The 914,985-nt window shown below is 72.8% G+C and carries 784 protein-coding genes, 10 tRNA genes, 1 other RNA gene, 12 pseudogenes and 3 riboswitches (2 of these 810 only partly in view); of the genes and pseudogenes, 430 read left to right on the top strand and 377 right to left on the bottom strand.

Annotated elements, in window-relative coordinates:
- The 3 genes from ACFZP7_RS13115 to ACFZP7_RS13105 all read right to left on the bottom strand — a co-directional run.
- On the bottom strand, positions 1 to 1,709 hold the 5' portion of the coding sequence (locus tag ACFZP7_RS13115; RefSeq protein ID WP_385634479.1) for an ArnT family glycosyltransferase. The gene continues 445 nt to the left of window position 1, outside the view; only the first 1,709 of its 2,154 coding nucleotides appear in the window; its start codon is at positions 1,707 to 1,709; the stop codon falls past the left edge of the window.
- Positions 1,710 to 1,802: 93 nt separating this feature from the next.
- Positions 1,803 to 2,030 carry a DUF397 domain-containing protein gene (locus tag ACFZP7_RS13110; RefSeq protein WP_125773019.1) on the bottom strand — a complete coding sequence of 76 codons (228 nt, stop codon included), beginning with the start codon at positions 2,028 to 2,030 and terminating at the stop codon, positions 1,803 to 1,805.
- Positions 2,023 to 2,817 carry a helix-turn-helix transcriptional regulator gene (locus tag ACFZP7_RS13105; protein WP_127434170.1) on the bottom strand — a complete coding sequence of 265 codons (795 nt, stop codon included), beginning with the start codon at positions 2,815 to 2,817 and terminating at the stop codon, positions 2,023 to 2,025. Before ACFZP7_RS13105 ends, ACFZP7_RS13110 begins: the two co-directional genes overlap by 8 nt.
- Before the next feature lie 162 nt (positions 2,818 to 2,979).
- Here ACFZP7_RS13105 and ACFZP7_RS13100 point away from each other — a divergent pair, with 162 nt between their 5' ends.
- Together ACFZP7_RS13100 and ACFZP7_RS13095 are read left to right on the top strand one after the other, a co-directional pair.
- Positions 2,980 to 3,129 (top strand): hypothetical protein, encoded by a 150-nt coding sequence (locus tag ACFZP7_RS13100; RefSeq protein WP_158913596.1) that lies wholly within the window; start codon positions 2,980 to 2,982, stop codon positions 3,127 to 3,129.
- On the top strand, positions 3,126 to 3,407 hold the full coding sequence (locus ACFZP7_RS13095) for a hypothetical protein (RefSeq protein ID WP_046248812.1): 282 nt from the start codon (positions 3,126 to 3,128) through the stop codon (positions 3,405 to 3,407). The genes ACFZP7_RS13100 and ACFZP7_RS13095 overlap by 4 nt, the downstream gene beginning before the upstream one ends.
- A gap of 9 nt (positions 3,408 to 3,416) precedes the next feature.
- Here the strand turns inward: ACFZP7_RS13095 and ACFZP7_RS13090 are convergent, their stop codons facing one another.
- Positions 3,417 to 3,788: a hypothetical protein gene (locus ACFZP7_RS13090; protein WP_031014329.1), complete on the bottom strand. Its 372-nt coding sequence runs from the start codon at positions 3,786 to 3,788 to the stop codon at positions 3,417 to 3,419.
- A 90-nt stretch (positions 3,789 to 3,878) separates the two neighbouring features.
- Here ACFZP7_RS13090 and ACFZP7_RS13085 point away from each other — a divergent pair, with 90 nt between their 5' ends.
- The 4 genes from ACFZP7_RS13085 to ACFZP7_RS13070 all read left to right on the top strand — a co-directional run bounded on the left by ACFZP7_RS13085 (position 3,879) and on the right by ACFZP7_RS13070 (position 10,766).
- The gene (locus ACFZP7_RS13085) at positions 3,879 to 4,886 is read left to right on the top strand and encodes an esterase-like activity of phytase family protein (protein WP_385634478.1); all 1,008 of its coding nucleotides are present in this window, start codon (positions 3,879 to 3,881) and stop codon (positions 4,884 to 4,886) included.
- Between the two features lie 96 nt (positions 4,887 to 4,982).
- Positions 4,983 to 8,726, top strand: coding sequence for an ABC transporter ATP-binding protein (locus ACFZP7_RS13080; RefSeq protein ID WP_385634477.1), 3,744 nt, complete (start codon positions 4,983 to 4,985; stop codon positions 8,724 to 8,726).
- A gap of 116 nt (positions 8,727 to 8,842) precedes the next feature.
- Positions 8,843 to 9,235 carry a hypothetical protein gene (locus ACFZP7_RS13075; RefSeq protein WP_030969550.1) on the top strand — a complete coding sequence of 131 codons (393 nt, stop codon included), beginning with the start codon at positions 8,843 to 8,845 and terminating at the stop codon, positions 9,233 to 9,235.
- 106 nt (positions 9,236 to 9,341) lie between these two features.
- Positions 9,342 to 10,766 carry a S28 family serine protease gene (locus tag ACFZP7_RS13070; RefSeq protein ID WP_199578124.1) on the top strand — a complete coding sequence of 475 codons (1,425 nt, stop codon included), beginning with the start codon at positions 9,342 to 9,344 and terminating at the stop codon, positions 10,764 to 10,766.
- A gap of 41 nt (positions 10,767 to 10,807) precedes the next feature.
- On the opposite strand, the gene ACFZP7_RS13065 is transcribed toward ACFZP7_RS13070, so the two are convergent.
- The 3 genes from ACFZP7_RS13065 to ACFZP7_RS13055 all read right to left on the bottom strand — a co-directional run bounded on the left by ACFZP7_RS13065 (position 10,808) and on the right by ACFZP7_RS13055 (position 14,823).
- Complete coding sequence (locus ACFZP7_RS13065; RefSeq protein WP_031014335.1) at positions 10,808 to 11,473, bottom strand: hypothetical protein; 666 nt, start codon at positions 11,471 to 11,473, stop codon at positions 10,808 to 10,810.
- A 142-nt stretch (positions 11,474 to 11,615) separates the two neighbouring features.
- Positions 11,616 to 13,463: a glycoside hydrolase family 3 protein gene (locus tag ACFZP7_RS13060; protein ID WP_385634476.1), complete on the bottom strand. Its 1,848-nt coding sequence runs from the start codon at positions 13,461 to 13,463 to the stop codon at positions 11,616 to 11,618.
- 418 nt (positions 13,464 to 13,881) lie between these two features.
- Entirely contained in the window at positions 13,882 to 14,823 is a 942-nt protein-coding gene (locus ACFZP7_RS13055) for a LysR family transcriptional regulator (protein ID WP_031014338.1), read from the bottom strand.
- A 145-nt stretch (positions 14,824 to 14,968) separates the two neighbouring features.
- Between ACFZP7_RS13055 and ACFZP7_RS13050 the strand changes: the two genes are divergently transcribed.
- The gene (locus tag ACFZP7_RS13050; protein WP_385634475.1) at positions 14,969 to 15,922 is read left to right on the top strand and encodes an EamA family transporter; all 954 of its coding nucleotides are present in this window, start codon (positions 14,969 to 14,971) and stop codon (positions 15,920 to 15,922) included.
- Between the two features lie 18 nt (positions 15,923 to 15,940).
- Complete coding sequence (gene abc-f / locus ACFZP7_RS13045) at positions 15,941 to 17,572, top strand: ribosomal protection-like ABC-F family protein (RefSeq protein WP_385634474.1); 1,632 nt, start codon at positions 15,941 to 15,943, stop codon at positions 17,570 to 17,572.
- A gap of 9 nt (positions 17,573 to 17,581) precedes the next feature.
- Here the strand turns inward: abc-f and ACFZP7_RS13040 are convergent, their stop codons facing one another.
- Both ACFZP7_RS13040 and ACFZP7_RS13035 read right to left on the bottom strand, forming a co-directional pair.
- Complete coding sequence (locus ACFZP7_RS13040) at positions 17,582 to 18,382, bottom strand: sugar phosphate isomerase/epimerase (protein WP_223780038.1); 801 nt, start codon at positions 18,380 to 18,382, stop codon at positions 17,582 to 17,584.
- A gap of 181 nt (positions 18,383 to 18,563) precedes the next feature.
- Entirely contained in the window at positions 18,564 to 19,610 is a 1,047-nt protein-coding gene (locus ACFZP7_RS13035; RefSeq protein ID WP_019325506.1) for a LacI family DNA-binding transcriptional regulator, read from the bottom strand.
- A 213-nt stretch (positions 19,611 to 19,823) separates the two neighbouring features.
- Between ACFZP7_RS13035 and ACFZP7_RS13030 the strand changes: the two genes are divergently transcribed.
- From ACFZP7_RS13030 to ACFZP7_RS13020, 3 genes are read left to right on the top strand one after another with little or no spacing between them, the layout of a single operon-like run.
- Entirely contained in the window at positions 19,824 to 20,975 is a 1,152-nt protein-coding gene (locus ACFZP7_RS13030; RefSeq protein ID WP_030978290.1) for a Gfo/Idh/MocA family protein, read from the top strand.
- Positions 20,972 to 22,129 carry a dihydrodipicolinate synthase family protein gene (locus tag ACFZP7_RS13025; protein WP_385634473.1) on the top strand — a complete coding sequence of 386 codons (1,158 nt, stop codon included), beginning with the start codon at positions 20,972 to 20,974 and terminating at the stop codon, positions 22,127 to 22,129. Before ACFZP7_RS13030 ends, ACFZP7_RS13025 begins: the two co-directional genes overlap by 4 nt.
- Positions 22,126 to 22,974: a sugar phosphate isomerase/epimerase gene (locus tag ACFZP7_RS13020; RefSeq protein ID WP_125536142.1), complete on the top strand. Its 849-nt coding sequence runs from the start codon at positions 22,126 to 22,128 to the stop codon at positions 22,972 to 22,974. Before ACFZP7_RS13025 ends, ACFZP7_RS13020 begins: the two co-directional genes overlap by 4 nt.
- Positions 22,975 to 23,144: 170 nt before the next feature.
- Here the strand turns inward: ACFZP7_RS13020 and rbsD are convergent, their stop codons facing one another.
- The 6 genes from rbsD to ACFZP7_RS12990 all read right to left on the bottom strand — a co-directional run bounded on the left by rbsD (position 23,145) and on the right by ACFZP7_RS12990 (position 29,809).
- The gene (gene rbsD, locus ACFZP7_RS13015; protein WP_019325502.1) at positions 23,145 to 23,534 is read right to left on the bottom strand and encodes a D-ribose pyranase; all 390 of its coding nucleotides are present in this window, start codon (positions 23,532 to 23,534) and stop codon (positions 23,145 to 23,147) included.
- Positions 23,535 to 23,547: 13 nt separating this feature from the next.
- Positions 23,548 to 24,450, bottom strand: coding sequence for a ribokinase (locus tag ACFZP7_RS13010; RefSeq protein WP_030978296.1), 903 nt, complete (start codon positions 24,448 to 24,450; stop codon positions 23,548 to 23,550).
- A gap of 67 nt (positions 24,451 to 24,517) precedes the next feature.
- Positions 24,518 to 26,476, bottom strand: coding sequence for a substrate-binding domain-containing protein (locus ACFZP7_RS13005; protein ID WP_019325500.1), 1,959 nt, complete (start codon positions 26,474 to 26,476; stop codon positions 24,518 to 24,520).
- Complete coding sequence (locus tag ACFZP7_RS13000) at positions 26,466 to 28,001, bottom strand: sugar ABC transporter ATP-binding protein (protein WP_030978300.1); 1,536 nt, start codon at positions 27,999 to 28,001, stop codon at positions 26,466 to 26,468. The genes ACFZP7_RS13005 and ACFZP7_RS13000 overlap by 11 nt, the downstream gene beginning before the upstream one ends.
- A complete protein-coding gene (locus tag ACFZP7_RS12995) occupies positions 27,998 to 29,044 on the bottom strand; it encodes a LacI family DNA-binding transcriptional regulator (protein ID WP_031014347.1) in 1,047 nt (348 codons plus the stop codon). The genes ACFZP7_RS13000 and ACFZP7_RS12995 overlap by 4 nt, the downstream gene beginning before the upstream one ends.
- 279 nt (positions 29,045 to 29,323) lie before the next feature.
- Positions 29,324 to 29,809: a carboxymuconolactone decarboxylase family protein gene (locus ACFZP7_RS12990; RefSeq protein ID WP_019325497.1), complete on the bottom strand. Its 486-nt coding sequence runs from the start codon at positions 29,807 to 29,809 to the stop codon at positions 29,324 to 29,326.
- A gap of 130 nt (positions 29,810 to 29,939) precedes the next feature.
- Between ACFZP7_RS12990 and ACFZP7_RS12985 the strand changes: the two genes are divergently transcribed.
- Positions 29,940 to 30,887: an RNA polymerase sigma-70 factor gene (locus ACFZP7_RS12985; protein ID WP_385634472.1), complete on the top strand. Its 948-nt coding sequence runs from the start codon at positions 29,940 to 29,942 to the stop codon at positions 30,885 to 30,887.
- A gap of 9 nt (positions 30,888 to 30,896) precedes the next feature.
- On the opposite strand, the gene ACFZP7_RS12980 is transcribed toward ACFZP7_RS12985, so the two are convergent.
- On the bottom strand, positions 30,897 to 31,691 hold the full coding sequence (locus ACFZP7_RS12980) for a metalloregulator ArsR/SmtB family transcription factor (protein ID WP_031014349.1): 795 nt from the start codon (positions 31,689 to 31,691) through the stop codon (positions 30,897 to 30,899).
- Between the two features lie 126 nt (positions 31,692 to 31,817).
- Here ACFZP7_RS12980 and ACFZP7_RS12975 point away from each other — a divergent pair, with 126 nt between their 5' ends.
- The 3 genes from ACFZP7_RS12975 (at position 31,818) to ACFZP7_RS12965 (ending at position 36,324) form a co-directional block, all read left to right on the top strand.
- Entirely contained in the window at positions 31,818 to 32,435 is a 618-nt protein-coding gene (locus ACFZP7_RS12975; RefSeq protein ID WP_385634471.1) for a TOPRIM nucleotidyl transferase/hydrolase domain-containing protein, read from the top strand.
- A 100-nt stretch (positions 32,436 to 32,535) separates the two neighbouring features.
- Positions 32,536 to 34,791: an ATP-dependent RecD-like DNA helicase gene (locus ACFZP7_RS12970; RefSeq protein WP_030978314.1), complete on the top strand. Its 2,256-nt coding sequence runs from the start codon at positions 32,536 to 32,538 to the stop codon at positions 34,789 to 34,791.
- Positions 34,792 to 35,034: 243 nt separating this feature from the next.
- Positions 35,035 to 36,324: a citrate synthase gene (locus ACFZP7_RS12965; RefSeq protein WP_019325492.1), complete on the top strand. Its 1,290-nt coding sequence runs from the start codon at positions 35,035 to 35,037 to the stop codon at positions 36,322 to 36,324.
- A 655-nt stretch (positions 36,325 to 36,979) separates the two neighbouring features.
- On the opposite strand, the gene ACFZP7_RS12960 is transcribed toward ACFZP7_RS12965, so the two are convergent.
- Positions 36,980 to 39,256, bottom strand: coding sequence for a heavy metal translocating P-type ATPase (locus ACFZP7_RS12960; RefSeq protein WP_385634470.1), 2,277 nt, complete (start codon positions 39,254 to 39,256; stop codon positions 36,980 to 36,982).
- A 92-nt stretch (positions 39,257 to 39,348) separates the two neighbouring features.
- Positions 39,349 to 39,588 (bottom strand): heavy-metal-associated domain-containing protein, encoded by a 240-nt coding sequence (locus tag ACFZP7_RS12955; RefSeq protein ID WP_019325490.1) that lies wholly within the window; start codon positions 39,586 to 39,588, stop codon positions 39,349 to 39,351.
- Positions 39,589 to 39,754: 166 nt separating this feature from the next.
- Here ACFZP7_RS12955 and ACFZP7_RS12950 point away from each other — a divergent pair, with 166 nt between their 5' ends.
- Positions 39,755 to 40,792, top strand: coding sequence for a zinc-dependent alcohol dehydrogenase family protein (locus ACFZP7_RS12950; RefSeq protein ID WP_019325489.1), 1,038 nt, complete (start codon positions 39,755 to 39,757; stop codon positions 40,790 to 40,792).
- On the opposite strand, the gene ACFZP7_RS12945 is transcribed toward ACFZP7_RS12950, so the two are convergent.
- Together ACFZP7_RS12945 and ACFZP7_RS12940 are read right to left on the bottom strand one after the other, a co-directional pair.
- Positions 40,779 to 41,381, bottom strand: a complete 603-nt coding sequence (locus ACFZP7_RS12945; protein WP_385634469.1) for a GNAT family N-acetyltransferase — start codon at positions 41,379 to 41,381, stop codon at positions 40,779 to 40,781. The genes ACFZP7_RS12950 and ACFZP7_RS12945 overlap by 14 nt on opposite strands.
- Positions 41,382 to 41,430: 49 nt before the next feature.
- A complete protein-coding gene (locus ACFZP7_RS12940; RefSeq protein WP_019325487.1) occupies positions 41,431 to 41,622 on the bottom strand; it encodes an AlpA family transcriptional regulator in 192 nt (63 codons plus the stop codon).
- Positions 41,623 to 42,416: 794 nt separating this feature from the next.
- Here ACFZP7_RS12940 and mmsA (ACFZP7_RS12935) point away from each other — a divergent pair.
- Positions 42,417 to 43,919: a CoA-acylating methylmalonate-semialdehyde dehydrogenase gene (mmsA, locus tag ACFZP7_RS12935; RefSeq protein WP_125772989.1), complete on the top strand. Its 1,503-nt coding sequence runs from the start codon at positions 42,417 to 42,419 to the stop codon at positions 43,917 to 43,919.
- Positions 43,920 to 44,001: 82 nt separating this feature from the next.
- On the opposite strand, the gene ACFZP7_RS12930 is transcribed toward mmsA (ACFZP7_RS12935), so the two are convergent.
- The gene (locus ACFZP7_RS12930; RefSeq protein WP_385634468.1) at positions 44,002 to 44,862 is read right to left on the bottom strand and encodes a hypothetical protein; all 861 of its coding nucleotides are present in this window, start codon (positions 44,860 to 44,862) and stop codon (positions 44,002 to 44,004) included.
- Between the two features lie 345 nt (positions 44,863 to 45,207).
- Between ACFZP7_RS12930 and ACFZP7_RS12925 the strand changes: the two genes are divergently transcribed.
- The 5 genes from ACFZP7_RS12925 (at position 45,208) to ACFZP7_RS12905 (ending at position 54,109) form a co-directional block, all read left to right on the top strand.
- Positions 45,208 to 46,629 (top strand): APC family permease, encoded by a 1,422-nt coding sequence (locus ACFZP7_RS12925; RefSeq protein ID WP_019325484.1) that lies wholly within the window; start codon positions 45,208 to 45,210, stop codon positions 46,627 to 46,629.
- A 158-nt stretch (positions 46,630 to 46,787) separates the two neighbouring features.
- Positions 46,788 to 49,439 (top strand): alpha/beta fold hydrolase, encoded by a 2,652-nt coding sequence (locus ACFZP7_RS12920; protein WP_385634467.1) that lies wholly within the window; start codon positions 46,788 to 46,790, stop codon positions 49,437 to 49,439.
- Positions 49,436 to 50,317 (top strand): ABC transporter permease, encoded by an 882-nt coding sequence (locus ACFZP7_RS12915; protein WP_019325482.1) that lies wholly within the window; start codon positions 49,436 to 49,438, stop codon positions 50,315 to 50,317. The genes ACFZP7_RS12920 and ACFZP7_RS12915 overlap by 4 nt, the downstream gene beginning before the upstream one ends.
- A 185-nt stretch (positions 50,318 to 50,502) precedes the next feature.
- Positions 50,503 to 52,071 (top strand): von Willebrand factor type A domain-containing protein, encoded by a 1,569-nt coding sequence (locus tag ACFZP7_RS12910; RefSeq protein ID WP_385634466.1) that lies wholly within the window; start codon positions 50,503 to 50,505, stop codon positions 52,069 to 52,071.
- Positions 52,072 to 52,171: 100 nt separating this feature from the next.
- Positions 52,172 to 54,109, top strand: a complete 1,938-nt coding sequence (locus ACFZP7_RS12905) for an AMP-dependent synthetase/ligase (protein WP_385634465.1) — start codon at positions 52,172 to 52,174, stop codon at positions 54,107 to 54,109.
- An 81-nt stretch (positions 54,110 to 54,190) separates the two neighbouring features.
- Here the strand turns inward: ACFZP7_RS12905 and rdlB are convergent, their stop codons facing one another.
- Complete coding sequence (gene rdlB / locus ACFZP7_RS12900; protein WP_109202934.1) at positions 54,191 to 54,595, bottom strand: rodlin RdlB; 405 nt, start codon at positions 54,593 to 54,595, stop codon at positions 54,191 to 54,193.
- Between the two features lie 261 nt (positions 54,596 to 54,856).
- Between rdlB and rdlA the strand changes: the two genes are divergently transcribed.
- From rdlA to ACFZP7_RS12885, 3 genes are all read left to right on the top strand, one after another.
- On the top strand, positions 54,857 to 55,249 hold the full coding sequence (rdlA, locus tag ACFZP7_RS12895) for a rodlin RdlA (RefSeq protein WP_031014367.1): 393 nt from the start codon (positions 54,857 to 54,859) through the stop codon (positions 55,247 to 55,249).
- Positions 55,250 to 55,537: 288 nt separating this feature from the next.
- Positions 55,538 to 55,765, top strand: a complete 228-nt coding sequence (gene chpD / locus ACFZP7_RS12890; RefSeq protein ID WP_019325477.1) for a chaplin ChpD — start codon at positions 55,538 to 55,540, stop codon at positions 55,763 to 55,765.
- A 136-nt stretch (positions 55,766 to 55,901) separates the two neighbouring features.
- On the top strand, positions 55,902 to 56,696 hold the full coding sequence (locus ACFZP7_RS12885) for a chaplin (protein WP_385634464.1): 795 nt from the start codon (positions 55,902 to 55,904) through the stop codon (positions 56,694 to 56,696).
- Positions 56,697 to 56,788: 92 nt separating this feature from the next.
- On the opposite strand, the gene ACFZP7_RS12880 is transcribed toward ACFZP7_RS12885, so the two are convergent.
- Positions 56,789 to 58,117, bottom strand: a complete 1,329-nt coding sequence (locus tag ACFZP7_RS12880) for an ATP-grasp domain-containing protein (RefSeq protein ID WP_385634463.1) — start codon at positions 58,115 to 58,117, stop codon at positions 56,789 to 56,791.
- A 188-nt stretch (positions 58,118 to 58,305) separates the two neighbouring features.
- Between ACFZP7_RS12880 and ACFZP7_RS12875 the strand changes: the two genes are divergently transcribed.
- On the top strand, positions 58,306 to 59,526 hold the full coding sequence (locus ACFZP7_RS12875) for a glycoside hydrolase family 26 protein (RefSeq protein ID WP_031014373.1): 1,221 nt from the start codon (positions 58,306 to 58,308) through the stop codon (positions 59,524 to 59,526).
- Positions 59,527 to 59,551: 25 nt separating this feature from the next.
- Here ACFZP7_RS12875 and ACFZP7_RS12870 read toward each other — a convergent pair whose 3' ends face one another.
- The 8 genes from ACFZP7_RS12870 to ACFZP7_RS12835 all read right to left on the bottom strand — a co-directional run bounded on the left by ACFZP7_RS12870 (position 59,552) and on the right by ACFZP7_RS12835 (position 69,493).
- The gene (locus tag ACFZP7_RS12870; RefSeq protein WP_385634462.1) at positions 59,552 to 60,676 is read right to left on the bottom strand and encodes a GNAT family N-acetyltransferase; all 1,125 of its coding nucleotides are present in this window, start codon (positions 60,674 to 60,676) and stop codon (positions 59,552 to 59,554) included.
- Between the two features lie 47 nt (positions 60,677 to 60,723).
- Complete coding sequence (locus ACFZP7_RS12865) at positions 60,724 to 61,446, bottom strand: lipopolysaccharide biosynthesis protein (RefSeq protein ID WP_385634461.1); 723 nt, start codon at positions 61,444 to 61,446, stop codon at positions 60,724 to 60,726.
- A complete protein-coding gene (locus ACFZP7_RS12860; RefSeq protein ID WP_385634460.1) occupies positions 61,443 to 62,603 on the bottom strand; it encodes a glycosyltransferase in 1,161 nt (386 codons plus the stop codon). Before ACFZP7_RS12860 ends, ACFZP7_RS12865 begins: the two co-directional genes overlap by 4 nt.
- A 1-nt stretch (position 62,604) precedes the next feature.
- A complete protein-coding gene (locus ACFZP7_RS12855; protein WP_046249191.1) occupies positions 62,605 to 63,294 on the bottom strand; it encodes a polysaccharide deacetylase family protein in 690 nt (229 codons plus the stop codon).
- Positions 63,295 to 63,361: 67 nt separating this feature from the next.
- The gene (locus ACFZP7_RS12850) at positions 63,362 to 65,359 is read right to left on the bottom strand and encodes a lipid II flippase MurJ (RefSeq protein ID WP_385634459.1); all 1,998 of its coding nucleotides are present in this window, start codon (positions 65,357 to 65,359) and stop codon (positions 63,362 to 63,364) included.
- Positions 65,356 to 66,720, bottom strand: coding sequence for an O-antigen ligase family protein (locus ACFZP7_RS12845; protein ID WP_385634458.1), 1,365 nt, complete (start codon positions 66,718 to 66,720; stop codon positions 65,356 to 65,358). The genes ACFZP7_RS12850 and ACFZP7_RS12845 overlap by 4 nt, the downstream gene beginning before the upstream one ends.
- Before the next feature lie 5 nt (positions 66,721 to 66,725).
- Positions 66,726 to 68,198, bottom strand: coding sequence for an exopolysaccharide biosynthesis polyprenyl glycosylphosphotransferase (locus ACFZP7_RS12840; RefSeq protein WP_385634457.1), 1,473 nt, complete (start codon positions 68,196 to 68,198; stop codon positions 66,726 to 66,728).
- Positions 68,195 to 69,493, bottom strand: a complete 1,299-nt coding sequence (locus tag ACFZP7_RS12835; RefSeq protein ID WP_385634456.1) for a glycosyltransferase — start codon at positions 69,491 to 69,493, stop codon at positions 68,195 to 68,197. The genes ACFZP7_RS12840 and ACFZP7_RS12835 overlap by 4 nt, the downstream gene beginning before the upstream one ends.
- 389 nt (positions 69,494 to 69,882) lie before the next feature.
- Between ACFZP7_RS12835 and chpG the strand changes: the two genes are divergently transcribed.
- The 6 genes from chpG (at position 69,883) to ACFZP7_RS12805 (ending at position 73,883) form a co-directional block, all read left to right on the top strand.
- Positions 69,883 to 70,122, top strand: a complete 240-nt coding sequence (chpG, locus tag ACFZP7_RS12830; protein WP_019325464.1) for a chaplin ChpG — start codon at positions 69,883 to 69,885, stop codon at positions 70,120 to 70,122.
- 275 nt (positions 70,123 to 70,397) lie between these two features.
- Positions 70,398 to 71,171: a hypothetical protein gene (locus tag ACFZP7_RS12825; RefSeq protein WP_127444417.1), complete on the top strand. Its 774-nt coding sequence runs from the start codon at positions 70,398 to 70,400 to the stop codon at positions 71,169 to 71,171.
- A gap of 265 nt (positions 71,172 to 71,436) precedes the next feature.
- Positions 71,437 to 71,718 (top strand): hypothetical protein, encoded by a 282-nt coding sequence (locus ACFZP7_RS12820; protein ID WP_019325462.1) that lies wholly within the window; start codon positions 71,437 to 71,439, stop codon positions 71,716 to 71,718.
- Positions 71,719 to 71,799: 81 nt separating this feature from the next.
- Complete coding sequence (locus tag ACFZP7_RS12815; RefSeq protein ID WP_385634455.1) at positions 71,800 to 72,315, top strand: hypothetical protein; 516 nt, start codon at positions 71,800 to 71,802, stop codon at positions 72,313 to 72,315.
- 109 nt (positions 72,316 to 72,424) lie between these two features.
- Complete coding sequence (locus tag ACFZP7_RS12810) at positions 72,425 to 73,033, top strand: tyrosinase family oxidase copper chaperone (protein WP_385634454.1); 609 nt, start codon at positions 72,425 to 72,427, stop codon at positions 73,031 to 73,033.
- Positions 73,017 to 73,883, top strand: a complete 867-nt coding sequence (locus ACFZP7_RS12805) for a tyrosinase family protein (RefSeq protein WP_046249454.1) — start codon at positions 73,017 to 73,019, stop codon at positions 73,881 to 73,883. Before ACFZP7_RS12810 ends, ACFZP7_RS12805 begins: the two co-directional genes overlap by 17 nt.
- Positions 73,884 to 73,959: 76 nt before the next feature.
- Here the strand turns inward: ACFZP7_RS12805 and ACFZP7_RS12800 are convergent, their stop codons facing one another.
- The gene (locus ACFZP7_RS12800) at positions 73,960 to 74,265 is read right to left on the bottom strand and encodes a chaplin (protein WP_019325458.1); all 306 of its coding nucleotides are present in this window, start codon (positions 74,263 to 74,265) and stop codon (positions 73,960 to 73,962) included.
- A gap of 324 nt (positions 74,266 to 74,589) precedes the next feature.
- Between ACFZP7_RS12800 and ACFZP7_RS12795 the strand changes: the two genes are divergently transcribed.
- Positions 74,590 to 75,168, top strand: coding sequence for a DUF2087 domain-containing protein (locus tag ACFZP7_RS12795; RefSeq protein WP_385634453.1), 579 nt, complete (start codon positions 74,590 to 74,592; stop codon positions 75,166 to 75,168).
- A 217-nt stretch (positions 75,169 to 75,385) separates the two neighbouring features.
- On the opposite strand, the gene ACFZP7_RS12790 is transcribed toward ACFZP7_RS12795, so the two are convergent.
- Both ACFZP7_RS12790 and ACFZP7_RS12785 read right to left on the bottom strand, forming a co-directional pair.
- Positions 75,386 to 76,357 (bottom strand): D-2-hydroxyacid dehydrogenase family protein, encoded by a 972-nt coding sequence (locus ACFZP7_RS12790; RefSeq protein ID WP_127434205.1) that lies wholly within the window; start codon positions 76,355 to 76,357, stop codon positions 75,386 to 75,388.
- 29 nt (positions 76,358 to 76,386) lie between these two features.
- Positions 76,387 to 76,462 (bottom strand) — tRNA-Arg (locus tag ACFZP7_RS12785).
- A gap of 330 nt (positions 76,463 to 76,792) precedes the next feature.
- On the opposite strand from ACFZP7_RS12785, the gene ACFZP7_RS12780 reads away from it, so the two are divergent.
- The 4 genes from ACFZP7_RS12780 to ACFZP7_RS12765 all read left to right on the top strand — a co-directional run bounded on the left by ACFZP7_RS12780 (position 76,793) and on the right by ACFZP7_RS12765 (position 83,326).
- A complete protein-coding gene (locus ACFZP7_RS12780) occupies positions 76,793 to 78,400 on the top strand; it encodes a dynamin family protein (protein ID WP_029393253.1) in 1,608 nt (535 codons plus the stop codon).
- A 387-nt stretch (positions 78,401 to 78,787) separates the two neighbouring features.
- The gene (locus ACFZP7_RS12775; protein ID WP_385634452.1) at positions 78,788 to 80,992 is read left to right on the top strand and encodes a YfjP family GTPase; all 2,205 of its coding nucleotides are present in this window, start codon (positions 78,788 to 78,790) and stop codon (positions 80,990 to 80,992) included.
- A gap of 182 nt (positions 80,993 to 81,174) precedes the next feature.
- Complete coding sequence (locus ACFZP7_RS12770) at positions 81,175 to 81,651, top strand: single-stranded DNA-binding protein (RefSeq protein ID WP_210952189.1); 477 nt, start codon at positions 81,175 to 81,177, stop codon at positions 81,649 to 81,651.
- A 262-nt stretch (positions 81,652 to 81,913) separates the two neighbouring features.
- The gene (locus ACFZP7_RS12765) at positions 81,914 to 83,326 is read left to right on the top strand and encodes a Cys-Gln thioester bond-forming surface protein (RefSeq protein WP_127440332.1); all 1,413 of its coding nucleotides are present in this window, start codon (positions 81,914 to 81,916) and stop codon (positions 83,324 to 83,326) included.
- A gap of 159 nt (positions 83,327 to 83,485) precedes the next feature.
- Here ACFZP7_RS12765 and ACFZP7_RS12760 read toward each other — a convergent pair whose 3' ends face one another.
- The gene (locus ACFZP7_RS12760) at positions 83,486 to 84,109 is read right to left on the bottom strand and encodes a hypothetical protein (protein ID WP_385634451.1); all 624 of its coding nucleotides are present in this window, start codon (positions 84,107 to 84,109) and stop codon (positions 83,486 to 83,488) included.
- A gap of 195 nt (positions 84,110 to 84,304) precedes the next feature.
- On the opposite strand from ACFZP7_RS12760, the pseudogene ACFZP7_RS12755 reads away from it, so the two are divergent.
- Positions 84,305 to 84,484: pseudogene (locus ACFZP7_RS12755) on the top strand (UTRA domain-containing protein); the annotation flags it as partial.
- Positions 84,485 to 84,754: 270 nt separating this feature from the next.
- On the opposite strand, the gene ACFZP7_RS12750 reads toward ACFZP7_RS12755, so the two are convergent.
- From ACFZP7_RS12750 to ACFZP7_RS12700, 11 genes are all read right to left on the bottom strand, one after another.
- Positions 84,755 to 85,270 (bottom strand): HAD domain-containing protein, encoded by a 516-nt coding sequence (locus ACFZP7_RS12750; protein WP_385634450.1) that lies wholly within the window; start codon positions 85,268 to 85,270, stop codon positions 84,755 to 84,757.
- 185 nt (positions 85,271 to 85,455) lie between these two features.
- Positions 85,456 to 86,784 (bottom strand): tyrosine-type recombinase/integrase, encoded by a 1,329-nt coding sequence (locus ACFZP7_RS12745; protein WP_385634449.1) that lies wholly within the window; start codon positions 86,782 to 86,784, stop codon positions 85,456 to 85,458.
- Positions 86,784 to 86,981 (bottom strand): helix-turn-helix domain-containing protein, encoded by a 198-nt coding sequence (locus tag ACFZP7_RS12740; RefSeq protein WP_362095023.1) that lies wholly within the window; start codon positions 86,979 to 86,981, stop codon positions 86,784 to 86,786. The genes ACFZP7_RS12745 and ACFZP7_RS12740 overlap by 1 nt, the downstream gene beginning before the upstream one ends.
- Positions 86,982 to 86,983: 2 nt before the next feature.
- A complete protein-coding gene (repSA, locus tag ACFZP7_RS12735) occupies positions 86,984 to 88,381 on the bottom strand; it encodes a replication initiator protein RepSA (RefSeq protein WP_385634448.1) in 1,398 nt (465 codons plus the stop codon).
- An 89-nt stretch (positions 88,382 to 88,470) separates the two neighbouring features.
- On the bottom strand, positions 88,471 to 88,788 hold the full coding sequence (locus tag ACFZP7_RS12730; protein ID WP_385634447.1) for a SpdD-like protein: 318 nt from the start codon (positions 88,786 to 88,788) through the stop codon (positions 88,471 to 88,473).
- Between the two features lie 23 nt (positions 88,789 to 88,811).
- On the bottom strand, positions 88,812 to 88,967 hold the full coding sequence (locus tag ACFZP7_RS12725; protein WP_003950175.1) for a hypothetical protein: 156 nt from the start codon (positions 88,965 to 88,967) through the stop codon (positions 88,812 to 88,814).
- A gap of 11 nt (positions 88,968 to 88,978) precedes the next feature.
- Entirely contained in the window at positions 88,979 to 89,170 is a 192-nt protein-coding gene (locus ACFZP7_RS12720) for a mobile element transfer protein (protein ID WP_216724658.1), read from the bottom strand.
- A 31-nt stretch (positions 89,171 to 89,201) separates the two neighbouring features.
- Positions 89,202 to 89,855, bottom strand: a complete 654-nt coding sequence (locus ACFZP7_RS12715; RefSeq protein ID WP_385634446.1) for a DUF2637 domain-containing protein — start codon at positions 89,853 to 89,855, stop codon at positions 89,202 to 89,204.
- 80 nt (positions 89,856 to 89,935) lie between these two features.
- Positions 89,936 to 91,291 (bottom strand): FtsK/SpoIIIE domain-containing protein, encoded by a 1,356-nt coding sequence (locus ACFZP7_RS12710; RefSeq protein WP_385634445.1) that lies wholly within the window; start codon positions 91,289 to 91,291, stop codon positions 89,936 to 89,938.
- A 3-nt stretch (positions 91,292 to 91,294) separates the two neighbouring features.
- A complete protein-coding gene (locus ACFZP7_RS12705) occupies positions 91,295 to 91,651 on the bottom strand; it encodes a hypothetical protein (protein WP_003950171.1) in 357 nt (118 codons plus the stop codon).
- Between the two features lie 140 nt (positions 91,652 to 91,791).
- Complete coding sequence (locus tag ACFZP7_RS12700) at positions 91,792 to 92,571, bottom strand: GntR family transcriptional regulator (RefSeq protein WP_007388785.1); 780 nt, start codon at positions 92,569 to 92,571, stop codon at positions 91,792 to 91,794.
- A gap of 18 nt (positions 92,572 to 92,589) precedes the next feature.
- On the opposite strand from ACFZP7_RS12700, the gene ACFZP7_RS12695 reads away from it, so the two are divergent.
- Positions 92,590 to 93,054 carry an NUDIX hydrolase gene (locus ACFZP7_RS12695; RefSeq protein WP_385634444.1) on the top strand — a complete coding sequence of 155 codons (465 nt, stop codon included), beginning with the start codon at positions 92,590 to 92,592 and terminating at the stop codon, positions 93,052 to 93,054.
- A gap of 1,140 nt (positions 93,055 to 94,194) precedes the next feature.
- Positions 94,195 to 95,118: a DUF5677 domain-containing protein gene (locus ACFZP7_RS12690; protein ID WP_385634443.1), complete on the top strand. Its 924-nt coding sequence runs from the start codon at positions 94,195 to 94,197 to the stop codon at positions 95,116 to 95,118.
- Between the two features lie 150 nt (positions 95,119 to 95,268).
- Here ACFZP7_RS12690 and ACFZP7_RS12685 read toward each other — a convergent pair whose 3' ends face one another.
- The 5 genes from ACFZP7_RS12685 to ACFZP7_RS12665 form a co-directional block, all read right to left on the bottom strand.
- Entirely contained in the window at positions 95,269 to 96,204 is a 936-nt protein-coding gene (locus ACFZP7_RS12685) for a hypothetical protein (RefSeq protein ID WP_385634442.1), read from the bottom strand.
- Positions 96,205 to 97,276: 1,072 nt separating this feature from the next.
- Positions 97,277 to 97,576, bottom strand: a complete 300-nt coding sequence (locus ACFZP7_RS12680; protein ID WP_385634441.1) for a hypothetical protein — start codon at positions 97,574 to 97,576, stop codon at positions 97,277 to 97,279.
- 23 nt (positions 97,577 to 97,599) lie between these two features.
- Entirely contained in the window at positions 97,600 to 98,304 is a 705-nt protein-coding gene (locus ACFZP7_RS12675) for a GntR family transcriptional regulator (RefSeq protein ID WP_385638425.1), read from the bottom strand.
- An 8-nt stretch (positions 98,305 to 98,312) separates the two neighbouring features.
- Entirely contained in the window at positions 98,313 to 98,537 is a 225-nt protein-coding gene (locus ACFZP7_RS12670; protein WP_385634440.1) for a hypothetical protein, read from the bottom strand.
- 529 nt (positions 98,538 to 99,066) lie between these two features.
- The gene (locus tag ACFZP7_RS12665) at positions 99,067 to 99,345 is read right to left on the bottom strand and encodes a hypothetical protein (protein ID WP_224310317.1); all 279 of its coding nucleotides are present in this window, start codon (positions 99,343 to 99,345) and stop codon (positions 99,067 to 99,069) included.
- Positions 99,346 to 99,424: 79 nt separating this feature from the next.
- Between ACFZP7_RS12665 and ACFZP7_RS12660 the strand changes: the two genes are divergently transcribed.
- Positions 99,425 to 100,180, top strand: a complete 756-nt coding sequence (locus ACFZP7_RS12660; RefSeq protein WP_385634439.1) for a GntR family transcriptional regulator — start codon at positions 99,425 to 99,427, stop codon at positions 100,178 to 100,180.
- Between the two features lie 273 nt (positions 100,181 to 100,453).
- Here ACFZP7_RS12660 and ACFZP7_RS12655 read toward each other — a convergent pair whose 3' ends face one another.
- Complete coding sequence (locus ACFZP7_RS12655; RefSeq protein ID WP_385634438.1) at positions 100,454 to 100,969, bottom strand: HAD domain-containing protein; 516 nt, start codon at positions 100,967 to 100,969, stop codon at positions 100,454 to 100,456.
- Positions 100,970 to 101,209: 240 nt separating this feature from the next.
- On the opposite strand from ACFZP7_RS12655, the gene ettA reads away from it, so the two are divergent.
- From ettA to ACFZP7_RS12640, 3 genes are read left to right on the top strand one after another with little or no spacing between them, the layout of a single operon-like run.
- On the top strand, positions 101,210 to 102,874 hold the full coding sequence (ettA, locus tag ACFZP7_RS12650) for an energy-dependent translational throttle protein EttA (RefSeq protein ID WP_030977696.1): 1,665 nt from the start codon (positions 101,210 to 101,212) through the stop codon (positions 102,872 to 102,874).
- Between the two features lie 6 nt (positions 102,875 to 102,880).
- Complete coding sequence (locus ACFZP7_RS12645; protein ID WP_019325447.1) at positions 102,881 to 103,291, top strand: thioesterase family protein; 411 nt, start codon at positions 102,881 to 102,883, stop codon at positions 103,289 to 103,291.
- A complete protein-coding gene (locus ACFZP7_RS12640; RefSeq protein WP_019325446.1) occupies positions 103,288 to 103,980 on the top strand; it encodes a hypothetical protein in 693 nt (230 codons plus the stop codon). The genes ACFZP7_RS12645 and ACFZP7_RS12640 overlap by 4 nt, the downstream gene beginning before the upstream one ends.
- Before the next feature lie 278 nt (positions 103,981 to 104,258).
- Here the strand turns inward: ACFZP7_RS12640 and ACFZP7_RS12635 are convergent, their stop codons facing one another.
- From ACFZP7_RS12635 to ACFZP7_RS12620, 4 genes are all read right to left on the bottom strand, one after another.
- Positions 104,259 to 105,284: an ABC transporter ATP-binding protein gene (locus ACFZP7_RS12635; protein ID WP_385634437.1), complete on the bottom strand. Its 1,026-nt coding sequence runs from the start codon at positions 105,282 to 105,284 to the stop codon at positions 104,259 to 104,261.
- A gap of 145 nt (positions 105,285 to 105,429) precedes the next feature.
- A complete protein-coding gene (locus ACFZP7_RS12630) occupies positions 105,430 to 108,150 on the bottom strand; it encodes an FtsX-like permease family protein (protein WP_385634436.1) in 2,721 nt (906 codons plus the stop codon).
- Positions 108,147 to 111,554: an FtsX-like permease family protein gene (locus tag ACFZP7_RS12625; protein WP_385634435.1), complete on the bottom strand. Its 3,408-nt coding sequence runs from the start codon at positions 111,552 to 111,554 to the stop codon at positions 108,147 to 108,149. Before ACFZP7_RS12625 ends, ACFZP7_RS12630 begins: the two co-directional genes overlap by 4 nt.
- A 159-nt stretch (positions 111,555 to 111,713) precedes the next feature.
- Positions 111,714 to 112,127 (bottom strand): globin, encoded by a 414-nt coding sequence (locus tag ACFZP7_RS12620; RefSeq protein ID WP_019325442.1) that lies wholly within the window; start codon positions 112,125 to 112,127, stop codon positions 111,714 to 111,716.
- A 52-nt stretch (positions 112,128 to 112,179) separates the two neighbouring features.
- Between ACFZP7_RS12620 and ACFZP7_RS12615 the strand changes: the two genes are divergently transcribed.
- Positions 112,180 to 113,157 (top strand): methyltransferase domain-containing protein, encoded by a 978-nt coding sequence (locus ACFZP7_RS12615; protein ID WP_385634434.1) that lies wholly within the window; start codon positions 112,180 to 112,182, stop codon positions 113,155 to 113,157.
- Between the two features lie 31 nt (positions 113,158 to 113,188).
- On the opposite strand, the gene ACFZP7_RS12610 is transcribed toward ACFZP7_RS12615, so the two are convergent.
- From ACFZP7_RS12610 to ACFZP7_RS12560, 11 genes are all read right to left on the bottom strand, one after another.
- Complete coding sequence (locus ACFZP7_RS12610) at positions 113,189 to 115,000, bottom strand: FHA domain-containing protein (RefSeq protein ID WP_385634433.1); 1,812 nt, start codon at positions 114,998 to 115,000, stop codon at positions 113,189 to 113,191.
- Positions 115,001 to 115,048: 48 nt separating this feature from the next.
- Positions 115,049 to 116,395: a VWA domain-containing protein gene (locus ACFZP7_RS12605; RefSeq protein WP_019325439.1), complete on the bottom strand. Its 1,347-nt coding sequence runs from the start codon at positions 116,393 to 116,395 to the stop codon at positions 115,049 to 115,051.
- Positions 116,396 to 116,508: 113 nt separating this feature from the next.
- Positions 116,509 to 118,047 (bottom strand): PP2C family serine/threonine-protein phosphatase, encoded by a 1,539-nt coding sequence (locus tag ACFZP7_RS12600; protein WP_385634432.1) that lies wholly within the window; start codon positions 118,045 to 118,047, stop codon positions 116,509 to 116,511.
- A gap of 3 nt (positions 118,048 to 118,050) precedes the next feature.
- Complete coding sequence (locus tag ACFZP7_RS12595; protein WP_385634431.1) at positions 118,051 to 120,795, bottom strand: tetratricopeptide repeat protein; 2,745 nt, start codon at positions 120,793 to 120,795, stop codon at positions 118,051 to 118,053.
- Between the two features lie 22 nt (positions 120,796 to 120,817).
- Positions 120,818 to 122,137 carry a hypothetical protein gene (locus ACFZP7_RS12590; RefSeq protein ID WP_031014424.1) on the bottom strand — a complete coding sequence of 440 codons (1,320 nt, stop codon included), beginning with the start codon at positions 122,135 to 122,137 and terminating at the stop codon, positions 120,818 to 120,820.
- Positions 122,138 to 122,219: 82 nt separating this feature from the next.
- On the bottom strand, positions 122,220 to 123,269 hold the full coding sequence (locus ACFZP7_RS12585; RefSeq protein WP_355514291.1) for a glutamate ABC transporter substrate-binding protein: 1,050 nt from the start codon (positions 123,267 to 123,269) through the stop codon (positions 122,220 to 122,222).
- Positions 123,270 to 123,328: 59 nt separating this feature from the next.
- Positions 123,329 to 124,786 carry a hypothetical protein gene (locus tag ACFZP7_RS12580; protein ID WP_371321355.1) on the bottom strand — a complete coding sequence of 486 codons (1,458 nt, stop codon included), beginning with the start codon at positions 124,784 to 124,786 and terminating at the stop codon, positions 123,329 to 123,331.
- Positions 124,787 to 124,999: 213 nt separating this feature from the next.
- Positions 125,000 to 125,971 carry an N-acetylglucosamine kinase gene (locus ACFZP7_RS12575; protein ID WP_385634430.1) on the bottom strand — a complete coding sequence of 324 codons (972 nt, stop codon included), beginning with the start codon at positions 125,969 to 125,971 and terminating at the stop codon, positions 125,000 to 125,002.
- Positions 125,962 to 127,227 carry a 6-phospho-beta-glucosidase gene (locus tag ACFZP7_RS12570; RefSeq protein ID WP_385634429.1) on the bottom strand — a complete coding sequence of 422 codons (1,266 nt, stop codon included), beginning with the start codon at positions 127,225 to 127,227 and terminating at the stop codon, positions 125,962 to 125,964. Before ACFZP7_RS12570 ends, ACFZP7_RS12575 begins: the two co-directional genes overlap by 10 nt.
- Positions 127,228 to 127,398: 171 nt before the next feature.
- Entirely contained in the window at positions 127,399 to 128,622 is a 1,224-nt protein-coding gene (locus tag ACFZP7_RS12565) for an ROK family transcriptional regulator (protein ID WP_385634428.1), read from the bottom strand.
- A gap of 217 nt (positions 128,623 to 128,839) precedes the next feature.
- Positions 128,840 to 129,940, bottom strand: a complete 1,101-nt coding sequence (locus tag ACFZP7_RS12560) for a mechanosensitive ion channel family protein (protein WP_086878401.1) — start codon at positions 129,938 to 129,940, stop codon at positions 128,840 to 128,842.
- 306 nt (positions 129,941 to 130,246) lie between these two features.
- On the opposite strand from ACFZP7_RS12560, the gene ACFZP7_RS12555 reads away from it, so the two are divergent.
- Positions 130,247 to 130,783, top strand: coding sequence for an HNH endonuclease (locus ACFZP7_RS12555; RefSeq protein WP_019325428.1), 537 nt, complete (start codon positions 130,247 to 130,249; stop codon positions 130,781 to 130,783).
- Between the two features lie 112 nt (positions 130,784 to 130,895).
- On the opposite strand, the pseudogene ACFZP7_RS12550 reads toward ACFZP7_RS12555, so the two are convergent.
- Positions 130,896 to 130,985: pseudogene (locus ACFZP7_RS12550) on the bottom strand (PadR family transcriptional regulator); the annotation flags it as partial.
- A 205-nt stretch (positions 130,986 to 131,190) separates the two neighbouring features.
- On the opposite strand from ACFZP7_RS12550, the gene ACFZP7_RS12545 reads away from it, so the two are divergent.
- From ACFZP7_RS12545 to ACFZP7_RS12535, 3 genes are all read left to right on the top strand, one after another.
- The gene (locus ACFZP7_RS12545) at positions 131,191 to 131,496 is read left to right on the top strand and encodes a hypothetical protein (protein WP_019325427.1); all 306 of its coding nucleotides are present in this window, start codon (positions 131,191 to 131,193) and stop codon (positions 131,494 to 131,496) included.
- Between the two features lie 9 nt (positions 131,497 to 131,505).
- Positions 131,506 to 133,686: a 4-alpha-glucanotransferase gene (gene malQ, locus ACFZP7_RS12540; protein ID WP_385634427.1), complete on the top strand. Its 2,181-nt coding sequence runs from the start codon at positions 131,506 to 131,508 to the stop codon at positions 133,684 to 133,686.
- An 82-nt stretch (positions 133,687 to 133,768) separates the two neighbouring features.
- Positions 133,769 to 134,050 carry a hypothetical protein gene (locus tag ACFZP7_RS12535; RefSeq protein ID WP_019325425.1) on the top strand — a complete coding sequence of 94 codons (282 nt, stop codon included), beginning with the start codon at positions 133,769 to 133,771 and terminating at the stop codon, positions 134,048 to 134,050.
- Between the two features lie 111 nt (positions 134,051 to 134,161).
- Here ACFZP7_RS12535 and ACFZP7_RS12530 read toward each other — a convergent pair whose 3' ends face one another.
- Positions 134,162 to 134,674, bottom strand: a complete 513-nt coding sequence (locus ACFZP7_RS12530) for a MarR family winged helix-turn-helix transcriptional regulator (protein WP_019325424.1) — start codon at positions 134,672 to 134,674, stop codon at positions 134,162 to 134,164.
- Positions 134,675 to 134,793: 119 nt separating this feature from the next.
- Between ACFZP7_RS12530 and ACFZP7_RS12525 the strand changes: the two genes are divergently transcribed.
- The 3 genes from ACFZP7_RS12525 to ACFZP7_RS12515 are packed head-to-tail and all read left to right on the top strand — an operon-like array spanning position 134,794 to position 137,656.
- The gene (locus ACFZP7_RS12525; protein ID WP_046251584.1) at positions 134,794 to 135,741 is read left to right on the top strand and encodes an EamA family transporter; all 948 of its coding nucleotides are present in this window, start codon (positions 134,794 to 134,796) and stop codon (positions 135,739 to 135,741) included.
- A 35-nt stretch (positions 135,742 to 135,776) separates the two neighbouring features.
- Complete coding sequence (locus ACFZP7_RS12520) at positions 135,777 to 136,697, top strand: DMT family transporter (RefSeq protein WP_385634426.1); 921 nt, start codon at positions 135,777 to 135,779, stop codon at positions 136,695 to 136,697.
- Between the two features lie 29 nt (positions 136,698 to 136,726).
- Positions 136,727 to 137,656, top strand: coding sequence for a LysR family transcriptional regulator (locus ACFZP7_RS12515; protein WP_385634425.1), 930 nt, complete (start codon positions 136,727 to 136,729; stop codon positions 137,654 to 137,656).
- Positions 137,657 to 137,870: 214 nt separating this feature from the next.
- Here the strand turns inward: ACFZP7_RS12515 and pepN (ACFZP7_RS12510) are convergent, their stop codons facing one another.
- Complete coding sequence (gene pepN, locus ACFZP7_RS12510; RefSeq protein ID WP_385634424.1) at positions 137,871 to 140,453, bottom strand: aminopeptidase N; 2,583 nt, start codon at positions 140,451 to 140,453, stop codon at positions 137,871 to 137,873.
- A gap of 112 nt (positions 140,454 to 140,565) precedes the next feature.
- On the opposite strand from pepN (ACFZP7_RS12510), the gene ACFZP7_RS12505 reads away from it, so the two are divergent.
- Positions 140,566 to 141,042 carry a DUF1203 domain-containing protein gene (locus ACFZP7_RS12505; RefSeq protein ID WP_385634423.1) on the top strand — a complete coding sequence of 159 codons (477 nt, stop codon included), beginning with the start codon at positions 140,566 to 140,568 and terminating at the stop codon, positions 141,040 to 141,042.
- On the opposite strand, the gene ACFZP7_RS12500 is transcribed toward ACFZP7_RS12505, so the two are convergent.
- Positions 141,043 to 142,059 (bottom strand): aspartate-semialdehyde dehydrogenase, encoded by a 1,017-nt coding sequence (locus ACFZP7_RS12500; protein WP_019325418.1) that lies wholly within the window; start codon positions 142,057 to 142,059, stop codon positions 141,043 to 141,045. It abuts the gene before it with no gap.
- Positions 142,060 to 142,409: 350 nt separating this feature from the next.
- Between ACFZP7_RS12500 and ACFZP7_RS12495 the strand changes: the two genes are divergently transcribed.
- Both ACFZP7_RS12495 and ACFZP7_RS12490 read left to right on the top strand, forming a co-directional pair.
- Positions 142,410 to 142,946: an RNA polymerase sigma factor gene (locus tag ACFZP7_RS12495; protein ID WP_019325417.1), complete on the top strand. Its 537-nt coding sequence runs from the start codon at positions 142,410 to 142,412 to the stop codon at positions 142,944 to 142,946.
- A 1-nt stretch (position 142,947) separates the two neighbouring features.
- Complete coding sequence (locus ACFZP7_RS12490; protein WP_385634422.1) at positions 142,948 to 143,766, top strand: hypothetical protein; 819 nt, start codon at positions 142,948 to 142,950, stop codon at positions 143,764 to 143,766.
- A gap of 138 nt (positions 143,767 to 143,904) precedes the next feature.
- Here the strand turns inward: ACFZP7_RS12490 and ACFZP7_RS12485 are convergent, their stop codons facing one another.
- Complete coding sequence (locus ACFZP7_RS12485) at positions 143,905 to 147,201, bottom strand: S8 family serine peptidase (RefSeq protein WP_385634421.1); 3,297 nt, start codon at positions 147,199 to 147,201, stop codon at positions 143,905 to 143,907.
- 268 nt (positions 147,202 to 147,469) lie between these two features.
- On the opposite strand from ACFZP7_RS12485, the gene ACFZP7_RS12480 reads away from it, so the two are divergent.
- Positions 147,470 to 147,970, top strand: coding sequence for an NUDIX hydrolase (locus ACFZP7_RS12480; RefSeq protein ID WP_385638422.1), 501 nt, complete (start codon positions 147,470 to 147,472; stop codon positions 147,968 to 147,970).
- Between the two features lie 69 nt (positions 147,971 to 148,039).
- Here ACFZP7_RS12480 and ACFZP7_RS12475 read toward each other — a convergent pair whose 3' ends face one another.
- Positions 148,040 to 149,104, bottom strand: coding sequence for a hypothetical protein (locus tag ACFZP7_RS12475; RefSeq protein WP_385634420.1), 1,065 nt, complete (start codon positions 149,102 to 149,104; stop codon positions 148,040 to 148,042).
- A 205-nt stretch (positions 149,105 to 149,309) separates the two neighbouring features.
- Positions 149,310 to 151,889, bottom strand: a complete 2,580-nt coding sequence (pepN, locus tag ACFZP7_RS12470) for an aminopeptidase N (protein ID WP_385634419.1) — start codon at positions 151,887 to 151,889, stop codon at positions 149,310 to 149,312.
- Between the two features lie 145 nt (positions 151,890 to 152,034).
- Here pepN (ACFZP7_RS12470) and ACFZP7_RS12465 point away from each other — a divergent pair, with 145 nt between their 5' ends.
- Both ACFZP7_RS12465 and ACFZP7_RS12460 read left to right on the top strand, forming a co-directional pair.
- The gene (locus tag ACFZP7_RS12465; RefSeq protein ID WP_019325411.1) at positions 152,035 to 152,673 is read left to right on the top strand and encodes a DsbA family protein; all 639 of its coding nucleotides are present in this window, start codon (positions 152,035 to 152,037) and stop codon (positions 152,671 to 152,673) included.
- Between the two features lie 151 nt (positions 152,674 to 152,824).
- Positions 152,825 to 153,610 (top strand): SAM-dependent methyltransferase, encoded by a 786-nt coding sequence (locus tag ACFZP7_RS12460; protein ID WP_046248171.1) that lies wholly within the window; start codon positions 152,825 to 152,827, stop codon positions 153,608 to 153,610.
- 128 nt (positions 153,611 to 153,738) lie between these two features.
- Here the strand turns inward: ACFZP7_RS12460 and ACFZP7_RS12455 are convergent, their stop codons facing one another.
- Both ACFZP7_RS12455 and ACFZP7_RS12450 read right to left on the bottom strand, forming a co-directional pair.
- Positions 153,739 to 154,380 (bottom strand): superoxide dismutase, encoded by a 642-nt coding sequence (locus ACFZP7_RS12455; RefSeq protein WP_019325409.1) that lies wholly within the window; start codon positions 154,378 to 154,380, stop codon positions 153,739 to 153,741.
- A gap of 187 nt (positions 154,381 to 154,567) precedes the next feature.
- Entirely contained in the window at positions 154,568 to 155,950 is a 1,383-nt protein-coding gene (locus tag ACFZP7_RS12450; RefSeq protein WP_385634418.1) for an amino acid permease, read from the bottom strand.
- A gap of 331 nt (positions 155,951 to 156,281) precedes the next feature.
- On the opposite strand from ACFZP7_RS12450, the gene ACFZP7_RS12445 reads away from it, so the two are divergent.
- Positions 156,282 to 156,863 (top strand): biotin transporter BioY, encoded by a 582-nt coding sequence (locus tag ACFZP7_RS12445; protein WP_109202963.1) that lies wholly within the window; start codon positions 156,282 to 156,284, stop codon positions 156,861 to 156,863.
- Between the two features lie 82 nt (positions 156,864 to 156,945).
- Here the strand turns inward: ACFZP7_RS12445 and ACFZP7_RS12440 are convergent, their stop codons facing one another.
- Positions 156,946 to 158,388 carry an amino acid permease gene (locus tag ACFZP7_RS12440; RefSeq protein WP_385634417.1) on the bottom strand — a complete coding sequence of 481 codons (1,443 nt, stop codon included), beginning with the start codon at positions 158,386 to 158,388 and terminating at the stop codon, positions 156,946 to 156,948.
- Positions 158,389 to 158,594: 206 nt separating this feature from the next.
- Between ACFZP7_RS12440 and ACFZP7_RS12435 the strand changes: the two genes are divergently transcribed.
- Together ACFZP7_RS12435 and ACFZP7_RS12430 are read left to right on the top strand one after the other, a co-directional pair.
- On the top strand, positions 158,595 to 159,080 hold the full coding sequence (locus ACFZP7_RS12435; protein ID WP_019325405.1) for a ribose-5-phosphate isomerase: 486 nt from the start codon (positions 158,595 to 158,597) through the stop codon (positions 159,078 to 159,080).
- A 127-nt stretch (positions 159,081 to 159,207) separates the two neighbouring features.
- Positions 159,208 to 160,044, top strand: coding sequence for an Fpg/Nei family DNA glycosylase (locus ACFZP7_RS12430; RefSeq protein WP_199577500.1), 837 nt, complete (start codon positions 159,208 to 159,210; stop codon positions 160,042 to 160,044).
- A gap of 202 nt (positions 160,045 to 160,246) precedes the next feature.
- Here the strand turns inward: ACFZP7_RS12430 and ACFZP7_RS12425 are convergent, their stop codons facing one another.
- Positions 160,247 to 161,497 carry a GNAT family N-acetyltransferase gene (locus tag ACFZP7_RS12425; RefSeq protein WP_385634416.1) on the bottom strand — a complete coding sequence of 417 codons (1,251 nt, stop codon included), beginning with the start codon at positions 161,495 to 161,497 and terminating at the stop codon, positions 160,247 to 160,249.
- A 162-nt stretch (positions 161,498 to 161,659) separates the two neighbouring features.
- Here ACFZP7_RS12425 and ACFZP7_RS12420 point away from each other — a divergent pair, with 162 nt between their 5' ends.
- Positions 161,660 to 162,907 carry a PP2C family protein-serine/threonine phosphatase gene (locus tag ACFZP7_RS12420; RefSeq protein WP_385634415.1) on the top strand — a complete coding sequence of 416 codons (1,248 nt, stop codon included), beginning with the start codon at positions 161,660 to 161,662 and terminating at the stop codon, positions 162,905 to 162,907.
- 13 nt (positions 162,908 to 162,920) lie between these two features.
- Positions 162,921 to 163,463, top strand: a complete 543-nt coding sequence (locus tag ACFZP7_RS12415; protein ID WP_175461424.1) for an HD domain-containing protein — start codon at positions 162,921 to 162,923, stop codon at positions 163,461 to 163,463.
- Here ACFZP7_RS12415 and ACFZP7_RS12410 read toward each other — a convergent pair.
- Complete coding sequence (locus ACFZP7_RS12410) at positions 163,460 to 164,629, bottom strand: acyltransferase family protein (RefSeq protein ID WP_385634414.1); 1,170 nt, start codon at positions 164,627 to 164,629, stop codon at positions 163,460 to 163,462. The genes ACFZP7_RS12415 and ACFZP7_RS12410 overlap by 4 nt on opposite strands.
- A gap of 666 nt (positions 164,630 to 165,295) precedes the next feature.
- On the opposite strand from ACFZP7_RS12410, the gene ACFZP7_RS12405 reads away from it, so the two are divergent.
- Positions 165,296 to 165,490, top strand: coding sequence for a hypothetical protein (locus ACFZP7_RS12405; RefSeq protein ID WP_029393243.1), 195 nt, complete (start codon positions 165,296 to 165,298; stop codon positions 165,488 to 165,490).
- A 117-nt stretch (positions 165,491 to 165,607) separates the two neighbouring features.
- Here the strand turns inward: ACFZP7_RS12405 and ACFZP7_RS12400 are convergent.
- Positions 165,608 to 165,681: transfer RNA gene (locus ACFZP7_RS12400), tRNA-Gly, on the bottom strand.
- A gap of 174 nt (positions 165,682 to 165,855) precedes the next feature.
- Between ACFZP7_RS12400 and ACFZP7_RS12395 the strand changes: the two genes are divergently transcribed.
- The 5 genes from ACFZP7_RS12395 to clpX all read left to right on the top strand — a co-directional run bounded on the left by ACFZP7_RS12395 (position 165,856) and on the right by clpX (position 170,641).
- Positions 165,856 to 165,932 (top strand) — tRNA-Pro (locus ACFZP7_RS12395).
- Positions 165,933 to 166,101: 169 nt separating this feature from the next.
- Positions 166,102 to 167,508: a trigger factor gene (gene tig / locus ACFZP7_RS12390; RefSeq protein WP_385634413.1), complete on the top strand. Its 1,407-nt coding sequence runs from the start codon at positions 166,102 to 166,104 to the stop codon at positions 167,506 to 167,508.
- A gap of 285 nt (positions 167,509 to 167,793) precedes the next feature.
- On the top strand, positions 167,794 to 168,399 hold the full coding sequence (locus ACFZP7_RS12385; RefSeq protein WP_029393242.1) for an ATP-dependent Clp protease proteolytic subunit: 606 nt from the start codon (positions 167,794 to 167,796) through the stop codon (positions 168,397 to 168,399).
- 83 nt (positions 168,400 to 168,482) lie between these two features.
- Positions 168,483 to 169,163, top strand: a complete 681-nt coding sequence (locus ACFZP7_RS12380) for an ATP-dependent Clp protease proteolytic subunit (protein WP_019325396.1) — start codon at positions 168,483 to 168,485, stop codon at positions 169,161 to 169,163.
- Positions 169,164 to 169,354: 191 nt separating this feature from the next.
- Entirely contained in the window at positions 169,355 to 170,641 is a 1,287-nt protein-coding gene (gene clpX, locus ACFZP7_RS12375; RefSeq protein WP_019325395.1) for an ATP-dependent Clp protease ATP-binding subunit ClpX, read from the top strand.
- 66 nt (positions 170,642 to 170,707) lie between these two features.
- Here the strand turns inward: clpX and ACFZP7_RS12370 are convergent, their stop codons facing one another.
- Complete coding sequence (locus ACFZP7_RS12370; protein WP_385634412.1) at positions 170,708 to 171,676, bottom strand: hypothetical protein; 969 nt, start codon at positions 171,674 to 171,676, stop codon at positions 170,708 to 170,710.
- A 138-nt stretch (positions 171,677 to 171,814) separates the two neighbouring features.
- On the opposite strand from ACFZP7_RS12370, the gene ACFZP7_RS12365 reads away from it, so the two are divergent.
- From ACFZP7_RS12365 to obgE, 17 genes and pseudogenes are all read left to right on the top strand, one after another.
- Positions 171,815 to 174,439, top strand: coding sequence for a valine--tRNA ligase (locus ACFZP7_RS12365; protein WP_030972618.1), 2,625 nt, complete (start codon positions 171,815 to 171,817; stop codon positions 174,437 to 174,439).
- 175 nt (positions 174,440 to 174,614) lie between these two features.
- The gene (locus ACFZP7_RS12360; protein WP_031014489.1) at positions 174,615 to 176,138 is read left to right on the top strand and encodes a folylpolyglutamate synthase/dihydrofolate synthase family protein; all 1,524 of its coding nucleotides are present in this window, start codon (positions 174,615 to 174,617) and stop codon (positions 176,136 to 176,138) included.
- Positions 176,139 to 176,146: 8 nt separating this feature from the next.
- On the top strand, positions 176,147 to 176,503 hold the full coding sequence (locus ACFZP7_RS12355; protein WP_029393241.1) for a DUF4233 domain-containing protein: 357 nt from the start codon (positions 176,147 to 176,149) through the stop codon (positions 176,501 to 176,503).
- A gap of 116 nt (positions 176,504 to 176,619) precedes the next feature.
- Positions 176,620 to 177,033: a nucleoside-diphosphate kinase gene (ndk, locus tag ACFZP7_RS12350; protein WP_019325390.1), complete on the top strand. Its 414-nt coding sequence runs from the start codon at positions 176,620 to 176,622 to the stop codon at positions 177,031 to 177,033.
- 338 nt (positions 177,034 to 177,371) lie between these two features.
- On the top strand, positions 177,372 to 178,391 hold the full coding sequence (locus ACFZP7_RS12345) for a rod shape-determining protein (RefSeq protein WP_019325389.1): 1,020 nt from the start codon (positions 177,372 to 177,374) through the stop codon (positions 178,389 to 178,391).
- 166 nt (positions 178,392 to 178,557) lie between these two features.
- A pseudogene (gene mreC / locus ACFZP7_RS12340) lies at positions 178,558 to 179,582 on the top strand (rod shape-determining protein MreC).
- A gap of 13 nt (positions 179,583 to 179,595) precedes the next feature.
- Positions 179,596 to 180,267 carry a rod shape-determining protein MreD gene (mreD, locus tag ACFZP7_RS12335; RefSeq protein WP_019325387.1) on the top strand — a complete coding sequence of 224 codons (672 nt, stop codon included), beginning with the start codon at positions 179,596 to 179,598 and terminating at the stop codon, positions 180,265 to 180,267.
- 107 nt (positions 180,268 to 180,374) lie between these two features.
- Entirely contained in the window at positions 180,375 to 182,666 is a 2,292-nt protein-coding gene (gene mrdA / locus ACFZP7_RS12330) for a penicillin-binding protein 2 (RefSeq protein WP_385634411.1), read from the top strand.
- Positions 182,663 to 183,862, top strand: coding sequence for a rod shape-determining protein RodA (rodA, locus tag ACFZP7_RS12325; RefSeq protein ID WP_210901745.1), 1,200 nt, complete (start codon positions 182,663 to 182,665; stop codon positions 183,860 to 183,862). Before mrdA ends, rodA begins: the two co-directional genes overlap by 4 nt.
- 105 nt (positions 183,863 to 183,967) lie before the next feature.
- Positions 183,968 to 185,911, top strand: a complete 1,944-nt coding sequence (locus ACFZP7_RS12320; RefSeq protein ID WP_185930713.1) for a TIGR03960 family B12-binding radical SAM protein — start codon at positions 183,968 to 183,970, stop codon at positions 185,909 to 185,911.
- Between the two features lie 58 nt (positions 185,912 to 185,969).
- The gene (locus ACFZP7_RS12315; RefSeq protein WP_385634410.1) at positions 185,970 to 187,055 is read left to right on the top strand and encodes a hypothetical protein; all 1,086 of its coding nucleotides are present in this window, start codon (positions 185,970 to 185,972) and stop codon (positions 187,053 to 187,055) included.
- Between the two features lie 48 nt (positions 187,056 to 187,103).
- Positions 187,104 to 187,880, top strand: coding sequence for a TIGR03936 family radical SAM-associated protein (locus ACFZP7_RS12310; RefSeq protein WP_031014496.1), 777 nt, complete (start codon positions 187,104 to 187,106; stop codon positions 187,878 to 187,880).
- A 273-nt stretch (positions 187,881 to 188,153) separates the two neighbouring features.
- Complete coding sequence (locus tag ACFZP7_RS12305) at positions 188,154 to 192,329, top strand: Rne/Rng family ribonuclease (protein WP_385634409.1); 4,176 nt, start codon at positions 188,154 to 188,156, stop codon at positions 192,327 to 192,329.
- 135 nt (positions 192,330 to 192,464) lie between these two features.
- On the top strand, positions 192,465 to 193,526 hold the full coding sequence (locus ACFZP7_RS12300) for an iron-containing alcohol dehydrogenase family protein (RefSeq protein ID WP_385634408.1): 1,062 nt from the start codon (positions 192,465 to 192,467) through the stop codon (positions 193,524 to 193,526).
- A 204-nt stretch (positions 193,527 to 193,730) separates the two neighbouring features.
- Positions 193,731 to 194,051: a 50S ribosomal protein L21 gene (rplU, locus tag ACFZP7_RS12295; protein WP_004931419.1), complete on the top strand. Its 321-nt coding sequence runs from the start codon at positions 193,731 to 193,733 to the stop codon at positions 194,049 to 194,051.
- 14 nt (positions 194,052 to 194,065) lie between these two features.
- Complete coding sequence (gene rpmA, locus ACFZP7_RS12290; protein WP_003976205.1) at positions 194,066 to 194,320, top strand: 50S ribosomal protein L27; 255 nt, start codon at positions 194,066 to 194,068, stop codon at positions 194,318 to 194,320.
- 137 nt (positions 194,321 to 194,457) lie between these two features.
- A complete protein-coding gene (obgE, locus tag ACFZP7_RS12285; RefSeq protein ID WP_385634407.1) occupies positions 194,458 to 195,894 on the top strand; it encodes a GTPase ObgE in 1,437 nt (478 codons plus the stop codon).
- A 101-nt stretch (positions 195,895 to 195,995) separates the two neighbouring features.
- On the opposite strand, the gene ACFZP7_RS12280 is transcribed toward obgE, so the two are convergent.
- From ACFZP7_RS12280 to ACFZP7_RS12265, 4 genes are all read right to left on the bottom strand, one after another.
- Positions 195,996 to 197,207, bottom strand: coding sequence for an acyltransferase (locus ACFZP7_RS12280; protein WP_031014500.1), 1,212 nt, complete (start codon positions 197,205 to 197,207; stop codon positions 195,996 to 195,998).
- A gap of 142 nt (positions 197,208 to 197,349) precedes the next feature.
- Positions 197,350 to 198,495: a glycosyltransferase family 4 protein gene (locus ACFZP7_RS12275; protein ID WP_019330997.1), complete on the bottom strand. Its 1,146-nt coding sequence runs from the start codon at positions 198,493 to 198,495 to the stop codon at positions 197,350 to 197,352.
- Positions 198,492 to 201,371, bottom strand: a complete 2,880-nt coding sequence (locus ACFZP7_RS12270; RefSeq protein WP_030972591.1) for a CDP-glycerol glycerophosphotransferase family protein — start codon at positions 201,369 to 201,371, stop codon at positions 198,492 to 198,494. Before ACFZP7_RS12270 ends, ACFZP7_RS12275 begins: the two co-directional genes overlap by 4 nt.
- Positions 201,372 to 201,390: 19 nt before the next feature.
- The gene (locus ACFZP7_RS12265; protein ID WP_385634406.1) at positions 201,391 to 203,637 is read right to left on the bottom strand and encodes a CDP-glycerol glycerophosphotransferase family protein; all 2,247 of its coding nucleotides are present in this window, start codon (positions 203,635 to 203,637) and stop codon (positions 201,391 to 201,393) included.
- Positions 203,638 to 203,902: 265 nt separating this feature from the next.
- Here ACFZP7_RS12265 and galE point away from each other — a divergent pair, with 265 nt between their 5' ends.
- Positions 203,903 to 204,874, top strand: coding sequence for a UDP-glucose 4-epimerase GalE (gene galE, locus ACFZP7_RS12260; protein WP_385634405.1), 972 nt, complete (start codon positions 203,903 to 203,905; stop codon positions 204,872 to 204,874).
- Between the two features lie 42 nt (positions 204,875 to 204,916).
- Here galE and ACFZP7_RS12255 read toward each other — a convergent pair whose 3' ends face one another.
- The gene (locus tag ACFZP7_RS12255) at positions 204,917 to 206,959 is read right to left on the bottom strand and encodes a hypothetical protein (protein ID WP_385634404.1); all 2,043 of its coding nucleotides are present in this window, start codon (positions 206,957 to 206,959) and stop codon (positions 204,917 to 204,919) included.
- Positions 206,960 to 207,406: 447 nt separating this feature from the next.
- Between ACFZP7_RS12255 and proB the strand changes: the two genes are divergently transcribed.
- The 5 genes from proB (at position 207,407) to ACFZP7_RS12230 (ending at position 212,538) form a co-directional block, all read left to right on the top strand.
- On the top strand, positions 207,407 to 208,513 hold the full coding sequence (proB, locus tag ACFZP7_RS12250) for a glutamate 5-kinase (RefSeq protein ID WP_385638421.1): 1,107 nt from the start codon (positions 207,407 to 207,409) through the stop codon (positions 208,511 to 208,513).
- 144 nt (positions 208,514 to 208,657) lie between these two features.
- Positions 208,658 to 209,134, top strand: coding sequence for a hypothetical protein (locus tag ACFZP7_RS12245; protein ID WP_029394642.1), 477 nt, complete (start codon positions 208,658 to 208,660; stop codon positions 209,132 to 209,134).
- Between the two features lie 254 nt (positions 209,135 to 209,388).
- Positions 209,389 to 210,675: a glutamate-5-semialdehyde dehydrogenase gene (locus ACFZP7_RS12240; protein WP_019331005.1), complete on the top strand. Its 1,287-nt coding sequence runs from the start codon at positions 209,389 to 209,391 to the stop codon at positions 210,673 to 210,675.
- A gap of 132 nt (positions 210,676 to 210,807) precedes the next feature.
- Positions 210,808 to 211,377, top strand: coding sequence for a hypothetical protein (locus tag ACFZP7_RS12235; RefSeq protein WP_019331006.1), 570 nt, complete (start codon positions 210,808 to 210,810; stop codon positions 211,375 to 211,377).
- Positions 211,378 to 211,464: 87 nt separating this feature from the next.
- Positions 211,465 to 212,538, top strand: coding sequence for a hypothetical protein (locus tag ACFZP7_RS12230; protein WP_125536099.1), 1,074 nt, complete (start codon positions 211,465 to 211,467; stop codon positions 212,536 to 212,538).
- 76 nt (positions 212,539 to 212,614) lie between these two features.
- Here ACFZP7_RS12230 and ACFZP7_RS12225 read toward each other — a convergent pair whose 3' ends face one another.
- Entirely contained in the window at positions 212,615 to 213,769 is a 1,155-nt protein-coding gene (locus ACFZP7_RS12225; RefSeq protein WP_062139276.1) for a M48 family metallopeptidase, read from the bottom strand.
- 111 nt (positions 213,770 to 213,880) lie between these two features.
- Between ACFZP7_RS12225 and ACFZP7_RS12220 the strand changes: the two genes are divergently transcribed.
- The 10 genes from ACFZP7_RS12220 (at position 213,881) to ACFZP7_RS12175 (ending at position 219,115) form a co-directional block, all read left to right on the top strand.
- Positions 213,881 to 214,042: a hypothetical protein gene (locus ACFZP7_RS12220; protein WP_019331009.1), complete on the top strand. Its 162-nt coding sequence runs from the start codon at positions 213,881 to 213,883 to the stop codon at positions 214,040 to 214,042.
- 121 nt (positions 214,043 to 214,163) lie between these two features.
- Positions 214,164 to 214,331: a hypothetical protein gene (locus tag ACFZP7_RS12215; RefSeq protein ID WP_019331010.1), complete on the top strand. Its 168-nt coding sequence runs from the start codon at positions 214,164 to 214,166 to the stop codon at positions 214,329 to 214,331.
- Between the two features lie 59 nt (positions 214,332 to 214,390).
- Positions 214,391 to 215,101, top strand: a complete 711-nt coding sequence (gene nadD, locus ACFZP7_RS12210; protein WP_019331011.1) for a nicotinate-nucleotide adenylyltransferase — start codon at positions 214,391 to 214,393, stop codon at positions 215,099 to 215,101.
- A gap of 16 nt (positions 215,102 to 215,117) precedes the next feature.
- Complete coding sequence (locus ACFZP7_RS12205) at positions 215,118 to 216,905, top strand: LCP family protein (RefSeq protein WP_385634403.1); 1,788 nt, start codon at positions 215,118 to 215,120, stop codon at positions 216,903 to 216,905.
- Between the two features lie 81 nt (positions 216,906 to 216,986).
- On the top strand, positions 216,987 to 217,433 hold the full coding sequence (gene rsfS / locus ACFZP7_RS12200; RefSeq protein ID WP_019331013.1) for a ribosome silencing factor: 447 nt from the start codon (positions 216,987 to 216,989) through the stop codon (positions 217,431 to 217,433).
- Entirely contained in the window at positions 217,430 to 218,101 is a 672-nt protein-coding gene (locus ACFZP7_RS12195) for a histidine phosphatase family protein (protein WP_193448924.1), read from the top strand. Before rsfS ends, ACFZP7_RS12195 begins: the two co-directional genes overlap by 4 nt.
- A gap of 132 nt (positions 218,102 to 218,233) precedes the next feature.
- Positions 218,234 to 218,306, top strand: a tRNA-Ala gene (locus ACFZP7_RS12190).
- A gap of 201 nt (positions 218,307 to 218,507) precedes the next feature.
- A complete protein-coding gene (locus ACFZP7_RS12185; RefSeq protein WP_019331233.1) occupies positions 218,508 to 218,681 on the top strand; it encodes a hypothetical protein in 174 nt (57 codons plus the stop codon).
- Between the two features lie 3 nt (positions 218,682 to 218,684).
- Complete coding sequence (locus ACFZP7_RS12180; protein ID WP_003976229.1) at positions 218,685 to 218,918, top strand: hypothetical protein; 234 nt, start codon at positions 218,685 to 218,687, stop codon at positions 218,916 to 218,918.
- 124 nt (positions 218,919 to 219,042) lie between these two features.
- A tRNA-Ala gene (locus ACFZP7_RS12175) sits at positions 219,043 to 219,115 on the top strand.
- 71 nt (positions 219,116 to 219,186) lie between these two features.
- On the opposite strand, the gene ACFZP7_RS12170 is transcribed toward ACFZP7_RS12175, so the two are convergent.
- Both ACFZP7_RS12170 and ACFZP7_RS12165 read right to left on the bottom strand, forming a co-directional pair.
- Positions 219,187 to 220,800, bottom strand: a complete 1,614-nt coding sequence (locus ACFZP7_RS12170) for an NADH-quinone oxidoreductase subunit NuoF family protein (protein ID WP_167546098.1) — start codon at positions 220,798 to 220,800, stop codon at positions 219,187 to 219,189.
- Positions 220,797 to 222,077, bottom strand: a complete 1,281-nt coding sequence (locus ACFZP7_RS12165) for a cytochrome b/b6 domain-containing protein (protein WP_385634402.1) — start codon at positions 222,075 to 222,077, stop codon at positions 220,797 to 220,799. The genes ACFZP7_RS12170 and ACFZP7_RS12165 overlap by 4 nt, the downstream gene beginning before the upstream one ends.
- A 525-nt stretch (positions 222,078 to 222,602) precedes the next feature.
- Between ACFZP7_RS12165 and leuS the strand changes: the two genes are divergently transcribed.
- The 9 genes from leuS to holA all read left to right on the top strand — a co-directional run bounded on the left by leuS (position 222,603) and on the right by holA (position 234,692).
- Positions 222,603 to 225,482 (top strand): leucine--tRNA ligase, encoded by a 2,880-nt coding sequence (leuS, locus tag ACFZP7_RS12160; protein ID WP_030972564.1) that lies wholly within the window; start codon positions 222,603 to 222,605, stop codon positions 225,480 to 225,482.
- A gap of 222 nt (positions 225,483 to 225,704) precedes the next feature.
- On the top strand, positions 225,705 to 226,439 hold the full coding sequence (locus tag ACFZP7_RS12155) for a hypothetical protein (protein ID WP_031014515.1): 735 nt from the start codon (positions 225,705 to 225,707) through the stop codon (positions 226,437 to 226,439).
- Between the two features lie 96 nt (positions 226,440 to 226,535).
- On the top strand, positions 226,536 to 227,381 hold the full coding sequence (locus tag ACFZP7_RS12150; protein WP_086878817.1) for a DegV family protein: 846 nt from the start codon (positions 226,536 to 226,538) through the stop codon (positions 227,379 to 227,381).
- A gap of 169 nt (positions 227,382 to 227,550) precedes the next feature.
- Entirely contained in the window at positions 227,551 to 228,678 is a 1,128-nt protein-coding gene (locus ACFZP7_RS12145) for a helix-hairpin-helix domain-containing protein (RefSeq protein ID WP_385634401.1), read from the top strand.
- A complete protein-coding gene (locus ACFZP7_RS12140; RefSeq protein ID WP_385634400.1) occupies positions 228,675 to 231,428 on the top strand; it encodes a ComEC/Rec2 family competence protein in 2,754 nt (917 codons plus the stop codon). Before ACFZP7_RS12145 ends, ACFZP7_RS12140 begins: the two co-directional genes overlap by 4 nt.
- Positions 231,429 to 231,432: 4 nt before the next feature.
- A complete protein-coding gene (locus ACFZP7_RS12135) occupies positions 231,433 to 232,260 on the top strand; it encodes an arylamine N-acetyltransferase (RefSeq protein ID WP_385634399.1) in 828 nt (275 codons plus the stop codon).
- A gap of 175 nt (positions 232,261 to 232,435) precedes the next feature.
- Positions 232,436 to 233,317 carry a YceI family protein gene (locus ACFZP7_RS12130; protein WP_127433687.1) on the top strand — a complete coding sequence of 294 codons (882 nt, stop codon included), beginning with the start codon at positions 232,436 to 232,438 and terminating at the stop codon, positions 233,315 to 233,317.
- Positions 233,318 to 233,369: 52 nt separating this feature from the next.
- Positions 233,370 to 233,615: a hypothetical protein gene (locus ACFZP7_RS12125; RefSeq protein ID WP_086024771.1), complete on the top strand. Its 246-nt coding sequence runs from the start codon at positions 233,370 to 233,372 to the stop codon at positions 233,613 to 233,615.
- A gap of 87 nt (positions 233,616 to 233,702) precedes the next feature.
- Positions 233,703 to 234,692 (top strand): DNA polymerase III subunit delta, encoded by a 990-nt coding sequence (holA, locus tag ACFZP7_RS12120; RefSeq protein ID WP_185908386.1) that lies wholly within the window; start codon positions 233,703 to 233,705, stop codon positions 234,690 to 234,692.
- A 313-nt stretch (positions 234,693 to 235,005) separates the two neighbouring features.
- Here the strand turns inward: holA and rpsT are convergent, their stop codons facing one another.
- Positions 235,006 to 235,272 (bottom strand): 30S ribosomal protein S20, encoded by a 267-nt coding sequence (gene rpsT, locus ACFZP7_RS12115; RefSeq protein WP_019326438.1) that lies wholly within the window; start codon positions 235,270 to 235,272, stop codon positions 235,006 to 235,008.
- 287 nt (positions 235,273 to 235,559) lie between these two features.
- Here rpsT and lepA point away from each other — a divergent pair, with 287 nt between their 5' ends.
- The 4 genes from lepA (at position 235,560) to hemW (ending at position 243,159) form a co-directional block, all read left to right on the top strand.
- Entirely contained in the window at positions 235,560 to 237,428 is a 1,869-nt protein-coding gene (gene lepA / locus ACFZP7_RS12110; protein ID WP_029393560.1) for a translation elongation factor 4, read from the top strand.
- A 295-nt stretch (positions 237,429 to 237,723) separates the two neighbouring features.
- A complete protein-coding gene (locus ACFZP7_RS12105; protein WP_046249912.1) occupies positions 237,724 to 239,601 on the top strand; it encodes a long-chain fatty acid--CoA ligase in 1,878 nt (625 codons plus the stop codon).
- Positions 239,602 to 239,796: 195 nt separating this feature from the next.
- The gene (locus tag ACFZP7_RS12100) at positions 239,797 to 241,866 is read left to right on the top strand and encodes a SpoIIE family protein phosphatase (RefSeq protein WP_385634398.1); all 2,070 of its coding nucleotides are present in this window, start codon (positions 239,797 to 239,799) and stop codon (positions 241,864 to 241,866) included.
- Between the two features lie 60 nt (positions 241,867 to 241,926).
- Positions 241,927 to 243,159, top strand: a complete 1,233-nt coding sequence (gene hemW / locus ACFZP7_RS12095) for a radical SAM family heme chaperone HemW (protein ID WP_385634397.1) — start codon at positions 241,927 to 241,929, stop codon at positions 243,157 to 243,159.
- 85 nt (positions 243,160 to 243,244) lie between these two features.
- Here hemW and ACFZP7_RS12090 read toward each other — a convergent pair whose 3' ends face one another.
- Together ACFZP7_RS12090 and ACFZP7_RS12085 are read right to left on the bottom strand one after the other, a co-directional pair.
- On the bottom strand, positions 243,245 to 244,048 hold the full coding sequence (locus ACFZP7_RS12090) for a DUF3097 domain-containing protein (protein ID WP_031014536.1): 804 nt from the start codon (positions 244,046 to 244,048) through the stop codon (positions 243,245 to 243,247).
- Between the two features lie 34 nt (positions 244,049 to 244,082).
- Complete coding sequence (locus tag ACFZP7_RS12085) at positions 244,083 to 244,817, bottom strand: MBL fold metallo-hydrolase (RefSeq protein WP_046250043.1); 735 nt, start codon at positions 244,815 to 244,817, stop codon at positions 244,083 to 244,085.
- Positions 244,818 to 245,004: 187 nt separating this feature from the next.
- On the opposite strand from ACFZP7_RS12085, the gene hrcA reads away from it, so the two are divergent.
- From hrcA to ACFZP7_RS12040, 9 genes are all read left to right on the top strand, one after another.
- Complete coding sequence (hrcA, locus tag ACFZP7_RS12080; protein ID WP_355514203.1) at positions 245,005 to 246,021, top strand: heat-inducible transcriptional repressor HrcA; 1,017 nt, start codon at positions 245,005 to 245,007, stop codon at positions 246,019 to 246,021.
- A complete protein-coding gene (dnaJ, locus tag ACFZP7_RS12075; RefSeq protein ID WP_019326429.1) occupies positions 246,022 to 247,161 on the top strand; it encodes a molecular chaperone DnaJ in 1,140 nt (379 codons plus the stop codon).
- Between the two features lie 123 nt (positions 247,162 to 247,284).
- Positions 247,285 to 248,370, top strand: coding sequence for a nitronate monooxygenase (locus ACFZP7_RS12070; protein ID WP_385634396.1), 1,086 nt, complete (start codon positions 247,285 to 247,287; stop codon positions 248,368 to 248,370).
- Positions 248,367 to 249,116 (top strand): 16S rRNA (uracil(1498)-N(3))-methyltransferase, encoded by a 750-nt coding sequence (locus ACFZP7_RS12065; protein ID WP_127437510.1) that lies wholly within the window; start codon positions 248,367 to 248,369, stop codon positions 249,114 to 249,116. Before ACFZP7_RS12070 ends, ACFZP7_RS12065 begins: the two co-directional genes overlap by 4 nt.
- Positions 249,117 to 249,273: 157 nt before the next feature.
- Entirely contained in the window at positions 249,274 to 249,789 is a 516-nt protein-coding gene (locus tag ACFZP7_RS12060) for a hypothetical protein (protein WP_385634395.1), read from the top strand.
- 72 nt (positions 249,790 to 249,861) lie between these two features.
- Positions 249,862 to 253,113: a S41 family peptidase gene (locus tag ACFZP7_RS12055; RefSeq protein ID WP_210901704.1), complete on the top strand. Its 3,252-nt coding sequence runs from the start codon at positions 249,862 to 249,864 to the stop codon at positions 253,111 to 253,113.
- Positions 253,114 to 253,197: 84 nt separating this feature from the next.
- Positions 253,198 to 253,551, top strand: coding sequence for a histidine triad nucleotide-binding protein (locus ACFZP7_RS12050; RefSeq protein ID WP_031014546.1), 354 nt, complete (start codon positions 253,198 to 253,200; stop codon positions 253,549 to 253,551).
- 15 nt (positions 253,552 to 253,566) lie between these two features.
- Positions 253,567 to 254,472, top strand: a complete 906-nt coding sequence (locus ACFZP7_RS12045) for a ribonuclease Z (protein WP_385634394.1) — start codon at positions 253,567 to 253,569, stop codon at positions 254,470 to 254,472.
- Positions 254,473 to 254,492: 20 nt separating this feature from the next.
- On the top strand, positions 254,493 to 255,491 hold the full coding sequence (locus ACFZP7_RS12040) for an adenosine deaminase (RefSeq protein WP_385634393.1): 999 nt from the start codon (positions 254,493 to 254,495) through the stop codon (positions 255,489 to 255,491).
- Between the two features lie 3 nt (positions 255,492 to 255,494).
- Here the strand turns inward: ACFZP7_RS12040 and ACFZP7_RS12035 are convergent, their stop codons facing one another.
- Together ACFZP7_RS12035 and ACFZP7_RS12030 are read right to left on the bottom strand one after the other, a co-directional pair.
- On the bottom strand, positions 255,495 to 256,844 hold the full coding sequence (locus ACFZP7_RS12035) for an MFS transporter (protein WP_385634392.1): 1,350 nt from the start codon (positions 256,842 to 256,844) through the stop codon (positions 255,495 to 255,497).
- A gap of 174 nt (positions 256,845 to 257,018) precedes the next feature.
- Entirely contained in the window at positions 257,019 to 257,813 is a 795-nt protein-coding gene (locus ACFZP7_RS12030; protein WP_109202986.1) for an IclR family transcriptional regulator, read from the bottom strand.
- A gap of 112 nt (positions 257,814 to 257,925) precedes the next feature.
- Here ACFZP7_RS12030 and ACFZP7_RS12025 point away from each other — a divergent pair, with 112 nt between their 5' ends.
- The 4 genes from ACFZP7_RS12025 to ACFZP7_RS12010 all read left to right on the top strand — a co-directional run bounded on the left by ACFZP7_RS12025 (position 257,926) and on the right by ACFZP7_RS12010 (position 262,955).
- Positions 257,926 to 258,900 carry a 5-dehydro-4-deoxyglucarate dehydratase gene (locus tag ACFZP7_RS12025; protein ID WP_385634391.1) on the top strand — a complete coding sequence of 325 codons (975 nt, stop codon included), beginning with the start codon at positions 257,926 to 257,928 and terminating at the stop codon, positions 258,898 to 258,900.
- The gene (locus ACFZP7_RS12020; protein WP_019326418.1) at positions 258,897 to 260,192 is read left to right on the top strand and encodes a glucarate dehydratase family protein; all 1,296 of its coding nucleotides are present in this window, start codon (positions 258,897 to 258,899) and stop codon (positions 260,190 to 260,192) included. Before ACFZP7_RS12025 ends, ACFZP7_RS12020 begins: the two co-directional genes overlap by 4 nt.
- Before the next feature lie 117 nt (positions 260,193 to 260,309).
- Positions 260,310 to 261,695, top strand: a complete 1,386-nt coding sequence (locus ACFZP7_RS12015) for an MFS transporter (protein WP_385638418.1) — start codon at positions 260,310 to 260,312, stop codon at positions 261,693 to 261,695.
- Between the two features lie 123 nt (positions 261,696 to 261,818).
- Entirely contained in the window at positions 261,819 to 262,955 is a 1,137-nt protein-coding gene (locus ACFZP7_RS12010; protein ID WP_046250001.1) for a carbohydrate kinase family protein, read from the top strand.
- Between the two features lie 22 nt (positions 262,956 to 262,977).
- On the opposite strand, the gene era is transcribed toward ACFZP7_RS12010, so the two are convergent.
- From era to ACFZP7_RS11995, 3 genes are all read right to left on the bottom strand, one after another.
- Positions 262,978 to 263,931, bottom strand: a complete 954-nt coding sequence (gene era / locus ACFZP7_RS12005) for a GTPase Era (RefSeq protein WP_019326415.1) — start codon at positions 263,929 to 263,931, stop codon at positions 262,978 to 262,980.
- Between the two features lie 65 nt (positions 263,932 to 263,996).
- Entirely contained in the window at positions 263,997 to 264,350 is a 354-nt protein-coding gene (locus ACFZP7_RS12000) for a cytidine deaminase (protein WP_019326411.1), read from the bottom strand.
- A 38-nt stretch (positions 264,351 to 264,388) separates the two neighbouring features.
- Positions 264,389 to 265,288: a helix-turn-helix transcriptional regulator gene (locus ACFZP7_RS11995; RefSeq protein WP_210901693.1), complete on the bottom strand. Its 900-nt coding sequence runs from the start codon at positions 265,286 to 265,288 to the stop codon at positions 264,389 to 264,391.
- Positions 265,289 to 265,395: 107 nt separating this feature from the next.
- Here ACFZP7_RS11995 and ACFZP7_RS11990 point away from each other — a divergent pair, with 107 nt between their 5' ends.
- Positions 265,396 to 266,871: an MFS transporter gene (locus ACFZP7_RS11990; RefSeq protein ID WP_385634390.1), complete on the top strand. Its 1,476-nt coding sequence runs from the start codon at positions 265,396 to 265,398 to the stop codon at positions 266,869 to 266,871.
- Here the strand turns inward: ACFZP7_RS11990 and ACFZP7_RS11985 are convergent.
- From ACFZP7_RS11985 to ACFZP7_RS11955, 7 genes are all read right to left on the bottom strand, one after another.
- Complete coding sequence (locus ACFZP7_RS11985; protein ID WP_220670311.1) at positions 266,851 to 267,222, bottom strand: MmcQ/YjbR family DNA-binding protein; 372 nt, start codon at positions 267,220 to 267,222, stop codon at positions 266,851 to 266,853. The two genes, ACFZP7_RS11990 and ACFZP7_RS11985, sit on opposite strands and share 21 nt — an antisense overlap.
- The gene (locus tag ACFZP7_RS11980; RefSeq protein ID WP_030972489.1) at positions 267,219 to 268,523 is read right to left on the bottom strand and encodes a hemolysin family protein; all 1,305 of its coding nucleotides are present in this window, start codon (positions 268,521 to 268,523) and stop codon (positions 267,219 to 267,221) included. Before ACFZP7_RS11980 ends, ACFZP7_RS11985 begins: the two co-directional genes overlap by 4 nt.
- Positions 268,520 to 269,017, bottom strand: a complete 498-nt coding sequence (gene ybeY, locus ACFZP7_RS11975) for an rRNA maturation RNase YbeY (RefSeq protein WP_019326406.1) — start codon at positions 269,015 to 269,017, stop codon at positions 268,520 to 268,522. The genes ACFZP7_RS11980 and ybeY overlap by 4 nt, the downstream gene beginning before the upstream one ends.
- A 12-nt stretch (positions 269,018 to 269,029) precedes the next feature.
- The gene (locus tag ACFZP7_RS11970) at positions 269,030 to 270,109 is read right to left on the bottom strand and encodes a PhoH family protein (protein WP_078494917.1); all 1,080 of its coding nucleotides are present in this window, start codon (positions 270,107 to 270,109) and stop codon (positions 269,030 to 269,032) included.
- A 106-nt stretch (positions 270,110 to 270,215) separates the two neighbouring features.
- Positions 270,216 to 271,556: a GH1 family beta-glucosidase gene (locus tag ACFZP7_RS11965; protein ID WP_385634389.1), complete on the bottom strand. Its 1,341-nt coding sequence runs from the start codon at positions 271,554 to 271,556 to the stop codon at positions 270,216 to 270,218.
- A gap of 57 nt (positions 271,557 to 271,613) precedes the next feature.
- Positions 271,614 to 271,880, bottom strand: a complete 267-nt coding sequence (locus ACFZP7_RS11960; RefSeq protein ID WP_029393551.1) for a protealysin inhibitor emfourin — start codon at positions 271,878 to 271,880, stop codon at positions 271,614 to 271,616.
- Between the two features lie 21 nt (positions 271,881 to 271,901).
- Positions 271,902 to 272,972, bottom strand: coding sequence for a M4 family metallopeptidase (locus tag ACFZP7_RS11955; protein ID WP_019326402.1), 1,071 nt, complete (start codon positions 272,970 to 272,972; stop codon positions 271,902 to 271,904).
- A gap of 334 nt (positions 272,973 to 273,306) precedes the next feature.
- Between ACFZP7_RS11955 and leuA the strand changes: the two genes are divergently transcribed.
- The 3 genes from leuA to ACFZP7_RS11940 all read left to right on the top strand — a co-directional run bounded on the left by leuA (position 273,307) and on the right by ACFZP7_RS11940 (position 276,986).
- On the top strand, positions 273,307 to 275,028 hold the full coding sequence (gene leuA, locus ACFZP7_RS11950; RefSeq protein WP_385634388.1) for a 2-isopropylmalate synthase: 1,722 nt from the start codon (positions 273,307 to 273,309) through the stop codon (positions 275,026 to 275,028).
- A gap of 184 nt (positions 275,029 to 275,212) precedes the next feature.
- Positions 275,213 to 275,908: a TerB family tellurite resistance protein gene (locus ACFZP7_RS11945; RefSeq protein ID WP_030972484.1), complete on the top strand. Its 696-nt coding sequence runs from the start codon at positions 275,213 to 275,215 to the stop codon at positions 275,906 to 275,908.
- Between the two features lie 115 nt (positions 275,909 to 276,023).
- Positions 276,024 to 276,986, top strand: a complete 963-nt coding sequence (locus tag ACFZP7_RS11940; RefSeq protein WP_385634387.1) for an FAD-dependent oxidoreductase — start codon at positions 276,024 to 276,026, stop codon at positions 276,984 to 276,986.
- Here ACFZP7_RS11940 and ACFZP7_RS11935 read toward each other — a convergent pair.
- The gene (locus ACFZP7_RS11935) at positions 276,979 to 278,193 is read right to left on the bottom strand and encodes a GNAT family N-acetyltransferase (RefSeq protein WP_385634386.1); all 1,215 of its coding nucleotides are present in this window, start codon (positions 278,191 to 278,193) and stop codon (positions 276,979 to 276,981) included. The genes ACFZP7_RS11940 and ACFZP7_RS11935 overlap by 8 nt on opposite strands.
- A gap of 285 nt (positions 278,194 to 278,478) precedes the next feature.
- Here ACFZP7_RS11935 and ACFZP7_RS11930 point away from each other — a divergent pair, with 285 nt between their 5' ends.
- The 3 genes from ACFZP7_RS11930 to ACFZP7_RS11920 all read left to right on the top strand — a co-directional run bounded on the left by ACFZP7_RS11930 (position 278,479) and on the right by ACFZP7_RS11920 (position 282,600).
- A complete protein-coding gene (locus ACFZP7_RS11930; protein WP_385634385.1) occupies positions 278,479 to 280,569 on the top strand; it encodes an MMPL family transporter in 2,091 nt (696 codons plus the stop codon).
- 67 nt (positions 280,570 to 280,636) lie between these two features.
- Positions 280,637 to 281,926 (top strand): sensor histidine kinase, encoded by a 1,290-nt coding sequence (locus tag ACFZP7_RS11925; RefSeq protein WP_385634384.1) that lies wholly within the window; start codon positions 280,637 to 280,639, stop codon positions 281,924 to 281,926.
- On the top strand, positions 281,923 to 282,600 hold the full coding sequence (locus ACFZP7_RS11920; RefSeq protein ID WP_385634383.1) for a response regulator: 678 nt from the start codon (positions 281,923 to 281,925) through the stop codon (positions 282,598 to 282,600). The genes ACFZP7_RS11925 and ACFZP7_RS11920 overlap by 4 nt, the downstream gene beginning before the upstream one ends.
- On the opposite strand, the gene ACFZP7_RS11915 is transcribed toward ACFZP7_RS11920, so the two are convergent.
- The 4 genes and pseudogenes from ACFZP7_RS11915 to ACFZP7_RS11900 form a co-directional block, all read right to left on the bottom strand.
- Positions 282,588 to 284,078, bottom strand: a complete 1,491-nt coding sequence (locus ACFZP7_RS11915) for an alpha/beta hydrolase (protein WP_385634382.1) — start codon at positions 284,076 to 284,078, stop codon at positions 282,588 to 282,590. The genes ACFZP7_RS11920 and ACFZP7_RS11915 overlap by 13 nt on opposite strands.
- A gap of 103 nt (positions 284,079 to 284,181) precedes the next feature.
- Positions 284,182 to 284,661: a cupin domain-containing protein gene (locus tag ACFZP7_RS11910; protein ID WP_030972470.1), complete on the bottom strand. Its 480-nt coding sequence runs from the start codon at positions 284,659 to 284,661 to the stop codon at positions 284,182 to 284,184.
- Between the two features lie 97 nt (positions 284,662 to 284,758).
- A pseudogene (locus tag ACFZP7_RS11905) lies at positions 284,759 to 284,938 on the bottom strand (DUF397 domain-containing protein); the annotation flags it as partial.
- Between the two features lie 5 nt (positions 284,939 to 284,943).
- Positions 284,944 to 285,774, bottom strand: coding sequence for a Scr1 family TA system antitoxin-like transcriptional regulator (locus ACFZP7_RS11900; RefSeq protein WP_385634381.1), 831 nt, complete (start codon positions 285,772 to 285,774; stop codon positions 284,944 to 284,946).
- Between the two features lie 115 nt (positions 285,775 to 285,889).
- Between ACFZP7_RS11900 and ACFZP7_RS11895 the strand changes: the two genes are divergently transcribed.
- The 4 genes from ACFZP7_RS11895 to ACFZP7_RS11880 are packed head-to-tail and all read left to right on the top strand — an operon-like array spanning position 285,890 to position 287,947.
- Entirely contained in the window at positions 285,890 to 286,096 is a 207-nt protein-coding gene (locus ACFZP7_RS11895) for a hypothetical protein (RefSeq protein ID WP_385634380.1), read from the top strand.
- A complete protein-coding gene (locus tag ACFZP7_RS11890) occupies positions 286,093 to 286,335 on the top strand; it encodes a hypothetical protein (protein ID WP_046249997.1) in 243 nt (80 codons plus the stop codon). The genes ACFZP7_RS11895 and ACFZP7_RS11890 overlap by 4 nt, the downstream gene beginning before the upstream one ends.
- 22 nt (positions 286,336 to 286,357) lie before the next feature.
- Complete coding sequence (gene recO / locus ACFZP7_RS11885; RefSeq protein WP_029393541.1) at positions 286,358 to 287,104, top strand: DNA repair protein RecO; 747 nt, start codon at positions 286,358 to 286,360, stop codon at positions 287,102 to 287,104.
- Positions 287,105 to 287,116: 12 nt separating this feature from the next.
- A complete protein-coding gene (locus ACFZP7_RS11880) occupies positions 287,117 to 287,947 on the top strand; it encodes an isoprenyl transferase (RefSeq protein WP_019326381.1) in 831 nt (276 codons plus the stop codon).
- 87 nt (positions 287,948 to 288,034) lie between these two features.
- Here the strand turns inward: ACFZP7_RS11880 and ACFZP7_RS11875 are convergent, their stop codons facing one another.
- The 4 genes from ACFZP7_RS11875 to ACFZP7_RS11860 form a co-directional block, all read right to left on the bottom strand.
- Positions 288,035 to 288,463 (bottom strand): Fur family transcriptional regulator, encoded by a 429-nt coding sequence (locus ACFZP7_RS11875; RefSeq protein ID WP_029393540.1) that lies wholly within the window; start codon positions 288,461 to 288,463, stop codon positions 288,035 to 288,037.
- 61 nt (positions 288,464 to 288,524) lie between these two features.
- Positions 288,525 to 289,427 carry a metal ABC transporter permease gene (locus ACFZP7_RS11870; protein ID WP_019326379.1) on the bottom strand — a complete coding sequence of 301 codons (903 nt, stop codon included), beginning with the start codon at positions 289,425 to 289,427 and terminating at the stop codon, positions 288,525 to 288,527.
- Positions 289,427 to 290,197 (bottom strand): metal ABC transporter ATP-binding protein, encoded by a 771-nt coding sequence (locus ACFZP7_RS11865; RefSeq protein WP_019326378.1) that lies wholly within the window; start codon positions 290,195 to 290,197, stop codon positions 289,427 to 289,429. Before ACFZP7_RS11865 ends, ACFZP7_RS11870 begins: the two co-directional genes overlap by 1 nt.
- Before the next feature lie 26 nt (positions 290,198 to 290,223).
- Entirely contained in the window at positions 290,224 to 291,237 is a 1,014-nt protein-coding gene (locus ACFZP7_RS11860) for a zinc ABC transporter substrate-binding protein (protein WP_385634379.1), read from the bottom strand.
- A 169-nt stretch (positions 291,238 to 291,406) separates the two neighbouring features.
- Here ACFZP7_RS11860 and ACFZP7_RS11855 point away from each other — a divergent pair, with 169 nt between their 5' ends.
- Positions 291,407 to 292,789, top strand: a complete 1,383-nt coding sequence (locus ACFZP7_RS11855; protein ID WP_019326376.1) for a glycine--tRNA ligase — start codon at positions 291,407 to 291,409, stop codon at positions 292,787 to 292,789.
- A 171-nt stretch (positions 292,790 to 292,960) separates the two neighbouring features.
- Here ACFZP7_RS11855 and ACFZP7_RS11850 read toward each other — a convergent pair whose 3' ends face one another.
- Complete coding sequence (locus tag ACFZP7_RS11850; RefSeq protein ID WP_019326374.1) at positions 292,961 to 294,040, bottom strand: chitinase; 1,080 nt, start codon at positions 294,038 to 294,040, stop codon at positions 292,961 to 292,963.
- 171 nt (positions 294,041 to 294,211) lie between these two features.
- Positions 294,212 to 295,642: an MFS transporter gene (locus ACFZP7_RS11845; RefSeq protein ID WP_385634378.1), complete on the bottom strand. Its 1,431-nt coding sequence runs from the start codon at positions 295,640 to 295,642 to the stop codon at positions 294,212 to 294,214.
- A 101-nt stretch (positions 295,643 to 295,743) separates the two neighbouring features.
- On the opposite strand from ACFZP7_RS11845, the gene ACFZP7_RS11840 reads away from it, so the two are divergent.
- The 3 genes from ACFZP7_RS11840 (at position 295,744) to ACFZP7_RS11830 (ending at position 301,903) form a co-directional block, all read left to right on the top strand.
- Complete coding sequence (locus ACFZP7_RS11840; RefSeq protein WP_030972457.1) at positions 295,744 to 296,646, top strand: helix-turn-helix domain-containing protein; 903 nt, start codon at positions 295,744 to 295,746, stop codon at positions 296,644 to 296,646.
- An 85-nt stretch (positions 296,647 to 296,731) separates the two neighbouring features.
- Positions 296,732 to 297,496 carry a hypothetical protein gene (locus tag ACFZP7_RS11835; RefSeq protein WP_385634377.1) on the top strand — a complete coding sequence of 255 codons (765 nt, stop codon included), beginning with the start codon at positions 296,732 to 296,734 and terminating at the stop codon, positions 297,494 to 297,496.
- 9 nt (positions 297,497 to 297,505) lie between these two features.
- Positions 297,506 to 301,903 (top strand): cation-translocating P-type ATPase, encoded by a 4,398-nt coding sequence (locus tag ACFZP7_RS11830; protein WP_355270357.1) that lies wholly within the window; start codon positions 297,506 to 297,508, stop codon positions 301,901 to 301,903.
- An 82-nt stretch (positions 301,904 to 301,985) separates the two neighbouring features.
- Here ACFZP7_RS11830 and ACFZP7_RS11825 read toward each other — a convergent pair whose 3' ends face one another.
- A complete protein-coding gene (locus ACFZP7_RS11825; protein WP_385634376.1) occupies positions 301,986 to 303,431 on the bottom strand; it encodes an MFS transporter in 1,446 nt (481 codons plus the stop codon).
- Positions 303,432 to 303,508: 77 nt separating this feature from the next.
- Between ACFZP7_RS11825 and dusB the strand changes: the two genes are divergently transcribed.
- Positions 303,509 to 304,642 (top strand): tRNA dihydrouridine synthase DusB, encoded by a 1,134-nt coding sequence (gene dusB / locus ACFZP7_RS11820; protein WP_385634375.1) that lies wholly within the window; start codon positions 303,509 to 303,511, stop codon positions 304,640 to 304,642.
- On the opposite strand, the gene ACFZP7_RS11815 is transcribed toward dusB, so the two are convergent.
- Positions 304,643 to 306,409: a CDP-alcohol phosphatidyltransferase gene (locus tag ACFZP7_RS11815; protein ID WP_385634374.1), complete on the bottom strand. Its 1,767-nt coding sequence runs from the start codon at positions 306,407 to 306,409 to the stop codon at positions 304,643 to 304,645. It abuts the gene before it with no gap.
- A gap of 482 nt (positions 306,410 to 306,891) precedes the next feature.
- Here ACFZP7_RS11815 and ppdK point away from each other — a divergent pair, with 482 nt between their 5' ends.
- Positions 306,892 to 309,621, top strand: coding sequence for a pyruvate, phosphate dikinase (ppdK, locus tag ACFZP7_RS11810; protein ID WP_019326365.1), 2,730 nt, complete (start codon positions 306,892 to 306,894; stop codon positions 309,619 to 309,621).
- A gap of 145 nt (positions 309,622 to 309,766) precedes the next feature.
- On the opposite strand, the gene ACFZP7_RS11805 is transcribed toward ppdK, so the two are convergent.
- The 5 genes from ACFZP7_RS11805 to ACFZP7_RS11785 all read right to left on the bottom strand — a co-directional run bounded on the left by ACFZP7_RS11805 (position 309,767) and on the right by ACFZP7_RS11785 (position 315,933).
- Positions 309,767 to 310,249, bottom strand: coding sequence for an LAETG motif-containing sortase-dependent surface protein (locus ACFZP7_RS11805; protein ID WP_385634373.1), 483 nt, complete (start codon positions 310,247 to 310,249; stop codon positions 309,767 to 309,769).
- A gap of 152 nt (positions 310,250 to 310,401) precedes the next feature.
- Positions 310,402 to 311,556 (bottom strand): alkaline phosphatase PhoX, encoded by a 1,155-nt coding sequence (locus ACFZP7_RS11800; RefSeq protein WP_030972437.1) that lies wholly within the window; start codon positions 311,554 to 311,556, stop codon positions 310,402 to 310,404.
- 188 nt (positions 311,557 to 311,744) lie between these two features.
- A complete protein-coding gene (gene nirD / locus ACFZP7_RS11795; RefSeq protein WP_030972435.1) occupies positions 311,745 to 312,095 on the bottom strand; it encodes a nitrite reductase small subunit NirD in 351 nt (116 codons plus the stop codon).
- Positions 312,092 to 314,713 carry a nitrite reductase large subunit NirB gene (gene nirB, locus ACFZP7_RS11790; protein WP_385634372.1) on the bottom strand — a complete coding sequence of 874 codons (2,622 nt, stop codon included), beginning with the start codon at positions 314,711 to 314,713 and terminating at the stop codon, positions 312,092 to 312,094. Before nirB ends, nirD begins: the two co-directional genes overlap by 4 nt.
- Positions 314,713 to 315,933 (bottom strand): NAD(P)/FAD-dependent oxidoreductase, encoded by a 1,221-nt coding sequence (locus ACFZP7_RS11785; protein ID WP_385634371.1) that lies wholly within the window; start codon positions 315,931 to 315,933, stop codon positions 314,713 to 314,715. Before ACFZP7_RS11785 ends, nirB begins: the two co-directional genes overlap by 1 nt.
- 208 nt (positions 315,934 to 316,141) lie before the next feature.
- On the opposite strand from ACFZP7_RS11785, the gene ACFZP7_RS11780 reads away from it, so the two are divergent.
- Entirely contained in the window at positions 316,142 to 316,924 is a 783-nt protein-coding gene (locus ACFZP7_RS11780; RefSeq protein WP_109203007.1) for a TSUP family transporter, read from the top strand.
- A gap of 6 nt (positions 316,925 to 316,930) precedes the next feature.
- On the opposite strand, the gene ACFZP7_RS11775 is transcribed toward ACFZP7_RS11780, so the two are convergent.
- The 3 genes from ACFZP7_RS11775 to ACFZP7_RS11765 all read right to left on the bottom strand — a co-directional run bounded on the left by ACFZP7_RS11775 (position 316,931) and on the right by ACFZP7_RS11765 (position 320,166).
- Complete coding sequence (locus ACFZP7_RS11775; protein WP_031014620.1) at positions 316,931 to 317,557, bottom strand: class F sortase; 627 nt, start codon at positions 317,555 to 317,557, stop codon at positions 316,931 to 316,933.
- Positions 317,558 to 317,681: 124 nt separating this feature from the next.
- On the bottom strand, positions 317,682 to 318,215 hold the full coding sequence (locus ACFZP7_RS11770) for a hypothetical protein (protein WP_355514122.1): 534 nt from the start codon (positions 318,213 to 318,215) through the stop codon (positions 317,682 to 317,684).
- Positions 318,216 to 318,519: 304 nt separating this feature from the next.
- Positions 318,520 to 320,166 (bottom strand): M4 family metallopeptidase, encoded by a 1,647-nt coding sequence (locus ACFZP7_RS11765; protein ID WP_385634370.1) that lies wholly within the window; start codon positions 320,164 to 320,166, stop codon positions 318,520 to 318,522.
- Positions 320,167 to 320,300: 134 nt separating this feature from the next.
- Here ACFZP7_RS11765 and ACFZP7_RS11760 point away from each other — a divergent pair, with 134 nt between their 5' ends.
- Entirely contained in the window at positions 320,301 to 320,525 is a 225-nt protein-coding gene (locus tag ACFZP7_RS11760; protein ID WP_385634369.1) for a hypothetical protein, read from the top strand.
- An 18-nt stretch (positions 320,526 to 320,543) separates the two neighbouring features.
- Here the strand turns inward: ACFZP7_RS11760 and ACFZP7_RS11755 are convergent, their stop codons facing one another.
- A complete protein-coding gene (locus tag ACFZP7_RS11755) occupies positions 320,544 to 322,664 on the bottom strand; it encodes a molybdopterin oxidoreductase family protein (RefSeq protein ID WP_385634368.1) in 2,121 nt (706 codons plus the stop codon).
- 110 nt (positions 322,665 to 322,774) lie between these two features.
- Positions 322,775 to 323,461 carry a vancomycin high temperature exclusion protein gene (locus ACFZP7_RS11750; RefSeq protein ID WP_127439736.1) on the bottom strand — a complete coding sequence of 229 codons (687 nt, stop codon included), beginning with the start codon at positions 323,459 to 323,461 and terminating at the stop codon, positions 322,775 to 322,777.
- A gap of 166 nt (positions 323,462 to 323,627) precedes the next feature.
- Here ACFZP7_RS11750 and ACFZP7_RS11745 point away from each other — a divergent pair, with 166 nt between their 5' ends.
- From ACFZP7_RS11745 to ACFZP7_RS11725, 5 genes and pseudogenes are all read left to right on the top strand, one after another.
- Positions 323,628 to 324,467, top strand: a complete 840-nt coding sequence (locus ACFZP7_RS11745) for a sirohydrochlorin chelatase (protein ID WP_385634367.1) — start codon at positions 323,628 to 323,630, stop codon at positions 324,465 to 324,467.
- A 39-nt stretch (positions 324,468 to 324,506) separates the two neighbouring features.
- Positions 324,507 to 325,781: a deoxyguanosinetriphosphate triphosphohydrolase gene (locus ACFZP7_RS11740; RefSeq protein ID WP_029393533.1), complete on the top strand. Its 1,275-nt coding sequence runs from the start codon at positions 324,507 to 324,509 to the stop codon at positions 325,779 to 325,781.
- A 144-nt stretch (positions 325,782 to 325,925) separates the two neighbouring features.
- Positions 325,926 to 327,191, top strand: a complete 1,266-nt coding sequence (locus tag ACFZP7_RS11735) for an NAD(P)/FAD-dependent oxidoreductase (RefSeq protein WP_031014633.1) — start codon at positions 325,926 to 325,928, stop codon at positions 327,189 to 327,191.
- 111 nt (positions 327,192 to 327,302) lie between these two features.
- Positions 327,303 to 329,234 carry a DNA primase gene (gene dnaG / locus ACFZP7_RS11730; protein WP_031014635.1) on the top strand — a complete coding sequence of 644 codons (1,932 nt, stop codon included), beginning with the start codon at positions 327,303 to 327,305 and terminating at the stop codon, positions 329,232 to 329,234.
- Positions 329,235 to 329,332: 98 nt separating this feature from the next.
- Positions 329,333 to 330,708 (top strand): annotated as a pseudogene (locus ACFZP7_RS11725) (sigma-70 family RNA polymerase sigma factor).
- 17 nt (positions 330,709 to 330,725) lie between these two features.
- Here the strand turns inward: ACFZP7_RS11725 and ACFZP7_RS11720 are convergent.
- From ACFZP7_RS11720 to ACFZP7_RS11700, 5 genes are all read right to left on the bottom strand, one after another.
- A complete protein-coding gene (locus tag ACFZP7_RS11720; RefSeq protein WP_031014639.1) occupies positions 330,726 to 330,959 on the bottom strand; it encodes a hypothetical protein in 234 nt (77 codons plus the stop codon).
- 88 nt (positions 330,960 to 331,047) lie between these two features.
- Positions 331,048 to 332,976: an ABC transporter ATP-binding protein gene (locus tag ACFZP7_RS11715; protein ID WP_385634366.1), complete on the bottom strand. Its 1,929-nt coding sequence runs from the start codon at positions 332,974 to 332,976 to the stop codon at positions 331,048 to 331,050.
- The gene (locus ACFZP7_RS11710) at positions 332,976 to 334,709 is read right to left on the bottom strand and encodes an ABC transporter ATP-binding protein (RefSeq protein WP_019326345.1); all 1,734 of its coding nucleotides are present in this window, start codon (positions 334,707 to 334,709) and stop codon (positions 332,976 to 332,978) included. Before ACFZP7_RS11710 ends, ACFZP7_RS11715 begins: the two co-directional genes overlap by 1 nt.
- A 140-nt stretch (positions 334,710 to 334,849) precedes the next feature.
- Positions 334,850 to 336,304, bottom strand: a complete 1,455-nt coding sequence (locus tag ACFZP7_RS11705; RefSeq protein ID WP_029393529.1) for an FGGY-family carbohydrate kinase — start codon at positions 336,302 to 336,304, stop codon at positions 334,850 to 334,852.
- 78 nt (positions 336,305 to 336,382) lie between these two features.
- Positions 336,383 to 336,682 (bottom strand): YtxH domain-containing protein, encoded by a 300-nt coding sequence (locus ACFZP7_RS11700; protein WP_019326343.1) that lies wholly within the window; start codon positions 336,680 to 336,682, stop codon positions 336,383 to 336,385.
- A 150-nt stretch (positions 336,683 to 336,832) separates the two neighbouring features.
- Between ACFZP7_RS11700 and ACFZP7_RS11695 the strand changes: the two genes are divergently transcribed.
- The 3 genes from ACFZP7_RS11695 to ACFZP7_RS11685 all read left to right on the top strand — a co-directional run bounded on the left by ACFZP7_RS11695 (position 336,833) and on the right by ACFZP7_RS11685 (position 337,245).
- Positions 336,833 to 336,905, top strand: a tRNA-Asn gene (locus ACFZP7_RS11695).
- A 5-nt stretch (positions 336,906 to 336,910) separates the two neighbouring features.
- Positions 336,911 to 336,983, top strand: a tRNA-Asn gene (locus ACFZP7_RS11690).
- 188 nt (positions 336,984 to 337,171) lie between these two features.
- Positions 337,172 to 337,245: transfer RNA gene (locus ACFZP7_RS11685), tRNA-Ile, on the top strand.
- A 52-nt stretch (positions 337,246 to 337,297) separates the two neighbouring features.
- Here the strand turns inward: ACFZP7_RS11685 and ACFZP7_RS11680 are convergent.
- The 8 genes from ACFZP7_RS11680 to ACFZP7_RS11645 all read right to left on the bottom strand — a co-directional run bounded on the left by ACFZP7_RS11680 (position 337,298) and on the right by ACFZP7_RS11645 (position 347,952).
- Positions 337,298 to 337,441, bottom strand: coding sequence for a hypothetical protein (locus tag ACFZP7_RS11680; RefSeq protein WP_019326342.1), 144 nt, complete (start codon positions 337,439 to 337,441; stop codon positions 337,298 to 337,300).
- Positions 337,442 to 337,519: 78 nt separating this feature from the next.
- Positions 337,520 to 338,194: an ANTAR domain-containing protein gene (locus tag ACFZP7_RS11675; protein ID WP_355514106.1), complete on the bottom strand. Its 675-nt coding sequence runs from the start codon at positions 338,192 to 338,194 to the stop codon at positions 337,520 to 337,522.
- A 200-nt stretch (positions 338,195 to 338,394) separates the two neighbouring features.
- Positions 338,395 to 339,798, bottom strand: coding sequence for a GAF domain-containing sensor histidine kinase (locus tag ACFZP7_RS11670; RefSeq protein WP_385634365.1), 1,404 nt, complete (start codon positions 339,796 to 339,798; stop codon positions 338,395 to 338,397).
- A gap of 58 nt (positions 339,799 to 339,856) precedes the next feature.
- Positions 339,857 to 340,906: a rod shape-determining protein gene (locus ACFZP7_RS11665; RefSeq protein ID WP_019326339.1), complete on the bottom strand. Its 1,050-nt coding sequence runs from the start codon at positions 340,904 to 340,906 to the stop codon at positions 339,857 to 339,859.
- A gap of 133 nt (positions 340,907 to 341,039) precedes the next feature.
- Positions 341,040 to 344,849 (bottom strand): SAV_2336 N-terminal domain-related protein, encoded by a 3,810-nt coding sequence (locus ACFZP7_RS11660; protein ID WP_385634364.1) that lies wholly within the window; start codon positions 344,847 to 344,849, stop codon positions 341,040 to 341,042.
- Positions 344,849 to 345,874, bottom strand: a complete 1,026-nt coding sequence (locus ACFZP7_RS11655; RefSeq protein ID WP_019326338.1) for a MoxR family ATPase — start codon at positions 345,872 to 345,874, stop codon at positions 344,849 to 344,851. Before ACFZP7_RS11655 ends, ACFZP7_RS11660 begins: the two co-directional genes overlap by 1 nt.
- Before the next feature lie 63 nt (positions 345,875 to 345,937).
- Positions 345,938 to 347,599, bottom strand: a complete 1,662-nt coding sequence (locus tag ACFZP7_RS11650) for a trypsin-like peptidase domain-containing protein (protein ID WP_385634363.1) — start codon at positions 347,597 to 347,599, stop codon at positions 345,938 to 345,940.
- The gene (locus ACFZP7_RS11645) at positions 347,596 to 347,952 is read right to left on the bottom strand and encodes a CU044_2847 family protein (protein WP_019326336.1); all 357 of its coding nucleotides are present in this window, start codon (positions 347,950 to 347,952) and stop codon (positions 347,596 to 347,598) included. The genes ACFZP7_RS11650 and ACFZP7_RS11645 overlap by 4 nt, the downstream gene beginning before the upstream one ends.
- A gap of 225 nt (positions 347,953 to 348,177) precedes the next feature.
- Between ACFZP7_RS11645 and ACFZP7_RS11640 the strand changes: the two genes are divergently transcribed.
- Entirely contained in the window at positions 348,178 to 351,822 is a 3,645-nt protein-coding gene (locus tag ACFZP7_RS11640; RefSeq protein ID WP_385634362.1) for a S8 family serine peptidase, read from the top strand.
- 266 nt (positions 351,823 to 352,088) lie between these two features.
- Here ACFZP7_RS11640 and ACFZP7_RS11635 read toward each other — a convergent pair whose 3' ends face one another.
- The 3 genes and pseudogenes from ACFZP7_RS11635 to ACFZP7_RS11625 all read right to left on the bottom strand — a co-directional run bounded on the left by ACFZP7_RS11635 (position 352,089) and on the right by ACFZP7_RS11625 (position 356,377).
- Positions 352,089 to 353,429 carry a carboxyl transferase domain-containing protein gene (locus tag ACFZP7_RS11635; protein ID WP_385634361.1) on the bottom strand — a complete coding sequence of 447 codons (1,341 nt, stop codon included), beginning with the start codon at positions 353,427 to 353,429 and terminating at the stop codon, positions 352,089 to 352,091.
- Positions 353,422 to 354,879: an acyl-CoA synthetase gene (locus tag ACFZP7_RS11630; RefSeq protein ID WP_385634360.1), complete on the bottom strand. Its 1,458-nt coding sequence runs from the start codon at positions 354,877 to 354,879 to the stop codon at positions 353,422 to 353,424. The genes ACFZP7_RS11635 and ACFZP7_RS11630 overlap by 8 nt, the downstream gene beginning before the upstream one ends.
- Positions 354,880 to 354,938: 59 nt before the next feature.
- Positions 354,939 to 356,377 (bottom strand): annotated as a pseudogene (locus tag ACFZP7_RS11625) (SLC13 family permease).
- 174 nt (positions 356,378 to 356,551) lie between these two features.
- Here ACFZP7_RS11625 and ACFZP7_RS11620 point away from each other — a divergent pair.
- The gene (locus tag ACFZP7_RS11620; protein ID WP_385634359.1) at positions 356,552 to 357,259 is read left to right on the top strand and encodes a FadR/GntR family transcriptional regulator; all 708 of its coding nucleotides are present in this window, start codon (positions 356,552 to 356,554) and stop codon (positions 357,257 to 357,259) included.
- A 4-nt stretch (positions 357,260 to 357,263) separates the two neighbouring features.
- Entirely contained in the window at positions 357,264 to 358,133 is an 870-nt protein-coding gene (locus ACFZP7_RS11615; protein WP_385634358.1) for a RimK family alpha-L-glutamate ligase, read from the top strand.
- On the opposite strand, the gene ACFZP7_RS11610 is transcribed toward ACFZP7_RS11615, so the two are convergent.
- On the bottom strand, positions 358,130 to 358,723 hold the full coding sequence (locus tag ACFZP7_RS11610; RefSeq protein ID WP_239099491.1) for a hypothetical protein: 594 nt from the start codon (positions 358,721 to 358,723) through the stop codon (positions 358,130 to 358,132). The two genes, ACFZP7_RS11615 and ACFZP7_RS11610, sit on opposite strands and share 4 nt — an antisense overlap.
- Positions 358,724 to 358,858: 135 nt before the next feature.
- Between ACFZP7_RS11610 and ACFZP7_RS11605 the strand changes: the two genes are divergently transcribed.
- Both ACFZP7_RS11605 and ACFZP7_RS11600 read left to right on the top strand, forming a co-directional pair.
- Positions 358,859 to 359,632, top strand: coding sequence for an IclR family transcriptional regulator (locus ACFZP7_RS11605; RefSeq protein ID WP_029393524.1), 774 nt, complete (start codon positions 358,859 to 358,861; stop codon positions 359,630 to 359,632).
- Positions 359,629 to 360,492 carry an SMP-30/gluconolactonase/LRE family protein gene (locus tag ACFZP7_RS11600; protein WP_385634357.1) on the top strand — a complete coding sequence of 288 codons (864 nt, stop codon included), beginning with the start codon at positions 359,629 to 359,631 and terminating at the stop codon, positions 360,490 to 360,492. Before ACFZP7_RS11605 ends, ACFZP7_RS11600 begins: the two co-directional genes overlap by 4 nt.
- 46 nt (positions 360,493 to 360,538) lie before the next feature.
- Here the strand turns inward: ACFZP7_RS11600 and ACFZP7_RS11595 are convergent, their stop codons facing one another.
- Genes ACFZP7_RS11595 through ACFZP7_RS11580 form a run of 4 tightly spaced genes read right to left on the bottom strand, consistent with a single transcriptional unit; the run spans position 360,539 to position 364,940 of the window.
- A complete protein-coding gene (locus ACFZP7_RS11595; RefSeq protein ID WP_385634356.1) occupies positions 360,539 to 361,948 on the bottom strand; it encodes an FAD-dependent oxidoreductase in 1,410 nt (469 codons plus the stop codon).
- Positions 361,938 to 363,149, bottom strand: coding sequence for an MAB_1171c family putative transporter (locus ACFZP7_RS11590; RefSeq protein WP_019326324.1), 1,212 nt, complete (start codon positions 363,147 to 363,149; stop codon positions 361,938 to 361,940). Before ACFZP7_RS11590 ends, ACFZP7_RS11595 begins: the two co-directional genes overlap by 11 nt.
- A 31-nt stretch (positions 363,150 to 363,180) precedes the next feature.
- Positions 363,181 to 364,422 (bottom strand): MAB_1171c family putative transporter, encoded by a 1,242-nt coding sequence (locus ACFZP7_RS11585; RefSeq protein WP_385634355.1) that lies wholly within the window; start codon positions 364,420 to 364,422, stop codon positions 363,181 to 363,183.
- Positions 364,419 to 364,940: a hypothetical protein gene (locus tag ACFZP7_RS11580; protein ID WP_031020278.1), complete on the bottom strand. Its 522-nt coding sequence runs from the start codon at positions 364,938 to 364,940 to the stop codon at positions 364,419 to 364,421. Before ACFZP7_RS11580 ends, ACFZP7_RS11585 begins: the two co-directional genes overlap by 4 nt.
- A gap of 210 nt (positions 364,941 to 365,150) precedes the next feature.
- On the opposite strand from ACFZP7_RS11580, the gene ACFZP7_RS11575 reads away from it, so the two are divergent.
- Genes ACFZP7_RS11575 through ACFZP7_RS11555 form a run of 5 tightly spaced genes read left to right on the top strand, consistent with a single transcriptional unit; the run spans position 365,151 to position 370,834 of the window.
- Entirely contained in the window at positions 365,151 to 366,509 is a 1,359-nt protein-coding gene (locus ACFZP7_RS11575; RefSeq protein WP_385634354.1) for an extracellular solute-binding protein, read from the top strand.
- A complete protein-coding gene (locus tag ACFZP7_RS11570; protein WP_030972354.1) occupies positions 366,506 to 367,447 on the top strand; it encodes a carbohydrate ABC transporter permease in 942 nt (313 codons plus the stop codon). The genes ACFZP7_RS11575 and ACFZP7_RS11570 overlap by 4 nt, the downstream gene beginning before the upstream one ends.
- On the top strand, positions 367,444 to 368,307 hold the full coding sequence (locus ACFZP7_RS11565) for a carbohydrate ABC transporter permease (RefSeq protein WP_355514066.1): 864 nt from the start codon (positions 367,444 to 367,446) through the stop codon (positions 368,305 to 368,307). Before ACFZP7_RS11570 ends, ACFZP7_RS11565 begins: the two co-directional genes overlap by 4 nt.
- Complete coding sequence (locus tag ACFZP7_RS11560; protein WP_385634353.1) at positions 368,304 to 369,278, top strand: arabinan endo-1,5-alpha-L-arabinosidase; 975 nt, start codon at positions 368,304 to 368,306, stop codon at positions 369,276 to 369,278. Before ACFZP7_RS11565 ends, ACFZP7_RS11560 begins: the two co-directional genes overlap by 4 nt.
- 50 nt (positions 369,279 to 369,328) lie before the next feature.
- Complete coding sequence (locus ACFZP7_RS11555; RefSeq protein WP_385634352.1) at positions 369,329 to 370,834, top strand: alpha-N-arabinofuranosidase; 1,506 nt, start codon at positions 369,329 to 369,331, stop codon at positions 370,832 to 370,834.
- Positions 370,835 to 370,849: 15 nt separating this feature from the next.
- Here ACFZP7_RS11555 and ACFZP7_RS11550 read toward each other — a convergent pair whose 3' ends face one another.
- Together ACFZP7_RS11550 and ACFZP7_RS11545 are read right to left on the bottom strand one after the other, a co-directional pair.
- Complete coding sequence (locus ACFZP7_RS11550) at positions 370,850 to 373,597, bottom strand: beta-galactosidase (protein ID WP_385634351.1); 2,748 nt, start codon at positions 373,595 to 373,597, stop codon at positions 370,850 to 370,852.
- A 262-nt stretch (positions 373,598 to 373,859) separates the two neighbouring features.
- Positions 373,860 to 375,422, bottom strand: coding sequence for a substrate-binding domain-containing protein (locus ACFZP7_RS11545; RefSeq protein ID WP_385634350.1), 1,563 nt, complete (start codon positions 375,420 to 375,422; stop codon positions 373,860 to 373,862).
- 245 nt (positions 375,423 to 375,667) lie between these two features.
- On the opposite strand from ACFZP7_RS11545, the gene ACFZP7_RS11540 reads away from it, so the two are divergent.
- Positions 375,668 to 376,636: an arabinan endo-1,5-alpha-L-arabinosidase gene (locus ACFZP7_RS11540; RefSeq protein WP_228898631.1), complete on the top strand. Its 969-nt coding sequence runs from the start codon at positions 375,668 to 375,670 to the stop codon at positions 376,634 to 376,636.
- Between the two features lie 17 nt (positions 376,637 to 376,653).
- Here the strand turns inward: ACFZP7_RS11540 and ACFZP7_RS11535 are convergent, their stop codons facing one another.
- From ACFZP7_RS11535 to ACFZP7_RS11500, 8 genes are all read right to left on the bottom strand, one after another.
- Positions 376,654 to 378,366 (bottom strand): pyridoxal phosphate-dependent aminotransferase, encoded by a 1,713-nt coding sequence (locus ACFZP7_RS11535; protein WP_385634349.1) that lies wholly within the window; start codon positions 378,364 to 378,366, stop codon positions 376,654 to 376,656.
- Positions 378,367 to 378,486: 120 nt separating this feature from the next.
- A complete protein-coding gene (locus ACFZP7_RS11530) occupies positions 378,487 to 379,635 on the bottom strand; it encodes an aldose epimerase family protein (RefSeq protein WP_031020262.1) in 1,149 nt (382 codons plus the stop codon).
- Positions 379,636 to 379,700: 65 nt separating this feature from the next.
- Positions 379,701 to 380,945: a multiple monosaccharide ABC transporter permease gene (gene mmsB, locus ACFZP7_RS11525; RefSeq protein WP_031020260.1), complete on the bottom strand. Its 1,245-nt coding sequence runs from the start codon at positions 380,943 to 380,945 to the stop codon at positions 379,701 to 379,703.
- Entirely contained in the window at positions 380,942 to 382,510 is a 1,569-nt protein-coding gene (gene mmsA / locus ACFZP7_RS11520; RefSeq protein ID WP_019326309.1) for a multiple monosaccharide ABC transporter ATP-binding protein, read from the bottom strand. The genes mmsB and mmsA (ACFZP7_RS11520) overlap by 4 nt, the downstream gene beginning before the upstream one ends.
- A 32-nt stretch (positions 382,511 to 382,542) precedes the next feature.
- Positions 382,543 to 383,652: a multiple monosaccharide ABC transporter substrate-binding protein gene (gene chvE / locus ACFZP7_RS11515; protein ID WP_306691896.1), complete on the bottom strand. Its 1,110-nt coding sequence runs from the start codon at positions 383,650 to 383,652 to the stop codon at positions 382,543 to 382,545.
- Between the two features lie 137 nt (positions 383,653 to 383,789).
- Positions 383,790 to 384,761, bottom strand: a complete 972-nt coding sequence (locus tag ACFZP7_RS11510) for a hypothetical protein (protein ID WP_019326307.1) — start codon at positions 384,759 to 384,761, stop codon at positions 383,790 to 383,792.
- 166 nt (positions 384,762 to 384,927) lie between these two features.
- Positions 384,928 to 385,932 carry a zinc-binding dehydrogenase gene (locus tag ACFZP7_RS11505; RefSeq protein WP_125773273.1) on the bottom strand — a complete coding sequence of 335 codons (1,005 nt, stop codon included), beginning with the start codon at positions 385,930 to 385,932 and terminating at the stop codon, positions 384,928 to 384,930.
- On the bottom strand, positions 385,929 to 387,095 hold the full coding sequence (locus ACFZP7_RS11500) for a mandelate racemase/muconate lactonizing enzyme family protein (RefSeq protein WP_019326305.1): 1,167 nt from the start codon (positions 387,093 to 387,095) through the stop codon (positions 385,929 to 385,931). The genes ACFZP7_RS11505 and ACFZP7_RS11500 overlap by 4 nt, the downstream gene beginning before the upstream one ends.
- A 214-nt stretch (positions 387,096 to 387,309) precedes the next feature.
- Here ACFZP7_RS11500 and ACFZP7_RS11495 point away from each other — a divergent pair, with 214 nt between their 5' ends.
- Positions 387,310 to 388,038 carry a hypothetical protein gene (locus ACFZP7_RS11495; RefSeq protein ID WP_385634348.1) on the top strand — a complete coding sequence of 243 codons (729 nt, stop codon included), beginning with the start codon at positions 387,310 to 387,312 and terminating at the stop codon, positions 388,036 to 388,038.
- Positions 388,039 to 388,158: 120 nt separating this feature from the next.
- Here ACFZP7_RS11495 and ACFZP7_RS11490 read toward each other — a convergent pair whose 3' ends face one another.
- Entirely contained in the window at positions 388,159 to 388,599 is a 441-nt protein-coding gene (locus ACFZP7_RS11490; protein ID WP_029393521.1) for a MarR family winged helix-turn-helix transcriptional regulator, read from the bottom strand.
- Between the two features lie 99 nt (positions 388,600 to 388,698).
- Here ACFZP7_RS11490 and ACFZP7_RS11485 point away from each other — a divergent pair, with 99 nt between their 5' ends.
- The 3 genes from ACFZP7_RS11485 (at position 388,699) to ACFZP7_RS11475 (ending at position 391,212) form a co-directional block, all read left to right on the top strand.
- Positions 388,699 to 389,721, top strand: coding sequence for an NADP-dependent oxidoreductase (locus ACFZP7_RS11485; RefSeq protein ID WP_019326302.1), 1,023 nt, complete (start codon positions 388,699 to 388,701; stop codon positions 389,719 to 389,721).
- Positions 389,722 to 389,848: 127 nt separating this feature from the next.
- Complete coding sequence (locus ACFZP7_RS11480; RefSeq protein WP_019326301.1) at positions 389,849 to 390,268, top strand: organic hydroperoxide resistance protein; 420 nt, start codon at positions 389,849 to 389,851, stop codon at positions 390,266 to 390,268.
- Between the two features lie 101 nt (positions 390,269 to 390,369).
- Positions 390,370 to 391,212 (top strand): EI24 domain-containing protein, encoded by an 843-nt coding sequence (locus tag ACFZP7_RS11475; protein WP_029393519.1) that lies wholly within the window; start codon positions 390,370 to 390,372, stop codon positions 391,210 to 391,212.
- Here the strand turns inward: ACFZP7_RS11475 and ACFZP7_RS11470 are convergent.
- Together ACFZP7_RS11470 and ACFZP7_RS11465 are read right to left on the bottom strand one after the other, a co-directional pair.
- Entirely contained in the window at positions 391,166 to 392,461 is a 1,296-nt protein-coding gene (locus ACFZP7_RS11470) for a pyroglutamyl peptidase (protein ID WP_385634347.1), read from the bottom strand. The genes ACFZP7_RS11475 and ACFZP7_RS11470 overlap by 47 nt on opposite strands.
- A 76-nt stretch (positions 392,462 to 392,537) precedes the next feature.
- On the bottom strand, positions 392,538 to 393,119 hold the full coding sequence (locus ACFZP7_RS11465) for a TetR/AcrR family transcriptional regulator (RefSeq protein WP_019326298.1): 582 nt from the start codon (positions 393,117 to 393,119) through the stop codon (positions 392,538 to 392,540).
- Between the two features lie 102 nt (positions 393,120 to 393,221).
- Here ACFZP7_RS11465 and ACFZP7_RS11460 point away from each other — a divergent pair, with 102 nt between their 5' ends.
- On the top strand, positions 393,222 to 395,678 hold the full coding sequence (locus ACFZP7_RS11460; protein WP_385634346.1) for a glycoside hydrolase family 3 protein: 2,457 nt from the start codon (positions 393,222 to 393,224) through the stop codon (positions 395,676 to 395,678).
- Positions 395,679 to 395,907: 229 nt separating this feature from the next.
- On the opposite strand, the gene ACFZP7_RS11455 is transcribed toward ACFZP7_RS11460, so the two are convergent.
- Entirely contained in the window at positions 395,908 to 396,885 is a 978-nt protein-coding gene (locus ACFZP7_RS11455; protein ID WP_385634345.1) for an aldose epimerase family protein, read from the bottom strand.
- A gap of 39 nt (positions 396,886 to 396,924) precedes the next feature.
- On the bottom strand, positions 396,925 to 397,854 hold the full coding sequence (locus ACFZP7_RS11450) for an SGNH/GDSL hydrolase family protein (RefSeq protein ID WP_385634344.1): 930 nt from the start codon (positions 397,852 to 397,854) through the stop codon (positions 396,925 to 396,927).
- Between the two features lie 264 nt (positions 397,855 to 398,118).
- Between ACFZP7_RS11450 and ACFZP7_RS11445 the strand changes: the two genes are divergently transcribed.
- Entirely contained in the window at positions 398,119 to 398,613 is a 495-nt protein-coding gene (locus tag ACFZP7_RS11445) for a DUF3145 domain-containing protein (protein WP_029393517.1), read from the top strand.
- Between the two features lie 79 nt (positions 398,614 to 398,692).
- Here ACFZP7_RS11445 and fabF read toward each other — a convergent pair whose 3' ends face one another.
- From fabF to fasR, 5 genes are all read right to left on the bottom strand, one after another.
- Positions 398,693 to 399,973, bottom strand: coding sequence for a beta-ketoacyl-ACP synthase II (gene fabF / locus ACFZP7_RS11440; RefSeq protein ID WP_019326293.1), 1,281 nt, complete (start codon positions 399,971 to 399,973; stop codon positions 398,693 to 398,695).
- Between the two features lie 87 nt (positions 399,974 to 400,060).
- Positions 400,061 to 400,309: an acyl carrier protein gene (locus ACFZP7_RS11435; RefSeq protein WP_019326292.1), complete on the bottom strand. Its 249-nt coding sequence runs from the start codon at positions 400,307 to 400,309 to the stop codon at positions 400,061 to 400,063.
- Between the two features lie 79 nt (positions 400,310 to 400,388).
- Positions 400,389 to 401,420 (bottom strand): ketoacyl-ACP synthase III, encoded by a 1,032-nt coding sequence (locus ACFZP7_RS11430; RefSeq protein WP_019326291.1) that lies wholly within the window; start codon positions 401,418 to 401,420, stop codon positions 400,389 to 400,391.
- 16 nt (positions 401,421 to 401,436) lie between these two features.
- Positions 401,437 to 402,366, bottom strand: a complete 930-nt coding sequence (locus tag ACFZP7_RS11425) for an ACP S-malonyltransferase (protein WP_019326290.1) — start codon at positions 402,364 to 402,366, stop codon at positions 401,437 to 401,439.
- Between the two features lie 89 nt (positions 402,367 to 402,455).
- Complete coding sequence (gene fasR / locus ACFZP7_RS11420; protein ID WP_019326289.1) at positions 402,456 to 403,661, bottom strand: fatty acid biosynthesis transcriptional regulator FasR; 1,206 nt, start codon at positions 403,659 to 403,661, stop codon at positions 402,456 to 402,458.
- 106 nt (positions 403,662 to 403,767) lie between these two features.
- On the opposite strand from fasR, the gene ACFZP7_RS11415 reads away from it, so the two are divergent.
- Entirely contained in the window at positions 403,768 to 404,424 is a 657-nt protein-coding gene (locus tag ACFZP7_RS11415; protein ID WP_385638417.1) for a pirin family protein, read from the top strand.
- An 81-nt stretch (positions 404,425 to 404,505) separates the two neighbouring features.
- Here ACFZP7_RS11415 and ACFZP7_RS11410 read toward each other — a convergent pair whose 3' ends face one another.
- A complete protein-coding gene (locus ACFZP7_RS11410; RefSeq protein ID WP_385634343.1) occupies positions 404,506 to 405,012 on the bottom strand; it encodes a hypothetical protein in 507 nt (168 codons plus the stop codon).
- A 414-nt stretch (positions 405,013 to 405,426) separates the two neighbouring features.
- Between ACFZP7_RS11410 and ACFZP7_RS11405 the strand changes: the two genes are divergently transcribed.
- Positions 405,427 to 405,630 carry a hypothetical protein gene (locus ACFZP7_RS11405; RefSeq protein ID WP_223779964.1) on the top strand — a complete coding sequence of 68 codons (204 nt, stop codon included), beginning with the start codon at positions 405,427 to 405,429 and terminating at the stop codon, positions 405,628 to 405,630.
- Positions 405,631 to 405,708: 78 nt separating this feature from the next.
- Here ACFZP7_RS11405 and ACFZP7_RS11400 read toward each other — a convergent pair whose 3' ends face one another.
- Together ACFZP7_RS11400 and ACFZP7_RS11395 are read right to left on the bottom strand one after the other, a co-directional pair.
- Complete coding sequence (locus ACFZP7_RS11400; RefSeq protein WP_127442026.1) at positions 405,709 to 406,530, bottom strand: serine hydrolase; 822 nt, start codon at positions 406,528 to 406,530, stop codon at positions 405,709 to 405,711.
- An 18-nt stretch (positions 406,531 to 406,548) separates the two neighbouring features.
- Complete coding sequence (locus tag ACFZP7_RS11395) at positions 406,549 to 407,019, bottom strand: GNAT family N-acetyltransferase (RefSeq protein WP_210901593.1); 471 nt, start codon at positions 407,017 to 407,019, stop codon at positions 406,549 to 406,551.
- Positions 407,020 to 407,148: 129 nt separating this feature from the next.
- Between ACFZP7_RS11395 and ACFZP7_RS11390 the strand changes: the two genes are divergently transcribed.
- Positions 407,149 to 407,634 (top strand): MerR family transcriptional regulator, encoded by a 486-nt coding sequence (locus ACFZP7_RS11390; RefSeq protein WP_030972307.1) that lies wholly within the window; start codon positions 407,149 to 407,151, stop codon positions 407,632 to 407,634.
- Positions 407,631 to 408,647, top strand: a complete 1,017-nt coding sequence (locus ACFZP7_RS11385) for an aldo/keto reductase (protein ID WP_355514034.1) — start codon at positions 407,631 to 407,633, stop codon at positions 408,645 to 408,647. The genes ACFZP7_RS11390 and ACFZP7_RS11385 overlap by 4 nt, the downstream gene beginning before the upstream one ends.
- Before the next feature lie 16 nt (positions 408,648 to 408,663).
- Here ACFZP7_RS11385 and ACFZP7_RS11380 read toward each other — a convergent pair whose 3' ends face one another.
- Complete coding sequence (locus ACFZP7_RS11380) at positions 408,664 to 409,533, bottom strand: DUF4429 domain-containing protein (protein WP_127439765.1); 870 nt, start codon at positions 409,531 to 409,533, stop codon at positions 408,664 to 408,666.
- Positions 409,534 to 409,608: 75 nt separating this feature from the next.
- Positions 409,609 to 410,817 carry an alpha/beta hydrolase gene (locus ACFZP7_RS11375; RefSeq protein WP_385634342.1) on the bottom strand — a complete coding sequence of 403 codons (1,209 nt, stop codon included), beginning with the start codon at positions 410,815 to 410,817 and terminating at the stop codon, positions 409,609 to 409,611.
- A gap of 221 nt (positions 410,818 to 411,038) precedes the next feature.
- On the opposite strand from ACFZP7_RS11375, the gene ACFZP7_RS11370 reads away from it, so the two are divergent.
- Complete coding sequence (locus ACFZP7_RS11370) at positions 411,039 to 412,655, top strand: MFS transporter (protein ID WP_046250113.1); 1,617 nt, start codon at positions 411,039 to 411,041, stop codon at positions 412,653 to 412,655.
- A 232-nt stretch (positions 412,656 to 412,887) separates the two neighbouring features.
- On the opposite strand, the gene aceE (ACFZP7_RS11365) is transcribed toward ACFZP7_RS11370, so the two are convergent.
- Complete coding sequence (gene aceE / locus ACFZP7_RS11365; RefSeq protein ID WP_046250112.1) at positions 412,888 to 415,644, bottom strand: pyruvate dehydrogenase (acetyl-transferring), homodimeric type; 2,757 nt, start codon at positions 415,642 to 415,644, stop codon at positions 412,888 to 412,890.
- Positions 415,645 to 416,042: 398 nt separating this feature from the next.
- Between aceE (ACFZP7_RS11365) and ACFZP7_RS11360 the strand changes: the two genes are divergently transcribed.
- The 6 genes from ACFZP7_RS11360 to ACFZP7_RS11335 all read left to right on the top strand — a co-directional run bounded on the left by ACFZP7_RS11360 (position 416,043) and on the right by ACFZP7_RS11335 (position 420,641).
- Entirely contained in the window at positions 416,043 to 416,480 is a 438-nt protein-coding gene (locus tag ACFZP7_RS11360) for a DUF3052 domain-containing protein (protein WP_019326279.1), read from the top strand.
- A gap of 157 nt (positions 416,481 to 416,637) precedes the next feature.
- Positions 416,638 to 417,096 (top strand): peroxiredoxin, encoded by a 459-nt coding sequence (locus ACFZP7_RS11355; RefSeq protein WP_385634341.1) that lies wholly within the window; start codon positions 416,638 to 416,640, stop codon positions 417,094 to 417,096.
- 183 nt (positions 417,097 to 417,279) lie between these two features.
- A complete protein-coding gene (locus ACFZP7_RS11350; RefSeq protein ID WP_019326277.1) occupies positions 417,280 to 417,855 on the top strand; it encodes a calcium homeostasis/redox stress adaptation protein in 576 nt (191 codons plus the stop codon).
- Positions 417,856 to 417,965: 110 nt separating this feature from the next.
- The gene (locus tag ACFZP7_RS11345) at positions 417,966 to 418,541 is read left to right on the top strand and encodes a TerD family protein (protein ID WP_019326276.1); all 576 of its coding nucleotides are present in this window, start codon (positions 417,966 to 417,968) and stop codon (positions 418,539 to 418,541) included.
- A gap of 49 nt (positions 418,542 to 418,590) precedes the next feature.
- Entirely contained in the window at positions 418,591 to 419,733 is a 1,143-nt protein-coding gene (locus ACFZP7_RS11340; RefSeq protein ID WP_216881399.1) for a DUF475 domain-containing protein, read from the top strand.
- Positions 419,734 to 419,903: 170 nt separating this feature from the next.
- Positions 419,904 to 420,641 carry a tellurium resistance protein TerA gene (locus ACFZP7_RS11335; protein WP_019326274.1) on the top strand — a complete coding sequence of 246 codons (738 nt, stop codon included), beginning with the start codon at positions 419,904 to 419,906 and terminating at the stop codon, positions 420,639 to 420,641.
- Between the two features lie 64 nt (positions 420,642 to 420,705).
- Here the strand turns inward: ACFZP7_RS11335 and ACFZP7_RS11330 are convergent, their stop codons facing one another.
- On the bottom strand, positions 420,706 to 421,677 hold the full coding sequence (locus ACFZP7_RS11330; RefSeq protein WP_385634340.1) for a TerD family protein: 972 nt from the start codon (positions 421,675 to 421,677) through the stop codon (positions 420,706 to 420,708).
- A 208-nt stretch (positions 421,678 to 421,885) separates the two neighbouring features.
- Here ACFZP7_RS11330 and ACFZP7_RS11325 point away from each other — a divergent pair, with 208 nt between their 5' ends.
- From ACFZP7_RS11325 to ACFZP7_RS11315, 3 genes are all read left to right on the top strand, one after another.
- The gene (locus tag ACFZP7_RS11325) at positions 421,886 to 423,052 is read left to right on the top strand and encodes an HpcH/HpaI aldolase/citrate lyase family protein (RefSeq protein ID WP_210901587.1); all 1,167 of its coding nucleotides are present in this window, start codon (positions 421,886 to 421,888) and stop codon (positions 423,050 to 423,052) included.
- A 79-nt stretch (positions 423,053 to 423,131) separates the two neighbouring features.
- The gene (locus ACFZP7_RS11320; protein ID WP_385638415.1) at positions 423,132 to 425,690 is read left to right on the top strand and encodes a phosphoribosyltransferase; all 2,559 of its coding nucleotides are present in this window, start codon (positions 423,132 to 423,134) and stop codon (positions 425,688 to 425,690) included.
- Entirely contained in the window at positions 425,690 to 426,502 is an 813-nt protein-coding gene (locus tag ACFZP7_RS11315; protein WP_385634339.1) for an HAD family hydrolase, read from the top strand. The genes ACFZP7_RS11320 and ACFZP7_RS11315 overlap by 1 nt, the downstream gene beginning before the upstream one ends.
- Here the strand turns inward: ACFZP7_RS11315 and ACFZP7_RS11310 are convergent.
- Positions 426,420 to 427,235, bottom strand: coding sequence for a DedA family protein (locus ACFZP7_RS11310; RefSeq protein WP_385634338.1), 816 nt, complete (start codon positions 427,233 to 427,235; stop codon positions 426,420 to 426,422). The genes ACFZP7_RS11315 and ACFZP7_RS11310 overlap by 83 nt on opposite strands.
- A 132-nt stretch (positions 427,236 to 427,367) precedes the next feature.
- On the opposite strand from ACFZP7_RS11310, the gene ACFZP7_RS11305 reads away from it, so the two are divergent.
- The gene (locus tag ACFZP7_RS11305; RefSeq protein WP_176603984.1) at positions 427,368 to 428,510 is read left to right on the top strand and encodes a histidine kinase; all 1,143 of its coding nucleotides are present in this window, start codon (positions 427,368 to 427,370) and stop codon (positions 428,508 to 428,510) included.
- Complete coding sequence (locus ACFZP7_RS11300) at positions 428,501 to 429,145, top strand: response regulator (RefSeq protein WP_385634337.1); 645 nt, start codon at positions 428,501 to 428,503, stop codon at positions 429,143 to 429,145. The genes ACFZP7_RS11305 and ACFZP7_RS11300 overlap by 10 nt, the downstream gene beginning before the upstream one ends.
- A 31-nt stretch (positions 429,146 to 429,176) precedes the next feature.
- Here ACFZP7_RS11300 and ACFZP7_RS11295 read toward each other — a convergent pair whose 3' ends face one another.
- The 3 genes from ACFZP7_RS11295 to ACFZP7_RS11285 form a co-directional block, all read right to left on the bottom strand.
- Entirely contained in the window at positions 429,177 to 429,401 is a 225-nt protein-coding gene (locus ACFZP7_RS11295; protein ID WP_029393509.1) for a zinc ribbon domain-containing protein, read from the bottom strand.
- A 98-nt stretch (positions 429,402 to 429,499) separates the two neighbouring features.
- Positions 429,500 to 430,906, bottom strand: coding sequence for a hypothetical protein (locus tag ACFZP7_RS11290; RefSeq protein ID WP_385634336.1), 1,407 nt, complete (start codon positions 430,904 to 430,906; stop codon positions 429,500 to 429,502).
- A gap of 71 nt (positions 430,907 to 430,977) precedes the next feature.
- Entirely contained in the window at positions 430,978 to 431,763 is a 786-nt protein-coding gene (locus ACFZP7_RS11285; protein ID WP_019326264.1) for a DUF4097 family beta strand repeat-containing protein, read from the bottom strand.
- A 215-nt stretch (positions 431,764 to 431,978) separates the two neighbouring features.
- On the opposite strand from ACFZP7_RS11285, the gene ACFZP7_RS11280 reads away from it, so the two are divergent.
- Positions 431,979 to 432,053: transfer RNA gene (locus tag ACFZP7_RS11280), tRNA-Val, on the top strand.
- A gap of 180 nt (positions 432,054 to 432,233) precedes the next feature.
- Here ACFZP7_RS11280 and ACFZP7_RS11275 read toward each other — a convergent pair.
- Positions 432,234 to 432,578: a hypothetical protein gene (locus ACFZP7_RS11275; protein ID WP_019326263.1), complete on the bottom strand. Its 345-nt coding sequence runs from the start codon at positions 432,576 to 432,578 to the stop codon at positions 432,234 to 432,236.
- Positions 432,579 to 432,741: 163 nt separating this feature from the next.
- On the opposite strand from ACFZP7_RS11275, the gene ACFZP7_RS11270 reads away from it, so the two are divergent.
- Both ACFZP7_RS11270 and ACFZP7_RS11265 read left to right on the top strand, forming a co-directional pair.
- The gene (locus ACFZP7_RS11270; RefSeq protein WP_030972266.1) at positions 432,742 to 433,275 is read left to right on the top strand and encodes a GNAT family N-acetyltransferase; all 534 of its coding nucleotides are present in this window, start codon (positions 432,742 to 432,744) and stop codon (positions 433,273 to 433,275) included.
- Positions 433,276 to 433,279: 4 nt separating this feature from the next.
- The gene (locus ACFZP7_RS11265) at positions 433,280 to 433,513 is read left to right on the top strand and encodes a DUF2277 domain-containing protein (protein ID WP_031020194.1); all 234 of its coding nucleotides are present in this window, start codon (positions 433,280 to 433,282) and stop codon (positions 433,511 to 433,513) included.
- A gap of 427 nt (positions 433,514 to 433,940) precedes the next feature.
- Here ACFZP7_RS11265 and ACFZP7_RS11260 read toward each other — a convergent pair whose 3' ends face one another.
- The 4 genes from ACFZP7_RS11260 to ACFZP7_RS11245 all read right to left on the bottom strand — a co-directional run bounded on the left by ACFZP7_RS11260 (position 433,941) and on the right by ACFZP7_RS11245 (position 437,897).
- The gene (locus tag ACFZP7_RS11260; protein ID WP_385634335.1) at positions 433,941 to 434,603 is read right to left on the bottom strand and encodes a DedA family protein; all 663 of its coding nucleotides are present in this window, start codon (positions 434,601 to 434,603) and stop codon (positions 433,941 to 433,943) included.
- 199 nt (positions 434,604 to 434,802) lie between these two features.
- The gene (locus tag ACFZP7_RS11255) at positions 434,803 to 435,258 is read right to left on the bottom strand and encodes a DoxX family protein (protein WP_125536045.1); all 456 of its coding nucleotides are present in this window, start codon (positions 435,256 to 435,258) and stop codon (positions 434,803 to 434,805) included.
- A gap of 271 nt (positions 435,259 to 435,529) precedes the next feature.
- Positions 435,530 to 437,164: an alkaline phosphatase D family protein gene (locus ACFZP7_RS11250; RefSeq protein WP_385634334.1), complete on the bottom strand. Its 1,635-nt coding sequence runs from the start codon at positions 437,162 to 437,164 to the stop codon at positions 435,530 to 435,532.
- 88 nt (positions 437,165 to 437,252) lie between these two features.
- The gene (locus tag ACFZP7_RS11245; RefSeq protein ID WP_019326257.1) at positions 437,253 to 437,897 is read right to left on the bottom strand and encodes an HNH endonuclease family protein; all 645 of its coding nucleotides are present in this window, start codon (positions 437,895 to 437,897) and stop codon (positions 437,253 to 437,255) included.
- 430 nt (positions 437,898 to 438,327) lie between these two features.
- Here ACFZP7_RS11245 and ACFZP7_RS11240 point away from each other — a divergent pair, with 430 nt between their 5' ends.
- Positions 438,328 to 438,909 carry a TMEM165/GDT1 family protein gene (locus ACFZP7_RS11240; protein WP_030972256.1) on the top strand — a complete coding sequence of 194 codons (582 nt, stop codon included), beginning with the start codon at positions 438,328 to 438,330 and terminating at the stop codon, positions 438,907 to 438,909.
- Positions 438,910 to 439,050: 141 nt separating this feature from the next.
- Complete coding sequence (locus tag ACFZP7_RS11235; RefSeq protein ID WP_019326254.1) at positions 439,051 to 439,716, top strand: HAD-IA family hydrolase; 666 nt, start codon at positions 439,051 to 439,053, stop codon at positions 439,714 to 439,716.
- 139 nt (positions 439,717 to 439,855) lie between these two features.
- Here ACFZP7_RS11235 and ACFZP7_RS11230 read toward each other — a convergent pair whose 3' ends face one another.
- Both ACFZP7_RS11230 and ACFZP7_RS11225 read right to left on the bottom strand, forming a co-directional pair.
- Entirely contained in the window at positions 439,856 to 441,100 is a 1,245-nt protein-coding gene (locus tag ACFZP7_RS11230; protein WP_385634333.1) for a peptidoglycan-binding protein, read from the bottom strand.
- 133 nt (positions 441,101 to 441,233) lie between these two features.
- Complete coding sequence (locus tag ACFZP7_RS11225; protein ID WP_062139067.1) at positions 441,234 to 441,725, bottom strand: GNAT family N-acetyltransferase; 492 nt, start codon at positions 441,723 to 441,725, stop codon at positions 441,234 to 441,236.
- 186 nt (positions 441,726 to 441,911) lie between these two features.
- Here ACFZP7_RS11225 and ACFZP7_RS11220 point away from each other — a divergent pair, with 186 nt between their 5' ends.
- Both ACFZP7_RS11220 and ACFZP7_RS11215 read left to right on the top strand, forming a co-directional pair.
- On the top strand, positions 441,912 to 442,601 hold the full coding sequence (locus ACFZP7_RS11220) for a hypothetical protein (RefSeq protein ID WP_385634332.1): 690 nt from the start codon (positions 441,912 to 441,914) through the stop codon (positions 442,599 to 442,601).
- A 5-nt stretch (positions 442,602 to 442,606) separates the two neighbouring features.
- Positions 442,607 to 443,185 carry a hypothetical protein gene (locus ACFZP7_RS11215; protein WP_385634331.1) on the top strand — a complete coding sequence of 193 codons (579 nt, stop codon included), beginning with the start codon at positions 442,607 to 442,609 and terminating at the stop codon, positions 443,183 to 443,185.
- A gap of 10 nt (positions 443,186 to 443,195) precedes the next feature.
- On the opposite strand, the gene ACFZP7_RS11210 is transcribed toward ACFZP7_RS11215, so the two are convergent.
- Positions 443,196 to 443,603 carry a DUF1992 domain-containing protein gene (locus ACFZP7_RS11210; protein ID WP_030972244.1) on the bottom strand — a complete coding sequence of 136 codons (408 nt, stop codon included), beginning with the start codon at positions 443,601 to 443,603 and terminating at the stop codon, positions 443,196 to 443,198.
- An 87-nt stretch (positions 443,604 to 443,690) separates the two neighbouring features.
- Here ACFZP7_RS11210 and ACFZP7_RS11205 point away from each other — a divergent pair, with 87 nt between their 5' ends.
- Positions 443,691 to 444,083 (top strand): FHA domain-containing protein, encoded by a 393-nt coding sequence (locus ACFZP7_RS11205; RefSeq protein WP_385634330.1) that lies wholly within the window; start codon positions 443,691 to 443,693, stop codon positions 444,081 to 444,083.
- 85 nt (positions 444,084 to 444,168) lie between these two features.
- On the opposite strand, the gene ACFZP7_RS11200 is transcribed toward ACFZP7_RS11205, so the two are convergent.
- A complete protein-coding gene (locus tag ACFZP7_RS11200; RefSeq protein WP_031020175.1) occupies positions 444,169 to 444,840 on the bottom strand; it encodes an O-methyltransferase in 672 nt (223 codons plus the stop codon).
- 185 nt (positions 444,841 to 445,025) lie between these two features.
- Positions 445,026 to 446,477 (bottom strand): glycine betaine/L-proline transporter ProP, encoded by a 1,452-nt coding sequence (gene proP / locus ACFZP7_RS11195; protein ID WP_210901570.1) that lies wholly within the window; start codon positions 446,475 to 446,477, stop codon positions 445,026 to 445,028.
- Positions 446,478 to 446,959: 482 nt separating this feature from the next.
- Here proP and ACFZP7_RS11190 point away from each other — a divergent pair, with 482 nt between their 5' ends.
- On the top strand, positions 446,960 to 449,158 hold the full coding sequence (locus tag ACFZP7_RS11190; protein ID WP_385634329.1) for a bifunctional glycosyltransferase 87/phosphatase PAP2 family protein: 2,199 nt from the start codon (positions 446,960 to 446,962) through the stop codon (positions 449,156 to 449,158).
- Here the strand turns inward: ACFZP7_RS11190 and ACFZP7_RS11185 are convergent.
- Both ACFZP7_RS11185 and ACFZP7_RS11180 read right to left on the bottom strand, forming a co-directional pair.
- Positions 449,112 to 450,749 (bottom strand): hypothetical protein, encoded by a 1,638-nt coding sequence (locus ACFZP7_RS11185; protein ID WP_385634328.1) that lies wholly within the window; start codon positions 450,747 to 450,749, stop codon positions 449,112 to 449,114. The two genes, ACFZP7_RS11190 and ACFZP7_RS11185, sit on opposite strands and share 47 nt — an antisense overlap.
- A 158-nt stretch (positions 450,750 to 450,907) precedes the next feature.
- Positions 450,908 to 451,498 (bottom strand): cysteine hydrolase family protein, encoded by a 591-nt coding sequence (locus ACFZP7_RS11180; RefSeq protein WP_030972232.1) that lies wholly within the window; start codon positions 451,496 to 451,498, stop codon positions 450,908 to 450,910.
- 146 nt (positions 451,499 to 451,644) lie between these two features.
- Here ACFZP7_RS11180 and ACFZP7_RS11175 point away from each other — a divergent pair, with 146 nt between their 5' ends.
- Positions 451,645 to 452,718, top strand: coding sequence for a GlxA family transcriptional regulator (locus tag ACFZP7_RS11175; protein WP_385634327.1), 1,074 nt, complete (start codon positions 451,645 to 451,647; stop codon positions 452,716 to 452,718).
- Positions 452,719 to 452,752: 34 nt separating this feature from the next.
- Here the strand turns inward: ACFZP7_RS11175 and ACFZP7_RS11170 are convergent, their stop codons facing one another.
- The 7 genes from ACFZP7_RS11170 to ACFZP7_RS11140 form a co-directional block, all read right to left on the bottom strand.
- Entirely contained in the window at positions 452,753 to 453,166 is a 414-nt protein-coding gene (locus ACFZP7_RS11170) for a transglycosylase SLT domain-containing protein (protein WP_019326239.1), read from the bottom strand.
- Between the two features lie 254 nt (positions 453,167 to 453,420).
- Entirely contained in the window at positions 453,421 to 454,272 is an 852-nt protein-coding gene (locus ACFZP7_RS11165) for an ECF transporter S component (protein WP_193448865.1), read from the bottom strand.
- Positions 454,269 to 455,957, bottom strand: coding sequence for an ABC transporter ATP-binding protein (locus tag ACFZP7_RS11160; RefSeq protein ID WP_385634326.1), 1,689 nt, complete (start codon positions 455,955 to 455,957; stop codon positions 454,269 to 454,271). Before ACFZP7_RS11160 ends, ACFZP7_RS11165 begins: the two co-directional genes overlap by 4 nt.
- Positions 455,954 to 457,156, bottom strand: coding sequence for an energy-coupling factor transporter transmembrane component T (locus ACFZP7_RS11155; RefSeq protein ID WP_385634325.1), 1,203 nt, complete (start codon positions 457,154 to 457,156; stop codon positions 455,954 to 455,956). The genes ACFZP7_RS11160 and ACFZP7_RS11155 overlap by 4 nt, the downstream gene beginning before the upstream one ends.
- A complete protein-coding gene (locus ACFZP7_RS11150; protein ID WP_385634324.1) occupies positions 457,143 to 457,799 on the bottom strand; it encodes an SCO2322 family protein in 657 nt (218 codons plus the stop codon). The genes ACFZP7_RS11155 and ACFZP7_RS11150 overlap by 14 nt, the downstream gene beginning before the upstream one ends.
- Positions 457,796 to 459,076 (bottom strand): prenyltransferase/squalene oxidase repeat-containing protein, encoded by a 1,281-nt coding sequence (locus ACFZP7_RS11145; RefSeq protein WP_046250771.1) that lies wholly within the window; start codon positions 459,074 to 459,076, stop codon positions 457,796 to 457,798. Before ACFZP7_RS11145 ends, ACFZP7_RS11150 begins: the two co-directional genes overlap by 4 nt.
- A gap of 107 nt (positions 459,077 to 459,183) precedes the next feature.
- A riboswitch (cobalamin riboswitch) is annotated at positions 459,184 to 459,334 on the bottom strand.
- Positions 459,325 to 460,029, bottom strand: coding sequence for a TetR family transcriptional regulator (locus ACFZP7_RS11140; RefSeq protein ID WP_078912078.1), 705 nt, complete (start codon positions 460,027 to 460,029; stop codon positions 459,325 to 459,327). Its footprint overlaps the riboswitch before it by 10 nt.
- Positions 460,030 to 460,223: 194 nt before the next feature.
- Here ACFZP7_RS11140 and ACFZP7_RS11135 point away from each other — a divergent pair, with 194 nt between their 5' ends.
- Genes ACFZP7_RS11135 through ACFZP7_RS11125 form a run of 3 tightly spaced genes read left to right on the top strand, consistent with a single transcriptional unit; the run spans position 460,224 to position 463,458 of the window.
- Positions 460,224 to 461,645: a glycosyltransferase family 4 protein gene (locus ACFZP7_RS11135; protein ID WP_031020155.1), complete on the top strand. Its 1,422-nt coding sequence runs from the start codon at positions 460,224 to 460,226 to the stop codon at positions 461,643 to 461,645.
- Positions 461,639 to 462,373: a class I SAM-dependent methyltransferase gene (locus ACFZP7_RS11130; protein WP_019326231.1), complete on the top strand. Its 735-nt coding sequence runs from the start codon at positions 461,639 to 461,641 to the stop codon at positions 462,371 to 462,373. The genes ACFZP7_RS11135 and ACFZP7_RS11130 overlap by 7 nt, the downstream gene beginning before the upstream one ends.
- A complete protein-coding gene (locus ACFZP7_RS11125) occupies positions 462,370 to 463,458 on the top strand; it encodes a prenyltransferase (RefSeq protein WP_385634323.1) in 1,089 nt (362 codons plus the stop codon). The genes ACFZP7_RS11130 and ACFZP7_RS11125 overlap by 4 nt, the downstream gene beginning before the upstream one ends.
- Before the next feature lie 20 nt (positions 463,459 to 463,478).
- On the opposite strand, the gene ACFZP7_RS11120 is transcribed toward ACFZP7_RS11125, so the two are convergent.
- The 5 genes from ACFZP7_RS11120 to ACFZP7_RS11100 all read right to left on the bottom strand — a co-directional run bounded on the left by ACFZP7_RS11120 (position 463,479) and on the right by ACFZP7_RS11100 (position 468,422).
- Entirely contained in the window at positions 463,479 to 463,769 is a 291-nt protein-coding gene (locus ACFZP7_RS11120) for a hypothetical protein (protein WP_029393500.1), read from the bottom strand.
- Positions 463,770 to 463,890: 121 nt separating this feature from the next.
- On the bottom strand, positions 463,891 to 464,748 hold the full coding sequence (locus ACFZP7_RS11115; protein ID WP_029393499.1) for a DUF5336 domain-containing protein: 858 nt from the start codon (positions 464,746 to 464,748) through the stop codon (positions 463,891 to 463,893).
- A 158-nt stretch (positions 464,749 to 464,906) separates the two neighbouring features.
- A complete protein-coding gene (locus ACFZP7_RS11110) occupies positions 464,907 to 465,902 on the bottom strand; it encodes an N-acetylmuramoyl-L-alanine amidase (RefSeq protein WP_385634322.1) in 996 nt (331 codons plus the stop codon).
- Between the two features lie 22 nt (positions 465,903 to 465,924).
- Positions 465,925 to 466,578: a class I SAM-dependent methyltransferase gene (locus ACFZP7_RS11105; RefSeq protein ID WP_046250767.1), complete on the bottom strand. Its 654-nt coding sequence runs from the start codon at positions 466,576 to 466,578 to the stop codon at positions 465,925 to 465,927.
- A 92-nt stretch (positions 466,579 to 466,670) separates the two neighbouring features.
- Positions 466,671 to 468,422, bottom strand: coding sequence for an MFS transporter (locus ACFZP7_RS11100; protein ID WP_019326225.1), 1,752 nt, complete (start codon positions 468,420 to 468,422; stop codon positions 466,671 to 466,673).
- A 289-nt stretch (positions 468,423 to 468,711) separates the two neighbouring features.
- On the opposite strand from ACFZP7_RS11100, the gene ACFZP7_RS11095 reads away from it, so the two are divergent.
- Complete coding sequence (locus ACFZP7_RS11095; RefSeq protein WP_385634321.1) at positions 468,712 to 470,166, top strand: MFS transporter; 1,455 nt, start codon at positions 468,712 to 468,714, stop codon at positions 470,164 to 470,166.
- A 14-nt stretch (positions 470,167 to 470,180) separates the two neighbouring features.
- On the opposite strand, the gene ACFZP7_RS11090 is transcribed toward ACFZP7_RS11095, so the two are convergent.
- From ACFZP7_RS11090 to ACFZP7_RS11075, 4 genes are all read right to left on the bottom strand, one after another.
- Positions 470,181 to 470,825, bottom strand: a complete 645-nt coding sequence (locus ACFZP7_RS11090; RefSeq protein WP_030972195.1) for a response regulator transcription factor — start codon at positions 470,823 to 470,825, stop codon at positions 470,181 to 470,183.
- 320 nt (positions 470,826 to 471,145) lie between these two features.
- The gene (locus tag ACFZP7_RS11085) at positions 471,146 to 472,318 is read right to left on the bottom strand and encodes a sensor histidine kinase (protein WP_385634320.1); all 1,173 of its coding nucleotides are present in this window, start codon (positions 472,316 to 472,318) and stop codon (positions 471,146 to 471,148) included.
- A gap of 36 nt (positions 472,319 to 472,354) precedes the next feature.
- On the bottom strand, positions 472,355 to 473,074 hold the full coding sequence (locus ACFZP7_RS11080) for an ABC transporter permease (RefSeq protein WP_030979021.1): 720 nt from the start codon (positions 473,072 to 473,074) through the stop codon (positions 472,355 to 472,357).
- The gene (locus ACFZP7_RS11075) at positions 473,071 to 473,994 is read right to left on the bottom strand and encodes an ABC transporter ATP-binding protein (protein ID WP_127437568.1); all 924 of its coding nucleotides are present in this window, start codon (positions 473,992 to 473,994) and stop codon (positions 473,071 to 473,073) included. The genes ACFZP7_RS11080 and ACFZP7_RS11075 overlap by 4 nt, the downstream gene beginning before the upstream one ends.
- Before the next feature lie 138 nt (positions 473,995 to 474,132).
- On the opposite strand from ACFZP7_RS11075, the gene ACFZP7_RS11070 reads away from it, so the two are divergent.
- Positions 474,133 to 475,008, top strand: a complete 876-nt coding sequence (locus tag ACFZP7_RS11070) for a MaoC/PaaZ C-terminal domain-containing protein (protein WP_127445567.1) — start codon at positions 474,133 to 474,135, stop codon at positions 475,006 to 475,008.
- A gap of 72 nt (positions 475,009 to 475,080) precedes the next feature.
- Here the strand turns inward: ACFZP7_RS11070 and ACFZP7_RS11065 are convergent, their stop codons facing one another.
- Together ACFZP7_RS11065 and ACFZP7_RS11060 are read right to left on the bottom strand one after the other, a co-directional pair.
- On the bottom strand, positions 475,081 to 475,248 hold the full coding sequence (locus ACFZP7_RS11065; RefSeq protein WP_019326218.1) for a hypothetical protein: 168 nt from the start codon (positions 475,246 to 475,248) through the stop codon (positions 475,081 to 475,083).
- Positions 475,249 to 475,345: 97 nt separating this feature from the next.
- Positions 475,346 to 476,560, bottom strand: a complete 1,215-nt coding sequence (locus ACFZP7_RS11060) for a hypothetical protein (protein ID WP_385634319.1) — start codon at positions 476,558 to 476,560, stop codon at positions 475,346 to 475,348.
- Positions 476,561 to 476,758: 198 nt separating this feature from the next.
- On the opposite strand from ACFZP7_RS11060, the gene ACFZP7_RS11055 reads away from it, so the two are divergent.
- From ACFZP7_RS11055 to ACFZP7_RS11045, 3 genes are read left to right on the top strand one after another with little or no spacing between them, the layout of a single operon-like run.
- Positions 476,759 to 477,616, top strand: coding sequence for a Nif3-like dinuclear metal center hexameric protein (locus tag ACFZP7_RS11055; protein WP_046250761.1), 858 nt, complete (start codon positions 476,759 to 476,761; stop codon positions 477,614 to 477,616).
- Positions 477,613 to 478,356 (top strand): zinc ribbon domain-containing protein, encoded by a 744-nt coding sequence (locus tag ACFZP7_RS11050; protein ID WP_029393495.1) that lies wholly within the window; start codon positions 477,613 to 477,615, stop codon positions 478,354 to 478,356. Before ACFZP7_RS11055 ends, ACFZP7_RS11050 begins: the two co-directional genes overlap by 4 nt.
- Before the next feature lie 36 nt (positions 478,357 to 478,392).
- Positions 478,393 to 480,072 (top strand): bifunctional RNase H/acid phosphatase, encoded by a 1,680-nt coding sequence (locus ACFZP7_RS11045; protein ID WP_385634318.1) that lies wholly within the window; start codon positions 478,393 to 478,395, stop codon positions 480,070 to 480,072.
- Here ACFZP7_RS11045 and eda read toward each other — a convergent pair.
- The 4 genes from eda to ACFZP7_RS11025 all read right to left on the bottom strand — a co-directional run bounded on the left by eda (position 480,047) and on the right by ACFZP7_RS11025 (position 483,000).
- Complete coding sequence (eda, locus tag ACFZP7_RS11040) at positions 480,047 to 480,691, bottom strand: bifunctional 4-hydroxy-2-oxoglutarate aldolase/2-dehydro-3-deoxy-phosphogluconate aldolase (RefSeq protein ID WP_029393494.1); 645 nt, start codon at positions 480,689 to 480,691, stop codon at positions 480,047 to 480,049. The two genes, ACFZP7_RS11045 and eda, sit on opposite strands and share 26 nt — an antisense overlap.
- A gap of 110 nt (positions 480,692 to 480,801) precedes the next feature.
- Entirely contained in the window at positions 480,802 to 481,584 is a 783-nt protein-coding gene (gene yaaA / locus ACFZP7_RS11035) for a peroxide stress protein YaaA (RefSeq protein WP_019326212.1), read from the bottom strand.
- Between the two features lie 10 nt (positions 481,585 to 481,594).
- Complete coding sequence (locus ACFZP7_RS11030; protein WP_371847088.1) at positions 481,595 to 482,242, bottom strand: hypothetical protein; 648 nt, start codon at positions 482,240 to 482,242, stop codon at positions 481,595 to 481,597.
- The gene (locus tag ACFZP7_RS11025) at positions 482,239 to 483,000 is read right to left on the bottom strand and encodes a MerR family transcriptional regulator (protein WP_030979006.1); all 762 of its coding nucleotides are present in this window, start codon (positions 482,998 to 483,000) and stop codon (positions 482,239 to 482,241) included. The genes ACFZP7_RS11030 and ACFZP7_RS11025 overlap by 4 nt, the downstream gene beginning before the upstream one ends.
- Positions 483,001 to 483,067: 67 nt before the next feature.
- Here ACFZP7_RS11025 and ACFZP7_RS11020 point away from each other — a divergent pair, with 67 nt between their 5' ends.
- The 5 genes and pseudogenes from ACFZP7_RS11020 to ACFZP7_RS11000 all read left to right on the top strand — a co-directional run bounded on the left by ACFZP7_RS11020 (position 483,068) and on the right by ACFZP7_RS11000 (position 489,053).
- Complete coding sequence (locus tag ACFZP7_RS11020) at positions 483,068 to 483,901, top strand: AraC family ligand binding domain-containing protein (protein WP_385634317.1); 834 nt, start codon at positions 483,068 to 483,070, stop codon at positions 483,899 to 483,901.
- Between the two features lie 19 nt (positions 483,902 to 483,920).
- Positions 483,921 to 484,748, top strand: a pseudogene (locus ACFZP7_RS11015) (DMT family transporter); the annotation flags it as partial.
- 67 nt (positions 484,749 to 484,815) lie between these two features.
- An RNA gene (gene rnpB, locus ACFZP7_RS11010) (RNase P RNA component class A) lies at positions 484,816 to 485,219 on the top strand.
- A gap of 385 nt (positions 485,220 to 485,604) precedes the next feature.
- Positions 485,605 to 486,900: a hypothetical protein gene (locus ACFZP7_RS11005; protein WP_385634316.1), complete on the top strand. Its 1,296-nt coding sequence runs from the start codon at positions 485,605 to 485,607 to the stop codon at positions 486,898 to 486,900.
- Between the two features lie 38 nt (positions 486,901 to 486,938).
- Positions 486,939 to 489,053 carry an AIPR family protein gene (locus ACFZP7_RS11000; RefSeq protein WP_385634315.1) on the top strand — a complete coding sequence of 705 codons (2,115 nt, stop codon included), beginning with the start codon at positions 486,939 to 486,941 and terminating at the stop codon, positions 489,051 to 489,053.
- Positions 489,054 to 489,556: 503 nt separating this feature from the next.
- On the opposite strand, the gene ACFZP7_RS10995 is transcribed toward ACFZP7_RS11000, so the two are convergent.
- The 3 genes from ACFZP7_RS10995 to ACFZP7_RS10985 form a co-directional block, all read right to left on the bottom strand.
- A complete protein-coding gene (locus tag ACFZP7_RS10995) occupies positions 489,557 to 489,838 on the bottom strand; it encodes a hypothetical protein (protein ID WP_385634314.1) in 282 nt (93 codons plus the stop codon).
- A 557-nt stretch (positions 489,839 to 490,395) separates the two neighbouring features.
- A complete protein-coding gene (locus tag ACFZP7_RS10990; protein WP_193448857.1) occupies positions 490,396 to 491,256 on the bottom strand; it encodes an RNA methyltransferase in 861 nt (286 codons plus the stop codon).
- Between the two features lie 65 nt (positions 491,257 to 491,321).
- Positions 491,322 to 492,371, bottom strand: coding sequence for an LLM class flavin-dependent oxidoreductase (locus ACFZP7_RS10985; protein ID WP_385634313.1), 1,050 nt, complete (start codon positions 492,369 to 492,371; stop codon positions 491,322 to 491,324).
- Between the two features lie 334 nt (positions 492,372 to 492,705).
- Between ACFZP7_RS10985 and ACFZP7_RS10980 the strand changes: the two genes are divergently transcribed.
- A complete protein-coding gene (locus tag ACFZP7_RS10980; protein ID WP_031020118.1) occupies positions 492,706 to 493,704 on the top strand; it encodes a glycoside hydrolase family 11 protein in 999 nt (332 codons plus the stop codon).
- A 34-nt stretch (positions 493,705 to 493,738) separates the two neighbouring features.
- On the top strand, positions 493,739 to 494,731 hold the full coding sequence (locus ACFZP7_RS10975; protein ID WP_385634312.1) for a polysaccharide deacetylase family protein: 993 nt from the start codon (positions 493,739 to 493,741) through the stop codon (positions 494,729 to 494,731).
- A gap of 51 nt (positions 494,732 to 494,782) precedes the next feature.
- Here the strand turns inward: ACFZP7_RS10975 and ACFZP7_RS10970 are convergent, their stop codons facing one another.
- Both ACFZP7_RS10970 and ACFZP7_RS10965 read right to left on the bottom strand, forming a co-directional pair.
- The gene (locus ACFZP7_RS10970; protein WP_019326204.1) at positions 494,783 to 495,145 is read right to left on the bottom strand and encodes a MazG-like family protein; all 363 of its coding nucleotides are present in this window, start codon (positions 495,143 to 495,145) and stop codon (positions 494,783 to 494,785) included.
- A gap of 38 nt (positions 495,146 to 495,183) precedes the next feature.
- Positions 495,184 to 495,741: a DoxX family protein gene (locus ACFZP7_RS10965; protein WP_031020111.1), complete on the bottom strand. Its 558-nt coding sequence runs from the start codon at positions 495,739 to 495,741 to the stop codon at positions 495,184 to 495,186.
- Positions 495,742 to 495,973: 232 nt separating this feature from the next.
- Between ACFZP7_RS10965 and ACFZP7_RS10960 the strand changes: the two genes are divergently transcribed.
- Positions 495,974 to 496,300: a nuclear transport factor 2 family protein gene (locus ACFZP7_RS10960; RefSeq protein WP_031020109.1), complete on the top strand. Its 327-nt coding sequence runs from the start codon at positions 495,974 to 495,976 to the stop codon at positions 496,298 to 496,300.
- A gap of 247 nt (positions 496,301 to 496,547) precedes the next feature.
- On the opposite strand, the gene ACFZP7_RS10955 is transcribed toward ACFZP7_RS10960, so the two are convergent.
- Positions 496,548 to 497,336, bottom strand: coding sequence for an SDR family oxidoreductase (locus tag ACFZP7_RS10955; protein WP_109203062.1), 789 nt, complete (start codon positions 497,334 to 497,336; stop codon positions 496,548 to 496,550).
- A gap of 132 nt (positions 497,337 to 497,468) precedes the next feature.
- Between ACFZP7_RS10955 and ACFZP7_RS10950 the strand changes: the two genes are divergently transcribed.
- Positions 497,469 to 499,133 (top strand): alkaline phosphatase, encoded by a 1,665-nt coding sequence (locus ACFZP7_RS10950; RefSeq protein ID WP_109203063.1) that lies wholly within the window; start codon positions 497,469 to 497,471, stop codon positions 499,131 to 499,133.
- Here ACFZP7_RS10950 and ACFZP7_RS10945 read toward each other — a convergent pair.
- Entirely contained in the window at positions 499,120 to 500,136 is a 1,017-nt protein-coding gene (locus ACFZP7_RS10945; RefSeq protein ID WP_164290382.1) for a Gfo/Idh/MocA family protein, read from the bottom strand. The genes ACFZP7_RS10950 and ACFZP7_RS10945 overlap by 14 nt on opposite strands.
- Before the next feature lie 109 nt (positions 500,137 to 500,245).
- Here ACFZP7_RS10945 and ACFZP7_RS10940 point away from each other — a divergent pair, with 109 nt between their 5' ends.
- From ACFZP7_RS10940 to ACFZP7_RS10920, 5 genes are all read left to right on the top strand, one after another.
- Positions 500,246 to 501,541, top strand: coding sequence for a multidrug effflux MFS transporter (locus ACFZP7_RS10940; protein ID WP_385634311.1), 1,296 nt, complete (start codon positions 500,246 to 500,248; stop codon positions 501,539 to 501,541).
- Positions 501,508 to 502,668, top strand: coding sequence for a serine hydrolase domain-containing protein (locus ACFZP7_RS10935; RefSeq protein WP_385634310.1), 1,161 nt, complete (start codon positions 501,508 to 501,510; stop codon positions 502,666 to 502,668). The genes ACFZP7_RS10940 and ACFZP7_RS10935 overlap by 34 nt, the downstream gene beginning before the upstream one ends.
- A gap of 63 nt (positions 502,669 to 502,731) precedes the next feature.
- Positions 502,732 to 503,724 carry a small ribosomal subunit Rsm22 family protein gene (locus ACFZP7_RS10930; protein ID WP_127440488.1) on the top strand — a complete coding sequence of 331 codons (993 nt, stop codon included), beginning with the start codon at positions 502,732 to 502,734 and terminating at the stop codon, positions 503,722 to 503,724.
- A 114-nt stretch (positions 503,725 to 503,838) separates the two neighbouring features.
- Positions 503,839 to 504,483 carry a TetR/AcrR family transcriptional regulator gene (locus ACFZP7_RS10925; protein WP_019326195.1) on the top strand — a complete coding sequence of 215 codons (645 nt, stop codon included), beginning with the start codon at positions 503,839 to 503,841 and terminating at the stop codon, positions 504,481 to 504,483.
- 119 nt (positions 504,484 to 504,602) lie between these two features.
- Positions 504,603 to 505,334 (top strand): bifunctional DNA primase/polymerase, encoded by a 732-nt coding sequence (locus tag ACFZP7_RS10920; RefSeq protein WP_019326194.1) that lies wholly within the window; start codon positions 504,603 to 504,605, stop codon positions 505,332 to 505,334.
- Between the two features lie 24 nt (positions 505,335 to 505,358).
- Here the strand turns inward: ACFZP7_RS10920 and ACFZP7_RS10915 are convergent, their stop codons facing one another.
- The 4 genes from ACFZP7_RS10915 to ACFZP7_RS10900 all read right to left on the bottom strand — a co-directional run bounded on the left by ACFZP7_RS10915 (position 505,359) and on the right by ACFZP7_RS10900 (position 509,446).
- Positions 505,359 to 506,348 carry a hypothetical protein gene (locus ACFZP7_RS10915; RefSeq protein WP_029393487.1) on the bottom strand — a complete coding sequence of 330 codons (990 nt, stop codon included), beginning with the start codon at positions 506,346 to 506,348 and terminating at the stop codon, positions 505,359 to 505,361.
- A 100-nt stretch (positions 506,349 to 506,448) separates the two neighbouring features.
- Positions 506,449 to 507,336, bottom strand: a complete 888-nt coding sequence (locus ACFZP7_RS10910; protein ID WP_385634309.1) for a heme ABC transporter ATP-binding protein — start codon at positions 507,334 to 507,336, stop codon at positions 506,449 to 506,451.
- Entirely contained in the window at positions 507,333 to 508,424 is a 1,092-nt protein-coding gene (locus tag ACFZP7_RS10905) for a FecCD family ABC transporter permease (RefSeq protein ID WP_385634308.1), read from the bottom strand. The genes ACFZP7_RS10910 and ACFZP7_RS10905 overlap by 4 nt, the downstream gene beginning before the upstream one ends.
- Positions 508,421 to 509,446, bottom strand: a complete 1,026-nt coding sequence (locus tag ACFZP7_RS10900) for a hemin ABC transporter substrate-binding protein (protein WP_385634307.1) — start codon at positions 509,444 to 509,446, stop codon at positions 508,421 to 508,423. Before ACFZP7_RS10900 ends, ACFZP7_RS10905 begins: the two co-directional genes overlap by 4 nt.
- Positions 509,447 to 509,547: 101 nt before the next feature.
- Between ACFZP7_RS10900 and ACFZP7_RS10895 the strand changes: the two genes are divergently transcribed.
- From ACFZP7_RS10895 to ACFZP7_RS10880, 4 genes are all read left to right on the top strand, one after another.
- On the top strand, positions 509,548 to 510,975 hold the full coding sequence (locus ACFZP7_RS10895; protein ID WP_385634306.1) for an HtaA domain-containing protein: 1,428 nt from the start codon (positions 509,548 to 509,550) through the stop codon (positions 510,973 to 510,975).
- Positions 510,976 to 511,026: 51 nt separating this feature from the next.
- A complete protein-coding gene (locus ACFZP7_RS10890) occupies positions 511,027 to 512,607 on the top strand; it encodes an HtaA domain-containing protein (RefSeq protein WP_385634305.1) in 1,581 nt (526 codons plus the stop codon).
- 84 nt (positions 512,608 to 512,691) lie between these two features.
- Positions 512,692 to 513,336: a PhzF family phenazine biosynthesis protein gene (locus ACFZP7_RS10885; RefSeq protein WP_019326187.1), complete on the top strand. Its 645-nt coding sequence runs from the start codon at positions 512,692 to 512,694 to the stop codon at positions 513,334 to 513,336.
- Positions 513,337 to 513,426: 90 nt separating this feature from the next.
- Positions 513,427 to 513,642 (top strand): hypothetical protein, encoded by a 216-nt coding sequence (locus ACFZP7_RS10880; protein ID WP_030978967.1) that lies wholly within the window; start codon positions 513,427 to 513,429, stop codon positions 513,640 to 513,642.
- Positions 513,643 to 513,705: 63 nt separating this feature from the next.
- Here the strand turns inward: ACFZP7_RS10880 and ACFZP7_RS10875 are convergent, their stop codons facing one another.
- Both ACFZP7_RS10875 and map read right to left on the bottom strand, forming a co-directional pair.
- A complete protein-coding gene (locus ACFZP7_RS10875) occupies positions 513,706 to 514,353 on the bottom strand; it encodes a heme oxygenase (biliverdin-producing) (RefSeq protein ID WP_031020087.1) in 648 nt (215 codons plus the stop codon).
- Positions 514,354 to 514,476: 123 nt separating this feature from the next.
- Positions 514,477 to 515,337 (bottom strand): type I methionyl aminopeptidase, encoded by an 861-nt coding sequence (gene map, locus ACFZP7_RS10870; protein WP_031020085.1) that lies wholly within the window; start codon positions 515,335 to 515,337, stop codon positions 514,477 to 514,479.
- 58 nt (positions 515,338 to 515,395) lie between these two features.
- Between map and ACFZP7_RS10865 the strand changes: the two genes are divergently transcribed.
- A complete protein-coding gene (locus ACFZP7_RS10865) occupies positions 515,396 to 515,626 on the top strand; it encodes a hypothetical protein (protein ID WP_031020083.1) in 231 nt (76 codons plus the stop codon).
- 33 nt (positions 515,627 to 515,659) lie between these two features.
- Here the strand turns inward: ACFZP7_RS10865 and ACFZP7_RS10860 are convergent, their stop codons facing one another.
- Positions 515,660 to 516,262, bottom strand: coding sequence for a hypothetical protein (locus tag ACFZP7_RS10860; protein ID WP_019326182.1), 603 nt, complete (start codon positions 516,260 to 516,262; stop codon positions 515,660 to 515,662).
- Positions 516,263 to 516,415: 153 nt separating this feature from the next.
- On the opposite strand from ACFZP7_RS10860, the gene npdG reads away from it, so the two are divergent.
- Together npdG and ACFZP7_RS10850 are read left to right on the top strand one after the other, a co-directional pair.
- On the top strand, positions 516,416 to 517,123 hold the full coding sequence (gene npdG, locus ACFZP7_RS10855) for an NADPH-dependent F420 reductase (protein WP_019326181.1): 708 nt from the start codon (positions 516,416 to 516,418) through the stop codon (positions 517,121 to 517,123).
- 76 nt (positions 517,124 to 517,199) lie between these two features.
- A complete protein-coding gene (locus tag ACFZP7_RS10850) occupies positions 517,200 to 517,391 on the top strand; it encodes a hypothetical protein (RefSeq protein ID WP_019326180.1) in 192 nt (63 codons plus the stop codon).
- Here the strand turns inward: ACFZP7_RS10850 and ACFZP7_RS10845 are convergent.
- Positions 517,381 to 518,178, bottom strand: coding sequence for a site-2 protease family protein (locus tag ACFZP7_RS10845; RefSeq protein WP_031020080.1), 798 nt, complete (start codon positions 518,176 to 518,178; stop codon positions 517,381 to 517,383). The genes ACFZP7_RS10850 and ACFZP7_RS10845 overlap by 11 nt on opposite strands.
- A 235-nt stretch (positions 518,179 to 518,413) precedes the next feature.
- On the opposite strand from ACFZP7_RS10845, the gene ACFZP7_RS10840 reads away from it, so the two are divergent.
- Entirely contained in the window at positions 518,414 to 522,508 is a 4,095-nt protein-coding gene (locus ACFZP7_RS10840) for a BTAD domain-containing putative transcriptional regulator (RefSeq protein ID WP_385634304.1), read from the top strand.
- Between the two features lie 47 nt (positions 522,509 to 522,555).
- On the opposite strand, the gene ACFZP7_RS10835 is transcribed toward ACFZP7_RS10840, so the two are convergent.
- The 3 genes from ACFZP7_RS10835 to panB form a co-directional block, all read right to left on the bottom strand.
- A complete protein-coding gene (locus ACFZP7_RS10835; protein ID WP_210902928.1) occupies positions 522,556 to 523,380 on the bottom strand; it encodes an ABC transporter permease in 825 nt (274 codons plus the stop codon).
- Positions 523,377 to 524,408, bottom strand: coding sequence for an ATP-binding cassette domain-containing protein (locus tag ACFZP7_RS10830; protein WP_031016837.1), 1,032 nt, complete (start codon positions 524,406 to 524,408; stop codon positions 523,377 to 523,379). Before ACFZP7_RS10830 ends, ACFZP7_RS10835 begins: the two co-directional genes overlap by 4 nt.
- 152 nt (positions 524,409 to 524,560) lie before the next feature.
- The gene (gene panB, locus ACFZP7_RS10825) at positions 524,561 to 525,436 is read right to left on the bottom strand and encodes a 3-methyl-2-oxobutanoate hydroxymethyltransferase (protein WP_019326175.1); all 876 of its coding nucleotides are present in this window, start codon (positions 525,434 to 525,436) and stop codon (positions 524,561 to 524,563) included.
- Between the two features lie 403 nt (positions 525,437 to 525,839).
- On the opposite strand from panB, the gene ACFZP7_RS10820 reads away from it, so the two are divergent.
- From ACFZP7_RS10820 to ACFZP7_RS10800, 5 genes are all read left to right on the top strand, one after another.
- Complete coding sequence (locus ACFZP7_RS10820) at positions 525,840 to 526,802, top strand: endonuclease/exonuclease/phosphatase family protein (RefSeq protein ID WP_063738610.1); 963 nt, start codon at positions 525,840 to 525,842, stop codon at positions 526,800 to 526,802.
- A gap of 112 nt (positions 526,803 to 526,914) precedes the next feature.
- On the top strand, positions 526,915 to 528,141 hold the full coding sequence (locus tag ACFZP7_RS10815) for an MFS transporter (RefSeq protein ID WP_062138928.1): 1,227 nt from the start codon (positions 526,915 to 526,917) through the stop codon (positions 528,139 to 528,141).
- A gap of 272 nt (positions 528,142 to 528,413) precedes the next feature.
- Positions 528,414 to 529,319 (top strand): alpha/beta fold hydrolase, encoded by a 906-nt coding sequence (locus tag ACFZP7_RS10810; protein WP_385634303.1) that lies wholly within the window; start codon positions 528,414 to 528,416, stop codon positions 529,317 to 529,319.
- Between the two features lie 55 nt (positions 529,320 to 529,374).
- Positions 529,375 to 530,229 carry a helix-turn-helix transcriptional regulator gene (locus tag ACFZP7_RS10805; protein ID WP_046248893.1) on the top strand — a complete coding sequence of 285 codons (855 nt, stop codon included), beginning with the start codon at positions 529,375 to 529,377 and terminating at the stop codon, positions 530,227 to 530,229.
- Positions 530,226 to 530,435, top strand: a complete 210-nt coding sequence (locus ACFZP7_RS10800; RefSeq protein WP_175463038.1) for a DUF397 domain-containing protein — start codon at positions 530,226 to 530,228, stop codon at positions 530,433 to 530,435. The genes ACFZP7_RS10805 and ACFZP7_RS10800 overlap by 4 nt, the downstream gene beginning before the upstream one ends.
- A 45-nt stretch (positions 530,436 to 530,480) precedes the next feature.
- Here ACFZP7_RS10800 and ACFZP7_RS10795 read toward each other — a convergent pair whose 3' ends face one another.
- Together ACFZP7_RS10795 and glnA (ACFZP7_RS10790) are read right to left on the bottom strand one after the other, a co-directional pair.
- Positions 530,481 to 530,717, bottom strand: coding sequence for a hypothetical protein (locus ACFZP7_RS10795; RefSeq protein WP_019326169.1), 237 nt, complete (start codon positions 530,715 to 530,717; stop codon positions 530,481 to 530,483).
- A gap of 406 nt (positions 530,718 to 531,123) precedes the next feature.
- A complete protein-coding gene (gene glnA, locus ACFZP7_RS10790; protein ID WP_029393480.1) occupies positions 531,124 to 532,485 on the bottom strand; it encodes a type I glutamate--ammonia ligase in 1,362 nt (453 codons plus the stop codon).
- A 287-nt stretch (positions 532,486 to 532,772) separates the two neighbouring features.
- Between glnA (ACFZP7_RS10790) and ACFZP7_RS10785 the strand changes: the two genes are divergently transcribed.
- The 3 genes from ACFZP7_RS10785 to ACFZP7_RS10775 all read left to right on the top strand — a co-directional run bounded on the left by ACFZP7_RS10785 (position 532,773) and on the right by ACFZP7_RS10775 (position 535,912).
- Positions 532,773 to 533,441 (top strand): DUF3105 domain-containing protein, encoded by a 669-nt coding sequence (locus tag ACFZP7_RS10785; protein ID WP_019326167.1) that lies wholly within the window; start codon positions 532,773 to 532,775, stop codon positions 533,439 to 533,441.
- Entirely contained in the window at positions 533,438 to 534,064 is a 627-nt protein-coding gene (locus ACFZP7_RS10780; protein ID WP_192341007.1) for a DUF305 domain-containing protein, read from the top strand. Before ACFZP7_RS10785 ends, ACFZP7_RS10780 begins: the two co-directional genes overlap by 4 nt.
- An 84-nt stretch (positions 534,065 to 534,148) precedes the next feature.
- Positions 534,149 to 535,912 (top strand): NAD+ synthase, encoded by a 1,764-nt coding sequence (locus ACFZP7_RS10775; protein WP_385634302.1) that lies wholly within the window; start codon positions 534,149 to 534,151, stop codon positions 535,910 to 535,912.
- Between the two features lie 26 nt (positions 535,913 to 535,938).
- Here ACFZP7_RS10775 and ACFZP7_RS10770 read toward each other — a convergent pair whose 3' ends face one another.
- Positions 535,939 to 536,910, bottom strand: coding sequence for an NAD(P)-dependent alcohol dehydrogenase (locus ACFZP7_RS10770; protein ID WP_385634301.1), 972 nt, complete (start codon positions 536,908 to 536,910; stop codon positions 535,939 to 535,941).
- Between the two features lie 59 nt (positions 536,911 to 536,969).
- On the opposite strand from ACFZP7_RS10770, the gene ACFZP7_RS10765 reads away from it, so the two are divergent.
- The gene (locus ACFZP7_RS10765) at positions 536,970 to 537,638 is read left to right on the top strand and encodes a TetR/AcrR family transcriptional regulator (RefSeq protein ID WP_029393478.1); all 669 of its coding nucleotides are present in this window, start codon (positions 536,970 to 536,972) and stop codon (positions 537,636 to 537,638) included.
- A gap of 20 nt (positions 537,639 to 537,658) precedes the next feature.
- On the opposite strand, the gene ACFZP7_RS10760 is transcribed toward ACFZP7_RS10765, so the two are convergent.
- The 3 genes from ACFZP7_RS10760 to ACFZP7_RS10750 are packed head-to-tail and all read right to left on the bottom strand — an operon-like array spanning position 537,659 to position 538,666.
- Positions 537,659 to 538,108 carry a VOC family protein gene (locus ACFZP7_RS10760; RefSeq protein ID WP_385634300.1) on the bottom strand — a complete coding sequence of 150 codons (450 nt, stop codon included), beginning with the start codon at positions 538,106 to 538,108 and terminating at the stop codon, positions 537,659 to 537,661.
- A gap of 43 nt (positions 538,109 to 538,151) precedes the next feature.
- Positions 538,152 to 538,406: a Txe/YoeB family addiction module toxin gene (locus tag ACFZP7_RS10755; protein ID WP_019326161.1), complete on the bottom strand. Its 255-nt coding sequence runs from the start codon at positions 538,404 to 538,406 to the stop codon at positions 538,152 to 538,154.
- Complete coding sequence (locus ACFZP7_RS10750) at positions 538,403 to 538,666, bottom strand: type II toxin-antitoxin system Phd/YefM family antitoxin (RefSeq protein ID WP_019326160.1); 264 nt, start codon at positions 538,664 to 538,666, stop codon at positions 538,403 to 538,405. Before ACFZP7_RS10750 ends, ACFZP7_RS10755 begins: the two co-directional genes overlap by 4 nt.
- A 177-nt stretch (positions 538,667 to 538,843) precedes the next feature.
- On the opposite strand from ACFZP7_RS10750, the gene ACFZP7_RS10745 reads away from it, so the two are divergent.
- Complete coding sequence (locus ACFZP7_RS10745) at positions 538,844 to 541,837, top strand: bifunctional [glutamine synthetase] adenylyltransferase/[glutamine synthetase]-adenylyl-L-tyrosine phosphorylase (protein ID WP_385634299.1); 2,994 nt, start codon at positions 538,844 to 538,846, stop codon at positions 541,835 to 541,837.
- 61 nt (positions 541,838 to 541,898) lie between these two features.
- Here the strand turns inward: ACFZP7_RS10745 and ACFZP7_RS10740 are convergent, their stop codons facing one another.
- Positions 541,899 to 542,759: a phosphatase PAP2 family protein gene (locus tag ACFZP7_RS10740; RefSeq protein ID WP_019326157.1), complete on the bottom strand. Its 861-nt coding sequence runs from the start codon at positions 542,757 to 542,759 to the stop codon at positions 541,899 to 541,901.
- 109 nt (positions 542,760 to 542,868) lie between these two features.
- Positions 542,869 to 543,901, bottom strand: a pseudogene (locus ACFZP7_RS10735) (LacI family DNA-binding transcriptional regulator).
- A 412-nt stretch (positions 543,902 to 544,313) separates the two neighbouring features.
- Between ACFZP7_RS10735 and ACFZP7_RS10730 the strand changes: the two are divergent.
- The 4 genes from ACFZP7_RS10730 to ACFZP7_RS10715 all read left to right on the top strand — a co-directional run bounded on the left by ACFZP7_RS10730 (position 544,314) and on the right by ACFZP7_RS10715 (position 549,444).
- On the top strand, positions 544,314 to 545,582 hold the full coding sequence (locus ACFZP7_RS10730; protein ID WP_019326155.1) for an extracellular solute-binding protein: 1,269 nt from the start codon (positions 544,314 to 544,316) through the stop codon (positions 545,580 to 545,582).
- 110 nt (positions 545,583 to 545,692) lie between these two features.
- Positions 545,693 to 546,697 carry a carbohydrate ABC transporter permease gene (locus tag ACFZP7_RS10725; protein ID WP_019326154.1) on the top strand — a complete coding sequence of 335 codons (1,005 nt, stop codon included), beginning with the start codon at positions 545,693 to 545,695 and terminating at the stop codon, positions 546,695 to 546,697.
- Positions 546,698 to 546,710: 13 nt separating this feature from the next.
- Positions 546,711 to 547,625 (top strand): sugar ABC transporter permease, encoded by a 915-nt coding sequence (locus tag ACFZP7_RS10720; protein ID WP_019326153.1) that lies wholly within the window; start codon positions 546,711 to 546,713, stop codon positions 547,623 to 547,625.
- 115 nt (positions 547,626 to 547,740) lie between these two features.
- Entirely contained in the window at positions 547,741 to 549,444 is a 1,704-nt protein-coding gene (locus ACFZP7_RS10715; RefSeq protein WP_030977103.1) for a glycoside hydrolase family 13 protein, read from the top strand.
- 61 nt (positions 549,445 to 549,505) lie between these two features.
- Here ACFZP7_RS10715 and ACFZP7_RS10710 read toward each other — a convergent pair whose 3' ends face one another.
- Positions 549,506 to 550,522 (bottom strand): hypothetical protein, encoded by a 1,017-nt coding sequence (locus ACFZP7_RS10710; RefSeq protein ID WP_385634298.1) that lies wholly within the window; start codon positions 550,520 to 550,522, stop codon positions 549,506 to 549,508.
- Between the two features lie 217 nt (positions 550,523 to 550,739).
- On the opposite strand from ACFZP7_RS10710, the gene ACFZP7_RS10705 reads away from it, so the two are divergent.
- From ACFZP7_RS10705 to ACFZP7_RS10695, 3 genes are all read left to right on the top strand, one after another.
- Complete coding sequence (locus tag ACFZP7_RS10705) at positions 550,740 to 552,113, top strand: alpha-amylase family protein (RefSeq protein ID WP_385634297.1); 1,374 nt, start codon at positions 550,740 to 550,742, stop codon at positions 552,111 to 552,113.
- A gap of 143 nt (positions 552,114 to 552,256) precedes the next feature.
- Positions 552,257 to 557,674: a pullulanase-type alpha-1,6-glucosidase gene (gene pulA / locus ACFZP7_RS10700; RefSeq protein ID WP_385634296.1), complete on the top strand. Its 5,418-nt coding sequence runs from the start codon at positions 552,257 to 552,259 to the stop codon at positions 557,672 to 557,674.
- Between the two features lie 55 nt (positions 557,675 to 557,729).
- The gene (locus ACFZP7_RS10695) at positions 557,730 to 558,086 is read left to right on the top strand and encodes a 5-carboxymethyl-2-hydroxymuconate Delta-isomerase (protein WP_019326148.1); all 357 of its coding nucleotides are present in this window, start codon (positions 557,730 to 557,732) and stop codon (positions 558,084 to 558,086) included.
- Positions 558,087 to 558,138: 52 nt separating this feature from the next.
- Here ACFZP7_RS10695 and ACFZP7_RS10690 read toward each other — a convergent pair whose 3' ends face one another.
- From ACFZP7_RS10690 to ACFZP7_RS10680, 3 genes are all read right to left on the bottom strand, one after another.
- Entirely contained in the window at positions 558,139 to 558,828 is a 690-nt protein-coding gene (locus ACFZP7_RS10690) for a TetR/AcrR family transcriptional regulator (protein WP_029393473.1), read from the bottom strand.
- Positions 558,829 to 558,909: 81 nt separating this feature from the next.
- Positions 558,910 to 560,841, bottom strand: a complete 1,932-nt coding sequence (locus ACFZP7_RS10685) for a hypothetical protein (RefSeq protein WP_385634295.1) — start codon at positions 560,839 to 560,841, stop codon at positions 558,910 to 558,912.
- Positions 560,842 to 560,901: 60 nt separating this feature from the next.
- Entirely contained in the window at positions 560,902 to 561,411 is a 510-nt protein-coding gene (locus ACFZP7_RS10680; protein WP_385634294.1) for a tetratricopeptide repeat protein, read from the bottom strand.
- A 170-nt stretch (positions 561,412 to 561,581) separates the two neighbouring features.
- Between ACFZP7_RS10680 and ACFZP7_RS10675 the strand changes: the two genes are divergently transcribed.
- Complete coding sequence (locus ACFZP7_RS10675) at positions 561,582 to 562,022, top strand: hypothetical protein (protein ID WP_019326144.1); 441 nt, start codon at positions 561,582 to 561,584, stop codon at positions 562,020 to 562,022.
- Between the two features lie 72 nt (positions 562,023 to 562,094).
- Here the strand turns inward: ACFZP7_RS10675 and ACFZP7_RS10670 are convergent, their stop codons facing one another.
- The 9 genes from ACFZP7_RS10670 to ACFZP7_RS10630 all read right to left on the bottom strand — a co-directional run bounded on the left by ACFZP7_RS10670 (position 562,095) and on the right by ACFZP7_RS10630 (position 571,398).
- Positions 562,095 to 563,615, bottom strand: coding sequence for a DUF1996 domain-containing protein (locus ACFZP7_RS10670; RefSeq protein WP_385634293.1), 1,521 nt, complete (start codon positions 563,613 to 563,615; stop codon positions 562,095 to 562,097).
- A gap of 132 nt (positions 563,616 to 563,747) precedes the next feature.
- A complete protein-coding gene (locus ACFZP7_RS10665) occupies positions 563,748 to 564,401 on the bottom strand; it encodes a response regulator transcription factor (RefSeq protein ID WP_031016862.1) in 654 nt (217 codons plus the stop codon).
- The gene (locus ACFZP7_RS10660) at positions 564,386 to 565,663 is read right to left on the bottom strand and encodes a sensor histidine kinase (protein WP_046248882.1); all 1,278 of its coding nucleotides are present in this window, start codon (positions 565,661 to 565,663) and stop codon (positions 564,386 to 564,388) included. Before ACFZP7_RS10660 ends, ACFZP7_RS10665 begins: the two co-directional genes overlap by 16 nt.
- A 140-nt stretch (positions 565,664 to 565,803) precedes the next feature.
- On the bottom strand, positions 565,804 to 566,811 hold the full coding sequence (locus ACFZP7_RS10655) for an SDR family oxidoreductase (protein WP_385634292.1): 1,008 nt from the start codon (positions 566,809 to 566,811) through the stop codon (positions 565,804 to 565,806).
- Between the two features lie 62 nt (positions 566,812 to 566,873).
- A complete protein-coding gene (locus tag ACFZP7_RS10650; RefSeq protein ID WP_223779933.1) occupies positions 566,874 to 567,503 on the bottom strand; it encodes a winged helix-turn-helix domain-containing protein in 630 nt (209 codons plus the stop codon).
- A gap of 340 nt (positions 567,504 to 567,843) precedes the next feature.
- Positions 567,844 to 568,773, bottom strand: coding sequence for a DUF6891 domain-containing protein (locus ACFZP7_RS10645; RefSeq protein ID WP_385634291.1), 930 nt, complete (start codon positions 568,771 to 568,773; stop codon positions 567,844 to 567,846).
- Between the two features lie 122 nt (positions 568,774 to 568,895).
- Positions 568,896 to 569,927, bottom strand: a complete 1,032-nt coding sequence (gene glnII, locus ACFZP7_RS10640; protein WP_019326137.1) for a glutamine synthetase — start codon at positions 569,925 to 569,927, stop codon at positions 568,896 to 568,898.
- Between the two features lie 222 nt (positions 569,928 to 570,149).
- Positions 570,150 to 570,899 carry a hypothetical protein gene (locus ACFZP7_RS10635; protein ID WP_385634290.1) on the bottom strand — a complete coding sequence of 250 codons (750 nt, stop codon included), beginning with the start codon at positions 570,897 to 570,899 and terminating at the stop codon, positions 570,150 to 570,152.
- Between the two features lie 139 nt (positions 570,900 to 571,038).
- Positions 571,039 to 571,398, bottom strand: coding sequence for an arsenate reductase family protein (locus ACFZP7_RS10630; RefSeq protein WP_019326135.1), 360 nt, complete (start codon positions 571,396 to 571,398; stop codon positions 571,039 to 571,041).
- A 175-nt stretch (positions 571,399 to 571,573) separates the two neighbouring features.
- Here ACFZP7_RS10630 and ACFZP7_RS10625 point away from each other — a divergent pair, with 175 nt between their 5' ends.
- On the top strand, positions 571,574 to 571,888 hold the full coding sequence (locus ACFZP7_RS10625) for a hypothetical protein (RefSeq protein WP_029393469.1): 315 nt from the start codon (positions 571,574 to 571,576) through the stop codon (positions 571,886 to 571,888).
- Between the two features lie 55 nt (positions 571,889 to 571,943).
- Here ACFZP7_RS10625 and ACFZP7_RS10620 read toward each other — a convergent pair whose 3' ends face one another.
- Together ACFZP7_RS10620 and glnA (ACFZP7_RS10615) are read right to left on the bottom strand one after the other, a co-directional pair.
- Complete coding sequence (locus tag ACFZP7_RS10620) at positions 571,944 to 572,204, bottom strand: hypothetical protein (RefSeq protein ID WP_019326133.1); 261 nt, start codon at positions 572,202 to 572,204, stop codon at positions 571,944 to 571,946.
- Positions 572,205 to 572,367: 163 nt separating this feature from the next.
- Positions 572,368 to 573,777, bottom strand: a complete 1,410-nt coding sequence (glnA, locus tag ACFZP7_RS10615) for a type I glutamate--ammonia ligase (protein ID WP_019326132.1) — start codon at positions 573,775 to 573,777, stop codon at positions 572,368 to 572,370.
- Between the two features lie 253 nt (positions 573,778 to 574,030).
- On the opposite strand from glnA (ACFZP7_RS10615), the gene ACFZP7_RS10610 reads away from it, so the two are divergent.
- The gene (locus tag ACFZP7_RS10610) at positions 574,031 to 574,498 is read left to right on the top strand and encodes an RDD family protein (RefSeq protein ID WP_019326131.1); all 468 of its coding nucleotides are present in this window, start codon (positions 574,031 to 574,033) and stop codon (positions 574,496 to 574,498) included.
- A 117-nt stretch (positions 574,499 to 574,615) separates the two neighbouring features.
- Here the strand turns inward: ACFZP7_RS10610 and ACFZP7_RS10605 are convergent, their stop codons facing one another.
- The 4 genes from ACFZP7_RS10605 to lipB form a co-directional block, all read right to left on the bottom strand.
- On the bottom strand, positions 574,616 to 575,320 hold the full coding sequence (locus ACFZP7_RS10605) for a DUF4191 domain-containing protein (RefSeq protein ID WP_029393468.1): 705 nt from the start codon (positions 575,318 to 575,320) through the stop codon (positions 574,616 to 574,618).
- A 93-nt stretch (positions 575,321 to 575,413) separates the two neighbouring features.
- Positions 575,414 to 575,629: a hypothetical protein gene (locus tag ACFZP7_RS10600; protein WP_385634289.1), complete on the bottom strand. Its 216-nt coding sequence runs from the start codon at positions 575,627 to 575,629 to the stop codon at positions 575,414 to 575,416.
- Between the two features lie 268 nt (positions 575,630 to 575,897).
- Entirely contained in the window at positions 575,898 to 576,851 is a 954-nt protein-coding gene (gene lipA, locus ACFZP7_RS10595) for a lipoyl synthase (RefSeq protein WP_019326128.1), read from the bottom strand.
- Positions 576,852 to 577,026: 175 nt separating this feature from the next.
- Positions 577,027 to 577,827, bottom strand: coding sequence for a lipoyl(octanoyl) transferase LipB (lipB, locus tag ACFZP7_RS10590; protein ID WP_029393466.1), 801 nt, complete (start codon positions 577,825 to 577,827; stop codon positions 577,027 to 577,029).
- A 235-nt stretch (positions 577,828 to 578,062) separates the two neighbouring features.
- Here lipB and ACFZP7_RS10585 point away from each other — a divergent pair, with 235 nt between their 5' ends.
- A complete protein-coding gene (locus ACFZP7_RS10585; RefSeq protein ID WP_019326126.1) occupies positions 578,063 to 579,529 on the top strand; it encodes a hypothetical protein in 1,467 nt (488 codons plus the stop codon).
- A gap of 83 nt (positions 579,530 to 579,612) precedes the next feature.
- Here ACFZP7_RS10585 and ACFZP7_RS10580 read toward each other — a convergent pair whose 3' ends face one another.
- Together ACFZP7_RS10580 and ACFZP7_RS10575 are read right to left on the bottom strand one after the other, a co-directional pair.
- Positions 579,613 to 581,019 carry an NAD(P)/FAD-dependent oxidoreductase gene (locus ACFZP7_RS10580; RefSeq protein ID WP_385634288.1) on the bottom strand — a complete coding sequence of 469 codons (1,407 nt, stop codon included), beginning with the start codon at positions 581,017 to 581,019 and terminating at the stop codon, positions 579,613 to 579,615.
- Positions 581,020 to 581,254: 235 nt separating this feature from the next.
- Positions 581,255 to 582,172, bottom strand: coding sequence for a TIGR01777 family oxidoreductase (locus tag ACFZP7_RS10575; RefSeq protein WP_109203086.1), 918 nt, complete (start codon positions 582,170 to 582,172; stop codon positions 581,255 to 581,257).
- 71 nt (positions 582,173 to 582,243) lie between these two features.
- On the opposite strand from ACFZP7_RS10575, the gene ACFZP7_RS10570 reads away from it, so the two are divergent.
- On the top strand, positions 582,244 to 582,738 hold the full coding sequence (locus ACFZP7_RS10570) for a GNAT family N-acetyltransferase (RefSeq protein ID WP_029393463.1): 495 nt from the start codon (positions 582,244 to 582,246) through the stop codon (positions 582,736 to 582,738).
- A gap of 37 nt (positions 582,739 to 582,775) precedes the next feature.
- Here the strand turns inward: ACFZP7_RS10570 and ACFZP7_RS10565 are convergent, their stop codons facing one another.
- Entirely contained in the window at positions 582,776 to 583,960 is a 1,185-nt protein-coding gene (locus tag ACFZP7_RS10565) for a MarP family serine protease (RefSeq protein WP_358896410.1), read from the bottom strand.
- Between the two features lie 394 nt (positions 583,961 to 584,354).
- Between ACFZP7_RS10565 and ACFZP7_RS10560 the strand changes: the two genes are divergently transcribed.
- Positions 584,355 to 585,086: a peptidoglycan recognition protein gene (locus ACFZP7_RS10560; RefSeq protein WP_385638413.1), complete on the top strand. Its 732-nt coding sequence runs from the start codon at positions 584,355 to 584,357 to the stop codon at positions 585,084 to 585,086.
- A gap of 116 nt (positions 585,087 to 585,202) precedes the next feature.
- A complete protein-coding gene (locus tag ACFZP7_RS10555) occupies positions 585,203 to 585,445 on the top strand; it encodes a hypothetical protein (RefSeq protein WP_385634287.1) in 243 nt (80 codons plus the stop codon).
- Between the two features lie 26 nt (positions 585,446 to 585,471).
- On the opposite strand, the gene ACFZP7_RS10550 is transcribed toward ACFZP7_RS10555, so the two are convergent.
- The 7 genes from ACFZP7_RS10550 to ACFZP7_RS10520 form a co-directional block, all read right to left on the bottom strand.
- The gene (locus tag ACFZP7_RS10550; protein ID WP_385638410.1) at positions 585,472 to 585,993 is read right to left on the bottom strand and encodes a DUF4240 domain-containing protein; all 522 of its coding nucleotides are present in this window, start codon (positions 585,991 to 585,993) and stop codon (positions 585,472 to 585,474) included.
- Positions 585,994 to 586,049: 56 nt separating this feature from the next.
- Positions 586,050 to 587,057, bottom strand: coding sequence for a helix-turn-helix transcriptional regulator (locus ACFZP7_RS10545; RefSeq protein ID WP_385634286.1), 1,008 nt, complete (start codon positions 587,055 to 587,057; stop codon positions 586,050 to 586,052).
- A gap of 89 nt (positions 587,058 to 587,146) precedes the next feature.
- Positions 587,147 to 589,849 (bottom strand): pyruvate dehydrogenase (acetyl-transferring), homodimeric type, encoded by a 2,703-nt coding sequence (gene aceE / locus ACFZP7_RS10540; RefSeq protein WP_019326116.1) that lies wholly within the window; start codon positions 589,847 to 589,849, stop codon positions 587,147 to 587,149.
- 385 nt (positions 589,850 to 590,234) lie between these two features.
- Positions 590,235 to 590,858 carry a GntR family transcriptional regulator gene (locus tag ACFZP7_RS10535; protein WP_019326115.1) on the bottom strand — a complete coding sequence of 208 codons (624 nt, stop codon included), beginning with the start codon at positions 590,856 to 590,858 and terminating at the stop codon, positions 590,235 to 590,237.
- 232 nt (positions 590,859 to 591,090) lie between these two features.
- The gene (gene sucB, locus ACFZP7_RS10530) at positions 591,091 to 592,881 is read right to left on the bottom strand and encodes a 2-oxoglutarate dehydrogenase, E2 component, dihydrolipoamide succinyltransferase (RefSeq protein WP_030977158.1); all 1,791 of its coding nucleotides are present in this window, start codon (positions 592,879 to 592,881) and stop codon (positions 591,091 to 591,093) included.
- Positions 592,882 to 592,945: 64 nt separating this feature from the next.
- The gene (gene lpdA / locus ACFZP7_RS10525) at positions 592,946 to 594,334 is read right to left on the bottom strand and encodes a dihydrolipoyl dehydrogenase (protein ID WP_019326113.1); all 1,389 of its coding nucleotides are present in this window, start codon (positions 594,332 to 594,334) and stop codon (positions 592,946 to 592,948) included.
- 285 nt (positions 594,335 to 594,619) lie between these two features.
- A complete protein-coding gene (locus tag ACFZP7_RS10520) occupies positions 594,620 to 596,146 on the bottom strand; it encodes a leucyl aminopeptidase (protein ID WP_127444140.1) in 1,527 nt (508 codons plus the stop codon).
- Between the two features lie 243 nt (positions 596,147 to 596,389).
- Between ACFZP7_RS10520 and ACFZP7_RS10515 the strand changes: the two genes are divergently transcribed.
- Positions 596,390 to 597,175, top strand: coding sequence for an endo alpha-1,4 polygalactosaminidase (locus ACFZP7_RS10515; protein ID WP_385634285.1), 786 nt, complete (start codon positions 596,390 to 596,392; stop codon positions 597,173 to 597,175).
- A gap of 2 nt (positions 597,176 to 597,177) precedes the next feature.
- Here ACFZP7_RS10515 and ACFZP7_RS10510 read toward each other — a convergent pair whose 3' ends face one another.
- On the bottom strand, positions 597,178 to 597,960 hold the full coding sequence (locus tag ACFZP7_RS10510; RefSeq protein ID WP_385634284.1) for an adenosylcobinamide-GDP ribazoletransferase: 783 nt from the start codon (positions 597,958 to 597,960) through the stop codon (positions 597,178 to 597,180).
- An 80-nt stretch (positions 597,961 to 598,040) separates the two neighbouring features.
- On the opposite strand from ACFZP7_RS10510, the gene ACFZP7_RS10505 reads away from it, so the two are divergent.
- Positions 598,041 to 598,778, top strand: a complete 738-nt coding sequence (locus ACFZP7_RS10505; RefSeq protein ID WP_385634283.1) for a hypothetical protein — start codon at positions 598,041 to 598,043, stop codon at positions 598,776 to 598,778.
- Positions 598,779 to 599,175: 397 nt separating this feature from the next.
- Here ACFZP7_RS10505 and cobT read toward each other — a convergent pair whose 3' ends face one another.
- Positions 599,176 to 600,249: a nicotinate-nucleotide--dimethylbenzimidazole phosphoribosyltransferase gene (gene cobT, locus ACFZP7_RS10500; RefSeq protein WP_046251278.1), complete on the bottom strand. Its 1,074-nt coding sequence runs from the start codon at positions 600,247 to 600,249 to the stop codon at positions 599,176 to 599,178.
- 150 nt (positions 600,250 to 600,399) lie between these two features.
- On the opposite strand from cobT, the gene ACFZP7_RS10495 reads away from it, so the two are divergent.
- Positions 600,400 to 601,140: a methyltransferase domain-containing protein gene (locus tag ACFZP7_RS10495; protein ID WP_385634282.1), complete on the top strand. Its 741-nt coding sequence runs from the start codon at positions 600,400 to 600,402 to the stop codon at positions 601,138 to 601,140.
- Here ACFZP7_RS10495 and ACFZP7_RS10490 read toward each other — a convergent pair.
- On the bottom strand, positions 601,129 to 602,328 hold the full coding sequence (locus ACFZP7_RS10490; protein WP_385634281.1) for a bifunctional adenosylcobinamide kinase/adenosylcobinamide-phosphate guanylyltransferase: 1,200 nt from the start codon (positions 602,326 to 602,328) through the stop codon (positions 601,129 to 601,131). The two genes, ACFZP7_RS10495 and ACFZP7_RS10490, sit on opposite strands and share 12 nt — an antisense overlap.
- Before the next feature lie 171 nt (positions 602,329 to 602,499).
- Here ACFZP7_RS10490 and ACFZP7_RS10485 point away from each other — a divergent pair, with 171 nt between their 5' ends.
- On the top strand, positions 602,500 to 602,730 hold the full coding sequence (locus ACFZP7_RS10485) for a hypothetical protein (protein WP_019327911.1): 231 nt from the start codon (positions 602,500 to 602,502) through the stop codon (positions 602,728 to 602,730).
- Positions 602,731 to 602,764: 34 nt separating this feature from the next.
- On the opposite strand, the gene ACFZP7_RS10480 is transcribed toward ACFZP7_RS10485, so the two are convergent.
- The 3 genes and pseudogenes from ACFZP7_RS10480 to ACFZP7_RS10470 all read right to left on the bottom strand — a co-directional run bounded on the left by ACFZP7_RS10480 (position 602,765) and on the right by ACFZP7_RS10470 (position 605,421).
- Positions 602,765 to 603,841 (bottom strand): S1C family serine protease, encoded by a 1,077-nt coding sequence (locus tag ACFZP7_RS10480; protein ID WP_125772286.1) that lies wholly within the window; start codon positions 603,839 to 603,841, stop codon positions 602,765 to 602,767.
- A gap of 73 nt (positions 603,842 to 603,914) precedes the next feature.
- Positions 603,915 to 604,615 (bottom strand): annotated as a pseudogene (locus tag ACFZP7_RS10475) (class I SAM-dependent methyltransferase).
- Between the two features lie 83 nt (positions 604,616 to 604,698).
- Positions 604,699 to 605,421 carry a DUF3043 domain-containing protein gene (locus tag ACFZP7_RS10470; RefSeq protein ID WP_078495035.1) on the bottom strand — a complete coding sequence of 241 codons (723 nt, stop codon included), beginning with the start codon at positions 605,419 to 605,421 and terminating at the stop codon, positions 604,699 to 604,701.
- Positions 605,422 to 605,609: 188 nt separating this feature from the next.
- Here ACFZP7_RS10470 and ACFZP7_RS10465 point away from each other — a divergent pair, with 188 nt between their 5' ends.
- From ACFZP7_RS10465 to ACFZP7_RS10445, 5 genes are all read left to right on the top strand, one after another.
- A complete protein-coding gene (locus tag ACFZP7_RS10465; RefSeq protein WP_261698842.1) occupies positions 605,610 to 606,401 on the top strand; it encodes a PspA/IM30 family protein in 792 nt (263 codons plus the stop codon).
- A 20-nt stretch (positions 606,402 to 606,421) separates the two neighbouring features.
- Positions 606,422 to 606,706, top strand: a complete 285-nt coding sequence (locus ACFZP7_RS10460; RefSeq protein ID WP_019327916.1) for a PspA-associated protein PspAA — start codon at positions 606,422 to 606,424, stop codon at positions 606,704 to 606,706.
- A gap of 85 nt (positions 606,707 to 606,791) precedes the next feature.
- A complete protein-coding gene (locus ACFZP7_RS10455) occupies positions 606,792 to 608,033 on the top strand; it encodes a sensor histidine kinase (protein WP_385634280.1) in 1,242 nt (413 codons plus the stop codon).
- Positions 608,030 to 608,716, top strand: a complete 687-nt coding sequence (locus ACFZP7_RS10450) for a response regulator transcription factor (RefSeq protein ID WP_019327918.1) — start codon at positions 608,030 to 608,032, stop codon at positions 608,714 to 608,716. Before ACFZP7_RS10455 ends, ACFZP7_RS10450 begins: the two co-directional genes overlap by 4 nt.
- A 155-nt stretch (positions 608,717 to 608,871) precedes the next feature.
- Positions 608,872 to 611,985: an efflux RND transporter permease subunit gene (locus tag ACFZP7_RS10445; protein ID WP_385634279.1), complete on the top strand. Its 3,114-nt coding sequence runs from the start codon at positions 608,872 to 608,874 to the stop codon at positions 611,983 to 611,985.
- Positions 611,986 to 612,087: 102 nt separating this feature from the next.
- Here ACFZP7_RS10445 and ACFZP7_RS10440 read toward each other — a convergent pair whose 3' ends face one another.
- Together ACFZP7_RS10440 and nadA are read right to left on the bottom strand one after the other, a co-directional pair.
- Positions 612,088 to 613,605 carry a DUF4246 domain-containing protein gene (locus ACFZP7_RS10440; protein ID WP_385634278.1) on the bottom strand — a complete coding sequence of 506 codons (1,518 nt, stop codon included), beginning with the start codon at positions 613,603 to 613,605 and terminating at the stop codon, positions 612,088 to 612,090.
- A gap of 100 nt (positions 613,606 to 613,705) precedes the next feature.
- On the bottom strand, positions 613,706 to 614,890 hold the full coding sequence (gene nadA / locus ACFZP7_RS10435) for a quinolinate synthase NadA (protein ID WP_029393864.1): 1,185 nt from the start codon (positions 614,888 to 614,890) through the stop codon (positions 613,706 to 613,708).
- Between the two features lie 252 nt (positions 614,891 to 615,142).
- Here nadA and ACFZP7_RS10430 point away from each other — a divergent pair, with 252 nt between their 5' ends.
- On the top strand, positions 615,143 to 615,499 hold the full coding sequence (locus tag ACFZP7_RS10430; protein WP_030405042.1) for an iron-sulfur cluster assembly accessory protein: 357 nt from the start codon (positions 615,143 to 615,145) through the stop codon (positions 615,497 to 615,499).
- Positions 615,500 to 615,626: 127 nt separating this feature from the next.
- On the opposite strand, the gene ACFZP7_RS10425 is transcribed toward ACFZP7_RS10430, so the two are convergent.
- Positions 615,627 to 617,159: a hypothetical protein gene (locus ACFZP7_RS10425; protein WP_385634277.1), complete on the bottom strand. Its 1,533-nt coding sequence runs from the start codon at positions 617,157 to 617,159 to the stop codon at positions 615,627 to 615,629.
- 73 nt (positions 617,160 to 617,232) lie between these two features.
- Positions 617,233 to 617,442 (bottom strand): hypothetical protein, encoded by a 210-nt coding sequence (locus ACFZP7_RS10420; RefSeq protein WP_019327924.1) that lies wholly within the window; start codon positions 617,440 to 617,442, stop codon positions 617,233 to 617,235.
- Positions 617,443 to 617,575: 133 nt separating this feature from the next.
- Here ACFZP7_RS10420 and ACFZP7_RS10415 point away from each other — a divergent pair, with 133 nt between their 5' ends.
- Positions 617,576 to 618,550: a carbohydrate kinase family protein gene (locus tag ACFZP7_RS10415; protein ID WP_019327925.1), complete on the top strand. Its 975-nt coding sequence runs from the start codon at positions 617,576 to 617,578 to the stop codon at positions 618,548 to 618,550.
- Positions 618,551 to 618,577: 27 nt separating this feature from the next.
- Here ACFZP7_RS10415 and ACFZP7_RS10410 read toward each other — a convergent pair whose 3' ends face one another.
- Positions 618,578 to 619,960 (bottom strand): cysteine desulfurase/sulfurtransferase TusA family protein, encoded by a 1,383-nt coding sequence (locus tag ACFZP7_RS10410; protein ID WP_385634276.1) that lies wholly within the window; start codon positions 619,958 to 619,960, stop codon positions 618,578 to 618,580.
- Positions 619,961 to 620,287: 327 nt separating this feature from the next.
- Here ACFZP7_RS10410 and coxB point away from each other — a divergent pair, with 327 nt between their 5' ends.
- The 4 genes from coxB to ACFZP7_RS10390 all read left to right on the top strand — a co-directional run bounded on the left by coxB (position 620,288) and on the right by ACFZP7_RS10390 (position 624,776).
- A complete protein-coding gene (gene coxB, locus ACFZP7_RS10405) occupies positions 620,288 to 621,247 on the top strand; it encodes a cytochrome c oxidase subunit II (RefSeq protein WP_019327927.1) in 960 nt (319 codons plus the stop codon).
- Entirely contained in the window at positions 621,244 to 622,977 is a 1,734-nt protein-coding gene (gene ctaD / locus ACFZP7_RS10400) for a cytochrome c oxidase subunit I (protein WP_019327928.1), read from the top strand. Before coxB ends, ctaD begins: the two co-directional genes overlap by 4 nt.
- Complete coding sequence (locus tag ACFZP7_RS10395) at positions 622,974 to 623,372, top strand: cytochrome c oxidase subunit 4 (RefSeq protein WP_019327929.1); 399 nt, start codon at positions 622,974 to 622,976, stop codon at positions 623,370 to 623,372. The genes ctaD and ACFZP7_RS10395 overlap by 4 nt, the downstream gene beginning before the upstream one ends.
- 129 nt (positions 623,373 to 623,501) lie before the next feature.
- Entirely contained in the window at positions 623,502 to 624,776 is a 1,275-nt protein-coding gene (locus ACFZP7_RS10390) for an Ig-like domain-containing protein (protein ID WP_019327930.1), read from the top strand.
- A 9-nt stretch (positions 624,777 to 624,785) separates the two neighbouring features.
- Here the strand turns inward: ACFZP7_RS10390 and ACFZP7_RS10385 are convergent, their stop codons facing one another.
- On the bottom strand, positions 624,786 to 625,187 hold the full coding sequence (locus tag ACFZP7_RS10385; RefSeq protein ID WP_019327931.1) for a hypothetical protein: 402 nt from the start codon (positions 625,185 to 625,187) through the stop codon (positions 624,786 to 624,788).
- A 188-nt stretch (positions 625,188 to 625,375) separates the two neighbouring features.
- On the opposite strand from ACFZP7_RS10385, the gene ACFZP7_RS10380 reads away from it, so the two are divergent.
- From ACFZP7_RS10380 to ACFZP7_RS10355, 6 genes and pseudogenes are all read left to right on the top strand, one after another.
- Positions 625,376 to 625,996 (top strand): heme-copper oxidase subunit III, encoded by a 621-nt coding sequence (locus ACFZP7_RS10380; RefSeq protein ID WP_029393865.1) that lies wholly within the window; start codon positions 625,376 to 625,378, stop codon positions 625,994 to 625,996.
- Between the two features lie 65 nt (positions 625,997 to 626,061).
- Entirely contained in the window at positions 626,062 to 626,871 is an 810-nt protein-coding gene (locus tag ACFZP7_RS10375) for a c-type cytochrome (protein WP_019327933.1), read from the top strand.
- Positions 626,868 to 627,923, top strand: a complete 1,056-nt coding sequence (locus ACFZP7_RS10370) for a ubiquinol-cytochrome c reductase iron-sulfur subunit (RefSeq protein ID WP_029393866.1) — start codon at positions 626,868 to 626,870, stop codon at positions 627,921 to 627,923. The genes ACFZP7_RS10375 and ACFZP7_RS10370 overlap by 4 nt, the downstream gene beginning before the upstream one ends.
- Positions 627,920 to 629,557: a cytochrome bc complex cytochrome b subunit gene (locus ACFZP7_RS10365; protein WP_019327935.1), complete on the top strand. Its 1,638-nt coding sequence runs from the start codon at positions 627,920 to 627,922 to the stop codon at positions 629,555 to 629,557. Before ACFZP7_RS10370 ends, ACFZP7_RS10365 begins: the two co-directional genes overlap by 4 nt.
- Before the next feature lie 131 nt (positions 629,558 to 629,688).
- Positions 629,689 to 630,752 (top strand): annotated as a pseudogene (gene trpD, locus ACFZP7_RS10360) (anthranilate phosphoribosyltransferase).
- 85 nt (positions 630,753 to 630,837) lie between these two features.
- Positions 630,838 to 630,954: riboswitch (SAM riboswitch) on the top strand.
- A gap of 151 nt (positions 630,955 to 631,105) precedes the next feature.
- Positions 631,106 to 632,491, top strand: a complete 1,386-nt coding sequence (locus ACFZP7_RS10355) for an aminotransferase class V-fold PLP-dependent enzyme (protein WP_031016928.1) — start codon at positions 631,106 to 631,108, stop codon at positions 632,489 to 632,491.
- Here ACFZP7_RS10355 and ACFZP7_RS10350 read toward each other — a convergent pair.
- From ACFZP7_RS10350 to ACFZP7_RS10320, 7 genes are all read right to left on the bottom strand, one after another.
- Complete coding sequence (locus tag ACFZP7_RS10350) at positions 632,413 to 633,684, bottom strand: glycerate kinase (protein ID WP_385634275.1); 1,272 nt, start codon at positions 633,682 to 633,684, stop codon at positions 632,413 to 632,415. The genes ACFZP7_RS10355 and ACFZP7_RS10350 overlap by 79 nt on opposite strands.
- Positions 633,685 to 633,695: 11 nt before the next feature.
- Positions 633,696 to 635,111 (bottom strand): SLC13 family permease, encoded by a 1,416-nt coding sequence (locus ACFZP7_RS10345; protein ID WP_385634274.1) that lies wholly within the window; start codon positions 635,109 to 635,111, stop codon positions 633,696 to 633,698.
- Between the two features lie 57 nt (positions 635,112 to 635,168).
- Entirely contained in the window at positions 635,169 to 635,834 is a 666-nt protein-coding gene (locus tag ACFZP7_RS10340; RefSeq protein ID WP_019327940.1) for a response regulator transcription factor, read from the bottom strand.
- Positions 635,835 to 635,853: 19 nt separating this feature from the next.
- Positions 635,854 to 637,353, bottom strand: a complete 1,500-nt coding sequence (locus ACFZP7_RS10335) for an ATP-binding protein (protein WP_385634273.1) — start codon at positions 637,351 to 637,353, stop codon at positions 635,854 to 635,856.
- Positions 637,271 to 637,588, bottom strand: coding sequence for a hypothetical protein (locus tag ACFZP7_RS10330; protein WP_019327942.1), 318 nt, complete (start codon positions 637,586 to 637,588; stop codon positions 637,271 to 637,273). Before ACFZP7_RS10330 ends, ACFZP7_RS10335 begins: the two co-directional genes overlap by 83 nt.
- Positions 637,589 to 637,675: 87 nt before the next feature.
- Positions 637,676 to 637,957 carry an Lrp/AsnC family transcriptional regulator gene (locus ACFZP7_RS10325; RefSeq protein ID WP_019327943.1) on the bottom strand — a complete coding sequence of 94 codons (282 nt, stop codon included), beginning with the start codon at positions 637,955 to 637,957 and terminating at the stop codon, positions 637,676 to 637,678.
- Positions 637,954 to 638,715: a rhomboid family intramembrane serine protease gene (locus tag ACFZP7_RS10320; RefSeq protein ID WP_019327944.1), complete on the bottom strand. Its 762-nt coding sequence runs from the start codon at positions 638,713 to 638,715 to the stop codon at positions 637,954 to 637,956. Before ACFZP7_RS10320 ends, ACFZP7_RS10325 begins: the two co-directional genes overlap by 4 nt.
- Positions 638,716 to 638,872: 157 nt before the next feature.
- Here ACFZP7_RS10320 and ACFZP7_RS10315 point away from each other — a divergent pair, with 157 nt between their 5' ends.
- The 5 genes from ACFZP7_RS10315 (at position 638,873) to ACFZP7_RS10295 (ending at position 644,360) form a co-directional block, all read left to right on the top strand.
- Positions 638,873 to 639,112, top strand: a complete 240-nt coding sequence (locus ACFZP7_RS10315) for a hypothetical protein (protein WP_019327945.1) — start codon at positions 638,873 to 638,875, stop codon at positions 639,110 to 639,112.
- A 65-nt stretch (positions 639,113 to 639,177) separates the two neighbouring features.
- Positions 639,178 to 640,521, top strand: coding sequence for an NYN domain-containing protein (locus tag ACFZP7_RS10310; protein ID WP_385634272.1), 1,344 nt, complete (start codon positions 639,178 to 639,180; stop codon positions 640,519 to 640,521).
- 231 nt (positions 640,522 to 640,752) lie between these two features.
- A complete protein-coding gene (locus ACFZP7_RS10305) occupies positions 640,753 to 641,793 on the top strand; it encodes a C40 family peptidase (protein WP_029393871.1) in 1,041 nt (346 codons plus the stop codon).
- A 211-nt stretch (positions 641,794 to 642,004) separates the two neighbouring features.
- Positions 642,005 to 643,018: an NlpC/P60 family protein gene (locus ACFZP7_RS10300; RefSeq protein WP_019327948.1), complete on the top strand. Its 1,014-nt coding sequence runs from the start codon at positions 642,005 to 642,007 to the stop codon at positions 643,016 to 643,018.
- A 148-nt stretch (positions 643,019 to 643,166) separates the two neighbouring features.
- Entirely contained in the window at positions 643,167 to 644,360 is a 1,194-nt protein-coding gene (locus tag ACFZP7_RS10295; protein WP_385634271.1) for a hypothetical protein, read from the top strand.
- Here the strand turns inward: ACFZP7_RS10295 and ACFZP7_RS10290 are convergent.
- A complete protein-coding gene (locus ACFZP7_RS10290; RefSeq protein ID WP_385634270.1) occupies positions 644,317 to 645,558 on the bottom strand; it encodes a glycosyltransferase 87 family protein in 1,242 nt (413 codons plus the stop codon). The two genes, ACFZP7_RS10295 and ACFZP7_RS10290, sit on opposite strands and share 44 nt — an antisense overlap.
- Before the next feature lie 124 nt (positions 645,559 to 645,682).
- Here ACFZP7_RS10290 and ACFZP7_RS10285 point away from each other — a divergent pair, with 124 nt between their 5' ends.
- Positions 645,683 to 646,825, top strand: coding sequence for a glycosyltransferase family 4 protein (locus tag ACFZP7_RS10285; RefSeq protein WP_137960871.1), 1,143 nt, complete (start codon positions 645,683 to 645,685; stop codon positions 646,823 to 646,825).
- Between the two features lie 121 nt (positions 646,826 to 646,946).
- Here ACFZP7_RS10285 and ACFZP7_RS10280 read toward each other — a convergent pair whose 3' ends face one another.
- Positions 646,947 to 648,743: an AMP-dependent synthetase/ligase gene (locus tag ACFZP7_RS10280; protein ID WP_385634269.1), complete on the bottom strand. Its 1,797-nt coding sequence runs from the start codon at positions 648,741 to 648,743 to the stop codon at positions 646,947 to 646,949.
- A gap of 310 nt (positions 648,744 to 649,053) precedes the next feature.
- On the opposite strand from ACFZP7_RS10280, the gene ACFZP7_RS10275 reads away from it, so the two are divergent.
- The 6 genes from ACFZP7_RS10275 (at position 649,054) to ACFZP7_RS10250 (ending at position 654,319) form a co-directional block, all read left to right on the top strand.
- Complete coding sequence (locus tag ACFZP7_RS10275) at positions 649,054 to 649,851, top strand: metallophosphoesterase (protein ID WP_078911908.1); 798 nt, start codon at positions 649,054 to 649,056, stop codon at positions 649,849 to 649,851.
- A gap of 138 nt (positions 649,852 to 649,989) precedes the next feature.
- Complete coding sequence (locus ACFZP7_RS10270; RefSeq protein WP_030971910.1) at positions 649,990 to 650,424, top strand: SRPBCC family protein; 435 nt, start codon at positions 649,990 to 649,992, stop codon at positions 650,422 to 650,424.
- A 209-nt stretch (positions 650,425 to 650,633) separates the two neighbouring features.
- Complete coding sequence (locus ACFZP7_RS10265; protein ID WP_385634268.1) at positions 650,634 to 651,809, top strand: ArsA family ATPase; 1,176 nt, start codon at positions 650,634 to 650,636, stop codon at positions 651,807 to 651,809.
- 57 nt (positions 651,810 to 651,866) lie between these two features.
- Positions 651,867 to 652,406, top strand: coding sequence for a DUF5304 domain-containing protein (locus ACFZP7_RS10260; protein WP_019327957.1), 540 nt, complete (start codon positions 651,867 to 651,869; stop codon positions 652,404 to 652,406).
- A gap of 54 nt (positions 652,407 to 652,460) precedes the next feature.
- A complete protein-coding gene (locus ACFZP7_RS10255; protein ID WP_019327958.1) occupies positions 652,461 to 653,414 on the top strand; it encodes an ROK family glucokinase in 954 nt (317 codons plus the stop codon).
- 149 nt (positions 653,415 to 653,563) lie between these two features.
- Positions 653,564 to 654,319 (top strand): endonuclease/exonuclease/phosphatase family protein, encoded by a 756-nt coding sequence (locus tag ACFZP7_RS10250; protein ID WP_385634267.1) that lies wholly within the window; start codon positions 653,564 to 653,566, stop codon positions 654,317 to 654,319.
- A 99-nt stretch (positions 654,320 to 654,418) separates the two neighbouring features.
- On the opposite strand, the gene ACFZP7_RS10245 is transcribed toward ACFZP7_RS10250, so the two are convergent.
- Positions 654,419 to 655,117 (bottom strand): hypothetical protein, encoded by a 699-nt coding sequence (locus ACFZP7_RS10245; protein WP_031016951.1) that lies wholly within the window; start codon positions 655,115 to 655,117, stop codon positions 654,419 to 654,421.
- Positions 655,110 to 655,913: a carboxylesterase gene (locus tag ACFZP7_RS10240; protein WP_031016952.1), complete on the bottom strand. Its 804-nt coding sequence runs from the start codon at positions 655,911 to 655,913 to the stop codon at positions 655,110 to 655,112. The genes ACFZP7_RS10245 and ACFZP7_RS10240 overlap by 8 nt, the downstream gene beginning before the upstream one ends.
- A gap of 177 nt (positions 655,914 to 656,090) precedes the next feature.
- Between ACFZP7_RS10240 and ACFZP7_RS10235 the strand changes: the two are divergent.
- From ACFZP7_RS10235 to ACFZP7_RS10215, 5 genes and pseudogenes are all read left to right on the top strand, one after another.
- Positions 656,091 to 656,902, top strand: a pseudogene (locus ACFZP7_RS10235) (lysophospholipid acyltransferase family protein).
- Positions 656,903 to 656,948: 46 nt separating this feature from the next.
- Positions 656,949 to 658,187, top strand: a complete 1,239-nt coding sequence (gene macS / locus ACFZP7_RS10230; RefSeq protein ID WP_029393874.1) for a MacS family sensor histidine kinase — start codon at positions 656,949 to 656,951, stop codon at positions 658,185 to 658,187.
- A complete protein-coding gene (locus ACFZP7_RS10225; protein WP_030971926.1) occupies positions 658,184 to 658,861 on the top strand; it encodes a response regulator transcription factor in 678 nt (225 codons plus the stop codon). Before macS ends, ACFZP7_RS10225 begins: the two co-directional genes overlap by 4 nt.
- 58 nt (positions 658,862 to 658,919) lie before the next feature.
- Positions 658,920 to 659,948: a 6-phosphofructokinase gene (locus tag ACFZP7_RS10220; protein ID WP_175461446.1), complete on the top strand. Its 1,029-nt coding sequence runs from the start codon at positions 658,920 to 658,922 to the stop codon at positions 659,946 to 659,948.
- A gap of 78 nt (positions 659,949 to 660,026) precedes the next feature.
- On the top strand, positions 660,027 to 661,022 hold the full coding sequence (locus ACFZP7_RS10215; RefSeq protein ID WP_385634266.1) for a 2-hydroxyacid dehydrogenase: 996 nt from the start codon (positions 660,027 to 660,029) through the stop codon (positions 661,020 to 661,022).
- On the opposite strand, the gene ACFZP7_RS10210 is transcribed toward ACFZP7_RS10215, so the two are convergent.
- Together ACFZP7_RS10210 and ACFZP7_RS10205 are read right to left on the bottom strand one after the other, a co-directional pair.
- Positions 660,974 to 662,857 (bottom strand): anthranilate synthase family protein, encoded by a 1,884-nt coding sequence (locus ACFZP7_RS10210; protein ID WP_385634265.1) that lies wholly within the window; start codon positions 662,855 to 662,857, stop codon positions 660,974 to 660,976. The two genes, ACFZP7_RS10215 and ACFZP7_RS10210, sit on opposite strands and share 49 nt — an antisense overlap.
- A gap of 117 nt (positions 662,858 to 662,974) precedes the next feature.
- Positions 662,975 to 663,031 (bottom strand): trp operon leader peptide, encoded by a 57-nt coding sequence (locus tag ACFZP7_RS10205; RefSeq protein ID WP_071528813.1) that lies wholly within the window; start codon positions 663,029 to 663,031, stop codon positions 662,975 to 662,977.
- Between the two features lie 105 nt (positions 663,032 to 663,136).
- Between ACFZP7_RS10205 and ACFZP7_RS10200 the strand changes: the two genes are divergently transcribed.
- Both ACFZP7_RS10200 and ACFZP7_RS10195 read left to right on the top strand, forming a co-directional pair.
- Entirely contained in the window at positions 663,137 to 664,489 is a 1,353-nt protein-coding gene (locus ACFZP7_RS10200; RefSeq protein ID WP_031016964.1) for a class II 3-deoxy-7-phosphoheptulonate synthase, read from the top strand.
- Between the two features lie 164 nt (positions 664,490 to 664,653).
- On the top strand, positions 664,654 to 664,887 hold the full coding sequence (locus ACFZP7_RS10195) for a bacterioferritin-associated ferredoxin (protein ID WP_030971935.1): 234 nt from the start codon (positions 664,654 to 664,656) through the stop codon (positions 664,885 to 664,887).
- On the opposite strand, the gene bfr is transcribed toward ACFZP7_RS10195, so the two are convergent.
- On the bottom strand, positions 664,888 to 665,391 hold the full coding sequence (gene bfr, locus ACFZP7_RS10190) for a bacterioferritin (RefSeq protein ID WP_019327969.1): 504 nt from the start codon (positions 665,389 to 665,391) through the stop codon (positions 664,888 to 664,890).
- A gap of 182 nt (positions 665,392 to 665,573) precedes the next feature.
- On the opposite strand from bfr, the gene ACFZP7_RS10185 reads away from it, so the two are divergent.
- Positions 665,574 to 666,221, top strand: coding sequence for a sulfite oxidase-like oxidoreductase (locus ACFZP7_RS10185; protein WP_030971937.1), 648 nt, complete (start codon positions 665,574 to 665,576; stop codon positions 666,219 to 666,221).
- Between the two features lie 19 nt (positions 666,222 to 666,240).
- Here the strand turns inward: ACFZP7_RS10185 and ACFZP7_RS10180 are convergent, their stop codons facing one another.
- The 5 genes from ACFZP7_RS10180 to thiO all read right to left on the bottom strand — a co-directional run bounded on the left by ACFZP7_RS10180 (position 666,241) and on the right by thiO (position 671,746).
- Positions 666,241 to 667,143, bottom strand: coding sequence for a deoxyribonuclease IV (locus tag ACFZP7_RS10180; protein ID WP_031016966.1), 903 nt, complete (start codon positions 667,141 to 667,143; stop codon positions 666,241 to 666,243).
- A gap of 58 nt (positions 667,144 to 667,201) precedes the next feature.
- Positions 667,202 to 669,157 carry a Stk1 family PASTA domain-containing Ser/Thr kinase gene (gene pknB, locus ACFZP7_RS10175; protein ID WP_385634264.1) on the bottom strand — a complete coding sequence of 652 codons (1,956 nt, stop codon included), beginning with the start codon at positions 669,155 to 669,157 and terminating at the stop codon, positions 667,202 to 667,204.
- 359 nt (positions 669,158 to 669,516) lie between these two features.
- Positions 669,517 to 670,314, bottom strand: coding sequence for a thiazole synthase (locus ACFZP7_RS10170; RefSeq protein WP_019327973.1), 798 nt, complete (start codon positions 670,312 to 670,314; stop codon positions 669,517 to 669,519).
- A gap of 2 nt (positions 670,315 to 670,316) precedes the next feature.
- Positions 670,317 to 670,517: a sulfur carrier protein ThiS gene (gene thiS / locus ACFZP7_RS10165; protein WP_019327974.1), complete on the bottom strand. Its 201-nt coding sequence runs from the start codon at positions 670,515 to 670,517 to the stop codon at positions 670,317 to 670,319.
- The gene (gene thiO / locus ACFZP7_RS10160) at positions 670,514 to 671,746 is read right to left on the bottom strand and encodes a glycine oxidase ThiO (protein WP_385634263.1); all 1,233 of its coding nucleotides are present in this window, start codon (positions 671,744 to 671,746) and stop codon (positions 670,514 to 670,516) included. The genes thiS and thiO overlap by 4 nt, the downstream gene beginning before the upstream one ends.
- Positions 671,744 to 671,855, bottom strand: a riboswitch (TPP riboswitch). It overlaps the preceding gene by 3 nt.
- Positions 671,856 to 671,907: 52 nt before the next feature.
- Between thiO and ACFZP7_RS10155 the strand changes: the two genes are divergently transcribed.
- From ACFZP7_RS10155 to ACFZP7_RS10130, 6 genes are all read left to right on the top strand, one after another.
- Positions 671,908 to 672,258, top strand: coding sequence for a hypothetical protein (locus tag ACFZP7_RS10155; protein WP_031016980.1), 351 nt, complete (start codon positions 671,908 to 671,910; stop codon positions 672,256 to 672,258).
- Between the two features lie 32 nt (positions 672,259 to 672,290).
- Positions 672,291 to 673,583: an NAD(P)/FAD-dependent oxidoreductase gene (locus ACFZP7_RS10150; RefSeq protein ID WP_385634262.1), complete on the top strand. Its 1,293-nt coding sequence runs from the start codon at positions 672,291 to 672,293 to the stop codon at positions 673,581 to 673,583.
- A 41-nt stretch (positions 673,584 to 673,624) separates the two neighbouring features.
- The gene (locus ACFZP7_RS10145; protein ID WP_029393876.1) at positions 673,625 to 673,990 is read left to right on the top strand and encodes an Rv2175c family DNA-binding protein; all 366 of its coding nucleotides are present in this window, start codon (positions 673,625 to 673,627) and stop codon (positions 673,988 to 673,990) included.
- Positions 673,991 to 674,208: 218 nt separating this feature from the next.
- Entirely contained in the window at positions 674,209 to 674,865 is a 657-nt protein-coding gene (gene thiE, locus ACFZP7_RS10140) for a thiamine phosphate synthase (protein ID WP_030971955.1), read from the top strand.
- Positions 674,866 to 675,014: 149 nt separating this feature from the next.
- The gene (gene metF / locus ACFZP7_RS10135) at positions 675,015 to 675,938 is read left to right on the top strand and encodes a methylenetetrahydrofolate reductase [NAD(P)H] (RefSeq protein WP_046250012.1); all 924 of its coding nucleotides are present in this window, start codon (positions 675,015 to 675,017) and stop codon (positions 675,936 to 675,938) included.
- 56 nt (positions 675,939 to 675,994) lie between these two features.
- Positions 675,995 to 676,945, top strand: a complete 951-nt coding sequence (locus ACFZP7_RS10130; RefSeq protein ID WP_385634261.1) for a hypothetical protein — start codon at positions 675,995 to 675,997, stop codon at positions 676,943 to 676,945.
- A 37-nt stretch (positions 676,946 to 676,982) separates the two neighbouring features.
- On the opposite strand, the gene ACFZP7_RS10125 is transcribed toward ACFZP7_RS10130, so the two are convergent.
- From ACFZP7_RS10125 to ACFZP7_RS10110, 4 genes are all read right to left on the bottom strand, one after another.
- Entirely contained in the window at positions 676,983 to 678,500 is a 1,518-nt protein-coding gene (locus ACFZP7_RS10125; RefSeq protein ID WP_216881238.1) for an NAD(P)/FAD-dependent oxidoreductase, read from the bottom strand.
- 489 nt (positions 678,501 to 678,989) lie between these two features.
- Complete coding sequence (locus tag ACFZP7_RS10120) at positions 678,990 to 679,619, bottom strand: TetR/AcrR family transcriptional regulator (protein ID WP_019327983.1); 630 nt, start codon at positions 679,617 to 679,619, stop codon at positions 678,990 to 678,992.
- Between the two features lie 55 nt (positions 679,620 to 679,674).
- Positions 679,675 to 681,759 (bottom strand): YhgE/Pip family protein, encoded by a 2,085-nt coding sequence (locus ACFZP7_RS10115; protein ID WP_385634260.1) that lies wholly within the window; start codon positions 681,757 to 681,759, stop codon positions 679,675 to 679,677.
- Positions 681,731 to 682,645: an ATP-binding cassette domain-containing protein gene (locus ACFZP7_RS10110; RefSeq protein WP_385634259.1), complete on the bottom strand. Its 915-nt coding sequence runs from the start codon at positions 682,643 to 682,645 to the stop codon at positions 681,731 to 681,733. The genes ACFZP7_RS10115 and ACFZP7_RS10110 overlap by 29 nt, the downstream gene beginning before the upstream one ends.
- Positions 682,646 to 682,814: 169 nt before the next feature.
- Here ACFZP7_RS10110 and ACFZP7_RS10105 point away from each other — a divergent pair, with 169 nt between their 5' ends.
- The 3 genes from ACFZP7_RS10105 (at position 682,815) to ACFZP7_RS10095 (ending at position 685,256) form a co-directional block, all read left to right on the top strand.
- Entirely contained in the window at positions 682,815 to 683,465 is a 651-nt protein-coding gene (locus ACFZP7_RS10105) for an SAV_6107 family HEPN domain-containing protein (protein ID WP_019327986.1), read from the top strand.
- A gap of 283 nt (positions 683,466 to 683,748) precedes the next feature.
- Positions 683,749 to 684,576 carry a methyltransferase gene (locus tag ACFZP7_RS10100; protein WP_210902965.1) on the top strand — a complete coding sequence of 276 codons (828 nt, stop codon included), beginning with the start codon at positions 683,749 to 683,751 and terminating at the stop codon, positions 684,574 to 684,576.
- A gap of 278 nt (positions 684,577 to 684,854) precedes the next feature.
- A complete protein-coding gene (locus ACFZP7_RS10095; RefSeq protein WP_019327988.1) occupies positions 684,855 to 685,256 on the top strand; it encodes a spore wall synthesis complex protein in 402 nt (133 codons plus the stop codon).
- A gap of 399 nt (positions 685,257 to 685,655) precedes the next feature.
- On the opposite strand, the gene ACFZP7_RS10090 is transcribed toward ACFZP7_RS10095, so the two are convergent.
- The 4 genes from ACFZP7_RS10090 to ACFZP7_RS10075 all read right to left on the bottom strand — a co-directional run bounded on the left by ACFZP7_RS10090 (position 685,656) and on the right by ACFZP7_RS10075 (position 691,258).
- The gene (locus ACFZP7_RS10090; protein WP_385634258.1) at positions 685,656 to 688,049 is read right to left on the bottom strand and encodes a DUF3488 and DUF4129 domain-containing transglutaminase family protein; all 2,394 of its coding nucleotides are present in this window, start codon (positions 688,047 to 688,049) and stop codon (positions 685,656 to 685,658) included.
- On the bottom strand, positions 688,046 to 689,410 hold the full coding sequence (locus ACFZP7_RS10085; RefSeq protein WP_031016993.1) for a DUF58 domain-containing protein: 1,365 nt from the start codon (positions 689,408 to 689,410) through the stop codon (positions 688,046 to 688,048). The genes ACFZP7_RS10090 and ACFZP7_RS10085 overlap by 4 nt, the downstream gene beginning before the upstream one ends.
- Complete coding sequence (locus ACFZP7_RS10080) at positions 689,410 to 690,447, bottom strand: MoxR family ATPase (protein ID WP_037822145.1); 1,038 nt, start codon at positions 690,445 to 690,447, stop codon at positions 689,410 to 689,412. Before ACFZP7_RS10080 ends, ACFZP7_RS10085 begins: the two co-directional genes overlap by 1 nt.
- A gap of 256 nt (positions 690,448 to 690,703) precedes the next feature.
- Complete coding sequence (locus ACFZP7_RS10075) at positions 690,704 to 691,258, bottom strand: carbonic anhydrase (protein WP_223779904.1); 555 nt, start codon at positions 691,256 to 691,258, stop codon at positions 690,704 to 690,706.
- Positions 691,259 to 691,680: 422 nt separating this feature from the next.
- Here ACFZP7_RS10075 and rsmH point away from each other — a divergent pair, with 422 nt between their 5' ends.
- From rsmH to divIVA, 16 genes are all read left to right on the top strand, one after another.
- A complete protein-coding gene (gene rsmH / locus ACFZP7_RS10070) occupies positions 691,681 to 692,637 on the top strand; it encodes a 16S rRNA (cytosine(1402)-N(4))-methyltransferase RsmH (protein ID WP_385634257.1) in 957 nt (318 codons plus the stop codon).
- A 16-nt stretch (positions 692,638 to 692,653) separates the two neighbouring features.
- Positions 692,654 to 693,178, top strand: a complete 525-nt coding sequence (locus ACFZP7_RS10065) for a septum formation initiator family protein (RefSeq protein ID WP_030971976.1) — start codon at positions 692,654 to 692,656, stop codon at positions 693,176 to 693,178.
- Positions 693,175 to 695,139, top strand: a complete 1,965-nt coding sequence (locus ACFZP7_RS10060; protein ID WP_385634256.1) for a peptidoglycan D,D-transpeptidase FtsI family protein — start codon at positions 693,175 to 693,177, stop codon at positions 695,137 to 695,139. Before ACFZP7_RS10065 ends, ACFZP7_RS10060 begins: the two co-directional genes overlap by 4 nt.
- A gap of 193 nt (positions 695,140 to 695,332) precedes the next feature.
- Complete coding sequence (locus tag ACFZP7_RS10055) at positions 695,333 to 696,853, top strand: UDP-N-acetylmuramoyl-L-alanyl-D-glutamate--2,6-diaminopimelate ligase (protein WP_385638407.1); 1,521 nt, start codon at positions 695,333 to 695,335, stop codon at positions 696,851 to 696,853.
- Between the two features lie 37 nt (positions 696,854 to 696,890).
- Positions 696,891 to 698,306 (top strand): UDP-N-acetylmuramoyl-tripeptide--D-alanyl-D-alanine ligase, encoded by a 1,416-nt coding sequence (gene murF, locus ACFZP7_RS10050; RefSeq protein ID WP_385634255.1) that lies wholly within the window; start codon positions 696,891 to 696,893, stop codon positions 698,304 to 698,306.
- Complete coding sequence (gene mraY, locus ACFZP7_RS10045; protein WP_019327998.1) at positions 698,306 to 699,397, top strand: phospho-N-acetylmuramoyl-pentapeptide-transferase; 1,092 nt, start codon at positions 698,306 to 698,308, stop codon at positions 699,395 to 699,397. The genes murF and mraY overlap by 1 nt, the downstream gene beginning before the upstream one ends.
- A gap of 11 nt (positions 699,398 to 699,408) precedes the next feature.
- Positions 699,409 to 700,815, top strand: a complete 1,407-nt coding sequence (gene murD, locus ACFZP7_RS10040) for a UDP-N-acetylmuramoyl-L-alanine--D-glutamate ligase (protein WP_385634254.1) — start codon at positions 699,409 to 699,411, stop codon at positions 700,813 to 700,815.
- 76 nt (positions 700,816 to 700,891) lie between these two features.
- On the top strand, positions 700,892 to 702,262 hold the full coding sequence (gene ftsW / locus ACFZP7_RS10035) for a putative lipid II flippase FtsW (protein ID WP_029393881.1): 1,371 nt from the start codon (positions 700,892 to 700,894) through the stop codon (positions 702,260 to 702,262).
- A gap of 6 nt (positions 702,263 to 702,268) precedes the next feature.
- Positions 702,269 to 703,363 (top strand): undecaprenyldiphospho-muramoylpentapeptide beta-N-acetylglucosaminyltransferase, encoded by a 1,095-nt coding sequence (gene murG / locus ACFZP7_RS10030; protein ID WP_019328001.1) that lies wholly within the window; start codon positions 702,269 to 702,271, stop codon positions 703,361 to 703,363.
- Positions 703,364 to 703,388: 25 nt separating this feature from the next.
- The gene (gene ftsQ / locus ACFZP7_RS10025; RefSeq protein ID WP_385634253.1) at positions 703,389 to 704,183 is read left to right on the top strand and encodes a cell division protein FtsQ; all 795 of its coding nucleotides are present in this window, start codon (positions 703,389 to 703,391) and stop codon (positions 704,181 to 704,183) included.
- A gap of 288 nt (positions 704,184 to 704,471) precedes the next feature.
- Positions 704,472 to 705,680 carry a cell division protein FtsZ gene (ftsZ, locus tag ACFZP7_RS10020; protein ID WP_019328003.1) on the top strand — a complete coding sequence of 403 codons (1,209 nt, stop codon included), beginning with the start codon at positions 704,472 to 704,474 and terminating at the stop codon, positions 705,678 to 705,680.
- Positions 705,677 to 706,405: a peptidoglycan editing factor PgeF gene (gene pgeF / locus ACFZP7_RS10015; protein ID WP_019328004.1), complete on the top strand. Its 729-nt coding sequence runs from the start codon at positions 705,677 to 705,679 to the stop codon at positions 706,403 to 706,405. The genes ftsZ and pgeF overlap by 4 nt, the downstream gene beginning before the upstream one ends.
- A gap of 6 nt (positions 706,406 to 706,411) precedes the next feature.
- The gene (locus tag ACFZP7_RS10010; RefSeq protein ID WP_385634252.1) at positions 706,412 to 707,131 is read left to right on the top strand and encodes a YggS family pyridoxal phosphate-dependent enzyme; all 720 of its coding nucleotides are present in this window, start codon (positions 706,412 to 706,414) and stop codon (positions 707,129 to 707,131) included.
- Between the two features lie 129 nt (positions 707,132 to 707,260).
- A complete protein-coding gene (locus ACFZP7_RS10005) occupies positions 707,261 to 707,902 on the top strand; it encodes a cell division protein SepF (protein ID WP_019328006.1) in 642 nt (213 codons plus the stop codon).
- Between the two features lie 81 nt (positions 707,903 to 707,983).
- Positions 707,984 to 708,268: a YggT family protein gene (locus tag ACFZP7_RS10000; RefSeq protein WP_019328007.1), complete on the top strand. Its 285-nt coding sequence runs from the start codon at positions 707,984 to 707,986 to the stop codon at positions 708,266 to 708,268.
- A 55-nt stretch (positions 708,269 to 708,323) separates the two neighbouring features.
- Positions 708,324 to 709,499: an apical growth/hyphal branching protein DivIVA gene (gene divIVA / locus ACFZP7_RS09995; protein ID WP_019328008.1), complete on the top strand. Its 1,176-nt coding sequence runs from the start codon at positions 708,324 to 708,326 to the stop codon at positions 709,497 to 709,499.
- Between the two features lie 216 nt (positions 709,500 to 709,715).
- Here the strand turns inward: divIVA and ileS are convergent, their stop codons facing one another.
- The gene (gene ileS / locus ACFZP7_RS09990) at positions 709,716 to 712,862 is read right to left on the bottom strand and encodes an isoleucine--tRNA ligase (protein ID WP_385634251.1); all 3,147 of its coding nucleotides are present in this window, start codon (positions 712,860 to 712,862) and stop codon (positions 709,716 to 709,718) included.
- A gap of 560 nt (positions 712,863 to 713,422) precedes the next feature.
- Between ileS and ACFZP7_RS09985 the strand changes: the two genes are divergently transcribed.
- The 5 genes from ACFZP7_RS09985 to ACFZP7_RS09965 all read left to right on the top strand — a co-directional run bounded on the left by ACFZP7_RS09985 (position 713,423) and on the right by ACFZP7_RS09965 (position 718,003).
- Entirely contained in the window at positions 713,423 to 714,163 is a 741-nt protein-coding gene (locus ACFZP7_RS09985) for a TraR/DksA family transcriptional regulator (RefSeq protein ID WP_046250546.1), read from the top strand.
- Between the two features lie 68 nt (positions 714,164 to 714,231).
- Positions 714,232 to 714,828 carry a signal peptidase II gene (lspA, locus tag ACFZP7_RS09980; protein WP_030971994.1) on the top strand — a complete coding sequence of 199 codons (597 nt, stop codon included), beginning with the start codon at positions 714,232 to 714,234 and terminating at the stop codon, positions 714,826 to 714,828.
- A gap of 76 nt (positions 714,829 to 714,904) precedes the next feature.
- Complete coding sequence (locus ACFZP7_RS09975) at positions 714,905 to 715,849, top strand: RluA family pseudouridine synthase (protein ID WP_031017009.1); 945 nt, start codon at positions 714,905 to 714,907, stop codon at positions 715,847 to 715,849.
- Between the two features lie 62 nt (positions 715,850 to 715,911).
- A complete protein-coding gene (locus ACFZP7_RS09970; RefSeq protein ID WP_046250550.1) occupies positions 715,912 to 716,328 on the top strand; it encodes a GNAT family N-acetyltransferase in 417 nt (138 codons plus the stop codon).
- An 88-nt stretch (positions 716,329 to 716,416) separates the two neighbouring features.
- Positions 716,417 to 718,003 (top strand): Na+/H+ antiporter, encoded by a 1,587-nt coding sequence (locus tag ACFZP7_RS09965; protein ID WP_029393882.1) that lies wholly within the window; start codon positions 716,417 to 716,419, stop codon positions 718,001 to 718,003.
- 636 nt (positions 718,004 to 718,639) lie between these two features.
- On the opposite strand, the gene ACFZP7_RS09960 is transcribed toward ACFZP7_RS09965, so the two are convergent.
- Positions 718,640 to 719,767: a mechanosensitive ion channel family protein gene (locus ACFZP7_RS09960; RefSeq protein WP_109203120.1), complete on the bottom strand. Its 1,128-nt coding sequence runs from the start codon at positions 719,765 to 719,767 to the stop codon at positions 718,640 to 718,642.
- Between the two features lie 60 nt (positions 719,768 to 719,827).
- Here ACFZP7_RS09960 and ACFZP7_RS09955 point away from each other — a divergent pair, with 60 nt between their 5' ends.
- A complete protein-coding gene (locus ACFZP7_RS09955) occupies positions 719,828 to 720,481 on the top strand; it encodes a dienelactone hydrolase family protein (protein WP_376194451.1) in 654 nt (217 codons plus the stop codon).
- Here the strand turns inward: ACFZP7_RS09955 and ACFZP7_RS09950 are convergent.
- From ACFZP7_RS09950 to ACFZP7_RS09935, 4 genes are all read right to left on the bottom strand, one after another.
- Positions 720,466 to 722,151, bottom strand: coding sequence for an alkaline phosphatase D family protein (locus ACFZP7_RS09950; RefSeq protein WP_385634250.1), 1,686 nt, complete (start codon positions 722,149 to 722,151; stop codon positions 720,466 to 720,468). The two genes, ACFZP7_RS09955 and ACFZP7_RS09950, sit on opposite strands and share 16 nt — an antisense overlap.
- A gap of 89 nt (positions 722,152 to 722,240) precedes the next feature.
- Entirely contained in the window at positions 722,241 to 723,041 is an 801-nt protein-coding gene (locus tag ACFZP7_RS09945) for a DsbA family protein (protein ID WP_029393884.1), read from the bottom strand.
- 95 nt (positions 723,042 to 723,136) lie between these two features.
- Positions 723,137 to 723,844: a hypothetical protein gene (locus ACFZP7_RS09940; RefSeq protein ID WP_019328021.1), complete on the bottom strand. Its 708-nt coding sequence runs from the start codon at positions 723,842 to 723,844 to the stop codon at positions 723,137 to 723,139.
- A gap of 86 nt (positions 723,845 to 723,930) precedes the next feature.
- Positions 723,931 to 725,271, bottom strand: a complete 1,341-nt coding sequence (locus tag ACFZP7_RS09935; RefSeq protein WP_385634249.1) for a DUF2252 domain-containing protein — start codon at positions 725,269 to 725,271, stop codon at positions 723,931 to 723,933.
- A gap of 235 nt (positions 725,272 to 725,506) precedes the next feature.
- Here ACFZP7_RS09935 and dnaE point away from each other — a divergent pair, with 235 nt between their 5' ends.
- Positions 725,507 to 729,046: a DNA polymerase III subunit alpha gene (gene dnaE / locus ACFZP7_RS09930; RefSeq protein WP_385634248.1), complete on the top strand. Its 3,540-nt coding sequence runs from the start codon at positions 725,507 to 725,509 to the stop codon at positions 729,044 to 729,046.
- A gap of 93 nt (positions 729,047 to 729,139) precedes the next feature.
- Here the strand turns inward: dnaE and ACFZP7_RS09925 are convergent, their stop codons facing one another.
- Positions 729,140 to 729,307 (bottom strand): hypothetical protein, encoded by a 168-nt coding sequence (locus ACFZP7_RS09925; RefSeq protein WP_078855098.1) that lies wholly within the window; start codon positions 729,305 to 729,307, stop codon positions 729,140 to 729,142.
- 236 nt (positions 729,308 to 729,543) lie between these two features.
- On the opposite strand from ACFZP7_RS09925, the gene ACFZP7_RS09920 reads away from it, so the two are divergent.
- The 4 genes from ACFZP7_RS09920 to ACFZP7_RS09905 all read left to right on the top strand — a co-directional run bounded on the left by ACFZP7_RS09920 (position 729,544) and on the right by ACFZP7_RS09905 (position 733,533).
- Positions 729,544 to 730,761: an NYN domain-containing protein gene (locus tag ACFZP7_RS09920; RefSeq protein ID WP_385634247.1), complete on the top strand. Its 1,218-nt coding sequence runs from the start codon at positions 729,544 to 729,546 to the stop codon at positions 730,759 to 730,761.
- A 142-nt stretch (positions 730,762 to 730,903) separates the two neighbouring features.
- Positions 730,904 to 731,878 carry an ABC transporter ATP-binding protein gene (locus ACFZP7_RS09915; protein ID WP_031017027.1) on the top strand — a complete coding sequence of 325 codons (975 nt, stop codon included), beginning with the start codon at positions 730,904 to 730,906 and terminating at the stop codon, positions 731,876 to 731,878.
- A 100-nt stretch (positions 731,879 to 731,978) separates the two neighbouring features.
- Positions 731,979 to 732,803 carry an ABC transporter permease gene (locus ACFZP7_RS09910; protein WP_031017028.1) on the top strand — a complete coding sequence of 275 codons (825 nt, stop codon included), beginning with the start codon at positions 731,979 to 731,981 and terminating at the stop codon, positions 732,801 to 732,803.
- Positions 732,804 to 732,837: 34 nt separating this feature from the next.
- The gene (locus tag ACFZP7_RS09905) at positions 732,838 to 733,533 is read left to right on the top strand and encodes a hypothetical protein (RefSeq protein ID WP_030972013.1); all 696 of its coding nucleotides are present in this window, start codon (positions 732,838 to 732,840) and stop codon (positions 733,531 to 733,533) included.
- 41 nt (positions 733,534 to 733,574) lie between these two features.
- Here ACFZP7_RS09905 and ybaK read toward each other — a convergent pair whose 3' ends face one another.
- The 4 genes from ybaK to ACFZP7_RS09885 form a co-directional block, all read right to left on the bottom strand.
- The gene (gene ybaK, locus ACFZP7_RS09900; protein WP_019328029.1) at positions 733,575 to 734,075 is read right to left on the bottom strand and encodes a Cys-tRNA(Pro) deacylase; all 501 of its coding nucleotides are present in this window, start codon (positions 734,073 to 734,075) and stop codon (positions 733,575 to 733,577) included.
- 14 nt (positions 734,076 to 734,089) lie between these two features.
- The gene (locus ACFZP7_RS09895; protein ID WP_031017029.1) at positions 734,090 to 734,830 is read right to left on the bottom strand and encodes an LON peptidase substrate-binding domain-containing protein; all 741 of its coding nucleotides are present in this window, start codon (positions 734,828 to 734,830) and stop codon (positions 734,090 to 734,092) included.
- A gap of 11 nt (positions 734,831 to 734,841) precedes the next feature.
- Positions 734,842 to 735,867, bottom strand: coding sequence for a hypothetical protein (locus ACFZP7_RS09890; RefSeq protein ID WP_385638405.1), 1,026 nt, complete (start codon positions 735,865 to 735,867; stop codon positions 734,842 to 734,844).
- 323 nt (positions 735,868 to 736,190) lie between these two features.
- Positions 736,191 to 737,768, bottom strand: a complete 1,578-nt coding sequence (locus ACFZP7_RS09885; protein WP_046248147.1) for a hypothetical protein — start codon at positions 737,766 to 737,768, stop codon at positions 736,191 to 736,193.
- Between the two features lie 200 nt (positions 737,769 to 737,968).
- Between ACFZP7_RS09885 and hisD the strand changes: the two genes are divergently transcribed.
- The 9 genes from hisD (at position 737,969) to ACFZP7_RS09840 (ending at position 745,071) form a co-directional block, all read left to right on the top strand.
- The gene (gene hisD, locus ACFZP7_RS09880; protein ID WP_019328033.1) at positions 737,969 to 739,294 is read left to right on the top strand and encodes a histidinol dehydrogenase; all 1,326 of its coding nucleotides are present in this window, start codon (positions 737,969 to 737,971) and stop codon (positions 739,292 to 739,294) included.
- Positions 739,291 to 740,400: a histidinol-phosphate transaminase gene (locus ACFZP7_RS09875; protein WP_127433927.1), complete on the top strand. Its 1,110-nt coding sequence runs from the start codon at positions 739,291 to 739,293 to the stop codon at positions 740,398 to 740,400. The genes hisD and ACFZP7_RS09875 overlap by 4 nt, the downstream gene beginning before the upstream one ends.
- Positions 740,397 to 740,990: an imidazoleglycerol-phosphate dehydratase HisB gene (gene hisB / locus ACFZP7_RS09870; RefSeq protein ID WP_019328035.1), complete on the top strand. Its 594-nt coding sequence runs from the start codon at positions 740,397 to 740,399 to the stop codon at positions 740,988 to 740,990. Before ACFZP7_RS09875 ends, hisB begins: the two co-directional genes overlap by 4 nt.
- A gap of 3 nt (positions 740,991 to 740,993) precedes the next feature.
- Positions 740,994 to 741,158, top strand: coding sequence for a hypothetical protein (locus tag ACFZP7_RS09865; protein ID WP_019328036.1), 165 nt, complete (start codon positions 740,994 to 740,996; stop codon positions 741,156 to 741,158).
- Entirely contained in the window at positions 741,149 to 741,802 is a 654-nt protein-coding gene (hisH, locus tag ACFZP7_RS09860) for an imidazole glycerol phosphate synthase subunit HisH (RefSeq protein WP_086024794.1), read from the top strand. Before ACFZP7_RS09865 ends, hisH begins: the two co-directional genes overlap by 10 nt.
- Positions 741,803 to 741,819: 17 nt before the next feature.
- Entirely contained in the window at positions 741,820 to 742,545 is a 726-nt protein-coding gene (gene priA / locus ACFZP7_RS09855; RefSeq protein WP_385638402.1) for a bifunctional 1-(5-phosphoribosyl)-5-((5-phosphoribosylamino)methylideneamino)imidazole-4-carboxamide isomerase/phosphoribosylanthranilate isomerase PriA, read from the top strand.
- Positions 742,542 to 742,937: a RidA family protein gene (locus tag ACFZP7_RS09850; RefSeq protein WP_019328039.1), complete on the top strand. Its 396-nt coding sequence runs from the start codon at positions 742,542 to 742,544 to the stop codon at positions 742,935 to 742,937. Before priA ends, ACFZP7_RS09850 begins: the two co-directional genes overlap by 4 nt.
- Positions 742,938 to 742,998: 61 nt before the next feature.
- A complete protein-coding gene (gene hisF / locus ACFZP7_RS09845) occupies positions 742,999 to 743,754 on the top strand; it encodes an imidazole glycerol phosphate synthase subunit HisF (RefSeq protein WP_019328040.1) in 756 nt (251 codons plus the stop codon).
- Between the two features lie 42 nt (positions 743,755 to 743,796).
- A complete protein-coding gene (locus ACFZP7_RS09840) occupies positions 743,797 to 745,071 on the top strand; it encodes an MFS transporter (RefSeq protein ID WP_385634246.1) in 1,275 nt (424 codons plus the stop codon).
- 354 nt (positions 745,072 to 745,425) lie between these two features.
- Here the strand turns inward: ACFZP7_RS09840 and ACFZP7_RS09835 are convergent, their stop codons facing one another.
- Positions 745,426 to 746,061 carry a TIGR03085 family metal-binding protein gene (locus ACFZP7_RS09835; protein WP_019328042.1) on the bottom strand — a complete coding sequence of 212 codons (636 nt, stop codon included), beginning with the start codon at positions 746,059 to 746,061 and terminating at the stop codon, positions 745,426 to 745,428.
- Between the two features lie 82 nt (positions 746,062 to 746,143).
- Here ACFZP7_RS09835 and hisI point away from each other — a divergent pair, with 82 nt between their 5' ends.
- The 11 genes from hisI (at position 746,144) to lgt (ending at position 755,126) form a co-directional block, all read left to right on the top strand.
- Complete coding sequence (gene hisI / locus ACFZP7_RS09830; RefSeq protein WP_385634245.1) at positions 746,144 to 746,581, top strand: phosphoribosyl-AMP cyclohydrolase; 438 nt, start codon at positions 746,144 to 746,146, stop codon at positions 746,579 to 746,581.
- Between the two features lie 26 nt (positions 746,582 to 746,607).
- Positions 746,608 to 748,107, top strand: a complete 1,500-nt coding sequence (locus tag ACFZP7_RS09825; protein WP_029393886.1) for an anthranilate synthase component I — start codon at positions 746,608 to 746,610, stop codon at positions 748,105 to 748,107.
- Positions 748,108 to 748,169: 62 nt separating this feature from the next.
- The gene (locus ACFZP7_RS09820; RefSeq protein WP_019328045.1) at positions 748,170 to 748,811 is read left to right on the top strand and encodes a TIGR02234 family membrane protein; all 642 of its coding nucleotides are present in this window, start codon (positions 748,170 to 748,172) and stop codon (positions 748,809 to 748,811) included.
- A gap of 155 nt (positions 748,812 to 748,966) precedes the next feature.
- Complete coding sequence (locus ACFZP7_RS09815; protein ID WP_019328046.1) at positions 748,967 to 749,218, top strand: HGxxPAAW family protein; 252 nt, start codon at positions 748,967 to 748,969, stop codon at positions 749,216 to 749,218.
- Between the two features lie 95 nt (positions 749,219 to 749,313).
- On the top strand, positions 749,314 to 749,793 hold the full coding sequence (locus ACFZP7_RS09810; protein ID WP_037822187.1) for a DUF2752 domain-containing protein: 480 nt from the start codon (positions 749,314 to 749,316) through the stop codon (positions 749,791 to 749,793).
- Positions 749,794 to 749,920: 127 nt separating this feature from the next.
- Positions 749,921 to 750,730 carry an indole-3-glycerol phosphate synthase TrpC gene (gene trpC, locus ACFZP7_RS09805; protein WP_029393888.1) on the top strand — a complete coding sequence of 270 codons (810 nt, stop codon included), beginning with the start codon at positions 749,921 to 749,923 and terminating at the stop codon, positions 750,728 to 750,730.
- Positions 750,731 to 750,751: 21 nt separating this feature from the next.
- Entirely contained in the window at positions 750,752 to 750,946 is a 195-nt protein-coding gene (gene trpM / locus ACFZP7_RS09800; protein WP_385634244.1) for a tryptophan biosynthesis modulator TrpM, read from the top strand.
- A gap of 113 nt (positions 750,947 to 751,059) precedes the next feature.
- Positions 751,060 to 752,340: a tryptophan synthase subunit beta gene (gene trpB / locus ACFZP7_RS09795; RefSeq protein ID WP_385634243.1), complete on the top strand. Its 1,281-nt coding sequence runs from the start codon at positions 751,060 to 751,062 to the stop codon at positions 752,338 to 752,340.
- Positions 752,337 to 753,152, top strand: a complete 816-nt coding sequence (trpA, locus tag ACFZP7_RS09790; protein ID WP_031017042.1) for a tryptophan synthase subunit alpha — start codon at positions 752,337 to 752,339, stop codon at positions 753,150 to 753,152. The genes trpB and trpA overlap by 4 nt, the downstream gene beginning before the upstream one ends.
- 86 nt (positions 753,153 to 753,238) lie before the next feature.
- Positions 753,239 to 754,009 carry a thioredoxin domain-containing protein gene (locus tag ACFZP7_RS09785; RefSeq protein WP_030972027.1) on the top strand — a complete coding sequence of 257 codons (771 nt, stop codon included), beginning with the start codon at positions 753,239 to 753,241 and terminating at the stop codon, positions 754,007 to 754,009.
- A 73-nt stretch (positions 754,010 to 754,082) separates the two neighbouring features.
- The gene (gene lgt, locus ACFZP7_RS09780; RefSeq protein WP_385634242.1) at positions 754,083 to 755,126 is read left to right on the top strand and encodes a prolipoprotein diacylglyceryl transferase; all 1,044 of its coding nucleotides are present in this window, start codon (positions 754,083 to 754,085) and stop codon (positions 755,124 to 755,126) included.
- A gap of 56 nt (positions 755,127 to 755,182) precedes the next feature.
- Here the strand turns inward: lgt and ACFZP7_RS09775 are convergent, their stop codons facing one another.
- The 6 genes and pseudogenes from ACFZP7_RS09775 to ACFZP7_RS09750 all read right to left on the bottom strand — a co-directional run.
- Positions 755,183 to 756,007 (bottom strand): HpcH/HpaI aldolase/citrate lyase family protein, encoded by an 825-nt coding sequence (locus ACFZP7_RS09775; RefSeq protein ID WP_385634241.1) that lies wholly within the window; start codon positions 756,005 to 756,007, stop codon positions 755,183 to 755,185.
- The gene (locus ACFZP7_RS09770; protein WP_282391393.1) at positions 756,004 to 757,230 is read right to left on the bottom strand and encodes a CaiB/BaiF CoA-transferase family protein; all 1,227 of its coding nucleotides are present in this window, start codon (positions 757,228 to 757,230) and stop codon (positions 756,004 to 756,006) included. The genes ACFZP7_RS09775 and ACFZP7_RS09770 overlap by 4 nt, the downstream gene beginning before the upstream one ends.
- The gene (locus tag ACFZP7_RS09765; RefSeq protein WP_385634240.1) at positions 757,212 to 758,591 is read right to left on the bottom strand and encodes an ADP-ribosylglycohydrolase family protein; all 1,380 of its coding nucleotides are present in this window, start codon (positions 758,589 to 758,591) and stop codon (positions 757,212 to 757,214) included. Before ACFZP7_RS09765 ends, ACFZP7_RS09770 begins: the two co-directional genes overlap by 19 nt.
- Positions 758,579 to 759,763, bottom strand: coding sequence for an ADP-ribosylglycohydrolase family protein (locus ACFZP7_RS09760; RefSeq protein WP_385634239.1), 1,185 nt, complete (start codon positions 759,761 to 759,763; stop codon positions 758,579 to 758,581). The genes ACFZP7_RS09765 and ACFZP7_RS09760 overlap by 13 nt, the downstream gene beginning before the upstream one ends.
- 8 nt (positions 759,764 to 759,771) lie before the next feature.
- Entirely contained in the window at positions 759,772 to 761,052 is a 1,281-nt protein-coding gene (locus ACFZP7_RS09755) for an ADP-ribosylglycohydrolase family protein (protein ID WP_385634238.1), read from the bottom strand.
- 761 nt (positions 761,053 to 761,813) lie between these two features.
- A pseudogene (locus ACFZP7_RS09750) lies at positions 761,814 to 762,797 on the bottom strand (ADP-ribosylglycohydrolase family protein); the annotation flags it as partial.
- A 246-nt stretch (positions 762,798 to 763,043) separates the two neighbouring features.
- Here ACFZP7_RS09750 and ACFZP7_RS09745 point away from each other — a divergent pair.
- From ACFZP7_RS09745 to ACFZP7_RS09735, 3 genes are all read left to right on the top strand, one after another.
- The gene (locus tag ACFZP7_RS09745; RefSeq protein WP_030972044.1) at positions 763,044 to 763,775 is read left to right on the top strand and encodes a VIT1/CCC1 transporter family protein; all 732 of its coding nucleotides are present in this window, start codon (positions 763,044 to 763,046) and stop codon (positions 763,773 to 763,775) included.
- A gap of 372 nt (positions 763,776 to 764,147) precedes the next feature.
- A complete protein-coding gene (gene gltB, locus ACFZP7_RS09740; RefSeq protein ID WP_385634237.1) occupies positions 764,148 to 768,743 on the top strand; it encodes a glutamate synthase large subunit in 4,596 nt (1,531 codons plus the stop codon).
- A complete protein-coding gene (locus ACFZP7_RS09735) occupies positions 768,736 to 770,199 on the top strand; it encodes a glutamate synthase subunit beta (protein ID WP_030972054.1) in 1,464 nt (487 codons plus the stop codon). Before gltB ends, ACFZP7_RS09735 begins: the two co-directional genes overlap by 8 nt.
- 115 nt (positions 770,200 to 770,314) lie before the next feature.
- Here ACFZP7_RS09735 and ACFZP7_RS09730 read toward each other — a convergent pair whose 3' ends face one another.
- Together ACFZP7_RS09730 and ACFZP7_RS09725 are read right to left on the bottom strand one after the other, a co-directional pair.
- The gene (locus tag ACFZP7_RS09730) at positions 770,315 to 771,217 is read right to left on the bottom strand and encodes a chitosanase (RefSeq protein ID WP_385634236.1); all 903 of its coding nucleotides are present in this window, start codon (positions 771,215 to 771,217) and stop codon (positions 770,315 to 770,317) included.
- A gap of 13 nt (positions 771,218 to 771,230) precedes the next feature.
- Positions 771,231 to 772,166 (bottom strand): rhomboid family intramembrane serine protease, encoded by a 936-nt coding sequence (locus tag ACFZP7_RS09725; RefSeq protein ID WP_385634235.1) that lies wholly within the window; start codon positions 772,164 to 772,166, stop codon positions 771,231 to 771,233.
- A 151-nt stretch (positions 772,167 to 772,317) separates the two neighbouring features.
- On the opposite strand from ACFZP7_RS09725, the gene ACFZP7_RS09720 reads away from it, so the two are divergent.
- Positions 772,318 to 773,040 (top strand): VWA domain-containing protein, encoded by a 723-nt coding sequence (locus ACFZP7_RS09720; RefSeq protein ID WP_046249664.1) that lies wholly within the window; start codon positions 772,318 to 772,320, stop codon positions 773,038 to 773,040.
- Positions 773,041 to 773,089: 49 nt separating this feature from the next.
- Here the strand turns inward: ACFZP7_RS09720 and ACFZP7_RS09715 are convergent, their stop codons facing one another.
- A complete protein-coding gene (locus ACFZP7_RS09715; protein WP_385634234.1) occupies positions 773,090 to 773,989 on the bottom strand; it encodes a hypothetical protein in 900 nt (299 codons plus the stop codon).
- 119 nt (positions 773,990 to 774,108) lie between these two features.
- Here ACFZP7_RS09715 and ACFZP7_RS09710 point away from each other — a divergent pair, with 119 nt between their 5' ends.
- From ACFZP7_RS09710 to ACFZP7_RS09690, 5 genes are all read left to right on the top strand, one after another.
- Entirely contained in the window at positions 774,109 to 774,582 is a 474-nt protein-coding gene (locus tag ACFZP7_RS09710; RefSeq protein ID WP_031017066.1) for a GNAT family N-acetyltransferase, read from the top strand.
- Between the two features lie 44 nt (positions 774,583 to 774,626).
- A complete protein-coding gene (locus ACFZP7_RS09705) occupies positions 774,627 to 774,965 on the top strand; it encodes a chorismate mutase (RefSeq protein ID WP_019328069.1) in 339 nt (112 codons plus the stop codon).
- Between the two features lie 130 nt (positions 774,966 to 775,095).
- On the top strand, positions 775,096 to 777,594 hold the full coding sequence (gene pepN / locus ACFZP7_RS09700) for an aminopeptidase N (RefSeq protein WP_385634233.1): 2,499 nt from the start codon (positions 775,096 to 775,098) through the stop codon (positions 777,592 to 777,594).
- 148 nt (positions 777,595 to 777,742) lie between these two features.
- Positions 777,743 to 779,113, top strand: a complete 1,371-nt coding sequence (locus tag ACFZP7_RS09695; RefSeq protein WP_385634232.1) for a pyridoxal phosphate-dependent decarboxylase family protein — start codon at positions 777,743 to 777,745, stop codon at positions 779,111 to 779,113.
- Positions 779,110 to 780,522, top strand: coding sequence for a lysine N(6)-hydroxylase/L-ornithine N(5)-oxygenase family protein (locus tag ACFZP7_RS09690; protein WP_031017072.1), 1,413 nt, complete (start codon positions 779,110 to 779,112; stop codon positions 780,520 to 780,522). The genes ACFZP7_RS09695 and ACFZP7_RS09690 overlap by 4 nt, the downstream gene beginning before the upstream one ends.
- 27 nt (positions 780,523 to 780,549) lie before the next feature.
- Here the strand turns inward: ACFZP7_RS09690 and ACFZP7_RS09685 are convergent, their stop codons facing one another.
- Complete coding sequence (locus tag ACFZP7_RS09685) at positions 780,550 to 782,355, bottom strand: bifunctional UDP-sugar hydrolase/5'-nucleotidase (protein WP_127436876.1); 1,806 nt, start codon at positions 782,353 to 782,355, stop codon at positions 780,550 to 780,552.
- A gap of 215 nt (positions 782,356 to 782,570) precedes the next feature.
- On the opposite strand from ACFZP7_RS09685, the gene pyk reads away from it, so the two are divergent.
- Positions 782,571 to 784,007 carry a pyruvate kinase gene (pyk, locus tag ACFZP7_RS09680; protein ID WP_385634231.1) on the top strand — a complete coding sequence of 479 codons (1,437 nt, stop codon included), beginning with the start codon at positions 782,571 to 782,573 and terminating at the stop codon, positions 784,005 to 784,007.
- Between the two features lie 2 nt (positions 784,008 to 784,009).
- On the opposite strand, the gene ACFZP7_RS09675 is transcribed toward pyk, so the two are convergent.
- Both ACFZP7_RS09675 and ACFZP7_RS09670 read right to left on the bottom strand, forming a co-directional pair.
- Positions 784,010 to 784,786 (bottom strand): transcriptional regulator, encoded by a 777-nt coding sequence (locus ACFZP7_RS09675; protein ID WP_385634230.1) that lies wholly within the window; start codon positions 784,784 to 784,786, stop codon positions 784,010 to 784,012.
- A gap of 107 nt (positions 784,787 to 784,893) precedes the next feature.
- Positions 784,894 to 784,968 (bottom strand) — tRNA-Leu (locus tag ACFZP7_RS09670).
- 101 nt (positions 784,969 to 785,069) lie between these two features.
- On the opposite strand from ACFZP7_RS09670, the gene ACFZP7_RS09665 reads away from it, so the two are divergent.
- Complete coding sequence (locus ACFZP7_RS09665; RefSeq protein ID WP_019328077.1) at positions 785,070 to 785,726, top strand: ANTAR domain-containing response regulator; 657 nt, start codon at positions 785,070 to 785,072, stop codon at positions 785,724 to 785,726.
- Positions 785,727 to 785,793: 67 nt separating this feature from the next.
- Here ACFZP7_RS09665 and ACFZP7_RS09660 read toward each other — a convergent pair whose 3' ends face one another.
- The 9 genes from ACFZP7_RS09660 to ACFZP7_RS09620 all read right to left on the bottom strand — a co-directional run bounded on the left by ACFZP7_RS09660 (position 785,794) and on the right by ACFZP7_RS09620 (position 795,859).
- Positions 785,794 to 786,510, bottom strand: coding sequence for an ABC transporter ATP-binding protein (locus ACFZP7_RS09660; RefSeq protein WP_019328078.1), 717 nt, complete (start codon positions 786,508 to 786,510; stop codon positions 785,794 to 785,796).
- The gene (locus ACFZP7_RS09655; protein WP_019328079.1) at positions 786,507 to 787,442 is read right to left on the bottom strand and encodes an ABC transporter ATP-binding protein; all 936 of its coding nucleotides are present in this window, start codon (positions 787,440 to 787,442) and stop codon (positions 786,507 to 786,509) included. The genes ACFZP7_RS09660 and ACFZP7_RS09655 overlap by 4 nt, the downstream gene beginning before the upstream one ends.
- Before the next feature lie 4 nt (positions 787,443 to 787,446).
- Positions 787,447 to 789,273: a branched-chain amino acid ABC transporter permease gene (locus ACFZP7_RS09650; RefSeq protein WP_385634229.1), complete on the bottom strand. Its 1,827-nt coding sequence runs from the start codon at positions 789,271 to 789,273 to the stop codon at positions 787,447 to 787,449.
- Positions 789,274 to 789,278: 5 nt separating this feature from the next.
- Entirely contained in the window at positions 789,279 to 790,211 is a 933-nt protein-coding gene (locus ACFZP7_RS09645) for a branched-chain amino acid ABC transporter permease (protein ID WP_019328081.1), read from the bottom strand.
- 117 nt (positions 790,212 to 790,328) lie between these two features.
- Positions 790,329 to 791,570, bottom strand: a complete 1,242-nt coding sequence (locus ACFZP7_RS09640) for a branched-chain amino acid ABC transporter substrate-binding protein (RefSeq protein WP_031017081.1) — start codon at positions 791,568 to 791,570, stop codon at positions 790,329 to 790,331.
- Between the two features lie 287 nt (positions 791,571 to 791,857).
- The gene (locus tag ACFZP7_RS09635) at positions 791,858 to 792,478 is read right to left on the bottom strand and encodes a Tat pathway signal sequence domain protein (RefSeq protein WP_385634228.1); all 621 of its coding nucleotides are present in this window, start codon (positions 792,476 to 792,478) and stop codon (positions 791,858 to 791,860) included.
- Positions 792,475 to 792,951: a hypothetical protein gene (locus ACFZP7_RS09630; RefSeq protein ID WP_385634227.1), complete on the bottom strand. Its 477-nt coding sequence runs from the start codon at positions 792,949 to 792,951 to the stop codon at positions 792,475 to 792,477. The genes ACFZP7_RS09635 and ACFZP7_RS09630 overlap by 4 nt, the downstream gene beginning before the upstream one ends.
- A gap of 57 nt (positions 792,952 to 793,008) precedes the next feature.
- On the bottom strand, positions 793,009 to 793,497 hold the full coding sequence (locus tag ACFZP7_RS09625) for a PaaI family thioesterase (protein ID WP_019328085.1): 489 nt from the start codon (positions 793,495 to 793,497) through the stop codon (positions 793,009 to 793,011).
- 82 nt (positions 793,498 to 793,579) lie between these two features.
- Positions 793,580 to 795,859, bottom strand: a complete 2,280-nt coding sequence (locus ACFZP7_RS09620) for an FdhF/YdeP family oxidoreductase (protein WP_031017088.1) — start codon at positions 795,857 to 795,859, stop codon at positions 793,580 to 793,582.
- A gap of 181 nt (positions 795,860 to 796,040) precedes the next feature.
- Here ACFZP7_RS09620 and polA point away from each other — a divergent pair, with 181 nt between their 5' ends.
- Entirely contained in the window at positions 796,041 to 798,767 is a 2,727-nt protein-coding gene (gene polA, locus ACFZP7_RS09615) for a DNA polymerase I (protein ID WP_031017090.1), read from the top strand.
- A 335-nt stretch (positions 798,768 to 799,102) separates the two neighbouring features.
- Positions 799,103 to 799,453: a hypothetical protein gene (locus tag ACFZP7_RS09610; RefSeq protein ID WP_029393895.1), complete on the top strand. Its 351-nt coding sequence runs from the start codon at positions 799,103 to 799,105 to the stop codon at positions 799,451 to 799,453.
- Here ACFZP7_RS09610 and ACFZP7_RS09605 read toward each other — a convergent pair.
- On the bottom strand, positions 799,371 to 800,228 hold the full coding sequence (locus ACFZP7_RS09605; RefSeq protein WP_385634226.1) for a DUF4184 family protein: 858 nt from the start codon (positions 800,226 to 800,228) through the stop codon (positions 799,371 to 799,373). The two genes, ACFZP7_RS09610 and ACFZP7_RS09605, sit on opposite strands and share 83 nt — an antisense overlap.
- A gap of 237 nt (positions 800,229 to 800,465) precedes the next feature.
- On the opposite strand from ACFZP7_RS09605, the gene ACFZP7_RS09600 reads away from it, so the two are divergent.
- The gene (locus tag ACFZP7_RS09600; protein ID WP_109203147.1) at positions 800,466 to 802,307 is read left to right on the top strand and encodes a lytic transglycosylase domain-containing protein; all 1,842 of its coding nucleotides are present in this window, start codon (positions 800,466 to 800,468) and stop codon (positions 802,305 to 802,307) included.
- Positions 802,308 to 802,382: 75 nt separating this feature from the next.
- Here the strand turns inward: ACFZP7_RS09600 and ACFZP7_RS09595 are convergent, their stop codons facing one another.
- Positions 802,383 to 805,415, bottom strand: coding sequence for an ATP-dependent helicase C-terminal domain-containing protein (locus ACFZP7_RS09595; RefSeq protein WP_385634225.1), 3,033 nt, complete (start codon positions 805,413 to 805,415; stop codon positions 802,383 to 802,385).
- A 90-nt stretch (positions 805,416 to 805,505) separates the two neighbouring features.
- Positions 805,506 to 806,399, bottom strand: coding sequence for a class I SAM-dependent methyltransferase (locus ACFZP7_RS09590; RefSeq protein WP_385634224.1), 894 nt, complete (start codon positions 806,397 to 806,399; stop codon positions 805,506 to 805,508).
- A 317-nt stretch (positions 806,400 to 806,716) separates the two neighbouring features.
- Here ACFZP7_RS09590 and rpsA point away from each other — a divergent pair, with 317 nt between their 5' ends.
- The 4 genes from rpsA (at position 806,717) to ACFZP7_RS09570 (ending at position 810,534) form a co-directional block, all read left to right on the top strand.
- On the top strand, positions 806,717 to 808,216 hold the full coding sequence (rpsA, locus tag ACFZP7_RS09585; RefSeq protein ID WP_019328092.1) for a 30S ribosomal protein S1: 1,500 nt from the start codon (positions 806,717 to 806,719) through the stop codon (positions 808,214 to 808,216).
- A 232-nt stretch (positions 808,217 to 808,448) separates the two neighbouring features.
- Positions 808,449 to 809,387: a PAC2 family protein gene (locus ACFZP7_RS09580; RefSeq protein ID WP_029393896.1), complete on the top strand. Its 939-nt coding sequence runs from the start codon at positions 808,449 to 808,451 to the stop codon at positions 809,385 to 809,387.
- Between the two features lie 90 nt (positions 809,388 to 809,477).
- A complete protein-coding gene (coaE, locus tag ACFZP7_RS09575) occupies positions 809,478 to 810,104 on the top strand; it encodes a dephospho-CoA kinase (protein WP_030972098.1) in 627 nt (208 codons plus the stop codon).
- Between the two features lie 49 nt (positions 810,105 to 810,153).
- Positions 810,154 to 810,534 carry a tetratricopeptide repeat protein gene (locus tag ACFZP7_RS09570; RefSeq protein ID WP_030972099.1) on the top strand — a complete coding sequence of 127 codons (381 nt, stop codon included), beginning with the start codon at positions 810,154 to 810,156 and terminating at the stop codon, positions 810,532 to 810,534.
- A gap of 17 nt (positions 810,535 to 810,551) precedes the next feature.
- On the opposite strand, the gene ACFZP7_RS09565 is transcribed toward ACFZP7_RS09570, so the two are convergent.
- Positions 810,552 to 810,809, bottom strand: coding sequence for a DUF6343 family protein (locus tag ACFZP7_RS09565; protein ID WP_109203149.1), 258 nt, complete (start codon positions 810,807 to 810,809; stop codon positions 810,552 to 810,554).
- A 180-nt stretch (positions 810,810 to 810,989) separates the two neighbouring features.
- On the opposite strand from ACFZP7_RS09565, the gene ACFZP7_RS09560 reads away from it, so the two are divergent.
- Positions 810,990 to 811,670, top strand: coding sequence for a class I SAM-dependent methyltransferase (locus ACFZP7_RS09560; RefSeq protein ID WP_385634223.1), 681 nt, complete (start codon positions 810,990 to 810,992; stop codon positions 811,668 to 811,670).
- A gap of 106 nt (positions 811,671 to 811,776) precedes the next feature.
- On the opposite strand, the gene ACFZP7_RS09555 is transcribed toward ACFZP7_RS09560, so the two are convergent.
- On the bottom strand, positions 811,777 to 812,361 hold the full coding sequence (locus tag ACFZP7_RS09555; protein ID WP_031017105.1) for an RNA-binding S4 domain-containing protein: 585 nt from the start codon (positions 812,359 to 812,361) through the stop codon (positions 811,777 to 811,779).
- Between the two features lie 254 nt (positions 812,362 to 812,615).
- On the opposite strand from ACFZP7_RS09555, the gene ACFZP7_RS09550 reads away from it, so the two are divergent.
- Both ACFZP7_RS09550 and pip read left to right on the top strand, forming a co-directional pair.
- Positions 812,616 to 813,335, top strand: coding sequence for a uracil-DNA glycosylase (locus tag ACFZP7_RS09550; protein ID WP_127436884.1), 720 nt, complete (start codon positions 812,616 to 812,618; stop codon positions 813,333 to 813,335).
- Positions 813,336 to 813,376: 41 nt separating this feature from the next.
- Entirely contained in the window at positions 813,377 to 814,411 is a 1,035-nt protein-coding gene (pip, locus tag ACFZP7_RS09545; protein ID WP_385634222.1) for a prolyl aminopeptidase, read from the top strand.
- Here pip and ACFZP7_RS09540 read toward each other — a convergent pair.
- Positions 814,371 to 814,784, bottom strand: coding sequence for a RidA family protein (locus ACFZP7_RS09540; protein WP_019328101.1), 414 nt, complete (start codon positions 814,782 to 814,784; stop codon positions 814,371 to 814,373). The two genes, pip and ACFZP7_RS09540, sit on opposite strands and share 41 nt — an antisense overlap.
- A 149-nt stretch (positions 814,785 to 814,933) precedes the next feature.
- Here ACFZP7_RS09540 and ACFZP7_RS09535 point away from each other — a divergent pair, with 149 nt between their 5' ends.
- From ACFZP7_RS09535 to ACFZP7_RS09515, 5 genes are all read left to right on the top strand, one after another.
- Entirely contained in the window at positions 814,934 to 815,704 is a 771-nt protein-coding gene (locus tag ACFZP7_RS09535) for a nucleotidyltransferase domain-containing protein (RefSeq protein WP_385634221.1), read from the top strand.
- A 413-nt stretch (positions 815,705 to 816,117) separates the two neighbouring features.
- A complete protein-coding gene (locus tag ACFZP7_RS09530) occupies positions 816,118 to 818,073 on the top strand; it encodes an FUSC family protein (RefSeq protein ID WP_385638398.1) in 1,956 nt (651 codons plus the stop codon).
- The gene (locus ACFZP7_RS09525; protein ID WP_223779887.1) at positions 818,073 to 819,473 is read left to right on the top strand and encodes an amidohydrolase; all 1,401 of its coding nucleotides are present in this window, start codon (positions 818,073 to 818,075) and stop codon (positions 819,471 to 819,473) included. The genes ACFZP7_RS09530 and ACFZP7_RS09525 overlap by 1 nt, the downstream gene beginning before the upstream one ends.
- Positions 819,474 to 819,595: 122 nt before the next feature.
- A complete protein-coding gene (locus ACFZP7_RS09520) occupies positions 819,596 to 820,285 on the top strand; it encodes a DUF899 domain-containing protein (RefSeq protein ID WP_031017115.1) in 690 nt (229 codons plus the stop codon).
- 158 nt (positions 820,286 to 820,443) lie between these two features.
- Positions 820,444 to 820,629, top strand: a complete 186-nt coding sequence (locus ACFZP7_RS09515; protein WP_385638395.1) for a hypothetical protein — start codon at positions 820,444 to 820,446, stop codon at positions 820,627 to 820,629.
- Between the two features lie 89 nt (positions 820,630 to 820,718).
- On the opposite strand, the gene ACFZP7_RS09510 is transcribed toward ACFZP7_RS09515, so the two are convergent.
- Positions 820,719 to 821,159: a hypothetical protein gene (locus ACFZP7_RS09510; protein ID WP_029393900.1), complete on the bottom strand. Its 441-nt coding sequence runs from the start codon at positions 821,157 to 821,159 to the stop codon at positions 820,719 to 820,721.
- Positions 821,150 to 821,788 carry an ATP-binding protein gene (locus ACFZP7_RS09505; RefSeq protein WP_031017119.1) on the bottom strand — a complete coding sequence of 213 codons (639 nt, stop codon included), beginning with the start codon at positions 821,786 to 821,788 and terminating at the stop codon, positions 821,150 to 821,152. The genes ACFZP7_RS09510 and ACFZP7_RS09505 overlap by 10 nt, the downstream gene beginning before the upstream one ends.
- A gap of 228 nt (positions 821,789 to 822,016) precedes the next feature.
- Between ACFZP7_RS09505 and ACFZP7_RS09500 the strand changes: the two genes are divergently transcribed.
- Together ACFZP7_RS09500 and ACFZP7_RS09495 are read left to right on the top strand one after the other, a co-directional pair.
- Entirely contained in the window at positions 822,017 to 822,877 is an 861-nt protein-coding gene (locus ACFZP7_RS09500; RefSeq protein WP_031017122.1) for a helix-turn-helix transcriptional regulator, read from the top strand.
- Entirely contained in the window at positions 822,878 to 823,153 is a 276-nt protein-coding gene (locus tag ACFZP7_RS09495) for a DUF397 domain-containing protein (RefSeq protein ID WP_019328110.1), read from the top strand.
- 142 nt (positions 823,154 to 823,295) lie between these two features.
- Here ACFZP7_RS09495 and ACFZP7_RS09490 read toward each other — a convergent pair whose 3' ends face one another.
- Both ACFZP7_RS09490 and ACFZP7_RS09485 read right to left on the bottom strand, forming a co-directional pair.
- Positions 823,296 to 824,786, bottom strand: coding sequence for a glutamate synthase subunit beta (locus ACFZP7_RS09490; RefSeq protein WP_031017124.1), 1,491 nt, complete (start codon positions 824,784 to 824,786; stop codon positions 823,296 to 823,298).
- Between the two features lie 145 nt (positions 824,787 to 824,931).
- The gene (locus tag ACFZP7_RS09485; protein ID WP_385634220.1) at positions 824,932 to 825,411 is read right to left on the bottom strand and encodes a DUF1772 domain-containing protein; all 480 of its coding nucleotides are present in this window, start codon (positions 825,409 to 825,411) and stop codon (positions 824,932 to 824,934) included.
- 163 nt (positions 825,412 to 825,574) lie between these two features.
- Here ACFZP7_RS09485 and ACFZP7_RS09480 point away from each other — a divergent pair, with 163 nt between their 5' ends.
- Entirely contained in the window at positions 825,575 to 826,207 is a 633-nt protein-coding gene (locus ACFZP7_RS09480) for a uridine kinase (RefSeq protein WP_385634219.1), read from the top strand.
- Positions 826,208 to 826,222: 15 nt separating this feature from the next.
- Here ACFZP7_RS09480 and ACFZP7_RS09475 read toward each other — a convergent pair whose 3' ends face one another.
- A complete protein-coding gene (locus ACFZP7_RS09475) occupies positions 826,223 to 827,350 on the bottom strand; it encodes a magnesium and cobalt transport protein CorA (protein WP_125535937.1) in 1,128 nt (375 codons plus the stop codon).
- A gap of 202 nt (positions 827,351 to 827,552) precedes the next feature.
- On the opposite strand from ACFZP7_RS09475, the gene ACFZP7_RS09470 reads away from it, so the two are divergent.
- Complete coding sequence (locus ACFZP7_RS09470; protein ID WP_031017131.1) at positions 827,553 to 828,356, top strand: methyltransferase; 804 nt, start codon at positions 827,553 to 827,555, stop codon at positions 828,354 to 828,356.
- Positions 828,357 to 828,399: 43 nt separating this feature from the next.
- Here the strand turns inward: ACFZP7_RS09470 and ACFZP7_RS09465 are convergent, their stop codons facing one another.
- Complete coding sequence (locus tag ACFZP7_RS09465; RefSeq protein WP_385634218.1) at positions 828,400 to 829,317, bottom strand: carbohydrate kinase family protein; 918 nt, start codon at positions 829,315 to 829,317, stop codon at positions 828,400 to 828,402.
- Positions 829,314 to 830,222, bottom strand: a complete 909-nt coding sequence (locus tag ACFZP7_RS09460) for a pseudouridine-5'-phosphate glycosidase (RefSeq protein WP_385634217.1) — start codon at positions 830,220 to 830,222, stop codon at positions 829,314 to 829,316. The genes ACFZP7_RS09465 and ACFZP7_RS09460 overlap by 4 nt, the downstream gene beginning before the upstream one ends.
- 119 nt (positions 830,223 to 830,341) lie before the next feature.
- Between ACFZP7_RS09460 and ACFZP7_RS09455 the strand changes: the two genes are divergently transcribed.
- On the top strand, positions 830,342 to 830,770 hold the full coding sequence (locus ACFZP7_RS09455) for a VOC family protein (RefSeq protein ID WP_385634216.1): 429 nt from the start codon (positions 830,342 to 830,344) through the stop codon (positions 830,768 to 830,770).
- A 77-nt stretch (positions 830,771 to 830,847) separates the two neighbouring features.
- Here the strand turns inward: ACFZP7_RS09455 and ACFZP7_RS09450 are convergent, their stop codons facing one another.
- Both ACFZP7_RS09450 and ACFZP7_RS09445 read right to left on the bottom strand, forming a co-directional pair.
- Complete coding sequence (locus ACFZP7_RS09450) at positions 830,848 to 831,402, bottom strand: methylated-DNA--[protein]-cysteine S-methyltransferase (protein ID WP_031017139.1); 555 nt, start codon at positions 831,400 to 831,402, stop codon at positions 830,848 to 830,850.
- Between the two features lie 33 nt (positions 831,403 to 831,435).
- Positions 831,436 to 832,368: a glycerophosphodiester phosphodiesterase gene (locus ACFZP7_RS09445; RefSeq protein ID WP_385634215.1), complete on the bottom strand. Its 933-nt coding sequence runs from the start codon at positions 832,366 to 832,368 to the stop codon at positions 831,436 to 831,438.
- 290 nt (positions 832,369 to 832,658) lie between these two features.
- Between ACFZP7_RS09445 and ACFZP7_RS09440 the strand changes: the two genes are divergently transcribed.
- The 6 genes from ACFZP7_RS09440 (at position 832,659) to ACFZP7_RS09415 (ending at position 841,152) form a co-directional block, all read left to right on the top strand.
- Positions 832,659 to 833,537 carry an MHYT domain-containing protein gene (locus tag ACFZP7_RS09440; RefSeq protein WP_019328121.1) on the top strand — a complete coding sequence of 293 codons (879 nt, stop codon included), beginning with the start codon at positions 832,659 to 832,661 and terminating at the stop codon, positions 833,535 to 833,537.
- Positions 833,538 to 833,577: 40 nt separating this feature from the next.
- Positions 833,578 to 835,722 (top strand): excinuclease ABC subunit UvrB, encoded by a 2,145-nt coding sequence (uvrB, locus tag ACFZP7_RS09435; RefSeq protein ID WP_030972136.1) that lies wholly within the window; start codon positions 833,578 to 833,580, stop codon positions 835,720 to 835,722.
- A 141-nt stretch (positions 835,723 to 835,863) separates the two neighbouring features.
- Complete coding sequence (locus tag ACFZP7_RS09430) at positions 835,864 to 836,442, top strand: TerD family protein (RefSeq protein ID WP_019328123.1); 579 nt, start codon at positions 835,864 to 835,866, stop codon at positions 836,440 to 836,442.
- A 150-nt stretch (positions 836,443 to 836,592) separates the two neighbouring features.
- Positions 836,593 to 838,605, top strand: a complete 2,013-nt coding sequence (locus tag ACFZP7_RS09425) for a TerD family protein (protein ID WP_385634214.1) — start codon at positions 836,593 to 836,595, stop codon at positions 838,603 to 838,605.
- 258 nt (positions 838,606 to 838,863) lie between these two features.
- Positions 838,864 to 839,865, top strand: coding sequence for a TerC family protein (locus ACFZP7_RS09420; RefSeq protein WP_031017146.1), 1,002 nt, complete (start codon positions 838,864 to 838,866; stop codon positions 839,863 to 839,865).
- A gap of 186 nt (positions 839,866 to 840,051) precedes the next feature.
- Positions 840,052 to 841,152: a calcium:proton antiporter gene (locus tag ACFZP7_RS09415; protein WP_019331064.1), complete on the top strand. Its 1,101-nt coding sequence runs from the start codon at positions 840,052 to 840,054 to the stop codon at positions 841,150 to 841,152.
- A gap of 18 nt (positions 841,153 to 841,170) precedes the next feature.
- On the opposite strand, the gene ACFZP7_RS09410 is transcribed toward ACFZP7_RS09415, so the two are convergent.
- Positions 841,171 to 842,217: a S66 peptidase family protein gene (locus tag ACFZP7_RS09410; protein ID WP_019331063.1), complete on the bottom strand. Its 1,047-nt coding sequence runs from the start codon at positions 842,215 to 842,217 to the stop codon at positions 841,171 to 841,173.
- Positions 842,218 to 842,322: 105 nt separating this feature from the next.
- Between ACFZP7_RS09410 and aroQ the strand changes: the two genes are divergently transcribed.
- Positions 842,323 to 842,796: a type II 3-dehydroquinate dehydratase gene (gene aroQ / locus ACFZP7_RS09405; protein ID WP_019331062.1), complete on the top strand. Its 474-nt coding sequence runs from the start codon at positions 842,323 to 842,325 to the stop codon at positions 842,794 to 842,796.
- A gap of 100 nt (positions 842,797 to 842,896) precedes the next feature.
- Here aroQ and ACFZP7_RS09400 read toward each other — a convergent pair whose 3' ends face one another.
- Together ACFZP7_RS09400 and ACFZP7_RS09395 are read right to left on the bottom strand one after the other, a co-directional pair.
- On the bottom strand, positions 842,897 to 843,553 hold the full coding sequence (locus tag ACFZP7_RS09400) for an MBL fold metallo-hydrolase (protein WP_019331061.1): 657 nt from the start codon (positions 843,551 to 843,553) through the stop codon (positions 842,897 to 842,899).
- 53 nt (positions 843,554 to 843,606) lie between these two features.
- Entirely contained in the window at positions 843,607 to 844,293 is a 687-nt protein-coding gene (locus ACFZP7_RS09395; RefSeq protein ID WP_261698785.1) for a maleylpyruvate isomerase family mycothiol-dependent enzyme, read from the bottom strand.
- A gap of 223 nt (positions 844,294 to 844,516) precedes the next feature.
- Here ACFZP7_RS09395 and uvrA point away from each other — a divergent pair, with 223 nt between their 5' ends.
- The gene (gene uvrA, locus ACFZP7_RS09390) at positions 844,517 to 847,513 is read left to right on the top strand and encodes an excinuclease ABC subunit UvrA (RefSeq protein ID WP_385634213.1); all 2,997 of its coding nucleotides are present in this window, start codon (positions 844,517 to 844,519) and stop codon (positions 847,511 to 847,513) included.
- Positions 847,514 to 847,723: 210 nt separating this feature from the next.
- Here the strand turns inward: uvrA and ACFZP7_RS09385 are convergent, their stop codons facing one another.
- Both ACFZP7_RS09385 and ACFZP7_RS09380 read right to left on the bottom strand, forming a co-directional pair.
- A complete protein-coding gene (locus ACFZP7_RS09385) occupies positions 847,724 to 848,632 on the bottom strand; it encodes a carbohydrate kinase (RefSeq protein ID WP_136235403.1) in 909 nt (302 codons plus the stop codon).
- Positions 848,633 to 848,664: 32 nt separating this feature from the next.
- Entirely contained in the window at positions 848,665 to 849,711 is a 1,047-nt protein-coding gene (locus tag ACFZP7_RS09380) for a LacI family DNA-binding transcriptional regulator (protein ID WP_385634212.1), read from the bottom strand.
- A gap of 251 nt (positions 849,712 to 849,962) precedes the next feature.
- Here ACFZP7_RS09380 and ACFZP7_RS09375 point away from each other — a divergent pair, with 251 nt between their 5' ends.
- Entirely contained in the window at positions 849,963 to 850,388 is a 426-nt protein-coding gene (locus ACFZP7_RS09375) for a Rieske (2Fe-2S) protein (RefSeq protein ID WP_385634211.1), read from the top strand.
- Positions 850,389 to 850,412: 24 nt separating this feature from the next.
- Here ACFZP7_RS09375 and ACFZP7_RS09370 read toward each other — a convergent pair whose 3' ends face one another.
- A complete protein-coding gene (locus tag ACFZP7_RS09370; protein WP_385634210.1) occupies positions 850,413 to 851,363 on the bottom strand; it encodes a hypothetical protein in 951 nt (316 codons plus the stop codon).
- Between the two features lie 312 nt (positions 851,364 to 851,675).
- Between ACFZP7_RS09370 and uvrC the strand changes: the two genes are divergently transcribed.
- From uvrC to pgi, 11 genes are all read left to right on the top strand, one after another.
- Positions 851,676 to 853,823 (top strand): excinuclease ABC subunit UvrC, encoded by a 2,148-nt coding sequence (uvrC, locus tag ACFZP7_RS09365; RefSeq protein WP_385634209.1) that lies wholly within the window; start codon positions 851,676 to 851,678, stop codon positions 853,821 to 853,823.
- Positions 853,820 to 854,836, top strand: a complete 1,017-nt coding sequence (gene rapZ, locus ACFZP7_RS09360; RefSeq protein WP_030972164.1) for an RNase adapter RapZ — start codon at positions 853,820 to 853,822, stop codon at positions 854,834 to 854,836. The genes uvrC and rapZ overlap by 4 nt, the downstream gene beginning before the upstream one ends.
- Entirely contained in the window at positions 854,833 to 855,924 is a 1,092-nt protein-coding gene (gene yvcK / locus ACFZP7_RS09355; protein ID WP_030972167.1) for a uridine diphosphate-N-acetylglucosamine-binding protein YvcK, read from the top strand. The genes rapZ and yvcK overlap by 4 nt, the downstream gene beginning before the upstream one ends.
- Entirely contained in the window at positions 855,915 to 856,904 is a 990-nt protein-coding gene (whiA, locus tag ACFZP7_RS09350) for a DNA-binding protein WhiA (protein WP_019331050.1), read from the top strand. The genes yvcK and whiA overlap by 10 nt, the downstream gene beginning before the upstream one ends.
- A gap of 808 nt (positions 856,905 to 857,712) precedes the next feature.
- A complete protein-coding gene (locus ACFZP7_RS09345; protein ID WP_385634208.1) occupies positions 857,713 to 860,667 on the top strand; it encodes a M14 family zinc carboxypeptidase in 2,955 nt (984 codons plus the stop codon).
- A gap of 227 nt (positions 860,668 to 860,894) precedes the next feature.
- Entirely contained in the window at positions 860,895 to 861,902 is a 1,008-nt protein-coding gene (gene gap / locus ACFZP7_RS09340) for a type I glyceraldehyde-3-phosphate dehydrogenase (protein ID WP_019331048.1), read from the top strand.
- 142 nt (positions 861,903 to 862,044) lie between these two features.
- Complete coding sequence (locus ACFZP7_RS09335; protein WP_030972171.1) at positions 862,045 to 863,256, top strand: phosphoglycerate kinase; 1,212 nt, start codon at positions 862,045 to 862,047, stop codon at positions 863,254 to 863,256.
- Positions 863,257 to 863,261: 5 nt separating this feature from the next.
- Positions 863,262 to 864,038, top strand: a complete 777-nt coding sequence (gene tpiA / locus ACFZP7_RS09330; protein ID WP_019331046.1) for a triose-phosphate isomerase — start codon at positions 863,262 to 863,264, stop codon at positions 864,036 to 864,038.
- Between the two features lie 130 nt (positions 864,039 to 864,168).
- The gene (gene secG / locus ACFZP7_RS09325) at positions 864,169 to 864,399 is read left to right on the top strand and encodes a preprotein translocase subunit SecG (RefSeq protein ID WP_019331045.1); all 231 of its coding nucleotides are present in this window, start codon (positions 864,169 to 864,171) and stop codon (positions 864,397 to 864,399) included.
- Positions 864,400 to 864,687: 288 nt separating this feature from the next.
- On the top strand, positions 864,688 to 864,975 hold the full coding sequence (locus ACFZP7_RS09320; RefSeq protein WP_004002138.1) for an RNA polymerase-binding protein RbpA: 288 nt from the start codon (positions 864,688 to 864,690) through the stop codon (positions 864,973 to 864,975).
- 141 nt (positions 864,976 to 865,116) lie between these two features.
- Positions 865,117 to 866,772, top strand: coding sequence for a glucose-6-phosphate isomerase (gene pgi, locus ACFZP7_RS09315; RefSeq protein WP_385634207.1), 1,656 nt, complete (start codon positions 865,117 to 865,119; stop codon positions 866,770 to 866,772).
- Between the two features lie 32 nt (positions 866,773 to 866,804).
- Here pgi and ACFZP7_RS09310 read toward each other — a convergent pair whose 3' ends face one another.
- The 3 genes from ACFZP7_RS09310 to ACFZP7_RS09300 are packed head-to-tail and all read right to left on the bottom strand — an operon-like array spanning position 866,805 to position 870,580.
- Positions 866,805 to 869,249 carry an FtsX-like permease family protein gene (locus tag ACFZP7_RS09310; RefSeq protein WP_385634206.1) on the bottom strand — a complete coding sequence of 815 codons (2,445 nt, stop codon included), beginning with the start codon at positions 869,247 to 869,249 and terminating at the stop codon, positions 866,805 to 866,807.
- A gap of 51 nt (positions 869,250 to 869,300) precedes the next feature.
- Entirely contained in the window at positions 869,301 to 870,068 is a 768-nt protein-coding gene (locus ACFZP7_RS09305; protein WP_030979193.1) for an ABC transporter ATP-binding protein, read from the bottom strand.
- Entirely contained in the window at positions 870,065 to 870,580 is a 516-nt protein-coding gene (locus ACFZP7_RS09300) for a PadR family transcriptional regulator (RefSeq protein ID WP_019331149.1), read from the bottom strand. The genes ACFZP7_RS09305 and ACFZP7_RS09300 overlap by 4 nt, the downstream gene beginning before the upstream one ends.
- A gap of 160 nt (positions 870,581 to 870,740) precedes the next feature.
- Here ACFZP7_RS09300 and ACFZP7_RS09295 point away from each other — a divergent pair, with 160 nt between their 5' ends.
- The 5 genes from ACFZP7_RS09295 to ACFZP7_RS09275 all read left to right on the top strand — a co-directional run bounded on the left by ACFZP7_RS09295 (position 870,741) and on the right by ACFZP7_RS09275 (position 877,430).
- Positions 870,741 to 872,006, top strand: a complete 1,266-nt coding sequence (locus ACFZP7_RS09295; protein ID WP_282391377.1) for an ABC transporter substrate-binding protein — start codon at positions 870,741 to 870,743, stop codon at positions 872,004 to 872,006.
- 169 nt (positions 872,007 to 872,175) lie between these two features.
- Complete coding sequence (locus ACFZP7_RS09290; RefSeq protein ID WP_385634205.1) at positions 872,176 to 873,801, top strand: glycoside hydrolase family 13 protein; 1,626 nt, start codon at positions 872,176 to 872,178, stop codon at positions 873,799 to 873,801.
- Positions 873,802 to 873,877: 76 nt separating this feature from the next.
- Entirely contained in the window at positions 873,878 to 875,206 is a 1,329-nt protein-coding gene (locus ACFZP7_RS09285) for an ABC transporter substrate-binding protein (protein WP_385634204.1), read from the top strand.
- A 6-nt stretch (positions 875,207 to 875,212) separates the two neighbouring features.
- Positions 875,213 to 876,580, top strand: a complete 1,368-nt coding sequence (locus ACFZP7_RS09280) for an ABC transporter permease subunit (protein ID WP_107472988.1) — start codon at positions 875,213 to 875,215, stop codon at positions 876,578 to 876,580.
- A 10-nt stretch (positions 876,581 to 876,590) separates the two neighbouring features.
- Positions 876,591 to 877,430: a carbohydrate ABC transporter permease gene (locus ACFZP7_RS09275; protein WP_019331144.1), complete on the top strand. Its 840-nt coding sequence runs from the start codon at positions 876,591 to 876,593 to the stop codon at positions 877,428 to 877,430.
- Positions 877,431 to 877,495: 65 nt separating this feature from the next.
- Here the strand turns inward: ACFZP7_RS09275 and eno are convergent, their stop codons facing one another.
- Positions 877,496 to 878,773 carry a phosphopyruvate hydratase gene (gene eno / locus ACFZP7_RS09270; protein ID WP_019331143.1) on the bottom strand — a complete coding sequence of 426 codons (1,278 nt, stop codon included), beginning with the start codon at positions 878,771 to 878,773 and terminating at the stop codon, positions 877,496 to 877,498.
- A 183-nt stretch (positions 878,774 to 878,956) separates the two neighbouring features.
- Between eno and ACFZP7_RS09265 the strand changes: the two genes are divergently transcribed.
- Positions 878,957 to 879,379 (top strand): MarR family winged helix-turn-helix transcriptional regulator, encoded by a 423-nt coding sequence (locus ACFZP7_RS09265; RefSeq protein WP_385634203.1) that lies wholly within the window; start codon positions 878,957 to 878,959, stop codon positions 879,377 to 879,379.
- A gap of 94 nt (positions 879,380 to 879,473) precedes the next feature.
- Here ACFZP7_RS09265 and pgl read toward each other — a convergent pair whose 3' ends face one another.
- The 5 genes from pgl to tkt are packed head-to-tail and all read right to left on the bottom strand — an operon-like array spanning position 879,474 to position 886,081.
- Positions 879,474 to 880,256: a 6-phosphogluconolactonase gene (pgl, locus tag ACFZP7_RS09260; protein WP_029394667.1), complete on the bottom strand. Its 783-nt coding sequence runs from the start codon at positions 880,254 to 880,256 to the stop codon at positions 879,474 to 879,476.
- Complete coding sequence (gene opcA, locus ACFZP7_RS09255) at positions 880,253 to 881,317, bottom strand: glucose-6-phosphate dehydrogenase assembly protein OpcA (RefSeq protein WP_019331140.1); 1,065 nt, start codon at positions 881,315 to 881,317, stop codon at positions 880,253 to 880,255. The genes pgl and opcA overlap by 4 nt, the downstream gene beginning before the upstream one ends.
- On the bottom strand, positions 881,314 to 882,837 hold the full coding sequence (gene zwf, locus ACFZP7_RS09250) for a glucose-6-phosphate dehydrogenase (protein WP_086875417.1): 1,524 nt from the start codon (positions 882,835 to 882,837) through the stop codon (positions 881,314 to 881,316). Before zwf ends, opcA begins: the two co-directional genes overlap by 4 nt.
- A 3-nt stretch (positions 882,838 to 882,840) precedes the next feature.
- Positions 882,841 to 883,959: a transaldolase gene (gene tal, locus ACFZP7_RS09245; protein ID WP_019331138.1), complete on the bottom strand. Its 1,119-nt coding sequence runs from the start codon at positions 883,957 to 883,959 to the stop codon at positions 882,841 to 882,843.
- A 34-nt stretch (positions 883,960 to 883,993) separates the two neighbouring features.
- On the bottom strand, positions 883,994 to 886,081 hold the full coding sequence (gene tkt, locus ACFZP7_RS09240; protein WP_125535926.1) for a transketolase: 2,088 nt from the start codon (positions 886,079 to 886,081) through the stop codon (positions 883,994 to 883,996).
- A 358-nt stretch (positions 886,082 to 886,439) separates the two neighbouring features.
- Here tkt and ACFZP7_RS09235 point away from each other — a divergent pair, with 358 nt between their 5' ends.
- The 3 genes from ACFZP7_RS09235 to ACFZP7_RS09225 all read left to right on the top strand — a co-directional run bounded on the left by ACFZP7_RS09235 (position 886,440) and on the right by ACFZP7_RS09225 (position 889,073).
- Positions 886,440 to 887,408 (top strand): heme o synthase, encoded by a 969-nt coding sequence (locus ACFZP7_RS09235; RefSeq protein ID WP_203613858.1) that lies wholly within the window; start codon positions 886,440 to 886,442, stop codon positions 887,406 to 887,408.
- A gap of 83 nt (positions 887,409 to 887,491) precedes the next feature.
- Entirely contained in the window at positions 887,492 to 887,836 is a 345-nt protein-coding gene (locus tag ACFZP7_RS09230; protein WP_029394171.1) for a hypothetical protein, read from the top strand.
- A 79-nt stretch (positions 887,837 to 887,915) separates the two neighbouring features.
- Positions 887,916 to 889,073 carry an amidohydrolase family protein gene (locus ACFZP7_RS09225; protein WP_030976819.1) on the top strand — a complete coding sequence of 386 codons (1,158 nt, stop codon included), beginning with the start codon at positions 887,916 to 887,918 and terminating at the stop codon, positions 889,071 to 889,073.
- A gap of 13 nt (positions 889,074 to 889,086) precedes the next feature.
- Here ACFZP7_RS09225 and ACFZP7_RS09220 read toward each other — a convergent pair whose 3' ends face one another.
- From ACFZP7_RS09220 to ACFZP7_RS09205, 4 genes are all read right to left on the bottom strand, one after another.
- Complete coding sequence (locus ACFZP7_RS09220; protein WP_029394172.1) at positions 889,087 to 890,094, bottom strand: heme A synthase; 1,008 nt, start codon at positions 890,092 to 890,094, stop codon at positions 889,087 to 889,089.
- A gap of 55 nt (positions 890,095 to 890,149) precedes the next feature.
- Positions 890,150 to 890,923, bottom strand: coding sequence for an ABC transporter permease (locus ACFZP7_RS09215; protein WP_019329244.1), 774 nt, complete (start codon positions 890,921 to 890,923; stop codon positions 890,150 to 890,152).
- Positions 890,920 to 891,843 (bottom strand): ABC transporter ATP-binding protein, encoded by a 924-nt coding sequence (locus tag ACFZP7_RS09210; RefSeq protein WP_031017190.1) that lies wholly within the window; start codon positions 891,841 to 891,843, stop codon positions 890,920 to 890,922. The genes ACFZP7_RS09215 and ACFZP7_RS09210 overlap by 4 nt, the downstream gene beginning before the upstream one ends.
- 84 nt (positions 891,844 to 891,927) lie before the next feature.
- Positions 891,928 to 892,716: an aminoglycoside N(3)-acetyltransferase gene (locus tag ACFZP7_RS09205; RefSeq protein ID WP_019329246.1), complete on the bottom strand. Its 789-nt coding sequence runs from the start codon at positions 892,714 to 892,716 to the stop codon at positions 891,928 to 891,930.
- 160 nt (positions 892,717 to 892,876) lie between these two features.
- On the opposite strand from ACFZP7_RS09205, the gene ACFZP7_RS09200 reads away from it, so the two are divergent.
- The 11 genes from ACFZP7_RS09200 to dapD all read left to right on the top strand — a co-directional run bounded on the left by ACFZP7_RS09200 (position 892,877) and on the right by dapD (position 901,644).
- Complete coding sequence (locus ACFZP7_RS09200) at positions 892,877 to 893,635, top strand: helix-turn-helix transcriptional regulator (RefSeq protein WP_385634202.1); 759 nt, start codon at positions 892,877 to 892,879, stop codon at positions 893,633 to 893,635.
- Positions 893,632 to 895,053, top strand: coding sequence for a Fe-S cluster assembly protein SufB (gene sufB, locus ACFZP7_RS09195; RefSeq protein ID WP_019329248.1), 1,422 nt, complete (start codon positions 893,632 to 893,634; stop codon positions 895,051 to 895,053). The genes ACFZP7_RS09200 and sufB overlap by 4 nt, the downstream gene beginning before the upstream one ends.
- 82 nt (positions 895,054 to 895,135) lie before the next feature.
- Positions 895,136 to 896,326 carry a Fe-S cluster assembly protein SufD gene (sufD, locus tag ACFZP7_RS09190; RefSeq protein WP_046248898.1) on the top strand — a complete coding sequence of 397 codons (1,191 nt, stop codon included), beginning with the start codon at positions 895,136 to 895,138 and terminating at the stop codon, positions 896,324 to 896,326.
- Complete coding sequence (locus ACFZP7_RS09185; RefSeq protein ID WP_019329250.1) at positions 896,323 to 896,640, top strand: non-heme iron oxygenase ferredoxin subunit; 318 nt, start codon at positions 896,323 to 896,325, stop codon at positions 896,638 to 896,640. The genes sufD and ACFZP7_RS09185 overlap by 4 nt, the downstream gene beginning before the upstream one ends.
- Positions 896,641 to 896,647: 7 nt before the next feature.
- Positions 896,648 to 897,412 (top strand): Fe-S cluster assembly ATPase SufC, encoded by a 765-nt coding sequence (gene sufC, locus ACFZP7_RS09180; protein ID WP_019329251.1) that lies wholly within the window; start codon positions 896,648 to 896,650, stop codon positions 897,410 to 897,412.
- Positions 897,409 to 898,665, top strand: coding sequence for a cysteine desulfurase (locus tag ACFZP7_RS09175; protein WP_031017194.1), 1,257 nt, complete (start codon positions 897,409 to 897,411; stop codon positions 898,663 to 898,665). Before sufC ends, ACFZP7_RS09175 begins: the two co-directional genes overlap by 4 nt.
- A 17-nt stretch (positions 898,666 to 898,682) precedes the next feature.
- On the top strand, positions 898,683 to 899,153 hold the full coding sequence (gene sufU, locus ACFZP7_RS09170) for a Fe-S cluster assembly sulfur transfer protein SufU (RefSeq protein ID WP_019329253.1): 471 nt from the start codon (positions 898,683 to 898,685) through the stop codon (positions 899,151 to 899,153).
- On the top strand, positions 899,150 to 899,482 hold the full coding sequence (locus tag ACFZP7_RS09165; protein WP_009187969.1) for a metal-sulfur cluster assembly factor: 333 nt from the start codon (positions 899,150 to 899,152) through the stop codon (positions 899,480 to 899,482). The genes sufU and ACFZP7_RS09165 overlap by 4 nt, the downstream gene beginning before the upstream one ends.
- An 85-nt stretch (positions 899,483 to 899,567) precedes the next feature.
- Positions 899,568 to 899,888, top strand: a complete 321-nt coding sequence (locus ACFZP7_RS09160; RefSeq protein WP_030976838.1) for a multidrug efflux SMR transporter — start codon at positions 899,568 to 899,570, stop codon at positions 899,886 to 899,888.
- Complete coding sequence (locus ACFZP7_RS09155) at positions 899,888 to 900,439, top strand: TetR/AcrR family transcriptional regulator (protein WP_385634201.1); 552 nt, start codon at positions 899,888 to 899,890, stop codon at positions 900,437 to 900,439. Before ACFZP7_RS09160 ends, ACFZP7_RS09155 begins: the two co-directional genes overlap by 1 nt.
- Before the next feature lie 215 nt (positions 900,440 to 900,654).
- Positions 900,655 to 901,644: a 2,3,4,5-tetrahydropyridine-2,6-dicarboxylate N-succinyltransferase gene (gene dapD / locus ACFZP7_RS09150; RefSeq protein WP_031017198.1), complete on the top strand. Its 990-nt coding sequence runs from the start codon at positions 900,655 to 900,657 to the stop codon at positions 901,642 to 901,644.
- Positions 901,645 to 901,741: 97 nt separating this feature from the next.
- On the opposite strand, the gene ACFZP7_RS09145 is transcribed toward dapD, so the two are convergent.
- Positions 901,742 to 901,930 carry a hypothetical protein gene (locus ACFZP7_RS09145; RefSeq protein ID WP_029394174.1) on the bottom strand — a complete coding sequence of 63 codons (189 nt, stop codon included), beginning with the start codon at positions 901,928 to 901,930 and terminating at the stop codon, positions 901,742 to 901,744.
- A gap of 171 nt (positions 901,931 to 902,101) precedes the next feature.
- On the opposite strand from ACFZP7_RS09145, the gene ACFZP7_RS09140 reads away from it, so the two are divergent.
- Complete coding sequence (locus ACFZP7_RS09140; RefSeq protein WP_019329258.1) at positions 902,102 to 902,332, top strand: hypothetical protein; 231 nt, start codon at positions 902,102 to 902,104, stop codon at positions 902,330 to 902,332.
- On the opposite strand, the gene dapA is transcribed toward ACFZP7_RS09140, so the two are convergent.
- Entirely contained in the window at positions 902,317 to 903,237 is a 921-nt protein-coding gene (dapA, locus tag ACFZP7_RS09135; RefSeq protein ID WP_385638394.1) for a 4-hydroxy-tetrahydrodipicolinate synthase, read from the bottom strand. The two genes, ACFZP7_RS09140 and dapA, sit on opposite strands and share 16 nt — an antisense overlap.
- A gap of 213 nt (positions 903,238 to 903,450) precedes the next feature.
- Between dapA and ACFZP7_RS09130 the strand changes: the two genes are divergently transcribed.
- From ACFZP7_RS09130 to ACFZP7_RS09120, 3 genes are all read left to right on the top strand, one after another.
- Entirely contained in the window at positions 903,451 to 903,870 is a 420-nt protein-coding gene (locus ACFZP7_RS09130; protein WP_019329261.1) for a phage holin family protein, read from the top strand.
- The gene (locus tag ACFZP7_RS09125; protein WP_030976846.1) at positions 903,867 to 904,358 is read left to right on the top strand and encodes a DUF3618 domain-containing protein; all 492 of its coding nucleotides are present in this window, start codon (positions 903,867 to 903,869) and stop codon (positions 904,356 to 904,358) included. Before ACFZP7_RS09130 ends, ACFZP7_RS09125 begins: the two co-directional genes overlap by 4 nt.
- Positions 904,359 to 904,492: 134 nt before the next feature.
- Complete coding sequence (locus ACFZP7_RS09120) at positions 904,493 to 905,200, top strand: antibiotic biosynthesis monooxygenase (protein ID WP_385634200.1); 708 nt, start codon at positions 904,493 to 904,495, stop codon at positions 905,198 to 905,200.
- Between the two features lie 21 nt (positions 905,201 to 905,221).
- Here the strand turns inward: ACFZP7_RS09120 and ACFZP7_RS09115 are convergent, their stop codons facing one another.
- Positions 905,222 to 907,048: an endonuclease/exonuclease/phosphatase family protein gene (locus ACFZP7_RS09115; RefSeq protein ID WP_385634199.1), complete on the bottom strand. Its 1,827-nt coding sequence runs from the start codon at positions 907,046 to 907,048 to the stop codon at positions 905,222 to 905,224.
- A 306-nt stretch (positions 907,049 to 907,354) separates the two neighbouring features.
- On the opposite strand from ACFZP7_RS09115, the gene ACFZP7_RS09110 reads away from it, so the two are divergent.
- The 6 genes from ACFZP7_RS09110 to ACFZP7_RS09085 all read left to right on the top strand — a co-directional run.
- Entirely contained in the window at positions 907,355 to 908,782 is a 1,428-nt protein-coding gene (locus tag ACFZP7_RS09110) for a hypothetical protein (RefSeq protein ID WP_019329265.1), read from the top strand.
- Positions 908,783 to 909,001: 219 nt separating this feature from the next.
- On the top strand, positions 909,002 to 910,465 hold the full coding sequence (locus tag ACFZP7_RS09105; protein WP_385634198.1) for an alkaline phosphatase PhoX: 1,464 nt from the start codon (positions 909,002 to 909,004) through the stop codon (positions 910,463 to 910,465).
- A 474-nt stretch (positions 910,466 to 910,939) separates the two neighbouring features.
- The gene (locus ACFZP7_RS09100; RefSeq protein ID WP_385634197.1) at positions 910,940 to 912,523 is read left to right on the top strand and encodes a TROVE domain-containing protein; all 1,584 of its coding nucleotides are present in this window, start codon (positions 910,940 to 910,942) and stop codon (positions 912,521 to 912,523) included.
- Positions 912,524 to 912,652: 129 nt separating this feature from the next.
- Complete coding sequence (locus ACFZP7_RS09095; protein WP_019329268.1) at positions 912,653 to 913,300, top strand: GntR family transcriptional regulator; 648 nt, start codon at positions 912,653 to 912,655, stop codon at positions 913,298 to 913,300.
- A gap of 23 nt (positions 913,301 to 913,323) precedes the next feature.
- Positions 913,324 to 914,340 (top strand): 1-aminocyclopropane-1-carboxylate deaminase, encoded by a 1,017-nt coding sequence (locus tag ACFZP7_RS09090; protein ID WP_355519966.1) that lies wholly within the window; start codon positions 913,324 to 913,326, stop codon positions 914,338 to 914,340.
- A gap of 87 nt (positions 914,341 to 914,427) precedes the next feature.
- Positions 914,428 to 914,985 carry the 5' portion of a TetR/AcrR family transcriptional regulator gene (locus tag ACFZP7_RS09085; RefSeq protein WP_385634196.1) on the top strand. 60 nt of this gene lie beyond the right edge of the window, so only the first 558 of its 618 coding nucleotides appear in the window; the start codon lies at positions 914,428 to 914,430; its stop codon lies off the right edge, out of view.

Raw genomic sequence — 914,985 nt, 5'->3', positions numbered from 1 at the left:
ATGCCACCGCCTCCGCCGAAGCCTCCGCCGAGGCCGCCCCCTCCGCCGAAACCGCCGGCACCACCGAGGTCGCCGCTCGGGGGTGTGCCGGTTGTCCCGTCCGCTCCGCCCGGAGCCGCTCGGCCGTCGTCGCCGCCGCTCGGAGGGGTGCCGGTGCCAGGGCCGCCGCGGTCGCCCTGCGGCGGCTGTCCGCCTCCGCCGCCCGGGCCGCCCATGCCGCCGCCCGTCGACGGTCCGGCGGTCGGGTTGGTACCGCCCATGCCGCCGCCCGAACCGGACGGCACCGACCAGGCGTACGCCGCCGGGCCCGCGACGCCGGCGACCACGGCCGCCGCCACGGACACCGCCAGCAGGCGAAGCCGCCGCCCCGAACGGAAGACGAGCAGGCCCGTGATCGCCAGCGCCATGACCACCGCGATCGTCGGCCATAGCCAGGAGTTCCAGCCGGAGGCGCGGCGCAGCAGCACGACCGCCCAGACGCCGGTGACACCGAGGGCGAGCGGCAGCACCCACACCCAGCGGCGGTCCGCCCGGAAGGCCCGCAGCAGCATCACGCCGCCGCCCCCGCACAGTGCCGCGATGCCCGGTGCGAGGGCGGTCGTGTAGTACGGGTGCATGGTGCCCTCGGCCATGCTGAAGGTCAGTTGGTGCAGCACCGTCCAGCCGCCCCACAGCACCAGCGCGGCGCGCGTGAGGTCGGTCCGGGGAGCGCGGCCGCGCAGCACCAGGCCGGCGACGAGTGCGATGCCCGCGAAGGGGAGCAGCCAGGAGATCTGGCCGCCGAGGACGTCGTTGAACATCCGCCCGATGCCGGCGGTGCCCGAGAAACCGCCCCCGCCGCCACCGCCTCCGCCCATGTTGCCGTCGCCGCCGAAGATCCGGCCGAGCCCGTTGTAGCCCATGATCAGATCCCAGGCGGTGCCGTCCGTCGAACCGCCGATGTACGGCCGCTCGGAAGCGGGCACCAAGGACACCGCCGCCGCCCACCAGAAGCTGGCGACCGCCAGGGCGACGGCGGCGAGCGCGAGGTTCCTGATGCGCTTGGCCCAGCCCAGGTCGGTCGCGTACAGGTACACGACGAAGACCGCCGGCAGGGCGATGTAGCCCTGGAGCATCTTGGTGTTGAACGCGAGCCCGAAGCAGACCGCCGAGCCGAGCAGGGGCGGCAGCCGCCCGTCGCGTACGGCGCGCAGACCGAGGGCCGCCCCGCCCACCATCAGGAAGACCAGCAGTGTGTCCGGGTTGTTGTCCCGGTTGATGGCGACGGTGATCGGCGTGAGCGCCAGCACCAGCGCCGCGAGCGCCGCCGCGCCGTGGCCCCACACCCGTTTCACGCAGGAGTGCAGCACCCAGATGGTCGCCAGCGCGGCGAGGATCAGCGGCAGCATCATCTGCCAGGTCCCGTAGCCGAGCAGCCGGCAGGACAGCCCCATGACCATCAGGGCGAAGGGCGGCTTGTCGACGGTCAGGAAGTTCCCCGCGTCGAGCGAGCCGAAGAACCACGCCTTCCAGCTCTCGGTGCCGCTGAGCACGGCGGCGCTGTAGTAGCTGTTGAGGCCGGCCCCGGACAGGTTCCAGGAGTACAGCCCCGCCGCCAGGACGAGGATCGCCAGCAGCGCCGGCGAAGACCAGCGTGGCGTGCCGGGCGCGGAAGTCGGCGCGGGCGGCGGCTCGGTGGCCGCTTGCAGGGGAGCGGTGGCAGATGTCACCACGCCACCGTGTCCATCGGCGTTGGGCGAGGGCTGTGCTCCGACTTGGGGAGAGCTGTGAATCCAGGTCACCGACGGCCGAGGGCGGCGTGCTCACGCTCGGGACGGAGCGACGTCTTCCTTGAGGGACGTGATGAACGACGTCCAGCCGGAAGCCGAGAGGAGCAGCGCCGGCCCGGCGGGAACCTTCGAATCCCGCACCGCGATCACCCCAGGACGAGCGTCCACCACCTCCAGGCAACTTCCACCCTGGTCATTGCTGTGCGAGGACCTTCGCCAGCCTCTCAGAGTCGCGGCGTTGCGTATGGTCCGGTCAGTCATCGCCTTCAAAGCCCCTTGCTGTCGCTTTGAGCAGAGCCAGCGTCTCCTCGAGTGGCAGGGCGTTGCCCAGAGCGAAATCGTAGCGATGCTGCAGTTCCTGGACCACGGACGGGGTGTCGTGGAGCATGCCCATGTGCAGGCCCTCGGCGTACGCCACGGGCGGCTGGTCCTCGAACCACATCAGGGTGAGCATGTTGCTCAGCAGAGGGTGGGTCCCCAGCGCGAACGGCAGGACGTGCACTTGGATCCGGCCGCCTTGGGCGAGACTCGCGAGGTGCCTCAGCTGCTCCGCCATGACGCGCCGCCCGCCGATCCGGCGGTGGAGCACTGCTTCGTCGAGCAGCGCCCACACTACGGGGGTGACGGGATCGTCCAGAACCTTCGCGCGCTCCAGGCGTGTGACAAGGCGCCTGTCACATTCTTCCTCACTGATGCGAGGGAACGCCGTCCTCAGAACCGCACGTGCGTACCCTTCCGTCTGAAGGATGCCCGGCACGAAGGACAGCGCGAACTCCCGAATCATCACCGCCTGCGACTCCAACTGCCGCGCCGCCTCGAAGTAGTCGGCGACCGCCGCGTCCTCCTCGGGGAGGAAGCTGCTCAGCACGTTCCCCGTGTTCAGGGCGCGGTCCAGCCGTCGCGCGTCCTCCTTCGACGGCACCCGGCGCCCCGCCTCGATGTGCGCGATGTGCGACCGCGTCATGATGGCCATGTCGGCCAGCTGCTGCTGCGTCAGGTCGGCCGCTTCGCGTTGCTGCTTGAGCCAGTCGCCGTAGATGTTGCTCATCCGTTCGACTCCCGTGTGACAAAGGCGCCGTCACATCCGCACCCCTGGCGAGCCTAGCTCCGCCCGTCTCACTCTGTACGCGCATCGCTACCGAAAGCGATGCCCCCGCGACCGTCGCACCGGTCCGGGGGCGTGGTCACCGATCTCCACGGAGCCGACGACATGCGTCACCGCCTCGCCCGCCTCGCCGGGCCGCCCCCGCTTCCGCCGCTCGCCCTCCTGCTGCCCGGCTCAGGGCGGCGCCGCCGGTTCGCGGTGCGCGGCGTCGACCTCGGGGCCCGGGCGCCGTACGGCGTGGAGGTGGCCCGGTGAAGCACGGCGCGCGCCCGGCCCGGCTGCTGCCCTGGACCGGCTCCGAGGGCAAACCCTGCTATCTGCTGACCGACGGCGACGGCCCGCTGTCCCGGCTCGCCGACGTCGTCGAGGCCACCCACCTCGACATGGCGGAGGAGCTGTCGGACCACGCCGCCGCCCTGCTCGCGGACGCCCGGGCGACGCCCGAACAGCTCCGCTTCATGGTGCACCGCATGCGCGAGGCACTCACCGCGGTGCGCCGCGTCGCGGAGAGCCGGGGCATGCGGTCGTCCTGAAGTGGGCCGTCACTCGACCAGTTCGGGAAAGGTCTCCTTGAACTCGGCGAGCTGAGCGCGGTAGCCGGCGTTGAATTCGGCCAGTCCGTGCACGCCGAGGTTCTTCTCGAAGGCGACGCTCTGCCGTGGCACCAGGGCGGGTATCGCGCGGAACACCTCGCCCGCCGCCTTCGCGTGCCGGCCCTTCTGGACGGTGGCCACCAGGTCCTTGAAGAGGTCCAGCTCCAGGGCCCGGATGCGTTCGCTCGGACTGTCCTGGCCCCTGAGTTCCTCATCGGCGACCGGCCTGGCGCCGGAGGGCTTGGTGAGGAACTTCAGTACCCGCATCGTCGCGTACAGCCGACCGGCCAGTCGATGGCCGCTCTCGTTCTGGTCTGGCATGGCTCATTACTTGCCACCGGTACCGTGCCGAACCCTGTCCTTCGGAAAGCGGTCAACTCTTGGCCATTCCTCCGGCCTAGGGTTTCGGCCATGCGCCCGAGAACGCTCCGCACCTCCCTCGCCACCCTCACCGCGAGCCTCGCGGCGGCCGGCTGCCTGGTGGCCGCCGGACCGGCCGTCGGACCGGCCGCCGCACAGGAACGTCCGCAGAGGAACGCCTGCTCGCCCGCCGTCTCCCTCGCCGAGTACTCCGACGCCCTCGACAAGACCACGTACGACGGCACCTACGTCGGCAACCTCTCCGCACTCGCCCGCGACGGGCGGGGCGCGGTCGCCGCCCTCTCGGACCGTTCCGCCCTCTTCCGGCTGGACGCCCGCACCCTGAAGCCGCGGCACGTGACCCCGCTCGCCGACGAGAACGGCGCCGCGCTCGACGCCGAGGGCCTGGTCGTCGACAGGGACGGCAGCTATCTCGTCTCCTCCGAGACCGAGCCGTCCGTCCGCCGCTACTCCCGCACCGGTGAGATCCTCGGCCGCCTCCCCGTGCCGGACGACCTGCGCACCGCCCCGGAGGGCGGCGCCCGGGCCAACGGCAGCTTCGAGGGGCTGACCCTCCTCCCCGGCGGCCGGACCCTGATCGCCTCCATGGAGTACCCGCTCGCCGGCGACCCCGCCGACACCGTCCGCCTCCAGAGCTGGCGGCGGACCGGGCACGGCGACTTCCGGCTCGGCACCCGGTACACCTACCGGACCGACCCCGGCCTCGGCGTCTCCGAGGTCACCGCGACCCCGTCCGGCCGCCTGCTCGTCCTGGAACGCGGCTTCACCTCCGGCGTCGGCAACACGGTCCGCCTGTACCTGACCGACCGGCCCGGCGGCGGCACCGCGCTCGGCAAGCGGCTCCTCGCCGACCTGGCCGACTGCCCGTCCCTCGGCGCCACCGCCGGGCAGCCGCAGCCCAGTCCGCTCCTCGACAACTACGAGGGCATGGCCGTCACCGGCCGGACCGAGGGCCGCCTGGACGTCCTGATCGTCAGCGACGACAACCAGAACGCCGTACAGACGACCCGCTTCCTGCGGCTGCGCGTGCGCGCCTGAATTGTTGCGGCGGGATGAAATCCCCGCTCGCCCGCGTTGGTGCCTTCCGGTAGATCAGGTGAGCAGGACGACCGACGGACGACCGGAGGGCACGGCGTGGACGCGCAACGGGGATGGGCACGACGACTGGCGGGCTATGCCTGGCGCCATCCCAAGGACGTCGTCCTCGCCCTCGGCGCCTCGCTGGGCGGCATGGCCGTCATGGCCCTGGTCCCGCTGATCACGAAGGTGATCATCGACGACGTGATCAGCGCCAAGACCAGGGACATGGCCCTGTGGGCCGGTCTGCTGATCGGCGCCGCGGTCGTCGTCTACGTCCTGACCTACATCCGGCGGTACTACGGCGGCCGGCTCGCCCTCGACGTCCAGCACGACCTGCGCACCGACATGTACGGGACGATCACCCGGCTCGACGGGCGGCGCCAGGACGAACTGTCCACGGGACAGGTGGTCGGACGGGCGACCAGCGACCTCCAGCTGATCCAGAGCCTGCTCTTCATGCTCCCGATGACCATCGGGAACGTCCTGCTCTTCCTGATCTCCCTGGTGATCATGGCGTGGCTGTCCCCGCCGCTCACCCTGGTCGCGCTCGCCGTGGCGCCCGCCCTGTGGTTCATCGCCCGCCGCAGCCGCACCCGGCTGCACCCCGCCACCTGGTACGCCCAGGCCCAGGCCGCCGCCGTCGCCGGTGTGGTCGACGGCTCGGTGAGCGGCGTCCGCGTGGTCAAGGGCTTCGGGCAGGAGGAGCAGGAGACCGGCAAGCTCAGGGAGGTCGGACGCCGGCTCTTCGCCGGGCGGCTGCGGACGATCAAGCTCAACGCCACGTACACCCCCGCCCTCCAGGCCGTGCCCGCCCTCGGCCAGGTCGCGATGCTCGCCCTCGGCGGCTGGCTGGCCGTGCGCGGCAACATCACCCTCGGCACCTTCGTCGCCTTCTCCACCTACCTGGCCCAGCTCGTCGGCCCGGTCCGCATGCTCGCCATGGTCCTCACCGTCGGCCAGCAGGCCCGCGCCGGCACCGAACGCGTGCTGGAGCTGATCGACACCGAGCCCGCGATCGAGGACGGCACCAAGGAGCTGCCCGCCGACGCGCCGGCCACCGTCGAGTTCGACGACGTGTCCTTCGCCTACGGGGACGGGGACGAGTCCGGCGACGGCTCGGGCACCCCCGTCCTCGACGGTCTGTCCTTCGAGATCCGGCCCGGCGAGACCCTCGCCGTCGTCGGCTCCTCCGGCTCCGGCAAGTCCACGGTCTCCCTGCTCCTGCCGCGCTTCTACGACGTGACGCGCGGCGCCGTCCTGGTCGGCGGCCACGACGTGCGCGAGCTGACCCTCGACTCGCTGCGGGCCGCCATCGCCCTGGTGCCCGAGGACTCCTTCCTCTTCTCGGACACCGTGCGCGCCAACATCGCCTACGGCCGCCCGGACGCCACCGACGAGGAGATCGAGGCCGCCGCCCGTGCCGCGCAGGCGCACGGGTTCATCAGCGAGCTGCCCGAGGGCTACGCCACCACCGTCGGCGAGCACGGCCTGACCCTCTCCGGCGGCCAGCGCCAGCGCGTCGCCCTCGCCCGCGCCATCCTCACCGACCCCCGGCTGCTGGTCCTCGACGACGCCACGTCCGCCGTGGACGCCCGCGTGGAGCACGAGATCCACGAGGCGCTGAAGGAGGTCATGCGGGGCCGCACGACGCTCCTGATCGCGCACCGCCGCTCCACCCTCGGGCTCGCCGACCGCATCGCCGTACTGGACCGGGGCCGCCTCGCCGACCTCGGCACCCACGAGGAGCTGCAGCGGCGCTCCGCCCTCTACCGGCGGCTGCTGACCGACCCCGACGAACTGGGCGGCGTCTCGCCCGGCCACGCGCGGCCCGCGGCACCGGCGGAGGACACCTCCGTCCGTGACGAGCTGGACGCCGAGTTCGACGCCGAGCGCGGCGTCACCCCACGCCTGTGGACCGGTGACCGCACGCCCAAGGACACCGCGCTCGCCGGCACCCCCGCCACCCCGGAGCTGCTCGCCCAGGTCGAGGCGCTGCCCCCGGCCGACGGGACCCCGGACGTGGACGAGGCACGGGCCGTCGAGCCGGAGGAGTCCTACGGGCTGCGCCGGCTGCTGCGCGGCTTCCGCACCCCGCTGCTGATCAGCCTCGCCCTGGTCGCCGTGGACGCCGGCATGGGGCTGCTGCTGCCGGTGCTGATCCGGCACGGCATCGACGAGGGCGTCACCCGGCTCGCCCTGGGCGCGGTCTGGGCGGCCTCCCTGCTCGGGCTGCTGGCCGTCCTCGCCCAGTGGACGGCGCAGAGCGGCGAGATCCGGATGACCGGCCGGACCGGCGAACGCATCCTGTACTCGCTCCGGCTGAAGATCTTCGCCCAGCTCCAGCGGCTCGGCCTCGACTACTACGAGCGTGAGCTGACCGGCCGGATCATGACCCGGATGACGACGGACGTCGACGCGCTGTCGACCTTCCTGCAGACGGGTCTGGTCACCGCGTTCGTCTCGGTCGTCACCTTCTTCGGCATCATGGTGGCCCTGCTCGTCATCGACGTGGAGCTGGCCCTGGTCGTCTTCGCGACGCTGCCGCCGCTGATCATCGCCACGTACTTCTTCCGCCGGGCCAGCGTGAAGGCGTACGAACTGGCCCGCGAGCGGGTGTCCACGGTCAACGCGGACCTCCAGGAGTCGGTGGCGGGACTGCGGATCGTGCAGGCGTTCCGGCGCGAGCGCGACGGCGGGCGGCGGTTCGCCGAGCGCAGCGACAGTTACCGGCAGGCCCGCATCCGGGGCCAGTGGCTGATCTCGGTCTACTTCCCGTTCGTGCAGCTGCTCTCCTCCGGGGCGGCCGCGGCCGTGCTGATCGTCGGCGGCGCGCGGATCGACGACGGGACGCTGACGACCGGTGCGCTGGTGGCGTACCTGCTCTACATCGACCTGTTCTTCGCGCCCGTCCAGCAGCTCTCCCAGGTCTTCGACGGCTACCAGCAGGCGTCCGTCTCCCTCGGCCGCATCCAGGAGCTGCTGCGGGAGCCGACCTCGACGCGGGCCGCCGAGAAGCCGTCCGAGGTCACGTCCCTGCGCGGCGAGATCGCCTTCGAGGACGTGCGCTTCGCGTACGGCGACGAGGAGGAGGCCCTGACCGGCATCGACCTGCGCATCCCCGCCGGGCAGACCGTCGCGTTCGTCGGCGAGACCGGCGCGGGCAAGTCGACGCTGGTGAAGCTGGTGGCCCGGTTCTACGACCCGACGGGCGGCCGGGTGACCGTCGACGGGCAGGACCTGCGCGACCTGGACCTCACCGCGTACCGGCACCGGCTCGGTGTCGTCCCGCAGGAGGCGTACCTCTTCCCCGGGACCGTCCGCGACGCCATCGCCTACGGCCGCCCCGACGCCACCGACGCCGAGGTGGAGGCGGCGGCTCGGGCGGTCGGCGCCCACGAGATGATCGCCCGGCTCACCGGCGGCTACCTCCACGAGGTCGCCGAGCGGGGCCGCAACCTCTCCGCCGGGCAGCGGCAGCTGATCGCGCTGGCCCGCGCCGAGCTGGTCGACCCGGACATCCTGCTCCTCGACGAGGCGACGGCGGCCCTGGACCTGGCCACGGAGGCGCAGGTCAACCAGGCCACCGACCGGGTCGCGGGCCGCCGCACCACGCTCGTCGTCGCCCACCGGCTGACCACGGCCGCCCGCGCGGACCGCGTCGTCGTCATGGACCACGGGCGGGTCGCCGAGGACGGCACGCACGAGGAGCTGCTGGCGCTCGACGGACGGTACGCGCGGCTGTGGCGGACCTTCGTCGGTGCCGCCGAACCGGAGGAGCCGGTCGGGGCCCTGCACTGACCGCCCGCCCGGCCACGCCCGCGTGATCGCGCCACCGCGCAACCGTGCGACCGGTGCGCTGCGTCCGTACACCCGTACGACGGTGGGCGTCGTGCGCAGGGACGAAAGGGACCGCGGTGGGACAGGCTGGTGCTCGCACACGCCGGAGGCTGGCGCTCGGCACGGCCGTGCTGACGGCGGCCGGGCTGCTCGCGGTCGCGGCGCCGCAGCAGGCACAGGCCGCGACGGGCTGCCCGGGCCGCAAGGTCAGGACCCTGACGTTCGCCACCGGTTCGGTCGTCGTCCACGAGCGCGGCGCTCACGTCTGCGCCGTCACCGTCCCGAAGAAGCCGGGCACCAAGCGGCAGATGTCGGTCAGCGTGCAGGCGCGCGGCGGCCGGCCGGTCGTGGACTCGGGACGGTTCGCCCACCGGGCGGGACCGGTGACCGTGTACGCCGGGAAGCGCTGCGTGTGGGTGCGGGGCGCGGTGTCCGGGCGTTCGGTCAGCTCCGGCTGGATCCTCTGCTGAGCCGGTCCCGGCGGCCGGCGCCGCCGGGCATTTCCTCATCTCCCCTGGTGTACGGGTGACTTGCTCCGATAGCTTCCGGCGCACATCTGTTTCACAGGGAGGGTGCATGCGCAAGGCGCTCAGATGGCTGCTGGCGCTCGTGGTGCTCATAGGCACCGCCGGCACGGCGGGCGCGGCCACCGCCGCCGAGCCGAAGGCCGTCGACATCAAGGACAGGCTGCTGTCCGTACCGGGCATGAGCCTGATCGAGGAGAAGCCGTACACCGGCTACCGCTTCTTCGTCCTCAACTACACCCAGCCGGTCGACCACCGGCGCCCGTCCGCGGGCACGTTCCAGCAGCGGATCACCGTGCTGCACAAGGACGTGAGCCGCCCGACGGTCTTCTACACCGGCGGCTACAACGTCTCCACCAACCCCAGCCGCCGCGAGCCGACCCAGATCGTGGACGGCAACCAGGTCTCCATGGAGTACCGCTACTTCACCCCGTCCCGGCCCCAGCCGGCCGACTGGTCGAAGCTGGACATCTGGCAGGCGGCCAGCGACCAGCACCGCATCTTCGAGGCGCTCAAGCCGATCTACTCGAAGAACTGGATCTCCACCGGCGGCTCCAAGGGCGGCATGACCGCCACCTACTACGAGCGCTTCTACCCGCGCGACATGGACGGCGTCGTCGCCTACGTCGCCCCCAACGACGTCGTCAACCGCGAGGACTCGGCCTACGACCGCTTCTTCGCCCGCGTCGGCACCGAGGAGTGCCGCGCCCGGCTCAACGGCGTGCAGCGCGAGGCGCTGGTGCGCCGGGCGCCGCTGAAGGAGAAGTACGAGGCGTACGCGGCCGAGAACGGGTACACCTTCGACACCATCGGCAGCCTGGACCGCGCCTACGAGGCCGTCGTCCTGGACTACGTCTGGGGCTTCTGGCAGTACAGCACCCTGAAGGACTGCGCCGGCATCCCGGCCGACGCGAAGAACGCGACCGACGACGAGATCTGGAACTCCGTCGACACGATCTCCGGCTTCTCCTTCTACACCGACCAGGGCCTCGCCCCGTACACGCCGTACTACTACCAGGCGGGCACCCAGCTGGGCGCGCCGACGATCCACTTCCCGCACATCGAGAGGAAGTACATCCGCTACGGCTACCAGCCGCCGCGCAACTTCGTGCCGCGTGACATCGACATGCGGTTCCAGCCGTGGGCGATGCGGGACGTCGACAACTGGGTGAAGCGCAACGCCCGGCAGATGCTCTTCGTGTACGGCGAGAACGACCCGTGGGGTGCCGAGCCCTTCCGTCTGGGTCACGGCGCGCGCGACTCCTACGTGCTGACCGCGCCCGGCATGAACCACGGAGCCAACGTCGCCGGCCTGGTGCCCGAGGAGAAGGCCCTCGCCACCGCCCGCATCCTCGACTGGGCGGGCGTCGCCCCCGCCGCGGTCCAGGAGAACCCGTCGGCGGCCAGGCCGCTGGCGACGTTCGACGCCAAGCTGGACAAGCGGGACGTGCAGCGGGAGCCGGCACTGCGCCCGTAGGACGGTGGCCGTGCCCGGCCGCACATGAGCCGCCGAGGCGCTCACAGCGGCCGGGCACAGCCCACCGGGCGTTCGCCGCCGAGGCGGACGTAGAGCCCGGTCGAGGCGGGGCAGTCCGCGCGGGCGGTCACCGCCTCGACCACCTCGAACTGCGGCTCCTTCTTCCCCGAGCCGTCGCAGGCGGTCTCGCGGACCTTGCCGCCGCCGGCGTCGTAGACGCAGTCGCCGACGATGGTGCGCGGGCCGCCCCCGCCACCGGGGTCACCGGGGTGCGGCGGCTGGAGCCTGCGCATGCAGGCGTAGCCCCGGGGCACGGCTCCGTCGCCGTCCTCGTCGGCCCAGGGGCGCTGCTCGCTGATGTGCAGGACGAAGTCGGTGGTGGCGGGGCACGGCGGCCCGTCGTCCGCACGGCCGTCCTCCCGGGCGACGACCCGCGCCGCCGCCCGCTCACTGGCGCACGGCACCTCGGTGAAGCTGACCGTCCCGAACGAACTGCACTCGCCGACCGCGAGGAACACCGCCCCGTACCCGGAGGGCCGCACGGCCGCCGGTCCGGGCGCGGTGGCCCCGCCGGCCGGCCCGGTGCCCCGCGAGACACCACCGCTCCCGTCGGCGCCGTCGCCCGCCGGGCTCTGGCACCCCGTCAGCAGCACGGCGCACCCTGCCGACAGGGCGCACAGCGCCCGCACAGCCGCTCTCCCACGCATCGCCATCCCCCCGGATCCCCCGTCCAGCGTGACCCGCCGGGGCGGGCCACGCCAGACGCGCGGGGCGCATTGCGCAGGGGTGACGGGGGCGCCCCCGGCGCGCGGCGTAGGCGCGCTACGGCCGGCGACCGGTCACCGCCGCCTACGACCGGTACGACAACCCGTGCCCGAGCGGGTACAGCACCGTGCCGGGATCGTCCGCCGCCACCACCGGGACCGGCAGCTTGCCGCGCGGCCGTACCCGCCCCGCGATCACCCGGGCGGCGGCGCGCACCTCGACGTCCGTCCAGGAGTAGGCGGCGAGGAAGGCGCGGACGTCCGGGAGGTGGGCCACGTCGTACGGGTTGCGGATCGCGACCGCCACGACCGGCTTGCCGGTCTCCAGCAGCCGCGCGACCAGCGTGCGCTGACTGCTGCCCGCCGTGACGTTGTACGTCGCGACCACGACCGCGTCGGCGTCCCGGGCCGCCGCGACCGCGCGGTCGACGACGGTCGCCGAGGGCGCCGTGCCGGTCGACAGGGCGGTGGCGGTGAAGCCCAGCTCGGTCAGCGCGCCCGCGAGGACACCGGTCGGCGGTCCGGTCGTGCCCGAGGGGGACGCCGGGTCGGCGCCCACGACGAGTACCCGGCGGTGCTCCCGGCGGGACAGCGGCAGCAGCCCGCCCTCGTTCACCAGCAGCGTGGTGGACCGTTCCGCGATCCGGTCCGCCGCCGCCAGGTGGCCGCGGGTGCCGACGGTGCGGTCGACGTCCCGGCGGCTGGTGTAGGCGTCCCGGAACAGACCCAGCTTCGCCTTCAGCCGCAGCACCCGCAGGATCGATTCGTCGAGCCGCGCCTCGGTGAGTTCGCCCTCCCGGACGGCCGTCAGGACCGCGTTCCAGGCGAGCGGCAGGTCCGGCGGGTTGAGCAGCTGGTCGACGCCGGCCTTCAGCGCCAGCACCGGCACCCGTTCGTCGCCGTACTTGGTCCGCACGCCCTGCATGCCGAGGGAGTCGGTGACCACCACCCCGTCGTAGCCCAGTTCCTCGCGCAGGATGCCGGTGAGGATGGGGCGGGAGAGGGTGGCGGGGTCGCCGGAGTCGTCGAGCGCCGGGACCATGAGGTGGGCGGTCATGATGGCGTCGATGCCGGCCTCGATCGCGGCGCGGAAGGGCGGCGCGTCCAGCTCCTCCCACTGCTCGCGGCTGTGCGTGATGACCGGGAAGCCGGTGTGGCTGTCGGTGGCGGTGTCGCCGTGCCCCGGGAAGTGCTTGGCGCACGCGGCGACCCCGGACCGCTGGTACCCGGTCACCTCGGCGGCCACCAGCTCCGCCACCGCCTCCGGGTCGGCGCCGAAGGACCGTACGCCGATCACGGGGTTGGCCGGGTTGACGTTCACGTCGGCGACGGGGGAGTAGTCCTGGCGGATGCCCATGGCGTGCAGCTCGGCGCCCGCGATCCGGCCGAGGGTGCGCGCGTCGGACCGGGACCCGCCCGCCCCGACGGCCATCGCGCCCGGGAAGAGGGTCGCCGGTTCGCCCACGCGGGCCACGATGCCGTGCTCCTGGTCGGTGGAGATGAGCACGGGCAGGCCGCGCGGCAGCTCCAGGGACGCCTTCTGGATGCCGTTCGACAGGTCGGCGATCTGGTGCGGGTCGCGGGTGTTGTGCGCCCAGGCGAAGTAGATGATGCCGCCGACCCGGTACCTGGCGATCAGCTCCGCCGCGGTGCGGACGCCGATCTCCTCGAGGTTGGCGTCGATGTCGGCCTGGTCGGGGTCGGTCGCGGAGTGGCCGTAGACGCGCATGACGAAGAGCTGGCCGACTTTCTCCTCCAGCGTCATGCGGGAGATGAGGGCGCGCAGCTTGTCGTCGTCGGGCCTGCGGGCGTCGGCGTGGGCGGTGCCGCCGCCGGCCGCCAGGGCCGCGCCGACGACCGCGGTGGCGGTGAGGACGGTACGTCTGGAGGGGTGTGCGGTGCTTCCCGTGCCGGCCGTGCTGCTGTGGTGCACGTGCGCTCCTTCCGGAGTGATCCGCTGGGAATCGCTGGAGAGCTGCTGAAGGAAACTTCCAAGGAGTCACCAATATCCGGGAAGTTTCTGCCAGTCAAGGGAGCGCACAGGCATCACCGGAAGCCGGGTCGACGGGCCGAAGGGGCCGCCGCCGGCGCCGGGAGGGGGCGCGCCGACGGCGGCGGGCTGCCGGCCGCGGTACGGCTGGAGAGGGTGGTCGGCGGTCGCAGCCGGCAGCGAGGCCGACACCGCACCACGGAGACTCGTCCGACAACGCGCGGGTTGGACGGACGGGACCGGCAGGGGGTTCCGCCCGGCGCCGACTTTCCGCGAAGTCGGTGCGCGTGGGGCCGAGGGGACGCGAGCGGCCCCGCCGCCCGCCGGAGGGCGTCTTCGGACGCCGGCCTCGCGGGAGGGGTCAGCCGGACCGGGGCCGGGCGGGTGGGCCGGCGGCGTGGGAGGCGACGTCCGGCCAGTGGGCCTTCAGGGTGCGCACCGTCTCCGCGATCGCCGGACGGCGGGCCGCGCCCGTGCGCCACAGCGCGTACAGGTGCCGTACCGGCATCGGGTCCAGCGCCACCTCCACCACCCCGGCGGGCAGCGGGCCGCGCCCCAGCCGGGGGATCAGGGCGACACCCAGCCCGGCCGCGACCAGCGCGACGATCGTGGGGTTCTCCTCGGCCTGGTGGACGACGTCCGGTTCGTGCCCCGCGCCCCGCAGGGTCCGCAGCAGCCAGTCGTGGCAGACCCGCCCCGGCGGCTGGCAGATCCACCGCTCGCCGCCCAACTCCTCCCGCCGCACCGCGGTCCGCCCCGCGAAGCGGTGCCCCGCGGGCACGAGCAGGTCGCACAGGTCGTCGCCGATCACCGCCTGCTCCACCCCGGCCGGTGCGGGCAGCGGCGCGATGTCCCAGTCGTGCGCCACCACCAGATCGACGGCGCCCTTCGCCACCAGGTCCACCGACAGATGCGGGTCGACCTCGGTGAGCCGCGTGTCGAGCGCCGGATGCCGCGCCGCGAGGTCGGCCAGCACCGGCGGCAGCAGACCGCGCGCCGCCGACGCGAACGCCGCCACGGTCAGCCGCCCGGCCGGCACCCCGCGCCGCTCCTCCAGCCGTGTCTCGGTCCGCTCCACGATGGCCAGCAGCTCCCGTGCGGCCGAGGCCAGTTGCCACGCCTCGTCCGTGAGCCGCACCCCGCGTCCCTCGCGTTCCAGGAGGACGGTCCTGGTCTCCCGCTCCAGTTTGGCGATCTGCTGGGACACGGCGGACGGCGTGAAGCCGAGCGCGGTGGCGGCGGCGCCGACGGAACCGTGCACGGAGACGGCGTGCAGGGCACGCAGACGCTGAAGGTCGAGCATGACGACTCCTGGAGCGACCGAAGAGGGCGGAGGGCGGGGGAGGGCGGCCGAGGGCGGCCGAGGGAAGAAGCATTAGGGACGCTACATCCAATCGTGCAGCAATCATCGCTGGTGCTTCACGGTCGCGGAAGGCGATCCTCGACGCATGCGACCTTCCCACCTCTTCCTGGGCGTGCTCGTCGCCGCCGTCTGGGGCGTGAACTTCACCGTCATCGAGATCGGCCTCGACCACTTCCCGCCCCTGCTCTTCTCCGCCCTGCGCTTCCTGGCGGCGGCGCTCCCCGCCGTCTTCCTGGTGGGCCGCCCCAAGGTGGCCTGGAAGTGGATCGTGGCGGTGGGCCTGGTGCTCGGCGTCGCCAAGTTCGGCCTCGTCTTCGCCGGCATGGACGCGGGCATGCCGGCCGGCCTGTCCTCCCTCGTCCTGCAGATCCAGGCGGTGTTCACCGCGGTGATCGCGGCGGCGGTGCTCGGCGAACGCCCTTCCCGGGTCCGGGTGTTGGGCATGCTGGTGGCGCTGGCCGGCATCGGCGTCGCCGCGGTCGACGAGGGCTCCTCCGGCCCGCTGGGCGCGTTCGCGATGGTGGTGGCGGCCGCGGCGGCCTGGGGCGTGTCCAACGTCCTGACCCGCAAGGCGTCCCCGCCCGACGCCCTCAACTTCATGGTGTGGGTCTCCACCGTCCCGGTGCTCCCGCTGCTGGGCCTGTCCCTCCTGACGGAGGGCGCCTCCCGGGACCTCGCGGCGCTGCGCGGCCTGGACTGGCAGGGCGCGGGCGCGCTGCTCTTCGTCGCCTGGGTGTCGACCGTGTTCGGCTTCGGCGCCTGGGGGTGGCTGCTGCGCCGCCACCCCGCCTCCACGGTGGCGCCGTTCTCCCTGCTGGTCCCGGTCTTCGGCATGTCGTCGGCGGCCCTCTTCCTCGGTGAGCCGGTGACCGGACTGCGGTGGTGCGCGGCGGTGCTGCTGGTGGGCGGTGTGGCGCTGGCGTCGCTGACGCCCCGTCGGCGCGCCATCCGACGAGACGCCGCGTCTTGCGTCCCGCCCGTGCGTGACGTAGAGTCTCCGGAGGAACGAGACGAGACGTCTCGTTTGCTTACCCCGTAGTCCACCGAAGGGCCCCACTTGTTCCGAACCGCCGCAGTACCCGCCGCCCGCCCCGCCGCCTCCCAGCTGACCGTCACCGACGTCACCAAGCGCTACACCCACCACGTGGTCCTGGACCGGGTGTCGTTCGCCGTCCGGCCCGGCGAGCGGGTCGCCGTCGTCGGGGACAACGGCTCCGGCAAGTCCACCCTGCTCCGGCTCCTGGCCGGCGCAGAGCGCCCCGACAACGGGGAGGTGACCGTCGTCGCCCCGGGCGGCGTCGGTCACCTGGCGCAGACCCTGGACCTGCCCGACTCGGCCACCGTCGGCGACGCCGTCGACCTCGCCCTGAGCGACCTGCGCGCCCTCGAACGCCGCATCCGCGAGGCGGGCGCCGCCCTGGACGGCGGCGGGCCGGCCGCCCGGGACCGGTACGCCGCGCTCGTCGCGGAGTTCGAGGCACGCGGCGGATACGACGCCGACCGCCGCGTCGAGGTGGCCCTGCGCCACCTCGGCGAACCGGCCGGCCTGGACCGCGCGCGGCGGCTCGGCACCCTCTCCGGCGGCCGGCGCTCCCGCCTCGCCCTGGCCGCGACCCTCGCCTCGGCGCCCGAGCTGCTGCTGCTCGACGAGCCCACCAACGACCTGGACGACGAGGCCGTGGCCTGGCTGGAGGGACGGCTGCGGGCGCACCGGGGCACCGTCGTCGCCGTCACCCACGACCGTGCCTTCCTCGACCGGGTCACCGACGTGGTCCTGGAGGTCGACGACCACACCCGCTCGGTACGCCGCTACGGCGACGGCTACGAGGGCTACCTCACGGCGAAGGCCGCCGAACGCGCCCGTACGGCCCGGGAGTACGAACAGTGGCGGTCCGAGGTGGCCCGCCGGGCCCGCCTCGCCGACTCCCACATCGGACGCCTCGAGGCGATCCCGCGCAAGGGCCCCTGGGCGTTCAGCGGCGCGGGCGCCTTCCGGGCCCGCTCACGGGCGCACGGCGCCATGGGCCGCGTCCGCAACGCGCGCGAGCGCCTGCACCGCCTCACCGAGAACCCGGCGCCCGCCCCGCCCGAACCCCTCCGGTTCACCGCCGCGCTGCGGGCCGCGGCGGACGACGGCGGCGTGGAGCTGGCCGACCTGCGCGTGCCCGGACGCCTCGCCCTGGACGCCCTGCGCGTCCCGGCAGGGGGCAGGCTGCTGGTCACCGGCCCCAACGGCGCCGGCAAGACCACGCTGCTGCGGGTCCTCGCCGGGGAGCTGGTGCCCGAGCCGGGCGCGACGGTACGGCGGCCCGTCCGGGCCGGGTTCCTGCGCCAGGTGGCCGCGCCCCTCGGCGCGCGGGAGGGACGCCGGTCCGTGCGCGCGGCCTTCGGGGAGGACCGCGCGCAGACACTGCTCGCCCTCGGCCTCTTCCGCGCCGCGGACCTGGACCGGCCCGTCGGCGATCTCTCCACCGGGCAGCGCCGCCGCCTCGAACTGGCCCGCCTGGTCGCCGAACCCCACGACCTGCTGCTGCTCGACGAGCCGACGAACCACCTCTCGCCCGCCCTGATGGAAGACCTCCAGGCCGCCCTGGCCGACTATCCGGGCACCCTCGTCGTCGTCTCCCACGACCGGCGCCTGCGGGCGTCCTTCGACGGGCCCGTCACCGCACTGGCGCCCGTCGGATGAGCCCGGCGCTCAGGCCGACTCGTTGAGCAGCCGCGCCAGGTGCGCGCGCCCCGCGTCCAGCAGACCGGGCAGCGGTTCGGCCGCCTCGTACCACCGCTTCTCGTACTCCCAGCACAGCCAGCCGTCCCAGCCCTCGCGCGAGAGCACCTCGACGCACTCGCCGAGCGGCAGCACCCCGGCGCCGAGCGGCAGCGGGGTGGTGTCGTCGGCGGAGGCGATGTCCTTGACCTGGACGTACCCGAGGTGCGGGGCGAGGGCCAGATAGCTCTCGGACGGCTCCTCACCGCCCAGCCAGGTGTGCATCACGTCCCACAGCGCGCCGACCTGCCGGTGGCCGACCAGACCCAGGACGCGCATCGCGTCGGCGCCCGTGCGGTGCGAGTCGTGGGTCTCCAGGAGGATGCGCACGCCGACCTCGGCGGCGTACTCGGCGGCCGTGCCCAGCCGCCGGGCGGCCGTCGCGTCCGCCTCCTCGGGGCTCTGCTCGTCGCCCCCGCCGGGGAAGACGCGGATGTACGGGGCGCCGAGGTCGCGGGCCAGCTGGAGCAGGCCGCGGACCTCGGCCAGCACGGCCTCGTCGTCGCCCGGCGCGGCGAGGCGGGCGTACCCCGCCACGCCCAGCGGCTCGATCCCGGACGCCCGCAACTCGGCGGCCACCGCCGCCCGTTCGTCGGGGGTCAGGCCCGGATGCACCGGTTCCTCCGGGTGGGCGCGCAGCTCGACGCCGTGGTATCCGTGCGCGGTGGCGAGACCGAGCACGTCGCGCAGGGGCAGGCCGGGGACACCGAGGGTGGAGAACGCCAGCTTCATGGTGACGGAGCGTACCCCCGCCGCCGAACGGCACTCCTCCTCACGGGCGAGGTGTCGCCGACCTCGGTGCCTTCGGCCCGTCGTGCGGCAGTTCGAGGCGAGGCCGTCCGGGCCGGGAGCGGGCGCCCGCGGGGCCCGGCGACACCGCACCGGTACGCGGCACCGCGACACCCGACGGCGCCTACGCCCGGGGCGCCCCGGAGGACCCCCGCACCATCAACTCCCCGCGCACCGTCGCGATCCCCCCGATCGGCGCCTCCTGACGGCCCATCGCGATCCGGCCCGCCCGCGCCCCCGCCTCCGCGAGCGGCAGCCGGACCGTCGTCAGCGCGGGCACCGCGTCGATGCTGAACGGCAGGTCGTCGAAGCCGGCCACCGACACGTCCCGCGGAATCCGCAGCCCCGAGTCCCGCAGCGCCGCGCACGCGCCCAGCGCGACGGTGTCGTTCGCGGCGACGACGGCGGTCAGCGAGGGGTCCCGGCGCAGCAGCTCCAGCGTCGCCTCGTAGCCGGACTGCCGGTCGTAGGGGCCGTGGACCGTCCAGCGGGCGTCCTCCTCGATGCCGTGCGCCGCGAGCGCCGCGCGGTGTCCCTCCAGCCGGTGCCGGGTGGTCGTCCGCTCCTCCGGCCCCGCGATGTAGCCGAGCCGCCGGTGACCGAGGCCGATCAGGTGCTCGGTCAGTTCCCGGCCGCCCCCGCGGTTGTCGAAGGTCAGCGCGATCGCCCCGGTCCCGGGCGCCGGCGGCCGCCCGCACAGCACCACCCGCGTCCCGGCCTCCGTGAGCTTGCGCAGCTTCGCCGCCACCGCCGCCTGGTGCCCCGCGTCCTCCATCGCCCCGCCGGTCAGCACCACGGCCGCCGCCCGCTGGCGCTGGAGCAGGGTGAGGTAGGTCAGCTCGCGTTCCGGGCTGCCGCCGGTGTTGCAGACCACGGCGAGTCTCTCGCCGCCCGCTCTGCCGCCCGGCCCCCCGATCTCGGACTGGACCGCGCCGGCCATGATGCCGAAGAAGGGGTCGGCGATGTCGTTGACCAGGATGCCCACCAGGTCCGAGGTGGCCGCCGCCAGCGCGCTCGCGGGGCCGTTGAGGACGTAGTCCAGCTCGTCGACCGCCTTGAGCACCCGCTCGCGCGTGGACGCGGCGACGGGATAGTTCCCGTTCAGCACGCGCGACACCGTCGCGGGGGAGACCTGGGCGCGGGCCGCCACGTCCGCCAGGGTCACCGTCATGTCCTCGTCCTCCGCCTCGCGCCTGTGCCGTACACCGTCGTCCCGTCCCGGGTGACCTTACGACCACGGCCCGCCGCTGTTCGCGCCCTCGAACAACTCGCCCGGGGTCCCGGTCTTGTCCAGACCACCGTCCACAGGTTAGCTTCGTAGCGCATAGAAAGCGCTTGCTGTATCGCACGACCTCCTCCTCCCCGCCCGTACGAAGGGAACGACGTGACACGCAAGACGGTGCGAATCGCCATGAACGGTGTGACCGGGCGCATGGGCTACCGCCAGCACCTCGTCCGCTCCATCCTGGCCCTCCGCGAACAGGGCGGCCTCGACCTCGGCGACGGCACCGTGCTGTGGCCGGAGCCGGTCCTGGTCGGCCGCCGCGAGCACGCCCTGAAGGCGCTCGCCGAACGGCACGGCCTGGAGCACGTCTCGACCGACCTGGACGCGGTCCTCGCCGACCCGTCCGTGGAGATCTACTTCGACGCCCAGGTCACCTCCGCCCGCGAGGAGGCGATCAAGAAGGCGATCGCCGCGGGCAAGCACGTCTACACCGAGAAGCCCACCGCCACCGGGCTGCAGGGCGCCCTGGAGCTGGCCCGCCTGGCGAACGCCGCCGGCATCAAGCACGGCGTGGTGCAGGACAAGCTCTTCCTCCCCGGCCTGCTCAAGCTCAAGCGCCTCATCGACGGCGGCTTCTTCGGCCGCATCCTGTCCGTGCGCGGCGAGTTCGGCTACTGGGTCTTCGAGGGCGACTGGCAGGAGGCGCAGCGCCCCTCCTGGAACTACCGCGCGGAGGACGGCGGCGGCATCGTCGTCGACATGTTCCCGCACTGGGAGTACGTCCTGCACGAGCTGTTCGGCCGGGTGAAGTCCGTGCACGCCCTGGCCACCACCCACATCCCGCAGCGCTGGGACGAGAACGGCAAGCCGTACGACGCCACCGCCGACGACGCCGCCTACGGCGTCTTCGAGCTGGACGGCGGCACGGTCGCCCAGATCAACTCCTCCTGGGCGGTGCGCGTCAACCGCGACGAACTGGTCGAGTTCCAGGTCGACGGCACCGAGGGCTCCGCCGTCGCGGGGCTGCGGGGCTGCCGCGTCCAGCACCGCTCCGCCACGCCCAAGCCGGTCTGGAACCCGGACATCCCCGCCACCGAGGCCTTCCGCGACCAGTGGCAGGAGGTCCCCGACAACCAGGACTTCGACAACGGCTTCAAGGCCCAGTGGGAGCTGTTCCTCAAGCACGTGTACGCCGACGCGCCCTACCACTGGGACCTGCTGGCCGGCGCCCGCGGCGTCCAGCTCGCCGAGCTGGGCCTGAAGTCCTCGGCCGAGGGCCGCCGCCTCGACGTACCGGAGATCGCGCTGTGACCCTCCACCTGCCCGACGCGCACGGCACCCTGCGCGCCTACGAGCCCCGCACCGACCCCCTGGCACTCGGCCCAGGAAGCGCTTTCACCTCGCGTACGGTCTTCTCCGCCGCGCACGTCGTCGCCGATCCGTACGCCGACATCACCCCCGACTCGCCGGCCGCCGTCGACTGGGACGCCACCCTCGCCTTCCGCCGCCACCTGTGGTCCCACGGCCTCGGGGTCGCCGAGGCCATGGACACCGCCCAGCGCGGCATGGGCCTGGACTGGGCCGGTGCCGCCGAGCTGATCCGCCGCTCCGCCGCCGAGGCGCGGGCGTGCGGCGGCCGCATCGCCTGCGGCGTCGGCACCGACCAGCTCACCGCCACCGCCACCACCCTCGTCGAGGTCCGGGCCGCCTACGAGGAACAGCTCGCCGTGGTCGAGGAGTCCGGCGCCCAGGCCATCCTGATGGCCTCCCGCGCCCTCGCCGCGACCGCGAAGGGCCCCGAGGACTACCTGGAGGTCTACGGCCACCTCCTGCGCCAGGCCGCCGAACCGGTGATCCTGCACTGGCTGGGCCCGATGTTCGACCCGGCCCTGGAGGGCTACTGGGGCTCGTCCGACCTCGACGCGGCGACCGGCACCTTCCTGGAGGTCATCGCCGCCCACCCCGACAAGGTCGACGGCATCAAGGTCTCCCTCCTGGACGCCCGGCGCGAGGTCGACCTGCGCCGCCGCCTCCCGCAGGGCGTGCGCTGCTACACCGGCGACGACTTCCACTACCCGGAGCTGATCGCCGGGGACGAACAGGGCTTCAGCCACGCCCTGCTCGGCATCTTCGACCCGCTGGGCCCGCTGGCCGCCGAGGCGGTCCGCGTCCTCGACACCGGGAACACGGAGGGCTTCCGCGCCCTCCTCGACCCCACCGTCGCACTCTCCCGCCACCTCTTCCGGGCGCCGACCCGCTACTACAAGACGGGCGTGGTGTTCCTGGCCTGGCTGGCGGGCCACCAGGACCACTTCTCCATGGTCGGCGGTCTGCAGTCGGCCCGCTCGCTGCCCCACCTCGCCCGCGCCTACGAACTCGCCGACGGCCTCGGCCTGTTCCCGGACCCGAAGAGGGCCGAGGAGCGGATGCGGACCCTGCTGTCGCTGTACGGAGTGGACCAGTGAGCGATCTCGCGCGTTTCAGTATCAACCAGATGACGGTCAAGCAGCTCTCGCTGCCCGAACTGACCGCCGCCTGCCGCGACCTGGGCGTCGGCAACGTCGGCCTGTGGCGCGAACCCGTCCAGGCGTACGGCGTCGAGGCCGCGGCGAAGCTGGTCCGCGACGCGGGCCTGACCGTCACCACCCTGTGCCGCGGCGGCTTCCTCACCGCGACCGACCCGGACGCACGCGCGCGGGCCCTGGCCGACAACCGCCGCGCCGTCGACGAGGCCGCGACCCTCGGCACCGACACCCTGGTTTTGGTCTCAGGGGGCCTCCCGCCGGGCGACAAGGACCTGCGCGCCGCCCGGGAACGCATCGCGGACGCGCTGGCCGAGCTGGGCCCCTACGCCGAGGAGCACGGCGTACGCCTCGCCATCGAGCCGCTGCACCCCATGTACGCCTCCGACCGCTGTGTGGTCTCCACCCTCACCCAGGCCCTGGACCTCGCCGAGCGCTTCCCGGCCCATCAGGTCGGCGTCACCGTCGACACGTACCACATCTGGTGGGACGACCGGGCTCCCGAGCAGATCGCCCGGGCCGGCGCGGGCGGCCGCATCCACACCTTCCAGCTCGCCGACTGGACCACGCCGCTGCCCGAGGGCGTGCTCAACGGCCGGGGTCAGATCGGCGACGGCGCGATCGACATGCGGGAGTGGCAGGGGTACGTGGAGGCCGCCGGATACACCGGCGCCATCGAGGTCGAGCTGTTCAACGAGGGCCTGTGGGCCCGGGACGGGCGCGAGGTGCTGGCCGAGACGGCACAGCGGTTCGCCGCGCACGTGGCCCCGGCGGGCACCGGAAAATAAAACCCGGCGATCCGTGCAACCGTTGCGCGGGTCCACGGGTCGTACTTGTCATCAGAACCCCGACGGGGGACCCGGGGGGGATCGAGGGGTTCTGAAGGGGAGGGAAACCCGAGGGGGCCCGGTCGACGACCGGGCCCCCTCGAAGTCTCCGGGCTCCGCGTCCCCGGCTCTCAGAAGAAGACCCCGCACCGCAGCAGCACGTTCGCGTACGGCCGGGCCTCCCCGGTCCGCACCACCAGCCTCGCCCCCGCCGACAGTTCCTTCAGCCGCTCGTGCGGGACGAGACCCAGGCCGGGGAAGTGCCCGTCGAGCAGCGCGGCGGCCTCCGCGTTGGCGCCGCGGACCTCCTCCGCCGCCGTCGCGCCCTCGACCACCAGCTCGTCGAGCAGCCCGTCCAGCACCTCGGCGAAGGAGGGCACGCCCGCGCGGAAGGCGAGGTCGACGACGCGCGGACCCGACGGGATCGGCATCCCCGCGTCGCACACCAGGACCCCGTCGCCGTGGCCGAGTTCGGCGAGGGCGCCCGCGAGGTGGCGGTTGAGTATCCCGGCCTTCTTCACCGCTTCGCCCCCCTCACAGCGCGTCGACCTCCGCCGCCGTCGGGTACGACGCCTGCGCGCCCGCCCTGGTCACCGCCGCCGCTCCCACCCGGGCCGCGTAGGCCGCGGCCTGGGCCAGCGAGGCGCCGGTGCCCAGCCGCCAGGCCAGCGCCGCCGTGAACGCGTCGCCCGCGCCCGTCGTGTCCACGGCGTCCACCTTCACGGACGGCACCCGGGACACCTCCGCCCCCGACGCCACCAGCGCACCCTCCGCGCCCAGCGTGACGACCACCGAGCGCGGCCCCTTGGCCAGCAGGATGCGGGCCCAGTCCTCGGGGCGGTCGCTCACACAGGCGTCGCCGAGGATGACCTTCGCCTCGTGCTCGTTGACGATCAGCGGGTCGCAGGCGTCCAGCACCTCCCGCGGAAGCGGCAGCGGCGGCGACGGGTTCAGCACGAAACGGCTGCCCGGCGCCAGGCTCCGGACGACCTCCACCACCGTCTCCAGCGGCACCTCCAACTGTGTGGAGACCACGCGGGAGGCATGGAAGAGGCTGGCGGCGGCGCGGACGTCGCCGGGTGCCAGGCGGCCGTTGGCGCCCGGCGAGACCACGATGCTGTTGTCGCCGGACGGGTCGACGGTGATCAGCGCGACGCCGGTCGGGGCGCCGCCGACCAGGACGCCCACCGTGTCGACACCGGCCGCCCGCTGCGAGTCCAGCAGCAGCCGGCCGTAGTCGTCGTCGCCGACCCGGGCCAGCAGGGCCGTGCGGGCACCGAGCCGGGCGGCGGCCACCGCCTGGTTCGCGCCCTTGCCGCCCGGGTGGACGGCCAGGTCGGTGCCGAGCACCGTCTCGCCGGCCCCCGGCCGCCGCTCGACGCCGATCACGAGGTCGGCGTTGGCCGATCCCACGACCAGGAGGTCGTAGTCGTACATGAATCGCTCTCCGATCCCGATGAACCCGAGTGAATCCGCGTGAGGCCCGCGGGCCGTTCTGCCCGTCTCAGCCCTCGAAGCCGGCCACGTTCTCCTTGGTGACGACCTTCACCGGCACCTTCACCATCTTCTCCGTCTTCTCGCCCTCGGCGGCCCGCAACGCGTTCTCCACGGCGATCCTGCCCAGTTCCCTGGGCTGCTGCGCCACCGAGGCGTACAGCGTGCCCTCCCGCACCGCCTTCAGCCCGTCCGGCGTGCCGTCGAACCCGACGACCTGCACGGACTTCCCGGCCTTGGAGCCCAGCGCCTTGATCGCGCCGAGCGCCATCTCGTCGTTCTCCGCGAAGACACCGTCGACGTCGGGGTGCGCCTGGAGCAGGTTGGTCATCACGTCCAGGCCCTTGGTGCGGTCGAAGTCCGCGGGCTGCTTGGCGACGACCTTGATGCCCGGGTACTCCTTCAGCCCGGCCGCGAAGCCCGCGCCGCGCTCCCGGCTGGCGGAGGTGCCGGCCTGGCCCTGGAGGATGACGATGGTGCCCTTGCCGCCGAGCTTCTCGGCGAGCGCCCGGGCGCCCAGCTTGCCGCCCTCGACGTTGTCGGAGGCGACCAGCGCCGAGGTGTCCGCCTTGTTGACGCCCCGGTCCACCGCGATGACGGGGATGTCGTCCTTGTTCGCCGAGCGCACCGAGGGGCCGGCCGCGTCGGAGTCCACCGGGTTGACGATGATCGAGGACAGGCTCCCGCTGACGAAGTTCTGCAGCTGGTTGGCCTGCTGGGAGGCGTCGTTCTGGGCGTCCGTGACCGTCAGGTCCACGCCCAGCTTCTTCGCCCGCTCCTCGGCGCCGGCGCGGATCTGCACGAAGAACGGGTTGTTCAGCGTGGACAGCGACAGACCGATCCGCTGGGTCTTACCGCCCGAGGACCCGTTGTGCAGCAGCGAGGTCGCGCCGACCACGGCGACGGCGACGACGGCCGCGATGACGTACGTCAGTGCCTGCTTGCCCCGGTTCCCGCCGCCGGACGCCCCGGCCGCCGGGGTCGTCGCGCCCGCCTTGCGGCGCAGCGTGTCGAAGAGCACGGCCAGCGCGATGACGACACCGATGACGACCTGCTGCCAGAACGCGGAGACGGACAGCAGGTTGAGGCCGTTGCGCAGCACCGCGAGGATCAGCGCGCCGATCAGCGTGCCGGACGCCTTGCCGGTGCCGCCGGCGAGCGAGGCGCCGCCGATGACGACGGCGGCGATGGCGTCCAGTTCGTAGCCCTGCGCGGCCTGCGGCTGCGCGGAGGAGAGACGGGAGGCCAGCACGATGCCCGCGGCGGCGGCGAACAGCCCGGAGAAGGCGTAGATGGCGAGCTTCTGCCGCTTCACCCGCAGCCCGGACAGCCGGGCGGCCTCCTCGTTGCCGCCGATGGCGTACATGGAGCGCCCGATGTAGGTCCGCCCGAGGACGAAGGCCGTGATCAGCCCCATCACGATCATCACCAGCACGGGCACCGGCAGCCACCCGCCGAGCGTGTCACCGAGGTGCGAGACCGACTCCGGGAAGGCGATCGGCGAGCCCTGCGAGATGACCAGGGACAGACCGCGCCCCACCGACAGCATGGCGAGCGTCGCGATGAACGGCGGCAGCTTCCCGTACGAGATGAGGAAGCCGTTCACCAGGCCGCAGGCGATGCCGGTGGCGACGGACAGCAGCACCGCCAGCACCACGGGCATCCCGGCCTCGGTGGCGCTCCACGCCAGCACGGTGGCCGACAGCGCGGCGACCGAGCCGACCGACAGGTCGATGCCGGCCGAGACGATGACGAAGGTGACGCCGAAGGCGAGGATCGCGGTGACGGCGGCCTGGACGCCGACGTTGAGGAGGTTGTCGGCGGTCAGGAAGTCCCCGGACAGCGCCGACATGGCGATGACGAGGACGATCAGCGCGGTCAGGGCGCCGTTGTCGAGCAGCAGGCGGCGCAGGCCGCCCGTGGCGCCGCCCTGCGCGCCCGGCTTGCTCTTGAGCGTGTCAGTGGCCACGGGAGGCCTCCGTTCCGGTTTCGTCGGTGTGCGGGGTGCTGACGGCGAGCGCCATCACGGCGTCCTGGGTGGCCTCGGCGGCGGGAAGTTCGCCGGCGATCCGCCCCTGCGCCATGACGACCACCCGGTCGCTCATGCCGAGCACCTCGGGGAGGTCGCTGGAGATCATGAGCACGGCGGCGCCGGCGGCCGTCAGTTCGTTGATGAGCTGGTAGATCTCGACCTTGGCGCCGACGTCGATGCCGCGCGTCGGCTCGTCGAGGATCAGCACCTTGGTGTTCGCCAGCAGCCACTTGCCGATGACGACCTTCTGCTGGTTGCCGCCGGACAGGGTCCGCACGTGCTGCCCGAGCCCGGCCATCCGCACGCCGAGCTGCCCGGCGATCCGCTCGGCCGCCGCGTGCTGCCCCTTGAGGTCCACGAGCCCCGCGCGGGCGGACGACCTCAGCGTCACCAGCCCCAGGTTCTCCTCGACGGAGGCGTCGAGCACCAGCCCCTGACCCTTGCGGTCCTCGGGCACCAGCCCGATCCCGGCGGCCATCGCGGCGTTGACGTCGTGCCGCCGCAGCGGCGCGCCCGCGACGTGCACGCTCCCGGAGTCGTAGGGGTCGGCGCCGAACACCGCCCGCACGACCTCCGTGCGCCCGGCCCCGACCAGCCCGGCGATGCCGACGACCTCACCGGCCCGCACCTCGAAGCTCACGTCGTGGAAGACGCCGTCCCGCGTGAGTCCCTCGACCCTGAGCAACGCCTCACCGGCGTCACCGCGTTCGCGCGGGTACTGCTGCTCGATGGACCGTCCGACCATCAGCCGCACCAGCTCGTCCTCGGGCGTGGAGGCGGGCACCTGCCCGACGCTCCTGCCGTCCCGGATGACGGTGACGCGGTCGCCGAGGGCGGCGATCTCCTCCAGGTGGTGGGTGATGAAGACGATGCCCACACCGTCCTCGCGCAGCCGCCGCACGATGGCGAAGAGCTTGTCGACCTCCTCGGAGGTGAGCACGGCGGTCGGCTCGTCCATGATGAGCACCCGCGCGTCCAGGCTGAGCGCCTTGGCGATCTCGACCATCTGGAGGCGCGCGATACCGAGTTCACGCACCCGTGCCCGCGGGGACACCTTGACCCCCACGCGCTCCAGCAGCACCTCCGCGTCCGCGTCCATCTTCTTCCGGTCGATCATCCCGAACCGGCGGGGCTGGCGCCCCAGGAAGATGTTCTCGGCGACCGTCAGGTCGGGGACGAGGTTGAACTCCTGGTAGATGGTGGCGATCCCGAGCCGCTCGGAGTCCTGCGCACCGTGGATGCGCACCTCCTCGCCGCCGGCCAGGATGCGCCCGGCGTCGGGCGTGTAGGCGCCGGAGAGCATCTTGATGAGGGTGCTCTTGCCCGCGCCGTTCTCACCGAGCAGCACGTGCACCTCGCCCCGGCGCAGGTCGAAGTCGACGCTGTCGAGCGCGACCACGCCGGGGAAGGTCTTGCGGATGCCCTCGATGCGCAGCAACTCGTCCGGACTGCGGCTGCTCACGGCGTACTCCTTCGTACGGGGGAGGGGGACGGGGGGTGTGCGGTGCCGGAGGGGGACTCTCCGCACGAGCGGCGCACGACGAGCCGTGCCGGCAGGGTGACGGACTCGCCGGTCCGCCCCTCGATCCGGTCGACGAGCGCGCGTACGGCGGCCCGCCCGAGGTCGCCCGTGGGCTGGGCGATCGCGGTGACCGGGGGATCGGTGTGCACGAACCAGCGGATGTCGTCGAACGCGGCGAGCGCGATGTCCTCGGGGACGCGCAGCCCGCGCGCCCGTACGGCGTCCAGCGCGCCGAGCGCCATCAGGTTGTCGGCGGCGAACACGGCGTCGGGCGGCTCGGGCAGGTCGAGGAACCCCTCGGTGACCCGGCGTCCGCTCTCCGCCTGGAAATCGCCCTGGCCGATGCGGTCGTCGGGGAGGGGGAGCCCGTACTCGGCGAGCGCCTCGCGGAAGGCGTCGACGCGCTCGCGTCCGGTCGTGGTGGCGGCGGGCCCGGCGATGATGGCGAGCCTGCGGTGCCCGAGCCGGTACAGGTGGGCGACGAGGTCCCGCACCGCGCCCCGCCCGTCCGACCGCACCACGGGCACGTCCACGCCGGGGATCCAGCGGTCGACGAAGACCATCGGGGTGCCGGCCCGCGCGGCCTCCAGCATGCGCGGGGAGCCGCCGTCGGTGGGGGAGACGAGGAGCCCGTCGATCCGCCGGTCGAGCAGCGTCGTCACGTGGTGGTCCTGGAGATCGGGCCGCTCGTCGGCGTTGCCGATGATGACGCTGTAGCCGAGCGCGCGGGCCTCTTCCTCCACGGAACGGGCCAGTTCGGTGAAGTAGGGGTTCATGACGTCGCTGATGACCAGCCCGAGGGTGCGGGTCTGATCGGTGCGCAGCGACCGGGCGACGGCGTTCGGCCGGTAGCCCAGCGCCTCGACGGCGGCCAGCACGCGGGCGCGGGCGCCGGGGCTGACGGACGGGTGGCCGTTGAGGACGCGCGAGACCGTCGCGACGGAGACACCCGCCTCGACGGCGACGTCCTTGATGCTCGCCATCGCCGTTTCCACCTCCTCGTGGAATCGATTACACGGAGGATTGGAAACGATTACACGGGCGGATGGCAAGGGGGGTGCGCCGGGCCGAGACGCAATCGTGACCCGCCGTGCCCGCCACCCTCGCGCCACCCGGCCCTGCTTCCCTGGCGCCCGTCCTTGCGTCCGTCCTTGCGCCCGCCCCGGGCCTGCCCGCGCCTTGTGCCCCCTGGACGTGCCGCGGCCCGGCTCCGGGGCGAGGGCCCCGGGTCGGGCCGGGTCGGGCGGCGGTGGTGCCGTCGATCAGCTCGTCGCCGCCTCGAACATGCCCGCCTCGTACGAGCCTCCCGGCTGGTGCGTGATCACGGCCATCCGGTTGGCCGCGTTGATCAGGGCGACCAGGCAGACCAGGGCGGCGGTCTGGTCGTCGTCGTAGTGCTCGCGCACCCGCGCCCAGGTCTCGTCGGACACCCCCGGGTGCGCGTCGGCGAGCCGGGTGCCCTCCTCGGCCAGCGCCAGGGCGGCCTGCTCGGCCTCGGTGAACACGGTCGACTCGCGCCAGGCGGCGACCAGATGGAGCCGCGCCGCGCTCTCGCCGGCCGCCTCGGCCTCCTTGACGTGCATGTCGATGCAGTGGCCGCAGCCGTTGATCTGGCTGGCCCGCAGCGACACCAGTTCCTGCGTGGCCCTCGGCAGCGTCGACCCGTGGAGCACCAGGGCGGTGCCCGCGAACCGCTTGCCGAACTTGACGCCGATCTCGTTCTCGAACAGGTTGAAGCGGGTGTCCATGATCTCGTCCTCGCCGTCGGTGTCTCGCTGACGCCCACAAGATGCCGACGGGCCCGACCCTGTGACGGGCCGCCGGTGTGACGTGGACCACCGGCGGCGGGTGTCACACGGCGGCGGCGGCCGGTGTCCTGTGCGCGTGACCCCGACCAGGACCGACGAACGGGAGAAGCCGGTGACCAGCGAGCCCAGCGGACGCGAACGGGACGGCGCCACCGAGGCGTTCGTCGCCCACCGCAACCTGCTCTTCACCGTCGCCTACGAGATGCTCGGCTCGGCCGCCGACGCGGAGGACGTCCTCCAGGAGACCTGGCTGCGCTGGGCGGGCGTGGACCTCGCCGAGGTGCGCGACCGCCGCGCCTACCTCGTCCGCATCACCACCCGCCAAGCCCTGAACCGGCTGCGCGCGCTCGGCCGCCGCAAGGAGTCCTACGTCGGCTCCTGGCTGCCCGAGCCGCTGCTGACCACGCCCGACGTGGCGGAGGACGTCGAGCTGGCCGACAGCGTGTCGATGGCGATGATGCTGGTCCTGGAGACGCTGACGCCGACCGAACGGGCGGTGTTCGTGCTGCGCGAGGTGTTCGACCTCGGCTACGACGAGATCGCCGAGGCCGTGGAGAAGAGCCCGGCCGCCGTCCGGCAGATCGCGCACCGGGCCCGCGCGCACGTCGCGGCCCGCCGGCCGCGCGGGGTGGTCTCGGCCGCCGAGTCACGGCAGGCGCTGGACGCCTTCCGCAGGGCCGTCGAGACGGGCGACCTCCAGGGCCTGCTCGACATCCTCTCCCCGGACGTCGTCCTGCTCGGCGACGGCGGCGGCGTCAAGCAGGCCGTGCTGCGGCCCGTCACGGGGCGGGACAAGGTGGCCCGGCTGGTGCTCGGCGGACTGCTCAAGCACGCCGCCTCGCTGTCACTGGGACCGGCGCAGGTCAACGGATACCCGGCCCTGGTCGTCCACCTCGACGGCGCACTCGACACCGTGGTGGCGGTCCGCCTCGACGAGGGCCGCATCACCGGCCTCTACGCCGTCCGCAACCCCGAGAAGCTCTCGCACATGCGCCGGGAGACGGCCCTGCGCCGCTGAACGCGCGGCTCACCGCGGCTCCGGCAGCGGCTCGCCGGTCTCCAGCAGCGACTTGAGGCTGGACAGGAGGGCCGGCCAGCCGTGCCGGACCATCTCGCGGACGGCGCTGCCGGGCTCGAACCCGTCGTGGACGACGGTCAGCTTCACCGAGCCGCCGCCGAGGTCCTCGATCTCGAACGTGACCTTCGACCGCCGTTCGGCGGAGAGCCTGGCCAGGGTCTCGTCGTCGATCCCGTTGGCCCTCGCCCACTCGGGCGTGAAGGTGTGCCAGGTGTACGACAGGCGCCGGTACGGCTCGGACTCGAGGACGACCTGTTCGGGGTCGGCGGTCCTGGCCGCCCGCTCCTTCCACACCACGGCAGACCCGGCCGCCCAGTCGGTGCCGAACTCGACACCCCAGTAGCGCCGGGTGAAGGCCGGGTCGGTCAGGCCCTGCCACAGCCTCTCGGGCGTGGTCCTGATGTAGGTCGTGCAGACGAACGCGTCGCTGTCCATGGCGGTGTCCTCCAGCGCGTGCTTGAGGTCGGCGAGTGCGCGCACCCGCTCTTGGTCGTAGCGGCTGATCCAGCGGTCGGCGATGGCGTTGATCGGCCCGGCGTCGAGGTAGTGCAGCTTCTCCCGGCCCCGCCGGACGGTGGTGACCAGACCGGCCGCCTCCAGCACCGCCAGGTGCTTGCTGACCGACTGCCGGGCCATGTCCAGCCCGGCGCACAGCTCCCGCAGGCTCTGCCCGTTGCGCGCGTTCAGGCTGTCCAGCAGCCGCCGGCGGCTGCCGTCGGCCAGCGCCTTGAAGACCTCGTCCATCTCCGCCCCTCCGATGTGCAGCCTCTTGGCTGCCTTTCACGTTAGGCAGCCGTCGGGCTGCACGTCAAGCGGGGAGGCCCGCGATATCCACTACCGCCCGGGCCGCCGACGGCGGAGACTCGACCCATGGCGGACATGGCATCGTTCCGGGACGCGGTCACGGCGTGGGCGGCGGGCGGCCCCGAGGGCCCCGCACGCGACCTCGCCGAGCGCCTCTCCGTCCGCACCGTGGTCCTGGTCGAGGGGCCGAGCGACACGGCGGCGGTCGACGCGCTGGCCGCGCGGCGCGGCCGGGACCTGGCGGCGGAGGGGGTCTGCGTCCTGGCGATGGGCGGCGCGATGAGCGTCGGCCGCTTCGCCTCCCTGCTCGGCCCCTGCGGCCTCGACCTCCGCCTGACGGGGCTGTGCGACGAGCGGGAGCAGGGGTACTACGTCCGTGCCCTGGCGCGGGCGGACGCCGCCCCGCAGGACCTGTTCGTCTGCACGGCCGACCTGGAGGACGAACTGGTCCGGGCGCTCGGGGTGGCCCGGGTGACGGAACTGATCGAGGCGGAGGGCGACCTCCGCCCCCTGCGGACCTTCCTCCGCCAGCCCGCCCAGCGGGACCGCACCGCCCAGCAGCGGTTCCGCCGCTTCTTCGGCACCAAGAAGGGCCGCAAGATCCACTACGGCCGCGTCCTGGTGGAGGCCCTGGACCCCGCTCGCACCCCGGCCCCGCTCGCGGACCTGATGGCGGGGCTCTGACCTCCGGCCGCCGAGGGAGCCCGCGTGGTCGCACCGCACGGGTGTACGTGATCCCGCCGGACCGTGCACCGCTGTCACACCCCACCGGTACCGTCGGATCATGACCGACCAGCCCCCCTCGGCCCCCGGTGAGCGGCGGCTCGCCACCCTCGAAGGCGTCCTGGAGCGCATCACGTACGCCAACGAGGAGAACGGGTACACGGTCGCCCGGGTCGACACCGGCAGGGGCGCCGGCGACCTGCTGACCGTCGTCGGCGCGCTGCTCGGCGCCCAGGTCGGGGAGTCGCTGCGGATGGAGGGCCGCTGGGGATCGCACCCCCAGTACGGCAAGCAGTTCCACGTGGAGAACTACACGACCGTCCTGCCCGCCACCGTCCAGGGCATCCGGCGCTACCTCGGCTCCGGACTGGTCAAGGGCATCGGACCGGTCTTCGCCGACCGCATCACGCAGCACTTCGGCATCGACACCCTCAGGATCATCGAGGAGGAGCCCAAGCGGCTCATCGAGGTGCCCGGCCTCGGGCCCAAGCGCACCAAGAAGATCGCCGACGCCTGGGAGGAGCAGAAGGCGATCAAGGAGGTCATGCTCTTCCTCCAGACCGTCGAGGTGTCCACCTCCATCGCGGTGCGCATCTACAAGAAGTACGGCGACGCGTCGATCTCCGTGGTGAAGAACCAGCCCTACCGCCTCGCCGCCGACGTCTGGGGCATCGGCTTCCTCACCGCCGACAAGATCGCCCGGTCCGTCGGCATCCCGCACGACAGCCCCGACCGGGTGAAGGCGGGGCTGCAGTACGCCCTGTCGCAGGCCACCGACCAAGGGCACTGCTACCTCCCCGAGGAGAAGCTGATCGCCGACGCGGTGAAGCTGCTCCAGGTGGACACCGGGCTCGTCATCGAGTGCCTGGGCGAGCTGGCCGCCGAGCCGGAGAGTCCGGACGACGACCCCGGCGTCGTGCGCGAGAAGGTCCCCGACCCGGAGGGCGGCGACCCTGTCACCGCCGTCTACCTCGTGCCCTTCCACCGCGCCGAGCTGGCCCTGGCCGGACAGCTGCGCCGCCTCCTGCGCGCCGACGTGGACCGGATGCCCGGCTTCCAGGACGTGGCCTGGGACAAGGCGCTCGGCTGGCTGAAGCGGCGCACGGGTGCCGACCTCGCCCCCGAGCAGGAGGCGGCCGTCAAGCTCGCCCTCACCGAGAAGGTCGCCGTCCTCACCGGCGGGCCGGGCTGCGGCAAGTCCTTCACGGTCCGGTCGGTCGTGGAGCTGGCGCGGGCCAAGAAGGCGAAGGTCGTCCTGGCCGCGCCCACCGGCCGCGCCGCCAAGCGCCTCGCCGAGCTGACCGGCGCCGAGGCGTCCACGGTCCACCGGCTGCTGGAGCTCAAGCCGGGCGGTGACGCCGCCTACGACCGGGACCGGCCCCTCGACGCCGACCTCGTCGTGGTGGACGAGGCATCCATGCTGGACCTCCTGCTCGCCAACAAGCTGGTCAAGGCGGTGGCCCCGGGTGCGCACCTGCTCTTCGTCGGGGACGTCGACCAGTTGCCCAGCGTGGGGGCGGGGGAGGTGCTGCGGGACCTGCTGGCTCCCGGCAGCCCCGTCCCCGCCGTCCGGCTCACCCGGGTCTTCCGGCAGGCCCAGCAGTCGGGGGTGGTGACCAACGCGCACCGGATCAACGCCGGGCAGCACCCGCTCACCGACGGGCTGAAGGACTTCTTCCTCTTCGTCGAGGACGACACGGAGGAGGCGGGCCGGCTCACGGTCGACGTCGCCGCGCGGCGCATCCCGGCGAAGTTCGGGCTCGACCCGCGCCGGGACGTGCAGGTGCTCGCCCCCATGCACCGCGGACCGGCCGGCGCCGGCACGCTCAACGGGCTGCTCCAGCAGGCCGTCACTCCCGGCCGCCCCGATCTCGCCGAGAAGCGGTTCGGCGGCCGGGTCTTCCGGGTCGGCGACAAGGTCACCCAGATTCGCAACAATTACGAGAAGGGTGAGAACGGTGTCTTCAACGGCACCGTCGGCGTGGTCACCTCGCTCGACCCGGTGGACCAGCGCCTCACCGTGCTGACGGACGAGGACGAGGAGGTTCCGTACGAATTCGACGAACTGGACGAACTGGCCCACGCCTACGCGGTGACCATCCACCGTTCCCAGGGAAGCGAGTATCCCGCCGTGGTGATCCCGGTGACCACCGGCGCCTGGATGATGCTCCAGCGGAACCTGCTGTACACGGCGGTCACCCGGGCCAAGAAGCTGGTCGTCCTCGTCGGCTCCCGCAAGGCGATCGGACAGGCGGTGCGCACGGTCTCGGCCGGTCGGCGCTGCACGGCGCTCGACTTCCGGCTCGCGACCCCCTGAACCCGAGACCCTCCGGTCAAACCTCCGACCCGTGTGAAAAAAATGATCGATCAAATGAGTCGGGAAGGTCACAGAGCACTTCCGGATGGGGAGGAGAGGGGGCAGGATGAGCTGGTTGGCGGCACTGAGTGCCGCCAATAGGCCCGATGGTCGACCCCGAGTGCACTCTCCTGAGCCAAGTGGGGGATGGTAGAGACAGTCAGGGCACCTCGAAGATGAGGCACTACGTCGGTGAGGGAAGACGTGAGCGACAACTCTGTAGTACTGCGGTACGGCGACGGCGAGTACACCTACCCGGTGATCGACAGCACCGTCGGCGACAAGGGCTTCGACATCGGGAAGCTCCGCGCCCAGACCGGTCTGGTGACGCTGGACAGCGGGTACGGCAACACCGCCGCCTACAAATCCGCCATTACCTACCTGGATGGCGAAGCCGGCATCCTGCGGTACCGCGGCTACCCGATCGAGCAGCTGGCCGAGCGCTCTTCCTTCGTGGAGGTCGCCTACCTGCTGATCAACGGCGAGCTGCCGACCGTCGACCAGCTGGCCGCCTTCAAGGGCGAGATCACGCAGCACACCCTGCTGCACGAGGACGTCAAGAACTTCTACAAGGGCTTCCCGCGCGACGCCCACCCGATGGCCATGCTGTCGTCCGTGGTCTCCGCGCTGTCGACGTTCTACCAGGACAGCCACAACCCGTTCGACGAGCGTCAGCGCAACCTCTCGACGATCCGGCTGCTCGCCAAGCTCCCGACGATCGCCGCCTACGCGTACAAGAAGTCGATCGGTCACCCCTTCGTCTACCCGCGTAACGACCTCGGCTACGTGGAGAACTTCCTGCGCATGACCTTCTCGGTCCCCGCGCAGGAGTACGAGCTGGACCCGATCGTGGTCTCCGCGCTGGACAAGCTGCTGATCCTGCACGCGGACCACGAGCAGAACTGTTCGACCTCCACGGTCCGCCTGGTCGGCTCCTCGCAGGCGAACATGTTCGCGTCGATCTCGGCCGGCATCAACGCGCTCTGGGGCCCGCTGCACGGCGGCGCCAACCAGTCGGTGCTGGAGATGCTGGAGGGCATCCGCGACTCCGGCGGCGACGTCGACACCTTCATCCGCAAGGTGAAGAACAAGGAGGACGGCGTCCGCCTGATGGGCTTCGGCCACCGGGTCTACAAGAACTTCGACCCGCGCGCCAAGATCATCAAGGCCGCCGCCCACGACGTGCTCTCCGCCCTCGGCAAGTCCGACGAGCTGCTGGACATCGCCCTGAAGCTGGAGGAGCACGCGCTCTCCGACGACTACTTCACCGAGCGCAAGCTCTACCCGAACGTCGACTTCTACACGGGTCTGATCTACCGGGCCATGGGCTTCCCGACCGAGATGTTCACGGTCCTGTTCGCCCTCGGCCGCCTGCCGGGCTGGATCGCCCAGTGGCACGAGATGATCAAGGAGCCGGGCTCCCGCATCGGCCGCCCGCGCCAGATCTACACCGGCGTCGTCGAGCGCGACTTCGTGCCGGTCGAGGAGCGCTGAGCGACTCCTTCTCCGGGCGGGAGGGTCCCGTGCCCGACGGCGTGAGGTCGTCGGGCACGGGACCTCTCGGCGTTCCGGGCGTGTCGCTCCGGTCCCGGCCACGCACAGCAGAAGGCGCCCCGGCGCCGGTCCCCCCACGGGCCGACGACCAGGGCGCCTTCCCATGTCCCGGTGCGGATTCCCCCCACGGGATCCGGCCGGGCGTCTGTGAGGACAGCGCCTGAATCGCTGTGTCGAGCACGGCGAGCGGAACTCGCCGTGCCTGTCGCTCCTGCACCTCGTGCAGTCCTGCTGTTCGTACTGTTCCGGCTGTTCTGTGTGGTGCGGTCTGCCGGGACAGCGCACCCGGGAGGGCCGCTCAAAGCTTCCCGGTGTACGTGTCCCGGCAACGCAGCTCTGGGAAAGTCCCCCAAGACATCCCCAGATGCCAGGTGGCGCCCCCCAAGACGCTGCCTGACATCGCCAACTTAGACCTTCGAACCCCTTCGATGGTTACGTTCGCATCACTGTGATCTGCGTCTCTTGCATATGTCCGTTAGGTGCGCAAGAGCCCCGATGCGCCGACCGGGACCCAGCGTAAGGAAGATGCGCGAGCCTTGTGAAGAGCTTATGTGAGGCGCGTGCCGGACTCCAGAGGGTGCCGGGCATCGAGACCTCAGCGAAACGCGCGCAGGCGCAGGCTGTTGGTCACCACGAACACCGAGGAGAAGGCCATCGCCGCGCCCGCGATCATCGGGTTCAGCAGCCCGGCGGCGGCCAGCGGCAGCGCGGCCACGTTGTAGCCGAAGGCCCACACCAGATTGCCCTTGATCGTGGACAGGGTGCGCCGGGAGAGGCGGATCGCGTCCGCGGCCACCCGCAGATCGCCGCGGACCAGTGTCAGGTCGCCGGCCTCGATCGCCGCGTCCGTCCCCGTGCCCATCGCCAGTCCCAGGTCGGCGGTGGCGAGCGCGGCCGCGTCGTTGACGCCGTCGCCCACCATGGCGACCGTGCGGCCCTCGCGCCGCAGCCGTTCCACCACGGCGACCTTCTCCTCGGGCAGGACCTCGGCGATCACCTCGTCGACGCCGACCGCCCGGGCCACCGACTCGGCGACCCGCCGGTTGTCACCGGTCAGCAGGACGGGCGTCAGGCCGAGCCGGCGCAGCTCGGCCACCGCCTGGGCACTGGTCTCCCTGACGGTGTCCGCCACGGCGACGACGCCGCGCGCGGTGCCGTCCCAGCCGACCACCACGGCCGTTCGACCGTCCCTCTCGGCCTCGTCGCGGGCGCGGGCGACCTCGGGCGGGAGCGCGTCGTGCAGGCGCCCCACGGTCACCTCACGGCCCGCCACACGACCCCGTACGCCCCGGCCCGGCACGTTCTCGAAGTCCTCGACGTCCGGCAGCGCGCCGAGCCGCTCCTCGGCCCCGGCCGCGACCGCCCGGGCCACGGGGTGCTCGGAGGCGTGCTCGACGGCGCCCGCGAGCCGCAGCAGCTCGTCCTCGTCGGTGCCCTCGGCGGCGTACACCTCCCGCAGGGTCATGCGTCCGGTGGTGACGGTGCCGGTCTTGTCCAGGACGACCGTGTCGACGCGCCGCGTGGACTCCAGCACCTCCGGGCCCTTGATGAGGATGCCGAGCTGGGCGCCGCGCCCGGTGCCGACCAGCAGCGCGGTCGGCGTGGCCAGGCCCAGGGCGCACGGACAGGCGATGATCAGGACGGCCACGGCGGCGGTGAACGCGGCGACGGTGTCACCGGTGGCGCCCAGCCAGCCGCCGAAGGTGGCGGCCGCGATCAGCAGCACGACGGGCACGAAGACCCCGGAGATCCGGTCGGCGAGCCGCTGCACCTCGGCCTTGCCGCTCTGCGCGTCCTCGACCAGCTTCGCCATCCGCGCCAGCCGCGTGTCGGCGCCCACCCGGGTCGCCTCGACCACCAGCCGCCCCGCGGCGTTGACGGTGGCCCCGGTGACGGCGTCGCCGACGGCGACGTCCGACGGCACCGACTCGCCGGTCAGCATCGAGGCGTCCACGGCGCCGGAGCCGTCGACGACGGTGCCGTCGGTGGCGATCTTCTCGCCGGGCCGCACGACGAACCGGTCGCCGACCGCCAGCCGGCCCACCGGGACCCGCACCTCACGCCCGTTCCGCAGCACCGCGACGTCCTTCGCGCCCAGCTCCATCAGGGCCCGCAGGGCGGCCCCGGCGCGGCGCTTGGAGCGGGCCTCCAGCCAGCGGCCGAGCAGCAGGAAGGCGGTGACCCCGGCGGCGGCCTCCAGGTAGATCGCGGACGCGCCGTCGGCGCGCGAGACGGTGAGGTCGAAGCCGTGCCGCATGCCCGGCATGCCCGCGTCCCCGAAGAACAGCGCCCACAGCGACCAGCCGAACGCCGCCAGCGTGCCCAGGGAGACCAGGGTGTCCATGGTGGCCGCGCCGTGGCGGAGATTGGTCCAGGCGGCGCGGTGGAAGGGAAGGCCGCCCCAGACGACGACGGGCGCGGCCAGGGTGAGCGACAGCCACTGCCAGTTGTCGAACTGCAGCGCCGGGACCATCGCGAGCAGGACGACCGGGGCGGCCAGCAGGGCCGAGACGACCAGGCGTCGGCGCAGCGCGGACAGCTCCGGGTCGCCGTCCGCGTCGGCGGGCCGCGCGCCGGTGGCCTCCGCGTCGTCGGCCGGCTCCGGCGGCGGCGCCGGTTCCTCGGCGGTGTAGCCCGTCCTGACGACGGTGGCGATCAGGTCGGCCACCGGCGTGGTCGCCGGGTACGTGATCCGGGCCTTCTCCGTCGCGTAGTTCACCGTGGCGGTGACGCCGTCCATGCGGTTGAGCTTCTTCTCGACCCGGGCGGCGCAGGAGGCACAGGTCATCCCGCCGACGATCAGCTCGACCTCGGCGAGGTCCGGCTCGGTGGCCGCGGTGTCCGTGGGCGTCGCGGCGGTGGTGCTGGTCATGGTCCGGGCTCCAGACGGGCCGGCCGGACCGTACGCGGCCCGGCCGCGGGGGACTGTGGGCGGTGCTGGGGTGCCGGCGGCGGCGCGGCCGCTCAGGCCCTGCCGACCAGCTCGAAGCCGGCCTCGTCCACGGCGGCGCGCACGGCCTCGTCGTCGAGGGGCGCCTCGGAGACGACGGTCACCACGCCGGTGGAGGCGACGGCCTGCACCGAGCCGACGCCCGCGATCTCGGAGATCTCGCCGGAGACGGCGCCCTCGCAGTGTCCGCAGCTCATTCCGCTCACCTTGTAGACGGTGGTGACGGAGCCCTGGGTGTCGGTCTGGGCGGTCATGTCGTTACTCCTCGTCGAGGGCGTGCAGGGCGGAAGCCGTGGTCCGGCGCGGACCACTCACCTCACACTGTACCCCTAGGGGGTATGAATGCGGATGGGCCTGCCGTGAGATGAGGGGCGGGAGGCGGAGACTCCGCCCACGACAGTACGGAAGTGAGGGTGACGGATGCGCGCGGTCGTGTTCGAGCGCTTCGGGGAACCGGCCGAGGTGCGGGAGGTCACCGACCCGCGGCCCGCGCCGCACGGCGTCGTGGTGCGCGTGGAGGCCACCGGGCTGTGCCGCAGCGACTGGCACGGATGGCAGGGCCACGACCCGGACATCACGCTGCCGCACGTGCCCGGCCACGAGCTGGCCGGTGTCGTCGAGGCGGTCGGCGACCGGGTGGCCGGGTGGCGGCCCGGCGACCGGGTGACCGTGCCCTTCGTCTGCGCCTGCGGGAGCTGCGGGGCCTGCGCGGCGGGCGATCAGCAGGTGTGCGAGCGCCAGACCCAGCCGGGCTTCACCCACTGGGGCTCCTTCGCCGAGTACGTCGCGCTGGACCACGCCGACGTCAACCTCGTCGCCGTCCCCGAGGGCATGTCGTACGCGACCGCCGCCTCGCTCGGCTGCCGGTTCGCCACCGCCTTCCGGGCGGTCGTGCAGCAGGGCCGCGTCGCGCCGGGGGAGTGGGTGGCGGTGCACGGCTGCGGGGGCGTCGGCCTGTCCGCGGTGATGATCGCCGCGGCCTCGGGCGCCCGGGTGGTCGCCGTGGACGTCTCGGCGCGGGCGCTGGAACTGGCGCGCGCCTTCGGCGCGGCGGAGTGCGTGGACGCCTCCCGCGCACCGGACACCGCGGCGGCCGTCCTGGACCTCACCGGCGGCGGCGCCCACCTCTCCCTCGACGCCCTCGGCTCGCCCGTGACCTGCGCCGCGTCCGTGGGCGGTCTGCGCCGCCGCGGCCGGCACGTCCAGGTCGGGCTGCTGCCCTCGGCGGACGGCACCACACCGGTGCCGATGGCCCGCGCCGTCGCCCTGGAGCTGGAACTGCTGGGCAGCCACGGGATGGCCGCGCACACCTACCCGCCGATGCTGGAGCTGGTCCGTACCGGCGTGCTCCGGCCCGACCTGCTGGTGACCTCCACCATCGGGCTGGCGGAGGTCCCGGCCGCCCTGTCGGCGATGGGGACGGCGCCCGGCGCGGGCGTGACGGTCATCGAGCCCTGACACCGGCCGCCGGCCGGCCCGCGCGACCGCCGGGGTGACCGCGGTGGGCGGCCCATTCGCGGTCGAGGACGGCCATCAGCACCTCGTCCACCCAGACGCCGTCCCGCCGCTCCACCTCCCGCCGCACGCCCTCGCGGACGAAGCCGACCTTCTCGTACACCCGCAGCGCCCGGTCGTTGAAGGCGTAGGCGTCCAGCTGGACGCGGTGCAGGCCGAGTTCCTCGAAGGCGTACCCGACGATCAGCCGGGTCGCCTCGGTGCCGATGCCCCGGCCCCGCCCCCGGGCGCCGATCAGGGTGCGGAAGGTGCAGGAACGCTCCTCGGGCACCCAGGCGTGGAGCACGACCTCGCCGAGCACCTCGCCGTCGGCGGAGTCGGTGACGGCGAGGTCCAGACGGTCGGGCTGCGCGCTGCGGGAGCCGTACCAGGAGCGCAGCAGCTCGGGGGTGAGTTCGTGCCCCGGCGATCCGGTGAAGCGCCGCACCTCGGGGTCGCCGATGATCTCGCCCATGCGCGCGGCGTCCGCCTCGGTGAAGGGGCGCAGCACGGTCCGCTCGCCGGTCAGGACGGGTTTGACGGAGAAGTCCATGGGCGGATCGTGCCCCAGCCGGCGCCGGAACCCCGAACGGATTTCCGGCCTACCGCTTCCGGTTGCGGGGCCGGGACGCCACCCAGGCCCGGATCGTGTCCGCGTACCAGTACGGTTTGCCCCGCTCCACGTGGTCGGGCGGTGGCAGCAGCCCGTGCTTGCGGTACGACCGCACGGTGTCCGGCTGGACCCGGATGTGGGCCGCGATGTCCTTGTAGGACCAGAGCCTTCGGTCGGTCACTGGTCGCACCTCCCTGTGCGCACCTCGGCGGCGACCGGGGACGGCCGCTGGGGGGAGCCGGGTGCTGCGTCGGTGATCACCAAGCCTGCGACGGGTGAACGACACCGGGTGACGAGCGGTCAGGGGCCGTTCCCGGATGTGACGGAAGCCCCGTGCGCCCGTGACATGCGTGACGGAGCCGGGCCTTTTGTGACACGAGTGCCACGAAGTCGTCCACCGGCGTTCAGGCGTGGCGCGTTGACTCTCCGGGCGTAGCGCGGCACTGGGAGGGGCGTACGGACGACCGTCCGGACCATGTCGTCCGAATGTCCGGACAAAACATTGACAGGCCGCACCCGCGGGGCTAGAAACCGGGGGAGACACCACGGCGGGCACGAAGGGGGAGGCGATGGCGCACGACCCGATCGGCCGGGGCCCGGAGCACGCGCCCGCCGACGCCGGTTCCCCCACCGAACGCCTCCGGCGCGGGACGGCCGCCCCGCCCTGGCAGGAGCGAGGCGCGAGCGCCGACTCCCCGCTCGTACCGCCCCCGCGCCGGAGGTTCCCGCGCCCCGCCGACCGGGCGACACTGCCCCACGTGTCCACTCGGACGCCCGAACGGCATACACAGTGTCGGGCGCGCACGGAGCGCCCGCCTGCTGGGATGGACCCATGGCAGTGACCGTGACCCGGAGGTCGCGGGCCGTGACCCGAGGGCCGCGGACCGCGCCCCGGCCGTCCCCGGTCACCGCCCGTGAGCTGGACCAACGGCACGTCTCGACCCGTCGCCGCCATCTGTGAAGGAGTTCTCGGTCATGACGAACATCGTCAACCACTGGATCGGCGGCAAGACCGCCGAAGGCGCCTCGGGCACGTACGGGCCGGTGACGAACCCGGCGACGGGAGAGGTCACCACCAAGGTCGCCTTCGCCTCCGTCGACGAGGTGGACGCCGCGGTCGCCGCCGCCAAGGAGGCGTACCTGACCTGGGGTCAGTCCTCGCTGGCCCAGCGGACCTCGATCCTCTTCAAGTTCCGGGCGCTGCTGGACGCGCACCGCGACGAGATCGCCGCGCTGATCACCGCCGAGCACGGCAAGGTGCACTCCGACGCGCTCGGCGAGGTCGCGCGCGGCCTGGAGATCGTCGACCTGGCCTGCGGGATCACCGTCCAGCTGAAGGGCGAGCTGTCGACGCAGGTCGCCACCCGTGTGGACGTGTCCTCGATCCGGCAGCCGCTCGGCGTGGTCGCCGGCATCACGCCGTTCAACTTCCCGGCGATGGTGCCGATGTGGATGTTCCCCATCGCCATCGCGTGCGGCAACACCTTCGTGCTCAAGCCGAGCGAGAAGGACCCGTCGGCCGCGAACCGGATCGCCGAACTGCTCGCCGAGGCCGGCCTGCCGGACGGTGTCTTCAACGTCGTGCACGGCGACAAGGTGGCCGTGGACCGTCTCCTGGAGCACCCGGACGTCCAGGCGGTCTCCTTCGTCGGCTCGACCCCGATCGCCCGCTACATCCACACCACCGCCTCCGCGCACGGCAAGCGCGTCCAGGCCCTCGGCGGTGCCAAGAACCACATGCTGGTGCTGCCCGACGCCGACCTGGACGCGGCGGCCGACGCGGCCGTCTCCGCGGCCTACGGCTCGGCCGGCGAGCGCTGCATGGCGATCTCCGCGGTCGTCGCGGTCGGCGCCGTCGGTGACGAACTGGTCGAGAAGATCCGCGAGCGCGCCGAGAAGATCAAGATCGGCCCGGGCGACGACCCGACGTCGGAGATGGGCCCGCTCATCACCAAGGCGCACCGCGACAAGGTGGCGTCCTACGTCGAGGGCGCGGCGGCCGAGGGCTGCGAGGTCGTCCTGGACGGCACCGGGTACACGGTCGACGGCCACGAGGACGGCCACTGGATCGGCATCTCCCTGCTGGACCGGGTGCCGACCACGGCGAAGGCGTACCGGGACGAGATCTTCGGCCCGGTGCTGTGCGTGCTGCGCGCCGAGACGTACGAGGAGGGCCTGGCCCTCATCAACGCCTCGCCCTTCGGCAACGGCACCGCGATCTTCACCCGGGACGGCGGCGCGGCCCGCCGCTTCCAGCTGGAGGTCGAGGCGGGCATGGTCGGCGTGAACGTGCCGATCCCGGTCCCCGTCGGCTACCACTCCTTCGGCGGCTGGAAGGACTCGCTCTTCGGCGACCACCACATCTACGGCAACGACGGCACGCACTTCTACACCCGCGGCAAGGTCGTCACCACCCGCTGGCCCGACCCGGCCGACGCCCCGGCCGGCGTGGACCTGGGCTTCCCGCGCAACCACTGAGCGCGCCCACCGCGACCACCGCGGACGCCCCGACACCGGTGCCCCGGCCCGCCCGTGCGGGCCGGGGCACCGCCGTGCGGTCTCAGCCGGTCATCGCCCCGGAGTCCTTCACTTCCTCGGTGAGGTCCCCGACCTCCTCGGCGGGCGGCGCCACGATCTCCTCGGTGGCCCCGAACCTGTCGAAGTCCATGGTGACCGTCATCGAGCCGAACTCCTGCTTCAGACGCACCGGCAGGTCCTTCTCGCCCACCCAGATGTCCATGGTGATCGAGTCGACGCCGGCGGAGCCGAGCATGCTGTCGGCGCCGCTGAAGGCCTCCTTGAACTTGCCCATGTCCTCCCCGTCGAGCACCGCGCGGTAGTGCGTCGTGGGCTTGCCGTTGACGGTCTCCGCGCCGAGGTCCTCGACGTCGCTGGCGTACTTCAGGCCCTTCATGGAGTCCGCCGGGCCGGCCCCGCCGGCGGCTCCGCTGAACGCGGCGGCGCCCGACTCGCCGAAGATCGCCGAACCGTCGATCTTCATCCACTCCTTGCCCGCGAGCGGGCCGGCGGGCTGCGGGTCGATGTCGTAGTAGTAGGCGCCGTCCACGAACAGGGTGCGCACGGTCGGGGAGTCCGTCAGCTCCTGCATCTGCACGGCCTCGGTGTCCATCGCGACGTCGAGCGCGTAGCCGTCGCCCCAGGAGTACGTGCCGTCCATGGCGATCGGCTCGCCGGTGCCCAGATCGGTCGTCGTCCTGACCTCCGCGGAGCCCAGCTCCTCGGTCCGGTCGGTGGCCCGCGAGAGCGCCGCCATGATGGTGTCGGCCTTGCTCACCGCCGTGTCGGCCGCCTTCTCGGCGCCCTCGGAAGCCTTCTCGGCCCCCTCCGTCCCGCACGCGGTCGCCGTGATCATCGCCGCCGCCGTCAGCCCCACCCAGGCCGCGGTGTACCTCAGCTTCATGAGTCCCCACCCGTTGCCGTGTTCCTGTGATTCATCTGTGCGCGGGACTCTACCGGGCACCACCGACACCGTCCGGCCGCCGGACGGCGCCACGTTTTTTCGCCCCGCCCCCCACGGTTCCCGCACGCCCTCAAGGGGCCCTTCAGGAAAGGGGACTGATGCGTTTTCCGGTCGCCGACCCCGTATCGGACAACGGTTTCCGTAGGTAAACGGCCATTGACTCGGCGGTTTTCGTCGGTATTCCATCTGGCGTCGGGAGCGGACGAGAACCACGTACGACCAAGCCGCCGGAGGCGATAGCGCTCCCGCCCGAACCCCACCGCACGAGTCGATCGGAACCGCTCCATGACCGACACGCTCCGCCCCGCCGAGACCGCCGCCGCGCCCCCGGACGTCCCGGCCCCTCCGGAGTCCCGGACCCTCAAGCGGTCCATCGGCGTCGTCGGCGGCACCCTGCTGACGCTCTCGTGCGTGACCCCCGCATCGACCCTCTTCGTGGTCGTCCCCGACCTGTTCGGCTCGCTCGGCACCGCCACCACCCTGACGATCGCCATCGGCTCCCTCCTGTGCGTCGCCGTGGCGTTCTGCTACTCCGAGCTGGGCACCCTCATCCCCAGTGCGGGCGGCGAGTACGCCATGGTGTCGACGATGGCCGGGCGGCTGGCGGGCTGGCTGGTCTTCGTGCTCTCCCTGCTGGTCGTCATGATCGTGCCGCCGGTCATCGCGATGGGCACCGCCGACTACCTCGAACCGGTCGTGCGCCTCGACCCGTCCCTCGCGGGCGCCGGCGTGATGCTGCTCGCCACCCTCGCGGGCCTGCTCGACCTGCGCGCCAACGCCTGGATCACCGGCGTCTTCCTGGTCCTGGAGGTCATCGCCGCGGCCGTCGTCGCGGTGCTGGGCTTCGCCCACGCCGAGCGCGGCCCCGGCAGCCTCGTCTCCATGGAAGTGGCCGGCGCGGACGGCGGCGCGGACCCCGTGACGGCCGTGCTGGTCGTCTCCGGGCTCGCCATCGCCCTCTTCGTCACCCAGGGCTTCTCCACCGCGGTCTACCTCTCCGAGGAACTGGAGGACCCGCGCCGCAACGTCGCCCGCACGGTCCTCGCCACCCTCGGCATCTCCGCCGTGATCATCCTGGTCCCGGTCGCCGCCATCACCCTGGGCGCCTCCGACCTCGCGGAGCTGACCGGCGGCGACATCGGCGCGATGGTCACCGCCTGGTCCGACTCCGCCGTCGGCACCTTCGTCAGCCTCTGCGTGGCCCTCGCCATCGTCAACGCCGGCATCGTCATGGTCATCCAGAACTCCCGCGTCCTGTTCGCCTCCGCCCGCGACAAGGCGTGGCCCGGGCCGGTGAACACCGTCTTCGCCAAGCTCGGCCGGTTCGGCTCCCCGTGGGTCGCCACCCTCGCCGTCGGCGTGCCGGGCGCCGCGATGTGCTTCGTCGACCTGGACACCCTGTACGGCGTCACGGGCGTCTCCGTCACCGGGATGTACCTGCTCGTCGCCGTCGCCGCCCTGCTCGCCCGGCGCGGCCCCCACCGGCGGGCGCAGGCGTGGCGCATGCCCCTGTGGCCCGCGGTCCCGGTCCTGCTGATCGCCGTCCTCGCCTACATCCTGACCCAGCAGGAGACGAGCCACCTGCTGTGGACCGGCGGCATCACCGCGGTGGCCACGCTGTACTGGGCCCTGTACCTGCGTCCGCGCCGGGGCACGCGGTGGCTGGTGACGGTCCCCGAGGACGTGCGCGAGCCGTCCCGGCCGTGACGCGCTCCGGGCCCGGGCGGCCGGCGCGGACGGCGCCGGCCGCCCCTCGGCGTACCGCGCCCGCGGTACGCGGCGCCCGCGCCCTACGCCCCAGGGAGGGGCGGAGGTTCGGCCCCGGGACTGCCACCGATGTCGGCGGCGGCCCGTACCGTTGACCCATGGATCTTCGACTGCCCCGCGTGCGAGGGCTGCTACGGGGACCGCGGCGGCTGCTCGCCGCCGCGGCCGCCGTCGTCGTGCTCGCCGGTGCCGGGACCTGGACGGCCGTCGCCGGTGACGACCCGCCACCGGTGCACCGCTCGGACCGGGTCGTGGCCGTGGGCGACGGGGTGCGCCTGGACACCTCCTACTTCACGGCGGGTCCGGCCGGCCGCCGCCCCGCGGTCCTGCTCGCCCACGGCTTCGGCGGCAGCAAGGCCGACCTGCGGGACCAGGCGGAGGACCTCGCCCGCGACGGGTACGCGGTCCTGACCTGGTCGGCGCGCGGCTTCGGCGAGTCCACCGGGAAGATCGGGCTGAACGCCCCGGACGGCGAGGTCGCCGACGTCTCCCGGCTGATCGACTGGCTGGCCGAGCGGCCCGAGGTCCGGCTGGACGGGAAGGGCGACCCGCGCGTGGGCGTGGCGGGCGGCTCCTACGGGGGCGCGGTCTCACTGCTGGCCGCCGGCCACGACGACCGGGTCGACGCGATCGCCCCGGCCGTCACCTACTGGAACCTCTCCGACGCCCTCTTCCCGAACGGCGTCTTCAAGAAGCTGTGGGCCGGCATCTTCGTCAACCTGGGCGGCGGCTGCGGGCGGTTCGAGGACGACCTGTGCCGCATGTACCAGCGGGTCGCCGAGTCCGGGAAGCCGGACGCCGCGGCCACGGCACTCCTCGACGAGCGCAGCCCGCAGGCCGTCGCCGACCGCATCGACGTACCCACCCTGCTGGTGCAGGGCCAGACCGACTCCCTCTTCCCGCTGGGCCAGGCCGACCTGGCCGCCGAGGCGATCCGGGACAACGGCGCCCCGGTGGCCGTCGACTGGATCGCGGGCGGGCACGACGGCGGCGACCTGGAGACCGACCGCGTCGAGGCCCGTATCGGGGTGTGGTTCGACCGCTACCTGAAGGACGACGCGTCGGCCGGCACCGGCCCCGCCTTCCGCGTCACCCGCACCGTCGGCACCGGCAGCGGCGACGGCGAGCCCCGCCTGGAGGGCGTGAGCGCCGACACCTACCCCGGACTGGGCAGCGACCCCCGCCCGGTCGCACTGCGGGGCCGTGAGCAGACCTTCGACAACCCGGCCGGCGCCAACCCGCCCGCCGTCTCCGCCCTCCCCGGCATCGGCGGCTCCGGCGGACTCGCCCAGCTCTCCTCCCTCGGCGTCGGCGTCTCCCTCGACTTCCCCGGCCAGCACGCCGCGTTCGAGTCGGAGCCGCTGGAGGAGGACGTCCGGATCACCGGCTCGCCGACCGCGACCGTGCACGTGAAGTCCACGAAGGACGAAGCAGTGCTCTTCGCCAAGGTGTACGACGTCGGACCCGGCGGCGCCCAGCCCGTGCTCCCCTCCCAACTGGTCACGCCCGTCCGGGTGGACGGCGTCGGCGACGGCAGGGACGTGAAGCTCACCCTGCCCGCGATCGACCACGAGGTGGAGAGCGGCCACCGCCTGCGCCTGGTCCTGTCCTCCACCGACCTCGGGTACGCCTCCCCGGCCGCGCCCGCGCGGTACACCGTCTCCCTGAAGGGCGGCCTGACGGTCCCGACGGGCCTCGGCGACACCGGACAGGTGGCCGGGCTGCCCGCCTGGGTGTGGTGGGCACCGCTCGCGGGCGCCGCGGTGGCCGCGGTCCTGCTGCTGACCGCCCGCCGCCGCACCACGGCGCCGCCGCCCGACCCGGCGCTGGCCGGAGTCCCGCTCCAGATCACGGGCCTGACCAAGCGGTACGGCAAGTCCGGCGACCGGTACGCCGTGCGGGACCTGTCCTTCCGCGTGGAACAGGGCCAGGTGCTCGGCCTGCTCGGGCCGAACGGCGCGGGCAAGACGACCACCCTGCGCATGCTGATGGGCCTGATCGGCCCGGACGGCGGCGAGATCCGCGTCTTCGGCCACGCCATCGCGCCCGGCGCCCCGGTGCTCTCGCGCGTCGGCGCGTTCGTCGAGGGCGCGGGCTTCCTGCCGCACCTGTCCGGCCGGGAGAACCTGGAGCTGTACTGGCGGGCCACCGGCCGCCCGCCCGAGGACGCCCACCTCGAGGAGGCCCTGGAGATCGCCGGGCTCGGGGACGCGCTCGCCCGCGCGGTGCGCACCTACTCCCAGGGCATGCGCCAGCGTCTGGCCATCGCCCAGGCCATGCTGGGCCTGCCCGACCTGCTGATCCTGGACGAGCCGACCAACGGCCTGGACCCGCCGCAGATCCGCGAGATGCGCGAGGTGATGATCCGTTACGCCGCGGCCGGCCGCACCGTGATCGTCTCCAGCCACCTCCTGTCCGAGGTCGAGCAGAGCTGCACCCACCTGGTGGTCATGGACCGCGGACGGCTCGTCCAGGCGGGCCCGGTCGCCGAGATCGTCGGCACCGGGGACACGCTGCTGGTGGGCACCTCCACGGTGGTGGACGCGCCCCTGGCCGAGAAGGTGGCCGCGCTGCCCGGCGTGGCCTCGGCGGCGGTGGCCGACGGCGGTCTGCTGGTGCGGCTCGGACCGGACGGCACCGCCCGGGACCTGATCGCCGAACTCGTCCGCCTGGACGTGCCCGTGGAGTCGGTGGGCCCCCACCGCCGCCTCGAGGACGCCTTCCTCACCCTGATCGGAGACCCGGCATGAGCACGCAGGTCGAACGGGCCGCGCCCGCCGGCCCCCAGGAGGTCGCCGAGGGCTACCGCGCGGGCCGCACGCTGCCCGTGCGGGTGGAACTGGTCCGCCAGTTGAAGCGGCGACGCACCCTCGTCATGGGCGGCATCCTGTTCGCCCTGCCGTTCGTGCTGCTCGTCGCCTTCCGGATCGGCGGCGAGCCGGGCGGGCCGAACAACCAGATCAGCCTGATGGACTCGGCCACCGCGTCGGGAGCCAACTTCGCCGCGGTGAATCTGTTCGCCTCCGCCGGGTTCCTCCTCGTCGTGCCCGTCGCCCTGTTCTTCGGGGACACGGTCGCCTCGGAGGCCGGCTGGTCCTCCCTGCGGTACCTGCTGGCCGCGCCGGTGCCCCGCGCCCGCCTGCTCTGGTCCAAGCTGGTCGTCGCCCTGCTCCTCAGCCTTGCGGCGATCGTCCTGCTGCCGCTGGTCGCGCTGGCCGTGGGGACGGCCGCCTACGGCTGGGGGCCGCTGGAGCTGCCCACCGGCGGCAGCCTGCCCACCGGCACCGCGGCCGAGCGCCTGGCGATCACGGTGGCGTACGTCTTCGTCTCGCAACTGGTCACCGCCGCGCTGGCGTTCTGGCTGTCCACCAAGACCGACGCCCCGCTCGGCGCGGTCGGCGGCGCGGTCGGCCTGACGATCATCGGCAACGTCCTGGACGAGGTGACCGCCCTCGGCGGCTGGCGCGACCTCCTGCCGGCGCACTGGCAGTACGCCTGGCTCGACACGGTCCGGCCCGAGCTGGACTGGACCCGGCTGATCCAGGGCACGTCCCTGTCGGTGACGTACGCCCTGGTGCTCTTCGCCCTGGCCTTCCGCGGCTTCGCCCGCAAGGACGTGGTGTCCTAGCGCCGTCCCCGGCCGGTGGAGCCCGCGGACTCGGCGGGCTCTCCGGAGGATCACCCACCGGTCTCGGCGGCCCGCCGCCGTGCCCACTTCGAGACGCACCCGTGACACCCCGTGCCGCACGTTCCGCCCTCCCGCGCCGTCACAGTCACGTACACCGGCGTCAACGGAAGCAGGGGGCACGGAAGATGAGGCGACACCGGACACGAGGACCGATCGGCGCGCTGCTCGCGCTCACGGCGGCGGGCGGCCTGCTGCTCACCGGCTGCGGGGGAGGAGACGAGGACGCGGCGCGGGGCGAGAAGGACACGACGGTGGACTCCCGGGGCCGGGGCTCCGCGCCGGTGCCCGCACCCGACGGGCCGCGCGGCGAGGCCGGACAGCGCCACGACGAGGGCGCGACCACGGGCGGGACGGGAGACTCCCGGGAGGTCGCCCCCGAACCCGACCTCCTCTCCACCTTCGCCCTGGACGTCGACACCGCCTCCTACGGCTACGCCCGCCGCACCCTGGCCGAGGGCCAACTGCCCGACCCGTCTACGGTCCGCCCCGAGGAGTTCGTCAACAGCTTCCGCCAGGACTACGAGCGTCCCGAAGGCGACGGCTTCACGGTGACCGTGGACGGCGCCCGCACCGGCGAGGAGGACTGGTCCCTGGTCCGCGTGGGCCTGGCCACCCGGGGCGCCGAGCAGCGCGGCGCCCGCCCGCCGGCCGCCCTGACCTTCGTCATCGACGTCTCCGGCTCCATGGCCGAGCCCGGCCGCCTCGACCTCGCCCAAGAGGCCCTGGGCACGATGACCGACCGGCTGCGCGACGACGACTCGGTCGCGCTGGTCACCTTCAGCGACGAGGCCGAGACCGTCCTGCCGATGACCCGGCTCGGCGACCGCCGCGGCCGCGTCCACGACGCCATCGACAGCCTGGAGCCCACCCAGTCCACCAACCTCGGCGCGGGCGTCGAGACCGGCTACGACACCGCCGTCGAGGGCCGCCGCGAGGGCGCCACCAACCGCGTCGTCCTCGTCTCCGACGCCCTCGCCAACACCGGCGAGACCGACGCGGACGCCATCCTCGAACGCATCGCGGACGAGCGCCGCGAGCACGGCATCACCCTCTTCGGCGTCGGCGTCGGCAGCGACTACGGCGACGCCCTGATGGAACGCCTCGCCGACAAGGGCGACGGACACACCACGTACGTGTCGGACCCGGAGGACGCCCGCGAGGTCTTCTGCGAGCAGCTCCCGCGCCACATCGAGCTGACCGCCCGCGACGCCAAGGCCCAGGTCGCCTTCGACCCGGAGACGGTCGCCGAGTTCCGCCTCGTGGGCTACGACAACCGCCGCGTCGCCGACGACGACTTCCGCGACGACCGCGTCGACGGCGGCGAGGTCGGCCCCGGCCACACCGTCACCGCCCTGTACGCCGTGCGCACCCGCCCCGGCGCCGACGGCCGGCTGGCCACGGCCACCGTCCGCTGGCTCGACCCCGACAGCCGCGCCCCGCACGAGGAGTCCGGCGACGTGGAGTCCGGTGACCTCGACGACTCGGTGTGGGAAGCGGACCGCGGCCTGCGCGTGACGGCGACCGCCGCCTACTTCGCCGACGCCCTGCGCACCCCGTACGACGACGGCTCCCTGCCGGGCGCACCGCGTCTCGGCGAACTCGCCGAGCGCGCCGACGCGCTGGCCGACCGCACGGACGACCCGGACGTCGGACGGCTCGCCGTGGCGGTCCGGCAGGCGGACGAGCTGACCTGAGCCGCCCCCGTTGACCACTTACGCGGGAGTAAGTTTACTCTGCGGTAAGTAACGGGAAGAGGCAGCGCAACACCACTGCGATCCGCGACCGGGAGCCGACATGGGCGTACACAGGGACCTGAAACGGGCGAGGAGGAGCGGGGACCTGGCCTCCCGCTCCCGGACCGAGACCGTCCGGGACGCCCACGGCACCGTCCGCGAGGCCCGTACCCCGGCCCTGGCACCCCGCCCCACCACGGGCAGCACCGCCGACATCCCGTTCACCAACGCGGCCGAGGCACCCGACGCGGTGGTCCTGCGCCGCGAGGTGGACGGCGTCTGGCGGACCGTCACCGCGCAGCGGTTCGCCGCCGAGGTGACCGCCGTGGCCAAGGGCCTGATCGCCGCCGGCCTGGAACCGGGCGGCCGGGTCGCCGTCATGTCCCGCACCCGCTACGAGTGGACGGTCCTGGACTTCGCGATCTGGACGGCCGGCGGCCGGACCGTCCCCGTCTACCCCACCTCGTCCGCCGACCAGGTCGAGTGGATCGTCCGCGACTCCGGCGCCCGTCACGTGATCACCGAGACCGCCGCCCACACCGCCACCGTCGTGGCCGGCACGTCCGGCCACGACCAGCACCCGCGCGCCTGGGAGATCGACTCCGGCGCCCTCGCCGACCTCACCGCCCTCGGCCGGGGCGTGAGCGACGAGGAGGTCACCAAGCGCCGCACCGCCCTGACCCCCGACACGGTGGCGACCGTCTGCTACACCTCCGGCACCACCGGCCGCCCCAAGGGCTGCGTCCTCACCCACGCCAACCTGCACGCCGAGGCCGCCAACACCGTCGAACTGCTCCACCCGATCTTCAAGGAGGTCACCGGCCAGACCGCCTCGACCCTCCTCTTCCTGCCGCTCGCCCACATCCTCGGCCGCACCATCCAGATCGCCTGCCTGCTGGCCCGCATCGAGCTGGGCCACTTCCCGAGCATCAAGCCCGACGAACTCAGGCCGGCGCTGAAGAGGTTCCGCCCGACCTTCCTGGTCGGGGTCCCCTACCTCTTCGAGAAGATCCACGACACCGGCCGGGCCACCGCCGAGAAGATCGGCCGCGGTGCCTCCTTCGAGCGCGCCCACCGCCTCGCCGTGCGCTTCGGCGCGGCCCACCTGGAACGCTTCCTCGGCCGCGGCAAGGGCCCCGGCCCCGCGCTGCGGGCCGGCTGGGCCCTGTACGACCTGCTGGTCTACCGCCGGGTCCGGGCCGAACTCGGCGGCCGCATGCGCTACGCCATCAGCGGCGGCTCCCCGCTGGAGCGCGACCTCAGCCTGTTCTTCTACGCCGCCGGGATCATGATCTACGAGGGCTACGGCCTCACCGAGACGACCGCGGCGGCCACCATCGTCCCGCCGCTCGGCCCGCGCCCCGGCACCGTCGGCCGGCCGGTCCCCGGCACCGCGGTGCGCATCGCCGAGGACGGCGAGGTGCTCATCAAGGGCGGCATCGTCTTCGGCGCCTACCGCAACGACCCCGAGGCCACCGACGCCGTCCTCACCGACGGCTGGTTCGCCACCGGTGACCTGGGCTCCCTGGACGACGACGGCTACCTCACCATCACCGGCCGCAAGAAGGACCTCCTGGTCACCTCCGGCGGCAAGAACGTCTCCCCGGCCGTCCTGGAGGACCGCCTGCGCAGCCGCCCGCCCGTCGCCCAGTGCCTGGTCGTCGGGGACAACCGGCCCTTCGTCGCCGCCCTGGTCACCCTGGACCCGGACGCCGTCGCCCACTGGCTGGCGGTCCGCAAGCTGCCCGCCGACACCCCGATGTCCGCGCTTGCGCGCGACGAGCGGATGCGCGCCGAGGTCCAGAAGGCCGTCGACCACGCCAACGCCGCCGTCTCCCGCGCCGAGTCGATCCGCGCCTTCCGGATCGTCGACGGCGAGTTCACCGAGGAGAACGGGCTGCTCACCCCGTCCCTCAAGGTGAAGCGGCAGGCGGCGGTGACCGCCTACGCCGACGAGATCGAGGCCCTGTACGCGGCGCCGGGACGCCGGCCCGGGTGACGGCGTTCACCCAACCCGGACGACGGCATGCGGAAGGGGCGGACCGCCGATGCGTTCGGCGGCCCGCCCCTTCCCGGGGTGTCAGCCCTTGCCGCCGCCCTCGCCGTTGGAGGACAGGATCGAGACGTCCTCCAGCAGGTGGGCCAGCGCGCCGTCGCGCTTGGCCTGCGTGGAGTTCTCGGCGCACTGCTGGTTCAGGTCGTCCGACAGGACGTTGAGGTCCTGGATCGGGACGAGACCGATGACGCTGACCGGGATCTCGCTGACCGCGATGCACGGCTTGTTGAACGAGCCCTGGATGAGCGCCATCTGCGGGCTCATGTTGCCGTGGGTCGCCGAGTTGCCGAAGTACTGCGAGGCACCGTTCCCGTTCGCGGAGACGGGGCCGCTGTCGTCGCCGATCGCCATCGCCTGCGGGGCCGCGACAGCGGAGGCACCCATGACGGAGGCGGCGATCGCCGCGTAGGCGACAACCTTCTTGATCATTTGGCCAGTCCTTTCTGAAAAACCCCGTCCTCCGGAGCGCACTGGTCAACTCCGTGTACCCGTCCGGGTTTCTCCCGTTCACTCAGTCGGCGGACAGCGGGAAATGTGTGCGGGTCGGTGATTCCCCCTGATTTCCCGGCGATTTCGCACGGGCCCCGGGATCGCGTGCGGGCCAACCGGGTGAACGCCCGCAACCAATCACTCCGCACCGGGTTGATGAGGCCGTAGGACAGTGCGTCGCTACGACGAAAGGAACGCGAAGTGCTCAAGAAGGCAATGGTCGCCGCGGCGGCTGCCGCTTCTGTGATCGGCATGTCCGCTGCTGCCGCCCCCCAGGCCCTGGCCATCGGGGACGACAACGGGCCGGCCGTGGCCAACGGCAACGGCGCCTCGTCGTCGTTCGGCAACTCGGCGACCGACGGCGACATGAGCCCGCAGCTGTCGCTGGTCGAGGGCACGCTGAACAAGCCGTGCCTGGGTGTCGAGGACGTCAACGTCGCCGTCATCAACCTGGTGCCGATCCAGGACATCAACGTCCTGGCGGACGACCTGAACCAGCAGTGCGCGGACAACTCCACGCAGGCCAAGCGGGACGGTGCGGTCTCGCACGTCCTGGAGGACCTGTCGGTGCTGTCGGCGAACGGCGAGGGCTGAGCCGTATCCCGCCCGGCACGGGCGGCCCGCTGACTTCCCCGCGGGCCGCCCGGCCGTGACCGGGCCGGGTTTTCGCCGGGCGAGCGGAATGACGTCGTCGCTCTCCTGGAGGTACGGCCGGGCCGTGTTGTGGGGCATCCGGGTGAATTAACCGGTGTCCCACGTTCGGTAGTTTCCCCGGCCGTCAATTTCTCGTTTGCAGGCTGCAGGTCATGGTGCGAGCCGTCAATGCTGTGCTCGCGCGGTTTCGGCCGTCATTCAGGCATGACCGCAGAGAAGGGAAAGTTCATGAAGAAGAGCGCTGCTGTCGTCGCGGGCGCGATCATGGCCCTCGGCATGGCCGCCCCGGCCTTCGCCGACGCGGGTGCCGAGGGTGCCGCCGTCGGCTCCCCGGGTGTCCTGTCGGGCAACGTCGTCCAGGTCCCCGTGCACGTTCCCGTCAACGTGTGCGGCAACAGCATCAACGTCGTTGGTCTGCTGAACCCGGCGTTCGGCAACGAGTGCGAGAACGACTGACGTCGTTCCGCACCGACCGGCTGCGTCACGGCCGGCCTCGGCCAACTCGTTTGGTCCGGGGCCGGCTTTCCCCCTTTTCCGCGGCCTGCCCGCAGCCGGTACTCCAGCCACCTCTACCAGCAGGAAGACAACCAGAGTGCGACAGACCCTGAGCAGGGGGATGGTCGCGGCAGCCGCCGCGACGGGCATCCTTTCCCTGTGCGGCAGCCCCGCCCTTGCCGACTCGCATGCGGACGGAGCCGCCAAGAACTCGCCGGGCGTCGCGTCCGGCAACGCCGTCCAGGTCCCGGTGGACGTGCCGGTGAACGCCTGCGGCAACACCGTCGACGTGATCGCCGCGCTGAACCCGGCCTTCGGCAACGAGTGCGAGAACACCTCGGACGAGCCCGCCGACTCCGGCTCCGGCTACGGCCAGGACGGCGGACACGGCGGGGAGTACGGCGAGGACGTCGCGGACGTCGACGTACCGTCCGGCTCGAGCGCGGACGGGACCGCCGTGGGCTCGCCCGGCGTCGGCTCCGGCAACGCCGCCCAGGTCCCGGTCGACGTGCCGGTGAACCTCTGCGGCAACACGATCGACGTGATCGCCGCGCTGAACCCCGTCTTCGGCAACTCCTGCGAGCAGCAGCACGAGGAGCCCCCCAGCTACGGCGAGGAGGAGCCGCCGCCCCCCACCACCCCGCCCGGCGAGGAGGAGAAGCCGCCGCCCCCGGGCGAGGAGGAGAAGCCTCCGCCGCCGCCCGCCGGTGAGGAGGAGCCCCCGCCGCCCGCCGGTGAGGAGGAGACCCCGCCGGCCCCGCAGGAGGAGCAGCCGCCCGCCCTCGCGGAGACCGGCAGCGAGGCCATGCCGGCCGCCGCGGCCGCCGGTGCCGGACTGGTCACCGCCGGCGCGATCCTCTACCGGCGCAGCCGCCCCGCCGCCCGCCGCTGACCCGCCCCGGCGCCCCCGGACCGACCCCGTACGGTCGGCCGGGGGCGCCGCGCTGTCCGCGCCCGCGGCCGGGCCCGGGGCGGGAGGCCCCGTCAGTGAAATCCCGCCCGGTCCTCCTCCGCGCGGCCCGCACGGCCGGCGGGTCCCGGGTCGTCCGTACGGGGCGCCCGGTCGGAGGAGGGCGCGGGGGCCTGGCGTACGACGCGGGGGCGGGCCGGAGCCGCCGGGCGCGGGCGGGGGCGGAGCCCGTGGTGCAGGCGGTCCAGGAGGCGACCGCTCGCGTGTCGCCCCCACAGGGCCCACAGGGCCCGGCCCGGCGCCCGGTCGTCCGGGGCGTGCCAGGCCAGTTCGCGTCCGTCGGGCGCCGGGCGCAGGGCGCTGAGCGGCGCGTAGTTCTCCACCACGAAGGTCCGTCCCGGCCGCGGCTCCCCGTCCGGCAGCGGCCGGTCGGTCAGGTCCAGGTGCAGGGCCCGTACGACATCCAGCCCGGCGGTGTCGGTGAACAGCCGGAACTGCGCGCCCGGGCGGGGATTGAAGTCCAGCAGGTGGTAGCGGCCCGTCGTCCCGCAGCGCCGGAAGTCGAGGTCGAGGATGCCCCGGTAGCCCAGCTCGGTCGCGACCCGCTCGGCGAGCGCCCGCACCCGCGGGTTCTCCGTCCACCGGCCGACCGCCGTCAGACCGGCGCCCCGGGGCCGGGCACGGGTCTTGCGGCCGGGCCCGCCCGCCCGCACCGCGCCCGAGCGGTCGGCGTACCCGTGGAAGAACCAGTCGCGGTCCGGTCCCGGCGGCAGGAACGCCTGGAGCAGCAGCCGGCTGCCGGCCTCCTCGGCCCGCCCGTACAGCTCCCGCGCCTCACCGGCCGACCGCACCAGCACGGTGCTGCGCAGCGCGCTGCCCGGCGGCACCAGCCAGGGCCGGCTCCACTTCGCCACCACCGGCAGCCCCAGCCGCCAGGCGGCGCGGGCGGCCTCCCGCGGCCCGTCCGGCACCAGGGTCGTCGGGTGCGGGACGTCCAGGGCCGCGCACACACCGGCCAGCTCCGCCTTGTCGGCCACCCGCCCGGGCAGCGCGCCGGGCAGCTCCGGCAGCAGGTACGAGGGCGCCAGCTCCGCCCGCGCGAGCCCCACCGCGACCGCGCACGCGTCGTCCATCGGGATCAGCACCGCGGGACGCGCGACCCGCGCGGCGACCCGGCGCAGGACCGCCGCGATCTCGGCGGGCGAGGCACCGGGCGGCGGGGGAGTGTGCACCCGGCTCACATAGCGGGAGGCACCGACCGGGCTTCCGGCACAGTCGGCGACGAGGTGCACGTCCACGCCCGCGCGGCCGAGCGAACGCACCGCGCCCAGCGTTCCGTGGTGGAAAGGGTTCCGGTCGGTCCGCAGCAGAACGGCGGGGACGCGGGTGTCGAACAGCGACACGGGATTCTTCCTTCGTCTTCGGTCGGGTCACCGGAGCGGGCGATCGGCCCACTCGAAAGCCGTAGCAGCGGTGGCGTGACGGAGATTCATATGACTGAGTGTCAGTAGCGCCCGCCGCGCACGTCGTGGACGCGCCGCGGTGAGGCGGGTGAGCGGAGCGCTGGACACACGCGAGGAGAGGGGCCGGCATGGCCGTACGTCGGAGACGGACCCGGCCGGGGCGGCCGGGACACGCGGTGGCGGCGACGCTCGCCGGGATGGCCCTGCTGGCCGCGGCCCCTCCGGCCGCCGTCGCCGAACCGGTGCCACCCGCGCCCGCGCCGCCGGCCGCCCAGGCACCCTCGGCGGCCGGTGCCCCCGCCTTCGGCGCCTACCTCGACTACGGACCGCGAGGCGTGGCCCGGATGGCCGAGCTGAGCCACTGGCTGGGCGGCGCCGAACTGAGCGTCGGCCACACCTACCTGCCCGGTGACCGCTGGAGCAACATCGCGGGCGCCCCCGGGTTCCTCGACGTGTGGGCCGACTGGCGCACCCGCAAGGCCGACCGGACGCTCGTCCTCAACGTGCCCATGATGGAGCGCAACGAGGAGGGGCTCGACGACGACGAGGTGCGCGGGCTCCTGCGCCAAGGGGCCGCCGGACGCTTCGACCACCACTACCGCGCCCTCGCCGAACGGCTGGTGGAGCTGGACGTGCCCGACACGGTCCTCGTGCTCGGCTGGGAGATGAACGGCACCACCTACAGCCACAGGTGCGGACCCGACCCGGACGCCTGGAAGACGTACTGGAACAGGATCGTCACCACCATGCGCGCGGTGCCGGGGCAGAAGTTCCGGTTCGACTTCACCCCGAGCCGCGGCCGGGACGCCGTCCCCTGGACCGAGTGCTACCCCGGCGACGACACGGTCGACATCATCGGCATGGACTCCTACGACCAGCCGCGCGGCATGCCGTTCGACGAACAGGTGACGGAGCCCTACGGACTCCAGGCGCACGTGGATTTCGCCAAGGCGCACGGGAAGCCCATCTCCTACCCGGAATGGGGTCTCTTCCGCAACGGGGACAACGCCGAGTACATGCGGCGCATGCTCGCCTGGATGGACGAGCACAAGCCCGTCTACAACACGCTCACGGACTACTGCCCGCACGGCGTGTGGCAGTGCGGCGACAACCCCCGCTCCACGGCCGTCTACCGGTCCGTGCTCTTCGGCCGCACCGACGAGCCGGCCCCCGAGGTCCCGGAGCCGACCACGCCCACCGTGCCCACGGCACCGCCCGTGCCCGCGGTGCCGCCCACCGCGCCCGAGCCCGCCGCCGACTGCTCGCCGCTGAACCTCGGCGACTGGGTCGAGTACTGGCTCGGCGGGAAGCTCTGCATGCGCCTGGACTGGTACGCGCGCCACAAGTAGCGGTGCGCTCCGGCGGCGGGGCCGGTCAGGTCCCGCCGCCACCGGTGCGCTCCTTCCGCTCCTGCCGCCGCCGCAGCAGTTCCTTGCCGCGTCGGCGCGCGGACACGTCGCACAGGGCGGCCGACAGCAGCGGGGCCGTGCGCCGACGGGCCAGCAGCAGCCGCTGGTTCACCACCGGCTCCGGACGCCAGTGGTGCTTGTACGGCTCGTCGCCGCGCAGCAGACTCAGCGTGCTCCGCCCCGGCGCCCGGGCGTGCTCGGCGCACGCGTCCAGCAGCATCACGGCGACGTCCGCCTTCCGTTCCCGCAGCCGGGGATGGGCGCCGTACAGGTAGCCGCCCGCCAGCCGCCGCGCCAGCAGCGTCACGTCCACGGCCACCACCTCGCCGTCCATCCGGAACTCGGTGACCACCGCGTCCCCGGACCGCACCATCGGCCCCACCGCCCGCACCAGATGGTCGCGGAACCGGGTCCGCAGATGCTCGCCGGTGACCTTCCGCCCCTGCCACTGGAGGCGGTGCAGCTCCAGCAGCCGGCGCAGCGCCGCGTCCACCTCGCCGGGCGGGACGGTGCGGCTGACGACGCCGAGCGCGTCGAGCCTGCGCAGCTTGGCGCGCACCCGCTGCTGGGACTTGGCCGAGGGCAGTCGGGCGATCAGCTCGGGCAGGGGCGCGGCGGGCAGCTCCAGGCACAGCGAGTCGGGCACCAGGCGGCGCGGTCCGCGCCAGTGGTCCCACACCCGTTCGGCGGCGGCGCCGGGCCGCACCTCGCGCAGGTCGATCAGCGCGGACCGGGCGGCCCGGGAGAGCGCGCCGGCGAGCGAGGCCGCCGCGGCGTCCCCGCGCTCGTCGTCCAGCAGGACGTCCCCGTAGTCGGAGATCGCCCCGCCCAGCGGCACCAGCGCCGGGACCGGACGCCGTACGAGCGTCAGCGGCGCGGCGGCGACCAGTTCGCGGCCGTCGCGGACCAGCAGCACCCGCAGCCGGCCGGGCGTGCCGTACGACCGCCACCACGCGTGCAGCCAGGCGTGGCTCTGGAACGGGGTCGCCGCCGCGCACCGGCGGTACAGCCGCCCCCACTCCGGCGCCAGCCCGGCCAAGCGGCCCTCGTCGGTGACCAGTTCCGTGGTGTACGTCGGCGGGTACGGCACCGGGCGCGGGCCCGGGCACCGCGCCGGGCGCGTCGCCGGGTACGTCGTCACAGCTGTCCGCGGACGTCGGCGGCCGGGGCGGGGCCGGGCACCGGTGCCGCCGGTGGACCGCCGTCCCGCCCGGCCCGGCGCGGCCGGACCAGCAGCGCCAGTCCGCCCAGCAGGCCGCCCGCGCTCGCGCCCACCAGCCCGGTGACGGCGGCCGACGCCGAGGACGGCTCGGTGGGCTCGGTGGCGCGGGCGAACTGCCGCAGCTCCACCCGGGTGTCGTCGGCGGACGCCGCCGCGTGCCGGGTCAGCGCGCGGGCGACCGCGTCGGCCATGTCGGCGGCCTCCTCCGGGGAGGAGGAGGTGGCCGACACCGACACCATCGGCGCGTCCGGCGAGGTCGCGGTGCGCACGCTCTCCCGCAGCGTGGTCACCGGCACGTGCGCCCACATCTGGGCGTCCGCGAGCACCGCGAGCTGGGTGGCGACCCGGCCGTAGGCCTGTGCGAATCCCAGGGCCGACGCCGGGTCCGACGCGTCGGCGGGGACGGCGACGACGTAACTGGTCGCCGTGTACCGCGCGGGGGTGAGCAGGCCGTAGCCGGCGCCCAGCAGGCCCCCGGTGAGGACGCCGGCCACGAGCGCGGACCACGGCGGCAGGGTGCGGACGCGGCGCAGGGCGGGACGCAGCACGGCGAGCGCGCGGCGGGGCCGGGCGGGCGGCCCGGCCTTCTCGTCCGGTGCCGCGGTCTCGGCCGGGGGACGGGTCATGGACTCGGTCATGCGGAACTGACTCCCTGGAGTGCCGGGGACGACGGGTGCGAGAGGGCGGCCGCGTACACGTCCAACAGCCGGGCGGCGCTGCGGGTGACGCAGTAGTGGCGGGCGGCCTCGGGCGCGGTGCGGGGGCCGGGACCGGGTCCGGCGGCGGCCCGGACCTCGGCGAGCGCGCGGGCGAACTCCGCCGGGCCGCCGGTGACCCGCCGGGCCGCGGGCGCGGCGTGCGGGGGCAGGTCCTCGATCGCCGGGCAGGAGCTGAACAGCACCGGCAGCCCCGACGCCAGGCCCTCCACGACCGCCAGGCCGAACGCCTCCTCGGGCGACGGGGCGGCGAGCACGTCCATCGCCGAGGTGAGCGAGGGCAGGTCGGGGCCCGGGGTGCCGTCGGGGGCACAGGGGCGTTCGCCGGTGAGCAGGACGCGGTCGGCCACCCCCGCCTCCCGGGCGGTGCGGCGCAGCACGTGCTCCTCGGGGCCGCCGCCGACCAGCAGCAGCCGGCAGTCGTCCGGCAGCCGGGCCAGCGCCCGGACCAGCACGTCGAACCGCTTGCCCGGGGTGAGCCGTCCGACGCCGCCGACGACGTACGCGTCCGGGGGCAGGCCGAGGCGTCGGCGGGTGCGCTGACGGGCCACGGGGTCGAAGCGGAAGCGGTCCAGGTCGATGCCGTTGGGGACGACCTCGATGCGGGGCGCGGGCACGCCCCACCGCTCCAGCCGGTCGGCGACGGTGGGCGAGACGGCCACGGTGGTGGTGCCCAGCCGCTCCCCGGCCAGGTACAGCGCGCGGACGGCCGGGGTGAGCGGGCGGCCCTCCATCTGGGAGTCGCCGAGGGAGTGTTCGGTGGCGACGACGGCGCGTACGCCGGCCAGGCGGGCGGCGAGCCGGCCGTAGAGGCAGGCGCGGTAGAGGTGCGTGTGCACCAGGTCGTAGCCGCCGGCGCGGATCAGCCGGGTCAGGCGGGGCAGCGCGGCCAGGTCCCGGTTGCCGGCCATGCCGAGGTGGACGACGTGGACGCCGTCGGCCGTCAGTCCGTCGGCGACCGGGCCCGGGTCGGTGAGCGTCACGACGTCGCAGTCGACGGGGAGGTGGCGCAGCAGGAGGCGCAGCTGCTGCTCGGCGCCGCCGACACCGAGGCCGGTGATGACGTGCAGGACCCTCACCTCACACCCCCGTCGCGGGACGGCGGCGCAGCCGGTGCAGTCGGGTCTTCAGCAGCAGGCGCACGGCCGTGTCCCGCTCACCCACGTGCACGCGGGGCAGCGCGTGCGGGCCGGTCAGCGGGCCGGGGTCGATGGCGCACGCGTACGCGTACCCGGCGGCGCGCACGGCCTCGGCGGCCCGGGCGTCGACCGTGCCGTAGGGGTAGCAGAAGCCGGTGACCGGAGCGCCGGTCAGCTCGGTCAGCAGCGCCCGGCTCTCGGCGGTCTCGGCCTTCAGCGTGGCGTCGTCCGCCGTGGTCAGGTCGACGTGGGTGAGCCCGTGCGAGCCGATCTCGACGCCCTCCGCGGCGGCGTGCCGGATGCCGTCCGCGGTCAGTAGGGGCTTGCGCGGGCCCAGCGGGTCCCAGGCGTTGTCGGCGCCGAGTCTGCCCGGCAGCACGAACAGCGTGGCCCCGCAGCCGTGGCGGCGCAGGCACGGCAGGGCGTGCGTGACGAAGTCCGCGTACCCGTCGTCGAAGGTCAGCCCGACCAGGCCGCGGTCCTCGCCCCGGGCCCGGGCGGCCAGCAGCCCGGCCACGGACACCCCCCGCAGGCCGCGCCGGCGCAGCCAGCCGAGCTGCGCGTCCAGCCGCTCGGGCGTCACCGTGATCCGGTACGGGTCCTCGGAGCGGTCGCCGACGGAGTGGTACATGGCGATCCACGGGACGGTGCCGGGGCGGGCGCGCACGCCCACGCGGGCACCGGTGAGCGTACGGAGGTCAGCGGGACCTGCGGGACCTGCGGGACCCGCGGGACTTGCGGGGACGGCGCGGGCGGGCGCCCGGAGGGAGGCGTCGGGGGAGGGGGAAGCGGATGCGGAGGCTGATGCGGCCATGCGGGAGCCTTCGTGTGACGGGACGGAGGGAGCGGCGGACGGACTCGACGGCGGGGACGGCGCCCCGGACGCCGAGGACCGGGGCGAGGACGGCGAAGACGCCGACGACCGCCGCGGCACCGGCGGCCAGGGGGACGGCGGGAGAGACACCGGGGGCGGCGAGGCGGTCCGCGACCAGCGCGCCCGTGACCGCCGCCGCGACCGCCACCGGGACCGGCCGGGCCAGGTCGCCCAGGACGCGCCGCAGGCGCACGGGGACGCTGCGCGGGCCCGTCCCGGCGACCAGCAGGGCGGCGGTGACGGTGATGCCGGCGGCGTTGGCGGCGGCGATCCCGGACACGCCCCAGGGGCCGACCGCCCAGGCGCCGGCACCGGCGGTGGCGGCGATGCCGACGGCCATCGCGCCGAGCGGGTACCAGTTGGCGCGGCCGGCGGAGAAGTAGCAGCGGGCCAGCGCGCCCACCACCGTCTGGCCGAGCAGCCCGAGGGCGTACACGCGCATGACGCCCGCCGTCGCCGCCGTGTCGGCCGCCGTGAACGCGCCGCGCTGGAAGAGCAGCTGGACCATCTGGGGCGCGCAGGCGACGACGGTGGCGGTGCCCAGCAGCACCAGACCGGCCGCCAGCGCCACGTCCCGCTCGACGCGTGCGCGGGCCCGCTCCGTGTCGCCGTCGGCCACCGCCCGCGCCACCACCGGGAAGGTGACCGTGCAGAGCATCAGCGACAGGGTCATCGGGATCTGGGCCACCTTCTGCGCGTAGTTCAGGTGCGAGATGGCGCCGGAGGGGAGCCCGGAGGCGAGGAAGCGTTCGATCAGGACCTGCGACTGCCGGCACAGCGCGAAGAGCAGGACGGTGCCGAGCAGGGCGAGGGCGAGGGGGCGCGCCGGGGTGTCCGCGGCGCGGGGCGTCGTACGGGGCGCGGGGGCCTCCTGCCCGGCCGTCCCCCGGTGCGGGGCGTTCGTTCCGGCCGTCGCCCCGGCCGCAGGGGTCGGGGCGTCGGTGGCGGTGACGGTCGACGTCCGGGGCGCCGCGCCGGCACCCTCGTCCCGCCGGAACCCGAACCGGAACCGGAACCGGAACCCGAACCGGAACCGGAACCGGAGCCGTCGGCGGTCGGGTCGGCCGTCCGGGTGGCGCAGCTGTCCGGCCAGCGAGGGCAGTTGCGCCGCCACCATCAGCAGGCCGCCCACCGCGACCCCCACGGCCGCCGCGCGCACCCCCCAGCGTCCGCCGAGCACGAACATCGCGGTGATGATGCCGGTGTTGTAGGCGCAGTAGATCGCCGCCGGTGCCAGGAACCGGCGGTGCGCGCGCAGCGCGGCGCTGCAGTACCCGGCCAGTCCGAAGCTCACCACGCAGGTGGCGGTGAGGCGGGTGCAGTCGACGGCCAGGGCGTGGTCGGGCAGGCCCGGCGCCAGGGCCCGCACCAGCACCGGAGCGGCGGCCACGACCAGCGCGCCGGCCGCGGCGAAGGCCAGGGTCAGCCGGGGCAGCGTGGCGGCGACCAGCGCGCGGACCGGATCGCCGGGTACCGTGCCCTGCGCGCGGCGGGCCAGCGCGAGGCTGAACATCGGGACCAGCGCGAAGGCCAGCCCGTCCTCGATGAGCAGCGTCGCCGCGAACTCCGGCACCGTCCAGGCCACCAGGAAGGCGTCCGTCTCGCGGCCGGCCCCGAACAGCCGGGCCAGCGCCTGGTCCCGGGCCAGCCCGAGCACCGACCCGGCCACCGACAGCACGGCCGTGAGCAGCGCGGCACGGGCGAGGAGACCCCGCGAGGACCGTTCCCCGGCGTCGGCCCCGGCGTCCGCGCCCGGGACGTCGGCGCTGCGGGCCGCCGGCACCGCCGCCTCGTCCGGCGCGTGCACGGGAGGCGTCGTCACGAGACCGGCACCTCCCCGCGGCCGTTCCCGGCGCCGGACCCCGCTTCCGCGCCCGCCCCCGTACCGCCGCCCAGCCCCCACCGGGCGGCGAGCCCGAAGCACACCGCCGTCAGTACGGTCGAGGGGCCGCCGATGTCGGCGTACGCGAAGTCGGTCAACTGCCACACCAGCAGCCCGCAGGCGACCAGCGCGCAGTCCTGTCCCGGCCGCCGGGAGCGCCGCGCCGCACGCAGCCTCCGCAGCCCGAGCACCAGCAGCGCCAGCCAGCTCCCCGCGAGCGCGAGCAGCCCGATCAGCCCCTGCTCGGCCAGGACCAGCAGGTACATGTTGTGCGGGGACAGCAGCGGCTGCCTGCGGTAGCCGGCGCCGGCGCCGTCGGTCTCGCTGCCGGAGGACAGCGCCAGCGAGGCGTGTCCGTCGCGGTGCTCGGGAAAACCCTTCAGCCCGACACCCGTCAACGGCCGCTCGCGCCACATGCCGACGGCCGCCGCCCACATGGTGTACCGGTCGGTCACCGACTGGTCGGGCGCGTCGGCGACCCGGGTGATGCTGCCGACCCGCTCCTGGAGCATCGCCGTGCCCACCCCGAAGCCGCCCACCAGCACCACGCCCGCCGCCACCGCGGCCGCGCCCACCGCCAGCGCCCGCCGCGCCCCCGCGAGCAGCAGCTGTGCCGCGCAGGTCACCGCCGTCGCGATCCACGCCCCCCGGCTGAACGACAGCGCCAGCGGCAGCAGCAGGGCGAGGGCGCAGCCGGCGGCGAGCAGCCGGTGCCGCACCGGAGTCCGGCCCAGCGCCAGCCCCACCGCGCAGACCAGCCCCAGGGACACCACGGTCGCCATCCCCATCACGTCCTGCGGCCCGAAGGTGCCCACGGCCCGGACCTGCTCGCCCTGGTAGGAGGCGCCGGTGCCGGTCGCGTACTGGTGGACGCCGACCGCCCCCTGCCACACCGCGAGCCCCACCATCGACCAGGCGAGCAGCCGCACGTCGCCGCGGTCGCGCACCAGCAGGACGACGGCGGCCGGGACCAGGACGAAGACCTGGAGGTAGCGGCCGAGGCCGGTGAGCCCCGCCTCCGGCGAGAGGGCGCCCGCGGCGGCGACGGCGAGACCGACCACGGGCAGGCCCAGCACCACGGCCCCCCTGCGGGACAGGGGGCGCCGCCGGTCCCGTACCAGCCGGACGGCGCAGTACAGCACCGCCAGGCCCGAGGCCACGTCCGCCGGATGCGCGCCGTCCGCCCCGCCCCCGGAGACCGGCAGCGCCAGCAGCGCGACCACCGCCACCACGGCGAGGACGGGCGGCGGCGGCCGACGGCGCAGACGCGCCGCGGACCACAGGGGCAGGGCGTGGGCCACCTCGCTCAACTCCCCGTCGGGCGCACGAGTGCCACGGCCGTGCGCAGCAGGATGCAGACGTCCTGCCACAGCGACCAGTCGTCGATGTACGCGTTGTCGTAGCGGGCCCGGTCCTCGATGGAGGTGTCGCCGCGCAGCCCGTTGATCTGCGCCAGCCCCGTGATGCCGGCCGGTGCCCGGTGGCGGGCCGCGTAGCCCGGGTGGGTCTGGCTGAACTGGGCGACGAAGTAGGGGCGTTCGGGGCGCGGGCCGACCAGGCTCATGTCACCGCGGAAGACGTTCCACAACTGCAGCAGCTCGTCCAGCGAGGTGCGGCGCAGGAAGCGGCAGAACCAGGGCATCCGCCGCTCGTCCGCCACGCTCCACCGGGTCGCCGACTCGTGCGCGTCGGCCGGGCGGTGGGTGCGGAACTTCAGCAGCGTGAACGGCGCGCCGTCCTTGCCGATGCGCTCCTGCCGGAACACCACACCCGGCCCGCCCACCACCCGCAGCACGGCCGCGCAGGCCAGCAGCAGCGGGCTCAGCAGCAGCAACAGCGCCCCGGACACCGTCACGTCCAGCACCCTCTTCCCGGCGCCGCCCGGCCGCCGGGCCCCCGTCGGCAGACGCCGGCAGGAGAACCCGGCGAGCCGGTCCCGGCCCGGATACGACCGGCCCGGGCAGGCCCGGCCGGGGAACGTCACATCGGGGTACGAGGGGGAGTCCGCGTCCAGTTCCCACACCGCGCACCCCGACTCGGCCAGCGCCCGCAGCAACGGCCCCTGCCGCGCGAGCACGGACGGGTGCACGGCCAGCACGTCCCGTACGCCGTTCTGCACGACCGCCCGCCGCACCTCCTCAGCCGTGGTCAGCACGGGCGGACCGCCGGGGGCACCGCCCGGGTCGTCGGCGACCAGCCCGACCGGCCGCATCCCGCAGCCCGGGTCGCGCAGCACCGCCGCCGCCACGCGCTGCGCGGTCGCGACGGGGCCGACGACGAGGGCGGCGCGCGGGCGGGCCCGCAACGCGCCGCGGCGCCGCCGGTGCACGACGCCCCGGCCCGCGCACCCCGTCGCCGTGTGCAGCAGGAAGCCGAGCAGCAGAGTGCGGGCGGACAGCGCGTGGGCCGGCGCGCACGCCGCGACGAGCGCGCCGAGCGTCAGCCAGAGCACCGCGACACGGCCGCAGAGGGCGGGCAGGTCGTCCAGCACCCCCGGCAACCGCCGGGCGGGCTGCGGGCACAGCAGCAGGGAGGCGGCGACCAGCAGGGCCGCGAGCAGCGGTTGGTGCGGGGTGCCGGTGAGGACGAGTGATCCCGGCAGGGCGGCAGCGCCGTCCGTGACGATGAGCGGCAGCGGGGAGTCCGGCCGCGGGGCGGGCCGCCCGGCGGGCAGCCGGAAGCCACCGGAGCCGCTGTGCCGAGGCATCACCGAGAGAGGAGAACCGCCGAGGTCGCGTGGCTGCCCGGCGGGGGTGGGAACGGTGCTTTCCGCGGTCACGGGTGCGTGGACTCCCTGCGTTCGGTGGGCGTGACGGCCGACGGCCGCGGGGCCGCGGGGCCTTCGCCGAGGAGATCGCCGTACACCGCGGCGACCGCCGCGGCGGTGTGCCGTACGTCGTGTGCGGACCGGACGTGCGCGCGCGCCCGCCGGCCGAGCGACGCGCGCAGCGGCGCGTCGAGCAGCAGCCCGCTCACGGCGCCGGCCAGCGCCGCGGCGTCCCCGGGCGGGACCAGGCAGTGCGGGAGAAGAGCGGGCGGCAGCACCTCGTCGGCTCCGTCCACGCCGGTCATCACCACCGGCCGCCCGCAGGCCATCGCCTCCAGCGGGGCCAGCGCCATGCCCTCCCAGCGCGACGGCAGGACGACCAGATCGGCGGCCCGGTACCAGGGGGCGGCGTCGGCGACGGCACCCGCGAAGAGCACCGGGGCGGTCTCCTCGGGCGGGCGCGCACCACCGGTGCGGACCCGTGCCGGGCCGGTGCCGCCGGACGCTCCCCGGCCCGGGGCGCCGGCGCCGAAGCCGTACGCCGAGGCGCGCGCCGCCAGAGCGGCGCGGTCCGGGCCGTCGCCGACCAGCACCAGCCGGGCCCCCGGCACCCGCGCGAGCACCGACGCCCACGCGGCCAGCAGCACGTCCTGACCCTTCTGCCGGCACAGGCGTCCCACGCACACCACCAGCGGCGCGTGCGGGCCGGCGCCGCACCGCAGCCGTACCTCCTCCGCGGCCGGCTCCGGCCCGGGGCCCGCGCCGAAGCGGTCGAGGTCGACGCCGTTGGGGATGACCGCCCACCGCCCGCGCACCCCGGCCCGCTCCCCGCGCAGCCGCTCCGCCTCGCTCACGCACACCGTGCGCGCCGCCCACCGCGCCCCCAGCCGCTCCCAGCCGAGCGCGAGTCGCGCCGCGGCCCCGCCGACCGCCTCGAACGACCAGGCGTGCGGCTGGAACACGGTCGGCACCCGCCCCTGTACGGCGAGCCGCGCCGCGAGACCCGCCTTGGCGCTGTGCGCGTGCACCAGGGCGGGCCGCACGTCCTCGATCACGCGGGCCAGCCGCCGCATCTCCGCCGCCAGGGCCGGCCCCGGGGACCGCGTCGCCGGCCAGTGCCGCACGTCGGCGCCGAGCGCACGGAGTCCGGCGGCCAGCGGGCCTCCGTCCGGACAGGCGACCGTGACGCGGAGTCCCGCGGCGAGCTGAGCCCGGGTCAGGTCCGTGACGACGCGGGCGACCCCGCCGTCCACCGGCTGGGTGACGTGCAGAACCCGTGACCGGGAGGCCGTCGGTGCCAGGTGCATACGCGTTTCCTCGCTCACGGACAAGGCTCGGGACGGGCGGGCGCGCGTCTCACCGCAGGGCGTCGGCCGCGACGCGGCGTACGCCGGCGCACGCCGCGTCCTGCCGCGAAACGAACCGGGAACCGGCTGGTCACCGCCACGATCGGAGCGTTCGATGGGTGCCCTCGGTCGAAGCCCCGCAGTGGTGCAACAGGGATGCGTCGGATGGTGGGGAACTCTAGTCGCTATCCGTACTAATACGGTGAAACCGGGTATGTGTGTTGGATCTGTGAACGCCGGTCTCCCGCGAGATCACTCTTTCGGCGGCACAACTCGCGCGCGTGCCACGCGTTGACACTGCGCCGGGCACCCGCCCGGATGTTTGTGTCAACCCCAAGGAGCACCTCTCCATGTCGCGTATCGCGAAGGGCCTGGCCCTGACCTCCGTCGCCGCCGCCGCGGTGGCGGGCACCGCCGGTGTCGCCGCTGCCGACAGCGGCGCCCAGGCCGCCGCCGCCCACTCCCCGGGCGTGCTGTCCGGCAACGTCGTGCAGGTCCCGGTTCACATCCCGGTCAACGTCTGCGGCAACACCGTCGACATCATCGGCCTGCTGAACCCGGCGTTCGGCAACGAGTGCGAGAACGACTGACCGTCGGCTCGAACCCCCGCACCGGCCGTCCGTACCGCGGTTCCTCCGCGAACGGGCGGCCGGTTCGCGTTGCCGCACGGACGGCGGTGTGCTGCCCCGAATGGGGGGTGCGGGCGCCGACACGGCGGGCGGGCCTTGACAGGCCGTCCCACCAGGCAGGACGCCGGGGGCGGCGCATCCGGGCGCGTACCCGCGGTGACGGCTCGGTTGCAGAGCGGCACGGGCGCTTCCACGGTGGGCTCAAGATCCGACGCACCACCGAAAGGAACCCCCTCATGCGTCTGCCCGCACGGCGAATCGCCACCACCGCTCTCACCGCCGGCCTCCTGATCGGTCTCTCCGGTCCGGCGGTGATGGCGGCCGATGGCGAATCGGTCCGGGAACGCACCCACGCGGCGTCCCGCGCACCCCTGCCCGACGCCGCCGAACTCCAGGACCAGGTCGGCAGCCTGGCCGGTCTGGGCGGCGTGCTGACGCCGGTGACCGACCTGCTCAGCGCCGTACTCAAGGCCGACGACGGCAAGCTCGCCGCCACCGACGCGGACCAGTTCGCCGCCGCCGTCAAGGACGCCCTCGCCAAGGCCGAGGCGGCCGACGCGGACGCCGACGACACGGCGACGACGCCGGAGACCACCACGCCCGGCACCACCACCCCCGGCACCACCACGCCCGGCACGAGCACCCCGGCCCAGCCGCCGGCCGTGACCGCGCCGGACGCCGAGACCCCGGTGACGCTGCCGGCGCCCGTCGCGGCGCAGGGCGCTGACGAGACCGCGGCGGCGTCCGACCTGGCCGCCTCCGCCTACGCGGAACTGCAGAAGCAGATCGACGCCCTGATCAAGGCCAGCACCTCCGGTACCGCCGAACAGGTGAGCCCGGCCGTCAAGGACGTGGTCACCGGTGTCGTCAACGTCGTCGCCGCCACGCTGGTCGGCGGCGAACTGCCCGCCGCCGACCTGGCCGGCCTGCCCGCGCTGCCGGCCGCCCCGGAGGCCGCGGCTCCGGAGGCGGCGGCTCCGGCCGCCCCGCTGCCGGCGAACCCCTCCTGACGCCCCCGGCGTTCCGGGCCGCCGCGCCGTCCCCCTCTTCCGGGACGGCGCGGCGGCCCTTTCGCTTTTCCTCGTCGGCCGTGCGCGCGGTCGGCCACTGCGCGGCATTCCCTCACGTCATTCGCCGTCACGGCATCAGGCATTACGTCATCAAGGGATCTCATATGTCTTCCGCACGCGGGGTTTCCGTGCCCGAAGCAGGTCGTTAGGCACGGCGTCAGCATTTCCCCCGGTGCCCCGACGGGTCGCCGAAGAAAGGAGCACGATGAAGTCCCTCAAGGCCGCCGCCGTGGTCGCCGGTTCCCTGGTCGCCGCCGGCTCCGCCGCCCCCGCGTTCGCCTACGACCCCGCCGACATCACGCCCACCAGCCTGAACGGCGCCGTGAACGCGCTCACCTCCGAGCCCATCGACGTGATGCCGCTCAAGCACCAGTCGGAAGCGCTGGACACCGAGAACAAGGACTCCGTGCTGCACACCGTGAAGGGCGCGACCACCGAGCTGAACTCCGGGGGCGGCCTGCTCGGCGGTCTTCCGCTGGGCCGCTGAAACGGACGGCCGACGCCGGATCCACCGTATTCCGTTCTCCCCGCCAGCCCTCCCGCATTTCTGAAAGGGACCGTGCCTGACATGAAGTCGACCACCAGACGAACCCTGGCCGCCGTCCTCACCGGTGTCGCGGCCGCCGTGGGCGCGGCCGCGACACCGGCCGCCGCGGCCGCCGCCGTTCCCGTGCCGGTGCCGCTGGGCGGCGCGGAGACGGCCCTCGGCATGGAACTGCCCGAGGTGGAGGGCGAACTGCCGGTGCCGAAGCCGGGAGCGCCCGAGGGGCCGCGGTACGTCGAGGGCCGGCTGCTGCCGGAGCGGACGCTCCCGCAGCTGCCGGTGAGCAGCGGGCTGCCGGGCGTCGACCTGCGCCAGCCCCTGCCGCGGGTCCTCGGGGACGAGTTCGACCACGCCGCCGTCGACGCCCCCGCGGCCGACCTGCGGGCGCTGGCGCCGGGACTGTCCCTGGACGCCCCGCTCAGCGCGCCCGACGGCGGCGGCTTCGGTCTGCCGGCCGCGAAGCTGCCCCAGGCGGGCGTACTCAGCCCGGTGGTGCAGTCCGTGCCGACGGCCGACCTGGGGGTCGGCCCGGGGCTGTAGCCGTACCGCCTCGTCCGCACCCGTGTGGCCCTGTGTGCGGTGACCGCGGGGCCCGTCGCTCGGTTACCGGTGCGAATCACCGAACCGGACGAGGGACGAGGAGCGAGCCATGGTCGTCAACGCGGACAGAACCAGCGAGGCAGCCGCTGTCGGGATCGCGGACGAGACGGACGGAGCGGCGGACAGGACAGCGGACGGAGCGGCGGACGGGAGTCCGAGAGGGCCCCTGGGCCGCCCGGTGAGCGGCACCCGACGGCAGTTGATCCGGGGCCTGCTCGCCCCGGCCGTCGCCGTCTCCCTGGCGCCGCTGGTCGCGGCCTCCCGGCCCTCACAGGCCGCCCCGGGGACGCCCACGCGCCACCCGCATCCCGAACCGCACGACGAGGCCGGTGCCGAGCCGCGGCCCGGCGACCCGGCCGACGGCGCCTCGTTCGACGAGACCTACCGAGGCCGCCGCATCCGCGGCATCCGGTCGGCCGCGGGGCGCGCGGTCGGCGCCGGGACGTGGCACGTGACCGTGGACGGCCGGCCGCTGCACCTCATGCGCCGGGCCGACGGCAGCTGGCTCAGCATGGTCGACCACTACCGGTCCTACCCCACCCCGCTCGCCGCCGCCCGCGGCGCCGTCGACGAACTCGGGCCCGGCGAGCAGCTGCGCGACACCCCGGCCGCCGCAGGTCAGGACCACTCCGGGAGGCACCGTGGCGTACACGCGTAAGGACGTCAGCACGCTGACCCGCTCCGAGAAGCGACGGTTCGTCAAGGCGCTGCTCGAGGTCAAGCGGCGCGGCGAGTACGACGAGTTCGTCCGCACCCACATCGAGTACTACGTCTCCGACGGCGAGGACGGACTGCGCACGGCGCACATGGCGCCGTCCTTCCTGCCCTGGCACCGGCGGTTCCTGCTGGACCTGGAGGAGGCGCTGCGCCGGGTCGACTCGTCGGTCACCGTGCCGTACTGGGACTGGACCAAGGACCGTTCCGCCACCTCGACGCCGTGGACGGCCGACCTCCTCGGCGGCACCGGGCGGCGCTCCGACCACCGGGTGACCACCGGGCCGTTCGCCTACGCCGAGGGCAACTGGACCCTCAAGGAGAACGTCACCGACACCGAGTACCTCACCCGGGACCTCGGGCGGGCGGGCGATCCCCTGGAACTGCCCGGCAGGAGCGACCTGGAGTGGGCGCTCGACGACCCGGTGTACGACACCGCGCCCTGGGACTCCACGGTCCGCAAGGGCTTCCGCAACAAGCTGGAGGGCTGGGGCACCGGGCGCGGCAGCGTCTCCTGGCGCAACCACAACCGGGTGCACCGCTGGGTGGGCGGGGCCATGGTCGGCGGCGCGTCCGTCAACGACCCGGTCTTCTGGCTGCACCACGCCTTCGTCGATCTGCTCTGGTCCCGCTGGCAGGCCCGGCACGGCGGCGCCCGCTATCTGCCCGCCGAGCCGCCCGGCCGGGGCAGCGCGCAGCGCGGACGGATCGTCGCCCGGCACGAGAGGCTGCCGCCGTGGGACGTGACGCCGGACGAACTGGAGGACCACAGCCGGATCTACCGGTACGCCTGACCGGCGGCGCCACGGCGCCCCGCACAGGGGTGAGCCCCGGCCGGGACGGCCGGGGCTCACCTGGTCACTGCGGGACTCAGCCGCCGTAGCCGCTGTTCTTGCCGTCCTCGCCGTGCTTGTCGCTGTCGTCCTTCTTGTCGTCGTCGCCGTTTTCGCAGCTGTTGCCGAAGGCCGGGTTCAGCAGACCGATCACGTTGATCGTGTTGCCGCAGACGTTGACCGGCACGTTGACCGGGACCTGGACGACGTTGCCGGACAGGACGCCGGGCGAGCCGATGGCCGCGCCCTCGGCGCCCGCGTCCGCCATGGCCAGGCCGGTGCCGCTGAGCACCACGGCACCGGCGCCCAGGGCGACACCGGCGGCCTTCGCGATGCGAGACATCACGTTCTCCTTCTGACTCGGGGAGCACGGCGGCAGGTCGCGCCACCGCACGGCCGGTTCAACGCGGCAGGTCGGAGGGGGGACACGGGGGGAATGTGAGGATCACCCTTTTTGAACAGAAGGGCGGGGGTGGCCTCTGGAGCCGGTGCCCGGGCCGAAAACCGCTCCGTTCCGGGCCGGTGCGTCCACTAGCCTCCCCGCATGGACAACGACCGATCCGACCGATCCGACCGATCTGCTCGATCCGTGCCAGCCGATCGCCCCGTTCGTTCCGACCGACCCGTCCCGTCCATCGGCACCCCGGGCCGGCCGGAGCACGCCGACGTGACCGCGCGGTCCGAGGTGGGCGCGCTGCCCGGCCTGTTCGCCGACGAGGGCCGGGTGCGCGCCTTCGCGGCCGTGGCCCTGGGCGCGGGCAGCGCGGAGGAGGTGGCCCGCTCGGGCGGCCTGTCCGCGAGGGACGCCGCCGCCGCGCTGCGCCGGCTGCGGGAGTACGGCGTGGTGACGTCCGGGGACGACGGCGGCCTCGTCGTCGCCCACGCGCGCTTCGCGGAACTCGCCCGCGTGAGCAGGCCGGCTGCCGAGACCGCAGGGCACACCGGGACGGAGGACGACCGGGCGGGCCTGATCGTGCGGACCTTCGTCAAGGACGGGCGCCTGGTGCGGCTGCCCGCGCGCTGGACGCGCAAGAAGGTGGTGCTGCGGCACATCGCCGAGCAGACCTTCACGCCGGGCGTGGAGTACCCGGAACGCGCCGTCGACGAGAAGCTGCGCGCCTGGTGCGACGACGGCGACGTCGACCATGTGACGCTCCGGCGCTACCTGGTGGACCTCGGTCACCTGCGCCGGAGCGGCGGGACGTACCGGCGAGCGGACCCGTCGGCCCGGGCCGGGATCGCTTGAGTCCGCTGACGCCTGAGCCCGTTGACGCCTGAGCGCTGACGCCTGAGCCCGCGCTCGCCTGAGTCGCCATCGCCATCGCCATCACCAGAGCCCGGAGACGCTCGGGGCGGAGGTCCGGGGCTGGGTCCCGGGCTCAGGCCGGGTCGGCGGCGCGGGCCGGGCCGGAAGCCGGGGGCGGGGGCTGGACCGGCGGCGCGGGCTAGGCCGGGGGCGCGGGCTAGGCCGGGGGTGCGGGCAGACGGCGTACGGGAGAGCCCGCGAGGTAGGCCCGGATCGCCTCCACCGCCTGGCCGTAGTAGGTGGCGTAATTGGCGCGCGAGACATAGCCGAGGTGTGGGGTCGCCAGCAGGCGCGGGGCGGTGCGCATCGGGTGCCCGGCGGGCAGCGGCTCGGTGTCGAAGACGTCCACGCCCGCCCCGGCGATCCGGCCCTCGCGCAGGGCCGCGAGCAGGGCCTCCTGGTCGACGATCGCCGCTCGTGAGGTGTTGATCAGGTAGGCGGTGGGCTTCAGCAGGGCCAGCTCGGCCGGGCCGAGCAGGCCGCGGGTGCGGTCGCCGAGCGCCAGGTGGACGGAGACGAAGTCGGCGTTCGCGAGCAGTTCCTCCTTGGAGGGGGCGAGTTCGACGCCCACCTCGTCGGCGCGCTCCCGGGTGAGGTTCTGGCTCCACGCGCTCACCCGCATGCCGAAGGCGAGGCCGACCCGCGCCACCCGGCCGCCGATCTTGCCCAGGCCCAGCAGTCCGAGCCGGCGCCCGTGCAGGTCGGCGCCGACCGTCTGCTGCCAGGGGCCGCCCTCGCGCAGCGCGTTGCTCTCCTGGACGAGGCCCCGGGCCAGGCCCAGCAGCAGGGCCCAGGTCAGTTCGACGGGCGGGGTGGAGGAGGACGCCGTACCGCACACGGTCACGCCGTGCGCCTCGGCGGCGGCGTAGTCGATCACGCTGTTGCGCATGCCGGAGGCGACGATCAGTTTCAGCCGGGGCAGCCGGGCGATCAGGGACGCCGGGAAGGCGACGCGTTCGCGCAGCGTGACCACGATGTCGACGTCGGCGAGTGCCGACGCGAGGGCGTCCTCGTCGGTGAAGTGCGTGCGGAAGGACACGACGTCCACGGCGTCGGCGACCGGGGACCAGTCGGCGATCTCGGTCGCCACCTGCTGGAAGTCGTCGAGCACCGCGCAGCGCAGTCGCACGTCGTCCGATCCCTCCGCCAAACGGGCAGTGGCGCCCCCGGCAGGACTCGAACCTGCGGCCAAGCGCTTAGAAGGCGCCTGCTCTATCCACTGAGCTACGGGGGCCTGGTGTGGTGGCCTCGGTCGTGCTGCCCGGGTGCGGGCCGATCCGTGACGCTGCCGGGGACAAGGATAGGGCTCCCGGCTCCATGTCCCTGATGCTTCTCCTCCGTGGCTCGATGTGGAGGTTCGGTGAAGCGCTCCCGATAATCGCAGGCAGGTACGAATCGTGCATCGCTTTTGGCGTCTCGCGCATCGGGTGTTGTGCACTCGTTATGCCTGGGCTGTGCTCGCGCCCCGGTAATCCCTTCCGTCCGGAGTGTCCGGTCGGCGCGCAGACATGCTCATCATGCTCATATGCTTCAGAATTCCCCTAAAATTGGGCATTCTTCACATGTGGTGACCTTGGACGTACGGCCTCAGCTGCTCGACGCACTCTCCGCCCTGCGCGACCGTGTCGCGGCCGCACGCTTCCCGCTGCCCCTGGCGGGGGCTCCACGCGCGCGTGCCAACCGCGACGAACTGCTCGCCCAGCTGGACGACTATCTGGTGCCCCGGCTGAAAGAGCCGGAAGCCCCCCTGCTGGCGGTCGTCGGCGGCTCCACCGGTGCCGGGAAGTCCACGCTGGTGAACTCCCTGGTGGGCCGCCGGGTCAGCGAGGCGGGCGTACTCCGGCCCACCACCCGCACACCGGTGCTGGTCTGCCATCCGGAGGACCACCACTGGTTCAGCGGCATGCGGGTGCTGCCTGACCTGACGCGGGTGTGGGTGCCGCACCAGGACCCCGACGACGATCTGCTCCTGCCGGGCGAGAACCCGTCGCGCGTCCTGCGCGTGGAGACCGCCGACAGTCTGCCGCCCGGCATCGCCCTGCTGGACGCGCCCGACATCGACTCCCTCGTCGCCGACAACCGCGTCCTGGCGGCCGAGTTGCTCTGCGCCGCCGACATCTGGGTGATGGTCACCACGGCCGCCCGGTACGCCGACGCCGTGCCGTGGCATCTGCTGCGGACCGCCAAGGAGTACGACGCCACCCTCGTCACCGTGCTCGACCGGGTGCCCCACCAGGTGGTGGCCGAGGTGTCGCGGCAGTACGGGGCGCTGCTCACCAAGGCCGGACTCGGCGACGTCCCCCGGTTCACCGTCCCCGAACTGCCCGAGTCCGCCTGGGGCGGCGGGCTGCTGCCGGCCAGTGCCGTGGCGCCGCTGCGGACCTGGCTCGCGCACCGGGCGCAGGACCTCGGGGCCCGGCACGACGCCATGGCCCGTACGGCGCACGGCATCCTGGACTCCCTCAAGTCCCGGATGCCCGAACTGGCCGGCGCCACCGCCGCGCAGTACGCCGCCGCGCTGCGGCTCACCGCCGCCGTCGAGGGCGCCTACGACGGCGAGCACGCGCGGGTGCGGGGCAGGCTGCAGGCGGGCGCCGTGCTCGCCGGGGACGCGTTGAAGCGGTGGCGGGCGTTCCCCCTCGACTGCACGCCCGAGGAACTTCTCGACTCGCTGGTGGAGAGCCTGACCGCCCTGCTGCTGTGCTCCGTCACCGCCGCCGACGAACGGGTGGACGAGGCGTGGCGGCGCGAACCGGCGGCCACGGCCCCGGAACTCGCCCACCGCGACCCCGCGCCGGAGAGCGCCGAGCACCGCATCGGGGTGGCGGTCCGGCGGTGGCGCCGCGAGTTGGAGGAGTTCGCCGAGGACGAGGTCCGCGAACTCGACCGGAACCTGGCTCCGGACCCCGCCGTCGTCGCCGCGCTGGTCGCCACCGTGCTGCTCGGCGGCCGGCGCGGGCGCAGCGCCGGGGAGAGGCTCGCCGAACGCATCGGTGCCCATGGCGCGCTGCGGCTGCGCGACCGGGGCGGGCGGCTGCTCGACGAACACGTGGACCGGGTCCTGCACGTCGAGCGCGAGCGCCGGCTGGCCCCGCTCGACGGGCTCGAGATCCACCCCGAGCCCCAGGCCGAACTCATCGCCGCGCTGTCCGTACTGCAGAAGGAGAGGTGACCGGTGACCGCCGTCACTGACCAGGATCCCACCGAACACACCGGCCACACGACCGGGGAGGCGGGCGGGGCGGGCCGCCCGGATCGGACGGAACGACCGGAAGCACCGGAACGACCGGATCGGTTGGACCGGGAGGCCATGGATGCCGCTGCGCGGGGAGAGGGCGTAGGGAAGCCGAACGGTCGGCACGGCGCGCACGATGCGCATGGCGAGCACGGCGGGGAGGGCGGGGAGAGCGGGGGCCGCCGGGTCAGCCGGGACCCACGGGGCGCCAGGAACATCGGGGAAGCGGAGGGTGCCGGGGGTGCTGGAGGCACTGGGGGCGCTCGGGCACACCAGGACCGGTGGGACCGGCGCGACAGGAGAGAGCCAAGTGGCCCGGCTGACGTGAGTGACGCGGGTGACCCGCGCGCCCTGGAAGGCCCCGGGAGCGACGGCCAGGACACGTCCTCGCGGGAGCGCGTCGGCGAGCGCCGCGCGCGTGGGCTCCACGCCCGCGTGAAGGACGCGGCGGCGTCCCGGCGCACCGGGCGCGAGCGGGGCCGGGAGACGGGACGGGACGGCCACGACCGGGACCTGGACCTGGACCGGGACCCGGGCGGTGCGGACGAGCGGGGGAAGCACGGGGAACGCGGGGAACGCGGGGACGAACCCGGGGACCGCGGCCGTTCCGGGGACCGTGGCCGCCCGGCGGACGGGCGCCGTCACGCCGACCGGGAACGTCCGGCGACGCGCGCGGCCGGGCCGGAACGGGCCGCGGGCCCGATGCCCTCGGCGGACCCCGAGCGCCGGGCGGCGTCCGACGGCGGGGCGGCCGGGGGACGTACGACGCCGGCCGAGAGCGCGGCGGGCGGGACGTCCCGCTCCGGTGACGGCGGGGAAGGCGCCTGGGGCGACGGACTGATCGCGCGGCGGGTCGACGAGAAGGGCGGCGGACCGGACCCGTACGCCGTCGTGCCGAGCAGGCCCGCGGGCTCGTCGTCGGCCGCGCTCATGCCGCTGGCCTACGACGGGAACCTCAGGTCGCGGCTGGACGCCCTGCGCGAGCTGGTGGGCCTGTCCCGCACCCGGCTCGACACCGGCACGCTCGCCGAGGCGGGCCGGGTCCTCGACGAGGCGGCCGCACGACGCCGGCTCTCCGGGCAGCACACCGTCGTCGCCATCGCGGGCGCCACCGGCAGCGGCAAGTCGCAGCTGTTCAACACGCTCGCCGGAGTGACGATCTCCGAGACGGGCGTACGCCGGCCGACCACCGCGGCCCCCATCGCCTGCAGTTGGAGCGACGGCGCGGCCAGTCTCCTGGACCGGCTCGGCATTCCCGGCCGTCTGCGCCGCCGCCCGATCCAGCACCCGGACTCCGAGTCTCCGCTGCGCGGACTGGTCCTGATCGACCTGCCGGACCACGACTCGGCGGCCGTGCAGCACCGCGAGCAGGTGGACCGCATCCTGCGGCTGGTCGACGCGGTCATCTGGGTCGTCGACCCGGAGAAGTACGCCGACGCCGTGCTGCACGAGCGCTACCTGCGGCCGATGGCCGGCCACGCCGAGGTCACCTTCGTCGTCCTCAACCAGGTCGACCGGCTCCCCGGGGAGGCCGCCGAGCAGGTCCTGGACGACCTGCGACGCCTGCTCGACGAGGACGGCATCGCCCTGGGGGAGCACGGCGAACCCGGTGCCACCGTGCTCTCGCTGTCCGCGCTGACCGGCGAGGGCATCGGCGAACTGCGCGAGAGCCTCGGCCAGTTCGTCGCCGAGCGGCAGGCACCCGCCCGCCGCATCGCCGCCGACGTGGACGCCGCGGCCCGCGACCTGCGGCCCGTGTACGTCACCGGGCGGCGCACCGGGCTCAGCGAGGAGGCCCGGGAGGAGTTCGCCGACCGGCTCGCGGACGCGGTGGGCGCCACCGCGGCGGGCGAGGCGGCCGAGCGCGCCTGGCTGCGCAACGCCAACCGCGCCTGCGGCACCCCCTGGCTGCGGCTGTGGCGCTGGTACCACGACCGGCGCGAACCTGCCACGGGCCGGATCTCGCTGCGCACCCAGGAGGACGAGGAGGCCACGGCCCGGCAGCGCGTCGAACAGGCGGTGCGTACGGTGTCCGAGCGGGCGTCGGCCGGGCTGCCGGCGCCGTGGGCGCAGGCGATGCGCGAGGCCGCCGTGCGCGGAGCCCAGGGACTGCCCGAGGCGCTCGACGAACTGGCGGTGCGCACGGGGCTGCCGCCGGGACGTCCGCCGCGGCCGGGCTGGTGGCCGGTGGCGGTGCTGGCCCAGGCGTCCATGACCCTGCTCCAGGTGGTGGGCGGGCTGTGGCTGCTGGGCCAGATCATCGGGTTCGTGCCCCCGAACCTGGGCGTGCCCGTGCTGCTGATGCTGGCCGGGATCATCGGCGGTCCGCTCATCGAATGGAGCTGCCGCGTCGCGGCACGCGGCCCGGCACGCCGCTACGGCCACGAGGCGGAACGCCTGCTCAGGGAGGCCGCCGCCGGGTGCGGCCGGGCCATGGTGCTGGACCCGCTGGCGGCGGAGCTGCTGCGGTACCGGGAGGTGCGGGAGCAGTACGGACGGGTCACCGGCGTGGGGGCCGCAGCGAGGTAGCGCGCCTGCGGGTCAGGTCCGCCGCCCGCGCGAGTGACGGAGTTATCCACAGTCCCGGAGGCCGTCCACAGCCCGCGGCGGGCCGGCCCGGACGGAGGCAGTCTGACCCCGGGCGACCGCGACGGACGCGGTCGCCCGGAGCAGCCGTACGGGACGCACCCGTACGGGAGGGAGGACTCGCGATGAACGAGACGATGATCTGCGCGGTGGGCAACGTGGCGACGCAGCCGGTGTACCGGGAGCTGGCCGGCGGGCCTTCGGCGCGGTTCCGGCTGGCGGTCACCGCGCGCTACTGGGACCGGGAGAAGAGCGCCTGGACGGACGGCCACACCAACTTCTTCACGGTGTGGGCCAACCGGCAGCTCGCCACCAACGCGTCGTCGTCGCTGGCGGTGGGCGACCCCGTGGTGGTGCAGGGCCGGTTGAAGGTGCGCACGGACACGCGCGAGGGGCAGAACTGGACCTCGGCGGACATCGACGCGGTGGCGATCGGCCACGATCTGGCGCGCGGCACGGCCGCGTTCCGGCGCGCGGGCAGGGCGGAGCCGGCGGCGTCCCCGCCGCAGCCGGAGCCCCAATGGGAGACACCGGCGGCGGAACAGGCGGAACCGGCGGAAGGAGCGGCCGGGCAGCGGCCGGAGCCCGCACCCGTGGGATGACGCGGACGTCCCGCCGGCGGTGACCGAAGTACGGCTTATCGACGGAAGCGCCGTGAACGCCCCTGCGTTGATTTGTCGATAAGCCCTGCTCACGCCCCTGTCCGCGATAACGATTCCGATTCGGATCACCGCGGGAACGAGCATCCCCGGCGGGCGCGGTCGGTCATGTCCTTAGGATGCCGAACGAGCCCTGCGGGGCTGCTGATTCTGCTGGTGGGACCGTGCCCCCCACGCCGACGGGTCCTGCTCGAAGGGGAATTTGGTGTTTTCTTCGTTCACTGCGCTGTCCCTGCCCGGCCGAGGAGCCACCCGACTCGCCGCCGCGGCGCTGGTGTCGGCGGTCGCCGCGGCCGGGGTGGTCACCGGTGCCGGCCCGGCCGCGGCCGCGCAGGACGGGGTGTCGCGGGGACAGGGCGGAGCGACGGCGACCATAGGCGGCCTCAAGACGCACGGCACCGCCGTCATCCACGGCGCCGACGGCGACCAGGAGGTGCCGGCCGGCCTGTTCGAGATGTCCGTCGACGGCGGCGGCATGCTGCAGACGTACTGCGTCGACATCCAGAACCCCACCCAGCAGGACGCCAAGTACCGCGAGACGCCGTGGAGCGGCACGTCGCTGGGCACCAACGACGACGCCGGGCGGGTCCGTTGGATCCTGCAGAACTCCTACCCCCAGGTCAACGACCTGGCCGCGCTCGCGAAGAAGGCCGGTGTCCGCGGCGGGCTCACCGAGCAGGACGCGGCGGCCGGCACCCAGGTGGCCATCTGGCGCTACTCGGACGACACCGACGTCGAGGCGACCGACCCCCAGGCGGAGCGGCTCGCCGACTACCTGGAGGAGAAGGCCCGCCACCTCGCGGAGCCCGCCGCGTCGCTCTCCCTGGACCCGCCCGCCGTCTCGGGCCGCCCCGGAGAGCGACTCGGCCCGGTGACGGTACGCACCGACGCGGGCGGCGCGACGGTGACCCCGCCGGTCGACGCCACCGCGGGCGGCGTGCGGATCGTCGACAAGGACGGCGCCCCCGTCACCTCCGTCACCGACGGCACGCAGATCTACTTCGACGTGCCGAAGGACGCGGAACCGGGCACCGCGGGACTGACCGTCCAGGCCTCGACCACCGTGCCGGTCGGCCGGGCCTTCGCCTCCGAGAGCCGCAGCCAGACCCAGATCCTTGCCGGCTCCAGCGAGTCGACGGTCACGGCGACGGCGACCGCCACCTGGGCCGACCAGGGCCCCATACCGGCCCTGTCCGCACGGAAGAACTGCGCCGAGGGCGCCCTCGACATCACCGCCTCCAACAAGGGCGACGAGGACTTCACCTTCGAGCTGCTGGACACCGAGTACACCATCGCGGCGGGCGAGACCCGGACCCTGTCCGTCCCGCTGCCGGAGGACCGGCCCTACGACTTCACCGTCCGCGGCCCGGCCGGCTTCGAGCAGCGCTTCGCCGGCGTCCTCGACTGCCGCACCCGCAGCGCCGCCCTCGCCGACACCACCCACACCCTGACCGAGCCGGCCCCCTCCACCCCGGTCGTCACTCCCGGCCCCAGCACCAACCTCGCCGACACCGGCAGCTCCGGCGTCACCCCCCTGATCGGCGGCACGGCCATAGGCCTGGTCGCCATCGGCGGCACCGTCCTCCTGCTCCTCCGCCGCCGCGAAGAACGCCCCTGACCCAAACCTCCGGAGCCGGCCCGGCGTTAGCCCAGGTCAGGGCCCCGTCGGAAACGCGTTTCCGACGGGGTTGGCGGTGCGGCAAGACGGGTGTTACTCATCGCGAGAGGGCGCAAAGAAGGCGCCTCACCAGCGGCTTCTTTGCCGATGAGAGGCATGTCAGGCGGCCTGGGCCGCCCCTGGGCCGTCGACTGTTGGTGAAGCGTCTCGGCGCCCCAATGAAGGCGGCTCCCCAGCGACGCTTCCCAGGCCGAGGTCGGCGCGCATCACGGTGCGCATCCCCTCCCAACGCTCCCAGAGACGGACGAAGTCTGCTCGTATGTCGTTGAACGACCCATCCGGCTCGGGATTGCCTTCCTCCAGACACATGGTCCGCCGGTAGACGTCAGAGAGCGCCGTCGTCATCCCGTCCAGCTCGACGAGCACCGCAGGTGAGGCGACCATCTGAGCCTCAGCGAAGACGGAGTGGTGGTCGCGTCGAGCCTCCTCGACCAGCTCACGACCATCTGGCGTGACAGCTCCCTTGTGCACATCCCACAGGAAGTTCATGAGATGGGTTCGGTAACGCCGGAAGGACGCGTTGACTTGCATGTAGCCGTCACGGCGACGATTCAGCTCTGCTACTTGCTGCTCACGATGCCACTGAGCCTCGGTCGCCTGCTGTTGGCGCGCGAACTCTTGCGATTGGACGCGAGCCATGTGACGTTGCGAAAGGACAGAGGCAATCAGCGTGCCCGTGACACCAACCACGGCAGCGGCTAAGCCGATGAGTGCGCTACCCATGTGACCCCCTGGCTTGAACAGATACACCAACGGCATCCTGCCCGCAGGATGGTGACTGCGAAGCCCTTGGCGACCTACCGGCTTGAACCTCACTTTGGTGTCCGCAGTAGAGGGCATGTGGGGGGCCAGCCCCTCACCGCGCCAGCCGGTGAGGGGGCGACAGGTTCACGCGATCCGTCTCCTGGACGCCCTGCACGGCAGGCCGGTGCAGTTGTCGACGAGGAGGCGTCGCTGCTCGGCATCCAGAAAGCCGCCCTTGTCACGCACATTCGGCGGACGTACTACTGCGACGACGGCAGGCCCGTGGAGGCAGCGGACATCGTGGTCCCCGCGGCTCACTGCGAGATCGTCTATGAGATTCCGATCAACCGATAGCCACGCCTAGGGTCGCCGTATGGCCGACGATGCTCCGTCCTGTCCCGAGTGCAGGCAGCCCTTGAAGTCGGGCGGTCCTGTGTTGGTCAAGAGAGACGACGACGGCCGGAGGGCTTGCCGATCTCTCTGGCGGTGTGCTGATCGGCATACCTGGTGGCGGTGGGCGGACCGGCCGGAGGAGCCACTGGAAGTCTGCCCGGTTCCGCAGGTGTTCCGTTGACATCCTGCCCTTGCATCGGCGGTGCAGGACCTCGGAGCCCTGAGGTGTGCTCAGCTCGGCGCGACGGTATCGAGCCAACCGGCGAGCACGCGAAAGTCGGTGTCATTGAGGCCCTTGGCCGGCTCGACCTGGTGCAGCAGTGAAGGCCCGGGGTGGCTGGCGTCGACCCATAGGCGGTCCATGGCGCTGATCTCGTCGTCCACCCAGATGAAGGGTCGGCCGGCGGCCCACTCGACCATGGGGCGGGTCTTCCAGTGGAGTCCCCGCGGGGTCCCTTCTGCGTCGGCGTCCGGCCAGTCCAGCACCGGCAGCTTCGGCAGGCCGATGCGCGGGGCGACGACTTCGTTCGCCTCTTCCATCCAGGTCGTCGCCCACACGAGCTGGCAGTGCAGAGCCGTGAGGCGCGCCCCGATTCCGGGGTCGAGTCGGGCCAGCAGCGGGTTCCCTTGATCGACGGTCGTCGAGGGGGCCGCAGCGATCTCCTCCTGATCGGCCGAAGACCCGAACGGGATCAGTGGGCCGTCCACGTCGAGGAAGAGGAGAGGGCGCTCCGATGAGCTGGTCACGGCAGCACCGTAGCCCCGCGCAGCGGGGGAGCGGCACCCTCGGGCCGCCCCTGGGCTGTGCGAGGGCGATCGACGGGGAGCGGCAGTGACAGGTGAGGGTCGGGCGGCATCCAGGAAAGGCCAGGTCAGAGGCCCCGTCGGGAACGCGTTTCCGCGCAGGGGTGGCGGTGCGGCAAGATGGGGTGTTACTTACCGCGAGAGGGCATGAAAAGGCCCCTCACCAGCGGTTTTCTCGCCGATGAGGGGCCGTCTCCGGCAGCCTGGGCCGTCTCTGGGCCGTCGTGAGCGTGACCGGCGGCCCGGTACATCGCGGAGATGGCTTTCCGGGTCCGTGTCTCGCTGGACGGCATCAGATGCGTGTAGACCCGAAGGGTGAACCCAGGGTCGCTGTGACCGAGGTACAGACTCAGGGCCTTGATGCTCTCCCCAGCGTCCAGGAGGACCGAGGCGTAGAAGTGCCGGAGCGCGTGCATGCCGTGTTCGCGAGCGGCGGCGTAGCGCTTGCCCTTCTCGGGGGCCGGGATGATGCCGGCGGAGGCGAGAGCGGGCTTCCAGGACTGGTCGTTGAACGCCTGGCTCCAGATGGCTGCGCCCTTACCGCTGGTGAAGAGGAGCCGGTGAGTGACCTTAGGACCGGTCGGAGTCAGCCAGGGCAGGGTGACGGCCATAGGTGGGAAGGCCGCCATGTGCTCGCGGAGCGCGGTCGACACCTCCGGGTCGAGGGGGACGTCACGGAGCTTGCCTCGCTTGGGCGGGGCGAAGACGAGTGTGCCGCGCACCTTCTTGACCTGCTGGCGGACGTAGAGCCAGCCGAGGCCGCCGATGTTGTCGACGGCCAGACCGAAGATCTCCCCCTGTCGGAGTCCGCATCCGGCGCCCAGGTCAACCATGGCCCGGTACCGGTCGGGCAGGCCAGTCCGCACGCCGAAGACTTGCTCAGCAGACCAGGGATGGACGCGTGACGGCGCGGGACGAGGTGCCTTGACCGATCGGGCCCTGCAGGGGTTCGAGGCCAGGAGACGGTCATCCACGGCCGCATTGAGCACGGAAGACACCGCGTCGAAGATGAGGCGCCGGTACTGGGCAGACGCCACGGCGTCTTCGAGCTGACGGTTCCAATCGCGGATGTGCTCGGGCTGGAACGAGCCGATCGGGCGTGTACCGAGATACGGCAGGGCGTGGAGGCGCAACCTGCCTTCGACGGCGGCCCGGCTCGTGAGGTCGGTTGTAAGGGCGGCGAGCCAGCGGTCCGCGTACTCGCGGAAGGTGACACGGGCAGCCCGCGGGTCGATGTACTGCCCGCGCGCCATGTCGGCTTCGATGTTGGTCAGCCAGGCGTCAGCCAAGCGCTTCTGCTTGTCCGGGAAACTCTTGGACTTCTCGGTGCCGTCGGGGCCGATGTAGCGGGCCCGGTAGCGCATGCCCGATCCGTGGCGGTCGGTCTTGATCCGGCGAGTCTTGCCGTCAGCACCTACCTCGGTGCGATACCAGCGGTCCTGGATGTGGCCGGCCATCAGGCAGCCTCCCCGAGCTGTGAGTCGACCCAGCACCGCACGTCGTTCGGGTCGAAGCGGAGGTGCCGACCGACGCGAAAGCCGCGCGGACCGGTGCGCTTGCGTCGCCACTGGTAGACCGTCTCGACGCTGGGCAGCTCGAACATCTCGACCAGGTCCTCAGGGGTCAGGAACCGGGGCGGCAGCTCTGAGGGCATGGTCAGCACTTCCCTTCGTTGGCGAGTTGGTCGCGCATGGCTTCGCGTGCGGTTTCTCGGTTGAGCTGGAGGTCCCGGGCGATGGTGGCGGCGAGGGCGGATTCACCGGGGGTGTGGCCGTGGCCGGCGTACTGCCAGTCGGTGAGGATGAGGACGGTGTCCGGCTCGCGGTCGTCCAGGGCGAGGGCGGTGTGTTCCTGGGCGGCGCGGTAGTCGGCGCGTGTCTGGCGGAGGGCGCCGAGGGTGGTGGAGTAGCGGCGGGATTTGGAGGAGAAGTGGCCGCGGAAGCCGAGCATGTGGGCCCAGGCCCAGAGGCGCCGGTCCGGGTAGAGGCGGTCCAGGTCGCGGCATGCGGTGATGAGTTGGCGGGTGTGGTCTGGGACGTGGTGGCGGTCGAGTTCGGTGAGTTCGCCGATGCGGCGGTCGAGGGTGCCGGTGTTCTCGGCGGCTTTGGTGGAGTACTTGGCGACGTAGGAGGCGACGGCCTGTTCGGTGATGTCGGAGCCGTCGCCGAATGCCTTGACCGGGCGGACGTCGAGCTGTGTGCCCCAGCGGAAGGACCGGGCCGGTTGGTCCTCGGCGGCCGGGACGGAGACGGAGGTGTAGGAGTGCGCTGCGGCGGCATGGATGGCGTCGGCGAGGAGAGCGACCGTTGCCCAGGCGGGCGGCGGTGTTCCGGGTCCGTCCGGTCCGTCGAGCCGGATCACTGCGTGGAAGTGGAGGGCGCCGCGCTTCTGGAATTCGGCGACCTTGCCGTAGGAGACGCGGACTCGGTCGGCGAGTTCTCGGCGGGTGAGGCCGGCGCGGGCGGCGAGTTCGCGGCGCAGGCGGGTGGTGAAGCGTTGCCAGAGCTGTCCGGCGTGGTTGTTGAACAGAACGGCGCCCGCGTAGTCGTACGTGGTGGGGTCGAGGGCGGTGCCCAGTTCTGGGGCGTCCGGGGCGTGTTGGGTGCCGCAGCGGCAGGTGCCGTGGTCGGGCCGGTTGTGGACCGGGCCGAAGGAGGGGGCTGTGAGCGTGGCGAACACGCGCGGGTGATCCCTCACCGTGGTGGGGACGTCTCGGCGGTCGTCTCCGGCCAGGCCCGCGCGGATGAGGTGGTAGGTGTCGCCCGCGTAGGTCCAGGCGCAGGAGGGGCAGCGGGAGGCGCGGCGGTTGCCGCAGGCGAGGCGGAGGCGTCCGCCGGGCTCTACGGCAGTTGTGTAGTGGTGCAGGGTTTCGCCGGTGGTCTTGTCTTTGTGGAGGGTCCAGCCGGTGAGGTGGATGGGGTCGGAGCAGCCGCCGGTGCGACGGATCTGGTCTTCCCAGCGGGTGTAGTCGGGGGCCGAGGCGACGCGGAGGAGGTCGCGGAGGGTGGTCGGGTCGAGCAGCGGGGCATGCGCGGTCGGGGCGCGGTGCGCCATGCTGGGTGCTTCCTTCCGGTTGTGAGATCGGTTGGGGACGGCGCCCGGGCGGCGGATGCTTGGCGGTATCGAGGCCGCCCGGGGGCCGGTCAGCGTCGCTTGGCGTCGGCGTGGACGAGGGAGCGGATCACCAGGGCGCAGACGGCGACCGAGGCGCCGGTGATAGCGATGGCCAGGAGCAGCGAGACGAGGACGGCGCCGACGACCAGGACGACGGCCGTTCCGCCGCCGACGAGGGCGAGGGCGGTTCCGGGGGTGAGCTGCACCGTGGGCCGGGACGGCGCCGGAGCGACCGGAGCAGGCGGCGGAACCTGCCCGCTCGGCACGACGGCGGTCGGCTCCACGACCGTGGGCGGCGTGAGGTGGCCGGCGGGCGTGGGGTTGGTCGGGATCTTCGGGCGGAGCATCGGTGTTCTCCCTTCGGGTCGTGCTACTTGACGAAGCCGTTGACGACGGGGGCCAGCACGCTGTCGGCGATGAGGAAGCCGCCGAGGAGCAGTACGGCGATGAGCCACCAGGGCGGGCGGATGAGCTTGACGCCGAGGTAGCCGACGGCGAGGAGCGCGAGCCAGAGCGGGACGTCCATCGGGTGGCCTCCTAGCTGACGCGGCAGCGGTGGGTGCGGGCGGCGAGCTGTGCGGCGGACTGGCTGGAGTAGTCGGCGGACCAGCCGCAGCGGTCGTTGGTGCACACGGCGGCATGTTTGATCTGGCCTCGGCGGTCGCGGTGGGTGCCGATCTGCACTGGGCCGATCCGCATGACGGAGTGGAAGAAGTCGCGGGCGGGCATGTCAGCCGGTCTCCTATCGGGTGCGGTCGGGTCAGGTGAGTTGGGCGGCGATGGCGTCGGCGAGGTGAGGCGGGACGCCGAGGCGGGCGCGGAGGGTGTCGGTGTCGATCGGGGCGCCGGTGCGGGCGTGGTGGTCGTCGGCGACTTTGCGAGCGTGGTCGACGAGCGCGGCCGGGACCGGCGCAGCCGTGGGCAGAGCAGGGGCTTCCTCGATCTGCGGGGCGACGGGGGGTTCAGGCGCCGGGCCCGGCTCAGCGGCAGCCGTTTCGGGCGCGGGGTCCGGAGCCGGGACGGAGGGTGCCGGCGGATCCGGGGCGGGGTCCGCGGGCGAGTGGGCGAGGAGGGTTCCGCCCATGAAGGCCAGGGCGGGCCAGGCCGCGACGAGGATGCGCAGCCAAGGCGGGACGTCGCCCAGGTCGAGAAGCCCGGCAGTGGCCACGTTGGCACCGAGCGAGGCGACCAGGGCGATGAGGAACCAGCACCAGGCCAGCCGGGACGGCCCATCGGCACGCAGCCGTCGCCAGGCGGCGACCAGGAGCAGGTCGACCGAGACGGGATAGGCCCAGGCTTTCCAGCCGGTCTGTCCGGCAGCGGCGGCGAGGTCGTGGAGGTGGGCGAAGGACAGCGCCCCGGCGATGACGGCCTGAACGAGTACGGCGTCGATACGGAGAGCGGGGCGGGCCATCACGGCTCCTTCCTGTGATCAGGCATGGCGGGGGTAGGGACCTGGCGCGAAGGACGGTCACGCCGACCGCGGGGAGGGGGTCAGGCAGTGGCGGGGGCCGTCTTGGACAACGGCACGCGAGCCGAAGGCAGCGGAGAGACCGCGGGCCGGAAGGGCGCGAGGGCGGGCAGCTCGGGGGTGCGGTCGGCGTGCTTGTTGCAGACGTTCACGGCCTGGCGCAGCGTGGTGTGCGGGGCGCGGATGCGGTGCCAGCCGCCGGTGGAGTCCCCGGCGATGGCGATGCCGCGTGTCTCGGCGGGAATCTGGATGGCGGCGAGGACGGCGTCCGGGGCGATGTCGCCGAAGGCCATGTTCGCGGACGTCTCGTCGTTGACGCGGTGGGCGGTGCGGCCGGTGAGCTGGGCGCGGAGCATGGTGATGCCCTTGCCGAGTTCGGAGCCGAAGCGCTGCCCGCAGATCTCCAGGTAGACGCCGGCCGCGCGGCCGAGCTGGGCGAGGCGGACCAGGGCGGTGATGATCCGGTCCCGGCGCTTCTCTTCCTCCTTGCTGGCGAAGAGCGCGAGTTCGGCGACCTCGTCGACCAGGACGACGACCGGCACCGGCCGCAGGTCCTCGGGCAGGTCCCAGATGTCGGCGGCGATCTCCGCATCCGGCACGGCGACGCTGATCCGCTGTTCGGCGCGGATGAGTTGATACACGTCCTGCATGTGGGAGACCAGCGCTTCCAGCAGCTCCAGCGCGGTATCCGGGTTGTCGGCGAGCGCGGAGAACCGGCGGGCCAGCGGGAACAGCTCGACCCCTTGCTTGCAGTCGATGCCGACCAGCGCGACGTGGTGCGGGGCGAGCCCGGCGACGAGGTTGCGCTGATAGACGGACTTGCCGGACTCCGTGGCGCCGAGGGTCAGCCCGTGCGGGACGGCGCGGTAGTCGCGGTAGTGCACCGAGCCGTCCTCCCGCAGCGCGACCGGCACGCACATCGGCCGGGTGTCGGTCTTGGCCGGCATCTGCACCCGCTTGAGCACGTCGTAGCCGGTCATCCGGATCTCGACCACACCGGAGCGCAGCTCACGGGAGGTGACGCCGTACATCGCGAAGGAGTGGCGCAGCCGGTCCGAGGCGGCGGCGACGTCGAAGGCGTCCTGTCCCGGCCGGAGTTTGAGCCGGAGGACCAGGCCGGTGTGGGTGGGCCGCAGCCGCAGGATGCGCGGCGCGCGCGATTCCGGTGCCGGGCGGTTGGCTATCCGGGCCAGCATGAGGCGCCAGCGCGAGGGCGGGACCGTCAGGCCGCAGGCCTCCATGACGGAGGCGTAGCGGACCAGGACGCGCACGGCAACGAAGGTGACCCCGAAGGTCATCCAGTACCAGGCGGGACGCCGCCACCGCAGGAGACCCGCAGCGGCGACGACCACCAGCAGTAAGACCGTCGGCCACGTCATGGCTCAGGCCGCCTTCGAGCCCGTGCCCGTGGTGGCCAGCGAGGTGACGGCGACCGCGCGGAAGGCGATGCCGTGCCGCTTCTGACCGTTGAACTCGTTCTCCCACGGCCGGGCGACCAGCCCCGTGAGCGCGGCCGGGGTGCCCATGGTCAGGTCACCGGAGATGCCGGTCTCCGGGACGGTGACGGACAGGATCTCGACTTCGTCGTTGGCCGCGAACATCACGTCCACGGTCATCAGCTTCGCGCCGGTCTCGGCGTCGGTGGCGATCTCGCCGGTACGGCGGTCACGCACCTTGGGCTGCGGGGTCTTGGCGACCATCACGGTCGCGGCGGAGGTGTCGACGGGGATCTGACGCACAGCAGAACACTCCTCTATACGTGCTGGACTCCGTCACTCATGTACATGAGTGACATGAAGAAGAATGCAATCACTCCTGTACATGAGTCAACCCGCCGCGACATCGAAGTCACGACGGGTTGCAAGAAGTTGAGCGAGCGTCAGTCGGCGGCAGGGATCCGATACTCGAAAACGAACTGGTCAGCCGCCATGAGCGTGTCGCAGACCTCCACCACGACCCCGGCCGTCGTACGGGCCTCACGGATCAGGTGAACCACCGGCGCACCCGGACTCAACGCCAACTCGGAGGCTTCCGCCTTCGAGGCCGGCCGCGCTTGCAGCGTCTCGACAAACTCCGCGAACTCATGCCCGTGGTCTTCGAGTCGGGCGTAGATGCCACCGCCGCCGGGGTTCTCGGCGAACAGCTCCGGGATGTCCTTCACGACGTCCCACGGGAGGTAGGAGGAGGCCGTCTCGACCGGGGTGCCGTTGCGGAAGTAGAGACGCCGCCGGGCAAGCACCTGAGTACCGGCGGGGACGCCGAGCCGCTGAGCGGCATCCGCGGGGGCCTCCATGGGCCCGATGTAGAGGACGCTCACCTTGGCCGTGGCGCCGGACTGCGCGGACTCCGCGAGGTAAGCGGCCTTGCCGCCCTGGCGGAGCGAACGCCGGAAACGGTCGGAGGAACGGTGCCGCACCGGCGGCCGGTCCTTCACGATCGAACCCTTGCCGTGCCGGGTCTCGACGAGCCCGCTTGCCCGCACCTCGACCATGGCCTTGCGGATCGTGCCGCCGGACACGCCGTAGCGGTCCACCAGCTCCGATTCACTCGGCACCATGTCACCGGGCTTGAGCACACCCGCCCGGATCTGCTGCACGATCTCGTCCGCGATCTGCACGTACCGAGGCCCGGACCTGCCCCCCTCTACCGCAGTTCCCATAGTTCTTCTCTGCCTCCTATGCTCCTGTACATGAGTCAACCACAGGAAGCAACGTCGACGCCCCTGCACTCCGTATCCGTAGCCGGAGTCGTCGTGCGCGAAGACGGCCGCCTCCTGGCGATCCGCCGGGCCGACAATGGAACCTGGGAACTCCCCGGCGGCGTACTCGAACTCGACGAGACCCCCGAGGCCGGCGTCGCCCGAGAGGTCCTGGAGGAGACAGGCATCCACGTCGAGGTCGACGAACTCACCGGCGTCTACAAGAACACCACCCGCGGCATCGTCGCCCTGGTCTTCCGCTGCAAGCCCTCCGGCGGCACCGAACGCACCTCAATCGAATCAACAGCCGTCTCCTGGCTCACACCCGACGAGGTCAGCGACCGCATGGCCGAGGTCTACGCCATCAGACTCCTGGACGCCCTAGACGGGGCTGGCCCCCACGTACGAAGCCACGACGGCAAGCACCTCATCCCAGCGGGATAAGACTTTCCCTACTTCATCAAGGCCCGCGCACGGCGCGGGCGCGCGCCGCCTCTGCGGCGCGGCCTGCCTCCTGTCTTCGCCCCGGCTGGCCGCGCCCGGCGGCGCGCTGCGTGCAAGCGGGCAAGCGGGCAAGGGCGGGACGTCATCCGCTGGCACAAGATGACGCCTCCGGCGGGGGATCGGCCGGCACCGGGATGGAGGGGGCGCCGTCGCCGGCCGCGGGCCCGTAGTGGCGTGCGCGGGGGGGCTCCCATCCCGTCCGCCGTCGACCCAGGCAGAGCCGAGCGGGCGTGGCCCATGGCGTCCAGGTCGTTCGTACAGTGGCGCGCTCCACCTGGACGCCATGGGCCACGCCCGCTCCACGGTGTGTGGGTCGACGGCGGACGGGATGGGAGCTGAGGAGGGTGGTGGGTTGAGCGGGTTCTGTAAGAGCTCGTTGGATCAGGCTCCTCCAATGGCAGTGCGCAACGGTGAAGCTTCAACCATAATGTGCAGGGAGGGTGACTGGCACGCTGGCATACGGGGGGAAAGTTGGCGAAGCAGGGCCGCAGGCCACTGCCGAAGAGGCTGGCCAACCATAAGTGGGTGGGAAAGAACCTAATCCCGCCCATGCTCCAGCACGGGGCTATTCTGACTGACTGGGCTCGAGACGATTTTCCCGATCTTTTGTGGATAGCCTTGGTGGTGGAGCAAGAGGGTGACGAGGGTGCACGCCTGATTTCTGCTCTACAGCACGATTGGCTTGAGGAGACCCGTGGAGCGGACTACTCAGTCGAATTGGATGGCAGGCTATCTTCTCTAGAGAAGATGCCAACGGCTGCGCGGAGCGATTTCCTGCATCTTCTTTCACGTCATGATAGTGAGAGGCTAGTCCCGCACGCTCTACGTACGATTGCCGCATGGTATCCGGAGATGCCAGGCCGGTGGGCCTTTGCCGAGATCGGTGCGCCGAGTGCCGGTGACATGGATGAGATGCTCGACGCGCTTGTCCGGACTCTGGCCCTATGTCTTCAGCGGCGAGGGAAGGCACTAACGGTGACAGCGCCTCTAGGCTGGCTATTGATCAATGGGAGACTGCACCTGCAAGAGAGTCAGGTTTCGACTCTTGCCTCGTACCCGGTTGACCCCAACACGCGGTCGATGGCTGAGGCAATGCTCACTTCAATGTATGGCGCCACTAAAGCTCTCGCAGTGGGTACGGAGGATGCGCCTCGCGCTGAAGGTGACTGGCCTGCCCGCTTCTGGAATGCGAACTGGGAACTCACGCCATGCATGAGTCAGGATAGCCCGCCGGCCGTCATGGAGGATGCCGACGTCGCATCCGCGCAGGGGGCCGCGATTGAGCAGCTGAATGACCTGTGGAATGAATTCATGGGTATCGCCTTCTCGGGTGGGGTGGACTTGTATCGGCCTGCTCGACATGAAGTTGTGTGCGCGTTGGCGGTGAGGTGCATTCGAGCCGTTTATGCCATGGTGCAAAGCCCGTTGATGTGGGGCGGCGAACATGGTGCGGCGGTGCTTCGGTCGCTAGTCGAAACAGAAATCCTTGTCACTTGGCTGCATTACAAGAACGACCTCGAACTGTATGAGAAGTTCATATTGTATGGACAGGGGAAGCAAAAGCTGATGCGAGCCCACGTTGAGGAGGCGATGGGCGAGTCGGGTGACTCGGAAAACTCAAAGCTGTCAGATCTGGCGTCATTTCTGGATTCACGGCTAGGTGGGGCTAGCGCGGAAATGTTCATGGAGGTGAGTGTTCATCCCTCCTTCGCTGGAGGGTCGGTGAACACGCGGTCGATGGCGGAAGAAGTTGGAATGCAGGATCTCTACAGTCGCTTCTTTCAGCCTCTAAGCGCGTCAGTACATGGAGAGTGGTCGGCGCTCGACAACTACGTTGTGGACAGGTGCGTTAATCCATTGCATCGATTCCATAGAATTCCAGTGCAGTATCTAACGCCAATACTGGGGCAAGAAACTCTTGCTGGCGCTATCGGTGGTTTGAGGCGTGTGCTCGATGCCGCTAAGGAATCGCTGTCGGGAGGTGCAAACGCTGATGAGCCTTAGTGACTCGTCACAGCCGACGTGCCAGTTCCATCTCGGGCCGTCTGCGGGCCGTCCGAGGCGGGTCGATGGCGACAGGTGGCAACCACCATCGACAGTCGTCCAGCCCGGCAGCCCCAGGTCACCCAAGTGGATCTGAAGCCCGGAGCTTAGTTATTCGCTCGCATCGGCTGCCGCTAGAAGTTCCTGGATAAGTTCTTCTTCCGTAGGAATCTGCTGCCGATCAAGCATAGCCCGCAGGGTCTGCGTCAGAATGCTCCAGGCTTCCATCCACGGATCGACACCCTCTCTGGATTTCAGCTCACCGCCATGAGCTACCTTGGACCGATCTCCGTAAGACTTCTTAGCCCTCTGGAAGAACTCCCTACGATCCCCCAGCGGGGACTGGAGTTGAGCAAGGTACAGAGCAAGGCGGAAACTTACCTCGGATTGCACTTTAGGAAAGATAGATTCGAGACCAGTCCAGACATGCAAAAGTGACTGGCCAGTATCGGCAACAACCGGGCTGGACATCAGGACTCGTTCCAGGAAGCGACAGACGGAATACCTGCTCCGGAGAATGTTCCAACGATCAACATCGCCAACCGCCTGGGCGAGCAGGTCAGGCGTGACTGTGCGAGCGAGCCCTTCTTTACGGAAGGCAGCCCCCGATGCGTAAGGAGCCGGCCACACTTCTACGCAGGCCGTGGCACTAGTGATCCCGGTGCGCATCCCCTCAGGAAGCAACTCAAGTCCATGACTAGACCTCCGTGAGCAGATTCCTGCGTAGTCATTGATGGAATAACTAGATAGAAGCTGCACGGAGAATGGGTGGAAGCCTCGAGCGTACATCGCCACATGGAAAGCAAGCATCTTATCCCGCACATCATCGGTAGATGACGCAGATATCGCGAGTTCCATGTTGCAGCTCTTGAGGAGCATATCTCCCGCAGTATATGAGATATGCAGCTTGTGTTTGCTCTGCAGTTCCGCCCAATCGAAGATGTTAACGTCCCATTTTCGCGCTATAAAGGCATAGTCGCCAACCCGGACGGGCTCATCGAGGTCGCGCGGAATCAGCCCCGAGAGCGGTGCGTAGTACCTACCCACATACAGCCCTTTCCCCCATGTGCATCGATGCATTATGCGTCAGCTCAGGGACTCATGTCCGCTGGTTTCCCGTAACGAGGCTGGGTACGCGCGGGCGCCCATGCACGGCCTGGCACGTCCGCCCCAACCATGCACTGACACCGCCGGGCCGGGCTTGGACCGCACTCCTAATGCGGGGGTCACGACAGAAGGCCGAGCAACGCAGAGAGCCCTGCTGCTCAACTACAGCAGCAGGGCTCGACCCGTCACGGTGGCGCACGACCCGTGCGTCTAGGAGTCACCGGCGCCTCCGCTCAAACACCCGCAAGATGCGTTCGGAGAGGAGACGTGCGTCTCGCCTTCGCGCGGGCCTGCGCGACCACACAGCTGGCAGGAAGATCGCAGCTAGCACGATCAGTGGCAGGCTCAGAAGGGAGACGGTGATCCACCAGGGAGCGGCTACGATCGACGCTGATGCAGTTCCTGCGCCCAGCGTGATCAGCAGCCCGCGGGTCACGGGCCGGGGGTGCTGGCCATCGCACATAGTCCTTTCGGTCAGACCGGAGTTGGCGGTCTCCAGTTCGGGGCGGTCATGGCTCCACGCCGTGGCGGGGCGACGCGAGTGGAGAGGCCAGGGACCCATAGTCATGTCTGCGAGTTCCGGACGACGGCTTGGCCTCGCCCCCGGCCGGTAACTCGTTTCTGGACATGCCGTTTGGTATAGGCACTTCCAATGCAAAATCCTGCGCGATGGCTCAAGACGAGTAGGCCAGGTCTTGCCAGCTGTTACAGAGTTGTGAAGCCTCAACGAGGCAGATTCCTACGCTGGCACCTAGCGGGGCGACGGTCTCGTGACGTGAGCGTCGTTATGTGCTGTGTCCGAGAGGTTGCACCACAACCGCACCAGATCGAGCGGGGAACAGCGGGGGCTCACGGTGAGAGCCGCCGAGTCCAGTGAGCTAGTCGTCCGCCGTTCGCCCAGGTCAGCGGCCGGCCAGCCCAGAGTGATCGCAGCTTCCCAAGCTGAGGGCTCACGGTCAAAAGCCCACAGCCTCTGAACTGCATCAGAGCCGTGGGCTTCGTCAGGACCACTTTAGGGGCGGGGTTCGTCGACCGCCAGGAGGTGACCGCGGCTGGTCGCGACGCGGAGTACGTCTCGGAGTGCCCCGCTCAGCTCTTTCGCCAAGCGCCGCATCTCGTCAAGGGCCACATCCCGGTCGTTGAGGGTTTCTGATGCTTCCTCCAGTAGCTCTGCCGCCGTGCCGAGCTGAACCGCCTCGACGTTGTCCGCCAGGCGTGACATGTAGCCGCCTCGTTCATCGGTGCTCAGGTAGCAGGGCTTGCCTTCCGGGCCCGACCACGGGAGGAGTCGCAGTTCGTTCGGTGCTGTCATCCCTTGCTCTGCCTTTCGTCGATTTAGTGGTGGGTGGTGAACACGGCGTCGACTCTATCCCCCGGGAAGGCCAGAAGCGTGGCTTCGACGACGCGGCCCGTGGAGTCGGTGGCGATGCGAGTGATGGAGAGGACGACGGACGCGATGCCGATCCGGAGGACCGATGCTTCGTCCGGTGTCGGGAGGCGAGCACTCACCGTCTCTCGGACAGCAGTGGGAGGTGGGCCGAGGAAGGCGAACCTTGTGGCCGCCTCTCTGCACGTGGAGGCGTCGTCGAGCGCTCCGGGCGGGACCAAGTCATGCGGCATGTAGACGCGGGCTAGGCCGTGCGGTGACTCCCCTCCGCGACTGAGGCAGGTGAACTCCACGACGGGGCTGCCCGTAGGCACCTTTAGCAATGTCGCCAGGTGTGCTTGGGCCTGAACTGCGGTGTTGCGGATGGTGACGCGCGAGTCCGGCTCGGCGGCGGTCCACGGGTCCAGGGTGCCCCAACCGCCGATGTACATGATCTTGCGGGGAGGGCGGCGGACGAAGTTGCCTTTGCCGTGGATCTTCTCGATGAGGCCTTCTCTCTGGAGCACGGCGAGTGCTCTTCGCAGCGTCACCGTGCTGACCCTGTATCGGTCGGCGAGGGCAGCCTCGGACGGTAGGCGTTCGCTCGGAAGGATGCGGTCGGCCGTGATCTGCTGCCGGAGGTCATCGGCGATGTCGAGGTGGCGTGAGCGCATGGAGCCGGTCACCGCCTTCTCAGCATTCGCACGGCGACGAGTCGGGTGCGCGCATGTATGGTCAACAGTTCGCCCGACTCGAAGACCAGTTGCTTCGCTCCCTGGGGGAGTTGGAAGAGGTCTCTCACCCGGAAGGCATGGCCGCCGAGTTGGATGATGTCGCCGCGCTGCACGGTGGTCGCGGTGACCTCGACGTTGGAGACCAGCGCGCCGCCGGGGGTATAAGCCGTCACCGAGTCACCTCCAAGGACGCGGACGGGTTAACGCCCGAGTGGCACGGGCAATCGCACGTCTCGCAGATCACCGGGATGTCGGACGGGGCCGGCGTCGGGGAGGCGTGGGTGCAGACGTGGTGCGTGCCGATCCGGCATGCAGTCGAGCGGTAGGGGATGGACGCGGCGTCTGCGATGTGCGGCTGTCGACGAGGCGGCATCAGTAAGCCCCTGTCAGCGATGACCAGGCGTCCGCCGAGAGGTGAGGGACGATGACCATCGCACGTGTTCGGACGCGTGCTTCCGTCGCCAGGACGTACGGGCGGACCAGGGCCACGTCCTCTCCTCTGAGCAGGTTTCGGTGAGTTGCCGCGTCGTCGGCTGCACGGCCCGAGACCGGGGCCGACGTGTCATCGGGCCTACGGGAGACGGGAATAGGCGGAGGAGGAAAGGCGGGCACTAACGGCTGGCGGTGCCTGCCCCTTGGAGAGTTGCGCACCCTGGTGAGAGAGAAGGCGCGGCGGATACGGTTGATCACGCTGTTCAGCTCCTATCGCTGATGGCTCGGTCCCCCGACATCACCCGTCGTGGGGGCCGCTTTGCGTACGACCGCCCATAAGGTGCGGTCGTTCAAGCTGGTGGCGAGGAGCCCGAATCGGTCGGCCTCAGCCACCACGTCCAGGACCTCCCGCCATGACTCGGCGGAGAGCGTGTCCGGCACCTCCGCTTCCACCGATGTGTGCTGGTGCTGTTCCTCCACTCGCGTGGAAAGCCCGAGGGCGGACAGCCGGGCGGCGATGGCCGCCGCGCTAACTCCCGAAGCGGGCACAGGGCAGCCTCCGTCATCCAGCGATCACTTTGAGTGAAGCTAGTTAACTAGATTAGAGCTAGTGGACTAGATTTTCCATATGCCTGAGCAGCCGCCCTATCTCCGCGTCGCCGACGAACTCCGGCGGCGGATCGCGGAGCACCTGTGGGAGCCGGGAGACCGTCTGCCCTCTCGCGCGCAGATCGGTCAGGAGTGCGGCGTCGGCGAGAACGTGGTCCGCAGGGCGCAAGAGCTGCTGATCTCCCAAGGCGTGCTGGAGGGTCGCGCCGGGTCGGGTACCTACGTCGCCGAGCCCCGGCAGCGGGTTCGCGTGGTGCGGTCTTCGGCGCGCGAGCAGCCGAGCGGATCGCCATTCCGGGCCGACATGAAGGCCGTGGGTAGGCAGGGGGACTGGGAGAGTCGGACGGACGCCAAGGTGCCGGCACCCGCAGACGTCGCGGCGCGACTCGGGATCGACGAGGGTGAGATGTGCGTGCGGACGGCGTACGAGTTCCTGGCGGACGGCAGGCCGGTGCAGCTGTCGACGAGTTGGGAGCCGTACGAACTCACCGGCGGCACTCTCGTCGTTCTCCCCGAGGGCGGTCCGCATGCTGGAGCGGGCGTCGTGAACCGTATGGCCGCGATCGGTATCACGGTCAGCCATGCCGTGGAGCAGCCAGAGCCGAGGCAGGCGACCGCCGAGGAGGCGTCGCTACTCGGCATCCAGAAAGCTGCCCTTGTCACGCACATCCGGCGGACGTACTACAGCGACGACGGTAGGCCCGTGGAGACAGCGGACATCGTGGTCCCTGCGGCTCACTGCGAGATCGTCTATGAGATCCCAATCAACCGATAGCCACGCCTAGGGTTCGCCGTATGGCCGACGATGCTCTGTCCTGTCCCGAGTGCAGGCAGCCTTTGAAGTCGGGCGGTCTTGTGCTGGTCAAGAGAGACGGCGACGGCCGGAGGGCTTGCCGATCTCTGTGGCGGTGCGCTGATCGGCATACCTGGTGGCAGTGGGCGGACCGGCCGGAGGAGCCACTGGAAGTCTGCCCAGTTCCGCAGGTGTTCCGTTGACATCCTGCCCTAGCGTCAGCGGGCCCGTACTTCGTGGAGCCCCGAGGTGTGTTCATCTCGGCGCGACGGCTTCGAGCCATTCGGCGAGCGCGGAGAAGTCGGCGCCATTGAGGCCCTTGGCCGGTTCGGCCTGGTGCAGCAGCGACGGCCCAGGGTGGCTGGCGTCGACCCAGAGGCGGTCCATGGCGCTGATCTCGTCGTCGATCCAGATGAAGGGTCGGCCGGCGGCCCACGCGACCATGGGACGGGTCTTCCAGTGGAGACCCCGCGGGGTACCTCCTGCCTCTGCGACCGGCCACTCCAGCACCGGCAGCCTCGGCAGACCGATGCGCGGGGCGATTACTTCGTTCGCCTCTTCCCTCCAGGTCGTCGCCCAGACGAGCTGGCAGCCCAGAGCCATGAGGCGCGGCCCGATCCCGGGGTCGAGTCGGGCCAGCAGCGGGTTCCCCTGGTCGACGGTCGTCGTGGAGGCGGCAGCGACCTCCGGATGGCCAGCCGACGACCCGAAAGGGATCAGTGGGCCGTCCACGTCGAGGAAGAGGAGGGGGCGCTCCGGTGAGCTGGTCACGGCAGCACCGTAGCCTCGCGCAGCGGGGGAGCGGCACCCTCGGGCTGGGCCGTCCCTGGGCCGTGCGAGGGTGCCCGAGGCCGATCGACAGCGACCGACAGTGACAGGTGGGGCCAAGACGCCATCCAAGAAAGCCCAGCTCAGGGGCTCTGCCCGGAACGCGTTTCCGCGCAGGGGTGGCGGTGCGGCAAGATGGGGTGTATCTGCCCACTGCCTGATCAAGCTGCCGGACGGTTTCTCTTGGCTGAGTTCATTTACACCATGCGCAAGGCGCGCAAGGCGCACGGCGACAAGGTGATCCTCGATGACGTCACCCTGAATTTCCTTCCCGGCGCCAAGATCGGTGTTGTCGGTCCGAACGGTGCCGGTAAGTCCACCGTTCTCAAGATCATGGCGGGCCTCGAGCAGCCGTCGAACGGTGACGCGTTCCTGTCGCCGGGCTACACGGTCGGCATCCTGCTGCAGGAGCCCCCGCTGAACGAGGAGAAGACCGTCCTGGAGAACGTCCAGGAGGGTGTCGCCGAGGTCAAGGGCAAGCTCGACCGGTTCAACGAGATCGCCGAGCAGATGGCGACCGACTACTCGGACGCGCTGCTGGAGGAGATGGGCAAGCTCCAGGAGGAGCTGGACCACGCCAACGCGTGGGACCTGGACGCCCAGCTGGAGCAGGCCATGGACGCGCTGGGCTGCCCGCCCGGCGACTGGCCGGTCGTGAACCTCTCCGGTGGTGAGAAGCGGCGGGTGGCGCTGTGCAAGCTGCTGCTGGAGGCGCCCGACCTGCTGCTCCTCGACGAGCCCACCAACCATCTCGACGCCGAGTCGGTGAACTGGCTGGAGCAGCACCTCGCCAAGTACGAGGGCACCGTCGTGGCCGTGACCCACGACCGGTACTTCCTGGACAACGTGGCCGGCTGGATCTGCGAGGTCGACCGCGGCCGTCTGCACGGCTACGAGGGCAACTACTCCAAGTACCTGGAGACCAAGGCCACCCGCCTCAAGGTCGAGGGCCAGAAGGACGCCAAGCGGCAGAAGCGTCTGAAGGACGAGCTGGAGTGGGTGCGCTCCAACGCCAAGGGGCGGCAGGCCAAGTCCAAGGCGCGCCTCGCGCGGTACGAGGAGATGGCGGCCGAGGCCGACAAGATGCGGAAGCTGGACTTCGAGGAGATCCAGATCCCGCCGGGCCCGCGTCTGGGCAACGTCGTCGTCGAGGTGAACAACCTCAGCAAGGCGTTCGGGGACAAGGTCCTCATCGACGACCTGTCGTTCACGCTGCCGCGCAACGGCATCGTCGGTGTCATCGGACCGAACGGCGCGGGCAAGACCACGCTGTTCAAGATGATCCAGGGCTTCGAGGAGCCGGACTCCGGTTCCATCAAGGTCGGCGACACGGTCAAGATCTCCTACGTCGACCAGAGCCGCGAGAACATCGACCCGAAGAAGACCCTGTGGGCGGTCGTCTCCGACGAGCTGGACTACATCAACGTCGGCCAGGTCGAGATGCCCTCGCGCGCCTACGTGTCCGCCTTCGGGTTCAAGGGCCCGGACCAGCAGAAGCCGGCCGGTGTGCTCTCCGGCGGTGAGCGCAACCGCCTCAACCTCGCGCTCACCCTCAAGCAGGGCGGCAACCTGCTGCTCCTCGACGAGCCGACCAACGACCTCGACGTCGAGACCCTCTCCAGCCTGGAGAACGCGCTGCTGGAGTTCCCCGGCTGCGCCGTGGTCGTCTCCCACGACCGGTGGTTCCTGGACCGGGTCGCCACGCACATCCTCGCCTACGAGGGTGAGTCCAAGTGGTTCTGGTTCGAGGGCAACTTCGAGTCGTACGAGAAGAACAAGATCGAGCGGCTCGGCCCGGACGCCGCGCGTCCGCACCGTGCCACGTACAAGAAGCTGACCCGGGGCTGATCGATCTTGCGGCACATCTACCGCTGCCCGCTGCGCTGGGCGGACATGGACGCGTACGGCCACGTCAACAACGTGGTCTTCCTCCGCTACCTGGAGGAGGCCCGTATCGACTTCCTGTTCCGCCCGGAGAAGGACTTCCAGCAGGGGTCGGTGGTGGCGCGCCATGAGATCGACTACAAACGGCAGCTCGTGCACCGGCACCACCCGGTCGACATCGAGCTGTGGGTCACCGAGATCAGGGCCGCCGCCTTCACCCTCGCCTACGAGGTGAAGGACGGCGACGAGATCTACGTCCGCGCCTCCACGGTGATCGTGCCGTTCGACTTCGAGGCGCAGCGGCCCCGCCGGCTGACCGCCGAGGAACGGGAGTTCCTGAGGGAGTACACGGACGCCGAGGAGGGGGCCGTCGCCGCATGACGGTCCTGCACCTGGCCGACGAGGGGGAGGCCGCCGATCTCGCGGCCTTCCTCTCCCGGCTGCTCCACTACGACCGTTCCGCCGCGGTGCGCCTCCAGGGGGCCGGCACGGCCCTCGCCGTCTTCGGGCGGCCCCCGTCCTTCGAGGTGCTGGCCGTGCGCGCGGTGCGGCTGGCCAAGCCGTACGAGAACGGGCTCGACGTCACCCTGGACGTGACCGTCTCCGCCGGTGAGCTGCTGGAGACGGTGGACGAGGCGGCGGCCACCGCCGTGGTCCCGGGCGCCGTCACCGGCCCTCCCTGGGCCGGGATGATGCCGCCGCGCGGCGGCTGGCGGCCCGAGCCGGGGCTGCCGGCGCCGGACGCCTTGCGGGCCCTGGTCGCCGCGGCGGTGGCGGAGTTCCGCTCCCGCACCGGCGAGCTGGCGCCCGGGGACCGTACGCGGGCCGAGCTGGACCGGATCGGGCGGGACATATGGTCCCGGACGGTCGGCGACACCGGGCTGCCGGTGCGGGCCGTGCACGCGGCCCAGTCCCTGGGGTTCCTGCGGGCGCCTTCCGGGGCGTCCGGCTCCGGTGAGGACGCGCCCGTGCTCTTCTCCTCGGGAGCGTGGCTGCGGCTGCGCACGCCCTACGGCTCCGTCGCCCTGCGGCGGGCCGGCACCGGAGCACTGGGCATCAGCGTGCGCTGATCCCACCGAGGGCGCGGGCGTGTGACGTCGTGTGACGCCCCCCGCCGAGGGCGTGCGCCCCGCTCGGCCGCTCACTTTCCGCCGCCCGGCTCCCCGGTCCGGCGGCCCCGGCCCCGTCGCCCGGCCGCTCAGCCCCGTCGCCCGGCCGCTCAACCACTGCCGTCCGGCCGCCCGGTCCTGTCGCCCGGCCGCTCAGCCACCGCTGTTCGTCCGCTCGGCCACCGCCACCCGGTCGCTCGGCCACCGCCACCCGGTCGTTCAGCCCGTCGCCCGGACGCTCAGTCCCCGTCGCCCGGCCGTCCAACCCCGTCGCCCGGTCGTCCAACCCCGTCGCCCGGCCGCCGGGCCCCGTCGCTGTCGTCCCGGCGTACGGCGATGTGGTCGGCTTCCAGTTCCAGGGCGACCCGGTCGCGCATGTCGAGGGCGCGTGTGTACTCGGCGGGCAGTTGGAGCCGTCCCGCGCGGTCCAGCATCGCGTACTCGCGGGCCACCACCCTCTCGTCGCCCGTCGCGGCGTCCACCTCGCTGCGGCGCAGCACCTCCGTGGAGGTGCGGCCGTCGCGGATGGCGACCGTGCGGCTGACCTCGCCGGCCACGGCCTGGTCGTGGGTGACGATGACGACGGTGGTGCCCAGGTGCTCGTTGGCGGTGCGGAAGGCGGCGAAGATCCGCTCCGCGGTCTGCGAGTCCAGCTCGCCCGTGGGCTCGTCGGCGAGCAGCACCGCGGGGTCGTTGGCCAGGGCCACGGCGATGGCGACCCGCTGCTGCTGTCCGCCGGACATCTGGTGCGGGCGGCGGTCACGACAGTCGGCGATCCCCATCAGGTCCAGGAGCCGCAGGGCCCGTTCGGCGCGCGCGGCGCGGCGTCCCCCCGTGCCGGCCAGCTGCATCGGCAGGACGACGTTCTGGGCGGCCGTCAGATAGGGCATCAGATTGCGCGAGGTCTGCTGCCAGACGAAGCCGACGACGCCGCGGCGGTAGGCGAGCCGGTCCTTCGCCGACATCGTCAGCAGGTCCCGGCCCGCGACCCGGGCGGCGCCGGCCGTCGGGGTGTCCAGGCCGGCCAGGATGTTCATCAGCGTCGACTTGCCGCTGCCCGAGGCGCCCACCAGCGCCATCAGCTCGCCCTCGCGGACCAGCAGGTCGAGGCCCTGGAGGGCCTGTACCTCCACGCCGTCCGTGCTGAAGACGCGGACCAGGCGGTCGCAGGTGATCAGTGCGTCGTGGCCGTAGGCGGGGCGGTCGCGGGACGCGGTGGCGCGGTCGGCCAGCTCGGCGAGGGTGGGATGGGGCGTCGTCGTCATCGGGGCTCTCCGTCTCGTCGTCTCGCGTACTCCTCGTCCGTCCGTACTTCTCGTCCGTCCGTCCGTACTCCTCGTCCGTCCGTACGCCCGTCCCGGCCCGGGCGCGGCGGCCCGGGCGTCGGTGGGGGCGACGCGGGCGGCCCGGTCACGGCCCGTCCCCCGCCCGCAGCTGGGGGACCGCGCCGCGCCGGCCCGACCACCACGCCTGTCCCACCCCCACCACCACCGTCAGCACCAGCACCGCGAGCGCCGGCAGGGCCAGCGACCACGGGTCGGCGCGCAGGTGGGCCCGGCCCGCCGGGGACGAGGCCCCCGCCAGGGCGATCGTGGTCAGGTCGATGCCGGGGGAGAGCAGCCGTACCACCGCCCAGCCGGTCAGGACGCCGCCCGCGACGGCCGGCACGGCCTGCGGCAGGGACTCCAGGACCAGCAGGCGGCGGCCCTGGGCCGGGGTGAGGCCCATGGTCCGCAGGCGGGCGAGGAGCGCGGCGCGTTCGGGGGCCGCGCCGGCCAGGGACAGCAGCAGGGCCAGGGCGGCGTAACCGGCGCCCGCCGCCACGGCCGCCGTGTAGACGCGCTCCGCGCCGGACTGCAGGGGGGAGTCGACGTACCGGGCCCGCTCCTCGGACCGCAGCTGTACGGAGGGCCCGCCGCCCGCCTGCCGGCGCAGCGCGTCCCCGTCCAGGCGGTCGCCGGACAGCAGCAGCGCGGTCGGCCGGGCCGCCTCGGCGGAGAGCCCGGCCCGGTCCACGACCAGGAACTCCTCGCCGGACACGGCCGGCGTGCGCTCCCGGACGAGGGCGATCCGAAGAGTGACGAAGGAGCCGTCCTCCATGCGGACCGCGAACGGCGCGCTGCCGAAGCGCTCGGCGACCACCGGTGAGGCCAGCGCCGGGAGCGGACCGTCACGGCCGCCGCGCCGCGCCAGCTCCCCGCCGGCGAACTCCCCGATCCCGGTCCGCGCCGCCAGCGCCGCGTACGCGTCGGGGCGCACGCCCGCCACCGGCACGGACTGGCGGCCGTCCGCGGCCTTGGCCTGGTGGGCGATGCTCACCTCGGCCTCGGACCGCACCCCGGGCACCCGGGCCAGGCGGTCGGACAGACCGGACGGCAGCGGACCGGTCGACTCGACGCGGGCGTCGGCGCCGACGGCGTACAGCGCGGCCCGGTCCCGGGCGTCGGAGACACCGGCGAGGACCGAGCCGCCGAACGCCGCCGTGGTGAACGCGGTGAGCAGCGCGAGCAGCGGCAGTACCGCCGAGACGGTCGTCCGGCCCGCGCGGGTGAGCGCCAGGTGTCCCACCGCGCCGCGCAGCCGCCCGGCCGGCCGGGCCAGGCCGCGCAGCGCCGGCGGATGGAGACGGACCAGCACCAGCGCCGCGACCACGCCGACCAGCACCGGCGCCGAGGACACCAGCCCCACGGACGCGTCCGTCGCCCCGCGCCGGCGCAGCGTCTCCACCGCGCCGAGCGCCAGCGCCACGGCCGTCAGCTCGGCCACGGTACGGCGCCGGGAGGCCCGGGCCGACGCCGCGTCCCGCCGGCCGCCGTGCACCCGTACGGCACGGTGCGCGGCGGCGGCCCGCAGCGGCAGCGCGAGACAGGCCACAGCCGTGACCGCGCCCGCCGCCCACAGCGCGGGCAGCAGCCGGGCGCCGGGCAGCGCGAGCACCGCCACGGCCAGCCCCAGGGCGCCGGCGGGCAGGGCGACCGCCGCGGTCTCCGCCAGCAGCCGTCCCGCCACGCCCCGCAGGGAGGCGCCGCGGGCCCGCAGCAGGGCGAGTTCGGAGTGGCGCCGTCCGGCGGCCAGGCCGCCCGTCATCAGCAGGACGACGGCGGCGACCGTACCCGATCCGGAGGCGGCGACGGCGACGAGCGGGCCGATGTCCCCGCGGAGCCGGTCGTAGGCGGTGAGTACGTCGTCGAGTCCGGTCTCGACGTCCGTCAGCGGGCTGATCAGCGCGCGCAGCCGCTCCGTACCGGGCCCGGACTCCAGCGCGGCCACCGCCGTGCTCAGCCGGCCGAGGTCGCGTGCGTGCAGGGCGTCCGTGTCGGGCACCAGGTGCCAGTAGCGGGCGGGGCTGCCGTGCGTGCCCAGCAGCGCGGGCGCCGCCTCGGGGGCCAGCAGCAGGCCGCCTCGCCAGTACGTCGCGGCGTCCGGGCCCTGCGAGCCCGGCTCCCGCAGCAGGGCGGGGGCGCGCAGCTCCGGCTGGAGCGACCAGTAGGCACCGTCGGGGTCACGGGGCGCGACGATGCCGGTGACGTGCACGGCGAGCCCGGGGCGTCCGGGCACGTGGACGACCGAGCCGATCTCGGCACGCAGCGTGCGGGCCGTCTCCTCGGTCACCGCGGCCTCCACCCGGGCGGTCGAGGCGGTCACCTCCGCGCCGGTGGCCCGGGGCAGCCGGCCCGAGCGCAGCCGGGCGTGGTCGGCGAGGGCGCTCGGCGCGGCCAGGACCATCTGCGCGGGCACCCCGTCGGGCCGGGGCAGCCACGCGTCCCGGACCGGGAGCGGGGAGGTGGTGCGCACCCCGTACGCCGACCGCGACCCGTCGACGACGAGGGGGCGTTCGACGGTGGCCACGATCGACGCGTAGTGGGCGGCGAGGTCCTCGGGCCGCAACTCGTCCTCGCGGTGCTCCCTGGTGTCGCCCGGCCCGGGACCGGCGGACACCAGGAAGCCGGCCCGGTCCGGGTGGGTCTGCTCGACGGCCCGGCCCAGACCGGCGTCCGTGTACCGGTCCAGGGCCCGCGGGAACGCGGCGGCCAGGCACGCGGTCAGCGCCACCAGCAGCGCCAGCGCGCCCGCGGCGCCGGGGGCGGCCCGCAGCCGCGTCCGCACCCAGGGAGCGGTCACCGGAGTCACCGTCCGCCACCTCCGTGCTCCTTGAGCGTCACCGTCGGGTCCGTACGGCGCAGCGCCACGGCCGCCGTCACCAGCAGCGGGACCAGGACCGTCGCGGCCAGCAACACCGCGACCCGGTCGTCCGGCAGCGTCACCCGTACGTCCGGCACGGGCCGGGTGGCCCGCGGTGTCAGCACGGTCAACGGGATCACCGCCCGGGTCAGGAGCGCGCCCAGGGCGGCCCCCGTCCCCAGCGCCAGGCCGACCAGTACGGCCTGTTCGACGGCGATCGTGCGGGCCAGCCTCGGGCGGGAGGCGCCCAGGGCCCGCAGCACCGCGAACTCGGTGCCCCGCTCCCGCAGCGAGCCGGCGGCGCTCACCGCGAACCCGACCGCGGCCAGCGCCGCCGCGACCCCGGCGGCCGCCGCGAACGCCGCGCCGGGGCCCGCCCCGAACGGGTCGTCGCGCAGACGCTCGGCGACCTCGTCGCGGACCAGCACCTGGGACGGGGCCGTGTCCGGGAAGGCCCGCAGCGCGGCGACGGCCGCCTCCGCCCGCCCGGACGCGGTCCGCAGCCACCACTCGGAGGGCTGGACGGCGGCGCCGTACCGGCTCTGCAACAGCTGGTTCACCGCCCGCAGATCGAGCAGCAGCGCACCGCCGGACCGTGCCGGGGAGGTGTCCGCGGCGGTGGTCGGCAGCTCCCGGACCGAGCGCGCGATCCGCACCGGCACCCGCTCGCCGGCCAGGGTCACCTCGACGCGTCCGCCGGTGCGGGAGCCCGTCGACGCGAGGAACCGGTCGGTGGCGACGCCGGCGACCTCGGTCGGCGCCGGCCCCGACACCCGCAGCCGGACGGTCAGCGTCGAGGGGGCGGTGTGCTCGTCGTCGGGCGAGAGGCCGGTGTGGTACTCGACGGCGAACGGCGTCGTCGGCAGGACGCGCGGCGGGGACGGGCCGCCCGCGCCGCCCTCGCCGAGCGACGGCCCGGACAGGTCCGACAGCCCCGACCAGTCGTGCGGCAGCGGTATGCGCCGCTCGGTCCCGTCGGAGGCCGCCGCCGACACCCGACGCACCGTCAGCCGGTGCTGCTCGCCGTCGCCCGCGGGCTGGGTCATGACCAGTTCCAGACCCGTGAGGGTCAGCGGTGCGGCCGACAGGTCCACGGTGAGCGCGCGCTCGCGCCCGTCGGCGGCCAGTTCGCCGGCCGGCAGCCGGTAAGGGGTCCCCCAGCGGTCCTCCACGGTCACCCATACGTCCGCCGCAGCCCCGGACGGGGAGCGCCCGGAGCCGGGGACGGCACCCGCCGGACCGCTCGCGGGACCGGCCTCTGGACCGCCCTCGGGGCCGTCCAGAGGGTCGGAGGCCCAGCCGGCCAGGGTCGCGGTCAGGGTCAGCGCCGTCGTGCCGGCCGGCACCGGCGCGCCCGCGGACGGCCGATCGGGGGCCATCCCCGACAGCACCCGCGGCAGCGGCCCGCCGGCCAGGTCGGAGCGCATCAGGACGGTGTCCGCCGCCCGTGAGGTGTCCAGCGCCAGTACGGTGGCGGTCCGGTCGCCGGACAGCGACAGCGCGGTGCGGGCCGCCGGGGCCACCTCCGCCACGCCGGGGACGGCCGCGTACCGGTCGGTGCGGCCGGGGGCGCTGTCCTCGCCCGCGAGCACCCGTACCGGAGCCCCCGTGCGGAAGTCGGCCTGGTCGTCCTGCGAGCGGGACCAGGAGGCGCCCTGCCCGATCGCCATCGTGCCCAGCGCGACCGCGAGCACCAGCAGCAGCACCGGGCCCGCCCCGCGCATCGGCCGGCGGCTCAGCTGCCGGCCCGCCAGCGCCGCCGTCAGACCGCGCCCGCGCGCCGCCGCGCGCTCGGCCGCCCGCGCCACCAGCGGCAACAGCCGCAGCACGAGCACGGTCCCCGCCAGCAGGGCCAGCGCCGGGGTCACCACGAGCAGCGGATCGACGCCCAGCGTCCCGGGGCCCGAGCCGGTCCCGGCCCCGGAGTCCGCCGCGGTCCCGGCGGTGGCGGTGGCCGTCTCGGTGCCGGAGGTCTGCCGGTCCAGTTGCCAGTAGGCGACGGCGGCCGACACCAGCAGTGCCACGTCCGCGCCCGCGCGCAGGGGAGCGGGCAGGGCGCTCGCCCGGCCGCCCGCACCCGTCGCGGGGGCCGGCGTCGGCAGCGTCACGGCCAGGGTGCACCCGAGCGCCGCCAGCGCGGCCACCAGCCACACCGCGCCGCCGCCCTGCGCCGCCGGTTCCCACCGCAGCCCGACCCGGGCCAGCGGCCCCTGCCCGGCCAGCAGCCGGATCAGCGGCCCGGCGAGCAGCGGCGCGCAGACCAGCGCGGGACCGGCCAGCAGCAGAGCCTCCAGCGCGGAGACGGCGGCGAGCCGGGACCGGGAGGCGCCGCGCGCCCGCAACAGCCGCAGCTCTCCAGCCCGTTCGACGCTCAGCAGCCGCGCCACCAGCAGCAGCGTGCCGCCCGCGAGCAGGACGAGCTGCACGGCGATGACCAGGACGGTGGACCGGGAGACCACCAGCGAGCGGTCGAGCCGGTCCAGGACCCCGGGCAGTCCGGTGCCCGCCTCGGTCGTCCCGCTGAGCACCGGCCGGCCGCGCAGCCACGCCGTGCCCTCCCGCGCCGCCTCCCGCAGGGCGTCCGTCCGGTCTGCCGTCAGCGACGCGTAGTCGGCCGTCGCCAGCCACCCCGACGGGCCCGGGCTGACCCGGCCGCCGCGCAGCACGCCGGGCGGGGCGAGCAGCGGCCCGTACGTGGTGAAGCCGCCCCGCTCGACGCCGCGCCCCTCCAGGTCGTCCAGCCGCCAGTACGGCGCCCCGGCGTCGACCGGGCGGTACAGGCCGGTGATCACCACCCGGACCGCGGGGCCGTCGAGGCGGTCGGTGAGCGTGAGCCGGTCGCCGGGCCGCACGCCCAGCCGCTCGGCGGCGGTCACCGGCAGCGCCGTCTCGACGGCGTCGCCGCCCGCCGGGTCCCGCGGCATCCGCCCCCGCTCGACGCGGACCTGCGTCGGGTCGAGGGCCGCGAAGTGCGTGAGGTCGGGGTCACCGGACCGGCCGGCCCGCGCGTCGCCGGCGGGCGGCAGCGCGTACGGTCCGGAGCGGGTCAGGGTCCGCACCGTGTGCGGCAGGCCGTCGAAGGTCCTGGCGGCCCCGGCCCGGACGGCGGCGTCGGCTTCGGACCGCCGTCCGGCCGGCACGTCGGCCTTCACGACCAGCGCGGCCTCGGCGGCGGCCCGTGGGTCCGTCAGGGCGTGCCGCAGGGCCGCGTCCCCGACGGCGCCGGCGAACGCGGTGAGGGTGGCCAGTACCGTCGTGGTCAGCAGGACGGTGAGCAGGGCCGCGGCGAGCAGCAGGCGGTGCGCACGCGCGCGCAGCAGCACGAACCCCGCGAGTCCCCCGAACCCCGCCACCCGGCCCCCCGGCACTGTCGTCCAGACCTCCGGGCGAGGATGGCAGAGGGGACGGGCCGCGGGTAACCGCTCGAAAGCCGGACTTGACCGGATCGTGACCGGATTCCGGCGCCGCTGGACCGGAATCCGCGCATCAGCCGACCGGACCGGTCAGGGGGCTCAGCCCGGTGTGTTGATCATCGAGGCCGCGGCGTACGTCAGGTACTTCCACAGCGTCTGCTCGTGCTCCTCGGACAGCCCCAGCTCGTCCACCGCGACCCGCATGTGCTTCAGCCAGGCGTCGTGCGCGGCCCGGTCGACGGCGAACGGGGCGTGCCGCATCCGCAGCCGCGGGTGGCCCCGGTTCTCGCTGTACGTCGTCGGACCGCCCCAGTACTGCATCAGGAAGAGCGCGAAGCGCTCCTCGGCGGGACCCAGGTCCTCCTCCGGGTACATCGGCCGCAGGATCGGGTCCTCGGCGACCCCCTGGTAGAAACGGTGGACGAGCCGGCGGAAGGTCTCCTCCCCGCCGACCTGCTCGTAGAAGGTCTGCTCCTGAAGCGTGCCGCGCCGAATCTCATTCACGCCGTCCATGGTCTCAGACGCGAGGACATAGGACTGGGGGCTTAGGACCTACTGTGGAGACATGGGCGGGTACCCGGATCTGGAGGGCCTCGCCGACTCCGCGCGGGCGGAGCTGGTGCGGGAGATCGAGCTGAGCGGCGCCTGGACGGCCGACCCGGTGTGGCGGGAGGTCTTCGCGACGGTGCCGCGCCACCTCTTCGTGCCGTACTACTACGTCGGCGTCCGGGGTGGCTACGAACGCCGCTGGGGCGAACACCCCGACCGGGAAGCCCGCGAACGCTGGGTGCGCGGCGCCTACGCCGACGCCCCGCTGGCCACCCGGCTGCGCGACGGCGAACTGCTCTCCTCCAGCAGCCAGCCCTCGCTGATGGCGATGATGCTGGTGGAGCTGGGCGTGCGGGACGGCGACCGGGTCCTGGAGATCGGCGCCGGCACCGGCTACAACGCCGCCCTGCTCGCCCACCGGCTCGGCGACGACGATCTGGTCACCACCGTCGACCTCGATCCCGAGATCACGGAGTCGGCCCGCCGGCACCTGGCCGCCGCCGGGTACCACCCGGCCGTCGTGACCGGCGACGGCGCCCGCGGAGTGCCCGAACGCGCCCCCTACGACCGCGTCCTCGCCACCTGCGAGCTGTCCTGCGTCCCGCGCGCCTGGCTCGCCCAGTGCCGGCCCGGCGGCCGCGTCCTGACGCCGCTCGCCACCGGCCTCGTCGTCCTCACCGTCCACGACGCCGGGCACGCCGAGGGGCGCTTCCTGCACACGCCCGCGTACTTCGTGCCGCTGCGCGGGGGCCCGGGCCGGGCGGAGCCGGAGACGCCGGTCCTGGGCGGGGTGCCGCGCCGGGCCCGGGAGGACGACCTGTTCCGCTTCCTGCTGGCGCTGAGCCGGGGCAGCCTCGACCCGCAGGAGGCATACGCCCTGTGGGTCCGCGAGGACGCCCCGCGCCGCGAGCGCTACGGCATCACCGTGCGCGGCGAACGGGCCTGGGCGTGGCTGGACGACCCGGAGGGCCCGTACGCCTGGCCGTTCACCTGACCCGGACGGGCCGGGTCAGGTGGTCCGGCGGCTAGCCGCGGCGGATGGTGATCGTCGTCCAGGCGCCGACGTGCACCCGGTCGCCGTCCTGGAGCGGCACCGGCACGAAGGGCTGGATCGGCTCCTCGCCGCCGTTGACCGTGGTGCCGTTGGTCGAGTTCTGGTCGACGACCGCCCAGTTCCCGTCCGGCTGCTGCACCAGCAGCGCGTGCTGGTGCGAGACGCCCGGGTCCTCCGGCGGCACGGCCAGGTCGATGTCCGGGGTGTCGCCGGTGGAGTGCCGGCGGCGGCCGATGGTGATCTGGTTGCCGGTGAGCGTGCGCTGCTGCTCGGGCGAGTACGCGGGCAGGTTCAGGCCCGCGGCCTCGGGGCCGGAGCGCTGCATCATCGCCATGAAGTACTCGCGGTCAGGGCCGATGGTCGCCGTCCACGTCGCCGGTCCCTGGGGGCGCTGGGGCTGCTGCGGGAAGCCGTAGCCGCCACCGCCGGGCGGGGGCGGCGGGGCCTGGGTCGCGCCCGGCTGGGGGTAGCCGTAGCCACCGCCCTGGGGCGCGCCGGGGCCGCCGGGTCCGCCCGGACCGCCGGGTCCACCCGGGCCGGCGGACGACGGCGGGGAGAGCACCCAGTCGTCGTCACCGCCGCCGAAGGACGGGCCGCCCTGCTGCGGCCGGCCGGTCTCCTGCGGGAAGGCGGGCGGAGCCGGGGGACCGGACTGCTGGTACGCCTGAGGAGCGCCCCCGGGTCCACCGGGACCACCCTGACCACCGGGACCACCCTGACCACCGGGGCCACCCGGTCCTCCCGGACCGGACGGGCCACCGGGGCCGGCCGGCGGCACGGGGCCGGGCGGCGGCGGGACCGGCCGCGACGGGTCGGCACCGAAGGAGGGCGGGGCGGGCGGACCGGACGGACCGCCGGGTCCGCCCGGGCCACCGGGCCCGAAGGGGCCGGAGGGGTTGCGGGGACCGCCCGGGCCACCCTGACCACCCGGACCGTCAGGGCCGCCGGAGTTGAAGGGACCACCGGGGCCACCGGGGCCACCCGGCCCACCGGGGCCGTTCGGGCCGCCGGGCCCGCCTGAACCGAAGGGACCACCGGGGCCACCCGGCCCGCCAGGCCCACCGGGACCGTTCGGACCACCAGGCGCACCGGGACCACCAGGCCCGCCCGGCCCACCGAAACCACCAGGACCGTTGGGCCCACCAGGACCACCAGGACCGTTCGGCCCACCAGGACCACCCGGACCGTTGGGTCCGCCAGGCCCACCAGGCCCACCAGGCCCACCAGGACGGCCGCCCGGCGCCCCGGGGCCCGTCGGGCCGTTGCCCGGGCCGCCCGGTCCCGACGGGTCGCCGCCGAAGGGCGGGCCCGGCGGGATCGGCTCCGCGGGACGGTTCATCTGGGACGGGCGCGAGCCCTGGTAGTCGTACGAGTCACCACCGCCGTACGACGGGCCGGACGGCGGCTGCGGGAAGCGCGGGCCCGGACCACCGGACGCCGGCGGGCGCGGGGCGGCCGGCGTGTACGAGGTGGCGGTGTTGGTGAGGAAGTTCCACCGGCACTCCTCGCAGAACGGCGCCCCGCCCTCACGCGGCGTACGGCACTGCGGGCACAGCTGCGGCTCGGCGCCCGGCCCACCGGGTCCACCGCCCGGCCCGCCCGGACCACCGGAAGGGCCACCGGGCCCGCCGCCCGGACCACCGGGAGCCGGCGGCGGGAAGCCGTAGCCCCCGCCGGGGGGCGGCGGCGGGGGAGGGGGCGGCACGGCACCGGCCATGCGGTGACCGCAGACCTCGCACCAGTCGTCGGAACCCGACTGGTGTCCGTTCGGGCAGGTCGGCATGTCGGTGCTTCCCCCTCTTGCGGGCTTGTTGGACCGTGTTGTCCTGCGTCACTTCTTTACACGAACAGTCTTCGTCGACCGAGTCTCGAGAGTCATCTCGTCGGCCTCCTCGACCTTCGCTTTGAGTCGCACAGTACCTGCCGCCGCGTCGACCACGTCCACCACCTTCGCAAGCAGTTTCGCGGTATCGGCGTTCCCCGAGGCCCCGGCGAGCTGAACCGCCCGGCCCAGTTTGGCCGTTGCTCCGTCGATGTCTCCCGCTTTGCGGAGATCGAGCCCCTGTTGGATGACCTGTGCCAGTTCGGCCTGCCCGGTGTAGTGGGCGACCTGGGGGTTGATCGACGTGGAGGCGGCCATGTCGTCGGTCCACACGGCGCGCACCAGACCCTGGGCGCCGAGGCTCTGGACGGTGCCCCCGGGCTCCGGGATGACCAGGGAGACACGGGCGGCGAGCATCTCCTGGCCGAGGTTCGCGGCCGGTACCTCCACGCAGACGTGGTAGTCGCGGGACTCGTCGCCCCAGGAACCGGTGGGGTAGTCCCCGGCGCGGGGGCCCGCCTCGGTGCGTCGGCCGGTCAGCTCCTCGACCGTCGGGGCGACCTGCTTGACGAACTTCACAGTGGTGCCGACCGGGGTCCACAGGCGCAGGGCGACGTCCGCGACCTCCTTGCCCATGGCCGTCTCCATCATCCGCGTGAAGTCGGCGGCGAGACCGGCCGGATCGGCGACGATGTCGGCGGTGCCGAGCAGGGCGGAGGCGATCCCTGTGACTTCTTTCACTTCCCAGTCGGTGCCCACGCCCCGGGCGTCACAGGTGAAACGCCCGGCGCAGGCGTCGAGCGCGGCCCTCAGGTCCTCGGCCGACTCGTGTTCGTTGCGGCCGTCGGTGAGCAGGATGCCGTGCCGGATGGCGACGTCCGCGGTGGCCAGCAGCCGGTCGGCCAGCCGCAGCCAGGTGCCGATGGCGGTGCCGCCGCCCGCGCTGAGCCGGCGCAGCGCCTGCTTGGCCTGCTCCCGGGTGGTGGCGTCGGCGACCGCGAGCCGCCCGCCGCCCGGGTACACCTCCGTGGCCACGTGGGTGCCGCCGATCACCGTGAAGTGCACGCCGTCGCGCAGGGTGTCGATCGCGGCGGCCGTCGCGTCGCGGGCGTTGCGCATCTTGGTCGGCGGGTAGTCCATCGAGCCCGAGCAGTCGACCATGACCGCCACCGCGGCCGACGGGCCCTGCCCCGGCGAGTACAGGTGGGGCGCGGCGACCGCGCTCCCGATCGTGCCGCCGCCGGTCGCGGTGACCGTCACGATGGCGTTGACCTCGCGGCCGCCCTCGGGCAGGTACTCGTTCTGGTAGACGTCCACCGAGAACTGCGGCACGTTCGACTTCGAGAAATTGGCCATGCCCGCTCGCATCCCCCTCTACGTCCCCACGGCGGTGGGGTGACGGCTGATGGCGCGGACCGCCCCCTGCGGCCCGCGGGACCGCCCCGCGCGCGTCCCTGCCCGGGGGGTCCTCAGGCCGATCCTGCCCCCTGCGGCGGTGCGGGGAACGGCACGAGGGCCACTGTTACGTTGTCGTGGCCCCCGCCGTCCAGGGCGTGGCCGACCAGAACGCGGGCGCTGTGCAGGGGCCGCGCGGCGGCGTCCAGGGGCACGGCCTCGGCCATCTCCTCGGCGGACTCGGCGTAGTTCCACAGGCCGTCCGTGCAGACCACGACCACCCCGGGGCGGTCCGGCTTGAACGACGCGGTGTGCGGCTCCAGTTCGTAGGCGTCCGCGCCGAGCCAGCCGGTGATGGCGTGGGCGCGTTCGTCGGCGTACGCCTCGGCCTCGCTCATCAGGCCCGCCGCCACCATCTGCGCGGCCCACGAGTCGTCCTCGGTGAGCCGGGCGGGCGGCGCGCTGCGGTCGACCGGCACCCAGTAGACGCGGCTGTCGCCGACCCAGCCGACGACCAGCAGGCCGGCGGTCACCACCGCGCCGACCAGGGTGCAGGCGGGCGCGTTCTGGTGCGGGGCCTGCTCGCGGGCCGTCTCCGGCTCCTCGGCCAGCGCGTTGACGGCGTGCGAGGCGGCGAGGATGGCGTCGTGCATGGCCTGCTGCGGATGGGTGCCGCGCGGCAGGGCGGCGAGCAGCGACTCACCGGCCGCCCTGGACGCGGCGAGTGACGCGTCGTCGGGGCGGGTGGCGCTGGAGACACCGTCGCAGACGATCGCCACGCTCGCGGGAGCCCCGTCGGGCAGGGCGGTGCAGCCGACGGAGAACGCGTCCTCGTTGCGGTGGTGGCGCAGGCCGCGGTCGCTCACCGCGGCGACCGGGCCGGACTCCTGCTCCATGTGGTCGCGTTCGCGGGGCTGGGCGTGCCCGCAGTTCTCGCAGTAGCCGTCGTCGTCGACCCGGCCCGCACGGCAGGCGACGCAGACCTTCTCGGAGGCGGCGGGCGCGGCCGGTGCGGGGGGCACGGCCGGCGCGGGGGGCGCGGCGGCCGAGCGGGGGTCGGGCGCCTGCAGCGGGTACTCGTCCGGTTCCCGCGGGTACGCGTCGGGCTCCCGGGGATACGCCTCCGGTTCCCGTCCGTCCTCCCGCCCGGTCTCCGGTCCGTGCACCGGCTCCTGCTCCGGCCCGGCCGGGTGGTCGAACCGCACGCCGGGCGCGGCCGGCCCGGGCGCGGCCGGTCCGGGGGCGGTCCTCGGCACGGGCGGGGCGCCCGACGGCATCGGGGGCGCGGCCGACGGCATCGGCGGCGCGGCCGGCGGGTGCGGGGGCAGCGGGGAGCCGCCCGAGTCGGTGCCCGGCACCTCGGCCGCCGCGTGCACGGGGGCGGGCCGGCCGAAGCCGTCCGAGTCCCGGGCCACGGGCCAGTCCACGCCGTCCGGCGCCGACGACGGCGGGGGCACCGCGCCGTTCAAGGCGATCGTCGGGCTGTCGTCGGGCCGTGCGGGCACGGCGGACAGGTCGTATCCGCACGCACCGCAGAAACGGTCACCCGACTCGAGGGGTTCCTCGCAGCTCGGGCACTTCGACACAGCGGCCTGCTGGGGCATCTGCGACATCAACTACACCCACGTCCGGGGGCGGTAACGATTGGCACGTTCCACCAGGTCGATCCTCTCCTCGCCGCCCTGCGCCAGCCGGGCCAGCGTGCGGTACGAACGCTCCAGACCGAAGCGCAGGCCGCGTTCGTCCAGGCCGCTGCCGAGCAGCGTCCGTCCCCCGGCGGCGGGAGGGACGGAACCCCGACCTCCGGAGAGTACCCAGTCCAGGGCGCAGCCGAGGACCTCGGCCGACAGCTGCTCGCGGCGCGCCGGGTCCAGACCGTACACGTCCAGCGCCTCCACCTGCCGCGCGGCGGCGGTCAGATCGTCGAGGAACGCCACGTCGCCCGCCGCCGCGGTGCGCCGCCGCAGCCGCGCCCGTACGGCCGCCACCCGCGCGCCGGTGCAGTGGATGGACGACTCCGGCACCGACTCCAACGTCCGTACGGCACCGGCCCGGTCGCCGCCCGCGAGCTGCACCCGGGCCAGCCCGAACGCCGCGCTGACGTGGCTGGGGTCGGAGGCCCACACCAGGCGGTAGTACTCGGCGGCGTTGTCGAGCTGCCCCAGCACCTCCGCGCACAGGCCGAGCGCCAGCTTGGGCGCGACCTCGCCCGGGAAGGCGTCGTAGATCGCGTCGAAGGCCAGCGCGGCGCCCTCGTGGTCGCCGGTCACCAACGCGGCCAGCCCCCGGTACCAGACCACCCGCCAGTCCTCCGGGCGCTCGCCCTCCAGCGTCTCCAGACCGGCCAGGGCACCGGGCGCGTCGCCGCTCTCCAGCCGGGCCCGCACCTCGCGCAGCCGCGTCTCGGTCGACGGCGCGGGCGCCGCGGCCAACGCGGTCAGCAACTCGGCCGGCGCGGAGGCCATCAGGCCCGCCAGGAAACCCGCGTTGGGGTCGGCGGCGTCGACCCGGGGCACCGGCAGGGCGAGGGCGGCGACGGGCGCGTCGACCGGCCTGACCAGCCCGTCGGGGGCGCCGACGGTGCCCCCGCCCGCGCCGACGGTGCTCACGGCGCCCGGCAGCCCGGCGCTCGCACCCGTACCGGCGGCCGGTACGACGCCGGTGCCGGCCGAGGGGCCGACGGCACCGGCTCCCGCACCGCCGGCCGCTCCCGCACCGCCGGCGGTGACGGCACCCGCCGCCGTACCGCCCGGCGCCCCGACCGCCGCGCTCGTCCCGCCCGGCAGCGCGGGCCCGCCGGCCGCGGTGCCCGGCGTACCGGCCGCCGCACCGGCGCCGCCGCGCCGTCCCCGGCGTACCGCCCGCGCCCCGAGCCGCGACACCTCACCGTCCAGCCGCGGGAACAACTCCGTGTCGGTCACCCGCACCTCCGGCCCGAACAGCGTGGAGACGGCGGGCCGGGCACGGCCCGACTGCACCGAGACGACTTCGCGCAGCACGCCCGTCAGCTGCTCCGCCATCTCCTGGGCCGAGGCGAACCGGCGGGCCGGATCGGGGTCGGTGGCCCGCACCAGCAGCCGGTAGAACGACTCGTAGCGCCGGAAGACGTCGATGGTGTCCGGGTCCGGCAACGAGTCGGCGTACACGTTCGTGTAGCCCTGGAAGTCGAAGGTCAGCACGGCGAGCGTCCGGCCGACCGTGTACAGGTCGGACGCCACCGACGGGCCGACGTCGGCGACTTCGGGCGCCTGGTAGCCCACCGTGCCGTAGATGGCCGACTCCTCGTCGTCCATCCGGCGCACCGCGCCCATGTCGATCAGCTTCAGCTGGTCCTCGGACTGGATGGCGTTGTCGACCTTGAAGTCGCAGTAGAGCAGATTGCGGCTGTGCAGGTGGCCCAGCGCCTCCAGCGCCTCGATGCCGTACGCGCACGCCTGCTCCACCGGCAGCGGGTCGCGCCGCCCCTCGGGGGTGCGCCGGCCGTTGGCGATCTCCTTCAGGGACTTGCCGCCCACGTACTCCATGACGATGTACCCGTCCAGCGAACCCGTCCGCTGGTCGAGGTGCTCGACGAAGTTGTAGATCCGCACGATGTTGGCGTGCTCGATCTCCGCGAGGAAGCGCCGCTCGGAGATGGCCGCCGCCATCGCGTCCTGGTCGCCGGTGTCCAGCAGGCCCTTGAGGACCACCCAGCGGTCCGAGACGGCCCTGTCGACGGCGAGGTAGATCCAGCCCAGCCCGCCGTGCGCCAGGCAGCCCACCACCTCGTACTGGCCGTGCACCACGTCCCCGGCCCGCAGCTTGGGCACGAACGAGTACGGGTGGCCGCACTTGGTGCAGAAGCCCTCCGTGCGGCCCGGCCGCTCCCCGCGTGCCCGGCCGACCGGCGCCCCGCAGTCCGAGCGGGAGCAGAACCGCTTGCGCTCCGGCACCTCGGGATCGTCCAGGACCATCGCGCGCGGGTCGGGGCGCGGGATCGCCGGGACCTCGACCAGGCCGGCGCCGAGCCGCCCCCGCGCCGAGGCACCGGCCCCCGAGCCCGAGCTGCGCACCGACACCGAGCGCCCGGTGGAGCGGCCCGACACCGAACGGGAGAGCCGCCCCGACACCGAACGCCGGGACTTCGAGGACTGCGACGACGTGCGCGAGCCGCGTCCGGTGGACCGGGAACCGCCGCTGCCCGTCGAGCCGCGCGAGCCCCGCCCGCCGCCGGTGACGCCGGTCGCCGGGGAGGCCACCATGCCGTTGGCGGCGACCACCGGAGCGAGACCGCACGTGTCGCAGTACAGCTCGCCGCCGCCGACGTCCTCGTAGGTCCCGCCGCAGCCGGGACGCTGACAGGTCCGCCCTGCCTCACTCATGACCCCGTCTCCCCCTCGTCGCTCACGTGCCCGGCCCCAGGCCCGACCGGTCCACCGGCCCGCCCTGGCCGGGCACCCGCGGGGCGGTACCGAGCAGTTCGGCCACCGCGTGCTGATAGCGCAGCACGGCCTGCTCGGCGACGCGCAGGTCGCAGGGCGCGCTCCACAGCATGCGGCGCGCCTTCTCGTACTTCTCGACCAGCTCGGGATCCTCGGCCAACCCCAGCCTGGCCGCCTTCGCCTTGTACGCGTCGAGCCGACCGCGCAGCTCCGCGCGGACCGCGAGCGGCGCGGTGACCGCCGTCAACGACTCGCGGGCGCGCAGCAGTTCGTCCTCGGCCTTCTCCTCCAGGGACTCCAGCAGCGGGGACAGCCGGTGCCACTGGGCGTGTCTGCGGTACTCGGCGGCCGCCGACAACTGCTCCTGGAGCACGGTCGGCGGTCCGCTGACCACCGGCACCTCCGTCGCCGCGATCTTCGCCAGCACCTCGCCGCGCGCGGTGCGGGCCTCGGCGAGCGTGCGGTCCGCGCGGGAGAGCACGTCCCGCAGCCGCACGATCCGCTGTTCCGCGTCCTGCCGCACGGCCAGCACGGCGTCGATCTCGCGGCGCACGTCCTCCAGGGCGCGCGCCTCCCGGTCGTAGACCGTGGTGTCCGGCCGGCCGCCGCCCGGTGCCGAACTGCCCTCGGCGGGCCGCCAGAACGCCAGCGGGTCGGAGACGACCTGCTCGCGCAACCTGGTCAGGGTGCGGGTGATCCGCTCCAGGTCGTCGCCGGCCGGGTGTTCGCCGGGGCGCACGCCCACGGAGTGCGCCAGCTCCCGGGTGCGCCTCAGCTCGGCGGCGAGTAAATCGATCCGTGCGGGCAGCGCCGACCAGACCGCGTCGGCGGCGACCACCATGTCCAGGGAGGTCGCGTAGAGCTGGTTCATCCGGTCCACCAGCGCCGCCAGCGAGTACCGCTCGCTCAGCCGCCCCGCGCCGCCGGCCGGGTCGGCTCCGCCGGCGACGGTGACCGACTCGCCGCGCAGCAGCTCGGTCAGCTCCACCAGGTCCTCGCGGCTGGACCAGCGGCGCCGGGTCCGGATCTCCCGCGCGGCACGCAGCGCGCCGGTGTAGGCGTCGAAGTAGCTCCACAGCAGCGTGATCGACGCCTCCGCGGCGGCCCAGCGCTCGGCGGTCACCCCGGTCAGTTCGGCGCCTTCGAGGAGTCTGCGGCCCGCGTGGTCCTGGAGGGCGAACAACGAGGTCTCGATCGCCTCGTGCTCCGCGCCGAGCCGCGCCAGCGCACGGTCCACCTCGTCCCGGTCCATCACCGGCCCGGTGGGTCCCGTGTCGCCCATCGATCACCTCTCGCTGTCGTGGACCTGTACGTGCTCTTGCCGTGGTGCGTCGGTCGTGCGGGTACGTCGCCGCGCCGGACCCTCAGTCCTCGCGCAGGTACTGCGGCGGGCTCGGCGGCTGCGACCCGGCCGGGTCGTCGCCCATGGTCTCGGCCAGCCACTCCTCGTACGAGTGCTGCCAGCCCCCGGCCTTGTCCGCCCGCCACTCCACGAGGATCTGATTCACCCGGCGTACCAGATCGTCGGCGTCCTTCTTCATCGCCACGCCGTAGTACTCCGTGGTGAAGGGATCTCCCTTCAGCTCGACCGTGGGGTCCTGGGCGGCCTGGCTCGCGGCCAGCGCGCCGTCGGTGACCACCGCGTCGACCTCGCCGAGCTGGAGCCGCACCAGGCAGTCCAGCTGGTTGGGCACCGTGGTGTCCAGGTCGACGCCGGCGGCCGGACCGCCGTCCCGCCGCTCCTGCTCCAGGGTGCTCAGCGCCGTCGAACCCGCGGCCGTGCAGACCCTCTTGCCGGCCAGCGTCTCGTCGTAGCCGGTGATGTCCGCGGCCTTGGGGGCCAGTACCTGCTGGCCGGTGCGGAAGTAGGGCGCGGAGAAGGCGACGTCCCGCAGACGGTCGCAGTTGATGGTCATGGTGCGGACCACCATGTCGACCCGGCCGTCCTGGATGGCGGGTATCCGCTGGTCGGTGGGGATCGCCTTGAACTGCACGGCGTCCGGGTCGCCGAGGATGTCCTCGGCGATGCGGTGCACCAGGTCGATGTCGAAGCCCTCCAGCTCGGCCTCACCGCCGCTGTTCGGGTCCCGGTAGCCCCAGCGGTAGCTGTTCTGGTCGACACCCACGACCAGCTTGCGCTTCTCGCCCTCGCGGCCCCGGATCTCGTCGATGGTGGGACCGTCCGCGCCGGACGGGGACAGTGTCTGCTTCTCCGGGTCCGCGCACTCCTCGGCGGCGCGCGCCTGGCTGCCGTGGGCGACACCGTGGCCGCCGACGCCCGTGCCGCCGCTCTCGCCGTGGGAGCGGACCACCGGCAGGAGCAGCGCGAAGAGCACGGCGAGGGCGCAGGCGAGGGCCATCGCTCCCACTCCGCCCCAGCCCTTCAGGCCGGCCCGCAGTCGTCGTGCGCGCATCCTCACGCCTCCTTTCACGGGTACCCCTTCCCGCCCGGCCGCCGGGCCGACCCCCCGCGTCACCGGTACTCCGAGAGCCTGCGGCCGATGCCCAGCAGGGCGCCGGCCGCGCCGAGGGCGGCGAGGACACCGGCGCCCTGCGGCAGGTGGTCCATCGCGTCCAGTCCGTCGCCCGCCGCCCGCCGGAACTCCCGCTCCTCGTGGGCGAGCGCGGTGGCGAGCGAGGCGTCCACGCCGTCGAAGCACTCCACGGTGGCGCCCTTGCCCCCGATCACCAGATCCAACGCCTGCTGGTAGTTGCCGTTCTCGTCCTGCTCGCGGGCCCTGGCGTGGCGCTTCTTCCACTCCGTCATGTTCCCGTCGGCCGCGGCGACCGGGCGCTCGCCGGCGTCGTCGTCGGCGAGCCGGGCCGCCTCGGCCAGCCCCTTGCCGAGCGCGTCCATGTTCTTCCCGAAGTCGAGGTCGTAGGCGTCGACCGTCTCCCCGCCGGCCTTCTTCGTCTCCGCGCCGCGCGCCACCAGCGTCAGGTTCTCGTTGCCCCGGGCCTTCAGGGAGGCGATGCGGGCGTCGTGCAGCACGTTGAGCGAGCGCACGCCGTGGTCGTAGGAGTCGCCGAGGTTCGACCGGGCCACACCGTGGCCGACGAGCAGCCAGAGCAGGACGACGGCGGTGCCGGCCGTGGCCGTGACCAGCCCGTGGTTGAGGACCCGGTTGGTACGCCGGTAGGTGCGGTGCTGCGCCCAGGCCAGGGCGGCGAGCGCGAGGACGCCGAGAGCGATGGCCGCCCACGGGGAGGACTCGGCGTCGCCGTAGTCGGCGTCCAGCCGCCGGTTCTCCGTCTTGTACAGGTCCTCCGCGGCGGGGAGCATCTCCTGCTGCATCTTCTCGTTGGCGTAGCGCAGGTAGGCGCCGCCGACCGGGAAGCCCTGCCGGTTGTAGGTGCGGGCGCGCTCGATGAGGCCCTTGTACTCGGGCAGCAGGCGGTTGAGCCTGCCGATGGTGTCGGCGGAGGGCGAGTCGGCGTCGGAGTTGGCGGCGGCCGTCACCAGCCCCTCGGCCGCCGTGCGGATGCCCTTCTCGTACCGCTCGCGGGACTCCTCGGTCTCCTGGCCGCCGGCGAGGAACCCGCTGGAGGCCGCGGTGTTGGCCTCCGCCAGGGAGCGGTAGATGTCGGCCGCGTCGGAGGTCAGCGGCTGGCTGCGGAACAGCACGTCGTCGGCGGCCGCGGACCGCTCGTGCATCTGCCAGGCGGCCACCGTGCCGAAGGCGACGACCAGCGCGGCGAGCAGCGCGCCGATGATCCGCAGCCGCCCCGGTTCGGTGACGGCGGCCGCGCGCAGCCGGTCCACGCCCTCGGCGAAGGCGGTGCGGCGGGGTGCCGCGGGCGGGGGAGGGGACGCGGGAGCGCCGCCGCCCCGCTGTCCGGGGACCGGCCGGGACGGAGACGGCGCGGCGGGCGGGGCGGGCACGCCCGTGCCCGGTGGCGGCGCCGCGCTGCCCTTCGGCGGTCGATTCACTGCTGACCTCCCCCATGGTCATCCGTCGCCGCAAGTATCGCTGCCCGCACCGTCATTCGCACCGGCCTTCACCCGATCTTGATCCGATCCGGGTGCAACGCACCACCCCTGCCCATGAATACGCCACCGGAACCGGTCCGGTTCCCCACCAGTTCCGGTGGCGTGCGCCGGCGCCGTGCGCGGGCGTACCTCAACCGGAGACGCGGGCGTACCTCAGTCGGAGAAGTGCGCCCGCGCCCGCGCGTACGCCTCGGGTGCCGCTCCCGTCCGGTCCAGCCCCAGCAGCACCGCGCCCAGCACGGGCCGTGCCGTCACCACCCGCGGCTCGGCCTCGGGGGCGCGGGCCGCGAGCAGTTCGCGTATCCGGTCGTCAAGAAGGGCGTGCCGGGCCGCCAGGACGCTGCCGCCGAGCAGTACCGGTGTCGGCTCGGCCAGCAGCTCCAGCCGGGTCAGCGCGACCGTGGCCATGGCGACCACCTCGTCGGCCTGCCGGTCGACGAGCGCCCGTGCGATCCGGTCGCCGCCCGCCGCCGTGGCGAAGAGCACCGGGGTCAGCTCGTGCCGCCGGGCGGGTTCGACGTGCCGCAGGTGCAGGGCCTCGACGAGGGCGTACATCGAGCCGAGCCCGAAGTGGGCGGGCAGCGTGCGCGCCAGCTCGGTGGGCTCCCCGCGGCCGTCCTCCGCCCGCGCCGCGTGCCACAGCGCCTCCTCGGCCAGCCCCCAGCCGCCGCCCCAGTCGCCGGACAGCCGCCCGACGGCGGGGAATCGGGCGGTGCGCCCGTCGGGGCGCATGCCGACGCAGTTCACGCCGGCCCCGCACACGACGGCGACCCCGCGCGGTTCGTCGACACCGGCCCGCAGGACCGCGAAGGTGTCGTTGCGCACCTCCACACTCGTGCCCCACCCCCGGGCGCGCAGCGCGGCGGCCAGCCGCTCCTCCTCCACCGGCAGATCGGCGTTGGCCAGGCACGCCGAGACATGGTCGACGGCGTCGGCACCGGCGGCGGCGAAGGCCCGGGCCACCGTGTCGGCCAGCGCGTCCACGGCCCGCTCGACGCCCACCGCGGGCGGCCGGAAGGCACCGCCGCGAGCCGTGGCCAGCACCTTCCCGTCCGCCGCCACCACGGCCACGTCGGTCTTGCTGTTCCCCGCGTCGACGGCGAGGACGCTCCCGTTCAGGCCCACGCCAGGTGCTCCCGGTTGTGTGCGATCAGCCGGTCGGCGAGCCGCTCGGCGTACGCGTACTGGCCGACGAGCGGATGGGCGAGCAGCGCCCGGAAGACCCGGTCCCGGCCGCCGCGCAGGGCCGCGTCCAGCGCCAGGTCCTCGTACGCCGTCACGCTCGCCATCAGCCCCGCGTACAGCGGGTCCACGTCCGCCACCGGCAGCGGGGAGGCACCCTCGGGGCCCACTGCCGCCGGGACCTCGATCACCGCGTCGTCGGGGAGGAAGGGCAGCGTGCCCCGGTTGAGGGTGTTCACCACCTGGTACGGGGAGCCCGCGCCGCCGAGCAGGGCGGCGGCGAGGTCGACGGCGGCCTCGGAGTAGTAGGCGCCGCCACGCTCGGCGAGCAGCGCGGGCTTCTCGTCCAGGGCCGGGTCGCCGTACATCTCCAGCAGTCGCCGCTCCATCTCCGCGACCTCGGCGGCCCGGGACGGCTTGGTGCGCAGCTCGTCGACGACCTCGTCGTGGGCGTAGTAGTAGCGCAGGTAGTAGGAGGGGACGACGCCCAGGCGGTCCAGCAGCGGGCGGGGCAGCCGGAGGTCGGCGGCGACCGCGTCCCCGTGCTCGGCCAGCAGCCGGGGCAGCACGTCCTCGCCCTCGGGGCCGCCGAGGCGGACGCCGGTCTCCCAGGTGAGGTGGTTGAGGCCGACGTGGTCGAGGTGGACGTCGGCGGGCGCCACCCCGAGCAGCGCGGCGAACTTGCGCTGCAGCCCGATCGCCACGTTGCACAGCCCGACCGCCCGGTGCCCGGCCCGGAGCAGGGCGCGGGTGACGATGCCGACCGGGTTGGTGAAGTCGATGATCCAGGCGTCCGGGTTGGCCCGCCGGACGCGCTCGGCGATGTCCAGCACCACCGGCACGGTGCGCAGCGCCTTGGCGAGGCCGCCCGCGCCGGTCGTCTCCTGGCCCACGCAGCCGCACTCCAGAGGCCAGGTCTCGTCCTGCTCACGGGCGGCCTGGCCGCCGACGCGCAACTGCAGCAGGACGGCGTCGGCGCCGTCGACGGCCGCGTCCAGGTCGTGGGTGGTGACGATCCGGCCGTCGTGCGCCTGCTTGGCGAAGATGCGGCGGGCGAGGCCGCCGACCAGTTCCAGCCGGTCCCCCGCGGGGTCGACCAGGACCAGTTCCCGCACTGGCAGCGTCTGCCGCAACCGGGCGAAGCCGTCGACGAGTTCGGGTGTGTAGGTCGAGCCGCCGCCGACCACGGTGAGTTTCATACGGAAGTCAACCCTTCACTGCACGAGGATCACGGGGCCGTGACCAGCACGGTCGCGGCCATGGTCAGGTTCCGGTCGGTGTGGTGGGAGCCCCTCGACGGTCCGGGCATGGCGAGGTCTCCCAAGGCATGGGCGGGGAAGGGACGGGTGACGCGGAGGGCCGGGCCGGGGTCAGCGGGAGGTGTCGAAGACCTCGTCGCGGGTGGTCGCGAGCGCGCTCTCCAGCGCGCCGCGCAGGACGGGGTCGGCGGTCACGCCGCCGAGGACGAGACGGGGCCGGGAGGCGGCCAGCTCCTCCAGCTCGCCCTGGACGAGGGCGCGCAGCGGCTCGCCGCCCGCGGTGAGCACGGTGCCGCTGAGGACCACCAGCTCGGGGTCCAGGACGGAGACGAGGGAGGCCAGACCGGTCGCGAGACGGGTGGCGTAGGTCCGCAGCAGACGGTGGTGGGGGCCGTCGGGGCGGTCGCCCGCGCGCTCGGCAGCCGAGGCGAGCAGGGCGGCGGCCGACTCGGTGCAGGGGCCGGACGGCACCGGGTCGAGGCCCAGCTCGCGGGCGAGCCCCGGCACCGCCTGCGCGCCGGCCAGTTCCTGGAAGCCGCCGCTGCCGGTGCGGCCGACCTTGCGGACCAGCGGGGCGCCCGGCACGGGCAGGAAGCCCACCTCACCCGCGCCGCCGGTCCAGCCGCGGTGCAGCCGGCCGCCGAGGACCAGGGCGGCGCCCAGGCCCTGCTGGTTCCACAGCAGGACGAAGTCCTCGTGGTCCCGGGCGGCGCCGAGCCGTCGCTCCGCCACGGCGGCGAGGTTCACGTCGTTCTCGTACCCGACCGGCATCGGCAGGGCCGCGGCGAGTTCCTGGAGGAGGGTGGGGGAGTGCCAGCCGGGCAGGTGGGAGGCGTAGCGCAGCCGCCCGGTGCCCGGGTCGAAGGCGCCCGGCGTGCCGATCACCAGACGGTGGACGTCGGCCCGGGCGAGTCCGGCCGCCTTCACGGCGCCGTCCAGGGCGTCGGTGACCTGCTGGACGACGGGGAGGGCGGGGCGCCTGCCCGGGGTCGGCAGCTCGAACCGGCCGACCGTGCGCCCGGTGATGTCGGCGACCGCGGCGAGGAGGCGGTCCGGGGTGACGTCGAGACCGGCGGCGTACGCCGCGGCCGGGTTCACCTCGTAGAGCTGGGCGCCGGGGCCGGGGCGCCCCTCGGTGGTGCCGCCGGCCAGGACCAGCCCCGCCGCCTCCAGGCGGGCCAGCAGCTGGGAGGCGGTCGGCTTGGACAGGCCGGTGAGCTTGCCGATGCGGGTGCGGGACAGCGGCCCGTGCTCCAGCAGGAGGTCGAGCGCGGCCCGGTCGTTCATGGCGCGCAGGACGCGTGGGGTGCCCGGCGTACCGGGGGTTCCGGCCATGCGTGTCCACCTGCCTCTCGCTGCTCGGCTGCTCGGCTTTTCGGCGCGGGGCGGCGATGTCCACCTGCCGCGGTCGTCGACGGAGACTGTCAGGAAAGTTTCCTGTTGGCCGTGAAACGTAGGCCCGCCGGACCGGGGCCGTCAAGAGTCCGCCCCCGGAGCGACGCGGTCGTCGCACCGGGGGCGGGAAGGCGGGCGGGAAGGGTGTGGGTGCCCGCTACTTGTTGATGTTCGTCGGCGGCGGGATCGGGGACGCCGCCATGGACTGCGGGGACACCGTGCTGGAGTACGCCGACGGGGCGGCCATGCCGGCGGTCGGGTCGGGTGCGGCGGCCTCCTGCGCCGGGACCTCCGGGCCGCCGACGATCCGGATGCCGGCCGCGTCGAAGGCCCGCTTGACGCGCCAGCGCAGCTCGCGCTCGACGGTGAGGGACTTGCCGGGCATGGTCTTCGCGGAGACCCGCACCACCATGGAGTCGAGCAGCACGGAGTCCAGGCCGAGCACCTCGATGGGGCCCCAGAGCATCTCGTTCCAGGGCTCTTCCTTGCTCATCCGCTCGCCGACCGCGCCGATGGTCTCCTTGACCTGGTCCAGGTCCTCGTCGGAGCGGACCGTGACGTCCACGCCGGCCGTCGCCCAGCCCTGGGAGAGGTTGCCGATCCGCTTGACCTCGCCGTTGCGGACGTACCAGATCTCGCCGTTGTCGCCACGCAGCTTGGTCACCCGCAGCCCGACCTCGATGACCTCGCCGGAGGCCACGCCCGCGTCGATGCTGTCGCCGACGCCGTACTGGTCCTCCAGGATCATGAAGACGCCGGAGAGGAAGTCGGTGACCAGATTGCGGGCGCCGAAGCCGATCGCGACGCCCGCGACGCCCGCGGAGGCCAGCAGCGGGGCCAGGTTGATCTGGAAGGTGCCCAGCACCATCAGGGCCGCGGTGCCGAGGATGAGGAAGCTGGCCACCGAGCGCAGCACGGAGCCGATGGCCTCCGAGCGCTGGCGGCGCCGCTCGGCGTTGACCAGCAGGCCGCTCAGCGCGGTGCTGGCACCCGTCCCGGCCCTGCGGTTCATCCGGTCTATCAGCTTGGTGATCGCCCGCCGGACCACCACCCTGAGCACCGCCGCTATCACCACGATCAGCAGCACCCGCAGCCCGATCGCGAGCCAGGTCGACCAGTTCTCCTCGACCCAGCCGGCGGCGTTCGACGCGCTCTCCTGGGCGTCCTGGAACGAGGGCACCGCCGGTGTCGACGACTCCGAGGGCGACGGCGACGGCGACGGACCGGCGGCCGGCAGGACGGCGGCGAACAGGGACACGACGAGATACCTCCAGATGCGGTGCCGCCCGCCCCGAGGGGCGCTCCAAGGTCACGGAACGGTCACCGGACGGGCGGAATCACCACACTAACGGGGCACCATGTGCGGATCGGCGCGAAGTTCACGGGAGAGACCGCGCTCACCCGCGCTTGGACTGGTCACGGTCGTGGGGATGCATCCCGTGTGGTCGAAAACACTCCCAGCCCGTTACCGGGACATGGTGGCGCCGGTGCAGGCCATGAGGGGAGACTGACTGCAGATCGTCCCGGCGCGAGCCACGCGCCGCCGACGCCCAAGGAGGCACCCGTGCCGCATGTCCTGGTCCTCAACGCGTCGTACGAGCCGCTCGGCGTCGTACCGCTCCGCCGCGCGCTCGTCCTCGTCCTGGAGAACAAGGCCGTGTGCCTCGAGGAGTCCGGCGCCTACCTGCACAGCGCGACCGTCACCGTGCCCGCACCCAGCGTGGTCCGGCTCAAGCGGTTCGTGCGGGTGCCCTACCGGGGGCCCGTCCCGCTCACCCGCCGGGCGCTCTTCGCCCGCGACGGGGGCCGCTGCATGTACTGCGGCGCCGTCGCCACCAGCGTCGACCACGTCATCCCGCGCAGCCGCGGGGGTCTGCACGCGTGGGACAACGTGGTGGCGTCCTGCCGTCGCTGCAACCACGTCAAGGCCGACCGCCACCTCGGCGAGATCGGCTGGCGCCTGCGCCACAAGCCCGCCCCGCCCACCGGTCTGGCCTGGCGCATCATCGGCACGGGGCACAGGGACCCGCGCTGGCTGCCGTACTTGCAACCGTACGGCGCGGAGGACGCCATGGCCCGGATCGACGGCATCTCCGCCTGACGGTCCGGGCCTTCCGCGTACACCGGACCGCCGGAGACGGGCCGCGCCCGCGCACCCCGCTCTTCGGCGGCCGGTGGCGTCGGGGTGTTGCCGGCCGTGCCGCCGTTCTTCGTGCTGCGCGGATCTCCGCGGCGGTCAGGGTTGTGAGCCGGGTCGCCGTGGTGGTCATCCGGCGGAGGTCGGCGTCGAGGTGGTCGAGGGCGTCGCGGACCAGGCGCAAGGCCGGCTTGACCGGTTTGCGTGATCTCTTGTCGGGTTAGGTGACTGTTCTGCCCTATTTTGCGGAGATCCCTCGGAGGTGGGGTGTGACCAGGGCCACGTTGTCCGTATCAGGGCGTCTGTCCTCGCGCGGACTGGGTAGGGCTGCCGTAACCCGCCAGAAGCGTGCGCGACCCAAGGAGGCCCCCGTGGCTGCACCGGCACCCCTGCTGCTCCCCGCCCCGTCCAAACCCGTGGCGGAGCCGTCCACTCCCTGGGCGGAGCCCTCCGCCGCCTCCGACACCCCGCACTACTGCGTCTTCGGCGCCACCGGGAGCTGTGCCGAGACCCCGCTCACCAGCGAACCGCCGCTGCCCGACGCCGAGCCCCTCACCAGCGAGTCGCCGTTCGCCGACGCCGTACCGCTGACCAGCGAGTCCTCGCCCGAACTCACGGCCGACGTGCCGGAGCAGGGCGGCCCCTCCTTCGCCGTCCCCGAACCCACGAGGTCATAGAGGTCGCAGATGCCAGCAGCCCGGCCGGCCGAGCCCCCCGCCGAGGACCTTCCCGAGGATCTGACCCGGCTCGCCGCCCTGCACGGCGTCGCCACCTCCTACCGCCCCGCCCCGGACCGCACCGTCGCGGCCTCGGCCACCGCCGTCACCTCGGCCCTGGCCGCCCTCGGCGTGGACACCGGCACCCCGCACGCCGTGCGCGCCGCGCTCGCCGCCCGCGAGGCCGAGCTGCGCGAACGCCTGCTGCCGCCCACCGTGGTCGCCCGGAGCGACGGCACCGCACCGCCCGCCCTCGCCGCACTGCCCGAGGGGACGCGACTGCGCGTCGACACTGAGGGGGGCGAGCGGCGCGAGGGCACGGCGGGCCACCCGACCGCGGGCTCCGCGCGCCCGCCCGCCGGTGACCCGTCCGCGGGCGCCGCGACCGGCGGTGTCCTCGCCGGTCTGCCGCCCGGTGTCCACCGGCTGACCGTCACCGTCCCGGACGGCCGGACCGCGCGCGCCCATCTGATCGTGGCGCCCGACCGGCTGCCCGCCCCCGCCGTCCGCTCCCACGGCCTCCTCGTCCAGCTCTACTCCCTGCTGTCCCGCCGCTCCTGGGGCATGGGCGACCTCGGCGACCTCGGTGAACTCGCCGCCTGGGCCGGGCGCGCCCTCGGCTCCGGTTTCGTGCAGGTCAACCCGTTGCACGCGGCCGTGCCCGGCGCCCCCACCGACCCCTCCCCGTACCGTCCCTCCTCGCGCCGCTTCCCCGACCCCGTGCACCTGCGGATCGAGGACGTGCCCGAGTTCGCGTACGTCGCCGACCCCGGACACGCCCGGACCCTGCGCGAGCGGGCCGGGCGACTGCGCGAGAGCGTGCTGGAGAACGGCGCCCTCATCGACCGGGACGCCGTGTGGGCGCTCAAGCGCGAGGCGCTGGAGCTGCTGCGCGAGGTCCCCCTCGGCCCCGGCCGCCGCGCCGCCTACTGCGACTACCTCGCCGAACAGGGCACCGCCCTGGAGGACCACGCCACCTGGTGCGCGCTCGCCGAGGTGCACGGCCCCGACTGGCACCGGTGGCCCGAGGGCCTGCGCGACCCCCGCTCGGCCGCCACCGACCGCGCCCGCACCGAGCTGATGGACCGCGTCGACTTCCACTCCCGCCTCGCCTGGCTCACCGACACCCAGCTCAGGGCCGCCCAGCACACCGCCCGCGAGGCCGGCATGCCGGTCGGGATCATCCACGACCTGGCCGTGGGCGTGCACCCGCGCGGCGCCGACTCCTGGGCCCAGCAGGAGTACTTCGCCACCGGCATGTCGGTGGGCGCGCCGCCCGACGCCTTCAACGCCCGAGGCCAGGACTGGGGCCTGCCGCCCTGGCGCCCCGACCGCCTGGCCGCCTCCGGCTACGCGCCCTTCCGCGACCTGCTGCGCGGCCTGTTCCGCTACGCCGGGGCGCTGCGCATCGACCACGTCATGGGCCTGTTCCGGCTCTGGTGGGTCCCCGAGGGCCACCCGCCCACCGAGGGCACCTACGTCCACTACGACGCCGAGGCCATGCTCGCCGTCCTCGTCCTGGAGGCGTCCCGCGCCGGTGCCGTGGTGATCGGTGAGGACCTGGGCACCGTGGAGCCCGGCGTACGGGAGGCGCTGCGGGCGCGCGGGGTGCTCGGCACCTCGGTGCTGTGGTTCGAGCGGGACTGGGAGGGCGACGGCCGCCCCCTGGCCCCGGAGCGCTGGCGCTCCGACTGCCTGGCCACCGCCACCACCCACGACCTGCCGTCCACCGCGGCCCGCCTCACCGGCGAGCACGTCGAGCTGCGCGACCGGCTCGGGCTGCTCACCCGCCCGCTGGAGCGGGAGCGGGCCGAGGCGTCGGCGGACACGGCGGAATGGCTGGAGGTACTGGCCCGGCTCGGCCTGCTGCCCGGTTCCCCGGGAGACACCGGCGCCCCCTCCGAGGAGGCCGGCATCCAGGCCGTCCACCGCTTCCTGCTGCGCACCCCGGCCCGACTGACCGGCGTGTGGCTCCCGGACGCCGTCGGCGACCGCCGCCCGCAGAACCTCCCCGGTACCTGGGACCAGTACCCGAACTGGCGGCTGCCCGTCGCCGACGCCGCGGGCCGCCCCGTGACCCTGGAGGAGCTGGCCGCCTCGCCGCGGCTGCACGCCCTGTTCGACGTCGTACGGGCGCATTCCGAAGGCTGACGGGCGCGCCGCGGGGCGGCGTCCGGTGCCCGTACGGCACCCCGGGCGCGCGCCCCCGACGGCCGTTCGCTAACTTTGCACCGTGGACAAGAAGAACGCCCTGCGCGCCGGCGCCCTGGCAGCCGGTACGACGCTGATGATGCTGCTCATGTCGTCCCCCGCGCTCGCGCTGACCCGCGACGACGGCGACGACCCCGGCACGGGCCTGAGCGTCATCGAGACGCTGGGCCTCTACGTCCTGGCCCCGATCGCGCTGTTCGTGGTCATCGCCGGTCTCGTCATGGTCCTGGACAGGTCCAAGGAGGAGCACCGGGTCACCTCCCGCAACATCAAGACCCGTCCCAAGGCCGACGCCAAGGCCTGACGGGTTCCCCACCGGCGGGCTCCGGCCCACCACGGTCGTACCGAGGGCGCCGGTCCTCCCGTACACGGCAAGCAGCCGCGCGCGGGCGGACCGGCGCCTTCCGTCTGTCGGCTACTCCTCGGTCGCGGCCAGCAACTCCCGCAGCAGGTCGGCCAGCTGACCGGCCCGCCCGGCGTCGAGGGCCGCCGACAGGGCCTCCGTCTGCACGGCGAGGCCCGCGCCGACCGCCTGGTCGACCAGTTCCCGCCCCCGGTCGGTGAGCGTGACCCGCAGGCCCCTGCGGTCGTGCGGGTCGGGGGAGCGGCGCAGCAGCCCGGCCCGCTCCAGTTTGTCGAGACGCCCCGTCATGCCGCCCGTGGTGAGCATCAGCGTCGCCGAGAGCTGCCGGGGCGAGAGCGCGTAGGGCTCACCGGAGCGCCGCAGGGTCGCCAGGACGTCGAACTCCCCGCGGGAGATCCCGAACCGCGCGTAGGCCCGGTCCATGCGCTCGCCGATCGCCCGCGAGAGGCGGTTGACGCGGCCGAAGACCTCCATCGCGGTGGTGTCCAGATCCGGCCGGACCTCCGCCCACTGGGCGACGATCGCGTCGACGGGGTCCCTGGGCTGCTCGGGGCGCTCACTCATGCGACGAGTATCGCGCAGGGTGGATCGGCCGCGAGAAAGTAGCCGCGTGGCAAGTAGGTTGGCAATAAGTAGCTTAGGAGTAAGCTACTTATTGCCAACCTACTCTCAGGGGGTCCTCCGTGGCCGCGAACCGTCCCACCCTCATCGCCCTGACCGCCCTCGCCCCCGTCTCCTGGGGCACCACCTACGCCGTGACCACCGAGTTCCTGCCGCCCGACCGGCCCCTGTTCACCGGGCTGATGCGGGCCCTGCCCGCCGGGCTGCTGCTGCTCGCCCTCACCCGGGTGCTGCCGCGCGGTGCCTGGTGGGGGAAGGCGGCCGTCCTGGGCGCGCTGAACATCGGCGCCTTCTTCCCGCTGCTCTTCCTCGCCGCCTACCGCCTCCCGGGCGGCATGGCCGCCGTCGTCAGCTCGGTCGGCCCGCTCTTCGTCGTCGCGCTCTCGGCGCCGCTGCTCGGGCAGCGGCCCACCGTGCGCTCGGTGCTCACCGGTGCCGTGGCCGCGTTCGGCGTCAGCCTGGTGGTGCTGAAGGCGGCGGGGTCCCTGGACGCGCTCGGCGCGCTGGCGGCCCTCGCCTCCACCGCCTCCATGTCCGCCGGCACCGTGCTCACCAAGCGGTGGGGGCGCCCGGACGGCGTCGGCCCGCTCGCGCTCACCGGCTGGCAGCTCACCGCGGGCGGTCTGCTCATCGCCCCGGCGGCCCTGCTGGTCGAGGGCGCCCCGCCCGCGCTGGACGCCCCCGCGATCGGCGGCTACCTCTACCTCGCGCTGGCCAACACGGCGGTGGCGTACTGGCTCTGGTTCCGCGGCATGGGACGGCTCTCCGCCACCCAGGTCACCTTCCTCGGCCCGCTCTCGCCGCTGACCGCGGCCGTCGTCGGCTGGGCGGCGCTCGGCGAGGCGCTGACTCCCGTGCAGCTGGCGGGCATGGTGCTGGCCTTCGGGGCGACGGTCGCGGGGCAGCTCACCCCCCGGAGCGGGGCGCCGACCCGCCGATCATTCAGTTCTGCTTCAAAGAACGGTCGGAAAGATTCGATGGACCTGACGGGTGCGACGCTGCGACGGTAGGACCACCGTCATCGCCCACCTGCGAAAGGACCTCCGTGGCCCTGGCCGCACGCCGGATCCGTACCGCCGCACCCGCCGCCCGGCGGGGACCGGCCGGCCCCGTCGCCCTCGGCATCGGGCTCGCCGTCCTCGCCACCCTCGTCTGGTCCGGCAGCTTCGTCACCTCCCGCGCCCTCGGCGACAGCGTGCCGCCCGTCCAGCACGCCTTCTGGCGCTGGGTGGTGGCCCTCGCCGTCGTCGCCCCCTTCGGCGCCCGGCGGGCCTGGCGCCAACGCGCGCTGATCCGCCGCCACCTCGGCTTCGTCCTCCTCGCCTCCCTGCTCGGCGTCACCGTCTACAACACCCTCGTCAACCAGGCCGGCGTCACCACCCCCGCCGCCAACATGGGCATGATCATGGCCGCCTCCCCGGTCCTGATGGCGCTGTACGAACGGGCGGGCGGCGTACGGCTCGGCCCGCGCCGGATCGCCGGGCTCCTCATCGCCTGCGCGGGCGTGCTGCTGCTGGTCGGCGGCGGGGCGTCCTTCTCGGCCGGGGACCTGTGGATGATCGCCGCCGCCTGCTGCTTCGGTTCGTACAGCGCGCTGCTGCGCCGCCGGCCGGAAGGGCTGGACGGGGCGGGGTTCCTGTTCACCACCTTCCTGTTCGGCACGGTCCTGCTGCTGCCCGCCCAGGGCGTCAGCCTCGCCGTCCAGGGCGGCTTCACACCGGCGCCGGACACCGTGCTCCCCCTCCTCTACGTCGGCGTCGCCTCCTCCGCGGTCGCCTTCTTCGCCTGGAACAAGGCGATCTCCCTCATCGGCCCGACCCGCGCCGGAATCGTCTACTACCTCCAGCCGGTGTGTGTGGCGCTGCTGTCCTGGGCCCTGCTGGCCGAACCGACCGGCTGGGCGCAGGCCGGCTGCATGGCCCTGATCCTCGGCGGGGTGGTCCTCGGCGCGGGGTCGCGCACCTGAGGCGCCGGGCGCGCGGATAGGTTGCCGCCATGGCCGACTGGGACATCCGCAAGCTGCAGATCCTGCGCACGCTGCGCGAACGCGGCACGGTGACGGCGACGGCCGAGGCGCTGCGCATGACGCCGTCCGCCGTGTCCCAGCAGCTGACGAACCTCTCCAGACAGCTCGGCGTGGACCTGCTCCGGGCCCGCGGCAGAAGGGTCGAACTGACGGACGCGGCCCGGCTGGTGCTGCGTCACGCCGAGGCCGTCTTCGAGCGGCTGGAGCGGGCCGACGCGGAACTCGCCGCCTACGTCCACGGGGAGGCCGGCGAGGTGCGGGTCGGCGCGTTCTCCACGGCCGTGCCCGCCCTGGTCGTACCGGCCGTGACCGCGTTGCGGGCGACACACCCGGTGATCACGGTGCGGGTGCGGGAGACCGAGGCGCAGGAGGCGTACGAGCTGCTGGCCGCCGGCGACGTGGACCTCGCCCTGTCGCTGGCGGCCCAGGCGCCCACCGCCACCGACCCGCGCTTCGCCCGCGTCCCGCTCCTCGCCGACCCGCTGGACGTCGCCCTGCCCGGCGACCACCCGCTGGCCCGCAGGGACGGGCTCCGGCTGGCCGACCTCGCCGCCGAACCGTGGATCTTCGGCGGCAGCGGGCCCTGGTCCGACATCACCCGGGGGGCCTGCGAGACCGCCGGCTTCCGGCCCCACCAGGCCCACTCGGCGGCCGGCTGGACGGCCATCCTGGCGATGGTCGAGGCCGGTATGGGCGTGGCCCTGGTGCCGCGGACGGCGGCCGTGCCGCGGACCGGGGTGGTGATGCGCGAGCTGCGCGCGGACCGCCCGGTCCGGCACGTCGTGGCGGCCGTCCGCAGGGGCGCGGGGGAGGGCGCGGCCCTCGGGACCGTGCTGACGGCCCTGCGCACGGCGGCCCGAGCCCGCCTCGCGGAAACCGCCCACCGACCGCACCCCTGAACACCGGCCCTGCGGGCCGGGACGCCCGGTCCCGTCCGACACGGGCGCCGACTCCACCGTGCGGGGGGCGCGGGTGGCCCTGTGAGCGGCGCCGGGGCGTGTCCCGGCGTGACCGCGCCCCGCCCCGCCGCCCGCCGGGGCATCGGGGCTCCGGACGCGCCTCGGGGGCGCCCGGGGTGTGCCGGGCGCCCCCGAGGGCGGGTTGCCGGTGCTGCTACTCGCCCGCCGCCGCGTCCGCGGCCTGGGCCTTCAGCGCGCGCTCGACGCCGGAGCGGGACTCCGAGACCAGCCGGCGCAGTGCCGCGTTCGGCTCGGCGGAGGCCAGCCAGGCGTCCGTGCGGTCCAGGGTCTCCTGGGACACCTGCACCGCCGGGTACAGGCCGACCGCGATCTGCTGGGCCATCTCGTGCGAACGGGACTCCCAGACGTCCTTCAGCACCTCGAAGTACCGCTCCGTGTACGGCGCCAGCAGCTCGCGCTGGTCGGTCTGGACGAAGCCGGCGATGACCGCCTCCTGCACGGCGTTCGGCAGCTTGTCGGACTCCACGACCGACTCCCAGGCTTCCGCCTTGGCCGCCTCGGTCGGGCGGGCGGCACGCGCGGTGGCCGCGTGGCGCTCACCGGCGGCGGTCTTGTCCCGCTCGTACTCGCTCTGGATCTCCGCACCGCCGAACCGGCCCACGGCCGCCAGCCGCTGCACGAACGCCCAGCGCAGCTCGGTGTCGACGGCCAGGCCCTCGATCGTCGTCGTGCCGTCCAGCAGCGCGTCCAGCAGGTCCAGCTGCTCCGGCGTCCTCGCTGTCGCCGCGAACGCCCGCGCCCACGCCAGCTGGTGGTCGCTGCCCGCCTCGGCGGCCCGCAGGTGCGCCAGCGTGGCCTCGGTCCAGCGGGTGAGCAGCGCCTCGCGGGCGGTCGGGGCGGCGTACTGGTCGATGGCCAGCTTCACCTGGCGGTGCAGCGACTGCACCACGCCGATGTCGGACTCCTTGCCGATGCCGGACAGCACCAGGGAGAGGTAGTCGCGGGTCGCCAGCTCCGCGTCCCGGGTCATGTCCCAGGCCGACGCCCAGCACAGGGCGCGCGGCAGCGACTCGGTGAAGTCGCCGAGGTGCTCGGTGACCACGGCCAGCGACTGCTCGTCCAGACGGACCTTGGCGTACGACAGGTCGTCGTCGTTGAGCAGCACCACCGCCGGGCGGCGCTTGCCGACCAGCTGCGGCACGGCCGTCAGCTCGCCGTCCACGTCCAGCTCGATACGCTCGCCGCGCACCAGCTTGCCGTCGCCGTCGAGGTCGTACGAGCCGATCGCGATGCGGTGCGGCCGCAGCGTCGGCTCGCCCTTGGCACCCGCGGGGAGCGCCGGGGCCTCCTGGCGGATCGCGAAGGACGTGATGACCCCGGTCCCGTTCTCGCCGTCCGTCTCGATCTCCGGGCGCAGCACGTTGATGCCGGCCGTCTCCAGCCACGCCTTCGACCACGTCTTCAGGTCGCGGCCGGAGGTCTCCTCCAGCGCGCCCAGCAGGTCGGACAGGCGCGTGTTGCCGAACGCGTGCCGCTTGAAGTACGCCTGCACGCCCTTGAAGAACGCCTCTTCACCGACGTACGCCACGAGCTGCTTGAGCACCGAGGCGCCCTTGGCGTACGTGATGCCGTCGAAGTTGACGAGCACGTCGTCCAGGTCGCGGATGTCCGCCATGATCGGGTGCGTGGACGGCAGCTGGTCCTGCCGGTACGCCCAGGTCTTCATCTGGTTGGCGAACGTCGTCCACGAGTGCGGCCACTTGGAGCCCGGCGCGTCGGCCTGGCAGGCGGCCTCGGCGTAGGTGGCGAACGACTCGTTCAGCCACAGGTCGTTCCACCACTCCATGGTGACCAGGTCGCCGAACCACATGTGCGCCAGCTCGTGCAGGATCGTCGCCGCCCGCACCTCGTACGCGGCGTCCGTCACCTTCGAACGGAAGACGTACTGATCCCGGATGGTCACCGCGCCCGCGTTCTCCATCGCGCCCGCGTTGAACTCCGGCACGAAGAGCTGGTCGTACTTCTTGAACGGGTACGGGTAGTCGAACTTCTCCTGGAACCAGTCGAAGCCCTGCCGGGTGACCTCGAAGATGGCGTCCGCGTCCAGGTGCTCGGCGAGCGAGGGACGGCAGTAGATGCCGAGCGGGACGGACTGGCCGTCCTTCTCGTACACGCTGTGCACCGAGTGGTACGGGCCGACGATCAGCGCCGTGATGTACGACGAGATACGCGGGGTCGGCTCGAAGACCCAGACGTTGTCCTGCGGCTCGGGGGTCGGCGAGTTGGAGATGACCGTCCAGCCCTCGGGCGCCTTCACGGTGAACTGGAAGGTCGCCTTCAGGTCCGGCTGCTCGAAGCTCGCGAAGACCCGGCGCGCGTCCGGCACCTCGAACTGCGTGTACAGGTACGCCTGGTCGTCGACCGGGTCGACGAAGCGGTGCAGGCCCTCGCCGGTGTTGGTGTACGCGCAGTCCGCGACCACCCGCAGGATGTTGCGGCCCGGCAGCAGCCCCGGCAGGGCGATGCGGGAGTCCTGGAACACCTCGGCGGCGTCGAGGGTGTCGCCGTTCAGCGTCACCTCGTGGACCGTCGGCGCGACCAGGTCGATGAAGGACTCGCCGCCGCCCTCGGCGACGTCGAAGCGCACCGTGGTCACGGACCGGTAGGTGCCGCCCTCCTGCGCGCCGGTGAGGTCGAGATCGATCTCGTACGAGTCAACGGTCAGCAGCTTCGCCCGCTGCTGCGCCTCTTCGCGAGTCAGGTTTGTGCCAGGCACGCGGTCATCTCCTCGTTATGTGTGGGTTGCGCCATCCTTCCATGTGGCCGGGACCGAACGCGATGTCCATTTCCCGCCGGTGCGCGGCGCGCCCGCGCGCGAGCCTGGCTCCATGAACGGCTACACCGCACACGCCATCCCACCGGCCACCCTCGAGGAGCTGCGCGCCGCCGACGACGCGGGCCGCGCCCCCGTGCCCACGACCGACGACGAGGGCGGCGCACCCCTGCGCTGCTGTCTGCGCCACAGCCGCCCGGGAGAGCTGATCACGCTCGTCTCCTACGCCCCGCTGCGCCGCTGGGCGGCGGCCACGGGCGCCGACCCGGGCCCCTACGACGAGCAGGGGCCGGTCTTCGTCCACGCCGAGGAGTGCGCGGGACCGGAGACGGACGGCCTCCCCTTCACCGACTCGCACCGCACCCTGCGCCGCTACTCCGCCGACGGGCGCATCCTGGGCGGGCGGCTGATCGGCGATCCCGGGGCCTTCGCCTACGCCCTCCGGGAAGCGTTCGACGACCCGGCCGTGGCGCTCGTCCACGTCCGGGCCGTCGAGTACGGCTGCTTCCTCTACGAGGTGCCCAGGCCCTGACTAGCCCTTCAGCTCCGCCGCCACCAGCTCCGCGATCTGCACCGCGTTCAGGGCCGCGCCCTTGCGCAGGTTGTCGTTGGAGACGAACAGGGCGAGGCCGTTGTCCACGGTCTCGTCCCGGCGGATGCGGCCCACGTACGACGGGTCCTGACCGGCTGCCTCCAGCGGGGTCGGCACCTCGGTGAGCGCGACGCCGGGGGCGCCGGCGAGCAGCTCCTTGGCGCGCTCGACGCTGATCGGGCGGGCGAAGCGGGCGTTGACCTGGAGGGAGTGGCCGCTGAAGACGGGCACGCGCACACAGGTGCCGGAGACCTTCAGCTCCGGGATCTCCAGGATCTTGCGGGACTCGTGGCGGAGCTTCTGCTCCTCGTCCGTCTCGTGCAGGCCGTCGTCGACGATGGAGCCGGCCAGCGGCAGCACGTTGTACGCGATCGGCGCCACGTACTTCTCCGGCTTCGGGAACTCGGCCGCCGAGCCGTCGTGGGTGAGCTTCGGGGCGTCGTCGCCGACCTTCTTCACCTGCTCGAACAGCTCGTCCACACCGGCCAGCCCGGAACCGGACACCGCCTGGTACGTGGCGACGACCAGGGCCTCGAGCCCCGCCTCGGCGTGCAGCGGGCGCAGCACCGGCATCGCGGCCATCGTCGTGCAGTTCGGGTTGGCGATGATGCCCTTGGGACGGTCGGCGATGGCGTGCGGGTTCACCTCGGAGACCACCAGCGGGACCTCGGGGTCGCGGCGCCAGGCGGAGGAGTTGTCGATCACGACCGGGCCCTGCGCGGCGACCTTCTCGGCCAGCGCCTTGGAGGTGGCGCCGCCCGCGGAGAACAGCACGATGTCCAGGCCGGAGTAGTCGGCGGTGGCCGCGTCCTCCACCGTCACGCCGTCCAGCTCCTTGCCGGCGCTGCGGGCCGACGCGAACAGCCTCAGTTCGGTGACCGGGAAGTTCCGCTCCGTGAGGATCCTGCGCATGACCGTGCCGACCTGACCGGTGGCTCCGACGATTCCGACCCTCACGGTGACTCCTTCTGGCGTGTGTGCGCGTGTCTTCACGCGCGCTTTGCTCGGCCGAGACCTTTCCATCATGCGGCGCGGCCCGGCCGACCTGTCCAATTCTTTGCGCGGTGTGCCCGCACAGTGGGACGGGGCAGCTCGGGCCGCGGGCGCCGTCCTTACGCGAAAACCCCGGCTGAGCTGCAGGAATTCCGCCGACGGGCCGCCGCGCCGCAAGCTGTGCTGTTCCGCCCCTGCCCATCCCTTCCCGCCCCACACGACGATGTGACGTATGCCTCGCACCGGATCGGGTGCCGTCCGGCGAACGTTTCGGGCCCTTGCGGCGTCCTAGGGGAAACGCAGCGAGGGGAGGGGTGGCCGTGCTGCGCAGAACGACCCGCCGCGGCCAGGGGGACGCCGTGCTCGACGATCCCCTGGACGCGGCCCAGGAACGCCGGGTGCGGGCGGTGCTCGCGCTCGGCGGTGTTCCGCAGGCGGACCTGCCGGACGGGGTGCAGCAGGTCCGCCTGCGGCTGCTGGAGCGGACCGCGAGCGGCAGGGAGGCGCCGCGCGACGTGTCGGCGTGGGCGGCGGTCGTCGCCTCCAACCTGGCCATGGACTGGCACCGGGCCCGGCACCGGCAGGCCCGGCTGGGCGAGCGCCTGGCCGCCCTGCGCCAGACCGACCAGCCCTCCGGCGAGGAGACGAGCCTGCTCTCCCTCGCCGTCGCCCAGGGCCTGGACGAACTGCCCGACATCCAGCGCCAGGTGGTCGTCCTGCGCTTCTACGCCGATCTCCCCGTGCGCGGCATCGCCGAGGAGCTGGGCATCCCCGAGGGCACGGTCAAGAGCAGGCTGCACACGGCGGTACGGGCGCTGCGGGCCCGCCTGCACGAGGACGAGGTGGTGTGAGATGGCCGCCGAGCGGAACCCCGCGGAAGGGGACCGGGCGGGGCGGGACCCCGCCGGGCAGGACGCGCTGCTGGCCGCGATCACGGGTGAGCCGCTGCCGCCCGGCGCGGGCGCGGACGCCCGGGACGAGCACCGGGCGGCGGTCGCCGACGTGGCGCTGCTGCGGGCGCAGCTGGACGTCCTCGGGCGCGTCCTGAGCGAACCGGTCCCCGAGCCCCGGGACGCCGCGGTGGCACGGCGGACGCCCGCGCCCCGCCCCCGGCGCCGTACCTTCCGCCTCGCCCTGGGCGTCCTCGCGACGGCCTGCGCCGGCACCGTGGTCATGGGGCTGGGGTGGCTCGTGGCGCAGGGCGCCGGCGGCACCGGGGACGACGCGGCGAGCGGCAAGGCGGCGTCCGGGGCCGAGCACGACGCCGCCGCCCCCGGGGCCGTGGACCGGGAGGCCGGTCTCGTCTTCGGCACCCCCCGCTACCTCGCCTGCGCCCGGCTGGTCGCCGAGGGCACGGTGACCGGCGCCGAACCCGTCCCGGGGACCGCACGGCACCGGATCACCCTCCGGGTGACCCACGCGTACGAGCCGGAGCCGGAGGCGGACGCCGGTGCGGAGACCGGGGGCGCGGCGCCGCCGGACACCGCACCGGTGACCTTCCTCCTGGACGACGCCACCGCCCGGCTCGGCCCCGGCGACCGGGTGATGGTCGGCGTGCCGCGGCAGGAACCCGTCGCGGACACGGTGATCACCGGTGACCGGGACATCGCCACCGCCCGCGCCCGGGTGACCGCCGCCCTGCCCGAGTCCCGCACGCTCACCTGCGAGTGACCCGGGCGCGCACGGCGGGCGGCAGACGGCGCGGACGGCGGGCGGCGCGGGCGACGGGGGCGCGGGCGGTGCGGGCGACGGGAAAGGGAAAGGGGCGGGCGCCCCAGGACGCCCGCCCCTCCCACCTGCCGCACCGGACTACGGCACGACCGTGCCGATCCGCACGCTGCCGAGACCCGCGGTCGTGCCGTGGGCGTTCACCAGCCGGACCTGGCCGAAGAACGCACGGCCCTCGGGCGCGGCGGCCAGCGCCGTGACACTCCCGGAGACCGTCGCAGTCGCGCCCGTGCCGAGCTTCACCGGCGCCGAGCCGTCCACGCCGACCGAGCCGAGGGAGGACGCGAAGTACACGTCCCGGTAGTCGTACTCCGTGCTGCCCGACGGCACCGCGTAACCCACGACCTCGACGGTGTAGGTGCCGGCGGCCGGCTTCGGGACGGAGACCGACTCCTCCGAGTCGCCGTCGGCGGACTGGCCGACCACGTCGCCGTCCTGGTCGTAGACGGTCAGGTCCAGGTCGGAGGCCGCGTCGGAGACGCCGCCGATGGCCACCTCCAGCGACTCGGCGCCCTCGGGCACCTCGACCGTGGACGTGGTGGTCTCACCCTGCGCGATCGTGGGGCGGGACGTCTCGGCCGAGCCGAGCGGGCCGCCGACCAGCTTGCCGTCGATCGGGCCGTACTGGTTGGTCACCTTCCAGGAGGCTTCGGCGGGGGTGCCGACCTTGGCCTCGGGCACGGTCACGACCTCCGGTTCGAAGGTGGCGCCCAGGACGGTGACGTCCAGCCGGTACGGGTTGTCCAGCAGCGGCGAGGTGCGCCGCGACTCGACCTCGATCTCCCAGACGCCGGGCTGCGGGTCGGCGTACGCGCGCACGTCGGGCCGGCAGCCGTTGCCGTCGAGGTAGTTGTTGTAGCAGTACGGCGTGGAGGTGTTGTCGACCGGGACGCCGTACGGGTGGATGGCGATGAACCGGGTCTGGCTGCCGTCCTTCAGGCCGCTCATCGCCACCTCGAGCGTCTTGGCGCCCTCGGGGACGGTCACGAAGTACGACTCGGTGCTGTTGCGCTGCACGGAGTCCTTCGCGGAGAAGTCGTACTCCAGCGGGGCCGAGGCCACGACCGTGGTGAGGACCAGCTTGTCGGTGCCCTCGGTGCGCGGGTCGTCGACCTCCAGGACCGCGCTCTTGAGGCCCTCGGAGCCCGGCTTGGCCTGCACCTTGACGGTCACCGGCCGGTTCAGCGGCAGCATCACCTCGTCGGAGCCGACGATGCGGAAGGTGCCGCCCGCGTTGTTCTCGAAGTGCAGCTCGTGCCGGATCGCCCGGTCGGCGCCGGTGGTACGGGTGAGCGTGATCTCGTACGTCTTGCGCTCGCCCGCCTTCAGGCCGCCCTCACGGTCGTAGAGGCCGGTGCCGAAGCCGGGGGTCTTCAGGAACTGGTCGATCGCGGTGTCGACCGGCGCCTTGACCGTGTACTCGTGGGCCGTCGCGCCCTTGCGGATCGACCGCCAGGCGTCGGGGACGTTGATCAGGCCCGCCCCCTCCTCGTACGCCTGCACGCCCTTGATGTGGTCGGCGGTCGAGGTCAGCGCCGTCCGCAGCTTCGCCGGGGTCAGGTCGACGCCGGCCTGCTTCGCGGCCGACAGCAGCAGCGCCGAGGCGCCGGCGGCCTGCGGGGAGGCCATCGAGGTGCCCTGGAGCATGCCGTAGCCGGCGGGCAGGTCGTAGCCCGCCTCGGGGACCGGGGCGCCCGGCATCCAGGTCTGGATGGTGTTGACGGCCGCGCCGGGCGCGGTCAGCGTCGGCGTGAAGCCGCCGTCCTCACGCGGGCCGCGCGAGGAGAACGGCATCATCGCGTACTTCTTCTCCACCGCGGAGCCGTAGTTGGAGGCCCAGGTCTCGCGGGAGATGGAGGCGCCGACCGAGATCACCTTGTCCGCCAGCGACGGGTCGCCGATGGTGTTGGCGCCGGGGCCGGAGTTGCCCGCCGAGATGACGAGCTGGACGCCGTAGGTGTCGATGAGCCGCGTGTACAGCTCGGCGCGGGCGTTGTTGCCGTCGTTGAGCGCCGGGAGGCCGCCGATCGACATGTTGACGATGTCGACGCCGCGGTTGACGACCAGGTCGATCATGCCCTCGGTGAGCGCGACGTTGGTGCAGCCGCCGCTCCAGGTGCAGGCCCGGGAGGAGACGATCTTCGCGCCGGGGGCCGCGCCGTCCATCCGGCCGCCGAACAGTCCGTTGGCGGCGGCCAGTCCGGCCACGTGCGAGCCGTGCGAGCCCTCGATGACGCCGATGTTGACGAAGTCGGCCTTGGCGCCGGCCCCGTTGTAGACGACGTCCTTGCGGATCTCGACGACGAACGGCTGGCGCTCGGCCACGTCCGTCTTCGGGTCGTCGGTGCCGAAGTACCCGATCTGGAAGCCGTCCTTGTAGGGCTTCATCGGGGTGTCGTCGGCGAAGTCGTTGTTGTTGTTCAGGTCGACGCGGACCGTGCCGGCCGCCTTGTCGTACAGGACGCCCCAGGAGTCGGTGGTGTCGCCGTCCCGGTTGGCGTCGCCGGCCGCGTCGCCGCCGGTGGTGTACGACTCCAGGAAGGTGCTCACCTGGTAGGAGCCCGCCGGGGCCGTCCAGGTCTTCCCGCCGTAGGTGAAGGTGGGGCCGGAGACGGAGGTGAGCATCGGGCGCCAGGTGCGGTCGCCGTCGACGACCGGGTCGGTCGCGGTGACCCAGTCGACGATCTTGCGCTCGCCGGTGGTGGTCTTCTGCAGCGCCGGGTGGGCGAGGTCGACGCCGGAGTCGAGGATGCCGATGGTGACGCCGCGGCCGTCCGCCTTCGGGTTCTTCTTCACGAAGTCGACGGCGCCCGTCTCGAAGGACGGGTTGTACGGGTTCTCGGCGGGGGTGCGGCGGTCCGGCGCCGGGTAGGTCCGGCCCTGGTGGTGGGCGGCGCCCTTCGCCCGGTCGGCGCTCGGCGTCGGGTCGTCCAGCGGGATCTCGTCGCGCAGGTCGATGCCGTGCACCGAGGAGAGCTTGGCGGCGGAGGCGATGGCCGCGTCCGCCTTGCCGGTGGGCACGGTGGCGCGGACGTAACCCAGTTCGTCGTAGGTCCGGCCGACGCTGCCGCCGTCCACCGCGTCCAGCTCCTTCGCCACCTGCTCGGTCCTGCCGGGGGCGGTGGCGACCATCATCGTGACGTTCTTCGTGCCGTCGGCCTTCGCCTCGGCGAGCAGGTCCGCGTCGTCCGAACCGAGCTTGTCGTGCGCGGACTTGACGGAGGCGTCGGCGGGCGGCGCGACCTGCGGGCCGTCGGCGGCGAAGGCCACGGGTATCGGCCCGGCGGCGCAGAGCGCCGCGACGAGACCGGTGGCCACGGCGAGGCGGGCCGCGCGTCTCGCGCCCGGTATCGGTTCGCGCTGGGGGGTGTGGGTCATCGGCATCCCTTGTAGGTAAAGGAACGTGAAGGCACGACCGGGTCCGATCGGTCCTGGTCGCCGGGGTCCGGAATCCGATCCCGGACGACCGCTCAGCCTTACCCAAGGGCTCACTGTTTGGGGAGAGTTGTCCGTGACGGGATGGAGTCATGGCGTACTTCCGCCATACGCCACCGGGGACACAAGGGACGGCCGGTGACATTCCCATGAGTCCCGCCCCGGTGGGCCCCCGGCGGGTTAACGTCCCGGAGTGCTCCGAAAACTCAGGGTGGCGGCCTACGCCGTGTGCGTCCGCGACGGCCAGGTGCTGCTCGCCCGGTCACCCGGTCCCGGCGGTGTCCCCGAGTGGGTGCTGCCGGGCGGCGGCACGGAACACGGCGAGGACCCCCACGACACCGTCGTCCGCGAGGTCGAGGAGGAGACCGGCTACCGCGTCGAGCCCGTCGCCCTGCTCGGCGTCGACTCCCACCGCCTGGTCCGCCCGAGCCGGGTCGGTCCGCGGCGCCTGCTGCGGCGGACCGTGGACCACCACGGCGTTCGGCTGCTCTACGAGGTTCGGGTCACCGGCGGCGAACTGCGCCACGAGGTCGGCGGCTCCACCGACCTGGCGGCCTGGCAGGAGCTGGACGCCGTGCCGGGGCTGACCCGGGTGCCGCTGGTCGACGCCGGCCTGCGGTTGTGGCGCGAGAGGCCGACGACGGGGCGGGCCGGGGACCCCGGCCGGGACGAGGGCCGAGACGGGCCGGCGACGACGGGTGCGCGGACATGAGGAGGGGCCGCAGGCGGTCGTGCCCGGCGGCCCCTCCTCTCCCCTCCTCGTGATCGCCCCGGTCCGTCGCTACCGGGGCAGCACCACGATGTACGCGGCGGGTTCCCTGTCTCCGGCCGCCATCAACGCCGTACGCACCACCGCGGCCTGATGCTCCGGGCACTCCCGCAGCTTGCGGGGCGTCAGATGCACGACCGTGACGCCCAGCCGCTCCAGGTGCTCGCGCTTGCGGGCGTGCTCCGCCCACACGGTCTCGTCCTCCTGCTGCCGGTGCGTGCGGGTGTCCAGCTCCAGCGCCACCGCGTGCTCGGGCCAGAAGGCGTCCACGCCGCCGAGGTGGGGGCCGCCGGGCAGGCGCAGGTCGACGTTCCACAGCGGCTCCGGCAGACCGTGCTCGCGCACCGTCCGGTACAGGCGCTGCTCGGCCAGCGCCCGCCCCTCGGCGACCAGTGAGTCCACGGCGTCCACCACGTGCGGGCGGCTCAGCAGCCGCGCCCGGTTCAGCTCCCGCACCACCGCCGCCGGTTCGCAGTGCCCGCCGCGCACCGCCTCCGTCAGCAGCCGGCGCACCACTCCCGCGTCCGTCAGTTCCGCCACCGCGTCCGCCAGGGCCCGCGCCACCGGCGCCACCGGGACGCCGGTGACCAGTTCGGGGGTGGGCAGCGCGGTCGTGCGGACGATGCGCGCGCAGCCCGTGGTGCGCAACCGGCGCAGTCTGGGCACCAGGACGTCGATGACCTCCAGGGACGGCAGCGGGGGAGCGGAGGAGAAGCCGTGCAGCGTGAGCGCGGCCAGACCGGTGACCAGGGCCTCCGCGAAGGGCCCCGGCGCCGCCGCGTCCCCGCTCGGCTGGACCGGTACGGACGCGGCACCGCCGGGCGCCGGTCCGCCCGCCCGCTCCCGGCCCGCGTAGAGCAGCACCGCGTGCAGGCGCTCCTCGCTGGTCGGCGGGCCGGGGTGGAGCAGGACGACGGTGGGGAGCAGCTGCTGCCAGGGGCCGCCGGGCCCGCAGCGCTCGTTCGTCTCGGCGGCCGAGACACCGTGCGCCCGCAGCTGGGCGGTGGTCATCAGCCGGTGCCGGCCCTCGGTCAGCTGGTGCAGGGGGCGGGGGGAGAGCGGGGTGTTGTGCGTCATGACCGGCAACTTCCCTCGCCCGATCCGCCCCTTAACCGCTGTTACGAGTCCATCGACGAATCAGGACAAGGCCGCACTAAAGGACGGGTGTTCGGATGCCGAAAACCCCTGGTCCGCGAGGGTGCGGCCAGGGGTTACGGCTGCTATTGACTGAATTCCGTAACGATGACGGAACGCCCAATCAATGGCCAAGGCTCACGGTGTCTCAGCGGCCCGCCGCCTCGTCGCACGCCTGCCCCCGCAGCGCCCGCGCCAGGTCGTCCCGCGCCTCCAGCACGAGCCGCCGAAGCGCCGGCGCCGCGTCCTCGTGGGCGGACAGCCACGCGTCCGTCGCCTCCAGCGTCTCCCGGGAGTCCCGCAGGGACGGGAACAGGCCCCGCACCACGTCCATCCCGATCTGGATCGACCGCTCCTCCCACACCCGCTCGATCGCCGCGAAGTACTTCTCGGCGTACGGCGCGACCAGCTCCCGCTGCGACGGCTGCGCGAAGCCCGCGATGGTCGCCTCCACCAGCGCGTTGGACAGCGCGTCGGACTCCACGACCTGCGCCCACGCCTGCGCCTTCACCGCCGCCGACGGGCGGGCGGCCAGGCAGCGCACCTGGTGGCGCTTGCCGGAGGCGGTGTCGTCGCGGGCCAGCTCGGCGGCGAGCACGCCCTCGTCGGCCTCGCCGTGCGCGGCGAGCGGCTCCAGGAAGGCCCAGCGCAGCTCCTGGTCCACCTCCAGGCCGTCGATCTTCTCCGTGCCCTCCAGCAGCCCGCGCAGCAGCCGCAGTTCGCCCTCCCCGGAGGCCACCGACGCGAAGAACCGCGCCCACGCCAGCTGCTGCTCGCCGCCCGGCTCCGCCTCCCGCAGCTCCCGCAGCGCGCCCTCGCCGAGCAGCCGGCCGGCGGCCTCCCGCCGGTCCGGGGCGACGTAGTGCACCAGCGCCGAGCCGGCCCAGGCGTGCAGCATCTGCAGCACCCCGATGTCCGACTCGCGCCCCGCGAACCGCAGCACCAGCGCGATGAAGTCCCGGGCCGGCAGCAGCGCGTCCCGGGTCATGTTCCACAGCGCCGACCAGCACAGGGCCCGGGCCAGCGGGTCGGTCAGCGCGCCCAGGTGCTCGCGCAGCGTCGCCAGCGAGGTCGCGTCGAAACGGGTCTTGCAGTAGGTCAGGTCGTCGTCGTTGACCAGGACCAGCTCGGGCGCCTCGGCGCCGGCCAGCTCCGCGACCACCGTGCGCGGGCCGTCGACGTCCACCTCGGCGCGCGCGTACCGCTCCAGCGCGCCCTCGGCCGTACGCCGGTACAGGCCCACCGCCACCCGGTGCGGGCGCAGCTCGGGGTGCGACTCGGCCGCCTCCTGCACGACCGCCAGTTCGTCGACCGCGCCCGACGCGCTCAGCAGCACCTGCGGGGTCAGCGAGTTGACGCCGGCCGTCTGCAGCCAGGAGCGGGCCCAGGAGGCCATGTCCCGGCCGCTGGTCTCCTCCAGCACCGACAGCAGGTCGCCGAGGCGGGTGTTGCCGTACGCGTGCCGCTTGAAGTAGCGCCGCGAGCCCTCCAGGAAGGCGTCCTGGCCGACGTACGCCACCAGCTGCTTGAGCACCGAGGCGCCCTTGGCGTAGGTGATGCCGTCGAAGTTGAGCTTGGCGTCCTGGAGGTCGTGGATGTCGGCCGTGATCGGGTGGGTGGAGGGGAGCTGGTCGGCCCGGTACGCCCAGGCCTTGCGGCGGTTGGCGAAGGTGATCCAGGCGTCCTTGAAGCGGGTCGCGCCGACGTTGGCGAAGGCGCCCATGAAGTCGGCGAAGGACTCCTTCAGCCACAGGTCGTCCCACCACTCCATGGTGACCAGGTCGCCGAACCACATGTGCGCCATCTCGTGCAGGACGGTGTTGGCGCGGCCCTCGTACGACGCCCGCGTCACCTTCCCGCGGAAGATGTACTCCTCGCGGAAGGTCACCATCCCCGGGTTCTCCATCGCGCCGAGGTTGTACTCGGGCACGAACGCCTGGTCGTACTTGCCGAAGGGGTAGGGGAAGTCGAAGCGGTCGTGGAAGAAGTCCAGGCCCTGCTTGGTGATCAGGAAGACGTCGTCGGCGTCGAAGTGCGGCGCCAGACCCTTGCGGCACATGGCGCCGAGCGGGATCTCCAGACGCGTCCCGTCCTCGAGGACGCGCTCGTAGGAGTCGGTCACGTAGTGGTACGGCCCCGCGACCACGCAGGTGATGTACGTCGAGATCGGCTTCGTCTCCGCGAACCGCCACACCCCGTCGACGCGCTCACCGGCGCCGTTGGACCACACCGTCCACTCCTCCGGCGCGCGCACCTCGAAGCGGAAGGGCGCCTTCAGATTCGGCTGCTCGAAGTTGGCGAAGACCCGGCGGGAGTCGGCCGGCTCGTACTGGGTGTACAGGTACACCTCGCCGTCCTCCGGGTCGACGAAGCGGTGCAGGCCCTCGCCGGTGCGGGAGTAGGCGCACTGGGCGTCCACCACCAGCTCGTTGTCGGCGGCCAGGTCCTCCAGGACGATCCGGGAGCCGTCGAAGACCTCGCTCGGGTCGAGGTCGCGGCCGTTGAGGGAGACGGCGGTCACGCTCGGCGCGATCAGGTCGGCGAAGCTGCTCGCGCCGGGCTCGTTGCAGCGGAAGCGGATGGTGGTCACGGAGCGGAAGGTGCGCGGACCCTCGCCCCGAGCCTCGCCGATGGCCGAGCGCACGTCGAGGGACACCTCGTACCCGTCGACGGACAGCAGGGCGGCCCGCTCCCGGGCCTCGTCGCGGGACAGATTCTCACCGGGCACGGGCGGCACTCCCTCGGGTGGTGTTCAGCATGCGGACAGCACCGATCCTGCCATGTGCCCCTGACGGGCGGCAGCCGGGAATGGCCACGCCGTCCGGCCGGTTGCGAGGAGAGAAGCCCGGCCCTGTTGCCTCCCGAGGAGAGACATGTCGCAGAAGACTCCCGTCGACTTCTGGTTCGACCCGCTGTGCCCCTGGGCCTGGATGACCTCCCGCTGGGTCCTGGAGGTGGAGAAGGTCCGCGACATCGAGGTCCGCTGGCACGTGATGAGCCTCGCCGTCCTCAACGAGGACAAGATCGACGAGCTGCCCGAGGAGTACCGGGAGATGCTCGAGACCAAGGCGTGGGGCCCGGTCCGCGTCGTCATCGCCGCCCAGGAGGAGCACGGCGCCGAGGTGCTCGGCGACCTCTACACCGCGCTCGGCACCCGCTTCCACAACCAGGGCGAGGGCCCGGAGAAGGAGACGGTGGCCGCCGCCCTGAAGGACGTCGGCCTGCCCGAGTCCCTCATGGACCACTGGGACGACACCCCCTACGAGCCCCAGCTGCGCGCCTCCCACAAGGAGGGCATCGACAAGGTCGGCCAGGAGGTCGGCACCCCGGTCATCGCCGTCCCCGGCGCCGACGGCGAGCAGCTCGCCTTCTTCGGCCCGGTCGTCACCCCCGCCCCCAAGGGCGAGGACGCCGCCAAGCTCTGGGACGGCACCCTCGCGGTCGCCTCCGTCCCCGGCTTCTACGAGATCAAGCGCACCCGCACCAAGGGCCCGGACTTCAGCAACCTGTAGCCTCCGCCCCGCCCGCCGGCCCGCGGCGACGGCGGGTTCCGAACCGGTCGGACCCGGAAAGGAGCCCGCCGTCGCGGCAGTTGTGGCGCGCGGGCCCGCCCGGACGTAGCACCATGGGGCGGACACCGACCCTGGAGGCGAGTCCCACCCCATGACGGAGATCGACACCTCGGTGCCGCACTCGGCCCGGATCTGGAACTACTGGCTGGGCGGCAAGGACAACTACCCCGTGGACGAGGCGGCCGGCGACGCCTACACCGCGGTCTTCCCCGGCATCGTCACCATCGCCCGCAGCAGCCGTGCCTTCCTCGGCCGCGCCATCCGGTACCTGGTGCTGGAGGCAGGGGTGCGCCAGTTCCTGGACGTCGGCACCGGGCTGCCGACCGTCGACAACACCCACGAGGTCGCCCAGCGCCACGCCCCCGAGTCCCGGATCGTCTACGTGGACAACGACCCGCTGGTCCTCGCCCACGCCCGCGCGCTGCTCACCTCCACGCCCGAGGGCGTCACCGCCTACGAGGACATGAGCCTCTTCGAGCCGGAGCGCATCCTGGAGGCCGCCGCCCGCACCCTCGACCCGTCCCGTCCCACGGCCCTGATCCTCAGCGGCATCCTCGGCCACGTCGAGGGCCACGACCGGGCCCGTGACCTGGTCCGCCGTCTGATGGCCGGCCTGCCCTCCGGCAGCTACCTGTGCGTCAACGACGGCTCGCGCGGCACCGACCCGGACTACGAGGCCGCCCAGGACGGCTACAACGAGACCGGCGCCGTCCCCTACTTCCTGCGCCCGGTGGCCGAGATCGAGGCGTACTTCGACGGCCTGGAGCTGGTCGACCCGGGCGTGGTCTCCGTCCCGCTGTGGCGTCCGGACCCCTCCCCGGACGGCACCGCCCCGCGCCCCGTCGGCCAGCACGGCGGCCTCGCCCGCAAGCCCTGAGGCGCCGTTCGGGACCGTACGGAAAGCCCCCGCGAGTCACGTCCTCGCGGGGGCTTCCCTCATTCCGCCTGCCGCCGTGAAGGGTGAGAAGACGATCACGAGGCAGGACGATCCGGGGGCTCAGCCGGTCATGGCGCCAGGAGCAGGGTGTTCGTGCGGGACTTCGCGGCCTCGTAGCGCTTCGCCACGTCCTGCCAGTTCACGACGGCCCACATCGCGTCGATGAAGTCGACCTTCTGGTTCTTGTACTGCAGGTAGAAGGCGTGCTCCCAGGCGTCGAAGACCAGGATCGGGGTGGCGCCCTGGCCGACGTTGCCCTGGTGGTCGTAGACCTGCTCGACGATCAGCCGCCCGCTGAGCGGTTCGTACGCCAGCACGCCCCAGCCGGAGCCCTGGGTGGTCGCGGCGGCCTTGGTGAGCTGCGCCTTGAAGCCGGCGAAGGAGCCGAACGACTCGGCGATCGCGTCGGCGAGGTCGCCCACACCGTCGGCGGCCAGCGGCTCGCCGCCGCCGTCACCGGTCATGTTGTGCCAGTAGATCGAGTGCAGGATGTGCCCGGAGAGGTGGAAGGCCAGGTTCTTCTCCAGGCCGTTGATCGCGCCCCACGCCTCCTTGTCCCGCGCCTCGGCGAGCTGCTCCAGGGTGTCGTTGGCGCCCTTCACATAGGCCGCGTGGTGCTTGTCGTGGTGCAGCTCGATGATCTCGGGGCTGATCACGGGCGCCAGCGCGGAGTAGTCGTACGGCAGTTCAGGAAGTGTGTAGACGGGCATGGCGGATCCCCTCCGACCTCTTATTGCAAAAGGCTTGCAAGTGCACGCTAGCAGCAAGAGGCCGGGGAGACGTGTCCGAGGGGACGGACGGGCGTGCCGCGCCGGCGCGAAAGGACCCGGCGCGGACGCGAGAGGGCCCCCGCACGGAACGTCGTCCGTGCGGGGGCCCTCGCGGAGTCCGCCGCGGCTAGCCGCGCGCCCGCCGCCGCTGCCAGGTGTAACCGGCGGCCGCCAGGACCAGCGTCATCGCACCGGTCGAGTAGAGCTGCACCCGGGTGTCCGGCTCGCGGGCCATCAGGACGAAGACCGCGGCCATGCCCGCCAGCGCCACCCAGGTCAGCCACGGGTACGCCCACATGCGCACCACCAGCTTCTCGGGGGCCTCCCGCTCCAGCCGGCGCCGCAGCCGCAGCTGGGAGACGGCGATGAAGATCCAGACGACCAGGATGACCGCGCCGATCATGTTCAGCAGCCAGGCGAAGACATCGTCCGGCCGCCAGTAGCTGAGCAGTACGCAGCCGAAGCCGAAGAGGGAGGAGACCAGCACCGCGACCCGCGGCACCCCGCCCGACACCCGGCCCAGCGCCCTCGGGCCCTGGCCGCGCTCGACCAGCGAGTAGGCGATGCGGGAGGAGCCGTAGATGTTGGCGTTCATCGCGCTCAGCAGCGCGACCAGCACGACGACGTTCATCAGCTGACCGGCGCCGGGGATGCCCAGCTCGTCGAGGGCCGCGACGTACGGGCCCTTCTCGACGACCTCGGGGGAGTCCCAGGGGACCAGGGTGACGATGACGGCCATCGAGCCGATGTAGAACAGCGCGATCCGCCACATCGCCGTCCGCACGGCGCTCGCCACGCCCTTGACCGGGTTCTCCGACTCGGCCGCCGCGATGGTCACCGTCTCCAGGCCGCCGTAGGCGAAGACGGAGGCGAGCAGGCCGATGATCAGGCCGTTGCCGCCGTTGGGCAGGAAGTCGCTCAGGTGGGAGGTGCCGGGGGAGTCGGTGCCCGGCAGGACGCCGGCGATCGCCAGCACGCCCAGCACCAGGAACAGGGTGATCGCGCCGACCTTGAGGGCGGCGAACCAGAACTCGAACTCGCCGAAGTTCTTCACGGCGGCCAGGTTCGTCCCGCAGAAGACCACCATGAACAGCGCGACCCACGCCCACTCGGGCGTGCCCGGCAGCCAGCCGTGGACGATCTGCGCGGCGCCGATGCCCTCCAGCCCGACGGCCGTGCACAGCAGCACCCAGAAGGCCCAGCCCGCGGTGAAGCCGGCCCAGGGGCCGATGGCCCGCTCGGCGTGCGCGGAGAAGGAGCCCGAGGAGGGGTACGCGGCCGACATCTCGCCCAGCATCCGCATCACCAGCATCACGAGGAGGCCGGAGAGGGTGTAGGCGACCACGATCGAGGGCCCGGCGGCGGCGATGCCGGCTCCGGAGCCGACGAAGAGCCCGGCGCCGATCACCCCGCCGAGGGCGATCATCGACAGGTGGCGCTGCTTGAGGCCGTGCGAGAGGGAGGCGTCGTGCGACTCGGGCGGCGCCTTGGTGGTGGTGCTGTTGGACATGGGGCGGCTCGTCCAATGCGTGGGGGGCGGGGGCAGGGCAAAAACGCCCACAGTCTCCGGGGTGGCGCCCGTCGGCGACACCGGTTGCCCACGATACGGACGCCGCCGATACGGAACGTGACCATCCGAATGCAGGATTCCGTTTCCGGGTGACGCTCACCTCCCCGTCGCGGTGACCGATATCACCCCCAACCACGTGTATGCCGCTTCTTTGTCGGGAGCCCACCATGGCGCCGATCGACCCTTTGTCGACCGCTGCTGGTGATCGGGTCCGGCACGCTGGGATAGCGTCGCGCTGTCCCGACATGTCCACACCACCCGCGGAGTCCCCATGAGCACCGCTGCCCTTCCCACCCGCTCCGGCCAGGTCCTCGCCGACCTCATCCCCTCCTCCCGGGTCCGGGATGTCGCGCTGGTCGCCGGCGGCGCCGTGCTCACCGGCGTCGCGGCCCAGATCGCGGTGCCCGTCCCCGGCTCCCCGGTCCCGGTCACCGGCCAGACCTTCGCGGCCCTGCTCGTCGGCACCTCCCTCGGCGCCGGGCGCGGCCTGCTCTCGCTCGCGCTGTACGCCCTGGTCGGCATGGCGGGCGTGCCGTGGTTCGCGGAGGGCGGCTCCGGCGTCGGCGCCCCGTCCCTCGGCTATGTCTTTGGCATGCTGCTCGCCGCCACCGTCGTGGGCGCCCTGGCCCGCCGCGGCGCCGACCGCTCGGCGCTGCGCACGGCCGGCACCATGCTGCTCGGCGAGGCGATCATCTACGCGGTCGGCGTCCCGTACCTGGCCCTCGCCGCCGACATGTCCCTCACCGCCGCGATCGCGGCCGGTCTGACGCCGTTCCTGATCGGTGACGCGCTGAAGGCGGCGCTCGCGATGGGCGTGCTGCCCACCGCCTGGAAGCTGGTCGACAAGAAGTAGGCACAGCCGCCGGAACACCGGAAGGGGCCGGCCCGATCGCCTTCGCGACCGGGCCGGCCCCTTCTCCTTGCGTCGGCCGGGGTCAGTCCGTCCCGGCGAGGGCCTTGCGCGCGGCGATCCGCTGCTTGACGACGGCGACGACGAGCACCAGGGCCGCGACGAGCAGCGACAGCAGCACGGTCGTGCGCCCGTTGTGCTCCGTGTCGGTCAGCATGTAGCCGAGCACGAAGACGATCACGGCGGCGGCGGCCCAGGTCAGGTACGGGAACAGCCACATCCGCACCACCAGCCTCTCCGGCGCCTCGGCCTGGATGATCCTGCGCATCCGCAGCTGCGAGAAGCAGATCACCAGCCAGACGAAGAGGGCCACGGCGCCGGAGGAGTTGACGAGGAAGAGGAAGACGGAGTCCGGGAACTCGTAGTTGAAGAACACGGCGACGAAGCCGAAGACCACCGACACGAGGATCGCCGTCCGCGGCACGCCCCGCGAGGTGGTCCGGGCGAACGCCTTGGGGGCGTCGCCGCGCTCACCGAGCGAGAAGGCCATGCGGGAGGCCGTGTAGAGCCCCGAGTTCAGGCAGGACAGCACGGACGTCAGCACGATGAAGTTCATGATCTGGCCGGCGTTGGCGATCCCGAGCGAGTCCAGCGCGGCGACGTACGAGCCCTGGTCGACGATCGACTGCGAGTCCCAGGGCAGCAGCGCGACCACGACGAAGATGGAGCCCAGGTAGAAGACGGCGATGCGCCAGATGATGCTGTTGGTCGCCTTGGTGACGGCACGCTGCGGGTCCTCGGACTCGCCGGCGGCCAGGGTGGGGATCTCGCTGCCCATGAAGGAGAAGACGACGAGCAGCACACCGGTGAGGATCGCCCCCGCCCCGTTCGGCAGGAAACCGCCGTGCTCCGTCAGATTGGCCAGGCCCGCCTGCTCGCTGTCGACGCCCGGCAGCAGCCCGAAGACGGCCAGCCCGCCGACGACGATGAAGGCGGCGATCGCGACGACCTTGATCCCCGCGAACCAGAACTCGAACTCACCGTAGGAGCCGACCGAGGCCAGGTTGGTGGCGGTCAGCACCACCATCACGATCAGCGCCCAGCCCCACTGGGGCACGGCGGGTATCCAGCCCTCCAGGATCTTGGCCCCGGCCGTCGCCTCCACGGCCAGGACGACGACCCAGAAGAACCAGTACAGCCAGCCGATGGAGAACCCGGCCCAGGGGCCGAGCGCCCGGTCGGCGTGGGCCGAGAAGGAACCCGAGGTCGGATTGGCGGCGGACATCTCGCCGAGCATCCGCATCACCAGCACCACGAGCGTGCCGACGAGGGCGTACGACAGCAGGATTCCGGGGCCCGCGGTGGCGATACCGGAACTGGAGCCGACGAAGAGCCCGGCCCCGATCACACCACCGATCGCGATCATCGACAGATGGCGGTTCTTGAGCCCGGCCTGGAGCCCGGACCCGGGTTCTCCGGGCTTCCCGGGGCCGTCCTCGGCCTTGGTCAGAGTCGGCTGCGAAGTCATGGGGGTGTTTTCCTTTGCGCCGGTTGAGCAGTTCCTCGTACGAGCGGTGTACGAGCCGGACCAGTGAAACGGAGGTGAACGAATTCGGGAACCTTTGATTTCGGATTGTTACTTGAGCCTTTCCTGAGGTTCCATAGTTTCACTCACTGTTTTCACACCCTGCACCCGACGCTGATGCCCAGCGGCCCCCGTGTCACACTCGACCCATGCGCGTGTATCTCGGCTCGGACCATGCGGGCTACGAACTCAAGAACCACCTCGTCGAGTGGCTCAAGGCGGCGGGACACGAGCCCGTCGACTGCGGCCCGCACATCTACGACGCCCAGGACGACTACCCGCCCTTCTGCCTGCGCGCCGCCGAGCGGACGGCCGCGGACCAGGGCGCCCTCGGCATCGTGATCGGCGGCTCCGGCAACGGCGAGCAGATCGCGGCGAACAAGGTGAAGGGCGTGCGCGCGGCGCTGGCCTGGAGCGAGGAGACGGCGGCCCTGGGCCGCCAGCACAACGACGCCAACGTCGTGGCGGTCGGCGCCCGCATGCACACGCAGGAGGAGGCGACGAAGTTCGTCGAGATCTTCCTCGCCACCCCGTTCTCCGGCGACGAACGCCACGTCCGCCGCATCGACATGCTCTCGTCCTACGAGACGACGGGCGACCTCCCGCCCGTCCCCGCCCACCACCCGCAGCAGTAACCGCACGGCCGGCGCCTCTCTCCCCCGCTGCCCGCGCACCGGGGGAGAGGACGGGCCAGGCAGCCGCGGCGAGCCCGTCGACCGACCGGGTCGGACGGGTGGGCCGAGGAACGAAAGGACGACCCCCGTGCCAGAGGGGCACACCATCCACCGGCTGGCCCTGGACTACGCCGGTGCCTTCGTCGACGGCACGGCACCGCGGGTCACCAGCCCGCAGGGCAAGTTCTCCGACGCCGCCGCCCTCCTCACCGGCACGCCCCTGGTCCGCACCGAGGCCCACGGCAAGCACCTCTTCCTCGGCTTCGGCCCCACCGACGCCCCCGACCCCGCCCACTGGGTCCACATCCACCTCGGCCTCTTCGGCAAGGTCACCTTCGGGGCCGTCCCGGCCCCGCCCCCCACGGACACCGTCCGCCTCCGCCTGGCGAACGACACCGCGTACGTCGACCTCCGCGGCCCCACCACCTGCGCCCTGATCACGGACCCGGAGAAGCAGGCGATACACGACCGTCTCGGCCCCGATCCGCTGCGCCCGGACGCCGACCCGCGGGCGGCCTACCGCCGCGTCTCCCGCAGCCGCACCACCGTCGCCGCCCTGCTGATGGACCAGAAGGTCATCGCCGGCGTCGGCAACGTCTACCGCGCCGAGGTCCTCTTCCGCCACGGCATCGACCCGTACCGCCCCGGCAGGTCCCTCACCCCCGCCGAGTGGGACGCGATCTGGGACGACCTCACCGTCCTCATGCGCGAGGGCGTGCGCAACAACCGCATCGACACGGTCCGCCCCGAGCACACCCCCGAGGCGATGGGCCGCCCGCCCCGCGTCGACGACCACGGCGGCGAGGTCTACGTCTACCGCCGCGCGGGCCTGCCCTGCCACCTCTGCGGCGACCCGGTCCGCACCGCCGACCTGGCCGCCCGCAACCTCTTCTGGTGCCCGACCTGCCAGCGAGGCCGGGCCTAGGCCCTGTCGTCACACTCCCGTCTGCCTCGCGACGCCATGCACGCACTCTCGCCGCACGGGGCCCTGACCCGAGTACATCCAGTACGAGGATCAGGGCCCCGCGCGCCGAGAGCACGCACCTGACGCCGCGAGGCCCGCCCTCCGGGCGGACGACGTGAGTGCGACGACAGGACCTAGGCGACGCGCCGGCGACGCGGGCCCGTCAGAAGCCGTGCGGCAACCACGGCGCGACGTCCGACCCGAACGCCACCGACGCCTCCGCCAGCGCCCCCGGCCGCAGCTGCCGCACCCGCCCGGCCGCGCCCAGCGACGTGAGGCTCACGCCCCCGAGGTACGCCGCCCCCAACTCCCGTACCGACAGCGCCAGGTCGGCCGCGTCGGACGTACGCTCGCAGGACGCGCCCTTCGGGTCCCCGCTCAGCCGCCAACGCCCCGCGTTCCAGGGGCAGAAGGCGTCCTCGACCTCGAACACGACGTCCACCGGCGCCTGGTAGGTCCGCGCCGAGAGCGCCGCCCCCACGTCCACCGGCCGCACGTACAGCGCGTCCCGCAGCACGGGCCGGCACCGCCGCAGGTCCGACACCTGGTTCTGCCACCCCTCGTCCACCGGCCGCCCCCGCACCGCCAGCGTCGACGTCAGGTCGACATCGAAGAGGAAGCGCCACAGCGCCGCCTCGGTCACCGGGTCCAGCCCGGCCAGGTCCTTGAGCACCACCGTGCCGTCGGGCCCCTCGTTCCCCCAGGCCGGCCGCACCCGGAACCGCGCGTACCCCGTGACCTCGCCGTCCCGGCGGGCGAGCACGCACTGCAGCGGCGAGGCCCCCTCCCGCTCGCTCTCCGGGTCCAGCAACCCGAGCCGTTCCCAGCCGGGCCGGCGGGCCAGCATGCCCGGCCGGCCGGGCACCAGCCGCGCGTAGACCGCCTCGCACTCGTCGAGCACCTCACCGGGCGCGGCATACCGCAGCCGCACGTCGTCCGTGCCGTCCGGCACCGACAGACGCACCCGGGCCGTGTCGATCTCCGCGTTGACCTGGAAGGTCGCGGCGCCGTAGCCGAACCGGCCGTAGATCGCCGGCTCGGAGGCCGTCAGCACGGCCAGCGGCTCGCCCAGCGCGCGGACCTCGTCCAGTTGGCGCCGCATCAGCGACGTCAGCACGCCCCGGCGCCGGTGCGTGGCGGCCACGCCGACCATCGTGACGCCCGCCGCGGGCACCCGGGCACCGCCGGGCACCGTCGTCAGGAAACTGAACGACCCCGCCGTACCGACGCACTCACCGCCCTCCCAGACCCCGAGCGAGCGGTCGGGCTCGGTCAGGGAGCGGTACAGCTCCAGTTCCTCGGCCGACTCCGGAACCCCGCCGAAGGCACGGACCAGCGTCGCGTACCACGTGTCCCACTCGCTCCGGCGCAGGGTCCGCAACTCGGTTCCCCGGGTGCCGCTGTCATCGCTCATGAGCCATGCGTATCAGGGACGCCGAGGACGGGCGAGGCAATTTCCGCCAGGTTGCGGCGCGCGGGCCGTTCGTGAAGTTCACTGTGAAGTCGGGCCTCGGACGGGGGACAAGCAGGGCCTCCCGTGCCAAGGGCCCGGTCCGATGGATAGGGTCCCGAACTAATGGCAGCAGGACGACAGCGGCGCGCGGAGGCCGAGACCTTCACGGCCCGGTGGAAGAAGCAGTGGCACCGGGCCCGCGTCGGCATGCGCAGATCCGCCGTCGACTACTTCCGCGGCGACGGCTCCGACTGGATCGCACTGGCCGGACTCCTGCTGACGATCCCCGTGATCGCGGCCACCACGATGATGAACAGCGTGTGGTGCGCGCCCGCCGCCCTGGTCCTGCCGATCGTCGCGGGCGGCCTGCTGCTGCGCCCGGCGAGCCTGCTCGGCCTGTACGCGGCGGCGGCCACGGCACTGATCGTGGAGTCCGTGCAACTGGGCCCGTACACCGAGGGCCCCTCCCGGGTCACCCCCGGCGTGGTCCTGGTCGTCGCGGCCTGCGGATTCTTCGGGCTGCTGGTCGCGCAGTTCCGCAGCCGGGTCGGCGTGCCCTGGCGGCGCGGCGGCACCATGCTCTTCGACCTGCGCGAACGCATCCGGGTGCAGAGCAAGCTGCCGGGGCTGCCGCAGGGCTGGCACCGCGAGATGGCGCTGCGCCCGGCCGGCGGCCAGTCCTTCTCGGGCGACTTCGTGGTCGCGGCCCGCACCAACGGCGGGCGGACGCTGGAAGTGGTCCTCACCGACGTCTCCGGCAAGGGCATGGACGCGGGCTCGCGCGCCCTGCTGCTCTCCGGCGCCTTCGGCGGACTGCTGGGCAGCCTGCCGCCGCACGCCTTCCTGCCGGCCGCCAACGGCTATCTGCTCCGCCAGGACTGGGACGAGGGCTTCGCCACCTCCATCCACCTCGTCCTCGACCTCGACTCCGGGGACTACGAGCTGTACTCCGCGGGACATCCGCCGGGCCTCCAGCTCAGCGCCGGCACCGGCCGCTGGGAGGAGAAGTCGGCCGAGGGCCCGCTGCTCGGCGTGTACGACGGGGCGCAGTTCGACCCGGTGAAGGGATCGCTGCGCCCCGGGGACGTGCTGATGCTGTTCACCGACGGCCTGGTGGAGACCTCCGACCGCGACATCGCCGAGGGCATCGACCGGCTGACCGGCGAGGCCGACCGCTATGTCGCGGGCGGCTTCCACGGAGCCGCCTGGCACCTGATCGAGGCGGTGGCCAAGGACGTCAACGACGACCGGGCCCTGCTGCTGATCTGCCGCGAGGGCCCGACGGCCCAGGTCGCGGCGGCCCGGACCGACACGGCTCGGGCCGACACGGCCCGGACCACGGCGACCGGCACCTCCACGACGACGCGGTGACACACTGAATCCCGTGTCTCCCACCACACCTTCGCCGTCGACGCCGCCCACCCCCTCCGCCCGGCTCTCCCTGACGGAGGTGGAGGCCGTCGCCCGCGCCGCCCACGCCGGGCAGACCGACAAGGCGGGCCGGCCCTACGCCGAGCACCTGCGGGCCGTCGCCGAGGGCGTGCGGCGGCGCGGCGGGGACGACGAGCAGATCGCGGCGGCCTGGCTGCACGACGCCGTGGAGGACGACGCGCTGTCCGAGGACTGGCTGCGCGAGGCCGCGCTGAGCCGCCGCACCAAGGACATCGTCCTGGCCCTGACCAAACGGCCCGGGGAGCCCCCGGAGGCGTACGCCGCGCGCATCCTCGCCACTCCCGGTGCGCCGCTGGTCAAGGAGGCGGACCTGGCGCACAACGCCGATCCGGCGCGGCTCGCGGTCCTCGACGGACCCACCCGCACCCGACTGACCGAGAAGTACGCACGGATGCGCGCACTCCTCGGTCGGGCCGACGGCGACGCCCGAACCGGCCGGACCGCCGGGACCGGCCGCACGGACCGGACGGACTAGGCGGAGACCTTCTCGGCGGCCTCGACGGGTGTGCGCGTCGCGCCCGCCCCGCCGCCCGCCGGCTGCTCCCGGTGCTCGCGGCCCCGGGCGGCCTCACCCGGGTCCCGCCGGAACGCCCAGTCCATCCTCGGCTCCACCACGTACTTCAGGACCCGCTGGAACAGCTTGGTGCACAGCACGGTGATCAGGGCGGCGCCCAGCACGGTGATCGCCACTTCGCCGAGCGGGGTGTCCCAGGCGGCGCCGTGGAACCAGCCCGAGAAGGTCCCCTGCTTCACCACGAAGCCGTGCAGCAGGTAGCCGTAGATCGTGCCCGCCCCGAGCGCGGTGAACCACATGCGCCGGCCCGGCACCCAGGCGAAGAAGCACGCGGTCAGCACCAGCGAGCACCCGAAGAGCGCGAGCGTCACCACCGGCCCGGACCACCACGGGGCTCCCGTGGCCTGGACGGCGGCGTTCCGGTAGAACCAGCCGGTCTCCATGCGGGGCACCGACCACCAGGCAACGGCCACCGCCACCGCGACCACCGGCACGGACGCGATCCGCGCCGAGCGGCGCCGCACCAGCCGGAAGTGCTCGGGGCGCAGCAACAGGCCCAGCACGAAGCACGGCAGGAACTGCAGCACCCGCTGCATGTTCAGGTCGTTGCCGATGCTCGGCGTCACGGAGGCCAGCGCCGCGATCGCCAGGGCGATGGGCAGCGGCCAACGGACCGTCTGCCACAGGGGGGTGGTCAGCCGCCAGACGAACAGCGCGCACAGGAACCACAGGAGGTAGGTGGGGTCCAGCAGGCTGATCTCGTTGGAGGGGTCCTCGGCGAAGCGGCGGTGCAGCGCGTAGCCGACCTCGAAGACGAGGTAGGGGACGGCGACGCCGGTGATCAGGCGTTTGACCCGCTTGGGGCTCAGGTCGAAACTGCGGGAGAAATAGCCGGAGATGATGATGAACGCCGGCATGTGGAACGTGTACAGGGCCCGGTACAGGGCCTCCACGGTCCGGTTCCCGTCCAGGATCTGGCCCCAGGCGTGGCCGACGCCGACCAGCACGATCGCCAGGTACTTGGCGTTGTCGAAGAACGCGTCGCGCTGTCGGCCCGGCCGGGCCTGCGGTGGGGGTGGGGACGGGGTCGTCTTCCGGTCGCCGTGCGGTCGCAGCGAGCTCGTCATGCAACCCCCCGCCGGAAATTCGGCGAGTCGTCACAGGACCTCGCTGCTCTGGTGGGGGACGGGGCAGCGTTGAACATCTGAGGCACCCTAGCGTTCTCCGCGGGATTCCGTAAAACCTCCGACGTCATTCCCGCATTCGGATCCCGAGTGCCTGGCGAGTACCCCGAATTTCACCCGATCCGGCCCGGACGACGGCATGACCTCCGCCACAGTACGGAATGCCACCGTGGGCCGGACGGGCGTCCTGGGTGCCCAACTTGTCGTGACACGTCATGACTAAGCGGCGCATAAGGCCGGAGGCTGACTTCCCTGGAATGTCCGCTTCAATGATCCCGAGGAGGGCTCCGGGTGATCCTGTGATCTCCCTGTGATGGGCCTGTCGGTGTGTGTGCCGCGACAATTCGAAATATCCGCGAACGCGTTGTGTGGGCATCGAAACGAAGCCGCCGGAATTCCCCGCAAGGGTGCACTGTCGAATAACAGTGCGGAGAGGGATCACGGGGTGGGACGACGCGTGCCGGACCCCTCGCGATCCCCCGGAACCGGCCGACGATGCGTCACCCGCCGCATGACCGGGCCCGGTTGGTGGCACGATGGTCCTGGCGGGGGTGTGCGCGGGCGCACCGCCGGGCCGGGAGAGCGGACCGACCGAGGGTGTGATCTGTTGTGGCCATTTCACTGTCAGTGGTGCTGCTGTTGGCGATCATCCTGGTGGTGCTGCTGCGAGGAGGCTCCATCAAGGCGGGCCCGGCGATCGTCGCGGTCCTCTTCGGCTTCTTCCTCGCCTCGACGGGCATGGCCGACGACATCCAGCGGTTCCTGGACTCCATAGCGGACACGATCAACTCGATCCAGTTCTGACCGCACCCCCGGCTCCGGCCGGCCGGGCAGGTGAACGCACCGGCAACGGGCACGGGCCCCCGGAAAGCGATCAGGGCCAGGCGGAGGAATGATCCTCCGACCTGGCCCTGAGCCGTATGGAGCGGGCGACGGGAATCGAACCCGCGTAGCTAGTTTGGAAGACTAGGGCTCTACCATTGAGCTACGCCCGCACAGCGCGCGCCGCAGGTCGGTGACCGCGGCACTGCAGGCATCGTAGCGGGTCGCACCCCTTTCCCGCACACCCCTTCCGGTCCGCGCCGGACCCCCGCGGGCGCGTGTGCGGGCACCCGGGAAACCGCGCGTGCCCGATGCCTGGCGGCATGTACCCTACGTCTCGCACCAGACGGGGTGTGGCGCAGCTTGGTAGCGCGTCCGCTTTGGGAGCGGAAGGCCGTGGGTTCAAATCCCGCCACCCCGACCACGGACCCGGTCACCGGGTGATCGCCTTTTGGGCGGTGTAGTCGCTGCCGTTACTATGCAAGCTGCACGCCCGTGTGTCTCAGAGTCTGAAGTCTCCGGGCGGCGAATCCGCCGGGCGCCCCGCTGGCCCCGGCAGAATCCAAGAAGTCAGCCACCAAGGAGACCGAACCGTGAAGAGCGCCGTGGAGACCCTGAACCCGACCCGGGTTCGGCTCACTGTCGAGGTGCCCTTCGAGGAGCTCAAGGACAGCCTCGACGCGGCGTACAAGAAGATCAACCAGCAGGTCACGGTGAAGGGCTTCCGCAAGGGCAAGATCCCGGCCCGGGTCATCGACCAGCGGTTCGGTCGTGGCGCCGTTCTGGAAGAGGCCGTCAACGACGCGCTCCCGAAGTTCTACACCGACGCGGTCAACGAGGCCGAGCTGAACCCGCTGGGTCAGCCCGAGGTCGACATCACCGAGCTGAAGGACGGCGAGACGCTGAACTTCACCGCCGAGGTCGACGTCCGCCCGACCGTCGAGATCCCGGACTACTCCGGCATCGAGGTCGAGGTCGACGCCGTCGAGGTCACCGACGAGGACGTGGAGAAGTCGGTCGAGCAGCTGCGCGAGCGCTTCGCCTCCACCTCCCCGGTCGAGCGCGCCGCCGAGGACGGCGACGTGGTCACCATCGACCTGCAGGCCAAGGTCGACGGCGAGGTCCTCGAGGACGGCGTCGCCGACGGCGTCTCCTACACCATCGGCTCCGGCGAGCTGCTGGACGGCATCGACGACGCCGTGAAGGGCCTGGAGGCCGGTGGCGAGGCCACCTTCACCTCCGAGCTCAAGGGCGGCTCGGCGGCCGGCAAGGAGGCCGAGGTCACCGTCAAGGTCACCCAGGTCGCCAAGCGCGAGCTGCCCGAGCTGGACGACGACTTCGCGCAGCTCGCGTCGGAGTTCGACACGCTGGAGGAGCTGCGCGCCGACAGCCGCAAGCGCCTCGCCAACATGAAGCAGTACGACCAGGCCACGCAGGCCCAGGAGCGCGTCCTGGACAAGCTGCTCGAGCTGGTCGAGGTCCCCGTCCCCGAGAAGCTCCTCGAGGACGAGATCAACACCCGTAAGCACAACCTCGAGCACCACCAGCTCGGCCAGATGGGTCTGGACCTCGAGAAGTACCTCGAGATCCAGGGCAAGACCGCCGAGGAGTTCGAGACCGAGACCCGCGAGGCCGCGGTCAAGGGCATCAAGACCCAGTTCGTCCTCGACGAGCTGGTCAAGCAGGAGAAGCTCAACGTCAGCCAGGAAGAGCTGACCGAGCACCTCATGCGCCGTGCCGCCTCCTCCGGCATGTCCCCCGACCAGTTCGCCCAGGCCGTCGTCGAGCAGGGCCAGGTCCCGCTCCTCGTCGGCGAGGTCGCCCGCGGCAAGGCCCTGGCCGTCGTGGTCGAGAAGGCCACGGTCAAGGACACCAACGGCGAGATCGTCGACCTGGACGACGAGGAGGAGGAGACGGAGGCCGCCGAGGCCGCCGCCGAGTCCACCGAGTCCGGTGACGACAAGGCCGACGAGAAGGCCGAGGAGAAGACCGAGGGCTGATCACCCTCGAGCCGTCCCCGACGGATGTGAAACGGGCCCCGGACGACAGTGCCGGGGCCCGTTCGTCGTACGGCCCGAAGGCGGAAACCCGCGGCCGCGCCCCCCGCGGAGCGCTACGCCCCCGGCGAACACCCGCGGAACCGGGATGGCGCCGCAGGCCCCCCGCGTTAGGGTCCATGAATACGAGGGCAGGGGAGTCCCCGAAAGCGGCTCCAGCCCCGCAGGGAAACGTGAGACGGCCCGGCGCCGTCGTAAGACGAGCAGGTGGATTACGTGACGAATCTGATGCCCTCCGCCGCCGGCGAGCCCTCCATCGGTGGTGGCCTCGGCGACCAGGTCTACAACCGGCTGCTCGGCGAGCGGATCATCTTCCTCGGCCAGCCGGTCGACGACGACATTGCCAACAAGATCACCGCACAGCTGCTGCTCCTTGCCTCCGACCCGGACAAGGACATCTTCCTGTACATCAACAGCCCCGGCGGTTCGATCACGGCGGGCATGGCGATCTACGACACCATGCAGTACATCAAGAACGACGTGGTGACGATCGCCATGGGCCTGGCGGCCTCGATGGGGCAGTTCCTGCTCAGCGCGGGCACCCCGGGCAAGCGCTTCGCGCTGCCGAACGCCGAGATCCTGATCCACCAGCCCTCCGCCGGCCTGGCCGGTTCGGCCTCGGACATCAAGATCCACGCCGAGCGGCTGCTGCACACCAAGAAGCGCATGGCCGAGCTCACGGCCCAGCACACCGGCCAGACGGTCGAGCAGATCACCCGCGACTCGGACCGCGACCGCTGGTTCGACGCCTTCGAGGCCAAGGAGTACGGCCTCATCGACGACGTCATCGCCACGGCCGCCGGCATGCCGGGCGGCGGCGGCACCGGAGCCTGAGCCCTCCCGCGGGCCCCAGCGGGCCCAGGAGCGCGCCCCAGCCCGCCCCCAGCCGACGCCTCAGCCCTTTTCCAGGAGACACAGTGAACGACTTCCCCGGCAGCGGCCTGTACGACCGCACGCGCGCCGAGTACACCGGCCCGTCCGCCGAGTCCCGCTACGTGATCCCGCGCTTCGTCGAGCGCACCTCGCAGGGCGTGCGCGAGTACGACCCGTACGCGAAGCTCTTCGAGGAGCGCGTGATCTTCCTCGGCGTCCAGATCGACGACGCCTCCGCCAACGACGTCATGGCGCAGCTCCTGTGCCTGGAGTCGATGGACCCCGACCGGGACATCTCGGTCTACATCAACAGCCCCGGCGGCTCCTTCACGGCGCTCACGGCGATCTACGACACGATGCAGTACGTGAAGCCGGACGTGCAGACGGTCTGCATGGGCCAGGCCGCCTCCGCCGCCGCCGTCCTGCTGGCCGCCGGTACGCCGGGCAAGCGCATGGCCCTGCCGAACGCGCGCGTGCTGATCCACCAGCCGTACAGCGAGACCGGCCGCGGTCAGGTCTCCGACCTGGAGATCGCCGCCAACGAGATCCTGCGGATGCGCTCGCAGCTGGAGGAGATGCTGGCCAAGCACTCCACCACGCCGGTCGACAAGATCCGCGAGGACATCGAGCGCGACAAGATCCTCACGGCCGAGGACGCCCTCGCGTACGGCCTGATCGACCAGATCATCACCACCCGGAAGATGGACAACTCCTCTCTCCGCTAGGCGGGAGGCTGTATCGTCTGCCGCTCCTTGGCACGGTTTGACGCGATTCACGTCAAAGCGAACCGTGCCAAGGGGGGCCCGGACGGGGGGCCCGGCAAGGTACCGTCGGACATAAGGCAGCACCAGGAGTCCGCCGGTCGTTGACGTCACGTCGGCGGCCGGGCGTCTCCCAGGCGAAGGGGAAGCACACCGTGGCACGCATCGGTGACGGCGGCGATCTGCTCAAGTGCTCGTTCTGCGGGAAGAGCCAGAAGCAGGTCAAGAAGCTCATCGCAGGGCCCGGTGTGTACATCTGCGACGAGTGCATCGACCTCTGCAACGAGATCATCGAGGAAGAGCTGGCGGAGACCAGCGAGGTGCGCTGGGAGGAGCTCCCGAAGCCCCGCGAGATCTACGAGTTCCTCGAGGGCTACGTGGTCGGCCAGGAGGCCGCCAAGAAGGCCCTGTCCGTCGCGGTGTACAACCACTACAAGCGGGTCCAGGCCGGCGAGAACGGCGGCGCCCAAGGCCGCGACGACGCCATCGAGTTGGCGAAGTCCAACATCCTCCTGCTGGGCCCCACGGGCTCCGGCAAGACCCTCCTCGCCCAGACCCTCGCCCGCATGCTGAACGTGCCCTTCGCGATCGCCGACGCCACGGCGCTCACCGAGGCGGGGTACGTCGGCGAGGACGTCGAGAACATCCTGCTCAAGCTGATCCAGGCCGCGGACTACGACGTCAAGAAGGCCGAGACCGGGATCATCTACATCGACGAGATCGACAAGGTCGCGAGGAAGAGTGAAAACCCCTCCATCACGCGCGACGTGTCGGGCGAGGGCGTCCAGCAGGCCCTGCTGAAGATCCTCGAGGGCACCACGGCCTCGGTCCCGCCCCAGGGCGGACGCAAGCACCCGCACCAGGAGTTCATCCAGATCGACACGACGAACGTCCTGTTCATCGTGGGCGGTGCCTTCGCGGGCCTGGAGAAGATCATCGAGGGCCGGGCCGGCGCCAAGGGCATCGGCTTCGGCGCGCAGATCCGCTCCAAGCGGGAGATCGAGTCCAAGGACCAGTTCGAGCAGGTCATGCCGGAGGACCTGGTCAAGTTCGGCATGATCCCCGAGTTCATCGGCCGTCTCCCGGTCATCACCTCGGTCCACAACCTCGACCGCGAGGCGCTCCTCCAGATCCTGGTCGAGCCGCGCAACGCCCTCGTCAAGCAGTACGAGCGGCTCTTCGAACTCGACGGCGTGGAGCTGGACTTCGAGCGCGAGGCCCTGGAGGCCATCGCCGACCAGGCCATCCTCCGCCAGACCGGCGCGCGCGGCCTGCGCGCCATCATGGAGGAGGTCCTCCAGGGCGTGATGTACGAGGTCCCGTCCCGCAAGGACGTCGCCCGCGTCGTCATCACGGCCGACGTGGTCCTCTCCAACGTCAACCCGACGCTCATCCCGCGTGACTCGCGGGGACGGGGCTCGGGGGAGCAGAAGACGGCGTAGGCAACGGCAACGCGGAAGGGGCCCGGTCGACCGACCGGGCCCCTTCCGCGTTGTCGCGCGTCCGCGTCAGATCTTGACGCGGACCTCCTTACGGAGCTTGGCGGTGATGTCGGCCGCCCCCGCCGGGTCGGTCTTCTTGCCCGCCGCGATGTCCAGGAGGGTCATCGGCATGGCGAAGCCGAGCGTGCTGTGGTCACCCCAGGCGCAGTACGTCATGGTCATCGACTTCGGCTCGTTCGGGCCGCCGTCGGAGTTGTCGACCTTGGCGTCCTGGCACTTGAGGACGGCGCCTTCGAGGGAATCGGGCTTGTACTCCTTCGGTTCCCCGACGAAGGTCACCTCCTCGTCGCTGCTGTCCTCCTGGCTCTTCTTCTTCATGTGGGCGAACATCGCGTCGAGGGCTTTCTCCGGGTCCTCGATGGTGCCGTAGACGCCGAGGAACATGAGCTGCTTGCTCGCCAGCGGGTTCTCCTCGTTATTCGCCTCGTACGAGGCGCTCACGTCCTTGACGTCCTTCACCCCCCACTGCTCGGCGTCCTTCATGTCACTGGCGTCCATCGTGCCGCTTTCGCTCTCGGCCTTCTTGTACTCACCGAGCACCGTCGCCGGCGTCGTCAGCTTGTGCGGGCCGTCGTCGGCGATGTCCGAGCCGCCGCCGCTTCCGCCCCCGCCGAACACGAAGTACGCCCCCACGCCGATCGCCGCCACGACGGCGACCGCGCCGATGATCAGGCCCGTCTTCTTCTTCCCGCCGCCCGGCGCCGGGGGCTGGGGCATGCCGTAGGGCTGCTGGCCGTAGGGCGGCTGCTGGCCGTACGGGGCCTGCTGGCCGTAGGGCGGAGTCTGCGGCGGGACACCGCCCTGCTGGGGCTGCTGCGGGTAGCCGTAGCCCGGCTGCGGGGGAGGCGTCTGCTGGGGGTAGCCGTAGCCGGGCTGGGGGGCCTGCGGCGGCTGCTGGCCGTACGGCCCCGGCTGGCCGTACGGTCCGGGCTGCTGGGGCTGCCCGCCGTACGGGCCCGGCTGGTTCTGACTCATTTCTGGGTTCCCCTCCAGATGCTTACGTGGTGCTGACATCCTGACGCAGACGTGGCGTGCGCAGGTCACCGGGGGGCCGCACCGTTACAAAGGAAAGGCGTTTCGGGACAGGGCCGTGACGCCCGTAAACTGACCCCCGTGACCGAGAACACTCAGCAGCCGCAGCCCGCGCCCACCACCGAACTGCCGACCCAGTACACGCCGGCCGAGGTAGAGGGGAAGCTGTACGAGCGCTGGGTAGAACGGGGCTACTTCGAGGCGGACGCGGACAGCGAGAAGCCGCCGTACACCGTCGTCATCCCGCCGCCGAACGTCACGGGCAGCCTGCACCTGGGGCACGCCTTCGAGCACACGCTCATCGACGCCCTGACCCGCCGCAAGCGGATGCAGGGCTACGAGACGCTGTGGCAGCCCGGCATGGACCACGCCGGCATCGCCACCCAGAACGTCGTCGAGCGGGAGCTGGCCAAGGAGGGCAAGTCCCGGCACGACCTCGGCCGGGAGGCGTTCGTCGAGCGCGTCTGGCAGTGGAAGGGCGAGTCCGGCGGGCAGATCAGCGGCCAGATGCGCCGGCTGGGAGACGGTGTCGCCTGGTCGCGTGAGCGCTTCACCATGGACGAGGGCCTGTCCCAGGCCGTCCAGACCATCTTCAAGCGCCTCTACGACGACGAGCTGATCTACCGCGCCGAGCGCATCATCAACTGGTGCCCCCGGTGCCTGACGGCCATCTCCGACATCGAGGTCGAGTACCAGGACGACGACGGCGAGCTGGTCTCCATGAAGTACGGGGACGGGGACGAGACCATCGTCGTCGCCACCACCCGTGCCGAGACGATGCTCGGTGACACGGCCGTCGCCGTCCACCCCGAGGACGAGCGGTACAAGCACCTGGTCGGCAAGCTCATCAAGCTGCCGCTGACCGACCGCTCCATCCCGGTCGTCGCCGACGAGCACGTCGACCCCGAGTTCGGCACCGGCGCCGTCAAGGTGACGCCCGCCCACGACCCGAACGACTTCGAGATCGGCCAGCGCCACGACCTGCCCGCCATCGCGGTCATGGACGAGCACGCCGTCATCACCGCCCACGGTCCCTTCCAGGGCCTGGACCGGCTGGAGGCCCGCTCCGCCATCGTCGCCGCGCTGCGCGCCGAGGGCCGGATCGTCGCCGAGAAGCGGCCCTACGTCCACAGCGTCGGCCACTGCTCGCGCTGCAAGACCACCATCGAGCCGCGCCTGTCCATGCAGTGGTGGGTCAAGGTCGGCCCGCTGGCCAAGGCGGCCGGTGACGCCGTCCGCGACGGCAAGGTCAAGATCCACCCGCAGGAGATGGAGAAGCGGTACTTCGACTGGGTCGACAACCTCCACGACTGGTGCATCTCGCGCCAGCTGTGGTGGGGCCACCGCATCCCGGTCTGGTACGGGCCGAACGGCGAGGTCGTCTGCGTCGGCCCCGACGAGGAGGCGCCGAGCGGCGAGGGCTGGTACCAGGACTCCGACGTCCTCGACACCTGGTTCTCGTCGGGCCTGTGGCCGTTCTCCACCCTCGGCTGGCCCGAGCGGACCGACTCGCTCGCGAAGTTCTATCCGAACTCCGTCCTGGTCACCGGCTACGACATCCTCTTCTTCTGGGTCGCCCGGATGATGATGTTCGGCCTCTACGCGATGGACGGCACCCCGCCCTTCCACACCATCGCCCTGCACGGCATGGTCCGTGACCAGAACGGCAAGAAGATGTCCAAGTCCTTCGGGAACGTGGTCAACCCGCTGGACTGGATGGACAAGTACGGCTCCGACGCGCTCCGCTTCACCCTGGCGCGCGGTGCCAACCCGGGCGTGGACGTCCCGATCGGCGAGGACTGGGTCCAGGGCTCCCGGAACTTCGCCAACAAGATCTGGAACGCGACGCGCTTCGCGCTGATGAACGGCGCGACGGTCGACGGTCCGCTGCCGGACGCGTCGAAGATGTCCTCGACGGACCGCTGGATCCTGTCGCGGCTGAACTCGGTGGTCGCCGAGGTCGACGCCTACTACGAGGACTACCAGTTCGCGAAGCTCTCCGACGCCCTGTTCCACTTCGCCTGGGACGAGGTCTTCGACTGGTACGTCGAGCTGTCCAAGACCACCTTCCAGGCGGGCGGCGAGGCGGCCGAGGTCTCCAAGCGCGTCCTCGGCGAGGTCCTGGACGTCACGCTGCGGCTGCTGCACCCGGTCGTCCCCTTCGTCACCGAGACGCTGTGGACGACGCTCACGGGTGGCGAGTCGGTCGTCATCGCCGCGTGGCCGTCCGACTCGGGCTTCCGGGACGCCGACGCCGAGCGGGAGATCGAGACCGTCCAGTCGGTGATCACCGAGGTCCGCCGGTTCCGCGCCGACCAGGGGCTCCAGCCCGGGCAGCGGGTGCCGGCCCGGCTGACCCTCGCGGGCAGCGCGCTCGCCGCGCACGAGGCGGCCGTCCGGCAGCTGCTGCGGCTCCAGCCGGAGGGTGACTCCTTCACGGCGACGGCGACGCTGCCGGTGGCGGGGGTCGAGGTCGCCCTCGACCTCTCCGGGGTCATCGACTTCGCCGCGGAGCGCAAGCGGCTGGCGAAGGACCTCGCGGCCGCGGAGAAGGAGAAGGCGCAGGCCAACGCCAAGCTCGGCAACGAGGCGTTCCTCGCCAAGGCGCCGGACCACGTCGTGGACAAGATCCGGGGCCGCCTCGCCAAGGCGGACGAGGACATCGCCCGCATCCAGGCGCAGCTGGAGAAGCTGCCGCAGGCGTAGCCCTCCGAGACGCGGTCGAAGGCTCCCGGTGCTCTGGTGGGCACCGGGAGCCTTCGCGTCCCTCGGTGGGCGCGGGGACCGCGCGACCGGCCACGACGGGGCCGCACACGCCACGGGGCCTCGGCCACCCCACTCCCCGCCCCGACCGTCGAGGACTCTCCGTAGACTGGTCCCCGTGAGCGACATCTCCGGCGAGAACGACCAGCCCGACCCCTCCGACGCCCTCGACTCCTTCGACGAGATCATCGACGCGGAGACCACCCGCGACCCCGACCTCGCCGTCATCGAGGCCGGCAGCCGCACCCTGCGCACGCAGGGCGGTCCGCCGCAGGCCGACATCCCCGGGCGCCCCGAGGACCCCGAGGTGGACAAGGCGCTGCGCGAGGTCGAGGCGGAGCTGGCCACCCGCTGGGGCGAGACCAAGCTGGAGCCGTCCGTCGCCCGCATCGCCGCGCTCATGGACGTGCTGGGGGAGCCCCAGCGCTCGTACCCGTCCATCCACATCACCGGGACCAACGGCAAGACCTCCACCGCCCGCATGATCGAGGCCCTGCTCGGCGCCTTCGAGCTGCGCACCGGGCGGTACACCTCGCCGCACGTGCAGTCGATCACCGAGCGGATCAGCCTGGACGGCGCCGCCATCTCCGCCGAGCGCTTCATCGAGACCTACCAGGACGTCAAGCCGTACGTCGAGATGGTCGACGCGCAGCAGGAGTACCGGCTGTCCTTCTTCGAGGTGCTGACCGGCATGGCGTACGCCGCCTTCGCCGACGCGCCCGTCGACGTGGCCGTCGTCGAGGTCGGGATGGGCGGCTCCTGGGACGCCACCAACGTCATCGACGGGGACGTCGCCGTCGTCACCCCCATCGACCTGGACCACACCGACCGGCTCGGCTCCACGCCCGGCGAGATCGCGACCGAGAAGGCCGGCATCGTCAAGCAGGACGCCACCGTGATCCTGGCCCAGCAGCCGGTGGACGCGGCGCAGGTGCTGCTGAAGAAGGCCGTGGACGTCAACGCCACCGTCGCGCGCGAGGGGCTGGAGTTCGGGGTCGTCGCCCGGCAGGTCGCCGTCGGCGGGCAGCTGGTGACCCTGCGCGGGCTGGGCGGCGAGTACGACGAGGTGTACCTGCCGCTGCACGGTGCCCACCAGGCGCACAACGCGGCCGTGGCGCTCGCCGCCGTCGAGGCGTTCTTCGGCGTCGGGGCGCAGCGCCCCGAGCCGCTGGACATCGACACCGTGCGCAAGGCCTTCGCCGCCGTCTCCTCGCCGGGACGGATGGAGGTCGTGCGGCGCTCGCCGACCGTGGTGCTGGACGCCGCGCACAATCCGGCCGGCGCCCGGGTGACCGCCGAGGCGGTGGGGGAGGCGTTCCAGTTCAGCCGGCTCATCGGTGTGGTCGGCGCGAGCGGCGACAAGAACGTGCGGGGGCTGCTGGAGGCGTTCGAGCCGGTCTTCGCCGAGGTCGTCGTCACGCAGAACTCCAGCCACCGCGCGATGGACGCCGACGAGCTGGCGGCCGTCGCCGTGGAGGTGTTCGGCGAGGACCGCGTCCAGGTGGAGCCGCGGCTGCCGGACGCGCTGGAGGCCGCGATCACGCTGGCCGAGGAGGAGGGCGAGTTCGCGGGCGGCGGCGTGCTCGTCACCGGTTCCGTCATCACCGTGGGTGAGGCCCGGCTGCTGCTGGGGAAGGGCTGAGGATTTCCGTGCGTACGCTCTGTGCTTCGACCTTGATCGGCGAGTTCTTCGTCATCGGCTTCGCCGGGCTGGTCGCCATGAAGGACCCCGACCTGTCCATGGGGACGGTGTGGACGGTCAGCGGCATCGCGATGTTCCTGTGCGTCGCGCTGTGCGGCGCGGTGACCCGGCCGGGCGGCGTCGCCTTCGGTTGGGCCCTGCAGATCGCGCTGATCGCCTCCGGCTTCGTGGTGCCGACCATGTTCTTCCTGGGCGCGGTCTTCGCCGCGCTGTGGTGGGCCTCCGTGCACTACGGGCGGAAGATCGACGAGGCGAAGGCCAGGTTCGCCGCCCAGGCCGAGGGCGCCGCGCCCGACGCCGCCTGAGACCCGGTCACGTGCGCCGCCCGGCCGTCGCCTGACGCTGCGTGACGGCCGGCGCGACACGCCCGGTAACCTCAGTCATCACTTCGTACCACCGCATACCTCATAGGGAGCCCGTAGTGACCCAGCGCAGCCTCGTCCTCCTCAAGCCCGACGCCGTCCGTCGCGGCCTGACCGGCGAGATCATCAGCCGTATCGAGCGCAAGGCCGGCTGGCAGATCACCGCGCTGGAACTGCGCACGCTCGACACCGAGACGCTGGAGCAGCACTACGGCGAGCACAAGGGCAAGCCCTTCTACGAGCCGCTGGTCGAGTTCATGTCGTCCGGCCCGGTCGTCGCGATGGTCGTCGAGGGCGAGCGGGTCATCGAGGGCGTGCGCGCGCTGGCCGGCCCGACCGACCCGATCGCCGCCGCCCCCGGCTCCATCCGCGGGGACTACGGTGTCATCGTCCGGGAGAACCTGATCCACGCCTCCGACTCCGAGGAGTCCGCCGAGCGCGAGCTGAAGATCTTCTTCCCGGGCCTGGCCTGAGCCGGACCGGCTCCCGGCGACGGCCGCCGGACACGCCGGACGACAACTTTTTTCTGACGCCGCGTCAGCCGAACGGCCCGCGGCGTACCGGGGCGGTCGCGCGAAAGCGACCGCCCTGTGGCATATGCACGCCTGTTCGGGGGAACGGATGCCTCCGTTGGACCGTCTCCACAAGCGAGGCGCCGCGCCATCTGCTGACAATGGCGAAGACCCTCGCGCAGTGTTCGCGAAAGCGCGTCTACGATGGAAGCCTCCACGCGTCACTGCACCCACTTCGCCAACCTGAAAAGCCCTCAAAAGCTCCTGGGAAGGCCAGTCGAATCCTGATGGGGAACTCAATGTCGTTCATCGGCCGTGACATGGCTGTCGACCTCGGGACCGCCAACACGCTGGTGTACGTCAGGGGTCGCGGGATCGTACTCAACGAGCCGTCCGTCGTCGCGATCAACACCAATACCGGTGGCATCCTCGCGGTCGGCGCCGAAGCGAAGAAGATGATCGGGCGCACCCCCGGCAACATCGTTGCCGTGCGCCCGCTGAAGGACGGCGTCATCGCCGACTTCGAGATCACCGAGCGGATGCTCCGCTACTTCATCCTGAAGATCCACAAGCGGCGGTATCTGGCTCGTCCGCGGGTCGTCGTCTGTGTGCCCTCGGGCATCACCGGCGTCGAGCGCCGCGCCGTCATCGAGGCGTCGTCCCAGGCCGGCGCCCGTCAGGTGCACATCATCGAGGAGCCCATGGCCGCGGCCATCGGCTCCGGCCTGCCGGTCCACGAGGCCACGGGCAACATGGTGGTGGACATCGGCGGCGGCACCACGGAGGTCGCGGTCATCTCGCTCGGCGGCATCGTCACCGCCCAGTCCATCCGCGTCGCGGGTGACGAGCTGGACAACGCCATCATCCAGCACGTGAAGAAGGAGTACAGCCTCCTCCTGGGTGAGCGCACGGCCGAGCAGATCAAGATCACGATCGGTTCGGCGTACGACCTCGACGCTGACGAGCACACCGAAATCCGCGGCCGGGACCTCGTCTCCGGGCTGCCCAAGACCGTCGTCATCTCCGCCGCCGAAGTGCGCAAGGCGATCGAGGAGCCGGTCAACGCGATCGTCGACGCCGTCAAGACGACCCTCGACAAGTGTCCGCCGGAGCTGTCCGGCGACATCATGGACCGCGGCATCGTCCTGACCGGCGGCGGCGCGCTGCTGCGCGGGCTGGACGAGCGGCTGCGCCGGGAGACCGGGATGCCGATCCACATCGCCGAGGACCCGCTCGACAGCGTGGCGCTCGGCTCCGGCAAGTGCGTCGAGGAGTTCGAGGCGCTCCAGCAGGTGCTGGACGCCCAGCCCCGCAGATGACGTAACACTTCGGTTCCGCCGTACGAGACGATCTCCTCTCGTGCGGCGGATCGTTGATATAGAGGCTTCGTACCGTGTGTTTCGCACCGCGCGTACGGAATCTCCTGAATTCCTGAACACCGCCACGTAATTGTCGAATTCGACGAGGAAGGCACGGCCGCCGCACGTGAGGGACACGAAAGAGAGCCGGCTGCTCCTGGTGCTGCTGATCGCCATCGCGTTCGCGCTGATCACGGTGGACATCCGCGGCGGGGGGAGGACTCACCGGTCGACGGTGCCCGGCAGGCCGCGGCCGGTGTCTTCGGTCCGATCGAGAACGGGGTGTCGTCCGCGGTCGACCCGATCGGCAACGCGATCTCCGCCGTCCGCGAGTCCGGCGACCGCCACGACCGGCTCGCCGCACTGGAGACGGAGAACGCGGCCCTGAAGGCGAAGCTCGGCAGCGACGAGCGCGGCCGCAGCCGCCTGAAGCAGTTCGACAAGATGCTCGGGCTGGCCGGCGCCGGCCAGTACGGCATCAAGGGCGCCCAGGTCATCGCCATAGGGGCCGCGCAGGGCTTCTCCTGGACCATCACCATCGACGTCGGCGCCGACGACGGCATCGCGCGCGACATGACGGTCCTCAACGGCGACGGCCTCGTCGGCCGCGTCACCACCGTCGGGCCGAACACCGCCACGGTGCTCCTCGCCAACGACCCCGACTTCACCGTCGGCACCCGGATGGAGGGCAGCGACGAACTCGGCTTCGCCTCCGGTCAGGGCGGCCGCCCCCTGCGCGTCGAACTGCTCAACGGCAAGGCCCAGGTCGAGAAGGGCGACCGGCTGGTCACCTTCGGGTCCCAGGCCGACAAGCCGTTCGTGCCCGGCGTGCCCGTCGGCACCGTCTCCCGCGTCGACCCCTCCGGCGGCGACCTGACGCGCACCCTCGACGTCACGCCGTTCGTCAGCTTCTCCAAGCTCGACATCGTCGGCGTCGTCGTCCAGGCCCCGCAGAAGGACCCGCGCGACACGGTGCTCCCGGAGAAGAAGCAGCCGAAGCCCACGCCGACCGTCACGGTGACCGTGACCCCCGGGGCCGATCCCGACGGCCAGGTCCAGGACGGTCAGTCGCAGGACGGCCAGGCCCAGGACGGTCAGTCGCAGGACGGCGGGACCGGGCAGAACCAGCAGTCCGAGCAGAACGAGCAGTAGGAGCTTTCACCCCATGCGCGTCAACCGGATCCTGCTCTCCGCCTCCCTCGTCGTCGTCGCCCTCGTCATCCAGGTGACCGTCCTCGCCCGCCTCCACCTGCCCGGAGCCGTCCCCGACCTGCTGCTGCTCACCGTCCTCGGTCTCGCCCTGGTCTACGGGCACGTCGGCGGCGCCCTGGTCGGCTTCGGCGCCGGACTCCTCGCCGACCTCGCGCCGCCCGCGGACCACGCCGCCGGCCGCTACGCCCTGGTGCTCTGCGTCATCGGCTACCTCGCCGGCCTCGCCAAACCGGAGAACGGCCGGCTCAGGTCGGCCACCGGCCCGATGGCCGTCGTGGTCGTCGCCGCCCTCGGCACCACCCTGCTCTACGCCGGCGTCGGCGCCCTCGTCGGCGACACCGCCGCCCGCCACGTCGGGCTGCCCGGCCTGCTGTTCACGGCCGCCCTCTACGACCTGCTGCTCGCGCCCTTCGTCGTACCCGGCGTCATGGCGCTGGCCAGACGCGCCGAGAACGACCCGCTGGCCGAGGCCAACGCGGCCGGCCAGAAGCCCGACATCTCCTCCGGCTGGCTCTCCGGCGGCACCGGACTGCGCATCGGCAGCCAGCGCAACGGGCTGCGGGTGAAGGCGGCGCGGGCCCGAGTGGCCCGGGCCGGACGCATCAAGGGGGTCAAGCGGCTGTGACCACGCGGCAGCACACCAGGAGCACACACGTCCCGAGGGGGAGGCAGCCGCAGTGACGAACCCCCACCCGTCGCCCACCACCACCCTCCACGGAATGGGCTGCGCCCATGAGTAACATTCCGGAGACCGGCCGCAGCACACGCGTCCAGACCCGGCTGGTCGTCATCCAGGTCCTCGTCCTCTCGCTGCTCGCCACCCTCGGCGGCCGGCTCTGGTACCTCCAGATCCGCCAGGGCGACGAGTACGCCGCCGAGGCGTCCGGCAACCACGTCCAGCAGGTCGTCCAGCCCGCGCCCCGCGGTTCCATCCTGGACGCGCGCGGCGTGGCGCTCGCCGACAACGAGACCCGCCTGGTGGTCTCCGCCTCCCGCACCGACCTGCTGAAGATGAAGGACGACGGCAAGGCCGTCCTCACCAAGCTCGCCGGTGTCCTCGGCATGCGGCCCAAGGACGTCATGGACAAGGTCCGGCTCTGTGACGCCGAGACCCCCCAGCCCTGCTGGAACGGTTCGCCCTACCAGCCGATCCCCGTCACCGACGAGGCCACCCCCAAGCAGGCCCTCCAGATCCGCGAGCGCGCCGAGGACTTCCCCGGCATCACCGCCGAACCGATGGCCGTCCGCCGCTACGCCGCCCCCGGCAAGGCCAACACCGGCCAGGTCCTCGGCTACCTCTCCCCGGTCACCGACGAGGAGATCAAGAAGGCCGAGAACACCGACTCGCCCTTCCTGCGCTCCGACCAGGTCGGCCGCTCCGGCCTGGAGCGCCAGTACGACAAGGCGCTGCGCGGCAAGGCCGGCGTCACCCGCTACGAGGTCGACAACCTCGGCCGCGTCATCGGCGAGGCGGAGTCCGACCCCGGCGTGCCCGGCTCCAACCTCGTCACCAGCCTCGACGCCCGCGTCCAGCGGGTCGCCGAGTACGAGCTGAACGAGGCGATGAAGGCCGCCCGCAAGGAGATGGACCGCAACACCAACCGGCTCTACGAGGCCGACGCGGGTGCCGTCGTGGTGATGGAGGCCAAGACCGGCCGCGTCGTCGCCATGGCCTCCAACCCGACGTACGACCCCAACGCCTGGGTCGGCGGCATCTCCGCCAAGGACTACAAGAGGCTCACCGGCAAGGAGTCCAACTACCCGCTGCTCAACCGGGCGACCCAGGGCCAGGCCGCCCCCGGCTCGATCTTCAAGGTGGTCTCCACGTCCGCCGCGGTGGAGGCGGGCTACGACTTCGACGGCGGCTACGACTGCTCCAGCTCCTACTCCGTCGGCGGACAGGTCTTCAAGAACTTCGAGTCCGCCAGCTACGGCTCGATCGACCTCGGCCGCGCCCTGGAGCTCTCCTGCGACACCGTCTACTACCGCCTGGCCCACCAGGAGTGGAAGAAGGACGGCGGCAACAACCCCAAGAACCCCAACGACTACTTCTACGAGGCCGCCCACGAGTTCGGCCTCGGCAAGGAGACCGGCATCGACCTCCCCAACGAGGTCGCCGGCCGCGTCCCCGACCGCGCGTGGAAGCAGAAGTACTGGGAGGCCAACAAGGACGCCTGGTGCAAGTCCGGCAAGAAGGACGGCTCCTACGTCGAACGGCTCGCCTACGAGGGCTGCCTCGAGGGCAACAAGATGCGCGCCGGTGACGCGATCAACTACTCCATCGGCCAGGGCGACACCCTCGTCACCCCCATCCAGATGGCCACCATCTACGCGGCCATCTCCAACGGCGGCACCCTCTACGACCCCTCCATCGGCAAGGCGATCGTCAGCCCCGACGGCAAGGACGTCCAGGCGATCACGCCCCAGCCGCACGGCAAGCTGCCCATAAGCAAGGCCACGCTGGCCAAGATGGACGACGCCCTCGCCGGCGTCGCCACCCGGGGCACCGCCGCCTGGCGGTTCGAGGGCTGGCCGCAGGACGAGATCCCGATGCACGCCAAGACCGGTACCGCCGAGGTCCACGGCAAGCAGACCACCTCGTGGTTCGCCACCTACACCGACGACTACGCGATCGTCATGACGATCTCCCAGGGCGGTACGGGCTCCGGCGCCTCGGGCCCCGCCGTCCGCAACATCTACGGCGCGCTCTACGGCGTCTCGGACGACGGGAAGATCGACCGGAAGAAGGCGCTGCTGCCCGAGCCGCAGGCGAAGCTGCCGGCCATCAAGGCGGACGGGACCATCCCCGCGCCGAAGATCTCCAAGGACATCGTCAAGGACCTCCTGCCCGACGAGAAGGCGTCGCCGGAGGAGGAGTACGCCCCCATCGACGAACAGCAACAGGGCGCCACCACGCCGACGCAGAACGGCGACAACCGCGACACCCGCCGTCACCGGCGGCGCGGCGGCGGACGCCGGCGCGGCGCGGCGGGCGGCAGCGGAAGCCGGAGGGCACGCACATGACCGGCGCCAACAGCTTCCAGGTATCCGGGTACGGACCGGAGAAGGCCGGCTGGACCCGGGTGTTCGCCCGGGACGGCATGGCACGCCGGCTCGACTGGCCGATACTGCTGGCCGCCGTCGCGCTCTCCCTGATGGGCTCCCTGCTCGTCTACTCCGCGACCCGCAACCGCACCGAACTCAACCAGGGCGACCCGTACTACTTCCTCACCCGCCACCTGCTGAACACCGGCATCGGGCTCGCCCTGATGGTCGGCGTCGTCTGGCTCGGCCACCGCGCCCTGCGCACCGCCGTGCCGGTCCTCTACGGCGCCTCCGTGTTCCTGATCCTGCTGGTGCTCACGCCGCTCGGCTCGACCATCAACGGCGCCCACTCCTGGATCAAGCTCCCCGGCGGCTTCTCCCTGCAGCCCTCGGAGTTCGTGAAGATCACGATCATCCTCGGCATGGCGATGCTGCTCGCCGCCCGCGTCGACGCGGGGGACCGGCCGCACCCCGACCACAGGACCGTCCTCCAGGCCCTGGGCCTGGCCACCGTGCCGATGCTGATCGTGATGCTCATGCCCGACCTCGGGTCGGTCATGGTCATGGTCATCATCGTGCTCGGCGTGCTGCTCGCCTCCGGCGCCTCCAACCGCTGGGTCTTCGGACTGCTCGGCGCCGGAACCGCCGGTGCCCTCGCCGTCTGGCAGCTCGGCATCCTGGACGACTACCAGATCGCCCGCTTCGCCGCCTTCGCCAACCCGGCGCTCGACCCCGCGGGCGTCGGCTACAACACCAACCAGGCCCGCATCGCCATCGGCTCCGGCGGCCTGACCGGCTCCGGCCTCTTCGAGGGCTCGCAGACCACCGGCCGCTTCGTCCCGGAGCAGCAGACCGACTTCGTCTTCACCGTCGCCGGCGAGGAACTGGGCTTCCTCGGCGCGGGGCTCATCATCGCCCTGCTCGGCGTGGTCCTGTGGCGCGCCTGCAAGATCGCCCGTGAGACCACCGACCTCTACGGGACGGTCGTCGCCGCGGGGATCGTCGCCTGGTTCGCCTTCCAGACCTTCGAGAACATCGGCATGACCCTCGGCATCATGCCGGTCACCGGCCTGCCGCTGCCCTTCGTGTCGTACGGCGGCTCGTCGATGTTCGCCGTGTGGATGGCGGTGGGTCTGCTCCAGTCGATCACGGTGCAACGACCCATGTCGGCGTAGGAGGGGCCCGCTGCCGGGAGGCGGAGAGGGCGAGCGGTAAGGGGGACCGTCCGGGCCGGGTTAGGCTGGATGGTCCCCCTTGTCAGCACACGAAGGTTCCGTGAGATGCCTGCCGAAGCCGCCGAGTCTGTGAAGTCTGTTTTTCCGCAGCTCGAAGCTCTGCTCCCGCATGTGCAGAAGCCGATCCAGTACGTCGGCGGAGAGCTCAACTCCACGGTCAAGGACTGGGAATCCTGTGACGTCCGCTGGGCCCTGATGTACCCGGACGCCTACGAGGTCGGTCTGCCCAACCAGGGCGTCATGATCCTCTACGAGGTGCTGAACGAGCAGGAGGGCGTCCTCGCCGAGCGCACCTACAGCGTCTGGCCGGACCTGGAGGCGCTGATGCGGGAGCACTCCGTCCCGCAGTTCACCGTCGACAGCCACCGCCCGGTGAAGGCGTTCGACGTCTTCGGCCTCTCCTTCTCCACGGAGCTGGGCTACACCAACATGCTGGCCGCCCTGGACCTCGCGGGCATCCCGCTGGAGGCCAAGGACCGCGGCATCGACGACCCGGTCGTGCTGGCCGGCGGCCACGCCGCCTTCAACCCGGAGCCGATCGCCGACTTCATCGACTGCGCGGTCATCGGCGACGGCGAGCAGGCCGTCCTGGAGATCACGGCGATCATCCGCGCCTGGAAGGCCGAGGGCCGCCCCGGCGGACGCGAGGAGCTGCTGCTGCGCCTGGCGAAGACCGGCGGGGTCTACGTCCCCGGTTTCTACGACGTCGAGTACCTCCCCGACGGTCGTATCGCCCGCGTCGTACCCAACCGCTCCGGCGTCCCGTGGCGGGTCAGCAAGCACACCGTCATGGACCTCGACGAGTGGCCCTACCCCAAGCAGCCCCTCGTCCCGCTCGCCGAGACCGTCCACGAGCGCATGTCGGTGGAGATCTTCCGCGGCTGCACCCGCGGCTGCCGCTTCTGCCAGGCCGGCATGATCACCCGCCCGGTGCGCGAGCGTTCCATCACCGGCATCGGCGACATGGTCGACAAGGGCCTGAAGGCGACCGGCTTCGAGGAGGTCGGCCTCCTCTCCCTCTCCTCCGCGGACCACTCGGAGATCGCCGACGTCGCCAAGGGCCTCGCCGACCGGTACGAGGAGGACAAGATCGGTCTGTCCCTCCCCTCCACCCGCGTCGACGCCTTCAACATCGACCTGGCCAACGAGCTGACCCGCAACGGCCGCCGCTCCGGCCTCACCTTCGCCCCCGAGGGCGGCTCCGAGCGCATCCGCAAGGTCATCAACAAGATGGTCTCGGAGGACGACCTCATCCGGACCGTCGCCACGGCCTACGGCAACGGCTGGCGCCAGGTGAAGCTGTACTTCATGTGCGGCCTGCCCACCGAGACGGACGACGACGTCCTCCAGATCGCCGACATGGCCACCCGCGTGATCCAGAAGGGCCGCGAGGTCTCCGGCTCCGGCGACATCCGCTGCACCGTCTCCATCGGCGGCTTCGTGCCCAAGCCCCACACCCCCTTCCAGTGGGCGCCGCAGCTCTCCGCCGAGGAGACCGACGCCCGGCTGCAGAAGCTCCGCGACAAGATCCGCGGCGACAAGAAGTACGGCCGCTCCATCGGCTTCCGCTACCACGACGGCAAGCCCGGCATCGTCGAGGGCCTGCTCTCGCGCGGCGACCGCCGCACCGGCGCCGTCATCCGCGCCGTCTACGAGGACGGCGGCCGCTTCGACGGCTGGCGCGAGCACTTCTCCTACGACCGCTGGATGGCCTGCGCCGACAAGGCCCTCGCGCCCTACGGCGTCGACGTCGACTGGTACACCACCCGCGAGCGCGGCTACGAGGAGGTCCTGCCCTGGGACCACCTCGACTCGGGCCTCGACAAGGACTGGCTCTGGGAGGACTGGCAGGACGCCCTCGACGAGACCGAGGTCGAGGACTGCCGCTGGACGCCGTGCTTCGACTGCGGCGTGTGTCCCGCCATGGACACGGAGATCCAGATCGGCCCGACCGGCAAGAAGCTGCTGCCGCTGACCGTGGTCAAGTAGCCGTACCCGGCCTGACGCCGCGGGGATCCGAAAGGGCCCCCGCGGCGTCTTCGTGTACATGGTCGATCTGGAGAAGGCACCCCCCGGCAGGAGCCCGGAGGGGGAACCCGTGCCGCGGGCGGACGGGGAGGGATGCCTCGTCGTCGCGGTCCGGCTCCCGGTGCGGATCGCCGCCCTGGTGCTCGTCCTGCCGGTGCGCATGGCGTGGGACGCGCTGGTCGTCGCCGGGCGGTTCCTGCGGGACACGGTGCTGCGACCGGTCGGGCGGGCGCTGGCGTGGCTGGGGCGGGCCCTCTTCGTGTGGCCGCTGGTCGGGCTGTGGCGGTACGTCGTCGTGCCGGCGGCCAAGGGCGTCGGGTGGCTGGGGAACGTGCTGCTCGTGGTGCCGGCGGTGTGGGTGTACCGGTGGGTGCTGACGCCGGTCGGACGGGCGCTCGCCTGGTGCTGCGCGGGCGTGGGCGCGGTGCTCACGGCTCTCGGACGGGGACTGTACGCCGGTCTGGCCTGGCTGGCGCGGTATCTCGTCGTCGTGCCGGCCGGGTGGCTGTACGCCTGGGTGCTGACGCCGATCGGGCATCTGCTGGCCTGGTTCGGGCGGGGGCTGGCCCGGTGCGGCAGGGGAGTGCTCTGGTGCCTGGGCAAGGTCGTCACGGGGATCGGCGCGGTGCTGTACTGGACCCTCCGCATCCTGCTGGTGCTGCCCGCCCTCGCCGTGTGGCGGTGGGGGCTGGCACCGGTCGGCCGCGCGCTCGCCGTCGTCGGGCGGGAGCTCCTGGACGCGCTCGGGCACGCCTGGCGGATCGCGGGTCACCTCTCGCGTGCCGTCGGTCGCGCCCTGGCCGCCCTGTTCCGCTGGACCGTCGCCGAACCGGCGCGGTGGGTGTACCGGAGCGTGCTGACGCCGGTGGGGCACGCCGTCCGCGACACCGTCCTGCGGCCGCTCGCCGAGGCCGCCCGCGCCGCCGGGCGGGCCGGCCGGCAGGCCCTCCGCTCCGCCCGGCTGTCCGTCCGCCAGGCCCGTGCGGACCTGCGGCGAACCCTGTTCGGGGAGCCGGAGCGCACGCCGTCGGTGGACCGGCGGGAACCATCCGGCGCGAAGGCACGTACTCTTGGTAGCAGTACGACCGCTCTCACGAAGGACTGAACGACACTGGGCAAGCGACAGCCCGAAGGCCCGCCGCCCGTACCCGCGGTGCAGCGCATCCGACTGCGTTACACCAAGCGCGGCCGCCTCCGGTTCACCAGCCACCGTGACTTCCAGCGCGCCTTCGAGCGTGCGCTGCGCCGCGCCGAGGTGCCCATGGCGTACTCGGCGGGGTTCACCCCGCACCCGAAGGTGTCGTACGCCAATGCCGCACCCACCGGCACGGGCAGTGAGGCGGAGTACCTGGAGATCGCCCTCACCGAGGCGCGTGACCCGGAGCGGCTGAGGCTGCTCCTCGACGAGTCCCTGCCCGCCGGGCTGGACATCGTCGACGCGGTCGAGGCCCGGACCTCCGGGCTCGCCGACCGGCTGACCGCCTCCGTGTGGGAGCTGCGGCTGGCCGGTGTGGAGCCCGCCGAGGCCGAGCGCGCCGTGGCGGCGTTCAACGCGGCCCCGGCCGTGGAGGTCCAGCGCAGGACGAAGAACGGCGTCCGCACCTTCGACGCCCGTTCCGCGGTCGCGCACCTCGAGAGCGTCACCACGCACGGTTCGCAGGCTGATAGGCCGACCGACCAGCCCTGTGCGATACTGCGGCTGGTTGTTCGGCACGTGACGCCTGCCGTACGACCCGACGACGTCCTGTCCGGTCTTCGCGCCGTGGCCGACCTGGCGCCGCCGGTCCCCGCAGCGGTGACCAGGCTGGCGCAGGGGCTGTTCGATGAAGAGACCGGTGCGGTGACCGACCCGCTCGCGCCCGACCGCGAGGCGAAAGCGCCCGAGCCGCAACCGGCCGCCGCTTCCGCCGCCGCGAAGGCGTCGGCGTAAGGAAGGTTCCGCGTAGGGACGGACGTCGTAGCGCGGCCCTTGAACTCGGGAGCCACCTGGGTCGGGCAGCGCACCGACCACAAGACTTTCGCCAGGCCGTGCACGACAAGGGGTACGGAACCGGCGAGACAAGACACGAGAGCTTCCGAGCGGCGCCCGCGCCCCGGACGGCGGCGACCGCGCGTCAGCGCGAGCCGCGGACGTCACCGGCGGTCGACCTGTCGACGCCGGACCAGGCGCGGCGCCCGGGAGCCTGACGGGAGAAACCCCCGCATGCTCGAACCGACCGAACCCACCGGGTCCGCGACCAACTCGACGGACACCGAGTCGAACACCCCCAGCGACACCCTGCCGCCGCGCCGTCGGCGCAGGGCCGCGTCCCGCCCGGCCGGCCCGCCGTCCGGCGCCTCCGAGGCGTCGGCGCGGACCGTCGCCGAGGTGACGCCCGCGACCGCCGCCGAGGAGGCGGAGGAGACGGCCGAGGACGAGGCCGCGGCCGAGGCGACCGGGACGCCCGAGGCGGCTCCCGAGCCCGCCCCCGCCGCCCGCCCGCGCCGCCGTGCCGTGCGGCGCGCCTCCTCGCCCGCCGGGGCGCCCGCGTCCGCGGAGACGGCTGAGACCGTCGTTCCGGCGGCCTCCGCGACCGAGGCCGACGCACCCGCGCAGCCCGAGCCGGTCGCCGAGACGGCCGAGGAGGCGGCTCCGCGCCGTACCCGCCGTCGTGCCACGCGTACCGTGACGACGCCCGCCGAGACGCCTGCCGACACGCCCGCCGAGGCCGCGCCGTCCGCGGACAAGGCCCCCGCGGACACTGCCCCCGCCGAGCCGACGCCCGCCGCCGAGGAGGCCGCTCCGCGTCGCAGCCGCCGTCGTGCCACCCGCTCGGTGACCACGCCCGCCGAGCCGGTCGTCGAGGCCGCGCCCGAGCCCACCACGCCCGCGGCCGAGGCCGAGCCCGTCGAGGTGCCGCGCGCGGAAACCGTGGCAGCCTCGGAGGAAGCCGCCGAGGACGCCGCTCCCCGCCGTACCCGCCGCCGTGCCACGCGGCGCGTCTCCGCCCCGGCCGAGCCGGCCGCCGAAGTGCCCGCGGAGCCGGCCGCCGAGGTGAGCGAGCCCGCCCCGGCCGCCGAGACCGCCGAGCCCGTGGAGGAGGCCGCTCCGCGCCGGGCGCGCCGCCGGTCCGCCCGCAAGGCCGCCACCGGTTTCGCCGCGCCCGCCCAGGGCGCCGCCGCCGAGTCCGAGGACGCCCCCAAGCGCCCGTCGCGTCCGGCCGTGGCCGTCTTCCAGGCCCCCGTGTTCGCCGAGCCGCAGTTCCAGACGCCCGAGCGGGCCGCGGCCGAGGCCGCCGCCGAGGCGGCCGGTGCCGAGCCGGTACAGGCGGAGCCGGAGGAGACCGAGGAGTTCCCCGAGGAGCAGCCCGCCGGGTCGCGCCGTCGCCGCCGTCGCCGGGGCGCCGCCGAGGAGAGCGCCGAGGACCGGGCCACCGCCCCCGCCGCCGCGCAGGACGAGCCCGAGGACCGGGCCGACATCGACGCCGACGCCGACGCCGACGAGTCCGGTGAGGACCACGACGACGCCGAGGGCTCGGAGGAGTCCGGGTCGCGCCGTCGCCGTCGCCGGGGCGGCCGTCGCCGTCGCCGCGGCGAGGGTGCCGAGGGGGAGAACGGCGAGTCCGCCGACTCCGACACCGAGCACGTCGCCGCCGGGCAGGCCGCCCAGGACGCCGAGGACACCGCCGAGCAGGCCGAGGAGGACGACGCCGAGGAGAACGGCGAGTTCACCGGTGAGAGCGGCGGCTCCAGCAGCAGCCGTCGCCGGCGCCGCCGCCGTCGCCGGGCCGGGGACTCCTCCGGTGAGGCCGACTCGTCCGCCGACGACCCCGAGCGCACCGTCGTCAAGGTCCGCGAGCCCCGCCCGAAGCCCGAGCCGTCCGACGAGGTGCAGTCCATCAAGGGCTCCACGCGTCTGGAGGCCAAGAAGCAGCGCCGCCGCGAGGGCCGTGAGCAGGGCCGCCGCCGCGTGCCGATCATCACCGAGGCCGAGTTCCTGGCCCGCCGCGAGGCCGTCGAGCGCGTCATGGTCGTCCGCCAGCACGGCGAGCGCACCCAGATCGGCGTCCTGGAGGACGGCGTGCTCGTCGAGCACTACGTCAACAAGGAGCAGGCCACCTCGTACGTCGGCAACGTGTACCTCGGCAAGGTGCAGAACGTGCTGCCGTCGATGGAGGCCGCCTTCATCGACATCGGCAAGGGCCGCAACGCCGTCCTGTACGCCGGCGAGGTCAACTTCGAGGCGCTCGGCATGGCCAACGGGCCGCGCCGCATCGAGTCCGCCCTCAAGTCCGGCCAGTCGGTCCTCGTGCAGGTCACCAAGGACCCGATCGGCCACAAGGGCGCCCGCCTGACCAGCCAGGTCTCGCTGCCCGGCCGCTACCTGGTCTACGTGCCCGAGGGCTCGATGACCGGAATCAGCCGCAAGCTGCCCGACACCGAGCGCTCCCGCCTCAAGACCATCCTCAAGAAGATCGTCCCCGAGGACGCGGGCGTCATCGTGCGCACCGCCGCCGAGGGCGCCAGCGAGGACGAGCTGCGCCGCGACGTCGAGCGGCTCCAGGCGCAGTGGGAGGAGATCCAGAAGAAGGCCAAGGGCGGCAGCTCCAGCGCGCCCACGCTGCTGTACGGCGAGCCGGACATGACCGTCCGGGTCGTGCGCGACATCTTCAACGAGGACTTCTCCAAGGTCGTCGTCAGCGGCGACGACGCCTGGCAGACCATCCACGGCTACGTGTCGCACGTGGCGCCGGACCTGGCCGAGCGGCTGTCCAAGTGGACCAGCGAGGTCGACGTCTTCGCCACGTACCGGATCGACGAGCAGCTCGCCAAGGCGCTGGACCGCAAGGTCTGGCTGCCCAGCGGCGGTTCGCTGGTGATCGACCGGACCGAGGCGATGGTCGTCATCGACGTCAACACCGGCAAGTTCACCGGTCAGGGCGGCAACCTCGAGGAGACGGTCACCAGGAACAACCTGGAGGCGGCCGAGGAGATCGTGCGCCAGCTCAGGCTGCGCGACCTCGGCGGCATCATCGTCATCGACTTCATCGACATGGTGCTGGAGTCCAACCGGGACCTGGTGCTGCGGCGCCTGCTGGAGTGCCTGGGCCGGGACCGGACCAAGCACCAGGTCGCCGAGGTGACCTCGCTGGGCCTGGTCCAGATGACCCGCAAGCGGGTCGGCCAGGGCCTGCTGGAGTCGTTCTCGGAGACCTGCGTCCACTGCAACGGCCGCGGTGTCATCGTCCACCTCGACCAGCCGACGGCCGCCGCCGGTGGCGGTGGCGGCAAGCGCCGCAAGCGCGCCCGGGCCGGCGCGGACCAGCCGCACGAGCACGAGGCCGTGGTCGGCGTCGAGACCGGTGTGACGGCGGAGCAGGAGGCGGACACCGAGTCCGAGGCCGAGGTCGCCGCCGAGGTGGCCGAGCCGGTCGCCCTCCCGGCGCCCGAGTTCACCCCGGACGAGGAGCTGTACAGCAGCGCCGCCGAGGCCGAGGCCGCCGCCACGCGCGGTCGTGGCCGACGCCGCACCGGCCGCCGGGCGTCGGCCCCGGCGGGCGCGCCGAAGGCCGCCAAGGGCGAGAGCCCGGCCGCCGACCGGGAGCCCGCCGCCCAGGCGCCCACCGCGCAGGACGTCACGGCCGCCGAGGAGGCGGCGCGTCCCGTCGTCCAGGAGCCCGCCGCCGAGGTGCTGGCCGAGCCCGCGGCCGTCGAGGACGCGGTCTCCGGCGCGCCCGCCCCCGAGGCCCCGGCCGCCGAGGAGGGCGCGCCCAAGGGCCGTACCCGCCGCCGGGCCACCCGGAAGGTGTCCGCACCGGCCGGATCGCCCGCGGGTGCGCAGGCCGCCGTCGTGACGGTCCCCGAGGCCGCGCCCGAGCAGCCGGAGGCCCCCGCGCGGACGGCAGCCGAGGCCCCGGCGGCCCCGGAGCCGGCCGAGCAGCCCGCGGCGCCCGCCGAGAGCGCCGCACCGGCCCGCCCGCGCCGGCGCGCCGTGCGCAAGGCCACCGCGCCGACCGCGCCCGAGGAGACGGCCGTCGTGGTCGTCCCGTCGGCCCCGGCCCAGGACGCGGCCGAGCCGGCCGCGACCGCACAGGCCGCACAGGCCGAGGAGGCCGCGGAGGCCGCCGAGGGCACGGAGACCGCCGACGAGGCCGCACCGGCCAAGAAGGCGGCCCGCAAGACGGCCAAGAAGGCGACGGCGAAGAAGGCCGCCACCAAGAAGACGGCGGCCAAGAAGACGACGGCCGCCAAGAAGGCCACCGCCAAGAAGGCGGCCAAGACGACGACCGCCAAGAAGGCCACGGCGAAGAGCACGGCCAAGAAGACGGCGTCGAAGAAGACCGCGGCGGCCGCCCAGCAGGGCCCGTCCTCGGTCACGGCCGCCACCGACGAGGGCTGATCCGGTACCCGTCGCACCCCGCGTGGTCCCGCCCGTTCGAAAACCGATCGGGCGGGACCACGCGTTTTCCCGGGCGTCCGCGGGCGCATCATCACCGGGCGGCCACCTTCCCGTTCCCGTGAGAGAGAAGATCACGTGCCGGTACTGACGAGGCTCATTCCCTCCCCGCTCGCCGTGGACATCCGCCCGGGCGCGCTCGACGACCTGGCGGACGTCCTGGCGGACGAGCGGATCTCCCGGTCCGGCCGGCTCGCCGTGGCGATCAGCGACGGCTCGGGGGCGCGGCTGCGGCGGAGACTGGAGCCGTCCCTGCCCGGCGCGGAGTGGTTCGAGGTCGGCGGCGGCGCGATCGACGACGCGGTGCGGCTGGCCGACGGGATGAGGTCGGGCCACTACGACGCGATCGTCGGCCTCGGCGGCGGCAAGGTCATCGACTGCGCCAAGTTCGCGGCGGCCCGGGTGGGCCTGCCCATGGTCGCGGTGGCCACCAACCTCTCCCACGACGGCATCTGTTCGCCGGTGTCGATACTCGACAACGACGCGGGCCGCGGGTCCTACGGGGTCCCGACGCCCATCGCGCTCGTCGTCGACCTGGCGGTGATCCGGGAGGCGCCGATCCGCTTCGTGCGCTCCGGGATCGGCGACGCCGTCTCCAACATCTCCGCGGTCGCCGACTGGGAGCTGGCGCACCGGGTGAGCGGCGAGAAGATCGACGGCCTCGCCGCCGCCCTGGCCCGGCAGGCCGGCGAGGCCGTGCTGCGCCATCCCGGCGGCTGCGGCGACGACGGCTTCCTGACGGTGCTGACCGAGGGCCTGGTGCTGTCCGGCATCGCCATGACGATCGCCGGGCACACCCGGCCGTCCTCCGGCGCCTGCCACGAGATCAGCCACGCCCTCGACCTGCTGTACCCGAGGCGCGCGGCCAGCCACGGCGAGCAGGTGGGCATCGGCGCGGCCTTCGCGACGTTCCTGCGGGGCGACCACGAGGGCGCGCTGCTGATGGCCCGGACCCTGCGGCGGCACGGGCTGCCGGTGGTGGCCGAGGAGATCGGGTTCACCGACGACGAGTTCGTACGGGCCGTGCGGTTCGCGCCGCGGACCCGGCCGGGCCGGTACACCGTCCTGGAGCACCTCGACATGTCGCCGGAGCGGACCGGGGAGGCGTACGCCGAGTACGTCGCGGCGGTGGCCGGCTGAGGCACCCGGGGCCCGGTTTGACCCCCGTCGTGCGGCCCCGTAATCTTGACCGTCGGCGTGTCGACTGGCACGTCACATCCCCGTAAACCTCATTCCTTCCGGGTGCGGGCCCTCGCGGGCCGGGACCGGGAGAGGCCGTCCGCGCATGTCGCGGGGCGGCTGGACTGCGGGGGTGCCGTTCCCGAGCGAGAGAGTGAGATCCGCGTGTACGCCATCGTGCGCAGCGGTGGTCGCCAGCACAAGGTTGCTGTCGGCGACATCGTTGAGGTTGACAAGATTTCCACCGCCAAGGTCGGCGACACGGTCGAGCTCTCGACCCTGCTCGTGGTCGACGGCGACGCTGTGACCAGCGACCCGTGGGTGCTGGCCGGCATCAAGGTCCAGGCCGAGGTCGTGGACCACCACAAGGGCCAGAAGATCGACATTCTGCGCTACAAGAACAAGACCGGCTACCGCCGTCGTCAGGGCCACCGCCAGCAGTACACGGCGATCAAGGTCACTGAGATCCCCGCGGCTGCGAAGTAAGGGACTGAGGAGAGATGGCACACAAGAAGGGCGCATCGTCCACCCGTAACGGTCGTGACTCCAACGCTCAGCGCCTCGGCGTGAAGCGCTTCGGTGGTCAGGCCGTCAACGCGGGCGAGATCCTGGTCCGCCAGCGCGGCACCCACTTCCACCCGGGTGCGGGCGTCGGCCGCGGCGGCGACGACACGCTGTTCGCCCTGCAGGCCGGTGCGGTGCAGTTCGGCACCCACCGTGGCCGCAAGGTCGTGAACATCGTCCCGGTCGCCTGACCGGACACTTTCGCGAGGCGGACCTCACTTCCCTCAGGGGAAGCGGGTCCGCCTTTCGCGTGTTACCCAAGAGACATTCCCCGCAGCATTCCCCGCGTCGGGCGGGAAACAGCAGGCAGTAACTGGAGGCACATCCCATGACCACCTTCGTGGACCGCGTCGAACTGCACGTCGCCGCGGGTAACGGAGGCCACGGCTGTGCCTCCGTCCACCGTGAGAAGTTCAAGCCGCTCGGCGGCCCGGACGGCGGCAACGGCGGCCGGGGCGGCGACGTGATCCTCACCGTCGACCAGTCGGTGACCACGCTCCTCGAGTACCACCACTCCCCGCACCGCAAGGCCACCAACGGCAGGCCCGGCGAGGGCGGCAACCGCTCCGGGAAGGACGGCCAGGACCTGGTCCTCGCCGTGCCCGACGGCACCGTGGTCCTCGACAAGGCGGGCAACGTACTGGCCGACCTCGTCGGCAACGGCACCTCGTACGTCGCCGCGCAGGGCGGCCGGGGCGGCCTCGGCAACGCCGCGCTCGCCTCCGCCCGCCGCAAGGCCCCGGGCTTCGCGCTGCTCGGTGAGCCGGGCGACGTCGGGGACATCGTCCTGGAGCTGAAGACCGTCGCCGACGTGGCGCTGGTCGGCTACCCGAGCGCCGGGAAGTCCTCGCTGATCTCCGTGCTGAGCGCGGCCAAGCCGAAGATCGCCGACTACCCCTTCACGACGCTCGTCCCGAACCTCGGCGTGGTGACGGCCGGCGAGACCGTCTACACCATCGCCGACGTCCCGGGCCTCATCCCGGGCGCCAGCCAGGGCAAGGGCCTCGGCCTGGAGTTCCTGCGGCACGTGGAGCGGTGCAGCGTGCTGGTGCACGTCCTGGACACGGCCACGCTGGAGTCCGACCGCGACCCGGTCTCCGACCTCGACATCATCGAGGCGGAGCTGCGCGAGTACGGCGGCCTGGACAACCGGCCCCGCATCGTCGTCCTCAACAAGATCGACGTGCCCGACGGCAAGGACCTCGCCGAGATGGTCCGCCCGGACCTGGAGGAGCGCGGCTACCGCGTCTTCGAGGTGTCGGCGGTGGCCCACATGGGGCTCAGGGAGCTGTCCTTCGCGCTGGCCGAGCTGGTCGCCGAGGCGCGCGCGGCCCGCCCGAAGGAGGAGGCCACGCGGATCGTCATCCGGCCCAAGGCCGTGGACGACGCGGGCTTCACCGTCACCCGCGAGGAGGACGGCCTCTTCCGGGTGCGCGGCGAGAAGCCCGAACGCTGGGTGCGCCAGACCGACTTCAACAACGACGAGGCCGTCGGCTACCTCTCCGACCGGCTCAACCGCCTCGGCGTCGAGGAGCAGCTGATGAAGGCCGGCGCCCGCAGCGGCGACGGCGTGGCCATCGGCCCCGAGGACAACGCGGTCGTCTTCGACTGGGAGCCGACGGTGACGGCCGGCGCCGAGATGCTCGGCCGCCGCGGCGAGGACCACCGCTTCGAGGCCCCCCGCCCGGCCGCCCAGCGCCGCCGCGACCGGGACGCCGAACGGGACGAGGCGCAGCGGGAGTTCGACGGCTTCGAGCCCTTCTGAGCCTGAGCCGGGGGAGACCGTGAACGAGCCGGGGCCGGGGCACTGTGCCCCGGCCCCGGCTCGTCGGTGTCGGTCGGTTCTCGCTGCCGGCGGACCCGCCGTCAGTGCCGGCGGACCGAGGGCGCCTTCAGCCCGAACTCGGCACTGCTCAGCAGCCGCCGCATGGCCTGCGCGATCGGCCGCTCCACGAGCCGCTGGACGACGTACGACAGGACGATGAGGCCGCCGGTGAGGGCCAGGACCAGCGTCCAGGGGTCCACGTGGTCCCCGAAGCGGTGGAGGATCGTCACGCCGATGACGTCGTGCAGCAGGTACAGCGGGAAGGTCAGGGTGCCGGCGACGGTCAGCCAGCGCCCGCGGATCCAGGTCGTCCAGCCGAGCGCGATCGCCGCGATCAGCAGGAAGAACACCGTGGTCGACACGATCAGCCAGCCGCGCCACGGAGCCCAGGTGTCCCAGTTGTTCCGCCCGCCGTGCGGGGCCAGCAGGAAGTGCAGCGCCAGCAGCCACGACATGGCGACGATGCCCCACAGCAGCGGCGTCGGCCGGTACCGGTACATGAGGTAGAAGGCCATGCCCGCGATGAAGAACGGCGCGGACGTCGGGTTGACCAGCAGGGTGAGCAGCGGGATGCCGGCGCTGGGCGCGAGCACCGCGGCGACCGTCCACAGCCCGCAGAAGATCACCACGCGCTGGTACGTGAGGCCCTTCCACACCACGACCGCGAAGGTGAGGTAGAAGCAGAGCTCGGGCCAGAGCGTCCAGTACACCGAGTCGAGGTTGTCGACGCCGAGCGGCGTCTGCAGCATCGTGAAGTTCGCGAAGAGCATCCGCGGGTTGGGGTGGCCGAACGGCGTGTCGAAGAGGTAGATCACGCTCGCCGACACGATGATCGCCACCCAGTACATCGGGTACAGCCGGGTGACCCGCGAGATGAAGAAGTCACGCGGGGTGCGTCCCCAGGCGCTCATGCAGATGACGAAGCCGCTGATGAGGAAGAAGAGGTCGACGCCGAGCCGGCCGAAGGCGAAGTACCGGTGCGCTTCGGGGAACAGCTCACCGGGCGGGCGGCCCCAGACGAACTCCATCGCACCCGGGGTCTGGCCCACGAAGTGGAAGAGGACCACCGCCAGCGCCGCCAGGAACCGCAGGCCGTCCAGGGCGGCCAGCCGGTTCCTGCGCACGACCGGCCCGGCCTGCGGCACCTCCGCCTCGGCGGAGGACCGCGGCGCGGGTACCTCCGGGGCGGCCGGTTCGTCGATCACCGGCCCCGTCGAGCGGTCCGACGGTACGGGTGGATCCGTCTGGCGCATTCATCTGCCTTTCCGGCGGTGATGTTCCGTGCACATGAAGCTCTCGGGAGCGTGGCCCGGCGCCGACGAACGGCGGGCACGGCCGCGGGCGTGCCTCGCGGCACGTGCGGCCGGGTGCCCGCCGTTCGTCGGGTTCCGGGACTCAGCGCTCCAGGAAGTCGAACAGCTCTTCCCACTGGTCGGTGATGGCCGACGGGGAGTACCGCTGCACATTGGCGCGGGCCTTCTCGCCCATCGCGTCCCGCAGTTCCTGGTCCTCCATCAACCGGCCCAGCTGACGGGCCAGTTCCATGGTGTTGCCCGGACGGGCCAGGAGACCGTCCTCCTCGTCCTGCACGATCTGGCGGACGCCGGGCGCGCAGTCGAACGCCGCGCAGGGCACCGCACAGGCCATCGCCTCGAGCAGCGCCAGCGGGAAGCCCTCGCCGCGGGAGGACTGGACGAAGACGGAGGCGCCGTGCAGCGCTCCCACGACGTCGTCGGTCTGACCCGCCCACTCCACCGAGTCGTCCAGGCCCAGCCGGGTGCACTGCTGCTTGAGGGCGCTCTCGTCGGGCCCGGAGCCGTAGATGCGCAGCCGCCACCCCGGGTGCTTGGGCGCCGTGTCGGCCCAGGTGTCGAGGAGCATGTCGATGCCCTTCTGGTGACCGAGACGGCCGATGCTGGCGACGACCTTCTCGGTACGGGAGGAGGGGACCTCCGGCATCATCGGCAGCGGGTTCGGCATGAACCCGACGTTGTTGAGGCCGCGGCCGACCCAGAGGTCCGCGTCCTCCTGGGTCAGCAGCAGGAGCCGGTCGACGTCCTTGTAGTACCGCTGGACGCGCCAGAAGCGCGAGGAGCCCTTGGAGTACTCGTAGGACTCGTGGCTCATGCCGATCACCGGGTGACCGGCCGTGTCGGCGAGGGCCACCCACTCCATGGCCCACACCTGGGTCACGATGATCATGGCGCCGGGGCCGGCGGCGCGGAAGAGGCGCGACAGCCGCTCGGCGGCCTCGTGCATGCCCGCCTCCCGGGCGGCCTCGCGCCGCCGGGCCGCGACGTTGACCCGGTCGCGGAGGTTGCGGACGTGCCAGGGGCCGGGAGGGCGCTCGTCGTAGAGGGTGACCGTCTCGAAGGGCGGGTTGTCGCCCAGGTCCATCGGGACCTCGGGCGGGGCGATGCCGACGATGGTCACACGGTGGCCGCGTTCGGCGAAGAGCTTGGCCATCAGCGCCTGCCAGCGAGCGACGCCACCCAGTTCGTTGACCTCGTTCGCCACGAAGATGATGTCGCGCTGAGTCATCGGGCTTCTCCCTCGGCACCGAAGAAGCGGTCCACGATGCGCGCGGCCGCGTCACCGCGGTCGTACTCGCCGTACTGGCTCATGAATTCCTTGATCCGTCCTTCACAGCCGGACGCGAGGGCGTCCAGGTCCGACAGCACGTCGAAGAGTTCCTCCGACGTCCCGACCACCGGCCCGGGGGCCTGCTCGGACAGGTCGAAGTAGGTGCCGCGGCTGTTGCGCGCGTACTCGTCCCAGTCGTAGGTGAAGAACACCATGGGCCGCTGGAGCAGCGAGTAGTCGAACATCACGGACGAGTAGTCGGTGATCAGGACGTCCGAGAGCAGCATCACCGGGGTGATGTCGGGCTCCTCGCTCACGTTGATCACCCGGCCGGCGACCGACGGGGGCAGCGTGACGTTGTTGAGGTAGTGCGTGCGGATCAGCAGCGTGAACCGGTCGCCGAAGCGGTCCGCGAACTCCTCGACGTCGAAGGGGAACTCGAACTTGCGCACCTTGCCGTTGGCCTGCGCCCGGAAGGTGGGGGCGTACAGGACGACGGGGAGGTCGCTGCGGATGCCCAGCCGCTCGGCCAGTTCCCGCGCGGCCGGGTCCAGGGTCGCCGACTCCCGCGCCCGCACCAGGGCGTCGTTGCGCGGGTAGCCCGTGCGCAGCAGCTTCTCCTCCGGTATTCGGTAGGCCCGGGCCAGCGTCTTCTCGTCGTGCTCGCCGCGCACCACGAAGTGGTCGAAGCGGTCGATGGACCGCTGGTACGCCTGCTGCTCGTGCTCGGGCATGATCCGGTAGTGCGGCTCGTCGAAGCCCATGCGCTTGAGCGCGGAACCGTGCCAGGTCTGGATGTACGTGGTCTCGGGCCGCTTGGGCAGCTTCAGCGGGAAGCCCTGGTTGTCGATCCAGAACTCCGCCTGGGCCAGCGCCCTCAGGTACGGCCAGGACCAGCGCCGCACCAGCTCCACGTCCTCGGGGAAGCCCTCGGGGCGGGAACCGGCGTACGACCAGTAGTACTTGAACGGCAGACCGCGCCGGCGCATCTCCTCGTAGATGGCGCGGGGGCTGTCGCTGTACTGCTTGCCGAGGTGGCTCTCGAAGACGACGGTGCCCTTGCGCACCGGCAGCACCCGGATCATGCGCTCGAACGTCTCGATCTTGCGCGGACCGGAGTGCAGGTCCTTGCGCACCGAGGAGACCTTGCGCACCATCTTCTTCGCCATGCGGGCGGGCGGGCTCTGGATGTTGCGCTGCACCAGCGACGAGGTGCGCTGCGCCAGCTTCCCGTGCTGGGTCAGCCGGAAGGCGAGGTGCCCGTTGGCCGAGGCGTGCGGCAGGATGCGGTCGGCCATCATCCGGCCCAGCCGCGGCCGGATGCGGATCTCGCCGGCGCCCTCCAGGTCGGTGCGTCCGACGGTGAGCCGGCTCGTGGTGCGGTGCTCGCCGTCCACCGTGAGGTGCAGGCGTACGTCCCAGACGTCGTCGACGAGGCCGACCGGGCGCAGCCGGCTCGCCAGCGCGGCCGTCGCCTGCCAGGTCACGGCCTCGCCCTCGTGCCGGATGTCCGTCACCGGGAAGCGGAACGACTGCAGGCTCTTGCGGCGGGCGCGGAACTCCAGTTCGCCTTCGAGGCGCGCGTCCGGGGGGATCACCCCGAGCGGGTTGACCAGGGAGCCGGCGAGGACGACACCCGCCGCGTTCTCCTTGTAGCGGGTCACCGCGTTGCGCAGGTTGAGGCGCTGCACCGGCCTGGCGTGGTAGCCGAGGTCGGTCACGTCGAGCACGGCGCGGCCCATCGGGTCGTCCAGGTGCTCGGCGCACCAGTAGACCCGGCCGTCCCGCTCCAGCAGGGGGCTGGAGACCTTGGTCTTGTTGATGAGCGTGTCGATGGCCGGCATGAGGTGCTCCCAGTCCTCACGCAGCAGCAGGTAGGCGCAGAGCCGGTGGATCGGGGACAGCTCCGCGTACGCCTCGTCGGGGAAGTGCCGGATGTAGCCGTTGGCCATCTCGGCGAAGTGGTGCCGGTAGTCGTCGTCCAGGAAGGGCAGCTCCCGGAGGTAGAGGACGAGGTCGTGCTTGAGGAACTTGATGTCCTTGTGCAGCTTCAGCTCGTCGTGGCCCTCTTCGGCGAGGATGCGGTCGATCCTGCGGTGGATCTCCAGCCGGTCGGCGAAGTTGTTGATCTCGTGGCGGCGGTTGCTGATCGACTTCTCTTCGGTCTTCTCGACCACGTTCCAGTGGTAGACCGTGTTCGGGATCAGCGTGATCCTGGACGCCGCCAGGTAGGCCTGGGCCGAGAACAGCAGGTCCTCGTAGTGGATGCCGCGCGGGAAGGTGAGGCCGCTGTCGAGGAGGAACTCGCGCCGGTAGCACTTGTTGGTCGACAGGGTGTCGAAGACGAGGAGGTCGGGGATCTCCGCGATCGAGTCGAAGGTGCGGGTCTGCCGGTACAGCCACTGGTACCACTTGGCCGTCTTGCCCGACCGGCTGTCGGTGTGGACGCGCAGGCAGAGCCCGGAGACGAGGTCGGCGCCGGTGCGCTCGGCGGCGTCCAGCATGTTGCGGCAGGCGTTCACCTCGAGGGTGTCGTCACTGTCGAGGAACATCACGTAGCGGCCGCGGGCTATGGCTATGCCCTGGTTGCGCGGCTCGCCGCAGCCGCCGCTGTTCTCGGCCAGCTGGATGGCCCGCACCCGGTCCGAGGAGGCCGCGAGCTGCTGGGCGACCTGGAAGGAGCCGTCGGTGGAGTGGTCGTCGGAAATGATGACCTCGACGTTCTGCAGCGTCTGGTCGAGAACCGACTGCACCGCCGTCGGCAGACGATCGGCGTCGTTGTAGACGATGACAACGACGCTGATGTCGGGTGTTCTGTCGTGGTGCTGGGACACAGCAGCAGCTACCTCTGGCTCAAAGGACGGATATCGGGTCTGACGTGGCAATGCCTGGGCCGGGGGGCGGAGCAGGCACCCGCTCGTCCAACGGCACGATCGGCGGCAGTTCCTCCAGCGGCTCTCCCAGGAAGACGTGCCGGACCACCCGTTCGGCTGCGTGTCCGTCGTCGAAATCACAGAAACGCCGTCGGAACCGGGCACGCGCCTCGGCCGCCCGCTCGTCGCGCCACCGCGCCGAGCGGAGCAGTTCGGTCAGTTCTTCCTGGGTGGTGGCCACGGCGCCGGGTGCCTCCCGCAGGACATCGAAGTACGTTCCTCGGACGACGGAATAAGTGTCCCAGTCGTCGGCGAAGATCACGATCGGGCGGTCCAGGTTGGCGTAGTCGAACATGGCCGACGAGTAGTCCGTGATCAGACCGTCGGAGGCCAGGTAGAGCCGTTCCACCGAGGGGTGGGACGACACGTCGACGACGCGTCCGGCGGACTGCAGGTCGGCGAGGCGGGAGGAGGCGCCGTAGAAGTAGTGGCCCCGCACCAGCAGGGTGACGTCGGGGCCCAGCTGTTCGGCCAGGCGTTCCAGGTCCAGGCGGGGCACGAAACCGCGCTGGTACTCGCGGTGGGTGGGCATGTAGAGCAGGGCCGTGGTGCCCTCGCGCAGCCCGAGGTCCGCACGGGCCGCGCGGACGTCCTCGGCCGTGGCGGTGACCAGGATGTCGTTGCGCGGGTAGCCGGTCTCCAGCGAGGTGTAGTTGCTGGGGTAGACCCGCTCCCACACCCCGGTCGAGAACCGGTTGGAGCTGAGGCTGTAGTCCCAGCGGTCGACGCGCTGCAAGAGCTTGCGGAAGTCCATGTTGGTGGACGCCGGGTGCTTCTGCTGGTCCAGGCCCATCGTCTTCAGCGGGGTGCCGTGGTGGGTCTGGACGTGGATCTGCCCCGGCCGCTTCACGACGGTGTCGCCGAAGTTCACGTTGTTCACGAAATACTTCGCGCGGGCCACGGCCGCCCAGTACTCGCGCGACCCGACCCGGACGTACTCCACGCCGGCGGGCACGTGCTTCACCGCGTCCGGCCGCACGGCCCACACCCGGCGCACGTGCGGGGCCAGGCGGCCCAGCTCGGCGTCGATGGCGGCGGGATTGCAGGAGACGCTGCGGCTCCAGTAGGCGGAGAAGACGGCGAGGTTCTCGTCGAGGGGCAGCTTCAGCTGGGACCGGTAGAAGACGCCCATCGCGCCGCGCTTGGACCGGTTGAGCACCCGTCGGGTGCCGCCGGTGACCCGCCGGCGGGTGCGGACCGCGGCCAGCGCGCTCATCATGGCCGGGTAGGCGTCGCGCTGCAGCAGCGCGTACTTGTGCCGGCGGCGGCCCTCCGGCGGCTCGAAGCCCTCGGGCAGGCGCGCGCGGTAGTCGGCCGCGGCGCGGTGGAAGAACTCGGCCCGGGCGTCGCGCGGCAGCCGGCCGGGGCGCTCCAGGATGGTCAGGTAGTGGTCGACCATCTTGCGGAACAGCGGACCGCGCCACCGGTCGAGTTCCCGGTGCCCTTCGAGGAAGTCGAAGACCCGGTTGTACTGGTCGAAGACGTCGAAGTGCTTGCGGCTGACCGTCTTGAGGATGTTGCCGCCCTCGCGCCGCTGGCGGTACAGCACGCAGACCCGGTCCAGTACGGCGATCCGCTCGGCGCTGATCATCGAGCCGAACGTCCAGGGCGCGTCCTCGTAGTACCCGGGCGGGAAGGTCAGCCCCGTCCGCTCGACGAAGTCGCGCCGGTAGGCCTTGTTCCAGACGATCTGCAGCAGATCCAGGAGCTGCGGGCGCTCGGCGAGCGAGAAGACGTCCGGCCCGTCGGTCTTGAGCAGGTCGGCCCGCAGATTGGGGCGGACCGAACCGTCCCAGTAGGTGCGGGCGTAGTCGTAGACCAGGATGTCCGGGTCGCCGGTGGCCTCCAACCGGTCGGCGATCGCCTTGAGCGCCCCGTCGGACAGGGTGTCGTCGCTGTCCAGGAAGAGGACGTACTCACCTCGCGCCTTCTCCAGGCCGGCGTTGCGGGCCCGTCCCAGCCCGACGTTCTCGGTGAGGTGAATCACATGAATGCGGGGGTCGCGGCGCGCGTACTCGTCGAGGATGGCACCCGAGCCGTCCGGTGAGCAGTCGTCCACGGCGACGACCTCGAAGTCCGGATAGTCCTGCGCGAGTATGGAGTCCAGACACTCGGGCAGGTAGCCCCGCACTTTGTACGCGGGGACGACGAGGGAGAGCTTGGGCATCCTTTAACAACCTGTTCCGAGACTGGACCACGGGAGCGCGGGCTGGGACCGGAACGCGCTCGGAGCGTCGGTGAGCCTGAGCGCGCCGCCGCATCAGCGTAAAGGATTCACGTGAAGTTTCCGTGGGCGAGGTGGTGGGCCCCGCGGACCTCCAGCCGTCGCCCGTTCCGTGCCTTTTCTGCGGTTCACCCCACATGCCCGACTCGATTTTCCGCAGCCCGCGGGCGACTCTGCACTCAGTGACGAAGATCTGGGAGGCACGAGGATGAGCTGGCTGGTCACAGGCGGCGCCGGGTACATCGGTGCGCACGTGGTGCGGGCCCTGGTCGACGACGGCGAGTCCGTGGTCGTGTACGACGACCTGTCCACCGGGAGCGCCGAGCGGATCCCCGAGGGCGTGCCGCTGGTGGTCGGCAGCGTGCTGGACCGCTCCGCCCTGGACGCCGCGATTCGTGACAATGCTGTGACAGGTGTGGTGCACATCGCGGCCAAGAAGCAGGTGGGGGAGTCGGTGGAGCAGCCGCTCCACTACTACCGGGAGAACGTGACGGGCCTGCAGACCCTGCTGGAGGCCATGGCGTCCGCGGGCGTCGGCCGGCTGGTCTTCTCGTCCTCGGCCGCCGTGTACGGCATGCCCGACGTGGACCTCGTCACCGAGGACACGCCCTGCCTGCCGATGAGCCCGTACGGCGAGACCAAGCTGGTCGGCGAGTGGCTGATCGCCGCCGCCGCCCGGGCCCACGGCATCCGTGCCGCGTCCCTGCGCTACTTCAACGTCGCGGGCGCGGCGGCCCCCGAGCTGTCCGACTCCGGTGTCTTCAACCTCATCCCCATGGTCTTCGAGCGCCTGGAGGCGGGCGAGGCCCCGCGCGTCTTCGGCGACGACTACGCCACGCCGGACGGCACCTGTGTGCGGGACTACATCCACGTGGCGGACATCGCCTCCGCCCACCTGGCGGCGGCCCGGCGCCTGGCCGACTTCCCCGAGAGCACCGCGCTCACCCTCAACATCGGACGCGGGCAGGGCAGCTCGGTCCGGGAGATGGTCGACCGCATCCTCAAGGTCACCGGCAGGCAGGACGTCGCCCCGCAGGTCACCGAACGTCGTCCCGGTGACCCGGCCAGGGTCGTCGCCTCGGCGGACCGCGCCCGCGAGCTGCTCGGCTGGTCGGCCCGCCACGACCTGGACGACATGATCGAGTCCGCCTGGCAGGGCTGGCGCCGGCGGCACGGCTGACCTCCGCCCGCCCGATCCCCCGAGCCGAGCGGGCGCGGCGGATCAGGCGCGGCGCCGCGCTTCCGGGGCGCTGACGGCGGGCGGCGGGCCGGGCTGCCGCCGGGGTCCGGGGAGCGGGACCTCGGTCGCCACGCGCTCGGCCATCCGCGCCCGGTGCTCCCCGGCCGCGTCGCACAGCGCCCGTACGGCCCCGGCGAAGCGCTCCTGGGAGGACGGTTCGGCCGGACCCAGCAGACGCAGGGCCAGCTCGGCGCGCGCCCCGGCCAGCCGGTCCCGCTCCGGATCGCGGACCGCGTCCAGCAGCGCGGGCACCCCGGCCGCGTCCGGCGTCAGCACGGTCGCCGCCGCCACCGTCGGGAACGTCTTGCGGAACCCGTCCTCGGCCAACCCGCTGGTGTTGGCCACCGCGTAGGGCTTGCCGCTCGCCAGGAAGTCGCTGACGACGCTCGACACGTCGCTGATCAGCAGGTCGGCCCGGTTGAAGCAGGCGTACAGCGGCGGCCGGGCGTCGGTGACGACCTGGTGCTCCCACTCGGGCAGCGAGGCCCAGTACGCCTCCTCCCAGGCGGCCGCCGCCCGGGCCACCGCCGAGGCACGCCCCGGTTCCGGCGCCGGCTGCCGCAGCATCCGCTCCGCCTGGTCGGCGGCCGGGCGGAAGCCGGCCTTCGTGAGCCGGTCCAGTTCCGCGGTCCGCCGGACCAGTTCGGCGGCCGCCGACGGGCCCGGGCGCGGCCCGCCGCGTTCCCGGTTGGCGGCCCGCACCAGCTCCCGGATGCGCAGGTCGGCGGCGCGGGCCCGCGGGTCCACCGATCCCGTCAGCGGATGCGGCTTGTACAGCAGGCGTACGCCCGGGTCCGCGAGCAGCGCCCGCACCAGGTTCTCGCCGGCCTCGACCACCGAGGTGTTGCCGGGGTTGCCGTCCCAGCCCTCCCAGGTCGGCGCGTACAGGACCGTCGTGTACCCGCCGGGGGCGGGCGGGCCCGCGTACGGCCGTACGGCGTCCAGCTGCGGGCGGCCGATCTCCACGACGTCCTTGTCCTCGACGCCGACCTCCGCCAGCGCGTACCGCTCCCGGGCCGCCGGACCGGCCACCCACACCTCGTCGTACGCCTTCGCGTAGGGGTTGCAGGAGGACAGCTTGTCGCTCTCCCCGTGGTTGACGAAGGCGTGCTTGATGGTGGGGATGCGCAGGACCTGCGAGGTCTTGCCCGAGTTGGAGGGGTGCAGGAGGACCCGGAGGGTGGAGTGCTCCAGGCGCATCAGCGTGGAGACCTTCGGCAGGCACACCACGGGGATGTCGGTCGCCGCGATCCGCTGCACCATGTGCCGCTCCCGCAGCACGATCACCGGCCGCCCCTCCAGCCGGGCCAGCGGCTCCAGCCACATGTTGGCCTGGTACGCCGAGGACGCCCCGCCCGAGAAGTACAGGCCGACGGTCGGCCGGTACTCCGCCAGCCACGCGTCGAACCAGTCCAGCACCTCCTGCTCGCCCGCCGGCCGCCGCCCGGGCAGCAGCCGCAGCAGCAGCGCGCCCAGCCCGGCCAGCGACACCAGCAGCGACAGCGCGAGCCCCGCCGCTCCGTACACCGGCGCATCGGTGACCACCGTCGCCAGGAGTCCGGCGGTCGCGGGCAGCCCGAAGACCGCCAGCCGGTGACCGGGGCGGCGCAGCAGCGCGGGCGGGGCGGGGGTCAGACGCAGCGCGGAGGCGTCCACGTTCCGCGTCACCACGGGCAGCGTCCGGGTGCGCCGGACCAGCACCGAGACCGCCTGGATCGCCCAGTGCAGCCCGTAGAAGACGAGCAGGGCGGCGACGAGCGGGGCGTACGCGGGCTCCCGGTGCTGTTCGCCCAGGCGCAGCAGGCCGACCACCAGCAGCAGGTCCCGCAGCACGTGCCGCACGGTGACATCGGCGTGCGACTTGGCGAACAGCGACACCATGCCCCGCTGCCACCGGTACAGCACGCCCTCGGCGGCCAGCGAACCGGCGGTCGCGACGAGCAGCAGCGGTACGTGCGGCAGCAGCGCGCCCACGGCCTGGGCGGCGGAGGCGGTCGCCAGCACGCCGAGGACGAGCAGCCGCACGGCGGTCCGGCGGCGGAACGGGGGGAGCCCGGGGACACCGAGGCGCGGACGGCCGGGGCCGCCGGGGCCGCCGGGGCCGCCCGCGCGGCTGGGGCGGCTGGGGCGGCCCGCGCGGCTCGGGCGGCGAAGCCGGCGGAGACCCGGGTGCGGGCGGCCGGGGCCGGGAACACGGCGGGGCGGTCTGCGGCGGGGCAGGGAAAGGGGCACTGCGGTCGCTCCGGACTTGCTCGTCGCGCATCGGACATACGGGTTAACGCACGGCGACCTCCCGACGACACGCGCGTGTTGCCCCGGACTCCGCGCGGCGGCGGCAGGACGTCCCTGTCCGCAGCCTGGACCGCGGCGCGCGGCGCGATCCGCTTCGCGTAGATTTCCTGGCGGGCGCCCGGACGGGCGCGCGTCGACGGGGAAGGACGGGCGGCAACAGTGGCTGGGGCAAGGCAGGCCGTGGGCGAGGCCCGCAGGATCGTCGTCAAGGTCGGTTCCTCCTCGCTGACGACCGCGACGGGCGGCCTGGACGCCGACCGGGTGGACGCGCTCGTCGACGTCCTCGCGAAAGTGCGCAGTGGTGGGGAGCGGGAGATCGTCCTGGTCTCCTCCGGTGCCATCGCCGCCGGTCTCGCCCCGCTGGGCCTGCGCCGCCGCCCCAGGGACCTGGCCCGCCAGCAGGCCGCCGCCAGCGTCGGCCAGGGCCTGCTCGTCGCCCGCTACACCGCCTCCTTCGCCCGCTACGGTGTCCGCGTCGGCCAGGTGCTGCTGACCAGCGACGACATGAGCCGCCGCGCCCACCACCGCAACGCCTCGCGCACCCTGGACAAGCTGCTGGCGATGGGCGCCTTCCCGATCGTCAACGAGAACGACACGGTCGCCACCGACGAGATCCGCTTCGGCGACAACGACCGTCTCGCCGCCCTCGTCGCCCACCTGGTCCGCGCCGACCTGCTGGTGCTGCTCTCCGACGTGGACGGCGTCTACGACGGGGACCCGAACAGGCCCGGCACCTCGCGGATCGCCGAGGTCCGCGCACCGGCCGACCTCGCGGACATCGAGATCGGCAGCGCCGGCAAGGCGGGCGTCGGCACCGGCGGCATGGTCACCAAGGTCGAGGCGGCCCGCATCGCCGCGGCCGCCGGCATCCCCGTCGTGCTGACCAGCGCCGTGCACGCCGCCGACGCCCTGGCCGGCGGCGACACCGGCACCTACTTCCACGCCACCGGCAAGCGGTCCGCCGACCGGCTGCTGTGGCTCCAGCACGCCTCCACCCCGCAGGGCGCCCTCGTCCTCGACGACGGGGCGGTGCGCGCGGTCGTCGAGGGGCGCAAGTCGCTGCTGCCGGCCGGGATCGCGGGCGTGGAGGGCGACTTCGCCGCGGGCGAGCCCGTGGAGCTGCGGGACGGCACGGGCCGCGCGGTCGCCCGGGGCCTGGTCAACTACGACGCCAAGGAGCTTCCCCGGCTGCTCGGCCGCTCCACCCGGGAGCTGGCCCGCGAACTCGGACAGGCGTACGAACGCGAGGTCGTACACAGGGACGATCTGGTGATCCTGCACCCGTAATAGGTCGAAACGTCCCCGAATCGGCGGTGTACGTTCCGCAAAACCGCCCCGCGATCATGCGCGGCCTGCTCAACTTTCCTCAGGGACAAGCCCGGCCGACCACCGGGCTCAGTCGTGTGCGTGAAGGAGGCCGTCGTGAGCGGAGTGCGCCCTGGAACGGCGGCGTCCCGCGCCCGCCCCGGCGGCGGTGCCCGCAAGGCGTCCCGCGCGGCCGGCGAGGAGCGTCCCCTGACCAGCGTGGCGGCCGGTGACCGCTTCCGCGGGGAGGACCCGGAGCACACCCCGCGTCTGTGGCACGTCACCCTCAGCGTCTCCGGTGCCCGCGCCCCGCTGCCCGAGGTCCGCCGCGCCCTCGAACAGCTCGCCCACGACCACCCCTTCCTGCTGACCAGCCGCTACGCCGACGACCACGCCGAGATCCGGTACTGGGAGGAGGCCCGCGACCTGCACGACGCCGCGGCCGTCGCCCTGCGCCTGTGGGGGGAGCACCGGCAGACCGCGGGCCTGCCGCCCTGGGAGATCGTCGGCCTGGAGGTCATCGACCGGGCGACCTACCACCAGCGCATCGCCGCCGGCTACGGTCCGGCCCCGGCGACACCGGTCGGGGTGCACCCCTTCTAGCGCCCGCCCGGCGACGCCCGCCTGTCGTGCCTCGCCGTGCCCGCTCCTTCGGGCGGGGGCACCCGTCCGGCGCCTCCGAGGGGGCCCGCCGGGCCCGCGTTCCCCTCGGTGGCGACCCGAGTTAGGCCGGGTTCGACGGAGGTTCTGCCGGGGCCTCGACCGGCCCCGTCCCGGCCCCTGACTCCCGTCCGGCGCATGTCTCGGGGTGTGGGACGACCGGCGGACGCCCCCGTCCGGCCTACTACGCTGCCCCCATGACCACGCTCTCGCCGTACGACTCGATGTCCCCGGTCACCCGGGCCGCCTACCGGGCCAAGGCCGCCGCGGCCGACCTCGCGCCGTTGCCGCGGGCCGCCAAGGACGACGCGCTGCTCGCCGTCGCGGACGCGCTGGAGGTCCGCACCAGCGAGATCGTCGAGGCCAACGCCCAGGACGTGGCCAAGGCCCGCGCCGCCGGGACCAGCGAGGCCATCATCGACCGGCTCACCCTGACCCCGGAGCGGGTCCGCGCCATCGCCTCCGACGTGCGCGACGTCGTCGCCCTGCCCGACCCGGTCGGCGAGGTGGTGCGCGGCAACACCCTCCCCAACGGCATCGACCTGCGCCAGGTCCGCGTGCCGCTCGGCGTGGTCGGCATCATCTACGAGGGTCGGCCCAACGTCACCGTCGACGCCGCCGCCCTGTGCCTGAAGTCCGGCAACGCGGTGCTGCTGCGCGGCTCGTCCTCCGCCTACCGGTCCAACACCGCCCTCGTCCGGGTCCTGCGCGACGCCGTGGGCGGGGCCGGGCTGCCCGCCGACGCCGTGCAGCTGGTGCCCGGCGAGAGCCGCGAGAGCGTGCGCGAGCTGATGCGCGCCCGCGGCCTGGTCGACGTGCTCATCCCGCGCGGCGGCGCCTCGCTGATCAACACCGTCGTCCAGGAGTCCACGGTCCCCGTCATCGAGACCGGCACCGGCAACTGCCACGTCTACGTCGACGCGCAGGCCGACCTCGACACCGCCGTCGACATCCTCGTCAACTCCAAGGCCCAGCGCGTCGGCGTCTGCAACGCGGCCGAGACCCTCCTGGTCCACCAGGACATCGCCGCCGACTTCCTGCCCCGCGCGCTGGACGCCCTCGCCGAGGCCGGCGTCACCGTGCACGCCGACGAGCGGGTCATGGCGTACGCCGAGGACTCCAAGGTGACGGCCGTCGAGGCCACGCCGGAGGACTGGGAGACGGAGTACCTGTCGTACGACATCGCCGCGGCCGTCGTCGACTCCCTCGACAAGGCCGTCGAGCACATCCGGCTGTGGACCTCCGGTCACACCGAGGCCATCGTGACCACCTCGCAGCAGGCCGCCCGCCGCTTCACCCAGTTGGTCGACTCCACCACCGTCGCGGTGAACGCCTCCACCCGCTTCACCGACGGCGGCCAGTTCGGCTTCGGCGCGGAGATCGGCATCTCCACGCAGAAGCTGCACGCCCGCGGCCCGATGGGACTGCCGGAGCTGACCAGCACCAAGTACATCGTCACCGGCGACGGGCACGTACGGCGCTGACGGCCGGGCCCGCGCCCGCGGCGCACGCCGCGGGCGGGCGGCCGCATCCCTGACCCGATCGGGGCATCTCACCCACCGGATGAATTTCCCCGCCGTCTGCCCAAAACGACCCCCCCGGTCTACTCTGGACCCGTGCCGGAGGACGTGGGGGGTAGGCCGTTCCCTGACGGCTGGGAGCCCGACGACGACCACGACCACGGGGTGTCGGACGAAGAGTTCGCCTCCGTGGTCTTCGACGAGGCCTTCGTACGGGCGGCCGCGGTGCACGAGCCGTCCGCCGTCGAGCGCCTCTTGGCCGCCGCCGAGGCCAGAGCCGAGGCCACCGAGGCGGAAGCGGCCCGCCGAGGCCGCAGCAGGGCCGAGCGCTACGACGACGGGTACGGCGATTTCGGCCACGACCCCGACCTCGACGACCCGGACGACGACCGCGACCTCCTCGACCGCCCCTACGGTGCGCCACCGGCCAGCGGCAAACAGGTCCGCTGGCACCGGCCCATCGCCTGGGTGCTCGCCGTCGTGATGGGCGTCGGCATGGTCGCGCTGGCCTTCGCGGCGGTCTACCGCGGCGCCTCCTCGGGCGGCGGCACCCAGCAGGTGCCCCCACCCGCCTCGACCGGCCCCGAGCAGGGCGGCACCGTCACCCCCTCGGCCTCCGCCGACTACTCCCAGCCCGCCGTGCCGGTGATTCCGCGCAGCCCCTGACCCGCCCGTCCCGCGCCTGCCGGGAAACGTCCGACCGGGACCCCGGCGGCGCGTTTACGGGCCCCCTCGCGGACCAACCCTGAAGGTATGGCAGGGCTGGGCGACCCGCCCGGAGGGACACCCGAGGACGGCTCCCCCGGAGGCGGAGAGGACGAGTACCGCTCCATCGTCTTCGACGAGTCGTTCGTCCGCGCTGCCCGGCTCGAGGAGTTCTCCGCGCGGCAGCGCCTGACCGACCACGCGCCCGCCGTACGCCGCCGCACCGCGCTGCGCCGGGCCGGCCTCTCCCGGCAGGCCGTGATCCTCTTCGTGCTCATCGCCGTCGCCGTCGGCACCGCGCTCTACATGGGCGTACGGCACCCCTACCAGAGCCCCGCCGCCCAGCGGCCCGCCGAGCCGGCGCGGATGACCGTCGTCCCGCTCGCACCGCAGGGCAGGGTGCCCGGAGCCGCCGACGCCGAGCGGCTGTACGCGCACAGCCCCGCCGCGGACTTCCGGGCCGCGGCGAAGGGCGTGCCGCTGCCGGACCACCGGCGCACCGCGCACTTCTCCGGCGACCAGGTCCTGAGCGCCCTGACCACCGCCAAGCACTACATCGTCCGCTCGGCGCTCGACCCCGACGTGCTGGGCGGACGGGAGGTCCGCCCGGTGCGGGTGCTGCTCGACCCGGATCAGCTGGGACAGTTCGACGAGAGCTTCGAGCGGCCCGCCCCGGACGGCCGGCACACGGCCACCGGATGGCTGGTGCGCTTCGACCCGGCCCGCGCCGAGCTGGCCGACGCGGAGATCCGGGTGCGCGGCAGCCTCCGCTTCACGGAGCGCGACGCCTCCACGCTGGAGGTCACCGCCGACCACACGATGGTCTACCCGCTGCGGCCCACCGGCGACGACCGCGCCGAGACGTCGCTGTTCACCGTCCGGCGCGAGCTGCGCTTCCGCTTCGACCGGGAGGACCTGCGGCTGCACCGGACGCAGCTCGTCGCCTCCCGCGTCCAGGCCGGGCCGCTCTCCTGCGCCGACCGCTCCGCCGACCGCCTGCGCCCGCTGCTGGCCGGCCGGACGGCCGGGACCGGCGCCCCCGCGGGCACCGACCCGTACACCGAGGACACCCCCACGGCTCTGTGCGGCACCCTCGCGGAGCGCGCCCAGCCGAAGGTGTAACGCGCCCGGGCGACAACGGTGTGCCGCGCCCGGACGACGGTGTGCCGCGCCCTGCCGAGGCCGCCTCGGACCGGCCTCAGGCGCCGCCGCCCGGCGGCCGGTCGTCCGACGCCCCCTGGTCGCCGGACTTCCCCCGGGGCCCCTCGGACGACGACCCGTTCCCGCCCTCGTCCTTGGGCGGTCGCGGCTGCGAGGACGTGAAGCCGCCGAAACCGCGCCGCATCCGGTCGCCGAGGTCTCCGGCACCGCCCGCGATGTCGTTCACCAACTTCATCAGCGGGTCCTTGGAACCGCGCACATGGGTGGCGTAGCTGGACGCCGACTCCCGGAAGGAGTCCCGGACCGAGGTGTCCTTGTCCTCGTCGCGGCGCGGGTAGTGCCCGTCCATGATCCGCTGGTAGTCCCGGGAGGCCGCCCACTTCTTCAGCTCGGCGGCCCGCACCGTGGTGAAGGGGTGGGAGCGGGGCAGCACGTTCAGGATCTTGAGCACGGAGTCGCGCAGGTCGCCGCCCGCCTCGTACTCCTCGGCCTGCTCCAGGAACGCGTCCACGTTCATCTCGTGCAGGTGGTTGCCGCCCGCGATCTTCATCAGGCCCCGCATCGACGCCTGCACGTCCTGGCCGACCAGCAGGCCCGCGCGGTCGGCGGACAGCTCCGACTTGCGGAACCACTCGCGCAGCGCGGTCACGATCGCCATGATCGCCACGTTCCCCAGCGGGATCCAGGCCACCCGGACCGCGAGGGAGGTCAGGAACAGCAGGACGGTCCGGTACACCGAGTGGCCGGACAGGGCGTGCCCGACCTCGTGCCCGACGACGGCCCGCATCTCCTCCTCGTCGAGCAGTTCGACCAGGCCTGTGGTGACCACGATGATCGGCTCGTCCAGGCCGATGCACATCGCGTTCGGCTTCGGGTCCTGGGTGACGTACATCGCCGGGACCTTCTCCAGGTCCAGGATGTAGCAGGCGTCGCGCAGCATGACGTTCAGGTGGGCGAACTGCCGGTCGGAGACGCGCACCGAGTCGGACAGGAACAGCAGCCTGAGACTGCGCTCGGGCAGCAGACCGCTCAGCGCCTTGAACACCGTGTCGAAGCCGCTCAGCTTGCGCAGCGCCACCAGCGCGCTGCGGTCGGCCGGGTGCTCGTACGCCCGCGAGGAGATTCCGGGGAAGCGCCTGCGCTGCCGGCTCGGCACGTTCTCGTGCCCGTTGTGCGGGTGGCCGTCGGACATGTCTTCCCCCAGTACGTGTGTGTGGCCTGTGCGGCCCTTCGCGCCCCCGAAGCCGGGCCCAGCCTAGGCGGAGTTACCGTGGACGGGCAGTACAGCGAAGGAGTCCACGTCATGGCGCACACCCCCCACACCGACTTGCTCGCCGCAGCGGCGACCGCGGCCGAGCAGCAGGGGGCGGGGAATCTGCTCCGCGTCGTGCTGATCGTGATGGTGGTGGGCTGTGTGCTCACCGCGTGGTTCCTGCTGCGGGGGTACAGCCGGAAGGACGACTGACGGCGGTCGAAGGTTCCCCGGGCCGTCCCCAACGGCGGAGTCGGCGTGATCGCCCGCGAGGCGCCCGCATACGATGAGCCGACGTCTTTATTCCGCCCACACCGGATAGGTCCTGCCGAAGATGAGCTTCCACAGCACCGCTGCCCAGATCGTGACCCTCGCCTCCGAGGGTGGCGAGGAGCACGGCGGCAACCACGAGAGCCTCAGCCCCTACGTCACCGGCATCGGCGCGTTCGTCATCCTGATGCTCCTGCTGTGGATCACCACCCGGTTCAACCGCGACCGCTGAGCGCGGGGGGTCGTGGGTCCGGCAGGAGCCCTCAGCCCGGGCCGGTAGGGTCTGCACGCATGGGAGAGCAGGACATGCCTACCGGTCCGGCGCACGACACGGCGCACGCGCCGGAGCGCGGCACGCGCAGCCGCGCGGTGCCCGCCCGCGCCACCGGCGGGAGCGACGGCCCGGTGCCCCCGGGCAAGCGCCGCCTGGGCGTGATGGGCGGAACCTTCGACCCGATCCACCACGGCCACCTCGTGGCGGCCAGTGAGGTCGCCGCGCAGTTCCACCTCGACGAGGTGGTGTTCGTGCCCACCGGGCAGCCCTGGCAGAAGAGCCACCGCGCGGTCTCCGCCGCCGAGGACCGTTATCTGATGACGGTCGTGGCGACCGTCGAGAACCCGCAGTTCTCCGTGAGCCGCATCGACATCGACCGCGGCGGCCCCACGTACACCGTGGACACCCTGCGCGACCTGCGCGCGCTCAACCCGGACGCCGACCTGTTCTTCATCACCGGCGCCGACGCCCTCGCCCAGATCCTGACCTGGCGCGACAGCGACGAGCTGTTCTCCCTCGCGCACTTCATCGGCGTCACCCGGCCCGGCCACACGCTGACGGACGCCGGACTCCCGAAGGGCGGCGTCTCGCTCGTGGAGGTGCCCGCCCTCGCCATCTCCTCCACGGACTGCCGTGCGAGAGTCGCCAAGGGCGATCCCGTCTGGTACCTGGTGCCGGACGGAGTCGTGCGCTATATCGACAAGCGCCAGCTGTACCGCGGCGACTGAGCCGAGAGGGGCACCGGTGAACGACGCATACGACGCGGGACACGGCGACGGGCAGTACGAACTCGTCGGCTACGACGAGTACGGCCGGCCCGTGTACCGCCAGGCCCAGACCCCGGGCCACGCCCCGGCCGCGACCGCCGGACAGCAGCCGTACGGCTCCTACGACCCGTACGACCCGTACGGGCAGCAGCAGGGCGGGCAGGGCCAGCAGAGCCAGCAGGGTTACGCCTACGACCCGTACGCCGCCGGCGGGCAGCAGCAGCCCTACGACGCCTACGGCACCCAGGCGGGCTGGGACACCGGCCGGCAGCCGCCCGCCCCCGGCCAGGACGCCTACGACGGCCGCTTCGACGCCCCGTACGGGAACGGCGGGGCCGAGCAGCAGCCGTACGCCCCGTACGACCCCTACACCCAGGGGGCCGCCGGCGGCCGGCCGCCCCAGGTCGCCGAGCAGACCGCGCACATCCCGCAGCAGGCGGGCCCGCGCGACGAGCCGGAGACCCGCGACGAGAGCGACGAACCCGACCGGGATTACCGGACCGAGCAGTTCGCCTTCGTCGAGGAGCCCACCGACGACTCCGAGGACGTCATCGACTGGATGAAGTTCACGGAGAACCGCACCGAACGCCGCGAGGAGGCCCGGCGCCGCGCACGCGCGCGTGTCGTCGCCCTGGTCGTCGTCCTGGCGCTGGTCGCCGTGGGCGGCGTCGGCTACCTCTGGTACGCCGGAAAGCTCCCCGGCACGTCCTCCTCGGACGACAAGGCGGGCGGTACGACGGCCGCGGGCGCCCAGAAGCGCGACGTGATCGCCGTCCACCTGCACGACACCGACGGCGGCGGCACCTCCACCGCCCTGCTCGTCGACAACACCACCACCCGGCAGGGCACCGCCGTGCTGCTGCCCAACACCCTCGCCCTGACCGGCGACGACGGCACCGCCACCACGCTCGCGAAGTCCGTCGACGAGGCCGGCCCCGACGCGACCCGCACCGCGCTCGACACGGCCCTCGGCACCGACATCGAGGGCACCTGGCGCCTGGACACGCCCTACCTCCAGATCCTGGTCGACCTGGTCGGCAACATCGAGGTCGACACCGACGCCGACGTCCCCGACCCGGAGGCCAAGGACAAGGGCGCGACGCCGCTGGTGCGCAAGGGCGAGGCCCAGACCCTCAGCGGCAAGATGGCCGTCGCCTACGCGACGTACCGCGGCGAGGGCGAGCGGGCCGACGCCCAGCTGCAGCGGTTCGGGCAGGTCATGCACGCGGTGCTGCGCAAGCTGTCCTCGGACCCGCAGGGCGCGACGACCACCGTCCAGACCCTCGGTCTGATCCTGGACCCGCCGCTGACCGAGAAGGACCTCGGCACCTTCCTCGCGGGCCTCTCCGACCTCGCCAAGGGCGGCGACTTCAAGACCACGCTGCTGCCCGTCCAGGACGACGGCGGGCTCAGCCCCGAGGCCGGCGAGAGCGTCGTCAAGGACGTCCTGGGCGGCACCGCCGAGAGCCCCGACCGGGACGCGGCGGTCAGTGTCTCCGTGCGCAACGCCACCGGCGTCGAGGCCCGCACCGCCGAGGCCCGCGTGGTCCTCCTCAACGGAGGCTTCACCTTCCTGTCCGGCGGCACCGCCTCCGGCACCCAGGCCGCCTCGGAGGTCGTCTACGCCGAGGCCGCCGACAAGGAGAACGCCGTCCAGGTCGCCAAGACCCTGGGCCTGCCCGCCGACGCCGTCAGCCAGGGCGAGGTGTCCGCCAACGCCAGGGTCTCGGTGGTGCTCGGCCGGGACTACGAACCGTCCTCGTAGGGCCGGACGTTTATCACGTGGGCCGCCGTCGGCGGTCGTGAGACCCTTGAGGTCAAACGACCGCCGACCGAAAGCCACGCAGTGACCGCGACCGACCGATCCATCGAACTCATCAACACCGCCGCCCAGGCGGCAGCCGACAAGCTTGCGCACGACGTCATCGCCTACGACGTCAGCGACGTGCTGTCGATCACGGACGCCTTCCTGCTGGCCTCCGCGCCCAACGACCGCCAGGTCAAGTCGATCGTCGACGAGATCGAGGAGCGGCTCAACAAGGAACTCGGCGCCAAGCCGGTCCGCCGCGAGGGCGACCGCGAAGCCCGCTGGATCCTGCTCGACTACGTCGACATCGTCGTCCACGTCCAGCACAGCGAGGAGCGCGTCTTCTACGCCCTGGAGCGGCTGTGGAAGGACTGCCCCGAGCTGGAGCTGCCCGCCGACGCCAAGGAGACCCGCGGCAAGGCCCAGGAGCACGCCGAGCGCCAGGCCGCCGAGGAGGCGACGGAGACCGACGGGGACTGGCGGTGAGCGCCACCGGCGAGGTGACGGCCGGCCGGCCCGGCCGCGGCCGGCGCGTCATCCTGTGGCGGCACGGCCAGACCTCGTGGAACGTGGAACGCCGCTTCCAGGGCACCACCGACGTCGAGCTGACCGAGACCGGCGTCGCCCAGGCCCGTCGCGCCGCCCGGCTCCTGGTCCACCTCAAGCCCGACGCGATCGTCGCCTCCGACCTCACCCGCGCCGCGAGCACGGCCGCGGAGCTGGCGGCCCTCACCGGCCTGGAGGTGACCCTGGAGGAGGGTCTGCGGGAGACCTACGCGGGCGTCTGGCAGGGCCTGACCCACGACGAGATCATCGCCCGGTACGGCGAGGAGTACGCGGCGTGGAAGCGCGGCGAGCCGGTCCGCCGCGGCGGCGGCGAACTGGAGACCGAGGTCGCCGACCGCGCCGCCCCCGTCGTGCTCCGGCACGCCGAGAAGCTCGCCGAGGACGGCACCCTCGTCGTGGTCAGCCACGGCGGCACGATCCGCACCACCATCGGCCGCCTGCTCGGCCTCGAGCCGCACAGCTGGGAGAGCCTCGGCGGCCTCACCAACTGCTGCTGGTCCGTCCTGGGCGAGGGCGCTCGGGGCTGGCGCCTGCTGGAGCACAACGCCGGCACCCTGCCGGAACCGGTGCTCGGCGACGACGACTGACCGGCCCGGGGCGGCTCCGGGCCCGGCCCCGGGACCCGGATTTCACTTTCCGGCAGGTCGCAGGCTAAAGTTCTTCTTGTTCGCCCCGCCGAGCGGGGCGAAACACCACACGGCCCGGCCGGGTGGCAGCAAGGGGCTATAGCTCAGTTGGTAGAGCGCCTGCATGGCATGCAGGAGGTCAGGAGTTCAATTCTCCTTAGCTCCACAGTTCACGGAAGAATCCCGTCCCCTCAGGGGGGCGGGATTTTTCGTTCGCGCCCGCTTGAACGCGCCGCCTCCCGCAGGCGTATCCCTCGGTGGAACTCCGTGTCCGGACTGGTACTGAGGCGTCGCTGACCGTATTGGCCCGCTCGTGGCAGAATCAAACGGCCGGAAGGGGACCGCGACCCGACGGGAGGGAGTGGCGATGCCTGCGAGCATCCTCGAGGAGGTCGGCCACCTCCTCGGCTCGGCGGTGACACGGAACACGGCCACTCGTCTCCTCTGCCCCTCCTGCGGTTCCGGGCACGTGGCCCAGGTCCTCGGGGACAACGGAGGGATCTCCTACGTGTGCACGGCCTGCGGCCACAGCTGGAGCTGAGCGATGGGTGCACACAGGCGGAAGTGCGACTGGTGCGGCAGCGGCACCCCGATCGTGCGGGACATGGAGCCGGTGAACCCGGACTACCAGTACTGGTGCGAGGAGTGCGCGCGGGCGCTGATCATAAAGGGCGACCCCATCGAGACCTACCGCGAACTCGAGGGCGAGCCGATCTACGGCCGGCTGCTCGAGGAGCACTGCACGCTCAAGCGGTTCTACTCGTTCGTCACGGCCTAGCGATCTCCGATCGGACCGCCACAAGAGGGCAAACCGGGCAAACCGGAAACGATTTGGTGTTGGGCCCGGTGGACCGTGTAATGTTGGCGTCGCCGCCGGGGAAACCGGGCGGACGAAGAAGCAAGGGGCTATAGCTCAGTTGGTAGAGCGCCTGCATGGCATGCAGGAGGTCAGGAGTTCAATTCTCCTTAGCTCCACATCGGGAAGAACCCCCGGATCTCCGATCCGGGGGTTCTTCCGTGTGCGGGCGGTGCGGGCCGGCGGGGTGTCAGCGGCCCAGCGCCCGGCGGCCCCGGACCTGGGACAGCACCGGCAGGTTGGTGCGCGAGGCGGGGGCCTGGCCGCGGCCGTCCTCCTCGATGCGCAGCGCGAGCGCCGGGCAGCGGCGCACGGCGCGCACCGCCTTGGCCTCCGCGAAGCGCGGCACGTCCGCCTGCGCCACGGTGGGGAAGCCGTCGGCGCCGAGCTGGAAGACCTCCGGGAGGATGTCGGCGCACAGCCCGTGGCCCCGGCACAGCGTCCAGTCGACGTGGATCTTCTGCCGGCTCGGGCCGTTCCCGCCGTCGTCGGAGCCCGGGACGCCCGTGGGGGCCCCTCCGCCCTCGAAGAGCGGCAGGACGCCCTCCACCGGCCGTCCGCAGCCGTTGCCGAGGACGTGGGCGGCCAGGTCGTCCGTGAACGCCTTGAGGGTCGACTCCAGGAACATCGCCGAGCCGTCCGGGTGCGAGCAGGCGCCGCGCCGCTTCACGTTCCGCGCGACCTGCTTGACCGCCTCCAGCGCGGCCGGACCGCCACCGTTCAGGATGTCCTCCAGGCCCCGGGCGGCGGCCGGCAGTCCGAGGTAGCAGGGGCCGCACTGGCCCGCGCTCTCCTGCGCCAGCCACTGCGCCACCCGCAGCGACTCGCCCAGCGGGCAGGTGTCCTGACCGATCGGCAGGATGGCGCCGGCGCCGAGCGAGCCGCCCACCTGCTGCAGCGAGTTGCGGGAGACGATCGCCTCGTCGACGGTCGCCGCGTCGATCCACTTGCCGTGGTAGCCGCCGGTCAGCACACCCTGCGGCACCGGCGGCGCGCCGGCCAGCTGGAGCACGTAGCGCAGCGGCACGCCCGTCGGCACCTCGATCACCATCGGCCGGGCGACCGCGCCGGAGACGGTGAGCATGACGGTGCCCGGCTCGTCGTACAGGCCGGTGTTGCCGTAGCGCTCGGGGCCGATGCGGGCGGCGATGGCCAGCTGGGCGAAGGTCTCGGCGTTGGACAGCAGGGTCGGCGCGCCGCCCACGCCGCTCCTGGAGGCGCTGACCTTGCGGCCGGGCGGGATGGCCGGACCGCCGTCGATGGAGCGGATCAGCGAGGCCGCCGCGCCGGTGACCATGCGCACCGGGTTGCGCTGCACCCGTGCCCGCAGCGCGGAGCGGCGTCCGTTGCTCAGGCCGCGCTCGGCGAGGGCGGCCTCCATGGAGCGCTGGGTGGACTCCCGGGTGACGCCGATGACGAGGGTGCGGGCGCCCATCGCCTCGGCGCACAGCAGCGCGCCGTCCAGGATCAGGTGCGGGGCACGGTTGATGAGCACCGTGTCCTTGCGGCAGGCCGGCTCGTCCTCGCTGCCGTTGACGACCACGACCGGTCGCACACCGCGCTTGATCGCGGACTCGGCGACCGAGCGCAGCTTCTTGTGGAAGGGGAAGCCCGCGCCGCCGCGGCCCCTCAGGTTGATGCGTTCGGAGAGCTGCGCGAGCTGCTCCCCGCCCATCGGTTCGAGCGGGCCGTGCACCTTGAGGTGCATCGGCAGGTCAAGGCGCTCGACAAGGTCGAAGCCCGACGTGAGTTGGGGAAGCCCGACCACGCGGACTTCGGGTACGTCGGGCAGGGCCTCGTTCACTCATAGCCTCCGGAAGGCGTGTTCCAGGGTTCGCCCGAACCCGGTGCGCCGAAGTCGTGGGCCGACGAGGGCGTACCGGGCGACGGCGCACCGGGGGCCGGTTCGGTTGGGGGACCGCTGCGGTAGGTGTCGTTCGGGTAGTACGTGTCGTGGACGGCGTTCGTCTCACCGGTGTCGTACACGTCACTCGGGCCGGGGCCCGGGAAGCGGCCCGTGGGGTCCGGGGCGCCGTAGACCGGGATGGTGTGGCCGGTGTCGTCGAGCGGGTCGTAGGCGGACGGCGGGGCCTCCCCGACCGGGGGCGGCGACGGTATCGGCCAGCTGCCCGAGGTGCTGCCGCCGCCGTCCACCACGGGCATCGCCTCGGTGGGCCGCGGGTCCGGGGGCGTTCCCGGCAGGGTCGCGTCGGCGGTCAGCGGGGTCCGGCGCCCGCCCGGGGAACCGGACACCGCGCGGTAGGCGGCGGCGAAACCGTGCGCGGGCTCCCGGGCCGCCACGCGTTCCGCGGGCTCGTACAGCGGCGCGGACGGGGACGTTCCGCGTGGTCGGGAGGCGGTGGGGCCCCCGTAGCCCGGCAGTGCGGACGCGGTGGCCCGGGACCGGCTCTCCGCGGTGGCCCGGGACCGGCTCTCCTCCAGCTCCTCGCGGGCCGTCCGCTCCTCGGTGCCGAGGAGGGCGGCGATCCGGTCGGCGACCGCGCGCTTGACCGGCCGGGGCGCCGCGCGCAGCGCCAGGGCCGCCATGACGCCGAGCACGGACAGGCCGTACAGGATGGTGAACAGCGGTTTCGCCGCGCGACCCGCGTAGAGCCCGTGCAGCAGGGCCAGGCACCACGCCGGGTAGGCCAGCATGTGCAGGGCCCGCCAGCGGGAGGCCACCGGTGCCGGGACGGCGAAGCGGTTGCGCAGGGCGCCGGTGACGCCCACGAAGATCATGAGCATGCTGGCCAGGGTGCCGAAGCCGATGAGCACGGACCGGCCCCCGAACGACTCCTCGTCCGTGGCCAGCAGCCCGAAGGGAAGCACCGCGGCGACCCAGGTGGTGTGGTCCAGCGCCAGCTTGACCCCGATGTGCAGCAGCAGGAACACCACCGAGGCGACGGCGGTGGTCCGGTGCACCGCCTGGGCCAGGATGCGCCGGCGGGCGTCGAGGACGATCCGGTCCTGGGCGACCAGTCCCCAGATCACGGAGCAGCTGAGGAGGACGAGGGCGAGGACGCCGGCGCCGAAGTCGAGGAACTGGGCGAAGGTGTCGTCCACCGTGCTGTCGTCGGTCACGGCCGTCCTCCGCGCGTCGGGCAGGCACGGGGGGAGGGCGAGCCGGGGCGACCCGGGGGGATCAGGGGAGGGTTCATGGGGGCGACTCCGAGCGGTTCGGTAAAGCGGTCCCGCTGCCGCACTCTAAGTGGCGCCATACCCGCGAGTACGAGGTTTGAGTTATTGCGTTGTTATCAAACGACAATGCACTCGTGGTCTTGTCCCTTTACTGGTCGTTACGCGAAGTAACCTTTGACCTTGGTTCAGGTCGCGGCGCCGCGCCGGGGCCGTGGAGGACCCGAGGGGCCCCGGCCGGAAGCCCCTCGCAGCCTGCTCGGCGACTGCGGTACCCTGACGCCATGCGTGCCGTACGCCTTCTGCTTAGCGAGCCGCGCTGATCAGTCCCGACCCCGGTCCGTTCCGGCGGTCGGAATCGGCGCGGCGTCCCCTCCTGTGCGAGGGGATTTTTCATTTCCCGGCAATCGCAGCCGCTGGTCATGAATGTCGCGGCCGCTGGCAGAGACGATCGATGGAGCTTTGAGGATCATGAGCGAGACGAACCCCGCGGCGACCGCCCCCATGGCGGCGGACGCCGCGCCGCACCGCTACACGGCCGCGATGGCCGCCGAGATCGAGGCACGCTGGCAGGACTTCTGGGACGCCGAGGGTACGTACGACGCACCGAACCCCAAGGGTGACCTGGCGGGCGATCCGGAGCTGGCCGCCAGGCCCAAGAAGTTCATCATGGACATGTTCCCGTACCCCTCGGGCGCGGGTCTGCACGTCGGCCACCCCCTGGGGTACATCGCCACCGACGTCTTCGCCCGCTTCCAGCGGATGACCGGCCACAACGTCCTGCACACCCTGGGCTTCGACGCCTTCGGCCTGCCCGCCGAGCAGTACGCCGTGCAGACCGGCACGCACCCGCGGGTGTCGACCGAGGCCAACATGAAGAACATGCAGGGCCAGCTGCGCCGGCTGGGCCTGGGCCACGACAAGCGCCGGTCGTTCGCCACGATCGACCCGGAGTACTACAAGTGGACCCAGTGGATCTTCCTGCAGATCTTCAACTCCTGGTACGACGACGAGGCGAAGAAGGCCCGCCCGATCGCCGATCTGGTCGCCCAGTTCGAGTCCGGTGAGCGCGCCGTCCCCGGCGGCCGCGCCTGGGGCGAGCTGACCGAGGGCGAGCGCGCCGACGTCCTGGGCGAGTACCGCCTGGCCTACGCCTCCGACGCGCCCGTCAACTGGTGCCCCGGCCTGGGCACCGTGCTGGCCAACGAGGAGGTCACCGCCGACGGCCGCTCCGAGCGCGGCAACTTCCCCGTCTTCAAGTCGAAGCTGCGCCAGTGGAACATGCGGATCACGGCCTACGCCGACCGGCTGCTGGAGGACCTGGACCAGCTGGACTGGCCCGAGGCCATCAAGCTGCAGCAGCGCAACTGGATCGGCCGCTCCGAGGGCGCCCGCGTCGACTTCCCGATCGACGGCGAGCACGTCACCGTCTTCACCACCCGCCCCGACACCCTGTTCGGCGCCACCTACATGGTGCTGGCGCCCGAGCACCCGCTGGTCGAGAAGTTCACCCCGGCCGCCTGGCCCGAGGGCACGCACGACGCGTGGACCGGCGGCCACGCGACCCCGACCGAGGCCGTCGCCGCCTACCGCGCGCAGGCCGCGTCCAAGTCCGACGTCGAGCGGCAGGCCGAGGCCAAGGACAAGACCGGTGTCTTCATCGGCGCCTACGCCACCAACCCGGTCAACGGCGAGCGGGTCCCCGTCTTCATCGCCGACTACGTCCTGATGGGGTACGGCACCGGCGCGATCATGGCCGTGCCGGCGCACGACACCCGTGACTTCGAGTTCGCGCGCGCCTTCGAGCTGCCGATCCGCTGCGTGGTCGAGCCGACCGACGGCCGCGGGACGGACACCTCGACGTGGGACGAGGCGTTCGCCTCGTACGACGCGAAGATCGTGAACTCCTCCGGTGCGGACGTCTCCCTGGACGGCCTGCCCGTGGTGGAGGCCAAGGCGCGCATCACCGAGTGGCTGGAGCGCACCGGCTCCGGCCGGGGCACCGTCAACTTCCGGCTGCGCGACTGGCTGTTCAGCCGCCAGCGCTACTGGGGCGAGCCCTTCCCGATCGTCTACGACGAGGACGGCATCGCCCACGCCCTGCCCGAGTCGATGCTGCCGCTGGAGCTGCCCGAGGTCGAGGACTACTCCCCGCGCACCTTCGACCCCGACGACGCGGACACCCGGCCGGAGACGCCGCTGTCGCGCAACGAGGACTGGGTCAACGTCACCCTGGACCTGGGCGACGGGCCGAAGAAGTACCGGCGCGAGACCAACACCATGCCCAACTGGGCCGGTTCCTGCTGGTACGAGCTGCGCTACCTGGACCCGCACAACAGCGAGCAGCTGGTCGACCCCGAGATCGAGCAGTACTGGATGGGCCCGCGCGAGGGTCAGCCGCACGGCGGCGTCGACCTGTACGTCGGCGGCGCCGAGCACGCCGTGCTGCACCTGCTGTACGCCCGCTTCTGGTCCAAGGTCCTGTTCGACCTGGGGCACGTCTCCTCGGCCGAGCCGTTCCACAAGCTGTTCAACCAGGGCATGATCCAGGCGTACGTCTACCGCGACGCGCGCGGCATCGCGGTGCCCGCCGCGGAGGTAGAGGAGCGCGACGGCGCCTACTACTACCAGGGCGAGAAGGTCTCCCGGCTGCTGGGCAAGATGGGCAAGTCCCTGAAGAACGCGGTCACCCCGGACGAGATCTGCGCCGAGTACGGGGCCGACACCCTGCGCCTGTACGAGATGGCCATGGGCCCGCTGGACGTCTCCCGGCCGTGGGACACCCGCGCGGTGGTCGGCCAGTTCCGGCTGCTGCAGCGGCTGTGGCGCAACATCGTGGACGAGGCCACCGGTGACGTGACCGTGGTGGACGCGGAGCCCGACGAGGGCACCCTGCGCGCCCTGCACAAGGCCGTCGACGGGGTGCGGCAGGACCTGGAGGGCATGCGGTTCAACACCGCGATCGCCAAGGTCACCGAGCTGAACAACCACCTGACGAAGGTCGGCGGTCCCGTTCCGCGCACCGTCGCCGAACGCCTGGTGCTGATGGTCGCGCCGCTGGCCCCGCACGTCGCCGAGGAGCTGTGGCGCAAGCTGGGCCACACCGACTCGGTCGTCCACCAGGACTTCCCGGTGGCCGATCCGGCGTACGTGGTCGACGAGACCGTCACCTGCGTCGTGCAGATCAAGGGCAAGGTCAAGGCGCGGCTGGAGGTCGCCCCGTCCATCTCCGAGGAGGACCTGGAGAAGACGGCGCTGGCCGACGAGAAGGTCGTGGCCGCGCTGGGCGGCGCCGGCATCCGCAAGGTGATCGTGCGGGCGCCGAAGCTGGTGAACATCGTTCCGGCGTAGCGGCCGGGAGGACCGGGCAGCCCGTACGGGCTGCCCGGGGCCGGTGCCGGGCAGCCCCTACGGGGTGGACTGGGGCCGGTTCAGGGACGAGTGCGGGCAGGTTCGGGGTTCTGTCGGAACCCTGGGCCTGCCCGCTGCGTTTACCGTGGAAGAGCGGCGCGGAGAGCGCCGTGGTCTGCCGGTCCGTCGTCCGGCCGGCCGGACGCTCGGAGGAGGAGCTTCGTGGAAGCAGCGATCACGGTATTCGCCCTGCTCTTCCTGCTCGCCGTGGTGCTGGGTGTCTACGCGACGGTCAAGGCCGTCGGCGCCGCCAAGCGCACGGTGGACCGCGGCATCACCCAGGCCCGCCGCACGGTCGAGGACCACACCCTGCGGGCCAAGTCCCTGGTCCAGGTCGGTCCGGCGGCCGAGCTGGCCCAACTGCGGCTCACCCTGCGCACGTCGATGCGGGCCACCCAGGACGCGCTGCACGCGGGCGTGGCCGAGGACGAGTCCCTGAAGGAGTCCCTGGCCCTGTTCCAGCGGCTCAGCGCGCACGGCTTCGAGCTGGACGGCGAGCTGAGGCGGCTGGAGTCCGAGCCCGACCGCGCCGCACTCGCCCAGCGCCTGCCCGAGCTGCGGGAGCGCACCGAGCGCATCTCCCGGTCGGCCGAGTCCCTGCGCTGGGCGGCCCGGGACCGCGCCCGCCGCTTCGCCGACGACGACCTGGACGCGCTGAGCGCGCAGATCGACGTCGAGGCCGGCGCGCTGCGGCACTGGACCGAGACCGAGCCCGGGCCGGCCACCGCGCCGCCGCCCTGGCCCGAGGCGCCGGCCGCCGACACCGCCCCGCAGAGCCCGCCCCGGGAATCGCGACGGGAGCCCGCCGAGGAGCCCGCGCGCCCCGCGATCACCCCGCCCGCCCCCGGCCCGGTGTATCCGTGGCAGAAGCAGGCCCGCCCGGAGAACACGACCTGAGCACGGACGGGGTCACGGAGCTGGTCACGGCCCCGTGAACATCGGTCCTCGGGGCCGGGCTGCCGGATGGGCGCTACGCCAGGTAACCTCCAGCTCATGTCCCGCCATGTCGCGATCGTCACGGATTCAACGGCCTACCTCCCGGCCAGGACGATGGAGCGGCACGGCATCACCGCGGTACCCCTGACCGTCGTCCTCGGCGACCGGGCGCTGGAAGAGGGCACCGAGATCTCGACCCGCTCGCTGGCCCAGGCGCTGCAGAAGCGGCGGCCGGTCACCACCTCCCGTCCCGCACCCGAGGTCTTCGCCGAGACCTACCGCCGGATCGCCGCGTCCGGCGTCGACGGCATCGTCTCCCTCCACCTCTCCGCGGAGCTGTCCGGCACCCACGACGCGGCCGTCGTCGCCGCGCGCGAGGCGCCGGTCCCGGTGCGGGTCGTGGACACGGGCATGATCGCGATGGCTCTCGGCTTCTGCGCCGTCGCCGCGGCCGAGGCCGCGGAGGCGGGCGGGACGGTGGACGAGGCGGTGACGGCCGCCGAGAAGCGGGCCGCGGGCACCTCCGCCTACTTCTACGTCGACACCCTCGACTACCTGCGCCGGGGCGGCCGGATCGGCGCCGCCCAGGCCCTGTTCGGCTCCGCACTCGCGGTGAAACCCCTGCTGCGGCTGGCCGACGGCCGCATCGAGCCGCTGGAGAAGGTCCGCACGGCGTCCCGGGCCATCGCCCGGCTGGAGGAGATCGTCGCCGAGCGCGCGGGCGGCGCGCCCGTGGACATCGCCGTCCACCACCTCGCCGCCCCCGACCGGGCGTCGGCCCTGGCGGAGCGCCTGCGGGAGAGGGTGCCGGGACTGGCCGACCTGCATGTGAGCGAGGTGGGCGCGGTGATCGGGGCGCACACGGGGCCGGGGTTGCTGGGGGTCGTGGTCGCGTCGCGGTAAGGCGTGTCGCGGTGAGGGGCGTGGCGGTGAGGCGTGTCGTGGTGAGGGGCGTCGCCCGGCACCGGTGGTAGGACCCGTGTGAGGGCCGGAGTTGTCCACAACCCGTCGGTAGTCCCCGGGAATCGAGCATGATCATCGCGGGGACGGCGAGGTGTCCGATCCTCGTCGCATGTCTCTTCGCTCACGCGCCCGCAGGGCACACCCGACCAGCGGCCCGGGCCGCGGACCGGCCTCCGACGGCCGGACCCGCCACCGCCGCGCACCCCGCTCCCGTTTCGGCCCTTCCTCCCCCTCCGGCCCCTCCGGCCGCAGCCGGCACGGACGCCGGCCTCCGCAGGCGGAGGATCTCCGTCTGCGCGCGGAGGCGATCTTCGGCGAAGGTTCCGGTGTGCGGGGGGAGTCGGGCAAGGGCCCGCCGGGCGGCGGGCGGGCGGGGGAGGAGGACAGGGCGGGAGCCGTCCGGCGTCCGGCCGGTTCCAGGGGTGCCGCGACTGTTCCGGACGCGTGTGCGGCGGATCCCCCGGACGCCGTGGCCGTCCCGGTCGCCGGCGCGCTCACCCGGCGCGAGCGTGCCGGGCAGGCGCTGAGGGACCGGATGCCCCTGTGGCTGCAGACCCGGTGCGGGATGGAGCGGCGCAGCGCGATCGCGCTCACGGTCCTGCTCGTCGTCGCGGCCGTCTTCGCCGCGCAGCACTTCTGGACCGGCCGCACCCAGCCGGTGTCCGCGCCCGAGGTGGTGCGGGAGGCGGCGGCCACCCACGTCCCGGGAGGTCGGGGCGAGGCGGTCGGCCGGGACACCGCCACGGACGGGCCCGGGGGCACCGTCGAGGCGACCGCCGGCGGCGAGATCGTGGTGGACGTCGGCGGCAAGGTGCGCAAGCCCGGGGTCCACCGCCTCCCGGCCGGCGCGCGGGTGGAGGACGCCCTGCGCGCCGCCGGCGGAGTCCGGCCCGGGACGAAGACCGACGGCCTGAACCGCGCCCGCTTCCTGGTGGACGGCGAGCAGGTCGTCGTCGGCGCCCCGGCGCCGCCCGCGGGGACCGGCCCGGCGGGCCCCGGGGGCGTGGGCGGATCGGGCGGCACGGCGGCGGGAGCGGCCCCCGCCGCGCCGGTCTCCCTCAACACGGCCACCGCCGACCAGCTCGACACCCTCCCGGGCGTCGGCCCGGTGCTGGCCCAGCACATCATCGACTACCGCACCCGGCAGGGCGGATTCCGCTCGGTCGACGAGTTGCGCGAGGTCAACGGCATCGGCGAGCGACGCTTCGCCGACCTGCGGAACCTCGTGCGGCCATGAGCACCGGCGCCGACACGCGGACGAGCGCCACCGGTGCCACCGATGTCACCCATGCCACTGGTGTCACCGGCGACTCCGGCACCGGAGGGCCGGGCGGGCGGCGCGTCCCGGCCGACGGGACGACGCCCCCGCGCGCCGCCGTGCACGCCGCCTCGGGACACCGGCTGGGGGCGGCCCACCCCCGGCAGGAGGGCCCCGCCGACCTGCGGCTGGTGCCGCCCGCGCTGGCGGCCTGGGCCACGGCCGCGCTGCTGCTGGGCGCACCGCCCGGGTGGGCCGTGGGCACGGTGACGGCCGGTCTGGTGGCGGCGGTCCTCCTGCTGCTGCCGGTGCGCGCACGCGGGGCGGCACGGGGGCGGTCCCGGGCCTCGGTCGCCGCCCTCCTGCTCTGCGTCTCCGCCTCCGCGGCCTCGGCCGCGCTGCACGGCGCCGACCTGCGCCGCGGACCCGTACCCGCGCTGGCTCGGCAGTACGCCACCGTCACCGCGGAGGTCGAGATCACCGCCGACCCCCGCCTCACCCGGCCCGCCGTCCGGGGCAACCGTGCCGTGCCGCCCACCGTGCTGATCGAGGGCGACGTACGACGGGTGACCGAGACCGGCGGTCGGCAGGTGCGGACACGGACACCGGTGCTGCTGCTCGTCGACGTCGGCGGGGATGAGGAGCCGGACGCGCAGGGCACGGAGGGCGCGAGGAGGGCGGAGCCGGTCCCGCCGGACGGCGCGGCCCCCGACGCGCCGCGTCCCCGTGCGGCCCCCGGCGCCGCCCGCTGGCTGGGACTCCTGCCCAGCACCCGGCTCCGCGTCACCGCCCGGACGGCGCCCCCGAGGACGCGCGGGGACCGCGTCGCCGCCGTGCTGCGGGTTCGCGGCGAGGGCGGGCCGCCGGACGTGCTCGCCGGGCCGTCCGACGCGCAACGGCTCGCGGGACGCCTGCGGGCCGGTCTGCGACAGGCCACGGACGGGCTGCCGGCCGATGCGCGGGCCCTGCTGCCGGGACTGGTCGTCGGGGACACCTCACGCGTCACACCCGAGCTGAAGGAGGCGTTCGAGGAGACCGACCTCGCGCACACGCTGGCCGTGTCCGGGGCCAACTTCACCATCGTGCTGGCGCTGCTGCTGGGCCCGCCCGGACTGGCCCAGCGCAGCGAGCGCCGGGGCCTGGCGCCGCGCCTCGGGATCTCCCTGCGGGCGACCGCGGTGCTCGGCGGGGCGCTCGCGTCGGCCTTCGTCGTCGTGTGCCGTCCGGACCCGAGCGTGCTGCGGGCCGCCGCGTGCGGGACCGTCGCCCTGCTCGCCCTGGCCACGGGGCGCCGCCGGTCCCTCCTCCCGGCGTTGGCGACGGCCGTCCTCCTGCTGGTGCTGTACGACCCGTGGCTGGCCCGCAGCTACGGCTTCCTGCTCTCCGTGCTGGCCACCGGCGCCCTGCTCACGCTCGCCCCGCGCTGGAGCGCCGCGTTGCGCGGGCGCGGCCTCCCGCCCCGGCTCGCCGAGGCGCTGGCCGCCGCCGCTGCCGCGCAGGCCCTGTGCGCGCCGGTCGTCGCCGTGCTGTCGGCGCGGGTGAGCCTGGTGGCGGTGCCGTGCAACCTGCTGGCGGAGTTCGCGGTGGCGCCCGCCACGGTGCTGGGCTTCGGGGCGCTGGCGACGGCACCGCTGGCCATGCCGGTGGCCAGAACCCTGGCCTGGTGCGGGGGCTGGCCGGCCGAGTGGATCGCGGGGATCGCCCGCACCGGCGCCGCGCTGCCCGGTGCGGGAGTGGACTGGCCGGGTACCTGGTCGGGCGCGGCGCTGCTCGTCCTCGTCACGGTGGCGGTGCTGTTCCTCGGCCGGCGGCTGCTCGCCCACCCCTGGTGGTGCGGTGTCTGCGCGGTGGCCCTGGTGCTGGCGGTGGTGCAGCCGCCGCCGCTGACCCGGGTGATCACCGGGTGGCCCCCGCCGGGCTGGCGGATGGTGATGTGCGACGTGGGGCAGGGCGACGCCCTGGTGCTCGCGGCGGGCGAGGACACGGCCGTCGTCGTGGACGCCGGACCCGACCCGGCGCTGGTCGACCGCTGCCTGCGGTCCCTCGGCGTCACCCGCGTCCCGCTCGTGCTGCTCACCCACTTCCACGCAGACCACGTGGCCGGACTGCCCGGGGTGCTGCGGGGGCGCTCGGTGGGCGCGATCGAGACCACCGCCCTCGAAGAGCCCGCGGACCAGGCGGACTTCGTCCACCGGCAGGCGACCGCCCGGCGCATCCCCCTGCGGCACGCCGCCGCCGGAGAGCGACGGCGGACCGGCCCGCTGTCCTGGGAGGTGGTGTGGCCACCGCCGACTCCTCCACCGGCCGCCGCGGTGCCGGGCCCACCCGCGACCCGCCCACCCGCACCGCCGCCGAGCGCGGAAGGCGCCAACGACGCCAGTGTCACGCTCCTGGTGCGGACGGCCGGCCTGCGGCTGCTGCTGCTCGGGGACCTGGAGCCCCCGGCCCAGCAGGCGCTGGCGAGGTCACCCGCCGCCGCGGCGCTGGAGGAGGTCGACGTGCTGAAGGTGGCCCACCACGGCTCCGCCCACCAGGACCACGGCCTGCTGCGGAGGGTGGCTCCGCGGCTGGCGCTCATCAGCTGCGGTGAGGACAACACGTACGGACACCCGGCGCCCGCCACCGTCGCCGCGCTGCGGGCCGGGGGCGCCACCGTGCTCCGTACGGACCGGGACGGGGCGCTCGCGGTCAGCGGCACGGGGGAGGCGCTGCGAGTGGCGGGAGACTGAGGGCATGGACGCATCACAGACCGCCGCCTACCTCCGCCGGCTGGGGACCGAGGCCCCCGCGCGGCCCACCCTCGACGCCCTGCGCGAGCTGCACCTGAGCCATCTGCGGGCGGTTCCCTTCGAGAACCTGTCCGTCCACCTCGGCGAGGAGATCGTGCTGGAGGAGGAGCGGCTGTTCGAGAAGGTCGTGGGCGCGCGGCGCGGCGGCTTCTGTTACGAACTCAACGGCCTGTTCGGCGCGTTGCTGAGCGCACTGGGATACGAGGTGACCCTGCTGGAGGCGCGGGTGTACGGGGACGGGGGCGTGCTCGGCATCCCGTACGACCACCTGGCGCTGCGGGTGCGGACGGTGGACCGGGGCGACTGGCTGGCGGACGTCGGGTTCGGGGCGCACAGCCACGGTCCGCTGGAGTTCGAGGAGCGGGGCGATCAGGAGGACCCGGGCGGTACGTTCCGGATCGCCGAGGCGGAGCGGGACGCGGCCGGGGCGCTCGGCGGCCACGGCACGGCACCCGCGGCCTTCCTGGACGTGCTGTGCGACGGGAAGCCCGTGTACCGGGTGGAGCCGCGCCCGAGGGCGCTCGCCGACTTCGTGACCGGCGCCTGGTGGCACAGCACCTCGCCCCGGTCGCACTTCCTGCGGTCGCCGGTGTGCTCGCGGGTCACGGCGGACGGGGGCAGGGTCACGCTCAGTGGACGGCGGCTGACCACGACGGCCGCCGACGGCGGACGTGATGAACGGGAACTCGTGTCGGACGAGGAGGCGACGGCGGCGTACCGGGACCTGTTCGGCATCCGTCTCGACCGGGTGCCCGTCGTGCCCCGCCGGTGAGGAACCGGTCGATAAGGGTGAAACCGGCCTGCATGGGGTGGGTCCACCTCTACGCACTCCCGGCACATGCGCCGGTTTCCCGTGATGTGGTCCCGTGTTGCCTCGAAAGCCACATCGGTGATCGAATGTTTCTTTGTCAACGAATATTGCCAACGTCGCACAGAGGGTGTCGCAGATGATCGGCCGCTTGCTGGGAAACCGTACGAGGCGGATGCAACGGACGGGTCCCCTGGCCGCGGTACCCACGCCGCCGAACGCCGGAGTGCTCAGCTGCCGGGTCCTCGACCCCGTCAACGAGCCGGTGCCCAACGCGGAGTTCTCGGTCAGCGACGCCATGGGGCGCAAGGTGGTCGGGGGCGGGACGGACCCCTTCGGCTCGTTCGTGGCGACGGTGCCCGCGGGGGAGTACCGGCTCGCCGTGTCCGCCGAGGGCTACACGCCCTACCGGGCGTCCGCGACGGTCGCCGAGGACATGCTGTCGTCGCTCGGCGACGTGACCCTGCAGGTGGCCCAGCCCCCGGAGCTGCCCGCGCCGGGCGACTGGGAGATCGAGCCCACGCACTCCTCGATCGCGTTCACCGCACGGCACATCGGCCTGGCCCGCATCCACGGCCGCTTCAACGCGTTCGCCGGCGCGGTGCGGATCGCCGACGACATGGACCACTCGGCGATGCACGTGGTGATCGACGCGGCGTCCATCGACACCAACGTGCGGATGCGCGACGACCACCTGCGGTCCGCGGACTTCCTGGACGTGCGGCGGTTCCCGACGCTGGAGTTCTACAGCGACAAGTTCACGCACCGGGGCGGCAACCGCTGGGCCGTGACCGGAGCGCTGTCGCTGCACGGTGTCACGCGCACGGTCACGCTGGACACCGAGTACCTCGGCCTCGGCAACGGCATGGAGGGCGAGACGCGGGCGGCCTGCCGGGCCACCACCGAGCTGCACCGCGACGACTTCACGGTCAGCTGGCAGACGATGCTGGCGCGGGGCATCGCCGTGGTCGGCCCCAGCATCCGCATCGACCTCGACGTGCAGATCGTGCCCAAGGGCTGACCTCCCGGGACCACCCGCCGGGGCTGCCGCGCGGTGTCCGACAATGGCACCCGTGAGCGATGTGAGACACGTGCTGGTGCTGCCCGACCGCGACGCCGCCGAGGAGGCGGCCCAGGCGCTCGGGGAGCGCTTCGGCCTCGACGAGGAACCCCGGCTGGTCCGGGACGCGCTGGCCGGCGAGGACGACGCCGAGGACGCCCAGTGGCTCGTCGTGGTGCGCGACGAGGAGGAGCGGCTGGACCCCGGCGAGCTGGACGAGTTCGCGGGGGAGTGGGAGGGCTGGCGCGAGGAGCCGTAGGGGCACGCCCGGGCCGGCCGTGGGCCGCGCCGAGGTGGGCCGCAGGGCACGCCGTGGTTGTCAGTGGTGCGTGCGATGCTTGTCGCGATGGCCAGGAAGACTGCGAACGACGACCCTCTCGCCCCGGTGACCCTCGCCGTGGGCCAGGAGGACCTCCTGCTGGACCGCGCGGTGCAGGAGGTGGTGGCCGCCGCGAAGGCCGCCGACGCCGACACGGACGTGCGCGACCTGACCCCCGACCAGCTCCAGCCCGGCACCCTCGCCGAGCTGACCAGCCCCTCGCTCTTCGCCGAGCGCAAGGTCGTGGTCGTACGCAACGCGCAGGACCTGTCCGCGGACACGATCAAGGACGTCAAGGCGTACCTCGGCGCGCCGGCCGAGGAGATCACCCTCGTCCTGCTGCACGCGGGCGGAGCCAAGGGCAAGGGCCTGCTGGACGCCGCCCGCAAGGCGGGAGCACGCGAGGTGGCGTGCGCCAAGATGACCAAGCCCGCCGACCGGCTGGCCTTCGTGCGGGCGGAGTTCCGCACCGCCGGGCGGTCGGCCACCCCCGAGGCGTGCCAGGCCCTGGTCGACGCGATCGGCAGCGACCTGCGGGAGCTGGCCTCGGCGGTCTCCCAGCTGACCGCCGACATCGAGGGGACGATCGACGAGGCGATCGTCGGGCGGTACTACACCGGACGGGCCGAGGCCTCCAGCTTCACGGTCGCCGACCGGGCGGTCGAGGGACGGGCGGCCGAAGCCCTGGAGGCGCTGCGCTGGTCCCTGGCGACCGGAGTGGCACCCGTGCTGATCACCAGCGCGCTCGCCCAGGGCGTGCGGGCCATCGGCAAGCTCTCCTCCGCCCGAGGCGGACGCCCCGCCGACCTCGCCCGCGAGCTGGGCATGCCGCCGTGGAAGATCGACCGCGTCCGGCAGCAGATGCGCGGCTGGACCCCGGACGGCGTCTCGGTGGCCCTGCGCGCGGTGGCCGAGGCGGACGCGGGGGTGAAGGGCGGCAGCGACGACCCCGAGTACGCCCTGGAGAAGTGCGTGGTGACCATCGCGCGGGCGGCGCGCTCACGCGGGCGGACCTGACGCCGGGGGACGGACGGCCCCACTCCGGTACGGGTGGCCCTGCTCTGGTAGGGGCGGCCCTGCTCCGGTAGGGGTGGCCCCGCTCCGCCACGGGCGGCCCCGCTCCCGCACCGGAGCCGTCGGCACCGTCCCGGCACACCGAAGGCCCCGGCGCCGTCCTGGGGAAGGACGGCCACCGGGGCCTTCGGATCAAGCTCTCGGACCCATGCCCGCGTGGCGAACGCAGGCCGCGCATGGATCCTGGGTGCCGGACGGGGGCGGATGAGAGAGGGCCCGCCCTGGGTCCTTCCGGCGATCAGACCAGATAAGGGGTTCAGCCCTTGAGGGCGCCGACCTTCTGAGCCAGGGCCGACTTCTTGTTGGCGGCCTGGTTCTTGTGGATGACGCCCTTGGAGACGGCCTTGTCGAGCTGGCGCGCAGCAACGCGCTGGTACTCGGTGGCCTTCTCGACGTCGCCCGCGGCAGCGGCCTCACGAGCCTTGCGGATCGCGGTCTTCAGAGAGGACTTGACGGCCTTGTTGCGCAGCCGGGCCTTCTCGTTGGTCTTGTTCCGCTTGATCTGGGACTTGATGTTCGCCACGAATGAGCCTTTGCAGGTTCAGGCACGAGGCCGCGAAGGTCCCGTGCCGATGATTTCTTGAAGGAGTGCCTCGTGCTGAGAGGGCATGAGACACAGCCCCCCACGTTACCAGCGGCGGGTGAGCCGCCCAAAACGCGGCCCCGCGGACGGCCCCGCGGAAGACCGGACCCCGCCCGCCACCCCTCCCAGAACCGTCCCGGCGCCCCACCCGTGGGACGATGGAAGCTACGTATAGATCCGACCCGAGACCGCAGACACTGCGGACGCCTCAAGAATCAGGACCCTGCGTGCCCGCGATCCCTAGCCATGTGCCCGAGCCGAGCCGTACCGACCCGGCTCTGATCCGCAACTTCTGCATCATCGCGCACATCGACCACGGCAAGTCCACGCTCGCCGACCGGATGCTCCAGCTGACCGGTGTGGTCGAGCAGCGGCAGATGCGCGCCCAGTACCTCGACCGCATGGACATCGAGCGCGAGCGCGGCATCACGATCAAGTCCCAGGCGGTGCGACTGCCGTGGGCCCCGTCCCACGACGAGGGCAACACGCACATCCTCAACATGATCGACACCCCGGGGCACGTCGACTTCACCTACGAGGTCTCGCGGTCGCTGGCGGCCTGCGAGGGCACCATCCTCCTCGTCGACGCCGCCCAGGGCATCGAGGCCCAGACCCTCGCCAACCTGTACCTGGCGATGGAGAACGACCTCACGATCATCCCCGTGCTGAACAAGATCGACCTGCCGGCCGCGCAGCCCGAGAAGTTCTCCGAGGAGCTGGCCAACCTGGTCGGCTGCGAGCCCGACGACGTGCTGAAGGTCTCCGCCAAGACCGGCCTCGGCGTCGACGCGCTGCTGGACAAGGTCGTCGCCGAGATCCCCGCCCCGGTCGGCGTCAAGGACGCCCCCGCCCGCGCGATGATCTTCGACTCGGTCTACGACTCGTACCGGGGCGTCGTGACGTACGTCCGTGTGATCGACGGCCAGCTCAACAAGCGCGAGCGCATCCGGATGATGTCCACCGGCGCCACGCACGAGCTGCTGGAGATCGGCACCAACTCGCCGGAGATGCTCGCCGCCGACGGTCTCGGCGTCGGCGAGGTGGGCTACCTGATCACCGGCGTGAAGGACGTCCGCCAGTCCAAGGTCGGTGACACCGTCACCAGCCAGCACAAGGGCGCCGAGGAGGCCCTGGGCGGCTACAAGGATCCGCGGCCCATGGTCTTCTCCGGCCTCTACCCGCTGGACGGCTCCGACTACCCGCTGCTGCGCGAGGCCCTGGACAAGCTCCAGCTCAACGACGCCGCGCTGGTCTACGAGCCGGAGACCTCCGCCGCCCTGGGCTTCGGCTTCCGCGTCGGCTTCCTCGGCCTGCTCCACCTCGACGTGATCCGCGAGCGGCTGGAGCGCGAGTTCGGCCTCGACCTGATCGCCACCGCGCCCAACGTGGTCTACCGGGTGGTCATGGAGGACGGCACCGAGCACACCGTCACCAACCCGAGCGAGTTCCCCGAGGGGAAGATCAACGAGGTCTACGAGCCGGTCGTGCGCGCCACGATCCTGGCGCCGACCGAGTTCATCGGAGCCATCATGGAGCTGTGCCAGACCCGGCGCGGCACCCTGCTCGGCATGGACTACCTCTCCGAGGACCGGGTGGAGATCCGCTACACCCTCCCGCTCGCGGAGATCGTCTTCGACTTCTTCGACCAGCTAAAGTCCAAGACCCGCGGCTACGCCTCCCTCGACTACGAGCCCACCGGCGAGCAGACCTCCAGCCTGGTCAAGGTGGACATCCTGCTCCACGGCGACAAGGTGGACGCCTTCTCGGCGATCACCCACAAGGACCAGGCGTATGCGTACGGCGTCCGGCTCGTCGCCAAGCTCAAGGAGCTGATCCCCAGGCAGGCGTTCGAGGTGCCGGTCCAGGCCGCCATCGGCTCCCGGGTCATCGCCCGCGAGACCATCCGCGCCATCCGCAAGGACGTCCTCGCCAAGTGCTACGGCGGTGACATCTCCCGCAAGCGGAAGCTGCTGGAGAAGCAGAAGGAAGGCAAGAAGCGGATGAAGATGGTGGGTTCCGTGGAGGTTCCGCAGGAAGCCTTCATCGCGGTGCTGTCGAGTGACGACAGCGCGGGGTCGGGCAAGGCCAAGAAGTAGCCGCCCACCGTATCCGCCGCCCGCCGAGTCCGGGCAAAACGGCCACGAAAGGACCCGCCGCACGCACGTGCGGCGGGTCCCTTCGCATGTCACGGGCGGGCATCTGTAGGAAGTGACAGGGTGCGGACTCTTACGCCGAGGCCACTCGCCCTCTACTCTGATGCCTGCCCCGTAGTTACTCGTGAGTTAAACAAGTGATCGGGCAACTGTCCGAGTCCCTGCCCGACCACCGCCCGAGAGTGAAATCCAGCCGCACCTGAGCAAGCCGCACCGTCGCGGGCCCACGGAGGATGTCGTGAGCGACACACAGACCCTGATCGAGAACCGTCCGCCCTCCGTGGCGGGACTCTTCCTGGAGCGGGTGGCGGCCACGCCGGACGCCGAGGCCTACCGCTACCCGGTGCCGTCGGCCTCGGGTGAGGGCCCGGACGACTGGAAGTCGCTGACCTGGGCGCAGGCCGCCCGGCGCGTCCACGCCATCGCGGCCGGCCTGATCGAACTGGGCGTGCAGCCCGAGCAGCGCGTGGCCCTGGCCTCCGCCACCCGGATCGAGTGGATCCTGGCCGACCTCGGCATCATGTGCGCCGGTGCCGCGACGACCACCGTCTACCCGCAGACCAACGCGGACGAGTCGGCGTACATCCTCTCCGACTCCGAGAGCCGGGTGCTGATCGCCGAGGACGCCGCCCAGCTGGCCAAGGCCCGGGAGAAGCGGGCCGAGCTGCCCGACCTCACCCACGTGGTGGTGATCGACGCGGCCGGCGCCGACACCTCCGAGGACTGGGTCCTCACCCTCGACGAGCTGGAGCGCCGGGGCGCCGCCCGTCTCGAACAGGACCCCGAGCTGGTCGAGAAGCGGGTCGGCGCGCTCACCAAGGACCAGCTCGCCACCCTCATCTACACCTCCGGCACCACCGGCCGGCCCAAGGGGGTCCGCCTCCCGCACGACAACTGGTCGTACATGGCGAAGGCGATCGCGGCGACCGGCCTGGTCACCAAGGACGACATCCAGTACCTGTGGCTGCCGCTCGCGCACGTCTTCGGCAAGGTGCTCACCTCCGGCCAGATCGAGGCCGGTCACGTCACCGCCGTCGACGGCCGGGTCGACAAGATCATCGAGAACCTGCCGGTCGTCCGGCCGACCTACATGGCGGCCGTCCCCCGCATCTTCGAGAAGGTCTACAACGGCGTCGCCGCCAAGGCCCGCGCGGGCGGCGGGGCCAAGTACAAGATCTTCCAGTGGGCCGCCGGCGTCGCCCGCGAGTACGCCAAGGTCACCCAGGACAACTTCAAGCGCACCGGCACCGCGAGCGCCCCCGCCGGCCTGCGCACCAAGCACGCCGTCGCCGACAAGCTCGTCTACGCCAAGATCCGCGAGGCGTTCGGCGGCAACCTGCGCGCCTGCGTCTCCGGGTCGGCCGCCCTCGCCCCCGACATCGGCTACTTCTTCGCCGGCGCCGGCATCCACATCCTGGAGGGCTACGGCCTCACCGAGTCCTCCGCCGCCTCCTTCGTCAACCCCGGCGAGGCCTACCGCACCGGCACGGTCGGCAAGCCGCTGCCCGGCACCGAGGTGCGCATCGCCGACGACGGCGAGATCCTGCTGCGCGGGCCCGGCATCATGGAGGGCTACCACAAGCTGCCCGAGAAGACCGCCGAGGTCCTGGAGTCCGACGGCTGGTTCCACACCGGCGACATCGGCGAACTCTCGCCCGACGGCTATCTGCGCATCACCGACCGCAAGAAGGACCTCATCAAGACGTCGGGCGGCAAGTACATCGCGCCGGCCGAGGTCGAGGGCCAGTTCAAGGCGGTCTGCCCCTACGTCTCCAACATCCTGGTCCACGGCGCCGACCGGAACTTCTGCACCGCGCTCATCGCCCTCGACGAGATCGCGATCACCGAGTGGGCCAAGGAGAACGGCCTGGAGGGCAAGCCGTACGCGGAGATCGTCGCGGCCCCGGCGACCGTCGAGATGGTCGACGGCTACGTGCGGCAGCTCAACGAGGGTCTGCAGCGCTGGCAGACCATCAAGAAGTTCCGTCTGCTGCCCCGCGACCTCGACGTCGAGCACGGCGAGATCACGCCGAGCCTGAAGCTGAAGCGGCCCGTGGTGGAGCGGGAGTACAAGCACCTGATCGAGGAGATGTACGAGGGCTCGCGCGAGGCGTGACCCGGGCGCGTGTCGTGATCCGTGCGGCGGATGCCCGGAACTGTCCGGATTCCGGCCCACTTCGAGCATTCGCCTACCACGGATCTCACCCATGGCGGCCCACTTCGGTAACTCCGTGCTTACGGGCGGGGCCGGTCTGTCACTCTGTCGGCATTGACTGCGAAGTATGCGCACGCACTGCCCGGGGAGCCGTCCATGGGGGCCATTCCGACGCAACGGGAGACCGTCTCCCGCGCCACCGGTGCGCCCGCGCACCCGGCCGGCGTCTCCGCCCGGGAGTGCGCGCGGGCGCACGTGACGCTGCTGGGCAGCTCCCTGGCGCCGGGCGCGGCCCGTGAGATGGTGCGGGCCGCGCTGACCGACTGGTCGGCGCTCGGCCTGCCGGGCACCCGGCACTGGACCGAGCACCTGGCCGCCGACGCCCTGGTGGTGGTCAGCGAGCTGGTCACCAACGCCGTGGTGCACGCCGGCACCGACGTCGAGGTGGTCTGCCGCCTGGAGGAGACGGGCACCCTCGTCGTCGAGGCCACGGACCACCACCCCTCCCGGGCGCCGAGGAGCGGTGACCAGGAGACTCCGCACGAGATCCCCGAGTACGGCCGCGGCCTGCGGCTCGTCGCCGCGCTCGCGGAGGCCTGGGGCATCACCTACCGACCGGGCACCAAGACCGTCTGGGCGCGGCTGCGTGCCGCGGGCGCCGAGACGGGGGAGACGCCGGAGGCCGCCGGAGTGACCGACGCGTCGGACGCGGCGGACGCGGCGGGCGTGGTGAGTGCGGCCGGCGCGGCGGGCGTGGTGAGTGCGGCGGACGTGGTGGACGGGGCGGACATGGTGCGGACCGCCGCGCGGATCGAGGCGTACGGGGCAGAACGCGACCCGCGCTTCTCCGGGTCCCCGGCCGGGCCGCCGCCGGAGCGGGAGGCCGGTACCGGCCGGCGCGGCCGCGACCGCGAGTGGCTGGGCCGCGGCGCCCTGTCCTTCCTCGCCGAGGCCTCCGACCTGCTGGCCGGACAGCTCGACGAGGACCTGGTCGCCTCCCTCACCGGTCAGCTGATCGTGCCGCGGCTCGCCGACTGGTGCGCGGTGTGGCTGGAGGACGAGTCCCTGGGCCGGGGAGCCTGGAGCGACGCCCCCGGCGCGGTGGTGGGCGCGCGGCTGGCCCGCGTCTGGCACGCCGGCGAGAACCACATCGAGGAGCTGCGCCGCGCCCTGGAGAAGGACCCGCCCCGCCCGCGGGACCCGTGGCGCTCCGGCCCCGTCGCCCACCCCTGGCCCGGTGACGCGCTCGGCCCGGACGGCGCCCACGGCGTCTCCCTCGCCTACCGGCTGGTCGCCGGCGGACGCCCCCTCGGCACCCTGGTCATCGGGCGGTCCGGCACCGCCGGCTTCCCGGACGAGATCACCGGCCTCGTCGAGGACCTCAGCCGCCGGGTCGCGCTCGCCATCGGCGCCGCCCGGCAGTACGCCCGCCAGGCCACCATCAGCGCCGTCCTCCAGCGCGGGCTGCTGCCCGGCGCCGTCGCCGAGATCCCCGGCGTGCGCAGCGCCCTCGTCTACGAACCGTGCGACAAGGGCGGCCCCAGCGGCGACTTCTACGACCTCTTCCCGGCCGGCGACGGCCGCTGGTGCTTCGCCGTCGGCGACGTCCAGGGCAAGGGCCCCGAGGCCGCCGTCGTCATCGGGCTCGCCCGGCCCTGGCTGCGGCTGCTGGCCCGCGAGGAGTACGGCGTCCCCGACGTCCTCGACCGCCTCAACCAGCTCCTCCTGGACGACGCCACCGAGGCCGCCGACGCCGCCGCACGCGCCCTGGTCGCTGCGGGCGGCCCACCGGTTGCCCCGGGCGACGGACCCCAGACCCGCTTCCTGTCCCTCCTCTACGGCGAACTGGTTCCCCACGCGGGCGGCGTCCGCTGCACCCTCGCCTCCGCAGGGCACCCGCTGCCCCTTCTCCTCGGCCCCGACGGCACCGTCCGCGCGGTCGCCGAGCCGCAGACCCTGCTCGGCGTGGTCGAGGACGCGACGTACACCAGCGAGACCTTCGAGCTGTGCTCCGGCGACACCCTCCTGTGCGTCACGGACGGGGTCACCGAGCGGCGCAGCGGCTCCCGCCAGTTCGACGACGGGGACGGGCTGGCGACGGCGCTCGCCGGGTGCGCGGGCCTGGACGCCGGGCTGGTCGCCGAGCGGATCAGGCGGCTGGTGCACGAGTTCGGGGCGCGGCCGCCGGAGGACGACCTGGCGCTGCTGGTCCTCCAGGCCGAGTAGGCGAGGAGCCGAGCCCGGCGGGCAACCGAGCAACGGCGGCCGTACGGGACAATGGAACGCATGCCCTCCGCACTCCCCGACGGCGAGCCCGTCCCCGCCGACGGTGCCCTCCCGGCGTCCGCGCTCGCCGGCGCCGCCGACCGCCCCCTCGGCTTCTACCTGCACGTTCCGTACTGCGCGACCCGCTGCGGCTACTGCGACTTCAACACCTACACCGCGACCGAGCTGCGCGGCACCGGCGGCGTCCTCGCCTCCCGCGACAACTACGCCGAGACGCTGACCGACGAGATCCGCCTCGCCCGCAAGGTGCTCGGCGACGATCCCCGCGAGGTCCGCACGGTCTTCGTGGGCGGCGGTACGCCCACCCTCCTGGCCGCCGGCGACCTGGTGCGGATGCTGCACGCGATCCGCGACGAGTTCGGCCTCGCGCCCGACGCGGAGATCACGACGGAGGCCAACCCGGAGTCGGTCGACCCGGCCTACCTCGCCACCCTCCGCGAGGGCGGCTTCAACCGGATCTCCTTCGGCATGCAGAGTGCCGAGCAGCACGTCCTGAAGATCCTGGACCGCACCCACACCCCCGGCCGCCCCGAGGCCTGCGTCGCCGAGGCCCGCGCGGCCGGCTTCGACCACGTCAACCTGGACCTGATCTACGGCACCCCCGGCGAGAGCGACGACGACTGGCGCGCCTCCCTGGACGCGGCCCTCGGCGCCGGACCCGACCACGTCTCGGCGTACGCCCTGATCGTCGAGGAGGGCACCCAGCTCGCCCGCCGCATCCGGCGCGGCGAGGTCCCCATGACCGACGACGACGTCCACGCCGACCGGTACCTGATCGCCGAGGAGACCCTGTCGGCGGCGGGCTTCGACTGGTACGAGGTGTCCAACTGGGCCACCTCCGACGCCGGGCGCTGCCTGCACAACGAGCTGTACTGGCGGGGCGCCGACTGGTGGGGCGCGGGGCCGGGAGCCCACTCCCACGTCGGCGGGGTGCGCTGGTGGAACGTCAAGCACCCGGGGGCGTACGCGGCCGCGCTCGCGGCGGGCAGGTCGCCGGGCGCCGGACGCGAGGTCCTGACGGAGGAGGACCGCCGGGTGGAGCGCGTCCTGCTGGAGCTGCGGCTGCGGGAGGGCGTCCCGCTGTCCCTGCTGCGGGAGGCGGGGCTCGCGGCGTCGCGCCGGGCGCTGTCGGAGGGGCTGCTGCAGGCGGGACCCTACGAGGACGGCCGAGCCGTGCTGACCCTGCGCGGGCGGCTGCTGGCGGACGCGGTGGTGCGGGACCTGGTGGACTGACCGGGCTGTTCTCGCCCCGGTCGCCTCTTCCTGTCCCGACCCCGGGGGCTGGATCCACCTCTAGCCCGAGGGGGCTCGGTCCGCCTCACGCCGTCACGAAGTCGATCAGCTCCTCCACCCGCCCCAGCAGCTCCGGCTCCAGGTCCTTGTACGAACCCACCCGGGCCAGGATCGCCTGCCACACCGCCCCGGTGTTGTCGGACGGCCATCCCAGTGCCCGGCACACCCCCGTCTTCCAGTCCTGACCGCGCGGCACCCGGGGCCAGCCGTCGATCCCCAGCGACGACGGCTTCACCGCCTCCCAGATGTCGATGTAGGGATGCCCCACGACCAGCGCGTGCTCGCTCGTCACCGCCTGCGCGATCCGCCACTCCTTCGAACCCGGCACCAGGTGGTCCACCAGGACACCGAGCCGCGCGTCCGGCCCCGGGGCGAATTCGGCGACGATCGCCGGGAGGTCGTCGACGCCCTCCAGGTACTCCACCACCACGCCCTCGATGCGCAGGTCGTCGCCCCAGACCTTCTCGACCAGCTCGGCGTCGTGCCGCCCCTCGACGTAGATGCGCCCGGCGCGCGCCACCCGCGCGCGGGCCCCGGGGACCGCCACCGACCCCGACGCCGTACGGGAGGGCCGCACCGGAGCGGAGGACGACGGCCGCACCAGCGTCACCACCCGCCCCTCCAGCAGGAAGCCGCGCGGCTCCATCGGGAAGACCCGGTGCTTGCCGAAGCGGTCCTCCAGGGTCACCGTGCCGGCCTCGCAGCCGACCACCGCGCCGCAGAAGCCGGTACCGGGCTCCTCGACCACCAGACCGGGGTCGGCCGGAACCTCCGGGACCGGCTGCGATTTCTTCCACGGAGGGGTCAGGTCGGCGGAGTACTGGCGCATTCTGATGACGATACGAGGAGCGGGCGCGCCGAGATCAACGCGACACGCCGAAACGCGCGGCCAGCGCGTCCCGTTGGGCCCGCACGAACGCCGCGTCCACCACCGCGCCGTGGCCGGGAACGTACCGCGCGTCCGCACCGCCCAGCTCCAGCAGCCGGTCCAGCGCGGCCGGCCACTGCGCCGGCACGGCGTCGGGGCCGGCCTGCGGCTCGCCGGACTCCTCGACCAGATCCCCGCAGAAGACGACCTCCACCTCGCCCGGCACCAGCACCGCGAGGTCGTGGCCGGTGTGCCCCGGGCCCACGTTGGCCAGCAGGACCTGCCGGCCGCCGCCCAGGTCGAGGGTCCACTCGCCGCACACCTCGTGCGGGACGCGGACCAGCGCGTCGGCCGCCTCCTCCGCCGCCCGCGCGTCCAGCCCCTCCGCCTCCGCGTCCGCGCGGAGCGCCTCCCGCCCGTGTCCGCCCCGCGCGAACATCCCGTCCGTGCCCACCGCCCCGTACACCTGCGCGCCCGCGAAGGCCGCCGCGCCGAAGACGTGGTCGAAGTGCGGGTGGGTCAGCGCGAGATGCGTCACACGGTGACCGGTGAGCGCCTGCGCCGCCGCGCGCAACCGGGCGCCCTCGCCGAGGCTCGACCCGGCGTCCACGAGCAGCGCGGCGCCCGCGCCGACGACCAGCCCCGCCGTGCAGTCCCACCCCGGCAGCCGGCACCGCCCCACCCCCGGGGCCAGCCGCTCCCACCCCAGCTCTTCCCAAGTCGCGCTCATGACCGCGACGCTATCGGGGCACGCGGGCCGAGGGCGCGTCGGCGACGGCGACCGGCCCGGTGACCGGCCTTGCCGTGGGCGTACCCCACAGCCGTACACTGGGCCGGGGAAGTCTGGCACTCGCGCGCCGTGAGTGCCAGGACACACGGGCAGGACAACGGGCGGACGACTTCTGGAGGTGTGCGCGATGCTCAGTGAACGCAGGCTGAAGGTGCTGCGCGCGATCGTCCAGGACTACGTCGGCACCGAGGAGCCCGTCGGCTCCAAGGCCCTCACCGAGCGGCACAACCTCGGCGTCTCCCCGGCCACCGTGCGCAACGACATGGCGGCCCTGGAGGACGAGGGTTTCATCGCCCAGCCGCACACCAGCGCGGGACGCATCCCGACCGACAAGGGCTACCGGCTCTTCGTCGACAAGCTGGCCGGCGTCAAGCCGATGACCGCGCCCGAGCGCCGCGCCATCCAGAACTTCCTGGAGGGCGCCGTCGACCTCGACGACGTGGTGGCCCGCACGGTGCGGCTGCTCGCGCAGCTCACCCGGCAGGTCGCCGTCGTGCAGTACCCGTCGCTGACCCGCTCGACCGTGCGCCACGTCGAGCTGCTCTCGCTGGCGCCCGCGCGCCTGATGCTCGTGCTGATCACGGACACCGGGCGGGTCGAGCAGCGCATGGTCGACTGCCCGGCACCGTTCGGCGAGGCGTCCCTCGCGGACCTGCGGGCGCGGCTCAACAGCAGGGTGGCGGGCCGGCGGTTCACGGACGTGCCGGGGCTGGTCGAGGACCTCCCGGAGGCCTTCGAGGCCGAGGACCGGGGTACGGTCTCCACCGTGCTCTCCACTCTCCTGGAGACGCTGGTCGAGGAGAACGAGGAGCGGCTGATGATCGGCGGCACCGCCAATCTCACCCGCTTCGGGCACGACTTCCCCCTCACGATCCGGCCGGTGCTCGAAGCACTGGAGGAGCAGGTCGTGCTCCTCAAGCTGCTCGGCGAGGCGAAGGATCCGGGCGTGACCGTCCGTATCGGTCATGAGAACGCCCACGAAGGACTCAACTCCACGTCCGTCGTGTCGGTGGGCTACGGTTCGGGCGGCGAGGCGGTTGCCAAGCTCGGCGTGGTCGGTCCGACCCGCATGGACTACCCGGGAACGATGGGAGCGGTACGCGCAGTGGCACGGTACGTCGGACAGATCCTGGCGGAGTCGTAGGTGGCCACGGACTACTACGCCGTACTCGGCGTGCGCCGCGACGCGTCCCAGGACGAGATCAAGAAGGCGTTCCGGAGGCTCGCGCGCGAGCTGCACCCGGACGTCAACCCCGATCCGAAGACCCAGGAGCGGTTCAAGGAGATCAACGCCGCCTACGAGGTGCTGTCGGACCCGCAGAAGAAGCAGGTCTACGACCTCGGCGGCGACCCGCTGTCCCAGGCGGCGGGCGGTGGCGGGGCCGGCGGCTTCGGCGCGGGCGGCTTCGGCAACTTCTCGGACATCATGGACGCGTTCTTCGGCACGGCGTCGCAGCGCGGACCGCGCTCGCGCACCCGCCGGGGCCAGGACGCCATGATCCGCATCGAGGTCGAACTGGACGAGGCGGCCTTCGGCACGACCAAGGACATCCAGGTCGACACGGCCGTCGTCTGCAACACCTGCAACGGCGAGGGCGCCGCCCCGGGCACCTCGGCCCAGACCTGCGACATGTGCCGCGGTCGCGGTGAGGTCTCGCAGGTCACCCGGTCCTTCCTGGGCCAGGTCATGACCTCGCGGCCCTGCCCCCAGTGCCAGGGCTTCGGCACGGTGGTCCCGACCCCGTGCCCGGAGTGCGCCGGCGACGGCCGCATCCGCTCCCGCCGCACCCTCACCGTGAAGATCCCGGCCGGTGTCGACAACGGCACCCGCATCCAGCTCGCGGGCGAGGGCGAGGTCGGCCCCGGCGGCGGCCCCGCCGGCGACCTGTACGTCGAGATCCACGAGCTGCCGCACTCGACCTTCCAGCGCCGCGGCGACGACCTGCACTGCACGGTCACCATCCCGATGACGGCGGCGGCCCTCGGCACCAAGGTGCCGCTGGAGACCCTGGACGGCATGGAGGAGGTCGACATCCGCCCGGGCACCCAGTCGGGCCAGTCGATCCCGCTGCACGGCCGGGGCGTCACCCACCTGCGCGGCGGCGGCCGGGGCGATCTGATCGTCCACGTCGAGGTGACCACCCCGACCAAGCTCGACCCCGAGCAGGAGCGCCTGCTGCGCGAGCTGGCCAAGATGCGCGGCGAGGAGCGTCCGCAAGGGCAGTTCCAGCCTGGCCAGCAGGGCCTTTTCTCCCGCCTGAAGGACGCCTTCAACGGGCGCTGACGGGCAACCGGCCGGGTGCCGGACAGGGTGTGACGCCAGGGGCCGTCCGATGCGGATGCTCCTGGCGTATGCCGACGGAAGCCCGGATTCGGACTTGTTCGGAGGACGTGACAACATGCGCTCATGTCCTCCGCACTGACCGATCTCTTCCCGCTTCCGATCGTGCAGGCGCCCATGGCGGGCGGCGTCTCGGTGCCGCAGCTCGCCGCCGCGGTCTGCGAGGCGGGCGGGCTGGGCTTCCTCGCCGCCGGGTACAAGACCGCGGACGGGATGTACCAGGAGATCAAGCAGGTGCGGGGGCTGACGGCCCGCCCCTTCGGCGTCAACCTCTTCATGCCGCAGCCCGAGACGGCCGACCCGGCCGCCGTCGGCGTCTACGCCCACCAGCTGGCCGGTGAGGCCGCCTGGTACGAGACCGAACTGGGCGACCCGGACTGCGGGCGCGACGACGGCTACGAGACCAAGCTCGCGGTGCTGCTGGACAACCCGGTGCCGGTGGTGTCGTTCCACTTCGGCGTCCCGAGCCGCGAGGTCGTCGACTCCCTGCACCGCGTCGGCACCTTCGCCCTGGTCACCGCGACCACCGCGGACGAGGCCCGGGCCGTCGAACGGTCGGGCGCCGACGCGGTGATCGCGCAGGGCGTCGAGGCCGGCGGCCACCAGGGAACCCACCGGGACAACCCGGAGACCGGCGGCTCCGGCACCGGTCTGCTGTCGCTGGTCGCCCAGATCCGGGAGGCGGTGAGCCTGCCGATCGTGGCCGCCGGCGGCATCATGCGCGGCGCCCAGATCGCCGCCGTCCTCGCGGCCGGCGCGAGCGCCGCCCAGCTGGGCACCGCCTTCCTCGCCACCCCCGAGTCCGGCGCGCACGCCCTGCACAAGCAGGCCCTGACCAACCCCCTCTTCGTGCGCACCGAACTGACCCGGGCCTTCTCCGGCCGCCCCGCCCGCGGACTGGTCAACCGCTTCCTGCGCGAGCACGGCCCCTACGCCCCCGCCGCCTACCCGGAGGTCCACCACCTCACCGCGCCCCTGCGCAAGGCGGCGGCGAAGGCGGGCGACGCTCAGGGCATGGCCCTGTGGGCGGGACAGGGCCACCGGATGGCCCGGGAACTGTCCGCCGGGCAGCTGGTGGAGGTGCTGGCGGCCGAACTCGCCACGGCCGGGACAGCGTTGTCGGGCTACGCGACGGGAGGTACGGGCCGATGACGGCACCGGTGTTCGTGGTCGACTCCCTCGGACCGGGCGACCTGCCCGGCGGGGAGTACGTCCTGGACGGCCCCGAGGGGCGGCACGCGGTCTCCGTCAAGCGGCTGCGGCCCGGGGAGGACGTCGTCCTCACCGACGGCCGCGGACGCTGGGCCGAGGGCGTGGTGAAGGCCGCCGAGGGCAAGGACCGCCTGGTCGTCACCGACCTGGAGACCGTCCACGAGGAACCGCCGGGCCGGCCCCGCATCACCGTCGTCCAGGCACTGCCCAAGGGCGACCGGGGCGAGCTGGCCGTGGAGACGATGACCGAGGTCGGGGTCGACGCGATCGTGCCCTGGGCGGCGTCCCGCTGCATCACGCAGTGGAAGGGCGACCGGGGCCTGAAGGCGCTCGGCAAGTGGCGGGCGACGGCCCGGGAGGCCGGCAAGCAGTCCCGCCGGGTCCGCTTCCCCGAGGTCGCGGACGCGGCGACCAGCAAGCAGGTTGCGTCACTTCTGGCCGACGCCGACTTCGCCGCCGTGCTCCACGAGAGCGGCGAGGAGCCGCTGGCCGCCACCGAACTCCCCGCCGACGGCGACATCGTGCTGGTCGTGGGGCCCGAAGGCGGCGTCTCGCCCGAGGAGTTGGCGCTCTTCGCCGAGGCCGGCGCCCGGCCCTACCGGCTGGGACGCAGCGTCCTGCGCACCTCCACGGCCGGCACCGCCGCGACGGCCGTCCTGCTGGCCCGCACCGGCCGCTGGTCCTGACGGCGCCCGCCGCCGGTCCCGACGGCGCCGGTCGGACGGCCGTGACCGCCGACGGCCGTCCCGCCCGACCGGCCCGGGCCGGGCGAGCCCCCGGGGTGGTGCGGAGTGGCCATATGCGCCCTACCGCCCGTCCCGCACCGGTGGCAGGCTTCCCTCCATGGGGGCGTTGAGACGGAATTGGCGCACGGCTTGGACGGTCGTCGGCTCGGTCGTCGCCGTCGGCGGTCTCGCCGCGTGCGAGCCGGGCGGGCTCAGCTCGGCGTCGGTGGCGTTCACGACCGACCAGACGGTGACCCGTGAGCTGGAGCGCCAGAAGGCGGACGTCCGGTGGCTCACCTGCACCGCCTCCTACGGCGACCGGGAGACCGCCGCCCCGGACGACGAGAACGCCGTGGCGTCCGTCGACTGCGAGGGCAGGACGGACGACGGCAAGGAGATCACCGTCGACGGCCAGGTGACCCGCGTCGTCAACGGCGCCTGCGTGCGCGGGGAGCTGACCGCGAAGGTGGACGGCAAGCAGTGGTTCCGGGTCGACGGACTGGGCAACTGCGACGCCACCAGCGCCCCGGCCGCCGGCCCGACCGGACAGCGGGGACCCGGGCCCACCGTGACCGTCACCCGCACCATCTGGTGCCCGGACGACCCGCACTGCCGTCCCGTGGAGGGCAAGTAGCGCCGCCCGCCGGTGGCCGGTAAGTGATCCAAACCTCTGTCGGCGCACGCCGCCCCTGCATAGGGTGAGGGGGTGACTCAGCCCGCAGCGCCTGCCTACCTCCGCTTTCCGCACCCGCACGGCGAGTTGGTCGCCTTCACCGCCGAGGACGACGTGTGGCTCGCCCCGCTCGACGGCGGCCGGGCCTGGCGGGTCAGCGCCGACAACGTGCCGGTGAACCACCCGCGCATCTCGCCCGACGGCACCACCGTCGCCTGGACCTCGACCCGCGACGGCGCCCCCGAGGTGCACATCGCGCCCGTCGACGGCGGCCCCGCCCGGCGCCTCACCCACTGGGGCAGCGCCCGGACCCAGGTACGCGGCTGGACCGCCGACGGACGGGTCCTCGCCCTGAGCACCTACGGCCAGGCCAGCCTGCGCCGCAGCTGGGCCCGTGCCGTGCCGCTCGACGGGGGACCGGCCGAGACCCTGCCGTACGGGCCCGTCGGCGACGTCGCGGCCGGACCGCACACCGTGCTGCTGTCCGCTCCCATGGGCCGCGAGGCCGCCTGGTGGAAGCGCTACCGGGGCGGCACGGCCGGCAAGCTCTGGATCGACCGCGAGGGCGACGGCGAGTTCGTCCGGCTGCACGACGGACTCGACGGCAACATCGAGTACCCCTTCTGGGTCGGCGACCGCATCGCCTTCCTCTCCGACCACGAGGGCACCGGCGCCCTCTACTCCTCCCTCGCCGACGGCTCCGACCTGCGCCGGCACACCCCTCTCGGGGGCACCTCCCGCTCGAGCGAAGCCGAGAGCGGGGGAGGTTTCTACGCCCGGCACGCCGCGACCGACGGCACCCGCGTCGTCTACTCGTCCGCCGGGGAGCTGTGGACGCTGGACGACCTCGACGGCGCCGAGCCCCGCCGCCTCGACATCCGGCTCGGCGGCCCGCGCGTCGACCTCCAGTCCTACCCGGTCAACGCCGCCCGCTGGTTCGGCTCGGCCTCCCCCGACCACACCGCCCGCGGCAGCGCCGTCGCCGTACGCGGCGGCGTCCACTGGGTCACCCACCGCTCCGGCCCCGCCCGCGCCCTCGCGGTGACGCCCGGCGTCCGCACCCGGCTGCCGCGCACCTTCCGCGCCGACGGCGAGGAGTGGGTGGTGTGGGTGACGGACGCCGAGGGCGACGACGCCCTGGAGTTCGCGCCCGCCACCGGACTCGCGCCCGGAAGCAGCCCGCGCCGGATCGCCGCCGGGCAGCTCGGCCGGGTGCTGAGCCTGGCCATGGCCCCCGACGGCAGCCGCGCCGCCGTCGCCTCGCACGACGGGCGCGTCCTGCTCGTCGAGCGCGAGACCGGCGAGGTCCGCGAGGTCGACCGCAGCGACAACGGCGACGCCTCCGGCCTGGTCTTCTCGCCCGACTCCGCCTGGCTCGCCTGGTCCCACCCCGGCCCCGACCCGCTGCGCCAGCTCAAGCTCGCCAACACCACCGACCTGTCGGTGAGCGAGGCGACCCCGCTGCGCTTCAAGGACTACGCGCCGGCCTTCACCCTGGACGGCAAGCACCTCGCCTTCCTCTCCACCCGCTCCTTCGACCCGGTCTACGACGAGCACGTCTTCGACCTGGCCTTCGTCGAGGGCGCCCGCCCGTACCTGATCACGCTGGCCGCGACCACCCCGTCGCCGTTCGGCCCGCAGCGCCACGGCCGCCCCTTCGAGACCTCGGACCGCGAGGAGACCCCCGACAGCGAGGGCACCCCCACCACCCGGATCGACATCGAGGGCCTCGCCGACCGCATCGTGCCCTTCCCGGTGGAGGCCGCCCGCTACTCCGGGCTGCGCGCCGCCAAGGACGGTGTGCTGTGGCTGCGCCACCCGGTCACCGGTGTCCTCGGCGCCTCCCGCGCCACCCCGGACGCCCCCGACCCGCACACCGAGCTGGAGCGCTACGACCTCGCCCAGCAGCGGATCGAGCACCTCGCCTCCGACGCCGACCACTTCGAGGTCAGCGGCGACGGCAAGCGGGTGCTGCTGTGGACCGACGGCCGGCTCAAGGTCGTGCCCAGCGACCGGCGGGCCTCCGGCGACGAGGACAGCGACACCAACATCACCGTCGACCTGGCCCGGGTCCGGCAGACCGTCGACCCGGCCGCCGAGTGGCGCCAGATGTTCGACGAGACCGGCCGCATCATGCGGGACCACTTCTGGCGGCCCGACATGAACGGCGTCGACTGGGACGGCGTGCTCGACCGCTACCGGCCCGTCCTGGACCGCATCGCCACCCACGACGACCTCGTCGACCTCCTCTGGGAGGTGCACGGCGAACTCGGCACCTCGCACGCCTACGTCACCCCGCGCGGCGGCCACGGCTCCGGCGCCCGGCAGGGCCTGCTCGGCGCCGACCTCTCCCGCCACGAGGACGGCACCTGGCGCGTCGACCGCGTGCTGCCCTCGGAGACCTCCGACCCCGAGGCCCGTTCCCCGCTCGCCGCGCCCGGGGTCGCCGTGCGCGCCGGGGACGCGATCCTCGCGGTCGCCGGCCGGCCCGTGGACCCGGTCACCGGGCCCGGACCGCTGCTGGTCGGCACCGCGGGCAAGCCCGTCGAGCTGACCGTCTCCCCGTCCGGCGGCGGCGAGCCCCGGCACGCGGTCGTCGTCCCCCTCGCCGACGAGGAGCCCCTGCGCTACCACGCCTGGGTCGCCGACCGCCGCGCCTACGTCCACGAGAAGTCCGGCGGCCGGCTCGGCTACCTGCACGTGCCCGACATGGTGGGCGCCGGATGGGCCCAGCTCCACCGCGACCTGCGCGTCGAGGTGGCCCGGGAGGGCCTGGTCGTCGACGTCCGCGAGAACCGGGGCGGGCACACCTCCCAGCTGGTCGTGGAGAAGCTGGCCCGGCGCATCGTCGGCTGGGACCTGCCGCGCGGCATGCGGCCGACCAGCTACCCGCTGGACGCGCCCCGCGGCCCGGTCGTCGCCGTCGCCAACGAGTTCTCCGGCTCCGACGGCGACATCGTCAACGCGGCGATCAAGGCGCTCGGTATCGGCCCGGTCGTCGGCACCCGCACCTGGGGCGGCGTCATCGGCATCGACAGCCGCTACCGGCTGGTCGACGGCACGCTGATCACCCAGCCCAAGTACGCCTTCTGGCTGGAGGGGTACGGGTGGGGCGTGGAGAACCACGGCGTCGATCCGGACGTGGAGGTCCCGCAGCGGCCCCAGGACCACGCGGCGGGCCGCGACCCCCAGCTGGACGAGGCGATCCGGCTGGCGCTCGCGGCACTGGAGGAGACCCCGGCGAAGACCCCGCCGAGCCTGCCGGAGCTGCCGCCGACCGACTGACACACCGGTCGGTACGATGCCCGACAGAAGATCACCGGTCATCCGGTGGTCCCGTGTTCCAGTGTTCCAGTGTGAGGAGGCCCCATGGCGGGCGAGCCACAGGACGACTGCCTGTTCTGCAAGATCGTCGCGGGCCAGATCCCCGCGACGATCGTCCGCGAGACGGAGACGACCGTCGCCTTCCGCGACATAAACCCCCAGGCCCCCACGCACGTCCTGGTGATCCCCAAGGCGCACTACCGGGACGCCGCCGCCCTCGCGGCCGGCGCCCCGGAGGTCGCCGCCGACGTCCTGCGCGAGACTCAGGCGGTCGCCGAACAGGAGAAGCTGGACAGCTACCGCACCGTCTTCAACACCGGCGCCGGCGCCGGCCAGACCGTCTGGCACACCCACGCCCACGTCCTGGGCGGCCGCGGCCTCGAGTGGCCCCCCGGATAAAGCGGCGCGACCACCATGTCCGTACGCGAACTCGTCGTCCTCGGGACCGCCAGCCAGGTCCCGACCCGGCACCGCAACCACAACGGCTACCTGCTCCGCTGGGACGGCGAGGGCATCCTGTTCGACCCCGGCGAGGGCACACAGCGCCAGATGCTGCGCGCCGGGGTCGCCGCCCACGACCTGAACCGGATCTGCGTCACCCACTTCCACGGCGACCACAGCCTCGGCCTGGCCGGCGTCATCCAGCGGATCAACCTCGACCAGGTGCCGCACGAGGTCACCGCCCACTTCCCGCGCTCCGGGCAGCGCTTCTTCGACCGGCTGCGCTACGCCACCGCCTACCGCGAGACGGTCGCCCTCACCGAGGCCCCCGTCGACACCGACGGCACCCTGGCCGTCACCCCCGCCTACACCCTGGACGCCCTGAAGCTCTCCCACCCCGTCGAGTCCTACGGTTACCGCCTCACCGAGCCCGACGGCCGCCGCATGCTCCCCGAACGCCTCGCGGCGCACGGCATCAAGGGGCCCGACGTGGGCCGCATCCAGCGCGAGGGCTCGCTGGACGGCGTACCGCTGGACGAGGTCAGCGAGGTCCGCCGCGGCCAGCGGTTCGCCTTCGTCATGGACACCCGGCTGTGCGAGGGCGTGCACGCGCTCGCCGAGGGCTGCGACCTGCTGGTCATCGAGTCCACCTTCCTCGACGAGGACGAGACCCTGGCCACCGACCACGGCCACCTCACCGCCGGCCAGGCCGCGCGCGTCGCCCGGGACGCGGGCGTGCGCCACCTGGTCCTGACCCACTTCAGCCAGCGCTACTCGGACCCCGAGGAGTTCGAGCGGCAGGCGAGGGCGGCCGGGTACGAGGGCGAGCTGACCGTGGCCCGCGACCTCACCCGCATCCCGGTTCCGAAACGTCGGTGAAACCGCCGTACGATGCTCTGATGCCCCTGCCCAAAGCTGAACTGCACCTCCACATCGAAGGCACCCTGGAGCCGGAGCTGGCCTTCGCGCTGGCCGCCCGCAACGGCGTGTCCCTGCCGTACGCGGACGAGGACGCGCTGCGCGAGGCCTACCGCTTCGAGGACCTGCAGTCCTTCCTGAACCTGTACTACGAGCTGATGGCCGTCCTGCGCACCGAGCGGGACTTCGAGGACCTCGCGAACGCCTACCTCGCCCGCGCCGCCGCGCAGGGCGTGCGGCACGCGGAGATCTTCTTCGACCCGCAGGCACACCTGGCCCGGGGCGTGGAGATGGGCACGGTCGTCGAGGGCCTGTGGCGGGCGCTAGGCACCAGCCGGGACAGGCACGGCGTCTCGACCCGCCTGATCATGTGCTTCCTGCGCGACGAGTCCGCCGAGTCGGCGATGCGCACCCTGGACGCCGCCAAGCCCTACCTGGACCGCATCACCGGTGTCGGCCTGGACTCCGCCGAGGTCGGGCACCCGCCGGTCAAGTTCCGCGAGGTGTACGAGGCCGCCGCCGGCCTCGGCCTGCGCCGCGTCGCGCACGCCGGCGAGGAGGGGCCGCCCGCGTACGTCGTCGAGGCCCTGGACGTCCTCGGCGTCGAGCGGATCGACCACGGCCTGCGCGCGACGGAGGACCCGGCGCTGGTGGAGCGGCTGGTGCGCGACCGCGTCCCGCTGACGCTGTGCCCGCTGTCCAACGTCCGGCTGCGCACCGTGGACACCCTCGCCGACCACCCGCTGCCCGCCATGCTGGACGCGGGTCTCATGTGCACCGTCAACTCCGACGACCCGGCCTACTTCGGCGGTTACGCCGGCGACAACTTCGACGCCGTGCGCGACACCCTCGGCCTCGGCGAGGACCGGCTGCGGGAGCTGGCCCGCAACTCCTTCCTCGCCTCCTTCCTGGAGGGCGAGGAGGACCTGCGGGCGCGCTACCTCGCCGAGGTGGACGCCTACGCGTTCCCGGCGGCGTAGGGCTCAGCCCGTCCCGGACCCCGGTGTGGCCGCGGCCTGCCGGGGCCCCGCCGTGTCGTAGGCGCGCCGGACGGCCACCGCCGGAGCCTCCACGTCGATCTCCACGACCGGCTGCTCCACCGCGCCGACCTCCGGGACGGCGCCGCTCGGCGTGCCCGTGGCGGCGGCGACCAGCGCGGCCGGGGTGCCGCCGCGGCGGCGGATCGCGCCGGGCAGCAGCGGGCGCCCGCCGGTGTGCAGGGCGACGGCGGTCATCGGCGCGGCGACCAGCAGCAGACCGCCGGCCAGCACCAGGCCCATGCCCGCGTAACCGGCCTGCGCCGACAGCACGCTGCCGGTCAGCGGCCCGGCCGCGGTGCCCAGCGAGGACGCCGAGCCGACGAGCACCGCCCACCGTCCGCGGGCGTCGAGCGAGGCGGCGAGCCCGATCAGGTACGACAGCACCACCGGGTACAGCGTGTTCCAGGCGATCTCCCCGGCCGCGAAGGCCGCCGGGGTGGTCGCCGACGCGGTGAGGGCGATGCACAGGGCGATCACCAGGGTGCCCGCGCCGATCGGCATCGCCCGTCCCAGCCGCGGTCCGAGCGCGCCGGCCACCAGCACACCCACCAGACCCGCGCCCAGCGCCACGGCGAGGACGACCCCGAGGGCGGCGTCCCCCAGGCCGGCCTGGGTCAGCCCGATCCGGCCGCTGACACCCCACAGGGAGTTCTGCGCGAGGGACCAGCACAGGACGGCGGCGGCGAGGACCGGGCCCGAACGGCGCCGGGGGAGCGGAGTGTCGGTTCCCGCGTCGTGCCCGGCCGGCGAGGCGGTGGTCCCGCCCGGCAGCCGGCCGGTCAGCGGCCACACCGCGAGCGCCGTCAGCGCGATGGCCGCCAGCGGCAGCCCGTGCGACCGGCCGAGGTGAGGCACCGTCAGGTACACCGCGCCGGCCAGCGCGGACACGCTCAGCAGGCCCGCGGTGGAGGCGCGGTGGGGGTCCTTCTCGGCGGCGATGCGGGTGGCGGCGACCGTGGTGGCCGTGCCCGATCCGAAGCCGCCGACGACCGCGCCGGCGACGACGGCCCAGACGGTGGTGGTGAGCGCGGCGGCGCCGTAGCCGAGGACGGCCAGGGCGAGTCCGAGGCGGGCCAGCGCGCGGGCGCCGACCCGCTGCACCCGGGAGGCCAGCAGGAAGCCCGCGGTCGCCGAACTCAGCAGCAGCGCGCTGCCGACGGCGCCGGCCTGCGTGGTGGTCAGGGAGAGGCTGGTGTCGAGCCTGCCGACGGTGGTGGGCAGCAGATAGGGAGGCAGGTACCCGGCCGTGAAAAGGGCGACGAGGGGCCAGGGAGTGGTGCGGGGGGCGAACACGGGCGTTCCCAGGGCATGCGAAAGGAGGGTGGGAAGGGGAGGGGGCGACGACCGTCGACTGACCGGAACGCGCGCGCAATTTGTATCAAGCGCGGGCAGGCCGAAAACAGGCGGGGCGGTGTGATCTGGGTCACACTCCTGTTTGGGGTGATGAGGTCTGGGTAGCAGCGGTGGCTAACGCCAGTCGACCGAGCCGCCCGCGGCCGGAATCGATGCCTCCACCTTGGCCCTGACCTCCCGCATCACCGCGACGATCCGCGCCTCGTGAGCGGGCGTCAGCCGGGCCACCGGCACCGAGCAGCTGATCGCGTCCAGCGCCGGGATCTCGTAGCGCAGCGCGAAGCCGAAGCCGACGATTCCCGTCACGCCCTCCTCGCGGTCCACGGAGTAGCCGCGCTCCCGGATCCGGGCGAGATCGGCCGCCAGCGACTCCCGGTCGGTGTGCGTGTTCGGGGTCAGCGCCTCGTACGGGCCCTCGGGCAGCTCCGCGTCCGGCCGTTCGGCCAGCAGCGCCTTGCCCAGCGCGCCCGCGTGGGCGGGCAGCCGGCGCCCCACCCTGCTGATCGTGCGCAGGTACTCGTGCGACTCCCGGGTCGCCAGGTACGCCACGTCGTACCCGTCCAGCCGCCCCAGGTGAATCGTCTCGCCCAGCGCCTCGGACGCCTCGTCGAGATACGGCCGCACCACCCGCACCCGCGGGTCGGAGTCCAGGTAGCTGGTGCCGGTGAGCAGGGCGTGGATGCCGATGCCGTACAGCGAGCCGGTGACGTCGGTGCGGACCCAGCCGCGGGAGATCAGGGTCTGGAGCAGCGCGTACATCGAGCTGCGCGGCACGCCCAGCTCGTCCGCCAGCTCCTGGAGCCGGGCCGGGCGGTCCCCGCGGGCGGCCAGCACCTCCAGCAGCTCCACCGTGCGCGCCGCGGACTTCACCTCGCGGACGCCGCCTGCCGCGCCACCTGTCTCCGCCATGCCGCCGATCGTAAACGGATGGCGTCGACCCATTGACGCCCCCGGGTCACCTCTCTAGTCTCCATCTTCATACGTGGACGACATCTACATACGGAGACAGGAGACGGTGGAGATGACGAGCGAGGGCACGAACGAGGGCCCCGACACCGGCACCGCACGGGCGGCCGTGGTCCGGCGGCTGCGCGAGGGGATGGCCCGCAGCGTGCTGTCCTTCCCGCTGACCAGCTTCCGCGACGACGGTTCGCTCGACCCCGACGGCTACCGCGCCTACGTCGCCCAACGGCTGGCCGCCGCACCCGGCGCCCTCTTCCCGGCCTGCGGCACCGGCGAGTTCTTCTCCCTGGACGAGGACGAGTACCGGCAGGTCGTCACCATCGCCGTGGAGGAGAGCGGGGGCCGCGTGCCGGTCGTGGCCGGCACCGGCTACGGCTGGGCGCAGGCCCTGCGGTTCGCCCGCGTCGCCGAGGAGGCCGGCGCCGACGCCCTCCTCGTCATGCCGCACTACCTCACCGCCGCCCCGCAGGAGGGCCTGGTCGCCCAGGTGGAACGGATCGCCGCCGGCACCCGGCTCCCGCTCGTCGCCTACCAGCGCGGCCAGGTCTCCTACACCGCCGAGTCCGTCCGGCGCCTCGCCCGCGTCCCCGGCGTGATCGGCCTCAAGGACGGGCACGGCGACCTCGACCGGCTCCAGCGCATGGTCCTCGCCGCGCCCGAGGACTTCCTGTTCTTCAACGGCGCCGCCACCGCCGAGGTCCAGGCCCGCGCCTACGCCGCCGTCGGCGTCCCCGCCTACTCCTCCGCCGTGCACGCCTTCGCCCCCGAGATCGCGAACGCCTTCCTCGCCGCCCTGCACGCCGGCGACTTGGGCACGGTCGACAAGCTGCTGCGCGACTTCTACGTCCCGCTCGTCGAACTGCGCGACCGCGTCCCCGGATACGCCGTGTCCCTCGTCAAGGCGGCGGCCCGGCTGCGCGGCTGCCCCGTCGGCCCCGTCCGCGCCCCCCTCACCGACCCGTCCGCCGCCGACCTGGCCGAACTCAAGACCCTGCTCGCCACCGGACTCGACCTCGTAGGAGCCGCCCTGTGACCCGCGACCTCACCATCACGGCCGTCCGCCTGACGCCGATCCTGGTCGCCGACCCGCCCCTGCTCAACACCCAGGGCGTCCACCAGCCGTACACCCCCCGCCTGATCGTCGAGGTGGAGACCGCCGACGGGATCACCGGCGTCGGCGAGACCTACGGCGACGCCAAGTACCTGGAACTGGCCCGCCCGTTCGCCGACAAGCTGGTCGGCCGTCAGGTCGCGGACCTCAACGGCCTGTTCACCCTCGCCGACGAGGTCGCCGTCGACTCCTCCCGGGTCTCCGGTCAGGTGGACGTCGGCGGACTGCGCGGCGTCCAGACCGCCGACAAGCTGCGCCTGTCCGTCGTCTCCGGCTTCGAGGTCGCCTGCCTCGACGCCCTCGGCAAGGCGCTCGGCCTGCCCGTGCACGCGCTGCTGGGCGGCAAGGTGCGCGACGCCGTGGAGTACAGCGCGTACCTCTTCTACAAATGGGCCGACCACCCCGAGGGCGTGGCCGCGGAGAAGGACGACTGGGGCGCCGCCCTCGACCCGGCCGGCGTGGTCGCGCAGGCCCGCGCCTTCACCGAGCGGTACGGCTTCACCTCCTTCAAGCTCAAGGGCGGCGTCTTCCCGCCCGAGGAGGAGATCGCCGCGATCAAGGCCCTCGCCGAGGCGTTCCCCGGCCACCCCCTGCGCCTGGACCCCAACGGCGCCTGGTCCGTGGAGACCTCGCTCCACGTCGCGGCGGAACTCGGGGACGTCCTGGAGTACCTGGAGGACCCCGCGCTCGGCACCCCGGCGATGGCCGAGGTCGCCGCGAAGACCGGGGTGCCGCTCGCGACCAACATGTGCGTGACGACGTTCGCCGAGATCCCGGAGGCGTTCACCAAGGGCGCCGTGCAGGTCGTGCTCTCCGACCACCACTACTGGGGCGGGCTGGGCAACACCCGGCAACTGGCCGCCGTCTGCCGCACCTTCGGCGTCGGCGTCTCCATGCACTCCAACACCCACCTGGGCATCAGCCTCGCCGCCATGACCCACGTGGCGGCCACCGTCCCCGACCTCCACCACGCCTGCGACTCCCACTACCCCTGGCAGTCCGAGGACGTCCTCACCGAACGCCTCACCTTCGACGGCGGCAAGGTCGCCGTCTCCGACGCCCCCGGCCTCGGCGTCGAACTCGACCGCGACAAGCTGGCCTTCCTCCACCGCCGCTGGCTCGACGACGACGGCACGCTCCGCGACCGCGACGACGCGGCGGCCATGCGGGTCGCCGACCCGGACTGGGTCACCCCGGCCGTGCCGCGCTGGTGAACCGTCCGGTGGACCGCGCCCCACGGTGACCGTCCGTGAGGCGCCCGTGGAACACCCCTTCCCCCCGCCCCCTCGCCACGACCGGAGCCGCTCGTGTCCGAAACAGCAAGTCCCGAGGTGCATTCCCCAGCCGTACAGTCCGCCGTCCACAAGATCTTCCGCCGTGTGGTCCCGCTCTTCTTCGTCATGTTCGTGGCGAACTACATGGACCGCGTCAACCTGGGCTTCGCCCAGGACGAACTCCGCGCCGACGTGGGCCTGTCGGCCGCCGCGTTCGGTCTCGGCGCCGGCGTCTTCTTCATCGCGTACGCCCTCTTCGAGGTCCCCTCCAACATGCTGATGGAGCGGTTCGGGGCCAAGGTCTGGCTCACCCGCATCATGATCAGCTGGGGTGTCGTCGCCACCGCGATGGCCTTCGTCAACAGCGTGGAGATGTTCTACGCCCTGCGTTTCCTGCTCGGCGTCGCCGAGGCGGGCTTCTTCCCGGCCGTCATCTACTACTTCAGCCGCTGGCTCCCGGACTCCCACCGGGGCCGGGCCACCTCCGTCTTCCTGATGGGCTCCGGCACCGCGACCGTCATCGTCGGCCCGATCTCGGGCGCGCTCATGGAGATGCACGGCATCTGGGGTCACGCCGGCTGGCAGTGGATGTTCTTCATCGAGGGCGTCTTCTCCGTCGTGCTCGGCTTCGTCGTCTACCGCTTCCTCGACTCGGGCATCGAGCAGGCGACGTGGCTGACCGACGAGGAGAAGACGGGCCTGGTCGCGGCGATCGACGCCGAACAGGCGGAGCGGGACGCGCGGCGCGGCGGGAAGGCGGCCGAGGTCTCCCGGTGGAGGCTGCTCGCCGACCCCCAGATGCTGCTCTTCCTGTGGATCTACTTCGCGATCAACGTCGCCCTGTACGCGGTGACCTTCTGGCTGCCGTCGATCGTGGACGACATCGGCGGTGTGAGCGACTTCCAGGTCGGGCTGCTGACCGCCGTGCCCTGGCTGTGCGCGCTGGTCGCCCTCTTCGTCAGCGGCCGGATCTCGGACCGCATCGGCAAGCGCCGGCCCGTGCTGGTGGTGCTGCTCCTGCTCGGCGGCTGCGGCACCCTGCTGGCCGTCTTCGTCTCGCCCTGGGTCGGGCTCGGCGCCCTGTGCCTGGCCGCGATGGGCTTCAAACCGGCCTCCCCGGTCTTCTGGACCATCCCGCAGAGCTATCTCGACGCCCGCGCCGCGGCACCCGGCATCGCGCTGATCAACTCCATCGGCAACCTCGGCGGTTTCGTGGCCCCCACCGCCTTCGGCATCATCGAGGACACCACCGGCTCGACCAAGGGCGGCCTGGTCGGGCTGACCGTCGTCGGATTCCTGGCCGCGCTGAGCGTGCTGCTGGTGCGCGGCGGCGGACGCAACGACCGGGTCCGCGCCCGGCCGGCCGGGGCGGCCGCTGCTCCGGCCCCGGAGGCCACCCCGGGCGCCGCCCGCAGTGCGCACCCGGGACCGGCCACGGCCTGACGCCACGCGGCGTCACCACCGCGCTGTCGGTGGCTTGGTGCACACTGGCGGGGTCCGCACCATGCCAGGGAGCGCACCGTGACAGCGTCCACCGTGTCCACCGACGTGCCCGACGTGCCCGTCATGCCGGCCGACGAGAGAACGCACCGGCACGTCCCGCCCGAGGGATCGCACCGCCAACCGCAGGTCGATCCCCTCGCCGACCTGCGCACCCCGCAGGACCCGCCCTGGGACGTGTACCTGACCGGCACCGTCTTCCTCGACGTGATCTTCACCGGGCTCGACTCCGCCCCGGTGCGCGGGACCGAGTCCTGGGCCCGGGGGATGGGGTCGAGCCCGGGCGGCATCGCCAACATGGCGACCGCACTGGCCCGCCTCGGCCTGCGCACCTCGCTGGCCGCCGCCTTCGGCGACGACCACTACGGCGACTACTGCTGGGACGCGCTCGCCCGGGGCGAGGGCATCGACCTGACCCCCTCGCGCACCGTGCCCGGCTGGCACTCGCCGGTGACGGTCTCCATGGCGTACGAGGGGGAGCGCACGATGGTCTCCCACGGCCACGAGCCGCCCCCCGAGGAGCCGTCCCCGGACTGCCCGCCCGGCGCCCGCGCCGCCGTCGCCTCCCTCACGCCCGGCGTCAGCTCCCCCTGGATCGCCCGCGCCGCCGCCCGCGGCACCCGCGTCTTCGCCGACGTCGGCTGGGACGACACCGGCGCCTGGGACCTGGCCTCGCTGCCCGACCTGGCGCACTGCGAAGCCTTCCTGCCCAACGCGGAGGAGGCCATGCGCTACACCGGCGCCACCTGCCCCCGGGCCGCCGCGCACGCCCTGACCGAGCATGTGCCGCTCGCCGTGGTCACCCTCGGCGCGGACGGCGCCTACGCGGTGGACCGGCGCACGGGGGAGAGCGCCGAGGTCCCGGCGATCGAGGTCGAGGCGCTGGACCCGACCGGCGCCGGGGACGTGTTCGTCGCCGGGTTCGTCACCGGCACCCTGGCCGGCTGGCCGCTCGCCGACCGCCTGGCCTTCGCCGGACTGACCGCCGCCCTCTCCGTCCAGGAGTTCGGCGGGTCGCTGTCGGCGCCGGGCTGGTGCGAGATCGCCACCTGGTGGCGCAAGGTCCAGTCGCTGGAGGACCAGGACCCGGCGGCGCTCAGCCGCTACGCGTTCCTGACCGACCTCGTCCCGGACGACCTGGTGGCCCCCTGGCCGCTGCGCCGCGCGGTCCCGACCATCGGTTACCGCCCGCCGACGCCCTGACCGCGCACGGCCCCGGGCGTGCTCAGAAGCCGAGCCGGCGCAGCTGCTTGGGGTCGCGCTGCCAGTCCTTGGCGACCTTCACGTGCAGGTCGAGGAAGACCGGGGTGCCGAGCAGCGCCTCGATCTGCTTGCGGGACTTGATCCCGACGTCCTTCAGGCGCTTGCCCTTGGGGCCGATGATGATGCCCTTCTGGCTGGGCCGCTCGATGAAGACGTTGGCGTGGATGTCCAGGAGCGGCTTGTCGGCCGGGCGGTCCTCGCGCGGCAGCATCTCCTCGACCACCACCGCGATGGAGTGCGGCAGCTCGTCGCGCACGCCCTCCAGGGCGGCCTCCCGGATCAGCTCGGCGACCATGACCTGCTCGGGCTCGTCGGTGAGGTCGCCCTCGGGGTAGAGGGCGGGGCCCTCGGGCAGCAGCGGGGTCAGCAGGTCGGCGAGCAGGTCGACCTGCTTGTTCCCGGTGGCCGACACCGGGACGATCTCCGCCCAGGTGATGCCCAGCTCCTGGCCCAGCTGGTCGACGGCGATCAGCTGCTCGGCCAGCGTCTTGCCGTCGACGAGGTCCGTCTTGGTGACGATCGCGACCTTGGGGGTCTTCTTGATCCCGGCCAGCTCCTTGGCGATGAAGCGGTCGCCGGGGCCCAGCTTCTCGTTGGCCGGCAGGCAGAAGCCGATGACGTCCACCTCGGCCCAGGTCGTGCGCACCACGTCGTTGAGCCGCTCGCCCAGCAGCGTGCGCGGCTTGTGCAGCCCGGGGGTGTCCACCAGGATCAGCTGGGCGTCCTCGCGGTGCACGATGCCCCGCACGGTGTGCCGGGTGGTCTGCGGACGGTTGGAGGTGATCGCCACCTTCTGCCCGACCAGCGCGTTCGTGAGGGTGGACTTGCCCGCGTTGGGGCGGCCCACGAAGCAGGCGAAGCCGGCCCGGTGAACAGTCTCGGCCGGTTCTTCGGATGACTGGGTACGAACGCTCATGGCGCCCATTGTCCCTGATCCCCGGAGCCCCGCCGTACCACGGTCGCCCACCGGGCCGTCGGAGATCAGCCCGCGCTCACCGTGGCCCGCACCGTGCCGTCGGGTCCGGCGACCAGGACCGGCGTCCCGGGACCGCCCAGGTCCCGCACCGCCGCCCGGTCCTCCTCCGACGCCGCCTCGGCCTCCGTGACCACCGCCGCCGCCTCCAGGGACTTCGCGCCGGACGCCACCGCCATCGCCACCGCCGTGCGCAGGGCGCTGAGCCGCAGGGAGTCCAGGGCGACCGTGCCGGCGACGTACGTGCGGCCGGTCTCGTCGCGTACGGCGGCGCCCTCGGGGACGCCGTTGCGGGCCCGGGCCGAGCGGGCCAGGGTGACGATCTTGCGGTCCTCGGGGTCGAGGTCGGGAGTCTCGGTCATGGGGTGAGCATACGGAGCCCCGCCGGACGCCGGTCCCCTCACCCCGCCACCGGGTACATCGCCCCGCGGCGGCCCTCCGGCGAGGCCAGCCACTCCAGCTTGCCCGCGCTGTTCGCCTCGTCCAGCGGTGTGTGCAGGACGATCGTGAGGTCGGGCCGCGCCGGCACCTTCAGGGCCGTCGACTCCAGGCAGAGCAGCCCGACCAGCGGATGGTCCAGCTCCTTGCGGATCTGACCCGCGTCCTCGATGTCCCGCTCCTCCCACAGCGCGGCGAACTCGGCACTGGCCCCCTTCAGCTCCGCCAGCACCTCCTGGAAACCCTCGTCCTCGGGGTTGGCCGCGCAGGTGGCACGGAACTGGGCCACGACCGTGCGCGCGTTCTGCTCCCAACTGCGGGCGCGGGCGCGGTACAGCGGGTCGGTGAAGAAGTCGAGGATGCAGTTCCAGGTGGTCCCGGGCCGCATGCCCAGCACCGCTCCCGCCGCGTCGTTGTACATCACGCAGTTGTAGTAGCGGTCCATGATGTGCGCCGGATACGGCATCCACGTGTCGATCAGCCGCCGCAGCCCCTCACACATGTCCCGCTTGGCCGGCTCCACCTCCGCGGCCGGCGGGTTCAGCCCCGCCAGCACGTACAGGTGACGGCGCTCCGCGTTGCTCAGCCGCAGCACCCGGGCCACGGAGTCCAGGACCTGCGGGGAGACCGAGATGTCGCGGCCCTGCTCCAGCCACTGGTACCAGGAGGCGCCCACCCCCGCGAGCACCGCGACCTCCTCGCGGCGCAGCCCCGGCGTCCGGCGCCGCGCCCCGCCCTCCGGCAGGCCGACCTCGGCCGGGGTCACTCGGGCCCGCCGGCTCATCAGGAACTCCCGCAGCTCGCTGCGGCGCCGGTCCCGGGCCGCCGACGCGGCCTCGGCCCGCACGATCACGTCCGGCACGTACGTACTCCCCCCGGTAGGCATGCGCATGCTGGTGGCTGGTGGTGCCACCACCAGGACAACTTGCCGCTCCCCACGGCTATTCCGCGGCCCGCAGGCTCCTACCCATGGCGATCGACACCCCCTCCAGCCCCTCCACCGCACCCACCGCACCCACCCCCTCCACCGCACCCACCGACCCACCAGTCGCCGGGCGGGCCGCTCCCCGGCTCACGCCCCGCGACCGGCTCGTCCTGTTCGTGCTGTGCGCCGCCCAGTTCATGGTGGCGCTCGACTTCTCGGTCCTGAACGTCGCCCTGCCCGTCCTCGGCGCGGAGCTCGGCATGAGCCCGTCCGCCCTCCAGTGGGCGGTCACGGCCTTCGCCCTGCCCTCCGGCGGGTTCCTGCTGCTCTTCGGCCGCACCGGTGACCTGTACGGGCGCCGCCGCCTCTTCCTCGCCGGGCTCGCGCTCTTCGGCGCCGCCTCGGTCCTGGCCACCTTCGCCTGGGACCCGGCCTCCTTCCTCGCCGGACGCGCCCTCCAGGGCCTCGGCGCGGCGGCCATCGTCCCGACCGGCATGTCCCTGCTGACGACGACCTTCCCGGAGGGCCCGGCCCGCGACCGCGCCCTGGGCATCTCCGGCACCCTGCTCTCGCTGGGCTTCACCGTCGGCATGGTGGCCGGCGGCGTACTGACCGACCTGCTGGGCTGGCGCTCCACCATGGGCCTGCTCGCCCTCTTCGCCCTGATCGTGCTGCCCCTGGCCCCCGGCCTGCTCCCGGAGTCCCGCACCCCCGAGCGCCCCCGCCTGGACGTCCCCGGCGCGATCACCGTCACCGGCGGTCTGCTCGCCCTGATCTACGCGCTGTCGACGGCGGCCGAGCACGGCTTCGGCCGCACCGACGTCCTCGTCACCCTGGCCGCGGGCCTGCTGCTCCTGACCGCCTTCGCCGTCGTCGAGTCCCGCACCGACCAGCCGCTCGTCTCGCTGCCGATGCTGCGCCGCCGCACGGTGGCCTGGGGCAACCTGGGCGGCCTGGTCACCTTCTCGATGATGTCCACGGTGGTCTTCGTACTCACCCTGTACCTCCAGGAGATCCTGCGCCTGACCGCCTTCGAGACCGGCCTGGTCTTCGGCGTGCAGGGCGTCCTGTCGGTGGTGGCCGGCGCGTACGCGCCCCGCGTCATCGGCCGCTTCGGCGCCCGCCGCACCCTCGTCGCCTCGCTCGCCGGACAGGGCGCGATCGGCCTGTCCCTGCTGGCGCTGGGGGAGGGCGGCTGGTCGGTGGTGCTCGCCACGGCCGCCGTGTCGCTGGCCAGCATGTGCCACCTGGGCGCGATCATCTCCTACGGCCTGACCGTCACCTCCGGCGTCCCCGACGAGGAGCAGGGGCTGGCGACCGGCCTGGTCACCTCCACCCAGCAGGTCGGCATCACCGTCGGCATCCCCCTGCTGGGCGTGCTGGCCACCACCGCTACGGATCTGGCCTCCGGCGTCCACACGGTGCTGCTGCTGGACGCGGTGATCGTGCTGGCGGCGGCCGTACTGGTCGCCGTGGGGCTGCGGGTGGGCCGGACCCGCTCAGGGACGGTCGAGCCGTAGCCGCTCCGCGCGCGGCAGCCCCGCGACCACCAGGTCGTACGAGTCCTCCACGAGCTCCCGGACGAGACGGTCCGGGAGCTCGCCGGCCGGACCGCCGGCCACCGTCACCGTGTTCCAGTGCCGCTTGTTCATGTGCCAGCCGGGGACGATCAGCCCCGGGTGGTCACCGCGCAGCCGGAGCGCGTCGTCCGGGTCGCACTTCAGGTTGACCGTGAGCGGGTCCCCGTCCAGGAAGGACAGCGCGAACATCTTCCCCCGCACCTTGAAGACCGTAGTCTCCGGGCCGAAGGGGAAGTCCTCCACGGCGGCGTCGAAGGACAGGCAGAAGGCGCGCAGCTCCCCGGGGGTCATTCCGACGCGGCCTCCTCGGCGGGCCGCGCCGCGTTCACCGGCTCCACCAGCACCGTCACGATCTTGTTCCGGCGGCCCGCCGCGGCCTCCGCCGTCAGCCGCAGCTCCCGCCCGTCGGGCAGCTCCACGATCGAGGAGGCACCGGCGATCGGCACCCGGCCCAGCGCCTTCGCGAGCAGGCCGCCCACCGTCTCCACGTCCTCGTCGTCGAACTCCTCCAGGCCGTACAGCTCGCCCACGTCGCCGATGTCGAGGCGGGCGGTGACCCGGTAGCGGCCCTCGCCCAGCTCCTCGACCGGCGGCAGCTCCCGGTCGTACTCGTCGGTGATCTCGCCGACGATCTCCTCCAGGATGTCCTCGATGGTGACGATGCCGGCCGTGCCGCCGTACTCGTCGATGACGACGGCGACGTGGTTGCGGTCCTTCTGCATCTCGCGCAGCAGGTCACCGGCGTTCTTGGTGTCGGGCACGAAGGACGCCGGCCGCATCACCGTGGAGACCAGGTCGCTCTCCGCCTCCCGGCTGATGTGCGTGCGGCGGGCCAGGTCCTTCAGGTACACGATGCCGACGACGTCGTCCTCGCTGTCCCCGGTGACCGGGATGCGCGAGAAGCCGGAGCGCAGGGCCAGGGTGAGCGCCTGGCGGACGGTCTTGTACCGCTCGATGACGACGAGGTCGGTGCGCGGGACCATGACCTCCCGCACCAGGGTGTCGCCCAGCTCGAACACCGAGTGCACCATCCGGCGCTCCTCGGCCTCGATCAGGGACTCCTTCTCCGCGTAGTCCACCAGCGCCCGCAGCTCCGCCTCGGAGGCGAAGGGACCGCGGCGGAAGCCCTTACCGGGGGTGAGCGCGTTGCCGATGAGGATCAGCAGCGACGGGATCGGGCCCATGATCCGGTCCAGCGGCACCAGCACGTACGCCGCCGCCGTCGCGGTGTTCATCGGGTGCTGGCGGCCGATGGTGCGCGGGGACACCCCCACGGCGACGTACGAGACGAGCACCATGACCGCGATGGCGATCAGCAGCGCCTCGGTGGTGTTGGCGAACTCCTGGAGGCAGGCGTACGCCACCAGCGCGGCGGCGGCCATCTCGCAGGCCACCCGCACCAGCAGCGCCACGTTGAGATAGCGCGTCGGGTCGGCGGCGACCTGGGCGAGCTTGGCGCTGCCGCGCCGCCCGGACCGCACGGCCTCCTCGGCGCGGAAGCTGGAGACCCGGGCGAGCCCCGCCTCCGCGCACGCGGCGAGCCACGCGATCACCACCAGGGCGACCGCGCCGGCGACCAGGGGGAGGCTCATGAGACGGTCGGGGCCGGGGACGGGCCGGTCAGACCCTTCTCCGCGCGCCAGCCGTCCACGATGGCGGCCTGCAGTGAGAACATCTCGGCCTTCTCGTCCGGCTCCTCGTGGTCGTAGCCGAGCAGGTGCAGCACCCCGTGGACGGTCAGCAGCTGAAGCTCCTCGTCCATGGAGTGCCGCGTCTCGGCGTCGGCGCCCTGCTTGGCGGCGACCTCCGGGCAGAGCACGATGTCGCCGAGCAGACCCTGCGGCGCCTCGTCCTCGTCCTTGCCCGGCGGACGCAGCTCGTCCATCGGGAAGGACATGACGTCCGTGGGGCCGGGCAGGTCCATCCACTGGATGTGGAGCTGCTCCATGGCGTCGGCGTCCACGACGATCACCGAGAGCTCGGAGAGCGGGTGGATGCGCATCCGCGCGAGCGCGTAGCGGGCGATGTCGAGGATCGCCTGCTCGTCGACCTCGGTTCCGGACTCGTTGTTGACGTCGATCGACATGGTGGTGCTGGTCTACTTCCCCTTGGTGCCCTTGGCACCGGACGCCCTGCCGCGTGGCTTGTGCGCGCCGTTCTCGGTGCCGTGGTCGCTGTCGTACTTCTCGTAGGCGTCGACGATACGGCCCACCAGCTTGTGCCGGACGACGTCCTGCGAGGACAGCCGCGAGAAGTGGACGTCCTCGACGCCCTCCAGGATCTCCTGCACCTGCCGCAGACCCGACTTGGTGCCGCCGGGCAGGTCGACCTGGGTCACATCACCCGTGATCACGATCTTCGAGTCGAAGCCGAGGCGGGTGAGGAACATCTTCATCTGCTCGGGGCTGGTGTTCTGCGCCTCGTCCAGGATGATGAAGGCGTCGTTCAGCGTGCGGCCGCGCATGTACGCCAGCGGCGCCACCTCGATCGTCCCGGCCGCCATCAGCCGCGGGATCGAGTCCGGGTCGATCATGTCGTGCAGCGCGTCGTACAGCGGGCGCAGGTACGGGTCGATCTTCTCGTACAGCGTGCCCGGCAGGAAGCCGAGCCGCTCGCCGGCCTCGACCGCCGGGCGGGTCAGGATGATGCGGTTGACCTGCTTGGACTGCAGGGCCTGCACCGCCTTGGCCATCGCCAGATAGGTCTTGCCGGTGCCCGCGGGGCCGATGCCGAAGACGATGGTGTGCTTGTCGATCGCGTCGACGTACCGCTTCTGGTTCAGCGTCTTGGGGCGGATGGTGCGGCCGCGCGAGGACAGGATGTTCTGCGTGAGCACCTGGGCCGGGGTCTCCTGGCCGTCGCTCTCCCCGTTCTCGCTCGCCTTGAGCATGGCGATCGAGCGTTCCACTGCGTCCTCCGTCATCGGCTGCCCCGTGCGGAGCACCAGCATCATCTCGTCGAACACGCGCTGGATGAGGGCGACGTCGTGGGTGTCGCCGACCGCGCTGATCTCGTTTCCCCGGACGTGGATGTCGGCCGCCGGGAAGGCCGTCTCGATCACGCGCAGGAGGGAGTCGCCGGATCCCAGCACGGTCACCATGGGGTGCTGGGCGGGGACGGTGATCTGTGCTCTGGCCTGCCCCTGCGCGGGGGTGTGAGCTGAGGGTGTCTGAGTCATGGGCCGGCGCTCGAGGCCTGCTCGTCCTCCTCTGCGGCGTGCGCCGCGTGACGGGTGTGTCTGCTGTATCCAGCGTACGACTCCCCGCCGACAGCACCGAGGGCTTTTATCGGACCGGCGTTCGCCCGGCGCCCCGGACGAGGTCCCGGTACCAGCCGTACGACGCCTTGGGCGTGCGCTCGAGCGTCGTGAAGTCCACGTGGACCAGCCCGAAGCGGCGCGCGTACCCCTCGGCCCACTCGAAGTTGTCCAGCAGCGACCAGACGAAGTAGCCCCGCACGTCCACCCCGGCCTCCAGCGCCCGGTGCAGGGCGCGCACGTGCCCGTCGAGGTAGGCGATCCGGTCGCGGTCGTCGAGCCCGTCGTAGGAGCAGCCGTTCTCGGTGATCACGATCGGCGGGAGCCGGTCGCCGTAGCGGTCGCGGAAGTCGGTGAGCAGCTCCGTCAGCCCCTCGGGGACGACGGGCCAGCCGAAGTCCGTCAGCGGCCGGCCCTCGACGGGGACCACCGAGAAGGGCAGCTCGGCGGGGAGCGTCACCCCGCCGAAGTCGATCCGGGCACCCTGCGGGGCGCCCACCCGCGTCGGCGCGTAGTAGTTCACGCCGTACCAGTCCAGCGGCTCGGCGATGACCTCCAGGTCCGCGTCGATCCCTCCGGCGGAGCCCGGCATCAGCTCACCGACGCCCTCCGGGTACCGCCCGGTCAGCACCGGGTCGGCGAACATCCGGTTCAGCAGGACGTCGTAGAACTCCGCCGCCTCCCGGTCGGCCGCCCCCTCGGAAGCGGGCCAGGTGGGTCCGTGCGAGTTGGCGATCCCGACGTCGGCGGCGCCCGAGGCGCGCAGTGCCCGCACCGCCAGTCCGTGGGCGAGCAGCTGGTGGTGGGCGACCGGCAGGGCGTCGAACAGCAGCCGCTCGCCCGGCGCGTGCACGCCGAGGGCGTGGCCGAGCAGGGTGTGCTCGGCGGGCTCGTTCAGGGTGATCCACTTGCCCACGCGGTCCCCGAGCCGGTCCGCGACCCGGGACACGTACTCCGCGAAACGCGACGCCGTGTCCCGCTGCCGCCAGTCCAGTCCCGCCGGCAGGTCCCAGTGGAAGAGCGTCGGCACCGGCCGGACGCCCGCCGCGCACAGCTCGTCCACCAGCCGGTCGTAGAAGCCGAGGCCGCCGGGGGAGTCCACCCGGGGCCAGGAGACCGAGAAGCGGTAGCCGCCCACGCCCAGGTCCGCCAGGAGCGCCACGTCCTCCCGGTAGCGGTGGTAGTGGTCGCAGGCCACCGCGGCCGTCGAGCCGTCCTTCACCCGTCCTGGCCCGGCGGTGAACTCGTCCCACACGGACGGCCCCCGCAGGTCGGCCGCCCCCTCGATCTGGTGCGCGGACGTGGAGACGCCCCACAGGAAGTCCTCCGGGAACCGCGGCATCGCGTGCGCATCCGACTCGGTCGCCATGCGCGGATCATCCGTACCGCCGGTGAGCGAAGTCAACGCCCGTGCGCCGCACCGGCGTCACGCCCCCTCCTTCAGCACCCGCGAGATCAGCCTGCGCTGCTCCGGGGTCAGCCGGGGATCGGCGGCGTACACCGTCCTGCCGTCCACGGTGATCTGGTAGCTGAACCCGTCCGGCACCCCGACGGGCGGTGTGCCCCGCCCGTCGGCGACCGCCCGCTCGGCCAGCGCCTGCCACTCCGCCGCGTCGGCGCGGCCCGCGGTCTCCACCTCCGCGTGGCGTTCGATGCCCGCGAAGCCTCCTGTGCGCCTCACCTGAATCCGCATGGACCCGTGTCTAGTACGGAACTACAGCGTCCGCACCCCGACCTGTTCCCAGCACTTGCGTACCGCCTCCAGCTCCTCGGCGTCCCCGTAGCGCTCCCGGGCCGCCTTCACCGTCAGCGTCGCGAAGTCCGCGAACAGCGCGTCCTGGGCCAGCTCGCCGCCGGTCAGCACGTCGTACCAGATCTGCCCGGCCCGCTCCCAGGCGTGCCCGCCGAGCGCGGTGGCGGCCAGGTAGAAAGCGTGGTTGGGGATGCCGGAGTTGATGTGCACGCCGCCGTTGTCGCGGCCGGTGCGCACGAAGTCGTCCATCGTCGCGGGCTGCGGGTCCTTGCCCAGCACGTCGTCGTCGTAGGCCGTGCCCGGCGCCTTCATGGAGCGCAGCGCCACCCCCGTCACGCTCGGCGCGAGCAGTCCGGCGCCGATCAGCCAGTCGGCCTCGGCGGCGGTCTGGCCCAGCGAGTACTGCTTGATGAGGGCGCCGAAGACATCGGACACCGACTCGTTGAGGGCGCCCGGCTGGCCGTAGTAGGTCAGGTTGGCGGTGTGCTGGGTGACGCCGTGGGTCAGTTCGTGGCCGATGACGTCGAGGGGGATGGTGAAGTCGAGGAAGATCTCCCCGTCCCCGTCGCCGAAGACCATCTGCTCGCCGTTCCAGAAGGCGTTGTTGTACTCGCGGTCGTAGTGCACGGTCGCGTGCAGCGGCAGTCCGGCGCCGTCGATGGAGTCGCGTCCGTACACCTTCAGGAAGTGCTCGAAGGTGGCGCCCAGGCCCGCGTAGGCGCGGTTCACGGTGGCGTCCTTGCCGGGCTCCTCGCCCTCGCCGCGCACCTTCTTGCCCGGCAGGTCGGTGCCGTGCCGGGCGTCGAAGACGGTGCGCTGCGGCTTCTGCTGCTCGGCGCCGGCGCGCGGGGCGACGGCGGGGGCGCCGATCACCGTGGTGAGCTGCCGGCGGGTGCGCTCGAAGGCGTCCCGCTGGAGGGTCCGGCGGGCGGGTCCGGCGAGCACGGGGTCCTCGTGCTGGGCGAGCTTGTCGAGGACGTGGGGCGGCACGATGGTGCAGAAGACGGGCTCGAAGCCCCCGTAGGTCGTCATGTCCGGCACCCTTGCACTGCGTGACGCCCCTGTCACTACCCGCGACCACGATGGGTGAGAACCGGCGGCAAAGCGACCCCGTGACCGGCCGCGAGTGGTATACGGCACTTTTTGTCCTGGTTGTCCCCGCGATCCCGCATACTGATACACACCCGCGTGACCGGCGTGACTCGGCTAAGGTGCTGGGCATCATGCGTTTCGGGCTGCTTCTCCTTAGCTGCCGCGGCGAGGGCCTGCAATAGGCCGACTCCCTCCCCGCGGTGCTGAGTGGTGCGCGTCGGCCGTCCTTCCGGACACGCGGACACCGCGGACATCACGAGGAGCCCACGCCACCATGGTCAACCGCCAGCAGCCCAGCCCCATGCCGACCGGCAAGTACCGAGGCTACGAGCAGGTCGACATCGCCGACCGCACCTGGCCGAACCAGCGGATCACCCAGGCCCCCCGCTGGCTCTCCACCGACCTGCGCGACGGCAACCAGGCGCTGATCGACCCCATGTCGCCCGCCCGCAAGCGCGCGATGTTCGACCTGCTGGTCAAGATGGGCTACAAGGAGATCGAGGTCGGCTTCCCCGCCTCCGGCCAGACCGACTACGACTTCGTACGCTCCATCATCGAGGAGCCCGGCGCCATCCCGGACGACGTCACCATCTCCGTACTGACCCAGGCCCGCGAGGACCTGATCGAGCGCACGGTGGAGTCCCTGAGGGGCGCCAAGCGGGCCACCGTCCACCTGTACAACGCCACCGCCCCCGTCTTCCGCCGAGTCGTCTTCCGCGGCTCGCGCGACGACATCAAGCAGATCGCGGTCGACGGCACCCGGCTGGTCATGGAGTACGCCGAGAAACTGCTGGGCCCCGAGACGGAGTTCGGCTACCAGTACAGCCCCGAGATCTTCACCGACACCGAGCTGGACTTCGCCCTGGAGGTCTGCGAGGCGGTGATGGACACCTACCAGCCCGGCCCCGGCCGCGAGATCATCCTCAACCTGCCCGCCACGGTCGAGCGTTCCACCCCCTCCACGCACGCGGACCGCTTCGAGTGGATGCACCGCAACCTCTCCCGCCGCGAGTACGTCTGCCTGTCCGTCCACCCGCACAACGACCGCGGCACGGCCGTCGCGGCGGCCGAACTGGCCGTCATGGCCGGCGCCGACCGCGTCGAGGGCTGCCTGTTCGGGCAGGGCGAGCGCACCGGCAACGTCGACCTGGTCACCCTGGGCATGAACCTGTTCTCCCAGGGCGTCGACCCGCAGATCGACTTCTCCGACATCGACGAGATCCGTCGCACGTGGGAGTACTGCAACCAGATGGACGTCCACCCGCGCCACCCGTACGTGGGCGACCTGGTCTACACGTCCTTCTCCGGCTCCCACCAGGACGCCATCAAGAAGGGCTTCGACGCCATGGAGGCCGACGCGAAGGCCAAGGGCGTCACCGTCGACGACATCGAGTGGGCCGTCCCGTACCTGCCGATCGACCCGAAGGACGTCGGCCGCTCCTACGAGGCGGTCATCCGCGTCAACTCGCAGTCCGGCAAGGGCGGCATCGCCTACGTCCTGAAGAACGACCACAAGCTGGACCTGCCGCGCCGGATGCAGATCGAGTTCTCGAAGATCATCCAGGCCAAGACGGACGCCGAGGGCGGCGAGATCACGCCCACCGCCATCTGGGACGTCTTCCAGGACGAGTACCTGCCCAACCCGGACAACCCCTGGGGCCGCATCCAGGTCGCCAACGGCCAGACCACGACCGACCGCGACGGCGTCGACACCCTCACCGTCGAGGCCACGGTCGACGGCACCGAGACCACCCTGGTCGGCACCGGCAACGGCCCGATCTCGGCCTTCTTCCACGCGCTGCAGGGCGTCGGCATCGACGTACGGCTGCTGGACTACCAGGAGCACACGATGAGCGAGGGCGCCTCCGCGCAGGCCGCCTCGTACATCGAGTGCGCCATCGGCGACAAGGTGCTGTGGGGCATCGGAATCGACGCGAACACCACGCGCGCCTCGCTGAAGGCGGTCGTCTCCGCCGTCAACCGCGCTACCCGCTGACCAGCCGAATCGGTGGTTCGAGGCCCCGCTCGCCGGAAAACGGCGGGCGGGGCCCCGTCGTATACCGGCCATCTCCTCGTGGAGGTCACGGAAAGGTCTCTTCCCGGGTACTGACTCCACGTCGGTGATGTGGCTAACATCACGCCAGCGCGACGATGCTGTCACGCGGTTACGGAGGTGCGACGTGCTGCCTGGACGGGGACGAAACGGCCGAGCTGCCCGGCTGCCACACATCCTGGGCACTCGCACCGCGTGGACGCCCGTCGGCGACGGCGAGTTCTTCTGCCCCGGCTGCGGGGGCGACCGCAACTACCAGCGTCTGACCGGCCGTCGCCGCTTCACCCTCCTCGGCGTCCCCGTCCTGCCGCGCGGCGAGTCCGCGCCCACCGTGGAGTGCGCCGCCTGCCGCCGCCACTACGGCACCGACGTCCTCGACCACCCCACCACCACCCGCTTCTCGGCGATGCTCCGCGACGCCGTCCACACCGTCGCCCTCGCGGTCCTCGCCGCGGGCGGCGCCTGCTCCCGCACGGCGCTGGAGACGGCCGCCGTCGCGGTGCGCGCGGCCGGCTTCGAGGACTGCACGGAGGACCAGCTGAGCGCGCTGGTCGAGGCGCTGGAGGCGGACACCGGCCGGGTCCACGGCGAGCCGTGCGTGCCCGGTCTGGCCATAGAGCTGCACGAGGCGCTGGACCCGCTGGCCCCGCACCTCGCCGCCGTCGGCCGCGAGTCGATCCTCCTCCAGGGCGCCCGCATCGCCCTCGCCGACGGCCCCTACACCCCCGCCGAACGCGACGCCCTGGCGACGGTCGGCGCGGCCCTGACCCTCTGCTCCGACGACGTGACCCGCCTGCTGGAGTCGGCGGGGACGCCGTCCTAGGAGGGGGGCCCGAAGGCGCGGGACGAGATCGCTGGGCGTCTCGGATAGTCTCGGTGGTCCTGACTCGGCGTGGCCCGGACGGTGCGCCGAGAAGCGCGCGGGACGGAGGCGAGCGGTGTCGGCCGGTGTGGTGGTGATCGGGGCCGGTGTCTCCGGGCTGACCACGGCGGTGTGCCTGGCGGAGGCCGGGTGGAGGGTGAGGGTCGACACCGACCGCCCTCCGCGGGAGACGACCTCCGCGGCCGCCGGCGCGATGTGGGACCCGTATCTGGTCGAGCCCGCGGATCTGGTCGAGCGATGGAGCCGGGACACCCTCGCGGAACTCGTCCGGCTGAGCACCGACCCGGCCACGGGCATCCGTGTGGTGAGCGGGACGCACGAGTCCAGGACCCCGTGCGATGTTCCGGCCTGGGCCGAGCTGGTCGGGGCGGAGCTGTGCCCGCCGGGGGAGCTTCGCCGCGGCTATGTGACCGGTTGGCGCTACCGTGCCCCCCTCGTCGACATGCCCCGGTACCTCCACTACCTCGCCCAGCGGCTGGAACGCGCTGGCGGGGCCGTGCGCCACCGCCGGTACGGCACGCCCGAAGAGGCGCTGCGCGAGGCACCGGTGGTCGTCAACTGCTCGGGTGCGGGCGCCCGGAGTCTGGTGCCCGACGACTGCGTCGAGGCGGTGCGCGGACAGCTCGTCGTCATGGAGAATCCGGGGATCGACTCGTTCTTCTGCGACGACACCCCTGACGCCGAGGAACTCCTGTACATCTACCCGCACGCGCGCACGGTCGTCCTGGGCGGTACCTCGGAGCGGGGCAACTGGGACCTGACGCCCGACGAGGACGCCGCCCACGGGATCGTCCGGCGGTGCGTCGCCGTCGAACCGTCACTGACCGGGGCCCGGGTCCTGGGCCAGCGCGTGGGGCTCAGGCCGGTGCGCAAGCGGGTGCGGCTCGGGCCGGAGCGGCACCGGGACGGACTGGTCCTGCACAACTACGGGCACGGCGGTGCCGGACTCACGCTGTCGTGGGGGTGCGCCCGTGAGGTCGCGGAACTGGCCCGCGGGGCGACCGGCGCCGCTACCTGATCCGCCACTGCCGACGCTCCTCGATGCCGGCCTCCGCGCCCCTGCGGAAGAGGTACAGCCAGGTCCGGGCCGACAGCGTGAACACCAGCGCGATGGTCCACGGCCAGCTGGTCGCGCCGGTCGCCACCAGACCGCTGCCCACCGCCGGGGACACCGCGGTGAGCGCCGTGAGGGCGACCTCGGCGGGACTCCGGTCGAAACGGTGGGCGATCGAGAACTCGGACCGCTCGTACCAGGCGACGGCGGCGCTGAGGACCAGCGCCAGGACCATGGTGGTCCACACGTTGTCGCCGGCCTGCGCATAGGTCACGGGGAGCGAGATGAGGAACGGCAGAACACCGCCGTACTCGGACAGCACGTTCCCCCACTTCATGATCCTCCCGAAGGAGTTCGAACGGATCCGGGCGAGTTCGCCGGAGGCGCTCGCGTAGAGGATCAGGGAGAGCACCGTGCTGAACGTCGCCCCGATGAGGAGCAGACGCACGTCGTCCGGGAAACGGGTCGACGTGAAGGCGAAACCGAGGAGGAAGGTGATGGCGGCGAGGATCGACCCGGCGAAGGCGATCCCGGCCGCCGCCTCGCCGGACTGCAGCGCGGCCGGATCGTCCTGCTCGAACCTCGCTATCTCGAATGCCTGCCCGCCGCCCAGGGGCACCACCGCCGTCACGGCGTGGTCGGACGGCGCCAGAGACTCGGCGAGTTGCTCCTGATCACCCACGGGTACGAGGTGCCGGGCGTCCGGATCCAGGTAGGCGACGCGTGACTTGTGCTGGTAGTGGAGGTGGACGGCGGTGCCCGGTCCGCTGCTCCGCAGGAGCCTCGTCCCCAGGAAGCCGCAGCCCAGAAGGAGCCGCGACAGTGCCACGTCCCGCGGATCGGCCAGGACGGAGACCAGCGGGGTCTCGTCCGCCCTCCCGGAGCAGGTCCGCACCGTCTCGCTCAGGAGCCGAGCCGCCACGCCCTGCCGGCGCGAGTCGGAGCGGACCGCGATCACCGCCACGCGTACGTGCCCCGGAGACGGCGCTTCGGCGACGAGGCACCCCACCAACGTGCCTTCGCGCTCGGCGACCCGCACCCATCGGGAGGCGATGGCCTCGTCGATCAGGGCCGGTGCGGGAACGACCGCGGTGTCGCAGGAATCCGTCAGGAGGGCGATCAGCTGGTCCCGGTCCGTCGAGTCGGCCGTCCTGGTAGACCACGCAGCCATGCTCGTCCGTTTCGGTCGACTCGGGCACCGGTGAGTTGTCCCGCCCATGGTGCCCTGCCCATCGGGGCCGTGGGGCCGATTCGCCCGGGGAACCGTGGACTTGGCCGCGGGTCTGACCGTCCCGCCCCCGTGCTCCTCCCCGTTACTCCCGGGGGAGTAACGGAGGCCGCGGGTCACCCTCGGCAGTAGGCGACGGCTCGCTCTCGTGTCCGACGCGTCGGCGCTGGGGCGGCGGGAGTCTGGTGGGACCGCGACCAGACATCCGGACCGGAGGAGGCCCGACTCATGGGGGCAGCAAGGACACACGGGGCGTCGGGCGCCGGGCGGCGCCGGGTGGTTCCCTGGCTGGTGCTCGGACTGTGGATCGCCGTACTGGCGATCGCCGCGCCGTTCGCCTCGAACCTGTCGGACGTGCAGCGGGACCGGGCCGTCGACTATCTGCCGGCGAGCGCCGACTCGACCCAGGTCGCGAAGATCCAGGACCGGCTGCCGGGCGGCGAGGCCACCGAGATGGTCGTCGTCTACCACCGCGACACCGGACTGACCGCCGCCGACAGGGCCACCGCCGCCGACCAGATCGCCGAGATCGCGTCCGCGCACCCGCTCACGGGCCGTCCGGCCGGCGTCCCGTCCGAGGACGGCACCACCCTCATGTACCCGGTCGCCTCCACCGAGCCCGGTCAGGACGAGGAGGCCCGCGACGCACTCGTCGACGACGTACGGCGGATCGCCGACGGCGGAGACGGCCTGCGCGTCGAGGTCGGCGGCACCGGCGCCCTCACCACCGACGCCGGTGAGGTCTACAACTCCCTGGACGGCCCGCTGCTCTACACCACGGCCGCCGTCGTCGCCCTCCTGCTGATCCTCATCTACCGCAGCCCGTTCCTGTGGCTGGTCCCGCTCGCCGTCGCCGGGATCGCCGACTACCTGTCCATGGGCGTCGCCTACGGCCTCAACCAGTGGTTCGGCACGTCGGTGTCCGGTCAGAGCACCGGCATCATGACCATCCTGGTCTTCGGTGTCGGCACCGACTACGCGCTGCTGCTGGTCTCCCGGTACCGCGAGGAGCTGCGGCGCTTCGAGCGGCCGTACGACGCCATGGCCGCCGCCCTGCGCGGCTGCGGCCCCGCCGTGCTCGCCTCCTCCGGGACCGTCGCCGCGGGACTGCTGTGCCTGCTCGCCGCCGACCTCAACTCCAGCCGGGGCATGGGCCCGCTCGGCACCGTCGGCGTGCTGTGCGCGCTGGCCGCCATGCTCACCCTGCTCCCCGCGATCCTGGTGCTGCTGGGCCGCCGCGTCTTCTGGCCGCTCGTACCCCGCCACGGCTCCACGCCCAAGCCCCGCAGGTCGCTGATGAACGCGATGGGCGGCTCCGCCGAACGCCGCCCCCGCGCCGTCCTCGTCGGCGGCGCCCTCCTGCTCGGCACGCTGGCCCTCGGCTCGTTCAACCTGCCCGGCACCCTCAAGCAGGAGGACTCCTTCACCTCTAAGCCCGAGTCCATCGCCGCCATGGAGACCCTCGCCGCCGCCTACCCGGAGCGCGGCACCCAGCCCATCACCGTCATGGCCCCGGCCGACCGGGCCGAGGAGGTCCTCGCCGAGGCCCGTGACACCCGGGGCGTGGAGCGCGCCCAGGCCGGCCGCAGCGGCGAGGGCTGGACGGAGCTGACCGTCCTGGCCTCCGCGCCGCCCCAGTCGGCCGCCGAGACCGCCACCATCGAGGCCCTGCGCGACCGGCTCGACGGCTCCTACGTCGGCGGTCCCAGCGCCCAGCAGATCGACCTGGAGGACACCAACGCCCGGGACACCGTCATCGTCGTCCCGCTGGTGCTGCTGTCGGTCCTGCTGATCCTCGTCGTCCTGCTCCGCGCGCTGGTCGCCCCGCTGATCCTGGTCGCCGCCGTCGTCGCCGTGTGGGGCGCCGCCCTCGGCATCGGCGGCCTGGTCTTCGGTCCGGTCCTCGGCTTCGAGGGCACCGACCCGGGCCTGGGCCTGCTCTCTTTCGTCTTCCTGGTCGCCCTCGGCGTCGACTACGGCATCTTCCTGATGCACCGCATGCGCGAGGAGTCCCTGCACGGCGCGGAACCCGCGCGGGCCGCGCTCACCGCGCTGCGCACCACCGGCGGTGTCATCGCCTCCGCCGGGCTGGTCCTCGCGGCCACCTTCGCGGTGCTCACCAGCATGCCGATGGTGCAACTCGTCGAGCTGGGCTTCGTCATCGCCGTCGGTGTCCTCCTCGACACCTTCCTCGTCCGCACCTATCTGGTCACCAGCGCGAGCGTCGTCCTGCGGCGCCGGGTGTGGTGGCCGGGCCGCCTCTCCCGGGCGCCCGGGAAGCCGGCTCCGGCCGGTGAACGGGAGCCCGTCGGTGTCTGAGGCACCGCACGACCGGAGTGCGCCCCTCCCCTCCCGGAGGGGCGCGTCCGTCGCGGAGGATGGACGGGTGCAGGCATCCACCACTGCGACGTCCTGGCCCTCCCGCCTCGGTGAGCGGATCATGGCCGCGATCAACCGCGACCCGCTCACCGCGCCGCACCGCGTCCGCAACGACGCCGTGCTCGCCGCGGTCCTCCTCGTCGGCGCGGTCTGCCTGGCGTGGTTCACCGACGAGGGCCGGCGCCCGGACGCGCTGGGCTGGACGCTGCTGGTCGCCGCGCACGTCCCGATCGTGTGGCGGCGACACCGGCCGCTCCTGGTGCTCGCGGCGGTGTTCGCGGTCGTCGGCCCCTATCACGCCCTGGACAACAACCACGCCGCCCCCGGCCCGGCCTCCTACGTGGCCCTGTACACGCTGGCCGTCACCGGCCGGCCCCTGCGCACGATCCTCACCGGCACCGCGGTCCTCACGGCGTCCGTCAGCATCATGCTCACCGTCGACACCCACCGGGCCGTCGAACTGCTCCGCATCTCCGGCTGGGTGATCGCCATCCTCTTCGCCGGTGTCGACGTCCGCTACTACCGCCAGTACGTCGCCTCCATCGTCGAGCGCGCCGAACGCGCCGAACGCACCCGGGAGGAGGAGGCCCGGCGCCGCGTCGCCGAGGAACGCCTGCGGGTCGCCCGGGACCTGCACGACCTGCTCGCGCACAGCATCACCCTCATCGGCGTGCAGACCTCCGTCGCCGCCCACGTCCTGACCGCCGACCCCGACCGCCTGGACCGGGCCGCGGTCGCCAAGGCCCTCGACGACATCGCCGAGACCTGCCGGAGCGCGCGCGGTGAACTGCGCACCACGCTGGAGGTCCTGCGGGCGCAGGACACCCCCGACGCACGCGGCCCGTTGCCCGACCTGCGCGGCCTGCCCGACCTGGCGGAGGCCGCGCGCCTCGCCGGAGCGAGCGTGGAGCTGTCGCTGCGCGCCGACGACGTACCGCCGGCGGTCGGCGCCGCCGCCTACCGCATCGTGCAGGAGGCGCTGACCAACGCCGTACGGCACGCGGGACCCGAACCGACCGTCCGCGTCGAGGTGTACGCCGACCGGGGCGCGGTGCGCCTGTCCGTCACCGACGACGGCACCGGCCCGGACCCCGCCGGTGCCCCCGGCTTCGGCCTGGTCGGGATGCGGGAGCGGGCCCGCAGCGTGGGTGGCACACTCGACGCCGGGCCGCGCGAGGGAGGCACCGGCTTCGAGGTGACGGCCGTGCTGCCCACACCCACCGCCCCCCTGACGACGGCCACCCCGACGGCCGGCACGACGGCCACCCCGACGATCACCGCGGAGAGAGCCGAATGACCATACGCGTGCTGCTCGCGGACGACCAGAACCTCGTCCGCGCCGCATTCGCCCTGCTCGTCGCCTCGGCCCCCGACATGGAGGTCGTCGGCGAGGCGGGCACCGGCCGCCAGGCCGTCGAACTGGCCCGCACGGAACGCGCCGACCTGGTCGTCATGGACATCCGCATGCCCGACCTGGACGGTATCGAGGCGACCCGCCTGATCGCGGCCGACGAGGACCTGGCGGGTGTGAAGGTACTGGTCCTCACCACCTACGACACGGACGAGAACATCGTGGACGCCCTGCGCGCGGGCGCCTCCGGTTTCCTGGTGAAGGACACCAGGCCCGCCGACCTCCTCGACGCCATCCGCACCGTGACGGCGGGCGACGCGCTCCTGTCACCAGGTCCCACGGCCCGCCTGATCGAGCGGTTCCTGCGCAGCCCGTCCACCCCGGTGGGAGGCGGAGGCGGCCCCGACTGCCTGTCGGACCGCGAGCGCCAGGTCCTCACCCTCGTCGCCCGCGGCCTCAACAACACGGAGATCGCCGACTCCCTGGGCCTGAGCCCCCTCACCGCCAAGACCCACGTCAGCCGTGTGATGGGGAAGCTGGGCACCCGCGACCGGGCACAACTGGTCATCGTGGCCTACGAGTCGGGCCTGGTGACGCCCGGCACCGCTCAGCGGCAGTAGAGGTCGGAGTCCGGCCGTTCCCCGGTCGCCAGGAAGCGGGAGACGACGCGGTCGCCGCAGGCGTTGCCGTTGGCGAGGTAGGCGTCGTGGCCGGTGGAGTCCACGGTGACCATGACCGCCCGTCGGCCGAGCGCCTCCCGCATCCTCGACGCGCCGGAGAGCGGGGTGGCGACGTCCCGCTCGTTCTGCACGAGCAGGATGTCGGACGGCCCCCGGTCGGTGATCCGCACCGGTGCCTCACGCGGCGGATACGGCCAGGCGGCGCAGAGCATCGCGTTGCGGGGCATGCCGGCGGTGAGCGGGTACGCGGCGCGGCTCTCGGCGACGCCCTTCTCGTACACGGCCGGGGACGTGGGCCAGGCGACGTCGTTGCAGAGCGTCCCGGCGCCCACGGCGGCGACGTTCTGCAGCACCTCCTCGGGCGGCGCCTCGGGCGCGGGCGGCACGGTGCCCCGCCGGGCGGCCCGTATCAGCTCGGCGAGCGCCGGATAGCGGCTGGGCCGGTAGAGGCCGTCCAGCAGCGCCTGGCGCAGCACGTTGCCGTTCAGCTCCTCGGGATTGGCGCCGGGCCACGGGATCGGCTCGCGGTCGAGCCGCGCGGCGAGCCGCAGGAACATCGGTCGGACATCGGCGGCCCTGCGCGCCAGGCGGTCCGGATTGCCCGGCTTCGACGCCCAGGCCGCGAAGTGCGGGAAGGTGTCCTCCACGCCCTGCTCGTGCCCGGCCAGCCAGGCGCGGGCGACACGGGTCGGGTCGGGGTCGTCGACGCTGTCCAGCACGATCCGGTCGGTGCGGTGCGGGAAGAGCTGCGCGTACACAGCGCCGACGTACGTCCCGTACGAGACGCCCCACGCGGAGATCTTCCGCTCGCCGAGCGCGGCCCGGAGGAGGTCGATGTCGCGGGCCTCGTTGGCGGTGCTGAGGTGCTTGATCAGTTCACCGCCGTTGCGGGCGCAGGCGTCGGCCATGCGGCGGGCGGTGGCCATGTTCCCGTCCACCGAGCCGTCGGGGGCGGGCCAGGGACGGAGCTTGGAGGTGGCGAGGTCGCCGTGGTCCAGCCCGCAGGTGACGGGGGTGGAGGGGGCGAGTCCGCGCGGCGCGAATCCGATGAGGTCGTGGGTGTCGCGGACCTGCCGCGGCAGCTTCTGCCCCTTGCCCGACGGGTCGTTGAGGCTGGAGCCCCCCGGTCCGCCGGCGATGAGCAGCAGCGCCCCGCGCCGGGCGTCCGGGTCCTCGGCGGGGATGCGGGAGACGGCGATGTCGATCCGCGGGCCGTCCGGATCGGCGTGGTCCAGGGGGACCCGGAGGGTGGCGCACTGCTGACGGGGGTCGACGGTGGCGCCCTCGCAGTCCGCCCAGGCGAGGGACTCGGCCGGACCTGCGGTCGTGCCGGTGGCGGCGGGCGCGGTGATGCCGAGGAGGGCGGTGGACACGCCGACGACGGCGGCGTTGCGGAGGAGTCGTGTGCGTAGCGTCATGCGACGAGCCTCGCGGATGCCCGGCGCCCTCCCCATCCGGGCAACTCCCGGAAAGACACGGGGGGTTACCCCAGTCCTCCGTGTCGGGGTACACCCCGACGCGTCAGACGAAGAAGCTGTCGTGCCGCACCTGGAACTCCCGCAGCTCCTCGCCGCCGCGCTGCGCGAACTCGGCGACGCGCTCGAAGTACTCCTCGCGCGGGGCGCCCGGGGAGAAGAGCATCAGCATGGAGACGGGGTCGTCGCCGTCGTTCTTGAAGGCGTGCAGTCCGCCGACCGGGACGTACAGGAAGTCTCCCTGCCGCCCGGTGACCCAGCGCTCGCCGTTGTAGAGCTCCACCTCGCCGGACAGGACGTAGAAGGACTCGGAGATGCTCCGGTGGAAGTGCGTCCTGGCGCCGGGCGCCTTGGGGCCCATGTCCACCTTGTAGAGCCCGAACTCACCTCCGGTGGAGGTGTGGCTCGCGAGGTAGTGGGTGGTCGTGCCGTTGGGTGCCACGATGTCGGGCGGGGTGTCGGCCGCCCTGAACACGGCGTTGATCTCACCCTTCTCGCCGAGGTAGCGCGGCTCCGGGTACGACATGGGTGCCCCCTCCGTTGTGGATGCGTGATCCGAGTCTCGCGCACGGGGTCCGTCCCGGGCGTCGGCCGGGAGATCGAAGGGGGCGGGGACGAGCGGTCTAGGACCCGAGCCCGACGAGGCCGCGTACGAACTCCGTCCAGGCTCCCGCCCCGACGACGACCACCGGCCCGGCAGCCACCTTGCTGTCCCGGACCGGCACGACGCCGGGGACTCCGTCGGCGACCTCGACGCAGTTTCCTCCGTCGCCGTTGCTGTAGGTGCTCTTGCGCCAGCGGGCGTCGCTCAGGTCGTGTGCGTGCATCGTCTGAAGTCCTCAGCCGCCGATCGGACCAGGGCGAGGGACGCCTCCGGCGACAGTGCGGCGCCCCTGATCAGATCGTAGGCTCGGCGTGCGCGCCGCACCACTGCCGGATCGTCCAGCAGACTTCCCGAAAACGACGTCTCTGTATAGGCGGTGGGTGGCGCGTCCTCGAACTCCATGAGCCGGAGAGAGCCGCTGTTGGCAGGCGCCCCGGCAGAGAAGGGGAACACCTGGAGCAGCACCTTCCGTTCTTCGGCCAGTCGAGCCACCCGGTCCAGTGCCTCCGCCGTCACCCGCGGGCCGCCCACCGGGACGCGCAGTACCGTCTCGTGCACCACGACCCAATACACGGGCCGTGTAGCGTCTTCGAGAATCGCCGACCGCTCCACGCGGGCGACGACTCGGTCCTCCACGAACTCCTCCGCCGCGAACGGATGCGTCGCCAGGGTCAGGGCTCTCGCATAGGCCGGCGTCTGCAGAAGCCCGGGCACCACGGTCGGCTCGTAGTCGTGGACGGCTGTCGCCAGCCGTTCCAACTCCACGACCCCCGCGAAGTAATCCGCATACCGCGGATCATCAATCAGCTTCCGGCACAGCCGCTCGAAAATACCGTCGGTTTGCAGTGCCTCGTCAATCCGCTGGGCAACGTCCAGCTGTGGCTTGCGAATTGCCTGTTCGAACTGGCCGATGTATCCCCCGGACACGAAAACCCGTGCGCCAAGCTCCACTTGCGTGATTCCCGCGTCCTCGCGCCGGCGTTTCAGTTCCGTCCCGAAGAACTCCCACGCCGCCTGCCGTGAACCATTGGCCATAACCAACCCCCTGGCACTGACCCGCACTTGTAGTGCGCAGACTCCGACCGAGTGTAGTAACGGCAAGGCATTCTGGGGACACGAAGACTGAAACCGTAAAGGCAAGGGGAGCACGGTGAAGGCACCACACTCGGCGCTCTGCGTCGAAGAAGCGGAGGACACGGTGAAAGAATTGCGCGCGGCGCTCACGGAGGCCGGAATTACTCTTCCCTCCCTCGGGCTCGACCCGGTGAGTCTTGCGCGGGAGGCGCCCTGTCCGCTCATCGAATTGGGGCGGTGTTCCGTCGAGACCGCGCAGCGCCTCGCGGCGGTGCTGCGATGACCCACCCGCATCCGCACCCGCACCCGTATCCGCCCGTCGGGGCCTACGCCATCGACACCCGCACCGGACGTGTGGGACTCGTCATGGGCCACGAGGGCCCGTACGTGCAGATGCGGCCGTACGGCGGCGGCCGGGAATGGGACGCCGCGCCGGGTGACGTACGCCACGCCACCCCGGCGGAGCGCCTCAGCGCGGCGACGGCGTACACCAACGCCAGAAGTCGGGGCGAGGTGCCCTGACGCATGCGCGAGAATGAACGGCATGAGTCTGTTCCGCGACGACGGCATCGTGCTGCGCACCCAGAAGCTGGGTGAGGCGGACCGGATCATCACGCTGCTCACGCGCGGTCACGGACGCGTACGCGCCGTGGCGCGCGGGGTGCGGCGGACCAAGTCGAAGTTCGGGGCGCGGCTGGAGCCGTTCTCGCACGTGGACGTGCAGTTCTTCTCGAAGGGCAGCGAGCTGGTCGGGCGCGGCCTGCCGCTGTGCACGCAGAGCGAGACCATCGCGCCGTACGGCGGCGGGATCGTGACCGACTACGCGCGCTACACCGCCGGGACGGCCATGCTGGAGACGGCCGAGCGGTTCACCGACCACGAGGGCGAGCCGGCGGTGCAGCAGTACCTGCTGCTGGTCGGCGGGCTGCGCACCCTGGCGCGGGGCGAGCACGCGCCGAATCTCGTCCTCGACGCGTTCCTGCTGCGCTCGCTGGCCGTGAACGGGTACGCGCCGACCTTCGGGGACTGCGCCAAGTGCGGCCTGCCCGGTCCGAACCGGTTCTTCTCGGTCGGATCGGGCGGTTCCGTCTGCGTCGACTGCCGGGTGCCCGGCAGCGTCGTACCCTCGCCGCAGGCCCTGGAACTGCTCGGCGCGCTGCTTGCGGGAGACTGGGGCACGGCGGACGCGGCCGAGCCGCGGTACGTCCGGGAGGGGAGCGGACTGGTCTCCGCCTACCTGCACTGGCACCTGGAGCGGGGACTGCGCTCCCTGCGGTACGTCGAGAAGTAGGAGAGAACCGATATGGCCGTACGCGGGATCCTGGGGCGGCAGCGCCGGGAGTACAGGACGCCGGAGCCGCACCCGTCCGGCGCGCGGCCTCCGAAACTCGGCGAGCTGGTGCCCGAGCACGTGGCGATCGTCATGGACGGCAACGGGCGCTGGGCCAAGGAGCGCGGCCTGCCCCGCACCGAGGGGCACAAGGTCGGCGCCGAGCGGGTGCTGGACGTGCTCCAGGGCGGCATCGAGATGGGTGTGAAGAACATCTCCCTGTACGCCTTCTCCACCGAGAACTGGAAGCGGTCGCCGGACGAGGTGCGCTTCCTGATGAACTTCAACCGCGACTTCATCCGCAAGACCCGCGACCAGCTCGACGAGCTGGGCATCCGGGTGCGCTGGGTGGGGCGGATGCCGAAGCTGTGGAAGTCGGTCGCCAAGGAGCTCCAGGTCGCGCAGGAGCAGACCAAGGACAACGACCTGCTCACCCTGTACTTCTGCATGAACTACGGCGGGCGCGCCGAGATCGCCGACGCGGCGCAGGCGCTGGCGGAGGACGTGCGGGCCGGGCGGCTCGACCCGTCGAAGGTGAACGAGAAGACGCTCGCCAAGTACCTGTACTACCCGGACATGCCGGACGTGGACCTGTTCCTGCGGCCGAGCGGTGAGCAGCGCACGTCGAACTACCTGCTGTGGCAGAGCGCCTACGCCGAGATGGTCTTCCAGGACGTGCTGTGGCCCGACTTCGACCGGCGCGACCTGTGGCGGGCCTGTCTGGAGTTCGCCTCCCGCGACCGGCGGTTCGGCGGGGCCATCCCGAACGAGGAACTGCTCGCCATGGAGGGCCGGCAGGCGTAACCGCGTCCGGCGCGGCGCCCCGGTGCGTCCGGGGCGGCCCGGCCGGCGGGGAGCCTCGCGGCACCGGGGACGGTGCCGGGCTCCCTGCTAGGCCCCCTGGTCCGCGGCCGCCGTCGCGCAGTCCGCGCAGGTGCCGAAGATCTCCACGGTGTGCGCCACGTTGACGTAGCCGTGCTCGGCGGCGATGGCCTCCGCCCACTTCTCCACCGCCGGGCCCTCGACCTCGACGGCCTTGCCGCAGGTGCGGCAGACCAGATGGTGGTGATGGTCGTCGGTGGAGCAGCGCCGGTAGACGGACTCGCCCTCGGCGGTGCGCAGGACGTCGACCTCACCGGCGTCGGCGAGGGACTGCAGGGTGCGATAGACCGTGGTGAGCCCGACCGAGTCGCCCTTGTGCTTGAGCATGTCGTGCAGTTCCTGCGCGCTGCGGAACTCCTCGACCTCCTGCAGCGCCGCCGACACGGCGGCCCGCTGCCGGGTGGCGCGGCCCTTCACGGGCGGTCCAGCGGTCGTCACCGGATTCCTCCTCACGTCTGCGGCTTGCCGGGGCCATTGTGCCAGCCCGGCCCGCCGGCAGTCAGACGCCGACCTCGTCGGTGGCACCCCGGGTGGCCGGAATCTTGCACTCCGCCGGATCCGCGGCGGGCTGCGCCGCGGTGGCGGCCCGCGCGCGTCGCCGGGCCAGCGGCACTGCCAGCACGGTCAGCAGGACGAAGGCGCCGATGGTGAGCAGCACGATCGTCGCGCCGGGCGGCACGTCCTGGTAGTACGACGTGACCGTGCCGCTGATCGTCACGGTGACGCCGATGGCGACGGCGACGGCGAAGGTGGCGGCGAAGGAGCGGGTGAGCTGCTGGGCGGCGGCCACCGGGACCACCATCAGCGCCGACACCAGCAGCAGCCCGACGACGCGCATCGCGACCGTCACGGTCACGGCGGCGGTGACGGCGGTGAGCAGGTTCAGCGCGCGCACCGGCAGGCCGGTGACCCGGGCGAACTCCTCGTCCTGGCTGACCGCGAACAGCTGGCGGCGCAGACCGAGGGTGACCAGGACCACGAAGGCGGCCAGCAGGCAGATCGCGGTCACGTCGGACTCGCTCACCGTCGACAGGGAGCCGAAGAGGTACGAAGTGAGGTTGGCGTTGGAGCCCGTCGGCGCGAGGTTGATGAACATCACGCCGCCGGCCATGCCGCCGTAGAAGAGCATGGCGAGGGCGATGTCGCCGCGGGTCTTGCCGTACCAGCGGATCAGCTCCATGAGGACCGCGCCGAGGACGGAGACCAGGGTCGCCATCCACACCGGGGACCAGGTGAGCAGGAAGCCGAGGCCGACGCCGGTCATCGCCACGTGCCCGATGCCGTCGCCCATGAGGGCCTGGCGGCGCTGGACCAGGTAGATGCCGACGGCGGGGGCGGTGATGCCGACCAGGACGGCCGCCAGCAGCGCCCGCTGCATGAAGGCGTAGTTCAGGATTTCCATCAGCTCAGCAGTCCCGTGCGGATCGGTTCGGCGCCCGCCGGTGCGTGCGGGTGTACGTGGTCGTGGCCGGGCAGCGCGTGCTGGCCGACCGCCTTCGGGGGCGGGCCGTCGTGCAGGACGCAGCCGTCGCGCAGGACGACCGCCCGGTCGATCAGGGGCTCCAGGGGGCCCAGCTCGTGCAGGACGAGGAGGACGGTGGTGCCGGCCGCGACCTGCTCGCGCAGGGTGTCGGCGAGGACCTCCTGGCTGGCCAGGTCGACGCCCGCCATCGGCTCGTCCATGATCAGCAGCTCGGGTTCGGGGGCGAGCGCGCGGGCGATCAGCACCCGCTGGTGCTGGCCTCCGGAGAGGGCGTCGACGGAGTCCTTGGCGCGGTCCGCCATGCCGACCAGGTCGAGGGCGCGGCGGACCGCCTCGCGGTCGGCCTTGCGCAGCACGCCGAAGCGCGCCCGGGAGAGCCGGCCGGAGGAGACCACCTCGGTCACCGTGGCGGGCACGCCGCCCGCGGCCGTGGTGCGCTGCGGGACGTAGCCCACCCGCGACCAGTCGCGGAAGCGGCGCCGCGGGGTGCCGAACAGCTCGACCTCGCCGGCCGTGACCGGCACCTGGCCGATGACCGTGCGCACGGCCGTGGACTTGCCCGAGCCGTTGGCGCCGAGCAGCGCCACGACCTCGCCGCGGCCCACGGCGAGGTCGATGCCGCGCAGGACGGGGCGTGAGCCCAGCTCGGCGCGGACGCCGCGCAGGGAGATGACAGGCTCGTCGCTCACGATGCCCTCCGTAACGATCGAAACGCTCACTTGGCGCCGAGGGCGGCCTCGAGCGCCTTGAGGTTGGACTCCATGACCGCGATGTAGTCGTCGCCCTTCGACTTCTCGGTGATGCCCTCCAGCGGGTCGAGGACGTCGGTCTTCAGGCCCGCGTCCTTGGCGAGGGTCTTCGCGGTCTTGTCGGACACCAGTGTCTCGTAGAAGACGGTGGTGACGCCGTCGGCCTTGGCCTCGTCCTGCAGCTCCTTGATCCGGGCGGGGCTGGGCTCGCTCTCCGGGTCGAGGCCGTTGATGGCCTCCTGGGTCAGTCCGTAGCGCTCGGCGAGGTAGCCGAAGGCGGCGTGGTTGGTGAAGAAGACCTTGGTGTCGGTGTTCGCCAGGCCGTCCTCGAACGCCGTGTTCAGGTCGGCCAGCTTCTTCGTCAGCGCGTCGGCGTTCTTGCGGTAGTCGGCCGCGTTGTCCGGGTCGGCCTTCTCGAAGGCCGACGCGACGCCCTCGGCGATCTCGGCGTACTTCACCGGGTCCAGCCAGACGTGCGGGTCGAGGGCGTGCTCCTCCTCCTCCTCGGAGTGCGCCTCGCCCGAGTGCGCCTCCTCGGAGTGCTCCTCGGCGGCGTGCTCCTCGCCCCCGTGGTCGTGGCCGTGGTCGTGCTCGACGTTCCCGTGGTCCTCGAGCTTGGTCAGCGTGGCCGCGTCGATCTTGGTCTTGACGTCGGACTGGCCGACGGCCTCGTCCACGGCCGGCTGGAGGGACTTCAGGTAGAGCACCGCGTCCGCCTCGCCCATCTGCGCGGTCTGCTTGGCGCTCAGCTCCAGGTCGTGCGGCTCCTGGCCGGGCTCGGTGAGCGTGGTGACGTTCACGTGGTCGCCGCCGATCTGCTCGGCGAGGTACTGCATCGGGTAGAACGACGCGACGACGTCGAACTTGTCCGTGTTGCCCGCCGCGGCGCTGTCGCCGGAGCAGGCCGAGAGGGTCCCGAGGCCGAGGGCGGCGGCCGCGGTGACTGCTATGCCGGATATGTTGCGTCGTCGTACGTTCATGGCATTCATTTTCAACAAATATGGAAACCGTTGTCAACTAACGGTCGGTGTCCGTGGAGATCGTCGAAGGGGGCCCCGATTTGGCCGAGGGGCGGGCCGCGCCGGTAACCTGAAGCATTCTCTGGAAGCATCTCGCTTCGTCGCCCGTCGTCGTAATGAAGAGAGCACCGTGGCCGCCGACAAGATCGACACCATCGTCAGCCTGAGCAAGCGCCGTGGCTTCGTATTCCCGTGCAGTGAGATCTACGGCGGTCAGCGTGCCGCCTGGGACTACGGCCCGCTGGGTGTCGAGCTCAAGGAGAACCTCAAGCGCCAGTGGTGGCGCTACATGGTCACCTCGCGCGAGGACGTCGTCGGTCTCGACTCGTCCGTGATCCTCGCCCCCGAGGTGTGGGTGGCCTCCGGTCACGTCGCCACCTTCACGGACCCGCTGACCGAGTGCACCTCCTGCCACAAGCGGTTCCGCGCGGACCACCTGGAGGAGGCGTACGAGGAGAAGAAGGGCAAGGCCCCGGAGAACGGCCTCGCCGACCTCAACTGCCCCAACTGCGGCAACAAGGGCACCTTCACCGAGCCCAAGCAGTTCTCGGGTCTGCTCTCCACCCACCTCGGCCCCACCCAGGACAGCGGCTCCGTCGCCTACCTGCGGCCCGAGACCGCGCAGGGCATCTTCACCAACTTCGCCCAGGTGCAGACCACCTCGCGCCGCAAGCCGCCGTTCGGCATCGCCCAGATGGGCAAGTCCTTCCGCAACGAGATCACGCCCGGCAACTTCATCTTCCGCACCCGCGAGTTCGAGCAGATGGAGATGGAGTTCTTCGTCAAGCCGGGCGAGGACGAGAAGTGGCAGGAGTACTGGATGGAGCAGCGCTGGAACTGGTACACCGGCCTGGGCATGCGTGAAGAGAACATGCGCTGGTACGAGCACCCGAAGGAGAAGCTCTCCCACTACTCCAAGCGCACCGCCGACATCGAGTACCGCTTCCAGTTCGGCGGCAGCGAGTGGGGCGAGCTGGAGGGTGTCGCCAACCGCACCGACTACGACCTCGGCGCGCACTCCAAGGCCTCCGGCCAGGACCTCTCCTACTTCGACCAGGAGGCCGGCGAGCGCTGGACGCCGTACGTCATCGAGCCGGCGGCCGGTGTCGGGCGCGCGATGCTCGCCTTCCTGCTCGACGCGTACATCGAGGACGAGGCGCCGAACGCCAAGGGCAAGCTGGAGAAGCGCACGGTGCTGCGGCTCGACCCGCGTCTGGCGCCGGTGAAGGTCGCGGTGCTGCCGCTGTCCCGCAACCCGGAGCTGTCGCCGAAGGCGAAGGGGCTGGCGCAGGCGCTGCGGCAGCACTGGAACATCGAGTTCGACGACGCCGGTGCGATCGGGCGCCGGTACCGTCGCCAGGACGAGATCGGCACGCCGTTCTGCGTGACGGTGGACTTCGACACGCTGGACGACAACGCGGTGACCGTGCGCGAGCGGGACACCATGAAGCAGGAGCGGGTGTCGCTGGACCAGATCGAGGGGTACCTCGCCTCTCGGCTCGTGGGCTGCTGAACGTCCGCTCCGGCTGACGTACGGGGGGCTCCGCCCCCTGACCCCGCCGTCACAGGCCGCCCGTGATCGGCCCCCGGCGGAGGAACCCGAGTGGTCCTCCGCCGGGGGCCGTCGTGTTGTCAGGGTGGGGGCCTGGGCGGCGGGATCGTGCCGCACGCCGGTGCCGCCGCGTCAGCGGCGCTGGAGGGCCTTGACGTTGTCGCCGAAGGTCCAGTTCTTCGAGCCGTCCCAGTTGAGGGACCAGGTCATCAGGCCCTTGAGGGCGCCGTTGTAGTGGTTCCACGCCTGGGCGACCTGGGACGGCGTCATGTGGCCGCCGCCCGCGCCGGGCTGGGCGGGCAGGCCCGGGACCTGCTTGTCGTAGGGGACGCGGATCGTGGTGCCCTGGACGACCAGGCCCTTGTCCAGGCAGTCGGTCTGGGCGGTGAAGCCCTGGACCGTGCCGGCGGAGTAGGAGTCACCGGAACAGCCGTACATGCTGCCGTTGTAGTACTGCATGTTCAGCCACCACAGGCGGCCGTTGTCGGCGTACTTCTTGATGATCGGCAGGTAGGCGCCCCAGATCGAGCCGTAGACCACGCTGCCGCCGGTGACGTAGGCGGTCTCCGGGGCCATGGTGAGGCCGAAGTTCGACGGCATGCGGGCCAGGACGCCGTCGATGATGCGGATCAGGTTGGCCTGGGAGGCGGAGAGCTGACCGATGTTCCCGCTGCCCGTGAGGCCGGTCTCGATGTCGATGTCGATGCCGTCGAAGTTGTACTTCTTCAGGATCGGGACGATCGTCTCGACGAAGCGGTCGGCGACGGCGGTCGAGTTCAGGTTCATGCCGGCCGCCGCGCCGCCGATGGAGAGCAGGATCGTCTGTCCGGACGCCTTGGCCGCGCACATCTCCGCGGGCGTCGCCACCTTCACGTCCCGGTCCATGCCGTCCTCCCACAGGGCCGTTCCGTCGGGGAGGATCACCGGGAAGGCCGCGTTCAGCACGTTGTAGCCGTGGGCGCCGATGCGCGAGTCGGTGATCGGGGTCCAGCCGAAGGGCGGGTGGACGCCGTTGGCGGCGCCGTCCCAGTTCTCCCAGTAGCCCTGGAGCACCTTTCCGGCGGGCTTCGACTTCACGGCGCAGGTGTCGGCGGCGGGTGCGGGGGCGGACGCCGTGGGGGCCGGGGCGGCGGTCGCCGTGGCGACGCCGAGGGGGGCCAGGACGGCGGCGGCGAGGGCGGTGGCGAGCAGGCGGATCTTGCGGCGGATCATGCCGGTCCTCCCGGTGGGGTCGGTGAGGTGTCATGGGGCGTGCGGGCGTGCGGGCGTGCGGGCGTACGTGTGTGGTGCGGCGTGGCTCGGCGAGGCGGGTGTCGTAGACATGACACTGATCTGGTCCAGACCTTTCGTCAAGAGGTCTGGACCAGAAACCGGTGCGGTGGGTCAGGCGACCGTCCGCGGCAGACGCAGGCTCAGCAGACCCGTCGACGCCACCGCCACCAGCTGGACCAGCAGGGTCGTCACCAGGGCGTCGCGCATGCCCAGGCTCGTGGACAGGGAGAGGAACAGCGTGCCCAGGGTGGCCACGCCCAGGGCGAGGGACGACTGCTGCGTGGTGATCATGACCCCGCTGCCGACGCCCGCGCGAGCGGCCGGGACCTCGGAGAGGACGACCCGGAAGACCACCGGCAGTTGGAGCGCCTGGCCGGCGCCCGCCAGCGCCGCGCCCGGAAGCAGTTCGACCATGCCGAGGTCCGGCCAGGAACGCCAGGCGGCCAGGGTCATCAGGGCCAGACCCAGGCCCTGGAGGACCGCGCCGGCCGGCACCACGCGTGTGCCGTACCGGGACACCAGCCGGGGTCCGGCGACCGAGAAGAGGAAGAACACCACCGCGAGCGGCGCCAGGGCCAGGCCCGCGTCCACCGGGCCCAGGCCGGCGCCCTGCTGCAGGGCCACCGCGACGACGAACATGAACCCGCTGAAGCCGATCGAGAACGGCACGATCAGCAGCAGTCCGCGCCGCAGCGAGACGATCGCGAACAGACTCGGCGGCACCAGCGGCGTCCGGCCCGTCCGGTCGGCCCTGCGCTCCACCGCGTAGAACGCCGCCGCCGCGAACGGGAACGCGGCCAGCGACAGCCACGTCCACAGCGGCCAGCCGGCGGCCCGGCCCTCGGTCAGGGGAACGAGGAGGGTGAGGAGGGAGGCGGCGAGCAGGACCGTGCCGGGGACGTCCACCGGCTCGGGGCGCGGTGAGCGGGTGTCGGGGACCGCGCGGGCGCCGAGGATCAGGCCGAGGACGACGACCGGCACGTTCACCAGGAAGACGGAACGCCAGCCGGTGCCCGCCACGTCCGCCGCCACGAGCAGACCGCCGAGGATCTGGCCGGCCACCATCGACAGGCCCGCCGTCGCTCCGTACAGGCCCATGGCCTTCGCGCGCCGCGGACCGGAGGTCGTCGCCTGGATGGTGGCCAGCACCTGCGGCAGCATCGCGGCGGCCGACGCGCCCTGCGCCACGCGCGCCAGCACCAGCGACCACGCGTCCGGGGCCAGCCCGCACGCCAGCGAGGTCAGCCCGAAGGCCGCCATGCCGCCCAGGAACAGGCGCCGGCGGCCGAACAGGTCGCCGAGCCGGCCGCCGAGGACCAGCAGGACGGCGTACGCCACCCCGTAGCCGGCGACGACGAGTTCCAGGACCGCCTCGCCCGCGGACAGCTCCGCGCCGATGGTGGGCAGGGCGACGTTGACGATGAAGAAGTCGATCAGGGGGAGCGCCGCGGCCAGCAGCACCGTGAAGAGTCCGAGGCCGCCGAGCACGGGCGGCGCCGAGGGGGACGGACGAACGGGACGTGAGGTGATGGTTTCGGTCACGTGGTCGAGCCTGCGGCGACGGACAGGGGGGTACCAGAGTCTCCTTGTCCTGGTAGCAGGAGCACCTGGCAACAGGCTCCGGGGCGCGGCACGCTGGAGGCATGACGACGACGGCTCAGGAGAAGGTCGCGCAGGCCGCGCCCCGGGACACCGGCTCGGAGATCAGGAGGCACGAACTCGCCGCCTTCCTGCGCAGCCGCCGCGAGCGCATCGCTCCCGAGCAGGTCGGGCTGCCCCGCGGACGTCGACGCCGCACACCGGGCCTCCGGCGCGAGGAGGTCGCCCAGCTCTCCTCGGTCGGCGTCACCTGGTACACCTGGCTGGAGCAGGCCCGGGACATCCAGGTCTCCGTGCAGGTCCTCGACGCCCTCGCCCGGGCCCTGCTGCTCGACCCCACCGAGCGTGCCCACCTCTTCCGGTTGGCCGGGGCCGTCGACCCGACGCCCGCCCAGGACTGCCCGGCCGTCACCCCGGCGCTGCGGGCCCTTCTGGAGCAGGTCGAGCCGTACCCCGCCTGTGTGCAGAACAGCCGGTACGACATCCTCGCCCACAACCGCACCTACGGGTTGCTGCTCTGCGACCTGGAGCGGGTGCCGCCCGAGGACCGCAACTGCCTGGTCCTCAGCTTCACCCACGACGAGTGGCGCTCCTCGATCGTCCACCTGGAGGAGGCCCAGCGGGTGATGGCCGCCCGGTTCCGCGCGTCGATGGCGGGGCATCTCGGCGAGCCCGTGTGGAAGATGCTGCTCAAGAGGTTGCGTGCCCAGTCGGCCGAGTTCCGCGAGGTCTGGGACCGGCACGAGGTGGTCGCGCACCGCGGCAAGCGCAAGGAGTTCCTCAACCGGTACGTCGGGCGGGTGCGCGTCGACCACACCGACCTGTGGCTCGGTCCCGGGGCGGGGCCCCGGATGGTGACCTACGTGCCGTGCGACGAGGAGTCCCGGCAGCGGCTGGAGCACCTGCACGCCCTCGCTGTGGAGCGGGCGTCGACTTCGCCGGGATGAGCCTTCGAAGTGCGGGAACCCGGAAATGTGCGGAAGGTGATGTTCCAGGGTTTCGACAGCACGCACAGGGCGAGGACGGACAGTCATGGCTGAGCAGAAGTCGGCGCAGACGCTCCCGCGGCCGTTGCACGCGGCAGCCTCCGCGCTGCGGAAGGTGCCGGGCGCCGGGACGGTCGGGAAGGCCGCAGAGGGCGCCCTGGACAGGATCGGAGCGGTGTCGCCGCGCGGACGGCGCGCGGTCGTCTACACCGGGGCCGGCGTGCTGGGCATCGCCGGACTGGTGGAGTGGCCGGTGGCGCTCACCGCGGGCGCGGTGGCGTGGCTGACCCGGCCGCGCCCGCAGGAGTCGCCGGGAGCGGACGCCGCCCGGGTGCTCCAGGACGGGGCGGGGGCCTCCGGCGGGAGCGGGGACGGGGGCGAGAGCAAGGAGAAGGCCGGAGAGGCCGGGGCGGAGAAGGCCCCCGCGCGGCGGAGTACCGCCACGAAGACCTCCGGCACGCAGGCCGCCGCCCGCAAGAGCCCGGCCGCGAAGTCCGGGACGGCCGGCAAGAGCGCGGCGAAGTCGGCCACGGCGAAGAAGAGCACGGCGAAGACGACCGCGGCGAACAAGAGCACGGCGAAGACGACCACGGCGAAGACGACCGCGGCGAAGAAGAGCACCGCCAAGAAGAGCACGGCCGCCAAGAGCACCGCCGGCCGACGGCCGGCCAAGAAGAGCGCCTCGGCCACCAGCCCCGCCAAGAAGGCCGCCAAGAAGACGACGGCCGGGGCGTCCAAGGCCAAGGCGTCCACCGGTGCCTCGGGCGGCCGGAGCCGGAAGTCGAGCACGTCCACACGGAAGGCGGGCTGAGAGACAACGATGGTCGGTGTAGGGCTTCTGACGCGTTCCCAGGACGCCGTCACCGGGTTCGTGCTGGCCGGCCCCCGGCTGCTGGCCCGCGGCACCGCCCCCGCGGTGGGTGCCGCGGCCGGCGCCGTGGCGGGCACCGCGCGGGCCGGTGTGCGCGGCGCGGACTTCGCGGCGCGGGCGGCACGGGTCGCCCGCGCCGCGCTGCCGGGCGGTGACACCCGGGACTGGCGGGCCGGGAACCGGGCGCACCTCGCGCTGCGGCCGGCCGCGACGGAGAAGGTGCGCCGGGCGGGCGGCACCGCACGAGTGGCGCGGCGGGTCGCGGCGGCCCTGGCGGAGCACCCGGACGTGGCGCTCGCCTACTGGGACACCGGCCTGGCCCGCCTGGTGGTGACCGCCACCGAGGACGCGCTCACCGACCGGGTGGTGGACCGCGCCACCGAGTTGGCCGAACGGCACGGACTGACCCGGGCGGCCCCGTCCGACTCCGACTCGGACTCCGACCCCGGTGACGCGGTGGAGGAGCTGGCCCACCCCGGCGACCCGGTCTCCGTGCGCGTCGCCGCGACCGCCCTCGGCGCCGACGCACTGGGCATCGCCGCCGCCATGACCGGCGCCCGCCTGCGCCTGCCGCCCACGCCCCGCCTGGTGACGGCCGTGGCGACCCTGCTGCGCGAGAACCCGACCTTCCGCGCCTGGCTGCGCGAACGGCTCGGCGCCCACGGCATGGACGTGGCCCTGGCCGCCGCCAACGCCGCCGTCCACGGCGCCGGGCAGAGCCCCACCTCGCTGTGGCTGGACGGGGCGTTGCGCACCTGCCAGCTGACCGAGGCGGTGACCCGGACGGCGGCCTTCGAGGTCGTGCACGACGGGCTCTGCCTCCCGGACCGCGTCAGCCTGCCCGCCGACCCGGCCCTGCGCCCGCCGCTGCGGAGCACCCCCGCCCAGGACTACGCGGCCCACGCCTCGACCGGCAGCGTGGCGGGCGCGGTGGCGACGCTGCTGGTCAAGCACGACGTCGCCGAGGCCGCCGAGGCGGTGCTCGCCGGGTCGCCCAAGGCCGCCCGCTACGGGCCCGCCGCCTTCCACGCCGTCCTGAGCGCCGCGCTCTCCCGCTCCGGTGTGCTGGTGCGCGACCCCGAGCGGCTGCGGCAGCTGGAGATGGCCGCCACGGTCGTCCTGCACCCCAGCGCGCTGCGGGCGCCCGAGGCGGGCGCGGACCCGTGGACCGAGGACGTGCTGGACGCCGCGCGCCGCGCGGGACTGCGGGTGGTGATGGTGGAGGACCCGGCGCTGGCCGACTTCACCGGCCTCGCGGACCAAGTGGTCAGCGGGAAACGGCCGTTGCGGGAGGTCGTGGACGAACTGCGGGCCGACGGCGGCGTCATCACCGTCGTACGGCCCCGGCCCGGCGACGACGGCTCGGTGCTGGCCGGACTGCTCGGCGGGGACGTGGCCGTCGCGCTGGCCGACGGGGACGCCCCGGTGGCCTGGGGCGCGGACGTGCTCGCGCCGGGAGGACTCGCCGACGTGTGGCGGCTGCTGCGGGCGGTGCCGGCCGCCCGCGGGGTCGGACGCCGGTCGCAGACGCTGGCCCGGTCCGGGGCCGCGCTCTCGGGACTGCTGGTGGCGGTCGGCGAGGCGCGCGACAAGGGCAAGAAGGGGGGAGGGGGCCAAGGTTCGGCGCTGCCCGGGCTGCGGCACGCGCCCGTCGACGTGAGCGCGGCGGCGGCCCTGTTCTCCGGTACGCGCGCCGCGCTGGGCGTGGCGATGGCCCGCGCCCCGCACCCCCGGGCGCGGGTGCCGTGGCACACGCTGGACCCCACGGGCGTACGGGAACGCCTGGCGCGCGAGAAGGAGCCGGAGCCGTCCCTCGGCGAACAGCTGACGGCGCGGATGAAGGCGGCGGCCGACCGGGCGGGCCGGGTGCCCGTGCTCGCGCCGGTGAAGTGGACGTGGCAGCTGGGGCAGGCGGTGCGGGGCGAGCTGGACGATCCGCTCACCCCGGTGCTGGCCGTCGGCTCGGCGGCCGAGGCGATCCTCGGCTCCGTCATGGACGCGCTGCTCGTGGTCGGCGCCCTCGACCTGAACGCGCTGGTCGGCGGCTTCCAGCGGCTGCGGGCCGAACGGGCGCTGTCCGGGCTGCTGGCCCAGCAGAAGCAGAAGGCGCGGGTCGCGGAGGAGGAGACGCACGACCCGGCCGCCGAGCCGCGCGTCGTGGACGCCGCGAAACTCCACCCGGGCCACATCGTCGACCTCAAGGCGGACGACGTGGTGCCCGCCGACGCCCGGCTGCTGTGGGAGGACGGCCTGGAGGTCGACGAGTCCGCGCTCACCGGCGAGTCGCTGCCGGTGGACAAGAACGTGGACCCGGTGACGAACGCGCCCGTGGCGGAGCGGCACTGCATGGTCTTCGAGGGCACGACCGTGGTGGCCGGGCGCGCCCAGGCCGTGGTCGTGGACACCGGCGAGCACACCGAGGCCGCGCGGGCGGTCTCGCTGGCCGCCCGTACGCCCTCGGCGGCCGGCGTGCAGGCCAGGCTCCAGGAGCTGACCCGCAAGGCGCTGCCGCTCACCCTCGCCGGCGGGGCCGCGGTGACCGGTCTCTCACTGCTGCGCGGGACGCCGATCCGGCAGGCCGTCGCCGGCGGGGTGTCGGTGGCGGTGGCCGCCGTGCCCGAGGGGCTGCCGCTGGTGGCGACCGTGGCGCAGCTCGCGGCGGCCCGCAGGCTCAGCCGCCACGGCGTCCTGGTGCGCACCCCGCGCACCCTGGAGGCGCTGGGCCGCATGGACACGATCTGCTTCGACAAGACCGGCACGCTCACCGAGAACAAGCTGCGGCTGACCCGGGTCGCGGGCGCCGACGGCACGGTCCGCAAGGCGGGCGACCCGGACGCCGCCGACGCCGTACGGATCGCCGCGCGGGCCTGCCCCCGCCTCAACGGCGACGGCGCCCGCCCCACCCACGCCACCGACGAGGCGGTGCTGGACGCCGCCGGTCCCGACCCGGAGTGGACGCAGGAGGAGGGCCTGCCCTTCGAGACCTCGCGCGGTTACGCCGCCGCCGTCGGCCGCGACGGTGACGGGGCGCCGGTGCTGGTGGTCAAGGGCGCCCCGGAGACCGTGCTGCCCGCCTGCGCGGACCTGCCCCCGCACGCCACCGAGGTGGCACACGGGCTGGCCCGCGACGGGCTGCGCATCATCGCGGTGGCCAGCCGTCCCCTGCGCGCGGGGGAGAAGGCGGCCGACGTCCTCGAACAGGAGCCGGAGAAGCTGGAGTTCACGGGGATGCTCGGGCTGTCCGACGTGCCGCGCGAGACCTCCCCGGCGCTGGTGCGCGGGCTGCGCGAGGCGGGCGTACGGCCCGTGGTGCTGACCGGCGACCACCCGCAGACCGCCCACGCCATCGCCGTCGACCTGGGCTGGCCCGAGGACGCGGTCGTGGTCACCGGTGACGAGATCGCCGCCGCGGACCGCACGGCACGCTCCCGGATGCTGCGGGACGCGGACGTCGTCGCCCGGGTGGCGCCCGAGCAGAAGCTCCAGGTCGTCGAGTCGCTGCGGGACGCCGGGCGGGTCGTCGGCATGGTCGGCGACGGGGCCAACGACGCCGCCGCGATCCGCGCCGCCGACATCGGCGTCGGCATCAGCGCCCGCGGCTCGGCCGCCGCCCGCAACGCCGCGGACCTCGTCGTCACCGGAGACGACCTGCTGGTCCTGGTGGAGGCGGTGCGGGAAGGCCGCGCCCTGTGGCACAGCGTCGCCGACGCCATCGCCATCCTGATCGGCGGCAACGCCGGCGAGGTCGGCTTCGGCATCCTCGGCACGGTGCTGGGCGGTGCCGCCCCGCTGTCCACCCGGCAGATGCTGCTGGTCAACCTCTTCACGGACCTGTTCCCCGCGATGGCGGTGGCGGTGACGGAGACCGGCGACGCCGAGCAGGAGGAGGACGACGCGGGGGCCCCGCTGGGGACGGCCGTACTGGGCGAGCCGCTGATCCGGCAGATCCGGCACCGGGCGATGACCACGGCGCTGGGCGCGACCGCGGCCTGGCTGTTCGGCCGCTTCACCCCGGGCACGGGGCGTCGCTCGACGACGATGGCGCTGTGCGCGGTGGTCGGCACCCAGCTCGCCCAGACCCTCGCCGACCGGCGCGGCAGCCGGCTGGTCCAGGTCACGTCGCTGGGGTCCGCCGCGGCCCTGGTCGCCCTGGTGCAGACCCCGGGCGCCAGTCAGCTCTTCGGCTGCACGCCGCTCGGCCCCCTCGCCTGGGCGGGCGTCGCGGCGGCGATCGTCCTGGCGCTGGCGGGGCAGCGGGCGCTGCCGGCGGTGGAGGAGGCGGTCGTGAAGTACTGGCCGACGGTGGCGGAACGGCTGCCGGGGGTCGCGCGGGGCGCCTTCGCCTGAGCGTGGGCTCGGGGCTGGGCGCGCAGTTCCCCGCGCCCCTTCGGAGGCGCTTCGCCGGGGCGGCCGGAGGCGTGGGGGCTGCTCACGCGGCCGACCGGGCCGCCGGGCGTGCCTCGGGGCTCTCCAGGCGCTCGGCGTTGCGCCGGGCCGTGCGGCGGGCCCAGCGGCCGGTGGTGAGGACGCCCAGCACCAGGACCGCGAGACCGCAGGCGGTGAGGATCCACCAGCCGGGCCGGGCGGCGGAGACGAAGGAGTCGCGGTACGAGGAGGCGCCCACGCCCGCCGCCAGCACCGCGCCGACCACCGCCACGCCCAGCGTCTGACCCAGCTGGCGGCTGGTGGAGGCGACGGCGGCGGCCACCCCGGCCTGCGCGCGGGGCATGCCGGAGACGGCGGTGTTGGTGATGGGGGCGTTGACGAAGCCGAAGCCGACGCCGAAGAGGACGTAGCCGAGGAAGCGGGTGAGGTTCGAGGTCTCCGCCTCGAAGGCGGCGAACAGGACCCCGCTCACCGTCAGCGCGCCGCCCGCGACCAGCAGCGGCAGCCGTGGTCCCCGGCTGCCGACCAGCCGCCCGGCGAGCGGGGCGCACAGGAAGGTCGGCACGGCCATCGGCAGCATCCACAGCCCCGCGTGCAGGGCGCTGAGCCCGCGCACGTTCTGGAGGTAGAGCGTGGACAGGAACAGGAAGCCGCCCAGGGCCGCGAACGCGCTGACGGCGATGACGGTGGCGCCGCTGAACGGAGCCGAGCGGAAGAAGCGCAGATCGATGAGGGGTTCGGCACGGCGGGGTTCGTAGAACAGGAGGCCGAGCAGCGCGGCTAGCGCCGTCGCGGCGAAGGGCAGCACCGCCCCGAGCCCGGCGTTCGGCGCCTCGATGATCGCGTACGTCAGGGAGCCGAACAGCACGATCACCATGAGCTGGCCCAGCGGGTCGGGGCGGCGGGCCTTCGGCGCGCGGGACTCGGGGACGAAGCGGAGGGTGAGGAGCAGGGCCGCGAGGCCCACCGGCAGGTTGACCCAGAAGATCGAGCGCCAGCCGACCGACTCCACGAGCAGACCGCCCACCAGCGGGCCGGCGGCCATGGAGATGCCGACCACCGCGCCCCAGACACCGATCGCGCGGGCGCGCTCGCGCGGGTCGGTGAAGGTGTTGGTGATGATCGACATGGCGACCGGGTTGAGCATGGAGCCGCCCACCGCCTGGATCATCCGGAAGGCGACCAGGGACGACAGGTCCGGTGCCAGTGAGCAGAGCAGCGAGCCGAGGGTGAAGACCACCAGGCCGGTCATGAAGACCCGCTTGCGGCCGATCCGGTCGGCCGTGGAGCCGGCCAGCATCAGCAGCGCGGCCAGCACCAGCGTGTAGGCGTCGATCGCCCACTGGAGGCCCGACGTGCTCGCGTGCAGGTCGCGCTGCACGGCCGGCAGGGCGACGTTGAGGATCGTGTTGTCGATGCTCACGATCAACAGGCTCATACAGCAGATCGCGAGCACCAGCATGCGGCGGCGGTGACTCGGCTCGGGCATGCCGTCCATCGTAGCCGATTTCGATAGTGTGGCTAACTAATGAATTTTGCCAAGTCATTGCACTGCACAATGGAGACATGCCCACGCCCCTGCAGATCGGTCCGCACACCGTCCAGCCGCCCGTCGTCCTCGCCCCCATGGCCGGGATCACCAACGCTCCCTTCCGCACCCTGTGCAGGGAGTTCAGCGGTGGCAAGGGCCTGTTCGTGAGCGAGATGATCACGACCCGGGCGCTGGTCGAGCGCAACGAGAAGACCATGCAGCTGATCCACTTCGACGCGACCGAGAAGCCGCGCTCGATCCAGCTGTACGGCGTCGACCCGGTGACCGTCGGCAAGGCCGTCCGCATGATCGCGGAGGAGGACCTGGCCGACCACATCGACCTCAACTTCGGCTGCCCGGTGCCCAAGGTGACCCGCAAGGGCGGCGGCTCCGCCCTCCCGTACAAGCGGAACCTGCTGCGCGCCATCGTCCGCGAGGCCGTCACCGGCGCCGGTGACCTGCCCGTCACGATGAAGATGCGCAAGGGCATCGACGACGATCACCTCACCTACCTCGACGCCGGCCGGATCGCCGTCGAGGAGGGTGTGAGCGCCATCGCCCTGCACGGCCGCACCACCGCCCAGCACTACGGCGGCACCGCCGACTGGGACGCCATCGCCCGCCTCAAGGAGCACGTCCCGGAGATCCCCGTGCTCGGCAACGGCGACATCTGGTCCGCCGAGGACGCGCTGCGGATGGTGCGGGAGACCGGCTGCGACGGTGTCGTGGTCGGGCGCGGGTGCCTGGGGCGGCCGTGGCTCTTCGCCGATCTCGTCGCCGCCTTCGAGGGACGTACCGACGCGTACGTACGGCTCACCCTGCGCGAGGTCGCCGACGTGATGGTGCGGCACGCCACCCTGCTCGGCGAGTGGATCGGCGACGAGGCGCGCGGTGTAGTCGACTTCCGCAAGCACGTCGCCTGGTACCTCAAGGGCTTCGCGGTCGGCTCCGAGATGCGCAAGCGGCTCGCGATCACCTCCTCCCTGGAGGCACTGCGTGCCGGGCTGGACGAGCTGGACCTCGACCAGCCCTGGCCCGCCGGCGCCGACGGCCCCCGCGGCCGTACCTCCGGCAACAACCGCGTGGTGCTGCCGGACGGCTGGCTGAAGGACCCCTACGACTGCGCGGGCGTCGGCGAGGACGCGGAGCTGGACACCTCCGGGGGCTGATCAGCCACCGGTGGGGTGCGGGGTGGAGCCGTAGGCCGTCAGGAAGCGGTCGCGGAAGGAGCTCATCTTCCACACCGGGGCGTCCGGCGCGGGCTGGAGCCCCTCCGTCCAGTTCCAGTCGTCGACGGCGTCGAGCACCTTCGGGTCCCTGGCGACGATCGAGACGGGCACGTCCCGGCTCGCCCGGTCGCCGCTGACCCGGGCGAGCGGCTGGTGGTCGCCGAGGAAGACCAGGACGGTGTCGTCGGTGCCGTAGCGCTCCAGCCACTGGGTGAGGCTGGTGACGGAGTACTCGACCGACTTGCCGTACTCCTCCTTCGACCGGGTGGAGTCGGCGATGACGTCGGCCGCCTCCACGCCCGACGCCTCGATCCCCTCGTACACCGAACCGTCGCCGATCTCGTCCCAGTCGACCATCCGCGGGATCGGCGCCCAGGGCTGGTGGCTGGAGGTCAGGATCACCTCCGCCATCAGCGGCCTGTCCCGCTCCCTGCCGTGCTCCAGACGCTGGAACGCCTCCAGCGCGTACTGGTCCGGCATGGTCGACCAGCTGAACTTCGGCCCCCGGTAGCCGACGTCGAAGGCGTCGTAGACCTTGTCCAGCCCGTACCACTCGGCCTCCGGCCACGCCTTCTGGACGCCCGGCATGACGCCGACGGTGTCCCAGGCGCCGGTCTTCTCGAACGCCTTGGTCAGGGTGAGGTGGTCGCCGGCGGTGACGGTGCGGTAGCGCTGCTGGTTGTCCACCCACAGGCCCGACATGAAGGTGGAGTGGCCGAGCCAGCTGCTGCCGCCGAAGGTGGCGGAGGTCAGCCAGCCGCTGCGGGCCCGGAAGCCCGCCGCCTCCAGCGCCCGCGTGCCCGTGTCGAGGGCGCGGCCGACGCCGGGCGCCGTCACCGGGTCCTCGACGGCGCTGCGGCCGTAGCTCTCGATGAAGGTGAAGATCACGTCCTTGCCCCGCAGGTCCGGCAGCAGCTGGGCGCCGGGCGTGGCCCCGAACCGGTCCGATCCGGCCTCCTTCGCGAACGCCGCCTCGTCCCGCAGCGTGTCCACCACCCGGTGCGCCTGCCCCTGGAGGAGGGCGGACGCGTTCGTCGTGGCGATCGGCGTCCCGAAGGTCTGCACGCCGAGCGCCACGCAGGTCATCCACACGGTGGCCGCCGTCAGGGCGCCCCGCGTCGCCCGCTCCCGGTGGGCGACCAGCAGCTCGCCCAGCCGCACCGCCGCCAGCGCCGTCACCACCAGCAGGGCGAGGGCCAGCCCGACCGCGCCCACGGCGGCCCAGGTCGCCGCCGCGCCGCCCATCGAGTCCGCCACGTAGGACTGGGCGTCGTCCAGCAGGCCCCAGTCCAGGACCACGTTGAAGCCCCGCCCCAGGTACTCGGTGAAGCCCATGTCGAGCAGGTTCAGCACGGTCAGCGCCCCGAGGACGGTGCCGAAGAGGGCAGACGCGGCCAGCCGCGCGGCGCGGGGCAGGCGGAGCAGCAGGACCGCGCCGACGACGGCTTCCGCCGGGATGCGCGCGAACCGGTTGGGTTCGAGGGCGGCGGAGGTGTTCGGCAGCAGCAGCGCGCCGAGCACCAGCGCGGCGGCGAGGACGTTGGTGGCGCGGCGGACGACGAGGGCGGTGCGCGGGTGCCGGGTCCGCCAGGCGCGCCAGTGGGCCAGGCGGGCCCCGAGGGCCTCGGGCGCGGCGGGGGCGGGGGTGTCCGGTGCGGGGGCGTCGGCGCGCTGCGGTGGCCGGCGGAAAGGCGTGCTGACAGGCACCCGGAGGTCCTTCCGTGCGAAACCCGGTGGTCGGCGGACCCGGCGAGGGGGCCGGGTCCGCCGCACCCTGTCGTACGTCCGCCGCGGACGGTCCGTTCACCGGTCCGCATGGTGAAATCCGGCGGCCTGTGGCAGCGTGATTCTCGCCACCTCTGATAGAGGCAACGCTCAGATGAGCGGATCTTGGGCGGTTCCACTTCTCCAAGGGGTGGCACTGAGTGCCATGTCATGATCGTTCATCGATCGAACTCAAACGTGGCGAATGGCGCTCAGGTGAGCGGTAAGAGTGTGCCTCGGGGGTTCATTCGTTCAAGAAGTGAAAACACCAGCCGTCGGTCGCTTGCCAAGCCTTGACTTTCGATCCGCTGGCGGACGAGTGGTTACAGGCGCATGACGCGCAAGTGGACGTACCCAGGTGCCTTTGATCTGGGTACATTCCTCGCCGTCAGGGCAGCCACCGCGTCCTCGAGGAGTCGAGACCCGTGTCGGAAAACAAAGAACCTCAGGTAACGAACGCGCCGAAGTTCGTTTACGACTTCACCGAGGGCAACAAGGACCTCAAGGACCTCCTCGGCGGCAAGGGTGCCAACCTCGCCGAGATGACCAACCTGGGTCTCCCGGTCCCTCCCGGCTTCACCATCACCACCGAGGCGTGCAAGACCTACCTCGACAGCGGCGAGGAGCCGACGGCACTGCGTGACGAGGTGAGTGCGCACCTCGCCGCCCTCGAAGAGAAGATGGGCAAGAAGCTCGGCCAGGCCGACGACCCCCTCCTCGTGTCGGTCCGCTCCGGAGCCAAGTTCTCCATGCCCGGCATGATGGACACGGTCCTCAACATCGGCCTCTCCGACAAGTCGGTGCAGGGACTGGCCCAGCAGGCCGGCGACGACCGCTTCGCCTGGGACTCCTACCGCCGCCTGATCCAGATGTTCGGCAAGACCGTCCTGGGCGTCGACGGCGACCTCTTCGAGGAGGCCCTCGACAAGGCCAAGCAGGCCAAGAAGGTCACGGTCGACACCGAGCTGGAGGCCGCCGACCTCAAGAAGCTGGTCACCACCTTCAAGAAGATCGTCAAGAAGGAGGCCGGCCGGGACTTCCCGCAGGACCCGCGCGAGCAGATGGACCTCGCCATCAAGGCGGTCTTCGACTCCTGGAACGGCGAGCGCGCCAAGCTCTACCGCCGCCAGGAGCGCATCCCGCACGACCTGGGCACCGCGGTCAACGTCTGCTCCATGGTCTTCGGCAACCTCGGCCCCGACTCCGGCACCGGCGTCGCCTTCACCCGCGACCCCGCCTCCGGCCACCAGGGCGTCTACGGCGACTACCTCCAGAACGCCCAGGGCGAGGACGTCGTCGCCGGTATCCGCAACACCGTCCCGCTGGCGGAGCTGGAGTCGATCGACAAGAAGTCGTACGACCAGCTGATGCAGATCATGGAGACGCTGGAGAACCACTACCTGGACCTGTGCGACATCGAGTTCACCATCGAGCGCGGCCAGCTGTGGATGCTCCAGACCCGCGTCGGCAAGCGCACGGCGGGCGCGGCCTTCCGCATCGCCACCCAGCTCGTCGACCAGGGCCTGATCGACGAGGCCGAGGCCCTGCAGCGCGTCAACGGCGCCCAGCTCGCCCAGCTGATGTTCCCCCGCTTCGACGAGGACGCCAAGGTCGAGAAGGTCGGCCGGGGCATCGCGGCCTCCCCGGGCGCGGCGGTCGGCAAGGCGGTCTTCGACTCGTACACCGCCGTCAAGTGGTCCCGCTCGGGCGAGAAGGTCATCCTGGTGCGCCGCGAGACCAACCCCGACGACCTGGACGGCATGATCGCCGCCGAGGGCATCCTGACCTCGCGCGGCGGCAAGACCTCCCACGCGGCCGTGGTCGCGCGCGGCATGGGCAAGACCTGTGTCTGCGGCGCCGAGGAGCTGGAGGTCGACACCAAGCGCCGCCGGATGACCGTGCCCGGCGGGCACATCGTCGAGGAGGGCGACGTCATCTCCATCGACGGCTCCTCCGGCAAGGTCTACCTGGGCGAGGTCCCCGTCGTGCCGTCGCCGGTCGTCGAGTACTTCGAGGGCCGCATGCACGCGGGCGCCGAGGACGCCGACGAGCTGGTCGAGGCCGTGCACCGCATCATGGCCTTCGCCGACCGCAAGCGCCGGCTGCGGGTGCGCGCCAACGCCGACAACGCCGAGGACGCGCTGCGCGCCCGCCGGTTCGGCGCCCAGGGCATCGGCCTGTGCCGCACCGAGCACATGTTCCTCGGCGACCGGCGCGAGCTGGTGGAGCGGCTGATCCTGGCCGACACCGAGGCCGAGCGCGAGGAGTCGCTGAAGGAGCTGCTGCCGCTCCAGAAGCAGGACTTCGTCGAGCTGTTCGAGGCGATGGACGGCCTCCCGGTCACCGTCCGCCTCCTCGACCCGCCGCTGCACGAGTTCCTGCCCGACATCACCGAGCTGTCGGTGCGCGTCGCGCTCGCCGAGTCCCGCCAGGAGCCGCACGAGAACGAGCTGCGCCTGCTCCAGGCCGTGCACCGCCTGCACGAGCAGAACCCGATGCTGGGCCTGCGCGGCGTCCGTCTCGGCCTGGTCATCCCCGGCCTGTTCACCATGCAGGTGCGGGCCATCGCCGAGGCGGCGGCCGAGCGCAAGGCCGCCAAGGGCGACCCGCGCGCCGAGATCATGATCCCGCTCGTCGGCACCGTCCAGGAGCTGGAACTCGTCCGCGACGAGGCCGATCAGGTCATCGCCGAGGTCGAGGCGGCCACCGGCGCCAAGCTGAAGCTCTCCATCGGCACGATGATCGAGCTGCCGCGCGCCGCGCTGACCGCCGGCCAGATCGCCGAGGCCGCCGAGTTCTTCTCCTTCGGCACCAACGACCTCACCCAGACCGTGTGGGGCTTCAGCCGCGACGACGTGGAGGCCAGCTTCTTCACGGCCTACCTGGAGAAGGGCATCTTCGGCGTCTCCCCGTTCGAGACCATCGACAAGGACGGTGTCGGTTCCCTGGTCGCCGCCGCCGCGAAGGCCGGCCGCGAGACCCGTCCCGACCTGAAGCTCGGCGTCTGCGGCGAGCACGGCGGTGACCCGGAGTCCGTCCACTTCTTCCACGAGGTCGGCCTGGACTACGTCTCCTGCTCCCCGTTCCGCATCCCGGTGGCGCGGCTGGAGGCGGGCCGGGCGGCGTCGCAGTCGAAGGGCAGCGACCACCGGTAGGACCCCGAGAGGGGCGCGATGCCCCGGAGCCGCCGTCTGTCACCCGACCACCCTCACCGATCGGCGGCGGCTCCGGTTCACGGAAAGAGGCGGCACCCTTGTGCGGGGGTGCCGCCTCTTCCGTCGTCCCGCGTTTCCCCGCGCGTCAGCCGGCGCCGTCGCTGCGGCGGCGGCGCGTGGCCAGCAGCAGCCCGCCGCCGGCCAGCACGACGGCCGCGCCGCCCGCCGCGATGTACGGCGTGGTGTCGTCGCCGCCGGTCTCGGCGAGGTCGGTGCCCTGGTCCCCGGCGGCCTGCTCGCCACCGCCGGAGCCCTCGGCGTTCCCGTCGTTCCCGGAGCCGGCCCCGGCGTCCGAGTCCTTGCCGTCCGAGTCCTTGTCGCCCGCGTCCTTGTCGTCGGCGGGCACGAAGTCCGCGGGCGGCTTGTCGCAGCCGACGCCGTCCTTGTCGCGGTCGAGGTGCTCGCCGTAGTGCTCGTCGCCCTTCTTGATGTTGGAGTACCCGGCGTCGTACGCCTCGGTGCAGTTCTCGAACGGGTGGTTGCCGTCGTGCGCCTGGGCGGCGGTGGGCAGGGCGGCCAGGGCCACCGCGGCCAGGGCGACGGCGGCGGGCTTGCGGAGCAGCTTCATCAGGAGTCCCGGGAATGGTGTGGTGGAGCGGACGTGAGGTGACGAAGCTATTGAGGTGAGCGGGGTGTGGTGGAGATATGAAGGACTCGTGATGGGAACGTGATGTGACCGGACGGTAGCTCTCCGCTGTCTCCCGGCTGCCCGCCGGCGGGCTACGCCCGGAACGGCCCGCGCACCTCGTAGGTGATCCCGCCGGAGGAGCTGCCGCTCGTGCCCCGCTGGCTGGAGAAGTACAGCCGGGTGCCGTCCGGCGAGAAGGCGGGGCCCGTGATCTCCGAGCCGGACTGGCCCTCGACGCGCAGGAAGGGGGCGATCACGTCGCTCGGCGTGATCACGCAGATCTCCATGGTGCCGCCGTCCTCGGCCACGAACAGGTCGCCCGAGGAGCTGCCGGTGACGTTGTCCACGCCGGTCAGCGGGGCCGTGCCGGACGTCACCAGGGAGTCGTCGTAGGCCAGCTCGATGGTGCGGGCCGCGGCGTCGTACTGCCAGACGCGGTTGTCGCCCTTGGTGGTGAACCAGCAGGTGTCGTCCGCGTAGTAGCAGCCCTCGCCGCCGTTGAACCGCTTGGCGCCCGAGACCTGGTTGCGGGTGGCTGTGGCGCCGGACGGGTCGGGCACCTTCGCCCAGGTGACCGGTCCGCTGGTGCCCGAGCCCGCGACCAGCACCTCCAGCGTGCCGGCGGACAGGTCGCCCCAGGTGGTGGGACGGAAGCGGTAGAAGCAGCCGTCGCTGACGTCCTCCGTCAGGTAGACGGCCTCGCGGACCGGGTCGGCCGCCGCCGCCTCGTGCTTGAAGCGGCCCATGGCGTCCCGCCGCACCGCCGCCTTCACCCCCCACGGGTCGGTCTCGTAGACGTACCCGCGGTCCACCTCCTCGCAGGACAGCCAGGTGTTCCACGGCGTCCGGCCGCCCGCGCAGTTCTGCCGGGTGCCGGAGAGCACCCGGTACGCCGACGTGATCGTCCCGGTGGAGGAGAACTTCACCGCGCTCGCCCCGCCGGAGGGGTTGATCTCCGAGTTGGAGACGTAGATCCAGCCCGTGCCGTCCGCGTAACAGGCGCCGCCGTCCGGAGCGTTGTGCCAGGTGTACGAGGTGCCCGCGACCTTCTGGCCGGAACGGGCGATCACCCTGCTGGTGAAGCCCGCGGGCAGCCGGATGCCGTTGGCGTCGGGCGCCCCGAGCGCCCCGTACGGGCCGCTGCCGGGCTGGGCGGGGGCCGCGTGCGCGGCACCGCGCCACAGGGCTCCGCCGAGCACGGCAGAGCCGCCGACGACGGCCGTGCGCAGGAGGGTACGACGTTCCACTGCTGCCTCCGGGTGTCCTGACCGGGGCCCGCCGCCGGACGGCGGCGGGAGCGTGCGGCTACGGACCCTAGAGCGGCCTCATTGACGGTGCATGGACAACTAATGACGGCTGGGCGGCGCGCGCCCTCAGCGGTCCACGGCCACCACGGTGAACCGAAACCGACAGGACACCGACAGGACGGCGGGGCCTACACCGCCTTCACCTCGTAGGTCCGCACCCGCACCGACTCGTCGTCCAGGCACACCCCGGTCGCCAGGTCGAAGCGCTGCTTGAGCAGCGGGGAGGCGACGAAGGGGCGGCCCCGGTGGGTGCCGGTCAGGCCGCGGGAGAGGACCGCGGCGCCGGTGAACGGGTCCCGGTTGTCGATGGCGTACAGCTCGCCGCTCCGGTCGCGGAACAGGGCCACCTGGCCGCCGTCGGGCAGCAGGGCCGCCACGCCCCGGCCCGGGAGCAGGGCGCCGAGGTCGCAGGCCGTGAACCAGTCGTCCGCCAGCCGCAGCAGGACCTTCAGGTCGGTCGTCTCGGGTGCCAGGGTCATCGCCGGGTGCTTCCTTCCAGGAGGTCGAGGTCGTCTTCCGCGGGGCGCCGCAGGCCGATGTCCAGCAGCGGCAGGTCGGGCTTGATCTGGTCGCGCTCGGGCACGAAGCCCACGACCGGGTCGGGGGTGTCGGGCGCGTTCACGAAGGACACGAACCGGGCCAGCTTCTCCGGGTCGTTGACGGTCTCGGCCCACTCGTCGCGGTAGTGCGAGACGTGGGCCCGCATCAGGGCCTCCAGCTCGTCGCAGATGCCGAGCGAGTCGTGCACGACGACGTCCCGCACGTGGTCCAGGCCGCCCGGGATGCGCTCCAGCCAGGTGGAGGTGCGCTCCAGCTTGTCGGCGGTGCGGATGTAGAACATCAGGAACCGGTCGATCAGGCGCACCAGTTCGGCGTCGGACAGGTCCTGCGCGAGCAGGTCCGCGTGGCGCGGGGTGGCGCCGCCGTTGCCGCCGACGTAGAGGTTCCAGCCGTTGGCCGTGGCGATCACCCCGAAGTCCTTGGACTGGGCCTCGGCGCACTCGCGGGCGCACCCGGAGACCGCCGACTTCAGCTTGTGCGGGGACCTCAGCCCCCGGTAGCGCAGCTCCAGGTCGATCGCCATCCGCACCGAGTCCTGGACGCCGTAGCGGCACCAGGTCTGCCCCACGCAGGACTTCACCGTGCGCAGCGACTTGCCGTACGCGTGCCCGGACTCGAAGCCGGCGTCCACCAGCCGCGCCCAGATCATCGGCAGCTGCTCGACGCGGGCGCCGAACATGTCGATGCGCTGACCGCCGGTGATCTTCGTGTAGAGCCCGAAGTCCCGGGCGATCTCGCCGATGATGATCAGTTTCTCCGGGGCGATCTCGCCGCCGGGGATGCGCGGCACGACGGAGTACGAGCCGTTCCGCTGGAGGTTGGCCAGGAAGTGGTCGTTGGTGTCCTGGAGGGCCGCCTGCTCGCCGTCCAGGACGTAGCCGCTGGCGCCGATGACCGGGGCGAGGGAGGCGATGATCGAGCCGACCGTCGGCTTGCAGACCTCGCAGCCGTCGCCGCCCCGGGCGCCCTCGCGGCCGTGCCGGTCCAGCAACTCCCGGTAGGAGGTGATCCGCAGGGCGAGGACGATCTCGTACAGCTCCTCGCGGGTCTGCGCGAAGCAGCCGCACAGGCCCTTGTCGACCTCGACGCCGCTCGCCTCCAGTTCCGCGGTGACCAGCTGGCCCAGCACCTTCAGGCAGGAGCCGCAGCCCGTGCCGGCCTTGGTGCACTTCTTCACCTCGGGCACGGTCGTGCAGGAGTGCTCCGTCACCGCGCCGCGGACCGTGCCCTTGGAGACGTTGTGGCAGGAGCAGATCACCGCGTCGTCGGGGAGGGCGGACGGGCCGAGCTGGGCGGGCGCCCCGGCTCCGGCGGGCAGCACCAGGGACTCCGGGGAGACCGGCGGGACCGATCCGGTGAAGGCGCGCAGCGTGCCGTAGGCGTCCGCGTCACCGACCAGGATGCCGCCGAGCAGCGTGCCGTCGCGGGCGACGACCAGCTTCTTGTACAGCCCCGCGCGGGAGTCCGAGTAGACGACGTCCAGGCAGTCCTCGGCGGTGCCGTGCGCGTCGCCGAAGGACGCCACGTCGACGCCGAGCAGCTTCAGCTTGGTGGACAGGTCGGCCCCCGTGAAGGACGCCTCCCGGTCCGCGATGGTGGCGGCGGCGGTCTCCGCCTGCTCGTACCCGGGCGCCACCAGCCCGTACACCCGGCCGTCGGCGGCCAGCGCGCACTCGCCGATCGCGAACACCCGCTCGTCGGTCACCGTGCGGCACTGCTCGTCGACCGTGATGCCGCCGCGCTCGCCGACCGCCAGTCCGCAGTCGCGGGCCAACTGGTCGCGCGGCCGGACACCGGCGCTGAACACGACGAGATCGGTGGCCAGTTCGGAGCCGTCGGACAGCTTCATGCCGGTGACGGCGCCCGTCGCCCCGTCGACCACGATCTCCTGGGTGCCGACGCCCGTGTGGACGGACAGGCCCATGCCCTCGATGGTGCGCAGCAGGGCCGCGCCGCCGCCCTCGTCGACCTGGACCGGCATCAGGCGCGGGGCGAACTCCACGATGTGCGAGGTCAGCCCGAGCCCCTTGAGCGCGCCGGCCGCCTCCAGCCCCAGCAGCCCGCCGCCGACCACCGCGCCGGTCGTCGCGGTCTTCGCGTACTCCTCGATGGCGAGCAGGTCCTCGATCGTGCGGTAGACGAAGCAGCCCTCGGCGTCCTTGCCGGGCACCGGCGGCACGAAGGGGTAGGAGCCGGTGGCCAGCACCAGGACGTCGTAGCCGACGACCAGACCGGAGCGGGCGGTCACCGTGCGCGCCGCGCGGTCGACGCTCTCGGCCGGGTCGCCGACGCGCAGCTCGATGCCGTGCTCCTCGAGGAAGGCGAGGTCGGTCATCGACAGGTCGTCGGGGGTCTTGCCCGAGAAGTACGAGGTGAGGTGGACGCGGTCGTAGGCCGGGCGCGGCTCCTCGCACAGCACCACCACGCGGTGGGTGGCGGTCAGGCCGCGCTCGGCGAGCGCCTCCAGGAAGCGCTGGCCGACCATGCCGTGGCCGACGAGGACGATGGTGGGGGTGGGCCCCGGGGCGGTGGTCATCAGGAGCCTCCGTCATGGGTGAGCAGGTGGAGCAGGGGGCCGCCGTCGGACGGGAGCGGCTCTGCTCCCTCCCAGGCGCGCGCGAGCGCGCCGACGGTGCCGAGTTCGCCGACCAGGACCCCGCCGACCAGCCGGTCGTCCCGGACGACGACCTTGCGGTAGGTGCCCCGGGTGGCGTCGGCGAGCTGCACGACGTCGTCGCCGGGGCGGGGGTCGGTCTCGCCGAACGCGGCGAGGTCGAAGGGGCTGTCGGGTCCGGTGAGGGTCAGCCTGGTCAGGGAGCGGGTGCCGGTGTAGCGGGCGGTGGTGCCGTCCCCGGCGAGCAGTCCGGCGAGCGCGCCGGCCTGCTCCAGGGCGGGGGCGGCGAGCCCGTAGACGCGTCCCGCGTGCTCGGCGCAGTCACCGATGGCGCGGATGTGCGGGTCGTCGGTGCGCAGCTCGTCGTCGACCAGGACGCCCCTGCCGACCTCGAGTCCCGCCTCCCGCGCCAGCCCGACCCGCGGGCGGACCCCGCACGCCAGGACGACGACGTCGGCGCCGAGCGCGTACCCGTCGGCCATCTCCACCGACCGCACCGCGCCGCCGACGCTCCGCACGTCCCGCACCCGGCACTCGGTGTGCACCTCGACGCCCAGGTCCTCCAGGTGCCGGCGCACGAGCGCGGAGGCGGCCGGGTCGAGCTGGCGTTCCATGAGCCGCTCGGACTGCTGGGCGAGGACGACCTGCGCGCCGCGCACGGCCAGCGCGCGGGCGGCGGACACCCCGAGCAGCCCGCCCCCGATCACGACCGCCCGCGTTCCCGGCCGCAGCGCCTTGGACAGGGCCAGGCAGTCGTCCATCGTCCGGAAGGCGTGCACGCCCTCGGGCAGCTCCCGGTCCGGGGTGAACAGGCCGCGCAGCGGCGGCAGGACGGGGTTGGAGCCGGTGGCCAGGACGAGCGTGTCGTATGCGATCACGGAGCCGTCGGCGCAGCGGACGACGCGCCCGGCCCGGTCGATCCCGGTGACCCGGCCGCGCAGCAGCCCGGCCGGCGCGGGCAGGGCGACCACTTCGGGGCCGTACCGTCCGGCCAGCACCTCGGCGAGCAGCACCCGGTTGTACGGGCGGTGCTCCTCGTCGCCGACGACCAGCGCGGGCGTGCCCAGCTCGGCGAGCCGACGGGCGAGCGTGACGCCCGCGAGTCCGGCGCCGATCACCACCACACGCGTATTCGAGGTCATGGCGTCGAGACTGCGGTGCGGGTGTTACCCGGTGGCATCGCGACTGTTTCCCACGGGGAACGCTGCCCTCAGCGGGTGCGGGGGAGGGGTGTGAGGGCCTTCCGCTGGGCCGGTGGCCGTGCCCGGGGCGGGGCCGGACGGCCCGGCAACCTCAGAAGTCCCTCATCTCGATGGACGGCACATCCATCCCGTCCATAGGGTCACGATCATGCCCGACATAACGCTGACCACGGTCGTCCTGCTCTGTCTCGCCGCGCTCGCGGCCGGCTGGATCGACGCCGTGGTCGGCGGCGGCGGGCTCCTGCTGCTGCCCGCGCTGCTGCTGGGCCTGCCCGCCGGGACACCGGCCGCGCACGCGCTGGGCACCAACAAGGCGGTCGCCATCGTCGGCACCACGGGCGCGGCGGTGACGTACGCCCGCAAGGCCCCCGTGGACGTCGGCACCGCCGTGCGCATCGGCCTGGCGGCGCTCGCCGGATCGTCCGGCGGGGCCTTCTTCGCGGCCGGGATGAGCACCGAGGTGCTCAAGCCCGTGATCATGGTGGTGCTGCTGGCGGTCGCGGCCTTCGTGATCCTGCGCCCCGCCTTCGGCACCGCCCCCGCCGCCGGCCCCGCCACCCGCCGCCAGACCCTCGCCGCGATCGGCCTCGCGGGCCTCGGCATCGGCTTCTACGACGGGCTCATCGGCCCGGGCACCGGCACCTTCCTGGTGCTGGCCCTCACCGCCGTCCTCCACCTGGACCTGGTGACCGCCTCCGCCACCGCCAAGATCGTCAACTGCTGCACCAACGCCGGCGCCCTGGCGATGTTCGCCTGGCAGGGCGCGGTGCTGTGGCAGCTGGCCGCCCTGATGGCCGTCTTCAACCTCGCGGGCGCCACCCTCGGTGCCCGCACGGCGCTGAAGCGGGGCAGCGGCTTCGTGCGGATCGTGCTGCTGACGGTGGTGTTCGCGCTGGTGGCGAACCTGGCGTACGAGCAGTGGATCGCCTAGCGGGTCTCAGCGGCTGCCGGTCAGGTGCGCGAAGACCACGACGTTGCCCTGGTAGCCGGTGCTCCGCGAGTAGGCGCCGCCGCAGGTGATCACGCGCAGTTCCGGCCGGTCCGCGGCGCCGTACACCTTCTCGTCGGGGAAGTCCTTCGCCGCGTACACCTCGACCGCGTCGACCGTGAACACCGCGACGCCGCCGTCGCGCCGGTCGACCTCGATCACCGAGCCCTTCTCCAGCGCGCCGAGCCGGTAGAAGACGGCGGGACCCTCGGCGTTGTCGACGTGCCCGGCGACGATCGCGGTGCCGGTCTCGCCGGGGGTGGTGCCGGCCTCGTACCAGCCGGCGAGGCCGGCCTGCTCGGGCGGCGGCACGTCGAGGCTGCCGGACGGTGTCAGCCCGAGGCCGGTCGTCGGGGCGTCGACGCCGATCGCCGGGATGCGGACGCGTTCGGGCGGCGAGGGCGGCAGCGCCGGTGCCGCGGGCGCCTGACCGGCCCGTCCCGCGCCGGTGCGGGCCTGCGCGGCCGACGGCTGCGGCGGGGCCTCGGTGCCGGCGGCGTCGAGCAGCAGCCACACCCCGCAACAGAGGGCCGTCGCGGTGACCGCCGCTATCGCGGAGTTGCCGACCCTGCGCATGACGCGACCCCTCTCCCTCGGGTCCCTCGGGGGGTTCCCCTGCCCCCTCCGGGCCGCGAGGGGCGTCGGACCCGGAGGGGGTGGGGAAGTGCGGTACCGGCGGACGGGCAGCGGAGGGTGCCCGTCAGATCCCGTCGCCTCTCGCCCGGCGATGCAGGAGCCAGGTACCGCCCGCGGCGGCGACGGCCAGAGCCGCCACACCGGCCGCGGTCTGCACGGGGTCGGAGCCCAGGGCGCCGCCGACCCCCGTCTTCACGCTTCCTCTGGGGTGCACCTGCTCACGGGCGGCGGTCAGCGTGACCACCAGGTCACCCGCCACCCGCTTGCCGCTCCCGCCACAGGTCGCGACGATCTCGTACGTGCCCGGCTGCGCGCTCGGCGGCACCTGGAAGCCGCCGGTCGTCTCGCCCTCCCGCGCGCCCGGCGCCAGCGGGAACTCACCGGCGCCCACCGCGCTGGCGTCGCCCGCCGCCGCGCCGTCCTCGCCGCACGCGGTCGTGTGCACCGTGGCCCGTTCGCCCGGTACGACCGAGGCGGGACGCACCTCCAGGCCACCGGTGGCCCGGGCGTCCCCGGCGTACGCGGGTGCCGGGGAGGCGAGGCCGACGGCCGCGACGGCGAGCGCGGTGCCGGTCAGCAGGCGGGCGGTACGTCGCATCGGTGCTCCTTCGAGCTGTTCGGTGGCCCCTGCCCTACCGAGGAAAGTGGCACCCGGCACGGTCCGCTCCCCGAGAGCGGGCCGCGGATGGGACGAACGGGTGTCGCCCGCGCTCCCGGCACCCCCGGGCTGGACGCCGTTCGGGCAGGTCACGGGCGCGCCGGGGGCGCACCCGGGGGAAGTTGCGCGGGTGCGCCGCCCGCGCGTGTGAACGGGTGACCGTGCCGCCGAACGGGACCGCCCCGGCTCCCCGGCGGCAGAGGGCGCCGGGGAGCCGGGGCGGGGCGGGGGCCCGCGTCGCGCGTCAGCCCACGTTCACCGCGCTCCAGGCCGCCCCCACCGCGGCGTACTCCGGGCTGTCGGCGCCGTACAGGTCCTCCGCCGCCTTCAGGGTGGCCGTGCGGGCGCCCGCGTAGTCGGTGGAGGAGGTCATGTAGACCGTCAGCGCCCGGTACCAGACGTCGCCCAGCTTCTCCCGGCCGATCCCGGAGACGGTGGAGCCGTCGCAGGTGGGGGAGTCGTAGCGCACGCCGCCCACCTCCTTGGCGCCGCTGCCCTCGGCCAGCAGGTAGGCGAAGTGGTTGGCGATCCCGGAGGAGTAGTGGACGTCGAGGTCGCCCGCGGTCGTGCTCCAGCAGTCGGCCGAACTGCCGTCCCGGCTCGGCCGGTCCATGCGGCGCAGGGCGTCGCGGCCGAAGCCGGGGCGGACCACCTTCTCGCCGATCAGGTAGTCCCCGGGGTCGGTGGCGTTGTCCGCGTGCCACTCCACCAGCGCGCCGAAGATGTCGGAGGTCGCCTCGTTCAGCCCGCCGGACTCGCCCGAGTACGTCAGCGCCGCCGTCGACGAGGTCACGCCGTGCGTCATCTCGTGGGCGGCGACGTCCAGCGAGACCAGCGGACCGAAGGTCGTCCCGTCACCGTCGCCGTACGTCATGCAGAAGCAGCCGTCGTCCCAGAAGGCGTTGTTGTACCGGGTGCCGTAGTGCACGCGGTTGTACGAGCCCTTGCCGTCGCCGGCGATGCCGCTGCGGCCGTGGACGTCCCGGTAGTAGTCCCAGGTGACGTCGGTGCCGTACTGCGCGTCCACCGCGGCCGACGCGCGGTCGTCGGCCGTGCCCGTGCCCCAGTGGTTGTCGGCGTCGGTGAGGACGGTCGAGGGGGCGCGGACCAGGCAGACGCCGAGGACGCACAGGTCGGTCCGGTTCTGGGCGTCACCGGTGTACGTGCCGCCGCGCGTCGGGTCCTTCAGCTGGTACGACGACCCGGACGGCGTGGTCCGCAGCGGCACCGTGCCGCCGTACAGCGACTTCCCGTCGCCCTCGGCCGCCGACTCCAGCGCGTCCCAGGCGTCGATCCGGGCGCCGGTGCCCGCGTCGGTCAGCACGGTGCGCGCGACCGGGTTGCCGAGGGGGTCCAGCGCGACGGCGTTCGTCCGCCAGGCCAGCCTGGGGGCGCCGTGCAGGGCGTCGACGACCAGCTCGGGCTCGGCGGTGAGCCGCTTCAGCGACGCGCCCGGGTGCGCGGCGCGCAGGGCGGTCGCGGCCAGGTCGGCGGCCCGGGGCGCGGACAGGCCGGGGGTGACGGTGGGCAGGGAGACGGCCGCCCGGGTCGCCCGGTCGGCACCCAGGTAGCCGCCGTCGGGGGCGAGGTGGACGACGAAGTCGCCGCCCAGGACGGGAAGTCCGCGGTAGGTGCGGTCGTAGCGGACGTGCTGGGTGCCGTCCGCGTCGACGACGACGTCACGGACCTCGGTCTCCTGGTCCGGTGTCAGACCCAGGGCGGAGGGCCGGTCCGCGAGGACCGCGGCCGCGTGGTCGACGGCCGCGGCGGGGGTCGGGCGGCCGGCGGCGCCGGCGGTGGGGGCGAGCCCGGCGACCAGGAGGGAGGCGGCGGTGGCGCTGACGGCGGCGGTGGTGAGACGGGAACCGCGGACGGGCCGTATTCGGCTCATCGGTCTCCTCGGAGAAGGCGCGTGGGGGAGCGCGGGGACACGTGGGGGGTGGGGGTGGGGGTACTGACTGGGATTCAAGGGCCCCCGAACATGTCATGTCCATAGCGCGCACGTGGAGATCGTGAGGGGAGTGAATGACCCTCGTGGACGCCGAGCCCGATGCCGTCGACCGGCTGGAGGAGTACGTGCTCGGAGACCCGCGCCACCTCTACGACCGGGGCGCCCGGCATGTCGTACGGGACGCCGACGGCGCATCCGTCCGCGCCCGGGTCCACCTCGCCGCCGCGGCCGTCGCCGCGAGGCCGCGCGCCCGCGCCGCGCCGATCGAGGGCGGCGGGTGGCGGATCACCGACCGGTGACCCCCGTGGCCGGGGTCCCTACCGCGCCTCCACCGCCTCCACCGCCTCCACCCGCACCGCGCACACCTTGAACTCCGGCATCCGGGACGTCGGGTCGAGCGCCGGGTTGGTCAGCGTGTTGGCACGGCCCTCGCCCGGCCAGTGGAAGGGCATGAACACGGTGTCGGGCCGGATGCCGGGGGTGATGCGGGCCGGAGCCACCGCGCGCCCGCGCCGCGACACGACGGCCACCGGGTCGCCCTCGGCCGCCCCGAGCCGCGCCGCCAGCCGCGGGTGCAGCTCCACGAACGGGCCCGGCGCGGCGGCGTTCAGCTCCTCCACCCGCCGGGTCTGCGCCCCGGACTGGTACTGCGCCACCACCCGCCCGGTCGTCAGCAGCACCGGGTACGCGTCGTCCGGTTCCTCGGCGCTCGGCCGGTGCGCGACGGGGGCGAACCGGGCCCGGCCGTCGTCGGTGGCGAAGCGGTCGAGGAAGAGCCGGGGAGTGCCCGGATGCCGGTTGGCCGCTTCAGTGGCCTCATCCGTCGGCGCCGGACACGGCCAGAACACCCCGTTCTCCTCCGCCAGTCGCCGGTAGTCGATCCCGGAGTAGTCCGCAGGACCACCCGCGCTCGCCCGGCGCAGCTCGTCGAAGACCTCCTCGGGCCGGGTCGGGAACCCCTTCTCCACGCCGAGCCGGCCGGCCAGCTCGTGCAGCACCTCCAGGTCGCTGCGGACACCCTCCGGCGGCGTGATCGCGCGCCGCCGCAGCAGCACCCGTCCCTCCAGGTTGGTCGTGGTCCCCGTCTCCTCCGCCCACTGCGTCACCGGCAGGACCACGTCCGCCAGCGCCGCCGTCTCGGAGAGCACCACGTCGCACACGGCCAGGAAGTCCAGCGACCGCAGCCGCTCCTCGACGTGCGCCGCGCGGGGCGCCGACACCACCGGGTTGGACCCCATCACCAGCAGCGACCTGATGTCCGTGCCCAGCGCGTCCAGCAGCTCGTACGCGCTGCGCCCCGGGCCCGGCAGCGAGTCCGGGTCCACGCCCCACACCCCGGCGACGTGCCGCCGCGCCGCCGGATCGGTCAGCTTGCGGTAGCCCGGCAACTGGTCGGCCTTCTGCCCGTGTTCCCGCCCGCCCTGCCCGTTGCCCTGCCCCGTCAGGCAGCCGTACCCGGACAGGGGCCGCCCGGCCCTCCCGGTCGCCAGGCACAGGTTGATCCAGGCGCCCACCGTGTCCGTCCCCTTGGCCTGCTGCTCGGGTCCGCGCGCGGTCAGCACCATCGCCGCCCGGGGCGCGCAGAACAGCCGCACCGCCTCCCGAAGTTCCGGAACGGACACCCCCGTGATCCGCTCCACGTACTCCGGCCAGTGCGCCATCGCCGCCGCCCGGGCGTCCTCCCAGCCCGAGGTGCGCTCCTCGACGTACTCCTCGTCCACCCGCCCCTCGGCGACGACCAGGTGCAGCATGCCCAGCGCGAGCGCCAGGTCGGTGCCGGGCCGGGGCGCGAGGTGCAGGTCGGCCTGTTCCGCGGTCCTCGTCCGGCGCGGGTCGACGACGATCAGCGTGCCGCCGTTCTCGCGCAGCTCGGTGAAGTAGCGCAGGGACGGCGGCATGGTCTCCGCCGGGTTCGACCCGACGAGGATCACGCAGCCCGTGCGCGGGATGTCCTCCAGCGGGAACGGCAGCCCCCGGTCGAGTCCGAACGCCTTCGTGCCGGCCGCCGCCGCCGACGACATGCAGAACCGGCCGTTGTAGTCGATCTGCGAGGTCCCCAGCACCACCCGGGCGAACTTCCCCAGCGCGTACGCCTTCTCGTTGGTCAGCCCGCCCCCGCCGAACACCCCGAGCGCGTCCGCGCCGGACCGGGCCCGCGTCCGGGCGAGGTTCCCCGCGATCCGGTCCAGCGCCTCGTCCCAGCCCGCCGGCACCAGCACGCCCTCCTCCGACCGCACCAGCGGCGAGGTCAGGCGCGCACCCGGCGCGAGGACCGCCGGCGCCGTCCGCCCCTTGCCGCACAGGGCACCCCGGTTGACGGGGAAGTCCACGCGTTCCGACACCTCGACGGTCCCGCCCTCGACGGGCGTCAGGTTCATCCCGCACTGCAGCGCGCAGTACGGGCAGTGCGTGGGCGTGGGCGCGGCGGTGTTCTGCATGCCGCCAGCGTGCGACGCGCGTGTTACGCGTCCGGGCGGTCGTGCGTTACACCGCCGCGTCGGTGACCTCCCCGCCGCCCGCCGGCCGCCGTGAGGGCCGTGTCACCGGTTCAGCGCGCGCCGGCCAGGGCCCGCTCCACGCCGGGCTCCCTCGGCCCCAGGAAGCGCGGGTCCGGCTCGAAGAGGGCGTCCAGCGCCGCCTTGCCCGCCGCGAGGACCTCCCGCGCGCCCCCGTAGTACCAGGTGAGGTCGTGCCGGTCGTCGACCCCGACGCCGTACGACGCCACACCCGCCTCCTCGCACAGGGCCACCGCCCGCCGGATGTGGAAGCCTTGGCTGATCAGGACCGCCCGGTCCACGCCGAAGATCTTCTTGGCGCGGACACAGGAGTCCCAGGTGTCGAAGCCCGCGTAGTCGCTGACGATCCGCCCGTCGGGCACCCCGTGCCGGACCAGGTACGCGCGCATCGCGTCGGGCTCGTCGTACTCCTCCCGGCTGTTGTCCCCGGTGACCAGGACCACCTCGACCCGGCCCGCGCGGTACAGGCTCGCCGCCGCGTCCAGCCGGTGGGCGAGGTACGGCGACGGCTCCCCGTCCCACAGCCCCGCCCCGAACACCACGGCGACCTCGGTGCGCGGCACGTCCGCCGTGGTGTGCAGCCGGTCGTCCGTCACCAGGCGCAGCCACGCGCCCGGCAGCAGCGCCAGCACGCACCCGGCCACCACCGCCCGCACCAGCCGTCGCCGTCCCTTCCGGGTGCGTGGTAGGCGCGGTACGCGAGGTCTCCAGCGGCGCATCGGTGTCGGTCCCCTCCCCGGTCGTCCCCTGACCCCAGGGACGCCCGGACGCGTCCGCCGGTTCACCGGCCGCTCACACGCACCGCCCGGCGCCGCGTGAACCGCCGGAAAACACCCGTGACATCCGCGCAACGGGGAGGCAACGTCCGGCCGCCACCCTCGACCCATGACGGCGACGACACCGATGGGCCGGACCACCGGCACGGCGACCCCCGGCGGCACCCCCGCCCTGGTCGTCGTCGCCCACGGCAGCCGCGACCCGCGCGCCCTGAGCACCGTGCGCGCCCTGCTCGACCGGGTCCGCGCCCTGCGCCCCGCCTTGCCGGTGCACCTCGGCCACATCGAGCTGAACGCCCCGCTGCTCCCCGGCACGCTGGCCGCGCTCGGCCACCGGGAGGCGGTCCTCGTCCCGCTCCTCCTCAGCCGCGGCCACCACGTCAAACGGGACATCCCGGAGACGGCCGCGGCCTCCCCGGCCCGCACCCGCGTGGCCGCCCCGCTCGGCCCGCACCCCCTCCTCGTGGACGTCCTGCACGACAACCTCCTGGAGGCCGGCTGGCCCCTCCACGCCCCCCGGGACGCCGCCGTCGTCCTCGCCGCCGCGGGCTCCCGCGACCCGGACTCCCGGACCGACACGGACCGTACGGCGTCGCTCCTGGCCGCCCGCCTCGGTGTCCCGGTGGTCCCGGCGTACGCCTCGGCGGCGGCCCCGACGGTCCCGGAGGCCGTGCGCACGCTGACCGCCCGGGGCTACCGCAACATCGCCGTCGCCTCGTACTTCACCGCCCCCGGCCGCTTCGCGACGGAGTGCGCGGCAGCGGCCCCCTGGATCGCGTCGGCCCCGCTGGGCACCCACCCGGCGATGGCCCGCCTGCTCCTGCACCGCTACGACCGAGCACGCGCCCTCGGCGGCGAGAGCGACCCGCCCACAAGGGCGCACAGGCCCGCGCAAGCGGCCATGGCCCACGCCGCACCCGCGAGCGGAGCCCACCCGGCCCACGCCTAGGCGACCCGCCTGTCACACCTTCCGCTTACTGTTCATGACATGGAAGGCACCGCACCCCCACCCTCGTACGACTCCGCTTCAGTGGCCCGCTACGCCCCCGAACCCGACAAACGCCCCGGCCGCACCGCCTTCCAGCGCGACCGCGCCCGCATCCTGCACTCCGCCGCCCTGCGGCGCCTGGCCGGCAAGACGCAGGTCGTGGCGCCGGGGGAGGGGAGCCCCGTCTGGGACGCCAGCCCCCGCACCCGCCTCACGCACTCCCTGGAATGCGCCCAGGTCGGCCGCGAACTCGGCGCCGCGCTCGGCTGCGACCCCGACCTCGTGGAAGCGGCCTGCCTCGCCCACGACCTGGGCCATCCGCCCTTCGGCCACAACGGCGAACAGGCGCTGAACGAGTTCGCGCGCGACTGCGGCGGCTTCGAGGGCAACGCCCAGTCGCTGCGGCTGCTCACCCGCATCGAGCCCAAGCGGTTCACCGAGACCGGCTCCGTCGGCCTCAACCTCACCCGCGCCACGCTCGACGCGGCCACCAAGTACCCCTGGCCGCGGGGCGCCCACCCCACCGAGCCGGCCTCACCCAAGTTCGGCGTGTACGACGACGACCGGCCCGTCTTCGCCTGGCTCCGCGAGGACGCCCCCGGGGCCCGCACCTGCTTCGAGGCGCAGGTCATGGACTGGGCCGACGACGTGGCGTACTCCGTGCACGACGTCGAGGACGGCCTGCACGCCGGCCACATCGACCCGAACTGCCTGCTCGCCGACCCCGAACGCGAGGCGGTCTTCGAGGCCGCCGTCGGACGCTACGTCCCCGCCGGCACCGACCACGCGGAACTCGCCGCCGCCCTCGACCGCCTCCTCGCCCAGGACTGGTGGCCGCACGGCTACGACGGCTCCGCCACCGCCCAGGCCCGCCTCAAGGACGCCACCAGCCAGCTCATCGGCCGCTTCTGCCTCGCCGCCGAGGCCGCCACCCGGGCCGCCTACGGCGACGGCCGGCTCACCCGGTACACCGCCGAGCTGGTCGTCCCCCGCGAGACCCGCATGGAGTGCGCCGTCCTCAAGGCGGTCGCCGTCCGGTACGTGATGCAGCGCACCGAGCAGGAGCGGCTCCGCGCCGACCAGCGCGTCGTCGTCGCCGAGCTGGCCGAGGCGCTCACCGCCCGCGCCCCGGACGGACTCGACCCCCAGTTCCGCGCCCTGTTCGACGCGGCCCCCGACGACCGGGCGCGCAAACGGGTGATCGTCGACCAGATCGCCTCCCTCACCGACGCCTCGGCCCGTTCGCTTCACGCCCGTCTGACGGGGCATCCATGAGACTGGCGGGACAGGAGTGACCCGACGGGCCGGGAGCGCGGGAAACAGCGCCCCGGGTGGCCTGATCGGGCCACTCCCTCTTCCCGCGCCACGCCGCGTGCGGGACGCTCGCATGTGGCGGCACCCTGACGAGGAGGCAGACAAGTGGTCGACGCGGATCAGACATTCGTCATCGTCGGAGGCGGCCTGGCGGGCGCGAAGGCGGCCGAGACGCTCCGCGCCGAGGGGTTCACCGGCCGGGTGATCCTCATCTGCGACGAACGCGACCACCCCTACGAGCGCCCGCCGCTGTCCAAGGGCTACCTCCTCGGCAAGGAGGAACGCGACAGCGTCTTCGTCCACGAGCCCGCCTGGTACGCCCAGCACGACATCGAGCTGCACCTCGGCCAGACCGTCGTCGGGATCGACCGCGTCGCCAAGACCGTCCACTACGGCGACGACGGCACCCGCGCCGGGTACGACAAGCTGCTCATCGCGACCGGCGCCGAGCCCCGCCGCCTCGACGTCCCCGGCACCGGCCTCGCGGGCGTCCACCACCTGCGCCGCCTCGCCCACGCCGAACGCCTCAAGGGCGTCCTCGCCTCCCTCGGCCGGGACAACGGCCACCTGGTGATCGCCGGCGCCGGCTGGATCGGCCTGGAGGTCGCGGCGGCGGCCCGCGAGTACGGCGCGGAGGTGACCGTCGTGGAGCCCGGGCCGACCCCGCTGCACGGCGTCCTCGGCCCCGAGCTGGGGTCGGTCTTCGCCGAGCTGCACGAGGCGCACGGCGTGCGCTTCCGCTTCGGCGTGCGGCTGGCCGAGATCGTCGGCCAGGACGGCATGGTGCTGGCCGCCCGCACCGACGACGGCGAGGAGCACCCCGCGCACGACGTGCTCGCCGCCATCGGCGCCGCCCCGCGCACCGCGCTGGCCCAGGCGGCGGGCCTGGAGATCGCCGACCCGGAGCACGGCGGCGGCATCGTGGTCGACGCGGACCTGCGCACCTCCGACCCCGACATCTACGCCGCCGGCGACGTGGCCTCCTTCCACCACGCCCTCTTCGACACCCGTCTGCGCGTCGAGCACTGGGCCAACGCCCTCAACGGAGGCCCGGCCGCCGCCCGCGCGATGCTCGGCAGGAGCCTCGCCCACGACCGCGTGCCCTACTTCTTCACCGACCAGTACGACCTGGGCATGGAGTACTCCGGCTGGGCGCCGCCCGGGTCCTACGACCAGGTGGTGATCCGCGGCGACGCGGCCAAGCGCGAGTTCATCGCCTTCTGGGTGAAGGACGGCCGGGTGCTCGCCGGGATGAACGTCAACGTGTGGGACGTCACGGAGCCGATCCAGCGGCTGATCCGCTCGCAGGCCCGGGTGGAGACGGAGGCGCTGGCCGACCCGCACGTCCCGCTCGAGAGCCTCGTCGCCTAGCCGGCGCACCCCCGCCGGGCCGCGATTCCCGGGAAGGCGGCCCCGGGCCCCCGGCCGGGGAGCCGATCACCGCAGCGGAGGAGTGTCGGCGCGGCCCCGTAGAATCGCCACGTGGCAGGACGGATCAACGACGAGGACGTGAAGGCGGTACGGGACGCGGTCCCGATCGACGCCGTCGTCTCGGAGTACCTCCAGCTGCGCAACGCGGGCGGCGGCAACCTGAAGGGCCTGTGCCCGTTCCACGACGAGAAGTCCCCCTCCTTCCAGGTCAGCCCGAGCAAGGGTCTCTTCCACTGCTTCGGCTGCCAGGAGGGCGGCGACACCATCACGTTCGTGATGAAGATCGACCACCTCACCTTCTCGGAGGCGGTCGAGCGCCTGGCCGGCCAGGCCGGCATCACCCTGCGCTACGAGGAGGGCGGGTACAACCCGACCCACCAGCGCGGCGAGCGCATCCGCCTGGTCGAGGCCCACAAGATCGCCGCCGACTGGTACGCGGAGCAGCTGGCGACCAGCCCGGAGGCCGACACCGGCCGCGCCTTCCTCGCCGACCGCGGCTTCGACCAGGCCGCCGCCGAGCACTTCTCCGTCGGCTACAGCCCCCAGGGCTGGGACCACCTCACCCGCTTCCTGCGCGGCAAGGGCTTCAGCGACAAGGAGCTGCTGCTCTCCGGCCTCGCCCAGGAGGGCCGCCGCGGCCCCATCGACCGCTTCCGCGGCCGGCTGATGTGGCCCATCCGGGACATCGGCGGCGACGTCGTCGGCTTCGGCGCCCGCAAGCTCTACGAGGCGGACAACGGCCCGAAGTACCTGAACACCCCCGAGACCCCGATCTACCGCAAGTCGCAGGTGCTCTACGGCATCGACCTGGCGAAGAAGGACATCGCCAAGGCGTCCCGCGCCGTCGTCGTCGAGGGCTACACCGATGTCATGGCCTGCCACCTCGCCGGTGTCACCACCGCCATCGCCACCTGCGGCACCGCCTTCGGCGGCGACCACATCAAGATCCTGCGCCGGCTGCTGATGGACAACGGCTCGGCCCGCGTGATCTTCACCTTCGACGGCGACGCGGCCGGCCAGAAGGCGGCCCTGCGGGCCTTCGAGGACGACCAGAAGTTCGCCGCCGAGACCTACATCGCCATCGCCCCCGACGGCATGGACCCCTGCGACCTGCGCCTGGCCAAGGGCGACGAGGCCGTCGCCGACCTGGTGGAGCCGCGCACCCCGCTCTTCGAGTTCGCCCTCCGCCAGATCGTGAGCCGCTACGACCTGGACACCCCGGCCGGCCGCGCCGCCGCCCTGGACGAGGCCGCCCCCGTCGTCGCCCGCATCAAGAACAGCGGCGCCCAGCACGAGGTCGCCGTGCAGCTCGCCGGGATGCTCGGCATCCTCGACACCCAGTTCGTGGTCAAGCGGATCGCCCAGCTCGCCCGCTGGGCCCGCGACCGCGGCGGCAAGGGCCCCGGCCCCGACCGGCAGTCCGGCGGCGGCTCCCCGCACGCCCACGCGTCCGCCGCCGCACCGGGCCCCCGCGCCGGCGGCCCGGCCCTCAATCTCCGCAACCCGGTCTTCGCCACCGAACGCGAACTGCTCAAACTCGCCCTCCAGCGCCCCGAGCTGGTCTCCCCGGCCTTCGACGCGTACGGCGTGGACGAGTTCACCGCCGCCCCCTACGCCGCCGTGCGCCAGGCGATCCTGGAGGCGGGCGGCGCCGAGTTCGGCGTCCAGGACCCGCAGGACTACCTGGTCCGGGTCCGCGACGCCGCCCCGGACGACACCGTCCGCGCCATGGTCACCGAGCTGGCCGTCGAGGCGATCATGCTCCACCGGGGCGTCAAGGGCGTCGACGAGGTCTACGCGGGCGCCCAGCTGGTCACCGTCCGCCGCCGCGCCGTCGAACGCCGCATCCGCGACATCACGAGCCGCCTGGCCCGCCTCACCGGCCACGGCGACCCGGCGGAGCTGGCCGCCGTGCAGAACGAGCTCTGGATCCTCCAGCAGTACGACCAGAACCTCCGCGTCCACGGCGCCGCCGCCCTCTGAGGCCCGCGGGTCACCGCCCGGTCACCGCGCGGACGCAAAAAGTCACCGCACGCCCCTCGTGGCGGCGATGTGTCGTACCCCACACTGGGGGGCGGTGCCTGAGTCCCCGGAGCGCGGCCGGGTCCCCCGATCCCCGCGGTTCCGACCAACGCGTACGGGGCGGACGGCGGCGTGCGAGCCGGCTCCGTCCCCGAAGTACCGCCGCCGGCCCCCGTCGGCCGCGTCCATCCTGGAGGTCGCCCCCGTGCAGACCCGGACCCTCACCCAGACCGACCCCTGTACCGACGGCGCGGAGCCGGACGCGGAGAGCGGCGTCCTCCTCGCCATGCCGCCGCAGCACCGTGCCGTGCACCACCCCGACCGGTCCGCCGGCCTCCCGGACGCCGACGGGCTTCCCGAGCCCGAGCCCGCCGGGCCCGTGGACCCCACCGGGCCCGTGGACCCCACCGGGCCCGCCGTGTCCGTGGAGCAAGGGGAGCCCGCGGACCCTGCCGAGCCCGCCGACCCCGCCGAGGCCGTCGCCTCCGTCGAACCGCCGCCGCCCACCCGCACGGAGAGCGGCGGACCCTCCTCCGACCTGTTCCGCCAGTACCTGCGGGAGATCGGCCGGATTCCGCTGCTCAGCGCCGCCGAGGAGGTCGACCTCGCCCGGCGCGTGGAGGCCGGGCTGTTCGCCGAGGAGAAGCTGCGGCTCACCCCCGACCTGGACAGCGGGCTCGCCCTGGACCTCGACCGGCTCGTCGTCATGGGCCGGGTCGCCAAGCGCCGTCTGATCGAGGCGAACCTGCGGCTCGTTGTGTCGGTGGCCAAGCGGTACGTCGGACGCGGGCTGACCATGCTGGACCTCGTCCAGGAAGGGAACCTGGGCCTGATCCGGGCCGTCGAGAAGTTCGACTACGCCCGCGGCTACAAGTTCTCCACCTACGCCACCTGGTGGATCCGCCAGGCCATGTCCCGGGCGCTGGCCGACCAGGCGCGCACCATCCGCGTCCCCGTCCACGTCGTGGAGCTCATCAACCGGGTGGTCCGCGTCCAGCGCCGCATGCTCCAGGAACGGGGCTACGAGCCGACGCCGCAGGAGGTCGCCGCCCATCTGGACCTGGCCCCCGAGCGGGTCGGCGAGGTGCTGCGCCTCGCCCAGGAGCCGGTCTCGCTGCACGCCCCGGTGGGCGAGGAGGACGACGTCGCCCTCGGTGACCTCATCGAGGACGGCGACGCCGCCAGCCCCGTCGAGTCCGCCGCGTTCCTGCTGCTGCGCCAGCACCTGGAGGCGGTGCTCTCCACCCTCGGCGAACGCGAGCGCAAGGTCGTCCAGCTCCGATACGGCCTGGTCGACGGCCGGCCCCGCACGCTGGAGGAGATAGGCCGCATCTTCGGCGTCACCCGCGAGCGGATCCGCCAGATCGAGTCCAAGACGCTCAACAAGCTCCGGGACCACGCCTACGCGGACCAGCTGCGGGGGTACCTCGACTGAGACCCGGCACGGCCCCCTCAGGCGTCCGGGCCCGCCGCCTTGCGGTGCTCGCGGGCCTCCGCACCGGCGCCGACCGCGACGCCGCACCCGATCCCGAGCGCGAGGCCGAGACCCAGGTTGCCGCTCAGCTGCCCGAGGCTGATGCCCAGGGCGACGCCGATGGGCAGCCACAGGCCCAGCGCCGCGCCCGGCCGGTGTCCGGCGCCCTCGTCCGTCCCCTCCGGTCCCGGGGGTCTCCCGCCGTCCGTCATCGTGTTCCGTTCCCCCTCGTGTCCGTGTCCGCGACCGCGACCGTGGTCGTGGCCGCGTGTCCGTGGCCGCTCGTCGCCGGCCGCGTGCTCAGTCGACCTCGGCGACCGCCTGCGCGAACTGCGCCGCGTACAGGCGGGCGTACCCGCCGTCGGCCGCCAGCAGTTCGCTGTGCGTGCCCTGCTCGACGATGGACCCATTCTCCATCACCAAGATCACGTCCGCGTCGCGGATCGTCGACAGCCGGTGCGCGATGACGAAGGACGTCCGCCCGTGCGCCAGCTTGGCCATCGCCTTCTGGATCAGCACCTCGGTACGGGTGTCCACCGACGACGTCGCCTCGTCCAGCACCAGGATCACCGGGTCCGACAGGAACGCCCGCGCGATCGTGATCAGCTGCTTCTCGCCCGCGCTCACCCCCGTGCCCTCGTCGTCGATCACCGTGTCGTAACCGTCGGGCAGCGTCCGCACGAACCGGTCGGCGTGCGCGGCCCGCGCCGCCTCCTCGATCTCCCCGCGCGTGACCTCCCGCGAAGCCCCGTACGCGATGTTCTCCGCGATGGTGCCGCCGAACAGCCAGGTGTCCTGGAGCACCATGCCCACGCCGGAGCGCAGCTCGTCCCGGGACATCTTGGCGATGTCCACGCCGTCCAGGGTGATCCGGCCGCCGGAGACCTCGTAGAACCGCATCAGCAGGTTGACCAGGGTGGTCTTGCCGGCGCCCGTGGGGCCGACGATGGCGACCGTGTGGCCGGGCTCCACCATCAGCGACAGGTTCTCGATCAGCGGCTTCTCGGGGTCGTACCGGAACGACACGTTCTCCAGCTCCACCCGCCCGCGCAGGTCCTCCGGCCGCGCCCCCGGGATCGGGTCCGCGGACTGCTCCTCGGCGTCCAGCAGCTCGAAGACCCGCTCCGCCGAGGCCACGCCCGACTGGACGAGGTTCGCCATCGACGCGACCTGGGTCAGCGGCATCGAGAACTGCCGGGAGTACTGGATGAACGCCTGCACGTCACCGATGGACAGGGAGCCCGAGGCCACCCGCAGGCCGCCGACGACCGCGACCAGCACGTAGTTCAGGTTGGACACGAACACCATCAGCGGCTGCATGATCCCGCTGTTGAACTGCGCCTTGAACCCGGCCTCGTACAGCGCCTCGTTCTGCTCGGCGAACTGCCGCGCCGACTCCTCCTGCCGCCCGAACACCTTCACCAGCGCGTGCCCGGTGTACATCTCCTCGATGTGCGCGTTCAGCGCGCCGGTCGAGCGCCACTGCTGGACGAACTGCGGCTGCGACCGCTTGCCCACCCGCGTGGCCACCACGAACGACAGCGGCACGGTCACCAGCGCCACCAGCGCCAGGATCCAGGAGACGTAGAACATCATCGCCAGCACGCCGATGATCGTCAGCAGCGAGTTGATCAACTGGCCCATGGACTGCTGGAGCGTCTGCTGGACGTTGTCGATGTCGTTGGTGGCCCGGCTCAGCACCTCGCCGCGCTGCCGCTGGTCGAAGTACGACAGCGGCAGCCGCGACAGCTTCGTCTGCACGTCCTCGCGCAGCCGGAACATCGTGCGGTTCACCGCCCGGTTCACCAGCCGCGTCGCCACCGCCATCAGCAGCCCGGCCGCGCCGAACACCGCCAGCGCCAGCAGCAGCACCTCACCCACCGCGCCGAAGTCGATGCCCTGCCCCGGCGTGAAGTCGGTGCTGCGCAGCATGTCGGCGACCTGGCCGTCACCGCGTTCCCGCATCGACTCCAGGACCTGCTCCTTCGTGGCGCCGGACGGCATGTCCCGCCCGACGATGCCCGCGAAGACCAGGTCGGTGGCCCGGCCGAGGATCTTCGGCCCGACCACGCTGAGGGCGACGCTGACGACGACGCACGCCACCAGCGTGAACAGGGTCGTCCGCTCCGGCCGGAACCGGGACATCAGCCGCTTGCCCGACCCCTTGAAGTCCATCGAACGCTGGTCGGGACCGCCCCCGGCCATCATGCGACCCGCAGGCCCCGCCATCAGGCAGCCTCCGCTTCCGTGAGCTGGGAGAGCACGATCTCCCGGTAGGTCTCGTTGTCCGCCATCAGCTCGTGGTGCCGGCCGACGCCGACCACCCGGCCCTCGTCCAGCACGATGATCCGGTCCGCGTCCCGGATGGTCGCCACCCGCTGCGCCACGATCACCACGGTCGCCTCGGCCGTCTCCCGCCCCAGCTCGGCCCGCAGCGCCGCGTCGGTCGCGTAGTCGAGGGCGGAGAAGGAGTCGTCGAAGAGGTAGATCTCCGGACGCTGCACCAGGGTGCGGGCGATGGCGAGCCGCTGCCGCTGGCCGCCGGACACATTGGTGCCGCCCTGCGAGATCGGCGCGTCCAGTCCGCCCTCCAGCGCGGAGACGAACTCCCTGGCCTGCGCCACCTCCAGCGCGTGCCACAGCTCCTCGTCCGTGGCGTCCGGATTGCCGTAGCGCAGGTTGGTCGCGACCGTGCCCGCGAAGAGATACGGCTTCTGCGGCACCAGCCCCACCACCCGGGCCAGCACCTTCGGATCGAGGGTTCGTACGTCCACCCCGTCGACCAGCACCTCGCCCTCGGTGGCGTCGACCAGCCGGGGGACCAGGCTCAGCAGGGTGGACTTGCCGCTGCCGGTCGAGCCGATGACCGCCGTGGTCTCGCCCGGCCGGGCCACCAGCTCCACATTCCTGAGCACCGGCTCCTCGGCGCCCGGGTAGCGGAAACCGGCGCCCCGCAGCTCCAGGTGCCCGTGCCGGCGCAGCTCGGTGACCGGCGCCTCCGGCGGGACGACACTGCTCCGGGTCCCCAGCACTTCCTGGACGCGCTCGGCGCACACCTCGGCGCGCGGCACCATCATGAACATGAAGGTGGCCATCATCACGGACATGACGATCTGCATCAGATAGGCGAGGAACGCGGTCAGGTCGCCGATCTGCATCCCGCCGCTGTCGATCCGGTGGGCGCCGAACCAGACCACCGCGATCGACGACAGGTTCACCACCGTCATGACCACCGGGAACATCAGCGCCAGCAGATTGCCGGTGCCGAGGGACACCTCGGTCAGGTCGGCGTTGGCCTTCCGGAAGCGCTGCTGCTCGTACTCGTCGCGCACGAAGGCCCGGATGACGCGGTTGCCGGTGATCTGCTCGCGCAGCACCCGGTTCACCGTGTCCAGCCGCTCCTGCATCGCCCGGAACAGCGGGCGCAGCCTGCGCACGATCAGCGTGACGCAGATCGCCAGCACCGGCACGACCCCGACCAGCACCCCGGAGAGCGGCACGTCCAGGCCGAGCGCCATCACGATGCCGCCCACGCACATGATCGGCGCCGACACCATCAGCGTGAACGTCATCAGGGCCAGCATCTGGACCTGCTGCACGTCGTTGGTGGTCCGGGTGATCAGCGAGGGCGCGCCGAAGCCGCCGACCTCACGCGCCGAGAAGGACTGCACCCGGTCGAAGACGGCGGCCCGCAGGTCCCGGCCGAGCGCGGCGGCGGTGCGGGCACCGAAGTAGACGGCGCCGACGTTGCCCACCACCTGCACCAGCGAGATGGCGATCATGAGGGCGCCGTAGCCCAGGATGTAGCCGGTGTCGCCCATGACGACACCGTTGTCGATGATGTCCGCGTTCAGCGTCGGCAGGTAGAGGCTGGCGCAGGTCTGCACGAACTGCAGCGCCACCAGCAGGGCGATGGGTTTCCGGTAGGGCCTGAGGTAGGCCCGCAGGAGTCGTATGAGCACGCTGGGTCTCTCGGGATCGGCGACGGGGCAGAGTAGTTGCCCCTGGCCCCTATCGTCGAACACTCCACCCGCGTTACCTCAACCGAATTAACCCAAGAGCGCGTCATATTCCGGCCTACGAGCGGTACGGGGCCCTCCGGTCAGGCGCGCAGCGCTCCCGGATGCGTCTGCTCCCGCACCGACACGAACTGCTGGCGCACCGCCTGCCCCACGGCCAGTTCCTCGCCCGGCTCCAGCACCTGGGCCACCGCGCCCTGCCAGACCGGGGGAGTGCGCGGGTCCAGCGTGCCCTGCGACACGCCCAGCGCCCAGGCCGCCTGCCGGGCCGAGCCGATCGCGGCGTAGTCGGCGGGCTGCGGCACGACGACCTGCGTCCCGAACAGCATGGGCGCCGCCGCCTGCACGGCCGGCAGCTCGGCCGCCGCGCCCAGCAGGAAGACCCGCCGCACGTCCACGCCCCGGCCGCGCAGCACGTCCAGGGCGTCCGCGAGACCGCACAGCATCCCCTCGAACGCGGCCCGCGCCAGGTGCTCCGGCTTCATCGACTCGCGCCGCAGCCCGGCCAGCGTCCCGGCGGTGTGCGGCAGGTTCGGCGTGCGCTCGCCCTCCAGATACGGCAGCAGCACCAGCCCGTGCGCGCCCGGCGTCGACTTCATCGCCAGGTCGGACAGGCTCTCCAGGTCCGGCAGGCCCAGCAGTTCGGCGGTGCCGCGCAGGGTGCGCACGGCGTTCAGGGTGGTGACGACCGGCAGGTGCATGCCGGTGGCGTCGGCCAGGGCGGTGATCATCCCGGACTGGTCGACGAGCGGCTCGGTGTGCACGGCCATCACGGACCCGGAGGCCCCCAGCGACACCACCGCGTCGCCCAGCCCGATGCCGAGCCCGAAGGCGGCGGCCTGGGTCTCGCCGGTCCCGGCGGAGATCAGCAGCCCCTCCGGCGTCGTACCGGCCGCGTCGGCGGGGCCGATCACCTCCGGCAGCATCGCCTGGTGCCCGAGGGCCAGCTCGACCAGATCGGACCGGTACGCACCGGTCGCCGCCGACCAGTAGCCGGTCCCGGAGGCCCCGCCCCGGTCGGTGGTCCTGCGCACCGGCCGCCCGAGCAGCTGCCACACCAGCCAGTCGTGGGCCTGCATCAGCACGGCGGTCCGCGCGGCCGACTCGGGTTCGGTCCGCGCCAGCCAGCGCAGCTTGGTCACCGGCTGGGGGGCCTGCGGTACACAGCCCACGGCCTGCGCCCACGCCTCGCGCCCGCCGAGCGCGTCGATCAGGTCGGCCGCCGCCACCTGGGAGCGCTTGTCCCCGCCCACCATGGCCGGGCGCACGGTGTTGCCCTGGGCGTCCAGCGGCACGACCGAGTTGGCCTGCGCGGACACGCCGATGGCCTGGACGCCCTCCAGCAGTCCGCCGCCGGCCGCCTCGCCCAGGGACAGCAGCCATGCCTGCGGATCGACGTCGGCGGGACGGCCCCCGCCCTCGGGGCTCTCCACCGGATGAGGCGCGTAGCCCTGCCGCAGCACGGCACCGGTGTCCGAATCGCAAACGACGATACGAGTGAAATCGGGCGAACTGTCCAACCCGGCGACTATCCCCATGCCCGAAATTCTGCCGTACCGGAAGAGGTGTCCGTACCCGGTGGGGGCACGGGGGCCGGGAGGGACAGGTGCCGCGGGTCAGGTGTTGCTGGTGCCCCAGTCGTCCGGGCCGCTGCCGTTGCGCTCGCGCAGCGAGCGGACCCGCTGGGCGACCGAGTCGGGCATCCGGTCCCCGACCTTGTCGCTCACCACGTGGTACGCCTTGTCGGCGAACTGCCTGCCCTGCTGGGCCGCGGACTCGGCGGTGTTGCGCACCGCCGGGTTCTGCGCGACCTGACGGGCGGACTTCCGCAACTGCTCGTAGCGTTCCCGCCCGGCCTTCGTGCCCAGCACGTAACCCACGGCGAGTCCGACGATGAACGTGAGCCGGTAACGCATGGCGGCCACCCTTCCCTTGCTCTGGCTCCGAGGCGCCGGGGAGTACCGATTGGCGGAGCACCCCCCTGCTTGCGCTAATGTATGTGTCGCAGCGAGCGCGCGCCCCCTGGCGAATACCCAGGCAGACGCGTTCGATGCGACACGAGACCTTCCTCGGTAGCTCAATTGGCAGAGCAGCCGGCTGTTAACCGGCAGGTTACTGGTTCGAGTCCAGTCCGGGGAGCTCGGTCCTCCGTAGCTCAATTGGCAGAGCAGCCGGCTGTTAACCGGCAGGTTACTGGTTCGAGTCCAGTCGGGGGAGCACGGTGAACGAGGGCCCCGCAGGGGGTCCTTTTTCATGTCCTCGGCCTGGTCGGGAACCACACGGCACGCTGCGGAGTCCTCAAGGTCATGAAGGCGCAGCGGTAGCCGACCAGCCGAGGCAGGAGATCGTATGAGCGGCTATGCTGCGGCAGACGGCGCGCACAGATGTACGCGACACGCCGCTATGGGGCGGTAGCTCAGCCGGTTAGAGCAGCGGACTCATAATCCGTCGGCCGTGGGTTCGAGTCCCACCCGCCCCACTCCGCGCCACCTCTGCAGAAACCTTTTCTGGACGGTGGTGGCCGTGCCGGGCTATCCGGCCGGACCGATCTCCGTGGCGTCCTCGTCGTCGCGCTCACCCTCCGCCTGGGACGGTGTGGTGTGCGGCACGTCCGGGATGTCGTCCCGTTCGTCGTCGCGTTCGCCCTCGGCCTGGGACGGGGTCGGCTCGCTCATGGTGGTCCCTCCTCCTGCCGGACGCGGTCGCGGGCCGAGTACCCCGCCCGCGTCCGCCGCACCGCACCGTGCCCGGTTTCAGCGGCGCAGCCGCGCCAGCGCCGTCCGCAGGGCCGCGCGCACCTGCGGCGGTGGCGGCGGGCCGTCGCTCTCGGCGCCGGCGGTGACCGCGGCGGCCACGGTGCGCAGCTTGGTGTTGGACAGCTGGGACGCCTCCCGCAGGATGTGCCACGCCTCGTCCGACGTGCAGGCGTGCAGCGCCATCAGCACGCCCCGGGCCTGGTCGATGACCGGGCGCGAGGCGATCGCCCGGCGCAGCTGGGCCACCTCCTCCTGGAGGACGTGCAGCCGCTCCTCGGGGGCCTCGCGGGCCCCGTCCCGCGGCGGTGGCCCGGGCCGGTGGGCCGTGGCGCCCAGCGGGTCGGTGGTGTCCAGGCCGGCCAGCTCCAGGAACCGCAGCGGCTGGCCGTGCCAGTTGGTCGCCGACACCGGGACCGCCTGCCGGTGGCTGTAGCCGCCGAGCAGGTCCAGGAACTGCAGCCCGGCCGCGTCCATGGAGACCACGCCGCCCATGTCCAGGTCGACGCGGCCGACGCCGGCCGGCAGCGCGGCCAGGGCCTCGGCCAGGATGTCCGCGCACCCGTGGACGAGCCGTCCCCGTGGGGCGAGCAGGGCCCGCCCGGCGACCACCCGGCCGTCGATGACCAGGGTGGCCGGCCTCCCCGCCAGACGTGGTGGTGCCGCAGAGGTCATGTCACCGCCTTGTCCGTCCATGTTCGTCCCCGGCCGACGTCCGCGACGCCGCACGGCCCCGCCCGGCGGCGCTGTCGGTGCGCCTGCCCGCCGTACGGGTGACTACACCCGGGTCCGGGGAACGGACGGCCTGCGGGCGGGTGCGGGCGCCGCCCGCCGGCCGGGACGCGGACGCGCGCGGCGGGTGGTCGGGGCGCCGGTCACAGCGGCGCCCACCAGGAGAGGGCCGCCCCGCCGCCGTCGTCCGAGACCGTCAGCCGTACGCCCTCGACGCCGTCCGGCGAGCGCGCGCCCGCCTCGACCGAGACGTCGACCCGGGAGAGGCCCGGCCGCCCGGCCGCGTCGTCCAGGGCCCGGCGCAGCGCGGTGAGCAGACGGTCCCCGACCCGGTCCGGCACCAGGGTGTCGACGGCGCCGGTGAAGTGCGTGGACGGCGGGAAGCCGAGCCGGGCGGCGGCGCACGCGGTCTCCCGCAGCACCCGGCCGCGCAGCCCGGTGGGCGGGCCGGCCGGCGGCTGCTGAAGGGCGAGGATCGCCGTACGGACCTCCTGGACGGTCGACCGCAGCTCGTCCACCGCGCGGCCCAGGAGGTCCCGGACGTCCTCCGCGTCCGGGCGGCGCCGCGTCGACTCCAGCATCATGCCGGTGGCGAACAGCCGCTGCACCACCAGATCGTGCAGGTCCCGGGCGATGCGGTCGCGGTCCTCGTAGACCGCCAGCCGCTCCCGGCCGCGCCGGGCGTCGGCGAGGACCAGGGCGAGCGCGGCCTGCGAGGCGAACTGCGTCGCGAGCAGCCGTTCGACGGCGGTGTACGGGCGGTCGCCGCGGCGGCGGGGCAGGGCGAGGGTGCCGATCAGACGGCCGTCGGCCCGCAGCGGCAGCATCATGCTCGGTCCGAAGCGGTGGCGCACCCGGGTCGTCATGCGCGGATCGGTCGCCGAGTCGGAAATGAAGACGGGTTCCCCGCCGAGCAGTTGTTCCAGGACCGGGCTGCCCGGTGTGATCGTCGCGCCGACGATGCCGTCGGGGTCCTCGGGGGTCGAGGCGGTCACGATCTCCATGCCGCCCTCGGCGGTCGGCTGCAGGATCACGCCCGCACTGGCGCCGGCGAGCAGCCGGGCCCGTTCGGCGACCGTCGCCAGCGCGTCGTCCGCGCCCTCCCCGGTGAGCAGCGCGTTGGTGACGGCGGCGGCGCCCTCGATCCACCGCTCGCGCTGCCGGGCCGCCTCGTACAGCCGGACGTTGCCGATCGCGATGCCGGCCTGCGTGGCCAGGACCCGCAGCAGTTCCTCGTCCTCGGCCGTGAACGGGGCACCGCCGGGCGGCCCGGCCAGCAGCAGCTCGCCGAACTCCTCCTCGCGCACCAGGACCGGCACCCGCAGCCGCGGCCCCCGCTCCGGCAGGTCGCCGCGGTCCTGGGTGCGGATCTCGGCGAGGCCGTCCCGGGCCGGGTCGGCGGTGGTCAGGGCCGCCCAGGACGCGCCGGTCAGCTCGGCGGCGCCGTCCACGACGTGCTGCAACGTGCTGCGCAGGTCGAGGTCGGTGCCGACCTCCAGGACCGCTTCGAGCAGGCGGGTCAGTCGGGGCGCGGGCTGGGTGGTCATGCCGTCCGGCTCCGTGCGTCTCTTCGGTTCCCCGGCTTCCGTCCTCCGGCGCCGCGCCTCAGTCGGCCGACGTCGGGTTCAGCGCCAGCGGCTCGATGCGGCCCTCCAGCATGGTGCCGAGGCCCTGGACCGCGCAGACGTCGGGGCGTTCCGCGATGTGCACCGGCATGCCGGTCGCCTGACGCAGCATCTGGTCGAAGCCCGGGAGCAGCGCGCTGCCGCCGACCATCATGATCCCGCGGTCGGCGAGGTCCGCGACCAGATCCGGCGGACAGTCGCGCAGCACCTTGCCGATGCCGTCGAGCACGCCGGTCAACGGCGTCTGGATGGCGTTGCGCACGGCGGCCGTGTCGACCCGCACGCTGCGCGCCAGCCCGGTCGCCACGTCCCGGCCGTGGATCTCGGTGGAGGCCGGGCCCTGAGGGGTCAGCCCGTTGCCGGACAGGGCCACCTGCAGCGGGCGCACGGACTGGCTGGGCAGCACCAGTTCGTGCTGGTGGCGCAGGTGCTGCACGATGGCGTGGTCGACGGCCTCGCCGCCCACCGGGATGCGCTCCGCGGTCACGATCGAGCCCAGGGAGAGCACCGCGACCTGCGTGGCGTGCGCCCCGCACACCATGATCATGGTCGCCTCCGGCTGCTCCACCGGCAGTCCGCAGCCGACCGCCGCGGCGATCAGCGTGTCGACCAGTTCCACCCGGCGTGCGCCGAGGCCGACCAGCGTCTCGATCGCCGCCCGCTGGGAGAGCGGGTCCGCGTCGTGCGGGGTGCACACGGCGGCGCGCAGCCGGGGCTTGCGGCGCAGGGCGCGGCGGATCTTGTCGCCGAGCAGGTGCCGCAGCATGCGCTGGGCCATCTCGATGTCGACGACCGTGCCCCCGGACACGGGCCGCACGACGCGGATGTAGCCGGGGGTGCGGCCGGTCATCTTCTCCGCGAACTCGCCGACCGCGATGAGCGCGCCGGTGCGGGTGTTGACCGCGGCGGCGGACGGCTGGTCGACGACGAGCCCGGCACCCTTCACGTACACGCGGGTCCGCGCCGCGCCCAGGTCGACGGCGAAGTGGCAGCGACGCAGCGCCTCCAGGCTGGCGGTACTGGCGGTCATGGCGGATCCTCCCGAGAGCGCGGACCGTGCGGGACCGGCGGGTGGCCGGTCTCCTTGGCATCGTGCGGGCGAAAGGAGGCGGTCGCGCCTTGGAGGGGGCCGGGCGGGGGGCCGCCGAACGGGCGGTGCCCGGTCAGCGGCCGGCGGGCGCGGCCGCTCCCGCGGCGCCGGCCCTCCCGGCCAGGTGGTACCAGCCCGTGTCGTCGTCCAGCGGCCGGAACGTGCTCGCGGCGAGCACGGCGTCGGCCTGCCCGCTCTCGTACGCCACGTAGTAGTACAGGAAGTCCACCAGGGCGACGATCGCCTGGGCGCCGGAGGCGTCCAGCGCCGCGCCGACCGACCGGGGATCGGCGCGGAAGGTCTGCTCCCGGCCGCCGTCCGGGCGGAACTCCGCCTGCCAGAAGTCGGCCCGCAGCCGCAGGCCGCCCAGCCGCGCCAGCTGCCGGGGCAGTCCTTCGACGGTGGCCCGCAGCAGGGGGGTGGCATCCGCCCGCGGCGCCATCAGGACGAGCAGTCCCTCCTCGCCGTCGTCGAGCAGCTGGTACGCGTCACCCCGCAGGCCGCTGTCCGCCAGCAGGTCGGTGACCATCTCGTGCAGCGCCGAGCGGGCCCGGGCGTCCCCGGGGCCGTCGGCGAACGCGAAGTGCACGCCGTCGCGGAAGTCGGTGTCGCTCTCCCCGCCTTGCCCGCTTTCCCCGCTTTCCCTGCCTTCCCCTGCTTCTGCCTCCCGCTCTTCCCCCTGCCCCTCCTCTTGCTCTTCCGCCTCCCGTGCCGGCTTGCCGGGCTTCGGCTCCGGGGCGGCCTCCGGCTCGGGGGCGTTCTTGGCCGGCGCCTCGTACTCTTCCCACGGGCCCTCGTCCGCCGGTCCGGTGTGCTCCTCGCGCAGCTCCCGGCCCAGCGCGACCAGTGCCGGGCTCCGCCCGCCGGACAGCTCGTACTCCTCGTACACCTCGAGTGCCTCCTCGCCCCGGCCCTGGCGGCGCAGCGCGAGCAGGTACAGCCGGCGGAAGTCCTCGCGGTGCGGGTGCGCGCGCAGCAGACCGGCCAGGTCGTCGGCGGCACGGTCGTGGTCGCCGAGGATCAGGTCGAGTTCGGCCCGCTTGGTGTGCAGGGCGAGGCGCAGGCGGGTCAGGCGGGTGCGGGCGGTGCGGGCGGCCGGGCCCGGCACGTCCGCCAGGGGCTCCGGGCCGCGCCACAGCGCCAGCGCCCGGGTGACCAGCTCGCGGGCCTCGGTCGGCGCCCCCCGCAGCCGGGCCGCGTCGGCGCGGCGCACCAGCTCGTCGCAGCGCACCACGTCCACGTCGTCGGCGCTGGTGTGCAGGGCGTAGCCGTGGGCCGAGGTCGTCAGCGCCCCCGGACCCAGCAGGTCCGCCAGCTCCCCGGCCGCCCTGGTCACCTCCGCCCGCGGGTCGCGCGGCTCGTCGCCCGGGTCCCAGAGCCCCCACCTCAGCTCCTCGTGCGTCACCGTACGGCCGTGCTTGAGCAGCAGCGTGGCGAGCAGGGCGCGCACATCGGGCGGCAGCGCGGGCATGCCCTCCGGCAGGTGGACCCGCAGCGGGCCCAGGGCGCGGTACCGGCGCGGCTCGTACGCCTCCCGGGCCCGGACCAGCAGGTCGGGGTGGGCCAGCAGGTCCCGGCCCCGGGTCTGGGTCTCCAGCGACGGGAACATCAGCTGGTCGAAGGCGTGCGCGTAGTCGATGCGCAGGGTCTCGGGCAGCCGGTCCAGCCGCCGGGACTCGACGGGCACGGTCAGGCGCGAGGTCCCCGAGGTCAGCGTCAGCATGAGGTCGCACAGGGCCCGCAGGTCCTCGGAGCGCCCGGCCGGACCTGAGGTACGTCCCGGTTCGAAGAGGCTGAGCCGGGCCGTGCCGTCCGGCAGCAGGACGACCCGGGAAGCCTCCAGGCCGCCGTGTGTGACGCCCGCCGCGTGCAGGGCGCCGAGCGCGCGGGCGAGCTGCGCCCCCACCGACACCGTCAGCGGCGCCGGCAGCCGCCGGCCGTTGGAGCGGGCGAGCGCGTTCAGCGCGATGCCGTCCAGGTACTCCATGACGACGTACGGGACGTCCTCCTCGACACCGCCGTCGAGGACGGTCACCACGTGGGGGTGGTCGATGCGCGTCAGGTGCCGGACGTGGCGCGTGAAGGCCCGGCGCGCGGCCGGACCGGGGAGCGGGTCGTGCAGCCGGACCGTCACCGTCCGGTTCGTCTCGGTGTCCTCCGCCAGCCACATCCTCCCGGCCGGCGAGAGTCTGCGCACCGGCCGGTAGCGCGCGGCCAGCACCGGCGGGAAGGGAGAGGCGGCCGGCGGCCGGGCGGGCGCGGCGAGCTGCCGTGCGCTCTCCTGGCTGATCGCCGCGAACGTCTCGTCACCGTCGGCGCGTTCGGTCCCGTCCCGGGCGGGGATCAGCGCGCTGAACTCGCCGGGCGAGCGTCCCGCGCGCTCGTCGATCAGGCCCCCGGTGCGCAGCAGCAGCTCGTGGGTGCGGTCGCGGGCGGTGCGGGGCAGTCCCCGCAGCAGCAGTTCGCGGACGCCGGGGCGGAAGGCGTACGAGCCGGGTGGCCCGGGGACGGTGGAGAGCAGGCCGCTGAGGATGACCTCGGCCAGGTGACTGGGGAGCGGGTCGGGTTCGACGGCGGCCTGCACCAGCCGCATCACCGGCAGGTCGGGGCGGCCCAGCGCGAGGTGGCCGGCCAGCCGGAAGGCCTGCGGGGACGCGTGGGAGCGGAACCGCAGGACCAGTTCCCGGGCGGACAGCCGCGAGAGGTCGGCGCGGTCCTCGGCGTCGGCCGGCAGCGGGCGGTGCAGGACGGCCGCCGCGCCCGGGTGGTCGGTGCCGCCCGGACTCGCGACCAGGGACGCCCAGTTCGCCAGCCACTCGGGGCCGGGCTCCAGCACCGGGACGTGCACGGCTCCCCGGGGGGCCCGGGGCACGGTGGTGTCGTACGGCGTGAAGGCCAGCGCCGCGCTGGGCGCCGCCCGGTGCGGGGCGGACAGCCGGCCGGGGACGGGCGGCAGCGCGGTGTCCCGCCACAGCTGCTCGGGCAGCGGCTGGAGGACGGCGAGGGGCGTGCGCCGGGCCCAGCGGCGCAGGGTGGCGAACCACCGTGTGCCCGACGGGCCCTCCCGCCACTGCGGTCCCATGCAGTCGCTGATCAGCAGGGTGACGGTACGGCCGTCGGCGGGCGCCTCGGCTCCGTCGCCGCGGACGGTGCCGTCGGCCTCCGCGCGGTGCAGGGTGACGGTGCGGAAGACGCCCGACTGGGCGAGTGCGGCGTGCAGTTCCCGCACCAGGGGCTGCCACACGGGCATCGTGGGGCCCGCGTCGTGCACCAGGTTAAGCCGCAGCCACCGCTCCCGCACCGGTCGCAGCACCGGCAGCCACCACTCGGGGTCCGCGCCCAGCCGGGCGATGCGGTCGGCGGTCGCGGACTCGTCCACCTCCCGGCCCACGGGCGCGTCGGCGCGGCGCTTGAGCGGGCGCAGCGACCGCTGGAGCGCCAGCGGGTGGCGCAGCATCGGCGGGGCGGGCGCCAGCAGGGCGCGGTGCGGTTCGGCGGTCGCCGTGCCCGGGGCCGGGGCCTGGGGCGGGGCGGGCAGACGCAGCGGGCTGCGGGGACCGGGCGGCCGGGGCACCGGGGGAGCGGGAGGCGGCCGGTCGCCCCGGTCGTCCGGCCGGGGCTCGGGGGTAGGCCGCGCCCGCGGACCGGTCGTGGGCCGCGGGGGTCGCGTATCGGCCCGCGGGTCCGGTGGATCGGCCGGGACCGGCGGGTGCGGTCGGTCCGAGGGGTCCGGCGCGTCCCGGTCCGCGGGCTCCATGTGCCCCGCCAGCCACAGCAGTTCCGCCAGCTCCAGCGGTGTGGGGCGGTCGCCCGAGGACGCCCGGCCGAGGACGTCGGCCAGGCGGGGCAGGGGGTCCGGTGGTCCGGGACGGTCGGCCGGCATCAGAACGCGTCGGGCTGCGGGGACCGGCCCAGGTACGGCATCAGCTGCTCCGCCAGCTCGTCCAGGGTCTCGGCGCCCAGACCGGAGGAGCGGGCCAGGTAGATGGCGTTGAGGAGCTGGTCGGTGGCCAGGTCCCCGCTGCCCACCCGGGCGAGGAACCGGTCGATGAGCTGCCGGGCGTAGGCGTCGGGCTCGCCCAGGTGGGCGCGGACGATCTCGGCGAGGTGGCCGTCGTCCGGCTGCCGCAGGCGCAGCGAGACGCAGCGGCGCAGGAAGGCCGGCGGGAACTCGCGCTCGCCGTTGCTGGTGAGGACGACGAACGGGAAGGCGTTGCAGCGCACCCGGCCGCGTTCGACGGGCACCCGCTGGTCGGTGCCGTCGATCAGCACCTCGGCGCGCCCGCCGGGGATGTCCCGCGAGGCGCGGACCAGTTCGGGGATCTCGTACTGGCCCTCCTCGAGGACGTGCAGCAGGTCGTTGGGCAGGTCGAGGTCGCTCTTGTCGATCTCGTCGATGAGCAGCGCGCGCGGACGGGCGTAGGGCAGCAGGGCGGTGCCGAGCGGGCCGAGGCGCAGATGGTCCTCGATGCCGGTGCCGCCGGCCGGCTCGCCGGGGCGTTCGGCGGTCCGGCGGGCGGCGTACAGGCGGGAGAGCGGGTCGTAGGTGTAGAGGCCGTCGTGGAGGGTGCTGCGGCTGGTGATGTTCCACCTCAGGACCGGCCCGAGCCTCAGCTCCCGCGCGACCGCGTAGGCCAGCGACGACTTGCCGGTGCCGGGCGGGCCGGTGACCAGCAGCGGGCGCCGCAGGTACAGGGCCGCGTTGACCAACTGCACGGTCTGCTCGGTCGCCTGGTAGGTCGTGGCGCGGTGGGCGCGGTCCGGGGAGGCGTCCGGGCGGTCGTCGTCGTCACCCGGGGGGTCGAGCAGGGGGTGGCCGTCGAAGTCGCGCCAGGGCGGGGGCGGGGGCAGCCTGGTGATGCCGTCGTGGGGGTCCGGCGCGCCGGTGTAGACGGGCCACAGGGGCATGGTTCTTCTCTCCGTGCGATCGGTACGGCGGGTGGTTCCCGGGGTGGGGGAGCGGGGCGGGGATCAGCCGACGGGCGAGTTCAGCGGGGCGGCGGGCTCGGCGAAGCACCGGGGGTCGTCCCACAGCAGCTGGACGTCCCGCGCCCAGTGCTCGTCCGGCGCGTCCGCCGCGTCCGCGGTCTCGCGCAGCTCCATGACGAGGCGGGGGAGGTCCGACGGCGGCACCCCCGCCACGGAGACCGCGAGCCGGTCGAGGAACGCGGTGCCGGAGCAGGCGCCGTCGTGCCCGTCGCCGGGGCAGCCCACGCGCGGCCACAGCAGGACCGGGACGGGGAGGTTGAGGCCGACCTCGAAGTGCTCCCGGGCCTCCGGGGGCGCGGCGGCGAACCCGGCCAGCTCCGCGTCGTCGCGCAGTCGCCTGCGCAACCCGGCCGGCCGCTCCCGCGTCCCGCAGTCGACGCGGTGGAGGGTCTCGCCGGTGCTGACGCCGAGCTTGCGCCACCTCTTGCGCAACTGGTGGCGCAGCCGCCCGCTGCGGTGGCGGTGGCGGTCGGTGACGACCAGCGGGTAGGCGCAGCCGAGCGGGGTGGGATCGTCCTCGCTGCACGCCCAGTGCGCGACCGGTTCGTTGAGCCACTCGCGGGGCAGCACGAAGGTGATCAGTTCCTCGGCGCCGGGGTCGAGGTGGGTGAACGCCTCGTCGATGCGCTCCTGCACGAAGGACCGCACCGCGCCCCGGGCCATCCGGCGCGAGCCCACCGGGCGGCGTCGCCCGTCCCGGTAGGCGGACACCTCGACGGTGACCTGGTCGGCGCCGGCCCCGCTGTGGTCGATCTCCACGACGATGGGCGACCACCTCGCGGGCCGGGGCGAGGCCGGCCGCGACCCCTCCAGCCTCCCCTCCAGCCGGTCGGCGAAGCGGGCCACGGCGTCCGGCTCCGGCACCTCCCACTGGACGTAGGCGGCGGCCTCGCGCAGGGAGGCGAAACCGCCCTCGGGCAGCGGCGGGGCGAAGTCGTCCACGGCGGAGACGTACAGCCGGTTCGGGTCGCACACCAGCCCCGTCTCCTCGGCCCGGCGCACCAGCGCGTACAGCCGCCTGCGCGCGTCGGACCGGTGCCCCGGCGTCGGCACCAGCTCGCCCAGCTCGGGCCAGTAGCGCGCCATGACCTCGACCGGCAGCATCCGCCCGACGCGCACGTCCCGGGCGCCCGCGACGGCCGAGACCATGCCGACGACCGTGCCGTCGGCCAGCGTCACCGCCGCCCCGCTGAAGCCGGCGGCCAGCGGCTGCCCGTGTCCCGTCAGCGCCTCCAGCTGGACCCACTCGTCGGAGATGAGCGGGCCGGGCACCGCGCGGTAGGAGGCGAGCATGCCCTCGTCGTACCCCTTCGGGAAGCCGTAGGCGACCAGCTCCGGGACGGGCGCGGTGCGTTCGGCGCCCGGCGGCGCGAAGACGGCCGGGGCGAGCGGCACCTCGCGCTCCAGTTCCAGCACGGCCAGGTCGCCCGGGTCGGCGGCGCCTCCGCGCCAGCCGCCGTGCACGGCGACCGTGGCGGACAGCTCGCCCAGCTCCCGGCGGCCCGGGAAGGACACCGTGACCGCCGCGTCCCGGCTCCACCGCACGACATGGGCGCAGGTGAGCAACCGGCGTCCCGAGACCAGGAATCCGGCGCCGACCTCCGGGCCGCACGCGACACGGGCGTGCCACGCGGCACCGCTCATGACCGGTCCGCGGCGTCCGTGCCCTCCGGCCGCTCCGGGGGCCGGGGCGACCAGCTGAGCTTCACCACCAGATGCCCCTCGGCCGCCCCCTTGGCGATGACCGCGCCGGTCTCCGCGGTCAGCCTGACCCCGAACTCCAGCTCCACGGAGTCCGGACGCAGCGAGCCGTCGCGGAACACCCGCAACGCGGAGACGGCCGCCGCCCGCACGCCCTCCAGGGACCCCTCGAAGGTGCGTGCCGCACGGGCTGGTCCGTCACCGCGCGAGACCAGCCGGGCGCCGTCCTCGTCCTCGACGCACTCGACGACCACCCGCGCACCGTCCTCGGTGCTGAACTCGACCAACCCGTCCATCAGCCGTTCGCTCCCCGTATCCCGTCCGTACCCGTGCGGAACCTCATTGTGACGGACGGTACTTGGCGCCGTCCCGCGCGCCGCCGTCGGCCCCGGGCCGCCCTGGCGGAAACCCGCCAGGGCGCCAATCCGCCACCTTCGGTCAACTCCCGTGCCCCGCAAGCCCCCTGAGACTGCTCTCAGCACTCGTCACAGCACTCTACGACGACACGAAGTGAGATCTGGATGAGCACAGGACCAGTCAGACGCGGGGCGGCCCTCCTGTCGGCGGGGCTCGTGATCGCGCTGCTGCCGGCCGGTACGGCGGCGGCGCAGGAGCCGCCCTCGGCATCGGCGCACCCCCCGGCCGCCGACGCCCGGACCGCCGCCCGCACCGTCACCCTCGTCACCGGAGACCGGGTGACCGTGGGCGACCTCGGCGGCGGGCGGAAGACCGTCACGGTCGAGCGGCCCGAGGGCGCGACGGGCGCGGTGCACACCCGCAGCAGCGACGGGCGGACCACGGTCGTGCCCGACGAGGCGCTGCCCTATCTGCGCGACGGCAGCCTCGACCCGAGGCTCTTCGACATCGGGGCGCTGCTGGAGCAGGGGCTCGCCGACAGCGAGACCGGTGAGCTGCCGCTGATCGTGACCTACGGGAAGGGCGCGCGGGCCGCCGCGCCGAAGGGCGCCGAGCGCAAGCGGGCGCTGCCCAGCGTGCGCGGGGCGGCCGTGGAGGCGGACAAGGGGCGCACATTCTGGCGGGAATTCACCCGTCGGGGTTCCGGCGTCGAGGGCGTGTGGCTCGACGGTCGGGTCACCGCCGCCATGGCCGAGTCCAACGCGCAGATCGGCACGCCCGAGGCGTGGGAGGCCGGGCTCACCGGCAAGGGCGTCACCGTCGCCGTACTGGACAGCGGCGTGGACGCCGGCCACCCCGACCTGGCGGGCCGGGTCGCGCAGAGCCGCAGCTTCATACCGGGCGAGGAGGTCGCCGACCGCAACGGCCACGGCACGCACGTCGCCTCCACCGTCGGCGGCAGCGGCGCGGCCTCCGACGGCAAGGAGAAGGGCGTCGCGCCCGGCGCCACCCTCGCGGTCGGCAAGGTCCTCTCCGACGAGGGCTTCGGCAGCGAGTCCGAGATCATCGCCGGCATGGAGTGGGCCGCCCGGGACGTGGACGCCGACATCGTCTCCATGAGCCTCGGTTCCACGGAGCCCAGCGACGGCACCGACCCCATGGCGCGGGCGGTCGACACCCTGTCCGCCGAGACCGGCGCCCTGTTCGTGATCGCGGCCGGCAACACCGGCTCGCCGTCCTCCGTCGGCTCGCCCGGCGCCGCCGACTCCGCCCTGACCGTGGGCGCCGTCGACTCCGCCGACCGGGCCGCCTGGTTCACCAGCGCCGGCCCCCGGTACGGGGACAACGCCCTCAAGCCCGACCTGTCCGCCCCGGGCGTCGGCATCCTCGCCGCCCGCTCCCGGCTGACCGAGGGCAGCGGCGACTACACCTCCCTCGACGGTACGTCGATGGCGACGCCGCACGTCTCCGGCGTCGCCGCCCTGCTCGCCGAGCGGCATCCCGACTGGAGCGGCGCCCGGCTCAAGGACGCGCTGATGTCCACCGCGAGGCAACTCGACGCCTCCGCCTACCGGCTGGGCGCGGGCCGGGTCAGCGTGCCGGACGCGATCGGCGCCGAGATCACCGCCACCGGAAGTGCCGACCTCGGCTTCTTCTCCTGGCCCTACGACGGCAACGAGCCGGTCACCCGCACCGTCACCTACGCCAACTCCTCCGACGTCGACGTCGAGTTGAAGCTGTCCGTGCGGGGCGCCCCCGAGGGCGTCGCCACCCTCGCCGACACCACCCTCACCGTGCCCGCCCACGGCACCGCCGCCACCACCGTCACCGGTGACGGTTCCCGGGCCCCGGTCGGCACGACCAGCGGCCGGATCGTGGCGTCCGGCGCGGACGGCACGCCCCTCGCGCACACCGCGTTCGGGCTGGTCAAGGAGGAGGAGCGGTACACGCTCACCGTCCACGTCAAGGACCGGTCGGGTGCCGCCACCCCGGCCGACCTGACCGTCCAGCGCCTGGCCGAGGGCGTCGACCCGGTCCCCGCGCACGTCGGAGAGACCGGAACCCTGAAGCTGCGGCTCGCGCCGGGGACGTACAGCCTGACGTCCTTCCTCGACGTGCGCGGCAGCCACGGCGCCGACTCGCTCGGGCTCGGCTTCCTCGCGGCGCCCGAGGTCGTCGTCGACCGGGACCGCGAGATCACCCTCGACGGACGTGAACTGCGCGAGATCGGCGTCGACGTCGACAAGCGCACCGAGACCCGGCAACTGCTCATGGAGTACGACCGCACCGCGCACGGCTCCGACCTGTTCGGCGCGGTCCAGGTGCCCCTGACCTACGACAGCGTCTTCGCCGCGCCGACCGGAAGGAAGGTCACGGAGGGCGACTTCGAGTACCGGACGGTGTGGCGGCTCGGCAAGCCGCTGCTGGAGGTCCGGGGGATCGGCGAGGCCGTCGTCCAGCCGGGCGGCACCCTGGCCGAGGGCCGCCGCCGGCTGCCGCTGGTCGATGTCGGGGGCGGGCCCTTCCCGGACGGTGTGCGGGGCAAGGCGGTCCTCGCCCGGCTCACCGGCGACACCGAGCCGGCGGCCCTCGCACAGGCCGCCCAGGAAGCGGGAGTGACGGCGCTGTTCGTCACCGACGACGCGCCGGGCCGCCTGACGGCCTGGTGGGGCACGGCCGACAACGCCGACCGGCCGCTGCAGATCGCCACGGTGAACGCCGCCGACGCGGAGCGGCTGCGCCGGGCGGGACGCGTCGACATGACCGGGACCCGGGACACGCCCTACACCTACGACCTCTCCGAGGGCCACCGCGGTGCCGTCCCCGACCGGGACCTCACCTACGAGCCCGGGCGCCGCGACCTCGCGGTGCTGCGGACCGGGTACCACGCGGCCGAGCCCACGACCGGCGGCGAGTTCCGGTACTCGATCACCGACACCTTCCCGATCGGGCTCGGCTTCAAGGAGCGCATCGCCTACCCGGTCGAGCGCACCGAGTACGTGTCGACCGGGCCCGGCCAGCTCTGGCACGAGTCCGTGACGACCGCCGACGGCGCGCTGGAACAGCGGTCGGGGACGGTCCGCTACGAGGGCGGGACGCGCACCGAGCTGAACTGGTTCAAGCCGGTGTGGCACCCGTACCTCGGCACCGGCCTGGGCTGGGGACAGCAGCGGGCGGGCGACCGCCTCCAGTTCAACGCCCCCGGCTGGGGCGACTCCGGCCCCGACCACACCGGCTTCGGCGACGTGTGGAGCGAGGGCAGCGGAATGTCGCAGACCACCTCGGTGTACCTGGACGGCGAACTGGTCGACCAGGGTCCGAGTTCCGCCGCCTATGTGTGGGACGCGCCGGCCGAGGAGCGCACGTACCGGCTCGTCACCGAGACCTCGCTCGACGCCGCGCGCTGGTCGCCGGCGACCGAGGGCCGGGCGGAGTGGACCTTCCGTTCGGCCGCCACGCCGGACGACCACTGGACCTCCCTGCCGCTGATCAACCTCTCCTTCGACGTCGACACCGACCTCGCGGGCGAGGTGCGCGGCGGCAAGAAGGCGCGGATCGGCATCGGCGCCGCGTACGTGGCCGGTGCCCCGGACACCGGGACGATCGGCGACGCCGCGCTGGAGGTGTCGTACGACGCCGGGAAGACCTGGCGGGAGGTCCGGCTGGGCGGCGGTGACGGGGAGGCGTCCTGGCAGGGGACGCTGAGCGTGCCGCGCGACGCGGAGCACCTCTCGCTGCGGGCCTCGGCGCGCGACGACAGGGGCGGCTCGGTCACGCAGGAGATCCTGCGAGCCGCGACCGTGCGCTGACACGCGGACGGCGCCGCCTCCCTGGGACGGGGAGGCGGCGCCGTCTGTTCTCTCGGACCGTCAGACCAGCCAGCCGACGAAGTGGACGAGGCCGGCGAGGATGTCGGTGAGAAGGTTCATGATCGTGCAGCTCCTTGCGCTGTGCTGTGTGGGACCTACTGCTTGGGACATGTGCGTCGACTACGGTCTGCAGCCCGTTGCTCGCACACCGTAAGTATCGTTGGTCCCTCCAGTCACATGCGACCTTCTGAGCGACGATCACCTGTTCAAGGGAACAACTGATCGCCTGTTCGGATCACCCCCAGTTCGGTCAAGTCCTGCGGGCGCAGACGCAGTTGGCCGGCGGTCATCTCGACCTCGTCCGGCCCGCGCTTCAGGATCGCCGCCGCGAGCTCCGGCGCGATGACGGAGAAGTAGCTGTCCGGCGTGGCCCAGGTGCGGCCGGGAGCGGCCAGCGCCAGCGCCCCGCCCGAGCCGCCCTCGCCGATCAGCAGCGTGGTCACCGGCGTGCGCACCGACGCCATCGCGACGAACAGGTCGGCGATGGCCGGACCCGCGCCCTGCCGCTCCGCCTCCGCGTCGTTCGCCGCGCCCGGGGTGTCCACCAGGGTCAGTACCGGTATGCCGAGCCGGTCCGCGAGACGCAGCAGCCGGGCGGCGGTCCGGTAGCCGGCCGGCCGGGTCGCCGCGCCGGTCTGCGCCGCGTACGCCACCGTCCGGCCCGCGTGCTCGCCGAAGCCGCAGAGCATGCCCGCCGGGTCGGTGCCGCCGCAGCGGTCGCCGGACAGGGCGACGCGGTGGGTGAAGTAGGCGTCCAGGTAGGCCCCGGCGCGCGGGCGTTCGGGGGAACGGGCCCGACGGACCGCGTCCCAGCCGCTCACCGGCAGGTCCCGCGCCCCCAGCGGCCCCGGCACGGGCGCCGCTGCGGCCGACGGCGCCGTCAGCAGCCGCAGCCAGCGCCCCAGCGTCGCGCGCAGCTCACCGGCCGGCACCACGGCGTCCGCGCTGCCCGCCGCCACCTGCGCCTCGGCCGTGTACGCCGTCGGGTCGGCGTCCGCCGGCCGGACCCGCGACCCGGCGAAACCGACCTGGACGCCCGGCAGCGCGAGCACCACGTCGGCGCCCGCGCCCAGCGTCGCCCAGCCACCGCCGGTGGCCGGATCGCGCAACACGGCGATCTGCGCCAGCCCGGCCTCCCGGGTGAGTGCCGACTGCCGCGCCACCCGCTGGAGCTGGGTCAGCGCGAGCATCCCCTCCTGCATCCGGCTCCCGCCGGTGGCGACCAACGGCACCACCGGCAAACGGTGTTCGCGGGCGTAGGCGTACGCGGCCTCCAGCCGGTCGCCGGTGCGCCGGCCCAGCGAGCCGCCCAGGAAGCCGAACTCGAAGGCCAGCAGCACCGCGCGGACGCCCTCGACGTGCCCGGTGCCGCAGACCACCGACTCCCGCTCGCCGGTGCGTTCGGCGGCCCGGGCCCGGGAGGCGTCGTAGCCGTGCCAGCCCAGCGGGCCGTCCGCCGGCTCCGGCCGCCCCGGAGGGTGGGGGAGTTCCCGGAAGTCGTCCGTGACCAGGGCGAGGAAGGCGCGCGCGGACAGGCGGTCAGCCATGGGTCAGCGCCCGCTTCATGATCTTCCCCATCTCGTTGCGGGGCAGGGCGTCGACGTGCCGGACGACGCGGGGACGCTTGTGCGGGGCGAGGCGCCCGGCGACGTGGTCGGCCAGCGCCTCCAGGGCGGGCGGCGCGGCGGGGTCGGACGGCACGACCCACGCCACGATCCGCTCCCCGAGGTCCGGGTCGGGCTCCCCGGTGACCGCGGCCTCCCGGACCCCGGGGTGTTCGAGGAGCGCGTTCTCGATCTCACCCGCCCCGATCTTGTAACCGCCGCTCTTGATCAGGTCGGTGGCCTTGCGCCCGACGATGCGGACGTAGCCGTCCGGGTCGCGCACCGCCATGTCGCCGGTGCGGAAGAAACCGTCGGGGGTGAAGGCGGCGGCGGTGGCGTCGGGCCGGTTCAGGTACTCGGTGAACAGGTTCGGGCCACGCACCTGGATCTCGCCGACGCTCTCCCCGTCCAGCTCCTCGATCGGCGAGCCGTCCTCCTCCACCAGCCGCAGCTCCACGCCCGGCAGCGGCACGCCCACCGTCCCGGCGCGCGGCTCGCCGTCCGCCCGCACGCTGGTGTTCATCAGCGTCTCCGTCATGCCGTACCGCTCGATCACCCGCCGGCCGGTGGCGGCGGCGATCCGCTCGTGGTCGTGCACGGGCAGCGCGGCCGAACCGGACACCAGCAGCCGGGCCCCGGCCAGCGCCTTCGCCAACTCCGGGTCGCCGGGCAGGGACTCGGCGATCCGGTGGTACATCGTCGGCACCCCGAACAGCATCGTGGCACCGTCGTTCAGCTCGCGGGCGGCGCCCTCGGGGGAGAACCTGCCCAGGTGGCGCACCGATCCGCCACGCCGCAACGGGCCGAGGACGCCCAGCACCAGCCCGTGCACGTGGAACAGCGGCAGCCCGTGCACCAGCACGTCGTCACCGGTCCACTGCCAGGCGTCGGCGAGCGCGTCCAGCGTCGCCGCCAGCGCGCGCCTCGGCACGACCGCGCCCTTGGGCGGGCCGGTGGTGCCGGAGGTGTAGACGACGAGGGCGGGGTCGCCGTCGCCGGCGCGGTCCTCGGGGACCGGGCCGGCGGCCCGCACGTCGACGTCCACCCGCGCCAGGGCCGTGAGTGCGGCCGGGAGTTCGGCGTCCGGCGGCGCGAGGACCAGCGAGGGCTCGCTGTCGGAGAGGATGTGCGCCAGCTCCTTGTCGCCGGACTTCGGGTTGAGCGGCACGGCGGGGACGCCGGCCAGCAGCGCCGCCACGACGGCGACGGCGGTCTCCAGCGCCGGGGCCGCCCAGACGGCGACGCGACCGGCGCCCTCGATCCGGCCGGCCGTCGCGCCCGCCGCGGCGGCCAGTTCGGTGTACGTCAGTGAGCGCGCGCCGAACCTCAGGGCGAGCCGGTCGCCCGGGGCGCCGGCCGGGGCCGGGGAGAGGGCCGGGAAGAGAGAGGACACTCGTCGTACTCCTTAGTCGTTGCTCTGCTGCTCGCGTTCGCCGGTCACCCGGCCCGGGACTACCCGAGGCCGGGCACGACCAGTACCAGCCAGGCCAGCGCCGGTACGGCCGCCACCACGATGCCCCCATAGACCATCAACTGCCTGAAGAATCGCTCGCGGTCCACATCAGGGGCCGCCGCCAGCACCAGGGCGCCGTTGGTCGAGAACGGGCTGACGTCCACCACCGTCGCCGACACCGCCAGCGCCGCCACCATGCCGACCGCACCGATCTCGCCCTGCGCGAGGAAGGGCACCGCCAGCGGGATCAGCGCGCCCATGATGCCCACCGAGGAGGCGAAGGCCGACACGACGGCGCCGATGTAGCAGAGCAGCACCGCGGCCAGCAGCGGGACGCCGATGCCGCCGACGCCCTCGCCGGCCCAGGTGATCGTGCCCATCTCCTCCAGCACACCGACGTACGTCAGGACACCGCAGATCAGCAGCACCGTGGACCAGGCGATCTCGCCGACCGCGCGGCGGCTGTCGTCCGGCCAGGCGGTGCTGAGCACCACGGCGAGGGTGACGGCGGTCAGTCCGGCGTCCAGGTCGAAGCCGAGGACGGCCACGACGAGGGCGACCAGCGCGGTGAGGGTGGCGATCCGGGCGGGGGTGAGGCGGATGATGCCCTCCGTGCCACCCGTGCCCCCCGGGCCGCCGGTGTCGCCGGCCTCCCGGCCGGGGCGGACGGCGACGGCGGTGGGGGAGGCGGGGGCGGTGCGGGCGGCGGGGGTCGCTGGGGTGATGGGGGTGGCCCCCGAGGTGGCGGGGCCGGTGCCGGGGCCGGGGGTCTCCCCGTCCGCGGGTCCGGCGTCGCCCTCGCCGGTGGCGCCGTCCGTCGGCACCGACCCCCGCGCCCACAGCTTCCGCCCGCCGAAGAGCGCGAACAGCACGCCCGCGATGAGCAGGTTGGCGATCAGGGAGGCCAGGAAGAGGGTGACCTCGCTGCCCGGGAGTCCCTCGCGCTCCACGATGCCGTTGACGATCGAGCCGTAGATGCTGATCGGCGAGAAGCCGCCGGCCTGGGCGCCGTGCACCACCATCGTGCCCATGAGCAGCGGGCTGATCGCGTACCGGGTGGCGAAGCTCAGGGCGATCGGCGCGACGATCGCGACGGCCGCCGGGCTGACCGCGCCGATCGCCGTGAGCGCGCCGGTCAGCGCGAACATCACCCACGGGATCAGCGCCACCCGCCCCCGCACCAGCCGGACGGCGGCGTGCACCAGCCAGTCGGTGGTGCCGTTGGCGCGGGCGATCGCGAACAGATAGGTGACGCCGACGAGGACGACGAACAGGTCGCCGGGAAACCGGCGAAGATGCCGTCCGCGTCGAGGTCCGCGACGAGCGTGCCCACCCCGAAGGCGGCGGCGAAGGCGAGGGCGCCCATGTTGACGGAGCGGGTGGTGGCGATGACGAACACCACCACGAGGACGAGGATCGAGACGAGTTCGGGGGACATGCGGGGGCTCCCGAGGGCTGACCTGACTGGCTCAGTGGCTGAGCCACTTGGACGGTGCGACTGGTCGGCCAGCGTGGGCCCGCCCCCGGCCCGCGTCAAGGGGTCGCGCATGAATTGGCTCAGCCACTCGGCCACCGTCCAGCCGGTGTTACGCTCCCGGCGAGAGGGGGGACCGTGACCGACGCCCTGCGCCCCATGACCAAGCGGCGCCTGTACGAGCAGGTGCTGGATCGGCTGCGCCAGTACGTCGCCGACGGCGGCCTGCGGGCCGGCGACCGGCTCCCGCCCGAACGGGACCTCGCCCAGCGGCTCGGCGTCAGCCGGGCCTCGGTGAAGCAGGCGATCGTGGTCCTGGAGGTGCAGGGCCTGGTGGAGGCGCGGCACGGCGGCGGGACGTATCTGGTGCGCGACAGCCTCGACGTCGAGCCCGTCGAGAAGATGGTCGAGCGCCGGCGGCGCCTGCCGGATGTCCTGGAGGCCCGCGAGGCGCTGGAGACCAAGCTCGCCGAACTGGCCGCCGAGCGCCGCACTGAGGACGACCTGACGGCGATGCGGTCCGCGCTGGACGTGATGGCCGAGGAGGTCGAGGAGGGCCGGCACGGCGTCGAGGGCGACCGGCTGTTCCACGCGGCGGTGACGGCGGCGGCGCACAGCAGTCTGCTCGCCGAGTTCATGCGCTCCATCGCCCACCAGATCGCCGAGAGCCGCACCGAGTCCCTGCGTCAGCCCGGCCGGCCCGGCCGCTCCCTGGCCCAGCACCGGGCCATCCTCGACGCGATCGCCGACCGCCGGCCCCGCCAGGCCGCCGCCGCCATGCGCCGCCACGTCCGTACGGTCGCCAAGGTCCGCCTGCTGGACTGGGACCCGGGAGAGGAACGGTAGAACCGTGCCCCGCATAGCACTCGTCACCTGCCGCCCCGGCCCGCGGGTCAGCGTCGACCGGGACCTTCCGGTGCTGGCGCGCGCCCTGGCCGACGCGGGCGCGTCGGCGTCCGTCGAGGTGTGGGACGACGCCGGTGTCGACTGGGCCGCCTTCGACCTCGCCCTCATCCGCTCCACCTGGGACTACAGCTGGCGGGCGGACGAGTTCACGGCGTGGGCCGAGCGGTGCGGCGGGGCGACGCGGCTGGCCAACCCGGCGCCCGTGGTGCGCTGGAACACCGACAAGCGCTACCTGGCCGACCTCGCCGCGGTCGGCGTGCCCACCGTCCCCACGCGCTACGCGGCCCCCGGTGAGTCACCCGGCCTGCCCGACGTCCACGAGTACGTCGTCAAGCCGACCTCCGGCGCCGGGGCCCGCTTCGCCGCCCGCTACACGCCCGGCGAGCACGCCACCGCCGTACGGCAGGTGGAGCGGATGCACGCCGAGGGCTTCACGGCGATGGTGCAGCCGTACATGCGCGCCATCGACACCGCCGGGGAGCGGGCGCTGCAGTTCTTCGGCGGGCGTCTGCTGCACGCCAGCCGCAAGGGCGCCGTCCTCGCGCCGGGGACCCCGTACGACGCGCGCAAGGTCGCGCACCCGGGCCTGGAGCCCTGGACACCGACCGCGGCCGAGGTCGCCGTCGCCGAGGCCGCCCTGGCCGCCGTACCGGGCGCCGCCGAGCCGCTGTACGCCCGGGTCGACCTGGTGGACGGGGACGACGGGCGGCCACGCGTGATGGAGCTGGAGCTGGTGGAGCCCAACCTGTTCCTGTGGCTGCACGAGCGGTCGCTGCCCCGGGTGGTGGAGGCGGTGCTGGAGGCGGCCCGCTAGCGGTCGCCGACCGCCGTCCGCTGGAGCAGCCCCCAGGTGAACTCCGCGACGACCTCGCGCCGTCGGCCGTCCGCGTCCGGTGCGGTGAAGGCCAGGCCCCACCGGGTCGGGGCCGAGCCCTGGAGGGGGCGGGCGGGCGCGAAGGCGCGGGCCGCCTCGTCGACCGTGCAGGACCAGGGGGCGAGGTCGCCCAGGGTGCGCAGGTCCGGTGCCCGGGCGCCCGGGGCGCGGACCAGCCACTCGTTCCAGACGGCGCCCCGGTCGCCGACGAGGATCTCGAAGCGCAGGTCGGGCCAGAGGGGCAGGGTCCACTGCCGGGCCTCGCACTCCAGGTCGCCGATCCGGCGGGGCACCGCGGACTCCGGCTCGCCCAGGACGGAGCGGTAGCGGGAGGCGGCCGAGCGGGCGTGCGGGGAGCGGATCATCGCCTGCCAGCGGCGGTTGGCCTCCCGCATGTCCGCGATCGAGACGCCCAGCTGACGGCGGGCGTCCTCGACCAGCCCCGGGTTGTGGTCGGCCATGCGGCGCAGCAGCACCAACTGGAAGCCGAGCGGGGTGAACGGGGCGGCGGAGCGCTTTCCGGTGGGCATGGGTCCATCGTGGCCCATGGGTCCGAGGAGCACCGGGCGCACGCCCATTGCCCCGGCAAACGCGATGTGAGTAGCCTGTGTTCGTTATTCCGATCGCCTGTTGAAATCTCGAACACCTTAGGGAGGGGGCCGGACATGGGGCGCCTCGTACCAGCCGTGACCCGGGCTCTCGACATACTCGAGCTCTTCCTCGACGGGGACGGCACGCTCTCCGCCCCCGACATCGTGCGCCGGCTCCAGCTGCCGCGCACCACCGTGCACGAGCTGGTCACCACGCTCGCCGCCCGCAAGTACATCGCCCCCGTCCCCGGGCAGCCCGGACGGTACCGGCTCGGGGTCCGTCCGTACCAGCTCGGCGCCCGATACGCCGAGCACCTCGACCTCGCCGCAGAGGGACAGCAGGTCGCCCGGACCGTCGCCGAGACCTGCGACGAGACGGTGCACGTGGCGATCCTGGAGGACACGGACGTCATCTACATCGCCAAGGTCGACTCCACGCACGCGGTGCGGATGGTGTCGGCGGCCGGGCGGAAGCTGCCCGCCCACTGCACGTCCGTCGGCAAGATGCTGCTGGCCTCCCTCCCCGAGCCGGAGCTGGCCGCCCGCTTCCCGGACGGCACCGAGCTGACCGCGATGACGCCCAACAGCATCACCGACCCGGCCGCGCTGCGCGAGGCCCTGGCCGGCATCCGCGAGCGCGGCACCGCGGTGGAGAACCGCGAGTCCAACCCGGACGTCTCCTGCGTGGCCGCCCCGGTCCGCGACCGCACCGGCCGGGTCGTCGCCGCGCTGTCGATCTCCGTGCCGATGATCCGCTGGAGCGAGGAGCGCCTGGGCGAGCTGGAGCAGCTGGCCGTCAAGGGCGCCGCCGACCTGTCCGAGCGCCTCGGTCACCGGGGTGCGGCATGACGGGGACGGGCCCGCGCTTCGAGGTGGCCGTCCGGGCGGAGGCGGCCCTGGGCGAGGGCCCCACCTGGGACCCGGCGACCGGCCGGCTGCTGTGGATCGACATCCTGAACTCCCGCGTCCACACCTGGGACCCGGCGACCGGCCGGCGCACGGTGCGCCGCACCGAGCAGCACGTGGGGGCCGTCAAGCCCCGCGCGGGCGGCGGCCTCGTCCTCAACCTGCGGGACGGGATCGGCCTGCTCGACCCCGACGGCGCCTTCCGCTGGCTGCACCGCGACCCCGTCCCCGGCCGCCGCGCCAACGACGCCGCCGTCGCCTCCGACGGCACGCTGTGGGCGGGCACCATGCGCTACGACGAGGCGCCCGGCGGCGGCACGCTGTCCCGGGTCGCCGGCGACGGCACGGTGACGACGGTGCTGGACGACGTCGCGGTGAGCAACGGCACCGGCTGGAGCCCGGACGGACGGCTGATGTACTACGTCGACTCACCGACCCGCCGGGTCGACGTCTTCGACGTCTCGGCGGCCGACGGCCGGATCTCCGGGCGGCGCCCGTTCGTCACGATCGAGGAGGGCGCGGGGTTCCCCGACGGGCTGTGCGTCGACGCGGAGGGGTGCGTGTGGGTCGCCCTGTGGGACGGCGGCGCGGTGCGGCGCTACACGCCCTCCGGCGAGCTGGACCGGGTGATCGTGCTGCCGGTGCCCCGGGTGACGGCCTGCGCCTTCGGCGGCCCCGGCCTGACCGACCTGTACGTCACGACCGCCCGGGTCGGCCTCACCGGGGCGCACCCGCTGGCGGGTTCGCTGCTGGTGGTGCCCGGCGCGGGGCGGGGGGTGGCGCAGCCGGCGTTCGCCGGCTGAGGCGTCCGCCCCGTCCGCCCCGTCCGTCCCGGCCGCCGGGGCGGGGCTAGCGGCCCGTCCGGTCCAGGTCCCGCAGGGTGCGCCGCTCGGCCGGGGTCAGGGGCGCCTGGGCGAGGAGGGGGAGCGGCGGACCGGCCAGGGTGGCGAGGACCGCGTCGGGGCGGAACAGCCGGGCCGGGGACGTGCGCATGCTGGTGACGTCCCACAGCGCCGAGGCCGCCGCGTACGAGCCGGTGGCCGCCCGCGTCATGCGGCGCGTGTACGCCGTCACCACACGGTCGGCGGCGCTCGGCCGCCCGCCGCGCACGCCCGGGTAGTGGACGTCCTGGCTCACGGCCGTGAGCCACGCCGCGTCCACCGAGCGCGCCGCGCTCCGCACCGCCCGCCGGGCCAGACCGGGCGCGGCGGCGTCACCGGCACGGGCCAGCTCCCGCCCGAGCGCCCGCGCGCCGAACGCCGCCACCGACATGCCCTGCCCGTACGCCGGGTTGAACGTGGCCAGCGCGTCCCCGAGGACGACGAGCCCCTCCGGCCAGCGCGGGGCGTCCTCCAGGTAGCGCCGCACGTTGCTGGTCGACCGGCTCAGGTGGACGTCGGTGAGCGGCTGCGCGCCGGAGATCAGCCGGCCCACGATCGGGTCGGGCAGGGCCAGCGCGTACCGCAGGAACCCCTCCGGATCGGCGGGCGGTTCACCGCCGCGCGAGCCGCCGCAGCTGACCAGCCAGCGGTCGCCCTCCACCGGCATCACCATCGCGCTGCGGGCGGGCCGCCCCGCGTACGGGTCGGCGTGCACGACGGTCAGCGGAAACCGTTCCGCCCCCGGCGGCACCCGGTACAGGCGCGAGGCGTTGACCAGCCCCGCGTCCACGGTCCGCACCCGGACGCCGGGCAGCCCGAGCCCGTCCAGCCAGGCGAGGACCCGTGTGCCGCGCCCGCTCGCGTCGACGACCAGATCGGCGTCGAGCCCGGTCTCCGGGCCGCCGCCCGGGGCCGCGATCCGCACCCCCCGCACCCGTGCCGCGGACCCGGTCAGCCCCACCGCCGCCGCCCTGCGCACCTCGACCCGGCAGTGCTCGCGCACCGCCTCGCGCACCGTCCAGTCCAGCAGCGCCCGGGTGCAGGTGAGCATGACGGGACCGGTCCGGCGCCACCGCCGCAGCCAGCCCTCGGGGGTGCGGGCCAGCGTGCCCGAACTGAGCGACACCTCGTGGGCGCCGGCGGCGAGGAGCCGCGCCCGCAGACCGGCCCCCGGCACCAGCTCCTCCATCGCGGTCAGCCCGCCGCCCATCAGCAGATGCGCGTGCCGTCCCTGCGGCAGCCCCCGGCGGTGCTCCGGTCCCTCGGGCAGCTCGTCGCGGTCCAGGACCACCACCTCGTCCAGGCCGGCCCCGGACAGCACGGCCGCGGCCAGCATTCCGGCCGGCCCGGCACCGACGACTACGGCTCTACGCGACATGGGACTCCTCCGGTCCGGTGACGGGTCCGGCCGGGCGGGGCGGCACCGGTCCGTTCGACGCGGCGTCCCCGGCGGCCGGTCGGTCCAGGGCCCGGGCCAGCTCCACCAGTCCGCCGGGTCCGGGGACCTCGGTGGCGTGCAGGCGGTAGGAACCGGTGGACCGGGGCGGTTCCTCGCGGGCGACGGCCCGGCGCGCGGCGTCGGCGAGCATGGCCGCCTCCGCCGCCAGCCGGGCCTCGTGGGGGGTGCGGCCCGCGCTCAGGGCGGTGTCCCGCACCCGCTCGCGGACCCGGTGGTCGAAGTACGGGGCCAGCGTGAGCAGGGCGTCGTGGATGGACACCTCGCGCCACTGCAGCCGCTCCCGCGGCAGCCGCCACCAGGCGGCCGGCTGCTCGGGCGCGGTGCACACCGGCTTCACCAGGGACCACAGGGGCTCCAGCCGCCGGTGGTCGTCCAGCCCCCGCCACTGCGCGAGCACGGGGGGCAGCAGCCTCGGCAGCACGAACCCGGCCGAGCACAGCACGGCGGCCAGCGAGGCCATCGGCGGGGCGACGTCGGTGGACAGGAAGTCGAGGTCGTGCCCGTACCAACGCGCCACGACGGCGGTGTACTTGGTCAGCTGGAAACCCAGGACGTCCAGGAGCGCCCCCAGCAGGATCAGCCGCAGCCCGGCGCGCAGCAGCCCGCCCACCTCCCGGCCCCACTTCACGCAGACCGCGCACATCACCAGCATCGCCGCACTGTGCCCGAGCAGGTACAGCAGGATCATCTCCCGCATGAACGGGGTGGCCGCGTAGTACGTGTCGAGGTCGGTCAGCCGCTCGGTGCGCGCGTCGGCGAGGGCGAACAGCACCACGATCGCGGCCACCAGCAGCCCGTAGGCGGCCATGGTGCGCAGCACCAGGCGCCGCACCCGCCGCCGGGGACCGCCCCGCCAGTTGATCAGCAGGACCAGCACCGCGCAGCTGTACGCGGAGAGCATGCCGTAGGTGAGCGGGGCGCCGAAGTTGGGGACGCCGGTGAGGTCGTTGACGGTGGCGAGGGTGGCCGGCGCGGCGCACACGAAGACCAGGGCGCCCAGCAGGACCGCCGCGCAGGTGGACAGGGTCAGCGGATGGCGCACGGCCGTGCGCGGGCGGCGGAACAGCAGCACGGACGTCGCCCCGAACACGAAGGCCGCGAAGTACACGACGAGGCTCATGCCGGGCGGCCCCCCTCGTCCCGGTGCCGGTTCACGCGGCGCCCGCCGTGGTCGTGCCGCTCGGCGTGGTCGTGCCGCTCGGCGTCGTCGTGCCGCCCGCCGTGGTCGTGCCGCTCGGCGCGGCGGTGGCCGGCGGCACCGGCGCGGCGCCGGCCAGCGCGTCGGCGATCCGGCCGAGGGCGGCCGGCCCCGGCAGCCGGGCCGGCAGCACCCCCGGGGCGCCGGCGGCCGGCGGGGCCCCGCCCGCCGGGTCGGCCTCGCGGCGCACCGCGGCGCCGATCACCGCGGCCCAGGCGGCGGCGTCGGCCCGCTCCGGGTCCCGCGTCGCCGCCAGCGAGGCGGCGCGGGCCCGGTCGTACAGGTCCCCGTCGAAGTACGCCTGGAGGTGGCTCAGCGCGTTGTGGATGCTGGTCTGACGCCACACCAGCCGGGTCGTCGGCGAGGCGAGACGCGGCCGGGGCAGCCGCAGCGTCCGCCGGGTCAGCAATTCGTCCAGCGCCCGCTCCAGGGGCGCGAGCCGGGCGTAGCCGTGCCGGGCCCGGGACCACTCGGCCGCCCGGGGCGACACCAGCGGCACCAGCACGCCGACGACCGTCAGCAGCGCGCCGAGCCCCGCCGCCGCCGGGGAGACGGTGGTGCCGAGGGCCGACCAGTCGCGCCCCGACCAGCGGGCGCCCACCGCGACGAGCTTGGCCACGCTGTAGCCGGCGCCGCACAGCGAGCCGGTGCCGAGCAGGAGCAGCCCCGCCCGCAGCCCGCCCCGTACCCGGCGTGCCCAGCACAGCGCCGACACCGCGGTGACGCTCGCCGCGGTCAGGTGCGCCAGCAGGTACAGCAGGATCATCTGGGCGAGGAACGGGGTCGTCGCGTAGTAGGTGTCCAGGTCGGTGCGGCGCTCCACGGGAGCGTCCCCGAGGAGGAAGGTGACCGCGATGCCGAGGAGCACGGCGGCGTAGGCGAGCCGCCAGCGGCGGGCGGTCCGCCGCACCCCCGGCCCGCCCCGCCAGTGGACGACCAGGACCTGGGAGGCGGCGCAGTACCCGGTGATGGCCGCGTAGGTGAGCGGCGCGGCGAGGTTCGGCACCCCGCTGAGCCGGTTGACGGCGCCCACCGTCGGCGGCGCCCCGAGCAGGAAGCAGAGCCCGGCCAGCCCCAGCACCGCGCAGATGGCCCGCAGATACGGGTCGCGGCGGTGCCGCAGCAGGTCGGGGGCCCGGACCAGCAGGCCGAGCCACAGCACGCCGCAGCTCACGTAGTTGATCAGGCCGTTCACCTCGTCGTCCCGCGGTAGTTGAGCGCGGCGCCGATGCGTCCGGCGAGGTCCTGCGGGTCGTCGGGGTCGCCGCCCTCGGCGGCGAACACCGAGTCGGTGGACGCCTCCAGCCAGGTGCGCAGCCGGCGGCCCATCAGCATGCCGAAGCGGTCCGCCTCCTGTTCCTCGGCCAGCGAGAAGTCGGTGCGCGCGGCGACCTGTCCGAGCCGTCCGCCCGCGTCCGCGTCGGCCCGGCGGCGGTTCATGTGCCACACCTCGTGGCAGAGGATCACGATCTGGTGCCAGACGGCGGCGCGTTCGTCCACGACGACGTCGTCGTGGCTGTCGCGCTCCAGCCACAGCCCGCTGGCGGTGTGCGGCGGGAAGGCCGCGCGGTGGACGACGACCTCCCGTCCCCGCCACGCGCTGACGGAGGCGACCAGTGCCTCGAACAGCACCTCGGGGTCGGCCGGGACCGGCACCCGGATGGGGTCGACGAGGGCGTCGGCGAGACGCCGCATCTCCTTCCTGGTGCCCACCGCTGTCTCCCTGTTCCCCCGAAGCCGAGTGCTTTTCCAAGGCCGTTCGAGCGTACGCGGAGGGAAGTGCCCGTATCGAGTTCTTGTCCGAAGCATTGACGTGCCGTCCCCGGCCCCTTACGGTCCCGTTCGAAGTTACGGGCGCCTTTCGAAATCTCGAACAATTCGCGCCGACATCTCGAACGACTCCATGAGCAGATAGGGCAGGGCATGGGACGACCTGACCTCAATCGCAGGCACTTTCTGGCCGCGGCCGGTGCCCTGACGGTCGCGGGCAGCTTCGGCTTCGCGGCCCTCGGCACGGGCGCCGACGCCCTGGCCTCCGACGCGGACACCCGCGTGCGCTACTGGAACCTCTTCAGCGGCGGCGACGGATACAACATGATCGCGATGCTGGACGCCTTCCGGAAGGACCACCCCGGCATCGACGTGAAGGACTCCACCCTCCAGTGGGGCAGCCCCTTCTACACCAAGCTCGCCATGGCGGCCGCCGGCAACCGCGCGCCGGACCTCGGCGTCATGCACCTGGGCCGCGTCACCGGCTTCTCGCCCGGCCGCCTCCTGGACCCCTGGGACGTCGGCCTGCTCGCGAAGTACGGCGTCAAAGAGGCCGACTTCAACCCCGAGCTGTGGCGGCGCGCCGTCATCGACGGCAAGCTCTACGCCCTCCCGCTCGACATCCACGTCCAGCTCTGCTTCTACCGCAAGGACGTGCTGAAGAAGGCGGGCCTGCTCGGCGACGACGGCCGGATGGTCCCGGTCACCTCCGTCGACGAGTGGTTCGACGTGCTCAAGGAGGCCCGGAAGGCCACCGCGAAGGGCCTGCAGACCATCGGCTTCTGGCACAACGACCAGAACTTCCAGTGGTGGTTCTTCGTCGCCTTCTACACCCAGCTCGGCGGCACCTGGTTCGACGACGCCAACACCGAGGTCACCTTCGACACCGACAAGGCCGTCCGGGTACTGGAGTTCCTGCGCCGGCACGTCGCCGACGGCTACGCCAACCCCGGCTACGGAGGCGGCGCGGGCGCCGAACAGTTCGTCAACGGCGCCCCCTTCGCCTGGGAGGGCAACTGGTCGGTGCCGGTCTTCTCCGGGGCGGAACTGGACTACGGCGCCACCCCGCTGCCGCCCGTCTTCGGCCGCCCGGCCACCCACGCCGAGTCGCACTCCTTCGTCCTGCCCCACCAGGCGAACCGCGGCGGCGCCGCCAACGAGGCCGCGCACCGGCTCGCCGCCTACGTCGTCCAGCACGCCCGCCAGTGGGCGGCCGGCGGCCACATCCCCGCCTTCACGCCCACCCTGTCCACGGCCGCGTACCGGGAACTGCGACCGCAGAACGAGTACGCCGGCGCGATGGACCACCAGGCCACCGAGCCGAAGGTGTGGTTCGCCGGCTCCACCGGCATCCTCGCCCAGCGCGTCGGCCCCGTCGTCGTCTCCTCGACGACCGGCTCGGCGAAGCCCGAGGCCGCCGCCCGCCGCATGAAGGGCGTCCTCACCGACCTGCTCGGCACGAAGAACCCCATGGACGGCAGGACCGCCGCGCAAGGAGGTGCGGCCGCATGACGACGACCAGCGCTGAAACGATCATCCGCCCGGCGCGCGCGAGGACCGCCGCGGCCGGCGCCACCGTCCGCCGCAGGCAGGGCTTCCAGCACGGCGGCTGGTTCGTCGCCCCGTTCCTCGCCCTCTTCGCGCTCTTCGTGATCTGGCCGCTGCTGCGCGGCCTCTACCTCAGCTTCACCGACGCCAACATCTCCGGCGACGGCGCGAGCTTCGTCGGCCTCGACAACTACCGCGAGGCCCTCCAGGACCCGCTGATGTGGGACGCGTTCGGCCACAGCGCGTACTTCACGCTGCTGGTGGTGCCCTGCATCACGGTCCTCGCCTTCCTCCTCGCGATGCTCGCCCATCACATCGAACGCGGCAAGTGGCTGTGGCGGCTGTGCTTCTTCATGCCGTTCCTGCTGCCGTCCACCGTCGCCGCCAACCTGTGGCAGTGGCTGTTCAACCCCGGCACCGGCATGGTCAACCACGTCTTCGGCCTGGACACCCCCTGGCTGACCGACAAGTCCTACGCGCTGCTCGCGGTCGTCATCACCACCCTGTGGTGGACGGTCGGCTTCAGCTTCCTGCTCTACCTCGCCGCCCTCCAGGGCATCCCCGCCCACCTCTACGAGGCCGCCAAGCTGGACGGCGCGAACGCCTGGCACCGCACGCTCCACATCACGCTGCCGATGCTGCGCAACATCACCGGCCTGGTCGTCGCCCTCCAGATCCTCGCCTCGCTCCAGGTCTTCGACCAGGCCGTGGTCATGCAGGACTTCGGGCCCGGCCCCGAGGAATCGACCCGGACCTTCGTCCAGTACACCCTCGAACAGGGCTTCACCAGCTACCGCGTGGGCTACGCCTCCGCGATCTCCATCATCTTCTTCGTGCTCATCGCGGCCGTCGCCCTCGCCCGGATGTGGCTGCTGCGCAACCGTGAGGAGGGCGGCCGATGACCACCGCCGCACCGACGATCCGCACCAGGCCCCGCCGGAGCTGGACCCCCGGTCAGATCGTGCTCACGCTCCTCGGCACCGCCGTCTCCGCCGTGTTCCTCGCCCCCCTCGCCTGGGCCCTGTTCACCTCGCTCAAGTCGGAGACCGAGGCCGTCGAGGTGCCCACGCACTGGCTGCCCGAGGACTGGACCGGCCAGGCGTGGACCGCCCTCTTCGAGACCGGCAACATCACCGACTGGTTCGTCAACTCCCTCGTCGTGTCGGTCTGCGTCACGACGGTGGTCCTGCTGGTGAGCGCGCTGGCCGGCTACGGCTTCGCCCGCACCGAGTTCCGCGGCAAGGGCGCCCTGATGGCCCTGGTGATGGCCGGCCTCATGATCTCCCCGGCCGTGCTCGGCGTGCCCCTGTTCACGACCGTCCAGCAGATGGGGATGGTCGACACCTACTGGGGCATGATCCTGCCGCAGTGCGCGCCCGCCGCGATGGTCTACATCCTCTACAAGTTCTTCCAGGGCATCCCGCGCGAACTGGAGGAGGCCGCCTTCATCGACGGCGCCGGCCGCTGGCGGGTCTTCTTCACCATCATCGTGCCGCTCTCCCGCCCCTCGCTCGCGGCCGTCGGCATCTTCACCTTCATCAGCTCCTGGAACAACTTCCTGTGGCCCTACATGGTCACCAACAACCCCGACCTGATGACCATGCCGAACGGCATCGCGACCGTCATGAACTCCTACGGCATCCAGTGGGCCCAGCTGATGGCCGGCGGCCTCATGGCCGGCCTGCCCCTGATCATCGTCTTCGTCTTCTTCCAGCGGCAGATCGTGGCGGGCGTCGCCCACACGGGATTGGCGGGACAGTGACCGTCCGCAGAACCCTCACCGCCGTCGCGGCGGCGGCCCTCGTGGCCCTGCTGCCCCACACGGCCCAGGCGGCGCAGAGCTACCCCGACCCGCGCCCCCTCACCGGCCAGGAGATCATCCACGACCCCACCGTGCTGCGCCTGAAGTCGGGCGGCTACGTCGCCTACTCCACCGGCGGTGTCATCGGCGCCCGCCTCTCCGAGGACGGCAGGCTCTGGGACGACGCGGGCAACGCCTTCGCCGAGCCCCCGGCCTGGTGGTACGAGTACAACGACACCGGCGACCCGTGGGCGCCCGACCTCTCCTACCGCGCCGGCCGTTACTGGCTCTACTACGCGGTCTCCTCCTGGGGCACCAACCACTCCGCGATCGGCGTCGCCACCTCCGCCACGGGCCTGCCCGGCACCTGGACCGACCACGGCAAGGTCTTCTCCTCCGAGACCACCGATACCTGGAACGCCATCGACCCGGCGGTCGTCCGCGCCGACGGCAGACTGTGGATGTCCTTCGGCTCCTACTGGTCCGGCATCCGCATGGTCGAGCTGGACCCGGCGACGGGCAAGGCCGTCGAGGACGCGCGGGTCCACCACCTGGCGACCCGGCCGGACGAGCCGTACGCGGTCGAAGGCCCGGAGATCGTCAAGCACGGCCGGTACTACTACCTCTTCGCCTCCCACGACGCCTGCTGCTCGGGTGTGAACAGCACCTACAAGATCAAGGTCGGCAGGTCCGCGTCCGTCACCGGCCCCTACGTCGACAGCACGGGCAAGCCGCTGCTGGAAGGCGGCGGCGACCTGCTCCTGCAGGGCCACGGCCGCTACCTCGGCACCGGCGGCCAGTCGGTCTTCCGCGACCGGGGCCGCGACTGGCTGGCGTACCACTACTACGACGCGCGGGACGAAGGCACGCCCAAGCTCGGTCTGAACGTCCTGACCTGGACGAAGGACGGCTGGCCGGCCGTCGGCCGGTGACCCCCGCGCACTCCGACCGCTCACGACACCGAAACCCCCGAAAGGCAGCGATGCGAACCGCCCGCTTCACCCTCGACCCCGCCTTCACCGTCGGTGAGGTCAACCCCCGCCTCTTCGGCTCGTTCGTGGAACACCTCGGCCGCTGCGTCTACACCGGCATCTTCGAACCCGGCCACCCCGCCGCCGACGAGGACGGCATACGGACCGACGTGCTGGACCTCGTCCGCGAACTCGGCGTCACCGCCATCCGCTACCCCGGCGGCAACTTCGTCTCCGGTTACAAGTGGGAGGACTCGGTCGGCCCGGTCGAGGACCGCCCCCGCCGCCTCGACCTGGCCTGGCGCACCACGGAGTCCAACCGCTTCGGCCTGTCCGAGTACATCGCCTTCCTCAAGAAGGTCGGCCCGCAGGCCGAACCGATGATGGCGGTCAACCTCGGCACCCGCGGCGTCGCCGAGGCCCTCGAACTCCAGGAGTACGCCAACCACCCCTCCGGCACCGCCCTGTCCGACCTGCGCGCCGAGCACGGCGACAAGGACCCCTTCGGCATCCGCCTGTGGTGCCTGGGCAACGAGATGGACGGCCCCTGGCAGACCGGCCACAAGACCGCCGAGGAGTACGGCCGCCTCGCCGCCGAGACCGCCCGCGCCATGCGCCAGATCGACCCCGACCTCGAACTGGTCGCCTGCGGCTCCTCCGGCCAGTCCATGGAGACCTTCGCCGCGTGGGAGGCGACCGTCCTCCAGGAGACCTACGACCTGGTCGACCACATCTCCCTGCACGCCTACTACGAGCCGCACGACGGCGACGTCGACTCCTTCCTCGCCTCCGCCGTGGACATGGAGTCGTTCATCGAGAACGTCGTCGCCACCTGCGACCACGTGGGCGCCCGCCTCAAGTCCAAGAAGAAGATCAACCTCTCCTTCGACGAGTGGAACGTCTGGTACATGGCCAAGACCCAGGCGGAGGTGAGCGCCCTCGACTGGCCCGAGGCCCCCCGCCTGCTGGAGGACAACTACAGCGTCACCGACGCGGTCGTCTTCGGCTCGCTGCTCATCGCCCTGCTCAGGCACGCCGACCGCGTCACCGTCGCCTGCCTCGCCCAACTCGTCAACGTCATCGCCCCGATCATGACCGAACCGGGCGGCCCGGCCTGGCGCCAGACGACGTTCTTCCCCTTCGCCCAGGCGTCCGCGTACGGCCGCGGCGAGGTCCTGGACGTCCGGGTGGACTCACCGACGTACGAGACGAAGAGGTACGGCGAGGCCGACCTGCTGCACGCCACCGCCGTGCGCGCCGAGGACGGCTCGGTCACCGTCTTCGCCGTCAACCGCTCGCGCACCGAGTCGCTGCCGCTGGAGGTCGCCCTCAACGGCCTCGGCATCGGTGAGGTCGTCGAGCACAGCGCCCTGGCGGACGCCGACCCCGACGCCCGCAACACCCTCGCCGAGCCCGAGCGGGTCGTCCCGCACGCGGTGGACGGCACGGTCCTGGACGAGGGCGGGCTGCGGGCCACCCTGGAGCCGCTGTCCTGGAACGTGATCCGGCTGCGCTAGGGACCGTCGTCCGGGTCAGCGGCGCCGGCCGGGGGAGGCGACCGGTTCCACCGGCACCCCTCCGGCCGCGCCGCCCAGCAGTTCCAGGCGCACCGTCCCGAGCCCCGACTCCGCCTCGCCGTCGGACAGCACCGCGAGGGCCAGGGTGTTGACGGCGGCGCGGGTGCGCAGGATGCCGTTGGGCAGGACGAAGGTGTGCGGCTCGCCCGGGCCGTCGCCCGCGTGCTCGCCCATGTTCCAGCCGTTCAGGAAGACCTGGGCGCGGACGCCGCGGCCCGGCCCGTCCCCGACGACCAGTCCCACGGACGCGTCGACGTCCGGCGGCACGTCCAGCCGGAAGGTGGTCCGGTACCAGGTCACGCCCTGGCGCCGGCGGCCCCGGTGGGGGAGGGACACGGACTCCCAGTCGCCGTCGTCGTGCCCGGGCAGGTGCCAGCCGTGCCGCTCCCCGAACAGCCCGCCGTGGTTCAGCGGGCCGCGCACGGGGTCGGGGGCGGCCGCGCCCATGATCCGCCACGCCGCCTTCGGCGCGGCCCCCTCGAAGGCGGCCGAGGCCAGCCCGCGGGCCGCCCGGTAGTCGTCCTGGGCGTGCTGGGTGCGCCGGACCAGTACCGACAGCACGGACCCGGCACCCGCGTCGGGCCGCCTCCGGCGCGCCTCGCGCAGGTCGTCCGGCAGCCGGAAACGGGCCGTGGCGGTCCTCGTGCCCCGCCCCTCGTCCCCGGCCACGCGGTGCGTCCCCAGTGGCTCCCCGTCCAGCCAGGCCATCAGCATCCCGCGCGCGCCCGTGCGGTAGGACAGCGACACCGTCTCCAGGCCCTCGGCGCCGGTGAGCCGGCCCCGGTACCAGACGTCGCCGTAGTGGAAGCCGTAGTCGTCGGCGAAGAGCACCGGCTGCCCCTCGGGCACCGGCGTGGTGCTCGTCGACGTCCCGCGGTCGGCGGCCTTCCACCCCGAGTCGTCGTAGCCGGGCCGGGACTCCGGGTTCTCCTCGCGGCGCCGCCAGCCGTCGAGCGCGGGCAGCACCAGCTCGGGCACCCCGGGCAGGGGCCAGGTGGCCAGCAGGCTGTGGGCGCGGCTGACCGAGGTGGCCACCGGGTCGCCGTTCCAGGTCACGTCGGTGATGCCGTGCGGCGCCCACACCTCAAGGCCGCACTCCTCGACGGTGTCGCCGGTCAGCCGGATCGTGGCACCGTCCAGGGCGACGTCCCGCAGCAGCGCCGGCCCGTGCACCAGCACCCGGCCCGACGGGGTCTCGTACGGCCACAGCCGCAGGGAGGCGGCGTCGTCGGCGAAGAGCAGGATCATGGTGCGCTCGGACTTGCCGCTGCGCACCCGCACCCGGGTCAGCCGGTTCTCCCCGAGGGGCACCGTGATGTGCAGTTTCCCGTGGTCGTACGCCCAGGCGGCCTCCTCGTCCAGCCGGGTGGGCCACGGTTCGTGCGGGCAGTCCAGCACCAGGTGCGCCATCTCCCCGGCCCGGCCGACGAAGGCGGCGACGTCCAGCCGTCCGACGCTCAGGGCGAGCATCGGCTGCACGTTGGCGTGCGCCACCCTGCGCCCCGAGCCCAGATGGAGCCCGGTGGCGAACAGCTTGGCGTCGCGGCCGGGGACGGTGACCTCCACGTCGGTCCCGCCCATCGGCAGGGTCGAGGTGACGGCGGTGGCGGAGTCGTTGCGCACGACGTACGCGTGGGTCCCGGTGTCCGGGTTGGCGAGGTGCCGCACCCGGAGGCGGTCGTCGGCGGCCCGGACCCCGGCGGCCTCCTCCAGCCGGGTGAAGTCGGGCACGTGGCGCAGGAGTTGCCCGAGCTGGTGGAGCGGGGCCGCCTTGGCCGTCGGCCGCCGTGCCTCGTCGATCGCCGCGGTGGGGTCGTACGTCGGGCCGGGCGCGGACGGCGCGGGCAGCCAGCCCCAGGAGGTCCCGCCGAACGCCATGTGCACGTGGTGCAGGGTGACGCCCTGCGCGAGGTGCCCCAGGTGGACCCGGCGCGCCTCGGCGGCGTCCCGGGTCCGCTCGCTGTCGGCCCGGGCGACGGGGCTGTCGGCGTGCAGCAGGGGTACGTCGATCCCGGCGGCGCGGATCTTCTCGTGCAGGCGGGTCAGCCCGGCGCGCCCGGGGGCGTCGAGGCGGTAGAGCAGGACGGTGCCGGTGCCGCGGCTGTACTGGTGCCGGGCGGCGATCGCGTTGACGCGGCGCAGCCAGTCGTCGGCGTGGCGCAGGTACGCGGGGTCGGTCGTGCGGGCCGCGCCCTCGACGGCCGTCAGCCAGCCGGGCAGGCCGCCGGCGTCCACGTCCGCGCCGATGTGCGGGCCCGGGTCCAGGACGACGTACATCCGGGTCTCGGCGGCCGTGCGCAGGAACAGGTCCAGGTCGCGGACGCCGGTGAAGTCGTACTTTCCGGGGGCGGGGGAGTGCAGGTTCCAGGCGAGGCGGACGTCGACCGCGTTGTAGCCGTACGCCCGCATCTTCTGCAGGACGTCCCGCCACAGGGAGGGGCTGGGCAGCCGGAAGGGGTGCATCTCGCCCGACCACAGGGCCAGGCGCCTGCCGTCGACCAGCAGGGAGTACCGGTCCAGGGCGATGTGGTGGCGCCTCCCGTCGGCGCCGGGCGGGCCGGGCGGAGGGCCGGTGGGCACCGGTCCGCGGGCTCCGGAGCGGGGCAGTGCCCGGCTGCTCACGCTGCCGCCGAGCGCCAGACCGAGGACGGTGGTGCCCGCGAGGGCGCTGAACGCTCGTCTGCCGAGCCTGCTGAGCTCCAAGGGAGCCTCTCCTGTTGCCGTGCTTCCGTGCTGCGCTGCCGGGCCATTGTCCACAACCGGAGCGGGGATGCGGAAAACGAACCCACGACGACACCGCCCGCACCGTGACCCACGGCGACTGCCCGGCCCAGGCCGGCGCACGTCTCGCCGCCCTCCGGAACGGTGTACCACCTGGCGGGGAAGGAGTGCCCGCGGGGTTGACGGCGCGACGGAGGGCCGGCGCGACGAGTCCCGCTTCCACCGGCCCGGCGGCCGGCCCCGGTCACGACCCGGCCGGTCGGCACACCAGCGGTTTGTCCAGCTCGGAGCAGGGGCGGTGGCCCTGGGAGCGGATGACGTCCTTGCCGACCTCGGCGGCGAGGTAGCGCAGGAAGCCCGCGGCGATCGAGTCCGCGGGCGGCTCGCCGTAGGTGTAGGCGATCTCGGTCTCCCAGAAGGGATAGGCGCCCTGGTCGGCGCCCTCCAGCGTCGCCGGGTAGCCGTCGATGCGCACCTGGCGCACGCCTTCGTGGGCGGCGGCGGAGCCGACCTCGCTGTGACCGAGGGCGCCGGGTGTCGCGGCCACGGTGTCCAGCAGGGCGGGCGTGCCGCCGACCTCGCAGCGGCCGGCGCGGCCGGTGTCCAGGCTCCGGCAGTCGTTGGTGGTGACGGCGGGCAGCGGCCGGCCGTCCAGCACCCGCTTCTCCAGGGCGGAGCGGGTGCCGGAGCCGGGGTGGCGGCTGACCAGCTGGATCGGGAGGTCGCGGCCCTTGACCTGGCTCCAGTTGGTGATCCGCCCGGCGTAGATGTCCCGCACCTGCTTCAGGGACAGGTCCCGCACCCCGGTGTCCTCGCTCACGACCAGGGTGAACAGCGAGAGGGCGACCGGCCGGGGCAGCAGTTGCGGGCGGCCGTCGGACTTGGGGCCGTCGCTGAAGGCCAGCCGGTCGCCCAGCCCGGCGTCCGTGCCGGGCTCCGTCTTCCCGCCCGCCGCGGCGAGGGTGTCGAGGCCCGGGACGCTGCCCCGGAACGAGTTGTCGGTCAGCGGTATCCGGGCCCCCGGGCAGGTCTTCGTGTACTGGGCGGCGGCCAGTTCCAGCACCGGTCTGAAGGCGGTGGAGCCCGACAGGTGCAGGGTGCCCTCGGCGCAGTCCAGCGGTGCGGCGGCCGCGTCCTCGCCGCGGGCGAAGGTGGACACGGACTGGGCGACGCTGACCAGGACGAGGAGGGCGAGGAGCCAGCGGACCGGGCGGGAGGCGAAGGGGTAGTACTCGGTCTTCTTGATGGTCCCGCCGCGCACCCCGCCGACGACGCCCGCGGTGACCACGGGGTCGGGGAAGTCCGGTTCCCGGAAGCTCTCCTCGCGGTCCAGGACGGCCAGGACCTTGTAGTGCGCCCGGCGGTTGAGTATCACCTTGGGCAGACTGATCACGCCGTCCGTGGTGGCGAACCCCGCCCGGTCCGGCTCGAAGAAGCTGCGCGGCACGTTGTCGCTGCGCTCGGTCACGGCCATGCCGACCACCCGCCGCCCCGGGAAGGCGATGCGCACCCCCACCGGATCGGTGGGCGGCGCGACGTAGTCGCCGTCGACGATCGGCGACCAGCCCACGTTCTCGATGCGCAGCAGTACGACCGACGGGTCGGCCAGGGTCCTGCCGTCCCACTGCATCCGCTGGAACACCCGGGTCTCGGGACCGGAGGTGGAGGAGTCCCGGACGGTGGTGTCCATCTGGACCCGGTAGCCCAGCCGTTTGCGGCCCGCCAGGACGAACTCCCACAAGGCGGCGACCACGGGCACGGCGAGGCCGAACACCGCGATCACCGACTCCCACGAGACACCGCTCATGACCGACTCCCGACGCAGACCCGCACATGGATGGGGAGGCCATGTTGTCCGTGCGCGACGGCTCCCGGACCCGCTCGTGCTGACCATCCGTCAGGAATTCACCGGTGTGTCACCTGTGTCCCGGGGTGTTTTCCGGACGTTGGTTGCGGCGGCTGCGCGGACCATTGACGCGCAAGGGGTTCGATTCTACGTTCCCGTCCGATCAGACGATCGGCGTTCGAAATCCTGAACAGGAGCGTCCCCCCATGAGTCGCAGACGAACCGCACTCCTCGCGATCCCCGCCGCGGCGCTGCTCGCGCTCGTCCCCACCACGGCGTCGGCCTACCCCGGCCCCGGCCGGGTCACCGGTTCCGTCGTCACCCACGACCCGACCATGATCCGCACCGCCTCCGGTCAGTACCAGCTCTACGCCACCGGCGGCGGCATCAGCAGCAAGACCTCCTCCGACCGCACGGCCTTCGCCGCCGGCGCCGACGCCTTCGGCACCCGGCCGAGCTGGTGGTCGCGGTACTCCTCGGTCCCCGAGGCGTGGGCACCCGACATCTCGTACCACGGCGGCAAGTACCTGATGTACTACTCCGTCTCGAAGTTCGGCACCAACACCTCCGCCATCGGGCTCGCCGGCTCCACCACCGGACAGCCGGGCAGCTGGAGCGACTACGGCATCGTCTACACCTCCGGCTCCTCCAGCGACTACAACGCCATCGACCCCAACCTCTTCGTCGACGACGACGGCAGGTGGTGGCTGTCCTTCGGCAGTTGGTGGACCGGCATCAAGATGATCCGGATCGACCCGTCCACCGGGAAGCAGCTCGCCTCCGACACCGCCCGGCGCTCCCTCGCCTCCCGGCCGTCCGGCACCAAGGCCGTCGAGGCCCCGTACATCGTCAAGCGGAACGGGTACTACTACCTCTTCGCCTCGTACGACACCTGCTGTGCCGGCACCGGCTCCACCTACAAGATCAAGGTGGGCCGGGCGACCAGCGTCACCGGGCCGTACTACGACCGCAACGGGGTCTCGATGATGAACAACGGCGGCACGCCCGTGCTCGAGTCGCACGGCAGCGTCATCGGCCCCGGCGGGCAGTCGATCCTGAAGGACGTCGACGGGGACCTGCTCGTCTACCACTACTACGACGCCAACGACAACGGCACGCCCAAGCTCGGCCTCAACCTCCTGGACTGGAGCAGCGGCTGGCCCGTCGCCTACTGAGCACCGGGGCGGCGCGGTCAGCCCGTGCGGCCCATGCCCGCCGGGTCCGGCCAGCCCCGTGAGGCCGGCCGGCCCCCCGCCGGCACCGACTCCAGACCGTCCGTGCCCCTGACCTGGGCCGCCGTGAGGCCGCCGCGGGCCGGGACGCCGGGCGGGGTGGGGCCGGCGGGCACCGGGTGCGGGGCCGCGGCAGCCGGGGCCGGGGCGGGCGCGGGATACGGCGCCGGGGCGGGCACGGGATACGGCGCCGGGGCGGGCGGCGGGACCGGATCGGCCGTGGGCTGCGGGGCCGGTGCCGGGTGGGGGACCGGCACCGGCCCGGGGTACGGCGCCGGCTGGGGGACCGGCGCCGGTTGCGGCACCTGCTGCGGTGCCGGCACCGGCATCGGCATCGGGCCGACGGTGGCCGCCGCCGGGGCGACGGGCACCGCGGCCGGGAGCGGCATGCCGGTGCCGGCGGCCGGAGCGGCGGCGAGCCCCGGAGGGCCGGCGGGCTGAGCGGCGAGCGCCCGCATCCCGGCCCCGTTGGTCTCGCTCACCAGGCGGTCCACCGCCGCCGTGCCCGAGCTGTAGCCGGTCCCGGTGGCGGGCCCGGGCACGGCGGCTCCCCTCCTGGACCCGTAGAGCACCTGTTCCAGGCCGGACACCAGGCGATGTACGTCCACCTGGGGGCGCACCACGAGACGCAGGAAGCGGCTGGACGAACCGATCTTGTTGCCGCACTCACGGACCAGGATCCGGTGCTCGGTGAGCATCCGGTCCCGGACGACGGTGCCCTCGGCGCCCACCGGGAGGCGCACGAAGAGGAAGTTCCCCTGGGAGGGATAGACCGTCAGGCCGGGCAGCGCGGACAGCCGGCCGGCCATCTCCAGGCGGTCGCGGCGCACCTGGTGCAGGCTCTGCGCGTACTCCGGGCCGTGGTCGCGCAGCATGAACACCACGTGCTCCGCGAAGGAGTTGAGGTTCCACTTCGGCAGCATGGCGCGCACCCGGCCCGCCAGCGCCGGATTGGCGACCAGATACCCGAAGCGTATGCCGTGCAGGCCGAAGTTCTTGCCGAGGCTGCGCAGGACGACGACGTTGGGGCGCAGCATCGCCTCCCGCACGACGCTGGGTTCGGCCTCCGCGTCGGCGAACTCCAGGAAGGACTCGTCGATCACGACGAGGTCCCGGTCGGCCATCGCGTCCATGAACTGCACCAGCGCCTGCTTGCGCAGATAGCCGCCGTCGGGGTTGTTGGGGTTGCAGATCACCACCGTCCGCGTCCCCCGGGCCCGGACGAACTCGGCGTACCGGGCGAGGTCGAGGGCGAAGCCGGCGGACTCCTGGAGCGGGAACATGTCGACCCGCTTGCCGGTCTCCATCGGCTGGTCGGTCCAGCGGCCGAAGGTGGGGACGGGGACGGCGAGGGAGTCGCGGACCAGCAGGTGGTCGATCCAGGTGATCAGCTCGGTGGAACCGTTGCCCATGGCCACGCACTGGGGCGGCAGTTCCAGCAGGCCGCACAGCTCGGCCGTGATGGTGTCGGCGCCGCTCGGGTAGTAGGTGATGATGTCGCGCAGCCGGCCGGCCATCTCCTCGAACATCGCCGGGGTGGGGAAGTACGGGTTGCAGGGGATGCAGAAGTCCACCGGCCCCGCGCCCGCCTCGCCGCTCTCCCGCGTCAGCGCCGCCATCGACGGGCTGTGCGCCGCGGTACCGCGGAACAACGAGGTGACGTTGCCGGACAAGTGGACCTCCGTCGGTGGACGGCCCGCGCGGGGGAGCGCGGGCCGCCCTTGCATACGGAGGAGCAGGCGACGGTGTTCAACGCGTGTGAAGGAAGTGTGCCCGACCGACGCCTCGGGTCCTCACGCCCCGAACGAGTGGACCGTCGTCGTCCGGTACGTCTGCCCCGGCCGCAGCACCGTCGACGGGAAGGACGGCTGGTTCGGCGAGTCCGGGAAGTGCTGCGTCTCCAGGCACAGCGCGTCGCCCTGCCGGTAGAGCGAGCCACCGGTGCCGGTCAGGGTGCCGTCGAGGAAGTTGCCCGAGTAGAACTGCAGGCCGGGCTGGTCGGTGGCGATGCGCAGGGTGCGGCCCGAGGCGCCGTCGCGCAGGGTGGCGATGTGCTCGGGGCGCTCGGTGATGCCCTTGTCCAGCACCCAGTTGTGGTCGAAGCCCTTGGCGGTGACCAGCTGCGGGTGGGCGTCGCGGATGTCCCGTCCGATCGGCTTGGCCCGCCGGAAGTCGAAGGGCGTGCCGGACACCCTCGCCAGCTCGCCCGTCGGGATCAGGCCCGCGTCGGTGGGCGTGTAGCGGGAGGCGGCGATCGACAGCTCGTGGTCCTCGATGGTGCCGCTGCCCTCGCCGGCCAGGTTCCAGTAGACGTGGCTGGTGAGGTTGACGACGGTGGCCTTGTCGGTGGTGGCCTCGTAGTCGATGCGCCACTCGCCGCGCCGGGTGAGGGTGTAGGTCACCGTCGCCCGGAGCGTGCCGGGGTAGCCCATCTCGCCGTCGACGCTGGTGTAGTGCAGGACCAGGCCGACGTCGGAGCCCGAGGTGAACGGCTCGACGTCCCACACCCGGTAGTCGAAGCCCAGGGCGCCGCCGTGCAGGGAGTTCTCGCCGTCGTTGACGGAGAGCTGGTACTCCTTGCCGTCCAGGGTGAAGCGGCCCTTGGCGATGCGGTTGCCGTACCGCCCGATCAGGGCGCCGAAGTGCGGGCTGCGGGCCACGTAGTCGTCGAGGTTGTCGAAGCCCAGCGAGACGTTCGCGTAGCGGCCCCGGCGGTCGGGGATCTCGAGGGACTGGACGACTCCGCCGTACGACAGCACCTTCATCCGGGTGCCGCCGTTCTCCAGCGACCAGCGGTACACCTTCGTGCCGTCGGCGAGCTTGCCGAAGAGCTCCTTCACCGGCTTCCTGCCTCCCGTGGCGTGTGCCGTGCCGCCGACCGCGGTGGCCGTCAGGCCGGCGGCGGCCGCCGATGCGATGACCGTACGTCTGCTCAGTTCCATGTGCGGCTCCTGTACTTCCGTGAAGAGAAGCGGGCCCCGCCGTGAGCGGCGGGGCCCGAGATCCGTTACGAACCGACCCTGCGCTTGTTCCACACGTCGAACCCGACCGCCGCCAGCAGCACGGCGCCCTTGATCACCTGCTGCCAGTCGGTGCCGATGCCGACGAGGTTCATGCCGTTGTTCAGCACGCCCAGGACCAGACCGCCGATGATCGCGCCGAGGACCGTGCCGACGCCGCCGCTCATCGACGCGCCGCCGATGAACGAGGCGGCGATGGCCTCCAGCTCGAAGTTGAGGCCGGCCTTGGGAGAGGCCGCGTTGAAGCGGGCGGCGAAGACCAGACCCGCCAGGGCCGCGAGCATGCCCATGTTCAGGAAGACCAGGAAGGTGACCTTCTTGTCCTTCACGCCCGACAGCTTGGCCGCGGGCAGGTTGCCGCCGATGGCGTAGATGTGGCGGCCGATGATCGCGTTGCGCATCAGGTAGCCGAAGCCGACGACCAGTACGCCCAGGATGAGCAGCACGATCGGGGCGCCCTTGTAGCTGGCGAGCAGCAGCGTGACGACGAGGACGGCGGAGACCAGGGCGACCAGCTTGAGCAGGAACAGCTTGGCCGGCAGCACCTCGAGCGCGAACTCCTGCTGCCGCTTGCGGTCGCGGACCTCCTGGTAGATCACGAAGGCGATCAGCGCGAAGCCCAGCAGCAGGGTGAGGTTGTGGTAGTTGGTCTCCGGGCCGACCTCGGGCAGGAAGCCGTTGGCCACCTTCTGGAGGTCCTTCGGGAACGGACCGAGGGTCTGGCCCTCCAGGAAGATCTCCGTCAGACCGCGGAAGAGCAGCATGCCCGCGAGGGTCACGATGAACGAGGGTATGCCGAGATAGGCGATGAAGAATCCCTGCGCCGCGCCCGCCGCGGCGCCGATGGCCAGGCACAGCAGCACCGCGACCGGCCAGGGCAGGTCGTTCTCGACCATCAGTACGGCGGCCATCGCCCCGGTGAACGCGGTCAGCGACCCGACCGACAGGTCGATGTGGCCCGAGATGATGACCAGCATCATGCCGATAGCGAGGATCAGGATGTAGCTGTTCTGCAGCACCAGGTTGGAGACGTTGCGCGGCAGCAGCAGGTCGCCGTCGGACCAGACGGCGAACAGCGCCACGATCAGGCCGAGGGCGATCAGCATGCCGTACTGGCGCATGTTGCGGCGCAGGCCGTCGAGCATCAGCTGCCACAGGCCGCCGGCGGCGGCCGAACCGCCTTTGCCGGGCGGCGCCGGGGCCGGGGTCTTGGCGGTCACGTCCGTGCTCATCGGGTTACCTCTTCGTCCTTCTCGGCCTGCTTGTCCTTCGTCATCTGCCGCATCAGCGCTTCCTGCGAGGCCTCGGCCCGCGAGAACTCGCCCGTCAGCCGCCCCGCCGCCATCGTGTAGATGCGGTCGCACATGCCGAGCAGCTCCGGCAGTTCGGAGGAGATGAAGACGACCGCCTTGCCCTGGGCGGCCAGTTGGTCGATGACCGTGTAGATCTCGTACTTGGCGCCCACGTCGATGCCGCGGGTGGGCTCGTCCAGGATCAGCACCTCGGGACCCGCGAAGATCCACTTGCTGAGGACGACCTTCTGCTGGTTGCCGCCGGACAGCTTGCCGACCGGCTCGAAGACGGTCGGCGCCTTGATGTTCATGGATCTGCGGTAGCCCTCGGCGACCTGGCGCTCCCCGTGCTCGTCGACCACGCCCCGCTTGGCGACCTTGCCCAGCGCGGTCAGCGAGATGTTCCGGTTGATGGTGTCGATGAGGTTGAGGCCGTAGTGCTTGCGGTCCTCGGTGACGTAGGCGATGCCGTGCCCGACCGCCTCGGGGACGGTCTTCGTACGGACCTCCGCGCCGTCCCTGAGGACGGTGCCGCCCGCGTACCGGCCGTAGGTGCGCCCGAAGACGCTCATCGCCAGTTCGGTGCGGCCGGCGCCCATCAGTCCGGCGATGCCGACGATCTCCCCGCGCCGCACCTCGATCGAGACGTCGTCGACCACCTTGCGCTGCTGGTCGATGGGGTGGTGCACGGTCCAGTTGCGGATCTCCAGGGCGGGCGCGGTGCCCTCCTCGGGGTGGTGCGGGGTGCGGTCCGGGAAGCGGTTCTCCAGGTCGCGGCCGACCATCCCGGAGATGATCCGGTCCTCGGTGGTCTCCGGCGCCTTCACGTCGAGCGTCTCGATGGACTGCCCGTCGCGGATGATCGTGACCGAGTCGGCGACCCGCCGGATCTCGTTCAGCTTGTGCGAGATGATGATCGAGGTGATGCCCTGTTCCTTCAGCTGGAGGATCAGGTCGAGGAGCTTGCCGCTGTCCTCGTCGTTGAGCGCCGCCGTCGGTTCGTCGAGGATGAGCAGCTTCACCTTCTTCGACAGCGCCTTGGCGATCTCCACCAGCTGCTGCTTGCCCACGCCGATGTCCGCGACGCGGGTCTCCGGGTGCTCGTCGAGCCCGACCCGGCGCAGCAGTTCGGTGGCGTGCCTGAGCGTCTCGTTCCAGTCGATCAGGCCGCGCTTGGCGTGCTCGTTGCCGAGGAAGATGTTCTCCGCGATGGAGAGGTACGGCACCAGCGCCAGCTCCTGGTGGATGATGACGATGCCGTGCTGCTCGCTCGCCCGGATGTCCCGGAAGCGGCAGGTCTCGCCCTCGAAGAGGATGTCCCCCTCGTAACTGCCGTGCGGATGGACGCCGGAGAGCACCTTCATCAGGGTCGACTTGCCGGCGCCGTTCTCCCCGCAGATGGCGTGGACCTCGCCCCGGCGGACGGTCAGTGTGACGTCCGACAGCGCTTTGACACCGGGAAAGGTCTTGACGATCGAGCGCATTTCCAGGACGGGTCCCGCCATGGTCGTGCCTTCCAATCCTTGTGGGGGCCCGGTTACTTGAGGTCGTTCTCGGTGTAGTAGCCGCCGTCGACGAGGACCTTCTTGTAGTTGTCCTTGTCGACGCTGACCGGCTGGAGCAGGTAGGCGGGGACGACCTTGGCACCGTTGTCGTAGGACTTGGTGTCGTTGACCTCGGGCTTCTTGTCGTTCAGGACCGCGTCGACCATGTTCGAGGCGACCTTGGCGAGTTCGCGCAGGTCCTTGTAGACGGTCTGGGTCTGCTGACCCGAGATGATCGACTTCACCGAGGCGACCTCGGCGTCCTGGCCGGTGACGACCGGCATGGGCTTGCTGCCGGAGCCGTAGCCGTCGGACTTCAGGGCGGAGAGGATGCCGATGGAGATGCCGTCGTAGGGCGAGAGCACCGCGTCCACGCGGGCGCTGCGGTAGCTGGAGGTGAGCAGGTCGTCCATGCGCTTCTGCGCGGTGCCGCCGTCCCAGCGCAGGGTGGTGACCTGGTTGAGGGCGGTCTGCTTGGACCTCACGACGAGCTGGCCCTTGTCCATGTAGGGCTTCAGCACGTTCATCGCGCCGTTGAAGAAGTACTTGGTGTTGTTGTCGTCGTTGGAGCCGGCGAACAGCTCGATGTTGAAGGGGCCCTTCTCGCCCGCCTTCAGCCCGAGCTTGTCCACGATGTAGGAGCCCTGCAGCTCGCCGACCTTCTCGTTGTCGAAGGAGGCGTAGTAGTCGACGTTCTCCGAGCCGAGGATCAGCCGGTCGTAGGAGACGACCGGGATGTCGGCGTCCTTGGCCTGCTGGAGGACGTTGTCGAGGGACTTGTTGTCGATCGCGGCGATGATCAGGGCGTCCACGCCCTGCGTGATCATGTTCTCGATCTGGGAGACCTGCTGGTCCGGGTCGTCCTCCCCGTAGACGAGCTTGGTCTCGTAGCCCTTGGCCTTCAGCTCCTTCTCGACGTTGGCGCCGTCGGCGATCCAGCGCTCGGAGGACTTGGTCGGCATCGCGATGCCGATGGTGGCGCCTTCGGCGCCGCCCTTGTCCTCCTCACTGCCGCCCTCGCTGCTCTGGCCGCAGGCGGTCAGGGTCAGGGCGAGGGAGGCGGCGGAGGCTATGGCAGCGAGTGCGGCTCTGCGGTTGCGCATGGTCATCATCCTTGATGTGGGTGCAGGGCTCGGTCTGGTGGTGCCTGAACGCAAAATCACTGAGGTAGAACGACCGAAAGAGGTGTGTCGGATTGTGCGCGGTCGTGTCTTCTTTTGAGAAGGGGGTTTCCGGAACGTTATGACGAGATCTCGAACCGGTTGAGCGAGCCCGGCAGCCGCGAACCGAGCGGCGCCATCTCCCCGTCCGCCCCGTGCCGGGCGAGCAGATCGAGGGCGAGCCGGCCGCGCCGCACCCGCTCCTTCGCGGTGGCCAGCGTCAGTTCCCGCAGGTGGTGGCCGTACGGATAGATCCCGGGCGCCTTGGAGAGGCCGAACTTCAGGTACAGCGGGGCGCCGCGCCGGATCAGCTCGGCGATCTCGTACATGCGGACGTAGCCGCCGAGGTCGTCGGGAGCCTCGATGTACATGTCCATCGGCGCGGCCGAAACCCGCCGAATTTCGGTCAGGTGATCCGGTGTCAGGTCGCTGGGCACGTTGATGGAGTCGGCGCCGAGGCGCTCGTACACCGCGTACGAGGCCGGATTGACCGGTCCCACCAGCGCCGAGAGCTTCAGTGTGGTGTCGGCGGGAACGATGCCCGCCGCCCGCGCCCGGTGCAGCGTCCACAGCACGCCCTCGTCGGCGACGAGCAGGCACTTGACGCCCAGCTCCGTGGCGCGGACGGCGTCCTCGACGCACCCGGCGACCGCGTCGTGGCCGCGGGCCCGCAGCCCCGCGCCGCCCGAGTCGGTCCGGGTGGAGCCGCCGATGTCCCAGGTGCCGCGCGGACCGGTGAACAGGCACAGCTCGATGTCGCGTTCGGCGGTGGCCTCGACCATCTCGGTGATCTCGGCGTCGGTCAGCATCCACACGCCGCTGCCCTGGCTGATCCGGTGGATCGGCACGTCCAGCCGGGAGGACTCCTTCAGTACCACCCCCAGCGCCTCCGGGCCCTCGCAGGAGGGGATCTCGGTGCGCCAGCGGCCACCGCCCGGGAAGGAGTGCGGCGAGGCGTCGGCGGGGTCAAGGGCGGGCGCGGCCAGGCCGAGAGCGGTGAGCGCCTGCTCACCGGGCCGGCGTGCGGCGGCCTTGGCGGAAGCGTCGGTCACAAGCGTTCCTTAGGGTTCGATACGCCGGAGCCCGCACCCGGCCTGTCATGTTCGACATGCCGGACAAGGTTCGCGACGTGAGGTACGAAAAGCCTCGAAGTGGAGGTACGCCGGTACGGAGGCCGTCAGGTCGCCCCCGTACCGGCGTACGGCTCAAGGGGCGCGGTCAGGGATGCAGCAGCACCTTCCCGACCTTCGGGTCGCCGGACCCCACCAGCTCGATGGCCTCGGGGAACTCGGCGAGCGGCAGCTCGTGGGTGACCAGCGGGCGCGGGTCGAGCAGGCCGGCCGCGAAGACCCGCACCGTGTGCGCCCACGCGTCCGGCGGCGCCCCGAAGACGGTGTGCACCTCCAGCTGACGCACGACCAGGTCGGTGGGGTCGAGCCCGTCGGCGCCCGGCGCCGGGATACCGGTCAGCACCAGGCGCCCGCCCCGGCGCAGCAGCGCGGCGGCGGTGCGGGCGGCGTCCGCCGACCCGGCGGTCTCGATCACGACGTCGAAGTCGTCCGGCAGGAGCTGGTCCTTGGTCCGGAAGTCGGTCGCGCCGTACTGCCGCGACAGCGCCTCCCGGTCCCCGCGCGTGCCGACGACCAGCAGCTCGCCGGGGGAGGCCGCACGCAGGAACTGCACGGCGAACATGCCGAGCGTCCCGGTGCCGACCACCGCGACCCGCTCACCGGGCCGGGCGTTCGCCTTGAGCGCGGCGGCGGCGATGCAGGCGGCGGGCTCCAGCAGGGCGGCGGCCGTGAGGTCGGCGTCGTCGGGCAGCGGGTGCAGCAGCCGCGCGGGCAGGGTCAGCGTGGGCGCCATGGCCCCCGGCTGGGTGAAGCCCGTCTCCTCGTAGCCGGCCGTGCACAGCGTCGTCTCGCCCGCGTGGCAGCGGTCGCACACCTGGCAGTTGCGGAAGCCCTCGCCGACCACCTTGCGCCCGGCGAGGGACGCCGGCACCCCGGCGCCGACCCGCTCCACGGTCCCCGACCACTCGTGGCCCGGGGTGAGCGGGTAACGCACGTACCCCTCGGGCCGGTTGCCCTGCCAGACCTCGCGGTCGCTGCCGCAGATCCCGGCCGCGTGCACCCGCACCAGCGCCTCGCCGGGGCCGGGCTCGCGCGGCTCGTGCGGCACGAGCCGGTACGCCCCCGGCGCCTCGACGACGACCGCGCCGCTCACGCCCCGGTCCCCTTGGGCTTGCGCTGCTCCCAGCCCTCGGCCCACAGGTCGAACCGCGCCTGCTGCTGGGGGAACTCGGCCGCCGCGTCGGTGTCCAGCTCCACGCCGAGACCGGGAGCGTCGGACAGGTGGAAGCAGCCGTCCTCCGGGTCCACCACGGGCGCGCCCTTGACCACCTTCTTGATCTCCGCGTCCGCGAAGTCGTTGAAGTGCTCCAGGATCTTGAAGTTGGGCGAGGTGAAGCCGACCTGGAGGGAGGCGGCGGTGAGGACGGAACCGCCCACGTTGTGGGGCGCGACGAGCATGTAGTGCGTCTCGGCGGTCGCGGCCAGCTTCCGCGTCTCCCAGATGCCGCCGATGTGACCGACGTCGGGCTGGACGATGTCCACCGACTGGTCCTCGAACAGCTCGCGGAACTCGATCCGGTCGTGGATGCGCTCACCGGTGGCGACCGGGATGTCGACCTTCTCGGCGACCTTCCGCAGCGCCTTGAGGTTCTCCGGCGGCACCGGCTCCTCCAGCCAGGCCGGCTTGAAGGGCGCCAGTTCGCGCGCGAGCCGCACGGCGGTGGACGGCGAGAAGCGGCCGTGCATCTCCAGCATCAGCTCGGCGTCCGGACCGATGGCGTCCCGCACGGCCTCGATGAGGGAGACCGCGTACAGGGTCTGCTCGTGGTCCAGCTCGAAGTGCCCGGTGCCGAACGGGTCGATCTTCAGCGCCCGGTACCCGCGCTCCACGACGCCCTGCGCGGCCTTGTGGTACGCCTCCGGGGTCCGCTCGGTGGTGTACCAGCCGTTGGCGTACGCCTTGACCTTGTCGGTGACCTTGCCGCCCAGCAGCTGCCAGACCGGGACGCCGAGGGCCTTGCCCTTGATGTCCCAGCACGCCATCTCGATGACGGCGATGCCGGACATCACGATCTCGCCGGCCCGGCCGTAGTCGCCGTACTTCATGCGGCGGACCAGATCCTCGACAGCGAACGGGTCGGACCCGAGAATGTGGTTGGCCTCGGCCTCCTTCAGATAGCCGAGGAGAGCGTCGGTGTGCCCCAGCATCCGGGTCTCGCCGACTCCCGTGATCCCCTCGTCGGTGTGCACCTGGACGTACGTCAGGTTGCGCCACGGCGTCCCGACCACGTGTGTGCTGATTCCGGTGATGCGCACGGCGGTTGCCCTTCGCTTTGTTCGATATTTCGTCACTCGTTCGAAATGCTGGCGTGACAGTAAGGAGGGGGTGGCGGGAGTGTCAATGGGGCGGACACACAACGGTTTCGGCAGTTTCGAAAGGACGGCCGGAGCGGCCCCGGCCGCTTTCCCACACAACCTTCACAGCCGCCTCTAGGAACGCGCCCGTCGCGGAACTTAACCTTCCCGCGTCATGGACTACTGCCACCCGTGCCGACGGCACCTCAACGGCGCCCTCGCCTGCCCGGGGTGCGGGACACCCGTCGGTGAACTCCACACGCCCGAGCCGGAGTCGGCGGCGGTGGGGGAGGTGCCGACGCCCAGCGTCGAGGAGGTGCCGGCCCCGCGCGTCGAGGAGGCGGAGGCGTCCGGTGGACCCCCTGCCGCCGGGCGGGCGAGCCGCCGGGACCGCAAGGCCGCCGCGCACCGCCGGCGCCGCCGCCGGGTCCTGTTCGTCACCACCGGTTTCGTCCTGGCCGCCGGCGGACTGAGCCTCGCCGAACTCGGCCTGGACGCGCCGGGCTCCCCGCCGAGGCCGGCGGAGGCCGGCGGCGCTTCCACGGACGGCGAGGCGAGCCGCGAGGTGGGGCGGACGTCCGCCGTGCCGGTCGACGCGACCTCGGACACCGCCACGGCCACCGCCTCGGGCACGCCGTCCCCGGACGCCTCGGCGACGGCCTCGGCATCGGTCACGGCCTCGGCGTCCGCGTCGAGGTCCTCGTCGGCGCGCGGGCCGGAGACGGCCGAGGAGGCGGACGCCTCGGCGCCGCCCCCGGCCTCGGCGTCCGACGAACCCGGCACCCCGGACCGCCCGACGCCGCCCCCGGACGATCCGCCCCCGACCACGCCCCCCACGTCGTCCGCCGCGCCGGACCCGACCCCGACGGAGACCTGCGACCGCTTCCTGTGGTGGTGCACCTAGCCCCCGGCACGGTGCGCCCGGCCCCGCCGCCGGCTCCGCCTCGCCCCCGCCCCGGGGGGTCCACGGCGCCGCGCCCGGGGGACTCACGGCGCCGCGCCCGGGGGACTCACGGCGCCGGCGTCACTGCCCGAGCATCCTGCGCAACGCGTCCCGCAGGGCGACCCGCTCCTCCTCCGACAGCCCGGCCAGCGGCTCCCGCGCGAAGCGCAACGACTCCCTGAGCTCCCGCGCCGTCCGCCGGCCCTCGTCCGTCGCCGCCGCGACCTTCACCCGCCGGTCGCCGGGGTCCGTCCGCCGCTCGACCAGCCCCCGCGCCTCCAGCCGGTCCACGATCCCGGTCACGTTCGACGGCTCGCACTTCAGTTTCTGGGCGAGCTTGCGCATCGGCAGCGGCTCCAGCGACAGCAGGCTGAGCAACTTGGCCTGCGCCCCGGTCAGGGCGCGTTCCGCCGCCGCCTCCTCGTAGTCGGCGTGGAAGCGGGCCACGACCTCGCCGATCAGCTCGACGACTTCCAGGGTGAGTGCGTCGGGTCGACGGGTCGTGTCGCGTGGTGTGGCCATGGAAACCAGGGTACCCATTTGTTTGACAACCTGAAATGTTCAGTCGCATGGTTGTTTCAGAGGCTGAAACATCTCGGTGAACCCCCAGGAAGGTGCCCCATGACCGACTCCCCCGCACTGCCCGACGTCAACCGCGAATGGCACCTGGACAGCCGCCCGGTCGGCTGGCCCAAGCCCGAGGACTTCTCGCTCGTCGAGACGGCGCTCCCCACGCCCGGTGACGGCCAGGTGCTCGTGCGCAACCTGTACGTCTCCGTCGACCCCTACATGCGCGGCCGCATGAGCGCCGCCAAGTCCTACGTCGCCCCCTACGAGCTGGGCAAGCCCATGCAGGGCGGCGCGGTCGGCGAGGTCGTCGCCTCCAACGCCGAGGGCATCGCCGTCGGCGACCACGTGCTGCACTTCTTCGGCTGGCGCGAGTACGCCGCCGTGGACGCGAAGAACGCCGTCAAGGTCGACCCGGAGGCGGCGCCCCTGTCGACGTACCTGGGCGTGCTCGGCATGACGGGCCTGACCGCCTACGCCGGCCTGCTGCGCACCGCGTCCTTCAAGGAGGGTGACTCCGTCTTCGTCTCGGGCGCCGCGGGTGCCGTCGGCAGCCAGGTCGGCCAGATCGCGAAGCTCAAGGGCGCCTCCCGGGTCATCGGCTCGGCCGGCTCGGACGAGAAGGTCAAGCTGCTCGTGGACGAGTACGGCTTCGACGCCGCCTTCAACTACAAGAACGGCCCGGTGAGCGAGCAGCTGCGCGCCGCCGCCCCGGACGGGATCGACGTCTACTTCGACAACGTGGGCGGCGACCACCTGGAGGCGGCCATCGGTTCCCTCAACCGGGACGGCCGCATCGCGATCTGCGGCGCGATCTCCGTCTACAACAACACCGAGCCGGCCCCCGGCCCGAAGAACCTCGCCCGTCTGATCCAGACCCGCGGCCGCATCGAGGGCTTCCTGGTCGGCGACCACTACGACCTCCAGCCGCAGTTCGTCCAGGAGGTCGGCCCCTGGGTCCGCTCCGGTGAGCTGAAGTACCGCGAGACGGTCGTCGAGGGCATCGAGAACAACCTGGAGGCGTTCCTCGGCGTCCTGCGCGGCGACAACACCGGCAAGATGATCGTCAAGCTCTGACGTCCCGCGGCCGGGCAGGCGGCCCGGGAGCGGCCTTCACTGATTTTCCGGCATGCGGTAGCGTCTTTCCGAAATCCGTCGTGGTCGTGGGCGCGAGTCACGGCGGACCGAGGAGGAAGACAACCGCATGCCCATTCAGCAGTCCGAGGTCCTCTACACCGCCGTCGCCACCGCCGAGAACGGCCGCGACGGCCGGGTCGCCACCGATGACGGCAAGCTCGACGTGGTCGTGAACCCGCCCAAGGAGATGGGCGGCAGCGGCGCCGGCACCAACCCGGAGCAGCTGTTCGCGGCCGGGTACAGCGCCTGCTTCCAGGGCGCGCTCGCCGTCGTGGCCCGCCAGGAGGGCGCCGACGTCTCCGGCTCGACCGTCACCGCGAAGGTCGGCATCGGCAAGAACGACGAGGGCTTCGGCATCATCGTCGAGATCTCCGCCGAGATCCCCTCGGTGGACGCCGACACCGCGCGGTCGCTGGTGGAGAAGGCCCACCAGGTGTGCCCGTACTCCAAGGCGACCCGCGGCAACATCACGGTGACGCTCGTCTGAGCGGACCCGCCGCGCCGGACCGCCGGAGGCCGCACCCGCAGACGCCGGGTGCGGCCTCCGCCGCGTTCGGCGGTCAGCGCGCGGCCGGTAGAGTTCCGCCCATGCGCGATCTTGGGGCGGGATTCGGTCATCTCCTGAAGGGCCAGCGCTGGGTGGCCCGGCACGGCAAGAGCTACGGCTTCGGGCTCGTCCCGGGCCTGATCACCCTCGTCCTGTACCTGGCGGCGCTGGTGTCGCTCGCGCTGTGGGGCACGGACTTCGTCGCCTGGGCGACCCCCTTCGCCGACGACTGGTCGAGCCCCTGGCTCGGGCTCTTCCGCGGCTTCCTCACGGCCGTCCTCTTCGCCCTCGCGCTGCTCCTGGCCGTCCTCACCTTCACCGCGGTCACCCTGCTGATCGGCCAGCCCTTCTACGAGAACCTCTCCGAGCGCGTCGACCGCGACGTCTCCCCGGACGGCACCGCACCGGAGTCCGACCTGCCGCTCATGCGCGAGCTGTGGATCTCGGGCCGCGACAGCCTGCGCGTCCTGGTGCGCGCCGCCCTGTGGGGCGTCCTGCTCTTCGCCCTCGGCTTCATACCGTTCGTCGGCCAGACGGTCGTGCCGGTGGTCGGCTTCTTCGTCACCGGCTTCTTCCTCACCGAGGAACTGACCTCCGTCGCCCTCCAGCGCCGGGGTGTCGAACTGCGCGACCGGCTCGCCCTGCTGCGCTCCCGCAAGACCCTGGTGTGGGGCTACGGCACCCCGCTGGCCGTGTCCTTCCTGGTGCCCTTCGTCGCGGTCTTCCTGATGCCGGGCGCGGTCGCCGGCGCCACCCTCCTCGCCCGCGACCTGCTGGGCGAGGAGATCCGGGACGGCGACGAGGGCCGTCCCGACGGCGGCTCGACCGCCCGGACGGTCAGCCCCGGCCCGGCCGGTCCCGCCGGTCCGGCTCCGACGCACTGACCGCCACCGCCACGATCGACCGCACCTGCGCGACGATGTCCAGCCGGTTGCGCACGAACGCGGGGTCGGTGACCGTCCCCGTCGCCGGGTCGGTGTTCCCCTCCCCGAACCGCAGTACCGGTGTGTGGACGTGCCCGCCCGGCAGCGTGCCGCGCAGCCCGAGACGGTCCCGCAGCAGGGTCGCCCGGTAGGCGATCTCGTTGGAGAGGTAGTCCCCGCCGCCGCCCGCACGGGCCGTCGAGCCGGGCGTCGGCCCGTCCGGCCGCACGACCGCCTCCGTGCCGCCCGCCGGGATCTCCGTCACGCTGGTGTTGTCGTACACCGGGAAGCGCCCGGTGTCCGCGGCCGTGATCGCCTCGTACGGCAGTGTCGTGGTCGTCCACTGCGGCTGCGGGCCCGGGCCGGCCACGGGCACCGTCTCCGTGCGGGAGACGTTCTCGTTGTCCGGGAAGCCGCCCCGCCAGGCCCCGTTGGTCCGCTCCACGTCGAACCGGCCGACCCGCCCCTGGCTCACCGTCGTGAACAGGTCCACCCGCGGCAGGTGCGGCCGCAGCGCCTCTTCCACCGCCCCGTGCGTGAAGTCCCGCCAGCGCACCGGGAACACGACCGTCTCCACCCGCGCCGGACCCGCCGCGGTCCGGATCACCGTGCCGTCCAGCGCCAGCGCGGCGGCACCGGACGGGTTGGAGATCCTGATGTCGCGGTCCAGGGTGAAGGGGTCGAAGCCGGTGAGCAGGACCCGCTGGAGCCCCTTGTCCCCTCCGCCCTCGGGCAGGCGGACGTCGCTCTGACCGCGCGAGGTGCGCTCCAGGACCGCGAGCAGGGTCTCCCGCTGCCGCTCCGTGAGCCGGAACCCCGGTTCCCAGGTGCGCAGTTCCCGCGTCATCCCGAGCCTGGCCCAGTACAGCGGCCGGTCGTCGTCCCGGCTCAGGTCCCCGCGCGCGGGCCCGCGCCCCCGCGCCCGGTCCACCGCCCGCCGCCACAGCGCCGAGCCCTCCCGCGCGACCAGGCGGTGGGCCTCGCGGTAGGAGTCGGCCCGGCCGAGCCCCCGGGTGAACGCCGGGGCCACGTCGGAGAACCCGGAGCGGCGCAGGATCTCCCGGGGCACCTCCCCGTCGAGCCGCCGCTCCTCGGCGGTCGGCGCGGGGGCGGCGTTCGCCCGGGGGAGTGCCGAGGCGGTCACCGGGGCCACCAGGCCCGCCGTCAGGGCCAGTCCGAGTACACCGATGCCAACGCGTATGTGTGTCAAGGGAGTCCAGGTCCTTCCGTCGCCGTGGGGTGCGCTGCCGGACGGCGGCAGTATCGCGTGACGGAAGGGACGCGCGCTACGGCACGGGTTCGCCGAGCAGGACGGCGAAGTCCCGGAAGGCGCCCGGCATGTCCACCGCCTCGGGGTCCAGCAGCCACTGGTACTGGAGCCCGTCGAGGACGGCCACGATCAGCGGTGCCGCCCGCTCGGGGGTGAGGCCGCTCGGCAGCCGGTCGCCGTACTCGGCGCGCAGCAGGTCCGCCATGGAGGCGCGGACCCGGTCGTAGCGCTCGGTGAAGAACGCGCGTGCCGGGTGCCCGTCCGTCACGCTCTCACCGAGCAGCGCCGAGAAGGTCTGGATGATCCCCGGGCGCATCGCGTTGTACTCGACCAGGGCGGTCAGCAGATCCATCCGCAGCCGGCGGCCCGGCAGCGCGTCCCAGTGGTCGCGCTCCTCCAGCACCGCGACGAGCAGCGCCTCCTTGGTCGGGAAGTGGTGCAGCAGCCCCTGCTGGGTGAGCCCCACCCGCTCCGCGACGGCGGCCAGGCTCGCGCCCCGGTAACCGCGCTCCGCGATCACGTCCAGCGCGGCCCGCACGATCTCCGCGCGCCGCTCCCGGCTCCTGGCCCTGGTCGTCATGGCGTCACGGTACGTCATCCGAGTGGGGGGAATGTAACGCAGCGATAACGAAACCTACCGATCACCAGGGAGTGGGGTCACGATGGAGACTCCAACGGCTCTCGACGAGGAGGTCCCGCGATGGCGGACCCACAGGCACCGGCCCGGACAGCGGAAGAGACGGGGGCGGCGGCCCGCGAGGCGGCCGTCGAGCGGGCGCTCGCCGGACTCGGACTGGACGCCAAGACCCGGCTGCTGGCCGGACAGGACATGTGGACCCTGCCCGCCCTGCCGGAGATCGGCCTGGCGTCCCTGGTGATGTCCGACGGCCCGATCGGCGTGCGCGGCGTCCGCTGGACCGCCGACGACCCGTCCGTCGCCCTGCCCTCCCCGACGGCCCTGGCCGCCTCCTGGGACCCGGACCTCGCCCGCCGCGCCGGCGTGCTGCTCGCCCAGGAGGCCCGCCGCAAGGGCGTCCACGTCCTGCTCGCCCCCACGGTCAACCTGCACCGCTCCCCGCTCGGCGGCCGGCACTTCGAGGCGTACAGCGAGGACCCGTACCTCACCGGACGGATCGGCACCGGCTACGTCGCCGGCGTCCAGTCCGGCGGCGTGGCCACCACCGTCAAGCACTTCGTCGCCAACGACGCCGAGACCGACCGCTTCACCGTGAACAACCTGGTCTCCGAACGGGCCCTGCGCGAGCTGTACCTGGCCCCCTTCGAGGCCATCGTGGCGGGCGCCCGCCCCTGGGGCGTCATGACCGCCTACAACTCGGTCAACGGCCCGACCATGACCGAGCACCGTCACCTGGTCCAGGAAGTGCTGCGCGGCGCATGGGGCTTCGACGGCTTCAACGTCTCCGACTGGATGGCCGCCCGCTCCACCACCGGCGCCCTGCGGGGCGGCCTCGACGTGGCGATGCCCGGACCCGGGACGGTGTACGGCGAGGCGCTCGCCCGGGCCGTGCGGGCGGGCGAGGTCGCGGAGGCCGAGGTCGACGCGGCCGTGCGCAACGTCCTGCGGCTCGCCGCCCGCGTCGGCGTCCTCGACGGCGCCGAACCGGCCGTCACCGAACCGCCGGCGACCGTGGACGGCCCGGCACTCGCCCGCGAGATCGCCCGCCGCTCCTTCGTCCTGGTCCGCAACGAGCGCGCGGCCCTGCCCCTGAGGTCCGGCACCGTCGCCCTGATCGGCGCCGCCGCCCGCGACGCCCGCATCCTCGGCGGCGGCTCCGCCACCGTCTTCCCCGCCCGCGTCGTCTCCCCGCTCGACGGTCTCACCGCCGCCCTCCCCGAGGGCAGCCTCACCTACGCCGTCGGGGCCGACCCGAACACCGAACTCGCCGTCGCCGACCGGGGCTTCGAGCTGCGCGCCGTCTGCCGCGACGCCGACGGACAGGTCATCGGCACCGGTTCGGCACCCAACGGCCACATCCAGTGGATGGGCTCCGACCTCCCCGAGGGCGTCACCCACGACCGGCTGCACTCCGTCGAGCTGACCGGCACCTTCACCCCGCGCGAGAGCGGCCCGCACACCTTCGGCATCAAGGGCGTGGGCGCCTTCACCCTCACCGTCGACGGCACCACGCACTACGACGACGTCCAGCGCCCCGCCAAGGACGACCCGTTCCTGTCCTTCTTCGGCGCACCCGAGCCGCGCGCCGAGGTCGACCTCACCGCGGGCGAACCGGTCGAGGTCGGTCTGACTTATGTGGTCGAGCTGCCGGAGGGCGCCGGGATGAAGGTCGTCACCTTCGCCCTCGCCCACGGCGAACCGCGGCGCGACCCGGACGAGATGATCGCCGAGGCGGTGCGGGCCGCACGCGGGGCCGACACCGCCGTGGTCGTCGTCGCCACCACCGACCGGGTCGAGTCCGAGGGCTTCGACCGCACCGACCTGCGCCTGCCCGGCCGCCAGGACGACCTGGTGCGCGCCGTCGCCGCCGCCAACCCGAACACCGTCGTGGTCGTCAACTCCGGCTCCCCGGTGGAACTGCCCTGGCGCGAGGAGGTCGCCGCCGTGCTGCTGAGCTGGTTCCCCGGCCAGGAGGGCGGTGCGGCCCTCGCGGACGTCCTGACCGGCCGTGACGAGCCCGGCGGGCGACTGCCCACCACCTGGGGCGCCCTCGCCGACGCCCCCGTCACCCGCGTCACCCCGGAGAACGGCGAGCTGCCCTACGACGAGGACCTGTTCATCGGTTACCGCGCCTGGGACCGGGCGGGACGCACCCCCGCCTACCCCTTCGGACACGGCCTCGGCTACACCGACTGGACCTACGAGTCCGTCGAGGTCGACGGCACCACGGCCAAGGTCCGCCTGCGCAACACCGGCGACCGCCCCGGCCGCGAGGTCGTCCAGCTCTACCTCGCCCCCGCCGAACCCGACGCCTCCCGCCCCGTACGGTGGCTGGCCGGCTTCGCCGGCGCGGAGGCCGGGCCCGGCGAGCGCGCCGAGGTCACCGTCGAACTGCCGCGCCGCGCCTTCGAGGTCTGGGACGAGGCGACCGGCTCGTGGGCGTTTGTGAAGGGTTCGTACGAACTCCGGATCGGTCGCTCGATCGCCGACCGCCGGATCACGGCGACGATTACCGTCTGAGGCGGGACGCCCTGAGCGGCGTGCCCCCGCGAACAGCCCCGGTCCGGAACCTGACGGCCGGACCGGGGCTCGGCACCGCCGCGCGACGGCCGCGCCCTCGACGGCCACCGCACCGCGACGGCCACCGCACCGCGACGGCCACCGCACCGCGACGGCCACCGCGCCGCGACGGCCACCGCACCCTCGGCGGCTACCGCACCCGCGGTGGCCACCGCGCCCTCGGCGGCTACTACCGCACCGAGAAGCCGTACACCGTCTCCGAGCGGAACACCTCGCCCGGCCGCAGCACCGTGCTCGGGAACTCCGGGCGGTTGGGCGAGTCGGGGAAGTGCTGCGTCTCCAGCGCGACGCCGTCACCCGGGGCGAAGGGCTCGCCCAGGTGGTCGGCGGTGTACAACTGCAGCCCCGGCTCGGTCGTCGCCACCGTCAGCACCCGCCCCGACGCCGGGTCGTACAGCTCGGCGACCTCGACGGCCGTGTCCGTCACGCCCTTGTCCAGGACGAAGTTGTGGTCGTAGCCCGAGCCGACCTTGCGCGCCCGGCGGAAGTCGAAGCGCGTGTCCGCCACGTCCGCCGGCGCGCCCGCCGGGATCAGGTCGCCGTCGACCGGCGTGAACCGCGACGCGGCGATCCGCAGTTCGTGCCCGCCCGCGTGACCGGACCCCGGCCCGCCCAGGTTGAAGTAGCTGTGGTTGGTCGGGTTCAGCACGGTCGGCGCGTCGGTCACCGCCTCGTAGACGATCCGCAGCGCCCCGGACGTGTCCAGCGTGTACGTCGCCGAGAACTCCACCCGCCCCGGGAAACCCTCCTCGCCGTGCGGGCTGACCCGGCTCAGCCGGACACCGTCCGCGACGGGCTCCACGTCCCACACCCGCTTGTCGAAGCCGCGCTCGCCCCCGTGCAGCGAGTTCGGCCCGTTGTTGCGGGCCAGCGCGTACGTCCGCCCGTCCAGCGGGAAACGGCCGCCCGCGATCCGGTTGGCGTACCGGCCGACGAGGGCACCGAAGTAGGGCTCCGGGTGCCTCACATAGCCGTCCAGCGTGTCGAACCCCAGCACCACACAGGCGCTGTTCCCGTCCCGGTCCGGGACCTCGGCCGACTGCACGATCCCGCCGTACGACAGGATCCGCACCCGTACGCCGGCCCGCTCAAGGGTCCAGCGGTGGACGGGGGTGCCGTCGGAAAGTGTGCCGAAGAGTTCCTTCATGTGCGGAACTCTAGGACACGCCGCCCAGGTCAGAACGGGTCAGGGCCGCTTCGCGGTGACCGCGCGGTAGGCGATCTCCGCCAGCCGGGCCTGGCCGTCCACGCTCGGGTGGAACCAGTCCCAGCGGCTCAACTGGTCCGTGCCGAAGCGGAACGCGTGCACCGCGCCGTCGTCGGTGCGGCAGCGCCGGTCCTTCGCGCAGACCTCGCGCAGCACCTCGTTGTAGTCCGCCACCCGGTCCCGCACCGTGTTGCGCCGCTGGGTCGCCGCCGCGTCCAGCGCGTCCGCGTCGCCGAGCATCGACGGGCAGATGCCCAGCTTCCACACCTGCTTGCCCAGCGGGTTGGTGCGCCCCTGGGACCACAGCCGCTTGAGGTCCGGGATGCTCGCCACGTACACCTGCGCCTTCGGCAGCTTCTCGCGCAGGGCGCCCATGGCCTCCCGGAACTGCGCCCGGAAGTCGGCCACCGACGTCATCGCCGAGGTCGTGGCCCGGCAGGCGTCGTTCGCCCCGACCATCACCGCGACCAGCTCCGGCTTCCGCGCCGCCGCCCGTGTCATCTGCCCCGTCAGATCGGCCATCCGGGCCCCGGTCACCGCGTAGTTCCAGCTGTGCTCGGCCGCCTCCGCCCGCCCCAGCAGCCGTACGGCGAGGCTGTCGACCTTCGCGCTGCTGCCGGTGGCCCACGACACCTCGGGGCAGTCCGACAGGACCGTGCACGCGTCGAAGCCCCGGGTGATGGAGTCGCCGACGGCGGCGACCGACTCCGGGCTGGTGTCCCACACCGGAGCGGCCTCGGTGCGCTTCGACGCGGAGCCGGAGGGGGCGGGGGAGTCGCCGCCCACCGCGTCGCAGCCGGTCACGCCCACCACGGCCGCGGTCAGGACGGCGGCGGTCCGCACCACGAGCGCGGTGCGCGAACGACGGCGGCGGACGCGCCGCGTCCTGCGCTCCGTACCCAGTCCCATGCCCGGCCCACCCCTCGCCTCGCCTCGTGCCACCCATGTGCTCAACCCATGACACCGCGCGAGGGTTCCCGAGGGGGGCGATGGAACGTCTCACACCCGTACAAGCGTCCTGCCGGGTGAATGGCGGAGGTTTGTCGGCACCGGGACCGACGGTACGTCACACTCCTCGCCCCGGCGCACGGTAGCCTCGCCATCAACGTGACCCGCCCGGTCACGGGCCGTTCCACCCCGTTCCGAGATGTCCCGCTCAGCCCGGAGGTTCCGGTGACGACACGTGGAGTCCTGTACGTGCACTCCGCGCCGCGCGCGCTCTGCCCGCACGTCGAGTGGGCCGTCGCCGGGGTGCTCGGCACGCGCGTCAGCCTCGACTGGATCCGGCAGCCCGCCTCGCCCGGCACCTGGCGTTCGGAGTTCTCCTGGCAGGGCCAGGCCGGCACCGCCTCCAAACTCGCCTCCGCGCTGCGGGGCTGGCAGCTGCTGCGCTTCGAGGTCACCGCGGAGCCGTCCGCGGGCGCCGAGGGCGAACGCTACAGCTGCACTCCCGACCTCGGCATCTTCCACGCCGTCACCGGCGTCCACGGCGACATCATGATCCCCGAGGACCGGCTGCGCGCGGCCCTGACCCGCTCCCGGCAGGGCGAGAGCGACCTGGAGTCCGACATCGCGCGGCTCCTCGGCAAGCCCTGGGACGACGAACTCGAACCCTTCCGCCACGCGGGCGAGGGCGCCCCGGTGCGCTGGCTGCACCAGGTGGTCTGAACGCCGTACACCGGCACGGGAAAGGGCCCCACCGCTCGGTGGGGCCCTTTCCCGTGCTCAGGCGCGCGCGACCGCGGACTCAGACCGTCCGGAAGGCCAGCACCACGTTGTGACCGCCGAAGCCGAACGAGTCGTTCAGCGCGGCGATCCGCCCCTCGACCGGCAGCTTGCGGGCCTCGCCGCGCACGATGTCGGCGTTGGCCTCGGCCTCCGGGTCGAGGTTCTCGACGTTGATGGTCGGCGGCGCCACCCGGTGGTACAGGGCGAGGACGGTCGCGACCGACTCGACGCCGCCCGCGCCGCCGAGGAGGTGACCGGTCATCGACTTGGTGCCGGAGACCGCCATGTGGTCGACGTCGTCGCCCAGGACCTTGCGCAGCGCCTTCAGCTCGGCGATGTCACCGGCCGGCGTCGAGGTGGCGTGCGCGTTGACGTGCACGATCTCGGCCGGGTCCAGGTCGGAGCGGTCCAGCAGGTTCTGCAGGGCGTGGGCGATGCCGCGGCCCTCCGGCTCCGGCTGCACGATGTCGTGGCTGTCGGCGGAGACGCCCTGACCGACCGCCTCCGCGTAGACGCGGGCACCGCGCGCGGCGGCGTGCTCGGCGGACTCCAGGACGAGTACGCCGGCGCCCTCGCCGAGGACGAAGCCGTCACGGCCCGTGTCCCAGGGACGCGAGGCGCCCTGCGGGTCGTCGTTGTTCTTGGACATCGCCATCATGTTGCCGAACGCGGCGATGGGCAGCGGGTGGATCGCCGCCTCCGTGCCACCCGCGACGACGACGTCGGCGCGGCCGGTGCGGATCATCTCGATGGCGTAGCCGATGGCCTCGGCGCCCGACGCGCAGGCGGAGACCGGCGTGTGCACGCCCGCGCGGGCGCCCACGGCCAGACCCACGTTGGCGGAGGGGCCGTTCGGCATCAGCATGGGGACGGTGTGCGGGGAGACGCGGCGGACGCCCTTCTCCTTGAGCACGTCGTACTGGTCGAGCAGGGTCGTCACGCCGCCGATGCCGGACGCGATGACCGCGCCGAGCCGGTCGGGGTCGACGCCGACGCCCTCACCGGGCTCGCCGGCCTTGCCGGTGAAACCGGCGTCCTTCCAGGCCTCCTGCGCGGCGATCAGGGCGAACTGCGCCGAGCGGTCCAGTCGGCGGGCCTGCGGCCGCGGGATGACCTCGGAGGGCTCCACGGCAACCGGTGCGGCGATGCGGACGGCCTGGTCGGCGGCCCACTCCTGCTCCAGGGGCTTGACGCCGGACTTGCCGGCGACCAGGCCCTCCCAGGTCGAGGCTGCGTCGCCACCCAGCGGTGTGGTTGCGCCGATACCGGTGACGACCACGGTGCGCTTGGTCGAGCTCACGGGAATTCTTTCTCCAACGGGATACGGATTCGTACGGCGCCACCGCCGGGTGGCGGGGCAGTCAGCCCAGAGTGGGTGATCGGGTGATCAGCTCTGGTGCTTGAGGATGTACTCGGTCGCGTCGCCGACCGTCTTGAGGTTCTTGACGTCGTCGTCCGGGATCTTGACGTCGAAGCGCTCTTCGGCGGCGACGACGACCTCGACCATGGACAGCGAGTCGACGTCCAGGTCGTCGGTGAAGGACTTGTCCGTCTGGACGTCCTCAACCGGGATGCCGGCGATCTCGTTCACGATCTCGGCGAGACCGGCGACGATCTCTTCCTGAGTGGCGGCCATGATGGCGCTCCTTCGTAGATGTTCCAGAGGGTGTGGCTCTTGTGTTCCGCTCCGGACCGCATGATCCGGCACGGAGTGCCTAGGGGAGGGTAACGACCGTCGCGGCGTAGACGAGACCCGCCCCGAAGCCGATGACGAGCGCGGTGTCGCCGCTCTTCGCCTCGCCGGTCGCCAGGAGCCGCTCCATCGCGAGCGGGATCGAGGCGGCCGAAGTGTTGCCGGTGGTGCGGATGTCACGGGCGACCATGACGTGCTCCGGCAGCTTGAGTGTCTTCACCATCGAGTCGATGATCCGCACATTGGCCTGGTGCGGGATGAAGACGTCCAGGTCGTCCGGGCTGATCCCGGCCGCGTCCAGCGCCTGCTGGGCGACCTTCGCCATCTCGAACACGGCCCAGCGGAACACCGCCTGGCCCTCCTGCGTGATCGCAGGAAACTTGACGTTGCCCTCGGAGTCCAGGGGCAGCGAGGAGAGGTCGCCGATCCGGAAGCGGTCCCAGGGGACCGTCTGCTTGATCGTCTCGGACTTGTCGCCCTCCGAGCCCCAGACGGTCGGGCCGATCGCCGGCTCCTGGGAGGGACCGACCACGACCGCGCCCGCGCCGTCGCCGAAGAGGAAGGCCGTGGCCCGGTCCTCCAGGTCGGTCAGGTCGCTCAGCCGCTCCACGCCGATGACCAGGACGTACTCCGCCGAACCCTCGACGATCATGCCCTTGGCCAGCGTCAGACCGTAGCCGAAGCCCGCGCAGCCCGCCGAGATGTCGAAGGCGGCGGCCTTGTCCGTGCCCAGCTTGTCGGCGATCTCGGTGGCGACGGCCGGGGTCTGGCTGAAGTGCGACACGGTCGAGACGACCACCGCGCCGATCTGCGAGGCGTCGATGCCGGCGTCCGCGATCGCCTTGCCGGACGCCTCGATCGACATCGCGGCGACGGTCTCGTCCGGGCCCGCCCAGTGCCGGGTCTCGATGCCGGAGCGCGAGCGGATCCACTCGTCGGACGAGTCGATCTTCTCGAGGATCACCTCGTTCGGCACGACCCGGGTGGGGCGGTAGCCGCCGACACCGAGGATGCGCGCGTACGGGGCGCCCTTGCTGGGCTTGATCTTCGACATGCTCTCGCGCTCCTTGTCAGGCCTGCTGGGCGTGCTCGGCGACGAGCTCTCGGGCCGCGTCCAGGTCGGCGGGGGTCTTCAGGGCCAGCGTCTTCACGCCGGGCAGCGCACGCTTGGCCAGGCCGGTCAGGGTGCCGCCGGGGCACACCTCGATCAGCGCGGTGACGCCGAGGGCCTGGAAGGTCTCCATGCACCGGTCCCAGCGGACCGGGTTGGCGACCTGTCCCACCAGGCGCTCCAGCACCTCGGTGCCCGAGGTGACGGCCTGCCCGTCCTTGTTGGAGACGTACGTCACCTTCGGGTCGGCGGGCGTGAGCGCCTTCGCGGCCTCGGCGAGCTTGTCCACGGCGGGCGCCATGTGGTGCGTGTGGAAGGCGCCGGCCACCTTCAGCGGCACGATCTTGCGGACGCCCTCGGGCTTGTCCTCGGCCAGGGCGGCCAGCTGCTCCATGGTGCCGGCGGCCACGATCTGACCGGCGCCGTTCACGTTGGCCGGGGTCAGACCGAGCTTCTCCAGGTGCGCCACGCTCACCTCGGGGTCGCCCCCGAGCAGCGCCGACATGCCGGTCTCGGTGACCGCGGCGGCCTCCGCCATGGCCAGACCCCGCTTGCGTACCAGGGTCAGCGCGGCGGTGTCGTCGAGGACGCCGGCGAACGCGGCGGCGGTGATCTCGCCGACGCTGTGGCCGGCGACGGCGCCGGGCGCGAACCCGGGGACGGCACCGAGTGCCGAGGCGGACAGGATTCCGGCGGCGACCAGCAGCGGCTGGGCGACGGACGTGTCCCGGATCTCGTCCGCGTCGGCCTTGGTGCCGTAGTGGGCGAGATCGAGTCCGATGGCGTCGGACCACGCGGCGACGCGGTCCGCGGCACCGGGAAGGGCGAGCCAGTCAGTCAGGAAGCCGGGCGTCTGGGCACCCTGGCCGGGAGCGACGAGTACGAGCACTCTCACACTCTCTCTTGAGGACGGGCGTGGCCGCCCGTGGGGACAGGGACGAAGAACACGAGGGGGTTTTGTAGGCCCCCGACAAAAGCCTAGAGTTGCGGATCTCCGTCGGCCAGACGCCCCAGGATGAGCGCGATCCGCAGTGTGAACGCAGACCGTACATCAGAGGGTGACCAACCGGTGACGTCAGTCACACGTCGGAGCCGGTAGCGCACGGTGTTCGGGTGAACGAAGAGCATCCGAGCGGCCCCTTCGAGGCTGCTCGCCTGTTCGAGATAGACGCTGAGTGTCTCGAGCAGTGCTGCACCGGCTTCCTCCAGTGGTCTGTAGATCTCCTCCACCAGCTGTACACGGGCCGCCGGGTCGGAGGCGATCGCGCGCTCCGGAAGCAGGTCGTCCGCCAGGACCGGGCGCGGGGCGTCCTGCCAGGCGGTGCAGGCCTTGAGGCCGGCCGCGGCGGCCTGCGCGGACCGCGTCGCGGCGAGCAGGTCCGGCACCACCGGACCGGCCACCACCGGCCCCGGCGCGAACGGCCCGATCAGCGACTTGGCCACGGCCAGCGGGTTGTCGCTGCCGCCCGCGATCACCACCAGGCGGTCCCCGAGCACCCCGGTCAGCACCTGGAGCTTGGCGTGCCGGGCCGCCCGCCGGATGGCCTCCACGGTCAGCTCGGAGTCCCCGTCGGGCGCGGTGCCCAGCACCACGCACACGTGCTCGGGCGAGTTCCAGCCGAGCGCGGCGGCGCGGGACACGGCACCCTCGTCGGCCTCCCCGCTGAGCACGGCGTTCACGACCAGGGACTCCAGCCGCGCGTCCCAGGCACCGCGTGCCTCGGCGGCCTGCGCGTACACCTGGGCGGTCGCGAAGGCGATCTCCCGGGCGTAGACGAGCAGTGCCTCGCGCAGCACCGACTCGTCGCCGGGCGCGGCGACCTCGTCGATGGCGGACTCCATCACCTCGATGGTGGTCCGCACCATCTCGACGGTCTGCCGCAGGGTGATCGCCCGGGTCAGCTCGCGCGGCGCGGTGCCGAACACGTCGGTGGAGATGGCCTGCGGGGCGTCGGGGCGCCGGAACCACTCGGTGAAGGCGGCGATGCCGGCTTGGGCCACCAGCCCGATCCAGGAACGGTTCTCCGGCGGCATGGCCCGGTACCACGGCAGCGTCTCGTCCATGCGCGCGATGGCCTGGGCGGCGAGCGATCCGGAGGACTGCTCCAGCCGCTTCAGGGTCGCGGTGTGCGGATGGACGGCGCGCGCCGCGGGTTCTGGCTTGCTGGTTTCGGGTTCGGGCACGGGACAAGACTGCCTCATCCGGACGGGCCCGCGTGTCGCCGGGGCCGTCTCGGCGCCTCGGCCTCCCTCGGGCCCGCGGCACGCCGGGACTACGGTGGACGGCGTGATGGACGTACGGCGCGCCGACGAGCGCTACCAGGGCGGCGACCCGGCGGCCGGGATCGAGACGCGGCACGCGTTCTCCTTCGGCCCCCACTACGACCCCGACAACCTGCGCTTCGGCGCCCTGATCGCCTGCAACGAGGAGCGCCTGGCCCCCGGCGCCGGCTTCGACGAGCACCCGCACAGCCACACCGAGATCGTCACATGGGTGGTGGAGGGCGAGCTGACCCACCGCGACACCGCGGGCCACGAGACGGTCGTGCGCGCCGGGGACGTGCAACGCCTCAGCGCGGCGGCCGGCGTCCGCCACGTCGAGCGCAACGACGCCGCCGTGCCCCTCACCTTCGTCCAGATGTGGCTGGCCCTGCTCGACCCCGGCGGCGACCCCGCCTACGAGATCGTCCGCGGCATCGCCGACTCCACCCCGTACGCCGTCCCGGAGGCCGGCGCGATGCTCCACGTGCGCCGCCTGGCCGCGGGGGAGCGGACGGCGGTACCGGACGGGGCGTACCTCTACGTCCACGTGGTGCGGGGTTCCGTACGCCTGGACGCCGAGCAGCTCGACGCGGGCGACGCGGCCCGCGTCACGGACGCCGACGCGCTGGACGCGGTGGCGGTGACGCGGGCCGAGGTGCTGGTGTGGGAGATGGCGGGGCGGTGACGCCGCTGGTGACGGAGGATCAGGACCGGCGGCCCACTCCGTGCACCGCGCTTCCGTAGGTGTGTCCGTCCGGCTTCTCCGCTACGTCGAAGCGACGCGTACCGCCAGCGGATTCATGTCGTCTCCGCTGGGGGCGGCGTCCAGCCCTGCGGCTCTGAGGATGCCGATGATGGCCTCCTGCATGTGCTGAGCAACGGCTCCGTTCTGTCGGATCACCGGTGCCTGGAAATCTCCGCTCAGCAGGCTTTCGGCGAGAGCCGGTCCGAAGTCGGCTGTCCACGTCACGAAGATGCCTCCTACGGAACCTTCCCCGGGATCAACGGCGACCTCTGCACCGATCGCACCGTCCACGTCGGGTTTCCAGCGATGGGCTGGAAGGCCGGCCATGCGGAGTTCCTCACATACGCGGTCAGCGATGCTGCTTCGTTCCGCCAGTACCTCCTCCGAGGCATGGGGGTAGTCGTAATCGCTCACAGAGTCCTTTTGGAATGCCACTGACAGGGGAGTGCCGGTCCAGTAGTCGCGATTCGCCACCAGGCGCAGCTGCTCGGGCGTCCCCTCCAGCGCGTTCCGCGCGAGCTGGAGCATCCTTCGTCGAGGACGGAGACGGACGAAGGCGCCCCGAGAAGGAGACGGAAGGTACGACGCCACCCCTCTCCGCCCCTGCGGCGGCCCACGGCCGTTCTGGGACCGCGCACCGGAGGAGAGGGATCTCCGGCCTGCGCGACGGGTCACCCTAGGCATGCGGCATGGCCACGTCACAAGATCGCGAACCGTGCTCGGCTGAAACGTGATCATGGAGAAGGGGTGAAGATCCCCAGTGGATCCTGTGTGTCACCTGCTGGGAGGTGCTGTCCCGGTCGGCGTGGACGACAGACGGGGGTTGTCCGGAAACGCGCCTCTCAGTATTGGCGGCACCCGGAGGCGGGGCGGGCGGCAACGCCCGAGAACGTTCGTTCCTTTGCGTAGTCGTGCGTATGCGGAGCGCTTCAGTCTCGAGGTGTGAACCAAGCAACCGGTCCGCAGCCGACGGACGTTCGCAGCCAGTACCACGCCGACTTCGCCATGGGCCCGCACTCGGCCCGGCACCTACGGCGCGTGCTGCGGCTCTACCTCGTCCGCTCGGGGCTGGCGGACGTGACCGACCCGGCGGAGCCGGCGCTCACGTACGGGGCGTGCTGGACGAGGGCGGGCGTGGACCGGTGATCGTGGCGGCGGTGAGTGATCGGTGGGGCGTCACGCCGTACGGCGACGAGCAGGGGAAGACGGTGTGGTTCGAGTGCCTCAGCCGCGCAGCTCCGCCAGCACCGCGTCCGTGAAGGCCGGCCACGCCTCGACCGCCCAGGGGCCGAAGGCGCGGTCGGTGAGGGCGACGCAGGCGAGCCGGGCGTCCGGGTCGACCCACAGGAACGTACCGGACTGGCCGAAGTGCCCGAAGGTGCGCGGCGAGGACGAGGCGCCCGTCCAGTGCGGGGACTTGGAGTCCCGGATCTCGAAACCGAGGCCCCAGTCGTTGGGGTTCTGGTGGCCGTAGCCCGGCAGGACGCCCTTGGTGCCCGGGTACTGCACCGTCATCGCCTCGGCGACCGTGCGCGGGTCCAGCAGGCGCGGCGCCTGCACCTCGGCGGCGAAGCGCAGCAGGTCCTCGACCGTCGAGACGCCGTCCTTCGCCGGGGAGCCCTCCAGGGTGGTGGACGTCATGCCCAGCGGCTCCAGCACCGCCTGCCGCGCGTACTCGGCGAAGGGGATGTCCGCCGCCTTCGCGATGTGGTCGCCGAGCTGCTCGAAACCGGCGTTGGAGTACAGCCGGCGCTCCCCGGGCGGGGCGGTCACCTTGTGCTCGTCGAAGGCCAGGCCCGAGGTGTGGGCGAGCAGGTGACGGACCGTCGACCCGGGCGGCCCCGCGGGCTCGTCCAGCTCGATCGCGCCCTCCTCGTACGCGACCAGCGCCGCGTACGCCGCGAGCGGCTTGGTGACCGAGGCGAGGGGGAAGCGCTGCGCGGCCGGGCCGTGGGTGCCCAGGACCGTGCCGTCGGCGCGCACGACGCCCGCCGCGGCGGAGGGGACCGGCCAGTTCTCGATCAGCGCGAGGCTCTGCAAGGACATGCCGTCGAGCCTAAGCGCTCAGAGCGTCAGCTCCAGCAAGGGGTCCGGCTTGCGCGTGAAGCCCATCGACCGGTACAGGGGCTCGGCCTGCGCGGAAGCGGTGAGCCGGACCCGCCCGGCGCCCCGCTCGCGGAACCACTCCAGCAGCGCCTCCATGCAGGCGCGCGCGTACCCGCGGCGGCGCGCGTCCGGGTCGGTGGCGACGCTGAAGACGTAGCCGTCGGTGCCCCGCGGATTGCCCGCTCCGCCGATGCGGTAGTCGAGCGTCCCGGCCACCAGCGCGGCCAGGGCCCCGGGTCGCTCCGGGTGGTCCACGACGAACGCGGCGAAGACGCCGTCCGGCTCGGCCAGTCTGGCGCGCAGCACGGGCAGGGACTCGGCGTGCCACTCGGTGGAGTGCTGGGACCGGGGCAACGAATCGATCATCACCTGACGCAGCCGGAGCACTTCCTCCGCGTCCCCGGGCAGCGCACGGCGCACATGGGTCATGCGGGGCATGCTAGGCAGCCGACGGCCCCGCGCTCACTCCCTTTTCCCGTCGTACGCGTGTCCCGTCGTACGCGTTTCCCCTCGTACGCGCTTGCTTGGAGTGCACTCCAAGGTCATAGCGTGGGGCACATGACGGTGATGCAGACCACGGCCGCGATCCCCGCGCCGAACGCCACCAGAACCGACATCTGCTCCGCCCCGCCCCCGGGCCACCCGCGCCCCGACGGGCAGGACCGCTACACCATCAGCGAGGTCGCCGCCCTCACCGGCCTCACCGCGCACACCCTGCGCTGGTACGAGCGGATCGGCCTGATGTCCCACATCGACCGCTCGCACACCGGGCAGCGCCGCTACAGCAACCGCGACCTGGACTGGCTCGACCTCGTCGGCAAGCTGCGCATGACCGGCATGCCGGTCGCCGACATGGTCCGGTACGCGGAGCTGGTGCGCGAGGGCGAGAGCACCTACGCCGAGCGCCGGGAACTGCTGGAGTCCACGCGCCGCGACGTGCTCACGCGGATCGCCGAGCTCCAGGACACCCTCGCCGTGCTCGACCGCAAGATCAGTTTTTACGGGGACGCCGGAAGCGTCCGTGAAACGGAGGACACCCGATGACCGACCACACCCTCCCGACGGCGCGGCTCGGCGACGGCGGCCCCGAGGTGGGCGTCCAGGGCCTGGGCTGCATGGGCATGAGCTTCGCCTACGGTCCCACGGACGCCGACGCCTCCCGGGCCACCCTGGAACGCGCACTGGAGCTGGGCGTCACCCTCTACGACACGGCGGACGCCTACGGGGCGGGGGAGAACGAGCGGTTCCTGTCGCCGTTCTTCAAGGCCCACCGCGACGAGGTCGTCATCGCGACCAAGTTCGCCCTGTCCATCCCGCCGGACGACCCGACGAAGCGGATCATCCGCAACGACGAGCCGTACATCCGCCAGGCCGTCGAGGCGAGCCTGCGCCGCCTGGACGTCGACGTCATCGACCTCTACTACATGCACCGCCGCGACCCGGACGTGCCGATCGAGGAGACCGTCGCCGTCATGGCCGACCTCGTGCGCGAGGGCAAGGTCAAGCACCTCGGGCTGAGCGAGGTGACGGGCGACGAGCTGCGGGCCGCGCAGGGGGTCCACCCGATCGCCGCCGTGCAGTCGGAGTGGTCGCTGTTCAGCCGGGACATCGAGGCGGGCGTGGTGCCGGCGGCCCGCGAACTGGGCGTGGCCCTCGTCCCGTACTCGCCGCTCGGCCGGGGCTTCCTCACGGGCTCCTTCGCCGACGCGGAGAAGGATCTGACGGCCGGTGACTTCCGCCGCCAGCAGCCCCGCTTCACCGGCGACAACGCCGCGGCCAACGCCGCCCTCCTCGCCCCGGTCCGCACGGTCGCCGAGGCCCACGGCGCCACCCTCGGCCAGATCGCCCTGGCCTGGGCCCAGCAGCGGGCGCGGGTGCACGGCCTCCCGGTGATCCCGATCCCGGGCACGCGGAAGCCGACGCGGGTCGAGGAGAACACGGCGGCGACCCGGATCGTCCTGACGGAGGAGGAGCTGTCCCTGCTGGAGCCCATCGCCGGCAAGGTCGCGGGCGACCGCTACGCGGACATGACGTTCACTTCGGCGGGCCGGGAGTAGGGAGCCCGGCCACGCCTCACAGCTCCGCCAGCAGCTCCGCCTTCTTCGAGGAGAACTCCTCGTCCGTCACCAGCCCCGCCTGGTGCAGCTCTCCGAGATGGCGTATCCGCTCCGCGATGTCCGCCGGATCACGCCGCGGCGCCGGCACCGGGACCGGGACCGGGGCGCCCGCGCCCCGGTCCCGCACCGCCGCAAGCACCGCCGCGGCGAACGGCAGTGACTCGTGCACCGGCCCGTACCCGAGCCCGAACACGACGGCGGCGGGGTCCTGGTCGGCCTGCGGAACGGCCGGCGCGGCGGCGGTGGCGGACGCGTCCCGCGGCAGCAGCCGCAGGTACCCCTCGAACAGCTCGGGGGACCGCCACTCCACCCCGCCCAGGCCGGCGACCGGGTACGTCTGGTCGCCGGCCTTCCACTTCGCCGACGAGGCACCGGTCCAGGACCACCGGAAGGACACCGACGTGCCGTCGAAGGACGCCTTGCCGTCGTACGCCTTGAACTGCAGCGGTGCCTCGGGCGCCGCCACCAGGTACCGCTCGGTCTTGCCGGTCTCGCCGAGCAGCCCGCGCAGCTCGTCGGCGTAGTACTCGGCGAGCGTCTCCCGTTCGGCGGGCAGCACCAGCCGGTACGGGTCGCACCCCTCCTTCAGCTGCCCGGCCGCCGCCTCCATCAGCGGGTCGGCGCCCGGGCGCGGCTCGGCGCGCAGCACGACGGTGCCGCGCCTGCCGGGCGTGAGCGTCACGCCCGCGAGCGCCTCCAGGGGGACGCGGCGTTCCCCCAGGGCCTGGAACAGCTTGGGTGTTCGAATCCCCCGTTCGTAGCGGATGAGCACGGAGTCGGACTCGAACTCCCAGGCGGCATGAAATCCGGCCAGTACGTCACCCATGCGGCTCATCGTATGCGGCACGAGCTCTTCCGTCCCCTCCCCGTGCAAACCGGAGTATCTGCACCTCTACGCGCGTCAGGCGGCCGCCGCTTCGGACAAACCCGCCCGGCATGTGCCGTTCTCGCCGGCGCAGGCGACCGTTCCGTATGCGCCAACGCCGATCTCCGCGAAGTTCCGCAGGCTCTCCGTGCCCGGCACGAAGTAGCCGCTGTGTCCCTGGGCGCCCCGCGCGGACAGCACCCGCGCCCCGAACGCGGCGGACACCGGGTCGGCGCCGTGTCCGAGGCCGCCGACCTCCAGGTAGGGCACGTCCTGGATCCAGTCGTCGGCGTCCCGCATCGCCCACACGCGGGCGGAGGTGTTCAGATGGGCGGCCTTCTCGACGCGCATGCCGGGGCTGCCGGCCACCGCTATGTCGGTCACCCGGCCGGGCAGGCCGTCGGCGGCGAGGCCGCACACCACCGAGCCGTAGCTGTGGCAGAAGAGGGAGACCGGGGCCCGGCCGGGCAGCGCCCGCAGCAGGGCGTTCAGCCGGAAGGAACCGTCCGCGGCGCGAGCCGCCGTGGCCGCCTCCAGGCCCAGTCCGCTCGGGGAGGTGTAGTCGGCCCAGGCGATCACGGCCGTGCGGGTGTCCGGGCTCACCGTGTGCTCGGCCGCGTACAGCGACTCGGCCATGCCGGCGGGCGCCGAGTACTTGCGGACGGTGCGCTGGAAGGTGAGCAGCTCGGTGTCCACACCGGGCACGACGACGGAGACCCGGTCGGCCCGGTCGAGGTTCCCGAAGACCTCGGCGACCTTGCCCGAGCCGGCCGGGTCGAAGGCGAGGATGCGGCGGTCCGGGTCCAGCAGCGAGTCGTAGCGGTGGACGCGCCGGCCCGCCTCGCGCTGCCCGGACGGAGACAGGCGCGTGTCGTGCATGCGCAGCCGTTCCACCTCGCGCGCCTTGCGCAGGGCCGCCCGGTTGGCGAGGTAGCGCAGCTCGACGGGGGCGCCGTTCATGTTGCCGACGGCCAAGGGGTAGCGGCGGGCCAGGCTTCTTCGCTGCCAGTCGGAGAGCGAGGCGAAGAAGCGGGCCAGCCGGGCGGGGGCCGACTGCGCGTCGGGCAGCCGGCGTCCGTCGATCCGGCCGTGCTCCCAGGCCGTGACCGACGCTTCGAGTGCCGTGGGTCCCCGCTGGTTGCGCAGGGCGGTCCAGCCGGTGGTCGCCAGCATCACGAACACCACGGCCAGGGCGAGCAGTGCGCGCCAGACGTTGAGTTGCGGGGAGGTGTCGAAGGAAGTCACTGGGAGGACACACTAGGAGAACGAGACGGTCTCGCGTGAATCCAGTGACACGGATCACGTTTTGGTACTCCGTTACGGGGTTCCCTCCGCCCCCCGGCACGTCGCCGGCCGGACGCGGCGACCTCGTGGAAGGGCTCTGCCGACTGCCCCGGATGTACGGTCGGTTGCCGACCGGTGAAACCGTTTGTCACCCGTCAACGGCCGTCACTAGCCTCGCCGGTATGACTAGTCAGACCACCATCGACAAGACGGGGCCGGGGGACGGACCGTCCACCCCGTCCGGTCCGGCGCCGGCCACGGGGCTGCGCGGACACCCGTGGGTCACCCTCATCACCGTCGCGGTCGGCGTCATGATGGTGGCCCTCGACGGCACCATCGTGGCCATCGCCAACCCTGCCATCGGCAAGGACCTGGGTGCCAGCTGGTCCGAGCTGCAATGGATCACCAACGCCTACTTCCTCGCCCTCGCGGTCTCCCTGATCACCGCGGGCAAGCTCGGCGACCGCTTCGGCCACCGGCAGACCTTCCTCATCGGCGTGGCCGGCTTCGCCGCCTCCTCCGGTGCCATCGGGCTCTCCGACAGCATCGCCGCGGTCATCGTCTTCCGCGTCTTCCAGGGACTGTTCGGCGCCCTGCTGATGCCGGCCGCGCTCGGCCTGCTGCGCGCCACGTTCCCGGCCGAGAAGCTCAACATGGCCATCGGCATCTGGGGCATGGTCATCGGCGCCTCCACCGCGGGCGGGCCGATCCTCGGCGGCGTGCTGGTCGAGCACGTCAACTGGCAGTCGGTGTTCTTCATCAACGTGCCGGTCGGCGTCCTCGCCGTGGTGCTCGGCGTACTGATCCTGCTGGACCACCGGGCGGAGAACGCCCCGCGCTCCTTCGACGTGGTCGGCATCGTCCTGCTGTCGGCCTCGATGTTCTGCCTGGTCTGGGCGCTCATCAAGGCGCCCGAGTGGGGCTGGGGCGACGGGAAGACCTGGCTGTTCATCGCCGTGTCCGTGGTGGGCTTCGCCGCCTTCTCCTTCTGGGAGACCAAGGTGAAGGAGCCGCTGATCCCGCTGGCGATGTTCCGCTCGGTCCCGCTGTCGGCGGGTGTCGTCCTGATGGTCCTGATGGCCATCGCCTTCATGGGCGGCCTGTTCTTCGTGACTTTCTACCTCCAGAACGTGCACGGCATGAGCCCGGTCGACGCCGGCCTGCACCTGCTGCCGCTCACCGCGATGATGATCGTCGCCTCGCCGCTGGCCGGCGCGATGATCACCAAGTTCGGCCCGCGCGTGCCGCTGGCCGGCGGCATGGTGTGCACCGCGGTCGCCATGTACGGCATGTCCACGCTCGAGACGGACACCGGCAGCGTGGCGATGTCCGTCTGGTTCGCGCTCCTCGGTCTCGGCCTCGCGCCGGTCATGGTCGGTGCCACCGAGGTCATCGTGGGCAACGCGCCGATGGAGCTGTCGGGTGTCGCGGGCGGTCTCCAGCAGGCGGCGATGCAGATCGGCGGCAGCCTCGGCACGGCGGTGCTGGGCGCCGTGATGGCCTCCAAGGTCGACAGCGACCTCGCGGGCAACTGGACGGACGCGGGGCTGCCCGCGCTCACGCCGGCCCAGGAGGAGCTGACGGCCCAGGCGGTGCAGCAGGGCATCGCGCCGGTGCCCGAGGGCACCCCGGAGCAGATCGCCGCGAAGATCACCGATGTCGCCCACGACACCTTCGTCTCGGGCATGAGCCTGGCGTCGCTCGTCGCCGCCGGCGTCGCGGCCGTGGCCGTGCTGGTCGCCTTCCTCACCAAGCGCGGTGAGAACGCGGAGGCCGGTGCGGGCGTGGGCCACATCTGAGGCCGTCGGGTCGCCGGCCCTGTTCGCCTATCCGGGTGACAGGGCCGGTGAACCCTCCCCTCCGGCGGACCCTGCAGGTCACAGTGGGTCACGTCCTCCGCAGGGCACGGAGGGCGTCACGTCCTCCGTGCGTACGGAGGGCATCGCGTCCTCCGCGGGGCACGGAGGGCGAGAGGCTGCGGCGCGCTGCTGGAGGGGGGCAGCGCGCAAGCAGCACCCTCGCCGGGCGCGTCTAGGCGTCCCCGCCCGCGACCCCGGGGTCGGCCGCGGTCACGTCCAGCAGCCGGTACCGGTCGATCGCCTGCTTCAGCACCGACCGGTCGACCTTCCCCTCCCGCGCCAGCTCGCTCAGCACCGCCACCACGATCGACTCCGCGTCGATGTGGAAGAAGCGCCGGGCCGCCCCGCGCGTGTCGGCGAAGCCCCAGCCGTCCGCGCCCAGCGACTGGTACGTCCCCGGCACCCAGCGCGCGATCTGGTCCGGCACCGACCGCATCCAGTCCGACACGGCCACGAACGGCCCCTGCGAACCGGCCAGCTTCCGCGTCACGTAGGGCACCTGCTGCTCCTCCTCGGGATGCAGCAGGTTGTGCTCCTCGCAGGCCACCGCGTCACGCCGCAGCTCGTTCCAGGAGGTCGCCGACCAGACGTGGGCGCGCACGTTCCACTCCTCGGCGAGGATCCGCTGCGCCTCGACCGCCCACGGCACCGCGACCCCGGACGCCATGATCTGCGCCGGGATCGAACCGTCCGTCGCCTCGCTGAAGAGGTAGATGCCCTTGAGGATGCCCTCGACGTCCACGTTCTCCGGCTCGGCCGGGTGCTGGATCGGCTCGTTGTAGACGGTGAGGTAGTAGAAGACGTCCTCGCCGTGCGGGTGCTGCTCGTCCGCGCCGTACATCCGGCGCAGGCCGTCCTTGACGATGTGCGCGATCTCGAAGCCGAAGGCCGGGTCGTACGCCACGCACGCCGGGTTGGTCGAGGCGAGCAGCTGCGAGTGGCCGTCGGCGTGCTGCAGCCCCTCTCCGGTCAGCGTCGTACGTCCCGCGGTCGCGCCCAGTACGAAACCGCGCGCGAGCTGGTCGCCCATCTGCCAGAACTGGTCGCCGGTGCGCTGGAAACCGAACATCGAGTAGAAGACGTAGACCGGGATGAGCGGCTCGCCGTGCGTGGCGTACGCCGAACCGGCCGCGATCAGCGAGGCGGTGCAGCCCGCCTCCGAGATGCCGTCGTGGAGCATCTGCCCGTTCGGCGCCTCTTTGTAGGCGAGCAGCAGGTCCCGGTCCACGGACTCGTACTGCTGCCCGAGCGGGTTGTAGATCTTCGCGCTCGGGAAGAAGGAGTCCATGCCGAACGTGCGGTACTCGTCCGGCGCGATCAGCACGAAGCGCTTGCCGAGTTCCTTGTCCCGCATGAGGTCCTTGAGCAGCCGCACAAAGGCCATGGTGGTCGCGATGGACTGCTGACCCGACCCCTTCTTCACGGTCGCGTACGTCCGCTCCTCCGGCATGGGGAGCGGCTTGGAGCGCACGACCCGGGTCGGCACGTAGCCGCCGAGGCTGCGCCGGCGGTCGTGCATGTACTGCATCTCCTCCGTGTCCCGGCCCGGGTGGTAGTACGGCGGCGGGCCGGACTCCAGCTCCTTGTCGGAGATCGGCAGGTGCAGCCGGTCACGGAAGCGCTTGAGGTCGTCGACCGTCAGCTTCTTCATCTGGTGCGTGGCGTTGCGGCCCTCGAAGTTGGGGCCGAGCGTCCAGCCCTTGATCGTCTTGGCGAGGATCACGGTCGGCTGGCCCTTGTGCTCCAGGGCCGCCTTGTACGCCGCGTAGATCTTCCGGTGGTCGTGACCGCCGCGCCCCAGGTGCAGGATCTGGTCGTCGGTCATGTTCTCGACCATCGCGCGCAGCCGGTGGTCGTCGCCGAAGAAGTGGTCGCGGATGTAGGCGCCGGACTCGGTGGCGTACGTCTGGAACTGGCCGTCCGGGGTGGTGTTCATGCGGTTGACCAGCACACCGTCGCGGTCCTGGGCCAGCAGCGGGTCCCAGGTGCGGTCCCACACCAGCTTGATCACGTTCCACCCGGCGCCCCGGAAGACCGACTCCAGCTCCTGGATGATCTTCCCGTTGCCGCGCACCGGGCCGTCCAGGCGCTGGAGGTTGCAGTTGACCACGAAGGTCAGGTTGTCCAGGCCCTCGCGGGCGGCGATGGAGAGCTGGCCCAGCGACTCCGGCTCGTCCATCTCGCCGTCGCCGAGGAACGCCCACACGTGCGACTTCGAGGTGTCCGCGATGCCGCGCGCCTGCATGTAGCGGTTCATCCGCGCCTGGTAGATGGCACCGATCGGGCCGAGGCCCATCGACACCGTCGGGAACTCCCAGAAGTCCGGCATCGACCGGGGGTGCGGGTACGACGACAGCATGTACGGCGCCTTGGACTTCTCCTGCCGGAAGCCGTCCAGGTGCTGCTCGGTCAGCCGGTCCAGGAGGTAGGCGCGGGCGTAGATGCCCGGCGAGGCGTGCCCCTGGAAGAAGACCTGGTCGCCGCCGTCGCCCTCGTCCTTGCCCCGGAAGAAGTGGTTGAAGCCCACGTCGTACAGGGACGCCGAGGAGGCGAAGGTCGCGATGTGGCCGCCGACGCCGATACCGGGCCGCTGGGCGCGCGAGACCATCACCGCGGCGTTCCACCGGGTGGCGTTGAGGATCTTGCGCTCGATCTCCTCGTTGCCCGGGAAGAACGGCTCGCTCTTGGTCGGGATCGTGTTGACGTAGTCCGTGCTGCGCATCTCGGGCACGGCCACGCGCTTCTCGCGGGCCCGCTCGATCAGCCGCAGCATCAGATAGCGGGCCCGCTCCCGGCCGCGCTCGTCGACGGCGGCGTCGAGGGAGTCGAGCCACTCCTGGGTTTCCTCGGGATCGAAGTCAGGAACCTGACTCGGAAGGCCGCCAATGATGATCGGACTGCGATCACTGCGATCGGATGCGGAAGCCACGCTGTTCCTTCGCTGTCAGAGGGCCACTGTGCCGGATGCTGCCTGATGTCTCTGCGCCGGTTCCCCGCCGATTCCCCATCGTGTACCTCACGGGGGCAAACGTCATCTGTACCGTGGGGTAACCGGTCCCCCTGCGGAGGCTGGGGGTACGTTCATTCGAGTCTCGTACCCACACATGGTTCCCAAATACGCAAACGGGGCAGATAGGTGTGGTGTACGTCACCTTCGGTCTGGACGGCATGGCTGGAGTTGCGGCGACACGGCCGGGATCGTCACCGTTTCGGCGGTCCCAGTCGCCGGGTACTTGCGCGATCCGTCCCGCCCGTGTGGACTACGGCCAAGCTTCGCGCACGCGCGTGGCTGAAGACATCTACCGAAACATGATCAGGAGGCAACCCGTGAGCGCGACCGCGGACCACGCGGAGGAGCGGACGAACCCTGCCGTCAGGCTGGGTTTCCAGCCCGGGCAGGTGGTCCAGGAGATCGGCTACGACGACGACGTCGACCAGGAGCTCCGCGAGGCCATCGAAGGAGCCGTCGAGGGCGAGCTGGTGGACGAGGACTACGAGGACGTGGCCGACGCCGTCGTGCTGTGGTTCCGTGACGACGACGGCGACCTGACGGATGCGCTGGTGGATGCCACCACGTACATCGAAGAGGGCGGGTCGATCCTCCTTCTCACGCCGAAGACCGGCCGTGACGGGTACGTCGAGGCCAGTGACATCTCGGAGGCCTCGACGACCGCCGGACTGACGGCGTCCAAGAGCGTCAGCGTCGGCAAGGACTGGAGCGGCAGCCGGCTGGCCACGCCCAAGGCGGCCAAGTCCAAGCGGTAGCCGACCGGCTCCGTACCCCGGACCCCGCACCCCGGACGGGCCGGCCGCCGTCGGCCCGTCCCGGGGGACCGCACGCGGGTCCCTGACGCGTCCTGCTCCGGTGTTCCCTGCGTAGGGTGGTGCCAGCGAACCACCCTCTGAAGGGACGAATCAGGACATGGCGATCCAGGTCGGCGACAAGGCCCCCGACTTCGAACTCAAGGACAACCACGGCGGGACCGTCCGGCTGTCCGACTTCCGCGGTCAGAAGAACGTCGTGCTGCTCTTCTACCCGTTCGCCTTCACCGGTGTGTGCACCGGCGAGCTGTGCGAGGTGCGCGACAACCTGCCGCAGTTCTCCGACCGTGACACCCAGGTGCTCGCCGTCTCCAACGACTCCATCCACACCCTGCGCGTCTTCGCCGAGCAGGAGGGCCTGGAGTACCCCCTGCTGTCCGACTTCTGGCCGCACGGCAACGTCTCGCGCGACTACGGCGTCTTCGACGAGGACAAGGGCTGCGCCGTCCGCGGCACCTTCATCATCGACCGGGAGGGGATCGTGCGCTGGACCGTCGTCAACGGTCTGCCGGACGCCCGCGACCTGAACGAGTACGTGAAGGCGCTCGACACCCTGTGACCGCCGGTCCGTGACCGCCGGTCCGTGACCGGCGGGGTGCGACCGGCGGGGTGTGAACCGACACCTTGTGATTGGTCGGCCGCAGGGCCTGCGGGGGGCGGGAACCCGTCACTAGGATCGAATCGTTGATCCGATATCCACGCACTACGGGGCTTCCCGCCCCTGGACACCAATGGAGGACTCGTGGGAGTCAGCCTCAGCAAGGGCGGCAACGTATCGCTGACCAAGGAGGCCCCGGGCCTCACCGCGGTCATCGTCGGTCTGGGGTGGGACATCCGCACCACGACCGGCACCGACTTCGACCTCGACGCCAGCGCCCTGCTGCTGAACAGCGCCGGCAAGGTCGCCAGCGACGCGCACTTCGTCTTCTTCAACAACCTGAAGAGCCCGGACGGCTCGGTCGAGCACACCGGCGACAACCTCACCGGTGAGGGCGAGGGCGACGACGAGCAGATCAAGATCGACCTCGCCGCCGTCCCCGCCGACGTCGAGAAGATCACCTTCCCGGTGTCGATCTACGACGCCGAGAACCGCCAGCAGTCCTTCGGCCAGGTGCGCAACGCGTTCATCCGCGTCGTCAACCAGGCCGGCGGCGCCGAGATCGCCCGCTACGACCTGTCCGAGGACGCCTCCACGGAGACCGCCATGGTCTTCGGCGAGCTGTACCGGCACGGCGCCGAGTGGAAGTTCCGCGCCATCGGCCAGGGCTACGCCTCCGGCCTGCGCGGCATCGCCCAGGACTTCGGCGTCAACGTCTGAGCGACCTGATCGCCGGGGCCGACGCCCCGACCGTCCGGCGCCGCACGGTTTGCGTGCGGCGCCGGACGCGCAGGAACACCAGGAACCATCACCCGGGGAGGGACAGCAACATGGGCGTCACGCTTGCCAAGGGAGGCAACGTCTCCCTGTCCAAGGCCGCACCGAACCTCACACAGGTACTGGTCGGGCTGGGCTGGGACGCGCGCTCCACCACCGGAGCGCCCTTCGACCTCGACGCCAGCGCGCTGGCGTGCAGCAACGGCCGGGTGCTCGGCGACGAGTGGTTCGTCTTCTACAACCAGCTCAAGAGCCCGGACGGTTCCATCGAGCACACCGGCGACAACCTCACCGGCGAGGGCGACGGCGACGACGAGTCGGTGCTGGTGGACCTCTCCGCGGTGCCCGCCTCGTGCGACAAGATCGTCTTCCCGGTCTCGATCCACATGGCCGACGAGCGGGGCCAGACCTTCGGTCAGGTCAGCAACGCCTTCATCCGCGTCGTCAACCAGGCCGACGGCCAGGAACTCGCCCGCTACGACCTCAGCGAGGACGCCTCCACGGAGACCGCGATGATCTTCGGAGAGCTGTACCGCTACCAGGGCGAGTGGAAGTTCCGTGCGGTCGGGCAGGGGTACGCGTCGGGGCTCCGCGGCATCGCCCTAGACTTCGGAGTCAACGTTTCGTAAAGCCGCGTACGGCGCGGGGGAGCCCCGTACAAACACGATTGGGTAGCCAGTGGTTCTGAAAACCTTCGGGTGGTCGTTCGCGGTCACCGCGCTCGGCCTGGTGGCCGCGATCTTCTACGGGGGGTGGGCCGCCTTCGGAGTGGTGGCGATCCTGTCCATCCTGGAGATCTCGCTGTCCTTCGACAACGCGGTGGTCAACGCCGGGATCCTGAAGAAGATGAATGCCTTCTGGCAGAAGATCTTCCTCACCATCGGCATCCTGATCGCCGTCTTCGGCATGCGTCTGGTCTTCCCGGTCGTCATCGTCGCGGTCAGCGCGTCCCTCGGCCCGATCGAGGCCGTCGACCTCGCCCTCACCGACAAGAACCGCTACCAGGAACTGGTGACCGACGCGCATCCGTCGATCGCCGCGTTCGGTGGCATGTTCCTCCTCATGATCTTCCTGGACTTCATCTTCGAGGACCGGGACATCAAGTGGCTCGGCTGGCTGGAGCGCCCGCTGGCCAAGCTGGGCAAGGTCGACATGCTGTCGGTCTGCATCGCCCTGATCGTGCTGCTGGTCTCCGCGATCACCTTCGGTGCCCATGCCCACCAGCACGGCGGCACCCACGCCGACAAGGCGGAGACGGTCCTGCTCTCCGGCATCGCCGGTCTGATCACCTATCTGGTCGTCGGCGGTCTCTCCGGCTTCTTCGAGGACAAGCTCGAGGAAGAGGAGGAGCGCGAGCACGAGGCGGAAGAGGCCGCCGAGCGGGCGGGCAAGCCGAAGTCGGCGGTCAAGCTGGCCGGCAAGGCCGCGTTCTTCATGTTCCTCTACCTGGAGGTCCTGGACGCGTCGTTCTCCTTCGACGGCGTCATCGGCGCCTTCGCCATCACCAACGACATCGTCCTGATGGCCCTGGGCCTCGGCATCGGCGCCATGTACGTCCGTTCGCTGACGGTGTACCTGGTCCGTGAGGGCACCCTGGACGACTACGTCTACCTGGAGCACGGCGCCCACTACGCGATCGGCGCCCTGGCGATCGTCCTCCTGGTCACCATCCAGTACGAGATCAACGAGTTCATCACCGGCATGATCGGTGTGGTCCTCATCGGTGCCTCCTTCTGGTCCTCGGTCCGCCGCAACAAGCGGCTCGCCGCGGCCGGGGGAGAAGGCGGCAAGGAGAAGGCGGAGGTCTCCTCCGGGGTGTGAAACCCTTCCGTTCCCGGGCCGGGTTCGCCCCCGGTGCGCCCGCACCTGTGGTGTGAACCCGGCCCGGACGAGGAACGCTCTCGACGGGGCGGCCGACGAGGACGACTCCTCGGGGCCGCCCCGTCGGCGGTCCGCGGTCAGTGGCTGGTCGAGTCGACGTGGGGGCGGGAATGGGTTTCTTGGACGGTCTGTGGCGCGGGCGCGAGTCCGAGTTCGACTCGGGCAGCGCGGCGACCAACTCCATCCAGCTGACCAAACGGCACAGCCAGGTCTCCCTGACCAAACAGGGCGCGGCGACCGGCAACCTCCGCATCAACCTCTCCTGGCGGATGCGGACCTCGGACATCATGGGCGCCCAGCGCGAGAGCCTGCTGCGCCACCCCTTCAAGGCGCTCAAGCCCCCCGAGGTCGTGGGCCACAGCCAGAGCATGGTCAACGTCGACCTCGACCTCGGCTGCCTCTACGAACTCCAGGACGGCACCCGAGGGGTCGTCCAGCCGCTCGGCGGCTTCCTGGGCGACGTCAACGACCCGCCGTACGTCAAGCTCAGCGGTGACGACCGGTTCGGCTCGGCCTCCGGGGAGACGATCTACGTCAACCTGGACCACAAGGACGCCATCAAGCGTCTGCTGCTCTTCGCCTACATCTACGACCAGACGCCCGCCTTCGACCGCACCCACGCCATCGTGACGCTCTACCCGAGCAACGGCCCGCGGATCGAGATAGGCCTCGACGAGCGTCACCCCCAGGCCCGGTCCTGCGCCGTGGTGATGATCGAGAACGTCAAGGGCGAGATCCTCGTCCGCCGCGAGGTGAAGTTCGTGTACGGCTTCCAGGGCGAGCTGGACCGGCTCTACGGATGGGGCCTGCAGTGGGGCCGGGGGCACAAGAGCAAGGCGGAACGGTAGGACCGCCCCACCGTTCCCGGCTTCCGCGTCCGGGCGTTGGACGCGGAAGGGGACGGCCGGGCGTCTACCGCCCGACGAACTGCGGCCCCTGGGGCGGCAGCCGGAAGTCGGGGTCGGGAGCCCCGGAGGCCGGCGGCGGGTACCCGTAGCCGGACTGCGCGCCGGTGACCCCCGCCGCGGCGGGGGCCTGCGGATACCCGTAGTCGGGCCGGGCGGCCGGCTGCGGATAGCCGTAGGCCGGCTGGGCCGGGGGCGGCTGCTGGGGGTAGCCGTAGGCGGGCTGCGCCGGGACGCCCGTCGGCTGCTCCGGGGGAAGCGGGCGGGAGACGTCCGGGACGGGCTGGACCGTCGTCGGCTCCTCGGAACCGACGACGGGCGCCACGGCCGGGGGCGGGGGCACGGAAGGCTGGGCCGGAGCGGGCTGCGACGGCGGGGCGGGTGCGGGCGGCGCGGTGTCGGGCCGGGGGGCCGAGACAGGGTCGTCCGCCCCCTCCGACTCGTCCACCGAGATCCCGAAGTCGGTGGCCAGGCCCTTGAGCCCGTTCGAATACCCCTCGCCCAGCGCCCGGAACTTCCAGCCCTCCCCGCGCCGGTACAGCTCGCCGCAGATCAGCGCCGTCTCCTGGCCCGTCTCCGGCTTGATGTCGAAGTACGCCAAGGGCTCCGCGTCGGCGGCCGCGGCGTCGTGGATCAGGATGCGCAGCGAGGTGACCCGGTCGAAGGCGACGCCGTCGGCCGAGGCGATCAGCAGGATCCGGCCCACCGAGGCTTCGACCCCGGCCAGGTCTGTCTGGATCGTGTCGGTCAGTCCCTCGGCGACCCGCTTCTTGCCGAGCCGCCATACCTGGCCCGAGGGGTGCCGGGGCTGGTTGTAGAAGACGAAGTCCTCGTCGGAACGCACACGGTCGTCCGGCCCGAGCAGCAGGGCGGAGGCGTCGACGTCGGGGACCCCCTGCCCCGGGGTCCAGCGCAGCACGGCGCGTACCGTGGTGGCTTGCAGCGGGACGTTCGACCCTTTCAGCATCGCGTGCGTCATGCCGTCATCCTGCCCTCTCGGTCCTGGTCACGACAACGCGGGGGCGGGGTACCCGGGTCGTGTTCCCGCGACCCGGGTCGCCGCCGTCGACACGGCCGGGTTACCTGGAATTCATGCCCGGTGGGAACCGTCGACATGGTCACGTACGTACTATTACCGGCCACCTTGGACAGTGCACAGGTAGCCCAGAGAGCACGGGGGAGTATTCATGCGTCATTTCGGACAGATAGCCCCTGAAGTGCGGAAGCGTCTTTTTCATCAGGAACCCTGCACCTTCACGGCGGACTCCCCGGCCCGGCTGCTGTCCACCGCCCTGGGCGCCACGCTCTACAGCCCGGCCACCCGGCCCCGGCTCGCCGAGGACGTGCTGAAGCAGGCCGCCCGCGGGGTGGTGTCGATGGTGCTGTGCCTGGAGGACTCCATCGACGACGCCGAGGTGCCGGCCGGCGAGGAGAACCTGGTTCGCCAGCTCGACGACTTGGCGAAACGTTCCGACGTCGACGTCCCCCTGCTCTTCGTCCGGGTCCGCACGCCCGAGCAGATACCCGACCTGGTGCGACGCCTCGGGCCCGCGGTCCGGCTGCTGTCCGGATTCGTGCTGCCGAAGTTCACCGAGGAACGCGGCATGCCCTTCCTGGAGGCCCTGGCCGCCGCCGAGGCCGCCACCGGGCACCGGCTCTTCGCCATGCCGGTGCTGGAGTCGCCCGACCTGCTGTACCGCGAGTCGCGGGTGCAGACGCTGGAAGGGATCTTCCGCGCGGTCGACAAGTACCGCGACCGGGTGCTCGCCCTGCGGCTGGGGGTGACCGACTTCTGCTCCTCCTACGGGCTGCGCCGCGGCCCCGACATGACCGCGTACGACGTGCAGATCGTCGCCTCCGTGATCGCCGACGTGGTGAACATGCTGGCCAGGGCGGACGGCACCGGCTTCACGGTGACCGGACCGGTGTGGGAGTACTTCCGCGTCCAGGAGAGGATGTTCAAGCCTCAACTGCGGCAGAGCCCCTTCCTCGAAGTCCAGGCCGTCGAGCTGCGCTCGAAGCTCATCGAGCACGCCATGGACGGTCTGCTGCGCGAGATCTCCCTGGACCGCGCCAACGGGCTGCTCGGCAAGACCTGCATCCACCCCTCGCACGTCCTGCCGGTGCACGCCCTGTCCGTGGTCAGCCACGAGGAGTTCAGCGACGCCCAGGACATCCTGCGGCCGGAACGCTGCGGCGGGGGTGTACTGAGGTCCGCGTACACCAACAAGATGAACGAGGTGAAGCCCCACCGCGCCTGGGCCGAGCGGACGCTGCTGCGCGCCGAGGTCTTCGGGGTGGCCAACGAGGACATCGGCTTCGTGGAACTGCTCGCCGCCGGGCTCTCCGACTGAACCCCGCCCGACCGAACGCAAGGAACCCATGACCGACGCAAGGTCCCGCACCGCGATGGACCACGGGAGGCACGAGCACATGACCGAGAGGGCGCGCCCCGAGGAGCGAGCCGGAGGACCCGACGCGGTCTGGTCCGGCAGCTGGGTCGCCGAGCGGCTCGGCGTCGAACTCGACGGCGACGACGCACTGCCCGCCCTGCTGGGACTCGCCCTGCGCCGCAACCCCAAGCGGGCGCACCTGCTCGTCTCGAACGTCCTCGGCAAGCACGTCCCGCAGTCGCCCTCCCTCGTCTACGGCCACGGTGTCGAACTCGGCCGCCGCGTCCGCGACCTGCTCGGCGCCGAGGCCGCCGCGAGCGCCGTGGTCCTCGGCTACGCGGAGACCGCCACCGGCCTCGGCCACTCGGTCGCCGACGGCCTCGGCACCGCCACGTACCTGCACTCCACCCGGCGCCCGGTCGCCGGGGTCGCCCGGGCGGGCGGCTTCGAGGAGTCCCACTCGCACGCCACCTCCCACCTGCTGCTGCCCGAGGACCCGGCGCTGCTGGCCCAGGACGGGCCGCTGGTCCTCGTCGACGACGAGTTCTCCACCGGCAACACGGTGCTCAACACCGTCCGAGCCCTGCACGAGCGCTACCCCCGCGAGCGGTATGTCGTCGTCGCCCTGGTCGACATGCGCTCGCCCGCCGACACGGGCCGGCTGGAGGACTTCGCCCGGGAGATCGGCGCCCGCATCGACCTGGTGACGGCCGCCTCGGGCACGGTCCGGCTGCCGGACGACGTCCTGGAGAAGGGGCAGGAGCTGGTCGCCCGCCACGAGGCGCCGGCCGCCGGACCGGCCGGCGAAGGGTGGGACGCCGAAACCCCCGGGGCCGCGCACGCCCCCCATGGCGCTGCCGCCGCCGGTACGCCGGCGCCGGACCCTGCCGGGACCGTCGCCCGCGTCGACCTGCGCTGGCCCGCGGGCGTGCCGGACGGCGGACGGCACGGATTCACGGCGGCGCAGCGGGACCGGCTCGAGGCGGCCCTGCCCGGCATGGCCCGCCGGATCGCCCGGGCGCTGCCCACCGGCGCCCGACGCGTACTCGTCCTCGGCTTCGAGGAGCTGATGTACGCGCCGCTGCGCCTGGCCCGCGAGCTGGAGCACACCGTCGACACCGTCGTGCGCTACTCGACCACCACCCGCTCTCCCGTCCTCGCGGTGGACGACCCCGGTTACGCGATACGCACCCGCCTGGTCTTCCCCGCGCACGACGACCCGGCCGACGGCCCCGGCGAGCGCTACGCCTACAACGTCGCGGGCGCCGGCTTCGACGCCGTCGTCGCCGTCGTCGACTCGGCCGCCGACACCCCCGCGCTGCACGCGCCCGACGGACTGCTGGCCCGGCTCGCCGCCCACTGTCCGCACGTCCTGCTGGCCGTGGTCCCGTCGTACGTCCCCCGGGCCCCGCACGCCCCGCTCGCCTCCGAAAGGCCCTCCATGCTGCCCGAGCCCCTGCGCGGCCCCGACTTCTCCTCGTACGCCCCCGACGAGGTCGGCTGGCTGCTCCAGGACCTCTCGGACGTGACGCTGGAGGCGCCGACCGAGGAACGCGAGGAGGCCATCCAGAGCGGCGGAGCGCACTACGCGGAGTCCCTGCCCGTGGAGTACCAGCCCACCGAGCAGTACCAGGAGCTGTTCCACGCGGCGCTGGAGACCTCCGCCGCCCGGCTGGCCCGTGCCGTCGGCGCCGTCACCGAGATCGTGCTCACCGAACGCTCCCCGCGCCCCGTGCTGGTGTCCCTCGCCCGCGCGGGCACCCCCGTCGGCATCCTGATGCGCCGCTGGGCGCGGTTCCGCCATGGTCTCGACCTCCCTCACTACGCGGTGTCGATCGTCCGGGGCCGCGGTATCGACGCCAACGCGCTGCGCTGGCTGGCCGACCGCCACGACCCGGCCGACGTCGTCTTCGTCGACGGCTGGACCGGCAAGGGCGCCATCACCCGTGAACTCGCCGCCGCCCTGCGCGACTTCGAGGCCACCGACGGCGTCACCGGCTTCGACCCGGAGATCGCCGTGCTGGCCGATCCCGGCTCCTGCGTACGCACCTACGGCACCCGCGACGACTTCCTCATCCCCTCCGCCTGCCTCAACTCCACCGTCTCCGGCCTGATCTCCCGCACCGTGCTCCGCGCCGACCTCGTCGGCCCGAACGACTTCCACGGCGCGAAGTTCTACCGCGAACTCGCCGGAGCCGACCTGTCCACGGCCTTCCTCGACGCCGTCACCGCCCGCTTCCCGGACGTCGCGGACACCGTCGACGCCCAGGCCAAGGACCTCCTGGCCGCCGACCGCACCCCCACCTGGGAGGGCTGGGCCGCCGTCGAGCGCATCAGCGAGGAGTACGGCATCCACGACGTCAACCTCGTCAAGCCCGGCGTCGGCGAGACCACCCGGGTGATGCTGCGCCGGGTGCCGTGGAAGGTGCTGGCCCGGGCCGGAGCCGGCGCGGACCTGGACCACGTCCGGCTGCTGGCCGAGCAGCGGGGCGTACCCGTCGAGGAGGTCGCCGATCTCCCCTACACCTGCGTCGGCCTGATCCATCCCCAGTACACGCGGGGCGCGACCGGCGCCGACGGCAAGGCGGTGACGCTCTGATGCCGGTGCTCGTCGCGAGCGACCTCGACCGCACGCTCATCTACTCGGCCGCCGCGCTCGGGCTGACCATGCCCGACCCGCAGGCACCCCGTCTGCTGTGCGTGGAGGTCTACCAGAGCAGACCCCTGTCCTACATGACCGAGACGGCCGCCCGACTGCTGACCGAACTCGGCGGGGCGGCGGCCTTCGTGCCGACCACGACCCGCACCCGCGAGCAGTACCGGCGCATCAGCCTTCCCGGACCGCCCGCGAAGTACGCGATCTGCGCCAACGGCGGGCACCTGCTGGTGGACGGCGTCTCCGACCCCGACTGGCAGGCGCGGGTGAGCGCACGGCTGGCCGACGAATGCGCCTCGCTGGCCGAGGTCCGCGACCACCTGATGAACACCGCCGACCCGCTGTGGGTCCGCAAGCACCGGGTCGCCGAGGACCTGTTCGCCTACCTCGTGGTCGAACGCGAACTGCTGCCGCAGGAGTGGGTGAAGGAACTCGCGGTGTGGGCGGAGAACCGCGGCTGGACCGTCTCCCTCCAGGGCCGCAAGATCTACGCCGTCCCCAAGCCGCTCACCAAGAGCGCCGCCGTGCGCGAGGTCGCCCACCGCACCGGCGCCGACCTCACCCTCGCCGCCGGCGACTCCCTCCTCGACGCCGACCTGCTGCTCGCCGCCGACCGGGGGTGGCGCCCCGGTCACGGCGAGCTGGCCGACTCCGACTGGACGGCCCCGACGATCAGCGCCTTGCCCGAGCGCGGTGTGCTGGCCGGTGAGCGGATTCTCCAGGAGTTCCTGCAGGCGGCGAGTCCGGCTCGCTGACCCCGCCGTCACGGCCCCCGGTGCCGGGCCGGTCGTCGTCGGCCTGCGGCCGTATGTCCGGTCCGTCGCCTCGGCCGCGGCCCCGCCTGCGCTGACCGCCGCCCGGCCGCAGCAGACGCATGACGACGAAGACCAGCAGCGCCAGCGCGGCGAGCGCGAGGATCACCTTCGAGTACGTGGAGGCGATGTTCGAGACCTCGGACCAGTTGTCGCCCAGCGCGTAGCCCGCCAGCACGAACACCGTGTTCCAGATCGCGCTGCCCAGCGTGGTCAGCGCGAGGAAGACGGGCAGCCGCATCCTCTCCACACCCGCCGGTACGGAGATCAGGCTCCGGAAGATGGGGATCATCCGGCCGAAGAAGACCGCCTTGGTCCCGTGCTTCTGGAACCACGCCTCCGTCTTCTCGATGTCGGACACCTTCACCAGCGGCAGCCTGCCCGCTATCGCCACCGTCCGGTCACGGCCGAGCAGCGCGCCGATCCCGTACAGGGCGAGTGCGCCGATGACGGAGCCGGCCGTCGTCCACAGCAGGACGGCGATCAGGTTCATCCGGCCGGAGCTCGCCGCGAACCCGGCCAGGGGCAGGATCACCTCGCTCGGCAACGGAGGAAAGAGGTTCTCCAGAGCGATGGCGAGGCCGGCGCCCGGGGCACCGAGGGCGTCCATCAGGTCGTTGATCCACTGCGGTGCGGCACCGCTGTCCGCGGCCGTCTGCGCTGCGAGGGCTGTCATGCCGACCACGCTAGGAAATCGGAGCTGAAGGGACCCTGAGGAAATCCGCACGATCGATTGCGGTGTACCGCAGGCGAGAATTGCGGTTTTCCGCAGTGTGTGCCGCGCGGGCGCCCGGCTAGCCTCGCGATCATGCGAGACATGGCGCGGCGTGTAGTGCGGTGCGGGGTGGGCCTCATCATGGGGACCGCCACCGCCGCCGTCGAGCTGCTCTTCGCCCTCCTGGCCGGCGCGGTACTGCTGCCGGTGGCCGCCTGGCCCGCCGGACGGGGCGCCGTACTGCGCCCGGTGCTCGCGGGCGCGCGGACCCTGGCGGGGCTGGAGCGGGCCCGGCTGGCGATGTGGCTGGACCTCCGTATCACGCCCGCGCACGAGGACGTCCGGGCCTTGCGGTACGTGGCCTGCCGCTGGGCCCTGGGCGTGCTGGGCGGCGTGGTGATGCTGACCGCCGCGATCGGCCTCGGGTACGGCACCTTCGGGCTGTACGGCTGGCTCCTGCTGGACGGCATACGCGACCCCGGTTCGTTGGTCCTCGGCAGTCTGGGCGGCTTCTTTCTCGTGTTCCTCGCCGTACAGGGAATATTCGGCGTGGTGGGACTGGAGGGGCAGCTGGCACGCCACTTCCTTGGGCCCCGGCACCAGGAGGAGCTGGAGCGGCGCATCGCCGAGCTGTCCGCCAGCCGGGCCGCCGTGGTCGACGCGGTGAACGACGAACGGCGGCGTATCGAGCGCGACCTGCACGACGGCGTGCAGCAGCGCCTCGTCGCCCTCGGGATGCTGCTGGGCCGTGCCCGCCGCAGCCAGGACGCCGAGCGGCGGGACCGGCTCATGGGCCAGGCCCACGACGAGAGCCGCCGCGCCCTCGACGAGCTGCGCGAGGTGGCGTGGCGGATCTATCCGACCACCCTGGACGAGGCGGGTCTGCGCGCGGCCCTGGAGACCGTCGCCGAGCGGGCGTCCGTGCCGGTGGGAGTGGAGTACGAGCTGGCCGAGGAGCCCGAGCAGGCCGTCGCCACCGTCGCCTACTTCGTGGTCTGCGAGGCTGTCACGAACGCGGTCAAGCACGCGGCGCCCACCCGGATAAGCGTCGCCGTCAGAGCTGAGGAGCAACGGATGTACGTGAGCGTCCAGGACGACGGCTGCGGCGGGGCGAACGCCGCCGGCAGCGGACTGTTCGGGCTCGCCCGGCGCGTCGCCGCCCTCGACGGCACCTTCCGTGTGGTCAGCCCGCCTGGCGGGCCCACGGTCGTGGCCGCGGAGCTGCCATGCGGTTGATCCTGGCCGAGGACTCGACCCTGCTGCGGGAGGGGCTGGTGCGGCTGCTGACGGAGGAGGGCCACGAGGTGCTGGCGGCCGTGGGCAACGCGGAGCTGCTGCTGAAGGCGGTCGCCGAGGACCCGCCGGACGTGGTCGTCGCCGACGTCCGCATGCCGCCCACCCACACGGACGAGGGTCTGCGCGCCGCCCTGGAGATACGCGAGCGCTGGCCGCGGGTCGGGGTGCTGGTGCTCTCGCAGTACGTGGAGAAGCGGTACGCGACGGAGCTGCTGACCGGCGAGACGGAGGGAGTGGGCTATCTGCTCAAGGACCGGGTCGTGCAGGTGGACGAGTTCCTGGACGCGCTGGAGCGGGTTGCGGCCGGACACGCCGCCTTCGATCCGGAGGTCGTCCGGCAGTTGCTCGGCCGGACGACCCACACCGATCTGCTCGCCCGGCTCACCGTGCGGGAGCGGGACGTGCTGGCCGAGATGGCGCAGGGACACACCAACGCGGCGATCGCGCGGCGGCTGCACATCTCGCAGAGCGCCGTGGAGAAACACACCAACGCGATCTTCGACAAGCTGGAACTGCCCGGAGGGGAGGGCTATTCACGCAGGGTGCTGGCCGTACTGCGCTACCTGGGCAGCTGACGGCCGCTCCGGTCGGGGCCGGCCGTCGGGGTCAGCCGCAGCAGCCTCCGCCGCAGCAGCCGCCTCCGCCCCCGCCGCCCGGCGAGGGCGCGGGAGCGGGCCCGGAGGACGAGCCGCCGACCGCGACCGTCGACAGCAGCTTCACCGTGTCGTCGTGGCCCGCCGGGCAGGAGGCGGGGGCGGAGGACTCGGCCATGGGGCGGCTCAGTTCGAAGGTGTCGCCGCAGCTGCGGCAGCGGTACTCGTAGCGAGGCATGGGCACAGGTTAACCGGCCGGGCGGCTCGCGTCGGGGGCGTGCGCCGGGAAAGCCCGGCCGGGCCGGACCGAAGGCGCACCGGCGGCCGGGCCGGCGTTCAGTGACCGGCGCCGCGCTCCTCGCGGATCAGGGAGACCACATGGGCCACCGTCTGCCGGACCTCCTCGGTCTCCGTGAGGAAGTGCCAGTAGTCGGGGTGCCGGCCCTCCAGCGTGGTGATCGCCCGTTCCAGCCGCGCCACCGCCTCGTCCAGGGGGCGTGCGTGACGGGGGTCCGGGGTGTTCCGGCCGGCCATGGCCAGGCGCTGGGCGTCCCGGATGGCGAAGCGGGTGCGTTCGATCTCCTGCTGCGGGTCCTTCTGCACGGCGTTCAGCCGCCGCAGGCGGTCGCCGGCCGCCGAGACGGCCTCGTCGGTCGTGTTCAGCAGGGCCCGCACCGTCGACAGCAGGGCGGTGGCGTCCGGCCAGCGCTGCTCGTCGCGGGCGGCCTGGGCCTCGGCCAGTTTCCGCTCCGCCCGGCGGACCGAGTCGGCGGCCTGGTCCGGGACCTGCTGGAGGTCCTGCCAGCAGGCCGCGGTGAAGCGGCGGCGCAGCTCGCTCAGTACCGGCTCGACCTGCTCGGCGCGGGTGGTCAGGGCCTGGGCGCGGGTGCGCAGGGAGACCAGCCGGTGGCCGATCTCGGCGGCGCGTTCGGGCAGCCTCTCGGCCTCCGCGCGCACCGATTCGGCCTCCCGGGTGACCCGCTCGGCCCGCTCCAGGGTCTGTGGCACGCCGTGCTGCCCGGCTCCCTGGTTCAGCTTGGTCAGCTCCGGGCCCAGGGCGGCGAGCCGGGCGGCGAGGTCGTCCGCCCGCAGCCCGGAGTCGCGTGCGGCGTCCAGCGCGTCGGAGGCGGCGAGCAGGGCCTGCCGAGCGCGTTCGACCGCGGGCGCCAGACGGGCCAGCTGGGTCTCGGCCTTGCCGAGCAGGGGGCCGAGACCCTGGGCGAAGCGGTCCAGTTCCTGCTTGACGCGTCCCAGCTCGGTTTTGGCGGCCGTCAGTTCGGCCCGGGCGCGGGAGGCGGCCGACGCCTCCAGGTCGTCCCGGTCCAGGTCGTGGGCGTCGACGGCGTTGATGTACTGGCGGCTGACCTCGTCGATGCGCCGGCCCAGTGCCTCGAAGTCGCCGACCGCGCGCCGCGCGGCGGGGGAGGAGTCGACGGCGGCGATGGTCTCGATCGAGATCCGCAGGTCCCGCTGGGCGGTGTCCAGCTCGTAGAAGGCGGCCGCGGCGTCGTCCTTCGCGGCCTGGGCCTCGGCCCGCTGGCTCTCGGCCCGCCCCCCGAACCAGCGTCGCGTGCCGCCCCCGGCGAACGCGGCGGGCAGGGCGAGAGCGGCGAGCAGCGGCAGCCCCACGAGGGTGAGCACGTCCCGGACGGCTCCGGGCGCACGGCGTCGGACGGAGTGGTGCGGCAGGCGCGGCGCGCGCGGCACCATCGGCGAGTACGGCTGCGATGGTGTCGCCGTCACATCCCTCTCCCGTGTCGTCCGTCCTGCCCGGGTTCATTCTCCCACCCGTTAAGGACGAACACACGGGCCGGTCAGTTCGCGGTTCGGACCGTGACTTCGCCGTCCTGGGTCCGCGCGTTCACCACGTGGGAGCTGGCGTCGTCCCGGGGCACCGACACGTCGACCGAGCCGTCGTCGCTGTCGGCGGACACCTTGTACGTCTCCCGGGGCAGGTCGACGCGCACGGAGCCGTCGTCGCTGCGGGTCTCCACCAGGTCCGGGACGGCCGCGCACTCGATGCGGATGGAGCCGTCCTTGGTGGACGCCTTCACCCGGCGGGAGGAGACGTCCGCGCGCAGCGACCCGTCGTCGCTGTGCAGTTCCAGGGGTCCGGTGGAGTCGCTGACGCGCACGGACCCGTCCGCCGTACGGATCTCCAACGCGTCCCTGAAGCCCCGCGCCCGCACACTGCCGTCGTCGGACTCCACCTTGACGGCGATCCCGCGCGGCACCCGGACCTTGTGCTTGCCGGCACAGTCGGCGACCACGCCGGAGCAGTGCATCCGCAGCTTCAGCCGGTTGCCGTCCTCCATGCTCCACGTCACCTCCGGTTCGGAGCCGAGGACGACCGAGCCCTGGAACCAGCGGGTCACCTCGATCCTGCCGGACGGCGTGGCGTCGTCGGCGACGACCTCCAGTCCGGAGTCGTCGGCGTCGATGGTGAGGGTGTCGCCCTGGAAGGCGAAGGCCCGCCGGTCGGGGTCCTTGTCGTCCGCCGCGGAGGCGCAGGCGCCGAGGCCTGCGACGAGGACGGCGACGGTACCGGCGGCGGCGAGCGCGCGCACCGAGGCGCGGGCCGGAAGGGTGCGGCGGGTCATGACGTTCCCCCAAGGACGGACGACGAGGTGCCGACGAGCGGACCCGCTCGGCGGGGCCCGGTGCGGCGAGGCTCTTCGACCGTACGGAGCGGCGGGCCCGGGCGGGATCCGGACCGCTACCGGATCGGGAGTGGGGTTAACCCCCGGGCCGGGAGACGGGCGACCCGGCGATTGCCGGGCACTGCCCTGTGCCATGTAGGCTGTCCACTCGTCCTGGGTGCGTAGCTCAGGGGTAGAGCGCCTGCCTTACAAGCAGGATGTCGGCGGTTCGAAACCGTCCGCGCCCACCAGGACCGGCGCCGCTCGTCGTCGGCGCGAGGCCCCCGGAGAAGTCCGGGGGCCTTTCGCGTGCGCGCGACGCGTCGCGCGCGGTGGACGCGGTGCCGTGGTCCCTGCCGGGACGGCCGCTGTCGGGCTCGTCCGACCGTCCGGAGGGCTCCTGAGGCTACCGAGGGTCCTTCGGAACGCCTTCAGGCTTCTTCCTGCGGCGGGGTCTCGTGTGCGTGCTTCAGCTCGGAGCGGGCGGTCACCCGGTCGGGGCCGGTGATCTGCGACCAGTAGCGATGGGTGCTGACGAACACGGCCAGTTCGCGTTCGCGGCGGCGGAGCTTTTCCACCTCGGCCTGTTCGTCCGCCGACCAGCCGGGTGAGGCCGGGCGCTCGACCTTGCGCCAGCCGGTGTCGTCGCTGAATCCGTCGAGCGGCTCGACGGACCAGGGGAGACGCTTGAGCAGGGCCGACAGCTCGGCCCGGACCTGATGCAGTTCCTCCTGGCCGGCGAGGAGGTCACTGGGGAAGTCATAGGTCGTAGCCACGCTCCAATAATACGCCTGTTCGATTTTGAGGCGCGCGTTCCCTTCGGTGGTTCACGCGAAAGGGTGGCGCCCGTTCCCGGCACCCCACTGTCCCCGGCCGTACCGTCGTCCCCCGACCGTCACGGCCCGCCGACTGTCAGACCCCTGCCCTACCGTGAGGAACATGGAAGGCACGGACGAGCGGACCGGTGGCGGGGCGGGCGGGGTGCGTCTCGTGCCCTGGGGAGAAGGGGACCTGTGGCTGCTGCGCAGGACCAACGCCCCCGAGATGACCGCGCACCTGGGCGGCCCGGAGACGGAGGAGCGGCTGGCCCTGCGGCACCGTCGGTACCTCGACGCGGCGCCGGGCCGGATGTACCGGGTGACGCTGGCGGACGGCGGTGAGACCGTCGGCTCGATCGGTCACTGGCAGCGGACGTGGCGCGGTGCGCAGGTCTGGGAGACCGGGTGGGCCGTGCTGCCGGAGTTCCAAGGGCGTGGGCTGGCCGCCCTGGCCGCCCGTGCCGTGGTGCGAGCCGCCCGCGACGCGGGTGAGCACCGGTATCTGCACGCCTTTCCGAGCGTCGACCACGCCGCCTCCAACGCGGTCTGCCGACGGGCGGGGTTCGTCCTGCTCGGCCAGGCCGACTTCGAGTATCCGAAGGGCCACTGGATCAAGTCGAACGACTGGCGGGTGGACCTGGAGAGAGGAGACTGAGGCCATGTGCCGCAGCATCAAGACACTGCGTCCGCCCGTCCTGGCGGAGGAGGCCACCGAGGACGAGATCAGGGCCGCCGCCCTGCAGTACGTCCGCAAGGTCTCCGGTTTCCGGGCCCCGGCCGCGCACAACCGTGAGGTCTTCGAGCGGGCCGTGGACGCGGTCGCCGCCGCCACGGCCGAGCTGCTCGCCGACCTGGAGGTACGGGGAGGCGCCGGCACCCGGCGCGCCTCGTAACATGACGGCCTGACCGGCTCCCGGTGGCACGCGAGCCGGCCACGGCGTACGTCCGCCCGCTCGCGTGACCTGACGGTGCCCGAGCGCCGGCGGAGCCGGGCGGGAGGGCGGCAGGGGCATCGCGGGGTTGCCCGGGCGAGGACCGGCACGGGACCGCCCGGCTCCCCAAGGGCGCCGCGGCGAGCAGCGCCGACCTGCCGTATCGCCGACCGCCGACAGCCGATCCGCCGACCGCCGGACCACGCAGCGTCGAGCCTCGACGGCGCCGCCGGGCGGCACGGCGGGTCCGAAGGCACGGCGGGTCCGAAGGCGCGGGCAGGCCGGTGCCGTGCCGGCCCGCCTCGACCTCGACCTCGGCCTCCGCCTGGACCTCATCCTCCGCCTCGGCCGAGCCGCACCACCCCGAAGGGTGCCGCGGGTCGGGCGGTCAGGCGGCCTCCGCCTGACGGGGCTGGCGGCGCATCAGGTACGCCGCCGCCGCTCCCGCGCCGAAGAGCGCCGCCAGGGACACCCCCGTCGCCAGCCAGCTCGCGCCCAGCCACTGGCTGCCGAAGTACCCGAGGGCCACGCTGTAGGCCGCCCAGGCCAGCCCGGCCAGGGCCGACCAGGGGAGGAACTCGCGGACCCGGCGGTGCGCGGCGCCGGCGACGAGGGAGACGACCGAGCGGCCGGCGGGCGCGAACCGGGCCAGGACGACCAGGGCGCCCCCACCTCGGGCGAGGGCCCCGCCGAGACGTTCCTGCGCCGTGGTCAGCCGACGCGACCGGGCGATCGCCCGGTCCAGGCGCGGCCCCCCGCGCCAGGCGAGGCGGTAGACCGCCAGGTCGCCCAGGACGGAGGCGGTCGTCGCACACAGGGTCAGCACCAGGATGTCGGGAACGTCCTCCGGGACCCGCCCGGCGGCCGCCGCACCCGAGCCCGCCGCCGCTGCGGCACCGGAACCGGCCGCCGCCGCCGTGGCCGCCGCGATCACCAGGACGCCGCTCGGCAGCACCGGCAGGAAGATGTCGAGGAGCACCGAACCGGTCACCAGCACATAGATCCATGGGCTGCTGACCAGCGAAGCGACGCTTCCGATACTTTCGACCACCACAACTCCCCGTTACTCCCCCGTGGGCCGGGCCATGCCGCGGGACGCGGGGACGGCAGGAGCGGCCGATGACAGCCATACAGCGTACGCCCGGGGTGTGACAGACGGTTCACAGGGGGCTTGGGTGATCGGCACGGAACGTTCACCGGGACGGTGTGTTCACGTCCCCGGAGGTGTCCCCGGGGACGTGAACGGTGGATCAGGCCGCGACCGGGGTCTGCGGCTCCGCGGCCGGCTTCTCCCGCTCGGACGGCCGCCGTGCCAGCAGACGGTCCAGGCCGAAGGCGCCGGACCCGGTGAAGACCAGCAGCAGGAAGGCCCAGCAGAACATGGCCGAGGCCTCGCCGCCGTTCTCCATCGGCCACAGCGCGCTCGGCTGGTGCACCTTGAAGTACGCGTAGGCCATGGAGCCGGAGCTGACGAGTGCGGCGGCGCGGGTGCCGAGGCCCAGCAGGACGAGGCCGCCGCCGACCAGCTGGATCACGGCGGCGTACCAACCCGGCCAGGTGCCGCTCTCGATCGTGCCGCCGGTGCCGGAGGCGCCGCCGAGGACGCCGAAGAGGGAGGCGGCGCCGTGGCAGGCGAAGAGCAGGCCGACGACGATGCGGAACAGGCCGAGGGCGTAGGGCTGGGCGCTGTCGAGGCGTTCGGACATGGGGGGTTGCTCCTTCGGTCGGGCCGGCCCGGGAGGGGGACCGGTGGGGGACGGAACCGAGTGGGCGGCCCACGTTAGGTCAGCCTAACGAATACTTGCAAGTTCAACATTTGGCCATGACGTCGCGCATGGTCACCGCCTCGCCTCGGCGGCTCCCGCAGGTGGGAGCGCTCCCACACTCGGACCGGGGCCCGCCGACGTGACCGAATCCGTCACTCCGCCCGCCTCGTGCCCCGGGCTTCCGCCCGTCCGGCCCTACGCCAGTCCGGCCCTACGCCAGTTCCCGGTCCGTGATCGTCCGCAGGACGGTCGTCCCGTCCTTCTCCGCCCGCGCCTGCTCCAGGCGCAGCCGGGCCGACCGCCCTCGCAGGGTCAGCGTCATGATCTGGTTGCCGAACCACGGACCGCCGGTCTTGCGCCAGCCGACCGCCGGCGCCGCACAGCGCCCGTGGCGGGCGATGCGCCGCCCGAGGGCGCGCGCCACGGCGCTCCAGCCGAAGCGGAAGCCGAGACGGATGGAGAGCGGCACGGAGTTGTGCACCGGCGAGCAGGTCAACTGGGCGATCCGGGCCTCGGGCGTACGGCCCGGCCAGGACGGCTCGGCCACATAGGCGTGGTGGACGTCGCCCGACAGCACGCTCACCGTCGCGGGCGCCCCCGGGCCCGTACCGGCCTCGGCGATCAGGTCCGCGAGGGCGTCGAAGGAGGACGGGAAGGCCGACCAGTGCTCCAGGTCCGCCCCGCGTCTGATCCGCTCCCCGTACCGGGCCCAGCGCTCGCCGCGTTCACCGGCGCACATCGCGGCGTCCCACGCCTCCACGTCGTGCACCAGGTGGGGCAGCAGCCAGGGCAGGGAGGTGCCGATGAGCAGGTGATCGTAGGCGTCCCGGTCCTCCATGACCTGCTCGCGCAGCCAGGCGGCCTCGCCCGGGTCGAGCATCGCGCGGCGGTCCTCCGTCAGGACGCGGGCGGCGCGGGAGTCCACCATCAGCAGCCGTACGCGGCCGAAGTCGCGACGGTAGCTCCAGCGGACGGAGGCCGGGTCGGCGTCGGCCCGCGCGGCGAACGCGCGGAGCGCGTCGGTGCCGTCGGGGGACTCGCGGACGGCCGCGTAGAGGGGGTCGGCGTCCAGCTCCCGGGGGGAGAGATTGCCCAGCTGCTGGTACACCCAGTAGGACATCAGGCCGCTGAGCAGCCGTTCGTTCCACCAGTCGGTGGCCCGCATGTCGGCGAGCCACGCCTCGGAGGTGTTCCAGTCGTCGATGACGTCGTGATCGTCGAAGATCATGCAGCTGGGCACGGTGGACAGCAGCCAGCGCACCTCCGGGTCGAGCCAGGACTCGTAGTAGAGGCGGGTGTACTCCTCGTAGTCGGCGACCTGGTCGCCGGGCGGGTCGGCCAGATCGCGGCGGCCGGAGATCCAGCGGCGCGTGGCGTCGGAGATCTCGTCGGCGTAGACCTGGTCGCCGAGCAGGAGCAGTACGTCCGGGCGGGCGGCCTCCGGGTCGGCCGCGATGCGCGCGGAGAGGGTGTCCAGCGCGTCCGGCCCCACCGGGTCGTGGCCGCCGGCCGGGGGTGCCGCCCAGCGGCAGGAGCCGAAGGCGATGCGCCGCTCCCCGTCCGCCGGGGAGGTGGCGATCACGGAGGGCGGGAAGGGCGACTCGGGCGGCGGCCACACGCGCGCGCCGTCGAGGAGCACCTCGTACTCCGTCGCCGTGCCGGGTGTCAGGCCGCTCACCGCGACCAGCGCGTAGTGGTGGCCCGCGATCCGGAACGTACGGGTCGAGCCCGATGCCCCGTCGGCGCAGCGCACCTCGGCGGTGCAGGGCCCGTCGCTCTCGACCCACACGGTCGCGCACGAGCCGTCGGTGTACCTCAGCAGTGGTCCCAGGCGCAGTCCGGCCACGGTGATGTCCTCCTCCGTCGCCCCGTACGGTACGGAACGACGGAGGCCGACGGGGAGGTTCCGCGCCGAACACGCGGCGGACGGCGGATCAGCAGTTCGCGAGGTAGCCCTGCAGCGCGGACTTCTCCGCGGAGTCGACCGAGAGGTCGTAGTAGTACTTCACCTGGACCCAGGCGCGGACGTACGTGCAGCGGTAGGCGGTGCGGGAGGGCATCCAGGTGGCGGGGTCCTGGTCGCCCTTGGCCTGGTTGACGTTGTCGGTGACCGCGAGGAGCTGGGGCCGGGTCAGGTCGTTGGCGAAGGACTGGCGCCGGGAGGTGGTCCAGGAGCCGGCGCCGGAGTCCCATGCCTCGGCGAGCGGGACGAGGTGGTCGATGTCGACGTCGGAGGCGGCGGACCAGGTGGCGCCGTCGTAGGGGGAGTACCAGCTTCCGCTGGTGGCGGCGCAGGAGGAGTCGGTGACGACGCCCGAGCCGTCGCGCTTGAGGACGGTCTCGCGGGTGTTGCAGGTGCCGGACTGGGTGATCCAGTGCGGGAAGAGGTCGCGGTCGTAGCCGGTGCGGCTCTCGGTCTTCACGCTGAGGGAGGCGAGGTAGGTGCGGGCGGTGGCGGCGCTGACCGGGGTGGGGAGGGCGGCGGAGGCGGCCGGGCCGTTGAGCAGCCCGGCCGAGGCTATGAGGCCGGTGAGGGCGGCGAGGAAACCGAGCCGTCGACGCGCGTAGAACTTCGGCATGCGAACTCCCTTGGGATGTGGGGGTGTCGGGACGCGAGCAGGGGAATGCTCACGGCGCCGCATGGCGCACAGATGTGCGGCCGGTAAGAAGTTAGTGACGTGTGCATGGCACGTCTATGGGTGCGACGCGACTCGTGACCGAGCGCTTCGGGACCTTCGGCCCTCCTGGCCGCCCGCGAGCGTCGCGTACTATGGACGGCGCAGAAGGGGAGTAGCTCTTCGCCGGACCGTCGACATACTGCTCAGCTCGTCTGAGCCGGCGCCCGGAGGCGGGTCTCGTGCGCGAGACCGGTCAGCGAGACCTTCGGCAAGCAGTGCACGCCCGTGCCGTACGGCGGGGGCGATCCGTGTGCTGCCGTGCCGAGGTGTCCGCAGCGCAGAAGCAGGACCAACACTCTCGGCGGGGCGGCCCCGACCGATAGAGGATCCCTTGATCAGCCTGACCGTGACGGCAGTCGTCTTCGGCGTCGTCTTCCTCGCCGAACTGCCGGACAAGACCGCCCTCGCCGGCCTCGTCCTCGGCACCCGTTACCGGGCCTCGTACGTCTTCGCCGGTGTGGCCGCGGCCTTCCTGCTGCACGTCGTGCTCGCGGTCGCGGCCGGCAGCGTGCTGACCCTGCTGCCGCAGCAGATCGTGCACGCGATCACCGGCGTGCTCTTCCTGGGCGGCGCCGCCGTGCTGCTGATGAAGAAGGACGAGGACGAGGAGGAGATCCGCAAGCCGGAGGACCAGTCCTTCTGGAAGGTCTCCGGGGCGGGCTTCATGCTCATCCTGGTCGCCGAGTTCGGTGACCTCACGCAGATCATGACCGCGAACCTCGCGGCCCGTTACGACGATCCGCTCTCCGTCGGCCTCGGCGCGGTGCTCGCGCTGTGGGCGGTGGCCGGGCTCGGCATCGTCGGCGGAAAGGCCCTGATGAAGCGGGTGCCGCTGGCGCTGATCACGAAGATCGCCGCGTTGCTCATGCTGGGCCTGGGTGTGTGGAGCCTGTGGGAGGCGGTCGCGGGCTGAACGGTTCGTGAACGTCGGGGCGGGGCGGTGGCGCGACCGGGCTCCGTTTTGTACCGTGGAGAAACAAAGTGGCTCCCGCCCGTTCTCCCTGACCGGCGGGCGGGGCCGCCTTGTTTCCTCCCCGCGCCTTGGAGTCTGCCGATGACGGCCACCGCCACCACCGTTCTCACCGCCCGTGCCCTGCTGCTGGACATGGACGGCACCCTCGTCAACTCGGACGCCGCCGTCGAGCGCGTCTGGCGGCGCTGGGCCGACCGGCACGGGCTGGACGGCGACGAGGTCATGAAGGTCGTCCACGGCCGCCAGGGCTACGCCTCCATGGCGCTGCTGCTGCCGGACCGGCCGATGGAGCAGAACCACGCGGACAACGCCCGCATGCTCGCCGAGGAGACCGCCGACACCGAGGGCGTCGTCGCCATCCCCGGCGCGCCCGAGTTCCTGGCCTCGCTGCGCGGCCTGCCGCACGCCCTGGTGACGTCGGCCGACGTGCCGCTGTCCACCGCGCGGATGGCCGCCGCCGGGCTCGCCCAGCCGGACGTCCGGGTCACCGCCGAGTCGGTCGGCGCCAGCAAGCCGGACCCGGAGGGCTTCCTCAAGGGCGCCGCCGAGCTGGGTGTCGACCCCGCCGACTGCATCGCCTTCGAGGACTCCGGCGCGGGTATCGCCGCCGCCCGCGCCGCCGGGATGCGGGTCGTGGGCGTCGGCCCGCGCGCCGGGGTCCACGCTCCGGACGTCGTCGTGGAGGACCTGACCCGGGTGCGGGTGGAGGCCGGCGCGGACGGCACGGTCCGGCTGCACATCGGCTGACCCCCCGGGCAGGGGGTACGACGGGCTCCGCGGGACTCGTGCGGCGGTTCCCGACACGCGGTTTCTGTGGCGACACCGGGGGCGGCGCCTGCGCGGACCCCGGGTGCGGGTCCGGTGCGATGCCGGCCGGGAGCCCCGGCTAGGGCTCCCGGGTTTCCGTCTCCAGCATGCGGCGGGTGTCCCGGCCGTAGGTCCCCAGTTCGTCGGAGCGGATGCCGCGGGCCCACTGGTAGGTGCGGACCGAGTCCTCGACCTGGTGGTTGTAGTTGCCGTTGATGTCGCCGTTGTAGAGGTAGAGCTGGGTCAGCCGCTGCTGCAGTTCGACCACCTCGGAACCCCGGTCGCCGCGCTGCAGCGTGGGGCCGCCGCCGTAGTCGTGGTCCCGGTCGTCGTCCTCGGTCTCCTGCGCCGCCGCGCCGGGCGGGGTCGTCGTGGCCGACGGTGACGTCTCGGCCGAACGGGACGGCGACGGCGAGGCGCTGGACGCCGACGCGGACGGGGACGGGGAGGGCGACGGACTCGTGCTCGCGGACGCCGACGGGGACGGGGACGGGGAGGCGGAGGTCTCGGCGGCGGACGGCGTACTCGACTCGGGGCCGGTCGGGGCGGCACTGGTCGAGGGGTCCGGCACGCTCGCTCTGACCTCCTCCGGCAGCGCCCCGTCCCGCGAGGGCGACTCGTAGGAGAACAGTCCGCTCGCGAACCCGGCCGCGCCCACCACGACCACCACCGCCCCCGCGGCGCTGAGCAGCACACCCCGGCGCCGCTTGCGCGGCGGACGCCCGGTGCCGTCCGTGCCGGGCTCCACGGACGTGACGGCGGGGGCGGCGGCGGTGGCCGAGGTCTCGAACAGCCGCAGATCGTGCGCGCTGGGCGCCCCGGTCGACGGCGCCAACGGCGTGGGCAGCACGGACGTCGCCTCCACGGCCCCAGCCGCAGCCGCAGCAGCCGCGCCCGCACCCGTGACCGGCGGCTGTCCGGCGTCGACGGCCCGCAGCGTCATGGTCGCCTCCGCATCGGGCGCGGTGCCCGGCGTGTCCGGCGTACCCGGCGCGGAGGACGGTGGTGCGGTGTGCGGAGCCGAGGTCTCCCGCGCCTTGTCCTCCCGGGCCACGTCCGCCCGCGGCTCGCCCTCCGGCTCCTTCGCCCCTCCGGCGTCGTCCAGCTCGACGTACGGGCGTATGCGGAGCGGGTCGAAGTCCTCCGCCGCTGCCGCCTGGGCCGTACGCGCGTCGCGCAGGGCGTCGGAGGCGCGTGTGCCGCAGGCGCAGGCGGGCGTGTTGTCCGCCTCCCTGGCCGTGCCGCACTCGGGGCACGCGTGCCCCGAGGAGGCCCGCTGACGCGATGCGCCTCCCTGCTGTTCCGGCTGGTCCCGCTGCTCCACGCGCTCGTCCCTCCCCTCGCGACTCCCCTCGCGAACTCCAGCGATTATGCAGATCTTCTCCACACTTCCGCGCGCTCGCCCCCGGAATCCCGGCTTCCTGCGTGGCCGAAACGCCTATTTCCGGTCAAACCGGTCAGGTCAGTGACTTGGTGAACCAATGCTCGGCGTACGGGGCGTGGTTGTGCGGCTCGGTCTCCGCGTAGCCGAGGCGGGCGTACAGGGCGCGGGCCTCGACGAGGTCCGAGCGGGTGTCGAGCACCATCCGCGAGGCCCCCAGCTCCCGTGCCGCGTCCTCGGCCGCCCGTACGAGGAACGTGGCGCCGCCCTTGCCGCGCATCCCCTCGTACAGGAACACCCGGGTCAGCTCCGCCGTCCCGGCCTCCAGCAGCCGGATGCCCGCCGTGCCCGCGGCCTCGCCGCCGTACCGCGCGACCAGCAGGAGCCCCCGGGGCGGGGCGAGGTCGGCGCCCGTCTGGGCGGCGATCTCCCGCTCCAGCTCGCCGGGGTCGGTGGGGCGGCCCTCGTGCAGCAGGTACCAGCGGTCGCTGACCTCGGTGTAGAAGGCGCGCCACAGGGCGGCGGCGGCCGGGGAGTCGTACGGTTCCGGGGCGACGGTCCAGGTCATGCGGGCATTCTCGGTGCGGGCCGACCGGCCGCGCGAGCGTATTTCCGGGGCGGTGGGCGGCGTATTTTCCCACGGATGCGCCGCCGCCGCTCGTCCGGCGCCGTTTGACCGGGGGATGAGGGGCAACCCGAACGGCGAACCGGCCCGCTGGGAGAGCGGGCAGGGACCAGAACCCGGAAGGCACTCATGTCCACAGGCGTGATCATCGCTTTGATCGTGATCGTGGCGGCCGTGCTCGTCGTGGCCGCCGTCCTGGCCCTGCGCGCACGGGGCCCCCGGCACGGCGGGAACCTGAAGCGGCGCTTCGGGCCCGAGTACGAGCGGGCCGTGGCCCGGCACGACGGCGACACCAAGGCGGCCGAGCGGGAGCTGGCCGACCGCGTGGAGCGGCACGGGTCGCTGCGCGAGCGGCCCCTGGAACCGGTCGAGCGCGAGCGTTTCGAGGCCCGCTGGACGGCGGCCCAGGAGCGCTTCGTCGACTCCCCGCGGGAGGCGGTGGAGGAGGCGGACCGGCTGCTCGCGGAGCTGGCCGCCGCCCGGGGCTTCCCGGCGGGCGGGCAGTACGAGGAGCAGGTCGCGGCGCTGTCCGTGCACCACGCCCACCACGTCGACGGCTACCGGCGCGTGCACCGCGTGACCCACGCGCGCGCGGACGGCGAGCGGGACGCCGGCGCGGGGACGGAGGAGATGCGCGAGTCCATGGTCGCGGCCCGCGCGCTCTTCGATGAGCTGGTACGCCCGGCCGGTCACCACGACGGGGCCCGTCGCCACGACGGACCCCGACACCGGGCAGGGGCGGACGGCGACGCGGCGGCGCCCGCCGGGCGCGCGCACCATTCCTGGTCGTTCAGCAAGAGCCGTCCGAAGGAGAGTTGAGGCAGATGTCCGACGTGACCCGGCAGCCCGGCGCCCCCGCCGAGCGGCAGACGCAGTACCCCGGCGCGCGCGGAGCGGCCACCCCGGAGACCGGCCCCGGCCCCGGCCCGCTGACCGAGGGCGCGGCACACCCCCGGCCCGCCGCCGAATCCACCGCCCCGGCCGAGACTCCGACCACCGCCCCGGCGGGCACGCCGACCACCACCCCGGCGGGCACCCCGACCACCGCCCCGGCCGGCACGCCGACCACCGCCCCGGGCGGTACCCGGGCCGGCGGCCCGGACGCGGACCATGACGGTGGGACGCTCCTGGCGCACGACGAGTGCGACAGGCTGGGGGAGCGGCTGCGGCACGCGGTGGCCGGCTTCGTCGACGCGCCGCGCGCCTCCGTCGAGGAGGCCGACCGCGTCCTGGAGGAGATCACCGCCCGCTTCACGGACGCCGTGGCGCAGCGGCGGCGCACCCTGCGCACGTCCTGGCACGACACGGACCCGGACGACCGCGCGACGAGCACCGACACCGAACAACTCCGCCTGGCCCTGCGGGACTACCGTGGGCTGGCGGACCGTCTGATGCGCCTGTGACCTACGGGCGTCACCGTTCCGCCCGGCGCTCCCGCCACTGCCGTACGACCTCTTCGACGTCGTAGGGCTTCAGACCCAGCGGGGGGCCGGGCGGCGGCTTGAACATGACGTCGCGGATCTTGACGTTGATCTCCTCGACGATGCGGCGCACCACCCGCTCCGACGGGGCGTCCGCCGCCGCCTGGAGGGCGTCCTCCGCCTCCTTGCGCAGGGCGAGGGTCGGGGGCAGTACGGAGAAGCCCTCGCGGGCCATCTTCCGCTTGACCCACCACAGTTCGTCGTAGGTGCTCTCCACCTCACCGGGCAGGGGCTTGCCCGCGCCGGGGAGGGCGGCGAACTCGCCTCGCGCGTCCGCCTCACGGATCTGCTTGTCGACCCAGGACTCGAAGTCGACGCCAGGTGGCTTTCGCTCGGTCATGACCCCAGTGTGCCGGACACCGCGCCACCGGCCGATTTATCATGCGGCGGCGATACGTCAACGAGGGACGTCTCTGAAGGAGCGCGCGTGCTCGAACTCACCATGGCCGCCGTCACCGCGGCGGACGCGGGTGCCACGGCCGGGATGCAGATGGCCGAGGCGCCCAGCGAGCCGGGAGCGGTGCTGCGGGTGGGCAGGGACAAGTCCGTGTGCCGGCTGTCGACGCCCGACGACTGGCTGTTCGTCTCCCGGGTCCACCTGGAGTTCCGCTGCGGGCCCGACGGCACCTGGCACCTGACGTGGCTGCGCGGCTCCCAGCCGGACCCCTCCTCCGAGGTCCGGCTCACCGTGGGCGGCCACGCGCGGTCCGTGGTGTACGGCGGCAGCGTGCCGCTCCCCAGGGGCGGCAGCGGCGAGATCGTGGTCCAGGACCGCTCGGAACCGCGCAGCGTCAACGTGGGCTTCTATCACGAGGTCTGACCCCCCCCGGCGGCCCCGCCGCGTCCCGCCCGTCCCCGCGGACCGCCGCCGGCCGCCCTCCCCGGCCGCCCTTCCCGCCCGCCCCTCAGTCCACCACGCGGGCCAGCGCGAACCCGTCGTAGCCCTTGCCGCCGACGGTCTGGACGGCGGTGCCGCTGAGCCGGGGGTGGCTGCCGATCATCTCGATCGCCGCGCGGGTGCCGCGCACGTCGTCGCCGGTGTCACCGGCGTCGGCCACCCGGCCGCCGCGGACCACGTTGTCGATGACGATCAGGCTGCCCGTGCTGGTGAGCCTGAGGGCCCACTCCAGGTAGTGCGGATTGTTGCCCTTGTCGGCGTCGATGAAGACCAGGTCGAAGGGCGGCGGGTTCTCGTCGGCGAGCTTGGGCAGCGACTCCAGGGCCGGGCCCACGCGTACGTCGACGAGGGCGTCGAGTCCGGCGCGGGCGAGGTTGCGGGCGGCGACCTCGGCGTGCCGGGCGCTGTACTCCAGCGTGATCAGACGGCCGTCGGCGGGGAGGGCGCGGGCCAGCCAGATGGTGCTGTAGCCGCCGAGGGTGCCGATCTCCAGGACGGTGCGGGCGCCCTGGATCTCGGCGAGGAGCTGGAGGAGCTTGCCCTGGGCGGCGGTGACGTTCACCGGCGGCAGCCCGGCGGCCTCGCTGTCCCGCAGGGCCGCCGTCAGGTGGTCGTCCTCGGGGGCCAGCCGGGCGGTGAAGTAGGCGTCGACGTCGTCCCAGAGCCGCGAGTCGCTCATGTGGTGGGCCTCCCGAGTGGGTCATGTGTCATGAGCCGTCATCAGCTTCTCCGAGCGGATGCGCTGACGAAGATAGCCGGGGGGCCGGGAGCGCGGGGCGCGTTCCGGGGGCGTGTTCCGGTCGTGCTCGCCTGTGGCGTGCTGCGCCGCGTTACGCGTGCTCGCGTGTGGCGTGCTGCGCCGGGCTACGCGTGCTCGCGTACGGCGGGCTGCGCGTGGTCGCGCGTCTCGCCCCGCACGTGCTCGCGCGCGTCCACCGACGGTGCCGAGCCCGGCAGCGGCCGGCCCGCCGACTCCGACATGAACCACACCGCCACGCCGCCCACGACGGCGGCGGCCATCATGTAGTAGGCGGGCATCATCATGTTCCCGGTCGCCCCGATCAGCGCCGTCACCACCAGCGGGGTCGTCCCGCCGAACAGGGAGACGGACACGTTGAAGCCGATCGACAGCGACCCGTAGCGCACCCGCGTCGGGAAGAGCGCCGGCAGCGCGGACGGCATCGAGGCGGTGAAGCAGACCAGCAGCAGACCCAGCGCGGCCATGCCCAGGCCCACCGCCCACAGGCTGCCCTCACGGATCAGCAGCAGCGCCGGGACGGACAGCAGCAGGAAGCCCGCGCAGCCCGCCGCGATCACCGGACGCCGCCCGATCCGGTCGGTCAGCGCGCCGGCGAAGGGCTGGACGACCATCATCAGCGCCATCACGGCCAGCACCACGAGCAGCCCGTGCGTCTCGTCGTACTTCAGCTCGCTCGTCAGGTAGCTCGGCATGTACGACAGCAGCATGTAGTCCGTGACGTTGAAGACCAGCACCAGGCCGACGCAGAGCAGCAGCGCCCTCCACTGCCCGGTGATCATCTCCCGCAGCGGCACCTTCACCCGGGCCGTCTCCGCCTTCTCCGCCTCGGCGGCGAAGGCCGGCGTCTCCTCCAGCCGCATCCGCAGGTACAGCCCGATGATGCCCATCGGCCCGGCGATCAGGAACGGGATCCGCCAGCCCCAGGAGGTCATGTCGCCGTCGGACAGCAGCGCCGTCATCAGCGTCACCAGCCCGGCGCCGCCGATGTACCCGGCCAGCGTGCCGAACTCCAGCCAGCTCCCCAGGAACCCGCGCCGCTTGTCCGGCGCGTACTCGGCGATGAAGGTGGACGCGCCCGCGTACTCGCCGCCCGTGGAGAAGCCCTGCACCAGGCGCGCGACCAGCAGCAGCACCGGCGCCCACACGCCGATCGTCGCGTAGGAGGGGATCAGCCCGATGGCGAACGTGCCCGCCGCCATCATGATCATCGTCAGGGCGAGGATCTTCTGCCGCCCGACCCGGTCGCCGAGCGGACCGAAGACCATCCCGCCGAGCGGCCGGACCAGGAAGGCCGCCGCGAACGCGCCGAAGGTGGAGAGCAGCTGCGCCGTCGGGTTGCCCGACGGGAAGAAGACCTTGCCCAGCGTCACGGCGATGTAGCTGTAGACGCCGAAGTCGAACCACTCCATCGCGTTGCCGAGCGCCGCCGCCTTGACGGCACGTCTCACGAGAGCGGGATCGGTGGCGGTGGGCGCGCCGGCCGCGCCCGAGGGGGACGGCACGGACGGTACGGGGGTCGTGCGGGAGGGGGGAACGACGACGGGGGCGGCCGACAAAACTCCGCTCGCCTACCTTTCGACGGGAACAGGGACGCCCCGACCCGCACGGCGGCGCTGTCGCCGGGCCGGAAAGAACCCGCGGCGCTCGACCGCGGGCAGAAAAGCGACCATAGGCGCTGATGCGCCGCTTACGCCCGGTATGCTTTTCGTTGCACAGTGCACCGAAAGGGCGCGCACGCAGGGACGTCGGCGCGCCACGGAGCGCCCGCGCCCCCCGTGACCTGTGATCCTTCTCGCTCCCAGGAGAGGCGACCGGCCCGTTCTCGCACTATCGTCGTTCGAACGCCGTCCCGAACAAACGGCCGGAAGCGGCCGAAACGCGGGCGGGAGAAAAAACAGGGAGAAAAACGGGCGGCAGTCAGGTTGAGCGGGGGTTGCCTGCGTCTCCCCCCGGGGGTGGTGCGAGCCTCATAGGGTTCGCAAGGACGACACATCGCGTGCACAGGCGCGATACGAACGGGGCGGGAGGCCGACGGGGCGTGGCGAATGCGGAACACAGTGGGCGACCGGCGGAGGCTTTCGGAGCCGCGGCCGTCGATGCGACCAGGGCACGGCTGCGCGTCGCCCGCCTCGGACTGTGGCTGGTCGCCGCCGTCCTCGCCGTCCGGCAGCTGGCCGCGGTCCTCAGCACCCCGAGCGGGGAGCGGCTGACGGACCTGGAGACCTGGGTCGGGGAGCACGGCGTCCTGCACGTGGAGGGCTCGCTGTACGAGTCCACGCAGTTCACCGGCACCCCGTTCGTCGGCCTGGTCCTCAAACCCTTCACCCGCGCCGCCGAGCAGGCCCTCGGCTGGGGGTGGACCTTCGGCTCGCTGCTGCTCGTCGTCGCCCTCGGCCTGGTGGCCGCCCGGGCGCTTCCGCAGCCGGTGGGCCGCCGCACGGCGCTGCTCGCGGCGCCGGTCGCGATCAGCCTGCTGATGCTGTCCCTGCCGGTGCGCAACGCCCTGTGGCTCGGCCAGACCAGCATCATCCCGGTCCTCCTCGTCCTGCTGGGCTGCTTCGCCGTACGCGGCGCCCACGCCGACCGGATCGGCGGCGTGCTGATCGGCGTCGCCGCCGCCTTCCAGCCGACCGTGCTCCTCTTCGTGCCCCTGCTGTGGTTCACCGACCGCAGACGCGCCGCTGTCTCCACCGGCGTCACCTTCCTCGCCTGCACCGCCGTCGCCTGGGCGGCGATGGCGCAGGACTCGTACACCTACTGGGTCCACCACATGGCCGGCGTGGGCCTGGGCGGCGAGGCCGACGACCTCGCCAACCAGTCGCTGCACGGCGCCCTGCTGCGCCTCGGGCTCAACGGCCCCCTGGAGATCGCCCTCTTCCTCCTGCTGGGCGCGGCCGTCGCCGTCCTCGCCCTGCGCCGGGCCGTGCGCTACGCCCGCGACGGGCAGCTGCTGCTCGCCGTCGCCGTCACCGGCTGCGCGGCCGTGGCGGTCTCCCCGACCACCTGGCAGCACCAGCTGCTGTGGGTGCTGCCGGCGCTCGTCGGCCGGGTCGGCAAGCGCGCCTCCGACCGGCTGGTGTGGCCGGTCGCCGTCGTCCTGGTGATGACGCTGCCCGCGAAGATGATGCTGCCGAACATGGCGGCCCTGTACCCGCTGCGCGACAACATCGTGCTGCTCGCGGCGCTGGCCGCGGCCGTCGCCGTGCCCTTCCTGTCGCGCACCTCGCCGTACTTCGACACACCGGTCCCGACGAGCTACGCGCCACCGGTCCCGGCCCGTTTCAAGCACGTGCCCCTGCTGCCGTTCCTGCGCCGGGTCCTCACCCGCCCGAACCTGCTGCTGGAGCTGCTCCTCATCCGGGTCACCTACGCCGCGTACTCCCAGGTCCGCCTCGCGGCGACCGGCGGCAGCAACTCGGCGGGCCGGGCCCGCGCCGAGGAGCACGGCCGGGAGATCCTCGACATCGAGCGCTTCCTGCACCTCGACATCGAGCACGCGATCAACCACGCGGTGGTGAAGATCGGCTGGCTGCGGGACTTCTTCGACTTCTACTACACGTCGTTCCACTTCGTCGTCCCGCTGGCCGTCCTCGGCGTCCTGTACTGGCGCCGGCCGGTCGACTACCGCTGGGCCCGCGCCTCCCTCGGCTTCACCACGCTGCTGGCCCTGGTCGGCTTCTGGCTGTACCCGCTGGCGCCGCCGCGCCTGATGCCGGGACTCGGCATCATCGACACGGTGCACGGCGTGCAGGACTTCTCCAAGCCGGACTACGGCACGCTGACGCACCTCACCAACCAGTACGCGGCGATGCCCTCGCTGCACTTCGGCTGGTCGCTGTGGTGCGGGGTGGCGATCGCGGTCATCGCGCCGAAGATGTGGATGAAGGCCCTCGGGCTGCTCCATCCCCTCTTCACCGTCGCGGCCATCGTGGCGACCGGCAACCACTGGGTGCTGGACGCGGTGGGCGGCGCGGCGGTCGTCGCGGCGGGCTTCGGCCTGGCGTACCTGTTCCAGGGCCCGAGGGCCCGGGTGACGACGCTCCCGAGCATCGAGGGCGCCGCCACCGTCCCCCCGCCGGCCACGGGAGCCGACTCCCCGCCCCGCGTCACGGCTGCCGGCTCCCCGCCCCGCGTCACGGAAGCCGGCTCCCCGCCCCCGGCCGAGGACACTGCCCCGGCCGCCGGGGACGTCAGCAGCGGCTCCCCGCCCCCGGCGAAGGGCCGTACCGGGAGCTGAGCCGGTACTCGCCGGGCGCCTCGACGGTCAGGCGGGTGAACTCGCCGTCCCGGGCGAGGCACCCGCCGTCGGTCCGCAGCCACGGCGACCAGGCGACCCGCACGGCCACCGAGCCGGGCCGGTCCACGCGCAGCACCAGCTCGGCGCCGGTGGCGGCGACGACGGTGCCGGGCTCGGAGACGAGCGGTACGGCGTCCCGCACCCGGAAGATCCTCCAGTGCTCGTCCTGCCAGACGGGCTCCAGCCACCCGGGCCGCAGGTCCGGGTCCCGGACGAGCGCGGCCTCGGCCTCGGCGGGCCCGTCCGGCTTGGCCGACGGCAGCACGACGAAGCCGACCGCCCAGCGGTCCAGCCAGTCCCGGTAGGCGGCCGGGGAGAAGGTCCCGTCGTAGAAGAGACGCCCGCGTTCCACGTCGAGCTGGCGGTTCCAGCCGCGGGCCAGATGGACGTGCGGGGCGAGCGCGGCGGCCTCGCGGTGGTCGCGGGCGGGCACCACCTCCACCCGCGTGCGGTCGGTGCCGAGCCCCTCCAGCGCCCGGACGACCCCGTCCGTCTCGGTGGCCCAGGCGGGCACCACGGTGTACTCCGTCAGGTCGTCGGCGGTCTTCTTCACCGTCCACCCGACGGAGAAGACGAGGACGACGGCGAGCAGACCGCGCACCACCCGCCGGTCCCGGTCCGCGCCGAGCAGGGCGGCGAGCAGCACGGGCGGTGCGAAGTACTCCGCGAACCGCTCGACGTTGGTGCCGACGGCGGAGGGGACGACGTACGTCAGCACGGTCCCGGCCGCGTACACCGCCCCGCTCCACCGGGCGACCCGCCAGTCGCGCGGGGCCAGCGCCGTGACGGCGAGGCCGAGCACGACCGGCGGCCATATCCGGCCCGCGGGCATCGGCTGCTCCCCGGCGAAGGGGAACAGCAGCGTGGTCAGCCCGACGACCGCGGCGGGCGGCACCAGGAGCACGAGGGCGCGCCCCCGGTCCCGTACGAGCAGGAAACCGGCCCCCACGACGGCCAGGTACAGCCCGGCCACCGGCGACGCCATGGTGGCCAGCGCCGCGTACCCGGCGGCCACGGCGAGCCGCCGCTCCCGGACCAGCGGCACACACGCGGCCAGCGCGAAGGCGAGGCCGAGCGCGAAGGTCGTACGGCCCGAGGCGACGTTGCACCACAGGGCGAGGGAGGCGAGCAGGGCGACCCACCCGGGCCCGCGCACGCCGGTGCGCACGACGAGCACGGCCGCCAGCCAGGAGGCCGCCAGTCCGGACACGGCGGTGACCGTGCGCACCCCGAACAGGGCCATCAGGTACGGCGAGATCACGCTGTAGTTGGCGGTGTGCGTGCCGCCGTACCAGAACAGCCCGTACGCCGAGCCCCCGTGCCGTGAGACGAAGTCGGCCCACGCCTCCTGTGCGGCCAGGTCGCCCCCGCCGGTGGCGAGAAACGCCCACCAGACCGCGTAGAGCGGGATGGTGGGCAGGGTGGCGAGCAGGGCCACGCGATGCCGGCGCCCGAAGGCACGCAGGGCATCGCCCGGGCGTCTCTCCCGGCGCCGTTCGGGCCGGGAGACGGTGAGTATGGCAGGGACCACGGTCGGGGTTTCCGTTCGGCGTCATGGGGGTGCACGGCTGGGGCACGTGCGAAGACGATAATTCGAACAGAAACGTTGACCGGGGCCCGGGTCCCGGGCCCCCGGCCCCGAACCGGTCGCCGCCCCCCCGGGCCGGTCGCCGGCCGTGGACGGCCGACCTAGGTCAGGGACTCCTGCGACGGGACGACCACCCCGTACAGGTCGGCGATGGTGGCGAGGGCGCCGTGGTGCACCTGGCGGGCGTCCAGTTCGGTGCCCGCGACCGGCAGTGCGCGGGTGGCGCAGGCGTCGGCGACGACCGTGGGGCGGTTGCCGCGCAGGAAGGCGCCCTGGGCGGTGAAGGCCACGCACATGTGCGTCATGAAGCCGGCGAGGACGAGGTCGGTGTGGCCGGCGGCGTCGACATGCCGGTCGAGGTCCGTGCCGACGAACGCGTCCGGCGCCTTCTTGACGACCACGGGCTCACCGTCGAGCGGTGCGACGCTCGGGTGGATCGAGCCGATCTCGGCGCGGATGTCGTAAGGGGTGCCCTCGCCGCCGTCGTTGACGACGTGGACGACCTTCACGCCCTCCCGGCGGGCCCGGGCCAGCAGCCGGGCACCGGCGTCGAGCGCGTCCTGCCAGCCGTCCAGTTCCATCACACCGGTCGTGTAGGTGTTCTGGTAGTCGATCAGGACCAGGGTCGAGCCGGCGAGCTTCGCGGGGGTGTCGTCGAAACCGTTGAGCTGGCGCAGGGTCGTTCTGGGCATGGGAAACCGCCTCATGTGGCTTGTCGGGAAAGGCAGTTCACCGGTTCGGTGACCTGCACCCATGACGCTACGGACCACCGGCGGCGTCGGCAATGTCGTCTAACATGCAGAAACCGACATCGGTGTCGTCGAGCGTGGGGGGTTCCTTGCACACCGTCAGCCGTCTGGTCGCCGTCGTCCTCTTCGAGGGCGTCGACCTGCTCGACGTCACCGGACCGCCGGAGGTGTTCTCCCTCGCGCGACGGGAGACGGACGAGGCGGCGGACTACGACGTCGTCCTCGCCGCCGAGACCATGGACCCGGTCACCACCGGCGCGGGGGTCCGGGTCCTGCCCGACGTCACCTTCGACGAGCTGTCCGCGCGGAGCATCGACACCCTGATCGTGCCCGGCGCGGTGGAGATGGACGGTCGGCGCGGCGTCCATCCGCGCATCGACCCCACCGTGGTGGACCGGGTGAGGCGACTGGCCGGGCGGACCCGGCGGGTCACCTCCGTCTGCGTCGGGGCCCACATCCTCGCCGCGGCCGGACTCCTCGACGGCAAGCGGGCCACCACCCACTGGTCGACGGCGCAGCGGCTGGCCGCCGATCACCCGGCCGTCGAGGTCGACGCCGACCCGATCTTCATCCGCGAGGGCGACGTGTGGACCGGCGCCGGCATCAGTGCCTGCCTCGACCTGTCCCTCGCCCTCGTCGCCGACGACCTCGGCGAGGCCGTCGCGCTGCGCGTCGCCCGGCAGCTCGTGATGTACCTGAAGCGGCCGAGCGGGCAGAGCCAGTTCAGCGTCCCCTTGGAGCAGGTCTCCACGACGCGGCGCGTCGAGGATCTCCGGCACCACATCCTGCGCCACCTCGCCGAACCGCTCACGGTCGCGGACCTCGCCGCGTGCGCCCACGTCAGCGACCGGCAGCTCACCCGGATCTTCAAGAACGAACTCGGCACGACACCGCACGCCTACATCGAGTCGGTCCGCGTCGAGGCGGCGCGCCGACAGCTCGAATCCACGGACGCCACCCTGGAACGTGTCGCCTCCACCTGCGGCTTCGGCACCGTCGACACCCTGGTCAGGGCCTTCCGCCGGCGACTCGACACGACGCCGACCGAGTACCGCCGCCGCTTCCGGACCGGCGCGAGCGCACCCGGCCAGGCCGTCCCGCCCGGCTCCGTCGGCGCGCGAAGGCGGCGGCCCCGGGGATCAGGGGGCCGCCGCCTTCGGTAGGGAGGAGCGGGGTGCCGGTCGCGTGGGCGGCGGGTCAGTACCAGCCGTTGGCCTGCCAGAAGCTCCAGGCGTCGCAGGCGCTGCCGTAGCGGTCCTTCATGTAGTCCAGACCCCACTCGATCTGGGTGGCCGCGTTGGTCTTCCAGTCGGAGCCGGCCGAGGCCATCTTCGAGCCCGGCAGGGCCTGGACCAGGCCGTAGGCGCCGCTGGAGGAGTTGGTGGCGTTGACGTTCCAGTCGCTCTCGTGATCGACGATCCTGGAGAAGCACTGGTACTCGGCCGAGTCGCCGATCATCTTCTTCGCGGTCGCCTGCGCCGAGGAGGCCGACGTCGCGGCCTGCGCGGGCGCGGCGGCGATCAGCGTGCCGCAGGTGGCCGCGGCCAGGGCGGCACCCGCGAGGGCCTTCTTCGGGGCGGCGACGGAGCGGAGGAGGGAGACGGCGGTCAACGGAGGGCCTTTCGTCGGGGACGGGGGGCGTCGGCGCACGCCGGCCCGCGGGGGCCTCGCGCGCGTCGGCGCCGCTGCCCGGGAGGGCGTCGGCGCCTGGCGACCGGTTCAGAGAAACAGGCGGGCCGGTCGTCCGCAATCGTCCCTTTTGCTAAGCGTGGTCGTAGGTCAGGGCGGGGGCGCCCCGCGCCGGGCGGCGTGGCGCGCCCGGGGGAGGGCCGTCGGCTACGAAGCCGCCTCGTAGGTGAACCGGGTCACGTGGGGCGGCTCACCTCGCCGGCCTCCTCGAACGTGACCGGCGCCTCGAAGGCCGCCCGGCGGGTGGCCCGGCGCAGCGCCTTGAGGAGCGTGGTGCCGAGCGTGAGGGTCAGGACGACCGTCATGGCGGCGCGGCCCCCGTCCCAGCCGAGGGACGTGGCCAGGCAGTAGGCGACGAAGCGGGCCAGGTTGTCCGGGACCGACGCGTCCGGGTCGAAGGCGATGTCCGAGGCGAGCGTGTTCATGAAGGTCCAGCCCGCCAGGTTCATCACCGTGCCGTAGGCGAAGGCGGCGAGGAAGCCGTAGGCGGCCAGCATGAGCAGCTCCGCCCGGCCGCGCAGCCGGTCGGGGCCGGGCAGCAGGCCCGCGCCCATCGTGAACCAGCCCATCGACAGCATCTGGAACGGCATCCACGGCCCCACCCCGCCCGTGAGCAGCGCGGACGCGAACATCGTGACCGAGCCCAGGACGAAGCCGAAACCGGGGCCCAGGACCCGGCCGCTGAGGACCATGAGGAAGAACATCGGCTCCAGGCCGGCCGTCCCCGCCCCGATCGGACGCAGCGCCGCGCCCGCCGCCGCCAGGACGCCGAGCATCGCCACCGCCTTGGGGCCCAGGCCCGACTCCGAGATCGTCGCCGCCACCACGGCCACCAGCAGCACCAGCAGGCCCGCGAACAGCCACGGCGCGTCCTGCGCGTGCGCGTTCAGCGAGGCGTCCGGAGGGGCCAGGAAGGGCCAGCCGAAGCCCGCCACACCGACCGCGCTGACCAGGAGGAGGGCGGCGACCGAGCGGGGGCCGAGGCGGACGGCGCGGGCCTGGCGCTGGGGAGGGGCGCCGCCGGTCATGCCAGCGCCTCCCGTACCTGCGCGACCGTGAGCCACTTGCGCGGCGCCAGTACCTTGGCGACCTGCGGGGCGAAGGACGGGGAGGCCACCACCACGTCCGCCGCCGGTCCGTCGGCGATCACCTCGCCCTCCGCGAGCAGCACCACCCGGTGGGCCAGCTCGGCCGCCAGCTCCACGTCGTGCGTGGCCAGCACGATCGCGTGCCCCTCGGCGGCGAGGGAGCGCAGGATGCCGGCCAGCCGGGCCTTCGCCGCGTAGTCCAGGCCGCGCGTCGGCTCGTCCAGGAGGAGGAGGGGAGGGCGGGCGGTCAGGACGACGGACAGGGCGAGGGTCAGGCGCTGGCCCTCGGAGAGGTCCCGGGGGTGGGTGTCGTCGGTGACGCCCGGGAGCAGTTCGGTGAGCAGGGCGCGGCAGGTGCCGGGGGCCGCCTCCGCGTCCCGGTCGGCCGCCGCGCACTCGGCGGCGACCGTGTCGGCGTACAGCAGGTCGCGCGGCTCCTGCGGGACCAGGCCGACGCGGCGTACGAGGTCGCGGGGGGCCGTACGGTGCGGCACCGCGTCGCCGGCCCGGACGGAACCGGAGGACGGTTCGACCAGGCCGACCAGCGCGGAGAGCAGGGTGGACTTCCCGGCGCCGTTGCGGCCCATCAGGGCGACCGTCTCGCCCGGGGAGACGGTCAGGTCGACGCCGCGCAGGGCCTGGACGCGGTCGCGGCGCACGGCGAGGGAACGGACCCGCGCGGCGTGCGGGGCCGGGGCGGCGGCCGTCCGCGCCCGCTTCCCGCGCCGCCACCAGCGCTCGGCGGGGGGCCGGAGCGCGGGGGGCGCCGGCAGCGCGGCGGCGGGGGGCTTGCGGTCCGGGATCTCCCGGCCGGCCAGCCGGTCCCGCAGCGGGGCCGCGCGGCGGCGGGCGTCCCGGACCGTCAGCGGCAGCGGGGACCAGCCCGCCAGCCTGCCCAGGTCCACCACCGGCGGGTACACCGGGGACACGGCCATCACTTCCGCCGGGGGGCCGAGCAGCGGCCGGGCGCCGGGGGAGGGGAGCAGGACGACCTGGTCGGCGTACTGGATGACCCGTTCCAGGCGGTGCTCGGCCATCAGGACCGTGGTACCGAGGTCGTGGACCAGGCGCTGGAGGACGGCCAGGACCTCCTCGGCGGCGGCCGGGTCGAGGGCGGAGGTCGGCTCGTCGAGGACCAGGACGTCCGGGTGCGGGGTGAGGACCGAGCCGATGGCGACCCGCTGTTGCTGGCCGCCGGAGAGCGTGGCGAGGGGACGGGAGCGCAGCTCGGACAGGCCCAGCAGGTCGAGGGTCTCCTCGACGCGGCGGCGCATCACGTCCGGGGCCAGGCCCAATGACTCCATGCCGTAGGCGAGTTCGTCCTCGACGGTGTCCGTCACGAAGTGGGAGAGCGGGTCCTGGCCGACCGTGCCGACGACGTCGGCGAGTTCCCGCGGCTTGTGGGTGCGGGTGTCGCGGCCCGCGACCGTGACCCGGCCGCTCAGGGTGCCGCCGGTGAAGTGCGGCACGAGGCCGCTGACCGCGCCGAGCACGGTGGACTTGCCGACCCCGGACGGGCCCGCCAGCAGGACGAGTTCGCCCTCGGGGACCTCGAAGTCGATGCCGCGGACGGTGGGTTCGGCCGCACCGTCGTACGTGACCGACACCTCCTCGAAACGGATCACGACGGCTCCTTGGCGGGCTTGGTGGCGGGCTTGGTGGCGGGTGCGGGTGCGGGTGCGGGTGCGCGTGCGGCTGCGGGCTCGGGTGCGGGGGTGACGAACGCCGGGAGCAGGCCGACGAGTACGGCGGCCGCCGGCCACAGGGGGAGGGACGGCGCGACCAGCGGGACCACGCCGGGGTGCAGGGCGGCCGGGTCGCGGGCGGCGGCGAGGAACAGCAGCGCCGCGACCGCCGCGCCGGAGGCGGTGACCAGCCAGGCCCGGGCGTCCCAGCGGTCCGGGCGGTAGCGGGTGCGGACGGTTCGGCGACCGCCGAGCCACAGTCCGGCGAGGGCGGCGGCGACCCCGATCAGGAGCACCGGGACGCCGTACGTCCCGCCCGCGGCGGTCAGCAGCCCGTACGTCCCCGCGCACACGCCGAGCAGGCCGGTGAGGGTGAGCGCGGCGGTGGTACGGCGTACGGCGGCCGGGACCCGCGCGGTACGGCCGTAACCGCGGGCGTCCATCGCGGCGGCGAGGGCGACGGAGCGCTCCAGCGCGCCCTCCAGGACCGGGAGCCCGACCTGGAGCAGGCCCCTCACGCCCCTGTCCGGGCGGCCCCTGAGACGGCGGGCGGCACGCAGGCGCTGGACGTCGGCGATGAGGTTCGGCGCGAAGGTGAGGGCGACGACGACCGCGACACCCATCTCGTACAGGGCGCCGGGGAGGGACTTGAGGAGGCGGGTGGGGTTGGCGAGGGCGTTGGCGGCGCCTACGCAGATGAGCAGGGTGGCGAGCTTCATCGCGTCGTACAGGGCGAAGGTGAGGCCCTCGGCGGTGACCCGGCCGCCGAGGCGGATGCCCTGCGCCCAGTCGGGGAGGGGGACTTCGGGGAGGGTGAGGAGGGTGTGGGTGCCGGGGATGGGGGAGCCGAGGACCGTGGTGAACAGGAGGCGGATGAGGAGGACCGCGAGGGCGAGCTTGACGAAGGCGCCGTAGGAGCGGGACCAGGGGGCGTGGGGGCGGCGGGCGACGACCACGTAGGCGGAGACGGCGATGAGGAGGGCGAGCAGAAGGGGGTTGGTGGTGCGGGTGGCGGCGGTGCCGAGGGCCAGCGCCCACAGCCACCAGGCGCCGGGGTGGAGGGCCCCGAGGCGCTGATCGCGCGGGGGGACCCCCCTCACCCTCGTGACACGGTTCCTCGCAGGGTCAGTCGGTCGCATTCCTGCGCCGCCTCGCCTGCCAGGTCGCCGCTCCGGCCAGGGCCGCCACGACGGCGATCCCCGCGTAGAGGCCGACCGACGGGCCGTCGTCGTCGTTCGCGTCGCCGGCGGCGGGCCGCTGCGTCGGGGTGGCCGTCGGGTCCTGCTCCGCCACCTGCTCCCCGCACCCCGACTCCGGGTATCCCGCGATCGCGCAGAGCAGGGCGCTGTTGTCGTAGCGCAGCGGGTCCGCCACCGCGGCCAGGGCGTCGGCCGTCGTCGCGTCGGGGGAGACCTGGGCGCAGGCCGTGCGCGCGGCCGGCGGGGTCTCGCCGGACGGGGCGTCGGACGCCGTGCCGAAGTCGAGGACCAGGGCGACGCGCTTGGTGCCCTCCTTCGCCGGTGTCTTCGCGCAGATCGACGCGAAGTCCGCCGTGCCGCGGGGCCGGGCCGCGTCCTGGGAGTCGGCGCTCACCGCGAAGCGGAAGCCCTGGACGTCGCCGTCGGAGGGGCGGGCGAGGGACGGGCCCTGGGTGGCATAGACCCATGTGTCGCCGTCGCGGTCCCAGAAGGACCAGTAGCGGTAGCCGGCGGCCTGCGCCTGGCCGGCGGTCCCGATCAGCACGAACGCGGCCAGGACGAGGAGTACGACGCGGCGGGTCACGGCTGCTGCTTCTTGGTGCGGCCGCTGAGCAGGAAGCCGATGCCGATGCCGAAGACCAGGCAGACGCCGACGAACCACCAGACGCCGAAGCCGGAGTCGCCGTCCTCCTGCTGGTCGTTCTGGTCCTTCTGGTCCTTCCCGTCCTCGTCGCTCGCGGTCGCGGAGTCCTCGGCCGACACCCCCTGCGGGGCCGGCCCGGTCGCGTTCAGCGCCGCCACCAGGTCCGTGCCGCCGAAGTCGCGCGGGTCGGTGCCCGTGGCGTGCGCGGCGAGGATCAGCTGGGCGTAGGCGGCCGGGCCGCTCTCCCCGGCCCACTTCGCGGCGTTCTTCTCCAGCCAGGCCAGCGGCTTCGCCGCCTTGTCCTTGCCGCCCTGCGCGGCGAGCGCGACGACCGCGTCGGCGGTGTTGCCGTAGTCGGGCTGCTCGGCGGAGCCGCCGAGGGCGGACGTGAGGTGCCCGTCCTTCGCGAGGGCGCCGGCGAGGTAGGCGGCGCCGTTCGCGGCGGCCTGCTCGCGGGTGGGCTCGTCCGAGGCCGTGCAGGTGGCGTCGGCGGTCTTCTCGCCGGCCTCGGCGACCAGGCCCTTGCCGAGCGCGCCGAGCACGCCCGCCGCGGTCGCGTCCGCGTTGGCGACCGGCTTGCCGTCCTGGTCCGGGTACCCGAAGGCGCCGCCGTCCCCGGCGCAGGGCAGGGCGGCCGCCAGCAGGGCGTCGTACGGGGACTTGCCGCCCTTCTTCACGGTGCCCGGGTCGGTCTCGGTGGCGGCGAGGGCGCCGATGACGACGGAGGTGGAGTTGGCCTCGCTGGGGCTGCCGGGGGTGTAGCCCCAGCCGCCGTCCGCGTTCTGCACGGACTTCAGCCAGCCGAGGGCCTCCTCGACGGCGTCGCCGTGCCCGCCGACGGCCCACAGCGCCTGGACGGCGGCGGCCGTGCTGTTGGTGTCGACCATGGTCTTGGCGTCGCACGCCTTGGCCGGGTCGGCGCGGAAGGGGGCGAAGGCGCCGTTGTCGCACTGCTGGTCGGTGAGCCACTTCACGGCCGACGACGAGGGGATCACGCCCGCCGTGTCCTGCGCGAGCAGCGCGAGGGACTGCCGCCAGACGCCGTCGTACTGGGGATCGGCGGACCCGTACAGGCCGTCGGTGCCGCCGGACTTGCCGGACGGGGCGGACGACGACGTGGACGGCGACGGGTCGGCGGCGACCGCGGGCGCGGCGGCGGCGCCGATCACGGCTATGGCGGCCAGAGCCGCGGCGCTGCTGCGACGGCGGACGTTCATGAGCGGCGGGTGCCTTTCCCTGCGCGGGGTCGGGCAGCACGGGCACTCCCGGGCGGCTCGGCCCCGTATGCCTCGACGGTGCCCGTGCGCCGGCGGGTGCCGGGCACGTGAGCCGGTCACGTCCGCGCGGGGCAGTCCGGCTCACCACCCGGAGCGTCCAGGGGCTCGGCGAGTGGCTCACGGTTGCGGGTCAGCGCCGGAATTGCACCGGCTTCCCCCCGTACGGGTGTGATGACGACGCGGCCACTTTACCCGGAGGCAACCGGCCCGGAACCGTGCGCCCGCTCACGCTCCCCGCCGCCCGCCGCGACGGGCTCCCCGGCCCCCGTCACGTCGATCAGCCGGCACACCGTCTCGATGTCCACCCCCACCTGCGCGATCGACGCGCGGCCGGACAGCCAGGCGATCAGGGTCGAGTGCCAGGTGTGCTCGATGACCCGGACCGCCGACAACTGCGCGGCCGTCGGGTTCTCCGGACCGCCCACGGCGTCCAGGATGATCGCCGTGGTCCGGCGCGAGACCTGGTCGACCTCCGGGGAGACGCTGCGGTCGGCGAAGGTCAGGGCGCGCGCCATCGCCTCGGCCAGTCGCGGCTCGCGTTGCAGCGCGCCGAAGGCCCGCATCAGGGTCCGCGCCACCCGGTCCGCGGCCGTCTCGCCACCCGGCGGGTTCCTGCGCAGCGTCGCGTGCAACTGCTCCAACTGGTCCTGCATGGTGGCCACCAGCAGGTGCACCTTGGACGGGAAGTAGCGGTAGAGCGTGCCGAGGGCGACCTGCGAGGACTCCGCGACCTCCCGCATCTGCACCGCCTCGAAACCGCCCCGGCAGGCGAGCCGGGCGGTCGCGTGCAGGATGCGGCGGCGCCGCTCGCGCTGCCGTTCGGTCAGGGGCGGGGCGGCGGAACGGTGCCCCGGAGGGGGCGCGACCGCTTCCGGATTGTCCACCTCGGTCACCTTCTCCCCGTCGTCCGGCCCGGCAGGGTGTCCGGCACCCGGGCGGGCCGTGGCGTGAATCACCTGATCCACTCGTCACAGCGTCCCTACCTGCCGGTAGATTCGGAGCCTCTGAACGATCAAGTCTGAAACTTGTTCTAGATTAACGTCCCGGCATAGGGTCGCGGGACAGTGCAGTGAGAAGGGGGCCCAGGGTGACCGCTGAGGCCAGTCGGACGGGTCCCCGTCCGGAGCCCGCCGCCGACGGCTTGCGACCGCTCCGCATCGCGCTCCTCACCTACAAGGGGAACCCGTTCTGCGGCGGCCAGGGCGTCTACGTCCGCCACCTCTCCCGCGAACTGGCCCGCCTCGGCCACCGGGTCGAGGTGATCGGCTCCCAGCCCTACCCCGTGCTCGACGACGGCCCGGACCACGGCCTCGGCGACCGGCTCTCCCTCACCGAGCTGCCCAGCCTCGACCTCTACCGCCAGCCCGACCCCTTCCGCACCCCGAAGCGCGACGAGTACCGCGACTGGATCGACGCGCTGGAGGTCGGCACCATGTGGACCGGCGGCTTCCCCGAGCCGCTGACCTTCTCCCTGCGGGCCCGCCGCCACCTGCGCGCCCGCCGCGGCGACTTCGACGTCGTCCACGACAACCAGACACTGGGGTACGGGCTGCTCGGCGACGTGGGCGCGCCCCTCGTCACCACCATCCACCACCCCATCACCGTCGACCGGCAGCTCGAACTCGACGCCGCCGACGGCTGGAAGCGCCGGTACTCGGTGCGCCGCTGGTACGCCTTCACCCGCATGCAGAAGCGCGTCGCCCGCCGCCTGCCGTCCGTGCTCACCGTCTCCGGCACCTCCCGCCAGGAGATCGTCGACCACCTCGGCGTACGCGGCGACCGCGTCCACGTCGTCCACATCGGCGCCGACACCGACCTGTTCTCGCCCGACCCGTCGGTGCCGAAGGTGCCGGGCCGGATCGTGACCACGTCCAGCGCGGACGTGCCCCTCAAGGGCCTGGTCTTCCTCGTCGAGGCGCTCGCCAAGGTGCGCACCGAGCAGCCCGCCGCCCACCTCGTCGTCGTCGGCAAGCGGCCCGCCGAGGGACCGGTCGCCCAGGCGATCGAGCGGTACGGCCTCGAAGGCGCCGTCGACTTCGTCAAGGGCATCACCGACGCCGAACTGGTCGACCTGGTGCGCTCGGCCGAGGTCGCCTGCGTGCCCTCCCTGTACGAGGGGTTCTCGCTGCCCGCCGCCGAGGCCATGGCGACCGGCACGGCGCTCCTCGCCACCACCGGCGGTGCCGTCCCGGAGGTCGCCGGACCCGACGGCGAGACCTGCCTCGCGGTGCCGCCGGGCGACGCGGGCGCCCTGGCCGCCGGACTGAACCGGCTGCTCGGCGACCGCGAACTGCGGGCCCGGCTCGGCACGGCCGGACGCGCCCGCGTCCTGCGGCACTTCACCTGGGCCCGCGCCGCCGAGGGCACGGCAGCCCGCTACCGCGAGGCCATCGGCCCCTCGGCCACCGCCCCCGGGGCCACCCCCGCCGCGGCCCCGACCGGCGACCGCGGCGCCCACCGCGACACCAGTGACACCGGCGTCTACCCCGAAAGCAGGGCCACGTGCTGACCGTCGACTTCTCCCGGTTCCCGCTCGCCCCCGGCGACCGCGTCCTGGACCTCGGCTGCGGCGCCGGCCGGCACGCCTTCGAGTGCTACCGGCGCGGCGCCCGGGTCGTCGCCCTGGACCAGAACGCCGAGGAGATCCGCGAGGTCGCCAAGTGGTTCGCGGCGATGGAGGAGGCCGGCGAGGCCCCGGCCGGCGCCACCGCCACCGCGATGGAGGGCGACGCCCTCGCCCTGCCCTTCCCGGACGAGTCCTTCGACGTCGTCATCATCTCCGAGGTGATGGAGCACATCCACGACGACAAGGGCGTCCTCGCCGAGATGGTCCGCGTCCTCAAGCCCGGCGGACGCATCGCGATCACCGTGCCCCGCTACGGCCCCGAGAAGGTCTGCTGGACCCTCTCCGACGCCTACCACGAGGTCGAGGGCGGCCACATCCGCATCTACAAGGCCGACCAGCTCCTCGCCCGCATCCGCGAGGCCGGCCTCAAGCCCTACGGCACCCACCACGCGCACGCGTTGCACTCGCCGTACTGGTGGCTGAAGTGCGCCTTCGGCGTCGACAACGACAAGGCGCTGCCGGTGCGGGCGTACCACAAGCTGCTGGTCTGGGACATCATGAAGAAGCCGCTGGCGACCCGGGTCGCCGAGCAGGCGCTGAACCCGCTGATCGGCAAGAGCTTCGTGGCCTACGCCACCAAGCCGCACCTGCCGCCGGTGGACGCCGCGTGACCTCGTCCCGGGCGCCCCGCACCCCCCGCACCGAACACCTCGTCCTGCCCGGCGTCCTCACCGCCGAACAGGCCGCGGCCACCGTCCGCGGCATCCTCGCCGTGCAGCAGGAGGACGGCGCCATCCCCTGGTTCCGCGGCCACCACCTCGACCCCTGGGACCACATCGAGGCGGCGATGGCCCTGGACGCGGCCGGCGAGCACGAGGCCGCCGAGCGCGCCTACACCTGGCTGGCCCGCCACCAGAACCAGGACGGCTCCTGGTACGCCGCCTACGCCGACGGCGCCCACGACGACGTCACCGACCGGGGCCGCGAGACCAACTTCGTCGCCTACGTCGCCGTCGGCGCCTGGCACCACTACCTGGCCACCGGCGACGACACCTTCCTCGACCGGATGTGGCCCGTCGTCCACGCGGCGATCGCGTTCGTCCTGCGCCTCCAGCAGCCCGGCGGACAGATCGGCTGGCGCCGCGACGACGACGGCACGGACACCGCGGACGCGCTGCTGACCGGAAGCTCCTCCGTCCACCACGCGCTGCGCTGCGCCCTGGCCATCGCCGAACAGCGCGAAGAGCCGCAGCCCGACTGGGAGCTGGCGGCCGGTGCGCTGCGGCACGCCATCCGACGCCACCCGGAGCGGTTCCTGGACAAGGGCCGCTACTCGATGGACTGGTACTACCCGGTGCTGGGCGGCGCGCTGACCGGCACCGAGGCCCGGTCCCGCATCGCGGAGAGCTGGGACCGCTTCGTCGTCCCCGGCCTCGGCGTGCGCTGCGTCGTGCCCAACCCGTGGGTGACCGGCGGCGAGTCGGCCGAACTGGCCCTCGCTCTGTGGGCGGTCGGCGAGTCCGACCACGCCCTGGAGATCCTCCAGTCGATCCAGCACCTGCGGGACGCGGACAGCGGCCTGTACTGGACGGGCTACGTCTTCGACGACGACGCCATATGGCCGCGCGAACTCACCACCTGGACCGCCGGCTCACTGCTCCTCGCCGTCGCCGCGCTGGGCGGCCACGAGGCCACCTGCCAGGTCTTCTCCGGCGACCGCCTGCCGAGGGGACTCGACCCGGACTGCTGCGTCTAGGCGCCGGGCGCCGCGAGGCGTCAACGGCGGCCCAGACGGCCCGCGATCGCATGGCCGACGAACAGGTAGACCACGGCGGCCAGGCCGTAACCGGCGACGACGCGGGCCCACGCCTCGTCGAAGGTGAACAGGTCGCGCGACCAGCCGGCGAGCACGTCGGCCACCTCGTGGACGAACTGCACCAGATCGTTGGCTCGGTTGGCTTCCAACAGGTACATGAGGATCCACAGCCCGAGGACGCCGGCCATGATGTCGGCGACGACCGCGACGGCCGTCCCGGCGCTGGAACCACTGCGAGTTCGAGGGGACATGACTTCCGTCTGGCCTCGAATGCCTGTATGAAACCTGCGGCGTCCGGTACGCCGACGGCCCCCCGCCCCGGAGACTCCGGTGGGCGGGGGGCCGTCGACGTCGAACGGACGGTCCGCGCGGTCAGCCGCGCTGGATGCCGGAGGTGTCCTGGAGGACACCGCGACGGCCGTCCTGCGTCTGCGCGACCAGGTTGGCGCCCCGCTGCTCGACGGCCAGGTACCAGGTGCCCGGCGCGAGTTCGGCGATCGGCGTCGGGGAGCCGTCCTCCGCGAACAGCGGACGCGGCACCGGCACGGCGAACCAGAACGGCGAGAAGTCCCCGGCCGGCTGCGCCTGCGCCTGCTGCGGGGCCTGCGGCTGCGGCTGGCCCGGCTGGGGCTGGCCGCCACCGAAGGAGTGGCCCGGCTGACCCGGCTGACCGGGCTGCCCCGGCTGGGCGCCGTACGGCTGCTGCTGCGCGCCCGGGTAGCCGTAACCACCCTGCGGCTGACCGCCGTAGGGCTGCGGCGCGGCCGGACGGGCGGCGGGGATCAGCGAGCCCTTGAGGGCCGGGACGAGCGGCGTGGCGACGGCCGCGGCCGCCATGAGCAGGGTGGCGACGAGGGCCAGGATCAGGCCCGTGCCGGCCCCGATGTTGTCCACGCCCCCGTCGTTGTCGAAGGCTCCGGCCGGGTCGAAGATGTTGCCCAGCGCGCACCAGGCCGCGAAGACCGTGAACGCGACGCCGAACTGGCCGAGGTCGAGGCCCGCCACCTTCCTGGGCTGCGGCAGAGCGCGCGCCACGACGACGAGCGCGGCCCCGATGACGCCCGCCAGGACGACACCGAGTACGACCGACCCACTGCCCCACAGGCTGGGGATTTCGGCGCTGTCCGGAGCACCTTCGATCGAGTAGATGTCGAGGAATGACGCGATGAACAGCAACACCGCTGCTCCGATCACCACGCCGTCGCCTCGAGTGAGGGAGCGGATATTCACTTCAGGTCCTTCGTAGGTCGTCTCGTCGTCGGTAGAGGCGTCGCTGTCACCATGTCGCCGTCAGGTTCCGGAGTGAAGCGCGGGGGTGGCCCCTCATCGTACGGACGACACTATCGTCCGCACCTCGGGGCTGTCCCCGGGGATCGGCGCGCTGATCGCTACCCGCGCAGGAAACTCACGATTCCCTCAGACATCCCTTGCGCCGCTTTCTGGCGCCAGTCGTTGCTGGTCAGCAGGGACGCGTCCTTGTCGTCGCGCATGTTGCCGCACTCGATGAACACCTTGGGAACCGTTGACAGATTGAGACCGCCCAGGTCCGTGCGCGTGACCAGGCCGGTGCCGCCGCCGACGTAGTTGGAGGGCGCGCTGCCCGTGGCGCGGACGAAGTTGCCGGCGATGCGCTCGCCGAGTTCGGCGGAGGGGGCGACGATGGCGCGGGTGTCGGCCTCGCCGTCGTGCACGGAGCCCGGCAGGATCACGTGGAAGCCGCGGTTGCCGACCCCGGAGCCGTCGGCGTGGATCGAGACGGCGGCGTCCGCCTTCGCCTCGTTGCCGATCCGGGCGCGCTCGTCCACGCACGGGCCGAACGGGCGGTCGCCGTCCTGGGTCAGTTTCACCGTGGCGCCCTGCGCTTCGAGGAGGGTGCGCAGCCGGTGGGCCACGTCCAGGGTGAACTTCGCCTCGGGCCAGCCCGCTTCGGTGGCCGTGCCGGTCGTGTCGCACTCCTTCCAGTGCGTGCCGACGTTCACCTTGCGGTTGATGTCGGACGGGTGCTGGAAGTTGCCGGGGTTGTGGCCCGGGTCGATGACGACGACCTTCCCCTTGAGGGGGCCCTTCGCCGGGGCGGCGGGCGCGGGCTTCGAGGCGGAGGCGGAGGCGGTCGGGTCCCTCGGGGTGGCCGACGGGGAGGTGCCCGTGGGCGCCTTGGCGTCGGCGCCCGCGGAGGCCGAGACGCCCGGTGACGACGCCGCCGGCGTCCGCGCACCGCCCGCGCGGTCCGCGCCGCCGTCGTCGTCCGGGCCGCCGACCGCCGCGTACACGCCCCATCCGAGCAGCGCGCCCGGCACCAGGGCGGCGATCGCCACGGTCAGCGGGCGGCGCAGCGGGGAGCGGCGGGGCTGGGGTGGTTCGAAGTCCGGGCCTGTGTACGACACGTCAGCGACTCTAACCGCGCCCTCAGATCCCCGTGCCCGTTCGCCGCAGGACGCGAAGGGAGTCGGTCGCGGAGACCTCGGTGAACGCCCCGGACGCGAGGGCCCTGAGGTACACGCGGTACGGGGCCTGGCCGGTGAACTCGTCGGCCGGATCGGGGAAGACGTCGTGGATGAGCAGGAGTCCGCCGTCGGCGACGTGCGGGGCCCAGCCCTCGTAGTCGGCGCTCGCGTGCGCGTCGGTGTGGCCGCCGTCGATGAAGACGAGGCCGAGGGGGGAGTTCCAGACCGCCGCGACCTGGGGGGAGCGGCCGACCAGGGCGACCACGTGGTCCTCCAGGCCGGCGCGGTTGAGGGTGCGGCGGAAGGTGGGCAGGGTGTCCATCACGCCCAGCTCGGGGTCGACGGTCTCCGGGTCGTGGTACTCCCAGCCCGGCTGCTGCTCCTCGCTGCCCCGGTGGTGGTCGACGGTGAGGGCGGTGACCCCCGCCCGGCGGGCGGCGTCGGCGAGCAGGACGGCGGAGCGCCCGCAGTACGTGCCGACCTCCAGCAGCGGCAGTCCCAGCGCGCCGGCCTCCACGGCCGCCGCGTACAGCGCGAGGCCCTCGTGCGTGGGCATGAACCCCTTCGCGGCCTCGAAGGCGGCCAGGATCTCCGGCGTGGGTGCTGCCGCGGGCATGGGGTTCCTCTCGGTGGTGCGGGCGGGGCGCTGCCCCATGCTGCCGCACCCCCCGCCGCGTGCTGCGGCAGGGGGTGCGGCGGGCGCGGGGCTCAGGCGGGGACCGTCTCGCCCGGCAGGGACAGGTCCAGGTCGACCGGTCGGTCGCCGGTGTGGGTCGCCGCGTGGGCGAGGGGGCCGTGGCCCGGCGCGCGGGCGGCCAGCACGTACGGTCCCGCGGCGGGGACGGCGAGGGCGTAGGCGCCGTCCGCGCCGGAGAGCGTCGCGCCCGCCTGGCGGCCGTGCCGGTCGATCAGCGTGACCTTGGCGCGGGCGACGGGCGTGCCGTCGGCGGTCAGCACCCGGCCGCGGAAACCGGTCGGCTCCTCGCCGGCCAGCGCCTGCTCGGCGCGGGCCAGGTTGGCGTCCTCCTCGCTGCTGGCGCGCAGCTGCGTGGTCGTCGCCGGGGTGCGGCGGGGGAGGAAGAAGGCCAGGGCGAGGCCGATCGCGACGGCGCCGGTGGCGATCAGGAAGGAGACGCGGAAGCCGTGCATGGTGGGGACGGCGACCCCGCCCACGTCGTTCGCCGTGTTGGCGAGCACCATGCCGATGACGGCGCTCGACACCGATGTGCCGATGGAGCGCATCAGGGTGTTCAGGCCGTTGGCCGCGCCCGTCTCCGACGCCGGGACCGCGCCGATGATCAGCGCGGGGAGGGAGGAGTAGGCGAGGCCGATGCCGGCGCCGATCAGCACCGAGGTGACGACGGTCTGCCAGGCGGCGTTCATGAGGCCGAGGCCGCCGGCGTAGCCGACCGCGATGACCAGCAGGCCGACGATCAGGGTGGTGCGCGGGCCGTAGCGGGCCGACAGGCGGGCGTACACCGGCGCGGTGAACATCATCGTCAGGCCCAGCGGGGCCACGCACAGACCCGCGACGACCATCGACTGTCCGAGGCCGTAGCCGGTCTGCGACGGCAGCTGGAGGAGCTGGGGCAGGACGAGCGAGATGACGTAGAAGGAGACCCCGACCATGATCGAGGCGAGGTTGGTGAGCAGGACCTCGCGGCGGGCGGTGGTGCGCAGGTCGACCAGCGGGGCGGCGACGCGCAGCTCCATCAGGCCCCACAGGAGGAGGACCACGGCCGCGGCGGCGAACAGGCCGAGCGTGGTGGGGGACGACCAGCCCCAGTCGCTGCCCTTGGTGATGGGCAGGAGGAAGAGGACCAGGCCGGCGGAGAGGCCCAGGGCGCCCGGCAGGTCGAAGGAACCCTTCGCGCGCAGCGGGGACTCCGGTACGACGAGGAGGGTCAGGGCGATGGCGAGGACGCCGAGGCCGGCGGCGCCGTAGAACAGGACGTGCCAGTCGGCGTGCTGGGCGACCAGGGCCGCGGCGGGCAGGGCGAGGCCGCCGCCGACGCCGATCGAGGAGCTCATCAGCGCCATCGCCGAGCCCAGCCGTTCACGCGGCAGCATGTCGCGCATCAGGCCGATGCCGAGGGGTATCGCGCCCATCGCGAAACCCTGGAGGGTACGGCCGACGATCATCGGGAGCAGGGCGTCGGTGACCGCGCTGACCAGCGCGCCCACCACCATCACCGCGAGGCTGGCGATCAGCATGCGGCGCTTGCCGAACAGGTCGCCGAGGCGGCCCATGATCGGCGTGGCCACGGCTCCGGACAGGAGTGTGGAGGTCAGGACCCAGGTGGCGTTGCTGGGCGAGGTGTCCAGGAGCCGGGGCAGGTCCTTGATGACGGGGACGAGCAGGGTCTGCATCACCGCGACGACGATGCCCGCGAAGGCGAGCACCGGAACGGTGGCTCCGGACGCTCGCCGGGCGGGTTCGCCGGTCGTCGTGTGGGACATGGGGTGGGGCCTCCAGGCCGGGGTCGGCGGATGCGGTGCGTGATCGTGATGTGTGCAGGGTGAACCTCGTACGCCGCGGCAACTATTCCGTTGCTTCGAGTCCCTAACGAACTCTTGACCTTCTCTTGACGACGCTCGCGCCCGGGGGTTCGCCTTGCGGGTGCGGGTGCGGGTGCGGGTGCGGGTGCGGGTGCGGGTGCGGGTGCCGGGGCGGGTAGGACCGAATACCGACGCACCAGGTACCGAAGACCGATGCAAGGGGCACGGTTCGGTTGAGACCATGACACCCATGCTCGAAGCCTCCGGTGCCTCCACCGCCGCCGCCCGCATATCCGCCCGCCGCCGTACCCCTCCGCCCACCTGGCTGGTCGTCGCCCTCGCCTGCGCCGGGCAGTTCCTCGTCGTCCTCGACGTGTCCGTCGTCAACGTCGCCCTGCCGTCTATGCGGACCGATCTCGCGCTGAGCGCGTCGGGACTGCAGTGGGTGGTCAACGCCTACGCCATCGCCTTCGCCGGGTTCATGCTGCTCGGTGGCCGGGCCGGTGACCTCTACGGGCGCAAGCGGATGTTCCTGGTCGGGCTCGGGCTCTTCACGCTGGCCTCGCTGGGCGGCGGTTTCGCGCAGGAGGGCTGGCAGTTGCTGCTCGCCCGGGCCGTGCAGGGACTGGGCGCGGCGGTGCTGGCGCCGTCCACGCTGACGATCCTGACCGCGGCGGTGCCGGAGGGCGCGGCGCGGGCCCGGGCGATCGCGACCTGGACCGCCGTGGGCGCGGGCGGCGGCGCGGCCGGTGGCCTGGTGGGCGGCGTCCTGGTGGACGGGCTGTCGTGGCGCTGGGTGCTGCTGATCAACGTCCCGGTGGGCGCGGTGGTGCTGGCCGGTGCGGTGCTGTGGCTGACCGAGAGCCGGGCGGGTGAGCGGCGGCGCCTCGACCTGCCGGGCGCGATGCTGGTGACCGGCGGCCTGGCCACGCTGGCCTACGGCATCTCGCGGACCGAGTCCGACGGGTGGGCGGCGACGGCGACGCTCGTGCCGCTGCTCGGCGGGCTGCTGCTGCTCGGGCTCTTCCTCCTCGTCGAGGCGCGCACGGGGGCGCCGTTGATGCCGCTCGGGCTGCTGCGGCTGCGGTCGGTGGCGTCGGCGAACGTGGCGATGCTGGTGTCCGGCTCGTCGATGTTCTCCATGTGGTTCTTCATGACCCTGTACGCGCAGAACGTGCTCGGGTACTCCCCGTTGGAGGCGGGGGCCGCCCTGGTGCCCAGCTCGCTGGCGGTGGTCCTCGGGTCGAAGCTCGCGCCGCGCTTCATGCCGGTGATCGGGACGCGGAACGTGGCCGTGCTGGGGACACTGGTGGCGGCGGCCGGCTTCGGCTGGCAGTCGACGATGACCGCGGACGGCGCGTACGTGACCGCGATCATGATTCCGGGGGTGCTGATGATGCTGGGCGCCGGGCTCGCGGCGACTCCGCTGGCCTCGCTGGCCATCTCCGGGGCGGCGGCGGGGGACGCGGGGCTGGTCTCCGGGCTGATCAACACCTCCCGGACGATGGGGGGTTCGCTGGGGCTCGCGGTCATGTCGACGATCGCGGCGGCCCGGTCCGGGGGAGAGGACGCGGGGCCGGGGGCGCTGACGGACGGTTACGCGCTGGTGTTCCGGACGGCGGCGGTGGTGCTGGTCGCCGGGGCGGTGCTGATGTGGGCGTGGCTGCCGGCGGGGGAGCGGGAGGTGAAGGGGGCGGGAGGCTGAGGGAACGGGTGAGGTCAGAGCCAGCCCTGGTGCCGGGCCTCGCGCAGCGCCTCCGCGCGGTTGCGGGTGGAGGTCTTGCCGATGGCCGCGGAGAGGTAGTTGCGGACCGTGGACTCGGACAGGTGCAGGGCCGCGGCGATGTCGGCGACGGTCGCGCCGTCGGCGGACGCGCGGAGCACGTCGCACTCGCGGGCGGTGAGCGGGCTCGGGCCCGCGCTGAGCGCGGCGGCGGCGAGCGCGGGGTCGACGACCGTCTCGCCGGCCAGGACCCGGCGGACGGCACCGGCCAGTTCCTCGACGGGGCCGTCCTTCACCAAGAATCCGGCGGCGCCGGCCTCCATGGCCCGCCGGAGGTACCCGGGGCGGCCGAAGGTGGTCAGGATCAGCACCCGGCAGGACGGCACCCGCTCGCGCAGCTCGGCGGCGGCGTCCAGGCCGTTGCCGCGCGGTAGTTCGATGTCGAGCAGGGCGACGTCGGGGCGGTGCGTGAGCGCGGCGCCGACGATCTCGTCGCCGGCCGAGACCTGGGCGACGACCTCCATGTCCTCCTCCATGCCGAGCAGCAGCGCCAAGGCGCCGCGCATCATGCCCTGGTCCTCGGCCAGGAGGATGCGGACGGGGCGGGGGGCTTCGTCTTCGGCTGGGGCTTCGGCGGTCACGGGGTCAGGGTAGAGGTGGATGCGGGTGCCTGCGGCGGCGTGTGCGGTGCGTGGTGCGGGTGGGTGGGTGCGTGCGGGTAGTGCGGGTGTGTGGGTGGGGGTGCCTGCGGCGCCGCTGCGGGTTCGGTGGGGGTGCGCGTAGCGCGTGCGGTGGGTGGTGGTGCGGGGCCGCATCGGGGGGTGTCCGTCCTCGGAACGGCGCGGAATCGGTCGGCTACGGGGGTGAACGGTGCGGACGCGCCAACCGCTGCGGGCGGACACCCCCCGACACGTCCCCTTCCCGCCGTACGCGGCTGTCCCGGCGTGCGGGGCGCGGACCGTCAGCGGCCCACCGGGAGTTCCGCCGTCACCGTGAAGCCGCCCCTCGGCTCGGCGCCGGCGGTCAGGGAGCCGCCCGCGGTGGCCAGCCGTTCGGTCAGGCCGGTCAGTCCGGTGCCGGGACCCTGGGGTGCGCGGTTCGGGCCCGTGCCGTCGTCCCTGACGGTCAGCCGGACGCGTTCCGTGCCGCCCGACACCGCGATCTCGCAGCGGCTCGCCCCGCTGTGCCGTACGACGTTGGTGACCGCCTCCCGCAGGACCCAGCCCAGCAGTGCCTCGGCCTCGGGCGGCAGCGGGGGGCCGGAGCGGTGGACCACCGGCTCCACGTCCGCCGCGCTCAGTGCCGAGCGGGCCCGGTCCAGCTCCGTGCCGAGGCTGCCCTCGCGGTAGCCGGTGACCGCCTCGCGGACCTCGGTCAGCGCCTGGCGGCCGACCGCCTCGATGTCGGTGATCTGGGTGAGGGCCGCGTCCAGGTCGCGAGGCGCCAGGCGCCGGGCCGCCTCCGACTTCACGACGATCACCGACAGGGTGTGGCCCAGGAGGTCGTGCAGGTCGCGGGAGAAGCGCAGCCGCTCCTCCGCGACCGCGCGGGCGGCCAGTTCCTCGCGGGCGGCGCGCAGTTGCCGTACGGCGTCGGACAGGCTCAGGATCGCGGCCGTCACCATCGTCGACAGGAGGGTCCCGTAGGCGATGTTCAGGCCGCTCCAGCCGTCCTTGATCCCGCCCACGACCCCCGCGAGCGCCGCCAGCGTCCAGCCCCAGTGGGCCAGTCGGCGCCCGCGCAGCGCGGCGCCCGCGGACAGGCCGAGCAGGAGGAAGAAGAGCAGCCAGGTGCCGCCGAAGGCGAGGGAGAGGGCGCAGGTCAGCAGGGCCATGGCGAGGAGGGCCAGGCGGGTGGACGGGGAGGTGCGCAGCTTCGGGTGGAAGGAGCGCATGGCCACGTAGATGTAGAGCGTGTTGAAGGCGAGCAGGCCCAGGCCGCCGAGCCAGGGGTGGGAGGTGCCGCCCTGGAGGACGCTCGCGAGGCTGCCCAGGCCCAGCAGGAGCCAGGGCAGGAGGGTGAAACCGGTGGGCGGGGGCCCGAGGTGCGCCTCGGAGGGGTCGGGCTCCCGGGCCAGTCGCCACGCGTCCAGGCGGCACGAGAGTGTGCGCAGCCGGCCTTGCTTCCCGCTCATGGCCGTCGGTTCCTTCCCGTGTGTGCCGTTCGCCGCTCAGTCGCGTCCGGTGGTGCGGCGGTAGGACAGGAGGGCGTACGTCCCGAACACCGGCAGCCACACGGTCAGTACGAGAATCCCACCCGGGGGCGGCGCGTGCCCCGCGGCGACGGAGGTGCCCAGCTCGGCGAAGCGGTTGGCCGGGGTGTACGCCGAGACCGTGCGCAGCCACTCGGGGAAGAGGGCGAGCGGGAACCACAGGCCGCCGAGGACCGCCAGGCCCAGGTTGGCCACCATGTTCACCACCCCCGTGGTCTGGCCGGTCAGGCGGTAGCCGTTGCCGAGGCCGAGGAGGGTGAAGGGGACGGAACCCAGCCAGAGCAGGAGCGCGAGCGACGCCCACTGCCAGGGGGCCAGCCGTACGCCGTTGACCAGGCCGCCGGCCGCGAGGACGGCGGTGAGGGCGGGGAGCACGGTGACCGAGGCGGTCAGGGTCCGGCCCAGCACCACCTGGTGCGGGCGCATCGGTGTCACCCGCAGCTGCCGCAGCCAGCCGATCGCCCGGTCCTCGGCGACCCCGCCGCCGGTGTTGAGGGCGGAGCCGACCGCGCCGTAGGCGGCCATGCCGACCATGGCGCCCGTCCTCCAGCCGCCCGCGTCACCGCCCCCGAGGTTGGTGAAGAGCAGGTACATCAGGACGGGCACGGCGACGCCGCCCGCGACGAAGCCGGGGTCGCGCAGGGTGCGGCGGACCTCCAGGAGCACGTAGTCCCTCATCGTCTCTCCACGGGTGCGTGTGCGGTCAGGGCCAGGAAGGCGTCGTCCAGGGACGCCGGGGCGACCTCCAGGCCGCGGATCGCGCCGAGTTCCGCCAGGGCGAGGACGGTGGCGTCGGAGTCCTCGGTGCGCAGGTGGGCGCGGTCTCCGCGGATCTCCAGGGCGCGCACGCCGGGCAGGAGGTCCAGGCCGGCGGCGGGGCGGCCGGCCAGGTCGACGGAGACCCGGCCGCCGCCCGCCGCCCGGCGCAGCTGTGCGCCGGTGCCGTCCGCGACGATCCGCCCCCGGTCGACGACCAGGATGCGGTCGGCGTGCGCCTCGGCCTCCTCCAGGTGGTGGGTGGAGAAGAGGACGGTGCTGCCGCGCCGGGCGTACGCCCCCATCGACTGCCAGAAGGCGTGCCGGGCCTCCACGTCGAGGGCCGCGGTGGGTTCGTCCAGGACGAGCAGGTCGGGGTCGCCGGCCAGCGCCACCGCGAACCGCACCCGCTGGGCCTGCCCGCCGGACAGCCGGTCCACGCGCCGTCCGGCCAGTCCCGCGACGCCCGCCAGCCGCAGTACCCGGTCCACGGGCAGCGGGGCCGGGTAGCGGCCCGCGACGAACGCGACCAGCTCGCCCACCGTGACCCTGGGGACCGCCCGCGCCTCCTGGAGCATGGCGCCCACCCGTCCGGCGCGCACGGCCGCCTCCGGCGGCCCGCCGAACAGCTCCACCCTGCCCGCGTCGGGCGCGCACAGGCCGAGCAGCAGTGCGATCGCCGTCGACTTGCCCGCGCCGTTGCGCCCGAGCAGCGCGACCGTCTCGCCCCGCGCGATCGTCAGGTCCACGCCGTCGACGGCGCGGACGGCGCCGTAGGTCCTCACCGCCCCGGAGAAGGAGACGGCGGGGGCGGTGCGCGGTGTCGGTCGTCCCGGTTCCATGGGGGCGACGCTACGGAGGCGGCCGGGGCGGACGGCAGATGCGGTTGTCCGCGGTTCGGCGGGACGAATGTCACGGGTGGCCGGCGTGCCGTACGGTCGTGGCCGTCCGTGATCGTCGTCGAGCCCGGGGGGCCGGCCATGCCCATCGACGCCGCCGGGGCGCTCGCCGCCGCGCCCCGCGTCCGTGAGATCCGCTGGGACCACAAGGACGTGCAGCTCTACCACCTCGGCATCGGCGCCGGCCTGCCCGCCGACGACCCCCGCGAGCTGCGCTACACCCTGGAGTCCCGGCTGCACGTGCTGCCGAGCTTCGCGACGGTCGCCGGCGGCGGCCCGCCCGGGGTGATCGCCGCGCTGTCCGCGCCCGGCGTCGACGTCGACCTCGCCCAAGTCCTGCACGGCGGTCAGCGGCTGCGGGTGCACCGGCCGGTTCCCGTGCGCGGCCGGGCCCGGGCGGCCTCGCGGATCGTGGCCGTGTACGACAAGGGCACGGCGGCCGTACTGGTCCTGCGCACCGAGGTCCGGGACGACGACGGGCCGCTGTGGACGGAGGAGGCCGAGGTCTTCGTGCGCGGGGAGGGCGGCTGGGGCGGTGAACGGGGACCGTCCGGCCGTCCCGGGCCGGTGCCCCGGCAGGCGCCGGACCGGGTGGTGGAGCGGGCCGTGCGCGAGGACCAGGCGCTGCTGTACCGGCTCTGCGGCGACTGGAACCCCCTGCACGCGGACCCGGCCTTCGCCGCGCGCGCCGGTTTCGAACGCCCGGTCCTGCACGGGCTGTGCACCTACGGCGCCGCCCTCAAGGCGGTCGTGGACACGCTGCTCGACGGCGACGTGGACCGGGTGCGGGAGTACGCGACTCGGTTCACCGGGGTCGTGTACCCGGGGGAGACGCTGAGGGTGCGGATGTGGCGGGCGGCGGGGCCGGACGAGGGCGGGAGCGTGCGGGTGGAGGCGGGGGTGCGCGAGCGGGGCGACACGGTCGTGCTCGCCGACACGGTGGTGCGGTACGCATGACGGCTCCGGCCCCCGTCCCAGGATGCGCGGGACGGGGGCCGGAGCCGCTCGCGGTGTGTGCGTGCCGAGCCGTCAGGCGGCCGCCTCGGACTCCTCGGCCGGCTTGCGGTGGCGGCCTCGCGGCGCCTCGGCACCGTCCTGGCTGGACACCGGTCCCCGGTGCCTGCCGTGGCCGGTCACCGTCTCGGATACGTCGGCGCCGTCGGCCTGCGTGGGCTGGGTCGTGCTGGCGTCGTTCATCGGAAGGAATTCACCCCGTCAACATGATCTTTCCTACAGCCGGGCGAGTGTAACCGGGACCCCGAGGGCCGGATCCAGGCGGCCGCGCCAACCGGCACTACTTCGTTACAAGCCGCGCCAGCGGGGCCTGTTGCAGCGGAACGGGACGCTGCGGGGAGGGAGCCGGGGCCTCCGGTTCCGGTGCCTCGGGCGGGCCCTCGACGGCCGGTGCGCGACGCGCGGAAGGCGGGGCGGAGGGCTCCCCGGGAGCGGGCTCCCGCGTCTTCTCCGACCGTGCGTCGCCGGTGTCCGGCGGTGCCGGAAGCCGGGCCACCCCGCACGGCGACTGGGGTGTGGCGCAGGGCAGCCGCAGCTCACCGTCGGCGGTCCACAGCCCGGCACCGGTCAGCCATCCCTCGGGCGCCGGAAGGTGGCGCACCTGCCGCTCGGCGGGCCGCCACACCGCCACCCAGCTGCCGAGCGCGCCGTCCACCCGCAGGGCCACCGCGCACCGTTCCGGCGTGAGCGCCTGGCCCGGCTGGATGGCGAACGGCGTCACCACGCAGTCCGGCAGCCGCAGGCACTCCGGGAAGCGCACCGGCAGCGTGCTGCCCAGCACCCCCCAGCCCAGCCGGTCCCGCCCGGGCGACGGCGCGTCCGAGCGGATCAGCACCAGCCCGCTGTCCGGGTCGGCCAGCAGGATCCGGTCGTCGCTGTCCGCGGCGATCTGCAGCAGCGGGGACACCTCGCCGTCCCGCTCCAGGTCCACCACGACCGCCTTGGTGCGCCCGCCGGTCTCCCGGTCGACGGCCAGTATCCGACCCGTGCGGTCCAGCCAGACGCCGCCCGAGCAGCGCCCCGGGATCTCGGCCAGCCGCTCGGGTCCGAAGGCCCCGCCCGCGACCTGCCACAGCACGGTCGAGCGGGCGCCGGTGGCGAGCGCGTAGGCCCGCTCGCCGCCCGGGGCCGGCGGCAGCAGCCGCAGCGCGGTGGTGTCCGCCGGGCACTCGACCGCGCCCAGCGGCAGCTCGCCGGTGCCGGGCCCGGTCGGGTACAGCAGGGAGAAGAAGTGCCGTCCGGTCGCCCTGCGGTGGACCAGGACCCGCCCGTCGCCCATCGGCTGCACCTCGGTACCGGGCTCCTCCGGCTGGTTGCCGGGCAGCGGCACGGCGTACGGCTCGGGGCCGTCCAGCGTCCAGCGCTCCGGGTACCAGCAATCGCCGCGGCGGGCGAGACGCGCGGCGTAGGCGCCCTCCGCGGTGATGGCGCAGCCCGCCGGTGGCGGGCCGTCGCTCCCGGGCGCCGCCGAAGGTTCGATAGCACAGGCTGTCATCGTTCGGTCACCTCCGGCGACGAAGCTAGTTTTCGTACGCACGGGCGGGGGAGCGGCGACCGTCCCCATCACACGTACGTGTGTCACAGGAACGATTCGCCTGAGGGGACGCGGAGGTCTGTGCTGTGCCGGTCCGGACGGCGGCCGGGGGCCCGCTGCGGGTACGACGGCGCAGTACAGGCAGGTAGCCTTGCACCCGTGCCCCGTCTGTCAGAAGTCATCGCCGCGCTGGAGAACCTGTGGCCCGCCGAGCGGGCCGAGTCCTGGGACGCGGTCGGCACCGTCGTGGGCGACCCGGACCAGGAGGTCTCCCGCGTCCTGTTCGCCGTCGACCCGGTCCAGGAGATCGCCGACGAGGCGGTGCGGCTGGGCGCCGACCTGCTCGTCACCCACCACCCGCTGTACCTGCGGGGGACGACGACGGTCGCGGCCTCCACCTTCAAGGGCCGCGTGGTGCACACGCTCATCAAGAACGACGTCGCCCTGCACGTCGCCCACACCAACGCCGACACCGCCGACCCGGGCGTCTCCGACGCGCTGGCCGGCGCGCTCGACCTGCGTGTCGTACGGCCCCTGGTCCCGGACCCGGCCGACCCGGACGGACGTCGGGGCCTCGGCCGCGTGTGCGAGCTGGAGCACCCGCTGACCGTCCGCGAGCTGGCCGCCCGCGCCGCCGAGCGGCTGCCCGCCACCGCGCAGGGCATCCGCGTCGCCGGCGACCCCGAGGCCGTGGTCCGCACGGTCGCCGTCAGCGGCGGCTCCGGCGACAGCCTCTTCGACCACGTGCGGGCGTCCGGCGCCGACGCGTTCCTCACCGCGGACCTGCGCCACCACCCCGTCTCGGAGGCCCGCGCCCACAGTCCCCTCGCGCTGCTCGACGCGGCGCACTGGGCCACCGAGTGGCCCTGGTGCGAGCTGGCCGCGGCGCAGCTCGACGAGATCTCCGACCGGGAGGGATGGGACCTGAGGGTCCACGTCTCCAAGACGGTCACCGACCCCTGGACCGCCCACGCGGCGTCCGCCCCGACCCCCGACGCAATGGGAGCCCCCAACTGAAAGCCGAGCCCGCCGACCAGATCCGACTCCTGGACGTCCAGGCCCTCGACGTCCGGCTCCAGCAGCTCGCGCACAAGCGCAGGTCCCTGCCCGAGCACGCCGAGATCGAGTCGCTGACCAAGGACCACACCCAGCTGCGCGACCTGCTCGTGGCCGCGCAGACCGAGGAGAGCGACTGCGCCCGCGAGCAGACCAAGGCCGAGCAGGACGTGGACCAGGTGCGCCAGCGCGCCGCCCGCGACCAGCAGCGCCTGGACTCCGGCGCCGTCACCTCCCCGAAGGACCTGGAGAACCTCCAGCGCGAGATCGCCTCGCTCGCCAAGCGGCAGGGCGACCTCGAGGACGTCGTCCTGGAGGTCATGGAGCGCCGCGAGTCCGCGCAGGAGCGGGTCGCCGAGCTGACCGAGCGGGTCGGCTCGGTGCAGGGCAGGCTCGACGACGCCGCCGCGCGCCGGGACTCGGCCGTCGGGGAGCTGGACGCCGAGGCCGCCTCGGTGACCAAGGAGCGCGAGGTCATCGCCGCCTCCGTCCCCGCGGACCTGCTGAAGCTCTACGACAAGCTGCGCGAGCAGCAGGGCGGCGTCGGTGCGGCCAAGCTGTACCAGCGCAGCTGCCAGGGCTGCCGCCAGGAGCTGGCGATCACCGAGCTGAGCGAGATCCGCTCGGCGGCCCCCGACACGGTCGTCCGCTGCGAGAACTGCCGCCGCATCCTGGTGCGCACGGCGGACTCCGGCCTGTAGGGGGCCGGTTCCGGTGGCGAGTGCGGGGCGGGTCCGGTGACGGGTGCGGGAGCGGACCCGGAGGCGGGTCCGGCACGGGAGTTCGTGGTCGAGGCCGACGGCGGGTCGCGGGGCAACCCGGGGCCCGCGGGCTACGGCGCGGTCGTGCTGGACGCGGCCACGGGGGAGACCCTGGCCGAGGCGGCCGAGTACCTGGGCGTCGTCACCAACAACGTCGCCGAGTACCGGGGCCTGGTGGCCGGGCTGCGCGCGGCGCGGGAGCTGGACCCGGACGCGACCGTGCGGGTCCGGATGGACTCCAAGCTCGTCGTCGAGCAGATGTCGGGCCGCTGGAAGATCAAGCACCCGGACATGAAACCGCTGGCCGCCGAGGCCGCGCGGGTCTTCCCGCCCGGCCGGGTGACCTACGAGTGGATCCCGCGCGCCGAGAACAAGCACGCCGACCGCCTGGCCAACGAGGCGATGGACGCCGGGGCGCGCGGCGAGCGGTGGTCGCCGTCCACGTCGACGGCGGACTTGGACACGGGGCGCTCCGCGGGCGGACGCACCGCGACGGACGGTGGCGCGAGGGCGGGCACCGGTACGGGTGCGGGGACCGGCGCCGCGAGTGCCGCGCGCACCGGGGCACCGGGTGCGGCCCGGCCGCCCGCCGAGCCGACGGTGCCTGCCGAGCCGACGGCGCCCGGCGCGACCGGCTCCGCCGCCGATCCCACCGCCGCGCGCGGTGCTTCGGCGTCCGACAGCGCCGGCATTCGTGGGGCGGAGGCCGACGCCGGTCCTCCCGCCGCGCGCGGTGACGCCACCGGGGCGCCCGGCCCGGCGGGCGGCCGTGGGGCGGGGGCCGTCGAGGGGCAGGCCGCCGTGGGGGGTGCTCGGTCCGCGTCCGATGGGTCCGCCGTGAGGGACGGTGCCGGAGCCGCTGGTCCGGCGGGGCCGGAGGCCGGCCCGCGCCCGGACGCGGCCTCGGAAGCCGCCGCCGGGTCCGGTGCGCCGGGCTCCGCCGGGTCCTCCACGTCATCGCAAGCCGCCGCCTCCGCCGACGTCCGGGCCGCGCGGACCGTGGCCTCGCCCGGCTGGGGGCCGCCCGACATGGGCGCACCGGCCACCTTCGTGCTGCTCCGGCACGGGGAGACCCCCCTGACCCCGCAGAAGCGGTTCTCCGGGAGCGGCGGCAGCGACCCCTCCCTGTCGGCCGCGGGCCGCGAACAGGCCGAGAAGGTCGCCGCGAGCCTCGCCCGGCGCGGCACCGTCCAGGCGATCGTCGCCTCACCGCTGGCCCGGACCCGGGAGACCGCCGGTATCGTCGCCGCCCGCCTCGGCCTGGAGGTCGCGGTCGAGGACGGCCTGCGGGAGACCGACTTCGGCGCCTGGGAGGGGCTCACCTTCGGCGAGGTGCGCGAGCGCTACCCCGACGACCTGAACGCCTGGCTGTCCTCCCCGGACGCGGAGCCGACCGGCGGCGGCGAGAGCTTCGCCGCGACCGGCGCCCGGGTCGCCGCCACCCGCGACCGGCTGGTCGCGGCGTACGCGGGCCGCACGGTCCTGCTGGTCTCCCACGTGACACCGATCAAGACGTTCGTCCGCCTCGCCCTGGGCGCCCCGCCCGAGTCGCTGTTCCGCATGGAGCTGTCGGCGGCGTCGCTGTCGGCCGTGGCGTACTACGCGGACGGCGGCGCGAGCGTCCGCCTGTTCAACGACACGTCCCACCTGCGCTGAGCCCGGCCGCCTCACGGGCCAGCGCCTCGACGCGCCCCCAGTCCCGGTCGGCCACCGCGTCCTTGGGCAGCATCCAACTGCCGCCGACACACCCCACGTTGGGCAGCGCCAGATACCGAGGCGCGGAAGCCGGGCCGATGCCTCCCGTCGGGCAGAAGCGGGCCTGCGGCAGCGGCGCGGCGAGCGCCTTCAGGTAGGCGGTGCCGCCCGCGGCCTCGGCCGGGAAGAACTTCATCTCCCGCACCCCGCGCTCCAGCAGCGCCACCACCTCGGACGTGGTCGACACCCCCGGCAGGAACGGCACCCCGGAGTCACGCATCGCCGTCAGCAGGGCATCGGTCCACCCCGGGCTCACCAGGAACCGCGCCCCGGCCGCCACGACCTCCGCGACCTGCTCCGCGGTGACGACCGTGCCCGCGCCGACCACCGCGTCCGGCACCTCGGCCGCGATCGCCCGGATCGCGTCGAGCGCGACCGGGGTCCGCAGCGTCACCTCGATCGCGGGCAGCCCGCCGGCGACGAGCGCCCGGGCGAGCGGCACGGCGTCCGCGAGGTCGTCGACGACCACCACGGGAACGACGGGGGCGAGATCCAGTACGGAGGGCAACGGTGAGCGCATGTCCTCATCGTGCCCGCACGATGCATCCTGCGCAAAGCGCGTTGCGCAGGATGCAATGAAAGGGAGGCGCCCTCACCGTTCAACGAAAGGGCGGCGTCCTCGCCGTTCGCTCAGTGGATCTCCGCCACCAGCACGTCCAGCGCCCACGGCTTCCCCGCCCGCGCGGGAGCCTGCGCCTCCACCTCGTACCCGAGGTCGCGCAGCGCCTCGACCAGCTCGGCCGGCCCCGCCGGCGCGCTTCCGGACGCCAGCAGACTCCGTACGATCCTGCCCTTGGTCGCCTTGTTGAAGTGGCTGACCACCTTCCGGGTCGGCGCGTGCAGCACCCGCACGGTCGCCGTCCGCCCCGCGACCTCGCCCTGCGGCTTCCAGGCCGCCGCGTACGCCGCGGACCGCAGATCGAGGACCAGCCCGTCCCCGGCCGCCGCCGGCAGCACCTCGGCCATCGGCGCCCGCCAGTACGCGCCCAGCGCCCCGAGCGCGGGGAGCTTCACGCCCATCGAGCACCGGTAGGAGGGAATCCGGTCGGTCACCCGCACAGCGCCCCACAGCCCGGAGAACACCAGCAGCGCACGGGCGGCCCGCCTCTTGGCGGCCGCGTCCAGGGAGGCCAGGTCCAGGGCGTCGTAGAGCACACCCGTGTAGATCTCCCCGGCCGGCCGTGCCCCCGCCGTGCGCAGCTCCGCGTTCTTGGCGACCTCACCGCGCAGGCCCTCGCTCAGTCCGAGCACCTCGCGCGCCTTCTCCTCGTCGCCGGAGCACAGCTCCACCAGCTCCCCGAGGACCGTCTCCCGGGCGGGGGTCAGCCCCGGGAGGGACAGCGACTCCGGCTTCAGCGGAGCGCCCCGGCCGGACGCGGCCTTCCCCTCGGACGGCGGCAGCAGGACAAGCACACGTACTCCTTCACATCGAGCTCCAGGGCCCCCGGTCAGGGTACGGCGTACCGGCCCGCCCCTCCCTCGCCCGGTCGACGGCCCGTACCAGCGCCGCCGGGTCGTCGGCGTGACAGCGCACGACCCCGACCTCGCGCCGGCGCCCGAAGAAGGCGACGTGGACGACCGGCTCGGAGAGTTCCAGGGTGACGGAGGTCTGTGAGCCCACGGCGAGGTCCAGCTCCCCGTCCGTCCGCTCGTGCGTCGCCCGCAGCTCCCGGCGCACGGACGCGATCCGCTCCAGCGGTATCGACACGTCGACGTGGACGGCCCGGCGGACGCGCAACGTCCCGGCGGCCGCGTCGAGGACGTGCGGCCGGACCACGGAGGCCGCGTGCAGGCCGATCACGATCAGGACCGTGTACACGTCCAGGACCAGCACCGCGTGGTGCACGGTCGGCCAGTCCCGCAGCAGCACGGACATCATCACGGACTCGATCACGCACACGAACGCGAAGCCGAACATCATGGCGCCCTGCCCCCGCGCGTACCCGAAGGCCGTCCCGCCGCCCCCGGTCCCATGGGTCCGCCGGACCGCCCACAGCCACAGGCTGCCCAGCAACCGCAGCTCGTGCCGGACCACGAGTCCGGGAACCGCCAGCACCCGGGACGCCCTCATGCCCGCCGTCCCCGGGCGACGATCCGCAGGGCCAGCCTGATCGCCTCGGCCTGCCCCGGCGCGAAGTCGGCGTACAGGGCGCGCAGGAAGGGGTGCCCGGGATCGAGGTCGACGTCCTCCTCGGGCAGCAGCTCCGCGGGCATGCACGCGGCGAGCACCCGGGCGGTCTCCGCCACCCGCGGATCGTCGGCGCCCGCGTCGGCCAGGTCGTCGAGCAGCGCGTACGCCCGCTGGGCCCGCTCCACCGCCTCCGGCGACCCCAGGGCGCCCCGGAGTGTCCCCAGCAGCCTCTCCCGGTCCTCCGGCGCCATCGTGCCCTCCATCAGCGCCAGCACCTCACGGTCCCGTACGGCCATGGGGGAGCCGGAGACGTCCCCCATCCCCGCGAACAGCTCGGCCAGCTCCGGCGAGACCGGGCCCTCGCTCGGCAGCCCGCCCTCCGCCTCCAGCAGCGCCCGCAGCCGCGCCCGGCGCTCCCGGATCGCCTCCTCCTGCCGCGCCAGATCCGCGTCCAGCTCCTGAAGCACCTCGGCGAGATCCTTCCCGGCCTCGTCCGCGAGCACGTCCCGCACCTCCGCCAGCCCGAGGCCCAGCTCGGTCAGCCGCCTGATCCGGGCCAGCACGACGACGTGCCGCAGGGTGTACGTCCGGTAGCCGTTGGCCAGCCGTTCCGGCTCGGGCAGCAGGCCCTGGTGGTGGTAGTGCCGCACGGTCCGCGTGGTGACGCCGACGGCGTCGGCGAGTTCTCCGATCCGCATGGCCCCCAGTAGAGACGTTGACGTTGCGGCAGGGTCAAGCGGAGGCTGTGCCGGGGGGTGGTGAGCGGTGGACGCGCGCGAGCAGGCACGGTGGACCAGGGCCCGGCTGGGGGTGGACGGTCCGCCCCTCGACCTCCTCACCGCCCGGTTCGACCGGCACGTCTACGCCCCGCACGCCCACGACGAGTTCACGGTCGGGGTGACCGTGGGCGGCCTGGAGGTCATCGCCTACCGGGGCGGCCACATCCACTCGGGGCCCGGGTCCATCGTCGTCCTGGAACCCGGCGAGGTGCACACCGGCGGCCCGGCGGCCCCCGAGGGCTACTCGTACCGGGCCCTGTACGCGGCCCCCGCCCTCCTCACCGACGGAACCCGCGCCCCCGCCGCCCTCCCGCACTTCCGCGAACCCGTCCTCGACGACTCGGAACTCGCCGCCGCCCTGCGCGCCGCGCACACGGACCTGACCCGCTGCCCCGACCCCTTGGAGGCGGAGTCCCGTCTGCCCTGGCTGCTCACGGCCCTCGCCCGGCGCCACTCCACGGCACGGGCGGCCGACGACACCGTCCCCGGCGCCGGCCGCATCGCCCGCGTCGTACGGGACCGCCTCGCCGACGAACTCCTCGCCCCGCCGTCCCTGGCGGCCCTCGCCACCGACCTCGGCCTGTCCCGCTACCAACTCCTGCGCGCCTTCCGTACGGCGACGGGGTTGCCCCCGTACGCCTGGCTCGCCCAGCACCGGGTGGCCCGGGCCCGCGGGCTGCTGGAGACGGGCCTGCGCCCCGCCGAGGTGGCGGCACGGGTGGGCTTCGCCGACCAGGCGCATCTGACCCGCTGGTTCCGCAGGGTCCTCGGCGTGACCCCGGCGGCGTACCGCAACAGCGTTCAAGACGGCGCCCCCTGACCGCGCCGAGACTCGCCGTATGACTGCACGCGGCTGGTTTCTGTTCTCCCTGATGGGAGTGGTCTGGGGCGTCCCCTACCTGCTGATCAAGGTGGCGGTGGACGAGGTGTCGCCGTCGGGGGTGGTGTTCGCCCGCTGCGCGCTGGGCGCGCTGCTCCTGCTCCCCTTCGCGCTGCGCCGACCGGGCATGGCCAATACCGTGCGGACGCACTGGAAACCGATGCTGGCCTTCGCGGTCATCGAGATCGTCGGCCCCTGGTACACCCTGACCGACGCCGAACGCCACCTCTCCAGCTCGACGGCGGGCCTGCTGATCGCGGGCGTACCGATCGTCGGCGTCCTGCTCTCCCGCTTCTTCAGTGCCACGGAGTCGCTCGGCCCCCGTCGCGTCACTGGCCTGGCCCTCGGTCTCGGCGGCGTCGGCGTCCTCACCCTCCCGCACCTGACCGGCGGCGACGCCCTGTCCCTGGCGGAGGTCCTGGTCACGGTCGTCGGCTACGCCACGGCCCCCCTGATCGCCGACCGCCACCTCAAGGGTGTCCCCACGCTGCACCTGATCACCCCCTGCCTGGCCCTGGCCGCCCTCGTGTACGCCCCCGCGGCCGTCGCGTCCCGCCCCGCCGCCCTGCCCTCGGCCGGCGCCCTGACCGCCCTGGCCGCCCTCGGCGTCGTCTGCACCGCGGTGGCCTTCGTGGCCTTCCTGGAACTGATCAAGGAGGCCGGCCCGATCCGCGCCTCGGTGATCACGTACGTCAACCCCGCGATCGCCGTCGCGGCCGGCGCCGTCTTCCTGGACGAACCCCTGTCCGCGACCGTCCTGGCCGCCTTCGCCCTGATCCTCACCGGCTCGGTCCTGGCCACGGCCGCCGCGCCGAAGCCCCGCTCACGGCGGGTACCATGGTCGGCACGGCAGACGAGCCGGGCGGACGGCCGCGTGGAGTCCCTTGCGGGACTTCCCGAGGAACGTCCGGGCTCCACAGGGCAGGGTGATGGCTAACGGCCACCCGGGGTGACCCGCGGGACAGTGCCACAGAAAGCAGACCGCCCGGGACCTCGGTCCCGGGTAAGGGTGAAACGGTGGTGTAAGAGACCACCAGTGCCCAGGGCGACCTGGGCAGCTAGGTAAACCCCACCCGGAGCAAGGTCAAGAGGAGCGCCGTGAAAAGCGCTCTGCGCGGACGATCGAGGGCTGCCCGCCCGAGTCCGCGGGTAGACCGCTGGAGGCCGGTGGCAACGCCGGTCCTAGATGGATGGCCGTCGCCGGCGGGACCGCGAGGCCCCGCCGGAACAGAACCCGGCGTACAGCCCGACTCGTCTGCCGCCAACCGCTGATGACTGGAGAACGCGGTGGGCAGGGGCCCCTTCTAGCCGGATCGAAGGCTTTGATCGACGCTGATCCGTACGGTTCGAACTGGACCTCACGGCAGCCATCCAGCTAGCCCACGGGGGGCATGTTCTGCAAACTGGGCTGCGGCGGTTCTCCAGTATCACAGTCCGGCTCACCCGAACGCGAGACGCCCGGGAAAGGTACGGAAGCGGCGGGGAGGTGGCGGGAACTCGGGAGGTGTAAGCCAGACGCTGGAGCTGACGGGTTATCATCCCTCTGAGCCTGGCTCGGTGTGGTGGCAGGCGGTTCGGGGGAGTGGATGACATTCGCACAACCAAGGCGGGTAGGTTTCCCATCTTCAGCCAGAGCGCCGCGGTTGGCGATTCTGCGTCCTGACGAGGATTTCCTTCGTCTGCTCAAAGCGGACCACACCAAGGAGAGGTCCTACTCCCAATCCTGCCGTGACTGGCCCGAGGTCAAATCACACCTCGCGATCCTCCTCGCTCCGGCTCAGGAGCAGGGTGACGAGGCCGGCGGGAAGCAAACGGAGCGGATCTGGGGGCTGGGTATCGTACGCCCCGCTCGTGAGACCGATCGGGACCGGAAGGTTGTCGTCACCCGAGCACGAAGTCTCCGAGGTGTGGTGCCAGTCTCTGGACTCTGCGGTGTCGACGAGGAGCAACGGGCCGCCCTTTCCGCGTCGTTGCCCGTGAGCGGTCCTGTCACGGTCGGCACAGACACCGTTTTCACCAATCTCCAGCGCATTTCACCCGATGTCGAAGCCGAAGTCCAGAGGCTGCTGCCTCTGCTCGACGATGCGGAGGGTGAGAGCCCGGGGGAACTTCGCTGGCGTGACGAGCGCGACGCCCTTCTGCTCTTCGCCAAGATAGCCGGGCTGGCCCCGAGTGATTTCTCCGAGGTACGTCTGTGGGACAGAGCAGCCGCCAAGGCAGCCTTCATCAGTGGGCTCATCGGGACCACGGTCCAGCCGATGCTCGACGACATCCGTGGGCGGGCAGCGACCGAATTTAGTGACAGTGGCGAGACCGTCGTCCGGGCGTTTGCGCGTCGCGGAGGAAATCGAAGTCATGACTTCGAGGTCACGTCGATCACTGGTCAACGGGTGCTCGATGGCGGTGAGGGCTCCCTTGATGCCTACTACTACCATGTCCAGACCCGGACTCTCGTCATACTGCATTACGCACGCTCCGGCCCCAACGGGCTGTTCCCACTAGAGGCCCGGCAACGCCTGGACGAGTTCCACGATCGAGTAAACCGCGCGCCGAGACGCCTCTTGCGAAGCGCCGATGACTACAGCCTGCTGAACGACCCCCTCTTCCTCCGCGTTCATGAACCGGTGCCTTTCACCGCCGCACTGCACCGGACGAGTCCCGGTGCGATCTATCCCTACGGCCAGATCGCCACAGCCATTTCATCCTCGAAGGGCACCGATGGCACAGGCCTTCCAGTGGAGGCGCTCACCCGCCACCTGGTACCGACCGACTTCGCTCGGTTGGTGCGCGACGGCTGGTTCGGTGCACGGGGCGTGCCCTTCGACATGGTCTTGGACTGGGTGAAGGCCACGATCGACACAGTCGGTGTCGCTTTGATGGTCGTGGATTTCAACCTTCGGCAGCGCGGCAACGGCTCAGGAATTAAGACACGGCTCTAGGCCACGAAGAAGACACCTCCAGCGGAAGGCAAGGTCTCATGGCCACCTCGGGCGCGGAAACACCTCGCCAGGTCATTCAGGTACGCGAGCAACTGCACGAGACGTTCGACGGGGTGATAGACGACAGCGACATCGCGCACTTCCGAGGCGGCAACTACGAACAGCGCTTCCTCTCGCGTGCTCTCGCGGCCCTCGCGGTGAGACGTGTAGGTAAGTGCAGTGTGACCGAGGCGGCCCGGTTCGTCACGGACGGCATCGCGGACCAGGGACTTGACGCCATCGCCCCACTGCCGGAGAGCGGGCTGGCCCTGCTCGTTCAGGCGAAGTGGAGCGACAAGGGCACGGCGACCTTCGACGTCGACGCCGCGAAGGCGATGGTGGACGGCCTGAACCGGATCGAGAACGAGCTGTACGATCAGTTCAACCAGCGTGCCGGTGCACTCGCCCTGGAAGCCAGGCCGTTCATCATCAATGAGAGGGCCACTCTGCTCATCGCGTTGATGGGTACCGTCGAGCCCTCGCCACCGGCCCGTGAGGTTCTCGACAACGCTCTCCACGAGTTCAACAGGCATGGTGCTCGCCTGAACGTCCAGGTGCTGTACGCCAAGGACTTCCATGACCAGATCCATGCGGAACTACGGCCGAAGCCCATCCAACTGAATGTACGCCTCGACGACTGGTACCAGCAGAAGGGACCACTTGAGGCGTTCCAGGGCACCGTCTCCGCCGAGAGTGTTGCCGAGTGGTACGAGACGCACGGTACCGGCCTGTTCGAGCAGAACCTCCGGGCCCCGCTCGGAACCACCCTCACCAACGCGGAGATCGGCCACACCCTGACATCTGATCCCACCAGGTTCTGGTACCTGAACAATGGCATCACTATGATCTGTGACTCGCTTACGGCGAACCACGACAGTGCCAGGTCACCGCAGAGCAGGCCGACCACCCTCGCCGTGAGCGGGGCGAGCATCGTCAACGGCGCCCAGACGGTACGGGCCGTTGCCAGGGCCATGCATGACGAAGGGGAGACAGCGGCCAACGCCAACCTGAGTATCAAGGTCATCGCCACCCAGGGAAATCGGGACTTCGGCGTACAGGTCTCACAGGCGGCCAACCGGCAGAACGCCATTGAGCAGCGGGATCACATCGCGCTGGAACCCGTGCACCAGGCCATCAAGGCCAACCTCCGCGCCGAACTGCGCAAGCAGTACGTAATCAAGCGGGGTGAACCGGTTGCCGCACCCGAGACCGGCTGCTCATTGGACGAACTCGCCCTCGCCCTTGCGTGCCTGCATCCGGACGCCGAGCAGGCCGCCCGGGCCGCTAGTTCCACGGACAACCTCTGGGAGCAGGGACCCAAGGGCAGTCACACCGTGCTGTTCCAGCGCGAACCGTCTCCGCAGAAGGTATGGCGTTCCGTGCTCACACTGCGCGCAGCTCGGAGTGCCGTCTATGAGCTGGGCAGTGGGGAGAACAGCCGCGAGGCGGCGACCGCAGAACACGGCAGCTTCCTCATCACCCATCTGCTCTTCCAGCATCTCGGGGGCGCAAGCATCGACGACCCCGACTTTGACTGGGACAGTGAGGTCCTAGAGAAGATCCCTGTCCTGGTACCGGATCTGGTGCGCCGGCTGACGCACCAGATCATCACTCATCACGGACCGCGTTCCCAGATCCGGACCGCTTTCCAGACCGGCGAGACGTGCCGCGGACTGGCGAAGAACGTCCTTGCCGATCTGGCTGAGGGCGTGGCTCTCCCGGCACCTCCCGTGAAGGAGCGCAAGCCGCGCCGTCAGAACACGGTGCCGTTGCTGATCGATCGCCGTGTCCTCAAGGACGGTACCCCCCTACAGTATGTGGCTATGAACGAGTCCGAACGTAAGGCTATGGAGGAATGGCTCGTCGAGGATGAAGGGCGGCGCCAAGCAACCTGGGTCAATCACCGGACCAAGCCGATCCTGTGGGCGTACGACAAGCAGCAGTACGCCCCGTCCGGGCTGGTGTCGAAGATGTGGGCGGACGCCGACTGGGACGAGCGGCCGGTGTCCAATCAGGGAACGGCTCGGTGGTGCATCCCGGACGGCCGCAGCCTGTGGGACCTGGCACAGCGCATCCACAGGGCAGAGGCTGAAGAGGGTGACGACGAGGGCTGACGGCATCGGTGGAAGGTTCCCCCCCCCCGGGCGGCGCAGTCAAATGAGGAGATCAGCGATCTCGCGGGTCTGCTCGTGGTCCTCTCCCGAGCAAGGTGCGCATCTGCTCGTGAAGGCCATCGAGGACGCGCCCCCGGCCTCGGTGCGACGGCTCTGAGAGGAGCAGGTTGCCGATGTTGACGCAGGTCCGCAGCGGCTTCCGGGCCCTCGTCGTCTGCGTCGGACAGGACCTCCAGAACGTCCTGGGATTCTCGCAGGGCGGCGGTGGCTTGGCCGAGGTTGGCCCGGTAGTGAGGCGGCGCGCCGCTGGAACTCCAACCGGTTGCCGCTGGACGGCTCGCTGTCCGGGCGTAGACGGCGACCAGTGCTTCGAATCCCGGCAGGGTGCGCCGGAAATCCTCACCGCCCATGAGGACCACGGCGCGCTGCCCCGCATGGCGAGTGCTCGGGGATTGTGGGCGCCGAGCGTGGTGGGGCCGTAGCGATCACCGCCTTGAGAAGGTCTACGGGATCTGCTCGGGCGGCACCCAGCGATTTGTGCCGATCAGGTGGCCGTTCAGCACCTCGACCGTGCCGTCTGCCGATATCGGGACGTTGTCCGACTTCTGGTTGCGGCCCTCGATTGGGATCGCGTGAGCGTACAACCTGGCCGATGCGCGCGAGCGACGGGTGAAGGCTTTCGCCTGCGCGGACGATGTGACGACGTCGAGCTTGACGGCGACGTCCCGGTCGGGAACGGCGTCGTAGCCGCGCCAGACCGTGCCCATGCCGCCGGACTCGATCACCTCGATCAGTACGCAGGCCCTGCTTGCCGACTCTCCACCCCTGCGCCACGCGTCGCGCCCCGTAGCCCTGATATCTCGTCAGCCGGTCGCGGTACAAACAATGTCAGTACCGCCCGATACCAGGGCAACGGTGTGGAGACCTGCGACTTGTTGCATCCGGAAGATGCTCGGGTCATGGTGAAGCGGGCCAAGAGTCCGACGCGCTGAGCCGTCTGTTCGGCCAGGCCGTGGTCGCCGTTCAGGCTTCGCTACACGCGCCGGAGGCCGTGGACGGGTTCGCCAAGAAGCTGGCCGCGGCGCGGCCCGGCAGGGCTCTGTAGGACGGTTTTCGGCCGTCGAGGATCGTGTTCGCGCTTCTTCTGGCGGGATCGGCCGAGGTGACAACCCTGCGTCAGAGCCGCTGTAAGGCGCGATGCCGTCTTACGTAGCCACGCAAGAGCACGGCTTGCCTGATTGCACAGGTCAAAGCGCAGTGGCGACTCTCCCCGGCGTACAGCCCGACTCGTCTGCCGCCCCTCTTCCCCCGCCCGCCCCGAGCACGGGACGGGCCCCGTCCGCTACCCGGCCGCCCGCTGCTTGGCCAGGCGCTGGCGGCGGGCCTCGTAGAGGACGACCGAGGCGGCGTTCGACGCGTTGAGGGAGCTGGCCGAGCCGGTCATCGGGATGCTCACCACGTGGTCGCACGCCTCGCGCCAGGCCGCGCTCAGCCCCGTGGTCTCGTTGCCGATCAGCAGCAGCACGGGGCCCGTCAGGTCGAGTTCCGAGACGTCCGACTCGCCGCCCTCGTCCGTCCCGACCACGGCCACCGGCCGCCCCTGGGCGCGCTCCCGGCCGAGCCAGTCCACGACCTCGCGGTGCGACTCGCCGCGCACCACGGGCACGGCGAAGAAGGAGCCCGTGGACGCCCGGACGGACTTGGGGTCGTAGGGGTCGGCGGCGTGTCCCGTGACGATGAGACCGTCCGCGCCGAAGGCGTCGGCCGACCGCACGATGCTGCCGATGTTGCCCGGCTGCGTCGGCCGGTCGAAGACCAGGCCGAGGAAGGCGTCGTGGACCCTGATCCGCGACAGGCTGTCCGGCGCCATCTCGACCACCGCGAGGACCTCCGCGGCCCCCTCGCTCTTCTCGCTCAGCTCGGCCAGCAGCTGCGGAGCCATCGCCACGCGCTCGGCACCGGCCCGCCGCAGCAGGTCCTCGGCCCAGCGGGAGAGCGGCCGGTCGGCGTCGTAGAGCAGCGACCGCACGGTCCAGCCGTGCTCCACCGCCATCGTGATCGGACGGACGCCCTGGACCAGGAACTCCCCGGCCCGCCCGCGCTTGGTGCGGTTGTGCAGCAGCGTCTGGAGCTGCTGGAAACGCGCGTTGCGGGTCGTGATGCGCTGGACTGCCACCCGGTCCTCCGAGCCTGGGACGATCATTGCGAACCGGGTGGTCCGAGGGGGAGCCGAGCACCGGGCACCCCGAAGGGTACCCGGGCGCGGCGTCACCCGAAGGCCGGCATGATCCGATCGTGGATCAGCCGCAGCTGTGCGTCCACGTCCGCCGCCTCCGGCAGGTCCCGCCCCGTGAACGCCTTCACCAGGGCGCGGTCGGTGATCGCGCAGATGACGTGGTTCACGCCGCTGGGGGCGATGTCCCGTTCGATCCTGGCCAGGCACTCCTCGGGCGTGCCCGCGACCGAGAGGCGCTCGGCGACGGCCGGGGTGGTGAGTTCGATGCCGCGGGCCAGGTCGCCGGCGCCGATCGCGTCGATGACCGGCTTCAGCTCGGCCGGGTCGACGCCGTTGCGGAGCAGTTGCTCCTCGGGCATCGAGGAGGCGTAGATGCCGACCATGCTGCGCGCCGCCTCCCTGGCGGCGGCGGAGTCGGGGCCGGTCGCGAAGACCACCCAGGCTCCGATGTCCAGCGAGCGCCAGTCCTTGCCGGCGCGCTCCGCGCCCGCCCGGATGTGCCGCACCGCGTAGTCGTATGCCTCGCGGGTGTAGCTCAGGGCGTGGTGGCAGCCGTCCGACAACTCACCGGCCGCCTCGAAGGACTTCGGCCCCCGCATCGCGCCGAGCTTCAGCGGCAGCCGGTCCTGGACGGGCCGGGCGAACGTGAACAGGCCGTCGTAGGAGAAGAACTCGCCGTCGTGCGTGATCGTGCCCTCGTCGAGGAAGGTGCGCATCACGTGCAGGGCTTCCTTGACGCGGGAGAGGGGCTTGGTGCGGGCCCAGTCGATGCGGTACTGGGCGAGCAGGCCGAAGTTGCCGCTGGACAGGACGCCTTCGGCGCGGCCGCCCGAGAGTTCGTCGAGGGTGGCGAGGGCCTGGGCGATCAGGGTCGGCTCGCGCAGGGTCACGGGGGAGACGCTGGGGCCGAGCCGGATGCGCTCGGTGCGTCCGGCGGCCGCGGCGAAGAGCAGCCAGAGGTCCTTGTGCCAGGTCTCGTCGGCAGCGTAGCAGGCGTGGAAGCCGAGTTCGTCGGCGAGCCGGATCGATTCCAGGGACTGTGCCAGGGGGTAGTCGGGGAGCATCGCGTAGCTGAACTTCACGAGCGCCAACCTCCGTCGGGGACAGCGGTGTTCTGTCCCACCGAGGATGTGAGTCCGCGTCGCGGCTGTCCAGGGAGTAGGGGATTCGAATGTTTCGGATGTCTTCACCGTCCTTTCCGGTGTACTCGGTGGGAGCTCCCTTGTCGATGTGTGAGGTGCCTGCACATGGATGGCTTGGGCTGGGGTTTCTTCCATTCGACTCCCCCTTGAGAGCGCCGAAGGTTTCGAAATGTTTACCGAAACTGTTGACGCTTGATGGGTGCAGGTCAACACTGGCGCCGTTGTCCGAACCCCGTAGGTCCGCGCAGGACCCTCCGGAGAGGAAGCACCCCCCATGAACCTGCTCGTACAACCGAGGCGTCGCGGCGGCGGGCCCGTCTCGCTGCTCGTCAAGGCCGCGTGGGCCGTCGCGCTGGCCGCCCTCGCCGCGATGATGCTGCCGGGCACCGCCCGGGCCGGCACGGTCGTCACGACCAATCAGGAGGGCACCAACAACGGCTACTACTACTCGTTCTGGACCGACAGCCAGGGCACCGTCTCCATGGACATGGGCTCCGGCGGCCAGTACAGCACCTCGTGGCGCAACACCGGCAACTTCGTCGCCGGCAAGGGCTGGAGCAACGGCGGACGCCGGACCGTGCAGTACTCGGGCACCTTCAACCCGTCCGGGAACGCGTACCTGGCCCTCTACGGGTGGACGTCCAACCCGCTCGTCGAGTACTACATCGTCGACAACTGGGGCACCTACCGGCCCACGGGCGAGTTCAAGGGCACCGTGACCACCGACGGCGGCACCTACGACATCTACAAGACGACCCGTTACAACGCCCCCTCGGTCGAGGGCACCCGCACCTTCGACCAGTACTGGAGCGTGCGGCAGTCCAAGCGGACCGGCGGCACCATCACCACCGGCAACCACTTCGACGCGTGGTCGCGGGCCGGGATGCCGCTGGGCAGCTTCAGCTACTACATGATCATGGCCACCGAGGGCTACCAGAGCAGCGGCAGCTCCGACATCACGGTCGGGGGCACCGGCTCCGGCGGGGGCGGCGGGGGCGGTGGCGGCGGCGGGTGCACCGCGACGGTCTCCGCCGGGGAGAAGTGGGGCGACCGGTACAACCTCAACGTCTCGGTGAGCGGCGCCAGTGACTGGACGGTGACGATGAACGTGCCGTCCCCGGCGAAGGTCATGTCGACGTGGAACGTCAACGCCACGTACCCCAGCGCACAGGTGCTCACCGCCCGGCCCAACGGCAGCGGGAACACCTGGGGCGCCACCATCCAGGCCAACGGCAACTGGACCTGGCCGTCGGTCTCCTGCAGCGCGGGCTGACCCGGTCCCGGAGGAGAGAGGAGGAGCCGCTCCCATGAGCACGAGATCCCGTCCGTCCCCGCGGTCCCTGGTCACCGCGGTCTGCGTCGCCGCACTGGCCGCCGCGGGCACCGTCGCCGCCGAGGCCGCACCCGCGCGGACCACCGCCTGCGCCGGCTACGTCGGGCTGACCTTCGACGACGGACCGTCCGGCAACACCCAGGCCCTGCTCGGCGCGCTGCGGCAGAACGGGCTGCGGGCCACCATGTTCAACCAGGGCCAGTACGCGGCCCAGAACCCGGCGCTGGTCCGGGCCCAGGTCGACGCCGGCATGTGGGTCGCCAACCACAGCTACACCCATCCGCACATGACCCAGCTGAGTCAGGCGCAGATGGACTCGGAGATCTCCCGGACACAGCAGGCCCTCGCGAACGCGGGCGGTGGCACGCCGAAGCTCTTCCGTCCGCCGTACGGCGAGACCAACGCCACCCTGCGGACGGTCGAGGCCAAGTACGGGCTGACCGAGGTGCTCTGGGACGTCGACACGCAGGACTGGAACAACGCCAGTACCGACGCCATCGTGCAGGCCGTCTCCCGGCTGGGCGACGGCCAGGTCGTCCTCATGCACGACTGGCCCGCCAACACGCTCGCGGCGATCCCGCGCATCGCGCAGACCCTGGCGGCCAAGGGCCTGTGCTCCGGCATGATCTCGCCGCAGACCGGGCGTGCCGTGGCCCCCGACGGCAGCGGCGGCGGTGGTGACGGCGGCGGTGGCGGAGGCGGCGGCTGCACCGCGACCTTGTCCGCCGGGCAGCGGTGGGGGGACCGGTACAACCTCGACGTCTCGGTGAGCGGCGCCAGTGACTGGACGGTGACGATGAACGTGCCGTCCCCGGCCCGGATCATGTCCACCTGGAACGTCAACGCCAGTTATCCCAGTGCCCAGGTGCTGACGGCCAAGTCCAACGGCAGCGGCAACAACTGGGGCGTCACCGTCCAGGCCAACGGCAACTGGACCTGGCCGACGGTCTCCTGCCGTACGGGCTGACCGGCGTCGTGCGCGGGCCGGGCCCGGGACACCGCTCCCGGGTCCGGCCTTTCAGGTGCCCGGCGCCGGGGAACGCGCCGCCACCCGCGCCAGATGGCCCTCGAACACCGCCCGTGCCTCGGGCGTCAGGGTGCGCAGCGCCACCAGGGCTGTGATGGCGACGTCGCACAGCTCCGCCTCCACGTCCTCCCAGGTGTGGCTGACACCCTTGCGCGGGTTCTGGCCGGTCGCGCCGATGACCGCCTCGGCGACCTCGCCGACCTCCTCGGACAGCTTCAGCATGCGCAGCAGCAGTCCCTCACGGCCACCGACCGGCTGGTCCGCCTCCAGCCCCGTCCAGAGGGCGTCGATCGTGGTCCACAGGTCGGCGGGGCCGGGGGACGGGTGTCCGGCGCGGGCGTCGTCGTCGCTCATGGCGGCAGCCTGCCACGGGTGGGACGGCGAGCGGTACGTCAGTCGAACAGGGGCTCCTGCTGTCCCTCCGCGGCCCTGCGCACCCGCCGGTTCCTCGCCCCGACGACCACCGTGGTGGCCGCCGCCGTCACCGCGAGGGCGGCCGGGACCATCCAGTTCCGGTTGACCGCGTGGCCGAGGAGGTGGTCGAGGGAGAAGCGGCCCGGGCCCGAGACCGCGAGGCCCGCGGCGGTCAGGCCGAGGGAGACCGCGTACTCGTAGCCGCCCGCCTGGGCGAAGAAGCCGTTCGGCGCGTGCACCGCCGCGGCGCCCGCCATCGCGCCGGCCGCCGCCGCACCGGCGGCCGGGGTGGCCAGGCCCAGCGCCAGCAGCGTGCCGCCGCCCGCCTCCGCGAGCCCCGCCGCGGTGGCGCTGGCCCGGCCGGGCGCGTAGCCCATGGCCTCCATGGCCTGGCCGGTCCCCTCGATGCCCCCGCCGCCGAACCAGCCGAGCAGCTTCTGGGCGCCGTGTGCGGCCAGGACGCCGCCGGTGCCCAGCCGGAGCAGCAGCAGCCCCACATCACGCCGGTCAACACAGTGCCGGTCACGTCGGTTCACGTCGACTCCCTCACGGACGGTGGCTCATCACCACTCACCACCGTCGCCCGCCGGCGCCGCGCGGACCCCTCACGGGCGCCGTTCGGGTGAAGGGGAGGGCGGCGGGGCGGCACTGTCCGGCGAGGCGCCACTGTCCGGCGGGGCGTCCAACGTCCGGCGGACCGTCCGTCGTCCGGTGGTGGGTGTCCGCCGTCCGGTGGCGGGCGGCCGTGGGCGGTGTGACGCTGCCGGCATGACGATTCAGACCACGCGACTGAGCGACCCGGCCGTCCGCGCCTTCGTCGCCGCCGTCAACGCCCACGACCGTGACGCCTTCCTCGCGACGCTCGCGCCGGACGCCACCATGGCCGACGACGGGTCCGACCGGGACCTCGCCCAATGGATCGACCAGGAGATCTTCTCCTCCAACGGGCACATGGAGGTCGACCGGGAGTCGGACGGCGGCCGTTCCCTCATCGCCCGCTACCGCAACGACGCCTGGGGCGAGATGCGTACGCGGTGGAGCTTCACGGTGGACGACGACGGGCGGATCGCGCGCTTCGAGACCGGGCAGGCGTAGCCCGGCGGGCGCAAGGCGCGGCAGCCGTGCCGGCCACCGGCGCGCTCCCGCGGTCCCACGCGGGATCCACCCCCGGCCGGTGCGGCGGCACGGCTGCCGCCTCCCCCCTCGGTATGGCTCGTCGAGCTTCCTGGAAGGATCACCTTCCGTCTGTGAAGCTCCGGTGAAGGAGAGTTGAGCATAAGTCCATCACCGGCCGCAATACTGCGGACTTGGTTATTCCGAATGTGTGGATCGCGTTTCCGGCTCAGCCGCGGCCCACGTACGGCATGGCCGTCGCCATGACCGTCGCGAACTGCACGTTCGCCTCCAGCGGCAACTCGGCCATGTGCCGCACCGTGCGCGCCACGTCGGCGACGTCCATCACGGGCTCGGGTGCCGTCTCCCCGTTGGCCTGGAGCGCGCCGGTCTGCATCCCCGCCGTCATGTCGGTCGCCGCGTTGCCGATGTCGATCTGGCCGACCGCGATGCCGTAGGGCCTGCCGTCCAGCGACAGCGACTTGGTCAGGCCGGTCAGCGCGTGCTTGGTCGCCGTGTACGCCACCGAGTGCGGGCGCGGGGTGTGTGCCGAGATCGAGCCGTTGTTGATGATCCGGCCGCCCCGCGGGTCCTGCTCCTTCATCTGCCGGTACGCCGCCTGCGCGCACAGGAAGGCGCCGTTGAGGTTGGTGTCCACCACGTGCCGCCACGCCTCGTAGGGCAGCTCCTCGACCGGCACCCCGCCCGGACCGAACGTCCCGGCGTTGTTGAACAGCAGGTCCAGCCGTCCGAAGCGGTCGCGCACGGCGGCGAACAGGGCGGTCACGTCCTCGGGGCGTGACACGTCGGCGCGGACCGGCAGCGCGGCGGCGCCCGCGGGGGCCGACGCCGCCGTCTCCTCCAGCTTCTCGGGGCGCCGGCCGGCCAGGGCGACCGACCAGCCGGCCGCGAGCAGTTCCACGGCGACCGCCCGGCCGATGCCGGAGCCGGCCCCTGTGACGAGGGCGACCTTCTGCGCGCCGGTGTTCTCCCCGGCGGCGGTTCTCACGGTGTTCATGGGTCGGCAGCGTACGCGTGGCCGAACATGCGGAACTCATGCGTCCGACATGGGGACGTCATGTCCGCGCCAAGCCGGTGTCGTCCCCGGCCATTCGAATGCCCCCTGCAACCACCGCAAGGGGAGGAACGGATGACACCCGCGAACCACCAGGGCCGGACCCGGCCCGGGACCACGCCCTCGCACGCGCCCGAACTCCGCGCCGCCGCCCGGCACCTGGGCCGCCGTCGCTTCCTGACCGTCACCGGCGCCGCCGCCGCGCTCGCCTTCTCCGTGAACCTGCCGTCCGCCGGCACCGCGAGCGCCGCCGAACTCGACGCGGCGCGGCTCACCGACGACCCCTTCACCCTCGGCGTCGCCTCCGGCGACCCGCAGCCGGAGTCCGTCCTGCTGTGGACGCGCCTGGCCCCCGTCCCGTTCCAGGCCGACGGCGGACTGCCCGCCGAACGCGTCGACGTGTCCTGGGAGTTGGCCCTCGACGAACGCTTCCGCCGCGTCGTCAGACGGGGCCGGGCCACCGCGCACCCCGAGTTCCACCACACCGTCCACGTCGAGGTCGACCACCTCGCGCCCGGCCACGTCTACCACTACCGCTTCCGCGCGGGCCGGTACGTCAGCCCGGCCGGACGCACCCGGACCGCGCCCGCCCGACGGAGCCGGGTCCACGACCTCACCTTCGGCCTGGTCTCCTGCCAGCGCTACGACCAGGGCTACTACACCGCCTACAAGCACCTGGCGCAGGAGGACGTGGACGTCGTCTTCCACCTCGGCGACTACCTCTACGAGTACGCCGTGAACTCCTCCGGCGGCTCCCGCGCCTACCCCGCGGGCACCCTGCCGGACCTCTTCGACCGCGAGACGGTGACATTGGAGGACTACCGCCTGCGGTACGCCCTCTACAAGTCGGACCCCGACCTCAGGGCCGCGCACGCCGCGCACCCGTTCGTCGTCACCTGGGACGACCACGAGACCGAGAACAACTACGCCGGCGAGACGCCCGAGAACAGCGTCCCGCCGGAGGAGTTCCTGATCCGCCGGGCCGCCGCCTACCGGGCGTACTGGGAGAACATGCCGCTGCGCCGGCCTCAGCTGCCCGACGGCCCGGACCTCAAGCTCTACCGCCGCCTCCACTGGGGCCGGCTCGCCCAGTTCGACGTGCTCGACACCCGCCAGTACCGCTCCGACCAGGCCTACGGCGACGGCTGGCAGTTCCCCGGCCCCGCGTCCGAGGACCCGAGCCGCACCCTGACCGGCGACGCCCAGGAACGCTGGCTGATCAACGGCTGGCACCGGTCGGACGCCCTGTGGAACGTGGTGCCCCAGCAGGTCACCTTCTCCCGGCGCTTCAACTCGACCAGCACCCCGTCCAAGGTCTCCATGGACTCCTGGGACGGCTACCCCGCCTCCCGCGAACGGGTCCTGGCCGGCGCGCAGGCCGCCGGGATCGAGAACCTCATGGTCCTCACCGGCGACGTGCACGTCTCCTACGGCTTCGACATCAAGCGCGATTTCGACGACCCGGACTCCCGCACCGTGGGCACCGAGATCGTCACCACCTCGGTCACCAGCGGCCGCGACGGCTCGGAGAAGCCGTCCAACTGGGACACCCTGATGACCGCCAACCCGCACCTGAGGTTCTTCAACGGGCTGCGCGGCTACACCACGGTGTCCCTGGGCCGCGAGGCGGCGCGCGCCGACTTCAGGACGGTCTCCCACGTCACCACCGAGGGCGCGCCGCTCACGACCGCCGCGTCCTTCGTGACGGAGGCGGGCGACCCGGGCCTCAAGCCGGCGTGACCGCGGGCTCCTCGCCGGGGTAGCGGACGCCGACGCGTTCCCGGATCGCGTCGAGCGTCCGCATCACGGCCAGCGTGCCGTCCAGCGGCACCAGCGGGGACTCGGTCTCACCGGCGCGCAGGGCGCGCATCACCTCCCGCGCCTCGTGCTTGAGGCTGGCGCGGGGCCCGTCGGCCGGGTCGGCCCGGAACTCCTCGGGCTCCTTGCCGTCGCGGTGCAGCACGAAGTGGTCCGGGAAGAAGAAGCCGTACGGCACGTCGATGCGCCCGCCGGACCCGGTGACCGAGGCGGAGTTGGGCGTGCCGCCGGTGATGGAGCAGTGCACCGAGGCGAGCGCGCCGCCGTCGTAGGAGAGCAGCGCGCCCGTCTGGAGGTCGACGCCCTCGTCGGAGAGGACCGCCCGCGCCGCGATGTCCGAGGGCTCGCCGAGCAGCAACTGCGTGAAGGACACCGGGTACACGCCCAGGTCCAGGAGGGCGCCGCCGCCCTGCGCGGGGTCGCGCAGCCGGTGCGCGGGCGGGAAGGGACCCGCCAGCCCGAAGTCCGCCTGGACGCTGCGCACCTCGCCGATCGCGCCGTCGTCGACCAGCGCCTTGAGGCGCCGCACCAGCGGGTTGCAGTACATCCACATCGCTTCCATCAGGAAGCGGCCGCCCGCGCGGGCCAGCCCGACCAGTTCCTCCGCCTCGCGCACGTTCAGCGTGAACGGCTTCTCGCACAGCACGTTGCGGCCCGCCTCCAGGCACAGGCCGGCGGCCGCCCGGTGCGCGGAGTGCGGGGTGGCGACGTACACCACGTCCAGGTCCTCGTCCCGGGCGAGGCTCTCCCAGTCGCCGTACGCCCGCGCTATCCCGAACCGTTCCGCGAACGCCTTCGCCGACGCCTCGGTCCGCGAGGCCACCGCCACGACCTCCGCGTCCGGCAGATCGACCAGATCCGCCGTGAACGTCGCCGCCATCCCGCCGGTCGCCAGAATCCCCCAGCGCACCTTCTGCCCGGTCACCGCTGACACCCTGCCCCACCCTCGCTCAGGTTGTTCGAGTCTGTTCGTTCGTTCAAGTCCGTACGAGCTGAGAGCATAGGTGCCGGATCCGTAGAACAGGGAGGGGCACATGCCCGAGCGCGGGCCGTCCGTACCGCACACCACGCCGCAACCGACCACCACCCCGCCACCGCCCGCGCCGGCCGCGCGGCACGACCGCGGCGCCCGCCGCGCCGGACTGCTCGTCACGCTCATCCTCGGCGGGCTGACCGCGACGCCGCCGCTGGCGATGGACATGTACCTCCCCGCGCTCCCGGAGGTCACCCGGTCGCTGAGCGCGCCCGCCGCCACCGTGCAGCTCACGCTGACCGCCTGCCTGGCCGGCATGGCGCTCGGGCAGCTCGTCGTCGGCCCGATGAGCGACCGGTGGGGCCGTCGGCGTCCGCTGCTGAGCGGGCTCGCCGTGTACGTCGTCGCCACCGCCCTGTGCGCGCTCGCGCCCACCGTGGAACTGCTCGTCGCCTTCCGGCTCGCGCAGGGACTCGCGGGGGCCGCGGCCATCGTCATAGCCCGGGCGGTCGTGCGCGACCTCTACGACGGGGTGGCCATGGCCCGCTTCTTCTCCACCCTCATGCTGATCTCCGGCGTCGCACCCGTCGTCGCGCCGCTCATCGGCGGGCAGATCCTGCGGGTGACGGACTGGCGGGGCGTCTTCGTCGTGCTGACGGTGGTCGGGGCGGCCCTGGGCGCGGTCGTCTGGGCCAAGCTGCCCGAGACCCTGCCGGAGGAGGAGCGCCACGGGGGCGGTGTCGGCGACACGCTGCGCGCCATGCGGGGGCTGCTCGCCGACCGCGCCTTCACCGGGTACATGCTCGCGGGCGGCTTCGCCTTCGCCTCGCTCTTCGCCATCTCGGCGTCGCCGTTCGTCATCCAGGAGATCTACGGCGCCTCGCCGCAGACGTTCAGCCTGCTGTTCGGACTCAACTCGGTCGGACTGGTCGTCGTCGGGCAGATCAACGGGAAGGTGCTGGTGGGGCGGGTGCGGCTGGACCGGGTGCTGCTCCTCGGCCTGCTGATCGTCATCGCCGCCGCGACCGCCCTGCTGCTGATGGCCCTCGGGGTCTTCGGCGAGGTCGGGCTGGTGCCGGTGGCCGCCGCGCTGTTCGTGCTCATGTCGGCGATGGGCATCAGCCTGCCCAACACGCAGGCCCTCGCGCTGATGCGGGTGAAGCGGTCGGCCGGCTCCGCCTCGGCGCTGCTGGGCACGTCCTCCTTCCTGATCGGGGCCGTCGCCTCGCCGCTGGTCGGGATCGCGGGGGAGGACACCGCGCTGCCGATGGCCGTGGTGCAGCTCGTCGCGGCGGTGATCGCGCTCGCCTTCTTCGCGGGGATGTGCCGTCGTCCTTCCCCGGGGGAGGAGAGCTGAGCACCCCGAGACTGCGCAGCGACACCCCGGAGCGGGCCGGGCTCGACCCCGAGCAGCTGCGCCGGGTCGTCGAGGAGGTGCACGGCCTCACCGCCGGGGAGCGGCCCTGGGCGGCGGGGGCCGTCGTCGCCGTCGGACGCGGGCCGGTGCTCGCCGTGGAGGAGGCGGCGGGCTGGGCCGTGCGCTACTCGGGCTACGACGCGCGCGCCGACGCGGGCGTGGAACTGCCCGAGCGCTCCCGGGTGCCGATGAGTATCGGCACGCCCTTCGACCTCGCGTCCCTGACGAAGGTGTTCACGGCGGTCGCCGCCGTCCAGCAGATCGAGCGGGGCACGCTCGGCATCGACGCGGAGGTCGGGGCGTACCTGCCGGACTTCCGGGCCGCGGCGGCGCACGGCGTCACGGTGCGGCAGCTGCTGACGCACACCTCCGGGCTGCGGCCCGAACTGCCGCTGTACGACTGCCGCGACGACGAGGAGCGGCTGCGGCGGCTGCGGGCGGAGCCGCCGGTGGGGGTGCCGGGGACGTACTGCTACTCGGACCTGAACATGCTGCTCCTCCAGCAGGTCCTGGAACGCATCACCGGCCGCACGCTCGACGTCCTCGTCCACGACGGGATCACCCGGCCGCTGGGCATGACGGCCACGCACTTCGGGCCGTGCCCGGGGGCGGCGGCCACGGAGGACCAGCGGCGGCCCTGGGCCAAGGCGGACCGGGGGATGCTGCGCGGGGTCGTGCACGACGAGAACGCGTGGGCGCTGGGCGGGGTGGCCGGTCACGCCGGGCTGTTCTCCACGGCACGGGACCTGGCGGTGTTCTGCCGGGCGCTGCTGGCGGGGGGCTCGTACGGGCCGGCGCGCATCCTCGGGCCGGACTTCGTGGAGCTGCTGCTGGCCGAGCCGGGGCTGGGCTTCGCCCTCGACCAGCCGTGGTTCATGGGGGAGCTGGCGGGACGGGGGGCGGCCGGGCACACCGGGTTCACCGGCACGATGCTGGTCCTCGACCGGGCCACGGACACGTTCGCGGTCCTGCTCGCCAACACGGTCCACCCCCGCCGCCGCCCACCGGACAGCGCCCCGCGGGCGGCGCTGGGGACGCGGGTGGCACGGGCGGTGCGGGGCATCTGACCCGGCCCCCCCCGGCCACCGCCCGGTCCGGGGCCGTCCCGCCCTCCGCCTAGAATGCGCCGAGTGAACGACCCCGCCGAAACCCTGCGTGCCGCCCTCGCCGAGCTGGTCGACGGGCTCCCGCCCCGCCAGGCCGCGCAGGCCGTGGAGCGGTTGATCGCCAACTACCGCGGGGACACCCCGACCGACGCCCCGATCCTGCGCGACCGCGCGGACGTCGTCGCCTACGCCGCCTACCGCATGCCCGCCACCTTCGCCGCCGTACGCTCCGCGCTCGCCGCGTTCGCGGACGCCGTGCCCGGCTGGGTGCCCGGCGGTCACGTCGACGTGGGCGGCGGGACCGGCGCCGCCACCTGGGCCGTGGGCGCCACCTGGCCCGGCGAGCGCCCGGTGACCGTGCTCGACTGGGCCGAGCCCGCGCTCGCCCTCGGCCGGGAGATCGCCGGTGCCCTCCCCGCCCTGCGCGAGGCCCGATGGCGTCGCGCCCGCATCGGGGCGGGGCTCACCGTCGAGGAGACCGACCTCGTCACCGTCTCGTACGTGCTCAACGAGCTGACCGCCGCCGACCGCGCCGCCCTCGTCGACGGCGCCGCCTCGGCCGCGCGGGCCGTCGTGATCGTGGAAGCCGGTACACCGGACGGGTACGCCCGGGTCATCGAGGCCCGTGACCGGCTCGTCGCCGCCGGATTCCGGGTGGCCGCCCCCTGCCCGCACAGCGCCGCCTGCCCCATCGTCCCCGGCACGGACTGGTGCCACTTCGCGGCGCGGGTCAGCCGCTCCTCGCTGCACCGCCAGGTCAAGGGCGGCTCCCTCGCCTACGAGGACGAGAAGTTCAGCTACGTCGCCGCCACCCGGCTGCCCGCCGAACCCGCCGGCTCCCGGGTGATCAGGCGCCCGCAGATCCGCAAGGGACAGGTCCTGCTCGACCTGTGCGAGCCCGACGAGCGACTGCGCCGCCGGACGGTCACCAAGCGCCACGGCGACCTGTACAAGGCCGCCCGCGACGCGGACTGGGGCGATGCCTGGCCGCCGGAGGCCGACCGGCCCGCGTCGTAGGGGCCGGCGGCCCGGCGTCGGGACGCCGGCCGCGGACGGGGCCCCAGCAGACCCCGCCGTCCGCGCCCTCGTTCGGCGAGACGTACCGTCTTGTCAACCTGGTAAATTCGAGCCATGGCCGCCCAGAAACCCGCCCCCGCCCCGTCCGACAAGCCGCACCCCGACGTCAGCCGCCGCAGTCAGCGGTCCCGCCGCGCCATCTACGACGCCGCCCTCGCCCTCGTCGGCGAGGTCGGCTACCCGAAGACCACCATCGAGGGCATCGCCGCCCGCGCCGGCGTCGGCAAGCAGACGATCTACCGCTGGTGGACCTCCAAGGCGGACGTCCTGCTGGAGGCGTTCCTCGACCTCGGCGAGCAGGCCACGCAGGCCGCCGGTGAGGCGCACGCCGGCGGCATCCCCGACACCGGGGACCTCGCCGCCGACCTCAAGGCCGTGCTGCGCGCCACCGTCGACGAACTGCGCGACCCGAAGTTCGAGGCCCCGTCCCGCGCCCTGGCCGCGGAGGGTGTCGTCGACGAGAAGCTCGGCCGGGAGTTCGTCACCAAGCTCCTGGAGCCGTCGCTCCGGCTCTACGTCGACCGGCTGCGCTCCGCCCAGGAGGCCGGCGACATCCGGCCGGAGGTCGACCCGCGGATCGCGCTGGAGCTCTTCGTCTCCCCGCTCGCCCAGCGCTGGCTCCAGTACACGGGCCCGATCTCCTACGAGTACACCGACACGCTCGTCGACTACGCCCTGCACGGACTCGCCCCGCGCTGATCGAAAAGTTCCGGCCAATCCGGCCTGACCAGGGAAGTTTGTCCCTTCCCGACCCCGAAGCGCGGAATGGTGCGACCATAGGGCATGCTGGTGCGCACGACGGCGAGGCGAGGAGATTGATGAGCGCGGAGTTCGGCGGTCGGAGTGGTCTGCAGGGCAAACTCTCCTCGTGGCTGCGCGGACGCCGCCCCAAGGAGGCCGCCGGTGACGGTGGCCGGGAGGATCTGCTGCTCGCCGCCGCCGGCGCGGGACTGCCGCTCGCCCCCGCCGCGCACCCGGCCGGATACCGCTGCTCCTGCGAGCGCGTCGGCTGCCCCACCCCCGCCCGGCACCCGGTGTCGTTCGCCTGGCAGACGCAGTCCACCACCGACCGCGCCCAGATCGAGCGCTGGGCCCGCCACCAGCCCGAGGCCAACTTCATCACCGCCACCGGCATGGTGCACGACGTCCTGGACGTGCCGTTGGAGGCCGGTCGTGAGGCGCTGCGGAGGCTGCTCGACGCCGGGATCGAGGTCGGTCCGGTCGCCGAGAGCGACGACGGCCGCATGCTGCTGTTCACCCTCACCCGCGGCACCCCCGAGGACGAGGACGAGTGGTGGCCCTGTGAGCTGGACTGCCACCCCGAGACCATGGACGAGCACCCCGGACTGCGCTGGCACTGCCGCGGTTCCTACGTGCTGGTGCCGCCGGCCCGGCTGCCGGGCGAGGACCGGACCGTGCACTGGGTGCGCGGCCCCGAGCACCCGCTGCCGGACCCGCTGACCCTGCTGGAGACCCTCACCGACGCCTGCGCCCGGCACGCCGGCGAGGAGAGCGACCACGCGGGCGCCGCCTGGCCCCTGCGCCGCTGACTCCCGCGGCCGGCCCCGCCGGGGCTACTCGCCCTTCGCCGACGTCATGCCCTGGACCCGCCCCAGGATCGACACCGGTCCGTCCGCCGGGTCGAGCGCCAGCTCGTTGGAGACGAACTCCATCGTCAGCGACTGCTTGATCTCGCCGTCCGTCAGCGCCAGCACGTCCTTGTTCGGCGTCGGCACCGACGCCCCCCGCGCCGCCGTCTGCTTCTCGTAGTGGCGCGTGGTGAAGAAGACCGCCGCCCCGCCGTCCTGTGTGCGCAGCGCGAGCGGCGCGTAGTCGCCGCCGGTCAGCGGCTCGTCTATGTACTGCGTGACCAGGCCGGGGCGGATCGCCCGCTTCTCCCGCAACTGCCGCCAGGAGCTGGTGTGGACGCCGTCCGCGAAGGCGTCACCACCGTTCTTCAGGTAGGTGGTGTAGCCCTTGCTGAGGTCACCGGGCGGCACGGCGACGTCGGTGGAGTTCGCGGGGACGGCCTCCGCCCAGCCGTCCGCGTCGGTCTTGAACCGCGGCACCTTGTCCGGGGCGACCAGCGTCAGGTACGCCGCCTGCCAGGTCTCCTCCTGGCCGTGCCGGGTGAACACCAGCAACCAGCGTGCCTCACCGCCCTTGTTGGCCTTGGCGTCCGCGACGAACCAGCGCGGCCAGCCCGCCTTCTTCGGGATCGTGTACCTGGCGTCCGTCAGTTCCAGCGGGGCGTGTGACGGATTGCCGTCCGGGTGGTTGGTCCGGCCCGCCTTCAGCCGTGCCGAGTCGATCGCGGCGAGGGCGCCGGTGGTGTGCTCGGCGTCCAGGGAGGCGTCGTACGCCTTGTCGGCCGCGTTGTACGCGGAGGTGAACCCCTGCAGCGCCTTCGCGGCCTCGGCCCGGGTGGCCGACGGGAGCACCTCGCGCTCGCCGTGCACCACCACGCATCCGCTCGCCGTCAACGACAGGGCGGTCGCCGAGGCGGCCACGAGCGCGTGCTTGCCGAGTCTGCGGGGCCTACGAGGGCCGCGATCCCTGCTCATCAGGTTTCTTCACCTTCCCCTTCCCGGAGGCGAACCCTACCGGGGCGAGGTGGCCCCCGGACGCCGGGACCGGGTACCGCGGCCCGCCCGTGACCTCGCCTCAGGCGTCGCGGCGCGGCAGGACCAGCGGGGCGCCGGTGCGCGGGTGCGCCAGCACCTCCACCGGCTGGTCGTAGACGTCGGAGAGCAGTTCCTCGGAGAAGACCCGCGCCGGCGGCCCGTCGGCCGCGATCCGCCCGGCCCGCAACACCGCGACCCGGTCCGCGTACGCCGCCGCCAGCGCCAGGTCGTGCAGGACGACGACCACCGCGTCCCCGGCCCGCGCCCGCTCCCGGCACAGCCGCAGCACCAGCTCCTGGTGCCGCAGGTCCAGGGCGGCCGTCGGCTCGTCCAGCAGGAGCAGCGGGGCGCGTTGGGCGAGGACGCGGGCCAGCGCCACCCGGGCGCGCTCGCCGCCGCTGAGCGCGGAGAACGGACGCCCGGCGAATCCGGTCACCTCGGTGCGGGCCATCGCCTCGGCCACGGCCGTGTCGTCCTCGTCCTCCCGCTCGCCGCCCGCCCAGGGCGCCCGCCCCATCCGGACCACCTCCTCCACCGGGAACGGGAAGGACAGCGACGCCGACTGGGGCAGCACGGCCCGGCGCAGGGCGAGTTCGGGCGCCGTCCAGTCCGCCACCGGGCGGCCGTGGACGCGCACCACCCCCTCGGCGGCCGGGACATCGGCGGCCAAGGCACCCAACAGGGTCGACTTCCCTGCCCCGTTGGGGCCCACCAGGGCCAGCACCTCACCCGCGCGGACGGCGACGTCCACGCCGTCCAGCACCGGCCGCCCGCCGAGGTGGACGCGTACGCCCTCCGCGTCGGCGAGGACGTCGCCCGGCGAGGCCGCGGGCGGCGGCGCCGGCCGGGACGGGACCAGGCGCAGCAGCCCCCTGGCCCGCGCCGTCCCCGTGCCCTTCGTGCCCTTCGTGCCCAGGCTGTCTCTCATGCCCAACCCCCTTGCCTGCGCCGGGTGCGGCGCAGCAGCCAGAAGAAGAACGGGCTGCCCAGCAGCGCCGTCAGCACCCCGAGCGGCAGTTCGGCGGGCTCGGCGACCGTGCGGGCCGCCAGGTCGGCGGCGAGCAGGACCAGCGCGCCGAGCAGCGCGCTGCCCGGGATCAGGAACCGGTGCCCCGGACCGGCGGCCATCCGCAGCAGGTGCGGGACGACCAGGCCGACGAAGCCGATGACCCCCGCCACGCTCACCGCCGCCGCGGTCAGCAGCGCGATCACCAGGACCAGCACGATCCGCAGCCGCTCCACGTCCACGCCCAGGTGCCGGGCCGGGCGTTCACCGAGGGCCAGGAGGTCGAGGCGGCGGGCGTACAGCGGGGCGACACCGAGCCCGAGCGCGGCGCACGGCAGCACCGCCAGCACCTTCGGCCAGGTCGCCTGGGCCAGCGAACCCAGCTGCCAGAAGGTGATCTGGTTGACCGCCGCCGTGTCCGCGAAGAACAGGAACAGCCCGATCAGCGCGCCCGCGAAGGCGTTCACCGCGATACCGGTCAGGATCAGCGTCACGACCTCCGTACGGCCGCCCGAGCGGGACATCGCGTACACCACCAGCACGGTGATCAGCCCGGAGACGAAGGCGAAGACGGACACCGTCCAGGTACCGAGGAAGTTCAGGCCGAACGCGATGGCGGCGACCGCGCCGACCGCCGCGCCCGACGAGACGCCGATGACCCCGGGCTCGGCGAGCGGATTGCCGAACACGCCCTGCATCAGGGCGCCCGCGCAGCCCAGCGAGGCGCCGACGAGCAGCGCCAGCACGATCCTCGGGAACCGCACGTTCCACAGCACCGACTCCGCCACCCGGTCCAGCTCCGTGCCGCCGAGACCGGTCCGGTGCACCACCGAGCCCAGCACGTCGCCGACCGGGATCGGATAGGCGCCGGTGCCGGCCGCCACCGGGATCAGCACCAGGAGGCCGGCGGTCAGGGCTCCGGTCAGCAGCCAGGCGGTGGAACGCCGGGCGCGGGGCGGGGGCGGCCCGGCGGGAGCCTCGGGGCGGACCGGCTTGTCCAGTACGGTCATCGGGCGTCGCCCCCGCCGTACAGCTGGGTCACGACCGACTTCAGCACCTGGTCGGTGCGCGGGCCGTAGTTGAGGAGCACGCCGTCCTCGACGGAGACGATCCGGCGGTCCAGGCCGGCCGGGGTCTGGGCGACCCCGGGGATCTTCACCAGCCCGTCGACGCCGCCGACGGACTCCAGACCCTTGCTCATCACCAGGATCGCGTCGGGCGCGGCCTTCGCCAGCGCCTCGCTGGTGAGGGCGGTGAAGTCCTTCTCCAGGCCCGAGGCCGCCCCGGCGTCCACCGCGCCGGCCGCCTCGATCAGCGAGCCGGCACCGGAGTCCTCGCCGCCGATCAGGTAGACGGAGGCCGAGCCGCGCAGGTACAGGAAGGCGACCCGGGGCCGCTCCTGCCGCGGAACGTCCGCGCGCACGGCCGCGATCCGCTGCTCCGAACGCCGGGTCAGCTCCTCGCCGGCCGCCGGGACACCGAGCGCGCCGGCGACCGCCCGGATGCGCGTGCCCACGTCGTCCAGGCCCCGTGCCGCCTCGACGAACAGCACCGGGACGCCGGCGGCGCGGATCTGGTCCACGGCCTCCTCGGGGCCCGTGGTGGTCTCGGCGATCACCAGATCGGGTTTCAGGGACAGCACGCTCTCGGCGGAGACGTCGTGGCCCCGGGTGACCACGGGCAGCTTCGCCGCCTGCGCGAAGGTGGCGGTGACGTCGCGGGCGACGACGCGGTCGCCGAGCCCGAGGGTGAAGACGATCTCGCTGAGGCTGCCGGAGAGCGGGACGACCCGCTCGGCCCGCTCGACCTCCACCTGCTCGCCGTCGGCGGAGCGGACGGTGACGGGGAGATCAGGCACGGGTCTCTTCGCGAGCGGTTCCACCCGGTTCGCCACGGGTCGGGCCGAGGCGGTCCCCGAGTCGGCCCGGGCGCCGGACGACGGCTCGTCCGAGCCCTGGCATCCGGTCGCGGTGAGGGTGAGGGCGAGCACGGACAGCAGTGCTCCCGCCAGTCGGTTCCGCAAGCGTCGCACGGTCGTGTCCGTTCCTTTCCTCGGCCTCGGTGTCGGCCGGAGAAAGCTTAGGTTAGCCTTACCTTTGTTCGCTACCGGCCCCCCGATCCGGAGGACTTCGCATGCCCGCCCGTCCACGCGCCCTGGTCACCGTGTTGTGCGCGGCGGTCCTCGTGGTCCTGCTCCCCGCGTCCGCCGCACACGCCGAGAACCGGACCGTGCGGGGCGGACGGCTCGACTGGGGCATCAAGTCGTCGTTCCAGAGCTATGTCACCGGGCCCGTCGCCAAGGGCGGTTACTCGCTGACCGGGGGAGCGGCCACCGTCGGCGGCAGCACCTTCCGCTTCCACTCGGCGACCGGCACCTACGACGCCGAAACGGGCGCCTTCCGCGCCGCCTTCTCGGGCGGCGTGCGCTTCCTCGGCCACCGCACCGGCTCGGGCGCCCACCAGCTCGACCTCACCATCAGCCGTCCCACCGTGAGCGTCTCCGGCTCCACCGGCACGCTCTACGTGGACGTCGTCAGCAAGGCGAAGGACACCGGGGCGGTCACGACGTCCCGTCAGGTGCCCTTCGCCTCCCTCTCCCTGGGCGGGATCGACATGCGCGGCGGCGGCAGCGCCGTGGCCCTGAACAACCTGCCCGCCACCCTCACCGCCGAGGGCGCCCGGTCCTTCGCCGGGTACTACACCGCGGGCACCGCGCTCGACCCGGTGAGCCTGTCCACCGACGTGGACGCGGCGCCGCGGCAGCGGGAGCAGCCGTCCGCCGCACCGACGCCCGACACGTCGCCGAAGAGCGAGGGGAAGCCGGGCGGCACCGTCGAGGACGGCGCCGTCGACTGGGGGGTGCGCCGCACCTTCCGCGAGTACGTCACCGGCGACATCGCCGACGGCGAGTGGACCCTGACCGCCGGCGCCCAGGACGGCGGCGCCCTCTTCCGCTTCCCCGGCGGCGAGGGGACGTACGAGGACGGCGACCTCACCGCGGCCTTCGACGGCGCGGTGCGCTTCACCGGCGCGCACGGCCTCGACCTGAGCCTGAGCGGCGTACGGGCCGAGGTCCGGGACGGCGAGGGCACGCTCTACGCCGATGTGAGCAGCCCGGACCTGAAGGGCGAGAAGGTGCCCCTGGTCACCTTCGCCGCCGGCGAACTGAAGCCCGCCGACGGGCTGGTGAAGGTCACCGAGGCCCCCGCGAAGCTCACCGCGCGCGGCGCCGAGGCCTTCGGCGGCCTGTACCGGGCGGGCACCGTGATGGACCCGGTCTCCCTGGCCGTCGCCCTGACCGCCGACGCGACCCTGCCCGCCCTGCGCGACCTGGGCAGCGCCCCCACGGCGAGCGCGAGTCCGCAGCCGCGCGGGACCACCGGGCCCGAGGCTTCGGCCGAACCCGTCGCGAGCGCCGACGACGACGGCGGCTTCCCCGCACTCCCCGTCTTCCTGGCGGTCGGCGCCCTGCTGCCGGTGGCCGCGGCCCTGACGGCCGTCGCCGTCCGCAGGCGCCGCGCCCGGCCCGCCGCCTCCCCCTCGGACGCGGACCGGGGCTGACCCACGACACCGGCCGCCCACCGGCGGCCCGCCACCCAAGGAGATCCGAGCATGCCCGTCAGACGACGCCGCTCCACCGCACTCGCCGCCGCCGTGGCCACGGCCGCCGCACTCGGCGCCACCGCCCTCGCCACGGTGGGCACCACCACCGCCTCGGCGGCCGAGATGCCCCTCGAGGGCTACGAACTGACCTGGGGCGTCAAGCAGTCGTACCGCACCTACGTCGGCATGTTCGGCACCTTCACCACCGCGGACGGCGCCTCGCAGGCCACCGGCAACGGCGCCTTCACCTTCGTCGACGGCGCCGGCACCTACGACACCGCCGGCCACACCGTCGACCTGGCCTTCCAGGGCACGCTGCTGAGCGCGTCCAAGGCCCACGGCTTCGAGGTGACCCTCACCGACGTGCGCTTCGACAGCAAGGCCGGCGAGATCACCGCCGACGTGAAGAAGGTCGACACCTCCCAGGGCACGCCCACGACCACGGAGGGCGACGACGTCCCGCTCGCCACCGTCGCCGTGACCCGCGACATGAAGGACATGGCGACCACCCTCACCGCCGAGGCCGGGGACTTCCTCGGCAGCGCGGGCTACGCGGGCGCGGCGGGCGACCCGCTGACCGTCGTCAAGAAGGCGGCGCCGACCACGCCGCCCGCCTCCCCGTCCCCCACCGAGGAGCCGGAGTCCCCGAAGCCGACCCCGTCGGCCACCGGGACCACCCCCACCACACCGCCGAAGACCGAGGCCCCCGACCCGGACCCGACGCCGACGCGGACCACCGGCACCGGCCCGTCCGCGTCCCCGTCCGTCTCCGCCCCGGCCGGTCAAGCCGCCACCGAGGGCCCGATAGCCGACGGCACCCTCGACTGGGGCGTGAAGCAGTCCTTCCGCTCGTACGTCACCGGCCCCGTCGCCAAGGGCGAGGTCACCGTCTCCGACGGCGCCGTCCAGGCGGCCGGCAACGGCGCCTTCACCTTCAAGGACGCCACCGGCACCTACGACACCGACGCCGACAAGCTCACCGCCGCCTTCCGGGGCGCCGTCAACTTCAAGGGCCACCGGACGAACGGCGCGTACGGCCTCGACCTGACCCTGAGCAACCTGAAGGCCACCCTCGACGGGGGCACCGGCAAGCTGACCGCCGACGTGAACAGCCTCGGCACCCGGACCGAGGGCGTCGTCCTGGCCGACCTCGAGGCGAAGTCCGCCGACCTGACCGCCCGGAACGACGTCATCACGGTCGACGGCGTCGCCGCCACGCTCACCGAGGCCGGCGCGAGGGCCTTCGGCGACTTCTACACCGCCGGCACGGCCCTCGACGCCGTCGACCTGTCGGTGGCGCTGAGCGAGGACGCGCGCCTGCCGGAGGGCGGCGGCACGGGCGGTGCCGGGGGCTCGGCCGGTACCGGCGGCTCCGGCACCACGGGGGGCACCGGTTCGACCGTCGGTGGCACCGGCTCGACCGTCGGTGGCACCGGCACCACCACCGGCGGCTCGACCGTCGGCGGCGGCAGCCTCGCCTCCACCGGCTCCGGCATCCCGGGCCCGGCCCTCGCCGGGGCGGCCGGCGTGGCCGTGGTGATCGGCGCGGGCGCGGTGTACGCGGCCCGCGGGCGGCGCCCGCAGGAGTAGCAGGAGCAGGGGGTCCGGCCCGCCCCGTCGTGCGCGGGGCGGGCCCCGGCGGGTGCGGCCCGCGGGCGATGCTTGAATGCCCCGGTGACCGACTACGACGTACTGCGCGTCTTCTGCGCGCCCAACGGCGGCTACGGCAACGAACTGGGCGTGGTCCGGGACGGCTCCGTGCTGCCGGAGACCGCGGCACGCCAGGAGCTGGCGGCGAAACTCGGCTTCAGCGAGACCGTGTTCGTCGACGACCCCGAGCGCGGTGTCGTCGACATCTACACCCCCACCCTGCGCCTGCCCTTCGCCGGGCACCCCTGCGTCGGCGTCGCCTGGCTGCTCGACGTGCCCGAACTCGTCACCCCGGCCGGGGTGGTGGGCACCCGGCTGGACGGCGAGTTCAGCTGGATCGAGGCCCGCCCCGAGTGGGCGCCGCCGCGCACCCTGCGCCAGTACGCCTCCGCCGCCGAGGTCGACGGCCTGGCGGTGCCGCCGCCGGGGGAGTGGGTGTACGCCTGGGCCTGGGAGGACGAGTCGGCCGGCCGGGTGCGGGCCCGGGCCTTCCCGGGGCGCGGCGACGGCATCGAGGAGGACGAGGCGACCGGGGCGGCGGCGCTGCTGCTGACCGAACGGCTGGGCCGGGCCCTGAACATCACCCAGGGCGCCGGCTCGCAGATCCTGACGGCACCGCAGCCCGAGGGGTGGGTGGAGATCGGCGGCCGGGTGCGTCTGGAGCGGTGACGGCCGCCGCCGTACGGGTGGAACAGAGTGTGCGCGCGGACCGGAGGGGTTACCTCTCGCGTGACCGTTCCCTCATACGAGAGGAAATCCATGCGCATCCGCTCCGCGCTCGCCACCGTCCTGCTCACCGCCGCCATGACCGCCGGCGGCGCCGCGACGGCCACCGCCTTCGACGGCCCGCCGCTGCACGGTGACGAGGACGCCACCTGCAGCCCGTACTTCGGCGCCATCACCACGGACAGCACCGGCGACCTGTACTTCGGCGGCATCAACTGCCGCAGCGACGACTACGACATCGACAACTGAGTCGGGTCGCCCCGTTCGCGACCGGTCCCCTTCGGCCAGGCGGCCGAGGGGGACCGCCGTCGTTCACGCGGAGAGCGGGAACTCCTCGCCGAGCGCCCGGAAGACCGCCGTGTTCAGGGCGAAGGCCCGCTTGCACTCGGCGACGACCCGCTGCTTGTCCAGGTCGTCCGCGCGGATGCCGTCCAGCAGCTCCCGGTACTCGCGCTTGAAGGCGGCCGGGTTGGCGATCTCCTCGAAGACGTAGAACCGGACCCCGTCGCCCTTCCTGGCGAAGCCCCACGTGCGCTCCGCCTTGTCCCGGATGATCTGGCCGCCGGACAGGTCGCCGAGGTAGCGGGTGTAGTGGTGGGCGACGTACCCGGCCGGCCAGCGCTCGGCGCACTCGCGCACCCGGGCCGCGTACTCCTCGGTGGCGGGCAGGGCGGTCAGCCCCGTACGCCAGTCGGGGCCGCGCAGGTGGGCGAGGTCGCGCTCCAGGGACGCCAGCCGCATCAGCTCGGGCCGGACGAACGGCCCGGCCACCGGGTCCGACGCCAGCCGCCCGGCGTCCGCCTCCAGGGCCTCGTAGACGAACCACAGCTGCTCGGTGTAGCGCGCGTAGGCGTCGACGCCGAGCCGCCCGCCCAGCAGGTCGCTCATGAACGTCGAGGTCTCCGCCTCCACGTGCTGCTCGTGGGAGGCGGTGCGGATGAGCGTCGAGAAGGAGTCCATGGCGTGATTTTCTATGGTTACCTAAGTCAATAGCTTGCCGACGGGCTGTCGGTAAAAGCGTACCCGGACGCGGAACGGCCCGCCCTCCGATGGAGAGCGGGCCGTCGCGGCGGGGTGCCGGGGTCAGGGCAGAGTCAGGATCTCGGCCCCGGAGTCGGTGACCACCAGCGTGTGCTCGAACTGGGCCGTGCGCTTGCGGTCCTTGGTCACGACCGTCCAGCCGTCGTCCCACATGTCGTACTCGTGCGTGCCGAGCGTGAGCATCGGCTCGATGGTGAAGGTCATCCCGGGCTGGATGACGGTCGTCGCGTGCGGGCTGTCGTAGTGCGGGACGATCAGACCGGAGTGGAACGACGAGTTGATCCCGTGCCCCGTGAAGTCCCGCACCACGCCGTACCCGAAGCGCTTGGCGTACGACTCGATGACCCGGCCGATGATGTTGATCTGCCGGCCCGGCTTGACCGCCTTGATCGCGCGGGCCAGCGACTCCCGGGTCCGCTCGACCAGCAGCCGGCTCTCCTCGTCCACGTCGCCGACCAGGTAGGTCGCGTTGTTGTCGCCGTGCACGCCGCCGATGTAGGCCGTCACGTCCAGGTTCACGATGTCGCCGTCGCGCAGCACCGTGGAGTCCGGGATGCCGTGGCAGATGACCTCGTTGACCGAGCTGCACAGGGACTTGGGGAAACCGCGGTAGCCGAGCGTCGACGGGTAGGCGCCGTGGTCGCACATGTACTCGTGCGCCACCCGGTCCAGCTCGTCCGTCGTCACGCCGGGCGCGATGAGCTTCGCGGCCTCCTCCATCGCTCGCGCCGCGATCCGCCCGGCGACCCGCATCGCCTCGATGGTCTCGGGCGTCTGGACCTCCGGCCCGGTGTACGGCGCCGGCGCGGGTTTGCCGACGTACTCGGGCCGCCGGATGTTTCCGGGTACGGAACGGGTGGGAGACAGCTCCCCAGGTACGAGCAGCGACTGGCCAGAAGACATGACAGCGAGTCTAACCAGCGGGCATACGAGACCATGTCCCTGGCGAAAGGAGCCGGTCATGGCCCTGTTCAAGAAGCGCACGGTCGGAAAACCGGGCGAGTGGTACTACTGCCTGGAGCACAAGAAGGTCGAGGAGGGCCCGGAGTGCCCCGCCAAGGACCGCTTCGGCCCGTACGCCACCCGCGCCGAGGCGGAGAACGCGATGCGGACGGCCCACGAGCGCAACCTCGAGTGGGAGAACGACCCGAAGTGGCACGACGCCCCCGCCGGCCGCGCCGACGAGGACTGACCCCGAGCCGCGGCGGGCACCCGGCGGCCTCCGTCACCAGCGCGACGGAGGCGGGGCCGTCAGGTGGTCGGCCAGGCGGGACAGGCGGTCGCGGAAGCGGCGCGGACCCCTCGGGGGCGGTACCGCGTTCTCGCCGGCCGCGGCGCTGACCAGGTGCTGCACCGTGTCCAGGTCCAGCTCGGCGCCCTCCGGCACGGTCAGCGTCTCGTGGGCCATGGTCGTCAGCTCCCGCTCGCCGCTGCCCAGCGCCAGCACCGTGGCACCGGCCCGGCGGGCGTCGTGCACCCGCTCCAGGAGCGGGGCGCCGGGATCGTCGGGCGCGACCACGAGCAGCGTCTCCCCGCGCCGGGCCGCCGCCAGCCGGCCCAGGCCGACGGCCAGGTGCGCCGGGTCCGAGGGACGCGCCCCGTGCCGTACGAGGGTGGGGGCCAGCTCCGGCGTCCCCGACCAGGCCGCCTCGTCCACCAGGTGTGCCGCCAGGTGCCAGGGCTCGTACCCGGCGGTGCCCACCAGCAGCAGTCCGCCCCCGTGCGGCACCACCGACCCCCTGAGCGCCCCCGCGAACCTCCGGGTGGCCCCCAGCCACTCGGTCCCGGCGAGCACTTCCCGCAGCAGCGCGACCCGTACGGCGTCCATGCGCCCGCATCCTGCCGCAACCGGCACCGCGCGACCCGGCGTTCGCCCCGGATTCCCCCGGTCCGGGGACGGCCCGACGGCGGTCCGGTGACGTCCGGCGCGGGGCGGGACCTCGGCCCGTCGGCCGGCCGGGGGCGGACGTAGGGTCGGCCCATGACCTCTACCGACAGTGCTGCACAGAAGGCCCCCGCCAAGGACCCCTGGGACCTGCCCGACGTCTCCGGGCTGGTCGTCGGCGTGCTCGGCGGCACCGGCCCCCAGGGCAAGGGCCTCGCCTACCGCCTCGCCAAGGCCGGCCAGAAGGTGATCGTCGGCTCGCGCGCCGCCGAGCGCGCCGAGGCCGCCGCCGAGGAGATCGGGCACGGCGTCGAGGGCGCCGACAACGCCGAGACCGCCCGCCGCAGCGACATCGTGATCGTCGCCGTGCCGTGGGACGGCCACGGGAAGACGCTGGAGTCCCTGCGCGCGGAGCTGGCCGGCAAGCTCGTCGTCGACTGCGTCAACCCGCTCGGCTTCGACAAGAAGGGCGCCTACGCGCTCAAGCCCGAGGAGGGCAGCGCCGCCGAGCAGGCCGCCGCGCTGCTGCCGGACAGCCGGGTCGCCGCCGCCTTCCACCACCTGTCGGCGGTCCTCCTCCAGGACCCCGCCATCGACGAGATCGACACCGATGTGATGGTGCTCGGCGAGGAGCGCGCCGACGTGGAGATCGTGCAGGCCCTCGCGAGCCGCATCCCCGGCATGCGCGGCGTCTTCGCCGGCCGGCTGCGCAACGCCCACCAGGTCGAGTCGCTGGTCGCCAACCTGATCTCCGTCAACCGCCGCTACAAGGCACACGCCGGGCTCCGCGTCACCGACGTGTGAGGCGATGGGGGACACTGGTGGGTGCCGGCGGCGCCGGCGCAGTACCCGCACGTGTCCCCCGACAGGAGCCCGCCACATGCCCCGCCTCGCCCTCTACGCCCTGGTCGTCTGCCTCCTCGCGGTGGCCGCCGCCGTCGTCTCCTTCGTGCAGGGCAGCGTCGTGATCGGCGTCGTGTGGGTGCTGCTGTCCGGCGTGTCGTCCAACATGTGCTGGTACTACGTCAAGCGGGACCGCGACGCCCGGCGCTCCGCGTCCGTCACGGGCTGACCGCGCACAGCTCGTCCGTCTGCCAGAAGCGGTACAGCTCGAAGCCGCAGTAGGTGTCGATCTCGCCGATCCCGAGGGACCGCAGGATCGCGTCGATCGCGTCGAAGAAGACGCCGTTGACCGCCGGGATCCACAGCAGCGCGAACACGATCAGCAGCCCGAACGGCGCCAGCGGCTCCACCTGCCGCCGCACGTTGTACGACAGCCACGGCTCGATCACCCCGTAGCCGTCCAGGCCCGGCACCGGCAGGAAGTTCAGGATCGCGGCCGTCACCTGGAGCAGGGCCAGGAAGGCCAGCGCCAGCCGGAAGTCGCGCGGCACCCCGTCCAGCGCGTCCAGCCAGAACGGCGCCGTGCAGACGACCGCGAACAGCACGTTCGTCAGCGGACCCGCGGCCGAGATCAGACTGTGCCGCCACCGTCCGCGGATGCGCCCGCGCTCGATGAAGACGGCGCCGCCGGGCAGGCCGATCCCGCCCATGATCACGAACAGCACCGGGAGCACGATGCTCAGCAGGGCGTGCGTGTACTTCAGCGGGTTCAGCGTGAGGTAGCCCTTCGCGCCGACCGAGATGTCCCCGCCGTGCAGGGCGGTGCGCGCGTGCGCGTACTCGTGCAGGCACAGGGAGACGATCCAGGCGCCCGTCACGAACAGGAACACGGCCACGCCCGGCTGCTCGGCGAACCCGGTCCAGGTGGCCCAGCCCGTGACCGCGGTGACGGCGGCGATCCCGAGGAAGACGGGACTGATCCGCCGGTCGCCCCGGCGGAGGTGGGCGGTGGTCATGGGGCTCCCTGGGCTCTTCGGCGGACGCGGGACTCGTGAGGACTGCCCGACCGTACCTGGCGCACCGGGAGAACGTCTCGCGGTCGGCGGGAGGTTCCGGGCGGGCGGCGGGCGGCGGGCGGCGGGCGGTTGGCGGGGTCTGCGGGGTGGCGGGCGCGGGGCCGGGGCCGTGGGCGCCGGCGGAACGCGCCGTACCGGCAAAACCCCGTGACCGGCGTCTGCGGCACCAGGGACAATGGGTGCCGTGCGCTACCGCATCCTCGGCACCACCCAGGCACTCCGCTCCGACGGCACGGCCGTCCCGGTCGGCGGGGCGCGGCTGCGTGCGCTGCTGACCGTGCTCGCCCTGCGGGCCGGCCGCACCGTGCCCGCGGGGCTGCTGGTGGAGGAGGTGTGGGCGGGCGACCCGCCCGCCGACGCACCGGGTGCCCTGCAGGCGCTGGTCGGGCGGTTGCGGCGGGCGCTCGGCGCGGACGCGGTGGCCTCGGCGGACGGCGGCTACCGCCTCACCGCCGGCCCCGACGACGTCGACCTGCACCGCTTCGACCGGCTGGCCGGTGAGGGCACCCGCGCCCTCGCCGACGGCGACCCCGCCAAGGCGGCCGTCGTGCTCGACGACGCCCTGAGCCTGTGGCGGGCCCCCGCCCTCGCCGACCTGCCCGACCGGACCGCCGAGGCCGCCCGCTGGGAGACACGGCACCTGGACGTGCTGCGGGCCCGCCACACCGCCGCCCTCGACCTCGGGCAGGCCGAGCACTCCCTGCCGGAGCTGACCGCGCTGTGCGACGGCCACCCGCTGGACGAGTCCCTTCAGGCCCTGCGGCTGCGCGCCCTGCGCGACACCGGCCGCACCGCCGAGGCGCTGGCCGCCTACGACGACGTACGCCGCCTGCTCGCGGACCGGCTCGGCGCCGACCCGGGCCCCGAGCTGCGGGCGCTGCACGCGCGTCTGCTCAATCCCGCGCCCTTCGCCCCGCCGTCCGACGCCCGTCGGCACGCCCCACCCACCACCCCGGCCGCCGGCCCGGGGATGCCCGCCTCGCCGGGGACGGCGTCCACGCAGGGCGCGCCCGCCTCGCCGGGGGTGCCCACCACGCCGGGGTCGCCTGATCCGCAGGGTGCGCCCGCCTCGCAGGGCCCGCCTGCCTCGCCGGGTGCGCCCGCCGGGCCGCTCCCGCCGTCCGCAGCCGGTGACCCCCCGGCGGCGTCCACCGACTCCGCCACCGGCACCGGTGACGAGGGCGCGGCGGACCCGTCCGCCGGTACCGGTGACGAAGGCGCGACCGGTCCGTCCGTCCGCGCCGGGGCGTTCGCCCACCCGTCGGGTCCCGCCGCCCCCGGAGGGCCCCGCCCGACGACGCCTGCCGGGCCCGAGGGAGATGCCGGGCCCGGGGGCCGCACCGGGTCCGAGGGGCAGGCGGGGCCCGAGCGGCATCGCGAGCCCGGAGCGAGCCGCCCGGCGACGACCGCCCGTCCCGGCGACACCGCCGACCCGGGAGCGACCCACCCCGGGGCACCTGCCGATCCCGGAGGTGCCTACCCGCCGTCGCCCGCCGGTCCTGCCGCTTACCCGGGCGGTGAGGCGCCGGCCGGTCCGGCCGCCTACCCGGACCGCGAGGCGTCCGCCGGTCCCGGGGCGTCCCGTCCGTCGGCGTCCGCCGGTGCCGCCGCTCACCCGGATCGTGAGGCGTCCGCCGGTCCCGCCGCCGCCCCGGACCGCGAGGCGTCCGCCGGTCCTGCCGCGTCTCCGGACCGTGTGGCGTCCGCCGCTTCCGGTTCCGGTGGCCCCGAGGGCGTGGCAACGTCCCGTCCCCGGGGCAATCTCCGGGCCCGGCTCACCTCCTTCGTCGGGCGGGACGCCGACCTGGAGGCGCTGCGGGGCGATCTGGCGGCCGCGCGGCTGGTGACGCTGCTCGGGCCCGGCGGTGCCGGCAAGACCCGGCTGTCGCAGGAGGCCGCCGAGGGCGCCGGAGAGCCGGCGCGGGACGGCGCCTGGCTCGCCGAACTCGCCCCCGTCGACGACCCCGGCGCCGTACCGGAGGCCGTGCTGACCGCGCTGGGCGCCCGCGAGACCGTGCTGTACGGCGCCGGCGCCGAGGAGATGCGGGCCGTCGCCGTCTCCGACCGGCAGGCCACCGCCGTCGAGCGCCTCGTCGAGCACTGCGGCCGGCGCCGCATGCTGATCGTCCTGGACAACTGCGAGCACGTCGTCGACGCCGCCGCCCGCCTCGCCGAGGAACTGCTCGCCCGCTGCCCGAACCTGACCGTCCTCGCCACCAGCCGCGAACCCCTCGGCGTGCCGGGGGAGCTGCTGCGCCCGGTGGAGCCGCTGCCCGAGCCCGCGGCGCTGCGGCTGCTCGCCGACCGGGGCGCCGCCGCCCGCCCCGGCTTCCGCCCCGACGCCGACGAGGAGACCGCGGCGGCCTGCGCCGAGATCTGCCGCCGCCTCGACGGCCTGCCGCTGGCCATCGAACTGGCCGCCGCCCGGCTGCGGATGCTGACCCCCCGGCAGATCGCCGACCGCCTGGACGACCGCTTCCGGCTGCTCACCTCGGGCAGTCGCACCGTCCTGCCCCGCCAGCAGACCCTGCGCGCCGTCGTCGACTGGTCCTGGGAGCTGCTGGACGAGGAGGAGCGGGAGGTGCTGCGCCGTCTCTCCGTCTTCGCCGGCGGCTGCGACCTGGCCGCGGCCGAGGCCGTCTGCGGGCCCGCCGCCCTTCAGGCGCTGGGCTCCCTGGTCGACAAGTCCCTGGTGGTGGCCGCGCCGTCCGGCGACGGCATGCGCTACCGGCTCCTGGAGACCGTCGCCGAGTACGCGGGCGAACGCCTCGACGAGACCGGCGGCCGGACCGCCGCCGAGCGCGCGCACCTGACGTACTACCGGGAACTGGCCCGGACCACGGACCCGTTGCTGCGCGGCCCGCGGCAGCTCGCCGCCATCGAGCGGCTGGAGCGCGAGTACGAGAACCTGCGGACCGCCCTGCGCCACGCCATCGCCGAGCGCGACGAGCAGGAGGCGCTCAGCCTGTCCCTGTCGCTGGTCTGGTACTGGCAGATGCGCGACCTGCGGGTGGAGGCCCGGAACTGGTTCAGCGAGGTCATGGCCCTCGGCCCGGACCCGTTCGCCGAGCCGGCCCGCCGCGCCGAGCCGGTGTGGGAGCGGTGCACCGCCGCCCCGCCCCCGATGACCGGCGAAGTGCTCGCCGAGGCCCGCCGCGGTGTCCACCTGGCCCATCTCGCCTGCATGGACACCGAGCTGGATGCCTGGCAGAGCCCGGCGGCCAAACGGAAGCTGCGCGTCATCGCGGAGACGTACGAACCGGGCATGCCCCAGACCTGCTTCCCTCCCGGCCTGCTCTGGTTCTTCGCCGTGATGCTCTCCGGCGACATGGAGCGGCTGCGCGAGATCATGGACGCCTCCGTGCGCACCTGCCGCGAGACACCGGGATACGACTGGGCGCTGGCCGGCAGCCTCCAGATGCGCGCCAACTTCCTCGCCAACCGCACCGAATGGGCGGGCGACGCCACCAGCGACGCCGACGAGGCGCTGGAGATCTACCGCCGCCTCGGCGACGCCTGGGGCACCGCCGAGGCCCTCGCCGCCCGCGCCGAGGCACGGGAGCGCAAGGGGGAGTTCCGGCTCGCCGCCGCCGACTACCGGGCCGCCGCGCGGCACGCCGAACGACTCGGCGCGCACGCCCAGGTGGACGTCCTGGAGGCCCGCCTCGGCAGTGTGCTGCTGGAGGCGGGCGAGGGCGAGGAGGGCGAGCGCATCCTGTGCGCCGTCATCGACCGCACCGACGGCGCCGGCCACAGCGGCGCCATGCCGGCCGCCCGGCTCTTCCTCGCCGGCTGGCTCGGCATGACCGGCCGGACCGCCGAGGCCCGGGAGCAGCTGCGGCTGCTGCGCGAGGACTTCGCCATCTCGCACTTCATCGTCTTCGACGCCTTCATCCTCGCCGCCGAGGCGTGGGTCGCCACGCTGGAGGACCGGCACCTGGAGTGCCTGGAGAAGGTCCGCAAGTCGCTGGAGCGGGCCGATGACCCGCTGTCCGCGGCCATCGCCCCGCACATGCGCTCCGGCTACCTGACCATCGCCGCGATGGCGCTGGCCCGCGTGGACGGCGGGCGCCGGGCCGCCGACGCCGCACGCTGCATCGGCGCCGCCGACGCGATGCTGCCGCCGGAGCACGTCGCGATGGGCCTGGAGCGGGACGCACGCGCCCGGGCCGCCGGCCGGGTCCGCGAGGTGCTCGACGCCGAGGCGTACGAGGCCGCGTACCACGAGGGCGCCGGCCTCTCCCCGCGGGACGCCGTCGCCCTCGTGTGACCCGGACCCGGGAAACCCGGACCCCGCCCATCCGCCCGGACGGCCGGTCAGGTCTTCGTACGGAACTTGTGGATGGCGACCGGCGCCATCACCGCCGTGATCGCCACCGACCAGCCCAGCGTGATCCACAGGTCGTGCGCGACCGGACCGCCCACCATCAGTCCGCGCGCCGCGTCGGCGAGCGTGGACAGCGGGTTGTAGTCGGTGAAGGCCTGCAGCCAGCCCGGCATCGACTGCGTCGGTGCGAAGATCGACGAGCCGAACTGCAGCGGGAACAGCACCAGGAAGCCCATGGCCTGCACGGACTGGGCGTTCTTCAGGACCACGCCCAGGGTGATGAACACCCACATGATCGACGAGGCGAAGACCGCCGACAGGCCCACGGCCGCGAACAGCCCGGCCCAGTGCTCGATGTCGAAGCCGACCAGGACGGCGACGATCATCAGCACCGCCGTCGCGAAGAGCATCCGCAGCATCTCCACCGCGATCTTCGCGAAGAGCACCGAGCCGCGCCCGATCGGCAGCGACCGGAAGCGGTCCATGACACCGGAGTTGAAGTCCTGGCTGAAGCCGGTGCCGACGCCCTGGGACAGCGTCATGCTCATCATCGCGATCATGCCGGGGATCACGTACTGCACATAGCCGTCCTGGCCGCCGCCCAGGGCCTGGCCGATCGACCCGCCGAAGACGTACACGAACAGCAGGGTGAAGACGACCGGCATCAGCAGGGCGTCGAACATCGACTCCGGGTCCTGCCGGATCCACAGCAGGTTGCGGCGGACCAGGGCTCCGGTGTGCCGCACGTGCCCGCGCAGCGAGATCCGGGCGTCGGCGGCCGGGGCGGGGGTGGGGGTGACGGTGGCGGCGCTCATACGGCGACCTCCTCGCGGGAGTCCTCGGTGCTGGGCGCGGGGTCCTGCGGGGCACTGGCACGGTGGCCGGTGAGGGACAGGAAGACCTCGTCCAGGCTGGGCAGTTCGGTGGTGACGGAGGAGACGGTGACGCCGCGCGCGGTGACCGCGCCGACCACGGCGGTCAGCTGCTCGTCGCTGAGGATCGGCACCAGGACGGCACCGCGCTCCGTGTCCACGGTGGAGCTGGCGAGCCCGGTGATGCCCAGCTCGTCCAGGTAGGACGCGAGCGGGCGCAGCTGCAGCGGGTCGGCCGGGCGGACGCGCAGGGTGCGGCCGCCGACCTTGGCCTTCAGCTCCTCGATGCCGCCGTTGGCGATGACCTTGCCGCGGTCCACGACGGTCAGCTCGGAGGCGAGCTGCTCGGCCTCCTCCATGTACTGGGTGGTGAGCAGCACGGTGACGCCGTCGCCGACCATGCGCTTGACCTCGTCCCACACCTCGTTGCGGGTGCGCGGGTCCAGTCCGGTGGTCGGCTCGTCCAGGTACAGCACCGCCGGGTGTCCGATCATGGAGGCGGCCAGGTCGAGGCGGCGCCGCATGCCGCCCGAGTAGGTGCGCGCGGGCCGCTTGGCGGCCTCGGTGAGCGAGAACCGCTCCAGCAGTTCGTCGGCCCGCCGGCGGGCGTCCTTGCGGGACAGGTCGAGCAGACGCCCGATCATGTACAGGTTCTCCCAGCCGGGGAGCTTCTCGTCCACGGACGCGTACTGCCCGGTGAGACCTATCACCCGCCGCAGCTGCCGCGGCTGCCGTACGACGTCGTAACCGGCGACGTGCGCCCGGCCCGCGTCGGGGGTGATGAGGGTGGACAGGATGCGGACGAGGGTGGTCTTGCCGGCCCCGTTCGGCCCGAGCACACCCATCACGGTGCCCTCGCGCACATCGAGGTCGACGCCGTCCAGTGCCTTGGTCTCGCCGTAGTGCTTGACCAGCCCCCGCACGGTGACCGCGCTGCCCGCGGCTTCGGGGGTGTCGTCGATTCGCTTCATGCCGACGACGTTGTCAGCCCCCGCCGACAAAGCGCCGACATCTCGCCGACAGGACGGCGACGGCCCCGACATCCCGCCGACACCGCCGCGACGTGGACCGGCCCCGCCGACGGGGGAAGATCGGCGGGGCCGGTGTGTGGTGCCGCGATGGCTCAGTGGACGGAGTGCTCCTCCTGCGGGAACGTCCCGCCGACGACGTCCTCGGCGAAGGACTTCGCCGCGTCGCCGATGACCTGGCGCAGGTCGGCGTACTTCTTCACGAACTTCGGCACCCGGCCGCCGGTCAGGCCCAGCATGTCGGTCCACACCAGCACCTGGGCGTCGGTGTCGGGCCCGGCGCCGATGCCGACCGTCGGGATGTGCAGCGACCGCGTCACCTCGGCGGCCAGCTCGGCCGGCACCAGCTCCAGGACGACCGCGAAGGCGCCCGCGTCCTGCACGGCCTTGGCGTCGCGCAGCAGCTGCTGGGCCGCCTCCTCGCCCCGGCCCTGCACCCGGTAGCCCATCGCGTTGACGGACTGCGGGGTGAGGCCGATGTGCGCCATCACCGGGATGCCGGACTCGACCAGCAGCTCGATCTGCCGGTGCGAGCGCTCGCCGCCCTCCAGCTTGACCGCCCCGACCCCGGCCTCCTTGACCAGCCGGGTCGCCGAGCGCAGCGCCTGCACCGGACCCTCCTGGTAGGAACCGAAGGGCAGGTCGCCGACGATCAGGGCGCGGGAGGTGCCGCGGACGACGGCCGCGGACAGCATGGTCATCTCGTCGAGGGTGACCGGCACGGTGGTGTCGTAGCCGAGGTGGCAGTTGCCCGCGGAGTCGCCGACGAGCATGACCGGGATGCCGGCCTCGTCGAAGACGGACGCGGTCATCGCGTCGTAGGCGGTGAGCATGGGCCACTTCTCGCCGCGTTCCTTGGCGGCGGCGATGTCCCGGACGGTGATACGACGGTTGCTCTTGCCCCCGTACAGCGCCCTGCTCCCGTCGGAGGGGGTGCGCTGCGGCGTCTGGGCAGCCGAGAGCTGCGTCATGGCAACGGCTCCTTCATGTCATCTCGAGGCGCCCTCACGGCGTCCCCGGATCCCTTCCATGGTGGCACCTGTCGCGCCCCGACGGCTAGGGGACCCTCGTCACGGGCGGAGCCTGCCCCGCGCCGGGTGGGGCGAATGTGATCGTTTCGTCACAGAGCCGCCCACAGTGACGGCGTTCGGAACTCCGGACGCGGACTCGTACGTCCTCGTGCCCGTACGGCCGTCGCGGGACGGCGGGAACGGAACCGATCATCCCCTAGGGTGCTGAGTCACGGGGGGCGACGGTGTGCACGGCAGGCAGTGAGGCGACGGCATGGCGCAGCAGGCGTACATCACGGAAACGGACGACGGCGACCCGGGGCCCGAGCGACGGACCACCCGGACGCGGCGCGTGTACGACCGGATGGTCACCGGCTGGCGCGGCGACCGGCGGATCTGGCGCCGCGGCCTGATCACCGCCGCGGTCGCGGTGGTCCTGGCGGCCGTGATGGCGGCCCACTCACACATCCCCAACGCCATCGGCAACCTGGGCAGCCTCACCGAGACCTTCCTGCCGTGGTTCGGCCTGCTCATCCCCGTCCTGCTGGTGATCGCGCTGGCCCGCAAGTCGGCGACGGCGCTGATCGCGCTGGTGCTGCCGGTGAGCGTGTGGCTCAACCTCTTCGGCGGCCTCCTCTTCGACAAGACCGGGACCGGCGGCGACCTCACCGTGGCCACCCACAACGTCAACGCCGACAACGCCGACCCGGCCGGCACCGCCCGCGCCGTGGCCGCCGCCGGGGCGGACGTGATGGCCCTGGAGGAGCTGAAGGCGACCGCGGTGCCCACGTACGAGAAGGCGCTGCAGGCGAAGTACCCGCACCACGCGGTCGTGGGCACGGTCGGGTTGTGGAGCAAGTACCCGCTGAGCGACGTCAAGCCGGTCGACATCCAGCTCGGCTGGAAGCGCGCGATGCGCGCCACGGTCGCCACGCCCTCCGGGCCGGTCGCGGTCTACGTCGCCCACCTGCCCTCCGTGCGGGTGAAGCTGGAGGCCGGCTTCACCGCCCGGCAGCGGGACAAGAGCGCCAACGCCCTCGGCGAGGCCATCGCCGACGAGAAGCTGGAGCGCAAGATCCTGCTCGGCGACCTCAACGGCACCATGAACGACCGTGCCCTCACCGCGATCACCTCGCAGATGCGCTCCCCGCAGGGTGCCGTGGGCGACGGCTTCGGCTTCAGCTGGCCCGCGTCCTTCCCGATGGCCCGCATCGACCAGATCCTGGTCTCCGGCGTCGAACCGACGACCAGCTGGACCCTCCCGGCGACCGGCAGCGACCACCTCCCGATCGCCGCACGTGTGAAGGTCGACACAACCGCCTCCTGAGATTCGTCGGCGGAATACTCGCCCTGAGAGTCTTTGTTCCGTACGGGAACATACGGTGTCCCCTCGTCCCCCCCCGTACGCACACCTCCGCTCTCGAAAGGCGAGACCCTTCATGCCCCTGGCCCTGCTCGCCCTTGCCGTGGGCGCCTTCGGCATCGGTACCACCGAGTTCGTGATGATGGGCCTGCTGCCCGACGTCGCGGACGACCTGGACATCTCGATCCCCAGCGCCGGCCACCTGGTCTCGGCGTACGCGCTCGGCGTCGTCGTCGGCGCCCCGCTGCTCGCGGCGGCGACCGCGCGGATGTCCCGCCGCACGGTGCTGATCGCGCTGATGGCCCTCTTCGTGGCCGGCAACGCGCTGTCCGCGTTCGCCCCCGGTGAGGTCTCCCTCCTCGCCGCCCGTTTCGTCAGCGGCCTGCCGCACGGCGCCTTCTTCGGCGTCGGCGCGGTGGTCGCCACCGGCATGGTCGCGCCGGAACGCAAGGCCCGCTCCGTCTCCCTGATGTTCCTGGGCCTGACCGTCGCCAACATCGTCGGCGTCCCCGCCGCCACCGCCATGGGCCAGCAGCTCGGCTGGCGGGCGACCTTCCTCGCCGTCAGCGCGATCGGCGTCGCGGCGATCGCGGCCCTGGTCGCCCTCATCCCCCGCGACCACGCCCCCGCCCCCACCACCGGCCTGCGCGGCGAACTGGCCGCCCTGCGCTCCGTCCCCGTCTGGCTGGCCCTCGGCACCACGGTCGCGGGCTTCGGCGCGCTCTTCGCCGCGTACAGCTACATCACACCGATGCTCACCGACGCGGCCGGCTTCGCCGAGGCCAGTGTGACCCTGCTGCTCGCCCTGTTCGGCGTCGGCGCCACCGCCGGCAACCTGCTGGGCGGCCGGCTCGCGGACCACTCCCTGCGGGGCACCCTCTTCGGCGGCCTGGTCTCCCTCGTCCTGGTCCTGGCCCTCTTCCCGCTCCTGATGCGCACGGAGGTCACGGCGGCCCTCGCGGTGGCCCTGCTCGGCATGGCCGCCTTCATCACGGGCTCCCCGCTCCAGCTGATGGTCATGGAGAAGGCCGCGGCGGCCCCCTCCCTCGCCTCCTCGGCCAACCAGGCCGCCTTCAACCTCGCCAACGCCGGCGGCGCCTGGGTCGGCGGCCTCGCCCTGGCCGCCGGGTTCGGCGTCACCTCCCCGGCGACGGCGGGCGCGGCGCTGGCGGTGCTCGGGCTGGCGGTCGCCGGCACGGCCTGGGCGGTCGACCGCCGCCGGGACGCCGCCGCCGTGACCGCCGGGCGGGAGCGGGTGGTCGCGGGCCATGTGCCGGAGGCGGTGGAAGCCGTACGGCGGTGACGGCGGGGCGCGGTGCGGGCGGCTTCCCGGACCGCCCGCCGTCTCCCGGGCCCTGGCCGTCTCTCGGGCCCCGGCCCTCGCCCCGTCGGCCCGGTGTCCCGTCGGCCCCCCGTCGCCCCGATGTCCCACCGCCCCGATGTCCCACCGCCCCGGTGTCCCGTCGGCCCGGTGTCCCGCCGGGCCGGAGGCCGGCCCGCGGCAGCCGTGCCGATCGCCCGGCGGCACCGAAAACCGCGTGCGCGGCGCCGAGCCGCGGCGCGAGGATGCGGGGCATGACCGCCCTCGTCACCGCCCCCGCCCGCCTCGGTGAGACCCGCCTGCCGGACGGACGCCTGCTCGGCTGGGCCGAGTGGGGCCCGCCGGACGGCGTACCGGTCCTGTTCTGCCCCGGCGCCGCCACGAGCCGCCGGCTCGGTTTCGGCGCGGGAGTGGTGGAAGCGCTCGGCGTCCGCCTGGTCTCCGTGGACCGCCCCGGACTCGGCGCCTCGACCCCCCACCCCGGCCGCACCTTCGCCGACTTCGCCGCCGACATGCGCGCCCTGTGCGACCTGCGGGAGCTGGGCCGCCCGGCCGTGGTCGGCAACTCCCAGGGCGCGCCGTTCGCCCTGGCCTGCGCGGAGGCCGGCGTCGCCCGCGCTCTGGCCCTGGTCTCGGCCGCCGACGAGGTGGCCGCGCCGGACTTCGCCGCACTGCTCCCCGCCGAGCTGCGCGCGCTCACCGAACGGGCCGTCCGGGACCCGTCCGGCGCGGAGGAGTTCTTCGCCGGTTTCGACGCGGACGCGATGTGGAGCATGGTCATGGGCGGCAGCCCGGACCACGACCTCGCCGTCTACCGGGACCCCGACTTCTCCGCCACCTACCGCCGCGCCCTGGCCGAGGGATTCGCCCAGGGCGCGGCGGCCGGCTACGCCCGCGACACCGTCCTCGCCATGAGCCGCTGGCCCTTCGCGCTCGACGCCGTCACCGTCCCGGTCGACATCTGGTACGGCGAGGAGGACACCGGTCACTCACCGGACAACGGCGCCCTCCTCGCGACCCGGATACGCGGGGCCCGCCGCCACGTCGTCCCCGGCATCGGCGGCGCCCTGCTGTGGACCCACGCGGAGCCGGTCCTGACCTCGCTGCTGAGGCATCACCCGTTGGCGTGCGCGAAGCCGCGTTCCGGCCCTCGGGCGTAGTCCCGGGCCCTACCGTGTCGCCCGTCGCGAGGCGACGCGTACGAGGAGGGGCGGCATGTCGGTGAACGGCGGGGCGGACGAGCCGGGTTGGGAGGTCGACCCGGACGACGAGTGGGGTGTGGCGGTCATCGCCACCGTCGGGCGGCAGCTGAAGCTGCGGCGCGAGGCGGTCGGGATGCGGGCGGCCGAGTTCGGGACGGCGGTGGGGTACGGGGAGGATCTGGTCTACAAGGTCGAGGGCGGGAAGCGGATTCCTCGGCGGGAGTACCTGGAACGGGCCGACGAGGTCCTGAAGGCGGGCGGACTCATCGCCGCCACCTGGGAGGACGTGAAGAAGGTCCGGTACCCGAAGCACGTGCGGGACCTGGCGAAAATGGAATCGCGGGCGGTGGAGTCGCTCTCGTACGGCATCCACAACCTGCACGGCCTCTTGCAGACGGAGGAGTACGCCCGCGCCCTGCTGGGCACACGGCGGCCGTCCCTGTCGGAGGACGAACTGGAGAGGGCGGTCGCCGCACGGATGGCCCGGAAGGCGATCTACGACCGGGCACCCGCCCCGGAACTCAGCTTCGTCCAGGAAGAGGTGACCCTGAGACGTCCGATCGGCGGCAAGATGGTGCTGCGCAGGCAGCTCGAACACCTCTTGGACGTAGCGCGGTTGCGGCATGTCGAGATCCAGGTGATGCCGACGTCCCGCGGCGACCACCCAGGAACCGGAGGACGGATCCAGGTGCTCAAGTTCGGTGACGGTACGGCGGTCGGCCGGGCCGACGACGAGTTCGACAACCGTCCCGTCACCGAGCCCCGGCAGCTGCGCATCCTCGAACTGCGCTATGGCATCATCCGGGCCGAGGCGCTGACCGCCCGGGAATCAGTGGCCTTCATCGAACAACTGCTGGGGGAGACATGAACCGCAAGGAAGCGTCCGGAGACATCACCGACCTGAACTGGTTCACGAGCAGCTACAGCGACAGCAGTAACCCGAACGACTGCGTCGAGGTCGCCATAACCCCCGCCACCATCCACGTCCGCGACTCCAAGCGGCCGGACGGCCCCCGTCTCACCGTGCCCCCGGTCTCGTGGACGGCGTTCGTGGCCGGCGTCGGCAAGGCGTGAGCCCCGGACACGGTGGTCCGGGGCTCAGGCAGGCAGGCGCGCCGCTCAGACCATGGTGGTGTGGGCCTGGCCCTGGGCCGAGGCGCCGCCGAAGGCCGCCGAGGCGCCCAGACCGGCCGTGAGCGAGAAGGGGCCGGCCTCCGCGTGGAAGCCGGCGCCGACCGCACCACCGGCGGATATGACGGCCGCACCGGCGTCGATGCCGACGATGGCGCCGCCGGACACCTGGTCCAGGTCCGCGTCGGAGATCTCGGCCGTTTCAACCTGGGGGACGAGGTTCATGACAGGTCCTGCCTTTCGTACGGGGGAATCGGAGCGGTGAGGCACGCCCGCCCGGCGTACGGAGTTGGGGGAGCCCGGAGCCGGTCACCGGCGTGCCGCGCACTGATCCAAGCACGGTGCCGAACGACCGGCCCAGCGCTCGCCCTTGAGGGTCCGCACCCGCGTCCATCTGTGTGTGCGTACCGTCGGGGAAAGAGCCCGCCTCTTCACGCTACCCGCCGGTAACCGGCCCTTCTCCGGGCTTTCCCCGGGGCTCCGAGGCGCCCGGTCTGCCCGGACGCCGCCGCCACGCCCCCGCCGTGCGACCGTGTGATGAAAGGTGTGCAGGTCCCAGGAATGTTCGGCATCCATGACGAAGGGCCGGCGGTCGGTCGACCGCCGGCCCCACTCGTCCCCTGCGGGAGCGCTACAGCACCGGCAGCGACTTCCGCAGTTCGAAGGCGGTGACCTGGGAGCGGTACTCCTCCCACTCCTGCCGCTTGTTGCGGAGGAAGAAGTCGAAGACGTGCTCGCCGAGGGTCTCGGCGACCAGGTCGCTGCGTTCCATCAGGGCCAGGGCCTCGCCCAGGTTCTGGGGGAGGGGTTCGATGCCCAGCGCGCGGCGCTCCGAGTCGGAGAGGGCCCAGACGTCGTCCTCGGCGCCCGGCGGGAGTTCGTAGCCCTCCTCGATGCCCTTGAGGCCGGCGGCGAGCAGGACGGCGTAGGTCAGGTACGGGTTGGCGCCGGAGTCGATGGAGCGGACCTCGACGCGGGCCGAGCCGGTCTTGCCGGGCTTGTACATGGGGACCCGGACCAGGGCCGAGCGGTTGTTGTGGCCCCAGCAGATGTAGGAGGGGGCCTCACCGCCGGCGCCCGCCGTGCGCTCGGTGCCGCCCCAGATGCGCTTGTAGGAGTTCACCCACTGGTTGGTGACCGCCGAGATCTCCGCCGCGTGCCGCAGCAGGCCCGCGATGAAGGAGCGGCCGACCTTGGAGAGCTGGTACTCGGCGCCGGACTCGTAGAACGCGTTGCGGTCGCCCTCGAAGAGGGACAGGTGGGAGTGCATGCCCGAGCCGGGGTACTCCGAGAACGGCTTCGGCATGAAGGTGGCCTGGAGGCCCTGTTCGAGGGCCACCTGCTTCATGACCAGGCGGAAGGTCATGATGTTGTCGGCCGTGGAGAGCGCGTCCGCGTAGCGCAGGTCGATCTCCTGCTGGCCCGGGGCGCCCTCGTGGTGGGAGAACTCCACCGAGATGCCCATCGACTCCAGCATGGTGATCGCCTGACGGCGGAAGTCCATGCCGATGTTCTGCGGGGTGTGGTCGAAGTACCCGGAGTTGTCGGCGGGGGTGGGGACCGTGCCGTCGACCGGCTTGTCCTTGAGGAGGAAGAACTCGATCTCGGGGTGGGTGTAGAAGGTGAAGCCCAGGTCCGAGGTGCGGGCCAGGGCGCGCTTGAGGACGTAGCGCGGGTCCGCGAAGGACGGGGAGCCGTCCGGCATCAGGATGTCGCAGAACATGCGGGCCGTGCCGGGGGCCTCCGCGCGCCAGGGCAAAACCTGGAAGGTGGAGGGGTCCGGCTTGGCGATCATGTCGGACTCGTAGACCCGGGCGAAACCCTCGATCGCCGAGCCGTCGAAACCGATGCCCTCGTCGAAGGCCTGCTCCAGCTCGGCCGGGGCCACGGCGACGGACTTCAGGAAGCCCAGCACGTCCGTGAACCACAGGCGTACGAACCGGATGTCGCGCTCCTCCAGCGTCCGGATCACGAACTCCTGCTGCTTGTCCATCTTCCGCTTCCCCATCCTCGCTGGTCAGGCCGCCTGTCTCCGGTACGGCGGGAGGCGGCCCCGCACCCGAGCATCACACCACAGCACGGTTTCGTACGCGTTGCGGACCTCGATCGGCCCACCGGCCCTCCCCGCAGCGTAGAGGCCACCTGTTCGATCGGGCCATTCCGGGGATCCGGCCGGGACCGATCCTGTGATCTCCCTACGAACGACGGCCCCTCCCGCATTACGATCAGCGAACCTCACAGCTCCGTTTCCGTTGACGTTTCCCCAGAAGGGCACACCCCATGGGTTCCGCCAAGAAGAGCAGCAACCAGGCGCGACAGGCCCGCATAGCCGAGATGCGACGCGCCGAGGAGGCCCGCGAGCGCCGGAACCGGATCCTGACCATCGCGGTCAGCACCGTGGTCGTCGCCGGACTCGTGGTCGGCGGGGTCTTCCTCGTGCGGTCGCAGTCCGACGACTCGTCCTCCGACACCGCCTCCGACGGCAAGACCTCCGGGAAGTTCGTCACCGGCGACGACGGGGTGCGGACCTGGGAGGGCGAGCTGGGCCGCAACCACGTCACCAAGAAGGTGTCCTACCCCGCCGAGCCCCCCGTCGGCGGCGACCACAACCAGGTCTGGATGAACTGCGACGGCGACGTCTACACCGAGCCGCTGGACAACGAGCACGCCGTGCACTCGCTGGAGCACGGCGCGGTGTGGGTGACGTACACCGACAAGGCCCCGAAGGCCGAGGTGGCGAAGCTGGCGGAGAAGGTGAAGAAGACGCCGTACTCGCTGATGAGCCCCAACGACGAGCAGCAGGACCCGATCATGCTGACCGCCTGGGGCCACCAGCGCGCCGTGACGGGCGCCGACGACCCGAACGTGGACAAGTTCTTCGAGAAGTTCGTCCAGGGTGAGCAGACCCCCGAGCCGGGGGCCGCGTGCACCAACGGGCTGTCGAAGTGACCCGCAGGCGGGCCGGCTGGATCGCGGGGGCCGCCGCGGCGGCCCTCGTCGCGGCCGGCGGCATCACCTTCGCGGTCGCCGGGGACGACGGCGCGGGCCGGACCCCGTCGGCCGACTCCGCGGACGCCGGGTTCGCGCGGGACATGGCGGTCCACCACCAGCAGGCCGTGGAGATGTCGTACATCGTGCGCGACCGCACCGACGACGAGGAGGTGCGACGGCTCGCGTACGACATCGCGCAGACGCAGGCCAACCAGCGCGGCATGATGATCGGCTGGCTCGACCTGTGGGGGCTGCCCAAGGTGTCCTCCGATCCGCCGATGACGTGGATGGGGATGGGCGGCATGCCCTCGGCGGGCGAGGGCTCGCTGATGCCGGGCATGGCCACCGACGCCGAGATGGACGAGCTCGCCACCCTCGACGGCAGGCAGGCCGAGATCTCCTACCTCCAGCTCATGACCGAGCACCACAAGGGCGGGGTCCACATGGCCGAGGGGTGCGTCGACAGGTGCACCGTCGGGGTGGAGAGGCGGCTGGCCCAGGGAATGGTGGAGTCGCAGGAGTCGGAGATCCGGCTGATGGCGGACCTGCTGGCCGAGCGGGGCGCGAAACCGCGGGCGTGAGAAAAGGGCGTGTGAGGTCCCGGACATGAGACGGAAACCGGTACGCCACCCCATTGTGTCGTTCTGACGATTACACTGGCCGCCGTGCCCCGCCTACGACTCGCCCTGAACCAGATCGACTCCACCGTCGGCGACATCGACGGCAACGCCGAGTCGGTCCTCCGCTGGACCCGGCACTCGGCCGGACAGGGAGCGCACCTGGTGGCGTTCCCGGAGATGGTCCTGACCGGTTATCCCGTCGAGGACCTGGCGCTGCGGTCGTCCTTCGTCGAGGCGTCCCGCGCCGCCCTGCGCTCCCTCGCCGCGCGCCTCGCCGACGAGGGCTTCGGCGGGCTGCCGGTGGTCGTCGGACATCTGGACCGCTCGGCGACCGCCCGGCCGAAGTACGGCCAGCCCGCCGGCGCCCCGCAGAACGCGGTGGCCGTGCTGTACGGCGGCGAGGTGGCCCTGAGCTTCGCCAAGCACCACCTGCCGAACTACGGCGTCTTCGACGAGTTCCGCTACTTCGTGCCCGGCGACACCATGCCGGTGGTGCGGGTGCGCGGGGTGGACGTGGCGCTGGCCGTCTGCGAGGACCTGTGGCAGGACGGCGGCCGGGTGCCGGCGGCGCGCTCGGCGCGGGCCGGGCTGCTGTTGTCGGTCAACGCCTCGCCGTACGAGCGGGACAAGGACGACACCCGGCTGGAGCTGGTCCGCAAGCGCGCCCAGGAGGCCGGCTGCACGACCGCCTACCTCGCCATGACCGGCGGTCAGGACGAGCTGGTCTTCGACGGCGACTCGATCGTGGTCGACCGGGACGGGGAGGTGCTGGCGCGGGCGCCGCAGTTCACCGAGGGGTGCATGGTGCTCGACCTCGACCTGCCCGCCGCCGACGCGGACGCCCCGGCCGGCGTGGTGGACGACGGGCTGCGCATCGACCGGGTCGTGCTGTCCGAGGAGCCGGTGACCGGACCCGCCGCCGGTGAGCCGTGGCTGTCGGGCGGGCTCGCGGAGCGGCTGGACGACGACGAGGAGATCTACTCGGCCCTCGTCGTCGGACTGCGCGCCTACGTGGCGAAGAACGGGTTCCGCTCGGTGCTGGTCGGTCTGTCCGGCGGCATCGACTCCGCCCTCGTCGCGGCCGTCGCCTGCGACGCGGTGGGCGCGGAGAACGTCCACGGGGTCTCCATGCCCTCCCGGTACTCCTCCGAGCACTCCAGGGACGACGCGGCCGAGCTGGCCCGGCGCACCGGGCTCCACTACCGCACCGTGCCGATCGAGCCGATGTTCGACGCGTACATGGGGGCGCTGGGGCTGACCGGCCTGGCCGAGGAGAACCTCCAGTCGCGGCTGCGCGGCACCCTGCTGATGGCCATCTCCAACCAGGAGGGCCACCTCGTCCTGGCCCCCGGCAACAAGTCGGAGCTGGCCGTCGGGTACTCCACGCTGTACGGCGACTCGGTGGGCGCCTACGGCCCCATCAAGGACGTGTACAAGACGTCCGTCTTCCGGCTCGCCCGGTGGCGCAACCGCGCCGCCGCGGCCCGCGGCCAGACCCCGCCGATCCCCGAGAGCTCGATCACCAAGCCGCCCAGCGCCGAGCTGCGCCCCGGCCAGGTCGACACCGACTCCCTGCCGGACTACCCGGTGCTGGACGCGATCCTCGAGCTGTACGTCGACCGGGACCGGGGCGCGGACGAGATCGTGGCCGCCGGGTACGACCGCGAGCTGGTGGCGCGGACCCTGCGCATGGTCGACACCGCCGAGTACAAGCGGCGCCAGTACCCGCCGGGCACCAAGATCTCCCCGAAGGGCTTCGGCAAGGACCGCCGGCTGCCGGTCACCAACCGGTGGCGGGAGCGGGGCTGACGGGCCGGGGCGCCCGGGCGGCGGCCTCAGCCGACGCGGATGACGTGCTTGCCCCGCACGCCTCCGCGCTCCAGCGCGCGGTGCGCGTCCGCGATGGCGGACAGGGGGTGCACCGTGTCCACCACGGGACGCAGCGCCCGGTCCTCGACCAGGGCCGTCAGGTCGGCGAGCAGGGCGCGGTCGGGGTTGCCGCTGAAGAAGCGGACGCGGCGGGGGCCGTACACGGTCGTAGCGAGCAGGCGGGCGAGCGAGGTGGCCGGTCTCGAGAGGTCGAAGGCGATGGCCACCATGCGGCCCCCCGGGGCCAGCAGCCGCCGGTAGGCGCCCAGGTCGGTGCCGACCGCGTCGAAGACGACGTCGAACCGGCCGAGTCCGGCCGGCCCGGTGGTGGCGTAGTCGAAGGCGTCGTCGGCACCGAGGTCCCGGACGAAGTCCAGGTTCCGGGCGCCGGCGAGCGCCGTGACGTGGGCGCCGCGGGCCCGCCCCAGCTGGACGGCGACGCTGCCGACCCCGCCCGCCGCGCCGCGGACCAGCAGCCGCTCGCCCGCGCGCAGCCGGGCCTTGTCCCGCAGGGCGACGAGAGCCGTGGTGCCCCCGGCGAGCAGGGACACCGCCTCGGCCGCGTCGAGCGAGGACGGTGCCCGGGCCACCTTCCCGGGGGGTACGGTCACGAACTCCGCGGCGCTGCCGAACATCCGGCCGCGGGGCAGCAGCCCCCACACCCGGTCGCCGGCCGTCACGCCGGACCCCGGCGGTCCCGGGGTGACGACCTCGCCGACGAAGTCCATTCCGGTGCGCTTGGGGAAGCCCCGCCCCGTCAGACCGGTCACCGGCATCAGCTTTCCCGCCCGCCCGGCCAGTTCCCCGCCGTTGACGCTGGCGGTCAGGACGCGCACCAGGATCTCGCCGGGCGCGGCGACCGGTCGGGGCACGGTGCCCTCGTACAGGACCTCGGGAGGGCCGTACCCGTCGTACAGGGCGGCTCGCATGTCGCTCATGCCCGGCACGCTAGCCCGGTAAGCGGACGGGGTCGTCCACTTGAGCTAATGTGAGAAACATGGCCGCCTCTTCCTCTCGGATGCCGCCCGCCCTGCGCGCGGACGCGCGGCACAACCGCGACCGCATCCTGGAGGCGGCCCGCGCCCTGTTCGCCGCCCGCGGGCTGGACGTCCCGATGGCCGCCGTGGCCCGCCGGGCCGGTGTCGGGGTGGCCACGCTCTACCGGCGCTTCCCCACCCGGGAGTCGCTGGTCACGACGGTCTTCGCCGACCAGCTCAGGACGTGCGCCGGCACCGTCGACGAGGCGCTCGCCGACCCCGACCCCTGGGCGGGCTTCTGCGGGGTCGTCGAGAAGGTGTGCGCGATGAACGTCCTCGACCGGGGCTTCGCCGCCGCGTTCCTCACGGCGTTCCCCGACGCGGCCGACTTCGAGGCGACCCGGGTGCGCGCGGAGGAGGGCTTCGCGGTGCTCACGCGGCGGGCGAAGGAGGCCGGGCGGCTGCGCGCCGACTTCGACCGCAGCGACCTCACGCTGGTCTTCATGGCCAACAACGGCATCAACGCCCCGTCGACCCGGGCCGCCCTCGCGGCCTCCCGGCGGCTGGTGGCCCTGCTGCTGCACTCCTTCCGGGCCGACGTCGCGGGCCCGGACGGCGCCGGGGCACCGCTGCCGCCCCCGGCGCCCCTGGACCTGTACCACCTTCCGTGGCCCGGGACCGGCGCCTGAGACGGGGGCGGCGGGGGCGGTCAGCCGTCCTGGCGCTTGAGGTCCGTGAGCACCTTGTGCAGCGGCTCCGCCTCCCGGCGGCGGTACTCCTGGACCGCCCAGCCGTTGCCGTCGGGGTCCTTGAAGTACATGAAGGTGGCGCCGTCGTCCGGGGCGTACTGGACGGGCTCGGAGACGTCCAGGCCGCGCCCCACCAGCTCGGCGTGGGCCGCCTTGATGTCGGCCACGCAGAGCTGGAGGCCCTGGTACGCACCGGGTTCCGGCTTGGTCTGGCCCTGCGCCATGTCCCAGATCGCCTCGCCCAGCGCGATCGAGCAGCCCGAGCCCGGAGGGGTGAGCTGGACGATGCGCATCCCCGGCATGACCTCCTGGTCGATGTCGACGTGGAAGCCGACCTTGTCCCGGTAGAAGTCACGGGAGCGGTCGATGTCGGTGACGGGCAAGGGGATCACTTCGAGCGTGAAATCCATGACGTGACTCCTTCGACGTCCTTGTCGAGCGGGATCTCGGTGGTCAGTAGTGGTACCGCGCCTGGACGACGACCAGTTCGCCGTCGCCCGGCTTGTACACCAGACGGTGTGTGTCGTCGATGCGCCGCGACCAGTAGCCCGACAGGTCCCCCTTCAGCGGCTCCGGCTTGCCGATGCCCTTGAAGGGATCGCGCCCGATGTCGGCGATCAGCTTGTTGATCCGTCTGGTCATCTTCCGGTCGCTCTCGGCCCAGTGGACGTAGTCCTCCCAGCCGTGCGACGTGAAAGCGACTCTCACGCCCGCTCCGCGTCCGGGTCGATCAGCTCGCGGTGCCGTGCCTCGCCGGCCTCGGCCTCCGCGATCGAATCGAGCAGACGGCGGGCGTTCTTCGGCGACCGCAGCAGGTGCACCGTCTCCGTCCACGCCGTGAAGTCCTCCTCGGACATCAGCACGGCATTCCCCTTGCGGGAGGTGATGTGCACCGGGGCGTGGTCCTCGTTGACCTGCTCTATCAGCGGGAAGAGGTTCTGACGGGCTTCGCTGGCGGTGATGGACATACCGGTGCCTCCCTTCGCGGCTTGTACAAGATATCGTACGAGTCCACGAGTGGCCACCGGGAGGCGAAGCCGGTACGCCCCGGCGCCCGCACGCCGCCGCCCGGTTACGCTCGGGCCGTACGACCTTGATCCGACGTTCCGGCGTTCCGACGGGACGACAGCGCGCAGGAGGACGGGATGACGGCGCCGGGGCGCAGGAGCAGTACCTTCACGCGGCTGCTGCGGCACGGCTTCACCGACCCCTCGGCCGCCGAGCGGTTGCTGGACGCCGTGGAGCTGGCACCGGTCCGCGACGACCCGGTCCTGCTGGAAGCCCTCGGCGCCACCGCCGACCCCGACCTCGCCCTGCACGGCCTGGTCCGGCTCCTGGAGGCGCAGCCCGACCCCACCGCGCGCCGGGAGCTGCTGGACACCCTGATAGCGGCCAAGCCCCTGCGCGACCGCCTCCTCGGGGTGCTCGGCGCCTCCGAGGCGCTCGCCGACCACCTCGCCCGGCACGCCGGCGACTGGCGGGCCCTGGTCACCTACGAACCCCGCGACCTGCACCGCGGCGTGGAGGACTTCGAACGCGGCCTCGCCGAGGCCGACGACCCGGTCTCGCTGCGCGTCGCCTACCGGCGCTGCCTGCTGTCCATCGCCGCCCGGGACGTCTGCGGCACCATCGACGTCGCCGAGACCGCCGCCGAACTGGCCGACCTCGCCACCGCCACCCTGCGCGCCGCCCTCGCCCTCGCCGAGGCCGCCGCGCCCGAGGACGCCGCGCTGTGCCGGCTGGCGGTGATCGCGATGGGCAAGTGCGGCGGACACGAGCTGAACTACGTCTCGGACGTCGACGTCATCTTCGTCGGCGAGGCGGTGGAGGGCGCGGACGAGCCCAAGGCACTGCGGGCCGCGACCGCGCTCGCCTCGCACCTGATGCGGATCTGCTCCGAGACCACCGTCGAGGGCTCCATCTGGCCCGTGGACGCCAACCTCCGCCCCGAGGGCCGCAACGGCCCGCTGGTGCGCACCCTCAGCAGCCACCTCGCCTACTACCAGCGCTGGGCCAAGACCTGGGAGTTCCAGGCGCTGCTCAAGGCCCGCCCGGTGGCCGGCGACCCCGGCCTCGGCGCCGAGTACGTCGCCGCCCTCCAGCCCCTGGTCTGGCAGGCCGCCGACCGCGAGAACTTCGTGCCCGACGTGCAGAAGATGCGCCGCCGGGTGGTGGAGAACATCCCCGCCGCCGAGGTCGACCGCCAGCTCAAGCTCGGTCCCGGCGGCCTCCGGGACGTCGAGTTCGCCGTGCAGCTGCTCCAGCTGGTGCACGGCCGCGCCGACACCTCCCTGCACAGTGGCACCACGCTGGACGCGCTGGAGGCGCTGGCCGCGGGCGGCTACGTGGGCCGGGCGGACGCCGCCCAGCTCGACGAGGCGTACCGCTTCCTGCGCTCCATGGAGCACCGCATCCAGCTCCACCGGCTGCGCCGCACCCACCTCGTGCCCGAGGACGAGGCCGACCTGCGCCGCCTCGGCCGCTCCCTGGGCCTGCGCACCGACCCCGTCGCCGGGCTGCTGCGCGCCTGGAAGCGGCACGCCTCCGTCGTGCGGCGGCTGCACGAGAAGCTGTTCTACCGGCCGCTGCTCGACGCGGTCGCCCAGCTCGCGCCCGGAGAGGCCCGGCTCAGCGCCGAGGCCGCCCGCGAACGGATGGTCGCCCTCGGCTACGCCGACCCGGCCGCCGCGCTCCGGCACCTGGAGGCGCTGGCGTCCGGCGTCACCCGCAAGGCGGCCATCCAGCGCACCCTGCTGCCGGTGCTGCTCGGCTGGTTCGCGGACTCCGCCGACCCGGACGCGGGCCTGCTCAACTTCCGCAAGGTCTCCGACGCCCTCGGCAAGACGCCCTGGTACCTGCGGCTGCTGCGGGACGAGGGCGCCGCGGCCGAGAACCTGGCCCGGGTGCTCTCCGCCGGACGCCTCGCCCCCGACCTGCTGATGCGGGCCCCGGAGGCCGTGGCGCTGCTCGGCGACGGCAACGCCGGGGGACTGGCGCCCCGCGGCCGGGCCCAGCTGGAGCAGGAGACGCTGGCGGCCGTCCGCCGTGCCGACGGCGCCGTGCAGGCGGTGGCCGCGGTGCGCGGCGTACGGCGCCGGGAGCTGTTCCGCACGGCCGCCGCCGACATCGTCGGCTCCTACGGCACCGAGGCGCAGCCCGTCGAGGCCGACCAGGGCGCGCTGGTGGACCGGGTCGGCGCCGCCGTGTCCGACCTGACGGCGGCGACCCTGGCGGGCACGCTGCGGGCGGTGGTGCGGGAGGGATGGGGCGACACCCTGCCGACCCGGTTCGCGATCATCGGCATGGGCCGCTTCGGCGGCCACGAGCTGGGCTACGGCTCGGATGCGGACGTGCTCTTCGTGCACGAGCCGCGCGACGGGGCCGACGAGCGGGAGGCGGCGGGCGCGGCGAACAAGGTCGTCTCCGAGATGCGCCGCCTGCTCCAGGTGCCCAGCGCCGACCCGCCGCTGCTGATCGACGCCGACCTGCGGCCCGAGGGCAAGTCCGGACCGCTGGTGCGCACGCTCAAGTCGTACGAGGCGTACTACCGGCGCTGGTCGCTGGTGTGGGAGCGGCACGCGCTGCTGCGGGCCGAGTTCGTGGCCGGGGACGAGGACCTGGGGCGCCGGTTCATCGAGCTGGTCGACCCGTTGCGGTACCCGGCGGGCGGGCTCGACGACGACGCGGTGCGGGAGATCCGGCGGCTCAAGGCCCGGATGGAGTCCGAGCGGCTGCCGCGCGGCGCCGACCCCAAGCTGCACGCCAAGCTGGGGCCGGGCGGGCTGTCCGACGTCGAGTGGACGGTGCAGCTGATGCAGCTGCGGCACGGGCACGAGGAGGCGGGACTGCGGACGACCCGGACGCGGGCGGCCCTGGCGGCCGCGTGCGAGGCGGGGCTGATCTCGGCGGAGAACGCCACGACGCTGGACGAGGCATGGGTCCTGGCGACGCGGGTGCGCAACGCGGTGATGCTGGTGCGGGGCAGGGCGGGGGACACCTTCCCGACCGATCCCCGGGAGCTGGCGGCGGTCGGGCGGTACCTGGGGCACGGTCCCGGACACGCGGGGGACATGCTGGACGAGTATCGCCGCACGGCACGCAGGGCACGAGCGGTGGTGGACGAACTGTTCTACGCGTGACCACGCAACGGCACCCCGCGGCGCCGGGCAGCGCCCCGGCGCGCACCGACGCCGGGCACCCCTAAGCCCGCGTGGGCCACCACGCCCTCCGCCGCTCAGCCCCCGGCACCGTCCTCGGCAACGCGTGCGGCAACGCCCCGTACCAGACGAAGGCCACCCCGTACCCGAAGCCCAGACACAGCACGCCCCCCACCGCGTCCAGCCAGAAGTGGTTGGCCGTCGCCACGATCACCACCAGCGTCAGCACCGGGTACACCAGCCCCAGCACCCGCACCCACGGCACCGACGCCAGCGCGAAGATCGTCAGCCCGCACCACACCGACCACCCGATGTGCATCGACGGCATCGCGGCGTACTGGTTGGACATGTTCTTCAGGTCGCCGGACGCCATCGAGCCCCAGGTCTCGTGGACCATCACGGTGTCGATGAAGTGCCCGCCGTTCATCAGCCGCGGCGGCGCGAGCGGATACAGGTAGTAACCGACCAGGGCCACACCCGTGGTCGCGAAGAGGACCAGCCGGGTCGCCGCGTACCGCCCGGGGTGACTGCGGTACAGCCACACCAGCACACCCAGCGTCACCACGAAATGCAGCGTGGCGTAGTAGTAGTTCATGCCGACGACCAGCCAAGTCACCGAGTTCACGGCGTGGTTGACCGACTCCTCGACGGCGATGCCCAGTTGCTGTTCGAGCCGCCAGATCCAGTCGGCGTTGCGCAGGGCCTGGCCCCGCTGCTCGGGTACCGCGTTGCGGATGAGCGAGTACGTCCAGTAACTGATCGCGATCAGCAGGATCTCGAACCACAACCGGGGCCGGCGGGGCACGCGCAGACGGCGCAGGGGTCCCTGCCCCGTCTCCTCCGTGACGGGGTGCGGAACGCCCTCTTCCTGGCGTTCCGGAGTCCTCACGGTCACGTCACCCATAGGCATGAAGTCTGCCAGAAAAGCCCTGTCCCACCGATCATCCCCCGGGAGGATCCGGCGCGCATCCGGCCACTACGGGACGGGGCGCGCGGCCACCGGGAGACCGGGGTCAGGAACGGCCGCGCTCGCCCGGCGCGGACGCCGTCGAACCCCGCACCACCAGCTCCGGCATGAACACGAACTCGCTGTGCGGCGCGGGCGTCCCGCCGATCTCCTCCAGCAGCGTGCGCACCGCCGCCTGCCCCATCGCCGGGACCGGCTTGCGGACGGTGGTCAGGGGCGGGTCGGTGAAGGCGATCAGCGGCGAGTCGTCGAAACCGACGACCGAGATGTCCCTGGGCACCTCCAGACCGTGCTGCCGGGCGGCCCGTATGGCGCCCAGCGCCATCATGTCGCTGGCGCAGACCACCGCCGTGCACTTGCGCTCGATGAGCGCGGTGGCCGCCGCCTGGCCGCCCTCCAGGGTGTAGAGGGAGTGCTGGACCAGTTCCTTCTCCACCGTCTCGGCGCTGAGGTCCAGTTGCTCCTGGACGGTGCGGACGAAACCCTCGATCTTGCGCTGCACCGGCACGAACCGCTTCGGCCCGAGGGCCAGCCCGATCCGGGTGTGGCCCAGCGAGACGAGGTGGGTGACCGCGAGGCTCATCGCCGCCCGGTCGTCGGGGGAGATGAACGGCGCCTGCACCTTCGACGAGAAGCCGTCCACCAGGACGAAGGGCACGCCCTGCGCGCGCAGCCGCTCGTAGCGCTGCATGTCGGCGGTGGTGTCGGCGTGCAGTCCCGAGACGTAGATGATGCCGGCGACGCCGCGGTCGACCAGCATCTCGGTCAGCTCGTCCTCGGTGGAGCCGCCCGGGGTCTGGGTGGCGAGCACCGGCGTGTATCCCTGGCGGGTCAGCGCCTGGCCGATGACCTGGGCGAGCGCCGGGAATATCGGGTTCTCCAGCTCCGGGGTGATCAGCCCGACCAGGCCCTCGCTGCGCTGGCGCAGCCGGACCGGGCGCTCGTAGCCGAGCACGTCGAGGGCGGCCAGTACGGACTGGCGGGTGGTGGCGGCGACGCCCGGCTTCCCGTTGAGGACGCGGCTGACCGTCTTCGCTCACCCCCGCCTGGGCAGCGATGTCGGCAAGCCGTGTGGTCACAGGGGTGGACTGTACCTGTCGGCCGCGGCCTTGCACACCGATCGGGCGCCGCGGACGGCCTGTTGGACGGCCCGTCGGACGGCCCGGCGCGGGCTGCTGCGTCATCGCGCTCCCTCGAGAAAGTGGTGGCAAGAGCTTGCAGAGTCTTGCACAACCGGCCCGATACCGCTTGTTCCCCCTGATCAAACCGCTCCAGCCCGTTAAACAAGCGTCTCGTCACGGTCGCCGGGAGGTCACGCCCGGATAACTTCGGAGATCTCTTGCACTTTTTTGCTGCAAGACCTTTCGCGCCGCTTACAACGCTGTTACGTTCACGTCGCCCGACGGCGCCAACGACGCGGTCGGTGTCGGCAGGAGCGGCGGACGGGCCCGCACCCTGCACCACACGGGCTTTCACCCTCAAGGAGAACTCATGCGGCGTGGCATAGCGGCCACCGCTCTGGTGGCGTCCCTCGCCCTCGCGGCGACGGCGTGCGGCGGGGACGACAGCGACAGCGAGTCCGGCGGACCGGTCACCATCACCTACTGGGACACCTCCAACGCGACCAACGAGGCGCCGACCTACAAGGCCCTGGTCAAGGAGTTCGAGGCCGCCAACAAGGGCATCAAGGTCAACTTCGTCAACGTCCCCTTCGACCAGGCGCAGAACAAGTTCGACACCGCCGCCGGCTCCAAGGGCGCCCCGGACGTGCTGCGCTCCGAGGTCGGCTGGACCCCCGCCTTCGCCAAGAAGGGCTTCTTCCTGCCGCTGGACGGCACCGAGGCCCTCGCCGACCAGGACAAGTTCCAGCCCAACCTGATCGAGCAGGCCAAGTACGAGGGCAAGACCTACGGCGTCCCGCTGGTCACCGACACCCTCGCCTTCGTCTACAACAAGGAACTGTTCGAGAAGGCCGGCGTCGAGGTCCCCAAGAGCTGGGACGACCTGAAGAAGGCCGCCGCCACCATCAAGGACAAGACCGGCGTCGACGGCTACTGGGCCTCCACCGCCGGTTACTACGCGCAGCCGTTCCTGTACGGCGAGGGCACCGACACGGTCGACGCCGACGCCAAGAAGGTCACCGTCAACTCGCCGGAGGCCAAGAAGGCGTACGGCACCTGGCTGAGCCTGTTCGACGGCAAGGGCCTGCACAAGGCCGACACCACCGCCGACGCCTACGCCCACATCCAGGAGGCGTTCGTCAGCGGCAAGGTCGCCTCGATCATCCAGGGCCCGTGGGAGATCACCAACTTCTACAAGGGCTCGGCGTTCAAGGACAAGAACAACCTCGGCATCGCCACCGTCCCGGCCGGCTCCACCGGCAAGGCGGGCGCCCCGACCGGCGGCCACAACCTCTCGGTCTACGCCGGCTCGGACCAGGCCCACCAGGAAGCGGCGCTGAAGTTCGTCAACTTCATGACCTCGGCGAAGTCCCAGGAGACCATCGCCCTGAAGAACTCCACGCTGCCGACCCGCGACGACGCCTACACCGACAAGGTCAAGGCCGACCCGGGCATCGCCGGCTTCCAGACGGTCCTGCCCGCCGCCCAGCCGCGCCCGGCGCTGCCGGAGTACAGCTCCCTGTGGACCCCGCTGGACGACGAGCTGCCGCAGATCGCCGGCGGCAAGAAGTCCCTGGACGAGGGTCTGGGCGACGCCGAGACCGCGATCGCCAAGCTGGTGCCGGACTTCAGCAAGTGAGTCCGCGTGGCCGCCGGGTCCCCGCTCCCGGGGGAGGGCCCCGGCGGCCACCGGCCGTGCGCCGCACCCTGACCCTCTGATCGTCCCGATGCTCCCGAAGGTGTCGAACCATGACAGTCGCCATCGACCGCGCGACCGGCAAGCGCCGCGGTGACCGCACCCCGCGGCCCGGCCTCGGCCGGCGTCTGAAAGACGGCTACCAGAAGCACTGGTACGCCTACGCCATGATCGCGCCGGTGGCCGTCGTGATCGGCGTCCTCGTGCTGTACCCGCTGGGCTACGGCCTCTACCTCACCCTCACCGACGCCAACAGCCTCAACAGCGCGCGCACCATCGGCGTCAACGAGATCGAGGCCACCTACAAGTTCGTCGGCCTGGACAACTACGCCGACATCCTGTGGGGCCCGACCGCCTACGACCGCTTCTGGTCCCACTTCATCTGGACCATCGTGTGGACGGCGGTCTGCGTCGGCCTGCACTTCTTCATCGGCCTCGGCCTCGCCCTGCTGCTCAACCAGAAGCTGCGCGGCCGCACCTTCTACCGGCTGATCCTGGTCCTGCCGTGGGCCGTGCCCACCTTCGTCACCGTCTTCGGCTGGCGCTTCATGCTCGCCGACGAGGGCATCATCAACTCCGCCCTGGACTGGCTGCACCTGCCCACGCCCGCGTGGCTGGAGGACACCTTCTGGCAGCGGTTCTCCGCGATCATGGTCAACACCTGGTGCGGTGTGCCGTTCATGATGGTCTCGCTCCTCGGCGGCCTCCAGTCCATCGACAACAGCCTCTACGAGGCCGCCGAGATGGACGGGGCGAGCGCCTGGCAGCAGTTCCGCTACGTCACCCTGCCCGGCCTCCGGTCGGTCAGCTCCACGGTCGTCCTGCTCGGCATCATCTGGACCTTCAACCAGTTCGCCGTGATCTTCCTGCTGTTCGGCAACACCGCCCCCGAGGCGCAGATCCTCGTCACCTGGGCGTACCAGCTCGGCTTCGGACAGCAGCCGCGCGACTTCGCGCAGTCCGCGGCCTACGGCATCCTGCTGCTGGCCATTCTGATCGTCTTCACCTCCTTCTACCGCCGCTGGCTGAACCGCAATGAGCAGCAGCTCGCGATCTGAGGCAGGAGCCACCATGAGCACTACGACCGTTCCGGCGTCCGCTCCGGCCGAGCAGGCCGGTACCGCGCCCGCCGCACCGCCGCGCAAGGTGCGCGCCCGAGGCGAGCGCGGCCTCGCCGGCTCCCTCGTCTCCCACGGCATCCTGACCGTCGCGAGCCTCATCGCGCTCTTCCCGGTCGCCTGGCTGGTCTACCTGTCCCTCGGGCCGGACAAGAACGACTATCTGCACCCCGGGCGCATCTGGTCGAAGATGACCCTCGACAACTACGCGTTCGTGCTGCAGCACACCAATTTCTTCGACTGGCTGAAGAGCTCGCTGATCGTCTCGCTGGGCACCACGGTCATCGGCGTCATGGTCGCCGCCACCACCGGTTACGCGGTCTCGCGGATGCGTTTCCCGGGCTACCGCAAGCTCATGTGGGTCCTTCTGGTCACCCAGATGTTCCCCATCGCCGTGCTGATCGTGCCGATGTACCAGATCCTGTCGCGGCTCCAGCTGGTCGACAGCTACCTCGGCCTGATCCTCGTCTACTGCTCGACCGCGGTGCCGTACTGCGCGTGGCTGCTCAAGGGCTACTTCGACACCATCCCGTTCGAGATCGACGAGGCCGGACGCGTCGACGGCCTGACCCCCTTCGGCACCTTCTTCCGGCTGATCCTGCCGCTGGCCCGGCCGGGCCTCGCGGTGGCCGGCTTCTACAGCTTCATCACGGCCTTCGGCGAGGTCGCCTTCGCCTCGACGTTCATGCTGAGCGACACGAAGTACACCTTCGCGGTCGGCCTGCAGAGCTTCGTCAGCGAGCACGACGCGCAGCGTCACCTGATGGCGGCCACCGCCGTGCTCGTCGCGATACCCGTCTCCGCGTTCTTCTACCTCGTGCAGAAGAACCTGGTGACCGGCCTCACCGCCGGCGGCACCAAGGGCTGACGCCCGGCCGGGAAGACGTCCGGCCGCGGTGCCCATCCGACCCCGCTGCACCGCGGCCGGCCGCCCCCCCACCCACGCCTCCACGACCAGAACTCCGTCTCATCCCAAGGACGACATGAGCCAGCAGCCTTCCGCCGCACCGGCCTCCACCCCCACCTCCGCAGCCCCCGCCTCCGCGACGGCCACCGTCGCGCGGCGCCGCGACTGGTGGCGGGACGCGGTGATCTACCAGGTGTACCCGCGCAGCTTCGCCGACAGCAACGGCGACGGCATGGGCGACCTGGAGGGTGTCCGCACCCGTCTGCCGTACCTGCGCGACCTGGGCGTGGACGCCGTGTGGCTCAGCCCCTTCTACGCCTCCCCGCAGGCCGACGCCGGCTACGACGTCGCCGACTACCGGGCCGTCGACCCCATGTTCGGCAGCCTGCTGGACGCCGACGCGCTCATCCGCGACGCGCACGCGCTGGGCCTGCGCATCATCGTCGACCTCGTCCCGAACCACTCCTCCGACCAGCACGAGTGGTTCAAGCGCGCCCTCGCCGAGGGTCCCGGCTCCCCCTCCCGGGACCGCTACCACTTCCGCCCCGGCAAGGGGAAGAACGGCGAACTGCCCCCCAACGACTGGGAGTCCATCTTCGGCGGCCCCGCCTGGACCCGGGTCACCGAGCCCGACGGCACGCCGGGGGAGTGGTACCTGCACCTCTTCGCCCCCGAGCAGCCCGACTTCAACTGGGAGCACCCGGCCGTCGGCGACGAGTTCCGCTCCATCCTGCGCTTCTGGCTGGACATGGGCGTGGACGGCTTCCGCATCGACGTCGCGCACGGCATGGTGAAGGCCGAGGGCCTTCCCGACCTCGGATCCCACGAACAGCTGAAGCTGCTGGGCAACGATGTCATGCCGTTCTTCGACCAGGACGGCGTCCACGACATCTACCGCCAGTGGCGGCTCATCCTCGACGAGTACAGCGGAGAGCGCATCTTCGTCGCGGAGGCGTGGACCCCGACCGTCGAGCGCACCGCCAACTACGTGCGCCCCGACGAGCTGCACCAGGCGTTCAACTTCCAGTACCTGGGCACCCACTGGGACGCCGAGGAGCTGCGCACGGTCATCGACCGCACCCTGGACGCCATGCGCCCGGTCGGCGCCCCCGCCACCTGGGTCCTGTCCAACCACGACGTCACCCGGCACGCCACCCGCTTCGCCAACCCGGCGGGGCTCGGCACCCAGATCCGCCTGGCCGGCGACCGCGAGCTGGGCCTGCGCCGCGCCCGCGCCGCCACCCTCCTCATGCTGGCCCTCCCGGGCTCGGCCTACGTCTACCAGGGCGAGGAGCTGGGCCTGCCGGACGTCGTCGACCTGCCCGACGAGGTGCGCCAGGACCCGGCGTACTTCCGGGGCGCCGGCCAGGACGGCTTCCGCGACGGCTGCCGCGTCCCGATCCCGTGGACCCGGGAGGGCTCCTCGTACGGCTTCGGCGACGGGGGCAGCTGGCTCCCGCAGCCGGCGGGCTGGGGGGAGCTGAGCGTCGAGGCGCAGACCGGCGAGCCGGGCTCGACCCTGGAGCTGTACCGCGCCGCGCTCGCGGTCCGCCGCGAGCAGCCCGACCTCGGCGCGGGCGACGCCGTGGAGTGGCTGCGCGCCCCCGAGGGCGTCCTCGCCTTCCGGCGCGGGGACTTCGTGTGCGTCGCCAACACCACCGGCGAGTCGGTGGCGCTGCCCGCGTACGGACGGCTGCTGCTGGCCAGCGGCGAGGTCACCGAGACGGACGGCGAGGCGAAGGTGCCGGCCGACACCACGGTGTGGTGGACGCGGGCCTGACCCCCGACCCCGAGGGGCCCGCACAGCGCGGGCCCCTCACCGCGTGCGCGCTCGCCGCACGTCAGGTGTCGCGACGGGCCCACCGGGCGGCGCGGACCGTCCCTTCCCGGATGTCCCGGCGCGGCAGGCCCAGGCCCAGCGAGGTCTCCAGGGCGTGGAAGTACAGGGCGAACTCGTCGGTCAGCTCGGGGTGGTCCAGTTCGGCGCGGCGCAGGGCCCGGTTGAGGAAGTCGAGCCGCCCGCCCCGGACGTAGGGGGTGCGGCCCCGCTCGTAGGAGATCAGCTCGATGATGCCGTCGTCGTCGACGCGCCGGCCGTCGCGCAGGTAGTCGAACGTGTAGATGGCCTTGCCGAGGCAGGCGCTCAGCCAGACGGTCTCGGTCACCCCCAGCTCGGCGAAGGCCGCCGCGTCCACCCGCGTGCCGGGTGCCGTGTCGTGGTACATCAGGAACGTCCAGTCGCCGCTGCGTCCGAAGCAGCAACTGTCCCAGTCGGTGGGCCAGTTGCCGTGGGCGCCGCCGTTGCCCTCGCTCAGGTCCGACAGGCGGGTCCCCGCGGCGACGTGCCGCGGGTCGGCCCCGTACAGCAGGGCGATCCGCTCGGCGTCGACGTTCTCGCCGCGGAAGAACGCGAGGTGGGTGTAGGGGGCCTGCTCGCGCCAGGAGCCGGCGATCCAGGCGAATCCCTCCAGCGGGTCGCGTCCGCAGGGCGGCGCCGGTTCCGAACCGTCCGGGCCGCCGCCGCGGAAGACGCGTCCCCAGCCGGGGTCTATCCGGTCCATCAGCGCGGCCTGACCGGCGATCGTCCCGTCGAGCCCGCGGACGGCCTCCTCGGCGAGGCAGTACAGCGCCTCGTCCAGGCCCCGGGCGACGAAGACCTCGTCGTAGGGGCCGCCGCAGCCGCACACCGTGCCGTCCTCCTCGAGGACGAGGTAGAGACCGGCGCCGCCCCCGCCCTCCACATGGGCCTCGTACTGCTCGTAGGTGCCGGTGGGCGGGAACACGGCCTCGTCGAGCAGGTCGGAACCTGCGGCCAGCCGGTGCCAGGCCCGCTTGAGCGCGTCCTCGGTGATCTCCATGGGTGGAGTATGCGGCCGGGCACCGACAGCGCCCCGGGGAAGGGCCTCCCGAGGAAACTTCCGACCCCGATTTCGCACCGACCGCTGCCCTTTCGGTCGGTGACCCTTTAACATCTGCGTCACCGCAAGGTTTCTGAAGGTTTCAGCAAGAGTATTCAAGCCGGCCTTCAGGGGCCCGCGGCTCCCCACAACGCCTTCGACGATGAAGGAACCCCACATGGCACGCAAAGCCCTCACGGTGGCCGTCGCGCTCGCGGCAGCTACTGTTGTCATGAACCCGACTGGCGCACAGGCCGCCCCGCCCGGCACCAAGGACGTCACCGCCGTCCTCTTCGAGTGGAAGTTCGCCTCCGTGGCCAAGGAGTGCACCGACACCCTCGGCCCCGCCGGCTACGGCTACGTCCAGGTCTCCCCGCCCGCCGAGCACATACAGGGCGGGCAGTGGTGGACCTCGTACCAGCCCGTCAGCTACAAGATCGCCGGACGGCTCGGCGACCGCGCCGCCTTCAAGAACATGGTGGACACCTGCCACGCGGCCGGTGTGAAGGTCGTCGCCGACGCCGTGGTCAACCACATGTCGGCGGGCAGCGGCACCGGCACCGGCGGCTCCACGTACGGCAAGTACGACTACCCGGGCCTCTACTCCTCGTCCGACGCCGACGACTGCCGCTCCGAGATCAACAACTACCGGGACCGGTACAACGTCCAGCACTGCGAACTGGTCGGCCTCGCCGACCTCGACACCGGCGAGGACTACGTCCGAGGGAAGATCGCCGGGTACCTGAACGACCTGCTCTCCCTCGGTGTGGACGGCTTCCGCATCGACGCGGCCAAGCACATCCCGGCGGCCGACCTCGCGAACATCAAGTCCCGGCTGAGCAATCCGGGCGTGTACTGGAAGCACGAGGTCATCTACGGCGCCGGGGAGGCCGTCCAGCCGACCGAGTACACCGGCAGCGGCGACGTGCAGGAGTTCCGCTACGCCTACGACCTCAAGCGCGTCTTCACCAACGAGAACCTGGCCTACCTGAAGAACTACGGCGAAGGCTGGGGGTACCTCAACAGCGGCGTCTCCGGTGTCTTCGTCGACAACCACGACACCGAGCGCAACGGCTCCACGCTGAACTACAAGGACGGCGCGAACTACACCCTCGCCAACGTCTTCATGCTGGCCTGGCCCTACGGCGCCCCCGACGTCAACTCCGGCTACGAGTGGTCGAACCACGACGCCGGGCCCCCGAACGGCGGCCAGGTGAACGCCTGCTGGCAGGACGGCTGGAAGTGCCAGCACGCCTGGCCCGAGATCAAGTCGATGGTCGCCTTCCGCAACGCCACCCGCGGGCAGGCCGTCACGAACTGGTGGGACAACGGCAACGACGCCATCGCCTTCGGACGCGGGAACAAGGGATACGTGGCCATCAACCACGAGTCCGGCGCGCTGACCCGCACCTACCAGACCTCGCTGCCGGCGGGGACGTACTGCGACGTCCAGAGCGGCAAGCCGGTGAGCGTGAACGGCTCCGGCCAGTTCACCGCGACCCTCGGCGCCAACACCGCGCTGGCGCTGTACGCGGGCAAGTCCACCTGCTGAACGGACGTGCCGGGCAAGGGTCGTGAGAGATCGTGAAACTTCTTTCCGTTACTTTCACGACCCTTGCCGCAACTCTTGCGGCGGCGTTACCGTCTCGCCGGGGTCGGACCCGATCGAGCCGTCATCGCAAGGAGCTCACGCCCGTGATACCGAGAAGGCCGGTGCCTGTCGCGCGCCGCACCGTACGAGCGAGACGGGTCGCGGCCGTCACCGTGGCCGCGCTCGCCGCAGCCCTCCTGCCACCCCTGGCCGCGCGGGCGGACGCCCCGCCGCCGCCCCCGTCGGACGCGAAGCTCGCCCGGGCCGAGGCGCGTCACGACCTCACCCGCGAGCAGTTCTACTTCGTCCTGCCGGACCGTTTCGCCAACGGCGACAAGCGCAACGACAAGGGCGGCCTCACCGGAAGCCGCCTCGCCACCGGCTACGACCCCACCGACAAGGGCTTCTACCAGGGCGGCGACCTCAAGGGCCTCACCCGGAAGCTCGACTACATCAAGGGCCTGGGCACCACCGCCATCTGGATGGCGCCCCTCTTCAAGAACCAGCCCGTGCAGGGCACGGGGGAGAACGCCTCCGCCGGCTACCACGGCTACTGGATCACCGACTTCACCCAGGTCGACCCGCACTTCGGCACCAACCAGGACCTGAAGGACCTCATCTCCCAGGCGCACGCCAAGGGCATGAAGGTCTTCTTCGACGTCATCACCAACCACACCGCCGACGTCGTCGACTACGAGGAGAAGTCCTACGACTACCTCTCCAAGGGCGCCTTCCCGTACCTGACCAAGGACGGCGAGCCCTTCGACGACGCCGACTACGCGGACGGCGAGCGCCGCTTCCCCCGCGTGGACTCCGGCTCCTTCCCGCGCACGCCGACCGTCCCGGCCGCCAAGCGGAACCTCAAGGTGCCGTCCTGGCTCAACGACCCCGCGATGTACCACAACCGGGGCGACTCCACCTGGGCCGGCGAGTCCACCACGTACGGCGACTTCTCCGGCCTGGACGACCTGTGGACCGAACGCCCCGAGGTCGTCAGCGGCATGGAGAAGATCTACCAGCGGTGGGTGAAGGACTTCGACATCGACGGCTTCCGGATCGACACCGTGAAGCACGTCAACATGGAGTTCTGGACCCAGTGGGCCACCGCGCTGGACGCCTACGCGGCCAAGAAGGGCCGGGACGACTTCTTCATGTTCGGCGAGGTCTACTCCGCCGACACCGCCGTCACCTCCCCGTACGTCACCCAGGGCCGCCTGGACTCCACGCTGGACTTCCCCTTCCAGGACGCGGCCCGCGCCTACGCCTCCCAGGGCGGCAGCGCCCGGAAGCTCGCCGCCGTCTACGGTGACGACTGGAAGTACACGACCGACAAGGCCAACGCCTACGAACAGGTCACCTTCCTCGGCAACCACGACATGGGCCGCTTCGGCACCTTCCTCAAGCAGGACGACCCGCAGGCCGGCGACGCCGAACTGCTGAAGAAGGCCCGGCTCGCCAACGAGCTGATGTTCCTGGGCCGCGGCAACCCGGTGATCTACTACGGCGACGAGCAGGGCTTCACCGGCGCGGGCGGCGACAAGGACGCCCGCCAGACCATGTTCGCCTCCCGCACCGCCGACTACCTCGACGACGACCAGCTCGGCACCGACCGCACCCACGCCGAGGACGCCTACGACCCGGGCGCGCCCCTGTACCGGCAGATCAGCGCCCTGGCGAAGCTCCGCAAGGCCCACCCCGCCCTCGCCGACGGGGTGCAGACCGAGCGCTACGCGGCCGACGGCGCCGGCGTCTACGCCTTCTCCCGCACGGACGCCGAGCGGGGCACCGAGTACGTCGTCGCCTTCAACAACGCCGAGGAGGCGAAGACGGCGACCTTCGCCACCGGCTCCGCGCACATGGCCTTCCAGGGCATCTACGGCACCGACGACGACGTGAGGTCCGGCGCCGACAAGAAGGTCACGGTCACCGTCCCGGCCGGATCGGCGATCGTCCTCAAGGCCGCGGGCCGGCTCGCCGAGCCCGCCACGAAACCGGCCGTCACCCTCACCGCCCCCGAGCCCGGCGCCACCGGCACCGTCGAGCTGACGGCCGACGTCACCGGCGGTCAGCTCAACCGCGTCGTCTTCGCCGCCCAGACCGGCGACGGCACGTGGCGCACCCTCGGCTCCGCCGACCACGCCCCCTACAAGGTCACCCACACCATCGCCGAGGACACCCCGGCCGGCACCGCCCTGCGCTACAAGGCCGTCGTGATCGACTCGGCGGGCCGCACGGCGAGCGACACGGCCGCCTCGACGACCGGTACCCCGCCCGTCGAAGCACCGCCCACCGCCGCCTCCCGCGACTACGCGATCGTCCACTACAAGCGGGAGGACGGGAACTACGACGACTGGGGCCTCTACGCCTGGGGCGACCTCGCCGAGGGCGAGGCCACCGAGTGGCCGAAGAGCCACCCCTTCACCGGACGCGACGCCTACGGCGCCTTCGCCTACGTCAAGCTCGAGCCCGGCGCGTCGAACGTCGGCTTCCTCGTCATCGACGAGGACGGCGACAAGGACGTCGCCGCCGACCGCACCATCGACGTCACGCGGACCGGTGAGGTGTGGATCGAGCAGGGCAAGGAGCAGGTCGTCACCGAGCGGCCCGACTACCCCGCCCAGGACACCAGCAAGGCCGTCCTGCACTACCACCGCGCCGACGGGAACTACGACGGCTGGGGCCTGCACGTCTGGGGCGGCGCCGCGCACCCCACCGACTGGTCGAAGCCGCTGACGCCGGTGCGGACCGACTCCTACGGCGCGGTCTTCGAGGTGCCCCTCACCGAGGGCGCCACCAGTCTGAGCTACATCGTCCACAAGGGCGACGAGAAGGACCTGCCCACCGACCAGTCCCTCGACCTCAGGGCCACGGGCCACGAGGTGTGGCTGGTCGGCGGCGAGGAGGAGTACCTGCTGCCGCAGCCGGCCGGATCGGCGGGGGCCGTCGACCTCACCACCGCCGAGGCGGTCTGGATCGACCGGAACACCGTCGCCTGGAACGGCTCCGCCGGCGCCGCCTCCACCCAGCTGCTCGCCTCCCGCACCGGCTCCGTCACGGCCGAGAACGGCGTCCTGACCGCCGGCGACGGGACGAGCTGGCTGCGCCTCGCCAAGACGGCCCTCACCGACGCCCAGAAGGCGAAGTTCCCGCATCTGAAGGAGTACACCGCCTGGTCCGTCGACCCGCGCGACCGCGACCGGGTCCGTGCCGCCCTGCGCGGCCAGGTCGTCGCCACCCAGCGCGCCGCGAACGGCGCCGTCCTCGCGGCGACCGGTGTGCAGACCGCCGGCGTCCTGGACGACCTCTACGCGGCCGAGGCGACCCGGACCGACCTCGGCCCGGTCTTCCGGCACGGCCGCCCCACCCTCTCCGTGTGGGCGCCGACCGCGCAGGACGTGAAGCTGGAGATCGGTGACCGCACGGTCCGCATGCGACGTGACGACGCCACCGGCGTCTGGTCCGTCACCGGCCCCCGCTCCTGGAAGGGCGAGTCCTACCGCTACGCCGTGACGGTGTGGGCGCCCGAGGCCGGGAAGGTCGTCACCAACAAGGTCACCGACCCGTACTCCCTCGCCCTGACCACCGACTCCGAGCGCAGCCTCGTCGTCGACCTGGACGACCGCTCGCTCGCCCCGCGCGGCTGGGACGGCTACCGCAAGCCCGAGGCCGTGCCGCTCAGGGACGCCCAGATCCAGGAGCTGCACATCCGGGACTTCTCCGTCGCGGACCGCACGGCGGACCCGGACCACCGGGGCACCTACCTCGCCTTCACCGACAAGAAGAGCGACGGCTCCCGGCACCTGCGCGAGCTGGCCGAGGCGGGCACGTCCTACGTGCACCTGCTGCCCGCCTTCGACATCGCCACCGTCCCCGAGAAGAAGTCCGACCAGGCCACCGTCGACTGCGACCTCGCCGCGCTCCCCGCCGACTCCGACCGGCAGCAGGAGTGCGTGGCGAAGGCCGCGGCCAAGGACGCCTACAACTGGGGCTACGACCCGTACCACTACACGGTCCCCGAGGGCTCGTACGCCACCGACCCGGACGGCACCGCCCGCACGGTCGAGTTCCGCGAGATGGTCAAGGCGCTGAACGACGACGGCCTGCGGGTCGTCATGGACGTCGTCTACAACCACACGGCGGCGAGCGGCCAGGCGAGGACCAGCGTCCTGGACCGGATCGTCCCCGGCTACTACCAGCGGCTGCTGGCCGACGGCTCGGTGGCGAACAGCACCTGCTGCGCCAACACCGCCACCGAGAACGCCATGATGGGCAAGCTCGTCGTGGACTCGGTCGTCACCTGGGCCAAGGAGTACAAGGTCGACGGCTTCCGCTTCGACCTCATGGGCCACCACCCCAAGGAGAACATCCTGGCGGTCCGCGAGGCGCTGGACGAGCTGACCCTCGGGAAGGACGGCGTCGACGGCAAGAAGATCATCCTGTACGGCGAGGGCTGGAACTTCGGCGAGGTCGCCGACGACGCCCGCTTCACGCAGGCCACCCAGAAGAACATGGCCGGTACCGGCATCGCGACCTTCTCCGACCGGGCCCGCGACGCCGTGCGCGGCGGTGGCCCCTTCGACGAGGACCCCGGCGTCCAGGGCTTCGCCTCCGGCCTCTACACCGAGCCCAACGGCTCGAAGGCCAACGGCACCGAGGCCGAACAGAAGGCCCGCCTGCTGCACTACCAGGACCTGATCAAGGTCGGCCTGACCGGCAACCTCGCCGACTACACCTTCACGGACACCGACGGCAAGGAGGTCAAGGGCTCCGAGGTCGACTACAACGGCGCCCCCGCCGGATACGCCGAGGCCCCGGGCGACGCCCTCGCCTACGCCGACGCGCACGACAACGAGACCCTGTTCGACGCGCTCGCCTTCAAGCTGCCCGCCTCCGCGAGCGCCGACGACCGGGCCCGCATGCAGGTCCTCGCCATGGCGACCGCCGCCCTCTCCCAGGGACCGGCGCTCTCCCAGGCCGGCACCGACCTCCTGCGCTCCAAGTCGCTGGACCGCAACTCCTACGACAGCGGCGACTGGTTCAACGCCGTCCACTGGAACTGCGCCGACGGCAACGGCTTCGGCCGCGGCCTGCCCCCGGCCGCCGACAACCGGGACAAGTGGCCCTACGCCAAGCCCCTGCTGGGCACGGTGAAGGTCGGCTGCCCGCAGATCACGGGCGCCTCGGCGGCGTACCGGGACCTGCTGGAGATCCGCACGGGCGAGGAGGACTTCTCCCTCGCCACGGCCCGGCAGGTCCAGTCCCGGCTCTCCTTCCCGCTCTCCGGGAAGGACGAGACCCCGGGAGTGATCACCATGCGCCTCGGTGATCTGGTGGTCGTCTTCAACGCCACCCCCGAGGCGCGGGAGCAGCGCCTCGATGCGGCGGCCGGGAGCGGCTACCGACTGCACCCGGTGCAGGCGCGGGGCGCGGACCCGGTGGTGAAGAAGTCCGCGTACGCGGCGAAGACCGGCACGTTCACCGTGCCGGGCCGTACGGTCGCCGTCTTCGAGCGGGCCGGCTGACGGTCGCGGTACTGCGGTTAGGGTGAGCCCTGCTGTTCACGCAACGGGAGGGCTCATGCCGCAGATCACCGTCGACTACTCCGCCACGCTCGCGGACGACTTCGACCGGCCCGCCTTCGCGCGGGCCCTGCACGGCGCCGTCGTCGAGATCGCGGCCGCCAAGCCGCCGGCCTGCAAGACGCAGTTCCGCCGCACCGAGGACACCACGGTCGGCCCGGACACCGAGGGGCACGCCGTCGTGCACGTCACCCTCGGGCTGCTCGCCGGTCGCACGGACGAGACCAAGGCGCGGCTGACCGAGGCGGTGCTGGAGCTGCTGCGGCAGCATGTGAAGCCGGCCGGCGGCCTCGCCCTGCACGCCTCGGCGGAGGTCCGCGACCTCGACCCGTCGTACCGGAAGTTCGAGAACTGACCTTCGAGAACTGACTTTCGAGAACTGACTCTCGAGAACTGACCGTCGAGAACTAACCGACGAGAGCGGTGAGCCGGCCGATCAGGTCCGCGAAGGGGCCGTCGGCCGGCTCGTCGGCGACGACGCGCCGCAGCAGGGCGGCCATCTCCTCGTCCTGGGCGGCGCTCACCGCCGTCAGCGCCGCGAAGTCGTGCACGAGCTGCACCTCCAGCTCGGCACGCGGGATGCGGCGTCCGTCCAGCCAGATCAGGGCCGTCGACTCGGCCAGCGAGATCCAGGAGCGGACGACCAGTTCCAGGCGGGCGGGCGGATCGCTCACGCCCAGATGCGAGAGGATCTGGTCGTACGCGGCCTGCCGCACGGAGTCCACCAGCGCGTTCGTCCGTGACGAGCCCACCGCCGGTCCGCCGCGCATCAGCGCCGAGAAACCGGGCCCGTGCTCGTCCACGAAGTCGAAGTAGCGGCCCATGACGCGCAGCAGCCGGGTCCCCAGCGGACCCCGGGCGGGCTCTACGAACCGCGCCGCCAGATCGTCCGCGGCCCGCTGCAACGCGGCCTCGTACAGGCTGAGTTTGCCGGGGAAGTAGTGGTAGACCAGCGGGCGGGAGATCCCCGCGGCCGACGCTATCTCGTCGATGGAGACCTCGTCGGGCGAGCGGCGGCTGAACAGATCGAGGGCGACGCCGATCAGCTGCTGCCGCCGTTCCTCGACGCCCATTCTGCGACGTACCCCGGTAGTCATACGAACACCTTACCGATCGAATTCGGCCTTCGAACGGCCCGGATCGGGCACAGGTGTTCCGGGGTGCCCCGGGCCGTCGGGCTACCGCAGCCCGCCGATCGTCCGGCCGCCGTCCAGGGTGCCCTTCAGCTCGGCCCGCGCACCCTGTTCGGCCTTGGCCGTCAGCAGGTTGCCCTCCGCCGAGCCGCTGATGCCGCCGGTGGCCTCGATCGACTCCGTGGCGCGGTCACCCGCGGCGAGCAGGTACCAGTGCCCGCCCTCCGACCTCCACAGCACCCCGGCCAGCACATGCGGGTCGCGCTCCCCGCACGCCGGCACGTCCTGCGCCTTCGCCGCCACCGCGCCCTGGGCCCCGCCCGGGGTGCGGAACTGGGCCAGTACCCGGGCCCCCGCACCCCGCCAGGTCTCGGCCCGGGTGCACACCCAGGCTCCCGAGCCGCTGGAGTCGGGCAGCGGCTGCGCGGCGAACCGCCAGGCGTTCACCGTCCGCACCCCCTGCCCGCGCACCGCGCCGAGCGAGCAGGCGTACGGCGCCCAGTCGGCCCGCGCCTCGGGCCCGGAGACGTCCTTCGCCGCACCGGGACGGCCCGTGGTGAGACGGGCCGGGACCAGCTCGCCCAGGTCGGTCGCCAGACGGGTGTCCGAGCCGTCGGTCAGCTCCAGCACGTTCCAGGAGGCGCACGCCCCGGACTGCTGCTGCACGGGGCTGGCCAGCGGCGCGGTGACCCCGTCCGTCAGGGTCAGCTCGCGGGCGTCGGAGCCGGGGGCGGCGAGGTCCCGCACGGCCGCCCCCGTCACCCAGGGCGCCGTCAGATAGCGGACGTTGCCGTCCGCCCGGCCCAGCACGACGGCGCCCGCCTCGGCCCGGCCGGCGCCGTCGGTGCGGGCGAAGTCCAGGGCGGCACCCGCGGTGCCGTCCTTCGGCTCGGCGTACCGGGCGAGCCGCAGACCGTCGTGCAGGATCACCACGCGCGCGTTGTCGACGGTCCCGGCGTACAGCAGCTGCGGCGGGCCGGACGGGCCTCCGGTCGGGGTGCCCGGCGTCGCCGACACCCCCACGCTCTCACCGGGCCGGGCCCACACGGCCAGGGCCCGGCGGAGCAGTTCCTCGTCGCCGGTGAGGTCGCCGCGCGCCGGCCACACCGAGAAGTCGGTGCGCGCGGAGGTCTCCCAGGCGGCCGGGGCGACCTTCGTCAGCCGGGCGGGGTCCAGGGCGGCCCGGGCGGCCGGATTCTGCGCGTAGGACGGGGCGGCGGCGCCGTCCGGGCCCCAGCCGTCGCCGGGCATGCCCAGCAGCGCCCCGCACACCACCAGGGCCGCCCCGGCGACCAGCGCGGCCCTGGCGTGCTGGCGGCGCCGCATCAGATCGGTGGGCCGGGCCTGCAGCGAGCAGGGGTCGAACTCGGGGGAGGCGAGCAGCGCGTACTGCGCGGGCACCTCGTCGGCCTCCCGCAGCGCGGCGTCCGGATCGGCGGCCCCGGCGGCCTGGAGCAGCTGCCGGACCTCCGCGTCGGGCAACTGCTCCAGGCCCCGCAGCACATAGGCCGCGCGCGCGGGCGCGGACAGGGCGGACAGCCGCTGGTCCAGGGCGAGTTCGTCGGCACCGCCCGAGCGCGGGAAGAGCTTGAGGCCGCGCACCTGGGGCAGCAGCGGCGGCAGCTGGGACCGCTTGGGCCACGCGGGCCGCTTGAGCGGGCGGCCCGCCTCCAGCGCCGCGCGCAGCACCCGCAGGCGGACCAGGGCGTAGCCGGGGTCGACGGCGCGGCCGGTCGACTGGGCCGGGATCACCGGGGTCGTCGTCCGGTTCCGGGGCAGGGCCCGCTGGGTGAGGGAGTGCGCGGACAGGACGCGGCGGCCCCGCCCGAGGCCCGGCGGCAGCACCAGGTAGGCCAGGCGGACCAGGCGCGGATAGTGCTCGACGAGCGCGGCCTCGGCCTGTTCGACGTCGACGACGGGACCGGTCGGGGAGGCGGAAGGCGGTGCGGGGCGCGGGGCGACATCCTGTGACTGCACGTTCAGCAGAACGAGCGAATCGGCGGATGGTCACCGTACCCGGGCGGGGCCCGGCCCGGGTCAGTCGTCGGGTTCCACCAGTGCCCGCGCGTAGGCGGCCATCGACCGCTGGTAGCGCGGCAGATGGGGCGCGAGCGCGCCGAGCACCAGCGACAGGCCCTCCCGGTCGCGGCCCATGCTCGACAGGCACAGCGCGAGGGTGGCGCGTACGGCGTCGTCCAACTCGTCGGAGGGGGCCAGCAGTTCGGGCGACAGCAGCTTGACGCCCTCCTCCGGGTGCCCGGTGTTCCGCAGGGAGCTGGAGAGCTGGATCTTCGCGCGGCGGCCCTTGTACGGGCTGACCTCACCCAGGCCGCGTGCCAGCGCCTCGCGGTACAGCGGCACGGCACGGTCCGAGTGGCCCGTGGAGTCCCAGGCGCAGGCCCGTTCGAACAGGCCGAGGGGGCTGTCCGCCGGCAGTTCGTCGGCGAGGGCGTCGACGGCCGCGCGGAAGGCGTCGGCATCGGCCTCGGGGCGGGCCTCGAACGTCGCCCACACGGCGGCCACACGGTCTTCCCAGTCCTGGTCCACGGCGACACTCTCGCACGGGTCCGCCGCGACGGCACCGGGGCGGCTGAATGTTTCGCGCGCCGGAGCCGTATCGACGGGCGAGAGCCCTCGCCGGGGCTCCGTGCGGCGTGTCGGCGCGACGACCGGCGGGGTGACCGGCGCGAAGAGCGGCGCGACGACCGGAGGAACACATGAGGCTGACCCGACCGATGCTCGTACCGGCCGCCGCGGCGGCGGTCCTGGCGCTGTCCGGCTGCGGCTCGGGCGGGGACGGCGAGACGGCCGTCCCCGAGACGGCGACCGGCAGCCTGGAGCATCTGGCGGCGGAGGCGAGGTGCGACCCGGACCTGCAGACGGACGCCGACACCATCCGGCAGGCCCTCTGCGGGAAGGGCGACGGGAAGTACGTCCTCGTCACCTTCGCCACCGACCGCGGCCAGCGCGAGTGGATCAATACCGCGAAGGACTACGGCGGTCACTACCTCGTCGGCCGCAAGTGGGTGGCCGTCGGCCACCAGGACGTGGTGGCGGCGCTGCGCGGCCGGCTCGGCGGGACCCTGGAGGAGGGCGCCCGGCACGGCGGCGGCAGCCACCCGGCCGGCCACGGCGGCCACGGCGGGCACGGCGGCTGAGCCCGGACCGGGACGCGCGGGGGGCCGGTGACGGTGTGACGTCACCGGCCCCTTGCGCGCCGACGCGGTGGACTACTGGCAGTCCTCCCCGCTGTTGATGCACCGGACCACTTCGTCCATCAGGTTCTCGTCCATGACGTTGATGAAGTCGTTGTGATCGGTGATCGGCTTGTGCAGCTGCTCCGGGAAGCTGTCCACGGCGTACGGGTTGCGCACCTGACCGTTCTCGACGACGGGGGTGGGGATGTCGTACACCAGGCGGACCTGCAGCTGGGGAACGGCCTGGAAGCCGTTCGGGCAGCCGCCGTCCTCCTGGACGAAGGCCATGTGGTCCCGGTGGTTGGCGCTGTCGATGTTCTGGCCGTCCCAGCAGCTCTGGAAGTTCGCGGTGCGCACCACCTGGCTGCCCTCCGGGCAGAGCGGGTACTTGTCGGTGACCTGCCGGTCCTCGAAGCCGGTGCAGCTCCACGAGCTGTTGGCGTTCGCGTCGCCGTTGGTGAAGGACTTGGCGTCCCCGGTGATGATCCGCAGGAACTTCGGCATGGCGACCACGTCGCCCTGCTGGTTCCCGACGAACCTCAGCTCGGCCCGGGCCGGCTTCAGGATCCGCCCGACGTTGCCCTCGGCGCCACCGCCCTGGTCGTTCGCGTCGAACTCCTCGGTGCCGTCCTGGAGCCGGAGCACCGGCCAGTAGTACGTGGACCGGTCGCCCTGGTTCCGGCACGAGGTGTCCGCGTTCGCCAGGTCCTCGTCGCTGGAGAAGGCGTCGTTGTCCTGGTTGCCGACGTAGTCGTGGACGTGGTGCGCGCCGTTGTCCACGCCGGGGGCGGCGATCAGGTTGTCGCTGTTGAACAGGTCGTTCTCGTTGACCCCGCAGTCCGTGGTGAAGGTGCCGGTGGAACCGCCGTCGCCGTCGGCGGCCAGACCGTTGCGGCTGTCGCGGGAGTTCGGTTCGACGTCGGCGATGTCGATGAAGTCGTCCGCGACCGGGCCCGCGGCGCCGTTGCCGTTGTCGTCCTGGTTCTGACCGCCGTCCTGGTCCTGGCCGTCCCCGTTCTGACCGTCGCCGTCCTGGCCGTCGCCCTGGCCGCCACCGTCCTGGCCGTCCCCGGCCTGCGGCTGCTCCGCGGGCTGACCCTGGCAGCCGGCCAGCCGGTCCAGGTCCTCGTCGGCCTGCCCGCCGGCCCGGTTGATCTCCAGCTGGATCCGGTCGATGATCGCCTTCCGCCGGTCCTTCAGCGGGCCGAGGATGGTGTTCTGGACGAACCGGGGATCACCCGCCTGCGCGCGCCGGGTGGTGGCGAGGCGCTGGTACGCCTCGGTGATCTGGCTGTCCATCGTGGCCAGTTCGCCGTCGACCTCCCCGCGCGCCCGGTCCGGTACGCCGGAGAGCTGCTGGCCGACGTCGGGGCAGTCGATCGTCGCGACCTGCGCCGCGGCCGACCTCGTCCGGTGGTGGGCCGGGCCCTCCTCGTGCGCCGAGGCGTAGAAGTTGGCCCAGACCAGCCCGCCCCCGCCGACCGCCAGGGCCGCCGCCCCGGCTACGACCTTGGTGGCCAGCGGCGTACGGCGTTTTCTCGTGTTGCGTCCCATGGAACTCCTCTGACTTCCTTGCGGGGCATCGAGGGCGCCCGACAGGAGTGAAGCGGCTCCCTTCCATACGGAGGCGGTCCCGGGGCTGTTCAGCCGAGTGCGGAATCGGTGGGTCCTGTGGGACGGGTGGGGTCAGTGGCCGCGGTCCAGATACGCCAGGACCGCCAGTACACGGCGGTTGTCGTCGTCCGACACCTCCAGGCTCAGCTTGGCGAAGATGTTCGCGGTGTGCTTCGCGATCGCCCGCTCCGTGACAACCAGTTTCGCGGCGATCGCCGCGTTGGTCCGGCCCTGGGCCATCAGCTCCAGCACCTCCAGCTCCCGGGGGGTGAGCCGCTCCAGCGGCCGGTCCACCGCCGCACGCCGGCTGAGCAGCTGCTGGATGACCTGCGGGTCCATCGCCGTACCGCCGGCCGCCACCCTCCGTACGGCGTCCACGAACTGCTCGGCGTCGAAGACCCGGTCCTTGAGCAGGTACCCCACCCCGCCGCTGCCGTCGGCGAGCAGCTCGCGCGCGTACAGCTGCTCCACGTGCTGGGACAGCACCAGCACCGGCAGTCCCGGCCGCCTGCGGCGGGCCTCGAGCGCGCACTGCAAGCCCTCGTCGGTGAGCGTGGGCGGCAGGCGTACGTCGACCACGGCGACGTCCGGCTCCAGTTCGGCCAGCGCCCGGGACAGCTCGGGGCCGGTCTCGACGGCCGCGGCGATCTCGAAGTCGTGGGCCTCCAGGAGCCGGACCAGTCCGTCGCGCAGCAGGAACAGGTCTTCGGCTAGGACAACGCGCAAGGGATCTCCACGGTGACCATGGTGGGGCCGCCCGCGGGCGAGCTGACGGCCAGGACGCCGTCGAATGTACCCAGTCGCCGCTCCACCCCGGCCAGCCCGGACCCCGCGCCGATCACCGCACCGCCCTTGCCGTCGTCGGTCACGGACACGCGCAGCCGGCCGTCGGCGTGGTGCAGGTCGATCCAGATCCGCTCGGCGCCCGAGTGCTTCACGGCGTTGGTGAGGATCTCGCTGACCGCGAAGTACGCGGCGGACTCCACGGGCGCCTCCGCGCGGCCGGGCAGATCCACGTCGGTCTCCACGGGGAGGGGCAGCCGCAGCGCCAGGGCCCGCACGGCGTCCCCCAGGCCCCGCTCGGCCAGCACCGGGGGGTGGATGCCGCGCACGAGTTCCCGCAGCTCGGTCAGCGCGTCGGCGGAGGACCGGCGGGCCCGGGCGAGCAGTTCCCGGGCCTTCGCCGGGTCCTTCTCCAGCAGCGCCTCGATGGTGCCGAGGTCCATGCCCATGGCGACCAGCCGGGCCTGCGCCCCGTCGTGCAGGTCGCGTTCGATGCGGCGCAGTTCGGCGGCGGAGGTGTCGACGGCGTCCCGCCGGGTCTCGGTCAGCACCCGCACCCGCTCGGCCAGCTCGATCTGGTGGGAGCCGAGGATCGCGTCGGTGAGCCGGAAGTGGGCCCGCAGCAGGAACGGGGTGAGCCAGTGCGCGGCGACCAGCAGGACGGCGCCCAGGGCGGCGGCGTACAACGCGGTGGTCTGGTCGCTGACCGGCACGAAGCCGTACCAGTAGGTGCCGCCGTCCCAGACCCGCCACAGCCCGGCGGCGATCACGAAGCCCTCCAGCGGGTAGAGGGCCAGCGCGAAGGCCAGCAGCGCGGTGACGAAGCCCAACGTCATGTCGACCGGCAGCCAGAGGAAGTCCCGCCAGGTCGCCGGGTCGCGGAGCATCCCGAAGGTGCGCGCCCACGGGTTGGCGTCCTTCGGCAGCGGCCGGTACGCCCGCTGGATGCGCACCCCGCCCCACTCGGCGGCCAGCACCCGCCGCCAGTCCGCGAACATCCGCACCCCGGTCAGCACGTACGGCGTGGTGACGATGCCGATCCCGATCGGGACGAGGGCGAGGGAGACCAGGGTCAGGCAGAAGCAGAGCACCGAGCCGGGCAGGGAGACGAGCGCCACCGCCAGTCCCCGCAGGGCCGACTGGGCCATGGTCCTCGTCCGGTCGGTCGCGGGCCGGCGGTCGCCGCTCTTCGTCTCGATGTCCATGCGCTCAGTCTCGCCGAGGCGACGTCACCGGTCACGGGGCCGAACCCCCCGACCGGGAGGTGGTGCCAGGTACACCCCTAGGTCCTGTCGTCACACTCCCGTCGTCCGCCCGGAGGCAGACGGGAGTGTGACGACAGGGCCTAGGGCTGCTCGCGGGCGGCGGCGAGGGCCTTCGCCTCCGTCTCCGGGTCGAGTCCCACCGGCGGCCGGTCCGGGCGCAGCGGTGCCGCGTCGCCGATGCTCCGCAGCCAGGTCCAGGTGTCGCCGACCGTGTCGCCGACCGGCCGGCAGACCAGGCCGGTGGCCAGGGCCCGCGAGACGTCCGCCGTGTGCAGTGCCTCGTGCAGGTCGCTGCCCGGCGGGACCCACACCGGCAGCTGGGTCCACGGTTCGATCCCGGCGGCGAGGACGGTGGCGGGGTCCGTCCAGCACAGCTCGGCCGCGCCGCCGGTGACCTCCGCGCAGGCGTCGAGCAGCGCGCCCATCGTGGTGTGGCCCGGCGGGGAGATCAGGTTGTACGGGCCGCTCAGCTGCCGCTCCACCGAGCCGAGGACCCAGTCGGCGAGGTCGCGGACGTCGACGTACTGGAGGGGGAGGTCCCGGGGGCCCGGGGCGAGCACCGGGCCGCCGCGCGCGACGCGGTTCAGCCACCACGGGAGCCGCCCGATGTTCTCGTACGGGCCGAGGATCAGCCCGGACCGGACGAGCACCGACCGGTCCGCGCCGAAGGCGTCCAGGACGGCCAGTTCGGCGCCCCTCTTGTCGCGGGCGTAGTCGAGCCGCCCGGCGTCCGCCGAGGCGCCCTCGACCAGCGGGGCGTCCTCGCCGTAACCGGCGGGCGGCGCCCAGGCGTACACCGAGCAGCTCGACACGTACACGTACCGGTCGACGCGGTCCCGCAGCAGCCGGGCCGAGTCCCGCACCGCGCGGGGCGCCGCCGACCAGGTGTCGACGACGGCGTCCCAGGTGCCGTCCGCCAGGGCGGCGAGTCCGTCGGGCGCGGTGCGGTCGCCGTGCAGGGCGCGCACCCCGGGTGGCGGGGCGTGCCGCCCGCGGTGCAGGACGGTCACCTCCCAGCCGCGACCCAGCGCCGCCTCCACCACGGCCCGTCCCACGAACTCCGTACCGCCCAGCACCAGTAGTCTCATGCCGGCCACTGTGCCCCGCCGGGGGCCGTTCGGGGAACGCCTGTCTGCCGACGGCAGAGCGCTCAGCGTCCCGTCGGCGGCGTGTACTTGTAGCCGACGCGGCGGACGGTCTGGATCGTCCCGCGGTGCTCGGCGCCCAGCTTGCGGCGCAGCCTCGCCACGTGCACGTCGACGGTGCGTCCGTCGCCCACGTGCCCGTAGCCCCACACGGTGGTGACCAGCTGGTCGCGGGTGTGCACCCGGTGCGGGTGGGCGACCAGATGGGCGAGCAGCTCGAACTCCAGGTAGGTCAGGTCCAGTTCGCGGCCGGCCACGGCAGCGGTGCGGCGCGCGGCGTCGATGCGGACGAGCGGGTCGCCGCCCCGGTCGGGGGCGTCGGCCCCGACGTCCCCCACGTCCCGGGCGTCCTCGGGGAGCGGGCCGAACCCGCCCGTCGGGGAGGGTGACTGCCGGTCGGCCGGGACGAGCACCAGGTAGCCGACCATCGGCGGACGTCCCGGCAGGGAGGGCAGGGCGTGCGGGGGAGCGGGCAGCCAGGTCGCGCCCGGCGGCAGGAGGTCGGCGACGTCCACCACCTCGTCGCGGTCGACGGCGCGCAGCCGGTGCCGGGCGCCGCCGCCGGTGCCGGAAGGCGCGACGGCGGAGGTGGGGGAGTCGAGGGTGACGGTGGACAGGGAACGGGTGGTCGCCATGAGACGTCAGCTCTTTCGCGCGAGAGGTTCGTCGGGAAGGGCGACGTGCGCGAGTGGGTGGTCGGGCGCGTCGCGGGACGTACGTCGGACGCGTCGGCCGGAGGCCGCCCGGGTGGGGTGCGGCGTGTCAGCGGGCCGGCGCGGTCGTCGCGCGGCAACACACCCGGTCGAAGTCGTCGTGCTGACGGGACGGCCAGAAGGGCTCGAGGTCATGGCGACCCGTCGCTGCGTACTTCCGGAAGCTGGCCATGGGGCCCATTGAAGCAGACACCCGCCCGCCGCAGGAGCCTCCTCTCACTGCGTGGACGCCGCTCCTGGCGTGAACCCGACCCTCAACCGGTCATCCGACCAGGCGCTTTCGCCAGTCCAGGGGCGCGACGGTGATCGCCGTGCCCGGATCGCCGTCCCACTTCGTGGACAGCCCGGCCGCCGCGAGGGCCGCCACGACCTCGTGGCCGACCGCGGTGGTCGTCTCCTGCGAGCCGTCGAACCCGCCGTAGTGCAGCGTCAGTCCGTACCCCTCGGCCGCGGCCTCGGTGCTCTGCCGGTGGAAGAAGACGAAGCCCCGCGCGCCCTCCCGTTCGGCGCCGATCTCCGCCGTGCCGCAGCCCCGGCAGCAGGTGAAGTTCTCCCGGGCGGTGACGCCGGCCGCGTCCAGGGCGCCGAAGGCCCGGGCGACCCGGTCGGGGTCGGTGGGGCCCTCGCCCCATGTCTCCTGCTCCGCCAGCCGCTCCAGCCACAGCCGGTCCACCACCTCCTGCGCCTGGGCCCGCGACACCGGCCGCTCGCCGTGCTCGCCGCCGACCAGATGGTCCTCGGCCGTCTCGACCAGGGCCCGGCGGCCGTCGTAACCGCAGAGCAGCAACGCGCGCACCCGCCGCTCGACCGCCTCCCGTACGTCGTCCGGCAGTTCGGGGACCGCCTCGCGCGGGCCGGGGTCGATCGGCGCCCACGCGACGCCGCTGTCCCAGTCGGGCCGTCGGCGCGCCCAGCCGGTCAGCAGGTCCGCCACCGGGCCGGGGTCGTCGAGATCGGTCCCGAAGAACAGGTCCTCGGCGGCCCGGTGCTCCAGCCGGTAGCCACCGCCCGCCTCGTGCCAGACCTGGGCGAAGACATCGGGGATGTCCGGTATCCGTTGCACGACCAGGAACCGGTCGCGGGGGCCGCCGAGCCGGGTCACCAGCTCACGCAGCCGCGCCGCCGTGATCCACGCGTGGGTCTGCCCGTTCTCCGTCTCGACCTTGATGGCGAGGGCCCCGTCCTTGTCCATGCCCCCACGATGCCACGCACCACCGACAGCGCGATCACCGCGCGATCACCGCGCGGTCGCGGTGCGCGCGAAGGGGCGCCCACCGTGACGGTGGACGCCCCTTCGGGACCGGGCGGGCCGGATCAGACCTGGCCGGCCTTCTCCAGCGCGGTGCAGCAGGTGTCGACGAGCAGGCGGGTCACCACGTACGGGTCGACGTTGGCGTTGGGACGGCGGTCCTCGATGTAGCCCTTGCCGTCCTTCTCGACCTGCCACGGGATGCGGACCGAGGCGCCGCGGTCCGAGACGCCGTAGGAGTACTCGTTCCACGGGGCGGTCTCGTGCAGGCCGGTCAGGCGGTCGTCGATGCCGGCACCGTAGTTCTTGACGTGGTCCATCGGCTTGGAGCCCTCACCGAGCGACTCGCAGGCGGTGATGATCGCGTCGTAACCCTCGCGCATCGCCTTGGTCGAGAAGTTGGTGTGCGCGCCCGCGCCGTTCCAGTCGCCCTTGACCGGCTTGGGGTCCAGGGTGGCGGAGACCTCGAAGTCCTCGGCGGTGCGGTAGAGCAGCCAGCGGGCCACCCACAGCTGGTCGGAGACCTCCAGCGGCGACAGCGGGCCGACCTGGAACTCCCACTGGCCCGGCATGACCTCGGCGTTGATGCCGGAGATGCCGAGACCGGCCTTCAGGCAGTTCTCCAGGTGGGCCTCGACGACGTCGCGGCCGAAGATCTCGTCCGAGCCGACACCGCAGTAGTAGCCGCCCTGCGCGGCCGGGAAGCCGCCCTCCGGGAAGCCGAGCGGGCGGGCGCCCTTGAAGAAGGTGTACTCCTGCTCGATGCCGAAGATCGGCTCCTGCGCGGCGAAGCGCTCGGACAGCTCGGCCAGCGCGGCGCGGGTGTTGCTCGGGTGCGGCGTCATGTCCGTGTCGAGGACCTCGCACAGCACCAGGATGTCGTCGCCGCCGCGGATCGGGTCGGGGCAGGAGAAGACCGGCCGGAGCACGCAGTCCGAGGAGCTGCCCTCGGCCTGGTTGGTGGAGGAGCCGTCGAAGCCCCAGATCGGCAGGGCGTCCAGGCCCGCGGGAGCGTCCGTGATGATCTTCGTCTTGGAACGGAGCTTGGCCGTCGGCTCGGTGCCGTCGATCCAGATGTACTCGGCCTTGAAGGTCACGGGTGACACATCCTTCGGGGTGGGTCCGGGCGCACTGCGGGTGCTGCGGCGCTGCGGCAGGGAGCGCCGCTCTACTGCTCCGCAGCGTGCCAACCGGCGATTTCCCGTCCGTTGCCCGTTTGTGAACCCCGTGTTACCGGCGGCCGGTGTGGCGCGTGTCTCAGCGCGGCCGGCCGGCGACCGCCACCCCCGCACGGTCGCCGGCCCGTCGGTGTCCGGTCCTCACCCGACCTTCTCGATCAGCGCCCGCCGGATCAGGAACTTGCCCTCCTCCCGGACCTGCTCGAACGCCGCGCTGTTCAGCAGCACACAGCTGCCCGACACCGAGGCGACCTCCACCGTGGTGGACTTGGCGTTGTCGAGGTTGGTCACCTTGAGCCTGGTGCCCACGGGGAACTGGTTGCTGGACGCGGCGGGGGCGCCGCCCTCACCGGAGAGGGTGACGGTGGAGCCGGCGCACACCTGCTCCCCGGCGTCCTGCCCGGCCTGCTGCCCCGCTCCCTGCCCCGCTCCCTGCCCCGCTTCCTGACCGGCCTCCTGGCCCGCCTGCTCACCGGCGCCCCGGCCCGCCTCCTGCCCCGCGTCCTGCTCCGCCTCCTGCCCCGCTTCCTGACCGTCCTGCGGCGGCTGCGCGGTGGGGGAGTCCTGAGCCGACTCCCCGACCACGCAACCGGACGCCTCCTGCTTGCGCTCGATCTCCGCGATGACCGCCTCGCGGTTGGCGATCCGGGCCTCGGACTGCGCGTCGGGGGCGGCCCGCTGGCCCTCGATGAAGCGCTGGTTGTTCCCGAGCGCGGTGGCCAGGCCCTGGCAGACGGACGGGTCTCCGGCCGACCTGGTCTGCGCGTTCGGGGCGGTCTGCGCGGCGTTCGAGGCGTTCGCCATCACGAACGCCCCACCGCCCGCCACCGTCGCGGCGCTGACCAGGAGCGCGAGCTTCTTCTTCGTGCCGAGCGTTCTCCTGCGCGACATGCGCGCCTCCTGAAGAGGTAGGGGAGGGTACGCCGCTATGTACGGGATACCGAACGGAGTTGCTCAGCGGCGACGCCCCTACGCGCGAGTAACCTGCGTCACACGCCGCCCTGCCCGTACGGCCCCGGTCTGCGCCGGCTCAGCGTGACAGGGCGTCCCGGACGGCCTCGTCCGTGCGGCCCACGACGGCGGTTCCGTCGTCCGCCGTGATGATGGGGCGCTGGATCAGCTTCGGGTGCTCGGCGAGTGCCGTGACCCAGCGGTCGCGTGACGCCTCGTCACGGGGCCAGTCCTTCAGGCCCAGTTCCTTGGCGGCGGCCTCCTGGGTGCGGGTGATGTCCCAGGGTTCGAGGCCGAGTCGGGTCAGCACCTCGCGGATCTCGTCCGCGCTCGGCACGTCCTCCAGGTAACGGCGCACGGTGTAGTCGGCGCCCTCCGCGTCGAGCAGGCTGATCGCGCTGCGGCACTTCGAGCAGGCCGGATTGATCCAGATCTCCATGCCGCACACGGTAGCCCGAGGGGTCCGAGAACTCGTTCACCCCGTGCGTCACAGTGCCCCCGAAAGCCCTTGTGGCCAGGGGCTTTTGTCAGTGGTGGGCAGTAAAATAGAAGCAGTGTTCGAGGGTGTCGCCGGGGGGTCCGGCCGGCGCCCCGACCGCGACAGGAGGATGCCCGTGCCCGCTGCCGCAGTGAAGTCGAAGCCGTTGCCCACCCAGTCCACCGCCAAGCGGCCCGTCCTGTTCGACTCGCCCTACGAGCCCGTGGAGAAGCGTCCGCTGCCGGCGGGCCGCCCCCGCGAGTGGTACATCACGCACAACCGCCGGCTCAAGGCGATGCGGCTCGCCATCGCCCTGCTCGACTCCGGCGTCTACCTGCCGAACCAGGCGCGCGACGAGAGGATACGGAGCGCCGCCCTGGAGCTCGGCATCCACCCGCCGTCGGCGACCACGTGCCACATGGTGCGGGCGTTGATGCGGTACGCGCGGTGAGCCGGGCGCCGGGTGCCGACTCCCGCTCGGCACCCGGCGTCGCCGACGGCAGGGCCTAGTAGGGCGCCCGGAAGTTGATGTACCCCAGCAGGACGATCACCGCGGCCACGCAGCCGAGCACCACCGCGGTGGACACCCACGACGACCGGCGCGCGGATCCCACGTGCTCGGGATCGGCACGGAAGGGGACCGGTCCGGGCGGGTTCTCCTTCCAGCGCGCGGCGAGCATCCGGGCGCGCGCCGACGGCTCCTTGTGCTCCGCGCCGTCCGCCCACTTGATGTCGAACTCGCGTTCCTCGTCGTCCCGCTCGGACATGTCCGGTGCCTCTCCCCGTCCCCTGGCTCGAACAACCGTCTCAGTATCCATGATCCCGGACCGCGTCCCCGGTGTGAAGCTTTTCGGCCGACGACGGCGCCCCCCGCCCCCCGAGGACGGGGGACGAGGGGCGCCGGACGGACCGCGTGGCGATCGGGGACGATCACACGTCGAAGTACATCTCGAACTCGTGCGGGTGCGGACGCAGCTGCAGCGGGGCGATCTCGTTGGCCCGCTTGAAGTCGATCCACGTCTCGATCAGGTCCGGCGTGAACACGTCGCCCTGGAGGAGGAACTCGTGGTCGGCCTCGAGGCGGTCGAGGACGGCGCCGAGGGAGGTCGGGACCTGCGCCACGTTCGCGTGCTCCTCGGGAGCCAGCTCGTAGAGGTCCTTGTCGATCGGCTCGGCCGGCTCGATCTTGTTCTTGATGCCGTCCAGGCCGGCCAGCAGCAGCGCCGAGAAGGCCAGGTACGGGTTGCCGGAGGCGTCCGGGGCGCGGAACTCGACGCGCTTGGCCTTCGGGTTCGAGCCCGTGATCGGGATGCGCATCGCGGCGGAGCGGTTGCGCTGCGAGTAGACCAGGTTCACCGGCGCCTCGAAGCCCGGCACCAGGCGGTGGTAGGAGTTCACCGTCGGGTTGGTGAAGGCCAGCAGCGACGGGGCGTGCTTGAGGATGCCGCCGATGTAGTAGCGGGCGGTGTCGGACAGGCCGGCGTAGCCCTGCTCGTCGTAGAAGAGCGGCTCGCCGTTGCTCCACAGCGACTGGTGGACGTGCATGCCCGAGCCGTTGTCGCCGAAGATCGGCTTCGGCATGAAGGTCGCGGTCTTGCCGTTCTTCCACGCCACGTTCTTCACGATGTACTTGAAGAGCTGGAGGTCGTCGGCGGCGGCGAGCAGCGTGTTGAACTTGTAGTTGATCTCGGCCTGGCCGGCGGTGCCCACCTCGTGGTGCTGGCGCTCGACCTTCAGGCCGGAGCGCTCCAGCTCCAGGGAGATCTCGGCGCGCAGGTCGGCGAAGTGGTCGACCGGCGGGACCGGGAAGTAGCCGCCCTTGTAGCGGACCTTGTAACCGCGGTTGTCCTCCAGGGCACCGGTGTTCCAGGCGCCGGCCTCGGAGTCGATGTGGTAGAAGGACTCGTTCGCGCTGGTGGCGAAGCGGACGGAGTCGAAGACGTAGAACTCCGCCTCCGGGCCGAAGAACGCCGTGTCGGCGATGCCGGTGGAGGCGAGGTACGCCTCGGCCTTCTTCGCCACGTTCCGCGGGTCGCGGGAGTACTGCTCGCCCGTGATCGGGTCGTGGATGAAGAAGTTGATGTTGAGGGTCTTGTCCCGGCGGAACGGGTCGATGCGCGCGGTGGACAGGTCGGGGCGCAGGGACATGTCCGACTCGTGGATGGCCTGGAAGCCGCGGATCGAGGACCCGTCGAAGGCCTGCTCGTCGTCGGGGTCGAACGCCTCGGCGGGCAACGTGAAGTGCTGCATGACGCCCGGCAGGTCGCAGAACCGGACGTCGACGAACTTGACGTCCTCGTCCGCGATGAACTTCTTGGCCTCGTCGGCGTTCTGGAACATCCAGCTCCTCCTACTCCCGACCGTCCCGCCGGGGTGGTAGATCGTTCGTGCGGCCAGTGCGGGTGGCACACGCTTCCTCGACCCTAGGGACGGGTGATTTCTCGGGCGTGACCCATTTGTTTCGCAGAAGTTAACCGGCTCCGTTCCAGCGTAGGCCCCTTCCGGGACCGTCACACCCCCGCCGTGCGCCCCTCTCGTCCCCTTTCGCGCACCCTCCGTCCGGCGCTGCGCACGGGCGCAGTACCGTGGTCGGGTGGACAACAGGCAAGCAATCGGATCGTGGCTTTCCGGGCCGCGCGCGGCCATCGAAGAGTCCGGCGCGGACCTCGGGTACCGGGGCGAGCAGCTCGGTCTGCCCGAGGAGGGACCGGGCTCGATCGCCCGCCCGGGGCGGCGGCTCGGCGCCCTGGCCGTCGACTGGGCCCTGTGCCTGCTGATCGCATACGGCCTGATCACGGACGGCTATGGCCAGGCGACCAGCAACTGGGCCCTGCTGATCTTCTTCGTGCTGAGCGTGCTGACCGTCGGCACGATCGGCTTCACCCCGGGCAAGCGCCTCTTCGGCCTGCGCGTCGTGGACCTGGCCACGGGCCGTCCGAACCCGCTGCGCGCCCTGCTGCGCTCCGTCCTGCTGTGCGTCGCCCTCCCGGCCCTGATCTGGGACCGCGACGGCCGCGGCCTGCACGACCGGCTGGCGCGCACCGTGGAAGTACGCGTCTGACGCGCGGCGCGGTACGAGGTCGGCAGGCGGCACGAGGACGCCGGTACGGCGATGGGGGCACCCGGATCGATCCGGGTGCCCCCATCGCCGTACCGGCGCGGTGCCGTGGACGCGAGGTCAGCGCTGCCTGGGGTTGCCGCCCTTGGGCATGCGCATGCCCTTCGGCATCGGGCCCTTGGGCAGCGGCATGTTGCTCATCAGGTCGCCGAGGGCGCGCAGCCGGTCGTTGGTCACGGTGACCTGCGGGCCGGACAGGACGCGGGGCAGCTTGAGCATGGTGGTGCGCAGCTTCTTCAGCTCGACCTGGCCCTCGCCGGTGCCGACGATCAGATCGTGCACGGGCACGTCGGCGACGATGCGGTTCATCTTCTTCTTCTCGGCGGCGAGCAGGGACTTCACCCGGTTCGGGTTGCCCTCCGCGACCAGCACGATGCCGGCCTTGCCGACCGCCCGGTGCACCACGTCCTGGTTGCGGTTCATCGCCACCGCCGGGGTGGTCGTCCAGCCCCGGCCGACGTTGTCCAGTACGGCCGCGGCGGCGCCCGGCTGGCCCTCCATCTGCCCGAAGGCCGCCCGCTCGGCCCGGCGCCCGAAGACGATCGCCGTCGCGAGGAAGGCGAGCAGCAGGCCCAGGATGCCGAGATAGATGGGGTGACCGACCAGGAAACCGATCGCGAGGAAGACACCGAAGACGACGATGCCGACACCCGCGAGTACAAGACCGATCTTCTTGTCGGCCTTGCGGGTCATCTTGTAGGTCAGAGCGATCTGCTTCAGTCGCCCGGGATTCGCAGCGTCCGCTGCAGGTTCCTTCCTCGCCATGGCACGAAGTCTACGGGTAGCCGCGAGCGCGGACGACGGCAGTGCCCGGCGGGAGCGGGCGGGGGGAGGGCGCGCGGGCCGGAAGGGGAGGCGTCAGGCGCGGTCGGCGACGGACTGCCGCAGGACGCGCTCCGTCTCGATCCGGTCCTTGGCGCGGCGGCGGTCCTCCAGCACGGAGGTCCAGGCGTTGCGCCGCGCGGTGCGCTGGCCGCCGCTCATCAGCAGCGACTCGACGGCCCGCAGGGCGGTGGCGAACGACGGGATGGCGGTGGCGCGTACGACGGTGGCGCGGACGGGCGCGGCCTGCATCGTGGAGGTCCCCCCTCGGTACGGCTCCGGGTACGGAGACGGGTGTACGTGGCGTGATACCAGGGTCACTGATTGGTGTTACCAGGGCGTGACCCGCCGGTCAAACGGACATGAAGCCGCGATGCCGCCCCCCGGAACGACGACGCGGCCCCGACCGGTGCCCTCATCTGCGAGGACGGTCGGGGCCGTGGCATATCGGCCTTTACCGGCCGGTAGCAGCTTGTGCGTGAATTCACACGGTCGCCTGAGGGCGGCCGGGCGGGACCGCTCAGACGGTGGCGGTCCGGCGCTGCTCCATGGCCATTCCGTAGAGCCGCCCGGCCCGGTACGAGGACCGCACCAGCGGGCCCGACATCACGCCGGAGAAGCCGATCTGCTCGGCCTCCTCCTTCAGCTCCACGAACTCCTGCGGCTTGACCCAGCGCTCCACGGGGTGGTGGCGCACCGACGGGCGCAGGTACTGCGTGATGGTGATCAGCTCGCAGCCGGCCTCGTGGAGTTCCTTCAGCGCCTCGCTGATCTCCTCGCGGGTCTCGCCCATGCCCAGGATCAGGTTCGACTTGGTGACCAGACCGAAGTCGCGGGCCTCGGTGATCACCTTCAGGGAGCGCTCGTAGCGGAAGCCGGGGCGGATGCGCTTGAAGATGCGGGGGACCGTCTCGACGTTGTGCGCGAAGACCTCGGGGCGGGACTCGAAGACCTCCCGCAGCAGCTCCGGCACCGCGTTGAAGTCGGGGGCGAGCAGCTCCACCTTGGTGCGGCCGGCCTCGCGGTCCGCCGTCTGCTGGTGGATCTGGCGCACCGTCTCCGCGTACAGCCACGCGCCGCCGTCGGGCAGGTCGTCGCGGGCGACGCCGGTGATGGTGGCGTAGTTCAGGTCCATGGTGACCACGGACTCGCCGACGCGGCGGGGCTCGTCGCGGTCGAGGGCCTCGGGCTTGCCGGTGTCGATCTGGCAGAAGTCGCAGCGCCGGGTGCACTGGTCGCCGCCGATGAGGAAGGTCGCCTCGCGGTCCTCCCAGCACTCGTAGATGTTGGGACAGCCGGCTTCCTGGCAGACCGTGTGCAGGCCCTCGCTCTTCACGAGGTTCTGCATCTTCGTGTACTCGGGGCCCATTTTCGCCCGGGTCTTGATCCACTCGGGCTTGCGCTCGATGGGGGTCTGGCTGTTGCGGACCTCCAGGCGCAGCATCTTGCGTCCGTCGGGTGCGACTGCGGACACGACCGGCTCCCTAGCGATTGATTCTTCGGCGTGCCCCAGGGTACGCCCGTTGATTTGGTGGCCGGCGAGGGTGCTGGACCTGCTGGGGGCTGCCGCCCCCGGACCCCTGCTGTCGGCCTGAACGGCCTCGTCCTCAAACACCGGACGGGCCGGGTTTATGCCCCCGGCGCCGGATTCACGCCGCCGGTGCCTTCTCGATCACCCTCGGCCTCAGTTCCGCGTTCTCCAGGACGTCGCGCAGGTGGCGCTCGGCCACCGGCAGGACTTCCTCGATGGTCACGTCCCGGCCCAGCTCGTTCGCCAGCGAGGCGACGCCCGCGTCACGGATGCCGCACGGGATGATCCGGTCGAACCACTTGTTGTCCGGGTTCACGTTCAGGGCGAAGCCGTGCATGGTGACCCCCTTGGCCACCCGGATGCCGATCGCGGCGATCTTGCGGTCCTCGCGGCGCTGGCCGGCGTTGGAGGGGGCGTAGTCGGGGCCGTTGAGGCGGGGGTCGAACTCCTCGTCCGTCAGGCGCGGGTCGAAGTCCAGGGAGAGCCCGCCGAGCGCGGGGCGCTGCTCGACCGGGTCGCCGAGCACCCAGACCCCGCTGCGGCCCTCCACCCGGGTGGTCTCCAGGCCGAACTCCGCGCAGGTGCGGATCAGGGCCTCCTCCAGTCGCCGCACGTGCGCCACGACGTCCACCGGGCGCGGGAGCTTCTGGATCGGGTAGCCCACCAGCTGGCCCGGACCGTGCCAGGTGATCTTGCCGCCGCGGTCCACGTCGATCACCGGCGTGCCGTCCAGCGGACGCTCGCTGTCCTCGGTGCGCCGGCCGGCGGTGTAGACCGGCGGGTGTTCGAGGAGCAGCACGGTGTCCGGGACCTCGTCGGCGAAGCGCGCGGCGTGCACCCGGCGCTGCTCGTCCCACGCCTCCTGGTAGTCGACGCGATCGGCACCGAACCCCATTCGGACGAACCGCAGCTCACTCACGGCAACTGCCTCCCTGGAAGGTCGTAAGGCACGAACCGTGCCCACGCCACTGTACGACCGCCCGCCCGTCGTCAGCCGGGCGGGCAATCCTCACACGATCGGATGAATGCCGGTCGAAGTGTGCGATCGGGTGCTTACTCTCCGCTACATTCACGCCGTTCACGAGGCCATAAGGGCTGCTCACAGGCGCTCCGGGCACTTCGAACGCCCGGAAGGCAGGAGACCGCACCGCACCATGACGGAACGACCCGCGCAGCGCACCCCCAACCGCCAGCTCGCCGCGCTCATCGCCGAAGCGGGGTTCTCGAACGCGGGTCTCGCGCGTCGCGTCGACCAGCTCGGACTCGAACACGGCCTGGACCTGAGATACGACAAGACGTCCGTCACCCGGTGGCTGCGGGGCCAGCAGCCCCGCGGCACCACGCCGGCGCTGATCGCCGAGGTCTTCACCCGGCGCCTCGGCCGCCGCCTCAGCGCCCAGGACCTCGGTCTGGACGCCTGCGCGCCCGTCTACGCGGGGCTGGAGTTCGCCGCCACCCCGGAGGAGGCCGTCGACATCGTCGGCGGGCTGTGGCGCAAGGACTCCGGCAGCCACGCCGAACTGCGCAAGATCGCCTTCACCCCGGCCGGCCTGGTCGTGCCCAGCCGGGACTGGCTGATCGGGCGGCCCGACGAGAAGGTGGCCCGTGCCGAGGTGCCCGTCCGGATCCCGGCGCAGGGGCGGCCCGTCACCCCGCGGGGGCCCGTACCGCTCGACCCGTCCCGCCGCCGCGCCCCGGCCGCCGAGCGGGGCCCCGGCCAGAAGGTCACCGGCGGCGACCTCGCCGCGCTGCGCTCGGTCGGCGAACTGTTCCGCAGCCTGGACGACCGGTACGGCGGCGGGCACGCCCGGCAGGCGCTCGTGCGCTACCTCGAGCACGAGCTGGAGCCGATGCTGCGCGGCACCTACGGCGAGCAGACCGGCCGCCGCCTGTTCGCCGCCGCCGCCGACCTGACCCGGCTCGCGGGCTGGACGTCGTACGACATCGCCGCGCACGGGCTCGCCCAGCGCTACTTCGTCCAGGCGCTGCGGCTCGCCCAGGCGGCCGGGGACCGGGCGTACGGCTCCTACGTGCTGGTCACCATGAGCCGCCAGGCCGTCTACCTGGGGCACGGGCGCGAGGCGGTGCAGCTCGCGCGGGTGGCGCAGCAAGGGGTGGGGACCTCCGCGCCGCCGGTCGTGCAGACCCTGCTGCACGCCGCCGAGGCGCGGGCGCACGGCCTCCTCGGCGAGGTGCGGGCCTGCACCGCCTCGCTGGTCCGGGCCGAGCGTGCCCTGGAGGCCGCCCGGCCCGGCGACGAGGTGCCGCACTGGGCGCGCTTCTTCGACGAGGCACAGCTCGCCGACGAGTTCGGGCACTGCCACCGGGACCTGCAGCAGTTCCGCGCCGCCGCCCAGTACGCGGAGCGTTCGCTGCTGCTGCGCGCCCCCGTGTACGCGCGCAGCCGGCTGTTCTGCCGGGTCGTCCTCGCCACCGCCCGCCTCGGCCTCGGCGAGCTGGACCAGGCCTGCCAGCTGGCCGCCGAGGCGGCCGGGCAGGCGGCCGAGATGAGGTCGGCGCGGGCGGCGGAGTACGTCCGGGACTTCGAACGACGGCTGGAGCCGTACAAGGACGCGGCCCCGGTGCGGGGGTACCGCGACAAGGTCGCGGCCCTCGGGTAGCCGGCCCGCCCACGACGCGGGCGCGGGTGCGGCCGGGCCCGCCGTCCCGGGGTTCCGGTGGGGCGGCGGGGCGCCGGAGGGGGTCAGGCGGCCGCGCCGGCCGTCCGGGGCGGTTCCGCCGCGTGCATCGGGCGTCCGGCCCCCAGGTCGGCCAGGATCGCCGCCGAGGCGCGGTGGCCCGAGTGCAGGGCGCCCCGGACGCCGCTGGTGTCGCGGTGGTCGCCGCACACGTACAGGCCGGCCAGCAGCCGTACCGGCCTGCGCGGATCGTGCGGCGGGCGCATCGCCGGGACCGCCTCGGGCGTGTGGTGCACGGCGAGGGTCTCCCAGCGGGTGGTCGGGGTGCCGTAGAGACGGGACAGATGGATGCGCACGGCGGTGTCGACGTCGGGCGGGGGCGGGCCGAGGACCGTCGACGAGACGAGCGCGCGCCCGACCGGAGCGCGGGACGGGTCCACGTGGCTGACCACCGCGGTGTGGGCGACCGGGCCGCCCCGGTCCGCGTCCAGCAGCAGGGAGGCGCCGGTCGCCGGCGGCTCGTCGGTGGTGTGGTGCACGACCGTCACCGGGTGGAAGTCCGGCACCCGCAGGCCCGGCAGCAGCTCGGCCGCGGCCCGGGCGTCGGTCGCCACCAGGACGGCCCGGCAGCGGACGACGCCGTGCTCGGCGGTGGTGACGGCGTTGGTGGCCACCGAGGTGACCCGGACGCCGGTGCGCACCGTGCCCGGCGGCAGCCGCCGGGCCAGCAGCTCGGGCAGCGCCTCCGCACCGCCCTCGGGCAGCCCGAGCCCGCCGCGGGCGAAGTCCCGCAGCGCGAGGTCGGCGACCCGGCTGGAGGTGGTCAGGTCGGGGTCGCAGAGCAGTGCCGCGAGCAAGGGGCGCAGGAAGCCGTCGATCGTGCGGGGCGGCAGCCCGCGACCGGCCAGGGCCCGCGCCGCGGACAGCTCCGGCCGGGCCAGCAGCCGTTCGACCGGGGTGCCGGCGAGACGGGTCAGCGCGGCACCGAGGCGGGCCTGGTCGACGGCCGTGCCCAGGGGAGCGCCCGCCCGCGTGCGGGGGACGGGCACGGGCCTTCCCGACACCCGGGCCGCGACGACCGGGCGCCGGGGCGCGGGAACCGAACGGGGGGCGCTCGCCAGGGCGCGCACAGCATGGAGTGCGCCCCTTGCGCCCCGGGTGGACGACGGGGCGCCGGCGCGGTGGTGGCGGCCCTCGCTGTGCAGCAGCACCCCTGGGGCGAAGGGCAGCAGCGCGAGGCCCTCCAGTCCGGGGGCGCGCCGCAGTTCGGGACACGCGGTCGACAGCACCTGCCCGATTCTGTCGAGCCGGAAGCCGTCGACCTTCTCCGTCGCCATCCTGCCGCCCACCGCGTGGGCGGCCTCCAGGACCGTGGTCGTCACTCCTGCGCTGGTCAGCCGATGCGCCGCGACGAGTCCGGCGATCCCGGCCCCCACGACGACGACGTCCGCCTGGTACGCGGGCTCAAGCACGTGCCCCTCCTCGAGGTTGCGCGGCCGCTGGAGACGTCATGCCCCCAACCGGCTTGAGGGATACCCGAGTTCGACACGAGGTTAGGGCGGGAAACGGACAACGGGAATCGCTCGGGGGCAGGGCACGGTCGCACGGTGGTCGCATGTGCGTGCCATGTGGTGCTCGAACGGGCTCACATGGTCGTGAACGGTCTCACGCGGTCTCACCGCGCCGACCGGCTCCCGCCCCGCCCCCTCACAGCGCGGCCCGGATCGCCCCGTCGATCTCCGGGAACGCGAAGCGGAAGCCCGACTTCAGCAGGCGGGCGGGCAGGACCCGGGCGCTGCCCAGGACGTCCCCCGCCATCTCGCCCAGCACCACGCGCAGGACCGGCGCCGGCACCGCGAACGGCGTCGGCCGGTGCAGTACCCGCCCCATCGCCACGGTGACCTCACGGTTGGTCACCGGGCGCGGGGCCGTCAGGTTGAAGGGGCCGGACAGGTCCGCGCGGTCCAGGAGGTGCCGGAGCGCGGCCACCTCGTCGTGCAGGGACACGAACGACCAGTACTGCGAGCCGTCGCCCAGCCGCCCGCCGAGACCTGCCCGGAAGAGCGGGAAGAGCCGGCCCCAGGCGCCGCCCCCGCGGGCGACGACCAGGCCGGTCCGGGCGAACACGGTCCGTACGCCCGCGTGCCGCGCGGGTGCCGCGGCGGCCTCCCACTCCTGGCACACGGACGGCAGGAAGCCCTCTCCGGCGGGCGCCTCCTCGTCCACCGGGTGGTCGCCGGTCTCCCCGTAGAAGCCGATCGCGCTGCCGTTCAGGAAGACCCGCGGCGGCTGCTCCATCGAGGCGACGGCCTCGGCCAGCGCCGTCGTGCCGTGCACCCGGCTGCTGCGGATGCGGGTCTTGTAGTCGTCGGTCCAGCGGCGGTCGCCCACCCCGGCCCCGGCCAGGTTGACCACGGCGTCGCACCCGGTCAGTCCGGCCGTGTCCACGCGTCCGGCCTCCGGGTCCCAGCGGACCTCGTCCGCGCTGCGGGGCCGGTGCCGGACCAGACGCACCACCTCGTGGCCGTCCGCCGTCAGGGACCGCACCAGCGCGCCGCCGATCAGGCCGGAAGCACCGGCCACCGCGACCCGGGAACGCTCCCGGGACCTCCGTGCATCGTCCATGCGCCCATCCTGCCGGTCGGCCCCGAAAAGCGCTGGACCGGGCCGCGCGTCCGCGTCGTACAGTGACCGTCATGCCAGCCCCGCACATACGCCGCGCCCGGTCCGAGGACGAGCAGTCACTGCGCCGGATCGACCTCGACACCTGGTCCTACCTGCACGCCGTCTCGCCCCCGCCGGGACCGGACGACCCCTTCTTCCGCGACACGTGCGGGCCCGACGCCCATCTGGTCGCCGAACTCGACGGCGCCGTCGTCGGCTACGTCCGTCTCGGCTTCCCCACGGAGCTGGCCTCCAACACCCACGTCCGCCAGATCCGCGGCCTCGCCGTCGCCGACGGGGCACGCGGACACGGCGTGGGACGCGCGCTGGTGCGGGCCGCCGTCGAGGAGGCCCGGGAGAAGGGCTTCCGCCGCATCACCCTGCGGGTCCTCGGTCACAACACGGCCGCCCGCAAGCTGTACGAGTCGGAGGGCTTCGTCGTCGAGGGCGTGCAGCCCGAGGAGTTCCACCTCGACGGCCGCTACGTCGACGACGTGCTGATGGGGCAGATGCTCACCGGGGCGTGAGCGCGGGCGGGCGCGGCGCGGAGGCGTGCACGCCCGCTCAGGACGTGACCGGCTCGCCCGTGTCCACCGCCTCCGTCGCCTGGGCCGCGCGCCGGGCCTCGTCGGCCACCTCGTCCGCCGTGAGCACGTAACCGGTCCGGGCGTCGGAGGTGGAGCGGGCGAAGACCACGCCGTAGACCCGGCCGTCGGTGGTCAGCAGCGGTCCTCCCGAGTTCCCGGGGCGGACCGTGGAGCGGACCGAGTAGATCTCCCGGGTGACGTTCGCGTCGTTGTAGATGTTCTGGCCGGTGGCCCTGATCCGGTTGGCCACCGTCGCCGCCCGCAGGTCCAGGTCCCCGTCCTGCGGGTAGCCGGCGACCACCGCCGCGTCACCGCGCTCCGCGTCGTCGTCGAAGCGCAGCGCGGGCGCGGACAGGTCCGGCACGTACAGCACCGCCACGTCCTTGGCCGGGTCGAAGAGCACCACCCGCGCCTCGTGCGTCGGCCCGACGCCGCCCACCCGCACGGTCGGGTCGTCGATGCCGGCCACCACATGGGCGTTGGTCATCACGTGCTCCGGCGCGTAGACGAAGCCGCTGCCCTCCCGGCCCTGGGTCCCGGCGACGCCCTCCACCTTCACCGTGCTGAGCTTGGCCGCCTCGGTGGCCGCGGGCGTGACACTGTCCCCGGAGGGCTCGGCGACCTGGGCGGTCGACTCGTTCTCGAAGGGATTGAACACCTGCGGGAAGCCCGCCTCGGTCAGCGCCGACGTCGCGCCCGAGAACCACGCCGGGGTGGTGTCCGGCATCGCCCGCTGCACCGCGCCCAGCAGCGTCGAATCCCGGATCGCCGAGGTCAGCAGCGAGGACGAGGACGCCGCCAGGACGCTGGCGGCCACCCACGCCACGATCAGCGCGGCCGCCGCGTTGGCCACCGCGCCGCCGATCCCGTCGGCCACCCGCAGCGGACCGGCGTCCAGCTCCCGGCGCAGCCGCAGCGCCAGCCGCCCCGCCAGCTCGTGGCCGGCCACCGCCGGCAGCAGCACCGTGACCACCGCGGTCACCGTCGCCGCCGTCGAGCCCGGTGTCACCAGGTCCATCACCCACGGCAGGACCCACACGCCGATCACCGCGCCGCCCACGAAACCGGCCAGCGAGACACAGCCGGCCACCAGCCCGCGCCGGTAGCCGGAGGCCGCGTAGGCCAGCACCACCAGCGTCAGCACGATGTCGAGCAGGTCCACACGAGCCGCCTTTCCGCCGGGCCCGCGCCGGGCCCCGAACCCTGAGTACGTGCCGGACGGGCCCCGTGATCAGCCCGGGTTCACCCGGAAAACGTCGTGGACCGCGGTGATGGTTCCACCGGGTGGCACAGCACACGTCGCGGGCGGGACCGCGGCACCGGAGAGTGGGACCATGCGGGTCTTCCGAGGACGGCGCGGGGCCCGGCGGCGGCGTGCGGCTTCCCTCCCCGGCGTACCCGGCGCGGCTCGCGCGCGTGAAGGGGCGAGGCGTGCGCGCGGTGAGGCGCGCCCGCCCGGCGGTGCGTGGCGGGAACGCGGTGGTGGGGCGCGCGTGCCCGGCGGTGCGTGGCGGGAACGCGGTGGTGCGGGGCGCGGGGCCGGCGGACCGGGCGTGGTGCCGGTGGTGCTCGGCTGTCTTCCCGGGCTCGCCGCCGTCGTCGCCCTGGCGCTGTGCGCGAACGGAGTGGAACGTGCCGCCGCCACCGACCCCCGCCCGGCCGCCGACCGCCACACCGCGCCCCGGCCGTCCGTCGTGCCCCGGTCGGTCTGGCTGGGCGGGTCCGCCCGGTCCCAGCCGCCGCCGCGCTACGACGACGAGGTCCTCGCCGTCTTCGTCCACCACACGGACACGCCGAACGGCTACGACTGCGCCGACGTGCCGGCCATCCTCCGGGGCGTCTACTCGGGCCAGACCGGCGCCCGTGACTGGGACGACATCGGCTACAACTTCGTCGTCGACCGCTGCGGCACCATCTACGAGGGCCGCGCCGGGGGCATCGACCGCGCCGTCACCGGCGCCCACACGCAGGGCTTCAACCACCGCACCACGGGGATCGCCGCCCTCGGCACCTTCACCGCCGGCGTGCCGGTGCCCGACGCGCTCACCGACGCGATCGCCGCGCTGGCCGCCTGGAAACTCGGCGGGACCGGCACCGACCCGCGCGGCGAGGTCCGCCTGGTCTCCAGCAACGGCCTCAGCCGGTACGCCGCCGGCGCCACCGCCACGCTGCCCGCCGTCGCCGGCCACGACGAGGGGTACCAGACCAGTTGCCCGGGCGAGGCCCTCCGCGCCCGGCTCCCGGAGATCCGCGCCACGGCGGCCCGGCTCCAGGGCAGGCCCGGCTGACCTGCGGCGTCCACCGGCGCCGCCCCGGTTCCACAGGAACGGCACAGCCCGCGCCCGGCCCACCCGAAGCCGGGCCGCCTACGGTCGTCCCGACGGACCGACCGGAGGTGGGGACCATGAGCGACAACAGCAGCGGGACCGAGCGGGCGGACACCCGAACCCCCGGCCGGGCCGTACGCCGGGCGGTGCGCGGCCCCTGGACCGTGCTGTGCGCGGTCGCCGCCGTGCTCCTGGGCCCCGCCACCGTCACGGCCTCCGCCCTGGAGGAGGCCGACGCGGCGCCGCCGCACCGGGCGGTCGGGGCCGATCCGACGCGGGCGTACCCGCCGTCGGACACCGGCCGCCGCCGGACCGCCTGAGACCGCGCTCCCGGCCCCCGCGGACCTCAGTCCCGCCCGAACCGCTCCCACAGGCGCGGGAACCGGGCGGCCAGGGCCCGGTCGTCCTCCAGGTCGATCGGGGTGCCCAACGGCTCCGCGGGCGCGGGCGCGATGCCCAGATCGGGCGCCACGACGCCGGTGAGCTGCTCGTACGCCTCGTCGGCCGCGTAGCCCAGCTCCTCGCCGTCGCCGTCCAGCTCCTCGTCGAAGTCGTCCAGCAGCTCGGCCAGCGAGTCGGGCTCGTGCACCGCGCCCTCGTAGACCTCGCGGCCCTGGCCGATCAGCCAGCAGCGGAAGTAGTCGAAGGCGTCGTCGCTCGCCCCGCCCAGCAGCACCCAGGCGGCGCCCCACAGGTCCCAGGTGCAGGCGCGGTTGTAACGGGCCTCGAAATGGCGGGCGAAGTCGAGCACCAGGTCGGGGTCCAGCCCGAGGAGCCGCTCCACGAGGAGATCGGCCTGCTCCTCGGGGTCGCCGTCGGCGCCCTGCCGGGTGGCGTCGATCAGCTCCCAGAACTCCGTCTCGTCCATCACGGGTCCAGCATCGGCCCTCGGCGGGAGCGGCGCACGCGGAGTGCGGCGGATCGTTATGTGGCGGCCGCACCCTCGTCCCCGTACAGCGCCGCCGACCGCCGGGCGTCCGCGGCGAACCGTTCCCGCAGGGCCGCCGGCGCCAGTACCTCCACCTCCGGCCCGAGCCCCCGCAGCTGGGTGTGCGCGACCTCCTCCGACTCGACCGGCAGCGTCGCCCGCACCCAGCCGTCCGCGTCCGGGGCGTCCGCCCCGTCCAGCGCCTCCCGCGCGGACAGCGCGTCGACGGCGTACGGCAGTTGCCGCACGCCCCGGGGCGACAGCCGCACCACGACCTCGGCCCGCAGGATCGAACGCGCGAACTGTTCGGCCCGCTCCGACCAGAACGCGGGCAGGTCGAAGCCCTCGTCCCGGGCGAACCGCGCCTCACCGGGTTCCACCGCCGAGAACCGGTCGATGCGGTACACGCGGAAGGGCCCGTCGCCACCGCCGTCCGCCGCCGCGACCCGCGCGCACAGGTACCAGACCCCCGCCTTCAGCACGAGGCCGTACGGCTCCAGCTCCCGGACCACCTCGTCCTGCCCGCGCCGGTAGCGCGCGGTGATCGGCCGGTCGTCCCAGACCGCGTCGGCGACCGCGGGCAGCAGCTCGGGCGTCTCCGGCTCCCGGAACCAGTTCGGCGCGTCCAGGTGGAAGCGCTGCGCCGCCGTGCGGGAGGCGTCCCGGAGGGAGGGGAGCAGGGCCGCCGACACCTTCAGACGGGCCGCCGACGCGGCGTCCTCCAGCCCCATCTCGCGCAGCGCCCCGGGCACCCCGGACAGGAACAGAGCCTCCGCCTCACCCCGGGCGAGTCCCGTGAGCCGGGTGCGGTAGCCGCCGATCAGCCGGTAGCCGCCGGCCCGGCCGCGCTCCGCGTACACCGGCACCCCGGCCTCCGACAGCGCCTGCGCGTCCCGGGTGACCGTGCGCTCCGACACCTCCAGTTCCCGGGCCAGTTCGGCGGCGGTCATGGTCGGGCGGGACTGGAGGAGCAGCACCATCTTGATGAGCCGGGCAGCGCGCATCCCCACATGATGCAGGAGAACGCGGGAGGCCCCCGCCGCGGCGGGGGCCTCCTTCCGGTCCGTGCACGACCTCCACGGGCCGTGGCGCTCTACAGGCCGTAGCGCTCGCGCGCCTCCTTCACGGCCGTCGCCTTGACCTCGCCGCGCCCGGCGAGCTGGGCCAGGGCCGCGACCACGATGGACTCGGCGTCGACGCCGAAGTGGCGGCGGGCGGCCTCGCGGGTGTCCGACAGACCGAAGCCGTCGGCGCCCAGCGAGGACCAGTCCTGCTCGACCCACTGCGCGATCTGGTCCGGGACCTGGCGCATGTAGTCGGAGACCGCGAGGACCGGGCCCTCGGCGCCCTGGAGCGCCTGGCGGACGTACGGCACCCGCTCCTCGCCGCGCAGCAGCGCCGCGTCGGCCTCCATCGCGTCCCGGCGCAGCTCGGTCCAGGAGGTCGCGGACCACACGTCGGCGGCCACGCCCCACTCCTCGCTGAGCAGCTGCTGCGCCTTGAGCGCCCAGTGGATCGCCGTGCCGGAGCCCAGCAGCTGGATGCGCGGGGCGTTCGCGGCCGGGGTCAGGCCCGCCGACTCCGCCGTGTTGAAGCGGTACAGGCCCTTGACGATGCCCTCGTCGATGCCGAGGCCGGAGGGCTTGGCCGGCTGCGGCAGCGGCTCGTTGTACACCGTCAGGTAGTAGAAGACGTTCGGGTCCTCGCCCGGGGCCGCCTCGCCGTACATCCGGCGCAGACCGTCCTTGACGATCGTCGCCACCTCGTACGCGAAGGCCGGGTCGTACGTCAGCGCCGCCGGGTTGGTCGCCGCGATGGCGGGGGAGTGGCCGTCCGCGTGCTGGAGGCCCTCACCGGTCAGCGTCGTGCGGCCCGCCGTGGCACCGACCAGGAAGCCGCGGCCGAGCTGGTCGCCGAGCTGCCACATCTGGTCGGCCGTGCGCTGCCAGCCGAACATCGAGTAGAAGATGTAGAACGGGATCATCGCCTCGCCGTGCGTCGCGTACGACGTCGAAGCGGCGATGAAGTCGGCCATCGAGCCGGCCTCGGTGATGCCCTCGTTGAGGATCTGGCCGTTCTTGGCTTCCTTGTAGTACATCAGCTGGTCGCGGTCGACCGGCTCGTACGTCTGGCCCTTGGGCGAGTAGATGCCCAGGGACGGGAAGAGGCTCTCCATACCGAAGGTGCGCGCCTCGTCGGGGACGATCGGCACCCAGCGCTTGCCGGTCTCCTTGTCGCGGACCAGGTCCTTGACCAGGCGGACGAAGGCCATGGTGGTCGCCACGTTCTGCGAACCGGAGCCCTTGTCGAAGGAGGCGAACGCCTTGTCGGCGGGCGCGGGCAGCGGCGCGACCGGGTGCACCCGGCGGGCCGGGGCCGGACCGCCGAGGGCCGCGCGGCGCTCCTGGAGGTAGCGGACCTCCGGGGAGTCGGCGCCCGGGTGGCCGTAGGGGACCACGCCGTCGACGAAGTCGCTGTCCTTGATCGGCAGACCGAGCAGGTCGCGCATGTCCTTGAACTCGTCCACCGAGAGCTTCTTCATCTGGTGGTTGGCGTTCTTGGACGCGAAGCCGCGGCCGAGGGTGTGGCCCTTGACCGTCTGGGCCAGGATCACGGTCGGCGCGCCCTTGTGGGCGAGCGCGGCCTTGTACGCGGCGTAGACCTTGCGGGACTCGTGACCGCCGCGCGAGTAGTGGAAGCACTCGAGGATCTTGTCGTCGGACAGCAGCTTCGCCATCTCGGCGAGCTGCGGGTCCTTGCCGAAGAAGTCCTCGCGGATGTAGGCGGCGTCGCGGGTCTGGTACGTCTGCACCTGTGCGTCGGGTACCTCGCGCAGGCGGCGTACGAGCGCACCCGTGGTGTCGAGCTGGAACAGCTCGTCCCAGGCCGTGCCCCACAGCGACTTCACGACGTTCCAGCCGGCGCCGCGGAACTGGGCCTCCAGCTCCTGCACGATCTTGAAGTTGGCGCGGACCGGACCGTCGAGGCGCTGCAGGTTGCAGTTGATCACGAAGGTCAGGTTGTCCAGGCCTTCGCGGGAGGCGAGGGTGAGCGCGGTGGTGGACTCCGGCTCGTCCATCTCGCCGTCGCCGAGGAACGCCCACACGTGGGAGTTCGTCAGGTCCTTGATCCCGCGGCTGGTCAGGTAGCGGTTGAACCGCGCCTGGTAGATCGCCGAGATCGGACCGAGGCCCATGGAGACGGTGGGGAACTCCCACAGCCAGGGCAGGCGCCGCGGGTGCGGGTAGGACGGCAGGCCGTTGCCGCCGGCCTCGCGGCGGAAGTTGTCGAGCTGCTCCTCGTTCAGGCGGCCGTCGAGGAAGGCGCGGGCGTAGATGCCGGGGGAGGCGTGGCCCTGGATGTAGAGCTGGTCGCCGGAACCGTCACCCTCCTTGCCCTTGAAGAAGTGGTTGAAGCCGGTCTCGTACAGCCACGCCGCGGAGGCGAAGGTGGCGATGTGGCCGCCGACGCCGTGCTTGCTGCCGCGGGTGACCATCGCCGCCGCGTTCCAGCGGTTCCACGCGGTGATCCGCTGCTCCATCTCCTCGTCGCCGTCCACGGTGGGCTCGGCGGAGGTGGGGATGGTGTTGACGTAGTCCGTCTCGAGCAGCTTCGGCAGGGCGAGGCCGGCGCCCTCGGCGCGCTCCAGCGTGCGGCGCATCAGGTACGCGGCACGGTGCGGCCCGGCCGCCTTGGTGACGGCGTCCAGGGAGGCCTGCCATTCGGCGGTCTCCTCCGGGTCGCGGTCCGGGAGCTGGTCGAGCTCGCTCGGCTGGATGGCTTTGGGGTCGGTCATGTCGCCGCCTTCCTCAGTCGAAGGGGGTTCCCTCATCGTCAAGGGTTCGGGGGTGCCCTAGGTCTTTGGCAGGACAGGGCTGGGGCTCTGGTGGAAGCCCGTTGGTGACTGTAACTCCCTGATCGATGATCGATCAAAGGGTTGAGGGGCAAAACCTCTTGATCACGAGAAAGTCGGCACGGGGTGCCTCCGGCGGTGGCACGGGGTGACCTTGGAGTCGAGGATCTGTGCAGGTGAGGCGGGGTGGGCGCGGATGAGCCCGGGGGCGGGGCGAGAGGGCGTCCGCGGGTGCTCCGGGGCCGAACGCGCCGTTCCCCGCGCCCCCTGAACGGGGCGCGGGGAACGGGGCGAAGGGCGGACGGGACGGGGCGGCGGGGCGAAAAACTCAGGCCCGGGGAGCGCAGCCGAGGACGTGGGCCTTGACGATCTCCGGGATGCGTGGGTCGCGGCGACGGAAGGCGGCCACCAGCTCCTCGTGCTCCTCCGCGTACGACTGCTGCACCGTCCCCAGCCACCGTATCGACAGCGCCGTGAACACCTCGATGCCCAGCCCCTCCCAGGTGTGCAGCAGCACCGAGTTGCCCGCCGCCCGCACCAGCTCCCGGTGGAACCCCACCGTGTGCCGCACCTGGGCCGTCCCGTCGGACGCCCGGTCGGCCTCGTACAACGCGGCGACGTGCGGTTCGAGGGCCGAGCAGTCCTCGGCCAGCCGCTCCGCCGCCAGCTCCGCCGCGATCGCCTCCAGGCCGGCCCGGACCGGGTAGCTCTCCTCCAGGTCGGCGGCGGTCAGGTTGCGCACCCGCACGCCCTTGTTGGGCGCGGACTCGATCAGCCGCAGCGACTCCAGCTCGCGCAGCGCCTCGCGGACCGGGGTCTGGCTGACCTCCAGCTCCGTGGCGATCCGCCGCTCCACGATCCGCTCGCCCGGCTGCCAGCGCCCGCTGATGATCCCTTCCAGGATGTGCTCGCGGATCTGTTCGCGCAGCGAGTGGACGACGGGCGCGGTCATGAGAGCTCCTTCGGAAGGGTCCCCTTCGGACCCCGGGGGCGTTCGACGCTTAGACAATACGGCCGACGCGGCGGGCGGGAAGGGCGCACGGGGGCGCTTTTACGCAGGTGAGACGAGACTTACACAGCGTGCCCCGCACGGCGCGCGGCGGCGACCCGGTCCGGAAACACGACGGTGCCCCCGCCCCGGAAGCTCCGGGCGGGGGCACCGTACAGGCCCACGGGCAGGGGGATTACAGGCCGAGCTCGACCTCGAACTCGCCCGCCTCCAGGATCGCCTTGACCGCCGTCAGGTAGCGGGCGGCGTCGGCGCCGTCCACCAGGCGGTGGTCGTAGGACAGGGTCAGGTACGTCATGTCGCGGACGCCGATGACCGGGCCGTCCTCCGTCTCGATGACGGCCGGACGCTTGACCGTGGCACCGATGCCGAGGATGGCGACCTGGCCCGGCGGCACGATGATCGTGTCGAACAGCGCGCCGCGCGAACCGGTGTTGGAGATGGTGAAGGTGGCGCCGGCCAGCTCGTCCGGGCTGATCTTGCTGGCCCGGACCTTGCCCGCCAGGTCGGCGGTCGCCTTGGCGATGCCGGCCAGGTTGAGGTCACCGGCGTTCTTGATGACCGGGGTCATCAGGCCCTTCTCGGAGTCCACCGCGATACCGATGTTCTCGGTGTCGAAGTAGGTGATGGTCCCCTCGGCCTCGTTGATCTTGGCGTTGATCGGCGCGTGCGCCTTCAGCGCCTGGGCCGCGGCCTTGACGAAGAACGGCATCGGCGAGAGCTTGACGCCCTCGCGGGCCGCGAACGCGTCCTTGGCGCGGGCGCGCAGCTTCATCAGACGGGTGACGTCGACCTCGACGACCGACGACAGCTGCGCCTGCTCGTGCAGGGCCTTGACCATGTTGTCGCCGATGACCTTGCGGATGCGGGGCATCTTGACGGTCTGGCCGCGCAGCGGGGAGGCCTCCAGGGAGGGGGCCTTCTTCGCGGGGGCGGCCGGGGCGGCGGCGGGCGCCGGAGCGGCGGCCTTCGCGGCCTCGGCGGCGGCGATGACGTCCTGCTTGCGGATGCGGCCGCCGACGCCGGTGCCCTTGACGGTGGACAGGTCGACGCCGTTCTCGGCGGCGAGCTTGCGCACCAGCGGGGTGACGTAGGCGCCGTCGTCCACCGGCTGGGCGGCGGCCGGGGCGGCCGGGGCCGGCGCGGGCGCCGGGGCGGAGGGGGCCGGGTCGGGCGCCGGGGCGGTCTGCTGCTGCGGAGCCGGGGCCGACGGGGCCTGCGGAGCCGGAGCGGCCGGGGCCTGCTGGGCCGGGGCGGCCTGCTGCGGAGCCGGGGCCTGGGCGGGCTCGGGCTGCGCGGGGGCGGCCGGGGCCTCCTGGGCCGGGGCGGCCGCCGGAGCGGCGCCCGCCTCGCCGATGACGGCGAGCTTGGCGCCGACCTCGGCGGTCTCGTCCTCGCCGACCACGATCTCCAGCAGGGTGCCGGAGGCGGGGGCGGGGATCTCGGTGTCGACCTTGTCGGTGGACACCTCGAGCAGCGGCTCGTCGGCCTCGACGCTGTCGCCCACCGACTTCAGCCAGCGGGTGACGGTGCCCTCGGTGACGGACTCGCCGAGCGCGGGCAGGACCACGTCCGTGCCCTCGGCGGAGCCGCCGCCGGCGGAAGCCTCGGCGGTGGGAGCGGGCGCCGGGGCGGCCTGCTCGGTGGAGGGGGCGGCCGGGGCGGGCTCGGGGGCCGGCTCGGCGACCTGCTCGGCCTGCGGGGCCTGCTCGGCGGCCGGGGCGCCGGAGCCGTCGTCGATCAGCGCCAGCTCGGCGCCGACCTCGACGGTCTCGTCCTCGGCGACCTTGATGGAGGACAGCACGCCGGAGGCGGGGGCCGGGATCTCGGTGTCGACCTTGTCGGTCGAGACCTCGAGCAGCGGCTCGTCGGCCTCGACACGCTCACCCTCGGCCTTCAGCCAACGGGTGACGGTGCCCTCGGTGACGCTCTCGCCGAGCGCCGGAAGGGTTACGGAAACCGCCATGGTTTCGGTTGCTCCTTACGAAATTGCGGAAGTCTGTGTCGTCGCGCCCAGTGACCGAGGGAGGTCAGTCGTGGGAGTGCAGGGGCTTGCCGGCCAGGGCCAGGTGGGCCTCGCCGAGCGCCTCGTTCTGCGTGGGGTGGGCGTGGACGAGCTGGGCCACCTCGGCCGGCAGCGCCTCCCAGTTGTAGATCAGCTGGGCCTCGCCGACCTGCTCGCCCATGCGGTCGCCGACCATGTGGACGCCGACCACGGCACCGTCCTTGACCTGGACGAGCTTGATCTCGCCCGCGGTCTTGAGGATCTTGCTCTTGCCGTTGCCCGCCAGGTTGTACTTCAGGGCGACGACCTTGTCCGCACCGTAGATCTCCTTGGCCTTGGCCTCGGTGATGCCGACGGAGGCGACCTCCGGGTGGCAGTACGTCACCCGCGGCACGCCGTCGTAGTCGACCGGGACGGTCTTCAGACCGGCCAGCCGCTCCGCCACCAGCATGCCCTCGGCGAAGCCGACGTGCGCGAGCTGGAGGGTCGGGACGAGGTCACCGACGGCGGAGATGGTCGGGACGTTGGTCCGCATGTACTCGTCGACCAGGACGTAGCCGCGGTCCATCGCGACCCCGGCCTCCTCGTAGCCCAGGCCCTGCGAGACCGGGCCGCGGCCGATGGCGACGAGCAGGACCTCGGCCTCGAACTCCTTGCCGTCGGCGAGGGTGACCTTGACGCCGTCCTGGGTGTACTCCGCCTTCTCGAAGAAGGTGCCCAGGTTGAACTTGATGCCCCGCTTGCGGAAGGCGCGCTCCAGCAGCTTGGAGCTGTTCTCGTCCTCGACCGGCACGAGGTGCTTGAGGCCCTCGATGATCGTGACGTCGGTGCCGAAGGACTTCCACGCGGAGGCGAACTCGACGCCGATGACGCCGCCGCCCAGGATGATCGCGGACTTCGGCACGCGGTCCAGGACGAGGGCGTGGTCGGAGGAGATGATCCGGTTGCCGTCGATGTCCAGGCCCGGCAGCGACTTCGGCACGGAGCCGGTCGCCAGCAGGACGTGGCGGCCCTGGATCCGCTGGCCGTTCACATCTACGGAGGTGGGGGAGGACAGCCGGCCCTCACCCTCGATGTAGGTCACCTTGCGCGAGGCGATCAGACCCTGCAGACCCTTGTACAGGCCCGAGATCACGTCGTCCTTGTACTTGTGCACGGCGGCCACGTCGATGCCCTCGAACGTGGCCTTCACGCCGAACTGCTCGCTCTCGCGGGCCTGGTCGGCGATCTCGCCCGCGTGCAGCAGGGCCTTGGTGGGGATGCACCCCTTGTGCAGGCAGGTACCGCCGACCTTGTCCTTCTCGATCAGGGCGACGTCCAGGCCCAGCTGCGCCCCGCGCAGGGCCGCGGCGTAACCACCGCTGCCACCGCCGAGGATCACTAGGTCGAAAACGGTGCTGGCGTCGTTCGCCACGTCACGTCCTCCATGCATGTGCGCCACGCCGGTCTCCAGTGACCGGTCGGCGGCTGGTGTCCGGCCGCTCTTTGTTCTCGGCCCTTAGGTGGGGCCCTGTCCTGCCGAGCCCCATCTTCGCACTTGTGGAGGGCCGACGAGACGTGGGGCCGGTGTGTGAGACGCCCCACGTTCACTCGTAGCGAAGGCGGGGGAGACGTCCCCGGGGGCGCGGGCGACGGCGCGACGGGCCGCGACCGACCCGCGGCCGCGCGATCACCCGCACCCCCGGTCCGGTGGGAGTCCCTAGCCCAGATCCCCCGCGGCCGCCAGCTCGGCGACCCGCACCAGGGTCCGCACCGCCGTACCCGTACCGCCCTTCGGCGTGTACCCGAACGGTCCGCCCTCGTTGAACGCCGGACCCGCGATGTCCAGGTGCGCCCAGGCGATCCCCTCGCCCACGAACTCGCGCAGGAACAGACCGGCCACCAGGCCGCCGCCCATCCGCTCGCCCATGTTGGCGATGTCCGCCGTCGCCGAGTCCATGCCCTTGCGCAGGTGCTCCGGCAGCGGCATCGGCCACGCCGGCTCGCCGACCTCCTCCGCCGCCTCGTGGACCGCGGTGCGGAAGGCGTCGTCGTTCGCCATGACGCCGTACGTCCGGCTGCCCAGCGCCACCATCATGGCGCCGGTCAGGGTCGCCACGTCGATGATCGCGTCCGGCTTCTCCTGCGAGGCGGCCCACAGCGCGTCGGCGAGCACCAGCCGGCCCTCGGCGTCGGTGTTCAGCACCTCCACCGTCTTGCCGCTGTACATGCGCAGCACGTCACCCGGGCGGGTGGCGGAGCCCGACGGCATGTTCTCGGCCAGCGCCAGCCAGCCGGTCACGTTGACCTCAAGGCCCAGGCGCGCGGCGGCGACGACCGCGGCGAACACGGCGGCGGCGCCGGCCATGTCGCACTTCATCGTCTCGTTGTGCCCGGCCGGCTTCAGGGAGATGCCGCCCGAGTCGTAGGTGATGCCCTTGCCGACGAAGGCGAGCGACTTCGTCGCCTTGGACGAGGTGTACGACAGCTTCACCAGCCGCGGGCCGGACGCCGAACCGGAGCCGACGCCCAGGATGCCGCCGTAGCCGCCCTTGACGAGCGCCTTCTCGTCGAGCACCTGCACCTTGATGCCGTGCTCCTTGGCGGCGGCCTGCGCCACCGCCGCGAACGCCTCGGGGTTCAGGTCGTTCGGCGGGGTGTTGACCAGGTCGCGGGCGCGGTTCAGCTCCTCGGCGACGGCCGCGGCACGCTCGATCGCCGCCTTGTACGCCTTGTCGCGGGGCTTGCCGCCCAGCAGCGCGGCCTCGGCGAGCGGCGCCTTGCCGCTCCTGGCCTTCGCGTCCTTGCCGTTCTCCTTGTAGGCGTCGAAGGAGTACGCGCCGAGCAGCACGCCCTCACCGACGGCGCCGGCGTCGGCGGCCTCGGCGAGCGGCAGGGCGAACGCGGCCTTCTTGGAGCCGGCGAGCGCGCGGGCGGCCGTACCGGCGGCCCGGCGCAGCGCCTCGGCGTCGAAACCGGCGTCCTTCTCGGGCTCGGCGCCCAGGCCCACCGCCACCACGACGGGTGCCTTGAAGCCGGACGGCGCGGGCAGCTTCGTCACCTCGCCCTCGGCGCCGGAGGCACCGAGGGTCTCCAGGACGCCGGCGAGCCGGCCGTCGTACGCCTTGTCCACGGCCTCGGCGCCCGGTGCGACGACCGGTCCCTTGGCGCCCTTGGCGACACCGATCACGATCGCGTCGGCCCGCAGGCCGGGCGCCGCGGCGGTGGAGAGAGTGAGAGCAGTCACGGTGGTGAATTCTCGCTTCCGTATGAAGTCCTGTACGGCCGAATGCGGGTGGGTCGACCGGGCCCGACAACCGACCCTAGATCCCTCCTGCGATGCGGTCCTTACCTGGGCAGGCAAACACCCGGCACGAGCCTACGCTCGCGTTCCCGCCCGTTCCCTCCCGCGCCCCGTGTTTGTCACGCCGCCGGGGGCGTACGAGATCATTACGGGAAGCCCGCGGATCCCACACCTGGAGCACGCCCCATGAGACGCCCGGTCCTGCTGACAGCCCTGCTCCTGCTGCTCGCGGGCTGCTCCTCGGCCTCTCCCGACGACGGGCGGGACGGTGCCGGTCACTGGCAGCCGCGTCCCGGCACCGCCTGGCAGTGGCAGCTCAGCGGCAAGCTGGACACCTCGGTCGACGTGCCGGTCTACGACATCGACGGCTTCGACCACACCGGGGCCACGGTCGCCGGGCTGCACGAGGACGGCCGCAAGGTCATCTGCTACCTCTCCACCGGTGCCTGGGAGGACTTCCGCCCCGACGCGGACCGTTTCCCGCAGTCGGTGCTGGGCGAGGGCAACGGCTGGGAGGGCGAGCGGTGGTTGGACATCCGCGCGACGGACGTCCTCGAGCCGCTGATGGCCGAGCGGATCGACATGTGCCGGGACAAGGGCTTCGACGCGGTCGAGCCGGACAACATGGACGGCTACAAGAACGAGACCGGCTTCCCGCTCACCGCCGACGACCAGCTCCGCTACAACCGGCTGATCGCGAGGCTCGCCCACGACCGGGGCATGGCCGTCGGCCTCAAGAACGACCTGGACCAGATCCCGGAGCTGGTCGACGACTTCGACTTCGCGGTCAACGAGCAGTGCGCCCAGTACGGCGAGTGCGCCGACAACCGGCCGTTCGTCGACGCGGACAAGGCGGTCTTCCACGTCGAGTACGAGCTGCCGACCGAGCGGTTCTGCGCCGAGTCGCGGGAGCTGGGGCTGAGTTCGATGCGGAAGAAGTACGAGCTGGGGGTGTGGCGGGAGGCCTGCTGAGGTCAGCCGAGGACCAGCACGACGAGGGCGGTGGTGGCCGCCGTCTCCGCCACCGCGCCGAAGACGTCGCCGGTGACCCCGCCGAAGCGGCGGACGCAGTGGCGCAGGAGGAGTTCGGCGACGGCGACGGCGCACAGCACGGCGAGCGCCGTGCGGACCGCGTCGTACGCCCCGAGGAACGCGCCGGCCCCGGCCGCCGACGCCGCGACGACGGCGGTGACCGTCGCGGCGGCGCCCGTCGGCACCACCCCCGCGACCGCCGCCCCCAGCCCCTCCGGGCGGGCGGCGGGCACTCCGGTGCGGGCGGCGAGGGTCAGTGCCAGCCGGGCGGCGGTCGCCGAGACCACGGCGGCGAGCGCGCCGTGCGCCCAGGACGCGTCGTAGACCTGCGCCAGCGCGGCCACTTGGGCCAGCAGGGCGAAGACCAGGGTGAGCACGCCGAAGGGGCCGATGTCCGACTGCTTCATGATCCGCAGCGCGTCCTCGGCGGGCTTGCCGCTGCCGAGTCCGTCCGCGGTGTCGGCCAGCCCGTCCAGGTGCAGACCGCGGGTGAGCACGGCGGGCACGGCGGCGGTGGCGACGGCGGCGAGCAGGGCGCCCGCGCCGAGGAGCAGCAGCAGGAGCCCGGCCGCGGCGGCCGTGACACCGACGGCGAGGCCGGCCAGCGGGGCGCACAGCATGCCGGCGCGCGCCGCCTCGCGGTCCCAGCGGGTCACCTCGACCGGGAAGACGGTGAGGGTGCCGAAGGCGAAGCGGAGGCCGTCGGGGGAGGGGGTCCTGAGCACCGGCGCAGACTACCCGGCGGTCGTGCGGGCGTCGGCGGCGACCGGGGGTGACCAGGGGTGGCCGGGGATAAAGTGCGCATATGGGAGATTGGTGGCAGCGCAACATCATGGAACCCGGGAAGCTGCCGCTGCTCCTCGCCCTGGCGGCCTTCACGCTGACGTTCGTGATCACGAGGGTGGTCACCCGGCTCATCCGGGCGGGCAAGGGGCCCTTCGGCAACGTCCGGGCGGGCGGAGTGCACGTGCACCACGTGGTCCCCGGGGTCGTCCTCACCGTGGTGGGCGGCTTCGCCGCCGTCGCCGGGGGCCGGCACGGGGTCGGCTCCGCGCTCGCCGCGGTGGTCTTCGGGGTCGGGGCGGGCCTGGTCCTGGACGAGTTCGCGCTGATCCTGCACCTCGACGACGTGTACTGGACGGAGGCGGGGCGCAAGAGCGTGGAGGTCGTGGTGGTCACCGCCGCGCTGGTCGGCCTCCTCCTCGCCGGCTTCACCCCGTTCGGGGTGGACGGCATGACGCAGGACGAGCTGCGGGACCGGGCCAACGTCATCGCGACCGTCGCGGGGAACTTCGTCCTCTCGCTCCTGGCCCTGGCGAAGGGCAAGACGCGGCTCGCGGTCTTCGGGGTGATCGTGCCGTTCGTCGCCCTGATCGGCGCGGTCCGCCTGGCCCGGCCGGGCTCCTTCTGGGCCCGCCGCTTCTACGGCCGCCGGCCGCACGCCCGGGCCAAGGCCCACCTGCGGGCCTACCGCCACGACCGCCGCTGGTCCGGGCCGCGCCGTGCGGTGCAGGACTGGATCGGGGGGCGTCCCAACGCGTAGGCCTCCGGCGGTTGCGCGGGGGTGCCTGCGGCGGCCTGTGCGGGTTCGTGGGTGGGGGTGCCTGCGGCGCCGGTGCGGGTTCGGTGGGGGTGCGCGTAGCGCGTGCGGTGGGTGGTGGTGCGGGGCCGTGCCGGGGGGTGTCCGTCCTCGGAACGGCGCGGAATCGGTCGGCCACAGAAGCCGGGGGCGTTGACGCGCCAACCTCTGCGGGCGGACACCCCCCGACACGTCCCCTCCCCGCCGTACGCGGCTACCCCGCCATGCGGCCTGAGCTGCGGGCGGTCATCCCACCCAGCTGCGGGCAGTCGTGCCGCTGGGGCGGCACGGGTGGGCGCAGCGGCACCCCGCTACGCCGGGCCGCGCGACGCCCCCCGGCCCGCACCCTCGCCGGGTGGCCTCAGGCGTCGTTCTCCTCCTCGCCCCCGTCGGAGAGCTCCGGCAGCTCCGCGGACAGGGCCGCCGCGGCCTGTACCAGGGGGAGCGCCAGCAGACCCCCCGCCCCCTCACCCACCGTCAGCCCCTGGGACAGCAGCGGCTCCATGGCCATCCGGTCCAGCGCCTTGGCCTGGGCCGGCTCCCCGCTGTCGTGCGCCGCCAGCCACCAGTCCGGGGCCCGGAAGGCGACCCGCTGCCCGACCAGCGCGCACGCGGCCGTCACGACCCCGTCCAGGATCACCGGCGTCTTCCGTACCGCGCTCTGCAGCAGGAAGCCCGTCATCGCGGCCAGGTCCGCGCCGCCCACCGTCGCGAGCAGCTGGAGCTGGTCCCCGAGGACCGGCCGGGCACGGCGCAGCGCGTCCCGGATCGCCGCGCACTTGCGCATCCAGGCCAGGTCGTCGATCGCCAGCCCGCCCCGCCCGGTGACGACCGACGCGTCCGTGCCGCACAGCGCGGCGACCAGCACGCCCGCCGCCGTCGTGCCGCCCACGCTCACGTCGCCCAGTACCACCAGATCCGTACCGGAGTCGGCCTCCTCGTCGGCCACCGCCATCCCGGCCCGGAAGGCGGCCTCCGCCTCCTCCAGGGTCAGCGCGTCCTCGACGTCGATGCGTCCGGCGCCGCGCCGCACCCGGTGCGCCGTGACCTCCGCGGGGAGCGACTGCGGGTCGCAGTCCAGGGCCATGTCGACGACCCGCACCGGTACGCCGAGACGCCGGGCGAGCACCGACACGGGCCGCCCGCCCTCGACGACGTCGCGCACCAGCTCGGCCGCACTGCCCGCGGGCCGTGCCGAGACGCCCAGCTCGGCCACCTTGTGATCACCGGCGAAGAGCACCACCCGGGGGTGCTCGACCGGCCGCACCGGTACGACGGACCGTGCCGCGGCCAGCCACTCGCCCAGGTCGTCCAGGCGCCCCAGCGACCCGGGCGGGACGACCTGACGCGCACGGCGCGCCTCGGCGTCGCGGCGCATCCCGCCGTCGGGGCGCTCGATCAGATCGGTGAAGTCGTCGAGATTCAGCGAGCTCATTCGCCGAACAGTACCGGGCGGGATCGAACACCACGGACGGCCCGTACGCACCGCGCCCGGGCGGCGTCGTTGCGCCCCGGGCGGCGATCACCTACGTAACGTTTTGCCTGAATTGTCGTTGCCGCTTTCTCAGCGCGTCGGGAGCCGCCCATGTCCGCACCCCCCGCCCCCTCGGCGCCCCCTCCCGTGCCCGCGGTGCCGCCCGTCCCCCGGTACGGTCCGCACCGCGCGGACTGCCCCTGGTGCGGGTCCCGGCGGCTGCGTTCCCGACTGTTCGGGCAGGACCCGCGCCGGGCCGCTCCCGGTCGGTCCGTCCTCGAACGCTGCCTGGAGTGCGGGCACGGCTTCCGCAACCCGCCGCTCGACTCCGGCCCCGGCCACCCGGTCGTCCGGGCCTGCTTTGCCCTCCGGCACCGGCTGGCCGCCCGCGCGATGCGCCGCCGCTGCCCGGAACCCGAGGGCTGGCTGGACGTCGGCACCGGGGACGCCGACTTCCCCCACGCCGCGCGGGCCTGCTTCCCGTACACCTCCTTCGACGGTCTCGACCCCACCCACCGGGTGCTGCGGGCCCGTGCCGTCGAGCGGATCGAGGAGGCGTTCGTCGGCCGGCTGACGGACCCGCACATCCAGGCCCGGCTGCGGTGCCGCTACGACGTGGTGAGCCTCTTCCAGCAACTGGAACGGGTCCCGGACCCGCGTGCCGAACTGCGGGCCGCGCTGCACGTGCTGCGGCCGGGCGGTCATCTGCTCGTCGACGTGGCGGACCCGCGGCGGCTGCTCGCCCTCCCGGCCGGCGTGCGCGGTGAACTGGCCGCGCTGGGCTGCACGGTGCTCACCGGGCCGCGGAGCCGGCGCGTCATCGCGCGCAAGGGCGCCGTCTCAGCCGCGTAGGACGAGGGCCTGGCCCGCCACCACCAGCAGCACCTGTTCGCACTCGTGCGCGAAGGCGGCGTTGAGGCGGCCGAGTTCGTCCCGGTAGCGGCGCCCGGAGGCCGTGGCCGGGACGATGCCCGAGCCGACCTCGTTCGACACGGCGACCACCGTGCGCCGGGTGGCGCGTACCGCCTCCGTCAGGTCCCGCACCCGGTCGCGCAGGGCCCGTTCGCCGCCGTCGGCCCACTCCGCGTCGTCCCAGGCGCCCACCGCGTCCATCGCGTCCGTCAGCCACAGGGACAGGCAGTCGATGAGGAGGGGCGCTCCGTCGTCCTTGAGGAGGGGGACCAGATCACAGGTCTCGACCGTGCGCCAGGAGCCCGGGCGTCGCTCGCGGTGGGTGCGGACCCGGTCCGCCCACTCGGTGTCCCCGCCCCTGGTGCCGCCGGTCGCGACGTACAGCACCTCCGGGAAGGACTCCAGCCGGCGTTCGGCCTCCACCGACTTGCCCGAGCGGGCGCCGCCCAGCACCAGGGTGCGGCGCGGTACGTCGGGCACGTCCTCGTACGCGCCCACCACCAGCGTGGTCCCGTCCGGCACGGCCCGTGCCCCGGCCGCGGCGAGCCGGCGGGCGAGTTCCCGGCCCGGCGGCACGTCGTGCCCCAGATGGACGGCGACCACGTCCGTGGTGGCGCCCACCGCGCCCGCCCCGCGCAGCCTCGCCAGGGCGTCCGGACGGCCCACGACGTCCGTCAGGACCATGTCGTACGGCTCGGCGGGCTCCTCCAGGCCGGCCGGAGCGCCGCCCGGGGGCAGGTAGAGGAGACGCTGTCCGTCCGGGCCGGTCACGGCGTACCCGGTGCCCGGCGCGTCCATCGCGACCGCCCGCATCCGGTGTCCGGTCAGCAGCGCCAGCTCCCGGCCGTCCGGCACCCGGCTCGGCTGCGGCAGACCGGCCGGCACCTCCAGCGCCGGGCCGTCGTGCGGGTGCGACAGCAGCACCTGGCGTACGCCGGTCAGGGAGTGCCCGGCGCGTGCGGCGGCGAACGCGGCACCCGGGGTGAGGTCCAGCAGCAGGGCTCCGTCCACCAGCAGCGCGGTCGCCGCGCGCGCGTTCTCGCCCTGCGCGGCGGCACAGGCCGCGCAGGGACAGTCGGGGCGGGGGAGTCCCGCGGGGGCACCGGTGCCGAGCAGAGTCACGTCCACGCCCCGATTTTCCCCGGTGGGGCAGTGGTGTGCGCGCCCGAGACCCCCTATGGGGCGGGGGCAGTCCTTTGGGCCTGCTACGACGCGAACGGCTCAGCGCATAGGCTGCGGGCGGAGGCCGGACCAAGATCCGGCTTCCGCTCTGCATGTGCTCACATCTTGGAGGCGTACATGGCGGCATGGACGTGGCGGTTCGAGGCGGCCGACGGGACGGAGGTCCAGCCCGCGGTGCAGCCCGAGGAGTTCACCACGCAAGGGGACGCCGAGTCCTGGATCGGGGAGCACTGGAAGGACCTCAAGGAGGGCGGCACGGACCAGGTGCGGCTGTTCGAGGACTCCACCGAGATCTACGGGCCGATGAGCCTGCACGCCGAGGAGGCCCAGGAGCCGGCGGAGGACTGAGCGGTGCGGGCGGGGGCCGGCCGGCCCCCGCCCCTCACTGTTCGCCCAGCGTCACCTCGGCGGTGCGCTCGTCGCCGTCCCGGGTGTACGTCACCTTCGTCCGGTCGCCCGGCCGCATCGACGCCAGTGCCTCGGCCAGCGAGGTGATCGTGGTGATGTCCGTGTCGCCCAGCCGCACGATGACGTCGCCGGGCCGCAGTCCCGCGTCGTCGGCGGCCCCGCCGTCGCTCACCTCGACGACGGCCACGCCCGCGGGCCGGTAGCCGTCGTCGACGACCGTGCGGGCGGTGACACCGAGCGCCGCGCGGCCCGAGTCGGTCACCCGGCCGTCCCTGATGATCTGGTCGGCGACCGTCCTCACCATCGACGCCGGGATGGCGAACCCGATGCCGGGCGCCGCGCTGTCGCCGAGACCCGGGTCGGTCGCGGCGAGCGTCGGGATGCCGATCACCTCGCTGTCGAGGTTCACCAGGGCGCCGCCGCTGTTGCCGGGGTTGATGGCCGCCGACGTCTGCACCATGTTGCCGATGGTCGCGCCCGTTCCGCCGCCCTCGCGGCCCTCGGTGACGGTCCGTCCGACCGCCGACACGATGCCCTGCGTCACGCTGGAGGAGAGGCCGAGCGGCGAGCCCATCGCCAGCACGATCTGACCGACCTCGGCCTTCGACGAGTCCCCGAAGCGGGCCGCCTTCATGCCCTCGGGCAGCCGGTCCAGCTTGAGGACGGCGAGGTCCTGCTCGGGGTAGGAGGAGACGAGTCGGGCGGTCAGGGCCTCCTCGGTCCGGGCGGTGGTCACCCGGAAGGACCGGCCGTCGCCGACCACGTGCGCGTTGGTGACGACGTGTCCCTCGTCGTCGTACACGACGCCGGAGCCCAGGGAGTCGCCCGCCTGGATCTGCACGACCGACGGGAGGACGTCGTCGATCACCCGCTGGTAGTCGGCCTGCAGATCGTTGGCCGCGGCGGGCGCGGCGGCCTGCGCCGTGTCGCCCTGCTGCCCGGCGCGGGAGCCGGGGGCGGAGCCCGTGCAGCCGGTGAGCAGGAGCAGCGCGCAGGCCAGCAGGGCGGCCGGGGCGAGCGGCCGGGGCAGACGGGTGCGGGAGGCGTCCATGCCCACGAGTCTCACCGCGGGGCGGGGCTCCGGCTCCCGGTGGGCACCCGAACGGGCGCCCGGAAGGGAGGGCCTAGCCCCGGACCCCGCACAGGTGCAGGAGCGCCGCGACACCGCGGTACGGGTCGGTGCGGCCGGCCCGCTCCTCGGCGGCCAGCAGGGTCTCCAGGTCGTCCGGGGGCGCGGCGCCGTCGGGGGCCGTGTCCGTGAAGACCCGGACGCCGTACCAGGTGTGCAGCGGGGCGCCGATGCCGGCCAGCTTCGCCGTCAGCGTCGACAGCCGGTCCGCGCGGACGTGCAGGCCGAGGCGGTTGGTGTACTGGACGGTGTCGAAGGCGGCCAGGGCGCCCGCCCAGTCGCCGTACAGGCCGGGCGCAGCGCGAGCGCGTCGCCGTTGCGCACCAGGAGGGAGAGCAGTCCGCCCGGGGCGAGCATCCGGGCCAGCCCCGCGAGCAGCGGGTCGGGCTCCTCCACGTACATGAGCACGCCGTGGCACAGCACCACGTCGAAGCTGCCCGGCAGGAAGTGCACGCCGGTGTCCCGGCCGTCGCCCTCGACGATCCGCATCCGCTCCCGGATGCCCTCGGGCTGCCCGGCCAGCGCGTCCCGCGCCGCGGCGATCATCGTCGCGTCCCGCTCCAGGCCGGTCACCTGGTGCCCGGCCCGTGCCAGCCGCAGCGCCTGGGTGCCCTGCCCCATGCCGACGTCGAGGACCCGCAGCCGCTTGCCCACCGGGAAGCGGCCGACTATCTGCTCGTCGAGCTGCCGGGCCACCAGCTCCTGCCGTACGACGTCCCGCAGACCCCCCAGCTTGTCCAGCCAGGCATCCGCGGCGCCCCCGGCGAACGGCGTCGTGCTCAGGGCCGCTCCCCGCGCTTGACCTGGGGCTTGGGCAGCCGGAGCCGGCGCATCTGGAGCGAGCGCATCAGCGCGTAGGCCACCGCGCCGCGCCTGCGGTCGTCGGGGAAGCGCTCGGCGAGGCGCTTCTTCAGCCGGAAGCCGGTGACGATCGAGTCGAGCACGATCAGCACGATCACGACCAGCCACAGCAGCAGCGCGATGTTCTGCAGCGAGGCGACCCGGATCATGCTCAGCACGAGGATGATCACGGCCATCGGCAGGAAGTACTCCGCGATGTTGAACCGGGAGTCGATGAAGTCGCGCGCGTACTTGCGGACCGGGCCCTTGTCGCGGGCCGGGAGGTACCGCTCGTCCCCGCTGGCCAGCGCCTCGCGCTGCTTGGCCAGCGCGGTCCGGCGCTCCTCGCGCTGGCGCTTGGCCGCCTCCTTGCGCGTCATCGGCGTATTGGACACGCTGCGGCGCTGGGACTGGGCCACGCTGCGCTTGGGCGTCGGCCTGCCCTTGGGGGCCTGCGGGTCACGGGGCTGCTTGGAGTCGGTCACCGGCGCGCTGACGGCGCTCTGGGCCTTCTCATCCTTGGCACGGCTACGGAACACAAAACCCAAGGGTACGGGGTGCGGGGGTGTGGGCCCCAGCCCGGTGGGGAACGATCCGGCAACGCCGGTCGTCTGTAAGGGGGACAGAGGGGACGTTGCGCACCGCCCCGGACACCGGGGCATTGCGGACAACCCCGGGGAGCACCTACTCCCTACGCCGGACCGGGAGCGTACGCAGTCGTCCTTGGGGATGAGCGCATCCGTCCCCGAACAGTGCGGTAATGGATGCAGGGCCCGTACTGTGGGTTCTGTTGCAGTCGCTGGAGCTGGAGTCGGTCAGAAGGGGGCGCGCGAAGCCCATGAGCGGTGTCATGAAGCGTATGGGGATGATCTTCCGCGCGAAGGCCAACAAGGCCCTGGACCGGGCCGAGGACCCGCGCGAGACCCTCGATTACTCGTACCAGAAGCAGCTCGAGCTGCTCCAGAAGGTGCGCCGCGGCGTCGCCGACGTGGCGACCAGCCGCAAGCGCCTGGAGCTCCAGCTCAATCAGCTCCAGTCCCAGTCGTCGAAGCTGGAGGACCAGGGCCGCAAGGCGCTGGCGCTGGGCCGTGAGGACCTGGCCCGCGAGGCGCTGTCCCGGCGCGCCGCGCTCCAGCAGCAGGTGACCGACCTGGAGACCCAGCACGCCACCCTCCAGGGCGAGGAGGAGAAGCTCACCCTCGCGGCCCAGCGGCTCCAGGCCAAGGTGGACGCCTTCCGCACCAAGAAGGAGACCATCAAGGCCACCTACACCGCCGCCCAGGCGCAGACCCGCATCGGCGAGGCGTTCTCCGGCATCTCCGAGGAGATGGGCGACGTGGGCCTGGCCATCCAGCGCGCCGAGGACAAGACCGCCCAGCTCCAGGCCCGGGCCGGCGCCATCGACGAACTGCTCGCCTCCGGTGCCCTGGACGACCAGTCCGGCATGCACAAGGACGACATCCAGGCCGAGCTGGACCGGCTCTCCGGTGGTACGGATGTAGAGCTGGAGCTGCAGCGGATGAAGGCCGAGCTGGCCGGCGGATCGACCTCGGACCGACAGGCCCTCGAGGGCGGTCAGGGCCAGGGCCAGCAGCAGGACCGGCAGCAGCCGCAGGACACCCCGCGCTTCGACAAGCAGTAGGCCACGCCTAGGAGGGCGACATGATCGTAAGGATCATGGGGGAGGGACAGGTGACGCTGGCCGACGGCCGGCTCGCCGAGCTGAACAAGCTGGACGACGAACTCCAGGCCGAGATGGAGAACGGCGACGGCCCCGGTTTCCGCGCGACCCTCCAGGCCCTCCTGGCCAAGGTGCGGGAGCTGGGGGAGCCGCTGCCGGACGACTCCCTGGAGCCGTCCGACCTCATCCTCCCGTCCCCGGACGCGACGCTGGAGGAGGTTCGGGAGCTGCTGAGCGACGACGGCCTCATTCCGGACGGCGGGTGACACATCGGTCGGCGGAGCCTGACGGACGCCGACCGCACGCGGGCCCATCCGGAACGGGTGCCCACTCCGGCTACCGTAAAAAACCATGCGCACCCTCGCCCGCGCCCGCTGCACCCTCGGCGCCCACCCCTCCGCCCTGGACACGGCTCTCGCCGCGGCCGTGCTGGTGTGCATGGTCGCCGGCTCCTTCGTGGACCCGCACGGGCCCGAGGGCGTCAGCTGGGGCCTGCGGACCCCCGACGCGCTCAGCCTCGCCCTGATGGCCGCCGGCGCCGCCGCGCTCGTCTTCCGCCGCCGGGCCCCGCTGGCGGTCCTCGCGGTCACCGGCGGCGTCTCCGTGGTCGAGAGCGTCACGGGCGATCCCCGCGCCCCCGTCGTCATGGCCGCCGTGGTCGCCCTCTACACGGTCGCCGCCTCCACCGACCGCCCCACCACCTGGCGGGTCGGCCTGCTCACCATGACCGTGCTGACCGGCGCCGCCATGCTGGCCGGGCCGCTGCCCTGGTACGCGCAGGAGAACCTCGCCGTCTTCGCCTGGACCGGCATCGGCGCCAGCGCCGGGGACGCGGTCCGCAGCCGGCGCGCCTTCGTCCAGGCCATCCGGGACCGGGCCGAGAAGGCCGAGCGCACCCGGGAGGAGGAGGCCCGCCGACGGGTCGCCGAGGAGCGGCTGCGCATCGCCCGCGACCTGCACGACGTGGTCGCCCACCACATCGCGCTGGTCAACGTGCAGGCCGGGGTCGCCGCCCACGTCATGGACAAGCGGCCCGACCAGGCCAAGGAGGCCCTGGCCCACGTACGGACGGCCAGCCGCTCCGCGCTCGACGAACTGCGCGCCACCGTCGGCCTGCTCCGCCAGTCCGGCGACCCGGAGGCCCCGACCGAACCGGCCCCGGGCCTGGACCGCCTCGACGAACTCGTCGCCACCTTCCGCCACGCCGGACTCCACGTCGAGGTGGCCCGCACCGACCAGGGCACCGACCTGCCCACCGCCGTCGACCTGGCCGCGTACCGCATCATCCAGGAGGCCCTGACCAATGTGCAGAAGCACGCGGGGACGCAGGCGAGGGCCGAGGTCAGCGTGGTGCGGGTGGGACCGGACATCGAGGTCACCGTGCTCGACGACGGGGCCGGCGGCAGCACCGCCGAGACCGCCGCGCCGCCCGGCGGCGGCCACGGCCTGCTCGGCATGCGCGAGCGGGTCGCCGCGGTGCGCGGCACCCTGACCACCGGTCCCCGCTACGGGGGCGGTTTCCGCGTCCATGCGATCCTTCCGGTCAAGTGCCGCACCGATGCCGCCACCGACGCCACCGAGGACCCCGTATGACGATCCGTGTCCTGCTCGCCGACGACCAGGCGTTGCTGCGCAGCGCCTTCCGGGTGCTGGTCGACTCCGAGCCCGACATGGAGGTGGTGGGGGAGGCGTCCGACGGCGCGGAGGCGGCCCGGCTCGCCGCCGAGCAGCGTGCGGACGTGGTGCTGATGGACATCCGGATGCCCGGCACGGACGGCCTCGCCGCCACCCGCATGATCAGCGCCGACCCGTCACTCGCCCACGTCCGGGTGGTCATACTGACCACCTTCGAGGTCGACGACTACGTGGTGCAGTCCCTGCGGGCGGGCGCCTCCGGCTTCCTCGGCAAGGGCTCCGAGCCCGATGAACTGCTCAGCGCGATCCGCGTCGCGGCGGGCGGCGAGGCGCTGCTGTCGCCGGCCGCCACCAAGGGGCTGATCGCCCGCTTCCTCGCCCAGGAGGGCACGGGGGACGGCGCCGAGCGCGACCCGGCGCGCGCCGAGCGGCTGGAGTCGCTGACCGTGCGCGAGCGCGAGGTGCTGGTCCAGGTCGCCGGGGGACTGTCCAACGACGAGATCGCCGAGCGGCTGGAGGTCAGCCCGCTCACCGTGAAGACGCACGTGAACCGGGCGATGGCCAAGCTGGGCGCCCGCGACCGCGCCCAACTGGTCGTCATCGCCTACGAGACCGGGCTGGTACGTCCAAGGGTGGAGTGACCCGGAGCCGGGCGTACTGCGGCCGGAGTATGCGCCGGATAAGGAAATGGACCTGGGGCCTAGGGAACCCGGGGCGCGCGTGGACCAGGGTGGTGGGGTGGGCGTACCGATGTGCCCTCCCCCTCCGCTCGGCCACAGAAGAGAGACCCTGATCCATGTCCTGGCTGTCGAGATTCAGCCTCGCGCAACGGGCCCTGATAGGCCTGATGTCGATCGTCGCGCTCGTCTTCGGCGCGATCGCCGTCCCCCAGCTCAAGCAGCAGCTGCTGCCCACCATCGAACTCCCCATGGTGTCCGTGCTGGCGCCGTATCAGGGCGCCTCGCCGGACGTGGTCGAGAAGCAGGTCGTCGAGCCGATCGAGGACAGCCTCGAAGCGGTCGACGGGATCTCCGGCATCACCGCGACGGCCAGTGAGGGCAACGCCGTCATCATGGCGTCCTTCGACTACGGCAACGGCACCCAGCAACTCGTCGCCGACGTCCAGCAGGCCGTCAACCGGGCCCGCGCCCAGCTCCCGGACGACGTGGACCCGCAGGTCGTCTCCGGCTCGACGGACGACATCCCCACCGTCGTCCTCGCCGTCACCTCCGACAAGGACCAGCAGGCCCTGGCCGACCAGCTCGACAAGACCGTCGTCTCCGAGCTGAAGGACATCGACGGCGTCGCCCAGGTGATGGTCGACGGCGTCCGCGACGTCCAGGTCACCGTCACCCCGGACCCGGCGAAGCTCGCGCGGGCCGGCGTCACCCCGCAGACCCTCGCCCAGTCCCTCCAGGCCGGCGGCGCGACCGTCCCGGCGGGCTCCTTCGACGAGGCCGGCGCCAACCGCACCGTGCAGGTCGGCGGCGGCTTCACCTCGCTGCGGCAGATCCAGGACCTGATGGTCACCGGCGAGGGCGTGAAGAAGCCGGTCCGCCTCGGCGACGTCGCCACCGTCAAGGAGGAGGAGGCCAAGGCCGACTCCCTCACCCGCACCAACGGCGAGCCGAGCCTGGCCGTCGCCGTCACCATGGACCACGACGGCAGCGCGGTCGCCATCTCGAAGGCCGTCGAGGACAAGCTCCCCGACCTGCGCGAGCAGCTCGGCTCCGGCGCCACGCTCACCGTCGTCAGTGACCAGGGCCCGGCGGTCTCCAAGGCCATCGAGGGCCTGACCACCGAGGGCGCCCTCGGCCTGCTCTTCGCCGTGGTGATCATCCTGGTCTTCCTGGCGTCCGTCCGCTCCACCCTGGTCACCGCGGTCTCCATCCCGCTGTCCGTGGTGCTGGCGCTGATCGTGCTGTGGACGCGCGACCTGTCGCTGAACATGCTGACGCTGGGCGCCCTCACCATCGCCATCGGCCGCGTCGTCGACGACTCGATCGTGGTCCTGGAGAACATCAAGCGGCACCTCGGCTACGGCGAGGAGCGCCAGGAGGCCATCCTCAAGGCGGTCCGCGAGGTCGCCGGAGCGGTCACCTCCTCCACGCTCACCACGGTCGCCGTTTTCCTGCCGATCGGCCTGGTCGGCGGCATGGTCGGCGAGCTGTTCGGCTCCTTCAGCCTGACCGTCACCGCGGCCCTGCTGGCGTCCCTGCTGGTGTCGCTCACGGTCGTCCCGGTGCTGTCGTACTGGTTCCTGCGCCCGCCGAAGGGCACCCCCGAGGACGCGGCCGAGGCCCGCCGCCTGGCCGAGGAGAAGGAGGCCAGGAGCCGCCTCCAGCGCCTCTACGTCCCCGTCCTGCGCTTCGCCACCCGCCGCCGCCTCACCAGCGTGGCCGTCGCGGTCGTCGTCCTGCTCGGCACCTTCGGCATGGCGCCGCTGCTGAAGACCAACTTCTTCGACCAGGGCGACCAGAAGGTCCTCAGCATCAAGCAGGAGCTGAAGCCCGGCACCAGCCTCGGCGCGACGAACGCCCAGGCCGAGAAGGTCGAGAAGCTGCTCGGCGACACCGAGGGCGTCAAGGACTTCCAGGTCACCATCGGCTCGTCCGGCTTCATGGCCGCCTTCGGCGGCGGCACCGACACCAACCAGGCGTCGTACCAGCTGATGCTGGAGGACTCGGCGAACGCCGAGGACGTCCAGGAGCACATCGAGGACGGGCTCGCGAAGCTCGACGGGATCGGCACCACCACGGTCGCCGCCGGTGACGGCTTCGGCAGCCAGGACCTGAGCGTCGTCGTGAAGGCGGCGGACGCGAAGGTGCTGCGCGAGGCGTCCGAGAAGGTCCGCGAGACCGTCGCCGGGCTCGACGACGTCACCGACGTCACCAGCGACCTGGCGCAGAGCGTCCCGCGCATCTCGGTCAAGGCCGGCCCGAAGGCCGCCGAGGCCGGCTTCACCGACCAGACGCTCGGCGCGGTCGTCGCCCAGGCGGTGCGCGGCACCCCGGCCGCCAAGGCGACCCTGGAGGACACCGAGCGCGACGTCGTCATCCGGTCGGCGCAGCCGGCCACCACGACGGCCGAGCTGAAGGCCCTGAACCTGGGCCCGGTCGAGCTGGGCGACATCGCCACCGTGCAGCTGGTGGACGGCCCGGTCTCGATGACCCGCATCGACGGGCAGCGCGCGGCGACCATCACCGCCAAGCCGACCGGCGACAACACCGGCGCGGTGGGCACGGAACTCCAGTCGAAGATCGACGCGCTGGACCTGCCGGCCGGTGCCACGGCCGAGATCGGCGGCGTCACCGCCGACCAGGACGAGGCGTTCGTCAACCTGGGCCTGGCCATGCTCGCGGCCGTCGCGATCGTGTTCATGCTGCTGGTCGGGACCTTCCGGTCGCTGGCCCAGCCGCTAATCCTGCTGGTGTCCATCCCGTTCGCGGCGACCGGCGCGATCGGCCTGCTGCTGGCGACGGGCACCCCGATGGGTGTCCCGGCGATGATCGGCATGCTGATGCTGATCGGCATCGTGGTCACCAACGCGATCGTGCTGATCGACCTGATCAACCAGTACCGCGGGCAGGGCTACGGCGTCGTGGAAGCCGTGATCGAGGGCGGCCGGCACCGACTGCGCCCGATCCTGATGACGGCCCTGGCGACGATCTTCGCCCTGCTGCCGATGGCGCTGGGCGTCACCGGCGAGGGCGGCTTCATCGCCCAGCCGCTGGCCGTGGTGGTGATCGGCGGTCTGATCACCTCGACGCTGCTGACGCTGCTGCTGGTCCCGACGCTCTACGCGATGCTGGAGCTGCGCAAGGAGCGGCGCGCGAAGAAGCGGGCCGCGAAGAAGGGCCTGCCCGAGCAGCCGAAGCCGTCGCAGGACCCGGAGCCGGCCCAGGTCTGACACCCGCCGGCACGACGCAGGGGCGCCCCCGTGGAGTCATCACGGGGGCGCCCCTCGCGTCGTGCGGGCGTGCTCACCGGGCAGCGCCGGCGGCGCGGGCGCTCAGTGCTCGCACAGGGAGAACTCCCGCTCGTAGAGCTGCTCGTTGTGCTCGTCGACGAAGAACTTGCGCTCGCGCATGAGTTCTTCGCGGTAGCCCTTGGCCTCTTCGAGCGTCATGGTCGAGGTCTCGGCCCAGGGCTGCTGCGGGGGTACGTCGGAGGTGGAGACGATCCGCTCGGACGGGTCGACCAGGAAGAACGCGAGGATCTTGCGGTGGCCCGGGCGGGCGGGGTCGGCGAGGCGGAACGCGCCGACGCGGTGCTGCAGGACGTTCGGGAAGGCCAGGCAGCGGCCCGCCGGGGTCGAGGCCGTCCCCAGCACCTGGTTCAGCGCGTCCTCGTTCTCCAGGCCGTAGACCTCACGCAGACCCTTGCCGTCGTTCTGTTCGTAGCGCGGGTCGTCCAGGGCCGTCCGGAAGCTCAGGCTGCTCTCGGTGATGTTCTCGCTGTCCCAGTAGTAGATGCCGGTCGAGACGATCCGCTCGTTCAGCATTCCCTCGACATGCCAGGAGCCGCCGGCGTACTCGGGCCTGTCCGGGGTGAGGTGGATGGTGGCGAGCTTGACGATGACCTGGAGCCGGCGGCCGCGCAGGTCGACGCGCGCCGCTTCGCCGGGCGCCTCGGGCGGGGTGAAGTCCGGGGCGTCCGGGACGACCGGGCGGCGGTTCTCCCACCAGTCGTCGCTGGCCTCCTCCCAGGCCTGCATGGCCTCTTCGTAGGCCTCCTCGTCGTCGAAGTCGTCCTCGTCGGGTTCCTCCGGCTCCTGCGACTCGTCGTACCACCCGTAGGGATCGGCCTCGATCCGCAGGGGACGCGGATGGCGCAGGTCGGTGAGTACCCGCTCCCACAGCGGGCGCATGCGCGCGAACAGGTCGGGCAGGACGGAGGCCAGTTCGCGATGGTCCTCGGGGTGGACGTTGTTGACGTACGAACGGAAGGTGACGCCGCCGTCGTCGCTGACGTCCACGTCCGTGGGCAGCCACTGGAACTTCTCGGAGAACTCGTACTTCGCGTAGTGGTGCGCCCCCGGGTTCCGCCACGCCCGCTCGGGCTCGCCGCTCACCCCGCGCACCAGGCAGAACAGGGAGGGGTGGACCAGGTCGAGCACCTGGCCGTCGGACCCGGGATGCCAGTCCCGCGCCTCCTCGGGGACCTCCTCCAGGACCCGGACCGCCTCACGCAGCCGGGAGCGGAGCGCGTCGTCGACCAGTGTGTCCGACTGCCACACCCCGTCGACGGCGGACACCTCGATGCCGGTCCGCGCGTCCCGCAGCGCGGCGTAGTGCGCGAGTTCGGCGAGCACATAGCGGACCTGTGCCTCGGTGAGGCCCTGGGCGACCGCCTCCCGCGTCCATCTGGCGACGATGTCGGGGTCGTTCATCTTGTCGGTCCACCCCGGCTTCGACCGGATGTGGGCGCTGCACCGGATCATCTCCAGCTCCCGCAGCGTCCGGGGTTTCACCGCGTGTATGGAGCCGGTCGAGTGGAAGGGCAGCGGGAAAGCGGGCAGGCCGGTCAATGCTCTCGATCCTCACGGTCGGTGTGCGGGCGGCGGAAGCCTACGGCAGCGGACTGACACCGCGGCCGCGGGCTTCCGCCCCCGTTCCGACCCGACCGGGTTACGGCAGCGCCAGCATCCGCTCCAGCGCCAGCTTCGCGAACGCCTCGGTCTCCTTGTCGACCTCGATGCGGTTGACCAGGGTGCCCTCCGCCAGCGACTCCAGCGCCCAGACCAGGTGCGGGAGGTCGATGCGGTTCATGGTCGAGCAGAAGCAGACCGTCTTGTCGAGGAAGACGATCTCCTTGTCCTCGGCAGCGAAACGGTTCGCCAGTCGGCGGACCAGGTTCAGCTCGGTGCCGATCGCCCACTTGGAGCCGGCCGGGGCGGCCTCCAGGGCCTTGATGATGTACTCGGTCGAGCCGACGTAGTCGGCCGCCGCGACGACCTCGTGCTTGCACTCGGGGTGCACCAGGACGTTCACCCCCGGTATGCGGGCCCGCACGTCGTTGACCGAGTCGAGGCTGAAGCGGCCGTGCACCGAGCAGTGCCCGCGCCACAGGATCATCTTCGCCCCGCGCAGCTCCTCGGCGGTCAGCCCGCCGTTCGGCTTGTGCGGGTTGTAGACGACGCAGTCCTCCAGGGACATGCCCATGTCCCGCACCGCCGTGTTGCGGCCCAGGTGCTGGTCGGGCAGGAACAGGACCTTCTCGCCCTGCTCGAAGGCCCAGTCCAGGGCGCGCTTGGCGTTGGACGAGGTGCAGATGGTGCCGCCGTGCTTGCCGGTGAACGCCTTGATGTCCGCCGAGGAGTTCATGTACGAGACGGGCACGACCTGCTCGGCGATCCCGGCCTCGGTCAGCACGTCCCAGCACTCGGCGACCTGCTCGGCGGTCGCCATGTCCGCCATGGAGCAGCCGGCGGCCAGGTCGGGCAGGACCACCTTCTGGTCGTCGGAGGTCAGGATGTCGGCCGACTCCGCCATGAAGTGCACACCGCAGAAGACGATGTACTCGGCCTCCGGGCGCGCGGCCGCGTCCCGGGCCAGCTTGAAGGAGTCACCCGTGACGTCGGCGAACTGGATGACCTCGTCGCGCTGGTAGTGGTGACCGAGCACGAAGACCTTGTCCCCGAGCTTCTCCTTGGCCGCGCGGGCGCGCGCCACCAGGTCCGGGTCGGAGGGCGAGGGCAGGTCGCCGGGGCAGTCCACGCCGCGCTCGCTCGCCGGGTCGGCCTCGCGGCCGAGCAGCAGCAGGGCGAGGGGCGTCGGCTGAACGTCGAGCTCCTGGGTTTGGGCGGTGGTCACGACACGCACCCTTTCTACTTTTCGTCGAACTGACGCTATATATCATAACCGGTTCACGTCACTTTGACGACGCCCATAGTGTCGGTGTGACGTGAATCCCGGTCCCCGAGGCGCTGTCCGCTCCCCGGGGCGTGTGCGAGCATGAAGGGACGAGCCGAGGAGAAAGACACGGCCCCGGCCCGGAATGAATACGCGGCCCCGTCGGTTGGAACCGTCGGCAAGCAGTCTCCGTACAACCCGGGAGAGATGTAGATGTCCGTATCGGACGAGACCACCACCGTCACCGACGGCATCATCCTGACCGACGCCGCCGCGGCCAAGGTCAAGGCCCTGCTCGACCAGGAAGGCCGTGACGACCTGGCGCTGCGCGTCGCCGTCCAGCCCGGCGGCTGCTCCGGCCTGCGCTACCAGCTCTTCTTCGACGAGCGCTCGCTCGACGGCGACGTGGTGAAGGACTTCGGCGGCGTCAAGGTCACCACCGACCGCATGAGCGCCCCGTACCTCGGCGGCGCCACCATCGACTTCGTGGACACGATCGAGAAGCAGGGCTTCACGATCGACAACCCGAACGCGACGGGCTCCTGCGCCTGCGGCGACTCCTTCAGCTGAGCCGCCCGGCGCCGGACGACGGCGTGAAGGCGTACGAGAAAGGGCGGCGGCCCGGGACACTCACCCCGGGCCGCCGCCCTTTCTCGTACGCCTCTGCGGCCTCACCGGCCCCGGAGCGCCGCCGGCCTCACCGGTCCCCGGACGGGGCGGGCAGCCGCGCGCCCGGCTTGTGCACCGGGATCTCCTCGCCGTCCGAGCCCACGACCTTCCGGCCGTCCAGCGGCTCGTCGAGCGGCACCGTCCGCTCGTACTCCTTGGCGATCAGGATGCAGACCTTCTCCGGGTGCGGGGTCTCGGTCACCGTGACCGTCACCTTCCCCGCGCTCTCCTCGGCCTTCGCCGCGTAGTCGGAGCAGACCCCGCCCGTGAAGTGCACGGTCAGCTCGCCGTCCGCCGCCGTGTAGCCGCGCACCTCCACGTCCCGCCGGTCACCGTCCGGGGCCGGGGTCGGCTCCTGCGAGGGAGCGGGCGCCGCGGTGGTCAGGAACTCCGGGTCGACCGCCGGGTAGGTGACCGTGACGGCCTCGTCCGCGCCCGGCGTCTCCACCTCGAACAGCCACGAAGGCACCAGCGTCTGCCGCCCCTGGACCGGGTGGGCGGCCAGCCCGAACGCCGCCTCCTCGACCGTCACCGTCCGCTTCCGCGGCTTCTCCGGCGCGCCCGTCGGCGGGTCGCAGGGTGCCTGAGCCCGGTCCTCGTGCGGCACCGGGCTCGCGCAGCCCCCGATGCCGGCGCCGGGGGAGCGGCCGGGCGAGTTCAGCAGCGCCAGCGTCTCCTCGGCGCCCAGGACGGGGTACGTGTCCCCCTCGACCGGCTCCTTCAGCTGCCCGCTGCCGCCGACCACGTCGCCCCGCGCCCCGACGACCACCCCGGTCGTCCAGCCGTACGTGGGCAGCCCGCCCACCTCGGGCGCGGCGTTCACGGCGCGCCGGGCGCCCATGACCTGACCGGCGTCCAGCTTGGCGTCGTCCTGGCCCAGCGCCTTCAGCACCGGCGCCGCCGCCTTCTTCGCGGCCGCCTCGCTCACCGGGGCGCCCGTGCCGTCGGCGGAGGGCGCCTTGCACACGGCGCCCTTCCCGCAGTCGTCCGTGCCCGGCGCGTAGCGGTGGAAGGTCCAGGTGCCCGGCGCCTGCCGGCCCACGGTGAGCAGCGGCCCGGAGCCGTCCTTCGCGCTGCCGACCTTCCAGGCGTCGCCCTGGACCCGGGGCGTCCCCGCGACGCCGAGCGCCTTCGCCAGGCGGGCCACCTCCGCCTCGGTGACGTCGCCCTGGGCCCGGTACACGGGCGCCGAGCCGGGCCCCTCGGGGAGCGGGCCGTCGGCGCGGTAGGTGACGCCGTACGGGTCGGGTTCGCCGGGCGCGATGCCGTTCGTGCCGTCCTGGCCGTCCTGGCCGTCCTGGCCGCCCGGCGAGGGCGCCCCGAAGCCGTCCAGGGCGAGCGGCGGGGGAGTGCCGTCGCCCGGCGCCCCGGACGTCGTACCGCCGCCCCCGTCCCCGGAGGCGGACGCGGCCAGATAGGCCCCGCCGGTGCCGACCACCAGCACGGCCGCGGCGACGGACGCGACGACGACCGCCGGGGGGCGCCGCCGCGCGGAACGCCCGGTGCCGGCCTCGTCGGCGGCGACGGTGGCGTCGTCGTGGTCGGGTCGCTCGGTGTTCACCGCATCGCTCCTTCGGCTGTTCCTGGGGACAGCGATGGGACGCGGTGGAGGAGGATCCGGTTCCCCGTGACCCTCAGTCGCCGTAGTCCGACATCGCGTCCAGCAGCCTGGCCGACGTCTGCGGCACGCGCACGCCGTGGAGCAGCGAGACGGGGACGGGGCGGTGGGAGACCTCGACCGGGGCCTCCCAGCGCGGGGCCATCCGGGCGCAGTCGCCGCGCAGCGACGCCAGGTCGCCGTCCAGGTCGGCCGGGGCGGGGTCGGCGGTCCTCAGGTTCGTCATGACAGCACCGTAGGCACGTCCGGCGCGGTGAAGAAAGTTGTACTACCGGGTAGTTTCGCCTGCTTCGGCGGACGGGCGGTCCCGGGTAGCGTGAACTGTCAACCCGCCTCCCCCTCAGGAGAGAGTCCACGCCGTGCGCATCGCAGTCACCGGCTCCATCGCCACCGACCACCTCATGACCTTCCCCGGCCGCTTCGCCGACCAGCTCGTCGCGGACCAGTTGCACACGGTCTCGCTCTCCTTCCTGGTCGACCAGCTCGACGTACGCCGGGGCGGCGTCGCCGCGAACATCGCCTTCGGCATGGGCCAGCTCGGCACCCGGCCGATCCTGGTCGGCGCGGCCGGCTCCGACTTCGCCGAGTACCGCGCCTGGCTGGACCGGCACGGGGTCGACACCGACTCGGTGCGCATCTCCGAGACCCTGCACACCGCCCGGTTCGTCTGCACCACCGACGCCGACCACAACCAGATCGGCTCCTTCTACACGGGCGCGATGAGCGAGGCCCGTCTCATCGAGCTGAAGACCGTCGCCGACCGGGTGGGCGGCCTCGACCTGGTCTCCATCGGCGCCGACGACCCGGAGGCGATGCTCCGGCACACCGAGGAGTGCCGCGCGCGGTCCATCCCCTTCGCCGCCGACTTCTCCCAGCAGATCGCCCGGATGAACGGCGACGAGATCCGGATACTGCTGGACGGGGCGACCTACCTCTTCTCCAACGAGTACGAGAAGGGGCTCATCGAGACCAAGACCGGCTGGAGCGACGAGGAGATCCTCGGCCGCGTCGGCCACCGCGTCACCACCCTCGGCGCGCGGGGCGTCCGCATCGAGCGGGCGGGCGAGGAGACCGTCGAGGTCGGCGTCCCCGACGAGGAGCGCAAGGCCGACCCCACGGGCGTCGGCGACGCCTTCCGCGCCGGGTTCCTGTCGGGGCTGGCATGGGGCGTGTCGCTGGAGCGGGCGGCGCAGGTGGGCTGCATGCTGGCGACCCTCGTCATCGAGACGGTGGGCACCCAGGAGTACCAGCTGCGGCGCGGCCACTTCATGGAGCGGTTCACCAAGGCGTACGGGGACGAGGCGGCCGGAGAGGTCCAGGCGCACCTGGCCTGACCCGGCCCGGTGGGCGGGGGGCGGGCGTCAGCTGATCCGGCGGACCAGATACGCCGTTCCCTTCTCCGCCTCCTCCTCGCCCACGTACTCCTGCCCCCGCATCTCGCACCACGCCGGGATGTCCAGACGGGCGGCCTCGTCGTCGGACAGGACGCGGACGGTGCCGCCGACGGGGACGTCGCCGATCACCTTGGCCAGTTCGATCACCGGGACGGGGCAGCGCCGGCCGATCGCGTCCACGACGAGGTCGCCCCCGGTCCGCGGGGCGGCCTCCGCCGCCGCCGGCGCGCCCAGCTTCTCCCGCACCGCAGCCACCGTGCCCGGCAGCACCTCCAGGAACCGCTCGACGTCCTCGGCCGGGGTTCCCGGCGGCAGCGACACCCGGACGTTGCCCTCGCTGAGCACCCCCATCGCCTTCAGGACGTGGCTCGGCGTGAGGGTGCTGCTGGTGCAGGACGAGCCGGAGGAGACCGAGAAACCGGCCCGGTCCAGCTCGTGCAGCAAGGTCTCCCCGTCGACATAGAGACACGAGAAGGTGACGACGCCGGGCAGCCGGCGCACCGGGTCGCCGACCACCTCCACGTCCGGCACCAGGGCCGGCACCCGGGCCCGGATCCGCTCCGCCAGCTCCCGCAGGCGGGCCGCCTCCGCCTCCGCCTCGGCCCGCACCGCCCGCAGCGACGCCGCCGCCGCCACGATCGCCGGCAGGTTCTCGAAACCGGGCGCCCGCCCCGACTCCCGCTCGTCCCCGGGGCCTTGCGGCGCGAACCGCACGCCCTTGCGCACGACGAGCAGCCCGACCCCGGACGGTCCGCCCCACTTGTGGGCGCTGGCCGCCAGCAGCGACCAGTCGCCCGGCACCTTCCCCCAGGCCAGCGACTGTGCCGCGTCCACCAGCAGCGGCACCCCCGCCTCCCGGCAGGCCCCGGCCACCTCCGCCACCGGCTGCTCGGTGCCCACCTCGTGGTTGGCCGACTGGAGGCAGGCCAGCGCGGTGTCCCCGCGCAGGGTCCGCGCGTACGCCGCCGGGTCCACCGCCCCCGTCCGGTCCACGGGCACCCGCGTGACCGTTCCGCCGCCGGCCTCGTGCGCCTCGGCCGCGTGCAGTACGGAGGAGTGTTCGACCGCTGACACGATCAGGTGGGATCCGACCCGGCGACGCCCGGCCAGCGCCCCGGCGACCCCCGAATGGACCGCCTGCGTCCCCGAAGGGGTGAACACCAATTCGTCCGCCCGGCACCCCACGGCCTCCGCGGCCGCCTCCCGGGCGGCGTCGAGCAACAGCCGCGCCCGCCGCCCCTCCCGGTACAGCCGCGCGGGATCGGCCCACCCTTCGTCGAGGGAGGCCAACAGCGCCTGGCGGGCGACGGGATGGAGGGGAGCGGCGGAAGCAGCGTCGAAGTAGGCCACACGGCAACGCTATGACGTCCGGCGGGCACGTGCCGCCGAGGGGCGCTGCGCCGTGCTCGATATGCGGCTTCGCCGCGTGGGCGCGAGCGACCACGACGCACCGTCAGCCGCCGACGAACCCCCAGCTCCTGCCCCTCGCAGGCGCCCCGTCCCACCCTTTCAGGGTGCCCCCCGGCGCGTATGCCACCCTCCCCGCGACCCCTCGGAGAGCGTCGGCTAGGGTTTGGTCCGCATAAACATCAAACCCCTGCCCGACGCAGGGCGGCGACCGACCAGCGAGAAGGCCGCAGCCGAACAGCGCGGGCGAGACTCTCGGGAAGGCGCTACGTGAGTCCCAACGGCTCCGACCGCTCGCCGCGGCGCCCGATGCGGCGGAAGCTGCTGCAGGCACTGACCGCGGGCCTGGTCCTGGCGACCGCCACCGGTTGCACATACGAGGACTTCCCCCGCCTCGGCATGCCCACCCCAACCACGGAAGAGGCTCCGCGGATCCTCTCCCTGTGGCAGGGCTCCTGGGCAGCCGCGCTGGCCACCGGCGTGCTGGTGTGGGGCCTGATCCTGTGGAGTTGCTTCTTCCACCGGCGCAGCCGCACCAAGGTCGAGGTTCCTCCGCAGAACAGGTACAACCTGCCCATCGAGGCGCTTTACACCATCGTCCCGCTCGTCATCGTCTCGGTGCTGTTCTACTTCACCGCGCGTGACGAGTCCGAGCTCATGAGCCTCGAGAAGAAGCCCGACGTCACGGTCAACGTGGTCGGCTTCCAGTGGAGCTGGTGCTTCAACTACGTCGAGAACGTCGAGGGTTCCTCCGGCGACGCCAAGACCTCCAAGGAGCTGGCCGCCATCCCGGACCGGTTCAAGGAGGACTTCCCCGCGAACGCCGGCGGCGCCTACGACTGCGGTGTCCCGGGGACGCGGAACCCGCAGACCAACAACCCCGGCCCGACCCTCTGGCTCCCCAAGGGCAAGAAGGTCCGCTTCGTCCTGACCTCGCGTGACGTCATCCACTCCTTCTGGGTGGTGCCGTTCCTCATGAAGCAGGACGTCATCCCGGGCCACACCAACGCCTTCGAGGTGACCCCCAACAAGGAGGGCACCTTCCTGGGCAAGTGCGCCGAGCTGTGCGGCGTGGACCACTCCCGGATGCTGTTCAACGTGAAGGTCGTCTCCCCGGAGCGCTACGAGCAGCACCTCCAGGACCTCGCGAAGAAGGGGCAGACCGGTTACGTTCCCGCCGGCATCGCGCAGACGAGCCACGAGAAGAACCGGGAGACGAACAACCTGTGAGCATCCTCAACGAACCCCAGGGTGCCGCGGCAGGGTCCCACTACCAGGACGAGCTGCCGGTCCGGCGCCAGAGGCGTGGCGAGATCGTGGTGAAGTGGCTGACGACCACCGACCACAAGACGATCGGCACGCTGTACCTGGTCACGTCCTTCGCGTTCTTCGTGATCGGCGGCGTGATGGCGCTCTTCATGCGCGCCGAGCTGGCCCGTCCGGGCCTGCAGATCATGTCGAACGAGCAGTTCAACCAGGCGTTCACGATGCACGGCACGATCATGCTGCTGATGTTCGCGACGCCGCTGTTCTCCGGCTTCGCGAACTGGATCATGCCGCTGCAGATCGGCGCGCCGGACGTGGCCTTCCCGCGGCTGAACATGTTCGCCTACTGGCTGTACCTGTTCGGCTCGCTCATCGCGGTCGGTGGCTTCCTCACCCCGCAGGGCGCGGCCGACTTCGGCTGGTTCGCCTACTCGCCGCTGTCCGACGCGGTGCACTCGCCGGGCATCGGCGGTGACCTGTGGATCATGGGTCTGGCCTTCTCCGGCTTCGGCACCATCCTCGGCTCGGTCAACTTCATCACCACGATCATCTGCATGCGCGCGCCGGGCATGACCATGTTCCGCATGCCGATCTTCACCTGGAACGTGCTGCTGACCGGTGTGCTGGTCCTGCTGGCCTTCCCGGTCCTGGCCGCGGCCCTGTTCGCGCTGGAGGCGGACCGCAAGTTCGGTGCGCACATCTTCGACTCGGCCAACGGCGGAGCACTGCTGTGGCAACACCTCTTCTGGTTCTTCGGACACCCAGAGGTGTACATCATCGCGCTGCCGTTCTTCGGCATCGTCAGTGAGATCATCCCGGTCTTCTCCCGGAAGCCGATCTTCGGCTACATGGGTCTGATCGCGGCGACGATCGCGATCGCGGGTCTGTCGGTGACCGTGTGGGCCCACCACATGTACGTCACGGGCGGCGTGCTGCTGCCGTTCTTCTCCTTCATGACCTTCCTGATCGCGGTTCCGACCGGTGTGAAGTTCTTCAACTGGATCGGCACCATGTGGAAGGGATCGCTCAGCTTCGAGACACCGATGCTGTGGTCCACCGGCTTCCTGATCACCTTCCTCTTCGGTGGTCTGACCGGTGTCATCCTGGCCTCGCCGCCGCTGGACTTCCACGTCTCGGACTCGTACTTCGTGGTGGCGCACTTCCACTACGTGGTGTTCGGCACCGTGGTGTTCGCGATGTTCGCCGGCTTCCACTTCTGGTGGCCGAAGTTCACCGGCAAGCTGCTGGACGAGCGCCTGGGCAAGATCACGTTCTGGACGCTGTTCATCGGCTTCCACGGCACCTTCCTGGTCCAGCACTGGCTGGGCGCCGAGGGCATGCCGCGCCGGTACGCCGACTACCTGGCGGCCGACGGCTTCACCGCGCTGAACACGATCTCGACGATCAGCTCGTTCCTGCTCGGCATGTCCCTGCTGCCGTTCTTCTACAACATCTGGAAGACGGCCAAGTACGGCAAGCCGGTCAACGTGGACGACCCGTGGGGCTACGGCCGTTCGCTGGAGTGGGCGACCTCCTGCCCGCCGCCGCGGCACAACTTCCTCACCCTGCCGCGCATCCGCAGTGAATCCCCCGCCTTCGACCTGCACCACCCGGAGGTCTCGGCGATCGACCAGCTCGAGAACGTCGGTCACGGCGAGAAGACCCTCGCCGGTGGCAAGGAGGCCGGCAAGTGAAGATCCAGGGCAAGCTCTTCATCTGGCTGAGCGTCTTCATCCTGGCCGTCGCGATCGTCTACGGCTACTGGTCGAAGGAGCCGGCCGGCACCACGGCCCTCTTCCTGGCCTTCGGTCTGGCCATCATGATCGGCTTCTACCTGGCCTTCACGGCCAGGCGGGTGGACGCCGGTGCCCAGGACAACAAGGAAGCGGACGTCGCGGACGACGCCGGCGAGATCGGGTTCTTCAGCCCGCACAGCTGGCAGCCGCTGGCGCTCGGCATCGGCGGGGCGTTCGCCTTCCTGAGCATCGCGATCGGCTGGTGGCTGATGTACTTCTCCGCCCCGATCATCCTCATCGGCCTGTTCGGCTGGGTCTTCGAGTACTACCGCGGTGAGAACCGCACCCAGTAGCACGCGCCGCGCGCCGAGGGGCCCGGACACTCCGTCAGGAGCGTCCGGGCCCCTTCGTCTGCCCCAGCCTTCTCACTCGTCCGGGTTACCCACCGTGCCGCCGTTGACGTTGCTCCCTAGCGTGAGGACATGAGCAACACGGTTCACTTCCAGGCGCGGGGGCGTACGGTCGTCGGCTGCACCCTGCTGGTGATCGCCCTCGGCGCGAGCGTCACCGCCTGCACCGGCGGCGACGACCACCCGCTGTCCGCCGCGCCGTACGACGCGGCCGGCCAGATCTCCTTCAACGGCCCCACGGACGCCGGGAAGAAGGCCGATCCGGACAAACCCCTGGAGGTCGTCGCCGAGGGCGCGGACGGCCGGATCACGGACGTCACGGCCGTGGACGCGGCAGGCCGCTACGTGGCGGGCGAACTCTCCGCCGACGGGGCCCGCTGGCACAGCACCTCCCCGCTGGCCGCAGGCGCCCGCTACACGGTCCGGGTGAGCACCGAGGACGGCGACGGCGCGCCCGGCCGCAAGGTCCTCACCTTCGAGACCGGCATGCCCAGCGCGAAGAAGACCCTGGACGTGGCCTTCGGCCCGAAGGCGGGCGCGTACGGCGTCGGCCAGCCGGTCACCGCGGAACTCAGCCAGCCGGTCGCGGACCCGGCCCAGCGGGCCATAGTGGAACGCGCCCTGAAGGTGCGCTCCACGCCCGCCGTGGAGGGCGCCTGGCACTGGGTGGACGACAAGAAGCTCCACTACCGGCCCAAGGAGTACTGGCCCGCCCACGCCACCGTCCAGGTCACCAGCGCCCTGTCCGGCATCAAGATCGGCGACCGGTTGTGGGGCGGCAAGGCCGAGCCCCTGACCATCACCACGGACGACCGGGTCGTCGCCGTCACCGACGCCGCCGCCCACACGCTGACCCTCTTCAAGGACGGCGAGGAGGTCAGGCAGATCCCCGTGACCACCGGGAAGCCCGGCTTCGAGACCCGCAACGGCGTCAAGGTCGTCCTGGGCAAGGAACCCTTCGTACGCATGCGCAGCAGCACCGTCGGCATCGCCGAGGGCTCCTCGGAGTCGTACGACCTGCCCGTCTACTTCGCCACCCGGGTCACCTGGAGCGGCGAGTACGTGCACGCCGCCCCCTGGTCGGTCGGCTCCCAGGGCTCCGCCAACGTCAGCCACGGCTGCGTCGGGATGAGCACCGCCAACGCGGAGTGGTTCTTCGGCGCCGTCCAGGAGGGCGACCTCGTCGAGGTCGTGAACTCCGACGGCGAGACGATGGAACCCTTCGGCAACGGCTTCGGCGACTGGAACCTGGACTGGGCCAAGTGGACCACCGGGAGCGCCCTCACGGGCGGCGCGGGAGGCACCGCCGACCAGGACGCGGCGAGGCTGCGGCCCACGGTGGTGTGACCGGCCCTCCTACGCGCTCTGCAGCCTCTTCTGCCGCAGCAGGGAAGCCAGCGCACCGGCGAACTCGACGGGCTCCACCGGCAGCGCCACAGCCGCCTCCGCCCGGCTCCACGTGGCCAGCCACGCGTCCTGGGGCCGCGCGATGAGCAACAGCACCGGCGGGCACCGGAACACCTCGTCCTTGATCTGCCGGCACAGCCCCATGCCGCCCATGGGCACGGCCTCGCCGTCCAGCACGCAGACGTCGATGCCGCCCTTGTCCAGCTCCTTGATCACGGCGGCCGGGGTCGCGCACTCCACGAACTCGACCACGGGCACGTCCGGGGCGGGCCGGCGACCGGTCGCCAGCCGCACCTGCTCGCGGGTGTTGGAGTCGTCGCTGTAGACCAGCACCGTGGCGGTCGGCTGCATGCTTCCTCCGATACGCAGTGAAACAGTCGTAGCCCGTCGCGGCGGATGCTACTCCCTCCCACTGCCCGTCAACACTGGTTCGGACACGGCTTCGACGGTCCGTTCGATGGGCCATCCGGGCAGTACAGACGGGGGGAACACACCGAACGGCACCCCCCGGGGTGAGGGCGGGATAAGCGACCGACATAATGTCGGTCGTGGCGACAGCAACGACAGTAGAAACCGGGCACGCGCACCCGTCGGTCAACCGGCCGAACCTCACCAGCGTCGGAACCATCATCTGGTTGAGTTCCGAGCTGATGTTCTTCGCGGCCCTCTTCGCGATGTACTTCACCCTGCGATCGGTGACCGGCCCGGACTTCTGGTCCGAGAAGGCCGACGCGCTGAACTTCCCGTTCTCCGCGACGAACACCACGATCCTGGTGCTCTCCTCCCTCACCTGCCAGCTCGGCGTGTTCGCGGCCGAGCGCGGGGACGTGAAGAAGCTCCGGATGTGGTTCATCGTCACCTTCGTGATGGGTGCGATCTTCATCGGCGGTCAGGTGTTCGAGTACACCGAGCTGGTCAAGCACGAGGGCCTCTCGCTCTCGTCGGACCCGTACGGCTCGGTGTTCTACCTGACCACCGGCTTCCACGGACTGCACGTGACGGGCGGCCTCATCGCCTTCCTGCTGGTCCTCGGCCGCACCTACGCGGCCCGGAGGTTCACTCACGAGCAGGCGACCGCCGCCATCGTCGTGTCCTACTACTGGCACTTCGTCGATGTCGTCTGGATCGGCCTCTTCGCCACGATCTACATGATCAAGTAGTCGCGGCACGCACCCGCGCAATACCAGAAGCATCGACGCAGAAGATCCTGACACCGGGGTAATCCGTGAAAAAGCTCTCCGCACGACGACGCCACCCGCTGGCGGCGCTCGTCGTCCTACTCCTCGCGCTGGCATGCACAGGGGGGCTGTACGCCGCGTTCGCACCCGCGGACAAGGCGCAGGCCGATGAAACCGCCCAGTCCCTCGCCATCGAAGAGGGCAAGAAGCTCTACGCCGTCGGCTGTGCCAGCTGCCACGGCACCGGAGGTCAGGGCACCACCGACGGTCCGAGCCTGGTCGGCGTGGGCGCCGCGGCCGTCGACTTCCAGGTGGGCACCGGCCGTATGCCGGCCCAGCAGCCGGGCGCGCAGGTCCCGCGCAAGAAGGTCATCTACTCCCAGGCGGAGATCGACCAGCTGGCGGCCTACGTCGCCTCGCTGGGTGCCGGTCCGGCCGTCCCGTCGGAGGAGAAGTACGGCCCGGAGGGCGCGGACACCGCCAAGGGTGGCGAGCTGTTCCGCACCAACTGCGCGCAGTGCCACAACTTCACCGGCAAGGGCGGCGCGCTGACGCACGGCAAGTACGCGCCCACCCTCGAGGATGTCGACCCCAAGCACATCTACGAGGCCATGCAGACCGGCCCGCAGAACATGCCCTCCTTCCCCGACACCACGCTGTCGGAGCAGAACAAGAAGGACATCATCGCCTACCTGGACGCGGTCAACGGCGACGACACCGTGGACCCCGGCGGTCTCTCGCTGGGCGGCCTGGGCCCGGTCAGTGAGGGCCTCTTCGGCTGGATCTTCGGCCTCGGCGCCTGCATCGCCGTCGCCGTGTGGGTCGCCGCTCGCACCGCAAAGGCCAAGAAGTCATGAGTAGCCAAGACATTCCAGAAGAGAACCTGCCCGCTGAGCAGGGCGGCACCCACGTGCCGAAGCCGGCCGACGAGAAGAACCCGTTCGCCGACCCGGGGCTTCCGCCCCACGAGCACCGGATCCAGGACATCGACGAGCGGGCCGCCAAGCGGTCCGAGCGCACGGTCGCCCTGCTGTTCACGGTGTCGATGCTGGCCACCATCGGCTTCATCGCCTCGTTCGTCGCGATCCCGCACGACAAGTCGATCTACGTCTGGCCGCTCGGGCACATCAACGCGATGAACCTCGCGCTCGGCCTGACGCTGGGCGTGGCGCTCTTCACCATCGGCGCGGGCGCCGTCCACTGGGCGCGCACCCTGATGTCCGACGAGGAGGTCGCCGACGAGCGCCACCCGATCGAGGCGTCTCCCGAGGTCCGTGCCAAGGTCCACGCGGACTTCAAGCAGGGCGCCAAGGAGTCGGTGATCGGCCGGCGCAAGCTGATCCGCAACACGATGCTGGGCGCGCTCACGCTGGTGCCGCTCTCCGGCGTCGTCCTGCTGCGCGACCTCGGTCCGCTGCCCGGGACCAAGCTGCGCCACACGCTGTGGTCCAAGGGCAAGCTGCTCGTCAACATGAACACGAACGAGCCGATGCGTCCGTCGGACATCGCGGTCGGTTCCCTCACCTTCGCCAAGCCCGAGGGCCTGGAGGAGCACGACCACGGCTTCCAGAACGAGATCGCCAAGGCGGCCCTGATGATCATCCGGCTGGAGCCGGAGGCCATCAAGGACAAGCGGGAGCTCGAGTGGTCCCACGAGGGCATCGTGGCGTACTCGAAGATCTGCACCCACGTCGGTTGCCCGATCTCGCTGTACGAGCAGCAGACGCACCACGCTCTGTGCCCCTGCCACCAGTCCACCTTCGACCTCGCCGACGGTGCCCGGGTGATCTTCGGTCCCGCCGGTCACGCCCTGCCGCAGCTGCGCATCGGCGTGAACGACGAGGGCTACCTCGAGGCCCTCAGTGACTTCGAGGAGCCCGTCGGTCCTGCATTCTGGGAGCGCGGATGAGTACTGCAGCCAACGAAGCACCCCGCTCTCGCGGGAAGGCCCCGGCCGGCGAACGTGTCGCCGACTGGGCCGACGGCCGGCTCGGGATCTACTCCCTGGCCAAGGCCAACATGCGCAAGATCTTCCCGGACCACTGGTCCTTCATGCTCGGTGAGATCTGCCTCTACAGCTTCATCATCATCATCCTCACGGGTGTGTACCTGACGCTGTTCTTCCACCCGTCGATGAACGAGGTGGAGTACCACGGCAGCTACATCCCGATGCAGGGACAGCTGATGAGTGAGGCGTACAAGTCGACGCTCGACATCAGCTTCGACGTGCGCGGCGGTCTGCTGATCCGGCAGATCCACCACTGGGCGGCGATCATCTTCCTCGCCGGCATGTTCGTGCACATGATGCGCGTCTTCTTCACCGGCGCGTTCCGCAAGCCGCGTGAGATCAACTGGCTGTTCGGCTTCCTGCTGTTCGTCCTCGGCATGTTCACCGGTTTCACCGGCTACTCGCTCCCGGACGACCTGCTCTCCGGCACCGGTGTCCGCTTCACGCAGGGCGCGATCCTGTCCGTGCCGATCGTCGGCACGTACATCTCGATGTTCCTGTTCGGCGGGGAGTTCCCCGGGACCGACTTCGTCGCCCGGTTCTACTCGATCCACATCCTGCTGCTGCCGGGCATCATGCTCGGTCTGGTGGTCGGCCACCTGATCCTGGTCTTCTACCACAAGCACACGCAGTTCGCGGGTCCCGGCAAGACCAACAAGAACGTGGTCGGCATGCCGCTGCTGCCGGTGTACATGGCCAAGGCCGGAGGCTTCTTCTTCCTGGTCTTCGGTGTCATCGCGGCCATCGCCGGCATCGCCTCGGTCAACCCGATCTGGAGCATCGGCCCCTACCGGCCGGACCAGGTGTCCACGGGCGCCCAGCCCGACTGGTACATGGGCTTCGCCGAGGGTCTGGTCCGCGCCATGCCGGGCTGGGAGATCAACTTCTGGGGTCACACCCTGGTCCTCGGTGTGTTCGTCCCGCTGGTGATCTTCGGTCTCTTCCTGGCGATCATCGCCCTCTACCCGTTCATCGAGTCGTGGGTGACCGGGGACAAGCGCGAGCACCACATCCTGGACCGCCCGCGCAACGCCCCGACCCGTACCGCCTTCGGCGTCGCCTGGGTCACCGCGTACATGATCATGCTGATCGGTGGTGGCAACGACATCGTCGCCACGCACTTCCACCTGTCGATCAACGCGGTCACCTGGTTCGTGCGCATCGGGTTCTTCGTCGGCCCGGTCATCGCCTTCGTGATCACCAAGCGGATCTGCCTCGGCCTCCAGCGCCGGGACAAGGAGAAGGTGCTGCACGGGCGCGAGTCCGGCATCATCAAGCGCCTGCCGCACGGTGAGTTCATCGAGGTGCACGAGCCGCTCAGCCAGGAGCAGCTGCACACGCTCACGGCGCACGAGCAGTACAAGCCGGTCGAGATCGGTCCGACGGTCGACGAGAACGGCGTGGAGCGCAAGGTGAAGCGCACCGAGAAGCTGCGCGCCAAGCTCAGCAAGTCGTACTACGGCGAGGAGTCGCAGATTCCGAAGCCGACCGTCGAGGAGTACAAGGAGATCACGAGCGGCCACGGCCACCACTGACCCTCCAGCGTCGCCACACCACGGTCGAAGGGCCCCGTCCGTTCCGCGGACGGGGCCCTTCGCCGTGCCCGGCGCTGGATAGGGTGGGAGCACACCTTCTTTCCGCCACGCACACGATTCAGGAGCGGCTCATGAGCGCTTTGACCCCCGCTGGAGGCGACACCGCGGCGGGCCGCTCCTGGCCCGCCCTGCTGAACGGGCTGGCGGACGGCCGCGACCTGACCGCCGACGAGACCGCCTGGGCGCTGGACGTGATCATGCGCGGCGAGGCGACCGACGCGCAGATCGCCGGCTTCGCGGTCGGGCTCCGCTTCAAGGGGGAGACCGTCGAGGAGATCTCCGGTCTCGTCCGCACCATGTACGCGCACGCCAACGTGATCGAGGTGCCGGGGGAGACGGTCGACATCGTCGGCACCGGCGGCGACGGCGCCAAGACCGTCAACATCTCCACCATGTCGGCGATCGTCGTGGCCGGCACCGGCGCCAAGGTCGTCAAGCACGGCAACCGGGCCGCCTCCTCGGCGTCCGGGGCCTCCGACGTCCTGGAGAAGCTCGGCGTCAATCTGGAGCTGACGCCGAAGCGGGTCGCGGAGGTCGCCGAGGAGGCGGCATCACCTTCTGCTTCGCCGTGAAGTTCCACCCCGCGCTGCGCCACGTGGCGGCCGCCCGCGGCCAGCTGGGCATCCGCACGGTGTTCAACTTCCTGGGACCGCTGACCAACCCGGCCAGGGTGAAGGCCCAGGCGATCGGCGTGGCGCACGCCCGGATGGCGCCGATCATCGCCGGTGTCTTCGCCGAGCGCGGCCACTCCTCCCTGGTCTTCCGCGGCGACGACGGCCTGGACGAGCTGACCACCACCTCCACCTCCCGGGTCTGGGTGGTGCGGGACGGCCGGGTGACCGAGGAGACCTTCGACCCGCGGGACGTCGGCCTCGAACTCGTCCCGGTCGAGGCCCTGCGCGGCGCCGACGCCTCCTACAACGCCGATGTCGCCCGTCGGCTGCTGGCCGGGGAGACGGGCCCGGTGCGGGACGCGGTGCTGCTGAACTCCGCGGCGGCGCTGGTGGCCCTGGAGCCCGGTGCCGGGTCGCTCACCGAGCAGATCCGCGCCGGTATGGACCGGGCCGCCGAGTCGATCGACTCCGGCGCCGCCAGGCAGGCCCTGGAGCGCTGGGTGGCGGCGACCCACGCCTGACCCGCCCACCGTCCCGTGTGACGTGCGTCCCGCGATCCGGACTCGGGTTGCGGGACGCCGATCACTTCCCCTAGGTTTTTCGACAGGTCATGAGTGACAGTCATGAGGCCCCGGCCGACTGTCCGGCAACCCTCCGTCCGTGGCGGGGTGCCCCGGGTGAAGACCAGGTCGTGGACAGCAAGGTCCACGGCAAGCGCGGACCCCTCGCGAAACCAGGGGTCCTGGGTCGTTCGAGGGAGTCTCCCGTGAATCAGCGAATGCGATAGGGCCGCAGAGCCCCGCCTCCGCACATCCCCTTCCTTTCTTTCTTTCACAGCGCCCTGCCGCGCGCTGCTCTTTCACGGGAGTCCGCCATGTCCGTGCCCACCGCTGTCGCCACCCCGCTGCCCGTTCTCGGCCGGGATGTCACCGTCCCGCTCGTCACCGGCGGGGAGGTCACCTACGCCGCGCTCGACTACGCCGCCAGCGCGCCCGCCCTCCAGCGGGTCTGGGACGACGTGGCGGCCTACGCCCCGTACTACGGCAGCGTGCACCGCGGGGCCGGGTACCTCTCGCAGCTGTCGACCGACCTGTTCGAGAACGCCCGCCGGACCGTCGCCGAGTTCCTGGACTGCCGGGACGGCGACCAGGTGGTCTTCACCCGGTCCACCACCGACTCCCTGAACCTCCTCGCCCGCGCGCTCCCGGCCGGCTGCCGGGTCTTCGTCTTCGAGACCGAGCACCACGCCTCGCTGCTGCCCTGGCGCGACGCGGACGTGACGTACCTGGACGCCCCGCGCACCCCCGCGCAGGCCGTCGAGACCCTGGAGCGCGCCCTCGCCGCCCGGGAGCCGTACGGCCCGGCCCTGGTCTGCGTCACCGGCGCCTCCAACGTCACCGGTGAACTGTGGCCGGTGCGCGAACTGGCCGCCGCCGCACACGCCCACGGTGCCCGGATCGTGCTGGACGCCGCCCAGCTCGCCCCGCACCACCCGGTCTCGGTGAGCGACCTGGACGTGGACTGGGTCGCCTTCTCCGGGCACAAGCTCTACGCCCCCTTCGGCTCCGGCGTGCTCGCCGGCCGCGCCGACTGGCTGCGCGAGGCCGAGCCGTACCTCGCGGGCGGCGGCGCCAGCCGCAGCGTCTCCCGGCGCGCGGACGGCGGTGTGGACGTGCGCTGGCACGACAGCGCCGCCCGGCACGAGGCGGGCTCGCCCAACGTCATCGGCGCCTACGCGATCGCCTCGGCCTGCAAGGCGCTCACCGAGGCCGGCTTCGACACCCTGGTCGCCCGCGAGGAGTACCTGATCGGGAAGGTACGGGAAGGGCTCGCCGAGGTGCCCGAGGTGCGGGTCCTGTCCCTCTTCGGCGACGACGCCCCGCGCGTCGGCGTGCTCTCCTTCGTCGTCGACGGCTGGAACAGCTCCCACTTCGCCGCCGCGCTCTCCGCCGAGTACGGGATCGGTGTGCGCGACGGCCTGTTCTGCGCCCACCCGCTGGTGCGCACCCTGCTCGGCAGCGACCCGGGGACGCAGGGCGAGTGCGGTGCCCCGGAGGCCGCGCCCGGCGAGAGGTCCCTCAACGCCATCCGCGTCAGCTTCGGCGCGGGCACCCCGGACGAGCACGTCGAGCGTTTCGTGGCCGCCGTCAAGGAGCTGGTGAGCGACGGCGCCCGGTGGAACTACCGCACCGAGGACGGGCGTTGCGTGCCCGACACGTCCGCCGCCGCCGGCACCACCGCGGGCACCGCAGCCGGCTGACCCGGCCGGCCCGGCAGCCGCGAGCCCAGCAGGACCATCCGCAGCGCCCGCTCGGTGGCGTCCGTGAGGAGTTCGGCGGCGCGCACGAGGGCGTCCGCGAGGGCCATCGGCGCCGGCATGATGCCGTGGAAGGCGTCCACCCCGGGGACCTCGTGCGCGCCCTCGCCCAGCGTGCCGGCCAGGGCGAGGACGGGACGGCCGTGCAGCTTGGCGCGCCGGGCGACCTCGGCCGGGACCTTGCCGCGCGGCGTCTGGTGGTCGAGGGCGCCCTCGGCGGTGAGCACCAGGTCGGCGCGGGCCAGGCGGGCGTCCAGGTCCAGGTGGTCGAGCAGGACGTCGAAGCGGGGCAGCAGCCGGGCCCCGACGGCGGCCAGCCCCGCGCCCAGCCCGCCGGAGGCGCCGGTGCCGGGGCCGGTGCGCAGATCGGCGCCGACGACGCCGAGGTCGCGGGTGAGGACGCGCGCCCAGTTCTCCAGACCGGCCGACAACTCCTCGACCTGCGCGGGCGTCGCCCCCTTCTGCGGACCGAACACCCGCGCCACGCCCCGCTCCCCGCACAGCACGTTGAAGGGGTTGCACGCGACCAGCAGTTCCACCTTCCTCAGCCGGGGGTCCAGGCCCGCCGGGTCGACGCGGGCGAGGCGGACCAGTTCCCGTCCGCCGCGGGGGAGTTCGAAGCCGTCCGCGTCCAGCAGCCGGGCGCCGAGCGCCTGGAGCGCCCCCGCGCCCCCGTCGGACGTACCGGAGTCGCCGCAGCCCACCAGGATGCGCCGGGCGCCGGTGTCCAGCGCGGCGCGGATCAGCTCGCCGACGCCGTACGTGGTGGTGGCGCCCGGGTCGCGCAGGGCGCGGGGGACCAGGGACAGACCCGCGACGGCCGCCATCTCCACCACCGCGGTGTCCCCGTCGCCGAGCAGCGCGAAGTGGGTGCCGACGGGCTCGCCGACCGGGCCGGTGGCGGCCAGCGCGACCAGCCGCCCGTCGGTCGCGGCGGCCAGCGCGCGGGCGGTGCCCTCGCCGCCGTCCACGAGCGGGATGCGGTCGATCTCGGCGTCCGGCAGGACGCGGCGGACACCGGCCGCGATGGCGTCGGCGGCGGCCTGGGCGGACAGCGACTCCTTAAAGCCGCTGGGGGCCACGGCGACCCGGCCGAGCAGGGAGGGGACCGAGGACATTGAGGACGTGGAAGACATGTCGGGCTCCTTCAACGGGTCACGGGTACGCCGAGCAGCGGCCAGACCGCGGCGGCGAAGAACAGCACGAGCGCGGCGGTCAGCGGTGCCAGGACGGCGGACAGCCGCAGCAGGTCGCGCGGGGTGTAGGTGGGGGTGCCGGGGAGGTCGGAGAAGAGCGTGACCGGCTTGGCGGAGGCCGGGAGCGTGTGGCAGAAGCCGGCCGCCGCGGTGGACGCGAGCGCGGCGGCGACCGGGTTGACCCCCGCGCCCGCGGCCGCGGCGATCACCAGGGGCACCAGGACGGAGGAGCGGGCCGAGCGGGACTGGAGGACCAGGTGGGCGGCGGTGCTCACCGCGACCACGACCCCGAGGAAGACGGCCGGCGCGACGTCCGCGGGCAGCCCGGACACCAGCCACTTCGCCGCGCCGGAGTCGGCGAGCGCGACGCCCATCGCCATGGTCGCCGCCATGAACAGCAGCAGCGACCACGGCACGGTCTTCAGCGCGTCCTTGAGGCGTACGGTGCCCAGCGCGGGGGAGGAGGCGACGACGGCGCCGATCAGCGCCACCACCGCGGGCGGGACCCGGTGCAGGGGTTCGCTGCACCACAGGGCCACCACCGTGGCCAGCAGCAGGGCGCAGCGCTTCTCCGCCTGGGTCCACGGGCCGGTGACCGGGTCCTCGCTGTGCCGCTGTATCTCCTCGGCGGTGATGCGCACCGGTCCCGCGCGGTCCGCCCGCCGCGTGGTCGTCAGCAGCACGGTCTCGGCGGCCAGGTGGGACGAGGCCACCGCCAGCGGCAGCCCGAGCAGCAGCCACTGGGTGAAGCCGATCCGGTCCCCGGTCGCCTCCCACAGCACGGACACGGTGATCAGGTGCGCGCCCGCGCCGATCAGCGTCGCCACCGCCGACAGCAGGATCACGGTCGGGAAGAGCAGCGCCAGCATCACCACCAGCCGCTTCCGGTCGGCCAGCGCCTTGGCGAGGGCGAGGAACACCGGCAGCGCGAGCGCCGCCCGGCCCGAGGTGGCCGGCACCGCGAAGGCGGTGACGACCAGCGCGGCCGTCGTCAGGTGCACCAACTGCCGTACGCTGCGCGCCCCGCCGACCAGGAAGGCGGCGGCCCGCCCGGCGAGGCCGGTCCGCGTCACCGCGGCCGCGAGCACGAAGGCGCAGATCAGCAGCCACACCGTGTCGTCACCGAGGGTGCCGAAGAGGGTGTCGCTGCTGATCACGCCGGTCGCCGTCAGCGCGAGTCCGGCGCCCAGCGCGATGTACGTGTCGTCGATCGGGGTGGCGATCCAGGCGCAGGTCGCCAGCGCGAACACGGCGAGGGTGAGGCGCGCGTCGCCGCCGAGGGCGGGGAAGTTGGCGGGGACCGCCAGCAGCGCGCACAGGGACAGGGCCACGCAGAGGGCCGCCGCGAGGCGGGGGTTCAACGTCACGTCAACGAGGGTTCACGGAGGCGGTGAGTCCTCAATGAGCGTCACATGAAGGAAACTTCACCAGGCCGGCAGCCGGTATCCCATCCCGCGCACGGTCTCGACCTGCTGTGCCCCGAGCTTCTTGCGCAGCGCCCGCACGTACACGTCCACGATGTTGGAGCCGGGGTCGAAGTCGTAGCCCCACACGTGCGACAGGATCTGCTCGCGGGACAGTACCTGCCCCGGGTGGCGCAGGAACAGCTCCAGCAGGACGAACTCACGGGCCGTCAGGTCGACGGTGCGCTCCCCGGCGCGGGCCCGGCGGGTGCGCAGGTCCAGGCTGAGCGCCCCCGACCTCAGCACCGTCACCTCGGGCGCCCGGGCCGCCGTGCGCAGCCTGAGCCGTACCCGGGCCAGCAGTTCCTCGAAGCGGAACGGTTTGGTCATCCAGTCGTCGGCGCCGCCCTCCAGCCCGGCCACCGTGTCCCGGACGGAGTCCCGGGCGGTCAGCACGATCACCGGGGTGGTCACCCGGGACTCGCGCAGCTCGCGCAGGACCGTGAAGCCGTCCCGGCCGGGCAGCCCGATGTCCAGGACGACCAGGTCGAACCCGCCGGTCAGGGCGTACTCGTAGGCGGCGTCGCCGTCGGCGACGGCGGTGGTGGTGAAGCCGTTGGCGCGCAGGCCCTTCTCGACGAAGGAGGCGATGCGCTCCTCGTCCTCGACGATGAGGATGCGGTTCATGGACGTGCCTCTTCCGCGATCAGTCGGAATCAAGTGTCAGTACGAAGGTGGCCCCGCCGCCCTCGGTGGTGCGCAGGCCGACCCGCCCGCCGTGGCCCTCGGCGATCGCCTTCACGATCGACAGCCCGAGCCCCGCGCCGGTCCCGCGCACCCCGCGCCGGGCCGTGCCGCGCCGGAAGCGCTCGAAGATGACCTCGGCGTCCTGCGGCTGGACGCCGGGGCCGGAGTCGGCTACGTACAGCTCGACGCGGTCGCCGTCGGCGCGGGAGCCGATGCGGATGGTCTGGCCGGCGGTGGTGTGCTGCACGGCGTTCTGCGCGAGCTGCACCATGGCCTGCGTGATCCGCTGCGGGTCCAGCCGCACCTCGCGGTCGGCGACCCCGTCCAGCACCCAGTCCCGCTCGCCGAGGGTGCGGGCCTTGACGTAGACGTCGGCGGTGAGTTCGGCGAGCTGGACCGGCTCGGGGGTGACGAAGTCGGGGCGTTCGGTCTTGGCGAGCAGCAACAGGTCCTCGACGATGCGGCTCATCCGGTCCAGTTCGTCGGTGACCAGGCGGACGGTCTCCTCCCGTTCCGCCGGGTCGTCGCCCATCAGCTCCAGGTGGCCGCGCACGATGGTGATCGGGGTGCGCAGTTCGTGGCCCGCGTCGTCGACGAAGCGGCGCTGGGCGGCGAAGGCCCGCTCCAGCCGGTCGAGCATGGCGTTGAACGTCTCGGCGAGCGCCGCCACGTCGTCGTTGCCGTGCACCGGGATGCGCCGGGTCAGGTCCTGCTCGGTGAGCTGCGCGGCGGTGGTGCGCACCAGCCGCACCGGCTTGAGGATGCGGCCCGCGACCACCCAGGCGATGCCCGTCGTCATCAGCAGCGCGACGCCGGAGATGGCCAGCAGCACGCGGAACACCTCGTCGGCGCGCTGCTGTTCGCGCCCCGGGTGGAAGGCGACCACGAACGCCGCCGCCGGTTCGCCGCCGTACCGGGCGACGGTGACCTTGGCCCAGCGGACCTCGCCCTCGGGCCGGTGCAGGGTGCCGGTGGAGTCGGGCGAGGCGTAGATGCGGCGCAGGGCGTCGCCGTCCTTGTGCAGGGGCAGGGCGACCGGGATCTCCCGCTGCTGCACGAACTTGGTCGGACGGTCGCCCACCTTGCCGACCAGGCCGAGCAGTTCCTCGTCCAGGTCGGCGTACTGCCGTTGCAGGAAGACCTTCAGCAGCCGCTCGGGGTCGGTGAACGGCAGGCCGGTCTCCGGGTCGAAGCCCTGGTCCTCGAAGTTGGCGAACTCCCCGGCCTCCTGCGCGAGCAGCCCGTTGATCCGCTGGTCGGTGTCGCGCAGCAGGATCGAGCGGGTGGTCGCGGCCACCGACGCGAGGGCGACCGCCATCACGAGCAGCAGCCAGAGCAGGATGCGGACCCGGGCCGAGATCCGGCGGCGCTCACGGTCAGCCGTCGTCGCCGGGTCCGTCGTCGGCGGTTCCTTCGGCGCCCGAGTCGTCCCCGGTTCCCTGGCCTCGGTCGTCGTCATCGTCGTCATCCGGGGGGCTGTCGGTCACCGGCGGCCGGGTCACCACCTGGTCGCTGGGCGTCGGCTCGGGTGAGGAGGAGGTGGGCGTCGGGGTGGGGGAGCCGCTCTCCAGCTCCACCTTGGACGGGACCTTCGGCTCCTGTGGGCTGTCGGTGAGCGCGAAGCTCGTCGCGGCGATGCCGAGCGGGATCAGGACGACGGCCGCCAGGGCCGCCATCCGGCGTGAGAAGACCATGCCTTCGATACTGCGCCCGGTACCCGGCGGCGACGATGAGCCCGGGATGAAGAACTCTTCATCCGGCGTCCGGCCCGGGGGCCGGAATCAGTTGTCCAGCCCGATCGCGAACGCCGCCTCCAGGTCGTGCTGCGAGTAGGTCCGGAACGCCACGTGCGTGTCCGTGCCCTCCACGCCGGGGATCTTGCTGATCCGGCCGGGGATGACCTCGGCGAGGTCCTCGTGCTCCTTCACCCGCACCATCGCGATCAGGTCGTAGGTGCCGGTGACGGAGAAGACCTCGCTGACGTTCTCCAGCGCGGCGATCTGCTCCGCGATCTCGGGGATGCGGTCCACGCTGGTCTTGATGAGGACGATCGCGCTGATCACGGCTGGTTCTCTCCCTCGGGCGCCGCCACTGGAACGCCCTTCACTCTAGTCGTAGGCCCGAACCGCACCCAGGCGAAGGCGAAGCCCAGCCCGAAGCCCACCAGGTGCGCGAGGTAGGCCACCCCCGGTCCGTCGCCCGCCCGGCCCGCCGCCGTCCACTGGAGCCACACCCAGAACGGCAGCACGATCCAGGCCGGGAAGCGCAGCGGCAGGAAGAAGAGGAACGGCAGCAGGCTGGTGACCCGGGCCCGCGGGAAGAGGAAGAGGAAGGCGCCGAGCACCGCGGAGATCGCCCCGGAGGCGCCGACCAGGGACTGCTGGGAGTGGGCGTTGGCGCCCGCGTAGCCGAGCAGGGCCAGGTAGCCGCAGCCGAGGTAGAACAGCGCGAACTGGAGCCGGCCCATCCGCTCCTCGGTCATCGCGCCGAAGACGTACAGGAAGAGCATGTTGCCCAGCAGGTGCACCCAGCTGCCGTGGACGAAGAGCGCGGTCGCGGGGGTGAGGGCCGAGCCGGGGGAGTCCTCGAACAGTTCTGCGGGGACCACGCCCCAGCGCCGGAAGTAGGCGCGCTGCGCGGCGAGCAGTTCCTCGCCGGTGCCGTACGCCGGATTCAGGCCCGCCGCCGGGCTGACCAGGAACAGCAGGCAGCACATGGTGATCAGCGTGTACGTCACGGGTGCGGTCCGGCGGCCCGTGCGGCGGGCCCCGCCGAGCGTCCCGACCGTTCTGCGGACCGCCGTGTTCCAGTTGCGGATCATGAATACAGAGCATGACGTAACGGGACGCACCCACCCAGGCCGCCTCGCCGCCGTGGACACGCGGGCGTCGGGTACCCGCCAGGCCGTAGGGTTACGAGCCACACGCACCGGGGGAGCCCGGCGCGTCACCGACACTGGAAGAGAGCGAACAGCCACGATGACGGTTCCCCTGCCGACCGAGACGACGCGGTGGCGCTGCACCCTCTGCGGCAACCTCACCCGCTTCGACGTCACCCGGGCCTCGAAGGTGGTCGAGTACGTGCACCTCGATCTGGCCGGCGAGCCGAAGGTCGAGGAGCGCGAGGTGCTCAGTGAGACCATCGAGTCGGTGCGGTGCCGCTGGTGCAACGCCGTGGACCAGGTGGAACTCGTGGACAGGCCGGGTGCCGACTCCTGATCAGGGGAGCGGCCCCCGCGTGAGGTGATCCCGTACGGGATCGCGCAGAGGCATTGGGGTGACGGATGGTGGAGACACGGGGCGGGGAGCCGGGCGACGGCGCCGCCGAGGTGCTCGACCGCCCGCTGCCCGACGGCGTGCGCCGCAGGGTCGTGCAGATCGTCTCCGACGGTTTCGGCGGGCTCACCCTCGGTGAGCTGCCCGCCCAGCTGCGGCAGTACGCCCGGTTCGCCCCGAACCGCAGGACCAAGTTCGCCGGCAACGCCATGGCCGCCGCCGTGGAGACCGACCCGCTCTTCCGCCAGCGCATCGGCGAGAAGTTCCGCGACGCCCAGCCGGAACTGGCCGGGGCGCTGGACGCGGGCTCCCCGCCCCCGGCCGCCGACCCGCTCGACGTGGCGGCGGCGGCCTATGTGCTGCGTCCGCACGGCTGGGTGAAGCTGGTGACCGCCGCCGGCGAGGAGGCCCAGCGCGCGGACGCCGAGCGCGCCGACGAGGAGAGCCGCGCCGAGCTGGAGCGGCTGCACGAGGAGCTGGCCCAGGCCCGCGAGCACACCAGGACCGAGACCGAGCGGCTGCGCGCCGAGCTGGACGCGGCCAAGCGGGAGACCGAGTCGCTGCACCGCAAGCTGCGCTCCGCCCTGAGCGACGTCAAGCGCGGCGAGGCGGCGCTGCGCAAGGTCCAGGCCGAGATCGACGCCGTCCGCGCCGAGAGCCACGCCCAGGTCTCCGCCGCCGAGAGCGAGACCCGGCGGCTCAAGGCCCGCCTCGGGGAGGCCGAGGCCGCCCTGGAGGCCACCCGCAAGGCCGCCCGCGAGGGGCGCAGCGTCGAGGACATGCGGGTGCGGCTGCTGCTGGACACCCTGCTGGACGCCACCCAGGGGCTGCGCCGGGAGCTGGCCCTGCCGCCGGTGTCCGTGCGGCCCGCCGAGACCGTGGACGCCGTCGAGCCCGGCCGGATGACCCCGAAGGACATCGCCAACCGCGCCCTGTCCGAGCACGACCCCGCCGTCCTCGACCAGTTGCTCGCGCTGCCCCAGGCGCATCTGGTCGTCGACGGCTACAACGTGACCAAGACCGGCTATCCGCAGATGCCGCTGGAGAAGCAGCGGCTGCGCCTGCTCGGCCAGCTCTCCCAACTCGCCGCGCAGACCGGCGCGGAGACGACCTGCGTCTTCGACGGGGCCGAGCTGGCGGCGCCGGTGCTGCTCGCGCCGCCGCGCGGGGTGCGGGTGCTGTTCTCCAAGCCCGGCGTCACCGCCGACGAACTGATCCGCCAGCTGGTGCGCGCCGAGCCGCCGGGCCGGCCGGTCATCGTGGTCTCGACCGACCGGGAGGTCGCCGACGGGGTCGCGCGAGCCGGCGCGCGCCCGGTGGCGTCCGCGGTACTCCTCAAGCGGCTTTCCTAGCCTCCCTTCACTTTCGTACCAACCGCAACGTGGGTGTTCTATGCCCCGAATTGACGGAACCGTCACGCAACGTAGCGTCAATCCGGCGTCACAGCAGGTGAGTTGTGGCAAAGAATGCGGTGAGTAACAGGGTTTTTCGGGTGGAGGATTTGAACTGATCACGAGTGGGTCACTAGGGTCAGCCATCGAACCCTCGAACGGGTGATCCCTCTCAAGAAGGAGCTCGTCTCCGTGGCGTCCCACCGTCGTCCCAAGCAGCCGAGCCGCACGCGCGTGACCGTGCTCACCACCGCTGCCGCAGCCGCTGTCGCTCTCAGTTCCCAGGCCGCCAACGCCGCCCCGAGCGAGAAGCCGAGCAAGGACGAGGTCAAGACCAAGGTCGACAAGCTCTACGAGGAGGCCGAGAAGGCCACCGAGAAGTACAACGGCGCCAAGGAGAAGCAGGAGAAGCTCCAGAAGGAGATCTCCACGATCCAGGACAACGTCGCCCGCGGCCAGGAGGAGCTGAACGAGCTGCGCGACGGCCTCGGTTCGATGGCCAGCGCCCAGTACCGCTCCGGCGGGATAGACCCGTCCCTCCAGCTGTTCCTCTCCGCCGACCCGGACAACTACCTGGACAAGGCGTCCACGCTCGACCAGCTCAGCGGCCAGCAGGTCGAGGCGCTGAAGAAGATCCAGGAGAAGCAGCGGGACCTCGCCCAGCAGCGCTCCGAGGCGTCCGAGAAGCTCAAGGACCTCTCCGCCACCCGCACCGAGCTGGGCAAGAAGAAGAAGGAAGTCCAGAGCAAGCTCTCCTCCGCGCAGAAGCTGCTCAACACGCTCACCGCGCAGGAGAAGGCCGCCCTCCAGGCCGAGGAGCAGCGCGCCACCCGCACCAGCGAGCGCCAGGTCCTCTCCGGCAAGTCCACCCCCGCCTCCGGCCGGGCCGCCGCCGCCTTCGCCGCCGCCCAGAGCAAGCTGGGCACGCCCTACGTCTACGGCGCCACCGGCCCGTCCTCCTTCGACTGCTCGGGCCTGACCTCCTGGGCCTACGCCCAGGCGGGCGTCGGCATCCCGCGCACCTCCGAGGCGCAGACCGGCGCGGGCACGCGGATCTCCTCGATGAGCCAGCTCCAGGTCGGCGACCTCGTCTTCTTCTTCAACGACCTGCACCACGTCGGCCTCTACGCCGGCAACGGCCAGGTCCTGCACGCGCCGCGCACCGGTACGGTCGTCCGCTACGAGTCGATGAGCACCATCGGCGGTCCCTTCATGTTCGGCGTCCGGGTCTGACCGGGACCCCCGCACCCCCTTCCGACGCCCTCGCCGTGCCGCCCGTTCGGGCGAATCACGGCACGGCGTTCCGGCTCCCGCCCCGCCACTGACCTGCGTCAGCGGCGGGGTTCGGCGTCGCGGGCCCGCCGAGGTCGTTGGCCGGTGCCCCGCCACGGGGTTACTGTCTGCCGCGTTTCCCTGTCCGTCAGCGGAAGGAGTGCGGCTTCCCGTGGGGTCCCATCGCCGCCTTGCACCAACCGGGTTCGACCGTGGCGCCACCGCCGCCGTCGGCCTGTTCTCCGTCGCCGCCGCGCTCCTGGGCGCCGTACCGGCCACGGCCGCCCCGCAGGACGACCGGCGGGCGGAGGTGGACCGGCTCTACACGGAGGCGGAGAAGGCGACCGAGGCCTACAACAAGGCCGACGCGCGCACCGACGCGCTGCGCGAGGAGGTCAGCACGGCCCAGGAGGCGATCGCCCGGCAGCAGGAGCGGATCAACTCCATGCGGGACGCGCTCGGTTCGCTGGCCGGCGCCCAGTACCGCTCCGGCGGCATCGACCCGTCGCTGGCGCTGCTGCTCTCCGCCGAGCCGGACGACTACCTGGAGCGGGCCGCCACGCTGGACCGGGTCACCACCCACCAGGCCGGCCAGTTGAAGGAGCTCCAGGAGGCCATGCGGGACCTGGCCCAGGACCGGGCCGAGGCCGCCGGCAAGCTCGCCGAACTGGAGAAGGGCCGCAAGGCGGTGGCCGCGCACAAGAAGACGGTGGAGCGCAAGCTCGCCGAGGCCCGCAGGCTCCTCAACTCCCTCCCCGACGAGGAGCGCGCCGACCACGCACGCGGCTCCCGGTCCGGCCGCACCGACCTGACCGCCCTCGGCGGCGACGCCCCCGCCTCCGGCCGCGCGGCCGCCGCCGTCGCCGCCGCCCGCTCCGCCCTCGGCAAGCCGTACGTCTGGGGCGCCAACGGCCCCGGCGGCTTCGACTGCTCCGGCCTCACCCAGTGGTCCTACGCCCAGGCCGGCGTCGGCCTGCCGCGCACCTCGCAGGCGCAGTCGGGCGCCGGACAGCGCGTCTCCCTGTCCGAGGCCCGCCCGGGCGACCTCGTCGCCTACCGGGACGACGCCAGCCACATCGGCATGTACGTCGGCAACGGCCAGGTCATCCACGCCCCCTACCCCGGCGCCCCCGTCCGCTACGACCCGGTCGGCATGATGCCGGTCTCGTCGGTGACACGGGTCTGACCCACCCGGCCCGTAGCCGGGCCGGACGCCGGCCGCGCCCGGAGAGCACCGGAGGGCACCGGAGAGCAGCGGTGACGGCCGCCGGGGCGGCCCGTTCGTCCGTCTCGTCCCCTGACCCCTTCGGCCCGGCGCCCGTACGATCGGGAAGGTGGCTGGTCGAAGGCGGGTGTCGGGTTCCTCCGTGGTGGCGCTGTGCCTGCTGCTCGTCTCCCTCGTGGCCTGCGGCGGCCGGACCACCGCCGACCCGGTGCGGACCGAGGTGCAGCAGGTGCTGGACCGGCGGGCCGCCGCCGTCCTCGGCCACGACCGCTCCGCCTACGCCCGCACCGGCACCGCGGCCTCCTTCGACAACCTCGGCGCGGTGCCGTTCGCCGCGTGGTCGTACCGCGTCACCGACGTGGACCGCTCCGGCGACACGGCCACCGCGGACGTCGAACTGCGCTACCGGCTCGACGGCTACGACCCGGGCCCCGTCACCACCCTGCGCACCGTGCGGCTGGAGCGGGACGGCCCGGACGGCGGCTGGGCCGTCGAGTGGGACCGGCCCGCCGCGAAGTCGGGCAGTCAGCCGTGGGACCAGGGCACGGTACGGGTCGTGAGGGGCACGCACAGCCTCGTGCTGGGGGTCGGCCAGTCCACCGGGGCGCTGCGCGGCTTCGCGGACCTGGCCGACCGGGCGGTGCCGGCCGTGTCGGACGCCTGGGACGGCGACTGGGCCGAGCGGGTCGTCGTCCTGGTCCCGGAGTCGCTGGAGGCGATGGCGGGCCTGCTCGGCTCACCGGCCTCCTCCTACCGGGGCATCGCCGCGGTCACCACCGGCGAGACCGGCGGCCGGGAGCACGCCCCCGCCGACCGGATCATCGTCAACCCCGACGCGTACGGGCTCCTGGGCACCCTCGGCAAACAGGTCGTCCTCACCCACGAGACCACCCACGTCGCCACCCGTGCCGACACCGACGCCGCCACCCCGCTGTGGCTGTCCGAGGGCTACGCCGACTGGGTCGGCTACCGGGGCAGCGGCCGCACCCCCGGCCAGGCCGCCCCCGGACTGGCCCGCGCCGTGTCCGAGGGCGAGGTGCCCCGGGACCTGCCGACCGACGAGGACTTCGGCTTCACCGCCGACGCGGACCGGCTGGCCCGCGCCTACGAGGGCGGCTGGCTGGCCTGTCTGATGATCGCCGACCAGTGGGGCGAGGACCGGCTGGACGCCTTCTACCGCGCGGTCGGCGCCCACGACCGGCGGGCGGGCGCGGTGGAGGACGCGATGGACGCGGTGCTCGGTATCTCGCCGGACGACTTCACGGAGCGATGGCGGGAGTACCTGCGGACCGAGCTCGGCTGAGCCGGCCCTTCCCGGCGGCCCGCCCGCGCGGCACCGTGCCGCGCCACAGGGCGCGGGCCGCGACCAGCGCCGCGGCCACCAGGAGGCCGTTGCGGACGAACAGCAGCCCGACGCCGACCGGATCGCTCGCGACGACCCGGGCGAAGTACACCGGGAACTCCAGCACCGTCACCGGGGCGGCCGCCAGCACCAGGACGACCGGCACCCGCATCCGGCTCGCCCGGAAGCACCCGCAGACCGCCGCCAGACCGATCAGCCACACCAGGTACTGGGGACTGATCACCCGGCTGGTGACGGTGAACATCAGCACCGCCGTGAACGCCGCGTCCGCCGCCGTGTGCGCCGCGAACCGCGAGGCCGCCAGCCGCCACAGCAGCAGCCACCCGAACGCCAGGGCGGTCAGCGCCAGCGCCACCGTGCTCACCGCGCCCACCTGGGGGCCCAGGAACTCGACCGAGCCGTAGTTGAGCAGCACCTGGCCGTCCCAGCCGAAGTGCCGGGCCACGTGGAAGACCAGCGCGCCCAGGGACTCCACCTCGGTGCCCCGCTCCCGCTGGAACGTCAGGAAGGCGAACGCCCCCGGCATCGTCACGGCGAACAGCCCCGCCAGTCCGGCCGCGCCCAGGGCCGCCGCGACCCACGGAGGGCGAGCGCGCATCCCGACCAGGAGCAGCGCCGGCCACACCTTCAGCAGCGCCCCCAGCCCCACCAGGGCGCCCGCGACCCGCGGATGCCTCCCCGCGGCCAGCAGCGCGGCCACCGCGACGGCGGTGACCATGACGTCGTAGCGGGCGTACACCGTCGGACCGAGCAGCGGGAGGCCCACCACCCACGCCCACGCCCCGCGCGGCGAGCGCTCGGTGCCCCGGCCCGCCCGCCACAGCAGGGCCAGCACGGCCAGGTCCGCGAGACAGGCCAGCACGAAGAAGGCCGTCGCGTACTCCAGGACGGGCAGCAGCGCGGGGGAGAGGATCGCCAAGGCCGCGGCGGGCGGGTACTGCCAGGTGACATCGCCCAGCGGAAACGTTCCGGTGCGCAGGATCTCGTACCAGTCGCGGTAGATGACGGACACGTCGCTGGTGACGTCCGGGCCCGGGAAGACCCACACCTTCAGCACGAACAGCAGCAGCACCAGCCGCGTGGCGGCCCAGGCCGTCAGCGGCCACACCGGTGACCGCCCCGCGTCCGTCGTCACCACGTGCTCCCTGCCCGTCCGCGTGCCGTGCCGTGCCGTGCGGCCATGATGACCCGGACACCTGTGCGCCTGCCACAGGACGCGGCCGGCCCCCGGGCCGTCCGGAGGGTTCGGTAGGGTCGGCGGCGTGCGCAAGACCTTGATCGTGACGAACGACTTCCCGCCCCGGCCGGGCGGCATCCAGGCCTTCCTGCACAACATGGCGCTGCGGCTGGACCCCGAGCGGCTCGTCGTCTACGCCTCCACCTGGAAGCGGGGCCGCGAGGGCGTCGAGGCCACCGCCGCCTTCGACGCGGAGCAGCCCTTCACCGTCGTACGGGACCGCACGACGATGCTGCTGCCGACGCCGGGCGCGACCCGTACGGCGGTCCGCCTGCTGCGCGAGCACGGGTGCACCTCGGTGTGGTTCGGCGCGGCGGCGCCCCTCGGCCTGATGGCCCCGGCACTGCGCAGGGCGGGCGCGGAACGCCTCGTCGCCACCACCCACGGCCACGAGGCGGGCTGGGCCCAGCTGCCCGCCGCCCGGCAGCTGCTGCGCCGGATCGGGGAGTCCACCGACACGATCACCTACCTCGGCGAGTACACGCGCTCCCGGATCGCGGGCGCGCTCACGCCCGAGGCGGCCGGGCGGATGGTCCAGCTGCCCCCGGGCGTGGACGAGAAGACCTTCCACCCGGGCAGCGGCGGCGACGAGGTGCGGGCCCGGCTGGGCCTGACCGACCGGCCGGTCGTGGTGTGCGTCTCGCGGCTGGTCCCGCGCAAGGGCCAGGACACCCTGATCCGGGCGATGCCGCGCATCCTCGCCGCCGAGCCGGACGCGGTCCTGCTGATCGTCGGAGGCGGTCCCTACGAGAAGGACCTGCGCCGGCTCGCCGAGGAGACCGGCGTCGCCGCCTCCGTCCGCTTCACCGGCGCCGTCCCCTGGTCCGAGCTGCCCGCCCACTACGGCGCCGGGGACGTCTTCGCCATGCCCTGCCGCACCCGCCGGGGCGGTCTCGACGTCGAGGGCCTGGGCATCGTCTACCTGGAGGCCTCGGCGACCGGCCTGCCCGTCGTCGCGGGCGACTCGGGCGGCGCCCCGGACGCCGTGCTCGACGGCGAGACCGGGTGGGTGGTGCGGGGCGGCGACCCCGACCAGGCCGCCGACCGTATCGTCACGCTCCTGGGCGACCCGGAGCTGCGCCGCAGGATGGGCGAGAGGGGCCGCGCCTGGGTGGAGGAGAAGTGGCGCTGGGACCTGCTGGCGGAGCACCTGAAGGCGCTGCTGTAGCGGAGGGTGCCCTCGCAACGCCGGTGAACGGCAGGCCGAGAAGGGGCGCGGGGGACCGCGCGACAAGCCACGACGAACCCGCACTCGCCGACGAACCGCCCCGGCACCCCCACAAGGCGCCCTACTTCGCGTAGATCGCCTCGATCTCGTCCGCGTAGTCCTTGGCCACAACGCTCCGCTTGAGCTTCAGCGACGGCGTCAGATGCCCCGACTCCTCGGTGAACTGAGCCGACAGCACCCGGAACTTCCGCACCGACTCCGCCTTGGACACCGCCGCGTTCCCGTCGTCGATCGCGTCCTGGATCGCCGCGAGCAGGTCCGGGTCCTCCCGCAGCGACACCGCGGTCGAGCCGGCCGGCTTCCCGTGGTCCGCGCACCAGCGTCCGAGGAACTCCTCGTCGATGGTGACCAGCGCGCCCACGAACGGCCGCCCGTCGCCGACCACCATGCACTCCGCGACCAGCGCGTGCGCGCGGATACGGTCCTCTATGACGGCCGGGGCGACGTTCTTGCCGCCCGCGGTGACGATGATCTCCTTCTTGCGGCCGGTGATCCGCAGATAGCCGTCCTCGTCCAGGGTGCCGATGTCGCCGGTGTGGAACCAGCCGTCGGCCAGCGCCTCGGCCGTCGCGCCCGGGTTGTTCCAGTACTCCTTGAACAGGTGCTCGCCGTGCAGCAGCACCTCCCCGTCGTCCGCGATGCGCACCACGGACCCGGGCAGCGGCTGACCGACCGTGCCGATCTTCTGCCGGTCCCAGGGGTTGAAGGCGGTGGCCGCGCAGGACTCGGTCAGGCCGTAGCCCTCCAGCACCGTGAAGCCGATGCCCCGGAAGAAGTGGCCGAGCCGCTCGCCGAGCGGGGCGCCGCCGGAGATGGCGTACTCGCCGCGCCCGCCGAGGACCGTGCGGAGCTTGCTGTAGACGAGCTTGTCGAAGACCTTGTGCTTGAGCCTCAGGCCGAAGGACGGCCCGGACGACGTGTCCAGCGCCTTGCTGTACGCGATCGCCGTGTCCGCGGCCTTGTCGAAGATCTTGCCCTTGCCGTCCGCCTGCGCCTTGGCCCGCGCCGAGTTGTAGACCTTCTCGAAGACGCGCGGCACGCCGAGGATCAGCGTCGGCCGGAAGGCGGCCAGCTCGTCGGTGAGGTTCTTGATGTCCGGGACGCAGCCCAGTTTGATCGGCGCGATCATCGGCGCGACCTGCACGAGGCGGCCGAAGACGTGGGCGAGCGGCAGGAAGAGGAGGACCGAGCACTCACCGGTGCGGAAGAGCGGACGCAGCCGCTCCACGACGTTGCCGCACTCGGCGAAGAAGCTGCGGTGGGTCAGCACGCAGCCCTTGGGGCGGCCGGTGGTGCCGGAGGTGTAGACGATGGTCGCCGGGTCGTCGGCCTTGGCGATCGAACCGCGCTCCTCGACGGCCCGGTCCGTGACGTCCTGGCCGAGGCGCCCCAGCTCCTCCACGGCACCGGAGTCGATCTGCCAGACGTGCTTGAGGGCGGGCAGCCGCTCGCGCACCGACTCGACGGAGGCGGCGTGCCCGGCGGACTCCACGACGCACGCGGTGGCGCCGGAGTCGCTGAGGATCCACTGCACCTGCTCGGGCGAGCTGGTCTCGTACACCGGCACGGTGATCGCGCCCGCGCTCCAGATCGCGAAGTCCAGCAGCGTCCATTCGTAGCGGGTACGGGACATCAGGCCGACCCGGTCGCCGGGCTGGACCCCGGAGGCGATGAGGCCCTTGGCGGCGGACTGCACCTCGGCGAGGAAGTCGCGGGCGTTCACGTCCTGCCAGACGCCGCCCACCTTGCGGGCGATGACGGCGACGTCCGGGTGCTGCGCGGCGTTTCTGCGGACGATGTCGGTCAGATTTCCGTCCGCAGGGACCTCGTACAAAGCCGGAAGGCTGAACTCGCGCAAGACTGCTGCTCCTCATAGGGCGCCGGCGCCACGACACTGTGTGATGCGACGGTGCGGTCCAAGGCTCGGGCAAGCGCTCCGGACGACTCATGCGGAATTCACATGTTGAAATCCAGAGCACGACTGGACTGCCCGGACGTTACCCGCCGGTATGGCTTCTCCGACAGGGGGTCCCCGCGAGATGTTCGCTGCGTCACACGGATGGGGTTTCCTTCGCGCACAGTAGTCGACACATCGACCGACCAGCCAGTAACCGCAGGTCCGACCGCCACTGTTCACCGGAGCCACGCGCTGCTTACGCTTGATCGCCATGGCACCCACACCGCCCGGCGACACGAGGACACGCGTCCACGTGATCAGCGACGTCCATGGCAACGCCCGCGACCTGGCGAGGGCCGGCGACGGCGCCGACGCCCTGATCTGCCTCGGCGACCTCGTCCTCTTCCTCGACTACGCCGACCACTCGCGCGGCATCTTCCCCGACCTGTTCGGCGTCGAGAACGCCGACCGCCTCGTCGAGCTGCGCACCGCCCGCCGCTTCGCCGAGGCGCGGGAACTCGGTGCGCGGCTGTGGGCGGGCGTCGACGGTGACCGGGCGGAACTGATCGAGGGAGCGGTGCGGCGGCAGTACGCCGAGATGTTCGCCGCGTTCCCGACGCCTACGTACGCCACCTACGGCAACGTCGACATGCCGCCCCTGTGGTCCGAGTACGCCGGACCCGGCACCACCGTGCTCGACGGGGAGCGGGTGGAGATCGGCGGCCGGGTCTTCGGCTTCGTCGGCGGCGGACTGCGCACCCCGATGCGGACGCCGTACGAGATCGGCGACGAGGAGTACGCGGCGAAGATCGAGGCCGTCGGCGAGGTGGACGTGCTGTGCACGCACATCCCGCCGGAGGTGCCGGAACTGGTCTACGACACGGTGGCGCGGCGCTTCGAGCGGGGCAGCCGCGCGCTGCTGGACGCGATCCGCCGCACCCGGCCCCGGTACGCGCTGTTCGGGCACGTGCACCAGCCGCTGGTGCGGCGGATGCGCATCGGGGCCACCGAGTGCGTGAACGTGGGGCACTTCGCGTCGACGGGCAAGCCGTGGGCGCTGGAGTGGTGAGCCTCGGTGACCAGGGGTGCGCGGGCAGGTGGTGACGGTCGCGCCGCCGGTGCGCGATAGCCTTCACGCGGCACACGTGCGCGCCACGGGCGCACGACGACCCTCAGTACCGGCCCGCATCCGACAGGAGCCACGGCGATGGCGGAACACACCAGCTCGAGCATCACCATCGAGGCGGCACCGGCCGACGTCATGTCGGTGATCGCCGACTTCGCCCGCTACCCGGACTGGACCGGCGAGGTGAAGGAGGCCGAGGTGCTCGCCTCCGACGCGCAGGGACGCGCCGAGCAGGTCCGGCTGGTCATGGACGCCGGGGCGATCAAGGACGACCAGACCCTCGCCTACACCTGGACCGGTGACCACGAGGTCTCCTGGACCCTGGTCAAGTCCCAGATGCTGCGCTCCCTCGACGGCTCCTACCTGCTCAAGCCCGTCGGCACGGGCACGGAGGTCACCTACCGGCTCACGGTCGACGTCAAGATCCCGATGCTCGGCATGATCAAGCGCAAGGCCGAGAAGGTCATCATCGACCGGGCGCTGGCGGGCCTGAAGAAGCGCGTGGAGTCCGCCTAGCCGCGGGCACCCGTGCCTCCCCCAGTGCCTGAACGGCCCGGGAGGTACCCCCGGGGCGGCACGGGTGGGCGGTGGGGGCACCTCCCGCTTGAGCGGAGCCGAGAGAGTGGGGGAGGCACCCCGCCACGCCGGGCCGGCACCCACTCGGCCGCGCCCCCACGCCGGTCGACGAGCCCGACCGGCGGAGCCCCCAGGTACCGTTCACCCCCATGCGCACCATCCTGATCACCGGCCCCGGCGGCAGTGGCCGTACCACCGTCGCCGCCGCCACCGCGCTCGCCGCCGCCCGCCGGGGCACCCGCACCCTCCTCCTCGGCGCCGACCGCGACGACACCCTCGGCGCCGCGCTCGGGGTGCGCACCGGTCCGCAACCGGTCACCGTCGAACCCGGCCTCACCGCCCTCCGCCCCGACCCCGCCCAGGGGTTCCGCGACGGCCTCGCCGCCCTCCAGGACCGCGCCGCCTCCGCCCTCGACCTGCTCGGCGCCTCCCGCCTCGACCCCGAGGAACTGACCCCGCTGCCCGGCGCCGACGAACTCGCCCTGCTGCGCGCCCTGCGCGACGCCGCCCTGGCCGAGGAGCACGACCTCCTCGTCGTCGACCTCCCGCCCGCGCCCCGCGCCCTCGCCCTGCTCGCCCTGCCCGAGGAACTCCGCCGCTACCTGCGCCGGCTGCTTCCGGCCGAGCGCCAGGCGGCCCGCGCCCTGCGCCCCGTCCTCGGCCGGCTGGCCGGCGTCCCCATGCCCGCCGAGGCGCTCTACGAGAGCGTCGCCCGCTGGGACCTGGAACTCGCCGCCGCCGAGGCCGTCGTCGCCGACCGGAGCACCGTCGTCCGGCTGGTCGCCGAGCCCGGCCCGGCCGGCGCCGACGCCGTCCGCGCCGCCGCGCTCGGTCTCGCCCTGCGCGGCCTGCGCACCGACCTGCTGGTCGCCAACCGGGTCCTGCCCGAGGAGGAGGTCCCGGCCGACAGCTGGCTCGCCGCCCCCCTCGCCCAGCAGCGCAAGGCACTGGCGGAGTGGCAGGGAACGTACGACGTCCGCACCGTCGCCCACCTCGGACACGACCCGCGCGGCACCGACGACCTCGCCGAACTCGACGCTCCCGGCGTCACCCCGCAGGCCGCCCCCGTCGAATGGCCCGTCACCGACCGGCTGGCCGACGACGGCGTCCTCGTCTGGCACCTCCCGCTGCCCGGCGCCGTGCGCGAGGACCTGGATCTGGTCCGTCGCGGCGACGAACTGGTCGTCACCGCCGGGCCGTTCCGCCGGATCGTCCCGCTGCCGTCCGCGCTGCGCCGCTGCACCGTCGACGGCGCCGCGCTGCGGGAGGGCACCCTCGCCGTCCGGTTCGCGCCGGACCCTCGGCTGTGGCCGCGGGGACGCTGATCCCGCCGCGTCCGTTCGGGTAACGTCGTAAGGACGAACCGTAGTCAGGAGTCCGTCATGAGCGAAGACCTCCCCCCGTCCGAGGCCGCCCGCCCCGACGAGGGCGACGCGGTCGACGAGGTGCGGGCCACCGACGCCGACGCCTGGGCGACGGCGTGCGCCGAGGACCTGGAGGCGGAGAAGGCCCGCCGCCGCGCCGAGTACGGCCCGCCGCCCGGTTCGGCCGCCGAGGAGCTGCGCAGGCTCGTCGACACCGTCGCGGACAAGCTGTCCGGCCTCCAGTCGCCGCTGCTCGGCCAGATCGCCGGCCCCGCCGCCCAGCAGGTGGTCCGGCAGGTCGTCCAGCAGGCGAAGGCCGCCGTCGAACCCGTCATCGAGCGCAACCCGGACGTCTTCGACCACCTCGCGGCCGCCGGCGGTGAACTCCTCGCCGCCTACCGCTCCGCCGTCCAGAACCAGGAGCGCCGCTGGACCGCCGGGGACGACACCGCCTCCACGGACCCGCGCGACCCCCGCGACCTGGACGGACGAGGCGACGACGGCAAGGACGACGGCGACGGGGGCACCGGCCCGGGACAGCGCATCGACCTGGACTGAGCCCTGCCTCGGGTACGGTTGGCCATAGCGGGGCTCGACCGAACTGAGGGATTCATGGGACTCACCATCGGCGTCGACATCGGCGGCACGAAGATCGCGGCCGGCGTGGTCGACGAGGAAGGCAACATCCTCTCGACCCACAAGGTGCCGACCCCCACCACGCCCGAGGCCATCGTGGACGCCATCGCCTCGGCGGTGGAGGGCGCGCGCGTGGGGCACGAGATCGTCGGCGTGGGCATCGGTGCCGCCGGATACGTCAACCGCCAGCGCTCCACGGTCTACTTCGCGCCCAACATCGACTGGCGCCAGGAGCCGCTGAAGGAGAAGGTCGAGGCCCGCGTCGGCCTCCCGGTCGTCGTGGAGAACGACGCCAACGCCGCGGCCTGGGGCGAGTACAAGTTCGGCGGCGGCAAGGGCCACCGCAACGTCATCTGCATCACCCTCGGCACCGGCCTCGGCGGCGGCATCATCATCGGCAACAAGCTGCGCCGCGGCCACTTCGGCGTGGCCGCCGAGTTCGGCCACATCCGCATGGTGCCGGACGGCCTGCTGTGCGGCTGCGGCTCGCAGGGCTGCTGGGAGCAGTACGCGTCGGGCCGGGCGCTGGTGCGGTACGCCAAGCAGCGCGCCAACGCCACCCCGGAGCGCGCCGAGGTGCTGCTGGCGCTCGGCGACGGCACCCCGGACGGCATCGAGGGCAAGCACATCTCCGTCGCCGCCCGCCAGGGCTGCCCGGTCGCCGTCGACTCCTACCGCGAGCTGGCCCGCTGGGCCGGCGCCGGACTCGCCGACCTGGCCTCGCTCTTCGACCCGTCCGCCTTCATCGTCGGCGGCGGCCTCTCCGACGAGGGCGACCTGGTCCTCGACCCGATCCGCAAGTCCTACAAGCGGTGGCTGGTCGGCGGCAACTGGCGCCCGGTCGCCGACGTGATCGCCGCCCGGCTCGGCAACAAGGCCGGCCTGGTCGGCGCCGCCGACCTGGCCCGGGAGCCCGACCCGATCATGTGACGACCACGCCCCGGTGCCGGGGCGTGTGCCGACCTGGCAGGCGCGCGGGGCGGAGTCCGTTCGGGGCTCCGCCCCGCGCGCGCGACGAGCCACGCCCCACCGGCGGTCGCCCCCGCTCCCGGCGCCCCCCTGGGCGTACATTGATCCACATGGAGCCGCTCCCCAACTCCCGCACCGAACCCGACGGTTCCGCCGTCATCCGGGTCCTCAGCTACAACATCCGCTCGATGCGCGACGACACCGCCGCCCTCGCCCGCGTCATCGCCGCCTGCGAGCCCGACCTCGTCCTCCTCCAGGAGGCCCCCCGCTTCTTCCGCTGGCGCAAGAAGCTCGCCCGCCTGGCCCGCGCCGCGGACCTCGTGATCCTCTCCGGCGGCGGCACCGCCGCCGGCCCCGCGCTGCTGTGCTCCCTGCGGGCCACCGTCGAGCGCACCGAGGACGTGCTGCTCCCGCTCACCCCCGGCCGGCACCGGCGCGGCCTCGCCACCGCCGTCGTCCGGATCGGCGGGGCCCGGCTCGGCGTCCTGAGCTGCCACCTGTCCCTCGACGCCGAGGAGCGCCATGAGCAGGCCGGCCTGCTCCTCGACCACCTGGCCGGCCTGGGCGTGACCCACGCCGTGGCGGGCGGCGACCTGAACGAGCGCCCGGGCGGCCGCACCTTCCGGCGGCTCGGCGACGGGCTGCGGGACTGCTGGACGGCCGCGCCCCGGGGCGGCGAGTACACCTTCCCCGCCACCGATCCCGACCGGCGCATCGACGCGGTCTTCGTCACGGAGGGCGTCGAGGTGCTGGGGTGCGGAGTGCCGCTGGGGCTCCCCGGGGTCGCCGAGCACGACCTGAGGGCGGCCACGGACCACCTGCCGGTCCTGAGCGCCCTCCGGGTGCCCGCCGCGACCGAGGACTGATCCGCGCGCCCGCGCCCTGGGGGCCCGCGCCCCCGGGCTCCGCGCACCCGCGCCGCGGGCCCCGCCTCGCACCGCGCGGCCCGTCCCGCCGGGCCGGCCCTAGACCACCGCGCCCCGCCCGGGATCGTCGTCGTCCTCGTCCCCCGGGCGCATCCGCATGACCAGCGTCGCGAAGCCGCCGAGGAAACCGCCGATGCCCAACGTCGTCAGCCACCAGGTCATGTCCCAGCCGAGCACCACCGCCAGCAGGATCAGCACCGGCCCGCCGAGCACGCCCAGCCAGGCGAACTTCGCGGTGGTGTCGCCCTCGGGCAGCGGCGGCGGCTCCGGCGGTACGAAGTGGCCCTCGTCGTCCTCGCCGAGGTCGTCCTCCGAGGGCTCGGCCAGGCTGTGGTCGCGGGGGCCCGCCACCCCGGGGGCGAAGGCGACGGAGCTGCCCAGCGGACGGGCCGAGGCGGGCTGGTCCGGCGTGGGCCGGTCGCCCTCGGGCCGGTCGGCCCCGGACCTGTCGCCCTCGGGCCGGTCGTCGTTGGTCTCGGCCTCCAGCAGCGCCAGATCCTCCACCGATTTGAACGGCTTCGCGCCCGGCGGGTCCGGCGGCTCGTCCCCGTACCCGGCGACGATCGCCGCCCAGGCCGCGTCCTCGTCCAGCGGCACGACCGGGTCCCCGGGGCCGCCGGAACCGCGGTCGGCCGGGTGCTCCCGCCCCTCCCGGTGCTCCGCCGTCCGCTCCGGTTCCCGGTCCTCGGGCCCGCCGCGCTCCTCACGGTCCGCGCGGTCGGAGTCGTGCTCAGCCACCTGTGGTCGTCCCTTCCTTGCCGAGACCGGGCTCCGGCTCCCCGACGGAACCGGGCGCGAGCCGGCCGATGAACGCGACGCTCTCGGCGAAGACCCGGTCCGCGTCGTGGTCCAACGTCGCCACGTGGTAGCTCTGTTCCAGCAGGACCTCCGTCACGTCCGTCGACGAGACGCGGCCGAGGATGCGGGCCGAGTCGGCCGGCGGCACCACGTGGTCCTGCGGGCTGCGCATCAGCAGCAGCGGCTGCGTCACCTGCGGCAGATCGCGGTCGGCCAGCCGGAAGAACGCGCGCAGCGAGTGCGCCGCGTGCAGCGGAACCCTGTCGTACCCCAGCTCGGTGCTGAGCGGCTTGGCGATGTCGCTGGCGATGCCCTTCGTCGCGGGCACCAGATGACGCAGGACCGGGAGGGCGTGCTGGGCCACGCCGTGCATCCGGTTCGCCGGGTTGACGACCATGACGCCCGCGACCGCGTCCCCGTGCTTGGCGGCCAGCCGCAGCGCCAGCGCGCCGCCCATGGAGAGACCGGCCACGAAGACGCGCGCACAGCGCTCCCGCAGGGCGCGCAGCTCGCGGTCCACCTCCGCGTACCAGTCCTGCCAACCGGTGACCTGCATGTCCTGCCAGCGGGTGCCGTGCCCGGGCAGCAGCGGCAGCGCGACGGTCAGACCCCGCTCGGCGAGGTGGCGGGCCCAGGGGCGCAGGGACTGCGGGGAACCGGTGAAGCCGTGACAGAGGAGGACGCCGACCTCCCCGCCCTCATGGCGGAACGGCTCGGCTCCGGGCAGGACCGGCACGTCTCGGTCTCCTGTCGTCAGGGGGCCGGCACAGCCGGCACGTCGGGTGCGGTACTTGCGGGTACTTCACCGTACGCGACCGCACTGACACCGACCAGGGCCGTCGGGGCCATTGACGGTGCCCCGGGTTAAGGTCTGACCACGGACACAGGAGGCACTCGGTTGTTGTACGGCGCGATGAAGGTCACCGTCGGGGGTTCGCTGAAGCTTGCCTTCCGCCCCTGGGTGGAGGGCCTGGAGCACATCCCGGCCGAGGGCCCGGCGATTCTGGCGAGCAACCACCTGTCGTTCTCCGACTCGTTCTTCCTGCCCGCCGTCCTCGACCGCAAGGTGACCTTCATCGCCAAGGCCGAGTATTTCAACACCCCCGGGGTCAAGGGCCGGCTGACCGCCGCGTTCTTCAAGGGCGTCGGCCAGCTCCCCGTGGACCGCTCCGGCGCGCGGGGCGCGGGCGAGGCCGCCATCAAGAGCGGCATAGAGGTCCTGGAGCGCGGTGAGCTGTTCGGCATCTACCCCGAGGGCACCCGCTCCCCGGACGGCCGGCTCTACCGCGGCAAGCCCGGCGGCCTCGCGCGGGTGGCGCTCGCCACCGGCGCGCCCGTCATCCCGGTCGCCATGATCGACACCGAGAAGATCCAGCCGCCCGGCAAGGTGATGCCGAAGCTGATGCGGCCCGGCATCCGCATCGGTGAACCCTGGACTTCACCCGCTACCAGGGCATGGAGCACGACCGCTTCGTGCTGCGCGCGGTGACCGACGAGGTCATGTACGAAATCATGAAGCTCTCCGGCCAGGAGTACGTCGACATGTACGCGACCGCCATGAAGCGGCAGATCGCGGAGGCGGCGAAGGCCGAGAAGGAGGCGGGCAAGGCCGCGAAGGCCGCGCTCGCCCAGGCGGAGAGGGAACAGGCCGCCAAGGAGAAGGAACAGGCCGCCGAGGAGCGGGCGGAGCGGGACCGGTCCGCCGAGCGGCCCGACGGCCGATAGCGCTCCCGGCCGGGGACAGGGACGGACGGGCCGGGGACGGGGGGACATGGCCAGGCGCGAGAGAGTCATGAGGATGTCGGTCGAGCAGCCGCTGTGGCGCGCGCTCGCCGGCTACCGCGTGCTCACCATGCTGTACGCGATCGGCTTCTTCATCACCGCCTGGTCCGGCTTCGTCCGCCCCTGGCTGGCCGTCGCCTACTACGCCGTCCTCTTCGTCTGGACCCTGGCGACCCTGCCCAAGGTCTCCGGCGCGGCGAGCTGCACCAAGCGGTTCCTCGCCGCCGACCTCACCGTCGCCCTCACCGGCGTCCTGATCACGCCGCTCGCCGACGCGCCCGAGCGGGTCATGGACGGCGGTCCGACCCTGCCGTCGATATGGACGGCCGGCTCCGTCCTGGCCTTCGCGATCAAGGGCGGCTGGCGCTGGGCCGCCGTCGCCTCCACCCTCGTCGCCGTCGCCAACCTGATCGAGCGCGGCCACCCCGCCCGCGACACCGTCCACAACGTCATCCTGGTCTGGGTCGCCTCCATCGCCATCGGCTACGTCGTCGAGGTCGCCCGGGCCTCCGAACGCACCCTCGCCCGCGCCCTGGAGATCGAGGCGGCGACCCGGGAGCGGGAGCGACTGGCCCGGGACATCCACGACAGCGTGCTGCAGGTGCTCGCCATGGTGCAGCGGCGCGGCGCCGTGATCGGCGGCGAGGCGGCCGAGCTGGGCCGGCTGGCCGGCGAGCAGGAGGTCGCCCTGCGCACCCTGGTCTCCGGCGGCCTGGTGCCCGTCTCCCGTGTGTCGGAGGACGCCGCCGAGGGCGCGCTGGTCCGCGCGGTGGACGAACCGGAGGCCACGGACACCGACGGGCCGGTCGACCTGCGGGCCCTGCTCGCCCCGTACGCCGGTTCCCTGGTGAACCTCGCCGAACCGGGCGCCCCGGTGCTGCTGGCGCCGGCCGCGGCCCGGGAGCTGGCGGCCGCGGTGGGGGCCGCCCTGGACAATGTGCGCAAGCACGTCGGAGCCGACGCGCGCGCCTGGATCCTCGTCGAGGACGAGCCCGACGAGGTGATCGTGACCGTCCGCGACGAGGGGCCCGGCATCCCCGAGGGACGGCTCGCCGAGGCCGAGGGAGAGGGGCGGCTCGGCGTCGCCCTGTCGATCCGGGGCCGGCTGCGCGACCTCGGCGGCACGGCCGAACTGATCTCGGTGCCCGGGCAGGGCACGGAGGTCGAACTGAAGGCACCGAAGAAGACCGGCAGTACCACCGCACGGGGGAAGGCAGCGGACCGATGACCGAACGACAGGAACCGATCAGGGTCATGGTGGTCGACGACCACCCCATGTGGCGCGACGCCGTCGCCCGGGACCTCGCCGAATCCGGCTTCGACGTGGTCGCCACCGCCGGCGACGGCGACCAGGCCGTGCGCCGCGCCCGCGCCGCCGCCCCCGACGTCCTCGTCCTCGACCTCAATCTGCCCGGTAAGCCCGGGGTGCAGGTCTGCAAGGAGGTCGTCGGCGCCGATCCGAAGCTGCGCGTCCTCGTGCTCTCCGCGAGCGGCGAGCACGCCGACGTCCTGGAGGCCGTGAAGTCCGGCGCGACCGGCTACCTGCTGAAGTCGGCCTCCACCGAGGAACTGCAGGACGCGGTGCGCCGCACGGCCGCCGGCGACCCGGTGTTCACCCCCGGACTGGCCGGACTCGTCCTCGGCGAGTACCGGCGCCTCGCCTCCGAGCCGGCGCCCGCGGCGGAGACCGGCGACCCCGGGGCGCCCCGGCTCACCGACCGCGAGACCGAGGTGCTGCGCCTGGTCGCCAAGGGCCTGAGCTACAAGCAGATCGCCGAACGCCTCGTCATCTCCCACCGCACCGTGCAGAACCACGTCCAGAACACCCTCGGCAAGCTCCAGCTCCACAACCGCGTGGAACTGGTGCGGTACGCGATAGAACGGGGTCTGGACGACGCGTGACCCCGCGCGGGACAGTGGCGGTGGCCTGAACCACCCGCTGTGGCAAGGGAGTTGCGCGATGAAGGTCGGAATACTGACCGGAGGCGGTGACTGTCCCGGGCTCAACGCCGTCATCCGGGCCGTCGTCCGCAAGGGCGTCCAGGAGTACGGCTACGGATTCGTCGGCTTCCGGGACGGCTGGCGCGGCCCCCTGGAGGGCGACACCGTCCCGCTCGACATCCCGGCCGTCCGCGGCATCCTGCCCCGCGGCGGCACCGTCCTCGGCTCCTCGCGCACCAACCCGCTCCAGCACGAGCACGGCATCCGGCGCATCAAGGAGAACCTGGCGAAGCTCGGCGTCGAGGCCCTCATCACCATCGGCGGCGAGGACACCCTCGGTGTCGCCACCCGCCTCGCCGACGAGTACGGCGTGCCCTGCGTCGGCGTCCCCAAGACCATCGACAACGACCTGTCCGCCACCGACTACACCTTCGGCTTCGACACGGCCGTCTCCATCGCCACCGAGGCCATCGACCGGCTGCACACCACCGCCGAGTCCCACATGCGGGTGCTGGTCGTGGAGGTCATGGGCCGGCACGCCGGATGGATCGCCCTGCACTCGGGCCTGGCCGGCGGCGCCAACGTCATCCTCATCCCCGAGCAGCGCTTCGACACCGAGCAGGTGTGCGCCTGGGTGACCTCCCGGTTCCGGGCGTCGTACGCGCCGATCGTGGTCGTCGCCGAGGGGGCGATGCCGCGCGACGGCGACATGGTGCTCAAGGACGAGACGCTGGACTCCTACGGGCACGTCCGGCTGTCCGGCGTGGGGGAGTGGCTGGCGAAGGAGATCGAGAAGCGCACCGGGAAGGAGGCCAGGACCACGGTCCTCGGCCATGTCCAGCGCGGCGGCACGCCCAGCGCCTTCGACCGCTGGCTTGCCACCCGGTTCGGACTGCACGCCGTCGACTGCGTGCGCGACGGCGACTTCGGCAAGATGGTCGCCCTGCGCGGCACGGACATCGTCCGCGTCCCCATCGCCGAGGCCACGGCCCGGCTGAAGACGGTCGACCCGAAGCTGTACGAGGAGGTCGGGGTCTTCTTCGGCTGACCGGCGGCCGCGCGCCCCGCGCCGTATATTCGGCCCGGAGTGCGGCACAAGCCCGAGCGCGGCAGAACGGGAGCGGTCATGGAGATCCTGGCCTTCGGCGTCCAGGCCGACGAGCGGCCCCTGATCGAGCGGGCCTTCCACGGCCACGACGAGATCCGCTGCCTGGACGTCTTCCTCAACGAGGACACCGCCCCCATCGCGGCCGGCCACGAGATCGTCTCCACCTCCGTCAACGCCGACCTCGGCGCGGCCGTCCTGGAGATCCTCGCGGCCGGCGGCACCCGGATGGTCGCCCAGCGCTCCACCGGCTTCAACAACATCGACCTCGACACGGCCGAGCGACTCGGGGTGACCGTCGCCCGGGTGTCGTACTACTCCCCGTACTCGGTCGCCGAGTTCGCCTGGGCCCTCGCCATGGCGGTCAACCGGCGGATCGTGCGCGCCTCCACCCGCACCCGGGACTTCGACTTCCGCCTGCACGGCCTGATGGGCCGGGACATGCACGGCCGCACCGCGGGCGTCCTCGGCACCGGCAAGATCGGCGAGGCGTTCGCCCGCATCGCCCACGGCTTCGGCATGCGACTGCTGGGCTGGGACGTCGCCGAGAACCCCGCCTGCATGGAGCTGGGCATGCGCTACGTCCCCAAGGACGAGCTGCTCGCCCGCTCCGACCTGGTCTCCCTGCACCTGCCGCTGATGCCCGCCACCCAGCACCTGATCGACGCGCCCGCCCTGAAGGCGATGCGGGACGACGCCATCCTGGTCAACTCCAGCCGGGGCGGCCTGATCGACACCGCCGCCCTGGTCACCGAGTTGCGCGCGGGCCGCTTCACCGGCGTCGGCCTGGACGTCTACGAGGCGGAGGCGGGCCTGTTCTTCCTCGACAAGTCCCTGGAGGCCATCGCCGACGACACCCTGGCCCGCCTCGTCACCTTCCCGAACGTCCTGGTCACCTCGCACCAGGCGTACTACACCGAGGACGCCGTCGGTCAGATCGTCGACGCCACGGTGAAGAACGTCCTGGACTACCGGGAGGGCCGCCGCTCGGAGAACGTGCTCGTGCCCCGCAGCTGACCGACCAGCTCCCGCACGACGGCGGCGCCGTTCAGCGTCAGCACGGACTCCGGGTGGAACTGGACGCCCGCGAAGCCCGGACCGCGCAGCGCGTGCACCTCGCCGCCGGCCGCCCGGCTCACCTCCACGCCGTGCGCGGCCAGCTCCGCGGCGCTCTCGTCGTCGCAGCGCGCGGTGAAGCTGTTGTAGAAGCCCACCGTCTCCCGCCGCCCGAACAGGTCGATCTCCGTCTGCGCCCCCTGGTACGGCACCTCCTTGCGGACGATGTCCAGCCCCAGCTCCGCGGCGATCAGCTCGTGCCCGAGGCAGACCCCGAGGACGCCGTGCCGCCGCTCCCCGAGGACGTCGGCGGTCAGCGCGCGCAGGAAGCGCATCTTCGGATCGGCGGGGTCGGACGGATCACCGGGTCCGGGACCCAGCACCACCGGCCCCGCGTGCCCGAGCACCGCCTCGCGCAGCCCCTCCTCGTCGTACCGCCGCACGCTCACCGCGAGCCCCGAGGAACGCAGCACGTGCGCGAGCATCGCCGTGAAGGTGTCCTCCGCGTCGACGACCAGGGCGTGGCCCTCCAGCGCGTCCGACGGCTCCTGCATCCGCAGCCAGAACGGCGCCAGCGACGCCCGGCGCCCGTCCAGCGCCGCGCGCACCCGGGGGTCGCCGGCCAGCTTCGGCCGCCCCGCCTCCGCACCCGGCCGGGACGGGCGCACGCCCAGCGCGGCCAGCACCCCGGCCGCCTTGGCATGGGTCTCGGCGACCTCGCCCGCCGGGTCCGAGCCCCGCACCAGGGTGGCGCCGACCGGCACCCGCAGCCCGCCGTCGGCGTCGATGTCGGCGGTACGGATCAGGATGGGGGAGTCGAGGGTCTGGGCGCCGCCCGCGTCCCGGCCGAGCAGCGCCAGCGCGCCCGCGTAGTAGCCGCGTCCGCCGGTCTCGTGCCGCTCGATGACCCGGCAGGCGTTCTGCACCGGCGACCCGGTGACCGTCGCCGCGAACATCGTCTCCTTCAGCACCTCGCGCGCGTCCAGCGAGGAACGGCCGCGCAGCTCGTACTCGGTGTGCGCGAGGTGCGCCATCTCCTTGAGCCGCGGCCCGACGACGACGCCGCCCATGTCGCCGACGGTGCACATCATCTTCAGTTCCTCGTCGACCACCATCGACAGCTCCTCGATCTCCTTGCCGTCGGCGAGGAAGTCGAGCAGGTGCTCGGGGGTCGGCCCCTCGGCGGGATAGCGGTACGTCCCGCTGATCGGGTTCATGACGACCGTGCCCCCGGACATCCGCACGTGCACCTCGGGGCTCGCCCCGACCAGCGTGCGGTCCCCGGTGTGGACGACGAACGTCCAGTACGCGCCCCGCTCGCCCTCCAGCAGCCGCCGGAACAGCGCCAGCGCGTCCGCCCGCCCGAACCCGTCGATCCGGCCCTCGTACGTCCGCCGGATCACGAAGTTGGCGCCCTCGCCCGCCCCGATCTCCTCCTCCAGCACCCGTCCGACGATCCGCGCGTACTCCTCGTCGCCGACGTCGAAGCCACCGCCCTCGACCCGGACGTCGTGCGCGGGCAGGGCGGCGAGCGCGTCGGCGAGCGGGATCTCGTACCGTTCCTCGGGGGTCAGCACCAGCAGGGGCGTGCCGTCGTCGCGGACGTCGAAGCCGCGTTCCCGGATCTGCCGGAAGGGGACGAGCGCCAGCCCCTCGGCGGGCAGGTCGGCGAGCCGGTCCCGCTCCGCCACCGGGCCGAGCAGCAGTTCCACGGTGTCGTGGTCGCGGCCCGGGGTGCGGCGGCGCAGCAGGGCGAACGGGCGGGGGTCGGCCAGGAGGCCGTCGAGCGCTGTCATGGGTCGGTGTCCCTCTCTCGGTCTCGTCGAGACCCTCGGTGGGAGGAACGGACCCGGTCGCGGAAACACCGAAGGCCGCCCCTCGGGCGGCCTTCGCGAAGTCTTGCGTACGCGCAGTCAGTGGGCCGCCGGATGAGCGGTCCACCACCAGTTCTGGGTCGAGTGCGCGAACATACGGCGCAGCGTACCCCACACCGGGGGCGTCCACGGAGCATTCGGTGCGTCTCATTACCTGGGCACGGGGCGGGGGCCCGGTGGCGACCCCGTAATGTTGAGGCCGTGACCGTGAACGCTAAGACCAGCCCGAGCGCTGGCAACACCTGGCGAGACCTGCCCGCGGCGCAGCAGCCCGAGTACCCCGACACCGAGGCTCTGCGCGCAGTGATCGCGGACCTCGAGTCGTATCCGCCGCTCGTCTTCGCGGGCGAGTGCGACCAGCTGCGCGCCCGGATGGCGGCCGTCGCCAAGGGAGAGGCGTTCCTCCTCCAGGGCGGCGACTGCGCCGAGGCCTTCGACGCGGTGTCCGCGGACCACATCCGCAACAAGCTCAAGACGCTGCTCCAGATGGGCGCCGTCCTCACCTACGCCGCGTCCGTGCCCGTGGTGAAGGTGGGCCGGATCGCCGGCCAGTACTCCAAGCCGCGCTCCAAGCCCACCGAGACCCGCGACGGCGTGACCCTGCCGACGTACCGGGGCGACTCGGTCAACGGCTTCGACTTCACCGAAGAGGCCCGGATCCCGGACCCCGAGCGGCTCAAGCGCATGTACCACGCCTCGGCCTCCACGCTGAACCTGGTGCGCGCCTTCACCACCGGCGGCTACGCGGACCTGCGCCAGGTGCACGCCTGGAACCAGGACTTCGTGAAGTCCTCCCCGTCCGGCCAGCGCTACGAGCAGCTCGCCCGGGAGATCGACAACGCGCTGAACTTCATGCGGGCCTGCGGCACCGACCCGGAGGAGTTCAAGACCGTCGAGTTCTTCTCCTCGCACGAGGCGCTGCTGCTCGACTACGAGTCGGCGCTGACCCGCGTGGACTCGCGCACGGGACAGCTGTACGACGTCTCGGCGCACATGGTGTGGATCGGTGAGCGCACCCGGCAGCTGGACCACGCGCACATCGAGTTCGCCTCGCGCATCCGCAACCCGATCGGCATCAAGCTCGGCCCGACGACCACGGCCGAGGAGGCGCTGCAGTACATCGAGCGCCTGGACCCGGAGCGCGAGCCGGGCCGGCTGACCTTCATCGTCCGCATGGGCGCGGACAAGATCCGCGACAAGCTCCCCGAGCTGGTCGAGAAGGTCACCGCCTCCGGCGCCACCGTCGCCTGGATCACCGACCCGATGCACGGCAACACCTACGAGGCGGCCTCCGGGCACAAGACCCGCCGCTTCGACGACGTGCTCGACGAGGTCAAGGGCTTCTTCGAGGTCCACAAGGCGCTCGGCACCCACCCGGGCGGCATCCACGTGGAGCTGACCGGCGACGACGTCACCGAGTGCGTGGGCGGCGGCGACGAGATCTTCGTCGACGACCTGCACCAGCGCTACGAGACGGCCTGCGACCCGCGGCTCAACCGCAGCCAGTCGCTCGACCTGGCGTTCCTGGTGGCGGAGATGTACCGGGACCAGTGACGGCCGGCCCCCGCCGGGGCCGGTGAATGGGGCGCGGGTCACACACGATCCGCGCCCCCTTCACTTTTGCCGGCCCGGGACGATGGGTAAGGTTAGGTTTGCCTCACCGATCAGTCGGGCCCTCCGGTCGTCGGTACGGCACGACCTTGTACCCCGCCCGGGAGGTGAACCGCGTGTTCGTCTGCAGCTGCTTCGGTGTCACCGAGGAACAGGTGAAGAGCCACGCGGCGGCCGGGGCCTGCACGCCCCGGCAGATCGCCTCCGCCTGCAAGGCGGGCACCGACTGCGGCGGCTGCGTGCGGCGCATCCAGGCCCTGCTGGGCCGGGGCGCCTGCCCCCGCCGACAGCTCGCCGACCAGGGCGAGCCGGTCCTCTCGGAGCTTCCCGAAGCCGCCTGACTACAGCGAGCCGGGGCCGGACGCGTCCGGCTGGGACTGCTCGATCACCGTGGACAGGTACAGCGACTCGCCCAGCTTCTCGATCAGCTCAAGCTGGGTGTCCAGGTAGTCGATGTGGTGCTCCTCGTCCGCGAGGATCGCCTCGAAGACGTTGGCCGACGTGATGTCGTTCTTGGCCCGCATCACCTCGACGCCCCGGCGCAGCCGGTCGATGGCCTCGACCTCGATCTCCCGGTCGGCCTGGAACATCTCGGTCACGCTCTGGCCGACCCGCACGTGGAAGAGCCGCTGGTAGTTCGGCAGGCCGTCCAGGAGCAGGATGCGGTCGGTGAGCACCTCGGCGTGGCGCATCTCGTCGAAGGACTCCGCGCGCGTGTACTTCGCGAGCTTGGTCCAGCCCTTGTGGTCCTGCAGCTTGGCGTGCAGGAAGTACTGGTTGATCGCCGTGAGCTCGGCGGTCAGCTGCTCATTGAGGAACTCGATGACCTCGGGGTCGCCCTGCATCGCTTGACGCTCCTTCGAACGGGAACTGGCGTGTTGCGCCGCATGATTGCACCGGCTTCCAAGATCGTCCAGTAAGTCTAGACTTAGTAAGTAAGTACAGGCTTAGTCCTTTTTGATACTGATTGCCCGAATGTAAGTGGGGCGGGTCCGGGGCATCGGTCCGGGTCTGTCAGGATGGAGGCATGGGTCAGCCGGTGGGACACGAATCGGGAGAAGGCGGTTCGGAAGGAGCGTCGCGGTTCGAGCTCCCGCCGGGGCAGCGACTGCAGCGCGGCTGGCCGGTCACGCACTACGGGCCGGTCCCCAAGTTCCGGCCCGAGCGCTGGGAGTTCCGGGTCTTCGGCGCCACCGCCGACGGTGAGAAGCGCGGCTGGACCCACGACGAATTCACCGCCCTGCCGTACACCACGGTCGTCGCCGACCTGCACTGCGTCACCAAGTTCAGCATGCTCGGCTCCGAGTGGGGCGGCGTCCCGGCCGCCACCGTCCTGGAGCTGGCCCCGCCCGCGCCGGCCGTCACCCATGTGATGGTGTGGGCCGAGTACGGCTTCAGCTCCAACCTCCGGCTGTCCGACTTCGCCGCGGAGCGCACCCTCTTCGCCACCCACAAGGACGGTGAGCTGCTCACCGCCGAGCACGGCTTCCCGCTGCGGCTGGTCGTGCCGCATCTGTACGCGTGGAAGGGCCCGAAGTGGGTCCGCGGCATCGAGTACATGACCGCCGACCGCCGCGGCTTCTGGGAGGAGCGCGGCTACCACAACATCGGCGACCCCTGGAAGGAACAGCGCTACTCCTACCAGGAGGAGCCCGGGGACGGCCCCGAGCTCTGACCCGGGGAGCCCGCCGCGATCAGCCGTCGCGCAGCTTCTTGAGCCGCTCCACGTCCGCCGCGTGGCCCTCCTTGCCGCCCGGCGTCTCGATGACCAGCGGCACTCCCTCGGTCGCCGGGTGGGTCATCAGCGCGCGGAACGGGTCCTCGCCGATGTGCCCGGCGCCGATGTTCTCGTGCCGGTCCTTGTGCGCGCCGGCCACGTCCTTGGAGTCGTTGGCGTGGATCAGCTTCAGCCGGCCCTCGCCGACCGTGTCCACCAGCAGGTCCAGCGTCCGGTGCATGCCCGAGGGCCCGGTCAGATCGTGGCCGGCCGCGAAGATGTGGCAGGTGTCCAGGCAGACGCCCAGCTTCGGGTGGGCGTCCAGCGCCTCGAAGTACGGCCCGAAGTCCCAGGTCCGCGAGCACAGCGAGGCGCCCTGCCCGGCCGTCGACTCCAGCAGCAGGTACGGGTCGTCGTCGTGGGTCAGCTCGTCCAGCAGCGGCAGCATGTGCTCCCGTACCTGCTTCAGCGCCACCGCACGGTCCCGTCCACCGGTCGCGCTGCCGGTGTGCACGACCACGCCGAGCGCCCCGATCGCCCGCCCGCGCCGCAACGAGTGCCGCAGCGACTCGACCGACCGCTCCACCGTCGCCTCGGTGTGCGAACCGAAGTTGATCAGATACGGAGCGTGCACGTACGCCGGGAGAGACCCGGCCGCGCACGCCTCCCGGAACGCCTCGTCCTGCTTCGGGTTGCCGGCCGGCGTGGCCCAGCCGCGCGGGTTGGCGACGAAGACCTGCACGGCCTCCGCCTTCAGGTCCCGGGCGTAGGACAGGCCCACGGAGTGCAGGCCGCCGGCCACGGGGACATGGCCGCCGACGGGGTTGCGGGGGAGCGCGGGGGCCGGGGAGGGGGTGGAGGCGGACCGTTCACTGTTCACCCGTTCAGGGTGTCATGCGGGATCACGCCCGCGGACCGTGAGAGCGGTCACCCCGTGCTCACCTGATGGTGATCTTGATGGTGGAGCCCTTGGGCGCCGTGTCCCCGCCCTCCACCGACTGCTCCTTCACGGTGTCGCCGAACAGCCCGAGCAGACCGCGGTCCTCCTTCACGTCGAAACCCGCGTCCTCGAGCGTCCGCTTGGCGTCGTCCACGCTGTCGCCGACCACGTCCGGGACCTCGATCATCTCGGGGCCCTTGGAGACCGTGAGGGTCACCGTGTCACCCTCGGCGGCCCGGCTGCCGGAGCCCGGCGTCTGGCGGGCGACCTGCCCCTTGTCGTACTCCGAGTTCACCTGCTCCTCGGCGACCTTCACCTTCAGCCCGGCCTCGGTCAGCTCGGCCCGCGCGTCGGCGAGGTCGTCGCCGGTGACGTCCGGGACGTCGATCGGGCTGCCCTTGCTGACGACCAGCGCGACCGCGGAGCCCGCGCGCACCGTGGTGCCCGTCTTCGGCTCGGTGGAGACCACGAAGCCCTTCGGGACCTCCTCGCTGAACGCCCGGGTCACCATGCCCGGCTCCAGCCCCTCGTCCTTCAGCACGGTCCGCGCCCGGTCGAGCCGGTAGCCCGCCACGTCCGGCAGCTTCACGGTGTCGGGACCGTCGGAGACGGTGAGCGCCACCGAGTCGTTCTTGCGGATGCGCTCGCCGACGCCCGGATCGGTGCTGATGACCTTGCCCCGCTCCACGGTGTCGCTGTAGGCGTGCTCGACCTTGCCGACGTCCAGACCCGCTTCCTCCAGCCGGTCCCTGGCCTGCGCCTCCGTCTTGGAGAGCAGCGCCGGCACCTTGGTGAACTGGCCGGAGTTGATGTACCAGACGCCCGTGCCCAGGCCGAGCACCAGCAGGACGGCCACGACGATCGCCAGCGGCCCCCGTCGCAGCCGAGGCCGCCGGGGTCCGGGCGGGTCCGCCGGGGGAGCCGCCAGCCGGCTGGTGCGGTGCACCCCGTCGGCGTCCGCGGGGAAACCGCCGTCCGCGCCGCCCTCGTCCCCGTCGACCGGCAGGGGCCGGGGCATCGTGAGGGCGCGGGGGATCACGCTCGTGCGGTCCTCCGCGTTGTCGTGCTCCCCGGCGACCGCAAGCGGCGGCACCGCGTCCAGCTGTTCCTCGGTGAGCGCGGCCCGGGCCTCACGGGTCAGCGCGAGCAGCGCCACGGCGTCGTGCGGCCGGATCTCCGGGGTGCGCGCGGTCGCCGAGGCGACCAGCTCGTCCAGCTCGTACGCCATCCCCGGCACGGCGGCCGACGGCGGCGGCACGTCCTCGTGCAGGTGCTTGTAGAGCACCTGGGCGGGGGAGTCGCCCTCGTGCGGCTTGCCGCCGGTCAGCATCTCGTAGAGCACGACGCCGCACGCGTACACGTCGACCCGGGGGTCGGCGGCGCCCTGCTCGATCTGCTCGGGCGCCAGGTAGGAGACGGTGCCGAGGACGGCGCCGGTGGTGCTGGTGACCGTGTCCACGGCCCGGACCAGGCCGAAGTCGGCGACCTTGACCCGGCCGTCGTCCCCTATCAGCACGTTCTCCGGCTTCATGTCGCGGTGCACGAAACCGGCCCGGTGCGCGGCGCCCAGCGCGGCCAGCACCGGCTCCAGGATGTCCAGCGCGGCCCGCGGCCTGAGCGCCCCGCGCTCGCGCAGCACGTCACGCAGGGTGCAGCCGGCGACGTACTCCATCGCCAGGTAGACGTACGCTCCCTCGGCGCCCTGGTCGAAGACCTGCACGACGTTCGGATGGTCCAGCCGGGCCACCGACTTCGCCTCGCGGATGAACCGCTCCACGAAGGTGGCGTCGGTCGCGAGCGTCGGATGCATCACCTTCAGCGCGAGCACGCGGTCCAGGCGGGTGTCCACGGCCCGGTAGACCGTGGCCATCCCGCCGACCGCGATCCGCGCCTCGACGCGGTACCGGCCGTCGAGCACCTGCCCGACGAGGGGGTCCTGAAGGGTCGTGTCCACGCAGCGAGTCTACGAGCCACCACGGCCCCCCGACGCCGCCACCGACGCCCGCCCCCACTACTGCAGCGGACCTGTGACGCATCCCACCCACACCACCCGCGAACCCCCACGGACGCCCCGCCCCCGGAGCCGATACCCGCCCCCGCGCCTACACCCGCCCGCTAACGGACGACGCCCTCCTTACGGGCGGCAGCCCGCCGCGTACGGCCTCCCTACGGACGGCAGCCCGCCGCACAGGCCCTCCCCACGGACGGTCGGCCGCCGACGGTGGACGACCCCCACGGGCGACGCCCACCTCTCGACCGACTGGAAACGGGTGGTGCGCGGGTGGGAGACCAGGACGGCAGGACAGCGCCGCGTCACCGAAAAGCGGGCCGCTCCGGATCGAACACCGCCATGCCCTCCGCAGGAGACGACGCCTCGGCGAACCGCCGCCGCGGAATCCGCCCCGCCAGCCGGGCCAGCCTCCCCGCCTCCACCGCCGACCGCATCGCCGCGGCCATCAGCACCGGCTCCTGCGCCCGCGTCACCGCCGACGCCAGCATCACCCCCGCACACCCCAGCTCCATCGCCAGCGCCACGTCCGACGCCGTACCGGCCCCCGCGTCCAGGATCACCGGCACGCCCGCGTGCTCCACGATCAGCTCGAAGTTGTGCGGGTTGCGGATGCCCAGCCCCGACCCGATCGGCGACCCGAGCGGCATGATCGCCGCGCACCCGACGTCCTCCAGCTTCCGCGCGAGGACCGGATCGTCATTGGTGTACGGCAGCACCGTGAAGCCGTCGTCGACCAGCGTCTCCGCCGCGTCCAGCAGCTCGATCGGGTCCGGCAGCAGGGTGCGCTCGTCGGCGATGACCTCCAGCTTCACCAGATCGGTCCCGAGCGCCTCACGCGCCAGCCGCGCGGTGAGCACGGCCTCCCCGGCGGTGAAGCAGCCCGCCGTGTTCGGCAGCACCCGGACCCCGAGCTTCTCCAGCACCGACAGCACCGACCCGTGCACCGAGGCGTTCACGCGCCGCATCGCGACCGTCGTCAGTTCCGTGCCGGAGGCCAGCAGCGCACGCTCCAGGACGTCGAGGCTGGGCGCCCCGCCGGTCCCCATGATCAGGCGGGACCCGTACGACGTACCGCCGAGGACGAAGGGATCGTCGGCCATGGTCAGCCTCCTTGGACGGCGGTGAGGACTTCGACGCGGTCGCCGTCGGCCAGCGCGGTGGCGGCCCACCGCGCGCGCGGGACGACGGTCTCGTTGAGGGCGGCGGCCACGCCGGACGGCGCCGAGGTGAGCGTGCCCACCAGGGCGTCCAGAGCCGTGCCGGCGGCCACCTCGCGCGGCTCGCCGTTGACGGAGATCTTCATGCGGACTGCTCCGAGAGTTCCGAAGGTGCCGGGATTTCCGGGTGCGCGGAGTGCGCGGGGTGCGCGGCGGCGGTGAAGCGCCCGGGGGCGAAGGGGCGGGCCTCCTCCGGAAGCTCCCCGGTGGTCAGCGCGTGCGCCATGACGTCGCCGGTCACCGGGGTGAGCAGGACGCCGTTGCGGTAGTGCCCCGTGGCCAGCAGCAGGCCGTCGAGCCCGGTCGGGCCGAGCATCGGGGCGTTGTCCGGGGAGCCGGGGCGCAGACCCGCCCGGGTCTCCGTCAGGGGCAGCTCCGTGATGCCGGGGACCAGCTCGTGGGCGTCGCGCAGCAGCTCGTAGACGCCGCCCGCGGTGACCGTCGTGTCCCAGCCCAGCTCCTCGCTGGTGGCGCCGACGACCAGCTCACCGCTCTCCCGGGGCACCAGGTAGAGCGGGTTGCCGCGCACCACGGCGCGCACCGTCCGGTGCAGCAGGGGCCCGTGCGTCCGCGGCATCGCCAGCCGCAGCACCTGCCCCTTCACCGGCCGCACCGGCGGCAGCACGTCCTCGGGCACACCCGCGAGCCGCCCGCTCAGGCTGCCGCAGGCCAGCACCACCTGCCCGGCCTCCAGCAGGGTGCCGTCGGCGGTGACCACCCCCGTGGCCCGCCCGCCGCCCCGCCCGAGGGCGAGCCGGTCGGCCCACGCGCGGTGCACGACGACGCCCGCCCGCTCGCAGGCGGTCACCAGCGCCGCGGCCAGGCGCCGGGGGTCGATCTGATGGTCGCCGTCCACCCGGAGCCCGCCGCGCACACCCGGCGCGAGCATCGGCTCCAGGCGCCGGCACTCACGACCCGACAGCCACTCGGACTCCAGCCCCGAACGCTGCTGGAGCGCGTGCAGTTCGCGCAGATGGGCGCGGTCGTCGGCGTCCAGCGCGACGGCGAGGGTGCCGCAGCGGCGGTAACCGAGGTCGTGGCCCGTGACGTCCGCCAGCTCGGCGGCGAACTCCGGGTAGCGGCGGGCCGAGGCGAGGTTCAGCGCGAGCAGCGTCTGCTCGCCGTAGTGCAGTTCCGTGACGGCGGCCAGCATCCCGGCGGCCACCCGGGCGGCGCCACCGCCCGGCTCGGGGTCCACGAGGGCCGTGGCGAGACCGCGCTGCGCGGCCCGCCACGCCGTGACCAGACCGATGATCCCGCCGCCCACGACGAGCACGTCGGGTGCGGGGGACGAGGTGTGCGGTGGTGACGACATGGGCGTCCAGCCCCTCCCTTCGCCGGCATGACCCGGATCAGGTTCGTACGGTCGGAGGCCGCCAGCCTCCCTCTCAGCCCGGTGCGTCCGGGCTCCCGCGAGTGCTTTACGTTGGCCACCCTAGCCCGCAGCACCTCGCACTCGTAAGGGAGCCTCCGCCCGTGGCCCGTTCACTCGACGGTCTCGTCCTCGCCCCCGTCGCCGACCAGGCGCCCGGCCAGGTCGGCACCCGCACGCGCTTCGCCTACCACGAGAGGGACGGCGTCGTGTGGGCCGAGTACGCGGGCGGCGACGTGGTCCGCGGCCACCTGGTCGGCACCCGGGAGGGCGACCGCCTGGACTTCCGGTACGTGCAGCTCAAGGCCGACGGCGGCACCTCCTCGGGGCACTGCGCGGCGACCGTCGTCGAGCTGCCGGACGGGCGCGTGCGCCTGGAGGAGAGCTGGGAGTGGGAGTCGCAGCGCGGCAGCGGGACGAGTGTGGTCGAGCAGGTCACGGCGCACGAGCGCTGACTGACTTTCCGTCAGGTGTCTAAGGTGATCAGGTGAGTGAGCAGACGCGGGACCGGGAACAGGCGCCGGAGCAGACCCGGGAGCGGCAGGCGGACGCCCGGCACCGGGTCGTGGTCGTCGGTGCGGGCATGGCGGGGGTGCAGACCGCGGTGGCGCTGCGCGAACGGGGTTTCACCGGCCCCGTCACGCTGATCGGCGCCGAGCCGCACCAGCCCTACGACCGCCCCCCGCTGTCCAAGGCCGTCCTGCTCGGCACCGCCGAGGGCTCCGCCTTCGACGTCGACTTCGAGGCCCTGGACATCACCCTGCGACTCGGCTGCGAGGCCCTGGGCGTCCGGCCCGGCGCGCACACCCTCGACACGTCGGCGGGGCCCGTGCCGTACGACTCCCTCGTCCTCGCGACCGGCGCCGAGCCGCTGCGGCTCCCCGGTGCGGAGGACGTGCCCGGCGTGCACCTGCTGCGCACCCTGGACGACGCCGAACGGCTGCGTCCGGTGCTCGCCCGCCGGCACGACATCGTGGTCGTCGGCGCCGGCTGGATCGGCGCCGAGTTCGCCACCGCCGCCCGGGAGGCGGGCTGCGCGGTGACCGTGGTGGAGGCCGCCGACCGTCCCCTGGCCGGCGCGCTGCCCGCCGAGGTCGCCGCGCCGATGACGCGGTGGTACGCCGAGGCGGGCGCGGTGCTGCGCACGCACACGCGCGTGACGCGCGTCGAGCCCGGCGACGGCCCGGGGGAGCCCGGCCGGGTGATCCTGGACGACGGCTCGCGGCTGCCCGCCGACGCGGTCGTCGTCGGCATCGGCGCCCGGCCCGCCACCGCCTGGCTGGCCGGCTCCGGGATCGACCTCGGCGCGCACGGCGAGGTCGTGGCCGACGACCGCCTGCGCAGCTCCGTCCCGGACGTCTACGCGGTCGGCGACTGCGCCTCCTTCCCCTCCGGGCGCTACGGCGAGCGGCTGCTGGTGCACCACTGGGACAACGCCCTCCAGGGGCCGCGCACGGTCGCCGCCGGCATCGTCGGCGCCGCCGCCGGCGAGGTCCCCGAGACGTACGACCCGGTGCCGTACTTCTGGTCCGAGCAGTTCGGCCGCTTCGTCCAGTACGCCGGCCACCACACGGCCGCCGACACCACGCTGTGGCGCGGTGATCCCGCCGGTCCCGCGTGGACGGTCTGCTGGCTGAGAGAGGGCCGCCTGGTGGCCCTGCTGGCCGTGGGCCGCCCCCGGGACCTGGCTCAGGGCAGGAAGCTGATCCAGGCGGGCACCCCGATGGACCCGCTGCTGCTGGCCGACCCGGCGAAGCCGCTGAAGTCGGCCACGGCCTAGTCCGGCTTCCGACTGTCAGTGGCAGATGGCAGGCTTGAGACGTGACCGAGATTGACGCAAAGATCGATGCTCTCGTGCCTGCCTGGCTCACCGTTCCCGACATCGCCGAGATGCTCGGCGTCGAGGTGACCCGCGTGCGCCAGCTGATCAAGGAAGGCCAGCTCATCGCCGTACGCCGCGGCGAGAACCGGGCGCTGCACATCCCGGCGGCCTTCATCGACGGGGACAAGGTCGTCAAGGGCCTGGTCGGCACCCTGACGCTGCTGAGGGACGACGGCTTCACGGCCGAGGAGATGCTGGAGTGGCTCTTCACGCCCGACCCGTCCCTGCCCGGCACCCCCGCCCAGGCGCTGAGCGAGAACCGCGGCACGGAGGTGAAGCGCCGCGCCCAGGCGCTGGCCGTCTGACCTGACCTGACCCGACCTGACCCGGCTCGCCCCGGCCCCGGTTCGGGGGCGGACGGGCCGGGCCGCGGGGGACCGCCTCGGGCGGTGCGTCCACCGCGTCGTACCTTGGGCGGCGTTCCCGCGGCCTTCCTCCGACGGCCGCGGGGGCGCCGCAGCCCGTTAGCCGAGGCGTGCGCCCACCGCGGGCCCACGCCGCACACCTGGGGGGACACACCCGTATGCCCGACACCGCCGCGACCGCACGCGCCCGGCTCGCCGACGCCCGCCTCTACCTGTGCACGGACGCCCGCCGTGACCAGGGCGACCTGCCCGAGTTCCTGGACGCGGTGCTGGCCGCCGGCGTGGACGTCGTGCAGCTGCGCGACAAGGGCATGGAGGCCGCCGAGGAGCTGGAGCACCTGGAGGTCTTCGCCGACGCCTGCGCCCGCCACGGCAAGCTCCTCGCGGTCAACGACCGGGCCGACGTCGCCCACGCCGCCCGCGCCGACGTGCTGCACCTCGGACAGGGCGACCTGCCGGTGCCCGCCGCCCGCGCGATCCTCGGCGAGGACGTCCTCGTCGGCCGCTCCACGCACGCCGAGTCCGAGGCCGCCGCCGCGGCCGTCCAGGACGGCGTGGACTACTTCTGCACCGGCCCCTGCTGGCCGACCCCCACCAAGCCCGGCCGGCACGCGCCCGGCCTCGACCTGGTCCGGTACACGGCGTCCCTGGGGACCGACCGCCCCTGGTTCGCCATCGGCGGCATCGACCTCGGCAACCTCGACGAGGTGCTGGAGGCCGGCGCCCGGCGCGTCGTCGTCGTCCGGGCGATCACCGGGGCCGACGACCCGGGCGCGGCCGCGGCGGAGTTCGCGAAGCGGCTCCGGGAAGCGTAGGCGCGGCCGGGCGGCCCGGCGCGCGGGCGGGGCGCGCGGCGCGGCGGGTGCCACGGGCATGTGTCCAAGGAGTGGACAACAACTCGACAATACGGACAAAAATCCCGCATCCGGTTGGGGGACCGCCACCCCCTGGCTAACCTGCCCGTATGGCCCTCGGAACCGCATCCACCAGGACTGATCGCGCGCGCACCGTGCGTGACATCCTCGCCGCCGGCAAGACGACGTACTCGTTCGAGTTCTCGGCGCCGAAGACGCCCAAGGGCGAGAAGAACCTGTGGAGCGCGCTGAGGCGGGTCGAGGCGGTCGCCCCGGACTTCGTCTCCGTCACCTACGGCGCCGGCGGTTCCACGCGCGCGGGCACGGTCAAGGAGACCCAGCAGATCGTCGCCGACACCACGCTGACGCCCGTCGCCCACCTCACCGCGGTCAACCACTCGGTCGCGGAGCTGCGCAACATCATCGGCCAGTACGCCGACGCCGGGATCCGCAACATGCTGGCCGTGCGCGGCGACCCGCCCGGCGACCCGATGGGCGAGTGGGTCCCGCACCCCCAGGGTCTGACCTACGCGGCCGAACTCGTCGAACTCATCAAGGAGTCCGGCGACTTCTGCGTCGGCGTCGCGGCCTTCCCCGAGATGCACCCGCGCTCCGCCGACTGGGACACCGACGTGGCGCGCTTCGTCGACAAGTGCCGGGCCGGCGCCGACTACGCCATCACCCAGATGTTCTTCCAGCCCGAGTCGTACCTGCGCCTGCGCGACCGCGTCGCCGCGGCCGGCTGCGACACCCCGGTCATCCCGGAGATCATGCCGGTGACCAGTGTGAAGATGCTGGAGAGGTTGCCGAAGCTCAGCAACGCGTCGTTCCCTGCCGAGCTGAAAGAGCGCATCCTCGCGGCCAAGGACGATCCGGCGGCTGTACGCTCGATCGGGATCGACTTCGCCACGGAGTTCTGCGCGCGGCTGCTGGACGAGGGTGTCCCCGGACTGCACTTCATCACGCTCAACAACTCCACGGCGACGCTGGAAATCTACGAGAACCTGGGCCTGCACCACCCACCGCGGGCCTAGACCGGCCGCACATACTTACGACACACTGCGTTGCGGCCACTGGGAGAGGGGCGTACATGGGCTGGACGGTCCTCTACATCGCGTTCGGCATCGTCGCGCTGTGGCTGCTCGGGGAGGTGCTGCTGCAGTACAAGGCGCGGTTGCGCTGGCGGCTGCTCGCCTTCGGCGGCTTCGCCGGTGTCGTCGCCGGTGTGCTGCTGTCCAACGTGATCGTCATCGGGCTGGGCGCCGCCGCCTTCGCGGTCGGCCAGACCTACGTGACGCTGTCCTTCCGCCGCGGCTTCGAGGCCGGCTGGGCGGTCAACGCCCCGGCGAGCCTGGTCGGCAGGCGCGCCCGTCCCGAACGCGGCCGCCGGGAACCGACGTTGGAGGTCTCCGGCCTGGAGGCGGCCGACCCCGGTCCCGACCCCTACGACGACGGCGCGCGGAGCCGGGGAGCGGGCCACGACGGCCTCTCCTACGGCCACGACGACTACGACCGCGACGACGTCTTCACCCCGGCCCGCCCGGTCGACCCCGGCGCGGCGGAGACCACGGCCGTCTACGAACCCCAGCCCATGCCCGACGACACCGGTTCCTACGGCGTCTACGGCGACACCGGCTACGCGGCCGGCCAGCAGCCGGCCGCGCACGGCGCCGACCCGTCCTACGCCTACGACTACCCGGGCCACGCCCCGCAGGGCTACGGCTACGACGCCGGGGGCCAGCAGTACGCCGCCTACTCCGACCCGTACATCGGCACCCACACCTACGGCGGGACGTCGTACGACACCGGCGGCTACGACACGGCGGGCGGGCAGGGCCACGGTCACCCGCAGGGCTACGGCCAGGACCAGTACGCCACCGGCACCACCGGCGGCTACGGCGAGACCCCGGCCGGCGGGGTCTGGGTACCGCAGCAGCGCAGCACCGACGACCCCTACGGCGGCGAACTCCCGCCGGAGCAGCCCTACCCGTACCAGGGCGACGCCCAGCCGCAGGGCTACGACGAGCAGTACCGCTACTGACGGTCCCTCGGGCGGCCGGGAACCGGTCGCCCGCCGCTCACTGGGAGCCCCGGAACTGGGGCCCCTCCACGACGAGTCCGGCGACCAGCGCGCCCGACATGCCGGCGTGCGGCAGCCCTCCGCCGGGGTGCGACCAGCCGCCGACCGTGAACAGCCCCTGCGTGCGCGTGCCGTTCGCCGGGTGCAGCAGACGACCGCCGGCCGCCGCCAGCGCCGGCGCCGGCACCGCGCCGTCCGCCACCCCCGTCGCCGCCGCGACGTCGGCCGGGGTGCGCACCTCCTGCCACAGGATGCGGTCGCGCAGGCCGGGTACGGCACGCTCGGCGGCCCGGACCAGGCGCCCGGCGTGGACTTCGTACTCCTCGGCCTCCTCGGCGGACGCCCCGCCGCCCGCGGGCACCACCGAGGTCACGGTGACCGCCTCGTGGTCCGCGTCCGGGACCAGCGCGGGGTCGTCCGGCCGCAGCACCGTGACGGTCGGCTGCTCGGGAGCCCGGGCCGCCGGCCCGAACAGGGCGTCCAGCTCGGCCTCGCGGTCCTCCGCGTGCACCACCGTCCGGTGCGCCGTCCCCGGCGGCCGGCCGCCCCGCAGCGCCAGCAGCACCGTCAGCCGGCTCGCCCCGTCGCGCCGCGCCGGGACCTCCCCGTCGCCCCGCACCGGTGAGCCGCCGCACAGGCGCTCCAGCACCCCGGGCGCCACCCCCGCGACGACGAACTCGGCCTCGGCGACGCCGCCCTCGGCCAGCTCCACGCCCGCCACCCGGCCGTCCTTCTCGACGATCCCCGTGACCTCGGCGCCGAAGCGGAACTCGACCCGGCGGGCCAGACACCGCTCGTACACCGCCCGGGCCAGCTCCCGCAGACCGCCACCGCGCACGTACCACATGCCGAACGCGTACTCCATGTACGGCAGCACCGCGGCGTTGGCCGGGGCGGTCCGGGGGTCGAGGCCGTGGGCGAGCGCGTGGCTCTCCAGCAGGGCGGCGAGCCGGGCGTCCCGCAGCTCCCAGGCACCGACCTCGGCGAGCGTCCCGGCCCGGCGGGTGCGCAGCAGCCGCTTGTGCGGGACCGCGGGATAGGGCTCGCGCTCGGCCAGCACCTCCCAGTTCGGCCACAGCGGCTCCTCCAGGAGCGGGCGGCGCGTGCGGTCCCAGGTCTCCCGGGCCCGCACCAGGAAGTCGCCCCAGCGCCTCCCGGCGTCCGCGCCGAGCGCGGCGTCCAGGGCGGCGAGGACGCCGGCCCGCGAGGCGTTCGGCAGCGCGACCTCGGTGCCGTCCGCGAACACGTGCCGGACACTCGGATCGACCTGCACCAGCTCGACGCAGGACTCCAGCGGCTCCTTGCCGGTCTTGACGAACAGATCGCGCCAGACGGCGGGCAGCGGCAGCAGACCGGGACCGGTGTCGAAGGAGAACCCGTCCCGCTCGAAGCGCCCGAGGGCTCCGCCGTACGTCGCCGTCCGCTCGTACACCACCACCCGGTGGCCCGCTACGGCCAGCCGGGCGGCGGCCGCCATCGCGCCCGTCCCGGCGCCGATCACCGCAATCCGTGCCATGCCGGCGACTTTATCCGCCACCCGCGACGGTCCCGGCCGAGGGGCCGCCGCACGGGGGGACGGCAGGTGCGGGGCGCCGGGTGAGTACCGCGGCGGACGCGCGCGTGACCGGTCGGCCGGCCGCCGCCGTGGGCCGGGGTGCGCAGGTGTGAGTACCCGTACCTACCCCGCCAGATGAGTACCCGCGCGGATGGGGCGGGACCCGCCGCGACGAGAGAGTGGAGGCACGGAGAGGGGCACGGCTCCGGCACCGGCGACACGGGGCGCCGGAGCGGAGCCGGGCCCGCGATCCGCTCCTTCCGCCGGCCGCGGTCGGCGGGAGCGAGGCACGGGGGAACCCGGGGGAACGACCGGAAACGGGGGTTCCGACGGGGGGACGTACGGGGGAGCAGGAGAAGGCGCCGGTCCGACGGCGGCCCGCGGGGGACGCGGCCGCCACGGGCCGGCGTTCTTCGTGCGCGACCGGCCCGCCCGGCCGCGCACGGCGCCTCAGGGGCGGCCGCTCACCCGGCCCTGGAGCAGCCGGGACAGGGCCGCGTGCACGTCGTCCAGGGAGCGCTCCGGCTGGAACGACTTCCAGTCCAGCGCGGCCACCAGGACCATGCCGACCAGCGCGGCGGCGGTCAGCGGCACATCGATCTCGTCGCTGAACTCACCGCTGGCCACGCCGTCGCGCAGCACGCCCTCCACCACCGCGACGGCCTCCTGCCGGACCACCAGCAGCGTGGACTGCCAGGCTCTGTTGGTGCGCCACAGTTCCGCCACGTACAGCTGGGTGAAGGCCGGGTAGCGGTCGATGAAGACGAGCCCCGCGCGGATCATCGCGTCCAGCGCGTCGACCCGGCCCCGGCCCTCGCGGGCCGTCCGCTCGGCCGCCTCGCGCAGGGACGCGGTCAGCAGACCGACACCGTGCCGCAGCAGCTCCTCGAAGAGGACGGACTTGCTGGCGAAGTTGTAGTACACCGTGCCCTTCGCGACCCCGGCGCGTTCGGCGATCTCGTCCACGGTGGTGGCGGAGAAGCCCTGCTCGGCGATGAGGGTGACGGCCGCCTCGTAGAGTTTCTGCCGGGTGGCCTCGCGGCGGCTGCTGCCGTGCGAGGTGGCGCTGCTGCTTTCCATGGTCCCGATTGTCACAGCACCCTCGCCGGCCGTGTCACCGCAGGGCCCGTGCGGGTCACAGGGTCAGCTCCGGGTGCAGCCGGTCCAGCGTCCACACCTGCCGGCGGCGGGCCGACAGGGCGGTCAGCGCGAGGGCCGCCGCGGTGAAGGCCGCGAGCACCGCGCACGCCTGCCACACCGGTGCCGTCCCGCCGCCCGTGATCAGCCTTCTGAGGGCCTCGACGACGTAGCTCATCGGCAGGAACGGGTGCAGCGCGTTGAAGAAGCCCGGACTGGTCTGCACGGGGTACGTGCCGCCCGCCGACGTCAGCTGGAGCATCAGCAGCGCCAGGACCAGGATGCGGCCGGCCGCCCCGAAGCGGGCGTTCAGCCACTGCACGATCGCCGCGAAGCACGCCGTCACCAGGCACAGGAAGCCCACCGTCCCGGCCGCCCGGACCATCTCCAGACCGACCGCCCAGTGCAGCACCGCCATCAGGGCCGCCGTCTGCAGCACCCCGAGCGCCACCACCGGCAGCCAGCCCGCGAGCGCGATCCGCCAGGCCGACGCCCCCGCGGCGAGCGCCCGCCGGTTCATCGGCGGGATCAGCATGTACGCCACCATGGCGCCCACCCACAGGGAGAGCGGGATGAAGTACGGGGCGAAGCCGGTGCCGTAGTTGGGCGCCCGGTGCAGGGACTCGGAGGCGAGCCGGACCGGGTCGGCCATCACCCCGGTGCGCGCGTCCCGCTCGTGTTCGTCGTAGTCGGGGATCTTGCCGGCCCCGTCGTGCAGGCCGCCGGCCAGCTTCGCGGAGCCGTCCACCAGCTTGAACAGCCCGCCGTTGAGGTCGTCGGCGCCGGTGCGGAGCTTGCCGACACCCTCGTCCAGGTCCTTCGCGCCGGTCTTGGCCGTGCCGATGCCCTTGTGGAGCTTCTCGGCGCCGTCGGCGACCTTCCCGGCGCCCGTGTTCAGTTCGTTGATCTTCTTGACGGCGTCGTCCAGGTCCTCGGAGAGGTTCGGGGCGCGCTCGGCGAGGGCCTGGGCCTGCTTCTCCAGGGCCGCCAGGTTCTTGTCGAGCTTCTTCAGCTCCTTCTCGCGGTCGGTGACCAGGCCGCTGACGTCGTCGGCGACCGTCGCCACGGTGGCGGCGGCGTCCCGGGCCTTCTCCAGGTCGGGGCAGGCGGCGTCGGGCAGCGCCGGGTCCGCGCAGCGCGTCCGGTACACCCCGGCCAACGCGTCCGCCTGGCTCCGGGCGTCCTCGGCGGCGGCCGGGGCCTTCTTCACCAGGGAGTCCAGGTTCTCGCGGAGCGCCCCGGAGGAGTCGGCGACGAACCGGGCCGTCTCTCCGATGGTCTTCTCGTTGTCCTCCAGGAAGGGGCCCACCCGGTCGGCCGCTCCGTTGACCTTGCCGGCGAGCTTCTCCGTGCCGTCGGCGACCCGCTTCGAGCCCTTCTCCAGGTCACCCGCCTTCGTGTCGAGCTTCTTCAGCCCCTCGGACAGGTCGCCGCTGCCGTCCTCGGCGTCCTCGAGCCCGTCGGCGAGGTCCTTCGAGCCCTTCTCCGCCTTTCCGACGCCGCCCTTGATCTCGTCCGCGCCCTTCGCCGCCTTCACGGTCTCGCCGTGGATGTCGGAGAAGGAGACGAAGATCCGGTCGAGGAACGCCCGCGACGCCTTGCCGGACGCGGCCTCGCGCACCTCGGCGAAGACCGTCCGCGAGATCTGCCCCACGATGTAGTTGTTGGCGTCGTTCGTACGGACCTGGAGGGCGCCGGCCCGCGGCGAGTCGCCCGCGCCGGAGGCGATGCGCCGGCTGAAGTCCGCGGGCATGGTGAGCGACAGGTAGTACGTGCCGTCCTCGACGCCGCGCCGGGCCTCGGCGGCGCTCACCTCGTGCCAGTCGAACACCTCGCTCTCGCGCAGCCCCTCGGCGATGTCGTCGCCCGCGGCGAGCCTGCGGCCGTCCGCGGTGGCCCCCCGGTCGTCGTTCACCAGCGCCACCGGGACGCGGTCCAGACGGCCGTACGGGTCCCAGAACGACCACAGGTACAGGGCGCCGTAGAGCAGGGGCAGCAACAGCAGGGCCACCAGGGCGGCCCGGGGCAGGCGTCCGCGCCCGAAGCGCCTCAGCTCAAGCGCGGCCAGTCTCGGCGAGCGCACCGGCAGCCTCCTCCGTCACGTCGTCGGTGTGGTCCGTGTCCTCGCGGCGGGTGTCGCTGTGGGCCGTGTCGGCCGTGTCGTCGCCGTCGTCGCCGTCTTCGTCGACTGCGCTGCCTTCACCGTCGTCGCCGTCGTCGCCGGCTTCGCGGCCGCCGTCGGTCGCGGTGTCCGGCGCGGTCCGCGGCGCGGTGTCCGGCCGCGTGGAGACGGTCACGGCGTCCCCGGGCGCCTCGCCGCACACCGCCACCACGGTCGTGCCGGACGCCGCGATCGACGCCAGCAGCGACCAGATCTCCTCCCGCTCGGCGGCCGACAGCTTGAGGTCGGCGTCGTCGACACCGAGCAGGCGGGGACGGCCGGCCAGGGCCAGGGCGATCGACAGCCGCAGCGCCTCGGTGCGCTCCAGGTCCCGTACGGCGGTACGGAGCCCCTTGGGCAGGGTCTCCGGGTCGAGGCCGGCCGCGGAAAGCGCCGTGTCGGCCAGCAGCCGAGCCTTCGCCGCCCGCTCCGCGCGCGGGCGCAGCAGGTCGCGCGCCGAGGCGCCGAAGCGGCGTTGCAGCAGCGCCCGCTCCCGCAGGTGCTCGGCCACGGTCAGGGCCGGATCGAGATCGGTGACGCCCGGCACGTGCGCGAGAGCGCTGATCCGGCGCAGGGCGGACATCTGCCGGGGGAGCCGCAGCCCGCCCACGGTCGCCGTGCCGTCGGTCGGCCGCATCCGTCCGGTGAGCGCGAGCAGCAGACAGGTGCGGCCCGAGCCGGACGGACCCGCCACCGCGATCAGCGAGCCCGGTCCGGCGTCGACGCGGACGTCCCGGAACGCCCAGCCGCGTGGCCCCCTCAGCCCGAAGTCCCGGGCCGTCACCGCCAGCCCGTGCGGACCGTCCACGCCGCCTCACCCCTCTTTTGAACTGACTGGTCAGTGCAAAAATTAACCCGAACCTACGAGCGAGGCAAAAGCGCAGGTCAGAACGGATTGTCAGTGGCATACCTCACGATGGGCACATACGGCACCTCGTCACCGAGCGTGTCGTCACGGAGACGACAGGAGGATCGTCATGGCCCACTCGTCCGCAGCCGCCGCCCGGCGGCGTCGCGCAGCCGGCCCTGCACCCTCACTGACCGGCCCGGCGAGCGACGTGCACCCCGTGCTCCGCCGGACGACCGCCCCGCCGGCCGCCCTCGACCTGCTCGCCCAGGCGCGGGCCGGCCTGGAGGAGGCCACCGTTCTCGAGACGCCGAACGAGCGGTACGCCACCGCCCATCTCGCCGCCCTGCGCACGGCCGCCGCCGTGCTCGCCGCCCGGGGCCGGCCCGAGACCACCCCGCGGGCCCGCGCCCGCATCCGCAGCGCCTGGGAGGTGCTGCCCGAGATCGCGCCCGAGCTCGCCGACTGGAGCGCGCTGTTCGCCTCGGGCGCGGGACGCCGGGCCCGCGCCGAGGCGGGCATCCAGGGAGCCGCGGGCAGCCGGGACGCCGACGACCTGATACGCGACGTGGCGATGTTCCTGCGCCTCGTGGAGCGGATGCTGGCCCTCCAGCCGGTGCTGCCCCAGCCCCGCTCCGACGCGGACGGCTCCGACCCGGGCGCCCCGGGTCCGGGTGGCCCGGGCACCCCCGGCACCTCCGGCGCGGACCGGCCGGAGAGCGATCGTCCGAGCCGCCCGGGGGAGGAGCCGGGTGACCGGCGGCTGCCGGACGCGGGGTGAGCGCCGGACGGGAGGGGGGCGTCCCGGCGGGCCGACCGGTGCGGTGACCGGCGCGGTGTTCGTGACCGCGCCGGTGCTTGGACCGCGCCGGTGCGGGTGACCGGGCCGGTGGGGGCGACCGGACGGGACCGGTGACCGGGCCGGTACGGGTGACCGGCGGGCGAACCGGAGGCAATAGGGTGGGAGACGCCTGAAGCCTGCCCCGTCCCGCTCCCGGTCCGGGGCGGCAGCCCGTTCGCTCCGCCCGTGCCCGAGGCGGTGCCGCGCCGAGGAGTCAACTGCCGTGTCGGACCCGATGCGCCCGCCCGTCTCCCCCCACCGTCCCCACCCGGCGTCGCCGCGCTCCGAGCCGTCCCGTTCCCGCGCCGCCCTGAGGACCGCCGTGGTCTGGGACGTCCTCCAGGAGGCCCTGGACCGCAGGGTCAAGGCCACGGGCCGCCAGGCGCTGGACGTCCTGGACACCGGCGGCGGCAGCGGCAACTTCGCGGTGCCCGCGGCCCGCCTCGGCCACCGCGTCACCGTCGTCGACCCGAGCCCCAACGCCCTGTTCGCGCTGGAGCGCCGCGCCGCCGAGGCCGGTGTCGCCGACCGGGTGCGCGGCGTGCAGGGAGACGCCCGCGGCCTCTTCGACGTGGTCGAGCGCGGCGGCTACGACGCCGTGCTCTGCCACGGCGTCCTGGAGTACGTGGACGACCCCGCCGAAGGCGTGCGCAACGTGGTCGCGGCGCTGCGCCCCGAGGGCGTCCTCAGCCTGCTCGCCGCGGGCCTCGGCGGTGCCGTGCTCGCGCGCGCCCTGGCGGGGCACTTCACGGAGGCCCGGCACGCCCTCGACGACCCGGACGGCCGCTGGGGCGACGGCGACCCCGTGCCGCGCCGGTTCACCGCCGACCAGCTCACCGGTCTGGTCGAGTCCGCGGGCCTGCGGGTGGGTGCCGTGCACGGCGTCCGGGTCTTCGCCGACCTCGTGCCCGGGGTCCTGGTGGACACCGAGCCCGGTGCCATGGAGGCGCTGCTGAAGCTGGAGGCCGCGGCCGCCGAACTCGCCGCCTTCCACTCCGTGGCCACCCAGCTCCATGTGCTCGGTGAGGCACGAGGGGCCGAAGAGGTCTGAGTCACCCGGCGGGGTACGGCCCTGATCAGGGACGCGGCTGCACATGGAGTACGCCACAGGCCCCCCGAACGGGGGCCAGTCGCCGTATGATCGAGGGAGACCGCCCGGCATGACGGGTCGGCCGCTGGGGAATGGGAACTTCAGCGAGCCGGCACGGCCATGACGGAAACCGGTTGGCCAATTGGCGTAGAGGGGCGGGTTTCACGGGGGCGATTCCCTGCCTATCCTGAAGGGACCCCCCCGGGTCGCCCCGGCGACTGCACGATGAGGAGGACTCCGTGCCGCTCTCGGAGCACGAGCAGCGCATGCTCGAGCAGATGGAGCGAGCGCTGTACGCCGAAGATCCCAAGTTCGCGACAGCGCTCGAGGGAAGCGGGCTGCGTACGTACACCCGGCGACGGGTCTACCAGGCGGTCGCGGGCTTCCTCGTAGGTATTGCGCTCCTCATGGCCGGTATGGTCGCCCAGCAGGTCTGGCTCAGTGTGGTGGGATTCCTCGTCATGCTGGGTTGCGCGGTGCTCGCCGTGACCGGTTGGCGCAAGGCCCCGAAGCCGGGCGAGCAGCCCGCGGCGGGTGCCGGACCACAGGCGCGCCGCCAGGGAAGGCAGAAACGCTCGATGATGGACCGCATCGACGAGCGCTGGCAGCGGCGCCGGGACGAGCAGCAGGGCGGTCAGTAGCCGCGGGCAACCTGCTCACCAGGACATCCGTGTGAGGGGTGACCACCGATCGGTGGTCACCCCTCACACGTGCGCGCGGGTCGGCGCCTACCTGGCGCATGGGGCCGCTGCTGGAGCCGCCGGGCCCTGCGGACACCGGTCCGGCCGGGTCCCGCAGGCCGCTGGACCGTCCGGGACGTCCGAGCCGCTGGGCCGCCGTCCTACCGCCGCCCACGACCGGGAGAACCCAGCGGGGGCCGCAGCGACGCCCACGCGCCGATGCCGCCCTCTCCAGCCGGTCGTCGCCCGGGCCCCTGGGCTCCGGGCCCTCGGCCTTGGGCTCCGACGGCCGTGCCCGAGGCTCGGTGGCCGAGCCCGGGCCCAGCGGCCGTGCCCGTGGCCCGGCGTACGCGGGTCGGCTCAGCCCTGCTGGCCCGACGCCTTCCGCAGCGTCGGCCGTGCCGCCGCCGCCCGTCGCTTGACGGCCGTCCAGCGGGCCGACAGCGCCCAGGCCACCCGTACGGCCGAACGCGGGGCGAACAGTGCGCGCGACCGCGTACGGCGTCCGACTCCGGCCCGCAGACCGGCGCTCGCCCGGTGGACGTCCTCGGTGAGGCCGGCGGTGAGACGCGGCCGGGGAGCGTAGAGGACCTGCTCCACGGCGTCGGCCACCCGGTGCACCGCCGCCGCGGCGTCGGGCTCCAGATGTCCGAGCCGGACGATCCGGGCCGCCGCCCTGCGCGGGGTCTGCGACTCCTGGGGCGGGATGCCGAGATCCCAGGCCGTGTCGGTCAGTTCCTGCCAGACCGCCAGCGTGTGCGGAGCCGCGTCCGCCTCCGAGCGGCCGTGCGCGCCCAGCCGCACCGACCGGGCGCGCAGCCGCCACAGCATCGGGGCCAGCGGGACCAGCAGCACCGCCAGCCCGCCGAGGACCCAGGCGAGGACCGCGTACCACTTCGGCCCGCTCCCGCCCGACACCGGCACGGCCGCCGCGGACTCGCTCGCGCACCCCTCCACCTTCTTCAGCTCGGCCGTGCAGCTCTCGCTGGCCGAAGGGGCGGTCGACGGCTCCGTCTGCGCGTTCCGGGACGGCAGGGCGGGGTCGGGCACGGCGTTGCCCGGCGTGTCCGTCACGGTGTACGACGGCGTCGATCCACGCGTCGGCGTCGGCTCGAACCGGGTCCAGCCCACGCCCTCGAAGTACACCTCCGGCCAGGCGTGCGCGTCCCGCAGCCCCACCGACACCGAGCCGTCCGCCTGCGGGGAGCCCGGCGCGAAGCCGACCGCCACCCTGGCCGGAATGCCCAGGGAGCGGGCCATCGCCGCCATCGCGAAGGAGAAGTGGACGCAGAAGCCCTGCTTGTCCCTCAGGAAGCGGGCGATCGCCTGCGAACCGCTGCCGACCTTGACCTGGGTGTCGTACTCGAAACCGCCGTTGAGCGCGAAGTACTCCTGGAGCTTGACCGCCTGCTCGTACGGATTGGCCGCGCCCGCGGTGACGTCGCGGGCGGTCCGGGAGACCACGTCGGGCAGGGAGTCCGGCAGCGCCGTGTACTCCCGCTTCAGCGCCGCCGGGGGCTGCGGTGCCGCGGCCAGCTGCTCCGCCGTCGGCAGCACGTTGAGGCTGCGGACCTGGTACGAGAGACCGCGGGTGTTCTGGCCGTGGTCGCCGACCAGGGTCATGCCCACCGGTTCGTACCGCCAGTTGCCCGGGACGCGGACGCCGCTCGGCGGATACGGCATCGGCAGCCAGTCCTGGGCGTACCAGTCGGCGGCCGAGACCGTGGTCCGGATCTCCTCGCGCTTGACGCCGGGGCCGAGGCCGACCGGGGTGGGGAAGGCGTCGTCCGGCACCGCCGTGATGTGCCGCTTGGACGGCTTCCAGGTGGTGCCGTCGAAGTCGTCCAGGGACACGATGCGCAGGTACAGGTTCGACAGGTCGGCCGAGTCGGTCTCCAGGGAGAGGACCTGGCGGTTCTCGTCGACGTTGAGGCTGTCGCGCAGGGAGACGAGGGGGTTGACCGCGGAGATGGTGCCGCCGCCCCCGGTGCCGGAGCCGACGCCGGTGCCGGCGCTGTCCAGCAGCCCGCCGTTCATCGTGGGCAGGGCGAGGGGCACCACCAGGGCGATGCCCAGGGCGAAGGCGCCGATACGCCGCCCGGTGCGCACCGGGGCGACCGCGCCGCCGCTCCGCTCCGGGCCGGGGCCGCGCGGTGCGCCGCCGAAGACCCTGCCCCACTGGGAGAGCCGGTCACGCCCCTCGGCGAGGAGCAGCATCAGATAGCCGGCCGCGGCCACCAGGAACCACAGCCAGTCGGTACCGCCCTCGGACAGTCCCGCGGCCACCGAGTAGAGGGCCAGCAGCGGCAGTCCGGCCGGGGCGGCGCTGCGGAAGGTCACCGCCAGGGTGTCCACCAGCAGGCCGATCACCAGGACGCCGCCGACCAGCATCAGACGGATGCCGTCGGACTCCAGCGGGGCCGGGATGGCGTACCGGGCGATGTCGTCGCCGCCCTGCCGCAGCAGCTCGGCGAAGCGCTGGAACGCCTGCGGGCCGGGGATCAGCCCGGCGAGCGCCTGCTGCCGGGCGAAGACCAGGGTCAGGAGCATCAGGGTGACCAGGGCCTGCGCGGCGACGGTCAGCGGCCGGGCCAGCGGGACCCGGCGGGCGGCCGCTCCCACCCCGGACTGCGCCGCCAGCAGCAGAGCGGCCTGGAGGATCCAGGTCGCCGGGTCGACCAGGGGCAGCAGCGCGCACGACGTCATCAGCGTGGCCGCCCAAGCACACAACGCCAACCGCGCCCGCCCGCTCATCGCGCGCCCTCCCCGCCGCTCGTCGCCGTGAGGCCGGTGCGCTCGCGGTCGGCCAGGCGCCACAGCTCCTCCAGGGAGGTGCCCCTGGGAACGCGCACGGCGGTCCAGCCGGCCTCGCGGAGCATCCGCAGCCGTTCCTCGCTCCTGTCCAACGGACGGGGCGCGCCGACCGGTTCCCGGTCCCAGCTCTCGCCGTCCAGGACGAAGGCGAGCGCGCCGCCGCTGCGTCGGCGCATCTTGGCCACCACCGTCGCCTGCTCCTCGTCCAGGTCGCCGAAGAAGGCCACCAGCAGCCCCTCGTTCCCCCCGCGCAGCACGTCGTAGGCCCGGGACAGGCCCGTACCGTCGGAGTGGTCGATCACCGCGAGGGTGTCCATCATCAGGCCGGCCGCGTCGGCCGTGCCCTGGCTCGCGCCCGCGAAGCCGTCGGCGCCCTCACCGGGGACCGAGTCCCCGCTGTCCGTGAGCAGCCGGACCGAGAAGCCCCGCTCCAGCATGTGCACCAGCACGGACGCCGCGCCCGACACCGCCCATTCGAAGGCCGAGTCCGGGCCCGCGCCGTCGAAGGCCACGCCCCGGGTGTCCAGCAGCACCGTGCAGCGGGCGCGCTGGGGCTGCTCCTCCCGGCGCACCATCAGCTCGCCGTACCGCGCGGTGGACCGCCAGTGCACGCGGCGCAGGTCGTCGCCGTAGCGGTACCCGCGGGGGATCACGTCGTCGTCGCCCGCCAGCGCGAGCGACCGCTGCCGCCCCTCGCCGTACCCCTTCGCCTCCCCGCTCAGCCGCACCGGCGGCAGCGCCTCCACCCGCGGGGTCACGGTCAGGGTGTCGTAGGTGGAGAAGGAGCGGGTCAGCTCGCACAGGCCGAACGGGTCGGTCAGGCGCAGTTGCAGCGGGCCCAGCGGATAGCGGCCGCGCAGGTCCGAGCGGACCCGGTAGGAGACCTCGCGGCGCCCGCCCGGCTCCACCCGGTCGAGGACGAACCGGGGCCGCGGTCCCAGCACGTAGGGGACCCGGTCCTGGAGCATCAGCAGACCGGTGGGCAGCCGCGAGACGTTGTCGACGCGCAGGTGGACCCGGGCCTCGCTGCCCGCGGGCACCCGCCCGGGGGACAGCCGGCGGCTGCCCGCCACCTGGTGGCGCGTGCGGTACAGCACGGTCGCGCAGATCAGGGGCAGCGCTCCCAGCAGCAGGCCGACGCGGAGCAGGTCGCTCTGCCCGAGGACGTAGGCGCAGACCGCGGCCGCGATCCCGGCGGCGAGGAAGGAGCGCCCACGGGTGGTCAGGCCGGTCAGGGCGGTGCGGATGCCGCCGCCCCGACCCCCGTCCTCCGTCGACCGGTCCGTCCCCCCGGCGTCCATCACAGCCTCCGCGGTGTCTGCCGGCCGTACGCCGGCGCGCCGTGGCCCATGCCGTAGCCCGGCTGCTGCTGGGGGGCCGCGGGCACCGGGGTGCGCTGCAGGATCTCCTGGACCACCTGCTCGGCGCTGCGGCGGGCCAGCTGGGCCTGGGCGGTGGGCAGCAGGCGGTGGGCCAGGACGGCGACCGCGAGGGCCTGCACGTCGTCCGGCAGCGCGTACTCCCGGCCGCTCAGGGCGGCGGACGCCTTCGCCGCGCGCAGCAGATGCAGCGTGGCGCGCGGCGAGGCGCCGAGTCTGAGGTCCGGGTGGGTGCGCGTGGCGGCGACCAGGTCGACGGCGTAGCGCCGGACCGGGTCGGCGACGTGGACGCCCCGGACCGCCTCGATCAGCTTCAGGATCTCGTCCGCGTGCGCCACCGGCTGCAGGTCGTCCAGCGGGTTCACCCCGCCGTGCACGTCGAGCATCTGCAGCTCGGCGTCCGGGCTCGGGTAGCCGATGGAGACCCGGGCCATGAAGCGGTCGCGCTGCGCCTCCGGCAGCGGGTAGGTGCCCTCCATCTCGACCGGGTTCTGCGTCGCCACCACCATGAAGGGGCTGGGCAGCTCGTAGCTCTGCCCGTCGATGGTGACCTGGCGCTCCTCCATCGACTCCAGCAGCGCCGACTGCGTCTTCGGCGAGGCGCGGTTGATCTCGTCGCCGATCACCACCTGGGCGAAGATCGCGCCCGGCTTGAACTCGAAGTCCCGGCGCTGCTGGTCCCAGATGGACACCCCGGTGATGTCCGAGGGCAGCAGGTCGGGCGTGAACTGGATACGGCGCACGGAGCAGTCGATGGACCGCGCCAGCGCCTTGGCCAGCATGGTCTTGCCGACTCCCGGGACGTCCTCGATCAGCAGGTGTCCCTCGGCGAGCAGCACGGTCAGGGAGAGCCGTACGACCTCGGGCTTGCCCTCGATCACGTCCTCCACCGAACCGCGCACGCGCTCGACCACAGCGGTCAGATCAGTGAGGCTCGCTCGATCGTCATAGGTCGTCACCCGGCCCTCCTCGGCCTTTCCCCGCGCTCCCCGGGGGAGCGGGGGTACCCCAACTTGCCGGACCGGCCCGTACCGCGGACCGGCCCACCCCGAATCACGGATGCCGGGCGGAAATAGTTCCGCACGACACCACTTCCCGCATTCTTGCCGCCGTTACCGATTCGTGTCACTCGCCTGTGGACAACTGGCCGCGATATGTCGTGCCTTACGGCCTTTGGGTGCTTGCCGCGCCGGCGGCCGACGAACGGGCGGCCGGTCAGGCGGGGGAGACCTCGCGCAGCCGTCCCGTCTTCACGTCGAAGACGAAACCGCGCACGTCGTCGGTGTGCGGCAGGAAGGGCGAGGTGCGCACCCGTTCGATCGACTGCCGCACGTCCTGGTCGACGTCCCGGAAGGACTCGACCGCCCAGGCGGGGCGCTGGCCGACCTCCAGCTCCAGGTCGTGCCGGAACTCCTCGGTGAGGGACTCCATGCCGCAGTTGGTGTGGTGGATGAGGACCACGCTGCGCGTACCGAGCGCCCGCTGGCTGATGGTGAGCGAACGGATCACGTCGTCGGTGACGACGCCGCCCGCGTTGCGGACGGTGTGGCAGTCACCCAGGTTGAGGCCGAGCGCGGCGTGCAGGTCGAGTCGGGCGTCCATGCAGGCCACGACGGCGACGCGCTGGACGGGGCGGGCGTCCATCCCGGGGTCCGTGAACGCGGCGGCGTAGCGTTCGTTCGCCTCGACGAGCCGGTCTGTGACAGTGCCGTCGCCGGCGGGCGCGCCCTGCCCGTCGGCGGAAACCGATGCGGAAGTCGTCATAACCATGACGTTACTGGTCAGCCTCGCTCCGTACCCCCCGAGAAGACGGACAAAGAACGTCATCACGGCGCGCTGTGAGCCACCGCACAGACCCGCACGGCCGCCTCCGTGCGGGTGAAGTACCGCCTCGCGGCGATTCGTGCGCGCCCGCACCCGCGACGCGCAGGCCGGTTGATTGACCGGGCGACAGGGTGGACTAAAGTGACGCGAAGCGGGAGGCGAGGCTCTCCCCGCTGGACTGAAAACCCCGGAGACCTGGGCGAAGTCCCACCAGATCTCCCCACGTGCGCGGCGCGTACGTACGGCTCGGCCTCCTCCCGCTCCCGGCCGGCCGACGCTTCCGGCGCCGGCAGGACTCCCCTTCACGAGCGAGCGGGAGGGGACCCGGCGGTGCGTGACGCCGTGCCGGACCTGAGAGGCCGTCCCACTTGAGCCAGAGTCGACACGTCCCGGTGATGCTCCAGCGGTGCCTGGACCTGCTGGCGCCCGCCCTGACCGAGCCGGGTGCCGTGGTCGTCGACTGCACGCTGGGACTCGGCGGACACAGCGAGGCGCTCCTCGCCCGCTTCCCCGAGGCCCGGCTGATCGCCCTCGACCGGGACAAGGAGGCCCTGCGCCTGTCCGGCGAGCGGCTCGCCCCGTACGGAGAGCGCGCCACCCTGGTGCACGCCGTCTACGACGAGCTGCCCGACGTGCTCGACCGGCTCGGCGTCCCCCGCGTCCAGGGCGTCCTCTTCGACCTCGGCGTCTCCTCGATGCAGCTCGACGAGGCCGACCGCGGCTTCGCCTACGCCCAGGACGCCCCGCTCGACATGCGCATGGACCAGAGCACCGGCATGAGCGCCGCCGAGGTCCTGAACACCTACCCGCCGGGCGAACTGGTCCGCATCCTGCGGGCGTACGGCGAGGAGAAGCAGGCCAAGCGGATCGTGTCCGCGATCGTCCGCGAGCGCGAGAAGGAGCCGTTCGGCACCAGCGCGCGGCTCGTGGAGCTGATCCGCGCGGCCCTGCCGCAGGCCGCCAAGCGCACCGGCGGCAACCCGGCCAAGCGCACCTTCCAGGCCCTGCGGATCGAGGTCAACGGCGAGCTGTCCGTCCTGGAGCGGGCCGTTCCGGCGGCCGTGAAGGCGCTCGGCGTCGGCGGGCGGATCGCCGTGCTGTCGTACCACTCCCTGGAGGACCGCCTGGTCAAGCAGGTGTTCGCGGCCGGCGCCGCCAACACCGCGCCGCCGGGACTCCCGGTCGTCCCCGAACGCTACGCGCCCCGGCTCAAGCTGCTCACCCGTGGTGCCGAACTTCCCACCGAGGAGGAGATCGCCGAGAACCGGCGAGCGGCACCGGCACGGCTGCGCGGAGCCGAGCGCATCAGGGAGGACGTCGAGTGAGGCAGGGGGAGGTCCGATGAGCCGGAAACCCGAACTGAAGGGGCGGGCGGCCCGGCTGGCCAAGCTCTTCCCGCCCGGGAGCAACCGCGGCCAGGCCGCCCGGGCCCCCTTCGTCCTCCTGGTGGCCGTCCTCCTCGGCGGCGGCCTCATCGGGCTCCTCGTCCTCAACTCCGCGCTGAGCGAGGGCTCGTTCCAGCTGGACGACCTCAAGCAGCAGACCAAGGAGCTGACCGACGAGGAGCAGGCGCTCCAGCGGGACATCGACGCCTACTCCGCCCCCCGCGCCCTCCAGCGTCGCGCCCGCGAGCTGGGCATGGTGCCCGGCGGTGATCCCGCCTTCCTCGCTCCCGACGGCACCGTCAAGGGCTCACCCGGCCCCGCGCCCACCCCGGCCACCCCGCTGGTCGTCGCCCCCGAGGCACTGACCGCGCCGCCCGCCACCGCCTCCGCGGGCGGTGACCCGTCCGCCCCGGCCCCCGGTACGGCGGCCACCCCCACCACCGCGGCGACGCCCACCCCGACCCCGACCCCCGGCAGGTGACGGAAGTGTCCGACAGGGAACCGCCGCGCCGCCGCGTGCCCGGACCCGCGAGGCCCGTCCGCCCCGGCGGCCGGCGGCAGCCCGGTCCCGGCGCGCGGCCCGCCCGCAGGCCGGGACCGCCCAGGCCGGCCGCGCCCGCCCTCCGGCTGGGCAGCCCCCGCCCGCGCCTGCGCCTGATCGGCCTCGCGCTGACCCTGGTGATGACCGCCTTCGTCGTACGGCTGCTCCAGGTGCAGGCCGTCGACGCCGGCACCTACACCGCCAAGGCCGAGCAGAACCGCTACGTCGTCCACACCCTGCCCGCCGAGCGCGGCGGCATCACCGACCGCAACGGCGTGGCCCTCGCGTCCACCGTGGACGCCTACGACATCACCGCCGACCCCACGATGTTCACCCGTGAGCAGCTGAAGATCGGCGACGGCCCCGAGCAGGCCGCGGCCCTCCTCGCGCCGATCCTCGGCGCGGAGCAGAAGGACCTGGTCGCCCAGCTCCGCCCCGAGAACGAGGAGCTGCGCTACGTCCGCCTCGCCCGGCGGCAGACCCCTCAGGTCTGGAACCAGATCAAGGACCTGAAGACCGCGCTCACCAAGAAGGCGGAGACGGACAAGTCCGTGGTCAACGTCCTCGCGGGCGTCTTCGCCGACCCCAGCAGCAAGCGCGTCTACCCGGGCGGCGACCTCGCCGCCGCCATCCTCGGCTGGGTCGGCGCCGACGGCAAGGGCGGCGGCGGCCTGGAGCGGCAGCTGGACAAGACGCTGGCCGGCGAGGACGGCAAGATCCGCTACGCCCAGTCCGGCGGCCGCCAGGTGCCCACCGCCGGCTCCACCGAGACACCCGCCGTGCCGGGCAGCGACGTCGAGCTGACCATCGACCGCGACATCCAGTGGGCGGCGCAGCACGCCATCAGCGAGCAGGTGGAGAAGTCCAAGGCGGACGGCGGCTACGTCATCGTCCAGGACACCGCCACCGGCGAGATCCTCGCCATGGCCAACTCGCCCGGCTTCGACCCCGGCGACCTCGCCCACGCCGACCCGGACGCGCTGGGCAACGCCGCCCTCCAGGACGCCTTCGAACCCGGCTCCACCGCCAAGGTGCTGTCGATGGCGGCCGTACTGGAGGAGAACGCCGCCACGCCGATGACCCACATCACCGTGCCCAACCGGCTCAAGCGCGGCGACCGGCTCTTCAAGGACGACGTCGACCACCCGACCTGGTACCTCACGCTCAACGGCGTGCTGGCCAAGTCCAGCAACATCGGCACCATCATGGCCACCGGCGAGCTGGGCAAGACCCAGGCCGAGGCCAACAAGGTGCTCTACTCCTACATGCGCAAGTTCGGCCTCGGCGGCTACAGCGGGCTCGGCTTCCCCGGCGAGACCAAGGGCATCCTCGCACCGCCCGAGCAGTGGTCGACCTCGCAGCAGTACACGATCCCTTTCGGCCAGGGCGTCTCCATCAACGCGCTCCAGGCGGCCTCCATCTACTCGACCATCGCCAACGGCGGCGTCCGCGTCGAACCCACGCTCGTGCGCGGCACCAAGGGCGACGACGGTCGCTTCACCCCGGCTCCGGAGCCCGAGAAGACCCGCGTCATCAGCGAGAAGACCGCGAAGACCCTCGCGCGGATGCTGGAGTCCGTGGTCGACGACGAGGAGGGCACCGGCACCAAGGCCCGTATCCCCGGCTACCGCGTGGCGGGCAAGACCGGCACGGCCAACCGAGTGGATCCGGCCACCGGGCAGTACAAGGGGTACACCTCGTCCTTCGCCGGGTTCGCCCCCGCCGACAAGCCCCGCGTCACCGTCTACTGCGCCATCCAGAACGCGACGGAGGGCAGCTACTTCGGCGGCCAGATCTGCGGCCCCATCTACAAGCAGGTCATGGAGTTCGCCCTGAAGACCCTCCAGGTCCCGCCGACCGGTGCCGCCCCCGCGAACCTGCCGGTCACCTTCAAACCCTGACCCCGCCGGGCCCCTCCGAGCCGGCGCCGACGCAGTACCGAGCCACCAGGAACCACCCGTGACAACGATCACCCCCGACCCCGGGAACCAGGGCAGCGCCCGCACCTCACTTCGCCCGGAGGCGGCCACGCCCGGTACGCTCACCGCCGTGCCACACGCTGATCAGTCCCAAACCACCCAGAAGGGCCACCCCGTGACCTACCCGGGACCGCCCCGGCCGGTGCGGAACTCCGCCACACCCCTCGCGGAACTCGCCGACCAGCTGGGTGTCACCGCTCCGGACAGCACCGCGGGGGTCACGGGCATCACCCACGACTCGCGCGCCGTCCGCCCCGGTGACCTGTACGCCGCCCTCCCCGGAGCCCGCGCCCACGGCGCCGACTTCGTCACCCAGGCCGCCGGTCTCGGCGCCGCCGCCGTGCTGACCGACCCGGCCGGCGCGGAACGCGTCGCCGCCACCGGTCTGCCGGCGCTCGTCGTCGACGACCCGCGCGCGCGGATGGGCGAGCTGGCGGCCACGATCTACGGCCACCCCGGCCGCGACCTGCTCCAGATCGGCATCACCGGCACCTCCGGCAAGACCACCACCGCCTACCTCGTCGAGGGCGGTCTGCGCACGGCGAGCACGACCGGCCTGATCGGCACGGTCGAGATGCGCATCGGCGACGAGCGCATCAAGTCCGAGCGCACCACGCCCGAGGCCACCGACCTCCAGGCCCTGTTCGCGGTGATGCGCGAGCGCGGCACCGAGGCGGTCGCCATGGAGGTCTCCAGCCACGCCCTGGTGCTCGGCCGCGTCGACGCCTGCGTCTTCGACGTCGCGGTCTTCACCAACCTCAGCCCGGAGCACATGGAGTTCCACTCCGGCATGGAGGACTACTTCCAGGCCAAGGCCCAGCTCTTCACGCCGAAACGCAGCAAGCTCGGCGTGGTCAACGTGGACGACGAGTACGGGCGCCGCCTCGCCGACGAGGCCACCGTCCCCGTCGTCACCTACTCCGCCGAGGGCCACCCGGACGCCGACTGGCGCGCCGACGAGGTCGAGGTCGGACCGCTGGACTCGACGTTCACCGTGCTCGGGCCCAAGGGCGAGCGGATCGCCGCCAAGTCGCCGCTGGCCGGTCCCTTCAACGTGGCGAACACCCTCGCCGCGATCGTCGCCCTCGCCGCCGCCGGCCTCGACCCGCAGACCGCCGCCGACGGCATCGCCGCCGTCCCGGGCGTCCCGGGCCGTCTGGAGCGCGTGGACGAGGGACAGCCGTACCTCGCGGTGGTCGACTACGCCCACAAGACCGACGCCGTCGAGTCCGTCCTGCGCGCCCTGCGCAAGGTGACCGAGGGCAAGCTGCACGCCGTGCTCGGCTGCGGCGGCGACCGGGACACCACCAAGCGGGAGCCGATGGGCGCCGCGGTGGCCCGGTTCGCCGACACCGCCGTACTGACCTCCGACAACCCCCGCTCCGAGGACCCGCTCGCGATCCTCGCCACCATGCTCCAGGGCGCGGCCTCCGTGCCCGCCCACGAGCGCGGCGAGGTCCAGGTCTTCGAGGACCGGGCCGCCGCCATCGCCGCGGCCGTCGCCCGGGCCGAGCCCGGCGACACCGTGCTGGTCGCGGGCAAGGGCCACGAGCAGGGCCAGGACATCGCCGGGGTGGTCCGTCCCTTCGACGACCGCCAGGTGCTGCGCGAAGCCATTCAGAAGACCCAGGGATGAGATCCCGAATGATCCAGCTGATCCAGGGGACGAACTTGTGATCACCCTCTCTCTCGCCGAGATCGCAGAAGTCGTCGGCGGGCGGATGCATGACATACCGGACGCGTCCGCGCAGGTCACCGGGCCGGTCGTCCGGGACTCGCGGGAAGCGGGGCCCGGCTGCCTCTTCGTCGCCTTCGTCGGCGAGCGGGTGGACGGCCACGACTTCGCGCCGGCGGTCGTCGAGGCGGGCGCGGTGGCCGTGCTCGGCTCCCGCCCCGTCGGCGTGCCCGCGATCGTCGTGGACGACGTGCAGTCCGCCCTCGGCGCCCTCGCCCGGCACGTCGTACGCCGCCTCGGTGCCACCCTCGTGGCCCTCACCGGGTCCGCCGGCAAGACCAGCACCAAGGACCTGATCGCCCAGGTGCTGCGCCGCAAGGCGCCGACGGTCTTCACGCCCGGTTCCATGAACAACGAGGTCGGGCTGCCGCTCACCGCGCTCACCGCCACCGAGGAGACCAAGTTCCTCGTGCTGGAGATGGGCGCCCGCGGCATCGGCCACATCCGCTACCTCTGCGAGCTGACCCCGCCCAAGGTCGGCCTCGTCCTCAACGTCGGCTCCGCGCACATCGGCGAGTTCGGCGGCCGGGAGCAGATCGCCCAGGCCAAGGGCGAACTCGTCGAGGCGCTGCCGCCGGCCGAGGAGGGCGGCACCGCCATCCTCAACGCGGACGACGGCCTGGTACGGGCCATGGCCTCCCGAACGAAGGCGAAGGTGATCCTTTTCGGAGAGTCCGACGAAGCGGACGTTCGGGCCGAGAACGTGCGACTCACGGACAGCGGACAGCCTTCCTTCAGGCTTCACACACCCTCCGGTGCAAGCGATGTGACCATGCGCCTGTACGGTGAGCACCACGTGTCGAACGCGCTCGCCGCGGCCGCCGTCGCCCACGAGTTGGGCATGTCCGCAGACGAGATCGCCACCGCGCTCTCCGAGGCGGGCTCCCTCTCCCGCTGGCGGATGGAGGTCACCGAGCGCCCGGACGGCGTGACGGTCGTCAACGACGCCTACAACGCGAACCCCGAGTCCATGAAGGCCGCGCTGCGTGCGCTCGTCGCCATGGGAAAGGGGCGTCGTACGTGGGCGGTGCTCGGCAAGATGGCCGAGCTCGGGGACGAGGCGCTCGCCGAGCACGACGCGGTCGGACGGCTCGCCGTCCGGCTCAACGTCAGCAAGCTCGTCGCGGTCGGGGGCAGGGAAGCCCAATGGCTGCAACTGGGCGCATATAACGAGGGTTCGTGGGGTGAGGAGTCGGTGCACGTGTCCGACGCACAGGCGGCGGTCGACCTGTTGCGCAGCTGGTTGCGCCCGGGGGACGTCGTGCTCGTGAAGGCGTCCCGTTCGGTGGGTCTGGAGCGCGTCGCCGCGGCGCTGCTGGAGACCGGCGCCGAGGGTGAGGTTGCCGCCCGATGATGAAGCAGATCCTGTTCGCGGGAGTCATTGGCCTCTTCCTGACGCTGGTCGGCACTCCGCTGCTGATCAAGCTGCTGGCCCGCAAGGGCTACGGCCAGTACATCCGCGACGACGGACCGCGCGAGCACGCCAGCAAGCGCGGTACGCCGACCATGGGTGGTATCGCGTTCATCCTGGCGACGGTCGCCGCCTACTTCCTCGCCAAGGTCATCACCAGCTACCTGGACCCGGAGGCGGACGCGGCGCCGACCTTCTCGGGTCTGCTGGTGCTCGGCCTGATGGTGGGCATGGGCCTGGTCGGCTTCCTCGACGACTACATCAAGATCGTCAAGAGGCGTTCGCTGGGCCTGCGGGCCAAGGCGAAGATGGCCGGCCAGCTCATCGTCGGCATCGCCTTCGCGGTGCTCTCGCTCCAGTTCGCGGACAACCGCGGCAACACGCCCGCGTCCACCAAGCTGTCGTTCATCACCGACTTCGGCTGGTCCATCGGCCCGGTGCTGTTCGTCATCTGGGCGCTGTTCATGATCCTCGCGATGTCGAACGGCGTGAACCTGACCGACGGCCTCGACGGTCTCGCCACCGGCGCCTCCGTCCTGGTCTTCGGTGCCTACACCTTCATCGGCGTCTGGCAGTTCCAGGAGTCCTGCGCCAACGCGCTGACCCTGACCAACCCGGGCGCCTGCTACGAGGTGAGGGACCCCCTCGACCTCGCGGTGGTCTCCTCCGCGCTGATGGGTGCCTGCCTCGGCTTCCTGTGGTGGAACACCTCGCCGGCCAAGATCTTCATGGGCGACACCGGTTCGCTCGCGCTCGGTGGTGTGCTCGCGGGTCTGGCGATCTGCTCGCGCACCGAGCTGCTGATGGCCATCCTCGGCGGTCTGTTCGTCCTGATCACCATGTCGGTGGTCATCCAGGTCGGCTCCTTCCGCCTCACCGGCAAGCGCGTCTTCAGAATGGCGCCACTCCAGCACCACTTCGAACTCAAAGGCTGGTCCGAGGTCCTTGTCGTGGTCCGTTTCTGGATCATCCAGGGCATCTGTGTGATCGTCGGACTGGGCCTCTTCTACGCGGGATGGGCAGCGGACAAGTGACCGACTCCTCGGTGCCTTTCGAATTCCAGGGCAAGCACGTCACCGTCGCCGGACTCGGCGTCTCCGGCGTCCCGGCGGCCAAGGTGCTGCACGGCCTCGGCGCGCGCGTGACCGTCGTCAACGACGGCGCGGACGAGCGCGCGCGGGCGCAGGCGGCCGAGTTGGAGGCGCTCGGCATCACCGTGCGCCTCGGCGACGGCGACACCCTGCCCGACGGCACCGAGCTGATCGTCACCGCACCGGGCTGGAAGCCCACCAAGCCGCTGTTCACGGCGGCCGGTCAGGCCGGCGTCCCGGTCTGGGGCGACGTCGAACTGGCCTGGCGCCTGCGCCGCCCCGACTCCGCGCCCTGGCTCGCGGTCACCGGCACCAACGGCAAGACCACCACCGTCCAGATGCTGGCGTCGATCCTGAAGGCGGCGGGCCTGCGCACCGCCGCCGTCGGCAACATCGGCGTCTCGCTGCTGGACGCGGTCACCGGCGACGAGGAGTACGACGTCCTCGCGGTGGAGCTGTCCAGCTACCAGCTCCACTGGGCGCCCTCCCTGCGCGCCCACTCGGCCGCCGTCCTCAACCTCGCCCCGGACCACCTCGACTGGCACGGCTCCATGGAGGCGTACGCCGCCGACAAGGGCCGTATCTACGAGGGCAATCGCGTCGCCTGCGTCTACAACGTCGCCGACAAGGCCACCGAGGACCTGGTCCGCGAGGCCGACGTCGAGGAGGGCTGCCGGGCCATCGGCTTCACCCTCGGCTCCCCGGCGCCCTCCCAACTCGGCGTCGTGGACGGCATCCTGGTCGACCGGGCCTTCGTCGAGAACCGGCACAAGAACGCCCAGGAGCTCGCCGAGGTCTCGGACGTGAACCCGCCGGCCCCGCACAACATCGCCAACGCCCTGGCCGCCGCGGCCCTCGCCCGTGCCTTCGGCGTGCCCGCCGCCGCCGTGCGCGACGGGCTGCGGGCCTTCACGCCCGACGCCCACCGCATCGCGCACGTCGCCGACGTCGACGGGGTGGCGTACGTGGACGACTCCAAGGCCACCAACACCCACGCCACCGAGGCGTCGCTGGCCGCCTACGAGTCGATCGTGTGGATCGCGGGCGGACTGGCCAAGGGCGCGACCTTCGACGAGCTGGTCGCGGGTGCCGCGAAGCGGCTGCGCGGCGCGGTCCTCATCGGCGCCGACCGCGCCCTGATCCGCGAAGCCCTGACGCGACACGCCCCCGAGGTACCCGTGGTCGACCTCGACCGGACCGACACTGGTGCGATGCTCCAGGCCGTCCAGGAGGCCCGGCGACTCGCCCGGCCCGGCGACACGGTGCTGCTGGCCCCGGCCTGTGCCTCGATGGACATGTTCACCAACTACAACCAGCGCGGCGACGCGTTCGCACAGGCCGTTCGCGAACTCGGCGCCTGACCCGGCCGCCTCCTGCGCCGGGTGAACTCGGGAGGACGCGTGGGACGGTCCATGCCGACGGAGAGCGGAGGCCGCGATGCCCGGTAGTCCCCAGAGCCGTACCGGGCGTCCGCCCGTTCAGCGGGCCGCGAAACGTCCCGCCGCGCCGGTGCCGCCGCACGACAACCCGGTGCTCCGCCTCCACCACCGGCTGCGCCGCGCCTGGGACCGGCCGCTGACCGCCTACTACCTGATCTCCGGCGCCGGGGCACTGATCACCGTGCTCGGCCTGATCATGGTCTACTCGGCCTCCCAGATCACCGCGCTGCAGCTCTCGCTGCCGGGGTCGTACTTCTTCCGCAAGCAGTTCCTGGCCGCCCTGATCGGCGCCGGGCTGCTGGTGGCGGCGATGAAGATGCCGGTGAAGCTGCACCGCGCGCTGGCCTACCCGATCCTCGCCGGTGCCGTCTGCCTGATGATCCTGGTGCAGGTGCCCGGGATAGGAGTCGCGGTCAACGGCAACCAGAACTGGATCGCGCTCGGCGGCTCCTTCCAGATCCAGCCCAGCGAGTTCGGCAAGCTCGCCCTCGTGCTCTGGGGCGCGGACCTGCTCGCCCGCAAGCAGGACAAGAAGCTGCTGACCCAGTGGAAGCACATGCTGGTGCCGCTGGTGCCGGCCGCGTTCATGCTGCTCGGGCTGATCATGATCGGCGGCGACATGGGCACGGCGATCATCCTGACGGCGATCCTCTTCGGCCTGCTGTGGCTGGCGGGCGCGCCCACCCGGCTCTTCGCCGGCGTGCTGTCCGTCGCGGTGCTGCTCGGCTTCATCCTCATCAAGACCAGCCCCAACCGCATGGCCCGGCTGAACTGCCTCGGTGCCACCGACCCCGGCCCCGGCGACGCCTGCTGGCAGGCCGTGCACGGGATCTACGCCCTCGCCTCGGGCGGGCTGTTCGGATCGGGGCTCGGTGCCAGTGTGGAGAAATGGGGCCAACTCCCCGAAGCGCACACCGACTTCATCTTCGCCGTCACCGGTGAGGAACTGGGCCTGGCGGGGACGCTGTCGGTGCTCGCCCTCTTCGCGGCTCTAGGCTATGCGGGTATCCGCGTGGCCGGACGCACGGAGGACCCGTTCGTGAGGTATGCCGCGGGAGGCGTGACCACCTGGATCACGGCCCAGGCCGTGATCAACATCGGTGCGGTCCTCGGGCTGCTGCCGATCGCCGGTGTCCCGCTCCCGCTGTTCTCCTACGGCGGTTCCGCCCTGCTGCCGACCATGTTCGCCATCGGTCTGCTGATCGCCTTCGCGCGTGACGAACCCGGTGCGCGGGCGGCGCTTGCGCTGCGGCAACCTCGCTTTGGTAGAAAGCGGGGGGCCAGGGGACCCGTGGCCAAGCGGAGCCCCCGGAGTTGGAACACGATGCGACGGCGCGCCTCGAAGGCGCGCTCGTCCGGAGAGCGGTGAATTTCGGTGCATGTCGTACTCGCCGGCGGAGGAACCGCGGGCCACATCGAGCCCGCGCTCGCCCTCGCGGACGCCCTGCGCAGGCAGGATCCGACCGTGGGCATCACGGCCCTGGGCACGGAACGCGGCCTCGAGACCCGCCTCGTACCCGAGCGCGGGTACGAACTGGCGCTGATCCCGGCCGTACCGCTGCCGCGCAAGCCCACCCCCGAGCTGATCACCGTTCCGGGCCGGCTGCGCGGCACCATCAAGGCGACCGAGCAGATCCTGGAGCGCACCAAGGCCGACGCCGTGGTCGGCTTCGGCGGTTACGTCGCCCTGCCCGGCTACCTCGCGGCCAAGCGGCTCGGCGTGCCGATCGTCGTCCACGAGGCCAACGCCCGCCCGGGCCTGGCCAACAAGATCGGCTCGCGCTACGCGGCCCAGGTCGCCGTCTCCACCCCCGACAGCAAGCTGCGCAACTCCCGTTACATCGGCATCCCGCTGCGCCGCTCCATCGCCACCCTCGACCGGGCCGCCGCCCGCCCCGAGGCCCGCGCGATGTTCGGGCTCGACCCCAACCTGCCCACGCTGCTGGTCACCGGCGGCTCGCAGGGCGCCCGCCGCCTCAACGAGGTGATCCAGCAGGTCGCGCCGTGGCTCCAGCAGGCCGGCATCCAGATCCTGCACGCGGTCGGCCCCAAGAACGAACTGCCGCAGGTCCAGCAGATGCCGGGGATGCCCCCGTACATCCCGGTAAGTTACCTGGACCGGATGGACCTCGCGTACGCCGCGGCCGACATGATGCTCTGCCGCGCGGGCGCGATGACCGTCGCCGAACTCTCCGCCGTCGGGCTCCCGGCCGCCTACGTCCCGCTGCCCATCGGCAACGGTGAGCAGCGGCTCAACGCCCAGCCGGTGGTCAAGGCCGGCGGCGGTCTGCTGGTCGACGACGCGGACCTCACCCCCGAGTGGGTGCAGCACAACGTCCTTCCCGTGCTCGCCGACCCGCACAAGCTGTACGAGATGTCCCGCGCCGCCGCCGAGTTCGGCCGCCGGGACGCCGACGACCTGCTCGTCGGCATGGTGTACGAGGCGATCGCCGCCCGTGCACACCGCTAGGCACGTATGACGGAGGGCAGGGAGCGTGGCCGGACCGACCACCGCCGAGCGCGGTGAACGCCAGCAGGAGTCGTCCGGCCCGCCCCGGACCCGGCGGCTGCGCCCGCCCAGCCGTCGCACCGTCCTCGTGGCGGCCGTCGCCCTCGTGCTCCTCGCCGGCGGCACCTTCTGGCTTCTCTACGGCTCGAGCTGGACGCGCGTGGAACGCGTGTCGGTCTCGGGAACACGTGTGCTGACGCCGGGCGAGGTGCGCGAGGCGGCCGACGTGCCGGTGGGGGACCCGCTCGTCTCCGTGGACACCGAGGCGATCGAGGCCCGGCTCGCCCGGGAATTGCCCCGCATCGACGAAGTGCGCGCCGAGCGTTCCTGGCCGCACGGAATCGGGCTGAAAGTGACGGAGCGTACTCCGGTTCTGATTGTCCAAAAGGGCGGAAAGTTCGTGGAAGTGGACGACGACGGCGTCCGTTTCGCCACGGTTTCCCGCGCCCCGAAAGGCGTGCCCGAACTCGAATTGGACCCCGCCCGTTCCGGCTCCGCCGCCGCGAGCCTGCGCCGCTTCGACGAGGACCGCCTGGTGCGCGCGGCGGTGCGGGTGGCCGGCCGTCTCCCGAAGGCGGTCGCCGAGGACGCGCGGGTCGTCAAGGTCCGTTCCTACGACGACATCTCACTGGAGTTGAGCGGCGACCGGACCGTGGCGTGGGGGAGCGACGAGCAGGGGGAACTCAAGGCCCGGGCGCTCACCGCGCTGATGAAAGCGACGCCCGGCGCACGGCACTTCGACGTGAGCGTCCCCACCGCCCCTGCGTCATCAGGGAGTTGACGGGTATACGTGCAGGCCAGCACCCTGGTTGGGCAGCGCTACGCCTGATCACATAGGGTGAAAAGAAAAACGGGAGGTTCGGCGTGTTCGTTGAACGCGCGCCACTTGTCGACTTAGTGTCCTGTTCAGAAGACTCCAAGGAACAGACACACTGGTAACCCTAAACTTCAGCGTTAGGGTTCGGGTCGGCGCTACGGACCGTCCCAATCGGCATCAGTCGTCGGGTCGCGGGGGCATCAGTGCTTCGGCGGTCGGGCGACACGTAACTCGAGGCGAGAGGCCTTCGACGTGGCAGCACCGCAGAACTACCTCGCAGTCATCAAAGTCATCGGTGTCGGCGGCGGTGGTGTCAATGCCATCAACCGGATGATCGAGGTCGGTCTCAAGGGCGTCGAGTTCATCGCCATCAACACCGACGCGCAGGCGCTGTTGATGAGCGACGCCGACGTCAAGCTCGACGTCGGCCGCGAACTCACCCGCGGACTCGGCGCCGGAGCCAACCCGGCCGTCGGCCGCAAGGCCGCCGAGGACCACCGCGAGGAGATCGAGGAGGTCCTCAAGGGGGCCGACATGGTCTTCGTGACAGCCGGTGAAGGCGGCGGCACCGGCACCGGCGGCGCGCCCGTCGTGGCCAACATCGCCCGCTCGCTGGGCGCCCTCACCATCGGCGTGGTCACCCGCCCGTTCACCTTCGAGGGGCGGCGCCGGGCCAACCAGGCCGAGGACGGCATCGCCGAGCTCCGCGAAGAGGTCGACACCCTCATCGTCATCCCCAACGACCGGCTGCTGTCCATCTCGGACCGCCAGGTCAGCGTGCTCGACGCGTTCAAGTCCGCCGACCAGGTGCTGCTGTCCGGTGTGCAGGGCATCACCGACCTGATCACCACGCCCGGCCTGATCAACCTGGACTTCGCCGACGTCAAGTCGGTCATGTCCGAGGCCGGTTCGGCTCTCATGGGCATCGGCTCGGCCCGCGGCGACGACCGCGCGGTGGCCGCCGCCGAGATGGCCATCTCCTCGCCGCTGCTGGAGGCGTCCATCGACGGCGCCCGGGGCGTGCTGCTCTCCATCTCCGGCGGCTCCGACCTCGGACTGTTCGAGATCAACGAGGCCGCCCAGCTGGTCAGCGAGGCCGCCCACCCCGAGGCCAACATCATCTTCGGCGCGGTCATCGACGACGCCCTCGGCGACGAGGTCCGGGTCACCGTGATCGCCGCCGGCTTCGACGGCGGTCAGCCGCCGGCCAAGCAGCGGGACAACGTCCTCGGGGCCTCCTCCTCGGCCAAGCGCGAGGAGCCCGCTCCCGTGCGGCAGCCCGAGAACCGCCCGTCCTTCGGCGCGCTCGGCAGCGTCAAGCCGAAGGAGGAGCCGGAGCCGGCCCCCGCGCCGGAGCCGGTGAGCGACCTGCCGCAGGTGGCCCCGCCGCCGGTCCCGCCGTCCCGCACCTACTCGGACAGCGCGGCCGAGGAACTGGACGTGCCGGACTTCCTGAAGTGATAGGACAGCGCGACACCGTGAACGGCGCGCACTTCGGCTTCACCGACCGGTGGGGCGGAGTGAGCGCCGTTCCGTACGAGGAGCTGAACCTCGGCGGCGCGGTCGGCGACGACCCCGCCGCCGTCACGGCCAACCGGGAGCTGGCGGCCAAGTCGCTGGGCGTCGACCCGGCCCGGGTGGTCTGGATGAACCAGGTGCACGGCGCCGACGTCGCCGTGGTCGACGGTCCCTGGGGGGACGCACCGGTCCCGCGGGTCGACGCGATCGTCACCGCCGAACGCGGACTCGCCCTCGCCGTCCTCACCGCCGACTGCGTGCCCGTCCTGCTGGCCGACCCCGTCGCGGGTGTCGCCGCCGCGGCCCACGCGGGCCGGCCCGGACTGGTCGCCGGGGTGGTGCCCGCCGCCGTACGGGCCATGACCGAACTCGGCGCCGACCCCGCCCGGATCACCGCCCGCACCGGACCCGCCGTGTGCGGCCGGTGCTACGAGGTGCCCGAGGACATGCGCGCCGAGGTGGCCGCCGCCGAACCGGCGGCGCACGCCGAGACGAGCTGGGGCACACCGGCGGTCGACGTGAGCGCCGGGGTGCACGCACAGCTCGCACGCCTCGGGGTGCGCGACCGGGCGCAGTCGCCGGTGTGCACGCTGGAGTCGAACGATCACTTCTCGTACCGACGGGACCGCACCACCGGGCGGCTCGCCGGCTATGTCTGGCTGGACTGATGGGGCATGACGGACCGTAAGAGCGAACTCGCCGGGAACCTGGCGAAAGTCGAGGAGCGCATCGCCGCCGCCTGCGCGGCCGCGGGCCGCCCCCGCGACGAGGTGACCCTCATCGTGGTCACCAAGACCTACCCCGCCGAGGATGTGCGCATTCTCTCGGATCTCGGCGTGCGCCACGTCGCCGAGAACCGCGACCAGGACGCCGCGCCCAAGGCCGCCGCTTGCTCGGATCTGCCGCTTTTGTGGCATTTCGTGGGCCAGTTGCAGACCAACAAGGTGCGTTCGGTGGTCGGTTACGCGGATGTCGTGCAGTCCGTCGATCGTCCCAAGCTCGTCACGGCTCTGTCGAAGGAGGCTGTCCGGGCCGGGCGCGAGGTGGGCTGCCTGCTCCAGGTCGCGCTCGACGCCGGGGAGAGCGCCCGGGGCGAGCGGGGCGGCGTGTCGCCCGCGGGAATCGAAGAGTTGGCCGACCTGGTCGCCGGGTCGGAGGGACTGCGGCTGGATGGGCTGATGACGGTGGCGCCGCTCACCGGCGAGTACGCGGGACGCCAACAGGCGGCGTTCGAGCGCCTCATGGATTTGTCGACCTACGTGCGCCGAGCCCATCCGGCTGCGAACATGGTCTCCGCAGGGATGAGCGCGGACCTCGAGCAGGCCGTGGCCGCCGGGGCGACACATGTACGCGTCGGCACCGCGGTACTCGGAGTCCGCCCCAGGCTCGGGTAACGTCGCCAAGAAGTCGGACCACAGCAGAAAATATGGTCATTACCGCCGAAAGGCGGACGCAACGACCTCGTGGATCGCAGGCACTTGGCAGTCGTCAGCAGATCCACCACAGAGCGGAGGACTCAGAGCATGGCCGGCGCGATGCGCAAGATGGCGGTCTACCTCGGCCTCGTGGAGGACGATGGGTACGACGGCCGGGGGTTCGACCCCGACGACGACTTCGAACCCGAACTGGACCCGGAGCCCGAGCGGGACCATCGGCGGCACGAACCGGCGCACCAGTCGCACGGTTCACATCAGCCCCAAAGGGACGAAGAGGTGCGAGTCGTCCAGCCGCCCGCGCCGCGCGAACCGGTGTCCCGATCCGCTTCGCTCGCGGCGGAATCGAGCCGTCCGGCGCGTATCGCGCCCGTGGCATCCATCACACAAGAACGCGCAAGCCTGGAAAAGAGCGCACCGGTCATCATGCCCAAGGTCGTGTCCGAACGAGAGCCCTACCGGATCACCACACTTCACCCCCGGACCTACAACGAGGCCCGTACCATCGGGGAACACTTCCGTGAGGGCACGCCGGTGATCATGAATCTCACTGAGATGGATGACACAGATGCCAAGCGACTTGTCGACTTTGCGGCAGGTTTGGTGTTTGGTCTTCACGGCAGTATCGAGCGGGTGACGCAGAAGGTGTTCCTGCTGTCTCCTGCTAACGTCGATGTCACGGCGGAGGACAAGGCCCGCATCGCAGAGGGCGGGTTCTTCAACCAGAGCTGAGACGCAACACCGGCAGAGAGCAAGACCACGGATCCGACAACGGGTCCGAGAGATGGTTCAGGGGAGAGGGAAGCAAGGGTCATGAGCGTGGTCCTGGATGTCGTCTACATCGCGCTGATGTGCTTCCTCATCGTGCTCATCTTCCGGTTGGTCATGGACTACGTCTTCCAGTTCGCCCGCTCGTGGCAACCCGGCAAGGCGATGGTGGTCGTTCTCGAGGCCACCTACACTGTCACCGATCCACCGTTGAAGCTTCTGCGGCGGTTCATTCCGCCGCTGCGTCTCGGGGGCGTGGCGCTCGACCTGTCCTTCTTCGTACTGATGATCATCGTCTACATCCTGATCGCGATCGTGAGCCGGCTGTGAGCGATGAGAGAGATACGGGCTTGCCGAATGCCGACGACAACGTTGAGGTGAAGAGATGCCGTTGACCCCCGAGGACGTGCGGAACAAGCAGTTCACGACCGTCCGCCTCCGAGAAGGCTATGACGAGGACGAGGTCGATGCCTTCCTCGACGAGGTCGAAGCCGAACTGACCCGACTGCTCCGCGAGAACGAGGACCTGCGCGCCAAACTGGCCGCGGCGACGCGCGCGGCCGCGCAGAACCAGCAGAACATGCGCAAGCCTCCGGAACCGCCGCAGGACCAGCAGCATCAGCAGCAGGGCCCGCCCCAGCAGGGCGGTATGCCGCAGCAGGGCATGCGAGGTCCCGGCGCTCCGGTGCCCGCCGGCATATCGGGCCCGCCGCAGCAGCAGATGGGCGGCCCCATGGGTGGCCCGCCCCAGCTGCCCAGCGGTGCCCCGCAGCTGCCCGCCGGTCCCGGCGGTCAGGGTGGCCCGCAGGGCCCCGGCCCGATGGGTCAGGGTCCGGGACCGATGGGCCAGGGCGGCCCCGGTCCGATGCAGGGCCAGATGGGCCCCGGCCCGATGGGCGGCCCCATGGGCGGCCCGCAGGGTCCCGGTGGTCCCGGCGGCATGCCCGGTCAGGGCGGCCCCGGCGGCGACAGCGCCGCGCGTGTCCTCTCGCTGGCCCAGCAGACCGCCGACCAGGCGATCGCCGAGGCCCGGTCCGAGGCCAACAAGATCGTCGGCGAGGCGCGTTCGCGTGCCGAGGGTCTGGAGCGGGACGCCCGTGCCAAGGCCGACGCCCTGGAGCGGGACGCGCAGGAGAAGCACCGCGTCGCGATGGGCTCCCTGGAGTCCGCCCGCGCCACGCTGGAGCGCAAGGTCGAGGACCTGCGCGGCTTCGAGCGCGAGTACCGGACGCGACTGAAGTCGTACCTGGAGTCGCAGCTGCGTCAGCTGGAGACCCAGGCGGACGACTCGCTCGCCCCGCCGCGTACGCCCGCGACGGCCTCGCTCCCGCCGTCCCCGGCGCCCTCGATGGCACCGGCCGGCGCGAGTGCCCCGTCCTACGGCGGCAACCAGTCGATGGGCAGCGGTCCGAGCCAGAACGGTCCGTCCTACGGTGGCCAGCAGCAGATGTCGCCGGCGATGACCCAGCCGATGGCGCCGGTGCGTCCGCAGGGGCCGTCGCCGATGGGGCAGGCGCCCTCGCCGATGCGCGGGTTCCTGATCGACGAGGACGACAACTGATCTGTAGTACGGCGTAGCCTTCGGCAGCGTTCAGGGCGGGCCCCGGGTTTCTGACCCGGGGCCCGCTCTTTTGGCGTGCGGGGCTGCGAGGGGCGGGGTTGCGGTGGGCGCGTGGCCGGGCTCTTCGTCGTACCGCCGCGACTGCCCGCGGCTGCGGCGGTACGACGAAGGGCCCGGCCTCCGTGGAGGCCGGGCCCGGGTGCCGCTGGGCGGCGGTTACTGCTTGCGCAGCCGGAACGTCAGGGACAGCCCCTCGTCCGTGAACGGCTCCCCGTACGCGTCGTCCGCCTCGCCCCGCGCGAAGTCCGTCGCCAGGACCTCGTCGGAGATCAGACCCGCGTGCTCGGTCAGCGCGGCGACCGTCGCCTCGTCCGTGGCCGTCCACCGCAGTGCGATGCGGTCGGCGACGTCGAGGCCGCTGTTCTTGCGGGCCTCCTGGATCAGCCGGATCGCGTCCCGCGCGAGACCGGCCCGGCGCAGCTCCTCCGTGATCTCCAGGTCCAGCGCCACCGTCGCGCCCGAGTCGGAGGCGACGGACCAGCCCTCGCGCGGCGTCTCCGTGATGATCACCTCGTCCGGGGCGAGGGTGATCGTCTCACCGTCGACCTCCACCGTCGCCGTGCCCTCGCGCAGCGCGAGCGAGAGGGCGGCGGCGTCCGCGCCCGCGACCGCCTTCGCCACGTCCTGGACCCGCTTGCCGAACCGCTTGCCCAGCGCCCGGAAGTTGGCCTTCGCGGTCGTGTCGACCAGGGAGCCGCCGACCTCGCTCAGCGAGGCGAGGGACTCGACGTTCAGCTCCTCGGTGATCTGCGTGCGCAGCTCCGGGGAGAGGGCGTCGAAGCCGGACACGCCGATCAGCGCGCGGCTCAGCGGCTGGCGGGTCTTGACGCCCGACTCGGCGCGCGTGGCACGGCCCAGCTCGACCAGGCGGCGGACCAGGACCATCTGCTTCGACAGCTCCGGGTCGATCGCCGTGAGGTCGGCCTCCGGCCACGACGACAGGTGCACCGACTCCGGCGCGCCCGGGGTCACCGGCACGATCAGGTCCTGCCAGACCCGCTCGGTGATGAACGGGGTGAGCGGGGCCATCAGCTTGGTGACCGTCTCGACGACCTCGTGCAGGGTGCGCAGCGCCGCCTTGTCGCCCTGCCAGAAGCGGCGGCGCGAGCGGCGGACGTACCAGTTGGAGAGGTCGTCGACGAACGCGGACAGCAGCTTGCCGGCGCGCTGGGTGTCGTAGGCGTCCAGCGCCTGGGTGACCTGGTCGGTGAGCGCGTGCAGCTCGGACAGCAGCCAGCGGTCCAGGACCGGGCGGTCGGCCGGGGCCGGGTCGGCCTCGCTCGGCGCCCAGCCCGTGGTGCGGGCGTACAGGGCCTGGAAGGCGACGGTGTTCCAGTAGGTGAGCAGCGTCTTGCGGACGACCTCCTGGATGGTGCCGTGGCCGACGCGGCGGGCCGCCCACGGGGAACCGCCGGCCGCCATGAACCAGCGGACGGCGTCCGCGCCGTGCTGGTCCATCAGCGGGATCGGCTGCAGGATGTTGCCCAGGTGCTTGGACATCTTGCGGCCGTCCTCGGCGAGGATGTGGCCGAGGCAGACCACGTTCTCGTAGGACGACTTGTCGAAGACCAGGGTGCCGACCGCCATCAGCGTGTAGAACCAGCCGCGGGTCTGGTCGATGGCCTCGCAGATGAACTGCGCCGGGTAGCGGGACTCGAACAGCTCCTTGTTCTTGTACGGGTAGCCCCACTGCGCGAACGGCATCGAGCCCGAGTCGTACCAGGCGTCGATGACCTCCGGCACGCGCACCGCTTCGAGGGAGCAGCCCTCGTGGGTGCAGGTGAAGGTGACGTCGTCGATGAAGGGGCGGTGCGGGTCCAGCTCCGACTGGTCGGTGCCGGACAGCTCGGTCAGCTCCGCGCGGGAGCCGACGCAGGTGAGGTGGCCCTCCTCGCAGCGCCAGATCGGCAGCGGGGTGCCCCAGTAGCGGTTGCGGGAGAGTGCCCAGTCGATGTTGTTGTTCAGCCAGTCGCCGTAGCGGCCGTGCTTGACCGAGTCCGGGAACCAGTTGGTGCCCTCGTTCTCCTCGAGGAGGCGGTCCTTGATCGCCGTGGTGCGGATGTACCAGGACGGCTGCGCGTAGTAGAGCAGCGCGGTGTGGCAGCGCCAGCAGTGCGGGTAGCTGTGCTCGTACGGGATGTGCTTGAAGAGCAGGCCCCGGGCGGCCAGGTCCTCGGTGAGCTGCTCGTCGGCCTTCTTGAAGAAGACGCCGCCGACCAGGGGCAGGTCCTCCTCGAAGGTGCCGTCGGGGCGGACCGGGTTGACCACGGGCAGGCCGTAGGAACGGCAGACCTTGAGGTCGTCCTCACCGAAGGCGGGGGACTGGTGGACCAGACCGGTGCCGTCCTCGGTGGTGACGTAGTCGGCGTTCACCACGTAGTGGGCAGGGGCCGGGAACTCGACCAGCTCGAAGGGGCGCCGGTAGGTCCAGCGCTCCATCTCGGCGCCGGTGAAGGACTGGCCGGTGGTCTCCCAGCCCTCGCCGAGGGCCTTGGCGACCAACGGCTCGGCGACGACCAGCTTCTCCTCGCCGTTCGTCGCGACGACGTAGGTCACCTCGGGGTGGGCCGCCACCGCCGTGTTGGAGACCAGCGTCCAGGGCGTGGTCGTCCAGATCAGGAGCGCGGCCTCGCCGGCCAGTGGGCCGGAGGTCAGCGGGAAGCGGACGTAGACGGACGGGTCGACGACCGTCTCGTAGCCCTGCGCCAGCTCGTGGTCGGACAGGCCGGTGCCGCAGCGGGGGCACCAGGGGGCGACGCGGTGGTCCTGGACCAGCAGGCCCTTGTCGAAGATCGTCTTCAGCGACCACCAGACGGACTCGATGTACTCGGGGTCCATCGTGCGGTACGGGTTCTGGAGGTCGGCCCAGTAGCCCATGCGGGTCGTGAGCTCTTCGAAGGCGTCGGTGTGGCGGGTCACCGACTCGCGGCACTTGGCGTTGAACTCGGCGATGCCGTACGCCTCGATGTCCTGCTTGCCGGAGAAGCCCAGCTCCTTCTCCACCGCCAGCTCCACGGGCAGGCCGTGGCAGTCCCAGCCGGCCTTGCGGCCCACGTGGTAGCCGCGCATGGTGCGGAAGCGGGGGAAGACGTCCTTGAAGACGCGGGCCTCGATGTGGTGGGCGCCGGGCATGCCGTTGGCGGTGGGCGGGCCCTCGTAGAAGACCCACTCGGGGCGGCCCTCGGACTGCTCCAGGCTCTTGGCGAAGATCTTCTGCTCGCGCCAGAAGTCGAGCACCGCGTGTTCGAGCGCGGGCAGGTCGACCTGGGCGGGCACCTGGCGGTACTGCGGCTGCGTATTCAACGAGCTTCCTCCGGCGGACGTGCTGCCTTCCGTCGGAGGGACGAGAGCCGTGCTCCCGCGGTACCACCCTCCTTGGCCGCCCGGTGCGTCGTGTGCGCCGATCGGCCCCCTCATTGGGGTCGCGAGCCGGTTCTACTCGCCCTGGCCGTCCTGCCAGGGCTTTCTTCCGGCGGCTCCGGGGTGATCTTCACGTCGCGCTCGCCCCCGGGCTCCCACCGTCCCCGGGTCGCTCTGGGCTGCGTACGCCGCTACTCGTCCCCATCCAAGCTTTTCGCTCCGCCCAGTGTACGGCGCCCCGCGGACAGCGGCCGACCGGTTTTCGTACCGGGGGCACTGACCCGAATGCCACCGCGGGGCGTCCGGCTCCCGGCGGACCCGGCCGGGGCCCCGCCCGGCGGATTACCGGGCGGGGAGCTGGGCACAACGCATGCATGTTCGCCGCGCGGCGCGCGGTGGGCGGGCGAATCGGGCGGCGTGCCCCGTTGCCGCGGGACCCGAGTCGATTTATCGTCCCAGCACGATTCGCGAGCAAGATCACAATATGTGAAGGGGCCGCGGCCATGGTGGCGAAGAAGACCGCCGGAGAGCAGCCGGAGACGGCTGCGGAGAAGACCGCCGCCAGGAAGACGACGGCCAAGAAGGCCACGGCCGGGAAGACCACGGCCGGGAAGGCGGCCGCCGGGAGGACCGCGGCCAAGAAGGGCACGAAGAGCGCGGCGAAGAAGACCGTGGCCAAGAAGACCGCGGCGAAGAAGACCGCGGCGAAGAAGAGCACGTCCGAGAAGGTGGGCGCGGCGCAGGCCGCGGAGCAGACGGGAGCCACGACGGTGGTTGCGAAGAAGACTCCTGGCACGGCCACGGCGGCCAAGACCGCCGTTCCCAAGGCGCGCGGCGCCGCCGACCCCGGCGACCTCGCGGTACGCCCCGGCGAGGAACCCTGGACCCCGGAAGAGGTCGAGGAGGCGCGCGGGGAGCTCCAGTCCGAGGCCGACCGGCTGCGCACCGAGATCGACTCCTCCGAGCGGTCGCTGCAGGGCATGATGCGTGACTCGGGCGACGGCGCGGGCGACGACGAGGCGGACACCGGCAGCAAGAACATCACGCGGGAGCACGAACTGGCGCTGGCCGCCAACGCGCGCGAGATGCTCACCCAGACCGAGCGCGCCCTGGAACGCCTGGACGCGGGCACCTACGGCCTGTGCGAGAACTGCGGCAACCCCATCGGCAAGGCACGGATGCAGGCCTTCCCGAGGGCCACCCTGTGCGTCGAGTGCAAGCAGAAGCAGGAGCGCCGGTACTGACCGGACGCCGGGGGCCGGACCGTGCCGTACCCTCGTCCTCAGTCAGGTACCTAGGCTGAGGGACTCACGTGGCAGAGGCGGAGCGCATCATCGGTACGCCGGACACCCCGGACGCGGCGGGGGACGGGCAGGAGCGGCCCGACGCCGAGCAGGAGCGGGAGGCCCCGGAGCGCCCCCGGGGCAAGCGGCGCATCGCCGTGCTCTTCGCGGTCGCCGCCATCGCGTACCTGCTCGACCTGGTCAGCAAGATGATCGTGGTCGCCGAGCTGGAGCACCAGGAGCCCATCGAGATCGTCGGTGACTGGCTGCGCTTCGTGGCCATCCGCAACGCGGGCGCGGCCTTCGGCTTCGGCGAGGCCTTCACCGTGATCTTCACGGTGATCGCGGCCGCCGTCATCGTGGTGATCGCCCGCCTCGCGCGCAAGCTCTACAGCCTGCCGTGGGCGATCGCGCTCGGCATGCTGCTCGGCGGCGCGCTGGGCAACCTCACCGACCGGATCTTCCGCTCACCCGGCGTCTTCGAGGGCGCGGTGGTGGACTTCATCGCGCCCAAGCACTTCGCCGTCTTCAACCTCGCCGACTCGGCGATCGTCTGCGGCGGCATCCTGATCGTGATCCTGTCCTTCCGGGGCCTGGACCCGGACGGGACCGTCCACAAGGACTGACCGCGCGCGGGCCGGCCGCCCGCGGGGACTGAGCGCGCGTTCGGGAGTGTCCGACCCGTCCGGCATACTCGACGGGGTGAGCACGCTTCCCGAGATCCGTACCCTGCCCGTGCCCGACGGCCTGGAGGGCGAGCGCGTAGACGCCGCCATCTCCCGCATGTTCGGCTTCTCCCGTACCAAGGCCGCGGAGCTCGCCGCGGCGGGCAAGGTGCAGGTCGACGGATCGGTGGTCGGCAAGTCCGAGCGCGTCCACGGCGGCGCCTGGCTCGAGGTCGAGATGCCGCAGGCGCCCGCGCCGGTGCAGGTGGTCGCCGAGCCCGTCGAGGGCATGGAGATCGTCCACGACGACGAGGACGTGGTCGTCATCGTCAAGCCGGTCGGTGTCGCCGCCCATCCCTCGCCGGGCTGGAGCGGCCCCACCGTCATCGGCGGTCTCGCCGCCGCCGGGTACCGCGTCTCCACCTCCGGCGCCGCCGAGCGCCAGGGCATCGTGCACCGCCTCGACGTGGGCACCTCCGGCCTGATGGTGGTCGCCAAGTCGGAGCGGGCGTACACCTCGCTCAAGCGCCAGTTCAAGGAGCGCACGGTCGACAAGCGGTACCACACGCTCGTGCAGGGCCACCCCGACCCGACCAGCGGCACCATCGACGCCCCCATCGGCCGCCACCCCCAGCACGACTACAAGTGGGCCGTCACCGCCGAGGGCAAGCCCTCCGTGACCCACTACGACCTCATCGAGGCCTTCCGCGCCGCCTCCCTGCTCGACGTGAAGCTGGAGACCGGCCGCACCCACCAGATCCGCGTCCACATGGCCGCCCACCGCCACCCGTGCGTCGGCGACCTGACCTACGGCGCCGACCCCACCCTCGCGAAGCGGCTGCGGCTGACCCGCCAGTGGCTGCACGCCGTGCGGCTCGGCTTCGAGCACCCCGGCGACGGACAGTGGGTCGAGTACGCCAGCGACTACCCCGAGGACCTGCAGCAGGCCCTGGACCGGGTCCGCGAGGAGACCTACGCGTGACCGCGCCGTCGCAGCCGCCCTCGTACCGGATTCGCGTCGCCGAGGACCCCGCCGACCTTGAGATGTGCTTCGCCGTGCGCAAGGAGGTCTTCGTCGCCGAGCAGCAGGTCCCCGAGGACATCGAGTACGACGCGTACGACGCCGTCGCCGTGCACGTCCTGGCGGTGCGGGCGGACGGCACGCCCCTGGGCACCGGCCGGCTGCTGCACGGCGAGGCCGCCGAGGCGAAGACCGGCGGTGACCCGTCCGTGGGCTCGCTGGGCCGGCTCGCGGTGACCCGGGAGGCCCGCGGGCTGGGCGTCGGTGCCGCCCTGGTGCGGGCCGTCGAGGAGGCGGCACGCGCGCGCGGACTGACCGCGGTGGATCTGCACGCGCAGACCCACGCCCTGGGTTTCTACGAGCGACTGGGGTACGAGGCGTACGGACCCGAGTTCCCGGACGCCGGGATACCCCACCGTGCGATGCGGCGCGCCCTGTAGCGGAGCCGTCCTTCGGGCCGGTGGGACCGGCGACGTGACAGGCTTGAGGTCCGCCGTGTGACGCCGAGAGACCACCGGAGCGGTGACCGTGGATCAGTTGGGCCTGTTGTTCATGCTGCTGCTCGGGGCCCTGCTGAGCGTCCCGATCGGGGCCCGCCTCGGACTGCCGGCGCCGGTGCTGATGACGGTCCTCGGCATCGTCATGGCGCTGGTCGACTTCGTGCCCAACGTCGACATCCCGCCCGACCTCATCCTGCCCGCGCTGTTGCCGCCGCTGCTCTACGCGGCCGTACGGCGCACCTCCTGGCGGCAGTTCGCGGCCAACAAGCGGCCGATCTTCCTGCTGGCCGTGGCGCTGGTCTTCGTCACCATGGCCAGTGTCGCCGCGGTCGCCCACGCGATCGTGCCGGGGCTCCCCATCGCCGCCGCCTTCGCGCTGGGCGCGCTGGTGGCGCCGCCCGACCCGGTCGCGGCCACCGCCGTCGCCGGGCAACTGGGGCTGCCGCGCCGTCTGGTGTCGATCCTGGAGGGCGAGGGGCTGTTCAACGACGTGACGGCCATCGTGCTGTACCACGTGGCCATCGCCGCCGCGGTCGGCGGCACCTTCTCGCCGTGGCGGGCGGGGCTCGACCTGGTGCTGTCCGCCGTGGTCGCCGTCGCGGTCGGTCTCGCGCTGGGCTGGGCCACCAACAAGGTGATGAGCGTGCTGGGCGACGCCACGCTGCAGATCGGCATGACGCTGCTGGTGCCGTACGTGGCGTACGTGCTGGCCGAGGAACTGCACGGTTCCGGGGTGCTGGCGGTGCTCACCACCGCGATGTTCCTCGCCGAGTACGCCTTCGACGCCGACGACGTGATGACCCGGCTGGCCGGGCACACCGTGTGGGACGTCGTCGACACGCTCGTCACCGGCGTCGCCTTCGGGCTGGTCGGCCTGGAACTGCACAACGCCATCCGCACGGCCTCCGGACGCTGGGGCGAGCTGCTCGGCTGGTCCGCGGCCGTCGTGGGCGTGGTGATCCTGGTGCGGCTGCTGTGGCTGCTGCCGGCCACCTGGCTGACCCAGCGGCTGCACCGGCGGCGGGACCAGGACGAGGACATCCCCACCTCCTGGCGGGAGACGGTCGTCATGTGGTGGTCGGGCATGCGGGGCGTCGCCTCGGTCGCGCTGGCGCTGGCGATCCCGCTGGAGACGGAGGACGGGTCCGCCTTCCCGCACCGCGAGGAGATCATCTTCATCGCCTTCGGCGTGATCATGGTCACGCTGCTGCTGCAGGGCCTGACGCTGCCGTGGCTGGTGAGCCGGCTCGGGGTGCGCGCGGACACCGAACGGGAGAAGCGGTACGAGAAGGAACTGGCCGTGCGGGCGGCCAAGGCGGCCAAGCGGCGGTTCAGGGAGATCGAGGCGGTGGAGGAACTGCCGGAGGAACTGTCCGAGCAGATGCTGCGGAGGGCCTTCGACATCGGGCTGCGGATCAGTCCGGACGTCGGTGACGAGGAGCGGCGTGAGGCGCAGGAGCAGCGGGCCCGCCGGGTGAAGCGGATCCGCCGCATCCACGGCGAGATGCTGAGCGCGGCCCGCCACGAGGTGCTGGCCGCCCGCAGCGAACCCGGCGCGGACCCGGAGATCGTCGACCGGGTCCTGCGTCACCTGGATGTGCGCAGCATGCGGTGAGGCCGGGCGGTGCGGGCGTGCCGGCGCGTGGACGAGGGCCGGTGACGAACGCGGCGGGTGACGGCGGAGGGGGTGCGTGCCCGGTCGGCGGCCTTTCGGCGGCCTTTCGGCGGTCGTCGCCGGACGGCCCCGGCATCGGGCGACCGGCCGCGCGGTCCCGTGCCGGTCGGGTTCCGGAGGGCCGTGCGCCCGGGCTGGGGGGCCGGGGGCTGGGGGCGCGGGTCCGGGCCTTATCGGGCTGAGCCGGCGTCAGGGACGAGAGCCGGGCTCGTCGGTGCGGACTCGGTCCGTCGGGCACTATCGGGCGCCGTTGGTCTCGGTCGGGTGACCGTTGATCCCCGCCGGGTCTAGTGGTGCCCCGGGCGGTCGCGCCCGCAGCCGTGCCCGCCGGGCCCGTGCCCGGTGGTCCTGTTCGGGCCGGTGCCCGCTGGTCCTGTGCGGGCTTGTGCCCGCCACGCCGCTCGTGGGTGCCCGGACCGTGCCCGCAGGCCCGGACCACCGACCCGGACCACCGGCCCGGAGGAGAGTGCCACCGGCCCGGACCGCAGGCCCGACCGTGCCCGCCGACCCGGCCCGGGCCGAGCGCGCGAATCCGGACCGAGCGCGCGGATCCGGGCCCGGTGCACGGGCCGGGGGTCACAGGGTCTTCGCCGGCTGTTCCGGGAAGCGGCGGGGGCTGCCGTCGGGGGAGGGGCGGCGGGGGCGGTGGAGGCCGTCGGCGGAAGGGCGCAGGGCCGCGTCGGCCGTGTTGACGCGGGGCAGCGCGTACGGGTGCTCGTCGGCCAGCCAGCGGATCATCCCCTCGCGCACCGTGACCCGTACCGTCCAGATGTCGTCCGCGTCCTTCGCCGTCACCAGGGCCCGCACCTGCATGGTGTTCGGCGTGGTGTCCGTGACGGTCAGGTTGTAGTCGCGGCCGTCCCAGGCCGGGCACTCGCGCAGGATGTCGCGCAGCCGCTCGCGCATCAGGTCCAGCGGCGCCGTGTGGTCGAGGTGCCAGAAGACGGTGCCGGTCATCTGCGGGGTGCCGCGCGACCAGTTCTCGAACGGCTTGGACGTGAAGTACGACACCGGCATGGTGATCCGGCGCTCGTCCCAGGTCCGCACGGCCAGGAACGTCAGCGTGATCTCCTCGACGGTGCCCCACTCCCCGTCCACCACGACGGTGTCGCCCATGCGCACCATGTCGCCGAAGGCGATCTGGAACCCGGCGAACATGTTGCTGAGGGTGGACTGCGCGGCCACACCGGCGACGATGCCGAGGATGCCCGCCGAGGCCAGCAGCGAGGCCCCCGCCGCGCGCATCGCCGGGAACGTCAGCAGCATCGCCGCCACGGCCACCACGGCGACGACCGCCGTGACCACGCGCATGATCAGCGAGACCTGGGTCCGCACCCGCCGCACCCGGGCGGGGTCGCGCTGGGCGTGGGCGTGGGCGTAGCGGGAGTAGGACGCCTCGACGACCGCGGCGGCGATCCGGGTCACCAGCCAGGCCACCGAGCCGATCAGCAGCAGCGTCAGCACCCGGCCCACCGTCGCGCGGTGGTCGGGGAACACCTGTGCCTCGACGTAGGACCCTCTCAGCAGTGCCGCGCAGAGCATGACCTGGTACGGGATGCGGGCTCGGCGCAGCAGCCCCCACAGGGGCGTCTCGGGATGCCGCGCGTCGGCCTTGCGCAGCAGCAGGTCGGTGGCCCATCCGATGACGAGGGTCAGCAGGATCGAGCCGCCGACCACGGTCAGCGGGCGGAGTATCGTCTCCATCCCTCGAACGTAACCGGACCCGCCGTGCCGTGAACCTGTGACTTGCGTCCCGCCCCGGGTATCGCCGCCGATCGCGCTGTCACACCCGGCTGGCACCATGGCCTCATGAACATCGTGCTCTTTCACTCGACCCTCGGCCCGAGGCCCGCGGTGCGGCAGGCCGCCGACCGGCTGCGCGACGCCGGGCACCAGGTGTGGACCCCGGACCTCTTCGAGGGCCGTACCTTCGACACGGTCGAGGAGGGCATGGCCCACCAGGACGGGATCGGGCGGGAGGAGCTGCTCAAGCGCGCGGTGCTGGCCGCCGCGCCCTATTCGGAGCGCGGGCTGGTGTACGCGGGCTTCTCGCTCGGCGCCTCCATCGCCCAGACCCTCGCCCTCGGCGACCACCGGGCGCGCGGCCTGCTCCTGCTGCACGGCACCTCGGACATCGCCCCCAACGCCTCGGTCGACGATCTGCCGGTCCAGCTGCACGTGGCCGAGCCGGACGCCTTCGAGACGGACGACTGGCTCAGCGCCTGGTACCTCCAGATGGGCCGCATCGGCGCCGACGTCGAGGTGCACCGGTACGCCGGGGCCGGTCACCTCTACACCGACCCCGACCTGCCGGACTACGACGCGGAGGCGGCCGAGGCCACCTGGCGGGTGGCACTCGGCTTCCTCGACTCGCTCCAGGAGTCCCCGGGGGCGGACGAGCCTCAGACGGGCGAGTAGACCCGCTCCACCCGCTGCGTGCCGCTGCGCGTGCGGTACGACCGGGCCCACTTCGACGTGGCGCCCGGGTCCGTGCGGTCGGAGACGACGTAGAAGTCCATCTGCGTCCGCTCCGCCGTGACGTCCAGCACGCCGTAGCCGTGCCGGTCGGTGTCGACCCAGTGGACGTGCCGGTTGGCGGCCCGGATGACCGGCGCCGCGACCGCCGAGACCGTGCCCTCGGGAACCTTCACGATGTCGTCGAGGTTGTCGGAGGTCACCGAGGTGACGACGAACTCCGTGGCGGCCGAGGCGGACAGCGGGTACGTGGCGGCGTTGTACGGCACGTCGTTGGCCCAGGCCATGTGGATGTCGCCGGTCAGGAACACCGTGTTGCGGACGCCGTTCGCCCGCAGATGGGTCAGCAGCTCCCGGCGGTCGTCGGTGTAGCCGTCCCACTGGTCGGTGTTGAGGGCGAGCCCCTCCTTGGGGAGTCCCAGCAGCTCGGCCAGCGGCTTCAGCAGCTCGGCGGGGATCGAGCCGATGGCGAACGGCGAGATCATCACCGAGTTGCCCACCAGCCGCCAGGTGGTGTCGGAGGAGGCCAGGCCGGACTTCAGCCAGTCCATCTGGGCCCGCCCGGTCAGGGTGCGCTCCGGGTCGTCGACCTTGCCGTCGCCGAGTGACACCTGCTGGGAGCGGAAGGTGCGCAGGTCCAGCAGCGACAGGTCGGCCAGCTTGCCGAAGCGCAGCCGGCGGTAGGTGGTCCCGGCGATCGCGGGGCGGACCGGCATCCACTCGAAGTACGCCTGCTTGGCGGCGGCCTGACGCGCCGCCCAGGCGCCCTCGGCGCCCTCGGTGTGGTTCTCGGCGCCGCCCGACCAGGTGTCGTTGGCTATCTCGTGGTCGTCCCAGATCGCCACCACCGGAGCGGTGGCGTGCAGCGCCTGGAGGTCCGGGTCGGTCTTGTAACGGCCGTGCCGGACGCGGTAGTCGGCGAGCGTGAGGATCTCGTGCGCGGGCGCGTGCGGACGTACGACGGTGTCGCGGGTGCCGTACTCGCCGCTGCCGTACTCGTAAATGTAGTCGCCCAGGTGCAGCCAGGCGTCCAGGTCGCCGCGGGCCGCGAGGTGCCGGTACGAGGAGAAGTGGCCGGCCTCCCAGTTGGCGCAGGAGACCACGCCGAAGCGCAGGCCCGCCACGGAGGCGTCGGCGGCGGGGGCGGTGCGGGTGCGGGCGGCGGGGGAGTCGGTGGGACCGGCGGAGAAGCGGAACCAGTAGTCCGTGGCGGGCGCCAGGCCCCGGACGTCGGCCTTCACGGTGTGGTCGGAGGCGGCCGTCGCGGTGACCGACCCCTTGGCGACGACGTTCGTGAAGTCCCTGTCGGTGGCGACGACCCAGTCCACCTCGGTGTCGGGGCCGGTTCCGGAGCCCGGCACGGCCTCGGGGACCGGGGTCACCCTGGTCCACAGCAGGACGCCGTCGGGCAGCGGATCGCCGGAGGCGACGCCGTGCAGGAAGGCGGGGGCCGCGCCGGCGGCACCGGCGGGCAGGGCGGCGGCGAGCGGGGCGGCCAGAACGGCGCCGGCCGCCGCGGCCTTGACGACCGTGCGGCGGCTCGGGGTGCGGGCGCCCGTGCGTGCGGCGGACGACGGGGCGGAAGTCTCGGTTGATCTGTGTCGACTGGTCACGGACGATCAGGCTACTGATCGGTATGGGCGCGAGCGGGCGAACTCGTAAAAGTTCGCCCGCTCGTTCACCTGCGTACGGCCGGCGCGTACTACTTCGTGACGCCCGCGTCCTTGAGCGCCTTCTGCCAGTCGGCGTCCGTGCTCGGGGTCTCGATCACCTTGTCGTTGATCTTGACGGTCGGGGTCGACTGGACGTCCTCGGCCTTCTGGAAGGCGTCGCCCATCTTCATGGCCCAGGCGTCGTAGGTGCCCTTCTTCACGGCGTCCTGGAACTTCTTGTTGTCCTTCAGGGCGTCGACCGAGTTGGCGACCTTGATCAGGTAGTCGTCCTTGGCGAACTCGTCGGTCGACTCCGAGGGGTGGTACTCGGACGAGTACAGCGCCGTCTTGTAGTCGATGAACGCCTCGGGGGAGACGTTCAGCGCGGCGCCGAGGGCGCTGAGGGCGTTCTTGGAGCCCTCGCCGCCGAGGTTGCCGTCGAGGAAGGTGCCGATGGTGAAGGAGAGCTTGTAGGTGCCGTCCTCCATGCCCTTGTTGACGGTCTCGCCGATGGTCTGCTCGAAGTTGGCGCAGCCCGGGCAGCGCGGGTCCTCGTAGAGGTGGACGACGTTGTCGCTCTTGGACTCGCCCAGGGTGACCGTGGTGCCGTTCTTGCCGGAGGTGTTGGCCGGGGCCACCACCTTGGCGTCGGCGGCCTCCTCCCACTTCGAGGGCTGGTTGCTCTGGACGACGGCGTAGCCGATGCCGCCGGCTATCGCCAGCACGCCGACGATCGAGCAGGCCACGATGACCTGCCGCCTGACCTTGTCGCGCTTGGCCTGGCGCTCGCGCTCCACGCGCAGCCGCTCACGGGCCGCCGACTTCGCCGCCTGACTGTTCCGCTTGCTCATGGTGATGATCTCTCCGGGGACGCGCACACGGTCGGTGTGCGGAATACGTACGGGGGACTGCCGGTGCTCGGCCGTGTGTCGCGCGGGCGCGCGGGTCACACGAGGGCGGCCGGGCAGGGCGGTCCGCGCCGTCCCAGGGAGTGGGTGAGGATCGCCTCGCGGGCGCCGGTGGTGCGTGCGGCCGGGACCGCGGGGCGGCGCACCGCCGGGGCCCGGCGTGCGCTCACGGCCGCGACGGCCAGCAGCAGCGGCCGGAAGGTGGTCGCGGCCACCGCGCTCAGCAGCTGGGCCAGCGCGCGCTCGCCGCGCCGCAGCCAGGCCGCCGCCAGCAGCCCGACCCCCAGGTGCGCGCCGAGCAGCAGCCAGGCGGTCCGGGGGTCGGCGTCGGCGAGGGCGGTCGCCAGCCGGTCGGTCTCGGCGCCCGTCACCCGGCTCAGCGGGGCGGCGACCCCGGCGTGGACGCCGGTGCCGTCACCGCACAGCACGTCGAAGCCGACCGAGCGCAGCGGGCCCGCGACGGGGCCGCCCGCCCTGCCGTAGCAGACGTGCTGGCCGGTGGTGAAGACCGTGTCGGCGGCCAGCTCCAGCGGGATCAGCAGGGCGGCGATCCGCCCGAAGCCGCGCTCGCGCCGACCGGCCAGGGCGTACGCGATCAGGAAGACGGCGCCGGCGACGGCCGCCACCGTGGCCAGCGGCAGCGGAACCCCGGACAGCAGCACGTGCGACGCGGTGCTGAGCGTCACGACGAGTGCCGTGAACAGCGCCGCGCGTACGGCTCTGAGCGGGGTTCCGGATATGTCCATAGCGAAAGAAGAGTGTGTCACGGGGTCCGGTAAGGGACCCCTAAAGGGTTCCTGTGAGAAGGCCGACGGTTATCGAACCGGAATGGTCACAGCCCCGGGATCCGGCCGTTGCGGAAGAGATCCACGAAGGTCTGGTGGTCGGCGCGCGCGCGTGCCCCGTACCGGTGCGCGAAGTCGACCAGCAGGGGCGCGAAGCCCTCCTCGTCGGCCGCGATCGCCGCGTCGATGGCCCGCTCCGTGGAGAACGGCACCAGGGACTCACCGGACTGGTCGTCCGCCGCCGCGTGCATGGCGGCCGTGGCCCGGCCCAGGTCGGCGACGACCTCGGCGATCTCCTCCGGGTCGTCGATGTCGCTCCAGTCCAGGTCCACGGCGTACGGCGAGACCTCGGCGACCAGCTGGCCCGCGCCGTCCAGCTCGGTCCAGCCCAGCCACGGGTCGGCGTGCGCCTGGAGGGCGCGCTGGGAGATCACCGTGCGGTGGCCCTCGTGCTGGAAGTAGTCCCGGATCGCCTGGTCGGTGATGTGCCGGGAGACCGCCGGGGTCTGGGCCTGCTTGATGTAGATCACGACGTCGTTCTCCAGGGCGTCGCTGTTGCCCTCCAGCAGGATGTTGTACGAGGGCAGGCCGGCCGAGCCGATGCCGATGCCGCGGCGGCCGACGACGTCCTTGACGCGGTAGGAGTCGGGACGGGCCAGGGAGGACTCCGGGAGGGTCTCCAGGTAGCCGTCGAAGGCCGCCAGCACCTTGTAGCGGGTGGCCGCGTCCAGCTCGATGGAGCCGCCGCCCGGGGCGAAACGGCGCTCGAAGTCGCGGATCTCGGTCATCGACTCCAGCAGCCCGAACCGGGTCAGAGAGCGGGCGACGCGCAGGGCGCCCAGCAGCGGCCCGTCGGCGGTGTCCAGGGTGAAGGGCGGCACCTCGTCGCTCTTGGCGCCGGTGGCCAGGGCGCGGATCCGCTCGCGGTACGCGTCCGCGTACACCCGCACCAGCTCGGTGATCTGCTCGTCGCTGAGCGCCTTCGCGTACCCGATCAGCGCGACGGAGGCGGCGAAGCGCTTGAGGTCCCAGGTGAAGGGGCCGACGTAGGCCTCGTCGAAGTCGTTGACGTTGAAGATCAGCCGGCCGGTGGAGTCCATGTACGTGCCGAAGTTCTCCGCGTGGAGGTCGCCGTGGATCCACACCCGGGAGGTCCGGTCGTCCAGGTAGGGGCCGCCGTCCTGGGAACCGAACTCCTTGTCCTCGGTCAAATCGTGGTAAAAGAGGCATGCGGTGCCGCGGTAGAACGCGAAGGCCGAGGCCGCCATCTTCCGGAACTTCACGCGGAACGCCGCCGGATCCGCGGCCAGCAGCGTGCCGAAGGCGGCGTCGAAGACGGCGAGGATCTCCTCGCCGCGGTGCTCCTCGTTGAGCTGCGGAACCGACATGCCTGGTGCCTCCTGGTGCGGATGGTGCTGCGACGGGTGGAGCGGATCTCCACTCGGACCAACGTTCGAAGGGGTGCGGGAGTGCCCGCGCCCGCGGTCCGCGCGCGACACGCGGACCCGCCCCCGAAGGTACGCGGGGAAGCCCTCGGAGTGTCAGTGGCGAGGCATAGACTTCGACGCTGACCCCCCGGACTGACCGCAGCCCGTAGCCCACAGTTTTCTCAGGAGGCCGCACGTGTCCAAAGCGCCGTTCACGCACCTGCACGTCCACACCCAGTACTCGCTGCTGGACGGTGCCGCGCGGCTGAAGGACATGTTCAACGCCTGCAACGAGATGGGCATGACGCACATCGCCATGTCCGACCACGGCAACCTGCACGGGGCGTACGACTTCTTCCACTCCGCGCAGAAGGCCGGGGTCACCCCGATCATCGGCATCGAGGCGTACGTCGCGCCCGAGTCCCGCCGCAACAAGCGCAAGATCCAGTGGGGGCAGCCGCACCAGAAGCGGGACGACGTCTCGGGTTCCGGCGGCTACACCCACAAGACCATGTGGGCCGTGAACAGCACCGGGCTGCACAACCTCTTCCGGCTCTCCTCCGACGCCTACGCCGAGGGCTGGCTGCAGAAGTGGCCCCGGATGGACAAGGAGACCATCTCCCAGTGGTCCGAGGGCATCGTCGCCTCCACCGGCTGCCCCTCCGGCGAGGTGCAGACCCGGCTGCGCCTCGGCCACTTCGACGAGGCGCTCAAGGCCGCCGCCGACTACCAGGACATCTTCGGCAAGGACCGGTACTTCCTGGAGCTGATGGACCACGGCATCGAGATCGAGCACCGGGTCCGCGACGGCCTCCTGGAGATCGGCAAGAAGCTCGGCATCCCGCCGCTGGTGACCAACGACTCGCACTACACCTACGCGCACGAGGCGACCGCCCACGACGCCCTGCTGTGCATCCAGACCGGCAAGAACCTCTCCGACCCGGACCGCTTCCGCTTCGACGGCACCGGGTACTACCTGAAGTCGACGGACGAGATGTACGCCATCGACTCCTCCGACGCCTGGCAGGAGGGCTGCGCCAACACGCGCCTGATCGCCGAGATGGTCGACACCACGGGCATGTTCGTCAAGCGCGACCTCATGCCGAAGTTCGACATCCCGGAGGGGTACACCGAGGTCACCTGGTTCCAGGAGGAGGTCCGCCGCGGCATGGCCCGCCGCTTCCCCGGCGGCGTCCCGGAGGACCGCCAGAAGCAGGCCGAGTACGAGATGGACGTCATCATCCAGATGGGGTTCCCGGGCTACTTCCTCGTGGTCGCGGACTTCATCATGTGGGCGAAGAACCAGGGCATCGCGGTGGGCCCCGGCCGAGGCTCCGCGGCCGGTTCGATCGTGGCGTACGCCATGGGCATCACCGACCTCGACCCGATCCCGCACGGCCTGATCTTCGAGCGGTTCCTCAACCCCGAGCGCGTCTCCATGCCCGACGTCGACATCGACTTCGACGAGCGCAGGCGCGTCGAGGTGATCAGGTACGTGACGGAGAAGTACGGCGCCGACAAGGTCGCCATGATCGGCACCTACGGCAAGATCAAGGCGAAGAACGCCATCAAGGACTCCGCGCGCGTGCTGGGCTACCCGTACGCGATGGGCGACCGCCTCACCAAGGCCATGCCCGCCGACGTCCTCGGCAAGGGCATCGACCTCAACGGCATCACGGACCCGACCCACCCGCGCTACAGCGAGGCCGGCGAGATCCGCGCGATGTACGAGAACGAGCCGGATGTGAAGAAGGTCATCGACACCGCCAAGGGCGTCGAGGGCCTGGTGCGGCAGATGGGCGTGCACGCGGCCGGCGTGATCATGTCCAGCGAGCCGATCGTCGACCACGCCCCGATCTGGGTGCGGCACACCGACGGCGTGACCATCACGCAGTGGGACTACCCGCAGTGCGAGTCGCTCGGCCTGCTGAAGATGGACTTCCTCGGCCTGCGCAACCTCACGATCATGGACGACGCCGTCAAGATGGTGAAGTCCAACAAGGGCATCGACCTGGACCTGCTGTCCCTGCCCCTGGACGACCCGACGACCTTCGAACTGCTCCAGCGCGGCGACACGCTCGGCGTCTTCCAGTTCGACGGCGGCCCCATGCGCTCCCTGCTGCGGCTGATGAAGCCCGACAACTTCGAGGACATCTCCGCCGTCTCCGCGCTCTACCGTCCCGGCCCGATGGGCATGGACTCGCACACCAACTACGCGCTGCGCAAGAACGGCCTCCAGGAGATCACGCCGATCCACAAGGAGCTGGAGGAGCCCCTCCAGGAGGTCCTGGCGGTCACCTACGGCCTGATCGTCTACCAGGAGCAGGTGCAGAAGGCCGCCCAGATCATCGCCGGCTACTCGCTCGGCGAGGCCGACATCCTGCGCCGCGTGATGGGCAAGAAGAAGCCCGAGGAACTGGAGAAGAACTTCGTCATCTTCCAGGCCGGCGCCCGGAAGAACGGCTACAGCGACGAAGCCATCCAGGCCCTGTGGGACGTGCTGGTCCCCTTCGCCGGCTACGCCTTCAACAAGGCGCACTCGGCCGCGTACGGACTGGTCTCGTACTGGACGGCGTACCTCAAGGCGAACCACCCGGCCGAGTACATGGCCGCCCTGCTCACCTCGGTCAAGGACGACAAGGACAAGTCGGCCGTCTACCTCAACGAGTGCCGGCGCATGGGCATCAAGGTGCTGCCGCCCAACGTCAACGAGTCCATGTCCAACTTCGCCGCCCAGGGCGACGACGTGATCCTCTTCGGCCTCTCCGCCGTGCGCAACGTCGGCACCAACGTGGTCGAGTCGATCATCCGGTGCCGCAAGGCCAAGGGGAAGTACACCTCCTTCCCCGACTACCTGGACAAGGTGGAGGCGGTCGTCTGCAACAAGCGGACGACGGAGTCGCTGATCAAGGCCGGCGCCTTCGACGAGATGGGGCACACCCGCAAGGGCCTGACCGCGCAGTACGAACCGATGATCGACAACGTGGTCGCGGTCAAGCGCAAGGAGGCCGAGGGGCAGTTCGACCTCTTCGGCGGCATGGGCGACGAGCAGACCGACGAGCCGGGCTTCGGACTGGACGTCGTCTTCAGCGAGGAGGAGTGGGACAAGACCTATCTCCTCGCCCAGGAGCGGGAGATGCTCGGTCTCTACGTCTCCGACCACCCGCTCTTCGGACTGGAGCACGTGCTGTCCGACAAGGCCGACGCGGGCATCTCCCAGCTCACCGGCGGTGACTTCGGCGACGGCGCGGTCGTCACCATCGGCGGCATCATCTCCGGCCTCCAGCGCAAGATGACCAAGCAGGGCAACGCCTGGGCGATCGCCACCGTCGAGGACCTGGCCGGCTCCATCGAGTGCATGTTCTTCCCGGCCACCTACCAGTTGGTGTCCACCCAACTCGTCGAGGACGCCGTGGTGTTCGTCAAGGGGCGCCTGGACAAGCGGGAGGACGTGCCGCGGCTGGTCGCGATGGAGCTGATGGTGCCCGACCTGTCCAACGCCGGCACCAACGCGCCCGTGGTCCTCACCATCCCGGCGACCAGGGTCACGCCGCCCATGGTCAGCCGCCTCGGTGAGATCCTCACCCACCACCGGGGCGACAGCGAGGTGCGGATCAAGCTCCAGGGGCCGACCAAGACGACCGTGCTGCGCCTGGACCGGCACCGCGTCAAGCCCGACCCGGCCCTGTTCGGCGACCTGAAGGTGCTGCTGGGCCCGGCCTGCCTGGCGGGTTGAGCGGAGCGACAGCCGTCGTACGAGCGAGGGGCGCCCCGGTCTCCGGGTGCGCCCCTCGTGCGTGCGGGGCCCGATCGGCCCGTCGCGCGGTTGTCAGTTGTGGCCGAAGCGCTTCTGCCGCTTGCGGGAGGCGGCGTCACCGGGGGCCGTCAGCGTCGGGGAGTGCTGCTCCTCGCGGTCCATGACGGCGGACTCGGCGGCCTGCGTGGCACGGGCGGACTGGGGCTGCTTACGGTCACTCTTGTTCTTGTTCTTGGCCATGGTGATCTACCTCCTGAGGGGGATCTAGGGGCCAGGGCCGACTTCAGATTCACACAGCCCAACAAAGAACGCATATCGGGCAATTACCGTGTGTGACGCGGTCGGGCGGGGTGCCGAGCGCGGAGCGGGACGCGGAAACGCCACGCCGAAGATCGAGTTCGCGCCGTTAACCTCCGTGTGGTCGGGCAGACTCGAAGGAAGCCCGAAGCAAACCTCCCGGAAAGAGGGTGGATCGCGTGGACCGCTGCATCGTCCTGGTGGACGCCGGGTATCTGCTGGGGGCCGCCGCCAGTCTCCTCGCCGGTGAGCCCTCACGCTCCCGCATCACCGTCGATCACGCCGCCCTCATCCAGGGCCTGCGCGAGCGCGCCGAGTCCGACACGCAGCAGCCCCTGCTGCGCATCTACTGGTTCGACGGCGCCCCCGACCGGGTGCCCCAGCCCGAGCACCGCCGGCTGCGCGTGATGCCCCGCGTCACCGTCCGGCTCGGCGCCCTCACCCGCAGTGACGGGCGCTGGGCGCAGAAGGGCGTGGACGCCGCCATGCACGCCGAGCTGACCGAGCTGGCCCGCAACCGCGCCTGCTCCGACGTGGTCCTCGTCACCGGCGACGGCGATCTGCTGCCCGGCATGATGGCGGCCAAGGAGCACGGCGTCGCCGTCCACCTGTGGGCCGTCCAGGCCGCCGACGGCGACTACAACCAGTCCGAGGACCTGGTCGCCGAGGCCGACGAGCGCCGCGTCCTGGACCGTGCCTGGATCACCAAGGCGGTGCGCGCCAAGGAACTCGGCGGGATCTGCGCGCCCCCGCCCGTGCCCCGCCCCGAGATCGCCGCGATCCTCTCCGCGCCGCTGCCCGAGTCCGCCCTCTCCGCCGCCGCCGAGCGGCACACCGAGGAGCCCGAGCGCGCCACGAGGTCCGGCGCCGCGCGCAACGGCAGCGAGGAACGCGCGACACCCACCAAAGGCGTCCCCACCCCCAAGGACCTCGCCGCCCTGCGCGCCCCCGGCGCCCATGCCGCCCCGCACCCCCCGACCTCCGCCACCCTGCGCTGGTCCTCGGACAAGGGCTGGGTCGACCGGCCCGCCGCCGAACCGGCCGAGGCCGCCTCCATGCCGACCCTGGCCCAGCTGACCACGGCCGAGCAGCGCTGGGCCGACCGCGAGGAGGACATCACCACGGTCGGCGGGGACCCGTACGAGGTCGGACAGGTGTTCGCCCGCCGCTGGCTGGAGCGCCTCGGCGACCACGGCCACCTGCAACGGCTCTCCGGGATGTACCCCCGCATCCCGCACCGCGTCGACGGCGAGCTGCTGCGCTACGCCGCCCGCTTCGGGCTGCTCGCCCACAAGGACGACCAGATCGACGAGCACGACCGGTACGCGATCCGGGCGGGATTCTGGCGCGAGGTCGACGTCCGTACGGCGACCGAGCGCACCCCCGCGGCGGACTGAGCCCCCGGGCCCGTCCCGTGCCTCCCGCGGCTGAATCGACACTTATGGGCGGACCCGAGGGCGGGGCGGGGGGACGGACCCCGTAGTCTCGTCCCTTGTGAGTACGCGCGCGGCACAGGCACTTCGACCCGGTGGCGATGCCGTGTGCGCGGTGCGCGGACTGACCAAGACCTATCCGGCGGTACGCGGCCGGCGCGGCGTTCCCGCCACCCCCGAGGTGCGCGCCACCGACGACGTGACCCTGGACATCCGGCGCGGTGAGATCTTCGGCCTGCTCGGCCCGAACGGCGCCGGCAAGTCCACCCTCGTACGCCAGCTCACCGGCCTGATGCGCCCCGACGCCGGCAGCGTGGAGATCCTCGGCCACGACATCGTGCGCCACCCCGAGCGCGCCGCCCGCATCCTCGCCTACCTCGGGCAGGAGTCCAGCGCCCTGGACGAGCTGACCGTGTCGCTCGCCGCCGAGACCACCGGGCGGCTGCGCGGCCTGGAGGTGCGCCGGGCCCGCGCCGAGCGGGACGCCGTCCTCGAGGAACTGGGCCTGACCGCGATCGCCTCCCGCCCGATCAGGAAGCTCTCCGGCGGCCAGCGCCGCCTGGCCTGCTTCGCCGCCGCGCTGGTGGGGGAGCGTCCGCTGCTCGTCCTGGACGAACCCACCACCGGCATGGACCCGGTGGCCCGCCGCGCGGTGTGGGCGGCGGTCGACCGGCGGCGCGCCGAACTCGGCTCCACCGTCCTGCTCGTCACCCACAACGTCATCGAGGCCGAGACCGTCCTCGACCGGGTCGCCGTCCTCGACCGGGGCCGCGTCATCGCCTGCGACACGCCCTCCGGACTCAAGGAGAAGGTCGCCGGCGAGGTCCGCGTCGACCTGGTGTGGCGCGAGACCGCCCCGCTGCACGTCCCCGAGGTCGCCGCGCTGCGCGACCGCGCCGCCGAGTCGGGGCGCCGCTGGACGCTGCGGCTGGCCCCCGAGGAGGCCCGGGCGGTCGTCGCCACCGTCACCGGCGGCGCCGCCTTCGCCGCCCTGGACGACTTCACCCTGGCCACGCCCAGCCTGGAGGACGTGTACCTGGCCCTGGGCGGTGCCGCGCGGCAGGGGCTGGTGAGGGCTTGAGCATCCGCACGGTGAGTATCCGGGCCGCCGCGGCCGTATCCGTCGGGGCGACCCGTCCGGGCCCGCCGCGAAAGACACCGACGAAGGGGAGCTGCGCGACGTGAGTGTCGTACCCGCCGATGTTCTGCCGGGCGGTGCCCTGGCCGCCGAGGAGCAGGGCGCCGTCGGCGCGGCCGAGCTCGGGCCGAAGGCGCGGCTGTGGCCCTCCCTGGTGGCCGTGTACCGGGCGCAGCTGTCCCGGGCCCGGGTCGCGCGCATCCCGCTGCTCTTCGTGGCCACCTTCCAGTCGATCGGCATCATGATCCTGATGCGGGGCGTCGTGGACGGCGGCGGCGAGGCACGGGCCGTGGTCGCGGGCTCGTCCGTGCTCGTGGTCGCCTTCGTCGCGCTGAACCTGCTCGCCCAGTACTTCGGACAGCTGCGCGCGAGCGGCGGCCTCGACCACTACGCGACGCTGCCGGTGCCGCCGGCCGCGGTGGTGCTGGGCGCGGCGGGCGCGTACGCGTCCTTCACCGTGCCGGGGACCGTGGTGACGGCGGTGTTCGGCTGTCTGCTGTTCGGGCTGCCGATGACCCACCTGTGGGTGCTGGTGGCCGTGATCCCGCTGGCGGGCGCCGCGCTCGCCGGGCTGGGCGCCGCCCTGGGCCTGCTCGCGCCCCGGCCCGAGTTCGCCACCCTTCTGGGCCAGCTGGGCATGTCGGCGGCGCTGCTGCTGGGCGTGCTGCCGGCCGAGCGGATGCCCGAGGTGGTGCGCCTGGCGCGGGACCTGCTGCCCTCGACGTACGGCGTGGAGGCGTTCGCGCGCACCTTCGGGGAGCGGCCCGACTGGGCCTTCGTCCTCGGTGACCTCGCGGTGTGCGCCGTGGTCGGTGTCCTCTCGCTGGCCGTCGCCACCTGGGCGTACCGCCGGGCCGCCGTCCGGTGAAGCGCCGCACAGGCGGGTTTGGCACGATGACGGGGTGACCGCTCCTCTGACTCCGCCACCACCACCGAACGAACGCTCGTCGTACCAGGGCGGACCGGTGCCGCCGCCCGTCGGTGCGCACGCGGTGGGCACCCCTCCCGGCGCCCCGTACGGCACGCACGGCGACCACGGAGAACAGGACGGCCCCGGGATGTTGACCGAAGTGCGGCAGGCCGCCGTGGCCGCGGTGGCGGTGGCCCTCTCCGGCGTGCTGCTGGGCGTGCTCTGGTGGAAGCTCGCGCCGAGCGTGCCGCTGGTCGGCGAGGTGGTCGGCGACAGGTGGCTGGTCTACCTCAAGGAGTCCGAGGGCGAGCAGTCGGTCGGCGTCGACGGAACGTTCACGCTGCTCGCCCTGGCGTTCGGCGCGCTGAGCGCGGTGGCCGTCTTCCTGCTGCGGCGGCGCGGCGGCGTGCCGCTGGTGGTGGCGCTGGGCGCGGGCGGTCTGCTCGGGTCGCTGCTGGCCTGGCGGGTCGGCATCTGGCTCGGCCCGGCCCAGGACGTCGTCGCCCACGCCAAGGAGGTGGGCAAGGGCGTGACCTTCTCGGCACCGCTGAAGCTGGGCGCGAAGGGCGCGCTGCTGGCCTGGCCGATCGCGGCCCTGGTGGTCCACCTGGGTCTCACCGGCTTGTTCGGGCCCCGGGACCCCGAGCCCGACCCGTGGCCCGCTCCGTACGGGAAGACGTCGGCCTAGCCCGCGCCCCCGGGCCGCGTCACCCGCGCGTTCCCCGGGGGCTACGCGCGCCCGATCGGGGCCAGGACCGCGTGCGTCAGCTCGGTCAGGTCGCCGGGGGACAGCTCGACCTCCAGGCCCCGGCGGCCCGCCGAGACGCAGATCGTGGCGTGGTCCGACGCGGACGCGTCCAGGACCGTCGGCAGCCGCTTGCGCTGGCCCAGCGGGGAGATGCCGCCCCGCACATAGCCCGTGGTCCGCTCGGCCAGGGCCGGGTCGGCCATCGCCGCCCGCTTGCCGCCCACCGCGGCCGCCAGCGCCTTCAGATCCAGCTGGCCCGCCACCGGCACCACCGCGACCGTCAGCGCGCCGTCCACCTCCGCGACCAGGGTCTTGAACACCCGGTCCGGGGAGACGCCCATCGCCTCGGCGGCCTCCTCCCCGTACGAGGGGTGGGCGGGGTCGTGGTCGTACGCGTGGACCGTGTACGCCACTCCGGCCGCGGTCAGCGCCACCGTCGCCGGGGTGCCGCCGGACTGCTGCTTCCTGGACTTCTTCGCCATCCGGGTCCGTACCTCTAGTTGAGACTCGTCGGGCCGCGCGTCAGTTCCGACGACGGCAACGACGGCAGCGTACGGAGGATGGCCGTCTCCGAGCGAAGGAGTTTCAGCTCGTCCCGCAGCCGGGAGGCCGTGTCGGGGGCCTGGAGCAGGCGCTGCTTCGTGGGGATGTCCAGCATCATCGCGGCGGCGACCAGATAGGAGACCACGCCCGGTTCGTCCGGCAGGTCCGCGCCGGTGGACAGCGATCGCTCGCGGGCCCCCGCCAGCCGCTTCTGGTACTGCCGGAAGGACCGCAGCACCCCCTCGGCCAGCGCCCCCGCCTCGTCGCCGGGCTCCTCCTCCAACGGCTCCAGCTCACCCGTCAGGAACGGACCCGAGGCGTCCACCGAGCGCAGCCGCACCCGGGTCGTACCGGTGGCCAGCACCTCGAAGGTGCCGTCGGCACGCTCGCGGATCGTCGCCGCGTCCGCGACGCAGCCCACCTTGTGGAACGCCTTGAGCGGGTCGGAACCGAACCCGGCCGCCGGGCCGAGTTCGGGGAGCGCCGTGGGGTCGGGCATGCCGGGCGCGGTACGGGCCACCTCGTGGCCGTCGCGGATCGCCACGACGGCGAACCGGCGCGGTTCGTCCTCGGGGGTCTTGAGCAACTCGCGCATCATGGCGCGATAGCGCTCCTCGAAGATGTTGAGCGGGAGCACCAGCCCCGGGAACAGAACCGAGTTCAGGGGGAAGAGCGGGAGCCGGACGGTGGTCACGTCGCAGAAGCCTAATGGTCGTCCGGGCGGACGCGACCGCCGCGCCCGTTCCGTGGACGTCCCGGGCCCGCCGTGCCCGGTGCGGAGGCCACCGCCGCGCGGACGTCCGCGCGCACCTGGAGGAAGCGGCCCAGCGGGTCGTCCGCGTCCCGGTCCCAGGGGAAGGACGTCACGTAGGGGCCGGTCAGGCGCAGCTGCTCCGCCGCGTCCGGGAAGCGCTCCAGACGCACCAGGACGTACGCCAGGAGGTTGCGCAGCCCGGCCGGCCAGGGATCGGCCGGCGGCTGGGCGGCGGAGACGGCGATGGCGCCGTCGGCCGCCGCGTCCAGACGGGTCCGCAGCGCACCGGCCGGGGCGCCGTCGCCGTCCGCGGTGAGGAAGGTGAAGGCCGCCCTGAGCGGCAGCGCCCGTACCAGGGAGTCCTCGGGGGCGTCCTGCGCGGCGGTCTCGGCGAACTCCAGGCACTCGCGGTGGGCGCCGGGGGAGGCCGTGGCCAGGTACTCCAGGGCGGCCACGTGGCAGCCGTAGTGGTGCGGGGCGCGGCGCACCGCCTGCGCCCACAGCCGCTCGAACTCGGCGTGCCCGGCACGGGCGCCCCGCGCGGCGTCCAGGGCGGTCCGCCACGGCACCGGATCGCTCCCGGCGGCCTCGGCGGCGGCCGTGACCGCGGGGGCCACCCGGCGCAGCAGCTCGGCGCGGGCCGGCGAGTCCCAGTGGCGGTCCACCGTCAGCCGGCCCTCGACGAGCAGGGCGTCGGGATCGTCCGGGGCGGCGCCGCGCCAGCCGTCGAGCCATTCGGCGCGGGAGCGGGCGAAGGCGGCGAGGGCGCTCGCGTAGTGGTCCCGGTGCTCCCACTCGGTGTTCTCACGGGTGGCGGCGAGGAGGGCGGCGGCCGGGGCGTGCTCGCCGCGCGCCGCGGCGACGAGGGCGGGGGCGAGACGGTCGTCGGGGGCGTCGAGGAGCACGTCGTCGTCTTGGGCGGGCCGGGACGCCCGCGAGCGGGCCCGGGCCGCCGTCCGGAGGAACGCGCGCAGCATGGCCAGTACGACGGCCGAGGGCTCGCGATGGTTGTGCGCCGGCCTGCCCTCCGACCGCCCACCGGCACCCGGCCGCCCCTGCGGGAGGCGTCCACTCACGGCGGATGGCCCCTGTGGGGGTGTACTCCCGGCGCGGAGCCCCCTGTGGGGGAGGCGTCCTCCCACGGGTGCCGCCTCAGCGAGAGGCCCCCGCCCCAGCGGGAGGCCCCGTCACGGCGCCCCGGCAAGGCGCCCCTGTCACGGCACCCCCGTCGGGCCCGGTACCCCCGTCGGGCCCGGCGTCGCCCCGAGGGCAGGGGCACCTCGCCCCGCCCCCGGAGGGCTCAGCTCCTGCGCAGGAGCCGGGTCGCCCCCGCTGCCACCGTCGTCGCCAGTATCCAGCCGGCGAGGATCAGGGCCGTGGCCAGCCACTGCCAGCCGTCGCGGAGCTGCCAGAAGCCGACCTGGCCCAGGTCGATCACCGGCAGGAGCAGGTCCAGGGCGAAGAGGGCCGGATTCCAGTCCGGGTGCTCGCCCGCCTTGAGCGGGGGCGGGGCGGCCCGGGCGAAGGCCAGTGAACCCGCCGCCCACAGCACCGCCATCCACACCGCCGCCCGGCCGGGCCGGTAGCCGTAGGCGACCGTCCAGTCCTGGGCGTACCCCACGAGCTTCGCGGCGACGGGCAGGCTCTCGCGGCGCCGGCGGTGCTTGGCGAGCAGCACCTCGCGGGCGTCCTCGTCCTCGCCGCCGGCCCGCAGCACGGCGGCCAGGCGCTCGTACGGCTCGGGGTTGTACTCGGCGGTCGCGGCACCCACCCAGCGCAGCCGCTTCTCCAGCGGGAACGGACCGCGCGGCACCAGGTTCTCGTAGGCGAAGCCGCCCATGTGCAGCCGGCCGGGGCCGGGCCAGCTGTCCGCCCGGTCCATCAGGTTGACCACCCGCGCCCCCGACAGCACCACCCGCCCGCGCGCCGGCCGCTCGCCCAGGAAGCGCAGCTCGGGCGTCTGCACCCGGCGCAGCGACAGCTCCTGGTCGTCGGTGAAGGTGAATCGGGCGTGCTCGAAGTCGAGCGCGTCGCCGAACCGCCCGTCGTCCAGCCGCACCCCGCCCTCGCACTCGAAGCGCTGGATGCGCGTGCCCTGGGCGGGCGTCGTCCCGCGCAGCAGCGGGCTCCCCAGGCCCGCCGGGGTCATGTACAGGGTGCGCTCCACCGTCAGCTGCGGGGCGTTCAGCGCGTGCCGCGTGTACGGGTTGAGGAGCCGGGCGCCGCGCAGACTCAGCGAGACGCCCACCTTGGCGCTGCGCAGGCTCACCTCGCCGTGCGACTCCAGCATCTCGGCCTGGAGGTCCTGCCCGACGGTCATGCCGTCCGCCGCGATGGAGCGGCCGCTGCGGTCCCGGTGCACGACCGCCTGGTTCAGCAGCAGGTCGGTGCCTATCTGGGCGTCGGTGAGCCGGATGCCGCTGCGGAACCGGCAGCGCGGCAGATGCAGGTCGCCCTCGGTCTGCAGCCGGGCCGCCTCCAGGCGCGGCACCGAGCAGTCCACCAGCCGGACCGTGGTGAACCGGGTCTCCGGCAGCACCACCTCCCGGTCGAAGCGGCAGGCCCGCAGCTCCACGTAGGGCTCCACGGTGCCGCCCGCGAGGTCCATCGTGTCGCTGATCCGCACGCCCACGAGCTGCAGCGAGGAGACCCGGCCGGCGAGCGCGGGCGGGCCGTCGAGGAGCAGCCAGCACACGATGCGGGCCCGCACGGTCCGCTCCGGCCCCCAGAGGTGCCCGCCGTGCGGGTCGTCGACGAGCGCGTCGCCGCTGGACAGGTCGTACACGCTGCCGTTGCGGAAGGCCTGCCACATGCCCGCCTCGGCGGCCGTCAGGTCGTCCGGCAGCTCTCCGTCACGATGGCCGGCCCCTTCGGTCACGGCATTCACCCCCTTCCCACCTACTCGCCGGTCGCTCACCCTTCGTACAACCGTTCATGCCCACTGGGTGACCGGTTGAACACTCAAAGTGAGATCGGGTCAACGTCGACGGGCGACGGTCCGCGCCGGGCCGTCGCGTTCTGTATCAGCCATTGATACGCGCGGACGGTGTCCGACGCGGGTCTGAGAGAATTGGTTCCGTGATCTCCCGAATCGATCTGCGCGGCGACGCCCTCCCCGAGGGTTCCGCCCTGCGCGACCTGCTGCCCCGAGCCGACTTCGACGTCGCGGCCGCCCTGGACAAGGTGCGCCCGATCTGCGAGGCCGTGCATCATCGTGGCGACGCGGCGCTGATCGACTTCGCCGAGCAGTTCGACGGGGTCCGGCTGGACCGGGTCCGGGTTCCGGCCGCCGCGCTCACGCGCGCGCTGGAGGAGCTGGATCCGGCCGTGCGGGCCGCGCTGGAGGAGTCCGTCCGCCGCGCCCGCCTCGTCCACCGCGAGCAGCGCCGCACCACGCACACCACGCAGGTCGTCCCCGGCGGCTCGGTCACCGAGAAGTGGGTGCCGGTCGACCGGGTCGGGCTGTACGCGCCGGGCGGCCGGTCGGTCTACCCGTCGTCCGTGGTCATGAACGTGGTGCCCGCGCAGGAGGCCGGCGTCGAGTCGATCGCGCTCGCCTCGCCCGCGCAGGCCGAGTTCGGCGGGCTCCCGCACCCCACGATCCTCGCCGCCTGCGCCCTGCTCGGCGTCGACGAGGTGTACGCGGCCGGCGGCGCCACCGCCGTCGCGATGTTCGCGTACGGCACCGAGTCCTGCCCGCCCGCCGACATGGTCACCGGCCCCGGCAACATCTGGGTCGCCGCCGCCAAGCGCTACTTCACCGGCAAGATCGGCATCGACGCCGAGGCCGGCCCGACCGAGATCGCGATCCTGGCCGACTCCACCGCCGACCCGGTGCACGTCGCCTCCGACCTGATCAGCCAGGCCGAGCACGACCCGCTGGCCGCCGCCGTCCTGGTCACCGACTCCGTCGAGCTCGCGGACGCGGTCGAGAAGGAGCTCCAGCCGCAGGTCCGGGCCACCAAGCACGTCGACGACCGGATCGTCCCGGCGCTCGGGGGCCGCCAGTCCGCGATCGTCCTGGTCGACGGCGTGGACGAGGGCCTGCGCGTGGTCGACGCCTACGGCGCGGAGCACCTGGAGATCCAGACCGCCGACGCCGCCGCCGTCGCCGACCGCGTCCGCAACGCCGGCGCGATCTTCGTCGGCCCCTGGGCGCCCGTCTCGCTCGGCGACTACGCGGCCGGGTCCAACCACGTCCTGCCCACCGGCGGCTGCGCCTGCCACTCCTCGGGCCTGTCCGTGCAGTCCTTCCTGCGCGGCATCCACATCGTCGACTACACCCGCGACGCCCTCGCCGAGGTCGCGCACCACGTGGTGACGCTGGCGGAGGCGGAGGACCTGCCCGCGCACGGGGCCGCGATCAAGGCCCGGTTCGACTGGAAGGTCCCGGAGAGCAAGTGACGTTCGGAATCGACGACCTCCCCGTGCGGGACGAGCTGCGCGGCAAGTCCCCCTACGGCGCGCCCCAGCTGGACGTGCCCGTGCGGCTGAACACCAACGAGAACCCGTACCCGCTCCCCGACGCGCTGGTCGACCGGATCGCCGAGCGGGTCCGCGAGGCCGCCCGCCACCTCAACCGCTACCCCGACCGGGACGCGGTCGAGCTGCGCACCGAGCTGGCCCGGTACCTGACCGACACCTCCGGCCACCCGCTCGACGTGACCAACGTCTGGGCGGCCAACGGCTCCAACGAGGTCATCCAGCAGCTGCTCCAGACCTTCGGCGGGCCCGGCCGCACCGCGATCGGCTTCGAGCCGTCGTACTCGATGCACGGCCTCATCGCGCGCGGCACCGGCACCGGCTGGATCTCCGGCCCGCGCCACGAGGACTTCACCGTCGACGTGCCCGCCGCCGAGAAGGCGATCGCCGAGCACCGCCCGGACGTCGTCTTCATCACCACCCCCAACAACCCCACGGGCAACGCGGTCCCGGCCGAGACGGTCCTCGCCCTCTACGAGGCGGCACAGGCCGCGAAGCCCTCCATGGTGGTGGTCGACGAGGCGTACATCGAGTTCAGCCACGGCGCCTCGCTGCTGCCGCTGCTGGACGGCCGGCCGAACCTCGTCGTCTCGCGCACCATGTCGAAGGCGTTCGGCGCGGCGGGCCTGCGCCTGGGCTACCTCGCCGCGCACCCGGCCGTCGTCGACGCCGTCCAGCTCGTACGGCTGCCCTACCACCTGTCGGCCGTCACCCAGGCGACCGCGCTGGCCGCCCTGGAGCACACCGACACGCTGCTGAAGTACGTCGAGCAGCTCAAGGCCGAGCGGGACCGGCTGGTCGCCGAACTGCGCGCCATCGGCTACGAGGTGACCGAGTCCGACGCCAACTTCGTCCAGTTCGGGCGGTTCGCGGACTCCCACGAGGTGTGGCGGCGGATCCTCGACCGGGGCGTCCTGGTCCGGGACAACGGCGTGCCGGGATGGCTGCGGGTCACCGCCGGCACCCCGGAGGAGAACGACGCGTTCCTCGACGCGGTCCGTGAAGTCAAGAAGGAGCAGAACACATGAGCCGCGTGGGACGCGTGGAGCGCACGACCAAGGAGACCTCGGTCCTCGTCGAGATCGACCTCGACGGCACCGGCAAGACCGACATCGCCACCGGCGTCGGCTTCTACGACCACATGCTCGACCAGCTCGGCCGGCACGGTCTGTTCGACCTGACCGTGAAGACCGACGGCGACCTGCACATCGACTCCCACCACACCATCGAGGACACCGCCCTCGCGCTGGGCGCCGCCTTCAAGCAGGCCCTCGGCGACAAGGTGGGCATCTACCGCTTCGGCAACTGCACGGTCCCGCTGGACGAGTCCCTCGCCCAGGTCACCGTCGACCTCTCCGGCCGCCCCTACCTCGTGCACACCGAGCCCGAGAAGATGGCGCCGATGATCGGCGAGTACGACACCACGATGACCCGGCACATCCTGGAGTCCTTCGTCGCCCAGGCCCAGATCGCGCTGCACGTGCACGTGCCCTACGGGCGCAACGCGCACCACATCGTGGAGTGCCAGTTCAAGGCGCTGGCCCGGGCCCTGCGCTACGCCTCCGAACGCGACCCGCGCGCGGCCGGCATCCTGCCCTCCACGAAGGGCGCGCTGTAACCGATGAACGGTACGTCCACCGCACTGATCGTCGTCGGCCTGTTCCTCCTCGGCGGCATCATCTCCTTCGCCAAGCAGCAGATGCCCAAGGGCCTGATCGTGCTGCTGTCCATCGGCGCCGCGATGTGCCTCTTCGCGGGCGTCCTGAGGCTGGAGGTCTGGAATTGACCTCGGTGAACCCCAAGCGGGTCGTCGTCTTCGACTACGGCTTCGGCAACGTCCGCTCCGCCGAGCGAGCCCTCGCGCGCGCGGGGGCCGACGTCGAGATCACCCGTGACTACGACAAGGCCATGAACGCCGACGGGCTGCTGGTCCCCGGCGTCGGCGCCTTCGCCGCCTGCATGGACGGCCTCAGGGCCGCCCGCGGCGACTGGGTCGTCGAACGCCGGCTCGCGGGCGGGCGCCCGGTGATGGGCATCTGCGTCGGCATGCAGATCCTCTTCGCGCGCGGCATCGAGCACGGCGTCGAGGCCGAGGGCCTGGACGAGTGGCCCGGCACGGTCGGCCCCCTCCAGGCCGACGTGGTGCCCCACATGGGCTGGAACACCGTCGAGGCACCGGCCGACTCCCAGCTCTTCGCCGGCCTGGACGCGGACGCCCGCTTCTACTTCGTGCACTCCTACGCCGTCCACGACTGGTCGCTGGAGACGCACAACCCGCTGATCGCCGCCCCCAAGGTCACCTGGTCCACCCACGGCAAGCCCTTCGTGGCCGCCGTGGAGAACGGTGCCCTGTGGGCCACCCAGTTCCACCCGGAGAAGTCCGGCGACGCCGGCGCCCAGCTCCTCACCAACTGGATCGAGACCCTGTAGAGATGAGCCCGGTAGAGATGAGCAAGCTCGAACTCCTCCCCGCCGTCGACGTCCGCGACGGCCAGGCCGTCCGCCTGGTGCACGGCGAGTCCGGCACCGAGACCTCCTACGGCTCCCCGCTGGAGGCCGCCCTCGCCTGGCAGCGCTCCGGCGCCGAGTGGCTGCACCTGGTCGACCTGGACGCCGCCTTCGGCACCGGGGACAACCGGGAGCTGATCGCCGAGGTCACCAAGGCGATGGACATCAAGGTGGAGCTGTCCGGCGGCATCCGCGACGACGAGACCCTCGCCGCCGCCCTCGCCACCGGCTGCACCCGCGTCAACCTCGGCACGGCCGCCCTGGAGACCCCCGAGTGGGTCGCCAAGGTCATCGCCGAGCACGGCGACAGGATCGCGGTCGGTCTGGACGTACGGGGCACCACGCTCCGGGGCCGCGGCTGGACCCGCGACGGCGGCGACCTCTACGAGACGCTGGACCGCCTGAACAAGGAGGGCTGCGCCCGCTACGTCGTCACCGACATCGCCAAGGACGGCACCCTCCAGGGCCCCAATCTGGACCTGCTGAAGAACGTCTGCGCGGCCACCGACCGCCCGGTCGTGGCGTCGGGCGGCGTGTCGTCCCTGGACGACCTGCGCGCGATCGCCTCTCTCGTCCCGACCGGTGTCGAGGGGGCCATCGTCGGGAAGGCCCTGTACGCGAAGGCGTTCACCCTGGAAGAAGCCTTGGAGGCTGTGTCGCCATGACATCCGAAGCCGTACGGCGCGTGCAGAGCGGAAGTCCCTGGGAAGAGTCCTTCGGTTTCGCACGCGCCGTCGCGGCGGGTGATCGTGTCGTCGTGGCGGGCACGACCGCCTTCAAGGGCGACATGCTGTACGGCGAGGGCGACCCCTACGAACAGACGAAGGTGGCCTTCGGGACCGCCATCGACGCGATCGGCGAGTTCGGGCTCGGGATCGACTCCGTGATCCGGACCCGGGTGAACCTGGCGCACTCCCGGGACGTCGACGAGGTGGGCCGCGCCCACAAGGAGCTGTTCGACGCCGTACGTCCGGTCACGACCCTGCTGGTCGTGCAGGGCTTCATCGACTCCCGGGTGCTGGTGTCGGTGGAGCTGGAAGCATTCAGAGCGCGGTAGAGCGCACAGCGCGAGCAAGAGGCATTGCGCGCGCGAGAGGCATTGAAGGAGCCGTGGATTCATGACCCTGGCGGTCCGAGTCATCCCCTGCCTGGACGTGGACAACGGCCGGGTCGTCAAGGGCGTCAACTTCCAGAACCTGCGCGACGCGGGCGACCCCGTCGAGATGGCCAAGGTGTACGACGCCGAGGGCGCCGACGAGCTGACGTTCCTGGACATCACCGCCTCGTCGGGCGACCGCGAGACGACGTACGACGTGGTGCGCCGCACCGCCGAGCAGGTCTTCATCCCGCTGACCGTGGGCGGCGGGGTACGCACCGCCGACGACGTCGACAAGCTGCTGCGGGCCGGCGCGGACAAGGTGGGCGTGAACACGGCCGCCATCGCCCGCCCCGACCTGATCCGGGAGATCGCCGAGCGCTTCGGCCGCCAGGTCCTCGTCCTGTCGGTCGACGCCCGCCGCACCGAGGCCGGCACCTTCGAGGTGACCACCCACGGCGGCCGGCGCGGCACCGGCATCGACGCCGTGGAGTGGGCCCACCGCGCCGCCGAACTGGGCGCGGGGGAGATCCTGCTCAACTCGATGGACGCGGACGGCACCAAGGACGGCTACGACCTGGAGATGCTGGCGGCCGTGCGCAAGCACGTCACGGTCCCGGTCATCGCCTCGGGCGGCGCCGGCAGCCTCGCCCACTTCGCCCCGGCGGTCGAGGCGGGCGCGGACGCGGTCCTGGCGGCGTCCGTCTTCCACTTCGGCGACCTGCGCATCGGCCAGGTGAAGGACGCCCTGCGGGGAGCGGGACACCCCGTCCGCTAGACGGGACCCACACCCCCGGAAAGGGAAAGCTGCGCGACTTCCGTGTCTGAGGCGACCACGTCCGCGACGGACGTACCCGTACCCGCCCTCGGCTCCGCCCCCGCCCACCGCGACCCCAACGTCCTGCGCTGGGTCGCCGCCTACACCGCGTCCATGCTCGGGGACACCGTCTTCTACCTCGCGCTGTCCTGGGCCGCCGTGCAGAACGGCACCCCCGCGCAGGCCGGGATCGTCACCGCCGTGAGCGCGGTGCCGAGGGCGCTGCTGATGCTGGGCGGCGGGGTGGTCGCCGACCGGTTCGGGCCCCGGCGCGTCGTCATCGGCAGTGACGCCGTACGGTGCGCCGCCGTCCTGGCCGTCGCCGCCGTGCTCTTCGCGACCGACCCCGGGCTGTGGCTGCTCGCCCTGCTCGCCGTCGTCTTCGGCACCGTCGACGCCGTGTTCATGCCCGCCGTGGGGGCGCTCCCGGCGCGGATCACCGGCACGGACCAGCTCGCCCGCGTCCAGGGCATGCGCGGGCTCGCCGTACGGTTCGCCGCCATCGTGGGGGCCCCGCTCGGCGGGCTCGGCGTGGCGGTCGGCGGCGCGGCGGCGGCCTTCGCCTGCGCCGGGCTGCTGATCGCCGTGTCCGTGCCCCTGCTGGTCTCCGTACGGATGCGCGCACGGCCCGCCGACGACGCCGCCGCGGCGCCCGCCGCGCGGGACACCACCGCCTGGCTGGATCTGGTGGGCGGGCTCCGCTATGTGCGCCGGCACCGTGTCCTCGGCCCGCTGATGGTGGCCATCGCCCTCGGTGACCTCGGCTTCGTGGGTCCGCTCAACGTCGGCCTCACGCTGCTCGCCGACGAGCGGGGCTGGGGCGCCTCCGGGATGGGCTGGGTGCTCGCCGGGTTCGGGACGGGAGCGGGAGCCGCCGCCCTGCTGCTGACCGTCCGGGGACGCGTACCGCGCGCCGGGTGCGTCGCCGCCGGTTCCCTCGTCCCCGGCGCCGCGGCCATCGCCGCCCTCGCGCACGCGCCCGGCCTCCCCGCGGCCGTCGGCATCGCCGTGACCGTCGGACTGCTCACCGGCCTCAGCGGAGCCATGTGCGGGGCGCTGCTCCAGACCCAGTCCGAGCCCGCCTACCTGGGCCGCGTCACCGCCGTCGGCGGCATCGTCAGCCTGGGCGTCGCACCGCTGAGCATGCCACTGTCCGCCGCCGCCGTCGGCGTCTGGGGAACCGGCCCGGTCTTCGCCGTCAGCGCCGCGGTGTGCGCGCTGGGCGGGGTCGTCGCCCTCGCCGCACCGGGCGTACGACGGGCCGAACTGCCCGGATAGCGGTCCCGGGCCCGGCGGACGCCGAACTGCCCGGATAGCCGCCCCGGGCCCCGCGGACGCCGAACTGCTGGGACAGCCACTCCCGGCCCCCGGCCGCCGAGCGGCACGAACAGCCGCCCCCGGGCCCCGCGGACGCCGAACCGCCCGGGACAGCCACCCCCGGCCCCCCGGCCGCCGAGCGGCACGGACAGCCCCCCAGGCCCCGCGGACGCCGAGCGGTCCGGATAGCCGTCCCCGGGGCCGCCGGTCGCCGAGCGCGGCACGGACAGCCGCCCCCCGGGCCGCCCCGAACGCCGAGCGGCCCGGGACAACCGCCCCCGGGGCCGCCCCGGACGCCGAGCGGTCCCGGGTCGCTCAGATCCCCAGCTGCTTCGACTCGTGCAGCTTCGCGATCGCGTCCTGCTCGCCCTCCAGCTCCACCTTCGCCGCGCTCTGCCGCCCGTAGGCGAACAGCAGCAGTTCGGACGGCTCGCCCGTCGCCGTCACCACCGGCGTGCCCCGGTGGGCGACCGTCGTCTGGCCGTTCGGGCGGCGCAGCACCAGACCCGTCGGGATGCCCCGGCCCATCAGCCGGGCGGCGCGCTCCAGCCGGGACCACAGGGCGTCCTGGAAGACCGGGTCCAGCTCGCGCGGCGACCAGTCCGGCTGGGCGCGGCGGACGTCCTCGGCGTGCACATAGAACTCCACCGTGTTCGCCGCCTCGTCGACCTGCTTGAGCTGGAAGGGGGAGAAGCGGGGCGGACCCGTGCGGATCAGCTGGATCAGCTCCTCGTAGGGCTTCGCGCCGTACTCGTCCATGACCCGGTCCAGCCGGGACGCCAGCTGCTTGATCAGCGTCCCCCCGGCGGCGTCCGGCCGTCGCTCGCGCACCACCACGTGCGCGGCCAGGTCACGGGTGCGCCAGCCCTCGCAGAGCGTCGGGGCGTCCGGACCCGCCGTCTCCAACAGGTCCGCGAGCAGAAGTCGTTCACGCTTGGCGAAAGTCGACATGGAGTCAGCCTACGGCGGTCCGCCGGGTCCGCCCAATGGACGGCGCGGTGGCGTGTCAGTCCCGCGCGGCACAATGGGCCCCATGACCAGCAGCTCGCCCCGGCGGCCCAGCCCGCTCGCCCCGGAGATCGCCGACCGCCTCAAGCGCAGCGCCGACGGCCTCCTGCCCGCCATCGCCCAGCAGTACGACACCGGGGAGGTGCTGATGCTCGGCTGGATGGACGACGAGGCGCTGCACCGCACCCTGACGACCGGGCGCTGCACCTACTGGTCGCGCAGCCGCCAGGAGTACTGGGTCAAGGGCGACACCTCGGGCCACTTCCAGTGGGTGAAGTCCGTCGCCCTGGACTGCGACGCCGACACCGTCCTGGTCAAGGTCGACCAGGTCGGCGCCGCCTGCCACACCGGCGCCCGCACCTGCTTCGACGCGGACGTGCTGCTCGCGGAAGGCACCGCCGGCACCGACGGCACCGCCCGCACCGACGGCACGGGCACCGGCACGCCCGGCGCGGATCAGTAGGGTCTGCCCCCATGGACACGGACGTCATGGACCTCGACACCTTCCGGAAGCTGGCCGCCGACCGCCGGGTGATCCCGGTCAGCCGCAAGCTCCTCGCCGACGGCGACACCCCGGTCGCGCTCTACCGCAAGCTCGCCGCCGAGCGCCCCGGCACCTTCCTGCTGGAGTCCGCGGAGAACGGCCGCACGGCGTTCCAGTGGTCCCGGTACTCCTTCATCGGCGTCCGCAGCGCCGCCACCCTCACCGAGAAGGACGGGCAGGCCCACTGGCAGGGCACCCCGCCCGTCGGCGTCCCCACCGACGGCGACCCGCTCGCCGCCCTGCGTGCCACCGTCGAGGCCCTGCACACGCCGCGCGACCTCGCCCACGACCTGGGCCTGCCGCCCTTCACCGGCGGCATGGTCGGCTACCTCGGCTACGACATCGTGCGCCGCCTGGAGAAGGTCGGCCCCGGCGAGCGCGACGACCTGCGGCTGCCCGAGCTGACCATGCTCCTCACCAGCGACCTGGCCGTCATGGACCACTGGGAGGGCTCGGTCCTGCTGATCGCCAACGCGATCAACCACAACGACCTGGAGACCGGCGTCGACGAGGCCTACGCCGACGCGATCGCCCGCCTCGACGCCATGGAGGCCGACCTCACCCGCGCGGTCGCCCAGCCCCCGGCCGCGCTGCCGCCCTCCGAGCTGCCCGAGTACACCGCACTGTGGGGCGGCCCCGACTTCCAGGAGGCCGTCGAGGACATCAAGGAGCGCATCCGCGCGGGCGAGGCGTTCCAGGTCGTCCCCTCCCAGCGCTTCGAGACGCCGTGCACGGCGAGCGCGCTGGACGTGTACCGGGTGCTGCGGGCCACCAACCCCTCCCCGTACATGTACCTGCTGCGCCTCGACGGCTTCGACGTCGTCGGATCGTCGCCGGAGGCGCTGGTCAAGGTCGAGGACGGGCGCGCCATGGTCCACCCCATCGCCGGGACCCGCCCCCGCGGCGCCACCCCGCAGGAGGACCAGGCCCTCGCCGAGGAGCTGCTCGCCGACCCCAAGGAGCGCGCCGAGCACCTGATGCTCGTCGACCTCGGCCGCAACGACCTCGGGCGGGTCTGCGAGCCCGGCTCCGTCGAGGTCGTCGACTTCATGTCCGTCGAGCGGTACTCGCACGTCATGCACATCGTCTCGACGGTCACCGGCCGCGTCGCCCCCGGCCGCACCGCCTTCGACGTCCTCACCGCCTGCTTCCCGGCCGGCACCCTCTCCGGCGCCCCCAAGCCGCGCGCCCTGCAGATCATCGACGAACTCGAACCGTCCCGGCGCGGCCTGTACGGCGGCTGCGTCGGCTACCTCGACTTCGCCGGCGACTCCGACACCGCCATCGCCATCCGCACGGCGCTGCTGCGCGACGGCACCGCCTACGTCCAGGCCGGCGCCGGTGTCGTCGCGGACTCCGACCCGGTCGCCGAGGACACCGAGTGCCGCAACAAGGCCGCGGCGGTGCTCCGCGCGGTGCACACGGCCAACCGGCTGGGGCGGTAGGGCCATTCTCACGCCACGGATTCCGAACCCCGGGTGACGGTTCGCCCGGGGTTCGGGTGATAGTGGAGTACGTGACAGCTGTTCCTCACCCCCGTACCCCAGCCGCAGGACCCGCCCGGTCCGGCCGCCGGAGCCTCGCCGTCGCCCTGCTGTGCGGCGCGCTCGGCGCGGCCGTCGCCCTGCTCGCCACCCGGCAGGAGTGGTCGGAGGGCACCGCGACGGTGGCCGGCGGCGCCTTCCCGCTGACCGCCAAGGGCAGCGACGTCACGGGCGTACCCGCGGCGCTCGCCATAGTGGGCCTCGCCGCGCTCGTCGCCGTCTTCGCCGTGCGCCGCGCGGGTCGGTTCGCCGTCGCCGCCGTGCTCACGCTCAGCGGCGCGGGCACCGTCGTCGCGGCCCTGGCCGGCGCCTCCGACAGCTCCGCCCTGGACGACAAGGCCGCCGAGGCCGCCGGCGACACCTCGGCCACCGTGGACGCCCTCACCCACACCGCCTGGCCCTACGTCGCGGCCGTCGGCGGCGCCCTGCTGCTGCTGGCCGGGCTGCTCGCCCTGCGCTACGGACGCCTGTGGCCCGCGATGTCCGGCCGCTACGAGCGCGACGGCACGCCGCGCCCGCGCCGGGGGCCGCAGACCGTCGACCCGGACCGCCCCGAGGACCTCTGGAAGGCCCTCGACCGCGGCGAGGACCCGACCGGAGCCTGACCTGCGGTTCACCCGCCCCCGGCTGGGCACCCCGGGAGGGGACCCGGCGCCACGCACGCGGGGGGAGCACCCCCGCTCACGGCGTGCGCGCCCGTGCGGGACAATGAGTCCGAGCATCCTGCTCAGACTTGGCACACAGCAACGAGGAGCAAGCAATGGCGGGCAGCAGCCACGGTCACACCCCGGCCGCCTGGACGGGTGTCATCATCGCCTTCATCGGTTTCTGCATCGCGGGCGTGTTCATGGTGGCGGCCCAGCCGGTGGGCTTCTGGGTCGGCATGGCGATCGTCCTCCTCGGCGGTGCCGTGGGCGGCATCATGCGCATGATGGGCCTCGGCCAGCCGCGCCACACCCACCCCGTGCACCAGGTCGCCGGCGACAGCAAGCCGGTCGGCGCCAAGGGCTGACCGGGCGACGACACCTCCCGAGGGGCGGGCCGGCACACGCGTGCCGGCCCGCCCCTCGCGTGCGCGCGGACCCGCCCGGAGGCAGAATGCACAGGGTGGACGCCGAGACCGGGAAACCGACGCCGAGCAGGACCCTCGTCCGGGGCACGACGGTGCCCCCGCGAGCCACGCGCGGACCCGCCCTGCTCGGCCGCCTCGCCGTCCCCGCCGGGGTCCTCGCGGCGGTGGCCGGCGCCTTCGCCTACGTCGGAAGCGTGGACCCCAACGAGCCCGGCCACTACCCGGTCTGCCCCCTGCTGCGCTTCACGGGTGTCCTCTGCCCCGGCTGCGGCGGCCTGCGCAGCGCCCACGCCTTCGTCCACGGGGACCTGCCGGCCGCGCTGCAGGCCAACGCCCCGGCCGTCCTCGCCTACCTCGGCCTCGCCGTGCTCTGGACCGTCTGGGTGGTCCGCACGGCGCGCGGCCGTCCCCTGCGGATCGACCTGGGACCCGTCCACCTCTGGGCGGCGGGCGCGCTGATGCTGGCCTTCACGGTTGTCCGGAACCTGCCCTTCGGTGGCTGGCTCCGTCCTTGATCATCCGCCGGGTGTCCAGGTAGTGGAACCGGGGGCGACCGGATGCGGGACCGGCGCTCCGCTCCGGATACCATCGCAGTGACCATACGTTCCGATACGTACCGCCGTCTGAAAGGGGGCCGCTCGCGTGAGTGTGCTCGACGAGATCATCGACGGAGTCCGTGCCGACCTCGCGGAGCGGCAGGCGCGCGTCAGCCTCGACGAGCTCAAGGAGCGCGCGGCCAAGGCACGCCCCGCCAAGGACGGCGTGTCCGCCCTGCGCGGCGACGGCGTCAAGGTCATCTGCGAGGTCAAGCGCTCCAGCCCCTCCAAGGGCGCGCTGGCCGCCATCGCCGACCCGGCCGGCCTCGCCGCGGACTACGAGGCGGGCGGCGCCGCCGTCATCTCCGTCCTGACCGAGCAGCGCCGCTTCGGCGGCTCGCTGGCCGACCTGGAGGCCGTCCGCGCCCGCGTGGACATCCCGGTCCTGCGCAAGGACTTCATCGTCACCTCGTACCAGCTCTGGGAGGCCCGCGCGTACGGCGCCGACCTCGCGCTGCTGATCGTCGCCGCGCTGGAGCAGCCCGCCCTGGAGTCGCTGATCGAGCGCGCCGAGTCCATCGGGCTGACCCCGCTGGTCGAGGTCCACGACGAGGACGAGGTCGAGCGCGCGGTGGACGCCGGCGCCAAGGTCATCGGCGTCAACGCGCGCAACCTGAAGACGCTGGAGGTCGACCGCGGCACGTTCGAGCGCGTCGCCCCGGAGATCCCCGCCCACATCGTCAAGGTCGCCGAGTCCGGCGTCCGCGGCCCGCACGACCTCATCGCCTACGCCAACGAGGGCGCCGACGCCGTCCTGGTCGGCGAGTCCCTGGTGACCGGCCGCGACCCGAAGACCGCCGTCGCCGACCTCGTCGCCGCCGGCGAACACCCGGCATTGCGCCACGGGCGGGGCTGACCCCCGGTAGGCTTGCCCGCGATGACACTCTCGCTTCCCCCGGCCGCCCGGGACCCGTACGCCCGCCTCGCGCGCGGCTGCCGGCCCCGAGGCTGCCGCGCGCCCGCCCGCCGGGTGCACGGCCGCCGGGTGCGGTACGTCATCGGGGACGAGCCGGGGCAGGTCAACGGCATGCGATGGCACCGGCGCCCCGCCAGGGGCGCGGGGCCGAGCTGAATCCGGGACTCCGTCGCGAGCGCGCGAGCGACCGCGAACGGCCCGCGGCGGCCTGACTTCCCCCGCCCCACGGCGAATCTGCCCGAACCGGACACTCACCGTGAGGTACACGCATGCCCAGCAACTTCTTCCTCCCCGACCCCGAGGGGCGGACTCCCAGCCCCGAGGGCTACTTCGGGGCGTACGGCGGCAAGTTCATCCCCGAAGCCCTCGTCGCCGCCGTCGACGAGGTCGCCGTCGAGTACGACAAGGCCAAGTCCGACCCCGAGTTCGCCCGGGAGCTGGACGACCTCCTCGTCCACTACACCGGCCGCCCCTCGGCGCTCACCGAGGTCCCCCGCTTCGCCGAGCACGCCGGCGGAGCGCGGGTCTTCCTCAAGCGCGAGGACCTGAACCACACCGGCTCGCACAAGATCAACAACGTGCTGGGGCAGGCCCTCACCAAGCGCATGGGCAAGACCCGCGTGATCGCCGAGACCGGCGCCGGCCAGCACGGCGTGGCCACGGCCACCGCCTGCGCGCTCTTCGGCCTCGACTGCACGATCTACATGGGCGAGATCGACACGCAGCGCCAGGCCCTCAACGTCGCCCGGATGCGCATGCTCGGCGCCGAGGTCATCGCCGTGAAGTCCGGCAGCCGCACGCTGAAGGACGCGATCAACGAGGCGTTCCGCGACTGGGTCGCCAACGTCGACCGCACCCACTACCTCTTCGGCACCGTCGCCGGCCCCCACCCCTTCCCGGCGATGGTCCGCGACTTCCACCGCGTCATCGGCGTCGAGGCCCGCCGCCAGCTCCTGGAGCAGGCCGGACGCCTTCCCGACGCCGCGATCGCCTGCGTCGGCGGCGGCTCCAACGCCATCGGCCTCTTCCACGCCTTCATCCCCGACGCGGACGTCCGCCTCATCGGCTGCGAGCCCGCCGGACACGGCGTGGAGACCGGCGAGCACGCGGCCACCCTGACCGCCGGCGAGCCCGGCATCCTGCACGGCTCCCGGTCCTACGTCCTCCAGGACGAGGAGGGCCAGATCACCGAGCCCTACTCGATCTCGGCCGGCCTCGACTACCCGGGCATCGGCCCCGAGCACGCCTACCTCAAGGACTCCGGCCGCGGCGAGTACCGCGCGGTCACCGACGACGCCGCCATGCAGGCGCTGCGTCTGCTGTCGCGCACCGAGGGCATCATCCCGGCCATCGAGTCCGCGCACGCGCTGGCCGGCGCCCTGGAGGTCGGCAAGGAGCTGGGCGGGGACGGGCTGATCGTCGTCAACCTCTCCGGCCGCGGCGACAAGGACATGGACACCGCCGCCCGCTACTTCGGGCTGTACGACACCGACGCCGAGGTCACCGAGGACGCCTCCGGCACCGCCGAGATCGAGGGGGACGTCAAGTGAGCGGGAACGTGCGGCTGCTGGACGACACCCTCGCCGCGGCGAAGGCCGAGGGCCGTGCCGCCCTCATCGCCTACCTCCCGGCCGGTTTCCCGACCGTGGACGGCGGCATCGCGGCGGTCAAGGCCGCCCTCGACGGCGGCGCCGACGTCGTGGAGGTCGGGCTGCCGCACAGCGACCCGGTCCTCGACGGCCCGGTCATCCAGACCGCCGACGACATCGCCCTGCGCGGCGGTCTGAAGATCGCCGACGTGATGCGCACGGTCCGGGAGGCGCACGCGGCCACCGGCAAGCCGATCCTCGTCATGACGTACTGGAACCCCATCGACCGCTACGGCGTCGAGCGCTTCACCGCCGAGCTGGCCGAGGCCGGCGGCGCCGGGTGCATCCTGCCCGACCTGCCCGTCCAGGAGTCGGCGCTGTGGCGGGAGCACGCGGACAAGCACGGGCTCGCCACCGTCTTCGTGGTCGCGCCCAGCAGCAAGGACGAGCGGCTCGCCGAGATCACCGCGGCCGGCAGCGGCTTCGTCTACGCCGCCTCCCTCATGGGCGTCACCGGCACCCGTGAGTCGGTCGGCGCGCAGGCCGAGGACCTGGTGCGGCGCACCCGCGCCACCACCGACACCCCGGTCTGCGTCGGGCTCGGCGTCTCCAACGCCGCCCAGGCCGCCGAGGTCGCCGGCTTCGCCGACGGCGTGATCGTCGGCTCGGCGTTCGTCAAGCGCATGCTGGACGCCCCCGACGCCGCGGCCGGCGTGGAGGGCGTCCGCGCCCTCGCCGCCGACCTGGCGAAGGGCGTGCGCGGACAGGCGTGACGACACGCAGGTGACCGGGGTCCCTCGTACGGGTGGACCTGGGGCCGGGGAGGCGCGGTGCGCCTCCCCGGTTCGTTCTGCGGGGTGTGAGCGAGAAGAACCGAGAGGGAAAGCGCACCGCCCGCCAGAAGCTTGCGGCCGAGCGCGAGAAGCAGAAGTCCAGGGACAAGCGCCGCCGGGCGCTGATCGTCGGCGCGAGCGTCGTGGGCGTGCTGGGGCTGGCGGCCGTGGTCGGCGTGATCGCCGCCAACACCGGCAAGGACGACAGCGAGGCGTCCGGCCCCGTCGTGGCGCCCTCGGGCGCCCAGGGCAAGGACAGTCTCGCCATCCCGGTCGGCAAGGAGAGCGCCAAGTCGACGCTCGTCATCTGGGAGGACTTCCGCTGCCCGGCCTGCCAGGCCTTCGAGCTGGCGTACCGCGACACCATCCACGAGCTCACCGACGCCGGGCAGCTCAAGGTCGAGTACCACCTCGCGACCATCATCGACGGCAACATGGGCGGCACCGGCTCCCGCAAGGCCGCCAACGCGGCGGCCTGCGCCCAGGACGCCGGCAAGTTCCCGGCCTACCACGACGTGCTGTTCACCAACCAGCCCCCCGAGCCCGACGACGCCTACGCCGACGAGGGCAAGCTGATCGACCTCGCGGGCAAGGTCGACGGCCTGGACACCGCCGCGTTCCAGCAGTGCGTGAAGAACGGCACGCACAACAGCTGGGTGGAGAAGTCCAACGAGGCCTTCCGCACCGGCGGCTTCAGCGGCACGCCCACCGTCCTGCTGGACGGCAAGAACATCTACCAGGACCGCTCCATGACCCCCGCGAAGCTCAAGCAACTCGTGGAGGACGCCAACAAGTAGCGGACGGTGTTACGGACCCGTAGCCGGGCTGCCCGCCGCGGGCGGCGCCCGACACGGTAGCGTCGACCCTGCCATGGAACTTGCCTTCATTCCCAGCCCGTCGAGCGGGGTGCTGTACCTCGGCCCCGTTCCGCTGCGCGGCTACGCGTTCTGCATCATCATCGGTGTCTTCGTCGCCGTCTGGCTCGGCAACAAGCGCTGGATCGCCCGCGGCGGCCGGGCCGGCACGGTGGCCGACATCGCTGTCTGGGCCGTTCCCTTCGGCCTGATCGGCGGCCGGCTCTACCACGTGATCACGGACTACCAGCTGTACTTCAGCGAGGGCCGTGACTGGGTCGACGCCTTCAAGATCTGGGAGGGCGGGCTCGGCATCTGGGGCGCGATCGCCTTCGGCGCGGTGGGGGCCTGGATCGGCGCCCGCCGCCGGGGCGTCCCGATGCCCGCGTACGCCGACGCCGTCGCCCCGGGCATCGCCCTCGCGCAGGCCATCGGTCGCTGGGGCAACTGGTTCAACCAGGAGCTGTACGGCAAGGCCACCGACCTGCCCTGGGCCGTGGAGATCACCTCCTCGGCCGACGGACGGGTGCCCGGCACGTACCACCCGACCTTCCTGTACGAGTCGCTGTGGTGCATCGGCGTCGCCCTGCTCGTCATCTGGGCCGACCGCCGCTTCGAGCTGGGGCACGGACGGGCGTTCGCGCTGTACGTCGCGTCGTACTGCGCGGGCCGCTTCTGGATCGAGTACATGCGCGTCGACGACGCCCACCACATCCTGGGCCTGCGGCTCAACAACTGGACCGCGCTGCTCGTCTTCCTGCTCGCCGTGGTGTACATCGTGCTCTCGGCGCGGAAGCGGCCGGGCCGGGAGGCCGTGGTCGAGCCCGGCGCGGAGCGCGCCGACGGCGACGCCGCCGCGGACGACGCGACGGTGGACGCCGGCGCCGAGGACGCCGCGGACTCCCGGAAGGTTCAGGACTCCGCGAAGGACTCCGACGCGCCCGCGGGTGCCGGGGAGCGCGCGGCGGCGGCCGGGGTCGATGGGGAAGGCACCGAGCGGGACGCGAAGAAGGATGTGCGGGACGTGAAGGACGGGGCCGACTCGGCCAAGAAGGCGTAGCACGGCCGTCGCACGCCGCCGAGGGCGCCCGGGACCTCCCGGGCGCCCTTCGCGTGTCAGGACAACGCGGGCCGCCGGGCCAGCGACAGCGTGCGCTGGGCGGTCGCCACCACCGCCGCGTCCACGAACCGCCCGTCCGGCAGCGCCAGCGCCCCCGGCTGCGCGGTGGCCGCCTTCACGATCGTCTCCGCCTCCTCCAGCTCCCGCTCGGTCGGCAGATACGCCCGCTCGATGATCGGCAGCTGGCGGGGGTGGATCGCCGCGCGGCCGAGGAAGCCCAGGGCCCGGCCGTGCGCGCAGGACGCCGCCAGGCCCTCCAGGTCCCGGGTGTCCGGATGCACCGTCTGCGACGGCGGCGCCAGCCCCGCCGCCCGCGCGGCCACGACCACCCGCGCGCGCGACCAGTCCAGCCCCGCGTCCCCGCGTACCCCCAGGTCGGCGCGGAGGTCGGCCTCCCCGAGGGCGATGCCGCGCAGCGACGGGTGGGCGGCGGCGATCCGGTACGCCCGCTCCACGCCCAGGGCGCTCTCCAGCAGCGCGTACAGGGGCGGCCCGCCGGTGTCGGCCGCGACGCGCGCGACCTGCTCGGAGGAGGTGACCTTGGGCAGCCGCAGCCCGGACAGCCCCGGCAGCGCGGCCAGCGCCGCCAGGTCGGCCGCGGCCAGGGGACCGTCCAGGGCGTTGACGCGGACGTGGACCGGCACCGGCTGCGGCTCGGCGAGCAGTTCGGCGGTGGCCTCGCGGGCGTACTCCTTGCGGTCGGGGGCGACCGCGTCCTCCAGGTCGATCACCACCACGTCGGCACCGGAGATCAGCGCCTTGGCGACCACCGGAGGCCGGTCCCCGGGCGCGTACAGCCAGGTCAGCGCGGGAGTGGTCATACGACGCCCTCCTCACGCAGCTCCTTCACGTCCGCCGGGGCGAGGCCCAGCTCGGTCAGCACCTCCTCGGTGTCCGCACCGTGCGGGCGGCCCGCCCAGCGGATCGCGCCGGGGGTGGCGGAGAGCCGGAAGAGGACGTTCTGCATGCGCAGCGGGCCCAGCTCCGGATCGTCGACGGTGGTGACCGTGTCCAGGGCCCGGTACTGCGGGTCGGCCATCACGTCCCGCACGTCCTGCACCGGGGCGACGGCCGCCTCGGCCTTCTCGAACGCGGCGAGCACGTCGGCACGGCTGTGCCGGGCGATCCAGTCGCCGACCGCCGCGTCCAGCACGTCGGCGTGCCGGGCCCGTTCGGCGCCCGACCCGAACCAGGGCTCCTCGATCAGCTCCGGCCGCCCCACCAGCCGCATCACCCGCTCGGCGACCGACTGGGCGGAGGTGGAGACGGCCACCCAGGTGCCGTCGGCGGTGCGGTAGGTGTTGCGCGGGGCGTTGTTCTGGGAGCGGTTGCCGGTGCGGGGCTGGACGTGGCCGAGCTGGTCGTACCAGGTGGGCTGCGGTCCCAGCACGGTCAGGATCGGCTCGATGATCGCCATGTCGACGACCTGCCCCTCGCCGGTGCGGTCCCGGGCGGCCAGCGCCGTCATCACGGCGTACGCGGTCGCCAGGGCGGCGATGGAGTCGGCGAGGCCGAACGGGGGCAGCGTCGGGGGCGCGTCCGGCTCGCCCGTCATCGCGGCGAAACCGCTCATCGCCTCGGCGAGGGTGCCGAAGCCGGGGCGGCGCGCGTACGGCCCGAACTGGCCGAAGCCGGTGACTCGGGTGAGGACCAGCCCCGGGTTGACGGCGGACAGCTCCTCCCAGCCCAGGTCCCACTTCTCCAGGGTGCCGGGGCGGAAGTTCTCGATGACGACGTCCGCGGTCGCGGCGAGGCGGAGCAGGGTGGTGCGGCCCGCGGGCTTGGAGAGGTCCAGGGTGATGGCGCGCTTGTTGCGGCCCAGTACCTTCCACCACAGGCCGACGCCGTCCTTGGACGGGCCGTGGCCCCGGGACGGGTCGGGCCGCTCGGGGTGCTCCACCTTGATCACCTCGGCGCCGAAGTCGCCGAGCATGGTGGCGGCGAGGGGGCCCGCGAAGAGGGTGGCGAGGTCGAGGACGCGCAGACCGGCCAGGGGAGCCGGGGCACGGGCGGGGGCGGGGGCAGTCACGACGGGCCGGGGCATGGGCGGGTGGCCTCCGTGTGGGTGAGGTGGGCGAGGGTGTCGAAGCCGATGCCGTCGAAGTCGCCGACCGAGGTGGCCAGACGGTTCTTCAGCGGGGCCGTCCAGTGCTCGGGCAGCGCGGCGGGGGAGCCGGCGAGGAGCCCGGCGACGCTGCCGGCGGTGGCGCCGTTGGAGTCGGTGTCCCAGCCGCCCGACACCGCGCGGGAGACCGAGCCGGTGAAGTCGCCGTCCGCGTGGGTGAGGGCGGCGGCGATCAGCGCGGTGTTGGGGACCGCGTGCACCCAGTGGTGGGCGGGCCAGTGGCGGGCGTGCAGGGCGTCCACGACCGTGTCGAAGTCGCGGTGGGTCCCGGCGAGGCGGATCGCGTCCCGGACGGCCCCGGCGAGGCGGGAGGCGGGCGGTACGACCGCGAGGCCGGTGCGCAGACAGGCGTGGACGTCGTGGGCGCCGGTCGCGGCGGTGGCGAGGACGGCCGCCGTGAACATCGCCGCGTAGACGCCGTTGGCCGTATGGGTGAGGACGGCGTCCCGGTGGGCCTGCTCGGCGGCGGCGGCCGGGTCGCCGGGGTTGGTCCAGCCGTGCACGTCGGCGCGGATCAGGGCGCCGATCCACTCGCGGAACGGGTTGCGGTGGCGGGCGGTGAGCGGGGGTTCGAGGCCGCAGAGCAGATTGCGGTAGGCGACGCGTTCGGCGGTGAAGGCGCGGCCGGCGGGGAGTTCGTCGAGCCAGAGGCGGGCCACGTCGGCGGTGGTGAAGGCCCGGCCGTGGCGTTGCAGGAGCCGCAGGTTGAGGAGGGGGTAGTTGAGGTCGTCGTCCTCGGGCATCCCGTCGATGTTCTCGGCCAGGGACGTGGGTGCCGAACGGCGGTTCCAGGGATGGGCGGCGAGGAGGTCCGCGGGGACGCCCCGGGCGGTGAAGTAGCCGGTCGGGGGCCAGTTGCCGGCGGCCCGGCCGAGGAGGCGGATGCCGGTCAGGGGCAGCTTCTCGACCGGTTTGCCCAGCAGGCAGCCCGCGGCCCGGCCGAGCCAGGCGGCTTCCAGACGGGCCGGGGACACGGGCGCGGGGGAGGGGCCGGGGGACGGCCAGTGGGGGCACAGTGCCCTGATCCGGCCGAGGTCCGTCGGCTCGGTCTCCGCCATGGGGCTCGGCAGGTCGGCGAGTTCGTCCAGGAGGTCTCTCGCCAGGAGGCGGAGGTAAGGGGAGGCCGGCGCGGTGGAGGCGCCTGCCCGGGACGGGGCCTCGCGGCCGCCCGCCGCCCGCCAGCGGGCCGCGACCGCCGACGCGTTGCGGCCGTCCAGCCGCGCCTGGCGCAGCTCGTGCCCGATCAGGTCCTCGGGCTGGACCCAGGTCAGCCGGAGCATCCCGCGCCTCCGATCGCGGCGAACGCCTCCTCGTGAGCGCGGCGCCGCCGCACATCGCGCGCGAAGACCTCCCGCGCGACCGCGGTGAGCGTCGCCGCCGGCGCCCACAGGTCCAGCCGGCTCGCCTCCGCGACCGCCTTCGCCCAGTCCTCGGGCACCGGCGAGCCCAGCGCGCCGGCCAGCGCGCCCGCCATCGTGGCGATGGAGTCGCAGTCGCGGCCGTAGTTCACCGCGCCGAGGACCGCGTGCCGGAAGTCGCCGCCGGAGACGAGCAGCATGCCGAGCGCGACGGGCAGTTCCTCGATCGCGTGCAGCCGGGAGGGGCGGCGGGCACCGAGCGAGGGCGCGCGGTAGTCGGGACCCACCGTGTCGTAGGGGGCGACCGCCTCCCGCAGCGGTCCGAGGGCCGACTCGAAGTCCGAGCAGCGCGCCGCCGCTTCGCAGACGGCCTCGATCGCCGCCCGGGTGCCGTCCTTCGCCAGCGCGAGAGCGGCCGCCACCACCGAGTCCGGCGTCGCCCCGGGCGCGCACGCCGCGGCGACGGCGGCCGCCAGGACCCCGGCCGCCTCACGGCCGTACGACGACTGGTGCGCGCCCGCGACGTCCAGCGCCTCGGCGTAGGCGGCGGCCGGGTTGGCGGCGTTGACCAGGCCGACCGGGGCCATGTACATCGCGGCACCGCAGTTGACGATGTTGCCGGTGCCCGCCTCGCGCGGGTCGACGTGGCCGTAGTGGAGCCGGGCCGCCAGCCACTTCTCCGCGAGGAAGACCCGCTGGAGGGGGAGCGCCTCGGCCTCCAGCTCCGGGATCCAGCGGGTACGGGTCATCAGGTCCGGGACGAGGTGCTCCGCGACCGCGTACGCGTCGAGGTGGTCGCGGACCGTGTCGTACACCCGGACCAGCGCGTGGGTCATCAGGGTGTCGTCGGTGACGTGGCCGTCGCCCTTGTGGTACGGCGCGAGGGGGCGCGCGGTGCGCCAGGCGTCGCCGTTCCAGGGGCCGACGATGCCGTGCACGCGGCCGCCGTGGCGTTCGAGGATCTGCTCGGGGGAGTAGCCCTCGACGGGGCCGCCGAGCGCGTCGCCGACGGCCGCGCCGACGAGGGCGCCGGTGACGTGTTCGTCCAGCGGCGTCGTCGTGTCCCCGCCGGGGGGTGCGGTGGCTGTCGTCATGTCGTCCCTCATGTCCGGTCAGGTCCTTCCGGTCGGGGCCGGTGCGTGGCGTGCAGGAGTCCGGCGAGTTCGACCAGGTCGGTGCCGGTGAGCCGGGGAAGCGCGCAGCCGGAGAGCGTCCGGCACGTCTCGCGCCAGGAGGCGGGGATCGCCGCGCCGCCGCCCAGCGCGCCGGTGAGGGCGCCGGCCAGCGCGGGGGCGGAGTCCGCGACCCGGGAGAGGCAGGCCGCGGCCGGCACCGCCTCCGCGATGCGGCCCCCGGCGGCGGTGACCAGGGCGAGGGCGACCGGGACGGTCTCGGCGGCGGCGATGCCGTAGCTGTAGACGTGGTCGACGATCTGGTGCTCCAGCAGCGGGACCAGGGCGAAGGTGCTCTCCGCGTCGGCCGCGAGGGCCAGTGCCTGGCGGGCGTTGCGACCGATCTCCGTCTCCGGCGGCAACTCGGCGAGGGCGGCGGTCACACAGGCGGACACGTCGCCGCCGCCGAGGGCGCGGGCCAGCGCCGCCGCCATGGCCCGGGCGCCGTGCACCCCGTCGCCGTCCTGGGTGTAGCGCGCGTCGAACTCGGCGAGGCCGGCGGCGGCGCGCGGGTCGCCGGGGTGGGCGACCGCGAGGACGCAGGCCCGGACACAGGCGGCGTCGTCGAAGTAGTGCGGGTTGTCGTGACCGGTGGCGGGCGGGCGCAGGCCGGTGGCGAGGTTGCCGAGCCCGGCCCGGACCGAGATGCGGGCGCGCAGCGGCAGCACCGCCGACTCGGCCTCCGGGGCGCGGTCCGTCGCCGCGGCGACCTCGCTGGCGACGGCGTTCCAGGTCAGGTCGATCGCTGCCCGCATCCGCCGCTCCCGGCTCAGGTCGCCGAGCGCGCCGTCGTCCCCGGCCCGCAGCAGCGCCTCCGCCGAGAACGCCGCCCACTCGGCGTCGTCGGAGGGGCCGAGGCGCAGCGGCTCCGGGGGCTGGTTCAGGGCGATGGGCACGGGGAGGGTGGTGGTGGCGTTCTGCTCGGCGAAGGTGTCCAGCTCGCGGGTGAGGCGGCGGGTCCACTCGGGCATCCGCGCGGCCCGGTGCCGGGCGGCGGGCCACCCGGCGGCGTCCCCGGCGGCGAGACCGAGCAGCAAGCCCTCGACGCGGTCGCCGGCGGCGGGCTCCGGGCGTGCGGGAGCGCGCGTCGCCGGGGCCTCGGACACCGGGCGGTGCCCGCTCCCGGCCGGCGCGGACACCTCCGGCGCCTCGGGCGGGGCGACGTACGCGGTGGTGACCGGTTCCTTTCCGCCGGGCCGCCCCCTGGTCACGGCGCCACCTCCGCCACGACCTGTTCGCCGGGGTGCGCACCGAGGCCCGTGTCCCGCGCCGGGGCCCGCTCGGGACCGCCGGTGCGTACGGCGGTCGGTCCGACGACGGGTGCGGTGGGCCGGCCGCACGGGACGTTCCCCGCGTCCGGCGCGCCGTCGCCGCCCGTGCCGGGGGATCCGGCGGCCGACGGGACCGGTTCCGGGGCCGGTCCCGGGTCCGGGTGGCCGGGGTCGCGCTCGGGGGTGGGGGGTTGGTGGGGTGCGGGGTGGGTGCGGGTGTCCGTGGCGGTGCCGGTGTCCGTACGCGGGGCGGTGGCCGGGTTCGCGCTGGTGCTGGAGCCGGTGTCGGTGTCGGTGTTCGCGGTGAGTGAGTCGGTCGGCGCCGTGGTGGTGTCCGCGGTGGCCGTTCTGCGCGGTGCGGTGTCCGTACGCGTGCCCGTGCCGGTGTCCGTGTCGGTAGCCGCGGCGAGCGTGCCGGTTCGTGCGGTGGCGGTGCCCGCGGTGGCCGTCCCGTGCCGTGCGGCGTCCGTGTGGGTGCCCGGCGGGACGGTGGTCCGGGCGGGGGTGTCGCCCGGGATTCCGGCGGACGCGGGCGGGGCGGGGGCGGCGAGGCCCGGTGGGGCGCCCGGCGCGGGGCCGTCGCCCGGCGACCCCGTGGGTACGGCGTGCTCGTGGCCGTCCGGTACGCCGTCGCCGCCTGCCGTACGTGCCCCGGCGGACGCTCGGGGGCGCGCCGCCCGCGCCTCCTGCGCCGCCCGCGCCAGCAGGTCCGCCACGTCCAGCACATGGTGCCCCGCCATCGACGGCAGACAGCTGCCCCGGGCCGGACCGATCGCCGACGCCCACTCGGCGGGGATCGCGGCGGCACCCCGGGCCGCGCCGGCCAGGGCGCCCGCCACCGCCGCCGTGGTGTCGGCGTCGCGGCCCATGTTGACGGCCGTCAGCACCGCTTCCGTGAAGTCGCCGTCGGCCGCCGCGTACGCGCCGAAGGCGAGGGCGACCGCCTCGGGGGCCAGGTCGGTCCACGGGTAGCCGCCGATGACCACCGCCGAGCGGACGGCACGTTCGCCGAGGTGGGCCGCCGTCATCGCCCGGCGCAGACAGCGGGCCGTCCAGGAGTCCTCGGGGACGACGGCCAGCGCGGAGGCCACCACCGCGTCGGTCGGCGCACCCGCCATCGCCGCCGCGACCCCCGCCGCCACCGCCTGGCCGCCGTGGATGCCCTCGCCGTCGTGGCTGACCGAGCCGTCGATCGCCACCAGCCGGGCGGCCTCGGCGGGACGGCCCGCCGCGAACACGCCGTGCGGCGCCGCCCGCATGGCCAGCCCGTCGCTCCACGCGTGGCGGTGCTGGGCGGAGATGGGCGCCGCCAGCCCGCGCCGCAGGTTCTCCAGGGTGCCGCGCTCGCTGAAGCCCGCGCCCCGGAACGGGCCCTCCTCGCGGTCCGCGATCCACTCGTGCCAGGCCGCCTCCACGTGGGCCGCGGTGAGCGCCGAACCGTAGCGGGCCAGCAGCAGTCCCGAGAAGATCGCGTACTCGGTGTCGTCGGTGCCGGCGGGCTCGGCGGCCACGTAGCCCGTGATACGGCCCCAGCGGGCGCGGATCTCGGAGGGCTTCATGTTCTCGGCCGGCGCCCCGAGGGCGTCCCCGACGGCCAGTCCGAGCAGCGCGCCCCGGGCCCGTTCGCGGAGTCCGACGGCGTCCCCCGGCGTGGGGGCCGGGGGGATGCAGGCGGTGGATGCCATGCGGCCTCTCCTCTCCCTTTGCGGATGTGTCCCCGGCGCGGCCCGCCTCGCAGCCTCACGGGCCCCAGCGTCACCCGGACGACATCTGTGCAGGCAAGATCACGGATGAGCGCGGAAGGGTAAAACCGCAGGTAAGCCCAGCCTTTCCTTGCTGGCGACAGGGAAATGACCGGCGTACATTGGGTGTTGTTAAAAAGTAGACCCAGTCCAATCTGGGTGTCCGACCGAACCTTCCGGGGGGTCCGCATGGCCATCATCGAGACCGAGGCGCCGCTGCACGAGGCGCACCGCGACAACCACACCCACCGCGACGTGAACGGCGGCTGGCTGCGCCCCGCCGTCTTCGGCGCGATGGACGGCCTGGTCTCCAACCTCGCTCTGATGACCGGTGTCGCCGGCGGTACGGCGAGCCAGCAGACCGTGGTGATCAGCGGGCTGGCCGGCCTCGCCGCCGGTGCCTTCTCCATGGCCGCCGGCGAGTACACCTCCGTCGCCTCGCAGCGCGAACTGGTCGAGGCGGAGCTGGACGTCGAGCGCCGCGAGCTGCGCAAGCACCCGGCGGACGAGGAGGCCGAGCTGGCCGCGCTCTACGAGGCGCGGGGCGTGGAGCCCGACCTCGCGCGGGAGGTCGCCCGGCAGCTGTCCCGCGACCCCGAGCAGGCCCTGGAGATACACGCCCGCGAGGAGCTGGGCATCGACCCCTCCGACCTGCCGTCCCCGCTGGTCGCGGCCGTGTCGTCGTTCGGTTCCTTCGCGCTCGGCGCGCTGCTCCCCGTCCTGCCGTTCCTGCTCGGCGCCAGTGCCCTGTGGCCCGCCGTGCTGCTCGCGCTGGCCGGTCTGTTCCTGTGCGGCGCGGTGGTCGCCAAGGTGACGGCGCGCAGCTGGTGGTACAGCGGTCTGCGGCAGCTCGCCCTCGGTGGCGCCGCGGCCGGTGTGACGTACGCCCTGGGCAGCCTGTTCGGAACGGCCGTAGGATAGCCCGGCTCGAACTTATGCGTCGGACCGCATAAGTAGTCGTTACTCGCTGGTTTCGAGCGCGTAATCACCGGGCATGAGCCGTAAGCGCTGTGGGCAACGACGCCTGCCGCACACCCGCGGAGTGAGCGACGGAGCTGACTTCGCGCCTCGGGCCGACGGACATCGATCTGTTCGCTCCGGCCCCCCGTAGCCTCCACCGCCGGGCGCGGTACCCCGCCGCGACCCCCTCGGTGTCCGCATGATGGAACGGATTATCCCGCTTCCCGAGAATCGCTCCATCATGTAATCTGCACCAAATTTTGCACCGAACGCAGAGGGCCAACGTCGTCCCTCGGCACTTGCACATGCCAGATGACGACGACGGGAGAGCCGATGCGTACGCCGCGCCAGCCGTCCCAGCACTCCGCGAATGGCCAGAACTGGTCCTTCATGGATGCTCGCCCTGCTGCGCAGGGTATGTACGACCCCCGCAACGAGCACGACGCCTGCGGCGTCGGTTTCGTCGCCACTCTCACCGGCGAGGCATCGCACACCCTGGTCGACCAGGCCCTCACCGTGCTGCGCAACCTGGAGCACCGGGGCGCCACCGGCTCCGAGCCCGACTCGGGCGACGGCGCCGGCATCCTCTCCCAGGTGCCCGACGCCTTCTTCCGCGAGGTGGCCGGATTCGAACTGCCCGAGGCCGGGGCGTACGCCGTCGGCATCGCCTTCCTGCCGGTCGAAGGCACCGAGGACGCCGTCTCGCGGATCGAGACGATCGCCGGCGAGGAGGGCCTGACCGTCCTCGGCTGGCGCGAGGTCCCGGTCGCCCCGCAGCTGCTGGGCGCCACCGCCCGCTCGACCATGCCGGTCTTCCGTCAGATCTTCGTGGCCGACGGCGCCTCCCGGGGCATCGCCCTCGACCGCCGCGCCTTCGCGCTGCGCAAGCGCGCCGAGCGCGAGGTCGGCGTCTACTTCCCCTCGCTGTCCGCGCGGACCGTCGTCTACAAGGGCATGCTGACCACCGGCCAGCTGGAGCCCTTCTTCCCGGACCTGTCCGACCGCCGCTTCGCCTCCGCGATCGCGCTCGTGCACTCCCGGTTCTCCACCAACACCTTCCCGAGCTGGCCGCTCGCCCACCCGTACCGCTTCGTCGCGCACAACGGCGAGATCAACACGGTCAAGGGCAACCGCAACTGGATGGTCGCCCGCGAGTCCCAGCTCGCCTCCGACGTCTTCGGCTCCTCCTCCGACCTGGACCGGCTCTTCCCGGTCTGTACGCCGGACGCCTCCGACTCCGCCTCCTTCGACGAGGTCCTGGAGCTGCTGCACCTCGGCGGGCGCTCGCTGCCGCACTCGGTGCTGATGATGATCCCGGAGGCGTGGGAGAACCACGACTCCATGGACCCGGCCCGGCGCGCCTTCTACCAGTTCCACTCCACGATGATGGAGCCCTGGGACGGCCCCGCCTGCGTCACCTTCACCGACGGCACCCAGGTCGGCGCCGTCCTCGACCGCAACGGTCTGCGCCCCGGCCGCTACTGGGTCACCGACGACGGCCTCGTCGTCCTCGGCTCCGAGGTCGGCGTCCTCGACATCGACCCCGCCAAGGTCGTCCGCAAGGGCCGTCTGCAGCCCGGCCGCATGTTCCTGGTGGACACCGCCGAGCACCGCATCATCGAGGACGACGAGATCAAGGCCCAGCTCGCCGCCGAACAGCCGTACGGCGAGTGGATGGAAGCCGGCGAGATCGAACTGTCCGACCTGCCCGAGCGCGAGCACATCGTGCACACCCACGCCTCGGTCACCCGCCGCCAGCAGACCTTCGGGTACACCGAGGAGGAGCTGCGCGTCATCCTCGCGCCGATGGCCAAGGCCGGCGCCGAGCCGATCGGCTCCATGGGCACCGACTCGCCGATCGCCGCGCTCTCCGAGCGCCCCCGGCTGCTCTTCGACTACTTCACCCAGCTCTTCGCCCAGGTCACCAACCCGCCGCTGGACGCCATCCGCGAGGAACTGGTCACCTCCCTGCGCTCCTCGCTGGGCCCGCAGGGCAACCTGCTGGAGCCGTCGGCCGCCTCCTGCCGCAGCGTCCTGCTGCCGTTCCCGGTGATCGACAACGACGAGCTGGCCAAGCTCATCCACATCAACGCCGACGGCGACATGCCCGGCTTCAAGGCCGCGACCCTCTCCGGCCTCTACCGGGTGCACGGCGGCGGCGACGCGCTCGCCGCCCGCATCGAGGAGATCTGCGCCGAGGCCGACGCCGCCATCGAGAACGGCGCCCGGCTGATCGTCCTCTCCGACCGCCACTCGGACGCCGAGCACGCCCCGATCCCGTCGCTGCTGCTCACCGCCGCCGTCCACCACCACCTCATCCGCACCAAGCAGCGCACCCAGGTGGGCCTGCTGGTCGAGGCCGGCGACGTCCGCGAGGTCCACCACGTCGCCCTGCTCATCGGCTACGGCGCCGCCGCCGTCAACCCGTACCTGGCCATGGAGTCCGTCGAGGACCTGGTCCGCGCGGGCACCTTCCTGCCCGGCATCGAGCCCGAGCAGGCCATCCGGAACCTGATCTACGCCCTCGGCAAGGGCGTCCTCAAGGTCATGTCCAAGATGGGCATCTCCACCGTCGCCTCCTACCGCGGCGCCCAGGTCTTCGAGGCCGTCGGCCTGGACGAGGGCTTCGTCGAGAAGTACTTCAACGGCACCGCCACCAAGATCGGCGGCGTCGGCATCGACGTCGTCGCCCAGGAGGTCGCCGCCCGCCACGCCAAGGCGTACCCGGCCAGCGGCATCGCGCCCGCCCACCGCGCCCTGGAGATCGGCGGCGAGTACCAGTGGCGCCGCGAGGGCGAGCCGCACCTGTTCGACCCGGAGACGGTCTTCCGCCTCCAGCACTCCACGCGCTCCGGCAAGTACGACATCTTCAAGAAGTACACCGAGCGCGTGAACGAGCAGTCCGAGCGGCTGATGACGCTGCGCGGCCTCTTCGGCTTCAAGAGCGACCGGCAGCCGATCCCGATCGACGAGGTCGAGCCGGTCTCCGAGATCGTCAAGCGCTTCTCCACCGGCGCCATGTCGTACGGCTCCATCTCCAAGGAGGCGCACGAGACCCTCGCCATCGCCATGAACCAGCTGGGCGGCAAGTCCAACACCGGTGAGGGCGGCGAGGACCCGGAGCGCCTGTACGACCCGGCGCGCCGGTCCAGCATCAAGCAGGTCGCCTCCGGCCGCTTCGGCGTCACCTCCGAGTACCTGGTCAACGCCGACGACATCCAGATCAAGATGGCCCAGGGCGCCAAGCCCGGCGAGGGCGGCCAGCTGCCCGGCCACAAGGTCTACCCGTGGGTGGCCAAGACCCGGCACTCGACGCCGGGCGTGGGGCTCATCTCCCCGCCGCCGCACCACGACATCTACTCCATCGAGGACCTCGCCCAGCTGATCCACGACCTGAAGAACGCGAACCCGCAGGCGCGGATCCACGTCAAGCTGGTCTCCGAGGTCGGCGTCGGCACGGTCGCGGCGGGCGTCTCCAAGGCGCACGCGGACGTCGTCCTGATCTCCGGTCACGACGGCGGCACGGGCGCCTCCCCGCTGACCTCGCTCAAGCACGCGGGCGGCCCCTGGGAGCTGGGCCTCGCCGAGACCCAGCAGACCCTGCTGCTCAACGGCCTGCGCGACCGGATCGTCGTCCAGACCGACGGCCAGCTCAAGACCGGCCGCGACGTGGTCATCGCCGCGCTGCTGGGCGCCGAGGAGTTCGGTTTCGCGACCGCGCCGCTCGTCGTCTCCGGCTGCGTCATGATGCGCGTCTGCCACCTGGACACCTGCCCGGTCGGCATCGCCACCCAGAACCCGGTGCTGCGCGACCGGTTCTCCGGCAAGGCCGAGTACGTGGTGAACTTCTTCCAGTTCATCGCCGAGGAGGTCCGCGAGATCCTCGCCGAGCTGGGCTTCCGCTCCATCGAGGAGGCCGTCGGCCACGCCGAGGCCCTGGACGTCACCCGCGCCGTCGACCACTGGAAGGCACAGGGCCTGGACCTGGCCCCGCTCTTCCACGTGCCCGAGCTGCCCGAGGGCGCGGTGCGCCACCAGGCCGTCGTCCAGGACCACGGCCTGGAGAAGGCCCTGGACAACGAGCTGATCAAGCTCGCGGCGGACGCGCTCGGTGCCACGGACGCCACCGCCGCCGCGCCGGTGCGCGCCCAGGTCGCCATCCGCAACATCAACCGCACCGTCGGCACCATGCTCGGCCACGAGGTGACCAAGAAGTTCGGCGGCGCGGGCCTGCCCGACGACACCGTCGACATCACCTTCACCGGCTCCGCCGGCCAGTCCTTCGGCGCCTTCGTCCCGCGCGGCATCACGCTGCGCCTGGAGGGCGACGCCAACGACTACGTCGGCAAGGGCCTGTCCGGCGGCCGGATCGTCGTCCGCCCCGACCGCGGCGCCGACCACCTCGCCGAGTACTCCACCATCGCCGGCAACACCATCGGCTACGGCGCCACCGGCGGCGAGATGTTCCTGCGCGGCAAGGTCGGCGAGCGCTTCTGCGTCCGCAACTCCGGCGCGCTGGTCGTCTCCGAGGGCGTGGGCGACCACGGCTGCGAGTACATGACCGGCGGCCACGCGGTCGTCCTCGGCGAGACCGGGCGCAACTTCGCGGCCGGCATGTCCGGCGGCATCGCCTACGTCATCGACCTGGACCGCGACAACGTCAACGTCGGCAACGTCGGCGCGATCGAGGCGCTGGACGACACCGACCGCGCCTGGCTGCACGACGTCGTGCGCCGGCACCGGGAGGAGACGGGCTCCACCGTCGCCGAGAAGCTGCTCGCCGAGTGGGACACCGCCGTGGAGCGCTTCAGCAAGATCATCCCCAGCACGTACAAGGCAGTGCTCGCCGCCAAGGACGCCGCCGAGCGAGCCGGTCTCTCCGAGACCGAGATCACCGAGAAGATGATGGAGGCGGCGACCAATGGCTGATCCCAAGGGCTTTCTGAACCACGGGCGCGAGGTCGCCAAGACCCGCCCCGTCGAGGAGCGCGTCAAGGACTGGAACGAGGTCTACGTCCCCGGCTCCCTGCTGCCGATCATCAGCAAGCAGGCCAGCCGGTGCATGGACTGCGGCATCCCGTTCTGCCACAACGGCTGCCCGCTCGGGAACCTGATCCCCGAGTGGAACGACTACGCCTACCGCGAGGACTGGCAGGCCGCGCAGGAGCGCCTGCACGCCACCAACAACTTCCCGGAGTTCACCGGCCGCCTGTGCCCGGCCCCGTGCGAGTCGGCGTGCGTGCTCGGCATCAACCAGCCGGCGGTCACCATCAAGAACGTCGAGGTCTCGATCATCGACAAGGCGTGGGAGACCGGGGACGTCGCCCCGCAGATCCCCGAGCGCCTGTCCGGCAAGACCGTCGCCGTCATCGGCTCGGGCCCGGCGGGCCTGGCCGCCGCCCAGCAGCTCACCCGGGCCGGCCACACCGTCGCCGTGTACGAGCGCGCCGACCGCATCGGCGGCCTGCTGCGCTACGGCATCCCCGAGTTCAAGATGGAGAAGCGGCACATCAACCGCCGCATCGAGCAGATGCGCGCGGAGGGCACCCGCTTCCGCACCGGCGTCGAGATCGGCCGCGACCTCAAGGCGACCGACCTGAAGAAGCGCTACGACGCCGTGGTCATCGCCGCCGGCGCCACCACCGCCCGCGACCTGCCGGTCCCCGGCCGCGAGCTGAACGGCATCCACCAGGCGATGGAGTACCTGCCCCTGGCCAACAAGGTCCAGGAGGGCGACTACGTCACCCCGCCGATCACGGCCGAGGGCAAGCACGTCGTCGTCATCGGCGGCGGCGACACCGGCGCCGACTGCGTGGGCACCGCCCACCGCCAGGGCGCCGCCTCCGTCACCCAGCTGGAGATCATGCCCCGGCCCGGTGAGGAGCGGAACCCGGTCACCCAGCCGTGGCCGACCTTCCCGATGCTCTACAAGGTCACCAGCGCCCACGAGGAGGGCGGCGAGCGGGTCTACGCCGTCTCCACCACCCACTTCGAGGGCGACGAGGACGGCAACGTCCAGTGGCTGCACATGAGCGAGGTCGAGTTCGTCGACGGCAAGCTCACCCCCAAGCCGGGCACCGAGCGCAAGATCCCGGCGCAGCTGGTCACCCTCGCCATGGGCTTCACCGGCACCGACCGGGAGAACGGCCTGGTCGACCAGTTCGGCCTGGAGCTCGACGAACGGGGTAACATCGCCCGGGACGCCGACTTCCAGACCAACGTGCCGGGTGTGTTCGTCGCCGGTGACGCCGGCCGCGGCCAGTCGCTCATCGTCTGGGCTATCGCCGAGGGCCGCTCCGCCGCCCGCGGCGCCGACCGCTTCCTGACCGGGGCCAGCGACCTGCCGGCCCCGATCCGCCCGACCGACCGCGCCCTCGCGGTCTGACGGACGGAACAACCGAAGAACGTCCCGTACAAAGGCGTACGGAACACTGATGGCGCCTGCCCCCTGTCCCCGACCGGACGAAAGGGCAGGCGCCGTCGCATGCGCCCGCCGCCGGCTACGGCAGCCGGTACGTGTCCCCGTACATCTCCCACACCAGCGGCGTCTCCAGGTCCAGGTTCCCCGCCTTCAGGAACCGGCGCTGCGCGGTGTCCACCCGGGAGGTGTCGATGCCGGGGCGCTTGGCCAGCATGGCGTCACGGCGGACGTCCAGGAACGCCTCCAGATAGGCCCTCTCGGCGCCGCCCTGCCCTGGCGTCTTCGCCTTCTCCATGGCCCGCTCGCGCAGCCCGTAGAAGCCCTCCGCGTCCGTGTCGGGGCCGTGGAAGACCATCGCGTCGAAGTAGACGAACTGGCCCAGCGTGCCCAGGCCGTCCAGCTTGGCCAGGCGCACCGCCGGCTCGAAGTAGACCCGGTCGCGCTCCTCCTCCTGGGCCTTGCGGAACTCCGGCAGCTCGGACTCCGCCCGCCAGGCGGCCGGGAAGCCCGGGTCCAGGCCCTCGTGCGAGTCGGTGCCGTCCACCTCGCGCAGGGCGGGCAGGTACGCCGCCAGACCGTTGTCCGGGTGGGCCTTGGTGTACCGCTCGACCAGCATCAGCAGATCGTGCGTGCCGGTGCAGAAGCCGATGATGCCCGCCGTGTAGCCGCACCCGTCGCCGAGGTCCTCGATCGTGCCGTACGAGGTGCGCCACTTGGTCGTCGAGTTCTCGGCGCTGGAGACCAGCTGCTGGGCCAGCTCCTTCTTCGCGGGGTCGACGAGCCCCGGCGGCAGGTCGGCGATGAGCGCGTCGTCCGCCTCCCGCTCCTGCTCCGCCCGGCTCTTGGCGTCCTGGCGGGACGACTGGGCGGAGGACACCGGAGGCGTCACCGGGGCGTCGGCCGAGTCCGTCGGCATCACGAAGTACACCCCCGTGGCGATCACGGGAACGGCCGCGAGGAGCAGCACACCGGCACGTTTCATCGGGGAATACCTCTCATAGGGAAATGCCTGAGCCTGTCAGTTCCGCCACCCTGGTCACCGTCGCCAGCGCGAGCAGCGCCAGCAGCGCCGCGCACGCCCCCGTCTGCACCGCCGCCCGGCGCCCGTCCCGGGGCGCGTACGCGAAGGCCGCCGCCACCGCCCCGCCGGCCAGCAGACCGCCCACGTGGCCCTGCCAGGAGGTGAAGCCGGCGGAGACCACCAGCCACAGCAGCAGCAGGACCATGAAACGGTTGACCGCGGTCAGGTCCGCGCCCAGCCTGCGGTGCAGGACGTAGTACGCGGCACCCACGCCGAAGACCGCCCCCGAAGCGCCGACCGAGGACTGCCCGGGATCGGCCAGGAGCAACTGCGCGACGGAACCGCCCAGCGCGGACAGCAGATACAGCACCACGAAGCGGAGCCGGCCGAGCATCAGCTCCACCACCCGCCCCAGCTGCCACAGCGCCACCATGTTCAGGGTGATGTGCAGGATGCCGAAGGCGCCGTCGAACGGCGACACGTGGAGGAACGAAGCGGTGAGCATCCGCTCCCACTCGCCACCGGCCACACCCTCCGTCCGGAGCGTCCCGAAGACGAAGTACGCCCCGTCGGCGGACAGGTGGCCGCCGTCCGGGCCGACCAGCCGCGCACCGACCATGGAGAAGCGGTCCACGATCTCCGGCCGCACGACCTCCGTGAGATAGACGAGCACGTTCAGCGCGAACAGCAGGTACGTCACCACGGGCGTCGCCGAGACCCGGCCGCCCGCGAGGGTCCGGGCCCGCCGGGCCGACCGCTTCCCCTCCTTCACGCACTCCGGACACTGATGACCGACGGGCGCCTCCCGCATGCAGTCCGGGCAGATGAACCGCTCGCACCGGGTGCAGCGGACATGGCACTCCACCGCCGGATGGCGATAGCAGGTCGGGACGGTGGACTCGGAATCCACGGCCGGCTCCTCGGGGCGGGACGGACGGTGAGCCGGTGGGGACGGCGGCGAACAAAATAGCGAATGCCTGTGGACGAGCTGAGAGGCGGGGTGCGCCGTGCCGTAACCTCGCAGCCAGACGCACGCATCCAGGGGTGACGGGGGAGTCCGCATGGCAGCGATCAGTCTCACCGAGGTGCGGGAGAAGGCGCCCGCGCTGGTCGACCTGTACAAGAGCGCCGGAGTCTGTCTGACCAAGCACGGCTTCGACGGCACCCGGGCCGCCGTCTACCTCGTCGTCGACTACTCCGGTTCCATGAAGCCCTACTACAAGGACGGCAGCGTACAGGCGCTCGCCGACCGCGTCCTCGGACTGTCCGCCCACCTCGACGACGACGGCACCGTGCCCGTGGTGTTCTTCTCCACCGACGTCGACGCCGTCACCGAGATCGCCCTCGCCGACCACCACGGACGGATCGAACGGATCGTGGCCGGCCTCGGACACATGGGCAGGACCAGCTACCACCTGGCCATGGACGCGGTCATCGACCACTACCTCGACAGCGGGGCCCGCCACCCCGCCCTGGTCGTCTTCCAGACCGACGGCGGCCCGATCAACCGGCTCGCCGCCGAGCGGTACCTGTGCAAGGCGGCCCCGCTGCCGCTGTTCTGGCAGTTCGTCGGCTTCGGCGACCCGGACAGCCGCCAGTTCGACTACCTGCGCAGACTCGACGAACTGGCGGTACCGGCCAAACGGGTCGTCGACAACGCCGGCTTCTTCCACGCCGGCCGCGACCCCCTCGCGCTCTCCGACACCGAGCTGTACGACCGACTGGTCGGCGAGTTCCCCACCTGGCTGGCGGCCGCACGGGCCAAGGGGATCGTACGGGCGTAGGGGACCGCGCACGTGCCGGCACCGTCCGGCGACGGGCCCCGCGGACCGCTCACGTGTCGCACTCCAGCACCGACCGGCACAACCCGCACCGCGCCCGCACCCGCCCCCGCACCGGCACTCCGATCCGCTGGTGGCAGGTCGGACACGGGAACGACACCCGCAGCCCGCCGTTCTCCCGCGAGGTGAACGCGTAAGGGCCGTCCTCCGCCACGGCCGAGGCCCCGTGCGGGTCCTGCGCGTGCCGTCGGTCACGCGCGTACCGGCGGCGGCCCGCCCACCCGGCCGCCGTCAACGGCGGCTGCCGCCCGTCGAGCCGGGCCCGCGCCAGGCCCTTGCCGTACGCCGTGTACGCCTGCGCGCTGGTGAACCACACCGACGGGTCCTCGCCGAACAGCAGCGCCCGCTTGGCCAGCACGTACCCGAACTCCTCCGGCGTCAGATACCCCAGCTTCTGCGACGACGCCCCGTCCTCCCGGTACGCGTCCAGCAGCAGCCAGCCGGCGCCCAGGTACGTCGTCGCCGTGTCGGTGAGGATCTCGTTGTCCCGGACGCCGGGGAAGGACAGGTCGAGGCGGTGCAGGTACACGTGCATCACCTCGTGCGCCAGGGCCGCGCCGATGTCCCGCCGATGCGTGCGGAAGCGGTCGTTCAGCTCGATGAAGTACTCGGGCCCCGCCGTCAGCTCGACATGCGCCGCGTGCGTCATCTCCCGGAAGGAGACGATCATCCGGGCGTCGGGCAGCCGGTAGTGCCGCACCAGCTCGTGGGCGACCCGCTGCGTGCCCAGATACAGGTCGTCGGTGTCGCAGAACGCCACGTCGGCCGGGGGCACACTCGCCGAGAACGTCCGCACCGTGTCGTACGACAGCCGCCGGTACAGCGCGGTGACGGCGGCCCGCACCGTCTCCAGATGCGGGAAACCGTGCTCGACCGGTCCGCCGTTGGCCACGCCCGACCCCCAAGACGCCTGAACCCTCCTCCCACTGTACGAGCAGGACCGCACCACGCCCGGTACCGTCCGGCCGAAACCGTTCGCCACGCCCTCGGCCCCGAGGCACAATCCGGACCGTGACCAGCGAACAGCCCACCGCGCCCCACGCCACCCCGCACGTGGGCGGCGCCGACGACGACCTGGAGAAGCGGCTCGACGACGAACTGACCGCCTTCAACACCGCCGCCGCCGACGGCGCCCGCACCGAACCCCTCACCGTGCGCGTCACCGACGAGGCCGGCACCCTGATCGGCGGACTCACCGGCTGGACCTGGGCGACCCTGGCCTGCGTGGACATGCTGTGGGTCCACGAGGACCGGCGGCACGACGGATGGGGGAGCCGGCTGATGCGCGCCGCCGAGGAAGAGGCCGCCCGGCGCGGCTGCACCGACATCACCGTCTCCACCTACACCTTCCAGGCCCCCGGCTTCTACCCGAAGCTCGGCTACCGCGAGCGGGGCCGCATCGAGGGCGTACCCGGCGGACACGAGGACGTCTACTTCCACAAGCGCCTCGCACCCGGCACCACCGGGAAGGTTCTCGGGGCCTGAGACGGTCTGCGACGGCGCGGCGCCCGCCCGTAGGGTGAGCCCCCATGACCACCAGCAACACCGGTACCGGTGCCGTCGACCCCGCCGTCCGCGAGGAGCTGGCCCGGCTGCGGGACAGCATCGACAACATCGACGCGGCCGTCGTCCACATGCTCGCCGAGCGCTTCAAGTGCACCCAGCAGGTCGGCCACCTCAAGGCCCGGCACCAGCTGCCGCCCGCCGACCCCGCCCGCGAGGCCAAGCAGATCGCCCGGCTGCGCGCCCTCGCCGAGAGCGCCAAACTGGACCCGGCCTTCGCCGAGAAGTTCCTGAACTTCATCATCGCCGAGGTGATCCACCACCACGAACGCATCGCCGAGAACAACGGCGGCTCCACCGCCTGACCGCCCGGCCCGGCGCCCCCGCCCGGGGGCGCACGCCGGAGAGCGCACCGGCCGCCGAAGCGGACCGGACATACTCCGCGTACCGAACCGCCTCTGTGCCCTGCCCACACCATCAGGCAGCATGGCGTGCATGTCCGTACTCACGCGCGACGAAGCGCAGACCCGTGCCAGCCTCCTCGACGTCCACCACTACGCGATCGACCTCGATCTGACCCGTGGTGACGAGACCTTCGACTCCCGCACCGTCATCCGCTTCACCGTGCGCGCGGAAACGGCCGACACGGACACCTTCGTCGAGGTCAAGCCCGCCGAGCTGCGCACCGTCACCCTGGACGGACACCCCCTCGACCCCGCCGCCCTGGACGAGAACCGGCTCGCGCTGAAGAACCTCACCCCCGGCGAGCACGAACTGCGCGTCGACGCCGCCATGCGCTACTCCCGCACCGGCGAGGGCATGCACCGCTTCACCGACCCCGCCGACGGTGAGACCTACGTCTACACCCAGCTCTTCCTCGACGACGTCCAGCGCGTCTTCGCCGCCTTCGACCAGCCCGACCTCAAGGCCGTCTTCGACCTCACCGTCACCGCCCCCGAAGGCTGGACCGTCCTCGCCAACGGCATCACCGAACACACCGGCGACGGCCACTGGAAGGCCGCCACCACCCCCCGCATCTCCACCTACCTCGTCGCCGTCGCCGCCGGCCCCTGGCACTCCGTGCGCACCGAACACCGCGGCCTGCCCTTCGGCATCCACTGCCGCCGCTCCCTCGCCCCCCACCTCGACGCCGACGCCGACGAACTCCTCGAGGTCACCCGCGGCTGCTTCGACCGCTACCACGAGAAGTTCACCGAGCCCTACCCCTTCGACTCCTACGACCAGGCGTTCGTCCCCGAGTTCAACGCCGGCGCCATGGAGAACCCCGGACTGGTCACCTTCCGCGACGAGTTCGTCTTCCGCTCCGCCGTCACCGACACCCAGCGCCAGACCCGCGCCATGGTCATCGCCCACGAGATGGCCCACATGTGGTTCGGCGACCTCGTCACCCTCAAGTGGTGGGACGACATCTGGCTCAACGAGTCCTTCGCCGAGTACATGGGCTACCAAACCACCGCCGAGGCCACCCGCTTCACCGACACCTGGACCGACTTCGGCGTCACCCGCAAACCCTGGGGCTACGACGCCGACCAGCGCCCCTCCACCCACCCCGTCGCCCCCGAGAACGTCGAGGACACCGCCTCCGCCCTCCTCAACTTCGACGGCATCTCCTACGCCAAGGGCGCCTCCGCCCTGCGCCAGCTCGTCACCTGGCTCGGCGAGAAGGACTTCCTCGCCGGCATCAACATCCACTTCGAGCGGCACAGGTTCGCCAACGCCACCCTCGGCGACTTCATCGACTCCCTCGCCGCCGCCACCGACCGCGACGTCCACGCCTGGGCCGACGCCTGGCTGCGCACCACCGGCGTCGACACCCTCACCCCCCGCATCACCGGCGACAACGGCGACCGCGCCCTCACCGTCGACCACACCGGCAGCCGGCCCCACCGCATCGCCGTCGGCCTCTACGACCGGGACCTCACCGACGAAGGACGCCTCACCCTGCGCAGCCGCCTCGACGTCGACGTCCCGCAGAGCGAACCCCGGCCCATCGGCAAGCGCCCCGCCCTCGCCGTCCTCAACGACGGCGACCTCACCTACGCCAAGATCCGCTTCGACACCGAGTCCTTCCAGGCCCTGCGCACCGGCCTGGCCGGCCTCCCCGACCCGCTCACCCGCGCCGTCGTCTGGAACGCCCTGCGCGACGCCGTCCGCGACGGCGACCTCGCCCCCACCGACTTCCTCGACATCGCCCGCACCCACCTCCCGCACGAGAGGGACCTCGCCCTCGTCGACGGCGTCCTCACCTTCGCCGGCACCCAGGTCGCCGACCGCTACGTCACCCCCGGGCAGCGGCCCGTCGCCCTCGCCACCCTCACCGACCTGTGCCGCGACCTCATCCGCCGCACCGAGGACGGCGACCACCCCGGACTGCGCCTGATCGCCGTCCGCCACCGCATCGCCACCGCCGCCCACCCCGACACCATCGCCGCCTGGCTCGCCGACGGCACCGTCCCCGGCGGGCCCGAACTCGACCCCGAACTGCGCTGGCGCATCCTCACCCGCCTCGCCGTCCTCGGCGCCACCGACGAAGCCGCCATCGCCGCCGAACTCGCCGCCGACCCCAGCGCCACCGGCCAGGAAGGCGCCGCCCGCTGCCGTGCCGCCCTGCCCGACCCCGAGGCCAAGACCCGCGCCTGGGAGGCCATGTTCGCCACCGACGACCTCTCCAACTACCTCTTCACCGCCACCGCCCAAGGCTTCTGGCAGCCCGAACAGGCCGACCTCGTACGCGACTACGTCCCCCGCTACTACGCCGAAGCCGTCGCCGTCGCCGCCCGCCGCGGCCCCGCCATCGCCGACGCCGCCGGCCGCTGGGCCTTCCCCGCCCACGCCGTCGACACCGACACCCTGCGCCTGGGCCGGCAGTGCCTCGACGACGCCGAACCGATCCCCGCCCTGCGACGCAAGCTCACCGACCAGCTCGACGACCTCGCCCGCGCCCTGCGGGTACGGGAGGCGGCCGCACACTGACGACGCACACGGCCGGTTCCCGTCCCCGCGACCCGGGAACCGGCCCCGCGGATACCCCTTTCGGGTAGTGATCGTCGGGCTGTCCGGGCGCACCGGAGCCGGCGCGTCCAAGCTGTAACCCCCCGTCCCCGCGACCGGAGGACAGCCCATGGGCCGGCCGCCCCTCGCCTCTGGCCCGCACGGCCCCGACGCCCTGCGGCCCCTGCTCGACACCGTGCTCGACGCCCTGCGCACCGGCACGGCCGCCCGCGGCGGCCCCCTGCCCGCAGGCGGCCCCGGCACCGTCGCCGACCGGGTCGCCCGAGCGGCCGGCGAGATCCTGCCCGAGCACGGCGACCCCGACGCGCTGCACACCCTGGTCACCGCACTCGCCGAGGGCGCCGCCGACCCCGCACACCCCCGGTGCGCCGCCCACCTGCACGGCCCCCCGCTCGCCGTGGCCACCGCCGCCGACCTCGCCGCCAGCGCGCTCAACCCCTCCCTCGACTCCTGGGACCAGGCACCCGCCGCCACCGCCCTCGAAGCCCTCGTCACCCGCGCCCTCGCCCGGGAGACCGGCGCCACCGACGCCCTGGTCACCACCGGCGGCACCGAGTCCAACCAGCTCGCCGCCCTGCTCGCCCGCGAACGGCACGGCGCCGGCCTGCGGATCGTCCACGGCGCCAACGCCCACCACTCCGTACCCCGCGCCGCCTGGCTCCTCGGCCTGCCCGACCCCGTCACCGTGCCCGCACCGGCCGGCACCCTCGACCCCGCCGCCCTGGACGAAGCCCTCACCCGGATCCCCGGCCCCCACCTCGTCGTCGCCACCGCCGGCACCACCGACGCCGGCGCCGTCGACCCGCTCCCCGAGATCGCCGGCCGCTGCGCCGCCCACCGCGCCCGCCTGCACATCGACGCCGCCTACGGCGGAGGACTGCTCTTCAGCGACCGGCACCGGACGAAACTCGCCGGCCTGGAAGCGGCCGACACCGTCGCCCTCGACCTCCACAAACTCGGCTGGCAACCCATCGCCGCCGGCCTCCTCACCGTCAAGGACACCGACGACCTCACCGCGCTCCACCACCACGCCGACTACCTGAACGCCGACGACGACACCGACGCCGGCCTCCCCGACCTCCTCGGCCGCTCACCCCGCACCAGCCGCCGCCCCGACATCCTCAAGATCGCCGTCACCCTCAGGACCCTCGGCCGCCACGGACTCGGCGCACTCGTCGACCGGGTCTGCGCCCTCGCCCAGGAGTTCGCCGCCCTCGTCGACGCCCACCCCCGCTTCGAACTGCACGCACCGCCCACCCTCAGCACGGTCCTGTTCCGGCCCGCCCACGCCACCGACACCGCCGTCGCCGCCGTACGCCGCACCCTGCTCACCACCGGCTCCGCCGTCCTCGGCCGCGCCCGCGCCGACGGCCGGCTCTGGCTCAAGGCGACCCTCCTCAACCCCCACACCGAGCCCGCGGACCTGGCCGCCCTCCTCACCCTCGTGGAAGACCCCCCGGAAGGACACACCCCGCGATGACCACCCCCGCGCACCCCGCCCCCGAAGCCCCCCGCGACCTCGTCGGCATCGGCATCGGCCCCTTCAACCTCTCCCTCGCCGCCCTCGCCGACCCCCTCACCGACCTCGACGCCGTCTTCTACGACCAGCGCCCCGCCTTCCACTGGCACCCCGGCCTGCTCATCGACGGCGCCCGCGTCCAGGTCCCCTTCCTCGCCGACCTCGTCACCCTCGCCGACCCCGCCAGCCCCTGGACCTTCCTCAACCACCTCAAGGCCCGCGAACGCCTCTTCCCCTTCTACTTCGCCGAACGCTTCCACATCCAGCGCGCCGAGTACGACGCCTACTGCCGCTGGGTCGCCGAGAACCTGAACAGCCTCCGCTTCCACCACCAGGTCGACGCCGTCCGCTGGAACCCGGAACGCCACCTCTTCGAAGTCGACTACACCCAACTCGACGCCGACGGCGAGGCCGAAGCCCTCGGCCGCACCCACGCCAGGAACGTCGTCCTCGGCGTCGGCACCGAACCCCACGTCCCCGACCCGCTCAGACCCCTCGTCGAGGCCCCCTCCGTCCCCGTCGTCCACGCCGCCGACTACCTCCGGCACCGCGACACCCTCCTCGCCGCCGGACACGTCACCGTCATCGGCACCGGCCAGTCGGGCGCCGAGATCTTCCTCGACCTGCTCCGCCACCGCCCCGCGGGCCACGAACGCCTCCACTGGCTCGGCCGCACCGAGGCATTCGCCCCCATGGAGTACTCCAAGCTCGGCCTGGAACACTTCACCCCCGACTACACCCGCTACTTCCACGCCCTGGCCGAACCGGTCCGCGACCGGCTCGTCGCCTCCCAGTGGCAACTGCACAAGGGCATCGACGCCGACACCACCGCCGCCATCCACGACGAGCTGTACCGCCGCACCCTCGACGGCGGCTGGCCCGACACCGTCCTCACCCCCGGCGTCCACGTCCGCACCGCCGGCCGCGTCGCCACCACCAGGATCGAACTCCACCTCGAACACGACCAGCAGAAGACCCGCTCCCGCCTCACCACCGACGCCGTCGTCCTCGCCACCGGCTACCGCGAACGCCCCCTCGGCCGCGTCCTCGCCGGCCTCGACCCCTACCTGCGCCGCGACAGCCGCGAACGCCCCCGCGTGGACGAACGCTTCCGCCTCCTCCTCGACCCCTCCGTCACCGGCCGCGTCTACGTCCAGAACGCCGAGACCCACACCCACGGCGTCGGCGCCCCCGACCTCGGACTCGCCGCCTGGCGCAGCGCCACCATCCTCAACGACCTCACCGGCCGCGAGCCCTACCCCCTGCCGAGCCGCACCGCCTTCACCACCTTCGGCCTGGAACAGGCGCAGCCCCAGATCCCCTCCGCACGCGACCACCGGGCACTCACCCCGCTGGTGGAAGGAATCTGAGGCCGCCGAATCCTCGGACCCCGGGACTCAGAACACCGGCGTACCGTCCCGCGTCAGCCTCCAGCCAACGGACGCGAAGTCCTTCGGGTCCAGCACACCCTTCTCGGTCACCCACTCGGCGATCCGCGTACGGATCTCCGTCGACTCCGACCACAGCTCCCGGGCCGACGCCACATGCGGGAACGCGCCACCGCCGTTGGCCCGGTAGTTGTTCACCGCCAGCACGAACCGCGCGTCGTCCGCCAGCGGCACACCACCGTGCGCGAGGTTCTTGATCCGCGAACCGGGCGCCTGCGCGATGTCGATCTCGTACGTCAGCCCCGACACGTAGTCGTAGTTGTAGTCCGGCCGGCCGTTCGCGTTGGTCAGCTTCTCCACGTCCACCGGCGCGCCCGCCGCCGTCCGCACGTAGTACTCCGCCGAGTACTCCAGGTACGCCCGCAGCTGGGCGCCCGTCATCAGCTTCGCCACCAGCGTGTTGTCGTACACGTACAGGCTCGACAGGTCCCGGATCGTCACCTCGCCGGCCGGGATCTGCGACGTCCGCGAGAACGGCGACGCCTGCGCCAGCACCGGCAGCGAGGCGAACTCCGTACCCGCCAGCGCCCTGGTCACCACGTCCTCCTGCACCTTGGTGATCAGGTCGACGATCGGGGCGTCCTTGTACCGGGCCTCCACCGTCGTCAGCGTCTCGGTCGCCGTGCCGACCACCTGATTGACGTACGCCACCACCTGCGCGTGCTCGTCCGCCAGCAGCCTCGTGATCTCCGGGTCGTCCTCGACCGTCGACGAGTCCCGCAGCGACGCCTTCACCGACTCCACGTGCCACCGGCCCCGCTCGAAGACCAGCTCGAAGTCGAACAGCGTCAGCCGCTCGGCGTAACACAGCGGCTCCGACAGCACGACCGTCTTCCCGGTCTTCTCGTTGACCACCTTCAGCTCCGCGATCTCCTGGTGCGCGTGCCCCACCAGGATCGCGTCGATGCCCGGCACCAGCCTGGCCACCTCGGCCGCCGCGTTCTCCACGTAGGGAAGCTGGTCACCGTAGGAGGACGTGCCCGACGACCCGGAGTGCGCCGACACCACCACCACGTCCGCACCCATCGAACGCAGCTTCGGCACCCACTTGGCCGCCTGCTCCTCGAGCCCCGGGAACGCCAGCTTCCCCTGCACGTACGCCTTGTCCCAGATCGCGATGCCCGGGTTCGTCAGCCCCAGCACCGCCACCTTCACCGGCGGCGCGCCCTTCACCCGGAACGTCTTCATGAAGTACGGCGGGAAAGCCGGCTTCAGCGTCTTCGCGTCCACCGCGTTGGCACCCAGCAGCGGGAAATCGCACTGCTCCTCGAACTTGCGCAGCGTCTCGATGCCGTAGTTGAACTCGTGATTGCCGAGCGCCACCGCGTCGTACCCGATCGCGTTCATCGCCTGCGCCATCGGGTGCACCGGGCCGCCCTCGGCGGTGATCGGGTCCACCTTGGCGTAGTAGTACGTCAGCGGAGTGCCCTGGATGGTGTCACCCGCGTCCAGCAGCAGCGTGTTGTGCCGGCCCTTCTCCTCCCGGACCTGCTTCACCAGCGTCGAGACCCGGGACAGGCCCTGGGCGTTGCCCGCCGAGTCGGTGTACTCGGCGTCCTTGAAGTAGTCCCAGTTGAAGACGTGCCCGTGCAGGTCGGTGGTGCCGAGGACGGTCAGGGCGTACCTCTTGGGCCGCCGGCGGCCCTTGTGGGCCGGGGCCGCCTCGGCCGCCGGAGCCGCCACCGCGCCGGCCAGCGCGACACCCGCCCCCGTCACGGCGGACCTGCTCAGGAATTTCCGGCGGTTCAACGGCATGCTGACTCTCCTCGGTGACCCGTGCACAACATCGGCAACGCGCGTAGATTCTGTCCTGAACATGCCCGCTGTCAAGGGGGTGGCGGACCACCCGAATGCTCATCGGAGCGAACGGACGCACAATTCAACACTTGTCAATGACCCTTCACCCAAAGGTTGTTGAGCGGTCATGCGCGCCCGATTCGCTACCCGGCAGTAAGTCATAGGCTCGACCCATGCGCCGAGCGAAAATCGTCTGCACCCTTGGGCCCGCCACCGATTCGTACGACCAGATCAAAGCCCTGGTCGACGCCGGAATGGACATCGCCCGCTTCAATTTCAGCCACGGCACCCACGCCGAACACGAAGAGCGCTACCACCGCGTCCGCAAGGCCGCCGACGAGACCGGCCGCAGCGTCGGCGCCCTCGCCGACCTTCAGGGCCCGAAGATCAGGCTCGGCCACTTCGCCGAAGGACCCGTACTCCTTGAACGCGGCGACACCTTCACCATCACCGTGGAAGAAGGCACCGAGGGCGACCGCCACGGCTGCGGCACCACCTACGCCGGCCTCGCCGCCGACGTCACCCCCGGCGAGCGCGTCCTCGTGGACGACGGCAAGGTCTGCCTGGAGGTCACCCGCGTCGACGGCCCCCGGGTGCACACCACCGTCGTCGAGGGCGGCATGGTCTCCGACCACAAGGGCCTCAACCTCCCCGGCGTCGCGGTCTCCGTCCCCGCCCTCTCCAAGAAGGACGAGGACGACCTCCGCTGGGCCCTGCGCGCCGGGTTCGACGTCGTCGCCCTCTCCTTCGTCCGCAGCGGCCGCGACGTCCTCGACGTGCACCGCATCATGGACGAGGAAGGCCGCCGCCTCCCCGTCATCGCCAAGGTCGAGAAGCCCCAGGCCGTCGAGAACATCGAGGACATCGTCGCCGCCTTCGACGGCATCATGGTCGCCCGCGGCGACCTCGGCGTCGAAATGCCCCTGGAGCAGGTGCCGATCGTCCAGAAGCGCGCGATCAAGCTGGCCAAGCGGAACGCCAAACCGGTCATCGTCGCCACCCAGATGCTCGACTCCATGATCGACAACGCCCGCCCGACCCGCGCCGAGGCCTCCGACGTGGCCAACGCCGTCATCGACGGCACCGACGCGGTGATGCTCTCCGGCGAGACCAGCGTCGGCAAGCACGCCGTCGACACCGTGCGCACCATGGCCCGCATCGTCGAAGCCGCCGAGGAGGACATCCTCGCCAAGGGCCTGCCCCCGCTCACCGAACGCAACAAGCCCCGCACCCAGGGCGGCGCCGTCGCCCGCGCGGCGGCGGAGATCGGCGACTTCCTCGGCGCCAAGTTCCTCGTCGCCTTCACCCAGTCCGGCGACACCGTCCGCCGCCTCTCCCGCTACCGCTCACCCATCCCGCTGCTCGCCTTCACCCCCGAACCGGCGACGCGCTCGCAGCTCAGCCTGACCTGGGGCGTGGAGACCTTCCTCGGCCCCCACGCCGACTCCACGGACGCGATGGTCGACCAGGTCGACGAACTGCTCCTGCGCTACGGCCGCTGCGCGAAGGGCGACGTCGTGGTCATCACGGCCGGCTCCCCGCCGGGGGTCTCGGGCACGACCAACCTGGTCCGGGTCCACCACATCGGGGAGGACGACTGTCCCGCCTAGCCTCAGTACTTGGGGCCGACATGGGTGTCCATGAGCGCCACGGAGGCTTTGCGGGCCACGGAGACGTTGAACGGCGTTCCGCCGCGCTCGCTGCGGCTCCATGCGACCCCGACCTTGTCGAGGGTGTCCGTGAACAGCCTCCTGATGTCGTCCGACTTGTTGGTGAAGAAGTACCGCGGGTACGCGTAGCGCTTGGGCACGCCGCCGACGAGTCGGGTCGTCCAGTTGGTGACACGGCATCCGTCGGAGTGGATGAGTCCGCGGACGAACTCCCAGGGATGGGTGTCGACGATCGTCTGCTGCCAGGGGGCGAGGGTGATCCGGCGGTGGTGCTTCTTGCCGGGGCCGTGCTGGGGAAAGAAGCAGGGCCAGTGTCTGCTGTAGGCGACCACGGACGTATGCCCGACGGCTTGGACCCGGCTCGACTTTCCGCTGGGATTGACGGCCTCGACGGCGGCAGCGCAAGCCTCGATGAGCCCGGGCCACGCGTCGGCGCACGCGATCCTGAGGAAGTAGCCCGACTTCTTGCCGGGACTGATGCAGCCGTCACCGAGATAGAGGCCGAGCAGGTAGGCGTAAGCCGCCTCGTCCTCGGGCGGCTCGGCCGCCGGTCCGCACCGCGAGCAGGGATCTCGCCGCATGCGCGGCAGGGGCTCGATGCGCGTCTGCCACGAGCGGAGGGCGGCCCGGGATATGCCGGTCTCCTTGCTGACGGAGTTCAGGCTCCGCCCTTGTGCCACCAGTGACAGTGCTCGCTCGCGTGTGCTGGTGTCGTACATGCGGTCCAGCTTGTGGTGGGGAGCGAGGTGACACACAGCAAAAAGTGGATGTTCACGAGAACGTGTACATCCACTTGGTGACGGCAACCTTGGAAAACAAGGAAAAGTGCCCCGGGTCGGACTCGAACCGACACTGTATGGGTTTTGAATCCATTGCCTGCTGCCAATTGGGCTACCGGGGCCCGCGGAATCGAAGGTTTCCCCCGACCCTCCGCGCGTCCACCTTACCGCAGCTAGGTAGGCTCTTGTCAGCAGTACCCCTGCCCCGAACGAGGAGCCCCACGTGACCGCCCCCGAGTCGCCCCAGCCCGCTGACGTGAACGACGACGACAAGTCGCACGTGCCTCCGCTGACGACCCGTGTCGTCATCGCCGAGGACGAGGCGCTCATCCGGCTGGACCTCAAAGAGATGCTGGAGGAGGAGGGGTACTCCGTCGTCGGTGAGGCCGGTGACGGTGAGCAGGCCGTGGAGCTGGCCCGGGAGCACAAGCCGGACCTCGTGATCCTCGACGTGAAGATGCCCAAGCTGGACGGCATCTCCGCGGCGGAGAAGATCGCCGAGGAGAGCATCGCGCCGGTGCTGATGCTGACGGCGTTCTCGCAGCGCGACCTGGTGGAGCGGGCCCGGGACGCCGGGGCGATGGCGTACCTGGTGAAGCCGTTCAGCAAGAGCGACGTCGTTCCGGCGATCGAGATGGCCGTCTCGCGCTTCACCGAGCTGAAGACGCTGGAGAAGGAGGTCGCCGACCTCAGCCAGCGGCTGGAGACGCGGAAGCTGGTGGACCGGGCGAAGTCGGTGCTCCAGACGGAGTACGGGCTGACGGAGCCGGCGGCGTTCCGGTGGATCCAGAAGACGTCGATGGACCGCCGGATGTCGATGCAGCAGGTGGCCGAGGCGGTCATCCAGGACGCCGAGGAGAAGAAGGCGTCGAAGGGCTGATCGAGAGTGTGTGGCTGAGGCCCGCGTCCCCGGTGGGGGCGCGGGCCTCAGCTCTGTCCGGGGCGGTTCAGTCCTCGCCGAGGTAGGCCTTGCGGACGGACTCGTCGTGCAGGAGGTCCTGTCCGCTGCCGGAGAGGACGATGTTGCCGACCTCCATCACGTGTCCCTGGTCGGCCAGGGAGAGGGCGGCCTGGGCGTTCTGTTCGACGAGCAGGATGGTGGTGCCCTGGGACTTGAGTTCGGCGATGGTGTGCATGATCTTCTGCATCATGATCGGCGAGAGGCCCATGGAGGGTTCGTCGAGCATGAGGAGTTTGGGCTGGGACATGAGGGCGCGGCCCATGGCGAGCATCTGCTGTTCGCCGCCGGAGAGGGTGCCCGCGGCCTGCTTGCGGCGTTCCCCGAGGATGGGGAAGAGGTCGTAGGCGCGCTGGATGTCCTTCTCGATGCCGGGCTTGTCGTTGCGGAGGAAGGCGCCGAGGCGGAGGTTGTCCTCGATCGTCATGCGGGGGAAGATGTGCCGCCCTTCGGGGGAGTGGGCGAGCCCGAGGGAGACGATCTGGTGCGCGGGGACCTTCTTCAGCGACTTGCCGCCGAACTTGATCTGTCCGCCGACCGGCTTCAGGAGGCCGGAGAGGGTGCGCAGGGTGGTGGTCTTGCCGGCGCCGTTGGTGCCGATGAGGGTGACCACTTCGCCGGCGTCGACCTTGAAGGAGATGCCCTTGACGGCTTCGATCTTGCCGTAGGCGACGCGGAGGTCCTCGACCTCGAGGAGTGCGGTCATCGGTCGTTCTCCTTGCCGGCCGCGGTGTCCGTGGTGGTGTCGTCGGCCCGGGCGGTCTCGGAGGCCTGAGCCGCCTCGGCTGCTTCCACTTCGGCGGCCTCGGCGGCGCCGGGGTCGTTCTCGAGGGGTTCGCCGAGGTAGGCGGCGATGACGCGTTCGTCGCCCTGGACGGTGGCGCTGTCGCCTTCGATGAGTTTCTCGCCCTGGACGAGGACGGCGACGCGGTCGCAGAGGTTGAAGATGAAGCGCATGTCGTGCTCGATGACGAGGACGGCGATGCCCTTGTCGCGGATGGCGAAGACGAGTTCCTCGGTGGCCCGGGTCTCCTGGGGGTTCATGCCGGCCGTGGGCTCGTCGAGGAGGAGGAGGCCGGGTTCGCTGGCGAGGGCGCGGGCGATCTCGAGCTTGCGCTGTTCGCCGTAGGGGAGGTTGCGGGCGAGGTGGTCGGCCTTGGCGGCCAGGCCGACGAACTCCAGGAGTTCCATGGCGCGTTCGCGGGAGTGTGCCTCGGCCTTGTGGAAGCCGGGGCCGCGCAGGACGGCCGACCAGAAGCCTTCCTTGGTGCGGGTGTGGCGGCCGACGAGGACGTTCTCCAGGACCGTCATGTTGGCGAAGAGGCGGATGTTCTGGAAGGTGCGGGCGATGCCGGCGGCGGTGACCTTGAAGGACTTGGCCGGCAGGACCTTGCCCTTGTACCGGACCTCGCCCTCGGTGGGGATGTAGAGGCCGGTGAGGCAGTTGAAGAAGGTCGTCTTGCCGGCGCCGTTGGGGCCGATGAGGCCGACGATCTCGCCGCTGTTGACGGTGAGGTCGACGCCGTTGACGGCGGTGAGGCCGCCGAAGCGCATGGTGACGCCGCGTGCGTCGAGGACGGTGGTGCCGGGGGCGGGTGCGCCCGGGGCGGTGTCCTTGGTGGTGGTGTCGGTGGTCATGTGGTCAGGCCCCTGTCTTGCTCAGGGTGGTGGGCGCGTCGGCCTCTTCGTGGAATTCCAGCTTGCGGCGCCGGTTGGCGACCAGGCCCTCGGGGCGGAAGCGCATGAGCAGGACGAGCGCGAGTCCGAAGGCGAAGAGCTGGTAGTCGTCGAGGAACTGGAGCTTGTTGGGGATGAGGAAGAGCAGTGCGGCGCCGATGAGGGGGCCGGCGATGGTGCCCATGCCGCCGAGGACGACGGCGGCGAGCAGGAAGGCCGAGTTGGGGGGCGTGGTACCGGCGAAGAGGTACTGCTCCGGGGTGACGGTGTAGGTCACGTGGGCCTGGACGGTGCCGGCCAGGCCCGCGAGGGAGGCGCCGACGGCGAAGGCGATGAGCTTGACGCGGAAGCCGTTGATGCCCATGGCGAGGGCGGCGGTCTCGTCCTCGCGGATGGCGACCCAGGCGCGGCCGATGCGGGAGTCGCCGCTGCGCCGGAAGACGAGGACGACCACGGCCGTGATGAGCAGCATCAGGAAGAAGTAGTTGGCGAACCGGCCGATGGTGAAGCCGCCGATGTCGTGGGCGATCCCCATGTCGAAGCCGAGGATCTCCAGGTCGGGGATGGAGGAGATGCCGTTGGAGCCGTTGGTGACGTCCGGGCCGGAGGTGCCGTCGAGGTTGTTGGCGGTGATGCGGAAGATCTCGCCGAAGCCGAGGGTGACGATGGCCAGGTAGTCGCCGCGCAGGCGCAGGGTGGGTGCGCCGATGAGGACGCCGAAGACGAGTGAGGCGGCGGCGCCGACGAGGACGGCGGCCCAGAAGGGCAGGTGCAGGTCGAAGGGCGAGCTGGGGGAGCCGGAGACCATGGAGGCGGCGTAGGCGCCGACGCCGAGGAAGGCGACGTAGCCGAGGTCCAGGAGGCCGGCGAGGCCGACGACGATGTTCAGGCCGAGGGCGACGGTGGCGAAGATGAGGATGTAGACGCCGAGGGTGGCGTACTGGTCGTCGGACTGGGTGAAGGGGAAGCAGGCGGCGGCGACGAAGGCGCCGCAGACGGTGATGTTCTGGTGCCGGGCGGTGATCTCGGTCGCCTGGGCGATGAGGCCGGCCCGGTGGGCGGCGGCGAAGCCGAAGCCGGCGACGATGAGGAAGCCGACGAAGAGTTCGTCGTACTCGGTGCCGATGCCGTAGGTGAACACGAGCAGGGCGACGGCGAGGATGCCGACGATGATCAGGATCTCGGCGTAGGAGGGCAGGGCGCGGACCGGGCGGGGGGTGCCGGTGGCGAAGGCCGCCTTGACGGTCTGCCAGTTCTGGGAGCTGGTGTGCTTGAACTGTTCCCAGCCGGTGTCGTCGGGGTCGAAGGGGTCGGGCTCGGGGCGCTGGAAGGGGAGGGCGAGGGCGCCCAGGAGCGCGATGAGGGTGACCGCCGCGGCGATGTAGCCGCCGGGTTCGAGGTTGACGAGGCCGCCGAGTTTGGCGCTGATCGCGACGACGGTGTACCAGGTGGTCGTGAAGGCGGCGAGGGCGGCGAACTTGACCGCGGCGTCGGCTCCGGCGGGTGCGAGCCAGCGCAGTCCCTTGATGCCGTAGGAGGCGAGGCCGAAGAGGGCGGTGAGGGCGCCGGCGATCAGGACGAGGACCTGGAGGCCGCCCGGGTAGCCGTAGACGGTGAGGTCGCCGGGGAATTCGGCGGTCCAGGTCCAGGCGAGGAAGGTGGAGGCGATGGTGGCGACGCCGCCGCCGGTGGCGAGGGCGCGTCCGATGTGCGGCGGTATGCCGATGAGGCCGGTGGTGGCGCCGGTGGGGGTGGCGCCGGTGGTCTTCGGAGCTGTGGTCTGTGTGGTCATCGGTGTCACGCCCTGTCCGCAACGCGTTCGCCGAGCAGGCCCTGGGGCCTGAACAGCAGCACGAGGATGAGGAGGATGAAGGCCCAGACGTCGGACCAGGACTGGCTGCCGAACTGGTCGAGGCCGGGGATGTCGGCGATGTAGGCGGTGGCCAGGGTTTCGGCGACGCCGAGCACGACGCCGCCGATCATGGCGCCGTAGATGTTGCCGATTCCGCCGAGGACGGCCGCGGTGAAGGCCTTCAGACCGAGGATGAAGCCCATCTTGAAGTCGATCTGGCCGTACTTGAGGCCGTTGGCGACCGCGCCGACGGCGGCGAAGACGGCGCCGAGCGCGAAGGCGATCACGATGATGCGGTCCGTGTTGACGCCCATCAGCTTGGCGGTGTCCGGGTCCTGGGCGGTGGCCTGCATGCCGCGTCCGGTGCGGGTGCGCATCACGAAGTAGGCGAGGATGGCCATGCTGACCGGGGCGGCGATGAGCAGGAAGATGTCGCCGGTCTGCAGGGTGACGTTGCCGATGTGGAAGGGCCCGCCGTCGATCTGCGGGAAGGTGCGCGCCGACTTGGCCTCGGGGTACCAGGCCCACACCGCCTGCTGGAGGGCGAGGGAGAGGCCGATGGCGGTGATGAGGGGCGCGAGGCGGGGCGCGCCGCGCAGCGGTCGGTAGGCGAACCGTTCCGCCCCGACGGCGACGGTGACGGAGACCACCATGGCGCCGAGGAGCATCAAGGGCAGGGCGATGAGCATGGAGGTGCCGTCGGGCAGGATGTAGACGTAGACCGTGAGCGCGCCGAAGGCGCCGGTCATGAAGATCTCGCCGTGGGCGAAGTTGATGAGCTGGACGATGCCGTAGACCATTGTGTAGCCGATGGCGATCAACCCGTACATGGATCCCAGTAGCAGGCCGTTGACCAGCTGCTGCGGCAGTTCGTTCACCGCATGTCCTCCGAGACGTTCGGAATTTTCGACGGATGTGGCCGGATGCGAGTCCGCGCGGGGCGCCTGTGGAACAGCGCCCCGCGCGGCTCGTGGTTCGGTGGTGCGGGCGGTGGGTCAGCCGGTGTAGGTGCCGGACTTCACGGCCTTCCAGGCACCGTTCTCGACGGCGTACACGGTGAGCTGCTTGTTGGTCGCGTCACCGAACTCGTCGAAGGAGACCTTTCCGGTCACCCCGTCGAAGGACACGTCCTGCATGGCGTCCACGACCTTGGCGCGGGCGTCGTCGGGGAGCTTCCCGTCGTTGGCCTCGACGACCGCCTTGACGGCCTCGATGATCGCCCAGGCGGAGTCGTAGGAGTAGCCGCCGTAGGCCTCGTAGGCCTCCTTGTATCCGGCGGACTTGTAGTTGGCGACGAATTCCTTGGCGGAGGGGAGTTCCTCGACCGGGGCGCCGACGGAGGTGGCGAGGTCACCGGTGCCGCTGGCGCCGGCGAGCTTGATGAAGTCGGCGCTGTAGATGCCGTCGCCGCCGACCAGCGGAATCTTCGCGCCGGCCGCCTTGATCTGCTTGCTGAGCGGGCCGGCCTGCGGGTATTCGCCGCCGTAGTAGACGACGTCGGCGCCGGAGTTCTTGACCTTGGTGGCGACCGCGTTGAAGTCCTTGGTGTCCGGGTTGATGTGCTCGGTGCCGACGACCTGGCCGCCGAGCTTCTTGAACTCCTCGGTGAAGGTCTTGGCGAGACCGGCGCCGTAGGTCTTCTTGTCGTCGATGACGAAGACCTTGCGCTTCTTGGAGTCGTTGTAGACGTACTGGGCGGCGAACGGGCCCTGGATGGCGTCCGTGGTCGCGGTGCGGAAGTACGACTTGTAGGGGCGGACCTTCTTGGTCTGCCAGTCGACGCCCTGGGTGAGCGCGGGGTTGGTGTTGGCCGGGGAGACCTCGACCAGCTTGGCCGTGTCGAAGACCTTCTGCATGGACTCGCCGACCGAGGAGTTCAGCGGGCCGACGACGCCGAGGACGTCGTCGTTGGCGACGAGCTGGGTGGCGTTCTGCTGGCCGACGGAGGGCTGGCCCTGGTCGTCGAGGGCTTCGATCTCGAACTTGACGCCCTCGACGTAGTTCTCCTTGTTGGCCGTCTTGGCCGCGAGATCCACCGAGTTCTTGATGCCGAGGCCCAGCGCGGACAGGTCGCCGGTCAGCGGGGCGTCGACGCCGATGACGACGGTGGTGCCACCACCGCTGCCGCCGTTGCCGGAGTCCGAGCCGCCGTCGTCGTCGCGCGAGCCGCAGGCGGTGAGGGTGAGCGCTCCCGCCGCCAGAGCGGCGGTGATGGCGATGAGCGAACGTTGACGCACGATCAGTCCTTTCCCTGGCACAGCCGCGTCCCCGTGGAAGCGGCCGAGTCGAGCGCTGGGCCGAAGTGACAATCGGACTGCGCGGTGACTGGCCGTGACTCTAAGCGTGTGTGGGGAACGTGGAGGAGGGTCTGACTCAGGCTGTGACGCTCTTGTTATGACACGGGGTAATGCAGAGCGGTACTGGCTGGGAAGAAGGGCGGAATTCCGGCCGATTCGCCCGGTCCACATGGTGAGAACTCGCAGGACTGACGGGTGGAGTTCAGGTGTCTGGGGCGTTTTGGTGATTACCTGGAATCGTTGCTGCAGGCGACCTGAAGGGCCTGGGAGAGGTCCTGCGCATAGCGTGGTCCGAGGATGAAACTGTGGGCTTGTATTGCGCGCGTATTACGCAGCGTTACGTCCAGGAAAGGGAGGCCGAGGTTCCGGGGTGCTTTTTCGCATTCCGTCACCCTCAGCGTCACGATGATCTTGCGGGCCGAATGCGACTTTGTCTGGAAAGGTGCCGCGGGCGAGGAAGTCATCACGAGGCCGTCGTAGGGCTGGGCCAGGCGCGTCACGGTGACGGGCGGGCCGGACTCCACGCTCAGCAGCACCGCGAAGCTGAAGCCGCCGCTCCGGCCGTCGCTCCGGTCGCCGGGACCGCCGTCGTCGGACACCTCGTTCAGATAGGCGAGATCCACCACGTGGACGGGGTACGGCGGCGGAGGGGGCGGTGGCGGCTGCCCCGGCCGGCCGGCGTACAGGTAGCCGCCGCCCGCCAGTACGGCGAGCACCGCGGCGCCGCCCAGGACGGTCCTGCGGCGTTGGACCAGGCGTCCCGGCGGTCGTGCCGCCGGTCGGGGAACGTCCCCGGTGTCCCGGGCGTGGGTGCCCTCGCCCGGCTCGACGGGGCCGGTGCCGCTCATCGCCACGGTCCTCGCGTCGGGGCGCCCTCGCGGTACGCCTCGGCGCACCGGGCACGGGCCTGACGGTCGATCAGGCTCCGTGCGGCACGCGCGCCTTGCTCGCTTCGGACGGCCCGCGCGTCCGCCAGGACCTCGCGCAGGACGCCGTACTGACGGTCGGACAGGCCCATCGACTGGTAGTCGCCGTAGGGGGTGGCGCCGTCGAGCGCCTCACGGGCCCAGTGGCGGACGGCGGTCGTACACAACTCCGCGGGGGAGAGGGGCCGTCGGGGCGACGCGGAGGCGGATGCCGATGCCGGTGGCGTCGGGGCCGCTTCGCCGGCGGCGCGGGAAGGGCGCCGGTCGGCGGGGGAGTCGCCGCAGGCCGTGGCCAGGGCGCCGGCCGGCAGGGTCAGCGCCAGCGCCGCCAGGGCGCGGGCGAGGCGGAGCCGTCGAGCCGTCGCCCCCGGCCAGGGGGTCTCTCCCCGTCCCATGCCCCGAAGCTAGGGCGCCGGGTGGCCGGGGGCAATGCCGCGGGCACCGAGCGCCGCTCAGCCGGCCGCGCCCGCCTGCGCCCCGTCCCCCGGCCGCACGTCCCGCAGCAGGCAGGTCAGCCGCGCGGTACACACCCGGCGGTCCTGCTCGTCGCTGATCACGATCTCGTACGTCGCCGTCGACCGGCCCCGGTGCACCGGCGTGGCCACTCCGGTGACCAGACCGGAGCGGACGCCGCGGTGGTGGGTGCAGTTCAGGTCGACGCCGACGGCGATCTTGGAGGCGCCGCCGTGCAGCATCGAGCCGACCGACCCGAGCGTCTCGGCCAGCACGGCGGAGGCGCCGCCGTGCAGCAGCCCGTACGGCTGGGTGTTGCCCTCGACCGGCATGGTGCCGACGACCCGGTCGGCCGAAGCCTCGACGATCTGGACGCCCATGCGCGTCCCGAGGTGTCCCGCGGAGAAGAGCGCGGGCAGATCGACGCCGAGCGCGGCGTACTCGTCGACGACCTCCTGCGGGAACTGCACCTGCTGCTGCTCGCCCATGGGCCCGGCTCCGTTTCGTCACTCGATCTGCGGCGGGCGCCGGGAGTCCGCGGGCGGACCGCCGGCGCTGCTGAGCAAACGCTCAGTCGGTCGCCGATTGTTCCAGACGGACGACGACCGACTTGCTGGCCGGGGTGTTGCTGGTGTCCGCGGTGGCGTCCAGCGGCACCAGGACGTTGGTCTCCGGGTAGTACGCCGCCGCGCAGCCCCGCGCCGTCGGGTAGTGCACGACGCGGAAGCCGGGCGCCCGGCGCTCGACGCCGTCCTTCCACTCGCCGACCAGGTCGACGTACGCGCCGTCCCGCACGCCGAGCCGGCGGGCGTCCTCCGGATGGACGAGGACCACCCGGCGGCCGTTCCTGATCCCCCGGTAGCGGTCGTCCAGGCCGTAGATCGTGGTGTTGTACTGGTCGTGCGAGCGCAGCGTCTGCAGCAGCAGCCGGCCCTCGGGCAGTTCGGGGTACTCGACCGGAGCGGCGGTGAAGTTGGCCTTGCCGGTGGCCGTCGGGAAGCGGCGCTCGTCGCGCGGGGCGTGCGGCAGGGCGAAGCCCCCCGGGCGGGCCACGCGCGCGTTGAAGTCCTCGAAGCCCGGGATCACCCGGCCGATGCGGTCGCGGATCGTCGCGTAGTCCTTCTCGAACTCCTCCCAGGGCGTGGAACTGCGCTCGCCCAGCACCCGGCGCGCCAGCCGGCACACGATGGCCGGCTCCGACAGCAGGTGCCGGCTCGCGGGCTCCAGCCGCCCGCGCGAGGCGTGCACCATGCCCATGGAGTCCTCGACGGTGACGAACTGCTCGCCGCCGCCCTGCAGATCCCGCTCGGTGCGGCCGAGCGTCGGCAGGATCAGGGCGCGCGCGCCCGTGACGGCGTGCGAGCGGTTCAGCTTCGTCGACACGTGCACGGTGAGCCGGGCCCGTCGCATGGCCGCCTCGGTGACCTCCGTGTCGGGGGAGGCGGAGACGAAGTTGCCGCCCATGGCGAAGAACACCTTGGCCTCGCCGTCGCGCATCGCCCGGATGGCGCGTACGACGTCGTAGCCGTGCTCGCGCGGCGGGGCGAAGCCGAACTCCTTCTCCAGCGCGTCCAGGAACGCGGGCGCCGGGCGCTCGAAGATGCCCATGGTGCGGTCGCCCTGCACGTTGGAGTGGCCCCGGACCGGGCAGACGCCCGCACCCGGACGGCCGATGTTGCCGCGCAGCAGGAGGAAGTTGACGACCTCGCGGATGGTGGGCACGGAGTGCTTGTGCTGGGTCAGGCCCATCGCCCAGCACACGATGGTGCGCTTCGAGGCGAGCACCATGCGCAGGGCCTCCTCGATCTCAGCGCGGGTGAGGCCGGTCGCCGCGAGGGTCGCCTCCCAGTCGGCGGCGCGGGCCGCCTCGGCGAACTCCTCGTACCCGTGGGTGTGTTCCCGGACGAACGCCTCGTCGACGGCGCCCTCCGTCTGGAGGATCAGCTTGTTCAGGAGCCGGAAGAGGGCCTGGTCGCCGCCGATGCGGATCTGCAGGAACAGGTCGGTGAGCGCGGCGCCCGCGGTGAGGCCCTTGGGGGTCTGCGGGTTCTTGAAGCGCTCCAGGCCCGCCTCGGGCAGCGGGTTGACGCTGATGATCTTCGCCCCGCCGGCCTTGGCCTTCTCCAGGGCGGAGAGCATGCGCGGGTGGTTGGTGCCCGGGTTCTGGCCGGCCACGATGATCAGGTCCGACTTGTACAGGTCCTCCAGCAGGACGCTGCCCTTGCCGACGCCGATGGTCTCGGACAGGGCCGAGCCGGACGACTCGTGGCACATGTTGGAGCAGTCGGGCAGGTTGTTCGTGCCCAGCTCCCGCGCGAAGAGCTGGTAGAGGAAGGCCGCCTCGTTGCTGGTGCGTCCGGAGGTGTAGAAGACCGCCTCGTCGGGCGAGTCCAGGGCGGCGATCTCCTCCGCCACGATGTCGAAGGCGCGCTCCCAGGTGACCGGTTCGTAGTGCTCGCCGCCCTCCGGGAGGTACACCGGGTGCGTGAGCCGTCCCTGCTGGCCCAGCCAGTAGCCGCTGCGGGTGGCGAGGTCGGCCACGGAGTGCGCGGCGAAGAACTCGGGGGTGACCCGGCGCAGGGTGGCCTCCTCGGCCACGGCCTTGGCGCCGTTCTCGCAGAACTCGGCCTTGTGGCGGTGGTCCGGCTCGGGCCAGGCGCAGCCCGGGCAGTCGAACCCGTCCTTCTGGTTGACGCTCAGCAGGGTCAGCGCGGTCCGCTTCACGCCCATCTGCCGTTGCGCGATCCGCAGGGTGTGGCCGATGGCCGGGATGCCCGCCGCCGCGTGCTGGGGCTCCGTGACCTGCGGGGCGTCCTGGACCGGATCACCCTTGGGCGGCTTGGTGGCCATCGCGCGCTCCTTCGCTTACGCGTGTGAGGTACGTCTCCGATCCTCGCACGTCACGGTGACGGCGACGGAGGCCGGGCGGACCGTATTCCGGAAGCGGTGGCCGCGGCGGCGGTCGCGGGCCGGTCCGTGCCGGCGGCGAGGGCGGGGCCGAGTGTCAGTGGTCCGTGGCAGGATCGGGGACGTGGCAGAGACAGCATCGAAGAAGACCGACAGCACCCCCGGCGGCGGCCGTCCGCGCCTGATGCTCATGGACGGGCACTCGCTGGCCTACCGCGCGTTCTTCGCGCTGCCCGCGGAGAACTTCACGACCGCGACGGGCCAGCCGACCAACGCGATCTACGGCTTCGCGTCGATGCTGGCGAACACGCTGCGTGACGAGGCGCCGACCCACTTCGCGGTGGCGTTCGACGTCTCCCGCAAGACCTGGCGCTCCGAGGAGTTCACCGAGTACAAGGCGAACCGCTCCAAGACCCCGGACGAGTTCAAGGGCCAGGTGGAGCTGATCGGCGAGCTGCTGGACGCCATGCGCGTGCAGCGCTTCGCCGTCGAGGGGTTCGAGGCGGACGACGTGATCGCCACGCTCGCCACGCAGGCCGAGGCCGAGGGCTTCGACGTGCTGATCGTCACCGGCGACCGGGACTCCTTCCAGCTGGTCAGCGAGCACACCACGGTGCTGTATCCGACCAAGGGCGTCTCCGAGCTGACCCGTTTCACGCCGGAGAAGGTCTTCGAGAAGTACGGACTGACCCCCGCCCAGTACCCCGACTTCGCGGCACTGCGCGGCGACCCGTCCGACAACCTGCCGGGCATCCCGGGCGTCGGCGAGAAGACCGCCGCGAAGTGGATCAACCAGTTCGGGTCCTTCGCGGAGCTGGTCGAGCGCGTCGACGAGGTCAAGGGCAAGGCCGGGCAGAATCTCCGCGACCACCTGGAGTCCGTGAAGCTCAACCGCCGGCTCACCGAGCTGGAGCGGCGGGTCGAGCTGCCGAAGACGGTCACCGACCTGGAGCGGACGGCGTACGACCGCAAGGGCGTCGCGATGATCCTGGACACCCTGGAGATCCGCAACCCGTCCCTGCGGGAGCGGCTGTACGCCGTCGACCCCGGCGCCGAGGAGGCCGAGGCGACCCCGGTCGTGGCGGACGGGGTGGAGCTGGACGGCACCGTGCTGGGCACCGGCGAGGTGGCCGGCTGGCTCGCCGAGCACGGCACGCGGCCCCTCGGTGTGGCCACGGTCGACACCTGGGCGCTGGGCACCGGCTCGGTCGCCGAGGTCGCGCTCGCCGCGGCCGACGGGAAGGCCGCCTGGTTCGACCCGACGGAGCTGGACGAGGCCGACGAGGCGGCGTTCGCGGCCTGGCTGTCCGACCCGGACCGGCCCAAGGTCCTGCACAACGCCAAGGGCGCCATGCGCGTCTTCGCCGAGCACGGCTGGAGCGTCGCCGGCGTCGGCATGGACACCGCGCTCGCCGCCTATCTGGTCAAGCCGGGCCGCCGCTCCTTCGACCTGGACGCGCTCTCCCTGGAGTACCTGCACCGCGAGCTGGCCCCCGCCGCCGCGGCCGACGGCCAGCTCGCCTTCGGCGCGGACGACGGCGCCGAGGCCGAGGCGCTGATGGTGCAGGCCCGCGCGATCCTCGACCTGGGCGAGGCGTTCGAGGGCCGTCTCGAGGACGTCGGCGCCGCCGACCTGCTGCGCGATGTGGAGCTGCCCACCTCCGCGCTGCTGGCCCGCATGGAGCGGCACGGCATCGCGGCCGACCGGGAGCACCTCCAGGCGATGGAGCAGATGTTCGCCGGCGCCGTGCAGCAGGCGGTGAAGGAGGCGCACGCGGCGGCCGGGCACGAGTTCAACCTCGGCTCGCCCAAGCAGCTCCAGGAGGTCCTCTTCGGCGAGCTGAATCTGCCCAAGACCAAGAAGACCAAGACCGGCTACACCACCGACGCCGACGCCCTGGCCTGGCTCGCGGCGCAGACGGAGAACGAGCTGCCGGTCATCATGCTCCGCCACCGCGAGCAGGCGAAGCTGCGGGTCACGGTCGAGGGCCTGATCAAGACCATCGCCGCCGACGGCCGCATCCACACGACTTTCAACCAGACGGTCGCCGCGACCGGCCGCCTGTCCTCCACCGACCCGAACCTGCAGAACATCCCGGTCCGCACGGACGAGGGCCGGGCGATCCGCCGGGGGTTCGTGGTCGGCGAGGGCTTCGAGTCCCTGATGACGGCCGACTACAGCCAGATCGAGCTGCGCGTGATGGCGCACCTGTCCGAGGACGCGGGCCTGATCGAGGCGTTCACCTCCGGCGAGGACCTGCACACCACCGCGGCCGCGCAGGTGTTCTCCGTCGAGCAGTCCGCGGTCGACGCGGAGATGCGCCGCAAGATCAAGGCGATGTCCTACGGCCTGGCGTACGGCCTGTCCGCCTTCGGCCTCTCCCAGCAGCTGAACATCGAGGCGGCCGAGGCACGCGGCCTGATGGACGCCTACTTCGAGCGGTTCGGCGGCGTGCGCGACTACCTGCGCCGGGTGGTCGACGAGGCCCGGGCGACGGGCTACACGGCGACCCTCTTCGGCCGCCGCCGCTATCTGCCCGACCTCAACAGCGACAACCGCCAGCGCCGCGAGGCGGCCGAGCGCATGGCGCTGAACGCCCCGATCCAGGGCACGGCGGCCGACATCGTCAAGATCGCCATGCTCAACGTGGACCGGGCGCTGCGCGAGGCGGACCTCACCTCCCGGATGCTGCTCCAGGTCCACGACGAAATCGTCCTGGAGATCGCCCCCGGCGAGCGCGCGGCGGCCGAGGAGATCGTCCGCCGCGAGATGGCCGACGCCGTGCGGCTCAGGGTCCCCCTGGGCGTCTCGGTCGGCGACGGCCGGGACTGGGAGTCGGCGGCGCACTGATCCGCGCCGGGCGGCCGGTCGATCCGCCGGCCGGTCGCCGGTCGCACGTCAGACGCTCGCCGCTCGTACGTCAGCCGGTCTCCGGTCGTACGCCGGACGCTCGCCGCTCGCACGTCAGCCGGTGCGAGGGCGGGGGAGCGCCGGGCCGGAGGGAGCGCCGCGGTGCCGTGCACGCGCGGCGCGCTTCCCCACCCCGGCCCGCGGGGGCCGTCACTCAGGTGGCCCCCGCGAAGACGCCCCCCGCCCCCCACTCCCGTGAGGATGCGGGCATGGGTATACGCATGCTCCACCACCGGACCGCACCGGCACGGGCAAGCACAGACCGACCCGCCCGTGTGCCACTCCTCCCGGTCCCGGTCTTCGCACCGGGCGCCAGTACCGGCCGTACCCCCACCACCCTGGCCACGGCCCTGCGCCGTACCGCCACCGGCATCCGCCGCGCCGTCGCCCACCGGGCCCCGGCCGCCGCGACCCCGCGCGAGACGCCCGCCTGGCACCTCTGGGCCGACCTGGCCCGCGGCTACCTGGCGCTCGCCCTCACCCTGCTGCCGCGGACCCGGCCGGCGCACACCTTCACCGTGTTCGTCGCGAGCACCGACACGCTCAGCGCGCGACCCGCCGGTCCGGCTCCGCACCGGCGCCTGCCGCCCGGACGGCGGGGACCGGGACCGGACGCCACACCCTGACCGCCACGGCACAGAGCAGCACTCCCGGGGCGAGCCCCGCGCCCGCCCCGAAGCACACCGTCGGGATCAACTCCCACGGCTTCGCCGCGTCCCCCCAGTGCTCCCACCACCGGGTGGCCCGGCGCACCGCCCCGGCCACCGCGCAGCCGGCGATCACCGCCCCCACCCACCAGCGGTCCCGCGCCGCGAGCACGGGAACCCCCAGCGGCTCGGCCGGGGGCGTCCGGCGCAGCGCCCGCACCAGGAACACGGCGAGCACGACGGCGGCCACGGCGGAACCCCCGTACTGCAGGTACCAGTAGAGCGGGGAGCCCGCGATCTCCCGGCCGAGGACCGGCAGCAGCCGCATCCCCCACCGGTCGAGATGCGTGAACGCGTCCCACACCACGTGCGTCGACGCGCCCAGCACCGCCGACGCGTACCAGCGCACCACGAGCGAGGGCCGCACCCGTGCGCGGGGCGCCCCGCAGCGCAGCAGGGCGGCGACCCGGCCCTGCCGGGAGCGCGGCAGCAGGGCCACCAGCGGCTCGCGCACCGACAGCCACAGCCCCACCAGCGCCCAGGCCACGGCCACATCGACGGTGAGGACACCCGGCCAGGAGTGCGTCACGTCCCCGAACTCCATGGCCCCGGACAGGAAACTCGCCGCGTAGTACGTCATGTCGGGGGCGAACGAGCCCGCCACCAGCACGGCCGGCACCAGCCGCCCCCGGCCGGTCCCGTCGGCCCGCAAACCGGGCAGCACGGCGGCGGCATGACTGAGCGTGAACGGCAACAGAACTCCTCATATGGCCAACCGGTGAATATCGGGCACGAACGGGTCCCCGCGCACGGCAAGTTGTCGTAGGGTCGCCTGCGGCACCGTACTGATCGAACAGACGAGCACCGCGCGGGGAAAGTTGCGGCACGACGCCCGGCGCGCACCGTTCGTCGCAACAGGACGGGTACAACGGGCGAGTACGACAGCCGAAGACGGACGGACGCGCGGGCGTCCACGGGAGGGGTTCACTCTATGGCGGCGCAATTCGACAGGAGGCTCCGCAAGGCGGCGGTCACCACCACCGTGGCAGCGGTCGCGGTCGCGGCCCTGTCCGCGTCCCAGGCTCCCCATGTGACGGCCGACGCCAACGGCAGACAGACCACCGCCGACAACGTGCCGACGGCCGACACCCCCGCCGAGCAGAGCGCCACCGGCAACTCGCCGTACTACACGGACCTGCCGCCGCTGAACAGCCCGAGCCCCGCGCCGACCATCGGCACCCCCGCCTCCCGGCAGCCGTCCGAGGCGGGCATCCCCGCCACCGTCCTCGACGCCTACAAGAAGGCCGAGTCGGAGCTGCGCCGGTCCAAGCCCGGCTGCAACCTGCCCTGGCAACTCCTCGCCGCCATCGGCAAGGTGGAGTCCGGCCAGGCCAGGGGCGGCCGGGTCAGCGCCGACGGCACCACGATCGGCAAGATCATCGGCCCGCAGCTCGACGGCAACGGCTTCGCCCTCATCAAGGACACCGACAACGGCGCGTACGACGGCAACAGCGCCTACGACAACGCCGTGGGCCCCATGCAGTTCATCCCCTCCACCTGGGCGTGGGCGGGCCGCGACGGCAACGGCGACGGCAAGAAGGACCCCAACAACATCTACGACGCCGCGCTCTCCGCCGGCCACTACCTGTGCCGCAACGGCTGGGACCTGTCCGTCCAGGCCGACCTCGAGAGCGCGATCCTCAGCTACAACAACTCGCAGGACTACCTCCGCACGGTCCTGTCGTGGCTGGAGCACTACCGCAAGGGCACCCACGAGATCCCGGACGGCACCGGCACCCTGCCCGTGGGCCGCAGCGACGACCCCGCCGCCGGCGGTCCCGACCCGTCCCCCGGCCGTACGGGCGGCGCGACCACGCGCCCCACGACCCCCGGCACGCCGTCGCCCGGCCCGCAGAAGCCGGGCGGTTCCCCCGCACCCGGCAACACCACCGACCCCACCGGCCCGTCGGCCCCCACGCAGCCCGGCACCGGCTCCCCGAGCCCCGATCCGACGGATCCGCAGACCCCGCCGGACAACCAGACCCCCACCGACACGGTGCACCACCTGGAGAACGCCGGCACCACGGGGCTCACCGCCACCGCCGGCGACACCTTCGCCAAGAAGATCAGCACCCGTGCCGAGACCAAGGCCGGACAGGCCGTCGGCAAGGTGCGCATCCGCTTCACGATCCTGGGGGACACGGACGCCACCTTCACCGGCGGCGAGAAGGTCGCCGTGGCCACCACCGACGCCTCCGGCGTGGCGGTCGCGCCCGCGCTGGTGGCGGGTGAGAAGACCGGCGCCTTCACCGTGCGCGCCGCCGTCGCCGGCCGCACCGTCCCGGGCCTCGACTACCGGGCCACCGTCACCGAACGGGTCGCCGACGCCCTCACCCGCACCGGCGCGACCGAGCTGACGTGCGCGCCCGGCGGCGAGTTCGCCGACCGGGTCGCGGTCAAGGCCACGCACAAGGGCGCCGCCGCGGACGGGGTCGCCGTCACCGCCAAGCTCGTCAGGTCGGCGCTCGACCCGGCCGAGAACGACAAGGGCCCCTACTTCAAGGGCGCCGACGGCAAGGCCGTCCGCACCCTGACCGGTCTCAGGACCGACGCCAAGGGCCTGCTGACGCTGCCGAAGCTCTACGCCGACGACACCACCGGCACGTTCGTGCTGCGGCTCACCACCGCGGGCGGCGCCACGCTCGACGTCCAGCTGAAGGTGGCCGGGGCCGAGCCGTCACCGAGCCCGTCCACCGACGCGCCCGACGCCTCGCCCACCCCGTCCACCGAGCCGTCGACCGCGCCGGACGCGTCGACCGGGACCGGCGCGTAGGCGCGGCTCCCGCTCCGACGACCGAGGGGCGCCCACCGCTTCGGCGGGGGCGCCCCTCGCCGCGTCCCCACCCGCTCACTTCGCGAGCCGGGCCTTGGTGTGCCGGGTCGGCTCCGCCGTGGCCGGGTCCTCGGGCCACGGATGCTTCGGGTACCGGCCGCGCAGCTCCGCCCGTACGCCGTGGTAGCCGTCCTTCCAGAAGGAGGCCAGGTCGGCGGTGACCGCGGCGGGGCGGCCGGCGGGGGAGAGGAGATGGACGAGGAGCGGCACCCCGGCGACCTCGGGCGAGTGCTGCAGCCCGAACATCTCCTGCAGCTTCACCGCGAGCACCGGCCGCGCGGGATCGCCGTAGTCGACGCGGACGCGGGACCCGCTGGGCACGGTGATCCGCTCCGGTGCCAGTTCGTCGAGCCGTGCCGCCTCACCCGAGGCCCAGGGCAGCAACCGCGCCAGTGCCTGCGCGGCATCGATCCGGGCCAGGTCGGCCCGGCGCCGGGCCCGGCTCAGCTCGGGCTCCAGCCATTCGTCCACGCGCGCGTGCAACGCGTCGTCCGAGACGTCCGGCCAGGGCTCGCCGAGCCGGTGCCGCAGGAAGGCGAGCCGCTGCCGCAGCGCCTCCGCCTCGGCCGACCGGCGCAGCAGTCCCAGTCCTTCCTCCCGCACCCCCTCCAGCAGCGCGTTCCGTACGAGGGCGGGGTCGGGAGAGGTGAGCGGCTGTGCCGCCAGCTCCACCGCCCCGAGCCGTTCGACCCGCCGGGCCACCACGTCGCCGCCGGACCAGTGGACCTCGTCCCGTTCCTCCAGCAGCGCCCCCGCCGCCCGCCGCGCCGTCGCCTCGTCGACGACCGCGCCGAGCCGCACGCGCGCGTGGCCCCTGCCCAGCGGCCGGTCGGCCACGGCCACGGCGATCCACGGTGCCCCGCGCAGCGCCGACGCCTCCGGCAGCTCGGCCCGGGTGCCGGACACCATCAGGTACGAACCGCCGTCCTTCCTGGCCACCCGTTCCGGATACGCCAGCGCGGTCACCAGCCCGGCGACACCGTCGTCGGTGACGCCCCGCACGCCTCCCGCACCGGCGCCCTGCCCGGCGCGTCCACCGGTGCCTCGCTCGGTTCCTTGCCTGACGCGTCCGCCGGTGCCTCGTTCGGTTCCTTGTCCGGTGCGTTCGCCGGTGCTCTGCTCGGTTCCTTGTCCGGTGCGTTCGCCGGTGTTCCGTTCGGTTCCTTGTCCGGTGCGTTCGCCAGTGCCTCGCTCGGTCCCTTGCCCGGTCCGCTCGCCGGTGCTCCGCTCGGTCCCTTGGCCGGTCCGCTCGCCGACGCCTCGCTCGGCCTCTTCGGGGGCGCTCTCCCCGGTCACTCCGGCGTTGCCTTCCCCGGTGCGTTCGCCGGTGCTCCGCTCGGTCCCTTCGCCGGTGCCTCGTCCGGCGGCCCGGAGTCGGCGGACCTCGGCCCGCCAACGCGCCCCGTACCCGTCGGTGCCACGCCGGGCGGCACGCAGCGCGGCCACCAGATCGTCCCCGTACTCCCGAGGCGGCTCCTCACTGAGCAGGGCCACCACCTCGGCCACCGTGGCGGAGCCGCCGCCACCACCGTCGCCGGTACCGGGCGTGCGCGCGCCCCGGCCCGGGACGGCCGCATCGTGCCCGGCCGTCCCCTTGGTCCCCGAGCCGTGCCCACGGCTGGTGCCGGACCCGGCCCCACGGCCCGAGCCTGCCCCGCCCCCGCCCCCGGAACCGGCGTCGGAGAGCAGCGCGCGAGGGCTCCCCGGCCGATCCTCACCTCCCGCGTCGAGCAGCGCCCGCCCCAGCCGGGGATGCACCCCGAGGCGGGCCAGCCGTGCTCCCCGCTCGGTGGCGCGGCCGGCCCCGTCCACCGCGCCCACCGCCGTCAGCACCGACCTGGCCGCCGCCATCGCCCCGCGCGGCGGCGGATCGAGCAACGCCAGACCGGACGCGTCCGGATCGCCCCAGCAGGCCGCCTGCAGAGCGAACGCCGTCAGATCCGCCACCTCGATCTCCGGCGCCGGGAAACGCGGCAGGCGGGCGTCCTCGGCCTCCGCCCAGCAGCGGTACACCGTCCCCGGCGCCTCACGCCCGGCGCGCCCCGCCCGCTGGCGCCCGGCGGCCCGTGAGGCCCGTACCGTCGTCAGCGCGCTCAGTCCTCGCGCGTGGTCCACCCGAGGCTCCCGGGCCAGCCCGGCGTCCACGACCACCCGCACGCCCGGGACCGTCAGCGACGACTCGGCCACCGCGGTCGCCAGCACCACCCGGCGCCGGGTCCCGGGTGCCAGCACCGCGTCCTGCACGGCCGCCGGCGCCCGCCCGTGCACCTGGAGCACGTCGACGTCCCCGAGCCCCGTCAGCTGTCCGGCGACCCTGGCGATCTCACCGACCCCGGGCAGGAAACACAGCACGTCCCCGTCCCGTTCGGCCAGCGCCCGCCGCACCACCGACGCCACGTGCGCGAGCAGCGCCGGGTCCACCCGCATGCCGTGCGGCGGACGCACCGGGCGGGCCGGCGGCGCCCACACCACCTCCACGGGGTACGACGCGCCCCGGGCCTCGACGACCGGCGCGTCCCCGAGCAGCCGGGCCCAGCCCTCCGCGTCCGTGGTCGCCGAGGCGGCCACCAGCCGCAGCTCCGGCCGCAGCGCCTGCCGCACGTCCCACAGGAACGCCGCCGTCGTGTCCGCGTCCAGATGCCGCTCGTGGCACTCGTCGAGCACCACCACGTCGACGCCCGTCAGCTCCTGGTCCCGCTGGAGCCGCTGCAGCAGCACACCGGTCGTGACGACCTCCACGCGCCCCGGCCGGCCGACGACCCGCTCACCGCGCACCGTGTACCCGACGCTCCCGCCGGGCTTCTCACCGAGCAGCCACGCCATCCGCCGGGCCGCCGCCCGCGCCGCGATCCGCCGCGGCTCGGCCACCACCACGCGCCGCGCGGGGCCCTCGCCCAGCAGCCCCGCCAGGGCCAGCGGCACCAGCGTCGTCTTGCCGGTGCCGGGCGGCGCGACCAGCACCGCGGTGCCGTGCCCCTCCAGCGCGTCGTGCAGGGCGGGCAGGGCACCGCGTACGGGCAGGGCTTCCAGGGCGTCGTAACGGATCACGCCCCCAGTGTCGTACGGCGGCACAGCCGCCCTCCACGCGCGCCCGCACCGGGCGGACGCGCGCTCAGCGGCCCCGGCCGGGCACGGGACTCAGCCCCGCTCGCAGACGAAGATCGCCGTGCCCGGGATCAGATGTCCGCGCAGCGGCGACCAGCCGCCCCACTCGGAGGTGTTCCAGTCCGGCCACTCCGGTTCGACGAGGTCCACCAGCCGGAACCCGGACGTCACCACGTCCCGCACGCGGTCGCCGAGCGTCCTGTGGTGCTCGACGTACACCGCGCGGCCCTCGTCGTCCTGCTCCACGTACGGCGTGCGGTCGAAGTAGGAGGAGGACACCGACAGCCCCTCGGGGCCCGGCTCGTCCGGGAAGGCCCAGCGCAGCGGGTGCGTCACCGAGAAGACGAAGCGGCCCCCGGGCCGCAGCACCCGGCGCACCTCCCGCAGCACCAGCCGCGGATCGGCGACGAAGGGCAGCGCCCCGTACGCCGAGCACGCGAGGTCGAAGGAGCCGTCCGCGAAGGGCAGCACCGCCGCGTCGGCGCACACCAAGGGGAAGGGCGAGCCGATCCGCAGGGCGTGCTGGAGCTGGCGGTGGGAGAGGTCCAGGGCCACCGGACGGGCGCCCTGGGCGGTCAGCCAGCGCGAGCACTGGGCGGCGCCGGCGCCGATCTCCAGGACGTCCTTGCCCTTCAGCTCCTCCGGCGGGCCGAGCAGCTCGGCCTCCACCTCGTCCAGCCCCTCGGGGCACCACACGAAGCGGTCGTCACCGAGGAACGTGCCGTGCTCGATCTGGTACTCGTCCGCGTTGCGGTCCCACCAGCCGCGGTTGGCGCGGGCGCTCTCCGTGACCCCGGCGGCACGCCGGGTGGCCTCGGGCTCGGCGGGACCCTCGTCGGGTCGTGCCTCGGACGCTGCGGGCTCTTGGATGACCGGCTCCCTCGTACTAGTCTGCGGCTCTTCCGTACCGCCCGCCCCGCGTGTCACGAAAGGGACGTTCGGGGGTCCGTGTGGCCTCGGCAGACGGCACTTGTGCCGGGAATGCGGTGATCCGCCCCGGGTGTGCGGCTTCGCGCATTGACCCTGCCCGGCTGCCCCCGTATGCTACAAGTTGCGCTGCGGGCCTGCGCACCTCAGACGTAGCAGGTCGCGCTCGCATCTGTTGTATGTCCCCTCGGTTCTCGAGGCGTCACCAGGGATTTTCGGTGGCGCTTACTTGGCTGTCCGGCTTCTGCAGAGCGAAACGGGCTCCCGGCGTAAGCAGTACCTACGACTTCAATGTCCGTACCGGAGCCCTTTCCCACATGACGAGCAGCACCGAGACCACCGCCACCACCCCGCAGGTTGCGGTCAACGACATCGGTAACGAGGAAGCCTTCCTCGCCGCGATCGACGAGACGATCAAGTACTTCAACGACGGCGACATCGTCGACGGCGTCATCGTGAAGGTCGACCGGGACGAGGTCCTGCTCGACATCGGTTACAAGACCGAAGGTGTCATCCCGAGCCGCGAGCTCTCGATCAAGCACGACGTCGACCCCAACGAGGTCGTCGCCGTCGGTGACGAGATCGAGGCCCTGGTCCTCCAGAAGGAGGACAAGGAAGGCCGCCTGATCCTCTCGAAGAAGCGCGCCCAGTACGAGCGGGCCTGGGGCACCATCGAGAAGATCAAGGAAGAGGACGGCATCGTCACCGGTACCGTCATCGAGGTCGTCAAGGGTGGTCTCATCCTCGACATCGGCCTCCGCGGCTTCCTCCCGGCCTCCCTGGTCGAGATGCGCCGCGTCCGCGACCTCCAGCCCTACGTGGGCAAGGAGCTCGAGGCGAAGATCATCGAGCTGGACAAGAACCGCAACAACGTGGTCCTGTCCCGCCGTGCCTGGCTGGAGCAGACCCAGTCCGAGGTCCGCCAGACCTTCCTCACCACCCTCCAGAAGGGTCAGGTGCGGTCCGGCGTCGTCTCCTCGATCGTCAACTTCGGTGCCTTCGTGGACCTGGGTGGCGTCGACGGTCTGGTCCACGTCTCCGAGCTGTCCTGGAAGCACATCGACCACCCGTCCGAGGTCGTCGAGGTCGGCCAGGAGGTCACCGTCGAGGTTCTCGACGTGGACATGGACCGCGAGCGCGTCTCCCTGTCGCTGAAGGCGACCCAGGAAGACCCGTGGCAGCAGTTCGCCCGCACCCACCAGATCGGCCAGGTCGTGCCCGGCAAGGTCACGAAGCTGGTTCCGTTCGGTGCGTTCGTCCGCGTGGACGAGGGCATCGAGGGTCTGGTCCACATCTCCGAGCTGGCCGAGCGCCACGTGGAGATCCCGGAGCAGGTCGTCCAGGTCAACGACGAGATCTTCGTCAAGGTCATCGACATCGACCTCGAGCGCCGCCGCATCAGCCTCTCGCTGAAGCAGGCCAACGAGTCCTTCGGTGCCGACCCGACGGCGGTCGAGTTCGACCCGACCCTGTACGGCATGGCCGCGTCCTACGACGACCAGGGCAACTACATCTACCCCGAGGGCTTCGACCCCGAGACCAACGACTGGCTCGAGGGCTACGAGAAGCAGCGCGAGGAGTGGGAGCGCCAGTACGCCGAGGCGCAGCAGCGCTTCGAGCAGCACCAGGCGCAGGTCATCAAGTCCCGCGAGGCGGACGAGAAGGCCGCTGCCGAGGGTGGCGACACCGCGGGTGCGGCTCCGGTCGCGTCCGGTGGCGGTTCGTACTCCTCCGAGGGTGGCGACAACTCCGGCGCCCTGGCGTCGGACGAGGCGCTGGCCGCCCTGCGCGAGAAGCTGGCCGGCGGCCAGAGCTGAACGCGGGCGGAGGCCACTGAGGCCAAGCCTTGACCGAGGGGCCGTACCTTTCGAGGTGCGGCCCCTCGGCCGTGCTCGCGTCCGACGCGCGTCCCCCTCGCGGACCCTCGCATCCCCCTCGGGGTTCCTCGGGCCCTTTCGTGATCCCTCGCGATCACCGTCCCGCCGACCGGGAATGCCGGTCCTCCTGAGGACGTTATGTCTCAGGAACGCAAGGAGGGGAGCGGACACTGTGCTTGATCCGCAGGGTTTGTACGCATGGGAGCCGAAGGGCCTGGCCGTCGTCGACATGGCACTCGCCCAGGAGTCGGCCGGACTGGTCATGCTCTACCACTTCGACGGATACATCGACGCCGGCGAGACCGGCGACCAGATCGTCGACCAGGTGCTCGATTCGCTGCCCCACCAGGTCGTCGCGCGCTTCGACCACGACCGCCTCGTGGACTACCGGGCCCGTCGGCCACTGCTGACCTTCAAGCGGGACACCTGGACGGACTACGAGGAGCCCACCATCGAGGTGCGGCTCGTGCAGGACGCCACCGGAGCACCGTTCCTGCTGCTCTCGGGGCCCGAACCGGACGTGGAGTGGGAGCGCTTCGCCGCCGCCGTGCGGCAGATCGTGGAGCGGCTCGGCGTCCGCCTCTCGGTCAACTTCCACGGCATCCCCATGGGCGTCCCGCACACCCGCCCCGTCGGCATCACCCCGCACGGCACCCGCACCGACCTGGTACCGGGCCACCGCAGCCCGTTCGAGGAGGCGCAGGTCCCCGGCAGCGCCGAGGCCCTCGTCGAGTACCGCCTGATGCAGGCCGGCCACGACGTGCTGGGCGTCGCGGCGCACGTTCCGCACTACATCGCCCGCTCGCCGTACCCCGACGCGGCGCTCACGGTGCTGGAGACGATCACCGCGGCGACCGGCCTGGTCCTCCCCGGCATCGCCCACTCCCTGCGCACGCAGGCCCACCGCACGCAGACCGAGATCGACCGGCAGATCCAGGAGGGCGACGAGGAACTCACCGCCCTCGTCCAGGGACTGGAGCACCAGTACGACGCCGCGGCCGGGGCCGAGACGCGCGGCAACATGCTCGCCGAGCCCGTCGAGATCCCCTCGGCGGACGAGATCGGCCGCGAGTTCGAACGGTTCCTCGCGGAGCGGGAGGGCGACGGCTGACGCCGCCGGGCCGGCCTGCGCGACGGGCCGGCCCGGTCCCGTGCGGGCCCCGGGGGCAGGCCGGAACGGTCAGGTCCTAAGCTTCCGTCCATGCTGAAGGTGGGCCTGACCGGCGGGATCGGCGCCGGCAAGAGCGAGGTGTCACGGCTGCTCGTCGAGCACGGTGCCGTGCTGATCGACGCGGACCGGATCGCGCGCGAGGTCGTCGCGCCGGGGACCCCGGGGCTCGCCTCGGTCGTGGCGGCCTTCGGCGAGGAGGTGCTGGCCGAGGACGGGAGCCTGGACCGGCCGAAGCTCGGCTCGATCGTCTTCGCCGACCCGGAGAGGCTGGCCGCGCTGAACGCGATCGTGCACCCCCTGGTCGGCGAACGCTCCCGGGCGCTCGAGGAGGCCGCGGCGGACGACGCCGTGGTCGTCCACGACGTGCCCCTGCTCACCGAGAACGGCCTCGCCCCGCTGTACGACCTCGTGATCGTCGTCGACGCCGACCCCGCCACCCAGCTCGACCGGCTGGTCCGGCTGCGCGGCATGACCGAGCAGGACGCCCGCGCGCGGATGGCCGCCCAGGCGACCCGCGAGCAGCGCCGGGAGATCGCGGACCTGGTCATCGACAATGACGTGCCGCTGGACCGGCTGCGCGCCCGCGTCGACGAGGTGTGGGCCGAGCTGACCCGCAGGGCGCGGGAGCCGCGCCGCTCGCCCCGGCACCAGGAATAGCGGCACGCGCCGAGGCGTTGATCCCTTTCAGTGAGGGAAGGAATCTGCCGTGCCCGACAGCAGTGGATCGACCGGACGTACACCGGAGACGGATGTCATCGACTTCCGCGCAGCCGAGCAACTGCTCGCCGCGCGGGACCCGCAGGGCGCGGTGAAACTGCTCGACGGGGTCATCGGCTCCCACCCCGAGAACACGGCTGCGCGCTTGCTGCGTGCCCGTGCCTTCTTCGCGGCGGCCCAGCTCAGGCCGGCCGAGCTGGAGTTCACCATCGTCCTGGAGCGTGAACCGGACAACGCCTTCGCCCACTTCGCGCTCGCCCGCACCTACGAGCGCCGAGGGTGCGACGAGCAGGCTCGCCGTCACTTCCGCCTGGCGGCGGCTCTGGACCCGAACCCGGAGTACCTGCAGCAGGCGCGCTTCGATTCCTGACCGACCGCGGCGGGTACTCAGCCGTCCGGCGGCCGGTAGGGAGGGATGTCCCGGCCGGGCTGGTAGTGCGGTCCCTGCCGGATGTGCCGCAGGACGATCAGCAGGTCGACCGTGGCGACGAGCCACAGCACTCCGCACGCCAGCGCCCATCCGAACCGTCCGGCCAGCGCGAAGGCGGCGGTGCCGAAGACCGCCCAGACCAGCCCCCACAGGCTCAGCCAGAAACGCGCCCGCAGCGCACTGCGCGCGGTGACCGGTTCACTGCCCGTACGCATCGGATCACCACCATCACCACTCCCGTGGCCAACGTACTGCGGCAGACCGTGAGGGGGAAACGCACCGAGCCCCCCGTCCCGATCACCACGGGACCGCCCGCGTTCACTCGGTCGGGTGAACGGATGCCGGGTGGGAACGGGTGTGCGATGACGGGCCGTTGGACGGGCATGGAGCTGAGAATGCGAGAGGGGCACCGGGGCACGGGGCCCGGGGCCATCACCCCGGACGGCTGCGCGGTCGAGCTCTATGCGCGGCTGCCCGTCGGAGCCGAGCCGGACATCGTCGCCGCGGCCGTCCCCCGGGGAGCCCGCATCCTGGAGCTGGGCTGCGGAGTGGGGCGCATGACCCACCCGCTGCTGGAGCGGGGGTTCACCGTCACCGCGGTCGACGAGTCCGCCGAGATGCTGGAACGCGTGCGCGGCGCCCGCACGATACGCAGCGCGATCGAGGACCTCGACCTGGGCGAGCGCTTCGACGCCGTGCTGCTGGCGTCGTTCCTCGTGCACACCGGTGACACCGAGGTGAGACGGGGGCTGCCGCGGACCTGCGCACGGCACCTCACGGACGACGGCTGTGTGCTGATCCAGCGGGAGGGGGCGGACTACCACACCGACCTGCCCCGTGAGCGGGTCGACCCCAGCGGCTTCACCGTGCGGATCCTGTCGTCCGAGCCGGTCGGCGACGGTGTCCACGCGGTGCACGCGGAGTACGAGTTCCCGGACGCCGTCTGGACGCAGACCTTCCGGGCCCGGCCGCTGACCGACACGCAGTTCGAGGAGGCGCTGGCGGAGGCGGGGCTGAGAGTGGACCGCGCCCTGACCGACGACGGGATCTGGGTGAGGGCGGTGGCCATGACCTGAGGACGGCGGACCGGCACCGGCCGGACCCCTCAGAGCCCCGCAGGCACTCCTCGAGCCATGCGGGTCCTCCCGAGCGAGCCATGCGGGCCCTCCGCGGGGCTTCTCCTCAGGAGGGGGGCTTGCTCTTGGCGTCCCTCCGGGCGCGGCTCAGGCTCTCCAGGCCGCGCAGGCGTTCCAGCTCGCGGCGGTCGCGTTTGGTCGGGCGGCCGGCGCCGCGATCGCGGACACCGGCCGGGGCGACGGCCTCGCGCGGCGGGGGCGGCGGCGAGTTGTCGATGTAGCACTGGACGGCGACCGGGGCTCCGACGCGCTTGCGGATCAGCCGCTTCACCACGACGACGCGTTCCCTGCCCTCGTGCCGCAGGCGCACCTCGTCGCCGACGCGCAGGGAGTGGGCGGGCTTCACGCGCTCGCCGTTCACCCGCACATGGCCGCCACGGCAGGCGGTCGCCCCGAGGGAACGGGTCTTGATGAGGCGGACGGCCCAGATCCAGCTGTCCACCCGGACGCTCTCGCCGCTCTGCGGCCCGGCCGCCTCGGCGGCGGCGATCGCCGCGGCGGTCTTCGGGTCAGGGGCGCGGGACTCGTCGGCCGCTCCAGGGCCCGCCTCGCGGGACGCGTCGGCACCGCCGTCGCCCGTGCGGGTCCCGGCCGCCCCGCCGGCCCTGCCCTCGTCATGCTCGGAAGCCATGCCCCGACCTTAACCGCCCGGCCCACCGGGAGGAGGCGCCATTTCCGGGGCGGTCCGGCACCGGCCCGCGCCCGGCACCGGCACACGTCCGAGACCGGTACACGCCCGGTGCCGGCACACGTCCGGAACCGGCACACGTCCGGAACCGGCACACGTCCGGAACCGGCATACGTTCCGTACCGCGACGCCGCCCGGCCCCGGTGCGGTGCCGGGCCGCGGGTTTGTCCGGGACGGGTCGGTCTTACGGTGGGGACATGGACACGGACACCAGCGGCCTCTCCGCGCTCGACCGGCGGATCGCGGGGTGCCGGGCCTGCCCGCGGCTGGTCGCCTGGCGCGAAGAGGTCGCACGCACGAAACGGGCGGCCTTCGCCGACTGGACGTACTGGGGCCGGCCGGTGCCAGGGTTCGGTCCGGCGGACGCGCGGCTGCTGATCGTCGGCCTCGCTCCCGCTGCCCACGGCGGCAACCGCACCGGCAGGATGTTCACCGGAGACCGATCCGGGGACGTGCTGTACCAGGCGCTGTACGACGTGGGGCTCGCCTCGCAGCCCACCGCGGTCGCCGCCGACGACGGCCTGGAGCTGTACGGGGTGCGCGTCACCTCGCCGGTGCACTGCGCCCCGCCCGCCAACAAGCCCACCCCGGCCGAACGCGACACCTGCCGATCCTGGCTCGTCCAGGAGCTGGGACTGCTGCGCCCGACGCTGCGGGCCGTGGTCGTACTGGGCGCCTTCGGCTGGCAGGCCGCGCTGCCCGCCTTCGGAGAGGCCGGTTGGACCGTGCCCCGGCCGCGTCCCGCCTTCGCACACGGCGGGCAGGTCGAGCTGGCCGGCACCGACGGCCCCGGACTGCACCTCTTCGGCTGCTTCCACGTCAGCCAGCGCAACACGTTCACCGGCCGGCTCACCCCCGAGATGCTCCGGGAGGTGCTGCGTACGGCGGCCAGGACGGCGGGGCTGCCGGCCCGGTAAAAGGGGAGGATCGGCCCCGGCCGGCGGGCTACGGTGCTCCGATGGGCCTCTATCCGGTGATCGAACCGTACGACCACGGCATGCTCGACGTCGGCGACGGCAACCGCGTCCACTGGGAGACCTGCGGAAATCCGCACGGCAAGCCCGCCCTGGTCCTGCACGGGGGACCGGGGAGCGGGACCGGCCCCAACCTCAGGCGGTACTTCGACCCCGCCGCCTATCGGATCGTCCTGCTCGACCAGCGCGGCGCCGGACGGTCGCTGCCCCGCGCGAGCGCCCACGACACCGACATGAGCGTCAACACGACCGCCCACCTCATGGCCGACCTGGAGCGGCTGCGTGCCCACCTGGGCATCGAGCGGTGGCTGGTGTGGGGCGTGTCCTGGGGCTCGGCACTGGGCCTGCGGTACGCGCAGACGCACCCCGGGGTCGTGTCCGAACTGGTGTTGACCGGGGTCGCGACCGGCTCGAACGCCGAGGTGGCCCTGCTGACCCGGGGCCTGGGGAAGATCTTCCCGGAGGCGCACGAGCGGTTCCTCGCCGAGCTGCCCCCGAAGGAGCGCGAGGGCAACCTGGCCGCCGCCTACAACCGTCTCCTGGAGTCTCCCGACCCGGCGGTCAGGGACCGGGCCGCCCGGGCCTGGACGGACTGGGAGACGGCGATCATCCCCGCACCGCCCGGTTCGGTCGCTCGGTACCGGGACCCGGAGTTCCGCAGGGGCTTCGCCCGTACCGTCACCCACTACTGGGGCAACGGCCACTTCCTCGGCGAGGGCGACGGCGAGGACGAGGGTGTGGTCCTGCGGGACGCGCACCGGCTGAAGGGCATCCCGGGCACCCTCGTGCAGGGCAGCCTGGACTTCGGCAACCTCCTCGGCATCGTCTGGCGGCTCCACCACGCCTGGCCGGAGAGCGAGCTGATCGTCGTGGACGAGGCGGGACACGACGCCGGAGCCGTCGGGGACGAGGCGCTGCTGGCGGCGACCGACAAGTACGCCCGGGCCGGGGCCGCCACCCCCCGCGGCTCCTCCCGGCTCACGGACCCGTCGGCTCCGGCACGACCGCCGTCGCCGTGATCTCCACGAGCTGCCCCGGGTATCCGAGGCAGCTGACCCCGAGCAGCGTCGACGAGTGCGGTCCGCCGCTGAGCCCCGACGCCTCGACGACCTCCCAGACGGCGGACAGCGCGGCGGTCTCGGAACTCACCACGTACACGTCGGTCGACAGGACGTGTGCCGGCCCGCTGCCCACGGCGCGCAGCTGCTCGGTGAGATTCGCGATCACCTGCTCCGCCTGCCGGACCGGATCGCCCGCGCCGACCAGCTCCCCCTCCGCGTCCAGCGGGACGGACCCGGCGAGGAAGGCGAGCTTCGTCCCGGCCTCGACGACGGAGACGTGGGAGTAGGTGGGTGGCGGGAACAGACCGGGCACGGTGACACGCTGAATCACGTGGGCTCTCCAGAGACGGACGGACGTTCCCCCGATCGTCCGCTCGCGGCTCACCCGGCGCACCCGAATTTCCCTCGTGGACCGGGCCCCGGACGCCTAGGCTGCACGAGCCCCTCACACCCGCCCCGCCGCCACAGGAGCCCTCCGCAGTGCCCTCCCTCCCGGACCAGGTCTTCCTCGACACCACCGCCGACCGCCTCGCCGCCCTCCCCACCGTCCGGGCGGTCACCCTGGGCGGCTCCCGGGCCCAGGGCACCCACGGGCCCGACAGCGACTGGGACCTGGCGGTCTACTACCGGGGCGCCTTCGACCCGGACGACGTCCGCGCCCTCGGCTGGGCCGGCGAGGTCAGCGAGGTCGGTGCCTGGGGCGGCGGGGTCTTCAACGGCGGTGCCTGGCTGACCATCGACGAGCGCCGCGTCGACCTGCACTACCGCGACCTCGACGCGGTCGAGCACGAGGTGGCCGAGGCCGAGGCGGGACGCTTCGGCGTGGAACCGCTGATGTTCCACCTGGCGGGCATCCCGACGTACCTGGTGGTCGCCGAGCTGGCGATCAACCGGGTGCTGCGCGGCCGACTGCCCCGCCCCGCCTACCCCGAGGCCCTGCGGAGCACCGCCCCCGACCGCTGGTACGGCGCCGCGACCGCCACCCTCGCCTACGCCAAGGCGGGACACGCCCCCAAGGGCGCCCTCACCCAGGTCGCCGGCGCGATCGCCCTCGCGACGACCCAGACGGCACACGCGGTCCTGGCGGCGCGGGGGGAGTGGGTCACCAACGAGAAGGGCCTCGTCGAACGGGCCGGGCTGGGCGGCCGGACGGACGCGCTGCTGGCACGGCTGCTGCCCGAGCCGCAGTCCCTGGCACGGTCGCTGACCGAGGCCGAGGAGATCCTGCGCGCCGCCGTGGAGGCCGGCTGACTCGGCCGCCCCGGGCCCGGCGGTGACGGGACGCGGCCGCGCTTCGTCGATGCACGCGGGCGCCGTGGTCGCCGCGTGCGCGGCGAGGGCGATGACGACGGAGGAGCACGCGGAACCCGCAACGTTGCAGGGGGCGCGGGCGGGCGGCCGGCCGGCGGCGGGCAGATCGCGTTCACACCGCTGAAACCCGCACGTATCCGGCCCCTCGCACACCGGCCGTACGCTGGAAGGCATCCCGCCCGGCCACCGTCGCCCGAAGGCTCACCCCCGCCCTCGCCCCGACGACAGGAGCCCCGCGCCCCGTGTCCCGCACCGCCCGCCCCGCCGCCGGCACCACCCCCGCGCCCGGACCCGCCGCCACGGCAGCCGCCACCGCCGCCACCGACACCCTCCCGCCCTGGCTCGCGCACGCCCTGCGCGCCCAGCGCGGCCCGGTCCCCTGGGCCGCGGTCACCCGCGGGGCCCTGGCCGCAGGCCCGCTGCTGCTCGCCGCACTGCTCGCCGGACGGGCCTCCCTCGGGGTCGTCGCCGCGATCGCCGCGATGCTGGCCGGCATCAACGACCGGCCGGGCAGCCGCCGTACGTCCGTCAGGCGCATCGGCGTGCCCGCCCTCGCGGGAGCCGTCGGGCTGCTCGTCGGGTCGTACGCCGGCGCACACCTGGGGGCCTTCGCGCTGACCCTCGTACTGACCGGGCTCGGACTGGTCGGCGGAGGCATCAGCGCGATCGGGCCCGTGGCCTCCGGGACCGGGACGCAGTTGCTGGTCACCAGCGCGGTGGGCGCCGGGATGCCGCTGCCCGACCCCGTGTGGCAGACCGTGCCCGCCTTCCTGGCCGGCGCCGGATGGCTGCTCGCGCTGCGGCTGCTGCTGCCCACGCCCGTCTCCCGCACCGGCGACCCCCGCGCCGGCCGAGGCCGCGGCCCGTACCGCCCCGACAGCCGTTTCGCCCCTCGCCCGGACAAGCGCTCCGACCCCCGCCCCGACCCTCGACCCGATCTCCGCCCCGACCCTCGCCCCGAGCCCCGACCCGGTCCCCGCCCCGACGTGCGCCTCGACTTCCGCTTCGACGGTGAGCGGGCCGCCGTCGCCGAGGTCTACGACGCCGTCGCCGCGCTCCTGGACGCGGCCGGCACCGAACACGCCGGCGCCCGGCGCGCCGCCCTCACCGCAGCGCTCGACCACGCGCAGGACGCGCTCGCCGGACCCAGGCTGCGGCGCCACCCGTCGTCCGCGGCCGAGCGCCGCCTGCACGCCCAGTACGCCGCGGCGCTGCCGCTGGGCGAGGCGGCGACCGCGCTCGCCTGGGCGGAGCGGACCGTGCCGAAGCGTGCGGCCGAGGGCCCCCGGCGGCTCGCGGCGGCCGTCCGCGGCAACTCCCTCGCCGGGCCGCTGCCCGCCCCCGCCCGGACCGACCCCGCCCTGCGCGCCCTCGACGCCGCCCTCCTGCACGCCGCCGAGGTCTTCGACCGGGGCCGGGCCCCGGACCTGCACACCCGCAGGCGGTCCGTCGCCGCACTGGTGCGCACGGTCCTCGGCGCGGGCGGCCGGGAGTACGCCCTGCGCGCCGGGCTGTGCTTCGGCGCCGCCGCCGCCACCGCCCAGGCCCTGCACCACGGGCACTGGTACGGGGCCCACCAGCACTGGTACTGGCTGCCCGCCACCGCCGTCTTCCTCGTCAAACCCGACCTCGGCCCCCTCGTGTCCCGGGTGCTGTGCCGGGCCGCCGGAACCGTGCTCGGGGCCCTGCTCTTCGCCGGGTTCGCGGCCGTGCTGCCGCGGCCGGAGGGGCTCGTCGTGCTCGTCGCCGTCTGCGGCGCCCTGGTGCCGGTGGCCGCGCGGCACTTCGCCGCCCAGACCACGGTCGTCACCGTCCTCGTCCTCGCCCTGGTCATGGTGGGCGGCGAACCCCAGGCATCCGCCGGACGCATCGGCGAGACACTGCTCGCCTGCGCGATCGTGCTGATCGTCGGTCACCTCCCGGTGCCCGGGCAGCGGGGCGGCGGGGTCCGTGCCCGGATCGACGCCGCCGACGCCGCCGCGCACGCGTACCTCGTCCACGTACTCGGCGAGTCCGACGACCGGGCCGCCCGGTGGACGCTGCGCCGCGAGGCGTACCGCACGCTCGCCGAGGCCCGTGCCGCGATCGCGCGGGCCGCCGCCGAACTGCCCGCCCTCGCCCGGCACTCCGCGGGCGCGGACGAGGTGGCCGCGGTACTGGAACGACTCGTCGACACCACCACCGCGTGCGCCGTGCACCTCGACGACATCGGCCGGCTCACGCCCCGCCACACCGAACGGCTCGCCGCGCTGCGGGACGAACTCGCCACCCGGCGCGGGCGGGTGGGCCGCTCCCGTACGTTGGCGTGATGACGCCTCCCTCCCCGCAGAAGCCCGCCCGGCCCCAGGAGAAGCGCCCCCGCGAGACACCCGCCGATCTGATCGTCACCGGATGCACCGTCCTCGTCCACGACGACCGGGAACGGATCGGCTTCGAGGAGGACGCGGCCGTCGTCGTACGGAACGGAGCGATCGACTCCGTGACGACCGCCGCCGCGGTGGCCGGCCTGCCCGCCGCCGACCGGATCGACGCCCGCGGACAGGTCGCCCTCCCCGGACTGATCAACTGCCACACGCACGCGCCGATGGTCGCCCTGCGCGGACTGGCCGAGGACCTGCCCACCGAGGAGTGGTTCAACGACGTCGTGTGGCCCGTCGAGTCCAACCTCACCGAACGGGACGTGGAGCTGGGCGCGCGGCTGGCGTGCGCCGAGATGATCCGGGCGGGCGTGACGGCCTTCGCCGACCACTACTTCGCCATGGACGCCGTCGCCGCCGTGGTCGCCGAGTGCGGGATGCGGGCGCTGCTGGGACAGGCGTACTTCTCCACGCAGGGCCCCGAGGGACGGGAGCGGTCCCTGGAGTTCGCGCTGCGGCACCGGGGATCGGCCGACGGCCGGATCACCACCGCCCTGGCCCCGCACGCCCCCTACACCGTGACCGACGCCGACCTCGCCGCCACCGCCGACCTGGCCCGCGCGCACGGACTGCCCGTGCACCTGCACGCCGCCGAGAACCGCGACCAGACCGACACCAGCCTCGCCCGGCACGGCGCCACCCCGATCGGCGTCCTGGAGCGCACCGGCATCCTCGACACCGACGTACTCATCGCCCACGGCACCGGCATCACCGAGGACGACCTGCCGCTCCTCGCGGACGCGAGCGGCCGCACGGCCGTGGCCACCGCGCCCCGCGGCTATCTGAAGTTCGCCTGGCCCACCACCACACCCGTACGCGCCCTGCGCGACATCGGCGTCCCGGTCGGACTCGCCACCGACGGCGCCGCCTCGAACAACTCCCTGGACGTGTGGGAGTCGATGGCGCTGACGTCCCTGGTCCAGAAGGCGACGGAGGGCGATCCACGCTGGCTGACCTCGCGCCAGGCCCTCCACCACGCCTCGCTGCAGAGCGCCCGCGCGGTCGGGCTCGGTGACACCGTCGGCCGCATCGCACCGGGGCGGCGGGCGGACCTCGTCCTCGTCGACCTCACCGGCCCGCACACCCAGCCCGTGCACGACCTCGCCGCCACCCTCGTGCACAGCGCCCGCTCCGCCGACGTGCGCACCACGATCGTCGACGGACGCGTGCTCATGCGGGACCGCGAACTGCTGACCCTGGACGTGCCCGCGGTGGTGCGCGAGCTGGGGGAGCGGCTGCCCGCGCTGACCGAGCGCGGCCACGGCCGGCGCGTCCAGGAGTACGACACCTGAGGCCGGCGGCGCGCGGGCACCGCCCCGGAAAAAACTTCGCCGGACCGCGATGAGTTCCGCTCCGCCCGACGGTCACCACCCCCGACGGACCGTCGTATGCCGTACAGGAGGAGCTGGAGCCCATGTCGCTGCCCGAGATCGTCAGCCGCGCGGAGTGGCGCGCGGCGCGCGCGGCCCTACTGGCGAAGGAGAAGGCGGCCACCCGCGCGCGCGACGCGCTCAACGCCGAGCGGCGCGGGCTGCCCATGGTGGAGGTCGACAAGGAGTACGTGTTCGAGGGCGGCGACGGCAAGGCCACCCTGCTCGACCTCTTCGAGGGCCGCGACCAGCTCGTCGTCTACCACTTCATGTTCGCGCCGGAGTGGGACGCCGGCTGCCGCAGCTGCTCGGCCTTCCTGGACCAGATCGGCCACCTCGCGCACCTGCGGGCCCGCGGCACCTCGTTCGCCGCGGTCTCCCGGGCGCCGTACCCGAGGATCCTGCCGTTCAAGGCGCGGATGGGCTGGACACTGCCCTGGTACTCGTCGTACGTCAGCGACTTCAACACCGACTTCGAGGTGACCCTGGAACACGAGGGCGAACTCGTCGAGCGGCCGGGGCTCAGCTGCTTCCTGCGGGACCGCGAGCGGGTCTTCCACACCTACTCGACGTACGAGCGTGGCCTCGACGGACTCGGCTCCACCACGAGCCTGCTCGACCTGACGGCGCTCGGACGGCGGGAGCCCTGGGAGAAACCGGAGGGGCGCGCGTCGGCTCTCGGGGCCCCCGCGGGAAGCGAGGGAGTCCGCTACCACGACGAGTACGAGGACTGACACGCACCGTAGCCGTGCGGGTCAAACGGCTGAGGTCTCGCTCACACTTTGCGGTGAACGGGTGTCAACTACGTCTCAGTACCATCACCACGCGAGGCTTTCGCTCCATGGTTGGCGTTTGACTCTACGAGTACAGCGCTGCATGGAGGTGCAGGATGGTGAACGGGCGAACAGTGCTTGAACGCTTTCCCGCCGGTGGACCGCGGGGATCGTGGCCGGCGGAGGAATTCGCGCAGGCGCGGCGACGGGAGGGTCTCCCCGCCGAGGTCGTCATGGACCTCGCCACGGACATGTTCCTGGTCGTCGTGCGCGCCGGCGACGCCGCGGGTGACGCGGCCGCCTGACACCCGGCCGCCCGGCGGCCGACGCCCCCCGGTGCTCCGGACTCCAAAGGCGCGCGGCGGCGGGAGGCGCGCGGTGGCCGGCGGTGGCGCTAGGCGCTCACCGGACGCGACCAGGTCGGCGTCGTGTTCGTCAGCCGGCACAGCGCCAGATAGAGCGGAATGGGCGGGGTGTACGGCACCGTGCCGTCCGGGCGGTGGATGAGGCCGGGCACGTCGGGAGCGTCGGGGACGACCGCGCCGGCGGCGTACCGCGCGGGGGCGGGCCACTCCAAGGCGTAGTCGGAGTCCGACGGGACGATCCACCACCAGTGCGCCTCGTCGGCGTAGACGCACCCCACGCGGGGCAGCCGGGGCATCACCAGGGGCCCGAAGCGGGCGGGCACCGCCACCGCGTCGCAGCCCAGCGGGGCCGTCATCCCGTCCGGCACGAGCAGCCGCCGGGTCGACCCGGGGGCGTGCATCCGTCGCTGGAGGCCGACCAGTGTGTCGAGGCCGAGCGGTCGAATGCCGGACGCAGCCCTCACAGCCATGCGGTCCCCGTTCCGCGGCGCGCCTCGAGTCGGCGTCCCTCCGCCTCGCCGTCCTCACCCGGGCCGTCGGCCGGGCCGGGCTTGGGGCGGGTGCCCCAGCCCAGGTCGTTGTGGGGCTCCGCCGGGTCGCGCGGGCCGTCGGCCTTGCGCGGCAGCTCCGCCCAGACCAGGAGTCCGGGCCCGTGCTCGTGGGCCCCCCACGCGTCGCACAGGGCGTCCACCAGCAGCAGCCCCCTGCCGTGCTCGTCATCGGGCCGCTGAGCGGTCTGCGGGTGGGGCTGGCCCGGGGCGCAGCCCTCGTCGCGCACGGCTATGCGGACCAGGTCGGCGCCGTCATGCAGCTCGCAGACTATGTGCCGGCTCGCGGTGTGCACGATCGCGTTGGTCACCAGCTCGGAGACGACCAGTGCCGCGGTGTCACAGGTGTCCTCGCACACCGACCAGCCGTTCAGCCGAGCGCGGGTCAGGCGTCTGGCCTGCGCCGGCGAGCCCGGGTGTGCGGCCAGCTCGAAACGGAACCGGCGGTCGGCGGCGGCCCCGGAGGAACCGGCTCCCACGGCGGCGGCGAGGCCGAGGGAACCCGCGGTGGCCTCTGTTCCTAAAGGCGCGGACGGAATCACGCTTGCCACTATCGCCCCGTCGTGAACACTTGGCAAGTGTCACTCTGAAAAATGCAGAGTGCGGTGTGACGGTCTGGAAGGCCGTGGCACACTGCTCGCAACAGCACGTCGAGCGGCGCCACTTCGGAGCACCGAAGGTCTGCACGGGCTTTCGAAAAGTTTTTCGAATGGCGCCGTCGGGCTGTGCGCATGTCGCGGTGCGCGCACGTTGATTCGGACTTCTCGTGGAGGTGGGCGGTGAGCGAGCCGCGGTCGGCGCCGACGGTCGGCCAGGTCGTCCTCGGCCGGCGCCTGTCGGACCTGCGTGAACGCGCGGGCCTCAAGCGCGAGGAAGCCGCCCGCATCCTGCACGTCGCCCCCGCCACGGTACGCCGGATGGAGACGGCCGAGGTCGCCCTGAAGATCCCGTACCTCCAGCTCCTGCTGAAGGCCTACGGCGTCGGCGACGAGGAGGCCGACTCCTTCGTCAGGCTGGCCGAGGACGCCAACAGACCCGGATGGTGGCAGCGCTTCCACGACATCCTGCCGGGCTGGTTCTCGATGTACGTCAGCCTGGAGGGCGCGGCCTCCCTGATCCGTTCCTACGAGCCCCACTTCGTGCCCGGTCTGCTGCAGACCGAGGACTACGCGCGCGGGGTGCTCCGCTCCGGAGCGATCGGGCAGACCCGGCCGGACGACATCGAACGCCACGTCGACCTGCGCATGCGGCGCCAGGAACTGCTCACCCGCGAGGACGCGCCCAGGCTGTGGGTGGTGATGGACGAGACCGCCCTGCGCCGCCCCGTCGGCGGACCGGAGGTGATGCGCGCCCAGCTCGACCGGCTGCTCGAGGCCACGGAGCTGTCCAACGTGACGCTGCAGGTCGCACCGTTCTCCAACGGGCCGCACCCGGGCACCTACGGGCCCTTCGTCCTGTTCCGTTTCGCCATGCCGGAACTGCCGGACATGGTCTACAGCGAGTACCTGACCGGCGCCGTCTACCTCGACGCGCGCGCGGAGGTGGCGACCCACCTCGAGGTCATGGACCGCATGGCGGCCCAGGCCGCCACGGCACACCGCACGAAGGAGATCCTCCGGGATCTCCGCAAGGAGCTGTGAATGAGTCACATCGCACCCCAGCGCTCGCCGCGCAGCCGCGGCGAGCGCATCTACAACGGCATGCCCGCCCGGGAGCTGGGCAGCGAGGGCTGGCACAAACCGTGGAGCGGCGGCAACGGAGGGAACTGTCTGGAGGCCATGAAGCTCGCCGACGGCCGGATCGCGGTACGGCAGTCCACCGACCCCGACGGGCCCGCACTGATCTACACCTCCGCCGAGATGACGGCCTTCATCGAGGGAGCGAAGGCGGGAGAGGCGGACTTCCTGCTGTCCTGAACCCGCACGGCGTTGATGCTTCCTTTTTAAACTGATCAGCTGATTGTTTCTGACATTCGACACGGGATCGATCGCCGTCCGGGAGGAGGACGGTGGGTGGGGGGGGAGGGGGAGGAGGCCGTCGCCGGCCGGGAGCACACGGTCAGGCCGTCATCGGCCGGTCGTACGGCCCGACCGGCGCCGGCAGCCGAGTGCTGCCACCCGACAGATGACGGTCGACGGCCGCCGCCACCGAGCGCCCCTCCGCGATGGCCCACACGACGAGTGACTGCCCGCGCGCCGCGTCCCCGGCGGCGAACACCCCCGGCACATTGGTCGCGAAGGCGCCGTCCCGGGCGATCGTGCCCCCGGGCCCCAGCTCCAGACCCAGCCCGTCGACGAGCCCGTCCGCCGGGTCCGGTCCCGAAAAGCCGAGGGCCAGGAGGACCAGATCGGCGGGGAGCGAGCGGACGGTGCCGGGAAGCGGCCGGCGAGCGGCGTCCACGGCCACCAGGCGCACCGACCGCACCCGGCCCTCCGCGTCCCCGGTGAACCGGAGCGTGGACGCCGCGAACAGCCGCGCGTCCGCGTCCGCCGCCGGCGCGGAGCGCAGGTCGCGCGCCTCCTCGTGAGCGGCCGACAGCCGGTACAGCCGCGGATACGTCGGCCACGGCTCGGCCTCCTCGTCGCGCTCCGCGCCCGGCCGCGCGTAGATGTCCAACTGGGTCACGGACGCCGCGCCCTCCCGCACCGCGGTGCCGAGGCAGTCCGCGCCGGTGTCGCCGCCGCCGACGATCACGACGTGCTTCCCGGCGGCGGAGAGCGGGGAGCGCTCCAGGTCGCCCGCGCACACCCGGTTGGCCGGCGGCAGGTACTCCATCGCCTGATGGACACCGGCCAGCTCCCGGCCGGGAACGGCCAGTTCGCGCCACGCGGTCGCCCCGGTGGCGATCACCACCGCGTCGTAACGGGCCCGCAGCCCGGCGGCGTCCACGTCCCGCCCGACCGCCGTCGACGTACGGAACCTCGTCCCCTCCTCCCGCATCTGCCCGATCCGCCGCTCCAGGTGCCGCTTCTCCATCTTGAACTCGGGGATGCCGTACCGCAGCAGCCCGCCCACACGGTCGTCCCGCTCGTACACGGCGACCGTGTGCCCGGCCCTCGTCAGCTGCTGCGCCGCCGCCAGCCCGGTGGGCCCCGACCCGATCACCGCCACCGTCCTGCCCGACAGCCGGTCCGGCGGGCGCGGCGGGACGAGACCCTCCTCCCACGCCCGGTCGGCGATCGCGCACTCGACGTTCTTGATGGTGACGGCGGGCTGATTGATGGCGAGCACACAACCCGCCTCGCACGGCGCCGGGCAGAGCCGGCCGGTGAACTCGGGGAAGTTGTTCGTGGCGTGCAGCCGGTCGCTCGCCGCGTGCCAGTCCGAACGGGCCACCAGATCGTTCCACTCGGGGATCAGGTTCCCGAGCGGACAGGCCTCGTGGCAGAAGGGGACCCCGCAGTCCATGCAGCGGTCCGCCTGCGGGCCGACGATCGGGAGCAGCGCACCGGGCACGTACACCTCGTCCCAGTCCCGGACCCGTTCGCCGACCGGCCTTCGGGGCCACTCCTCGCGGGGCGTGGTGAGGAAACCCTTGGGGTCGGCCATGACCGTCTCCCTTGCCCGCGGGGCCAGCCGTGCGCGGGGCGGTTCGCCCGCGCCCTCGGGGCCCTCGCGCTCCTGCGGCCACGATACGGCCCGCCGCCGGCGCCCGCAGAGCGTGCGGAGGCCCTGTCCGGCGGCGCCCGCTCCCTCAGGACAGGGCCAGCACGTACGCCACCGCGGCGGCGGCCGACGCGACGGTACGGACGTGGTTCCACGCCGTCCACTCGCGCACGTACGACCGCCACCGGCCGGCCGCCTCCGCGGCATCCGGCTCCAGCCGGAGCAGCGCGGTGTTGCGCGGCACGTTGGCCACCGCGGTCACCCCGAACGACCCGCAGAGGTACAGGGCACTGCCCAGCAGCAGTTCCACCGCCGCCCCGTCCGGCCACAGCACGAACGTCATCACGGCGATCACCGCGGTGAGCACCGCCGTCCCGAGGAAGACGGCCATGAACGCGGGCCGCACCGCCGCCGTGTTGATCGCGTTCATCGCGGCGATCCCCTGCGCGGGCGGCAGCGCGGCGAGCCCCCGCATCACGAACGTGGAGAAGGCGCAGAAGGCACCGGCCGTCAGACCGGTGCCGAGCACCCCCAGCACCGTGAGCACGAAGTACGGTCCGTCGATCATGATCTGTCGGCTCCCCCTCGTCGAGTCCCCGGCCGCACGGCACCGTCCGCCGTCGACCACCCCGAGTCAACCTCCGCGCGGGCCCGCCGGCCATGGCCCGTCGGCGCGGGCGCATGTGCGAGCGTCCACGCGGGCGCACCGCCGGACGGCGCATCATGGACGGGTGCGACTGGAAGCGATCACCTGGGACAGACTCGGCGACCTGCTCGCCGAGCGTCTGCTCGACCTCGAACCCGCCGACGGCGGCGACCGGCCCCGCGTCGCCTTCGACGGCGCCCCGGCCGCCCGCCCCGGCGAACTCGCCCGACGGGTCGGTGAAGCGCTGCGTGTCCGCGGCCGCCCCTCCCTCGTCGTCGGCACGGAGGGCTTTCTGCGCCCCGCCTCGCTCCGCCTGGAGTACGGCCATCGGGACGCGGAGTCCTACTACAGCGGCTGGTACGACACCGGCGCCCTGTGGCGGGAGGTCTTCGACCCGCTCGCGCCCGGAGGCGACGGCCGTGTACTGCCCGACCTGTGGGACCCCGTCACGGACCGCGCCACCCGCAGCCCCTACGTCCACCTCCCGCCCGGCGGCGTACTGCTGCTGCACGGGCCCTTCCTGCTGCGCCACTGGTTCCCCCTCGATCTCAGCGTCCACCTCGTCCTCACCCCCGGCGCCCTGCGCCGCCGCACCCCCGACTCCGAGCACTGGACCCTCCCCGCCTTCGAACGCTACGAGGAGGAGGCCGACCCGTCGGCCACCGCCGACGTGCTGGTACGCGCCGACGACCCACGGCACCCCGCGTGGAACGGCTGAGCCGCCGAAGTGGGCTCAGAGCCAGCCGTTGCGCCGGAAGCCCCGGTGCAGCGCCACACAGGCGACGGCTATGACGCCGATGACGAGGGCGTAGCCGTAGCGCCAGCGCAGCTCGGGCATGTGGTCGAAGTTCATGCCGTACACCCCGCAGACCATCGTGGGGACGGCGATGATCGCGGCCCAGGCGGTGATCTTCCGCATGTCCTCGTTCTGCGCGACCGTCACCCGGGCGAGGTGCGCCTGGAGGATGGAGTTGAGCAGCTCGTCGAAGGCGGCGATCTGCTCCGTGGCCCGCAGGAGGTGGTCGGCGACGTCCCGGAAGTACGCCTGTATCTCCGGCTCGACCGCCCGGGCCGGCCGTGTGGCCAGCTCCTCCAGCGGCCGGCCGAGCGGCACCACGGCCCGCCGCAGTTCCAGCAGTTCTCGTTTGAGCTGGTAGATCCGGCCCGGGTCGACCCGGGCGCCGTGCTCCGCGAACACCTCCGTCTCGACGTGGTCGATGTCCGCCTGGAACGCCTCGATGACACCGAGGAAGTCGTCGACGACATGGTCCGCGATCGCGTGGAGCACCGCCGACGGCCCCTTCGCGAGCTGCACGGGGTCGGTCTCCAGCCCCTCCCGCAGCGGGCCCAGCGAGCCGTGGCGCCCGTGCCGCACGGTGATCACGAAGTCCTGGCCGACGAACACCATGATCTCCCCGGTGCTCACCACCTCGCTCGTGGCGGTCAGCTGCTCGTGCTCCACGTAGCAGACCGTCTTGAACACGGCGAAGAGCGTCTCCCCGTACCGCTCCACCTTCGGGCGCTGATGGGCCTCGATCGCGTCCTCGACCGCCAGCGGATGCAGGTCGAACAGCTCCGCCACACCCGCGAACTCCTGGTCCGTCGGCTCGTGCAGGCCCAGCCAGACGAAGCCGCCCCGCCCCCTGCGCATCCGCTCCACGATCTGCACCGGATCGCCGACCTCGGGGGTGCGGACGCCGTCCCGGTAGGTCACGCAGTTCACCACCGAGGAGCCCAGCGGGGAGCGGGCGGGGTGGCTCAGATCCACCCGAGGGCGCCTGCGGGCCAGCCGCGCCACCCTGCGCAGTCCACCGGTCCTGCCCAGGCCCGTGACCTTCCGCAGATTCCCTGCCATCGTCATCCGTGTCTCCTCGCGTGGGTCCCCTCGCGCCGTGCTTCCCGCGCCCTGGCGGGACAGTCTGCCAGGGCGGCGCGGGTGGCGGACCGGCCTGTGGAAACGGAGCGTTCCGCTTGGTTCCCGGCTGTGGACGGGGCCCTCGGAGCGGTGCCGTTCCGGTGCGTCGACCGCTTCGGGCAAGCGGGACAACTGGGATGATCGCCGCATGACGCGAACCGACGGATACCTCCTCGACAACCGGCAGACCGAGGCGGCGGAGCGTTTCGACGCCTTCGCGACCCTCTTCGATCCCACGACCTTCCGGCATCTGACGGCCCTGGGCGTGGGGCCCGGCTGGCGCTGCTGGGAGGTCGGCGCCGGAGGCACCTCCGTGGTCTCCTGGCTCGCCAAGCGGGTGGGGCCCACCGGCAGGGTCCTGGCGACCGACATCGACACCTCGCGGGTCGCCCCGGCCGGCCGTCACCCCGTGGAGGTGCGCGTGCACGACGTGGGCGTGGAGGAACCTCCGGGCGAGGGCTTCGACCTGGTGCACGCCCGGCTCGTCCTCGTCCATGTCCCGGACCGCGAGCGGGCGCTGCGTTCCATGGTCGCCGCCCTGCGTCCCGGGGGCCGCCTCCTGGTCGAGGACGCCGACCCCGCCCTGCAGCCCCTGCTCTGCCCCGACGAGCACGGTCCCGAGCAGCAGCTCGCGAACCGGCTTCGGCACGGCTTCCGCCAGCTCCTGGCCCGTCGCGGCGCCGACCTCTCCTACGGCCGGCGGCTCCCGCGCCTGCTCCGGGAGGCGGGGCTGCACCGCGTGGAGGCCGACGCCTACTTCCCGGTCGCCTCGCCCGCGTGCGCCGCCCTGGAGTCGGCGACGGTCCGTCAGGTCCGCGACCAGCTGGTCGCCGCGGGCGCGGCCACCCACGACGACATCGACCGCCACCTCGCGAACGTGGCCGCCGGCGGCATGGACCTCGCCACGGCACCGATGATCTCCGCATGGGGACGCAAGGCCGTCCAGAGGTGACGGGGCCCGGGCCGCCGCCCCGGCGCCGACCGCCCTCCGCCGCTCAGCCGCCCCTCCGCGGAGGTCTCGCGCCCACCCGCTCGACCGACCTGGCCCCCGCCCGGCACCCCGCGGCGGCCGCCTCCTCGTCGGTCGCGCCCGCGAGCAGCGCGGCGAGGAACGCCCCCGTGAAGGCGTCACCGGCACCGGTACTGTCCCGCGGTGTCGCGGGCACGGCCGGGACCCGCGCGCTCACCGCACCGGACCGGGCCACCAGGGCCCCCTCGGCACCCTGCTTGACGACCACCAGCGGAACCTGCCGGCTCAGTTTCGCCGCGGCGTCCGCCGGATCCGGAAGCCCGGTGAGCAGGCACGCCTCGTCGCGGCTGGGCAGCAGGACGTCCACCCCCTCGACCAGGTCCAGGAAGCGGTCGACACCGAGCCCGGTGAGGAAACCGGCCGACGCCGGGTCCACACTCACCGGCACCCCGCGCCCGCGTGCCGCTGCCAGGGCGACCGGCACCAGAGCGCGCCCCGGTTCCGAGAACAGCAGGTAGCCCGACAGGTGCAGCCGGGCGACCCCGTCGAGCAGCGCGTCCGACCAGTCACCGGGCTCCAGCCGCAGCGAGGCCCCGCTGTCCGTCAGGAAGGTCCGCTCGGCCGAGGCGCCCGTGTCGACCAGGCAGATCACCGTCCCCGTCGGCGCGTTCGCGTCGACGACCAGATGGGCGCGGACCCCGAGCGCCGTCAGCTCCCGCCGGTGCCAGTCCGCGGCGTCCGAGCCGACCCGTCCCAGCAGCCGGACGTCCCGGCACCCGCCGTGCGCGGCCCAGCAGGCCACGTTGGCACCCGCCCCGCCGGGCAGCCGGCGGATCGAGGCGCTGGTGTCCGTGCCGACGGCCAGCGGGCCCCGGTGCCGGGCGACGACGTCCGTCACGACGTCACCGACGACCAGCAGAGCCCCGCCCGGCCCCGCGGTCATGCCCCGGTCCAGGCCGCCGCGATGCGCGCCGCCAGCCGTACGTTCCCGCGCACCGCCGCCAGATTCGCCTCCAGCGAGGCGCCGTCGGTGTGCCGTACCAGGTGCGACAGGAGGAAGGGGGTGACCGCCTGGCCCGTGACCCCCTCCGCCTCGCAGGCGCGCAGCGCGTCGGCCAGCACCCGCGCGTGCAGCGCGGGATCGAGCTGCTCCTCCTCGGGGACCGGGTTGGCGACCACGAGCGCGGACCGGGAGCCGCGCAGCGCGTCCTGGGCCCGCATGACGGCCGCCACCTGCTCCGGCGTGTCCAGCGTCCAGTCCACCGGATGACCCGAGTCGGCCAGGTAGAAGCCGGGGAAGCGGTCCGTGCCGTATCCGGCCACCGCGACGCCCAGCGTCTCCAGCCGCTGCAGGGTCGCCGGCACGTCCAGGATGGACTTCACGCCGGCGCAGACCACCGTGATCCGGGTGCGGGCCAGCAGGCCCAGGTCGGCGGACTCGTCCTGCGTGACCGTCCACTCCCGGTGCACACCGCCGAGGCCGCCGGTCGCGAACACCCGCACCCCCGCCAGCTCCGCCAGCAGAGCGGTCGCCGACACGGTGGTCGCCCCGTCGGCACCGGTGGCCACCGCGAGCGGCAAGTCCCGGTGGCCCAGCTTGCGTATGCCGTCCTCGTTGGCGACCCGCTCCAACTGCTGCTTGTCCAGGCCGACGTGCGGCCGTCCGTCCAGCACGGCGATCGTGGCCGGTACGGCGCCCTCCCGCCGGACCGCCTCCTCCAGCTCCCGTGCCACCTGCAGATTGCGCGGGCGGGGCAGCCCGTGCGCGATGATCGTGGACTCCAGGGCCACCACCGGGCGGCGCTCGCCGATCGCCGCCCGTACCTCTTCCGACACCACCAGGGTCACGCGTCCGCCTCCTGTCGTCGGTCCTTCCTCATCTCTGGCGGGCGCGGGAGCGGGCCAAACCCGTCCGGCCCGACCAGGCACCCTTGCGGCTCCCGGCGGAGCCCGCGAGCCTGGGGGGCATGACGGACGGAACGGCACGCCTCGACCACGTCGTCCTGTGGGTGCGCGACCCGGTCGCCGCCGCCGGGTTCTACGAGAGGACGCTGGGAGCGCAGCCCTTGCGGGTCACCGAGTACGCCGCCGGGACCGTGAGCTTCCCCTCGGTGCGCCTCAACGAGGAGACCATCCTCGACCTCGCGCCCCACGCCATGGCGGAGCGCATGCGGATGATCCCCGGCGCCGACGCGAGCGCGGGTCACCCGGTCAACCACCTCTGCGTGTCACTGCCACCGGACGACTTCGACGCGCTCCGCGCCCGCTTGGCGGAGCAGGCCGTCGCGGTCTCCGAGCTGTCGCACGGCGCCTTCGGCGCACGGGGGCAGGCGAAGCGCAGCTTCTACTTCGGCGATCCGGACGGCAACATCATCGAAGCCCGCCACTACGAGTAGTCCCGCCCGCAGCCGCCGCAGCCGCCGCAGCCGCCGCAGCCGCCGCCGCGGCCGCAGTGGTCGCCGGGGGAGGGCGCTCAGAACAGCGGCTCGGGCAGCACGCCCTCCAGCGCGAGCAACCGACGCTTGGTCTCCACGCCGCCGCCGAACCCGCCGATGCCGCCGTCACTCCCGACGACCCGGTGGCACGGCACCACGACTGGCAGCGGATTGGCCCCCATGGCCGTGCCCACCGCCTGGGCGGCGCCGGGCTGGCCGACCCGGCCGGCCAGGTCGCCGTACCCGACGACCGATCCGAACGGGACACCGGCCGCCAGCGCGCGCAGCACCTCCCGGTTGAAGCCCGATATCAGCGACCAGTCCAGCGGCAGGTCGAAGTCGCGCCGGCGGCCCGCGAAGTACGCCTCCACCTGCCGTACCGCCTCGGCCAGCAGCGGGGAGGCGGGCGCCTCCACGGGCTCCGTGCCCAGCCGGGCCGCCAGTCTCTCGAGGGCCCGGTCGCGGGCGGCCCCGGTGGCGTGGAACACGACGTTGACCAGGCCGTCACGGGTGGCGGCCAGCAGCAGCGGACCGATGCCGGTGCCGACGACGGCCCACACCACCCGCTGCTCGTACTGCCCATCGCTGTCCATGCGCCTACGGTACGGCCGGCCACTGACAACGGGTCACCGGCCGACGGTGAACCCGCCCCGGCTCCCGTCCGCGTCCCCGGCGTCGTCCGTGTCCTCGTCCATGGCCTCGCGCACCACGTCGGGACGGTTGGAGATGACGCCGTCGACGTCGTACCCGGCGACCCGCCGGGCGGTGTCCGCGTCGTCGACCGTCCAGGCGAAGACCTCCATCGGACGGCCGTGCGGCCCCGTGAACGCGTGGACCGACGAGACGTAGCTCATGGAGAGCGAGCCGTGGGAGGGGTTGATCTGGTCGGCGAACTCTGCGTACTCGGGAAGGTCCGACACGGGCGGGGTGCCGAGGACACCGGTCGTGACGGCCGGCTTCAGCTCGTGCACGGTACGGACGCTGTCCGCGCTGAAGCTCTGCACGACCAGCCGGTCGGCCACGTGCCACCGGTCGAGCCAGCCCTCGTTGGCGAGGACCTTGAGGGTCTGCTGCTCGATGCCCGGGTACAGCTGGGGGTTCTTCAGCTCCAGCAGCAGCTTCTGGTGGTTGTGCTCCACGCGCTCCAGGTACTGCTCCAGCGTCGGCACGCGCGCGCCCGCGTACCGCGAGCCGAACCAGCTCCCCGCGTCCAGCCTGGCGATCTCCGCCGCGGTGAAGTCCTTCACCTTCCAGGGCGAGCGGTCGGGGAAGACCTCCTCCACGTCGGTCGTACGCCGCAGGTTGTCGTCGTGGAGGACGACGAGTTCGCCGTCCCTGGTGCGCTGGACGTCGTTCTCGACCCAGCGGATGCCCAGCTCCGCGGCCTTGTCGACGGCGGCCAGCGTGTTCTCCGGCGCGTACCCGGAAGCGCCCCGGTGGGCGATGACGGCGGGCCCGTCGTCCTCGCCGCTCTGGACGGCCCGGGCGTGGGAGAGGGGAGTGAGCAGGGCCACTCCCAGGAACGCGGTGGTCATCGCGGCAACTGCGCGTGTGTGCATGCGCACTCCTCGCGTAGAGCGATCACGGACAGCAACACTGTGACACCGGAGGGTCAACGGGAGACGGGTGGCGAATGGCCACGCGTCGAACGGCGGCGCTCAACTCCGCTCACCGGGGCGGCACAAGTGGGGCAAGGCCGTGATTCTTTGCAGGAGAATCGTTCGACCATTCCGGTGGGCGTCATACTCTCTGCCTCGACCCTGGTCGTTCACGCGGCCCCGGGAGGGGGCGCACATCAGGAGATTCCGGGACGTATCCGGGCAGCAAGAACGCGGAAGGGCGGCCGCACATGCAAGGCACGGTCGACGGATTCAGTTACGGACTGGTCACACCGTTGGTGGCCTACCTCATGGCCTGCCTCGGCGGTGCCCTCGGACTGCGCTGCACCACCAGGTCCCTGCGGGTCACCCGCTCCTGGCGCCCGGGGTGGCTCGCCCTCGGTTCGGCGGCGATCGGCTCCGGCATCTGGACCATGCACTTCATCGCGATGATGGGGTTCACGATCGAACACACACCGGTCCGCTACGACTGGCTGATGACCTTCGCCAGCCTGGCCGTGGCCATCGTGATGGTCGGGGTGGGGATCTTCATCGTCGGCTACCGGGGGGCGCGGGGCACCGCCCTGTTCACCGGGGGCACCATCACCGGCCTGGGCATCGCGTCGATGCACTATCTGGGCATGGCGGGCATGCGCCTGGACGGGCAGCTGACGTACAACACCTTCACCGTGGCCCTGTCCGTCGCCATAGCCATGGCCGCCGCGACCGCCGCGCTGTGGGCGGCCGGGCAGGTCCGGGGCTTCCTGTGGAGCGTCGGCGCCAGCCTCGTCATGGGCCTGGCCGTCACCGGCATGCACTACACCGGCATGGCCGCCCTGGAGGTCCACGTCCACGGCACGTCCGACCCGGGGACCGGCGGTTCCCCCGCCGAACTGCTGGCCCCCATGCTGATCGGCCCCCTCGCCTTCCTGCTGCTCGCCGCCGTCGTGGTGATGTTCGACCCGCTGATGGTCACAGGGAAGCCCGCCGGTGTCCCCGTCGAGCGGAAGCCGGGCGTCCCCGCCCACGTCGGAGCGTCGCGCACGGTGCGCCACCCGGCGCACCAGCCCGTGCGCCGCACGCGCCGCACCCTCGTGCACCGGCGGTCCCGCGCACCGCAGAACCGCTGATCCGGACCGGTTGTCAGTGCGGGGTCGTACGGTGGAACCCATGCGGCCCGTTTCCCAGATCGAACGCACGGTGGCGCCCTTCGAGGTCGTCAGCCCCTACCAGCCCAGCGGCGACCAGCCGGCGGCCATCGCCGAGCTGGCCCGGCGTGTCGAGGCAGGCGAGAAGGACGTCGTCCTGCTCGGCGCCACCGGCACCGGCAAGTCAGCCACCACCGCGTGGATGATCGAGAAACTCCAGCGCCCCACCCTGGTCATGGCCCCCAACAAGACCCTGGCCGCCCAGCTGGCGAACGAGTTCCGCGAACTCCTGCCGAACAACGCCGTCGAGTACTTCGTCTCGTACTACGACTACTACCAGCCCGAGGCGTACGTCCCGCAGTCGGACACCTACATCGAGAAGGACTCCTCGATCAACGAGGAGGTCGAGCGCCTGCGCCACTCGGCGACCAACTCGCTGCTCACCCGCCGCGACGTCGTCGTGGTCGCCTCCGTCTCCTGCATCTACGGCCTCGGCACCCCGCAGGAGTACGTGGACCGGATGGTCCCCCTCCGGGTCGGCGAGGAGCACGACCGGGACGAGCTGCTGCGCCGCTTCGTGGACATCCAGTACACGCGCAACGACATGGCCTTCACCCGCGGCACCTTCCGGGTGCGCGGCGACACCATCGAGATCTTCCCGGTCTACGAGGAGCTCGCCGTCCGCATCGAGATGTTCGGCGACGAGATCGAGGCCCTCTCCACCCTCCACCCGGTCACCGGCGAGATCATCAGCGACGACCAGCAGCTGTACGTCTTCCCGGCCTCGCACTACGTCGCGGGTCCCGAGCGCCTGGAGCGGGCCGTCAACGACATCGAGAAGGAGCTGGCCGAGCGCCTGACCGAGCTGGAGAAGCAGGGCAAGCTGCTCGAGGCGCAGCGGCTGCGGATGCGCACCACGTACGACATCGAGATGCTCCGCCAGATCGGCTCCTGCTCCGGCGTGGAGAACTACTCGATGCACTTCGACGGCCGCTCGCCCGGCTCCCCGCCCAACACCCTGCTCGACTACTTCCCGGACGACTTCCTGCTCGTCATCGACGAGTCGCACGTCACCGTGCCGCAGATCGGCGCCATGTACGAGGGTGACGCCTCCCGCAAGCGGACCCTGGTCGACCACGGCTTCCGGCTCCCCTCCGCCCTCGACAACCGCCCGCTGAAGTGGGAGGAGTTCCAGGAACGCATCGGGCAGACCGTGTACCTGTCGGCCACCCCGGGCGCCTACGAGCTGTCCCGTTCGGACGGCGCGGTCGAGCAGATCATCCGCCCCACGGGCCTCGTCGACCCGGAGGTCGTCGTCAAGCCCACCGAGGGCCAGATCGACGACCTGGTCCACGAGATCCGCACGCGGACCGAGAAGGACGAGCGCGTCCTGGTCACCACGCTCACCAAGAAGATGGCCGAGGACCTCACCGACTACTTCCTGGAGCTGGGCATCCAGGTCCGCTACCTGCACAGCGACGTCGACACCCTGCGCCGCGTGGAGCTGCTGCGGGAGCTGCGCGCCGGCGAGTACGACGTCCTGGTCGGCATCAACCTGCTCAGGGAGGGCCTCGACCTGCCGGAGGTCTCCCTGGTGGCGATCCTGGACGCCGACAAGGAGGGCTTCCTGCGCTCGGGCACCTCGCTGATCCAGACCATCGGCCGCGCGGCGCGCAATGTCTCCGGCCAGGTCCACATGTACGCCGACAAGATCACGCCGGCGATGGAGAAGGCGATCGACGAGACCAACCGCCGCCGCGAGAAGCAGATCGCGTACAACCAGGCCAACGGCATCGACCCGCAGCCCCTCCGCAAGAAGATCAACGACATCGTCGCCCAGATCGCCCGCGAGGACATCGACACCGAGCAGCTGCTCGGCTCGGGCTACCGCCAGTCCAAGGACGGCAAGGCCGCCAAGGCTCCCGTGCCCTCCCTCGGCGGCCAGGCGACAGCCGACGGCAAGGCGGCCAAGGGCAGGCGGAAGGCCAAGGAGACGGCGGTCACCGACCGTCCGGCGGCGGAGCTGGCCGCGCAGATCGAGGATCTGACCACCCGTATGCGGGCCGCCGCCGCGGACCTCCAGTTCGAGATCGCGGCCCGGCTGCGCGACGAGGTCTCCGAGATGAAGAAGGAGCTGCGCCAGATGAAGGAGGCCGGTCTGGCCTGACGGCCCGCCCGGGCACGCGCTGTGTTGCAAGACCGACACAAAGTGCGGTCCGGGGTGGGGCGCCGTCAGTGCCCCTGCGTAGGGTTCTGGTCAACCGCGGGCACCGCGGCAACAGGGGACCGCTCGAGAGGGGATCAGCGCGTGACCGTCAACATGACCAAGGGTCAGGCCATCAGTCTGCAGAAGAACGACGGCGGCAGTCTGACGTCGGTGCGCATGGGTCTCGGCTGGCAGGCGGCTCCCCGGCGCGGCCTGTTCGGGTCGCGTACGCGGGAGATCGACCTGGACGCCTCCGCGGTGCTGTTCGCGGACAAGCAGCCGGTCGATGTCGTCTTCTTCCGCCACCTGGTGAGCGACGACGGCTCGGTGCGCCACACCGGGGACAACCTCGTCGGCGGTGTCGGCCAGGGCGGCGACGACGAGGCGATCCTCGTCGACCTGCAGCGCGTCCCGGTCCACATCGACCAGATCGTCTTCACCGTGAACTCCTTCACGGGCCAGACCTTCCAGGAAGTGCAGAACGCGTTCTGCCGACTCGTCGACGAGACCAACGGGGAGGAGCTGGCCCGCTACACGCTCGCCGGCGGCGGCGCCTTCACCGCCCAGATCATGGCGAAGGTGCACCGGGCGGGGCAGGGCTGGTCCATGACCGCCATCGGTTCCCCGGCCAACGGCCGCACCTTCCAGGACCTGATGCCGGCCATCCTGCCGGTCCTGTAGCGGACGCCCGCGCGGACCGGCCGCGCGAACAGGCCGCGCGAACAGGCCGTGCGGTGCCGGTCGCGCACGGTACGCGCCGAGGCCGCACGGGCGGCGGTACGCGCCACGCACGAGTGACACGGACGCACCAGTGACACAGGGGGAAAGGCGATGACGGCCGAGCTGACGCGGGGGCAGAACCACCCGCTTCCCCGGGCCCGCCTGGAGATCCGGGTCTCGGCCGGCACACCGGTTGTGGCCGGGGCCACGCTCGGTGACGAGAACGGCAAGGTCCACGGGGCCGAGCGGGTGGCCCACCCGGGCACTCCCACCGTGCCCGGACTGGAGGTCTCCCGGCAGGCCGCCGCCGACCACCGGCTCGCGGTGGACCTGGACGCCGTACCGGACGCCGTGCACCGCGTCAGCGTGCTGCTCGCCCTGCCGTCGGCGGGGCAGGGCCCGGCCCGCTTCGGCGCGGTGGCCGCCCCCTTCGTCGCCGTCACCGGCCTCGACGGCGAGGAGGTCGCCAGCTTCACGCTCACCGGCCTGGTGGCCGAGTCCGCCGTGGTCGCCCTGGAGCTGTACCGACGCCAGGGCGCCTGGAAGGTGCGCGCCGTCGGCCAGGGGTACGCGGGCGGTCTCGCCGAGCTGTTCACGGACCAGGACGTGCCCGAGGCCCGTCGGCTCGCCGGTGACATCCAGGACGCGGTGGCCCGCGGCCTGGCCCGTTCGGTGCCGGCGCCCGGGGCCCGGGCGTCCGACGGCGACCGGTCCCGGCCGGCCGCCGCCCCGGCCCACGACCCCACCGCTTCCCAGGCCGCCGGCGCGGGCGTTCCCTCCGCGTCCCCCTACGACGGCCGGACGGCACCGGGACCGCAGACGCCCGCGGCCCCGGGACAGCAGCCCGCGCCGCAGCCCTGCCCGGGCCCCGCGGGGGACTCCTCCGCGGCCGTCGGCGACGGTCCCATCGACTACAGCCATCCACGACGGCAGCATGCCGCTCCGCCGGCGCCCCCGCCCGCCGCGCCCCCGGCCGCCCCCGGACAGCCCGCGCGGCCCGTCGCGGGCGACGCCACCGGCTGGTCCCTGGAGGAGCGGCTGTACAACCAGGTCTGGGGCATATTCGAGGACCTGGCCCGCACCACCGCCGCCTATCGCAGCGCCGTGGACTTCGCCGACTCGCGCAGGGAGAAGGAGCTCGACCAGGTCCTGTCCGACCCGCGCAACCGGATCGGCGGTCAGGGAGACGCCGCCCGCGAGGCGGCCCACGCCCGGTACGAGCAACTCGTCTCGCAGGCCAGACAGGCCCTGGACCGGGACGTGGCCCAGCTCGCCGCCGAGGCCGAGGTCGTCGAACCCGCCCTCCCGGCGGCCTACGCACGCTGGGACAACCCCGTCTGGCACGCCTACCGCGTCCCCATGGAGATCCCGATGGCCCTCCGGCTCGGCGATCTGCACCTGTCCGAGGCGGACCGCGTGCGCATCCCGATGCTGGTCCGGCTGCCGCTGGAGCGGGGCCTGTGGATCGATAGCGGGCGCGCGGCCTCGCTCGACGGCTCACTCACCGACGCGCACGAGATGCGACGCCTCGGCCTGGAGGCGGCGGTCGCCCACGCCGCCCGGCTGCTCGCCGTCTATCCGGCGGGCGAGTTCACCGTGCACGTCATCGACCCGGCCGGATCGGGGACGCGGGCGCTGGCGCCCCTGGTGGAGACCGGGGTCCTCGCCGCCCCGCCCGCCCTGGGCGCGGCCGGGACGGCCGATGTCCTGGCCCGTCTCACCGAGCGGGTCGACCTGGTGCAGATGGCCCTGCGCGCGGGCGCGCCCGACGCGCTCCCGCCCGGGTTCGACACCTCCCAGCAGCTCCTGATCGTCAACGAGTTCCCGCACGGGTTCGACGACCGGGCGGTGAACCAGCTGCGCTACCTCGCCGACGAGGGGCCGGCCGTCGGAGTCCACCTGATGCTGGTCGCCGACCGTGAGGACTGCGCGGCGTACGGACCGCTGCTCGACCCCCTGTGGCGCTCGCTGCTCCGGCTGACCCCCGTGGCCGACGACCACCTCGCCGACCCGTGGGTGGGGCACGCCTGGACGTACGAGCCCTCACTGGTGCCGTCCGGCAGCGACGTGCTCCGGCAGGTGCTCGCCCAGGTCGCGGCGGCCCGCCGTTCGTGGCCTGGGTAAACAGCTCTGATCTGCTCTTTTGAGCTTTATTTGCGAATCTCTTTACCTTCCCTTGGGGAATGGGGTACTGTCGTCCGTACGGAGGGGAGTACTCCCTGCCAACTACTGCGGCGTACCCGTCAATACGGATCAGGCCAGATCCCGGGGCGTCGGCCCGTGGGTTCCGGACGCGTCACGCGTCCCGGGCACCCGGGGTGGAAGAGACCTCCGGCAGCGACGACGCTGACATCTGCCGTGTGACGTACTGCCGGAGGCGTAGTGGAAGTTTCCGTGACCCTGTGGGTCCTGACCATCGTGGGCCTCGCCGCCCTCATCGCCGTCGATTTCTTCATCGGCCGCAAGCCGCACGACGTATCGATCAAGGAAGCCGGCATCTGGACGGTCGTCTGGATCGCCCTGGCCGGCCTCTTCGGAGTCGGCCTGCTCGTCTTCGGCGGCGGACAGCCCGCCGGTGAGTTCTTCGCGGGCTTCATCACCGAGAAGTCGCTCAGCGTCGACAACCTCTTCGTCTTCGTCCTGATCATGGCGAAGTTCGCGGTGCCCTCGCAGTACCAGCAGCGAGTGCTCCTCATCGGTGTCCTCATAGCCCTGGTCCTGCGGGCCGTCTTCATCGCCGCGGGTGCCGCGATCCTCGCCAGCTTCTCGTGGGTCTTCTACCTCTTCGGTGCCTTCCTGATCTGGACCGCCTGGAAGCTCATCCAGGAGGCCCGGGCCGACGAGGAGGACGAGGAGTTCGAGGAGAACAAGCTCCTCAAGGCCGCCGAGCGTCGCTTCGGCGTCGCCGACCGGTACCACGGCACCAAGCTGTGGATCGAGGAGAACGGCAAGCGCATCATGACGCCGATGCTGGTCGTGATGCTCGCGATCGGCACCACCGACGTCCTGTTCGCCCTGGACTCCATCCCCGCGATCTTCGGTCTGACGCAGGACCCGTACATCGTGTTCACGGCCAACGCGTTCGCCCTGATGGGTCTGCGACAGCTGTACTTCCTCATCGGCGGCCTGCTCAAGAAGCTGGTCCACCTCTCGTACGGTCTGTCGATCATCCTGGGCTTCATCGGCGTCAAGCTGGTGCTGCACGCCCTGCACGAGTCCGGGGTCCACGTCCCGGAGATCAGCATCCCGGTCTCGCTCGGCGTGATCTGCTCCGTCCTGATCGTCACCACGATCACCAGCCTCCGGGCCTCCAAGAAGAAGGCCGAGGCGGAAGCCGCGGAGAGCCGGAGCGACGAGGCCCCGAAGGACAGCATCGAGGCCTGACCGGCGACACCGGCCCGGCCCTCGGGCGGGACGACCACCACCGGAAGCGGCGGGCGGCGAACAGCCGCCCGCCGCTTCCGCGTCCGCCGGGGCCCCGACCGGAGACGTACGGCGGGTGACCGTCCGTGTTCCCCGGTCCGCTCCACAGCCCGTGCGGGCGCCGTCGCCCTCTGCGACGATCGCCCCATGATCACTCGGCCCAGGGACTTCCTCACCCAGTGGACGGCCGTCACGCCCGTGATCGCGGTCGTGCTCCTGGTCCTCACCTGGGGCCGTGATCTGCCCGGGGCGGTCGTCGCGGTGCTGACGGTCGTCCTGGCCGCCTCGGTCCTCGCCGCCGTGCACCACGCGGAGGTGGTCGCCCACCGGGTCGGCGAGCCGTTCGGGTCCCTGGTCCTGGCCGTCGCCGTCACGGTCATCGAGGTCGCGCTCATCGTGACCCTGATGGCCGACGGCGGCGACAAGAGCGCGTCCCTGGCCCGGGACACCGTCTTCGCCGCCGTGATGATCACCTGCAACGGCGTGGTCGGCCTCAGCCTCCTGGTCGCCTCCCTGCGGCACGGCACCGCGGTGTTCAACCCCGAGGGCACGGGAGCCGCCCTCGCGACCGTCGCGACCCTGGCCACCCTCAGCCTGGTGCTGCCGACGTTCACCACCAGCGCGCCCGGCCCGGAGTTCTCCCCCGTGCAGCTGACCTTCGCGGCGCTCTCCTCACTCGTCCTGTACGGCCTGTTCATCGCCACCCTGACCGTGCGGCACCGCGACTACTTCCTGCCGATCACCCGGCAGGGCGAGGTGATCACCGTCGAGGACCACGCCCACGCGCCGTCCGCCCGCACCGCGCTGACGAGCCTGACGCTGCTCGCCCTGGCCCTGGTCGGCGTGGTCGGCCTGGCCAAAGGCGTGTCGCCCACCATCGAGGAGGGCGTGGCGGCGGCCGGGCTGCACCACGCGGTGGTCGGCGTCATCATCGCCCTGCTGGTGCTGCTGCCGGAGACCATCGCCGCGGTGCGCTCCGCCCGCCGCGACCGGGTGCAGACCAGCCTCAATCTCGCCCTGGGCTCGGCGATGGCCAGCATCGGCCTGACCATCCCGGCGGTCGCCCTGGCCTCCGTGTGGCTCTCCGGGCCGCTGGTCCTCGGCCTCAGCTCGATCCACATGGTGCTGCTCGCCCTGACGGTGGTGGTGGCCTCACTGACCGTCGTGCCGGGCCGCGCCACGCCGCTGCAGGGAGGCGTCCACCTCGTGCTGTTCGCCGCCTATCTGGAGCTGGCGGTCAACCCGTAGACGGACACCGGCCCGCCGTCAGTACGTCACGGTGACGCGGCGCGCGGGCCCGTCGACCCGCACGGTCCCCCCGTACGGGATCACCACCTGCGGATCGGTGTGGCCGAAGTCCACGTCGAAGACGATCGTGGCCTCGGGGGCGTAGACCCGCATCGCCCGCAGCACCGCCTCGCGTTGCTCCGCCGCGTACCGAACCCCCTCCTCGGGACTGTTGGGGCAGGCGAAGGACCAGGTCTTCGGGCGGGCCATCAGCAGCGCGGAGAAGCGGCCGAGCAGCCCGCGCTCGCCCATGTTGCGCAGGGTGCGGAAGACCTCCTCCGCGCTCGGCAGCTCCTCGGAGGTCTCCAGGAGCAGCACACCGCCGTCGTACTCCGCCGGGTCGCGGGCGATCTCCCGGTCGGCCATCAGCAGCCAGCCGAGGATCTCCAGGCATCCGCCCCAGGTGCGCCCCTCGACCACCCGGTCGGCGTTCACCCAGGACCAGCCCGAGCCGGGCCGCGAGGGAGGTTCCCGGTCGAAGGTGGCGGGGTCGGCCCAGTCGCGGTCGACGTCGTTGAACCGTTCCGCGGGCCGCAACTCGTAGGGGCCGGAGGTGAACAGGGCCGCGCGCAGCGAGTCGGCGGTCTGCGGGTGCATCGCGCCGGGACGGCCCAGCTCCACCATGACGCTCGCGCCGTGGTAGCCGACGATGCCCGTGTTGCGCAGGTAGGCGAGCAGATTCGTGTTGTCGCTCAGGCCGAAGAAGGGCTTCGGGTTGGCCCGGATCAGCTCCCGGTCCAGCAGCGGCAGCACGGTGATCTGGTCGTCGCCGCCGATCGACGCGATCACGGCCTTGATCGAGGGGTCGGCGAAGGCCGCGTGGACGTCGGCGGCCCGCGCGGCCGGCGTCGAGTCCATCGTCCGCGTCGCCGGATACTCGACCGGTTCCAGGCCGAACTCCTCGCGCAGCCGCCTCAGGCCCAGCTCGTGGGGGAGCGGGAAGAGTCCCGGCAGGCCGGAGGAGGGGGATATCACCGCGACACGGTCGCCGGGCGACGGCTTGGGCGGGTACGCGATCATCGTCATGGACGGAGGGTAGGGCCGTCCTGACCGTCGACGCACCGTGATAAACCGGGGACCGAGCAGCGGCCCGCACCCGGACCGCGGCACCCCCAACGGACCGGAGGAACCGTGCCCCGCACCCTGGCCAACGCCCCGATCATGATCCTCAACGGCCCCAACCTGAACCTGCTGGGGCAGCGCCAGCCGGAGATCTACGGCTCCGAGACCCTCGCCGACGTGGAGGCACGGTGCGCGAAGGCCGCGGCGGCACACGGCGGCACGGTGGACTTCCGGCAGTCCAACCACGAGGGGGAACTGGTCGACTGGATCCACGAGGCCCGGCTGAACCACTGCGGGATCGTGATCAACCCGGCCGCCTACTCACACACCTCCGTCGCGATCCTTGATGCGCTCAACACCTGCGACGGCCTGCCGGTGGTGGAGGTCCACATCTCCAACATCCACCAGCGTGAGTCCTTCCGGCACCACTCCTACGTCTCGCAGCGCGCCGACGGGGTGATCGCGGGGTGCGGTGTGCAGGGGTACGTGTTCGGCGTGGAGCGGATCGCGGTGCTGGCCGGGACGGGGACGGCCCGGGCCTGAGACGCCGAGGGGCGGCCTCCGAGCCCCGGCGCCGGCACCCGACGGCGGGGGCCGGCGTCCCCGGCGCCGCGGCGGCCGGCCTCCCGCGCGCCCCGTCGGTTCACCAGCCGCGCGCTCGCCACTGGGGCAGGTGCGGGCGTTCGGCGCCGAGCGTGGTGTCCTTGCCGTGCCCGGGATAGACCCAGGTCTCGTCCGGGAGCACGTCGAAGACCTTGGTCTCCACGTCGTGGATCAGACTGGCGAACGCCTTGGGATCGTCGTGGGTGTTGCCCACACCGCCCGGGAAGAGACAGTCCCCGGTGAAGACATGGGGGTGTCCGTGCGGGTCGTCGTAGACCAGCACGATGGAGCCCGGCGTGTGCCCCACCAGGTGGCGCGCGGTCAGCTCCACCTGCCCCACCCGGATCGTGTCGCCGTCGTCGACGGGGACGTCCGTCGGCACGGGGATGCCCTCGGCGTCGTACCGGCCGGCGTGGGTGCGGGCCCCGGTGGCGGCGACGACCTCGGCGAGCGCCTGCCAGTGGTCGCCGTGCCGGTGGGTGGTGACCACGGAGGCGATGCCGTCGTCACCGATCGTGCCGAGCAGCGTGTGCGCGTCGTTGGCGGCGTCGATCAGCAGTTGCTCGTCGGTGGCCCGGCAGCGCAGCAGATAGGCGTTGTTGTCCATCGGCCCGACCGCGACCTTGGTGATCATCAGGTCCTTGAGTTCGTGCACGTCGGCGGGTCCGCCGACCCTGACCTCTCCGCTGTACGTCATGACCGCCAGCCTAGCGCCGGGAGGCGGCCCGCAGGCCGCCTCCCGGCCGTGGGCTACAGCGGGGGCAGGGTCGGCAGCGGGCCGCCCTCCACCGTCAGCGCGGAGCCCTCGCGGCGTCCGGCGAGCCAGCCGAGCAGGTCGGCCGGGGGGCCGGTGACGGTCACCTCGCCGGTGTCCGCCTCCCGGCCCGTGCGCCAGGTGCGCGTGCCGTCCGTCAGCCGGGTGGGAGCCACGTCCGGGTGCCCGGCGAACCGCGCGGCGAGGAAGTCGGTCTCCCGCCGCGTGAACTCCGTCGGCAGGTCCTCCAGCTCGTACCCGATGCCCAGGTCGACGTGGTGCAGCTCGACCTCGATCCACCGCCGGAACGGCACCCGGGAGGCGGTGTCGGTGACGCCGTTGCGCAGTTCCACCGTGCGCGACCAGTCCGCGGGGGCGGCCGAGGCGTCCTGGAACCGGGCGGCGCTCTCGCGCACGTCCGCGAGCTGTACGTCGAGGGAGCGCGGCGCGTCCCGCTCGATGTCGGCGTCCCGGGCCTCGGCGGAGGCGTACATGGGGCGTCCTTCGAGGACGTTCACGAGGGCGTCCGCGTTGCGGGCGAGGTGGGCGAGCACGTGGCCCCGGCTCCAGCCGGGGAGCCGTGACGACTCCGTCACTGACGCGTTGTCCAGTTTCCCGACCGCGGTGAGCAGCCGCTCGGTAGCGTCACGTACAGACGCCAGGTCATGCGCGTGATCAATCATGGTGCTGACCCTAGACCGCGCCACACCTTCGGGTGAAGGTGGCGGATCGCCCCCGCTATTCGAATGCACGTGCTATATGGTCGGAGGCGGCGTCGGGCATGCTGGGTAGTCGGGGTTTGTTGACAACCGGTGAATCCGACCGGCGTTGTCAGTGGCTCCCCCTAGTCTGAGAAAGACGGGGGCCTCGCCCCTGTCACTTCTCTCAAGAAAGGTGCGGACCGGCGTGGCCGACCGTCTCATCGTCCGTGGCGCGCGCGAGCACAACCTGAAGAACGTCTCGCTCGACCTGCCTCGTGACTCGCTCATCGTCTTCACGGGCCTGTCCGGGTCGGGCAAGTCCTCCCTGGCCTTCGACACCATCTTCGCCGAGGGCCAGCGGCGCTACGTGGAGTCGCTCTCCTCCTACGCCCGGCAGTTCCTCGGCCAGATGGACAAGCCGGACGTCGACTTCATCGAGGGCCTCTCCCCGGCGGTCTCCATCGACCAGAAGTCGACCTCGCGCAACCCGCGCTCCACGGTCGGCACCATCACCGAGGTCTACGACTACCTGCGCCTGCTCTTCGCCCGCATCGGCAAGCCGCACTGCCCGGAGTGCTCCCGGCCGATCTCGCGCCAGTCGCCGCAGGCCATCGTCGACAAGGTCCTGGAGCTGCCGGAGGGCAGCCGCTTCCAGGTGCTGTCGCCGCTGGTGCGCGAGCGCAAGGGCGAGTTCGTCGACCTCTTCGCCGACCTCCAGACCAAGGGCTACTCCCGTGCCCGGGTGGACGGCGAGACGGTCCAGCTCTCCCAGCCGCCCACGCTCAAGAAGCAGGAGAAGCACACCATCGAGGTGGTCGTCGACCGCCTGACGGTGAAGGACTCCGCCAAGCGCCGGCTCACCGACTCCGTGGAGACCGCGCTCGGCCTGTCCGGCGGCATGGTCGTGCTCGACTTCGTCGACCTCCCCGAGGACGACCCCGAGCGCGAGCGCATGTACTCCGAGCACCTGTACTGCCCCTACGACGACCTGTCCTTCGAGGAGCTGGAGCCCCGCTCCTTCTCCTTCAACTCGCCCTTCGGCGCCTGCCCCGACTGCTCCGGCATCGGCACGCGCATGGAGGTCGACCCCGAGCTGATCGTCCCGGACGAGGAGAAGTCCCTCGACGAGGGCGCCATCCACCCCTGGTCGCACGGGCACACCAAGGACTACTTCGGCCGCCTGATCGGCGCCCTCGCGGACGCCCTCGGCTTCCGTACGGACATCCCCTTCGCCGGCCTCCCGCTGCGCGCCCGCAGGGCCCTGCTCAACGGCCACAAGACCCAGGTCGAGGTCCGCTACCGCAACCGGTACGGGCGCGAGCGCCGGTACACCACGGCCTTCGAGGGCGCGATCCCCTTCGTCAAGCGCCGGCACAGCGAGGCCGAGAGCGACGCCAGCCGCGAGCGCTTCGAGGGCTACATGCGGGAGGTGCCCTGCCCCACCTGTGAGGGCACGCGCCTCAAGCCCCTCGTCCTCGCGGTCACCGTCATGGGCAAGTCGATCGCCGAGGTCTCGGCCATGTCCATCAGCGACTGCGCCGACTTCCTGGGCGAGCTGAAGCTCAACGCCCGCGACAAGAAGATCGCCGAGCGCGTCCTGAAGGAGGTCAACGAGCGGCTGCGGTTCCTGGTCGACGTCGGCCTGGACTACCTCTCGCTGAACCGCGCGGCCGGCACCCTCTCCGGCGGCGAGGCCCAGCGCATCCGTCTGGCCACCCAGATCGGCTCCGGCCTCGTCGGCGTGCTCTACGTCCTCGACGAGCCGTCCATCGGTCTGCACCAGCGGGACAACCACCGGCTGATCGAGACCCTCGTCCGGCTCCGCGACATGGGCAACACCCTCATCGTCGTCGAGCACGACGAGGACACCATCAAGGTCGCCGACTGGATCGTCGACATCGGCCCCGGGGCCGGTGAGCACGGCGGCAAGGTGGTCCACAGCGGCTCCCTGAAGGAGCTGCTGGACAACGCCGAGTCGCAGACCGGTCTCTACCTGTCCGGCCGCAAGGCCATCCCGCTGCCCGATGTCCGGCGCCCCCGCGACCCGGCCCGGCAGCTCACCGTGCACGGTGCCCGGGAGAACAACCTCCAGGACATCGACGTCTCCTTCCCGCTCGGCGTGTTCACGGCGGTCACCGGCGTCTCCGGTTCCGGCAAGTCGACCCTGGTCAACGACATCCTGTACACCCACCTGGCCCGCGAGCTGAACGGCGCGCGCAACGTGCCGGGCCGGCACACGCGCGTGGACGGCGACGACCTCGTCGACAAGGTCGTCCACGTGGACCAGTCGCCCATCGGCCGCACCCCGCGGTCCAACCCGGCGACGTACACCGGCGTCTTCGACCACATCCGCAAGCTGTTCGCCGAGACCACCGAGGCGAAGGTCCGCGGCTACCTGCCCGGGCGCTTCTCCTTCAACGTCAAGGGCGGCCGCTGCGAGAACTGCGCGGGCGACGGAACCATCAAGATCGAGATGAACTTCCTCCCGGACGTCTACGTCCCGTGCGAGGTCTGCCACGGCGCCCGGTACAACCGGGAGACCCTGGAGGTCCACTACAAGGGCAAGTCCATCGCCGACGTCCTGAACATGCCGATCGAGGAGGCGACCGACTTCTTCGAGGCGGTCCCCGCGATCTCCCGGCACATGAAGACCCTCAAGGACGTCGGCCTCGGCTACGTCCGGCTCGGACAGTCCGCGACGACCCTCTCCGGCGGTGAGGCGCAGCGCGTCAAGCTCGCCAGCGAGCTGCAGCGCCGCTCCACCGGGCGCACGGTCTACGTCCTGGACGAGCCGACCACCGGCCTCCACTTCGAGGACATCAGCAAGCTGCTGACCGTCCTGTCCGGCCTGGTCGACAAGGGCAACTCGGTCATCGTCATCGAGCACAACCTCGACGTGATCAAGACCGCCGACTGGGTCGTCGACATGGGCCCCGAGGGCGGCGCCGGCGGTGGCCTGGTGGTCGCCGAGGGCACGCCCGAGCAGGTCGCCGCCGTCCCCGCCAGCCACACCGGCAAGTTCCTGCGGGACATCCTCGGCGCCGACCGCATCAGCGACGCGGCCCCGGTGAAGGCGCCGCGCAAGGCGGCGGCGAAGAAGGCCGCCCCCAAGACGGCGAGGACGGCCAAGGCCACCAAGGCGGTCACCAAGACGGCCGCCAAGCCCGCCGCGAAGAAGACGACGCGGACGAGCAAGGCCTGAACCGGAGCCGCGCCGGGCCTCACGGGACTGTCCCGTGGGGCCCGGCGCGGCGTTTTCCCCGGCGCGGGCGCTCAGGCACCCGCCGGACGGTGACGGTCGGCGCGGTGTCCGCCACCGCGTCGCGGCCCTCGGTGCGCCCCCGGTGCGGCCCGCGTCGCGGCGAGGCCCCGCGGCGCGGGCACCCGGAGGCCGGGCCGGTGCCGTCGGCGTTCAGCTAGCCACCTCATGGGCGTACGGCGGTTCCGCGCCCGCCCGCGAGCAGGTGACCGCCGCCGCGCGCGCGGCGAAGCCCAGCAGTCCCCGCCAGCCCTCCGCGCCCAGGGCGGCCACCGCCGAGGCGCTGAGGGCGTCGCGCTGCGCGAGGCCGTGCAGCAGAGCGGCGTTCACCGTGTCGCCCGCGCCGATCGTGTCCACCACGTCGACCCGCTCACCGGGTACCGTGTATTCGCCGCCGTCCCGGGTGTACGCGGTCAGTCCGGCCCCGCCCCGAGTCACCACGACCGCCGCCGGACCCGCCGCCAGCCACTGACGAGGCGTCCCGCCGAGCCATTCGGCGTCCTCGGCGGACAGCTTCAGCAGGGTCACGGACGGCAGCCAGCTCTCGAACCGGGCCCGGTAGGCGTCGGGGTCCGCGATCAGTCCGGCCCGGACATTGGGGTCCAGCGCGGTGAAGACGCCCCGCGCGGCGGTCCGGCGCAGCAGCTCCTCGTACGCGCTGGCCCCGGGCTCCAGCACCAGGGAACAGGTGCCGAAGGACACCGCCCGGGTGCCGGACGGCAGCGAGGCGGGCACCGAGAACAGCCGGTCCGCCGTCCCCTCCACGTAGAAGGAGTACGCGGCGGACCCCTCCGCGTCCACCGAGGCCACGGCGAGCGTCGTCGGCTCGCTGCCGCGCTGCACCGGGGCGAGGTCCACCCCGGTCTCCCGCAGCCGGTCCAGCAGCGCCTCACCGAAGGCGTCGTACGACACCCGGGAGCAGAAGGCGGTGGGGGAGCCGAGGCGGCCCAGCGCTACGGCCGTGTTGTACGGGCCCCCGCCGAGTGCGGGCCGCAGTGCGGCGAGGGCGCCCGTGCCCTGCGGTACCAGGTCGATCAGGGCCTCACCGGCGACGACGATCACGGGAGTGTCCTTTCGTGAACCATTGCGGAGGCTTACTCGGATAGCTCGGACAGCTCGGCCCGCTCGGGGCAGCCGCACGAGGTGCGGTGGACGAAGGCACAGGGCAGCCGCTCGGTGCGCCCGGGCCGGTCCGGTTCGGCGAGGCGGTCCAGCAGCAGCCGCACCGCGCGGGCCCCGATCTCCCTGCTGGGCTGCGCCACGGCGGTGAGCCTGGGGGAGAAGAGGTCCGCCCAGGCGAAGTCGTCGAAGCAGCACAGCGCGAGGTCCCCGGGCACGGACAGCCGGCGCTCGCGCAGGGCGCGCAGCGCGCCGATCGTCATGGCGTTGTTGGCGGTGACCAGCGCGGTCGGCGGTACCGGCAGTGACAGCAGCGCCCCCGTGGCCCGCTCGCCGCCGGCCGCCTCGGAGTCGCCGTGGACGACGAGCCGTTCGTCCCAGGGAAGCCCGGCGGTGGCGAGGCCGTGCCGGTAGCCGGTGATCCGCTCGCGCGTCGTGCTGAGGCCCGGCCGTCCGGCGACCAGACCGATCCTGCGGTGGCCGAGCCCGGCGAGGTGGGTCACCAGCCGGCTCGTCGGGCCGGTGCCCTCGGCGCAGACCTGGTCGAAGGGCGGGGCCCCGTCCTCCGCCGCACCGTCCACGATCCGGTCGAGGAACACCGTCGGCACCCGGTGGCGGCCCAGGTAGGCGACGAGGCCGCGCGGGTCGGCGGAGGGCGCGACGATCACGCCGTCCACCCGCCGCTCGTGCAGCAACCGGACGACCTCGCGCTCGTGCCCGGGATCGTCGTGCGGGTCGGCGATGAGCAGACCGTAGCCGTGCTCCAGCGCCGCGGCCTCGACGCCCTGGAGGATCTCCGTGAAGTACGGGTTGCTGATCGCCGACACCGCGAGCCCGATGGACCGGGTGCGGGAGGTCACCAGGGAGCGGGCCAGGGTGTTCGGGGTGTAGCCGAGCTCCTCCACGGCGTCCAGCACGGCCTGCCGGGTGTGGGGGAGCACCGGACGGGTGCCGTTGAGCACGTGCGAGACGGTCGCCACGGAGACTCCGGCGCTGCGTGCGACGTCGGCCATGGTCGCCATCGACGGTTCCCCCTTCACACGCGGCCGGGCAGCGGCGCCACCCGGTCGCGGCGCCGTACTGGCCGGACCGTACCCCATCCCCGAGGGGCGCGTAAACGCTTGCGCAAGCGTTTACGCGCCGCTGCCGGGGCGGGATCGGCTCCACGCCACCCGTCCCGCACGGCGGCTCCGGCGCCACGCCCCCGCCCCGCACGGCGTCCCCGGCCGCCGGATATCGTCGCCCTGCACACCCCCCGACCAGTGGAGTCCGCATGCCTGGCCGTCCCGCCCCGAGCCGTCGTACCGTCCTGCGGTCGGCGGCCCTCACGTCCGTCGCCGGACTCGGTGCGGTCGCCTGCTCACCGGGCGAGGACGGTGCCGCGCCCGCCCGCCCCACGGCACCCGTCGACCTCGGCGCGGACGGGGAGATGGCCAGGGGGACGACCCGGCTGGACCGGGATCACCACGTGGTGGTCAGCCGGGCCGACGACGGCTCGCTGAAGGCGTTCAGCACGGTCTGCACCCACGCGGGGTGCCCCATCAGGAAGCTGGAGGGGACGAAACTCGTGTGTCCCTGCCACGGCAGCGAGTTCGACGCCCGGACCGGCGAGGTGCTGCACGCCCCGGCGACCGTGCCGCTCGTCGAGCTGCCGGTCCAGGTGAAGCAGGGGCGGATCGTCGCCGGTACCGGCGCCTGACCGGCCGGCCGCGCGACCGCCCGCTCACTCCCAGTCCCACCCGATCCCCAGCATCCCGGCCCGCACCCGCGGTTCCACGAGGTGCACCGAGCGGTGCCCGCCGAGGACGAGTTCCTGCCGGCCGCCGCGCGGCGCCGCCGGAGAGTGCTGCGTGAACCGGTGACAGCGCGCCGGCAGGGCCGCCTCGTCGAAGCGCACCTGGAGGGCGTACTGCCCGCCCGCCGCGCCGAACTCGCGGACGTACTCGCGGCTCACCCCCGCCGTGCCGTCCTCGACCCCGTACCGGAAGAGGTGGGTCTCACCGGCTCGCAGCCGCGTGTCGAAGAGCAGCTCCGCCACCAGCACCCCGGTCTCGTCGTGGGTGCGGACCCGGCCCGTGCGGCAGTTCTCCAGCGCCCGGACCGTCATCCGGGCGGGCACGCACCCCGGGTCGCCGTGGTGGACGGCGACGAAGCGGTCGACGCCGTCGCGGTGGGCACGGACGATGTGGTGCGACTCGCGGCCGGCCAGCTCACGACGGGACCCGATCAGGATCCGTTCGTGGTGGCCGAGGGTGTGGACCCCGCCGTCCGGCGACGGCTGGCCCAGCTCGGCCAGCAGCCGCTCCAGGACGCCGGAGGCCTCCACCTGCGCGCGGTAGGAACGGGCGGCCGGCCGCCGATGCTCCGGGTCCTCGTCGGCCTCGGCCAGCAGCCGGATCAGCGACTCCTCCGGCAGCCGCAGTATCTCCTCCAGCGCCCGCACCGCCCGCAGGGACTCCGGACGCTGCGGGCGCCGGGCCCCCTGCTGCCAGTAGCTGAGGCTGGTGACGCCCACCTTCACCCCGTGGCGCGTCAGGTGGTGCTGCACGCGCTGCAGCGGCAGTCCGCGGGCGGCGATCGCCGCGCGCAGGGCCACGTGGAAGGGGCCACCGCGCAGGGCCGAGTCGAGTTCCGCGGTGGCGACGTCCAGGTGCTGGGTGGTGGCGGGCGGCATGCAGGGGCCTCTCTGTGAAGTTCACGACGGCTGGTCAGACCGTTCGACGGATCAGCCGGGGCCGCCCCCGGTCGCGGCGCAGCGGTCTTCACATCCGTACGCCGTACTTCAGGCCCCGAGTCCCCCCGCATTGAAGCGTGTTGACCAAGTCCCGACAACACCTGTCGCCGGACCGCGACGCACTCCTGGCCGAGAACGCACCGTCCGGCCACCGTGCGGGCACCCGGCGTGACCGGCAGGCCCTCGATGACGCCCGGGGGCGCTGTCCACAGGCCCGTCGCGGTGTCGGTCCCCGCCAGTAGGGTGTGAGTCATGGCCGACCCCTCCAGCTACCGCCCCAGGCCGGGTGAGATCCCGGACTCCCCGGGGGTGTACAGGTTCCGTGACGAGCACCGCCGGGTGATCTACGTCGGGAAGGCGAAGAGCCTGCGCCAGCGCCTGGCCAACTATTTCCAGGACCTGGCGAACCTGCACCCCCGCACCCGCACCATGGTCACCACGGCCGCCTCCGTGGAGTGGACGGTGGTGTCCACGGAGGTCGAGGCGCTGCAGCTGGAGTACTCCTGGATCAAGGAGTTCGACCCCCGGTTCAACGTCAAGTACCGCGACGACAAGAGCTACCCGTACCTCGCGGTGACGATGAACGAGGAGTTCCCCCGCGTCCAGGTGATGCGCGGCCACAAGAAGAAGGGCGTGCGCTACTTCGGGCCGTACGGGCACGCCTGGGCGATCCGCGACACCGTCGACCTGCTGCTGCGGGTCTTCCCGGTGCGCACCTGCTCCGCCGGCGTCTTCAAGAACGCCGCCCGCACCGGCCGCCCCTGCCTGCTCGGCTACATCGGCAAGTGCTCCGCGCCCTGTGTGGAGCGGATCTCCCCCGAGGACCACCGGGAGCTGGCCGAGGAGTTCTGCGACTTCATGGCCGGCCGCACCGGCACCTACCTGCGCCGCCTGGAGCGGCAGATGGCCGACGCGGCCGAGGAGATGGAGTACGAGCGCGCGGCCCGCCTGCGCGACGACATCGGCGCGCTGAAGAAGGCCATGGAGAAGAGCGCGGTGGTCCTCGCCGACGCGACCGACGCGGACCTGATCGCGGTCGCCGAGGACGAGCTGGAGGCGGCCGTCCAGATCTTCCACGTGCGCGGCGGCCGGGTGCGCGGCCAGCGCGGCTGGGTCACCGACAAGGTGGAGGAGATCACCACCGGCGCCCTCGTCGAGCACGCCCTGCAGCAGCTGTACGGCGAGGAGACCGGGGACGCCGTCCCCAAGGAGGTCCTGGTCCCCGCCCTGCCCGACCCGGTGGAGCCGGTCCAGCAGTGGCTGACCGAGCGCCGGGGCTCGGGCGTCTCGCTGCGCATCCCGCAGCGCGGCGACAAGAAGGCGCTGATGGCAACCGTCGAGCGCAACGCCCAGCAGGCGCTCGTCCTGCACAAGACCAAGCGCGCCTCCGACCTGACCACGCGCTCGCGTGCGCTGGAGGAGATCGCCGAGGCCCTGGACCTGGACAGCGCCCCGCTGCGGATCGAGTGCTACGACATCTCGCACCTCCAGGGCGACGACGTCGTGGCCTCCATGGTCGTCTTCGAGGACGGGCTGGCCCGGAAGAGCGAATACCGACGGTTCCAGATCAAGGGCTTCGCGGGACAGGACGACGTCCGTTCCATGCACGAGGTCATCACCCGCCGCTTCCGCCGCTACCTCGCCGAGAAGGAGAGGACCGGCGAGTGGGCGGACGGCCAGGACGCGGACACCGCCGGACCGGGCGTCGGTGACGTCGCCTCCGACGGCCGGGCGCCCGCGGACGGCCGGGCCATGCCGGACGACGGCGAGGCACTGGTGGACGGCCCCGCCCTCAAGGACGACGACGGCCGCCCCAAGCGCTTCGCCTACCCGCCCCAGCTCGTCGTCGTCGACGGGGGGCAGCCGCAGGTGGCGGCGGCCCAGCGGGCCCTGGACGAGCTGGGCATCGACGACATCGCCGTCTGCGGTCTGGCCAAGCGCCTGGAGGAGGTGTGGCTGCCCGGCGACGACGACCCGGTCGTCCTGCCCCGCACCAGCGAGGGCCTGTACCTGCTCCAGCGGGTCCGGGACGAGGCCCACCGCTTCGCGATCACCTACCAGCGCGTCAAGCGCGCCAAGCGCTTCCGCTCCAGCCCGCTGGACGACGTGCCGGGCCTCGGGGAGACCCGCAAGCAGGCGCTGATCAAGCACTTCGGTTCGGTGAAGAAGCTCAGGGCGGCGACGATCGACCAGATCTGCGAGGTGCCCGGCATAGGCCGCAAGACGGCCGAGACCGTCGCCGTGGCCCTCGCCCGGGCCACCCCGGCCGCACCCGCCGTGAACACGGCGACCGGAGAGATCATGGAAGACGAGGACGGGGCACCCGAGACGACGACGGATGCCCCGGGGGAGCCCGTGACCGCGGGCACCCCGGACGAACGACGGGGGCAGGAGAGATGACCGAGCACGAGGCACGGCCCGCAACGGGACGAGAACAGGCCCACGGCACGGCCGGCGGGGACGCGGACCCGCGGACGGCCGGACCGGACCCGCGCCAGAACGACGGAGCACAGGTGAGTACGGGCAAGGAAACAGCCGGGGCGCACGAGGCGGCCATCCCCGAGCTGGTGATCATCTCCGGCATGTCCGGGGCCGGCCGCTCGACGGCCGCCAAGTGTCTGGAGGACCTCGGCTGGTTCGTCGTGGACAACCTGCCGCCCGCCCTGATCCCCACCATGGTGGAGCTGGGCGCCCGCTCGCAGGGCAACGTGGCACGGATCGCGGTGGTCGTCGACGTCCGCGGCCGGCGCTTCTTCGACAATCTGCGCGAGTCCCTCGCCGACCTCGACGCCCGCGGCGTCACCCGCCGGATCGTCTTCCTGGAGTCCTCCGACGACGCCCTGGTGCGCCGCTTCGAGTCGGTGCGCCGGCCGCACCCCCTCCAGGGCGACGGCCGGATCGTGGACGGCATCGCCGCCGAGCGGGAGCTGCTGCGGGAGCTGCGCGGCGATGCCGACCTGGTGATCGACACCTCCAGCCTCAACGTGCACGAGCTGCGCGCCAAGATGGACGCCCAGTTCGCCGGGGAGGAGGAGCCGGAGCTGCGGGCCACCGTCATGTCCTTCGGCTTCAAGTACGGCCTGCCGGTCGACGCCGACCTGGTCGTGGACATGCGCTTCCTGCCCAACCCGCACTGGGTCCCGGAGCTGCGCCCGTTCACCGGCCTGAACGAGGAGGTGTCCTCCTACGTCCTCAACCAGCCGGGGGCCAAGGAGTTCCTCGACCGGTACACCGAGCTGCTGCAGATGATCGCCGCGGGTTACCGTCGGGAGGGCAAGCGCTATGTGACCGTCGCCGTCGGCTGCACCGGCGGCAAGCACCGGTCCGTGGCCATGTCGGAGAAGCTCGCCGCCCGGCTCGCCGCCGAGGGCGTGGAGACGGTGGTCGTCCACCGGGACATGGGACGGGAATGACAGGACGTACTCCGCGGCTGAGCAGGCTGCGCCGGGTGGTGCCCGAAGGGCGCGGCGGCAGACCCGCCGAGGCCCGTGCCGCCCGGCCCGAACAGGCGCGCGGCGGCAAGCCGCGCCGCCGGGGCGCCCAGCCCAAGGTCGTCGCCCTCGGCGGCGGCATGGGCCTGTCCGCCTCGCTCGCCGCACTGCGCCGGATCACCGGCGACCTCACTGCCGTCGTCACCGTGGCCGACGACGGCGGCTCCAGCGGGCGACTCCGTGACGAGCTGGGCGTCCTGCCGCCCGGCGACCTGCGCAAGGCGCTGGCCGCGCTGTGCGGCGACGACGACTGGGGCCAGACCTGGGCGCGCGTCATCCAGCACCGCTTCCAGTCCCAGGGCGACCTGCACGAACACGCGGTCGGCAATCTGCTGATCGTCGCCCTGTGGGAACAGCTGGGCGACCACGTCCAGGCCCTCGACCTGGTCGGCAAGCTGCTCGGCGCACACGGACGCGTGCTGCCCATGTCCGCGGTGCCGCTGGAGCTCCAGGCCCTGGTCAGGGGACACGACCCGGACCGGCCCGACGCGGTGGACACCGTGCGCGGACAGGCGACCGTGGCCCTCACCCCGGGCGAGGTCCAGTCCGTGCACCTGGTGCCGAACGACCCGCCGGCCGTCCCCGAGGCGGTCGACGCCGTCCTGGACGCCGACTGGGTGGTGCTCGGTCCCGGTTCCTGGTTCTCCTCGGTCATCCCGCACCTGCTCGTGCCCGACCTGCTGGACGCCCTCGTCGAGACGAAGGCGCGCCGGGTGCTCTCCTTGAACCTCGCGCCGCAGCCCGGGGAAACCGAGGGCTTCTCACCGCAGCGTCATTTGGAGGTTTTGGGACGACACGCCCCTAAACTCGCCCTGGACGTGGTGCTGGCCGACGAGGCCGCCGTGCCCGACCGTGACTCGCTCACCGATGCCGCGAAACGGTTCGGCGCCGCGGTCGAGCTGGCTCCGGTAGCCCGGACCGACGGGACCCCGAGGCACGACCCGGAGCTGCTGGCCGCCGCGTACGACCGTATTTTTCGGATGCATGGAAGGATCGGCCCATGGCGATGACGGCAGCGGTGAAGGACGAGATCTCCCGGCTCCCCGTCACCCGGACCTGCTGCAGAAAGGCGGAGGTCTCCGCCGTACTGCGGTTCGCCGGCGGCCTTCACCTGGTGAGCGGGCGCATCGTGATCGAGGCGGAGCTGGACACGGCGAACGCGGCGCGCCGCCTCAAGCGGGACATCCTGGAGATCTTCGGGCACAGTTCCGAGCTGATCGTGATGGCGCCGGGCGGGCTGCGCCGCGGCTCGCGTTACGTCGTTCGGGTGGTCGCGGGCGGTGATCAGCTCGCCCGGCAGACCGGCCTGGTCGACGGGCGGGGCCGGCCGATCCGCGGGCTGCCGCCGCAGGTGGTCTCGGGGGCCACCTGTGACGCCGAGGCCGCGTGGCGGGGCGCGTTCCTGGCGCACGGTTCGCTCACCGAGCCCGGGCGCTCCTCCTCCCTGGAGGTGACCTGCCCGGGTCCCGAGGCCGCGCTCGCCCTGGTCGGCGCCGCCCGCCGGTTGTCGATCGCCGCGAAGGCCCGCGAGGTGCGCGGCGTGGACCGGGTCGTGGTCCGCGACGGCGACGCGATCGGCGCCCTGCTCACCCGGCTCGGCGCGCACGACTCCGTGCTGGCCTGGGAGGAGCGGCGGATGCGCCGTGAGGTCCGGGCCACCGCCAACCGCCTGGCCAACTTCGACGACGCCAACCTGCGCCGCTCCGCTCGCGCGGCCGTCGCCGCCGGCGCCCGGGTCCAGCGGGCCCTGGAGATCCTCGCCGACGACGTGCCGGAGCACCTCGCCGCGGCGGGCCGGCTGCGGATGGAGCACAAGCAGGCCTCGCTGGAGGAGCTGGGCGCCCTCGCCGACCCGCCGCTGACCAAGGACGCGGTCGCCGGCCGCATCCGCCGGCTGCTGGCCATGGCCGACAAGCGGGCCTCGGACCTCGGCATCCCCGGCACGGACGCCAACCTCAGCGACGAACTGGCCGACAACCTCGTCGGCTGACCGAACGCGCCGGCCCGTCGTCGGGCCGGCGCGCGTCGTCCGTCACACGCCGAGCCGACCGTCCGCGCAGGCCGCAGGGGGTCGCCTCGCGTGAGCCTGCCGTCCGGTCTCCATCGTGCGGGCCGCTCCCGGTCGTCCGCGTCTGCCTGTCGGCCGGGCGGGTGCGCAGGGCACACCCGGCCGCCCACGCGAGCCGTCGTTCGTCCAGGCGCCCCTCCCGGCCGCCCACGCGAGCCGTCGTCCGCGCCAGCCGCTCCGGGCCGTCCGCGCGAGCCCGTCGCTCAGGCCACCGCGCTGCCGCACCGGGCCAGCCGCGCAAGCCGCACCGGCCGTCCACACGAGCCCGTCGCCCAGGCGACCGCGCTATCGCACCGGGCCGGTCGCGCAAGCCGCACCGGCCGTCCGCGCGACTCCGTCGCCCGGGTGCCCGCGCCGGCCACACCGGGCCGTCCGCGCCAGCCGCGACTCAGCCGACCGCGCCGACCGCGTCGGCCGTGGACCCGGGCCACCGCGCAAGCCGCAGCCCAGTCCGGCCCACCGCCCAAGCCTTCGGCTGCCCGCGCCGGTCCCGCCCCACCCCCAAGCCTTCGGCTGCCCGCGCCGGTCTCGCCCCCCCCACGCACGACCGCCGGTCCCCGCCGTGCGGGGCGTCAACCAGCCGATGTGGGCGCCCACTTGGGTGACCCGTTCCGGCTTTCGCGTGTCCTTCCCGCGCTCTTGACTCGATCATGAGCTGTCATGAGCCTGGCATCTGTTCGCTGCTGTGGCGAACCCAGGCCTGTCGGACAGGCCCCATCTAGGGGGGTTCATGAGACGAAGAGCGAGATCGATCCTCGCCGTCGGCGCGCTCCTGATCGGCGGAGCGAGCTTCGCACCCATCGCCCAGGCACAGCCCTCGGACTCCGCGAACACCGACGCGGACGAGGTGAAGGTCTTCCGGGCCGACGTCACCCAGGAGCAGGTCCCCCTGCTGCTGGCCGCCGGCCAGGACGGCCACGAACTCGGTGAGCAGGTCCCCGACCGGGGCACCGCCACCGTCGAGGTCTACCTCACCGACCGGCAGGCCGGAGAGCTGGAGAAACAGGGCGTCGACCTCAAGGAGCACACCCTCTCCGCCCGGGCCGAGGAACGGGTCGAGGACGCCGCCGAGGGCGTCTTCCGCCCGTACAGCGGCAGCGGCGGCCTCCGGGAGGAGATCCTGCGCACCGCGCAGGAGCACCCCCGTCTCACCAAGGTCGTCTCGATCGGCAAGACGGTGAACGGCCAGGACATCCTCGCCCTCAAGCTCACCAAGCACGCGGACCGGACCCGGGACGGCTCCAAGCCCGCGGTCCTCTACATGTCCAACCAGCACGCGCGCGAGTGGATCACCCCGGAGATGACCCGGCGGCTGATGCACCACTACCTGGACAACTACGAGAAGGACCGGCGGATCAGGAAGCTGGTCGACTCCACCGAACTGTGGTTCCTGCTGTCCGCCAACCCCGACGGCTACGACTACACCTTCCAGAACACCGACAACCGCCTGTGGCGCAAGAACCTGCGCGACAACAACGGCGACGGCGCCATCGGCACCGGCGACGGCGTCGACCTCAACCGCAACTTCGCCTACAAGTGGGGCTACGACGACGAGGGCTCGTCCCCGAACCCGACGAGCCAGACCTACCGCGGCCCCGGCCCGAACTCCGAGCCCGAGACCAAGGCCCTGGACCGCTTCCAGAAGCGGATCGGTTTCGCGTACGGCATCAACTACCACTCCGCCGCCGAACTGCTCCTCTACGGCGTCGGCTGGCAGGTCGCCACCCACACCCCGGACGACGTCCTCTACCAGGCACTCGCCGGCACCCCCGAGAACTCGGCGATCCCGGGCTACCGCCCGCAGGTCTCCTCGGAGCTGTACACCACCAACGGCGAGGCGGACGGCCACGCGGCCAACGTCAACGGCATGGCGATGTTCACCCCCGAGATGTCCACCTGCCAGACCATCTCCGACCAGTACCCCGACGACGAGTGGAACGCGGGCGACTGCCAGTCCGGCTTCAACTTCCCCGACGACGAGAAGCTGATCCAGGAGGAGTTCGCGAAGAACATCCCCTTCGCGCTCTCCGTCGCCGAGAGCGCCGCGCACCCCGACCGGCCGTCCTCCTCCGTCGGCATCGAGGCCGCCGACTTCACCCCGGCCCCCTTCACCACCTCCTACGCGCGCGGCGCCGACCAGGAGGTCTCCGTCGTGGTGCGCAAGTCGGTGCGCGACAAGGAGCTGAAGTACCGGGTCAACGGCGGACGCGTCCACGACATGGCCCTGAAGCCCTGGCGCGGCGGCGAGACGTACGGCGGCGAGGACAACCTCCACTTCGACGAGTACCGCGCCGAGGTCAAGGACGGCGACCGCGGCGACAAGGTCGAGGTCTGGTTCACCGGCGAGACGAAGCAGGGCAAGCGGACCGAGAGCGAGCACTTCACCTACACGATCGCCGAGCGGCCCCGCGCCGACGTCCTGATCGTCGCCGAGGAGGGCGCGAAGGCCGCCCACGCGCAGACCTACGTGGACGCCCTCAAGGCCAACGGCAAGCGGGCGGCCGTCTGGGACGTCGCCACCCAGGGCGCGCCCGACGCGCTCGGCGTCCTCGGCCACTTCGACACCGTCGTCCACTACACCGGCGCGGCCAACCCGGGCAACGCCACCCAGCTCCAGCTCCGCGCCTACCTCAACGAGGGCGGCAGGCTGATCGAGGCGGGCGAGCGGGCCGGCGGCAGCGTCGACCTCGGCGACGGCACGCTGTCGAACGACTTCAGCCAGTACTACCTGGGCGCCTACACCCGCACCTCCCTCTCCGGAGCCACCGGATTCACCGGCTCCGGCAAGCTCGACGGGACCACCGGCACGCTCGGCGACGCCCCCGGCAACCCGCTGGACGCCGCCGGCACCTACAGCGTCACCTCCGACCAGCTGCCCGCCGACACCTACCCGCAGTTCGCGAGCGAGGGCGCCGGGAAGTTCGCCGGGACGGTCAACCCGTACGGGCCCTACGCGGGCGCCTGGATGGCCGCCGCCGTCCACACCGACGACGCCTACAAGCGCCTCACCCGCACCGTCGACCTCACCGGCGTCACCGCCGCCGACCGCCCCACCCTGCGCACCCAGCTCCTGTGGGACACCGAGAGCGGCTACGACCACGCCCTGGTCGAGGCGCACACCACCGGCGCCGACGACTGGACCACGCTCCCCGAGGCGGGCGGCGCGACCGGCACCGCCGTGCCGGCCGAGTGCGGGGCCGGCTTCTACGTGGGCGAGCACCCCTGGCTGGAGCACTACCTCACCCTGTCCGACGACGGCTGCGCCGCCACCGGCACCACCGGGCAGTGGAACAGCCTCACCGGGTCCTCCGGGGGATGGCGGCAGGTCGAGTTCGACCTGAGCGCCTACGCCGGGAAGTCCGTGGACGTCTCGATCTCCTACGTCACCGACCCCGGCAGCGGCGGACGCGGCGTCCTCGCCGACGACGCTTCCCTGGTCGTCGGCGGCGCGGCGACGCAGACCGAGGGCTTCGAGACCTCGCTCGGCGCCTGGCAGGTGGCCGGACCGCCGGCCGGCAGCCCCGCCGTCCTGAAGGACTGGACCCGCACCGGCACCCTGTTCCAGACCTACGGCGCCGTCACCACGGACGACACCGTGCTCCTCGGCTTCGGCCTGGAGCACCTCACCGAACCGGCCGCCCGGACGGCACTGGTCCGGCAGGCGCTGCGTGCCCTGGACGAGTGAAAACCGGGACACGGGGGACTGACACGGTGTAGCGAAATCGGGTGATCGGTCCCCGTCACCCGGGGCGGTCCGTACCCCTACTGGCGGGTACGGACCGCCCTGCCGGGAATGGGCCGTCTCGATGTCACCCCCGACGCCGTGGAGAGGTAGGGTCGGAGGTGGTCGGGGACATCCCAAATACAGCTCGCCGGCACATCGGGCCGGCGTACCAACGAGGAGATCGGTTCGTGACGATCCGCGTAGGCATCAACGGCTTTGGCCGCATCGGTCGTAACTACTTCCGCGCGCTGCTGGAGCAGGGTGCAGACATCGAGATCGTGGCTGTCAACGACCTGGGTGACACCGCGACCACCGCCCACCTGCTGAAGTACGACACCATCCTCGGGCGCCTCCCGTACGAGGTCTCGCACACCGAGGACACCATCACCGTCGGTGACAAGACCATCAAGGTCCTCGCCGAGCGCAACCCCGCCGACATCCCGTGGGGCGAGCTGGGTGTCGACATCGTCATCGAGTCGACCGGCATCTTCACCAAGAAGGCCGACGCCGAGAAGCACATCGCGGGCGGCGCGAAGAAGGTCCTCATCTCGGCCCCGGCCAAGGACGAGGACGTCACCATCGTGATGGGCGTCAACCAGGACAAGTACGACCCGGCGAACCACCACGTCATCTCCAACGCCTCCTGCACCACCAACTGTGTGGCGCCGATGGCCAAGGTCCTCGACGAGAACTTCGGCATCGTCAAGGGTCTGATGACGACGGTCCACGCGTACACGAACGACCAGCGCATCCTGGACTTCCCGCACAAGGACCTGCGCCGCGCCCGTGCCGCCGCGGAGAACATCATCCCGACCACCACGGGTGCCGCCAAGGCCACCGCGCTGGTCCTCCCGCAGCTCAAGGGCAAGCTGGACGGCATCGCCATGCGCGTCCCGGTCCCGACCGGCTCGGTCACCGACCTGGTCCTGGAGCTCGGCCGCGAGGTCACCAAGGAAGAGGTCAACGCCGCCTTCCAGAAGGCCGCCGAGGGCGAGCTCAAGGGCATCCTGGAGTACACCGAGGACCCGATCGTCTCCTCGGACATCGTCAACGCCCCGGCGTCCTGCACCTTCGACTCGTCCCTGACCATGGTCCAGGACGGCAAGAACGTGAAGGTCATCGGCTGGTACGACAACGAGTGGGGCTACTCCAACCGCCTCGTCGACCTCACGGTCTTCGTCGGCAACCAGCTCTGATCCAGCCGGACTCAGCAGGCACCTCGCATGTGACAGCAGGGCTCGGGCAGCGCAAGGCCGCGCTGTCCGGGCCCTGCGTCGCGTGCGCAGCGACCAGCCCTCGTAGGATCACGAGCGATCCGAGAACCCAGGAGCCCACTGCATGAAGACGATCGACGAACTGCTCTCCGAAGGCGTCACCGGCAAGCGCGTCTTCGTCCGCGCCGACCTCAACGTGCCGCTGGACGGCACCACCATCACCGACGACGGCCGCATCCGCGCCGTGGTGCCCACCGTCAAGGCCCTGGCCGACGCGGGCGCGCGCGTGATCGTCGCCTCGCACCTGGGCCGTCCCAAGGGCGCCCCGGACCCCGCCTTCTCCCTGGCCCCGGCCGCCGCCCGCCTCGGTGAGCTGCTCGGCGCCGAGGTGGCCTTCGCCGAGGACACGGTCGGCACCGCCGCCGAGTCCACGGTCGCCGGCCTCGCGGACGGCCGGGTCGCGGTGATCGAGAACCTGCGCTTCAACGCGGGCGAGACCAGCAAGGACGACGCCGAGCGCGCCGCCTTCGCCGACAAGCTGGCCGCCCTCGCGGACGTGTACGTCGGTGACGGCTTCGGCGCGGTGCACCGCAAGCACGCCTCGGTCTACGACCTGCCGAAGAAGCTCCCGCACTACGCCGGGTACCTCATCGCCACCGAGGTCGGCGTCCTGAAGAAGCTCACCGACGACGTCCAGCGCCCCTACGTGGTCGCCCTCGGCGGCGCCAAGGTCTCCGACAAGCTCGCCGTCATCGACCAGCTGCTCGGCAAGGCCGACCGGCTCCTCATCGGCGGCGGCATGGCGTACACCTTCCTCAAGGCCAAGGGGTACGAGGTCGGCATCTCCCTCCTCCAGGAGGACCAGATCCCGGCCGTCGAGGAGTACATGGAGCGCGCGGAGAAGAACGGCGTCGAGCTGGTCCTCCCCGTCGACGTGCTGGTCTCGTCCGAGTTCCCGGACCTGAAGACCAAGGCCCCGGCCCACCCCACCACCGTCGCCGCGGACGCCATCCCCGCCGACCAGGAGGGTCTGGACATCGGTCCCGAGACCCGCAAGCTGTACGCCTCGAAGCTCGCCGACGCCGCCACCGTCTTCTGGAACGGTCCGATGGGCGTCTTCGAGCACCCCGACTACGCCGAGGGCACCAAGGCGGTCGCCCAGGCCCTCGTCGACGCCCCAGGCTTCACCGTGGTCGGCGGCGGCGACTCCGCCGCGGCCGTCCGCACGCTCGGCTTCGACGAGAACGCATTCGGCCACATCTCGACCGGCGGCGGCGCCTCCCTCGAATACCTCGAGGGCAAGACGCTCCCCGGCCTCGCCGCACTGGAGGACTGACCCCGATGACCACCCGCACGCCGCTGATGGCGGGCAACTGGAAGATGAACCTCAACCACCTCGAGGCCATCGCCCACGTCCAGAAGCTCGCCTTCGCCCTCGCGGACAAGGACTACGACGCCGTCGAGGTCGCCGTCCTCGTCCCCTTCACCGACCTGCGCTCGGTGCAGACCCTGGTCGAGCACGACAAGCTGAAGATCAAGTACGGTGCCCAGGACGTCTCCGCCCACGACGGCGGCGCCTACACCGGCGAGATCTCCGGCCCGATGCTGGCCAAGCTCCGCTGCACCTACGTCGCGATCGGCCACTCCGAGCGCCGGCAGTACCACGCCGAGACCGACGAGCTGGTGAACGCCAAGGTCAAGGCCGCCTACAAGCACGGTCTGACCCCGATCCTGTGCGTCGGCGAGGAGCTGGACGTCCGCGAGGCGGGCAACCACGTCGCCCACACCCTCGCCCAGGTCGAGGGCGGCCTCAAGGACCTCCCCGCCGAGCAGGCCGAGACGATCGTCATCGCCTACGAGCCCGTCTGGGCGATCGGCACCGGCAAGGTCTGCGGCGCCGAGGACGCCCAGGAGGTCTGCGCGGCGATCCGCGGCAAGCTCGCCGAGCTGTACTCCCAGGAGCTGGCCGACAAGGTCCGCATCCAGTACGGCGGCTCCGTCAAGTCCGGCAACGTCGCCGAGATCATGGCGCAGGCCGACATCGACGGCGCGCTGGTCGGCGGGGCCTCGCTGGACTCCGACGAGTTCGTCAAGATCGTCCGCTTCCGCGACCAGTGAGCCGAGCGACAGTCGGCCGGTGAGTATGCCGTAGCGGCGATACGTCGTACCCTTGCGGGGGCATGGTGGCCTGCTGTCACCGTGCCCCCGTCGTTCATCCGAATCCGAGGAAGTTGGTCCAGCCGTGGTTTTGGGGTTCTCGATCGCCCTGATCGTCTTCAGCGCGCTGCTGATGCTGCTGGTGCTGATGCACAAGGGGAAGGGCGGCGGCCTCTCCGACATGTTCGGTGGCGGCATGCAGTCCTCCGTCGGCGGCTCCTCGGTCGCCGAGCGCAACCTCGACCGGATCACCGTGGTGGTCGGTCTGCTGTGGTTCGCGTGCATCATGGTGCTCGGCCTGCTGATGAAGGCGAACAACTGACACGCGTGACGATCGACTGACAGGCGTGGAGCACACCTGCCACGTCACGCACTCCCGCACGTAAAGCCCCATGTTCGGTACGCGCCGCAAGACGCCGCCTATCATGGGGCTTGCGTCTGGGCGCTTGGGCTTGTAACTCCAACCACTGGACGCGCGTTGGGCCTTACGTAGACTGAGGCGCCTCGCAGCGAAGCGAAACGCCGACTCGCTTCGCGGCACCATCACGCAGGGAGTTACACCGTGGCAAGTGGCAACGCGATCCGGGGGAGCCGGGTCGGGGCGGGGCCGATGGGCGAGGCCGAGCGCGGCGAGTCCGCGCCGCGTCTGCGCATCTCCTTCTGGTGCTCCAACGGACACGAGACACAGCCGAGCTTCGCGAGCGACGCGCAGGTGCCGGACACCTGGGACTGCCCGCGCTGCGGCTTCCCCGCCGGGCAGGACCGGGACAACCCGCCGGACCCGCCGCGCACCGAGCCCTACAAGACCCACCTGGCGTACGTGCGCGAGCGGCGCAGCGACGCGGACGGCGAGGCGATCCTCGCCGAGGCGCTCGCCAAGCTGCGGGGCGAGATCTGACGCCGGCTCCGTCGGACCCCCTCCGGCCCCGTCGGGCTTCCTCCGGCTCCGCCGGGCTTCTTCCGTGCCGACCGTACTGATCAATTAGGTTGTAACGGCCGGGACAGCTGGGACACCCAAGGAAGAAGGCTGACGACCGACATGAACGCAGACGGCCGTACCAGGCTCAACCAGACGCCCGAATGGACCGCGCTGGCCAAGCACCGCGAGGAGCTGGAGGAGGTGCGGCTGCGCGAGCTGTTCGCCGCCGACCCGGACCGCGGCACCGGCTGCACGCTCCGGGTGGGAGACCTGTACGTCGACTACTCCAAGCACCTCGTCACCGACGAGACCCTGCGGCTGCTGCGCGAGCTGGCCGCCGCCACCGACGTCTTCGGCCTGCGCGACGCGATGTTCCGCGGCGAGCGGATCAACATCACCGAGGACCGGGCGGTGCTGCACACCGCGCTGCGCGCCCCGCGGGACGCGGTGATCGAGGTCGACGGCGAGAACGTCGTGCCCAAGGTGCACGCCGTGCTGGACAAGATGGCCGGCTTCGCCGACCGGGTCCGCTCCGGCGAGTGGACCGGCCACACCGGCAAGCGCATCAAGAACGTCGTCAACGTCGGCATCGGCGGCTCCGACCTCGGTCCGGCGATGGCCTACGAGGCGCTGCGCGCCTTCACCGACCGCGACCTGACGGTCCGTTTCGTCTCCAACGTGGACGGCGCCGACCTGCACGAGGCGACCCGCGACCTGGACCCGGCCGAGACCCTGTTCGTCATCGCCTCGAAGACCTTCACCACCATCGAGACGGTCACCAACGCCACCTCCGCCCGGGCCTGGCTGCTGGACGGCCTTGGAGGCGACGAGAAGGCGGTCGCCCGGCACTTCGTCGCGCTGTCGACCAACGCCGAGAAGGTCGCGGACTTCGGCATCGACACGGCCAACATGTTCGAGTTCTGGGACTGGGTCGGCGGCCGCTACTCCTACGACTCGGCGATCGGGCTCTCCCTGATGATCGCCATCGGCCCGGACCGCTTCCGGGAGATGCTCGACGGCTTCCGCCTCGTCGACGAACACTTCCGCACCGCCCCCGCCGAGTCCAACGTGCCCCTGCTGATGGGGCTGCTGGGCATCTGGTACGGCAACTTCATGGGCGCCCAGTCGCACGCGGTGCTGCCCTACAGCCACTACCTGTCCAAGTTCACCGCCTACCTCCAGCAGCTCGACATGGAGTCCAACGGCAAGTACGTCGGCCGGGACGGGCGCGAGGTGGAGTGGCAGACCGGGCCGGTGGTCTGGGGAACGCCCGGCACCAACGGCCAGCACGCCTACTACCAGTTGATCCACCAGGGCACGAAGCTGATCCCGGCGGATTTCATCGGCTTCGCCGAGCCGGTGGCCGAGCTGAGCGACGAGCTGAAGGCCCAGCACGACCTGCTGATGGCCAACTTCTTCGCCCAGACGCAGGCGCTGGCCTTCGGCAAGACCCCCGACGAGGTGCGCGCCGAGGGCGTCCCGGAGGAACTGGTCGCGCACAAGACCTTCAAGGGCGACCACCCGACGACCACCGTCCTCGCCCGCGCGCTGACGCCCTCCGTCCTCGGCCAGCTCGTCGCCCTCTACGAGCACAAGGTGTTCGTGCAGGGAGCGATCTGGAACATCGACTCCTTCGACCAGTGGGGCGTCGAGCTGGGCAAGGTGCTCGCCAAGCGCGTCGAACCCGCCCTGACCGAGGGCGCCGACGTCCCCGGCCTGGACGCCTCCACCCAGGCGCTGGTCGCCACCTACCGGGAGCTGCGCGGCCGGCGGTGAGCCCACCGGCGCGGTGGCCCGGCCGGAAACGGTCAGGCCACCGCGCTCAGTGTGTCCGCGAGGCGCCGCCGTGCCGCCCGCGCCGACGGCACCGCGGCCAGCGCCGCCGCTCCGAGCACGGCCGCGGCACCGACGGCCGCCAGAAGCCCGGGGGAGGGCGCCCGGGCGATCCCCGCGCCGATGCCGCTGGAGGCGCCCTGGGCGTCGATCAGCCAGTGGGCGAGCGGCAGTCCGAGGGCGGCGGCGAGGAGCACGGCCGCCAGGGTCGTGCAGCCGGTCGCCGTGACGGTGACGCCGGTGATCTGGCGCGGTGACAGACCGATCGCCTTGAGCGCGAGCAGGTCCCGCTCGCCCTCCCTCACGGTGCCGCCGATCGTCGTGAGCAACTCGATCAGCCCGACGAGGGCGAGGACGGCGATCAGCCCGAGGACGACGCCGCGCAGCGGGGACAGCCCGTCGGCCGGGTTCGCCACCGCGTGCACCTCCAGACCCTCGGGCCCGGACGCGGCGAGCCGCGCCGCGACCTCCTCCGGGTCGGCGCCCGGGCGCAGGCGCAGCTGGTACAGGGTCGGCGTGAGACCCGGATCGTTCTCCCGGAGGGTGTCCAGGGAGGTGGAGACGACCCGGCCGGCGTTCTCCGGCTCGATGCTGCGGCCCACGATGTGCAGGATCTGCGGCCGGTCGCCGACGGTCATCCGCACCCAGTCGCCGACCTGCACGTCCAGCAGGTCCAGCAGCCCCTGCCCGGCCACCGCCTCGTCCGGTCCGTGCGCGCGACGGCCCTCGGCCAGGGCGTACGGGTACGGCTCCTCGCGGGTGCCGAGCCCGCGCAGCGCGATCGTCGCCGTCTGACCCGGCACCAGCGCGGCCACCTCGACGCCCGGGTAGGCGGCGGCGACCCGCGGGTCGCGTTCCAGCAGCGCCCGGGTGCCGCGGTCGTCGGCACCGGTGTCGGCGCGGACGGTCAGCGCGGTCGGCAGACCCACCTGTTCGGGCCGGGTGTGGAAGCGGTCGATGGTGGTCCACGCGCTCATCGCCACCACGATCAGCAGCAGCGGAAGCGTGAGCCGGGCGACCGCGGCGAGCGAACGGGGCCGCCGGGCGAACGCCTTGTGCCAGCCGAGCACCAGCGCGGGCGGCACCCGCACCTCCAGCTCGCGGATCCCGGCCGCCTCGCCGGGGTCCGGGACGCCGGTCTTCGCCGGGGCGGGCGCGCCGGGCCCGTCGGCGCCCCGGACGCCGGACCCACCGGCACCCCGTTCACCTCGACCCCGCACCCGGGACCGCACCGGAACCCGCAGCACCCGCAGCCCCAGCGCCCCGCGGGCCGCCCCGGACAGCCCCCCGCCGCGCGCCGCCGCCGGACGCGGCACCGGCACCGGCGGCACCCGCCCCGCCCGCCACGCCGCGAGCCCCGTGGTGGCGCCGATGAACAGCACCGCGCACGCCGGTACGGCGACCAGCGCGACGGTGTGCCCGGGCAGCCCCTGCCAGACGCCGACCGCGTCCCCGAGCCGCCCCGGGAACCGGCTGCCGAACGCCTGGGTGAGCGCGGCGGCGGCCACCGCGCCGAGCAGCGCGTAGGCGAGGTGGAGCAGCAGGAAGACCCGCACCACCTGGCCCGGCGTGAAGCCGATCGCCTTGAGCACCGAGATGTCCCGCAGATGCCCCCGGATCCGGGTGCCGATCGCCCCGTGCACCGCCAGCCCGGCCGCGAGCAGCGCGCCCAGCCCGAACAGTCCGAGCACCTGGCCGAGCAGCCGGTTGTCGCCCTGCGCCTCGGCCCGGGCCTGCTCCCAGGTGGAGACCTGCCCGATCGCCCCGGCGCCCAGTACGGTCACCGCCCGCTGCACGGCGTAGTCCGTCTCCCCGGGGTCGGTCAGCCGCAGCCCGATCACCTGGCCGCCCGGGTTGGGCACCGCGGCCGGCGGCGCCCACACCAGGCCCGGCTGTTCCCCCGGCCGGTAGCGGCGCTCGGGGCTGTCGGCGATGCCGAGCACCGTGAGGGTGCGCGGGGTGCCGGGCAGGGCGAGGGTGTCGCCGGGCTGGGCCAGCAGCGCGCGGGCGAGACGGCTCTCCAGGACCACCCCGTCGGGATCGGCCGGGTCGATCCAGTGCCCCGCGGTGAGCAGCGGGCGGCCCACCTCGGGCCGCTCGGCGGTGCCGCGCAGTTCGACGGAGGCGCGGGTGCCGCGTACGGCGACGGTGGCGGATGCCGTGGGATACGGGCCGGCGACTGCCTCGACGCCGTCCAGCGCGGCCAGCTCACCGGCGTCGGCGGCGCGGTCGGTGTGCAGCCAGACGTGCGCGCCGCGGGCCTGCGCGAAGACCCGCTGCCAGGGGTTGGTCGCGTACCCGAACAGGGCCGTGGCCAGCAGCAGCGACGCGACGATCCCGGCGGTGGCGAGGACGAGGAACAGCGCCTCGCCCCGGTGCGTCCGCAGATCGGAGTGGGCCCAGCGCAGGGTGGCTCGCACGGGCCTCAGCCTTCCGGTGCGCGGTGCGCGCGGTGGTCGTACGCCCGCATGTCAGTCCTTGAGTTCCAGGACGGCGGACGCGCCCGGGCGGCGGCGCGCCGGTGTGGCGGCGTCCAGCTCGGCGTCGTCGGCTATCCGCCCGTCGAAGAAGCTGATCACCCGGTCCGCGGCGCTGGCGAGCCGGGCGTCATGGGTGACCAGCAGGATCGTCTGGCCCCGCTGGTGGAAACGGGACAGCAGCCGCATCACCTCACGGGTGCCCTTGCTGTCCAGGCTGCCCGCGGGCTCGTCCGCCAGCAGCAGCGGCGGATGGTTGACCAGGGCCCGGGCCAGCGCCACCCGCTGCTGCTCGCCGCCGGACAGCTCACCGGGCATGCTGCGCGCCTTGCCCGTCAGCCCCAGCTCGGCCAGCAGCTCCTCCCGCTCGGCGCGCGCCCGCTTGGGCGGCAGCCCGGCGAGCAGGGCGGGCAGCTCGACGTTGTCGGCGACGGACAGGTCGGAGACCAGGTTGAAGAACTGGAAGACGATCCCGATCCGCTTCCTGCGCTCGACGGCCCAGCGCGCCTCGCCGTACCCGTCCGTGCACGCGCCGTCCAGCCAGATGCTGCCGGCGTCCGGGCGCTGGAGGCCGCCGAGCAGGTGCAGCAGGGTCGACTTCCCGGCACCGGACGGCCCGGTGATCGCCACGAACTCGCCGCGCCGCACGGTCAGGTCCACCCCGCGCACGGCGTGCGCCGGAGCGCCCTCGCCGTGATGCGTCTTGACCAGGCCCTCGGCGCGCAGCACGGGAGCCGGGTCCGCACTCGCCCCAGCGCTCACTCCAGCTCCTCCAGCTCCTCCTGGCACCGCTCCAGCCAGTCGAGGTCGGCCTGGAGGTGCAGCATCGCGCCCTCGATGAGGAGGTGGGCGATGCGGTTGTCCCGGTCTTCGGCGGCGGCCAGCTTCGACAACTGCCGCATGGTGTTCAGGTACTGCCGCCGCTGCTTGTTGATCAGCGCGATCTGGTCGGCGAGACCCGTCTGCGGAGCCAGGGCGAGCTTCATGAAGAACTCGTCCCGCACCCGCGGCTCGTCCGCCGTCTCCTCGTACCAGGCCCGCAGCTCGTCACGCCCGGCCTCGGTGAGGTGGTAGACCTTCTTGTTGGGCCGGCTCGACTGCTCGATGTCCTCGCCCTCGATCAGCCCCGTCTTCTCGAGACGGCCGAGGGTGACGTAGATCTGGCCGACGTTCGGCTGAGGGTACGCGGAGCCCAGCAGTTGCTCAAGGTCCTGCTTCAGCTCGTAGCCGTGGGCCGGACCGCGGGCCAGGAGAGCCAGGAGGTGCAGGCGCACTCAGCCGTCCTCCCGCTTCTGGTCGAGTCCCCGGATGTGCTCCAGGCCCTAGTATCGCGCATACCTAACAGGTATACATGGCCTCTGACCCGGGACGAGGACGCCCGGTGCCGGTGCGAGTCAGCGGGCCCGGTGTACGAGGGTGTACAGGGAGGAACCTATGCGGTGGATCCACGCCGCCGGTAGGGGCCTCCTCGTCCTCCTCGTCGTCCTGACCGGGTACGTGGCCTCCGGCGCCCGCGCGAACGAGGGTGCCGCGAGCGGTCGCGGCCCGCTCACCCTGGCCACCGCGGGCGATCTCACCGGCTACCTCGGCCCGCTGCTGGAGGGCTGGAACCGCGCCCACCCCGGGGAGCGGGTCACCCTCGTCGAACTGCCCGACTCCGCCGACGAGAGCCGCGCGCAGATGGCCACCGACCTGCGCGACGGCGACCGGCACCGCTTCGACGTCCTCAACATCGACGTCAACTGGACCTCGGAGTTCGCCGCCGCGGGCTGGATACGTCCGCTGCCCCGCGAGCGCTTCCCGCTCGACACGTTCCTGCCGCCGGTCGTCGACACCGCGACCTACGACGGGCGGCTGTACGCCGTCCCGTACGTCACCAACGCCGGCCTGCTCCTGTACCGCAAGGACGTCCTGGCCGCGGAGGGCGTCCCGCCGCCGCGCACCTGGGCCGAGCTGGAGCGGTACGCCGGGACCATCGCCCCGAAGCACGGACTGGACGGCTACGCGGGCCAGTTCCTGCCCTACGAGGGCCTGACCGTCAACGCCGCCGAGGCCGTCTACTCGGCCGGCGGCAGCATCCTCGGCGACGAGGGCGCACGCGTCACCGTGGACTCGGCGGCGGCCCGCGAGGGCATCGGCTTCCTGGCGCGCGGCGTGCGCGAGGGCTGGATCCCCGAGGAGGCGCTGGGCTACAAGGAAGAGGAGTCCAAGCAAGCCTTCCAGGACGGCCGCCTGCTCTTCCTGCGCAACTGGCCCTACGCCTACGTCGGTGCCTCGGCGCCGGGTTCCGCGGTCGCCGGGAAGGTCGGCGCCGTACCGCTGCCGGGGCCCCACGGGCCCGGGACCAGCGTGCTGGGCGGCTCCAACCTGGCCGTGAGCGCCCATGCCGAGCACCCGGACTCGGCGGCCCGGCTCATCGCGTACCTCACCGGCGAGCGCGTGCAGCGCCAGGTCCTCACCCGCGGCGCGCTGCCGCCCGTGCGGGCCGACCTCTACGAGGACCCCGCGCTGATCGAGGCGTTCCCCTACCTGCCGACCCTGCGCGAGAGCGTGCTCGCCGCCGCCCCGCGCCCCAAGAGCCCGCGCTACGACCAGGTCAGCCTGGCCGTGCAGGCCGTCGTGCACGACGCCATGGCCGGGCGGCAGACGCCCGAGGCGGCGGTGCGGCGGCTGGCTCGCGAGCTGGCGGCCCTTTCCTAGTTACGCGTTAGGTAACGCTGGCATCTCAACTGCGTCCGCAGTGCGGGGAAAAGTCCCTATATAGAACCCCAACTGGTCAGCGGCGCTTGTTCCGTTCATTGACACCCGCGCGTCACCGCTACCTAACATGCATGCATAACAGCAGCCTCCTCTAGAGACAGGTTCCGGGGTGAACAGGCACCACTGGTGGCGTGACGCGGTGATCTACCAGGTCTACGTCCGCAGCTTCCTCGACAGCACCGGCGACGGCGTCGGCGATCTCGCCGGCGTCCGGGCCGGGCTGCCCTACCTGCGCAGACTCGGCGTGGACGGAATCTGGCTGAGCCCCTTCTACCCCTCGCCCCAGCACGACCACGGCTACGACGTCGCCGACTACCGGGGCGTCGACCCGCTCTTCGGCGACCTCGACGAGTTCGACGCGCTGGTCGCCGCCGCCCGGCGCCTCGGCATCCGGGTGCTGCTCGACATCGTCCCCAACCACTGCTCCAGCGAGCACCCGTGGTTCCGCGAGGCCCTGGCCTCCCCGCCCGGCAGCCCGGCGCGCGCCCGCTTCCACTTCGCCGACGGCCGCGGACCGGACGGCGACCGGCCGCCCAACAACTGGCACGCCATGTTCGGCGGCCCCGCCTGGACCCGCGTGACCGAGGCCGACGGCCGCCCCGGCCAGTGGTACCTGCACATGTTCACGCCCGAGCAGCCGGACTGGAACTGGCGCACCCCCGAGGTCGCCGCCGAGTTCGACCGGATACTCCGCTTCTGGCTGGACCGGGGCGTCGACGGCTTCCGCATCGACGTCGCCGCCGGCCTCTACAAGCACCCGGACCTCCCCGACTCCCCGGACCCGGAGGCCGACGCCCGCACCCGGGACTCGGTCAACCCGCTCGCCTGGAACCAGCCCGAGGTGCACGACGTATGGCGGCACTGGCGCGCGGTCTGCGAGGAGTACACCGCCCGCGACGGCCGCGAACGCCTCCTCGTCGGCGAGGTCTCCGTGCCCAGCGCCCGCGAACACGCCCGCTACGTCCGCCCCGACGAACTCCACCAGGCCTTCTTCTTCGACCTGCTCGGCGCCCCCTGGGACCCCGACGCCTTCCGCAAGGTCATCTCCGAGGCCATGCAGGACATCGCCGGCACCGGCTCCACGGTCACCTGGGTCCTCAACAACCACGACCAGGTCCGCACCGTCACCCGCTACGGCGAACCCGCCACCGACGGCAGCGGCCTCGGCACCGCCCGCGCCCGCGCCGCGGCGCTGCTGATGCTGGCGCTGCCCGGAGCCGCCTACATCTACCAGGGCGAGGAACTGGGCCTGCCCGAGGTCGTCGACCTGCCCGACGACGTGCTCACCGACCCGATCTTCCACCGCACCGGCAGCCGCGCCCGCGTCCGCGACGGCTGCCGGGTGCCGCTGCCCTGGTCGGGACAGGCCTCGCCGTTCGGCTTCACCTCCGACGAGTCGGGCGCCAAGCCCTGGCTGCCGCAGCCCGAGTACTTCGCCGAGTACGCCACCGACCGCGCCCTCGCCGACACCCGCTCCTTCTGGCACCTGTACCGCGACGGACTGCACCTGCGCTCCGCGCTGCCCCAGCTGGGCGAGGGCACCCTGCGCTGGCTGGACACCCCGCCCGGCGTCCTGGCCTTCGTCCGCGGCGACGGCCTGGTCTGCGCCGTCAACTTCGGCACCGCCCCCACGCCGGCGCCCGTCCCCGGCACCCCGCTGCTGGCCAGCGACGGCCCCTGCCCGCCCGGCGTCCTGCCCGGCTCCACCGCCGCCTGGTGGATCGCCGACATCTGACCTCGCCTCCGACCTCCTCCGACCTCTGACCTCGCCCCCGACCTCTGCTTGCCCGACCCTCGAAGGGACATCAACGATGATGCGACGACGTACCCCCCTGCTCACCGGCTGCACCGCCCTGGTCCTCGCCCTCGGTGCCACCGCCTGCGGTGGCGGCGGACCCGTCTCGGCCGGCGGCGGTGACAAGGCACTCGGCGGACAGTCGGTCACCGTGGCCGGCGTCTGGTCCGGCACCGAGCAGGAGAACTTCCAGAAGGTGCTCGACGCCTTCACCGAGAAGACCGGCGCCAAGACCTCCTTCGTCTCCACCGGCGACAACGTCTCCACCGTCGTCGGCAGCAAGATCGAGGGCGGCAACGCCCCCGACGTCGTGATGGTCCCGCAGGTCGGCGTGCTGGGGCAGTTCGCCGAGAACGGCTGGCTGAAGCCGCTGTCCGAGACGGCCCGGAAGTCGGTCGACACCAACTTCGCCGACGTCTGGAAGACGTACGGGACCGTCGACGGCACCCTCTACGGCCTCTACTTCAAGGCCGCCCACAAGTCGACCGTCTGGTACAGCCCCGACGCCCTCGCCCAGGCCGGGGTCGAGCCGCCGAAGACGTACGACGAGATGCTGGAGGCCGGGCGGACCGTCTCCGACTCCGGGCTCGCCGCCTTCTCGGTCGCCGGGCAGGACGGCTGGACGCTGACCGACTGGTTCGAGAACGTCTACCTCTCCCAGGCCGGACCCGAGAAGTACGACGCCCTCGCCGCGCACGAGCTGAAGTGGACCGACGCGAGCGTGGTCGAGGCGCTCACCACCCTCGGCAAGCTCTTCAAGGACGAGCAGCTCGTCGAGGGCGGCCGGAAGGGAGCCCTGAACACCGACTTCCCGGGCTCCGTGGAGAAGGTCTTCGGCCCGAAGCCCGAGGCCGGCATGGTCTACGAGGGCGACTTCGTCGCCGGTGTCGCCAAGGACCAGTTCGGCAAGGAGATCGGCAAGAACGCGAACTTCTTCCCCTTCCCGGCGGTCGACGGCGGCGAGGCGCCGGTGGTCAGCGGCGGTGACGCGGCCGTCGTCCTGAAGGACGGCAAGAACTCCGAGGCCGGCATGGCGCTCCTGGAGTACCTCGCGACGCCCGAGGCCGCGGCCGTGTGGGCCGAGGCGGGCGGCTTTATCTCCCCGAACAAGAACCTCGACCCGGCCTCCTACGGCGACGACGTCACCCGGGCCACCGCCGAGTCCCTGGTCGGCGCGGGGGACTCGGTCCGCTTCGACATGTCCGACCAGGCACCCGCGGCCTTCGGCGGCACCAAGGGCACAGGCGAGTGGAAGATCCTCCAGGACTTCCTGCGCGACCCCTCCGACCCGAAGGCCACCGCCGCCGAGCTGGAAGCCGCGGCTGCCAAGGCCTACAAGGGCTGACCGGCCGTGACCACCTCCACCCCGGTGAAAGAGGCGAGCCCGCCCGCCGCTCCCGGCCCGGCGCCCCTGCGGCGCCCCCGGCGGCGCCGGGCGGCCGTCGCCCTGCTCTTCGTCCTGCCCGCGCTGCTCCTGCTGGGCGCCCTGGTCGTCTATCCCGTGCTGTTCTCCGTGGGCCGGAGCCTCTTCGACGCCTCCGGCACGCGCTTCGTGGGCGGCGACAACTACACCGAGATGTTCCGCGACCCGGCCACGCTGAAGGCCATCCGCAACACCGCGATCTGGGTCGTCGTCGCCCCCACCCTGCTGACCGGCCTCGGCCTGATCCTCGCCGTCCTGGTCGAGAAGGTGCGCTGGGCCACCGCCTTCAAGCTGCTGCTCTTCATGCCGATGGCGGTCTCCTTCCTCGCCGCCGGCATCATCTTCCGGCTCGCCTACGACCACGACCCGGACAAGGGCGTCCTCAACGCCGCCGTGACCGGCGTGCACGACGCCTTCGCCGGCACGTCGAGCTACCCGGGCGCCCGGGCGCGTGACGGACGGGACGGCGCACTGGTCGAGGAGGCCGACGGCTCGTACCGGACCGGTGCCGGCGTGTCACCCGGCGACACGGTGGCGCTCGGCCTGGTCGGGGTGGGGCCCGACGACCTGCCGTCCGGCGCGAAGGCCGCGTACGGGGCGGCGGGCCGGGACGCCGCCGACGACGAGGTGCGCGGGGTCGTGTACCTGGACTTCACGCCCGGTGGGGGAGGGGAGCAGGGCCGGGTCGACCGGAGCGAGAGCGGGCTGCCCGAGATGACCGTCGAGGCGGTGCGCGACGGCCGTACGGTCGCGTCCACGACCACGGGTGACGACGGTTCCTTCCGCTTCGCGGGGCTGGCGGACGGCTCGTACACCGTCCGGCTCCCCGCGTCGAACTTCGCCCCGCCCTACGAGGGCGTCTCCTGGCTCGGACCCGCGCTGGTCACTCCGGCGATCATCGGGGCCTACCTGTGGATCTGGACCGGGTTCGCGATGGTGCTGATCGGCGCCGGGCTCTCCTCGCTGCCGCGTGACGCGCTGGAGGCCGCGCGGATGGACGGCGCGAACGAGTGGCAGATCTTCCGGCGCATCACCGTGCCGCTCCTGGCCCCGGTGCTCACGGTCGTCTTCATCACCCTCGTGATCAACGTGATGAAGGTCTTCGACCTCGTCTACATCATCGCGCCCGGCCCCGTGCAGGAGGACGCGACGGTCCTCGCGACGCAGATGTGGCTGGTGTCGTTCGGCGGTGGCAACAACCAGGGGCTCGGCAGCGCGCTGGGTGTGCTGCTCCTGCTGCTCGTCGTGCCGGCCATGGTCTTCAACGTCCGCCGTTTCAAGAGGAGTCAGCGATGAGGAGTCAGCGATGAACGCCGTCCGGCGGTACTTGGGCAACGGGATCGTCCAGGCATTCCTCGTGCTCGTCGGGCTGGTGTGGATGACGCCGCTGGCCGGGCTGTTCCTGTCCTCGCTGCGGTCCGCCGAGGACACGGCGAAGGGCGGCTGGTGGACCGCCCTGGCCAGCCCGGGGCAGCTCTCCCTGGACAACTACTCGGCCCTGCTCGGCAACTCGGGCATCACCCGGGCCTTCTGGAACACGGTGCTGATCTCCGTACCGACGACCGTGCTCGTCGTGGTCGTCGGGGCGCTCGCCGGGTACGCCTTCGCCTGGCTGGACTTCCCGGGGCGCGAGCCGGTCTTCCTGGTCGTCGTGGCGCTGCTGGTGGTGCCCGTGCAGATCGGACTGCTGCCGGTCGCCAAGCTCTTCGGGCAGCTGGGGCTGTTCGGGACCATCCCGGGTGTGGTGCTCTTCCACGTCGCCTACGGGCTGCCGTTCGCGGTGTTCCTGCTGCGCAACTACTTCGCCGAGATGCCCAAGGAGATGCTGGAGGCCGCGCGCATGGACGGCGGCGACGAGTGGCGGATCTTCACGCGACTGGTGCTGCCGGTGGGGAAGCCGGCCATCGCCAGCCTCGCCATCTTCCAGTTCCTGTGGGTGTGGAACGACATGCTGGTCGCGCTGCTGTTCGCGGACAGCTCGTCGCAGCCGCTGACCGTGGAACTCCAGTCGCAGATCCGGCAGTTCGGCAGCAACATCGACGTGCTGGCGCCGGGGGCGTTCCTGTCGCTGGTGGTGCCGGTGGTGGTGTTCTTCGCCTTCCAGCGGCACTTCGTGCAGGGGGTGATGGCGGGATCCGTGAAGTGAGGGGCCGGAGGGGCGGTGCCGGGTTCGCCGGCACCGCCCCTCCTCCCCGCGCGCGGACGGCCGCGCTAGCGGCGCAGCGCCCGCGCGCCCGCGTACCGTGCGCTGTCGCCCAACTGCTCCTCGATGCGCAGGAGCTGGTTGTACTTGGCGGTGCGGTCGGAACGGGACAGCGAGCCGGTCTTGATCTGCCCACAGCCCGTGGCCACCGCCAGGTCGGCAATCGTGGTGTCCTCCGTCTCGCCCGAGCGGTGCGACATGACGACGGTGTAGCCCGCCCGGTGCGCGGTGCCGACCGTCGCCAGGGCCTCCGTCAGGGTCCCGATCTGGTTGACCTTCACCAGCACCGAGTTGGCGACCCCCTGCGCGATGCCCTCCCGCAGCAGGGTCTCGTCGGTGCAGAACACGTCGTCCCCGGTGAGCTGGCAGCGGGACCCGATCCGTGCGGTGAGGTCCCGCCAGCCCTCCAGGTCGTCCTCGGCCATCGGGTCCTCGATGGAGACGACGGGGTACGCCTCGATCAGCCGGACCAGGTAGTCGGCGTGTTCGGCCGGTGTGCGCCGCACCTTCTCCCCGGCGTAGTCGTAGACGCCGTCGCGGAAGAACTCCGAGGACGCCGGGTCCATGACCAGGCCGACGTCCGTGCCCGGCCGGTACCCCGTGCGCTCGACGGCGGCGACGACGAAGTCCAGGGCCTCCTCGGCGGTCCTGAGCGCGGGCGCGAAGCCGCCCTCGTCGCCCACCCCCGTGGAGTGCCCCGCGGCGAGCAGGTCACCGCGCAGGGTGTGGAAGATCTCCGACCCCATCCGCACGGCCTCGGCGAACGTGTCGGCCCCGATCGGCGCGATCATGAACTCCTGGAAGTCCAGCGGATTGTCGGCGTGGGCGCCCCCGTTGACGATGTTCATCATCGGGACCGGCAGCAGCCGCGCGTCGGACCCGCCGAGGTACCGGTAGAGCGGGAGGCGGTGGGCGGCCGCGGCGGCCTTGGCGCTCGCCAGGGAGACACCGAGGAGGGCGTTGGCGCCGAGCCGGGACTTGGTCGCGGTGCCGTCGGCGGCGACGAGGGCCGCGTCCAGTCCGGCCTGGTCCTCCGCCTCCCGGCCGACGACGACGGCGGCCAGCTCCGTGTTGACGTGCCGCACCGCGCGGTCCACGCCCTTGCCGTGCCAGCGTGCCGGGTCACCGTCGCGCAGCTCGACGGCCTCGCGGGCGCCGGTGGAGGCGCCGGAGGGAACCGCGGCCCGGCCGAGGGAGCCGTCGGCCAGCTCCACGTCCACCTCGACGGTCGGGTTGCCCCTGCTGTCGAGGACGCGGCGGCCGGTGACGGAGGTGATGGCGGTCATGGGAGTCCTTCCCGTTGTCGCGTGCCGGCGCCCGGCTGCGACGTCGGTGGCGCTGGACCCGGCACCGCGAACTCTACAGCAATGCTGTGCAGTATTGCTGTGCAGTTTAGCTGTTCACTTTGGCTGTTCACCTTGGCTGTCCATCTGGGCCGCCGGCCTCCGGGACCTGCGTTAAAGTGCGGTATGCCCCTCCCGGAATCCGCCGCCCTCGCCGCCGAGCTGCGCACAGCGATGGGAAAGCTCACCCGGCGCGTGAAGCGCGAGGACCAGATGCCGCAGGGCCAGGTGGCCGTCCTCGGTGAGCTGGACCGCAACGGCGCCATGACGACCAGTGAGCTGGCGGCCGCCCAGCGGGTGCGTCCGCAGTCCATGGCCCGTGCCGTGGGGCTGCTCATGGAACAGGGGCTGATCACGCGGCGCGCGCATCCGACCGACGGCCGCAAGAGCCTGGTCGAACTGTCGAGCGCCGGGCGGGTGCTCCTGGAGGAGGAGCGGGAGCGCAGGGCCGACTGGCTCGCGCGCGCGATTGAGGCGGAACTGACGGAGGAGGAGCGGGAGTTGCTGGCCCGCGGCATCCGGCTGGTGGAGCGGGTCGCGTCCCACTGATCGCGTCACACGGAACAGGCCCCGCCCGGAGAATCATGACCCGGGCGGGGCCTGTCGGTGAGTCGGCGCGCCCGCGGGGCGCCGCCGGGCCGGACTACGCGGAAGCCGGCGGGTACAGCGACCTCGGCAACCGCGAAGCCGCCGCCGTGTCCAGGAGCCACAGCGTGCGGGACCGCCCCCGCGCACCCGCCGCCGGGGCCTGGATCTCGCCGGCGCCGGAGAGGGCCATCGCCACCGCGTTGGCCTTGTCCTCGCCCGCCGCCAGCAGCCACACCTCGCGGGCGCTGCGGATGGCGGGGAGGGTGAGCGAGACGCGGGTGGGCGGAGGCTTGGGGGAGCCGTGGACGCCGATGACCGTGCGGTCGGTCTCCCGGACGCCCGGGTGCTCCGGGAACAGGGACGCCACATGGGTGTCCGGGCCGACGCCCAGGAGCAGGACGTCGAAGGACGGGACCGCCGCGTGGTTCTCCGGGACGGACGCCTCGGCCAGCTCCCGCGCGTACGCCGCCGCCGCGGCCTCCGCGTCCGAGCCGTGTGGGCCGTCGGAGGCCGGCATCGCGTGCACCCGCTTCGGGTCCAGCGGCACCGAGTCCAGCAGGGCTTCCCGCGCCTGGGTGACGTTGCGCTCCGGGTCGCCCTCGGGCAGGAAGCGCTCGTCGCCCCACCACAGGTCGATGCGGCTCCAGTCCACCGCGTCCCGGGCCGGGGAGCCCGCGATCGCGGTCAGCAGACCGTTGCCGTTGCGGCCGCCGGTGAGGACCACGGACGCCGAACCCCGGGAGGCCTGCGCGTCCACGATCTTCGTGATCAGCCGTGCCGCCGCGGCCTCGGCCATGAGTTCCTTGTCGCGGTGCACGACAAGCTGGGGAGTGCTCACTTCGCCGCCGCCTTCTTCACCGGTGCCTTCTCCTGCGCCGCGTCCTTCGCGGGAGCTTTCGCGGCCGTCTCGACGGGGGCGGGGACGGCGCGGGCCCCGGCGCCGTCACCGGAGTCCCCTTTGGCCGGCTCGCCCGGTGTGCTCAGCCGGTCCACCCCGTAGCGCAGCGCCGAGGCGTAGGTGTCGTCCGGGTCCAGTCGCCGCAGCTCCTCCGCGATCAGCTCGGCCGTCTCGCGCCGCTTCAGCGCCACCGCCCGCGACGGCTGGCCCTTGATGGACAGCGTCGCGAGCGAACCGTCGGCCCGGTCCAGGACGACCGGACCGCAGTCGGTGTCCATGCGGACGGCGGTCAGGCCCGGGCCCTCGGACGAGGTGCGCTGGACCGGGACGTCCAGCCGGTCCGCCAGCCACATCGCCAGCAGCTCGCAGCTCGGGTTGTACGCCTCGCCCTCCACCTCGACCGACCGCACCTCGCAGTCGACCTGGTCCAGGGCGGCCGCCAGCATGGAACGCCACGGCGTGATGCGGGTCCAGGACAGGTCGGTGTCGCCCGGCGCATAGGCGTCGGCGCGGGCCGCCAGCTCCCGGATCGGCTCCTCGCAGGCGTAGGTGTCGGTGACCCGACGCTGGGCCAGGGCGCCGAGGGGGTCCCCGGCCGGGTCCAGCGGCGCGTTCACCGGCCACCACACCACGACCGGCGCGTCCGGCAGCAGCAGCGGCAGCACGACCGACTGGGCGTGGTCGACCACGTCGCCGTACAGGCGCAGCACGATCGTCTCGCCGGTGCCCGCGTCGGCGCCGAGGCGGACCTCCGCGTCCAGACGGGACTTCGTGCGGTCCCGGGGGGAGCGGGAGACGCGCTTGATGACGACGAGCGTGCGCGAGGGGTGCTCGTGCGCGGCGTCGCTCGCGGCCTTCAGCGCGTCGTAGGCGTTCTCCTCGTCGGTGACGATGACCAGCGTGAGCACCATGCCGATGGCCGGGGTGCCGATCGCCCGGCGCCCCAGCACCAGCGCCTTGTTGATCTTGCTGGCCGTGGTGTCCGTGAGGTCTGTCTTCATGGCCGGCGCCAGCTCCGTCCGTCTCGCTCGAGCATTTCGTCCGCCTCGACGGGGCCCCAGGTGCCGGCCGGGTACTGGGCCGGGACGCAGTGCTTGTCCCAGTACTCCTCGATCGGGTCGAGGATCTTCCAGGACAGCTCGACCTCCTCGGTGCGCGGGAAGAGGTTCGCGTCGCCCAGGAGCACGTCCAGGATCAGGCGCTCGTACGCCTCCGGGCTGGACTCCGTGAAGGACTCGCCGTACGCGAAGTCCATCGACACGTCCCGGATCTCCATCGAGGTGCCCGGCACCTTGGAGCCGAAGCGGACGGTGACGCCCTCGTCGGGCTGGACGCGGATGACGATCGCGTTGGAGCCCAGTTCCTCGGTGGCCGTCGTGTCGAAGGGGGAGTGCGGGGCCCGCTGGAAGACCACCGCGATCTCGGTGACCCGGCGGCCCAGCCGCTTGCCGGTGCGCAGGTAGAAGGGGACGCCCGCCCAGCGGCGGTTGTCGATGCCGACCTTGATCGCGGCGTAGGTGTCGGTCTTCGACCGGGCGTCGATGCCGTCCTCTTCGAGGTAGCCGATGACCTTGGCGCCGCCCTGCCAGCCCGCCGCGTACTGGGCGTGCACGGTGTCCCGGCCCAGGTCCTTGGGGAGGCGGACCGCGCCGAGCACCTTGGTCTTCTCGGCGGCCAGCGCGTCCGCGTCGAAGGAGGCGGGCTCCTCCATCGCGGTCAGCGCGAGGAGCTGGAGCAGGTGGTTCTGGATGACGTCGCGGGCGGCGCCGATGCCGTCGTAGTAGCCGGCCCGGCCGCCGATGCCGATGTCCTCGGCCATGGTGATCTGCACGTGGTCCACGTAGGACCGGTTCCAGATCGGCTCGAACATCGTGTTGGCGAAGCGCAGCGCCAGGATGTTCTGGACGGTCTCCTTGCCCAGGTAGTGGTCGATGCGGAAGACCTGGTCCGGGGCGAAGACCTCGTGGACGATCGCGTTCAGTTCCTCGGCCGACTTCAGGTCGTGGCCGAACGGCTTCTCGATCACCGCGCGGCGCCAGGAACCGCTCGACTGGTCGGCCAGCCGGTGCTTCTTCAGCTGCTGGATGACGACCGGGAAGGACTTCGGCGGCACCGACAGGTAGAAGGCGAAGTTGCCGCCCGTGCCCTGCGCCTTGTCCAGGTCCTCGATGGTGGCGCGCAGCCGCTCGAAGGCGTCGTCGTCGTCGAAGGTGCCCTGCACGAAGCGCATCCCCTGGATGAGCTGCTGCCAGACCTCCTCGCGGAACGGCGTGCGGGAGTGTTCCTTGACGGCGTCGTGCACGACCTGGGCGAAGTCCTCGTGCTCCCAGTCGCGGCGGGCGAAGCCGACAAGAGAGAAGCCCGGCGGCAGCAGACCCCGGTTGGCGAGGTCGTACACGGCGGGCATGAGCTTCTTGCGGGAGAGGTCGCCGGTGACGCCGAAAATGACCAGACCCGACGGCCCCGCGATACGCGGGAGCCGTCGGTCTGCGGGGTCACGCAGCGGATTGCTGCTTGACAATTTCTAGCCCTCCGAGGGAGCGAGGCGCTTGAGTTCGGCCTCCGTCGACTTCAGCAGGTCGTTCCAGGAGTCCTCGAACTTCTCGACGCCCTCCTTCTCGAGGAGCTGGACCACCTCGTCGTAGGAGATCCCCAGCTTCTCGACCGCGTCGAGGTCGGCGCGCGCCTGCTCGTAGGTGCCCGCGACGGTGTCGCCGGTGATCTCGCCGTGGTCCTCGGTGGCGAACAGCGTCGCCTCCGGCATCGTGTTCACCGTGTTGGGCGCGACCAGATCGGTGACGTACATGGTGTCGCTGTACGCCTTGTCCTTGACGCCGGTCGACGCCCACAGCGGACGCTGCTTGTTGGCGCCGGCCTTCTCCAGGGCGGCCCAGCGGTCGGAGGAGAAGACCTCCTCGTACGCCTGGTAGGCGAGACGGGCGTTGGCGACGGCGGCCTTGCCGCGCAGCGCCTTGGCCTCGTCGGTGCCCAGCGCGTCGATCCGCTTGTCGATCTCGGTGTCCACGCGGGACACGAAGAAGGACGCCACGGAGTGGATCTCCGACAGGTCCAGGCCGCGCTCCTTGGCCTTCTCCAGGCCGGTCAGGAAGGCGTCCATGACCTTGCGGTAGCGCTCCAGCGAGAAGATCAGCGTGACGTTGACGCTGATGCCCAGGCCGATGGTCTCGGCGATCGCCGGGATGCCGGCCTCGGTCGCCGGGATCTTGATCAGCGTGTTGGGCCGGTCCACCAGCCAGGCCAGCTGCTTGGCCTCGGCGACCGTCGCCTTGGTGTTGTGCGCCAGGCGCGGGTCCACCTCGATGGAGACCCGGCCGTCCTTGCCGCCGGTGTTGTCGAACACCGGGCGCAGGATGTCGGCGGCGTCGCGGACGTCCGCCGTGGTGATCATCCGGATGGCCTCTTCGACCGTGACCTTGCGGAAGGCCAGGTCGGAGAGCTGCTGGTCGTAGCCGTCGCCCTGGGAGATCGCCTTCTGGAAGATCGACGGGTTGGTGGTGACGCCCACGACGTGCTGCTGGTCGATCAGCTCGGCGAGGTTGCCGGACGTGATCCGCTTGCGCGACAGGTCGTCCAGCCAGATCGCGACGCCTTCATCGGAGAGGCGCTTGAGTGCGTCTGTCATGGAAAATGCATCTCCTACGTGTCGTGTGTGAGCGTCAGCGCTGGGCTGCGGCGATCGATTCCCGGGCAGCGGCGGCCACGTTCTCGGCAGTGAAGCCGAACTCCTGGAAGAGCACCTTGCCGTCGGCCGAAGCACCGAAGTGCTCCAGGGAAACGATGCGGCCGGCGTCCCCCACGTACTTGTGCCAGGTCAGACCGATCCCGGCCTCCACCGCGACCCGGGCCTTCACGGACGGGGGCAGGACGCTGTCCCGGTACCCCTGGTCCTGCTGCTCGAACCACTCGACGGACGGCATCGACACCACACGCGTCGGCACACCGTCGGCCTGCAGCGCCTCACGGGCCTCGACGGCCACGTGCACCTCGGAACCGGTGGCGATCAGCACCACCTGCGGCTCGCCGCCCTCGGCCTCGAACAGGACGTAGCCGCCCTTGGCCGCGTCCTCGTTCGGCTCGTACGTCGGCACGCCCTGGCGGGTGAGCGCCAGACCGTGCGGCTGGCCCTTGCCGAACTCCTTCGTCCAGCGGCGCAGGATCTCGCGCCAGGCGATGGCGGTCTCGTTGGCGTCGGCCGGGCGGACCACGTTCAGGCCCGGGATGGCGCGCAGCGAGGCCAGGTGCTCGACCGGCTGGTGGGTCGGGCCGTCCTCGCCGAGGCCGATGGAGTCGTGCGTCCACACGTACGTCACCGGCAGGTGCATCAGCGCCGACAGCCGGACGGCGTTGCGCATGTAGTCGGAGAAGACCAGGAACGTCCCGCCGTAGATGCGGGTGTTCCCGTGCAGCGCGATGCCGTTCATCTCCGCGGCCATCGCGTGCTCGCGGATGCCGAAGTGGATGGTGCGGCCGTACGGGTCGGCCTCCGGCAGCGGGTTGCCCGCCGGGAGGAAGGACGACGTCTTGTCGATCGTCGTGTTGTTCGAGCCGGCCAGGTCGGCCGAGCCGCCCCACAGCTCCGGGATCACCGCGCCGAGCGCCTGGAGCACCTTGCCGGACGCGGCACGGGTGGCGACACCCTTGCCCGCCTCGAAGACCGGGATCTTCTCCTCCCAGCCCTTGGGCAGCTCACCCTTGGCGACGCGGTCGTACTCGGCGGCGCGCTCCGGGTTGTTGTCCCGCCACTGCTGGAAGGACTTCTCCCACACCGCGCGGGCCGCCTGGCCCTTCTCCAGCGCCTTGCGGGTGTGCTCGATGACCTCGTCGGAGACCTCGAAGGTCTTCTCCGGGTCGAAGCCCATGACCCGCTTGGTCGCGGCGACCTCGTCGTCGCCGAGCGCCGAGCCGTGGGCGGCCTCGGTGTTCTGCGCGTTCGGGGCGGGCCAGGCGATGATCGAGCGCATCGCGATGAAGGAGGGGCGGTCGGTGACCTTCTTCGCCTCCTGGATCGCGTCGTAGATCGCGTGCGGGTCCAGGTCGCCGTCCGGCTTCGGGGCGACGCGCTGCACGTGCCAGCCGTAGGCCTCGTAGCGCTTGCAGGTGTCCTCGGAGACGGCGGTCTCGGTGTCGCCCTCGATCGAGATGTGGTTGTCGTCCCACAGCAGGACCAGGTTGCCCAGCTTCTGGTGGCCCGCCATCGAGGACGCCTCGGCGGAGATGCCCTCCTGGAGGCAGCCGTCACCGGCGATGCAGTACACGAAGTGGTCGAACGGGGAGGTGCCCTCGGCGGCCTCCGGGTCGAACAGACCCCGCTCGTAGCGGGCGGCCATCGCCATGCCCACCGCGTTGGCGACACCCTGGCCCAGCGGACCGGTCGTGGTCTCCACGCCGGTGGTGTGCCCGTACTCGGGGTGGCCGGGGGTCTTCGAGCCCCACGTCCTGAAGGACTTCAGGTCGTCCAGCTCCAGGCCGAAGCCGGCCAGGTACAGCTGGGTGTAGAGGGTCAGGGACGAGTGTCCGGCGGACAGCACGAAACGGTCGCGCCCGACCCAGTTCGCGTCGGCGGGGTCGTGCCGCATCACCTTCTGGAAGAGGGTGTAGGCGGCGGGCGCCAGGCTCATCGCCGTACCCGGATGGCCGTTGCCAACCTTCTGTACGGCATCGGCGGCCAGGACGCGGGCGGTGTCCACGGCCCGCTGGTCCAGTTCGGTCCACTCGAGGTCTGTGGTGGTCGGCTTGGTGCTCACCCTGAGTCAGGGCTCCTCTCCACATGTCGGATGCCGGTGCACGTGGCGCCCACCGGCTGCCGGCGCGTCCTGAGTCGGCCGGCCGTTGTTGAGCCTACCCCCGTAAGTACGTGCGTTTTTCCGCTGGAAACCAGACTGCCGGGACTCTTCGGGATCCGCCTGTCGACTGGGCGAAACCGCATTCGGCAAGTGAATACGGGGCCGCTCATCTGACCGCTCAATCGACTCTCCGAACGCACGTCGGAGCGCCCTTCTCAACACGACCCCACCCCCGCGAAGGCCGAGGTATGGGCAACGTCTAAAGTGGCGTGGTACGCGCGAGCCTTTACCGCCACTTCACACGGGGAGGCTTGCTGGGATGTCTCTGTCAGGGGTGTGCGTGACGGCCGTTGAATCCCGTCCTGCGGGGGTAATCGGGACGAGCCAGGGCCCGAGTCACCGGCCGTTCGGGGCCCGTGTCAAGGCGTTCGTGGCGCTGACCAAGCCGCGGATCATCGAGCTTCTGCTGATCACCACCGTTCCGGTGATGTTCCTCGCCGAGCAGGGTGTGCCCGATCTGAAGCTGGTCCTGCTGACCTGCGTCGGCGGCTACCTGTCCGCGGGCGGCGCCAACGCGCTGAACATGTACATCGACCGCGACATCGACGCGCTGATGGACCGGACCTCGCAGCGCCCGCTGGTGACCGGCATGGTCAGCCCGGCCGAATGCCTCGTCTTCGGCATCACCCTGGCCATCGTCTCGACCCTGCTGTTCGGTTTCACCGTCAACTGGCTGTCGGCCTGGCTCTCGCTCGGCGCGCTCCTCTTCTACGTCGTCGTCTACACGATGATCCTCAAGCGCCGGACCTCGCAGAACATCGTCTGGGGCGGCATCGCGGGCTGTCTGCCGGTGCTCATCGGCTGGTCGGCCGTGACGAACTCGATGTCCTGGGCGCCGATCATCCTCTTCGGGGTGATGTTCTTCTGGACGCCGCCGCACTACTGGCCGCTGTCCATGAAGGTCAAGGAGGACTACGCGCGCGTCGGCGTGCCGATGCTCCCGGTCATCGCCTCCAACAAGGTCGTCGCCCGGCAGATCGTCATCTACAGCTGGGTGATGGTCGCCGTGTCGCTGCTGCTCCAGCCGCTGGGCTACACCGGCTGGTTCTACACGGCGGTCGCCCTGGCGGCCGGCGGCATGTGGCTCTGGGAGGCGCACGGCCTGCAGAACCGGGCCAAGGCCGAGGTCACGGGCGCCAAGCTCAAGGAGATGCGGCTCTTCCACTGGTCGATCACCTATGTGTCGGTGCTCTTCCTGGCGATCGCGGTGGACCCCTTCCTGCGCTGAGGTTCCGGACGGGCGGGGTGCGTGGCCAAGGCCACGCACCCCGCCCGTCGCCGTTCGATCTACCCGTCGGTAGCATCCTGTCCATGGCAGACACGCAGCAGGTTGAGACGAAGCCCGACCGCTGGGCCGAGCGCCGGGTGGCCCGGCTGGCCGGGCGCATCGACGCCTTCTCCAAGGCGCACGGCGGCGCCGAGGGCCAGGTGGCCTACCTCGGCGAGCGCGGCGCCCGCATCGTGCTGGTCGGCGCGGACGGCGCCTGGGGCGATCTGGTCGCACGCACCTACGACGGCGCGCTGAAGGCCGTGGAGAAGTCCGGGATCACCGTCCACGAGGACTTCGACGGCGAGTTCGCCGCCAAGGTGACGACGGGCCGCTACGAGTGGTCCCGCATGGCCGGTATCCAGGTCGGCGGCCCGAGCAACACCTGAGACCGGGTTCACCCGTTAGGACCGTAGGAAGCCGCACGGCGTACAGCCGCGCGGCACGGTCCGACCGCGGGGAGTCCGGATGATCGAAACGCCGTCCCTGGTGGACCAGTACTGCCACGGCGTCCTGAGAACGGAGCTGGGCCTCGGCACCTTCGAGGCCCAGCTGGCCCGCACCGAGGGCCCGCCCGCCCCGGGCACCACCCTCTTCGACACCCAGACCGGCTTCGCGGTACGCCGCTGGTGCCCGCCCCTGCTCGGCCTGGAGCCGCACTGCCCGCCCGCCCGCTACCTGGCCCGGCGCCGCGAGCTGGGCGTGATGGAGGCCGACCGCCGGCTGCTGCGCGGCAGCGGCATCACGACCTATCTGGTCGACGCGGGCCTGCCCGGCGACCTGACCGGCCCCGAGGAGCTGGCCTCCGCCGCGGCCGCCGACGCCCACGAGATCGTCCGCCTGGAGCTGCTGGCCGAGCAGGTCGCCGACACCTCCGGCACCGTCGAGTCCTTCCTCGCCAACCTCGCCGAGGCCGTGCACGGCGCGGCCGCCCACGCGGTCGCCTTCACCTCCGTGGCCGGCGTACGGCACGGGCTGGCGCTGGCGCCCGAACCGCCGGGCCCGGGAGAGGTGCGCGGAGCCGCCGCCCGCTGGCTGACCGGCCGGGAGGTCGGCGGGGAGCTGAGCGACCCCGTGCTGCTGCGGCACCTGCTGTGGATCGCCGTCGCCTCGGGCCGGCCGCTCCAGCTCCACGCCGGACTGGGCGAGCCCGGCCTGCGCATCGACCGCACCGACCCGGTGCTGCTCACCGACTTCGTGCGGGCCACCGCCGGCCTGGGCACCGATCTGGTCCTGCTGCACGGCTACCCGTACCACCGCCACGCCGCCCACCTCGCGGGCGTCTTCCCGCACGTCTACGCCGACTCGGGCGCCGCCCTGGTGCGCACCGGCGCCCGCGCGGCGACGGTCCTCGCGGAGATCCTGGAGCTGGCCCCCTTCGGCAAGATCCTGTTCTCCAGCGGCGCGCAGGGCCTTCCCGAGCTGCACGTGGTCGCCGCCCGCCTGTTCCGCGAGGCCCTGGGGCGGGTGCTGGGCACCTGGGTGGCCGAGGGCGCGTGGTCCCTGGGGGACGCGCAGCGGGTGGCGGGGATGATCGCGGCGGGGAACGCGGGGCGGGTGTACGGGCTGGAGGAGCAGGTCCCGGCGCGCCCCGCCGGGAACGTGAGTCCGCTCAGGCCGGGCTGAGCCCGCCCGGTCCTCAGGCCCGGGTGAGCGTCGCCTCGACCGCCGGGCCGGGCAGGCCGGCCGTCTCCTCCGGCCGCTCGCGCAGGGCCAGCAGCACCCGCAGCGTCGCGATCCACACCAGGCACGAGCCGAACATGTGCAGCCCGACCAGGACCTCGGGGAGGTCGGTGAAGTACTGCACGTAACCGATGACACCCTGCGCGAGCAGCACCAGGAACAGGTCCCGGGTGCGGGCCAGGGGGCCCTTGGGCGCGTCGACGGCCTTGAGCACGAACCACAGGGCGAACGTCAGCGTCACCACGACCCACGCCAGCACGGCGTGGACCTTGCTCACCGTCTCCCAGTCGATCGGCATCCGCTCGACCTCGCTGGAGTCGCCCGCGTGCGGGCCCGCCCCGGTCACCACGGTGCCGACCGCGATCAGCAGCACGGAGACGACGACCAGGACCCACACCAACTGCTGGATGGCCTTGCCGACCAGGGGGCGCGGTGCCGCGTCGCCCTCCCGGGTGCGCTGCCACATCACGGTGGCGACCGCGATCAGCGCGGTGGACAGCAGGAAGTGGGCCGCGACCGTGTACGGGTTGAGGCCGACGAGGACCACGATGCCGCCGAGGATCGCGTTGCCCATCACGATCCAGAACTGCGCCCAGCCCAGCCGGGTCAGGCCGCGCCGGAACGGCTTCTGCGAGCGCGCGGCGATGATCGCCCAGCCGACCGCCGCGCACAGCACGTAGGTCAGCAGGCGGTTGCCGAACTCGATGACGCCGTGGACGCCCATCTCGCTGGTGTTGGTCAGCGAGTCCTCGGTGCACTTGGGCCAGGTCGGGCAGCCGAGGCCCGAGCCGGTCAGGCGCACCGCGCCGCCGGTGACCACGATGACCACCGACATGACGAGTGCGACGAGGGCCGCCCGCCGGACCGTCCGGGGATCCGGGGTCCAGCGCGCGGCGATGAAGGCGAGCGGGTTGCGCACGGCGGCTGCGGCGTCGGCGCGGGTCACGTTTGGCACGCCGTCCATCGTAGGGGGCTGCTTGTGCACGCTTTCACGAGGGTCGGTTCCAGGCATCGCGTCCCTACTCCCAGCGGAAGAACTTCCCGGCGGCCGCGATCCCCACGACGCCCCAGACGGCGAGGACGCCCAGGTCGCCCCAGGGCATCGAGGCGCCGTGCTGGAGGACGTCCCGCAGCCCGTCCGACAGGGCGGAGATCGGCAGCAGCCCCAGCACGGTCTGCGCCGCGTCCGGGAACTTGTCCAGCGGCACGATCACGCCGCCGCCCACGAGCAGCAGCAGGAAGACCAGGTTGGCGGCGGCCAGTGTCGCCTCCGCCTTCAGCGTGCCCGCCATGAGCAGCCCGAGGCCCGAGAAGGCGGCCGTGCCGAGGATCAGGAGCAGCAGCACGGCGAACGGGTTGCCCTGCGGCGACCAGCCCAGCGCGAAGGCGATCACGGTCAGCAGGACGATCTGGAGCACCTCGGTGACCAGCACGGCCACCGTCTTCGCGGTCATCAGGCCCCAGCGGGGCAGCGGGGAGGCGGCCAGCCGCTTCAGCACCCCGTACCGGCGTTCGAAGCCGGTGGCGATGGCCTGCCCGGTGAACGCGGTCGACAGCACGGCGAGCGCCAGGATGCCGGGCGCCAGGAAGTCGACGGCCTCTCCCGCGCCGGTGTCGACGATGTCGACGGTGCTGAACAGCACCAGCAGCAGCGTCGGGATGATCACCGTGAGCAGCAGCTGCTCGCCGTTGCGCAGCAGCATCTTCGTCTCGAGCGCGGCCTGGGCGGCGATCATGCGGCCGAGCGGCGCGGCCCCGGGCTTCGGCGTGTACGTACCGGTGCTCGTCGTCATGAGCGCAGTTCCTTGCCCGTGAGTTCCAGGAAGACGTCCTCCAGGGTGTGCCGCTCCACCGAGATCCGGTCCGGCATCACCCCGTGCTGGGCGCACCAGGACGTCACGGTCGCGAGGAGCTGCGGGTCGACCTTGCCGTTGACGCGGTAGGAGCCCGGGGTCAGCTCGGCGGCCGAGGAGTCCGCGGGCAGCGCCTTGAGCAGCGAGGCGACGTCCAGTCCGGGCCGCCCGGTGAAGCGCAGCGTGTTCTCGGCGCCGCCGCGGCACAGCTCCTCGGGGGAGCCCTGGGCGATGACCCGGCCGGCGTCGATGACGGCCACGTCGTCGGCGAGCTGCTCGGCCTCGTCCATGTGGTGGGTGGTGAGGATGACGGACACGCCGTCGGCGCGCAGGTCCCGCACCAGGTCCCAGGTGGCGCGGCGGGCCTGCGGGTCGAGTCCGGCGGTCGGCTCGTCCAGGAACACCAGCTCGGGGCGCCCGACCACGGCCATGGCGAGGGCGAGCCGCTGCTGCTGGCCGCCGGAGAGCCGGCGGTACGCGGTCCGGCCGCACGAGCCGAGGCCCAGCCGTTCGATCAGCGCGTCCACGTCCAGCGGGTGGGCGTGGAGCTTCGCGACGTGGCGCAGCATCTCGTCGGCGCGGGCGCCGGAGTAGACGCCGCCGGACTGGAGCATCACGCCGATCCGGGGCCGCAGCTCGCCGCCCTGCCGTACCGGGTCGAGGCCCAGGACGCGCACCGTGCCGGAGTCCGGCTTCCGGTACCCCTCGCAGGTCTCGACCGTGGTCGTCTTGCCGGCTCCGTTGGGGCCGAGTACGGCGGTGACACCCGTTCGGGCCACCAGGTCGAGGCCGTCCACCGCGGTCTTCGTGCCGTACCGCTTCACCAGGGCCTGGACCTGGACCACGGGCTCGCTTCGCATGGGTCACGAGTCTAGGTAGGCGGGGCGGCGGCCGGGCGCGGGGGTGGCGGAACTCCCTCCCACGGGGAGGCGCGTCCCGGGGGCTCACTCGCGCGGACGGTGCAGCGGCAGCCACCGCTGCGCGTACGCGACCGCGTCGGCCAGCGGGAACAGCCGCGCCACGGCCGCGCCGACCCGCCCGCGCACCACGGGCCGGTCCCGTTCGAAGTCGTGCCCCAGTTCGTCGAACCGCTCGGAGGTGATCGACACCTCGGTCACCCGCTCCCAGCCCACCGGACCCGGGCGCCCCACCTCCACCAGCGGGGAGGGGATGCGGTACTCGGCCAGGTGGAAGCCGGTGCACGCCTCGTAGCCGGCGCCGAGCAGCAGCACCCGGGCGCCCATCCGCTCCAGTGTCGCCAGCGGGCTCCGCTCACCGAGCCGGCAGTCCGTCGCGTGCCCGGCGACGACCTCGGCGGCGCGCGGGCCGAGCGCGGCGAAGGACGTCTGCGGGTGCGCGCTGCGCAGGGCGCCCGGCCAGGTGCGCACGGTCTCGGGGACCACGCCGACCCCGCGCGAGGGCGTGATCAGCGGGTCGTAGGCGGGCATCGCCGCGCGGACGGTGTCCCACCACTCCTCGGGCACCGGCGGGCTGCGCCACAGCGACGGGTCCGACAGGTCGCCGGTCTGGGTGGGGACCACCAGGGTGCCCTCCGGGGCGAGCGCGTCGAGCAGTCCCTGGACCACCGCGACGGGGCCTCCGCAGACCCATCCGAGGGAGCTGAGCGAGGTGTGCACGAGAAGCGTGTCGTCCGTCTTCACACCCAGCTCGCGCAGTCCGGCGGCGATCGTGCCGCGGGTGACGAGTGGGCCGGTGGGAGGGGGTGCGGGCATGCCGGGGAGTGTCCCGCAGCGCCGTCCCGGGCGCCACCGGATTGATCGATCAAAGATCGTTTCCGCAGGTCAGATTAGGTAAACCTAAGTGACGCAGGGCACCGTCCGATGATCCGGACGCGGCTTGCCCGGCTCCGAGGAATTACGCAACAATGGCGTTGTGAAAAACGTTGGCGAGGCTCCGCAGGAGGAACTCGCGACCGGTGAGCGGTCCACCCGCAACCGCGTCGCGCGCTCCATCCTGGACCACGGGCCGTCGACCGTCGCCGAGCTCGCCGGGCGCCTGGGCCTGACCCAGGCCGCCGTCCGGCGCCACCTCGACGCGCTGGTCGCCGACGACGTGGTCGAAGCCCGCGAGCAGCGGGTCTACGGCGCGCGCACGCGCGGGAGGCCGGCCAAGGTCTTCGCGCTCACCGACTGCGGCCGGGACGCCTTCGACCAGTCCTACGACAAGCTGGCCGCCGACGCCCTGCGCTGGATCGCCGAGCAGGAGGGCGGGGAGAAGGCCATCGCCGCCTTCGCCCGCGCCCGGATCGCCGGCCAGGCCGGCGCCTACCGCAAGGCGGTCGAGTCGGCGCCCCCCGAGAAGCGCACGGAAGCGCTGGCCAAGGCCCTGAGCGCGGACGGGTACGCTGCTGTCGCGCGGAGCGCACCCCGGCCCCAGCAGGGCGAGCAGCTGTGCCAGCACCACTGCCCGGTCGCCCATGTCGCCGAGCAGTTCCCGCAGCTGTGCGAGGCGGAGACGGAATTTTTCGCCGAGCTGCTCGGTACGCATGTACAGCGGCTCGCGACCATCGCGCACGGCGACGGGGTCTGCACCACCTTCATTCCGAAGACTTCGCACGCGGCGGACCCGTCGCGCGCGGCCACGAACACCGATAACGCATCTGCAAGCACGGCCGGGAGGAACCCCGCATGACTCTCCCCACGGAGACTGCTCACCCTGAGCTCGAGGGCCTGGGCAAGTACGAGTACGGCTGGGCCGACTCCGACACGGCCGGCGCCTCTGCCAGGCGCGGCATCGACGAGGACGTCGTCCGGGACATCTCCGACAAGAAGTCCGAGCCGGAGTGGATGACCAAGCTCCGTCTCAAGGGCCTCAAGCTGTTCGAGAAGAAGCCCATGCCCAACTGGGGCTCGGACCTGTCGGGCATCGACTTCGACAACATCAAGTACTTCGTGCGCTCCACGGAGAAGCAGGCGGAGTCCTGGGAGGACCTGCCCGAGGACATCAAGAACACGTACGACAAGCTCGGCATCCCCGAGGCGGAGAAGCAGCGCCTCGTGGCCGGTGTCGCGGCCCAGTACGAGTCGGAGGTCGTCTACCACCAGATCCGCGAGGACCTGGAGGAGCAGGGCGTCATCTTCCTCGACACCGACACCGCGCTGAAGGAGCACCCGGAGCTCTTCAAGGAGTACTTCGGCACCGTCATCCCGGCCGGTGACAACAAGTTCGCCGCGCTGAACACGGCCGTGTGGTCCGGCGGCTCCTTCATCTACGTGCCGAAGGGCGTGCACGTCGAGATCCCGCTCCAGGCCTACTTCCGCATCAACACGGAGAACATGGGCCAGTTCGAGCGGACCCTGATCATCGTCGACGAGGGCGCCTACGTGCACTACGTCGAGGGCTGCACGGCTCCGATCTACAAGTCGGACTCGCTGCACAGCGCCGTGGTCGAGATCATCGTCAAGAAGAACGCCCGCTGCCGCTACACGACCATCCAGAACTGGTCGAACAACGTCTACAACCTGGTCACCAAGCGCGCCGTGGCGTACGAGGGCGCGACCATGGAGTGGATCGACGGCAACATCGGCTCCAAGGTGACGATGAAGTACCCGGCCGTCTACCTGATGGGCGAGCACGCCAAGGGCGAGACCCTGTCCATCGCCTTCGCGGGCGAGGGCCAGCACCAGGACGCCGGCGCCAAGATGGTCCACATGGCCCCGAACACCTCCTCCAACATCGTCTCCAAGTCGGTGGCGCGAGGCGGCGGCCGCACCTCGTACCGCGGCCTGATCGAGATCGGCGAGGGCGCCCCGGGCGCCAAGTCCAACGTGCTGTGCGACGCGCTGCTCGTGGACACCATCTCCCGCTCGGACACCTACCCCTACGTGGACGTCCGCGAGGACGACGTGTCCATGGGCCACGAGGCGACCGTCTCCAAGGTCTCCGAGGACCAGCTCTTCTACCTGATGAGCCGCGGCCTGTCCGAGGACGAGGCGATGGCGATGATCGTGCGCGGCTTCGTCGAGCCGATCGCCAAGGAGCTGCCGATGGAGTACGCGCTCGAACTCAACCGGCTGATCGAGCTCCAGATGGAAGGCGCGGTCGGCTAGTCACCGGCCGGGGGCGGCCCACCGGCCGCCCCGCCTTCCCATCCAGCCCCATACGTAACGGAAAGCGAGCACTACGACAGCCATGGCTGAGGCTCAGAACATCCCGGTGGGCTCCACCACCGCCGGTGCGATCGCGGTGGCCGCCGAGGCCGACTCGACCGTCGCCACGCGCATGAGCGCGCCCCCGTCCTTCGACGTGGCGGACTTCCCGGTCCCGCACGGCCGCGAGGAGGAGTGGCGCTTCACCCCGCTGGAGCGGCTGCGCGGCCTGCACGACGGCACCGCCACCGCCACCGGCGAGGGCGTCAAGGTCGCCGTCGAGGCCCCCGAGGGCGTCACCGTCGAGACCGTCGGCCGCGACGACGCCCGGCTCGGCCGGGCGGGCAAGCCGGTGGACCGCGTCGCCGCCCAGGCGTACTCCGCCTTCGCGCAGGCCGGTGTGATCACCGTCCCCAAGGAGACGGTGCTGACCGAGCCCGTCCGCATCGCCGTGCACGGCGAGGGCGGCACGGCCTACGCCCACCAGGTCATCGAGCTCGGCGCCTTCGCCGAGGCCGTCGTGGTCATCGACCACACCGGTGACGCGGTGCTCGCCGCCAACGTCGAGTACGTCCTCGGCGACGGCGCCAAGCTCACCGTCGTCTCCGTCCAGGACTGGGACGCCAAGGCCGTGCACGTGGGCCAGCACAACGCCCTCGTCGGCCGCGACGCCTCCTTCAAGTCGGTCGTCGTCACCTTCGGCGGCGACGTGGTCCGCCTGCACCCGCGCGTGCAGTACGCCGGACCCGGCGGCGAGGCCGAGCTGTTCGGCCTGTACTTCACCGACCGGGGCCAGCACCAGGAGCACCGCCTCCTGGTCGACCACAACGTCCCGCACTGCAAGTCCAACGTCGTCTACAAGGGCGCGCTCCAGGGCGACGACGCGCACGCGGTCTGGATCGGCGACGTGCTCATCGAGGCCAAGGCCGAGGGCACCGACACCTACGAGATGAACCGCAACCTCGTCCTCACCGACGGCGCCCGGGTCGACTCCGTGCCGAACCTGGAGATCGAGACCGGTGAGATCGTCGGCGCCGGCCACGCCTCCGCGACCGGCCGCTTCGACGACGAGCAGCTCTTCTACCTGATGGCGCGCGGCATCCCCGAGATCGACGCCCGCCGCCTGGTGGTCCGCGGCTTCTTCGCCGAGCTGGTCCAGCAGATCGGCGTCCCGGACATCGAGGAGCGCCTGCTCGCCAAGATCGAAGAGGAGCTGGAGGCGTCGGTCGCATGACCTTCGTACGCGTCTGTGGAGCGGACGAGCTGGAGGAGGACACCCCGAAGCGGGTGGAACTCGACGGCACGCCGATCTCCGTCGTGCGTACCGAGGGCGAGGTCTTCGCGATCCACGACATCTGCTCGCACGCGAACGTCTCCCTCGCCGAGGGCGAGGTCGACGACTGCCACATCGAGTGCTGGCTGCACGGCTCGCGCTTCGACCTCCGCTCGGGCAAGCCCGACAGTCTGCCGGCGACGCGCCCCGTCCCCGTATACCCCGTAAAGATCGAAGGGGACGACGTGCTCGTCTCCCTCACCCAGGAGTCCTGAGGCACCCATGGCAACGCTTGAAATCCGAGACCTGCACGTCACCGTCGAGGCCGACAACGCCACGAAGGAGATCCTCAAGGGCGTCGACCTGACCGTGAAGCAGGGCGAGACGCACGCCATCATGGGCCCCAACGGCTCCGGCAAGTCGACCCTCGCCTACTCCCTCGCGGGTCACCCCAAGTACACGATCACCGGCGGCACCGTCACCCTCGACGGCGAGGACGTCCTGGAGATGTCCGTCGACGAGCGCGCCCGTGCCGGCCTCTTCCTGGCCATGCAGTACCCGGTCGAGGTCCCCGGCGTCTCCGTCTCCAACTTCCTGCGCACCTCCGCCACCGCCGTCCGCGGCGAGGCCCCCAAGCTGCGCACCTGGGTGAAGGAGGTCAAGGAGGCCATGCAGCGCCTCAACATGGACCCCGCCTTCGCCGAGCGCAACGTCAACGAGGGCTTCTCCGGCGGTGAGAAGAAGCGCCACGAGATCCTCCAGCTGGAGCTGCTCAAGCCGAAGATGGCGATCCTCGACGAGACCGACTCCGGCCTCGACGTCGACGCCCTGCGCGTCGTCTCCGAGGGCGTCAACCGGGTCCGCGAGACCGGTGAGGTCGGCACCCTGCTGATCACGCACTACACGCGCATCCTGCGCTACATCAAGCCCGACCACGTCCACGTCTTCGCGGCCGGCCGCATCGCCGAGTCGGGCGGCCCCGAGCTGGCCGACAAGCTGGAGGCCGAGGGCTACGAGGCTTACACGAAGGGTGGCGCATCCGAGTGACACAGCTGCCGGGCCTCCTCGACACCGAGGCGATCCGCAAGGACTTCCCGATCCTGGACCGCGTGCTCCACGACGGTAAGAAGCTCGTCTACCTCGACAACGCCGCGACCTCGCAGACCCCGCGCCAGGTCATCGACGTGCTCGACGAGTACTACGAGCAGCACAACGCCAACGTCCACCGTGGCGTGCACGTCCTCGCCGAGGAGGCCACGGCGCTGTACGAGGGCGCGCGGGACAAGGTCGCGGAGTTCATCAACGCGCCCTCCCGCAACGAGGTGATCTTCACCAAGAACGCCTCGGAGTCCCTCAACCTCGTGGCCAACATGCTGGGCTGGGCCGACGAGCCCTACCGGGTGGACCACGAGACCGAGATCGTCATCACGGAGATGGAGCACCACTCCAACATCGTGCCGTGGCAGCTGCTCGCGCAGCGCACCGGCGCGAAGCTCCGCTGGTTCGGTCTGACGGACGACGGCCGCCTGGACCTGTCCAACATCGACGAGGTCATCACGGAGAAGACGAAGATCGTCTCCTTCGTGCTGGTCTCCAACATCCTGGGCACCCAGAACCCGGTCGAGGCCATCGTGCGCCGCGCCCAGGAGGTCGGCGCGCTCGTGTGCGTCGACGCCTCCCAGGCCGCGCCGCACATGCCGCTGGACGTGCAGGCCCTCCAGGCCGACTTCGTGGCCTTCACCGGCCACAAGATGTGCGGCCCGACGGGCATCGGCGTCCTGTGGGGCCGCCAGGAGCTGCTGGAGGACCTGCCCCCGTTCCTCGGCGGCGGCGAGATGATCGAGACCGTCTCGATGCACTCCTCCACCTACGCCCCGGCACCGCACAAGTTCGAGGCGGGCACGCCCCCCATCGCCGGGGCGGTCGGCCTGGGCGCGGCGATCGACTACCTCAACTCGATCGGCATGGACAAGATCCTCGCCCACGAGCACGCACTGACCGAGTACGCGGTCAAGCGCCTGCTCGAGGTCCCGGACCTGCGCATCATCGGCCCCACCACGGCCGAGGAGCGCGGGGCGGCGATCAGCTTCACGCTGGGTGACATCCACCCGCACGACGTGGGCCAGGTACTCGACGAGCAGGGCATCGCGGTCCGGGTCGGCCATCACTGCGCCCGCCCCGTCTGCCTGCGCTACGGAATTCCTGCGACCACGCGAGCGTCGTTCTATCTGTACTCCACGCCGGCCGAGATCGACGCACTGGTCGACGGCCTGGAGCACGTACGGAACTTCTTCGGCTGACGGGACGAGCGACGAGCATGAAGCTGGACTCCATGTACCAGGAAGTCATCCTGGACCACTACAAGAACCCGCACGGGCGGGGCTTGCGGGATGGCGACGCCGAGGTCCACCACGTCAACCCGACATGCGGTGACGAGATCACGCTCCGCGTGAAGTACGACGGCACGACGATCAGCGACGTCAGCTACGAGGGCCAGGGCTGCTCCATCAGCCAGGCGAGCGCCTCGGTGCTGAACGACCTGCTGGTCGGCAAGGACCTGGCCCGGGCACAGCAGATCCAGGAGACCTTCCTGGAGCTGATGCAGTCCAAGGGCAGGATCGAGCCCGACGACGCGATGGAGGAGGTCCTGGAGGACGCGGTCGCGTTCGCCGGGGTCTCGAAGTACCCGGCCCGGGTCAAGTGCGCCCTGCTGAGCTGGATGGCCTGGAAGGACGCGACGGCCCAGGCGCTGGACGGCGCCGACGCCGAGAAGGAGACGACGGCATGAGCGAGACCGTGGAAATGAAGCCGGCCTCGGAGGAGGAGCTCCGCGAGGCCCTGATGGACGTCGTGGACCCCGAGCTGGGCATCGACGTCGTCAACCTCGGCCTGATCTACGGCATCCACGTCGACGACGCGAACATCGCGACCGTCGACATGACCCTCACGTCGGCGGCCTGTCCGCTGACCGACGTGATCGAGGACCAGGCCAAGTCCGCCACGGACGGCCTCGTCAACGAGCTGCGCATCAACTGGGTCTGGATGCCGCCGTGGGGCCCGGACAAGATCACGGACGACGGCCGCGAGCAGCTGCGCGCGCTCGGGTTCAACGTCTGAGACACACCGCTCGCGAGAACGGCGACGCCCCTCGGGCGTCGCCGTTCTCGCGTATGCGGGACCCTCGTTATGTACGCTCGTACATATGGGATATCTGCTCCTGGCCGGAGCCATCGCCGCCGAGGTGGCCGGCACCACCGCCATGAAGTACAGCGAGGGCTTCAGCAGGCTGGGGCCCTCCCTGCTGACCGCACTCGCCTACGTGCTCTCCTTCGCGCTGCTCGCCCAGACCCTGAAGATCCTCGCCGTCGGCACGGCGTACGCCATCTGGGCCGGGGTGGGCACCGCCGCCATCGCCGCGATCGGCGTGCTGTTCATGGGGGAGGGGATGACCGTCACCAAGGCCGCCGGGATCGCGCTGATCATCGTCGGAGTCGTCGTCCTCAACCTGGGCGGCGCGCACTGATGCCGCGCCGGCACGACCCCGAGCGGCGGCAGCGCATCATCGACGCGGCGATCCGGGTCGTCGGGCGGCAGGGCATCGCGGGTCTCAGCCACCGCACGGTCGCCGCCGAGGCGGACGTTCCGCTGGGCTCGACGACGTACCACTTCGCCACCCTGGACGAGCTGCTGGTCGCCGCGCTGCGGCAGGCCAACGAGGCCAACGAGGGTTTCGCCAAGGTGGTCGCGGCCCATCCGGAGCTGGCCGACCCCGAGGCCGACGTCGATCTGGCCGGTGAGCTGGCCCGCGTCCTCGGGGAGTGGCTGGGCGGAGACCGTACGGGGGTGGAGCTGGAGTACGAGCTGTATCTGGCGGCCCTGCGACGGCCCGCGCTGCGGCCGGTGGCCGCGGAGTGGGCGGAGGGGGTGGGGGCGCTCCTTGCCGCTCGGACCGACGCGGTGACGGCGCGGGCGCTGGTGGCGGTGCTGGACGGGATCTGTCTGCAGGTGCTGCTGACGGACTCGGTGTACGACGAGGGGTACGCGCGGGAGGTGTTGGCGCGGGTGCTCGGGTGAAACGGCGTGGGGGCGGATGTCGTCGCCGGCAGTTGTGCCCACATAGCTGCGGGCAGTCGTGCCGCTGGGGCGGCACGGGTGGGCGCAGCGGCACCCCCGCAGCGCCGGCGGCCGAGTGGGTGGGGTTGGCCGTAGGGGTGGAGGTGGGCGACCGGCACGTGAGATGCCCGGTGGTCGGTTCGCACCTGGACGCCCCCGCCGGTTAGGTTGCCCTCATGACCGACACGACTGCTTCCCGTACCACCGGCGCCGTGGCCGCCGGGCTTGCCACGATCGCCGCCGACGGCACCGTTCTCGACACCTGGTTCCCGGCCCCGGAACTCGCCGCCGAGCCCGGCCCGTCCGGCACCGAGCGCCTCAGTGCCGAGCAGGCCGCCGAACTCCTCGGCGGCGGCGCCACCGCCGCGGTAGGCCCCGACGCCCGCCGCGGCGTCGAGGTGGTCGCGGTCCGCACGGTCATCTCCTCGCTGGACGAGAAGCCGGTCGACACGCACGACGTCTACCTGCGCCTGCACCTGCTCTCCCACCGCCTGGTCAAGCCGCACGGCCAGAGCCTCGACGGCATCTTCGCCCACCTCGCCAACGTCGCCTGGACCTCGCTGGGCCCGGTCGCCGTGGACGACGTCGAGAAGGTCCGCCTCAACGCCCGCGCCGAGGGCCTGCACCTCCAGGTGACCTCGATCGACAAGTTCCCGCGCATGACGGACTACGTCGCCCCCAAGGGCGTGCGCATCGCCGACGCCGACCGCGTCCGCCTCGGCGCGCACCTGGCCGAGGGCACCACCGTCATGCACGAGGGCTTCGTCAACTTCAACGCCGGCACGCTGGGCACCTCGATGGTCGAGGGCCGCATCTCCGCGGGCGTCGTCGTCGGCGACGGCTCCGACATCGGCGGCGGCGCCTCCACCATGGGCACCCTCTCCGGCGGCGGCAACGTCCGCATCACCATCGGCGAGCGCTGCCTGGTCGGCGCCGAGGCGGGCGTCGGCATCGCGCTGGGCGACGAGTGCGTGGTCGAGGCCGGTCTCTACGTCACCGCGGGCACCCGCGTGACCATGCCCGACGGCCAGGTCGTCAAGGCCCGCGAACTCTCCGGCGCCTCCAACATCCTCTTCCGCCGCAACTCGGTCACGGGCACGGTCGAGGCCCGCCCGAACAACGCGGTGTGGGGCGGCCTGAACGAGATCCTGCACAGCCACAACTGACGCGCCCCGCCACCGGCACGGTCGCGACCGGCCGGCCGGGGGCGCCGGGTCGTACCGCCCTCCCGACACGTCCGTCCGCGGCGTGCCGGGAGGGCGTTCAGCGTTTCAGGGCCCGGTACCGCTTGAGCAGCGCGGTGACGCGGGTCTGGTCGGCGGCGCCGTTCAGCTCGGTCAGGAGGTCGTCGGGGCACAGCTCGTAGAGGTCACCCCAGTAGCGGCGCCCGCGGTTGTCCCAGATCCGGTATCCGCCCGGGACGCCCCGGGCCACGTAGCGTCGTCTGCCCACCGGGTGACCGTAGGCGGGCGGGTGGTGTCCCGCCAACGCTTTTGCCGCTCCGTGCCTCGCGCGCCCCCCTCACGTACGGATGACGGGCCGTGACCTTCCGGTGGTCTTGGCGGATGAACGGGTGGACGCAGAGTCCGATCAGACGCCGATCCGACGAAACGAGGACCTGGTATGACGAACGAGCGGGCGAGGACCGTGGCGCGTTGGCTGGCCGGGGCGGGCGCCGCCGTGCTGGTGTGCTGGGCGCCGGCGGGAGCGGCGCACGCCGACGAGACCACCACCGGTTCGCACAACGGCCCCCGGGTCGGCCTCCTCAACGTCCACGTGGGGCAGATCGACGACCCGGCGGAGGACGTACTGGAGCACACCCTGCTCTTCGGCGACGGCTACACCTGGAGCTGACGGGTACTGGTGGCCAGCTCCCCGTACGTCCTCAGCAGGGCCTCGGTCGTCGCCCGGTCCGCGCACCGCAGCGGTGCGCGGACCGGGCCCGCCGGCAGATCCAGCGCGCCCAGCAGCGCCTTGGCGGTGACCGTGCCGGGCAGCCCGGCCGCCATCATCGACTCGACGAGCGGGAGCGCCCGGCGTTGCAGCAGGGCGGCCCGTCCGGTGTCGCCCGCGTCGAAGGCGTCCAGGACGGCGCGGAACAGTTCCGGCGCGACGTTGGCGACCGTGCCGACGTACCCCGCCGCACCGATCGCGTACAGGGCGAGGATCTGCTCGTCGCAGCCCGCGTAGTACGCCAGATCCGTGCGGGACAGCACCTGCTGGGTGCCGAGAAGGTCGTACGCGCAGTCCTTGACGGCGACGATCCGCGGATGGTCGGAGAGCCGGACGAGCGTGGCGGGCTCGATACGGGTGCCGGTGCGGCCGGGGATGTCGTAGAGGACGAGCGGCAGACCGGACGCGTCCGCGATCTCCCGGAAGTGCGCCTCCACGGCGTCCTGCGGGGGCCTGCTGTAGTACGGCGCGACCACCAGCAGCCCGTCCGCGCCGGCCTTCTCGGCGGCCCGGGCCAGCTCCACCGTGTGCCGGGTGTCCGCGGTGCCCACCCCGGCGACCAGCGCCGCCCGGTCGCCGACCGCCTCGCGCACCGCCGCGACCAGCGCCGCCTTCTCGGCGTCCGTGGTGGTCGGCGACTCGCCCGTGGTGCCGGACAGCACCAGGCCGTCGCAGCCGCCCGCCACCAGCCGGTCGGCGAGCCGCTGGGCACCGTCCAGATCGAGCGCCCCGGACTGCGTGAAGGGCGTGACCATGGCGCACAGGGCGCGGCCGAAGGGGGCGGGGGAGCGGTGGTCCGTCGGCATGGACGTCGTGGCCGGCGTGGTCGTGGTGGTCGTCGAGGGCGTCGCGGTCGTCATGGAAGCAGTGTCGGCGCGACGACCTTACAGCTCTACTTAAATCTGCTACGAGGTACCGGTAAGGGATGCTGCGAAGTGGGCGGGCCGCGCACCCGCAGGGGTAGTGCCGCCCGGCCGGGGGTACCCGGGGCACTCCGAACCGAGAGGAGGCGGAACACCGTGACCGGGACCATGCACACCAGGCCGGTGCGCGACGAGCAGCACTCCGTGGGCGAACTCGTCGGTCAGGCCACCGAACAGCTCTCCCGGCTCGTACGCCAGGAAGTGGCCCTCGCCAAGATGGAGCTGGCCGAGAAGGGCAAGCGCGCCGGGCGCGGCGGCGGGATGCTCGGCGCCGCGGGAGCCATCGCGTACGTCGGTCTGTTCGCCCTGGCCGGGACGGCCACCGCCGCGCTCTCGCTGGCGCTGCCTGTCTGGGCCGCGGCGCTCATCGTGACGGCGGTGCTCTTCGTGATCGCGGGCGTACTGGCCATGATGGGCCGCGCCCAGCTCCGCCGCGCCGTGCCCCCGAAGCCCGAGGCGACCCTCGGCAGCGTCAGGACCGACGTGGACGTGATCAGGGAAAGGGCACATCGATGACCGACGCGACGAGCGGGGACGGCACGAGGAGCGGCTCCACCGCGCAGCCCGTGGGCGCCAAGGGGCCCGACGAGCTGCGGCAGCAGATCGAGCAGACCCGCAGCCAGCTCGGCGACACCGTGGAGGAGCTGGCGGGCAAGGCGGACGTGAAGGGCCGTGCCAAGGCCCGGGCCGCCGACCTCAGGGACAAGGCCGGTGCCATGACCGTGCAGTTGCGCAGCTCCGCCGCGCAGGCCGGGCACACGGTGCAGGGCAGGGCGAGCCGGGCCGGACACGCCGTGCAGGACCGGGCCGGTCAGGCGGGCCACGCGGTGCAGGACAAGGCCGGCCGGGCCGGCCACACCGTGGAGCGGCGCGTGCCGGAACGGGCGCGCGGCGCGCTGCGGTCCGGGCTCGCCCATCCCCGCGCGGTGCTGGTCGCCGGTGCGGCGGCGGGCGCCGTGGTGGCGGCGGGCGTGCTGCGGCGCCGTCGCCACGGGCCCTGCTGAGGCCACGGCGTAGGGAGGGGCCCGCGAACGGGCCCCTCCTCACGTGTGTCCGGCCGGGCGGCACTTGACCTCAACCTTGGTCGAGCCCCGAGGGTGGTGCGTGCACCGACGAACCACGAACCCCGGAGGCCAGCATGACCCGCCGTACCGACGCCCACCCCGAACTCGCCCGCCCCGACGTCCGGGCGCCGTTCTTCAGCACCTGGAAGGTGGGCACCCCCGAGCGGCAGCGGCAGACCGTCGACGCCATCGCCCGGACCTGGGAGAGCCGGCCCTGGCCCGCCGACGGCCTGCTCGGGTACCACGTCTACACCGGCCACGACGGCAGCACCCTGCTGCACCACTCGCAGTGGGCCGACGAACAGGCCTACGAGGACTTCTTCCGGGCCCACCGCCAGGAACGCGTCGACGAGATCGACACCGCCGTGCCGGGCATCGAGCGGCTGTGGCTCGGCAGGTACCGGCACTACCGCAGCCTCGTCCGCGACCACGGACCGGCGCCCGTCCCCGGCTGCGTCGTCATCGTCGACGTGGAGTTCGAGGGCCCCGACCCCGACCGGCAGCGCGCCTGGGTGGACGCCGTCCTCGAGGCACTCCAGAGCGACCCGGAGCCGCGCCCCGGGGCCGTCTCCGCCCACTTCCACCTCAGCACCGACGGCACCCGCGTCCTCAACTACGCGGAGTGGGAGAGCGCCCGGGCCCACATCGACGCCCTCGCCGCGCCGGGCGACGGCATCGGCTCGGGATCGGAGCTGTGGAAGCGGGTGCAGAACTGGCCCGGCCTGACCGGTGGCGGCGGGGTCAGCCGGTACGACCACGCGCTCGGTCTCGTACCGCGCTGAACCCGCCGCGACCGGACCGGGTCAGGGACGGAACCGCAGCACCTGCGGGTCGTGGTCGCTGATCTGGTCGTGGAACTCGGCGTTGACGTGCACGCTGTCGTACGACAGGCGCCCGCCCCACCGGATCGACGGGCTGACCAGGATCTGGTCGAGCACTTGGCTGTTGCCCTGGTAGACGTACGAGTAACGCTCGCTCCTCGGCAGCGACTTGACCGCCGACCACAGGGCCCCGTCGTCCTCCAGGATGCGGGTGGTCGTCGAGAACTCGAAGTCGTTGATGTCGCCGAGGGCGACGACGTCCGCGTTCTTCTGGGTGGCCAGGATGTCCTTGACGAAGGTGTTGAGCACCCTCGCCTGCGCGTGGCGCTGGGTCTCCGAGCTTCGCGACGGCGGCTGGTACTGCGCCGTCAGGCCCTGGTCGCCGCCCTTGGAGTTGAAGTGGTTGGCGATGACGACGACGGTCCGGCCGCGGAAGACGAACTCGCCGGCCAGCGGCTTGCGGCTGTCCTCCCAGGCGGCGTCCGCCGGGGCGACGCGGCCGGGTGAGTGGGTCAGCGCCGCCTTCCCGCGCACCCTGGTCACCTGGGTCGCGGTGGTGGCGTCGCCGGCCCCGCGGTCGGTGAAGGAGACCCGCTCGGGGTCGAACAGGAACGCCTGGCGGATGTTGCCGCCGGGCTGGCCGCCGTCCTGCCCGTCCACCGGGTCGATGCCCCGCCAGTCGTAGCGCGGGCCGCCGGCCGCGACGATCGCGTCGATCAGCTTGCCGACCGTGGCGCCGGCGGTGACCGTGCCGTCGTCCGTGGTGCCGTTGTCGTCCTGGATCTCCTCCAGGGACACGATGTCGGGCGAGGCGAGGTTGCGCACGATCGCCTCGGCGTGCGCGGCGAAGGTGTCGTCGGACGGGTCGAGGTTCTCGACGTTGTACGTCGCCACCGCCAGCTCCCGGTCGCTCTGCCGGCGCGTCGACTCCCGCTCCAGGCCGCCGCTCTCCAGGGTGCCGATCTCGCTCGCGACCATGGTGTAGCCGCCGTACTGGTTGTAGTCCAGCGGTCCGGCGGTCGTCCCGGCCAGGGTGTCGCCCACGTTGGCGTCGGGGAAGTCGGCCGGCTTGCCCAGGGACTGGATCTGGAGGCGGCCGGTGTTCTGCGAGTCGTAGGACCCGTAGACGGTGCCGCCGCGGCGGTTGGCGTTCTCCCAGGGCTTCACCGTGACCCACAGCTCGGTGTACGGGTCGGAGGCGCCGACCACGCGGGCGTCGGCGACCCGGACGTTCATGCCCTCCAGGGACTCGTAGAAGTCCAGGGCGTACTCCGAGGGGCGCAGCGGCAGGCCGTTGACCGAGCCGTCCGCCTCCGCGTCTCCCTCGGGGGCGTACGCGCGCGGCACGGAACGGGCGGAGATCGTCGTGGCGGCCGGGACCTCGTTGCCGCTGGAGACGACCGTGAACGTGGGGCGGGTGATCTCGGTCAGCGACTGGTTCCCGGAGGAGGTGCCGCCGGGGACGTACTCCGAGACCGTGCCGGAGACGGTGACCGCGTCGCCGACGGCGACGCCCTTCGGGGTGGAGCCGGTGAAGACGAAGACGCCCTCGCTGGTGGCCGGGTCGGCGTCGGGCCGCGGGTCCTGGATCCAGAAACCCCTGGAGGAGCCGTAGCCGCGCACCCCGGTGACGATTCCGGCCACGTCGGTGACCTGCCGGCCCGCGTACGGCGACAGCCGGGTGCTGCCCTGGATGTCGTGGACGCGCACGGAGTCGGCCTGCGCGGGCGAGGTGAGGACGATCGTGGACGCCGAGCAGACGGCGGCGACGGTGAGCGCGGCGAGGCGCGCGGAGGACTTGCTGGCCAACGGGATCCCTCCGGGGACGTGACGGAGCGCCGGGACGAGGGTGGAAGGTGGGACGCAAGGGGGCGCAGGGCGCACGCGGACCTGAGTGAACACTTGTCCCCCCGCTTTCTACGCGCGTCAATCTCCTGCCTGGCCAGGTCAGTTGTCAAGGTTTCGGCCATGTACGGCACCCGTCGGGGAGATGAACCGGGCGGCATGGTGCCAAATCCGTCTAGGCTGAGCGGCTGAGCCGTACGGCGTCCGGATGGCCGTACGGCGTCGAGACGCGGCCCACGGCCGTCAAGGCGCGCGAGGAGAAAACAGCCGATGTCAGACCGCTCCACCCTGCCGCCCGCACGGCTGCGTCCCGAAGCGGAACTGGCCCGCGACGCGCTCTCCACGCCGCTGCTCGCCCGTGCCGCCCGGCTGGCCCGCTGGGCCGGGCCGGACACCCGCGTCGACGCCGGGGGCGGACTGGTCGAGGAGCAGCTGCCGGCGGCGGCCGGGGAGCTGGGGCTGACCGGCGACGACGCCGCCGCTCACGCGAGCGAGGCGTGGCGGATCGCCGTGGACACCGGGCTCGTCGAGATCACCGACGAGGAGGCGGGCACCGTCGCGGCGGGCGGCGACCTCGCCCTGCTCACCGGCGGCTCCCCGCAGGACGTGCTCGGGGTGTGGCTCACCGCGCTGGAGACGGTGCTCGCGGACGCGAGCGTGCCCGACCTCGACGACCTGGTCGACGCGATGGCCGAGGGCGGCGCCGTCGACCTGTCGTCCCTGAACTGGGACCCGGAGGCCGAGGCGGAGTTCCTCGACGGGGTGCTCGGCAACCTGTACCTGCTCACCGTCGGCGAGGACGGGGACGGGGACACCCCGGTGCCGCTGCCCGCGCTGGCCGCGTCCGTGATCGTGCCCAGCGACATGGGCGAGCCCACCAACGACGTGCTGGAACAGGTCTCCGACGCGATGATGCGGCTGGACGACCAGTTCCGGATGCTGGAGCCCGTCGGACTCGTCGCCTACCGGCCGGTGGACGAGGCCCTGATGGCCGACGCGGACGAGGAGCCGGCGGCACCCGTCGACGAGACCGACGTCGCCCGCTACGGCATGGTGCGGCTGACCCCCCTCGGACTGTACGGACTGCGCACCAGACTGCTGGAGGCCGGCTTCGAGGCACCCGCCGTCGGGGACCTCGCCGACAAGGGCGCCGACGCGCTGCTCGACGGCACGGCCCCCTTCCCGCCGGCCGCGGCCCACGCCGAGACCGAACGGTGGCTGGCCGGCCGCGGCCCCCTCGACGCCGCCCGCGAACTCCTCGCCGCCGCCCGCGGCTCGGACACCGGTGCGCCCCTGCGCCGGCTGCGCTGCCAGCAGGCGCTGTCCCTCGTCGGCACCGAGGCGGAGCCCGCGCTGCGGGAGGTCCTGGACGACCCCGAACTGGGCGGCCTCGCCCGGGTCTGGCTCACCGAGCACGGCGCGCGGGACGTGCCGGCGCCGCCGCAGGAGATGGTCTTCTGGCTGACCATCGACACCGTGGCCGCCCAGCTCGCGGCGGAGGGCAACTCCGAGGAACTGCGCGCGCTGGTGGAGGGGCTGGCCCGGCAGCACGGCGGGTTCTTCGACACGGCCTGGCGGGTCGGCCATCCCGCCACCGCGGACGTCCTGGAGGCGATGGGGCGGCTGCACCCCGACAAGAAGGTCGCCAAGGAAGCGCGGAAGGCGGCGTTCAAGGCGCGTTCGCAGCACGGGGGTTGACGCCTCGGCGGAGTCCGGCGCGCGTCGGCGGGGCGCGCCGTCCGGCGGCGCGCGGGTGCCTCCCCACCGCCCGCCCCGTGCCGTCGCCGACGGCACGATTGCCCGGCTGTGCGAAGAGAGGTCGCGCCCGGTTCAACCGGCGTTCAGGCACAGGCGGAAACGTGACGCCGAACGAGGTCCGCCACCCTCCACGGCACGTCCACCGTCACAGGAGACACCATGTCGCTCACCCGCAGGGACTTCGCCGGCCGATCCGCGCTGACCGGCGCCGGGATCGCGCTGGCGGGCAGCGTCGGCGCCCTCGCCACCGCCCCGAACGCCCTCGCGTCCACGGACACCGAGAGCGTGGGGGAGGAGCACGGCGGAGGCCACGGGCACGACCACGGCGGGGTCGGCTACGGACCCCTGCTCCCCGACCCGGACGGCATCCTCGCCCTGCCCGCCGGCTTCCGGTACGAGATCCTCACCTACTGCGGCCGGACCAGGCTGGAGTCGGGCGAGCACACCCCCTCCCACCACGACGGCACCGCCGCCTTCGACGGCCCGCGCGGCACCACCCTCCTGGTCAACAACCACGAACTCGGCGGCCACCGCGACGGCTGGGACCACCCCGTCCCCCTCACCGAGGGCCTCGTCTACGACCCGGCCGCGGCCGGCGGCTGCACGGTCGTCGAGGTCCGCCGCGGCGGCCATGTCGCCGAGTGGGTCGGCATCGCCGGCACCGCCCAGAACTGCGCGGGCGGCACCACCCCGTGGGGCACCTGGCTGACCTGCGAGGAGACCGAGGACAAGGCCGGCGAGGAGGGGATGACCAAGGACCACGGCTACGTCTTCGAGGTCGACCCCGCGGACCGCCGCGCCAACCGGGACCCCGAGCCGATCAAGGCGCTGGGCCGCTACGCCCACGAGGCCGTCGTCGTCGACCCCAAGCGCGGCCACCTCTACCTCACCGAGGACGCCTCCGGCCCCAACGGCCTCTTCTACCGCTGGGTCCCGCCGCAGGGCTTCCGCCACGGACGCGGCCGGCTGCGCACCCTCGCGGACGACGCCGGGGTCCTCCAGGCCTTCAAGTGCTTCGACTCCGGCGGCAGGTTCGTCGACGACCTCTCCCGCGCCACGAAGACCGGCACGGTCTACGGCGTCGACTGGGTCGACGTCCCCGACCGCGACGCGCGGGAGGTCTCCGTGCGCAAGCAGTTCACCGAGGGCCGGGTCACCCGGGCCCGCAAGCTGGAGGGCATGTGGTGGGCCGACGGCGGCGCCTACGTCGTCTCCTCCTACGCCCGTGACGAGAGCCCCGGCCGCCCGCACGACGGGCAGGTCTGGTTCTACGACCCGGGGCGCCGCACCCTCACCCTCAAGGTCCTCCTCGGCGTCAACCCCGACCCGTCGGCGGACGGCGCCTTCGACGGGCCCGACAACATCACCGTGTCCCCGTACGGCGGCATCGTCATCGCCGAGGACGGCGACGGCGTCCAGCACCTGTTCGGCGCCACCGACAGCGGGCGCACCTACCCCATCGCGCGCAACGACCTGAACATCGGCTCCGCGGAGGAGCCCGAATACAGCGAGTTCGCCGGCGTCACCTTCTCCCCGGACGGGAAGACGCTCTACGCCAATATCCAGGACCCCGGCATCCTGCTCGCCATCACCGGCCCCTGGAAGCGGCAGAAGCGCCGGTGATTTAATTCGCTCGCCCGAGCGACGGCCGCCCTTTTAGAGTGATGAACGTCCAGGTGCGAAGGCAGGACCTACTTCCACTCATCATGGGGCGGCCACGGGTTCGAGTCCCGTCACCGGCACAACGCGCCGGTGTAGCTCAGGGGTCAGAGCACCTTGTCGGTTCCGCCGACCTGAACTCTGGACATCTGGAACTTCACGCACCTCCCGGTGCGCAGGCCGCGGCTACTTCGTTGTGATCGAATCAGACGCCGCGGCCGACTTGAACTCGGGAGGCGCGGCAACTGGTGGGGTGCCCGGTGCGCAGGCAGCGGATACTTCCTTGAGTGGACGGTTGCGGGTTCGAATCCCGTCATCGGCTTCGGGTCGGTGTAGCTCAAACGGCAGAGCATCCGCGTGTTCCCGTCGCCGATTCCGACCTCGGGCACCCTCCTTCCGCCGCGCCCTCCCGCCGAGAGGAATTCGGGGGAATTCACCATGGCGCGTTTCAACACCAAGGCCGCGAAGGCACAGCCCACCTCGCGCGTGACGTCGACGGGCCGCGTACTGCGCACCTTCGAGGGCGGCCGGGGCCACGAGCGCGACGCGCGCTCCGAGCTCTTCCTGCTGTCGGTCGCGAACTTCGTGTCCCAGCAGACCTTCTACGAGTCCGGCGCCGCCCGTGACGACCGGTTCGTCACGCTGGTGCGCGAACTCGCGGTCTCCGACCCGGTCTGGACGGCCGGACTGCTCGGCTGGCTGCGCGGCGAGGGCAACCTGCGCACCGCCTCGATCGTCGGCGCCGCCGAGTACGTCAAGGCGCGCCTCGCCCACGGGGTCACCGACGGCCCGTCGAACCGGCAGGTCGTCGCCTCCGTCCTCCAGCGTCCCGACGAGCCCGGCGAGCTGCTCGCGTACTGGACGGCGACGTACGGGCGGGCCGTGCCCAAGCCGGTCAAGCGCGGGATCGCCGACGCGGTACGGCGGCTCTACCACGGCACGTCGCTGCTGAAGTACGACACCGCGTCCAAGGGGTACCGCTTCGGCGACGTCCTCAACCTGGTCCACGCGGCGCCGGACCCGGACAAGCCGTGGCAGGGCGAGCTGTTCCGGTACGCCCTCGACCGCCGGCACCACCCGGACACCGCCGTGCCGCCCGCGTCGAACCGCGTCCTGACCGCGCACCGTGAACTGATGGCGCTCCCCGTCGATCAGCGGCGGGCGGTGGTCACCGCGCCCGACGGCGCGGAGCGGCTCGCGGCGGCGGGCATCACCTGGGAGATGCTGGCCGGCTGGCTCCAGGGCCCGATGGACCGGGCGGCCTGGGAGGCCGTGATCCCGTCCATGGGCACGATGGCGCTCGTGCGCAACCTGCGCAACTTCGACGAGGCCGGCGTCTCGGACGAGGTCGCGGCCCGGGTGGCGGCCCGGATCAGCGACCCCGCCGAGGTGGCGCGCTCCCGGCAGTTCCCCTTCCGCTACCTCGCCGCGCACCGGCACGCACCGTCGCTGCGCTGGTCGTACCCGCTGGAGCGGGCGCTCGGCCACTCGCTGGCCAACGTGCCCGCGCTGCCCGGCCGGACGCTGGTGCTCGTGGACCGTTCCGGCTCGATGTTCTACGCGCGGATGTCGGACCGCTCGCAGCTCAACCGGGCCGACGCGGCGGCGGTCTTCGGCACGGCGCTCGCGCTGCGGGCGGCCGACGCGGACCTCGTCGAGTTCGGCACGTCGAGCAACCGGGTCCCCTTCCGCCGGGGCGAGTCCGTGCTGAAGGTCCTGGACCGCTTCGGGGACCTGGGCGGCACGGACACGACTGAGGCGGTCCGGCGGCACTACGCGCGGCACGACCGGGTGCTGATCGTCACCGACGAGCAGTACGCGTACCACCGGCACGGCGACCCGACCGAGCAGGTACCGGCGCACGTTCCGGTCTACACCTGGAACCTCGCCGGTCACCGGGCGGGCCACGGCCCGTCGGGCCACGCGCACCGGCACACCTTCGGCGGCCTCTCGGACGCGGCCTTCCGGATGGTGCCGCTGCTGGAGTCGGCCCGGGACGCCGACTGGCCCTGGGCGGCCTGAGGCCGCTCCCCGGCCCCCGGCCTCCATCGCCCCCGGCCCCCGGTCCTCCCGTCCACCGCGGCCCGCCCCTGCGCACAGGTGCGGGCCGCCCTCTTTTCGGCCCGCAGGGTGACATCTAACATTTCAGTTGTGGAGGCCCTTCGACCCGTACCCCGCACCCTGCTCCGCGACCGCGCCCACGCGGCGATCCGGGACGCCATCGTCGCCGGGGAACTCGCGCCGGGCGCCGTCGTCCGCGACGCCGACCTGGCCGAGCGGCTGGGGCTGTCCCGCGCGCCGGTGCGCGAGGCGTTCTCGCGGCTGGTGGACGAGGGGCTGCTGGAGAGCAAGCCGCAGAGCTACACCCGGGTCACCCCCGTCGTGAGCGACGACGTACGGGATGCCGCCGCCGTCGTCGGGGCCATGCACGAACTGGTCACGCGGATCGCCGTCCCCCGGCTGACGGAGGCGGACCTCGACACGATGCGCGCCGCCAACGAGCACTTCGCCGCGGCCGTCCGCGCGGGCGACGTCGACGGCGCCCTCCGCGCCGACGACGACCTGCATCACGTGCTCGTCCGCGCCGCCGGCAACCGGGCCGCTGCCGCCACCGCCGCCCGCTACACGCCGCTCATCCGCCGCCTGGAGCGTCGCCGTTTCGGTGAGGGCGGCGCCTGCCGTTCGGCCGGGCTCCACGACCGCCTCATCGACGCCTGCGCGGCCGGCGACACGGAGGCGGCCCTGCGGGTGACGGCGGTCATCTGGCGGAGCCTCGAAGACCTCGCCGACCCCGAATGAGCCCCGCCGATCCGGGAGGACCCGTGTCCCTTTCCTCGTACGAGCGTTACCCGCTGCTCCTCGGCCCCTCGCCCGTGCACCGGCTGGAACGCCTCACCGAGCACCTCGGCGGGGCCGCGCTCTGGGCGAAGCGGGAGGACCTGAACTCCGGCATCGCCTACGGCGGGAACAAGACCCGCAAGCTGGAGTACCTGGTCGCCGACGCCCTCGCCCAGGGCTGCGACACGCTCGTCTCCATCGGCGGGGTGCAGTCCAACCACACGCGCCAGGTCGCGGCCGTCGCCGCGCGGGCCGGGCTGAAGTGCGTGCTGGTGCAGGAGAGCTGGGTGGACTGGCCCGACGCCGTCTACGACAAGGTCGGCAACATCCTGGTCTCCCGGCTCGCCGGGGCGGACGTACGGCTGGTGCGGGCCGGGTTCGGGATCGGCTTCAAGGAGAGCTGGGAGCAGGCGCTCCAGGAGGTCGAGGACGCGGGCGGCAAGCCCTACGCCATCCCGGCCGGCGCCTCCGACCACCCGCTGGGCGGCCTGGGCTTCGCTGGGTGGGCGTACGAGGTCGCCGAGCAGGAACGGGAACTGGGCGTCTTCTTCGACACGGTCGTCGTCTGCTCGGTGACCGGCTCCACCCAGGCGGGCATGATCGCCGGTTTCCGGGCGCTGGAGGAGGCGGGCGGCCGCACCCGGCGGGTGATCGGCGTCGACGCGTCCGCCGCCCCCGCACGCACCCGGGAGCAGATCGCCCGGATCGCGCACCGCACGGGCCGGCTCGTCGGGGTGACGAGTGAGCTGACGGAGGCGGACGTGGAGCTGGACGAGCGCTACCACGCCGGCACCTACGGCGTCCCCGACGACACCACGCTCGCGGCCATGCGCCTCGCCGCGCGGACCGAGGGCATGGTCACCGACCCGGTCTACGAGGGGAAGTCGATGGCGGCGCTGGTGGATCTGGTCGGCCGCGGGGAGATCGGCCGGGACGCCACCGTCCTCTACGCCCACCTGGGCGGGCAGCCGGCGCTGAACGCGTACAGCGCCCTGTTCTAGCCGTACCGCCCCCTACCGCGCGGCGACGGCGGCGCGTGGGCGCGCGGTAGGGTTCGGCGTAAGTCCCCGGTGTTCAGGAGTAGTGGGATGGCGCAGGTCAGGCCCATGCGCGCGGATGCCCGCCGCAACCGTGAGCGGCTGCTGGAGGTCGCGGCGGCGGCCTTCGCCGAACACGGGGAAGGCGCCTCCCTGGACGAGATCGCCAAGCGCGCCGGGGTCGGGACCGGCACCCTGTACCGGCATTTCCCGACCCGGCAGGCGCTGCTGGAGGCCGCCTACCTCGGCAGGATCGAGGCGATCGCGGCGCGGGCGGACGCCGTGGCGGCCGAGCGGGCGCCGGGCGAGGCGCTGCGGGAGTGGCTGGACGAACTGGCCGCCGGGATGATGCAGGTCCGCGGGATGAGGGCGTTGCTCGGCACCGCCGTGACGGCGGACGGCTCGACGGTGGACACGGCGTGCGGCGACTGCCTGCGGGCCGCGGCCGGCCGGCTGGTGCGGGCGGCGCAGGAGGCGGGTGCGCTGCGGCGGGACGTCGAGCCGATCGAGGTGCTGCGGCTGGTGCACGCGGTGGCCACGGCGTCCGGGGCCACCGCCGGAGAGGACGGGGGGTCGGCGTCGGTCCGCCGGTATCTGTCGCTGGTGTGG

It is taken from the genome of Streptomyces sp. SudanB5_2050 (assembly GCF_964272335.1).
Taxonomy (GTDB): Bacteria; Actinomycetota; Actinomycetes; order Streptomycetales; family Streptomycetaceae; genus Streptomyces; species Streptomyces rochei.
Note: the sequence above shows the minus strand (reverse complement) of the source record. Positions and strands in the feature narration are given on the sequence as shown.

Excerpts from the sequence above, each read along its gene's own strand:
- ACFZP7_RS13110 (WP_125773019.1), bottom strand. The coding sequence starts at position 2,030 with ATGACTGACCGGACCATACGCAACGCCGCGACTCTGAGAGGCTGGCGA.
- ACFZP7_RS13105 (WP_127434170.1), bottom strand. The coding sequence starts at position 2,817 with ATGAGCAACATCTACGGCGACTGGCTCAAGCAGCAACGCGAAGCGGCC.
- ACFZP7_RS13100 (WP_158913596.1), top strand. The coding sequence starts at position 2,980 with ATGCGTCACCGCCTCGCCCGCCTCGCCGGGCCGCCCCCGCTTCCGCCG.
- ACFZP7_RS13090 (WP_031014329.1), bottom strand. The coding sequence starts at position 3,788 with ATGCCAGACCAGAACGAGAGCGGCCATCGACTGGCCGGTCGGCTGTAC.
- ACFZP7_RS13085 (WP_385634478.1), top strand. The coding sequence starts at position 3,879 with ATGCGCCCGAGAACGCTCCGCACCTCCCTCGCCACCCTCACCGCGAGC.
- ACFZP7_RS13070 (WP_199578124.1), top strand. The coding sequence starts at position 9,342 with ATGCGCAAGGCGCTCAGATGGCTGCTGGCGCTCGTGGTGCTCATAGGC.
- ACFZP7_RS13065 (WP_031014335.1), bottom strand. The coding sequence starts at position 11,473 with ATGCGTGGGAGAGCGGCTGTGCGGGCGCTGTGCGCCCTGTCGGCAGGG.
- ACFZP7_RS13055 (WP_031014338.1), bottom strand. The coding sequence starts at position 14,823 with ATGCTCGACCTTCAGCGTCTGCGTGCCCTGCACGCCGTCTCCGTGCAC.
- ACFZP7_RS13050 (WP_385634475.1), top strand. The coding sequence starts at position 14,969 with ATGCGACCTTCCCACCTCTTCCTGGGCGTGCTCGTCGCCGCCGTCTGG.
- ACFZP7_RS13040 (WP_223780038.1), bottom strand. The coding sequence starts at position 18,382 with ATGAAGCTGGCGTTCTCCACCCTCGGTGTCCCCGGCCTGCCCCTGCGC.
- ACFZP7_RS13035 (WP_019325506.1), bottom strand. The coding sequence starts at position 19,610 with ATGACGGTGACCCTGGCGGACGTGGCGGCCCGCGCCCAGGTCTCCCCC.
- ACFZP7_RS13010 (WP_030978296.1), bottom strand. The coding sequence starts at position 24,450 with ATGTACGACTACGACCTCCTGGTCGTGGGATCGGCCAACGCCGACCTC.
- ACFZP7_RS12995 (WP_031014347.1), bottom strand. The coding sequence starts at position 29,044 with ATGGCGAGCATCAAGGACGTCGCCGTCGAGGCGGGTGTCTCCGTCGCG.
- ACFZP7_RS12990 (WP_019325497.1), bottom strand. The coding sequence starts at position 29,809 with ATGGACACCCGCTTCAACCTGTTCGAGAACGAGATCGGCGTCAAGTTC.
- ACFZP7_RS12980 (WP_031014349.1), bottom strand. The coding sequence starts at position 31,691 with ATGGACGAGGTCTTCAAGGCGCTGGCCGACGGCAGCCGCCGGCGGCTG.
- ACFZP7_RS12975 (WP_385634471.1), top strand. The coding sequence starts at position 31,818 with ATGGCGGACATGGCATCGTTCCGGGACGCGGTCACGGCGTGGGCGGCG.
- ACFZP7_RS12970 (WP_030978314.1), top strand. The coding sequence starts at position 32,536 with ATGACCGACCAGCCCCCCTCGGCCCCCGGTGAGCGGCGGCTCGCCACC.
- ACFZP7_RS12960 (WP_385634470.1), bottom strand. The coding sequence starts at position 39,256 with ATGACCAGCACCACCGCCGCGACGCCCACGGACACCGCGGCCACCGAG.
- ACFZP7_RS12955 (WP_019325490.1), bottom strand. The coding sequence starts at position 39,588 with ATGACCGCCCAGACCGACACCCAGGGCTCCGTCACCACCGTCTACAAG.
- ACFZP7_RS12950 (WP_019325489.1), top strand. The coding sequence starts at position 39,755 with ATGCGCGCGGTCGTGTTCGAGCGCTTCGGGGAACCGGCCGAGGTGCGG.
- ACFZP7_RS12945 (WP_385634469.1), bottom strand. The coding sequence starts at position 41,381 with ATGGACTTCTCCGTCAAACCCGTCCTGACCGGCGAGCGGACCGTGCTG.
- mmsA (WP_125772989.1), top strand. The coding sequence starts at position 42,417 with ATGACGAACATCGTCAACCACTGGATCGGCGGCAAGACCGCCGAAGGC.
- ACFZP7_RS12930 (WP_385634468.1), bottom strand. The coding sequence starts at position 44,862 with ATGAAGCTGAGGTACACCGCGGCCTGGGTGGGGCTGACGGCGGCGGCG.
- ACFZP7_RS12925 (WP_019325484.1), top strand. The coding sequence starts at position 45,208 with ATGACCGACACGCTCCGCCCCGCCGAGACCGCCGCCGCGCCCCCGGAC.
- ACFZP7_RS12920 (WP_385634467.1), top strand. The coding sequence starts at position 46,788 with ATGGATCTTCGACTGCCCCGCGTGCGAGGGCTGCTACGGGGACCGCGG.
- ACFZP7_RS12915 (WP_019325482.1), top strand. The coding sequence starts at position 49,436 with ATGAGCACGCAGGTCGAACGGGCCGCGCCCGCCGGCCCCCAGGAGGTC.
- ACFZP7_RS12910 (WP_385634466.1), top strand. The coding sequence starts at position 50,503 with ATGAGGCGACACCGGACACGAGGACCGATCGGCGCGCTGCTCGCGCTC.
- ACFZP7_RS12905 (WP_385634465.1), top strand. The coding sequence starts at position 52,172 with ATGGGCGTACACAGGGACCTGAAACGGGCGAGGAGGAGCGGGGACCTG.
- rdlB (WP_109202934.1), bottom strand. The coding sequence starts at position 54,595 with ATGATCAAGAAGGTTGTCGCCTACGCGGCGATCGCCGCCTCCGTCATG.
- chpD (WP_019325477.1), top strand. The coding sequence starts at position 55,538 with ATGAAGAAGAGCGCTGCTGTCGTCGCGGGCGCGATCATGGCCCTCGGC.
- ACFZP7_RS12875 (WP_031014373.1), top strand. The coding sequence starts at position 58,306 with ATGGCCGTACGTCGGAGACGGACCCGGCCGGGGCGGCCGGGACACGCG.
- ACFZP7_RS12865 (WP_385634461.1), bottom strand. The coding sequence starts at position 61,446 with ATGACCGAGTCCATGACCCGTCCCCCGGCCGAGACCGCGGCACCGGAC.
- ACFZP7_RS12855 (WP_046249191.1), bottom strand. The coding sequence starts at position 63,294 with ATGTACCACTCCGTCGGCGACCGCTCCGAGGACCCGTACCGGATCACG.
- ACFZP7_RS12835 (WP_385634456.1), bottom strand. The coding sequence starts at position 69,493 with ATGCACCTGGCACCGACGGCCTCCCGGTCACGGGTTCTGCACGTCACC.
- chpG (WP_019325464.1), top strand. The coding sequence starts at position 69,883 with ATGTCGCGTATCGCGAAGGGCCTGGCCCTGACCTCCGTCGCCGCCGCC.
- ACFZP7_RS12825 (WP_127444417.1), top strand. The coding sequence starts at position 70,398 with ATGCGTCTGCCCGCACGGCGAATCGCCACCACCGCTCTCACCGCCGGC.
- ACFZP7_RS12820 (WP_019325462.1), top strand. The coding sequence starts at position 71,437 with ATGAAGTCCCTCAAGGCCGCCGCCGTGGTCGCCGGTTCCCTGGTCGCC.
- ACFZP7_RS12815 (WP_385634455.1), top strand. The coding sequence starts at position 71,800 with ATGAAGTCGACCACCAGACGAACCCTGGCCGCCGTCCTCACCGGTGTC.
- ACFZP7_RS12810 (WP_385634454.1), top strand. The coding sequence starts at position 72,425 with ATGGTCGTCAACGCGGACAGAACCAGCGAGGCAGCCGCTGTCGGGATC.
- ACFZP7_RS12800 (WP_019325458.1), bottom strand. The coding sequence starts at position 74,265 with ATGTCTCGCATCGCGAAGGCCGCCGGTGTCGCCCTGGGCGCCGGTGCC.
- ACFZP7_RS12770 (WP_210952189.1), top strand. The coding sequence starts at position 81,175 with ATGAACGAGACGATGATCTGCGCGGTGGGCAACGTGGCGACGCAGCCG.
- ACFZP7_RS12760 (WP_385634451.1), bottom strand. The coding sequence starts at position 84,109 with ATGGGTAGCGCACTCATCGGCTTAGCCGCTGCCGTGGTTGGTGTCACG.
- ACFZP7_RS12745 (WP_385634449.1), bottom strand. The coding sequence starts at position 86,784 with ATGGCCGGCCACATCCAGGACCGCTGGTATCGCACCGAGGTAGGTGCT.
- ACFZP7_RS12740 (WP_362095023.1), bottom strand. The coding sequence starts at position 86,981 with ATGCCCTCAGAGCTGCCGCCCCGGTTCCTGACCCCTGAGGACCTGGTC.
- repSA (WP_385634448.1), bottom strand. The coding sequence starts at position 88,381 with ATGGCGCACCGCGCCCCGACCGCGCATGCCCCGCTGCTCGACCCGACC.
- ACFZP7_RS12730 (WP_385634447.1), bottom strand. The coding sequence starts at position 88,788 with ATGCTCCGCCCGAAGATCCCGACCAACCCCACGCCCGCCGGCCACCTC.
- ACFZP7_RS12725 (WP_003950175.1), bottom strand. The coding sequence starts at position 88,967 with ATGGACGTCCCGCTCTGGCTCGCGCTCCTCGCCGTCGGCTACCTCGGC.
- ACFZP7_RS12720 (WP_216724658.1), bottom strand. The coding sequence starts at position 89,170 with ATGCCCGCCCGCGACTTCTTCCACTCCGTCATGCGGATCGGCCCAGTG.
- ACFZP7_RS12715 (WP_385634446.1), bottom strand. The coding sequence starts at position 89,855 with ATGGCCCGCCCCGCTCTCCGTATCGACGCCGTACTCGTTCAGGCCGTC.
- ACFZP7_RS12710 (WP_385634445.1), bottom strand. The coding sequence starts at position 91,291 with ATGACGTGGCCGACGGTCTTACTGCTGGTGGTCGTCGCCGCTGCGGGT.
- ACFZP7_RS12700 (WP_007388785.1), bottom strand. The coding sequence starts at position 92,571 with ATGGGAACTGCGGTAGAGGGGGGCAGGTCCGGGCCTCGGTACGTGCAG.
- ACFZP7_RS12695 (WP_385634444.1), top strand. The coding sequence starts at position 92,590 with ATGCTCCTGTACATGAGTCAACCACAGGAAGCAACGTCGACGCCCCTG.
- ACFZP7_RS12690 (WP_385634443.1), top strand. The coding sequence starts at position 94,195 with ATGGCTGAGGCAATGCTCACTTCAATGTATGGCGCCACTAAAGCTCTC.
- ACFZP7_RS12680 (WP_385634441.1), bottom strand. The coding sequence starts at position 97,576 with ATGACAGCACCGAACGAACTGCGACTCCTCCCGTGGTCGGGCCCGGAA.
- ACFZP7_RS12675 (WP_385638425.1), bottom strand. The coding sequence starts at position 98,304 with ATGCGCTCACGCCACCTCGACATCGCCGATGACCTCCGGCAGCAGATC.
- ACFZP7_RS12660 (WP_385634439.1), top strand. The coding sequence starts at position 99,425 with ATGCCTGAGCAGCCGCCCTATCTCCGCGTCGCCGACGAACTCCGGCGG.
- ACFZP7_RS12640 (WP_019325446.1), top strand. The coding sequence starts at position 103,288 with ATGACGGTCCTGCACCTGGCCGACGAGGGGGAGGCCGCCGATCTCGCG.
- ACFZP7_RS12635 (WP_385634437.1), bottom strand. The coding sequence starts at position 105,284 with ATGACGACGACGCCCCATCCCACCCTCGCCGAGCTGGCCGACCGCGCC.
- ACFZP7_RS12620 (WP_019325442.1), bottom strand. The coding sequence starts at position 112,127 with ATGGACGGCGTGAATGAGATTCGGCGCGGCACGCTTCAGGAGCAGACC.
- ACFZP7_RS12615 (WP_385634434.1), top strand. The coding sequence starts at position 112,180 with ATGGGCGGGTACCCGGATCTGGAGGGCCTCGCCGACTCCGCGCGGGCG.
- ACFZP7_RS12610 (WP_385634433.1), bottom strand. The coding sequence starts at position 115,000 with ATGCCGACCTGCCCGAACGGACACCAGTCGGGTTCCGACGACTGGTGC.
- ACFZP7_RS12605 (WP_019325439.1), bottom strand. The coding sequence starts at position 116,395 with ATGGCCAATTTCTCGAAGTCGAACGTGCCGCAGTTCTCGGTGGACGTC.
- ACFZP7_RS12600 (WP_385634432.1), bottom strand. The coding sequence starts at position 118,047 with ATGTCGCAGATGCCCCAGCAGGCCGCTGTGTCGAAGTGCCCGAGCTGC.
- ACFZP7_RS12595 (WP_385634431.1), bottom strand. The coding sequence starts at position 120,795 with ATGAGTGAGGCAGGGCGGACCTGTCAGCGTCCCGGCTGCGGCGGGACC.
- ACFZP7_RS12590 (WP_031014424.1), bottom strand. The coding sequence starts at position 122,137 with ATGGGCGACACGGGACCCACCGGGCCGGTGATGGACCGGGACGAGGTG.
- ACFZP7_RS12585 (WP_355514291.1), bottom strand. The coding sequence starts at position 123,269 with ATGCGCGCACGACGACTGCGGGCCGGCCTGAAGGGCTGGGGCGGAGTG.
- ACFZP7_RS12570 (WP_385634429.1), bottom strand. The coding sequence starts at position 127,227 with ATGAAACTCACCGTGGTCGGCGGCGGCTCGACCTACACACCCGAACTC.
- ACFZP7_RS12565 (WP_385634428.1), bottom strand. The coding sequence starts at position 128,622 with ATGGCCGGAACCCCCGGTACGCCGGGCACCCCACGCGTCCTGCGCGCC.
- malQ (WP_385634427.1), top strand. The coding sequence starts at position 131,506 with ATGCCAGCAGCCCGGCCGGCCGAGCCCCCCGCCGAGGACCTTCCCGAG.
- ACFZP7_RS12530 (WP_019325424.1), bottom strand. The coding sequence starts at position 134,674 with ATGAGTGAGCGCCCCGAGCAGCCCAGGGACCCCGTCGACGCGATCGTC.
- ACFZP7_RS12515 (WP_385634425.1), top strand. The coding sequence starts at position 136,727 with ATGGCCGACTGGGACATCCGCAAGCTGCAGATCCTGCGCACGCTGCGC.
- ACFZP7_RS12505 (WP_385634423.1), top strand. The coding sequence starts at position 140,566 with ATGAACGGCTACACCGCACACGCCATCCCACCGGCCACCCTCGAGGAG.
- ACFZP7_RS12490 (WP_385634422.1), top strand. The coding sequence starts at position 142,948 with ATGGCCGCCGAGCGGAACCCCGCGGAAGGGGACCGGGCGGGGCGGGAC.
- ACFZP7_RS12485 (WP_385634421.1), bottom strand. The coding sequence starts at position 147,201 with ATGACCCACACCCCCCAGCGCGAACCGATACCGGGCGCGAGACGCGCG.
- ACFZP7_RS12475 (WP_385634420.1), bottom strand. The coding sequence starts at position 149,104 with ATGACGCACAACACCCCGCTCTCCCCCCGCCCCCTGCACCAGCTGACC.
- ACFZP7_RS12465 (WP_019325411.1), top strand. The coding sequence starts at position 152,035 with ATGTCGCAGAAGACTCCCGTCGACTTCTGGTTCGACCCGCTGTGCCCC.
- ACFZP7_RS12460 (WP_046248171.1), top strand. The coding sequence starts at position 152,825 with ATGACGGAGATCGACACCTCGGTGCCGCACTCGGCCCGGATCTGGAAC.
- ACFZP7_RS12455 (WP_019325409.1), bottom strand. The coding sequence starts at position 154,380 with ATGCCCGTCTACACACTTCCTGAACTGCCGTACGACTACTCCGCGCTG.
- ACFZP7_RS12450 (WP_385634418.1), bottom strand. The coding sequence starts at position 155,950 with ATGTCCAACAGCACCACCACCAAGGCGCCGCCCGAGTCGCACGACGCC.
- ACFZP7_RS12445 (WP_109202963.1), top strand. The coding sequence starts at position 156,282 with ATGAGCACCGCTGCCCTTCCCACCCGCTCCGGCCAGGTCCTCGCCGAC.
- ACFZP7_RS12440 (WP_385634417.1), bottom strand. The coding sequence starts at position 158,388 with ATGACTTCGCAGCCGACTCTGACCAAGGCCGAGGACGGCCCCGGGAAG.
- ACFZP7_RS12435 (WP_019325405.1), top strand. The coding sequence starts at position 158,595 with ATGCGCGTGTATCTCGGCTCGGACCATGCGGGCTACGAACTCAAGAAC.
- ACFZP7_RS12425 (WP_385634416.1), bottom strand. The coding sequence starts at position 161,497 with ATGAGCGATGACAGCGGCACCCGGGGAACCGAGTTGCGGACCCTGCGC.
- ACFZP7_RS12420 (WP_385634415.1), top strand. The coding sequence starts at position 161,660 with ATGGCAGCAGGACGACAGCGGCGCGCGGAGGCCGAGACCTTCACGGCC.
- ACFZP7_RS12410 (WP_385634414.1), bottom strand. The coding sequence starts at position 164,629 with ATGACGAGCTCGCTGCGACCGCACGGCGACCGGAAGACGACCCCGTCC.
- ACFZP7_RS12385 (WP_029393242.1), top strand. The coding sequence starts at position 167,794 with ATGCCCTCCGCCGCCGGCGAGCCCTCCATCGGTGGTGGCCTCGGCGAC.
- ACFZP7_RS12370 (WP_385634412.1), bottom strand. The coding sequence starts at position 171,676 with ATGAGTCAGAACCAGCCGGGCCCGTACGGCGGGCAGCCCCAGCAGCCC.
- ACFZP7_RS12345 (WP_019325389.1), top strand. The coding sequence starts at position 177,372 with ATGTCGTTCATCGGCCGTGACATGGCTGTCGACCTCGGGACCGCCAAC.
- mreD (WP_019325387.1), top strand. The coding sequence starts at position 179,596 with ATGCGCGTCAACCGGATCCTGCTCTCCGCCTCCCTCGTCGTCGTCGCC.
- mrdA (WP_385634411.1), top strand. The coding sequence starts at position 180,375 with ATGAGTAACATTCCGGAGACCGGCCGCAGCACACGCGTCCAGACCCGG.
- rodA (WP_210901745.1), top strand. The coding sequence starts at position 182,663 with ATGACCGGCGCCAACAGCTTCCAGGTATCCGGGTACGGACCGGAGAAG.
- ACFZP7_RS12320 (WP_185930713.1), top strand. The coding sequence starts at position 183,968 with ATGCCTGCCGAAGCCGCCGAGTCTGTGAAGTCTGTTTTTCCGCAGCTC.
- ACFZP7_RS12315 (WP_385634410.1), top strand. The coding sequence starts at position 185,970 with ATGGTCGATCTGGAGAAGGCACCCCCCGGCAGGAGCCCGGAGGGGGAA.
- ACFZP7_RS12305 (WP_385634409.1), top strand. The coding sequence starts at position 188,154 with ATGCTCGAACCGACCGAACCCACCGGGTCCGCGACCAACTCGACGGAC.
- rpmA (WP_003976205.1), top strand. The coding sequence starts at position 194,066 with ATGGCACACAAGAAGGGCGCATCGTCCACCCGTAACGGTCGTGACTCC.
- obgE (WP_385634407.1), top strand. The coding sequence starts at position 194,458 with ATGACCACCTTCGTGGACCGCGTCGAACTGCACGTCGCCGCGGGTAAC.
- ACFZP7_RS12280 (WP_031014500.1), bottom strand. The coding sequence starts at position 197,207 with ATGCGCCAGACGGATCCACCCGTACCGTCGGACCGCTCGACGGGGCCG.
- ACFZP7_RS12275 (WP_019330997.1), bottom strand. The coding sequence starts at position 198,495 with ATGACTCAGCGCGACATCATCTTCGTGGCGAACGAGGTCAACGAACTG.
- ACFZP7_RS12265 (WP_385634406.1), bottom strand. The coding sequence starts at position 203,637 with ATGCCCAAGCTCTCCCTCGTCGTCCCCGCGTACAAAGTGCGGGGCTAC.
- galE (WP_385634405.1), top strand. The coding sequence starts at position 203,903 with ATGAGCTGGCTGGTCACAGGCGGCGCCGGGTACATCGGTGCGCACGTG.
- ACFZP7_RS12240 (WP_019331005.1), top strand. The coding sequence starts at position 209,389 with ATGACCACGCTCTCGCCGTACGACTCGATGTCCCCGGTCACCCGGGCC.
- ACFZP7_RS12230 (WP_125536099.1), top strand. The coding sequence starts at position 211,465 with ATGGCAGGGCTGGGCGACCCGCCCGGAGGGACACCCGAGGACGGCTCC.
- ACFZP7_RS12225 (WP_062139276.1), bottom strand. The coding sequence starts at position 213,769 with ATGTCCGACGGCCACCCGCACAACGGGCACGAGAACGTGCCGAGCCGG.
- ACFZP7_RS12220 (WP_019331009.1), top strand. The coding sequence starts at position 213,881 with ATGGCGCACACCCCCCACACCGACTTGCTCGCCGCAGCGGCGACCGCG.
- ACFZP7_RS12215 (WP_019331010.1), top strand. The coding sequence starts at position 214,164 with ATGAGCTTCCACAGCACCGCTGCCCAGATCGTGACCCTCGCCTCCGAG.
- nadD (WP_019331011.1), top strand. The coding sequence starts at position 214,391 with ATGGGAGAGCAGGACATGCCTACCGGTCCGGCGCACGACACGGCGCAC.
- ACFZP7_RS12185 (WP_019331233.1), top strand. The coding sequence starts at position 218,508 with ATGCCTGCGAGCATCCTCGAGGAGGTCGGCCACCTCCTCGGCTCGGCG.
- ACFZP7_RS12180 (WP_003976229.1), top strand. The coding sequence starts at position 218,685 with ATGGGTGCACACAGGCGGAAGTGCGACTGGTGCGGCAGCGGCACCCCG.
- leuS (WP_030972564.1), top strand. The coding sequence starts at position 222,603 with ATGAGCGAGACGAACCCCGCGGCGACCGCCCCCATGGCGGCGGACGCC.
- ACFZP7_RS12150 (WP_086878817.1), top strand. The coding sequence starts at position 226,536 with ATGTCCCGCCATGTCGCGATCGTCACGGATTCAACGGCCTACCTCCCG.
- ACFZP7_RS12145 (WP_385634401.1), top strand. The coding sequence starts at position 227,551 with ATGTCTCTTCGCTCACGCGCCCGCAGGGCACACCCGACCAGCGGCCCG.
- ACFZP7_RS12140 (WP_385634400.1), top strand. The coding sequence starts at position 228,675 with ATGAGCACCGGCGCCGACACGCGGACGAGCGCCACCGGTGCCACCGAT.
- ACFZP7_RS12135 (WP_385634399.1), top strand. The coding sequence starts at position 231,433 with ATGGACGCATCACAGACCGCCGCCTACCTCCGCCGGCTGGGGACCGAG.
- ACFZP7_RS12130 (WP_127433687.1), top strand. The coding sequence starts at position 232,436 with ATGATCGGCCGCTTGCTGGGAAACCGTACGAGGCGGATGCAACGGACG.
- holA (WP_185908386.1), top strand. The coding sequence starts at position 233,703 with ATGGCCAGGAAGACTGCGAACGACGACCCTCTCGCCCCGGTGACCCTC.
- ACFZP7_RS12100 (WP_385634398.1), top strand. The coding sequence starts at position 239,797 with ATGGGGGCCATTCCGACGCAACGGGAGACCGTCTCCCGCGCCACCGGT.
- hemW (WP_385634397.1), top strand. The coding sequence starts at position 241,927 with ATGCCCTCCGCACTCCCCGACGGCGAGCCCGTCCCCGCCGACGGTGCC.
- ACFZP7_RS12090 (WP_031014536.1), bottom strand. The coding sequence starts at position 244,048 with ATGCGCCAGTACTCCGCCGACCTGACCCCTCCGTGGAAGAAATCGCAG.
- ACFZP7_RS12085 (WP_046250043.1), bottom strand. The coding sequence starts at position 244,817 with ATGAGCGCGACTTGGGAAGAGCTGGGGTGGGAGCGGCTGGCCCCGGGG.
- hrcA (WP_355514203.1), top strand. The coding sequence starts at position 245,005 with ATGCTCAGTGAACGCAGGCTGAAGGTGCTGCGCGCGATCGTCCAGGAC.
- ACFZP7_RS12070 (WP_385634396.1), top strand. The coding sequence starts at position 247,285 with ATGTCCTCCGCACTGACCGATCTCTTCCCGCTTCCGATCGTGCAGGCG.
- ACFZP7_RS12065 (WP_127437510.1), top strand. The coding sequence starts at position 248,367 with ATGACGGCACCGGTGTTCGTGGTCGACTCCCTCGGACCGGGCGACCTG.
- ACFZP7_RS12060 (WP_385634395.1), top strand. The coding sequence starts at position 249,274 with ATGGGGGCGTTGAGACGGAATTGGCGCACGGCTTGGACGGTCGTCGGC.
- ACFZP7_RS12050 (WP_031014546.1), top strand. The coding sequence starts at position 253,198 with ATGGCGGGCGAGCCACAGGACGACTGCCTGTTCTGCAAGATCGTCGCG.
- ACFZP7_RS12045 (WP_385634394.1), top strand. The coding sequence starts at position 253,567 with ATGTCCGTACGCGAACTCGTCGTCCTCGGGACCGCCAGCCAGGTCCCG.
- ACFZP7_RS12040 (WP_385634393.1), top strand. The coding sequence starts at position 254,493 with ATGCCCCTGCCCAAAGCTGAACTGCACCTCCACATCGAAGGCACCCTG.
- ACFZP7_RS12030 (WP_109202986.1), bottom strand. The coding sequence starts at position 257,813 with ATGGCGGAGACAGGTGGCGCGGCAGGCGGCGTCCGCGAGGTGAAGTCC.
- ACFZP7_RS12025 (WP_385634391.1), top strand. The coding sequence starts at position 257,926 with ATGACGAGCGAGGGCACGAACGAGGGCCCCGACACCGGCACCGCACGG.
- ACFZP7_RS12010 (WP_046250001.1), top strand. The coding sequence starts at position 261,819 with ATGCCGGCCGACGAGAGAACGCACCGGCACGTCCCGCCCGAGGGATCG.
- era (WP_019326415.1), bottom strand. The coding sequence starts at position 263,931 with ATGAGCGTTCGTACCCAGTCATCCGAAGAACCGGCCGAGACTGTTCAC.
- ACFZP7_RS12000 (WP_019326411.1), bottom strand. The coding sequence starts at position 264,350 with ATGACCGAGACTCCCGACCTCGACCCCGAGGACCGCAAGATCGTCACC.
- ACFZP7_RS11990 (WP_385634390.1), top strand. The coding sequence starts at position 265,396 with ATGGCGATCGACACCCCCTCCAGCCCCTCCACCGCACCCACCGCACCC.
- ACFZP7_RS11985 (WP_220670311.1), bottom strand. The coding sequence starts at position 267,222 with ATGACCCCCGGGGAGCTGCGCGCCTTCTGCCTGTCCTTCGACGCCGCC.
- ACFZP7_RS11980 (WP_030972489.1), bottom strand. The coding sequence starts at position 268,523 with ATGAGCCTCCCCCTGGTCGCCGGCGCGGTCGCCCTGGTGGTGATCGCG.
- ybeY (WP_019326406.1), bottom strand. The coding sequence starts at position 269,017 with ATGTCGATCGACGTCAACAACGAGTCCGGAACCGAGGTCGACGAGCAG.
- ACFZP7_RS11970 (WP_078494917.1), bottom strand. The coding sequence starts at position 270,109 with ATGACTCAGACACCCTCAGCTCACACCCCCGCGCAGGGGCAGGCCAGA.
- ACFZP7_RS11965 (WP_385634389.1), bottom strand. The coding sequence starts at position 271,556 with ATGGCGACCGAGTCGGATGCGCACGCGATGCCGCGGTTCCCGGAGGAC.
- ACFZP7_RS11960 (WP_029393551.1), bottom strand. The coding sequence starts at position 271,880 with ATGCGGATTCAGGTGAGGCGCACAGGAGGCTTCGCGGGCATCGAACGC.
- ACFZP7_RS11955 (WP_019326402.1), bottom strand. The coding sequence starts at position 272,972 with ATGACGACCTACGGGGGCTTCGAGCCCGTCTTCTGCACCATCGTGCCG.
- leuA (WP_385634388.1), top strand. The coding sequence starts at position 273,307 with ATGGTCAACCGCCAGCAGCCCAGCCCCATGCCGACCGGCAAGTACCGA.
- ACFZP7_RS11935 (WP_385634386.1), bottom strand. The coding sequence starts at position 278,193 with ATGGCTGCGTGGTCTACCAGGACGGCCGACTCGACGGACCGGGACCAG.
- ACFZP7_RS11930 (WP_385634385.1), top strand. The coding sequence starts at position 278,479 with ATGGGGGCAGCAAGGACACACGGGGCGTCGGGCGCCGGGCGGCGCCGG.
- ACFZP7_RS11920 (WP_385634383.1), top strand. The coding sequence starts at position 281,923 with ATGACCATACGCGTGCTGCTCGCGGACGACCAGAACCTCGTCCGCGCC.
- ACFZP7_RS11915 (WP_385634382.1), bottom strand. The coding sequence starts at position 284,078 with ATGACGCTACGCACACGACTCCTCCGCAACGCCGCCGTCGTCGGCGTG.
- ACFZP7_RS11910 (WP_030972470.1), bottom strand. The coding sequence starts at position 284,661 with ATGTCGTACCCGGAGCCGCGCTACCTCGGCGAGAAGGGTGAGATCAAC.
- ACFZP7_RS11900 (WP_385634381.1), bottom strand. The coding sequence starts at position 285,774 with ATGGCCAATGGTTCACGGCAGGCGGCGTGGGAGTTCTTCGGGACGGAA.
- ACFZP7_RS11890 (WP_046249997.1), top strand. The coding sequence starts at position 286,093 with ATGACCCACCCGCATCCGCACCCGCACCCGTATCCGCCCGTCGGGGCC.
- recO (WP_029393541.1), top strand. The coding sequence starts at position 286,358 with ATGAGTCTGTTCCGCGACGACGGCATCGTGCTGCGCACCCAGAAGCTG.
- ACFZP7_RS11880 (WP_019326381.1), top strand. The coding sequence starts at position 287,117 with ATGGCCGTACGCGGGATCCTGGGGCGGCAGCGCCGGGAGTACAGGACG.
- ACFZP7_RS11870 (WP_019326379.1), bottom strand. The coding sequence starts at position 289,427 with ATGGAAATCCTGAACTACGCCTTCATGCAGCGGGCGCTGCTGGCGGCC.
- ACFZP7_RS11860 (WP_385634379.1), bottom strand. The coding sequence starts at position 291,237 with ATGAACGTACGACGACGCAACATATCCGGCATAGCAGTCACCGCGGCC.
- ACFZP7_RS11850 (WP_019326374.1), bottom strand. The coding sequence starts at position 294,040 with ATGATCCGCCGCAAGATCCGCCTGCTCGCCACCGCCCTCGCCGCCGCC.
- ACFZP7_RS11840 (WP_030972457.1), top strand. The coding sequence starts at position 295,744 with ATGACGACGACGGCTCAGGAGAAGGTCGCGCAGGCCGCGCCCCGGGAC.
- ACFZP7_RS11835 (WP_385634377.1), top strand. The coding sequence starts at position 296,732 with ATGGCTGAGCAGAAGTCGGCGCAGACGCTCCCGCGGCCGTTGCACGCG.
- ACFZP7_RS11830 (WP_355270357.1), top strand. The coding sequence starts at position 297,506 with ATGGTCGGTGTAGGGCTTCTGACGCGTTCCCAGGACGCCGTCACCGGG.
- ACFZP7_RS11825 (WP_385634376.1), bottom strand. The coding sequence starts at position 303,431 with ATGCCCGAGCCGAGTCACCGCCGCCGCATGCTGGTGCTCGCGATCTGC.
- dusB (WP_385634375.1), top strand. The coding sequence starts at position 303,509 with ATGCCCACGCCCCTGCAGATCGGTCCGCACACCGTCCAGCCGCCCGTC.
- ACFZP7_RS11805 (WP_385634373.1), bottom strand. The coding sequence starts at position 310,249 with ATGAAGCTGCTCCGCAAGCCCGCCGCCGTCGCCCTGGCCGCGGTGGCC.
- nirD (WP_030972435.1), bottom strand. The coding sequence starts at position 312,095 with ATGACCCTGGCACCCGAGACGACCGACCTGAAGGTCCTGCTGCGGCTG.
- nirB (WP_385634372.1), bottom strand. The coding sequence starts at position 314,713 with ATGACCACCGCCCCGGGGCCCACCCCCACCATCGTCCTCGTCGGCCAC.
- ACFZP7_RS11785 (WP_385634371.1), bottom strand. The coding sequence starts at position 315,933 with ATGACCTCGAATACGCGTGTGGTGGTGATCGGCGCCGGACTCGCGGGC.
- ACFZP7_RS11780 (WP_109203007.1), top strand. The coding sequence starts at position 316,142 with ATGCCCGACATAACGCTGACCACGGTCGTCCTGCTCTGTCTCGCCGCG.
- ACFZP7_RS11775 (WP_031014620.1), bottom strand. The coding sequence starts at position 317,557 with ATGCGCAGGGTCGGCAACTCCGCGATAGCGGCGGTCACCGCGACGGCC.
- ACFZP7_RS11770 (WP_355514122.1), bottom strand. The coding sequence starts at position 318,215 with ATGCGACGTACCGCCCGCCTGCTGACCGGCACCGCGCTCGCCGTCGCG.
- ACFZP7_RS11765 (WP_385634370.1), bottom strand. The coding sequence starts at position 320,166 with ATGAGCCGAATACGGCCCGTCCGCGGTTCCCGTCTCACCACCGCCGCC.
- ACFZP7_RS11760 (WP_385634369.1), top strand. The coding sequence starts at position 320,301 with ATGACCCTCGTGGACGCCGAGCCCGATGCCGTCGACCGGCTGGAGGAG.
- ACFZP7_RS11755 (WP_385634368.1), bottom strand. The coding sequence starts at position 322,664 with ATGCAGAACACCGCCGCGCCCACGCCCACGCACTGCCCGTACTGCGCG.
- ACFZP7_RS11750 (WP_127439736.1), bottom strand. The coding sequence starts at position 323,461 with ATGCGCCGCTGGAGACCTCGCGTACCGCGCCTACCACGCACCCGGAAG.
- ACFZP7_RS11745 (WP_385634367.1), top strand. The coding sequence starts at position 323,628 with ATGACGGCGACGACACCGATGGGCCGGACCACCGGCACGGCGACCCCC.
- ACFZP7_RS11740 (WP_029393533.1), top strand. The coding sequence starts at position 324,507 with ATGGAAGGCACCGCACCCCCACCCTCGTACGACTCCGCTTCAGTGGCC.
- ACFZP7_RS11720 (WP_031014639.1), bottom strand. The coding sequence starts at position 330,959 with ATGACGGACGGCGGGAGACCCCCGGGACCGGAGGGGACGGACGAGGGC.
- ACFZP7_RS11715 (WP_385634366.1), bottom strand. The coding sequence starts at position 332,976 with ATGGCGGGGCCTGCGGGTCGCATGATGGCCGGGGGCGGTCCCGACCAG.
- ACFZP7_RS11705 (WP_029393529.1), bottom strand. The coding sequence starts at position 336,304 with ATGGGGATAGTCGCCGGGTTGGACAGTTCGCCCGATTTCACTCGTATC.
- ACFZP7_RS11700 (WP_019326343.1), bottom strand. The coding sequence starts at position 336,682 with ATGCGTTACCGGCTCACGTTCATCGTCGGACTCGCCGTGGGTTACGTG.
- ACFZP7_RS11680 (WP_019326342.1), bottom strand. The coding sequence starts at position 337,441 with ATGAGCGAGCCGACCCCGTCCCAGGCCGAGGGCGAACGCGACGACGAA.
- ACFZP7_RS11675 (WP_355514106.1), bottom strand. The coding sequence starts at position 338,194 with ATGACCTCTGCGGCACCACCACGTCTGGCGGGGAGGCCGGCCACCCTG.
- ACFZP7_RS11670 (WP_385634365.1), bottom strand. The coding sequence starts at position 339,798 with ATGACCACCCAGCCCGCGCCCCGACTGACCCGCCTGCTCGAAGCGGTC.
- ACFZP7_RS11665 (WP_019326339.1), bottom strand. The coding sequence starts at position 340,906 with ATGACCGCCAGTACCGCCAGCCTGGAGGCGCTGCGTCGCTGCCACTTC.
- ACFZP7_RS11660 (WP_385634364.1), bottom strand. The coding sequence starts at position 344,849 with ATGCCGGCCGACCGTCCCGGACCACCGGACCCCCTGCCCCGCCTGGCC.
- ACFZP7_RS11655 (WP_019326338.1), bottom strand. The coding sequence starts at position 345,874 with ATGCCCCTGTGGCCCGTCTACACCGGCGCGCCGGACCCCCACGACGGC.
- ACFZP7_RS11650 (WP_385634363.1), bottom strand. The coding sequence starts at position 347,599 with ATGAGCGGTGCCGCGTGGCACGCCCGTGTCGCGTGCGGCCCGGAGGTC.
- ACFZP7_RS11645 (WP_019326336.1), bottom strand. The coding sequence starts at position 347,952 with ATGGACGGGTTGGTCGAGTTCAGCACCGAGGACGGTGCGCGGGTGGTC.
- ACFZP7_RS11640 (WP_385634362.1), top strand. The coding sequence starts at position 348,178 with ATGAGCACAGGACCAGTCAGACGCGGGGCGGCCCTCCTGTCGGCGGGG.
- ACFZP7_RS11635 (WP_385634361.1), bottom strand. The coding sequence starts at position 353,429 with ATGGCTGACCGCCTGTCCGCGCGCGCCTTCCTCGCCCTGGTCACGGAC.
- ACFZP7_RS11610 (WP_239099491.1), bottom strand. The coding sequence starts at position 358,723 with ATGCCCACCGGAAAGCGCTCCGCCGCCCCGTTCACCCCGCTCGGCTTC.
- ACFZP7_RS11605 (WP_029393524.1), top strand. The coding sequence starts at position 358,859 with ATGGGGCGCCTCGTACCAGCCGTGACCCGGGCTCTCGACATACTCGAG.
- ACFZP7_RS11600 (WP_385634357.1), top strand. The coding sequence starts at position 359,629 with ATGACGGGGACGGGCCCGCGCTTCGAGGTGGCCGTCCGGGCGGAGGCG.
- ACFZP7_RS11595 (WP_385634356.1), bottom strand. The coding sequence starts at position 361,948 with ATGTCGCGTAGAGCCGTAGTCGTCGGTGCCGGGCCGGCCGGAATGCTG.
- ACFZP7_RS11590 (WP_019326324.1), bottom strand. The coding sequence starts at position 363,149 with ATGAGCCTCGTCGTGTACTTCGCGGCCTTCGTGTTCGGGGCGACGTCC.
- ACFZP7_RS11575 (WP_385634354.1), top strand. The coding sequence starts at position 365,151 with ATGGGACGACCTGACCTCAATCGCAGGCACTTTCTGGCCGCGGCCGGT.
- ACFZP7_RS11570 (WP_030972354.1), top strand. The coding sequence starts at position 366,506 with ATGACGACGACCAGCGCTGAAACGATCATCCGCCCGGCGCGCGCGAGG.
- ACFZP7_RS11565 (WP_355514066.1), top strand. The coding sequence starts at position 367,444 with ATGACCACCGCCGCACCGACGATCCGCACCAGGCCCCGCCGGAGCTGG.
- ACFZP7_RS11555 (WP_385634352.1), top strand. The coding sequence starts at position 369,329 with ATGCGAACCGCCCGCTTCACCCTCGACCCCGCCTTCACCGTCGGTGAG.
- ACFZP7_RS11545 (WP_385634350.1), bottom strand. The coding sequence starts at position 375,422 with ATGAGCGGTGTCTCGTGGGAGTCGGTGATCGCGGTGTTCGGCCTCGCC.
- ACFZP7_RS11540 (WP_228898631.1), top strand. The coding sequence starts at position 375,668 with ATGAGTCGCAGACGAACCGCACTCCTCGCGATCCCCGCCGCGGCGCTG.
- ACFZP7_RS11530 (WP_031020262.1), bottom strand. The coding sequence starts at position 379,635 with ATGGAACTGAGCAGACGTACGGTCATCGCATCGGCGGCCGCCGCCGGC.
- mmsB (WP_031020260.1), bottom strand. The coding sequence starts at position 380,945 with ATGAGCACGGACGTGACCGCCAAGACCCCGGCCCCGGCGCCGCCCGGC.
- mmsA (WP_019326309.1), bottom strand. The coding sequence starts at position 382,510 with ATGGCGGGACCCGTCCTGGAAATGCGCTCGATCGTCAAGACCTTTCCC.
- chvE (WP_306691896.1), bottom strand. The coding sequence starts at position 383,652 with ATGCGCAACCGCAGAGCCGCACTCGCTGCCATAGCCTCCGCCGCCTCC.
- ACFZP7_RS11495 (WP_385634348.1), top strand. The coding sequence starts at position 387,310 with ATGGACTACTGCCACCCGTGCCGACGGCACCTCAACGGCGCCCTCGCC.
- ACFZP7_RS11490 (WP_029393521.1), bottom strand. The coding sequence starts at position 388,599 with ATGGCCACACCACGCGACACGACCCGTCGACCCGACGCACTCACCCTG.
- ACFZP7_RS11485 (WP_019326302.1), top strand. The coding sequence starts at position 388,699 with ATGACCGACTCCCCCGCACTGCCCGACGTCAACCGCGAATGGCACCTG.
- ACFZP7_RS11480 (WP_019326301.1), top strand. The coding sequence starts at position 389,849 with ATGCCCATTCAGCAGTCCGAGGTCCTCTACACCGCCGTCGCCACCGCC.
- ACFZP7_RS11475 (WP_029393519.1), top strand. The coding sequence starts at position 390,370 with ATGCGCGATCTTGGGGCGGGATTCGGTCATCTCCTGAAGGGCCAGCGC.
- ACFZP7_RS11465 (WP_019326298.1), bottom strand. The coding sequence starts at position 393,119 with ATGACGTACCGTGACGCCATGACGACCAGGGCCAGGAGCCGGGAGCGG.
- ACFZP7_RS11460 (WP_385634346.1), top strand. The coding sequence starts at position 393,222 with ATGGCGGACCCACAGGCACCGGCCCGGACAGCGGAAGAGACGGGGGCG.
- ACFZP7_RS11455 (WP_385634345.1), bottom strand. The coding sequence starts at position 396,885 with ATGAAGGAACTCTTCGGCACACTTTCCGACGGCACCCCCGTCCACCGC.
- ACFZP7_RS11450 (WP_385634344.1), bottom strand. The coding sequence starts at position 397,854 with ATGGGACTGGGTACGGAGCGCAGGACGCGGCGCGTCCGCCGCCGTCGT.
- ACFZP7_RS11435 (WP_019326292.1), bottom strand. The coding sequence starts at position 400,309 with ATGGCCGCCACTCAGGAAGAGATCGTCGCCGGTCTCGCCGAGATCGTG.
- ACFZP7_RS11430 (WP_019326291.1), bottom strand. The coding sequence starts at position 401,420 with ATGTCGAAGATCAAGCCCAGCAAGGGCGCCCCGTACGCGCGCATCCTC.
- ACFZP7_RS11415 (WP_385638417.1), top strand. The coding sequence starts at position 403,768 with ATGGACGTACGGCGCGCCGACGAGCGCTACCAGGGCGGCGACCCGGCG.
- ACFZP7_RS11410 (WP_385634343.1), bottom strand. The coding sequence starts at position 405,012 with ATGCTCCAGCTCGCGCGGAACGCGCTGGAGGGGACGCCCGAGCAGCTG.
- ACFZP7_RS11400 (WP_127442026.1), bottom strand. The coding sequence starts at position 406,530 with ATGTCCTTGCAGAGCCTCGCGCTGATCGAGAACTGGCCGGTCCCCTCC.
- ACFZP7_RS11395 (WP_210901593.1), bottom strand. The coding sequence starts at position 407,019 with ATGACCCATGTGCGCCGTGCGCTGCCCGGGGACGCGGAGGAAGTGCTC.
- ACFZP7_RS11390 (WP_030972307.1), top strand. The coding sequence starts at position 407,149 with ATGACGGTGATGCAGACCACGGCCGCGATCCCCGCGCCGAACGCCACC.
- ACFZP7_RS11385 (WP_355514034.1), top strand. The coding sequence starts at position 407,631 with ATGACCGACCACACCCTCCCGACGGCGCGGCTCGGCGACGGCGGCCCC.
- ACFZP7_RS11380 (WP_127439765.1), bottom strand. The coding sequence starts at position 409,533 with ATGGGTGACGTACTGGCCGGATTTCATGCCGCCTGGGAGTTCGAGTCC.
- ACFZP7_RS11370 (WP_046250113.1), top strand. The coding sequence starts at position 411,039 with ATGACTAGTCAGACCACCATCGACAAGACGGGGCCGGGGGACGGACCG.
- ACFZP7_RS11355 (WP_385634341.1), top strand. The coding sequence starts at position 416,638 with ATGGCGATCCAGGTCGGCGACAAGGCCCCCGACTTCGAACTCAAGGAC.
- ACFZP7_RS11345 (WP_019326276.1), top strand. The coding sequence starts at position 417,966 with ATGGGCGTCACGCTTGCCAAGGGAGGCAACGTCTCCCTGTCCAAGGCC.
- ACFZP7_RS11335 (WP_019326274.1), top strand. The coding sequence starts at position 419,904 with ATGGGTTTCTTGGACGGTCTGTGGCGCGGGCGCGAGTCCGAGTTCGAC.
- ACFZP7_RS11330 (WP_385634340.1), bottom strand. The coding sequence starts at position 421,677 with ATGACGCACGCGATGCTGAAAGGGTCGAACGTCCCGCTGCAAGCCACC.
- ACFZP7_RS11325 (WP_210901587.1), top strand. The coding sequence starts at position 421,886 with ATGCGTCATTTCGGACAGATAGCCCCTGAAGTGCGGAAGCGTCTTTTT.
- ACFZP7_RS11320 (WP_385638415.1), top strand. The coding sequence starts at position 423,132 with ATGACCGAGAGGGCGCGCCCCGAGGAGCGAGCCGGAGGACCCGACGCG.
- ACFZP7_RS11315 (WP_385634339.1), top strand. The coding sequence starts at position 425,690 with ATGCCGGTGCTCGTCGCGAGCGACCTCGACCGCACGCTCATCTACTCG.
- ACFZP7_RS11310 (WP_385634338.1), bottom strand. The coding sequence starts at position 427,235 with ATGACAGCCCTCGCAGCGCAGACGGCCGCGGACAGCGGTGCCGCACCG.
- ACFZP7_RS11305 (WP_176603984.1), top strand. The coding sequence starts at position 427,368 with ATGCGAGACATGGCGCGGCGTGTAGTGCGGTGCGGGGTGGGCCTCATC.
- ACFZP7_RS11300 (WP_385634337.1), top strand. The coding sequence starts at position 428,501 with ATGCGGTTGATCCTGGCCGAGGACTCGACCCTGCTGCGGGAGGGGCTG.
- ACFZP7_RS11295 (WP_029393509.1), bottom strand. The coding sequence starts at position 429,401 with ATGCCTCGCTACGAGTACCGCTGCCGCAGCTGCGGCGACACCTTCGAA.
- ACFZP7_RS11285 (WP_019326264.1), bottom strand. The coding sequence starts at position 431,763 with ATGACCCGCCGCACCCTTCCGGCCCGCGCCTCGGTGCGCGCGCTCGCC.
- ACFZP7_RS11270 (WP_030972266.1), top strand. The coding sequence starts at position 432,742 with ATGGAAGGCACGGACGAGCGGACCGGTGGCGGGGCGGGCGGGGTGCGT.
- ACFZP7_RS11265 (WP_031020194.1), top strand. The coding sequence starts at position 433,280 with ATGTGCCGCAGCATCAAGACACTGCGTCCGCCCGTCCTGGCGGAGGAG.
- ACFZP7_RS11255 (WP_125536045.1), bottom strand. The coding sequence starts at position 435,258 with ATGTCCGAACGCCTCGACAGCGCCCAGCCCTACGCCCTCGGCCTGTTC.
- ACFZP7_RS11245 (WP_019326257.1), bottom strand. The coding sequence starts at position 437,897 with ATGCCGAAGTTCTACGCGCGTCGACGGCTCGGTTTCCTCGCCGCCCTC.
- ACFZP7_RS11235 (WP_019326254.1), top strand. The coding sequence starts at position 439,051 with ATGACGGCCACCGCCACCACCGTTCTCACCGCCCGTGCCCTGCTGCTG.
- ACFZP7_RS11225 (WP_062139067.1), bottom strand. The coding sequence starts at position 441,725 with ATGACCTGGACCGTCGCCCCGGAACCGTACGACTCCCCGGCCGCCGCC.
- ACFZP7_RS11220 (WP_385634332.1), top strand. The coding sequence starts at position 441,912 with ATGTCCACAGGCGTGATCATCGCTTTGATCGTGATCGTGGCGGCCGTG.
- ACFZP7_RS11215 (WP_385634331.1), top strand. The coding sequence starts at position 442,607 with ATGTCCGACGTGACCCGGCAGCCCGGCGCCCCCGCCGAGCGGCAGACG.
- ACFZP7_RS11210 (WP_030972244.1), bottom strand. The coding sequence starts at position 443,603 with ATGACCGAGCGAAAGCCACCTGGCGTCGACTTCGAGTCCTGGGTCGAC.
- ACFZP7_RS11200 (WP_031020175.1), bottom strand. The coding sequence starts at position 444,840 with ATGAGCGACTCGCGGCTCTGGGACGACGTCGACGCCTACTTCACCGCC.
- ACFZP7_RS11180 (WP_030972232.1), bottom strand. The coding sequence starts at position 451,498 with ATGCCCAGAACGACCCTGCGCCAGCTCAACGGTTTCGACGACACCCCC.
- ACFZP7_RS11165 (WP_193448865.1), bottom strand. The coding sequence starts at position 454,272 with ATGACCGGCGGCGCCCCTCCCCAGCGCCAGGCCCGCGCCGTCCGCCTC.
- ACFZP7_RS11155 (WP_385634325.1), bottom strand. The coding sequence starts at position 457,156 with ATGCGACCGACTGACCCTGCGAGGAACCGTGTCACGAGGGTGAGGGGG.
- ACFZP7_RS11145 (WP_046250771.1), bottom strand. The coding sequence starts at position 459,076 with ATGAACGTCCGCCGTCGCAGCAGCGCCGCGGCTCTGGCCGCCATAGCC.
- ACFZP7_RS11120 (WP_029393500.1), bottom strand. The coding sequence starts at position 463,769 with ATGTCCCCTCGAACTCGCAGTGGTTCCAGCGCCGGGACGGCCGTCGCG.
- ACFZP7_RS11105 (WP_046250767.1), bottom strand. The coding sequence starts at position 466,578 with ATGCCCGCGGCAGCACCCACGCCGGAGATCCTGGCCGCCTTCGAGGCC.
- ACFZP7_RS11100 (WP_019326225.1), bottom strand. The coding sequence starts at position 468,422 with ATGTCCCACACGACGACCGGCGAACCCGCCCGGCGAGCGTCCGGAGCC.
- ACFZP7_RS11095 (WP_385634321.1), top strand. The coding sequence starts at position 468,712 with ATGCTCGAAGCCTCCGGTGCCTCCACCGCCGCCGCCCGCATATCCGCC.
- ACFZP7_RS11085 (WP_385634320.1), bottom strand. The coding sequence starts at position 472,318 with ATGAGCGGGAAGCAAGGCCGGCTGCGCACACTCTCGTGCCGCCTGGAC.
- ACFZP7_RS11080 (WP_030979021.1), bottom strand. The coding sequence starts at position 473,074 with ATGAGGGACTACGTGCTCCTGGAGGTCCGCCGCACCCTGCGCGACCCC.
- ACFZP7_RS11075 (WP_127437568.1), bottom strand. The coding sequence starts at position 473,994 with ATGGAACCGGGACGACCGACACCGCGCACCGCCCCCGCCGTCTCCTTC.
- ACFZP7_RS11070 (WP_127445567.1), top strand. The coding sequence starts at position 474,133 with ATGCCCATCGACGCCGCCGGGGCGCTCGCCGCCGCGCCCCGCGTCCGT.
- ACFZP7_RS11065 (WP_019326218.1), bottom strand. The coding sequence starts at position 475,248 with ATGAACGACGCCAGCACGACCCAGCCCACGCAGGCCGACGGCGCCGAC.
- ACFZP7_RS11060 (WP_385634319.1), bottom strand. The coding sequence starts at position 476,560 with ATGACAGCCTGTGCTATCGAACCTTCGGCGGCGCCCGGGAGCGACGGC.
- eda (WP_029393494.1), bottom strand. The coding sequence starts at position 480,691 with ATGCGCTCACCGTTGCCCTCCGTACTGGATCTCGCCCCCGTCGTTCCC.
- ACFZP7_RS11030 (WP_371847088.1), bottom strand. The coding sequence starts at position 482,242 with ATGAGGGCGTCCCGGGTGCTGGCGGTTCCCGGACTCGTGGTCCGGCAC.
- ACFZP7_RS11025 (WP_030979006.1), bottom strand. The coding sequence starts at position 483,000 with ATGCGGATCGGAGAACTCGCCGACGCCGTCGGCGTCACCACGCGGACC.
- ACFZP7_RS11000 (WP_385634315.1), top strand. The coding sequence starts at position 486,939 with ATGGCCACCTCGGGCGCGGAAACACCTCGCCAGGTCATTCAGGTACGC.
- ACFZP7_RS10990 (WP_193448857.1), bottom strand. The coding sequence starts at position 491,256 with ATGATCGTCCCAGGCTCGGAGGACCGGGTGGCAGTCCAGCGCATCACG.
- ACFZP7_RS10980 (WP_031020118.1), top strand. The coding sequence starts at position 492,706 with ATGAACCTGCTCGTACAACCGAGGCGTCGCGGCGGCGGGCCCGTCTCG.
- ACFZP7_RS10975 (WP_385634312.1), top strand. The coding sequence starts at position 493,739 with ATGAGCACGAGATCCCGTCCGTCCCCGCGGTCCCTGGTCACCGCGGTC.
- ACFZP7_RS10970 (WP_019326204.1), bottom strand. The coding sequence starts at position 495,145 with ATGAGCGACGACGACGCCCGCGCCGGACACCCGTCCCCCGGCCCCGCC.
- ACFZP7_RS10960 (WP_031020109.1), top strand. The coding sequence starts at position 495,974 with ATGACGATTCAGACCACGCGACTGAGCGACCCGGCCGTCCGCGCCTTC.
- ACFZP7_RS10955 (WP_109203062.1), bottom strand. The coding sequence starts at position 497,336 with ATGAACACCGTGAGAACCGCCGCCGGGGAGAACACCGGCGCGCAGAAG.
- ACFZP7_RS10950 (WP_109203063.1), top strand. The coding sequence starts at position 497,469 with ATGACACCCGCGAACCACCAGGGCCGGACCCGGCCCGGGACCACGCCC.
- ACFZP7_RS10940 (WP_385634311.1), top strand. The coding sequence starts at position 500,246 with ATGCCCGAGCGCGGGCCGTCCGTACCGCACACCACGCCGCAACCGACC.
- ACFZP7_RS10925 (WP_019326195.1), top strand. The coding sequence starts at position 503,839 with ATGGCCGCCCAGAAACCCGCCCCCGCCCCGTCCGACAAGCCGCACCCC.
- ACFZP7_RS10920 (WP_019326194.1), top strand. The coding sequence starts at position 504,603 with ATGAGCGCGGAGTTCGGCGGTCGGAGTGGTCTGCAGGGCAAACTCTCC.
- ACFZP7_RS10915 (WP_029393487.1), bottom strand. The coding sequence starts at position 506,348 with ATGAGCAGGGATCGCGGCCCTCGTAGGCCCCGCAGACTCGGCAAGCAC.
- ACFZP7_RS10910 (WP_385634309.1), bottom strand. The coding sequence starts at position 507,336 with ATGAGAGACAGCCTGGGCACGAAGGGCACGAAGGGCACGGGGACGGCG.
- ACFZP7_RS10905 (WP_385634308.1), bottom strand. The coding sequence starts at position 508,424 with ATGACCGTACTGGACAAGCCGGTCCGCCCCGAGGCTCCCGCCGGGCCG.
- ACFZP7_RS10895 (WP_385634306.1), top strand. The coding sequence starts at position 509,548 with ATGCCCGCCCGTCCACGCGCCCTGGTCACCGTGTTGTGCGCGGCGGTC.
- ACFZP7_RS10890 (WP_385634305.1), top strand. The coding sequence starts at position 511,027 with ATGCCCGTCAGACGACGCCGCTCCACCGCACTCGCCGCCGCCGTGGCC.
- ACFZP7_RS10880 (WP_030978967.1), top strand. The coding sequence starts at position 513,427 with ATGCGCATCCGCTCCGCGCTCGCCACCGTCCTGCTCACCGCCGCCATG.
- ACFZP7_RS10875 (WP_031020087.1), bottom strand. The coding sequence starts at position 514,353 with ATGGACTCCTTCTCGACGCTCATCCGCACCGCCTCCCACGAGCAGCAC.
- map (WP_031020085.1), bottom strand. The coding sequence starts at position 515,337 with ATGTCTTCTGGCCAGTCGCTGCTCGTACCTGGGGAGCTGTCTCCCACC.
- ACFZP7_RS10865 (WP_031020083.1), top strand. The coding sequence starts at position 515,396 with ATGGCCCTGTTCAAGAAGCGCACGGTCGGAAAACCGGGCGAGTGGTAC.
- ACFZP7_RS10860 (WP_019326182.1), bottom strand. The coding sequence starts at position 516,262 with ATGGACGCCGTACGGGTCGCGCTGCTGCGGGAAGTGCTCGCCGGGACC.
- npdG (WP_019326181.1), top strand. The coding sequence starts at position 516,416 with ATGACCTCTACCGACAGTGCTGCACAGAAGGCCCCCGCCAAGGACCCC.
- ACFZP7_RS10850 (WP_019326180.1), top strand. The coding sequence starts at position 517,200 with ATGCCCCGCCTCGCCCTCTACGCCCTGGTCGTCTGCCTCCTCGCGGTG.
- ACFZP7_RS10845 (WP_031020080.1), bottom strand. The coding sequence starts at position 518,178 with ATGACCACCGCCCACCTCCGCCGGGGCGACCGGCGGATCAGTCCCGTC.
- ACFZP7_RS10840 (WP_385634304.1), top strand. The coding sequence starts at position 518,414 with ATGGGTGCCGTGCGCTACCGCATCCTCGGCACCACCCAGGCACTCCGC.
- ACFZP7_RS10835 (WP_210902928.1), bottom strand. The coding sequence starts at position 523,380 with ATGAGCGCCGCCACCGTCACCCCCACCCCCGCCCCGGCCGCCGACGCC.
- ACFZP7_RS10830 (WP_031016837.1), bottom strand. The coding sequence starts at position 524,408 with ATGAAGCGAATCGACGACACCCCCGAAGCCGCGGGCAGCGCGGTCACC.
- panB (WP_019326175.1), bottom strand. The coding sequence starts at position 525,436 with ATGACGCAGCTCTCGGCTGCCCAGACGCCGCAGCGCACCCCCTCCGAC.
- ACFZP7_RS10820 (WP_063738610.1), top strand. The coding sequence starts at position 525,840 with ATGGTCACCGGCTGGCGCGGCGACCGGCGGATCTGGCGCCGCGGCCTG.
- ACFZP7_RS10815 (WP_062138928.1), top strand. The coding sequence starts at position 526,915 with ATGCCCCTGGCCCTGCTCGCCCTTGCCGTGGGCGCCTTCGGCATCGGT.
- ACFZP7_RS10810 (WP_385634303.1), top strand. The coding sequence starts at position 528,414 with ATGACCGCCCTCGTCACCGCCCCCGCCCGCCTCGGTGAGACCCGCCTG.
- ACFZP7_RS10805 (WP_046248893.1), top strand. The coding sequence starts at position 529,375 with ATGTCGGTGAACGGCGGGGCGGACGAGCCGGGTTGGGAGGTCGACCCG.
- ACFZP7_RS10800 (WP_175463038.1), top strand. The coding sequence starts at position 530,226 with ATGAACCGCAAGGAAGCGTCCGGAGACATCACCGACCTGAACTGGTTC.
- ACFZP7_RS10795 (WP_019326169.1), bottom strand. The coding sequence starts at position 530,717 with ATGAACCTCGTCCCCCAGGTTGAAACGGCCGAGATCTCCGACGCGGAC.
- glnA (WP_029393480.1), bottom strand. The coding sequence starts at position 532,485 with ATGGACAAGCAGCAGGAGTTCGTGATCCGGACGCTGGAGGAGCGCGAC.
- ACFZP7_RS10785 (WP_019326167.1), top strand. The coding sequence starts at position 532,773 with ATGGGTTCCGCCAAGAAGAGCAGCAACCAGGCGCGACAGGCCCGCATA.
- ACFZP7_RS10770 (WP_385634301.1), bottom strand. The coding sequence starts at position 536,910 with ATGAGCGACATGCGAGCCGCCCTGTACGACGGGTACGGCCCTCCCGAG.
- ACFZP7_RS10765 (WP_029393478.1), top strand. The coding sequence starts at position 536,970 with ATGGCCGCCTCTTCCTCTCGGATGCCGCCCGCCCTGCGCGCGGACGCG.
- ACFZP7_RS10760 (WP_385634300.1), bottom strand. The coding sequence starts at position 538,108 with ATGGATTTCACGCTCGAAGTGATCCCCTTGCCCGTCACCGACATCGAC.
- ACFZP7_RS10750 (WP_019326160.1), bottom strand. The coding sequence starts at position 538,666 with ATGTCCATCACCGCCAGCGAAGCCCGTCAGAACCTCTTCCCGCTGATA.
- ACFZP7_RS10745 (WP_385634299.1), top strand. The coding sequence starts at position 538,844 with ATGACGGCGCCGGGGCGCAGGAGCAGTACCTTCACGCGGCTGCTGCGG.
- ACFZP7_RS10740 (WP_019326157.1), bottom strand. The coding sequence starts at position 542,759 with ATGGGTGACGTGACCGTGAGGACTCCGGAACGCCAGGAAGAGGGCGTT.
- ACFZP7_RS10730 (WP_019326155.1), top strand. The coding sequence starts at position 544,314 with ATGCGGCGTGGCATAGCGGCCACCGCTCTGGTGGCGTCCCTCGCCCTC.
- ACFZP7_RS10725 (WP_019326154.1), top strand. The coding sequence starts at position 545,693 with ATGACAGTCGCCATCGACCGCGCGACCGGCAAGCGCCGCGGTGACCGC.
- ACFZP7_RS10720 (WP_019326153.1), top strand. The coding sequence starts at position 546,711 with ATGAGCACTACGACCGTTCCGGCGTCCGCTCCGGCCGAGCAGGCCGGT.
- ACFZP7_RS10715 (WP_030977103.1), top strand. The coding sequence starts at position 547,741 with ATGAGCCAGCAGCCTTCCGCCGCACCGGCCTCCACCCCCACCTCCGCA.
- ACFZP7_RS10710 (WP_385634298.1), bottom strand. The coding sequence starts at position 550,522 with ATGGAGATCACCGAGGACGCGCTCAAGCGGGCCTGGCACCGGCTGGCC.
- ACFZP7_RS10705 (WP_385634297.1), top strand. The coding sequence starts at position 550,740 with ATGGCACGCAAAGCCCTCACGGTGGCCGTCGCGCTCGCGGCAGCTACT.
- ACFZP7_RS10695 (WP_019326148.1), top strand. The coding sequence starts at position 557,730 with ATGCCGCAGATCACCGTCGACTACTCCGCCACGCTCGCGGACGACTTC.
- ACFZP7_RS10690 (WP_029393473.1), bottom strand. The coding sequence starts at position 558,828 with ATGACTACCGGGGTACGTCGCAGAATGGGCGTCGAGGAACGGCGGCAG.
- ACFZP7_RS10675 (WP_019326144.1), top strand. The coding sequence starts at position 561,582 with ATGAGGCTGACCCGACCGATGCTCGTACCGGCCGCCGCGGCGGCGGTC.
- ACFZP7_RS10670 (WP_385634293.1), bottom strand. The coding sequence starts at position 563,615 with ATGGGACGCAACACGAGAAAACGCCGTACGCCGCTGGCCACCAAGGTC.
- ACFZP7_RS10660 (WP_046248882.1), bottom strand. The coding sequence starts at position 565,663 with ATGGACATCGAGACGAAGAGCGGCGACCGCCGGCCCGCGACCGACCGG.
- ACFZP7_RS10655 (WP_385634292.1), bottom strand. The coding sequence starts at position 566,811 with ATGAGACTACTGGTGCTGGGCGGTACGGAGTTCGTGGGACGGGCCGTG.
- ACFZP7_RS10650 (WP_223779933.1), bottom strand. The coding sequence starts at position 567,503 with ATGGCGACCACCCGTTCCCTGTCCACCGTCACCCTCGACTCCCCCACC.
- ACFZP7_RS10645 (WP_385634291.1), bottom strand. The coding sequence starts at position 568,773 with ATGGACAAGGACGGGGCCCTCGCCATCAAGGTCGAGACGGAGAACGGG.
- ACFZP7_RS10635 (WP_385634290.1), bottom strand. The coding sequence starts at position 570,899 with ATGTCGCGCAGGAGAACGCTCGGCACGAAGAAGAAGCTCGCGCTCCTG.
- ACFZP7_RS10630 (WP_019326135.1), bottom strand. The coding sequence starts at position 571,398 with ATGGAGATCTGGATCAATCCGGCCTGCTCGAAGTGCCGCAGCGCGATC.
- ACFZP7_RS10620 (WP_019326133.1), bottom strand. The coding sequence starts at position 572,204 with ATGTCCGAGCGGGACGACGAGGAACGCGAGTTCGACATCAAGTGGGCG.
- glnA (WP_019326132.1), bottom strand. The coding sequence starts at position 573,777 with ATGTTCCAGAACGCCGACGAGGCCAAGAAGTTCATCGCGGACGAGGAC.
- ACFZP7_RS10605 (WP_029393468.1), bottom strand. The coding sequence starts at position 575,320 with ATGGCGAGGAAGGAACCTGCAGCGGACGCTGCGAATCCCGGGCGACTG.
- ACFZP7_RS10600 (WP_385634289.1), bottom strand. The coding sequence starts at position 575,629 with ATGCAGGCCGCGCCCGTCCGCGCCACCGTCGTACGCGCCACCGCCATC.
- ACFZP7_RS10585 (WP_019326126.1), top strand. The coding sequence starts at position 578,063 with ATGACGGAACGACCCGCGCAGCGCACCCCCAACCGCCAGCTCGCCGCG.
- ACFZP7_RS10575 (WP_109203086.1), bottom strand. The coding sequence starts at position 582,172 with ATGGACGATGCACGGAGGTCCCGGGAGCGTTCCCGGGTCGCGGTGGCC.
- ACFZP7_RS10570 (WP_029393463.1), top strand. The coding sequence starts at position 582,244 with ATGCCAGCCCCGCACATACGCCGCGCCCGGTCCGAGGACGAGCAGTCA.
- ACFZP7_RS10555 (WP_385634287.1), top strand. The coding sequence starts at position 585,203 with ATGAGCGACAACAGCAGCGGGACCGAGCGGGCGGACACCCGAACCCCC.
- ACFZP7_RS10550 (WP_385638410.1), bottom strand. The coding sequence starts at position 585,993 with ATGGACGAGACGGAGTTCTGGGAGCTGATCGACGCCACCCGGCAGGGC.
- ACFZP7_RS10545 (WP_385634286.1), bottom strand. The coding sequence starts at position 587,057 with ATGCGCGCTGCCCGGCTCATCAAGATGGTGCTGCTCCTCCAGTCCCGC.
- aceE (WP_019326116.1), bottom strand. The coding sequence starts at position 589,849 with ATGACCGACCCCAAAGCCATCCAGCCGAGCGAGCTCGACCAGCTCCCG.
- ACFZP7_RS10535 (WP_019326115.1), bottom strand. The coding sequence starts at position 590,858 with ATGACCGCGCCCGTCGTCCACTCGCTGCGCGAACAGATCCGCGAGCAC.
- sucB (WP_030977158.1), bottom strand. The coding sequence starts at position 592,881 with ATGGCGGTTTCCGTAACCCTTCCGGCGCTCGGCGAGAGCGTCACCGAG.
- ACFZP7_RS10515 (WP_385634285.1), top strand. The coding sequence starts at position 596,390 with ATGAGACGCCCGGTCCTGCTGACAGCCCTGCTCCTGCTGCTCGCGGGC.
- ACFZP7_RS10505 (WP_385634283.1), top strand. The coding sequence starts at position 598,041 with ATGGGAGATTGGTGGCAGCGCAACATCATGGAACCCGGGAAGCTGCCG.
- cobT (WP_046251278.1), bottom strand. The coding sequence starts at position 600,249 with ATGAGCTCGCTGAATCTCGACGACTTCACCGATCTGATCGAGCGCCCC.
- ACFZP7_RS10495 (WP_385634282.1), top strand. The coding sequence starts at position 600,400 with ATGTCCGCACCCCCCGCCCCCTCGGCGCCCCCTCCCGTGCCCGCGGTG.
- ACFZP7_RS10485 (WP_019327911.1), top strand. The coding sequence starts at position 602,500 with ATGGCGGCATGGACGTGGCGGTTCGAGGCGGCCGACGGGACGGAGGTC.
- ACFZP7_RS10480 (WP_125772286.1), bottom strand. The coding sequence starts at position 603,841 with ATGGACGCCTCCCGCACCCGTCTGCCCCGGCCGCTCGCCCCGGCCGCC.
- ACFZP7_RS10470 (WP_078495035.1), bottom strand. The coding sequence starts at position 605,421 with ATGCCCCGGTGTCCGGGGCGGTGCGCAACGTCCCCTCTGTCCCCCTTA.
- ACFZP7_RS10465 (WP_261698842.1), top strand. The coding sequence starts at position 605,610 with ATGAAGCGTATGGGGATGATCTTCCGCGCGAAGGCCAACAAGGCCCTG.
- ACFZP7_RS10460 (WP_019327916.1), top strand. The coding sequence starts at position 606,422 with ATGATCGTAAGGATCATGGGGGAGGGACAGGTGACGCTGGCCGACGGC.
- ACFZP7_RS10455 (WP_385634280.1), top strand. The coding sequence starts at position 606,792 with ATGCGCACCCTCGCCCGCGCCCGCTGCACCCTCGGCGCCCACCCCTCC.
- ACFZP7_RS10450 (WP_019327918.1), top strand. The coding sequence starts at position 608,030 with ATGACGATCCGTGTCCTGCTCGCCGACGACCAGGCGTTGCTGCGCAGC.
- ACFZP7_RS10445 (WP_385634279.1), top strand. The coding sequence starts at position 608,872 with ATGTCCTGGCTGTCGAGATTCAGCCTCGCGCAACGGGCCCTGATAGGC.
- ACFZP7_RS10430 (WP_030405042.1), top strand. The coding sequence starts at position 615,143 with ATGTCCGTATCGGACGAGACCACCACCGTCACCGACGGCATCATCCTG.
- ACFZP7_RS10420 (WP_019327924.1), bottom strand. The coding sequence starts at position 617,442 with ATGACGAACCTGAGGACCGCCGACCCCGCCCCGGCCGACCTGGACGGC.
- ACFZP7_RS10390 (WP_019327930.1), top strand. The coding sequence starts at position 623,502 with ATGAGCAACACGGTTCACTTCCAGGCGCGGGGGCGTACGGTCGTCGGC.
- ACFZP7_RS10385 (WP_019327931.1), bottom strand. The coding sequence starts at position 625,187 with ATGCAGCCGACCGCCACGGTGCTGGTCTACAGCGACGACTCCAACACC.
- ACFZP7_RS10380 (WP_029393865.1), top strand. The coding sequence starts at position 625,376 with ATGTCGGTCGTGGCGACAGCAACGACAGTAGAAACCGGGCACGCGCAC.
- ACFZP7_RS10370 (WP_029393866.1), top strand. The coding sequence starts at position 626,868 with ATGAGTAGCCAAGACATTCCAGAAGAGAACCTGCCCGCTGAGCAGGGC.
- ACFZP7_RS10365 (WP_019327935.1), top strand. The coding sequence starts at position 627,920 with ATGAGTACTGCAGCCAACGAAGCACCCCGCTCTCGCGGGAAGGCCCCG.
- ACFZP7_RS10355 (WP_031016928.1), top strand. The coding sequence starts at position 631,106 with ATGTCCGTGCCCACCGCTGTCGCCACCCCGCTGCCCGTTCTCGGCCGG.
- ACFZP7_RS10350 (WP_385634275.1), bottom strand. The coding sequence starts at position 633,684 with ATGTCTTCCACGTCCTCAATGTCCTCGGTCCCCTCCCTGCTCGGCCGG.
- ACFZP7_RS10340 (WP_019327940.1), bottom strand. The coding sequence starts at position 635,834 with ATGAACCGCATCCTCATCGTCGAGGACGAGGAGCGCATCGCCTCCTTC.
- ACFZP7_RS10335 (WP_385634273.1), bottom strand. The coding sequence starts at position 637,353 with ATGACGACGACCGAGGCCAGGGAACCGGGGACGACTCGGGCGCCGAAG.
- ACFZP7_RS10330 (WP_019327942.1), bottom strand. The coding sequence starts at position 637,588 with ATGGTCTTCTCACGCCGGATGGCGGCCCTGGCGGCCGTCGTCCTGATC.
- ACFZP7_RS10320 (WP_019327944.1), bottom strand. The coding sequence starts at position 638,715 with ATGATCCGCAACTGGAACACGGCGGTCCGCAGAACGGTCGGGACGCTC.
- ACFZP7_RS10315 (WP_019327945.1), top strand. The coding sequence starts at position 638,873 with ATGACGGTTCCCCTGCCGACCGAGACGACGCGGTGGCGCTGCACCCTC.
- ACFZP7_RS10310 (WP_385634272.1), top strand. The coding sequence starts at position 639,178 with ATGGTGGAGACACGGGGCGGGGAGCCGGGCGACGGCGCCGCCGAGGTG.
- ACFZP7_RS10275 (WP_078911908.1), top strand. The coding sequence starts at position 649,054 with ATGGCACCCACACCGCCCGGCGACACGAGGACACGCGTCCACGTGATC.
- ACFZP7_RS10270 (WP_030971910.1), top strand. The coding sequence starts at position 649,990 with ATGGCGGAACACACCAGCTCGAGCATCACCATCGAGGCGGCACCGGCC.
- ACFZP7_RS10265 (WP_385634268.1), top strand. The coding sequence starts at position 650,634 with ATGCGCACCATCCTGATCACCGGCCCCGGCGGCAGTGGCCGTACCACC.
- ACFZP7_RS10260 (WP_019327957.1), top strand. The coding sequence starts at position 651,867 with ATGAGCGAAGACCTCCCCCCGTCCGAGGCCGCCCGCCCCGACGAGGGC.
- ACFZP7_RS10255 (WP_019327958.1), top strand. The coding sequence starts at position 652,461 with ATGGGACTCACCATCGGCGTCGACATCGGCGGCACGAAGATCGCGGCC.
- ACFZP7_RS10250 (WP_385634267.1), top strand. The coding sequence starts at position 653,564 with ATGGAGCCGCTCCCCAACTCCCGCACCGAACCCGACGGTTCCGCCGTC.
- macS (WP_029393874.1), top strand. The coding sequence starts at position 656,949 with ATGGCCAGGCGCGAGAGAGTCATGAGGATGTCGGTCGAGCAGCCGCTG.
- ACFZP7_RS10225 (WP_030971926.1), top strand. The coding sequence starts at position 658,184 with ATGACCGAACGACAGGAACCGATCAGGGTCATGGTGGTCGACGACCAC.
- ACFZP7_RS10220 (WP_175461446.1), top strand. The coding sequence starts at position 658,920 with ATGAAGGTCGGAATACTGACCGGAGGCGGTGACTGTCCCGGGCTCAAC.
- ACFZP7_RS10215 (WP_385634266.1), top strand. The coding sequence starts at position 660,027 with ATGGAGATCCTGGCCTTCGGCGTCCAGGCCGACGAGCGGCCCCTGATC.
- ACFZP7_RS10210 (WP_385634265.1), bottom strand. The coding sequence starts at position 662,857 with ATGACAGCGCTCGACGGCCTCCTGGCCGACCCCCGCCCGTTCGCCCTG.
- bfr (WP_019327969.1), bottom strand. The coding sequence starts at position 665,391 with ATGCAGGGCGACCCCGAGGTCATCGAGTTCCTCAATGAGCAGCTGACC.
- ACFZP7_RS10185 (WP_030971937.1), top strand. The coding sequence starts at position 665,574 with ATGGGTCAGCCGGTGGGACACGAATCGGGAGAAGGCGGTTCGGAAGGA.
- ACFZP7_RS10170 (WP_019327973.1), bottom strand. The coding sequence starts at position 670,314 with ATGGCCGACGATCCCTTCGTCCTCGGCGGTACGTCGTACGGGTCCCGC.
- thiS (WP_019327974.1), bottom strand. The coding sequence starts at position 670,517 with ATGAAGATCTCCGTCAACGGCGAGCCGCGCGAGGTGGCCGCCGGCACG.
- thiO (WP_385634263.1), bottom strand. The coding sequence starts at position 671,746 with ATGTCGTCACCACCGCACACCTCGTCCCCCGCACCCGACGTGCTCGTC.
- thiE (WP_030971955.1), top strand. The coding sequence starts at position 674,209 with ATGCCCGACACCGCCGCGACCGCACGCGCCCGGCTCGCCGACGCCCGC.
- metF (WP_046250012.1), top strand. The coding sequence starts at position 675,015 with ATGGCCCTCGGAACCGCATCCACCAGGACTGATCGCGCGCGCACCGTG.
- ACFZP7_RS10130 (WP_385634261.1), top strand. The coding sequence starts at position 675,995 with ATGGGCTGGACGGTCCTCTACATCGCGTTCGGCATCGTCGCGCTGTGG.
- ACFZP7_RS10125 (WP_216881238.1), bottom strand. The coding sequence starts at position 678,500 with ATGGCACGGATTGCGGTGATCGGCGCCGGGACGGGCGCGATGGCGGCC.
- ACFZP7_RS10120 (WP_019327983.1), bottom strand. The coding sequence starts at position 679,619 with ATGGAAAGCAGCAGCGCCACCTCGCACGGCAGCAGCCGCCGCGAGGCC.
- ACFZP7_RS10105 (WP_019327986.1), top strand. The coding sequence starts at position 682,815 with ATGGCCCACTCGTCCGCAGCCGCCGCCCGGCGGCGTCGCGCAGCCGGC.
- ACFZP7_RS10090 (WP_385634258.1), bottom strand. The coding sequence starts at position 688,049 with ATGAGCGGGCGGGCGCGGTTGGCGTTGTGTGCTTGGGCGGCCACGCTG.
- ACFZP7_RS10085 (WP_031016993.1), bottom strand. The coding sequence starts at position 689,410 with ATGGACGCCGGGGGGACGGACCGGTCGACGGAGGACGGGGGTCGGGGC.
- ACFZP7_RS10075 (WP_223779904.1), bottom strand. The coding sequence starts at position 691,258 with ATGGTTATGACGACTTCCGCATCGGTTTCCGCCGACGGGCAGGGCGCG.
- ACFZP7_RS10065 (WP_030971976.1), top strand. The coding sequence starts at position 692,654 with ATGAGCCGGAAACCCGAACTGAAGGGGCGGGCGGCCCGGCTGGCCAAG.
- mraY (WP_019327998.1), top strand. The coding sequence starts at position 698,306 with ATGAAGCAGATCCTGTTCGCGGGAGTCATTGGCCTCTTCCTGACGCTG.
- ftsW (WP_029393881.1), top strand. The coding sequence starts at position 700,892 with ATGCCCGGTAGTCCCCAGAGCCGTACCGGGCGTCCGCCCGTTCAGCGG.
- ACFZP7_RS10010 (WP_385634252.1), top strand. The coding sequence starts at position 706,412 with ATGACGGACCGTAAGAGCGAACTCGCCGGGAACCTGGCGAAAGTCGAG.
- ACFZP7_RS10005 (WP_019328006.1), top strand. The coding sequence starts at position 707,261 with ATGGCCGGCGCGATGCGCAAGATGGCGGTCTACCTCGGCCTCGTGGAG.
- ACFZP7_RS10000 (WP_019328007.1), top strand. The coding sequence starts at position 707,984 with ATGAGCGTGGTCCTGGATGTCGTCTACATCGCGCTGATGTGCTTCCTC.
- divIVA (WP_019328008.1), top strand. The coding sequence starts at position 708,324 with ATGCCGTTGACCCCCGAGGACGTGCGGAACAAGCAGTTCACGACCGTC.
- ACFZP7_RS09985 (WP_046250546.1), top strand. The coding sequence starts at position 713,423 with ATGGTGGCGAAGAAGACCGCCGGAGAGCAGCCGGAGACGGCTGCGGAG.
- ACFZP7_RS09970 (WP_046250550.1), top strand. The coding sequence starts at position 715,912 with ATGTGCTTCGCCGTGCGCAAGGAGGTCTTCGTCGCCGAGCAGCAGGTC.
- ACFZP7_RS09960 (WP_109203120.1), bottom strand. The coding sequence starts at position 719,767 with ATGGAGACGATACTCCGCCCGCTGACCGTGGTCGGCGGCTCGATCCTG.
- ACFZP7_RS09945 (WP_029393884.1), bottom strand. The coding sequence starts at position 723,041 with ATGAGCAAGCGGAACAGTCAGGCGGCGAAGTCGGCGGCCCGTGAGCGG.
- ACFZP7_RS09940 (WP_019328021.1), bottom strand. The coding sequence starts at position 723,844 with ATGGACATATCCGGAACCCCGCTCAGAGCCGTACGCGCGGCGCTGTTC.
- ACFZP7_RS09935 (WP_385634249.1), bottom strand. The coding sequence starts at position 725,271 with ATGTCGGTTCCGCAGCTCAACGAGGAGCACCGCGGCGAGGAGATCCTC.
- ACFZP7_RS09925 (WP_078855098.1), bottom strand. The coding sequence starts at position 729,307 with ATGGCCAAGAACAAGAACAAGAGTGACCGTAAGCAGCCCCAGTCCGCC.
- ybaK (WP_019328029.1), bottom strand. The coding sequence starts at position 734,075 with ATGGCGAAGAAGTCCAGGAAGCAGCAGTCCGGCGGCACCCCGGCGACG.
- ACFZP7_RS09890 (WP_385638405.1), bottom strand. The coding sequence starts at position 735,867 with ATGCTGCGCGCGTTCCTCCGGACGGCGGCCCGGGCCCGCTCGCGGGCG.
- hisB (WP_019328035.1), top strand. The coding sequence starts at position 740,397 with ATGAGCCGCGTGGGACGCGTGGAGCGCACGACCAAGGAGACCTCGGTC.
- ACFZP7_RS09865 (WP_019328036.1), top strand. The coding sequence starts at position 740,994 with ATGAACGGTACGTCCACCGCACTGATCGTCGTCGGCCTGTTCCTCCTC.
- priA (WP_385638402.1), top strand. The coding sequence starts at position 741,820 with ATGAGCAAGCTCGAACTCCTCCCCGCCGTCGACGTCCGCGACGGCCAG.
- ACFZP7_RS09850 (WP_019328039.1), top strand. The coding sequence starts at position 742,542 with ATGACATCCGAAGCCGTACGGCGCGTGCAGAGCGGAAGTCCCTGGGAA.
- hisF (WP_019328040.1), top strand. The coding sequence starts at position 742,999 with ATGACCCTGGCGGTCCGAGTCATCCCCTGCCTGGACGTGGACAACGGC.
- ACFZP7_RS09835 (WP_019328042.1), bottom strand. The coding sequence starts at position 746,061 with ATGTCGACTTTCGCCAAGCGTGAACGACTTCTGCTCGCGGACCTGTTG.
- hisI (WP_385634245.1), top strand. The coding sequence starts at position 746,144 with ATGACCAGCAGCTCGCCCCGGCGGCCCAGCCCGCTCGCCCCGGAGATC.
- ACFZP7_RS09825 (WP_029393886.1), top strand. The coding sequence starts at position 746,608 with ATGGACCTCGACACCTTCCGGAAGCTGGCCGCCGACCGCCGGGTGATC.
- ACFZP7_RS09815 (WP_019328046.1), top strand. The coding sequence starts at position 748,967 with ATGGCGGGCAGCAGCCACGGTCACACCCCGGCCGCCTGGACGGGTGTC.
- trpM (WP_385634244.1), top strand. The coding sequence starts at position 750,752 with ATGACACTCTCGCTTCCCCCGGCCGCCCGGGACCCGTACGCCCGCCTC.
- trpB (WP_385634243.1), top strand. The coding sequence starts at position 751,060 with ATGCCCAGCAACTTCTTCCTCCCCGACCCCGAGGGGCGGACTCCCAGC.
- lgt (WP_385634242.1), top strand. The coding sequence starts at position 754,083 with ATGGAACTTGCCTTCATTCCCAGCCCGTCGAGCGGGGTGCTGTACCTC.
- ACFZP7_RS09775 (WP_385634241.1), bottom strand. The coding sequence starts at position 756,007 with ATGACCACTCCCGCGCTGACCTGGCTGTACGCGCCCGGGGACCGGCCT.
- ACFZP7_RS09770 (WP_282391393.1), bottom strand. The coding sequence starts at position 757,230 with ATGCCCCGGCCCGTCGTGACTGCCCCCGCCCCCGCCCGTGCCCCGGCT.
- ACFZP7_RS09765 (WP_385634240.1), bottom strand. The coding sequence starts at position 758,591 with ATGCTCCGGCTGACCTGGGTCCAGCCCGAGGACCTGATCGGGCACGAG.
- ACFZP7_RS09760 (WP_385634239.1), bottom strand. The coding sequence starts at position 759,763 with ATGACGACAGCCACCGCACCCCCCGGCGGGGACACGACGACGCCGCTG.
- ACFZP7_RS09745 (WP_030972044.1), top strand. The coding sequence starts at position 763,044 with ATGGCCATCATCGAGACCGAGGCGCCGCTGCACGAGGCGCACCGCGAC.
- gltB (WP_385634237.1), top strand. The coding sequence starts at position 764,148 with ATGCGTACGCCGCGCCAGCCGTCCCAGCACTCCGCGAATGGCCAGAAC.
- ACFZP7_RS09735 (WP_030972054.1), top strand. The coding sequence starts at position 768,736 with ATGGCTGATCCCAAGGGCTTTCTGAACCACGGGCGCGAGGTCGCCAAG.
- ACFZP7_RS09730 (WP_385634236.1), bottom strand. The coding sequence starts at position 771,217 with ATGAAACGTGCCGGTGTGCTGCTCCTCGCGGCCGTTCCCGTGATCGCC.
- ACFZP7_RS09720 (WP_046249664.1), top strand. The coding sequence starts at position 772,318 with ATGGCAGCGATCAGTCTCACCGAGGTGCGGGAGAAGGCGCCCGCGCTG.
- ACFZP7_RS09705 (WP_019328069.1), top strand. The coding sequence starts at position 774,627 with ATGACCACCAGCAACACCGGTACCGGTGCCGTCGACCCCGCCGTCCGC.
- pepN (WP_385634233.1), top strand. The coding sequence starts at position 775,096 with ATGTCCGTACTCACGCGCGACGAAGCGCAGACCCGTGCCAGCCTCCTC.
- ACFZP7_RS09695 (WP_385634232.1), top strand. The coding sequence starts at position 777,743 with ATGGGCCGGCCGCCCCTCGCCTCTGGCCCGCACGGCCCCGACGCCCTG.
- ACFZP7_RS09690 (WP_031017072.1), top strand. The coding sequence starts at position 779,110 with ATGACCACCCCCGCGCACCCCGCCCCCGAAGCCCCCCGCGACCTCGTC.
- ACFZP7_RS09685 (WP_127436876.1), bottom strand. The coding sequence starts at position 782,355 with ATGCCGTTGAACCGCCGGAAATTCCTGAGCAGGTCCGCCGTGACGGGG.
- pyk (WP_385634231.1), top strand. The coding sequence starts at position 782,571 with ATGCGCCGAGCGAAAATCGTCTGCACCCTTGGGCCCGCCACCGATTCG.
- ACFZP7_RS09675 (WP_385634230.1), bottom strand. The coding sequence starts at position 784,786 with ATGTACGACACCAGCACACGCGAGCGAGCACTGTCACTGGTGGCACAA.
- ACFZP7_RS09660 (WP_019328078.1), bottom strand. The coding sequence starts at position 786,510 with ATGACCGCACTCCTCGAGGTCGAGGACCTCCGCGTCGCCTACGGCAAG.
- ACFZP7_RS09655 (WP_019328079.1), bottom strand. The coding sequence starts at position 787,442 with ATGACCACCGACACCACCACCAAGGACACCGCCCCGGGCGCACCCGCC.
- ACFZP7_RS09650 (WP_385634229.1), bottom strand. The coding sequence starts at position 789,273 with ATGACCACACAGACCACAGCTCCGAAGACCACCGGCGCCACCCCCACC.
- ACFZP7_RS09635 (WP_385634228.1), bottom strand. The coding sequence starts at position 792,478 with ATGAGCGGCACCGGCCCCGTCGAGCCGGGCGAGGGCACCCACGCCCGG.
- ACFZP7_RS09630 (WP_385634227.1), bottom strand. The coding sequence starts at position 792,951 with ATGGGACGGGGAGAGACCCCCTGGCCGGGGGCGACGGCTCGACGGCTC.
- ACFZP7_RS09625 (WP_019328085.1), bottom strand. The coding sequence starts at position 793,497 with ATGGGCGAGCAGCAGCAGGTGCAGTTCCCGCAGGAGGTCGTCGACGAG.
- ACFZP7_RS09620 (WP_031017088.1), bottom strand. The coding sequence starts at position 795,859 with ATGGCCACCAAGCCGCCCAAGGGTGATCCGGTCCAGGACGCCCCGCAG.
- ACFZP7_RS09600 (WP_109203147.1), top strand. The coding sequence starts at position 800,466 with ATGGCGGCGCAATTCGACAGGAGGCTCCGCAAGGCGGCGGTCACCACC.
- rpsA (WP_019328092.1), top strand. The coding sequence starts at position 806,717 with ATGACGAGCAGCACCGAGACCACCGCCACCACCCCGCAGGTTGCGGTC.
- coaE (WP_030972098.1), top strand. The coding sequence starts at position 809,478 with ATGCTGAAGGTGGGCCTGACCGGCGGGATCGGCGCCGGCAAGAGCGAG.
- ACFZP7_RS09565 (WP_109203149.1), bottom strand. The coding sequence starts at position 810,809 with ATGCGTACGGGCAGTGAACCGGTCACCGCGCGCAGTGCGCTGCGGGCG.
- ACFZP7_RS09560 (WP_385634223.1), top strand. The coding sequence starts at position 810,990 with ATGCGAGAGGGGCACCGGGGCACGGGGCCCGGGGCCATCACCCCGGAC.
- ACFZP7_RS09555 (WP_031017105.1), bottom strand. The coding sequence starts at position 812,361 with ATGGCTTCCGAGCATGACGAGGGCAGGGCCGGCGGGGCGGCCGGGACC.
- ACFZP7_RS09550 (WP_127436884.1), top strand. The coding sequence starts at position 812,616 with ATGGACACGGACACCAGCGGCCTCTCCGCGCTCGACCGGCGGATCGCG.
- pip (WP_385634222.1), top strand. The coding sequence starts at position 813,377 with ATGGGCCTCTATCCGGTGATCGAACCGTACGACCACGGCATGCTCGAC.
- ACFZP7_RS09525 (WP_223779887.1), top strand. The coding sequence starts at position 818,073 with ATGACGCCTCCCTCCCCGCAGAAGCCCGCCCGGCCCCAGGAGAAGCGC.
- ACFZP7_RS09520 (WP_031017115.1), top strand. The coding sequence starts at position 819,596 with ATGTCGCTGCCCGAGATCGTCAGCCGCGCGGAGTGGCGCGCGGCGCGC.
- ACFZP7_RS09510 (WP_029393900.1), bottom strand. The coding sequence starts at position 821,159 with ATGGCTGTGAGGGCTGCGTCCGGCATTCGACCGCTCGGCCTCGACACA.
- ACFZP7_RS09495 (WP_019328110.1), top strand. The coding sequence starts at position 822,878 with ATGAGTCACATCGCACCCCAGCGCTCGCCGCGCAGCCGCGGCGAGCGC.
- ACFZP7_RS09490 (WP_031017124.1), bottom strand. The coding sequence starts at position 824,786 with ATGGCCGACCCCAAGGGTTTCCTCACCACGCCCCGCGAGGAGTGGCCC.
- ACFZP7_RS09485 (WP_385634220.1), bottom strand. The coding sequence starts at position 825,411 with ATGATCGACGGACCGTACTTCGTGCTCACGGTGCTGGGGGTGCTCGGC.
- ACFZP7_RS09475 (WP_125535937.1), bottom strand. The coding sequence starts at position 827,350 with ATGACGATGGCAGGGAATCTGCGGAAGGTCACGGGCCTGGGCAGGACC.
- ACFZP7_RS09470 (WP_031017131.1), top strand. The coding sequence starts at position 827,553 with ATGACGCGAACCGACGGATACCTCCTCGACAACCGGCAGACCGAGGCG.
- ACFZP7_RS09465 (WP_385634218.1), bottom strand. The coding sequence starts at position 829,317 with ATGACCGCGGGGCCGGGCGGGGCTCTGCTGGTCGTCGGTGACGTCGTG.
- ACFZP7_RS09455 (WP_385634216.1), top strand. The coding sequence starts at position 830,342 with ATGACGGACGGAACGGCACGCCTCGACCACGTCGTCCTGTGGGTGCGC.
- ACFZP7_RS09450 (WP_031017139.1), bottom strand. The coding sequence starts at position 831,402 with ATGGACAGCGATGGGCAGTACGAGCAGCGGGTGGTGTGGGCCGTCGTC.
- ACFZP7_RS09445 (WP_385634215.1), bottom strand. The coding sequence starts at position 832,368 with ATGCACACACGCGCAGTTGCCGCGATGACCACCGCGTTCCTGGGAGTG.
- ACFZP7_RS09440 (WP_019328121.1), top strand. The coding sequence starts at position 832,659 with ATGCAAGGCACGGTCGACGGATTCAGTTACGGACTGGTCACACCGTTG.
- uvrB (WP_030972136.1), top strand. The coding sequence starts at position 833,578 with ATGCGGCCCGTTTCCCAGATCGAACGCACGGTGGCGCCCTTCGAGGTC.
- ACFZP7_RS09425 (WP_385634214.1), top strand. The coding sequence starts at position 836,593 with ATGACGGCCGAGCTGACGCGGGGGCAGAACCACCCGCTTCCCCGGGCC.
- ACFZP7_RS09415 (WP_019331064.1), top strand. The coding sequence starts at position 840,052 with ATGATCACTCGGCCCAGGGACTTCCTCACCCAGTGGACGGCCGTCACG.
- ACFZP7_RS09410 (WP_019331063.1), bottom strand. The coding sequence starts at position 842,217 with ATGACGATGATCGCGTACCCGCCCAAGCCGTCGCCCGGCGACCGTGTC.
- ACFZP7_RS09400 (WP_019331061.1), bottom strand. The coding sequence starts at position 843,553 with ATGACGTACAGCGGAGAGGTCAGGGTCGGCGGACCCGCCGACGTGCAC.
- ACFZP7_RS09395 (WP_261698785.1), bottom strand. The coding sequence starts at position 844,293 with ATGATTGATCACGCGCATGACCTGGCGTCTGTACGTGACGCTACCGAG.
- ACFZP7_RS09380 (WP_385634212.1), bottom strand. The coding sequence starts at position 849,711 with ATGGCGACCATGGCCGACGTCGCACGCAGCGCCGGAGTCTCCGTGGCG.
- ACFZP7_RS09375 (WP_385634211.1), top strand. The coding sequence starts at position 849,963 with ATGCCTGGCCGTCCCGCCCCGAGCCGTCGTACCGTCCTGCGGTCGGCG.
- ACFZP7_RS09370 (WP_385634210.1), bottom strand. The coding sequence starts at position 851,363 with ATGCCGCCCGCCACCACCCAGCACCTGGACGTCGCCACCGCGGAACTC.
- uvrC (WP_385634209.1), top strand. The coding sequence starts at position 851,676 with ATGGCCGACCCCTCCAGCTACCGCCCCAGGCCGGGTGAGATCCCGGAC.
- rapZ (WP_030972164.1), top strand. The coding sequence starts at position 853,820 with ATGACCGAGCACGAGGCACGGCCCGCAACGGGACGAGAACAGGCCCAC.
- yvcK (WP_030972167.1), top strand. The coding sequence starts at position 854,833 with ATGACAGGACGTACTCCGCGGCTGAGCAGGCTGCGCCGGGTGGTGCCC.
- whiA (WP_019331050.1), top strand. The coding sequence starts at position 855,915 with ATGGCGATGACGGCAGCGGTGAAGGACGAGATCTCCCGGCTCCCCGTC.
- ACFZP7_RS09345 (WP_385634208.1), top strand. The coding sequence starts at position 857,713 with ATGAGACGAAGAGCGAGATCGATCCTCGCCGTCGGCGCGCTCCTGATC.
- ACFZP7_RS09335 (WP_030972171.1), top strand. The coding sequence starts at position 862,045 with ATGAAGACGATCGACGAACTGCTCTCCGAAGGCGTCACCGGCAAGCGC.
- tpiA (WP_019331046.1), top strand. The coding sequence starts at position 863,262 with ATGACCACCCGCACGCCGCTGATGGCGGGCAACTGGAAGATGAACCTC.
- ACFZP7_RS09320 (WP_004002138.1), top strand. The coding sequence starts at position 864,688 with ATGGGCGAGGCCGAGCGCGGCGAGTCCGCGCCGCGTCTGCGCATCTCC.
- pgi (WP_385634207.1), top strand. The coding sequence starts at position 865,117 with ATGAACGCAGACGGCCGTACCAGGCTCAACCAGACGCCCGAATGGACC.
- ACFZP7_RS09295 (WP_282391377.1), top strand. The coding sequence starts at position 870,741 with ATGCGGTGGATCCACGCCGCCGGTAGGGGCCTCCTCGTCCTCCTCGTC.
- ACFZP7_RS09285 (WP_385634204.1), top strand. The coding sequence starts at position 873,878 with ATGATGCGACGACGTACCCCCCTGCTCACCGGCTGCACCGCCCTGGTC.
- ACFZP7_RS09275 (WP_019331144.1), top strand. The coding sequence starts at position 876,591 with ATGAACGCCGTCCGGCGGTACTTGGGCAACGGGATCGTCCAGGCATTC.
- eno (WP_019331143.1), bottom strand. The coding sequence starts at position 878,773 with ATGACCGCCATCACCTCCGTCACCGGCCGCCGCGTCCTCGACAGCAGG.
- ACFZP7_RS09265 (WP_385634203.1), top strand. The coding sequence starts at position 878,957 with ATGCCCCTCCCGGAATCCGCCGCCCTCGCCGCCGAGCTGCGCACAGCG.
- opcA (WP_019331140.1), bottom strand. The coding sequence starts at position 881,317 with ATGAAGACAGACCTCACGGACACCACGGCCAGCAAGATCAACAAGGCG.
- tal (WP_019331138.1), bottom strand. The coding sequence starts at position 883,959 with ATGACAGACGCACTCAAGCGCCTCTCCGATGAAGGCGTCGCGATCTGG.
- ACFZP7_RS09235 (WP_203613858.1), top strand. The coding sequence starts at position 886,440 with ATGTCTCTGTCAGGGGTGTGCGTGACGGCCGTTGAATCCCGTCCTGCG.
- ACFZP7_RS09230 (WP_029394171.1), top strand. The coding sequence starts at position 887,492 with ATGGCAGACACGCAGCAGGTTGAGACGAAGCCCGACCGCTGGGCCGAG.
- ACFZP7_RS09225 (WP_030976819.1), top strand. The coding sequence starts at position 887,916 with ATGATCGAAACGCCGTCCCTGGTGGACCAGTACTGCCACGGCGTCCTG.
- ACFZP7_RS09220 (WP_029394172.1), bottom strand. The coding sequence starts at position 890,094 with ATGGACGGCGTGCCAAACGTGACCCGCGCCGACGCCGCAGCCGCCGTG.
- ACFZP7_RS09215 (WP_019329244.1), bottom strand. The coding sequence starts at position 890,923 with ATGACGACGAGCACCGGTACGTACACGCCGAAGCCCGGGGCCGCGCCG.
- ACFZP7_RS09210 (WP_031017190.1), bottom strand. The coding sequence starts at position 891,843 with ATGCGAAGCGAGCCCGTGGTCCAGGTCCAGGCCCTGGTGAAGCGGTAC.
- ACFZP7_RS09205 (WP_019329246.1), bottom strand. The coding sequence starts at position 892,716 with ATGCCCGCACCCCCTCCCACCGGCCCACTCGTCACCCGCGGCACGATC.
- sufB (WP_019329248.1), top strand. The coding sequence starts at position 893,632 with ATGACTCTCCCCACGGAGACTGCTCACCCTGAGCTCGAGGGCCTGGGC.
- sufD (WP_046248898.1), top strand. The coding sequence starts at position 895,136 with ATGGCTGAGGCTCAGAACATCCCGGTGGGCTCCACCACCGCCGGTGCG.
- ACFZP7_RS09185 (WP_019329250.1), top strand. The coding sequence starts at position 896,323 with ATGACCTTCGTACGCGTCTGTGGAGCGGACGAGCTGGAGGAGGACACC.
- sufC (WP_019329251.1), top strand. The coding sequence starts at position 896,648 with ATGGCAACGCTTGAAATCCGAGACCTGCACGTCACCGTCGAGGCCGAC.
- sufU (WP_019329253.1), top strand. The coding sequence starts at position 898,683 with ATGAAGCTGGACTCCATGTACCAGGAAGTCATCCTGGACCACTACAAG.
- ACFZP7_RS09165 (WP_009187969.1), top strand. The coding sequence starts at position 899,150 with ATGAGCGAGACCGTGGAAATGAAGCCGGCCTCGGAGGAGGAGCTCCGC.
- ACFZP7_RS09160 (WP_030976838.1), top strand. The coding sequence starts at position 899,568 with ATGGGATATCTGCTCCTGGCCGGAGCCATCGCCGCCGAGGTGGCCGGC.
- ACFZP7_RS09155 (WP_385634201.1), top strand. The coding sequence starts at position 899,888 with ATGCCGCGCCGGCACGACCCCGAGCGGCGGCAGCGCATCATCGACGCG.
- dapD (WP_031017198.1), top strand. The coding sequence starts at position 900,655 with ATGACCGACACGACTGCTTCCCGTACCACCGGCGCCGTGGCCGCCGGG.
- ACFZP7_RS09140 (WP_019329258.1), top strand. The coding sequence starts at position 902,102 with ATGACGAACGAGCGGGCGAGGACCGTGGCGCGTTGGCTGGCCGGGGCG.
- dapA (WP_385638394.1), bottom strand. The coding sequence starts at position 903,237 with ATGCCGACGGACCACCGCTCCCCCGCCCCCTTCGGCCGCGCCCTGTGC.
- ACFZP7_RS09125 (WP_030976846.1), top strand. The coding sequence starts at position 903,867 with ATGACCGACGCGACGAGCGGGGACGGCACGAGGAGCGGCTCCACCGCG.
- ACFZP7_RS09120 (WP_385634200.1), top strand. The coding sequence starts at position 904,493 with ATGACCCGCCGTACCGACGCCCACCCCGAACTCGCCCGCCCCGACGTC.
- ACFZP7_RS09110 (WP_019329265.1), top strand. The coding sequence starts at position 907,355 with ATGTCAGACCGCTCCACCCTGCCGCCCGCACGGCTGCGTCCCGAAGCG.
- ACFZP7_RS09105 (WP_385634198.1), top strand. The coding sequence starts at position 909,002 with ATGTCGCTCACCCGCAGGGACTTCGCCGGCCGATCCGCGCTGACCGGC.
- ACFZP7_RS09100 (WP_385634197.1), top strand. The coding sequence starts at position 910,940 with ATGGCGCGTTTCAACACCAAGGCCGCGAAGGCACAGCCCACCTCGCGC.